Here is a 775,654-nt window from a genome sequence, read left to right as displayed (position 1 = left end):
TTCGTTTGCTTTTCTGGTTTGAAGTTTCTGGTTGGTTTGGCGGTCAATATGTCTCCCTCCGCATCCCGTCGCAGACAGCTTCCCGTTCGGCGCGAACGCGCCGGCGGCGATCACTGGTTTTGAGACGAGAGCGAAAGGGTTAGCGTGGACTTGGATGCGTACTGGGAGGCCGCAACACGCGATGGCGCAGGGCGCACGGGGGATGCCTTTCAGCCGGACCGGCGTGAGTTGCGGAGTCTGCCGTTGCGGAGTGAAGGCCGAGAATGTCGAAACACGTCTCGAAAGGCATAATGCTCCCCCCTCTCGCTACGGGGCCGCAGCGAGCTTTAAGTCGTTCCAGTTTTTAAATCGCGGCTGCCTGGCGCCCAACGCCCTCGCCGTCTTGTGACCCGTCTGCCCGTACCGTTCCTCTACATTCCCCGGCGCCAATGAAGGGGGCTGCGCTGCGTTCCGGCTTTTCTCCCGTGCCCGTGACCCGGACGGGGAAGACGAATTCCGACATAGCAAGCCATTCTCACAAACCGTGTGAGTGTCCTTCTCCATCATCGCTGAGGAAGCGTCGCTAAACCTGCACTTTGATTTGCACGTTCGCCCTTGGCTTTTCGATCAAGGGCGCCTTGTTTCACCAAGGGCCGTTCGATCCGATCAGCCGCGGGGCGCCGCGACGGCTTAAGAAATACACGAGGCTAAACTTCCCGCAATGGAATGATTTTTGGCGCGTGACGAAAAAATTTGCGCCCTCATGGCGCGGTGTTGGCGCGGGCCGCGAAGCGCATCGCCAACTTTTTGAATCTCCGGACAGATTCGTGAGCGCCTGGCATTGTCACAAAACTTCGATACGCCAAAATAAATTCATAAATCATTTACGATTCACCGGAGCGGTGCGGCGCTTTCAAAGTGGTCTGGCGCGCTATGCCGATAAGTGATTATCGAGTCGCGCTAATTTCTGTTCATCGCAACAGGGTAGCTTTGAGTGCGCCGATGCGCGCATGCGACGCGGCTATTGACAGCGCGAAACCGCGCGGACGCGCGATGCAGGGCGCGAGAGCGGCGTGTGAGTGATTGCTTTTTTGCAAACATCGTGTGCGCGATGTGACGTGCCGCCGCACAGGAATGGTCATGCGCGCATTGTGCGGTGCGATCCCAAAAACAAAAGGCCCGGCATTACCGGGCCTTCGATACGTCCTGCGGAGGCAGGGATGATGGATCTGACAGGTTACTTGGCGAGTTTGGCGATCTGCGCGGTGAGGCGCGACACCTTCCGGCTCGCATTGTTCTTGTGAATGATGTTGCGCTGAGCAGCGCGCATCAACTGCGGCTCGGCCTGCTTCATCGCTTCAACGGCAGCCGCGCGGTCGCCCTTCTCGATCGCAGCCTCGACCGAACGAACCGATCCGCGCATCTGGGTGCGGCGAGATTTATTGATCGCAGTGCGGCGGGCAATCTTGCGGGTCGCCTTCTTGGCGGAAGTGGTATTGGCCATGGTCTCTTTGCGTCCTTCGGCGGCGCTCCGTTTAAGAGGCCGGGCTGGTCGTGCTCGGCCACACGGCCGATGCGATAATGATGATGTTCCGCGTCCCGGAAGCCTGCGCCTGTCAGAGAATGAGGGCGCGCCTCAAAGAACAGCGGCGGCCGGATTTCTCCGCCGCCAATTGGGCCTCCTTATAAGGGGGCGGCTTTCCACCGTCAACGACTTCCCCGGCCCGGGAACGGTCCGGATTCGAGGGAAATCGGGCGGATTCGGTTGAATTTTACGGCTTTGCCCGGTATTGCCGCTTCGTTGGCAAGGGGGGCTCATGATCCGCGGTCTGTTTCGCCTCATTGGCCTGCTGCTGCTGGCGGGGGCTTTCATCTTCATGGTTTACGACGGCGCGCGCTCGATCGCCGACCAGACCCTGCGTCTGACCCGCCTCGGCGACTTCTGGAACGACATCCATCAGGCGAGCCAGCGGGTCTTTCAGGCGAAGGTCGAGGAGACCTCGATGTTCCTGTGGGACCATGTCGTGAAGGTCGTGCTGCACCAGCCGGCCTGCGTGGTGCTGGGCGTCCTCGGCATCGCGCTTCTGGTGCTGTGCCGCCCGGCCAAGCCGTTGATCGGCTACGGGCGGGACTGAGCGGGCGTAACCTTTCGCGGCCGCCTGCGTAATACCTATATCCTCGTCACAGCGCAGGAGACCGCCATGTTCTTTGCCCGCAAGCCGCTCACCGTTCCGGCCGCCGCCGAGGCGCTGCCCGGACGGCCCGACCCGATCCCGACCGCGCGGACCCATTTCGTCAGCGGTCATGCGCTGAAAGGGCCGTATCCCGCAGGGCTGCAAACCGCGGTGTTCGGGCTCGGCTGCTTCTGGGGCGCGGAACGCAAGTTCTGGCAGCTCGGCGATGCGGTGTATGTCACCGCGGCCGGCTATGCCGGCGGCACGACGCCCAATCCGACTTATGAGGAAGCCTGTAGCGGCATGACCGGACACACCGAAGCGGTGCTCGTGGTGTTCGATCCGGCGAAAATCTCCTACGAGACGCTGCTGAAGACGTTCTGGGAAAGCCACGACCCGACGCAGGGCATGCGTCAGGGCAATGATATCGGCACCCAGTATCGCTCGGCGATCTACACGACGAGCGAGGCGCAGATGAAAGCCGCGCTGGCCTCGAAAGCGGCCTACGAGAAGGCGCTTTCGGAGCAGGGCTATACCGCGATCTCCACCGAGGTCGCGCCGCTGGAGCATTTCTATTTCGCCGAGGACTACCATCAGCAATACCTCGCCAAGAATCCGGGCGGCTATTGCGGCCTTGGCGGCACCGGCGTGTCCTGCCAGATCGGCACCGGCGTCAACGCCTGAATGAAAAGGCGCTGTCCCGGCAGGGACAGCGCCTGTCCCGTGCCATTGACCCTTTGTTAACCATAAGTGCTGCACACCGGGGCAAACCCCTTTCTTGAGAAAGGGCAAGCCCGGAGCGTTTGGTGCGCCCGTCTCGCGTGTCACTGATTGCCGTCACCCTGATTGCGCTCGCGATGTCGGGCTGCATGCGCGCCTCCGCGCCGCCTGCCGTTGCGCCGCGCGCCGATCTCGATGCGCTGATCTACAAGACCGCACCTTGCACGACGGCGCGCTGTGCGCCCGTGGCCGCGCCTGCGAACGCGGCGATCCCTGCGAATGTCGCCAATGCCTATGCCGCGACGGAAGGCCCTTACCGGCTGGACGCCGGCGACAAGCTGCGCATTGTCGTGTTCGGTCAGGAAGGACTGACCAACACCTACGCGGTCGATGCGGGGGGCTCCATCACGATGCCGCTGATCGGCGGCGTGCGTGCGAAGGGATTATCGCCGGCCGAACTCGCGGGCGTGATCACCGCGCGGCTGAAGCACGGCTATATCCGCGAGCCTTATGTGGCGGTGGAGATCGAGGCCTACCGGCCGTTCTTTATCCTCGGCGAGGTCACGGCGCCGGGCCAGTATCCTTACGTGCCGAACATGACGGCGGAAAGCGCGGTGGCGATCGCGGGTGGCTTCACGCCGCGCGCGCAGCGGCAGGACGTCAAGCTGACGCGCACCTATCCGGCGGGTCCCGTGACCACCACCGTGCCGCTTGCGACCACACTCAAGCCCGGCGACACCGTTCTCGTCGGCGAGCGCTGGTTCTAGAAGAACGGCGATTCACTCAGCCAGCCACGGCTCCAGTCGCCTTTCCATCCGGTGAGGCGGCCATGGCGGAATTGCAGATAAAGCGGGTCCTTGCGGAACAGAAAGCCATTGCCGTTGACCATGCGGACGACGGCGAAGGTCTCGTTGCCCGGCGATCCGCTCACATAAGTCAACGGCGCGCCGAGGGCCGCCCCCACGCTCTCGGCATCCATCCCGGAGGCAAGCGGCGTGGTGTTCGACAGCGTCGAGGTGAACGGGGGCCGTGCGCTGTCCCGCGCCATCGCGGATGAGGACAATGCGGCGCCTGTCGCGAGGGCGATGCAGGACGCGGCCATTACTGACCTCAAGCGGAAAATGACTTTCATCATGCTGCGATTGTTGCATTTCCGCGCCTGAAGGCAAGCGGGAATTGCCGCCGGTCAATCAGGATGCGGCACCTTGCCGGAATTTCAGAACCCGTCCGGCTTTCTTGCGCTGGGCGAGGCCGCGCGCATCCATGATTTCACGGCCAAGCTCGGCCTGGGTGAAAGGCTTCGGCAATTTCGTCACATTGTCGCCGGCGCCGCGCTCGAGTTCGGCGTAGCCGGTGGCGAGGATCACGGGAAGATCGGGCCATTGTGTCTTGATGTCGGTGATGAGTTGCAGCCCGGTCGTGTGTGGCATCGCCTGATCTGTGATGACGAGATCGATGTCGTTGTGGGTTTGCAGGATGGCGAGCGCTTCCTTCGCCGACGAGGCTGCCAGCCCGACATGGCCGAGGTCTTCCAGCATCGCGATGGTGTTGGTCAGCACCAGCATGTCGTCATCGACCGCAAGCACGACCAGCGATTTCTGATCGGGAGCAGGCAGGACAATCTGCAAGGCGGGCGGTGTGGCCGACAATTTCGGTTTGGCGACCGGCAGCCACAGTTCGGCGGTGGTACCCTTGCCGGCGGCGCTCTGGAGCACGAAGCGGCCGCCGCATTGTTCGGTCAGGCCGTGCACCATCGACAGGCCGAGGCCGGTGCCCTTGCCGGGCCCCTTGGTGGTGAAGAACGGCTCGGCCGCGCGGCGCAACGTGTCGGTGTCCATGCCGGTGCCGCCGTCCTCGACGCTGAGGCAGATGTATGGCCCCGGTGCGAGGGCCAGTCTGTTTTGCTCCGACACGCTTTCCTCGCGCGCGGCGATCACGATCTGGCCGCCGTCAGGCATGGCGTCGCGGGCGTTCACGGCGAGATTGAGCAGCGCCATCTCAAGTTGATTGGCGTCTGTCAGGGCCGGAGCGATGACCAGCGGAAATTGCGTCTGGATATCGATGGTCGGGCCGAGCGATCGTTGCAGCAGTTCGGTCATGCCGCGGATCAAAGTGGGAATATCGACCGCGGTCTGCACGAGGTCCTGCCTGCGGGCGAAAGCGAGCATACGCTGCGTCAGCGTCGAGCCGCGGCGGGCGCCCTGCATCGCGTTCTCAAGCAAAGAGTGCAATTTGGGGTCGTCCGGCAGCCGCTTGCGCATCAATTCGAGGCTGCCCATCACCGCCATCAGCAGATTGTTGAAATCGTGTGCGATGCCGCCAGTAAGCTGGCCGATGGCTTCCATTTTCTGCGAATGCAGCAGCGCCTCGCGGTGCTGATCGAGATTGAGCTGCGCGTTGCGCCGCTCGGTGAGATCCCGCGTGATCTTGGCGTAGCCAACGATGCTGCCGTCCGGAGCGCGGATCGGATCGATGATGACGTAGGCCCAGAATTTCGTGCCGTCCTTGCGGACACGCCAGCCTTCGCTCTCGAACTTGCCTTCTTTCCGTGCCGTCTCCAGCGCTCGTTCGGGCATGCCGTCGGCGCGATCGGATTCGGGATAGAAGCGGGAGAAATGGTGACCGATGATTTCGCTCGCCGTGTATCCCTTGAAGCGCTCAGCGCCGGGATTCCAGCTTGTGATGATGCCGTGGGGGTCGAGCATATAGATGGCGTAGTCCGTCACTGCTTCGACCAGCAGGCGGTAACGGCCATCGTCTGTCAGGGATGCGGCGTAACGGTCAGAAAATTCCATGACCCCTCGAAAAAACGGGGCTTTCCGTGAAGCCGCGTCCGCCTCACTAACATCGGCAAGCCTCGTTCGTTCCAGTCTTTTCCGCAGTCCCGGGGCCGGAAAACCGCCCGGATGGTTACTGGCGGGACGCGGGACGGGGCTGCCGAACCCGCCTGCGGGCATGCATCGGGTTATTTTCCCCGGCCGCCCCTCAAATGCCGGGTTGCGGGGGCCGGGCGGTGATGCCGGACGGCACGAAAATTCCGGAAACCGGGGAGCCGGTCCTCTGTTTTGCGGGGTCACGAAAATATTTTTTCGATGGTGCGAGAGGGTAAATGCCGGGTTCCGGCAGAAGGATATTCTCGCTGCGGTCCGGGACGCAGCACGGACATTTTCCTCGCTCATGCCCTTGCAAAAGAGCCTTCTCTCGCAGGCATAACTTGATTTTTCCAGATGTCACGAGCGGCTCGTATCGCGTTTGCATACGCCCATATGACGTAGCACAAAGGCGTTGTCCTTGGCCGAAACGGCGCGCAGGCGATGGCTCTTGCGGTGATGTTTCGAGACGGAGGACGCCTCCGCGGACCGGCGGGTTCGCGCTGCATCGAGAGCAAGGTTGCAATGACAAAACCATTCCCCGGCCCGGCCCTTTCCCAAGACCAGTGGCAGCAGATCAGTTCGCTGGCGACCACCCTGTCGCCGGAGCAGGCGACCTGGATCAGCGGCTACTTTTCCGGGGTCAGCGATTCTTTCCGCCTGAGAGCTGGCTCCGCCACGGCTTTGGCCGAGCGCGTGCCGGTGGCGGTCGAGACGGCCGCGCCCGCCGCCGCCAGCCGGACCCTGACCGTCCTTTATGCCAGCGAAACCGGCAACAGCGCGGCGCTCGCCAAGGCGTTCGCGCAGGACGCCACGGCGCAGGGCATCCACGCGACCGCCGTCAGCATGGCCGACTACAAGGTCCGCGGCCTGAAGGACGAGCAGGATCTCGTCGTCATCACCTCGACCCATGGCGAGGGTGATCCGCCGCAGGCCAGCGTCGGGTTCTTCGAGTTCCTGGAAAGCCGCAAGGCGCCGAAGCTGCCGCAGCTGCGCTTCGCGGTGCTGGCGCTCGGCGATTCGACTTACGAGAAATATTGCGAGGCCGGCAAGCGCATCGACCGCCGCCTTGAGGAACTTGGCGCGCAGCGCATCGCCGCCCGCGTCGATTGCGACGTCGATTATGAGGAGCCTGCTTCGGCTTGGCACGCGAATGTGCTGCGCGCCCTCGCGCCGGTTGGGCAGGCTTCGGCCGCTGCGCCGGTGGCCGCCTCGTCAGCCGTTACTCCCGCGCAAACGGCTGCCTTCGACAAGAAGAACCCGTATGCGGCGAGCGTGATCGACAACATCGTACTGACGGGCCGTGGTTCGAGCAAGGAAACGCGGCATATCGAATTGTCGCTGGCGGATTCCGGGCTGACCTATCAGCCGGGCGATGCGCTCGGCATCGTGCCGCGCAACGATCCGGCGCTGGTCGCGTCTCTGATCGAAAAACTGAAGCTGCAAGCCGACGCTCCCGTGACGGTGAAGCAAGAGACCCTGCCGCTGCATGAAGCGCTCGGCGGCGCTTTTGAGGTCACCGCCGCGACGCCGCGTTTCCTCGATCACTGGGCATCCGTCACCGGTTCTTCGGAACTGGAGCGGCTGCGCAGCCCGGAGGAGGGCGCGGCGCGCACCGCGTTCCTGCACAACCATCATATCCTCGACATCGTGAACCGCTTCCCGGCATCCGGCATCGAGCCTGCGACGCTTCTGGCGGGCCTGCGGCCGTTGCAGCCGCGGCTTTATTCCATCGCATCGAGCCTCGCGGCGACGCCGGAGGAAGTGCATCTCACGGTCAGCACCGTGCGCTACAACCTTCATGACGTGCCGCGCGCGGGCGTCGCCTCCGGCTATCTCGCCTCCCTGACGGGCGAGGACGCCACGCTTCCGGTCTATGTCCAGCCGAGCGCGCACTTCCATCTTCCCGCCAACGATGTGCCGATCATCATGATCGGCGCGGGCACGGGCGTCGCGCCCTATCGCGCCTTCATGCAGCAGCGCGAGGCGGAGGGCGCATCGGGCCGGTCGTGGCTGTTCTTCGGGGAACGAAATTTCCGCAGCGATTTCCTCTATCAGGTCGAGTGGCAGGCGCTGCTCAAGAGCGGCGCGCTGAGCCGGATGGATGTCGCCTTCTCGCGCGACGGCGCGAACAAGGTCTATGTGCAGGACCGCCTGCGTGAGCAGGGTCGCGATATTTATGCGTGGCTTGAAGATGGCGCGCGGATCTATGTCTGCGGCGATGCCACGCATATGGCCCCGGACGTGCACAAGGCGCTCGCCGGCGTAATCGAGGCGCATAGCGGATTGAGCCATGAGGCGGCGAACGAATATCTGAACGAGTTGCAGCGCGACCGCCGCTACCTGCTCGACGTTTACTGAGGGTGCGCGTGATGGATGTGAAAGTTGAAGTTGATCGCAGCCGCGATCGGTCGCAACCGCTCGACAAGCTCGGGCCGGACGAGACGCTGAAGGCCAATAGCGACCAGTTGCGCGGCACCATCGCCAGGAGTCTGGCGGACCCGATCACGCTGTCGGTCGATCCGAGCGACAACAAGCTGATGAAGTTTCACGGCATCTATCAGCAGGATGACCGCGATATTCGCGACGAACGCCGACGTCAGAAGCTGGAGCCAGCCTATGCCTTCATGGCGCGCGTGCGGCTGCCCGGCGGCGTTTGCAGCCCGAGCCAGTGGCTCAAGCTCGACGAACTCGGCCGCGCCTATGGCGGCGACACCGTGCGCCTGACCACGCGGCAGACCTTCCAGTTGCACCATGTGTTCAAGCACAATTTGCGCCCGGCGTTGCAGGGGCTGCGCGAGGTGCTGCTCGACACCAAGGCGGCCTGCGGCGACGACACCCGCGGCGTAATGGCAACCGTCAATCCGCTGGTCTCGAAGGCGCATGCCGAGGTCTATGCGCTCGCCACGCAGGCGAGCGAGCGTGCGTTGCATCGCACCGGTGCCTATCGCGAGATCTGGTACGAGGAGGAGCGCGATCCTTCCACCATCAAGAAGGTGCCGGACGGCAGCGAGGAGCCGTTCTACGGGCGCACCTACATGCCCCGCAAGTTCAAGATCGGCTTTGCGATTCCGCCGAGCAACGACATCGATGTCTATTCGCAGGATCTGGGCCTCATCGCCATCGTCGAGCGCGGCAAGCTGAAAGGCTTCAACGTCGCCATCGGCGGCGGCCTCGGCCGCACCGATCAGGCGCCGAAGACCTATCCGCGCCTCGCCAGCGTGATCGGTTATGTCGAGACAAAAAATCTGTTCACCGTTGTCGATGCGGTGATGTCGGTGCAGCGCGATTACGGCGACCGCACCGATCGCCTGCACGCGCGTTTCAAATACACCATCGACGACAAGGGCCTCGACTGGATCAAGGCCGAGATCGAACGCCGCGCCGGATTCGATCTGGCTCCCGCAAAGCCCTACACCTTCACCTCGAACGGCGATCCGCTCGGCTGGATCAAGGGCGAGGACGGCCGCCTGCATTGCACGTTGTTCATCCAGAACGGCCGCATCATCAATCAGCCCGGCCGCCCGCTGATGGATGGCCTGCGCGAGGTTGCCCGCATCCACAAGGGCCATTTCCGCCTGACGCCGAACCAGAACCTCACCATCTCCGATATCGCGCCGGAGGACCGGCCCGCGATCGAGGCCGTGATGAAGCAGTACGGGCTCGACGAGTTCGAGACCCGCAGCGGTCTGCGGCTGAATTCGATGGCGTGCGTGGCATTGCCGACCTGCGGCCTTGCGATGGCCGAGAGCGAACGCTATCTGCCCGACCTTATTACCAAGATCGAAATTTTGCTGGGCGCGCACGGTCTCAAGGATGAGCCGATCACCATCCGCATGACGGGGTGCCCGAATGGCTGCGCGCGGCCCTATGTTGCCGAGATCGCGCTGACCGGCCGCGCGCCGGGCAAATACAATCTTTATCTCGGCGGCGGCTTTCATGGCCAGCGCCTTAACAAGATGTATCTGGAGAATGTCGGCGAGTCCGCCATTCTGGAAGCGCTCGACAAGGTGCTCGGCCACTTCGCGCGCGAGCGCAAGGAAGGCGAGCATTTCGGGGACTTTGCGATCCGCGCGGGTTATGTCGCGGAGGTGAAGGAAGGCCGCTACTTCAACGATTGAAGTGTGATGCCGTCTTATACAAGGGTTGCCGCGCTCAGGAGGGGCGCGTCATTGTCCTTGCCGGAAATGATCGGGTTTATTTTCAGCGGCCAATCGATGCCGACGGCCGGATCGTTCCAGCGGATCGCGCGTTCGTGCTCGGCGGACCAGTAGTCCGTCGTTTTGTAAATGACTTCGGCCGTCTCGCTCAGAACCTGAAAGCCGTGGGCGAAGCCCTCCGGAATCCAGAGCTGCTTTTTGTTATCCGCGCTGAGAACGATTCCGGTCCATTGTCCGAACCGGGGCGAATTGCGCCGGATGTCGACGACGACATCGAAAATCTCTCCTGCAAGCACCCGCACCAGCTTGCCCTGCGCCTTCGGCGCGATCTGGTAATGCAGGCCGCGCACGACACCTTTTTTCGAGAACGACTGATTGTCCTGAACGAATGGCACATCCGCGACAGATTCGCGAAAACGCTGATGATTGAAACTCTCGAAGAAATATCCGCGGGCGTCGGAAAAAAGGGATGGTTCAACCACCATGACGCCGTCCAGCGCGGTCGCCGTCACTTTCATGAGGGGGTCTCCTCGCGCAGCAGATTTTTCAAGTACTGGCCATAGCCGGTCTTGCCGAGTGCGGTGGCGAGAACATCGAGCTGGGCCGCATCGATCCATTTATGATTGAAAGCGATTTCCTCGGGACAGGCGACCTTCACCCCCTGACGATGCTCCAGCGTGGCGACGAACTGGCTCGCCTCCAAAAGGGATTCGTGCGTGCCGGTATCGAGCCATGCGAACCCGCGGCCGAGAATCTCGACGTTCAAAAGGCCTGCTTCAAGGTAGCGCCGGTTGACGTCGGTGATTTCCAGTTCGCCGCGCGCCGAGGGCTTGATCGCGCGCGCATGAGCAATGGCCTCGTTGTCGTAGAAATACAGGCCGGTGACGGCGTAAGAGGATTTTGGTTTTTGCGGTTTTTCCTCGATCGACAGCGCGCGATGGTTCTTGTCGAACTCGACCACGCCATAACGCTCCGGATCGTGGACGCGATAGGCGAAAACGGTCGCCCCGTTTTTGTGGCTGGAGGCCGAGTCCAGCAAGTCCGGCAGTCCATGCCCGTAAAAAATATTGTCGCCGAGGACGAGCGTGACATCATCCTGACCGACGAAGGGAGCGGCAATCGTCAGCGCTTGGGCCAGCCCTTCCGGCCGTTCCTGAACGGCATATTCGAGCCGCATGCCCCATTTCGAGCCGTCGCCCAGAAGCTGCATGAAGCGTGGTGTGTCTTGCGGCGTGGAGATGATCAGGATTTCACGAATGCCCGCCAGCATCAGCACGGTCAGCGGGTAATAGATCATCGGCTTGTCGAAGACCGGCAGGAGTTGCTTGCTGACGGCGATCGTCGCCGGGTGCAGGCGGGTGCCCGAGCCGCCGGCCAGAACGATACCCTTTCGCGTGCGGTCAAAAGCCATATCAAGCCTGTCTGTTCACGTCATGTAATTGGGCAATGAATTCCCGCAGCGGAGTTTGCCATTGGGGAAGGTCGTAGCCAAGCAGATGGCGCAGCTTTGTCGTGTCGAGAAGCGAATTCCGGGGGCGCGCGGCGGGCGTCGGATAGTCCTCCGTTGAAATGGGGATGATCCTGTCCTCGGAGAGTTTGAGCGGCCAGCCTTGCCGTTCTGCCTCGCGAACGAGTTCGACGGCATAGTGATGCCACGACGTGCGTCCCGAAGGGGCAAGGTTGAAAATCCCGCGAGCGAGCGCGGCATTTCCGCGATGGGGTGAGGCAAGATAGCGCGCGATGATCTCGGCCGTGGTCTCCGCAATCAGCTCAGCCGATGTCGGGGCGCCGAATTGGTCGGCGACGATGCGCAATTCGTCTCGCTCCGAGGCGAGCTTCAGGATGGTCTTTGCGAAATTCCGGCCCGTCACGCCATAGACCCAGCTAACGCGCAGAATGGAATGGTCCGGCAGGGCCGATGCGATGGCGTCATCGCCGGCGAGTTTCGAGCGGCCATAGACGCTGAGCGGAGAGGGGGGATCGTTCTCGGCATAGGCTGCCGTTTTGCTTCCGTCGAAAACGTAATCCGTTGAATAATGGATCAGCCATGCACCCAGAGCCTTGGCTTCCTCGGCGAGAATGCCGGGCGCTTCGGCATTGATCCTGTGGCAAAGGGCTGCGTCCGTCTCGGCCTTGTCGACGGCGGTGTAGGCTACGGCATTGACGATCAGGTCGGGGCGGGTTGCGCGGATGACGTTCCGCAGTTGGTCTGCGTCGCCGAGATCGCACGTTGTGCGGTTGTGCGCGGCAACGTCTCCGAGCTTTGCCAACCGGGGTTGCAAAGATGTGCCGACCTGACCGTCTTTGCCCAGCAGCAGAATACGCAAAGCTGTCACCGTGCCGAATAATTCTTCTGAATCCAGTCGCGGTATGCGCCGGAAATCACGCGGTCGGTCCAGGTTGAATTGGCAAGATACCAGCGGACGGTTTTGAGCAGGCCGGATTCGAAGGTCTCCTTCGGTGTCCAGCCGAGTTCATTTTTGATCCGCGTGGCGTCGATGGCATAGCGGCGATCGTGTCCGGGCCTGTCCTTCACGAATGCAATCTGGGTTGTATAGGACTGACCATCGGAGCGGGGATGCTCGGCGTCCAGAATGCCGCAAAGCGTATGAACCACGTCGATGTTGGCTTTCTCGCTGTTGCCGCCGATGTTGTAAGTCTCGCCGAGCTGGCCTGCGGCGAGAACGCGCCGGATGGCTTCGCAGTGATCCTCGACATGGAGCCAGTCCCGGATCTGAAGTCCGTCGCCATAGACAGGCAGCGGCTTACCGGTGATGGCGTTATGGATCATCAGCGGGATCAGCTTTTCAGGAAACTGATACGGGCCGTAATTGTTCGAGCAGTTCGTGGTGATAACCGGAAGCCCGTAGGTGTGATACCAGGCGCGGACGAGATGATCCGACGCGGCTTTCGATGCCGCGTAAGGGCTGTTCGGCAGATAGGCATTGGTTTCGGAGAAGGCCGGATCGTCCGCGGACAGGGTGCCGTAGACCTCGTCCGTCGAGACATGGAGGAAGCGGAATGCGTCCTGCTCGGCTTTGCCCAGATGCGACCAATATTCTCTCGCGCACTCCAGCAAATGAAACGTGCCGACGACATTGGTTGCGATGAAATCGCCGGGACCGTGGATGGAGCGATCGACATGGGACTCGGCCGCGAAATTGACGATGGCGCGAGGGCGCACACGCGCGAGCAGCTTCTTCAGCAGCGCGACATCTCCGATGTCGCCGTGAACGAACTCGAGTTGCTGACTGGTGAGATCGCTGAAGTTTTCGAGATTGCCCGCGTATGTCAGCTTGTCGAGATTAACGATTGGCGCGGTCTCGCGCCCCAGCCAGACCCGGATGAAGTTCGAGCCGATAAATCCCGCGCCGCCGGTGACGAGGATGGGAGAGGAGGAGAGTGCGGTCATTCGATGTAATTTTCTATTGAAATCAATGAGATGGCGGCGCGACCAATCAGAAGGACCTGTTCCTGAAGGCGAGGTTTATACAGGATATGAAATGGTTAGACACGCCGAAACCATCGGCAACATCTTCCTTTATCCGGGTGCCGTCAGGTTAATCGGGTGCGTTTGGTCTCGATGGGCAAATCGCCTCCTCGGGGCTACCGGCAATCACTTTGATCCGGTGACGCTGATAAATATGCGCTAGTAGGATTGATCGATGCCACAACCTGAAGTGCATACGTGTTTTTGAAATAACTCCCGAGCGTTTTAAGCGTGCGGTACAATTCGTCATTTCTATCTGCCTTCTCGCGAGACGATAATGGGCTTTTTACGAGTCATTCAAAGGATCGGTGGCCGCGTTTCAGGAATCACAAGCACATTCACCTATGACGGGCCTGTCCAGCGATTTGACCTTCAGCCTCCGCGGGGAGGCTGGCGCGGTTGGGTGGAAATTCAGGTCGTCGACAGTGCGCGGAAGCATGGAGAAGGGCAGCGCCGCTATTTTCTCGTGCAGCGATCCGGTGGACATCTGGAGTCGAAAGTCCAGATCATTCCCGGAAAATCTGGAACGATCCGCGAAGTCTTGCGGATGACCGGCCGAATAAATGGCGTCGGCCTGATCGTACGGAGTGAAGGGGATCTATCCCACGGATCGAGTCTCAGGGTAAGGGCTCGTCGATTGTATCGGCTTGAAGCATTATGGCGCGTTGCATTTCGGCATCGCGAGCGGTTTTCGAAAAGCGGGCTATCCGGATTTTTCTCACTCATCTCTCGATTATTGAAGATGAAGGAGGGCTTCGTAGAGCGCTTGATGTATTACGAGTGGATCGATCGTTACGATACGCTGTACGCGGGGGAAGATGCACAAATCTCCCAGTTTGTCTCGGAACTGAAAATCAAACCCAAGTTCTCTATCGTTGTGCCTGTCTATAACACCCCGCGGCATATTCTCGCGGAAATGGTCTCATCGGTTAAAAACCAGATTTATCAGGACTGGGAATTATGCCTTGCGGACGATGCTTCGCCGCAACCGCACGTTCGCGAATGTCTGGAAAACCTGTCGGTGGAAGATGGCAGAATAAAAGTCGCGTTGCGGGAGGAGAACGGCGGCATCAGTGCGGCCACCAATTCGGCGCTCGAGCTTGCCGGTGGCGACTATATTGTTTTTCTCGATCACGATGATGTTCTATCGGCCCACGCGCTTGCGACGATGGCCGGTTACATCAATCGCCATCCCGACTCGGACATCTTCTATTCTGACGAAGACAAGCTCGACCAGAACGGGAGGCGTTATGGCCATTTCTTCAAGCCGGATTGGAATCCCGAGCGGTTGTACGGGCAGAATTACCTGAACCATCTCACGGTCATTCGTGCCTCGATGGTGCGCAGTCTGGGCGGCTTGCGATACGGGGCGGAAGGCAGTCAGGATTATGACCTTGTGCTGCGTGCGGTTTCAGCCACGAAAGAGCCGGTCATACACGTGCCCCATATTCTGTATCATTGGAGAATCTATGGAAACGCTGGGACGTTCTCATCGACGCAACTTGAGAGAGCGACGGCCTCGGCGCGCAAGGTGCTTGCTGAACATTTTGAAGCCGCAGGCCAGGCAGTCACAGTTGCGACGGCTGCCAACAATTATCATCGCGTTATCCGAAACGATCCGGCCCGCTGGCCCAAAGTAAGCGTCATTATTCCGACTCGCGATCGCGCCAATCTCCTGAAGATCTGTATCGACGGGTTTCGCCGGACTGACTATCCAGATGTGGAAATCATTCTGGTGGATAATGGAAGCATTGAAACGGAAACTTTAACATTCCTCGAGGAAGCCAGACGTTCGGGGATCGTCGTGGTCGATTGCCCCGGACCCTTCAATTATTCCCGCATCAATAATCGGGCGGCTGCGAGAGCGGCAGGCGATATCCTGCTGCTTCTCAATAACGATACTGAAATCATCGATCCCGCGTGGTTGAAGGAGATGGTGCGTTGCCTGCTGCAACCCGATGTTGCTGTGGTAGGCGCCAAGCTTCTGTATCCCGATCGTACCATTCAGCATGCGGGTGTTGTTCTGGGGATCGGGGGGGTTGCAGGGCATATCTATGTGTCGGAGCGGGAAAAGGCTGCCGGATATGCCGGAGCGTTGGGCATCGCGCGAGATGTTTCGTGCGTTACCGCTGCCTGCATGGCGATCAGGAAATCCGTATTTGACGAACTCGGGGGATTCAACGAGGCGGACTTGCAAGTGGCATTTAATGATGTCGATCTGTGTATTCGAATTCGTCAGGCAGGGTATCGCATCATCTTTAGTCCATTCGCGGTTCTGACTCATCATGAGTCAAAAAGCCGGGGCCTGGCTCTCTCAGGCGAAGATCTCAAACGCTTCCAAGGCGAGATTGAATATATGCAAAAGCAGTGGGGAGGAATTCTTGAGCGTGATCCGTTTCATCACCCCAGTCTGTCGCTGGAACAGCCAAAGATAGAATTGGCGTTTCCTCCACGTGTTGCTTTCCCATGGCGGCGGACAGAATTCGGACTTTCGTCATCAGGCGTAAATCTTCATTCCTGAGAAAATGAACCTGAGCCTGATCTGTTTCAGCGTCTATAAAATGTTGAGCGGTGCCCGCCGGTGGTCGGCCATATCATGCGGGCATTTGTCATTGCATCAGGTCATGATGTCTATGTGCCAGCCTCTTGGCCAGATATCGATACGGCAGGCATGATCAGACGGACAGTGGTCGATTTGCTGTTGCCAGGATGGTCCAGTGAGAGCTGAACGGAACGATTTTGATTTCGCGATTCTCTCGGTCACATGGACCAGGCACATCGCAACAAGTAAAATTGTAGCCAGTCGCTTCAGGTGAAGATTTGGGGACGTCGTTCCGAGTGCGAGCAAGAGACTGAGCGCGATTTGGCCAAGCAGGAAATACCGGGCTCCGCCCATGCCCGAAACCATGATCCATGAATTTCCAAGGGCTCCGAAAACCTGTACGACGGAAACAACAATGGCAGCGGCTGCGATATAAGCCGCGATCGATCGATGCGGGCTTCTCCATGCGAGATAGAAAGCTGTTGCGCCGATAAGAATTGCGGCGAGAAAGATTGGATACGTCACGACCGCAATGTCGGGGAGTGCCGATTTGATATTATTGGCAAGGCTGTCTGTCGCGGAAATACCCAAAAATGAGACCAGAATCGTCTGGAGTGCGATAGACATAGACAGCCCAACAACATCGAAATCGAAGCTTCTGCCGGTTATCGTGCTGTGGGTGATGATCGTCAGTTGAAGGAGCGCGCCTGCTGTAAGAAGCAGGCCGATCCACAATAGTGTTTTGTTTTTTTCGACCAGAGATCTTCCAACGAAGAGCGGCGCCAATATTGTGGCGGGTACGCCGGATACGGCGCATAGCGCTGTCCAGATAAGATACGTCGGTCGCCCCCGATCGAGTGCCGAGCTTGGCATGCAGAGCACGAGCAACATGGATACGCCGGTTAGCCACTGAAGGTTGGTGGAGGTGAGCCAGACTTCGTAGGTCGCCGGGAGGAAGGCCCATGCGATTATCAGCAAAAAGCCAACACCAAGCCGTATGCCATGCTCCTTTGCGAAAAGGCCGATTTGGAATGCGACAAGTGAATGAAGTGCCAAGGCTAAATAGGTTGTGACCGCGGGCGCGTATTTGAGCGGTAGCAGCGTTGCCAAAAAGACGGATAGGTTTGTCAGGAATTGATAACTGCCGATGTAGATCGTCAGGATGCATTCAATAAAATGCTTTGTCCAAAATGGCTGGAAAAACCTTGATCCTTCCTCTGCCCAAAACCGCGGATCGATAAAAAGCGTAGGGGCTTTTACAAAGGCAAGGATGACGAATAGAAGCGGGAATGCCCAAACGCCTCGATCGGAAATTTGTTCAGAAAAGATTTTCGGTGTCACTTGGGATGCGTTTCGCTAGCGTTTGAAATTGAATCCAGATCAAGCCCTGCAAAAGAAAACGAAACAGTATTTTGATAGGCCCAGCGCCCGATCTTTCCAATGTCGAGTTGGAGAGTCTTTGGGCGCTTCAACTCGTCGAGATGCGAATTTGTACAAAACTTGCGGAAATCCTCCGCCGTCGTAACAGTAGGGACCAGAACGGCGCCTTGCCGCGCCATTTCCGGGATCAGGCGATAGCCTTGAGACCCTCCGTCTTGATAAATAACCTTCAGGCGCACGAGTGGCGGCTTGAACAGGATCGCGAGGATCTTGCCAACCAGGGAATATTCTACATTGATTTTGACGAAGAGGGCAGAAGGAGAAGCGGGTACACTTACGGGCTTCTCTATCGTCGATTGTATTAAAATCGGCTTTTGCAGAATTTCTTTCAGGCTGGCATTTCGTTTTTGAAGTGTGACGATATCCTCCGTGCTGGCGACAAGTTCATAGTTTCGTAAAAAGAGCGGCCACAATGCGCCTTCCGCTGAGGCGGGATGCCGGCCATCAATCGAGCCCGGAGCGAACAGAATAAATTCCGGTGCGCGCGTGGATTCGTAAAATTCGCGGTTCCTCCGGATGAGGCTGGCGGAATAGGTCGAATACTCCTGCACCGTGGGGCGCGGGCGGTAGTCGAGTTTTTTTGCAATAACCTCGCTCTGACGGGAGGGGATTATGTCCACCGGGCCGTTGACGGATGGAAGGGAGGATTCGTGAGCGTTCGTTCGCTCGGCCTGTCGAAAGCTGTTTGTCATTCCATCCACCCAGGCCCGTGGATGCAGAGCTATCCTGAAGACGGCGGCGCTTTGCGATGCTGCATCTTTTACAGGCCGAAATGGATCGAATGTTCGCAGACTAACGCCGCTAATTTTGAAAAGAAAAAAGACGCATAGCATCATCGAAAAAGCTATTCGCCCGCGGTGAAGCGACGTTTCTTGCGCCGCAGAGAGGATCAGCGGAATTGCGAGAAATATTCCAGTCCATGCGATCAGGGTATGGCCGTCGTTGCGGACGAACCCGGCCTTGAGCAGGACGAGTAGATAACCGCACAGGAGAAGGCACTCGAGGATCGCTTGTATCGTCAGTTCGTTTCTGAGTGAAAGATATATGAGGCCCGTTGCGGTAATGAGCCAAAGTAGAAGTTCGACGCCCCTTGTTCCGATACTCATCGCTGGCGAATAGCCGGCCGCGACCTCAAGGGAAGCTTTGACGTAGCCGGGAAAAGAGAAGGGCGATTGGCCGCAAGCGACGAACAGCGCGAACATGCTCAGGAGAAGCAGTCCCGATTTGTAGGGAGGTTCTTTCCTCGGCAGGGAAGCTGCATCAAGAATAAGGCAGGCGGGTAATGCAAAGACGAGGAAAGAGAATTTCGCTGCACAGAATGCCGCCGTGACGCAAATGGCAAGCGTGAGGGATGCAGGTCCAATTTTCTTCCGGAGATAAAGAACACTGGCGCCGTACATTACAAACAGCGTGACTCCGTCAGAAAGCATAACCGGTGCAGCGAGTCCGAGCAGGAGAATATACAGATAGAAAAGCCGCCCGTTTGTGTTTTGAAAGCCGAGAGCTGTTTGATAAAGCAGCCGCGCAAAAACCGCAGCCCACAGGAGGCTGATGACAAGCACCAATGGCGCGGCGTCGAGAGGAAATAATCGCGTGTAGAGTGGCGAAAGCGGCCCGGACGTGAATACGAATTCCGAACCAAAGGATAATTTCTGGCGAGTCGCATAAAGCGCCGCGGCGGTCCAGGATGGATCGAGGCCGAGGCCGGGCATATTAAAGTTCGTCGGTTTGGTCGATGCCAGTGCCGCGATGGGGGCTATGGCGAGCAGAAGAATTTTTGCAAAACGCCCATCATGCCATGGTTTGGATGCGGCGATTTCAGTCATGCGTTCCTGCCGAATGATTTTCGAAACGTAAAATGTTTGTGGCCCAGATAACTTGTCACCACGGGGCTGAGAACTCCGATGGTGTGAGCGACGAATTCAGGGCGCCATGTGAATCCGATGAGCGGAAACACATAATCGGCAAGGCCGATGCTGATGATCCAGATTTGCACAAGCGCGACGAGATTGACGATGCCAAAGCGCGCGATCTGGCCCTCAATCCGGCTATCGGAGCCCTCAAATACGAAATGACGGGACAAGGAGAACGCCATCGTCATGCCGACAAAATAGGCCAGCACGATCGCGTATTTGAAGCTGATGAATTGAGAAAAAAAGACGCGGCTTCCGATATTGGCTGCCGCGGCGATGGCTCCAACAAGTATGAAGCGGGCGAATTGATATCTCACGGTATCACCGGGGTGGCAGCCGAGCTCGTCATTTTTCCGCAACTACAAAGAATTGCTTGCCGAATATTTTCCACGCAAATGGCAGCCGAAGATACAAATGGATAATCCAGTCTGCCGTCGGCGCGGCGTTATTCATTGTGTATGGCAGAAAGCGATCAAGTACGGTCTTCGGCCTGTAGCCTGCCAACATCAGGCCTTCGGCTAACGACAGGTGGGATAGCGGCAAATAATGATCGTAATAATCCCAATACTCGCGATACGCATAGCGAATATTGGGCCCAAGAATCATGAACTGTCCACCGGGTTTTAAAACGCGCCGGACCTCCCGAAGCACGGCGTCACACGCAGCCTTGTCGGGAAGATGTTCGAGGAAGTTCGAGGTAAAGACGCGGTCCAGGCTATCATCCGCGAAGTGAGACAGGTCGTGGGCGGGGGTGAGCCGAAAGCCTATGTCCGGTCCGAGAAATTTCGGCGCATCCGGATTGAGGTCTACGGCATATTTTTTCGAGGCTTCGATGTTATTGATGAACTCGCCGTAGCCGCATGCAAGATCAAGGATTGAAGAAGACCGCGGGACGTAACTCTGGAAGAACTGGCTGCAAAGCACGTTCCATACGCGGGTTCGTTTTTCGAGTCCCGTGTTGGCGAATCGCGCTTTGTAAATGCTGGCCAGGTCGTTCATGGAGCGGTCTATTGGTCTCGATTGTGGCTGATGGCGGCGGCCGTCATGCTGGCCTGCAAGAATGACTTCTTGTGCCGGGGATACGATAGCTTAACACCCATGCGGCATGCCTCAAGGTGCTGCCAGCTGCGCATTTCTGTAGCAGATGATGTGTCTTCATGTCTCGTAGAGAGTCTGCGCTCGCCATCAAACCTTATCGCGGAGCTGCCGATCGGGATTCCACGTCAGGAAGGGAGCACGGATTCGGCCATCCGGCGCCCGAGCCTGATGCTTTCGGCCACGCCTCGATCCTCCGGATAGTAGAAGCAGGTATCCGCGATTTGCAGGCCGCAAACGGGTGTTTGGACCGGCGGAATCTTGTTGAGGAAATAGGGCTCGCAAATCGGCTGCGCGTAGCGCAGGCGCGCGACTTTCGTATCCAGAATATCGTCATCGGTGATCGAGGGATTGATGCGTTTGATGTAACTCTTCACCTGGTCGATGAATTGACGGTCTCCCCATTTCCACTTGGGCTGCGTGGTCGGCATGTAATAGGGCGCATAGATGATCGTTGAACCAACCGGCCGCAGGTTGGAGAACTCGATCAGGCCGGGAATGTCCATGCTCTCATCGACGATGTTGAGCCAGAAGTGCGGCGTGACCGACTTTCTCAGTTTGAATAGAACGCAAATGGCTCCGATGTTGCGGATGGATGCGTATCTGTCCTGCAAATCCCGAGGCAGGTCGGGGATAATGTCGTTGATGAGGGGGATCGGTATCGTGGAGATGACTGCGTCCGCTGGATAATTTGTGCCCGCAGCGAGAACGCCTGTGACGCGGCCGTCTTCGATGTGAACGCGCTCGGCTTGAGCCCGAAGATGGATTCGCCCGCCCTTGCGTTGAATGTCATTGGCGATTTCATCCATCAGCGTTTTCGATCCGCCATCAATGTATCCGAGTTGTTCCTGAAAGATGGATTTTCTGGAATTCCCGATGCGCTTGATGCGAGTGGCTATCCATGATGCGGAAACTTCATCGGCCATCTCATAGAACTTCAGCTCCTGAAGCCGTTTCCAGAGTTTGGCGTAAACCGATTTGCCGGAGCCGTGCTCGATCCATTCTCGCGAGGTCAGATGTTCGATCGCGGCAAAATTCCTGGATTTCGTCGTCAGGAACATCTGCCATCCGGTGCGCAGTTTCTCGATGAGGGTAAGGTGGGGGTATCGCAGCAACGATACGGGATCGCCCCATTTGTGAACCTTGCCATGGGTGTAATAAGCCATGGATGTGTTGACCCAGCGCATCTTGTCGAAGATGCCGAGTTCTTTCATCAGGTCGAACGTCGGTTGATCCGATTTGCAGATGAAATGGTAGAATCGCTCGATTGAAACGCCGGAAAAGTCGAAGTGAGCGGCCATGCCTCCGACTTCGCTGCCGGCTTCCAGCAAATCGACCTGATGCCCGAGCGTGACGGCCCGCTGGGCTGCCGCCAATCCCATCGGGCCCGCGCCCAGCACGACAATATGGCTCATACGTCACCTAGAACGACAGAGTGATGGGCGAATGCTCGGGGTCGAGGAAGGTGTGAGCAAGAGCATCCCGCAACGGCGTCGGAGTTACAGTAAATTGCGCCGGCCAATCGGTCACGGGAAAGGTTTCGGGAATGACCAGCGCTTCCAGTTGTTTCGTGGTGAAGGGCGGATTCCTGTCAAGGCGGGCATAGAGCCACAGCAGGATCCAGAAGAGCCGGTATGGGATGTGAACGATCCGGGCTTTTGGCTTCACGACGTCATGGATTGTCCTGATGAGATCGTCGTAGGAGATTTGCTCGAGGCCCGATATGTCGAAGGTGCCGGTCTTCCGGCTCATGATCGAGGATACGATAATCGAAACAAAGTCGCCGACATAAAGAGGCTGACGAATGAATTGCCCGTTTCCCGGAATCGGAAACAGGGGAACGCGGTCCATGAAGCGGCGCAGCCAGCCGAGATGCTTGCGGTCGAACCAGCCGAACATCAGGGTCGGACGAAGAATGACATGAGGGATCGCGCTTTCGGCGTAGATTGCTTCCTGAAGGGTTTTCGATCGCGTATAAAAATCGGAAGCCTGCGAATTGACGACTGACGACGATATGCCGATGAAATAGCCGACGTCATGCTTGCTGGCTGCGTCGAGAATGTTTCTGGTCGCCAGAATATTGTTCGATTCGAATTCGCCGTATTGAAGGCCGCCGATTTGCGCCTGATTGACGACGACCGTGTCGGCGCCTGCGAAACATTCCTGCCAGGGGCCTGCCTGCGACAGGTCGGCTTCCATCAATTGGACAGAGGGATGGATTTCGCGGAACAGGCGCGAATTTTCGGCATGCTTGTCGATGCCGATAAGTTCGATATCCGCGCGCGATTTCAGGCGCGCGACGAGATTCTGCCCGACAAGGCCAGCCGCGCCAGTCACTATGATCTTGCGCATCAGAAGTTTATCTTGTTGAAGATGGCGGACGGAACGGCGCGGATGATCAGCATGATCAACCGCCAGCGCGCCGGCGCATAAACAACGGGCCCTCCATGGTCGGCAGCCCTTCGCACGATTTTAGCGACAGCATCCGGAGACGCCCAAAGCGGGCCTCCCTTGGTCATGGCCTTCGTCATGGCCGTGTCGGTCGGTCCCGGCTTGACGATGACTGCGCGTGGTCCCTTGCCGGCAAAACGATGGCTGATGCCTTGAAGGAGAATGCCGAGGCCGCCCTTGGCCGCTCCATATATGTAATTCGAGCGGCGGCCGCGATCGCCGGCCACCGAGCCAAGGACGACGAGAGAGCCCTTACCCTGCCGCTCCAGCAGCGAGGCGGCGGCGAGGGACCATGCCGCGGCGGATGTGAAATTGACGTCGATAATGCTGCGGGCTGCTTCAGGAGATTGTTCGGCTCCGGATTGGTCTCCGAGCACACCGTAGGCGAGCAGGATGTGATCCAGTCCGCCCAGCGTCTCTCTGGCGTGTGCCAGTGTCGAGGCTGGATCGGCTGTCAGAAAGTCCGCTTCGAATATCTCGACGCGTCCCGCGCCTCGTGTTTTGAGGTCGTCGGCGATTTGATTGAGCCGCCCGCTATTCCGGCCCGCCAGGCCAATAATTGCTCCTTCCTTCGCATACAGCCGCGCCGTCGCTTCGGCGATACCGGATGCCGCGCCCAGAATGAGAACTTTGATTGAAGGAGACATATCAGAGGCCCACCCGGCGGCTGAACGAGGACGAAAAACCGGGATCCATGTGCGATGTGAATCGCTCCAGATTCGGATATCCCGTCTTATACATGTCCGCGGAAATCCGGCCATCCTTGGCCGGGTAGAGTCTTCCGCCCGCGCTTCGAACGATATCGTCCAATCTGTTGAAGAGGGTGGACGTCGTTGCCCGATTTGGGAAATCCATCGCCAGGGTTGCGCCCTCCATGGGAAAAGACAGCAAGCCGGGGGATGCCACGTTTCCAAATGTCTTGAGGACGGACAGAAAGGATCCTTCGCCGCTTGCCGCAATCGCCTGCAACATCTCGGTCAGGGCCGATTCGGCTTCGGAGGATGGCACCACGCACTGGTACTGAAAGAAGCCCTTGCGCCCATAAAGCAGGTTCCATTGTCCGATCGCATCGAGCGGATAGAAAAACGGTTCATAATGAGTCGTTTTCCGATGCTTCAAGCCGGCCGCAAAGCGGTAGGCGGTGTTGAATGCGAATAGCGAATAGCGGTTGAGACAAAAACCCGGAGCTTCCACGGGTATCGTCAGGCGGCCCGGAGCATGGACTTTCAGCGGCCCGATGTCGCTGTGCCGCGCGCGCGTGAAAATACCTTGCCCGATGCGGCCCCGCATTCCCAGACAATCCACCCAGGCCACGGTGTACGTATAGGCATGCTCGCTTTCGGCGGACAATTTCAGAAACTCTCCGACGCTTCCGAACCGAATGACCTCTGTATCCAGATCGGTGCTGGCGATGGGAATAAGCTCCAGCTCGGCCGAGACGATCAGGCCTGTCAAACCGAGGCCCCCGATGGTTGCGTCGAACAGCCCTGTCGGATCATCCGGGGTCAGGGCATGTAGGGTGCCGTCGCTTCGCAAAAGCTGAAGTTGGCGCACCCAGCGCCCGATGGTCCCCGCGCTGTGATGATTTTTCCCGTGAACGTCGTTGGCGATGGCGCCGCCGAGCGTGACAAATTTTGTGCCGGGCGTGACGGGAAGAAAAAAGCCGGCCGGGACAATCAATTTCAGGATGTCGTCGAAACTTGCACCCGCTTCCGCAACGAGGCGGCCGGTCTGGCGATCGAAATGAATGAACCGGTTCACTCCGGTCATATCGATCATGGACCCATGTTCGTTGAGGCAACTGTCCCCGTAGGATCGGCGCAGGCCGAATGCCATGGTGCGATGGGAATCCTGATTGCCTTCGCGGACAAGGCTGCCGAGCTCGTCCCTGAACGACGGAGATGCCACGCGCGCCTCTATCCGGGGGGTGCGGCCCCACGAAACAATATCGGCGCGGCGCACGAAGCTCATGAAATCGCCAATGCGATTGCGGCGACCACGCACGCGCCGAGAGCGAGGCAGATTCGATCACGCAAGGCGAATGCAACGGGATCGTCCGTCATGCGCCCGCGATGCGATAATATCCATATTCGGCACACAAACAGAAAGATGGCCATCGGCGTGATCCATAACCAGATCGGCTCGGCGTAGATCATCCTGCGTGTGAAGACCTCCTCGACCATATAAATCACGACGAGGACGATGGCGGCCATCGATGAGCTGAGACCCATGACAAGCGTCAGGACGGCGTCGTCGGTTCGATATCCCCTGCCATTGATGTGATCGAGCCCGTGCTCGGCGGCCCGGAGGATTTCCGTATGGCGCTTGGCCAGAGCCATGGAGAAGAAGAAAAACATCGAGAAGACCAACAGCCAAACGGAGGTGATGAGGGACGCGGTTATGGTCCCCATGAGAACCCGGATGGTGAAGAGCAGGGCTATCAGGAAAGTGTCGAACAGCGGAACGCGTTTCCAGCCAAACGAATAACCGAGCGTGATCGCCGTATAACAAATCAGGCACAAGGCGGCCGGCGGGGAGATCAACAAGCCGGTCAGAAGGAGAATGGGCAATCCGAAACTTGCAACGATCAATCCGTCGCGAATTGGAATCGCGCCGCTCGCAAAAGGACGGCGCCGTTTCGACCAGTGTTTGCGATCCGATGTGACATCGGCGATGTCGTTCACGACATAGGTGAGGGAGGCAACCCCGCACAGCAGCAGCATGAAGACGAAGGTCGTGAGCAGGCCCGTTAAGGTGACTTCCGGCGCGCCGAGAATGAGGGGCACGAAGATAAGGAGGTTCTTTGCCCATTGATGAGGCCGGAACGCCCGCCACCATGATGAAAGCAGGGACGGCGCTTCGATGAAGCTCTGCTCGATACGGATTCCCGAGGCCTGAAGATGGTTGGCCAGCTTTCGATTGGGGGCAACGACGATAGCAGCGCGGGCCTCCCGCCAGACCGGGATATCGGAAGTGCTGTCGCCCGCATAGACGAAGCCATCAGGAAAGGCCTCCATCAACTGTCGGGCCTTGGCTGCGCCTTTCAGATTCATGTCGGGGCCGGTACCGTATATGGATTTGAATAATGTTTTCTCGGACGCGACATTGCGGGCGATCGAAATGTGTGCAGCCGTGGCGAGGTGAATGTCGCGGCCCAGCGCAGATTGTTCTTCGAGATAGGAGATCAGTTCGCGATGAACCGGCAGAGATGCCGAGTCCAGCTTGGCGATTTCCACGAGCCTGCATTTGAAGGCGGCTATTCCGCGCGTCAGCTGGAATAAGGATCGAAGCGTCTGGACGGGTTTGGAAAAGAGAGCGGTCGCGAACAATTCATATAATGAATCGACCTTAAGATAGGTGTGATCGAGATCGACAACTATCGGCAGGATCGCTTGCTGATAGGAGGCAGTATGAATAGAGGTTTGGTTCATTCGCGGTCTTGCGTTCAGGAGGCTGGCTGGCCTTCTACCATTTGGCGGCGGGACATATAATAGGTGATGATTTATCCTTAATCTACAAGGTATTAGTGGGGACCCGCGCAGCAGACCGGAAGCCCGCCACTCTTAATTGAGTGGGCGATCATGCCGCTCCGGCCTATCATCATCGGGGATCTGATGGCTCCCCATTTGACGATCTGAGTGTTGCGGGAATCCAGCGGGTGGCATTCGCGGCATATCGCCAGTGGTTGAAATTGATATGACCGGTCTTCACGGGTCGTTGGAGAAAGTGATGACGAGTTCGGGGACCGCGTGGCGCAAGCTGAGCCTTTCGAAGGACCGGTTTTATTATTTGCGGTTGTCGCGCAAGGTGGATTCGCAACCGTTTATCCGGGTTTGGAAGACGGATACCGCCTCGCATCCGTTATTCATTCCCGCTCTTCCCGAAACAGAATACCTCATGAAGTCTTCCGGGCGGGACACGGATTTGTACGTTCTGGATCAGGAAGCCGAACTGACCTCTTTCAGGAGGACTCATCCGGGGGATTTTTTAAAGGCGCTACGGCTTTTCCGGTTTCATCGCTTCAATCGCTATGCGGATGATGGTTTGACGATACTCCCCCTTTTCCATGCATATGGAGTTAAGGGTCTTGAAATGTCGCGCGCTATGAGGACCCTTGCGCATTGGAGGGTTGGAGTCTCTAGCCCCGCTTTACAGCGGACGCTGGGATACGAAGTCGTTGAGCATCCTGTCTTCTCGAAGACGCTGCAACCAGATGGCAACATCGCGACCGGAATTGTCGTCCATTTGCATTATTGCGATGTTTGGCCGGATTTCGAGACGCGGCTTCGGCGTCTGACGATTCCATTTAATTTGGTCGTGACATTGACCGAGCCAAATCCTGTTTTGGTCGAGCGGATTTCCGGGCAGTTCCGCGATGCCAAGGTGCTGGTCTATCCCAATCGCGGCCGCGACGTCGGGCCTTTCATTCAGCTCTTGCGAGAGGGTCATCTCGACGGTTTCGAACTGATCTGCAAGCTGCACGGGAAGAAAACAATGTCACTGGGACCGCAAGCGGTTTTCGGTGATGTTTGGCGCCGGTTGCTTTTGAATGATCTGGTCGGCTCGGAAGAACTGGTCGGGGCCATTCTCCGGAGGTTTGTAAGCCAGCCCGAATTGGGTCTGGTTGGCTCATCCCATTTTCGAGGAAATTTTCCGGAAACATGGCCGCAAAACGAAAAGCTGACGCTCGAGCTTATAAAACGGCTGGGTTGTCCGGAAGATCGTTTCAAGCCTGACTTTTTCGCGGGAACGATGTTCTGGATTCGTCGTGAATTGCTTGATCTGTTGAAGCCGTTGAATCTTTCTCAGGATGACTTCCCCGTGGAGTCCGGGCAAACCGATGGCACCCTTCAGCATGCGCTGGAGCGGATATTCGGAGCGTTGCCGGGGTTGGCCCGCCCTCCCATGACGATCGAAGAAACGGCATGGCCGCCGGCGAAGCCATTATCCGATTGATTCTGATCGCGCGGGAAAGATGCTGTCCAAAGCTCGCGACAGCGGTCCGAACTGCCGCTGCGTCATGACATCGGTTGCATAGAATTTATCATCTATCCGCTCGATCCAGCTCGCGTGGCTGACGATGCAGCTTTCCAGTCTGTCGAGAAGGGCATCCGGGTTTTCAGCGGCGAGTTCCGGAATATAGAGCTCGGACCGGGTGTAGGGCGGTGTGCTGGTGCAGACCGGCACGAGCCCGCTGGCAAGATAGTCGAGCAGCTTGATATCGGACTTCGCATCGAAGAATTGCTGGTTGTGCGGCGAAAGCCCCGACGGCAACGGGGCCAGCCCGATGGCGCCCGCGAAATATGGCAGAATTTCCCGATAAGAGTTGAAGTCGAGTCGCTGGATGTATCGGGACAATTTGAAGAGCTTGCCAAGAGCCGGGTCGAAGCGTCCGATGATGACCATTTCATAGCCATGGCGGTTCGCGATGTCCGCGAGCCGGGCTGTGAATTCCGGATTATCGCGCGTCACGAAGGGGTGGTCACCCGAGGTCCATACAATTCGCTTCTGTGGCGTGATTGGCAGAGGGATTGGCGTTGCGTGACCGGAATATCCGTTCTTGAGGGTGATGACCGATTTTGGCGAAGGGATCTGCTGAAGCAAATGGCCTCGCAGGACATCGGTCGAGGTTGTCACCGTTTGCGCATGTTCAAGGCACCAGCGAATGCGCGCGACGTTGCGCGGTCTCGCTTTGACGAAGTCCGGCGTGGCGGTCATCAGATCGTCGAGGTCGTAGACGACCGGAACATTCTGGTTTTTTCGCAAAAATCGATATTGCGCCGTCGATACGTTGCGGTGGCACCAGATGTGGCTAAAGGAAAAATCCTTGTGCCATCCCAGCGAATGCATTTTGCGGTCGGCCATCTGGAAGCCCGCGATCACACCGCGCGCAAGTAGGGCTGCAAGAAAGGGCCTGATGCGAATCTCGCCAAGTTCGATATCCGATGAAAGCGCCAAAACGAGAGGCTCGGAACTCGGCTGATATTGAAAGCGGGAATGAGAAAAAAGCATCATGCTCTGGCTTTTGGGATCACATCTCTTTGATGGCATCGCCATCATAGGATGCCGCAATAGAAAGGAACAGGTCGGCCTCCCTGAATTAGGATCGCTCCTGCTTTCGGGGAAACCGGCCTTTGAGCTTCAAGGGTTTGGTTTTCGACTTGAAAATGGAGTTCATAGTGGGCAATCAGGCGCGGACTGTTTGCCGCCTGGATAATATATGCCTTCGCCTTCCCGGAAGATCACCGACGATCCCTACGGTTCGTTTCAGCTTATCAAGAGGCTGGTTGCGGAACAGGGCGCACTTTACTGGCGGCGTTATCTGATCGTGTTTTTTCTGATGGCTATCGGGGCCGCCGCCAGCGCCGGGTCTGCATATCTGTTCGGCAAAGTCATCAATCAGGCCTATGTCTATCGCAGCATCAACGGCATCATGATCGTGTCGATGATGATCGTCGGACTCTTTACCGCCAAAGGCGTGGCCACCTATTTTCAGGCTGTCATGTTGTCGCGGATCAGCAATGCCATCCTCGCCAACAACCAGCGCAGGCTCTTTGCGAAAATGATGCAGGAAAGCATCGGTTTTTACGCGCAATCGCATTCGTCCGACTATTTGAATCGTCTGTCCGCAGGCGCGGCCTCGATCACCCAGGTGCTGTCGCTGATTATGACCACCGTCGGCAAGGACTTCCTGACCCTGGTCGGCCTTGTTGCCGTGATGGTATCGCAGGATCCGTTATTGTCTTTGCTCAGTCTGGTCGTCGCGCCGCCGATGTTTCTGTTCGTGCGCAAGATCGTGCGCAGGGTGAAAAGCCTTGCCGCAAGCCAGTTCCTCAGCGCCGCGACGATTATGGAAGCCGTGCAGGAATCCTTGCAGGGGATACGCACGGTCAAGGCATTCACGCTCGAAGGCACGATGCAGGCGCGCGTCGATCGGAGCGTTGCTGAAGTCGAGGCCCATGCCAACAAGATGGCTGTCGTTTCCAATCGCTCCGCCCCCCTGATGGAAATGCTGGGCGGTATCGCCATCGCCGGTGCGTTGATGTATGGCGGCTATCGCGTCATCGGGACCAATGCGGCGCCTGGGCAGTTCGTATCGTTCATCACGGCGTTTCTGCTTGCCTATGAACCTGCGAAGCGTCTGGCGCGGGTCAATATCGATCTAAGCGGCATGCTGATCGGCGCGCGTATGCTGCTTGAAATCGTCGATAGTCCGGCTTCCGAGCCGGATGACAGCAACAAGCCGGCCTTGAAACTCACGCATGCGCAGGTCGAATTTCGCGACGTGACGTTTGCCTATCGTCCCGAGCAGCCCGTACTCAAGTCGATGAATTTCATCGGCCCCCCCGGCAAGGTGACGGCGCTGGTTGGCCCTTCCGGCGGCGGAAAGTCAACGATCCTGTCGCTTCTCCTGCGATTTTACGAGGTCGGGGAAGGAGCGGTGGTGATCGACGGCCAGCAGATCTCGGATTGCTCGCGTGTCTCGCTGCGCCGGCAGACGGCTTATGTCGGGCAGGATGTCTATCTCTTCCGTGGCTCCATCCGTGAGAATATCGCGTTCGGCAAACTTCATGCGACCGAGGAAGAGATCGTTGCGGCGGCCCGTGCCGCCTTTGCGCACGATTTCATCGTTGGTTTTCCTCAAGGCTACGACACCCCGGTTGGGGAACATGGCACTCAATTGTCCGGGGGGCAGCGCCAGCGGGTCGCGATCGCCCGAGCCCTGATCAAGGATGCTCCGATCATTCTGCTCGATGAAGCAACGGCGGCCCTCGATTCGGAATCGGAAAAGTTCGTGCAGGAGGCGATCGCGCGTTTATGCAGGGATCGCACGACAATCGTCATTGCGCACCGCCTTCACACGATCATGCATGCCGATCAGATTTTAGTGGTGGAGGATGGCGAGATCGTCGAATCCGGCGTTCATGGCGACCTTCTTCGTAAGGGCGGGCGCTATGCCGCCTTCTTCCGTCTCCAGCAGGATGAGGCCGCGAGGCCATCTCGTCATATTTGATATAATCTGTATGCGCGGCAGGGCGATCGCGGCCACATTTCGTCCCGGCCCTTGATAGTTTTGCGAGGGGCTTTCCAAAGCTTGGGCTCTCAGCTTATCCTGAGCGCCGCCGCTTATGGCTTTATCGATTTGGGTGGGACACGATGCTGAACGACGGCCACACGTTTGCTGGGGGATGGATCGGCGCCCGAATCGGTAAATTGGTCGGATCTCGGTCCGCCTTGTTGGTGGCGATGCTGGCCGTCTTGTTCGCGGCAATATCGTCGCCCAGCTACGCGGAAACAGGATCGGTTCGCTTCAAGTTCTTCAAGGCCGGGTGGTTCGTTGGCGCGCAGACGGGCAGCGGCATTCTGGAATTTCGCGACCAGATCTATCCGTTCCATGTCGGGGGAATCAGCGCGGGGCTGACGTTCGGCGGCTCCTCGACGGATTTCGTCGGCACCGCCCGCAACATGCGCCAGCCAACCGACATCGAAGGCGTCTACACGGCGCTCGGCGCGGGTGTGGCGGTGGTTCGGGGCGTGCGGGTTATTCAAATGCGCAACGCAAAGGGCGTCGTTCTGACCCTGGAGGGCAAGCAGCTCGGGTTGCAGTTCGACTTCGACCTGAGTGGAATGAACGTCTCCATCCAGAAACAATGACAGCGGCCTGTGGCCTTCAACGAAGAGTAAGCGCGACCGCCTGACGCACTATTCCGCCGCGTTCCCGAGAACTGGCGCCTTAACGGCCTGAGGCGGCTCGGGCACCTCACAACCCGTGGCGCAGCAGCGGCCGGGTTGCCTGGAGACACGGCGGCCTTCGTCGAGAACGCCGCGATCGAGCAGGCTCTCCACCAGTTCGACCTTTTCCATCACCGGATAATTGCGCCAGATTTCGCGCTTCATCGCTTCCGGCGAGCCGCCGCCGTGCAGCGAGATCACCGAGTACCAGCCCGCTTCGTGTGAAACCGTCAGGTCCTCGATGAAGCGCGCGACCTCGGCCCGCTGTTCGGCGGGAATATCGGGCCTGCCGCCCATGACGGCGGCGAGCGAAGCCTTGGTTTCCGGGTTGTGGTCTTCATCGGGCCCCGGCAGCGCGACGATCAGGCCGCCCGAGACATAATGGGCGACCCGGTGCATGTCATAAATCTTGGTGGCGAGCAGCAGTTTGCCGATGTTGGAGAACACCGCATCCGGCATCACCGATCCGGCGGGGTCCTTCGTGCAGTAAACCGACGAAGCGACGCCGCAGGCGTAGAAGCCTTCCGTGATGGTGATGAGTTCGACCATCGCTTCACGGATGTGGGCATGGCGCTCGACATCGAGCCCGTTGGCCTCGATCATCAGCGCTCCGGCGCCGATCAGGAGATCGCCGAACCCCGCGCGGGCGCCGATGCAGGAATGGCGGTGGTGCGTGGCATAGGACGTCGTGAGGAAGCCGCCTTCCTCGGTCTCGCCCGCAAGGAAGACGCGCTCGTGCGGCACGAAGACGTCGTCGAAGATCACGACGCCGACCGACTGGCCGTATTTGCCGGAAAATTTGGCGGAAGCTTCGCCGGGGCGGCCCGCGGGACGCGCGATGATGGTCACGCCGGGCGCATCGCAAGGAACGGCGCAGCACACCGCGCAATCCTTGTCCTCCGGCGCATGCGTGCGGCATGGCATCACGAGAAATTCGTGCATATAGGGCGCGCCGGTGACGATCGCCTTGGTGCCGCGGATGACGATGCCGTCCTTGCGCCGTTCCTTGATGTGCACATAGACGTCCGGGTTGACCTGCTGTCCCGGCCGTTTCGATCGGTCGCCCTTGGCGTCGGTCATCGCGATGCCAAGCGTGAGGTCCTTCTCCTGAGCCTCGTGAAGGTAGGCGAGGAAGCGCTCGCTGTAATCGGTGCCGTGGCGCGCATCCGTCAGAGCCGTGGATTGATACAGGCCGTTGAAGGCATCGTGCGCGAGATAGCGCTGGGCGCAGCCGGATGTCTTGCAGACGAGGCGCACGGCTTCGAGCTTGTACAGCAGGTCCTGCGACGTCTCGTCGATGTGGAGCATCCGGTTGACGATCTTTCCGGAGGTCGCCTGCCGCGCCGTCATGACCGGCGCGTGCTCCTCGCGCAGCGCGAAATCGTAGGTGACGCCCACGCCCGCGATGCCGGGCGCGAGCAGCGGTTCGTCGGCCACGCTTTCCACGGCCTGTCCGTTGATGAAGACCCGCGGCTTGTAGGCGCGAAGCGATTCCCGGTAGCCGTCCGCCGACATCAACATGGCGCCTCTCCCACTTGTCTCAGTTATTGAACAGTGTTAAAAAATCTAACGCTGTTAGAATTACTGTCAAGCTGGATTCGAGGGACCCACGTAGTGCAAAAGCGGCAGAGCCGGCGCGAGGCGGTCAGCGAACACAAGCGCGAACTCATTCTCGATGCGGCGAAGCAGATTTTCGCCGAGGAGGGGCTTGAGGGCGCGAGCCTCAGGGCGATCGCGGTCAGGGCCGGCTACACGCCTGCCGCGCTCTATTTTTACTTCGAATCCAAGGAAGATATCTATGCGGAGGTGCTGAAGGCCTCGCTTGCGTCGCTTGGTGCGGCGGTTCACGCGGCGGTCGCGCAGACGCGAACTGCCGCGCAGAGGCTGAAGGCGGCGGCGATGGGCTTCTTCCGGTTCTATACGGAGAATCCACGGGATCTCGATCTTGGCTTCTACCTGTTCCGGGGCGGCATGAAACCAGCCGGGCTCGGGCGCGCGCGCGACGAGACCCTGAACGCGACGCTCGAAGCCGCGCTGCGTCCCATCGCCGATGCGGCGCTCGAACTCGGCGCCTCGCGGCAGAAGGCCAATCTTCTCATGGTCGATTGCTTCGCGCACGCCACCGGGTTGCTTTTGCTGCTTCACACCGGGCGCATTCGCATGTTCGGCGCATCCGCCGCGGACCGGATGGAAGCGTACGTCAAGGACCGGATCACCCACCTCTCCGAAGGCTAGAACGATGCTCACGATTGATCCCAGGCGTTCACTTTTGCTCGTCGTCGATTTCCAGTCGCGCCTGATGCCCGCGATCGATGCAGGTGCGGTTGCGATCCGGAATGCGAACAGGCTGATCGAAATGGCGGGACTGGCCGGCATCCCCTTCATGTTCACCGAGCAGAACGCCAAGGGCCTCGGTCCGACCGTCAAGGAATTGCCCGTGGAGAAAGGCCCGTTGGTTCACAAGCAGTTCTTCGACGCGTGCCGGGAAAACGGTTTTCTCGACCGCATTCCCGCCGATGCGCATGTCGTCGTTGCCGGGTGCGAGGCGCATGTCTGCGTCCAGCAAACGGTGCTCGGCCTGTTGAACGCTTCCCGGAAGACTTATGTCGTGCGCGATGCGCTGGGCTCACGCAGCCCGGAAGACAAGGAAACCGCGATCCGGCGCATGGAACGTCATGGCGCGGAGATCGTCACGACGGAGATGGTCGTCTTCGAATGGCTTCAGACGGCCGAGCATCGCAATTTTCGGGATGCGATTGCGTTGATCAAGGAGAAATGACGGTCACGCCCGCAAAGCCGGTGACTTGACCTTGTTCTCTGCTGACAGAGAGGCCCTTGCCGGCTTTCGAGGAAGGAATCTGAGGGCAGTATGGCGGAGAGGGAGGGATTGCCCTGAATTCACCAAGAAACCAATAAAATCAGGCATTTATTGAAATCCCGACGCCTCCATGTGTACCAATATTGTGCCCTGAAGTCGATCGCTTTCGCCCGCTTTCCGTGAATTTTAAAGCCTTCGAGCGACGGCTCATTTAGCCGCCTGCATCCTTCAAACCAATTCCCTTAATCAATCCAAAGATCGCCGGAATGACTATGAGGGTCAGAAGGGTGGAAGAGATCATGCCTCCAATCATCGGCACAGCGATCCGCTGCATAATCTCTGATCCTGTACCTGAGCTCCACATGATCGGCAAAAGCCCTGCCATGATGGCGACCACCGTCATGATCTTGGGCCGGACACGCTCAACTGCGCCCTCCATGATCGCATCATGAAGATCGTCCCGTGATAGAGCACGACCTTCCATCTTGCACTTCGCTTGTATCTCGAGGAGCGCTTGATTGAGGTAGATCAGCATAACGACACCGGTTTCGGCGGCGACACCAGCAAGAGCGATGAAGCCGACGACCACTGCAACGGACAGATTAAAGCCGAGCCACCACATCAGCCAGAGCCCGCCTACCAGTGCGAATGGCAGCGACAGCATCACGATCATGGTTTCTGTGATGGAGCGGAAGTTAAGGTACAGAAGCAAGAAGATAATCATCAGCGTCACGGGCACGACGATCTTGAGGCGAGCCGCAGCGCGCTCGAGATATTCGTACTGGCCGCTCCACACCACATAATAGCCCGGTGGAAACTTGATGCTGGCCTGCACCGCCTGCTGGGCATCTGCAACGTAACCGCCGAGATCACGATCGCGAATATCGACATAGATGTATGTAGCCAACTGTCCGTTTTCGGTGCGAATCGAGGTCGGCCCCCTCGCCAGCTCGATCTTCGCAACCTCGCCAAGTGGCACCCCGCCACCGGCCGGCATCGGCACGAGGACATCATTCGCGATGGCTTGCGGATTGTCGCGCATATCCCGCGGATAGCGCATATTCACACTGAAGCGCTCTCTACCTTCCACTGTCGTCGTCACAGTTTGGCCGCCGAGTGCGGTCGCGATCACATCCTGGACGTCCTGCACCATGATGCCATAGCGCGCCAAGGCGGCGCGATCGGGCGTAATGTCGAGATAGTAACCGCCTATCGCGCGTTCCGCATAAGCCGAAGAGGTGCCGGGGACAGCCTTTAACACCTGCTCGATTTTCTTTGCGAGCTTGTCGATTTCGACGAGATCGGGTCCCATCACTTTGACGCCAACTGGCGTTCGGATGCCGGTCGACAGCATGTCGATGCGCGCTTTGATCGGCATGGTCCAGGCGTTCGAGACGCCCGGAAACTGCAGTGCCTTGTCCATCTCCGCAATCAGACTGTCGATCGTCACGCCGGGACGCCACTCCTCCTTTGGCTTCAGGTTGATGATGGTCTCGAACATTTCCGGCGGCGCGGGATCGGTCGCCGTCGAAGCGCGGCCAGCTTTGCCGTAAACGGACGCAACCTCTGGAAACGACCGGATGATCCTGTCTTGCATCTGCAGTAGCTCACCCGCTTTGGTGACGGAAATGCCTGGCAGTGTCGTCGGCATAAAGAGCAGTGTGCCTTCGTTGAGGTTTGGCATAAATTCAGTGCCGAGCTGCCGCGCGGGCCAGATCGTCACTGCCAGAACCGCCAATGACAGCACGATCACCAACCCTTTGGCGCGCATCACCGCTTTGATGACGGGGCGATAGATCCAGATCAGGAAGCGGTTGATCGGATTTTTGTGTTCCGGAACGATTTTGCCGCGCACGAAGATGATCATCAGCGCCGGGACCAGCGTCACCGACAACAAAGCTGCAGCAGCCATTGAAAATGTCTTGGTGAAGGCCAGCGGACTGAACATCCGCCCTTCCTGTGCCTCCAGCGTGAAGATCGGCATGAACGACACAGTGATAATCAGCAAGCTGAAGAACAGCGCGGGGCCGACCTCCGACGCCGCCGCGATCAGTATGTCGATTCTCGACTGCCCAGGTTGGGCCCGTTCCAGATGCTTATGCGCATTCTCGATCATGACAATGGCCGCATCGACCATGGCACCGATCGCAATCGCGATACCGCCGAGACTCATTATGTTTGAGCCGATCCCGAGCAGCTTCATCGCGCTGAACGCCATCAGCACTCCGACCGGCAGCATGAGGATCGCGACCAGTGCGCTGCGGACATGCAGCAGGAAGATGATGCAAACCAGCGCGACGATGGCACTTTCCTCGAGCAACGTATGCTTGAGGGTGGCTATGGCTGCATTGATCAGATTGGAGCGGTCATAAACTGGAACAATCTCGACCGATTTTGGCAGACTGCTGGCAATTTCCTTGAACCGCTTCTTGACGTTATCGATGACGTCGAGCGCGTTGGCACCAAAACGTTGCAACACGATGCCGCTTGTGACTTCTCCCTCACCATTGAGCTCGGTAATGCCGCGGCGCTCGTCGGGTCCGAGTTCGACGCGAGCAACATCGCGCAGCAAAACCGGCGTGCCATTGTTTGTCTTAAGCACAATATTGCCGAGGTCATTGATATTCTTCAGATACCCCTTGCCGCGGATGACGTATTCGAATTCTGAGAGCTCCACCGTCCTGCCACCGACATCGGCATTGCTGGCACGGATAGCGTCGCGCATCTTCTGCATGGTGATGCCAAGGTCACGCATGCGCTGCGGATCAAGAATGACGTTGTATTGCTTGACAAACCCGCCGACGCTGGCCACTTCCGCCACGCCTTGGGCCTTCGCCAGCGCAAATTTCAAATTCCAATCCTGGATGGTGCGCGTGTCCGCAAGATTCAACTCCTTCGACATCACAGCGTATTGATAGACCCAACCAACGCCGGTGGCATCTGGACCGATCGTCGGCGTTATCCCGGTGGGCAGTCGCGCGGCGGCGCTATTGAGAGATTCCAACACGCGCGATCGTGCCCAATAGATGTCGGTGCCGTCCTCGAAAATGACGTAGACGAAAGAGACGCCAAAGAATGAGAACCCACGCACGACTTTCGAGCGTGGCACGGTGAGCATCGCCGTCGTCAGCGGGTAAGTGACCTGATCCTCGATCACCTGAGGCGCTTGGCCGGGATACTCGGTGTAGACGATCACCTGCGTGTCGGAGAGGTCTGGGATCGCATCAAGCGGAAGATGAAGCAGTGCGTAGAAGCCAGCGGCGGCCGCAAATCCTGTACCAAACAAAACCAGCAACAGGTTACGGGCCGACCAACTGATAACACGGGCAATCATGGCTGCCCTCCCGCATCAGAAAAACCCTTGAGGGCGGCCTTCAAATTGCTTTCGGCGTCGATCAGGAAATTGGCAGAGACAACAACCCGCTCGCCCTTGCTGACACCCTCGCGGATTTCGATGTAACCATTGCCACGATGACCGAGCTTGACATCGCGCGGTTCAAATCGGCCTTGTCCTTTGTCGATAAGTACGGCCTGTCGGCTACCGGTATCAAGAACGGCATTTTCGGGAACGGCAAGCACGGGCTGCGGACTGCCGATATCGATATTCGCATCGACATACATATCGGGAAGGAGCGCATAGTCCGGGTTTGCCAATTCAACGCGGACCCGCGCCGTCCGTGTATCGCGATTAACCTGCGGATAGATGACGCTGATCGTTCCTTTGAATTGCCGTCCCGGAAAGCTGCGGGCTCGTACGATGACCGGCTGGCCCACCGCTATTGCGCCCAGATCGCGTTCGGCAACATCAATCATTGCCCACACGACCGAAACATCTGCCACCCGAAATAAAACGTCGCCGGGCTGCGCGCGCATGCCCTCGACAGCGTTACGCTCAAGCACAATGCCGTCGCGCGGAGCGGACCACTCAACGGCGATTGGAACGGTCCGGCTTTTTTCAATGGCGGTAATTGCAGCGTCCGGGACGTCAAGGTTCATTAACCGCTGGCGCGACCCTCGTCCGTAACGCTCATTCCCACTGGTCACTGGAGAATTGATTGTCGAAAGATATTCTGCCGCTGCTGATGCCACCGCTGGGCTGTAAATCTCCATGAGCGGCTCGCCCTTGGTGACTTTCGTACCTGTGGTGACGTTGGCGACCTTCTGAATCCAGCTTTCCGATCGCATCGAGATCACCGAAATCCGGCGCTCATCGAGTTGGATTGTGCCTGGCGCTCGAACGAGAGTTCGAATGACGCGAGGTATCGCGGGCTCTGATTGAACGCCGGTGCGCTGGATCTTCTCGGGCGAGAGCTTCACCGATCCATCGTCGGTATCTTCACCTTCGTACACAGGGATGTAATCCATCCCCATCGAGTCCTTCTTGGGCGTAGGCGATGTGTCAGGCAATCCCATCGGATTGCGGTAGTATTTGATCCGGCGGTCCGCCGCCGTCGTGGATGTGTGCTCGGCTGCTGGAGGTTTGTCGAAATTGACGTCGTCAGCCGAAGGAACGGCCACATAATCACGTCCGTCTGCCGTCTTCTTTGGCACCGACGAGTAGAACGGTTTGCCGTCAGGGTCCCTGTAATAGACCGCTGCGTCGTTGGGTTGGGCGGCGGCAGGGGCAATGATTGCAAGTCTCGTGAGTTTTGCCGGGCTGGAATTGACAATAAGACCGCCACCCACCGCCGCAAAAGCGGCGGCGGCAGCGACAACTACGCTGGCGGTCCTCATTTTTGAGCCGTGATGACGAGCTTGTTTTCAACCGTCCCTGTCTCGCCTTGCACCTTTGCACCAAGCGAGAGCTGCCAGCGACCCGCCATTCCGAAGGTTGCTTTGAACTTGTAGGTGCCAGCCTCGGCTCCGGGCACAGCCACGACTTTTGTAGCCATCTCCTGCATGCCCTCGGGAGCCATGTCGAGCCGGGTTGCGATGATCACAGCGTCGGGCACAGCTTTGCCCGTCGTCTTATTGACCAGCCTTACTGTGATGGTCTGATCCGGACCGGCATGAATGGTCTGTCCAACGAGCTGGAATTCATAGTTTTTGATGTCCGCCCGTGCTGCGGTGATTGAACCGGCCACGGCAAGTGTAACGAACGCCGCCCGAAGGACGCGCGGTGAATAGAGCTTCTTCATTTTAAAATTCCTCGAATGATCAAGATTGCCGCGAACGGCATGCGTCGATCCGCGTGAACAAGTCACGCGGCAGCACGGCGCGGAAAGCGCCGATCAGATCAAGCTTCGAGGAGGTTGGTGAGGAGGTGGATGAGCGAGGCTATCGGGCCAGGATTCATTCCGCAGCAGAGCAACCCGTACGGAAGTAGCTAAAAATGGCTGGAAAAACGAAGCAGATATGCCGCTAAAGCACTTCGCCGCACAGGCAGCCATGAAGACGCACTTGTCACAACCAGCCGGGGAGGGAGCCTTTGATGGACAGCACGGCATATCTTGAGACATGTCCGTTGCGGACATATCAATAGCCGCGTCATCCGTCACTGATGGTGCGGATGCGTGATCAGCCATCGCCGCCATTGAGGCGTCGGGCGGTGCCGCAGCCATAACGGGTCGGGAGAACGGAGCCATAGTAAGCCCCACGATCATAGCGATCGCGAGCAACCGATTTATGGTTCCCTGACGTTTCACGAGGGTAAAATCTCACAGGAGGCGTCCAATGAAAAGCCTCTAGGGCTGACGAAGCCGTGATATAGGGCGGCACCCTAGTAGTCTGGGACATGTGCGGAAGATGAATTAGTCCAGCTGTTTCGATTGGCACTCAAGACGGCAGCGGATTTTTTGAATACTCGCTCCATGCCTGCTGCAGGATTTGAATAGCGGAGGTCAGGAAAATTCCTGCCATGACGGCAGCGACGATCAGATCGGGCCAGGGTGTCGTCGTTCCCCAGACGCCCAACGCGGCGAACACCACAGCCACGTTGCCGATGGCGTCATTACGGGAGCAGAGCCATACCGACCGCACATTTGCATCACCATCTTTGTAAGGCATCAGGAGGCCAACCGATGCAAGGTTGGCGGCAAGAGCCATAAAGCCGATGATGCCCATTACTTCGGCACTCGGCACACCGAGCACGAATGTTCGGTAAATTGTCGAGCCGATCACCCAAGCGCCCATTACGCTCAGAGAAAGCCCCTTGAACAGGGCGGCTGTCGCTCGTGTACGCAACGATGTGCCGATGACGGCGAGGCTTAGCCCATACGTGATGGTATCGCCAAGGAAATCGAGGGCATCTGCCTGCAATGCTTGCGATCCAGCAAGCTGACCAGCAATCATCTCGGCCAAGAACATTGCGCCGTTGAGGCCGATAACGATCCAGAGAATCTGCTTATAGCGTGGATCCATGCCGTCAAAGGTCGGCACTCCCCCAGAACAGCAGCAATCTTGCGCCCCAAGCACGTCAGCTGTTGTCGGTGGCAATAACGGAGGTGGCGTGCAGCAGGTCTTCGTTTCGTGATTGCGGCAATTGTCTGCCATGCAGGGTCTCCCTTTCGCGAAGCACCGTAATCTCTATAGTGACTAGAGGTTCAAGGGGTTTATGGCGATGGATATTTCAATCGGGGAACTGGCGCGGCGCACTGGGGTCAAGGTTCCGACGATTCGTTACTACGAGCAGATCGAATTGATGCCCCTCCCGCCACGCACCGGAGGTCAGCAGCGCCGATACAACACGGAACATGTTACGCGGCTAAAGTTTATCCGGCACGCTCGCGATCTGGGATTCGAGGTTGATGCGATCCGCGAACTTTTGGCATTGAGCGCGAAGCCAAACGAGTCTTGCACGCAGATTGATGAAATAGCGCGGCGTCACATCGCCGAGATAGAGCAACGCATCATGGATCTCGTCACGCTTCGCGCTGAGTTGCAGCGTATGGTTGATGAATGCGGGTGCGGGCACGTGAGTGAATGTCGGGTGATCGAGAGTCTGTCCTTTAGCGCCCACTAGCATAGCGGACATCTTGGCTCCGATAGTATTCAAACGATATCTTGCACGGGGGGAGGACATTCCTTGCTTACATGTTGGTTCGTGTCGTCTTCCACGTGCTGAGACATGCCTGAAAGCATGAGCAAAGCCATCAATGCGGCGATACTCAGCAATGAAGATATAATCAAAACCTTGCCGCCAAAAAGGTCGATGAGAAGTCCAAATCCCAACGGGGCGAGCGCCTGACAAATGCGGGATGGTGCACCTAGGATACCCAGACGATAGCCATAATTTTCGGGGCCGAAAATCGCGAGGGGAAGGGTGCCTCGGGCAATTGTTAGGATTCCGTTCCCGGCACCATGCAACAATGCAAACAGAGCTGCCCCGCTACCACCGAGCAGTCCGATAAGGCAGGCTCCGATGGGATGGCTGATGCAAGCTAATCTGGTCGAGATCAAGGGATGGTACTTTTTGAGCAAGCCAGCTTCTGCAATTCGGGCTGCAACCTGAGCAGGCCCAATCATTGCTCCTGCGAATACGGCCTGGGCGGGTGTCGCGCCGAGAGATTCGACGATCCGAGGTAGATGGGCAGCCATCGCCGCCGTCACGGTCCAGGCTGCAGCAAAAGCGAAGGCCAATAGCACCATCGTTCGATCGATGATGATATGCGGAGTTATCCCGTTTGTGTGTTCATGCTTTGAGCATTCGGTCTTAGGTAGCAGCAGATTGAGCGGCAAGCCGATCACGATATGCGCCGCAGCCCATGCAAAGCAGGTTTGCCGCCAACCAAAATGTTCAAGGCCTAAGGAGCTTAAAGGCCACCCGATCGTGCTTGCAAAACCGGCGAGCAGCGTAATACCCGTGATCGCCCTTCGTGCGTCGTCGCCGTAGGTGCGTCCGAGAGCTGCGAATGCGGCATCGTAGAGGCCAAGTCCCATGCCGACACCGAGCAGCAGCCAAGCCCCCAGCATCATCCAGATCGATGTGGAAACTCCCAGCAGGGCTAATCCTGCTGCCAAGATTACGTTGGATGCGCATAAAACGCGGCGGCCTCCAACGAGATCAATTTGGCGCCCGATGTGAGGTCCGAGCAATCCTGAGATAACAAGCGACGCCGAGAACGCTGCGAAGAACCAATTGCTGGAAATCCCAAGATCGTTGGCAATCGGATCGGCCAGTATTGCCGGTAGATAGTAGCTCGATGCCCAGGCCAACGTCTGCGTCGTCCCAAGCACGAGAATGACCGGAAGCTGGCGATCCTTCGTCACCATGGCCTTAAGCGCAGCCGCATCCGGATTTGCCTGCTTCTTTGGCTATTGCATCGTCGCTGCAACAAGCATCCGCACCAACCGGCGCCGGGCCACCGCAGCACCCGGCAGCCGAACCGCTCTCTACACCGCCCCGTGTGCAAACGCCGGTTTCCGGCAATTCCAATTCAACGCGGGCGGCAGCCTCCTTGTCCCCGGCGATGTCGGCGGCAATCGACCGCACCTGTTCGTAGCCGGTGATCATCAAAAACGTCGGGGCGCGACCGTAGGATTTCATGCCAGCCAGATAGAGCCCTGGCTCGGGCTGGGCCAACTCCCGCGCGCCGTGAGGACGTACCGTGCCACAACTGTGCTCGTTCGGATCTATCAAAGGGGCCAATGCCACCGGCGCGTCGATTGCTGGATCCAAGCCAAGTCGCAGTTCGCTAAGAAATGAGAGATCGGGGCGGAAGCCAGTCGCGACAATCAATTCGTCGGCAACGACATGGCGCCCGCAACAGGCTGATCCCGCGCCAATACGAAGCCGTTCGTTGGCAGCCGTAATGTGGCTCACACTAAAGCCCGGCTCAACGCGGACTTTGCCTGCTGCAACAATCGCCGCAAAGGCAGATCCTAGTTCCCCCCGCGCGGCAAGTTTATCGTTCGCGCCGCCGCCAAAAGCCTTCGATGGATTCGAGCCTCGCAACAGCCAAAGAATCTCAGTGCCGGGCGCATCATCCTGAAGATGGGCCAGTTCCATCAACGTGCCGATGGCAGAATGACCGGCTCCCAGCACGGCTACCGTCTTGCCTGCATAGCGTGACCGGTGAGTGCCGCGAATATCTGGCATTGCATAGGCTATGCGATTAGCCAGGCCGGACTCTCCGATAGCGGGAAGGCCATTTGCACCGGCAGGATTGGGCGTCGACCACGTTCCCGAGGTGTCGATAATGGCATCGGCGCGTAATGTTTCGGGGCCCTTGCCATTCTGATATCGAATTTCAAACGGCGCACTCTCTCGGCCCTTTGTTTTTGCCTTATCGTAACCGAGACGACTGATGGCCACGACGCGGCTCGCCGTGCGGATGATGTCCTTTAAAACGGTACGGGTTGCCAGAGGTTGGAGGTATTGCTCAAGTAGCTCTTGGCCCGTCGGATAGACATGCGGGGCAGGTGAATTCCATCCCGTTGAAGACAACAAGCGTCCTGCGGCCTTATCGACGTTGTATTCCCAGGGCGAGAACAGCTGGACGTGCTTCCATTGTCGAACGGCGTGGCCAACTGCTGGTCCCGCTTCAAGAACCGTAGGATTGAGACCGCGCTCTAAAAGGTGAGAAGCCGCGGCAAGGCCTACAGGACCCGCTCCGATAACGACGACATTCTTGCTCACGAAAATCTCCTATACTTCGAGAAATATCGAATAATTCGCTAAGGCAAAACTACGCTGCCGATTTTGTATCCGCGCAACCTTCCTCGACGCAGCATTCCGCAACAAGGAAGTCCACCAAACCTTGCATGGTGTCATATTCTGCATGGCAGAATAGGGTCTTCCCTGCGCGCCTTTGCGTAACCAATCCCACCATCATGAGCTCTTTGAGGTGATACGACATTGTAGATGCCGCTACCTTAAGCTTCTCACTCAGCTTCCCGGCCGGCATGCCGGCATGGCCCGCACGAATGAGGGCTCGGTAGATCTTCAACCGGGTTGTGTTGCCCAAAGCCTCAAGCCGGGCAGCTGCATCATCGATCTTCATGGGTGGCATCATGACACACGAGAGGGCAGTGTCAACAACAGTTCTATAATAATTGAAATGTCGTGAATTGAGCTTTCAGAGTCAGTTGACAAGGGTACAATATATCCATATATCTGGATTTATGGATAATGAACTCGCCATCCTCGCGATGGCCGCGCTTGCGCAAAATACGCGTCTCGCGGCCTTCAAAATTTTGGTGAAGCAGGAACCAGATGGTCTGCCTGCGGGTGACCTCGCCAGGATTCTGGAAGTGCCTCAGAATACGCTTTCGGCGCATCTTTCTGTTCTTGCGCGGGCTGACCTGGTGACATCCGAGCGCCGCAGCCGAACGATCGTCTATCGCGCCAATCTTCAGACATTTCAGTCCATCGCTCTGTTTCTGCTGCAGGACTGCTGCGGCGGCAGGCCGGATATCTGTGCGCCAGTTCTCAGCAGCCTCAAAGCTTGCGACACCACAAAGTCAAAAAAGGAAAAGTCCCGCGCCTGATCGTCGGGACGCCGTTCAATTTAACCCGGTGCAATGATGAATACTTTCGAACGCTATCTGACACTCTGGGTCGCACTCTGCATTGTCGCGGGCGTGGCTCTAGGCCATGTGATGCCGGGCTTCTTCGCGACCGTTGCATCTGCCGAAATTGCTAACGTCAATCTTCCTGTAGCAGTGCTGATCTGGCTTATGATCGTGCCGATGCTGCTCAAGATCGATTTCGGAGCGCTGGGAAGCGTTCGTGAACATTGGCGCGGCGTCGGTGTGACACTGTTCGTCAATTGGGCAGTGAAGCCCTTCTCGATGGCTCTGCTCGGCAGCTTTTTCATCGGGCACGTCTTTGCTCCGATGCTGCCCTCAGCGCAAATCCCGTCCTACATTGCCGGACTTATTCTGCTGGCGGCAGCACCGTGCACTGCGATGGTCTTTGTATGGTCGAATCTCTGCGAAGGCGAGCCTCACTACACACTCAGTCAGGTCGCGCTCAACGACGTCCTTATGGTGTTCTTGTTTGCGCCGCTCGTTGGCCTGTTGCTCGGTGTTGCTTCCATAACAGTGCCATGGGCCACCTTATTGTTGTCCGTGGTGCTTTACATCGTCGTCCCCGTCGTGGTTGCCCAGCTTTGGCGAGGCTCCATGATCCGGGCGGGCAATGGACTCTTTGAGCGGACTTTGGCGCGGCTTCAGCCGGTCTCGCTCATCGCTCTTCTGGCAACCTTGGTGCTGCTGTTCGGCTTTCAAGGTGAACAAATCCTGCGGCAGCCTATCGTGATCGCGATTCTCGCAGTGCCGATCTTGATCCAGGTCTATCTCAATGCAGGCATCGCGTATTGGCTAAGCCGTCGCTTCGGTGTGGCCTGGTGTGTAGCCGCCCCTGCGGCTCTGATTGGTGCTAGTAATTTCTTCGAGCTCGCAGTTGCTGCCGCCATCAGCCTATTCGGCTTGAATTCCGGCGCGGCACTGGCGACCGTTGTTGGCGTACTGGTTGAGGTGCCTGTGATGCTTTCGGTCGTGCGGATCGTAAAGGCCACGCGAGGATGGTACGAGGCGGGAGTATCCCGCGAGTCCGCTGAAATTCGGTCATGACCGTGACAATCTACCATAACCCTGCCTGTGGGACGTCGCGCAATACGCTTGCGATGATCAAACAGAGTGGCGAAGAACCGGTCGTGATCGAATATTTAAAGACCCCGCCACCACGTGAGCGACTGAAAGAACTGATTGCCGCATTGGGGATGCCCGTCCGAGGTCTGCTGAGAGAAAAAGGTACTCCTTACAAGGAGCTCGGGCTAGATGATCCAAAATGGTCTGATGACGAATTGCTGGACTTCATGTTGGCTCATCCGATTCTTATCAACCGGCCGATTGTTATAACTTCCAAGGGTACGAAGCTTTGCCGTCCTTCGGAAACGGTCCTCGCCTTGCTCGATCATCCTGTTCGCAGGTTCGTGAAAGAGGACGGCGAGATTATCGAATGACCTTCACTGCTTGCTCAGTAGACCCAATTGGTCTTGCTAAATAAGATGCCGCTCAAGCGTCATGATTCACCGGTGATCTAAATTCGGCATTTTCCTGAAAGATAAAACTTGGTATTAAAAGGTGCCCCACGGGTTTGCCGTAAGCAGCCACGTGAAGCGACCGGCACGACGGGAAACGGGTTTTAAGCAAACGCGCTCATAGCGCCAGCTTTCCTGTGCCCAATGCTCAACATTCTTTGTGCTATCCCCTTTTTCATCGGCGAGTCCATGTTGGAAATCCCAGCTGCTAAGCGGTTGGCGAACGCCTTCATTAATCAAGCGCGCGAGGTTCGCGCGTGAGCATTGAAACATCGACAACCAACCAGCCGAATAAAGCTGCAGCGTTTGGATTTGGCGCGCTCATCGGTGCGCTGGGTGGCCTTATAGGCCTTGGCGGCGCTGAATTTCGCCTGCCTATTTTAATTGGCTGGTTCAATTTTGCGCCGCTTGCCGCCATTATTCTCAATAAAGCCATGAGCCTAGTCGTTGTTGCCTCGGCTCTCCCTTCGCGTGCGGCTACGATTCCGTTGTCGGCAATAGCCGACAACTGGCTTGTCGTCGTGAACTTGCTCGCGGGAAGTTTGATTGGAGCGTGGTTTGGGGCGGGATGGGCTATTCAGCTTAAATCCCAGACACTGTATCGCATCATCGCGGGCTTGCTGGTCCTTATCGCTCTGATCCTTCTTCTTGGTCATAACGTAACCGGAGGGGCTGCATTGCTTCACGGTCCACTGCAAGTTGTGGCTGGGATCGTGGCAGGTTTTTTTATTGGCGTCGTTGCGGCCTTGATGGGTGTAGCTGGCGGTGAGCTGCTCATTCCGACGCTCGTCTTATTATTTGGCGCTGACATCAAGCTTGCAGGGAGCCTGTCGCTGGCCGTCAGCCTGCCGACAATGCTCGTCGGATTCGCGCGCTATAGCCAGGATCGTAGTTTCAGCATTCTTGGCGCAAATCTAGGGTTCGTCGCTTTTATGGCATTAGGGTCTATCGCAGGCAGCTTTATCGGTGGCCGTTTACTTGGCTTGATACCTAGTCATGTGTTGCTTCCGCTTCTTGCCGTTATTTTGCTTCTGTCTGCAGTGAAGGTCTGGAAGCATCGCTGAAGCGACGAGTTCCTTCGCTCACTCGGACAAAATCTGGAGCGGTCCCATCGGGATTGTGCGCTGCAACTTTCAAGGGTGAGCTTTATAACGATTTTAAATGCCGCTAGACTTGTCCATATGTCTGGAGAGGTCGAATGGCGTCCAGGGCTGAGTTATCGCGTCGTGCGGTCTTAGGGAGTGGAGTGGCGCTGCTGCTTTCGAAGCACGCTCATGCCTCATCCGAACCGGCATCGGAAAGGGCGATCCATTTCGGCCTTACACCCGTTTTTTTGACGTCGGACCTGGAGCTTCTTGGTCGGCTGCAATCCTATCTTCAACTTACAACCGGCCTTCCGGTAAATCTGGTCGAGCGGCGCACCTATCAAGAAATCACGGCTATGCTGATTTCTGGTCAGTTGGATGCTGCGTGGATTTGCGGTTATCCCTACGTTGCGCATCACCGTGAACTACAGCTCGTTGCTGTGGCGCTCTGGCATCAGAAGCCACTGTATCAATCCTATCTCATCGTCGACAAAGCGCGAGACGCTCAAACGCTGGCAGATCTGCGGGGAGATATTCACGCTTTCTCAGATCCGGATTCGAATTCCGGCTTTCTTGTTACCCGGGCCCAACTCGCGGCGATGGATGTAAGGCCGGAGAACTTCTTCCGCAGATCTATCTTCACCTATGGGCATCGCAATGTCATTCGTGCGGTCGCGTCCGGTCTTGCTCAGTCAGGGTCGGTGGATGGCTACGTCTACGATGTGGTTGCAAACCTCGAACCTGCGCTCGTGTCAGGTACGCGCGTTCTTTCAGCGTCTGAATGGCTGGGCTTTCCCCCTATTGCCGCACGGAAGAACCCACCGGACAGCCAGAAATTTTCGCTACTAAAAGCCGCTCTTCTCGATATCCATAAAACCGAAGAAGGGCGGGCGGTTCTGGCCATGCTCCAGCTCGATGGCTTCGCTAGCGAGCAGCCAAGCCTTTACGAAACCATCGCGGCGAAAGCGGCCTTGGTTGCAGCAGCGGGATAATATCGATGACCCGCCTCGGGAAATGGCCCGTTACAGTTAAAGTCCCGCTTGCCGTTGCGGCCCTGATGATTACGGTCGGTGTGATCGTTTCGGAGCAGGTTCTGCGTCGTCTCGAAGAAACACAGACTCGTTTCCTGTCCGACCTTTCACAAAGTTATCTGGACGGTCTATCGTCCTCAATTACGCCTGCGCTTTTGCGCGAAGATAATTGGGAAGTTTACGACGCTATCGACAGAGCCAAAACGATAAACCGCGGCCTGCGCGCTACCGAGACGATCGTCACCAATGCAGATAGATACGTGATCGCTGCGTCAGATCCTCGCATCCATCCCATCGGCTCACAAATCACCGCAACCTTGCCCGCTAGCAAATTCAGCTTCGAGGCAGGCGCGAACACCGCGAGCGCGATGCGTGTGCTTTCGTATCCAGGTCGAACGGCCGGGATCATTTTTGCAACATTCGACACACGCCATCTTGCCGCTGAACGGCGGGATGTTCTGTGGGCCTTAACGATCAGCAATGGCGTCCTTACGCTCACGCTTGCGTTGGCAGGTTGGTTTTTAGTGATGCGGATGATGTCACCGGTCAGGGTGCTCACGGATCATCTTGGCGCAGCTCAGGACGGCCATGCTGATTTTATACCGTCCTCAGACTTGTCAAAGACGTCCGGCGAATTCCGTCGTCTCTTCAGGTCCTACAACGCGTTGGTCCGGTCGATGCGAGATCGTGAAGAGCTTGCGATACGGTTGGCTGAAGAAAAACGTCTTGGCAGTCTGGGACGTTTGGCTTCGTCGCTGGCTCACGAGATCAACAATCCGCTCGGCGGCCTTTTCAATGCTCTTTCCACACTCAAGAGCCACGGCGCTATTGAACATGTCCGGGAGCGTTCGTTGGCTCTGCTTGAGCGTGGCCTAAATGGCATCAAAGATACCGTGAGGACAACGCTGACGGTCTACCGCTCCGACAATCAATCAAGGCCGCTGGAGCCGAGTGACATCGATGATCTTAAACTTCTCGTCGCGCCGGAAGCGAAGCGCCGGTCCATACGGATCGAGATGATCAACGGTCTTGTCGAGAAGATGCCTGTTCCGGCGACGCCGATCAGACAGGCGATTTTGAATTTACTCCTTAACGCGATAGCTGCCTCACCTGATGGCGCGACCATCACGCTCACGACAAGCAGCGATGAGCAGCTCGAAATAGTCGTAAAGGACTGCGGCCCAGGTTTGCCAGACTGGGCCGCTGAGGTTCTCACAGCAACTAACCTCACTCCGCCCCGGTCCGAAGGGGGACTCGGTCTTTGGACAACGAGTAGGCTTGTCGTTCAACTGGGCGGGCGCATTAGCATCCGGCCGGCGGAGCCAGGCACGGAAATTCTCATTCATATCCCTCTTACAAGACCGGAGTTGGCCAGTGCCGCGTGAACAACGATTAGTTGGACTGGTAGAGGACGATCCAGTCATGGGTGAAAGCCTGATCCAACGGCTGACGCTGGATGGCATCGGTGTCAAATGGTGGCAGGACGGCGAAACCGCGGTCAAAGAAATCGAAAGCAGTCGCTTCGACGCCATAGTCTGCGATATTCGGCTTCCTGACATGAACGGTGAGCAATTTTTCACTGAAGCGACCCGAAGCGGCAATGCGGCTCCCTTCATGTTCATTACGGGGCAGGGAGATATCGACCAAGCCGTCAGGCTGATGCGTGCTGGAGCACGGGATTATGTGACGAAGCCATTCGATATGGACCGGTTTCTGACACGCCTCGCCGAGATTTTTAGACCTCAGCAATCTTCGATTGTCTCCGAGGCGCTTGGATATTCCCAGCCTGCTAAAGATCTTGCTCACTTAATCGAACGGCTAGCTCCTCTACCATCCACTGTCCTGCTCACGGGAGAAACAGGTAGCGGTAAAGAGGTTGCTGCTCGTTTCCTGCATGCAACGTCGCCGCGTAGTGAGCAGCCATTCATTGCGGTCAATTGTGCTGCCATTCCTTCTGAATTGATGGAAAGCGAACTTTTTGGCCATGAAAAAGGAGCTTTCACCGGAGCAGCGCAGCGGCACGTTGGATATGCCGAACGAAGCGGCGCCGGAATCTTATTCTTGGATGAGATCGGCGATATGCGGCTTGAGCTTCAGGCGAAGCTGCTGCGACTACTTGAGGAACGAAAATTCAACCGGGTAGGGGGCGAGGCCGCTCTGCCTTTCAGTGGCCGATTGATTGCGGCTACCAACCAGAACTTGTTCGAGCTTGTTCAAAAGGGGCGCTTTCGTGAGGATCTCTATTACCGAATCAATGTGGTCACGATCGATGTCCCTTCCCTTCGCGCGCGCCGCGATGACATTCCTTGGCTGATGAACAAATTCCTGAATGAGTTCTCGGCAACGGCAAGCCGCGACATCAGACGATTTAGCGCGCTCGCGGAACAATCCGCCTTACATTACCCATGGCCTGGAAACGTTCGTGAACTCAGAAATAGGGTCGAGCGCGCCGTTGCGCTTGGTCTGGATGAATGGATTATGCCCGGCGATTTGTTTCCTGCGACGGAACGAAGCGCCTCACGCGAGAATCTGGAATCCCTGGAAGACGTCAGGCAAGACGCAGAGCGGCGTCACATTCTTCGCGTCCTTCAAACCGCGAACGGTGAAATCGGGACGGCATCGAAGATTCTGGGGATTGGTCGAACCACTCTTTGGGAAAAAATGCGGCGGCTTGGCTTAAGTACCGATGACCCGGGCATGACTCAATGACCGATTGATGTGACCGGAGCCTCCTTAAGGCGCCGTGAGACGTAGACGAATTACGATTGGAGGCTGCTCCAGCAAGCAGCACACTATCGTTCGCATTCCTGAACCAACGGCACTGCAACATGTTCGGAAGCCCGAACATGTGCTGGCTACCTGCGACCGTTGCGCACCCGAAAGTTCAAGTGTTTCAACGCCAAGGTTGATTGGCGCGATCCCTGCAAGGTGCTCCCCGTCCGATGGGACAAAACAAGCAATGATCTGGGGAGATCATCATGAAAAGTTGCGACAAGTTGGTCGATGCTGGCCGCCGTCATTTTCTGAGCAGTGCGGGCGCAATGACCGCGGCCGCCGCCGCCGTTTCAGTTTTATCGACTGAAGCAAAAGCTGACCAAGCACCCTCGACATTAATTCGTTACCCAAAAAGCAGACTCGGCAATGTCGCCGATCTGAAAGTGAATGAGCCGCTTGCCGTCAACTACCCGGATGATGATGCGCCAGGTGTCTTGATCAAGCTCGGGCAACGAGTTGTGGGTGGTGTTGGTGCCGACGGCGATATCGTTGGATTTACGACAGTCTGCCCGCATAAGGGCTTCCCGCTGAATTATGTCGCCTCCGACAAGACGATGAACTGCCCCGGCCATTACTCGCGGTTCGATTGCGAGAAAGGTGGTCAGCAAATTTGGGGGCAGGCGACGCAGAACCTCCCGCAATACACGCTTCGTATCGACGAGAAGGGCGACATCTACGCCGAGGGCGTAGATGAACTGCTCTACGGCCGTCTCTCGAACGTTTTGTGAGGAGAAAGAACATGACGTACAAGCGCCAAATCGGTCATCTTCCGATCATTCCTGCGGACGCAAAAGAGCACAACGTCGTCTGCCACTACTGCATCGTCGGATGCGGCTACAAGGCTTATACTTGGGATGCCCGCTATGAAGGTGGGACTGCGCCAAATCAGAATAAATTTGGAGTCGACCTTTCCAAGCAGCAGGAATCGGACACAGGCAATTGGTATGCGCCTTCGATGTACAACATCGTGAAGCAGAACGGCCACGATGTGCACCTGGTCGTCAAGCCCGACAAAAACTGCGTGGTCAACTCGGGTCTTGGATCGCCAAGGGGCGCCCGGATCGCTGAGATGAGTTACTCGCGCCAGCGCAACACGCAGCTTCAGCGGCTAACAGATCCTCTCGTATGGCGCTATGGGCAAATGCAGCCGACAAGCTGGGATGACGCGCTTGATTTGGTTGCCAGGGTAACCGCGGCCGTGATCGCCAAACAGGGCGAAGATGCACTTTTCGTCTCAGCCTATGACCATGGTGGTGCCGGTGGCGGCTATGAAAACACCTGGGGCACGGGCAAGCTCTATTTCGGTGCGATGAAGATCAAGAATATCCGTATCCATAATCGCCCCGCCTACAATTCCGAGGTTCATGGAACGCGTGATATGGGCATCGGCGAACTTAACAATTGTTACGAAGATGCCGAATTGGCCGACACTATCGTTGCCGTCGGCACGAACGCCCTAGAGACCCAAACCAATTACTTTCTCAATCATTGGATACCGAATTTACGAGGTTCGACATCCGACAAGAAGAAAGCCGAATTCGGTAACGAGCCGGTGGATCGCGCGCGCATCGTTATTGTTGATCCGAGGCGTACGGTCACCGTCAATGCCTGTGAAGTCGAAGCCGGGAAGGACAATGTCCTTCACCTTGCATTGAATTCCGGCACGGATCTCATTCTCTTCAACGCCTGGTTTACATACGCTGCCGACAAGGGCTGGATTGATAAATCGTTCATTCAAGCCAGCACCAAGGACTTCGATAAGGCGGTGGCCGCCAATAAAGTTTCGGTCGCCGATGCGGCCAAGGTCACAGGACTTAGCGAAGCCGATATCGTCAAGGCGATCACTTGGATTGCCGAACCCAAAGCGGGCGGCGCACGCCGGCGTGCGATGTTTGCCTACGAGAAGGGCCTGATCTGGGGGAACGACAACTACAGAACCAACCAGGCGCTCGTGAATGTTGCTCTTGCCACCGGTAATATCGGACGGCCTGGTGGCGGTTGTGTTCGCATGGGTGGACATCAGGAAGGCTATTCGCGGCCGTCTGATGCACACGTCGGTAAGCCTGCCGCTTATGTCGATCAATTGCTCATCGGGGGAAAAGGAGCGGTTCATCACATCTGGGGATGTGACCACTACAAGACCACCCTGAATGCAATGGAGTTCAAGAAGGTCTACAAGAAGAGAACCGACATCGTTAAAGACGCCATGAATGCGGTTCCGTACGGCGATCGCAACGCGATGGTTAAAGCCATCACCGATGCAATCGCAAAAGGCGGCCTATTTGCCGTGAACATCGATATTGTGCCAACCAAGATCGGTGAAGCATGCCACGTCGTTCTTCCTGCGGCGACGTCCGGTGAAATGAATCTGACATCGATGAATGGCGAACGGCGCATGCGCCTGACAGAGCGGTACATGGACCCGCCAGGGCAATCGATGCCTGATTGTCTCATTGCCGCACGCCTCGCCAACAATCTTGAGCGGGTGTTTCGTGAAATCGGCAAAAAGGACGTTGCCGATAAATTCAAAGGCTTCGATTGGAAAACGGAAGAAGACGCATTCATGGATGGCTATGCCAAGCATGAAAAGGGCGGTGAGTTTGTCACGTATGCGCGTCTGCGTGCCATGGGAACCAACGGTTTTCAGGAGCCCGCGACGGGATTGGAAGCGGCAGGAGCTGTCGCAGGCGGCACCTCAACCGGCGCTTCTCCTGCTGCAAGCAGTGATCAGCAGAAAATTGTTGGCACCAAGCGTCTCTATGCGGATGGAAAATTCAACTCCAAGGACGGCAAAGCTTCGTTTGCGGCGTCTGCATGGCGGGGACTTCAGGCTCCAGGCAAACAAGCCGAGAAGGAAAAATTCCGCTTCCTGATCAACAATGGCCGTACCAATCTCGTGTGGCAGAGTGCTTATCTGGACGTTGACAATGAACTTGTCATGGACCGGTGGCCCTATCCGTTTATCGAGATGAACCCGTCTGACATGACCGAGCTTGGCCTGAAAGAGGGTGACCTGGTTGAGATCTATAACGACAATGGCTCAACGCAGGCGATGACACTCCCGACACCGACCGCAAAGCGGAAACAGGCTTTCATGCTGTTCGGCTATCCGACGGGCGTGCAAGGCAATGTGGTCTCCAAAGGGGTGAATGAGCTGATCGTCCCGAACTACAAGCAGACATGGGGCAACATTCGTAAGATCGCTGATGCTCCGGAAGGAGTGAAGCATTTGTCCTTCAAGTCGAGCGAGTATGTAACTTGATTGCGAGCAGGGGATTCCATGAAGAATCCCCTTTTCGATTGAGGGGCGCATGAATGTTCATCAGAGTTTAATTCAGCAGGACATGAATGACTGCACGAAGGGGCAATCGCTATTGCCCCTTCAGCAGGCACAAGAGATTTTCCTGAATGATGTGCAGCCGATCGCTGGCACTGTCTCCATTTGCCTCAACCAGGCGATGTCTCGAATCACAGCTGCCGATATCACGACCGACATATCCCTTCCGCGTTTCGATAACTCCGCCATGGATGGTTTCGGCATTCGTCTTGAAGATCTTTCGATGGCGTTTCCTAGGACCTTTCAACTCACAGGCCGTGCCGCCGCAGGCCATTCTGCGACCAGTAATTGTACGCCCGGTTCTGCAATAAGAATTTTGACAGGCGCTCGAGTGCCGCCGGACGTCGCGGCGATTATCCCCCAAGAACAGGTGACCCTCGCCGGTGACACGATCCTGATCTCCAGCGTGCCGCGTCCGGGTGCAAACATCCGGCGCCAAGGCGAGGACATACTCGCCGGTTCGATCATTTTGCCTGAAGGCACGATGATCGACGCCAGACATATTGCGATGCTCGCGGCAGTTGGCCTCACTCAAATCCAGGTGGTTCGACCGCTCCGTATAGGGCTCATATCCACTGGCGATGAGCTTGCAGATAACGGCTGGGATTTGAATCAGAATGGCATTGTCGATGTGAACAGACCGATGCTCCGCTCGCTGATGGTCTCGCCAATGTTCGACATAATGGACTTTGGGATTTGCCCTGATGATCCTGAATTATTGTCGCAAGCTCTAAAAGACGCGGCTCGGAGCGTTGATCTGGTCATCTCATCTGGCGGCATCTCGGGAAGCGAGACTGACTGTTTGCAAAGGGCCATTCTAAAATCTGGCGGCGAGTATCAGCGTCTCAGCGTCGCGATCAGGCCCGGTAAGCCAATAGCCAAGGGCTGTATCGGAGCGATGACTATCGTCGGTCTGCCAGGCAACCCGATCTCGGCGTTGATCAATTTCCTGCTGTTCGCACGACCCGCACTGTTCGCTAAGCTTGGAATTGAGCTGCCTCATCTCATCAGCACGAAAGCGAGATGTACTGAAGATCTGCCGCGGCGCTTCAACCGTTCTGAATTTATCCCGGTTCAGGTTGGCAAGACCAACGAAGAGGGAGAGCCGCTTATTTATAAGCTGGGGAGTGGAAGCTCTTCGAGCTTGAGTCCCCTGGTTGCTGCGGACGGCTTCGCGCTGGTTCAGTCAGGGACAGGTTTCGTCGAAGCTGGCGAACCCTTGGACTTCTATCCTTTCAAAAACGCTTTTTCGGTCTCATAAGCGCCAGCGCCCAAATAGGTGCCATCGTGACTCGGCTGCGTGATTGAGGCTGCGTTTTTTTACGCTCCAGCGGATGGGCTTGGTGGACACCTAAGTGACAGTCCGCAGCCGCTTTTTGGCAGACGCGACGTAGAAAACCTTTGATGAAAGGCCACAGGCCTTGCGCCGTCATGCCGGTGTCATATAACTTGTCCATAAGTATGGACATATGGACATGACGGATTTTCACCCATGAGCATCATAGAACAGGCCGCAATTGAAGGCTTCGGCTCGCTCGCACAGCCGACGCGCCTTGAAACAATGCGACTTCTCCTCGCTGCACATCCGGCAAGCGTATCCGCAGGCGAGATCGCCAAGAGATGCGATGTTCCGCACAATACGATGTCGAACCATTTGAGCATTTTGGCACGCGCGGGTCTCGTCAACGTCGAAAAAGACGGGCGCTCCATGAATTATCGTGCCGATGCCGGCGCTTTTCGATCGCTCATAGACTTTATGGCCCGAGACTGTTGCGGCGGACGACCGGAGCTTTGCGGTTATTTTCCCGATGCCGTGCCGCCTGATGCAAGAGGCGAAACGAGCATTGTGCTTCCTTCCTTCAACGTCCTGTTTCTCTGCACGCACAACTCCGCTCGGTCGATCATGGCTGAAGCGTTGCTCGATCGATTGGCGGGCGGGAAATTCCGTGCCTACTCTGCTGGATCAGAGCCGGTTAAATCGCCTCTTCCAGAAGTGATCGAGCGGCTCAAAGCGCTTGGCCATGATGTTTCGGGCTTGCGTAGCAAATCGTGGAATGAGTTCACGGGGCCTAACGCGCCGCGGATGGATTTCATCATCGCGCTTTGCGACACGCCTGAAGGTCAAGCCTGTCCTGATTTCGGCGATCGATTTGTCACAGCAGCCTGGCCGCTTCCAGATCCCACAAAATTTGTCGGCTCTAACACCGAGCGCACCACGTTGCTCAACGAACTCTACGCGATGCTCCGGCGGCGAATAGAGATCTTTATCAATCTTCCGTTCGCATCGCTTGATCGCATCGCTCTTAGTAAGCGTCTTGATGAGATTGGCGATACGACACGCGTCGCGCCATAAGAGGGTATAATGAAAGTTGGTATTAACGGCATGGGTCGGATCGGGCGCTTGGCGTTTCGAGCGGCGCTTGGTGGGATTTCGCGCGTAGATAACGATCCTAATCGTGACAACACGTTAGACATCGTTCACGTCAACGAACTCAAAGGCGGCATAGCTGCGACGGCTCATTTGCTTGAGTTTGACAGCATTCATGGCCGCTGGCGTACGTCATTCGGCGTAAATGACGAACAATCCTTTGAGGTAGGATCAAAGCGTATTGGGTTCAGTGACAAAGCGAATCCCGCTGACGTTCCGTGGGGAGATATCGGCTGCGATATCGTGCTCGAATGTACCGGCAAGTTCCTCAGCCCTGATCAGTTGCAGGGTTATTTCGACCGAGGCGTCAAAAAAGTAATTGTCGCAGCTCCGGTCAAGCACGAGGGTGCCCTCAATATCGTCGTTGGCGTCAACGACAAACTGTACGACCCCGCAAGTCACCGCCTTCTCACCGCTGCTTCCTGCACAACCAATTGCCTCGCGCCGGTGGTGAAAGTGATCCACGAAGCAATCGGGATTCGTCATGGACAGATCACAACGATCCATGACCCGACCAACACCAATGTTGTCGTTGATGCGCCTCACAAGGACCTGAGAAGGGCGCGGTCGGCTATGCTGTCGATGCAGCCAACAACGACCGGTAGCGCGACGGCAATTTCGCTCATTTATCCGGAGCTAAAAGGGAAGCTCAACGGTCACGCCGTTCGTGTGCCGGTCCTGAACGCGAGCCTCACCGATTGCGTTTTCGAACTCAATCGAGAAACGACGGTGGCTGAGGTGAACCAGCTCTTCGAAGCCGCAGAAGCAACGGTTCTCGCGGGCATTCTCGGAATCGAAAAGCGGCCTCTCGTTTCGGCGGACTACAATAACGATAGTCGCAGTTCGATCGTGGATGCACAAAGCACGATGGTCACCGATGGGACGCTGCTCAAAGTCTATGCCTGGTACGACAACGAGATCGGCTATTCGTGCCGCATGGTCGACCTTGCCAACATTGTGCGGAGGGCAGGCCTATGACTACCATGGCAAGAAATTATCTGATCGTGACGGCCTCTTATTGGGGGTTCACCTTGGTGGACGGCGCCCTGCGGATGCTGGTTTTGTTTCACTTCTTCAGGTTGGGCTATACGCCTTTCACCCTTGCCTTCTTGTTCTTGCTTTATGAATCGGGCGGCATCGTCGCCAATGTCGCGGGCGGCTATTTTGCATCGAAGTACGGTATCCCACGGATGCTCGCAGCCGGTCAGGCCTTGCAGATCTTCGGTCTAATTATGCTCTCCCTCTTGAGCCCGGCATGGGGAGCCGTTCTATCCGTCGCGTGGGTGGTGGTCTCTCAGGGAATTGCGGGTATCGCCAAGGACGTCACAAAGACCGCATCGAAATCGGCGATCAAGGCCACTTCCGCCGATGGGAGCGGTCAGTTGTTTCGGTGGGTGGCCTGGTTCACCGGCTCCAAGAACGCCATGAAAGGCGTGGGGTTTTTTATCGGGGGTCTGCTGCTTGACGTGATCGGCTTTCGTGCCGCCCTTTGGGCAATGGCCGCACTCATCGCGCTGATCATGATCGCGGGATTTCTTACTCTGCCACGCGAACTCGGTAAGGCCAAATCCTCGAAGTCGATTCGCGAACTTTTTGCAAAGTCGCGCGGCGTGAACTTGTTGGCAGCAGCGCGTATCTTCATGTTTGGCGCTCGCGATGTCTGGTTCGTCGTTGGTCTTCCGGTCTTTCTCTATGCAAGAGGCTGGAATTTCCTAAGTGTCGGCGGATTCCTTGCCGCCTGGACGATTGCCTATGGTTTCATTCAGGCTATCGCACCTTCACTCGTTGCGCGCAGCACTGATGGACTAAGCCGGGAAGTTCCTGGAGCTCGTCTATGGGGCGCGATACTGGCTGCTGTTCCTATCATCCTCATGATCGTCATGCAGTATGATGTTGTAAGCCGCCCAGACTTGGTTCTAGTTGCCGGATTGGCCTTCTTTGGACTGCCCTTCGCCGTCAATTCATCGCTGCACTCTTATCTTATCCTTGCTTATGCGGGTTCGGAGAAAGCCGCAGAGGATGTCGGCTTTTATTACGCGGCCAACGCGGCTGGCCGACTACTCGGCATCGTCCTATCGGGCCTCCTTTATCAGGTTGCAGGTATCAATGGCTGCCTCCTGGGCTCGGCTGTGATGCTTGTTATGTCTTGGGCGATAACTTTTCTTCTGCCTTTGCACGCTTCTCCGTTGCGAGCTCAGTCGGCCGTTTAATCGCAAGGACCTCCGCAAATGTCTGTGCTTCAAAATCGGACGTTGCCGAAGCCCATCATTGTATGTGGAGAATTTATACTGGATCGGGAAGCCCTGCGCGCATGGCGGGGCGCTCGCGAACTTAATCTATCACTGCGCCAGCTTCGTATTCTGGAAATATTTATGGAGCGGCCCCGCCAAACCATCAGCCGCGCGTTCATTCAGTCATCCGTTTGGGGGTCGGCAGCGACGGTCTCGGGTAACAATGTCGATGTCGAAATAGGGCAGATGCGTAAGATCATGCGTGATGCGGACGGCAATCATCCGATCAGAACGATCAGGGGCTCCGGCTTTGCTTTTGAGCCTGGAGAAGTGCAGACGCACGGTTAGAAGTTCGCTTTAAGCGCAAGCAACTCCGCAGGTGTGATCTTGGTGCCGCCGTTACCAGTCCACCTAGGTATTCTGGATCTCAGGAGCTCTTCTCAGGGCGGATTTGTTTGATCATTCCGATGAGAAGCATGGCAATGGCACCAACGACGGCACCTGCTAAGGCCTGCAGAACGAAGTTGTCGACGGCTCCAGGTTGAACGACTGCGCCATCCCCTCTCACCACCGTGCTGACGATTCCTTGCAAAAAGTAGCCGCTGAGTGCACCGGCAATCATACCGGCAAGGCTATGCCCCCAGAAACCGAAATGATGGTCTTTTACGGCTGTAGCGGCGGCGTGAGCCCCCAAAATCCCGGCGATTATTTGGATCATGAGGTTTATTTCGGTCCAAGCCATGGGTCTTGCTCCGCGTCGTAGCCATCAGAAAAATGGAACTTGCCAAAACGTCAATAAGTCGGGACGACTCGACTTATATGAGCTACAATGCACAAATATGACGTTATATGTCGATAAATATCGACGTATTTGTCATGGGACCGTTATTTAACGGCCATAGAAGCTCGGTTGGCCCTCCCAAACGGGGGTGCTCGAAGGCGCCAAATACAGCTGCGCCTCGCTCAAAACAGGAGAGAGCCAGTGAAATTCACCAAATTGCTAGTCGCTGCCGGTCTCGCCGTTGCTTCGGCTGTTCCGGCATTTGCCAACGACATCTCGGGGGCCGGTTCGACCTTCGTGTACCCGATCCTTGCGAAGTGGGCTGATGCCTACAAAAAGGAAAATGGCGTTGGCGTGAACTATCAGTCCATCGGATCTGGTGGTGGCATCAAGCAAATCCAGAGCCGCACGGTGACCTTTGGCGCATCCGACATGCCGCTGAAGCCTGCCGACCTTCAAAAGTCCGGTCTCGTGCAATTCCCTGTCGTCAGCGGCGGCGACGTTCCTGTCGTTAATCTTGAAGGGATCAAGCCTGGCGAACTGAAGCTCGACGGCGCCACGCTTGCCAAAATCTTCCTGGGCGACATCAAGACCTGGGACGATCCGGCAATCGCCAAGCTCAATCCCACCGCGAAACTGCCGAGCCAAGCCATCGTCGTCGTGCACCGTTCGGACGGATCCGGCACGACCTTCATCTGGACCGACTACCTCGCGAAGGTCAGTTCCGATTGGAAGTCGAAGGTCGGTGCTGCCACGGCGGTTGAGTGGCCAGTAGGCATTGGCGCGAAAGGCAACGAAGGCGTCGCAAACAACGTTGCCAATACCAAGGGCTCTATCGGATACGTCGAATACGCTTACGCCAAGCAAAACAAGATGACGTCGGTTAACATGATCAATAAAGACGGAAAGGTCGTGTCGCCGAGTGCGGCAGCTTTCCAGGCCGCCGCCGCGAATGCGGACTGGGCCAATTCAGATCATTATTTCGTCGTGATCACTGATCAGCCCGGTGCTGAAAGCTGGCCAATTGCAGGTTCGACGTTCGTCCTGATCCCTACTCAACCGAATGACGTAGCAGCAACCAAAGAAGCGCTGAAGTTCTTCGGCTGGGCTTTCACGCCGAAGGGCGATGCAATGGCGGAAAACCTTGATTATGTCCCGATGCCCTCGAGCGTGGTGAACGGCATCAAGAAGGTTTGGGCCAACAATATCAAGGACAGCGGTGGCCAGCCGCTTTTCGCAGCCTCGAACTGACAAGCACGAAGGAGCGGCGACAATCGCCGCTCCTTCGCCTTACCGATGGCCGTAGTCATGATGATTCGGCGGGCTAATTAACCTGGAGGCGTCCGTGGTGGATGTGGCTTGGCAGCATGAAGATGAAGCATCGCAAGACGTGGCCGAACGCGCTCGCGTGCTTCAGAAATTAAAAGCGAGCGATACGTTCTTTCGAATTTTGACGCGCTCTGCTGCCATCTTCGTTCTGATGATGCTTGGCGGCGTCATCATATCTCTTATCTCTGGTTCAATACCTGCCTTTCGCGAGTTTGGGTTCAGCTTCGTCTCCACGCAGATCTGGAATCCAGTCACCGAAAAATTCGGAGCCGTTGCGCCGATCTACGGAACTATTGTTACGTCATTTCTCGCAATGTTGATCGCAGTTCCGTTCGGACTGCTCATCGCAATGTTTCTGACCGAGCTATGCCCGTTATGGCTTCGCCGCCCGATTGGCATCGCAATTGAATTATTGGCCGGCATTCCCAGCATTATCTACGGTATTTGGGGTTTGTTTGTTCTGGCCCCATTCTTCGCCGATCATGTTCAGCCGACACTGATCGCCGCGACAAGGAACATCCCAGTCCTGTCGTCTCTGTTCGCCGGCCCTCCTTACGGAATTGGCATTTTCACGGCCAGTATCATTCTGGCCATCATGGTTCTTCCATTTATCACGTCGATCTCGCGTGACGTGTTCGACGCCGTACCGCCGGTGCTCAAAGAGGCGGCCTACGGCCTTGGGTGCAGTACTTGGGAGGTCATGCGCTTTGTCGTGCTTCCCTATACGCGTGTTGGTGTGATCGGCGGCGTGATGCTCGGGCTCGGACGAGCTCTCGGTGAGACGATGGCAGTCACCTTCGTAATCGGCAATGCGCACAAGATTAATGCGTCATTGCTCGCGCCAGGAACAACGATTGCCGCGACGATCGCAAACGAATTTACGGAAGCGGTGGGCGATCTTTACACGTCGTCTCTGATCGCGCTGGGTCTCATCCTGTTCGTCATCACGTTCATCGTTCTGGCGCTCGCGCGCTTTTTGTTGATGAGAATTGAAGGAAAGGTCGGCTAATGGAGCTCGCAAGATATTCTTCTCGCCGGCGCGCGAACGGCATCGCGGTTTTCGCCTCCGTTTCGGCGACCGTTATTGGCATGGCCATTCTCGCTGTCATTTTGGGCGTTTTGCTCTGGAAGGGATTTGGCGGTCTTTCCCTGCGGGTCTTCACTCAAATGACGCCGCCGCCGGGCTCGGACGGGGGTCTGCTCAATGCGATCATGGGAAGCTTGATAATGACCGGTCTGGGCATTCTGATCGGGACGCCGATCGGCATGCTCGCAGGAACCTACATGGCGGAGTATGGGCGCCATGAAAAACTGACGAGCGTGATCCGCTTCATCAATGATATCTTGCTGAGTGCGCCATCCATCGTTGTTGGCCTCTTTATCTATGAGGTCATGGTGCGGCCAATGGGCCACTTTTCAGGTGTCGCAGGCGCAGTTGCACTCGCTGTTCTTGTTGTCCCAGTTGTCGTGCGAACCACCGAGGATATGTTGGTCTTGGTACCAAACACGCTTCGGGAAGCCGCCGCATCGATTGGATTGCCGCGCGCATTGATGATCCGGCAGATAGGCTATCGGGCCGCGAGGGCTGGAATCATAACAGGCATCTTGCTCGCGATCGCGCGCGTAGCGGGCGAGACAGCGCCGTTGCTCTTCACTGCTCTCAACAATCAGTTCTTCACGAGCAATTTGAACGCTCCGATGGCGAGTCTGCCAGCCGTTATCTTCCAATTCGCTCTGAGTCCCTACAACGAATGGCAAAGTTTGGCTTGGACAGGTGCGTTGATCATTACGCTATCGGTGCTGGCGCTTAGCATCTTGGCCCGCTCGCTTGCTGGAACAAGGAAGACGTCATGAGTACCAGTCATCATCTTGCGGTCGTGGCTAAACCTGACGCTGCCAGCGCCCCGTTGCGGGATAAAATCGCGGTCAGAAACTTAAACTTCTTTTACGGCGATCACAGAGCACTCAAGGACATTACGTTACCGCTTTATCAGAATAGGACGACAGCCTTCATTGGGCCGTCTGGTTGCGGAAAGTCGACATTACTGCGCGTGCTGAATCGGATGTACGATATGTATCCGGGGCAACGGGCCGAGGGGCAGGTTCATTTCGACGGTGTGAACATTGTGGGCGATGAGATCGACATCAATCTTCTTCGTGCCCGCATCGGAATGGTATTTCAGAAACCTACGCCATTCCCAATGTCGATTTATGAGAACATTGCCTACGGAATCCGCCTCTATGAAAAGCTGCCGAAGAAAGAGATCGATCAGCGGGTAGAGCGAGCCCTTCGGCGTGCCGCGCTTTGGGAGGAGGTAAAAGACAAGCTTCACGCCAGTGGCTTGAGCTTGTCCGGTGGTCAGCAGCAGCGTCTATGCATTGCACGCACCGTTGCGGTCAGGCCGGAAGTGATCCTGTTTGACGAGCCATGTTCTGCCCTTGACCCGATTTCGACTGCGAAAATCGAGGAGCTTATTGACGAGTTGAAGTCGGACTACACGATTGTCATCGTCACCCACAACATGCAGCAGGCGGCTCGGGTCTCCGACTACACCGCATTCATGTATTTGGGAGAGTTGGTTGAATTTGGGGTAACGACGAAAATCTTCACTGCCCCAGAGGACCACCGGACGCAAGACTACATCACGGGCCGTTTCGGCTAATCGTCTTGGAGAAAATGATGATCCTCGAACATACGGCCAAAGCATTCGATGAGGACCTGCATGAGATCGCCATGCGAGTGTCTGAGATGGGTGGTCTTGTCGAACGTCAACTCGTGGACGCCGTCAATGCATTGATTCATCGGGATGGGGCACTGGCCGCCGCCACGGTCGCGAAAGATGCGGACGTCGACCAGCTCCAGCGTGAAATCGAGGAGCGGTCAGTTCTGACGATTGCCAGGCGTCAGCCGATGGCAATCGACCTCAGGCAGATCATCAGCGCGATGCGTGTTGCGACGGACCTCGAACGAATTGGCGATCTTGCCAAGAATAACGCGAAACGTGTGAACGCTATCGGCGAGGATGACTTCCATTCCCTGAAACTGATGCGCGGTCTCGAACATATGTCCGATCTCGTCCAGGACCAGATCAAATCGGTCTTGGACGCTTATGCGTCCAAGGACGTGGCTGGCGCAATGGTGGTCTGGAAAGGTGACGAAGAGGTCGACGCGATCTGTACGTCGCTGTTTCGCGAGCTTTTGACCTACATGATGGAAGATCCTCGCAACATCACCTTCTGCATCCATCTGATGTTCTGCGCCAAGAATATCGAACGAATGGGCGATCATGCGACCAATATCGCCGAAACGGTTGTGTACCAGGTGGAAGGTCAAACGATCACCGAAAAGCGCCCGAAGGGCGACATGACCAACTTTGCGGGTACGACCTGATCACAAGGCAAGAGGCTTTAAATGAAGGCACGCATCCTTGTCGTTGAAGACGAAGAATCTCTCACCACCTTGCTCAAGTATAATCTCGAAGCCGAGGGATACTATGTGGAGATATCTACCCGAGGCGATGAGGCGGACGCGCGGCTAAAAGAATATCTGCCAGATCTTCTGATTCTCGATTGGATGCTCCCCGGGCTTTCGGGCATTGAGCTTTGCCGGCGGCTTCGCAGTAACCTCGAAACTAAAAGCCTTCCCATCATTATGTTGACGGCTCGCGGCGAAGAGAGCGAACGAGTTCGGGGATTGGCAACTGGTGCGGATGACTACATCGTTAAGCCATTCTCCGTCCCCGAAGTTCTGGCGCGGGTGCGGGGGCTGCTCCGCCGCGTAAGCCCAAGCCGAATGGCTACTATCCTCTCGTATGGCGATATTGAGCTGGATCGGGAGAGGCGCCGAGTGGCACGAGCAGGTTCTCCTGTCGATCTTGGCCCCACGGAATACCGCCTGTTGGAATTTTTTCTGGAACATCCAGGACGAGTATTCAGCCGAGAACAATTGCTTGACGGGGTTTGGGGCAGGGATGTCTACATCGATGAGCGAACGGTGGATGTTCACATCGGCCGCCTTCGAAAGCTACTGAACCTGAATTGCGATCAAGACCCCATCCGAACAGTACGAGGCGCGGGATACGCCCTCGACGACCGTTTTGCGCAAGCCAGTTGATTGTCAATGGCTGAGTAAAGTCTTCCAATCTTATTAAACTAGGATGCAATCTAGATTGTATTCTCGTGCGGGGAGTGCTGAGCGAGCTGCGGGATTGCTAACGCTCAATTGGTTCGGATGGCTTGCAACTTGGCCGCAAGCGATGGCCGTCCTACTTCCCGCAAACCGATGATGACGTTATCGAGCAAGGTGGCCTTCGTCATGATGTGGTAGATGCCCTCCCAGCGCGACGTCGCCTGCTTATGCTTCTCTATCGCCTCTGCCAGCATGGCATCGTAATATTCGCCGAATTCGCGGTCGCGACCGATGTAGAACACGACCTCAATGTCCGATATTTCCTCGCCGGAAAGATTGTCTGTGATGACGCCGATCAGCTCCTGCGTGAGGCGTCGGTTCTCATCCATTTTCTCCCAGTCGCGGTCGAAATAGTCGAACCCAAGATCGTCGGAGCTATCTTCGCGCGGCGGATTGGCTTTGGCCCATTGCTCAAACGCAAACACCGCTTTCTCGTCTGACAAGTAAGTCAGCGGGGTTTCGATACCGACCAGCGTTGCAAGCGCCCTTGAGCTGCGAATCTGGTTAACTGCGTCGGAGAATTTGTGGCTACTGAGCCCGAATTTTGCGCGAACAGCAGCCTTCTTGTCGTTAAAGCTATCGCTGACCCAAGTGTCATGATTGCCCAGCATCGCGGCGATGGTCTTAAGATCCTCGCGCGAGCAGCCTTTAGTGTGGCTGCCGGTGCGGCGCTCATCCACGAGGGCGATGACACGGTACTTTAGACTTGTCAGGATGCCATTCATCGTCTCGAGACTTTTGCGAACGTGAGGCAAGTTGACGATCGCAAGTTTATCGAGGCTCTTTTTACCGTCACGATTGGTTGGATAACGCAACTCCTGACCATCATCGTCGATCTTTGCTAGGCTGACGACGTAAGGCTCGATATCTGTAACCAGTTGCTGAAGCGTGGTGTCGCCAGCATTGGCGTCTCGCAGATGCTTCCAGTGCGATAGTATGTCGTGATCAGGAATGTGCCTGCTCGCAATCATGCCGGTCTCATGCAATCGGTTGATCGCAAACTTCAGTGATAGTTCAAGCGCGTGCCGGCCGTTGTAAAGAATTGGCATGGCCAGCGTATCGCGGCTTGCCACGAGCTTCTTATCGAGGACCGCCGAAGCCAGCTCAAGCGCAGCTTCGATATAGCCATCGACATAATTTTGCTCATTGCCCTGGATGCCCACACAAGCGTTCCATTGGCTATCGTGAATTGTCTCGAAAAATGGGTCGATAGCCGCGGTGGGCTTGGATTCAGTCATATTGTTTGAGTCTCTTCCTGGTCGTGTAGGCTGGAGAAGGTAGCGTCGCTCACAACCCTAGCAAATTACAGCGCATCTGAATGAATGCGCTGCCGTGGCAGGCTAAATTTCTCAACACTGACGATCCTTCGCACCAACAGATTATCCCGTACAGAGTTGGCGCTATATGGCGCGAATATAGCCAGCCCCCAATGGGCTCCGCGCTTCTGGCTAATCAGGCTTTTGAAGAGATCGCGGATGAGGCGAAGGGCATCGCACAAGCTGAGGGCGTAAGTCCAAAGCAGGAGTGGGCAACGTGACTTCGCGACCCACGGTGGAGTTTCTGGATTGACGGATGTGTCCGGAAATTTACTCCGTCAGATGAAGCGGCGAATAAAGGTCGACCGGCTGACCCCGGCCTTCCCGTAGCAGGGTTTCGCTTATCCAACGGCTCACCGGCGGCGCGGCTCCGTTTTCGAGCGCCTCTGTCGAGACAGCTTCGCCTCTCAGGCGAAGCTGTGACCCTTCGGGCCACAGATCAGACTTCCAGCAACGCTCACCATTTTCGATCGAAGCGATGCGGTGGCGATGCAGCTCAATTGCCTTGCATATCCGAGATCGAACATTTTCTCATGCCGGAGACAATCATGACCTGCAGTAACGAATGGCTACATCGGACGATCAACCGTATCGAAAATGTCTTGGCTTCGTCCTTACCCCGTTGGGAAAGCATTTTCCTCCACTCTATTCTCCAAAAGCTCGAGGACTATGGGACGGCTACCTATCTATCCAACCGCCAGCACGAAGCATTGGAGCGAACCCTCCTCATCCGCGAAGGGCAACAATCGCGGCGTCGATCTACGCCCGAGCAGACCGTCCAACGCGCCACCTGCTTTCCGGCTAGGGAGAAACTGAAGCAACGCAATACTGGTATCTCTGCTCATTCTGGCGAGCCAACTCGCCCGCAGGCACCCGACGCGATCGATTTGACCACCGCGATCAACGATCCAGGTACGCTTCCAGCGATTGATCCTGCATCCATTTTGCTGAGGGACTGACCTCGCAAAAATCGCGCTCCCTAGGAGAGGAGACGATAGTATTGCTGAAATGATTCATAGACTTATACAGAGCCATCTGTAGTTTGGAGCAAACCCCAGGTTTTCCCGAAGTCCGTCGCGAACTACAGAACCGGACAAAAAAAGACGCCGCCAAAATATTGAGCGGCGCCTTTCGTCGGCAGATCGGTTTCTCTTAGAACGGCGGCAACTCCAAGTCCTCTTCTACAGCGGTGGGCGCCGCCATCACCGGCACCGCCGTGGAGGTGCTGATACCCGTCACCCGCGCGAACAGATCGTCACCGTAGAGCTTGCGGACGTCACGGCAGCCGTCTTCGTAGCGGGAGCGGAAGGGCTTGCGCGGTGACGCCGGAAAGCGATGCCGTACGCCGGAAATATCAATGACGCCGCCGCGTTCGGCAACATCGACGACACCACCGGGAATTCCGCGCGCGCGCGCCGAACGATCGAGACTGCGAGAACAGCCAACCCGTTGCTTCATGTCAATCACGCCAGGGTCGCGCCAAGCAACAGGTATGAGATCACCAAGATATACGGTGCGGCCGTCGACCGAGCTGCGAGCATCCTGCACCACTTGTTGCCGGTCATAGCCTTTGCAGATGTATCCTACCTTCCACCAGTGAAGCCACATCGTCTCGATGGGCGGCGTGCTCACCATGAGGCCACCGCGGCCGCAGCGGCGGGTGTAGCTGGCCGCCCAGACCTTGAACTCGTTCCGGTAGATATTGGGTACGAATAGGTTCAGGTGCGTATGCAGGCCAACGCGCGCTCCACGTTCGTGGCAGTAGATATAGGCCATGGGTACGGTACGGCGGGTTAGCCAATCACGCAGGCATTTTTCGAAACGCTCGAAGGCCGCCTGCACCTCCTCCGGTGCCTGCACGCCGAAGTCCCGCCACGTGATCGTGACCGACGTGTCGAGGCACAGATCGAACGCGGCGGCGAAGTCCGCGGCGGCGTACACCGCAGCAAACTCCGCCTCCGAAATGAAACGGGACGGCTTCGCAGCCGTCCCGAAGGGGTTGTCGTTGAACAACGTCATGACCGGATCAAGGACGATGGCCGCCGCAAGGGCGGTGGCGCCCGCGGCGAAGACCGGTGCTGAGGAACACGTGTTGCCGGCGCTTTTGCTCCTGCTCGGCTTCGTACATCACCGCTCGCTCATAGTCCTCTTCATCATCGCCCCAGACAGCACGCATCACCTGCGCGCTGTAGCCGTCACCAAGACGAGGAAGGTCATTGAGGTCTTCAAGAGCCGGACCACCTGCCTTGCAGAGAGCTAGGGCGAGATCGTCCTTGTCGGCGTACTCGCCGCGCACGTGCTTAAAAGGTGACTTCATAGATGTCCCCATTCTTCGACAAGATGGTGACATCCCAGAGCGAGATGCCGAACGCTTCCCACAGATTGCAGGGATCCTCGACCTTCGGACGGCGCGCCGGCGGACCCTTGTACCAGTTCGGGTAACGCTTCACGCCACCCACCCAAAGCTGCAAGTTGCCTTGTACAATGGCACCGAACCAACCGGCATCAGCTGTCGACTTAATCAGCGTCTCGACGCGCTCGACGCCGTTCGATCGGACGTTCAGCGCGATCAAGATCAGGGCGAGCTCGTTCTTGTCCTCGATGGCCTCGAGTTCTTCGATGGTCGGCTCGATCTCGATACAGGGACCCTCGAATTTATCGAGCACACGGCGGATGTACCGGCGGCGCGGAGGCAAAAGCTCGTGGCCGCGGCCATCAGCACACATGGCTTCGACCGTGCCCGGAGCAACGACATCGCCAAGAAGCGTCTGGCCGAGTGCTGCCTTCACCTCCTCGACGTTGTAGGGATCTTGAACTACCGGAGTAGGATCAAGTTTGATCCATTCATCGAACGAACGACGCTGTTCGGCCGCTTCATCCATTGACCAAAACACTGGTACAGGGATCATTTTAGGCTTGAATTTGCGGTGTCTATTTACCGTTTTAGGCGCAGAACACATTGAGAAAACTCCAACTAAATAAGAAATGAGCGGGCCGCCCATCTCTAATTCGCTAGTAGCTCTCTTCGTCAGACTTACAATTATTTCGGTTTCACTATTGAATCTTGCAGGCCTAGAGCTATTAACCCATGCAGGGTCTTCATGTGCAAAATCGGCTGACTAATTAGCGTCCCGCCTTCTGCAAACATTTCGGCAGTACGCTTGAATCTTCGATGGTCACAACCATCGGAGACGCCTCCTAATGTCCAAGTCGAAATTTCATCCAACGAAACATCGCAGCGAAAATACTTTTCTTAGGATTCCGTTCGTCAGCGACACCGTCGCCAAGCATTACGACTCACACTGCATGATCGACTCGCGCTTCCGTCGCGCTGCACGACTACTGCAGATTTTGTGGATGCGCGATCAAAGCATTCCCAACGCGGCAGTCGAAGAGCGCGGCGCTCACCTCGGCTCTTACCTGCGCGCCGACGCCGCCGAGGACGGCCTTAACTTCATCTCGCCTCAGGTTCATCTGCTCGCGCTTCGTGAGCTTCTGCTCCGTGAAGAAGACGCAGCGATCGACGAAGACCGTCTGATCACCAACACGTTGAGCTCGATGCCGCTGGTATTCAACGCGTTTGGGCCGCTCGCACTCGACACGAAGCTTGCGACGTCCGTGTTTTGCCAGCTGCTGCCTGACTTCGTTCATTCGGTCGAGCGAATCGCATTTGAACACTCACCTGGCCGGCGCGACGAACGATTCCTTTCGGATCGCAGCGCTTTCGATGCAGCGGTGCACGTTGTAACCCCCGAGGGTGAGACGGGCATTGTTTATGTCGAGGTAAAGTATTCGGAGGACATGGCCGGGCCATGCGCCCGTTGGCGGGATCGCTACGACGAAGCCCTGCAAGAGGTCGGCCTCTACGAAAATCCCGCCAGCGGCATCCTTCGTTCGCCCCCGCTCGAGCAGCTGATGCGTCTGCACATGACCGCGCAATTAGCTGTCAGTCACCGCATTACTCCTCGCGCCATGTTCATCGCCATCGGGCCGCGCCTGAACCGGCGCGCGCAAGCAGCGTTCCGCGTCTACGAAAACGAGTTGCTCCCGCTGAATGATAGCGATCCGACGCGGGTGCGTTTCCAGCACTTCACGTTGGAATCCTTCATCGATGCTATCGACGTTGCCGGCGATCAGGAAACCGCTGACAAGCTCTGGACCCGATACTGCGATTTCCGGCGGGTCTACGATGCCGCGCTGGCAGTCATCGCTCCAAAGATGGATGCTTCTTCGAATTCGACCTCATCCAGCGAGGGCACTCCGGCCGAAACTGGAAAACGAAGATCTTCGCCTCGAGGTGCGCGCTCAACGCGCCGGACTTCCGCGGCCCAGACTTCGGAGCCGTTGGAGGCTACTCATGGCTGAGAGGGATCTCCTGTCTGTCGAAGACCGGGTCAGGCTTCTGGTGAATGCGCTCGCCGACGAAAAGGACCATGAGCCGGTGGTTAAGCTGTTCACGCCGGACGGCAACGCAACCTGGCTCTTGACCGAGGCGGACCCCGACAATCCCGATTCTTTGTTCGGATTGTGTGACCTTGGCCTTGGCACGCCCGAACTCGGTTACGTTTCCCTGGCAGAGCTCGCTGCTCTCAGAGGATTGCTGGGGCTGCCGATCGAACGCGATCTGCACTTCGTCGCCGATAAGCCGCTTTCCGCTTATGCGGAGGAGGCGAGGCTCAAGGGTCGTATTACCGCCTAAAGACGAATGGCGGTGGTGGTCTCATGGCCACCACTGTCTCTCTAACCGGGGCCGCAAATGCCATTGTTTCGCAATTTCTATACTTGCTATCGCTGCGGATACGATTGGCAGGATGTCTGGTCCGCTACCTGCGACGACGATTGCCCGAACTGCGGGGCTAGACATGTGTCCCCGACACAGAGCGAAGACGCGGAAAACCAAGAAGCGCCTTAGCTATCGCCTATTCAGCTTCTTCACGACTTCAGCTGGGTCAAAGCCGATGATGCGGCCTAATTCAATGAGCTCCACGACATCAATACGACGTTGACCGGATTCTAGATGAGTGACCCAAGATTGATAGACCCCGAGCTTCTCGGCCAAGTCGATCTGCCGCAAACCAGCTTCTTTCCTAAGCCTAACCAACATATTGGCCAGCTTCTTTTGAAGCGGTGAAGTGATCGTCTTTGGCATCCAGCCTCCCGGAGGGGGCTAGAGACATAGAACTACTTTTCAGATACCGATAAATTAGGTATTTTAAACTTGAGGCGGTCGATCAGCTGCCCGGTAAATAAGTGTTTTTCCTAATTGAATTCCCGTCGCGGACATCCGCGTCGATCCGTTTGAAATTTGGGGGTTAAAGTGAGCGATACGATGCAGGGGGCCGGGACGGCCGCCGGAGAATGGTTTTTCACGGAGAATGGGCAGCGGAAGGGGCCATTCTCAGCAACCGCCTTGGTCGATTTGCTAGGGGCCGAAAAGGTCAACGGCGATACGCCAGTGTGGAAAAAAGGCATGTCGGAGTGGCAGCCACTCCGGGCCACCGATCTCGCCATTCATCTTCAAGACGCCCCGCCACCGGTGGCATCCTCTGAGATCAACAACGGCTTGGTCTGGACGATCGCGCTGGCACCGATCCCATACACGTTTCTGGCTGCCTATCGGGACCTTCAACTGGTCCAATTCCCTTATGAAAACCACACCTACATCAAACTGGCGACATTCCTTGTCCCGGCGGTCGTCAACGCTGTGCTCTGTTTGCTGGATGAACGACAACTGAAACGAGCCGGGTATGCCAACAATTGGCTGACCGTGTCGGGCATTCTGCTCGCGCCCGCATATTTGTTTCTGCGCGCCAAGCGACTGAAGCAAACCCCATACTATGGCTTTGTCTGGATCGCCCTTTTCGTTATCGGCACCATCCTGATCGGGACCGACCGGTAGCGGCCCTGCAATGTCCTGGTCTGTTGCGGCCTTCACGCACCGCGGCCTTGTTCGATCCTCCAATGAGGATGCAATGGCTATCGCCGGTCGAATCCTGACCGGCGATATGGACCATGTTCATCATCGTCATGTCGACGGAGACAATTGCCTTTTAATGGTCGCGGACGGGATGGGTGGACACACCCACGGGGCGCTGGCCAGCAAGACCGTGCTGGACCATCTGATTACGGGCGCTGAGCACCTCCTTGAACCTCAAAGTGCCGCTGCAGCAGTCGATGCAGCCAACGCGCGGCTGTATGCCGTGATGGCGGAGCACCCTGAGACTGGGGGGATGGGGACCGCGGTGGTGGGCGCGGTGCTCTCTGCCCAATCCGTGCTTGTTTTTAATGTTGGTGACAGTCGCTGCTATCGGTCCACGGAGGACGAACTCTGTCAGCTTAGCCAAGACGATGTTGCAAGCATCGCGAAGGATGCATCAGGCCACCGGCAATCCCATGCCGTCACCCAATGCCTGGGCGGCATTCCGTTCCAGTTGCCGCTGAGCCCGCACATCGCGGTTCATCCGCCGTTAGGCGTTGGTGAGACCCTTCTGCTCTGCAGCGACGGTCTAACCGATATGGTCGATGACGAAGCCATCGCTCATCTTCTCACCTGCGACGCTAGTCGCCTGGCCGATGCCGTTCGCAAGGTAGCCGGGGCTGCAATGAAGGCGGGCGGAGCCGACAATCTTTCGATTATTGCGGCGAGGACGATGCACTCCTCTCCGATTGCACAAAGGGACCTATGAAATGATGCTCCTTATCCGAGGATTGATGCCGATCGCCTTGTTACTTATCGGAGGCTACGAGACCGTCCAAGGTGCGCAAGTAATGGATGTTCGTGCCGCAATTCAGACTAGCAACTATGTCCAGGTCGGCTCGCGTTCTACATTACCGGCCAGACCACCTGTAGCCGGCGGAATGCAAGATGCCAGCGCAGTCAAATCCGTCCTACCGCTTCCGGATTATGAGCAACGCCTTAAATCCGGCGATCTCGACCTCAATGACATCGTCCAGGCCGAGCTTTACGCCTTTAATCCCGAAACACGGAAAGAAGACAAGGTCGGCATCGAGGTCCGGATCCTCGCTGTGCTGTGCGTCTACGGCCGCGGTCAATCCAAATGGTATCACGTCCGCGATCGCGAAGCGGTCCTGCGCTGCAAGATGGCCCCTGACAGGGATGGCCAAGTCGATGTCTTAAGCTACCGGTTCGTCCCGACCCATGCCTTCCCGAATAACTACACCAGGTTTCTGTTGGGCGGGATCAGTGTGAACGGACGACCGGTCGAGGACGTAGGCGCCATCTATCGCACCGCCTTCCGCACCCTCGCCGTGATGCCAGAACTGAAAGAGTTCATGAGCCAGGATGACGATCAATGACCCTGAGATATTTCCTGATCGGATGTGGGGCTGCGGTCGCCGTTGGTTCATCGGCTCTGGCTCAGACGCCTCCCGAATCGTTCCTCAAGAGTCCAATCGTACTGTCCTATCCCTCCGGCTATGGCGGGATGGGCTACGATGTCCAGCATCTAGCTGACGTCTGCAGTCGAGCCAACGGCACGGTGAGTTGGGAAGTCGCCAGTACCGACACCATTCTAACCTGCAATCGGCTGGACCCGCTCACCAACGGCCGCCTTATTATCCGCTGGTTGCTACGCACCGTTCATCAAGGCGAAGAGACCGGCACAGCTGTGATCGAAATCTCAGCCAACCAAGTCGTTCTCGACCGCGCGGCAATGGAGCAACTGATGTCGGGGCTTTAATTGAAGACGGTATTTTTCGGCTCGACAAACCGGCCGAGCCGCGCGCTGTCGGGCGGCATTGTCTTCAGGAATTAGGTGGCAGCCTCAAGTCCGCCAGCCGACCTGCCAATGGCGATAATGGAGAATGGGCCGCCACTCCTTTCATCGGGGTTCGCACTGCGGGGATCAGCCAGATTCGACGTTAGTAATGGGCTTAGGATCAGTCTTTTCCTGTTCAAGGAATTGAGCATCCTCCCCTCCCAAGAAAATAGCCAGCGAATGCCACGGGTGTCCTGGTAGCAAATCGATTTTCCGCGAAACCTTGGCGGGGGTTCCGTGCATACGCGCCAAGGCGGGATTCATGAGATGGGGCAGGACCGGGATCGGTAGAAGGGACGTCAAATGCAGTGCGATACGCAGGCCGCCTTCGTCGATGTCTCCCCAGTGATGGATACGCGTAATTCCTGGCCACCTTGAAATTGCTACCAATGTCGCTGCCACTGCCCTCGACGGGAAGCCACCCGTGTAGATGGCTACGTCATTGGCCTGCAGCGCTTCTCGCACATGCCGATTGAAGCTCGCGAGGTTTTCGATCGTGAGAATCGATCGGATCGTTCCGGCAGGTTTGATCTCCGGTGCTTGTTCAGGAGGAAGTCCCACGTAAGCTAGGTTCGCGAAATCCACGCCCGCGAGACGAACGGGACCAGCTATTAAGACAGGTTGCGAAAATTTCTCCAAGCCTAGGCTCGCCATAACCTCACTGTCGGACAGATCGGCATCAAGTTTTCGGATCTGCTTAAGGAAATTGACGATTCGCGATGCGTACCGTTCCAGGAGTTTTGTATTACCTGTAGTTTGCCCGGAGTAGGTTCGAAGATCACGTCGGTCCATCGGGTCACGCGCTAGAACGGCATCCAGAGCCGTGATAAATTCTACCGCCTGATCCGTCTGCTCAAGGCTAATCGAGAACGGCCGCTCCCCCCGCAGCCATCCGGCGACAATACTGTCTCGCGCCTCTACTGCGTCAGTGTGTTTTGGAACCACAGACGCCTGCAGTTGGTACACCGCTGCTCTCGCACGCTCGACTGCTGGAATCCTTCCAAGGAACTCGTAAAGGCGGACAGCATCTCTCAATCGGATGCGTTCGGTCAGGTGCCGCGCATCACCGCGGCCTTTGACCACGCTGATAGCACCTTGGCGTTCTGCGTCCGCAAGAAGCCGATCGAAGGCCGCACGCTCTGCTGCAGAAGGGAAATGGGCAGGCGCGCGTTCAGCCGGTTGGCGCGTACGGTTTGGGACACGCTCCACGCGGTCGAGAAGAATGTCCAGAATGTCGCGTGCCTTGCCTGCGCTCACGTTATTCGGCCGCCTTTTGCGTCGCTTGCTCGTTCTCCGTCCTGAACCATTCCACGCCACGATGCTCCGGATTGACCGCCTGCATCTCGGCCTGAGCTTTCGGGCCAATCTGTTCGGCATCGACGGCAACACGATCCGTGCCGCTCATGCGCGTCACGGAAATGATGCAGTCCACCGATTCAAGGAACGTCGCGCGGTGAATCTCGGGCGCCGCGATGACCAGTTGGAGCCCGAGATCGCGATAGAGTGTGATGAGATTCTGCGTATTACCGATATCCAACTTGTTAAAGGCTTCGTCAAAGGCAACCAAACCCATACCTTCGGTACTGCCCTCGCGTCCGCCTTTGGGGAAGTAAACGGACACCATGCTGGCGGCAATGGCTACATAATAAGGTGCCTGCCGCTGCCCTCCCGATAAAAGTCCGACCAACTTCGAGAACGCTTGTTGTTCACCGGCTTGATTTTCTAGGAAAAGTTCGAACTCGAAATAGTTCCGGTAGTCTTCTAGGCGACGCGTATCCTGATCGCGCGTAACAATCTCCTCCACTTGCGCCATTGCGCGCTTCATCTCGTCATCGGCCGTGCTCGCCTTATCCGCTAGCGCCGCAAATGATGCGTCCTGGCTTCCGATAATGCGCTTCACGAGATCGTAGAGCGGCTTAAAGTCCGCAGAGATATACCTTTTGAAAGAGTACTTCTGGCCTACGAATGAATATGCGGCGAGCCGCTTGTTCAAAATATCGAGCTGCGTCTTTATCTTCTCAAAGCGGTCGGACATTTTGGCGAGCAGGTCTTCCTTGAGCGCCGCCTCAAATTCATGACGGGCCTGAATGACCTTCTCGCGGTGGGGCCGGAGTTCATGTTCTTCGAGCCGAATCTCCCGCGCGGCGCACCAGAAGCAATGTTCCGCATGGCCGGCATCCTCCGGGAGAGGACTTGGGCCTTGAATATACTTCCGGACGTACTCACTAAATTCGCGCAGGGCACGCGTACCGTTGTCACGCGCGAGCCGCGCATACTCGTCGGCGGCCTGCCTTGCTTGATCGCGGCGCTCCGCGAGAAATCGCACCTCTTCACCGCGCTTCTGAAATACCTGCACACCCAGTGTCGTTCGAGCCTCGTCGATCGTAAAGTCGCCTGCCTCTGCGAAGGCGATCAGTTGCGTCATGCGATCGGTGGCTTGTTCTCGCTCGATTTCTTCAGCAGCGATGGACATCTTCGTGACGGATTCCTGGCGCTCCGTGATTCGCTCGCCGGCTCGAATTGAGCGCGTACTGCTTGTTCGTTCTTTTTCGCGCAACTCTGTTAGTTCTTTCTCGTAAGTGGCAGTCTCCTTTTCGATGCGCTCAATCTCCAGACGAAGGGCTTGGCTCTTGGAATCCTCGACCTGCTCCCGATCCTTCTGAAGCGCTATTCGCCGCGCTTCGGCCCGCTTGACGTTTTCTGCCGCTTCGCGCAATTGCGATACGATGTCTTCCTTGCGCTCGAGTCCCGCGAGGTACGTGACTGCGCTATCGAGCATCTTCAATTCCCGTTCCTTCTCGCTGATCTGGGTTCGAAGGAGCGCACATTTAGCTTGCGTGGAGGCCAACGCCGCAGTTTGCGCTGTCTTTCCAAGAATAGGACTGAGATCGCTAAATACCCGCAGTGAAAGCGCGGCAGTCGTCTTGCCGTTGCGCATAACGGCATGATCGGAACCCTGCAATTCCTGTTCGGTATCGGCGCGGACGTAGCGTCCGACTTGGGTATCGACAAAAACACGCGCGTCGATGTTGTCGGTCCGCAACACGTTTGCAATCGACCGTTGCGGCAGGGAGCGGTTTGAGGTGCGCCGAGTCTTGCGCGTATTGACGATCCGGCAACCGTGCAAGCTAGAACGGTGCCGCCATAGATAGTCAAACGCCCTTTCAAGCTGCAACTCCGGTACGATCAACGCCTCGCGGTTCGGCCCAAGAAGCATCTCCAAGGCGAGAGCCCACGATTCGTCGGCGATCTCCACAACATCTGGAAGAGCGCTGCTTTGAATGTCGTTCAGCGCCAGAGCATGCATGAATTGCCGCACATGGGGCGAAAGCACGCTTGCGCGCCCGTCATTCGTGCCGCGAAGCGATTGCTCTAGATTATTTAATTGCTGACGATCCTCGGCTATTTCCGCGATTCGGATATCGCGTTGCTGCGCAAGCGATGCACGGACCACTAGAATTGCCAACGCGCGGCGCGCCATGTCCGCCAGGGATTCGCTTTCAGCTACAAGCCGCTCCGTGGTCTGTTCACTGGCAGCTCGAACTAGCTCCGCCGCCGCCTGTATGGCACCATGATGCACAATCGGCACGAATTGACGTATCGCCGAAAACTGAGAGATGTGCCGAAATTCATTCATGGCGCTGTCGAATGATGCAATGGAGCGAGCTTTATCGTCGTTTGCAACCCGTTCCTCGACCTCGATAGCTCGAATCTTTGATGCGCCCTCACCGCCCGCGAGCATGGTCCGCTTGCGGATGACTTGGTCGCGGTTCTCCGATACGACGCTGTTGTGGTTGACGATCAGCCGATTAAGCGATGCATTCTCATGGTCGGCGCGCTCCTTTTCCTTCTCCAGCTCCCTGATCTCAAACTCCAGACGCATGCGCTCCGAGGCACTCGCAATATATTCTTCCGTTTGCGACTGCAGCGTCTGCCTCGCCCATGTCGCGAAGCGACTTCGAACGAGGCGCACGTCCTTGATTTCCATTTCAAGTTCTTCAGCGCGTCTTTCCATCGACCGCCATGTCTCAATGGACGAACGGATGCGTTCAACATTGAGAGGGTCAGCTTCAAGCACGAAGCGTCTCACAAAATCCGTTGGATCACGGATTTCCCTAGCCAGGACGGCATTATTAAAGCTACGCAGAAAGAGGCGCGCATCCGGTGATGAACGCGGCCGCATCGCGGCCAGGTACTCAGCGACGAATTGCGTCGATCGGGCGTGCACCGTAAGCGCTTTGCCGTGACTTTTCTTCAGCCGCTCGATGATTTCGTCATGGGACACAACGAACTCGTCGCCGTCTTCATCGCGCTCGATAAAATCCTCAAACGAGAAAGCGTAGCCCCGCGCGATGAATAGCGCCCGCGCCGACTCCGTTCGCTCGTTATGATCTGCGTGTAGGAGCAGGCCTATGGTCAATGGCTCATTCGTCACCGTATCGCGAAACGTAAGAGCAAGAATCGTCTCACACCGCTCACGCTTGGGTGCCCCGCGATCGAAATCACTCACTTGGCCAAGGCAATAGCTCAGGACCGTGCGGTCGCTTTTCTCGCCGGCAGAAGGATTGAGGTCGATGAAATTTCCGTTGTTGCCTGTAATGACCACTTGAACGCCGTCGAGGATGGCGCTCTTACCCGCTCCCGTTGGTCCAATAACAGCGATCATGCCGCGCACATCGAGGTCGAGAACCTCGAAAACGTACCAATTGTGGAACGAAAGGCGCGTGAGCTCATACATCAGGAGATGCCTCATCTGGATCGAGACGTTGCCGTTCCGAGGACGGTCCAGCCTTGTTCGGCACGGCCGATGAGTCGCGTTCACGCGCACTCCAAGTAAGGAACTCGTCAGGCGCTCCCAGTTCTATCCACTTTACAACAGAGGCGGCGAAGACATCATCGACAAGAATGCCTATGCCGGGGAGAACCGTAACCGGGGTAAGCCGCTCGACACGGTCCGCATCACGCAACAGAACAGCTCCTCGTCGCCGCAACGACTTCAGGATTTCTTCCAGTCGAGACTCAGCGGGCGGATCAGCCTTAGCGAGCGTCCGGATTCGGTCGAATATTTCGTCGGTGTTGGTCTCAACCCGACCGATTTCGTCCATAAGACCAGCGCGCAAACCTTCGTCATAGGTGACGCGCAACGCAAGCAGGACAAGCGTCTCGTCTTTCTTGAGACGCGAGAATTGCCAGCCGTACCGATTCTGGCCCCGGATCAGCGCGATCATTCCGGTCGGCGGCTCGATAACAATGCCGACCCCCATCGCACCGAAGTACCGCTCGAAAAATGTGTTATGACGGCGAATGAGGTCGTAGATTTCTCGCCGAAGCAGGCTTGTATCCGGATAAATGATCTGATGGGCAAGGAGCGCCTGAATCGCGGTTTCGATATCGGCCTTCTCGACGGGCGGATTGCCGCGCCGACCGTCAAGAAGATCGCGAAGTTCGTCAAGCTCCAGCATGCGACGCTACCTTTCCCACACGACGAACGACAAAATCGGGACATGAGATCCACTCATTCTTGAATTGTGTGGGCTTGATTTCGATCGCGTAACGCCGCGTCAGGGCACCGTCGCCGATCTGCTGCAAGGTACGGAGCCGCTCGAAAATGAAGAAATCATCTAGCGAGGAAAGAGGCATGTCTGCCGCTTGCAGCTCTTGTCGTTCGCCAAACGCGGTTTCGAGATAGGTCGCCATCTTAGCAGCCGTGATTGCCGTGCGGCCCCGATAGGCATCAAGCGCCGCACGATACGCAAGAAATGCTGGATCTGGTGCTTCGCGCCGGATTTTTAGGGGTTTTACCACTTCCCGCTCACGTTTGTGCTGATAGAGGTCCTCCCTGCCGATCACCACTTGTTCTGGAAGAAGGTTATGCAGGATGGATAACTCAAGCGAGGGGGGACCAACCAGATCGCCGAGCCTGGATAGTGCCTCGATCACACGTTCGGTCTTCGTCTCCGCAATGCGATCCATGAATCGCAAAGTATTGGAAATTCGTCGTTCAAGCCGCTGGTTCGTGGCTTCGATAATTTCGAGATAGTCCCCGATACGATCAAATACCGAGATTACATTGCGCAATTCTTGAGTAATTAGCGCATACGCGTCTTCAACACTCTGGCCGCGCCCCTCCTTGATGTAGGCTTCGGAGAGGACAGCCATCCTTATCTCGTTGGCGAGGATGCCCTCCGCTGTGTCGATGATCTTACGTCGGAACCGAAACGGATTGGTTGTGCTCTTCAGTCGCTTGAAATCTGAGATCAAGAAATGCTCGACGAAATCATCAAAGAACTTCCGGAAGAGAGTCCTCATATCGGTCTGGCCGATCAGCTCTTCTTCAATGTGCCGTATTGCGCTTGAGATCGAGCGCAAGTGATGCATGAAGGACTTGGCTGACCGCTCAGCGTTGCGGACGGCTTCGGACCTATTCTCGGGATCTTTATCGGCTCCTTCGAGCTGCAAAAGAACCTGCAAGACCTCACCGCCATAGGAGCGCGTTCGTCCTGCTTTTATCTCGAGTAGGGTTGTCAGAATGAGGCGTCCGTTAGCATTCATATCGACAACCCGGCGGTAACGGTCCCGAAATTCGGTTAGCCACCCCGTGTCGAGAAGCCGCCGGTACGCGACGATGGCCTTGGCATCTGCGGACTCGGCTGTTGCATACGGAGCTTCATCATCTAGTTGGACACTGCGCCCCTGACGGTCGATAAATTCCCGAATCGCCTGAGTCATCTCTTGTCGAGAGACGACGCCTGGAACGTCTCCGAAAACATCGCGGTCTATGTGCTCCAGAAGGTCGGCGTAGAACCAACGCGCCTCGCCAGAAAAAATGCGAAAGATATCCGGCGGTAAACCGCCAAATATTCGAGAGCGCGCTTCGTAGACTTCTTCCTCGGTCATGGAGCGTCCCTGATTAAGAAAATCGGCAGGCGAACGCGAAAGGATTAGTCGAGCTACCTATGCGGGCGAGTGTGAATAAAAACAACAAATACGGCAAGGCACAACAAACTAACAGCATCGAATGTTCGCCTTGGGTCAAAGGCCGACATGCGCTTCCTATTTCGGAAGATGCAGGATGGGAATTTTCGACAACTCGCGCATCATGGCCTCCGGTGGAAATTCGCCATAGGTGTCCGCTACAGTCTTGCGTCCATGCCCCGTCATGGCGTCCATGATGTCTCCGGCGAGTCCATGCCGTCTTCCCAGGGTTTTGAGTCTATGGCGCCACGAATGGTTTGGTGAAATGCGCTTATCAGTCAATCCGAGCAATCGGATCCATTTGCTCAGGGCTTTGGCGCCTGTACCACCGCGACTGTTGAACCGATCTGGCAGAAGGTCCGAAAACAGCGGGCCGCTTTTTACAGTCTCGACGAACTTTAGAAATCCTTCGCTCTTAAGAGCCGAGTGTATGGGAACGACGCGCTCAGAGTTTACGTTTTTGAGCGATCCCGCCTCGGCAGCGAAAGCGATGCAATAAATTCCATCGATTTTGCGAATGTCTTCGCGCCGGAGCTGACAGACTTCCGCAATGCGTGCACCGGTGTAGGCGCAAACCCAAGGCGCCCATCGTCGGTAAGGTTCTTTTTCTTTTCGGGCGGCGCTCAAAATGATCTTTGCTTCATCGTCATTGTAGCCACGACGCTTTTCAGAAGAGCGGGCTTTTAGGTCGATGTTGACACGGGTGCCGGGATTGACAGGAATTTTTCGGTTATCTGTTGCCCATTGCAGGATAGCCCGAACAGGCGCGAGCTTTCCATCACGTATAGTTTTTGCCTTGAGACCCTTCGCAAGAAGGGCTGCTTTCCAGCTGATGAGGTCTTCACTGCGAATCCGGCGGACATCATCATGCCCGAGATGTTCGGACAGCTCCTTCATCACCCGTCGCCAAACATACTCAGTCTTTTTGATGGGCTTCTTTTCGCTAAGCCAGCCCTTGATAACTTCTTCAAAGGGCAGTGGGGCGGCCGCTGCAACGGGCGAGATGATCCCGAGCGCGGATGGCGGGTTGGGTAGCGATAAACCTCGAAGATAGGCGTGATGCTCTTGGGCAACCCGCTGCAATTCCATTGAGGTAGCTTCAGCAATGCGTTGCCGATCGCCTGCTTCTGCCGAAAGGCCAGCAGCTTTAAGGCGCTCGTCAACGAGGTCGAAGCATAGCGAGCGCTGATCCATCTTCGCTGCCAGCTCTTTAGGAAGAGGCTGCATCACATCAAGGGAAAAAATGGTGGGCTTGGCCCAAAGGCTCGCACCGACCTCGATGTCCCATAGAAGTGTTTGATGCGGATTGGCACTCAAGTGACGTCGAACGTCACTGCCGATCTCATGAGCTTGATGAGCAATTTCTTCAGAGGTGAGAGCGCGTTTGCCGCGGCGTAGATTGGCCCAGCGTTCCTCAATCTCAGCGAGCTTGATCGCGTGAAGACGCTTTGCTTCCTGAGGCTCTCGCGTACCTAGACTGAAGCGCTCTTCGCGTTTGCCAACGATAGCTTTGAGATCGTCGGGGACGCGTTTTCGAAACCAGAAAAAGCCGCTGTCAGGATGCTTCCAGGGACGTGCCATCGAAAGTGCCATGTGTACCACCCGTGTGTACCAGTCGGGTGGCGAAAAGCCTATGACAATCAACGGCCTTTTGATTTTATTGAGTTTCTTACAGTGCTGGCGGAGAGGGAGGGATTCGAACCCCCGATAGGCTTGCACCTATGCCGCATTTCGAGTGCGGTGCATTCGACCACTCTGCCACCTCTCCGGCATTGTCCGGCGCGGGGCCGTCGGTCGGGCCGACTTTTAGGCGAGGTTCGGTCGAGACTCAAGCTGTCATGACACCCCGTTTTTAAGGTTTCCCGCCAGATTCGAGGCTCGATTCGCAGCAAAAGCCGCTTCTGGAGGCCCGGAAGCGGCTTTTGTGTTTTCGAGTGGTGGCCGGGGCCGTTATTTCTGCTTGGCGATGATATGTCCCTTGATCGCGGCATAGGTCTTTTCCGGAATGACCTTCTTGTGCACGAGGTCGTCCTTGCCCTTGTAAGGACGGTTCTTGATGATCGCCGCCGAATAGGCATCGCCGATGCCCTTCAGCGACTTGAGTTCGTCGGCGCTCGCCGAGTTGATGTCGATGAGTTCTTTCTGGGCGGCCGCCTTCGGCGCCATCTTGTCCGACTTTGGCGTGGAGACGGGCGCGGTTTTCGGCGCCATCGTCGTGCCGGGCGCCGGTTGCATGGATTGCGCGAACGAAGGCGTGGTGAGAAGACCGAGCGCGAGCATGGCGGCAGTCAGGGAAACGGACTTGAAGTATCGCATCGAAAGCGTCCTCCGGGACGGGGTTGGTAACGCCTTCGAGTGAGCGGACGATTCATGGCCGCGCTGTGGCCTCGAAATGAACGGCAGATAAATCGCAAAAATAATTTTTTGCTGAGCGCCGCGGATGCCGCAATGCTCGCACCGAGGACTTATGCGCCGGAGTGAAGCGCCTTTTCGATCTCGGGCTTGAGCACTGTTTCGAGATTGTCCGGTGTGATCGGGCCGATCAGCTTGAAGGCGATCGTGCCCTTGCGGTCGATCACGAAAGTCTCCGGCACGCCGTAGACGCCCCAGTCGATCGCGGCGCGGCCGTTGCCGTCGCTGCCGACCGCCATGAATGGATTGCCGTAGCGGCCGAGGAAGCGGCGGGCATTGTCGGGCGCGTCCTTGTAGTTGATGCCGACGAGACGGATGCGCTTGTCCTGTGCGAGATTCATCAGCAGCGGCGCTTCGTCGTGGCACGGCACGCACCACGATGCCCACACATTCACCACCGTCACCTGCTGCTTGAACGCCGCCGGATCGAGGCCGGGAACGGACACGCCGTCGCGGGTCAATTCCGCAACCGGCGGCAGCGGCGTCACGGGCGCGGGATGGCCGATCAGGGCCGAGGGAATGCGGGACGGATCGCCATCGCGAAGGCCAAACCAGAACATCACCGCGAGTCCGCAGAACACCAGAAGCGGCAGGGCAAGAAGCCAGGAGCGGCGCGCGCGAGGTGTGTTCTGTTCGGGTGTCATGTCTGTTCGGAAGCCTTGCCGGATCGCCGCGTCACGCCGCTGGCTTCAAGGCGGCGCAGTTCGGTCTGCTGGCGCCGATAATCCAGAGCGATGGCGGCAATCAGCCCGGCGACGACCAGCACGACCAGCGCGTAGGAGGTCCCGATAAAAACCGCATAGGGGCCAAGTGTGCTCATCCCAGGTGTGCTCATGATGTGCGTCCGTCGGCCTGCATCATTTGCAGGGTCCGTACCCGCCGCCGCAGGATCTCGTTGCGCATCGCGGCGAGATGCAGCGTGATGAACAGCAGGGTAAAGGCGATCGCCATCGTGAACAGCGGGATCAGGAAGGCGCGGTCGAGCGTCGGCCCGCCCATGCGGAACACGGATTCGCCCTGATGCAGCGTATTCCACCACTCCACGGAAAACTTGATGATCGGGATATTGATCGCGCCCACCAGCGTCAGCACGGCGGCGGCGCGTGCCGCGCGGATAGGGTCCTCCACCGCGCGCCACAGCGCGATCAGGCTGAGATACATTAGGAACAGGATCAGCACGGAGGTGAGCCGCGCGTCCCACTGCCAGTAGGTGCCCCACATCGGGCGGCCCCAGAGCGAGCCGGTCGCGAGCGCGAGAAACGTGAAGGATGCGCCGATCGGCGCCGCGGCCTTGGCGGCGACATCGGCCAGCGGATGCTTCCACACCAGCGTGCCGAGCGCCGAGACGCTCATCACCATCCAGACGAACATCGACAGCCACGCATTGGGAACGTGGATGAACATGATCTTCACGGTCGCGCCCTGCTGGTAGTCGTCGGGCGCGGTCCATGACTGGTAGAGCCCGAGGGCCAGCACAAGGACGGTCGCGACCGCGAGCCATGGCAGGACGCGGGCGGTGAAGGCCATAAAACGCGAGGGATTGGCGAGCCGGGCGAGGAACATGGCGGCGTTTTAGCGATGCGGCGGTAGCCGCGCAATGCGGTCCTTCGATAAGGCGGCTGGCTGAATCATATTTAATCCGGCCCCTAGTCCAGCCCCTGCCGCAGGCTGGCCGCGGCCGCGAGCGGGCCGATGATGAAGCCCGCGAGCGTCAGCGCGCAGAGAATGGAGAACGGTGCGCCGAACCGGCCCTGTTCCGCGATGGCGGCGTTGGAGGCCGCGACGCCGAAGATCAGCACCGGGATCGAGAGCGGCAGCACCAGCACCGCGAGCAGCAGACCGCCGCGACGCATGGTCACGGCCAGCGCCGCGCCGATCATGCCGGTGAAGGTGAGCGCGGGCGTGCCGGCGAGCAGCGTCAGCGCCACGAATAATGAGGTTTCAGGTTCGAGATTGAGCAGCACGCCGAGCAGCGGCGTGGCAACGATCAGCGGCAGGCCGGTGGCGAGCCAGTGCGCGAGGCCCTTGGCGAAGCAGCTCATCTCGAGCGGCATCTCGCTCATCAGCAGCAGGTCGAGCGAGCCGTCATCCTGATCGGCGGTGAACAGGCGGTCGAGCGTTAAAAGGCTCGCGAGCATGGCGCCGAGCCACAGCACGGCGGGGCCGATCCGCTTCAGGAGCGGCACGTCGGGGCCGAGCGCGAACGGCATCAGTACGACGACGCTGAGGAAGAACAGCACGCCGAGCAGGCCGCCGCCGCCGAGCCGCCATGAGATCCGCAGGTCGCGCTGGATCAACGCAAGAAAGGCGTTCATGCGCGCGCTCCCAGCCGCAATTCACGAGCGGCGATCCCGAGCGGGACATGGGTTGCGGCCGCGATCAGCCCGCCGCCGTCGAGATGCGATTGCATGATGGCGATAAAGGCCGATTGTCCTGCGGCATCGAGTGCCGTCGCGGGCTCGTCGAGCAGCCAGATCGGCCGCTTGACGGCGATAAGACGTGCAATCGACAGCCGCCGTTTCTGCCCCGCCGACAGGAAGCCCGCGGGCAGATGGCCGATGGCGCCAAGCCCGACCGACATCAGGGCTTGCTCGATATCCATTGCCGCGCCGCCGAGATAGCTCTGCCAGAAAGTCAGATTTTCACGCACGCTCAACGCGGGCTTGAAGGGATCGCGGTGCCCGAGATAGTGCGTCTGCTCGGCGAGCGTCAGTTCGGAAATATTTTCCGCATACTGGATGCATCCGCCGGCGAGCGGCAAAAGCCCCGCGAGGATGCGCAGCAGCGACGATTTGCCCGCGCCGTTCGCGCCGGTGATTGCGAGCGCCTCGCCGGCTGCGACATCGAAGCTCACGCCGGTAAAAACCGTCCGCCCACCCCTGGTACACGATATGTCTCGGCCGAAGAGCCCCATTAAAAACAACCCATTCCACAATCCGGGAAATCAGACACGCCGCTATTACAGAACCGCATGAGTCAAAGACCAATGTCGTGTGGCGCGCAGTCTGGAAAGATTCTATAAACCCGCGTCTGGTGCAGCCCGCAATGCCATACCGTGGAAAGCGGATGCCTCTTTAGAGGCGGCGGAGCGTGTTTGCGTGATGTCATCCTTTTAGATCGGGACCCCGCCTAATGCCCTCCCTCGACAGTTTCAAGAGCCGTAAAACCCTCAAGGTCGGAAGCAAGACCTACGTTTATTATAGCCTCCCGGCAGCTGAGAAGAACGGCCTGAAAGGTATTTCCAGATTACCTTATTCGATGAAGGTGCTCCTGGAAAATATGCTGCGCAACGAAGATGGCCGCAGCGTCAAGAAAGACGATATCGTCGCCTTCTCGAAATGGGCGCGGAAGAAAACCCTCCAGCATGAAATCGCATTCCGCCCCGCGCGCGTGCTGATGCAGGATTTCACCGGCGTTCCCGCCGTGGTCGATCTCGCGGCGATGCGCAACGCGATGAAGGCGCTCGGCGGCGACGCGCAGAAGATCAACCCGCTGGTGCCGGTCGATCTGGTCATCGATCACTCGGTGATCGTCAACTTCTTCGGCGATAACAAGGCTTTCGCCAAGAACGTCCAGGAAGAATACAAGCAGAATCAGGAACGCTACGAATTCCTGAAATGGGGCCAGCAGGCATTTTCAAATTTCTCCGTTGTGCCGCCCGGCACCGGCATCTGCCATCAGGTCAATCTCGAATATCTGGCGCAGACGGTGTGGACGCGGAAGGAAAAACTCACCATCGGCAAGAAGACCGGCACCTTCGAGGTGGCCTATCCCGACACGCTGGTCGGCACCGATTCCCATACCACCATGGTCAACGGCCTCGCCGTGCTCGGCTGGGGCGTCGGCGGCATCGAGGCGGAGGCCGCGATGCTCGGCCAGCCTTTGTCGATGCTGTTGCCCGACGTCGTCGGCTTCAAGCTCAAGGGCAAGCTGAAGGAAGGCGTGACTTCCACCGACTTGGTGCTGACCGTGACGCAGATGCTGCGCAAGCAGGGCGTGGTCGGCAAGTTCGTCGAGTTCTACGGCCCCGGCCTCGACCATCTCTCGGTCGCGGACAAGGCGACCATCGGCAACATGGCGCCGGAATACGGCGCGACCTGCGGCTTCTTCCCGGTCGACAAGGCCGCGCTCGATTATCTCAAGACCTCGGGCCGCAAGGCCGATCGCGTGGCGTTGGTCGAGAAATACGCCAAGGCGCAGGGCCTGTTCCGCACCGCGGCCTCGGCCGATCCGGTGTTCACCGAAAAGCTCGTGCTCGATCTCAAGGACGTCGTGCCGTCTCTCGCCGGCCCGAAGCGGCCGGAGGGGCGCGTCGCGTTGCCTGCGGTGGCGGAAGGTTTCTCCGTCGCGATGGCGAACGAATACAAGAAGCCCGAAGAGAATGCGCGCTTCCCGGTCGATGGACGCAAGTTCGATCTCGGCCATGGCGATGTCGTGATCGCGGCGATCACCTCCTGCACCAACACCTCGAATCCGAGCGTGCTGATGGCGGCGGGTTTGCTCGCGCGCAAGGCGGCGGCCAAGGGCCTGAAGGCGAAGCCGTGGGTGAAGACCTCGCTTGCGCCGGGCAGCCAGGTTGTCGCGGAATATCTCGCCAATTCCGGCTTGCAGAAGGATCTCGACGCGGTCGGCTTCAACCTTGTCGGCTTCGGCTGCACCACCTGCATCGGCAATTCCGGCCCGCTACCGGAGGACATTTCCAAGTCGATCAACGACAACGGCATCATCGCCTCGGCGGTGCTGTCGGGTAACCGCAATTTCGAGGGCCGCGTCTCGCCGGACGTGCAGGCGAATTATCTCGCCTCGCCGCCGCTGGTCGTCGCCCATGCGCTGGCCGGTACGGTGACGAAGAATCTCGCCGTCGATCCGATCGGCACCGGCAAGGATGGCAAGCCGGTGTATCTCAAGGACATCTGGCCGACGACGAAGGAGGTCAACGCCTTCATCAGGAAGTTCGTCACCTCGACGATCTTCAAGAAGAAATACGCCGACGTGTTCAAGGGCGACACCAACTGGCGCAAGATCAAGACCACGGCGAGCGACACCTATCGCTGGAGCATGAGTTCCACCTACGTGCAGAATCCGCCTTACTTCGAAGGCATGAAGATGAAGCCGGAGCCGACCACCGATATCGTCAACGCACGCATCCTGGCGATGTTCGGCGACAAGATCACCACCGACCACATCTCGCCCGCGGGCTCGATCAAGCTGACCTCGCCTGCCGGCAAGTATCTGTCCGAGCATCAGGTGCGCCCGGCCGACTTCAACCAGTACGGCACGCGCCGCGGCAACCATGAAGTGATGATGCGCGGCACCTTCGCCAACATCCGCATCAAGAACATGATGCTGAAGGGCGCTGACGGCAACATTCCGGAAGGCGGCCTGACCAGGCACTGGCCGGACGGCGAGCAGATGTCGATCTTTGAGGCCGCGATGAAGTACCAGCAGGAGAACGTGCCGCTGGTGGTGTTCGCGGGCGCGGAATACGGCAACGGCTCCTCGCGCGACTGGGCCGCCAAGGGCACGCGTCTGTTGGGCGTGCGCGCGGTCATCACCCAGAGCTTCGAGCGCATCCATCGCTCCAACCTCGTCGGCATGGGCGTGCTGCCGCTGACCTTCGAGGATGGCGCATCGTGGGCTTCGATCGGTCTCAAGGGCGACGAGCAGGTATCGATCCGCGGCCTCGCGGGCGATCTCAAGCCGCGTCAGAAGCTCGTGGCGGAGATCGTTTCGAGCAATGGCTCCAAACAGGAGGTTCCGCTGCTTTGCCGCATCGATACGCTCGACGAACTCGAGTATTATCGCAACGGCGGCATTCTTCAGTACGTTCTGCGCAATCTCGCTGCGGCGTGATGCCTTTACGGCACACAACGAACTGTGAAGTGGCTCACCGCGACGTGAGTGGCGAGTGCCCTGCAAGAAAGCCTAAGACGAGGCGAATTTGCAGCGGTATCGCCGCTTCGTTTGAGGATTGCAGGTGACGTCTTTCGAGCCCATCGCCACACTGGCCTTCCGGCGCGCATCATTGTGCGCCGGAGCCGCGGTGATCCTCGGCACGCTGCTGATGGCAAATCCCGCCGCCGCCGGCGATCCGCGTGGGGTGGTGGAATTGTTCACCTCGCAGGGATGCTCGTCCTGCCCGCCCGCCGACAAGCTGCTCGGCGAATTCACGAAGGACCCTTCGCTGATCGCACTCAGCCTGCCGATCGATTACTGGGATTATCTCGGCTGGAAGGACACGCTGGCTGATTCGCGTTTCTCTGCGCGGCAGAAAGCCTATTCCGCGGTGCGCGGCGATCGCGACGTCTATACGCCGCAAGTGGTGGTCAACGGCGTGAGGCATGTGCTCGGCAGCGACCGCAAGGGCATCGAGACGGCGATCGAAAAGAGCCACGGCGAGCATGGCATCATGAGCGTGCCGGTGAAACTCTCCAGGGAAGGCCACTACCTGAACGTCTCGGTGGCGGCATCCGCCGGTCATTACGCCGAAGTGTGGATCTGCGCGGTGTCGAAAGCGGTTCCAATCACGATCGGCCGTGGCGAGAATAGCGGCCACCAGATCGTCTATCACAATGTCGTCCGCAACGTCCTCAAGGTCGGCGACTGGGACGGCACGGCGAATACGTGGTCGGTGCCGCTGGAGAACATCTCGCGTGAAGGCGTCGATGCCGCTGTCGCCTATGTGCAGGATGGCACCCGTGACAGGCCGGGCCCGATGTTAGGGGCGGCCTATACCTCGCTGGCCAATTGATCCCCCATAGCCGCAAGGCCATTGCCGCGCGGGCGTGAAGCCATGCGGGCGAAAGGCTGTGCGATTCGTTCAGGCAAAATAAAAGGGCCGTGAAAGCGGCCCTTGAGTCGTTTCCCGGATCGGAGACCAATCACAGGTGAGGAAGAAACCAAGAAAATAGACCCGATCCTGACGACCCCGGGGGGCTGGGGGCTGAGGAATCCGGTGCCGAAAGGACCGGGTCAACCAACGCACGAAGCCTCTCAAGCCCTGGCGGCGGCCGGGGGGCGGAAATCGGGCGGCATTATGATTTTTTCTAACGATGCCGTGAGAGCGGAGTGAGGCGAATTGGGGCTTGCGAAGCAGCCCGGCGCGGCCGATCATGTCATGCCGATGACACGGAGATGGGAATGGGGCTCGGCTCTGGCGATTTGGACGGTGAAGATCATCGGGCATCGGAGCGCGGCTGGGGTGCGCCGCCCGCAGCGGTCACTTTCAACCGCATTGAGCTCAACCGCATCCTCAATCTTTATGGGCGCATGGTCGCGGATGGCGAGTGGCGGGACTATGCGATCGACTTCCTGAAGGACCGGGCGGTGTTCTCGATCTTTCGCCGCTCCTCGGAAGTGCCGATCTACCGGATCGAAAAGGACCCGCGCCTCGCCCGCAAGCAGGGTGCCTACAGCGTGGTCTCGGCGAGTGGCCAGATTCTGCGGCGTGGCCACGAGCTCGAGCGCGTGCTGCTGGTGATCGACCGCAAGCTGGCGCTGGTGTGAACTTCACGCAGCCGCGAGTTCGTCATAGGCGCGCAGCGCGTTCGCCGCATACATCAGCGCCGGCCCGCCGCCCATGTAGACGCACATCGCCATCGCTTCGGCCACTTCCTCGCGGCTTGCGCCGAGTTCATGCAGCGCCTTCGCGTGGAAGCCGATGCAGCCATCGCAGCGCTGTGTGACGCCGATGGAAAGCGCGATCAGCTCCTTGGTTTTCTTGCCGATCGCGCCGTCGGCGCTGGCGCTTCTGGCGAGGGCATAGAACGCCTTCATGACGTCGGGGCTGAGCTTGGCGAGTTCGCGGGTATACTCGGAAATATCCTGGGTGATCGCTTTGTAATCCTTCGCCATCACACGTTCCCTTATTGACAATTCATGTTTTTATAATATTAGAAAAACATAATATGTAAAGAGGAGATCGATGGGTCTCATCGACGAAATGCCGCCCAAGGCGGATGCGGCTGCGGATTTTCTGAAGGGCCTGTCCAATCCGGATCGGCTTCTGATCCTGTGCGCGCTGTCGCAGGGCGAGCGCAATGTGACCGATCTGATCGAGACCACGGGCATCGCGCAAAGCTCGATGTCGCAACATCTGGCGAAGCTGAAGACGGAGGGCATTGTCGCGTCGCGCCGCGACCATCGCAAACTCTATTACGTCCTTGCCCATCCGGCTGCGCGCGCGGTCATGAAGGTTCTCTACGAACACTTCTGCAAGAAGCGGGGGTGAATGCTGCGGAATTTCAGCGCGCCGGCGTCGTCGCGCCGCCGTCGCCGAGCGCAAGCTGCATCTGCACGGAGTCGAGCCAGCGCCCGAACTTAAATCCGACATTCGGATGTGTGCCGATCATGGCGAAGCCCGCGCTTCGGTGCAGGCCGATCGAGGCGGCGTTGGCCGAGTCGCCGATCACCGCGATCATCTGGCGATAACCGTGCGCGGTGCATTGCGCGATCAGCTCATCGAGCAGTGCGCGGCCGATCCCGCGCCGGTAATAGGCCGGATCGAGATAGACCGAATTCTCCACCGTGTAGCGATAGGCGGGGCGCGGCCGGTAGGGCCCGGCATAGGCGTAGCCCGCGACATGCCCGCCGACATCGGCGACAAGATAGGGAAAGCCGCCGCCGGTAATGGCCGCAAAGCGGCGCATCATCTCGGCTTCGTCGGGCGGCGTCATCTCGAAGCTCGCGGTCTTCTCGCGGACCTCGAAAGCGTAGATCGCAGTGATGGCGGGAATGTCGGCGGCGGTGGCGGGGCGGATGGTGAAGTCGCTCATGGCGCGACCATAAATTTGCGCGGCTCAAAACGAAAGCTGCAAAAAGCGCCAAAACAAAAGCCCCGGCGGGGTGCGCCGGGGCTTGATCGCTGGAAGGCTGCCGCCTTGCTTAATCGCGCTGTCCCAGAAGCTGCAACAGCAGCGTGAACAGGTTGATGAAGTTCAGGTAGAGCGACAGCGCGCCGGTGATGGCGGCGCGTTCGGCGACGTCGCCGCCCATCGCGCCATAACCGTAGATGTAGTCGTTCTTCAGCCGCTGGGTGTCCCAGGCGGTGAGGCCCGCGAACACCAGCACGCCGACGATCGAGACGATGAACTGCAACATCGAGCTCGCCACGAAGATGTTGACGATGCTGGCGATGATGACGCCGAACAGGCCCATGATCAGGAACGAGCCCATGCCGGTCATGTCGCGCTTGGTGGTGTAGCCGTAGAGGCTCAACGCGCCGAATGCCGCCGCCGTGATGAAGAACACGCGCACGATCGAGGTGTGCGTGTAGACAAGGAAGATCGACGACAGCGAGACGCCCATCAGCGCCGAGAACGCCCAGAACAGCATCTGCGCGGTCTGCGGCCGCAGGCGGTTGATGCCGAAGGAGATGGCGAACACCATCACCAGCGGCGCGAAGATGAAGACCCACTTCAGCGGGCTCACGAACATCGCGACGCCGAACGAGGTCAGCATGGTGTTGCCGACCCGGCCAACGGCAGCGGCGCTGTCGGTGGTGACGGCGCCCATGTACACGCCGAGCGCGGCGAGGCCGGTGATGGCGAGGCCGATCGTCATGTAGTTGTAGATCTTGAGCATGTACGCGCGCAGGCCGGCGTCTACGGCAGCCGCGTCCACCCGCCCGGCAACATGGCCGAACGGCGAGGCGTAGTTACGATCCGAGTCCGACATTGTCGAAACCTCTTGGTTGACCGCCACCTACCGGGAGATGACGGCGGGAAAATCTGTCTCCGGCCGTTGAAGCATCATTCGACGCTTTATCGCGAATCCGGACCTGCTCCGTATGTGGGAGAATAACACATCACACGCAAGTCGTTCCGCGCGGCTGAATGTCGCAAAATATCTGTCATTGCAGCTTTTTAATGCATTGCAGATGCTAGAGATTGCGCAGAACCGCGGCCGGTTTCAACCGCAGGGCCATGAACGTCCCGATCAGGCCGAGGCCGATGGTTAATGCCAGGGCGGCGGCGGCCACCAGGGCTGCGTTGGCCGCCTCCCAGGTGAAGCTGAGGTGCATCAGCCGGGTCACGATCTGCCAGGCGGCAACCGACCCCGCCGCGACCCCGAATACCGCTGTGGCAAGCCCAATCAGGGCGTATTCAGCGGCATAAGCCCCGATGAGCTGGCGCCTGACCGCGCCCAGCGTTTTCAGGATCACGGCGTCATAGACCCGGTGGCGGTGGCCTGCCGCCAGCGCCCCGCCCAGAACCAGCAGGGCGGCCATCAGGGTCACGAGGCTTGCGCCCCGGATCGCGAGGGTCAGGTTGGTCACGATGTCGCCGATGCTCTTGAGCGCGTCGCGCACCCGTACGCTGGTGATGGAGGGGAAAGCGTGGGCGACCTCCCGGATAACATTTGCGTCATCGGCCGGGGTGGAGAGGTTCGCGGTCAGGGTGGCAAGGTCGGTGTGGGGCGCGCCGGCGAAGGTATTTGGAGAAAACACCAGCACGAAGTTGATCCCGAGGTTCTGCCAATCGACGCTGCGCAGGTTGCCGACCGTCGCGGTGATGTTGCGCCCAAGCACATTGACGGTGATCTCGTCGCCAAGGTGCAGGCTGAGCCCGTCGGCGATCTTCTGCTCCAGCGAGACCAGCGGCGTGCCGTTGTAGTCCGGGGCCCACCAGTGGCCCGCGACGATCTTGGAGCCCTCCGGCACTTTGTCGGCGTAGCTGATGCCGCGATCGCTTTGCAAAACCCACTCGGCGTCCGATGACGGCTTGAGCTGTTCGGCCGGAACACCCTTCACCGCGGTGATCCGTCCGCGCAGCATCGGCACCACTTCAACTTTGGCGTCGGGCGCGAGGCCGCCGACGAACCGGCTGAACTCCGCCGATTGCGCCGAGGGAATATCGAGAAAGTAGAATGACGGCGCGCGCTCGGGCAGCGCCGCGCTGAACTGGCGGCGCAGGTTGGCGTCGATCTGCGTCACCGTGACGAGGGCGGCGAGGCCGAGGCCGAGCGACAGCACCACCGAGGGCGTGAGGGCACCGGGGCGATGGATGTTCGTGAGCGCGAGCCGCAGCATGGTGTTGCGCGGACGCGGCACGCGCCGAGCGACCGCCATCGTGAGCCATGCGACGACGCGCAGCAGCAGGAATACGGCAAGGCTCACGCCGACGAAGATCGCCGCGATCTTTTTGTCATAGGCGAGCAGGACGGCCGCCGCCGCGAGCAGCGCGATGGCAGCCGCGGGCGCGATGAACTGGCGCAGGCGCGCGCGCGGCATCTCGCCCGAGACCTCGGCGCGGAACAACACGGCGGCGGGAATGTCCCGCACGCGCCCGAGCGGCCACAGCGCGAAGGCGAGCGCTCCGAATACGCCGTAGCCGAGCGCCAGCGCGAGCGTGCCGGGATGCAAGTTCGCCGCGATCGGCAGCGGCAGCAGATGGCCGAACAATGCGACCGCGATGTAAGGCAGCGCCGCGCCCAGCGCCGCGCCGATCAGCGAGCCGAGCAGTGCCAGTAGCAGCACCTGGATGAGATAGATCGCGAACACCATCGCAGCACTCGCGCCGAGCACCTTGTAGGTCGCGATCACGTCGCGCTTGCGCTCCAGATGGCTTCGCACCGCGTTGACGACGCCGATGCCGCCGATCAGGAGCGCGGCCAGCCCGACCAGCGTCAGGAACTGGGTGAAGCGCGAGACGTTGCGTTCAAGTTGCGGTGAGGCGTTGAGCGAGTTGCGGATTTCCCATCCGGCTTGCGGGAACTGCTGCCGCGCGCGGTCGGTCAATTGCGTCACCGCCGCCTCGCCTGGATTGGCGAGCCTGACGCGATAGGTCCAGCGCACCAGCGCGCCGGGTTGCAACAATCCCGTGGCCTGCAACGCATCAAGGCCGATGAGAAAACGCGGTCCGATGCTGATGCCGCCAAGCAGCTTGTCGGGTTCGGCGGTCAGGCTGCTGCAGATCTTGAAATTGGTTTGGCCGACGCTGACGGTATCGCCGACTTTCAGGTTCAATCGTGCCAGCAGCACCGGATCGACCGCCGCGCCATACATGCCGTCACGCTGGGCGAAGATGTCCGCGAGCGGCATCGCGGGATCGAGCGTCAGTTCGCCGAGCAGCGGATGATGGTTGTCCACCGCCTTGATGTCGATCAGCGTGAAATCGTCATGGGCGGTGCGGGCCATGCCGCGCAGCGTGGCGACGCGCGACACCTCGCCCTGTCGATGGAGGAAGGATAATTCCTGCGCGTTCGCCTCGCGCTGGGACAACGCGAAGGTGACATCGCCGCCGAGCAGCACGCGCGCCTGACGGCTCAGTCCGTCGCTCAGGCTTGCGGAGATCGAGCCGACGCCTGCGATGGCGAACACGCCGAGCGCGATGCAGGCGATGAAGACATAAAAGCCGCGCAAGCCGCCGCGCCATTCGCGCAACGCAAAGCGCAGCGCGAGGGATAAACCGCTACCCATCGATGCGGCCCGAGCGCAGCTTCACGGTGCGCCCACAGCGCCGCGCCAGTGAAGCGTCGTGCGTCACCAGCACCAGCGTGGTGTCGTGGGCCGCGTGCATCGCGAACAACAGATCGACGATCTGCTGGCCGGTCGCTTCATCCAGATTGCCGGTCGGCTCGTCCGCGAGCAGGATCGCGGGATCGGGCGCGAGCGCGCGGGCCAATGCAACGCGCTGCTGTTCGCCGCCGGAGAGTTGCGCTGGATAATGATGCAGCCGCTCGCCGAGTCCGACCGCCTGCAATTCGCGCGTGGCGCGTTCGGTCGCATCAGTTTTGCCCGCGAGTTCGAGCGGCACCGCGACGTTCTCCAGCGCGGTCATGGTCGGGATCAGGTGGAAGGACTGAAACACGATGCCGATCTCGCGGCCACGAAACCGTGCGAGGCCGTCCTCATCGAGGCCGTTGAAAGAGGTGCCCTGAATCACCACCTCTCCCGCATCGGGCCGCTCCAGTCCGGCCATGACCATGAGCAGCGTCGATTTGCCGGAACCTGAAGGCCCGATCAGCCCGACGGTCTCGCCGGCGCCGACGCGAAGATCGATCCCCTTGAGGATGTGCACTTTCGCAGCGCCTCGCCCGAGGGAGAGGTCGATGCCGGAGAGTGAAATAACGGATTGGTCCGTGAGGACCGTTTGCGAGGGTGCGGTGCGAGTATCCATGCGTTTGCCATATGGGGGTTCCATCGCCGGGGTCGAGAGGCTCACGCGGATGTTTTTGCTCACGATGGCGTTTGTTCTCGCCGGCTTTGGGGGTGTCGCGATGGCGCAAACGGCGAATCCCGCGCCCTTGAAGCTCGCGGTGCTCGGGGATTCCCTCACCGCTGGTTATGGCCTGCCGGCCTCGGCGGCGTTTCCCGTGCGTCTGCAACAGGCGTTGAAGGAGAAGGGCATCGCGGCGGAGATCGTCAATGCAGGCGTCTCGGGCGACACCGCGTCGGGCGGCCGCGACCGGCTCGACTGGTCGATTCCGCAGGGCACGCAGGCGGTGATCGTCGAACTCGGCGCCAACGACATGCTGCGCGGCATTGAGCCCAGGGTGACGCGCGCGGCGCTCGACCAAATTATTCAACGCCTGAAGGCGCGCGGCATCAAGGTTCTGTTGTGCGGCATGTATGCCGCTCCGAATCTCGGCGAGCCCTACGGCAAGGCGTTCAACAGCATCTATCCCGACCTCGCGACAAAATACGGCGTGGCCCTCTATCCGTTCTTTCTCGATGGCGTGGCTGACAATGCGGCGCTGAAGCAGGCCGACGGCCTGCATCCCACGGCGGCGGGCGTCGACGTGATCGTGCAACGCATTCTGCCTTCCGTAGAGGCATTCGTGAAGACATTGCCGCCGGTGCGGGCGGCGTTGTGAGGTGGATGCCTCGAAACTGTCCACCGGCTCGCTTCGCATCGTCATGTAGCTGCGTTACAAATGCGGCAATTGATTCGGGTGAGTGATTCGCACCCGGCTGCTCTCGCCAGCAATGGCGGCAGACCAGCACGGGGCACAGCGTCGAGGGAGTGCGATGCCTCGCTTATTCACTGGACTTGAGATCCCGCCCGACATTTCCCAATCGTTGTCGATGCTGCGTGGCGGCCTTCCCGGCGGCCGCTGGATCGATCCCGAAAATTATCACGTCACGCTGCGCTTCATCGGCGACATCGACGACTATGTCGCGCGCGAGATCGCGAACACGCTGGAGCGTGTCGACCGCAAACCGTTCGAGATCACGGTGCAGGGGCTCTCCAGCTTCGGCGGCAAGAAGCCGCGCGCGGTGGTCGCCTGCATCGCGCCGAGCCGCCCCCTGATGGAGTTGCAGGCGGAACTCGAACGGCTGATGCGCCGCTTCGGGCTTGATCCCGAGGGCCGGAAATTCATTCCTCATGTCACGCTGGCGCGGCTGCGCGATGCGTCGAGCCGCGATGTGGCCGATTATCTCTCGGTGCGGGGCTATTTCCCGGCGAAGACATTCATCGCCTCGCGCTTCGTGCTGTTTTCCTCGCGCGCCTCCGTCGGCGGCGGGCCGTATGTGATCGAGGATACATACGCGTTTTCGTCTCATGACACGGATCGCGGCCTCCAGAGACGATATTCCGTTTTATAACGCGGCGTTCGACCTCCGTAGCGGTTGCATTTTTTGTTGCGGTGGGGCCGGTTGCGGGCATGGATGTTTCCTCGCCGCCATCGCTGCGCGCCCGTTACGAGCAGCTCATCGCTTCGCGCGCCATCGAGCCCGATGCCGCGCAGGCCGAGGCTGTTTCAAAACTTGAAACGCTCGAGGAGCATCTCGACCGCTACAAGCCGCGCAAGCAGGGTCTGTTCGGACGATTGTTCGCCGAGGGCACGCCGCCGCCGCGCGGGCTGTACATCCACGGCGAAGTCGGCCGCGGCAAGACCATGCTGATGGATCTGTTTTTCCAGAGCAGCACGGTGATCTACAAGCGCCGTTCGCACTTCCATGAATTCATGAGCGATGTGCACGACCGCATCTTCAATTTCCGGCAGAAGATCGCCGGGCGCGAGATCGCCGATGCCGATCCGATCCATCTCACCGCGAACTCGATCTTCGAGGAAGCGTGGCTGTTGTGCTTCGACGAATTCCACGTCACCGACATCGCCGATGCGATGATCCTGGGACGGCTGTTCGCGCGGCTGTTCGAGCTTGGCACCGTGATCGTCGCGACCTCGAACGTGGCGCCGGAAGATCTCTACAAGGGCGGCCTCAACCGTGCGCTGTTCCTGCCCTTCATCGCCGACATCGAGGAACGGATGGAGGTGCTGCGGCTCGATGCGCGCACCGACTACCGGATGGAAAAACTCTCCGGCATTAAAATGTGGCTGGTACCGGATGATAAAACAGCCGCGGCGAAGCTCGATGCCGCCTGGCTCAAGCTCACCGGCAGCAAGGATGCGCCGCCGCGCGACATCGCGCTGAAAGGCCGCGTGCTGCACATCGATCATTCCGCGCATGGCGTCGCGCGATTCACCTTCGAGGATTTGTGCGAGCGCCCGCTCGGGCCTCCGGATTATTTACGCATCGCGCGCGACTACCACACGGTCCTGATCGACCATGTGCCGGTGATGGAATTCGAGGAGCGTAACCCCGCCAAGCGCTTCATTTCGTTGATCGATGCGCTTTACGACAACAAGGTGAAACTGATGGCCTCGGCGGCGGCCGAGCCGTCCGCGATCTATCGTTCCGAGGAAGGCGTCGAGGCGCGCGAATTCGCGCGCACCGTGTCGCGCATCATCGAGATGGGATCGGATTCGTACCTCGCTCTGCCGCACGGTCGCAGCGATTCCGCCGCCAGCGGCGCGTCCACGGGCCTGGTCGAAACTTGATCTGCATCATTTGCGTTTCAAAAGCCGGAAAACCGGGGCATCCTCTGGCCCCAAGGTTGACTTGAACGGTCCTGCCGAAAGGTTTAACGGGGTTGCGACTTTCCCGTCACCTTCTTCACAAGGACATTCTCATGGCACGTAACAAGATTGCGTTGATCGGTTCTGGCCAGATCGGCGGCACCCTTGCCCATCTCGTCGGCCTGAAAGAGCTCGGCGACGTCGTGATGTTCGACATCGCCGAGGGCATCCCGCAGGGCAAATCGCTCGATATCGCGCAGTCCTCGCCGATCAGCGGGTTCGATGCCGAGATGAAAGGCACCAATTCGTATGAGGCGCTTGCGGGCGCGGATGTCTGCATCGTCACCGCCGGCGTGCCGCGCAAGCCCGGCATGAGCCGTGACGATCTTCTGGGCATCAATCTCAAGGTGATGGAACAGGTCGGCGCGGGCATTTCGAAATACGCCCCCGACGCCTTCGTGATCTGCATCACCAACCCGCTCGACGCGATGGTGTGGGCGTTGCAGAAGGCGTCCAAGCTGCCCGCGAAGAAAGTGGTCGGCATGGCCGGCGTGCTGGATTCGGCGCGCTTCCGTTATTTCCTCGCCGACGAGTTCAATGTTTCGGTCGAGGACGTCACCGCGTTCGTGCTCGGCGGTCACGGCGATTCCATGGTGCCGCTGACGCGCTATTCCACCGTCGCGGGCATCCCGCTGCCGGACCTCGTGAAGATGGGCTGGACCTCGCAGGCGCGGATCGACGAGATCGTCACCCGCACCCGCAACGGCGGCGCCGAGATCGTCAACCTGCTCAAGACCGGCTCGGCTTTCTATGCGCCGGCGGCGTCCGCCATCGCGATGGCGGAAAGCTATCTGCGCGACAAGAAGCGGGTGGTGCCGTGCGCGGCCTATCTCAACGGCGAGTACGGCGTGAAGGACACCTATGTCGGCGTGCCGGTGGTGATCGGCGCCAAGGGTGTCGAGCGCGTCGTCGAAATCGAGCTGACGGGCAAGGACCGCGAAGCCTTCGACAAGTCGGTCGAGGCCGTGCAGACCCTCACCGACGCCTGCAAAAAAATCGCACCTGATCTGCTCGGAAAATAAGTCGCAGATCGCGAAAGCGCGGCGTCGCGCCGCACGTTTCCAGAATGTCAAACGGCCGGGTATTGCCCGGCCGTTTTCTTATGAGAATTCGTCATCTGGTATTTAAAACACCAGAATATAAATACCGCATAATACGAATTTCAAATTCATATCTTGTGTCGTTTCTTCGCGAACTTTTGCCTCAAATAGCGTACAGAGTGCGAGGATCACATCGATGCAGCAGAACTGAACGCAAGGTTCAGTTTTCTTGCTGTATCCAGCCCATCAGGACGCGATATGTCCCGCCAGGACGCGAACGCCAATTTCGCTCTTACTTCCTTCCTCGACGGCGCCAATGCCACCTACATCGACGAGATGTACGCCCGCTACGAGACGGACCCTTCCTCGCTCGATCCTGAATGGCAGTCGTTCTTCAAAAGCCTCAATGACGCTCCCGCCGACGTCGAGAAGAATGCGCGCGGCCCGTCGTGGGAAAAGCCGAACTGGCCGCTGTCGCCCAGCGACGATCTGACCAACGCGCTCGACGGCAACTGGGCGCAGGTCGAAAAGGTGATGGGCGACAAGATCGCCAAGCGCGCGGCCACCGCCACGCCGGCCGGCGGCACCGGCACGCAGGACATCTTGCAGGCGACGCGCGATTCGGTTCGCGCCCTGATGCTGATCCGCGCCTATCGCATGCGCGGTCATTTCCATGCCAATCTCGATCCGCTCGGCATTCAGGAGCAGATCGGGCACGAAGAACTCGATCCGAAATCCTACGGCTTCACCGACGCCGATTACGACCGCAAGATCTTCCTCGATCATGTGCTTGGCCTCGAATATGGCTCGCTGCGCGAGATCGTCACGATCTGCGAGCGCACCTACTGCCAGACGCTCGGCGTCGAATTCATGCACATCTCCAACCCGGAGCAGAAGGCATGGATTCAGGAACGCATCGAAGGTCCGGACAAGGAAATCAGCTTCACCCGCGAAGGCCGCCGCGCGATTCTGATGAAGCTCGTCGAAGCCGAAGGCTTCGAGAAGTTCTGCGACCTCAAGTTCACCGGCACCAAGCGGTTCGGTCTCGACGGCGGTGAGGCTCTCATTCCCGCGCTCGAACAGATCATCAAGCGCGGCGGCAATCTCGGCGTGCGCGACATCGTGTTCGGTATGCCGCATCGTGGACGTCTCAACATCCTGACACAGGTGATGGGCAAGCCGCACCGCGCGCTGTTTCATGAATTCAAGGGCGGCTCCGCCAATCCCGACGAAGTCGAAGGCTCGGGCGACGTCAAATATCACCTCGGCGCCTCATCCGATCGCGAGTTCGACAACAACAAGGTCCACCTGTCGCTGACGGCGAACCCGTCGCATCTCGAGATCGTCGATCCGGTGGTGCTCGGCAAGACCCGCGCCAAGCAGGACCAGAACGAGGACCCGGAGCGGCTCTCGGTCTTGCCGCTCCTGATGCATGGCGACGCGGCGTTCGCGGGACAGGGCGTGGTGGCGGAATGCTTCGCGCTGTCGGACCTGAAGGGCTATCGCACCGGCGGTTCGCTGCATTTCATCGTCAACAACCAGATCGGCTTCACCACCTATCCGCGTTACTCGCGTTCCTCGCCGTATCCCTCCGACGTGGCGAAGATGATCGACGCGCCGATCTTCCACGTCAACGGCGACGATCCCGAAGCGGTGGTGTTCGCCGCCAAGGTCGCGGTCGAATTCCGGCAGAAATTCCACAAGCCGGTCGTCATCGACATGTTCTGCTACCGCCGGCATGGCCACAACGAAGGCGACGAGCCTGCGTTCACCCAGCCGGTGATGTACGCCAAGATCGGCAAGCACCCCTCCACGCTCGATATCTATTCCAGGCGGCTGATCGCCGATGGCGTGGTGACCGAGGGCGAGGTCGATAAGGCCAAGGCCGATTGGCGCGCGCGGCTCGATGCCGAGCTTGAGGCCGGCGGGGGCTACAAGCCGAACAAGGCCGACTGGCTCGATGGCAAGTGGACCGGATTCAAATCGTCCGAGGCCGGCGTCGAACCGGGCCGCGTGATCACCGGCGTGCCGCTCGAACAGCTCAAGGACATCGGCAACAAGATCACCGTGGCGCCCGAGGGCTTCCACCTGCATCGCACGGTGCAGCGGTTCCTTGAAAACCGCGCCAAGGCGATCGATAGCGGCGAGGGCATCGACTGGGCGACCGGCGAGGCGCTGGCGTTCGCCTCGCTGATGCGCGACGGCCACAATGTCCGCCTGTCGGGGCAGGATTCGGAGCGCGGCACGTTCTCGCAGCGTCACTCGGTGCTGTTCGACCAGCAGGACGAGAGCCGCTACACGCCGCTCAACCATCTCGGCGGCAAGGTCGGCCAATACGAGGTCATCAACTCCGCGTTGTCCGAGGAGGCGGTGCTTGCGTTCGAATACGGCTACTCGCTGGCCGAGCCGAACACGCTGACGGCGTGGGAAGCGCAGTTCGGCGATTTCGCCAATGGCGCGCAGGTGGTGTTCGACCAGTTCATTTCCTCGGCCGAGCGCAAATGGCTGCGCATGTCCGGCCTCGTCTGTCTGCTGCCGCATGGCTATGAAGGGCAAGGGCCGGAGCATTCATCGGCGCGTCTGGAGCGCTTCCTGCAAATGTGCGCGGAAGACAATATCCAGGTCGCCAACCTCACCACGCCCGCGAATTATTTCCATGTCCTGCGGCGTCAGCTCGCGCGCGAATTCCGCAAGCCGCTGATCCTGATGACGCCGAAGTCGCTGCTGCGGCACAAGCGCGCCGTGTCGAAACTCGAGGAGTTCGGGGCCGACACCTCGTTCCACCGCATCCTGCGCGACGACGCTGAGGCGGGCGGCGAGATCAAGCTGGTGGAGGACGCCAGGATTCGCCGCGTCATCCTCTGCTCGGGCAAGGTCTATTACGATCTTCTCGAGGAGCGCGAGAAGCGCGGCATCGACGATATCTATCTGCTGCGCATCGAACAGCTTTATCCGGTGCCGCTGAAGACGATGGTGCAGGTGCTGGAACGCTTCAAGGGCGCGGAGTTTGTCTGGTGCCAGGAAGAGCCGCGCAACATGGGCGCCTGGCACTTCATCGAGCCGTATCTGGAGTGGGTGCTCAATCAGATCGGTGCGGCGAACAAGCGTCCGCGTTATGCCGGACGTGCCGCCGCCGCCGCGACCGCGACCGGGTTGATGTCGAAGCATCTCGCCCAGTTGAAGGCGTTCCTTGACGAGGCGCTCGGCTGAGACAATTTTGAAGGCGGTGCCTTTGCGCCGCCTTGTCGTTTTTTTGATCGCGTTGGCGGCACCTGCCGCCGAAAACGCAAAAAGGGCAAGACATGGCTGAAATCCGCGTTCCGACACTCGGCGAATCCGTCACCGAGGCCACCATTGGCCGCTGGTTCAAGAAGACCGGCGATGCCGTCGCCGTCGATGAACCGCTCGTTGAACTGGAGACGGACAAGGTGACCATCGAGGTGCCGGCGCCCTCCGCCGGCACGCTGGGCGAGATCGTCGCCAAGGATGGCGAGACGGTCGCGGTCGGCGCGCTGCTCGGCCAGATCACCGAAGGCGCGGGCAAGCCCGCCGCTGCGAAAGCCGCCGAACCGGCCCCCGCGAAGGCCGCCGCTCCGGCGGCTGCCGCACCCGCTCCGGCGCAGAAATCCCCGCCCGCCGATGCGCCGCAGGCTCCCTCGGTCCGCAAGCTCTCGGCCGAGAGCGGCATCGATGCGGGGACTGTGCCCGGCTCCGGCAAGGATGGCCGCGTCACCAAGGGCGACATGATGGCCGCGATCGAGAAGGCGGCCTCGTCGCCGACGCCGATCAACCAGCCCGCCGCCTCGTTGCAGGTCCGCGCGCCTTCGCCGGCCGACGACGCCGCGCGCGAGGAGCGGGTGAAGATGACGCGGTTGCGCCAGACCATCGCGCGCCGCCTCAAGGACGTGCAGAACACCGCCGCGATGCTGACGACCTTCAACGAGGTCGACATGACCAACGTCATGGCGCTGCGCGCGCACTACAAGGACCTGTTCGAGAAGAAGCACCATTCCAAGCTGGGCTTCATGGGCTTCTTCGTGAAGGCCTGCGTGCAGGCGCTGAAGGAGGTGCCCGCCGTCAACGCCGAGATCGACGGCACCGACCTCGTCTACAAGAACTATTATCACGTCGGTGTCGCGGTCGGCACCGACAAGGGCCTTGTGGTGCCGGTGGTGCGCGAGTGCGATCACAAGTCGATCGCGCAGATCGAGACGACGATCGCCGATTTCGGCAGGCGCGCGCGCGACGGCCAGCTCAAGATCGATGAGATGCAGGGCGGCACCTTCACCATCACCAATGGCGGCATCTACGGCTCGCTGATGTCGACGCCGATCCTCAACGCGCCGCAGGCCGGCATTCTCGGCATGCACAAGATCCAGGAACGGCCGGTCGTGGTCGGCGGCAAGATCGAGATCCGCCCGATGATGTATCTAGCGCTGTCCTACGATCACCGCGTCATCGACGGCAAGGAAGCGGTGACCTTCCTTGTGCGGGTCAAGGAAAACCTCGAGGACCCGGCGCGGCTCGTGCTCGATCTGTAATTGCCTTTTCCATCGCGTCCGGTCTCGTGCCGGGCGTTCATGTCTCGATGCGGATGGTTGGGGCAAACCGGCCCCGACGATGAAAAGCTCGTTCGGAGTTGTCTCTCATGTCTTTCGATCTCGTCGTTATCGGCACCGGCCCCGGCGGTTACGTCTGCGCGATCCGCGCGGCACAGCTCGGCATGAAGGTCGCGGTGGTCGAGAAGAACCCGACCTTCGGCGGCACCTGTCTCAACATCGGCTGCATTCCGTCCAAGGCGCTGTTGCACGCGTCCGAGCGCTTCGAGGAAGCGGCCCACATGCTGCCGAAGATGGGCGTCGGCGTCGGTGCGCCGAAGCTCGATATGGCCGCGCTGATGAAGTTCAAGGACGACGGCGTCGACGGCAACGTCAAGGGCGTCGGCTTCCTGTTCAAGAAGAACAAGATCGAGACCTTCACCGGCACCGGCCGCATCGCCGCGCCCGGCAAGGTCGAGGTCAAGGGCGCGGACGGCAAGACGCAGGTGCTGGAGACGAAGAACATCGTCATCGCCACCGGCTCGGATGTCGCGAAGCTGAAGGGCGTCGAGATCGACGAGAAGCGTATCGTCTCAAGCACCGGCGCGCTGAAGCTCGAGAAGGTGCCGGAAAAGATGCTGGTGATCGGCGCGGGCGTGATCGGCCTCGAACTCGGCTCGGTGTGGCGGCGCCTCGGCGCCAAGGTCACCGTGGTCGAATTCCTCGACCGCATCATTCCGGGCATGGATGGCGAGATCGCGAAGTCGTTCCAGCGCATCCTCGAGAAGCAGGGCTTCGAATTCAAGCTCGGCAGCAAAGTGACCGGAGTCGATTCCTCCGGCAAGACGCTGAAGGTGAACATCGAGCCCGCGGCAGGCGGCAAGAGCGAAACACTGGAGGCCGATGTGGTGCTGGTCGCGATCGGCCGCGTGCCCTACACCGATGGTCTCGGCCTGAAGGAAGCAGGTGTTGAGCTGGATCAGCGCGGCCGTATCAAGACCGACGCCCATCTTGCGACCAACGTGAAGGGCATCTACGCCATCGGCGATTGCATCGCCGGGCCGATGCTCGCGCACAAGGCGGAGGACGAAGGCGTCGCGGTGGCGGAAATTCTCGCGGGGCAGGCCGGTCACACCAATTACGACGTGATCCCGAGTGTGATCTACACCTCTCCGGAAGTGGCCTCGGTCGGCAAGACCGAGGAAGACCTCAAGCAGGCGGGCGTCGCCTACAATGTCGGGAAATTTCCGTTCACCGCCAATGGCCGCACCAAGGTGAACCAGACCACCGATGGTTTTGTGAAAATTCTCGCCGACGCCAAGACGGATCGCGTATTAGGTGCGCACATCATCGGCGCGGAAGCGGGCGAGATGATCCACGAATGCGCGGTGCTGATGGAATTCGGCGGCGCGGCGGAAGATCTCGCGCGCACCTGCCACGCGCACCCGACCCGTTCCGAAGCCGTGAAGGAAGCGGCGATGGCGGTCGCCAAGCGCGCCATTCATATGTGAGCGCGCGAACGGCGTTTGAGATTAAAAAGGTCGCGGCAGGATTTCCTTCCGCGGCCTTTTTTACATCAAATGCACCGCATGCGGCGCGAACACACCGATCGCGGTGAAGCCGATGCCGATCAGCGCCAGAAGGCCCGACCCCCAGGCCAGCGCCATCATGCCGGTGATGATGGTGGCCGAGGCCAGCACGATGCCGATCTGGAACGCCGCCGAGGCGAGTTCAAAATGATGATAGCGGGCCGAGGCGAGATCGCGGTCGTGCTCGGCATGCTTGGCGCGCGCGGCCAGTTGCTCGGAACCTTCGCCGGTCTCCGGTTCGGAGCGGTAACGCGCCGCCGTCTTCTGCCAGATTTCGATCTGCTTGGCTGCGGCGGTTTTCAGCGCCTCGTCGGAGGACGAGTCGCTTGTGACCTTCAACTGTTCGACGGCGGTCTGCACCTGGGTGCGGCGGATGCTTTTCGCCTGGAAGAAGGCCCAGAGGTTGGCGGCCTCGACGTTCTTGCTGATGGCCTCGGTCTGCGCGCTCTTGCCGAGCGTTTCGGAAAAGGCGAGGCACAACGCGATGATCGCGATCAGAAGGGCGATCTTCTTGTTGGAGCCGGATGCATGTTCGGCATGCTCGGCGTGTTCCATGCTCTCATGAGCGCTCATCGATGATTCTCCGCTATGATGCGCCACGATTGAACCAAGGCCGTGACCGGCGCAAGACCACCGGGCGATGGACACGGATTTTTTAAAAAGCCCGCACGATACATTGTTCAGGGCGGGTTCATTCAGGGGAATTTTGCGGGGAGGTCAGGCGCGGGGGTGGGCGCTCTGGTAGACGTCCATCAGCCGTTCGGCGTCGATGCCAGTATAGATCTGGGTGGTGGAGAGCGAGGCGTGGCCGAGCAATTCCTGAATGGCGCGCAGGTCGCCGCCGCGCGACAATAAATGTGTCGCAAACGAGTGGCGCAACGCATGCGGCGTGGCGCTGTCGGGCAGGCCGAGCGCGCCGCGCAGCCGCTCCATCGTCAACTGGATGATGCGGGGCGACAATGGTCCGCCGCGCGCGCCGACGAACACCGGTTTTTCCGGCGCGAGCGGATAGGGGCACTGGGCGATATAATCCTGCACGGCCTCCAGCACGCCTTGCAGCACCGGCACCATCCGCGTCTTGTTGCCTTTGCCCGTCACCGTAATGACGTCGCCGCGTCCCGGCTCGGGAATGTCGCGGCGGTTGAGCCCGAGCGCTTCGGAAATGCGCAGGCCGGAGCCATACAGCAGCGCCATCACGGCGGCGTCGCGTGCCCAGATCCATGGCGGACGATCCTCACCCGCGCGGATGTCGGCGTCGGTCAGGTTGCGCGCGGCGGAGACGGCGAGCGGCTTCGGCAGCGTCTTTGAAATCTTCGGCGCGCGGATCGCGGACAGCGCACCGACCTTGCCCTTGCCTTCGCGCTCGAGAAACCGGCCGAACGAGCGCAGGCCCGCGAGCGCGCGCATCAGGGAGCGCCCGCCGATGTCGTCGGCGCGTCGCGACGCCATGAAGGCGCGCACGTCGCTTGCCTCGATGGCGGCGAAGGCTTTCAGCGAGACCGGCTTGCCCCAATGCTCCGCCAGAAACGTCAGGCACTGGCGCAAGTCGCGCTCATAGGCTTCCAGCGTCTTGGGCGACAGCCGCCGCTCGCTTTTCAGATGCGCGAGCCAGCGCGCCGCCTCGGCCGCAATGTCGGCGGTGGCGGGCAGGATCGTGTCTCGGTCGCGTTTTGGCTTCGGCATGCCGCCTGACATATATTAAGTGAAGGCGAGAATCGCTCGCCGGGATATCGTGGCAAGGCTCAACCCCGAAGGATGGCGGCCGCCGCGCGGTTGCGATACTCACACCGGGCCGTTTATCCTTTGTTAAATCGCCACGCCGGAAAGCCCTCATGCCCAGACGAGTTGTCGAAGTCCTCGTCCCGGTGGCGCTGAACCAGACCTATTCCTATGGCGTGCCTGATGGCCTCGATCTCGCGATCGGCGATGTCGTGACCGTGCCGCTCGCGGCGCGCGAAGTGACAGCGGTGGTCTGGGGCGACAATGCCAATCCCGATCCCCGCCTGCACAACCGGCTGAAGGATGTAAGCCACAAGCTCGACGTGCCGCCGCTGCGCGAGGAACTGCGCCGGTTCGTCGATTGGGTGTCGAACTACACGCTGGCCTCGCGCGGCATGGTGGCGCGGATGACGCTGCGGATGGGCGAGCATCTCGGCCCCGAGCGCGTGCGCCTCGGCGTGCGTCGCGTTGGCGATCCGCCGCAGCGGATGACGGCGGCCCGCGCGCGCGTGCTCGATTTGCTCTCGGACAGGTTGCTGCGCGCGAAATCCGAAGCCGCGCAGGAGGCAGGCGTCAGCGCGTCGGTGATCGACGGACTTGTCGATGAAGGCACGCTCGCGGTCGAGCCGATGCCGCGCGAAAAACCGATGCAATCGCCGGACCCTTCATTCGCCGAGCCGGATTTTTCCCCCGAGCAGGGCGAAGCCGCCGCGAAGATGCGCGCGCTTGCCGCACAGGACGATTTCGCGGTCGCGCTGATCGACGGCGTGACGGGCTCTGGCAAGACCGAAGTCTATTTCGAGGCGGTTGCCGAGATCATCCGCAAGAAACGTCAGGCGCTGATCCTGATGCCGGAAATCGCTCTGACGGGGCAATTCCTCGAACGCTTCGCGCAACGCTTCGGCGTGCGGCCCGTTGAATGGCATTCGGAGCTGACCCCGCGCACGCGCGCGCGCAACTGGCTCGCGGTCGCCAACAACGAAGCGCAGGTCGTGGTCGGCGCGCGCTCGGCATTGTTTCTGCCTTACGCGGATCTTGGATTGATCGTGGTCGATGAGGAGCACGATCAGGCCTACAAGCAGAGCGACGGCGCGCATTATCATGCCCGCGACATGGCGGTGGTGCGCGGACACATCGCGAAGATTCCGGTGGTGTTGTCGTCGGCAACGCCATCGGTCGAGACCGAAGTGAACGCGCGCACCGGGCGCTACCGGCGCATCGCGCTGCCGCAACGTTTCGGTGGCCAGCACATGCCGCATATCGAGGCGATCGATCTCAAGCGCGAAGGCCCGCAGCGCGGGCGCTTCATCTCGCCGCCGCTCGCGGAAGCGGTGAAGTTCGCGGTGGAGCGCAAGGAGCAGGCGTTGCTGTTCCTCAACCGCCGGGGCTACGCGCCGCTGACATTATGCCGGGCCTGCGGCCATCGTTTCTCGTGCAACATCTGCGATGCCTGGCTGGTCGATCATCGTTTCCGCCAGCGGCTCGTCTGTCATCATTGCGGGTTCTCGATGCCGCGCCCGCGCTTGTGCCCGCAATGCGGTGCGGAAGAATCGCTCGCCGCTATCGGTCCCGGCGTCGAGCGCTTGCAGGAAGAAGCCGCGAGTCTTTTCCCCGAAGCGCGCACCATGGTCCTCTCCAGCGACCTCATCACCGACATCGAGACGATGCGCTCCGAACTCAACGAGATCGCGGAAGGCCGCGTCGATATCATCATCGGTACGCAACTGGTGGCGAAGGGACATAACTTTCCGCGCCTCAATCTGGTTGGCGTGGTCGATGCCGATCTCGGGCTCGGCAATGGCGATCCGCGTGCCGCCGAACGCACCTTTCAGTTGCTCAATCAGGTGATCGGACGCGCCGGGCGCGAGCAGGGGCGCGGCGTCGGCTATCTGCAAACGCATCAACCCGAGCATCCGGTGATGAAGGCACTGGTCGCCTCTAACCGCGAGGCGTTCTACGACAGCGAGATCGAGGCGCGGGAGCGCGCGGGGTATCCGCCGTTCGGCCGGCTCGCGGCGCTGATCGTTTCGGCTTTGAACCGGCCCGATGCGGAGGGCTTCGCGCGCAAGCTCGCAAGCCTTGCGCCGCGCGACGAGCATGTCGTGGTGCTGGGGCCGGCGGAAGCGCCGCTCGCCGTCATCAAGGGGCGCTATCGTTTTCGCCTGTTGGTGAAATCGTCGCGCGGGTTCGATTTGTCGGGCTATCTGCGGACGTGGCTCGCGGAAGCGCCGAAGACCAAGGGCAGCCTCACGCTCGAAGTCGATATCGATCCGCAGAGCTTTTTGTAAGGGCTAGTCATTCCGGGGCGCGAGCGCTTGCGAGCGAACCCGGAATCTCAATGTCCGGAATGACGCGGGACATAGCGCTTTCCTCAAAATGAAAGAGCCGGCATTCGCGCCGGCTCTTACTCATACTCAACTCAACTTACGCAGACGCAACACTTACTGAACTTCCGCGACCACCCGGCCGACGCCGCGGCCGGTGAGGCCGATGGCGTGCGCGGCACCCTTGGAGAGGTCGAGCACGCGGCCGCGGATGAACGGGCCGCGATCGTTGACCGTCACGACGACGCTGCGGCCGCCATGGGTGACCTTGAGGCGGGTGCCGAAGGGCAGGGTGCGGTGCGCGGCGGTCATGGCGTTCTGATTGAAGCGCTGGCCGGAGGCGGTGCGGCTGCCCGACTCGTTGCCGTAATAGGAGGCCATGCCGGAAAACGTGCGGCCGGAATGACGCGTGGATAACGGGACGTCGAGGGAAGCGTTGGCTTCGCGCCAGGACTTCTTGTGACTGCGGGCTTCGCTTGCCTGGGTGCTGAGACCGAGAACACAAACCACCGAGAAAGCGGCCAGCGAGGTATTCCGAATCGCAGAGGTTGCGCGCGGCGCCTTCCTCGAAGATCTCAACATCAAGTCGTCCTTATGCCTGTTTATCCATCCAGCGAGCAGGCTATAGATGGCCATTGTTCGCCTGTCGGCTGGTTCTTCGATCAATAAGGCATAAGCAGGGCGCTTGATTAAGTTCCGTACTCCTTCACATATTTGGAGAAAACAAGGCGATTAGCCTGAGTAATGTATAGATACTTTATCTATACATTAGATATACGATTAAGTGAGAATATATACTCAATAGCCAAGTTAAAATCCGGTCTCGCGCAGTAAGCGGCAAAGCGGGATTAAGGGCTCCAGCCATAGCTATTTTGCATATCGGCATGAGCTGAACGGGATGCTCTGCATGGCGGCGGGCTTCAGACTCGCGACTTCGGCCATCGCGCCGGATCAGCCTTCGGATCGCGGGCGTCTGCGACTTTCGATTTTCGACTGGTGGTTATGGTCATATTGCGCCTGCCAGCGCCCTATGTTAGCAAGCGCGCGATTTCACGATGCTGAATTTATCGGTTCGATCGGAAATCGAAGTCCAGCTTGAATCTCAAGGACTTACATCGCTTGGCGCGAACTCATGGCGCCTGTCCAGCGGCGATGGTTTTTTCTTGGGACCTTCAACAGCAGAAGAGCATTTCGTGGCTACTGACGATACCTCAGTTTCAGGCGTGGCCGGACGGTACGCCACTGCCCTTTTCGAACTGGCACGGGACCAGAAATCCATTGATTCGGTCCGTGCCGACATCGACAGATTCGCCGGCCTGCTCGCCGAGAACGCCGATCTGACGCGGCTTGTGCGCAGCCCGGTTTTCACCGCGCAGGAGCAGGGCAAGGCGCTCGACGCCGTGCTCGCCAAGGCCGGCATCGGCGGCATCGCCGCCAATTTCCTGAGAGTTTTGACCGCCAATCGCCGCCTGTTCGCGGTGAATGACGTGATCCGCGCGTTCCGCGTACTGGTGGCGAAATTCCGTGGCGAAGCCACGGCGGACGTCACCGTCGCCGAACCGCTCAACGACAAGAATCTCGACGCGCTGAAGGCTTCGCTGAAGTCAGTGACAGGCAAGGACGTCGATCTCAACGTGAATGTCGATCCCTCGATCATCGGCGGGCTTATCGTCAAGCTCGGCAGCCGCATGGTCGATAGTTCGCTTCGCACCAAACTCAATTCGATCAAGAACGCGATGAAAGAGGCAGGCTGATGGACATCCGCGCCGCGGAAATTTCCGCAATCCTCAAGGACCAGATCAAGAATTTCGGCCAGGAAGCCGAAGTTTCCGAGGTCGGTCAGGTTCTCTCCGTCGGCGACGGCATTGCCCGCGTCTACGGTCTCGACAACGTCCAGGCGGGCGAAATGGTCGAGTTCGAGAACGGCACGCGCGGCATGGCGCTGAACCTTGAAAGCGACAACGTCGGTATCGTTATTTTCGGCGCCGACCGCGAGATCAAGGAAGGCCAGACCGTCAAGCGCACCCGCGCCATCGTCGATACGCCGGTCGGCAAGGGACTTCTCGGCCGCGTCGTTGACGCTCTCGGCAATCCGATCGACGGCAAGGGCCCGATCCAGGCGACCGAGCGCAAGCGCGTCGACGTCAAGGCCCCCGGCATCATTCCGCGCAAGTCGGTCAGCGAACCGATGGCGACCGGCCTCAAGGCTGTGGACGCTCTTATTCCCGTCGGCCGCGGCCAGCGCGAGCTGATCATCGGCGACCGTCAGACCGGCAAGACCGCGATCGCGCTCGACACCATCCTCAACCAGAAGCCGCTCAACGTCGCGGGCGCGCCGGAAAGCCAGAAGCTGTATTGCGTTTACGTCGCGATCGGCCAGAAGCGTTCGACCGTCGCGCAGTTCGTGAAGGTTCTCGAGGAGCAGGGCGCGCTGGAATATTCCATCGTCGTCGCCGCGACCGCCTCGGACCCCGCGCCGATGCAGTATCTCGCGCCGTTCACCGGCTGCACCATGGGCGAGTACTTCCGCGACAACGGCATGCATGCCGTCATCATCTATGACGATCTGTCCAAGCAGGCCGTCGCCTACCGTCAGATGTCGCTGTTGCTGCGCCGCCCGCCGGGCCGCGAAGCCTATCCGGGCGACGTGTTCTACCTGCACTCCCGCCTCCTGGAGCGTTCGGCGAAGCTGAACGACAGCCTCGGCTCCGGCTCGCTGACCGCTTTGCCGGTCATCGAGACCCAGGCCAACGACGTGTCGGCCTACATTCCGACCAACGTGATCTCGATCACCGACGGCCAGATCTTCCTCGAAACCGATCTGTTCTTCCAGGGCATCCGCCCGGCGGTGAACGTCGGTCTGTCGGTGTCGCGCGTCGGATCGTCGGCGCAGACCAAGGCGATGAAGAAGGTTGCCGGCAAGATCAAGGGCGAGCTCGCGCAGTACCGCGAAATGGCGGCGTTCGCGCAGTTCGGCTCCGATCTCGACGCTTCGACCCAGCGCCTCCTGAACCGCGGTTCGCGCCTGACCGAACTCCTGAAGCAGCCGCAGTTCTCGCCGCTGAAGATGGAAGAGCAGGTCGCCGTGATCTGGGCCGGCACCAACGGCTATCTCGATGCGCTGCCGCTCAACAAGGTGCGCGCGTTCGAGGACGGCCTGCTGTCGCTTCTGCGCGGCAAGCACATCGATCTTCTCAACGCGATCCGCGACTCGAAGGATCTGTCGGACGACAGCGCCGCCAAGCTCAAGAGCGTGGTCGACGGCTTCGCCAAGTCGTTCGCGTAAGTGTCATGGCCGGACTTGTTCCGGCCATTCTTTGAAGTGGCAGGACGTCTTAACGATCGGATCGATGGTCTGATTGCCGGAGTGAAATAGAGAGAATGGCTTCGCTCAAGGACATGCGTGTCCGCATCGCCTCGACCAAGGCGACGCAGAAGATCACCAAGGCCATGCAGATGGTCGCGGCCTCCAAGCTGCGCCGCGCGCAGACCGCAGCCGAAGCCGCGCGGCCTTATGCCGAGCGCATGGATGCGGTGATCTCCAATATCGCGAGCGCGGCGGCTGGCTCCGACAGCGCGCCGTTGCTGCTGACCGGCACCGGCCGCGATCAGGTTCAGCTTCTGCTGGTCTGCACCGGCGAGCGTGGCCTCTCCGGCGCGTTCAACTCCTCCATCGTGCGCCTCGCCCGCGAGCGCGCGCTTGCCCTGATGAATCAGGGCAAGGAGGTCAAGTTCTTCTGCGTCGGCCGCAAGGGCTACGAGCAGCTTCGCCGCCAGTTCGAAAAGCAGATCGTCGGCCACATGGAGCTGCGCTCCGTGAAGGTGCTCGGCTACAAGAACGCCGAAGAGATCGCCAGGAAGATCGTCACGATGTACGAGGCGGGCGAATTCGATGTCGCCACGCTGTTCTACGCGCAGTTCAAGTCGGTGATCGCGCAGGTGCCGACCGCGCAGCAGGTGATCCCGCTGGTGGTCGAGGCCAAGCAGGAGACCGCAGCGTCGGCGTCCGCCGTCTACGATTACGAACCGGAAGAGAACGAGATTCTCGCCGACCTTCTGCCGCGCAATCTCGCGATCCAGATTTTCCGCGCGCTTCTGGAAAACAACGCCTCGTTCTACGGCGCACAGATGAGCGCGATGGACAACGCCACCCGCAACGCGGGCGACATGATCAAGAAGCAGACCCTGATCTACAACCGCACCCGACAGGCGATGATTACGAAGGAACTGATCGAAATCATCTCCGGCGCCGAGGCAATCTGAGGAGATCGCCATGTCCTATTCGACCAAGGCAACGACTTCCGGCGGCCGCAACGGCCGCGCCGTTCTCGACAATGGCGGCCTCGCGCTGGCGATGGCGCTGCCCAAGGAACTCGGCGGCAACGGCGACGGTCACAATCCCGAGCAGTTGTTCGCGCTCGGCTGGTCGGCCTGTTTCGGTCAGGCGATTCTCGTGCTCGCCAAGAAGCACGGCCTCGACGGTCAGGCCGCGAAAGTGACCTGCGACGTGACCCTCAACGTCAACGACGGCGCGTTCTCGCTCGCCGCTGAACTGAAAGTCGCCCTGCCGGGCGCCGACAAGGCCAAGCTTCAGGCCCTGATCGAGGATGCTCACACGATTTGTCCGTATTCGAAGGCGACCAAGGGCAATGTGCCCGTCAAGCTGACCGCCGTCTAAGTTATCAAGGAGAGAGTTTCCATGGCCCAACCCGCCAACCAGGTCGGACGCATCACGCAGGTCATCGGCGCCGTCGTCGACGTGCAGTTCGACGGCTATCTGCCGGCGATTTTGAACGCGATCGAAACCAAGAACCAGGGCAACCGCCTCGTTCTCGAAGTCGCGCAGCATCTCGGCGAATCCACCGTGCGCGCGATCGCGATGGACACCACCGAGGGTCTGGTGCGCGGCCAGGAAGTCACCGACACCGGCTCACCGATCAAGGTGCCGGTCGGCGAGGGCACGCTCGGCCGCATCATCAACGTCATCGGCGAGCCGGTGGACGAAGGCGGTCCGGTCAAGGCGGAAGGCACCCGCGCGATCCATCAGGAAGCGCCGGCCTACACCGAGCAGTCCACCGACGCTGAAATTCTCGTCACCGGCATCAAGGTCGTCGACCTTCTCGCTCCGTATGCGAAGGGCGGCAAGATCGGCCTGTTCGGCGGCGCGGGCGTCGGCAAGACCGTGCTCATTCAGGAACTGATCAACAACGTCGCCAAGGCTCACGGCGGTTATTCGGTGTTCGCCGGCGTCGGCGAGCGTACCCGCGAAGGCAACGACCTCTATCACGAGTTCATCGAATCCGGCGTGAACAAGAAGGGCGGCGGCGAAGGATCGAAGTGCGCCCTCGTGTACGGCCAGATGAACGAGCCGCCGGGCGCCCGCGCCCGCGTCGCTCTCTCCGGCCTCACCATCGCGGAAGACTTCCGCGACAAGGGTCAGGACGTGCTGTTCTTCGTCGACAACATCTTCCGCTTCACGCAGGCGGGTTCGGAAGTGTCGGCGCTCTTGGGCCGTATTCCTTCGGCGGTGGGCTACCAGCCGACGCTCGCCACCGACATGGGCGCGCTGCAGGAGCGGATCACCACCACCACCAAGGGCTCGATCACCTCGATCCAGGCGATTTACGTTCCGGCCGACGACTTGACCGACCCGGCGCCTGCGACCTCGTTCGCGCACTTGGACGCGACCACGACGCTCAACCGTTCGATCGCTGAAAAGGGAATCTACCCGGCGGTGGACCCGCTCGACTCGACCTCGCGCATGCTGTCGCCGCTGGTTGTCGGCGACGAGCACTACGCGGTCGCTCGTCAGGTGCAGCAGATCCTTCAGCGCTACAAGGCGTTGCAGGACATCATCGCCATTCTCGGCATGGACGAATTGTCGGAAGACGACAAGGTCACGGTCGCGCGCGCCCGCAAGATCGAGCGCTTCCTGTCGCAGCCGTTCCACGTCGCCGAAATCTTCACCGGTTCGCCGGGCAAGTTCGTCGAACTCGCCGACACCATCAAGGGCTTCAAGGGTCTTTGCGAAGGCAAGTACGATCACCTGCCGGAAGCGGCCTTCTATATGGTCGGCACCATCGAGGAAGCCGTCGAGAAGGGCAAGAAGCTCGCAGCGGAAGCGGCGTAATCACGATGGCCAACACCTTCCACTTCGATCTCGTCTCGCCGGAGAAGATCGCCTTTTCCGGTGAAGTCGAGCAGGTCGATGTTCCGGGCGTCGAGGGTGACTTCGGCGTGCTGGCGGGTCATTCGCCGCTGGTGGCGAGCATTCGTCCGGGCATCCTCACGGTGACCGTCGGCGGCAAGAACGAGAAGATCATCGTGCTCGGCGGCCTTGCGGAAGTGTCCGACAAGGGGCTGACGGTGCTGGCCGACACGGCGACGTCGCTGGCCGAACTGGATCGCGTGGCGTTCGCCAAGCAGATCGAGGATATGGAAGAAAACCTGAAGGACAATGAGCCGGGCAGCGCGCTCGATCGCGCGATCTCGCGGCTCGACCACTTCAAGGTCATCCAGCAGCGCATCACCTCGACCGGCATGCACTGAGGCTCGCATTTTGAAAATCAAAAAGCCCCGCTTTGGCGGGGCTTTTTTGTTGGTCAGGCAAAATTATTTCCCCGCGAAGCGGGAAAATTTCTTCACCACCTGCTCATAGACCGGGCGCTTGAAGGGCACCACGAGATCGGGAAGGTTCTCCATCGGCTCCCAGCGCCAGTCGATGAATTCGGGCTTGTGTCCGGCCGGCGAGACGACGTTGATCTCGCTGTCCTCGCCGGTGAAGCGGATCGCGAACCATTTCTGCCGCTGCCCGCGAAAGCGGCCCTTCCAGGCTCGGCCTGCGATGGTGCGCGGAATGTCGTAGGTCAGCCAGTCGGAGGCCTCGGCGAGCTTTTCCACCGAGCGCGCATTGGTCTCCTCGAAAAGCTCGCGACGCGCGGCAGCCCAGTGATCCTCGCCGGGATCGATGCCGCCCTGCGGCATCTGCCAGCCATGCGCCTGGTCGACATGCTCAGGACCGCCGATGCGCCGGCCGATAAAGACCAGTCCCTTCGCGTTCAGAAGCATGATGCCGACGCAACTCCGGTAGGGCAGATCATCGTAACGCGACATCGTACAGGCCTTCAGTTGGTTCCGTGGCCGGTTTGCCGCGCAAACTTGCGACAAATCGGGAGATTAGCTGGATTTTGATTTCATCAGGGTCGTTGTCAACGGCACCAAAAGGATGCCCCGGCTCTCAAGGCGTTGCGCCCATGCTCCGATCCGCTCGATTGAAATCGGCAATGCGGAGGCCATGCCGACCGCGCTGCCGCGCTCGCGCGCCAGCGTTTCGAGCTTCATGAGGCTCTTGTCGATCTCGGCGGTGGTCGGAACCTGATCGACCACGGCATCCGCCGTCGCGGCAGGAACGCCCTGCGCGCCCGCGAGCTGGCCGGCCAGACTGCGCGGCACGCTGCCGTCGTCAAGCCAGGCGAGGCCGCGCTTGGCCGCCTGCTGGATGATCGGCTGCATCGCGGAGTCGGTGACGAGGAAGCGCGACCCCATGAAATTCGTGAGCCCGACATAACCCTGGAAGCGGCTCATCAGCCACATCAGCCGGTCCACGTTCTGCTCGGGGCCCGCGGTGGCGAGCAGGGTCTGCGGGCCGGGATCGTTGTCCGGATAGTCATAGGGCTCCATCGGGAGTTGCAGCAGCACTTCGTGCTTGCGGGCGCGGGCGCGCTCCACGAGCTTGCCGGGGTCGGAGCCATAGGGCGTGAAGGCCAGCGTCACCGCCGCGGGCAGCTTCACGATGGCGTCGTTGGTCTTGGCGGCGCCGACGCCGAGCCCGCCGATCACGATGGAGATCGTCGGCGTGGTGGCGGCACGGGCGCGTTGCAGGTCGGTTCCGGTGGCATAGACCCGCCACGGCTTCAGGCCATCGGCTGCGACCGGCACCATGCCGTAGCGGGTATTCTCCAGAAGCCGCTGGTTGATGCCGCTCATCATCGCCGGCGCATCGGCATCGAGGCTGGCTCCGGCGGGCATTCCGTCGTCGCCGACTTTCATCTCGCGGCGCTCGCCGCTCGATCCGTCGATGATGGTGACGGTCTTCTGCCCGTTCGGGGCGCCTGCCGGCGCGGCCGGGGCTGCGGAGGGGATCGCGGACTGGTTTGCGCCCGGCAGCTTGGCCGGATCGTATTTGGCGACGACAACCGGCTCGCCGCCCATCGGATCGCGGCCGAAAATGACGAAGCCCAGGAACGCCAGCAAGAACAGGCCGCAGACCGTGGCGATCGCCTGCGGCGCGGTAAAGGGCAGGCGGAAGCGGCGCTTGCGCGGCGTGGTCTGCCCCAGCGGCGCGCTCAGGTCATCGGTCACGTCGGGGAACCCTGCGAATCATCCGCCGAATTCTACCATGAGAGGATGGGATAGCCTCGCCTGGCCGCAGGCTTCAGGCCTTGCGGGTGGCCGCCCTTGCGGGATTGCCGACGACTGTGGCGCCAGAGGCAACGTCGCGGGTCACCACGCTGCCCGCGCCGATGATGGCGTTATCGCCGATGGTGACGCCGGGCAGGATGATCGCGCCGCCGCCGATCCAGACATCGTAACCGATGGCGACCGGCCGGGCGAATTCGTAGCCGTCGCGGCGCTGAACCGGATCGCGCGGATGGTCGGCGGCGTAGATCTGGACCGCTGGGCCGATCTGGGTGCGGTCGCCGATGGTGACGTGGGTGACGTCGAGGATGACGCAGTTGAAATTCATGAACACGCCGGTGCCGAGGCGGATGTTGAAGCCGTAATCGCAATGGAACGGCGGGCGCACGACGCATCCGTCGCCTGCCGTAATCCGCTCGCGCAACACCGCGAGCCGTTCGGCGGCGGGCCTGCCCATCATCGCATTGTAGCGCGCGAGCCATTGCTGGTTGGCGGCGGTGTCGGCCTGAATCTCGGGGTCGCCGGGCAGATACAGTTCGCCCGCGATCATCTTCTGCTTTTCGCTGGTCATAATGTCTCCGATGAATGGGCCGGAAATAAAAAAGGCGGCCGTAGCGGCCGCCTTTTTGATCGCGATGCGGAGAACCTTGGTTCGCCGCCTTCTTAGTTCGCAGCCTTGGCCTTGTCGGCCGCCGGCGGGGTCGTCGTATTGGCGGCGTTGTGCTTGATGCCATGCAGAAGATCGATGGCGGTGTGCAGCGCCTTGTCGTTCTTTTCGTCCGGCGGCACGTAGGACTGCGAGCCGGTTTCCTCCTGGCCGTCGGCCTTGAGGTGGCCGCGCAGCGAGGCTTCGCCCTTGGTGTCGGTCTTGGCCTTCAACTCGTCCGGCACGTCCTGCATCACCTCGATATCGGGGGTGATGCCCTTGGCCTGGATCGACTTGCCCGACGGCGTGAAGTAGCGCGCGGTGGTGAGCCGCAGCGCGCCGTTGCCCGAGCCGAGCGGGATGATGGTCTGCACCGAGCCCTTGCCGAACGAGCGCGTGCCGATGGTGGTCGAGCGTTTCTGGTCCTGAAGCGCGCCCGCGACGATTTCGGAAGCGGAGGCGGAGCCGCCGTTGATCAGCACGACGACGGGTTTGCCCTTGGCGAGGTCGCCGGGCTTGGCGGTGCGGCGCTGGGTTTCTTCGGCGTTACGGCCGCGCGTCGAGACGATCTCGCCGCGATCGAGGAAGGCGTCGGATACGGAGACGGCTTCTTCGAGCAAGCCGCCGGGGTTGTTGCGCAGGTCGAGGATGTAGCCCTTCACCTTGTCGGTGCCGATCTGCTGCTGGAGATTGGCCATCTCCTTCTTCAGGCCCTCGGTGGTCTGCTCGTTGAAGGAGGTGATGCGGATGTAGGCGATGTCGCCATCCTCCACCTTCGCGCGCACCGCGCGGACGCGGATGTTATCGCGCGTCAGCGTCACTTCGATCGGCTTGTCCTGACCCTTGCGGATGATCTTCAGCTTGATCTTGGTGTTGACCGGGCCGCGCATCTTGTCGACGGCCTGATTGAGGGTGAGACCCTGCACGGCCTCGTCGTCGAGATTGGTGATGATGTCGTTGGCGAGAATGCCCGCTTTCGAGGCCGGGGTATCGTCGATCGGCGATACCACCTTGATGAGGCCGTCTTCCATCGTGACTTCGATGCCGAGCCCGCCGAACTCGCCGCGGGTCTGCACCTGCATGTCCTTGAAGCTCTTCGCGTCCATGTAGCTGGAGTGCGGGTCGAGGCCGGTCAGCATGCCGCTGATGGCGCTCTCGATCAGCTTCTTGTCGTCCGGCTTCTCAACGTAGTCGCTGCGGACGCGGTCGAACACGTCGCCGAACAGATTGAGCTGGCGGTAGGTGTCGGCGGCGGCGGCGCGCGCCGAGGTACCCATCAGCGAAGCGCGGGGCTGGGTCACCAGAAGGGTCGCGGCAGCGCCGGCTGCGGCGCTGAGAAGAATGAGAGAAGTCTTGCGCATCATCCGCGAACCTTTTCGCCTTCCTTTGCGGCCCACCATGGGCCTGGATCGATCGGAGCCCCGTCTTTCCGGAACTCGATATAGAGAACGGGTTGGCTCGATGGCGCTGCCAGAATGGAGGCGACCTGAGACTGTGATCCCATCGTCGCCACCGGCTCCCCCGTCAGTACAAACTGGCCAATATTGACCGAAATACGGTCCATTCCGGCGATCAGGACATGATACCCGCCGCCCGCATTGAGGATCAAGAGTTGTCCGTAGCTCCGAAACGGCCCCGCATAGACTACCCAGCCGTCACACGGAGTTGTGACCTGTGCGCCGGGGCGGGTTGCGATTGAAATGCCCCTTTCCTGCCCGCCATTGCCATCCGGCCCGCCATAATTGCGAATCTTCGTGCCGTTGACCGGAAGAGGCAACAACCCCTTTGCCGCAGCAAAGGCGATCGCCGGACTCAGGCGCGCGGGGTCCTGCATGCCGCGCAAATTAGGCTTTCCGTTGACGGAAGGCGGAGTTCCCTTCAATTCCGCGGCCGCCGCCGCCCTGGCCGCGCTCTTGATGTCCTGTTCCATTTTGGCAATCAGGTCTTGCAGGCTGCCGGCCTGCCTGGCCAACTCGGCGGCGCGGCTCTTCTCTGCTGCCATGTCGCGCTCGGCATCCGATTGCTTCTTCTGCCGTTCGTCGATCAGGGCTGCGAGCCGGGTGTTGTCGGTCGTGAGCTTGTCGCGTTCGGCTTTGAGGCGATCGCGCTCCTCCGAGATGTTTTTGCGCACCTGAATGAGTTCGCCGAGGTCGCCCGCGAGCTTGAGCGCGCGGGCGCGCATTTCCGGCACGGTCGCGCCGAGCAGCATCGCGGTGTGCAGCGATTGCAGCGAATCCTCCGGCGTCACCAGAAGCGCGGGCGGCGCGCGGCGGCCCGCGCGTTGCAGGGCCGCGAGCACTTCGCCGATCCGGTCGCGCCGCGTTTCCAGCGATAGCCTGATCTCGGCCTCGCGCGCGTCGAGCGGGCGGATGCGGCCCTCGCTGTCGCTGATGTTGGCCTCGATGGCGCGGATGCGCGCGGCGGTGTCGATCAGTTGCTGGTTGAGCTTGGTGCGGTCCTGCCCGATCGCGGCGATCTCGTCCTTCAGCCGCTGCTGCGCGTCCGCCGCTTCCTTCTGCTTGGCGCGCAGCGCCTCCAGTTCCTGATTGCGCTGGTCGAGCGCGGCCTGATCGGGCGCGGGCGATGGTGGGGCCGGTGTCTGCGCGCGCACGCCTGTCGCCCCGAGGCACGCGGCGAGCGCGAGGCCGCAGAGCCGAAAGACACCGGACGATTTGCGCGGGTTGAGAATCAAACTGGCCTCCGTCAGGCCCGGTGATACGGGTGACCGGACAGGATCGTTCCGGCCCGGTAGATCTGCTCCAGGAGTAGGATACGCACGATCTGGTGCGGCCACGTCGCCTTGCCGAAGGCGAGACGGACCTTGGCGCGGCGGCTCAATTCCGTGGACAGCCCGTCGGCGCCGCCGATCAGGAATACCGCGCAGGGCACCGAATCGTCGCGCCAGCGCCCAAGATGGCTGGCAAGTGTCGTGCTGTCGAGATTGTCGCCGCGCTCATCAAGCGCCAGCACCATCGCGCCGTCGGGAATATGCGCGGCGATGGCCTGCGCCTCCTCGGCGATGCGTCCTGCGGCGTCGGCGTGGCGGCTTTCGGGGATTTCGTGGATGTCGAGGCCGCGGAAACCGAGTTTGCGCGAAAGGCTTTCGAAGCGTTCGCGGTAACGCTCGGCAAGCTCGCGTTCAGGACCCTGTTTGAGGCGGCCAATGGCGATGACGAGAAGACGCATGGCATGGTCTTATCACGACCCCGCGCATTCTGGAATCAGCGCGCACCCGCGCGGACGTCGGAAGGTGTCGCGTTGTAGCGCCTGCGAAACGTACGGTTGAAATAGGAAAGATCGCTGAAACCGACCTCATAGGCGATGGCGCTGATCGGACGAGAAGCAAAGCGGGGATCGCGCAGCATGCGGTAGGTGCGACCGAGCCGCTCGGCGAGCACGAAATCGCTGAAGCTCGTCCCGCTCGTGGAAAACAGCTTACGCACGTAAGCCACAGAGATGCCGTGCCGTGCCGCAAGGTCAGAGGCGGACAGGGACTGCGATCCTAGATAGATGGCGATATCGTCCTTGAGAGCGCGAAGCCGTGCGGCGCGCACGCCTGCCTTGCCCGTTTCAGGATGATCCTGCGCGATGGCTGCCGCCATCAGGTCGGCAATGTGGTCCGGCGCATAAGTTGCGATGAGGCCTGGAGAGGCGCTGCTACTCTGCAGCAAGGCATTGGCGTAAGCTTGCGCAAGACCAAGTGCTGCTGAGTAACGGATGATTGGCGTCATAACTTGGGTCTCTATGGCCGGCAGACGCGCGCGTAACCATGAGCGGGGAACCTGAAGTGCAAGCAGGCGGCATTTCCCGTACGGGGTGATGATTGCTGACGGTCGTGATTGCTCGATCAGAACCGACCCGCCTTTGGACAGATCAACCGCCGCGCCGTTTTGCGTGATGCGCATCGGTGCCTCGCCGGCATTGCACAGAAGGACAAGGTTGTCGGTATCCTCCAGTGCAATTTCCCGCGCCGTTCTCCGGACGGCCTCGACGGTCCCCTCAATCGTTCCGACAGCCACCTGTTTCAACGCGGCTATCCGCAGTTCACCGCAGAACGGAGTATCCTTCACCGGATCTGCATTCAAACGCACATATCCCGAGGAGAGCTGTTCGATCCATCGATTTTTGCGCAAGCTTTCGTTGCCGGGCAATTCTGTCGAGTTGAAAACGATATGTTGCATTGCCGACCTGACAGGCTGTGTTCTTAAAAGATCTCAAAAAAATCCCGCTACGATATATGTCGCTTTGATGTAACAGCCGGTTCAAAAAGAGGGAAGATGCGCGTCCAGTCCGGGTCCGGTCGCGCCCAGTCCAAGAGCGCTGCTTCGCCAGCCGCTACCATCTTCTCCGATTTGGAATCGGAGAGAATAGGTCGTGTCGAAAAGAATTCTTGCCGGACTTGCGATTGCATTCACCTGTGGGGCCGCGCATGCGGCGGATCTGCCTGCCCGGGGGCCTTCATATAAGGCTCCCGCCCCCTCGGTTTACGACTGGAGTGGATTTTATGCTGGCGGTTACGTCGGCTACGGTTGGGCTAAAACCCAGGCGACCGATCTGCCGGATTACAGCGGTGTGCCGTGGTACCAAATCGGTGGGCAGTTCTCGACCAGCCCGTCATCCTTCAATGGCGGCGGTCAGGCCGGATACAACTATCAGTTCGGTAGCTGGATGGCTGGTGTCGAAGGCGACATCGGCACATTGAGATTGAAAGGTGCAGGCCTCTACAATGCGGGAGACCTCGATACTTTCATCACCACTAACGGCAGTTACATTGCGACGCTTCGCGGCAGGTTCGGCTTCGCATCGGGCGTCAATCTGCTTTACGTGACAGGCGGCGCCGCGTGGGGTGACTTCAACAGCCAGGTTGTAAGCTTCAGCAATTTCATCAGCCCGCCGACCGGGACGCAGGCTGGATGGACGCTTGGCGGTGGTTGGGAATACGCGTTTGCAAACCAGTGGTCGGTGAAGGCCGAATACCTGCATTACGACATGGGCAGCAAAACGGTCATGCTGGCGAATACCTCGTCGGCTTTTAGCATCAAGAACACCGGCGACCTTGTTCGGCTCGGCGTCAATTATCACTTTGGCCGCTGACAGGCTTCAAAGCTAATAAAGAGGCGGTCGGACGGGCCGTCTCTTTATTGAAAACTATATCGGATGTGCCGTGAGCCGCCCGTTCTCAAGAGCGCGAAGAAGGTATCCCCGCGCGTGACGGGCAAGATCACTCCATACGCGCCGGCGACGCCTCGCCGGTTTTAACGCGCCTTCTTCGCCGATTTCTCCGAGGTCCACATCTTCTCGAGATTGTAGAACTCGCGAACCTCCGGCCGGAAAACGTGCACGATCACGTCGCCAGAATCGATCAGCACCCAATCGCAATTGGCGAGCCCTTCGATGTGCGGCGCTTCGATCCCGCTTTCCTTCAGACCCTTGGCAACATTCTCCGCGATCGCGCCGACGTGACGGTTCACCCGTCCGGTGGTGACGACCATGTAGTCGGTGATGGAGGACTTGCCGCGAAGGTCGATGGTGACCGTATCTTCCGCCTTCATGTCATCGAGACGGGAGAGGATCAGGGTGAGTGTCTCGTCGGCGTCAGGACGCGCCTTCAGGACAGCGATGGACGGAGACTGTGCTGCCGTCCGGGACAATGCAGATGCGGTCAGGGACCACTCCTTTCACTGTATCGCGGGCATCGAATCTTCCGATGCCCGCGTGCCTATTCTAGGCATGTGGGGTTAATGCTTTCAATCGTCCAGCCTTGCGAGATTGCCGCTGTGTCGTTTGCGTCACGCCTTCCAGCTCCCGTCCGGGTTCCGCATCTTGGTTGAGGACAACGGCGATTTCAGTCCGGTCAGAAATGTCCACGCGGGCGGCTCCATGGCGGCGAGTTGCCCGGCGTCGCGTTCGGAAATGCGGTACTGTATCAGGGCTTGTGCTGCCGGTGAGGATAACGCGCCGAAGCTGTCGGGCGGGCGATCGATCACGGCCATCGGAACCAGATCCGCAATGGTGCGCCAGCCTTTCCAGCGATGGAATTGCGCAAGATTGTCGGCCCCCATGATCCAGACGAAGCGCACGGCCGCACAACGCCTGCGCAGGAACTCAATGGTGTCGAGAGTGTATCGTGTGCCGATGACGGATTCGAGACAGCTTACATCGATGCGCGGATGATGCGCGAGATTGCGCGCGGCCTCCATGCGCTCCTCAAGCCGAAGCGGCGTCTGATCTTTCAGCGGATTGCCCGGCGTCACCAGCCACCACACCCGATCGAGCTTAAGCCGTTTCATCGCGAACAGTGTGATGTCGCGATGGGCCTCATGCGGCGGGTTGAACGAGCCGCCGAGCAGGCCGATGCGCATGCCGTCGGTGTAAGGCGGGATCGCCTCGCGCAGCGCCGGTGCATTGGTCACGGGCGCGTCTGCCCCGTGCCATGGACACGATATTTGAACGAGGTGAGTTGCTCGACGCCGACCGGCCCGCGCGCGTGAAACTTGCCGGTGGCGATGCCGATTTCCGCGCCGAAGCCGAACTCGCCGCCGTCGGCGAATTGCGTCGAGGCGTTGTGCAGGACGATGGCGGAATCGACTTCGTTGAGGAAGCGCGCAGCCGCCTGCGCGTCGTCGGTGACGATGGCGTCGGTGTGGTGCGAGGAATATTTTTCGATATGGGCAATCGCTTCGTTCAATCCGCCGACGACCTTGGCGGCGATGATCGGGGCCTCGTATTCGGTGGCCCAGTCCTCCTCGGTGACGGGCTTTACGCGCGCGTCGGCGTGTTGTACCTCGGCGTCGCCGCGCACTTCGCAGCCTGCATCGATCAGCATCGACACCAGCGGCTTGAGTTGCGCGTCCGCCGCCGCCTTGTCGATCAGCAATGTTTCCGCCGCGCCGCAGACGCCGGGACGGCGCATCTTCGCATTCAGCACGATGGTCTTGGCCATGTCGAGCGAGGCGGCCTTGTCGATGAAGACGTGGTTGTTGCCGTCGAGATGCGCGAACACCGGCACGCGCGCTTCGGCCTCGACACGCGCGACGAGGCTCTTGCCGCCGCGCGGCACGATGACGTCGACGCGGCCATCGAGGCCCGACAGCAGCAGGCCGACAGCGGCGCGATCGCGCGTCGGCACCAGCGAGATCGCGGCTTCAGGCAGGCCGGCTTCGCGCAGCCCTTGCGCAAGACAGGCGTGGATCGCCTGACAGGAACGGAAACTGTCGGAGCCGCCGCGCAGGATCACGGCGTTGCCGGATTTCAGGCACAACGCGCCCGCATCCGCCAGCACGTTCGGGCGGCTTTCGAAGATCACGGCGGCGACGCCGAGCGGCACCCGCACGCGCTCGATGGTCATGCCGTTGGGGCGGGTCCATTTCTCGGTGACCTTGCCGACCGGATCGTCGAGGCCGCGCACCACGTCGAGTCCTTCCGCCATGGTCTCGATCCGCGCGGGCGTCAGTGCGAGACGGTCGATGAAGGAAGCAGATGAACCGGAGGCGCGGGCGTCCGCGACATCCTCGGCATTGGCGGCGAGAAGTTTCGCGGAGGAGGCACGCAGGGCGGCCGCCATTGCCGCCAGCGCGGTGTTCTTCTGTTCGGCGGGCGCGAGCGCGAGCACCCGCGCGGCCGCGCGCGCCTGTCCCGCCAGTCCGGTCATCAGCGCGGGCAGGTCGGTTGCGTCGTCAACGGCTTTCAGCGGGGCGTTCATAAGTCTCGGTCCGGGTCGTCAGGTCCATGCCGTAGCATACAATAGGGAAACGGGGAGGCTGCCGCCACTCGGCCAATGGCCGAGCAGCCTTGCATTATGGGCTGTCCGGCGTGTCCGAACCGCTCTCGATCTGCCGGTGCGAGACGACGAGATCGTCGCGGTGGATCATTTCCGGGCGGCCTGTGAGGCCCAGAATTCTGGAGGCTTCCGCCGATGATTTGCCCTTGATGCGCTCGGCATTGTCCGCGCCGTAGGCGACAAGTCCGCGTCCGATTTCGTGGCCCTCGGGACCGCGCACCACCACCGCATCGCCGCGCGCGAAGGTGCCCTCGATGCGTGTGACGCCCGCCGCCAGGAGGCTGCGTCCGGCGTGCAGCGCCTTCACGGCACCGGCGTCGATCACCAGCACGCCTTTCGGCTCCAGCGATCCGGCGATCCAGCGCTTGCGGGCGGTGACCGGATTGGCGGGCGTGAGGAACCACGTGCACTTGCCGCCGTCGGCGATCGCTTGCAACGGATGCGCGATCTTGCCCGACGCGATCAGCATGTGGGTGCCTGCGGAGGTGGCGATCTTCGCCGCCTCGATCTTGGTGCGCATGCCGCCGCGCGACAGTTCGGACTCGGCCGCGCCCGCCATCGCCTCGATGTCGGCGGTGACGGAGTCGACGACCGGAATGAGTTTCGCGTTCGGGTTGGCGCCGGGCGGTGCGGTGTAAAGTCCGTCGATGTCGGACAGCAGCACGAGAAGATCGGCGCTGGTCATGGTGGCGACGCGCGCGGCGAGACGATCATTGTCGCCGTAACGGATTTCGCTGGTGGCGACCGTGTCGTTCTCGTTGATGACCGGTACCGCGCGCCATTCGAGAAGTTTCGAGATGGTGGATCGCGCGTTGAGGTAGCGGCGGCGCTCCTCGGTGTCCTGCAACGTGACGAGAATCTGCCCCGCGCCGATGCCGTGATGATCGAGCACCTTGGCCCAGATGCGCGCGAGCGCGATCTGCCCCACGGCGGCGGCGGCCTGGCTTTCCTCGAGCTTCAATGCGCCGGAGGGCAGCTTCAGCCGCGAGCGGCCGAGCGCGATCGAGCCTGACGAGACCACGAGCACGTCCTTGCCCGCGCGGTGAAGCGTGGCGATGTCGGCGGCGAGGGCTTCGAGCCACGCGCTTTTGACTTCGCCCGCGGAGGAGTCGATCAAGAGCGACGAGCCGACCTTGATGACGATGCGGCGAAAATCATTCAGCCGGGGATGGGTTTGCGAACGCGACATGGGAGAACATTTTTCAAAAGTATAGGAAAATCAGGTTCAATTCGACAGCGGCGACCAGCCGGATGATGGCGGCGGCTCGGCTTCGTCCTCGCTTGGCGGCGCGCCCTTCGCTTTATTGGAGACCGGCGCTTCGCTGATGACATCGGCGAGAGCGCGCAACACTTCCGGTACGCCGTCGCGGGAGACACCCGAGACCAGCATCGGCGTCTGCTTCGCCGCGCGCTTCAGCCGTGCTTTCTGGTCTTTCAATTGCTCGGGCGTCACCGCGTCGATCTTGTTCAGCGCCACGATCTCGATCTTGTCCGTGAGGTCGTGCTCGTAGGCGGCGAGTTCGTTGCGCACGGTCTTGTAAGCCTTGCCGGCGTGTTCGCAGGTGGCATCGACGAGATGCAGCAGCACGCGGCAGCGTTCGACATGACCGAGAAAGCGATCGCCAAGCCCGGTGCCTTCATGCGCGCCCTCGATCAGGCCCGGAATGTCGGCCAACACGAATTCGCGGCCATCGGCATGCACGACGCCGAGCTGCGGATGCAGAGTGGTGAAAGGATAATCCGCGATCTTCGGCTTCGCCGCGCTGACGACGGAGAGGAACGTCGATTTGCCCGCATTCGGCAATCCGACCAGACCTGCGTCCGCGATCAGCTTCATGCGCAGCCAGATCCAGCGTTCCTCGCCGGGCTGGCCGGGATTGGCGTGGCGCGGCGCGCGGTTGGTCGAGCTTTTGAAATGCGCGTTGCCGAAGCCGCCATTGCCGCCCTCTGCGATGACGAATTTCTCGCCGAGTTTGGTGAAGTCGTGCAGCAGCGTCTCGCGGTCCTCGTCGAACACCTGCGTGCCGACCGGCACCTTCAGCACGATGTCCTTGCCGCCCGCGCCGTGGCGGTCCGAGCCCATGCCGTGGCCGCCCTTCTGCGCCTTGAAGTGCTGCTGATAGCGGTAATCGATCAGGGTGTTGAGACCATCGACCGCCTCGATGATGACGTCGCCGCCGCGGCCGCCATTGCCGCCGTTCGGCCCGCCATACTCGATGAACTTCTCGCGGCGGAACGCGACACAGCCGTTTCCTCCGTCGCCGGAGCGGATGTAGACCTTGGCTTCGTCGAGGAATTTCATGGCCTACCCGTAACGCGAACGGACACGCCCGACAACCGCCGGACATGCCCGTTTCATATACTCCTTAATAGCGCCGGGCCGTGCCCCAGCTCCGCAGCGACGACCACACCGCGCGCTCCAGCCGGAAACGGTCCACCGGAGTGGACGAGCCGAGCGCGACGAAGCGATGCAACTCGACGCCGGTCCACTGGAAGCCGCACTTCTCCAGCACGTGGCGCGAGGCCGGGTTCACCACGCGCGCCCCGGAGCGGACCTCGTCGATGGCGAACTCCTCGAACGCGAAGTCGATCAGCGCGCGGGCGGCCTCGGTGCCGAAGCCCTTGCCCCAATGCTCCACGGCGAAACAATAGCCGAGCTCGGGGACGTCCTGCCGCTCCCATGTCAGGCTCGCGAGCCCGATGGCCGCGCCCTTGTGCTCGATCAGAAATGTCATGCCATCGGCTGCAACGACGGACGAAACAAACCGCGTGGCATCTTCCAGCGTATAGGGATGCGGCACGCGACGCAGATTCATGGCCACGCGCTTGTCGGCGACGATGCGCGCAATGGCTTTTACGTCCGCGAGGGTCGGCTGGCGCAGAACCAGTCGTGCCGTCTCGAGGACGACGGTTCTCAATTCCCGCAAGGGCTGGGTCGGGTGTTCCTGTAACATGGCTCGCTCCTTTTGCAGGCCGTCCCCGGCGGCCGGAAAAGTGAAAGGGGAGGCCGGTTTCCCGTCTCCCCTTGAGAGCCTTCAGGCGCTCCGCCGGGTCAACGAGGACCGGCAGAACGTGATTTTCTGCCGTCTATTCAGCCGCTTCTGCCACCGGTACGACGGAGACAAAGGTGCGGCCGTTGGCTTTGGCGCGGAATTCCACGCGGCCTTCAGCCTTGGCGAAGAGGGTGTGGTCGGTGCCCATGCCGACATTCGCGCCCGGATGCCAGGTGGTGCCGCGCTGACGCGCAATAATGTTGCCCGGAATCACGATCTCGCCGCCGAACGCCTTGATGCCAAGGCGCTTGCCAGCCGAGTCACGTCCGTTGCGCGATGAACCGCCTGCTTTTTTGTGAGCCATGGCTCGTCTCCAGAATTCGTCTCAGTGTCTAACCCGATTCCGTAACGGAATCATCTCACTTTTTGTCGCTTTTCGCCTTCGGGGCCGCCTTTTTGGCAGGGGCCTTTTTGGCGGCGGCCTTCGGAGCCGCCTTCTTCGCCGCCGGTTTGGCTGCGGCCTTCTTGGCCGGCGCCTTCTTGGCGGTCTTGGCCGGAGCATCGCCATCTGCAGGCGCAGCCTCGACCTTCTTTTCCTTCTTCGGGCGCGGTCCGATCGACGGCGCCTTGCCATCGGTCAGGATCTCGGTGACGCGGATCACGGTGATCTCGTCACGGTAGCCGCGCTTGCGCTTCGAGTTCTTGCGGCGGCGCTTCTTGAAGGCGATGACCTTCGGGCCGCGCTTGTGGTCGAGCACTTCCGCCGCGACCGACGCGCCCGCCACGAGGGGGCCGCCGAGCACCGGCGTGTCGCCGCCGACCACCAGAACTTCACCAAGCTGCACGATCGAGCCGACATCGCCGGCGATCTTGCCAATCTCAAGCACATCATTCGGGACGACGCGGTACTGCTTGCCGCCCGTTTTGATGACTGCGAACATCGTTTTATTCCTTCGTGTTCGATCCCGGCGCTCGGACAGGTCCGGGCCGGCTTCTTGTTCAGTCGTTATGGGTTTATCTGTTCATGCAGGCGAGGCTTCGAGGCCGCGCTCACGCAAAAACAAACGGCGCGAAATCCTCCGCGCCGGGTGGGTGACTTATAGCGGCGAGAGCCCCCGAGTCAAGGCAAACGGTCCGTAAATTGGGCCAAAATCGAAGGAAAATCAGCCGATTCCGGTGATTTTGGTGTCTCTCCGGAATGCAACCAATGGGTTCCCCCGGTGTTGTCCTGCCGGTTCTGGCTCAAGGGGCGCACCTGAATGTCTGAAGATACCCGCACGGTCGGCATCGGCAATCACGGTGCCTCCCGGCTGCCGTCGGTCGAGGTCGACAGCTACAACATCGAACTGAAGGACGAGGACGGCTTTCTCGGCGACCGCGCCAGCAAGGGTGCGTTTCAGGACATCCTCGAGGCTTGGCGCAAGCCATTAAAGAAGAGCGGCGACGATCCGTTCGGCGGCAAGGCGTCATCCGAACTGAGCAAGAAGAAGCTCGACGAGATCCTTGTCGGCGACGATGTCGAGGCGGCGGCGGTGTTGCATAGCGCGATCGAGGAATTCGCGCAGGAGCTGGCGTTCGTCACGCGCCGCTTCCTCAAGAGCAAGGCGTGGGACAAGACCGAGGCCATCGTGGTCGGCGGCGGCTTCCGTCAGAGCCGCGTCGGCGAACTGGCCATCGCGCGCACCGACATCATCCTCAAGGCCGAAGGCTTGAAGGTACAGATGGTGCCGATCCGCTTTGATCCGGACGAAGCGGGGCTGATCGGCTGCGCGCATCTGGCGCCGTCATGGATCTTCGAAGGTTACGACAGTCTGCTCGCGGTCGATATCGGCGGTAGCAACATCCGCTGCGGCGTGGTCGAGACGATGCAGAAGAAAGCGCCGGACCTCTCCAGGGCGCGCGTGTGGGCGTTCGATCTGTGGCGTCATGCCGATGACGATCCGACGCGCGAGAGCGCAATCAAGAAACTCGTGAAGATGCTCAAGGGTCTGATCGCCAAGGCCGAGGCGGAAGGGTTGAAGCTCGCGCCGTTCATCGGCGTCTCCTGTCCCGGCGCGATCGATGCCGATGGCTCGATCGAGAAGGGCGCGCAAAACCTGCCCGGCAATTGGGAAAGCAGCCGCTTCAATCTGCCCGCGATTCTCGCGGAAGAGATTCCAAAGATCGGCGATCACGACGCCGTGGTGCTGATGCACAATGACGGCGTTGCGCAGGGTCTCAGCGAAATTCCGTTCATGCAGGACTACAAGCGCTGGGGCATTCTCACCATCGGCACCGGCCTCGGCAACGCGCGCTTCACCATGCGCAACGACAGAAAGAGCACGGACAAGAAGAACGGCGACAAGAAGAATGACGAAAAGAAAAATGGAGACAGGAAGGAAGAGAAAAAGAACGGCGACAAGGCAAAGGACAAGGACAAAAAGAAGTCCTGACGGGTTGTGGAAAGGCGCCCTCTTTCGCCCGGCGCAAGACTTTCATCATTCCGCTTTATGAAAATTTCTCGAAGGCGTTTCGAATTCCGAAAATTCATCTCACGCTTTTTGCAAAATCCATCGAGAAATCGCGACCTTTGCGCGCGATCTGATTGACTCGCGGCCGCGCCGATCTAGCGTGTCGTCGCGGCGAATTCGCTCTTCAAAATATCGCATCGAATATCGCCGCGTTTGCATGGGTGAGAGCAACGCTTCGTATGGCGTGATTTCGACCGGCGCGCCATGAACAACAGGGTCGTCGAGAGGAATCGTCCATGACCAGAGTTGATCTTGAATCTTGCGGCAAGAATGAAGGCGAGCATGACGGGCCGGGATTGACGCGACGCGATTTCGCGATCGCGGGGGCCTCAACACTCGCGGCGGCGGCGATACCGAGCCATGCGTTCGCCGCGAAAGCGGGCGGCGCGCTGCCGATGTCGATCAGCGAGGCCGGCAAGCGGATGCGCGACGGATCGCTGTCCTGCGTCGATCTGACGAAAGCCTATTTCCATTACATCGAACTGTATCAGCCGAAGCTGAACATGTTCATTTCGCAATTGAAGGACATGGCGCTGAAGACGGCGGCGGAGCGCGATGCCGAACTCAAGCAGGGCAAGGACCGCGGCCCGCTGCACGGCATTCCGATCCTGGTGAAGGATCTCTATGACATGGCAGGGACCAGGACGACGGTGGGCTCGAAAGCCTTCGTCGATCGCCAGTCCACGGAAGATGCGACGTCCGTCCATCATCTGCGCGAAGCCGGTGTGGTCGTGCTCGGCAAGACCAACATGAACGAATTCGCCGCGGGCGTGTCTGGCACCAACGCCTATTTCGGCGATTGCCATAATCCCTGGGCGCTGGATCGCTCGCCGGGCGGCTCATCGAGCGGCAACGGCGCGGCTCTGGCGGCGGGCATCGGCTTCGGCGGCACGTCGAGCGACACCGGCGGTTCGATCCGCGTTCCGGCAAGCTGGTGCGGCATCGCGGGCATCCGCCCGACCTACGGTCTCGTCAGCCTGCACGGGCTTTTTCCGCGCGCCTACAGTCTCGATTGCGCGGGGCCGCTCGCGCGCAATGTGTTCGATCTCGGCCTGCTGCTCGATGCGATGGCGGGTTTTGATCCGCTGGACAAGCATTCGGCGCTGGCGCAGCGTACGGCGTCCTACACCAAGGGCATCAGGGATGGCGTGAAGGGCATGACCTTCGCGACCGTGAAGAACTACACCTACAAGGATGTCGACAAGCCGGTGGCCGACGCGGTGGCGAAGGCGGCGGAGAAACTCAAGAGCCTCGGCGCCAGGATCGTCGAGGTCGAAATCAAGCCGCTGGAGGGGCAGCTCGATTACAACAAGCTGTTCACCAATATTCTCCTCTACGAATTCAATCAGATCCTCGGCGAGAAATACCGCAACACGCCGAACGCCGCCGATCTGTACGGCCCGATCGTGACGAACAACATCGCGGCGGGTTCGAAGGTGACGAAGGAAGACTATGAGAAGACCATGAATGAACGCCCCGCGATCATCGCGGAAGTGAAGAAGGTGTTTGAGAAGGTCGATGCGCTGCTCACGCCCGCGCTTCCGACCACTGCACCGCTATTGAAAGCGTCGGCGCAGGATTACGGACGCGGACGTCAGTTCACGATCCCGTTCAGCTACACGGCGTTACCGTCGGCGGTGGTGCCGTGCGGGTTCGATCCGCAAGGGTTGCCGATCGGGTTGCAGATCGTCGGCGATCATTTCAGCGAGGCGGCTCTGTTGCGGATGGCCTACGCCTACGAGCAGGCGACGGACTTCCACAAGAAGCATCCGCCGATCTTCGCGCAGGCGATTCCGTCGTGACCGGACGGGAACTTTTCCCGCGCTGATTCCGTTATCGGATTGAACACAGTGCAATCGGAAGGACATCGTCCTTCCGATTATTTTTTGCCTAGGCCGTCTTTGTTCTCGTCATGGCCTGATAGTGAGGATCGAGGCAGGGTGGCGGTGCAGCCTGACAATCCTTCTTCCGCGCTGGCCACTTCCGGCACTGTGGTGGCGACGAACATTCCCGCGCGGCTCGATGCGTTGTTGTGGAGTCCGTTTCACACCCGCGTCGTCGCGGCGCTCGGCATCACCTGGATTCTCGATGGTCTTGAAGTGACGCTGGCGGGCTCGCTCGCGGGCGCGCTGAAGCAATCGCGGACACTTCAATTCAGCAATCTCGATATCGGCTTGGCCGCCAGCGCCTATCTCGCGGGCGCTGTGCTCGGCGCGCTCGGATTCGGCTGGCTGACAGACCGCATCGGACGGCGCAAATTGTTCTTCATCACGCTCGCACTGTATCTGCTCGCCACGGCGGCGACAGCGTTGTCGTGGAATGTCGCAAGTTACGCGACGTTCCGGTTTCTCACAGGCGCCGGCATTGGCGGCGAATACACCGCGATCAATTCGACGATTCAGGAACTGGTGCCCGCGCGCTATCGGGGCTGGACCGATCTCGTCGTCAACGGCAGTTTCTGGATCGGAGCGGCGCTGGGCGCGGTCGCGGCTATCGTGCTGCTCGATCCCGCCGTGATCGATCCCGACATTGGCTGGCGATTCGCGTTTCTGATCGGTGCGATATTGGGCCTCGCGGTGTTCGTGATGCGGCTGTGGATTCCCGAAAGCCCGCGCTGGCTGATGGTGCATGGCCGTCCCGACGAGGCCGAGCGGATCGTGCGGGAGATCGAGCGCGCTGCGCGGCTTGCACCGGAGCATGACGGGGATTTGCCCGCGATCCGGCTGCGGATGCGCGATCACACGCCGCTGCGCGAGGTCGCGCGCACGCTGTTCGTCACCTATCGTCCGCGTGCGCTGGTCGGCCTCGTGCTGATGGCGGCGCAGGCATTTTTCTACAACGCGATCTTCTTCACCTTCGCGCTGGTGCTGACGGATTTCTTTCACATTCCGGCCGATCATGTCGGCTGGTACATTCTGCCGTTCGCGGCGGGAAACTTTCTCGGGCCCCTGCTGCTGGGACGGCTGTTCGACACCATCGGCCGCCGCAGGATGATCGCCTTTACTTATTCGATCTCGGGCATTCTCCTGATTGTCTCCGGCTATCTGTTTTCCATCGGCGCGCTGAGCGCCACGCAACAGACGCTGTGCTGGATGGTGGTGTTCTTCTTCGCGTCGCCTGCGGCGAGTGCCGCGTATCTTACTGTCAGCGAAACCTTTCCGCTGGAGGTGCGCGCGCTGGCGATTGCCTTGTTTTATGCCATCGGAACCGCGATCGGCGGCATCGCCGGTCCATCGCTGCTTGGCGCGCTGGTCGATACCGGCTCGCGCGCCAGCGTCTTTGCGGGGTATCTTTTCGGCTCCATATTGATGATCGTCGCAGCCATCGTCGCGTGGCGGTTCGGTATCGATGCGGAGCGCAAATCGCTCGAAACCATTGCGCGGCCTTTGGCTATTGCGGAATAGCCCGGCCGTCGCGGAGTGAATGATGACCAAGACTGAAGACCATATCGTGTTGCCCTCTTATCCGGCTTCGGACCATCAGGTGTTCTCGCCGCTGCTCGATGATTGCGCCTTCCTGCTCGACATCGACGGCACGCTGCTCGATCTCGCGCCGACGCCGGGCGAAGTGGTGGTGCCGCCGGGCCTCGCGGAAGCGTTGAGCGGGCTGCACATGCGAACCGACGGTGCGCTGGCGCTCGTCAGCGGCCGCTCCCTCGCCGACATCGACAGTATTTTTGCGCCGATGCTGTTGCCCGCTGTGGGGGGGCACGGCGCGGAGATGCGCCTGTCGGTCGACAGTGAAGCGGTCGCGGCGCACGCGCCGCCGATGGACAAGGATTTGAAAAAGCGGTTTGCCGCCATTGGCGGTCTCGATCCGCGCATCATCGTCGAGGACAAGGGCTATTCGATCGCGCTGCATTACCGGCAGGCGCCGAATTTCGAGCGTGCGATCTACGATGCGGTTGCGGCCATTCGCGCGGATCTGCCGGAAGCGCCGATCGATGTGCTGCCGGGAAAATCGGTGTGCGAGATCAAGAACTCCGGCATCAGCAAGGCGACCGGGGTGCGGGAACTGCTCAGGCATGAGCCGTTCGCGGGGCGCCGTCCGATTTTCATCGGCGACGATGTGACCGACGAAAGTGTTTTTGCCATCATGCCGGATTTGAAAGGCGTTTCGTTCTCCGTCAGCCGCCATGCGCATGGCGTCGATGGTTTTTTTGCAAGGCCGGCGGATGTGCGGAACTGGCTTGCTGGCCTGCTTGACGATTCAATGACAGATTAAAATCTCTTCAGAAATTTTCGGCCGAAGTTTTTTCGGCGAGTCAAGATTGAAACGCCTGCGGAAATCTTCACACTCTTATGGCTCTTTCGCGAGTTCCATCGGCGCTTGCCGCAGTCTGGCCGTCAAATCCACAAAGCAGCACGTAGGAACCATATTGATGAACGGACGTTTATCTGTGCATCAAACGGAGTGCTCCCTGTGACATTGGTCGTCGTTTCCAACCGCGTGGCTCGGGCGAAGACGAACGAGCCGATGACGGGCGGCCTTGCGGCAGCGCTGTTGCCGGTGGTGGAGAAATCCGGCGCGATCTGGGTGGGTTCCAGCGGACGCGTCCGCGATGGACAGCAGCAGGGACCCTTCGCGCAAATCGAGTCGCTCGGCCGCGGTGCGCTGGCACTGCTCGATCTGCCGGCCGCGCATTACGGCGGCTATTACGAAGGCTTCGCCAATTCCGCATTGTGGCCCGCGCTGCATTCGCGCTCCGATCTGATCCGCGTCTCGCAGGACGATTATGAGTCCTATCGCGAGGTGAACGCCTTCATGGCGCGCGCGCTGATGCGGTTCCAGAAATTCGACACCATGTTCTGGGTGCAGGATTATCATTTTCTCGCGCTGGGCGCGGAGTTGCGCGATCTCGGCGTCAGGAATCCGATCGGATTCTTCCTGCATACGCCGTGGGCCTCCCATAGCGTGATGTCGGGCGTGCCGCACCATCGCGAATTGATCGAGGCGATGCTGGCCTATGACCTGCTCGGTTTTCAGACCGAGGAGGATTGCGAAAACTTCGCGGGCTATCTCGCGCTGGAGTTTGGCCTTAACGTCAAGAACGGCATGGTGAACTCGCGCTTCGGGTTGACGCGGCTGGCGGCGTTCCCGATCGGGATCGATGTCGAGGGATTCACGGCGCAGGCGATGCGAGCTGTCTCACACCCCGATGTGTCGCGGTTGCGCAAGAGCCTGCATGGCGAACGTCTCGCCATCGGCGTCGACCGGCTGGATTATTCGAAGGGGCTTCTCAATCGGGTGCGCGCGTTCGACCGTCTGTTCGAGATGCAGCCATCGCTGAAACGCACGGTGTCGCTGTTGCAGATCGCCAATCCCTCGCGCGGCGCGATCGAGGCCTATGGCAATCTTCAGTGCGAGCTGGCGCAACTCGTGAGCGACGTCAACGGCCGCCACGGCGAGGTAGACTGGACGCCGATCCGCTATCTCAACAAGGGATTCAGCCAGACCACGCTCGCGGGCTTCTATCGCTCGGCGCATGTCGGCGTGGTGACGCCGCTTTATGACGGAATGAATCTCGTCGCCAAGGAATATGTCGCTGCGCAGAACCCGGCCGATCCGGGCGTGCTGGTGCTGTCGAAATTCGCCGGCGCCGCCAATGAGCTTTCCACCGCGCTGATCGTCAACCCGCACGATATCGACGGCATGGCGCGCACCATCGGCATGGCGCTGGCGATGCCCGCGCCGGAGCGGCGGCTGCGCTGGGAAGCGATGATGACGAAACTGCGGGCGGGCAACATCCAGCACTGGTTCGAATCCTTCATCGCCACGCTGGAAAGCACGCGTGACACCGCGCCCGCGATTGACGAGCCTCGGGCCACGCGGGAATCGCTCGGGCGCAGCGGCGGGCTGCTGCAATGGCAGGCAAGCACCGCCCTGCATTGAAGGGCGATCGGGCTGTTTCCCGCGCCATCGCCCTGAAAAATCTCGCTATTCCTCAAAAATGTGAGCCGGAAGGGGCTTGCCTGCTTGCAAAATCCGGCCGACGCCTTCATGACAGGCGCCACGGAGAGGTGGCCGAGTGGTTGAAGGCGCACGCCTGGAAAGTGTGTATACGGGAAACCGTATCGCGGGTTCGAATCCCGCTCTCTCCGCCAGCCTTGGTAAAAATCCCTTTTAAATCAATGATCGGTAGCTAAGGCCGATCACCGTACCCATACTTCGTCCCATACACGGCCTTTCGCTTGAGCGGCGCATTGAGGCGATGCTCAACATGGGCTGTCTTGCTGAAACGACGGTAAGTGTGTGGTGCAATCCGCCGTCCGAGTAGTATCTACGATAGCTTTGGCGTTTTTCGGGTGCCCAAATCGAACAAAGCCGCGGCCGTTGTACCCTTTGTCGACGATGGTACGCGCCTTTGCTTCTGAACCATCTCCGACCCGATAAATGAGGTCGCAGATCAAAAGGAAGTCACCGTCGAAAATAGCATTGTAGCCACTTAACAGGCCCATGTGCCCCGGCTGCAAGCTCTCCATGCAGCGCGTTTCAGTTGACGTGACGAGTAGGCGACTGTCATTCGCCGTGGCGGTCGGTGACAAATCGTCGAGAACTGCCGTCGCGCCAACGAGGCGAGCGGTGATGTTGGCGATTGTGCCATCCGATCCATTGCAAAGATAGATATCGCTTTCATACCCTTCAGCATGATTGTCGAAGAAGAGTGAAAACCCTTCAGGAGCATTCTTCGCGGTAGGCTTGATATAGCCTGATGCGCGTCGCGGCCATGGCGGCTTGATAAAAGGAACGCTCAAAATACGCGGATAAAATGGCTCGCCATGTCCAATTGCTTCAGTACTAGCGATAAGCAAGCATACATCCTTTTCTCTGCATTCCTGTATCGCCGCTTTCAGAGCTGGCCGCTCTGAACACCCATTTTCATGTTCTGTGTGTTCAGCGATGACCTCATGGTCTTTATGGCTCGCGACCCATAGTGCAACGGCACTCCGTTGTTCTGAGATCAATCGTTTCGACGCGATTGGGTCGCAGGGACGAGTGCGGTAATAAGCAATGGCGCGCATTGAACCCTCGTCTGACCTGACCCTTCCGCCTCGAATGCTTCAGGACGTCGTCAATACGCTCAGCGTTTGAACGATGTGAGTGCCAGCTGCCATTGGCAAAAAAGAGAACATTATTGGGCACGTCACGCGTAAGAACGCGCGCAAGTGGCATCCGAGGCGGTTCAGTCTCCAATATCGGATAGCTGGTTTACCACTGGAACAAGGCGATCCCCGGTGATGACCTTGGTTCCGATCTCAATTTGATTGAGCGTAGCTTGATCATCGGCCGTTCTGGTGAAATGGAAGGTCATGTCGCCCTTCGGGCGTCGTTCATTCCTGCAAGCAAAAACGAACTCTGGATCTTTCTGTGCAGCAACGGAGCAGATGTAACCCTTGATCTGCAGGTGCAGCAGCACGAGTGAGACCTGACTAACGGGATTTAACTCCTTATCTACCTTTACGTTGAGCGCCCATTTTTCGGCCTCCTCGAGCGGTACCTGGAAGCTATTAAACTTGGCTTGGCGCGGCTTCTTTACAAACTCGGCGAGTTCAGCTCCTTCAAGATCCTTTGCATTACCATCGGGCCCTTGAACGGAGGCGCTGTAAATCACCCAATTCTTTACTTGAGGGGCCGTCAGGAGCGTGAAGATGAGCCTTCGCCCTTTATAAAAGACAGGGCAGTCATAGAGGTATGCCTTGAGCATGCGATTGCTGAGTTCAGGCGCGAAGACTAATTCACAAATGAACGGTGGATAGTCGCTCATAAACTTCTCAAGAGATCCGAACGAAATAAGCCGATCCAATTCGGGCACTCGAATCTCCATCGGCCCTGGCCGAGTTCGGAGAGTTGCAGACGCGGGAAGGTCATTAGCGATTGCAGCGCGGTCTGAGAAAACGGAAACGAAGAAGGCCGTGAACGCAATGCACAAAACTCGCGTCAAGTACGTCCAGGAGCTCATGGCAGCACCGTGATGTAATGTTGTCCGCCGTTTAACGTCTGCACTTTGTAATTGACCAGATTGTCCCTGGTGGTTGGTTGGCCCTTCTGTTCGGCAGTCTGTTTCGCCTTGCTCAACTGTTCGTCGCTATAATTTTGGGTTGCCTTGAGGATCTGCATCAGGTCGACGGTTACGATTACTGAACAGTGACTGGCATTTGACTGTTTATCGGTAGATAGAAAGGTGGCTGTCTTCTCCATAACTGTAACCAAGCCAGGTAACTTGAACTGGCCAAGCTCGCGTTCTTCGAAGAGCTTTCTAACCGTATCTAAGACGTCCGGTTTGCTGCATACGGCTGATTCCCCGCAGCCGGCCAGCAGTAGGGCCAGGCAAGTAGCCGCAGCCAGCCGAATAGACACAATAGGTTGTTTTGCGGACGAAACCGCAACAGTTTTGGTCATACCCTTCGCCCCCGCGAGATGTTTAAAACGTCGAATATGGACTATATTCCCTAGAGACTATATGCCCTGCATCGCTCAATCCTGCAATGCGGGATTGGTGCTTGATATTCGGAAAAAACGTACGGAAATTGCGTCAGCAGCGGAAAATGACGCAGGAACGCCTCGCATTCGAGGCGGAGATCGATCTGACTTATGTGGGCGGTATTGAACGAGGTAAACGCAATCCGAGTTTATCTGTTATGGCAAGAATCGCCGATGCTCTATCGGTGCCTCTTCCGAGATTGTTACAGGAATAATCGGCCGAACATCCGCCTTTCACCCGAAGCAGACATTGGAAAAGTTTAAGCCGCAGTCTCAGGGGGTAAGCCCTTTCCATCGCTTAACAGGTGGTTTGCATGCTTATTAATTACAAATTCTCTGCGAGTTCTATTTTGAGGTTGTTGCGGTCGAGACCTAGGCTGGTGGGCGTCTACAAGGGTGCCTAGTTTTTTACATTCATATGGACAAGTGGCCAACCGTGCACGTCCCGTAGGAATAGATCTTTCGTCCTTAAAACCACTTCATTATCAGGATATTAGACAGCAGCCGCCTGTCCAGCCGATTGCCCTACTTTACGATTTCCTCACGGCACATGGGGGCGCAAAATCCAAGTGGTTATTTGCCTTTCCAACGAAAACTTGCAGAATGAAATTATTAGCTTCATTAGTGGTTTGCTCGCATGCTTGATAAGTCGGCCTATTATCACGGCGCTGCTGTCATCCCGATACTTGAGGACGTGCGCTGCCAGTCGATCCGTAAGCTTGGGTCGCTCGGATACGTCTTAAATGACGACAGCTTTCTTCTCATTAAGTACACAACCAAAGAGAGGTCGCCTTGGCGCTTTACGTTCGACCAAGAAGACGTAGAGCGGTCGATCGGTATGGCCGCCAAGTATCGACGGCTGGTTTTCGGTTTGGTGTGTGGTAGCGACGGTGTGTGTGGGATTGATTGGGATCAAGGGTGCGACCTACTTGGGAGCAAGCCGGGTTGGATCGCCGCATCCCGCAAGCATAACCATAGTTACACGGTTTGGGGAGGCGGTGGCGAGTTAAAGCGAAAGGTATCGCTCGGTAAATGGCCAGCGTTGGCCTTTGGTGTCGAAGCGGCGGAGAGCGAGAATGCAGCTTAGAACCGCCGCTCCCATTCGCAATCGGGAGATCATCCGAGATGGGTTGCACACGACGGAAGCTTTGAGTGCACTTGCCAATGAAATCTCCGATCCTGCCTCTCTTCACGTTATTGCGGAACGGGCCGCAAGTATTCTTGAGTACGCGATTGATCCTGTGTCCGGCGATGAGAGGCCCAGCTATGGGCTTCTTTATGGTCTTATCCAAAGCGGGAAGACTAGCGTTATCGCCATTACCACCGCCATGGCCGTCGATAATGGCTTCAAATGCATCATCATTCTGACGTCTGATCTAAACCCTCTTTATACGCAAACCCTTCGCAGAATTCGAAGCCAATTGCGCGGACTGAAGGTATTTGGAAAATCGGAGTGGGATGGCCCTGCTTTCGAGCGGCAATTGCGGACGTCGCCTTTTGTTGTCGTCTGCTCCAAGAACTCGGATCATCTGTCTAGCCTCATCGAGGCGTTTCGAAAGATTGGTGCTGCGAACGGCGCGCGCGGGCTTCCCGCACTGATCATTGATGACGAAGCGGATCAAGCAAGCCTCAATACGCACACCCAAAAGAATGCTGCGAAGAGCACGAACGAGATCAGCACGATCAACAAGTTGATTTCCGATTTCAGAGCCTTTTTCAGAACCAACACTTATTTACAAGTCACGGCAACGCCGCAGGCTCTCTTTTTGCAGACCCCGGATCATCCTTATCGACCTTCGTTTACGGTACTCAGCACTCCGGGGCCGGGTTACGTCGGAGGCGAGGCTTTCTTCGAGGATGATTCAAAACTTCTAGTGCCCGTCGATATCGATGAAGTCGATGAGCTTAAATCGGGACATCAACCCCGTCCGACGCATCGTCTTCCGGCTGGTATCCGCGAAGCATTGCTGACCTTCTTTGTTGCCGCAGGTGCAAAGAATATACAATTCCCACAAGAGAACTTCTCGTTTCTCTGCCACATCAGCCATACAAAGATTGATCATCGCCATATCGTCGAATTGTTCGAACGGTTTCGGGAAGACATGGTCAACACCCTGGCCGAACCGGCAAAGCCTCCGTATACGAAACTTCGTAGCGACCTAACTGCAGCCTACCATAACCTGACCGAGACCGAGCCTGGTCTTCCGCCGTTCGAAGCCGTTATGCAGAAGATTTCCTTTCTTCTGCCAGCAGCGAGTATCAAGGAGATCAATTCTAATTCCCATGAGGAAATTGTCCCCGATCATCCTTACAGCATTTTTGTGGGGGGAAATAAGCTCGGCCGCGGCGTGACGATTCCGAACCTGATTACGAGTTACTACGGCAGGAACCCAAAGCGGCCCAATTCCGATACTGTGCTGCAACACGCGCGCATGTATGGCTATCGACAGAAGCACATTGGGGTTACCCGACTGTTCCTGCCGGATAAACTCGCCGAGCATTTTCGTATCATTCACCAAATGGAGAAGGCTCTTCGCGCGCTTATCGAGCGTCACCCGCAAGGTGAATTTGAGGGCATTTGCCTGTCTTCGCCTCTGCAAGCGACGCGGCGCAATGTGCTGGACCCGAACGCTATCGGTGTTTACGTGGCTGGCGGGTGGGTGAACCCGCGCTATCCACTTCGTACACCTGCGACGATGGAGGCAACACAATGGCTCGATGCCAAGCTCCTCCGCTATGACGGCTCGCGGCTTTATTATGTGACGGACGTGCCATCCGTTATCGAATTGATTCAGAAGTGTGAGGCCGATCCCACACTTGGCACCGAGCTTTGGAGCGCGAGGACAATCGGTGCGGCGTTGGAAAAGATGGAAGTGTTAAAGGGCAACAAAGCATACATTCGTGTCAGCCGCGATCGCGAATTGGAAGCATCGCGTCGCGAGACGCAAGGCTTCTACAGCGGCGGAGAAGATACGGAAGTGCCAACCGATGCCGTAACGCTTTTTATGTATCGGCTAAAGAAGAGTGCTAAAGGCGAAGCGGTCTGGCTGCCCCAGGTGCGCTTCCCCACCGGAAACTATGCCATTGCCTTTAGCTTTGAATAGCGAATACCGACATCTTTGGATCAAACGTCAGTCCGGTCGAGTCGGAAGTAGCGCGTATCGCCCGCACCTTTTGTAAATCTAGCTGCGTCAAATTTCGTCGGCCGCACGTACCAACATTGCGTAATTTTGCAAACCGAAGAGACCGCGGCGGATGCGACTGCCTCCATTTTCGAGCCAGTGAGCCCGATTTCAAAATTAAAGCCTTGGCGGACATACCACTTGTTGAAACCCCTAAGAAGGAATGTAGTCGCTTTTTCAAGATCATCCGAGTTGATGTAAGTTACCTCCGAGCTGGCGCTGTCTGTAGCTGCAATCTCGGCAATCTGCTTGGCAACCCGATTTCGGGAAGTGGTTCCTTCCGGCGCAACCACCTCAAGACGATCGATTACGTGGTTATCAATCAATGAGAGAAGGCGTTCATGTTTTGGAGATGCGAATGCAAACAACACATTGCGTCTTGTTTCGTCGGCATCTGCCTGAAGTAACGGCAGACATTCGTAAGGTCCAATTTCGCCTGTCAGAATGCCAGAGAGGGTATCGAAGAATTTTTGCCGATTATGCTGTTCTTCCGCCTTGAGCAAGGCTTTCATGTCTCGATCAGTCGGATAATAACTCTTCGCTTGCGTATGAGCCACTAGAACGGCTCCCGATTTCTGCAAGCCATCACGGACAGCGTGAAATATGACCGGCTTTGCCAATCCTGTTACATCGATCAAGGTTGGCTGATTTGTGAGCGGCAATCCGTCTGCTATCGCGGTGCGATATGAAATGATGTCGACCTCGGCGCCCCAACTCTTGAGGCTGTCCAGAATCTCCTTCGATCGGCCCGCATCCTCGTATTGAATGGCAAGCACTTTGGTCGGCGGCAGTGCTTTTGTCAGGGCGCGCACAGACGCCAAGGTGCGATCCTCAAAGCCGAGGCCGATGACAATCTGTGACAGCTCCGCTGCGGCGACCCCCGACTCGTTGAGTATCTTGACATCGATGCTGTGCGTTGGAAGACGCCCAGAATCCGGCGGGAGCTCTTCTGGAGTTTTTGGTTGCTCGGGCTGTGCTGGTGGTAAGTTCTCAAAGAGGTCCATTGTGATTTTGGGAGTAGGCGTCGCGGCCGCTGGCTCTATGGCCAGCTCCGTCGCCTCGACGTCGTCCTCTTCCGCAAGAGGTCCTCCAAGATTTCGCATCAGAATTTCTTTTCCAGCTGCCGGATTTGCGAGCCATTCCTCCAGGTTTGCTCCGGACAATTCGAACCGATCTCTTTCGGCGAGGCCGATGAAATTGGTTAGCCCGTAAATGCGCCTAAAAGTCAGCTTGAATTGGAGAATGGGATCGGAGTCCTTTGTCTTGGTTCGCGGGCTCCCGCCAGTGAATACAAACACGCCAGCGTCGATTAGATCGCGAAGCTGGGCCATCTGCTTGCCCGTGTCGCCTGTGGTTACGCGTACATAGATGGACGAATATTGTCGTAGCCGGCGCGCCGTCTTTTTATTCTTCTTGGCTTCCTTGAAAGACTTGAGGAGCAGCTCGTACGACGCTTCCGCGAACGACCGAGCCACATCTTTCAATTCGCCCCTACGTCGGTTGAGATCGTAGAGGCGATGCGAGCAGTGATCTTGAAAGCAATCGCATTGGACTTGCGTCGGCACAGGAATTCGACCGTTTGCCGCCTTGATGATCCGTTCATACAGGCTGATAACATCGCCGATGTCACCAACACAGACATGAGCAAGTGCAGTGATGCCGCGATAAACTTCCTTGCGTTTACTTGAAGTGGAAGCGCTTTCGGCGATTTCCCGCGCGATAGTTTCCATGGATTCGTCGCCGAGCAGTTGCGATGGTGTCGCGCGCGGGTGAGCGGAAAAGTGGTCGGCGCGTTGCTCCAGGATTCGTTCGACGAATTGCTTTCCCTGCGGCCCTTTTATCTTGTCGTATACTTCGGAGCCGAGGTCGAATACGGAATAATCGCGACCCTCCCGGGCAGGAAAATTCTCTCCGGGCGTTTTGAGCTCCAATTCCATTGTTTGCACTTCGGATGTGATCTTGAATGCGCAAACGGGGTGTTGGAACAGCAACGCGGAAAGCAGCTCCCGAATCGGGCCGCCCTTAAGGTAGCGAGTTGAAACATCATCAAGCAAGAATAGTACGCGGCCAGTCATCCAGTGTGGGGAACACACTCGAATGCTCTCAGCCATATGAATAAACGCGTCGCTCGGATTAACTTGTAAGCGAAGACTATTGCCCGGCTGGCTGTGCTGTACGAGTGCTTTTCGCAGGCGGGCATCGAAATCATCGAGATCGATAGCATCTCCCAACTCGTCGGAATTAGTGAGGATATCGGTCAATGCCCTGCCAATTACCTTATGGGCATGCTCATTGACACCAGCAGAGCGGATGTCGCGCAAGTGCATAATCGAGCGAACCGCCTCGACGGCGTATGCCAGTATTAAGCGCGCAAACGGATCGGCGTTTACCGTTTGCCCGGGATCTTGTCGGTCTATAAGTCTTTGAGCTGAGACGAACAGGCCGATATATCCATCACCGCTGATGCGCCCAATGACGGCGTCGGCGGTTTCTCCACGCGCCTGCGAAGCGCGCGCATGAAACTGAAGCGCGCGCAGCAACATGGTTTTGCCACAGCCGCGCATGCCGGTGATGATCTGTGGACCTGGTGTGCTGATTTGCTTCAGCCATGTTCCTTCTGGATCTATCAGAAGAGCTGGCACGTGCCACGGTTCAAGAGTCAGCGCGTTGTATGCCGAACCAAAACTCGTCAAGGCCAGCGGCTGCCGCCACGACCGCCACGAATGACGTGGTATCATCTCATACGCGAGTCGGACTTGGCGGATGAGATCTTGCGCAGATGGAAATCGCGTATTCTCTGCCGGTGCGGCCAAGACCTGAAAAATGTCTTGCAACGTGCTCGCCAACCGAAAATCATGGTCGGACACCTGATCCGGGCTGGCCAAGAGTCGTGCGCTCAACCGCGCAATGTGCTCGGCAATTCGGCTGATATCTCCTTCGCGTTGCCTGGCGGGATCGCTCTTGGTTTGTGTCGCGGCAGAACCAAGATCAATGGCAACTGCTCGTATGGATGGGTCTACAGCGTCGGCGCGAAAGCTGTCCTTCTTGAGCCGCTCGACGATGATGTTGCCGGCATGTAAATCATTATGAAACACCTGCTTGCGCTCAAGCTCTTCGCGCAGGCGCAAGAGATCAATGGCCATCTGTGCTGCAATGGCTGCCGAAACCTCCTGCTCGTCATCGAAGTAGTCCGTGAGGAGAGGACCGTCGACAAAATCGAGTTCCGCAACGCAACATGATAGCGACACGTTGTCAAATTGGACCTCTACATCCGGAAACATGTCCCGGATTTTAACGAGGTGCTCCGTTCCCTCCGCCACATCACGGTGCAACAGGCATTCTTCTTCGAAATCTTTCCCTGGGAAGAACTCATAAAATATTTTTGGCGTAACCTTCAGAACGGATTTGTTGCGCAGTCCCGTTTTGCGCTCGGCCACATATGTCGCGGCATAAAAGCCGCGACCCAAGGGGCGCAGAATCTTAAATGGGCCTATTTCGGCCGGGATACTGCTCAGCGGGAAACCAAATGGCCGGCCACAACTCGGGCACGGATCAGTTAGTCCATTGTCGTTATAAGTCGCTGCGGGACAAAAGAAGCAACAATAACTAGGCACGGACAAATTCCTCCAAACCCAAAGCGTAGTCCATCAGCTCCGTGATGCGAAAGCATTTCGTCAAGGGCTCCGCGCAAGCAGCCCAGACGCCGGTAGTCGCGCGAACCGATGCGAGGATTTCTCCATTTTTCACAAAGCTGCCCGGTCTTTTACGGAGAATCAGGCCGAGGTTGTCCGGGAATGGCTCTTTGTCTGTAGACGCGTTCGCGGTTGCGAACACTGAACGCAATCCAGCAAGGTCGAGCGAGAAAAAGCCACCTTGCTGTGCGGCAATCTCTACCCGTGGTGCTCGCGCAATTGATTCTACCTTGTCAAGGAAGCCGGCCTCTGTGCCGCCTTGTGCGACGATGTTCTCGAAGAACGGCTTCCCGATTTCTTTGACAAGCGGTGCGTGGCCTGGGTGCAAGGCGCCGACGTTTGCCGCGAGTAGCAGGCAGCGATCGGCATGCTCGAGAAGCCATTGGTCTGAACTATCGTCGATCAGCTTGCGGAGGGCCAACAATGACTCTCCTCGCCCGATGTATGGTTGGTAGGGTGTGCGTGCATCGGTCAATCCTGCGACGGCCGCTATTCCCACTGCCTTTGCAGCCACGCAGAATGATTTGGCTGTCTGCCTTGCTGTGGCGAAGTCACCCCCAAAGTTTCCATGAGGTGCTACCCGCACATCAAGCCCTGCGGACTTGATGCCGCATGCAATCTTTTTCGCAAGGATGCTGGCCACGGCCAAAGGAGGTACGTCTTGCGCGCCCGACCTTTGACGATATCGGAAGAGAATGGCATCTAGCGGAGCAAAATCGGGCCCGGCGAGAAAGTGCACGTAGCCGCATCGATCCAAAACAGCCCGCGCTGTAGGCGCATCTGGGTTGGCCTTGTATCCGGGGACTTGGGCAAGAATATCGATACCTCCCGCTGGCCGTCCCGGCACACCGAGCTTCGGGATTTGGAAGCCGAGGTTGCGTAAGTAGAGCGGGCACAGCAATGTCGACAGTGATGATGGCCCCCCGGTCGAAGCGACATCCGCAGTCACAATATCGTCGGGAAAGGCAAGAGTGGTTCCGCTGTGCGCCAGGACCTCCGCAAGTCGGCCGATCTCATCGACCCCCCACGAATCTCCGATTGCCGAAGCGACAACGGACGCCATTGCCTCTTCGGACGGGTTGCGCGCGAAATCCTCGATCAAATTCAACGAGCGCATCTTCCCTGTATTTGCTCCTTCTAGAGCGCGAGCATTGAGTGTATGGGGAGACTAATTGTTGGGCCGGAGAATGCGAGTGATGCGTCGAACGATATGCTCTGGCGCTTGTAGCTCGTGCTGCCACAGTCGTATTAATGCCCACCCTTTCTTCTTTAAAGTTCTATTGACCAACCGATCTCGTTGACGATTCCGTTCTAGCTTTTGCTGCCAAAAATCTCGATTTGTCTTCGGTAGGGTTCCGTGGCGCGGACAGCAATGCCAAAAGCAGCCGTCGACAAATACCGCAACTTTCTCCTTTGGAAATACAAAGTCGGGCTTCCCAAAAACCGGTGATCGCCTCCGCCATCCTGTAATCCCGTTAGCGCGAAAAATAGCAACGAGGCGAAGCTCAGTCGCCTTGTTCCCAGTCCCTCTCACGCGGGACATAATCTCAGAGCGCTTACGGGCAGAGAAAACGTCGGTCATCTGCCTCTACCTTAATCATATCGCCTTATTCGCTGGAATTTTCGATCCCGAAGAGGTCAGCGGGCGGCTCGACGAGATCTCGCCTTTGCATTAGCCAAACTCTTGGCGATTTCACTAGCGTGGCGGCGAATGAAGGTGGGCGGAAGCGCATTGCCGATCATTAGTGCGATAGATTCCTTGCTTCTGTCCGCAGGGAAGCGATACCGGCGCGGAAATGATTGAAGGATGGCTGCCTCCCGCAGCGTGATAGCGCGGTTTGCCTCCGGATGAAGAAACCGTCCCTTGGAAGGATTGAAGCATCCGCCCGTGATCGTGGGTGCTGGCTCGTGCCATGCCATGCGCCCGTATATATCTTTGAAGCCGTCCGTTCGTTGATGACAGGCAAGTTGCCACGATTTCGGTAGATCGGTCCGGCTACCGCCATCTTTCGGAATTGCTCGTATCAAGCTAAGAACTTTCTCGCTCCGGTTTTCCGTCAGATTTTGTAGCTTGTCACGGCTATGACCGGGAGCCTTCAATCCGCCGATTGCTTCCCAAACCGTTTTTATGTTGTTCGTTTCCTTGGCAAGCGGAACATCGAAACGGTGTCCGGCAACCAGGATTAACCGCTTTCGCCGTTGGGGCACGCCATAGTAGCGGGCGTCCTTGATGTCCCATTCGACTCGATAACCGAGATTTCGAAGATCGCGGCAGAGCTTCTTAAACGACCAGTGCTCCGCAAGCCCCGGCACGTTTTCCATCATGACGGTCTTCGGCCGGAATGCGCGCGTAAAGCGCATCATCTCGGTGATGAGGCCGTTTCTTTTGTCGCGCTTTTGTGTCGCGCCGTTTCGCGTGCGCAAGGCAGAGAAGCCCTGACAAGGCGGACAACCCGCTAAGAGATCAAGCTCGCCAACAGCAAGATTCAAACGTTTACGAAGCGACCCCGCTTTCACGGCGACGATATCGTCGTGACACACGACAACATCGGCATGGTTCGCCTTGTAAGTCTGTACCGCAAGGGTATCTTTTTCGATGGCAGCAAGAACTTTGAAGCCAGCGAGCTTCAATCCTAGCGTGAGGCCACCGCATCCGGAAAACAAATCGATCGCTGTGTACTTGGTTTTCATTCACGGAACGCAATTTTGCCGGACCCCGGCGGAATAGCCGTGGCGGTATCTTTGACGAATCAGGAACTCTCCCTCAAGCTCTGTTGAAAGAGTGTCCACAAGTATTTGATTTAAAATGGTATTTTTGTCGCGACCATCCGTCTGCGCTTATGTTCAGACTTCTTGGCTGCTATTTTGAAGGCCGTGATTCTCTTCGCCGAAACGCATGGTGCGTGAACGCGAGAAGCCGTTCTGCCGCAACCCGAATCCTTCCGGTGGTGGCGCAAATCAGATATCGTATTCGGAATAGTCACATCTTCGCTCTCATGAGGCGAAACATGCCGAGCACCGCACTCTGGGCAGTCGTCGTCGCAAGTAGCTGACCATTCATCTTGCCACTCATAGTCGCATCGATAGCAGGTGTAATAATTGCGGAATGTCGCCATCGCTTAAACCTGAATGCGGCCGAGTTGGTGGGCTTCAGCAGCGTAAGCGGAGAGAGGTTTGTCTCCGACGAAGCTTACATCGCGTTCGACAGGAAGCCCAAGTTTGCCCCGAACGCCCTCGATTTCCTTAAGGCTGACCCAGCCAAGTTCAGGAAAGCCGAGGCCGAGATCGCAGAGACCGAAAAGGCGATCCGGATCATCCGGATCGCATTCGCTGATGAGCCAGGTCGTATTGGCGTCTGGTGTGAACAGTTTGAACACCGGAGCATGGTCGCGTTCCGGGCTAAGCGCGTTGACGAGCAGTTGGACGTGGTCACCGAGCGTTAAGAGACCGAGCTGCGCCATGTCAGGCCCTCCGCGAGGAAGCGCGGGAGCCTTTTGCCAGGAATTGGACAAGCTGCTTTCGGACAGTTTTGTCACCTGTTACTGATTTTGAAGGCGCAGAATCAATTTCGGCAGGGACGGCCGAACTCAGACACAAGTGATAGATGCGCTCGTAGTCGAGGTATCGCGCCCGGAGGTTATGGGCCAGCTCGGTTGCGCCAGCTGTGCCGATGGCATCGACGACGCTTTCGAGGGTGAGGCCAATGAAGGGGACGCGATTGTCGTCACGGTCGTCTTCCGGGATGAATTCGTTCTGAAAGACGCGAAACGCAGCCATCACACGTCGATTGAGGTGTGGACCAATGCCGACGAAGACGGCGCGCTGCGTAATGCCGTGATCGACGCAAAGTTGCGCCAGCATGTTTTCGCGCCAGAGCTGTTCGAGTGCGAGCGTACGAAGCTGCGGACTGTCCGGATTGACAAAGAGCCGGGATGAACGGGACACTTCATCATAGCGGTCACGCAACCGCGCTGCTGGTCCCATCATGTCTTCGGAGAGTTTCGTTTCGACGAAGATCGTTCCTGGCTCACCGTCTGGCGTGATAATCTGAACGGCGAGGTCGAAAGCGGTGCCGTCATTCAGAAAGCGCTCCTCACGGCGGCCGGGGGAGTGCTCGAACAAGAAGCCCTCGACCTTCTCGACGAAGGTCGGGAAAAGCGTTTTCAGAACACGCGTGGCGAGGTCAAGATCCATCGCGAGCGGCGCGAACAGATTGAACGTCAGCGGCATCGATGACAGTGCATTTCCGAACAAGCGCTCCTCGTCGATCGCGGCGCCATCTTCGCGCAGGATCAACTGCTGCCTTACGAATGCATGGATGGCTGACGAGAGAAAGTTTTTGCCGGACGCGGCGGCGGTGCTGGAGAGGTTTGACGCCAGCGGCATAACAACCGCGTCTTCGCCTTCACCGCGCACATGAATGCCGGTCTCGATCGAATGATCTTTCAACCACAAGGCTTGCAGCAAGCGTGCAGCGCGGCGAAACCGCGTGTCGATCTCGAAATAGACGTTGTTTTCTTTGGCGATCGCGTCGGAAACGAGCGGGCACCGCGGCAAGGAGGCAATGGCATTGGACGTGGTGGATGTGGTCAAGCTGAATCTCCTCTGAGAGTGGAGGAGATTCAGCTTGATGGGTCAGTTGTTGCGTTGATCTTCCGACTTCGTGAACTCAACTTCTTGATCAATCGTCACTGTTGGTCGCACGTCATCTGCCGTGTGCATGGCTATGCGGGAGAGGAGCGCGACGAGTTTTGCCATGCGAAGAAAGCCGTGCTTCGGCGTGCCAGATGGAAACGGCTCTCGCGCGTCTGCTTACGGCGAGGCAGGCCATATCGTGGGATGCAGTGAGCCTTTGGTCCGTTTGAAAAGCCCTGTTCGACTTGTCTCTTAGCGGCAAATATCTGCCGGAAGACCTGCCATCAGCCTGTTTGGAGGGCTTTACGGCCGACGGAATGGTGTGCTCGTGGGGCTCGCCTCCCTTGAGCAGGTCTTTGCGATCGGCGGCAAACCTCTCCCTGAATACCATTTTTGAGCAAAAATCGTGTTGTTTTGGCAACACTTCAAGTTTTGTCGCGAAAGCCCGCAAAATCTCGGGCCCTCATCTGAATCTATAGGGCAGGGATCGGTACCGTCCGTCTCAAGCCATCACGCAGCGACTGCGGTGACGTCCTCTGCATCATAAACAGAAGGACATCACCTATGACGAAGATCGTATCTACCCAAACTGCAACCACCAGCTGGGCCAACTTCCGCTATTTGACGGGGGTGGCAACCGCACCCGCGACGGCTCGGCCGGTCTCGGTGCCGATGTTGGCAGAGGTCCAGCACGAGCAGGAATTGGCTTCGCGGCTTGGAGGCCCAGAAGCTACTTATGAGCTCGTGGATCATATTCGCAGCATGAAGCCTGTCGCAGGCCGGACATTGTTGATGTCAGGTGGAGGAGGAGCTTTTGCAGCGCAATTCGCAGAAGCCCATCAATACGATATCGCCGTGCTGCATTCCGATCCGCTGATTGTTGAAGCATTGAAAGCCAGGGTGTTGGGCGGGGAAGCTGCAGTGGTCAACCATTTGCGTAATCCGAATGGGCATCCCCGGATTTTGCGCGAGCACGTCATCCGTCCAGGCATTGAGTATCGCTTGGCAGAATTGCCACGAACGCCTTTTCCGGACGAAACATTCTCCTTGGTTGTGATTGAGCAAGGCCACTTTTTCGGACTTGAAGCTGCGATAGCTGAAGCGAAGCGCCTGCTGTGCGAGAATGGCGTTGTCGTGCTGCTCGGCTACATGCCTTTGTATGTTGTGCCTCGTAAGAAGCCAGCAAAGGATGAAACCATCGTCAAGCTTATCAATGAAGTGCTGGACGATGGATTTGAGAGCGCTCTCTTGCATTTTGTGTTGCCGGATGAACAGGCGCTCCTGGATGCATATAGAGGCCTGGACTTTCCCTTCGCGAATTGTGTGGCCGGTTCTGTTTTCGATGACTATCGGTCGCGTCTGTTTATGCGAGCAGCGTGGAATCTCTTCTCTTTATACCAGCACATGAAGACGTGGCCGGTGGTGAAGCGGCTGGAAGAGAGCGGTTCTATCTCGAATGTTGACTGGTGGAATTTCAGTACGGCTCTCATACAGACGTGGGGCTCGCCTGGCTCACGTCGCGTCTTGAACTGGCCCGTCGCTCTGCGTACTGGCGCAAAGAAGGGCGATCCGTACGTGCGCCGAGAACCTGTTGGCGCTGCGGACAAGGTTTAAACCAACTTCCAAAAACGTTTTTGGAAGCGTTTTCGAGCGTTTTGGATATCCGATCTATGAATAAGGAAAATTGTTGAGGTAACTCAAGTGGTTGTGTGCCGCAACGACCCGGATTTCGGACTGGCGATTTTTGAAATCAAGAAAGGGCCTTCAATGGCTAAGAACGAGCTTCTCGACCTTATCAATTCATTCCCTGACGCGGAGAGTCGCGCACGCGCTATTCATGAAAGATGCCTCTGGCTTACAAACGACCCGAAACTGCGGAAGGTGATCAATATCGCGGCGATGGGCGATGGTTACTATAGTCGCCTACTAGCCACCTTATTGCCCCCCGCCGGATAAAAAATCTCGTAACGGAGCACCGCGCCAGCGTCGGCCAAACCATCCTGTTAATCCATCCTGGAAGAAGGATGACAAGTGCTGGCGGGGTTTGAGAACATGAATACGAATCTCAAAATGAGCAGCAATGGCATCGTTGAGATGTCGATGGATGAACTAGAAGCGTACTTTGACGAGATTGCGAAGAATGCACCGTCCCTGAATGAAGGCGGCACATTCGCCAAACCACAAGCAAATCCGTTCAGACAGCCCTCGCCGGTTGCATCTCGAACATCTGGGTTGACGACGAGGGAGTTTAGAAAGCTCTACGAGGCTCTGGCTTTCGCTTTGTGGCGTTATCAGGCTCCGATGAACACGCATCTTGTCATCGCCTGGGAGCTGATGGGAATCGAGCCGCATCGAGGTGCGAGGCTGTTGTGTCAGTACTTGCATCGGGCCCAGAAATGGGCACGGCAGGGGGGTCGTTCGCGCATCTCATGGGAGATGCATTATCTCTATGTCCACGAAAATGCACCGGGCCGCGGTTTCCATTCACATGTCCTGATTAATCTCGAAGGGGTGCACCGCAAAGCCTTTGAAAAGTGGTCAAGAGAAAGTCTTGCTGTTTTGATCAGGCAGCACGTGCGTGTTGATGCGTTTCGTTTGATTTATCGCCATCCAAAGACAATGGATGCAGGCGTCCAGAGGACGTGGGGTTGGTTTCGTTACGTGACGAAACAGCACGACGATACAGATGGCTGCTGCGAACGAGACGAAAGTGACCAATATTCTTGGAAGCCCTTGAGGCAGGTCTTTCGACTATTCAGAGCGAGAACTGCTCTTCCGATCCCGCCCATGAAACTGTGCGGGGCTTCACATAGCATCGGTAAAACCGCGCAAGCTCAAGCGAGGTTTCACTCGAAGTTTTGGAGTGGCAAAACGAAGCAGCCTTACAATGAAGACTTTGGTGGTTGGGAGCTGCAGCAACTAGTCAAAACATTAGAGCAGGGCATGCAGCCCGGGTTTTCTTTGCGCTAGCCGGGCAAAAAATTTGGCCCCTCTTCTCCAGAGGGGCCCGCCCGGTCCCTTCTCCCAGTGCGTTACGGACTATCTGATGACTGACCGTTAGGTGAGTATGAGTCCACGTACGACTTGATGGGGCTTTTTAAAAATAAGCGCCTGTCAAGACAGGCGCAAGTTTCAAAAGGCCCTACAGCTATAGCGTTACGAATCTGGAGCGCTGCTTTTCGAGGAGTTCGAGAAGTGCGTCGATTCCCTTAAGAGGGTAACGGCGGCTCCGATCAATAGTGATCGTTCCTGTGTGCGGATAATAATTTACCGCGCCGATTTTAAGCTGATATTCGCTTGGGCGTTCGACGTAATGGCCTTTGTCGACAATCGCATGTATTTGCACGCGAACATCGTCAGTGTCGGTTGAGAGGTAGAGCCGCTCATACTTCCGATTTGAGTTCGTCATTGAGTTGCTCCTTAGAGAGTGGGCTCATGGGCGAAACCATCTGAAGTATTGAAAACGGTGCTGCATGACCGAAGCCAACGCTCGGCTTCCTCCATCGGAACAATGGTGCGAGCGCAAACCTTGACGGGACGAAGGCGTCCCTCCTTGATCTCCTTCCAGGCGGTAGTGCGGCCGATGGCGGCCCAAATAGCGAACTCATTCACGGACATGGCACCGCGATTGTTCAAATTAGACATGGATAGTTCTCCTGTACGCGAGCCGGCCTTTGCCGGTGGTGGATATAGAAAGGCTGCCTGCTACGCAGACAGGCGGTGATGGCTAGAGAGTGGTGGGTTCGCAGAAATCAGCCCAGGCCTGCGCAAGATTGCGGCGCTTCTCAAATAGATCTCCACGCCGGTAGGCAGCCTCGACCTTGTTGGAGATTGTGTGAGCAAGGGCCATCTCGACGACCTCGTTCGCGAAGTCGGTACGCTCCGCCGCCCAATCCCGGAATGTAGACCTAAAGCCATGTGCGGTTACATCAGGCTGGCCGTGGCGCCCCAGCGCCATTCCGAGCGCGGAATTACTGAGGGGTCGATTCCGGCGCAGACCAGGAAACACGTAATCGCTGAACCGGAGCTTCTCCATTTCAGAAAGAATAATGAGCGCTCTTGCCGATAACGGAACGCGATGTTCACGCGCCGCTTTCATGCGCTCCGCAGGAATGGTCCAAAGCCGGTTCTCGAAATCAAGTTCGTCCCACTTCATTTCCAGGGTTTCACTCGTTCGGCTTGCGGTTAGAATGCAAAACTCGAGTGCGCGCGACGTGACGGAATCTTCCGAGCGTAAGCGAGCCATTAATGGCGGCGTTTCATCAATGGGAAGCGCGGCGTGGTGGACGACTTTCGCCACCTTGTTACGAGGTGAGAGCAGAAAGCTAAGATGCCCCTGCCACCGCGCTGGGTTATCGCCCGTCCGCAGGTTTTTGACGCGAGCTCAATCCAAAATGCGCTCGATACGTCCGCGGACGCGGGAAGCTGTTTCGGTCTTCTTGTTCCAGATCGGCTGGAGCACCTTCATGACCAAGTGGACGTCGATATCCTCGACTGAGGTCTTCTTGAAGACGGGATAGACGTAAGTTTCTAACGTCGACGTCCACTGCGCCGCATGCTTGGCATTTTTCCAGCCGGAAGCATGGGAAACAACGTATTCCTTGGCACACTGCTCAAAAGTGATGATGGTTTTGGGTGGCGCGGGTGCAGCCGCCTCCGCGGCTTGCCGGCGTTCAGCGAGCGGGTCGGTTTTATTTTGGCGTTTAACGCGAAGCTCCTCGGCAAGCCGCCTCGCTTCCACGAGGGGTACCGTGTGAAGCGGCCCTAGCCCCATGTCACGCAACCGCCCACCGGCGCGATATCGATAAATCCAGCTTTTGGCATTGCCCGTGCCGACGCGAAGATAAAGGCCGAGACCATCCGAATAGAGGCCAGGCTCAAGCTGGCTTCTAATCTTTTTGTCCGAGAGCCTTTTGAAGTGAACCACGCCGACAAACTCCGCATTCCGGCGATATAGACGGAAGCGGATTCAGTTCAAATTCTACGAACTTGCGTGGAATCTGATAGATGATGATGACGCTGCGGTGGCTATTGCAGGCAGGATTGGTGCCGCCCTCGGCAATAGGATCTTCGCCAGCAAGGGTGGCGTTCTGCTGATAAATGCGCCTTTAGGCGCGTTGAACTGACGGGTTTTTCTGGCGCCGCGAGCATAACTGACTTTTCAGTGACGCTTTCCGCCAAACCACACCCAGCCCATGCACCTAGGGCTTCAAATACTCGGGCAGCTTCGTTTTCTGTTCGCTCATAAGGATCAGCATCATATCAACCGTCTCGCCGGAGTTCTTGACCAGCTCCAGCATGCCGGCCGGGACAGTGCTGTCCCAACTGAAGTTTTTGGACAAGTATCTCAGAACCTCGCGCTTATAGGCCGTATCGAGGTTGTCGAGCTGATCGCCCTTGGTTTCGAGAACGGTGATCCGTGATGATCTGTCCTTGCGGCTCACTGCGAAGATAAAGTCGGGATAGATTTTCGCTTTGCGCCAGCCCTGCACCGCATATTCCGACCGGGCGACGTTACGATGCCACCAAGTGAGTGCAGCGTCGCCATCGAGATAGACCGCGACGTCACGCTCCTCGCCATTGAGGTCGTCTTCATAGATCGGGGAGAATAGACTTCGCTGGAGCGGCCCGCCATCCTTGCCGACAAGCTGGCGCGCGCCCTCTGGCTGACTTGTTTCGGTTTCGAGTGGCATTTGCCAGTTACGACCATCGAGGCGCAGCCGAAACTGGATACGTCCCTCCGCGACATCCGCCTTGAACAGGGCTTCCGCCCGTGCGGTTTGTTCCTTATCCAATCCCTTCCGGAGCTCCTCGACGATCAGACTAGCGCCAGTGCCGATCTTGGTATCATCAAAACCTCGCTTGCGCAGCGCGTTCAGCAGGCGGCCGACAATCTCGCGGCCGACGAACGGATTTGGCACGAGATCGGAGATCATCCGGGCGGCATGAGCGGGATCGAAGGCCAGCACCTCCGGATTTACGGCGACAGTTTCGCCGACCAACAACTCGTCGCCGTTGTCAGCAAGACGAATCCGCTGAAGCTGGCTTTCCGCCGCCTGCGCATTCTTCGGAATGCGTGCGGCGACGTCCTTCGGATCGAAGTCGCGCCAGTCGATGGCAGACAGCACGTCGGTTTCGTAGTCAAGGTCGCGGGCGTCCTCGCCATCGACCAACAGAACCTTGGGCAGATAGATCTGGTGCGATGAAAAAGCCGGACGTCGTTTGATCTTTTGTGATCCCTTGCCCGACTTTTTCGAATCCTCTTGGGAGACTTGAAGCACGAGGTCGCCAAGGCCGTCCTGTTCGAGGCCGTCCTTGATCGCATCGACGACATCGGCGGTCTTGGCGTGGTGGGTGATGACGTGGCATTCGTCGAGCGCCCCGACGCCTGTTTTCAGCGCGCCAGGTTGGCGGAGGATACGACCGATTAACTGCGTCATCGCATTGAGGTTGGAACTGGCGGCCAGCGCGCACAGGACATAGGCGAACGGGCAGTCCCACCCTTCCTGCAACGCCTGCTTTGTGATGATCGCCCGGATGCGGTTGGTCGGAGACAAGAGGTCCTGATTTTCAGGCTGGTTCAGGTCGTTCTGTTCCGCCGTCTTGATGGCGACTTCGGCAGCATCGAAACCGGCGGTCAGAAGCCAGTCCTTAACATCCTCGGCGTGGATGTGCTTGCTTGAACGTTGGTCGCTCCCCGTGCGCTCCACCTGAATAAGCATGATGGGGCGGATATACCGTCCGGTATTGGCTTTCAGTTTCTTCGCGTCACGGTCGAGGTTTTTCAGCCGATCCAACGCCGCGTTCAACGTTGCCTTCCAGTCGGTCCCCTGTCGGGGATCTAGGTTGAGCGGCATCTTGATCATGCCCTCGCGATCGAGGTCCCGTCCCGTGATTTCGACCAGCACATTGGCATAACGGGCATCACGCGGGTTCCTGCCACCGCGCGGCTGCACATCCAGCGGGGTCGCCGTCAGTTCGAGCACGAAGCAGGGATTGAACCCGTAGAGCGTCCGGAAGGCGAGGTCGGAAATCGCACGGTGGCCCTCGTCGAGCACCACCATAGGCCGGATGATCCGCAAGGCATTGCCGAGCGAATCCTTCACCATCGGGAACATATCAACGTAGGCATCGAGGTTCGGCGTCTGGGTAAGCGTGGCCTGGTGAAGCTGTTGCTCGCCTTCTGGCGGGAAGAAGCCGTGAACGTCGCCCCGATCTCGAAACATCTTTAGGGAATCCTGCGTCTCGCGGTTCGCCGATTGCAGCATCAAGAGCATGACGCAGAGATTGGTTTCGACGTCACGGGCGTCGAGCCGATCCGTCTTTTCCATGATCCGGACACAGCCAGCGGCGGCATGGTCGAGCGCCTGCCGATAGGGATGCTGGCGGTCCTTCAGATGTTTCAACGTCTGAGTGTAGATTGCTTCGTTCGGTACAATCCACAATACGAATCCAGTGTCACGGTTGAGATATTTCCCCATGACACGCGACATCGCAGAAACCGCAAGCCAGGTCTTGCCGCCACCCGTCGGCACCTTGAGGACGACGTTCGGCACTGGCCACGCACGACCATCAGTTCGTGGCGAGAATGGAATGCTGGCGCGAGAGGCTGGCAACTTGCCGCTCGCTTTCAGCGCATCCCAAGTCTCCTTAGCAAAGTCAGGGATAGGCAACTTCAGATGGGGTTTGGTCGCGGCAAGCTCCGCGACTTCGTCAGCTTCCTTTTTCTTGTCCTTCAAAACATCGAGATAGGCGTCGAGCGTCGAGATCACACGGCTCTGATATTCAAGATCCCGGAACATCCCGTCAGCTCCGCTCGATACGGTAAAGGGCGAACGGTAGCGGTACGAATTCCACGGGGATATTCTGCTCGGTCAGCATCTTCTGGCTGACGAACCGTGCTGGCGCAAAGACCAGATGCCGCTTGCCAGGCTTTGCCTCGGCGAACGCCTTGGCGCGAGTCAGCGTCAGTGCGGCGTTCGGAGTTTTCAGCCAATCGAGGTCAGGCTTGTAGATCAGCCAGACATGCTGACCTGCGGTTTCACCGAGATAGAAATCCTTCTGACGGATCGCCTTCGGATCGAGCGCCTGATTGGTCGCCATGTGGAACAGCGCGGCTCCAATGGCGGCATAGGGCGGCAACGATTCTCCGCTCAGGACCTTGTCCAGTTCGACGGGGTCGCCCAACGTGCAATAGGTAAATTCACCGCCAAGGCCTTGGGCGCGTTCGGTAACAGCCTTCTCACCGGTAACGATCAGTTCGCCGTCCTTAATCTGTTTGGTGATGCGGTCGAAGTCTGCGCTTTCCAGGTTCTCGATGCCCTGCACCCGATGAACCAGATCCTGGGAGCGTTCTAGCGTCCGCCAGTTCAGATTTTCGCGTAGTAGCTCGGTCTTTTGCGTTCCCTTGAACTTGTAACCCTTGATAACGCGACGAACTCGTTCCGCCGTCAGCTTGTCGGCGTAGTCCTCCATTTCCACGAGGACAAAACGTCGATTGCCGCCGTCGCGCTTATTGAGTTGAAGAACAGCATGGGCGGTTGTTCCAGAGCCAGCAAAAGAATCCAGAACCAGCGAGCTGGAGTCAGTCGCAAGGTCAAGTAATCGGGATAACAATTTCGTTGGTTTCGGTGTGGCGAAAGCTTGATCAGTGAAAATATCCAATATTTCCGTTCGCGCTGTTCGCGTCTGTCCAACCTCTTTGGCTTGTAATAGCGTGCGCGCGACAAGATCGGCTGGAGCTTCCGACCGAAATCGCTTCAGTTTGGGAAATGAATAGTTTCCTGTCTTTCCCCACCACAACCGATCTTCTCGCACGTGCCGGTCGTTTTCCGATTTGCTATAGGCCCATACTCTTTCGCGCCTAGGCAGAACCTCCTCTCCGGTAATGGGATTTTTGATAGGATAGAAAAGATTGGGGCGCTCATCGGCCGATTTAGCGCATTTGTAATCGCCTTCTCGCCATGGACCGCGAGAATCATTGTCTGGATTAGTGTACGCTGAATCCGAACTCTCTGTGCGCACTACTCGATTGATCATTACCTGATCAATCCGTTTAGCGTAGACAAGAATATGGTCGTGATCTATCGAAAAGAAACGAGCATCGTTTCTTGCACTCGTTGTCTTTTCCCAAACAAGACTCGTGATAAAATTTTCCTCGCCGAATATTTCATCCAGCATCAATTTCGCACGATAAACCTCGTTGTCATCAAGTGTGATCCAAAAGCTGCCGGAATCTGAAAGCATCTCGTACAGTAGCCGCAGTCGCGGCCACATCATTGCGCACCACTTGTCGTGGCGCAGCCCGTCCTCAATGCCGATCGGATTGGCGTTGAGCCATTCCTTGATCATCGGGGCGTTCACGTTGTCATTGTAAGCCCAGCCCTCGTTTCCGGTGTTGTAGGGCGGGTCGATGAAAACGCAGTCCACCTTTCCGGCATACATCGGCAAAAGCGCCTTCAGGGCGTACAAATTATCGCCGTGGACGATCAGGTTGCTGTCGAACGCGACCGGCCCGATGCCTTTCTTTGGATGCGGCACGAGGGGACGAAAGGGCACCGCCAGATGATGGTTGTAAACGAATTCCTTGCCCTTGAAGTTCAGTTCCGTCACGTCGCTTGCCCCCCAACTCTCCCGACCGGCCATCATAGAATCAGCCGTAGCGTTACCATGCAACGCTGATCGGCATGGGTCACGCCAGGTATCTCTTTGGACAGAAGCGTCATGAGTTCGAAAGTTTGATGGGAGACAGCATCTCGATGAACTTGGATTTGCTCAGAAGATCGGCCAGCAAATCGGCCAAAATACAGCAGATATTTGTAATTTTCGGTGTTCTATCAAACGATTAGATCAAAAAGACATCGGCTAAAAACGATCATTTCAATGATCGTGGCGGGAACGAGAAGACCTATCTTTCGGTTTGGAAGGAGGCATATTTAGGCGGCTTATAGGTTCGATGCGTCCGAAATTTGTATATTTATTTCGGACATATTCCTTGACTTATGTCCGAAAAAAGTATACAATTTTCGGACATGGGAACCAACTCGCCTAATCTGAGAACAACTATGCTCGAGCGCATCCGTGCGGACACGCCGCGCAAGGTCTGGACGCCCAGTGATTTCGTCGACCTCGCCTCGCGGGACGCCGTTGATAAGGCATTGCAACGGATGACGACGGCCGAAACTCTCAGGCGAATCGATCGCGGGCTTTATGATCAGCCCGGCTTCAACAAGCTCACCGAGAAACCTAACCCGCCTGATCCGCGCTCGGTCATCGACGCCGTCGGGCGCCGCGACCAAACCCGGATGCTTGTCGACGGCATGACTGCGGCAAATGATCTTGGTCTGACTGATGCAGTCCCGGCAAAGATCGTGGTGCACACCGACGCGCGGCGTCGCGCGATCAAGCTCGGAAACGTGATAATTACCTTTCGTCCAACCGCCGCTAGCAAGCTGTACTGGGCCGGACGACCAGCGATGCGCGTCGTTCAAGCGCTTTACTGGTTGCGCGATCTTCTGGCTCGCGAGGGAGAGAGTGAGCAGGTTAAACGCAAACTTGCCAAGCTTTTCGAGGATCCGGTGACGGGGCCACCACTGACAGCCGACATCAGCGCGGGAATGACGGCGCTTCCGACATGGATGTGGATGTTTCTCAAGCCGCTCATCGACGGGGAGACTCACGCTCATCGTCGACTTCCCGACGATGATGATGTCGCTGCTGCTGCTGAGCACTCCGCTGCAGTTTGTCCCAAACGGAGACTACTCTCCGCCCAAAAGATACGACCCTCCAAACGCGGTGTAACCTGGACGACGAAGGCATGAATCCAGCTTTTGATGAAGTTCTCGCCGCCGGATCGGACGCAATGTTAAGCGCCTTCGACACGACGGCGCAGCGTCTCGGTACGGCATCGCAGAATATCGAGAAGGATTTCTGGGTGTGCTGGACGTTGGACGCCCTGTTTCACGGGTTGAAAGAGGGAGGTCCCCGACTCCTTTTCAAGGGTGGCACCTCTTTATCCAAGGGGTTCGGTCTGATCAACCGCTTCTCCGAAGACATCGACGTTACAGTGTTTCGGGATGATATCGGCGAGGGAGCGACTATTGAGGAGCTAGAAGCACTAAGCGGTAAGAAGCGTCGAGCGCGACTCGATGCGATCAAGGACGCCTGCCAAATCTATATCAATGGCCCGTTGCGCGCTGAGTTGACGCAAATACTGCAAGGTCGGCTTAAAGCCGCCGGCTTTGATGCCAGCGCGGCACGGGTAGAGGCAGACGACACTGATCTCGATGGGCAGACGCTGTTGATCTGGTATCCCACGGCAACGCCGCGCTCGGACTATGTGCGGGCGGCGATCAAGGTCGAGTCGGGCGCGAAATCCGCACTCGATCCGAACAGCGACGTACCGATCAAACCTTATGTCGACGATGATCTGCCCGCGCTCGATCTGACTGTACCGGCTGTTCGCACGGTCGATCCTGAACGTACCTTCTGGGACAAGGTCGTTATCCTGCATGGGCTGCGACGTTGGTTCGATAAGCGTGGCGAGTTGCGAGGCGGTGGCCAGCGCGTGTCGCGTCACTATTATGACCTGCACCAATTGGCTGCGACACAGGTCGGCGCTGCCGCCGTCGCTGATACAATGCTCGGTGTGGATTGCGTCGCGCACGCGCGGATGTTCTTCAATCGACCCGATTTCGATCTTGCGAGCGCAGCGCTCGGCTCATTCGCTCTCGCCCCGCACGATGCGATGATCGAACGACTACGCGTCGATTACCAGGCCATGCAGGGCATGATCTTCGGTAATCCGCCGGAGTTTGCGGCGGTTCTCGACAGCATTGGCGCGCTGGAGGCGCGTCTGAACGCAAACGGCCCGGCAGAATGATCGCGGAGAAATGTGTGAACCTACACGGCGCAGTGGCAAGTGACGTTTGCCAATGAAGATATTTTGGTCCTGGCAGAGCGATCGTGATCCGAAATTGCATCACTACTTTGTACGCGATGCGCTAAAGGACGCCTGCAAGCTCATCGCGATCGACCCTGATTATGAGGAGGCAGAACGTCCAGAGGTCGACCATGACACCAAGAACGTCGCCGGAACTCCGGACATCACGAAAACGATCCTAGAAAAGATCGCTGGCGCGCATGTCTTTGTCGCCGACATGACCCCGGTCGGCACGACCGATCCCTCAGTTCTCCAGCCCGACACACCAGCGGAAAAGCGTTCCGATCCCAAGTATCTTCAAAACCCGAACGTCATGTCCGAACTTGGCTACGCCGAGCATGCGCTTTCACAGGGCCGCATCGTTCTCGTGGCGAACGGTGCGCATTATCCCGGTCCCGTTGCGCTTCCTTTCGACTGGCGTCATCGCAGCGGCGCGAAGGTCTACATCCTCAGGGATGGCGCGACTAAGGAGGAGATTAAGGCTGAGCAGAAGCGTTTCGCGGAGGTACTGAAGAGCTGCATCATGCCCATCCTGGCCGAGCAAGCTCCGGTAAAGGCACTCCCACCACCGATTTCTTGGCAGCCATCGAGCAGCAGCGATCCGGCGATCTGGCCGGCGGCGGAGAAGGCGCTTGAATTTCGCAACAATGCGATGGGAGAGCCGCGCCGAAATATCCAACTGAGACAAGGGACGCGGATATTTGCCCGCATTGCGCCCCACGAATGGTCGATGCCGGCCCGTGTCGAACTTGAACAGCGTATTTCTGATGTCGGGCTGAGCATCCGCTCGCGGGACGGCGATTGGGGGCTCAATGGCGATGGCGCACTTTCAGTATGGGGACTGATCACCCGCGAACGCAACGACATGATTGTCACGAACGCGACTCAATGGTTCCAGTCGAACGGCGAGCTTTGGGCGGTCAACAGCAACTGCTTTGCCGAAAATAGCGGTGGCCCGTGTTTCGCATCTGCGTTGCCGTTCACACCACTAGATGAGTTTCTCCGCAAGGGTGTAGCTGCCATCCGGGCGATGGGCGGAAAAGGCCCGATCGGGGTCAAGCTAGGGGCAGGAAATTTGACCAACACGGTATTGCCTGGTGCCTATCAATGGGAACGGTTCCCAGCCGTCAGCGCAAGCGTAAATGTTGACGACGAATTCGAGACGTGGTCGCCGGACGAACGGCGGTCTCTTCTGTTCCGTTTCTGGAATGCTTTGATGGACGTTTATGGTCAACCTCCTGCGCGCTCCATGGCGGAGTTCGAGCAGGCAGCCGCGGTTGCGCCGCTCCCGAAATAGGCGGCGCAATGCCTCATTCGACGGCGAGGTGAAGGATGATCATTTGTTGCCAGCGTCCGATAAATAAGGGGCCTCCGCCCAACCTTTTGTCCCATACTTCTACCCATACACGCGCCGTGCCTTGAGGCGATTTTCGGCAAAATCGGTCGAACTGGGTCGAACTGTAATCTCTGAAAAATCGGCATTTATCCAAACGAGCGACCTAAGCCGGGCTAGTAAAACCGTCCCATACAGGACGCTCTCTCCGCCAGACCGCCTAAAGCCATCAATATGATGAGAAGTCTATGTTTTCGCCTCAATATCAGAGGCCGATTTCATGATGCGACTTCTTGTGTTTTTTGCCTTGATTGATTTTTTCGAAACCAATCAAGGCAAAACGGTCGGCCGAGGGGCAGCGCGTCAGCCGCCCTGTGTCACCAGCGGTATCGCAACCCCGCCAGGACCGTGCGGCGATTGGCGAACTGGCAGTAGTAACCGGACGAACAGCTCGAATAATATTCCTTGTCGAGCAGATTGTTGACGTTGAGCGTCAGCATCGCGCCCTTGAAGCTGGCCGCGAAATTTCCAAGCTCATATTTGAGCGCGGCATCGAGCACCGTGTAGGCAGGGGTACGAAGCGTGTTGGCGTCGTCGCCGAAGCTCGCGCCGACGTGGCGGATGCCGCCCCCGAGCGTCAGGCCGTTGATCGGGCCGGACTTGAACGTGTAGTTCGCCCAGACCGATCCGAAGAAGTCGGGCACCGCCTGCGGGCGGTTGCCGATGACGAGCGCATCGGTCGACTTCGTGACCCGGGTATCGAGGAAGGTCAATGCGCCGATCAGTTCCAGACTCTCGGTGACATTGCCTCGCGCCTCGAATTCCGTGCCCTTGGAGCGGATCTCGCCCTGTTGCACATTGAAGTTAGGCACCGCTGACGGCGTCAGCACATTCTGCTGCCGGATGTCGAACACCGATGCGGTGAGCAAAATTGGCAGGAATGTCGGCTGATATTTGATGCCGGCTTCGTATTGTTCAGCCGTCGTCGGTATGAACGGCAGTCCGGTCGAGCCAACTCCGACCACGGGCTCGAACGATGTCGAATAGCTGGCGTAAGGCGCGACTCCGTTGTCGAACAGATACAGCAGTCCCGCCCGGTAGGTGGTCTTGTCGGCCGACTGGCTGGACGTCGAATTCGCGAGTCGGCTTTCGGTGGTCTGGTCGGCCCAATCATGGCGCAGACCCAGCGTCGCGCGCCATTTGCCGAGGCTGATCTGATCCTGCGCGTACAGTCCGGTCTGTGACAGGTCCTGACCATTGTTGATGAGGGAAGCGAGCGGTCCGGCAGGCTGATTGTAAACCGGGTTGACGACATCGAGCGGGGTCGCGCCGCCGAGCTGGTAAATCCAGTTGCTGCGCGACTGCTGGAAGTCGACGCCGGTCAGAATCTTATGCTGCAATGCGCCGGTGGCAACATCGAACTGCAAGCGGTTGTCCGCCGACAATCCGTTGACGTTCTCCAGCGAACGGATCGCCCAGCGCGGCAGCATCCCGGTGGATGTGAGCGGCGCATTCATCTGCAACGACTGGAAGTCGATATCGACATGCGAATAACGCAGGCTCGAGCGCAGACTGACGACATCGGTCAGGCGTTTGTCGAACTGATAGCCGATGCCGTATTGCTCGCGCTTGAAGCTGTCGAAGTTCGGGTCGCCGACATTGAGCTTCGAATTCAGATACGGCTGGTATTGCGGCGGCGCGAGCGACTTCGCGTAGAGAGAGTTGAAGTAACCGCCTTTCGGGTCCTTCTGATAGTAGCTCTGGATCGTGAGCCTTGTGTCCGTATCCGGCGCCCAGGTGATGGCCGGCGCGACGGCGTAGCGTTCTTCGTCGACATTATCATAGCGTGTGCCGGACGACCGGCCGATGGCACTCAGGCTGTAGAGCCAATGCCCGTCCTTATCGAGCGCGCCCTGGCTGGTGATGCCCGACTGGATGCGGCCATAGGTGCCGCCCTCAATCCGGACCTCGTTGTAGGGAACGGCGCTCGGCATCCGGCTGACCTGATTGACGAGACCGCCGGGGCTCGTCTGTCCGTAGAGAACAGCGGAGGGTCCCTTCAGGACATCGATGCGATCGAGCAGGAACGGGTCCATGGCGGTGTTGGCGAAAGCCTGACCGCGCGGCAGCTTCAGTCCATCCAGGAAGCTGACGTAGTTTGTCGTGGTCCCGAATGAGCCGAAGCCGCGGATGAAGATGCTGTCGTATCGCGAGTTCGTGTCGGCATCGGAGAGAACGCCGGCGGTATAGCGCAACGCGTTGCTGACGGTCTGGGCGTTCTGGTCGTCGATCTGCCTGCGCGTGATGGTCGAGATCGATTGCGGTGTCTCCAGAACAGGTGTGTCGGTTTTGGTGGCCGCTATGGAGCGCTGGTCGAGATAGCTGCCGGTTGTATTGCTCGCTGCGGTGGTCGCGCGCGGCGCGGCTGCCTGCCTTGGGACGACGGGAGCTGTCACTGGTTTAGCGGCGCGGCGGCGTGAGGCCGCGCGGCGCACTTGCGGCTTGGGCGCCTGCACCGTCACCGGGGGAAGCGTCGCGCCGCTCTGCTCCGGAGCTTGTTGTGCCTGAACTTCCGAAGCGCTCACGGCGGCAACAGTCACAGCCACAGCCGCCCACAACAGTGGTTTGTGATCGAGTCCCATGTATCGTCCCCCATGTCTGTTTCATCGGGGCAATAACGGGACGGCACCGTCCTGTCCATAAATATTGCCAAAAGATGGCAAATCTGAAATTGGAATTGCTCGAAAAACCAGGCGGGGAATTGGAGCCGTGAGCGCACGGGCGAGGGCGTTGCGATGACTCGAAAAGGCGGCCGTCCGTACAAATCCGACAGCCAGACGAAGTCACAGCATATTATCGAAACCGCATCCCGGCTGTTCGCGCGGCAGGGCTACGCGGCGACATCCGTGGAGCAGGTCGTTGCCGCCTGCGGTGTCGGCAAGGATACGGTCTACCGCCGTTTTCCCTCGAAGCTCGCCCTCTTTGAAGGAGTGGTCGAGCACGCGCGCCTGCGGACTCAAGCGCATTTTCAGACCACCATGGCCGCACAGACAGGCGATGTCATGGAGCAACTGCGGGCCGTGGCGCGCTGGCTTCTGACCGTCAACCTCGATCCCACGCTGATCGCCTTCAAGCGAATTGCTTTCAGCGAGGCGCTGGTGATCGGGCAATCCGTCGCCAACAAAACCGACGATCCGATTATGGACCGGTTGCTGGGTCTTCTGCGGGAGGCTCAAAAGACGGGCGAACTCGCGCGTGGGGACATTCTGTTTCTGGCGGCACACCTTTTGAATTGTATCGCTATCGGCCCGACGATCGAGGCCATGCTCGGCCGCACCACTTACGCCTCCACGCGTGCCCAGAATGCTTATTTCGAGAAAGCCTGGACCCTCTTCCTCAATGGGGCCCGCCCTCGATAGGCGCTGTGGTTACGGGTTCTGCCGGATGGCTGCTGGCTGCCAGCAAAAGATTCGGCCAGAATTGTTCTGGATCATTTCCGTACTCGGGGAGGATAACCAAGCTACGGAACGATGAGCCCGGCCGGTTGCCGGGCGAGCAGCCAAGCCATGGAACAACCCTTTTTCACCATCGGACATTCGACCAGGACGATCGAAGAGTTTGTCGAGTTGCTGAAGGAGTCCGGGATCGGAGTGGTGGTGGATGTGCGCACCATTCCGCGCTCGCGCACCAATCCGCAATATAACCGCGACACGCTGCCGGAAAGCCTCGGCTCTTTCCAGATCGGCTACGAGCACATCGCCGAGCTTGGCGGTCTGCGCGCCAAGAAGGGTATCGATCCTCAGATCAATGGTTTCTGGCAGAACAAGAGCTTTCACAATTATGCCGACTACGCGCTGGGCGAGGCCTTTCATCAGGGCTTCGCGCGGCTTTTCGATCTCGGCGCGGAGCGGCGCTGCGCCATCATGTGCGCGGAAGCGGTGTGGTGGCGATGCCATCGCCGCATCATCGCCGATTATCTGCTGGCGCGGGGCAAACAGGTTTTTCACATTCTGGGGCCGGGGCATGTCGAGCCTGCGAAGATGACGCCCGGTGCCGAGATGGGGCCGGATCACACCGTGCTATACCCTCCGGGAGAATCGCCGGAAGGGATGAAGCGCGGATCGCGGAAGGAATGAGCCTGTCATGGATGACCTTGCTCTCGCCCGTGCCCTGCATGTCCTCGCTGTCGTGATCTGGATCGGCGGCGCCTCGATGGCGACGACGGTGTTCCTGCCGGCGTTGCGGCGCGGTGTGTTCGGCAAGGACATGCTCGCGACATTCGAGGCGGTCGAGCATCGCTTCATCTGGCAGGCGCGGACCACGGTGCTCGTGGTCGGCCTCAGCGGGTTCTACATGCTGTGGAAGTTCGATCTGTGGGATCGCTTCCATTCCGCGTCGTTCTGGTGGATGCATGCGATGGTGTGCGTGTGGGCGCTGTTCGCCTTCGTACTGTTCATCGGTGAGCCGTTCATTCTCAAGCCGCGCTTCCATCGCTGGGTGCATGTCAATCCCGATCTCACCTTCCTTTGGGTGCAGCGCGTGCATTGGGCGCTGGTTGGGCTGGCATGGATCACGGTGTTCGGCGCGGTCGCGGGCAGTCACGGCTGGTCGATCTTCTGAAGCGCGCGCTCACACCGGAAGGTTGTGCCATTCCGAGAACGTCGCGGCCTGGCCGTGACCTCTCCCATCCGCATCGATCAGTTGCCAGACGATGGCGTTCTCGATCCGGAAGCGCCGGCCGGATTTCGCGATGCGGATGCCGGAATAGTCCGGGATGAAGCCGTCACGGCTGACGCGATCGAGCAGCCTCTGCCGTTCGGCGCGCTCCGGCGCCTCGGCGGATAGCCGCGAAGGCAGGCCGATCAGTTCGTTGGCCGAATATTCGAAGCAGGTCTGCGCGGTCTCGTTGGCATAGATAAAACGCGGATCGTTGCCGCCGTCATGGGCCAGCACGACGAACGGCGCCTTATGATAAAGCCATTCCGCTCCGGCCGACGGATCGGCGAGTTCGCGGCCCGTCAGGCGGCGGAAGCTGCCGGTGATGAGCTCGAAAAGCCGGAGGTCCGCAGCAATGCGGTGGGCTACGGACATGCGGACTCCATCGGGTATCGTGTCGCGGCCAGCGGAATGCCCGGTCGCTCTCTGTATTTTACGGCATTGCATGCAAGGCATCCATCGCTAGATTGGCGGGCTAGTCCGCGTCCTCCAACTGGATTGGCCCATGACCGTTCGTATCGTCGATATCCGCGAAGTCACCAAGCCGATCGCATCGCCGATCCGCAACGCCTATATCGATTTCTCGAAAATGACGTCGAGCCTCGTCGCGGTCGTTACCAATGTGGTGCGCGATGGCAGGACGGTGGTGGGCTACGGCTTCAATTCCAATGGCCGTTATGGGCAGGGCGGGCTGATCCGCGAGCGGTTCGCGCAGCGCGTGCTGGAGGCCGATCCCAAAACATTGCTCGACGAAAGCGGCGACAATCTCGATCCGCATAAAGTGTGGGCGGCGCTGATGACCAACGAGAAGCCCGGCGGCCATGGCGAGCGCTCGGTCGCGGTCGGCACCATCGATATGGCGGTGTGGGATGCGGTGGCGAAGATCGCGGGCAAGCCGCTGTTTCGCCTGCTCGCCGAGCGGCATCAGCGCGAGGCCGATCCGCGCGTGTTCGTCTATGCAGCGGGCGGTTACTACTATCCCGGCAAGGACAATTCGGCGCTGCGCGCGGAAATGCGCGGCTACCTCGATCGCGGCTACAATGTCGTGAAGATGAAGATCGGCGGCGCGCCGCTCGACGAAGATCGCCAGCGCATCGAGGCGGTGCTGAAGGAGATCGGCTCGCAGGCGCAGCTCGCCGTCGATGCCAACGGCCGTTTCGATCTGGAGACCGGGATCGCCTACGCCAGGATGCTGCGCGACTATCCGCTGTTCTGGTACGAGGAGGCCGGCGATCCGCTCGATTTCCAGTTGCAGGCGGCGCTGGCCGAATTCTATCCGGGGCCGATGGCGACCGGCGAGAACCTGTTCAGTCATCAGGATGCGCGCAACCTGATCCGCTACGGCGGCATGCGGCCGGATCGCGATTATCTCCAGTTCGACTGCGCGTTGTCCTACGGCCTTGTCGAATATCTGCGTACGCTCGATGTGCTGCGTACCCATGGCTGGTCGCCATCGCGCTGCATTCCGCATGGCGGCCACCAGATGTCGCTGAACATCGCGGCCGGTCTCGGTCTCGGCGGCAATGAGAGCTATCCCGATCTGTTCCAGCCCTATGGCGGCTTTCCGGACGGCGTGCGGGTCGAGAACGGCCATATCATCATGCCGGACCTGCCGGGCATCGGCTTCGAGGGCAAGTCCAGCCTCTATAAAGAAATGAAGGCGCTGGCGTCATAACGCCGCGCCGATAGTGGCCAGGAACGCAATCAGGAGCGCAATATCGCCCCAGCAATTTAAAACCGTTCTAATCTTGTGCCCGATCAACCTCCATTGACTTGATCGCGACCGATCCTTGGGCCAGTTGATGTCCCAGGGACAGCGGATATGAATGACGATCACAAATCGAACGGCAACGCCCCGATCTGCCTCGGGAAGACCCCGCGCGGCTTCCGCGGCCTGATCGAAACGATCACCGTGGCCGGCGATCATAACGGCGTGCCGGCGGCGGAGATCGAGCGCCGGCTGCTTGAGCTTGGCTTCGTCGAAGGGGCGCGGGTTGAGGTGCTTCATGAAGGACCGATCGCGGGCGATCCGATCGCCGTGCGTATCGACAACAACACCGTTGCCTTGCGCCGCCGCGAAGCGATGTCGATTTTCGTGGCTTGACCGGCAATGACCAGCATCACCGAGACCCACGCGTGGCGCTTCGCGCTGGTCGGCACTCCCAACAGCGGCAAGACCGCGTTGTTCAACGCGCTGACCGGCAGCCGCCAGAAGGTCGCCAACTATCCCGGCGTCACGGTGGAGCGGAAAACCGGCACCTTTCAGACGCTGTCGGGCCACCGGATCGATCTGGTCGATCTGCCCGGCACTTATTCGTTGCGCGGCCGCAGTCCGGACGAGGAAGTGACGCGCGACATGGTGCTCGGCCGCATCAATAGCGAAGCGCAACCCGATCTGTTGTTGTGCGTGGCGGACGCCACCAACCTGCGCGTGGCGCTGCGTCTCGTCACCGAACTCAAGCGTGCCGGGCGGCCGATGCTGCTGGTCCTCAACATGATCGACATCGCCCGCCGCCGCGGCATCGAGATCGATCTCGCGCGTTTATCCGCTGAACTCGGCATCCCGGTGGTGACATCGACCGCCGTGCGGCGCGGCGGCACCGAGGAATTGTTGCGGCGTCTCGATGAACTCGCGGCCAACGGCGCGGGCGAGGCCGGCGAAAACCAATGGAGCGCGCCGACCGCCGCCGATTTGCGCGCGGCGCAGCGTGAAGCCGATCGCGTCATCAAGGCCGCCGTCAGCGAACCGGCGCGGCCTGACACGCTGACCGGCCGTATCGACGCGGTGCTGCTGCATCCGGTTGCGGGACTCATCATTCTGTTGGCCGTGCTGTTCGTGATGTTCCAGGGCGTGTTCGCCTGGGCGCAGCCGGTCATGGATCTGATCTCCAGCGGGTTCGACGCGCTCGGCACGGTCGTCCATGATCTGTTGCCGGACGGGCTGTTGCAGAGCTTCATCCAGAAAGGCGTGATCGCGGGTGTCGGCAGCGTCATCGTGTTCCTGCCGCAGATCATGATCCTGTTCCTGTTCATTCTGCTGCTGGAAGACCTCGGCTACATGGCGCGCGCGGCCTTCCTGATGGATCGCATCATGGGCGGCGCGGGTCTGCATGGGCGTGCGTTCATCCCGCTGCTGTCGAGTTTTGCCTGCGCCATTCCAGGCATCATGGCGACGCGGGTGATCGACAACCGGCGCGACCGTCTCACCACGATCATGGTCGCGCCGCTGATGACATGCTCGGCGCGCATCCCGGTCTACACGCTCATCATCGGTGCATTCGTGCCGGATCGCACGGTGTGGGGCGTGGTCGGGCTACAGGGCCTCGTGATGTTCGGCCTCTATACCATCGGCATTTTCAGCGCGCTCGCGGTGTCCTTCGTCGCCAATCATTTCTTCTGGCGCGAGAGTGCGACGCCGCCCTTCATGCTCGAATTGCCCGACTACAAGCTGCCTCAACTGCGCAGCGTGGCGATGGCGCTTTACACCCGCGTGATGATGTTCCTCAAGCGCGCGGGCACCACGATCTTCTCGATGATGGTGGTGATCTGGTTCCTGGCGTCGTTCCCGCGTCCGCCTGCGGGTGCGACCGGGCCGGCCATCGACTACAGCCTCGCTTCCATCCTCGGGCGCTGGATCGAGCCGGCGCTGGCGCCGGTCGGGTTCAACTGGCAAATCAGCGTCGCGCTCATTCCCGGCATGGCCGCGCGCGAGGTCTCGGTCGCATCATTGGGCACCATCTACGCCATCGGCGGCGGCGACGAGGCGACGGCGCAGATCGGTCAGGCGCTCGCGAGCAACTGGAGCCTCGCCACCGCGCTCGCGTTCCTTGCCTGGTTCATCTTCGCCCCGCAATGCGCCTCGACGCTCGCCGTGATCCGCCGCGAGACCGGCGGCTGGCGATGGATGTTCATCACCTTCTTCTACATGCTGGCGCTGGCCTATCTTGCGGCCTTCATCACCTTCCACATCGCCGTGGCGCTGGGGTGGGGTTAAAGCGTTTTCGAGTGAAGTGGGTACCGGTTCGCGTGAAGAAAACGCGTCTTATCAAGAATCAATTTCTCGCGCGGCGAGCAAATCATCAAGATCGAGCCTGCGCGTGAACATCGCGAGCGAGCCGTCGGCGTTACGCGGCCACTCCTCCGGCGGACGGTCGCGATAAAGCTCGACGCCGTTCTGGTCCGGATCGCGCAGGTACAGTGCTTCGCTGACGCCGTGATCGCTGGCGCCGTCGAGTGGAATGCGTGCTTCGATCAGCCGGTGCAGCGCATCGGCCAGCGCGGCACGGGTCGGATAGAGGATCGCGGTGTGAAACAGGCCGGTGGTGCCCGGCGCGGGCGGCGAGCCGCCCTTGCTCTCCCAGGTGTTGAGGCCGATGTGGTGATGATAGCCGCCCGCCGAGATGAAGGCGGCCTGATCGCCATAGGTTTGCATCAGTTCGAAGCCGAGCACGCCGCAATAGAAACCGAGCGCGCGCTCAAGATCGGCGACTTTGAGATGAACGTGGCCGATGCGCGTGCCTGCCGCAATCGGCGTCGGATTCGCCATGCGCTGTCCTCAGCGGATCGGCGGCGCGTACTGGATACCGCCCGCGTTCCAGAGCTGGTTGAGGCCGCGCGGAATGCCGAGTTTGGAGCCGAGGCCGACATTGCGTTCGTACATCTCGCCGTAATTGCCGACATGGCGGATGATGCGCGCCGCCCAGTCGTTGGTGAGGCCGAGCCGCTCGCCGTAATTGCCATCGGTGCCGACGAGCCGCATCACGTCCGGCTTCTTCGACTTCAACGCCTCGTCGATGTTCTTCGAGGTGACACCAAGCTCCTCGGCGTTGAGCATCGCGTAGACCGCCCATTTCACGATCAGCATCCACTGGTCGTCGCGCTGGCGCACCACCGGGGCGAGCGGCTCCTTGGAGATGATGTCGGCGAGGATGACGTGATCGTCCGGCTTGGCGAGATTCTGCCGAAGGGCATAAAGCTGCGAGGTATCGGTGGTCAGCACGTCGCATTTTCCGGCTTCATAAGCCTTCATCATGTCGCCGACATTTCCGAATTTCATCTCGTCATAGGTGATGTTGTTGACCTTGAAATAATCCGCGAGGTTGAGTTGCGTCGTGGTGTCGGACTGCACGCAGACGCGGGTGCCGCCAAGCTCCAGCGCGGAATCCACATTGCGCGAGCGCCGCAGCATGAAGCCTTCGCCGTCGTAATAGGAGACCGCCGCGAAGGTCAGATCGTAATCGACCTCGCGCGACATGCTCCATGTCGAGTTGCGGGACAGGATATCGACCGTGCGATTCTGCAATTCCTTGAACCGCTGGTTGGCGTCGAGCGGAATGAAATTGACCTTGGCTGGATCGTCGAACACGGCGGCCGCGACCGCCCGGCAGATATCGACATCGAAGCCGGACCAGTTGCCGTTGGCATCCTTGTTGGCGAAGCCGGGCAGTCCGGCGTTGACGCCGCAATTCACGGCGCCGCGTTTCACCGTACGTTTCAGCGTCTGGGTGTCGTAGCGGTCGAGACCGATGAATGCGGCAGCCGCGACGATCAGCGCGGCGAGGAGCCCGAGCAGGAGCCCTGAGCGGAAGGTGCGTGAAAAGATTGCCATGTCGATGCCCCGTTTCCCCGATCGTTCAGGACTGTAGCGGAATCAGATCTGCGGCTTCTGCCGGACGACGACCTTGGTGCCGACCGGAATCCGGTCGTAAAGATCCATGATGTCGGCATTGACCAGCCGGAAGCAGCCGGACGAGACGGCGGTGCCGATGGTCTGCGGCTGGTTGGTGCCGTGGATGCGATACACAGTGGTGCCGAGATAGAGCGCGCGCGCGCCCATCGGATTGCCCGGTCCGCCCGCCATGAAGCGCGGCAGGTAAGGCTGGCGCTGAATCATCTCCGGCGGCGGCGTCCAGTCCGGCCATTCCTGCTTGCGGGTGATCTTCAGCAGGCCCTGCCACTGGAAGCCCTCGCGCCCGACGCCGATGCCGTAGCGCAATGCGCGGCCGTTGCCCTGCACGACGTAGAGAAATCGCTCGGATGTCGAGACGATGATGGTGCCCGGCGCCTCGGTGGTGCGATAGAACACCGTGGTGCGCTTGAATTCCGGCGGCAGTTCTTCTTCCGCCTCGCTCGGCACGTAGCCGGGCTGGTCGCCATCGACATATTGCGCCGGATAGCGGCCTTGCGCGGCGGCGGCGGGAATTGCCATGGCGGCGAACGCCGCGAGACAGGAGAGCAGGGGGAACAGCCGGGATGCGATCATCTGAAGCTCCGCATGATGGCTGCTATCAAATCCGACCGCTGCCGCGCTGGCAAGTCATCCGGCGGACAGAGATTTCGTTCGTTCAAATTTTACAGGTCGCACGACACTATCGCGGCAGCAGTCACTTACCGGTGCGGGGCGATCCAGAGCCTCAGGATATACGAGATCAGCACGACAGTGCCGACGCCGCCGGCCCACAGCGTCACAAACCAGATCAGCCGCGTCATCAGGGGGCGAGGCGTCTGTTCGGGCCTGGTCAATGGTAGCCGCTTCCGGCCTGGACCTTGCCGCGGAAGACCCAATAGGCCCATGACGTGTAAACCAGAATCAGCGGGACCAGCACGGCGACGCCGACCAGCATGAAGGTCAGGCTCTTCTCCGGCGCGGCTGCCTGCCAGATCGTGATGCTGTTGGGCACGACGTAAGGCCACATGCTGATGCCGAGTCCGGCAAAGGACAGCCCGAACAACAGAAGCGTGAGGAAGAACGGCCGGTAGTCGTGCCGTTTCTTCAGATTTATCATCAACAGCGCGGAGACGATCGCGACGGCGAGCGGCACCGGCGCGGTCAGGACGATGTTCGGCCAGGTGAACCAGCGCTCGGCATATCCGTTTTGCAGGAACGGCGTGGCGAGGCTGACGACGCCGATCGCAGCAAGCGTCGCGAACAACAGCCGCCAGCTTAAGTGATAGGCGCGCTCGCGCAGATCGCCTTCCGTTTTCATCACGAGCCAGGTCGCGCCGAGCAGGCTGTAGCCCGCGACGACGGACAGTCCGGTGAGGATGCTGAATGGTGTCAGCCAGTCCCACCAGCCGCCGCCGTAATGTCGGCCCGCCACGGGCACGCCTTGCAGGATCGCGCCGAGCGCGATGCCTTGCGCCAGTGCCGCGAGCAGCGAGCCGCCGGCGAAAGCCGTGTCCCAGCGGTTGCGCTCGCTCTGCTGCGTGCGCCAGCGGAATTCAAAGGCGACGCCGCGAAAGATCAGGCCGATCAGCATCGCGATCATCGGTGTGTAGAGGGCCGGCATCAGCACGGCATAGGCCAGCGGAAACGCGGCCATCAGCCCGCCGCCGCCCAGCACCAGCCAGGTCTCGTTGCCGTCCCATACCGGCGCCACCGAATTCATGATGACGTCGCGATCCTCCTTCGCGGGAAACAGCGGGAACAGCATGCCGAGCCCGAGGTCGAAGCCGTCCATGACCACATAGGCGAACACCGCGAAGGCGATGATGAACGCCCAGATCATCGGAATATCGATCATCGCACTCATGAATGACGCTCCTGCGCGACCGATAAAGCGGGCGTGATGCCTGCGGCGCGGACGGGCGTGTTCCGGCCCGGCCCTTCCTCGTCCTGATGCGGCGGCTCGGCCATCAGCCGAAGAATGTAGAAGATGCCGACGGTGAACACGGTGAAGTAGACGATGATAAAGGCGATCAGGGACAAGGCGACGGCGGGCGCATCGAGCGGCGAGGCGCTGTCGGCGGTGCGCAGCAATCCCCAGACGAGATAGGGCTGCCGTCCGGCCTCGGTGGTGATCCAGCCCGCCAGCACCGCGATGAATCCGGCGGGTCCCATCGCCAGCGCGTAGCGGTGCAGCCATTTCGCGCCGTACAGGGTGCCGCGCCAGCGCGTCCACAGGCTGAACAGGCCGAGCCCTAGCATCAGGAATCCGATGCCGACCATGGTACGGAACGACCAGAAGATCAGCGGGACGTTCGGCCAATCCGCGCGCGGCACGGTTTCGAGGCCCTTGAGCGGCGCATCGAGCGAGTGCTTGAGGATGAGCGAGGAAGCCTTCGGCACCTCGATGCTGTACTTGACGCGGGCATCCTTCTGGTCGGGCCAGCCGAACAGGATCAGCGGCGCGCCGTCGGGATGGCTCTGGAAGTGGCCTTCCATCGCCATCACCTTGGCGGGCTGATGTTCAAGCGTGTTGAGGCCGTGCGCATCGCCCGCGAGAATCTGGATCGGCGCGACCAGCGCCGCCATCCACATCGCCATCGAGAACATCATGCGCGGTCCCTCGCGCGAGGAGTCGCGCAAGAGATGCCATGCGCCGACGCCGCCGACCACGAAAGCGGTGGTGAGATAGGCGGCGAGCACCATGTGCACCAGCCGGTAGGGGAAAGATGGATTGAAGATCACGGCCCACCAGTCGGCCGGAACGAACTGGCCGGCGGCATTGACGGCGTAGCCGGCCGGCGTCTGCATCCAGGAATTGGCCGACAGAATCCAGAAGGCCGACACCAGCGTGCCGATCGCGACCATCAGTGTCGCGAAGAAATGCAGTTTGTGTCCGACACGCTTCAATCCGAACAGCATCACGCCGAGGAAGCCCGCTTCGAGGAAGAAGGCGGTGAGCACCTCGTAGGCCATCAGCGGCCCGATCACGGGGCCGGTCTTGTCGGAGAACGCCGCCCAGTTGGTGCCGAACTGGTACGACATCACGATTCCGGACACGACGCCCATGCCGAAAGTGACCGCGAAGATCTTCAGCCAGTAATTGAACAGGTTGATGAAGACATCGCGGCCGGTCCACAACCAGAGCGCCTCGAGCACGGCGAGATAGCTGGCGAGGCCGATGGAGAATGCCGGAAACACGATGTGAAACGACATCGTGAAAGCGAATTGCGCGCGTGCGAGATCGATTGCGCTGATACCATCCATATCTGCGATACCTACTGAATTTGTATCGGGATATAGCACGGCGAAGAGGCCGTTCAACGATTTGGCTACATTACATTTTTCAATGGTGCTGAAAAGAAATAGGTATTTGCTTTATCGGACATCAACGCGGCGGAAGCCGTTCCATAATGCCGTCGCGGCGCCTGATGTGAGGACCGATAACGCGCGTCCGTTCTGGAAATTACCGTTGAGCGACAATCGCGGCAGCGCGGTCAAATGATCGGCATGAGCGGGAAACAGCATGCCGGGCCGCGTCGTCACCGCGGTGTCAAAGCCGAGTGCGATGGTGGCGTCGAATTCGCGCCGCCCGGCGGCGGCCTTGTCGCCATAGGGATAGGCGAAGTGCTTCACCGGACGCTCCAGCACGGCGGCGATGCGTTCGCGGCTGGCGGCGATTTCGTGACGCGCCTGACCGGCGGCCTCGTGCGCGAGATTGCAATGGCTGACGGTATGCGCGCCGATCGTCACCAGCGGGTCGGCGGCGAAGGCTTTCAATTCATCCCACGACATGCACAGCTCGCGGCTGATCGCCGCGTCGTCGATGCCACAACGCCGCGCCAGCAGGGCGACGGCATCGTTGATGTCATGGTCCGTCGGCAGGCGGCGGAAGTGATCGTGAAGGCGGGCGAAGGCGTCCTGTTTCTGCGCGGCCGTCGCGGCTTCGATTCGCACCTCGACGCCGTCGAGGGGAAGGGTGATCGCCTCGCTTTGGGCCACGATGCGCTCCAGCGCCACCCACCATAGCCGCCCCGTGCCCGCGGCGAAGTCGCTCGCCACATAGACCGTCATCGGCGCATCGAACCGCCGCATGACCGGCAGCGCGTAATCGCGGTTGTCACGATAGCCGTCGTCGAAGGTGAAGACCGCGAAGCGGCGCTCGAATTGCCGGGCGATGAGGCGCCGGCGCGCCTCGTCGAGGCTGACGATGTCGATGTCGCGGGCGCGAAGGGCCTTGAGCGTGGCTTCAAGAAAATCCGGCGTGACTTCGAGATGCCGGTTCGGCTGGAAAGCCGCGAGCGAGGCCGGCCGGACATGGTGCAGCATCAGGATGAAACCGGCCCCGCCGGTCAGCGGTTGCAGCAGCCGGTATGCACCGGTCGCCGCCATCGTTTCCAGACCAAGCCGGATCACCGTGCCGCGCAGCTTTTTCATGCATCCGTCCAAACCCGGGGTTGAGAGCGGATTTTGTGGCAGAATCGGTTGAAGAATAGGTTATCCAGAGGCCCATCCGCGCAATGCGCACCAGACGGCATCTTCCAAATTGACACTGCCGCAAGGGTTTGATTTTTCTCATATCTCACGCGAAGGATGGGAATGAGCGAGTTTTCCAACTGGGTACGGAAATGGTGGCCCGGGCTGATCCCGCTGGTTGCGCTGTGGGTGGCGGCGATCTGGACCGGAACCGTGCCGATCGAGCAGCACCTGACCGCCCAGGCCGCGGCCGCGCTGAAAGAATCGGTGCTGGACAAGACCCAGATCGAGGTCTCGGGGCGCGACGTCTGGCTTTCGGCCGATGCGTTCTCCGAACAGGGCCGCCGGACCGCCGTCGATCAGGTCGCGAGCGTGCCGGGCGTGCGGCTCGTCACCGACCAGACCCAGCTGATCGCGGAAGTGACGCCCTTCGTCTGGTCGGTCGAACGTGACGTCGTCCATGTGACGTTGCGCGGAAACGCGCCGCTGCCCGCGATCAAGGCGCGGCTGCTCGACGCGGCGCGCAATGCCGCGAACGGTGCCGAGGTCGTCGACCAGATGGCGCTGGCGCGGGGCGCGCCGGTGCGGTTCGACGCGGCGGCACTGTTGCTGATCGACCAGATCTCGAAGCTGAAAGAGGGCAAGATCTCGCTGGCGAACACCAAGGTGACGCTGGAAGGTTCGGCGCGCGAGCTTGGCGGGCGCGAGGCGATCGCGGCGGCGCTGAAGAACCTGCCCGAGGGCTACACGGTGGAAAAGAACGCTCTCTACGCGCCACCCTATCTGTTTCAGGTCAACAAGGATCCGGTGGCCACGACATTGGCGCTGAGCGGTTATGTCCCGGACAACAATGCGCACGCCGCCATCGTCAGCGCGATCGAACGCAAATTCGTCGGTGTGAAGATCGAGGACAAGCTCAAGGCGAGCGCCGGTGCGCCGCAGGGCTTTCTCGCTGCAACGACGACTGCGCTGAGCGCGCTGTCGCGGCTGTCCACCGGCACGCTGACGATCCAGGACCGCAGCGTCACGCTGTCCGGCGACGCTCTTTATCCGGGCGCGAACGCGCGGATCGGCGAGGAACTGGCCGCAAAACTGCCGCAGGGCTGGAAGCAGAAGGCGGAGTTGACGGTGAAGCCGGTGGCGACGCCGGTCAATGCCACGATCTGCCAGCAACTGCTGACGGGATTGCTCGCGAAAGGCACCATCCAGTTCGAGACCGGCAAAGCCGTGATCGATCCGGATTCGGCGGGGCTTCTCGACCGTCTGATCGAGGCGGTGCTGCGCTGTCCGGCATCGCAGATCGAGGTCGAGGGCCATACCGACAGCAATGGCGAGAAGGAAGCCAACCTTGCTCTGTCGATGCGCCGTGCCCAGGCGGTCGCCGACTATTTCACCAAGGCCGGAATCCCGAAAGAGCGCATCACCGCGGTCGGTTTCGGCAGCGAGCGGCCGGTGGCGAGCAACGACACGGAAGAAGGCAAGGCGCAGAACCGCCGCATCGAATTCGTGGTGAGGTGAGGGATGAGCTATCTCGTGGCGTTCAACTGGGGATGGATCGTAGGGGCCGCAGCGCTCGGCTTCGCGACGGGATGGGTTTCGCCGATCTCCCGCGTCCGCAGCCTCTCGACGATGACGATGCGCATCAGCTTCGCGGTGGCCCTGGCGCTGGTTGCGGTGTCGCTGTCGCGGACGCTGCCGGGGCGGCCGGGTTACTGGCTCGACCTCGGCCTGGTCATGTTCGGGGTCTATCTCGCCGGTGGCGCCGTCGGCTCCTGGTTGCGTTATGTCCTCCTGCTGCGGCCGGGCAGGCCGCGCGGCGAAGAGGGTTGAGATTCCGGCCACGACGGGGCTGCGAAATGCCGCAATCCTCACGCTTTATCTCGCGATCCTGCGAACGGTCTGCTAGGACGATCCGGGGGACGGGAGCTTTGAGGATTTGATGCTTGAACCGGTGCGCAGGACGCTGGCGTTTCTGCGAGAAAAGCAAATCCTGCATAAGCTGGGTGTCGCGCTGAGCCTGATGGTCATCGGCTTTGCCCTCCACATCCTCTATCAGATGTTGCGGGATATCCATCTCGATGACGTGCTCAAGGCCTTGCGCGGAACCGAGATCAAGACGGTTGCCCTCGCGGGGTTGTGCGTCGCGGCGGGATATTTCACGCTGACGTTCTACGACTTCTTTGCGCTGCGGGCGATCGGCCGCACCGAAATTCCCTACCGCGTCGCGGCCTTTGCGGGATTCACCAGCTATTCGATCGGCCACAATGTCGGCGCCAGTGTCTTCACCGGCGGCGCCGTCCGCTATCGGGTGTATTCCTCATGGGGCCTGACCGCGATTGATGTCGCCAAGGTCTGTTTCATCGCCGGACTGACCTTCTGGCTCGGCAATGCCGCCGTGCTCGGTCTCGGGGTGGCCTATCATCCGGAGGCGGCATCCTCGATCGACCAGTTGCCGATCTGGCTCAACCGCGTGCTGGCGGTGCTGCTGCTGGCGGCCCTGTTGGGTTACGTCATCTGGGTCTCGTCGCGGCCGCGCAATGTCGGGCGCGGCAACTGGACCGTGACGCTGCCGGGCGGCAGCCTGACGCTGATGCAAATTCTGATCGGCATCGTCGATCTCTCGTTCTGCGCGATTGCGATGTATATCCTGATGCCGGACGAGCCTTATGTCGGCTTCGTCGTGGTCGCGGTGATCTTCGTGTCCGCCACCCTTTTGGGATTTGCCAGCCACTCCCCGGGCGGGCTCGGCGTGTTCGATGCCGCGATGCTGTACGGCATCATGCATTTCGACAGCCAGTTCGATAAGGAGGAATTGCTGGCCGGGATGCTGCTGTTTCGCGTACTGTACTATATCGTGCCTTTCGTGATCTCGGTCATGCTACTGTTGTTTCGGGAAGTCATGCTGGGCGCCAGGGCGCGGCGCGAGTCGGGCTTGCGCAGGCGTGACGATATCTCCAAGTCAGAATCTTAAGATCAGAGTCCTAAACGTCAGGGTCCTCATGACGGCCGATGCATCCGTCCCGCCACCTCCGACCCCGTACTGGCTGAAACAATTGCGGCGTTCCAGCCTTGTCGTGCTGGTCGTGGGCGTTTCGCTCGGCACGCTGGTCGCGATGCACGATCTGAGACTGTCGAGCGCGATCCTGGTGTTTTTCTGTATCGCCGGCGCCGCTCTGGTCCCGCTACGGTCGCACGATAGCGTTCGGGCGCGTGAGGAGAGTGGCGGCGAAAGACTGACGGAGGGCGTCGCGGTCCGCGCCGTGATCGGTGCGATGCCGGAGCCGACCGTGCTGCTCGATCGGGTCGGGCGCGTGCTGCATCTGAACGCACAGGCCGCGCAACTGGCGCCGGCGCTGCGCCGGCACGAACTGGCGCTGTTCGCGCTGCGCTCGCCGGAGATTATCGCGGTGCTGCGCGATGCGATTGCCACGTTGCAGCCCCAGCGCGCCACCTATGTCGAGCGGGTGCCGGTCGAGCGCTGGATGGAGCTTGTGGTGACGCCGGTCGCGGTGCCGACCGAGTTCGGCGGCACGGACAACTGCTTCCTGATGACGTTCCGCGACCAGACGCCATTGCGCCGCGCCGAGGAAATGCGCGCCGACTTCGTCGCCAATGCGAGCCACGAATTGCGCACGCCGCTCGCGGCACTCTCCGGCTTCATTGATACCCTGCAAGGCCCCGCGCGCGACGATCCCAAGGCGCGGGAGCGTTTTCTCGGCATCATGCATGCGCAGGCAACCCGCATGGCGCGGCTGATCGACGATTTGCTGTCGCTGTCGCGGGTGGAATTGAGCGCGCATGTGCGGCCCGAAGCCAAGGTCGATCTACTCACGATCCTGCGGCAGGTGATCGATGGGCTCGAGGTGCTCGCCGGGGAGCGCGGGGTTGTAATCGAGACGCAGTTTCCGGAGGGGCCGGTCTTCATCGCCGGTGATACCGAGGAATTGCTGCGGGTGTTCGAGAACCTGATCGAGAACGGCCTGAAATATGGCGCCTCGGGCGGCAGGGTCACGGTCTCGCTGACGCGGCCCGCGCCGGAGGAGGGATCGGCCGAGATTCGTGTCGCGGTCCGCGATTACGGCCCCGGCATCGCGCCGGAACATCTGCCGCGCCTGACCGAACGCTTCTACCGCACCGATGTCGGCGACAGCCGCGCGCAGGGCGGTACCGGCCTTGGCCTGTCGCTGGTCAAGCATATCGTCAGCCGCCATGGCGGGCGTTTGCTGATCGAAAGCGTCTTTGGGAAAGGCGCGACCTTCACGGTCTGTTTCCCACCGATGAAGACGGCGGTAGAGTCTTAAAAGACCATTGATGACAATGGCTTGTCGGTGTCACATGAATGTCACCTGACCTTTATAAAAGCTGCACCGGGCGCCTCTAAAGCGGGCGTCGCGGGCCGACTGGGCCCCCGCTGATCACAGGGAGATAACCAGTGAATTTTTTCAAAACCATCGTTGCGGCTGGCCTGGTTGCCGCCTCGACTTCCGCCTTCTCGCTTCAGGCGACGGCGGCCGACATCACGGGTGCGGGCGCGACGTTCCCGTTCCCGGTCTATTCGAAGTGGGCTGATGCCTACAAAAAGGAAACCGGCAACGGCCTGAACTATCAGTCGATCGGCTCGGGCGGCGGTATCAAGCAGATCCAGGCCAAGACCGTGACGTTCGGCGCCTCCGACATGCCGCTCAAGGCCGAGCAGCTTGAGAAGGACGGCTTCGTTCAGTGGCCGATGGTGATGGGCGCCATCGTTCCGGTCGTGAACCTCGACGGCGTGAAGCCGGGCGAAATGGTGTTCGACGGTGCGACCCTCGCCGACATCTATCTCGGCAAGATCACCAAGTGGGACGATCCCGCGATCAAGAAGCTGAACCCGAAGGTCAATCTGCCGTCGACCGCGATCGCTGTTGTTCGCCGCTCGGACGGTTCGGGCACCACCTTCAACTTCACCAACTACCTCTCCAAGGTCAGCGCTGACTGGAAGTCGAAGGTCGGCGAGGGTACCGCTGTCGAGTGGCCGGTCGGTGTCGGCGCCAAGGGCAATGAAGGCGTTTCCGCCAACATCAGCCAGACCAAGAACTCGATCGGTTATGTCGAGTACGCTTACGCCAAGCAGAACAAGCTGACCTACACCGGCATGGTCAACAGCGCGGGCAAGTCCGTGCAGCCGACCGTTCCGGCGTTCCAGGCTGCTGCCGCCAACGCCGACTGGTCGAAGGCTCCCGGCTACTACGTGATCCTCACCAACCAGCCGGGCGATGCGTCCTGGCCGATCACCGCGGCGACCTTCATCCTGATGCACAAGGAACCGACGGATAAGGCAGCGTCTGCCGAAGCCATCAAGTTCTTCAAGTGGGCGTTCGAGAAGGGCGCCAAGATGGCCGAGGATCTCGACTACATCCCGATGCCGGCGTCTGTGGTCAAGCAGATCGAGAAGACCTGGTCGGCTGACATCAAGAGCTGATTGCGACCGGCGGGGGAGAGCAGGTCTTTCCCCCGCCCTTCTTCTTCCGGCACCCCTGCGGTGCGAGACTGAATATCCGATTGCGTTGTAGAGATAGGGGATTGGCGTGGCAGAGATGGCCGTTCATGGTGCCTCGATGGAAGCCGCAGGACCGTACGACCGCGCCCGCGCGTTGAGCGCCTTCAAGCTGGGCGACAAGACATTCTACTGGATGACGCGCCTCAGTGCGCTTCTGGTTCTGGTGCTGCTCGGCGGCATCATCATTTCGCTGATTATCGGTGCGTGGCCCGCGATCGTTCAATACGGCACCGCGTTTCTGACGACATCGCGCTGGGCGCCGTCAGCCGATCCGCCGGTTCTCGGCGCGCTGAGCCCGATCTACGGCACGATCCTCACCTCGGCCATCGCCATGCTGATCGCCGTTCCGGTCGGTCTCGGTATCGCGATTTTCCTGACCGAACTGTGTCCGATGTGGGCGCGCCGGCCGATCGGCATGGCGATCGAATTGCTCGCGGGCATTCCCTCGATCATCTACGGCATGTGGGGCTTCTTCGTCCTCGGCCCGTTCCTCGCCAACACGATGCAGCCCGCGCTCATCAATCTGTTCGACGGCATTCCGGTGCTGGGATCGATCTTCGGCGGGCCGCCGTCCTATCTCAGCCTGTTCAACGCCTCGCTGATCCTCGCGATCATGGTGTTGCCGTTCATCACCGCGATCTCGCGCGACGTGTTCGCGACCGTGCCGCCGGTGCTGAAGGAAGCCGCCTACGGCGTCGGCTGCACCACATGGGAAGTCGTCCGCAACGTGGTGATCCCCTATACGCGGGTCGGCGTGATCGGCGGCGTGATGCTGGCGCTCGGCCGCGCGCTCGGCGAGACGATGGCGGTGACGTTCATCATCGGCAACTCGTTCCGCATCTCGCCCTCGATCTTCGCGCCGGGCACGACGATTTCCGCCGCGATCGCCAGTGAGTTCGCGGAGAGCGACGGCTTGCACCAGTCGAGCCTGATGCTGCTCGGCCTGTTGCTGTTCGTGCTGACATTCTTCGTGCTCGCCGCCGCCCGGCTGATGCTGATGCGGTTGCAGAAGAAGGCGGGGAGCTGAACGATGAATCCGATTTACGCATCCCGCCGCCGCAGCGACAAGATCATCCGCGGGCTTTGCTTTGCCGCTGCCGCCTTCGGCGTGTCGTGGCTGGCATTGATCCTGTTCACGCTGTTCTACAACGGCCTCGCGGGCATCAGCTGGCAACTCTTCACCCAGAACACGCCGCCGCCCGGCTCGTCAGAGGGCGGTCTGCTCAACGCGATTGTCGGCTCGATCATCATGACGATTATCGGCGTTGGTGTCGGTACGCCGATCGGCATGTTCGCGGGCACTTATCTCGCCGAATACGGCAAGCACGACAAGCTGACCTCGGTGATCCGGTTCATCAACGACATCCTGCTGTCGGCGCCCTCGATCATCATCGGCCTGTTCATCTACGGCGCGGTGGTGGTGCCGATGGGCGGCTTCTCGGCGCTCGCAGGCTCGCTCGCGCTGGCCGTGATCGTCATCCCGGTGGTGGTGCGCACCACCGAGGACATGCTGCTTCTGGTGCCCAATCCGTTGCGCGAAGCTGCCTCGGCGCTCGGACTGCCGCGCTCGCTCGTCATCAAGCGCATCGCCTATCGCGCGGCGCGCTCCGGCCTCATCACCGGCATCCTTCTCGCGACCGCGCGCGTCGCCGGCGAAACCGCCCCGCTGTTGTTCACCGCGCTCAGCAACCAGTTCTTCAGCCTGGACCTGACCAAGGCGGTGGCCAACCTTCCCGTCACCATCAACAACTTCGTGCAGAGTCCCTACGCCTATTGGAAGGAATTGGCGTGGTCTGGCGCACTGCTGATCACGCTGACCGTGCTGACACTCAATATCGTCGCGCGGCTACTGGGCTCTGAGAGGACTGCAAAATGACCGACGTCTCGACGATCGCCGTTCCCCGCCCCTCCATGCCGCCGCCATCCGTCGTTCCGGATGGTCCGGCAAAGGTGACGGCGCGTAACCTGAATTTCTATTACGGCCAGCACCACGCGCTGAAGAACATCAACCTCGTGCTCGGCGCCAACAAGGTGACGGCCTTCATCGGCCCGTCGGGCTGCGGCAAATCCACGCTGCTGCGTATCTTCAACCGGATGTACGATCTCTATCCGGGCCAGCGCGCGGAAGGCGATCTCAAGCTTGACAACACCGACATTCTCGATCCGAAGCTCGATCTCAATCTCTTGCGCGCACGGATCGGCATGGTGTTCCAGAAGCCGACGCCGTTCCCGATGACGATCTACGAGAACATCGCCTTCGGCATCCGCCTCTACGAGAAGATCTCGAAGTCGGAAATGGACGGCCGCGTCGAACACGCGCTGCGTGGCGGCGCGCTGTGGAACGAGGTCAAGGACAAGCTCAGCGCCAGCGGCCTCAGCCTTTCGGGCGGCCAGCAGCAGCGGCTGTGCATCGCGCGCACCGTGGCGGTGCGGCCGGAGGTGATCCTGTTCGACGAGCCGTGTTCGGCGCTCGATCCGATCTCGACGGCGAAGGTCGAGGAACTAATCGCGGAATTGAAGAAAGAGTACACGATCGCCATCGTCACCCATAACATGCAGCAGGCCGCGCGCTGCTCGGACTACACCGCGTTCATGTATCTCGGCGAACTGATCGAGTTCGACGAGACCAGCAAGATTTTCACCTCGCCGGCCGACCGCCGGACCCAGGATTACATTACCGGACGCTTCGGCTGACGGTTCGGAGAACTGTGATGGGAATGGAACATACCGCGAAGGCGTTCGACGAGGACTTGCAGGAGCTGGCCCGCCTGGTGGCGGAGATGGGCGGCCTCGTGGAGCGGCAGATCGTCGATTCGGTGGATTCGCTGATCCGCCGCGACATCAATCTGAGCGCGCGCGTCGTCACCACCGATGTCGAGCTCGATAAGTTGCAGCACATGATCGAGGAGCGCGGCGTACTCACCATCGCGCGCCGCCAGCCGATGGCGGTCGATCTGCGCGAGATCGTCGGCGCCTTGCGCGTCGCGACCGATCTTGAGCGGATGGGCGATCTGTCGAAGAACATCGCCAAGCGCGTTGGTCAGCTCGACAGCGATTTCCACCCGCTGAAGCTGATCCGCGGCCTGGAGCACATGACCGACCTCGTGCAATCGCAGGTCAAGGCCGTGCTCGACGCCTATGCCGCCCACGACGTTCCCGCCGCCATGGTGGTGTGGAAGGGTGACGAGGAAGTGGACGCAATCTGCACCTCGCTGTTTCGCGAACTGCTGACCTATATGATGGAAGATCCGCGCAATATCGGGTTCTGTATCCATCTGATGTTCTGTGCCAAGAACATCGAACGGATCGGCGATCATGCAACCAATATCGCCGAGACGGTGTTCTACATGATCGAGGGGCAGCCGATCGGCGCGTCGCGGCCGAAGGGCGATATGACGAGGTTCTCCAGCACATCATCTGCGGGTTAAAAGGGTATCCATGAACGCACGAATTCTGGTCGTCGAGGATGAGGAGGCGCTGTCGACATTGCTGCGCTACAATCTCGACGCGGAAGGCTACGACGTCGAGACGGTAGCGCGCGGCGACGATGCGGACACGCGGCTGAAAGAGCGCGTGCCGGATCTCGTGGTGCTCGACTGGATGCTGCCGGGGCTGTCCGGTATCGAACTGTGCCGCAGGCTGCGGGCGCGCCCTGAAACCAAGCAGTTGCCGATCATTATGCTGACCGCACGTGGCGAGGAAAGCGAGCGCGTGCGTGGCCTTGCCACCGGCGCGGACGATTACATCGTCAAGCCGTTCTCGGTGCCGGAACTGCTGGCACGGGTGAAGGGGCTGCTGCGGCGTGCGAGCCCGGAGCGTCTGGCCAACGTGTTGGTCTATGGCGACATCGAACTCGACCGCGAGAAGCGCCGCGTCGCGCGCTCGGGCCGTCCGATTGATCTTGGCCCGACCGAATACCGGCTGCTCGAATTCTTCCTGCAACATCCCGGGCGCGTATTCAGCCGCGAGCAGTTGCTCGATGGCGTCTGGGGCCGCGACATCTATATCGATGAGCGCACCGTGGACGTGCATATCGGGCGGCTGCGCAAGCTGCTCAATCCCGGCGAGGAGCAGGACCCGATCCGCACCGTGCGCGGCGCGGGTTATGCGCTCGACGACCGCTTCGCCAAGGTGGAAGGCTGATCGGCGCAGGTTTGTTTTCCGCGCAGAGTTGAAAATCAAAAAAAGCCCGCCATCAGGCGGGCTTTTTCGTTTGCCGGATTGGAGGGCGTTACTTGTTCGGCCGCCGGTCGCGCCGGCGGTCGCCGGCGGGCTGGTAAGCGACGCGCGAGTGATGCGCGCAATAGGGCAGGCCGCCGAGCGCTTTGCCGCCGCAGAAAAAGAACTCGGTGCTGCCCGGATCGCCGACCGGCCAGTGGCAGGTGTCTTCCGTCAATTCGAGCAGGGTGCGGCGCTGGTTCATCGGCACCACGTTGTCGAATGCGATCGGATCGGGTTCGGCCTCGGTCTCGAAGGCATGGGCGAGCGCGGTGTTGCCGCGCGCCATCGGGCGGCTGATGCGCATCATGTGCTGCGGGGCGCGCACCTTGCGCTGCCGGGGCGTGGCGGAGGACGGACTCTTGGCGCGGCCGGACAGACCGAGCCGGTGAACCTTTCCGATCACGGCATTGCGCGTGATGTTCCCGAGTTCGGCGGCAATCTGGCTCGCCGAGAGGCCGGATTCCCATAATTTCTTGAGCTGTTCGACGCGATCGTCGGTCCAATTCATTACCGTCATCGCTCTCATCCTTCTCTCTCGTGCCTGGAAGGTGAATCCGGCACTCCGATTGATGGTTCCGAAAACTCGTGCCGGCAGAATCCCTTAGCCCTCGCCGGTCGGAAGGACCGGACGTTTTGGCTGTCTTTGGATTCAGAATTCAGGACGCCGCACGAGATGTCGTAGCCAGTGAGAAAAACGCTACAATATGCCGTGACTCACGCGCAAGAGTCCGGCTTCGAAGTCCACATGTTCCGAATCAGTCATGCACACCAATTTGCCGATGCAGGGGCCGCATCGGGTGCCGCAGGCGGGGTCCGGAATGGAGCAAAACGGACTCTCTGGCGTGTTGACAGCCCAGACATGCGGAGAGGATAATCACGTAATGCCGCCCCGTCGGGGCGGCATGTTTCATTTTTACGGACCGTCACGACCGGGGGAATCTCGCGGTTCCCGGCAGGTCCAGCGTTCGTCCTGTCAGGTTGCCATGACCACCACCGCTTCGTCCCATCTCATGCCGGTCTTCGCCCGGGTCGATCTCGCTTTCGAACGCGGCGAGGGGGCGTGGCTGATTGCCACCAACGGCGAGCGCTATCTCGATTTCACCAGCGGCGTCGCGGTGAACGCGCTCGGCCATGCGCATCCGCATCTGGTCGAAGCCGTTCAGGCGCAGGCCGCGAAACTCTGGCACATGTCGAACCTGTTCAAGAGCCCGGACGGCGAGAAGGTCGCCGCACGACTGTGCGAGAACAGTTTCGCCGACGAGGTGTTCTTCGCCAATTCCGGCGCCGAGGCGATGGAATGCGCCATCAAGGTCACGCGCAAATATCATGCGGCGAAGGGACATCCCGAGCGCTTCCGCATCATCACCTTCGAGGGTGCCTTTCATGGCCGCACGCTGGCGACGCTCGCCGCCGGCGGTCAGGAGAAATATCTCGACGGCTTCGGGCCAAGGGTCGAGGGCTTCGATCAGGTGCCGCTCGGCGACATCGAGGCGGTGAAGAAGGCGGTGGGGCCGCAGACCGCGGGCATCCTGATCGAGCCGTTGCAGGGCGAGGGCGGCGTGCGCGAGCCCGAGCACGGCTTCTTCAGGGCGCTGCGCCAGTTGTGCGACGACAAGGGCCTGCTGCTGATTTTCGACGAGGTGCAGACCGGCATGGGCCGCACCGGCGAGTTGTTCGCCTACAAGCGTCTCGGCGTCGAGCCTGACGTGATGGCACTGGCGAAGGCGCTCGGCGGCGGCTTTCCGATCGGTGCGTGTCTTGCGACACGCGAAGCCGCATCGGGAATGACGGCGGGCAGCCACGGTTCGACCTTCGGCGGGAATCCGCTGGCGATCGCGGCCGCGACTGCCGTGCTCGACGTGATGCTGGCGCCGGGCTTCTTCGATCATGTGAAGCGTGCTTCGCTGCTTCTGAAGCAGAAGCTCGCCTCCATCATCGACCGTTATCCAAATGTTTTGACGCAGGTGCGTGGCGAAGGATTGCTGATCGGCCTGCAAGCGGCGGTGCCGTCGCCCGGCCTGATCGTGGCGTTGCGCGAGGAAAAACTGCTGACCGTCGGCGCTGGCGAGAATGTGGTGCGGCTGCTGCCGCCCTTGATCGTGACGGAAGCCGAGATCGAGGAGGCTGTCGGCCGGGTCGAGAGGGCCTGCGCGCGGCTCGCGAAGGATTTGCCCACCGCTCCGGGCAAGAAGGCTGCATCATGAGCAAGATTTTGCGCCACTTTCTCGATCTGTCCGAACTGCCGGTGCATGACCTGCGGGCGATTCTCGATGCGTCGATCGCGATGAAGAAGAACCTGAAAGCGGGCCACCCGGATCGCCCGCTCAAGGACAAGACGCTGGCGATGATCTTCGAGCGGCCCTCGACGCGCACGCGCGTGTCGTTCGAGGTCGGCATGCGCCAGCTTGGCGGCGAAGCGATCATGCTGACCGGGCAGGAGATGCAGCTCGGCCGTGGCGAAACCTTCGCGGACACCGCGCGCGTGCTGTCGCGTTTCGTCGACATCATCATGATCCGGATTCTCAGCCATGACGCGCTCGCCGAAATGGTGGAGTTCGCGACCGTGCCGGTCATCAACGGCCTGACGCGGCGTTCGCACCCCACTCAGGTGATGGCCGACGTCATGACCTTCGAGGAGCATCGCGGGCCGATCAAGGGCCGCACCGTGGCGTGGGTCGGCGACGACAACAACGTCATGGCGTCCTGGGCGCATGCGGCTGAACGTTTCGGCTTCACCTTGCGCGTCGCGACGCCGCCGCAGCTGGCGCCGAACAAAAGGCTGCGCGACTGGATCAAGGCCGCCAATGCGCCGATCGTGCTCGGCACCGACGCGAAGGAAGCCGTGCGCGGCGCCGATTGCGTCGTCACCGACACATGGATGTCGATGGGCGACAAGGATGCCGAGCACCGGCACACTTTGTTGCAGCCTTATCAGGTTGACGAGAAGCTGATGTCGCTGGCGAAGCCGGATGCGATCTTCATGCACTGCCTGCCGGCGCATCGTGGTGAGGAAGTCACCGATGAGGTGATCGACGGGCCGCAATCGGTGGTGTTCGACGAGGCGGAAAATCGTCTCCACGCGCACAAGGGCATTCTCGCCTGGTGCCTCGGGGCCGTGGGTTAAGCACCGCTACGCTTGAACGGCCGCAGGCACTTCTTACATTGCGGTCTTGCTCTCGTATGATGTTTCAAAAAAGGACGCCTCATGGCGGATCAAGGTTCTATTCGCGCGCCCTCGGCCGTGCCGGTCGATGATGCGGTGATCCCGTTCGAAGTCAGCGCGCTCGATGTTCGCGGGCGGCTGACGCGGATGGGGCCCGCGCTCGACGATATTCTGATGCGCCACGATTATCCCGCGCCTGTCGGAAAGGTGCTGGGTGAGGCCATCGTGCTGACGACGCTGCTTGGCTCGTCGCTGAAATTCGAGGGCCGTTTCATCCTTCAGACCCAGACCGATGGTCCGGTATCGCTGATCGTCGTCGATTTTATCGCGCCGGACCGGCTGCGCGCCTATGCGCGTTTCGACAAGGCGCGGCTGAAACCCGGTCTTTCCTCCGGGGAACTGCTCGGGCACGGCCATCTTGCGATGACCATCGATCAGGGGCCGGACATGAGCCGCTATCAGGGCCTCGTCGCCTTGCAGGGCGGATCGCTGGAGGATGCCGCGCACGAATATTTTCTGCGCTCGGAGCAGATTCCGACCCGCGTGCGCCTCGCTGTCGGTGAGGAATTGCGCGGCGGCGGCGACGGGCCGAAGCATCGCTGGCGCGGCGGCGGCGCGCTGATCCAGTTTCTGCCGAAGGCGCCGGAGCGCGCCAAGCAGGCCGATCTTGATCCGGGCGATGCGCCGGAAGGCAGCGTGTCGCATGTGGTGGAGGAAGATGACGCGTGGACCGAAAGCCAGTCGCTGTTCGCCACCATCGAGGATGTCGAACTGATCGATCCCGATCTGTCGGGCGAGCGGCTTTTGTTCCGGCTGTTCCACGAGCGCGGCGTGCGCGTGTTTCCGAGCCTGCCGCTGCTGGCAAGCTGCACCTGCTCGCGCGATGCGGTGGCGGGCATGCTGGCGAGTTTCGATCCGCAGGATCGCGCCGAGATGGTGGAGAACGGCAAGGTCGTGGTGACGTGCGAGTTCTGTAGCTCGACCTACGAATTCACCCCGCAGGAAGCGGGCGTGGAGGAATAGCCGCGGCACGAGGCGTCATTGCCGGGTATAGCCGTTTGAAGAACGGCGTCGCTTCGCTTGCCTATGACCCGGCAATCCATTTTTCTTCTCGAAAAGATGGATGCGTGGATCAAGTCCGCGCATGGCGATTTTGAGTCAGTTCTAATTCAGCGTGCGCCTGGCGTCCGGGCTGTCGAGCGAGAACAGCGGGATCGCGAGGTCGAACGTCTCGCCGCTTTCCGTCAGCATCTGATAACTGCCGGTCATGAAGCCCGACGGCGTGGTCAGCGGCACGCCGCTCGTATACTCATACCGTTCGCCGGGCGCGATGACGGGTTGCTCGCCGACCACGCCTTCGCCGCGCACTTCCTGCTGCTGGCCAAGACCATCGGTGATGATCCAGTGCCGGGTCTTGAGCTGGACGGTTTCGCTGCCTTCGTTCACGATCACGATGCTGTAGGCCCAGAAAAATTGCCGGTTTTCGGGGGATGAGCGTTCGGGAAGGAACTCGGGTTCGACGAGGACTTCGATCTGGCGGGTGACGGCGCGATACATTGCTTCAATCGGATGGTTCGTTCCGATGATAGACCCAAGCGGCGGCAATGGCAAAACGTCGCGCGCGATCTTGCGGAGCCTTGTTGATGCGATTTCGTTCAAGCCGGGTTCATCTTGGGCTGTGCATGGCCTGCCTGTGCCCGGCGGCGTGCAAATCGCGGTGAGGTTCCATGGTAGCGGTTTGCGGCTGCTTGACGAACCTCTATCCTGCGGCGATGCCGTCGCTGCGTTCTCCCTGAACAGTTCGAGCCGATGACAACCCTGACCGCCTCAGCGCCCGAACCCAAGATCATTCCACGGGATGCCGGAAAATCCGCTCTTCCGGTGGCGGCGGGCGAGCGGGAATTGCGGCTCGACCTGTTTCGCGGCCTCGCGCTGTGGCTGATCTTCATCGATCATCTGCCGCCGAATATCCTGACCTGGCTCACCATCCGCAATTACGGCTTTTCCGACGCGACCGAGATTTTCATTTTCATTTCGGGATATACCGCCGCCTTCGTCTACAGCCGGGCGATGGACGAGCGCGGTTTCATCATTTCGAGCGCGCGTATCTTCAAGCGGGTCTGGCAGATCTACGTCGCGCACGTCTTTTTGTTCATGATCTATCTTGCCGAGATTTCCTACATCGCGACGAGCTTCGAGAACCCGCTTTATTCGGAGGAAATGGGGATTCTCGATTTTCTCAAGCATCCGGATGTCACGATCATCCAGGCGCTGCTGCTGAAATTCAAGCCGGTCAATATGGATGTGTTGCCGCTCTATATCGTGCTGATGCTGTTCCTGCCGCTCACGATCTGGCTGATGCGCCGCATCCCGGATCTCACGTTGACGCTGGCGGTTCTCGTCTATGCGCTGACATGGCAGTTCGGCTTCGCGCTGCCGGCCTATCCGAACGGAACGTGGGTGTTCAATCCGTTCGCCTGGCAGTTGCTGTTCGTGTTCGGCGCGTGGTGCGCTCTCGGCGGCGCGCAGCGGATGGCGCCGATCCTCGCCTCGCGCGTCACGCTCGTGCTGGCGGTGGCCTATCTGCTGTTCGCCTTTTACGTGACGCTGACATGGCACGTCCCGCAGTTGCACGGCTATCTGCCGGGCTGGCTGGAAAGCTGGATGTATCCGATCAACAAGACCGATCTCGACGTACTGCGGTTCGCCCATTTCCTCGCGCTCGCGGCGGTGACGGTCCGCTTCCTGAAGAAGGACTGGCCGGGGTTGAAATCGCCCTGGCTGCGCCCGGTAATCCTGTGCGGACAGCACTCGCTGGAGATATTCTGCATCGGCGTGTTTCTCGCCTTCGCCGGCCACTTCGTGCTGGCCGAAACCTCGGGCGGGGCGGGGTTGCATTTCGTCATTAGTATGATCGGTTTGGTCATCATGTCCTGCGCGGCGTGGCTGCTGTCATGGTACAAGGCGGAGGTCAACAAGAGCGGTAAACGGCCTGTTTTGGCCGTCAGCGCCGATATGGTCGGGAGCAATTGATGCGGATCGCGCGGATCGCGGGAATGGCCGCTCTGGTCTGGCTGGCGGTGACGCCGGCCGTGGCCGACGACGCCAATTTCTGTTCCGTACCGGCCTATCTGCTTCATACCGAGGCGGTTCTGTCGAATGTCGCGGAAGCGTTCAAGACGAGATCGCCCATTCGCGTGCTGGTGGTCGGCAGCCGCTCCTCGGTGTTGAGCGGGCCGGATGGTGCGGCCAGCTCCTATCCCGCGCGTTTCGAAGCGGCGCTGCGCAGCAAGCTGCCCGGTATCGAGATCAGCGTCACGACCGACCTTCACCCCAAGGAGACCGCCGCCGATGTCGCCGGGAAGATCGAGAAGATCGTGGCCGAGCGCAAGCCGACGCTAGTGGTGTGGCAGACCGGCACCGTCGATGCGATGCGTTCGATCGACCCGGACGATTTTCGCGCCGCGCTCGATACCGGCCTGGCCGCTGTGCAGAAGGCGGATGCCGACGTCATCCTGATGAATCTGCAATACAGCCCGCGCATGGAAACGGTGCTGGCGGCGACCAACTACAACGATACGCTGCGCGTCGTGGCGCAGGAGCATGGTGCGCCGCTGTTCGATCGTTTTTCGATCATGCGCGCCTGGAGCGAGGCGGGAGACTTCGATCTGTTCGCGCAGGCCCACAGCATCGGCGTTGCCGCGCGGGTGCATGATTGCCTCGGGCGCGCGCTGTCCAAGCTCGTGATCGAGGCCGCGCATATCAACCCGGCCGAGCTCGGGGTGCGCTGACGATGCGGCAGCGCCATTGCAAATTGCTCGTGGCTGTAGGGCTGCTCGGTATCCTTGCGAGCGCGCCGTGTCCTGCCGCGGGCGAGACGCTCGCGCAGTCGGAGACGCCGATGGCGGCAACCGATGGGGCGCCTGCAAGGCGCAGCCTTCCCGGCAAGGCGATCGATGCCGCGAAAAATGCCGCGAGCCGGGCCGGCGATGTTCTGACCCGCATTCCGTGCCTGCCGCCGAAAGGCGCGGGGGCGGTCTCCGCCTCGCTGCCGCGCGTGGCGCGCAAGCTCAATGCGGGAGAGCCGATCACCATCGTGGCGCTGGGATCGTCGTCCACCGCGGGCTACGGTTCGACCGCATCGACCTACACCTATCCGAGCCGTCTGGCCGAACAGCTTCGGCGAAAATATCCGAGGGCGCGCATCAGCGTCATCAATCGCGGCATGGGCGGTCAGGAGGTGCGGCAGATGGTCGAGCGTCTGCAATCGAGCGTGCTCGATTCAAATCCGGATCTCGTGATCTGGCAGCTCGGCACCAATACGGTGGTGCGTGGTGAGGATAGTTCCGGCATCGCGGCGTTGGTCGAGTCTGGCATCACAAGGATACAGGCTAGGGGTGCCGACGTGGTGTTGATCGATCCGCAATACGTTCCCGCCGTGACCGCGAAGAAGGAAGGCGCGAACAAGATGGTGAAGCTGATCCGCGAAGTCGGGCGGCTGCGTCATGTCTCGGTCTTCCCGCGCTTCGAGGTGATGCGGCAATGGCATGAGGACGAGAAACTGCCGTTCGAGAGTTTCTCGATCTCCGACGGGTTGCACATGAACGATTGGGGATACGCTTGCTTCGCCCAGTTGCTCGGCGACACCATCATCAAATCGGTCGGGGAAGCCAAAGCCGAACCCGGCACCGAAAGGCCGGGAAGCGTCATGAGCTTCAGGCCGATGTGAGGGCATGAAAAAAGCCCGCCAGACGGCGGGCTTTTTGAATGGCGGCGCGCTTGCCTCAGACTTTTTCCAGCGCGCCCTGAACGTCCTCGATCAGATCGTCGACGTGTTCAAGGCCGACCGAGAAGCGGATAAAACCGTCGCCGATACCAAGCTCGGCACGTTCCTCCGGCGTCAGACGCTGATGCGTCGTGGTGGCGGGATGGGTGACGATGCTCTTGGAGTCGCCGAGATTGTTGGAAATGCGGGCGACCTGAAAACCGTTCAGGGCGCGGAATGCGCCTTCCTTGCCGCCCTTCACCTCGAAGCCGATCATCGTCGATCCCGCGCGCATCTGCTTCTTGATGACATCGGCCTGCGGATGGTCGGCGCGGCCGGGATAGATCAGCCGCGTCACTTTCGGATGCGTGGCGAGAAAGTCCGCGATCTTCGCGGCACTTTCGGTCTGCGCCTTGACGCGCACGCCGAGCGTCTCGAGTCCCTTCAACAGCACCCAGGCGTTGAACGGCGACATCGAGGGCCCGGTCTGGCGGAAGAAATTATGGATGTGCTCCATGATGAACTCTTGCGACGACAGGATGATGCCGCCGAGACAGCGGCCCTGACCGTCGATGTGCTTGGTCGCGGAATAGACCACCACATCGGCGCCGAGCGCGAGCGGGCTCTGGTAAAGAGGCGTCGCGAACACGTTGTCCACCACGAGACGCGCGCCGCCCTGATGGGCGATCTTCGCCACTTCCGCGATATCGACGACTTCGAGCGTGGGATTGGTCGGGCTCTCCAGAAACAACGTCTTGGTGTTGGGGCGCATCGCCTTGCGCCAGGCGTCGAGGTCGCGGCCATCCACCAGCGTGGAGGTGATGCCGTAGCGCGGCAGCAGCGTTTCGATGACGTAGCGGCACGAACCGAACAGCGCCCTTGCCGCGACGACATGATCTCCGGCCTGAAGCGGCGCGAGCATCGCGGTGGTCATCGCGGCCATGCCGGTCGCGGTGGCGCGCCCGGCTTCGGCGCCTTCAAGGGCTGCCATGCGGCGCTCGAACATCGCAACCGTGGGATTGGAGAATCGCGAATAGAGAAAGCCGGGCTTCTCGCCCTTGAAGCGGGCTTCGCATTCCTCCGCGCTCTCGTAGGTGAAACCCTGCGTCAGGAACAGCGATTCCGACATCTCGCCGAAATCCGAACGGATCGTTCCGGCGTGGACAAGGCGGGTTTCGGGGCGGTAACGGGATGAATTCAGATCGCTTTTTGTGTCGGACATGCGGACCTCCAATGGCGTCTTGCCTGGAAACAAGGCGCAAAAAACCGGCCTGGAAAAAATCCAACGGCCGGGGGCACAAGGTCCGCGGCCTGTTTAGCGACTTATTTTACGTGGCTGCAAGCCGGCCGGCCCAAATCACCACGGGATAAGTCCGAGGCTTAATCCGCACGGCTCTTTCCGTCAAGCAGCCCATCGGATAACGGGGTAAATGCCCATGCATAGCTCACTCCCGAGGGGACCGGATTTGGCCTTCTCTCTCCCCGCCAACGCCAACGGTATTCTGCCCGATCGCATGATCGCGGCCATGGAGGAGAGTGGCCTGATCCTGCCGGCGTTTCCGTTCGTGGAGAGCCAGATTCAGCCCGCGAGCCTCGACCTGCGGCTGGGTGAGGTGGCTTATCGCGTGCGCGCGAGCTTCCTGCCGGGGCCGGATGTCACGGTCGCCGAGCGCATCGACGAATTGAAGCTGCATGAGGTCGATCTTTCCGACGGCGCGGTGCTGGAGACCAACTGCGTCTACATCGTCCCTCTGCTGGAAAGCCTCGCGCTGCCGCAATCGATTCTGGCGTCGGCCAATCCGAAAAGTTCGACCGGGCGGCTCGATGTGTTCACCCGCGTGATCGCGGACGGCACGCGGCGCTTCGACATGATCGGCGCGGGCTATCACGGCCCGCTCTATGCCGAGATCAGCCCGAAGACATTTCCGGTGCTGCTGCGGCAGGGATCGCGGCTGTCGCAGATCCGTTTCCGCACCGGCGCGCCGCTCCTCGACAACGACGAACTCGAAGCGCTGCATCAGCGCGAGCCTCTCGTCGATTGCGATAACGCCGATCTGACCGGCGGCGTCGCGGTCAGTGTCGATCTGTCGGGAGAAGGCTCGGACGGTTTCGTCGGCTACCGCGCCAAGCGTCACACCGGCGTCGTCGATATCGACCGGCGCGGCGGTTACGCCGTCGACGATTTCTGGGAGCCGATCCGCGCCCGGCCGGACGGCAGCCTGATCCTCGATCCCGGCGAGTTCTACATTCTCGCCTCGAAAGAAGCCGTGCAGGTGCCGCCGAACTATGCCGCCGAAATGGTGCCGTTCGACCCGCTGGTCGGCGAATTTCGCGTGCACTATGCGGGCTTCTTCGATCCCGGTTTCGGCCATGCGGGCGCGGGAGGGCAGGGATCGCGCGCGGTGCTCGAGGTGCGCTCGCGCGAGGTGCCCTTCATTCTCGAACACGGCCAGATCGTCGGCCGTCTTGTTTATGAAAAGATGCTGGCGCCGCCGCAGACGCTGTACGGCACCCGCATCGCCTCGAACTATCAGGGCCAGGGGCTGAAGCTCTCCAAGCATTTCCGCGCGCCGGGCTGAAGGCGCGTTTGGTTAACGCGGCTCCGTCCCGCTGCCGTCAGGTTTGCAAAATCCGGACGGTTGGGCGATGGTGGAACGGACTTCGCGGGCGTAGTTCAATGGTAGAACGGCAGCTTCCCAAGCTGCATACGAGGGTTCGATTCCCTTCGCCCGCTCCATCTCCTCTTGCGTTCCATCCGTGACGCTTCGGCCACGCAGTTCCGCCGGAGTGCATCCGCCGTGCAACACCGCATCGAAATCATCCGCGCCTGAGAAGGGCGATCTGGACAAAGCTCCGGACTCGCAACACGCTGTCGATGCCTTGCTGACACAGCCGGGCGGGGGACGCGACGATGAGATTCGTGACCGGATTGTTGGCGGGCGTGTTGCTGCTGGCCGGGTTGACCGCGAGCCATGCGGTGGTCCGCATCGCCGATGATCGCGGCGGGCGCATCGGCACCTATGTCGACAAATATCAGGGTCTCCGCACGTCCGGCGAAACCGTCGTGATCGACGGGTTGTGCGCCTCGGCCTGCACCATCGTGCTCGGTGCCGTCCCGCACGACCGCATCTGCGTCACTTCGCGGGCCAGCCTTGGTTTCCATGCGGCGTGGGACCCGGGCGCGGGCGGCCGTCCGGTCACGAATGTCGAGGCGACCCACATGCTCTACAAGATGTATCCGGCCTCGATTCGGCGCTGGATCGCGCGGCACGGCGGTTTGAAGCCACGGATGATCTTCCTGCGCGGCCACCAGCTGACATCGATGTACAAGCCCTGCTACATGGACGCTCATGCTGCTGCTGCGGCCCGCTGACGCCGCTCTGGCGGCGTCTTGCCTCGCCATGATGTGATCGCCGCATGGCTCGTGCGCGGGCGGCTTGCTTGCCCGTGGATGCTTTCATGGCTATTTGAACGGGACCGCAGCCCATCTGCCGCAATTCCAGGTTTTCAGGTTCCCATGGCAACGAGTTCAACGCGACCGGGCGTCGTCATCGCCGCCTTCGCCATCAGCCTCGCAATCGGGTTGATGGGCGTTCTTTTCCTCGTCGGTGGATTTCGCAGCAACACCCCGGTCTCGTCGATCGGTGGCCCGTTCCAGTTGACGGACCAGACCGGCGCGACCGTCACGGAGAAGAATCTGCAAGGCAAGCCGACGCTGATGTTCTTCGGCTTCACGCATTGTCCGGATATCTGCCCGACCTCGCTGTTTGAAATATCGGAAATCCTTCGGGCGATGGGGCCGGATGCCGGGCGCATCAACGCCTATTTCGTCTCGGTCGATCCGGAGCGCGACACGCAGCCGGTGATGAAGGATTATCTGCAAAGCTTCGATCCGCATCTCAAGGGTCTGACCGGCTCGCCGGAAGCCATCGCCAAGATGATCAAGGCGTATCGTGTTTACGCCAAGAAGGTGCCGCTGAAAGACGGCGACTACACCATGGATCATACCGCGGCGGTCTATCTGCTGGATCGCGAGGGCCGGTTCGTCGTGCCGTTCAATTTGAAGCAGACGCCGCAACAGGCTGCCACCGACCTCAAGCGTTATTTCTGACGGCCGGCGCCTGCGCGAAGGCGGCGTTCTCGCGGCCCTTATTGCTTTTTAATTTTCGTCCTGCCGAATGCGCGGCCAGGCGCGAATGGCGCGCCAATCCGTGTTCGGTCTTTTCCCAGCGGTAGGGATCGCGGAAGAGCTGGATGAGCGCCCGCCATGCCGCGACCGACAGGCAGGCCCAGTAAAGCGGCGTCAGCAGCAGCACCCAGGCATGATGAAGAAGCCTGCGCCGCGTGAGGCCGATCAGGCATACGACGACGGTGGAAAGACAGCCTGCGGCGATGGTCGCGAGATGCAGCCCGGCGAATGGATCGGCGAACATCTCGATCGCCGTGCTGCCGGCGGCGGTGAGGCCGATCTCCAGAAGACAGGCGCCGATCAGCATCGGGTAGGCCAGCGCGGTCAGGACATTGCCGCCGACGAGAAGATTGAGGGTGAAGAATCCGGCGAGCCCGCTTTGCCGGATCAGCCGCAGTGGCGAGCGCATGTGCACGATCCAGGTCTGCATCCAGCCTTTCATCCAGCGCGAGCGTTGCCGCAGCCATGCGCCCGCGCGGGCCGGGGCTTCCTCATAGGTCGTCGAGGAAAACATCACCGCGCGATAGCCGAACCGCGCCAGACGGAATCCGAGATCGGCATCCTCGGTGACGTTATAGGCGTCCCATCCGCCGACCTCGCGCAGGGTCGCGGTCCGGAAATGGTTCGACGATCCGCCGAGCGGCAAAGGCAGGCCGAATTGCGAGAAGCCGCGCAGGAAGGCGTCGAACTGTCCTGCATATTCTGCGGTGAACATGCAGGCGAGCCAGCTGTCGGCGCTGTTGTCGATGCAGAGGCTTGCCTGCGCGCAGGCGACGTCACCGCCGTGACGGCGGAACGTGTCGAGCGCCGCGCGAAGCTGTGATGGATCGGGCCTGTCCTCGGCGTCGAACACGGCGACGAAGTCGCCGCGCGCGAACGGCAGTCCGGCGTTGAGCGCTTTCGGTTTGGTGCGGGGCCCGAATGGCGGCACCAACAGGATTTCGACGTTCGGCGGCAGATCGAGACGCGCAATGGCGGCCTGCGTTTCGCGGTCGTCGGCTTCCAGCAGCAATTTGATGTCGAGCTTTTCGCGCGGATAATCCAGCTCGGCCAGCGCATGCAGGAGATGCGCGACGGAACGGCCTTCGCGATAGAGCGCCACCATCACGGTGTAGATCGGCAGATGCTCGTCGGACAGGCGGTCGAGCGGCTGAGGGCGTTTGTTGCCCGCGAGGGAGCCCGCGAAGCGCAGGCTGTTGAACAACAGAAACCAGATCGCGAGCACCGCTCCGCAGAACTGGATGATGAAGACAGGCGCAAGGACAAAGGCGCCCGTGAGGCCCGGCAGGTGCAGCAGGTAGCGCCGTATCCTGCCGCCGCCATCGCGATGAATCGGCGCGCATGACATCTCGGGCAGTTGCAGGGCGAGGCCCTCGGCCGCGTCATGGGCGAGGGCTTCGTGGCGCATCAGATAGCGGTCGAAGGCGGCGCGCGTGGCCAGCCGGATGCGCGGCCGCGCCTGCCGGGCGCACAACGCGGCGATCCGCCGAGCGGCGAGGCCGAGCGGCGCCTGGACATGATAAAGCCCGTCCGGCCGCTCAAGCGGCAGCATGCGGTGTTGCGCGGCATAACGCAGTTGCGCGTCGGTCAACGGACAGTCGGTGCGGGCAATATCGCGAAAGCCCTCGACCGCGAGTTCGCAGCGCTGCGCCAGCCGCACCACATATTCGGTTTCCGTGATGATGCCGCGGCGGATCAGGACCTGATCGGCGCCGACACCGAGCAGTCCTGCGCAACGCACGGCTTCCGCGAGAATTTCGGACGGCAGGACGCCGTGCAGGCAATCGAGTTCAAACGGGTGGCCGGTCTCGCGCCGGGGCGGCGCGGCGGCAGGCTGGACACGGGGACGTTTGAGGAGGTCGGGGAGAAGCCCGGGATAAGGCCATGCGGGGCGCCGGCGGCGGATTTTACGCACCGGTCCGGCCATGTCATTCGGATGACCGGAGATCGGAGCCATGCGCCCCCCAGACGCTGCCACTCAAACGCCGCTCGCCTCCGCCGCCGGATGGTCTATAAGACCCCCTCGCGGATGCTTTCCAATGCAATCACAGATGGTAATTTCCGGCAATGAAAGATCGGGCGGCTGGCCAAAAGGCTTAAGCCGGACGATGCGCACGATTTTGCTCGGGATTTTCATCGCGGGGTCGTCAGGCCCCGAGGCCATGGCACAACCAGCGGTGAAGTCGGCCGTGGCGGCGGCCCCCCAGGCGGTGCCGGGTTTCTGGGACCCGCGCCGCCGCCCGGACCGGCCGGACCTGTCGCGCATCACCATGATCCGCTTCCTCACCGAAACCGACTATCCGCCGTTCGATTTCACCGGATCGGACGGCAATCCGGCGGGCTTCAATGTCGATTTCGCGCGCGCGCTGTGTGAGGAAATCAAGGTGCCTTGCACGATCCAGATGCGGCGTTTCGAGTCGCTGGTCGATGCCATCAACACCGGGCGTGGCGACGCGGTGATTGCCTCGATCGCAATGACGCCGGATATCCGCACCAAGCTCGATTTCACGGATCCCTATTATCGCGCGCCCGCGCGTTTCGTCTCCCGCGCAGGCGAGGTTCTGGCCGATGTACGGCCGGAGAACCTGACCGGCAAGAAGGTCGGCGTCATTTCCGGCTCGGCGCACGAGGCGTATCTGAAAGCGTTCTTTACCGATGCGCTTGCGGTCGGGTTTCCCTCCGAGGACGCGATGCGTTCGGCGCTGCGCCGTGGCGAGGTCGATCTGATCTTCGGCGATGCGATCTCGCTGGGGTTCTGGATCAACGGCACCGATTCAGCGGAATGCTGTGCGTTCAGCGGCGGACCGTTCGTGGAGAGCCGTTATTTCGGTGAAGGCATCGGCATCGGGGTCAGGAAAGGCAACGATGTGCTGCGTCAGGCGCTGAACTGGGCGATGTTCCGGGTCTGGGAAAAAGGCCGCTACACCGATTTGTGGTTGCGCTATTTTTCCGTTAGCCCGTTTTGAGAGAAAATAAAGGCGCGCGGGAAGGCCCTGCGTGCAGCGGAGTGAAGATGTCGGAGACGATCACGCGATTTGAAGACCTGTCGGCGAGCGATCTGCGTGCGGTTGCGGAGCAATCCAATGCGTGGCCGTTCGAGCAGGCGAAACAGATCGTCGCGCGCCTGAAAAAGAAACCGAAGGACGAGGTGCTGTTCGAGACCGGCTACGGCCCCTCGGGCCTGCCGCATATCGGCACTTTCGGCGAGGTCGCGCGCACCTCGATGGTGCGCCATGCGTTCCGCGTGCTGACCGAGGACAAGATCAGGACGAAGCTGCTCGCCTTCTCCGACGACATGGATGGCCTGCGCAAGGTGCCGGACAACGTGCCGAACAAGGAGATGCTGGAGCAGGATCTCGGCAAGCCGCTGACGAAAGTGCGCGATCCGTTCGGCACCCATGACAGCTTCGGCGCGCATAATAATGCGGAGCTGCGTCGTTTTCTCGATCACTTCGGCTTCGATTACGAATTTGCGTCCTCGACCGCATACTACACCTCGGGCCGGTTCGACGCGACGCTGCTCAAAATGCTTGAGAACATCGACAAGGTGATGGCGATCATGCTGCCGTCGCTGCGCGAGGAGCGCGCCGCGAGCTATTCGCCGTTCCTGCCGATTTGCCCGCGCACAGGCGTGGTGTTGCAGGTGCCGATCGTCGAGCATGACAAGAAGGCCGGCACCGTTTCGTACGATGACCCCGAGACCAAGGAGCGCGTCACCGTTCCGGTTACCGGCGGGCACTGCAAGCTGCAATGGAAGCCGGACTGGGCGATGCGCTGGGTCGCGCTCGGCGTCGATTACGAAATGGCGGGCAAGGACCTGATCGATTCGGTGAAACTGTCGGGACAGATCTGCCGCGCGCTCGGCGGCACGCCGCCGGAAGGTTTCAACTACGAACTGTTCCTCGACGACAAGGGCCAGAAGATTTCCAAGTCGAAGGGCAACGGCCTCACCATCGACGAATGGCTGCGTTATGCCTCGCCGGAATCGCTGTCGCTGTTCATGTATCGCGAGCCGAAGGCGGCGAAGCGGCTTTACTTCGACGTGATCCCGCGCAACGTCGACGAGTATCAGCAATTCCTCGACGGCTTTTCGCGGCAGGACGCCAAGCAACGGCTCGGCAATCCTGTGTGGCACATCCATGCGGGCCAGCCGCAGGCCTCCGAGATGCCGGTGACGTTCCAGTTGCTGCTGACGCTGGTGTCGTCGTCCAACGCGGAAAACGCCGAAACGCTGTGGGGCTTCATCGGCCGCTACCGGCCGGGCGTCACGCCGCAGAGCCATCCCAAGCTCGACGCGCTGGTCGGCTACGCGATCAATTACTATCGCGATTTCGTCGCGCCGACCAAAACCTTCCGTCAACCGACTGACGGCGAGCGCGCGGCATTGCAGGATCTGCGCGATGCGTTGTCGCAACTGCCCGCGGACGCTTCCGCCGAAGACATCCAGAATGTCGTCTACGAGATCGGCCGCCGTGAGCCGTTTCTCGATCCGGTGAAGAAGGGCAAGGACGGACGTCCGGGCGTGTCGCTCGACTGGTTCAACATGCTCTATCAGGTGCTGCTCGGGCAGGAGAAGGGTCCGCGCTTCGGCTCGTTCGTCGCGGTCTATGGTCTCAATAATGCGGTGGCGATGATCGACGCGGCGCTCGCGCGCAACGCCTGACCTCGCGTCATGTCGAAAGTCACGCGCGCGACGAGAGTGCTGGAGCAGGCGGGTGTCGCCTTCTCGGTGCGGACTTATGATTACGACAGCAGCGCCGACCGCATCGGGTTGCAGGCCGCCGAGGCGATTGGTGAGGAGCCCTCGCGCGTATTGAAATCGCTGATGGCGCTGGTGGACGGCAAGCCGGTCTGCGTCATCGTGCCGTCCGACCGCGAGGTTTCGATGAAAAAGCTCGCAGCAGCGTTCGGCGGCAAGTCGGCGCAGATGATGAAGCCGGCCGATGCCGAGCGGCTGTCAGGCTACAAGGTCGGCGGCATCAGCCCGTTCGGGCAGATGAAGCCGCCGCGCGCGGCCATCGAGCAAGAGGCGATGGCGCAGGACCTCGTCTACATCAATGGCGGACAGCGCGGGTTGCAGGTGCGGCTTAATCCGCACGATGCGGCGAAAGTGCTGAACGCCATCGTCGCGCCGCTGGTGGCGTAAGAGTTTTTGCCGCCCGTTATTGCGAACGCAGCACCGCGCGGCGGTTGGATTTCTGCACCGGGCGCGCATTCATCGGATACAGTTTCGCGAAGGCCGCGATATCCGTGGCCGCGACCTCGATCGGGGTCGTCAGCACCAGCCATTCGACGGTTTCCGAACAGGGCGGCGTCGTCAGCGAGCCGGGATAGCGATAATAGCCGAGTTGTCGGGGCAGCAATTTGCGCGGGTTGAACGCCGGATCGGCCTTCACTGCGGGGCCTTCCTTGTCCGGCATGCTGGCGATCACGCGTGCGAACGCGGTGTTGCGCCGGCCCGCGGTCATCAGCACGCCGACGACGGCGAGATTGCCCGCGGCGTTGCGGTGGACGAAGTGCGCTTCCATCGGGAAATTCCTGCCGCCGATCAGGTGTTCGCTCGGCCGGTGAAAATGGACCTGCAACAGGTCGTAGCTCTCCCTGCCGAGAAGGAGCCGTCCGCCCGGCGCGAAATTGAGCTGGATGGTGTGGCCGTTGTTGACGATGGTGTCGGCGTGCGATGGCCATTTGATGTTAAGCCTCGGCAACTGCGCGCGGACAGTCGAACCGATATCGACCGGCGATTGTTGCGAGCCGATCGCGCAGGCCTTGCTGGCGGCGTCGATGTCGCCCCATTTTCCCGGGCCTGTCGCGCCCTCATAGCTCCAGTGGGCGTCGGCGGCGAGAGTGGCGGGCGCACACAAGGGGCACAGCGCGAGCCCGGCCAGCGTTTTCAGAAAATGCCGACGATGCATGTCCGCCCACCCCGATGATGTGATTCGGAACTATAACCGGATTCAGCGGGCGTGGGCGATCCGGATTATCGCCGCTTACTGGCTCGCCCAGAGAATACGCGCGATCCATTCGATCTCGGATGTCGGCAGCGTGCGGTCGGAGTGCGCGGGATTGAGCGATTGCAGCTCGATCACCTTCTGGGTGCGTCGGCGCAGCTCCTTCACCATCACCTCGCCGTCCTTGGTCTTGACCACGACGCGGTCGCCACGGCGGATCGGCGCGCCCGGCGAGACGACGATGACATCGCCGTCGCGATAGGCGGGCTTCATCGAATCGCCGGAAATCTCCAGCGCATAGGCGTGTTCGTCGTTGACGGATGGCAGCCCGACCTCGTCCCAGCCCTTGCCGACCGGGAAGCCGCCATCGTCGAAATAGCCGCCGCTGCCCGCTTCGGCGAAGCCCAGCAGCGGCACCTGCACCGAGCGGGAGGGGCTTTCGATGAAATGCACGAAGGTATCGACGCTGATGCCGGTGGCGGCCAGCGCCTTCGCGACCGATTCCGTGGAGGGCCAGCGTTCGCGCCCGTCGCTGGTCACGCGCTTGGACTTGTTGAAGGTGGTGGGGTCGAGCCCGGCGCGCTTGGCGAGGCCGGAAGGCGACAGCCCGGCGCGGGCCGCCAGCCTGTCGAGCGCCGTCCAGATTTGATCGTGTGTCAGCATCGTCGAACCGTTCGGCGGGGTTTCGATTATAGGAATTATTACCTTTATTGGACGGCTTGTGCAATGAGTCGGAGGCTGCATTTCAGCTTTGCGCCGTGCGCCCAAGGTCAAGTCTTGAAGTCGCGGGTCGCGATGGCTAGGGTGATTGCATCAAAAACAATAATGAACTCAAGCACTCCCGGGAACTGTCGTGCGGACCATCTACAAAATCTGTCCGGCGCCGGCCTGGCGGGAAGCCGAGCGGGCTGGCGTCTATCGCGGCAGCCCGGACGATATGCGGGATGGATTCATCCACTTTTCCACAGCCCCGCAGGTTCCCGGCACGCTGGCGAAGCACTTTGCCGGGCAGGCTGATTTATTCCTGATCGCGGTAAGCGCCGATGCGCTGGGTCCGGCGTTAAGGTGGGAGCCCTCGCGCGGCGGAGATCTGTTTCCGCATCTGTATGGAGATCTCGATCCGGCTGCCGCCGACAGCATCGCCACGCTTGTGCTGGGGTCAGACGGCCTGCACCGGCTTCCGGAGAATTTGACGTGATTCGTGCTTTCGACCACCTGACGCTACCGCTGCTACGCAAACTCGATCCGGAGGGTGCGCACCGGCTGGCGATCAAGGGCCTGCGCAGCTTTCCAATGCCGCGCGCGAAAACGGACAGTCCCAAACTTGCGACCCGTGCCTTTGGGCTCGACTTTCCGAACCCGATCGGCATGGCGGCGGGTTTCGACAAGAACGCCGAAGTGCCGGACGCACTGTTGCGACTCGGCTTCGGTTACGTCGAGGTCGGATCGATCACGCCCTTGCCGCAGCCGGGCAATCCGAAGCCGCGCATGTTCCGTCTGGAAGAAGATGCCGGAATCATCAACCGCATGGGCTTCAACAGCGAGGGCGCCGAAGTGGCGCTGCGCCATCTCAACGCGCGGCGCGGGCGCGGCGGCATCATCGGCGTCAATCTCGGGGCCAACAAGGACTCCGAGGATCGCACCGGGGATTACGTCAAACTGATCGGGCTGTTCGCGCCGGTCGCGAGCTATTTCACCGTCAACGTGTCGTCGCCGAACACGCCGGGCTTGCGCAATTTGCAGCAGGCTTCCGCGCTCGACGATCTCCTGGCGCGGGTGATCGATGCGCGCAACCGCGCGCGGACCGAGACGGGCGCGGTGCCGCTGCTGCTCAAGATCGCGCCGGATCTCACATTGTCTGAACTCGACGATGTCGTGCATGTCGCGCGCGCGCGGGGCGTCGATGGCATGATCGTGTCGAACACCACGCTGGCGCGCCCGGACACGCTGCGCGAGCGCGGCCTCGCGCTGGAACAGGGCGGGCTGTCGGGCCGGCCGCTGCTGCGGCTCTCTACGCGCATGGTGGCGGAAACCTATGTGCGTGCCGAGGGCGCGTTCCCGCTGATCGGGGTCGGCGGCATCGATTCCGGCGGCGCGGCGCTGATGAAGATTCGCGCAGGCGCTTCGCTGATCCAGTTGTATTCGTCGCTGGTGTACAAGGGCCTTGGCCTCGTCGAGGCGATCAAGACGGATCTGTTATCCACGTTGCGGCGAACGGGCCGGGAATCGCTGTCGGAAATCGTCGGCGCGGACGCCGCGATGATTACTGCCGAAGACTGGCCGGTGTAAGCGTTCCTGCGAAGGAAGCTTTCAGAAGAGCGCGGTAGCGCAGCGCCTGAAAGCATCCGCGCGCCAGCAGGAAGATCAGGAGCGCGAGCCACAGCCCGGTATTGCCGAGCGGACGTAACAGCGCCCATGCCGCGAAATAGAGCGCAAGGGATGCGAGCATCAGGTTGCGCATGTCGCGCGCCCACGTCGCACCGATGTAAATCCCGTCGAAGGCATAGGCCATCACGCCGCAGATCGGCGCCAGCGTGGCAAGCCACATGAAGGCGCGGGCGACCTGCCGCACGTCATCACTCGCCGTCATCAGGTCGATCAGCGCAGGGCCGCCCAATGCGAGCGCCAGCGCCACGGCGACGGCGAACACCATGCTCCAGCCGAGCACGAGTCTGGTCGTGCGCAGGAAGCGGGCACGGTCGCGCGCGCCGAGGCTGTAGCCGGACAGTTGCTCGGCGGCGGTGGCGAGGCCGTCGAGGAAGAACGAGCCGATCAGCGCGAAATTGTTCAGCACCGCATTGGCCGCGAGCACCACGTCGCCCTCGCGCGCGCCCTGCGCGGTGAAGAACAGGAACGCGCCGGTCAGGGCCAGTGTGCGGATGAAGATGTCGCGGTTGATCGCCATCATCCGCGTGAGCTTGGCGCGCTCAAGCAGCACCGCGCGCGAAATGCGAAACCCGTCGCGGCCGAGCATCCGCGCGGCCAGCGCGAGACCGAACACGAGGCCGCAGGCCTCCGCGATGATCGCGGCATGGGCCGCGCCCGCGACGCCCTGCTTCAGCCCGATCACCAGAACCACGGTCGCGGCGATGTTGATGAGATTGATGGAAATCTGGATCGCGAGCGCCCAGCCGGTGCGGGCCTGTCCGATCAGCCAGCCGAGCAGCGCGTAGTTGGCGAGCAGGAAGGGCGACGACCACAGCCGCACTTCGAAATAAAGCCGCGCAGCCTCCGTCACCGGGCCGCTCGCGCCCATCAGATCGAAGGTGATGGCGGCCAGCGGCTTCTGCACGAGGAGCAGCACGGCGCTCGCAAGAATCGCGATCAGCAGGCCGCGGGCGAGCGACGCGCGGACCTCAAGCGGATCATGCGCGCCGAGCGCCTGCGCGGTTAGCGCCACCGTGCTCATGCGCAGGAAGCCGAACAGCCAGAACATGCAGTCGAACACCACGGACGCCATGGCGACGCCGCCGAGCAGGTGCGCTTCGCCGAGTTGCCCGATCACGCCGGTCGCGACGATGCCGAGCAGCGGCGTCGTCAGGTTCGCGAGCATCGCCGGGCCCGCGATGGCGAAGACCCGGCCATGCGTGAGCTGGTCGTTCATGGAAGCCATTCAGATGGAAGGCAGCGGCCTCAGCGCGGCCGGGAGCCGAACAGCCGCGACAACAGCCACAGCGGGACGACGATCACCGCGCCGAGGATGAAGTAGCGCCACAGGCTGTTGATGGCATCGAAGCCGAGATTCCAGATCCAGTCCGCGAGGCGGCGCAGGCTCTCGACGATATTCCAGGGATCGAGCCCGATGGCGGCGAGAACGATGCCGACCAGAACCGACATCAGAATGAGCCTCAGCACCACCGCGAGCGGCGAGCCTCCCAGAAAGCGGGAGAACTGATCGTCGCGTGCCGGTAATTCCTTCGCTTCGTTCTGCATTGCCGTCTCCAGAATTCGTGTGCGCTGCTTTTAGCACACTTTGGCGCAGGTGGGGCTGCAAACGCCCGCCGTCAATGGAGGACATTGGGGCAAGCGGCTTCTGTCATAAATTTAATCCCTTGAATCGCCGGGCTGGAGGCCGCTGCCTCGTGTCGCCTGCGATAGAATCTGGCTGCCGGCGATCTGTTGTCCGGTGCGGGGCCGGGTTATAGAGAAAGGCCATTTTCCGAGACCCTTATGCCCGCGCCGCTTTTCCTGTCATCGGGCGACCTGATCGCCGACCGCCGCTACGATTTCGCGCGCGACCTGCAATTGCGCGGCGACATTGCCGGGGCGGCCGACCTGATGGCGCAGGCGGTGGAACGGGCGCCGAATTTCGCGTCGGCGTGGTTCGCGCTCGGCGAATTGAAGCAGCAACTCAATCTGCATGGCGAGGCGATCCGGGCCTATCGCAAGGCGCAGGAAGCCGATCCGGAAGATCGCCACGGCGCCAAATTGCGGCTGATCCGTCTTGGCGTCGAGACAGTGTCGGACATGCCGCCGGCCTATGTGCGTTCGCTGTTCGATCAATACGCGCCGACCTTCGAGGACGCGCTGCTCAACAACCTCGGTTACCGCGGCCCCAGCCTGTTGTTGAAAGCCGTGCTGTCGGCCTGCCGCGCCATGCAGCGCCCGGCCTTCTTCAAATCGGCGATCGATCTCGGTTGCGGCACCGGGCTCGCCGCCCGCGCCTTCGAGAAGAATGTGGATGCGTTCGTCGGCATCGACCTGTCGCCCGGCATGATCGCGAAGGCCGAGGCCACCGGCCTCTACCGGAGGCTGGAAATCGCCGACATGGTCGAGGGCTTGAGGAATGAGGCGGACGCCAGCTTCGATCTCGCGCTGTCGGCGGATGCGATCATTTACCTGCCCGATCTTGCTCCGGCGCTGAAGGAAGTCGCGCGGGTGCTGCGTCCGAACGGGATCGTTGCGTTCACCACGGAGACGCACCCCGGCGATGGCGTGGTAATCGGCGCGGGCCTGCGTTACGCGCACGGCGCGGCGCATGTGCGCGAGGCGATCGCTGGGGCCGGGCTTGTGCTGGGCAGCCTCGAGGAGGCTTCCACGCGCACGGAGAGCGATGTGCCTGTGCCGGGGCTGATCGCGGTGGCGCGCAAGATTTGACGGCTGGAACTTTAAGGACAGGCTGTGCTTGTCAGGCGGGACTGGCATGACGCACACAAAGCATGACATCGACGCAACCGCCGAAGTGAGCGCCCTGCCGGAGAAGCAGGGCGGCGTGCGCGGTTTTCTGCGAACGCTCGGCCCCGGTCTCATCACCGGTGCGGCGGACGACGATCCCTCCGGCATCGGCACCTACAGCCAGGCGGGCGCACAACTCGGTTACGGCATTTCGTGGACGATGCTGCTGACGTTTCCGCTGATGGTGGCGATCCAGGAGATTTCCGCGCGCGTCGGCCGTGTCACCGGCCATGGCATCGCGGGCAATGTCTGCCGGTTCTATCCCGCCGCCGTTCTCAACACCATCGTCGCGCTCCTGTTCGTCGCCAATACGGTCAATATCGCCGCCGATCTCGCGGCGATGGCGGATGCGATCAAGCTGCTGATCGGCGGTCCCGGCTTCGTCTATGTGGTCTTATTCGGCGTCGTGTCCGTCGCGGCGCAGATCTTCTTCGACTACCGGCATTACAGCGCGGTGCTGAAATGGTTGACATTGAGCCTGTTCGCCTATGTCGGCGCGCTGGCGTTCGCGCATGTGGCGTGGGGCGAGGCGTTGCGCGGCCTCGTCATTCCGCAAATCCAGTGGAAGGCGGAGTTCTTCACCACCCTGGTCGCGATCCTCGGCACCACGATCTCGCCCTATCTGTTCTTCTGGCAGGCTTCGCAGGAAGCCGAGGAGCAACGCATCGATGCGCACAAGAAGCCGCTCAGGAAGCAGCGGGCGCAGGCGGCTTCCGAATTCCGGCGCATCCGCGTCGATACCATCGCGGGCATGGCCTTCTCGACCCTGATCGCGCTCGCCATCATCATGACGGCGGCTGCGACGCTGCACGCCAGCGGCAAGACCGGGATCGAGACATCGGCGCAGGCGGCGGAGGCGCTGCGGCCGGTCGCGGGGGCATTCGCCGAAATCATCTTCGCACTGGGCATTATCGGCACGGGTCTGCTGGCGGTGCCGGTGCTGGCGGGCTCGGCGGCCTACGCGATCGGCGAAGGGCGAAGGTGGCCGGTCGGTCTGGCGCGCAAGCCGCGCGAGGCCGTGTCGTTCTACGCGGTGCTGGCGCTGTCGGCGGGTATCGGAATCGTGCTGAATTTCACGCCGATCAGTCCGATCGCGGCGCTGTACTGGAGCGCGGTGGTCAACGGCGTGCTCGCGGTGCCGGTGATGGTGTTGTTGATGGTGATGGTTCGCCGCCGCGACGTCATGGGCCCGTTCCTCGTCGGCGGCGCGCTTTATTGGCTGGGCTGGCTGTCGACCGCCGCGATGGCGGTCTGCGTCGTGGCGATGTTCGCCGGAATGCTGTGAGCCGTGGCGTTTTCAAGCGAAGCGGGGAAACCGGTTCGCGTGAAGAAAACGCGTCAAAACAAAAATTTCGGTCCTGATTTCGATCAGGACCGAAAGGCTCAGATGGTCGAGTGCTTCGCGGCTTTCGGCTTGACGGATTTGCTCGATGTCTTCTGCGCGCGTCTGGCGTCCCAGCCGCCCGGCGGCGTCGCCACCTGAACGGCGTCGGCCGGTTGCTGTTCGACCTTGAAGGTCTGCGCCGCGAGTTTGGCCTTGGCGAGCGAGGCCGGATCGAGCCGCTTGGCGATGTCGTCGCGCTTGTGCGCGGAATCGGTGTCGCCCTGTGCCGCGGCGAGGCTGAACCATTTGTAGGATTCGGCGAGGTTTTGTTCGACGCCGATGCCGCGCGCATAAAGGATGCCGAGATTGAACTGGCTGTCGGCGACGCCGTGCGCGGCGGCCTTCAGGAACCAATAGGCGGCGGCCTTGTAGTTCGGCTTGCCGCCGCCGTCGGCTTCCAGCACCGCGAGATTGTGCATGGCCTTGGCGTTGCCGCGATCGGCGGCCGCGCGGTAGTAGCGGTTGGCGGTGCCGATGTCCTTGCGGACGCCGAGGCCCTTTTCATACAGCGTGCCGAGGCGGAACAGCGCGGGCACGAGGTTGGCCTTCGCCGCGCGGTCATACCATTTCGCGGCTTCTTCGAAATTCGCGGTCACGCCGCGCCCGTCGGCATAGCGCAGGGCGACCTCATAGGCGGCGCTCGCGTCGCCCTTGAGGGCTGCCGCGCGCAGCATCGGGCCGCCGATCGACTCCGGCAGCGGCGCGACGGCGCCACTGACTGACGGGATCGAGCCGGTGATGTCGGCATTCGCGGATTGTTCGGGTGGTGCCGCCGGTGTGATCGATGGGCTGGAGGCCCAGCTCGGCAGCGTCGTGGCCGGTGCGTTCATCGACTGCTTGTCGATCGGCGTCGGCGATGTCATCGACGGAGCCTGCGGCGCCGATTGCTCGGGCGCCGGTGCGCTGTTGTCGTCCGTATCGGGGGCTTGGGCAGGCGGCGCCGGTGTCGGTGCGGGCGGCACGGCATGGGATTCCATCGCCGGCGCGGAGCGGCCCGTCTCGCCGCTGTGCCACAGATTGCTCGCCATCTTGAAGGTGCCGAGCACGATCACGAAGACGCTGGCGCCGACCAGGAGCGCCCGCACCCGCGACGAGCGGGAGGTGTCGGAGGATGTTTCTTTCGTGTTCGCGACGGCTCGCGCCGCATCGTTCAGCGCGGTGACGCGGTTGGCTTTCTTCGGCGCGGGCTTGGTTTCGCCGGCCTGCGCGGCCTGTGCGGCGCGGCGCGCGGCCTGAATGAAATTCGACGAACTGACCGGCCCTTTCGGGGGCGGGATATCGCGCAGCGCATTCTCGGAGCTGGCGATGCGTTCCGCCGCCGAGGGCCGCGCATTGTTGCGGCTGCCCGGCTCCAGCGGATGGTCGGGCGGCAGGTCGGGATCGATCGGCGAGCGTGCAGGGCGCGCCGGAGCCGCATTGACGGCGGGCGCAGGCTCCTTGGGGAGCTGGGACGGGATCGGCGCCGCCTTCGCGGGCATTTGGGCGAGCGGGCGAGCGGCGCTTTGCAGCAGCGCGGGGTTCGGCAATTCGGGCCGCGTCTGCGGCGGAATCGGCGGCACGGCAGGCCGTGACGGCGCAGGCGGCGGAACGGGGACGGGAGCGGGCGCAGGCGCGGGGCGGCCCTGACGCAGATCGCCTTCGATCTGGGCGAGACGGTCGACCACGTGGCCGAGCGTGTTGTGAACGACCTCCAGCGAATCCTGCGTGTGACGGGTCGTGTCCACCTGGCTCTGGCGCATGTCCGACAATTCGCGCCGGATCGCATCGACGAAGGCGGGGTCCATCGCGGGCGCGGCGGATGCCGGGGCTGCGTCGCCTGTGCCGCGCCGTTGCAGCATCTGCATGATCTCGGACAGGCCGCTTTCGACGCGATTCAGATCGGCGGGTCGCGCCTCCGAGGCCTCCAGCCGCTCCAAAAGATGCGCGACACGCTGTTCGACATGACCGAATGTCGATGCGGCATCGCCGCCGACTTGCAGATTGTCGAGACGATCGGAGATGGTGCGGACCGCTTTGTCGAAATGGCCGGTGTCGGCGGACGGGCGCTCGCGCTGCTCAAGCGTTGTGGTCAGCGCGGCGATACGCTGTTCGAGGGCTGCGAACATGTCGCTGTGGCCGCCCTGTGACAACTGGTCGACCCGTTGCGACAGGGTGCGGATATTCTCGGACAACTGTCCCAGTGCTTCGTTCGAGGCGATGTTGGCGACGATGGTCTTCAGCGCCGAGATCGCGTCGTCGAGCTGGCGCAGCGTGGCGGGATCGCCGCTCGAGCGGACGATGGTGTCGATCTTGCCGCCGAGGTTGCGGATCGCGTCGTCGAAACCGGCAAGCTGTTCGGCCGGTGTGAGCGAGCGCAGTTCGCCGCGGATTTCGGAGAGCGCGCGCTCGATCGCACCAAGGGCCGCGCCGTCGCCGCCGGTCTGATGGGTTTCGTCGATCCGCCGGCCAAGCGCGCGAATCTCGTTCTCCAGCGATTCGATCGCGCGGCGCGGCAATGCCTCGGTGATGGCATGGCGGATTTCGGAAAGCTCAGAGCGGAACGCGGCGATGGACTGTTCGATGCCGCCGGGGCCGCGCAACGCGTCGATCTGGCTGGTGAGGCCCGCGATCTGGCGCTCGATGTTGAGGAAACCCGGATGTTCGGGCGCGGGCGCCATTGGCGGCGCCTGAACGAAATTCGGCGCGCTGCGGTTCAGGGCTTCCTGCGCGGGGCTTACGCCGTCGAGCTCGCCTTGGCGGGCGATGATTTCGGCGATCGACAGGTCGATCCCTGCCGGGCGCGCGGGCGGCGTCATTCGCGGCGCGGGGGCGTGAGGAATCTGTTGGGATGGCGCGGACATATGCGACAGCCGGGCGTCAAGCCGCGAGATCGCGTCGTTGAGTTGCCGCGCCACGCCGTTCTCGCCGCGCGCGGCCGGATGCTGGGACAATTGCTCGACCTGCCGGGCGATGGAATCGAGCCGCTGGTGGATTTCGGCGATGTCGCGCGCCTCGTTCGGCGAAAGCGGGCGCTGTGCGGGTGCATTCATCCAGTCGCCCGGCGCACCGGTGCGTTGCGTGGCGCCTGTGCCGCGTTCCCTGACGGAAGGATCGATACCCTCAGTGCCCCATGATTGATGAAATGCCATGCCCTGTCCGGTACCCGACGCCGGTTGTCTGCCGTCTCCAGTCGCTACGCCCATTGAAGAAACAAACGAATTTCCGGCGCAGGCAGACTGCTTCAGGCGAGACTTTTCCGTGTCAGGGTAAATAACGGGTTAAGGAGCGGTGTGCGGATGCGGAAAAGTTTACGCGGCAGCAGGAGATAGCCGGAAATCGATCCCGCTTGGCAATTGCATCGCCGTGGCTTAATGCAGATGCATGAATGCCAGGATGGATGCATTTGCATAAATCTTCACGTCCCAACGATGACCTGACGACGCGCCGCCCGTCCAATGAAGTGACGGAAGCATGGCTGCGCCTGATGCGGGTGCGCAGTTGCGTCCTCGAGGCTGTCGAGCAGGATCTGAAGAAGGCCGGGTTTCCGCCGCTCGCCTGGTATGAGGCGCTGCTCGAATTGTCGCGCGCGCCGGGCGGCGAACTGCGCCCGGTCGAACTCGAAAAACAGATGCTGCTGCCGCAATATTCCACCTCGCGTCTGATTGAGCGTCTGGTCGATGAGGGGCTGGCGGCGCGGCGCGAGTGCAAGAACGACAAGCGCGGCCTGTTCGTGGAAATCTCCGAGGCCGGGCGCGATTTGCAAAAGAGAATGGGAGAGGCTTATTCCATCGCGATCGAGCGCCACGTCGGCTCCAAGCTGTCGGACGCGGAGGCCGTGAAATTATGCGGCCTGCTCGACCGTCTCGGCTGTTGTGCCCAGACGGCGTCGCCCGACACGAAAGAAGCCGCGTCTTCGCAATGAGATTTTATTCACCACTTGTGTCTACGGGTGGGTGCGCCCGTTGCCCCCGGCGGCCTGCGTCGTTCGCGACGCATTTTGAAAAGGTGCCGCATGGCGCGTGACCAGATCGATATGACCCCGCTCGACTCGCGCGATGCGCTGGTCGGGTGGCTTGAAGCAGGCTGCAAGCCGAAATCCGAATTCAAAATCGGCACCGAACACGAGAAGACGCCGTTCACCTTGAACGAGCATCGCCCCGTGCCTTACGAGGGCACTCGCGGCATCAACGCTCTTTTGGAAGGCATGCGCCTTCTGCTCGGCTGGGAGCCGATCAATGAGCATGGCAATATCATCGGCCTGTACGATGTCACCGGCGGCGGCGCGATTTCACTGGAGCCGGGCGGGCAGTTTGAATTGTCGGGCGCGCCGCTCGACAACGTGCATCACACCGCCGTGGAGCTTGCTGCGCATCTGGCGCAGGTGCGCGAGGTCGCCGGACCGCTCGGCATCGGCTTTCTCGGCCTTGGAATGACCCCGTCGTGGTCGCGCGAAGAGATCCCGGCAATGCCGAAGGGTCGCTACGGCATCATGACCCGCTACATGCCGAAGGTCGGCCGCTATGGCCTCGACATGATGTACCGGACCTGCACCGTGCAGGCCAATCTCGATTTCTGTTCGGAAGCCGACATGGTGAAGAAGCTGCGTGTCGCGGTGGCGTTGCAGCCGGTCGCGACCGCATTGTTCGCCAACTCGCCCTTTACCGAAGGCAAGCCCAACGGCTTTCTGTCGTTTCGCTCGGAAATCTGGCGCGATACCGACAATGCCCGTGCCGGCATGATCCCGTGGGCGTTCGAGGATGGCATGGGATTCGAGCGCTGGGTCGATTATGCGCTCGATGTGCCAATGTATTTCGTCAAACGCGGGGACGATTACATCGACGTCTCCGGCTCGTCCTTCCGTGATTTCTTCGAAGGGCGGAACGAAAAATTTCCGGGCGAGAAGCCGACGCTCTCGGACTGGGCCAATCATCTGTCCACGATATTTCCCGAGGTGCGCCTGAAACGCTATCTCGAGATGCGCGGCTCCGATGGCGTGCCGTTGCAGCAATTGCCGGCGCTGCCCGCGTTCTGGGCGGGCCTGCTCTATGACGATGCCAGTCTCGATGCGGCGTGGGACCTGGTGCGGGAATGGGATACCGCAGCGCGCCAGGCGATGCGCGATGCGGTGCCGCGTCTCGGTTTCAAGACTCCGGTCGGCAAGCGCTATATTTTTGAGATTGCCCGCGAATGTCTCGTGCTTGCGCATGCCGGTCTGCGCCGGCGCGGCTGCGTCGATCATCTGGGCCGCGATGAATCGCGATTCCTCGAGCCTCTTGATCGCATTATCGATGCCGGGCGTACGCCGGCAGAGGAAATGTTGACAAAATTTAATGGGGTCTGGAGCGGCTCCGTCGATCCAGTTTATGACGCCTACGCTTTTTAGAGGTATCGAAGATTTGCGATGGTTCGTTGCCGTGGCAGCGTAGCTCCTTCGCTGACATTCATCTGCGATACAGGAAAGCCGCGCTTGGATGACAGGGTGGCAGACTGTTTGCGATGCCGTTCCGGTTTCTGAAAGTCATGTTGGCATGCCTGGTTTTCGTACTTTCAGATATTTCCTGGAATTGCCCGCCCGGCTTGTGGCGATGGCTGTGCTCATTGCCGTGCTGATACCCGCGGCGATGTCGTCGCCTGCACAGGCGCAGGCCAATTTCGATCGTCCCGGCGGCGACTACACGCATTCGGAAATCCTGTCCGGCGATCCGGCAACCTGCGCGCTCGCCTGCGAGCGCGACCGGCGTTGCCGTTCGTGGAGCTTCAATTATCCGACCGCCAAGCGCGACAGCGCGATCTGCTGGTTGAAAAACAGCGTGCCGCGCCGGGTCGCCGATACCTGTTGTGTGTCGGGCGTGCGTGGCGCCGGCGTCGTCGAATTGCGCAACCGCAAGATCGAGATCGCGACCGACCGTTATGGCGGCGACTATCGCAGCATTTCGGTGCCGTCGGATACCGAAGGCGATCACTGCAAGGCGGCCTGCGAGGCCGACAACCGCTGCCGCGCGTGGACCTACGCACGGCCCGGATATGTCGGGCGCGATGCGCGCTGCTATCTGAAGGATCGCATCAAGCCGCCACGGCGCAAGCCGGGATTCATCTCCGGCGTGGTGCGGTAGCTCGTTTACTGCACCGACGAAAACATCCGCGACAGGCGCAGGCCCGATGGCCAATTCCAGATCGGCTGATGTTTGGCCGCGATGTCCCATGAGCCGAGCACGGTATCGACGCGGCCGACGAGATTGTCGACCGGCAACAGCCCGACGCCGCCGTCCGCCACCGGCACGCGGCTGTCGGCGGAATTGTCGCGATTGTCGCCCATCACGAACAGCCTGCCGGCGGGCACGGTGATTTCATCGGTGTTGTCGAGCGCGCCATGGGTGCGCAGCTTGAAGAAGGTGTGGCTGTGCCCGCCAGGCAGCGTCTCGGTGTAGCGCGCGGCGGGCAGCGTGCCGCCATCCTCGTTCTCGGCATCGCCGAAACCGTCGGCGGAGACCGGCACGGGGTTGCCGTTGAGCCAGAGCCGTCCGTCGCGCATCTGCACGCGGTCGCCGGGCAGGGCGATGACGCGCTTGACCCAGGCCTGCGAGGTGTCGCCGGGCCAGCGGAACACCACGACGTCTCCGCGCGCAGGCAGTTTGCCGAACAGACGCGCGCTGGTCGGCACCGAGACGTTCATCGGCAGCGATGCGGTGCCGTAGCCGTAAGGGAATTTCGAGGCGAGCAGCGCATCGCCGATCAAAAGCGTCGGCTCCATCGAGGCGGAAGGGACGTAGAACGGCTCGGCCAGCGCCGCCTTGCCCGCCATCACGATCAGGAACGCCGCCGCGATCTCGCCGATGGCGCGCGTCCAGGTGCGTTGCGGTTTCGCCGGTGTGGTTGTCGTCGTCATGCGCCCGTCCCGCCCACGGTGATGCGATCCATGCGCAGGGTCGGCTGGCCGACGCCGACCGGCACGCCCTGGCCATTCTTGCCGCAGGTGCCGATTCCGGCATCGAGTTCGAGATCGTTGCCGACCATGGAAATACGATGCAGGTCGGTCGGGCCGTTGCCGATCAGCATCGCGCCCTTCAGCGGCGCACCGACCTTGCCGTTCTCGATTCTGTAAGCCTCGGTGCACTGGAAGACATATTTGCCCGAGGTGATATCGACCTGCCCGCCGCCGAAATTCACCGCGTAGATGCCGTTCTTCACCGAGGCGAGAATCTCCGCCGGGTCGCGCTCACCCGCCAGCATGTAGGTGTTGGTCATGCGCGGCATCGGCACATGGGCATAGGATTCGCGCCGTCCGTTGCCGGTCGGCTTCATGTTCATCAGCCGCGCGTTCTGGCGGTCCTGCATGTAGCCGACGAGGATGCCGTCCTCGATCAGCACGGTGCGGTTGGTCGGCGTGCCTTCGTCGTCGATCGACAGCGAGCCGCGCCTTGACGCGATGGTGCCGTCATCGACGACAGTCACGCCCTTGGCCGCGACCTGCTGGCCCATCAGGCCCGCGAAGGCCGAGGTCTGCTTGCGGTTGAAATCGCCCTCAAGTCCGTGACCCACCGCTTCGTGCAGCATCACGCCGGGCCAGCCGGGGCCGAGCACGACATCCATTTCGCCCGCGGGCGCGGGCACCGATTCCAGATTGAGCAACGCCTGACGGATCGCGGCGTCGGCCGCGTTGCGCCACGCCTTGGTTTCGATGAAGCGGGCATAACCCTCGCGTCCGCCATAGCCCTGGCTGCCGGTTTCCTGCCGGTCGCCCGAACCCGCGACCACCGAGACGTTGACGCGCACCAGCGGACGGATGTCGCGATAGCTCTCGCCGTCCGGACGCACGATTTCAACCACCTGCCAGGTCGCGCCGAGGCTGACCGACACCTGCCGCACGCGCGGGTCCTTCTCGCGGACATACGCATCGATCTCGGCGAGCAGCTTCACCTTGGTCTCGAATGCCTCGCCGTCGAGCGGGTTGGCGTCGCCGTAAAGCCGCACATTGGTGTGGGGCGGGGGACTCGCGAACGTGCCGGAATAGCCGCCGCGCACCGCGTGCACCGCATCGGCCGCGCGCGCGATCGCCGACAACGACATGTCGGAGGAATGGGCGTAGCCGACCGCGTCGTCCTTCACGGCGCGCAGGCCGAAGCCTTGCGCGGTATCATAGGTCGCCTGCTTGAGGCGGCCGTTATCGAACGCAAGTCCCTCCGACTGGCGATATTCCATGAACAGTTCGCCGTCGTCGGCGCCGTCGAGACCGCGAATGATTTCCTTGCGGACATCATCACGGTCGAGGCCCGCGCGTTCGATCAGGGAGGTTGAACTTGAATCGGTCATCAGGGCGCTCCGCGCATCGGCGACATCAGGAATTTTCCGCCAGCCGAACCGACGCAACGGGGCGAAAGGACGGCAGGCAAATATCAGGGCAACAGGCAGGATGCCTTGCCCTAGATAGGATGACCGGGCCGCCCGGGGGAGGGGCTTACGGCAGTTTGGCGTAGCCCTCGCCGAGGCCCTTGAGGCTGAGCGGGAAGCCGATGCCTTCCTCGGGCGTCTCGAAAATGATGAATGTCGCGGTTTTCGCGGTCTTGAGCTGGTCGAGCAGCTTGTCGTCCATCACGATCTCGGCAACGCAGCCGTTCGGCAGGCAGCGCACGAAACCGGCGCGGCCGACATCCTTGTCGTCGAGCTTCAGGCCAAGCCCGGAGGGCAGCAACACGCCGAGCGGCGCGACCACGCGCATCAATTTATTTTTCTGATCGGCCGTTTTGAGGATGATGACCGTCAGCCCGGCATTGGCGCGGTCTTCCGCTACCACGCTTTGAATCAGCGCGCATTGCTCGTTCTGGGCGCCTGCCGGGGTGTCGCAACGGATCTGCCAGTCGCCGCTGACCGATTTGACTGCGCCCTGCGCGTGAGCGGGAACGGCGAAACCGAGGGCGCAGGCCGCGAGCATCACAGCTGACAGGGCGCTCCGCAGGCGGGCGGCGCAGGTGCCGGGCTTGTCGACAAATTTCATTCCGGGCGCTTTCTCAGTCGGTTTTCGAGCCATTCGTCCGTTTCGGGCCATTCACGTTTCCGGTCATTGACAGGGCAATGACGGCGCCTTGAGGGCGATAAAAGGCGCCGCAAGGCGAAAAGCGGCCGAATCGGCCCATCGCCGCGCCGCCCGGATTGCCTACAACGGACGATCATGCGCCTGCAATGTACAATCCGCCAGCGGGAAGGGCCCGACCCCCGGAAAGATTGGGTTTTTCTCCGATTCCGGCGATCAATTTCCGCAACGCTGGCTCGCGAATGAGGTACATTGCGGTAGCCATCAAATTATGGTTTGAGAAGCTGGAATTCGACGCGTTCTAATTGCGGTCTGACAGCCTTAAAAGGAATGGCGACGGGGAAGTGAGGCTTGCCGAGCGGCATGCCCACGGGAGCTATGGATATAGGAGCGTGAGCGGCATGAAGTTGTCGAGGGGCCGGATGAGCCGCGTATTGATGGGGATGGGCGTCGCCGCTGCGACCTTTGTCATGAGCGGCGTGGCGATGGCGGCCGAGATCATGGGGCAGCCGCAAGAGTGGGAATACAAACTCCAGAAGGCCGCGACGCCGGTCATGGAGAACATCATCTGGTTCCACAACTTCCTGCTCTGGCTCATCACCGCGATCGTCCTGTTCGTCCTCGTTCTGATCGTGGTCGTCGTCTTCAAGTTCAACGCCAAGGCCAACCCGGTCCCCTCCAAGACCACGCACCACACGCTGATCGAGGTGATCTGGACCATCGTCCCCGTGCTGATCCTCGTCGGCATCTCGGTGCCTTCGTTCCGGCTTCTGTTCAGCGAGCTGGACGTTCCGCAGTCGGACCTCACCATCAAGGCCACCGGCAAGCAGTGGTACTGGACCTACGCCTATCCCGATAACGGCAAGTTCGAATTCGATTCGCTGCTCGCCACCGACAAGCAGCCGCGCCTTCTGGCGGTGGACAATGAGCTGGTGGTGCCGGTGAACAAGGTGGTCCGCGTTCAGGTGATCGGCGCCGACGTCATCCACTCCTTCGCGGTCCCCGCTTTCGGTATCAAGATCGACGCCGTTCCGGGCCGCCTCAACGAAACCTGGTTCAAGGCCGAACAGACCGGCATGTTCTACGGCCAGTGCTCCGAGCTTTGCGGCAAGGATCACGCCTACATGCCGATCGCCGTCCGCGTCGTCACCGAGGACGAATTCAAGAAATGGGTCGTCGATGCGCAGAAGAAGTATGCATCCGCCGGCAACAGTACTTTCGCCTCGATCGAGGCTGTCGCGCACTGACGCGGCGTCACACTTGAGAAGGCAACCGCAAGGCTACGAACTGCAAGGTTCAAAGGATTAGAAAATGGCTTCTTCCGCTGCAACTCCCGCCCACACCGATCACGCCCATGACGATCATGCGCACGATCATCCGACCGGGTGGCGGCGGTATCTCTATTCCACCAACCATAAGGACATCGGAACGATGTACCTTATCTTCGCGATCATCGCCGGCCTTATCGGCGGCGCGATGTCGGTCGCGATCCGCATCGAACTGATGTATCCGGGCGTCCAGCTCTTTGCCCAGAACCACACCTACAACGTGTTCGTGACCTCGCACGGCCTGATCATGATCTTCTTCATGGTGATGCCGGCGATGATCGGCGGATTCGGCAACTGGATGGTGCCGCTGATGATCGGTGCGCCGGACATGGCGTTCCCGCGCATGAACAACATCTCGTTCTGGCTGCTGCCGGCGTCCTTCGCGCTGCTCATCATTTCCACCTTCGTCGAGGGTGAGCCGGGTTCGCTCGGCTCCGGCACCGGCTGGACGATGTATGCGCCGCTCTCCACCTCCGGCCATCCGGGCCCGTCGGTGGACTTCGTGATCTTGTCGATGCATCTCGCCGGTGCGTCGTCGATCCTGGGCTCGATCAATTTCATCACCACGATCTTCAATATGCGCGCGCCGGGCATGACCATGCACAAGATGCCGCTGTTCGTGTGGTCGATCCTGGTGACCGTGTTCCTGCTTCTGCTGTCGCTGCCGGTTCTGGCCGGTGCGATCACCATGCTGCTGACCGACCGTAACTTCGGCACCTCGTTCTTCGCGGCCGATGGCGGCGGCGACCCGATCCTGTACCAGCATCTGTTCTGGTTCTTCGGCCATCCCGAGGTCTACATCATGATCCTGCCGGGCTTCGGCATGGTCTCGCAGATCGTCTCCACCTTCTCGAAGAAGCCCGTGTTCGGCTATCTCGGCATGGCCTACGCCATGGTCGCGATCGGCGGCATCGGCTTCGTCGTGTGGGCGCATCACATGTACACGGTGGGCATGTCGAGCTCGGCGCAGGCCTACTTCGTCGCGGCGACCATGGTCATCGCGGTGCCGACCGGCGTGAAGATCTTCTCGTGGATCGCCACGATGTGGGGCGGCTCGATCGAGTTCAAGGCGCCGATGCTGTGGGCGATCGGCTTCATCTTCCTGTTCACGGTCGGCGGCGTCACCGGCGTCGTGCTGGCGAACGCCGGCGTCGATCGCGTGCTTCAGGATACCTACTACGTCGTCGCGCACTTCCATTACGTGCTGTCGCTCGGCGCCGTGTTCGCGATCTTCGCGGGCTGGTACTACTGGTTCCCGAAGATGTTCGGCTACATGTACAATGAGGCCGTGGCCAAGGTGCACTTCTGGGTGATGTTCATCGGCGTGAACATCCTGTTCTTCCCGATGCACTTCCTCGGCCTGTCGGGCATGCCGCGCCGCTACATCGACTATCCGGATGCTTTCGCCGGCTGGAACCTGGTGTCCTCGATCGGCGCCTACATTTCGGCATTCGGCGTGCTGATCTTCCTCTACGGGGTGGTCGAAGCCTTCGCGAAGAAGCGCGTCGCCGGCAACAATCCGTGGGGTCCGAGTGCCACGACGCTGGAATGGACCCTGACGTCGCCGCCTCCGTTCCACCAGTTCGAGGTGCTGCCTCGGATTCAGTAATCCGCGCGGCCGTGCCGGGAAGGCACGGCGCGCCAGCGTCATCTGTCCGCCATGGCGCAGCCGTATCGGCTCTGCCGTGGCGGATAGGGTCTATCCAAGGAGTCGTTCGGACTTGTCCGTGGTCGAGCAACATTCGGTCGAATATTCTCCCCTCATCATTTCCGAGGCGGGCGTTTCGGATTACATCGCGCTTCTGAAGCCGCGGGTGATGTCGCTTGTCGTATTCACCGCGCTTGTCGGCCTTGTGATCGCGCCCGGCCATCTGCATCCGGTTCTGGCCATCACCTCGATCCTGTGCATCGCGGTCGGCGGCGGCGCTTCCGGCGCGTTGAACATGTGGTACGAGCGCGACGTCGATGCGCTGATGACTCGCACCGCCAACCGTCCGATCCCGCGCGGCCGGATTTCGTCCTCGGAGGCGGCCGCCTTCGGCATCACGCTGGCGATCTTCTCGGTGACGACGCTCGGCATTCTGGTGAACTGGCTCGCCGGCGCGCTGCTGGCCTTCACGATCTTCTTCTATGTGGTCGTCTATACGATGTGGCTGAAGCGCTGGACCGCGCAGAACATCGTGATCGGCGGCGCCGCGGGCGCATTGCCGCCGGTGGTGGCATGGGCGGCGGCGACCGGATCTCTCGCGCCGCAGCCGATCATCCTGTTTCTCATCATCTTCCTGTGGACGCCGCCGCACTTCTGGGCGCTGGCGCTGTTCCGCTCCGACGATTACGCCCGCGCCAACATCCCGATGCTGCCGGTGGTGGCGGGGCCGGACGCGACGCGATTGCAGATCCTGCTCTACACCATCGTGCTGGTGGCGGTTGCGATCTCGCCCTGGCCGCTCGGTTATTTTGGCGTGGCTTACGGCATTACGTCGGTCCTGCTCGGCGCGGGGATGCTGTGGTTTGCGGTCGATGTCTATCGCAAGCGCACCGGCAAACCGGCGACGCAGGCGGCGCGGGCATTGTTCAAGTTTTCGTTGCTGTACCTGTTCCTGCTGTTCGCGGTGCTGCCTCTCGAGGCGGCGGCGAACGCGCTGATGGCGATGGTCTGGTAGGGATGAATGGACAACGAGCGTGGCCAGGAAGAGGGGATCGTGCTGACGGATGCGCAGAAGCGCCGCCGCCGCGAGCGCTCGATTGCGATCGCGCTGGCACTCGGAATTCTGGTTGTGCTGTTTTTCGCCGTCACCCTGGTCAAGGGGCCGGCTGTTCTGATCAGGCCGATGTAGCATGAGCAACGAAACACCCACGCCCTCCCGCAAGCCGCGCGCCTCGCGCGATGTTGTCGTCGCGACGATCTGCGGTTTCGTGGTCGCGCTGATGGTTGGCGCGTCTTATGCGGCGGTCCCGTTCTATAACTGGTTCTGCCGCGCCACCGGCTTTGGCGGCACGACCCAGGTCGCGGAATCGGCGCCGACACACATTACCAACCGTTCCGTCACGGTGCGCTTCGACTCGAACATTCAGGGCGGTCTGCCGTGGAAATTCGTTCCCGAGCAGAACGAGATCAACATCAAGATCGGTGAGGTCGCGACCGTCTATTATTCGGTCACCAATCAGTCCGGGGACACCACCACGGGGCAGGCGAGCTACAATGTGACGCCGCTCACGGTTGGCTCCTACTTCACCAAGATCAACTGCTTCTGCTTCACCGAACAGACCCTGGCGCCGCGTGAGAAGCGCGACATGGCGGTGGTGTTCTATGTCGATCCGTCGATGCTGGAAGATTCCGAGCAGAACGGCACCAATACCATCACGCTGTCCTACACCTTCTATCCGGTGAAGAATCCGGCGCCGAAACCGGTTGCTGCGTCGGAGCCGGACAAGGGCAAGAAGAATTTATAAGCTAGAGTGAATTACGAGCGCCGGGCGACCGGCACCGCAAACGGAGAACGAAATGGCTGGCGGGCACGTCAAACAACACGATTATCACCTTGTCGATCCGAGCCCGTGGCCGTTCGTCGGTTCGGTCTCTGCCTTCATCATGGCGGTCGGCGCGATTTCGTGGATGCACCATCTTTATGCCGCCGCGCCGATCGTGTTCGGCGTCGGCACCATCGGCGTGCTCTACACCATGGCGAGCTGGTGGGGCGACGTGATCCGCGAGGCGCAGTACAAGGGTGACCACACCCGCGTCGTGCAGCTTCATCACCGCTACGGCATGATCCTGTTCATCGCCTCCGAGGTGATGTTCTTCGTCGCCTGGTTCTGGGCCTATTTCAACGCCGCGCTGTTTCCGGCCGATCCGGTGCAGTTCACCCGCGACGCGCTGTTCGGCGGTGTCTGGCCGCCGAAGGGGATCGAGACCTTCGACCCGTGGCACCTGCCGCTGCTGAACACGCTGATCCTGCTGACCTCGGGCACCACCGTCACCTGGGCGCACCACGCGCTGCTGGAAGGCGACCGCAAGGGCCTGAAGTGGGGTCTGATCCTCACCGTCGTGCTCGGCGCCTGCTTCACCCTGTGTCAGGCTTTTGAATACAGCCATGCGGAATTCTCCTTCGCCGGCCACGTCTACGGTTCGACCTTCTTCATGGCCACGGGCTTCCATGGCTTCCATGTTCTGGTCGGCACGATCTTCCTGACGGTCTGTCTGGTGCGCGCCTATATGGGTCACTTCACGCCGAAGCAGCATCTCGGCTTCGAGTTCGCCGCCTGGTACTGGCACTTCGTCGACGTGGTGTGGCTGTTCCTGTTCATCTGCATCTATGTCTGGGGACATGGCGCGGAGAGCATGGCCCACGCGGCCCATTGACCGGCTTCCTTGCCTCGAAAAAGTGGCCCTCCGGGCCGCTTTTTTTTATGTGAGGACCCCGCTGGGGCTGGGCTGCGTTCACGGTCTTTCGCCGAGACTTTGCCGTATCTTTTTGTCATAAAGTCCCCATGAACGACCTGCCGTCCTCACTGCCTGCCACCCCGGCGGTTTCGCCTTTCGTCACCGGATTGCGCTGCCGCTGCCCGCGCTGCGGCAAGGGGAAAATGTTCGCCGGGTTTTTGTCGCTGCGGCCGGAATGCGAGGTCTGCGGTCTCGATTACAATTTCATCGATTCTGGCGACGGGCCCGCGGTGTTCATCATCCTTCTGGCCGGGTTCCTGGTGGTGGGCGCCGCGCTGATCGTGGAGGTGAAGTATCAGCCGCCGTTCTGGGTGCATGCCGCCTTGTGGCTGCCGCTGATCCTGCTGGTGACGCTGGGGCCGCTGCGGCCGATGAAGGCGTTGATGATCGCCCTGCAATATCACCACAGGGCTGCCGAAGGGCAGCTTGCGAAGCGCGATCAGGCATGAGCCAGACGAGATCCCTGGGCAGCACGATCGGCATGACGGTGTTCGCGCTGGTGATGACGGCGATTCTCACCGGATTGGGCTTCTGGCAGCTCGAGCGGCGCGACGAGAAACATGCGCTGATCGCTGCGCTGAATGCGCGGCTGGCGGCGGAGCCGGTGCCGTTGCCGCCGTCCGGCGAATGGTCGAGGCTCACTGCCGCCCATGATGAATTCCGCCGGGTGCGCTTCGCCGCGACGTTCGAGAACAAGCCCGACGCGATGATCTACACATCCAGTTCGGCGGTACGTACCGACGTCAAGTCGCCGGGGGCCTGGGCTTTCCTGCCGGCGCGGCTCGCGAGCGGCGAGCAGGTGGTGATCAATGCCGGTTTCGTGCCGAATGAAATGCAGGGCCGGCCCGAGGAGGATCGCGCGGTCGCGCCTTTGCTGACCGGCAAGCCGGAGACATTGACCGGGTACTTGCGTTTCCCCGAGCATCCCGGATTTCTCACCGCGCATGAGAATGAGCCGAAGCGGCTCTGGTTCATTCGCGATGTCCCGGGCATCGCCGCATCGCTGAACTGGGGCAAGGTCGCGCCGTTCTACATCGATCTCGAAACGCCGGTGCCCGCGGGCGCGGTGCCGAAGCCCGGTGCCCTCGTGCCCAAGTTGCGGGATAACCATCTGCAATACGCGATCACCTGGTTCGGCCTCGCGCTCGCCGTGTTCGGCACGTTCGGCTTCTGGCTGTTCGGCAAGCGGCGGGCGTGAGCCTGCCATTTCGCTTCCTTGTCGGGATGAAGGCCAGCCGGTATGGTGCGGAATTCCACCCGGCGTTGACAAAATTAACAATCTTGTCAAAGGCTTGTGGAACTTTACGCCTTTGGAGGCATCGTTGGCGACTTATCTTTCGACCCGGGGCGAGGCCCCCAAGCTCGGCTTTTGCGACGTCATGCTGACCGGGCTTGCCCGTGACGGCGGCCTCTATGTGCCGGAAGTCTGGCCGGCGCTCTCGCGCGAGGTTATCGCCGGGTTTGCCGGTCGCCCCTATTGGCAGGTCGCGACCGAGGTGATCCGCCCCTTCGTCGCGGGTGAGATTTCCGATGCCGATCTCGGCCGCATGACCAACGAGGCTTATGCCACCTTCCGTCATCCGGCGGTGGTGCCGCTCGACCAGAGCGGGACCAACCAGTTCACGCTCGAACTGTTTCACGGTCCAACGCTCGCCTTCAAGGACGTGGCGATGCAGCTTTTGTCGCGGCTGATGGATCATGTGCTCGCCAAGCGCGGCGCGCGCACCACCATCGTGGTCGCGACCTCCGGCGACACCGGCGGCGCTGCGGTGGAAGCGTTCAAGAATCGCGAGAACGTCGACCTGTTCGTGCTGTTTCCGAACGGCCGCATCTCGGAGGTGCAGCGGCGGATGATGACGACGACGGGTGCTGCCAACGTCCATGCGCTGGCGGTGGAAGGCACGTTCGACGATTGCCAGGCGATCGTGAAGGCGCTGTTCAACCATCATGCGTTCCGCGACCGCGTATCGCTGTCCGGCGTCAATTCGATCAACTGGGCGCGCATCGTGGCGCAGACGGTGTATTACTTCACGGCGGCGGTGGCGCTGGGCGCGCCCGCGCGCGAGATCGACTTCACGGTGCCGACCGGAAATTTCGGGGACATCTTCGCGGGTTACGTCGCCAAGCGCATGGGCCTGCCGATCGGCACGCTGCGTATCGCCACCAACGTCAACGACATTCTCGCGCGAACCTTGCAGAACGGGCTTTACGAGGTGCGCGGCGTTCACGCCACGCAGTCGCCTTCGATGGACATTCAGGTGTCGTCGAATTTCGAGCGGCTGATTTTCGAGGCGAGCGGCCGCGACGCGGCGCTGGTGCGCGGACTGATGGCCTCGCTCGGCCAGTCAGGACGGTTCTCGTTGCCGGATAACGTGCTCAACGCGATCCGCGCCGATTTCGAAGCCGGTCGCGCCGACGAGACGGAGGTCGAGGCGACGATCCGCGCGGCGTTCCGCGAGGCGGGCGATCTTGTCGATCCGCACACGGCTGTGGCGCTGGCGGTGGCCGAGCGCGACGACGCCGATGCCAAAACCCCGAACGTGGTGCTCTCCACCGCGCATCCGGCGAAATTCCCCGATGCGGTCGAGAAAGCCTGCGGCACGCGCCCCGGCCTGCCGGTCTGGCTCGACGGGCTGATGGGCCGCAAGGAGCACATCACCGTCATGAAGAACGATCCCGCGGCTATCGAGGCTTTCGTGCTCTCCGCGGCCCGTATCGCCAAGCAAGAGGTTCATTGATGGCTGTCGAAATCACCAAACTTCCCTCCGGGCTCACCGTCGTCACCGATGCCATGCCGCATCTGGAAACGGCGGCGCTCGGCGTGTGGACCGGGGTCGGCGGCCGCGACGAGAGGCTGGACGAGCACGGCATTTCGCATCTGCTGGAGCACATGGCGTTCAAGGGCACCGCGAGCCGCACCTCGCGCGAGATCGTCGAGCAGATCGAGGCGGTCGGCGGCGATCTCAACGCCGCGACGAGTTCGGAAAGCACGGCTTATTACGCGCGCGTCATGAAGGCGGACGTGCCGCTTGCGATCGACGTGCTGTCCGACATTCTGGCGAATCCGTCCTTCGATACGGACGAACTGGAGCGCGAGAAAAGCGTCATCGTGCAGGAGATCGGCGCGGCGATGGATACGCCCGACGATGCGGTGTTCGAATATCTCGGCGAGTTAGCCTATCCCGACCAGCCGATGGGGCGCTCGCTGCTCGGCACGCCGGAAACGCTCGCGACGTTCACGCGCGACAAGCTGCGCGGTTATCTCACCACGCATTATCGCGGCCCCGACATGGTTGTGGCGGCTTCGGGCGCGATCGACCATCGCCGGATCGTCGCCGATGTCGAGCAACGGTTCGCTGGCTTTGGCGCCGAGGCGGGCCCGAAACCTTCGCCGGCATCGTTCGGCAAGGGTGGCTCGCGCGTCGTGCGCCGCGATCTGGAGCAGGCGCATCTGACGCTCGCGCTCGAAGGCATTCCGCAATCGGATCCCGCCTTGTTCAGCTTGCAGGTGTTCACCAGCATCCTCGGCGGAGGGATGTCGTCGCGGCTGTTCCAGGAAGTGCGCGAGAAGCGCGGGCTTTGCTATTCGATCTACACTTTCCACCAGCCTTATTCCGACACAGGTTTTTTCAGCCTCTACACCGGCACGGACCCGAGCGATGCGCCGGAGATGATGGAAGTCATCATCGACGAGATGAACGAGGCGGTCGAGACGCTGACGGAGGCGGAAATCGCCCGCGCCAAGGCGCAGATGAAGGCCGGCCTGCTGATGGCGCTGGAGAGTTGCAGCGCGCGTGCCGAGCAGTTGGCGCGTCATATTTTGGCTTATGGCCGCCCGCTAGGCACCGAGGAGATCATCGCGCGGATCGACAATGTCAGCGTCGAGTCCGCCCGCGATGCGGCAAGGGCGCTGCTCGCCCGCAGCCGCCCGGCGGTGGTGGCGCTCGGCAGCGGCCGGGGGCTGGACAAGGCGGTGGCGTTTGCGGAAGGATTGTCCGGGCCGAAGGCGAGGGCGCTTCTTCACTGAGAAGGCACTTCGCGCCAGGAGGGCGCTTCCGCACTCAGCGTCCTCCAGCGTCGCGGGTCGATTGAATGTGTTGATCGAGCGGGCTGCCCGTCCGGCTCGATGCAATGAGAGGAGAGTGGCCATGGCGTTATTCCGGTTGCCCCTCACGCTGCCTCCCGTACTCATGCCACGCGAGCGTGGCCTCTGGCTGCGCCCGCCGGCGATGGCCGATTACGAACAATGGTCAGAATTGCGGCGGACGAGCAGGGCTTACCTGACGCCCTGGGAGCCGATCTGGCCGGCCGACGATCTGACCCGGGCGGGATTTCGCCGCCGGCTGCGCCGCTATACCGAAGACATCGCCGAAGACCGTTCCTATCCCTTCATCATCATCCGCGAGAGCGATCAGAAGCTGCTTGGCGCGGTCACGCTCGCCAATGTCCGGCGCGGCATCGTCCAGAGCGGCACCATCGGCTACTGGATCGGCGAGCCTTACGCCAAGCAGGGCTATATGACGGCGGCGCTGCGCGTGCTGCTGCCGACATTGTTCGGCGAGTTGCACCTGCATCGCGTGGAGGCGGCCTGCATTCCGGGCAATCTGGCGTCGGCGCGGGTGCTTGAGAAATGCGGCTTCATCCGCGAAGGGGTGGCGCGGCGGTATCTGTGCATCAACGGCTCCTGGCAGGACCATTACCTGTATGGGTTGCTGGAGGACGATTTCGTCGGCTGACGAAGCGGGCGAAGCGCCAGTTGCGGTGCAACCTGATGTCCATGCGGCATGGTTTGGGCCCGCCTTATGCCTTGGGTTCGCCGTGATCGGCCTGTTATAACGCGACCGGAATTTTGGACTTCGGGGGATATCGAACGGCAATGACGCAGCAGTTTCCTCATGGCCGGCCTGCGGGCGCGCGTGCGCCGTTGCTTGTGGCGGCCCTGTTGAGCGTGACGCTCGCGGGCTGCGGTGGCGGCAGCATGTTCGGCGGCTCGAACGCCAGCGCCGATTCGACGGCCGCCAGCAGCCCCTCGCTCGGCAGCCGGTTCAGCCAGATTTTCGGCTCCAAGTCGCAGGCACTCGGTGAGGCGCCGCCTCCGCCGGAAGACAATAGCGGGCCGACCTGTCCCCCCGTCAATGTCCGCTTCGGCGCATCGACGCTGGCGGTGGGGCTTCCGGGCAAGCCCGCGAGCGGCATGGATCTGCGCTACCAGGCATCGATCCTGCGCACCGCGCGCGATTGCACCTTGAGCGGCGGGCAGATTACCGCCCGCGTCGGCATCCAGGGACGGATCATTACCGGCGCGGCCGGAGCGCCGCCGAGCGTCGAGATTCCGATGCGCGTCGCGGTGATGCAGGAAGGCGTCACGACGAAGGTGATCTTCACCAAGGCGCTCCAGACCTCGGTCGTGCTGAGCGGAAGCGAGGGCTACACCGATTTCAGCGCGGTGATCGAAGACATCGTTTATCCGGTGCCGCCGGGAGATACCGGCGACAATTATGTTTTCTACATCGGCTTCGATCCGGCAGGGCAAAAGCCCGCGCCACGCGCGCGCGGGCGGAAGCACTAGCTTGCCGCCATTGAACAAAGCAAAAAGGCCGGTCTTTCGACCGGCCTTTTTGTTTTTTGCTTTGCGAGAAATTCAGTTCAGCTTCGCGCCGAGGTCCTTGATGCTTTTCTCGATCAGGCCGTTGGCGACGTCGCCCTTGACCGTCAGCGAGAGCACGCTGGCGGCTGCGGTGGCTGCGGCCTCGGCGGCGGCGGCGCGAACGTCGGCGACGGCCTGCGTCTCGGCCTGCGCGATCTTGTTCTCGGCCGATTTGGTGCGGCGGGCTACGAAATCTTCCATCTTGGCCTTGGCTTCGACGGCGATCCGCTCCGCATCCGCCTTGGCGGCGGCGATGATCTCCTGCGCCTCGCGCTCGGCGCTTTGGCGGCGGGCGCGATACTCGGCAACAAGAGCCTGCGCTTCCTCTTTCAGACGGCGGGCGTCGTCGAGCTCCTTGCGGATGCGCGCGCTGCGGTTATCGAGCGCCTTGCCGATGGTGCGATGGACGCCGAAATAGCCGAAGACCGCCAGCATCAGGACGAAGGCAACTGCAACCCAGAATTCTGCTTCATGCAGCATCGCTTCAACCCTTCAGCGAGGCATCGACCGCACGGTCGATGGTCTGATTATCCGGCGCAACGCCCGAAAGACGCTGAACAATCGCCGCCGTTGCATCGGTGGCGATCGTCTTGACGTTGCCCATCGCCTTTTCGCGCATCGCGGCAATGGTCTTTTCGGCCTCGGCCAGCTTGGCGGAAAGGCTGATCTCGAGGGCCTTGCGCTCCGCCTCGGATTGCGCGGCAAGCGTGTCGCGGGTTTCCGAACCGATCGCCTGCGCCCGGGTACGGGCCTGGGCCAACTCGGTCTCGTAAGCCTTCAGCGCCAGATCGGATTCGTCGCGAAGCGCCTGGGCCTCGGTCAGATCCTTCTCGATCGTGTTTTCGCGGGCCTTGATCACCCCGCCGACGCGCGGCAGGGCAAATCGCGAGACGATGACGTAAAGCAACGCAAACGCGACCGCGAACGACACCAGCTGCGAGGCAAAGGTGTCTTTGTTGAACGGCGGAAACTCCGGCTTGCCGTGGTTCGTCGGAACCTCGGTGTGCGCGGTCGTCCCCGTTGCATGGCTCTCGGCCATAGATGTCTCCTCAAGGAATCGACGCGGGCCTCACGATAAAGCCCGCGTAAATGCCGGTGCGAAAGATCAGACGGCGAACAGCAGCAGCAGCGCGACGAGCAGCGAGAAGATGCCCAGCGCTTCGGTCACGGCGAAGCCGAAAATCAGGTTCGCGAACTGGCCCTGCGAGGCCGACGGATTGCGCAGCGCGCCGTTCAGGAACTGGCTGAAGATCATGCCGACGCCGACGCCCGCGCCGCCCATGCCGATGGTGGCGAGACCTGCGCCGATGTACTTTGCTGCGATTGGATCCATGGTGAAACTCCTTTTTGGATGCTGATGTTGGATAGAACTCGATCCGGTCAGTGACCGGGGTGAAGGGCGTCGTTGAGATAGATGCAGGTGAGGATGGCGAACACGTAGGCTTGCAGGAACGCCACCAGAAGTTCGAGGGCGCTGAGCGCGGTCGTCATCGCGAGCGGCAGCGTCGCACCGAGGATGCCGGTGGCGCCAAGTGCGCCGAGGCCGGCGACGAAGCCGGCGAATACCTTCAGGGTGATGTGTCCCGCCAGCATGTTGGCGAACAGACGAACCGAGTGCGACACCGGGCGCGACAGGAACGAGATCACCTCGATCGCCGTGATCAGCGGCAGAATGTAGAACGGCACGCCGCTCGGCACGAACACCTTGAAGAACTTGAAGCCGTTCTTGTACAGGCCGTAGAGCAGCACGGTGAGAAACACGATCAGCGCCAGCGCGACGGTGACGATCAGATGGCTGGTGACGCTGAAGGTGAAGGGGATGACGCCGATCACGTTCGCCATCAGTACGAACATGAAGATGGAGAACACCAGCGGGAAGAATTTCATGCCTTCTTCGCCGAGGCTTTCTTTCATCATCCCGACGACAAATTCGTAACTCAGTTCCGCCATCGACTGGTAGCGGGTCGGCACCAGTCGGGTGCTGCCGCCGAGCATCAAGAGCGCGACCGCGCCGACGCAGATGAACATGAACAGCGATGAATTCGTGAAGGCGATCTCCTGGCCGCCGATATGGCCCAGCGAGAAGATCTTGTGAATCTCGAATTGTTCAACCGGATCGGCCATTCCGAAGCATCTCTCTCAAATGCCGGCGGGGCCGGCTGCATCAATCGATCAGGCGATGCCGCGCATCATTGGCGGTCCGCCGGCCTGTCCGCCACTCCCGCCGTCCGCATCACGTTGATCACGCCGGCCGCGAAGCCGAGCAGGAAGAACACGATCAGTCCCCAGGGGGACGTGGACAGCAGGCGGTCGAAACCCCAGCCGATGGCCGCTCCGACAAGAACGCCTGCAATCAATTCGGATGAGAGGCGGAAGCCGCGCGCCATCGCGGATGCGTTGGCTGAGGCGTTTCCATCCCTGCCGTCCGACTGACCTGTCCGGAGATTTCGGTCTTTCCTGGTTTGGGAAAGCCGGTCTTCCAGCTGGTGAAGCCTTGTGGAGAGCGCGGCTTCATCGGCAGATGGTTTGTCTTTTTCATCCATCGTCTTCGCGTCCGTTGCGACGTGCCTGCCTGCGCCGACACCCTGTCTTTTACGCCGCGAGATCTCGGAAAAAACGCCCCAAACACCCCTGAAACCGCGCGGACCATACTGTCGGCCTTCTGGCAAGTCAAGATTGGCCGACGGTTGCATATGCCGAATAACACATTGAAATATATGTAAAAAATACGACCGTCCAAACGTCGCCCCTGGTGCGGCATGTAACTGTCGTGGATGACCTTGCACGAGCGTGCCTGCTCTGTTGGGATGCCGCTTAACTTCGGGGCGGAGTCCGCATGGCCAGGTCCGTTGAGTACTACTATTCGTTCCAGTCGCCTTGGGCCTATATCGGCCACAAGCCGTTCCTCGATCTTGCCTCCGCCCATGGCCTAGCCATCGACTACAAGCCGGTTTTCCTTGGGGAATTGTTCTCCGAAACCGGCGGTCTGCCGCTCGCCAAGCGGCATCCGCTGCGGCAGCGCTATCGCATGGTCGAGTTGCAGCGCTGGCGCGAGAAACGCGGCCTGAATTTCAATTTGCGGCCGAAATACTGGCCTTTCAGCGCGCGGCTGGCCGATGGCGTGGCGATTGCGATTGCCGCGTCGGGTGGAAATCCCGAACCCTTCATGCGCCATGTGTTCGAAGGTATCTGGCGGCACGAACTCAATCTTGCGGACCCCGATACGATCATGGCGCTGGCGGACCGGTGCGGCCTGCCGGGCACGGCGCTGATCGAACGGTCGAAATCGGTGGAGGTCGAGGATATCTATGAGCAGAACCGCCAGGACGCTATCGCTCACGGGGTATTCGGCTCGCCCGCCTACGTGCTCAACGGCGAAGTCTTCTGGGGACAGGATCGCATCGATCTGCTCGCCGATGCGTTGACATCGGGCCGCGCGCCCTTTCGCGCGGACGAATGAGAAAGCGGCGCGGGGATATGGATATGAGGATGATCGGAAAACTCTCCGCCGGATTTGCGGCCCTCGCGCTGTTCGCGGCCGCGGATGCCGCATACGCACAGACTCCGCCCGCCGACGAAAATGGCCGCTACACTTTATCTGCGATCGACAACGGTTATTTGCGCCTCGACACCCGCACCGGCGCGGTGTCGGTCTGCACCCCTAAGGGGGGCTGGACATGCCGCGTCGTGCCGGACGAGCGCGTGGCGCTGGATCAGGAGATCGGACGCCTGCAAGGACAGGTCGATACGCTCAAGACGCAACTCGCGAACCGCAACGACACGGTCAAGGGCAAGATCGACGAGCCGCTCGCCAAAACCGATTCATTGAAAGGGGACGTTCCGGAAAAATCCGCGGCGAACGGCGAGGCGGGCAGGAAGCCTGCTGGCGCCGCTATCGGCAAGGATGCGGCTACCGGTTCGCAAACCTCCTCGCAGCAGAAACTCACGGCGGCGCTCGACCGGGTCTGGCAGCATCTGATCGAAATCGCCGTTCGGGTACAGAAGAGAATTTCGGAAAACATCTGAGCGCTGGACCGGCGGCCCGCACCCTGCGCCAGGCTACAAAAAAGAAGCGACCGCGGATTGCTCCGCGGTCGCTTTTCGTCGCGCCCTCGTGAGGCGGGTTACTTCGTAATATCGACGTCCTTGGTTTCCGGCAGGAAGAACAAGCCGACAACGACGGTGATCGCCGCGAAGATGATCGGGTACCACAGGCCGGCATAGATATCGCCGGTCGAGGCCACGATGGCGAATGCAGTCGCTGGCAGCAGGCCGCCGAACCAGCCGTTGCCGATGTGATAGGGCAACGACATTGAGGTGTAGCGGATCCGGGTCGGGAACAGTTCCACCAGCATGGCCGCGATCGGGCCGTAGACCATCGTCACCAGCAGCACCAGCAGGAACAACAGGCCGATGATGGCCGCGACCTGCGGACGGAAGATATCAAACGGATTCGACATCTTCACGATGCCCGCATGGGCTGCCTTTGGATAACCCGCAGCCTGCAAGGCGGCCGTCACCGCGGGGTTGGAGTCCTTTGCATTGACGTAAGGAACATCCTTGCCGTTGATCGAAACCGCGACTGGCGAGCCGGCCGGGGCCGGAACGGTCGAGTATTTCACCGAGGACTGCGACAGGAAGGCGCGCGCCGTATCGCAAGGAGCGGTAAAGACGCGTGTGCCGACCGGGTTGAACAGGTCGCCGCAAACCTTCGGGTCGGCCTTGACCTCGACCTTCACGGTTTCGATCGCCGTTTCCAGTGCCGGGTTGGCGTAGGTGGTGATCATGCGGAAGATCGGGAAGTAGACCAGAGCCGCGATCAGGCAGCCTCCCAGAATGATCGGCTTACGGCCGATCTTGTCGGAGAGCACGCCGAACACGATGAAGAAGCCCGTGCCCAGCAGCAGCGACCACGCGATCAGCAGGTTCGCGGTGTAGCCGTCCACCTTGAGGATCGATTGCAGGAAGAACAGCGCGTAGAACTGGCCGGTGTACCAGACGACGCCCTGGCCCATGACGCCGCCAAGCAGCGCGATGAGGACGAACTTGGCGTTGCCCCAGTTGCCGAACGCTTCCGTCAGCGGCGCCTTTGAACTCTTGCCTTCCTCCTTCATGCGCTGGAAGACCGGCGATTCATTCAGCCTCAGCCGGATGATGACGGAGACGCCCAGCAGCACGACCGACATCAGGAAGGGAATGCGCCAGCCCCATGCGGCGAAGTCAGCTTCCCCGACGATGGTGCGGGTGAACAGAATCACCAGAAGGGACAGGAACAGACCGAGCGTCGCCGTGGTCTGGATGAAGGAGGTGTAGTAGCCGCGTTTGCCGGGAGGAGAGTGCTCGGCCACGTACGTGGCTGCGCCGCCGTACTCGCCGCCGAGAGCGAGGCCTTGCAGAAGGCGGAGACCGATGAGGATGATCGGGGCCGCGATGCCGATGGTCGCGGCGTTGGGCAGCAGTCCGACGATGAAGGTCGAAAGGCCCATGATCAGGATGGTGACGAGGAAGGTGTATTTGCGGCCGACGATGTCGCCGATGCGGCCGAACACCAGCGCTCCGAACGGGCGCACGAGGAAGCCGGCGGCGAATGCGAGCAGCGCGAAGATGTCACGCGTGGCAGGCGGATAGGCGCTGAAGAATTGCGCGCCGATGATCGCGGCGAGCGAGCCGTAGAGATAGAAGTCGTACCATTCGAACACGGTGCCGAGGGAGGAAGCAAAGATGACGAAGCGCTCGTCCTTGGTCATTCCTCCGCGCCGCGAAGCGGCTGCGGTCAGTGTGGTCATGTAACCCTCCCGAATACCTTATCTGAATAATTTTGCATGCACGATCCGTTGCTGCCGGATCGCGTCGTAACGCTTCACTGTATTCGCCGGGAAAATATATCGTACGATATACTTTGGTTGAGGCGGCCCGCTTGATGACTGCCGGGAAATATCCCCCGGCATCATCGCACTGTTCTTGCTGGGCGTTTTGCGCATGGTGTCAAATCGACGCAATGGCGGGGCCGCCGGTGACAAGACCGGGGGAAGACTTGGCTGTGGGAGCGGCGGACAGCAGGGAGGCGCGAAAGCGATTCTCCGAGCGGCCGTTCACGGCCGCATGGCCATGGCGGCGGCGATCACCATGGCGGGCTGGAGCGGCCGTTTGCGGCGGCGCGCGTGGCGGCCACTTGGGGGTGCCGGGGACGGATTGGGCGGTCGCCCCCCGTCCCGGCATCCGCCATTAAAGGCTTTGGCACCAATGACTTTGCCTTTATGACAAGGTGACTTTCCCCGCCGGAGAGCAGATTTACTAATCCGACAGATCGAAAAAGGCTCGATTCGCCCTCGCGCTCAGGAGTGGTATAGTTTAATGACTTTGGCGAGTTGAGTTAAAAACTAAAGAGATACAAAGACATGGCTCCGTCTTCCTCCTCCACCCGGTTGGTGATTGCCGACGACCACCCTCTCTTCCGGGGGGCGTTGCGGGAAGCGGTCAGGAGCGTGGTCCCGGCTGCGAATATCGATGAAGCCGGTGCGTTCGGTGAATTGACGGCCCTGCTGGAGAAAGAATCCGACATCGATCTCGTGTTGCTCGATCTTTCGATGCCGGGCGTCAGCGGCTTTTCCGGCCTGATCTATCTGCGGGCGCAATATCCCGCGATTCCGGTGGTGGTGGTGTCCGCGAGCGACGATGGCGACACGATCCGCCGGTCGATGGAATTCGGCGCGTCCGGCTTTATCCCGAAGCGCTACGGGATCGAGACCCTGCGCGAGGCGATCGGCAAGGTGATGAACGGCGACGTCTGGACCCCTTCCGATGTCGATCTTACCGCCGGGGTCGATCCCGACATGGCCAAGCTGCGCGACCGGCTCATCACGCTGACGCCGCAGCAGGTCCGGGTGCTGATGATGCTCTCGGAGGGTCTCCTCAACAAGCAGATCGCCTATGAACTCGGCGTGTCGGAAGCCACCATCAAGGCGCACGTCTCGGCCATCTTGCAGAAACTGGGCGTCGAAAGCCGCACCCAGGCAGTCATCGTGGCCGCGAAGATCTCCGGCAGCCACTGGCGTCAGAACGAACCGTCGGCCTGAACTTCCGTTTCCGTCTGCGAAATTGCGCCGGCCTCCGCCGGAGACAGCGACGTCGCCATCTGCTGGTTGCGCCATTGGCTGAGCAGCGCGCGCAATGTTGCGGGCTTCACCGGCTTGTTCAGCACGACGATGCCATAGGCGCGCGCCGCCTCCCGCACCGGCGGGCTGCGATCCGCCGTAATCAGAATCGCCGGAATATGCGCGCCGAACTTGTGCCGGATGTCGCGAATCGCGGCGATGCCGTTGCCGCGGTCGAGATGATAGTCGACCAGAAGCCCGGTGATCGGTTCGTTCGAATTGGCAATGGCCTTGCATGCCTGCTTCGGATCGACGGAGGCAATCACATTGGCGTCCCAGCCGCGCAATAGCGTCTTCATGCCGTCGAGGATGGCGGGGTCGTTCTCGACGCAGACGATGGTGGTGCCGCTCATCGGCGTCTTCGAGGAAATGACCGAACCGTTCGGCGGCGCCTGAACCTGATTGTAGCCGCTCGCCACCGGCAACGTCACGGCGAAGTGCGAGCCGCCGCTCTTGTTGGACGTGATGGTGATATGGTGTTCGAGCACGCGCGCGATGCGCTCGACGATAGACAGGCCCAGCCCGAGTCCGCGCGCGATCCGCGCGCCCTGATCGAGCCGGTGGAATTCCTTGAAGATCTCGCCGCGCTTGTGCTGCGGAATGCCGAGGCCGGTGTCGTGGATGCTGATTTGCAGCTTCGCGCCGTGCGGGCGGCAGCCGATCAGCACCTTGCCGGTCGGCGTGTACTTGATCGCGTTCGAGATCAGGTTCTGCAACAGACGGCGCAGCAACACGCGATCCGATTTCACAGCCAATGTCGATGGTACGAAGATCAGCTCGAGATTCTTCTCCCGCGCCATCGGCATGAACTCGACCTGCAATGAGCGCATCAGGTCGCTCATGCGGAAGCTCGAGATCGACGGCGTCATCGCGCCCGCGTCGAGACGGGAAATGTCGAGGAGCGCGCCGAGGATTTCCTCGATGGCTTCGAGCGATTCGTCGATGTTGTCGACAAGACGGGCGTTCTCGCCGCCGCTCTGCCGCTCGACGAGGCTGGTGACGTAAAGCCGCGCCGCGTTGAGCGGCTGAAGGATGTCGTGACTCGCGGCGGCAAGGAAGCGCGTCTTGGAGATGTTGGCTTCGTCCGCGATGGTTTTGGAAAGCGCCAGTTCGTTGTTCAGCCGTGTCAGTTCCTCGGTGCGCTCGCGCACGCGGCGTTCCAGCGTGGCGTTGGCGCGCTCCAGTGCCTCTGCCGCCTCGAAGCTCGCGGTGATGTCGGAGAAGGTAACGACAAGGCCGCCGCCGGGCATGGCATTGGTGCGCACCTCGACGACCCGGTTCTGGCCGGGCAGCCGTTCGAGGAAGGGCTCGCCTTCGGTGGTGTAGGCATCGAGCCGCCGCCGCAGATGCTGCTCGCGTGTCTCGGTGCTGTTGCGCGGATTGTCGCCGACGAATTCGAGGATTTCCGCGAGCGGAATGCCGATCTGCGCGACATGGGCGGGCAGGCTGAGCATCTCGCCGAACTGCCGGTTGGAGCAGATCAGTTGCAGTTCACGGTTGAAGACGGCGATGCCCTGACGCACATGGTCGAGCGCGGTTTGCAGGATTTCACGATTGAAATGCAATGCGGCATGGGCGTCGTCGAGCAGCTTCAGCGCGGCTTTCGCCGACACCGCGCGCTTGCGCAGCAACAGCGACATGACGAGGCGCGAGGAGGCCGCACCGACGGACGAGGCGATCAGATGCTCGGCATGGCTGAGCAACTGGAAGTCGGCGGAGGTGTTGCGGTCCAGCGTGATGCGGTTCGCGGAGGCGAAGGCCTCGAATTCGGCATTGGCGCGCTCAGGGCCGAGATATTGCGCGACGGTGGTGAGCAGGTCCTGCACCGTCACGGTGGTGCGCCAGCGGCGGAAATTCGGCGAGATCGGCGCGAGATCGCTCGGCACGAACAGGTCCGCCTGCAATCGCTCGATCGAGGTCTGCGGCTTCGAGAACGACAGCGCGACATAGGCCAGAAGATTGAGCGTCAGGCTCCACAGCAGGCCGTGGATCAGCGGCGACATCTGGCTACCGAACAGATGCTGCGGCCGCAGGACGGCGATGCCGAACAGGCCTTCCTTCAGCCATTGCGTGCCGAGCGGTCCGACCTCGATGAAGCTCGGCAGGAACAGCGTATAGGCCCAGATGACGAACCCGACGACCATGCCGCCGATGGCGCCGGCCGCGGTGCCGCGCCGCCAGATCAGGCCGCCGAAGAACGCCGGCGCGAGTTGTGCCACCGCGGCGAAGGACAGAAGGCCGATGGCGGCGAGCTGTGCGTTGCCGAGCGCGTGATAATAGAAATAGGCCATCGTCATGATGGCGACGATGGCGACGCGGCGCACGATCAGAAGCAGGCGGCCGAGGTCGGCGCGTCCGTTTCGCGGCGTGGTGTCGGCCTGTAGCACCAGCGGCATCACGATGTCGTTGGACAGCATGATGGCGAGCGCCACGCATTCCACGATCACCATCGCGGTGGCGGCGGACAGGCCGCCGACGAAGACGATGATGCTCATCCAGTGCGCGCCGGCCTCGATCGGCAGCGCCAGCAGGAACATGTCGCTGTCGACCGCGCCGAACGGGAAGGTGACGAGACCGGCCAGCGCGATTGGAATAACGAAGATGTTGATCGCGACGAGATAGAGCGGAAACAGCCAGCGGGCGCGCGACACTTCGGCCTCGCTGGAATTTTCGACGACGCTGACGTGGAACTGGCGCGGCAGCAGCAGGATGGCGAAGAACGACAGCAGCGTCATCGCCAGGAAATTGCCGATCGAAGGCGTGTGTTCGATCGCACGGATCGCTTCCGGTGTTTTCATCGCCCGCTGGATCAGCTCGGTCGGGCTCATCATGATGAAGGTGACGAAGATGCCTGCGGCGAGGAATGCGACGAGCTTGACGATGGATTCGGCGGCGACGGCGAGCATCAGGCCGTGCTGGTGTTCGGTCGCATCGCTTTGCCGGGTTCCGAACAGCACGGCGAACAGCGCCAGCGCGATCGTGACGAAAATCGCGATGTCGCCGGCGAAGGGCAGGCTCGCCACATCGTTGGGACCGTTGAGAATGGTTTCGAGCGAGGAGGCGATCGCCTTCAATTGCAGCGCGATGTAGGGTACCGAGCCGATGATGGCGATGATCGCGGCGGTGGCCGCGACCGCCTGGCTCTTGCCGTAACGCGCGGCGATGAAGTCGGCGATCGAGGTGATGTGCTGGGATTTCGCAAGCCGGATCACCCGCAGCGTGATCGGTTTGCCGAAGACCAGCATGATGATCGGGCCGATATAGATCGCCAGGAATTCGATGCTGGTGCGGGTGGCGAGGCCGATCGAGCCGAAGAAGGTCCAGGACGTGCAGTAGATCGCAAGCGACAGCGGATAGATCAGGATGCCCGCGCGGGAGCGCTGCGTCAGACTGAGACGGTCGCCGTAGAACGCGATCGCAAACAGCAGGCCGATATAGCCGAAGGCCGCTGCGATCACCGTGCTGTTTCCAAGCATCCATCCGCTCCGAAGACGGCCTTCCGGCAGGCCATCGAGGCCGCATCAAACCTTTTTTTTGGCATGACGGAAACATGTCGTTGCGCGCTTGGCGCGAGCAAGCCGGCGATGAGGCCGGATTTGTAAACCGCCTCGAATCAGCTTATACACGTATAAATTGTATTTAATGAATATACTCGTCGGGGGAATTATGGGGGAAGTCCATCCGTTTCCTGGAGACGCGTACGTTTTCATAGTGGATGACGACAAATCGGTCAGCGATGCCCTGACCCTGTTGCTTCGGCTGGAAGGCTTTGCAACCCAGGGTTTCAGCGACGGGCTGACCTTTCTGGAGGCGGTCCGCTTGAAACCGCCGGCCTGCGTCATCCTCGACCTGCAATTACCGGGATATTCGGGTCTCGACGTATTGCAGGATCTTGCCGAGATGCGCTTTGTCCCGCCCGTGATCGTGATTTCCGGGCACTCGGATGTGCCGACCGCCGTGACCGCGATGAAACCCGGCGCGCTCGACTTCATGGAGAAGCCTTTCGCCGCGAATGTGATGGCTGATCGGGTGCGCGAGGCGGTGCGGGCCTATCGCCGGTCGGTTGACGGGCCGATCGCGGGGCTTGGCGATTTTTGCGGCCGCCATCTGCTGACGAGCCGGGAGCGCGAGGTGCTGGGGCAGGTCGCGAGCGGGGCGTCGAACAAGGAGGCGGGGCGGCGGCTCGGAATCAGCCCGCGCACCATCGAGGTCCATCGCGCCCGCATCATGACCAAGCTGGGAGCCAAGAACGCCGCCGACCTGATGCGCATCGTTCTGTCGAAAGAAAGACACCCGCCGCGCAGCATGGCGACGTGACGGGCCGATAGCGAGAAACCGATATCGCCCGTTACTCGGCGGCGAGCGACTTCTCGTTCAGCCGCAGGCCCAGCCGTTCCCAGACCGACACCATCGCGGCGGCGAGTTCATCGATCAGAGCGTCCTCGTGATAGGGCGAGGGCGTGATGCGCAGCCGTTCGGTGCCTTTCGGCACGGTCGGATAGTTGATCGGCTGGATGTAGATGCCGTGCTGCTCAAGCAGAAGGTCGCTGGCCTTCTTGCACAGCTCGGGATCGCCCACGAAAACCGGCACAATATGCGTGTCGCTCGACATCACCGGAATCCCGGCGGCGATCAGGATCGCCTTGACGCGGGCGGCGCGGTCCTGCTGGCGGGTGCGTTCCCATTGCGAGGTCTTGAGGTGGCGGATCGCCGCGGTCGCGGCCGAGCAGACCGCCGGCGGCAGCGCCGTGGTGAAAATGAAGCCCGGTGCGTGCGAGCGGATGGCGTCGACGACGTTGGATTTTCCGGCGATGTAGCCGCCGAGACAGCCGAACGCTTTCGCCAGCGTGCCTTCGAGAATGTCGATGCGGTGCATGACGCCGTCGCGCTCGGAGATGCCGGCGCCGCGCGGGCCGTACATGCCGACCGCATGGACCTCATCGACATAGGTCATCGCGCCGTATTTCTCGGCGAGGTCGCAGACCTTGCCGAGCGGGGCAATGTCGCCGTCCATCGAATAGAGGCTTTCGCACACGATCAGCGTCGGCCGGCCGCGATGGGTGCGAAGCAACTCCTCGAGATGGGCCATGTCGTTGTGGCGGAACACGATGCGCTCGCAGCCGGACTGGCGGATGCCTTCGATCATCGAATTGTGGTTGAGCGCGTCCGACAGGATCAGGCAGTTCGGGATGAGCTTGGCCAGCGTCGAGATGCCGGTCTGGTTCGACACATAGCCGGAGGTGAACACCAGCGCGGCTTCCTTGCCGTGAAGGTCGGCGAGTTCGTGCTCGAGCTGGATCAGGGAATGGTTGTTGCCCGCGATGTTGCGGGTGCCGCCCGCGCCGGTCCCGGTGCGGGTCGCGGTCTCGATCATGGCGCCGACCACCTTGGGGTGCTGGCCCATGCCGAGATAATCGTTCGAGCACCACATCACGACGCTGCGCTCGCCCTTGGGGGTATGCCAGGTCGCGAACGGGAAACGCCCGGCGATGCGCTCAAGATCGGCGAATACGCGATAGCGGCGCTCGTCGTGAAGCTGATTCAGGGCGCCGTCGAAGAACTCATTGTAATCCATACCAAAAACCCCACGGGAGCCATGGACGAGACAGCGTCCACGAAAGGGGCGACTATTCTCGAACGCCTTTTTAGAGCTTTTCCAGGTCCAGTGTCGAGGGTCGAATCGGGAAGCTGCACTGTCAGGCGTGCAGACCGTGGAGGATCGGGGGCGGGGGCGCTTTGCGCGAAATCAAATCGCGCGGCTGGATGAGGGAGCCTGATCGGCCGTCCGAACCTCGTCGAACCGCGATGTCATGCCGAGCCGGTTGAGCAACGCGGCGTCCTTGTCGGTCTGCGGGTTCTTGGTGGTCAAAAGCACGTCGCCGATGAAGATCGAGTTGGCGCCTGCGAGGAAACACAAAGCCTGCATCTCGTCGGTCATGTACTGGCGGCCGGCGGAGAGCCGCACCACGCTTTTCGGCATCATGATGCGTGCGACCGCGATCATCCGCACCATCTCGATCGGGTCCGGCGCGTTGGCGGTGCCGTTGACCGGCACGCCCTTCACTTCATTCCACAGGTTGATCGGCACGCTCTCGGGATGCTCGGCGAGGTTGGCGAGCAGCATCAGCATGCCGAGGCGGTCCTCGACCTGCTCACCCATGCCGACGATGCCGCCGCAGCAGACCTTGAGGCCGGATTCGCGGGCATGCGCCAGCGTCTCGATGCGGTCCTGCATCGTGCGCGTGGTGATGATGTGACCGTAGAATTCCGGCGAGGTATCGACATTGTGGTTGTAGAAATCGAGGCCGGCGTCGCGCAGCCGGTCGGCCTGTTCGCGCGTCAGCATGCCCAGCGTCGCGCAGGTCTCGAGGCCGAGCGCCTTCACTTCGCTGACCATATCGCAAACCTTGTCGAGATCCTTGTCCTTCGGGTTGCGCCATGCCGCCGCCATGCAGAAACGGTTCGCGCCCGATTCCTTGGCGCGGCGCGCGGTGGCGATCACGGCGTCATGGTCCATCAGCTTGGTGGCCTTGACGTCGGTTTTGTAATGGGCGCTTTGCGAGCAGTAGCCGCAATCCTCCGGGCAGCCGCCGGTCTTGATGCTGAGCAGGCTTGCGGTCTCGACATGGTTGGGGTCGAAATTGGCGCGGTGGACGCTCTGCGCCTGAAACATCAGGTCGGCGAACGGCAGATCGTACAGCGCCTGCGCCTCGTCGCGCGTCCAGTCATGGCGCGGCAGCACCGATCCTTTGACAACCGAAAAAGACGAGACGTTCATGGCCGATCCTGCGTGTCGCGGGCGCCTTCCGGCCCCTGATCCCGACCAAGGGTGGACCATGCGGCTGGCGGGGTGTCAACACGCCGCAGGCCTGCGGAATGCTTGACGGGTCGCACGCCCGGCAGCACACACATGATATGGAGAGCCTGGATCGTCAGCTTCGTTATTTCGTCAGGATCGCGGAGACGAAATCGCTGTCGCGCGCGGCCGACGGTCTCGATCTGACCCAGTCGGCGATCAGCCGCCAGCTCGCCTCGCTGGAAGCGTATGTGGGGAATGCCCTGTTCGTCCGGACGGGCCGTGGCGTCGAACTGACCGATTGCGGCCGCAGGCTGCTGGCGGCGGCGAGACCCGCTTACGCCGCGATCGACGAGGCGCTGGAGGACATCCGCGACAAGGAAGGTCTGTCGCGCGGCACCATCCGGGTCGCGACGGTGCATACGCTCAGTTACTATTTCACCGCCGATGTGCTGGCGCAGTTCGTTGGCCGGCATGAGCAGGTCAATCTTTCGCTGATGGGCCGCAGTTCGCCGGATGTGGTCGCACTGGTGGAGAGCGGCCGGGCCGATCTCGGCTTTGTCTACGATGTTGCGGTCAATTCCGCCGATCTCGCGGTGACGCCGCTGTTCGACGATGAGATGTGCCTGATCGCTCCGAAATCGTGCCGGCTCTCGGTGCCGGTCGATTTGAACGAAGCGGACATCAAGCTGGTCGGCTTTCCGCCGCACTATGCGCTGCACAAGATGCTGCGCGTGGCGGTGAAGAAACCGCAGATCGTGGCGGAGGCGGAAACCGTCGATGCGATGTTGCAGCTTGTCGCCTCGGGCGTCGGCGCCTGCGTGCTGCCGTCGCGGATTCCGGACCGGGTGCTTGCGGAGCACGATCTGGTGAAAACGGCCATCGCAAGCCCCGTGCTCAGGCGGCGCATCGTGGCCATCACGCGAACGGACCGCCCGCCCTCGCCGCTGGTGCAGGAACTACTGGAGCTTGCGACGGCAGCGGCGCGTTAGCCGCCCCACCTCATTTCAGTTATGAGCGCAGCATCATGGCTGCATGCCGCCCTACCTTCGATACTCCGGCGTCTTGCTGGCGGAAACAAGGGAGGAAGCCATGAACGTGGACGTGAAGAGCTTGCGCGCCAAGGAATATTTCGACGATCGCGCGACAAAGGAAATGGCGGAGTATCTTAAAGGCGCACAGCGCAGCCCGAAGGAAAAGCTCGCTTATGCCTGCCGCATTCTGGCGATGACCGAACAGGAGGCGGGCCTCGCGGGCCAGATCAGCCTGCGCTCGGAGCGGCCGGATGCCTACTGGACGCTTCGCTTCGGCCTCGGCTTCGATGAGGCCACGCCTGATGACTTCATCGAGGTCGACCGCGACCTGAACACGCTGACCGGCCACGGCATGCCCAACCCGGCGACCCGCTTTCACCTCTGGGTGTATGAGGCGCGGCCCGACGTGCAATCCATGATCCATACGCATTCGCCATGGGCCTCGGCGCTGGCGGCGGCGCGTCAGCCGCTGGTGATCTCGCAGATGGACATGACGCCGCTGCATGAGGATTGCGCATTCCTCGGCGACTGGCCGGGTGTGCCGATCGCCGATCAGGAGGGCGTGCTGATTTCCGAGGCGCTCGGCTCCATGCGCGCCATCATCCTCGCCCATCACGGTTACCTCACGGCGGGCTGTTCGATCGAGGAAGCGACCTATCTGTCGGTCTATCTGGAGCGTGCCGCGCGCATGCAGATCCGCGCCCGCGTGTTCGGCCCGCTGACGCCGGTCGATCCTGTGCTCGCCAGGGAAGCGCACGACTATCTGCTGAAGCCGTCAATCGTGAACGCCACGTTCGATTACTGGTGCCGCCAGACGCACCACGCCAATCTGGCGCCGGTGGCGTGATAAGACGCAAGAAGCGCGCGGGCGCTGCTACAGTTCGATCTCGACCTTGCTCATCGGGATGGTCGAGCACATCAGCTGGCAGCTCTCGCGCGTTTTCGCCGAGGTCTCGCGGATTTTCATGACCTCGCCCGCCGTCACCTTGCGCGCGCACATGCCGCACATTCCGGTGCGGCAGTTGAAAGGCGCGTTGATCCCGAGGCTTTCGGCGAATTCCAGCAGCGTGCCTTTCTCGGGAGTCCATGTCGCCGCGATGCCCGAGGTGGTGAACGTCACCGATTGCGGATGGAGCGTCGGCAACTCTTTTTCGTTCGCGATCTCCGCCGGTGGCGCGAGCGTAACACCCATCTCCTGTGTGTAGATCTCGCGGCATGTGGAGTCGCTTGCACGCAGCGCGGCTTCGGTTGCGGCGACGAATTCCCGCGGGCCGCAGATGTAGGCGTCGAATTCCTCGTGCGGAAAGAATTCTTCGCACGCGCCAAGGGTCATGTCGCCGTTGAGGTCGTATTCCTTGCCCGGCCGGTCGATCTGGCGCGGATTGCTGAACCAGACTTTCCAGACGCTGTTCGGCAGATCGGCTTGCAGCGATCCCAGTTTGCCTTTGAGGGCGAATGTCGAGCTGTTGAACGTCGCGTGCAGGAACACGGCGTGATGCCGTGAGGCCCGCACCGCCAGTTCTTCCGCCATCGCGGTGACGGCGGCTTCGCCGATGTCCTTGCTGAGAATGACGATGGGCCGATCGAGCTCGGCGGTGAGGTGAAACGATCCCTGCGGCCCTGTCGCGCGGATGAGGCCGCCTTTTTCCGCATGGTCGGTCCAGTAGGAAGCTGCTCTCGCCGCATCCGCCGCGTCGGTGTGGACGACCGTGATGCGATAGATTTTCGGGTCGGGAGAAAAGGCCGACAACACATAGGGGCGCTCGCCGACGCCCGGAATATCGAAAGCAAGATGCTGCCCGGCCTGAAAGCGATCCAGTGCTCCGTCCGCGATCAGGAATACGGAGATCGTGTTCGGGGTTTCATTGACCTTACGGGCGATTTTGTATTGCCGCTGCATGTGCCGCCTCTGAATTTCACAATGTTTCTTATCAGGAAACTTGAGGAGGATCAAATGCCGGGCGGCTGGCGATTTGCTATAGATGGGATTATCTATCGATAATGGTTACGACCAGCCCGAACTATTGATAATCAAGAGCTTCCGGCACAATCGACGATTCGAAATGACAACGACCGACATCTTGGAAACCGGCTTTAAAAGCGAGCAGGAAATCGACACGCTCGGACGGCGGATCAGGCAACTGCGCAAGATGCAGGAGCGCACGCTGGATTCGCTGGCCCAGGAGGTCGGGCTCACCAAGGGGTATCTTTCCAAGGTCGAGACCGGCCGTCAGACGCCGCCTCTTGGAACTCTCTCGAAGCTCGCCAAGGCGCTGGGTACCGATCTCGCGGGGCTTGTCGAAAACGGAGCCGCCGAGCGCGCCGAGCCGGGCTATGAAGGTGTTTCCGTGGTGCGCGCCGATGAGCGGCGCAACGTCGTGCGCGGCGCCACGTCGTTCGGCTACGATTACCAGTCGCTGGTCCAGAACGCCGCCGGCAAACACATGTCGCCGTTTCTGTTTACCTTCCCCTCGCAGATCCTCAAGGAAGTGTTCTTCGAGCATGGCGGCGAGGAGATGATCTTCGTGCTCAGCGGCGTCGTGGAATTCGAGGTCGGCAACGAAACCTTCGAGTTGATGCCGGGCGATTGCATCTATTTCGATCCCCGCCAGCGGCATCGCGGGCGCGGCAAGTCCGGCGAAGCCAAAGCGCTCGTCGTGTTATACGAGCCCAAAAACCGCAGCTAATCGTCCTCCCGGCAAACCGCGTGGCCATGGGCCGTAAAAAAGGGGCGCTGCAAGCAGCGCCCCGAGATCAAGGCTGGGGGAACGATCAGTCGCCTTGAATCAGCTTGCGAGAGCGCCTTCCTTCTCGACGCCGAAGCCCGCCTTCTCGCCGAACTTGTTCGGCTTGCGGTAGACGGCGAGAATGATGCAGCCTTCGTCGCTCTTGGTCTCGTGATAGGAGCCCGGCTGGCGCCAGACGAAATTGCCCGCGCGGCAGATGCCGTCATGATCATAGAACGAACCTTCGAGCACATAGCTCTGCTCGAGTTCGGGATGCTGGTGGAAGGGCAGCGTGGTGCCCGGCTCCCACTTCAAAAGGCAGGTCAGTTCGCCGGTTTCCGGCTTTTCGTACAGCACCTTGATCTGGATGCCTTCGAACTGGGAAGGCTTCCAGTCCATGTCGGTGACTTTCACATAGACCGAACCGCCCGGGGTGGGTTCCTTGGTGACGAAGCGTGGGTCCATCGGGGTATCCTCCTTTGTTGAATAAGTATCCTATTAGGATACAAACTACAGAATCTGTCAACTCGGTTATGCGGCCGCGGTTTTGAGCGCGCCGGTGGCTTCGGAAAACGCCCCGTCATTGCCGCTCCATGGGTATTCGATGATGCGCGCAACCTCTTTCGCGACGTCCGCGCCGCGCAACCGCGCAATCAGGTGCAATGTCGTATCGACTGCCAGAACGACGCCGCCGCCGGTGACGACCGCGCCGGAATCGACGAACCGCGCTTCGGTGCCTTTCACGCCGGGATAAAGTTTGCTCATCAGCGCGAGCGGCGTCTCGGTGCCGGCGGGCGCGAAACGGCGCGTGGTCGCGTTCTTGCCGTCGAGCAGGCCGGCGCCCGCAAGTATAAGCGCCCCAGTGCAAACTGACGCCACGATGCCCTTGCGCGCGAACGAGCGAATGAAGTCGAGGGTCTGCTCGTCCTTGCTGACCTGGGGCCATGCGGCCCCGCCGAGAATCATCAACACGTCACCGGCGGGACAATTCGCCACGCTGTAGGGGGCGATGATCTCAAGTCCATTGGAGAGCCGGACCGGCCCGGCCTTGTTGGCCACCAGGATCATCCCGATGCCTGGATCGACGCGCTTGGCCATTGAAAGAACGCCGAATGTTGCTCCGATGTCGATCGGTTCAACATCATCATAGGCGTGGATGATGAAGGTGGTGTTTGGCATGCCAGATCTCTCCTGCACTAAGAAACTTTGCTTAAATAAGTATCGCAGAAGGAAACTTAGTTGACAACTTTCTATTCAGCAACGATGCTGAAGTTTCTTAATTCGGGAAACATAACCCGCAAAGTCAACTAGGGAGAAACAAATGTCGACAGCAGAGGTTCTAAACCCCGCTGTGCCCAAGGAGGGGTCCAGCATCAAGCACATCGTCACGGCGAGCGTGCTCGGCACCACGGTCGAGTGGTACGATTTCCTGATCTATGGCACCGCGGCGGCGCTGGTGTTCAACAAGCTGTTCTTTCCGAACTACGATCCGCTCGTCGGCACGCTCGCCGCATTCGGCTCCTACGCGGTGGGTTTCGTGGCGCGTCCGCTGGGCGGCGCGGTGTTCGGCCATTTCGGCGACAAGCTCGGCCGCAAGGCGATGCTGACGCTGACCATGATTATCATGGGTGCGGGCACGTTCCTGATCGGATGTCTGCCGACATACGATCAAGTCGGCATTCTTGCCCCGATCCTGCTGTTGATCCTGCGTATGGCGCAGGGCATCGGCATCGGCGGCGAATGGGGTGGCGCGACCCTGATGGTGATTGAAAGCGGCGACCGGCACCGCCGTGGCTTCCTCGGCAGCCTCGTGCAGGTCGGCTTTCCGCTCGGCATGGTGTGCGCGACGCTGGTCTTCCTTCTGGTCTCCAAGTTGCCTGACGACCAGTTCATGAGCTGGGGCTGGCGGCTTCCGTTCTGGCTCAGCGCGATTCTCGTCGCCGTCGGCCTGTTCGTGCGCATGCGGCTCGTCGAGACGCCGAAGTTCGCCAAAGTCCAGGAGCAGGGCGAGGTGGTCAATGCGCCGCTTCTCGACGTGCTCACCAAGGACTTCAAGAATTTCATCGTCGCCGTGGGCCTCAAGATCTCGGAAGTGGCGTGGGTGTATGTGCTGATCGGCTTCCTGGTCTATTATGCGACATCGCATCTTCACCTCTCGAAGACGGTCATTCTCGACGCGGTGCTTTACGCAGCGATGCTCGAACTGGTGACGCTGCCGCTGTTCGGGTTGTTGTCGGATTATGTGGGCCGCAAGCCGCTTTATATCGCAGGGACCATCCTTTCGATGATCGCGGCGTTCCCGCTGTTCACCTTCGTCGAGACCAAGGACCCGACGACGATCGCGATCGCGATTGCGATCATCATGAGCATCACCCACGGGCTGATGTTCAGTCCGCAGGCTGCTTTCATCCCCGAACTGTTTGGCACCAAGGTGCGTTACAGCGGCGCGTCGCTCGGCGTGCAGGTGTCGGCGGCGATCAGCGGCGGTTTCGCTCCGATGATTGCGACGGGCCTGCTGGCTTACTACGGCTCCACCCATGCGATCTCCTGGTACCTCATCGCTCTCGGCGCCATCACGCTGATCGCGACGCTGGTCTCGCGGGAAACTGCCTTCGAGGACCTGTAACGGATCGGAAGCCGGCCTCAACGAGGCCGGCTTCACCTCTATCGGCTATTCGACACACGTTCGCACCGCCACGGCCGTGCGCGCACGTCAGGCGCAACAAGCGCTCAAACAAAACACCTTGGGACGTACGGAGACAGGTTCTGGCTGCAAGGCCGGGCGCAGCGTCTCTGTTTCAAAAAAAGAGAACAATGATGTCACACTATAAAATCCTCATCCTCGGCGCGTCCTATGGCTCGCTGCTCGCGTCCAAACTTCTGTTCGGCGGCCACTCCGTCACGCTGGTCTGCCTGCCCGCGGAGGCCGATCTCATCAACGGCGAGGGCTTTCGCGTGCGGATGCCGGTCCGTGGCCGCGAGACGCCGCTTCTGATCGATTCACGCAATCTGCCCGGCAAGGTATCCGCGATGGGCGCAATGGATGATGTGAACCCGGCGGACTACGACCTGATCGGCCTTGCGATGCAGGAGCCGCAATACGGCGCGCCGGGCGTGCGCGAATTGCTGGAGCGTATCGCGAGATCGCGCGTGCCGTGCATGTCGATCATGAACATGCCGCCGCTGCCCTATATCGCGCGCCTGCCGGGTGTCGATGCGGATGCCGTGAAAGCCGCCTACACCGATCCGTCGGTCTGGAGCGCGTTCGACCCCGGCACGCTGACGCTGTGCAGCCCCGATCCGCAGGCGATCCGCCCGCCGGAGGAAAAGGTCAACTTCCTTCACGTCACGCTGCCGACCAATTTCAAGGTCGCGCGCTTCGAGAACGAGAACAGCAACGCCATCCTGCGCCAGCTTGAGCGCGACATCGATGCGATCCGCATGGAGACGCCGGAAGGTGCGACCGAGGTGCCGGTGAAGCTGCGGTTCCACGATTCGCTGTTCGTGCCGCTGGCGAAATGGCCGATGCTCCTGGCTGGCAACTATCGTTGCATCACCGCAGATGGCATGCGCACCGCGCAGGAAGCGGTTCATTCCGATCTCGCGCAATCGCGCGCGGTGTACGAGTTCGTGAGTGACGTCTGCATCGCGCTCGGTGCGAAGCGCGAAGATCTGGTGCCTTTCGAGAAATACGCAGCGGCGGCCAAGAGCCTCGCGCGGCCGGCATCGGTGGCGCGGGCCCTGACCAATGGGGCTGCGAATGTCGAGCGCGCCGACAAGCTCGTGCAATTGCTGGCGCGGCAGCGGGGCATGAACCATCCGGCGATCGACCAGATCGTTGCGCTGGTGGATCGCAGGCTCGACGCCAACCGCAAGAAATCGGCGGCCGCCTGAGGCGGCTGCAATCCCGTTCCGTCTGATCATGGAGGTTACTGATGAAAGTGAAAACATTCGGCTCCGCGACATGGAGCGGTGGCATCAAAGACGGGCAGGGCGCCATTTCCACCAAGAGCGGCGCCCTGACCAACTATCCCTACGGCTTGGGCAGCCGCTACGAAGGCAAGCCCGGAAGTAGCCCGGAAGAATTGCTGGGCGCGGCGCACGCGGCATGTTTCACGATGAACCTGTCGCGGCTTTTGACCGAGGCCGGGTTCAGGGCGGAAAGGATGGATACGAGCGCGGATGTCACGCTGGAGATCGCGGGCGACAGTTTCACCATCACCCTGGTGCATCTGACATTCAAGGGTGCCGTTCCCGGTATCGACCAGCAAACCTTCGACGGATTGATCGCAAGGGCCAAATCCGGCTGCCCGGTGTCGAAGCTGTTCAATTGCACGATCACGCTCGACGCAAGTCTGGTGTCCTGATCCGCCGTCGCTACACGGCTTCAGGGACTTTCCGTGTAATGCGGGCGTTGCGGCCAGCCGCGACGATCGCCACCACGAGCGCCGCCACCGCGATGGTGGAAGGGCCGACATGCTCGCCGTTGATAACGGCGGACAGCCCGAGCGTGACAAAGGTCTGCAACAACTGCACCTGGCTGACGCGGGCGACGCCGCCCATCACGAGCCCGGCATTCCACGCGAAGAAGCCGACGAACATGCTGAAGACCGAGACGTAGGCGAATGCGACCCACGCAGCGGTCGGCACCGCGCCGGGATCGGCTGGCCATAGCCATATCGCGAGCGGCAGGGTCAGCGGTAGCGCCAGCACCAGAATCCACGAGATGACTTCCCAGCCGGGCATCTCGTGGCTGAGGTCGGCCGAGAACACGTAGCCGATCGAGGTCGAGATCGCGGCGAGAAACAGATAGATGTCGCCGATTGCGATTTCGCCGCCACTGTCGCGCAGGGCGAACGCCACCACCACCGTGGTACCTAACCCCGCCAGCAACCAGAAACGCAGCGAGGGACGCTCGCCCAGGATCACGCTGGCGGCCGCGGCCGTGGTCAGCGGCAGGATACCGAGCACGACGCCGCCGTGTGAGGCCGGCACCGTCAGCATCGCCAGCGCCATCAGTCCCGGAAAGCCGAATACGATGGTCACGATGCAGATCAGCATCGTGCGGATCTGGCGCATGTTTGGCCAGCGCCGCCGTAACATCAGCAGCAGCGCGGCCGAGAGAAGGCCCGAGGCCGCCGCCCGCCCGGCCGTAATGAAGAACGGATCGAGTCCTTCCACGGCAAGGCGTGTCGCGGGCAGCGTGCCGCCGAAGATGGCTATTCCAATGAAGCCGAGCCCCATGCCGAGCGTCTGCCGGGATAGCCCTGTCCGGGATGGAGAGGTTTCACCGTGGGGCATGACTGATCCCGGCAGCCTTAGACCACAGGATTGCAATACTATACCGATTGGTATAGTCAAAACTCATTGGTTTAAACATCGTCGTTCATGCCACCCGCACATTAAAGGACGCCGCCATGGCCACGCCGCTCGTACCGCCTTTTACCTTTGAAACCGCCACCGCCAAGGTGAGAATGGCGGAGGATGGCTGGAATAGCCGCGATCCGCAAAAGGTCGCATTGGTTTACACCGAAGACAGCCAGTGGCGTAATCGCGCGGAATTTCCCGTCGGACGCAAGCAGATCATCGAGTTTCTCACCCGAAAATGGGCGAAAGAACTGGATTATCGTCTGATCAAGGAAATGTGGGCGTTTTCCGATACCCGCATCGCCGTGCGTTTCGCCTATGAATGCCATGACGACAGTGGCAACTGGTTCCGTTCCTACGGCAACGAAAACTGGGAGTTCAATGCGGCGGGCCTGATGCAGCGCCGCTTCGCTTCGATTAATGATATGCCGATCAAGGAAGCGGAGCGCAAATTCCACTGGCCGCTGGGCCGGCGGCCGGACGATCATCCGGGTCTGTCCGATCTTGGGCTATAGAACCGGAACTCACGGGAGCTGACAGAGAGGACATGGCGCGCACGGTTTTCGAGAAAAGCGACGCGATCACGCGGGTGGCCGAGGTCTTCCGCGAACTCGGCTTCGAGGGCGCGTCACTGTTTGAAATCACCGAGCGCACCGGCCTCTCGAAGGGCAGCCTCTATCACTTCTTTCCCGAGGGGAAGGAAGGCATGGCGGCGGAGATTCTGGCCCATGTCGATGAATGGTTCGTGCGCGAGGTGTTCGAGCCGCTGGAGCGCGACGAGCCGCGCGCCGCGATCGCGCGGATGTGGCGGACGGTCGATAGCTATTTCCGCTCCGGCCGCAGGATTTGCCTGCTTGGGGCGTTCGCGCTCGATGAAACGCGGGATCGATTCCCCAAGCCGATCCGGCTTTATTTCAGGCGCTGGATCGAGGCGCTCGACGGCGCGCTGGTCCGGGCAGGCGTCGATGCGGTCACGGCAAGAGCGCTTGCGGAGGATATCGTCGGAAGCATTCAGGGTGCGCTCACGCTTGCGCGCGCGCTGAAGGAGGACGCCGTCTTCGGCCGCACGCTGGCGCGCCTGCAACAGCGTACCGATGCCGTGCTTCCGCCTCACAGAAAATCCTGAGCGCATCCAGGTCTCTCGGCCGGTGTATCCGCGCGCCGGTTCTGGTAGACAGCAGCCTCCGCGCTGTGCGCCTCCTTTCCTTCCTGTCCGGTCGCCATGACAAATCGAAACCATATGTCGGGACTGCTGCTGTGGATTTGCGGCGCCGGTCTGCGCTTGAGCGTGCTCGCGGTGCCGCCGGTGATTTCGCTGATCCAGTCGGACCTGCATCTGTCCGGCACCGAGATCGGAATCCTGACCGGGATTCCGGTGATTCTATTCGCGATCGCCGCCGCGCCCGGCTCGTTGCTGATCGAGCATGTCGGCGTGCGATGGACGCTGACATGCGGCCTTGCGGTCACGGCGCTTGGTTCCGGCTTGCGTGCGCTGGCGCCGGAATCCGTTTCGCTCTATGCGGCGACCGTTCTAATGAGCGGCGGCATCGCCATCATGCAGCCGGCGATGGGTGCCGCCGTCCGGCAGTGGATGCCGGAGCGCGCGGCGTTCGGTACCGCGCTCTACACCAACGGACTCATCGTCGGCGAGGTCGTCCCCGTCGCGCTGATGCTTCCGGTGCTGCTGCCGTATTTCAACCAGAGCTGGCGGCTCGGCCTTCTGACATGGTCCGCGCCGCTGCTGCTCATCGCGATCATGGTGTTCGTGTTCGGCCAGCGAACGGAGAATCACGCGGTCAGCAAATCCGGGCGCTTGTGGCCCGATCTTGCCAGCAAGCTGAACTGGAAGATCGGCATGATCCTGGCGAGCGTCGCCAGCACCTATTTCTGCACCAACGCATTCCTGCCTGCTTACCTGACGGGCATGGGACGAAGCGCGGATGTCAGCACCGCGCTGACGGCGCTGAACGTCGGGCAGTTTCCGATCTCGCTGTTGATGGTGGCGCTGGCGGACTGGTTTCAGGGCAAGCGCTGGCCGTTCATCTTCTTTGGCATCATGATGCTGGCAAGCGTTTTCGGGGTCGTGTTCTCGACCGGCTGGTGGACGATCATATCGGCGGGCGTGACGGGCATGGCCTGTAGCGCATTGCTGACACTCGGCATGGCGCTGCCGCCGTTGCTCGCGCGCAACCCGGACGATGTCGCGCGCATTCTCGCCGCCGCGCTGGCGATCAGCTACACCTATGCGATGTTCGTTTCGCTTCTGAGCGGGATCGCGTGGGACATCGGCGGCATGGCGGTGTTCGCATTCGTGCCGGTTGCGATTGCGGCGACGCCCAGCCTGTTCACGATCTGGATGATCTCTCTCAAAGCGGCATCGGAGAACGCCCGCTCGTGAGATTTCAAAAAATCGCTGAGTTGTCCTGAACGGGAAGGAAGATGCTGACCACGAGCCCCGGTTGGTCGGGCCTGTTTTGCAATTGTACCTTCCCGTTCAATTGATTTGCGGTCCGCTGGACAATCGACAGGCCAAGCCCGGCCCCATCGGCATCGTTCCACTGGCCGCGAACGAAAGGGCTGAAGACGGTGCCGATTTCGTCTTCAGGTATTCCGGGCCCTGTATCGGTGATGGATATCGCCGCCCATTCGTCGACGCGCGACAGCCTGATGTCGATCCGTCCGCCTCTGGGCGTATAGGTGATCGCATTATCTATGACGTTCCGAAGAAGCATTTCGATCGATATGACTTCCGCCCGGACGATGAGAGGTTCGGATTGTTCGAGGCCAAGGTCGATTTCCTTGCGATTGGCGAATTCGATCAAATTGGAAACGACCTTTTTGGTGGCTTCGCCGATCTCGATCTCCTTGTTGAGCGCGATGCCGCTTTCCTGACGGGCCATGGCCAGAAGCTGCTCGAGAAGATGTTTGGTCCGCTGGGTGCCGGCTTTCACCGCTTCAATCCGCTGCCGCGTGTCCGCAGGCAGATCGGTATCGTCAAGATTCTCGGCCTGAATGCTCAGCGCGGTGATCGGGGTTCTCAGTTCGTGAGCCGCGTCACCTATGAACTTCTTCTGCCGGTCGATCGATGTCTGGGCGCGTTCAAACATCTGGTTCAGGGATGTTAAAAACGGCTGCAATTCAGTCGGGGCGCCGGCAAGAGGAAGCGGATCAAGATTATCGGCGCTACGATTGTCCAGTTCCTGACCGAGCCGGACCAATACCTTGAACGAATAGGAGAGAAGAAATGCGATGATGATGACGATGAGAGGAATCAGGACGAGAATGGGAGCGGCGGTCCGAATTGCCATGCCCGTCCCGATCTCGTCGCGAACTGATATTTGTTGAAGGACCGCAAACCGCGAGTCGGGAGCCATGTCGGAAAGGAAAGCGCGATAAACCGTGCCGTCGATGGTTGTGTCCTGAAGGCCGGGCGGCAGAGACCACAACGCCCGATAAGTCGTCTCGTCGCTATCCTTTCCTTGCCGCACCAGAATTGCGTGATTGTCCGTATCGACGCCATACAGGTGCGAGATAACGATGGAATCCTGCGGCTGAGTTTTCACGATTGACGAGATGTGCATCAGGATCGAGTCCTGCATCTCGATGGCTTCGTCATATGCCCAGTCGTATGCAAGAAGCCCTGCGATGCAGCTCGTTATCGTAACGGTGGTTACGATACCGAAAAACAAATTCCGGCGGAGGGATTTTTTCATCATTGCCTGTCGACCATCCACCCGATTCCTCGGACGTTACGGATAATGGATGTGTCGAACTTGCGGCGTATGGAGTGAATAAAGAATTCGACCGCGTTGCTTCCGACTTCTTCGTTCCAGCCGTAAATCTCTTTTTCGAGTTCGTTTCGCGACACGATGACGCCCGGGCGGACCAGCAGCGCGTGAAGGAGAGCGAATTCCCGGGAGGTGAGGGTGACGTTCTTTCCTCGATACGAAGCCTCGAAGGTTCCGGGGTCCAGCCGCAAGATTCCGTTGCTGAGCTGGGTAGCTGGCGTGCCTTTTTCGCGGCGAAGAATGGCCCGCATGCGTGCGAGAAGCTCTCGCATGTCGAAGGGTTTGGTGATGTAGTCGTCCGCGCCAAGATCAAGCCCGTCGACCTTGCTTTCCACGTCGTCCTGCGCAGTCACGACAATGACAGGGATCGCAAGTTGCTGGTTACGGAGAGCGCGGAGAAATTCACGGCCATCGAGAACGGGAAGCCCAAGATCGAGTAGGGCTATGGCGTATTTTTCCGATTTGGCGGCCAGCATGGCGCTCTCGACGTCGCGAACCCAGTCAACGGCGTAAGCGGCGTCCTTTAAGGCCTGTTGAATGGCCTCGCCGATCATCCGGTCGTCTTCGATCAAAAGGGTCCGCATCCACCAATGCCCCGCTCCTCGCCGTTTGTTGACTACTATCTCCCTTGGAAGCCGCAAGGGTGCTGAGGGCGATGTAATTAGAAGCTCTCCAATCAGTCGGAAATCTAAGTCACACCTAAGTCTGGGGACTTATGGCCCCCACAGCACGCGACTTCGCTATCCCGCGGTCGAAAGTGTTTTTTGGGGGACATAATGGTATCCGCAATCCGCCCGGCCCTGGTCAGGGGCCGGATTCTTAATATAGCTCTGGGGTCAACAGCGTACGCCGCACTCAGCCTTTTGGTATTTCCAGGTTGCGTCCATGCCCAGCAGGCCGCCGGACAAACCAACGCGACGTTGCCGGCGGTGACGATCGATGCGGCGAAGCCGCGGGCGGCGCACAAGCGGCAAAGGTCGGCTTCATCCTCGTCGAGTGCGCGCCGCGCCACGCGCCGTTCGGGTCAGCCGCAGACGCAGCAGCCACCGGCGCCGGTGGCGAACACGGCCACCTTCGATGCGCGCACCGGCACCGTGGGATATTATTCGAACAGCACGTCGGTCGCCACCAAGACCAACACGTCGCTTCTGAACATCGCGCAGTCGGTCAATGTTGTGCCGAAGCAGATGCTCGATGATCAGGCGACCCGCAGCATCACCGATATCACCCGTTATATTCCGGGCGTAACGGTGCATCAGGGCGAGGGCAACCGCGACGAACTCGTGATTCGCGGCGTCGATTCCAGCGCGAACTTCTTCGTCAACGGCTTCCGCGACGACGTTCAGTATTTCCGCGATCTTTACAACACCCAGAGCCTCGAGGTCATCAAGGGGCCGAGCGCGCTGACGTTCGGGCGCGGCGCGGGTGGCGGTCTCGTCAATCGCACGCTGAAGGAAGCCGATGGCCAGCGCATTTATGAAGCCACTGCGCAGACCGGCTCGTGGGGCGATCGCCGTTTCACGATCGATGCGGGTCAGGCGGTCAACGACAAGGTCGCGGTTCGTCTCAATGCCTTCTACGAAGGTTCGGACACGTTCCGAGATTTCGGGCGGCTCGAGCGTTACGGCATCAATCCGACCTTGACCTGGAAGCCGACCGACGACACCAGGATCAAGCTCTCTTACGAGTATTATCACGACAAGGAGCTGGCGGATCGCGGCAACCCGTCTCTCGCGGCAACGGGAACGAGCCGCTTCAACCCGACCGTGCCGTTCGTGCCGAACAACGACTTCTCGAAATTCTTCGGCAGTCCGGCCTACAACGACGCCTATGCCGACGTGCAGACCACGATGGCGGTGATCGATCATGATTTCGGCAACGGCCTGACCGTCAAGAATTCGACGATGTATGCCGACTACAATCGCGGCTACACCAACATCTATCCCGGCAGCGCGGCGACGGTCACCGGCCCCGGCACGGGGACGATGAATCTAAGCGCCTACCGGAATACGACGGACCGCGAGAATCTGTTCAACCAGACTGATTTTACCTACAAGGCGTTTACAGGGCCGATTTTCCACACGATCGCATTCGGCACGGAATTCGGTCGGCAGACCGGTCTTGGCTATCGTGAGAGCGGAACCTTTAATGGTGCGACGTCGGTCGCGCGCAACCCCTTCGACCCGACCTATTTTGGTCCAGTCACGTTCACTCACAACATCAATAATAATCCCGCGCCCGGCCAGTCATCGGGTGATTCGAACAGCGTTTACCGCCTGAATGTTTCGTCGGCTTACGCGCAGGATCAGATCGACGTGACGCGTTGGCTACAGTTGATCGCAGGCGTTCGGTATGATCGCTTCGATATGACCGCGACCGACCGGAACATTCCGGGAGGCCTGACACGCAACCGTGTCGATGACAAGATATCTCCCCGCGTCGGGGTGATCTTCAAGCCGATCGATAATGTGTCGCTCTATGGCGCCTACAGCATCTCGTATTTGCCGGCATCGGGCGACCAGTTCAGTGCTTTGTCCGACTCGACCCTCATTCTTGATCCTCAGAAGTTTGAGAATACCGAAGTTGGTGCGAAGTGGAGCATCAATCCGAAGTTAATGTGGACCGCTGCTTTATATGAACTCCATCGGACCAATCAGCCGATTAATGATCCCAACAGGGTAGGATTCTCGCTGCCGAACGGGGCGACGACGGTGCGTGGCTTTGAGACCACTCTTAACGGTTATGTCACCGCCGATTGGCAGTCGATCCTGGGGTACGCCTACACGGATGCACGAATTGCCAAGGACTTGTCCACGACGATCGTGGCAGGCAATCGCGTGCAACTCGTGCCCTATAACCAATTCTCCTGGTGGAACAAATATCAGTTCAACCCGCGGTGGGCGGCCGCTGTCGGCGTGGTCTATCTCGGTAACTCCTATGCGAGCAACGACGATACCGTGAGGCTGCCCGGGTTCGTTCGAGTGGACGCGGCGCTCTATCTGAAAGTCAACGAGACCTGGAGCGGTCAGCTCAACGTGGAGAATATTTTCGACAAAGGTTATTGGGCTAGTGCCGATAGCAACAACAATCTTTCTCCCGGTCAGGGCCGGACCTTCCGCGTGCTGGCGCGAGCGAAATTCTAGGCAGCCCCGCTGGAATGAGCTTGCCGGAGGAGGGGAGTGGCGATGGCCACTCCCCTTTTTCGTATGGGCAGCGCCGATGAATGACGGGCATTCTGGTTCTTGACCCCAACGGAAAGGTGCAGTCGTATTGTTTGAGGTGCCGTGTGCCCGGGGCAAGGCCCGGCGCGGCAGGGTCAGACGCATGACAAAACCACCGTTCCCGGCTTCGCATCTTCGGTTGAAGCGCGCTTACGTTCCGGCGGAACCGGAGGACGGGGTGCGTATTCTTATTGATCGGCTCTGGCCGCGCGGCGTGAGCAAGGCGAAAGCCGCCCTTGACGATTGGATGAAGGAGATCGCGCCAAGCTCCGGGTTGCGTCAGTGGTTCGGTCACGATCCCGCCCGCTGGGCGGAATTTCAGCGCCGCTACAGGAGTGAGTTGCGGCAACATGCGGAGAAACTCGACCACCTTCGCGCGCTGGCGAAGGCGAAAACTGTCACTCTCGTCTACAGCGCGCATGACGAAGAACATAACGATGCGGTCGTATTGAAGGACGTCCTTTTGCAAAAATGAGGAGTTCGCGACATGGCTGAAGGATTCAAGATCGGCGATCATGTGGGCTGGCACTCCGAGGCGGGATGGGTGTCGGGGACAGTCATCGCCATCCACACGCGGGACTTCGATTACAAGGGCCACATGCATCACGCCTCGCAGGAGTGCCCCCAGTACGAAATCAAAAGCGACAAGACCGACCATGTCGCGGCTCACAAGGGCAGGGCTCTTGAATTGCTGCGAGAGTAAAGGCGGGTTGCCTTTCGGCGATGATGTTAGTGGCCGCTCAGGACCGGCGTCTTGACCGGCAGCAGCCGGGTATCCTCGCGGGTCACCCGTTACCGGAAATCAGAGCATGGCGCTCTTTTCAGAGTCATGCCGGATGCTGACCCGCGCGCTGCGGCAGCGAGGCAACCAATGCCACGATGAGCGCGGCAAGGACGGCTGAGGCTGTGTATCGGCTCAGCGCGAGGCCGCCGTGCGCCAACGGTTTGTCCAGGAAATCGCCGACAGTTGCCCCGAGCGGTCTGGTGAGAATGAAGGCCGCCCAGAACAGAAGTACCCGCGAGACGTTCGTCCAATAATACAGCGCCGCGACGACCACGAGCGCGCTCCCAAAGACCAGCGCGCCGCCATCATAGCCGAGCCCTCCCGTATCGGCGAGCCAGTCGCCGAGGGCGGTGCCAAGAGTCTGCGAGAATGTGATCGCGACCCAGTAAAATATTTCGACCTTGGGAGTCGCGACGGTCTGAACATCGATGCTTCCCATGACAAAATACCAGACCGTCAGGGACGCCAGAACACAAAGGAAGAGGATCGATGAGCCGCCCGTGTATCCGATCCCCAACGAGCGGTCGAAGAAGTCCGCCATGGCCGTTCCCACGGTCGTCGATGCCACGATGGCCAGCCAGTAGATCCAGGGATTGAATTTCTTCGTTGAGATCTGGGCCGCGACCGCGGCGACGAACACCGCAAGGAAAATCCCGGTGCCGATCAGGTATCCGCCGTTGTGCGCATTGGTGTCAGCGTGGAATACGCTCATGGTGAGCGCGTCGCCGCCAGTTTCACCAAGAGTCGTCGCCAGAATCTTGATGATCCAGAAGCCAAGCGTGACGGCGGGGACCTTGGCCAGGGTTCCAGTTAATTCATCTCTCGGTAGGAGCTTCATCGGAAGTAGCTTTCATTCAGGTCATGGATGGTTCGCAGAGGCCATCGGCCGTTCAGGCTTTCCCGCCACTTCGATCCATGGCGGCGATCAGATCATCGAGAGCGTTTTTACAGTTCGTCAGGTCGGGCGCGGATGCTCTGATCGCCGTGAGCGCACGGTCGATTGCCTTGTCGACGCTATGCCACTCTGCGGACGCCCGCGGCTTGAGGCCGGCTTCAGCTTCGTCCCATGCCGTTTCGAGGTCCTTCATGCGCGTCTTCGCTCCGGCGATATCGTTTTTGTCGAGCAGTGCCCGCGCATCGATCGCAATCTTCTGGAAACGGCCGAGATCACCCAGCCTGGCCGGAGATGCAGCCTCCGCAACCTTTGGAGCCATGAACCCGCCGAAAATGGAAGGGAGGGCGCCTATCGAGAGAACCGCGCCGATCAGTATCAACGCGAGCATGGGGCGGAACGAGTTTTGAGCAGGCATGTGCGATCTCCTTGTGGGATTTTTGACTCAGGGAGTTCTAGAATTTTGTCGAGGATGATTGTGCCTGACGTTGGTCGAGGCTCAGGAATGCAACCAGGATGGTGATGAGAGTGAGGAAGACGATACTGGTATAGATCGAACCCAGTCCCATCCCGCCGTATTCGCGCGACTGTGACAGCAGATCGCCGAGAGAAGCCCCCAAAGGCCTTGTCAAGATGTAGGCCAGCCAGAAGCACAGCACCGCGTTTGCGCCGAGGACATATGCCATCGTGACGGAGGCGATCATCGCTCCGAAAATGATCACGCCCATGTTGAATCCGAGTCCGAGCGCCTCCGTCGCCAGATCGCCCGCAGCGGTGCCGAGCGCGAACGTGCAGAGAATGGCGGCCCAGTAGAACGACTCGCGTCTCAAGGTCATGATCGTGTGGATCGAGAGAGTTCGCTCCACTGCGTACCAAACTGCAAATGTTGCCGCCAATGCGGCCCCGAATGCCGATGTGCTGACATAAAGGCTCACCTCCATTCCATCGGTGAGCGCATCGGTGATCTGCGTCCCGACGATGCTGACGAGCACGACGGTGAGCCAGTAAATCCATGGAACATGGCGTGACGTCCGAAGCTGAATTGTCAGTGCCGCAACGAGGAGCGTCAGCGTTATGAAATCAGTGAGGACCGTTCCCAAACCGACGTGGACAGCCAGATAGTCCGCGCCGGTCTCGCCGACGGTTGTGGACAGTATCTTGATCACCCAGAATGCCAGCGTCACTTCCGGCACCTTGTTCAGAGATTCGGTTCGGCTGATTTTTGCGAGGTCCATGTCGTCTTCCTGGTTCGGCCGGCGTTGGTGTATCCTGATGGTCATCGGTGCGAGGTTTGACTTAGCGGCGACTTAGGAGGGGCGAGCATTTCCAGACCCGATCGCGAGCGGGTGTTTCGACGCTAAGATGGTGCTAAGTCTGATGCGGGATGCGCGCGAGATGTGTCCCGTCAGGAAGCGGTGCTCGATGCGTGTCTTGTTGATAGAAGACGATCAAATGGTAGGAGCGGCCGTGGCTCAGGCCCTGAAGGATGCCGCCTATGCGGTTGACTGGGTGATGGATGGCGATACGGCGATCGAAGCGTCTCGCAATGAGACGTACGATCTGGCGTTGCTCGACCTTGGGCTACCGTCCCCTGACGGCATGGACGTGCTACGTGAATTCCGGAAGGGTGACCGTCGATTGCCCGTCATCATTGTGACGGCGCGCGACGCCATCGATGATCGCATCCACGGGCTGGATCTCGGGGCTGACGATTATGTTGTGAAGCCGTTTGAAATCGGGGAACTGCTTGCCCGCATGCGCGCGGTCCTGCGCCGGCAGGAGAGCGGCGGCTCGGCGATCTTGAGCAACGGTGCAATCAGCTTGAATCCCTCGACTCATGAGGCGGTTCAGGATGGAGAGAGAAGCCGCCTGACCGCCCGGGAGTTTGCTCTTCTTCAGGCGCTCATGACGCGTCCCGGTACGATTCTGTCCCGCAGCGACATCGAACGGCATATCTACGGCTGGAACGAGGAAGTGGAAAGCAACGCCGTCGAATTCCTGATCCACGCGATCCGGAGGAAGCTCGGCGCATCGGCCATCCGCAACGTGAGGGGAGTGGGATGGATGGTGGATCGGTGAAGCTGACCACCTCACTGCGCGGCCGCCTCTTCGCGGGCCTTGCCGTCTTTGTCGTCGGGACGGCGCTTGTCGCAGGTTATCTGGCCTACAGGTGGGCATTTGACGAGGCCATCGAACTTCAGGACGCTATCCTGCTTCAGGTCGGATCGCTGGCGGCAAACAATCGCCTCGAGGGCAGGCTTCCTTCTGAAGGCAATATTGATGGAGAGGCAGAACTCCTTATCCAGGATCTGCAACCGCGGGGCGCAACAGGCGATTCAGTAAGTATGCGCCGCGACTTGCCGGGCGATTTGTCCGACGGCCTTCAAACGATCGCGTGGAACGGGGAGCAGTGGCGTATTCTCGTGAGAACCCGTTCCGACGGGAGTCGCGTCGCAGTAGGCCAGCCGACGGCGAACCGCGATGAGGTCGCCCAGGACAGCGCCTTGCGGACGATCGTGCCGCTCGGGGTGCTGATTCCATGCCTGATGGTGGTGATCGCGATTGTGGTGGATCGAAGTCTGCGGCCGCTTTCAAGCCTTGCCAGGGATATTGATGCCAAACAGTCCGACCATTTGGAAAAACTGCCGGTCGAAGGCATCCCGGCCGAGATTCTTCCGTTCGTGGCGTCGATCAATCGCCTCCTTGAACGTATCGGAGCGATGTTCGACAGAGAGCGGCGGTTTGTTGCGGATGCGGCGCATGAGTTACGTACGCCCATCACGGCTCTGATCGTCCAGGCTGACAATCTGGAGCGAGTGGCTCTTTCCGAGGACGGGCGCGATCGCCTTCAATCGCTCAAGACCGGGACCCGGCGGACGGCGCATCTTCTGGAGCAGCTTCTTACGCTGGCCAGATACGATTCTGAGGCGGCCACCGATCCGTCCTCCAGTGAGTTCGATCGCATCGTCAAGGAAGTCGTTGCCGATCTGCTCCCTATTGCTCGCAAGAAGTCGATCGACCTCGGATTTATCCGGGCGGAGGCCGTGTCGGTTCACGCCGAGTCCGTCGCGCTCGGCGTGCTCGCCCGAAACCTGATTGATAACGCGTTACGGCATGCGCCTGCCGGGGGGCGTGTGGATGTGAGTTTATTTGCCGAAAATGATCATGTGGTTTTTCAGGTTGACGACACCGGACCGGGTATTCCGGAAGCCGACCTCGATAGGATTTTCGAGCCTTTTTTCAGAGGCAGCCGCGCCCGTGGCGATGGAACGGGCCTGGGGCTTTCGATCGTGCGCAGGATCGTTGAGCGATGTCGCGGGGCGATCCGACTCGAAAATAAGCCTCTCTCGGAGGGAGCCGGTTTGCGGGTGCGCGTGACAATTCCGTCCTCGAAGCCGCGTTGAAATTGAATAACGTTATGTATCCGGCCGGCACAGGATACGATGCCGCGACCGATTGATTGCGCCCGTGGGGCGATCGCCGCACCCTATAAGGATGTCAGCGGTCAACCGCCTGAAAGCGAGTTCCAAACGCCAAGCCGGCACGCACAGTCTGGCTGGAAGGCGCCCTAGCGTGGCGGCGTCGTGACGATCAGATAGCGCTCTGGCGCGCCAGCTATTCCCAAATAAGTTCGTGAAATCGAGATTTCGAGGCGTTTGCCGACCGGACCTGTGGCAATTCGTGCCGCGATGCCCTTCACGCACGGCAGGTCCGAAGCCGGACAAATCCAGGCTATGCCATCGCGCTCGATCCGAGCCTGGTTACCCCAAGGCGTGACGCCTGGATTAAAAATGTCCAAGGTCGAGGGAGCGTCGGCGGCATAGAAAGCGATGCCGTTGATGATGGGTTCTTCGCCGCCGACGAGGCTCAAGGGCCGAGGCGTTGTCTCGTGCCACACGTGTTCAACTGCATTGGCAAGAAGCCGATAATGCGCCATGTGATTGTCGGGGCCTCGCAGGTGAATGAGGAATGCGGCAACCGGTGCAGCGGCTATAGCCAAAAAGGGAGCCGCGAGGGCAATGGCGAGGACCCGCCTTGTCGCAAGCCTGGACACGTGAGCGAGCGGCGACGACAAGAGGACGGCTGGCAGCAGCGTCAACCCGCCCATGGTCCAGAGCGACGTAACGCCGGAGTGTGCAGCGATGCTGGCAATTGGCGGTGCGACGAGCGGGAGCACCAGAATGGACAGGGCAAGCCGACGATCGGGGTCGTCTGGACGCACTGTGTCCCCGATTGTCTCTATATCCGGTCGTGTCGCGAGCAGGGTGATCAAAATCGGGATCGCCGCGTATGCGATGGCCCCGGGGATATATTCAAGGGACGTCCTGAAAACATTCCTGAGCGGGTCGTAGTGGGACTGCATGGCGTAGGTGAATGTTACGAAACGATGCGTAACGATCCATACGAGATGCGGCGTCAGGGCAAGCAAGCCGACGGCAATGCTAACCCATGGTGCAGCCGAGCGAAAATAGGCCCGACGGCGCGGATCGATCAGGGCCGCCAGTCCAAATCCGAGCAATAGGAAGATGCCCCAGTATTTTCCCAGCATGACGCCGGCGGCAGCGATTCCCGCGAGTGCCGCCCAACCGGTTGTCCGCGTCCGGAACGAATGAACAAAGCTCCACGTCGCGAGGGCCCACAACGGGATCATGACCGTGTTGGCGTTGAATTTGAGAGCATGGAAGTTATAGAACGGGACGAACGTCAGTAGCACGGTCGCCAGCGCCAGCTTGTCACCGGACAGATATTGCATTGACAGGCGCCAGGCGCACCACAACGCGACCCCGGCCAGGGTCATGGCGAGCAGATAGAACGCCCAATCCGCGCAAGGGAAAATATCAAACCACGCACGCGACAGCCACGCTGAAAAGGGAGGATGTTTCGGGGTGCCAAACGTCACGTTGCGCGACCAGACCACGGTCTCGCCCATATCAAAATGGATGTCTTGGCTACCCTTCGCGAGGACGGCGTAAATCGTCCATAAGAGGACATAGACGATCATCAGGAGCGGTACGATGTATTCGCGCCGTACAGGGTCCGTAATTGCCAGAATAAGATTGTCGAGCCAATCGGCTACAACGCCGCGTGCGAGCCAGCCGGTCAAACAGGAAACACGCGGCGTCGCGCTCGCAGTTGAGGGACGGTCTGCGTGGATGACTCGCGATTGGAGAGTATCCTGGTGGCCTCGCAAGCCCCGGGTCCACGCCATAACAGATCTCCAGCCTCATCGGCGATCCGGAATGGACGCGGCGACAGCAACTCATCCTCAGTCGCAAGACTTAGGCGAGACTTAGTGCGAAGCCTGCGCCGTTCATGGTCATAAAGACGGCATCGCCGGACCGGGGTTTCCGTGCCCCTCCATCAGGTCGCGTATGCCGCATTCTTGGCCTGCTGACGCGGATTCGATTGCCCTGAGCCATGCCCGAATCGCCCCGGCGCAAGCCAAATGGGGATCATGACGGTCAAAACCTGCGCCTGCGCGCTTACGGCGATTCAATCGAATCGCGCTGTCGGGCTATACAGATCGCTGGGCTATACAGAACGCGCTGCCAATTGCGAGGGAGAACATGGTGAGTGGCAACGTCGAAGGGCTTCGGCCTTTAAACTCAGAGCACAGGTTTTATCAGGGCCTCGCCGCGACTTGCGTCGCCAATTGTCTTCAAGCCACCAACTTCCTCTCCGACCGTTTCCTGCGGCGTGCCTATTATGGATCGGCGAAGATCGACGAGCTTTACCGCAACTCGATAAACAGCGCCTTTTCCGCGCGGGAAGCGTTTCTTGTCACCGGCGCGCCGCATGCTTCGGCCTATTATCCGCGGGATTTCGCCTGGTTTTATCCCGACGTTCTCGATCCGCAGACCATCATCGATTCGGCGGACGCGACGCGGCGGATTCGTCTGCTGGAAAAAAGCGTGCGCCTGATGCTTGGCGCAGTGCGTTCCGGCATCATCACAACGACGCTCATTCCCGTGAAGCGCAACCGCTATATCGGCGCCAATTATTTCGCGCTGCCATCAGATACACTTCTCGGCGTGCAGGGTGGTCTGGAACAAATCATCCGCGCTGACTTAAGAGCCTCGCCCTATGCGGATATGGCAAAAGCCGCCCGTACCGGCTGCGCATTGCTGGCCGAATATCGTGCGGATCTAAAGCGAGCGGTGCTCGATCTCGCAAGAAGCCTCGAGCCCTACGAGAGTCACCAAACCCGGACCCTGCTTTGCGATGTCCGGGCTCCCCGTTCGGCGGCGACGGATACCCGCGCGGAGCGATTGCGCTTCGTCACCAATGCCAGCGTCTACGCAACATTCCAGCAGAGCATCCGACTCGGGATCGCTGACGAAAGCGAACTGGAGAAAATTCTCGGACGCAGCCTCTCGCAATATAAGACAGAACTGCTTCTGCTGTTCGGCCGCGACGGCTACATCAGACACAGTCTGGATCGCAAGACAGACTCGCCCGTCGCCTCCATCGCGCTCGATTTCGTCAATGTGCAGCGCGGATTCTGGGACCTCAAGAACGAGACCGAGCGCGTGCTGTTCAGCGCGACCACCGATCTGATCCTCGCCGAGCCACGATTCCGGATTCCGGATACGTTCCACTTTTTCGTGTCGGTGGATAATCCGCGCAAGAAATTCATCCACCGGATCGCCACACCGTCCTATCAAGGCCGGTCCGCATGGCCGACATTCAATGTCGAATTCGCCGACCGCATGCTCGAATACGACGAATTCTCCGGGGTCGAGAGATACCGGCCTTACGCCCGCGAAATCCTGCGCCAAATCCGTGACGCCACGGAAACACATGGCGGATACCAGGAGCTGTTGTCCGAAGACGGCCTTCAGTATCGGACATGGGCGTACCGAGGTGCAATCGCGCACTCCTGGTTTCCCCGTTTCCTGACCGTGTGGTGCAGGGCCTTTGGCGCTCCGCTCATCGACTGGATGCAGGACCCCACCGCTGGGCCGGGATTGTCAGGATGAATGCCGACAATGTCGCTGTAAGCGACTCCAGCCAGCCGTGTTGGGGCATTTGTGCCGCGTGAGCGCTTGATCCCACGGCCGCCAACGCGTCCTGCAAATCGCTTGGGACTTGTTTCCTGAAAAGGTCAGTGCCGGTTTGCGGATGCTGTGGGCCACCGAGTCGACGACAACATGCCGTCTATCAATATTTTTGTAATTTCAAAGAGATGGGCTGGTGCTGCCAGACAGGATTGAACTGTCGACCTCTCCATTACCAATGGAGTGCTCTACCACTGAGCTACGGCAGCGAACGCCAGACATGAAGGCCGGTCGAACCGGCCGGGCCGAGGCGGAATCGGCCAAAAGCTTCGAAAGGCGCGCGATCCTTGCCATAACAAGGCTTTCCGCGCAAGCGCGGGAGAGGCCGGAGCACCAGAAACCGCCGGATTTTCCATGTTACGATCAAGAAATCAGAGCATTAGGGCCCATGGCTCCCGGCAGCACGGCTGCCTTGGAACATGGCGCGAACAGGGGCGGCGGGACGCGATGAACGGTGAATCCGGCAGGAGCGATCGGGAGCGGCAGGCGCGGCTGCGCGCGGCACTCCGGGAAAACCTGAAGCGGCGGAAATCACAGGCCAAGGGCCGCTCCGGCCGGGCGATCGTGACGCCGGAGGACGATGCCGCCGTCTCCGCGGCCGGCGAAAGCGAAGGCGATGTCTCGCATCGCGAGGGGTAGAGGGTGAGCCGTCCCTCGTGGAACAGGACAATCCGGTGAAGCCATCGTATCATTCGATGGCAGCAAGGGGGGACTGGCCATGGTTCTGGGGATGAGCCTGCTGGCGTTCACCGCCGTGCATGTGTTGCTCAGTCTGATCGGCATCGTTGCCGGATTGATCGCGATGTGGGGCCTGCTGCGCGCGACCCTGTTGCGCGGCTGGACCTGGCTGTTTCTGCTGATGGCGATTGCCACCAGCGTCACCGGTTTCATGTTTCCCGTCACCGGAATCAAGCCATCGCATGTTTTCGGCGTCATAACGCTGGCGCTGCTCGCGCTCGCTATTCATGCGCTGGTCGTGAAGCGCCTGGAGGGCCGGTGGCGCGTGGCCTATGTCGTCGCGGCGATGCTCACGCTTTATCTGAATGTCGTGGTGCTGATCGTGCAGATGTTCGAGAAGGTTGCGCCGCTCGCGGAACTGGCGCCGACGAAAGGGCTGTGGCCGCTATTGGCTACCCAGGGCGTTGCCCTGACGGCGTTCGTGGCCGCGACCGTGCTCGGGACCATGCGCTTCCGGCCTAGCTCCATGCACCTTGCCTGAGCCGGTTGTTCGTCGTCCGGACAGGGCGATAATTATCATCACGTTGAATCTATTATAATATTTCTGACATTGGAACGAAGGGCGCGGTTTGCGGGAATCCCAAAACGCGCTAAGACTGGCCTCCTTCACAAGACAGGGCCAGCATGGATCGCATTCGCATCATCGGCGGTAACAAGCTCAACGGCACCATTCCGATTTCGGGGGCAAAAAACGCGGCGCTGCCGCTGATGATCGCAGCCCTTCTGACGGATGAAACGCTGATCCTCGAGAACGTGCCGCGCCTTGCGGACGTGGCGCTGTTGCAGCGGATCCTCGGCAATCACGGCGTCGACATCATGTCCGCCGGCAAGCGGCCGGGCGACCGCGAGCATCAGGGGCAGACCCTGCACATTTCGGCCGCCAACATCATCGACACCACCGCGCCCTACGATCTCGTCTCCAGGATGCGGGCGAGTTTCTGGGTGATCGGGCCGCTGCTGGCGCGCATGAAGGAGGCGAAGGTCTCGCTTCCCGGAGGCTGCGCCATCGGCACGCGGCCGGTCGATCTTCTCATCATGGCGCTGGAAAAGCTCGGCGCGGAGATCGTGATCGACGGCGGCTACGCGGTGGCGCGCGCGCCGCAGGGGTTGCATGGCGCGACCATCGATTTTCCGAAGGTCACCGTCAGCGGCACCCATGTCGCGCTGATGGCGGCGACTTTGGCCGCGGGCACCACGATCATCACCAATGCGGCCTGCGAACCCGAGATCGCGGATGTCGCCGATTGCCTCAACAAGATGGGCGCGAAGGTCAGCGGTGCGGGCACCCCGCGCATCGTGATCGAGGGCGTGGCGAAGCTGCATGGCGCGCGCCATGCCGTGCTGCCGGACCGGATCGAGACCGGCACCTATGCGATGGCGGTGGCGATGACCGGCGGCGACGTGCAGTTGCAGGGCGCGCGGCCGGAATTGCTGCAATCGGCGCTCGACGTGCTGACGCAGGCGGGCGCGACGATTACGCAGAACAATGAAGGTATCCGCGTGCAGCGGAACGGCGCGGGCATTCGCCCGGTCGAAGTGTCGACCGCGCCGTATCCGGGCTTCCCGACCGATCTGCAAGCGCAACTGATGGCGCTGATGACCCGCGCGGAGGGCGCCTCGCACATCACCGAGACGATCTTCGAGAACCGTTTCATGCATGTGCAGGAACTGGCGCGGTTCGGCGCCCGGATCACGCTCGACGGCGAGACCGCGACCATCGAGGGCCGCCCGACGCTGCGCGGAGCGCCGGTGATGGCAACCGATCTGCGCGCATCGGTATCGCTGGTGATCGCGGCGTTGGCCGCCGAAGGCGAAACCATGGTCAATCGCATCTATCATCTGGATCGCGGCTTCGAGCGGCTCGAGGAAAAGCTCTCGGCCTGCGGCGCCAGCATCGAGCGGATCAGCGGCTGAGACCGCTTTTGTATCGCGTGTCGTTTTGGAAGAGTGCCCCTTTTGGGAGAGAGACATGGCTTCCCTGCGGAAACTGATCGCGCTCGATGAGGACGACCTCGCGGTGATTTCCGCCCATGTGCAGGATGCCTCGGTGCATGTCGCCGACATTTTGTGGCGGCAGGGTGAAAAGCGCCTCGTCATCGGCATGAAGCGGCTGGACTGGGATCAGGCGGTCTGTTCGGGAAAACTGTCCGAGCGCCGGCTGGTGACGGCGCTGCGGTTCGATCGCGTTCTGGCCTGCAAGGCGCGCGGAATCGACCTCGCCGACCGCGATTCGGTGCTGGAATTGTTCGGTCTCGAATTCCATCCCGGCAAGGCTCCCGGCGGCAGCGTGGTGCTGATGTTCGCCGATGGCGCGGCGCTTCGGCTCGATGTCGAATGCATCGAGTGCGAGTTGGCCGATGTCGGCGAGGATGTGTTCGGCGATGGCGTGCTGGAAACCGGCGGCGGGGAGGGCGGGGCCAGGGATCCCGTCTGAAGCCCTCTGAAATCAGGTTGTTGACGGCGGTGCCCGGGGACGCCATTGAAGGTGGGAAGACCCGTTTGAAAGCCGTCCATGCCGATCCGCCTTGACCACCGCAGCCCCGATTTCGCCAAGCGTTTTGCCGCCTTCCTGTCGATGAAACGCGAGGTATCGCGGGACATCGATGCGGCCGCTCGCGCCATCGTCGAGGATGTCGCGGCGCGCGGCGATGCGGCCCTGATCGAGGCGACCGCGAAATATGACCGCCTGACCCTGACGGCCGGAACGCTGCGGGTGAGCGCCGAGGAGATCGCGGCGGCGACCGCGGCCTGCGATTCGAAAACCGTCGATGCGCTGAAACTCGCCCGCGACCGGATCGAGACCTATCACCGCCGCCAGTTGCCGAAGGACGAGCGTTTCACCGATGCGCTGGGCGTCGAACTCGGCTGGCACTGGAGCGCGGTCGATGCGGCCGGGCTTTACGTGCCCGGCGGCACGGCGGCCTATCCGTCCTCGGTGCTGATGAACGCCGTACCCGCCAAGGTCGCGGGTGTTGAGCGTGTCGTCATGGTGGTGCCCTCGCCGGACGGCAAGCTCAATCCGCTGGTGCTGGCGGCGGCCTCGCTCGCCGGGATCACGGAAGTCTATCGCGTCGGCGGCGCGCAGGCGGTGGCGGCGCTGGCCTACGGCACCGCGACCATCAAGCCGGTGGCGAAGATCGTCGGCCCCGGCAACGCCTATGTGGCGGCGGCCAAGCGCATCGTGTTCGGCAAGGTCGGCATCGACATGATCGCGGGCCCCTCCGAAGTTTTGGTGATGGCGGATCGCACCGGCAACGCCGACTGGATCGCGGCCGACCTGCTGGCGCAGGCCGAGCACGACGTCAACGCGCAGTCGATCCTGCTCACGGATGATGAAGAACTGGCGGCGAATGTCGAACGTGCGGTCGAGGCGCAACTCACCACGCTGCCGCGCGCGGCCATCGCGCGCCCCTCATGGAACGATTTCGGCGCGATCATCCTCGTGCAATCGATGGAGGAAGCGCTGCCGCTGGCGGACGCGATTGCCGCCGAGCACCTTGAAATCATGACGGCGGATTCCGAAGCCCTGGCCGTGCGCGTGCGCAATGCCGGCGCGATCTTCATCGGCCCCCACACCCCCGAGGCCATCGGCGATTATGTCGGCGGCTCCAACCATGTGCTGCCGACGGCGCGCTCGGCGCGGTTCTCGTCGGCTCTCAGTGTGCTTGATTTCATGAAGCGCACCTCGATCCTGAAATGCGGCCCGGATCAATTGCGCGCGCTCGGCCCCGCGGCGATGACGCTTGGCGTCGCGGAGGGGCTGGACGCACATGCGCGCTCGGTCGGCCTGCGGCTGAATTTACGATGAGCAACGGGCCCGATCAGGACCACGATCCCGACAGCCGCATCATCGCGGTGACGCTGGACGAGGAGTCGATCGGGCGCTCCGGTCCCGACATCGAGCACGAACGCGCCATCGCCATCTACGACTTGATCGAGCAGAATTTCTTCGCGCCGCAGGGAACACCGAAAGGGCCGTTCACGCTGCGCCTCGGCATCACCGGCAATCGCCTGATGTTCGATATCCGCAAGGAGAGCGGCGATCCGGTGATCGTGCACCTGATCTCGCTGACGCCGTTCCGCCGCATCGTGAAGGACTACTTCATGATCTGCGACAGCTACCATCAGGCCATCCGCACCGCCACGCCGGACAAGATCGAGGCGATCGATATGGGCCGCCGCGGCGTGCACAATGAAGGCTCGAACACGCTGAAGGAGCGCCTGAACGGCAAGGTCGATATGGATTTCGAGACCGCGCGGCGCCTGTTCACCCTGCTGTGCGTGCTGCACTGGAAGGGCTGAGCATGGCCCGTTTCCATACATCCATGTCTCGCGACCGGGCGGATTTCGCATGAACGAGCCGCCGCGCCGCCGTGCGCCGCAGGCCGTTCTGTTCATGTGCGGGCAGAACAGCGTGCGCTCGCCGATGGCGGCCGCGCTGTTGCGACAGATCGGTCCGCGCGGGCTTTACGTACAGTCGGCGGGCGCGACGCATGGCGAGCCCAATCCGTTCGCGGTGGCGGTGATGGAGGAAATCGGAATCGATATCTCCGGTCACCGGCCATGGACGGTGGACGAGCTGGAGAGCTGGGAAGGGTTCAATTTCGATCTCATCATCACGCTTGCACCGCAGGCGCATCATCGCGCTCTGGAAATGACGGCGACGCTCGCGACCGAGGTCGAATACTGGCCGACGCAGGACCCGGTCGGCACCGAAGGCCGCCGCGAATTGCAGCTCGATGCCTACCGCGCCACCCGCGACGAACTGATGCGGAAAATCCGCGCCCGGTTCGCTCCTCCGTCTGTCGCCAATGAATAGAGCGACGGAGCTGTTCCCGGCGGTTTCTCCGGTTGTCGGCGGCGGACGGTTCCGATAGTTTCCGCGCACCCTCTCCTGATCAGATCGCCCCTCATGACTGGCCGTCCCAAATTCGTTCTCGCGTCCGGTTCGCCGCGCCGCCTCAGCCTGCTCAACCAGGCCGGTATCGAACCCGATGCGCTGCGCCCCGCCGATGTCGACGAAACTCCGAAACGAGGTGAACTGCCGCGCGTCTGCGCGACGCGGCTTGCGCGCGCCAAGGCGGATGCCGCGTTGAAATCGGTGCAGCTCGATGACGATCTGCGCGGCGCCTACATCCTCGCCGCCGATACGGTGGTCGCGGTCGGCCGCCGCATTCTGCCGAAGGCCGAACTGGTGGACGAGGCGGTGCAGTGCCTGCGGCTCCTGTCCGGGCGCAACCATCGCGTCTACACCGCGATCTGTCTTGTCACGCCGAAGGAATCCTTCCGCCAGCGGCTGGTGGAGACGCGGGTGCGCTTCAAGCGTCTGACCGCTGACGATATCCAGGCTTACGTCGATTCCGGCGAGTGGCGGGGCAAGGCCGGCGGCTACGCCGTGCAGGGCATCGCCGGCTCATTCGTGGTGAAGATGGTCGGCTCTTACACCAGCGTGGTCGGGCTCCCATTATATGAGTCCACGGCGCTGCTGGACGGCGAGGGCTTTCCGGTGCGCGCGGGCTGGATCGACGCGAGTTAGGCATGGCGGCGCAAAAGCCCTGTCCGATCTGCGGCAAGCCTCCAACAGCGGCCTCTCGGCCGTTTTGTTCGGAGCGTTGCCGCGATGTCGATCTCAACCGCTGGCTGTCGGGTTCCTACGCGATTCCGGCGGCTGACACGGATGCGGACGACGATGAGGAGCTGCCGCCGCCACCCGCGCCCGGTGGGTCCCGATCCTCTTGATTTTCTTTCGTTATCGCGCCCCTCAAGGAATGCCCGGCGAGGGGTAAAACTGGTCCGCGCGGCTGGACAGGACGCGCCAGCCTCTCTATAAACCGGCCCGCTCCCCTGGATTTCATCCCGGAGCAATGCCCAGGTAGCTCAGTTGGTAGAGCATGCGACTGAAAATCGCAGTGTCGGTGGTTCGATCCCGCCCCTGGGCACCATTTCCCCGTCCATAGCCATCCCGGAAGCCTTTCCTTGACACGATGATCCGTTCCGCCAATGGCGGCGAGCGCCCGTGGGATGTTCGCACGATGCCGCCGCGCTACGCCGATGGTGCGTGGTCGGCACAAGGGTTAAAGCGGGTTGATCCCCAGCCGCATGGCATGCGCTGTCACGTTGTGGCGCAGATCGGTCATCATTGATTCAAACAGCTCAAATGCCTCGAGATGAAACTCGGTGGCGACCTTGTGTGGTGGCAGCCGCCGATCACCGATCTGCCGCTTCAGATGATTAAGGCGCTCGGATTGTTCCGACCAGAACTGATCGATGAGCGCCATCATCAATCGCTGCATGATATCGGCGAGCCTGGTTTCTCCGATGGTTGAAATCTTGCCGTCGATCCAGCGGTCCGCCATGACGCGGATGCGTTGAGCAAGAATTCTCGCGTCGGCTTCACGCGTGGCGGACGGGGAATCGATATCGACCGCAAGGGTCAGCACGGACCGGATCGCGCGATCGAGCCCGTCGATATCCCATGATCCGGCGGACGGGGCGAAGCGCTCGATCAGATCGTCGATCACTTCGTGGCGGAACCGGGCCGCCAAAATTAATGGGTGGACGGCTCCGTCGCGAAGATCGCGGCGCAGCTCATAAAGGGTGTCGTGCTGGCGCTGAATGATCGCATCAAAGCGCAGAAGGCCGAGGCGCCGCTCGAAACTCCGGTTTTCATGGCGTTTTTGAGCGGATCTGATCACGCGCTGCGCCACTGATGGTGGCACCGTGGCGGTGCGATCGAACAATGGCGGGTTGACGGTGCGGCCGGTCAGGACATCGTCGTCCAGCGACGCATGGATGATGGATCGGCCGGGGTCGCCCTGCCGGCCGGAGCGGCCACGCAACTGCTGATCTATCCGCCCGTATTCGTGGTGTGTCGTTCCAATCACCAGCAATCCGCCTGCTGCAATGACGCGCGCGCGGGCCGCCTCGTCAGCGTGTTCGCCGCCAAGCCGAATATCCGTACCGCGGCCAGCCATGGCGGTGGCAATCGTCACCGCGCCTGGGGCGCCCGCCCTGGCGATGATTTCGGCTTCGCGGGCGTGATGCTTGGCATTGAGCACGGCGAATGTCCGTGGCGCGCCGTCGATGTCGTCTCGCTCGCAGCGCTGCCGCCAGCCATTGGCTTCGAGCATCGCCGCCAGCGCTTCCGATTTCTCGATGGATGGCGCGCCAAGCAGGACGGGTTGGCCGCGGCCGGAGGCATCTTCGATCTCGCGCAGAATGGCCTGCAATTTTCCGGCCGCCGTGGTGTGAAGCACGGACTCGTCGATCCGGATCAATGGGCGATGGGTTGGAATCGGCATCACATCGAGGCCGTAGATGTCGCGATACTCTTCCGCGTCCGCCATCGCGGTGCCAGTCATGCCTGTGAGTTTCGCGTAGCGGCGGAAATAGGTCTGGAAGGTGGTCGAGGCCAGCGTGCGGGTCTCCTCCCCGATGGCGCAGCCTTCCTTGGCCTCCAGCGCCTGATGCAACCCTTCATCGTAACGCCGCCCCGGCATGGGCCGCCCGGTATGTTCGTCAACGATGGTAACATCGCCGTTCGTGACGACATAATCGCGATCGCGCGTCAAAAGGACATGAGCCCGTAACGATTGCATGACGTGATGAAGCAGCGAAATTGATGCAACCTCGTGTAGCGTGGCTGAAGATTTCAGGATGTCTTGTTGCCGAAGTTTTCGCTCGATCTCGTTGTATCCCGCCGTGGTCAGCGAGACGTGGCGGCGGTGATCGATTTCGTAATGGAAGGGTTGCAACCCGGCGACGGTCGCATCGATCGCCAGATAGAACTCGGAATGATCGCCGAGCGGCCCGTACAATGCCAAAGGCATGCTTGCGTCGTCGATCAAGGTGGCGTCGGCCTCGTCGATCAAGGCGAAGGCATGGCCGCGCTGAACGGTCTCCGCGGCGTTGAATTTCATGTTGTCGCGCAGATAGTCGAAGCCGAATTCGCTGGCGATGCCATACGTAATATCGCATCGATAGGCATTGCGGCGATTGTCGTCGTCCATCTCTTGCGTGATGACCCCGGTTCGAAGCCCGAGCAAGGCATAGACCGGCCGCATCCAGTCTGCATCGCGCCCGGCGAGATAGTCGTTCGGAGTCGCGATATGGACGCCACGGCCGTTCAGCGCGTTGAGCGCGCAAACCATCGTGGCCGTCAGCGTCTTGCCCTCGCCGGTCTTCATCTCGATGATGTGGCCATCGTGAAGCGCGAGAGCGCCAATGATCTGAACCGGAACGGGGGTCTGATTCAGCGCCCGCCGCGCGGCCTCGCGCACGAGCGCGAAGACTTCAACCTTGACGGCATCGAGCGTCAGGCCTGCCTCGATTTGATGCCGCAACCTGGTGATGCGTTCGCGCAGCGCAGTATCCGATAGATTCCGGGTGTTCTGCTCCCAGGCGAGAACCTGCTCAACATTTGCTTCGTATCGAGTCAGTTTCCCGCGAGTCCCGAAGCTGATCGCTCGTCTTGCCAGCCGCAGGATCATTGCATTTCGAAAATGATCGATGCCGTGAAGGCGAACTGCGCGCTCTTCAGGCCGCGAGGTGACGCCGGAAGCGGCCGGCGATGAGTTGCCGTCATGCCGGAATTATTCAGAGGCAGCTTCATTTTCCAGACTCGAGGTTCGCGCCTCCGTTCTGGACGAATTGCAGAGTGGATAAGAGAGGCGAGATTGCGGTTGCCGATGGTCTAGCGGTACGAACTGCCAAATCAAATACGCAAGCAGTTCGTGTTTTTAGAATCCATTTAAGTTCAGACTAATTGAGACCATCGGCGTTTCCGATTGATTCTGAAGTTCTGTGGCGGCGATATCCGCTTGTGTGTTGATCAAGCGTTGCAAAAGTGAGTGTCGCGCAGATTGATAATGGAGGCTGACGTGACGTTCTCGCGTGCTGGTGTGCGACATTCTGTCATTCAAGTGCTTGACGAACTAGAAGCTCTATAAACTCGGCCTCCGATGTGTTGCCCGCAAAATCTTCAGAAGTTATGAGGATCGAAATCATCGTGAACAATTGGTTGTTCTTGCGATGTGATCATCGGGGGTTGGGGCTATGGGAAGTTCAACGATTGATCGCGTGTCTGGAAACGACAGTGCGATCGCAGACAATATTTCAGCGATCGGGTGGGGCAGAGCGATGATTGGCGTCGCTGCTGTGATGCTGATGCCCGACTCGGCCGACGCGCAGCCCGTCTCAAGCGAGCAAGAACTTCCGCCGGTTCTTGTGACGGCGCCGAAGAAGCAGACGAAGAAGAAAAGAGCGGCGCGTCCCGCGCGAGCGCAATCTGCGCCGGCTACTGCTGCGGGGGCGCAGAGAAACGCCGCGGTGAATCAGGTCGTTGGTGACGGTGCCGGTGTCGCCGGTTATCAGGGATCCGCGCAAAGCGGATTGTCGCGTTTTCCGACCGCTCTTCTGAACACGCCTCAAACGGTCAATGTCGTCTCGCAGCAATTGATGCAGGACCAGCGTGTCACCTCGGTGCAGGAAGCCCTGCGCAACGTTCCCGGCATCACCTTTACGGCGGGCGAGGGTGGCGTTCAGGGCGATAACATCACCATCCGCGGTTACAGCGCACGCAACGATTTTTATCGCGACGGCATTCGCGATCCGGGTTGGTATGCCCGTGATGCCTTCAGCTTCGATCGTGTCGAAGTCTACAAGGGTCCGTCATCGTTTCTGTTCGGCCGCGGCTCAACCGGCGGCGTCATTAACATCGTTTCCAAGACGCCGCAGAATCGCGATTTCGGGGTCATGGAAGCCACGGGAACGTCCGCGACCGGCGGGCGCATGATGGTGGATTTCAACAAGGTATTCGGCGATTTCGCCACCCGCATTTCCGCCGTGGGTTACGATAGTGATGTCGCCGGCCGCGATTTCGTCAACACCAAGCGCGTCGGCGTCGCGCCATCGATTTCGTATCAGATCGCGCCCGGTACCAAGAATACGCTGAGCTACGTCTACCAGAAGGACGATAACATTCCCGATCGCGGTATCGTCATGTTGCCGGGATCGTACTTTGGCACGTCCTACCGGCAGCCTGCTCCGGTGGCGCGTAACATGTGGTATGGCGTGATGACGCCGGGCCAGAACGATGTCGAAAAGACCGAGGCCCATAACCTCATCAACAAATTCGAACATGAGTTCGATTCTGGATTGAAATTCACCAACACGACCGGCGTCAGCTATGTGGAGCGCTTCAACCGGACGCGTCCGGTGCAGCTGTCCGGTCTTGGAACGGCCAACTCGAATCTCTGGGATGCGGCCGTCGGCGGCACCCGGCTCGGGACGCCTGCCAACCCGCTGTTGCCAGGTACGTCGCTGAGTGACGTATGGGTGGCCAACACCAACCACTTCCAGAACCAGACCAATAATCTCCTGGTCAGCAACGTCAGCGATCTGAACGCCAGGTTCAGGACAGGTTCGCTTGAGCACAATGTCCTTCTCGGCGTCGAGGTCAGCCATGAAAAACGTGAGCACTATCGCACGACCTTCAGCGATACCTATCGGGTCAATCTCGCCAATCCCAACCCCTGGGTGACGGGCACGTTGAGCCCCACGACGTCGGCGACAGAAGCCAATGCCGACGGCGTCGGCGTCTATGTCCAGGACCAGTTGAAGATCACCGAATGGCTGGAGCTGCTGGGCGGCGTCCGGTTCGACAACTTCTCGGCGACAAGCAACGGCTACACGATCACCAGAGCGACGGGCGCCCAGAGCGGCTTCACCTCTCTCAAGAACGATAACAACTTCACGACCTACCGTGCCGGTGTCGTGCTTCATCCGACGCCCTGGTCGTCGGTCTACTATATGCGCGGAACGTCGGCGAATCCGACATCGGAGTTCGTTTCGCTATCGAACGGCCAGCAGTCGCTTGCGCCCGTGACATCGACGATCGATGAAGTCGGCGCCAAGGCCGACATCCTCGATAAGAAGCTCAGCTTGAACGCCGCACTGTTCCGCATCAGGAAGGAAAACGATTACGAGAACCGCGGAACGAGCGCGGCTCCCGATTACGTTGCGGTGGGAACCACGCAGGTCGAGGGATTCGAGATCGGGGCGACGGGCAGCATCACGCCGCAATGGAGCGTCTCCGCGGGTTATGCCTATCTCGAATCGAAGGTGCTGAATTCGAACACGGTCGCCAACATCGGGCATCAGCTTGCGATGACTCCGCAGAACTCGTTCTCGCTGTGGTCGACCTATGATCTCGATCCGAAATGGACGATCGGCGGGGGCGCCTTCTATGTCGACTCGCGCTGGAGCAGCGCCGCTAACGACGGTCGTATCCCGGCATATTGGCGATTTGATGCGATGGCGGCCTACAAGGTCAGCCGCAACTTCACGCTTCAGTTCAATATCTACAATATCGCCGACGAGCGTTACTACGATACGGCTGCCGGTGCGGGATTTGCGGTTCCGGGCCCCGGACGTTACGTCTCGCTCTCGGGCCGCGTATCGTTCTAAGCGATGCATCTATGACGGCAACAGAACCGGCGTCATAAGGCGCCGGTTCTTTTTCGAGGATATGCGATGCTGGTACAGATTCCGAATGTTTTAACCCCCGAACAGGTGAAGCACTGTCGTGACGTGATGGCGCGCGCCGACTGGGTCGACGGACGTGTGACGGCCGGACATCAATCGGTGCAGGTCAAGCGCAATCTGCAATTGCCCGAGAGCAGCCCCGCGGCGCGTGAGCTGCGCGACATGGTGCTCGCCGCACTCAATCGCAATCCGCTGTTTATGTCGGCGGTGTTGCCGAAGACCGTCTTTCCGCCGCTGTTCAATCGCTATGATGCCGAAGGCGAGATGAACTTCGGTTCGCATGTCGATAATGCGATCCGTACGGTTTCCGGCACGGGTGTTCGCGTACGGACCGACGTCTCATCGACGCTGTTTCTGTCGTCTCCGGAGGAATATGACGGCGGCGAGCTGGTGATCGAGGATACGTATGGTTCCCATTCGGTGAAATTGCCGGCTGGCGATATGATCGTCTATCCGGGGACCAGCCTGCATCATGTGACGAAGGTAACGCGGGGCTCGCGCATCGCGTCTTTTTTCTGGACCGAGAGCATGATCGGTGACGTCACGCGCCGCGCGATGATGTTCGATCTCGATATGTCGATTATCCGCCTGAATGCGGATCATCCCGAACACCCGTCTGTGGTGTCGTTGACCTCGCTATATCATAATCTGCTGCGGCAGTGGGCGCTGACCTGACACCTGCCCGTTTCGCCCGGTCTGGAATCGCAAGGCTACGACAGCATCTGGTCGAGCATTGGCGTCGTGCGCTCGATGAAGGTGTCGCCGTGCTTGCACAGGATGGCCGCCGCCAGCCGGTGTGTGATGGCGAAATCGATGGCGTCGTCCTGTCCGAGAACCATTAACGCCGTCGCGTAGGCATCGGCTTCCATGCAGGTGGAGTGCAGCACCGTCGCGGTGACCGTGCCGTTGGCGGTTGGCCATCCGGTGCGCGGGTTGAGCGTATGGGAAAAATGCTGCGCGCCGCTTGTGAAGCCGCGTTCACAGCCGGATGTGGCAATCGCGAGGTTATAAAGCGCCACCAGCACCGGCTGCTTCCCGTCAGCAGACCGATCGATCTCGACCCACCACGGGCTGCCATCCGGCTTCACCCCGGATCCTCGCAACTCGCCGCCGATCTCGACCAATGCGTGATAAAGGCCGTGCTGGTGCAGCGTTTCCATGACCAGATCGACCGCGTATCCTTTGGCAATTCCGCAAAGGTCTATCGCTCCTTCGCTTGACCGCCGCATGCGGCGGCGGCCTGCGTCCAGATCGATCTGCTGCCATCCGCAAGCGCGGTGATGCGGGGCGATATCGCTAGCGGCGGGCGGCCCTGTTCTCGGTCCGCTCGGTCCGAATCCCCAAAGATCAATCAGCGCGCCAAGGGTGGGGTCGTAAGCGCCGTCCGATTCCTGCGCGATACGCAGCGCGCCTTCCATGACCTTGAAAAGCTCGGGCGGCAAAGTCTGCCATTCGTTCATCGGCAAGCGATTGAACCGGCTGATATCGGAGTTTGATTCCCAGGGACTCATTTGCGAGACGACGCGCTCGAGCGCGGCAGGGATCATGCGGCCCAGCGTTTGGCGAGCGGCGGCTGAACCGGCGAACTTCACCGACCATGTTGTTCCCATGGTGGTGCCGGACAGCTCCTGAACAGAGGCCCCTGCTGGCGCGGCGCGCGGCATCGCCGACAGGGGCGGGATCGCCACGCGCCGGGGCAGGGATGTCGTCATCGGTCTGGCTACTGTGGCAACACCTCGATCGTGGTGCTGTAATTGCTGCGCCGTTGCGCGTTTTTGATCTTGCTCTTGTCGTCGCTCACCGAAGCGCTCATCCAGTAGAAGCCCGGACCCGGCCATGTGACGCTGAAAGTGCCGGAGGCATCGGTGGTGACCTTGCTGTCGTTCAGCTTGTCGCGATAGCGGATGCCGCCCGGCACGACCGCGACTTCGACGCCGCTGGCGGGCTGGCCGTCCAGCATCAGTCGGAACGTCGCCTTCTCGCCGGCCACCAGATTGTTGGGATGGGTCACCGGAATCATCTCAAGCCCGGTGCCGATGGCCTTCAGCGTGTCGGTGGAGGGCTTGCCGGAAGTGACGAAGGATTCGACCCGGCTGTGGCTCTCCGAAATCTTCACGTCGGTGGCGTTGCCGGGAATGGCCTTTTCAAGGTCAGCCGCTTTACCGCGCCAGCGCTTGGTCTGCCCATCCATCTTGTAGCTGGCGAATACGCCTTGATTCATCACCGTCAGTTTGTAGGTGCCCGGTTGCGCGAGCTTGACATCGAAGGTGCTGCGATAGCGTCCCTTTGCCAGATTTTCCGGCGCGACGGTCTTGCCGTCCGGGCCTTCGATCGACAGGTTATCGAGCTGCATCGGGTGATGTTCGAAGTAAAACAGGTCGTTGGAAATCGCGGCATCGACCGTAATCCAGGCATCCGCGCCGGACAGAACGGTGGCCGATGGCAGCAGCCAGGCGCGATGGGCTTGCGCGGGCAAGGCGAGCAGCGAAACCGAAGCTGCGATCAAGGCAACCTTGAGATGTTTGGTCATGGTGAAATCCTTTCCATGAAGCTGTTGGTGCGCGAAGGCGCAGTATGTCCGTTGCAGATGTTTTATGGGGTCAGTTGCAGGGCGACCGTGCCAAGCTCGCTTTCGCCTTTGGCCTGAGCGACCGCAGGAGCCTTCGGCGGCCATTCGAACGGAATTCGCAGCAACTCGCGGCCGCCAACTTCGCGCGCGGCTTCGATAACAAGCTGGTAGCTGCCCGGCGTCAGTTCGTTGAGCGGTTTGGCGCTGCTGTCGAACTTGATCTGATGATTGCCGGGCGCGCGCGTCGGGCTGGACAGTCCATCGGCCGGCAAGGTCAGGTCACGGCCGGTGCGCCGCCACCATTGCCGCATATCCTTCAGCCATTTGGTGCCTTCATTGTCTTTATGCTTGGTGTCGTACCATACGGCGAGATTCGTGATCTTGCCGCCGTCGGCGGTTTCCACCCACATGGCAACATAGGGCTTGTGATATTCGGCAACGCTCAGTCGCGGAATGTCGATGCTGATAGTGGCTTCGGAAGCCAGTGCCGAGCCTGTGGCGAGGGTGGTCAGTGCGGCGGAAATCAGGAGGCGCATGATAAACCTTCAACGATGGATGAGAAGAACGGCAAGCAGGGTCGGAATGATCAGTCCCAGGCTGACGACGGGCCAGGTGGCCGGCCGGCGCTTGGCGTGAAGCTGGAGAAGCAACAGGCCGGTGAGGCAGAAGATAATGGCGGCTGTCGCGAAAAGATCGATGAACCAGCTCCATGCCTTGCCGGCGTTGCGGCCCTTATGCAGATCATTGAGATAGGCAATCCAGCCCCGGTTGGTGAGTTCGTAGGAGATCGCGCCACTGTCGCGCTCGATGCTGAGCCACGCGTCGCCGCCGGGGCGAGGCAAGGCGATATAAATTTCCCTGGCGGACCATTCGGTCTCGCGATCAGCAGTATTGACGCCGATCTCCTGGTACAGCCATGCGCTGACGTTGGACGGCAGTGCGGCCTTGGCAATATGGGGAGCGGTTTTCAGCTCGGCGAGCAGGGCCTGCGGAAGCTGGCTCTCACGCATTACGACTGACGGCTTGGCCTCGATTTTTCCCGCGTTGTTCAGGGTGATCCCGGTGAAGGCGAAAAGGATCATGCCAACGAGGCATAGTCCTGAACTGATCCAGTGCCATTGGTAGAGCTGGCTGATAAAGAACGCGCGGCGTTTCTTTCGTTGCCAAAGCTCATCGCCGTCAACCATCAAACGATCCGGTATCGTCTATCTTTCAAGAGGCTATGGCGATCTGCATCGGCCATCCGCTCTATTTAACGAAGACGGTTCGGCTTTACTACAGCGCCGGATTAGGTTCGTTCTAAACTCTCCTCGTATGGGATGCGAAGGCTGTAGGAGCCTGCGACATATTCGCTCCACTCGCTTCCGTCTTCGGTTCTTGTCTCGCAAGAGAGTAGTCCGTTGTGCGCACCGCGCAGCCTGCGTGCGCGCACATGGTTTGCGTGGTCCGCCGTGTGCGGTGTCCGCTTCGATGCTTGTCCGAAGTTGGAGTGACCATCCTTCGACGGTCTCGGCCGGCGGATCACCATGCCGGTGATCGGCGGCATGATGTCATCGACACTCCGCACGCTGGCCGTAACCCCCACCATTTCGGGTTGGTCGAGGGTTTCCGATTGCCGCCCGTCAGCTGCGTGTGAAGGAGCGCTGACCGGTCATCCCTGAGAAGGGATGAGCATTCCAAGTTTAAAATCGTTCTAAGATATTGTCGCGAAGCAGCCATTTGCAGGGGTTTTTGAGCGTGCTCATCGTTACTGGGACTGCGTGTCGCAGCCTGACCAGCAGAGCGCCCGTCCGGTTTCGCGCTAGAACAAAATCGAGACTTCCGTGCCGAGCCCGCTGTGGCGAACAATTCCTCAAGTTGAATGATGGAGACGCAGTTATGAAGATCGCAATGCCCCTGGCTTTGATCTCCGGCTTTTCACTGGCTTTGAGTGGAGCTTGTCTTGCCGATGGGTTCAAGGATTGCACCAAGCTCGACAAGGCGAAGTGGAAGCCTGCGAGCGAGGCGGAAGCAAAGGCGAGCGCGGCGGGATACGAGGTGCGCCGCTCCAAGGTTGAAGGCACGTGTTACGAGGTCTACGGCGTGAAGGATGGAAAATTGTTCGAGCTGTTTTACAGCCCCGAAGACCTCACTCTGAAACACACCATCAAAAAATAAGGCTGGTCTGACGGCGGCGGACAAGCTGGCTAGCGATTGTATGTCTACAGAAGACGATCATTCAGCACCCCATATTTACGTTTGGGACCTGCCGCTCAGGATTATGCATTGGTCGTTAGCTGCGTCTATTGTCGTGGCGTGGTTGAGCGCGGTCGTTCTCGACTCATTGCACAGGCAGGCTGGGTATATCGCAATCGCTCTCGTCGCGTTGCGGATCGTCTGGGGTTTCGTGGGGTCCGATTCCTCGCGTCTCAGCCGGCTGAAATTTCTATTGCCCAATGCAATACGGTTTCTGTGCAGACTCATGCGGGGTCGAACTGGCGGCTACGTCGGCCTCAACCCCGCAGGAGCCGTGATGCTCGTGGCATCGCTGAGCCTGACGTTGATTTCAGGCATCAGCGGATGGATGCAGGTCACCGTCCGGTTTTTCGGTGTCGCATGGGTTCAAGTGTTGCACACTTGGTCATCTTACGCCCTGCTTGTGCTGGCAGGCGTGCACATTCTGGGCGTCGTGGTGGTTAGCGTCATGCAGCGCCAAAACCTCGTTGTTGCGATGTTCACCGGAAAGAAACGAAGAAAATTTCCAGGGCGCGCATATCGGCCTGGTAAGGCGCCCCATTCTCCCAAAGGTGCGTGAATGGCGCGCTCGGAATCCGGTCATTGCTTCGCGTGGCTGAAGCTGTCTCCGATAAAAGACGCATCGTCCGCGTTTTGAGATGAGTGAGAAGCGCCCCGGTGTGTCCTCGAAGAAGATCTGCCGGGCCGCTTTCGGAGCGAGTGGCAGCGGGATACCAGTGAGTTTAGCTGCGACGATTACGACCGGACATTATATTCAGCCCTGAGTGGCGAAAAATTTAAGCAAGATCAGAATTCCTAAGGGCGCGTGGCCTCCCAGCGCCGTGAGACAGGGGCGCCACTACCAAAACCTTAAGCCTTGCTAAAGCATATCCAAGCCAATGTTTAGCTTGGTGAAATGTGATGAAACGATGGACGGGACTCACCCTTGCGGCCCTGCTGCTTTTCGGCCTGCCAATGAGTTATATGGCAGCCGCGGGGCTGCATGATCTCGATCCCGTTCGGGCGAAATATCGCCGGCCCGCCACGATTCCTTTTCCCGACGACAATCCCTACACCCGGGCGAAAGCCGATTTGGGGAAAATGCTGTTCTTCGATCCGCTGCTTTCCGGGTCGCGCAAGCACTCCTGTGCCTCGTGCCATGTGCCCGCGAAATCATGGGGTGACGGGCTGCCGCACGCGATCGGCGAGGATCCCGCGGGCATGGAAATCCGCACGCCGACCTTGATCGATATCGCGTTCGTGGACATCCTTGGGTGGGACGGAAAATTCCCCGATCTGGAATCGGTGACCTTCGGGCCGCTGACAAGCCCGCAGAACATGAACATCACCGAGCGCGAATTGGTGCGGCGGCTGCGCGCTCTGTCGCGCTATACCGCGGCCTTCGCCAAGGCGTTTGGCGACAAGCACATCACGCGGCGGCGGATCGAACTGGCGATCGCGACCTACGAGCGCACCATTGTCGCGGGCGAAGCACCGTTCGATCGCTGGACCATGGGAGACGAGGACGCGATCTCGCCGGAAGCCAGGCGCGGCTTTGCCCTGTTCAATGGCAAGGCGCATTGTTCGAGTTGCCACAGCGGGCCTTCGTTCACCGATGGATCGTTTCAGGATATCGGCTCCGCGACCGGCGACGATATCGGGCGAGGCCGGTTGTTTCCGACTTCCGAGAAGCTGCAATACGCCTTCAAGACTCCGACCCTGCGCGATGTCGCGGACCGCGGACCGTATATGCATGACGGTTCGATTGCGACGCTGGAGGGCGTGATCGAGCTTTATAATAAAGGCGGCATCGATCGCCCGAGCCGCTCGCCGTCGATCAAGCCGCTTGGACTGACGGTTGCGGAAAAGGCGGAGCTGATTGCATTTCTCAAGACACTCTCGGCGCCGGCAATAGAGACGCGATCACCGAAGCTGGCCAAGTGAGAGCCTGAGTGCACATAAGGTCGAGTACAAGACAGAGTCTGCGTGAGTGCGGGCAGGCGCGGCAGCGCGCCGCCTGAAGCCCGCCGATCAGGTGGGGCGATCAGGTGTAATGTTGCAGCACCGATCCCAGCAGGCCGAAGCCCGCGAACAGGAGCGTGCCGGCGCAGGTTTCCAGCATTTCGCGATGTGAGATGTGTTTGTCGGCGGCGATCGCCAATGCAGAGCCACCCAGCACGCTCGCCACACTCAGCAACGCAATCATTCCACTCTCCTGAAATAGGGTCGGTCATCAAAATGGACTTGATGAGCTTCAATTCGGTGATTCGAATCCGTAGAATTTGAAATGCCTGAAATATTCGCTTCAAGTTATTGAGCGCGCTAGTTCATTCGTCTTCTTAACAATCGTTAACCACAAAACAATGCCATTCAAGGCTACGCTCGCTCGATTCCGAAAATCCAGTATAGTAAATAAACTCTTTACATAATCGCTAAAAAGTCGGGCTGGTGATGATGACCTATTGTGAGCGGCTTGGCTCCGCGCTCCGTTGCTCATCCTCGATGTTTTTTCGTTTCGTGCTTGTTGTTCTGTTCGGCGCCATCGGCACCGGAACTGCAAGCGCTCACGTCAAATGGTTCTGTGCCTACAACGTCGCCGGACAACCCGAGGGGCTGGAGAACGTGTTGTGCCAGGATTTTGAAATCCTGGTCTTCGTCGCCCTCGTCTGGCTTTTCGCGGGCTGCCTGATCGAGAAGACATCGGTCGGCGACGCCATGCTGCGCTCGATGGATCGGGTCACCGGCGGATTGCAGGCCAATACCGAATTGATTGTCCGCGCGACCGTCTTTTTCTTTTTCGTCTCGTTATGGGCCATCGGCGGGATCATCCTGACGCCGGAATTGAAATCGACGTCGGCCATCATCGGCCCGATTCAACTGGTGATCATTGCCTGCCTGTTGTCACGGCGTACCCTGCCGATCTCCGCGCTCGGCATCGCCACGCTTTTCGGTATCGCCGTCCATGATTACGGCATTTTCCATCTGGCCGATTACCCGATCTTTCTCGGGATCGCCGCCTATCTGGCTCTGATCGGGCTTCAGAAGAAGTTCTTCGGAATCGAGCCGATCGACGTCATGCGCTATGCGACGGCCATCACGCTGATGTGGGCTTCCGTTGAAAAGTGGGCTTATCCCCAGTGGAGCTTCCCGATTTTCGTCACCCATCCGGGGATCACCTTCGGGTTCGATCAGGACTTCTATATGCGTGCGGCGGGCGTCGTTGAATTCACGCTGGCGTTTGCCTTGCTGTGGACTCCGCTGGTCCGGCGTTGCGCGGCAGCCATCCTTGCCGGAATGTTCATCGCCGCCTGTTTCGAGTTCGGCAAGATCGACCTGATCGGGCACTCGGGCATCATCGCGGTGCTGTTTGCCATCATCGCCGACAACCGCTGTGTCGCGGAAAACGACCGTCGCGTTCCGGTGCTTGCCCCGGCGACTTTTTGTGTCGCGCTGGCCACGACGCTTTTCGTCTATTATGTCGGGCACGCGTACTTGTTCAGTACGACGATTTTGTAAAACCGAACCGGTACGGAATTCGGGGCTGCCTATTTGACGGTCACCAGCAGCTTCATCTTGGGATGGATGGCGCAGAGCACGGTGAAATTCCCGGCAACCGGGAAGGTCACATCGAATTTGCTGCCCGGCTTCTGGTCTCCGGAATCAAACTGAAATTCAGGCGACTTGAGATAGGCGTGATGGAGCAGTTCGCCATCATCGTTAATGAAGCGTAATGCCTCGCCGCGATTGATGGTGATCTGGCCCGGCTGGAACTTCCGGTTTTTCTGGGAAATCTGATAGGGCCCCATCGCGATTGCCGCTCCCGTGAGCAGGCCGCCGAGACTTGCGGCAACAATCTGGAATCCGAGATGCCGCGTGATGGCAAGAGGCCGTCTGTACCCAAGCATCTTCTTCTCCTTTGCGGCTCCGTTCACCGCGGAACCCTGAACGATAAGATGCACCAACTGGTTACCATGACTCGCGACGCCTTTTACTCAATACCGCCCGATACTGCCTGTAAACGTTATATGGCTATTTGGATAGTCGATGTCACCTCAGAACAGGCCACATCGAGGGAGAGTGGCGTGAGACAAGAATGTCTTCTTCAGCCAATGAAGAAAGCGAAGTTTCAGTATGAGGGTTTCACCGGGCCGCAGGGCCGATCGCGGATCGTTTCTCGCGATGCCCCGCCGTCTTCTGGCCGCCATGCCAGTCAAGGGAACTATCCGGACGCAAATTCTGATCTGCTGCCTGTTGATGAGTGCCATCACAGCAGCGCTCGGCGTCTACGCGACATCCGGCATTAGGCACGCAGCGGATCTGGTCGCCAAGACCTTCGACGAATCGCTGATGTCGATCAACTATGCGCGCGCGGCCGCCGCCGATTTCTCCAATATGCGCGCGGCTTCCTCCCGCCGGCTGGTGAGTACGGATCCTTCGTCGCGCGCGGCGCTCGACAAGGAAATCGACAATCTCGGGAAGACGCTCCACGAAGACCTCAACATCGCCGCCGAGCGTTCTCAATCCGCTCTTGCCGTGGCCGCGGCGAGGAAGGTGCAGGAAGCCACCGATGCCTGGACCGCGCTGCATCACAAGGTCGTACTGGAGGAAGACGCGACGGACAATCCGGCCGACGGGAAGGGACAGAGCACTCAGGCCGCCAGTCTCGATAATTATGCCAAGGTTGTCGATCAGCAGATCGATTTGTTGATCAACTATACGGCCGGCGATGGCTTTCTGTTCCGCCAGCATGCGTTGTCCGCGATCAACCGCGATATCAATTTCAATCTGATCGCGCTGGCCGCGGCGCTGATCCTGTCCGCATTCCTGTCGTGGCGGTTGAGCCGGCGGATCATCGGGCCGGTCGCGGTGGCCTCAAAAGCCGCACGCAGCATCGCGGAGGGCAAGCTCGATGTCGATATTCCCGCCGGAGGCGTGGACGAGCTTGGCACGCTGATCACCGCCATGGGCGTCATGCGTGACAACATCAGGGATATGATGGAGCGGGAGATCGCCCAGCGGCGCTCCGCGCAAGCGCGCCTCACCGATGCGCTTGAAACCTCCCAGGAAGGCGTCGTGCTGCTTCAGGCCGATGGCCAGGTCGCGTTGGCCAATTCACGGGCAAGCGAGTTTCTGACCGAGGCGCCGGACCTGCTGCGTTGCAGCCCCTTTGAAGATCAGTGGATTGAAAATCCGCTCGTCGATTTTGCGCCTGCGGCGCTACGGGATTCGGCAAGCGAAGCTCGTCTTCCGAACGGGCGATGGCTGCGCGTCAGCCGCAGCATGACGCAGGAACGCGGTGTGATCGTCGTTTTCAGCGACATCACGGCCCTGAAGAAGCAGGAAGAACAACTGCACGAAACCAACCGGAGGCTCGACGCGGCGCTCGAGAATATGTCGCAAGGCCTGTGCCTGTACGACAAGGATGCGCGCCTTCAGGTCGTCAATCGCCGGTTCTGCGAGATATTCAATATTCCGGTGGGCTCTATATACGCCGGCATGAGCTTCGAATCCGTCCTGATGCTGAGTGTCATGGCCGGTAATCATGCAGGCCAGAACGTCGTCGACCTTTTGGCCGAGCGCCAGCGTTTCCTGTCCCGCGAGAAGATCGACAGTTACTATCAGCAACTCAGCGACGATCGCGTGATCTGCGTCAGGCACAGGCCGGCCTCCGATGGCGGATGGCTGACGACATGCGAGGATGTCACCGAGCAGCATCAGGCCGAGTCGAAGATCACCTTCATGGCCCGCCACGATGCGCTGACCCGGCTTCCGAATCGCATTCTGCTGGCGGAACGGATCGAGCAGGCGATCGCTCAAGTCGGACGCGGATCCGGCTTTGCGATCCTTTGCCTCGACCTCGATAACTTCAAGCAGGTCAACGATACGCTCGGCCATGCGGTGGGTGACGAACTGTTGTGCGCCGTCGCTGACAGGCTGGGATCCTGCGTTCGCGAGATAGATACGGTGGCCCGCCTTGGCGGCGACGAGTTTGCGATTATCCAGGCCGACACCCAGCGCCCCGAGGATGCCGCGCGGCTGGCGCGCCGCATTGTCGAATGTCTCGGCGAACCCTATGAATTCGACGGGCAACGCATCGTTATCGGCTGTAGCGTGGGTATTTCCCTCTCGCCGGGCGATGGCACATCGGGCGAAAAACTTCTGAAGAACGCGGATGTCGCCCTGTATCGCGCCAAGGCGGACGGCCGGGGAATCTGGCGATTCTTCGAGACCGAGATGGATGAGAGTTTGCAGAAGCGCCGCGCATTGGAGCTCGATCTGCGGGAGGCGATGGACAAGAAGCAGTTCGAGCTTTTTTACCAGCCGCTGTATGACATCGATCTCGACAAGGTCTGCGGCTTTGAGGCTCTTCTGCGCTGGCGGCATCCGGTTCGTGGCGTGGTGACGCCCGAACAGTTCATCTCCGTCGCCGAAGAAATCGGCCTCATTATTCCGCTGGGCGAATGGGTGATCCAGCAGGCGTGCCGGGAGGCCGCGTTGTGGCCAAACGATCTCAAGGTCGCGGTGAATGTCTCCTCCGTACAGTTTCGCAGTCCGCGATTGCTGGAGGCTTTTTCGTCAGCCCTGGCCAGCTCGAAACTTCCGCCGAAGCGGCTGGAGCTTGAAATCACCGAGTCCGTTCTTCTCACAAATAACGGCGAAACCACGGAAACGCTGCACAAGCTTCGGGCTCTCGGGCTGCGCATCGCCTTGGATGATTTCGGAACCGGATATTCGTCGCTGAGCTATTTGCGCAGCTTCCCCTTCGACAAGCTGAAGATCGATCAGTCGTTCGTGCGCGATCTGACCGACGCCGAAGGCTCCAGGGTGATTATCCGGGCAATCGTCAGCCTGGGTAAGAGTCTCGGCATGCGGACGACGGCGGAGGGCGTGCAGAATATCGCGCAACTCAATTATGTCGCGGCGGAAGGCTGCAACGAGGTGCAGGGCTATTTCTTCAGCAAGCCGGTTCCCGCTGCCGAAGTGCCGTCCGTCATCCGGACCTGCCGGAACAGGCTCAAGAAGAATGCCGAGGGAGTCTATGCGCTGAGCAGTTGACGGCGCCTGCCGGTCAGTAGCCCGAACCGGCGGCGGTCGGCTTCATGCCGCCTCGCATCGTCGCCATCACCTGCTGGGCGCCCGCGGTCATCAGACGCGAATCCGAACCGACGGTCACGAGGCGGAAACCGCGTTCGATGCGCTTGAGCGCCATCTCGGGAGTTCCGTTGTGAATACACGGGATGACGCCGTGTTCGTTGGCCTTGGCCAGCACCATGTCGATGGCTTCCGCGACGGGCTTGTCGACGTCGTCGAATGTCGGTGCGCAGCCGAGCGACAGCGACAGGTCGCCCGGGCCGATGTAAACGGCATCGAGTCCTTTGACCGAGAGGATTTCGTCGAGCTTGTCGAGCGCCTGCCGGGTTTCGATCATGGCCAGCGTGACGATGGTCTCGTTTGCCTTTTGCGGATAATCGGCGCCGGCATAAAGCGTTGCGCGGATGGGACCGAGGCTGCGCCCGCCTTCCGGCGGATAGCGGCAGGCGCGGACGAATTTCTCGGCATCCTCGCGGCAATTCACCATCGGACAGATGATGCCATAGGCGCCCGCGTCCAGCGTCTTCATGATGATGCCGGGATCAAGCCACGGCACGCGCGCGATCGGAATCGTGGGCGTCGTCGAGATCGCGGTGAACATCGCGACCGCCGATGCATAATCGGTGACGCCGTGCTGCAAATCGACCGTCAGCGTATCCCAGCCCTGATGGGCCATGACCTCGGCGGAGAACGAGCTTGGAATGGCGAGCCACCCGTTGACGACAGCGCCGCCGCTTTTCCAGATCGAGCGAATTCTGTTCTCACGCATTGTTTTTGTCCTCGATGAAAACTAGCGCACCATGCAGGGCTGCTTGGGGCTGAACGTCCAGTTCGGAATCAGGAATTGCATGGCGGCGGCATCGTCGCGCGCGCCCAGTCCGTGCTTTTTATAAAGCGCGTGCGCTTTCTCGATCTCGGCCATGTCGGGTTCGACGCCGAGGCCGTGCCGTTCCGGCACCCTGATTGCGCCATTTCTGATTTGCAGCGGCTCTTTGGTCAGGCGCTGGCCGTCCTGCCAGATCCAGTGCGTATCGAGCGCGGTAATCCGTCCCGGCGCGGCGGCGCCGACCTGCGTGAACATCGCGAGCGAAATGTCGAAGTGATTGTTGGAATGCGAGCCCCATGTCAGGCCCCATTCGTGGCAGATCTGCGCGACTCGCACCGAGCCTGCCATCGTCCAGAAATGCGGATCGGCGAGCGGAATGTCGATGGCGTGCAACTGGATCGCATGGCCGAGCTGGCGCCAGTCGGTGGCGACCATATTGGTGGCGGTCGGAAGGCCCGTGGCGCGGCGAAACTCCGCCATGATCTCGCGGCCGGAATATCCCTGTTCCGCGCCGCAAGGATCTTCCGCGTAGGTCATGATGTCGCCGCGCCCCTTGCAAAGCCGGATCGCCTCATCGAGCGGCCACGCGCCGTTGGGATCGAGGTTGATGCGCGCGTCGGGAAAGCGCTTTTTCAGCGCGGCGATGGCGGCGATTTCATCTTCACCCGCGAGCACGCCGCCCTTCAGCTTGAAATCCCTGAAGCCGTAGCGCTGCTCGGTGGCTTCGGCGAGCCGGACGATGGCTTCAGGCGTCAGCGCAACCTCATGGCGCAAGGAGGTCCAGTCATCCTTTGCCGGGGATTCATGATGATAGGGCAGGTTGGTCTTGTTGCGGTCGCCGACATAGAACAGGTAACCAAGCATTTCGACGGCGTCGCGCTGCTGCCCTTCGCCGAGCAGAGCGGCGACGGGCACCTGAAGATGCTGCCCCAGAAGATCGAGCAGCGCCGCTTCCAGCGCGGTGACAGCGTGAATCGTGGTGCGCAGATCGAATGTCTGCTGGCCGCGTCCGCCGGAATCCCGGTCGCCGAATGCGGCCCGGACAGCGTTGAGGATGGCGTGGTGCGCGCCGATTGGCTTGCCGATCACCAACTCGCGGGCATCTTCCAGCGTGTTGCGGATTTTCTCGCCGCCCGGTACTTCGCCGACGCCGGTGTGCCCCGAATTGTCAGTGAGGATCACGATGTTCCGCGTGAAGAACGGACCATGCGCGCCGGAGAGGTTGAGCAGCATGCTATCCCGGCCGGCGACCGGGATAACACGCATGTTCGTCACGATTGGCGTCGAAGTCTGTGTCACGTTTATTCCTTCGTCATTCAATCGTGGAAGGCTGCTAGTGTGGTGGTTCAGAAGTTCGCTTTGTAGTTTCTGCGAGTCCTTCAAGCGAACTTCTGAACCTAAACCACACTAGAATTATAGATTTTCTAGTGTCCTTTCGAATCCGAAGTTCGCTACGGAGCGTATTGCATTCTCAGGCGAACTTCGGATTCAGGACACTAGTTGCCCGGCAGGTTGTATGCGATCGGAAGGTAGTAATCCTTCCACGACTTCGGCTCGGTCTTCAACGTGCCGATCTTGTAGAGATGCTGCGCGAACTTCATGACGCCCTGTGGCTGCGGATTGAACTCCATCATCATGGGTTCTTTCAGATAGGACAGCAGATCGGCGTCGCTGGTCGTGTCGTGCGTGACCTCTTTATACATCTTGACCGCATCCGCGGTGTGTTCGCGAATGAAGGCCTGCGCTTCCAGCGTCGCCGCATAGATGGCTTGAATGGCCTTTGGATTGGCATCGGCGAACTTGGTCGTGCAGAAGAACTGCGACTGCGTGAGCGGGCTGCCGATGATGTCCTGCGACTGCACCACGATGTGCGCGCCGGGGACGTTCTTCAACTCACGGAACTGGAAGGGCGGCGCGGCGAAGTGGTTACGGATTTCGCTCGTCGGATTGCTCATGGCGCCGAATGCGTCCGGGTGTCCGAGCTGGACCGTGTTGGCGTCGAACTTGGCATAGTCCTTGTCGCCGAACATCTTCGCGGCGGCCATTTGCAGCAGGATCGCTTGCGTCGAGACCTTCACGGTCGGCACCGCGATCCTGTCGCTGGGCTTGATGTCGGCCAGCGTCTTGATGTTGGCATCGCGCGAAATCAAGGCGAGTGGCAGGGCCGAGCTTGCGACAATCGCCTTCACGCCACCCTTGGTGCGGTCGTTGAGAAGCAGCAAATTGCCGACGCCGGTGTTCACCGCGTCGATTTTGCCGGAGAGCAGCGCATCGGTCTGCGCGCCGCCGCCGCTGAGGTTGACCCAGTTGACCTTGAAATCCTTCAGGCCGAGCTTGGCGGCCTGCTTCTCGATCAGGTTCATCTTCTCCATCACATGGCTCGGCAGGTACACGATGCCCGGTTGCCGTGTGATGGTGATCTCGGTCTTTTGCTGTGCGAAGGCGGGGCCCGCACCGAGAAGTGCCAGCCACACTATTGCGGTACGATAAATCTTGCTCGGCAGCGTCTTCATTGCCTTGTTCTCCCTGCTTGTTTCGTCCCGATGGTCCGGCTGTCGCGGACTTTGCGTCCCCTCTCGCGAGGGGTTATGTCTTGGGCGAGAAGGCTATCCGGGCGTCGCGGGCGGGTCTAATCCAAAGGGTAGATGGATCGATACAATTCTTGTATTGATGAAAAAGCCTGCTGCGGGGAGCGTCCGTTGTTCGAACTCAATCAGCTCGTCTGTTTCGTGACGCTGGCCGAGGAGCTGCACTTCGGCCGCGCCGCGCGCAGGCTGGCGATGACGCAACCGCCGCTCAGCCGGCAAATCCAGCTTCTCGAACATCATCTCGATACCAAACTGTTCGACCGCACCAGCCGCACCGTGCGTTTGACGCCTGCGGGAGAGCGGTTTCTCGTCGAGGCGCGCCAGATCCTGCGGCTGGCGGAGGGTGCGTCGTCGCTCGCCAGGAAAGTGGCGCTCGGGAAAACCGGCTCGATCCGGATCGGCTTCACCGCCGCATCCGCTTACGATTTCGTGCCCCGTCTGGTGACGGCATGTCAGACCGAATTGCCGGATGTCGATCTGTCGTTGAAGGAGATGGTGTCCGGCGACCAGATGGAAGCGCTCGGCTCGGGTCAGATCGATATCGGCTTCATCCGCCCGCTTCTGGTCCGGCACGGCATCGAATCCATGAAGGTGTTCGCCGAGGGCATGTGCCTTGCGGCGCCTGCGGGACATCCGCTGGCGCGCAAGAGGTCGCCCACCTTGCGCGACCTGCACGAGCAGCCATTCGTGATGTATTCACCGCACGAGTCCCGTTACTTCCACGAACTGGTCGTGGCGCAACTGGCGCAGGCCAACGTGCAGCCGCGCTACGTGCAGTATCTCGGGCAGGTTCATTCCCTGCTGTCGCTGGTGCGGGCGGGACTCGGCCTCGCGCTGGTCCCGGCATCCGCGACCGGACTTCACCTCGATAATGTGGTGATGCGGCCGGTCGCGTTGCGCGCGAAAGCGCCGGTCGAGGTGCATGCGGTCTGGCGGCGCGATGCCGCCTCGCCGCTGATTCCACAGATCGTCGCAATCGCCAAGCGGCTGGCGCACCGGCCGCGCCGCCGCTGACTGTCAGCGGTTCAGTATTGCGCGTCCTTCTCGTCCTCGGACATCGAGCCGATGGCGGCGGTCGGCATTTCCCGCAGGCGCTTGAGGCCGAGCAGCCGCTCGCGAACGATCACGAAAATGCCTGCACCGGCGATGATGGCCGCTCCGCCGAGAACGTAAACCGTCGGCACCTCGTCGAAGATCCAGTAGCCGAGCATGAACGCCCAGATCATCGCGGAATAATCCAGCGGCGCGAGAAACGAGGCGGGTGCGTAACGGTAGCTCTCGGTAAAGCCCATCTGGCCGAGGCCGCCGGTGATTCCGATTCCGATCAGCAGCAACCAGTGCAGCGGTGTTGCCGGCATGGCCCAGCCGAGCGGAATCGTGAACAGCGAGGACGCCAGCACGATCAGCGCCATGAACGTGACGACGGCTGGCGTCGTCTCTGTCGCCGTGATGCGACGGATCTGGATGGTCGCGCCCGCGGTCGTGCATGCGTTCATCAGCGCGAACATGATGCCGACACCGATCGTCGAGGACCAGGCGACGTGGTTCCGAAAATACGGAACGAGCATCAGCAGCACGCCGAAGAATCCGACGGCGACGGCGGACCACCGGTAAGCCCGCACTTCTTCCTTGAGAACGAGCCACGAGAATACGACCGTCAGCAGCGGTGCGATATAGACGATGGCGGTGTAATCGCCGATCGGCATCCGTGCCAGGGCGGCGAAGGTGCAGAATGTCCCGACCACGGCGAAGCTGCCGCGGATGAGGTGAGCGGCCGGATCTTTCGTCCTGAACGCCTGGTCGAGTTCGCCGCGCAGTCCGAAGAAAAGAAAGATCGGAATAAAGGCGAACAGCGAGCGGAAGAAGGCGACCTCTCCGGCGGGATAGGCTCCTTCCAGATAGCGTGCCTGGGCGCCCATCAGCGCGAACATGATCGTGCTGAAAAGCTTGAACGTAATCGCCGGAATAATTTTCATGGAACAGGTCGTATAGCGGGCGGGCAAGATGCGCCGCCACGATGTAGCATTCTTTGCAATGCTGTCGTCAATTATTGCTATGGGTCGGCGATCGGCTGCCGGAAAGACATCCTGCCGGCTGCCTGCGATATGGCTTTACCCTGCGGGCGACAGGCTTTTCCGCAAGGCCGAGAGCGTGTGCTTGAATCCCTGCGGTCCCGCGACCATCCGCTCCATCAACAGCGCGCCCTCCAGCGCCGACAGAATCATGCGCGCGGCTTCCTTGGCCTTGAGCGTCTTGCGAACTTCGCCGTTCGCGAGCCCTTCGGTGTAAACCTTTTCCAGCCAGGTAATGTGTTCCTGAAAGAACTCCGTCGTGCCCGTTCGCAGGCTTTCGGGAAGGGTTTCGAGTTCGGCGGCAAGCGCCGCGCACAGACAGCCAAGGCTTTGCTCGACGCCGGTCAGATAAAGACGCCCGTACGCCTCGACGCGGTCGAGCGCGGAGGAATGCCTGGTGACGATCATGGAGAGCCCTTTGGCATATCGTGCGCGGTAGGCTTTCAGCACCTCGACGACCAGCGTCTCCTTGGTCGAATAATGATGGTGGATGCTTGCCTTGCGAATGCCCACCGTGTCCGACAGGTCTGCGTAGCTGAATCCGGAATAGCCGCGACGGCGGATGAGAATTTCCGCTTTCTGCAAAAGGACGGTTTTGGTCTCGAGTGTGGTTGCCTGGGCCATCGGGCGGCTGTCCTGTCGTATCGTCCTGCAACTTATACGTTAATCGTGCGCAAATACCCACGCTAAATTGTCGGGCCGCCCTGCTGTGCAACGGCTGCCAGCGCGCCGTCATCGGACTTTACGACAAACCTTCTAGTAGGTAGGCTTCCGGAGCGATTGCGCCATGGCCATCCGCAAAAAGCGGCAGGCGGCGTGCGGAACAGGGAGGATTTCACCCGCATCTCGAAGACGCGGTCCCGCTAGGCGTAGCGGATACCGCCAGAAACCCATGACATCTCTTAGGGAGAGAACCATGAAGAGTAACGGAAGGGCCGTTTATGACGAGAAAGCCCGTCATATGGCCGAACAGATGGTGCTGGCCGAGCAGCGCCAGATTGCGCAACGCGCCGAAGACGAGTGCGATTGCAAGGAAGGCATGTTTCCCCAAAGGGGGCTATCGAGCCGGCGCGGTTTTTTGTTTGCGGCAGGTTCTGCCGCAGGCGCACTCGGAGCCATGAGATTTGCGCACGCCGAGGCCGCCAAGGCGCCTCCCGGTGCGGTGTATTTCGATACTCCTGACGATCCGACCAAGGAGCAGGGGCGTCCCGTGGGAGCCGATGGCGGTTATGGCTCGCGGTCGCAGTTCGAAACCGAGGTTCGGGTGCGTTATCCGACCCCGAATGAAAACACCTCGTGGAGCCTGACGCCGCTGGACCGGGGCCTCGGCAACATCACGCCGTCGGGTCTTCATTTCGAGCGCCACCATGGCGGCATTCCGACGATCGATCCGGCCCGGCACACCATGCTGGTCCACGGCATGGTCAACAAGCCGATGACCTTTTCGATGGCCGACATCAAGCGGCTGCCCAGCGTCACCCGCAAGCATTTCATCGAGTGCTCCGGCAACGGGCTGACGGAATGGAATAAGCCGACCATGAAGACCGTGCAGGGCACGCATGGCCTGCTCAGCACGTCGGAGTGGACGGGGGTGCAGTTTTCGACCTTCGCCCGCGAAGTCGGACTGAAGGACGGCGCCGCCTGGGTGCTCGCCGAGGGCAGCGATGCCGCGGTGATGACGCGCTCCATCCCGATCGAGAAGATGCTCAAGGATGCGCTCATCGTTTACGGACAGAACGGCGAAGCCATCCGTCCGGAGCAGGGCTATCCGCTGCGGCTTCTGCTGCCCGGTTACGAGGGCAACACGCACATCAAATGGCTGCGGCGGCTGGACGTGAGCGACAAGCCGTTCATGACGCGCGAGGAGACGTCCAAGTACACCGACCTCCTCGGCAACGGCAAGGCGCGCATCTTCAGTCTGGACATGGATGCGAAGTCGGTCATCACCTTCCCGTCAGGCGATATGAAACTGCCGGGGCCGGGTTTCTACAACATCCAGGGTCTGGCCTGGACCGGCCGCGGGCGCATCCAGTCCGTGGACGTGTCGATGGATGGCGGCAAGACCTGGTATCCGGCCCGGATCGATTCGACGCCGGAGCCGATGTGCACGGTGCGCTTCAGCTTCCCGTGGATGTGGGATGGCAAGGCGGCCGTCCTGCAAAGCCGGTGCATCGATGAGACCGGATACGTGCAGCCGACGTTGAAGCAACTGGTGGACATTCGCGGATCGAATGGTCCGTTCGGGTCGATCTACCATCTCAATGCGATTCAGAGCTGGGCCGTGAGCGAGGCAGGGGAGGTCACCAATGTCCATGCATAAAAAAACCCTGTTGCTGATTGCGGGCGTCGTCCTGATGCTTTCAGGCAGCGCACAGGCTCAATCGATCATCGATCACTATGGCTTCGGCAAGCAGGCCACCGATCAGGATATCGCCAGATATTTCTCGATCCCGCCGTCCGGACGGGGGCTTCCCGCTGGCAGCGGCACCGCGAAAGCCGGCGCGACCGTCTTTGCCGATAATTGCGCGATTTGTCACGGCGACAAGTTGGAGGGAAATCCGGCGAAGGGAATCGGCGGCGACAAGCTGCTCGGTGGTCGTGGCTCGCTGGCGACCAAGACGCCGGTCAAGACCGTCGAAAGCTATTGGCCCTACGCCACGACGCTGTTCGATTACATCAAGCGAGCGATGCCGTTCAGCGCGCCGGGCTCGCTGACCGACGATCAGGTCTACAGCGTGGTCGCTTACATTCTTGCGGAAGGCAAGGTCATCAAACTGACCGAAGTGATGAACGCGCAGACCCTTCCGAAGGTCGCAATGCCCAACAAGGACGGCTTCATTCCCGACAGCCGGCCCGAATTGGAGCTGTATCACTAACGGCGCGTAGTCGCTGCAATTGGCGATGGACTGGAAAGAGCGCTTCGCAAGAGGCGCTCTTTTTCATGGACAGCGCGGTGCGCATTGTGCGCAGCACTCGCACACGTCCCGAAGAATGAGAGAACAGCACGGCATATTCGATGCTCTTGAGAGGATAAGATCGCTGCGATGCGGTGCATGATCGCAAAAATCGTATCGTATGTTGGGAAAATTGACGCTCTCCCGATCCTGGATGAGTATCGAGGTCCGAAGACTCATGGAGATGATGTCTTCGGTTTGTTTGAACCGGCTGGCGGCCTCGGGACGTAATCCCAAAGGCAAGTCCGATCGGAATATCTCGTGCGAAATATGTTTGCAGGGAGGGCAACGTGACATCACGACAGAAGGATTCCGGCCGCGCGTCTGCGGCGACGCGGCGACAGTTTATCGGCGCGGGCTCGGCGATGCTGGGCGGCGCGGCGATTGCGGCGGCGAGTGGAGGCAAGGCGGCCGCGCTCGATCCGGCGGGCGATCCGAACGGGCCGCCGAACATCCCGGAATGGATGAAGGTGCCCGGCGCGGACACCGGTGGCCAGCTTTACGGCACGCCGTCGCCTTTCGAGAAGAAGGTCATCCGCAACGTCCCAAAAAACCTGAAGCAGTACACATCGGCCTCGACCCGCACGCCCTTGCAGGAGCTCGACGGCATCATCACGCCGAACGGCGTGTTCTACGAGCGCCATCATGGCGGCATCCCGGAGATCGATCCGGCGCAGCACCGGCTGATGATTCACGGCCTCGTGGAAAGGCCGACGATCTTCACCATGGATCAGATCCGGCGCTATCCGTCCGTGTCCCGCATCCACTTCCTCGAATGTTCGGGCAATCCGGGGTTCGAGGCGATCTACGGCAAGACGGCGTCGGATCTCGTTGGACTGACGAGTTGTGCCGAATGGACCGGCGTTCCGCTGAAGACGGTTCTGGATGATGTCGGTCTGAAGCCGGACGCAAAATGGATCGTCGCGGAGGGCGCGGATGCGGCGGCGCTGACCCGCAGCATTCCGATCGAGAAATGCCTCGAGGATGCCATGCTGGTCTACAGCCAGAATGGCGAGCGGCTGCGCCCCGCGCAGGGTTATCCGCTGCGCGTTTTCCTGCCGGGTTTTGAAGGCAACATGAGTGTCAAGTGGGTGCGCCGCCTGCATGTCACGAACGAGCCAGCCTATTCCCGCGAGGAGACGTCGAAATATACCGACTCCATGCCGGACGGCACGGCGCGGCAGTTCACTTTCTATATGGAAGCGAAGTCGATCATCACGCGTCCATCAGGCACGCAGAAGATCGAAAAAGGCTTCAACGAGATCACCGGCATCGCATGGACCGGCCACGGCAAGATCGCCAAGGTCGATATCACCACCGATGGCGGCAAGACCTGGCAGTCGGCGACACTCCAGGAGCCGATATTCACCCGCGCTTTGACGCGTTTCCGCTTCCCCTGGGTGTGGGACGGCAAGCCTACAGTCATCATGAGCCGCGCGACCGACGAGACCGGCTATGTGCAGCCGAGCTTCGCGGAGTTGAAAGCGGTGCGCGGCTTGAAGTCGTTCTATCACAACAATGCGATGCAGCCGTGGTCGATCGCGGAGAGCGGGGAGGTCAGCAATGCGAACGTCAAGGCTTAAGCTGGCAGGCGCCGCGATTGTTGTTCTCGCCGCCGCGACGGCCGCCGATGCGCAGCCGAAATACGGTTTCGGGAAAGTCGCGACTCCGGCGGAAATCGCCGCCTGGAATATCGACATCGACCGCGACGGAAAGGCCTTGCCGCCGGGGAAGGGCAGCGTCGCGCAGGGGCACGAGGTGTTTGCGGCCCAGTGCGCGTCATGCCACGGCGAGAAGGGCGAGGGTGGCCTCGGCGACAAACTCGTCGGCGGGCAGGGCACGCTCGCCACGCCGAAGCCGGTGAAGACGGTCGGCAGCTTCTGGCCCTACGCGCCGACGCTGTTCGACTATATCCGCCGGGCGATGCCGCTGAATGCGCCGCAGTCCCTGACCAACGACGAGGTCTATGCGGTGTCGGCCTACGTTCTCAATCTGAACGGTCTGGTGCCGGACAACGCGACGCTCGACGCCAGGTCGCTCGCTGCTGTGAAGATGCCAAACCGCGACGGGTTCGTTCAGGACCCGCGCCCGGATGCGCATAACAAGGCATGCATGAGCAACTGCTAGGTTAATCCCTCGCCGCCGCGCTTCAAAACGCGGCGGCGAGTTCCTTTGCGCCGGGACGGCTGCTCTCTGCGTCCATCCGCGCATTGGTGGCGGCGATCAGTTTCGCCACCGTGTTGTTGCGGCTGGCGACCGGATTGCGCTCATAGCCGCCCCGCTGGAAGAAGTTCGAGGTCGGCACCTGCACGCGCAACGCCTGCGGCATCGACACCATGTCGAAGCCGTTGCCGTCGCCGGTGAGGTTCATCATCTCCAGTTCGGCCGCGCTCAGCGGTTTTGTGTAACCCCTGTGCCGCGCGAAGTGGACCGAGGTCAAAAGCTTGTGCGTTTGCAGCCATGGCCCGATATCCACATCGAGATTGAGCGCGTGGATGGCGAGACCCTTCGGGGTCTTGGCGAGCCGCGCGTGCGCGCTCCACTCGTCGGGCACGGATTTGGCGAAGGCGACCATCCTGCGCAGCACGGCGATCTTGCTGGCCATGGCCTTGCGGTGCGGCTCCGGCGCGCGATGCATGGCGGCGGTGAGGCCGGCGAGGATGCCGTCGCCCTGTTCGGCGAGAACCTCGACCGTGTTGGTCGTCAGTAACTGGTTGTAGCCGAGCGCGGTCGAGATCGCACGGGCGTTGGGGCGGGGAAATTCGAGGCCAGCCTGCACATCGTATTTGCCGTTACCGCCCGCCTCGAAGCAGTAGACCCGCACCGCCTGCTCGCGGCTCACGCCGAGCGAGGCCGCGACCGCGGCATAGGCTTTCTTGAATTCGCCCTCGCTGCGCGGGCGGGACGGCGTGAACTGGAACTGTTCGGCGGCGTGGCGGACGAAATCCGTCACCACGGGCAGGGGCGGCTGTTTCGGCGGCGGCTTGTGCGGAGCAGCCGGATCGACCGGCCTCGGTGGCCCGGTATAAACCGGCGGCTGCGTCAGGACGTAATCTCCCGCGCCGATAGTTTCGCCGTTACGGCGGCGGGCATTGCGCAGGCGCCGCTTCTCCGTGACCGCGGACCAGTAAGCCTCGGCCTTTGCCTCGAAATGCTCCCGCGCTTTTTGGTAGGAGGCAAGTTTTTGGCGGTATTCGTTAATTTGGGAAGGGGCAGCGGGCGTAGTGGCGGTCTGCTGCGCGGGCGCGGCGGCCGCCGCCGGAAGCCCCGTAACCGCAAGATATATCAGCACCGGTACCGCGCAGGCGGCGTTGCGGCGCGCAGGAAATCGGCGACCCGGTCTGATACGAATGTCTAACGTCATGCGAATCCCCGCCGATAGAAGAAGTTGACCGAAGGCGCTCATCCGTTCAACCTCCCGGCAACTACAAAAAAACCCAGGGAGGGATTATGAGGTTCAAGTTCGTATCCACGGTCGCCGCACTGGTCACGGCGATGAGCATGACGGCCCCGGCAGCGCATGCCGAGCAGTTCATCAACATCCTGACCGGCGGCACGTCCGGCGTTTATTATCCGCTCGGCGTCGCGATCGGCAAAATCTACGGCGACAAGATTCCGGGTATCCGCGCACAGGTGCAGGCCACCAAGGCGTCGGTCGAAAATCTCAATCTGATCGAGCAGGGCCGTGGCGAGCTGGCCTTCACGCTCGGCGATTCGCTCAAGGCGGCTGTCGAGGGCGACGAGGAAGCGGGTTTCAAGAAGAAGCTCACCAAGCTGCGCACCATCGCGGCGATCTATCCGAACTACATCCAGATCGTCGCGACCTCCGAGAGCGGGATCAAGACGCTGGCCGATCTGAAGGGCAAGACCCTTTCCGTCGGCGCGCCGAAGTCCGGCACCGAACTGAACTCGCGCGCGATCCTCAAGGCCGCGGGCATGAGCTACAAGGATCTCAAGCAGGTGCAATACCTGCCGTTCGCGGAATCGGTCGATCTGATGAAGAATCGTCAGCTCGACGCGACCTTGCAGTCGGCGGGCCTCGGCGTCGCTTCGTTGAAGGATCTGTCGAGCTCGACCGAGATCAATGTGGTGGCGGTCCCGAAGGCGACGGTCGAGAAGATCGGCCCTCCGTTCGTGTCGGTCATCATTCCGGCCAACACCTATACCGGCCAGAAGTCCGACGTGGAAACCGCCGCGGTGGTCAATTATCTTGTGACCAACTCCGACGTCTCGGATGATGTCGCCTATCAGATGACCAAGCAGATCTTCGAGAACCTGCCGGAGCTGGCCAACGCGCACGCGGCCGGCAAGAGCATCAAGCTGGAGACGGCGGCTTCGGGCAGCCCCGCGCCGCTGCATCCGGGCGCGATCCGTTACTACAAGGAAAAAGGGATTCTCAAATAAGAATTCCGGAAAACGGTATTGAACTGAAAGATGGCCGGGCTTAGTCCCGGCCATCCATATCTCGGGCCCATGAAGAACGCGGATCAAGCGTCACGGGCGCGTCACAAGGCGACGATTTGAGCGTCGCTGCATCGATAAAGGTGGGGAATACCGATGCTGCAAGGACAAGAAGAACACATCAAGGTCGATCTCGATAATTTCGAGCATGGCTTTCCGGAAGGTTTCGGCCCCGGCTGGTGGGGGCATATGGCCTATGTCATCGGCATCGCGTTCGCCGCCTTCCAGATCATGGTAGCCGCCTGGAACTTCATTCCGAGTCAGGCGGTGCGCGGCATCCATGTCGGCTTCCTGATCCTCTTGTCCTACGGCCTTGTCGCCAACTTTACCGCGAAGACCAACTGGCAGCGTCTGCTGGGCTGGGTCACGGGCGGCGTCGGCTTCTATTGCGGCCTTTATCAATGGCTCTATTACGCCGACCTCATTCAGCGCGACGGCGATCCCACTCATCTCGATCTCGTCGTCGGCACCGTGCTCGGCCTTCTGATCTTCGACGCGACGCGCCGGCTGATGGGGTGGGCGCTGCCGCTGATGTGCGGCGCCTGTATCGTTTATTGGGCGTTCGGCCAGTATCTGCCGGCGCCGTTCGATCATCGCGGCTACTATTTCGATCAGATCGTCACGCATCTGTCCTACGGCACCGAAGGCTTCTATGGCGTGCCGATCTACGTGTCGGCGACCTACATCTTCCTGTTCATCCTGTTCGGCTCGTTCCTCGAACGCGCGGGCATGATCCAGCTCTTCACCGATGTGTCGCTCGGCCTGTTCGGCGGCACGCGCGGCGGGCCTGCGAAGGTCGCCGTGGTCGCCTCGGGCATGATGGGCACCATTTCCGGCTCGGGCGTCGCCAACGTGGTGACGGTGGGCCAGTTCACCATTCCGCTGATGATCCGGTTCGGCTATCGCCGCGCCTTCGCGGCCGGTGTCGAAGCCACAGCCTCGATGGGCGGGCAGATCATGCCGCCGGTGATGGGGGCGGTCGCCTTCATCATGGCCGAGACCCTCGGTGTGCAATACACCGTCATCGTGCAGGCCGCGCTCATTCCGGCGATCCTGTATTTCTTTTCCGCGTTCTGGATGGTGCATCTGGAAGCCGGCAAATACGGCCTCGTCGGCATGAAGAAGGAGGAGATTCCGAACGCATGGAAGGCGCTGGTCAACAACTGGTACCTGGTCCTGCCGCTGGCCGCGCTCGTCTATATGCTGTTCGAGGGATTCACCCCGCTCTACGCGGGCAGCATGGGCCTCGCCCTCACGGTGACGCTGATCCTCGGCGCGAGCATCGTCGCCGGATTCCCCGGCCAGGTGACGCGCTACATCTTCTGGATCGGTCTGGCGCTCATCATCGGCTCGCTGTTCCGCAACGGCACCAGCGTCGATATTCGCTACGTCGCGGCGATCGTGCTGGCGCTCGTGCTGCTTTCGGCCATCACGCGCGGCGGCCGCGCCACGCTGGTGGCGTGCCGCGATTCGCTGGCTGAAAGCTCGAAGTCGGCGCTGACGGTCGGCATGGCCTGCGCCATCGTCGGCACCATCATCGGCATGATGACGCAGACCGGCGTCGGCACGATCTTCGGAAGCTGGGTGATCGGGCTCGGCAAGCAGAGCCTGTTCCTGGCGCTGATCATGACGATGCTGCTGTCGATCCTGCTCGGCACCGGCATTCCGACGATCCCGACCTACATCATCGTCGCCGCGCTGGCCGCGCCCGCATTGGCGCATCTCGGCGTGCCGCTGATCGTGAGCCACATGTTCGCGTTCTATTACGGCATCATGGCGGACCTCTCGCCGCCCGTCGCGCTGGCGGCGCTCGCCGCCGCACCGATAGCCAAGGAAAATCCCGACAAGATCGGATGGGAGGCGATGCGCATCGCGCTCGCGGGTTATGTCATTCCCTTCATCGCGGTCTATTCGCCCGCGCTGATGATGCAGACCAACGATCCGATGGTGCCGGTGCTCGGCTTCTACGGGGCGGTTGCCTATGCGACGGTGAAGGCGCTGATCGCGATCGCTTTGTTCGGCATGGTGGCGATCGGCTTCCTGTTCACGCGAATGACGGTTGTGGAGCGGATTCTCACGTTTTTGGCGGCGCTGTTCTTGCTAGGCGAGTTCACCTACAGCGACGAGTTGGGCTATGTTCTGGCGGCAGCCATTCTCTTCTGGCAATGGCGGAAGCGTCCGGCTCCGCTTGCGGTCGCGCCGGAATCGTCCGCGTGAGGGTGAATTGAGGTAATCTCTTGGGCCTTTGTTTTGCCGCCGCGGGCGTCGTCAAGGTCTTGTCGGTCACGGCATTCACCCTGGCGTGGACCCATTCGATCGAAAAGATCGAATGGCAGGAGGACTGGCACGTCACTCCGCAAGGGCTGCAACTGGTCGAGGCGCGGGTGAAAGGTTCGGGCGCGGGCATGGAGCCGCCGCCCGAAGCCCGTCTCGTCAACGACTGGTTTCAATGGTCGCCGAAGATGACGCCGCTGCCGCAGGTGGTGCTGGGCAATTCCGGTCTCGCTGGGGAATGGCGGATTTGCACCGGCGGTCGTTGCCGCACGCTGTCTGACATCCTCGGCCGCCATCTCGGCGCCGAACCGACAGTCATGAAGATCTGCGATGGCGCGCCCGCGCCGAAGGCCGAGAACGGCGCGATGGACAACGCCGCCATCGCGGCCGAGCACGCGGCGGTGCGGCTGGCGGCGGCCCGCGCGGATTATGCGAAGGGCGATTTCGAGGGCGCGCGCGCGATTGCCGGCGAACTCATCCAGGCGAAGCCGGACGATGCGGATGCCTTCGAGATACGCGGCAACGCCTGGGTCGGCCTGAAGAATTATGAGAAGGCCCTCGACGATTACGACGCGGCGATCCGCCTGACCCCGAAGGTGGCGCGGCTTTACGCCAGCCGCGCGGCGGCGTTCGGCCGGTTGCGGAATTTCCGCATGGCGGTGCGCGACTACACCGACGCCGTGCGGCTCGATCACAGCGTGGCGCGGCTGCTCGACCGTGCCATCGCCTTCAGGAAAGTCCGGCGCACCGATCTGGCGCTCGACGATCTCACCGATGCGATCGGCCTCGCGCCGGATTCGGCGATGCTCTATCGGGAGCGCGGCGAGGTCTATGCACGCAACAACGCCTATGATCGTGCCATCGCGGATTACAATACCGCGATCCGCCTCGATCCGGTCGCCGTGTCGTTTCTCGATCGCGGCATGGCGTATTACCTCAAAGGAAACAAAACCGATCTCGACCATGCGCTGGCCGACTACGACCGCGCCATCGCACTCGATGACCGCATGGCTCTCGCCTACAACAACCGGGGTCTGGCGCTGCGCGACAAGGGTGAACTGGGGCGGGCCTACGCCGATTTTTCCATGGCATTACAGATCAATCCCGACCTCACGGTGGCGCGCGAACACCGCGACGCGCTCACCCCGCAGATGGCGCGGCTCGCCGGAAAGGGCCAAAAGTCGCATACGACGCTCGCCTGCGCGGCCGGTATAAAGGACTGTAACCGCCATTGAAAAAGGCGGAAGTCTGGGTCCGGAGACCGTTCGATGAGTGATGTAAAAGCCCGTTATGCCGAAATCCATGAGCGCTCGCTGCGCGACCCGCAGGGATTCTGGGCGGAAGCCGCCAGGGAGATCGACTGGTTCGAGCCCGCGAAGAAAGTGTTTGATCCAGCGATGGGCCTGTACGGCCGCTGGTTTGCGGGCGGTGTCGTCAATACCTGTTTCAATGCGGTCGATCGCCACGTCAAAGGCGGGCGGGCCGAGCAACTGGCGCTCATTCACGATTCGCCGCTGACAGACAGCATCACGACGCTCACCTTTGCGCAGTTGCAGCAGGAGGTCGAGACGCTCGGCGCGGTGATGCAGGATTTCGGCGTCACCAAGGGCGACCGTGTCGTGATCTACATGCCGATGGTGCCGGAGGCCGTGATTGCGATGCTGGCCTGCGCGCGCATCGGCGCGATTCATTCGGTGGTGTTCGGGGGCTTTGCCTCGAAGGAGCTTGCGACCCGCATCGACGACGCCAAGCCGAAGCTGATCTTCTCCGCGAGCTGCGGCATCGAGCCCGGCCGCGTTGTGCAGTACAAGCCGCTCCTCGACGAGGCGATCCGGCTCGCGTCGTTCAAGCCGCAGACCTGCATCATTCTCCAGCGTCCGCAGCAGGGATGCGATCTTGTTTCCGGCCGCGACCACGACTGGGCCAGCCTGCGCCAGAAGGCGCTTGCCGCGGGCAAGCGCGCCGCCTGCGTGCCGGTGCTCGCGACCGATCCGCTCTACATTCTCTACACGTCCGGCACCACCGGCGTGCCGAAGGGCGTGGTGCGCGACAATGGCGGGCACATGGTGGCGCTGAAATGGTCGATGTCGAACCATTACGACGTCAAGCCGGGCGAGGTGTGGTGGAGCGCGTCCGACATCGGCTGGGTGGTCGGCCACAGCTATATCGTGTACGGGCCGCTACTTCACGGCAACACCACGATCCTCTACGAGGGCAAGCCGATCGGCACGCCGGACGCGGGCGCGTTCTGGCGCGTCATCGCCCAGCACAAGGCTGTGGCGTTGTTCACCGCGCCGACGGCCTTCCGCGCCATCAAGAAGGAAGACCCCGACGGCGCGCTGATGAAGAAGTACGACCTGTCGCGCTTCCGCACGCTGTTTCTCGCCGGCGAGCGGGCCGATCCGCCGACGGTGGAATGGGCGCAGGCGCGGTTGCAACGCCCGGTGATCGATCACTGGTGGCAGACCGAAACCGGATGGGCGATCGCGGGCAATCCCGTCGGCATCGGCGCGCTGCCGGTGAAGCCGGGCTCGGCCACCGTTGCGATGCCGGGCTATCAGGTCGATATCGTCGATGAATCGGCCAGGCCCGTGCCCGCGAACACCACGGGCTCGATCGTCGTCAAGCTGCCGTTGCCGCCATCCTGCCTGCCGACGCTGTGGCAGCAGGACGAACGCTGCAAGGAAGCGTATTTCACCGAATTTCCCGGCTACTACAAAACCTCGGATGCCGGCTACAAGGACGAGGACGGCTACGTGTTCGTGATGGGCCGCACCGACGACATCATCAACGTCGCCGGACACAGGCTCTCGACCGGCGGCATGGAGGAAATTCTCGCCTCGCACCCGGATGTCGCCGAATGCGCCGTGCTGGGCATCAAGGATCAGCTCAAGGGCGAGGTGCCTTGCGGTTTCCTGGTGCTGAAATCGGGAGCCACCCGCAGCGCCAGGGACATCGAAAGCGAGGTCGTCGGCATGGTCCGCGACAGGATCGGCCCCGTCGCGGCCTTCAAGCGCGCGGTCACGGTGCCGCGCCTGCCGAAGACGCGCTCCGGCAAGATCCTGCGCGGGACTATGAAGAAGATCGCCGATGGCGACCCCTGGAGCATGCCGGCGACGATCGAGGACCCGAAAGCGCTGGACGATATCAGCGCCGCGCTGAAGGGCTGAGCGCCAGAAAAGGCTTGAGAAGCGAGGCTTTCCGGCCTAGCCAGATAGAGATGCCACCGTAAGTGGCGTCGCTATCTGCAAGCCATGGAGGCCTTTGCGATGAACGAAGACGCATTCAACATCAGCTTGCGCGGCTTTCTCAAGAAAGTCGGAATCACCAGCCAACGTGAGATCGAAGCCGCCATCCGCGGCGCGCTCGCGGATGGACGGCTGAAAGGCAACGAGACAATTCCCGCCAGGATGACGTTGCATCTCGGCGGCATCGATTTCACCCATGTCGTGGAAGCACGCATTGACCTCGAATAGAATAACGTGACCTTGAGACCTGCAATTGCAATGGCGGCGTTCGCCGCGAGCCTTCTGGTGTCGGCCTGCGCGCAGTTCGATCGCACGTCGCTGCCGCAGGCGGCAGCGACCGATGACGACGCGATCTGCCGCCAGCAGGGCGAACCCGGCTCGCAGCCTTATGTCGCTTGCCGCCGCGATCGTGACGTTGCCGCGTCACGGGCATCGCGCTCGGAGGCCGGTGTCGAGCGCGCGCACAAGAATCTCGCCGAGGATATGCTCAACGGCCGGTGAGCCAGATGTAACGCGGCGCGGTTTCCGCCGTAGAACGGATCATGATGACAACAATATCGGGATTTCGCGCCTCGGCGCTTGCCATGGCGGTTTTCGTACTCCTGTCCGGAGTGGTTTCGGATGCGCGCGCCGAGCCGGACAACGTCACCAGCCGCGATCGCATCCTGCGCGATCCGCAGATTCCCGCGCTCGGCAACCCCGACGGCGATGTCACCATCGTCGAGTGGTTCGATTATCAGTGCCCGTATTGCAAGACGCTGTCGCCGGAACTTGAAAAGATCATCAAGGAAGATGGCCATGTGCGGTTCGTGCTGAAGGATTGGCCGATTCTGGGGCCGCCGTCGCCGGAGGCCTCGCGCCTCGTGCTGGCGGCGAAATATCAGGGCAAGTTCGAAGCGGCGCACAAGGCGCTGATGGCGCGCGTCGGGCGGCTCACCACGGGCACCATCGACGAGACGCTGGCGGCTGCCGGCATCGATGTGGCGAAGGCGAAGGCCGATCTCGAAACAAACAAGGCCGAGATCGAGGCGCTGCTCGCGCGCAACAACGAGCAGGCCGAAGGGCTTGGGTTCAATTCCACGCCCTCGTTCATCATCGGCACGTTCCGCATTCCGGGCGTCATGAAGCCCGAGCTGTTCAAGCTCGCGATCGCCGATGCCCGAGCCAAGGCGAAGGCCGAGAGCGGCAAGGCGGCTCCGAAGGCCAAGGCCAAGTCCGGCAAGAGCCAGCCCAAGGCGAAGGAAGCGCCGCCGAAATAGGATGGCCGTTTTTTAAGGGCGCGGCATTTGCCGGCGAAAAATATATCGTGCACCGATGGTGCAATGGCAGGTTGTAGAAGCGGGCGGCATTGCGGATGACCGCCAGCCGGGCTGTTCATAAAAGAACGCATCGCCCGAAAACCTGCTCCTGTTAAATTCAGGCTGTAAAATCGCGGACGAATGCGCTTGCCGGTTATCCGAACGGCAAGAGCGCGGCAGAATGTTTCTCATTTACTGGGACGCTGAATACACAACTCTGTTCATGTTCATGAATCGCCGCTTTTAAATCCGCAACTTGCAGATGCGGTAAGCGCCCGCGCCGAAAAAACGCGGTCTGCATGTTTAATACATTCTTATGCGCATCATGAAACTTTTGTCACATTCAACCTGCCGCCCAGGCGTGGGCGAGCCTTAATTGAGGAATATCCGATGTTTTTGCACCGGAACAAGGCGAATATTCAAAGTGCCATTGCTGATGCCATCGATCGCTCGCAAGCAGTGATCGAGTTCATGGTGGACGGCACCGTCATCACCGCTAACAAGAATTTTCTGACGGCGTTCGGATATGCGCTCGATGAAATCAAAGGCAAGCATCACAGCATGTTTGTCGATCCGTCGATGCATGATAGCCCCGCCTATCAGGCGTTCTGGAGCAAGCTCGGCCAGGGTCATTTCGAGGCCGGCGAGTTCAAGCGCGTTGGCAAGGGCGGCCGCGAAATCTGGATCGTCGGCAGTTACAATCCGATCCTCGGCAAGGATGGCAAGCCGAGCAAGATCGTCAAGCTCGCGACGGACATCACCGATGCGAAAATCCGCGGCATGGAGGATACAAGCAAGCTCGGCGCCATCTCGAACTCGCAAGCCGTGATCGAATTCGATATGAGCGGCATTGTCCTCACGGCGAATGAGGGTTTCCTCAAGACGATGGGTTACGCGCTGGCCGAAATCCGGGGCAAGCACCACAGCATGTTCGTGGAGCCGGCAATGCGCGAGAGCGAAGCCTATCGCGAGTTCTGGGACAGCCTCAATCGGGGCGTCTATCAGAAGGCCGAATACAAGCGCATCGGGAAAGGCGGCAGGGAAGTCTGGCTTCTGGCGACCTATGCGCCGATCATCGACGATGCCGGAAGGGCATTCAAGGTCGTCAAGTTCGCAACGGACGTGACCGAGCACAAGTTGCGCGTCGCCGATTCCGACGGGCAGATCTCCGCGATCGGAAAATCCCAGGCGGTCATCGAATTCGAGATGGACGGCACGGTCCGTGGTGCCAATGCCAACTTCCTGAAGACGCTGGGCTATACTCTCGACGAGATCAAGGGACGCCATCACAGCATGTTCGTGACGTCCCAGGAGCGGGAGAGCGAGACGTATCGTGATTTCTGGGCGGCTCTCAACCGCGGCGAATATCGGTCCGGCGAATTCCAGCGCGTCGGCAAGGGCGGCAAGGATGTCTGGATTCAGGCTTCATACAATCCGATCCTCGATCTCAACGGCCGGCCGTTCAAGGTCGTGAAATACGCAAGCGACACCACCGCGCAGGTGGTCGCGCGCATGAAGAGCGAGCGGGTGCGAAGCATGATGGATAGCGTCGCTTCGGGCGCCGAGGAACTCAACGCCTCGGTTCGCGAGATCGCCGAGGCGATGCGTAAGTCCCGGGACACCGTGCTCGATGTGGTGGCGCGGGTGGAAGTCGCGGATGAGCGCGCGCGCCGGCTCAACGATGCGGCTTCGGCGATGGAGGGGATTGTCGAAATCATCGGCAACATCACCGGCCAGATCAATCTGCTGGCTCTCAACGCGACGATCGAGTCCGCACGCGCGGGAGAAGCCGGGCGCGGCTTCGCCGTGGTGGCGTCCGAGGTCAAATCCCTTGCGACGCAGGCCAAGCATGCGACCGACAAGATCGCGGGCGAGATCGGCGGATTGACCGAGATTTCACGCAATGTCGGAGCCTCGCTCGATGCGATCAAGAGCGAGATCCAGCAGGTCAGCGAATATGTCGCTTCCACGGCGGTGGCGGTGGAGCAGCAAAGCACGGTGACCAGCGACATGTCGGCCAGCATGCAGCGCGCGGCGGCGGAAGCTGCGACCATCGGTCTTGCGGCCTGATCGGCCGAAATAAACGAAGGCGGCGGCAGCCCGTGGGTTGCCGCCGCCTTTGATCTTTCGGGAATGCTGACCGGCGGTTCGCTGCCGCGCGGAACGGCTTATTCCTCGTCGTCGTGTTTCTTGTCGTGGCCGAGCGTCTTGAGCTTGGCGAACACCGCATCGACGTTGATGTCCTCCTGCTCCTTGGCGGACAGCGGGGCCTCGTGCTCGGCTTCGCGGCGCGTGGTTTCGGAGGCGGGCAGCAGCGTCACGCCGCCATATTCCTGCTTCGCCGGCTTTTCCTTCGCCGCGCGCTGCACCTCGAAATCGAGTTCGATCTGGGTGCACAGGCCGAGCGTCACCGGGTCCATCGGGGTGAGGGTCGAGGCGTTCCAGTGGGTGCGGTCGCGCACGCTGGCGATCGTGGTCTTGGTGGTGCCGACGAGGCGCATGATCTGCGCATCCTTCAGTTCGGGATGGTTGCGCACCAGCCAGAGGATGGCGCTCGGGCGCTCGTGGCGGCGCGACACCGGGGTGTAGCGCGGGCCCTTTTTCTTCGCGGCGGTCGGCAGCACCACCTTGGATTCCTGCAACCGCAGGCGATAATCCGGATCTTTCTCGCCTTTTTCGATTTCCTCGCGGGTCAACTGGCCGGTGGAGATCGGGTCCATGCCCTTGATGCCCTGCGCGGCGTCGCCGTCGGCGATGGCGCGGACCTCGAGCGGATGCATCTTGGTGAAGTCGGCGACCTGATCGAACGACAGCGCGGTGTTGTCCACCAGCCATACGGCCGTCGCTTTCGGCATCAGCGGTGCATTGCTCATGGCAAATCTCCTTTGTGCTTCGCCCGCCTTTTTGAGAGGCGAAGCCGTCTGGTCGTTAGAATTGACGGAAATTGGCACCTATATAGTCCGTCATCGCCTCGCCGCGCAACCTGTCAGAAATCCGCCACAGGGCGGGAAGGGCGGGCTTGACAGGGGAGGGGATGCGGCTCCTATTCCCTCGCATTCTCTTTTACATAGGCCCGGTCGGCTTGGCCTCGCGGCGCCAAAGCCCTATATCAGGGACATCGGTCCGTGATCCGCTCTAAACCCCTGTTTCGGCTGAAAAATGACCCTGCAAACTGAGAAACCGCCACTTTCGATCGTGCTCTGTTCCCCCCGCGGCTTCTGCGCCGGGGTGGTACGGGCCATCGATACCGTCGAGCGGGCCCTGAAGCTCTATGGCGCGCCGGTCTATGTGCGTCACGAGATCGTGCATAACCGCTACGTGGTGGAAAGCCTGCGCGACAAGGGCGCGATTTTTGTCGCCGAACTGGACGAGATTCCGCAGACCGACGCCCCGGTGGTGTTCTCGGCCCACGGGGTTCCCAAGGCCATCCCGGCCGAGGCCGGCAAGCGCCATTTCTTCACCCTGGACGCGACCTGCCCGCTGGTGACCAAGGTTCACCGCGAGGCGGCGATCCACTTCAAGCGCGGCCGCGAGATCCTGCTGATCGGTCATGCCGGGCACCCGGAAGTGGTCGGCACGCTCGGCCAGTTGCCGAAGGGCGCGGTGGTGCTGATCGAGACCATGGAAGCCGCGCGGTCGTTCCAGCCGAAGGACGCCTCCAAGCTCGCCTTCGTGACCCAGACCACGCTCTCGATCGACGACACCAAGGAAATCGTCGCGGTGCTCAAGGAGCGTTTTCCGGAGATCGACGGCCCGCACAAGGAAGACATCTGCTACGCCACCACCAATCGCCAGCTCGCGGTCAAGAAGGTCGCGCCGAAGGTCGATGCGATGATCGTGGTCGGCTCGCCGAATTCCTCGAACTCGCAGCGTCTGCGCGAGGTCGCCGAGCGCGAGGGCTGCAAGGTCTCCGTGCTGGTGCAGCGCGCCTCCGAACTCGACTGGTCGAAATTCGAGGGCATCAGCCGCCTCGGCATCACCGCGGGCGCATCCGCGCCGGAAGTGATCGTCGAGGAGATCATGGACGCCTTCGCCGCGCACTATAAGCTGCACGTCGAAACCGTCTCGGCGGCCGAGGAGGATGAATTCTTCCCGCTGCCGCGTCCGCTGCGCAACGAGGCGGCGGCCGCGGAAAAGGCCGCTGGCTGAGGACGCACGGGCAATTCGCCGCTCCGGCGTCTTCAATCCGGCAGTCCGCCGGTGATATGATCGCGCAACGCTCCTGATTCCGGCATTGCATCGGGGGCGATCACGACAGCCAATTTCGGAATCGGAACACCCTGATGGCGGTTTATACCGACGTTGCCGCCGACGAGCTTGCGGGCTTCCTGTCCGGTTACGATCTCGGCGATCTGTTGTCCTACAAGGGCATCGCCGAGGGCGTCGAGAATTCCAATTTCCTGCTGCACACCACGCGCGGTCACTTTTTCCTGACGCTCTATGAAAAGCGCGTCGCCAAAGGCGACCTGCCGTTCTTCCTCAATCTGATGGGCCATCTCGCCGCGCGCGGCATCATCTGTCCGCAGCCGGTGGCGAATAAAGACGGCGAGACGCTCGGCCTGCTCGCGGGACGTCCGGCGGCGATCATCGACTTTCTCGAAGGCGTGTGGCCGCGCAAGCCCGGTGTCGTGCATTGCGCCGCGATCGGCGAGGCGCTGGCGAAGCTGCATCTGGCGGGGGCGGATTTCGCGATGTCGCGCGCCAACGCGCTATCGGTCGCGGGCTGGCGGCCGCTGTTCGAGGCGTCCGGGGCGCGCGCGGACACCGTGCAGCCGGGCCTGCGCGATTTTCTTGCCGCCGAACTCGCTCATCTGGAGCAAAGCTGGCCGGCCGATCTGCCGCGCGGCATCATCCATGCCGACCTGTTTCCCGACAACGCGCTGTTTCTCGGCGACACATTGTCGGGACTGATCGACTTCTATTTCGCCTGCAACGATCTGTTGGCCTACGACGTCGCGATCTGCCTCAACGCCTGGTGCTTCGAGGCCGATCATTCCTTCAACGTCACTAAGGCGCGGGCGTTTCTCAACGCCTACGGCAAGGTGCGTCCTCTGAGCGCGAAAGAGCAGGCGGCGTTTCCGCTGCTGGCACGCGGGGCGGCGTTGCGCTTCCTGCTGACGCGGCTGGTGGACTGGCTCAACGTGCCGCCCGGCGCGCTGGTGAAGCCGAAAGACCCGCTCGAATATGTCCGCAAGCTGCGCTTTCATCAAAGCGTACGGACGATTGCCGATTACGGCCTCGCCACTTCGGAAAACGTGACGTGAGCGAGCCGTCCCGTCCGCATGTGGTGATCTTCACCGATGGCGCCTGCTCGGGAAATCCGGGGCCGGGCGGCTGGGGCGCGATCCTGCGGTTCGGCGAGGTCGAGAAGGAAATGAAGGGCGGCGAGAACCCGACCACCAACAATCGCATGGAATTGATGGCGGCGATCTCCGCGCTGGAGGCGCTGAAGAAACCGGCCAGCGTCGATCTCACCACCGACAGCCAGTATGTCCGTCAGGGCATCACGAGCTGGATTCACAACTGGAAGAAGAATGGCTGGCGCACGGCGGACAAGAAGCCGGTGAAGAATGCCGAACTCTGGCAGCGGCTCGAGGCGGCGCTGAAGCCGCACGAGGTGCGCTGGCACTGGATCAAGGGCCACGCCGGTCACGCCGAGAACGAACGCGCCGATCAGCTCGCGCGCGACGGGCTGGCCGAGCATCGCTCGAAATAAAAATGCCCGGCGCGCGGCCGGGCATTTTTCATCAACGATTGCTGGAATTCTCAAAGCTGCCCGAGCAGCGTGTCGCCGCCGGACACCTCGACCTTGCCGGGGTTCGGCTCGAGGTTGAGTTTCTTCACCACACCGTTGTCCACCAGCATCGAATAGCGGTTCGAGCGGATGCCGAGACCGCGCGCGGACAGGTCGATGTCGAGGCCGATCGCCTTGGCGAAATCGGCGCTGCCGTCGGCGAGATAGATCGCCTCATTGTTGAAATCGGTGTCGCGCTTCCAGGCATTCATGACGAAGACATCGTTGACGGAGACCACCGCGATGGTGTCGATGCCCTTGGCCTTGATCGCGGCGGCGTTCTGAAACACGCTCGGCATGTGCATCTTGTGGCAGGTGCCGGTGTAGGCGCCCGGAACGGCGAACAGCGCCACCTTTTTCCCCTTGAAAATCTCGTCCGTGGTCTTCGGCTTCGGGCCTTCTTCCGTCATCACGGTGAAGGTGGCCTGCGGCAGGCTGTCGCCGACTTTAATGCTCATGCGTATCTCCTTGAAAAAATCTGCTGGGTGGATCGGAAGGCGTGCCGCGTGCCAGCGTCGCGGCCGCCGCTCAATACAGATTGACGTTGAACTCGTAGGCGCGCTCGCCGCCGGTCAGGGTGAATTTGAGCGCGGCGCCTTCCGGGTTGACGCCGGACGGCAGGCCGACGAGATCGAACACGAAACGCTTCACGCCGGGCGGATGATGCGCGGCGAGCTTCGGCACCGGCAACGCCCAGTCCGGCGACGGCCCCTCCACGAACAGCGCGGGCTCCTCTTTCTTCTCCGAGGTGACATCGACCTGCACGGTCTTGGGGCCGACGCGCTTGACGTCGCGGATGGTCAGCGGATTGGGGTCGCCGACATTGGCGGGCTTCGGCACGCGGTCGAGTGCGGCGCTCAGCGTGCTGTCCTCGGTGCTGGCGACGCTGGTGAAGGGCAGCGACAAATCGGCCTGCGCCGGCACGCACAGTTTTTCGCAGACCGCATACTGGATGTTGGCGTTGAGCGTGACCGGCTTGCCCGCATCGCGGACGGCGATGCGAAGCGGGATCACGATTTCGTTGTGATAGCCGAGCGCGATGCCGCCCGCGCCGTCGGGAAAGGCCTGCGGCGCGGGCCATAGCACCGTGACAGCCTCGACGTTCTCGGATTTGGAGAAATCGAATCGCGGCGGCACGCCGGAATCGCCGGGCGTGCGCCAGTAGGTTTTCCAGCCCGGATCGAGCTTGAAATTGATGCCGCCGAGCAGCACGGGGCCGTTGCGAGAGCCCGCGAGCAGCCGAAGCTGCGCGTGGCTGTCGCGGGTCCATGGCGACGTATCCTGCGCGTGCGAGGCGCATGGCAGCGCAACGAGCGTTGCAGCCGCGAGCAGAGCAGCGCGGAGCTTTACGGGAACAATGTCATTCATGCGACGTCTTACAAACACGGTGCGAAGAAAGGGCTGGTTGATTGACAGGAAGGACACCCAATATCAGGATCAGGCAAGAACAAAGAGACGGTTTGATGGACGAGAAACGGACATCTGGAGCACAGCCGGCTGGTTCTGACGAGCGTGCGGGAAAGGCTGTTTCGACGGAAACGACTTATCTCGACGGGCAGCTCCTTATCGCGATGCCGGTAATGGAAGACGAGCGGTTTGCGCGTTCGGTCATCTATGTTTGTGCGCATTCCGCCGATGGCGCAATGGGAATTATCGTGAACCGCCCCGCCGGCAGTATTGATTTCCCGCAATTGCTGCGGCAGCTCGATATCATCGACGACGCGGCACCGATCGAACTGTCCGATGATGGCGAAACGGTGAAGATCCTGCGCGGCGGCCCGGTCGAAACCAGCCGCGGTTTTGTCCTGCATTCGTCCGACTACTCGATCAAGGACGCGACATTGCCGATCGATGGCGGCATCTGCCTCACCGCGACGCTCGATATTCTCAAGGCGATTGCCCAGGGCACGGGGCCGCGGCAGGCCATTCTCGCGCTCGGCTACGCCGGGTGGGCGCCGGGACAACTGGAGAGTGAAATCCAGCACAACGGCTGGCTGCATTGCCCGGCCGACCCGGATCTGATTTTCGGCCGTGACATGGATGACAAGTACCAGCGTGCGCTGAAGAAGATCGGTATCGATCTGGGAATGTTGTCGAACAGCGCGGGTCACGCCTGAGGCGTGACGGGCGGGCCGTTCAGCGGCTTTGCTGGGGCGCAGCCGCAGGGGCGGCCGGTGGCGACGCGGCCGGAGCAGTCGTCGCGGCAGCAGTTGATGTCGGCGTTGGCGAGGAGCGCAGCGACAGGCGGCGCGGCCGCTGCGGCGCCTCGGTCTTGTCGCCGGTCAGCAGGCGCGTGGCGCTGGCCGCGTCCATCGGCTCGCCGAAGGCGAAGCCCTGCGCGTACTCGCAGCCGAGCTGGTAAAGCTCCACCGCGTCCGAATCCGTCTCCGCGCCTTCCGCCACCACTTCCATGCCGAGATCGTGCGCCATCGCGATGATGGATTTCAACAGCGTCGGCCGCGCGCCGTTGCGCGTCGTGCGCACGAACGACTGGTCGATCTTGATGGTGTCGAACGGAAAGCGCTGCAAATAGGACAGCGACGAGTGGCCGGTGCCGAAATCGTCGAGCGACAGTCCGGTGCCGAGCTCCTTGATCCGGTGCAGCATCTGGGCCGCGTGCTCGGGATTTTCCATCACGAGAGATTCGGTCAATTCCAGCTTGAGCGAGCCGCGCGCCACCGCCGAGCGCGACAGCACGCCGCGCACGTCGTGGATCAGGTCGTGGCGCAGCAACTGGCGCGACGAGACGTTGACGCTCGCGAACAGCGGCACGCGGGTGCGTGTCGCGCGCTGCCATGCGCTCAATTGCTTGGCGGTCGTGTCCATCACGAACTGGCCGAGATCGACGATCAGGCCGATCTCCTCGGCGATGGAGATGAATTCGGACGGCGATAAACGTCCAAGTTTGGGATGATCCCAGCGCGCCAGTGCCTCGAAGCCCGCCACCGCGCGATCCTCCAGCCGCATGATCGGCTGGTAGAGGATGGTGATTTCCTGCCGCTCGATGGCGCGGCGCAGTTCGGATTCCAGCGTCAGGCGGTCGGTCTTGCGCGCGCGCATCGGCGGTTTGTAGACGTCGATGCGGTCGCCGCCGATCCGCTTGGAGTGATACATCGCAAGCTCGGCGTCCTTGACGATCTCGTCGGTCAGCGGCGCCTGCGGATCGCTGAGCGCGAGGCCGATCGAGGCGGTGAGGAAAATCTCGCGCTCGTTGAAGGCGATCGGCGCGCGGATGGTCTTGCGGATGGTTTCGGCCAGCGCGGTGATATTGGCGGGCTCGTGCTCGGACGTCAGCAGCAGGCCGAACTGGTCGCCGGCGAGCCGGGCCAGAGTGTCCTGCGGCTTGAGAATGCGCGCCAGCCGCCGCGCCAGCGTCAGCAGGATGGAATCGCCGACCGCGATGCCGACGGAATCGTTGACCTGCTTGAAGCGGTCGAGGTCGATCACCATCACGGTGGGCCGCAGGTTCGGCGCGGTCTTGATGAAGCCCGCCATCGCATTGAGGCGGTCCATGAACAATTGCCGGTTCGGCAGGCCGGTGAGATTGTCGTGCACGGAATCGTGCAGCATACGCTCTTCGGCGTTCTTGATCTCGGTGACGTCCGAGAGCGTGCCGACCACGCGCGCGACCTCGCCGTCGGAGCCGACCACCGGGCGCGCCTTCAGCGCGAACCACATGAAATGCCCGTCCGGCGTGCGCAGGCGGAAATCCTGGACCAGACGGCCGCGGCGCTGGTCGAGCACGCTGTCGAGGGCGGCGCGGAAGCGATCCTGATCGAGCGGGTGCAGAACTTCGAGCCATCGCGCGGCGGGGCCTTCCAGCGTGCCGCGCTTGAGGCCGAGCAGGCCCTCTGTCTCCGGGCTGGTGAACACCTTGTCGGCGGAGACGTCCCAGTCCCAGATCAGGTCGCCCGATCCGGTCAGCGCCAGCGCGCGGCGTTCGACGTCGGAGACGATGCCGGTCGTTGCACCACCCGCGAAGGCGTGCTGCATCACCGTGAAGCCGATCAGCATCACGATCAGCACGAGGCCGCCGAGCAGAGCGGGGCCGACGATGTCGTTGGTCACCGCGCCGGTGACGGTCATGCCCGCCGCGATCACCCAGACGAGAAACAAAAACCATGTCGGGATCAGCAGCACGGCGCGGTCGAAACCTTGCGTGGCGAGATAGACGATCAGCGCGAAGCCCGCGCCCGCGATGAGAAATAGCGAAATGCGCGCGATGCCGGAGGCGACGGCGGGATCGAACAGCGCCAGCGCCACCAGCGCGCCGAGGAAGGCGACCCAGCCGATGGTGATATGCGAGTATCGCACATGCCATCGCGACAGGTTGAGGTAGGCGAACAGGAACACCAGCAGCGTCGCCGCCAGCATCGCCTCGCCCGAGGCGCGCCAGACGCGCTCGGCATCGACCGACATGTCGAACACCTTGCCCCAGAATCCGAAATCGACCCCGATATAGACGAGCACCGCCCAGGCGAGTGCTGCGGCGGCGGGGAACATGATGCTGCCCTTCACCACGAACAGGATCGTCAGCACCAGCGCGAGCAGGCCGGCGATGCCGATGACGATACCCTGGTACAGCGTGAAGGAATTGACCTTGTCCTTGTAGGCTTCCGGCTCCCACAGATAGAGCTGCGGAATGGCGTCGGTGCGCAGTTCGGCGACGTAGGTCACGACCGCGCCGGGATCGAGCGTGATGCGGAAGATGTCGGCGGTCGAGGAGTCCTGCCGGTCGGGCCGGTCGCCGGCGGAGGGCGTGATGGTGGCGATGCGCGACAGGCCAAGGTCGGGCCACAGCAGGCCGGACGAGACGATGCGATAATGCGGCACCACGATCAGGCGGTCGATCTGTTCGTCGGTGGTGTTGGTCAGCGCGAACACCACCCAGTTCTTGCCGCCCTCGCGCGCGCGCACCTCGATGCGGCGGACGATGCCGTCAGGGCCGGGCGCGGTCGAAACCTGGATGCGGTCGGTGTCGCTGTGCTGGAACTCGAGAACGCCGGTGAGGTCGATGGCAGGCGCGTCGGTGCGGACGCTGATGGCGTCGACCGCGTATGCCGGCTGGTGGGCGGCCAACATCAGGAAGCTGAGCGCGAGCAGCGCGTAGCATCTGATCGAACGCAAGGTGTCTGTCTCCGCGGTCGGGCGCGGGACCCCTCAGGGGTCCCGGCGGGAGCGCGATCAATGACACGAAAGCGAGATGAATCAAAGGCTTTACAGCCCCGTCATCCCCTCAAACCGTGAGCACAATCTTGCCAATATGCTGCCCGCTTTCCATCCGGGCATGGGCCTTGGCGGCGTCTTGAAGCGAAAACTCGCTGTCGATCAGGGGCTTTAGCTGTCCCTTGAGGATCCAGGGCAGGACGGTCGCCTCGATGGCCTTAACCATCGCCGCTTTATCCTTGTCCGAACGCGGGCGCAGCGTCGATCCGGTGTGCCAGAGCCGCTTCATCATCAGCTTGGCGAAGTTGGCCGTGGCCTTTGGTCCGCCCAGGAAGGCGATCTGGACGATACGGCCCTCGACAGCAGCGGCATCGTAGTTGCGGTCGATATAGTCGCCGCCGACCATGTCGAGGATGACGTTGACGCCCTTGTCGTTCGTCGCGGCCTTGGCCTCGGCGACGAAATCCTGGGTCTTGTAGTTCACGGCGACATCGGCGCCGAGCTTGAGGCAGGCATCGGCCTTGTCCTGTCCGCCGACGGTGACGATCACCTTCGCGCCATAGGCCTTCGCCATCTGGATCGCGGTGGTGCCGATGCCGGACGAGCCGCCATGCACCAGCAGCGTCTCATGAGGCTTGAGCGCGCCGCGCTCGAACACGTTGTGCCACACCGTCATCACCGTCTCGGGCAACGTCGCGGCCTGCTTCATCGACAGGCCATCGGGAATGGTGATGGCGTGTGCGTCGGGCGCCACGCAGTATTGCGCGTAACCGCCGCCCGCGGTGAGCGACATCACCCGGTCGCCGATCTTGTGCTTGCTCGCGCCTTCGCCGAGCGCGACGACAGTGCCCGCGATCTCGAGGCCGGGCAGGTCGCTCGCGCCCGGAGGCACGGGATATTTGCCCATCCGTTGCAGCACGTCCGGGCGGTTGACGCCGGCCGCTTCCACCTTGACCAGGATTTCGCCGGCCTTCGGCTTCGGCAATTCGCGCTGCTCCGGCACCAGCACCTCCGGGCCGCCCGGTGAGGAAATGGCGATGGCGGTCATGTGGGTGGGGAGCTGATCCATGCGGGCGGTCCTCGGAATATCGAATTGAGACAGGCAGGGTATGCCACCGAACGGCAGGGGAGTCAGCCCCGGCGCTCGACCGCAAGCGCCGCGCTATGGCAGGCTGCGGAACAGGCAGGCACCAGCAGAGGGAGAACGATATGCCGATCGACGACGATGACCGGCCGCGGCCGAAGATCACGCATCAGCTCGGACAGGATCTGTCGCTTCTGTCGTTCGATGATCTGAACGAGCGTGTCGCGATGCTGGAGGCGGAGATCGAACGGCTGAAGGAGGAGGCTACAAGAAAGCGCGCCTCGCGCGATGCGGCGGCGAGCTTCTTCAAGTCGTGAACGGGAACCGCTTTGCAAAGAAAAGGTAAATGGATTCGTTCATTTACGGCACATTAAGCTTTCGGGTTTATGACCGGACTGTCCTTGTTTGGACACCGAGTGGCTCCTGTCCACTCTGTTTGACGCCTCCCTGTTATCAACTTTCAAAAGCCGCCGGTTTCCGGCGGCTCTTTTTTTGCGTCATGCATTTCTCTGCTTCACGCAGATGTCACGGAAACCATATCCCGATTTGATCGGTTGACCGGCTGGACTCTCGCGCCGCCGGGAGGCAATGATTTGTTCATCATAAGAAACCGGCCGCGTAACAGGCGTACAAGTTCAAGGCGTTAACCATGTCGGATCAGGCGCAGGACGGTCTCATCCTGCTCAGCGAACATTTCACCAATTCGGCCGCGTTCCAGGATCTGTTCCGCGACGGCATGAATCTCGTCGAGGAAACGGCTGCGTATCTGGACGGCGAAGGCCGTGTGGAGGCGAAGTCGCTTGAGCGCGCCGTGGGTCTCACTTACGCGACCGAGAGCATGCGTCTCACCACGCGTCTGATGCAGTTGGCGTCGTGGCTGTTGCTGCATCGCGCGGTGCGCGAAGGCGAGATGACGCTGAACCAGGCCAACCGTGAAAAGACCAAGGTGAAGCTGACCGCGGCTGAGCCGGGCGCGACCGATCTGATCGAGAAGCTGCCGTCGCAGTTGCAGGCGCTGATCACGCGCTCGGTGGAATTGCAGGCGAAGGTGCGGCGCCTCGATGCCACCATGCATGCCGGGAAGACGGATGCCGTCGCGCCGGGCAATCCGCTGATGCCGCAACTCGACAGGCTGCGGGCCGCGTTCGAAGGCTGAGAGCTTTCCAGTTACCCAAACGAAAAACGCCCCGGCTTCAGCGCGGGGCGTTTTGATTTGGGCAGGCGTTAAAAGGAGGACTTTAGTCCTTCTTGAGGAAGCCCGAGAACTTCTTCTGGAAGCGGGAGACCCGGCCGCCACGGTCGAGGATCTGCTGGGTGCCGCCGGTCCAGGCCGGATGCGATTTGGAATCGATGTCGAGGTTCAGCGTGTCGCCTTCCTTGCCGTAGGTCGAGCGCGTGAGGTACTCGGTTCCGTCGGTCATCACGACCTTAATCGTATGATAATCCGGATGAATTTCGGCTTTCATGGCAAATCCTTCGGCGCCTCGCGCCTTGCTGATCGGTAATTTGTGGGGCGAATTTGGCGGGTCTATACCCCACGGGGCGGCTTCAGACAAGCAGCTTGACCTATCGCAGGGCTCCGCATTTGCCAGCGCGGTATCTACAGCCTATTGGGAAACCTGAAGAAAGACAGCGGTGTTGGCGCGATGAATGTGGTGGAACGCATCCCGGCGGACGGGCAAGTCGTGCCGGCTTCGGCCGAAGTGAAGGCAGCTGAGTCATCGGCCGCGCCGCCGGAGACCAAAGCCCGCCGCCCCGGCCTGCGCCCCTTGCTCGCGCTCGCGCCCTATGTCGGACGCTATCGTGGCCGCGCCATCGGGGCGCTGGTCGCGCTGATCGTCGCTTCGCTTGCCACGCTCGCGGTGCCGCTCGCGGTTCGCCGCATGATCGATTTCGGGTTCAGTCCCGAAAGCGTCGCGATGATCAACAGCTATTTCAGCGTGATGATCGGCGTCGTCGCCGTGCTCGCGGCCTCCAGCGCGATGCGTTATTATTTCGTCATCACCATCGGCGAACGCATCGTCGCAGATCTGCGCAGCGATGTGTTCAGGCATCTGACGCGGCTGTCGCCATCCTTCTTCGACACCGCCCATAGCGGCGAGCTGGTCTCGCGGCTCACCGCCGATACCACGCAGATCAAGTCGGCGGTCGGCGCGTCCGTATCCATCGCGCTGCGCAATCTCGTGCTGTTCGTCGGCGCCGCGGCGATGATGGTGGTGTCGAGTCCGAAGCTGTCGGGCTTCGTGCTCGCCGCGATCCCGCTGATCGTGTTGCCGCTGGTCGCCTTCGGCCGCCGCGTGCGCAAGCTGTCGCGCGGCGCGCAGGACACGCTTGCGGAAGCATCGTCCTATGCCTCCGAATTGATTGGCGCGATCCGCACGCTGCAAGCCTTCACCAACGAATTATTGGCGCAGGCACGGTTCGGCGGCGAGGTCGAGCGCGCCTACGAGGCCGCACGTGCCTCGACCCGCGCGCGCGCGTGGCTCACCGCCGTCGTGATCTTCCTGATCTTCTCCAGCGTGGTGGCGATCCTGTGGGTCGGCTCGCATGACATCGTCACCGGGCAGATCACCGCGGGCCGGCTTGGGCAGTTCGTGCTGTATGCGGCGTTCGCCGCCGGCGCGCTCGGCGAGTTGAGCCAGGTCTGGGGCGAGATCGCGCAGGCCTCCGGTGCGGCCGAGCGGTTGTTCGAAATCCTCAACGTGAAATCCGATATCACCGCGCCCGCCAATCCGAAGCATCTGCCCGTGCCCGCGCGCGGCGACATCGTGTTCGATCGCGTTCGTTTCGCCTATCCGACACGGCCGGATGCCTTCGTGGTGGATGGCGTGTCGTTTGCGGTGAAGGCGGGCGAGAAGATCGCAGTTGTCGGCCCCTCGGGCGCGGGCAAGAGCACGCTGTTTCATCTGTTGCTGCGGTTCTACGATCCGCGCAACGGCTCGATCACCTTCGACGGCGTGCCGGTCGATGAGGTGACGCCGGAGGACCTTCGCTCGCGCATTGCACTGGTGCCACAGGATTCGGCGATCTTCGCCGCCACCGCGCGCGAGAACATTCGCTTCGGCCGCCCCGATGCATCGGATGCCGAGGTCGAGCGTGCCGCCGAGCAGGCCCACGCCACGGAATTCCTGCGCCGCATGCCGAATGGTTTCGAGACGCAGCTCGGCGAGCGCGGCGTCACGCTGTCGGGCGGCCAGCGCCAGCGCATCGCGATCGCGCGCGCGATCCTGCGCGATGCGCCGTTGTTGCTGCTCGATGAGGCGACCTCCGCGCTCGACGCCGAAAGCGAAACGCTGGTGCAGACCGCGCTGGAGGAATTGATGCAGCAGCGCACCACGCTGGTGATCGCGCATCGCCTCGCCACCGTGCTGTCGTGCGATCGCATTCTGGTGATGGAGCATGGCCGCATTGTCGAGCAGGGCACCCATGCCTCGCTCGTCGCCGCGAACGGGCTCTATGCGCGGCTGGCGCGATTGCAGTTCGAGGGCGGCTAGTTCGCGTTCTTTGGGCGCTCCCATTGCATCCCATACACCGCGCGGCCCGATGCCGGGTTCACGTCGTCATGGGTGTGGCGGAAGCCGTGACGCTCATAGAAGCGGATGGCGCGGGCATTGTCTGCGTTCACCAGGAGGGTGATCGTCCCGGATGATTGCTGCTTGGCTTCATTTACCAGATCGTCGGCCGCGCCTGAACCCCATGCTTCCGGAGCGACGACAAGCTGATCGAGATAGCCGGAGCCATCGAGCGTGACGAAGCCGACCGCGCCTGTGTCGTTCTCCGCGACCGTGATGCGCGCCACAGGCACAAGCTCGTTGCGCCAGCGCTGCCGCCATGCGGCAAGGCGTTCGCCGAAATCAATGGAGGGGTAGGCGTATTGCCAGGTGCGCTGCCACAGCGCGATCAGCGCGTCCTCGTCGGCTGCGCGGTAGGGGCGCAGCCTCATTTCTCGGTGAGCTTGAGTTCGATGCGGCGATTGCGTTTGTAGGCTTCCTCCGTGGTGCCGGTGTCGAGCGGCTGGAATTCGCCGAAGCCCGCTGCGACCAGCCGCTGCGGCGACACCCCGCGCGAGATCAGATATTGCACAACCGAGATCGCGCGGGCGGCCGAGAGATCCCAGTTCGACTTGAACTGCGGGCTGTTGATCGGCCGCACGTCCGTATGGCCATCGACGCGCAGCACCCACGGAATTTCCGCCGGGATTTTCTTCTCCAGCTCGCTCAATGCGGTGGCGAGCTGGTCGAGTTCGTTGCGTCCCTCGGGCAACAGCGCCGCGCTGCCCGAGTCGAAGAACACCTCCGACTGAAACACGAAGCGGTCGCCGACGATGCGGATGTCGGGCCGGTCGCCGAGGATGGTGCGCAGCCGCCCGAAGAATTCGGAGCGATAGCGCGACAATTCCTGCACACGCTGCGCCAGCGCGACGTTGAGGCGCTGGCCGAGGTCGGCGATCTTCTCCTGCGATTCCTTGCCCTTCTGCTCGGAGGCGTTGAGCGCATCTTCCAGCGCGGCCAACTGGCGGCGCAACGCGCTGATCTGCTGGTTCAGCACCTCGACCTGCGCCAGCGCGCGCTCGGAAATCTGTTTCTCGGTGGCGAGTTGCTTGTTGAGATCGCCGCCGCTGCCGCCCGCGCCGCCGCTGAGGCTTTCAATCTGCCCCTTTGCCCGGTCGCGCTCGGCCTCGGTCGTCGCGAGATTCGCGCGCAATTGCGCGATCTGGTCGTTGAGGCCGCCGCTCGTAATTTTTTCCAGCGACAGCAGACTGGTGAGCTGCGCGATCTGTGCGTTCAGCCGCTCCAGCGCCTTGTCCTTGCCGGAAACTTCCTGCGACAGATAGAACTGCACCACCAGAAACACCGACAGCAGAAACACGATGGCAAGCACCAGCGTGGAGAGCGCGTCGACGAATCCCGGCCAGTAATTGAGGCCGGTGCCGCCGTTGTGGCGTGAGCGACCCAGCGCCATGGCGTCAGGATTCCCGCTCAAGCGTGCCGGGCGCGCGTGCGATGCGCTCCAGCAGCTTCCTGATCTCGGCGTTCTGCTCGCCTTGCGAATCCGCCCATTCGCGGATCAGGCCCTGTTCCTCGCGCATATGATTGACCAGCCCCTGGATCGCTTCGGCGAGGTTCGCCATGGCGGTGGTGCCGGCACGGCTGGACCCCATGTTCTCGACCGCCTCGCGCAGCCGCTCGATCGCGGGCGCCATGTCCGCCGCCGTCCCGGTGAGCGCGGCGTCGCCCGCATATTCGCGCACGGTGCCCGCGAGCCAGTCCTCGAGGTCGGTGTAGAAACGATTCTGCGCCTGGCTCGATTGCAGATCGAGGAAGCCGAGGATCAGCGATCCGGCGAGGCCGAACAGCGAGGACGAGAATGAAATGCCCATGCCGGACAGCGGCGCGGCGAGACCTTCCTTCAGCGTGTCGAACATCGCGCCCGCTTCGCCGCCGACTTTCAGCCCGTCGATGACGTGGCCGACGGAGCCGACGGTCTCGATCAGGCCCCAGAAGGTGCCGAGCAGGCCGAGGAAGACCAGAAGGCCGGTCATGTAGCGCGAGATGTCGCGCGATTCATCAAGGCGCGTGGCGATGGAATCCAGCATGTGCCGCATGGTCTGCTGGGTGATGCTCATGCGGCCCGAGCGGTTGGAGAGGATCGCCGCCATCGGCGCGAGCAGCACCGGCCGCCGGTCGAGCGCGAGGCCGGGGTCCGAGACGCGGAAGTGATTGACCCATGCGACTTCGGGATAGAGCCGGATCACTTGCCGGAACGACAGCAGCGTTCCGATCAGCATCACGCCGCCGATCAGCGCGTTGAGGCCGGGGTTGGCGAGGAAGGCCGTCCAGATCTGCTTGTAGAGGATGACGCAGACCAGCGCGCACAGCACCAGAAACACCAGCATCCGGACCAGGAAAATCCGCGGTGACGACAGTTTCGTGACGACGATGTCATCAGCGGTAACAGGAGGGTGCTTCGCCATGCTGGACTATCGCTCCTCGTTGAGACGTCATGCGCGAGCCTACTATGGCACGGCGCGCCGAGGAAACCAGCAGCGAATGATGATGTGTGAGGAACTTATGGCGGCATGCGGCTTGTGCTGCTGCGCCGTCCGGCGATTTCAACCCAGCGGCTTGAGAATCTTCACCAGTTCGCGCTGGATGATCTCGTTGCCGCACACGACGTTGCCGGTCTCAAGCGCGGTGTCGCCACCCTCGATGCCGCTGACGGTGCCGCCCGCTTCGCGCACGATGATGATACCGGCCGCGACATCCCACGGCTGCAAGTTGCGCTCCCAATAGCCGTCGAGGCGGCCGGCGGCGACGAACGCCATGTCGAGCGAGGCCGCGCCGAAGCGGCGCAGGCCCGCGACGCGCGGTTGCAGTTCGGCCATCTCGCGGCGTGCCAGCTCGTGGTCGCCGCGTCCGATATGCGGCAGGCCGCAGGCGATCACGCAATCTTCCAGATTCTTGCGCGCGGCGACGCGCAGGCGCGTGTCGTTGAGAAACGCGCCCTTGCCGCGCTCGGCGATGTAGAGTTCTTCATTGCCCGGATTGTAGATCACGCCCGCGATCATCGTGCCTTCGCGTTGCAGGCCGATCGAGATCGCGAATTGCGGAATGCCGTGCAGGAAATTGGTGGTGCCGTCGAGCGGGTCGACGATCCAGGTGTTGCTCTTGTCGGTGCCCTCGCGCGTGCCGCCTTCCTCGCCGAGGAATCCGTAGCCGGGGCGCGCCTTGGTGAGGTCGTCGTAGAGCATCTGCTCGGCGCGGCGGTCGGCCGCCGACACGAAATTGGCGGGGCCCTTCAGCGAGACCTGAAGATTTTCGATTTCGCCGAGATCGCGCTTGAGGCTGCGGCCCGCGCGGCGCGCGGCCTTGACCATGACGTTGATGAGGGCGGAATGAATCATGGTGCGCGATCTTGGGTGAGGGAAAAGACAAAATGGTCCAGCATTCAGGCGAGGGTATTGGCCTCAAAGACCCATCGGGTCAAGTGCAGTCAACTTGACCGGATGCCGGTCTATTTGATGCCGAACCATGTTTTGGCTGCCGCTTCGGCCTTGGCGCGGTCTTCCGCCGGAAGTTGCGCCATCTGGGCATCGAGATCGGGGTCGCTGGCGCCGGCCGTCTTGGCGATCAGGTGCCATTTGAAGCCTTCGACCTTGTTCTGGGGTGCCGCCTTGCCTTCGATCAGGATATGCGCCAGCCGGTTCTGCGCGATGGCGCTGCCCTGCCGCGCGGCGCGGTTCAGGAGCGCGACGGCGGTGCGCTCGTCGCGGTTGACGCCGGTGCCGTTGAACAGCGCGATGGCATATTCGACTTCGGCATCGAGATTGTCGGCGAGCGCGGCGGCGCCGAGCAGCTTCGCGGCCTCGACGGGATTCTTCTCGACGCCACGGCCTTCCTTGTAAAAGGTCGCGAGCGCGTATTGCGCCTCCGGGTTGCCCGCATCGGCGGCCTGACGGAACAGTTCGGCCGCGCGTTTGATGTCGCGCGGAAACACCTGACCTTCGAGATAGAGCAGGCCGAGATTGTAGGCGGCTTCCGGCTTGCCGAGCTTGGCGGCGGCGGCCAGCAGTTTGGCGCCCTCGTTACGATCGACGCTGCCGGTGCGCCCGGAGATATACATCATGCCGAGCGCGAAGATCGCCTCGCGGTCGCCGCGGTCGGCGGCTTTCTTGTACCAGCTTGCGGCGAGCGGCTCGTCGCGCTTGACGCCGAAACCGTTGGAATAGATCTCGCCGATCAGCGTCATCGACTTCGGATCGCCCTTCTCGGTCGCGCGCCTTGTGGCGAGCGCCAGCGCGGTCTTGTAGCGGCCTTCCTGAAACGCGCCGTAGGCGAGATCGACCTTCGGATCGTCGGATTCCGGCGGCAGGGCGACGGTATCGGCGGCGGCGGGGTTTGCGGACGCTTTTGGCGCGGTCTTCGGTGCCGCCCTGGGTGCGGTTTTCGGCGCGGCCTTTGGTGAAGCCTTGGGCTTGGGCGTGGCCTTCGGCGGCTGTACGGGCGCGGGCTGCGCGGAAGGCAACGCCATTTGCGCGAAGCCGTTGCCGCTCGCAAGGCAGAGCGTCGCGGCCGTCAGCATGGCCATGAGATGAGACGCGCGGTTCATGGGTGCGACGCCTGTGTTGCGCCGACTGCCTGCTTGAAACGCTCGGCGATCACGGTTCGCGCCTCGGCCAGAGCGGCTTTCGGCCCGCGCGCGTCGCTCCAGACGAAATCCGCGACCATGATGAAGTCCGCGCCTGAGCCCGCGAACAGCGTGGCTTCCTCCAGCGTCGCGGCATAGCCGACGCAGGGCGGCTCGAACAGTTCGGCCCACCATTGCAGGCGCTCGAAGATCGCGTCCGGGGAGGGACGCTCGCCATGACTGCCGGGCTCGCCGAACAGCAGATAGTCCGCGCCGTTTTCGCCAGCGAGCATGGCATCGTGACGGGTGTGCAATTGCCCGACGCCGAGAATGCGCTGCGGCTTCAGCGACGAGGCTTCTTCCATCTCCCTCAAGCCATCGACATGGGCCCCGTCGGCGCCCGCGCGCGCGACGAGGTTGGCGTGCTGATCCACCAGCAGCGCCGTACCGGCCGCCTGCACCGGACCTGCGAGGGTCTTGATGCGCGAGGTCAGCGTGCGCTCGTCGGCGTCCGCAAGGCGCAGCAGCAGCGCCGCGATATCGAATTCGGCAAGCAGCGGCGGCAGCGATGCGGCGAACGCCGCCGTGTCGCCGAGCGCGGGCGTGGCCAGATAGAGGCGGGGCGCGGGCCGGGCGGGTGCGGGAGATCTGGAAGAGGCCATGGGAAAATCGGTAACCGACGATCAGGAACGCCACAAGCCTTGAAGCAAAAATGCGCCGCGGATGCGGCGCATTTGACGAAATCCGGAAATTGCGAAAAGCAGCTTACGCCGCCTTTTTGCCTTCAAGATCGGCCTTCCATTCGCCCTTGCTGGCGAGGCCGTTCATGCGGGCGCGGTGCTCGAACGCAGCCTGCGCCGCCGGCACATTCTCGGACTTGCCCGACCATGCCTTCTGAGGTGCTGCTTGCAATGCACGGCCGTAGGAGAAGGTGAGCTTCCACGGCAGGCCGCCGATCCGGTTCATGGCGTCGAGATGCGCGGTCGCTTCCTCGTCGGACTGGCCGCCCGACAGGAACGCGATGCCCGGCACTGCCGACGGCGTGGTGTTCTTCAGCATGCGGACGGTCTTCTCGGCGACTTCCTGCACCGATGCGCGCTTGGCGGCTTTCTTGCCGGAGATCGCCATGTTCGGCTTCAGGATCATGCCTTCCAGCGCGACCTTCTGGTAGTACAGTTCCTGGAAGGTTTCCTTGAGCACGAACTCGGTGACCTCGTAGCAGCGGTCGATGTCGTGGTCGCCGTCCATCAGCACTTCCGGCTCGACGATCGGCACGATCTGCGCCGCCTGGCAAAGGGCTGCATACCGCGCGAGCGCGTGGGCATTGGTACGCACGGCGGTGTAGCTCGGGATGCCCTTGCCGATATCGATCACGCCGCGCCACTTCGCGAAGCGTGCGCCGTGCTCGTAATATTTCTTCAAACGCTCGGCGAGCTTGTCGAGGCCGACGGTGATGAGTTCGCCGGGGCAGCCGGGCAGGGCCTGCGTGCCTTCATCGACCTTGATGCCGGGAATGGAGCCGGCCTGTTCGATCAGCTTGACGAGCGGCGTGCCGTCCTTCGCCTTTTGCCAGAAGGTCTCGTCGTAAAGGATCACGCCGGAGATGTGGTTGGTCATCGCGTTCTTCGAGCGGAACAGCAGTTCGCGATAATCGCGGCGGTTGTCCTCGGTCGATTCCACGCCGATGGGATCGAAGCGCTTCTTGATGGTGCCGGAGGATTCGTCGGCGGCCAGGATGCCGCGCCCGGGCGCGACCATGGTATTGGCCACCTTGTTGAGGTCAGCGAGATTCATCGAGCTCTCCTGCAAGAAACTGAATGAGGGGATGGGATTTGGTTGTTGTAATTCTTGGACGGGTTCGCCGGTTCCACCCCGTACGGGTCAATCTACCCAAACGGGGCGGCATTGTCATTTGGTCCGCAGCACCTCGACGCCCGGCAGCGGCTTGCCTTCCATCCATTCGAGGAAGGCCCCGCCTGCGGTCGAGACATAGGTGAAGTCGGACGCGACACCGGCATGGTTGAGGGCTGCGACAGTATCGCCGCCGCCCGCCACCGAGATCAGCTTGCCGTCGCGGGTGCGTCCCGCCGCATGACGCGCGGCCTGTACGGTGCCGCGGTCGAACGGCGACAGTTCGAACGCGCCGAGCGGACCGTTCCACACAACGGTCCTGGCGTCGTCGAACGCCGCGCGCACGCGGTCCACGGACTTCGGGCCGACATCGAGGATCATCGCATCGGCCGGAATGGCGTCGAGTCCGCAGGCTTCCGAAGGCGCGTGTGCGACGAATTCGCGCGCGATCACGGCATCCACCGGCAGGATCACGGCGCATTTGGCGGCTTCCGCCTTTTCCAGAATCCGCAACGCGGTCGGCGCCAGTTCCTTTTCACACAGCGACTTGCCGACATTGACGCCCTGCGCATGCAGGAAGGTGTTGGCCATGCCGCCGCCGATCACCAGCGCATCGACCTTGGTGACGAGGTTTTCGAGAAGATCGAGCTTGGTCGAGACTTTCGCGCCGCCGATCACGGCCGCGACCGGGTGGGTCGGCGCTTCCAGCGCCTTGGTCAGCGCGTCGAGTTCGGCCTGCATCGAGCGCCCGGCATAAGAGGGCAACACATGGCCGAGACCTTCGGTCGAGGCGTGGGCGCGGTGCGCGCAGGAGAAGGCGTCGTTGATCCAGATATCGCCGAGCTTGGCGAGTTCGGCCACGAAAGCGGGATCGTTCTTTTCCTCACCCTTATGGAAACGGGTGTTCTCGAGGCAGACGATGTCGCCGGGCTTCATCCAGGAGACGGCATCCACCGCCTTCTTGCCGATGCAGTCGTCGACGAACTCGACGTGCCGCCGCAGCATGTAGGCGAGCGTGATTGCGACGGGCTTCAGCGATTCCTTCGGATTGACCACGCCCTTGGGCCGGCCGAAATGCGAGAGCAGGATGACCTTGCCGCCCTTTTCGGCGATCTCGGTGATGGTTTTGGTGACGCGCTCGAGGCGCGTGGCGTCGGAGACGCGGCCATTGTCCATGGGGACGTTGAGATCGACACGCAGCAGCACGCGCTTGTTGTGCACGTCGACGTCGTCGAGGGTGCGAAAGAGGCTAGTCATGGGTCTCCTTGTCCCCGAACCCGATGCATCGCCATCGGCGCGTGAATATGCGTCATCGACGCGCGGACGACGGAAGCCTGAACCGCCATCCTCGTGAAATGTTTCCGGGCGGCGCGCCGTGACATGGATCGCGTCGCCCGGAGAATAAAGGTCAGATCAGCTTGCCCATCGCGACGGCGGTATCTGCCATGCGGTTGGAGAAGCCCCATTCGTTGTCGTACCACGACATCACGCGCACCAGCTTGCCGCCCTGCACCTTGGTCTGGTCGGTGGCGAAGATCGAGGAGTGCTGGTCGCCGTTGAAGTCGATCGACACGTTGGGATGATCGGTGACGCCGAGAATGTTCTTGAGCTGCTGCTGCGAGGCGCGGCGGATCGCGTCGTTGACCTCGTCCTTGGTGGTCTCGCGCTTGGCGACGATCTTGAGATCAATCACCGAGACGTTCGGCGTCGGCACGCGGATCGAGACGCCATCGAGCTTGCCCTTGAGTTCGGGCAGCACGAGGCCGATGGCCTTGGCGGCGCCCGTCGAGGTCGGGATCATCGACAGACCGGCGGCGCGGGCGCGATAGAGATCCTTGTGCACGGTGTCGAGCGTCGGCTGGTCGCCGGTGTAGGCGTGGACCGTGGTCATGAAGCCGGTCTCGATGCCGACAGTGTCGTTCAGCACCTTGGCGACCGGCGCGAGGCAGTTGGTGGTGCAGGAGCCGTTGGAGACGACGACGTGATCCTTGTTCAGGGTGTCGTGGTTGACGCCGAAAACGATGGTGGCGTCGGCGCCGTCGGCGGGGGCGGAGACCAGCACGCGCTTGGCTCCGGCGGTGAGGTGCGCCGCAGCCTTGTCGCGCGCGGTGAAGATGCCGGTGCACTCCATCGCGATGTCGATGCCGAGTTCCTTCCACGGCAGCGTCGCGGGATCGCGCACGGCGGTGACCTTGATCGGGCCGTTGCCGATATCGATGGTGTCGCCCACGACCTTCACTTCGCCGGGGAAGCGGCCATGGACCGAGTCGTAGCGGAGCAGGTGGGCGTTGGTCTCGACCGGGGCCAGATCGTTGATCGCAACCACCTGGATGTCGGTGCGTTTCGACTCGTGAATCGCACGCAGCACGTTACGGCCGATGCGGCCAAATCCATTGATCGCGACGCGGATGGTCATTCCATTCTCCTCAAAGTCTGAATTGACGTTTTTCGGGGCGGTTTTGCCCCGAATGACGCCCTGATGCAATTATCCGTAGCGGCAATATCCATGCAGGGTTACCGCTTGAGCCGGGCTTCGGCGGCGGTGGCGATTGCCTCCGCCGTGATGCCGAAATGGCTGTACAGTTCCTTATATGGGGCGCTGGCGCCGAATCCGCTCATGCCGACGAAGATTCCATCGGATCCGATGATGGCATCCCAGCCCTGCCGTACCGCGGCTTCCACGCCGACCTTCACTGGTGCATTGCCGATCAGCGCTGCACGCGTAGCTTCCGGAGCCTCCAGAAACAGGTCCATGCACGGCACCGACACGACCCGCGTCGCGATGCCGCGCGCGGCGAGCAGCTTCTGCGCATCCACCGCGAGAGAGACTTCCGAGCCCGAGGCGAAGATCGAGACTTTCGCCTCGCCCTTTGCGGGCGAAATCTCGTAGGCACCGGCGGCGCACTTGTTGTCGGCGTCATTGCTGCGGCGAAGCTGCGGCAGGTTCTGGCGCGTCAAGGCCAGCACGCTGGGACGATCCTTGGCTTCAAGCGCAAGCTGCCAGCACTCCAGCGTTTCGACGGTGTCGCAGGGGCGGAATACGTTGAGGTTCGGGATCGCGCGCAGCGCCGCGACATGCTCGACCGGCTGATGGGTGGGACCGTCTTCGCCGAGGCCGATGGAATCGTGGGTCAGCACGTGGATGACGCGCTCGCCCATCAGCGCCGCGAGACGCAGCGACGGGCGCAGATAATCGGAGAACACCAGGAACGTGCCGGAATACGGAATGATGCCGCCATGCAGCGCCATGCCGTTCATCGCCGCCGCCATGCCGTGCTCGCGGATGCCGTAATTGACGTAGCGCCCGCCGTAATTGTTGGCGGAGATCGCGACCATGTCCTTGATGCGGGTGTTGTTGGAGCCGGTGAGGTCGGCCGAGCCGCCGACCATTTCCGGCACCGCCGGGATCAGCGCTTCCAGCGCGCGTTCCGACGCGGTGCGGGTCGCGATGTCCTTCGGGGCCTCGGCCAGCGCCGCCTTCATTTTCGCGACGGCATCCTTGAGCGCCTTCGCGGGCAGATCGCCTTTCATGCGGCGCTCGAATTCGGCGCGCTGCGCGGCATCCCTGGCGGCGAGCTTCTTCGCCCATTCGGCATGCACACTGGCACCGCGCGAACCGGCCGCGCGCCAGGCATCGAGAATGTCGGCGGGAATTTCGAACGGCGGCGCGTCCCAGTTCAGTTGCTTGCGCGCGCCAGCGATTTCCTCCGCGCCGAGCGGCGAGCCGTGCGACTTCGAGGTGCCCGCCTTGGTCGGCGCGCCGTAAGCGATGGTGGTCTTGCAGGCGATCAGTGTCGGGCGATCCGATGTCTGCGCGCGCGCGATGGCATCCGCGATGGCGTCGTGGTTGTGGCCGTCGATGCGGTAGGCGGCCCAGCCCGCGGCCTCGAACCGCTTCACCTGATCGACCGAATCCGACAGCGAGATCGCGCCGTCGATGGAAATGCCGTTGTCGTCGAACAGCACGATCATGCGGTTGAGCTTGAGGTGGCCCGCCAGAGCGATGGCTTCCTGACTGATGCCTTCCATCAGATCGCCGTCGGAGGCGAGCACGTAGGTGTGGTGATCGACGATGTCGCCGCCGAATTCCGCCGCGAGGTGGCGCTCCGCGAGCGCCATGCCGACGGCGGTGGAAATGCCCTGACCGAGCGGGCCAGTGGTCATTTCGATGCCGGGGGTGATGAAGTTCTCCGGGTGCCCCGGCGTCAGCGAGCCGAGCTGGCGGAAATTCTTGATCTCCTCGATCGTCATCGCCTCGTTGCCGGTGAGATAGAGGAGCGCATAGAGCAGCATCGAGCCGTGACCGGCCGACAGCACGAAGCGGTCACGGTCTGCCCATTTCGGATCGCGCGCATCAAACTTCAGGAACTGCGTGAACAGGACGGTGGCGATGTCGGCGGCGCCCATCGGCAGGCCGGGATGGCCCGAATTCGCCTTCTCCACGGCATCCATCGCGAGCGCGCGGATCGCATTGGCCATGCGGGACGGATCGACACGCGGGGTCTTCGCTTGAAACGTCATGGATCGGGACCTGAAAAATTTTTCCAAAAAGGCGGGATATTGCAATCAGATGACTGCGGCCGGTGGATAGCACCGACGCTCCCGTGAGTCCAAGAATCCGTCCGGGAATCAAACGGGAAATCAACGCACGGAGGAGGTGTCCGAAACAGGAATGCCGCGCTTAACGGTGCATAGCGCCAACGCGGCGTTGCAAGAGCGCGAATCGGGCCGTAGATTCGGCAACTAAATGCTTGCTGGATCGGGATTTTCCGATGAGATCGGCCGCTCAACCTTCCATGGTTCAACATCCGAGACCGAATGGCTCGTATATGAACGACCGTATGCCCAATGCCTTCGCTGCCGGTGAGCACGCGGCGCCAGCCGCGCCTTCCGCCGCCAGCGAGATCGAGGCGGCGACCCGAAGACTCGCGGCGGCGCTCGATGCGCTGGAGGGCGCGGTCGAGCGGCGGCGCGAATACGATCGCGGCAGCGACGAACTCGCCGCGCGCATCCAGTCGCTCGGCGTGGATCGCTCTCGCCTCGCCAACGAACTCGACGGCACGCTGGTGCGTTCGCGCGAACTGGAGCGCACCAACCGCGAAATCGCCGAACGGCTCGATGTGGCCATCGAGACGATACGTTCGGTGATCGAGGAGGACGCCTCGTGAGCCACGTCAATGTCACCATCAATGGCCGGCAATATCGCATGGCCTGCGAGGAGGGGCAGGAGACGCGGCTGCTGCGGCTCGCCGAGATGCTTGAGAGCCGCGTCACGGATTTGCGCGGCAAGTTTGGCGAAATCGGCGACCAGCGGCTGACGGTGATGGCGTCGCTGACCATCGCCGATGAACTGCAAGACGCCGAGCGGCGCATTCGCGGCTTCGAGGAAGAGATTGAGGTGCTGCGCGAGGGCCGCGTCGCCGCCTCGGACCGCGCCCGCGCCACCCAGAGCGCGATCGCCAATGCGCTCAACGCCGCCTCCGACCGCATCGAGCGGATGACGCAGGAACTGAACAAGCCGCTCGCCGGCAACGTCGCGCTCGGCTGACAGCCTGCGAAAACCTCATGACCTGAAATTGTTCGGCCCCGCTGGCGGCGCGGGGGGATCGTCGCTACATTGGTTATGCGAGGCTGTGGCGCGCGTCAGGAGCCATATATCCCCGGGGCCTTATCGATCCTTTAGGGAACTGTCCCTGGCCGGGTCCGTGGACCCGGACATATGGTGCCCACCTACTTTCGTAGGGAACTCCGGGATCGAGTGCTTCAACGGCGACCGTGGCTTCGCACTTCTTTCATCGATCGTCATCGTGGTTTCGTCATGCCCGGCCTTGTGCCGGGCATCCACGTCTTGTTTGCTACGGGTTGGAAAGACGTGGATGGCCGGACATAGGCGAGCGGAAGCGACGCCGTTCTTCGAACCGCCATGCCCGGCCATGACAAACGGTGATGAATGGATTCATCCCAAAACCTGAAAAACGAACTCCGTGCCGCTGCCTTCGCTCGCCGTGATGCGCTCGATGCGTCCCAGCGTGCGGCCGCTTGCGAGGCGCTTGCGAAACACGCGGCGCAATTCGAGGTCGGCCCCGGTTGCGTGGTGGCAGGCTTCTCCGCGATCCGCACCGAGATCGATCCGTCCGCGCTGATGTGGGCCTTGCGTGCACGCGGTGCGTCGCTGGCATTGCCCGTTGCGCTCGGTCGTGGCGAGCCGTTGATCTTCCGCGCATGGAGATCTGACACCGTTCTGGTGCGCGGCCTCTACGGCATTCTGGAGCCGTCGTCCGATGCCGAGGAGGTCGAGCCGGACATCGTGCTGGTGCCGCTCGCCGCCTTCGACCGGCGGGGCCATCGTCTCGGTTATGGCGGCGGCTATTACGACCGCACGCTGCAAAGGCTGCGGAAGGCGAAGCGCATCACCGCCGCGGGCCTTGCGTTTTCCGCGCAGCAAATGGATGAGATTCCCGTTGATACGCACGACGAACCGCTCGATCTCGTGCTAACGGAACGAGATGTGATTAATTTCCGGGAGTAGGCGAGTTGCGGATTCTGTTTGTCGGCGATGTGGTGGGGCGCAGCGGGCGTCATGCTGTGACGGAAACGCTGCCCGGCCTGATCCGCGACTGGACGCTCGATCTGGTCGTCGTCAACGGCGAGAACGCCGCGGGCGGTTTCGGCATCACCGAAGCGATCTATGAAGAGCTGGTGGATGCCGGGGCCGATGCGATCACGCTCGGCAATCATTCCTGGGACCAGCGCGAGGCACTGGTGTTCATCGAGCGCGCGCCGCGCCTGATCCGCCCGCTCAACTTTACCCAAGGCACGCCCGGCCGTGGCGCGGCGATGATCGAGACCAAGAAGGGCCAGCGCGCGCTGATCGTCAACGCCATCGGCCGCATCTTCATGGCGCCCTGCGACGATCCCTTCATCGCCATCGACCGCGAATTGACCGCCTGTCCGCTGGGCGAGGCGGTTGACGCCATCGTGGTCGATTTCCACGGCGAGGCGACCAGCGAGAAGCAGGCGTTCGGCTATCATTGCGACGGGCGCGCGAGCCTCGTCGTCGGCACCCACACCCATGCGCCGACCGCCGACCATCGCATCCTGCCGCGCGGCACCGCCTACATGACCGACGCGGGCATGACCGGCGATTACGAGAGCATCATCGGCATGGACCGCGAGGAACCGCTCGGCCGCTTCCTGCGCGGCTATCCGGCGGCGCGGTTCACGGCTGGCGACGGCCCCGGCACGCTGAGCGGGGTGGCGGTGGAAACCCACGATGCGACGGGCCTTGCGACCAAGGTCGCCCCGGTGCGGATCGGCCCGGTGCTGGAGCCCGTGGTGCCCCGTTCTGGCGGCAAGATTAAGGGCCGGAGGCGGCCCGAAAATCGGCGGCGGCATCTTTGATTTTGCCGAGTGCGGCCTTATAACGCGCCACCCAACCCGATTTTCAATGCAAGGCGCGATGCGCGCCCCTGACAGAGACCATTCGCATGGCCGGACATTCCCAATTCAAGAACATCATGCACCGCAAGGGCAAGCAGGATGCCATGCGGTCCAAGATATTCGGCAAGCTCGCCCGCGAAATCACCGTGGCGGCCAAGCTCGGCACGCCCGATCCGGCGATGAATCCGCGCCTGCGTGCCGCCGTGATCGCCGCACGCGCCGAGAACATGCCGAAGGACAATATCGAGCGCGCCATCAAGAAGGCGATCGGCGGCGAGGGCGAGAGCTACGATGAAATCCGCTACGAGGGCTACGGTCCCGGCGGCGTCGCGGTGATCGTCGAGGCGCTGACCGACAACCGCAACCGCGCAGCCTCCGACATCCGTTCCTACTTCACCAAGTCCGGCGGCAATCTCGGCGAAACCGGCTCGGTCTCGTTCATGTTCGACCATGTCGGCGTGATCGAATACGACGCGGCCAAGGCCGATGCCGACACCATGCTGGAAGCGGCCATCGATGCCGGGGCCGACGATGTTGTCTCGTCCGAGGACGGGCACGAAATCTACACCTCGCAGGCGTCGCTGAGCGAGGCGGCCAAGGCGCTGGAAGCGAAATTCGGCGAGCCGCGTAAGGCCGCGCTGATCTGGAAGCCCCAGAACAACATCGCCGTCAGCGACGAGGTCGGCGAGAAGCTGTTCAAGCTGCTGGACCAACTGAACGAGCATGACGACGTGCAGAACGTCTATGCCAATTTCGAAGTCTCGGACGAACTCGCCGCCAGAATGGCGGGCTGAGGCTCTGCCTCGTTCTTTCGTTGCGATGCGCGCGGTTTTTTCTTGACGCCGCGCAAGTGAAAGCCCATGTGGGCGTCAGGCGGCGTGAAATCTTCGCGATCGCGCGCCGCGTCACAGGAAACATCCAGAATTATGCCCAGCGACAGTCAACGTACTTTGCCGGCAACGGTCTGCGCGGTCTGAGCATTTCTTGAGGCTCACCCGCTGCCGGTGTCGGCAGATCCGAAGGTGAGTCATGACGGACATCCACACAATCTCCGAGGATGGTTTCAACGCGGCCGTGGTCGCGGCAAGCCTGACCAACGAACATACCGCCGACAGGGTCGACGTCCTCAACAGGCTCGAGCCTGAACAGGCGGCCGAGGTCTTGCGCCTCCTGCCGCGCGAGACGGCGATCGAGGTTCTCGACAAGCCCGAACTCGATTTCGCGGCCGAGATCGTCGAGGCGATGCCGCACGATGTCGCGATTCCGCTGCTCGCGGGGATGTCCGCCGACATGGCGGCCGATCTCATCCAGCAATTGCAGGACCCGCCGCGCACCGAGTTGATGGAGGGGCTGGACCCCGCCTCGCGCAACGCCATCCGCAGTCTTCTCGCCTATCCGGAAAACACCGCCGGCGCGATGATGACGATCGAATTCGTCAGCGCGGCGAGCAACTGGACGGTAGAGCGCACGCTGCAACACATCCGTCAGGTCGAACGCACCCGCGAGACCGTCTATGCGATCTATGTGCTCGATCCCGTCACCCGCCGTCTGGTCGGTGCGCTGTCGCTGCGCCGCCTGATCGCGGGCGAACCGGGCGAGATGATCGGCGATCTCGCGGTGACGCCGATCACCACGCTGCCGCTGGCGGACCGGGAAGACGTCGCCCGTCTGATCGCGCGTCACGATCTGCTCGCGGTGCCGGTGGTGGACAAGGCCTCGCACCTGCTCGGCATCGTCACCTTCGACGACGTGATCGACGCCATCATCGAGGAAGGCACCGAGGACGCGCAGAAGTTCGGCGGCATGGAGGCGATCGAGGAGCCTTATCTGCAAATCGGACTCGGCAACATGCTCCGCAAGCGCGGGGTCTGGCTCGCCGTTCTGTTCATCAGCGAGATGCTGACCGCGAGCGTGATGCAGCATTTCGAGGGCGAGCTGGAAAAGGCGCTGGTGCTGACGTTGTTCATTCCGCTCATCATGAGTTCGGGCGGCAATTCCGGCTCGCAGGCGACCTCGCTCCTGATCCGGGCGCTGGCGTTGCATGACGTGAAGCTGTCCGACTGGTGGCAGGTGATGCTGCGTGAACTGCCGACCGGGCTGCTGCTCGGGGCTGGTCTCGGCATCATCGGATTGTTCCGCGTGGTGATGTGGCAGAAGCTTGGAATTTACGACTATGGCGAGCACTGGCTTCTGGTCGGCGTGACGGTCGCGGCGGCGCTGGTCGGCGTGGTGACGTTCGGCTCGGTCGCGGGATCGATGCTGCCGTTCCTGCTGCAACGGGTGGGCTTCGACCCGGCCAGTGCTTCCGCGCCGTTTGTCGCCACGCTGGTCGATGTCACCGGGCTGATGATCTATTTCAGCGTCGCGCTCCTGATCCTGCGCGGCACCTTGCTGTAACGACCTTTGCGGCTGTTTCGGCTATCATAGGGCATGACTTCGCGCGCGATTCGTATTCTAGGGATCGATCCGGGCCTGCGCCGCACCGGCTGGGGGGTGATCGACGTCGACGGCAACCGGCTGATCTATGTCGGCTGCGGTTCCGTCGAATCGCGTGACAGCCTGCCGCTGTCGGAGCGCCTGCTGGCGATCCATGAAGGGCTTGTGAAGGTGGTGAGCGAGCATGGTCCGCTGGAGGCGGCGGTCGAGCAGACCTTCGTCAACAAGGACGGCGCGGGCACGCTGAAACTGGGGCAGGCACGCGGCGTCGCCATGCTGGTTCCCGCGATGTCGGGGATTTCTGTTGCCGAATACGCGCCCAATCAGGTGAAAAAGACCGTGGTCGGTGCGGGCCACGCCGACAAGAACCAGATTCGCGTGATGCTGGGCGTGCTGTTGCCGAAGGCCCAGCCTCAAACGCCCGATGCCGCCGACGCGCTCGCCATTGCCATCACCCACGCGCATCATCGGCAGAGCGTGGCGCTGCTGCGGAAGGTGGCCGGCGCATGATCGGCAAGCTCAAGGGCCTGATCGATTCCTACGGCGAGGATTATGTCGTGCTCGACGTGCAGGGCGTCGGCTATCTCGTGCATTGTTCGGCGCGCACGTTGCAGGTGTTGCCGTCTCCGGGTGAAGCGGTGGCGCTGTCGATCGAGACCTATGTGCGTGAGGACCAGATCAGGCTGTTCGGTTTCCGCAGCGATATCGAGCGCGAATGGTTTCGGCTGTTGCAGACCGTGCAGGGCGTCGGCGCCAAGGTCGCGCTGGCGGTGCTCTCGACCCTGCCGCCGTCCGATCTCGCCAACGCGATTGCGCTGCGCGACAAGGCGGCGGTGGCGCGCACGCCCGGCGTCGGACCCAAGGTCGCCGAACGCATCGTCACTGAACTCAAGGACAAGGCTCCCGCATTTGCAAATGTCGATCCGGCGGTGGTGCATCTGGCCGGTGCCGTCGATGACGAGCGCGCGCCCGGCCCGGTGCGTGACGCCATCTCCGCGCTGGTCAATCTCGGCTACGGCCAGCCGCAGGCGGCGGCCGCGATTGCAAGTGCATCGCGCGATGCGGGCGAGGGCGCGGAGACGGCCAAGCTCATTCGCCTCGGGTTGAAGGAATTGGCGAAATGACCGGCCCCCGTCTCGTCACGCCCGAGCGCCGCGCCGACGATATCGGCGACACCTCGTTGCGTCCGCAGAATTTATCCGAGTTCGTCGGGCAGGCACAGGCGCGTGCGAACTTGCAGGTGTTCATCGATGCCGCGCGCAAGCGCAACGAGGCGCTGGACCATGTGCTGTTCGTCGGCCCGCCCGGATTGGGCAAGACCACGCTGGCGCAGATCGTCGCGCGCGAGCTGGGCGTCGGCTTCCGCGCCACCTCCGGCCCGGTGATCGCGAAGGCGGGCGATCTCGCGGCACTCTTGACCAACCTCGAAGAACGCGACGTGCTGTTCATCGACGAAATCCATCGTCTCAATCCGGCGGTGGAGGAAGTGCTCTATCCTGCGATGGAGGATTTCCAGCTCGACCTCATCATCGGCGAGGGGCCTGCGGCGCGCTCTGTGAAGATCGACTTGGCCAAGTTCACGCTGGTCGGCGCGACGACGCGCGCGGGGTTGCTGACCAATCCGCTGAGGGATCGTTTCGGCATTCCGCTGCGGCTGAACTTCTACACCGAGGACGAGCTTGAGAAGATCGTCACCCGCGGCGCGCGGGTGCTCGGCATCGGCATGACCAAGGACGGCGCCAACGAGATCGCGCGCCGCGCGCGGGGCACGCCACGCATCGCGGGGCGGCTGTTGCGGCGCGTGCGCGACTTCGCTTCAGCCGCCGACGCCGACGCCATCGACCGCAAGATTGCCGATCATGCGCTCGGCGCGCTCGAGGTGGACAAGGCGGGGCTCGATGCGATGGACCGCCGCTATCTCTCCACCATCGCTCTGAACTACGGCGGCGGCCCGGTGGGCGTCGAGACCATGGCGGCGGCGCTGTCGGAGCCGCGCGACGCCATCGAGGACATCATCGAGCCGTATCTGATCCAGTGCGGCTATCTGCAACGCACCCCGCGCGGGCGGCTTCTCACCGACCATGCTTTCCGGCATCTCGGGCTGGCCGCGCCCTCGCGCGATGCCGCTCAGTTCGGCATGTTCACTGATGACGAAGACTGATTTCCAAGATTGATGCGATGACCGAAAAATCCGCCCCGCTTTCCCTCGACGGTGAAATCCGGAATGGCCGCCACGTCATGGCGATCCGTGTCTATTACGAGGACACCGATTTTTCCGGCATCGTCTATCACGCCAATTACCTGCGCTACATGGAGCGCGGACGGACCAATTATCTGCGCCTTCTTGGGGCCGAGCAGAGTGCGTTGTTCGCCGAGGCAGGGGCCGAGGCACCTGGAGCGTTTTCAAGCGAAGTGGGTACCGGTTCGCGTCAAGAAAACGCGACAAATCAAAAATCCAGCTTCGCTTTCGTCGTGCGCTCCATGCAGCTCGAATTTCTACGGCCCGCGCGGATGGACGACATTCTCACCATCATCACCACACCGCACGAAGTGAAGGGCGCTTCGATGATGCTGGCGCAGGAGGTGCGGCGCGGCGGCGAGCTTCTGATCGAGGCCAGGGTGAAGGTCGCCTTCATCTCGGAGGGCCGTGCCCGGCCGATCCCGAAGGCGCTGCGGCTGCTGATGAAAGCGGATCAAGAGGCGGGAGCTTGAGCCCGCCGCTCTGGCGCGCGCTCGGGATGCCATGTTAAAGATATTCACATGAGCTGGCATCGCGGCCGCCGGGAAGGCGGCTATCATCACGGCAATCTGAAAGAGGCGCTGATCGAGGCGGCGCTCGACCTCATCGCGCAGAAGGGGCCGGCGGGCTTCACCTTCGCGGAGGCGGCGCGCTCGGCGGGCGTCAGCCCGGCAGCGCCGTATCGCCACTTCCGCGATCGCGACGAATTGCTGGCGAGCATCGCGCAGCAGGGTTTTGAGTTGTTCGAGAAGCAACTCTCCACGGCGTGGGACGATGGGCGTCCCGATACGTTCGTGGCGTTCTCGCGCGTCGGAAAGGCCTATCTCGCCTTCGCGCGCGAACACCCGGCCTATTATTCGGCGATGTTCGAATCCGGCGTGCCGGTGCAGGACAATCCCGCGCTGCTGATGGCGAGCGAACGGGCCTTCGCCATCATCCGCGCCGCCGCCGAGCGGCTGGTGGCGCTCGCGCCGCCGAACGTCCCGCGTCCGCCCGCGATGATGATGGCGCTGCACATCTGGTCGCTGTCGCACGGCATCGCCTCGCTGTTCGGGCGAGGGGATGCGGCGTCGCGCAAGTTGCCGATGTCAGCCGAAGACCTGCTGGAAGCGGGCGTGCTTGTCTATCTCAAGGGCCTCGGCTTTTCGCCGCGCCTGGAACCCGCCCCCTAGATTAAATTTGCGGACGGGCGATTACGCCGCGCTTGACAATCCGGCTGGATGGCTTAGCTATGTAAATGTTATTTACATTCACGGTGAGGAGACGCGCATGACCAATACCGCAGACTTCGACCGCTCTGGCCGGCCGGGCTGGGGCGGACCGCCTCGCGACATGCGCTGGCAGAATGATGAATGGCAGCGGTCCTGCCATCCGGCCTCGATCCTGATCGTCATCGCCGCTTTCATCGTCTGGTGGCCGCTCGGTCTGGCGGCGCTCGCCTACACCTTCTGGAGCAGAAAAATGGGTTGCTGGAATCATCACGGACGTTTCGCCGACAAGATGGAGCGGATGCAGTGGAAGATGGAGCGGATGCGCGACCGCATGGACGGCCGTAGCTTCTGGGGTGGATCGAGCGGCAACCGCGCTTTCGACGAATACCGGATGGAGACGTTGCGCCGTCTCGAGGAGGAGCAGAAGGAATTCCGCGACTTCCTCGGCCGCCTGCGTCAGGCCAAGGACAAGGAGGAGTTCGACGCCTTCATGGCCCAGCACCGCCAGCGTCCGGCGTCGCCCGACTCACCCGCGCCGCAGGGCTAGGAAGGTCTTCCGGCCTTAGCCCCCGGCCGGCACCCTTCTCTGACCGCCCGTCTGGTTCGCCAGGCGGGCGGTTTCGCTTGTGGAAGCCAGATTTGGCCTTGATCCGGCAGACGTTTTGGCGGTTAAAAGCGGTCGTCTTAACCCCCTTTTAACCACGCGGGGCGTCTGGTGAGCGGGCTGAAACGGCGCCGACAGCCCTTGTTTTGACATGTTGGCGGAGGATGGAGGAGCCGGCCTTGGGGAGGCCGCTCCGTGCGAACATGACAACGGTTCCTGTTCCGATCCGACGCTGCGGCCATGCCGGCGCTTTTTTGCGGCATCCCGCAGGGTGCGCCTATTGTGTCGCGCTCCTGCAATCATTTTGGAGAACATTGCGTTGAGAGGATTCCAATCATGAACCCAGCCGACGTGGCACAGTCCGCCTTGCCGGTGGCCTCCTCCGACGTATCGCTGATCGCGCTGTTCTTGCAGGCGCATATCGTCGTCAAATTCGTGATGCTTGGCCTGCTGAGCTGCTCGATCTGGGTCTGGGCGATCGCGATCGACAAGATCTTCCTGTACGCGCGGACGCGCCGCGCAATGGACCGTTTCGAACAGGCGTTCTGGTCGGGGCAGTCGATCGACGATCTCTATCGCGCGCTGTCGGCGAAGCCGACGCATTCGATGGCGGCGTTGTTCGTCGCGGCGATGCGCGAATGGAAGCGCTCGTTCGAGAGCCACTCCCGCTCTTTCGCGGGATTGCAGACCCGCATCGACAAGGTGATGAGCGTGTCGATCTCGCGCGAGATCGAGCGGCTGGATCGCAGGCTTCTGGTGCTCGCGACCGTGGGCTCCGCCGGTCCGTTCGTCGGTCTGTTCGGCACGGTCTGGGGCATCATGTCGAGCTTCCAGTCGATCGCGGCCTCGAAGAACACCTCGCTCGCGGTGGTGGCGCCGGGCATCGCCGAGGCGCTGTTCGCGACCGCGATGGGTCTGATCGCCGCCATTCCGGCGACAATTTTCTACAATAAGTTCATCTCCGAAGTGGGCCGTCAGGCGCAGCGCCTTGAAGGTTTCGCCGACGAATTTTCCGCGATCCTGTCTCGTCAGATCGACGAGCGGGCGTAAGCACCAACACGACGGGCAGACGATATGGGCATGAGCATGGGCGGAGGAGCAGGCGGCGGTGGCGGCCGTCGCCGTCATCAGCGCGCCAGCGTCATGGCCGAGATCAACGTCACGCCGATGGTGGACGTGATGCTCGTGCTGCTCATCATCTTCATGGTGTCCGCGCCGCTGCTCACCGTCGGCGTGCCGCTCGACCTGCCGCAGACGGCGGCCAAGAGCCTCGATCAGGACAAGGAGCCGCTGACGCTGTCGGTGCAGGTGTCCGGCAAGATCTTCCTCAACAACACCGAAATTTCCGCCGACGATCTGGTGGCGAAGCTGAAGGCCGTCACCGATGCGCGCGGAGGCACCGAGGAACGTATCTTCGTGCGCGGCGACACCAAAGCCGACTACGGCACGATCATGAAGGTGATGGGCCGCCTGTCGGCTGCCGGGTTCAAGCGCGTTGCTCTGGTCACCGAGGTCGAGCAGGGGAGCTGACGTGAAAATCGACCGGACACTCGCCGCGTCTGTCGCTTTGCACGCTCTGGTGATTTCCTGGGGGCTGATCTCGTTTTCCACCAAGATGTATGAGACGACTCCCGAGGAGTCGCTGCCTGTCGATATCATTTCCGCCGATCAGTTCGCCAAGGTCACGCAGGGCATCAAGACCGGCAAGAAGGAAGTGACCAAGCCGCTGGTCGAGAAGGTCGCCGATCCGACGCCGCCACAGGACGATCCGGTCGGCAAGATCGAGGACAAGAAGCCTCCGGTCGTGACCGACACCGCGCCCGAGCCGCCGCCGAAACCCGTCGAAAAGCCGGTCGAGAAAAAGCCCGAGCCGCCGAAGCCGGTCGCGCAGGAGAAACCGAAGGAAGAAACCAAGCCGGCGGAAAAGAAGCCCGACCCGGCGAAGGTCGATCCCATCGCCGAAGCGTTGAAGAAGGAGCAGGCGAAAAAGCCTGAGCCGAAGAAGCAGCAGGCGCAGGCGAAACCCACTCCGCCGCCGAAGGAAAAGCACGAGCGCGTGTTCGATCAGACCAAGATCGCCGCCCTGCTCGACAAGCGCGATCCGACGCGGCAGTCGATGACTGGATCGGAATTGAATTCGCAGGCCGCGCTCGGTCTCTCGCACGGCCGTTCCTCCGACAATTCGGCGACATGGGGCGCGATGTTCAAGAGCCAGGTGGAGCGTTGCTGGAAGAAGCCGTATGGCGGCATCGAGGCGCAGCAGATTCAGGCGAGCTTCGATATCCGCCTGAAGCAGGACGGCACGCTCGAATCGATGCCGGTGCCGCTGCCCGGCAGCAACACGCCGTATTTCCGCGTCTATCAGGAGAGCGCGCGCCGCGCGATCATCGAATGCCAGCCTTATAAGCTGCCGCCGTCATTCTTCAACGAATGGAAATTCTTTGAGCCCGTTTTCACCGAACGCACGTCTTAAAAAAGTCGCGTGATGCACGCGCAGGAACATGATCCGATGAGCAAGGACGACAGAACGCCCATGACATTCAAGATGACGCGCCGGCAACTGGTCGGTGCAACGGCGGCGGGCCTTGCGGCCGCGCCGCTCTCCAGGGCGTTCGCGCAGGTCCGTGTTCAGGTCGATCAGGGCAATTTCCAGCCGATCCCGATCGCGATTCCGAATTTCGTCGCGGGCGGTCAGGGCGATGGCGAGGTCAGCGCCGGCATCGCGTCGGTCATCACCAACAACCTCAAGCGCAGCGGCCTGTTCGCTCCGATCGATCAGGCGGCCTATATCGAGCGCATCTCCAACATCGACGTGCCGCCGCAGTTTCCGAGTTGGCGGCAGATCAACGCGCAGGCGCTGGTCACCGGTCGCGCCACGCGGCAGGGCGATGGACGCCTCAAGGCGGAATTCCGGCTGTGGGACGTGCCGGCCGCGCAGCAGCTCACCGGCCAGCAATATTTCACCTCGCCGGAATCCTGGCGGCGCGTGGCCCACATCATCTCCGACCAGATTTACGAGCGTCTCACCGGCGAGAAGGGCTATTTCGACAGCCGCGTGGTGTTCGTCGATGAATCGGGTCCGGCGACGCGGCGCGTCAAGCGCCTCGCCATCATGGATCAGGACGGCGCCAATGTCCGCTATCTCACGCGCGGCGCCGACCTCGTGCTGACGCCGAGGTTCTCGCCATCGACGCAGGAAATCACCTACATGGAATTCGGCGGCGGCGATCCGCGCGTCTATCTGTTCAACGTCGAGACCGGCCAGCGCGAGATCGTCGGCAACTTCCCCGGCATGTCGTTTGCTCCAAGGTTTTCGCCGGACGGCCAGCGCATCATCATGAGCTTGCAGCAGGGCGGCAATTCCAACCTGTACGTGATGGACCTGCGTTCGAAATCGACCACGCGCCTGACCGATACCCCCGCGATCGACACCTCGCCGTCCTACGCGCCGGATGCGTCGCGCATCTGCTTCGAGAGCGATCGCGGCGGCAAGCCGCAGATTTATGTGATGGCGGCGGGCGGCGGCGCGGCGCAGCGCATCTCGTTCGGCGATGGCAGCTACTCCACGCCGGTGTGGTCGCCGCGCGGCGACTACATCGCCTTCACCAAGCAGGGCGGCGGCCAGTTCGCCATCGGCATCATGAAGCCGGACGGTTCGGGCGAACGCATCCTCACTTCGGGCTTCCATAATGAAGGTCCGACCTTCGCGCCGAACGGCCGCGTGGTGATGTTCTTCCGCGATCTCGGCGCGGGCCCCCATCTGTTCACCGTGGACATTTCGGGCCGCAACGAGCTTCAGGTTCCGACGCCGGGCTTCGCGTCCGATCCGGCCTGGTCGCCGCTGCTGTCCTGATCCGGACACGGCGGCGCGTCCTTCAGGTCACGCCTCCGCATATTCGTGGTGGAACTGCGGAGGTCCCGAACTGGCGCCACATTTACACCCTATTAACCATCGCCATTGCTTTAAGCGATTCAGTGGCATTTGAGGGGCTTCGGCAACGGCTCATCAAGGTTGACGGAACGTTCGCTTAACCAAGCGGGCGTAGACCGAAATCTGTTCAAAAAACCCGAGCGTGGAGGCTCCGGAATGTTCTCCCAAATGCGTATCCTCCAAGGATTCAAATTCGCGGCCGTACTGGCCGTGGCCCTGTCGATGGGCGCCTGCGCCAACAAGAACGGCGATCTGAACGGCGGCATGGCCGGCGCGGCGACGCCGGGCAGCCAGCAGGATTTCGTGGTCAATGTCGGCGACCGCGTGTTCTTCGACAGCGACCAGACCGAACTGTCGCAGCAGGCGATCAATACCCTCGAAAAGCAGGCCCAGTGGTTGCAGCAATATCCGCGCTACACCTTCACCATCGAAGGCCATGCGGACGAGCGCGGCACGCGTGAATACAACATCGCGCTCGGCGCGAAGCGCGCCCAGTCGGTGCGCAACTTCCTGGTGTCGCGCGGCATCAGCGCCGGCCGCATGCGCACGATCTCCTACGGCAAGGAGCGCCCGGTGGCGGTGTGTAACGACATCTCCTGCTGGTCGCAGAACCGCCGCGCCGTGACGGTGCTCAACGCCAGTTCGTAAGTTTCCGGGGGCTCACCGGGGATGAAAGCGGCGCCTTCGGGCGCCGTTTTTTGTTGGCGGCGGGCCGGCTGAGCCTGTCGGCAGTCACATTTTTGGCGTAGTAGAATTCTCATTCTGCGCGGCCCGATTTCAGGGCGGGAATGAAAAACCAGATCGCCAAGACGAATGCTCATGTCATCGAAGCCGAAGATTATTGCCGCCGCAGGATTGGCCTGCGCGTTCGTTGTTCTGTCGCCCCTTGCGATGCCGATGCAGGCGCACGCGCAACAATATGATAGCGGCGATCCCGATCCTCAGGCGGAGGTGGACCGGCTGTCCGACCAGTTGCGCAAGCTGACCGGTCAGAACGAGGAATTGCAGCACCGCAATCAGGTTCTTGAAGAGCAGCTTCGCCAGTTGCAGGGCGGGGCAGCGCCCGGCGCGGCTGGCGCTTCTCCCGCGCGGGGGCCTGCGAATGCGGGGCCTGCGCCGTATCAGAATCAGAACCAGCAATATCAAAATCAGCCGTATCAGAACCCGCAGTATCAGCAGTCGCAGCAGCCGGCCTATCAGGGTCAGCAGGGCGCGCCGATCACGACGCCGTATAATGATGGGCAGGCGCCGTCGCCCGGCCGTCGCGGCGATGCATTCGATCCGAGCCAGAACCCGAGCGCCCCCGGCGCGCCACGGGCGCTTGGCAGCATGCGGGGGCAATCCAATTATGCGGAGCCGGGGTCTGCGCAGCCGGGCGCGCCGATGAACATCGAGAACAACAACTACGGCAACAACAGCGGCGTTGCACCGCCGCCGTCCAACCCGGGCGGCGGGCTGACCACGGCGCCGCCGACGAGGTCGCCCAAGGACGAGTTCGATCTCGGTCTCGGCTACATGCAGCACAAGGATTACGGGCTCGCCGAGGAGACCATGCGCAACTTCACGGTGAAGTATCCGGGCGACCGCCTCGTCGGCGATGCGCAGTACTGGCTCGGCGAGAGCCTTTACCAGCGCAAGAAGTATCGCGAGGCGGCGGAAGCGTTTCTGGCGGTGACCTCGAAATACGACAAGTCCGCCAAGGCGCCGGATGCGATGCTGCGATTGGGTGAATCGCTTGCCGCGCTGAAGGAAAAGGATGCCGCCTGTGCAGCGTTCGGTGAAGTCGCGCGGAAATATCCGCGTGCCTCGAGCGGCGTGAAGCAAGGTGTCGCGCGTGGACAAAAACGCTCCGGTTGCTGAGCCTGTTTCGGCGCGGGAGGCCCGGCATCTGTTCGCCGGATGGAAACGGATTCCGGCGCTCGTCCTGGCCGTCTCGGGCGGCCCGGATAGCGTGGCCCTGTTGTGGCTCGCCGCGCGCTGGCGCAAATCGCTCAAGAACGGTCCCGATCTTCTTGCGGTGACGGTCGATCACGGATTGCGGGCGGCCGCCGCGCACGAGGCCCGCAATGTGAAGCGGCTGGCGTCCGCGCTCGGCATCACCCATCGCACCCTGTCCTGGCACGGCCCGAAACCGAAGACCGGCGTGCCGCGTGCCGCGCGTGCCGCACGCTACGAACTGCTCGCCCGCGCGGCGCGGTCAGCGTCGGCAGTGGCGATCGTCACCGCCCACACCCAGGACGATCAGGCGGAAACCGTTCTGATGCGGCTGTCGCGCGGCAGCGGCATCACCGGCCTGGCCGGCATGGCGATGCAGACGGAACGGCACGGCGTCGCGCTGTTGCGTCCGTTCCTCGAGATTCCGAAGGCGCGGCTGGTGGCGACACTCGATCGTGCCAAAGTCGGTTATGCCGACGATCCCACCAACCGCGATCCAGCCTACACGCGTCCGCGACTGCGGGCGCTGATGCCAGTGCTGGCGGCGGAGGGAGCCGATGCCAAAACATTCGCTCGTCTTGCGATGCGATTGTCGCGCGCCGATGCCGCGCTGGAACGCATGACGGACGGTGCGGAGCGTTATCTCCGCCTGCGCGGCGGCGGAGAGGAGGGGTTCGACATTTCGCTTTTCTCCACGCTGGCCGAGGAAATTCAGGTGCGGCTGCTGCGCCGCGCACTGGCGGACGGCATGACTGCCCACCCGCCGGAGCTGGGGCAGATCGAGACGCTGCTGCGGGCCATGGCACAGGCGCGCGGCGAGGGCCGGCGGTTCAAGCAAAGTCTCGCGGGGATGACGGTGAGCGTCGAGAAGGGGCGGCTGGTGGTTCGTCCCGCTCCGCCTCGCCGCGGCGCCCCGGTCCCGGCCCGGAGCAGACGCTCTTAACCATGCGACAGTCCGGCCATGAGCCGAGTGGCCAAAACCTCCGTAAAAGCCGCAAATTGCGCTAAATAGTCTTGCCCAGTTCCCTTGGCATTGTGGACAGCGACACATAGATTGGGACAGCCTGGTCAATACCGGCAATCGGACGACATGGATCCAAGGGGTAGGCCCCTGCGTTGCGGGGGTGTGAAGGATAACGAATGAACGCGAATCTGCGCAATTTTGGCCTCTGGGTCATCATCGTCCTCCTGCTGCTGGCGCTGTTCACGCTGTTCCAGAACCCGGCGCAGCGCACCGCATCGCAGGACATCTCCTTTTCGCAGTTGCTGAACGAGGTCGATCAGAACCGCGTGCGCGACGTGGTGATCCAGGGCCCCGAAATCCGCGGCACCCTGACCAACGGCTCGACCTTCCAGTCTTACGCGCCGGCCGATCCGACGCTGATCAAGCGCCTGTACGACGCCAAGGTCTCGATCACGGCGAAGCCGCCGGGCGACAACGTGCCGTGGTTCGTCTCGCTGCTGGTGTCGTGGCTGCCGTTCATCGCGCTGATCGGCGTGTGGATTTTCCTGTCGCGCCAGATGCAGGGCGGTGCGGGCAAGGCGATGGGATTCGGTAAGTCGCGCGCCAAGATGCTGACCGAGGCCCATGGCCGCGTGACGTTCGAGGACGTCGCGGGTGTCGATGAAGCCAAGCAGGATTTGCAGGAGATCGTCGAGTTCCTGCGTGACCCCGGCAAGTTCCAGCGCCTCGGCGGACGGATTCCGCGCGGCGTGCTGTTGGTCGGCCCGCCCGGCACCGGCAAGACCCTGATCGCGCGTGCGGTCGCGGGCGAAGCCAACGTGCCGTTCTTCACCATTTCGGGTTCGGACTTCGTCGAAATGTTCGTCGGCGTCGGCGCCTCGCGCGTCCGCGACATGTTCGAGCAGGCGAAGAAAAATGCGCCGTGCATCATCTTCATCGACGAAATCGATGCGGTCGGCCGTCATCGCGGCGCCGGTCTTGGCGGCGGCAATGACGAGCGCGAGCAGACGCTGAACCAGTTGCTGGTCGAGATGGACGGCTTCGAGGCGAACGAGGGCGTGATCCTGATCGCCGCGACCAACCGCCCCGACGTGCTCGACCCCGCGCTGCTGCGTCCGGGCCGCTTCGACCGTCAGGTCGTGGTGCCGAACCCCGATGTCGTCGGCCGCGAGCAGATCCTCAAGGTCCACGTCCGCAAGGTACCGCTGGCGCCGGACATCAACCTCAAGACCATCGCGCGCGGCACCCCGGGCTTCTCCGGTGCCGACCTGATGAACCTCGTCAACGAGGCGGCGCTCACCGCCGCGCGCCGCAACAAGCGCATGGTGACGCAGGCCGAGTTCGAGGAAGCCAAGGACAAGGTGATGATGGGCGCCGAGCGCAAATCGCTCGTCATGTCCGAGGAAGAGAAGATGCTGACGGCCTATCACGAGGGCGGCCACGCCATCGTCGGCCTCAACGTGCCCGCGACCGATCCGATCCACAAGGCGACCATCATTCCGCGCGGCCGTGCCCTCGGCATGGTCATGCAGTTGCCCGAGCGCGACAAGATGTCGATGTCGCTGGAACAGATGACCTCGCGTCTCGCTATCATGATGGGAGGCCGCGTCGCCGAGGAGATGATCTTCGGCCGCAACAAGGTGACCTCCGGTGCATCGTCGGACATTGATCAGGCGACGCGCCTCGCCCGCATGATGGTGACGCGCTGGGGCCTGTCGGACGAACTCGGCACCGTGGCCTATGGCGAGAACAATGACGAAGTGTTCCTCGGCATGCAGGTCAATCGCCAGCAGAACGTCTCGGAAGCCACCGCGCAGAAGATCGACTCGGAAGTGAAGCGCCTCGTCGAGGAAGGCTACAACGAGGCGACGCGGATTCTGACCGAGAAGCGCGACGATCTCGAAACGCTGGCCAAGGGCTTGCTGGAATTCGAAACGCTGTCGGGCGACGAGATCACCGATCTTTTGAACGGCAAGAAGCCGAACCGCGAATCGGTGCTCGAACCGGCGACGCCCCGCACCTCGGCGGTGCCGCCGACCGGCAAGCCGCGTCCGCGCCCCGATGCCGGCATGGAGCCGCAGCCGCAGGCGTAAGCGGTCCAACATTCCGATACGAAAATGCCCGCGCAGCCCGCGGGCATTTTTTATGGGTGCGATGGCGCGCCTCCAATGACCGGCTCTGTCGCGATCGCGCCTTCCAATTTTTTTGAACGGGTGCTTGCCATTACTTTTGAATTGGTGTTCACTCCTTAAAGGAGTGAGATTTCATTGGTTTATCGCCGGACACATCAGGTTGTGAAGCGCCTGGAAGCGCGCCGCGCCGCGATTCTCGCGGCGGCCCGCGAAACAGCCTCGGAAGGGGGCATGGCGGCGGTCCAGATCGCTCCCGTCGCCGCGCGCGCCAATGTCGCGGCGGGCACTGTCTATCGCTACTTTCCCTCCAAGGCTGAGCTGATTTCGGAATTGATCGCGGATGTCTCCGAAAGGGAGCTGATCGCGATCCGCCGTGCCGCCGATGCCGCGCCGGGCCCGTCCTCGGCGCTCGCCGCCGCCATTACCACCATCGCGGTTCATGTCGTGTCTCATCGCAAGCTCGCCTGGGGCATTCTGGCGGAGCCGGTGGACGTCGATGTCAGCGCTTCGCGGCTGACCAGCCGCCGCGCCATCGCCGCCGAACTGGAGCAACGCCTCGAAGCCGCGATCAAGGCCGGTCATCTGCCCGCGCAGGACACGGCGCTGACCGCGACCGCGCTGATCGGCGCGCTGCACGAAGCGTTGGTGGGGCCGCTGGCGACGGACGCGATGGGCGACGCCACCAAATTGCGTGAGGCGGTGCAGAATATCTCGCTGTTCGCGTTGCGCGCGGCCGGTGTCCTCGATGCCCGCGCGCGCGGGCTGGTCGTTCAGGCCGTGCTGCCGATCCGGATGTCCGTCGTCGGCTGATATCGCGCGCCGGGCGGCTCATGATTTTCCGCATCATGAAATGACGGCGGATTCCGCCGTTCAGCACGTCAGGCGGCCCGATGGCTTGTTGGCGCGGCGCAATGATCCGCGATGCGTGGTGTGCAATGCATGCCGTCAAGTGATAAGCGAGATCGCCTACCAAAGAGAGCGATAGCGTGCTTTTGTCGGGGCGGACGTGAGCGCAGACATGCGCGGAGAGATTGATGACTATCAAGATGCCTTTGCCCGATCAGGGCATTCTCGCCCGCCGCGACGAGATCATTGCTGCCTTGCGCGCGATCGTGCCCGGCGAGGGCGTGATCGAGACCGAGCGGGAAATGAAGCCCTACGAATCCGACGCCCTGACGGCCTATCGCCAGCCGCCGATGGTCGTGGTGCTGCCCGATACCACCGAGCAGGTCTCGCAGGTTCTGAAATACTGCCACGACAACGGCATCAAGGTGGTGCCGCGCGGCAACGGCACCTCGCTGTCCGGCGGCTCATTTCCGCTCGCCGACGGCGTGCTGCTCGGCCTGTCCAAGTTCAAGCGCGTGCGCGAGATCGATTTCGACAACCGTGTCGCGGTGGTCGAGCCGGGCATGACCAATCTCGCGGTCAGCCAGGCGGTGGCGCATGAGGGATTCTATTACGCGCCCGATCCGTCGTCGCAGATCGCCTGCTCGATCGGCGGCAACATCGCGGAGAATTCCGGCGGCGTTCACAGCCTGAAATACGGCCTCACCACCAACAACGTGCTGGGCTGCGAATTCGTGCTCATCACCGGCGAGATCCTGCGGATCGGCGGCCGCGCCCCGGAGAACGACGGCTACGACCTGATGGGCGTCATCACCGGCTCGGAGGGGCTGCTCGGCGTCGTCACCGAGATCACGGTGCGCATCCTGAAGAAGCCGGAAACAGCGCGCGCGCTGATGGTAGGCTTCTCGGAGGTCGAGGCGGCGGGCGAATGTGTCGCGCGGGTGATCGGCGCGGGCATCATTCCCGGCGGCATGGAGATGATGGACAGGGACGCCATCGCCGCCGCTGAGGCGTTCGTTAATGCAGGCTATCCGCTCGACGTCGAGGCGCTGCTCATCATCGAGTTGGACGGGCCGAGCATCGAGGTCGATGAACTGATCCGCCGCGTCGAGAAGATCGCGCTCGATTGCCGCTCCACGACCTGCCAGATTTCCAACTCCGAACAGGAGCGGTTGCTGTTCTGGGCGGGCCGCAAGGCGGCGTTCCCGGCGGTCGGGCGGCTGTCGCCGGACTATCTGTGCATGGACGGCACCATCCCGCGCGGCAAGCTGCCGGAGGCGCTGGCGGGCATTCGCGAGCTTGGGAAGAAATACGGGCTGCGCTGCGCCAACGTGTTCCATGCGGGCGACGGCAATCTGCATCCGCTGATCCTGTACGATGCCAACATCGCAGACGAGATGCAGCGCGCCGAGGATTTCGGCGCGGACATCCTACGGCTGTGCGTCAAGCTCGGCGGCGTGCTGAGCGGCGAGCACGGCATCGGCGTCGAGAAGCGCGACCTGATGCCGGAAATGCTGAGCGACATCGATCTCGCCCATCACCAGCGCATCAAATGCGCGTTCGATTCAGGCGGTCTGCTCAATCCGGGCAAGATGTTCCCGGTGCTGCACCGCTGCGCGGAGCTTGGCCGGATGCATGTGCATGGCGGCAAGCTGCCGTTTCCCGACATCCCGCGATTCTGAGGAAGGTTTGACGTGGTGGAGACGCTGAAGGTTGGCGACGCCAAGGACGTCGAGACGGCGGTACGCGAGGCGATCGCGACGGAACAGCCGCTGGAGATCGTGGGGCACGGCAGCAAGCGCGATATCGGCCAGCCGGTGGCGGCCGGCGCGGTGCTCGATCTGTCGGCGCTCAATGCCGTCACCGCCTACGAGCCGCACGAGTTGATCGTCACCGTGCAGGCGGGAGCCCCGGTCGCCGATGTGATCGCGATGATGGACGCCAAGAACCAGGAATTCGCGTTCGAGCCGATGGACACCTCGGTGCTGCTCGGCACGGGTACGGGACAGGGCACGATCGGCGGCATGATCGCCTCGGGCCTGTCGGGGCCGCGCCGCATCCGTTCGGGCGGCGTGCGCGACCATCTTCTTGGCGGCCACGCCGTCTCCGGCTTCGGCGACGGCTTCGTCGCGGGCAGCCGCGTGGTCAAGAACGTCACCGGCTACGATATCTCCAAGCTGCTGGCGGGATCGTGGGGCACGCTCGCGGTGCTGACGGAAGCCACGATCAAGCTGGTGCCGAAAGCCGAGGCGCAGACCACGCTGGTGCTGCGAGGGCTCGACGAAGCCACCGCCAACAAGGCGATGACGAAGGCACTTGGTTCTTCTTTCGACGTTTCCGGCGCGGCGCACATTCCGGCGTCGGACCGGCAGGATCCCGGCGATGCGCTGGCAAAGGCGGGCCTGCCGCAAACGGCCCTGACGCTGGTCCGGGTTGAAGGCATCGACGTTTCGGTGGCGGAACGGGGGCGGTCGCTCGCGGCGCTGTTGTCCTCGTTTGGCGCGGTGGAAACGATCACGGACGACGATTCGGCCGCGATCTGGGCACAGGTGCGTGACGTGACGCCGTTCGCGGCATCCTCAAAGCTCGGCGGCCATGTCGTCTGGCGCATCGTCTGCCCGCCGACGGCGGGTGCGGCGCTCGGCACGGCGCTCGGGCGCGAGACCGGCGGCGAAGTCATCTACGACTGGGGCGGGGGATTGGTCTGGGCGGCGTTGCCGCCCGCCGCCGATGCCCATGCGGCCCGGGTGCGGGCGCACGCGGAAGCCGCCGGAGGCCACGCCATGCTGCTGCGCGCACCGAAGGATGTGCGCGCCGCCGTCGATGTGTTCCATCCGCAGGCGCCGGGAGTCGCGGCGCTGGGCCGCCGCCTCAAGCACAGTTTCGATCCCCGTCATATCCTCAATCGCGGCCGCATGCGCCGGGACGACAATCCATGAAGACCGATTTTACCCCCGCCCAGCTTGCCGATCCGGACATCGCGGAAGCCAATACGATCCTGCGCAAATGCGTGCATTGCGGCTTCTGCACCGCGACCTGCCCGACCTACGTCCTGCTCGGCGACGAACTCGATAGCCCGCGCGGGCGCATCTACCTCATCAAGGAGATGCTGGAAAAGGACCAGAAGCCGACGGCCGAGGTGGTCAAGCATGTCGATCGCTGCCTGTCCTGTCTTGCCTGCATGACGACGTGCCCATCGGGCGTGAACTACATGCATCTCATCGATCAGGCCCGCGTCCGGGTGGAGGAGAGCTATTCCCGCCCGCTTGGCGATCGCCTGATCCGGGCGCTGCTCGCCTATGTGTTGCCGCGTCCGGGTGTATTCCGCATGGGCATGATGGCCGCGCGGCTGGCGAAGCCGTTCGCCGGCCTGCTGCCGGGATCGGCGAAGCCGAGCCATCCGCCGACATTGTTCGACCGGCTGCGGGCGATGCTGGCGCTGGCGCCGGGCGCGCTGCCGGCACCGGGACCCGCGGGGGGCACTGTCTTCCCCGCGCAGGGAACGCGCCGAGGCCGGATCGCGTTGTTGCAGGGCTGCGCCCAGCAGGTGCTCGGCCCGAACATCAATCAGGCGGCGATTCGCCTGCTGACCCGGATCGGCGTCGAGGTGGTGATGGTCGCGGACGAGCAATGCTGCGGCTCGCTGACGCATCACATGGGCCGCGACGATGACGCGCTGCACCGGGCGAAGGCCAATATCGATGTCTGGGTCCGCGAGGCCGATGCCAACGGGCTCGATGCGATTCTGGTGACGACCTCGGGATGCGGCACCACGATCAAGGATTACGGTTATCTCCTGCGCGAGGACAAAGCCTATGCCGCCAAGGCGGCGCGGATATCGAAGCTGGCGAAAGACATCACCGAATATGTCTCCACGCTGAATGTGCAATGGCCACGGCCACAAAATGAAATCGTCGTCGCCTATCACTCCGCATGTTCGCTCCAGCACGGACAGAAAATCACGGAGGCTCCGAAAGAATTGCTTTCCAAGAGCGGATTCGTGGTGAAAGATGTGCCTGAAGGTCATCTGTGTTGCGGATCGGCTGGGACGTACAACATTCTCCAGCCCGAGATTGCAAGGAGATTGCGCGAGCGTAAGGTCGCCAATATCGCATCCGTCAGGCCGGACATCGTCTCGGCAGGCAATATTGGATGCATGGTGCAGATCGGCAGCGAACTCAAGAATGCCGAAGGCGCGCCAATCCCGGTGGTTCACACCATCGAATTGCTCGACTGGATCACCGGCGGCCCGTCCCCGCACAATACCTTGCCCGGAGCCTGATGCCCGGATGCCGTGAAGGCAGGAAGGCACCCGCGTCGGGAATGCCTCAAAGCCCGCTGTTCATTCGGCTGGCGACAACAGGAGGACGGATATGGCTAAGGATAAAAAGAAGAAGAACAAGAACAAGAAGCAAAAGAAATTGAACATGGCCAAGGCGGCCAGGAAATCGAAGAAGTCGGCGAAAAAGTCGTCGGCGAAGAAGGCCGCCAAGCGCTCGGTGAAGAAGTCGGCGAAAAAGGCTGCGAAGAAGTCCGCCAAGAAGACGGCCAAGAAAGCGACGAAGCGCCCGGCGAAGAAATCGGCCAAGAAGGCTGTGAAGAAAACCGCCAAAAAGGCAGCTCCGAAGAAGGCGGCAAAGAAGCGTGCCCCGCGCAAGGCGGCTGCTCCGGCCCCCGCCCCGGCAGTGGCCCCCTCCTACGACGAGCCGATGGCGAACGTGTCGGAAGCGTCCCAATTGTCGCACGCGAGCTGGTTCACCAGCGAGGACAAGGACGACCATCAGTCCTGACGGAAAGACCGGTCTTCCGTCCAAAGGCCGTGCCGCGAGGCGCGGCCTTTTCGTCTGGAGGGATGCGGCAAATATATCGTATCGCCGGAAATTGCCGGATCGATGCGTTGTCAAAATGCAACATTGCGACAAACAGCGCGCGCAGATGCCGCAAATGCCTAAGGAGGCAGCAACTGCCCGGCATTGTTGCTTTCCCATTTTCATGCGGCTCCGCACATTTGTCCCCACGAAAGACGTTCGTGAATCAACGCTTGCCATTCCGGTTACCGGCCATGGCGGGCTCTAACGGTGGGGGTAATTATGAAATCGGTTCTTCCAGCCGCGGCGGCGGTTGCAGTCAGTCTTCTCGGGGCGCAGGCGGCGGTCGCGGCCGATCTACCGGTCAAGGCCTACAAGGCTCCGGTCGTCGCGGCGTTCGACCCGTGGGACATCGCTTTCGGCGCTGGCGTCATGAGCGACTATGTGTTCCGCGGCATCACGCAGTCCAACCACAAGCCGTCGGTCACCGCCTATTTCGAGCCGCGCTATAACGTCACCAAGGACCTTCAGTTCTATGTCGGTTCCTCGTTCGAAAGCATTTCGTTTCCGAACCGCGCCGCGGCTGAAGTCGATATCTACGGCGGCGTCCGGCCGACCTTCGGCGCTCTCGCGCTCGACTTCGGTGTCTGGGGCTACCTCTATCCGGGCGGCACCTGCGTCGGCAACGGCACCGCCGGTTCGTTCGGCGTGGCCGGCTCCTGCGGCTTCGATAACCAGATCATTCTGGCCAACGGCAACTACCTGAAGAAGGACGTTTCCTTCTACGAGGTCTACGGCAAGGCGACCTACACCTTCAACGACACCTTCGCGATGGGCGGCAACGTGTTCTACACGCCGAGCTTCCTGAACTCGGGCGCGGACGGCACCTACGCCTCGGTCACCGCCAAGGTCACCGCGCCGAGTTCGTTCCTGCCGAACGGCATCGGTTCCTACGTCTCCGGCGAATTCGGTCGCCAGTGGCTGGGTAAATCCGACTCGTTCTACGGCAACATCGACTACAAGGACTACAACACCTGGAACGTCGGCATCGGCTTCACCTACAAGGTGTTCACGCTCGATCTGCGTTATTCCGACACCAACCTCAGCAAGGGCGATTGCAACGCCTTCACCAGCGACTACACCGCCAGCCAGACCGGCTTCATCACGCCGATCAATGCGGCTCCCGGCTTTGGCTCGAAATGGTGCGGTGCGAGCTTCATCGCCAAGCTCTCGGCGGACCTGACGCTGATGAGCAACATCAAGTAGCTCTCCCAAGAGCGACTACAGGGGGGCGGCGGAGCAATCCGCCGCCTTTTTTTATTCGTGGTGTCAGTCCGCAGGCGGAGTCGGATTGCTCGGCGAGCGCGTGATTCGCCACGATGCCGATCTCGATGGCGGCGGCAGCCGCGGGCATGATGCGCCAGATCGTAGCGGGCGTCGATACGATACGTTGCGGGATCGTCTCCTGAAAGGTGGCCGGGTGACGCCACGAGAGAGTGACGCGGACCGGAGACAGACCTCCGCGCAAAATAAATCACTGAATAAGACTAAAGTTAGGGCCGGGTTGGGTTGCGTTGTCTTGTGTGAAATCCCTTACCGCTTCTAGCATGCGACATAACGGCAGGGCCGGGGAGCATTTCACGAGTCGGCGAGAGATTCCGCTTACTTCTAGCGCCGGCTGCCCAAATTTCTCCCTCAAGATGCCTCGCCTCAGGCTCCGGGCAGTTCGCTTCTCCCGGAGCGACACAACGCGTGGGGGAGATAAAACACATGTGGAATCAAGTTTATAATCCATTCGACAGCCAGGTCCTGTCGACCTTGGCGGCGGCCATCCCCGTCGTCACGCTGCTGGTCCTGATCGCATCCAACAAGGTCAAGGTGCACATCGCGGCGATCACTGCCTTGATCGTCGCCAACCTTGTGGCGATCTTTTTCTTCACCATGCCGGCCGGCATGTCGATCCGGGCCTCGCTGCTTGGCGTCGTCACTGGCTTTTTCCCGATCGGCTGGATCGTGCTGAACGTCATCTTCCTCTACCGTTTGACGGTGGAGAAAGGCGTATTCGAAACGCTACAGAACACCATCGGCGGCGTGACCCGCGACCGGCGCTTGCAGATCCTGCTGATCGCCTTCTCGTTCGGCGCCTTCTTCGAGGGTGCTTCGGGCTTTGGTACCCCGGTCGCGGTGACCGGCGCGATCCTGATCGGGCTCGGCTTCTCGCCGCTCGCCGCCTCGGGCCTGTCGCTGATCGCCAACACCGCTCCGGTTGCCTACGGCGCGCTCGGCACGCCGATCGCCGGTCTGTCCAGCGTCACCGGGCTTGATCCGTTCATGCTCGGCGCGATGGTCGGCCGTCAGTTGCCGGTCTTCTCGCTGATCGTGCCGTTCTGGGTTGTCTGGGCGTTCGCCGGATTCAAGGGCATGAAGGAAGTCTGGCCGGCCATTCTGGTGACCGGCATTTCATTCGCCGTTCCGCAGTTCCTGATCTCCAACTTCATCAACCCCTGGATCGTCGATATCGGCGCCTCGCTGATCTCGATGGGCGCGCTCATCTTGTTCCTGAAGGTCTGGCAGCCGAAGAACATCTGGACGTCGGCCACGCTGGGTGCGCATGACGAATCGTCCGACACCATGGCGCCGGTGAAGCAGAACACGGTGAAGCCGACCCGCGCCGAAGTGTGGCGGTCGCTGATGCCGTGGATCATCGTCTGTATCGTGCTGCTGATCTGGGGCACCGACCACTTCAAGAACGCCGTCAATTCCTGGGCGACGTGGAAGTATGCGGTTCCTGATCTCGACAAGATGATCATGAAGGTCGCGCCGATTGTGGCGAAGCCCACGCCGGAAGGTGCCGTGTTCGCCTTCACGTGGCTGTCCTACACCGGCTCCGGCATGTTGATCGCCGCCGTCATCTCGGGCTTCCTACTTGGGTATTCCCCGCTCGGGCTGATCCGGGTCTATGGCAAGACCATCAAGCTGTGCGCCTATTCGCTGATCACCATCTCGGCGATGCTGGCGATCGGCACGTTGACCCGTCTGTCCGGCATCGATGCCACGCTTGGCCTCGCCTTTGCCGCGACCGGCGTGCTGTATCCGTTCTTCGGCACCTTGCTCGGCTGGTTGGGCGTGGCGTTGACGGGCTCGGACACCGCATCGAACGTGCTGTTCGGCAACTTGCAGAAGATCACCTCCGAACAGCTCGGCCTGTCGCCGATCCTGATGAGTGCGGCGAACTCCTCGGGTGGCGTCATGGGCAAGATGATCGATGCCCAGTCGATCGTGGTGGCCTCCACCGCGACCAACTGGTACGGCCACGAAGGTTCGATCCTGCGCTTCGTGTTCAAGCATTCGATCGCGCTGGCCTGCCTTGTCGGCTTGTTCGTGATGTTGCAGGCTTACGTCCATCCGTTCTCTGCGATGGTCATCAAGTAAGCGCTGCATTCCAAACCAGAAAATCCCCGCGGTTCGCCGCGGGGATTTTTTATGGACGGTATGGTGTGCTGGTGCGGGGTTTCGCCCCCTCGCCATTGTCACAATTCACGGCTAGAACCCTTGCACTAGACCCCCCCGCACATCCTCAATGGAAATTGGAATGCCGGACTACAAACCCATGATGCTGGCCGTGTTTGCGGCATTGATGCTGACGGCGTTGCCCGCGCGGGCGGAGGAGTTTCCGTTCGGCCTCGAGATGACGCTTGATGCGCCGAAGATGGCGAGCGCGCGCCGCCTGCCGACGCTCGAGATCGGCGAGAACGGCGAAGCCAAACTCGATCTGTGGTGCAAGTCCGGCCGCGGCCAGTTCTCGGTGGCCGGCGATACCGTGATTTTCATGCCGGGCACGATTGCCGACAATGGCTGTACGCCGGCGCTGGCGCAGGCCGATGACGTTTTGATCGCCAATCTCGGAACTGCGGCGAACTGGAAGCGTCAGGGAGACGCCATCTCTTTCATCGGTCCGGCGACGCTGCGCTTCCGCGTCAATTCGAACTGACCCGAACTTCGGCAAACCCGCTTACGTGTCCCGCAGGATCATGTCGGCGCATTCGCCCGCGGCCTGGATGACGCCGCTGTAGCCGCCAAATCCGGCATAGGCGGAGGCAAGATAAAGTCCCTGAAGAGGCGTGGCCGGGCTGCGTCTGGGTCCGCTGAACAGCGAGCGGGGCGGTGTCGGCGCGAAACCATACACCGCGCCGCCCGGCGAGCCGAGATATTGCCGCACCGAGTACGCCGTGTTGAAGGACGACGCCACGATGGATTGGGCCAGTCCCGGAAAATGCCGGTCGAGATAGGCGACGATCGCGCTCTGCCAGCGCGCGCGCTTGGCGCGGTAGCTACCCTGATCGAGACCTTCCCAGTTCGACAGCGTGTCCGGTGCGATGATCGACAGCACGTAAGGCGGCGCGGGAATGCCTCCATCGATCGCGGCATAATCGACCATCGCGAGCGGCGGCATCTTCTCGCCGGGCTCGTCCCGCATCAGCGTCGCGGCCTGCGCATAGTCGGCCAGCGTTGTCATCCAGTCCGGCAGCAATTGCGTGGAGTAGGCGGTGAATCCGAATGCGCCGGGCGGCTTTGAAAGGCCGAGCGTCAGCGCGAACAGCGAGATCGAGGAAGGCCGCGATTCATAAGGCGCGAGGAAAGGCCTGGCCTGCTTCGGCGGCAGCAGCGCGGCCACCGAGGCGGGCGCGCCATTGCAGACGACGCGCGTGCTCTCGACAGTTTTCGGGTCGCTGCCGTCCTTGGCGGTGTGATGGACGCGGAACGTGCCGCTGTCCTTTTCGATGGCGGTGACGACGCGGCGCAGGATGGTATCGCCGCCGGCTTTTTTGATCTCGCGGGCCAGCGCACTGGAGAGCCGCTGCGATCCGCCATGGACATAACGCCCGCCGCTGAGCAACAGGCCGCCTTGCGCCATGGCGAAATAGACCCACCACAGCGTCGCGGGGTCGTCGTGATAATAGCAAAGGTTCGCCGCGAGGGCGCATTTCAGCGCCTCGTTATCGCCAAAGGCTTGCTGGAGTTTTTTCGCAAGCGGCAGCTTCCAGTCGCGGATCGCGGGCGCAATCGACATCAGCGCGCTGTAGATATCGTCGGACCGGCGGGTTGCGGCATCGCCCTGCGTCAGCGTTCCGGCGGCGGAGGCGATCTGCTTCATCTCGCAGAGCAGCCGCGCGATGGCTTCGCGCGCTTCGGGAAAGCGGGCGCTCAAGGCCTCGCGCGCGCCGTCGAAATCGTCCGGCACCAGAAGCGGAGACGATAACGGGCCGCCGCGCACCTCATAGAGCGCGCCGCCGGGCGACCATTTCAATGTCTCGAGAATGCCTGCGCGCGCCAGCGGACCATGCTTGGGATCGCGCGGGTCGTGCGGATCGCCGGTTTCGTGCAGCGAGCCCTCGACGAACAGATCGCCGACCTTGTAGCTCGAAGCCGCGCCGCCGACGGAATTGCTTTTCTCGATCACGAGCACCTTGCGGCCAGCGCGAGCGAGCAGCGCGCCGCTGGTCAGGCCGCCGAGACCGGCGCCGACGATGATGATGTCGTATGACATCAGTCCTGAGCCGGGTTGCTGCGGGAAATGACGGGCATCATTTCCACGCCGCTTGCTCGGCATCCCAGCGTTGTCCCTTGAGGTCGGCGGCGATGCCCTGCACAAGGCCGTCGTCGTCAGTGTAGGTGTTCTCGGTTTCGTCGCCAGCCGCGGAATCCGCGAAGTTCAAATGCGGGCCACTGGTTTCATCGCGCGTCGTCGTCGTGGGCACGCCGAGCCAGATCACCAGCCGGTCGGTATTGCCCGGCTTTTCGGGGCCGACCAGCGCCGACACTTCCAGCGTGTCGGTGAGGTTGAGCGAGGGCACGAGGGTGTTGGGACGCTTCATCGTGATCGTCAGTTCGCCCGTGGTGTCACTCCATTTGGTGCTGGCGGCCTGCGCCTTGAGGATTTTCGAGGCGCTGGCCGCGAGCGCGGAAGCCAGGTGATCGCGGTCGATCTTGCCGTCCTTGCGCCAGTCGGCCGCCGGAACGCGAACGGCGCGCTCGGTATCGTAACTGCCGGTGGTCCAGCCCGCGGCGACCACACCCGGCGCGGTTTTCAGGCGCGCGAGGAGAGCGCCCGCGCGCTGCGGATCGACGTCGAAGCGCACGAGCTGCGTGCCGCTGCGCAGCGCGGCGCAGTCGGTGGCGAGGCTGTCGAGCGACAACTCGACATCGTCGTTGCGCAGGCTTTTCAGAAGATCGGCGAAATTCTCGCGCTTCACCCTGAGGGCAAGCGACTGCGGCGACAGTTCGGTGAAGTCCGCCGGGTTCGCGGTGATGCTGTCGTCCGTGTTCTGGGCGGCCTCGAACTCCCGCTGATCGGAATCGGTATTGTCGGTCGAGGTGACCTCGGACGTCTTGTCGCCGATCGTGATCTTGCCCTGGAAGGTGATGGCCCTGTTCTCGGGCTTGCGCGTCAGGCTGACGGTGACAGGCAGTTTTTCCTCGGTGGTCTGGCCGGTGCCGCTCAGCTTCTGGCCATCGGCTTTCAACTCAACGGCAAAGCGATCCTTGTGCTCGGAGCCCATCGAGGCCGAATAGCAGACATCGAGCACGGTTGAGGTAATCTTGCCGCCGTCGTGGATCTCCCGGATGAAGGCATCGACGGGCAAATCGCCGAGAATGTCGCCAAGCCCGGTGAAGTAGCGCACCTCGCCGCCAACAGGTGGGCTTTTCGCGGGTGTCCTGGCGGTCTGCGCCATCGCGAACGGGGTCGCGGCAATGCCGAGGATGAGGGCCGAGCAGGCAAGGATCGGAAATCGCATCAGGGGCATCCTGCGTGAAGCGGGGAACGTCCATCGGGACAAGCGGGGCGACCATAGACGCTTATCTGTATGATTTGAACGCCATCTCATTGCCGGAATAGCGTTTTCCTCGTTTCAGGCGATTGAGGGGCGGGTATTATTTGCCGCGAGCGGCGCCGTGCCCGCAGTGAAAGTATCGGCAACAAAAAAAGCCGCCCGAAGGCGGCTTTTCGTTTTCCGGAAAGATGAAGGTCGAGAGCTTAGAAGCCCATGCCGCCCATTCCTCCCATGCCACCCATTCCGCCGCCGCCCGGCATCGCCGGGGCTGCTTCCTTCGGCAGTTCGGCGACCATGGCTTCGGTGGTCACGAGGAGACCAGCGACGGAGGCTGCGTCCTGCAACGCGGTGCGCACCACCTTGGTGGGGTCGATGATGCCCTTGGCGACCATATCGACATATTCCTCGTTCTGGGCGTCGAAGCCGAAGGTCTCGGTCTTGTTGTCGAGAATCTTGCCGACCACGATCGAGCCCTCGACACCGGCGTTCTCCGCGATCTGACGGATCGGGGCTTCCAGCGCCTTGAGGACGATGTTGATGCCAGCCTGGACATCGGAGTTGTCGTTGTTGATGCGGCCGACAGCCTTCTTGGCGCGCAGGAGCGCGGTGCCGCCGCCCGGCACGATGCCTTCCTGAACGGCCGCGCGGGTTGCGTTGAGCGCGTCCTCGACGCGATCCTTCTTTTCCTTGACCTCGATCTCGGTCGCGCCGCCGACGCGGATCACCGCGACGCCGCCCGCAAGCTTGGCGAGACGCTCTTGCAGCTTCTCGCGGTCGTAGTCCGAGGTGGTTTCCTCGATCTGCGCCTTGATCTGGTTGACGCGCGCTTCGATGTCCGCCTTCTTGCCGGCGCCGCCGACGATGGTGGTGTTCTCCTTGTCGATCACCGCCTTCTTGGCGCGGCCGAGCATCTTCAGCGTGACGTTCTCGAGCTTCATGCCGAGATCTTCGGAGATGAGCTGGCCGCCGGTGAGGATCGCGATGTCCTCAAGCATGGCCTTGCGGCGATCACCGAAGCCCGGTGCCTTGACGGCCGCGACCTTGAGGCCGCCGCGCAGGCGGTTGACGACGAGGGTAGCGAGCGCCTCGCCCTCGATGTCCTCGGCGACGATCAGGAGCGGCTTGCCCGACTGAACCACGGCTTCCAGCACGGGCAGCATGGCCTGCAAGCCGGTGAGCTTCTTCTCGTGCAGCAGGATGTAGGCGTCGTCCAGCTCTGCGGTCATCTTCTCGGCGTTGGTGACGAAGTAGGGCGAGAGATAGCCGCGGTCGAACTTCATGCCTTCGACAATGTCGACCTCGGTGTCGAGCGACTTGGCTTCCTCGACCGTGATGACGCCCTCGTTGCCGACCTTCTGCATCGCCTGGGCGATCATCTTGCCGATGGTGGAATCGCCGTTGGCCGAAATGGTGCCGACCTGGGCGACCTCGGAAGACGACGCGACGGGCTTGGAGCGCTTCTCGATGTCCTTGATGACGGCGGCGACGGCGATGTCGATGCCGCGCTTGAGGTCCATCGGGTTCATGCCGGCGGCAACCGACTTCGCGCCTTCGCGCACGATCGCCTGGGCCAGCACGGTCGCGGTGGTGGTGCCGTCACCGGCGAGGTCGTTGGTCTTGGAAGCGACCTCGCGCACCATCTGCGCGCCCATGTTCTCGAACTTGTCTTCGAGTTCAATCTCCTTGGCGACGGTGACGCCGTCCTTGGTGATGCGCGGCGCGCCGAACGACTTGTCGATCACGACATTGCGGCCCTTCGGGCCGAGGGTGACCTTCACCGCGTTGGCGAGGATATCGACGCCGCGCAGCATGCGTTCGCGCGCGTCGCCCGAGAATTTAACGTCCTTGGCAGCCATGAGAAATTACTCCGAATTGAGATGTCTTGAATGATGTCGGGAGAGGCTGCTTCAGCCCAGCACGCCGAGGATGTCGGATTCCTTCATGATGAGGAGATCCTCGCCGTCGAGCTTGACCTCGGTGCCGGACCACTTGCCGAACAGCACGCGGTTGCCGACCTTGAGGTCCATCGGGATCAGCTTGCCGCTCTCGTCGCGTCCGCCCGGACCGACAGCGACCACCTGACCTTCGGAGGGCTTTTCCTTGGCGTTGTCGGGAATGATGATGCCGCCCTTGGTCTTCTCTTCGGCGTCGATGCGCTTGACGACGACGCGGTCGTGCAGCGGACGGAACGTGGTCTTGGCCATGGTGAGGTCCTTCAGCGTTGGGTTTCAGCGTTTTGGGATCGGGCGAAGCGAGAGCCGCCCTTCGGACGAGATTGGCAGTCCCATTTTGGGAGTGCTAATAGTGTTGCCGAGGGGAAATATGGGTTGGCGCTTTCCCTGTCAAGCAACGCTGCCAGCTTAAGACCTTGGTGAGGTCATTATATGATGCTCGAAGCCATCATCCGCATTCGCGAACAGTGACTTTGAGAGAACGTCGCCGCTTGCCAGGCTGGCCAACGTGGTTCATGAAGTCGTGTAGGAGAATTTATGATCAGTCTGCGCACCGCTTCAAAATTGGTGATGGTTTCGGTTCTTGCCGCCTGGATCGGTGGTTGCAGCAGTTTCAGCCTCAACGGCAACACGCCGGTTTCGCAGGAACCGGCGGCGCCGCCGGAAATCCCTTCGACCATTCGCGCCGATGAACTGGTCGGCCGCTGGGGCCTTGCCGCCTATCACAAGCCGGAAGACCGCGTCCGGACCGAGAATGCCGCGCGCGGGCAATGCAGGCAGCCTTACGTGATCGGCAAGGGGCCGACCGGGGGCGTGATCATGCATCTCGCCGACGAGGCGACCCCGCAGGAATTGCGCCTCAAGGGCAGCCAAAGCGGGAAGAACTATATCGGCCCCGCGGGCCCGGCTGGCGGACCGCAGGATCGCGAGATTGTCTCCTTCGACGGCCGGGTGCTGACCACGCGCTTCATCGATCCGGATGCTGCGACGCGATACGGCACCATGGTCTATGTGCGCTGCGCGCCGCGCGCATAGAAACGCTGCGCGGGCTGCTCTTCTGTAATCCGCGAATCCTGACATCATGCGCGTGTCGCGAATTCGTAGCTCTCCCCGCCATGCAGCACCTTGTGTAGCGAACTTCGGATTCGAAAGGGCACGCGCTAGCCTGCGATTCTAAGCCTGTGATTCGAGTATGATTTGGGTTCAGAAATTCGCTTGTGGGACGCGCCGGGAAAATAATGCGAATTTCGGAACCGACACACTAGCAACATGACCATTTTCGCCGGACCGGCCGCGCTGATCGCAGGGCCTCGTCGCGCGGTGGCGGTGCTGTGCGCGACCCAGATACTGGGGTGGGGCGCGCTGTTCTACCCTCCCGCGCTCACCATGACTTATATCGCGGAGGCCCATGGCTGGTCGCTGCCGCTGGCGCTGTCCGGGTTTTCCATCGCGCTCGGCACCTCGGGCCTGTGCGCGCCCTATGCCTGCGGCCTGATCGACAAGCGCGGCGGCAATCTGGTGATGTCCGTCGGCGCGTTGATCGGGTCCGCCGGACTGCTGCTGTTGCCGCTGGCGCCGAATTACCCGCTCTATTTGCTGGCCTGGCTCCTGATCGGGGTTGCCATCGCCTCCTGCCTCTACGATCCCGCCTTCACCACGCTGACGCGAATCTACGGCATGGCCTCTCGCGGGCCGATCACGGTCGTGACATTTTCCGGCGGGCTTGCCTCCACCGTCGGCTGGCCTCTGATGCACTTCCTGATCGAGCAATTCGGTTGGGAGAGCGTGTTCTTCACATGGGCCGCTGTGCTCGCTTTTCTGATCGCGCCGCTGCACTGGTTTGCGCTGCCGAGGCGCAGGGCGCAGGTGAAGGTGCCGGTTCCAGAGGCCGACGAACCGGTCGCGAAGAAACGCTTCATCCAGCCTCACGGCTGGCCGTTCATCCTGATGGCGGCGGGTTTCGCGGGCCACGCCTTCGCGCTGTCCGGCACCACGACGCACCTTTTGCCGATCTTGCAGCGCGGCGGAATCGATCCCGGGCTTGCCGTCACGATCGGCGCGATGTTCGGCCCCGCCCAGCTCGTGACGCGGTTTGCGGATTTCGCCAGCAGGGGGCGGCTGCATCCGGTCTGGGTGGCACGTATCTCGATGGGCAGCATGGCGGTCGCGTTCGCGATCCTGTCGTTTGCCGGCATCTCGATATTGCATGCCATGATTTTCGCGATCTTGTTCGGTGCCGCCAATGGCGTGATGACGATCGCGCGCGGGGCGCTGCCGCTCGCGACGTTCGGCCCGGCGGGATACGGCCGCGTGGTCGGGCGGATTTCGCGGCCCGGACAGATCATGCAGGCACTGGCGCCGTTCATTCTGGCCTTCGTGATCGACCGCTGGTCGGATCAGGCGGCGCTCGAGATCATGATCGCGACGATTGCGCTGGCGCTGTTGTGCTTTTCATTGCTGCGGCGGGTGTGAGGCAAAACAAAAGCGTCCCCGCCGAGGCGGGGACGCTGAGAAGGGTTGGCGGCTTTTTTTAATTGAACAGTGCGTCGATATCGTTCTGCGAGGCGTGGCCTTCGTCGCCGTCGAGCTTCGGGCCGTTGAGCAACTTGGCGTCGCCCTCGCGGGTGTCGAGAATGGCCGGTGCATGCGCCTTGATGGCATCGACGCCGCCCCAGATATCCATCATGACGTTGATGTGATGTTCGATGAATTTCATCGTGTTCATCACCTTGCTGATGCGCTGGCCGGTGAGGTCCTGGAAGTTGCAGGCCTCGAAGATGCTGATGACGCGCTCGGAGATGTCGGCGACCATGCGTTCCTGCTGATCGGCCGAAGTGCCCTTGGCGAGCGCGCTGGCCGCCTGGTCGATGGCTTCCGCCGCCGCGAGAATCTGGTCGGTGGCTTCCTCGGTGCCGCCGACGATGGCGCCGAGTTCGCCCGTGACCTTGGACATCTCGTCGCCGCTGAAGCTCGTGCCGTGCAGCACGGCGATTTCCTGCTTGGTGCGGTTGATCGCTTCGTGGATCAGGTCGAGTTCGACCTTGAGCTTCTCGCATTGGGCGATCTGTGCGCGGTAGGATTCGAGCGTCGCCTTGGCGTTGGCTTCTTCCTGCGCGAGGGTGGTGTTGCTGTTTTCGGCCTTGGCGCGGGAGCCCAGGGTGATCCGGCCCATCTGTTCGCGGATGACGCGCAACTCGGTCATGATGCGTTCGTGCATCTGATCGGAGCCTGTCTCGTTCAATTCCGGCATGGCGCCGAACTGTAATTCTTCAATGCGGAAACGCTTGCGTTGAGCAGTCATGGAATTCTTCCCCAACCTCAATGCACAACCTCTAGCGGCCGGCTATTTAACGCGTGGTTCATGGGCATTTTTGGGGAACCGAAAACTTTGAACATGCTCAACGGGAATTAACCATGAGCCTGCGTCTTTCATTAAAAATAAACGCTGTTGGGAAGAACGCGTGTGGCCGCGCAATGTGGTGAATCGAAACGCAGCTTTCGTTTACCAAAACTTCCGCGGTCGCATTGTTACATCGGGGTGCGAGGCGTCGTCTCGCCCGCATGATCCGTGACGAACAGTACAGAGTACGTCCATGTCCGCAAAAATCCGCCTCGCGCTCGTTGCCGCCGCATGCCTGACCGGCATGAGCTATCCCGCGTTCGCCCAAAGCGCCGGGCCTCAGGTTTATTATGCCTCGCAGCCCGAAAGTGCCCCACAGCAGGTCGCCTACCGGCAGCCCGCCAATAACAATATGGGTGGCGGCTTCATCCAGTTTCTGTTCGGCGGCGGCGAGCAGGCCGCGCCGGTGTATCAGCAGCAGGAACCGTACGATCCGCGCCAGCGCGGCTATGGCTATCAGCAGGAGCGCGCGGTTGAAGCGGCGCAGCCCGGCTTCGATCCGCGCTATGAAAAGCAGGTGGTCGATTATAACGGCAAGGAAGCGCCGGGCACGCTGGTGATCGATACGCCGAACAAGTTTCTCTATCTGGTGCAGGGCAACGGCCGGGCGCTGCGGTACGGCGTCGGCGTCGGCAAGCCCGGCTTCATGTGGTCCGGCGTGAAGACGATCTCCGCCAAGCGCGAGTGGCCGGACTGGACGCCGCCCGCGGAAATGATCAAGCGCCGTCCCGACCTGCCGCGCCATATGGAAGGCGGCCCGGAAAATCCCCTTGGCGCCCGCGCGATGTATCTCGGCTCGACGCTGTATCGCATCCATGGCTCCAACGAACCGTGGACGATCGGCACCAACGTCTCCTCGGGCTGCATTCGTATGCGCAACGAGGACGTCATCGACCTCTATGGCCGCGTCAAGGTCGGCACCCGCGTCGTCGTGCTCTAAGCAACTCCGGTTCTGAACATGAAAACGGCCGCTGTCGCAGCGGCCGTTTTTATTTGCGGATGCGCGACGCCTAAGGGTTACGCGAAGTCGCTGTCGTCGGAATCGAAGCCGGCATCGTCGAAATCGCCGTCATCGTCGTCCTGGTCCTGATCCTGGTCGTCGTCGCGGTCCTGCTGGGCATCCTGGGCCTGGTCGGCGAAACTCTGGCGGCGATCCTCGATGCCGCCACTGTTATTTTTGCCGATGTCGTTGATGCCGGCATCGCGCGCGAGGGGGTCATTGCCGCCGCCGCCCCACGGATTGGCGGAACCGCCGCCGAAGCTCTGCTGCTGGCCGCCGCCGAGCCCGCCAAGGCCGCGGAAGCTGTTCATCAGGATCGAGCCGCCGATCATGCCGGCCGCGGCTGCCGCCGCCGTGCCGAGGAACGACGAGCCGCCGCCTTGCGCCTGAGGGGCGCCGTAACCCGGCTGGCCATACCCGCCCGGTGCGCCACGCGGATCGGCATAATTGTCCGCCTGACCGAGCACCTGACCGGTGTTCCACACTGGCCGCGCGTTCGGACTGGACGGCGGTACGTTCGGCACCGAGCCGCGCGCGGCGGCCGTGTTCGTGTTCTCGCCGAACAGCGAGCCACGCAATGAATCGAGGAAGCTGCCCTGATTTTGCGGGCGCTCGCCCGCCTCGAGCTGCTCGATCCGAGCGGCGGCGTGCCTGAGTGCCTCATCCTGCAACAGCGCGGTCTGCACCAGCGCGTAGACGGCATTCGGCGCGCGCCGCAAACCGGCCATGATCGCGGATTCCGCCTCGGCATCGCGCGGGGCGGTTTCGAGCTTTTCAAGCCGGCCGAACAGATCGTCGATCAACTGGCGCTCTTGCGGGGTCATCGTCCTCTCCACATCGTTGGGCGAATGATTCTAGGAACGATCTAGGCGGGTTTTGGATCGGGAGTAGCGGGAGCGGAGATTAAATTTCGCCAAGGTGGCATTGCCCTGCGGCAAACTGCCTTCATGCCCTGTCCAGAGAAATGCCAAGTTCATCGAGCAGGCGAGGGAAATCGTCGCTGGCGAGATAGGCATGCTCGCGCTCGCGCTGGTCGGTGAGGGGATCGAGCGCCCGCAAGGTTTCATCGACGAAACCGGGATGGCACATCACGAGGCCGCCATCGGGAAGGTTGTTCAGGAAGCCCCGCATCAGGCTGCCGAAGTCGGGCAGGGTGTGGAAATCATAGGCCCCTGCAAAAGCGGGATTGGTGCGAAGACCGCTCGCGGCGCAACGCTTGCGGAAGGTCGCGCTCAACGCATCGAGCAGCATCGCCTTGGGATTGCCGAGTTGCAAGGATGTGTGTGCCCGCCCGCATTGCCGCGCCCATGCCTCGGGTGCCGCGTCGCGCGCGGCCCGGATGAAGCCGTCGCGATTTCCCGGAAACAACTGGACGTGCTGATGGCCGTCGAGATAGGCGGGCGGCCCGCCGAACAGTTCGCGAAACAATGCGATCTGCGCCATCACCTCGGCATGGACGAATTCGGCATCGAGGCGCCGTAACAGTGCCATCCGCAAGAGTTTGCCCACGGGCCAGAACATGCCGCCGTCGAGCGGACGAAAGTGCATCGTCAGCGGAGAGAACGGCGCGGTCAGCGTGACATGCAGGCCGATGTCGCATCCGTTCGCGGCGGCGCGCGAGAGTGCCTCGGCTTCCTCGCGCGTGGCGGCGGGGCCGACCACCATCACCGATGTGGCGTTGAGACGGCGGCGTTCGATCAGGTCGCGGATGGCACGGTTGACGCCTTCGCTGATGCCGTAATCGTCGGCGCACAGCGTGATGCGACGCAGGCTGCTCACACCGGGTCCGCCGTGCGCGAGGGTGTCTCGGCGGCTTCCACATGGCCGCTTGTGGTGCGCAGCGATTGCTCGGCGACGAAATAGATCGGCCGGGCTTTCAACTCGGACAGGATCTTGCCGATATACTCGCCGAGCACGCCGATCACGATCAACTGCACGCCACCCAGCGTCATCATGCCGACGACGAGAGAGGGATAGCCCGGAACCGATTTTCCGGTCGTCAGCGTCTCCCACATGATCGAGAGGCCGAACAGGAGCGCAAAGAAGGCGATCAGCACGCCGAGCAGGCTCGCCACCCGCAATGGTGCGACCGAGAACGAGGTCAGACCTTCGATCGACAGGCCGAGCAAGCGCCTCGTGTTGAAGGTGGTGGTGCCGAAGGCGCGCGGCTCGGGCTCGTAATCGACCCGCATCTGGCGGAAGCCGATCCAGCTTGTGAGGCCTTTGAAGAAGCGGTTGCGTTCCGGCATCATCCGCAAGGCCTGCGCCGCGCGCGGCGACAGCAGGCGGAAGTCCCCTGCATCCTCGGGAATTTTCTGGCGCGCGCCCCAGTTCACCAGCGAATAGAAATTGTGAACTGCGAAACGGCGCAACACCGACTCGTTCTGGCGATGCGCCTTGGCGGTGTAGACGACATCATAGCCGCCCTCGATCCAGTGACGCACCAGTTGCTCGGCGAGATCCGGCGAGTGCTGGCCGTCGCCATCCATGAACAGTACCGCGCCCAAGCGGGCATGGTCGAGGCCCGCCATCAGCGCCGCCTCCTTGCCGAAATTGCGCGACAGCGACACCGTTTGCACGTCGAGACTGTCGGCGGGCAGGTCGCGCGCCACCGTCAGCGTGGCGTCGGTCGAGCCGTCGTCGACATAGATCGCCTCGCAGGGCAGGCCGTAGCGCTGCTTCAGCTTGAGCGCGAATGTGGAGATGCGATCGTGCAGCGCTGCAAGGCCCGGTGCCTCGTTGAGCAAGGGCACCACGATGGACAGCCCGCGCGTGGTGACGGGAAGTCTCTCGCGAATGGAGGCTGGAACCTCGGAGCCGGGCATGAATATCAATTCCTCGAAAGAGCCAACCCCGATATGGCGACGGCAAGAGAGTTTCGCCAAGGGGCAGTCATGTCGCGTCTCATGTTCCGAGAAAGGCTTCGAGCCGCGAAAACAACGGATTGTCGCGGGCCATCACGTAATCGAGCGAGCCGATGCTGACCGTGTCCGCGCCGCGCGCGCGCAACAGGCTGCCGAGCGGGTAAAGCTGCGCGGGCGGGCAGTGCAGCGTCAGGATGCCGGACGATGCGGGACCGCCGAACGGTGCGACGGCGCCGAAGCGGTCGTGAATCTCGGTCAGCAACGCATCGTCGCAATTGGCGAGCCGGGTGCGGACTTCCTTGTATTTCGCGGCGCGGGCGCGGGCGGCAATATGATCGAGAATGACGCGCGCGGTTTCGCGCGCCTCCGCGGTCCAGTCGGCGGCGCGGGAGGCGACGAGATTGGCCTGACTGCGCAGCATCGTGCCGTCGTCGAGCACCTTCAGGCCGTTGGCGGCCAGCGTCGCGCCGGTCGTGGTGATGTCGACAATCAGTTCGGCTGCACCGCTCGCGGGTGCGCCTTCGGTCGCACCCGCGCTCTCGACGATGCGATAATCGACGATGCCGTGCAGCGCGAAGAAGTGGCGCGTCAGGTTGATGTATTTGGTAGCAACCCGCATGCGGCGGTTGTGCTTGACGCGGAACGAGGTTGCGACGTCGTCGAGGTCGGCCATGGTACGCACATCGATCCACGCCTGCGGCACGGCGACCACCACATTGGCGCTGCCGAAGCCGAGAGACTCGATCAGCATCACGCGCCTGTCGGCGTCGGCGATGCTTTCGCGGATCAGATCCTCGCCAGTGATGCCGAGGTGGATTTGCCCGCGCGCGAGTTGCGCCGCGATCTCGCTGGCGGAGAGATAGGCGATCTCGACGTTGTCGAGGCTCACGATGGTGCCGCGATAGTCGCGCGCGCCGCGCGGCTTGGCGAGCGTAAGACCCGCGCGGGCGAAGAACGCGTCGGCGTTTTCCTGAAGCCTGCCCTTGGAGGGGACTGCGAGAACGAACGGATTGCTCATGCGGCGTCTCCCGCCTTGGCGAGCGCGTCGATCCAGATCGAGAATCCGACGGCGGGAATGGGAGAAGCAGAGCCGAGCCGCGTCAGCAAATCGTCATAACGGCCGCCGCCGACCAGCGGTTCGCCGCCATTGTTGCTGCGCCTGATCTCGAACTCGAAGCCGGTGTAGTAATCGAGGCCGCGCCCGAAGGATGTCGCGAACGCGATTCTGCCGGTGTCGATGCCGCGCGCCGCCATGAAGCCGATGCGGCTCTCGAACTCGTCGAGCGCCGTGTTGATATTGATCCCGGCGTCGGCGGTGAGGTTGCGCAATTGCGCCAGCGCCTCGTCGGGCTCGCCCGCAATGGTCAGGAAGCGCTCGATCAGCGTCAGCGTCTCGCGCGGCAGCGTGCCGCCCTTCAGGGTCGATTGCTCGAGGAAGCGGTCGGCGATCTCGGCGGTGGTGCGGCCGCCGACATTCTCGGTGCCCGCGATCGACATCAGATCGGTGACGAGCGCCAGCGCCGCCTTGCGGTCGGAGCCCGCGAGCGCCGCGAGTACGCCTTCATAGTCGCTCGCCCCCGCGCCCTGCGTCAGGTTCTCGACCTCGGCGGTGATGCTGGTCTTGCGGTTGAAGCATTTCACCAGCCGCCGCCGCCACACCGGCGCGAGCTTGAGTGCATCGATCAGCGCCATGAACAGCGCCGCGTCGCCGCTGCGAATATCGAGATCGCGGACACCGAAAGCGGAGGTCGCCTCGAGCGCCAGCGCCATCATCTCGGCATCGGCTGCCGTGCGGTCGCTGCGTCCGAAGGATTCGACGCCTGCCTGCATGAATTCGCTGGGCTTGCCGCCGCGAAAGCGGAACACCGGGCCGAGATAATAGAAATTTCCCGGCTGGCCCGCGCGGCGCGAGGCCAGGTAGTCGCGGGCGACCGGGATGGTGAGGTCGGGGCGCAGGCACAGGTCCTCGCCGTTCGGATCGGTGGTGAGGTACAGGCTCTTGCGGATGTCCTCGCCGGACAGGTCGAGGAACGGCTCGGCCGGTTGCAGGATCGCGGGCGCGGCCTGCTCGTAGCCGGCGCCTGCGAACGCCGACAGCAGGGCATCCGCCCGGGCGGCGGACCCGGTCACGGGCGAGGTGGGAGCGGTATTCATCGGAAAGTCCGTAAACGATCAATTTTGCAGCCGTTTAACACGGTAAGGCCCGGGTTTCGATGGGGAAACTCAAAGTGCCTTAACGGGAATCCGCCCCTTCGGGCTGTCTCCAGTCGCCCAGCGCGGCCTGAACCAGCGCCAGCGCGGCCACGGCGGCGGTATCGGCCCGCAGGATGCGCGGGCCGAGCGAAAGGCGCACCAGGCGGGGCTGGCGCAGCAGCAACGCGCGCTCCTCCTCCGAAAAGCCGCCCTCCGGCCCGATCAGCACGTCGAGGCCTTTTATCTTGCCTGCCTCCGCCCCCAAGGCTGCAAGCGGATCGGCTTGCGGCGCGGCCTCGTCGCAGAAAATCAGCAGGCGCTGGCCGTCGCGCTCCGAAAGGCGGCGCGCGAGCGGCTGCGGCTCATCGATTCCGGGCAGGTTGAGGATGCCGCATTGCTCGGCGGCCTCGATCGCGTTGGCGCGCATCCGCTCCGTGTTGACGCGGGAGACCTGCGTGAATTGCGTGAGCGTCGGCGCGAGCAGGCTTGCGCCCATCTCCACGGCCTTCTGCACCATGTAGTCGAGCCGGGCGTGCTTGAGCGGCGCGAACAAGAGATGCAGGTCGCAGGGCGTCTCCTGCGGCCGGGTCTGTTCGGTCAAGGCGAGATGTTCGGGGCGCTTGCGGCCTTCGATCTGCGCGCGCCATTCGCCGTCATGGCCGTTGAACACCAGAATGCTGTCACCGGCCCCGAGCCGCAGCACGTTGCCGAGATAATGGCCCTGCTCGCGTTCGAGCGCGATGCGGCCGCCCGCATCGAGCGGCGCATCCACGAACAGGCGGGGGCTTTTGAAATCGCGCTGCATCATCAAACCGCCGGTGTTTTAGAGCATGGAACCGGGCGAGAAAACCCGCCGAATTCACCGAAACGGGGGTCAAATGCGCCCAAGCGCCGCGCTATTGCCTGATTCGGCGGGTTGTTAAGGCTGACCCGGAATCGTAAAAGCAGGCGCAGGCGAAAGCCGCAGCCGGAGGAATGCCGTGATCTCATCTTGCTTGCCGCGTTGGACATTGGCCGTCGTCTCGGCCTGCGCGCTTGCCTCGGTTGGATCAGCGCCTGCGTCCGCGCAGATGGCATTCCCAGCTCCGTTGCCGGGACAGGCGGCCGCGCCCGCGCCGCAGCAGGCGAATACGAGTGCATTCCCGCCGATCAGCGGCAACGCGCCGATGAAGCCGATGAACACGCCGCTCGCATTTCCGTCTCAGGGCGTGGCCCCGATGGGGCAGGGATTCTCCGCGCCGGCCGAATCTCCGTCAGCGGCCGGGCCGGGTGGCGGCAATCAGGCGGATTGCATGAAGGGCTTCACGCCGCTGAAGCAGGAGGCCGAAAAGCGCGCCGAGGTCATCAAGGCGCTCGGCAAGCGCAAGGCGCCCGCGAGCGAGGCCTGCAAGGCGATTGGCGCCTTCGCGCAGTCAGAAGTCAAGATGATCAATTACATCAAGGCCAACTCGCAGCGCTGCGGCATTCCCGCTCAGGTCGCTCAGCAGATGGCTCAGGGCCACAAGGGCACCGAGCAGATGCGCGTGAAGGTCTGTAATGCCGCCGAGCAGCAGGCTCACGCACCGCGCGGAGGAGGGGCGATGAGCCTCAGCGAAGCGCTCGGCGCTACCACTGAATTGCCTGAGGCGAAGCCGACCAAGCGCAACGGCGGCTCCACCTTCGACACCCTGAGCGGCAATGTGCTGGCGCGCTAGGCTCTCATCGGCCTCCCGGGCCGGATGGTTTCATCTCCCATGACCGATTTCAGCGCGCCCGTGGCCGATGCGACGGCGAATTGGGTCGATACCTATGCGCCGTTGTGGGCGCGGCCCTATCTGCGGCTGGCGCGGATGGACCGGCCGATCGGGACGTGGCTGTTGCTGATGCCGTGCCTGTGGTCGGCGGCGCTCGCGGCCGGTGTCGCGGACGATCTCTCGCATCTGCCCTCAACGCTGATCCTGTTCGCCGTCGGCGCGCTGGTGATGCGTGGCGCGGGCTGCACATGGAACGACATCACCGACCGCGATCTGGATGCGAAGGTCGAGCGGACGCGCTCGCGCCCCATTCCCGCGGGACAGGTGACGGCGAAGCAGGCTGCGGTGTTTCTCGCGCTGCAATTGCTGACCGGCCTTGGCGTGCTGTTGCAGTTCAACTGGTTCGCGGTGGCGACGGGTATCGCGTCGTTGATCGTGGTTGCGGTCTATCCTTTCATGAAGCGCATCACCTACTGGCCGCAGGCGGTGCTCGGCCTTGCGTTTTCGTGGGGCGCGCTGATGGGCTTTGCGGTGATCCTGGCGCGGATCGATGCCGCCGCATTATGGCTCTATGCGGGTTCGATCGCCTGGGTGATCGGCTACGACACGATCTATGCCCATCAGGACACCGAGGATGATGCGCTGATCGGCGTGAAATCGACCGCGCTGCTGTTCGGGAAAAATACGCGAAGCTGGCTCGCGTTGTTCTATGCGCTGGCTGTAGCCCTGATCGGTGTCGCGCTGTGGTCGGCGGGTGCGGGCTTGCTCGCCTGGTTGGGATTGGCGGCGTTCGCGGCGCATCTGTCGTCGCAAATCATCCGTCTGCGCATTGCGGATTCGCCGCTGTGCCTGCGCCTGTTTCGCGGCAATCGCGATGCCGGTCTGCTGCTGTTCGCGGGCCTTGTGATCGACGCGCTGGTGCGGACCTGGAGTTAGGTCCGCCTCCCTTTTTCAATTCCGGGCGATGATTTCGCGTTCGCCGCGATGCATGGTCGGCTCCGATGCCGGACGTCCCGCCTTGCGGCGCGTGAGAAAGCGCGGCCTGCGGATGCGGATGACGTTGTGACGGCGGCGGCGCGGCGCGGGTTCGCCCGCGGATTCGCCTTCGTCCTCGACCTGCGGCAATGCCAGCACGTCGCTCCACACCGGCCATTGCCGTTCGATCTCATCGGCATCGGTGGTCAGAAGCAGCGGTACGGACAGAGAGGGATCGCGATGGATCAGCACGAGGGCTTCTGCGTCCTCGGTCTGCCGCCGCGCGATGCCGAGGAATTCCGGTACCCGCAATTGCAGCGTCATGCGCATGCCGCGCACCATGCGGCGCACCACGACGCGCTCTTGGTTGATTTCGATCTGCCGCGATCCGCCGTCGGCGCGGCCGTCGCGCGCCTCGAAACGGGCTGGCAGGGAAAGAGGGTCGAGCCGCAGATCGCGGCTCGACCCGGATGCGGGTTGAGTCCCGCTTAGTCCGTATTGACGCCTCACGTTCTTATCTCCCCGCCGGGATTATGTTCCCGGTCGATGCGGGGAGAATGTCAGGCGCGGCTCCGAATTCGCTTAAGAAGGCTGGTTAATCGGATGTTGCGCGCATCGCTTCGATTCGCATGCTTGATAAGAGGTTGGCCGACATGATTGACGAGACCTTGCGCTTTCGAGAAATATTGTAAGTTCTGCGATGGAATGCTTGCAGTCCGCGCCAAACAGGCACATCTCCATCCCTAACGCGTGTCAACCCAAGCGGCAGGATTTCGTTCGTGAACTCTTCACCAAACGCAGCATCTTTGGCTTCCCCTTCCCCGAACAGCGCCGCTTCATCTTCATCCGTCTCCGATCTGCTCGACCAGAGCGCGCTCACCGATATCGCGCAGCGCCTCGTCGAGGCCGCGAAAAAGGCGGGCGCGGATGCTGCCGATGCGGTGGCGGTGCGTGGCGTGTCGCAGGGCGTCGAAATCCGCGACGGGCGCGTCGAGGAATCGGAGCGTTCCGAGGGTGACGATGTCGGCCTGCGGGTACTGGTCGGCAAGCGGCAGGCTGTGGTCTCCACCAACGACATCAGCGGCGACAATGTTGCCACGCTCGCCGCGCGCGCGGTGGCGATGGCGAAGGTCGCGCCGGAGGATGCATTCGTGGGCCTTGCCGATCCGGCGCTGCTTGCGAAGGATTTTCCGAACCTCGATCTGCTCGACCGCGACGTGCCGTCGCTCGCTGAACTCGAACGCCGGGCCCATGAGGCCGAGGAGGCCGGGCTTGCGGTGAAAGGCGTGACCAAATCCAGCGGCGCATCGGCCTCGTCCGGCATCGGCGGCATGGTTCTTGTGACCAGCACCGGATTTCATGGCGCTTACTTGCGTTCGAGTCAGGGGCTCTCGATGACCGCGATCGCGGGCGAAGGCACCGGAATGGAACGCGATTACGATTTCACCTCCGCCATCCACGGCTCGGATCTCGCCGCGCCACACGAGATCGGGCGCAGCGCCGGCGAGCGCGCCGTCGCCCGCGTCAATCCGCGCAAGGTTGCGACCTGCAAGGCGCCGGTGGTGTTCGACCCGCGCGTGGCGGGATCGCTGATCGGGCATCTGATCGGGGCCGCGAATGGCGCGTCCGTCGCGCGCAAGACCAGCTTCCTCAAGGACAAGCTCGGACAGCAATTGTTCGATGGCGGCATCCGCATCATCGACGATCCGCTGCGGGTGCGCGGCCTGCGCTCGCAGACCTTCGATGCGGAAGGCGTGACGGTAAAGCGGCGCGCCATCGTGGACGAGGGCGTGCTGACCACATGGCTGCTGGATTGCGCGACCGCGCGCGAGCTTGGCATGGCGACGACCGGCCATGCGCACCGTGGCGTCTCGTCATCGCCGTCGCCCGGTGCCTACAATCTGCATCTCGAGCCCGGTGACGTAACGCCTGAAGAATTGATCTCCGACATCAAGGAAGGTTTCTACATCACCGATCTGATCGGCTCGGGCGTCAATGGCGTCACCGGCGATTACAGCCGCGGCGCTTCGGGATTCTGGATCGAGAACGGCAAACTCACTTATGCGGTGAGCGAGGTCACGATTGCGGGGCATCTGTTCGATATCTTCAAGTCGATGCGGCCTGCGAACGATCTCGTCTTCAAGTATGGCGTGAACTCGCCGACCGTGCGGATCGAGGGGCTGACGATTGCCGGGCGCTGACGACCAGCTTGCGGCCGAGGCGGCGCTTCTCGCAGGCTCGCTGCGCGAGGCCGGACGGCTTGCGGCCGCAATGTTCGGCACCGATGTGAAAAGCTGGATCAAGGGCGGTTCGTCGCCGGTCTCCGACGCCGATATCGCGGTCAACCATTTCCTCGAGGAGCGGTTGCGCTCTTTCAACCCCGATTACGGCTGGCTGTCGGAGGAAAGCGCCGACGATCTCGCACGGCTCGACAAGCCCCGCGTCTGGGTGGTCGATCCGATCGACGGCACCCGTGCGTTCCTGAACAAGCGCAAGGACTGGTCGATCAGCGTCGCGCTGGTCGAACATGGAGTTCCCGTGCTCGGGTGTGTCTATGCGCCGATGAGCGATGAATTCTATCTGGCCGAACGCGGCAAGGGAGCGACCCTCAACGCCAGTGCGATCAATGCCGCGCGCGGCACCGACCTCGATCTGACGCGCATTGCCGCGCCGCAGTCGATCCTCGATCGCGTGGCGAAAATCTCGGGCGGCACCGCCGGGTATCCGAGGATCGGTTCGCTCGCGCTGCGGATGTGCCGTGTCGCCAATGGGGCCCTCGACGCCGCCTTTGCGGGCGGCCATAGCCGCGACTGGGATATCGCCGCCGCCGACCTGATTATCAGCGAAGCGGGAGGGGCCATGACCGAGTTGACCGGCGAAAACCTTCGCTACAACGGCCCCGAAGTGGCCCACGGCATCCTGATGGCGGCTGGCCAGTCCCGGCATCGGCACCTTTTGGAAGCCCTTTCCCACAAGCCGGTTTTTAATGCCAATGCGCCTATTTGAGGCTTGAATTACCGCGCCGGTCCGTGTTTCTAGGGGCCATCATGCCGGATCCCGCACCGCCTCAATTGCTTCATCTCGTCATCGGTGGGGAGGTCTCCGCCCTCGATGACACGACCTTCAAGGATTTGTCGAAGGTCGAGACGGTAGGCCTGTTCCCGAACTATGCCACCGCCTATCAGGCGTGGAAGGCGAAGGCGCAGCAAACCGTCGATAACGCACACATGCGCTATTTCATTGTGCATATTCACCGTCTGCTCGATCCCGGACACGATTCGAAAACCGGACATTGAACTTGTCGCTTCGTAAACTGGGCCGAGCCGGCTGGGTGCAGCAGACTGCGGGTTTCCTCGCGGCCGAGTTTTTGCGCCTGGTATGGTGGACCAACAGGTTCGAATACGATCCGCCGGATGTGTACGAGCAGGCCGAGCATCATATGCCGGTGATCGTCGCATTCTGGCACGGACAGCATTTCATGATGCCGTTCTTGAAGAAGAAGAAATATCCCGCCAAGGTTTTGATCTCGCGTCACCGCGACGGCGAGATCAATGCGATCGCCGCCGAACGGCTCGATGTCGGCACCGTGCGCGGCTCCGGCGATCACGGCTCCGAGTTTCACCGCAAGGGTGGCGTGGGGGCGTTCAAGGCGATGCTGCGCACGCTGGACAGCAACATCAACATGGCGCTGACGGCGGACGTGCCGAAGGTTGCGCGCAAGGCCGGGCTCGGCGTCATCATGCTGGCACGTGAATCCGGGCGGCCGATCCTGCCGGTGGCGATCGCGACCAGCCGCTTCAAGCGGCTGAGCAACTGGGACCGCTCGGTGATCAACCTGCCGTTCGGGCGCGGCATCATGGCGGCAGGCGAACTGATCCATGTGCCGGCGGATGCAGACGACGCCGCGATGGAAACTCTGCGCCAGCAGCTTGAAGGTGCGCTCAATGCCGTGAACCGTCTCGCCTATACGCGGGTCGGTCATCCCGATGAGGGTCTCAATGGCTGACGCCCTGCCGGTGACGCTTGGTGTTTACCGGCGAGCCTCGGCTTTGGCGGCGCCCTTGGCGGGCCTTCTGATCGGACGCAGGCTGAGGCAGGGCAAGGAAGACCCCGCGCGAATCGATGAACGCCGGGGCATCGCGAGCGTGGCGCGGCCGCCGGGGCCGCTGGTCTGGATTCATGGCGCCAGCGTCGGCGAGGTGCTTGCGGCGGCGGAATTGATCGACCGGCTGCGCGCGCTCAATCTGCGTGTTCTTCTGACTTCGGGCACGCGCACCTCGGCGGAGATCGTCGCGCGGCGCTTTCCTCCCGACGTCATTCATCAGTTCATTCCCTTCGATGTTCCGGCTTTCGTCGAGCGCTTCCTCGATCACTGGAAGCCGGGGCTCGCGCTGTTCATCGAATCCGATCTCTGGCCGAACCTGCTGCTGTCGGCTGCCGACCGGCGGTTGCCTCTCGTCCTGATCAACGGGCGGATGTCGCCGCGCTCATTCCCGCGCTGGCGCAAGGCGCGCGGCACCATCGCGGCGCTGCTGTCGTGCTTCGATCTGTGTCTGACGCAATCCGACATCGATCACGAACGCTTCGCCGCGCTCGGCAGCCCCAATGTCATGACCTCGGGCAATCTCAAGCTCGACATCAAGGCGCTGCCCGCCGATCCCGAAAGGTTCGACCGGCTGAAAGCGGCGACGGGACGGCGGACGGTTTTCGTCGCGGCCTCGACCCATCCCGGCGAGGAAGAGATCATCATCGATGCGCATCGGCGTCTGGCCAGGGATATTCCCTCGCTTCTGACGGTCATCGTGCCCCGTCATCCCCAGCGCGGGCCGGCCATTGCGCAGTTGGCCGCCGTCTCCCGTTTGCAGGTGCAGTTGCGTTCGCGCGGCGATCTGCCTTCGGCGGATACGGATATTTATGTTGCCGACACGATGGGCGAGCTCGGGTTGTTCTATCGCATCGCGCCGGTGGTGTTCATGGGCGGCTCGCTCGTTCCACACGGCGGACAGAATCCGATCGAACCGGCCAAGCTCGATGCCGCGATTCTGCATGGGCCTCATGTGTTCAACTTCAAGGATATTTATGCCCAGCTCGATCGCGAGGAGGGCGCGCTGCTCGCGCGCGATCCCGAGGAATTCGTAACGCTGCTGCGTCATCTGCTCGGCAATCCGATCGCGCGCAATCGCCTTGCCGCGTCCGCGCAAAACGTGGTCGTGCGGCTCGGCGGCGCTGTCGACAAGACGATGGCGGCGCTGGAACCTTATCTGTTGCAGATGCGGATCGAGCAGGGGGCAGCCGATGCGTGAGCCAGATTTCTGGTACGCATCGCCCTCGCTTACCTCGCTGCTGCTCGCGCCCATTGCCGCGATCTATGGCGCGGTGACGGGCGCGCGCATGGCGCGTCAGGGCGCACGCGCGGCTGTTCCGGTGATTTGCGTCGGCAACTACCATCTCGGCGGTGCGGGCAAGACGCCGACCACGCTGCGGCTGGCCGAGATGCTGCGCGCGCTTGGCGAGACGCCGTTCGTGGTCAGCCGCGGTTATGGCGGCAGTCTTGCCGGGCCGGTGCGTGTTTCGGACCATTCCGCGGCCGAGGTCGGCGACGAGCCGAAGATGATGGCGCGCCATGTTCCGGTGATCGTCGCACGGGACCGCGTCGCGGGCGCGGAGCTGGCGAGGGGCGAAGGCGCGAGCGTGGTCCTGCTCGATGACGGATTTCAGAATCCGGCGCTGGAGAAGGATGCATCGGTGGTCGTGATCGACGCCGCGCGCGGGCTCGGCAATGGCCGCGTGTTTCCGGCGGGGCCGCTGCGCGCACCGCTTGCCGGGCAGATCGCGCGCACCAACGCGCTGATTGTGATCGGCGAGGGCAATGCCGCGAACGATGTCGCGCAGGGCGTGGTGCAGCGTGGCGGCCTCGTGTTGCGGGCTTCGTTCGTGCCGGATGAATCGGTTGTCGTGCGGTTACGGAACAAGCGCGTGCTGGCCTTTGCCGGGATCGGCGATCCGGCTCGGTTTTTTGCGACGCTGCGCGCGCACGGCATCGAGGTGGTCTCACAACGCGCGTTTGCCGATCACCATCCATTCACGGCTGACGACATCGATGCGCTAACGCGCGAGGCGGGGGCGGATGCGCTCACCCTTGTGACGACGGAAAAGGATTTGGCCCGCCTCGAAGGCGATCCCGCGCTTGCAGCTTATGCCGCGCGGATCGTTCCGTTTCCGGTGACGCTGCGGATCGAGGATGAGGGCGCGCTCGAGGATTTCCTGAAAGAGCGCCTGCGCCGGGCGCGGCAGGCGCGCCAATAGACCCTCAGGTTTTTTTCTTCACGGAACCGGGAAAGGTCCGCTCCATCGCGGCCTGCGGGGTTGCATAGGCCTCCTGCCGGTCCACGCTCCACAGCGCGAGTTCCTCCAGCGGAATGTGATCGCCGGTCACGGCGCACACCACATAGGTGCCCGGAGACAGAATGCGGAAGTCGCCGTCGAGATATTCGACCTTGGCTTCGCCACGGCCGGACGGCCCGAATTTATTCAACAAGATGAATTCTCCCGAAAGCCCGCCCCGGCAATCCGATCGGGCACAAGGACTGTACCACAGATAGGCCATGGAAAGGCGAGGTCAACCGGCAATCTGGCTCGGCGTCAGAACAGATCGCCCTGAACCTTCTTTGTGTCCGGCGTGGCGAGTTTGGCGGGCTTTGCCGGTTTCTTCGCAGTAGTTGGCGTGTCGTGAGCGGTGGCCGCGATGCGGCCGTCGGCGAATTCGATGCTGATGTGTTCGCCCGCGCCGACCTGTGCCGCGTGGTGCAACGGCAGGCCGGTTTCATCGCGCACCAGCGCGAAGCCGCGCGACAGCACGCCCTTGTAGGATAGCGCCGCCAGCATCTGCGCACTGTGCTGGATACGGGTGCGTCGCAAGGCGATGAATTGTTGCGAGCATCGCCGCGCGCTTTCGGAGAGGCGGTTGACCTGATCTTTCGCGCGCGCGATCTGGCCGCGCAGCGTGGTGACGGTGAGACGGCCCGCGATCATCGACAGGCGGCGGTCATAGACATGGGTGTTGGCGCGGAGCGCGCGCGGCAGTTGCGCGGCGGCGCGGTCGAACCGCTGGCGAGGGATCGCGAGCAGGTCGGTCAGTCTCGGCAGGCCGCGCGCCGCGCTGCGCAATTCGGAGCGCCGGTTTTCCTGGCCGCGCTGCCAGCAGGCGAAGGAGCGGCGCGCCAGCGAGGAAATCTCGATGGCGAGATCGGCGCGGACCGGCACCGCCATTTCGGCGGCGGCGGTGGGCGTTGGCGCGCGCTTGTCGGCGGCAAAATCGATCAGCGTGATATCGGTCTCGTGGCCCACGGCGGAGATCAGCGGGATCATGCTGGCCGCCGCCGCGCGCACTACAATCTCCTCGTTGAACGACCACAAATCTTCCAGCGAACCGCCGCCGCGCGCCACGATCAGCAAATCGGGGCGCGGAATTTTTCCGTCTTCCTCAAGCGCGTTGAACCCTTCGATGGCGGCGGCGATCTGCTCCGCCGAGCCTTCGCCCTGCACCCGCACCGGCCACACCAGCACGCGACGCGGAAACCTGTCTTCGAGGCGATGCAGGATGTCGCGGATCACCGCGCCGGTGGGCGAGGTGACGACGCCGATCACCTCCGGCAGCCATGGCAGCAACTGCTTGCGCGCCTCGTCGAACAGTCCTTCGGCGGCGAGCTTCTTCTTGCGCTCCTCCATCAGGGCCATCAGCGCGCCGACCCCGGCGGGCTCGATGGCCTCGATCACGATCTGATATTTCGAGGAGCCGGGATAGGTCGTGAGCTTGCCGGTGGCGATGACCTCGAGGCCCTCCTGCGGCTTGAACTTCATCCGGCCGTGGACGCCTTTCCAGATCACCGCCTCGATCTTGGCGCTCTCGTCCTTGAGGGCGAAATAGCAATGGCCGGAGGCATGGGGCCCGCGAAACCCCGAAATCTCGCCGCGCACCCGGACGTGCCCGTAGGTGTCCTCGACGGTGCGTTTTAGCGCCGAAGACAGCTCGGAAACGGTGAATTCCGTGGCATTGGATAATTGTTCGGCGGCTTTGCTCATCGGTAATCGAATCTGGTCTTGTGAGGAAGTCCCATGATAGTCTGTTTTTCCACTCGATAAACCGCGGTTCGACCTTCTCCCATGAATATCCTCTTGATCGGCTCCGGCGGGCGCGAGCATGCGCTGGCCTGGAAAATAGCGGCCTCGGCGGAGCTGGCGAAATTGTGGTGCGCGCCGGGCAACGCCGGGATCGCGCGCGAGGCCAAATGCATCGCGCTGGATGTCGCCGATCATGCGGCGGTGATCGCATTCTGCAAGGCCAACAAGGTCGATCTGGTCGTCGTCGGGCCGGAGGCGCCGCTCGCGGCCGGGATCGTCGACGATCTGGCGGCGGCGGGCATCAAGGCGTTCGGTCCCTCCAGGGCGGCGTCGCAACTCGAGAGTTCCAAGGGTTTCACCAAGGATCTGTGCAAGGCGAACGATATTCCGACCGCCGCCTATGAGCGCTTCAGGGATGCCGCCGCGGCGAAAGCCTATGTCCGCGAGAAGGGAGCGCCCATCGTTGTGAAGGCGGACGGGCTCGCGGCGGGCAAGGGCGTCGTCGTGGCGATGACGCTTGCCGAAGCGGACGCCGCGCTCGATGCGCTGTTCTCGTCGGCGGGCGCGGAAGCCGTCGTCGAGGAATTCATGCAAGGCGAGGAAGCCTCGTTCTTCGTGCTGTGCGACGGCGAACACGCGCTGCCGCTCGCGACCGCGCAGGACCACAAGCGCGCTTATGATGGCGACAAGGGACCGAACACCGGCGGCATGGGTGCCTATTCGCCCGCGCCGGTGATGACGGACGCGATGATCGCGCGCACCATGGACGAGATCATCCGCCCGACATTGCGCGCGATGAAGGACAAGGGCATGCCCTACAAGGGCGTGCTGTTCGCGGGATTGATGATCACGCCCCATGGGCCGAAGCTGATCGAATACAACGTCCGTTTCGGCGATCCGGAAACGCAGGTGCTGATGATGCGGATGATGTCCGATCTGGTGCCGGCGTTGATGGCGGCGGTCGATGGCGAACTTCAGCATTTCGATCTGCGCTGGTATCCGGAATCGGCTCTGACCGTGGTGATGGCGGCGAAGGGCTATCCGGGCGATTATGCGAAGGGTTCGGTCATCGCGGGCCTCGATGAGGCCGCAAGGACCGAGGGCGTGGAGATATTCCACGCCGGAACAAAGGCCGACGGCGCGCGCATCCTTGCCAATGGCGGGCGCGTGCTTAACGTGACGGCCATCGGCGAGAGTGTCGGGCAGGCGCAGCGCCGCGCCTATCAGGCAATCGACAGGATTCAATGGCCGGAAGGATTCTGCCGCCGTGACATCGGCTGGCAGGCAATCAAGCGGGAGCAGGGGTAATGCCGTTACGTAAAGCCAGACGCGATGAGGTCCCGCGGATTCTTCAATTGCTGCTGGACGACGATCTGGCGCACGGCCGGGAGGACATGTCCAAGGGACTGGCACCCTACGAGGCGGCGTTCGATGCGATCGCTGCGGACCACAATAATGTTCTTTATGTCTGGGACGAGAACGGCTTCGCGGTCGGTTGCGTGCAACTCACCTTCCTGCCCGGCCTGTCGTATCAGGGCGCGTGGATCGCACAGGCGGAGGGCGTGCGCGTCGATCGCGCGCTACGCGGCCAGCGCATCGGCGAGAAGATGATGCAGGCGATCATGGGCATCGCGCGCGAGCGCGGCTGCCGCTCCCTGCAACTCAAGAGCGACAAGCGCCGCACCGCCGCGCATCGATTCTACGAGCGCATCGGCCTGCGGATGTCGCACGAGGCGATGACTGTGGATCTGTGAGGAGAGCAGTGCTCAGCGCCGTGCCTTGAAGAAATTCCGCAGCAGCGCCGCCGCCTGTTCTTCTCCGACAGCCGGATAGACATCCGGCACGTGATGGCATGTCTTGGAGCCGAAGAACCGCACGCCGCTGTCGATCGCGCCGCCTTTCGGATCGAGCGCGCCGTAATAGAGCCGCCTGATACGGGCATGCGAGATCGCGCCCGCGCACATCGTGCAGGGCTCCAGCGTCACGTAGAGATCGCAATCGGTCAGCCGTTCGCGGCCGAGCTTTTTCGCGGCCTCTCGCAGCGCGACCATTTCGGCATGCGCGGTCGGATCGCGGTCGGTCAGGGTCCGGTTACCCGCCTGCGCCACCACCGTGCCGTCATGGACCACGACGCAGCCGATCGGCACTTCGCCGCTCAAAGCCGCGATTTCGGCCTGTTTCAGGGCCAAATCCATGAAACTTTGTGCCGTCATCCCTCGTGTCCCGCGCTGAAGTCTGTTATGAGAGCGCCCTCAATCCACCGGTTTTGGCGACGGGCGGCCCTGACGAGGGGAACGCCGCCGTTCGGACCCGGCTTTCCGCGCCCGGCGCGCCCCTCAAGCGAGACCTTACATGCCCCGCGACAACGATAAAAACAACAGAAGCGGCTCCGGCTCGCGCGGCCGTCCCCCGGGACGTGGCCGCGACGGGGAGAGCAAGGGCAGGGGTCGCTTTGGCGACGAGCGGCCCGCGCGCTCATCCGCGCCTCGCGGCGAGCGGAAGTTCAGTGACAAGAAGTTCGGCGACAAAAAACCGGGCGGGCGCAGCTTCGGTGAGAAGCGGCCTTATGCGGCCAAAGGCGAGGGTTTCCGCAAGGACGGCGACCGCCCGCGTCCGCGTTTTGACCGGGATGATCGTCCCGCGCGTGGCGAGAGGAGCGAAGGCCGCTCGTTCAAGCCGCGCGAAGACCGCGGGGATCGTCCGGCCCGTGGTCCGCGCAAGGAGTTTGGTCCGCGCAAGGAATTCGGCGCAGGTAATCGCGGCGAAGGGCGTTCGTTCAAGCCGCGCGAAGACCGTGCGCCGCGTGGCGAGCGCAGCGATGCGCGCCCCAGCCGCTCCGGTGGATACGGCGACAAGAAATTCGGTGACAAGAAGTTCGGTGAGAAGCGGTCGTACACCCCGCGCGGCGAAGGTTTCCGCAATGACGGCCCGCGCGGTGAATCGCGCCCCGCGCGCTTCAGTCGCGATGATCGCCCGCAGCGTGACGAACGCCCGCGTTTCAACCGTGATGAGCGGGGACCGTCTCGCGGCCCGCGCAAGGATTTCGGCGATCGCAACGATCGCAGCAACGAGAAGCCGTGGGAGAAGCGCGCGCCGCGTCGCGACGATCGCGGAGCAAGTGACCGCCCGCGTTTTTCGCGCTCGCGTGAGGATCGCCCGGAAGGCGGCGAGCGGTTCGAGCGTAAGCGCGAGGGGTTTGGCCGCCCGCGCTTCGAGCGTGACGGCGAGGACCGCGCCCCCCGCCGCAACGCCTGGCAGGAGCATCCGCGCAACGAAGGTGGCGAGCGCCCGCGCCGCGACAACGAGGACGATTCGAAAATCTTCGCCAAGCGTCCGGCGTTCGGCGGCCGTGGCGCCTATCGCGAGCGGCCTGCGGAGTCGGACAAGCGCGCGCCGCGCGCCAAGCCGAACAAGGACAAGACCGGCGAGCGCATCGCCAAGGCCGTCGCGCGCGCGGGACTGTGCTCGCGGCGCGATGCGGAGGAATGGATCACGCAGGGGCGCGTCGCCGTCAACGGCCGCGTCATCAATTCGCCCGCGCTCGATGTGACGGTGCGCGATGTCATCACCATCGACGGCAAGCCGTTGCCGGAGCGCGAACGCACGCGGCTGTTCCTCTATCACAAGCCGCGCGGGCTGATGACGACGCATGACGATCCCGAAGGCCGCCCCACTGTGTTCGATCATCTGCCGGAAGGCTTGCCGCGCCTGATCTCGATCGGCCGTCTGGACTTCAACACCGAAGGTCTGCTGTTGCTGACCAATGATGGCGGCCTGTCGCGCGCGCTCGAGCATCCCGACACCGGCTGGCTGCGGCGCTATCGCGTTCGCGCCCATGGCGAGGTGACGCAGGCGCAGCTTGATGAACTGAAGAACGGCGTCGAGGTCGATGGCGTCAAATACGGTTCGATCGATGCGACGCTGGAACGCGATCAGGGCGCCAACGTCTGGGTGACGTTCGCGATCCGCGAGGGCAAGAACCGCGAGGTGCGCAACGTGATGGCGCATCTCGGGCTCGAGGTGAATCGCCTGATCCGCGTGTCCTATGGCCCGTTCCAACTCGGTGAAATTCCGGAAGGGCAGGTCGAGGAGATCAAGAGCCGGGTGCTGCGCGAACAGCTTGGCGACAAGATCGTGGCCCTGTCGGGCGCGCAGTTCGACAAGCCCGCGCGCGAGGATGAAGGCCCGAAGGTGGGCCGCGACGGCACGCCGCTGCGCAGCAAGGCCGACAACAAGAAGATCAAGCGCTCCAAGATCGAGGACCGCAAGGGCCGCACCGTGGTGGTCCAGCGCACCGGCAGCGACGAGAAGCGCGCGCGCAACGAGGCCGAAGCCAACGGTTATGGCCCGCCGCGCAAGGCCAAACGCGGTTATCACGGCAAGCGCGATCTGAAGCCGAAGGACTAAGGATGCGCGTCGTCGGCGGGCGGCTCCGGGGCCGCAACATCGCAGCGCCTGCGTCGAAAGATATCCGGCCCACGCAGGACCGCCTGCGCGAGTCGGTGTTCAACATCCTGATGCACGCTTACGAGAACCCCGCCGTGGATGCGCGGGTGCTGGACCTGTTCGCGGGCACCGGTGCGCTCGGCATCGAGGCGGTGTCGCGTGGTGCGGCGTTCGCGCTGTTCATCGATAACGGCGCGGAGGCGCGCGCGCTGTTGCGCAATAATGTCGAGGCGCTGGGCCTCGGCGGCGTGACCAAGGTCTATCGCCGCGATGCCACGCAACTGGGCCCCGCGCATCCGATGGAGCCGTTTACGCTGGCGTTTCTCGATCCGCCTTACGGCAAGGGTCTTGCGGAAAAGGCGCTGGTTTCATTGCGGGATGGCCAATGGCTCGTGCCGGGCGCGCTGCTCGTGGTCGAGGAAGCCGTGTCGGCCGCGCTCAAGGCGCCGGAAGGTTTCGAGGAACTCGAACGCCGCGCCTATCACGAGACAGAGTTCGTGTTTCTGCGGGCGGTGTAACCTCAGCGCCGTCCGAACAGTTTTTCGATGTCGGCGAGCTTCAATTCCACATAGGTCGGGCGGCCATGATTGCATTGGCCGGAATTCGGCGTCGCTTCCATCTCGCGCAGGAGCGCATTCATCTCCTCCACTTTCAGGATGCGTCCAGACCGCACTGAGCCGTGACAGGCCATGGTGGCGGCGACATGCATCAGTCGTCTTTCAAGAGGAAGCGCCTCGTCCCATTCCGCCATGTGCTCGGCCAAGTCGCGCAGCAGCGAGGTGGCGTTGGCCTTGCCGAGCAGCGACGGCGTTTCGCGCACCGCGACCGCGCCGGGGCCGAAGGATTCGATGGCAAGGCCGTATTTCTCCAGTTCATCCGCGCGCGCGAGAAGTTTCTCCACCATCGCCTCGTCCATCTCGACGATCTCTGGGATCAGCAGCATCTGGCGCTGCACGCCGTTCTTCTCCAGCGACGCCTTGAGCCGCTCGTAGACGATGCGCTCGTGCGCGGCGTGTTGGTCGACCAGCACGAGGCCATCATTGGTCTGCGCCACGATGTAATTCTCGTGCAACTGCGTGCGCGCCGCGCCGAGCGGCTGGCTGACGGCTTCGGTGAGCGGCGCGTCATGCCCGCGCGCGTCCGCGCTTGGGGCATAAGCGTCGAAAGCAGTCTGCGGCGCTTCGGCAAACGTCATCTCAGACGCACGGGAAGCAAACGGCGCGGCAGGCGAAGATCGCCAGTCGTAGCCGCCGCGCGGCAAGTCCTCGCGGCGGAAGGCCGTGGTGATGGCCGCGCCGTTGGTATTGGCGGCGGTGCGGCGGCCTTCGCGCGCGAGGCCGTCTTTCAGCGCGTGCACGATCAGCGCGCGAACAAGACCTGCGTTGCGAAAGCGCACCTCGGTCTTGGCCGGATGGACGTTGGCGTCGACCTCCTGCGGATCGAGCGTGACGAACAGCGCCACGATCGGGTGGCGGTCGCGCGGCAGATAATCGGAATAGGCGGCACGCACCGCGCCGAGAATGAGCTTGTCGCGCACCGGGCGGCCGTTGACGAACAGATATTGTCCGAGCGCGTTGGCGCGGGTCAGCGAAGGCGCGGCAGCGAAGCCCTCGACGGCGACGCCTTCGCGTTCCGCGCGCACCTCAATGGCGTGGGTTCGGAAATCGCTACCAAGAATATCGCCAAGCCGTGTCAGCCGCCCCGGGGCACCAGGCAATGCCGCCGCCCAAGTGACGGGTGCGCGTTCCTCGCCCGCGAGCGTGAAGGCGATATCCGGCCGCGCCATCGCGAGACGCCTCACGACTTCGCGGATCGCTTCGGCTTCGGTGCGGTCTGTTTTCAGAAATTTCAACCGCGCGGGCGTGGCATAGAACAGGTCGTTGACCTCGACGCGGGTGCCGTGGGCGAGCGCGGCGGGCGCGATGCCGGATTTCGTGCCTGCATCGACTTCGAGCGCCCATGCGTGTGGTTCGCTGGCGTGGCGCGTGGTGATCGCGAGCTTTGCGACCGAGCCGATCGAAGGCAGCGCCTCGCCGCGAAAGCCCAGCGTACGGATACGCAACAGGTCCTCGTCGTCGAGCTTGGAGGTGGCGTGGCGTTCCACCGCGAGCATGAGGTCGCCGCGCGTCATGCCGCCGCCGTCGTCGGTGATGGCGATGCGCCGCCGTCCGCCGCCTTCGGTGAAGATGTCGATATGGGTGCCGCCGGCATCGATGGCGTTCTCGACAAGCTCCTTCACCGCGCTCGCGGGCCGCTCCACCACTTCGCCGGCGGCGATGCGGTTGACGATCTGTTCGGGTAATTGACGGACGGGCATGGCGCGGATTTTACGGAGGTTTTGTCCAAATAGGGAGGCCGCCTTTGCGCTTGCGCACAAGGTTGGGTGTCGATTTTCCTAGTCGTCGAATCGCGCGCTGCGTCCGGCCTTGATGTCGGAGCGGCGCTTCTTGCCGTCAAGGCGGCGTTTTTTCGAGCCGAGCGTCGGCCGGGTGGGGCGTCGCGGCTTCGGCCGCACGGCGGCCTCGCGCAGCAGGATGACAAGGCGCTCGATGGCATCGGCGCGGTTGCGCTCCTGAGTGCGGAAACGCTGGGCATGCAGCACCAGCACGCCGTCCTTGGTCATGCGCTGGCCCGCGAGGGTTTGCAGCCGCGCCAGCGTGTCGGCGGCGAGATTGAGGCGACCGACATCGAAGCGCAATTGCGCCGCGGTCGAGAGCTTGTTGACATTCTGTCCGCCCGGACCGGAGGCCCGGACGAACGAAATGTCGATGTAGCTCTCGTCAACAATGATATCGCGCGTGACCCGGATCATGGGTCACAGATAGCACAGCCGAAACGGAAACGGCCTAGTTCTTGATCGGTTTGGGCGTGGAGGCTTCCGCGGGCGGCCGGCCGACGCTTACCGTCAGAAGCTGATGGCTCCAGATTTTCTTGGCAACGCGTTTGGCGTCATCCAGCGTCACCGCATCGATGATGGCCGGGCGGCGGTCGAGATAATCGATGCCGAGCTTGTCGAGCTGGTATTGCAGCAGCGCGCCCGCGAACTTGGTGGAGGAATCCAGCGCCACCAGTTGCGATCCCTTGAGGTAGGATTTGGCCTCGTCCAGCTCCCGCTGGGTCGGGCCTTCGTCGGCGATGCGCTTCAGCTCGGCGGAGATCCGGTCGACCGTCTCGTTGGCCCGGTCAGCGCGGGTGGCCGTGCTGCCGAGGAAGATCGAGGTCTTGTCCATCCACCACAGCGAGGTGGAGACCGAATAGACGAGGCCGCGCTTTTCGCGAACCTCATGATAAAGCCGCGACGACAGCGAGCCGCCGCCGATGATGTGGTTGACGATATAGGCCGCCATGAAGTCGGGATCGTCGCGCTTGATCGATGGCTCGCCGAACAGGATGTTGGTCTGCGGCACGTCGAGAGGCACGAAAATCCTGCCGTCGCCGGTGGCAAGGGTCGCGTCCGGCACGGGGGCCAGATCGCCCTTTGCCGGGAGCGTGCCGAAGGTTGCGTCGAGCAGCTTGCCGAGCGCATCGGCGTCGATATCGCCGACCACGGCGACACTCAGCCCGTCCCGCGCGAATACCTTCTTGCGATAGGCGCGCAGATCGTCGGCGCCGATGGCCGGGATGCTGGCCAGCGTGCCGCGCGGGGCATGCGCGTAAGGATGGTTCGGGAATCCGGCGGCAAAGAACTTGTTGCTCGCGATCGAACCGGGCGTGACCGATTCACGGCGCAGGATCGACATGGTCTGCGCGCGGACGCGCTCCAGCGGCTCGGCGTCGAAACGCGGAGCGGTGAGGGCGAGGCGCAGCAGGTCGAACGCCTCGTCGCGGTTGTCCTTCAGCATCCGCAGCGAACCGCGAATGTAATCGCGCGTCACGGTGAAGTTCATCTGGATCGCGTGGCGCTCCAGCCGTTCGTGATAGGCATTGGAATCGAGATCGCCGGCGCCCTCGTCGAGATTGTCGGCCATCAACTGGGCGACACCGGGTTTGTCGGTGGGGTCCTGCGCGCTGCCGCCGCGAAAGGCGAACTGCATGGCCACCAGCGGCACGGTCGCATCCTGCACCAGCCAGGCTTCGATGCCGCCGGGCGAGACCACGCGCTGGATTTTAGCGGCGGCCATCGCGGGCGCATGGCCGAAGCCAAGGAGTGCCGCGCCGAGTGCGGCCGTCCGGACGATGTGTTTCAAGGCGATTCTCACGAGCGTTTCTCCTCGCGCGAAGGCGTTTCCTTGATGAGATAGCCCGTCGCGGAGCGCTTTTTGTCGAGCCACTTCTTCGCGGCATCGCTGACCTGCGCCGCCGTGACCGCGCGGATGCGATCCGGCCAGCTTTGAATGTCCGCCACGGTGAGGCCGACGGTGATGGCTGCGCCGTACCAGCGCGCCATCGTGCTCTGGCTGTCGCGGGCGTAGACCGATTCCGCGATCAACTGGGTCTTGGCGCTCTCGAGGTCTTCGGCGGGTACCGGGTTTCGCGCGATCTTGTCGATCACCTTGTCGATCGATTGCTCGATCTGGTCGAAGGTGATGCCGGGCTTCGGCGAAGCGGCGATGCCGAACTGAGTGGGGTCGATTGCCGTGCCTTGATACCAGGCGCTGGCGCTCACCGCGATTTTCTGGTCCACCGCGAGAGTGCGGAACAGATAGGCGTTAATGCCGCCACCCATCAGTTGCGCGAGCACTTCCAGCGCCTCGCTCTCACCTGCGGCTGCCGTGACCGCCGACGGTACGAGATAAAGCCTGCGCAGATTAGGTTGCTCGGCGCGCGGATCGGCCAGCGTCACCGTGCGCGGACCCGCCGGCGGCGGCTCCTGCGGGCGGATGCGTTTGGCGGGGATCGACGGTTGTGACGCGACCTTGCCGTAGGTCGCCTCGACCATGGGCCGCAGGTCCTCCGCCGTGATGTCGCCCGCGACCACGAGCGTCGCATTGTTGGGGGCGTAATGGCGGCGGTAGAAGTCGAGCGCTTCCTCGCGGTCGAGCTTTTCGATCTCGGCGTGCCAGCCGATCACCGGGCGGCCGTAGGGGTGATTAAGATAGAGCGCCGCCATCACCTGTTCTGTCAGCCGGGCGTCAGGGCTGTTGGCGACGCGCATATTGTATTCTTCCAGCACGACGTCGCGCTCGGGCAGGACGTTTTCGTCCTTGAGGATCAGCCCGGTCATGCGGTCGGATTCGAAATCCATCATCAGCGCGAGCTTGTCGCGCGGCACGCTCTGGTAGTAGCCGGTGTAATCATACGAGGTGAAGGCGTTCTCGCTGCCGCCGACGCGCACCACGCTCTGCGAGAATTCTCCGGCGGGATGCTTCGCGGTGCCCTTGAACATCAGGTGTTCGAGAAAATGCGCGAGGCCTGATTTGCCCGCCGTCTCGTCGGCCGAGCCGACCTTGTACCAGACCATCTGGGTGACGGTCGGCGTGCGATGGTCGGGAATGACCACGACCTGAAGGCCGTTGGCGATGGTGAACGTCGAGGGCTGGTTCGAGGCAGGCGCGGTATCCGCGAAAGCAGGCCACGGTGAGGTCAGGGCGGTCGCGGTCAGCGCGATGCCGCACAATGCCTCGCGCCGGGAAATGATTTTGAGATCGCGCATGATCCGATATCGACTCCGAAACAATACGAAGAACAACCCTGACTGGGCCGTCCAGATGGCGGGATCATGGCGCGTGGCGCAAGCTTACGATAAATCAATGTGCGGATCTGACCGCAGGCCCGCAGAAGCTACTTTAATTGCGCTTGTCGAAGATCGGATTGTATTCGGTCTTGGTCTTGCTTTCCATCGAACCCGCGCCATAGGCATAATTCGGCGACGGGGTTTGATAGCCGGCCGGCGGCTGGCTCAGTTCGCTGCGCTCGGGCTCCTTGACGAACTTCGCGGTTTCTCCCTTACCGCCGCCAAACAGGTCCGACATCATGCTGTTCTTGAAGCCGAGTTGCGACGGGCTCAACAGATTGTAATTGGAGTTGTCCATTCCCGGACGGTCGTCCGTGAGGGCGGTCGAGCTTTTCTTGGACGATGGCCGCTTGGCGAGTTCGCTCGGCATCAGAGGCCGCTTGGCTTGATCCCAGTCCGGGCCGGGCTGATTGCTGGCTGCGATGGCTTCCTTGCGGGCCTGCACGTCGGGATCCTTGGGCCAGTTCGCGGCCGTCGGTGTCTTCGACGATGCCGGCGGCGGCAGGTCGAGCTTGGAAGGGATCACCAGGGGGGAGCGTTCGCGGTACACGATGCCCTTGTTGTTGTCTTCCATGGACTGGCCACCGAGACCGCGCAGCAGGCCGTCGATCATCTTGTGTTCGAAGCTCATTTCCGGCTGCTGCTCTTCATCGTCCTGGGCGTAAGCGGCGCTGGCGGCAATGGCGAGCGTCAGCGCGCAGGCGATGCCGGTGACCCGGAACAGGCGCGTCAGCGCGGCCTTGGAGAGGGCGGGCTTGGCGGCGAAGGTGTCATCGGAGCGCAAGGAAATCATCGTGATCCGTCCAGCTTTCGACAGGAAATGTGGCGATAGCACAGTCACTTAAGCGTCACCGGCCGCTGCCTGTATCGCCATTTATCGGGGCGTTTTTGCGGCGGCTGGGGCGATGAGCGAGTCATATAGCAGGGCGGCGACACCGGCAACAATGGCCGCATCGGCAAGGTTAAATACATACCAGCTATAGGTTTTTCCCGCGATCGCGATGTGGAACAGGGCGAAGTCCACGACCGCGCCGTAGGCGATGCGGTCGATGGCGTTGCCGATCGCGCCGCCGATGATGAGGCCGAGGCCGATCACCGCGAGACGGGTCTGCGAGCGTGCCATCCAGATCGCCAGCAGCACAATGGCAACCGCCTTGCCGGCCATCAGCAGGGTCTGGCCCGTCGCGCCCATGTCCTGAAGCCAGCCATAGCTGATGCCGGTGTTCCAGGCGAGCACGAGGTCGAAGAACGATGTCACTTGCACCATGCCGCGGCGGCCGATGTCGAATACATGCAGCAGCCACAGCTTGGAGGCCTGATCGGCGATCAGCGTGGCGACGGCAGCGATGATACCGGAGCGCAGCAGGGGCGACATCGGCTAGTGTCCCGAATCCGAAGTTCGCCTCATATTACAGCGCCTTCCGTAGCGAACTTCGGATTCGAAAGGACACTGGCAATCTATAATTCCAGTGTGGTTTCAGAAGTTCGCTTGCAGGACTCGCTGAGGACACGAAGCGAACTTCTGAACCACCACACTAGGCAGTCCCTCCCAGCGCCTTCCATTCGCGCAGCGCCCGCGCATCGCGCGGCGTGACATCGGGGTATTCAGGATCGTCGCCGACGGTCGGGAGAATTTTCCACGAGCGCGCGCATTTCTTGCCCGCGGCCTTCTCGACCACGACCGCGACACCCGGAACATCGTTGAGTGTGAACGCACCGGCGGGCGGGGTCTCGTTGGTCACCATCGCGTTGGAGGTGATGCATACTTCCGCGAGATCGACATCGGCGAGAATGCCCAAGAGCGCCATGTCCGACACATAAACCAGCGGCGAGGCTTCCAGCGAGGAGCCGATGCGCTTGGCCGCGCGCTCGACTTCGAGCGCGCCGGTGACGACGCGGCGCACGTCGCGGATCGCATCCCATTTTTGCGCCAGCATATCATCGCGCCATGCCGCAGGCACGCTCTGGAACGGCTCCAGGTGCACGGACTGCGCATCGGGATAGCGCGACAGCCAGGCTTCTTCCGCCGTGAAGGACAGGATCGGCGCGAGCCATGTGACGATGCTGCGGAACAGGGTGTCGATCACCGTGAGCGAGGCCTTGCGCGCCACCGACGACGGCGGGTCGCAGTACAGCGTGTCCTTGCGGATGTCGAAATAGAACGCCGACAGCTCGGTGTTCATGAAATGCGACAATGCGGCGATCACCGTCTTGTAGTCGAACTCGGTATAGGCCTGGCGCACGATGGCGTCGATCTGGGAGAGCCGATGCAGCATCAGTTGCTCAAGCTCGGGCATGTCGTCAGCCTTGATGCGGTCCGTATCGCGGAAGTGCGCGAGGCTTCCCAGCATCCAGCGGATGGTGTTGCGCAGCTTGCGGTAGGTCTCAATGGTGCCTTTGAGGATTTCAGGCCCGATCCGCAGATCGTCGGAATAATCCGACTGCGCGACCCACAGGCGCAGGATGTCCGCGCCGGATTGCTTGATGACGTCCTGCGGCGCGGTGGTGTTGCCGAGCGACTTCGACATCTTGCGGCCGTGCTCGTCGAGCGTGAAGCCGTGGGTGAGAACGATATCATAGGGGGCGCGGTCGCGCGTGCCGCAGCTTTCCAGCAGCGAGGAGTGAAACCAGCCGCGATGCTGGTCGCTGCCCTCGAGATACATCACGGTGTCGTTGCCGCCATCGTCCTTGCGCCTGATGCCGGCGAGGCCGGGGAAATGCACCGGGTCTTCCAGCACGAACGCATGCGTCGAGCCGGAATCGAACCAGACGTCGAGAATGTCGTCGACCTTCTTCCAGTCTTCGCTGGCATGGTTGCCGAGAAAACGTTCGCGCGCGCCCTCGGCGTACCACGCATCGGCGCCCTCTCTCTCGAAAGCCTCGGCGATGCGGGTGTTGACGGCCTCATCCCGCAGCGGTTCGACCGAGCCGTCGCCCTTCTCGCGCACGAACACGGTGATCGGCACGCCCCAGGCGCGCTGGCGCGACACCACCCAGTCCGGGCGGCCCTCGATCATGCCAGTGATGCGGTTCTCACCTTGTGCGGGAACCCATTGCGTATCCTTGATTGCTTCGAGTGCTCGATGCCTGAGCGTGTCGCCAGTGCCCATCATTTGAGCCATGAAGGCTTTTGCATCGGCTCGGTTGGCCACGTCTGTGATCGGCTTGTCCATCGCGATGAACCATTGCGGCGTGTTGCGATAGATCACCGGCTTCTTCGAGCGCCAGGAATGCGGATACTGATGCTTGAGACGGCCGCGCGCCAAAAGCGCGCCGCGCTCGATCAGCGCCTTGATGACGGCGTCGTTGGCGTCGCCCTTCTCGCCCTTGTCGGTTAGCACGCGCTTGCCGGTGAAGCCCGGGGCCTGCGCGGTCAGCGCGCTGTCGGCATCGACGGTATACGGGATGACCGAGGAGATGCCGCGCGCCTCAAGGTCGCGCGCGTTCGCCATCCAGATGTCGAAGTCCTCGCGGCCATGGCTCGGGGCGGTGTGGACGAAGCCGGTGCCGGTGTCGTCGGTGACATGATCGCCGTCGAGCAGCGGCACGGTGAATTCGTAACCGCCTTCCAGTCCCTTGAACGGATGGCTGCATTCGAGCGCGTCGAGAATGCCGCTGTCGATATCCGAGGTGCGCTCATAAGAGGTGACGCGCGCCTGCTTGAACACGTCCTCCGCGAGCTTGTCGGCGAGGATCAGAAGATCGCCGGTCTTCGCCCAGTTGTCGGCGGGCGCGTCGGTGACCTTGTAGAGGCCATAGGCGACCTTGGAGGAGAACGAGATCGCGCGGTTGCCCGGCAGCGTCCACGGCGTCGTGGTCCAGATCACCACCGAGGCATTGGCGAGACGGCCGAACGCGGCCTTCACCGGAAACTTCACCCACACCGTATCGGAGATGTGGTCCTCGTATTCGACCTCCGCTTCCGCGAGCGCGGTCTTCTCCACCACGCTCCACATCACCGGCTTGGAGCCGCGATAGAGGAGGCCGTTGGCGGCGAATTTCATGATCTCGCGCGCGATCTGCGCTTCGGCGGCGAAGTTCATGGTGGTGTAGGGATGCGCCCAGTCGCCGATCACGCCGAGACGCTTGAATTCCTCGCGCTGGATGTCGACCCATTTCTGCGCGAATGCCCGGCACTCCTTGCGGAATTCGTTGATCGGAACCGCGTCCTTGTTCTTACCCTTGGCGCGGTAGCCTTCCTCGATCTTCCATTCGATCGGCAGGCCATGGCAGTCCCAGCCCGGCACGTAATTGGAATCGAAGCCAAGCATCTGCTGGCTCTTGGTCACGAGGTCCTTGAGGATCTTGTTGAGCGCGTGGCCGATATGGATGTTGCCGTTGGCGTAGGGCGGGCCGTCATGCAGCACGAATTTCAGGCGGCCCTTGGATTGCTCGCGCAGCCGCTCGTACAGGCCGATCTCGTTCCAGCGCGCCAGCAGGTCCGGCTCGCGCTGCGGCAGGCCCGCGCGCATCGGGAAGTCCGTCTGCGGCAGATAGAGGGTTTTGGAATAATCGGGGGCGTCGGATTTGGGCTTCTCGGTCATGCCGGGGTGAATAGCGCGTTTTGGGGAGAAGGGGAAAGCCGTTTACCGCGGCCCGGAGCCATTTTCTGCCCGGAATGACGACACTACTCGTCCACCTCGCCCAGCGTTGGGAACGCCCTCGGGGCGGCCTCCAGAACGGCGCGGGCGCGCAGGCTGTCATCGTCCATCTGCCGGATCAGGGCCGTGATATTGTCGAACTTCATCTCGTCGCGCAGATATTCGATGAAGGCGACGTCGAGGGTCTGGCCGTAGAGGTCGGCGTTGAAGTCGAACAGGAAAACCTCGAGCAGAGGCGGGCCGTTGTCGAAGGTCGGCCGCCGTCCGTAGCTCGCGACGCCGCCGAGGCGCTGCGGGTCGGCGCCGCCGCCGAGACCGACACGCACCGCATAGATGCCGTGCCTGAGATCGACATGCGGATCGAGCCGGATGTTGGCGGTGGGATAGCCAAGCTCGCGGCCGCGCTTCTCGCCATGGATCACGGTGCCGCTGACGAACCACGGCCCGCCGAGCATGGCGGTGGCGTCACGGATACGCCCTTCCTTGAGCGCGGCGCGAATGGCGCTGGAGGAAATCGGCAACCCCGACAGATCAACATGCGATTGAATATGGACCTTGAAGCCGAGGCGCTCGCCCTGTTCGGCCAGGGTCGCAGGCGAACCGCTGCGGCCCTTGCCGAAATGAAAGTCGTCGCCGACGGAGATTCCCGACACGCCGAGCCGCTCGACGAGTTCTTGGTTAATGAAATCCTGTGCGCTGGTGGCGGCGCGGGCGGCGTTGAAATCGAGCACCACCGCGCCGTCGAGCCCGGTGCCTGCCAGCAGGCGCAGCTTGGCCTGTTCGTTGGTGAGGCGGAAATGCGCGGCGGCCGGATTGAAGAAGCTGCGCGGATGCGGCTCGAAACTTAATGCAAAAGCCTTCTGCCCGGCGCTTTTCGCGATTTTCTGAGCCGCCGCGATCACGGTGCGGTGTCCCAGATGAACGCCGTCGAAATTGCCGAGCGCGATGACCGCGCCGCGCGGAATGCCGGCGGGCGGAGTGGTGTCGCGGATGATTTGAAACGGATTTTTTATCATAACGCCAGGTGAGAACGGGATGCTGGAAGTGACCGGGTGGGGAGGATGAAGTCAAGGCGATGGAGCGGATTAACGGGCTGTTTAAGCGGGGATGCTAGCAATTCCTCCCAAGGCTGGAATGGGCCGCAAGGTCCGGATCGCGCCACTATAGAATATAGACGAAGCGCGCCCATGGGCTGGGCGTTCGGGAGAAGCTGAGCGATGGCTATGGACTTATCGATGCCGGTGTTGGTGGTGGATGACTACAACACCATGATCCGCATTATCAGAAATCTTTTGAAACAACTCGGTTTTGAGAACATCGACGACGCCAGCGACGGCTCCGCCGCGCTCGCCAAGATGCGCGGCAAGAAGTACGGGCTCGTGATCTCCGACTGGAACATGGAGCCGATGACGGGTTACGACCTTCTCAAGGAAGTGCGTGGCGATCCGAATCTCGCGACCACGCCCTTCATCATGATTACCGCCGAATCCAAGACCGAGAACGTGATCGCGGCGAAGAAAGCGGGCGTGAACAACTACATCGTCAAGCCGTTCAATGCGGCGACGCTCAAGACCAAGATCGACGCGGTGTTCCCCGACAACAACGCTTAAGCATCGATCGGAAGCATTGATCGAACGTCGAAACTGTTTCTGAAATGCCCGGCCCGCGCCGGGCATTTTGCTTTGGGCCTGTTGGCGATCCGCTTTTACCAGCGCAGATCCCGCATCAGCACGAAAGGCGGCCTGGTGCCGCCGAACAGCCGTTGCGCGGCCGCGGCATCGATCTCGTGGGCTTCCGTGAAGTCCGCCGAATGGATGCCGCGCGTCACAAACACGCATGCGATGCCGGCATTGTTCGCTCCCGCGAGATCGGTGCGCACCGAATCCCCGATCGCCAGCATCCGGTTGAGGGGCGTCGGCGCGCCGCGCCGAGCGGCGGCAAGCTCGAATGCCCGGTGGTAGGCGGGAAGATGCGGCTTGCCGTAGAAGGTCACGTCGCCGCCAATCTCGCGATACAATTCGGCGACCGCGCCCGCGCAATAGATGATCTTGTGGCCGCGCTCGACGATGATATCGGGATTGGCGCAGATCATCGGCAGCCTGCGGCTCAGAGCCTTGAGTAGCATCTCGCGATAGTCTTCCGCCGTTTCGGTTTCGTCGTCGAACAGCCCGGTGCAGACGATATAATCGGCGCGCTCCAGCGGCGCGAAACTGACGTCGAGGCCGTCGAAGGTGGGGCCGTCGCGGTCGGGTCCGATCTGGTAGAGCGGCTCGCCGGGCCGTGCGGCGATGTAGTGGCGCGTGAGATCGCCGGAGGTGACGATGTCGTCGTAGCAATCGTCCGGCACGCGCAATTCGCGCAACTGCTCCTGCACGGCCGGCGTCGGGCGCGGCGAATTCGTCAGCATCACCACGATGCCGCCCTGCTTGCGAAATGTCTGCAAGGCTCCGCAGGCGTCGGGAAACGCCGCCACGCCGTTATGGACCACGCCCCAGATGTCGCTGATCAGAACATCGGTGTCGTGAACGAGGTCGCGCAAATGCGGGGTGAAGCGGAGAGGGCTCATCATTCGTGTCCGGGGAAAGATCGGGCGCAATTATATGTGCATGACCAACCCCTGCCACGATGCGGCGAGGAAGGAAAGGTTCTCTGGGATGGATATCTAGCTTTGCGCGATCCGCCGTGCGAGCGCGGCGGTGCCGGACAGGCGCGTCTCGGCTGCTGCGCGGGCCGCGATCGCGGCAGGTTCGGCGGGCGGCGGAAGCGGGGCCTTGGACTGGCGGCTCGCGGCGACCGGAGTGGGCACCGCGGCTTCGGGACGCAGCGGCCGTGGCGCGGAGAACAGAAAGCCCTGTCCGAATCGCACGTCGTAATCGAGCAGGTCCGCCACGGAACGCTCGCCCTCGATCTTCTCCGCGATCAGGTCGATGCCGAACCGCGTGAGCAGACTCGTCAGATCGGCGGTGTGGATGTCGGACGCTGCCGCCTCCTTCTGGTCGAGCAGCAGCGGAGCGGGCACCTTGATGTAGCGCACGCCGCGGTCGGCCAGTTCGCGGCCGTCGATTTTGAGATCGGCGATGTTGTCGATCGAGAACTGGAAGCCGAGCCGCTTCAGCGCGGCGAGATGTTCGATCTCGACGGGGCCGAGGCTGCGGAACGCGCTCTGCTTGAATTCCAGCACCAGTGAAGGCGCGAGCGCGCGGTTGGCTTCGAGAAAGGCGATGCACTCGCCGAAAATGTCGGGGCTTGCGAGTGTCGCGCCGGAGATGTTGCAGAACATGCCGACGTCCTTGGTCCGCACTTGCAGGCGGCGCAGCACCTGAACGCAGCGGAACAGCACGGTGTAGTCGATCTGGCCGATTATGCCGCTCGCTTCGGCGATGTCGATGAACTGGCCCGCGGTGAAGACATGATCCTTCTCGTCGCGCAGGCGGGAAACGGCTTCGTAGAACCGCACCTTGCGCTGGGGCAGCGACACGATCGGTTGCAGATAGAGATCGATGCGATTGGCGTCAGCCGCGCTCTTGATGGCGGCGAGCATGTCCGGAAGATTCGAGATCGCTTCCGCGGCGGCCTGCAATGCGACGGGCACGGGCGGCTCGGCCGCGTGGACCGGCTCGACAGGCTGGGTCTGCGGGGCATCCGTCATCTGGGGCTGCGAAGGATGGTGCGCGGCCGTCAGGCTTGTGGCCGAGGTCAGCAGTTCGTCATGGGTCGCGACCGATCCGGCGAGATGCTTGATCATGACGCCGAGTTCGCCGATCTCGCCCATCACCGCGCGGGCGCGATCTTGCGCGACATTGTCCGCGCTGGCGAGTCTCGATTCGATCAGCGCCATGCGGCGGCCGTACTCGGCGACCTGCCGGGCGAGATCGGCGGTGCCGCGCGACAGGTCCGCGATCTGGCCGCTGGCACCGGTGCCCCTGCGGATGCGCACCGAGATGGCATTGTAGAGGATGAGGCAGACGAGCGCGGCCAGTGCCACGAGGGCGGATTCGCGCATGCTCAGGCCGGTCATCGCATACAGAATCAGGCCGAGCGAAGCCGCGATCAGCACCATGCAGATGGCGATGAAAATCGTCGATACGCGAACCATGCTCCAGCCATCCCCCCGGCGGGGCCGATTCTAGCATCAAGTTCGATTCGCCGGGAAGTTCTGCGGGGCGCTGTCCGGTGTTTCTCCACCGCCGGATGAGCAGCCGGAACGGCCCGCGTCCTGCCGGTTGGCCGGGCGCGGGCAGGGTCGGCCGCTCAGGCGACCGAGCGGATGACGGCGGCGACCTTGTCCATGATCTCGCCGATCTGGGCCTCGCTCATGATCAAGGGCGGCGTCAGGGCAATCGTATCCCCCGCCACGCGGATCATCAGATCATGCTCGTTGAAGCCGTTGGCGAGCGCGGTGAGGCCGCGCAGGCCGCCCTGTCCGTCCCTGGGCGCGAGGTCGATGCCCGCCGTGAGGCCGACCGTGCGGATGTCGATGACGTTCGGTTCCTTGCGCAGCCCCATCACGGCGTCTGCGAACAGCGGTTCCAGCTTGCGGGCGCGCGCGAACAAATCCTCGTCACGGTAGATGTCGAGGGTGGCCAGACCGGCGGCGCAGGCCAGCGGGTGCGCCGAGTAAGTGTAGCCGTGGAACAGTTCGACGATGTGTTCCGGCCCCTTCATGAAGGCGTCGTGGATATCGTTGCGGATCAGCACGCCGCCCATCGGCACCGCGCCGTTGGTGATGCCCTTGGCGAAGGTGATCATGTCGGGCACTACGCCGTAGCGTTCGGCGGCGAAGGCATAACCGAGACGGCCGAAGCCGGTGATGACCTCGTCGAAGATCAACAGAATGCCGTGCTTGTCGCAGATCGTGCGCAGCCGCTGGAGGTATCCCTTCGGCGTGACCAGCACGCCGGTCGAGCCCGCCATCGGCTCGACGATGACGGCGGCGATGGTGTCCTTGCCGTGGAGCGTGACGATGCGTTCAAGCTCGTCGGCGAGGTGGGCTCCCCATTCCGGTTCGCCTTTCGAGAAAGCCTGATGCTCGCGGTCGTAGGTCGTGGGCAGGTGATCGGTGCCGTTCAGCAGCGCGCCGAACAGGCGGCGGTTGTTGACCATGCCGCCGACCGAAATGCCGCCGAAGCCGACGCCGTGATAGCCGCGCTCGCGCCCGATCAGCCGCGTGCGCGCCGCCTCGCCGCGCGTCGCGTGAAAAGCGAGCGCGATCTTGAGCGCGGTATCGACCGCTTCCGATCCCGAGTTGCAGAAGAACACATGGTCGAGCCCTTCGGGGCCGAGCGCCGCGATGCGGTTGGCAAGCTCGAATGCTTGCGGATGACCGAACTGGAACGGCGGTGAGTAGTCCATGGTCGCCGCCTGCCTGGCGATCGCCTGCGTGATCGGCTCGCGGCAATGGCCCGCGTTCGAGCACCACATGCCCGAGGCCGCGTCGATGATCCGCCGTCCGTCCGTCGTGAAGTAGTGCATGTCCTTCGCGCCCGCGAGCATGCGCGGCGCCTGCTTGAAGGCGCGGTTGGCGGTAAACGGCATCCAGTAGGCGGCAAGATCGTTCGGCGACAAGGCGGAGCGGGACTGCTGAATATTCAAGACGGATTTCCTTCCCTCGGGCAGGCGGATGGCCGGGACCCTATCAGGCGGGGACAGTGAGCGGAACGACGGTGGGCGCATCGCTCGGCTCCGGTGTCCTGCGCATTCGCTACGGCATATCGTTACTACCCAAGATAGTATATATCTTTTGCCACCTGTTAAAAGTTGTGTGCGCATCCTGCCGCCATGACAATGGGCCGCCACCGCTTCCGGGATTTTCGCCGCGCGCATGCGGGCGCGTCCGCCGTCGAATTCGCATTGGTGATGCCGGTGTTCATGCTGCTGGTGTTCGGCATCGTGATGTTCGGCGGCTATCTCGCGATGGTTCACGACGTGCAGCAACTCGCCGCCGAAGCCGCGCGCACCTCGGTCGCGGGCCTCAACGAGACCGAGCGCAAGTCGCTGGCCACGAACTATGTCACGCAGAACGCCGCGAGCTATCCGCTGATCGCGCCCGCGCATCTGTCGGTGAACGCGGCGACCTCCGGCGCCGATCCCAATGTGTTCATCGTTACCGTCAACTACGACGCCTCCAGCACGTTCATCTATTCGCTGCCGTCCTTCGTGCCCGCGCCGCCGCCGGTCATCGTGCGCTCGGCTGCCATTCCGCGCGGAGGCTATTGATGAAGCGCCCTGGAAAATCCGCGCGCCATCTTGGCCGCAGATTCATTTCCGACGAACGCGGCAACATCGCCTTCATCGCCGCCGCCTGCATGCTGCTGGTGACCGGCTGTGCCGCGCTCGGCATCGATATCGGCTCGGTCTTCACCGACAAGCGCCGCGCGCAAGGCGCGGCCGACCTCGCCGCCATCGTGGCGGCGAGCGACATCACCCGTGCCCCTCGCGCTGCTGCGGCCACCGTGGCCAGGAATAACTTTCCGCCGGACTCGCTCGTGGCTGTCGAGACCGGCGTCTACAAGGCGGACACGTCGATCGTGCCGCAGCAGCGCTTCACCGCCGGAGCCGCGCCCGCCAACGCCGTGCGCGTCACCATGCAGACCAGGACGCCGCTGTTCTTCGGCAAGGTGCTGACCGGCGATCCGACCGTGAACCTGCGCGTCACATCGGTTGCCACAACCACGCAGCTTGCGACCTTCGCGATCGGCTCGCGGCTCGCCTCGCTGAACGGCGGGCTGCTCAACCAGTTGCTGGGCCAGATGCTCGGCACCTCGCTGTCGCTCTCGGCGATGGATTATCAGGCGCTGGCGGATGCCAAGGTCAATCTGTTCGATTTCATGTCGGCGCTGGCGACGCGCGCGAACCTGACCGGCGTGAGTTACGACTCGCTCCTGCAATCCAATCTGAAGGTGACGGACATCATCGCAGCGCTGCAATCGAGCGGCGTCACCGGCACCGCGAGCAGCGCGCTGTCGAATGTCGGGTCCTCGCTGTCGGGCATCACCACCAAGGTGACGCTGGGCGACCTGATCGATGCGGGTCCTTACGCCGACATGACGGTGGGCCAGCAGCCGAAAGTGGGTGTCGATCTCGCCGCGCTCGATCTACTCTCGGCGACCGCGCAACTCGCCAACGGTACCCACCAGATCGCGGTCAACCTCAATCTCGGCCTGCCGGGTATCGCCGCCGTCTCGCTTCAGGTCACCGTCGGCGAAAGACCTGTGGGCTCGAGCTGGATCACCATCGGGCAGGCGGGGGCGAGCGTGCACACCGCGCAGACCCGCATCCTTGCCACGGTCCAGTTGCTCGGCGGCGGCTCCGTCGCGGCGGTGAACCTGCCGGTCTATGTCGAGGTCGCGGCGGGCACCGCGACGCTCAACAGCGTGAGCTGCGGCTATCCCGATATTTCATCCTCGACGGCGCAACTCGGCGTCTCGCCCGGCATCGTCGATGCCTGGATTGGCGGCGTGTCGAATGCGGACATGAACAATTTCACCAGCAAGCCGAACCCGCCCGCCGCGACACTCGTCGATCTCGGCGCGATCAAGGTCACGGGCCGCGCCCATGCGACGATGGCGAATACGTCGCCGACCAATGTGAATTTCAGCTATGCCGACATTCAGGCGCAGACCCGCAAGACCGTGAACACCACCTCGTTCACCTCGTCGCTGACGGGGAGCCTGCTGGGCGACCTGACGCTCGCTATTCAGGTGGGGCCTTTGGCGCTGCCGATTCCGGGACTCGGGCCGCAGGTGACGTCGATCATTTCGGGTGCGACCGGCTCGATCGATACGCTTCTCAACACGGTGTTGCAGACGCTGGGCGTGGGGCTGGGGCAGGCCGATGTCTGGGTCGCGGGCATCCGCTGCGACGGCGCGGTGCTGGTGAACTGACCATCTTCGGCGCTTGCGGGGCGTTTTGGCGGCTGGTACCAACCGCCCATGTCCGACAAAAAACCCAAAAAGCCGCAAAAACTCCGCGCCCGCCTGCCGCGCGGGCTCGTTGACCGCACGCCGTCCGAGATCGCCGCGACCCGCGCGATGGTGGAGACAATCCGCGCCGTCTACGAGCGCTACGGCTTCGAGCCGGTCGAGACGCCTGCGATGGAATACACCGACGCGCTCGGCAAATTCCTGCCCGATCAGGACCGGCCGAACGAGGGCGTGTTCTCGTTTCAGGATGACGACGAGCAGTGGATTTCGCTGCGCTACGATCTGACCGCGCCGCTCGCGCGCTACGTGGCGGAGAATTTCGACACGCTGCCGAAGCCCTATCGCAGCTACCGTAACGGCTACGTCTATCGCAACGAGAAGCCGGGTCCGGGCCGCTTCCGCCAGTTCATGCAGTTCGACGCCGACACGGTGGGAAGCGCTTCGCCCGCCGCCGACGCCGAGATGTGCATGATGGCCGCCGACACGATGGAGGCGCTGGGCATTCCGCGCGGCTCCTATGTGGTGAAGGTCAACAACCGCAAGGTGCTCGATGGCGTGATGGAAAGCATCGGCCTCGGCGGTGACGAGAATGCGGGCCGCAGGCTCACGGTGCTGAGGGCGATTGATAAACTGGATAAGTTTCCGGTCGATGAGATTAAGAAGCTACTTGGTTCTGGCCGCTGGGATGGGGGTGAAGAAGGCAAGGGCGATTTCACCAAAGGCGCTGGGCTTGATTCCGAACAGACGGAAAAAATCGTTGTTTTTGCTTTGCTTCAGTCGGGCAATGTGACTGAGCTTCAGGATGTGACGAACCTGTCGTCGGAAAAGCGATCTACTGTTGGAAAAGTTCTCACGTTTTCGAGCGATGATGGCGACAAGTCGTATTTCGTGGAGAGCAATAAAGGTGTCATTGACGGAATGATGACCCACTTTGGTTCTACGCAGACAGCCAAAGACGGGATTGAGGAGTTGCGGCAAATCGCAACTCTTGCAGAGTCTTCCGGATATACACGAGACCGCATCCGCATCGACCCTTCCGTTGTGCGCGGCCTCGAATATTACACCGGCCCTGTCTATGAAGTTGAATTGCTGCTGGAGACGAAAGACGAGAAGGGTCGTCCGGTGCGGTTCGGCTCTGTCGGCGGCGGCGGGCGATACGATGGGTTGGTCTCGCGCTTCCGTGGCGAGCCGGTGCCCGCGACGGGATTTTCCATCGGCGTCTCGCGCTTGCAGGCAGCCCTCGACTACATCCATCGGGATGCGCCAAAGAAAATCGACTTCGGGCCAGTGGTGGTCCTTGTGATGGATCGCAACGAGATCGCGCAATACCAGAAGTTTGTCACGACGCTGCGCAACGCCGGAATCCGCGCCGAGATGTATCTCGGCAATCCGAAAAACAATCTCGGCGTGCAGTTCAAATATGCCGACCGCCGTAATTCGCCATGTGTTGTCATTCAAGGCGAAAGCGAAAGAAACAATCCACGCGGAGAACCCGTAGTTGTAATTAAGGATATGATTCTTGGTGCGGAAATTGCGACCGCGACAAGCGACCGCGATGCACATTTGCAAAAACAAATGGAGGCGCAAGTCGCGGTCAAGGAAAGCGAACTCGTCGAAGGCGTGCGCAAGGTGCTGGCGCGCCACAATGTGAGTTGGCAGTAGGGAGCCGCACGATGCCCGAGATCACCATCAACATGGCCGCAGGCCGCACCGACGAGCAGAAGAAGGGCATGATGATCGACATCACCGCCGCGCTGGTGAAGAATCTCGGCGTCGAGCCCGATGCGGTGATTATCCAGATCAACGAGGCGCCGCTTCAGCACAAGATGAAGGGCGGCAAGACCTATCTGGAACGCCAGAGGAAGGCGTAGCTGATCTCAGTGCGGATGAGGTAAAGGCGCGCGCTGCGGGATCATCGCGCGCAGGGCCTTCATGTCGTTGACGTTCATCTTGATGCCGCCGGGCATGATGATGTCGCCGGCTTTCTGCCCGTCCTTGCAGGGGCCGGCCCATGTGGCGTTCATGGTCATGTCGCCGGCCTGCGCGACGCCGGGCGGGCCATCGCTCCGGCTGGTGGAGACCTTCACGGTGTAGGCGGAATTGAAGTCGCCGCTGATCTCGGTGTGCGAGGTCGAGGCGATGCCGTGGAAGTTGCAGGTGGCGTCGATGCTGTAGCCGGTCGCCGTCTTCTGCATGTCCTGCTGCGAGCACATTTCCTTCGCCATCGGGCTGAAGGTCGTGCGCATGTCGGCGTCGGTGCTGGCGTCCGTGCACTGCTGGATCGTCTGCTGCGGCATCCGCGCGTCGGCGGACACCATCTTGATCTCCCACAGGCCCGGCTTGCGGTTGGGGAGATCGTCAAGCGAGGCTGCGTTGGCCGCCATTATGCAGCCGCATGTGGCGGCCAGAGCGGCGGTTCGGAGGATCAAACGCGGTGTCATGGCCGATCCCCTGATCCGAAAATCAGTACGCCGCGTGCAGCGGCCGCTGGGCGCTGCCGGGCGGCACCCAGACGCAGGCGAAGGAGATGTAGCCACCGTACTGCGCATCGACGCCGGTGAGTTTCACCGTCTTGCCGTAACGCGCGCAATGATCGACAGCCATCGCCTTGATGTCCGCGCCTTGCTGATAGAGCGCGTAGGCAATGATGCCGCCGGTGTCGTTGCCCTTGAACGGCGGAACCCAGTCGGCCTGCGCCGGTGTGCTCACCGCGATACCGCAGGCGATCGCCGCTGCCGCCATCATCCAACGTCCGTTCATGCGCATCGGTAGCTCCTTCGATTTGCGGTGACTCTAGCCTCGCCGCATTGGCTTTGAAAGCGCTCGCGGGCTGTTGATGGGGCGTTGTCCGAAGGTGTTGCCGCGCTGCACTTGACCGGGGTCGGGCTTCGCGGCACCGTCCGGCAACTCATCATGGGCTCTCGTCACATGCGCATTGCTTTTTCGTCGCCGCGGATCGCGGTTCTCGCCATGCTGGTCGCGGCCTTCGGCGCGATCTCCGTGCCCGGCAGCGCCCGCGCGGCCAACCCGCTGGAACTGAATTTCTGGCTCTCCGGCCCGCGCTATGACGGCCAGATGGGCCAATGCTGGCAGGCTCTCCATGCGATCTCGGGCCAGTTCGCGCAAAAGGAATCGACCTACTGGAATTCGGACTTGCGCATCACCGGCTTTGCCGATGTGCGCGAGGTGGCGTTCCGCCCGTGGGAAAGCCCCAACGGTGCCTACAACGCGATTCCCCGCCGCTTCTGCACCGCGAGCGCGATGATCAGCGATGGCCATCCGCGCCTCGTCCGCTACTCCATCATCGAGGATGGCGGCTTTGCGGGGACGGGCCTCAGTTCCGGCGTCGAATGGTGCGTGGTCGGGCTCGACCGCAACTGGGCCTACGGCCGCAATTGCCGCGCGGCGATGCCGTAATGCAGGCCGATGCGGCCTGCTGCAATTTGTTCTTGTAATGTTCCAGAGGTCTCGTTACGCTTTTTGAAGGCGTAAGGGGTGAGGGCGTATTCATGATCAGATTTTGGAGAGGTTTGCGCCGGGGGCTGGCTTCGCTCGCTCTCGTCTCGGGCGCGCTGCTGCTGGCAAGCGCGAACGCATCCGCGCAGGATCATCGTCAGAACGCGCCGGGCGCTTTCGATTTCTACGTGCTGTCGCTGTCGTGGTCGCCGTCGTTCTGCGAGGCCGCGCGCGAGCGCGGCAGCAACGGGCGCGGCACGCAGGCCCAGTGCGGTGGCCGTCCCTACTCGTTCGTGGTGCATGGGCTGTGGCCGCAATACGAGCGCGGCTATCCCGAATATTGCCAGCGGCCCGCGCCGCGCCTCGACCGCAACGTGATGCGCTCGATGCTCGATCTGATGCCCGCGCCGGGGTTGATCTACAACGAGTGGGACAAGCACGGCACCTGCGCGGGGCTTGGCGCGCGCGCCTATTTCGAGACCATCCGCAAGGCTCGCGCCGCGGTGAAGATTCCGGAAGAGTATCTCGATCTCGCCGCGCCCAAGACGGTGTCTCCGAACGAGGTGGAGGAAGCCTTCATCAAGGCCAATCCGGGGCTGAGCGCCTCCGCCATCGCCGTGCGCTGCGACAGCCGCAGGCTCGGCGAAGTGCGGATCTGCATGAACAAGGATTTGCAGTTCCGCGCCTGCGAGCAGGTCGACCGCAGCGCCTGCCGTCGCAACCAGATCGTGATGCCGCCGATGCGCGGCGGCTAAAAGCTGTTTCGCGAAGCCCGCGCTGCGAAGGCTTTGCGCAAACCGCCGCCATGTCGTAAGCCGCGCCGATGAATTATCGCCACGCCTTCCACGCCGGCAATTTCGCGGATGTCATCAAGCACATCGTGCTGACGCGAATCCTGACCTATCTGCACCAGAAGCAGGCGGCGTTTCGCGTCATCGACACTCATGCGGGCGCGGGCCGTTACGACCTCACCGGCGACGAGGCCCAGCGCAGCGGCGAGTGGCGGTTCGGCGTCGCGCGGATTTTGCAGGCGCGGTTTTCGGACGAGGCGCGGGCACTGGTCGCGCCCTATCTCGATATCGTCCGCGCCTTCAATCCGCCGCGTGAGCTTGTCGCCTATCCCGGCTCGCCCCTGATCGCGCGGGCGCTGCTGCGGCCGCAGGACCGGCTGGTGGCGTGCGAGATTCAGGACGCCGCCCGCAAGGAGTTGATCCGCAATCTTTCGCGCGATCCGCAGGCCCGCGTGGTCGATCTCGACGGCTGGACCGCGCTCACCGCCTACGTGCCGCCGAACGAGCGGCGCGGGCTGGTGCTGATCGATCCGCCGTTCGAGGACAAGGACGAGTTCTCCCGCCTCGCGGAGAAATTCGCCGCGGCCCATGCGAAATGGCCGACCGGGATCTACATGCTCTGGTATCCCGCCAAGGACCGGCGCGGCCCGGACCGGCTCGCGCGGGAGATTGCCTCCGTCGCCGCTGCGCGCAAGGGCGACGGCGAGAACTGCCTGCGCGTCGAATTCAGCGTCGCGCCGCAGACGGCCGACAGCGGGCTAGTCTCGACCGGGCTTTTGATCGTCAATCCGCCCTGGACGCTCGCCTCCGAACTCAAGACCATCCTGCCCGAACTGGAGAAGCCGCTCGGCCTCGGCGGGGCCGGCCGCTATCGCATCGAGGCGGTTCGTCCCTGAGGGCTGGAGGGCGTGGCATTTTTGAGCAGGCCCCCACATAAGCAATAGTCAAGTCTGCGCCGCAGTGATTAGCTGATTGCCGGGGGCTGGCGTGGGGACGCCGGTTAAAGCTATGCGGGGGAGGGCATTCCCAATGGCAATGACGGGGACCGTGAAGTTCTTCAATGCGGAGCGGGGCTACGGGTTCATCAAGCCCGATGACGGTGGGCGGGATGTCTTTGTTCACATCACCGCTGTCGAGAAAGCGGGACTGAAAAACCTGACCGAAGGGCAGCGCATCACCTTCGAGGTCGAGCCCGACAAGAAGGGCAAGGGTCCCAAGGCGGTCGACCTTGTGGTCTCGCCCTAAGTCTTTCGCGCCATGAAAAATCCCGGGCGCAAGGCCCGGGATTGAAAAGCGCGAAGCTGTGCCTGCTGCGATCAGAAGTGATAGTTCACGCCGACACGCACGGTCGAGAAATTGTAGCCGTTCGGCAGCCCCGTAATGAGGAAATTGCTGCTGTCGAGATCGACGTACATGTACTCGGCCTTGAGCGACCAGTTGTTGGTGAGCGCGAATTCGGCGCCGCCGCCCACGGTCCAGCCCGCGGTGGTGTGGGTTTCGCTGAGGCCCGGCATGGTGCCCTTCAACTGGCCGAAGGCCAGACCGCCGGTGCCGTAGACCATGAAGTTCGGGTTGACGGCGTAGCCGACGCGGCCGCGAATGGTGCCGTACCAGGGGTTGGAGAATTTCCAGGCCGCGAACCTGTCGTCCGCGCCGGTGGCCTGAAGATCAGCCTCGAGGCCGAACACCCAGGGAGTGCCGAACTGCCAGTTGTAGCCACCCTGGATACCGCCGCTGAAACCGGAAGGGCTGGTCCCGCTGTTGGAGACGTCGCCGAAATTGTAGCCGAGGTTAGCGCCGAGATAGGGGCCGGCCCAGCTATAGCCGTTCAGCGGCTGGTTGACGGTGTAGGGCTGCGCCTGACGGCGATAGCTGAGATCGGCGGCCTGGGCGCTCGCGGTGCTGCTCAGGGCCAGGATCGCTACTCCGAGGGCTTTCTTCAACATCTCAAATACTCCCGACGCATACGCAACTGACTTTTCGACCGTGCCTCCAGGGCGGCGGTCACGGGCCATCGTGGTTACGAAAGCCCGTCCTTTCTGCGTAAAATTTATCGAGAGTTTTACGTTAAACACTTCTTAACGCGGGGTTTTCGAGGTGGATCGTTGTTAAGAGAATCTTACCGGCCGCTGGCCCTCAGGCTTCGCGATCACTAGTTTGGGGCCATGAATAGCGACGATCATGAAAGATCGATGGCCGCGCCAGGGCGGAGCGTTGATGATCCGGTGGCAGGTTCGCCGCAACCCGCCGGCGCGCCGGCGGGTTCCTCCGATGTCCCGCCGCAGGACAGCGATCTTGCCGTGACCAATCCGGAGGAAGACGACTCCGCGCTTCCCGAGCCGGTGGAAGACGAAGCCGAATGGGGCGGCGAGAGCCGCCTCGGGGTCGGCCGCGCCGTGATCGAGCAGGCGGTGAAGCTCGCGCCGATTTCGCCCGGCGTCTACCGCATGCTCAGCGAGGCCGGTGACGTGCTGTATGTCGGCAAGGCCAAGAACGTCAAAAAACGGCTTTCGTCCTATGCCCGCCCCACCGGCCATGTGGTGCGGATCGCGCGCATGATCGCGATGACGGCGAATGTCGAGATCGTCTCGACCGCGACCGAGACCGAGGCGCTGCTGCTGGAGGCGAACCTCATCAAGCAGTTGCGGCCACGCTTCAACGTGCTGCTGCGCGACGACAAGTCGTTTCCCTATATTCTCATCACCGGCGATCACTGGGCGCCGCAACTCGTCAAGCATCGCGGCGCGCAGACCCGGCCCGGCCGATATTTCGGACCGTTCGCCTCCGTGGGCGCGGTCAACCGGACGCTGACGGCGTTGCAGCGTGCGTTCCTGATCCGCTCCTGCACGGATTCGTTCTTCGAGGGCCGCACCCGGCCTTGCCTGTTGTTCCAGATCAAGCGCTGCGCGGGTCCATGCACCGGCGAGATCGACTTCCCCGCCTATACCGGACTTGTGCGCGAGGCGACCGACTTCCTCTCCGGCCGCAGCCGCGCGGTGAAGGGGCAATTGGCGAAGGAGATGGAGGCGGCCTCCGCCGAACTCGAATTCGAACGTGCCGCGCTGTATCGCGACCGTCTCGCCGCGCTGTCGGCTGTGCAGGCGCAGCAGGGCATCAACCCGCGCACGGTGGAGGAGGCTGATGTGTTCGCCATCCATCAGGAGGGCGGCTATAGCTGCGTCGAGGTGTTCTTCTTCCGCACCGGACAGAACTGGGGCAACCGCGCCTATTTCCCGCGCGCCGACAAGTCGCTGACGGCTGAAGAAGTGCTGGGCTCGTTCCTGTCGCAATTCTACGACGGCAAGCCGCCGCCGAAGCTGGTGCTCCTCTCCCACAGGATCGAGGAAGAGGAATTGCTGGCCAGCGCGCTCACCGTCAAGGCCGGATTCAAGGTCGAGGTTTTGACGCCGCAGCGCGGCGAGAAGAAAGAACTGGTCAATCATGCGCTGACCAATGCGCGCGAGGCGCTGGGCCGCAAGCTCGCCGACACCGCGACGCAGACGCGGCTGCTCGACAGCCTCGTGAGCGCGCTGCAACTGCAAAAGCCGCCGCGCAGGATCGAGATCTACGACAACAGTCACATTCAGGGCACCAACGCGGTCGGCGCCATGGTGGTCGCGGGGCCGGAAGGCTTCATGAAAAACCAGTATCGCAAATTCAACATCCACTCCGAGAATCTGACGCCGGGCGACGATTACGGCATGATGCGCGAGGTGTTGCAGCGCCGATTCAAGCGGCTATTGTCGGCGGATGCGGGCGCGCAGGCCAAGGACGACGACGTTCCGCAATGGCCGGACCTCGTCATCATCGACGGCGGCCTCGGCCAGTTGAACGCGGTGCGCCAGATTTTCGATGAACTCGGCGTCGCCGGGGTGTCGCTGATGTCGGTCGCCAAGGGGCCGGACCGCGACGCCGGGCGCGAAACGCTGTTCCTGCCGGACCGTCCGGCCATCAAGCTGGAGCCGCGCGATCCGGTGCTGTATTTCATCCAGCGGCTGCGCGATGAGGCACACCGTTTCGTGATCGGATCGCACCGCAAGCTGCGGAAGAAGGACATCCGCGAGGCGGGCTTGCAGGAAATCCCCGGCATCGGCCCGGCGCGCAAGCGAGCGCTGCTGCATCATTTCGGCACGCTGAAGGAAATCGAGCGCGCCTCGCTGGCCGACCTCGGCAAGGTTCCGGGTGTGAGCGCCGAGAGCGCGCGGCGAATCCACGATTTCTTCCATCCCGCCCGGTCCTGACCGGCGAGTCCGACAGGGGACATAACCGCCATGATCGCCTTCGCTGTTGACCTTGGGAGCCGCACAGTATTGGTATCGTGCCCATGTCCAGTGTGACCACCCGCAAGCCGCTCAAACACTCGTTTGCGCTGCCGAACATCCTGACCTATTCGCGGATCGCGGCCGTGCCGATCGTGGTCGCCTGCATGTATGCCCAGTCGATCGGCAACGGACCCTTGTGGCTGCGCTGGGTCGCGCTCGCGGTCTTCATCATTGCCGCGGTCACCGATTTCTTCGATGGCTATTACGCGCGGATGTGGAATCAGCAATCCGCGTTCGGGCGAATGCTCGATCCGATCGCCGATAAATTGCTGGTGGCGTCGTGCCTTCTGATGCTGGCGGCGGATGAAACCATCAAGGGTTGGTCGCTGTGGGCGGCGATCGTGATCCTGTGCCGCGAAATTCTGGTGTCGGGGTTGCGCGAATATCTCGCCGCGCTCCATGTCCGCGTCCCGGTGACGCAGCTTGCGAAGTGGAAGACCACTGTTCAACTGGTGGCTATCGGGTTTCTGATCGCGGGTGAGGCGGGCGAGGCGATCCTGCCGCCGACCATCCCGATCGGAATCACGCTGTTGTGGATATCGGCTCTCGTCACGCTCTATACCGGCTGGGATTATTTCCGTTCCGGCATCCATCATCTGGTGGAGGATGAGTGATGAAGGTTCTTTATTTCGCATGGGTGCGCGAGCGCATCGGCAAGGCGGAAGAGACGATCGATCCGCCCGCCGCCATCCGGACGGTCGGTGATCTGATCGGCTGGCTGACGCAGCGCGGCGAGGAATACGCTCGCGCTTTCGAGAAGCCCGCGATCATCCGCGCCGCCATCGATCATACCCATGTGAAACCGGACGCCGCGATCGCGGGCGCGCGCGAGATCGCGTTCTTTCCGCCGATGACCGGCGGTTGAGGCGCTCATGATCCGGAAAAGTGGAAACCGGTTTTCCGATAAGATCATGCGCAAATCAGAGAAACGATCATGACGATCCCGATCACAGTCCGTGTGCAGCATGACGATTTCGACGTCGCGCTCGAAACCAGAATGCTGATCGCGAACCGCCCGGACATCGGCGCGGTGGTGAGTTTCATCGGCATCTGCCGCAGCGGCGATGACGATCTGGCGATTTCGGAAATGACGCTGGAGCATTATCCCGGCATGGCGGAAACCGAAATCCGCCGCCACGCCGAAGAAGCGCGCCGCCGCTGGCCGTTGTCGGGCGTCACCGTGATCCATCGCTTCGGCACCGTCACGCCGGGCGATAACATCGTGCTGGTACTGACGGCGTCATCGCATCGCGAGGCGGCATTTCAGGCGGCGGAGTATCTGATGGACTATCTCAAGACCAACGCGCCGTTCTGGAAATCCGAAAAGCGCCTGTCGGGAACCAAAGGCGTCTGGGTCGAGGCGCACAGCGCTGACGACGCGGCGGCCTCGCGCTGGGAGCACAAGTAATGGCGCGCAAGACGAAGAAGATCGCGCGCCCTGCGCCGCGCCGCAAGGCTGCTCCACTCGCGAAGCCCGGCGAGTTGCTGACGCTACTGGATTTCCTGCGCTATGCGGTGAGCCGTTTCAACGAGGCCGAACTTGTGTTCGCGCATGGGACCACCGATCCGGTATCCGAGGCGGCATTCCTCGTCAGCGAAGCGTTGCATCTGGCACCCGACCAGTTCGAGACTTTCGCGCAGGCGCGCGTGAGCAAGGCGGAAGCCGCGAAACTGCTGCATCTGATCGAACAGCGCGTGCGCACGCGCAAGCCTGTCGCCTATCTCGTCAATAAAATCTACATGCGCGGCCTGCCGTTCTATGTCGATGAGCGCGTGATCGTGCCGCGCTCCTTCATCGGCGAGTTGCTGGATTCGCATTTCAGCGGCGAGAGCGAGATGCCGCTGATCGACGATCCCGGCAGCGTCGGGCGCGTGCTCGATCTCTGCACCGGCTCGGGCTGTCTTGCCATTCTCGCGGCGCAGACGTTCTTCAATGCGACGCTGGATGCGGTCGATCTCTCGAAGGATGCGCTCGCGGTGGCGGCGACAAACGTCGCCGATTACGGTCTCGGGGATCGCATCGCGCTGCACAAGGGCGATCTGTTCGCGCCGCTCGGCAACGAGCGCTACGACCTCATCATCTCCAACCCGCCTTATGTCGATGCGGAAGGCATGGCGTCGCTGCCGCCGGAATGCAGGCATGAGCCGAAGCTCGCCTTCGACGGCGGCACGGACGGCATCGCCATCGTGAGGCGGATTGTGAAGGAGGCCGCGCGCCACCTCACACCGAACGGCGGACTTCTGTGCGAAGTCGGCCGCTGCCGCGAGGCGGTGGAGGATGCTTTCCCGAGCCTGCCGCTGCTCTGGCTTGATACGGAGGAATCCGAGGGCGAGGTGTTCTGGGTCGGCGCGCAGGATCTGGTCTGATCTGGTTGACCTGATTCACGGCCGCACAAGCTGGCTAAATTGCCACGATCTTGCGATATGTCGCCCGCCACGACCTCATCTCTGATCGGATTTCATGCTCTTCAACGCACAAGGAAGCGACGAGCCACGTTTGTGGCGCGATGAATTTCGCGCCATGCTCGAACTCGGCTGGCCGCTGGTCCTGACCAATCTGGTGCAGATCGCGCTGACCACGACGGATGTGATCGTGGTGGGTCGTCTCGGGCCGGAGCCGCTCGCCGCAGCCACCCTCGGGGTCAATCTCTATCTCGCCGTGCTGCTGTTCGGCATCGGCCTTCTGACCGCGACGTCCCCGATGATGGCAAGCGCGATCGGCCGCAAACTTCATATGGTGCGCGACGTGCGCCGCACTTTTCGCCAGGGGCTGTGGAGCGCCTTGATCGTCGCGGTGCCGAGCTGGATTGTGTTGTGGCAGGCGGAAGCGATCCTGATCGCGTTCCGGCTCGATTCCGCGCTCGCGGCGGAAGCGGCCGTCTTCATGCATCATCTGCAATGGGGATTGTTGCCGTCGCTCGGCTACATCGTGCTGCGTTCGTTCGTCGCCGCACTGGAGCGGCCGGTGTGGGCGCTGCTCGTCACCGGTCTGGGGTTTGTCTTCAATATCGCCGCGAACTACGCGCTTGTGTTCGGCCATTTCGGTTTTCCGGCGATGGGGTTGAGCGGCGCGGGCACGGCGACGGCGCTGTCGAACCTGTTTCTGTTCGTCGGCATGGTGATCGTGGTGATGCGCGCGGCGCGTTTTCGCCGCTATCGCCTGTTCGGCCATTGGTGGCGGCCGGACTGGCCGCGATTGCGGACGCTGTGGCGGATCGGGCTGCCGATCGGCGCGACCGTGATGTTCGAGATCACGGTGTTCAACGCGGCCGTGTTCCTGATGGGGCAGTTCGGCACCGATGCCATCGCCGCCCATGCCATCGCGATCCAGATCGCATCCACCACGTTCATGGTGCCGATGGGCGTGGGACAGGCGGCGACGGTGCGTGTCGGTTTGGCCTATGGCGCGCGCGATGCGGACGGAATCACCCGCGCGGGCTGGACCGCCTTCGCGCTGGCCATCGCCTTCATGGCGGCGATGAGCGCTCTGATGCTTGCCGAGCCGCGCCTGCTGATCGCGGCCTTTGTCGACCTCAACGATCCGGCTAATGCCGCGGTCATCAGCCTTGCGGCATCGTTCCTGATGTGGGCGGCGATCTTCCAGATCGCCGACGGCGCGCAGGTGGTCGGCGCGGGAATGCTGCGCGGCCTACAGGATACAAGGGTGCCGATGATCTACGCCGCTATCGGCTATTGGGGCATCGGCATGTCGCTCGGCCTGCTGTTCGCGTTCAGATTCGGCTTCGGTGGCACCGGAATCTGGATTGGCCTCGCCTCGGGCCTTGCGGTGGTCGCCTGCGCGATGATCGGCCGCTGGATGCGCCGCGCCCGATTGGGACTGGTGCCGGGAAACGAAAACGCCGCAGCGTAGGCTGCGGCGTTATTCAAATCCGTCAGGGAAGCGGATCAGAAGACTTTCCTGATCCAGTTGTGCGCATCCGCCGTGCGGCCGTACTGAATATCCACCAGTTGCTTGCGCAGGCCCATCGCGACCGGACCGGCCGTGCCGCCATTGATCGCGAAATCGCCGCTCGTCGAATGCACCTTGCCGATCGGCGAGATCACCGCCGCCGTGCCGCAGGCGAAGGCTTCTTTCAGCTTCCCGCTGGCGGCATCGGCGCGCCACTGGTCGATGGTGTAGGGCTCCTCGCGCACGAGCGTCCCGGCTTCCCGTGCGAGCGTGATAATCGAGTCGCGCGTGATGCCCGGCAGGATGGTGCCGAGTGGCGGCGTCAGCAGCGAGCCGTCGTCGAACACGAAGAAGATGTTCATGCCGCCGAGTTCTTCGATATAGCGGCGCTGGACCGCATCGAGGAACACCACCTGATCGCAGCCATGCTCGATGGCTTCGGCTTGCGCGCGCAGGCTGGCGGCATAATTGCCGCCGCACTTGACCGCGCCGGTGCCGCCGACAGCCGCGCGCGTGTAATTCTCCGAGATCCAGATCGAGACGGGGGCAGGCCCGCCCTTGAAGTAGGAGCCGACCGGCGATGCGATCACGGCGAAGATGTATTCAGCGGACGGCTTGACGCCGAGGAAGATCTCGTTGGCGATCATGAAAGGCCGCAGATAGAGGCTGCCTTCGCCGCCCGGAATCCAGTCGCGGTCGGTGCGCACCAGATGCTCGACGGCGTCGATGAACACGTGCTCCGGCAGCGGCGCCATCGCCATGCGTTCCGCCGAATTCCAGAAACGCCGCGCATTGGCGTCGGGGCGGAACAGGTTCACGCCGCCATCGGCGCGCCGGTAGGCCTTGAGGCCCTCGAAAATCTCCTGGGCGTAGTGCAGGACGGCCGTCGCGGGGTCCAGGGCGAAGCTCGCGCGGGATTCGATGCGTGCGCCGTGCCAGCCCTTCGTGTGGTTGTAGCGGACGACAGCCATGTGATCGGTGAAAATGCGGCCAAACCCGGGATCGGCGAGTTTTGCCATGCGGTCGTTTGCGGGCGTGGGATTCGCTGCGAGTTGCTTGTCGAATTCCAGCAAGACCGCGCCATCGATTTTGTCGAAGGACACGCCCATGATTTTGTCTCCCAATGTCGCCGGTCGGATCGTTCCGGATGGCCAGCACGGATGCCGTTACAATTTCGCGAAATCCGTGAAGTCCAGTATGTTTCGCGCCGGGCAGCCGGACAATCAATCGCTAGATTGGCCTGCCGCCGTGTCATTTCCCGAGACTTTCGCGGAACACCCGGATTTTTCCGAAAGTTTCGTGAAAGGCACCAGCTTTGTAATGTAAAACCAAAATATGTCAATATGGCTGACATAAATTTGAAAACCCTCAGAACCGAGCTTTCGGGCAGCCGATCCCTGCCGCCCGAGGTGCGCTGGGACATCGTCGAACTGCTGTTCTTCGCCTATCGCGATTTCGTCGGCGATGCCGACCATGTGCTGGAGGAATTCGGCTTCGGCCGCGCGCATCATCGCGTGATGCATTTCGTCCAGCGCTATCCGGGACTGAAGGTCGCAGACCTGCTGGAGGTTCTGCGCATCACCAAGCAATCGCTCGGGCGGGTGCTGAAGCAGCTTCTCGACGAGGGCTACATCATCCAGCGGGCCGGCGACAGCGATCGTCGGCAGCGTCTTCTTTTCGCCACGGCCAAGGGCGAAGCGCTGGTGGTGAAACTGGCAAGCCTTCAGACCATGCGCATCGACCGTGCGCTGGCGCAGCTCGGCCCGGAGGGCGCTATCAGTGTCCGCAAGTTCCTGCTCGGCCTCATCGACCATGACGATCCCGACAAGGTGCTTGAGGTCATACTCAAGGGCGCCAGCCCGGACATGAGGACGAGATCGTGAGCGAGACGGCGGCCGGTGCAAAAAGGCTGAAGCCGATCAACGACGAGGCGCCGCATCTGCTGCTGGTGGATGACGACCGCCGCATCCGCGATCTCTTGTCGCGCTTCCTCGGCAATGAAGGCTATCGCGTCACCACGGCGAAAAGCGCCGCCGCCGCGCGCGCCAAACTGACCGGGCTGGATTTCGATCTCCTGATCCTCGACGTGATGATGCCGGGCGAGACCGGTTTCGAATTCGCACGGAGCTTGCGCGAAACCTCGCAGGTGCCGATCATCATGCTGACCGCGCGGCATGAAGCGGAAAGCCGGATCGAAGGCTTGCAGATCGGCGCCGACGATTATGTCGCAAAGCCGTTCGAGCCGCGAGAACTGCTGTTGCGCATCGCCAACATCCTCAAGCGGGTGGCGCCGGCCGCGGTGGAGGCGGTGGAGTCGGTTGCGTTCGGGCCTTACGTCTATCATCTGGAGCGCGGCGAACTGCGCAACGGCGAGGAAGTCGTCCATCTCACCGACCGTGAGCGCGAAATGCTGCGCATCCTCGCGACCTCGCCGGGCGAAACCGTGCCGCGCGGCGCGCTGACCGGCAATGGCGCCAACGGCAACGAGCGCGCGGTGGACGTCCAGATCAACCGCCTGCGCCGCAAGATCGAACGCGATCCCGCCAATCCCTTGTTCCTGCAAGCGGTGCGTGGTGTCGGCTACCGTTTGGTGGCTTCGCCATGATCCCAGTCGTCCGCATATGAATATTCTCGAATCCGTAAAGTCAGTGCTGCATCCCCTGCTGCGGGGACTTTCGACGCTGAACGAATGGTTCGCGCGCGGCCTCAAGGAACTGATGCCGAAGGGACTTTATGCGCGCGCGCTGCTCATCATCATCGTGCCGATGGTGATCCTGCAATCCGTCGTTGCGTTCGTGTTCATGGAGCGGCACTGGAACACGGTGACGCGGCGCCTGTCGGCGGCGGTGGTGCAGGATATCTCCGCGCTGATCGATGTCTACAAGACCTATCCGCAGGACAAGGACCGCGTGCAGTTCAAGCGCATCGCGCAGACGCGGCTCGGTCTCGTGGTGGATTTCCTGCCGCCCAACGACATGCCGCCGCCGGGCCCGAAGCCGTTCTTCTCGCTGCTCGATCAGGCGCTGTCGCTGCAACTGAGCAGACAGATCGGCCGTCCGTTCTGGATCGATACGGTGGGACGATCCAGCCTCGTGGAAATTCGCATCAAGCTCGACGATGCGGTGATGCGCGTCTACGCGCAGCGCAGCGCGGCCTATGCCTCGAACTCGCAGATCTTCATCTTCTGGATGCTCGGCACGTCGTCGATTCTTCTGATTGTCGCGGTGCTGTTCCTGCGCAACCAGATCAGGCCGATCCTGCATCTGGCCGACGCCGCCGAGAACTTCGGCAAAGGGCGCGACGCACCGAACTTCCGGCCGCGTGGCGCGCGTGAGGTGCGGCGAGCGGCGCAGGCTTTCATGGAGATGAAGGAGCGCGTCGAGCGCAGCATCGAACAGCGCACCACCATGCTCGCGGGCGTCAGCCACGACCTGCGCACCATCCTGACCCGCTTCAAGCTCGAACTGGCATTGCTCGGCGACGGTACGGAAGCCGATGGCATGCGCAAGGACGTCGACGAGATGAGCGGCATGCTGGAGGATTATCTCGCCTTCGCGCGCGGTGACAGCGGCGAGCAGGCGACGCCGACCGACATGGCGCAGGCGCTGGAGGAATTGCGCGGCGACGCGGAACGGCACGGCCATCCGGCGACCGTGACTTTCGATGGCGATCCGATGGTCACGGTGCGCCCGGCCTCGTTCAAGCGCTGTCTCGCCAACCTCGTCTCGAATGCGGCGCGCCACGCCGATACGATCTCGATCACAGGCTATCGCGACGACCGCTGGCTGACGGTGACGGTGGATGATGACGGCCCCGGCATTCCGCTGCATCTGCGCGAGGAAGTGTTCAAGCCGTTCCTGCGGCTCGACGATGCGCGCAATCAGGACGAGGGCGGCACCGGCCTCGGCCTTGCCATCGCCCGCGATATCGCCCGCGCCCATGGCGGCGACATCACGTTGGGCGACAGCCCGCTCGGCGGCCTGCGCGCAGCGGTGCGCGTGCCGGTGTAAGAGTTACTTCGCCAGTTCCCGCGATCGTTTTGTTGCGGCGGCCACGGCGCGCGTCAGCAGCGGCTGAAAGCCGCCCGGACCCATCAGCACCTCGAGCGCGGCTGCGGTGGTGCCGCCGGGCGAAGTGACGTTCTTGCGCAGCGTCTCGCTGCTCAATTCCGAGCGGTGCAGCAACTCGCCCGAGCCCGCCACCGTCTCGCGTGCAAGCCGCGTGGCCAATTCCGGCGACAGGCCTGCCGCGATGCCGGCGCGGGCAAGCTCTTCGGCGAGCAGGAAGACATAGGCCGGTCCCGAACCCGACACGGCGGTGACGGCGTCCATCAGCGCCTCGTCGTCGATCCATTCGACGCTGCCGGTGGCGCGCAGCAGCGCATCGGCGATATCGCGTTGCTGTTGGCCGACGCCTGCTTCGGCAACCGCGACGGTGATCCCGCGTCCGATCGCGGCCGGGGTGTTCGGCATCGCCCGCACCACCTTGCCGCCGCAGGCCTGCGAGAGCTTGGCGATCGGCATGCCCGCCATGATCGAAATCACCAGCGTGGCCGGCTTCACGAGCGTACGCAGTTGAGGTGCCGCGTCCGCGAACATCTGCGGTTTCACGGCCATCACCAGCACGGCGACGTCACCGGGCTGAGCTGGATTGATGCGCAGGCCCTTCGCGGTCAGCGACGTGATGTCATCCGAAGGCGCGGGATCGATCACCGCGAGCCTGTCGGCGGCCACGCCCTGCGCAAGCCAGCCCGACAACATCGCGCCGCCCATCTTGCCCGCGCCCGCAAGCACGATGGAGCCGTTCAGGTTTGCGGGTGCATTGGAGGATGTGGTCATCAAAGCCGCCTTTCAGGACTTGCTGCGGGCGTGGCCGCAGCAATCATCGCCTGGCAAATTGTCTTGCGATGGATGCCCGGGTCAAGCCCGGGCATGACGGCAAAGCCCCTTACGCCTCGCCCATGGTGTCGAACATCGCCGCCGACATCGCCTCGACTGCGGTCTTGCCGCTCCAGACCACAAACTGGAAGGCGGGGAAGTAACGCTCGCAGGCCATCACGGCGGTTTCGAACATCGTCTCGCATTGTGCGTTCGAGGCGCTCATGTTGCCCGGCAACAGCAGCGACTGCCGGTGCATCACCACGCCCGACTGCGACCAGAGATCGAAATGGCCGACCCACATCTGCTCGTTGGCGGCTGCGATCAGGCGCTGCACCTCGGCGCGGCGTGCGACCGGAATCTTCATGTCGAAGGCGCAGGCGACGTGCAGGGCCTCGATCTCCGGCATCCAGGTGAAGGAGATCTGATAGTCGGTGAAGCGGCCCTTGTAGACGATCGTGACTTCGTCCTCGCCGGAGCGCTCGAAGGCAAGATCGTTGCTGGCCGCGATTTCCTCGACGACCGCGAGCGGGCTGGATGCTGAATCGAGAGAGATGTCCAAGAGGGACATGCCGGCTTCATCCTGTTGATGGGTGCACGCGGAACGAGATGCAAAACGGTTTGACGATCATCGTCGCCACAAATCCGAACCGGCTTGGTCGTTCAGGCCGTCCGAAGGTGCACGAGAATTGATCGGTGATTTGCGACTCGGGCGCAATCGAACGCAGACTCGTTCCACAGGCATTCGGGAAAAAAATGAAGTCATCAACAGGCGAAAAGAGAACAAACCGGAATCAAACCGGCGATTGCGACTCCGGCGCGAAGATTTCGCGTCATGCGAGTCCCGCCGGGGGCCGTCCGGATGAATCGATGCGGCGCACGGCGAAGGCCGCGCAAACCGGATTGGCAGAAAAGGGAGGGGCTGCGAGGGGCGGCCGTTCAGTCGAACAGGCTCGACACCGACTCTTCGGAAGCGGTGCGGTCGATCGCCTCGCCGATCAGTGTGGCGATCGGAAGCGAGCGGATGTTCGGCGCGTTGCGTACGGCTTCTGTCGGCTCGATGGAGTCGGTGATGACCAGTTCCTTGAGCTTCGAGGCGGTGATGCGGGCCACGGCGCCGCCCGAGAGAACGCCGTGGGTGATGTAGGCGTAAACGTCCTTGGCGCCGTTGGCGAGCAGCGCGTCGGCCGCGTTCACCAGCGTGCCGCCGGAGTCCACGATGTCGTCCACCAGCACGCAGGTATAGCCGGAGACGTCGCCGATCACGTTCATCACCTCGGATTCGCCGGCGCGCTCGCGGCGCTTGTCGATGATCGAGAGCGGCGCGTTGATCCGCTTGGCGAGACCGCGCGCGCGGACCACGCCGCCGACGTCAGGCGACACCACCATCACGTTCTCAAGCTGGAAGCGGTCGCGGATGTCCTTCACCATCACCGGCGAGGCGTAGAGATTATCGGTCGGGATATCGAAGAAGCCCTGGATCTGTCCGGCGTGCAGATCGAGCGTCATCACGCGGTCGGCCCCGGCATGGGTAATCAGGTTGGCGACGAGTTTTGCGGAGATCGGCGAGCGCGAGCCGACTTTCCGGTCCTGCCGGGCATAGCCGAAATACGGGATCACTGCGGTGATGCGGCGCGCGGAGGCGCGGCGCAGCGCGTCGATGATGATGAGCAGTTCCATCAGGTGGTCGTTGGCCGGGTAGGACGTGGACTGCACCACGAACACGTCCGAGCCACGGACGTTTTCCTGAATCTCGACAAAGATTTCCATGTCAGCAAAGCGCCGGACCACGGCCTTTGTCATCGGCAGGTCGAGATAGCTGGATATGGCCTGAGCCAGCGCCGGGTTGGAATTGCCGGTGACGAGCTTGATCGAACCGTTTTTCGCCGACGCGGAGGTCTTGTCCCGCGTCTTCGTTCCCACGCTCGTCAGCATATCGGCAGGCCCCTGTTTACCCGGCTCTTTCAGTTGCCGGGGTGATAACAAGCGCATACCGCCGCTGGCAATAAGACGTGTGTTTTTTTCCGCTGAATCCCGGAATCTATTGGCCGCTGAAGGCCAATGCCTGGGCGGGAGCGCCAGTTTCCGGCGTCCCGGCGGCCGGCAGGCCCGCCACGGCGGGACCGGCAGTCTCGGGAACCGGCGGGGCCGATTGGACCGGCGCAGCGCCGCCATTGACCAGATTGGTCAGCCCGCTGAGGCCGGCCTGAGAGATCCTGCGCAGAACCTGATCGCTGGCGGCATCCCAGGCATCGGCTCCGGCGGTGCCTGCGGGCTCGGTGCCGCTGAGGCGGGCGGCGCGGCTCTGGTCGCCGGCATAGACATCCCAGACCCATGCGATGGAGGCGTTATGGGTGCCGCGCTTGACCTGGGCCGCGTAATAGCTGCGCACCCGGTAGGTCGGGTTGGCATCGCGGGACACCACGGAAATATGGCGGGTGGTCCCCTCGGTCTCGAGCACCTTCACGAGGCGCTGGAACACCTGCGGCGGCGGTCCATCGACGGATTCGAAGGCGACGGTCGGGCCGAATCCCTGCGAGGAAGCTGTCGGGCCGGGTCCTTCCGCCGTGCAGCCTGCGGTCAGCAGCGCCAGGGCGCCAAGCGCCAGCCAGCCGAAAGCCTTTTTCTGGCGAGGCATTTTCGCCCGGCCCAGCATGCTCGCTGCCATCGTCAGGATTGAAGGGGTCACAAATCGCTTCCCTGCCGGCGTCTGCCGCGCCGTAGGCCAAACCGATATCGTTAAAATGCATTAACGTCTAGGGCAGAGGGAGGGCCGTCGAAGCGTGGTTAATCCAGCACCAGCGCGTGGATATTTCGCCCGTAATCGGGCTCGGCGCGATGCGTGGTCCGGCGGTAGCTGAAAAAACGCGGATCGGCATAGGTGTCGATGCCGACGTCGTCGAGGGCCTCGATCCCGGCGCGCGCGAGCCGTGTGCGGATGAAACCTGCGAGATCGAACATCGCGTGATCGGGCCGGGACGAGGGGATGAAGTAGCGTGCGTTGTCGGCATCGGTCACGCTGAAGCGTTCGACGAACTCCGCGCCCACTTCGTAGCTTGGCTGGCGAATGAGCGGGCCGATCGCCGCGCGGATGTCTTGCCTGCGTGCGCCGAGCGTTTCCATGGCTTTGAGCGTCGCCTCGACCACGCCACTGAGCGCGCCCTTCCATCCGGCATGCGCGGCGCCGATCACCCGCGCCTTGGGATCGGCGAATAGCACCGGTCCGCAATCCGCGGTGGTGATGCCGATGGCGAGCCCCGGCGTGCGCGTCACCAGCGCGTCGGCATGCGGCCGCTCATCGTTCGGCCATGGCGCGGTGACGATCGCGACATCCGGCGAATGCACCTGATAGACGGTGAGGAAATGCGACGGCTCGACATCGAGCGCCTGCGCCATGCGCCGGCGGTTCTCATGCACGCGGGTCGGATCGTCCTTCGAGCCGAGTCCGCCGTTCAGGCTCCCGTAAATTCCTTTCGACACGCCGCCCTCGCGGGTGAAGAAGGCGTGGCGCAGCCCCGGCAGTTCCGACAGCAAGGACGATGTGACGATCATGAAGGCGTATCGGACAGCGCCGCGAGCGCCGGAATGGAGGGGTGCGACAGGCCGAGCACCTTGAACAGCGAACCCATCGCCTTCGGGCCGCTCTCGACCAGCCGTTTCAGTGCGCTGGCGATATCGCCCGCGCTTTGCGAGGCGGAATGCTTGATGAGCGTTTGTGCGCGCGTCTCGATGCCGAGATGGCCGAGGAACGTGCCCTGCTCGACGGGGCCGTGCGCAAGCACGCCCATCGATTGCGCGGCATCGGCCAGCGCCTGGAAATCGACATGCGCGGTGAGATCGGCGGTGCCGGGTGCGCGCAAGGGATCGGTGTATTTGTGTTTGGCGACAGCCTGGAAGGTGTCGCCCGCATCAGAGCGGATATGACCGTAGTCGATCAGGAGCGCGGCGCCGCCGAATTCGCGGATGCGGCGCGCGAGCGCCATGATCTCGTTGGTCTCGCGCCACTCGAAGATCGTGCCGTTCGGCGCGTTGCGCACATGCGGCGGCACCGAAACCTCGAAACGAGGCGTCGGCTCGGGCGCGGTGGTGAAGATGAAAACATCGTCATCGACGCCCACCATGCGCTCGTGCCAGCCGGTGTCCTTCTTCACCATCTGATGGATCGGCAGCACGTCGAAATATTCGTTGGCGAGAATGATCGCAGGTCCTTCCGGCACGTCGCCGAGCAGATGATGCCACTGAAACGGCTTGATGTCGGCGAGCGTGTCGCGCTGGATCGCGCGCAGCGATGGACTGACCTCGACGAGATGCACGTCGATGGCGTCGAAAAACGCGGGCAGAATCCGGATCGCGCGCAGCGCGTCCGCCATCATGGTGCCGCGCCCGGGACCGAGTTCGATCAACTGGATGCGCTCGGGCATGCCCATCGCGTTCCAGACCGAGGCCGCCCACAGGCCGATCAGTTCGCCGAACATCTGGGAAATTTCCGGTGCGGTGGTGAAGTCGCCGCCACGGCCGAGCGGATCGCGGTTGACGTAATAGCCGTATTCCGGATGCGTCATGCAAAGCTGCATGTAGCGCGAAACCGGCATCGGCCCCGCGGTCGCGATCAACTGGCGCAGATAAAGCTCGAACGGCGTGTATTCGGTATCGATCACGATGCCTCGTTGTTGCGCGCGCCGCGCCGCAGCGCCACGCCGATGAATGCCAGCCCCGCCACGATCATGGGGACCGACAATATCATTCCCATCGTCAAACCGCCCCACAGAAATCCGAGTTGAGGGTCCGGTTCACGGAAAAATTCGCCGGTGATGCGTGCAAGCCCATAACAGGTTGCGAAAATGCCGATGATGAGCCCGGGCCGCTTCAGCGCGCCGCAGCGGATAGCGACCGCGAGCACGATGAACAGCAGCACGCCTTCGAGGCTCGCTTCGTAGAGCTGGCTCGGATGGCGCGGCACCGGGCCGCCGGTCGGAAATACCATTGCCCATGGCAGGGTGGGATCGGCCGGGCGGCCCCACAATTCGCCGTTGATGAAATTCGCCAGCCGCCCGAGCAGCAGCCCGATCGGGCCGACCGCGCAGGTGACGTCGCCTAGCGACAGTACCGGGATCTTGCGGCGGTAGCCGAACGCCAGCACCGCGACGACGCAGCCGAGGAACCCGCCATGGAACGACATGCCGCCATTCCACAATTCAAGAATCTGCGCCGGGTGCGCGATGAAGAAATCGAGATTGTAGAACAGCACGTAGCCGGTGCGTCCGCCGAGAATGATGCCGAGCGTCACCCACAGGATGAAATCGTCGAAATCGAGCGTGGTCATCGGCGCGCGGCCGCCCCACAATTTCTCGGTACGGATGATGCTGCGGGCGTAGAGCCAGCCGATGACGATGCCGCCGATATAGGCCAGCGCGTACCAGCGGATCGCCAGAGGCCCGAGCCTGATCGCGATCGGATCGAATGCCGGAAACTGGAGCAGCAGCGGGATGAGCGTCGCGGCAAGGAGGATGGTGGACGGCATCGGCGTTCAATCCCGGTGGACGGTCATCACGTCATGCGGTCATGGCCGCTGTCGTGGGGCAAAGTCAAGCAGACCACGGCCTGTTCATGGAACGATGACATTAAAGTGCCGCGAGACGGCTTGCGCGGGCGCGCCGCGATCCCCATTGTGTTCTCCAGAACCGGCCGTGGCCGCCATCGGAGATGAAGATGACCCAGACCAACAACCGCTTTTTCGATGAAGTCGCGCGGCTGATGAACGACGCCGCCGGTGCCGCCCAGGGCGTCAAGCGCGAGATCGACACGGTGGTGCGGCATCAGGCCGAGCGCATCCTCAACGATCTCGATCTCGTCAAGCGCGAGGAGTTCGACGCGGTCAAGGACATGGCGCGGCTCGCGCGCGAGGAGAACGAGGCTCTGAAGGCGCGGATCGCCGCGCTCGAAGCCAGGCTCGGCGGCGGCTAGCGGAAAGCAGGAAAGCCGTTACGTCGCCAGCACCACCGGGCGGAACGCCTGGAGCAGGGGCTGGTCGATCTGCGTCTGCATCTGCTCCATCGCCGCGATCGCATCCTGATGCGACATCGGAGGGCTGTCGGCGCGGTCCTCCACCAGCATCGCGAAGATATCGACGATGGTGATCATGCGCACGATATCGGATATCTGATCGCCGCTCAGTTGCTGCGGATAGCCACTGCCGTCGAGCAGTTCGTGGTGATGCAGCACCACGTCGAGCATTTCCGGCGGAAAATCGCCGTGCGCCCTGAGCACGTCGTGGCCGATCTGCGTATGCTTGGCGAGTTCGGCTTCTTCGTCCGGCGTCAGCGCCTCGGGTTTGTCGAGGATCGCGGCCGGAATGTACGCCTTGCCGACATCGTGGATCAGGGCCGCGCGGGCGAGGCGGCGCTGGTCTTCGTTACGCATCCCGAGATGCTGGGCGAAAGCGACGGCATAGCCGGTGACGAACAGCGTGTGACGGTAGCTGCGGACATGATGCTTGTTGATGGCGACGAGCCATTCGCGCAGGCTGGAACGGCGCAGCGCCCGCAGGATCTTGTCCTCGGCATGGACGATATCGCTGTAGGACAGCGGCACGCCGGCCGGCAGTTTTTCAAACATGCGGACCATCACGTCCTGAGCGGCGGAGAGTCCTTCGCTGAGCACGATGCTCGCGCTGGTTTCTTCCTCCGTCTGCGGGAAAGAGAGGGCAACGCGTTGCAGGATGGTCTTGGGGTCGAACGGCCAGCGGATGGTGTCGGTTGCGCCGAGCGACCATGCCTGGGTCGCCTCCCGGTGCAGTGAATCCGACAGTACGAACAGCCGCGGCATGCCCTGATAGGCCTTGCCGGTCAGCTTGCGGCGAACCGTCTGGACGCTTGGAACCGAAGACAGATCGATGTCGATGACAATGCCCGCATAATTATCCGGATTGTCGGGCATCTCGTCGGTCGTCATGCGCTCGACCTCGCCGGCCCTGGTCAGGATGGCGATGAGGTCGTCGCTGCGGTCGTTGCGGTCGGATGCAAGGAGCACGCGCCTTCTGGCGGCGGACCTGTATGCAAGCGTCATCTGGGCCTCTTCTGGAACCGATTTTTGCCGGGCCTGGCGTTCTTCCGGCACCGGGAACCTAGGCCAAAGTTCCGACAAAACCGTTTCGGAACCCTTAGAATTTTACCTGTCAGCCGTTTTTGCCGATGAAACTTCGGGGGGCGCCGGAGCGGATTCGGCCCGGTTTTCGAGCGCCATTCCTTGTCTTTTCAGGCCGTTGGGGCTAAGAACCGGCTCGTTCGCGGCCCCCGCACCCCTGGAGGCTTGCCGCGGCGATCGAACGGGCCGCGTTTGCGGCCCTTAAATTTTGCAAAAACAAGGACTTACAACTATGGCGACCGTCAAGGAATTGAAGGCGACCGCTCGTCCGAAGGCCGGCAAGGGGGCCGCTCGGGCTGAACGTCGCGCTGGCCGCGTGCCGGCTGTGATCTACGGCGACAACAAACCGCCGGTCACGATCTCGCTCGACGACAAGGCATTGCGTCAGAGCATTTTCGCAGGCCACTTCCTCACCACGCTGCTGAACATCGATCTCGATGGCCAGAAGCACCGGGTGATTCCGCGCGACTACGCGCTCGATCCGGTGAAGGACTTTCCGCTGCATGTCGATTTCCTCCGCCTCGGCGAAGGCGCGACCATCCGCGTCAGCGTTCCGCTGCACGTGAAGGGCGCCGAAGTCTCGCCGGGCGTGAAGCGTGGCGGCACGGTCAACATCGTCAACCACACGGTCGAACTCGAGGCGGATGTCGAGCACATTCCGCAGTTCATCGAGGTCGATGTGTCCAAGCTCGAAATCAACAACTCGCTGCACCTCAGCGATGTTCAGTTGCCGAAGGGCGTGAAGCCGGTCTCGCGCGATGACGTGACGCTCGTCACCGTGGTGCCGCCGTCGGGCATGGGCGAAGAAGCCAAGCCTGCCGCGGAAGCCGCAGCGGCTCCTGCGGCCGGTGCCGCTGCTCCTGCGGGTGGCGCGGCCAAGGCGCCTGCGGCCGGTGCTGCGGCTCCCGCCGCTGCCGGTGCCGCCAAGGCCCCTGCGGCCGGTGGCGACAAGAAGAAGTAAGAGACCAGCAAGAGAACCCGAGTCATGCGCCTGTTCGTCGGGCTGGGAAATCCCGGATCGAAGTACGAAGGCAACCGGCACAATATCGGGTTCATGGTTCTCGACGAAATGGCGCGGCGCCCCGGTTTCTCACCGTGGCGCCGTCGCTTTCAGGGCGAGACCTCCGAGGGCGTGCTGGACGGCGAGCGCGTCATTCTCCTGAAGCCTGCGACCTACATGAACGAATCCGGTCGCGCGGTGCAGGAGGCCGCGAATTTCTTCAAGCTCGGCGAGAGCGATGTCGTGGTGTTTCACGACGAGATCGAATTGCCGCCCGCCAAGGTTCGGGTCAAGGTCGGCGGCGGCATCGCCGGACACAACGGCTTGCGTTCGATCTCGTCGCATGTCGGCAACGAATACAAGCGCGTGCGGATGGGGGTGGGCCACCCCGGCGTCAAGGAACTGGTGCATATCCACGTGCTGAACGATTTCGCGAAAGCGGAGCGGCCCTGGGTCGAGGCGCTGTGCAGTATTGTTTCGGACAACGCCGCGCTGCTCGCGCAGGGCAAGGACTCCGCGTTTCAGAACAAGGTTCATCTTGCGATGGACGCCAAGGGCTTCGGCCCGAAGGACGAAACCAGCGACAAATGATCTGGCGCTGACGATCGAGGGGATATCATGGGATTCAAATGCGGCATTGTCGGATTGCCGAACGTCGGCAAGTCCACGCTGTTCAACGCGCTGACGGAAACGGCGGCGGCTCAGGCGGCGAACTATCCGTTCTGCACCATCGAGCCGAATGTCGGCGCGGTCGCGGTGCCTGACCCTCGGCTCGACAAGCTCGCCGCTGCCGCCAAGTCGGCGCAGATCATCCCGACGCAACTGACGTTCGTGGACATCGCGGGCCTCGTGAAGGGCGCGTCCAAGGGCGAAGGACTCGGCAACCAGTTTCTCGCGACCATCCGCGAGGTGGACGCGGTGGCGCATGTGGTGCGCTGCTTCGAGGATTCCGACATCACCCATGTCGAGGGCAAGATCGCGCCGCTCGCCGATATCGAGACCATCGAGACCGAACTGATGCTCGCCGATCTCGAAAGCCTCGAGAAGCGCGTCGATAACCTGAGCAAGAAGGCGAAGGGTGGCGACAAGGACTCCAGGGAGCAACTCGATCTGGTCGAGCGCGCGCTGAAGCTGCTGCGCGACGGCAAGCCCGCGCGCTTTCTCGAACGCAAGCCGGAGGAGGAACGGGCGTTCCGCATGCTTGGCCTGCTGACCTCGAAACCGGTTCTCTATGTCTGCAACGTCGAGGAAGGCGCGGCCGCCAGCGGCAATGATTTCTCGAAGGCGGTGTTCGAGCACGCGAAGAAGGAGGGCGCGGTCGCGGTGGTGATCTCCGCCAAGATCGAATCCGAGATCGCGACACTGTCGCGCGAGGAGCGCGCGGACTTCCTGTCAACGCTTGAACTGGAGGAGGCGGGTCTCGATCGCCTGATCCGCGCCGGTTACGACCTGCTGCACCTCATCACCTATTTCACGGTGGGCCCGAAGGAAGCCCGCGCCTGGACCATCACCAAGGGCACCAAGGCTCCGGGTGCGGCCGGCGTGATCCATACCGATTTCGAGAAGGGCTTCATCCGCGCCGAAACCATCGCTTATGACGATTATGTCACGCTGGGCGGCGAAGCGGGCGCGCGCGATGCGGGCCGGCTGCGGCTGGAAGGCAAGGAATACGTGGTCGCCGATGGCGACGTGATGCACTTCCGGTTCAATACCTGATTGAATGGAATGCCGCGGTTTCAGAACCGCGGCTGCGTGTCGGTGCGCCCCTGCTCGCGGATCGCGCCGAGGTGTTCGTTGATCCGGAATACGATCAGCACGAATTCGGCGACGATGCGCGAGAACACCACGCCCGCGACGACGCCCGCGATCGCCATCAGCACCATGATGAATCCGGCGAACGGGCTGATCGCCATTTGCAAAAGCCCGCCGAAAATCCCCGAGATGCCGCCGAGAATGACGAGCGCGATCACCAGCCAGTAGAAGGTCTTGATGATCGTCGGCGTGATGAAGCGGTCCCACTGGAAAAGATCGTTGATCTGAAACATGCGCAAATCCCCTGTTGCGTTTGATTCAATTCTCGCACGGCGGATGCGCCGGAGAAAGCCGCAACGGCGTTCTTTTTCGAGGGGCTATTTGATGTAGGCAAGCGACAGCACCACGACTGCGATGGCGAGAAACAGCACGAAGCGGATCAGGATGATCGCGATGTTCTGTCTTGAGGACGGAAGCGGAATCGGCTCCGCGGTATCGGGCTTGATGATCTTCACGGTTTGACCCTGTATGACGCGCCGGGATGGCGCATTCATTCAGTCGCGTGAGACGCGCTGCGGGTTCAAACCGGCAACGGGGCCGCACCGGATGGACGGGCGGCCCTGCCGATCATGGGGCGGGTCCTATTGCTCGGACGGCCGCTTCCACTGGGCGATGCTGTCGGAGATCATCCGGGTCGACTTCATCGCGGTCTGGCTCAATTGGGCGAAGCTCGCCAGTTCGCGCTGCACGCGCTGGCCTTCCTCATGCATGAAGCCGCGCAGACTCTCGAGCTCGGCGATCAGGGTATCGATCTCGCTTGCGGAGGCACCGGCGACACGCTGGATCAGCGTGTTGACGTTGTTGACGGTGGCCTCGGCAGCCGCATCCGGCGCATCGCCGGAGTGAAGGATCGAAGGCGTCTTGCGCAGGTAGGCGATATCGTTGCGGACGAAATCGCGGATGCCGGCCTCGACATCGGTCACGGCGGCGAGATTGTCGTCGATTTCGTTGGTCTCGATTTTTTCTGACGGCATGGCGTTCATCGGCTTTCTCCTTTTCGCAAGGCTTGCGAGCGGTTGTCCCCCGCACGACGAAGCTGAGGCCGCATTACTTCAACGGATCGTGACCATAACGAGGCAGGACTGGGGTCATCGTCCGCGCCTTTTGTGGACAAGACGATATGGCTGTCGCGGCCGTGCCGGCGTTAAGTTCGCATTTACATCGTATTGCGAAATGAACGGGTTCCCGCCGGTGTCCGGGAACGCTGCTACCAGTGATATTTGTATCCGGCGGTGAGGCTCTTGTTGTCGAAGCCGTCGGCGGTCTGCGCATAGGTACCCGAAATGCTGACGCCGCCGAACAGCTTCTGTTCCGCGCCGACACGGCCGAGCCACTTATTATCCAGCGAGGATTGGGTCTCGCCCGCGATCAGGCTCGTGCCGGTATCGCGGAATTCGAGCTTGGCCGAGCGATCGACTTCGATGCTGCGGCCCGTGCGCGGCCCAAGGCCCGCGATCGGCGTATCCAGCGGCTGCACCACGGCATAACCGTTCTGCACGGTGAGGGCGTACTGGTTGTTGTCCATCGGGATCGTTTTGCTGATCGCGGTGCCGATCTTGTTCTGGTCGGCGGACGGATCGATCCGCGCGTTGAGCGATGTCTTGTCCCAGATGCCGGCGACACCGGGCGCGCTCATGGTCGCCCAGAGGCTGCCGCCGGATTGCAGCGATGACGTATCGCCCTGCGCCTGACGCGCGAGCAGTTCGCCCGAAGTCACCGGACCATCGGGCGCGACGTTCATGTCGGCGCCGACCTTGGCGTCCGCGAACGGCAGCACCGATTGTTTCACGGTCATGGATGAGCCGCCGTCGTCCTTCACCGTGCGATCCCAGTTCGCGGCGGGTCCGGACAGTGTTGCGGGCGCGCGATATTTATATGTCTTGTCGGCCGTCACCGGAATGGAGGGATCCAGCAGACTCCATTCGAACGCGGTCGGCTCCGGCACGTCCGCAGCCGCCTCGTCCTGGGTCTGCGCCGGCTGGCTGGATTCATCGTCCTGCGCGCGTGCGTGCGCCGTCGCCACTGACAGCATCAGCAGCGCGGCAGGCAAAACGCAGTCCGCCCGGATCTGGCGCGGAACTCTGGCAAACAAAGAGATCATCGGTTTCTCGCAAGACGGGGCCACAGGCCGCCGACCTCAAACGATGGCGGTTAATAACATGTTTCGGAGGTGCGGTTCAGCCCTCGGTGCCTCACGCCATGCACAAATATTTCTCATGCGCGGTGCCGCAATGCTGTCGTAATTCTGAAATTTGCGCCGTGGCCCTTTGCAAGGGAACTGCGCCCTTTCGCAAACGCTCCGCATGGCTTAAGAGCCTGCGCAAATCCTTTCATCTCTCATCATTCAACGGCGTCATGATTCGTTTCGACAATATCGGCAAGCAGAACGGCCATCAGATCATTTTCATCGAGGCGCAGGCGACTCTCCTTAAGGGCGAGAAGGTCGGCCTCGTCGGCCCCAACGGTTCGGGCAAGACCACGCTGTTCCGCCTCGCCACCGCGCAGGAACTGCCCGACGAAGGCCAGGTCGCGGTCGAGCGCGGCGTGTCCATCGGCTATTTCAGCCAGGACGTCGGCGAGATGGCGGGGCACAGCGCCGTCTCCGAGGTGATGAACGGCGTCGGGCCGGTGAGCGAAGTCGCGGCCGAGTTGAAGGAACTCGAAGCTGCGATGGCCGACCCGGATCGCATGGACGAGATGGACGAGATCATCACCCGTTACGGCGAGGTGCAGGCGCGTTTCGAGGAGCTTGATGGCTACGCGCTGGAAAGCCGGGCGCGCGAGGTGCTCGCGGGCCTGAGCTTCACGCAGGAAATGATGGACGGCGATGTCGGCAATCTCTCCGGCGGCTGGAAGATGCGCGTGGCGCTGGCGCGGATTCTGTTGATGCGGCCGGACGTGATGCTGCTCGACGAGCCGTCGAACCATCTCGACATCGAAAGCCTGATCTGGCTCGAAGGCTTTCTCAAGAATTACGACGGCGCGCTGCTGATGACCTCGCACGACCGCGAGTTCATGAACCGCATCGTCAACAAGATCATCGAGATCGACGGCGGCACGCTGACCTCCTATTCCGGCAATTACGAATTCTACGAACAGCAGCGCGCGCTGGCCGACAAGCAGCAGCAGGCGCAGTTCGAGCGCCAGCAGGCGATGCTGGCGAAAGAGATCAAGTTCATCGAGCGCTTCAAGGCGCGTGCCTCGCATGCCGCGCAGGTGCAGAGCCGGGTGAAGAAACTCGACAAGATCGAGCGCGTCGATCCGCCGAAGCGCCGCGAGACCGTGTCGTTCGATTTTCCGGCAGCACCTCGTTCGGGCGAGGATGTGGTGACGCTGAAAAGCGTGCAGAAGGGTTACGGCGAACGGCGCATCTATGACGGGCTGGATTTTCAGGTCCGCCGCCGCGAGCGCTGGTGCGTGATGGGCATCAACGGCGCGGGCAAGTCCACGCTGCTCAAACTCGTCGCGGGCGCGTCGGAGCCGGACGAGGGCGATGTCGCGGTCGGCGCCAGCGTGAAGATGGGCTACTTCGCCCAGCATGCGATGGATCTGCTCGACGGCGAGCGCACCGTGTTTCAGTCGCTGGAGGATTCATTCCCGCAGGCCGGGCAGGGGTCGTTGCGCGCGTTGGCCGGCTGCTTCGGTTTTTCCGGCGACGACGTCGAGAAGAAATGCCGCGTGCTCTCCGGCGGCGAGAAGGCGCGGCTCGTGATGGCGAAGATGCTGTACGATCCGCCGAACTTTCTGGTGCTGGACGAGCCGACCAACCACCTCGACATCGCGACCAAGGAAATGCTGATCACGGCGCTGTCGCAGTATGAGGGCGCGATGCTGTTCGTCTCGCATGACCGTCACTTCCTCGGTGCGCTCTCCAATCGCGTGCTGGAATTGACGCCCGACGGCATCCATCAATATGGCGGCGGCTATACGGAATATGTCGCGCGCACCGGGCATGAGGCACCGGGGGTGGGGTAAGCAGATAGAGTTCAATCCTACGATAGGAATTCAATAGCTTGCTGCTCAGTCGGAAATCGACCGAGTTCGCGATAGGCCGGGTCGTGTTCGGCCGTCTCCGGCGACCAGAACACGACAAATTCGCTGCCGGTCTTCTCAATTAACGTCGTAAGGTCATCGCTTGTCGCGGGAGTCATGTCTCTTGCTCCACAGTGCGGGCATGTGTCGTCGCACATGCAGGACCATTCATCCGACCAACGGCGATGACAGCGTTCGCACTTGTAGTGGTTAAGAAACCAAGCCATGGCTGCGTCCTAGGATCGCAATCGATAATTGCCGCGCCCAACGAAATCAATGTAGCCGCGATTGCGCAAATATTGAAGTTGTTGCCTTATCTTCGGTCGAACATTTTGATTGCCGGGATAAAGTTGGCCCAGATGACGATCGAAGGCGTAGACGTCCTCCAAAGTAAATTCGGGTTTCCTGAGGGATTCTACGCACCTCATGACATCAAGAAGCCATCCGCGGGTTTCTTGCGATTCCTGTCTGAGAAAGAGTGTTTTTTGCCACTCCTCAAGAACGACGTCTTTCGGGCGAACGAGACCATTCTGAACGATATGAATTTTACCGGTGTCGGGGATGCGGCCGAGAAGGATGTTCGAGCCCACCCAACCCGCTCGTCGTGCTGTAGCTGCTAGCGGCTTCCGTTCTTCAATGATTTCGCGCACAAAGAAGTGCTTGGGTACAATGAACAGATTGACGACTGCGAGCGTCTGGAGATCGTAGTTCATCAGGAAGAAGTTTGGATTGTTACTCGCGGCTAGACGTTCGCATTTCGTTTTAAAAGCCCCGTTGACAAGCTTTGAGCCGAAATTCCCTTTCTTGCTCTTAAGTTCAAATTCCTCTTTACAGGATGAGCAAAAGAAATCCGCAACAGGGCGATTGTTGGGAAAAGGACTTAGCTTTTCATTGCCGCAGTTTGGACAATAAGCCCGACTGCGGACCCAGCGTTCGGTCCAGGCACGAGCGTTCTGGGAGCCGCTGGAGTAGGAAGATTGAGGTTCTTCGAATCCAAGTTTCATCGACGCCAGCATACGTTGGCGTTTTGAGATTTATCAAGAAACCAATTTGGCTACCTCTTCTTCCACCCACCTCTGTGTCCCGGTGCCCCGCCGGTTGAGCGCGGTGAGGGGCCCTTGACGACTCCGCCGAATTCCTGGCCGCCGTCGCGCATCGATTTCGGCTTGTAGATTTTGCTTTCCGTGCCCGGTCCCATTTCATCGAGCGTCGGCTTGCGCGGGCGCTTCGCGCCTTTGCGGTCCGGCAGCACCTCGTGCCAGGTGGCGATGCCCATTTCATCCAGCGAGGGCTTGTGGATGCGCGACTTCTGTTTCGGCGGCAAATTGGCGCTGTCGCCGTATTTCTTCGCGCCCGCGTAAGAACCTGCCTTGCCGGTGACAGCCTTTTGCTTCGCGGTGGGGTCGTCCACCACCGCCATCTCGGTCGCGCGCAGACGCTTGACCTCGTCGCGTAGCCGTGCGGCTTCCTCGAAGTTGAGATCGGCGGCCGCATCGCGCATGCGGGTTTCGAGATCGGCCAGCACCGCCTCGAAATTATGGCCGATGCTCATGACATCGTCCGCCATGCCGCCGTCGCCGACTTCGACCAGCACATGGTCGCGCTCATAGACGGAATTGAGAATGTCGCCGATGGATTTCTTCACGCTCTCCGGCGTGATGCCGTTGGCCTCGTTGTAAGCAACCTGCTTCTCGCGGCGGCGGTCGGTCTCCGCGATGGCGCGCTGCATCGAGCCGGTCATCTGGTCGGCATAGAGGATCACCTTGCCATCGACGTTGCGGGCGGCGCGGCCGATGGTCTGGATCAGCGACGTTTCGGAACGCAGGAAGCCTTCCTTGTCGGCATCGAGGATCGCGACCAGCGCGCATTCGGGGATGTCGAGACCCTCGCGTAACAGGTTGATGCCGACCAGCGCGTCGAATGCACCGAGCCGTAGGTCGCGGATGATCTCGATACGCTCGATGGTGTCGATGTCGCTGTGCATGTAGCGCACACGGATGCCCTGCTCATGCAGATACTCAGTGAGGTCTTCCGCCATCCGCTTGGTCAGCACGGTGATGAGCGAGCGATAGCCCTTCGCCGCCGTGGCGCGGACTTCGCCGAGGAGGTCGTCCACCTGCGTGCGCGCGGGACGAATGTTGACCGGCGGGTCGATCAGCCCGGTGGGGCGAATGACCTGTTCGACGAACACGCCGCCGCTCTCGTTCATCTCCCACGCGGCGGGCGTCGCCGACACCGCGACCGATTGCGGGCGCATCATGTCCCATTCCTCGAAGCGCAGCGGACGATTGTCCATGCAGGAGGGCAGGCGGAAACCGTATTCGGCGAGCGTCGCCTTGCGGCGGAAGTCGCCTTTGAACATGCCGCCGATCTGCGGCACGGTGACGTGGCTTTCGTCCGCGAACACCAGCGCGTTGTCCGGCACATATTCGAACAGCGTCGGCGGCGGCTCGCCCGGTTTGCGGCCGGTAAGATAACGCGAATAATTCTCGATGCCGGCGCAGCTTCCGGTCGCTTCCATCATTTCGAGATCGAACGTCGTGCGCTGCTCGAGCCGTTGCGCTTCCAAGAGGCGGCCCTGCGCGTGCAACTGGTCGAGCCGCCATTTCAGTTCGGTCTTAATGCCTTTGATGGCCTGAATGAGCGTCGGGCGCGGCGTGACGTAGTGCGAGTTCGCGTAAATCTTGACGAATTCAAGCTCGTCGCTCTTGTGGCCGGTGAGCGGGTCGAACTCCTCGATGCTCTCGACCTCATCTCCGAACAGGTTCACGCGCCACGCGCGGTCTTCATAGTGCGCCGGGAAGATGTCGATGGTGTCGCCGCGCACGCGGAAGGTGCCGCGCGTGAAGTCAGCCTGCGTGCGCTTGTATTGCAACGCCACGAGATCGGCGATGATCTGACGCTGATCGATGCGCTCGCTCTTTTTCAGCGAGAAGGTCATCGCGGTGTAGGTCTCGACCGAGCCGATACCGTAGATGCACGACACCGAGGCGACGATGATGACATCGTCGCGTTCCAGCAGCGCGCGCGTTGCCGCGTGGCGCATCCGGTCGATCTGCTCGTTGATCGAGGAATCCTTCTCGATATAAGTGTCGGTGCGCGGAACGTAGGCTTCCGGCTGGTAGTAGTCGTAATACGAGACGAAATATTCGACCGCGTTGTCGGGGAAGAAATTCCTGAACTCGCCGTAAAGCTGTGCCGCCAGCGTCTTGTTCGGCGCAAGGATCAGCGCCGGGCGCTGCGTTGCCGCGATCACCTGCGCCATGGTGTAGGTCTTGCCCGAGCCGGTGACGCCGAGCAGCACCTGCGTGCGGTCGTTGCGGTTGATGCCTTCAACGAGTTCGGCGATCGCCTGCGGCTGGTCGCCCTTCGGCTGGTATTCGGATTTCAGCTCGAAGTGGACGCCGCCCTCGGATTTGTCCGGGCGCGGCGGGCGATGCGGCGTCCAGATCTTGTCGCCACGGAATTCAGGGCGGCCCTCTTTAATAAGTGACTCCAGCGCTTCGGCGGTCGCCTTGACGCCGAGCGACTCCATCTTGTTGCGTGCCGGTTTGAAGGCATCGTCGTCATCGACATCGTAACCGAGCTGCCTGGCGAGTTCGGGGTCGAGCGTCGGAATGGGGGCGCTGGTGCCGTAATTGGCTTGCGGAGCTTCGCCGAAGCCGTGTGTCTGCGTTTTGTTGTCCTGATCGAATGTCTTCGGCGTCGATTTGCGCGCCCGATGCGCGGCGGCTTCGCCGCCATTGCGGCGATCCCACGAATTGTCCGGCGGCGGTTGCAGGCCGGTGCCCGAACCCATGCCGCTCTCGCCGCGATTGATCGCCGGATTCAAAAGCTCCGCCAGCGCTGGGCCGATGGGTTTCACATCGGCGCGGTGGGCTTTGGATTTTGGCGTTTTCGCCGGCTTTTTCGGGGAATCGGGGTTTTTCGCCATGCGCGGAATATGGGGCCGCAGGGCGCGCGGGAAAAGGGTTCAGGTGGCGTTCGCGGGCCGCAATCGTTTCAATGTTTCCGGCATCCGCGCATCGATCCAGCTCGCGATGGCCGTCTGGTGGCGGTGGTAATAGAGGCCGAAAGCGATGATCGCGATGCCGATCAGCGACAGCGCGAACGGGAACAGCATTGAATCCTTGAATACCTTCTCGGCGAGATCGCCGAGATATATGGCGATGCCGATGGTGCCGAACACCGCGAACACGCGACGGCCCAGGAACACGGCGAGGAACAGGAAGCCGACATTCATCGCGCAATAAAGAGCGTTTTGTAGCGCGGTGCCGCCCGAGGTCGCGGAAATGCCGCCCCAGAACGTCAGCACGCCGAACAGATAAAGCCAGAAGGCGAAATCGCCGCTGCGCTGATACGTATTCACCACAACAGCAATGCAGAGAATGGCGAGGCCGAACCAGATCGACACCATCCGCGCGGTTTCAAAATCGCGGAGTCTGGAGCCTGTGATCCACGGCACGATATCCATCGACAGGAACCACAAAGCGAACGCGGCGAGAAAGACGATGAAGGGAAAGCGGTAGAACCGCAGCGCCAGCGCCGCCGCAATGATGGTCGCGATCTCCATGAAGATCCAGCTTCCGCGCACCCAGATGTAGAAGTCACGCGTGGCGCCGGGTTTGCCGAATTTGCTCCATAGGCCGAGCGAATCCTGAATGCCGTAAACCGCCAGCGGCGCCATCGACACTGCCACCGCGATCAGCAGTCCGCCAGGCGTGCGCAGGTTCTTCACCGTCCAGAGATAATGACCGGCATATGCAAACAGCGCAGCGTAGGCGAGCGCCGTCGCGGTGAGCGCCTGTCCGCCCATCTGCGAGAACGCCAGCGTGCTGAACAACCCCATGGCGGCCATCACGATCAGCGCGCCCGCGTACCACAACACATGCACCACATCGAACTTCGGAGATGAGGGCGAAGCCGTTCCGCGCGATTGCAGGAACGCCAGCAACGTCTCCAGTTGTCCGGACGAAATGATGCCGGCTTCGGAGGCAGCTTGCAGATCGGTCCTGGAATACGTCATGGCGTCCTCGGCAGATTCTTGATCAAGGCGACTCGTTGTTTGTCTCATCGGGAACGCAGCGGTTCAATGCGGGACTCTGTTCGCAGTCCGGCGATGAACAATCGGTGAGCGTGGGGCGTTCTGGTTGACTTCGAGGGGCAATCGCGCAAAGTTCATGCATTCGCATGAATCTGTCTTTTCTCGTCAGGACGCCCGAAATGATCGACCTTTACTACTGGACCACGCCGAACGGCCACAAGATCACGATGTTCCTGGAGGAGAGCGGGCTTCCCTACAAGATCGTGCCGGTGAACATCAGCAAGGGCGATCAGTTCAAGCCGGAATTCCTCGCGTTTTCGCCGAACAATCGCATGCCCGCGATCATCGATCACGCGCCGAAGGATGGCGGCGAACCGGTGAAAATTTTCGAATCGGGTGCGATCCTGATCTACCTCGCGGAGAAGGCCGGACAGTTCCTGCCGACCGACATGCGCAAGCGCTTCGACGTGCTGCAATGGCTGATGTGGCAGATGGGCGGCCTCGGCCCGATGGCCGGGCAGAACCATCATTTCGTGCAATACGCGCCGGAACGAATTCCCTACGCGATGGATCGCTACGTCAAGGAGACCAATCGTCTTTATGGCGTGCTCAACAAGCGCCTCGCCGATCGCGAATTCATCGCCGGTGAATATTCCATTGCCGACATGGCCTGCTATCCGTGGATCGTGCCGCATGAGCGCCAGTTGCAGAAGCTGGAAGATTTTCCGCATCTGAAGCGCTGGTTCGAGGCGATCTATGCGCGCCCCGCCACCGCGCGCGCCTACAAACTCGCCAAGCAGATCAACCCGGACAAGACGCCGACGGTGAACGAGGACTCGAGGAAGATCCTGTTCGGTCAGGTTGCGGGCAAGAACTGATGGCACGACAGCTTTACGAACTCGCCGGCAGCGATCCCGCGCGTCTCTTCAGCCCGTATTGCTGGCGCACGCGCATGGCGCTGGCCCACAAGGGCCTGGATTTCGCGACGGTGCCGTGGCGATTCGCGCAGAAGGACTCGATCAGGACCCTCGGCTCGGAGAAGGTGCCGGTGCTGATCGACGGCGAGACCCGCGTCAACGATTCATGGGCGATCGCGGAATATCTCGAGGACACTTATCCGGACAAGCCGTCGCTGTTCGGCGGCGAAGGTGGGCGCGGCATGGCGCGCCTCCTCAACAACTGGAGCGATGTCTCGGTCGGTCAGATCGCGCCGTTCATCATCGCCGACATCCACGACCAGCTCGATGCGGGCGACAAGGATTATTTCCGCCGGACCCGCGAGAAGAACATGGGCAGGCCGCTGGAAGAAGTGGTCGCGGGGCGCGAGCAGCGTCTCGATAGTTTGCACAAATGGCTGCATCCCTTGCGCATGACGTTGCGCACGCAGCCTTTCATCGGCGGCGCGAAGCCGAACTATGCCGATTATATTGTGTTCGGCCCGTTCCAGTGGGCGCGGGTCACGAGCCCGTTCGAACTGCTGAAGCCCGACGACCTGATCCATGCATGGCGCGGGCGCATGCTCGATCTGTTCGATGGTATGGCGCGCAAAGCGCCGGTGGTGGCCGCCTAGATTTCTGTGTGGCTCACGGGTTCGATTGATCGGGTCCGTGGGCGCTGGCGCGCAGGCAGGCGGGGCACAGGCAGTCCTCGCCTTCGCGCGGCATTGGCAGGCGCACGGTTTCCCCGGCGCACCAGCAACGCCCCGACAGATCGCATGTGAAGGCCGCGCCGCAGCGGACGCAGGTGATCCGGCGGGATTGATCGAGATTTTGTGACGAAGATTTCATGACGGGACACAGGGTTTAGCCGAACTTTCAGATCATGTTCATATGGAGCGGTGCGTTATGGCCCGCGTCTATACGAACCGATGAACAGGCGATCTGCAAGATGGCACGCGATCCGCAGGCGGCGCTGGTAGCTCTAAATCGTTTTGGATTGGGCGCGCGCGGCGGCGGTGCGGGTGACTTTGCCAGCGCGGCCTCAGACCCGCGGGATTTCGTGAAGGCGGAACTCAGCCGCCGGAATATCGCTTTGCTCGATGTTCCCGGTTTGCAGGCAACGCCGGTGCTGGCGCAGGCCGCTTTCGACTATCAGGCCGAGGTCAAACAGCAGCGCAAGGCGGCCGCGCAAGCGCTTGCCATGGCATCCGACGATAAGTCGGCCGATACGGGCAAGCCGGCTCCGAAGGTTGCCGCCATCATGCGGCCGCTCGCGAACGAGGTCGCCGCGAAGCCGTCTTCGCCTCAGCCTCCGAATGTGATCCAGCGAACCTATCGTGCCGAGGCGCTGGCGCGCGTGCAGCGCGCGACGATGGCCGAAAGCGGTTTTGTGGAGCGGCTTGTCGGATTCTGGTCGAACCATTTCTGCATTTCGGCGAACAAGGGGCAGCTTGCGCGCATATGGGCCGGCTCTTTTGAGCGGGAAGCGATCCGGCCGCATGTGCTCGGCCGGTTCGGCGACATGCTGCGTGCGGTGGAGCAGCATCCGGCGATGCTGTTCTATCTCGACAACCAGCAGTCGATCGGGCCGAATTCGCGCGCGGGACGAAATCGCAAGCGCGGGCTCAATGAAAATCTCGCGCGAGAGCTGATGGAGTTGCACACGCTGGGCGTCGGCAACGGTTATACCCAGCAGGACGTGACCACGCTTGCCGCCATCCTGACGGGATGGACTTTTGCCGGGCGGGCGGGACGGCTCGGCGAGCCCGGCACTTTCATCTTCAATGCCAACGCGCATGAACCCGGCCCGCAAAAATTGTTGGGCAAGGTTTACGACGATACGGGCGTCAGGCAGGGTGAGGCAGCCCTGAGCGACATCGCGCGCCGCCCGGCGACGGCAAAATTCATCGCGCACAAACTGGCCTCGCATTTCGTCGCCGATAACCCGCCGCCTGTACTGGTGGCGAAACTGGAAACAACATTCAGGAACACCGACGGCGATCTCAGGGCGCTCGCGACGGCGCTTGTCGATTCAGACGAAGTCTGGGCGGCGCCGATGACGAAAATCCGCACGCCGGATGAATTTCTCGTGGCCACCGGACGGGTCATGGGCCGCATTCCGGACGATCCCGGCCGCTATCTCGGCGCGCTCAATCTTCTCGGCCAGCCGCTGTGGACGCCGCCCGGACCGAATGGTTTTTCGGATGCAAGCGCGACATGGGCGTCGCCCGAGAACATGAAGTTGCGGCTGGATGTCGCCTCGCAGATTTCCTCACGCATCGCCGACATGTTGAATCCGAACGATGTGCTGGAAGCCTGCGCGGGCGAGGCGGCCTCGGACGATACACGCAAGGCGATCGCGCGCGCGGAAACGCGCCAGCAGGCTCTGGCTCTGCTTTTGATGTCGCCGGAATTCCAGAGGAGATGAACCATGCATGATCGTTTCCTTGAATGCTGCGAAGATGGAACGCCGCGCGGTCTGTCCCGGCGCACGCTGCTTCTTGGTGGCGCGGCCTTCGCCGCATGGGCGTATCTGCCGAAATTCGCGCGTGCCGCCGATGGGCGCGATCCGCATCTGATAACGATCATCCTGCGCGGTGCGCTCGATGGGCTTGCGACCGTCGCGCCGGTTGGCGATCCCGATTATGCGGGGCTGCACGGTTCGATTGCGCTGGCGCTTAATGGGCCTCATCCGGCGATCGCGCTGGATTCCTTTTTCGCGCTGCATCCATCGATGCCGGAATTCGCGCGGATGTATAAAAACGGCAACGCCGCCGTGATTCATGCGACCGCCACCGCCTATCGCGACCGTTCGCATTTCGACGGGCAGGACGTGCTGGAGAGCGGCTTTGCCGGCCCCGGCCGGGTGCAGAGCGGATGGCTCAATCGCGCCCTGGAAAATCTGCCGCGCGGCGAGCGTGCCGGACGCGGCCTCGGCGTCGGCGCGACGACGCCGCTGGTATTGCGCGGCCCGGCGCCGACGGTCGGTTGGGTGCCCGCGCGGCTTCCACAGGCGGCCGACGACACCGCCATGCGCCTGCTCGATCTCTACAATCATCGCGATCCTTCGCTCGCCAGCGCGCTGTCGCAGGGTTTGCAGATCGACAAGCTCGCGACAAACGACGGCGGCATGAAGCCGAACATGAACGGTGTCAACGCGATGCGATTGGCCGCGCAGGGCGCTGCACGGATCATGGCGAAGGATGACGGTCCCCGGGTCGCCGCGCTCGCGTTTGACGGATGGGACACGCACGCCAACGAGGGCGGGCCGGTCGGGCGGCTCGCGCAATTGCTGGCGGGCCTCGACGGCGCGCTTGCAGATTTCGAAACGGGTCTCGGCGCCAAATGGCGCGATACCGCGATCGTGGTCGTGACCGAGTTTGGCCGCACTGCCCGTATCAACGGCACCTCGGGCACCGACCACGGCACCGGCACGATCGCGCTGCTCGCGGGCGGAGCCATCAAGGGCGGGCGCGTGATCTCCGACTGGCCGGGGCTGAAGGTCGCCGACCTGTATCAGGACCGGGATCTCAAACCGACCACTGATCTGCGCGGCGTGTTGAAGGGATTGTTGCGGGACCATCTCGGTCTCGGCGACCGGGTGCTTGCGGACCGCGTCTTTCCGGACAGTGCCGCCGTCAGGCCAATGCAGGGGCTGATCGTCTAAGCTTGTTGCGGGGTGCCCCGAAGCGCTGACGCCGTCATCGTGCGCACGGCGGTTTCCGCGTTACGCGTGATCTGCTTGCGGCTGGCATCGAGATCGCAGGCGATGGCCTCGCCCCAGCTCACCGTGACATCCACCGCGCCCGCCGCCAGCACGCCCAGAAGATGCGGCACGAGATCGGTTTCGCCATACCAGGCGACCTTGTCGCGCAGCGCGCGGCCGACCGGCACGCCGCCGAACTTCATGTAGGCGAGCGACACCGGCTGCACCACGATATTCTTTCTGCCGTCGCCCATGGCGTGATGCACCGCGCCGACCAGCGCCGAACGGAACGGCAGGATGCGGATGCCGTCGCTTGAGGTGCCTTCCGGAAACAGCACGACGCTGTCGCCATTGTGCAGACGGTTTGCCATTTCGGCGGTCGCCTCGCCGGTCTTGTGGCGTCGCTCGCGCTCGATGAACACGGTTCGCTGCAATTTCGCGAGCGTACCGAAGATGGGCCAGCCCGCGACTTCGGATTTCGCCACGAACACCACCGGTGCCAGTGCGCTGAGCACGGAGATGTCGAGCCAGGACGCATGGTTCGACAGGATCAGGGTCTGTCCGGCGGAGGCGCGCTGGCCGATCTCGTGGATGCGCACGCCGAGGATGCGGCAGACGATGCGATGAAACAGCACCGGCACCTTGCGCTGCAAATCGTTCTGCAAGGCGAGGCCGAGAAGATGAAACGGCGCCAGCACCAGAAAGGTCAGGCTCAGCGCGAGAATGGCGGAAGCGGCGCGGATCATCACGAACCGGAACAAGACATTGGGCGAGCCGCTTATATCCTGCTACCGCAGGGCAGGTCGCAAAAAAATGCGACCGCCAGTCATGGTGCAGGGGGAGCTGCATGGGCTGACTGAGGCCGCAAAGGCGAACGATGGGCAAAGGTGCCCGCTTCCAAAAGCTAGCCGGAGTTTGTTACATCCGCGCGACAGATTTTTCTCCGGCACAACGATCCATTCGGGGCCGGGGGCGTTGAACCAGCCTTCCCCTATTTTCATCAAGGAAAACCGATGCCGACCATTTCGCCCACGATTTTGCCGATCCTGATGCTGTTTGCCTCGAACTGTTTCATGACCTTCGCCTGGTACGGGCACCTGCGGTTCAAGGAGAGCCCGCTGGTTCTTGTCATCATGGTCAGTTGGGGGATCGCGCTGTTCGAGTACTGGCTGGCGGTGCCGGCCAATCGCTGGGGCAGCGCGGTCTATTCGCCGGCGCAGCTCAAGACCATTCAGGAAGTGATTACGCTGATCGTGTTCGCGGGATTTTCGGCGTTCTATCTCAAGGAGCCGCTGGGCTGGAATCAGGCGGTCGGCTTTGCCTTCATAGCGGTCGGCGCGTTCTTCATCTTCCAGAAGGGTTGAGAGGGGCGAAGTCCGGGCGCCGTGAGCGCCGTGCTGCCGAGAATTTTCGTGTCGCTACTGTCCGCCCGCGTCAGGATCAGCAGCGAAGCCAGCACGAGAATGGCGGCGGCCAGCGACACCGCGACGAAGATGACGGGTATCTTCATCGGCAACCCCGAGAAAAAGGGCGGGCGGGAATTCAAGCGATGCTGCTCACGAACCAGATCGAAAGTATCGCAAGCGAGACGACGAGGCACACGGACAGGCACGCAGCTGCAATGGCTGCGGCCGTCAGGTCATGGGCGGCGCGGCGCGCGGGGGCGGAAGGATACTGGAAGCCCCGGTCAACGATCTTCGAACGCATCATGGCACGGCATCCTGGACGTGGCGCGAATCACCACGCATCCAGATGTGACAGATTTTACCGTTTGAAATTTGGCGCTAGTGGCCAGAACTATGGCGGAAACGCGGCGGGTTCCAGGGTTGTGCCCGTTATCCCCGGCCGCTCAGTGCTGCAAGCTCACGCCCTTTCCGCACTGAGGGAGGGCTCGCGAATCCCGTCCATCCGCACGAAGCGCGGATGACTTTCGACGCGCTTGAGCCAGTCGCGGATCGCGGGAAATTCTCGCAGGCTGAAATCGCATTGCTCGGCGACGTGGGTGTAGCCGTACATCGCGATGTCCGCGACGGTCAGGTGACCCGATACAAAATAGTCGTGCGCCTTGAGGTGGGCTTCGACCATGCCCAACGCGCCGTAGCCGCGCTCCATCCAGTCTTCCAGCGCGTGCATTTGCAGGTCGCGGCCGCCGCGCACCAGCGCCAGCCAGAAATAGGCCGCGCCGACACTCGGCTCCAGCGCGTGCTGTTCGAAGAACATCCATTGCAGCGCCTCGGCGCGCTCGATGGCGCTTTCCGGCGCGAGCGGCGTGTTGATGGCGAGATACCACAGGATTGCGTTCGACTCGGCGAGGTAGTGCTTTTCGGCGACCTCCAGCAGCGGCACCTGTCCGCGCGGATTCATCGCGAGGAAATCCGGCGTGCGGCTTTCGCCGCGAAGAATGTCGATCTCGACCACTTCGAAGGGAATGCCGAGGAGGGCGAGCGCCAGCCGGACCTTGTAGCTGTTGCCGGAGCGCTGCATCGAATAGAGCTTGTACATCCGTCGTTCGTCTCACTGGGCGGCGGACCGCAAAATCGTTGGCCCAGACAATGAGGTGCGGGCGATGTCCCCGCAAGGCCGGCGGCCTGGAATAGTTGAAAGCTCTCTTTCAAGCCGCCCTTGCAGCAGGATTTTGCCGCGCCGCGACAGGATCACGTTTTGGCGATATCCGGGCGCCTGACGGTTGCGGTCCCGGGCGAGACTCGCGTCGGGGCGAGACCGTCCGTCACGATTGCGCCTGTTCCATTGCTCTCGATGGGCGGCACGATCGAGGGAGAATCCGCGACCGGGGGAAGTCGCGTCATATCGTTTGCCAGATCGTTGCGAACGATCCGGTGCGCTATCAGCCAGCAGGCAAATGCGATGGCAATTCCGGCGATGACATCCACGACATAATGACTGCCCGCGAAAGGTGTTGCCATGATCATCATCATGTTGATGGCGAGCGATATCCATCGCAGTCCGCGCACACGCCAAAGGGCCAGCACGAAAAGCACGCCGAGAGCCGCGTGCAGACTCGGGAAAGTGATGATGCCTTCCGAATTCAACCCCGACATCGCATGGAATGTGCCGTCTCGAAGACCGAGGAAGACGGGCCAGCTTGTCGACGACGCGGGGACAGCACCATGAGCGATAGCGGGTTGCGCATGGTAGAAAAGCCACGGCCCCATGGCGGGGAGGACGGCGGATATGCCGATAGTGAGGAGAGTCGTCAGCATGAATGCCTGAACGAAGACGTTCAGGCGCCGGATGTGCCCGGCGAATCCAAGTATCAGTACTGTCGTGATGACTTGCAGCGTGAAGCTCGCATAGGCCAACGCGAAAATCCGGGAGAGCCATGCATGGCTGGTGATCAAGGAAACGTATCCAGACCAGTCGATGCCGAGATGACGATCCCAACTGGCGAGAAGGGCGTCCTGCAAGGGAAACCCGGCGCTTGCGGCGACGTAGGATAGCGGCGCGCCGACAGCGGTGAACGCAACGATCTGCGCGGTGCTCATCAGCGCACCGCCGATGTTCGGGTCCCGGCGGACCGAAGTGTAGAACCAGTTCGCGGCGCATAACAGAATGCAGGCGCCCGTCGCTGTCGTGAACGACGCCCATTCGATGTGAAACGGCCCGATCAGCGATGCGATGACGATGCTCGCGCCCATCGCCGCGACCACGATCCAGATCGCGCGGTTGAGCCGCTGCAAGGAGGGTTGGAAGACATCCATTCCGGGGCCTGAAACGAGAGAGGTAACCGATGTCCGGCTTATCAGGGCCGGGTTCGCGTCCCGTTAAGATCGAGGGAATGCCTGTCTCCGGGGCGGGCAGGCGAGTGCCGCGTTCAAGCCCGATTCAGGGAGCTTTTTCGTTCACAATCCCGAAATTTCCCAGCTTTGCAGCGAACCTTCTTGCGATGCACCGCCGCCGGTCCTAGTGTGCGGCGCACTTTTAGCCAAAATCCGCGAATCCCGGTGCGTCCCGGCCTTCGCTTGCCCAAATGGAGACAATGATGCCGTTCCTGTCCGCCGCCCTCGACCGCGTGAAGCCGTCCGCGACCATCGCGGTCACGGATAAAGCGCGGCAGTTGAAAGCGGCTGGCCGCAACGTCATCGGCCTCGGCGCGGGCGAACCGGACTTCGATACCCCGGCCAACATCAAGCTGGCGGCGATCAAGGCCATCGAGGCCGGCAAGACCAAATACACCGCGGTTGACGGCATCCCCGAGCTGAAGGAGGCGATCGTCGCCAAGTTCAAGCGCGAGAACGGCCTGACCTATGTACCGAACCAGATCACGGTCGGCACCGGCGGCAAGCAGGTGCTCTACAACGCGCTGATGGCGACCATCAATCCGGGCGACGAGGTCATCATCCCGGCGCCATATTGGGTCAGCTACCCGGAAATGGTGGCGCTGGCGGGTGGCGAGCCCGTGCCGGTGATCTGCACCGCCGCACACGGCTTCAAGCTACAGGCCGCCGATCTGGAAAAGGCGATCACGCCGAAGACCAAGTGGATCATCCTGAACTCGCCGTCGAACCCGACCGGTGCGGCCTATACCGAAGCGGAGATGAAGGCGCTCACCGACGTGCTGGTGAAGCATCCGCATGTCTGGGTGATGACGGACGACATGTACGAGCACCTCGTCTATGATAACTTCAAGTTCGTCACGCCCGCGCAGGTCGAGCCGAAGCTGCTCGACCGCACGCTGACGGTGAACGGCGTGTCGAAGGCTTATTCCATGACCGGCTGGCGCATCGGTTACGCCGGCGGCCCGACCCAGCTCATCAAGGCGATGGCGACGATCCAGTCGCAATCGACCTCGAATCCGTCGTCGATCTCGCAGTGGGCGGCGCTGGAAGCCCTGAGCGGCCCGCAGGATTTCATCGCGACCAATGCGGAGCTGTTCAAGGGACGGCGCGATCTGGTGGTCTCGATGCTGAACCAGGCCAACGGCATTCAGTGCCCGCGCCCGGAAGGCGCGTTCTATGTCTATCCGTCCTGCGCCGGGACCATGGGCAAGACGACCCCCTCCGGCAAGAAGCTGGAAAACGACGAGGATTTCGTCACCGAGCTTCTGGAGAGCGAGGGCGTCGCGGTGGTGCACGGATCGGCCTTCGGCCTGGGCCCGGCATTCCGTATTTCCTACGCCACCAAGAACAGCGATCTCGAAGAAGCATGCAATCGCATCCAGCGGTTCTGTGCGAATTTGCGGTAGATATTTGTAACTATTCTCGGCATTGTGACTTGCAGCGGGAGGGCAGCGTGTTATGCGCTTTCCTCTCTCTATCTTCCTTCCTTTCCCAACGCATCGATATCGATTCGTGTAGCCGGAGACTTCCCATGCGACTTTCTTACCTTGTCGGCGCAGCATCTGCCCTTCTTCTTGCGTCGTTCGCGACTGCGAATGCGCAGCAGGGCGTCCAGGTTGGCGTTCTTCGCTGCCACGGTGGTCCGAATGTCGGCCAGATCCTGACCTCCACGACCAATCTTGACTGCGTGTTCGAGGGCCGTGGCCGTCGTCCCGAAGGTTATGTCGCCACCGTCCGCCGCTTCGGCGTCGACCTCGGCGCGACCAGCCAGACCGATTTCGGCTGGCGCGTTCATGCTCCGACCGTCCAGGTCGGCCCGGGCGATCTCTCCGGCAGCTACGCGGGCGTCGGCGGTAATGCCGCGATCGGCGTCGGCGGCGGCAGCAACTTCCTGGTCGGCGGCTCGGCCAACTCGTTCGCGCTGCAACCCCTCAGCTTGCAGGGCCAGACCGGCCTCAATGTCTCGGGCGGTATCGTCAACCTCGAGCTGCGCCCGGTTGGCTATGTGCACCGTGGCCATGCCAAGAAGCGGCATCACCGCCACCATCGTCATCACCGCTAATTCTGGCGGATGGAATATATCGGACAGGCCCGCGTCAGCGGGCCTGTTTTTTTATGGGCTTTTGGTGGCTCCCGGATGCGATCCGGTTGAAGTCCCCCCACGGCTGGGGATAAAAAGGGAAGGGCCGCTTCCTGAGTCCGTGCGCGGCTCCTGATTGGGGGATTTCATGCGCCGCGCTCTCGCAGTTTCGTCCTTTGCCGCCGCCGCTCTTTTTGCGCTGACCGCCGCTGCCAACGCCCAGCAGGGCCGGGTGCAGGCGGGCGTCATCGAATGCCGTGGCGGGCCCCATGTCGGGCTGGTGGTCGGATCGATGAACAATCTCGGCTGCGTCTTTCGCGCCAACGGCCGACCGGACGATCTTTACATAGCGACCGTCACCAAGGTTGGCCTCGACCTCGGCATCACGGATCAGACCGCCGTCTCGTGGGTCGTGTTCGCGCCAACTGTTCAGCTTGGAGCTGGTGATTTGTCCGGCGACTACGCCGGTGTCGATGCGAGCGCCGCGGTCGGCGTCGGCCTCGGCGCCAATGCGCTGGTCGGGGGCTCGGCCAATTCCTTCGCCCTGCAACCATTGAGCGTGCAGGGACAAACGGGGCTTAGCGTCGCGGCGGGCGTGCAAAGCCTCCAGCTTCGGCCGGGCCGGTGAATAGTCAGGCGGGACATCGGGCTTCCGAAGCATCGCCCGTATCGTCAGGCAAGCCCGTCGGCCCCACGTTTGTCGAACTCTATACACCCAAGATCGTCACGGTGCTGCGCGAGGGTTATGACCTCTCGAGTTTCCGTGCCGACGTGGTGGCGGGACTGACGGTTGCGATCGTCGCGCTGCCATTGTCGATGGCGATCGCCATCGCCTCGGGTGTCACACCGGATCGCGGCCTTTACACCGCCATCGTCGGTGGTCTTTTCGTGTCGCTGCTCGGCGGCAGCCGTTTCCAGGTCGGCGGCCCGGCCGGTGCCTTTATCGTCCTTGTTGCCCAGACGGTGCAAAATCACGGCCTCGACGGCGTGATCCTGGCGACGATGATGGCCGGTGTGTTCCTGATCGCGGCCGGATTCCTGCGGCTCGGGACTTACGTCAAGTTCATTCCCTATCCGGTGACAGTGGGTTTCACGGCGGGCATCGCGGTCATCATCTTCGCCAGCCAGATCAAGGATCTGCTCGGCCTCAATCTGCCGGGCCACGAACCGGCGGCGTTCCTGCCCAAGCTCGCCGCGCTCGGCGGCGTGATCGGGACAATCAATCCATCGGCGGTACTGCTGGCGGTCGTGACCATTGCGGTGATGGTCGTGCTGCGCATCCTGCGCCCGAACTGGCCGGGCATTCTGATCGGCGTGGTGCTTGCCACTGTTGCAGCCGCGATGCTGGGCTTGCCGGTGGAAACCATCGGCTCGCGCTTCGGCGGCATTCCTGAATCGATTCCAGCCCCCGTGCTGCCGGTCTTCTCGCTACAGAAGATTCAGGCGGTGCTGCCCGACGCCATCGCCTTCGCACTTCTGGGGTCGATCGAATCCCTGCTGTCGGCCGTGGTCGCAGACGGCATGACGGGACGGCGGCATCGCTCGAACTGCGAACTGGTGGCGCAGGGCGTCGCCAACATGGCGTCGGCGCTGTTCGGCGGCATCTGCGTCACCGGCCTGATCGCGCGCACCGCCACCAACATTCGCGCCGGCGCGCGCAGCCCGGTATCCGGCATCATGCATTCGGTGTCCGTGCTGCTGTTCATCCTGATCGCTGCGCCGCTTGCGAGTTACGTTCCGCTGTGCACGCTGGCGGCGGTGCTGGTCGTGGTCGCATGGACCATGGCGGAGAAGCACGAGTTCGCGACGTTGGTGCGCTCGTCCTGGGGCGATGCCGCGGTGCTGCTCGCGACGTTCTTGCTCACCGTGTTTCGCGATCTCACCGAAGGCATCGTGGTCGGCTTTGCGCTCGGCGCGATGCTGTTCATCCATCGGATGGCTTCGGCGGCGACCGCGACTGAAATTCCCGGCCCATGGGTGGAAGACGACAAGGCCGACGGTTCCAGCGAGCGCACTCCTTACGATTCGGCGTTGGCCACCGATCCGGATGTCATCGTTTACCGCATTTCCGGCGCCTTCTTTTTCGGCGCGGCGTCCACCATCGGCGCGGTGCTCGACGAAGTTCCGAGCGGTCACAAGGGGTTGGTGATCGATTTCGAGGCCGTGCCGCTGCTCGATTCCTCCGCCGCCAATGTCATCGCGCGCGTCGCTACAAAGGCCCGGCAACGGGGCATCCGCGTCGTTCTGACCGGCACGTCGCATCAGGCGCGGCGCGAATTGCTGGTCCATGGCGCCCGCCCGCCCATGGTGCGCTATCGCCGCGACATTTCGGGTGCGGTGGATGAGATCAAGCGCCAGGCTGCATTGACAGCCTCCGCCGCCGCGTGATCTGACCGCTGATCCGTGCGACGTTGCGCGGCTGGCCGAATCCAACGGAGCGCTGTCGGTGAACGCAAATCCCGTGAACGCAGATCCTGCCGCATGCCTGATCGGCTGGCCGGCCGCGCATTCGCGTTCGCCGATCATTCATAAATACTGGCTGAAGCAATTCGGCATCGCGGGCGACTATCGCATCGAGGCGGTGGAGCCAGCGGCGTTCGCGGATTTCATCGGTTCGCTTGCCGCGCGCGGTTATCGCGGCGCGAACGTCACCATTCCGCACAAGGAGCAGGCGCTCGCGCTCTCGACGCCGGACGCGCGCGCCCGCGCGGTAGGCGCGGCCAACACGCTGTATTTCGCGAACGGCGGCCTGCATTCGACCAATACCGATGTCGAGGGGTTCATCGGCAATCTCGATGCATCCGCACCGGATTGGAATGCGGATGGCGAGGCCGTGGTGCTGGGCGCGGGCGGCTCGGCGCGCGCGGTGGTGTTCGGGCTCATCGAGCGTGGCGTTGCGCGCATCCATCTCGTCAATCGCAGCCGCGATCGCGCGCAGGCACTGGCGCAGCCTTACGGCGAGCGGGTTCGCGTGGCCGCCTGGGACGATGTGGGTGCGATCCTGCCGAAGGCGGGCCTCGTGGTGAACACCACCTCGCTCGGCATGAAAGGGCAGCCGTCCTTGCCGTTCGACGTATCTGCCTTGCGGGCGGATGCGGCGGTCGCCGATCTCGTCTATGTGCCGCTCGAAACCGCGTTGCTGAGGGCTGCGAAGGCGCGTGGTCTGCGGACCGCCGATGGTCTCGGCATGCTGCTGCATCAGGCCGTGCGCGGGTTCGAGCTGTGGTTCGGGAAGCGTCCGCAAGTGACGCCGGAATTGCGCGCGCTGGTCGAGGCCGATCTCACCTCTGCGTGAGCGTCGAAACGCTTGCCAGATTTGCCGCGTAACTTGATGGCGGAATCAGGAGAATGATCATGCCGTTGTTACGCCTTCTCGCCATCTGCCTCGCCGCTTCGCTGCTGACTTTGACATCCGCTTTTGCCGACATGCGGCAACCGCCGGCATCCCGTGTGCGCGGCATGATCGAATCCATCAATGGCGATCTCTTGATCGTGAAGAAAACCGATGGTCACAACGTCACGATCAAGATGACGCCGAATGCCGCCATCACCGGCGTCGAGAAGATAGCGATGCCGGACATCGCGCCCGGCGCTTATATCGGCGTTACCTCGGTCGCCGACGCGCAGGGCAACCAGAAAGCCACCGAGATTCATCTGTTCCCGGATTCGCTGCGCGGCGCGGGCGAAGGAACGCGGCCCTGGGACACCGCGCCCAACAGCAGCATGACCAATGGCGGCCTCGACAAGATGGTGGAAAGCAATGATGGCTCCACGTTGACGGTGAAATACCGTGGCGGCGAAAAACAGGTCGTCGTCACGCCGGAGACGGCGGTGGTGAAACTGGTGCCAGGCAAACGCTCCGATCTTCGGGAAGGCGCCCACATCATCGCCGCGACGGCGCGCACGGCAGATGGCGCGCTGGAGACATCGCGCGTCAGCGTTGGCATCGACGGCCTGACGCCGCCGATGTGATGTCGCCGCGCCCATGCGCGCCGCTGCGAGACACCGATATGCCTCGCACCCGTTTGGGGGTATCGTTGGGTCGTTCGGGACCGGCGGCCGGTGATGTCGCGTGACGGCGGCCGCGCTTCGGTCCGGGACATTTGTCCATGGAGGCGATCATGGCCGATCGGAACCATACTGCGGCAGCCGGCAAGAAGGCCAAGGGCGATCCGAAAGCGCCGGACTATCGGAAGGATCTGGAAGATCAGCTCGAGGAGGGGCTGGAGGATTCCTTCCCCGCGTCCGATCCGGTCAGCGTGACCCAGCCACACCCGGCGCGCCGGAAACGGCCCGGCGGCACTTGACGGATTCAATGAATTCAATGCCTTAAGATGGAAGTCCGGCGTTAAGCAGGATCGGGATTACCGCCTTTGGGCAGCTTGGCGGCCGTAATGATTCATCATATTTTTTGAAGCGGTTTCAACCGCCTGCTCTTTATAAGGGAGCATGCTCGATTGAGGAGCATGCTTGAAAAAGCATTCTGGCGAAGCGCGCCGTTTGGCGGCGTTCGCGGCGGGGTTCAAGTTTTCGGGGACAAAGATGGTTCGCAAGTATTTCGGCACCGACGGTATTCGTGGCCGCGCCAATGGCCTGATTACGCCGGAGCTGGCGTTGAAGGTGGGGCAGGCCGCGGGACTCGTGTTCCAGCGCGGCGAATACCGGCATCGCGTCGTGATCGGCAAGGATACGCGGCTGTCCGGCTACATGATCGAGAACGCGATGGTCGCGGGCTTCACCTCCGTCGGCATGGACGTGCTGCTGCTCGGCCCCATTCCGACGCCCGCGGTGGCGATGCTGACCAAATCGATGCGCGCCGATCTCGGCGTCATGATCTCGGCTTCCCACAACCTGTTCGACGACAACGGCATCAAGCTGTTCGGCCCGTCCGGATTCAAATTGTCCGACGAGGTCGAGTTGCAGATCGAAGAACTGATGGACGAGAACATCGACAAGCGGCTGGCGCAGAGCGCGCATCTCGGCCGTGCCCGGCGCATCGATGGTGTTCATGATCGTTACATCGAGTTCGCCAAGCGCACGCTGCCGCGTGACCTCAATCTTGAGGGTTTGCGCGTGGTGGTCGATTGCGCCAATGGTGCTGCCTACAAGGTGGTGCCGGAAGCGTTGTGGGAACTGGGTGCGGATGTCATCACCATCGGCGCGGAGCCCGACGGCTTCAACATCAACAAGGAATGCGGCTCGACTTCTCCCGAGACGCTGAGCCGCAAGGTGCGCGAGATGCGTGCCGATGTCGGTATCGCGCTCGATGGCGACGCCGACCGCGTGCTGGTGATCGACGAGCATGGCCATCTCGTCGATGGCGATCAGTTGCTCGCCGTGATCGCGCAGAGCTGGAAGGAAGACGGCCGGCTGGCGAAGCCCGGCATCGTCGCCACCGTGATGTCGAATCTCGGCCTTGAACGGTTCCTCGCGGGTGAGGGATTGTCGATGGTGCGCACGCCGGTCGGCGACCGCTACGTGCTCGAGCAGATGCTGGCGCATGGCTACAACCTTGGCGGCGAGCCGTCCGGTCACATCATCATGTCGGACTTCACCACCACGGGCGATGGTTTCGTCGCGGCGTTGCAGGTGCTCGCCGTGGTGCAGAAGCTCGGCCGTCCGGTTTCGGAAGTGTGTCACCGTTTCGAGCCGCTGCCGCAGATCCTGAAGAACGTGCGCTACCGCGCAGGCAAGCCGCTTGAGAATCCGCAGGTGAAATCGGCGATCGCCGATGCCGAGAAGAAGCTGAACGGCAACGGCCGCCTTCTGGTGCGCTCATCCGGCACCGAGCCGGTGATCCGCGTGATGGGCGAAGGCGACGACCGCGACCGTGTCGAGGAAGCGGTCGATATGATCGTATCTGCCTTGAGCCTCGGCGCGGCGGCCTGAAGGCCGCCATCGGCGGGACTCTCGGCCGGGTCTGTTGCATTTCGGATATGACGAAAGCCGCCTAGCGGGCCGGGGAATCTGCCCGTAGGTTGGAACGCGATTTTCAACGGCTCCGGTGCGCATTTGAACAAGCCAGTCATTCTTTCGGAAGATCTCACGTCAGCCCCCATCGTGACCGACGATCCGCCGCCCGCGCAGGCATCGACGGCGGCGTTCGCCGTGCTGGGCGCGGTGAGCCTGTCGCATCTCCTGAATGATCTGCTGCAATCGCTGCTGCCGTCGATCTATCCGATCCTGAAGGAGAATTATTCCCTCGACTTCAGCCAGATCGGCCTCATCACGCTGGCGTTCATGGTGACGTCGTCGCTGCTGCAACCGTTGATCGGCATTTACACCGATCGTCACCCGAAGCCGCAATCGCTGGCGCTCGGCATGGGCTTCACCTTTGTCGGCATGATCCTGCTCAGCGTCGCTCATCACTACTACGTGATCCTGATCGCGGCGGCATTGGTCGGCACCGGCTCGGCCGTCTTCCATCCGGAATCGGCGCGCATCGCCCGCGCGGCGTCGGGCGGCCGTTATGGTCTCGCGCAATCGGTGTTTCAGGTCGGCGGCAATTTCGGGCAGGCGCTCGGCCCGATGGCGGCGGCGCTGATCGTCGTGCCGTTCGGGCAGGGCAGCATCGTCGCTTTCTCCGGCGTGGCGGCGATTGCCATCGTGATCCTGTGGCGGCTGGGAGCCTGGTACAAGCCGCGCATGACGACACGGAAGCAGGCGCATGCGGAACGTCAATCCGTCGGCCTGTCCTCGGGGCGCGTGAAGTTCGCGCTGGTGGTGCTGGTGGTGCTGTGTTTTTCCAAGGCGTTCTATCTCGCCGGCATCAACAGCTACTACACCTTCTTCCTGATCCATAAGTTCGGCGTCTCGACGCAGACCGCACAGATCTATCTGTTCGTGTTTCTCGCTGCGAGTGCCTGCGGCGTGTTCTTCGGCGGCCCGCTCGGCGACCGGTTCGGCCGCAAATACGTCATCTGGTTTTCGATCGTCGGCGCGCTGCCGTTCACGCTGATGCTGCCTTACGCGAGCCTCACCGGCAATCTCGTGCTCAGCATCCTGATCGGCTTCATCATCTCCTCGGCGATGCCCGCGATCATCGTTTATGCGCAGGAACTGATGCCGCATCGCTTCGGCATGATCTCCGGCCTGTTCTTCGGGTTCGTGTTCGGCATCGGCGGCATCGGCGCGGCCGTGCTCGGCTATGTCGCGGATCGCACCAGCATCGACTACGTTTATCAGGTGTGTGCGTTCCTGCCCGCGATCGGGCTGCTCGCGGTGTTCCTGCCGCAACTGAAACGTCAGCGTGCCTGACATTTTCCTGAGGCTCGGCCGCCACGCGCGAGTGCTCTCTCGCGCTCGGTCGGCTGCGCACGCCTTTCATCAACCTCTCGTTAAGGCTTTGGGCGCGCGCGTTAGCGGAGCGTTAATCGCATCTCTTCACCTGCATTAAAAATCGCGGTTAAGAATTAGGGTTAAGTGCGGCTTAAGCATTTGGTGCCATCGTCCGGCTGAGGATTTTTGAGTGAGGCCTTTGCGTCGTCCTGCCTCACTGGACGAAAGGACCATCCGATGCGTTACGTGAAATCCATTGTTGCCGCCGGTGCGGCTTCATTGTTGTCGGGCGCGGCGCTCGCCGCCGACCTGCCGATGCCGCCGCCTTACGCGCCGCCGCCGGTGCAGGAATTCGGTGGCTGGTACCTGCGCGGCGATATCGGTTTGAGCAATCAGAGCATCAAGGACCGGCATTACGCTACATACGACAACCCAGCCCAAATAATCCCGAGCTCGCTACAGCAGAGCACGCATTTCGGCCAGGCAGGTATCTTCGGGGTCGGCGCAGGTTATCAGTTCAATTCGTGGTTTCGCATGGATGTGACCGGTGAGTATCGCGCCAAATCGAATTATACCGGGCGGGATACTTTCACACTTGCCGGAGGCGGTGCGGGTCTTCCCGATAACTATACCGGCCATAAGTCGGAATGGCTTTTCCTGACCAATGCTTATGCCGATCTCGGAACATGGTGGTGCATCACGCCGTTCGTCGGCGCGGGCATCGGCGCGGCGCGTGTGACATTGGCTGGCTTCAACGATTATCATGACGATGGCACCCTCACCGGCATAGCGAGCGATGCTTCGAAATGGAATTTCGCATGGGCCCTGCACGCCGGCCTTGCCTACAAGATCTCGCCGAACTGGACGATGGAACTGGCCTATCGTTACGTTGACATGGGCGATGGCGTGACAGGCATCCTTTACAATACCAGCGGAACGACGATCAATCAGGCGATGCACTTCAACCGCATCACCTCGCATGACGTGAAACTCGGCGTGCGCTGGGCGATCGATCCAGCACCGATGTACGCGCCCCCGCTCATCACCAAGGGCTGATTGTCGCTGCACGATATAATTCGAAAACGGCGCGGATTTCCGCGCCGTTTTCTTTTGCGCGGACAGGGTCTGGACACGATTTGTTAGGGTTAACGGGCGATGATTGGACAGGGTTAAGCGTTGGTATCGAGGAGTGTTGCGATGCGTCGGCTGGTGGTGGCGATGATGGTTGCGGGAGCGGCACAGGCCGCGCAGGCCGCGGACCTTCCGGATTTTTCAGCCTTGCGCGGGCCGGTCGGTATCAGCCGTGGCGTCGTCAACTGGCAGGGCTTCTATGCCGGCGGGCAGGCGGGCTATGGCTCCGCCGATATGAATTTCGCGAACTCAAACAGTTCGATGATTGCAGCCTTGCTTGCAAATACAAATATCGAAAGCGAGATGAATGTTTCCTCGTGGCCGTTGCTTGGTGGCAAGACGAATACCCACCAAAGTCAGGTTGGTGGATTCGTCGGCTACAACAGCCAATGGGACGACATCGTTCTTGGCGTTGAAGCCAACTACATGCATGGGACATTTAGCGGGGCGTCTGTCTCTACGCCGGTCAGTAGGGGTATGACGCTGACCAGCGATAGCCAATATCACATCGTCACGGTGAATTCGTCCAAGTCGATATCCATCAGCGATATGGGAACGATTAGAGCTCGTGCCGGATATGTTTGGGGCAATTTCATGCCCTACGTTTTTGGCGGTGCCGCGTTAGGGCGTGGCAATATCTACAGTGCTGTTTCCGTTTCGGATCAGAAAGGAGCGGATTCGGCTGCGGCGCAAGCCGCTACGCCTGTGACATTGTCGGCGAGCGACGGGATAAGCGGCAAGATGCTCTACGGCTATACGGCTGGCATCGGCACGGAAGCCATGTTGTTCGGCAATGTCTTCGCTCGCGCCGAGTGGGAATACATTCGCTTCGTCAACGCTGGCGCTGATGTGAACATCAACACCGTGCGCGGCGGCCTCGGCTACAAATTCTGACGTCCTGAAAACTCACGCGAGCTTCAGCGCCGCCGCGCCCGCGGCGATCAGCGCGGCGGTGACGAGGCGGCGCAAGCCGCTGCGTTCGCGCAGGATCAGCGTCGAGATCGCAACGCCGAACAGCACCGATGTCTCGCGCAGCGCGGCGATCGCGGCGACCGGCGCCTGCGTCATCGCCCACAGCGCAAGTCCGTAAGCGCCGAGCTTGCAGCCGCCGCCGACCACGGCATTCAGGCTGTTGGTGCGCATCATGCCCCACACCTTCGGCCGGTCGCGCAGCCACACCAGTAGGAACAGCGGAACGCCGCTCAGAAGATTGAGCCACAGAACGTAAGCCACCGAATTGCCGGAGAGCCGCACGCCGTGGCCATCGACGATGGTGTAGAACGCGATCACCATCGCGTTGGCGACGGCGATCATGGTCGCGCGATGGCTGGCGTGGCGATGGATCGCCAGCAGCAGGATGCCGCCGCAGATCAGGCCGATGCCCGCCCAGCTTGCCGCCGTGAGGGTTTCGCCGAGCAGTTCGGCGCTGAGAAGGGCGACGATGAGCGGCGCGGTACCGCGCATCAGCGGATAGGTGTGGCCCATGTCTCCGGCGCGATAGGCCGCCGCCACGAGCATGAAGTAAATCTGGTGAACCGCCGCCGAGGTGATGACCCAGGGCCAGCTTGCCGGAGCGGGCAGGCCGACGAACGGCAGCACGCAGGCCGCCATGACGGCGGCTGCGCCCGCGACCAGCCCGGTTTCCTCGAGTTTGTTCTCGCCGGATTTGACGATGGCGTTCCAGCTCGCATGCATCAGCGCTGAGAACAGGACGAGCAGAAGCACATGGGTGGCCATCGGCGGGTTCCGTTTCGGCGTGACTGACCCGCTATCCCTGTCACATTCACTAAACTGTCACAATCCGCCGCCGCGTATTGCTGCTCCTGCGAAATCGCTTGACCGGGCCGGGCTTCGTCGCGTATCCCCGTCAGTGGGACACCTCCCCCCAACGGGAGGCTTACTATCTGGAAGGATAGACGATGACTGTAGCGAAGCCCGCTTTGCGGCCGAACGTGCCGCATTTTTCCTCCGGCCCCTGCGCCAAGCGCCCCGGATGGACCCCCGAAAATCTCAAGGACGCTGCCCTCGGCCGCTCGCATCGCGCGAAGATCGGCAAGGCCAAGCTCAAGCTCGCGATCGACCTGACGCGCGAGGTGCTTGAAATTCCCGCCGATTACCGCATCGGCATCGTGCCTGCGTCCGATACCGGCGCGGTGGAAATGGCGCTGTGGTCGCTGTTGGGTGCACGCCCCGTCACCATGATCGCCTGGGAGTCGTTCGGCGAAGGCTGGGTCACCGACGTGGTGAAGCAGCTCAAGCTCAAGGACGTGACCAAGCTCACCGCCGGTTACGGAGATATTCCGGACCTCGCCAAGGCCGACAAGAATTCCGACATCGTCTTCACCTGGAACGGCACCACCTCCGGCGTGCGCGTGCCGAACGCCGACTGGATCGCGGCGGACCGTGAAGGTCTCACGATCTGCGACGCCACCTCGGCGGCGTTCGCGCAGAAACTCGACTGGGCCAAGCTCGATGTCACCACCTTCTCCTGGCAGAAGGCGCTGGGCAGCGAGGGCGGCCACGGCATGCTGATCCTGTCGCCGCGCGCGGTGGCAAGGCTCGAGAGCTACACGCCGGCATGGCCGATGCCGAAAATCTTCCGCATGACCAAGGGCGGCAAGCTGATTGAAGGCATCTTCGTCGGCGAAACCATCAACACGCCCTCGATGCTGGCGCTGGAGGATTACCTCGACGCGCTCAACTGGGCGAAGTCGCTCGGCGGCCTCAAGGCGTTGATGGCGCGCGCCGACGCCAACACCAAGGTGCTGACCGACTGGCAGGCAAAAACGCCGTGGGTGGATTTCCTCGCGGCCGACAAGTCGATCCGTTCCAACACCTCGGTCTGCCTCAAGGTCGTCGATCCGGCGATCACGTCGCTGGCCGCTGACGCGCAGGCTGCTTTCGCCAAGGCGCTCGTCGCTTTGGTGGAGAAGGAAGGCGCGGGCTATGACCTTGGTGCCTATCGCGATGCGCCCCCCGGCCTTCGCATCTGGTGCGGCGCGACGGTCGAGACCGCCGATGTCGCGGCCCTGACGAAGTGGCTCGACTGGGCCTTTGCCGAGACCAAGGCTTCGCTCGCCAAGGCGGCGTGACGCATTACGCGATGTCATTCCGGGGCGCGCCAAAGGCGCGAGCCCGGAATCCTCTGATGCTTTTCCCTTTCATGTCGAGATTCCGGGTTCGCTCACGCTGTTCGCGCCCCGGAATGACGAACACAGGATCGCTCCCATGACCAAACCAAAAGTTCTCATTTCAGACGCGTTGTCTCCCGCCGCCGTGCAGATCTTCAAGGATCGCGGCGTCGAGGTGGATTTCCAGCCGGCGCTCGGCAAGGACAAGGACAAGCTCGCCGAAATCATCGGCAACTATGATGGCCTCGCCATCCGCTCCGCCACCAAGGCGACGGCGAAGATTCTCGCCAACGCCAAGAACCTCAAGGTGATCGGCCGCGCGGGCATCGGCGTCGACAACGTCGAAATCCCGGCCGCCACCGCGCGCGGCATCATCGTGATGAACACGCCGTTCGGCAATTCCATCACCACCGCCGAGCATGCCATCACCCTGATGCTGGCGCTGGCACGCGAGATTCCGCAGGCCGATGCCTCGACGCAGGCGGGCAAGTGGGAGAAGAACCGCTTCATGGGCGTCGAGATCACCGGCAAGACGCTCGGCGTGATCGGCTGCGGCAACATCGGCGCGATCGTCGCGGACCGCGCGCTCGGCCTGAAGATGAAGGTGGTCGCGTTCGATCCGTTCCTGTCGCCGGAGCGCGCCAGGGATATCGGCGTGGAGAAGGTCGAACTCGAGGACCTGCTCAAGCGCGCCGACTTCATCACGCTGCACACGCCGCTGACCGACAAGACCCGCAACATTCTCGACGCCACCGCGATCAACAAGACCAAAAAGGGCGTGCGCATCATCAATTGCGCGCGCGGCGGCCTGGTCGATGAGGCGGCATTGCGCGCGGCGCTCGACAGCGGCCACGTCGCGGGCGCGGCATTCGACGTGTTCGTCGAGGAGCCGGCCAAGGCCAACGTGCTGTTCGGCCATCCCAATGTGATCTGCACCCCGCATCTCGGCGCATCCACTTCGGAAGCGCAGGAGAACGTCGCGTTGCAGGTCGCCGAGCAGATGTCGGACTACCTTCTCACCGGTGCGATCAGCAACGCGATCAACTTCCCCTCGATCACGGCGGAAGAAGCGCCGAAGCTGAAGCCGTTCATCGAACTGGCCGAAAAGCTCGGTTCGTTCGCGGGCCAGCTCACCGAGAGCAACATCGCCAAGGTGCAGATCACCTATGAGGGCGCGGTTGCGGAGATGAAGGTGAAGGCGCTGACGGCGGCGGCATTGTCCGGCTTGTTGCGTCCGATGCTGGGCGACGTCAACGTCGTGTCCGCGCCGGTCGTCGCCAAGGAGCGCGGCATGGTGGTGGACGAAGTGCTGCGCGCCGCCGAAAGCGATTACGAAAGCCTCATCACCGTCACCGTGACCACGGACAACATGGAGCGTTCGGTGTCGGGCACGGTGTATGCCGATGGCGCGCCGCGTCTGGTTAATATCAAGGGCATCCGCGTCGATGCCGAGTTCGGCAAGTCGATGATCTACATCACCAACGAGGACAAGCCTGGCTTCATCGGCCAGTTCGCCTCGATGCTCGGCGATGCCAAGGTGAACATCGCGACCTTCCATCTCGGCCGCAATCAGCAGGGCGGCGACGCTATCGCGCTGGTCGAGGTTGATGGACAGGTGCCGCAAGAGGTCCTTGCCAAGGTCGCGAAGCTGCCGCACGTGAAGCAGGCCAAGGCGCTGACGTTCTGAGCGCACCAGCCCGAAAGGGCTTCTTTTGAACTTTGAAAGGCGGCTGCAACCGGATGGGCAGCCGCCTTTCGCGTTTGACAGGAGAGCTGGCAATAATTAATTTAGAACCATTCTAATTTTGTAGCGGACTTAAAGACAGCGACGGGGGCGAGTCAGGTGAATTGTCCGGTCGCGGCAAGATTCCGTTGTGTTATCAGTCATATGCTGGTCGGTGCCGCGGCGGCATTTGGCCTCTCTGCTGCCGCCCATGCTACAGACGAGATTCAGGTCTACGATGCGTCGATTGCGGCGGTGGGCCAATGGACCATTCAGCAGCACCTCAACTATGTCGCGCGTGGTCAGTCCTTGCCGCCGTTTCCGGGAGGTTTTCGCTCCGATGGCAGCCTAAATGGCACGCCGGAATTCGCCTACGGCCTGACGGATTGGTGGGAGCTCGGATTTTATGTGCCGTTCGCCGTGCAGGATCGGCAACTCCTGTCCGACGGCTTCAAGCTGCGAACCCTCTTTGTATCGCCCAATGCCGGCCAGCGTGAGTTCTTCTACGGCGTCAATTTCGAGCTGGGCTACGAGACGCCGAAATTTTCCCAGACCCGGTGGGGACTCGAAATTCGCCCAATCGTCGGCATGCGAAAAGGCGACTACGAGTTCATCGTGAATCCGATCGTGGACATCGGGCTTGGCCGGTTGGGTGAAACGACTTTCGCCCCCGCGTTCCGGGCAGCGAAGAAGGTTGCGCCGGATGTGCAGGTTGGCCTCGAATACTATGCGGATTTCGGCGAGATCGGCCGCTTCGCGGCGGTCCGCGATCAGCAGCACACGCTGTTCGCGGTCACGGACTTCAAGGCCGGTGATTTCGATGTGAACTTCGGCGTGGGATATGGCCTTACGCCCACTTCGGACCGCATCGTGATCAAGACGATCATCGGTTACGCCTTCCCGGTGCCGGGAAGCAAGCCGGACACCGGAGCGACCACACTGAGAAATCCGTTCCGCGAGCAGAATACAGGCTTTAGACCGACCGGATCATCGTTCTGAGCGCATCATGGCCGCGGCGGCCCCGCGGTGTTTTTATTCAGGCTGCTTCGGCTTGCGCGCGGCGATCACCACGCCGGCGAACACCAGCGCGTAGCCGACGATGTGATACAGATGCGGCTCCTCGCCGAGCAGTCCGATCGCCATCGCAGAGCCGAACACCGGGATCAGATGCAGGAACGGTGCGCTCCGGTTGGCGCCGATCAGTTCGATGCCGCGATTGTAGAACAGGTAAGCGAGCGTCGAGGGGAAGATCGCGACGTAGATCAGAATCGGAATGGTGTGGGCGTTCAGCGGCGTGACGCGGCCGGACGCCATTTCCCACACAAACAGCGGCAGGATGAACAGCGAACCGACCCCGCAGTTGAATGCGAGGAAGGAAAGCTGCTTCAGCGCCAGCCGCCGCGAGGCGAGCGCGGAATAAAGCCCAAACACGAACAGCGCCACGGTGTAGCCGATGTCGCCCTTGTTGAAGTGAATTTGCAGCAGCGCCGACAACTGGCCTTGCAGGATGATGGTCAGCACGCCCGTCAGCGAAATCACGATGCCGAACGCCTGCATCCATGTCAGGCGCACGTTGAACAGCACCAGCGCGAACAGCGCCACGTAAAGCGGGCCGGAGGATTGCAGCAGCAGCGCGTTGAGCGCCGTGGTGTATTGCAGGCTCCAGTAGCCCAGCGTGTTGAAGGTCGCGACGCCGGTGAAGGCGAGCAGGATCATCATGCCGAGGTTTCGGCGAATGGTCGGCCAGTCCCCAAGGAGGTCGGACCATGCGAAGGGCAGCAGGGAGAGGAAGGCCAATTGCCAGCGCAGGTATGACAATGCCATCGGCGGAATCTGCCCGGCGGCATAGCGGCCGATGACGATGTTTCCCGCCCAGAACAGCATGGTGAGAGAGAGCAGCAGATAGGGCCTGTCCATCAGGCGGAAAGACGGAAAAAGCGGCTTTGGCGGGGTCATGTCGGCAGCGGTACCAGTGAGACGGCGGAATTCCGGCGATGTTGCGATTTAACTGGGGATTTCAATACTTTGAAGAGAAGTCACGGCGCCGTCAAAGGGCTGTTTTGCTTGCGTCACATCCCATCATCCTTTATCGGGTGGTGGCCTGGCATGCGAGCGTTCCTGCCGGTAGGCGCAGCCATGTCCGGCTGCTTGAGACGAACGTGAGGATGCTTCCGAAAATGGCTTACCCCAATGACTAATGTTGTGGTCGTCGGCGCTCAATGGGGCGACGAAGGGAAGGGCAAGATTGTCGATTGGCTGTCAGAGCAGGCTGACATCGTCGTTCGTTTCCAGGGCGGGCACAATGCCGGCCATACGCTTGTCATCAACGGCAAGACCTACAAGCTCGCGTTGCTGCCGTCCGGCGTGGTGCGATCCTCGAAATTGTCGGTCATCGGCAATGGCGTGGTGTTCGATCCGCAGGCCTTCGTCACGGAAGTGGAACGGCTGAAGGAGCAGGGCGTCGCGGTATCTCCCGACAATCTGCGCGTCGCCGAGAACGTCACATTGATTCTGCCGCTGCATCGCGAGCTCGATGCGGTGCGCGAGAACGCCAGCAAGGCGACCGCGATCGGTACCACCCAGCGCGGCATCGGCCCGGCCTATGAAGACAAGGTCGGCCGCCGCGCGATTCGCCTGATGGATCTCGCCGATCCGCAGACCCTGCCGCACAAGATCGAGCGGCTGCTGTCGCATCACAATGCGCTGCGCCGTGGGCTTTCGCTCAAGGAGATCGATGCGGGCGAGGTGCTGAAAGACCTCGTGCAGGTCGCGCCGCAGGTGCTGCCTTATGCCGACACGGTCTGGAATCTGCTCGATCACAAGCGCCGCGAGGGCAAGCGCATCCTGTTCGAGGGCGCGCAGGGCGCGTTGCTCGATGTCGACCACGGTACTTATCCTTACGTCACATCCTCCAACACGGCGGCGGCGCAGGCGGCGACCGGCTCGGGCATGGGCCCGAGTGCGCTCGGCTACGTGCTCGGCATCTGCAAGGCTTACACCACGCGCGTCGGCATGGGTCCGTTCCCGACGGAACTGACGGATGCGACCGGCGAACTGATCGGCCAGCGTGGCCGCGAGTTCGGGGTCAACACCGGCCGCAAGCGCCGCTGCGGCTGGTTCGATGCGGTGCTGGTTCGCCAGACCGTTCGCACTTGCGGCATCCACGGCCTCGCTCTGACCAAACTCGACATTCTCGACGGCTTCGAGGAGATCAAGGTTTGTGTCGGCTACGAGCTCGATGGTAAAGAGATCGACCATTTGCCGGCAGGCGAGGGGGCTCAGGCGCGGGTCAAGCCGATCTATGAGGCCATCGAGGGCTGGCAGGAACCGACCGCGAACGCGCGTTCGTGGGCCGATTTGCCGGCGCAGGCGATCAAATATGTCAGGCGGGTTGAAGAACTCGTGGGATGTTCGGTCGCCCTGCTTTCCACGAGCCCCGAACGCGAAGATACTATTCTGGTGCAAAACCCATTCGAGGCATGATGTCGTGACAAGCATGCGCCTTCGCAATCGGGCTGTGTAAAGGGTTCGCCGGCTGAACAAGAATGGCTGATTATTATCCCCTCATCGCGCGTGCCGTCGCCGGCCTCGATCCCAACGCTTCAGGGGAAAGCCGGCGTGCCTTGTATGAGCGTGCCCGCACGGCGCTGATCGCGCAGTTGCGCGGCGTGCAGCCGCCCCTCACCGAAGCCGAGATCACCCGCGAGCGCCTGGCGCTGGAAGAAGCCGTCCGCAAGGTCGAGGCGGAAGCCGCTCATCGCACGCGAGGAGACTCGCATCGTGCCGAGCCGCCGCGCGGCAGGCCGGAAGCCCCGCCTCGCGAAGGTCCGCGCCGGGGCGATATCCTGCGCGACAGCGCCCGCGCCGCGGCCGGTGTGCGCGCCGCGCAGCCCGGCGCTCCGATGGCTCGCCCGCCTGTATCGCGTCACGATGCGCCGCCGTCTTTCGAGGATCGTCCTCGCGTGCCCGGCCGTCCGCGCGGGCCGGGGTCGGATTCGCTTTCAGGGCAGCCGCATGCACCGGCAGGTCAGGGGCAGGGCCGTCCGTCCCATCAGGGTGGTGTCGGGACGCGCGGATTCCGCGATGTCGTCGCCGATACCGATGAACTCGGCCGTGCCGCTTCGCAGGCCAATCGCTCCGCGCGCAAGACGTTCGCCAATGTGTCTTCGCCGACGCCGGAGTTCGATCGCTCCGAGCCGGACATGGAACAGCGCGGCGCGTATGCCGGCTATCCCGACGATGAATCTTATGAGGAGTTGACCGGCCACGAGCCTGCGCCCGCGAAAGTGCGGCGCGGCTACGACAGCCGTCCCGAGAAAATGCGCAGCGGTTTTCCGCTCAAGGGCGTGCTGTTCGCGGGCTTGGCGCTCATTCTGATCGGCGGCGGCATTCTGGGGTATCAGAAATACGGCGCGTCGATGAAGTCGATGTTCAAGCCGTCGCCGCGGACCGCGATCCAGAACGGGGCGGGCAGCGACACCAGCGCCCGTCCGAAAATCACCGACCGCGTCGGGCAATCGGATTCCAACCAGCAGGTCGCACAGGTCGCGCAGCGCGCGATCCTCTATGAAGAGGATTCGTCCGATCCGCAGGGCAAGCAGACCGTCGGCACCGTGGTGTGGCGTCTCGATCAGGTCGCGGCATCGCCGAAGCAGAAGCCGGACACCGCGATCAAGGCCGACATCGAATTGCCCGACCGCAAGATGAAGGTGGCGCTGACGATCATGCGCAACACCGATCCGTCGATGCCGGCGACCAGCCATACGATGGAGATCGTGTTCACGGTCGGCCCCGATTTCGGCACCACGATCGCCAACGTGCCGGGTGTCTACGCCAAATCACCGGACCAGCCGCGCGGCACGCCGCTCGCGGCCACGTCGGTCAAGGTGCAGGACGGCTATTTCCTGATCGGCCTGTCCAATGTCGATGTCGACCGCGCCCGTAACATCCAGGTGCTGAAGGAGCGCTCCTCGCTCGACATTCCGATCGTCTATGGCAACGGCAAGCGCGCCATCCTGTCGGTCGAGAAGGGCTCGCCGGGCGAGCGCATTTTCAACGAAGCCTTCTCAGCCTGGGGACAATGACCTTGCGGATTACGCTCGCCGGCTCCCGTCATTTCGGAGTTAAGACGCTTGAGATGCTGCTCGCGCATGGCGTGGAGATCGCGGGCGTGATCGTGGCCGACGGCGAGGATCGTCTGGCCGCGGCCGGCCGCGCCGCGGGGCTACATGTTCACGTGCAGGCCCACCCCAAGGCGATCGAAGCCTCGGAGATTCCGCCGGGTACCGATCTCATCATCACCGCGCACAGCCACGCCAAGGTGACGGAAGATGCGCTCGCGGCCTCGCGTCTGGGCGGCATCGGCTATCATCCCTCGCTGCTGCCGCGCCATCGCGGCATCGCCGCGGTCGAGTGGACGATCAACGAAGGCGATCCGGTAACGGGCGGCACGATCTATCATCTCGCCGAGAAGATGGACGGCGGCGCGATCGCCGCGCAGGAATGGTGTTTCGTCAAGAAGGGCGAAACCGCGCGTGAATTGTGGGAGCGCGCGCTGGCGCCGCTCGGGCTGAAACTGATGGCGCGCGTGATCGATCACGCCAAGGCGTTCGGCTCGCTGCCGTCCAAGCCGCAGGACGAGCAGTTCGCGACGCAGGCTCCGCGCATCAAGGCTCCCGCCGAGGCGTAAGCCAAAATGAAAATGCCCGGCACAGAACCGGGCATTGCATTTCTCTTTCTTCTATCTTTTTGCATCAGGCTGCGGGCGTTTCACCCTCGCGGACCGCTAACGTGACGAGATCGACGGCGTCGGTAACGCCTTCGGCGGCGCGCCGCACGATCGTCTCGGCCATCTTGGCCTTGGTTGCGGGCGTTCTGTTCTGCTCGGCGATCTGGGCGACGGCGATGTTGAGCACTTCGCGCAAGGCAGCCACGGTTTCTGCGCTGAAAGTTTCCGGCGGACGATTGATCATGCGCGTCTCCTTGGTTCAATGACCGGCGCACCATCGAGGTGCATTGAGGCCGTTGTGAGTCATGTGGGAGTGAAAGAAAACAAATCGGCGTGCGCGGATTCAGAATTCCTCAATTCATATTTTCTTCATGCTTTGCTTCATGACGTGATTGTAAGAACGCCTGCCGGCGAAGCGTGATGGCCGCACTACATCTTGTGCATCGCATGCGGTGGTGGCGATTAGTCGCTTTGGAATCGATATGGGTTCAAAAGGCTCGCGCTTGCAGCAGCCCTTTCATTTTCCCTTGATCGGCCGATAGTCCCGGCCCATCCTCGGTTCCGGCTGGAGGATAGTTCATGAATTTCACAAGAGCGCGACGCCTGTCGTTTGGAGTTGGATTGATCTCGCTGCTGTCGGGCAGCCCGCTGCTGGCCGATGAGGAACTCAGCCTTTCCTTTCTGGACAAGAACGATTTTTATCTGTCGTCCGCCGGGTTCAAGGTTCAGCCGGCGAACGGACCGAAGGGAGAGAAGGCGCTGCACGCCTTGCCGCCGCATCGGTTCGTGATGCACACCGTCAACGGTGTGACGCGTTATCTGTTCGCTGACCCCAGGAGATGCGTCTGCATCTTCGTCGGCAGCAAGGACAATTATCTGTCGTATCGCTCGATCCTGTCGCAGCCGCTCGGAGCCGCGCCCAACGATGTCGAGGCCGATTACAAAACGAACGCCCTGACGATGCTGAACGATCCTCTCGGCGGCAATGACATCTACGATCCGGATTCGCTGTCGGAATTCTTGCAGGATTATTATTGATACAAAAAAGCCGGCGTCTCCGCCGGCTTTCGTCTTTTGAAAATGGAGCCGATCTTCAGTAAGCGGCCTCGAGTGCCGCCTGCTCCTGGCGCGCCACGGTGCTCTTCACCGCGGCCTGCACCTTCTCGAAAGCGCGGACCTCGATCTGGCGCACGCGCTCGCGCGAGACGCCGAATTCGGCGGCGAGGTCCTCGAGCGTCATCGGCTCTTCGGCCAGGCGCCGCGCCTCGAAGATGCGGCGTTCGCGCGGATTGAGCACGCCCATCGCGCCGGTCAGCGCGTTGCGGCGGTGATCGTATTCCTCGCTCTCCGCCATGATGGCTTCCTGGTTGGGCGAGGTATCGACCAGCCAATCCTGCCATTCGCCAGGTTCGCCGTCGTCGCGGATCGGCGCATTGAGCGAGGCGTCGCCACCAAGGCGGCGGTTCATGTCGATCACGTCGCGCTCGGTGACGCCGAGACGCTTGGCGATCAGCTTGACCTGATCCTCGCGCATGTCGCCTTCTTCCAGCGCCGAGATCTTGCTCTTGGCCTTGCGCAGGTTGAAGAACAGCTTCTTCTGGTTCGCGGTGGTGCCCATTTTCACGAGCGACCACGAACGCAGGATGTATTCCTGGATCGACGCCTTGATCCACCACATCGCGTAGGTGGCGAGGCGGAATCCCTTTTCGGGCTCGAAGCGCTTCACCGCCTGCATCAGGCCGACATTGCCTTCCGAGACGACCTCGGAGATCGGCAGGCCGTAGCCGCGATAGCCCATGGCGATCTTCGCCACGAGCCGCAGATGGCTGGTTACGAGTCTATGCGCCGCATCCCGATCGTCATGCTCGCGCCAACGCTTGGCGAGCATGTATTCCTCCTGCGGTTCAAGCATGGGGAATTTGCGGATTTCGGCGAGGTAATGGGAAAGACCGGACTCTCCGTTGAGAACCGGCAAAGTGGCTGCACGGGCCATGTGGTAGCGCCCTCCGTTGTTCAGGCCCCCGACATCGGCGGGCCAGGCAGGCTGCTGCTTTGTCAAAGCCAGCGGAGCTGCAATGTTCCGCGACGGGACATCTCCGTCACGCAGGTGCAGCATACCCAAGGGGCGCGAAAAGGGAAGAACAAAACAGGGTCACGAACCCGTGACGCCTGTTAAATATATGTAACCTTGGAGCTTTTCCAATTTATCTGCGTCAAGCCGCCGCGCGCAGGGCGCTCTGCAAGAGAACCAAATCCTCCGGCAGCCCCGATTGCCAGTTCATTATTTCTCCTGTCGCCGGATGTTCGATCTGGAGGAGGTAGGCATGAAGGGCCTGCCTGCCGAGAGCCGCCACCACAGTTCTGGCGGCTCCGCCCAGATGGTTGGCCTTGGTGCGGAAGCCCGAGCCATAGACGTCGTCGCCGATCAGGGGATGTCCGATATGGCCGAGGTGGACGCGGATCTGGTGGGTCCGCCCGGTCTCGAGCTGGCAGGCGAGCAGGGCGGCGAGCGGTTTGCCGTCCGCTCCCTCGAAACTCTCCAGCATCTCCCAATGGGTGATGGCGTGCCGGCCGCCTTGCCGCACCGCCATTTTCTCCCGTGCGAAGGGATGGCGGTCGATCGGCTGGTCGATGGTCCCGTGCGGCCGTGAGGGTGCGCCCCAGACGAACGCCATGTAGCCGCGCCGCAGCGCGCCGGTGCGGCCATGGTCGGCGAACTGCGCCGTGAGCGATTGATGAGCGCGGTCGTTCTTGGCAACCACCATCAGCCCGGTGGTGTCCTTGTCGAGCCGGTGCACGATGCCGGGGCGTTTCACCCCGCCGATGCCGGAAAGGCTTGCGCCGCAATGGGCAATGAGCGCGTTGACCAGCGTGCCGGTCTCGTGCCCCGCCGCCGGATGCACCACGAGCCCCTTCGGCTTGTTGAGCACGAGGAGATCGTCGTCCTCGTAGACGATGTCGAGCGGGATGTTCTCGCCTTCCGGCTCCGGGGGGACGGCGGGCGGAACCTCGATGATGATCGTCTCGTCCGCCTTGACCTGATAGGCGGGATCAAGGATCGGAGCGCCGCCGATGCTGACATGGCCGGCCACGATCAGGGCTTTCAGCCGGGTGCGTGACAGGTCCTCGACCTGTTCGGCGAGCACGCGGTCGAGCCGTTGAGACTGGCCTGGCGACTGGCCTGGCGATTTGCCTGCGGCGGGAGCTGTGATAATGCGGCGCTCGCCGGTGCTTTCCGCACCCCGGTGATTTGAAGAAGACCCTTGCATGACCGAACATGTAGCTGCCGAACTGACGCCTGAACAGGCCGCCATGATGGCGCGGCTCAAGCGCCTGATGTTGATCGCGGGCCTGACCACGGCGCTGGGGATCGGCGCGGTGTTCATCGCCATCGGCTACAAGCTGTTTCGCGGCGAGGGCCGGGCCACGACTGCCGCCGAAGCCACGATCATGGTGCCGAAGGGTGCCCGGATCGTCTCCACGGCGGCGCTGGAGGACCGGATCGCGGTGACGCTGGATATCGGGGGAGCCACCGAAATCCGCACTTATGACGCCAAAACCTTCAAATTGCTGGGCCGGGCGCGGTTCGCGAGCGAGCCTTAAGGTTTATTGCCTGGTTTCGCACCTTGCGATTTGCGCCCGTGGCGGCTATCCCTTGCCCCAACGCTCCCTTCGTCTAGCGGTTAGGACGCGGCCCTCTCAAGGCTGAAACAGGGGTTCGATTCCCCTAGGGAGCGCCAAAAATTTCTAAGCCATTGAAAAGCTGAAAACTCTAAGCAATCATGAGCTTAGAGAGGCCGCCTTGCTACACAACCGTAGCCCACAAAGGTGGTCCACAATGGCGGCTTTGAGTTACATGCAGCGGCGTGCATCGGGCACCTACGAATTTCGAAAAAGGCTGCCGGAGTCATTGGCCGGAAAGCCTGCCCCGTCACATATGCGGGAAGACTTCTCCGATCTGATCAACACCAAGACAGGATACTTCAAGCGCGAACTTGTTCGCTCGCTCGCTACGAAGAATTTGAACGAGGCGAAGCGGCGTGACCATCAGGCGGCCTTGAAGGCGTCTGAGTTGTTCGACGCAGCCGTGAAGGCCCTCGCGCCTCCTGCGGTGACGGTGCAGCCGGTGGCTCTCGATCTGAAGCAACTTGGCGACGATGTCTTTGCGAACCTCCTTGCGAACGATGAGGCCGAGCGGACCGAGGGCGATGACAGGCGGCATCTGCAGACGCCTGAAGATCGTGCTCGATGGTCCCATCTCGTGGATATGCCGCCAAGCACCCAGATAGGAATGACGCCGGATCATTTTTATGCCTATGGCGAGTTGCTGTCGGACTTGGAAGACGACTTTCGCGCTGCCTATGCGCAACGAGACCCGAAGATCGTTTACCCGGAGACCACCAGAGAGCTTCAGAAATGTGGCATTCATCTGAATAAATCCTCGCCGGAGTTTCAGAAGGCAGCCCTCGTCGTCCTTGAGGCTCACGTGCGGGCCTATGACGCAATGGGTAAGCGCCAGCGTGGGGAAATCGTTCCGACGCCGGTAGCAGTCAGGAAATTTACTGAAGAGTCAGGCTCAAAGTTTTCCCAAGAGTTAGGCCCAAAGCTTTCCGAGGCGATGGCTTCTTGGGCTGCTGGTGGTTCGGCGCATAATGCCAAGAAGCCGAATGCCAACACCGTGACAGAGGCGGAGCAGGCCTTCCGATATTTTAAGGAGCTTCACGGTGATCTGCGGCTTGGTGAAATCACCCGCGAGAAGGCCCGCGAGTTTCGCGATGCCATTGCCAAGGTACCTGCATCATTGCCGCGTGATCTACGCAAGCTGCCCTTGCCAGAGTTGCTGAAGCGAGACCTCTCTACGTTCAAGCCTCGTATGGCGACAACGGTAAACAAGATCGTGCAGGTGCTTGGTGGAATCGTCTCGCGGGCTGAACGTGAAGGCTTTCTCGACAAGGTACCGGGCTTCGTGAATCCTTTTGGCAAGGCCATTCGGTATACCGTCGACGCTCATCAAACGCGGCGCAAGCATTTCGAGAAGTCCGATCTCAAGGCAATCTTCACGTCGCCGGTCTATGCGGAAAACGAACGGCCAGTCGGTGGTGGTGGGGAAGCGGCATTCTGGTTTCCGCTGATTGGCCTGCTGTCCGGTATGCGTCTAGATGAAATCGCCCAGCTACGGATATGCGACCTCCGGCAGGACGAAGATACGAAGCGATGGTACTTCGACATTGATCGCACCGGAGGGCGCTCCACAAAGACCACATGACACAGATTCCCGTCTTTGATGCTACTTCCCCATCGGACTTGAACCGAGCACTCGCCGAAATCGAAAAGGCGCTCGACAATGCATCGCCTGTGCTTGACGAACCTGTCGAGACTGAACCGTCCACTAGCGACACGTTGGATGTTGAGACGCCCCCCGACTTCAACATTCCAGCATTTTCCCAGCTAATCGGCATTCGGACTGAAGTTTACGATCAGATTCGCAATGCTCTTAAATCGGGCAAGCGGCATTTGATGTTCTATGGGCCCCCCGGTACGGGGAAAACATCACTGGCAGAGCTTGTTGCTGGGCACTTGTACAATTCGCATAGGATGGTGACCGGGTCTTCCGATTGGTCGTCGCAGGATATCATTGGAGGCTATCAGCCTGCTGGCGATGGTAGCATTAGGTTTTCCAAGGGAATTTTGCTGGAGCACTTTGATAAGCCTCTAATCATCGACGAGTTAAATCGCTGTGATATCGATCGCGTGCTCGGGCCACTATTTACCGTGCTCAGCGGACAGCCAACTACGCTCCCCTATCTGCGAAATCCGGCAGATGAAAATTCGGAGCGTTTCGTAATCCTCCCGGCAGCCAAAGCCAATGCCAAACAGCATGAGTTCGCCCCTACGCAAAACTGGCGGCTGTTGGCTACCCTCAATAGCATTGATAAGGCCTCGCTATATCAGATGTCATATGCGCTCACTCGGCGCTTCGCGTGGATATTGGTCGATGCACCGGAGGACCTAAATCAATTCGTCCGCGACTTCGGTGCATTAAAGGGATATTGGAGCGAAGAACCTCCAGAGAGTGCAAAGTCCCCAATCGCTGATATTTGGTCGATCGTTAATGACATACGTCCCATGGGCGCCGCGCCCTTCATCGATGTCATGGCATATTGCAAAGCGGCGGCTCCAGACTTCAATTTCTTCGTGGGAGCAGAGGGGGAGAGCAAGTCGATTTATCTCAGTGCATTCCAAGTATCGATCTTGCCTATGTTAGATGGCGTCGCTCACGAGCAGGCAAATAGAATCGCCGTCAACATTTCGAATGTACTGGGTCTGACCACTGATTCAAAAGAAGCGAAAGAGCTTACGCGAAAGTTATTATCGTTGGCGCTATGACGTCAGATCTCGATGACTTCGCAACCAGACTCCTGTTACGATACTTTCGCTCGGCGCGGTCAGCGAAGCCTGTTGACCCTCGTTTCAGCAAAACGGAAGACCTTGAAATACTTCGATATCATTGGGCAGTTTCACGTCCAGTTTCTGATCTTTGCAATCATCTAGTCCACAATCGACACGAGGTTCAATCCGCACTAGGTGAGATTGTCCGGACTGACGATGCGATGGTGCGGGGTCGGATAGACGCTCGGAAAACCGTTGTCGCGCGAGCGCTGAGCGGACACCCTACGCGAGTAGTTTTTGCGCAGCCCATGCGGGTCTACACTTCGGGTCCAAACCACGTGCTTGTTTGGGTACTTCAGAGAACCAACATTCTCCTTTCGCGTTTTATGGAGGAGGTAGGAACTACATCTGACTATGCCAACTCAATTATTGATGGGGCGAAGTTGATTGGCACCGTGCGGCGCATTTCAAGCGTCGCTCAGGCCATGCACGAAACAGATGCTTCGCAGCGCCCATCGCCACAATCTCTCGTTCAGGCGGCATCGTCGCGTAAGAAACTTTATCGTCTCGCGTACTCAGCCTTTAGGTCTCTCCAGAGGATCGAAGACGGTGATCCTGAGACCATCGTTGAAATGTTGCGTGAGACCCTTCTCGGTCCGCTTCATGATTGGCAGACATTTGAGCTAGCCCTCGCGCTGGGCATGGCCACGGCGTTTTCAGATAAAACGTCCCAACCACTCCGATTACTTCCAATATATCCAGGCTCTGCAAAGGCGGTGATTCAGATTGGAACGTGCCGGATTTATTGGCAGAATCGAACATCATCGTATTCAGAGCCGGAGGCAGAGCCCTCCGAAGTTATCGTAGATGGAATCCTCACTGCATATGGGATTGCAGCAGGAAGTGATCGTCCGGACATCGTATTAGTCAAAGAGGACGGAGCGATCATCGCGATTGGCGAAGCCAAGTTCTTTACGAATGAGATGGAAAGCTGGCGAAGCGCTTTCCGCGAGGCCACGGCTCAGATTGTTCGATATGGACGCGGCTATGCGAGCGGTTCGGCTCTCCACGAATTGTTGAGCCGGTCACTTATAGCTCTCTGGCATTACCCGAAAGAAGAGCGACCTAATTCACTACTGGCCGATAAGCCGGTAGCTCTGGATTTCGTGGACTTGATCGAAGGAAATTTGCACGAGTGGTCAGACCGTGCAGCGAAGGCCGCTGCCATTTAAACCGCCGCTTGAACTATCTTCGATTGTTTCTTCGACTTTGGAGCCGCCCTGCTGATCTGGTTCACGTTACCGGAAATCCGCTCTTTGCCACCGCCAGCCGGTAGCCGCTCGCTATCATTAATAGGCAGAGAGCAGGGAGGGAAAATCTCGTAAGGTTTCCCGAGCGAGCTTTGTCGCGCAGCAAGCTTAGGATCAAAGCGAGCGAGTGCGCCTGTTAGAAACGCGGCATCGATCTCTGAACAAATCCATTTCCGTCCAAGACGTTCGCTTACTTCGCCCGTTACACATGAGCCGCCAAATGGATCGAGTACAGTATCTCCGCGATCAGTCAGCATACGAATGAAGTATTCTGGGAGACCTGGCGGAAAGCGGGCAGGGTGAGGATCAATGCCGTGTGCTTTGCAGTACGCTTGGTAGATACCGTTAGACTCTGTGTTCGCTATCGCGAGAAGATTAGGCGGCACCGCCCCGCCATTATCTTTTTGAAACTTTGTTGAGATGTCATGGCCGGAGGGTCGCAGTTTCGCCGTGTACCCATTGACGAGAAGGTCTTTCATGGAGTCGCTGTAAGGCGATAAAACGCGCTTATTGCTAGCCTTTGGCCAAGGGCTCGGTGATAGCCACCAAACACAATTGACCGCATCCTTCACTCGAATCCGACGAATATTGACCCATTCGGCTGGCGAGGGAAGCTTGGCTGGATTCCACCAGAAATGTTCTTGGCAAAGATGAAACCCGTGATCGCGTACGAGCGAGATCAAAAGCTCAAAGTGATAGAGACTTCGAGTGGCTAGGCCCTTCTTCCATGCGCCTCCAATATCGATGACAAGGCTACCTTGCTTACTTAAGACGCGCTTGAAGCCTTCAGCAAAGGGCCGGAACCATTTGACATATTCATCCGCGTCTTCATTGCCATAGCTTTTCTTTCGCACTAGGCCAAACGGCGGGGATGTGACGATTAAGTCGACGGAGCCCGGCTTCAGGGTCTTATGCAAAAGTCCGAGGGAGTCGCCATGGTAAATCTGACCATGTCTCGTTGTATGAAAAAGTCGGGGAGCCGGGACGTTTGGCACAATGGGGGGCGGCGCAGGTACAGCTAGCGCGTCCGCGCGTTCCCGATGCAGGAATCGAACGTATTCGCTCATTGATGAATATCCCAGCGCTTTCGCCGTGGCTTCCATCTCTTGATGTTCGGCATCGGTCAGGCGAACATTGGCAACCGCTTTTCGTGGAGTCTTTGCTTTCGGCCTTCCCATCTTGACGATCTCCACGAATCATTTCCGTATGACATTCGGAAACTAGCTCCGGGGTTTTCGTATGACAAGAATTTATTTTGCGCGGTCCCCAATCTGTGAGGGCTAAGAAGCTTTTTATTTTGGCTTTAATTGAAGGTGCATCGAAATGAGCGCGAAGCCCAAACGCACGAGGAAGAAGCAAGAGAAATGGCTGGTCTTTGTCGATACGAATATTTTTCTCGACTTCTATCGACTTGGCAATGAAAGCGCGAAACGTACGCTCGCAACCTTGGAAAAACATGCTGGTGCCCTGATTTTGACAGATCAGGTTTGGATGGAATTTCTAAAAAACCGACAGAAAGTCATAACGCAAACTCTCAAAGACTTGGCTAAACCCACGCAACAGAACATGCCGTCCATCTTGAGTGAAGCTCAAGCGGCCAAGGGCTTCGTGCGTCAGCAAAAAAGCGCGTTAGCTCATCACAAGAAGGTCGTTCAGAAGATTGAAAAAATCTTACAGCATCCGGAACGCAACGACGCAGTGTTTCAATCTCTGAGTCGAATATTCAAGGCACAGTCCAGCTTTATTCTAAAGAGGCCCAGCAAACGGCGTTATGCAATAAGACATCTCGCGCGAAAGCGTTTTGCTCTCGGATACCCTCCCCGCAAGGACGACACTTTGCGTATGGGAGACGCGATCAATTGGGAATGGATTATTGAGTGTGCCTGCGAGGCCCCCAACCGAGAAAATATTGTTATTGTTTCTCGCGACGGGGACTTTGGACTAAATCACGGACAGCAAGCGTTTCTGAATGATTGGCTTCGGTCGGAATTTAAGGAGCGAGTAAGTAGGCAACGAAAGATCGAACTCACGACACGATTATCGACAGCGTTGAAAAAGCTCGATGTAAATGTAGCAAAAAGTGACGTGGTGGAGGAGAACAGAATTTTATCTCTCGATCATGATCCACTTCTCCCATCAAATATATCGCGGCTAATGCTGACGGATATTAATGAGAAATGGATAGCGGTGCTCAAGAGTGTCCTCACCAACGACTTGAAAGATAATAAGGATGAGACGTGAGTTGCGGACGTCTTTTAACCTGAGGCCGTCCTGCACCGGACTTTCGATACTCGACTGATATCCAAATATCTGCTACACAAGGGTGTTCTGGCGGCTTAAAAAACCTCGATGTATCAAAGGCTTGTTAATGCTTTTGGTGTTTCCCCTAGGGAGCGCCAAATTGCCGCCACTCAAAATAGAACTGCGAACTCAGATTGTTGCGATGCCTGCTTCCGGCGCAATGCTGATGCTTCGCAGCGTTGGCTCGTGACTCAAATTGGCTCATGGCCCAAAGCAAACAACGACTTCTTTTCTGGGTAGGTTTAGACCTAGATCGTAGCTTTCGGGCCAGATGCGACCGCTGATGCGCTCTTGGCCGTAAGCTCCACGACCAGTTTCGGCATCAGGTCCTTCGACCCACTGAGAAAGCCTGTCACCGAATCATGCACGATGTCGTCGAGATACGAAGGGGTCGGTGTGCAGTACACGAAGCGCCGGATCGCCATATAAAAAATGCGACCGTGCAGGCCCCAGAACATCTCCAGTTCACGCTCTGACAGCGGCACGTCGTCGGCGCTTGGAAGTCCCAGGTCGTGGCGCAGTTCCCGGCAGGCGGGGTCAATAATCTCTCGGCTGACGATTGCAAGATAGCGATTGGTGATGTCGAACGATTTCAGACCCGACGAGACGAAAATCCGCACCCAGTTGTAGTCGAATACGCGCTCGACATATTCGAGATAGAACTGTGTGAGCCTCGATTCGAGAGATTGCGTGCGATCGCGGATGAGCGGCCCCCAGTTGGGATTCCAGCGGCTCAGATAAATGTGCTCGTAGACGCGCTCGACCAGGGCTTCCTTGCTCGGAAAGTGCCGATAGATCGTCGCATGCGTGATCCCCATGCGCTTGGCGAGTTCGCGGGTTTGTCCCTCGAACCCGCGTTCGGCAAAAAATCGGATGGCTTCATCGAGAATGAATTGCTCGCGGTCCGCCGCGCGCATGTTGCGCCGCCGCGGTTGTCCCGCCGCGATCTTTCTGACTGATTTTGCGATCTTTTTGGCCATGGCGTGAATCGGACTTCCAAATCTGCGTCACGCTACCGCAATCCAAAAAAGTGACCAAATGGTCATTTCTGTTGACGAGCCTGCCTCCGGCGTGGTTGGATTAAGTTACCAGATGGTCACAAATCTGGATGGCTGCCTCGAGGGAGGTTTCGTTGAAGGCCAGAGCGTTCAGCTACGTGCGTCCGACGACGGTCGAGGATGCACTCGGCGCATATGCGGGATCGGGTGACGACGCGAGCTATATCGCGGGCGGCCAGAGTCTCGTTCCGGCATTGGCGATGCGTTTGCAGGCGCCGTCACTGCTTGTCGACATTTCCCACATCGATTCCATGAAGGGGATTTCCCTTGATGGAAACTGGCTGCGCATCGGCGCGCTCACCCGGCATTTTGAAACGCTTAGCAACCCGTTGATCCGCGAGCATGCGCCGCTGCTCAGCGAGGCGGCGCCTTATGTTGCGCACCCGGCAATCCGCAATAAAGGCACGTTGGGCGGCAGCGTTGCGCTGGCCGATCCAGCCTCCGAATTCCCGGCGATGATGCTGGCGCTCGGTGCGGAAATGGAAATCGCTGGCCCCTCGGGCACGCGCCGCGTCGCGGCCGATGACTTCTATCTTGACCTTTATCAGACCGCGATCGATCCCGGTGAGTTGCTAGTTGCGTTGCATGTGCCGGTGGTGAAGCCAAACCAGCGCTATGCGTTTGACGAATTGGCCCGCCGCCGGGGCGATTACGCCATTGTGGGCGCCGGTGTGATCGCGTCGTTCGACGGCGACATGGCGAGCGATGCCCGCATCGTATTCATTGCAGTCGGCGCGACTCCGGTTCGCGCGAAGGCTGCTGAAAGCGCATTGATCGGCAACAGGCTTGATGCCGAGACGATCCAGCGCGCTCAGGCCGCGCTTGAGACGGACCTCGATCCGCCGGACGATAAACACATGACCGCGACAATGCGGATGCATCTGGCGCGGGTTGTGCTCGGACGACTGCTTCATCGCGTGATGGAGGCAGCATGAGCGACAAGATGCCGATCACATTGACGATCAATGGAGAGGTGGTGTCGCGCCATGTGTCGCCGCGGGACACGCTGGCGGATTTTTTGAGGCAGGATCTGCAACTCACCGGCACGCATATGGGCTGTGAGATGGGCGCGTGCGGTGCATGCCTTGTGCTTCTCGACGACAAGCCGATCCATGCCTGCCTGATGTTCGCAGTTCAGGCCGATGGGATGACGATCGAGACGATCGAGGGATTGAACGATCGTGGCGCCATCGCTGACATTCAGGAAGCATTTCATCAGCGCAATGCGTTGCAATGTGGTTTCTGCACCGCAGGTGTTCTCGTCACGGCGTATCACTTGCTCAAAGCGGACCTCACGGGCTCGCGTGAGCACATCCGTGACGGCTTGTCGGGAAATTATTGCCGCTGCACCGGATATGAAGCGATCGTCGATGCGATCGAAACCGTGGCACGGGATCGAAGGACAGGTCTGATCAGCGTGCGGGAGGAGGCTGACGTATGAACGCGCCGCTTCACTCGATTGACAGGCCAAATTCCTATATCGGCCGCTCTGTCTCGCGCCCCAACGCGAAACGGCTGCTTGCAGGCCGCGGACGTTACGTCACCGACCTGATGTTGCCGCGTATGCTCCATGCGGCGTTCGTGCGCAGTCCCTACGCCCACGCGCGGATCATTTCTATTGATTCGACCGATGCCAAAGCCATGCAGGGTGTGCGGCTGATCGCGACAGGCGAAGACCTCTCGCGCACCTGCAAGCCATGGCTCGGCGTGCTCGATCATTTCAAGAGCATGAAATCGTCCGAACAATTGCCGCTGCCGCTGGGCAAGGCGGTCTGGGCGGGGCAGGCGATCGTTGCCGTCGTCGCCGACACGCGCGCGCAGGCCGAGGATGCCGCCGAGGCGGTCGTCATCGAGTTCGAGGAAATCGCGCCCGTGGTGGACATCGATGCGGCGCGCGCTGCCGGAAGCGAGATTATCGCGCCGGAACTCGGCACCAATGTCTGTTTCAACACCAAAATCGATACCGGCGGGATCGACGGCATTTTCGCGAGCGCGAAGCATATGGTGGAAGGGGAGTTCACCTTCGGCCGCCATACGGCGGTGACGATGGAGCCGCGCGCGATCGTGGCCGACTACAATCCGAGCGAGCACCACCTCACGGTACATCACGCCACGCAAACCCCGTATCAGTTTCAGGATCTCTACTCCCGGCATTTCGGCGTGCCGGAGGCCAATGTTCGCGTGATCGCGCCAGACATCGGCGGATCGTTCGGCATGAAGCTGCACGTCTATCATGAGGACATGGCGGTGGTCGGCCTGAGCATGATGCTCGGCCGGCCGGTGAAATATGTCGCCGACCGGCTGGAGGCGTTTCTGTCGGATATTCACGCGCGCGATCATCGCGTCCGCGCCCGGCTGGCGATGGACGAAGCCGGGACGATTCTGGCGATGGATGTCGACGATGTGACCGCTGTCGGAGCGTTTTCCAGCTTCCCGCGCACCAGCGTGGTGGAAGGCAATCAGGTGGTCCGCCTGATCGGCACGCCGTATCGGTTCAAGAACTACCGCGCGGAATTGTCGGTGGTGTTTCAGAACAAGGTGCAGACCAGCCAGTATCGTGCGGTCGGCCATCCCATCGCCTGTGCCGTGACCGAGCGGCTTGTCGATATGGCTGCGCTGCGGGCAGGGCTCGATCCCTTCGAGATGCGGGCGAGGAATTTCATTCCCGACGACGCCTATCCGTGCGCTTCGCCCAGCGGGTTCAAGTTCGAGTCATTGTCACACGAAGTCTGTCTCGCGCGCCTCAAGACGATGATGAATTACGATGGCTTGCGCGCCGAACAGGCGGAGTTGCTGAAAAAAGGCATCCGCCGCGGCATCGGCATCGCCGCGTTTGTCGAGATCACGAATCCGGGGCCGGCATTTTATGGCGTGGGTGGCGCGCGCATTTCCGCGCAGGATGGCGCCATCATCAAGGTGACGCCATCGGGCGAGGTACAGTGCCAGATTTCGGTGACGGAGCTTGGTCAGGGTACTGAAACCATTGTCGGCCAGATCGTAGCCGAGACGTTAGGCATCGATCGCGAGCGCGTGAAGGTGATGACGGGGGACACCGATAACACGCCTCATGGCGGTGCGACCTGGGCTTGCCGGGGCGCGGGCATCGGCGGGGAAACAGCGCTGCAAGGCACGAAGAAGCTGAAAGCCAACATTCTCTCCGTCGCCGCAGCGATCTTGCAGGAAAAACCGGAGCGGCTGGATATCCGGAATGGGTACATTGTCGATGCCGACGGCGGCCAGCAGCGCATCGCGCTCGCTGAAGTCGCGCGCATCGTCTATTTCCGTTCCGACACATTGCCGCCGGACACGAATCCCCAGCTTACTGTCGCGCATCATTATGCGCCGCAGGGTTATCCGTTCGCTTTCACCAACGGCATCCAGGGCAGCCTGATCGAACTCGACGCCGAAACCGGTTTCGTCAAGATCCTCAAGCACTGGGTCGTCGAGGATTGCGGGCGCGTCATCAATCCGATGCTGGTCGATGAGCAGATTCGCGGCGGCGTGGTGCAGGGGCTCGGCGCGGCATTCTTTGAAGAATGCCTTTACGACGATAATGGCCAGCTCACCAATGGATCGCTCGCCGATTATCTCGTGCCGATGGCGGTCGAAATGCCGGACATCGAAGTCGCGCATGTCGAGACCCCGACGCATGACACTGAGCTTGGCGCCAAAGGTTGCGGCGAGGCAGGGACAGCCGCAGCAGCCGCCGCTGCGTTGAATGCGGTGAACGACGCGTTGCTGCCGCTCAACGCCACGATCGGGCAAATCCCGATGACGCCGGCGCGCATTCTCCGCGCGCTCGGCCACGAATAAGAAAAGCACACGATCATGAAACACATTGGAGGAGCGAATGACTAACATGAAGCATGGGACTTTCCTTCCGCTCTCGCGCCGCGCCGCCTTGAAGGGGCTTGGCGCTGGTGCGAGTTTTCTTGCAATGCCGTGGGTTGCGCGTGCGCAAACCAGCGACGTCATCAAGATCGGATTTCCGATGCCGCTGACGGGCCCGTTTGCCGCTGAAGCAAAGGACCAGGTGAAGAGCGCGCAGCTTGCGGTCCAGCAGATCAACGACAAGGGCGGCGTCGTCGGCCGTAAGGTCGAACTGCTGGTCCGCGACGACAAGCTCAACGCTGGCGAAGCGGCGACGCGCGCACTGGAGTTGATCGAGAACGACAAGGTGAATGCGATCGTCGGTGCGTTGTCGAGCGCGATCCAGCTCGCAACCAACGAGGTCACGCGTGCCCGTGGCGTGCTTTATATCTCCATCAGCCAGTCCGACAGCATCAACGAGGTGAAGGATTTCAGCAAGTTCACATTCCACGAGGCGCTGAACCCCACCATGACCACCGCGGCCGTGGCGAAGCACACCTTCAAGAAGGGTGCAAAGGTTGCGTATCTCTGCGCCGACTATGCGTATGGTCACGAGATGCTACGCGGGTTCAAACGCGCGGGAGATGCGATCGGAACGGTGACCGTCGGAGAAATCCTGCATCCGATCGGAGCGCCGGATTATTCGACCTTCATTCCACGCATCAGCGCGATGAAGCCGGATATTCTTTGCATCTGCAATTTCGGGCGCGATCAGGCCAACTCGATCAAGCAGGCGGTCGATTTCGGTTTGAAGGACCAGATGAAGATCGTCGTTCCGGTCATCCTGCATAACCAGCGCCTCGCCGTCGGCCCCGACGTATTCGAAGGCATCATCGGCGGTGCAAACTATTATTGGGGGATGGAGGATACGGTTCCGTCCGCCAAGGCTTTCAATGCCGCTTTCCGCGCGGCCAACGGAGGCGCCACGCCGACCGACTATGGCGCCTATGGCTATACCGGCGTGATGTCGTTGTTGATGGCGATGCAGGCCGCCGGCGGCACGGTCACGGAGAAGATGGTCGCCTCGCTGGAGGGGCTGAAATACGACGTCGCCAAGGGACCGCAGTATTATCGCAAATGCGATCATCAGTCGGTGCAGTCGGTTCTCGTTCTGGAGTCGAAAAAGAAGGCCGACATGAAGAGCGATCTCGATCTCTTCAAGATTCTGGCGACCGAACCGGCGTCCGAAAGCGTGCTGCGCAGTTGCGCGGAACTCGGCTTTCCCACCTGACGGTATCGAACGAATGATGGATTTCAGCCTCATTGCCATGCAGTTGTTTTCGGGGATCGCGCTCGGCGCGATCCTCGTGATGGCTGCGCTCGGCCTGTCGATTATTTTCGGCATGCTGGGAGTCGTGAATTTCTCGCATGGCGCCATGTTCATGGTGGGTGCGTATGCCGGATTGTGGGTCGCGTCGCTCACCGGCAGTTTTTGGTGGGGTTTGCTGGTTGCGCCGATTGCCATCGGTGTGTTCGGCATGGCGGTGGAGTTTCTGCTGATCCGTCCGCTTTATGGCCGGTCCGTCGATGATCCGCTGCTGCTGACTTTCGGTCTCGGTTACGTGCTGGTTGAGGCCGTGCGCATTATTTTCGGCAGCGATGGAATTCCATTCCCGACGCCCACGCATCTGCGCGGGGTGGTGAATCTCGGCATCGGCTATTTTCCGATTTATCGGTTGTTCGTGATCGGCGTGGTCGGCGCAATTTTGCTGACGTTGTGGCTGTTGCTGGAAAAGACGAAATTCGGCCTGATCGTGCGTGCAGGGGCTCGCGATCCGCAGATCATGCGGGTGCTGGGTGTTGATATCGGCAAGGTCTGGCTGCTGGTGTTTGGCCTGGGTGTCGGTCTCACGGCGCTTGGCGGCGTGCTTGCCGCGCCGATGCGCACCGTCAATCCCGAGATGGGATCGCTGGTGCTGGCCGAAGCGTTTGTCGTCACCGTGATCGGCGGCATGGGGTCGCTGGCCGGATCTGTGGTCGCGGGGCTGGTTGTCGGCATCGCGGTGAGCATGACATCGTTGATCGCGCCGGAGATGGCGCAGATCGTGATGTTCGCGCTGATGGCGCTCATCCTCCTGATCCGCCCGCAGGGCCTGTTTGGAAAATCGGGCGCTCACGCATGACCGACATCAATCCTGTCGCATCGCCGCTGGCGTCAGCAGAGCGCGCACCGGCGAATCTCACCGTCACAAGCGGATGGCGAGCACGGCTCATGAAATGGCGGGTGCCGCTGTCGATTCTCGCACTCTGCGTGCTGCCATGGGTGTTGCCGTCGAAGGCTCTCGCGGTGAACGTGTTGATCTATGGCGTGGTGTGCGTCGGCTATAATCTGCTGTTCGGTTACACCGGCCTGCTGTCATTCGGCCATGCCGCGTTTTTCGGGGCTGGCGCCTATATCACCGGCATCGCGATCGTGCATTTCGGGTTGCCGTGGTACGCGGCGGTGGCGCTCGGAGTTCTCGGCGGCGGGCTTCTGGCATTGGTGATTGGCGCGCTATCTATTCGCACCCGCGGCATCTACTTTGCCATGGTGACGCTCGCGCTGGCGCAACTCGTCTACTATGTCGCGTTGCAGGCATCGAACTGGACCGGCGGTGAAAATGGTCTGCGCGGCTTCACCGTCAGCAAGATCGATCTGTTCGGTCTTCAGATCAATTTTCTCGATCCGTTGCAAAAATATTATGTGCTGATGGCGTTTGCGGGGCTGGCGCTGTGGTTTGTCTCGCGGATTCTGAATTCGCCGTTTGGAGCCGTCATCGAGGCGATACGCGAGAACGAAACCCGGGCACGGGCCTGCGGCTATAATGTCGAGCGGGCGAAGCTCATGTCGTTCACGCTGTCTGGCCTGATCTGCGCGTTGGCCGGAACGCTATCGGCGATGCATCTGGCCATCGTGCCGCTCGATTCACTGCACTACCAGACCTCGGGCATGATCGTGATGATGACGCTCCTCGGTGGTGCTGGCTCTTTTTTCGGGCCCTTTGTCGGTGCATTGGCGTTTCTGCTGATGGAAGACGTGTTCTCGATCTGGACGTCGCACTGGCAGATCGTCGTCGGCTCGGTGTTCATCCTGTTCGTGCTCTTCCTCCCGAAGGGGATTTGGGGAGCGGTGCTGGCATGGAGGGCGCCGAAATGAGTGAGCACCTTCTTTCCGTCGAGAATATCGGCCGTACTTTCGGCGGTTTCAAAGCCCTTGAAGGGATCACGGCAAATTTCGAGCAGAACAAGGTTACGGCAGTCATCGGGCCGAATGGCGCGGGGAAGAGCACCTTCTTTAATGTGCTGTCGGGTGTTCTGCCGCCATCGACCGGACGCATCGCCTACAAGGGCAAGGACCTCACCGGCACGCCACAGCATCGGTTCGTGCATCTGGGCATCGCGCGCTCATATCAGATCACGAACATCTTTCCGCTCCTCACGGTTCATGAAAACGTGCGCGTTGCAGCGCAGGCGCTGCATTCGCGTTACAATATCTGGACCAATCGTGAGCGATTAAGGGACCTCGATGAGAAGGCCGATGCAGCCTTGAATGCCGTCGGCCTGCATGGGCGACGTGATGCCGTGGCCAAGTTTCTTGCACACGGCCAGCAACGTGCACTGGAAATTGCCGTTGCGCTGGTTGCCGACCCGCAATTGCTGCTGCTCGACGAGCCAACGGCGGGCATGGGGCCGGAGGAAACCAAGGATATGGTTGCTTTGATTGAGCGGCTTGCGGCCGAGCGAACGATTCTGTTGGTCGAGCACAAGATGAAAATGATCCTTGGGCTCAGCGATCGCATCCTTGTGCTGCACCATGGCAAGCTGATTGCCGATGGATCGCCTCAACAGATTCAGTCGGACCCCGAAGTGCGGCGCGTCTACCTGGGGCAAAGTCATGGCTATGCTTGAAGTCAAGAAACTGAATGCCTGGTATGGCGCAAGTCATGTGCTGCATGGCGTGTCGTTTTCTGTCGAGCCGAGCGAGATTGTCGCGCTGGTCGGCCGTAACGGTGCCGGCAAGACAACGACTATTCGCACTGTTATGGGCCTGATGCAGCGTGCCTCCGGGGATGTCGCGTTCGATGGCCGCGAGATCATGCCGCTCGCGGCGCATGAGCGTTTCCGGATTGGCTTGGCCTATGTGCCGGAGGAGCGCCGTATCGTCCCGGGACTGACGGTGCGCGAGAATCTCAAGCTCGGTCTTTTGGCGAGCGACAGGGATATCAATGAGCGCGCCGCAATCGATGAGATCGCGGAAATCTTCCCGCGGCTGAAAGAGCGTCTCGATCAGCAGGGTTCGACCATGTCGGGCGGGGAGCAGCAGATGCTTGCCATCGCCCGCGCGATGATCGCCAAACCGAAGATGATTCTGCTCGACGAGCCATCGGAAGGTATCATGCCGGTGTTGGTCGAGGAGATGGGTGTTTTATTCCGGCGTCTGCGCGACTCCGGTGTGACGTTGCTTCTCGTGGAGCAGAACGTCGAATGGGCGCTGCGGCTGGCGAGCCGGGCGATCATTATCGATCAGGGTGAAATCGTCTACGAAAGCAGCTCAGCGGCTCTCCTTGCGGACAAGGATATTCAGGATCGCTACTGCGCGGTCTGATGTCGCGAATGATTTAAGGAAAATGACATGGAAATGAACGGTAGCGAGCGGATCGCGGCTTCGAAGGAGGCTGTCTGGGCCGCGCTAAACGATCCCGCGATCTTGCAGCAATGCATTCCCGGATGCCAGAAGCTGGAAAAGACATCCGACAACGAGATGACGGCGACCGTGACGCTCAAGGTGGGGCCGGTCAAAGCCTCGTTCAACGGCAAAGTCATGCTGACGGACATCGATGCGCCGAACAGCTATCGCATCACCGGCGAGGGAGCAGGTGGCGTTGCGGGCTTCGCCAAGGGCGGCGCGAATGTGCGTCTTGAACAGGACGCCGACATAACCGTGCTGCATTATGACGTCGATGCGCAAGTCGGCGGCAAGATTGCCCAGCTTGGAAGTCGCCTGATCGATTCAACGGCAAAGAAGCTCGCAGGCGAGTTTTTCACGAAGTTCGGGAATGTTGTGACCGGAACGGCTGGATGAAGGCCTGAGGCGGCAAATCAATGTCCTCTTCTGGTGCGTTCCCGACGTTCGCGTCACGGAGCACAAACAAGATCGTGCCAGAAAATACCAATTGAGGAAGGTAAGACTTCCTCAATTGCACTATCCAGACCCGACATGGATTGTCGCCTTTAAAAGCGGCGCCTCGGTCAATTCAATCGCTGCTGTGTCGTTTGTTCGTACCAGTCAAACGGCTGGTCGGTCATGTTGACCATCACGCTCTTAACTTCAAAGTGGTCCTCGAAAGACTCAGGCCCAAATTCGCGGCCGACGCCTGAAAGCTTGACGCCGCCCCAAGGCGAGGCCGGGTCGAGCCGATGGTGGTCGTTGATCCAGACGATGCCGCATTGCAATGCACTGGCGACGCGATGAGCGCGCGAGACATCCCTGGTGCGGATCGCGGCGGCAAGCCCGAACGGCGAGTCGTTCGCCAGCGCGATGGCTTCCTCTTCACTCGAGAACGGCGTGATCGAGGTGAAGGGACCGAACACCTCTTCCTGGAAGATGCGCATCTTCGCGCTGACGTCCGCAAAAACGGTCGGCTCCACGTAGTAGCCGCCGCTGTTCGACATATACTTCGGAACGCCGCCGCCCGCGACCAGGCGCGCGCCTTCGTCGAGACCGAACTTCACGTAATTCAGCACGCGCTGGCGCTGCTTTTCCGAGATCACCGGGCCGAGTTGCGTGGTGGTTTCGGTAGGATCGCCGATGCGGATGGATTTTGCCTTTTTCGCCAGTTTATCGACGAACTCGTCATAGACGTCCTTATGGACGATCTGGCGGCTGCCGCAGACGCAGGTCTGGCCCGCGCCGATGAAGGCGCCGAACGCGGCATAGTTGACGGCGCGGTCCACGTCGAAATCCGGGAAAGTCAGCACTGGCGTCTTGCCGCCGAGTTCGAGCGTTTGATGCGCGAAGATGCGGCCCGCATGCGCGCCTGCGATTTGTCCGGCTTCGGTGCCGCCTGTCAGAACCAGCTTGTTGTAATCGGGATGTTCGCAAAGCGCCTTGCCGGTGGTCGGGCCAAGGCCGGTGACGATGTTGAAGACTCCGTCCGGGAGGCCTGCTTCGGAGAAAATGCGCGCCAGCGCCAGCGTGGTCAGCGGCGTATATTCGGAAGGCTTGACCACGGTCGTGCAGCCCGAGGCGAAAACCGGCGCAAGACTTTTCGACAAGATCATCAGCGGATGATTGAAGGGCGTGCAGTTGGCGACAACGCCGACCGGCCGCCGCAGCGTGTAGTTGAGATACTCGCCCTCGACCGGGATCACCGCATCGCGCCGCGCAAGCGCCAGACCGGCATTGTAGCGGAAGAAATCGGGCACGCGGCGGAGCTGTGCGCGGGTCTCGTTGACCGGCCTGCCGTTGTTGATGGTTTCAAGCTGATAGAGTTCGTCGAGATTGGCCTCGAATGCATCGGCGAGCTTGTTCACCAGCCGGGCCCGCGTGCGGACCGGCATGCTCGCCCAGTCTTTTCCTTCAAAGGCGCGGCGTGCGCTTTTCATCGCGCGATCGACGTCGCCCGCGGTGCCGTGCGCGATCCTGGCGATGATGTCGCCGGTGGCCGGGTTGTGGACAGCAAGCGTCTCGGAGGTTTCGCCAGCCACCTCGCGGCCGTCGATGAAAAGTCCGTGTGTTTCGATATTTTTTGCAGATTGCGGGTTCGCTTGGACAGACATGTAACCTCCGATGGTACGCACTATGCTTGCAGCACAGCCCATTCGAGAGCTGCGCTGAAACGCTTCACTGCCGCGGTGACGTGTTTTTTCAGCAGGTTGGCGGCAAGGCGCGAATTGCGCGCCTGCAATGCCGTGATGATGGCGCTGTGTTCCTCGACAAGCTTGTCGGGGTTATGCCCGCGCAAGGAGGCGACGCTCATCCGGGTGAGGCGGTCGGCCTCCTCGATCAGGTCGCAGGTTGTGCGCGTCATCCGGCCGTTGCCGGAACATCGCGCGAGCGCGCAGTGAAAGTCGCGATTGTAGACGATGAATTCGCTTTCGGACTTGCCGTGAAAATGGCGGAACCGGTCCAGGGCCTTCAACTGTTCGTCGCTGGCGTTCTTCGTGGCTTCGACGATACACGCGACTTCGAGCGCGCAGCGGAATGTGAACATGTCGCGTGCGTCTGTCAGCGAGATCGGGGACACGCGATAGCCCTGACGCGGCATGACGGTCACGAGTCCGTCGCGCACGAGATGCTGAAGGGCTTCGCGGACAGGCGATTTGCTGACCTCGAATTGCTGAGCGAGCTCCTGTTCGCGCAGGTCGGTGCCTGGCGGCAGCTCGCAGGTGAGGATGCCGCGCTTCAGCTCGTCGTAGATTCGTGTCCCGTGCATGACGGCCGGAGCCAAGGTTTGATCGCTCATGTTTAGTCTTCTAAGATATTACGACATTGCCGTAAAGGGCATTTGCCTTGATAGGCTGGCGGTGGCTGTTGAGGATAAATTCAGGCGTATCATTTTGATTCATATTATAAAAATGTATGATCTGCAAATAAGTCAAAAGGGATCTGTGCTTTGATCTTGACTCATTTCGAGGCAAAGTGACATCTTACAAAAATCAAAAAAATAGAAATATGATACGTCAGAATTAGTCGGGAGCGAAAACGATGATGCGGTCAAGCGTTCTGGTTTCAGCGGCCGTGGCGGCTCTGCTGGTGTGCACTCTGCCGGTCGAGGCTGCGGACACCGGCCCGCTCAAGGTCGGTTTTCTGACGGTTCGATCGGGCGCGCTGGCCGCCGGCGGCCGGCAGATGGAAGAAGGGCTGAAGCTCTGCATCGACGAGCATCACGGCGAAATGGCCGGCCGCAAGATCGAGGTGATTACCGCCGATACGGCAGGGCAACCCGCAGTGACCAAGACCAAGGCGCAGGAACTGGTCGAGCGCGACGGCGCTCAGGTTCTGATCGGCCCGCTTGCCGCATTCGAGGCTCTCGCCATCGACGAATATATCCGGCAGACCAAGACACCGATCATCTCGCCTTCGGCAGCCGCGGAAGATCTCACCCAGCGTAAACCCAACCCGTGGTTCGTGCGCGCGGTCGGCACATCGGCGCAGCCGTATCATCCGTTCGGGGAGTATGCCGCCAGGGAGCTGCACTACAAGAAGATCGCGATCATCGCCGACGACTTTGCGTTCGGCCATGAAATCGCGGCGGGCTTCCAGCGCACGTTCGAGCAGAACGGCGGCAAGGTGGTTCAGAAGCTGTGGTCTCCGCTCAACACCGCGGAGTATGGCACCTACATCACGCAGATCGACCCGGGCGTCGATGCTGTTTTCGCGGCTTTCGCCGGCGGCAACGGCATCAAGTTCCTCAGCGAGTACAAGAATTACGGAATGCAGAAGCCGGTGCTCGGCTCCATGACCACGGTGGATGAAGGCATCCTCAAGCGCATGGGCGATGAGGCGCTCGGGGTCATTTCCGCGGGCTGGTACAGCGCCGCGACCGATACGCCGACTAACAAGAAATTCGTCGCGGCGATGCGCAAGGCTTACGGCGCCGATCCCGGCTATTATTCCGTTGGCGCCTATATGGCCTGCCAGTTCCTGAACAACGCGCTTGAGGAGGTGAAGGGCGACACGTCGAACAAGGAGGCTTTCATGAAGGCCTTGCGCAACGTCAACATCACCGACAGTCCGTATGGGCCCGTGAAGATCGACGAGTATGGCCAGCCGCTTCTCGACATCACCATCCGCAAGGTCGAGAAGAAGGATGGCCGGTTGCAGAATGTCGTCATCAAGACCTATCCGGCCGTGAGCCAATTCTGGACCTACGGTGCGGAGGAGTTCCTCAAGAGTCCGGTTTATTCACGCGACTGGACGCCGGCGAAGTAATTCGCGCCGCCGGGAGGGATTCGCATGAATTTCTGGATCATCCAGGGTCTGAACGGTTTGGCATTCGGATCCCTTCTGTTCATTCTGGCGTCCGGTTTCTCGCTGATTTTCGGCCTCATGCGGATCGTCAATCTCTCGCATGGCGCTTATTTCATGCTCGGCGCCTATGTCGGCCTGTCCGCAATCGAGGCAGGGGCCAATTTCTGGGTTGCCATTCTGCTTGGCGGCGTGGCGATCTGCACCCTCGGCACGCTGATCGAACGGTTCGTCCTGCGCCGCCTGAACGGGCAGCCGTTGGCGCAGGTGCTGGTCACGCTCGGCATCGCGTTCATCATTGCCGACGCCTGCGTCTGGATCTGGACCGGCGATCCGCGGCGGGTGCCGATGCCCTCGGAACTGACCGGCGCGTTCCGCGTCGCGCATCTCGCGTTTCCGATCTATCGTTTGTTCGTGATCGGGGTGGCGTTCGCGCTTGCAGCTTCGCTCTGGTTTTTGCTCGAGCGCAGCCGTCTTGGCGCAATGATCCGCGCGGGCGTCGATGATCTGGCCATGGCGCGCGCCATGGGAATCCGGACATCGTTGTTGTTTTCGGTGGTGTTCTGCCTCGGCTCCGCGCTGGCGGGCGCGGGCGGTGTGCTGGCGGGGCCGATCCTGTCGGTCTATCCCGGCCTCGATACCGACATGTTGCCGCTCGCGCTGGTGGTGGTGATCCTGGGCGGCGTCGGCAGTCTGCTCGGCGCGTTCGTTGGCAGCCTGATTATCGGCTTCATCTACAGTTACGGACAGGCCCTGTTTCCGGATCTTGCCTATATGATCCTGTTCCTGCCGATGGTTCTGGTACTGACATTGCGGCCGACCGGCCTGTTCGGAAGACAGGCCATTTGATGCGGACGCCGACCTTCCATTGGATGTTGTGGCTGCTCGGGCTGGCCGCGTTGCTGGCGTTGCCATGGCTGGTGACGTCCGAATACTACATCAACATCGCCAGCCAGATCGTGATCGCGGCGATTCTTGCGCTGAGCCTTAATCTCCTGATCGGCTTCGGCGGCATGATCTCGCTGGGGCATGCGGCCTATCTCGGGGTTTCGGCCTATCTTGCGATCTACCTGACGGCACAAGCAGGATTTGGCCAGCTCTCGGGAGCCTTGATCGCCATCGGTGGCACCACCGCGCTGGCGATGCTGTTCGGCTATCTCTCGCTGCGTGCATCGGGGCTCGGTTTCCTCATGATCACGCTCGCGCTCGGTCAGATCCTCTGGGGCATCGCTTATCGCTGGGCGAGTCTCACCGGCGGCGACAATGGCCTTGGTGGAATGAAGCGGCCGCATCCGTTCGGCCTCGACCTCACACATCCGGCGATCTTCTATTACTTCGTATTGTTTTTCCTCGGTCTCGCGCTCTGGTGCATTGCGCGCTTCATTCAGTCGGGGCTCGGCCAAAGCTTGCAAGGCACGCGCGACCAGCCGCGCCGCATGCGCGCGCTAGGCTATAATGTGTGGCTGATCCAGTGGCTGAGTTTCGTCTTTGCAGGATTCTGGGGCGCAGTCGCGGGATTGCTCTATGCCTACTATCACCAGTTCGTCAGCCCGCAGACGCTGCATCTGACGACATCGGCCGAAGCATTGCTGATGGTGATCGCGGGAGGCACCGGTACGCTGTTCGGCCCCGTGGTCGGCGCGGCTCTGGTGGTGATCCTCAAGAACGTCGTCAGCGCCTACATCACGCGCTGGCTGATCCTGCTCGGGGCCATCTTCGTCGCTATCGTCCTGTTCATGCCTGAGGGGCTGCTGCCGGGGCTGGCTGGCTGGATGCGCCGGATCAAGGAGCGGTTGCACGGAGGCAGGAAGGCAACTGGCGCATCCGCCATCACCAAGGATCGCGTGCTATGACGATTCCGGTTCTGGAAGTGAGCGGACTCTCCCGTTTCTTCGGTGGATTGCCGGCGGTGCGTGACATCTCGATGCGCGTGACGGCCGGTGAGCGGCGGCTGTTGCTGGGTCCGAACGGGGCAGGGAAGACCACGTTCTTCAACCTTATCGCCGGCGATTTTCCGCCTTCACAGGGAGAAATCCGAATTTTCGGAGAGAACGTGACGGGTAAGTCCGCCAACCAGCGCACTCATCTCGGCATGGCGCGGACCTACCAGATCATCACGCTGTTTCCGAAAAACACGCTGCTCCACAATGTTGTCATTTCACTCGTGGGATTGCGGAAGCTGCGGTTCAATCCATGGTCCGACCTGAGGCGGCAGGCCGCGCTCTGGGACGAAGCACGGGCAACGCTCGCGCTTGTCGGCCTCGATCATCTGGCCGAGCGGACTGTGATGGAAACCAGTTATGGCGAACGGCGCCGGCTTGAGATTGCCATGGCGCTGGCGCAAAAGCCGAGGCTTCTTTTGCTCGACGAACCGCTGGCCGGTTTGTCCGCGGATGAACGAAAGGATGTCCAGCGCCTTCTGCAATCTATTCCGCGCGACGTGACCATCGTCATGATCGAGCACGACATGGATGTGGCGCTTGCCTTTGCCGATGTGATCACGGTGATGCAGCACGGCCAGGTGGTCGTGGAGGGGAGCCGCGCTGACGTCGTCGCCGATCCCAAGACGCGAGAGGTGTACCTTGGACACTGACGCGCTCACCATCAGCGGCCTGAATGCGTTCTACGGCGAAAGCCATGTCCTGCATGACCTGTCGTTCAGCGTGAAGAAGGGACAGGTGCTGGGATTGCTCGGGCGTAACGGCGCGGGCAAGACGACATGCATCAGCGCCATCATGGGACTGGTCAAGGCGAAGGCGTCGCGCATCGACCTGTTCGGTCAGCCGATCGGGGGGCTGTCGCCGGAATCCATTTCGCTGAAGGGTGTTGGTCTGGTCCCGCAGGGCCGGCGGATTTTTCCGTCGCTGACGGTTTATGAAAATCTCACGGTCGCCGCGCGAAAAGGTTATGCCGAAAATGGCGCGGGATGGGGACTGGAACGAGTCTACGCCACCTTCCCGCGATTGTCGGAACGTCAGCAGCAACTTGCGGGATCGTTGTCCGGCGGCGAGCAGCAGATGCTGGCGATTTGCCGCGCTCTCATGACCAACCCTCGCCTGGTGCTGTTCGACGAGCCCTCGGAAGGGCTGGCGCCACAGATCGTGGCGGAGGTCGCGGAAATCCTGAAACAGCTGAGTGAAAGCGGACTGTCGATCGTTCTGGTCGAGCAGAACATCAAGCTCGCGCTGGAAATCGCTGATGAGGTGATCGTGCTCAACACGGGCTATGTCGCGCATGCTGGTAACGCAGCCTCACTCCGTTCCGACGATCGTCTGGTGGAGCAACTGCTGGGTATTTATTGAGAGGGTGAATGATGAAATCGGTACGCTTGCAGGGAGATGACGGGGTGCTTGACGTTGGCGAGGAGGGCTCCGGAAAGCCCATCGTTCTATTGCACTCGTTGCTCGCAGACCGCGCGGTGTTTGACGCGATCGTTCCTCTGCTTGCAAGGGAGCGGCGCGTCATCGTTCCCGATTTGCCGGGCTTTGGTGGCTCATCGTCGGCCGGCGCGACGATCGAGGGCATCGCCGACAGGGTTGCGAGCCTATTCGACGCGCTCAAGCTCGGCACGGAAGCCGATGTGCTGGGCAACGGCTTTGGTGGCTTCATTGCGAGCATGCTTGCCATTCGTCACGGCGACAAGTTCGATCGGCTCGTTCTGGCCGACACCGGCCTCGCCTTCACGCCGGAAGGCAAGCAATCGTTTTATGCGATGGCCGACCGTGTTCGCCAAAGCGGCATGGAAGCCATCGTCGATGTTGCGATGAAGCGCCTGTTCCCCGACGACTTCATCGCAACTCATCCCGACATCGTTGCCGGGCGTAGAAGCGCACTGGTCAAAACCAATCCCGAATTCTTTGCCGAAGCCTGTCATGCCCTCGCGGGACTGGATCTGACCGCTCAAATCGGCACCATCCATAACCGCACGTTGGTCGTGGTCGGCGAACTCGACACGGCCACGCCGCCGGAGATGTCGCGGGCGCTGGCTGCGGCTCTTCCCGGAGCCAAACTGCTGGAAATTCCCGGGTGCGGTCACGCTCCTATGGTGCAGGAGCCGGAAACTTTCGTGAGGGCGATCTCCGGTTTTCTGGCCTGAAGAGTGCGGCGGATCTCAGAGCCGGCGCATAGACTTTGGGAGTGTTGGTGATGCCGGAAGTGTGGATGTGAGGACCCCTGAAATTATTGGCTCGGTAACTCAAGCCTTTTTCACGAATTCCGATTTCAGATTCATCGCGCCGATGCCATCAACCTTGCAGGCGATGTTGTGTCCGTCTGATGTCTCTATCACGCGGATGTTCCGAACTTTAGTGCCGCCCTTGATGGTCGATGAGGCACCTTTGACCTTGAGGTCTTTAATCACGATGACACTGTCTCCATCCACAAGCACGTTGCCGTGTGCATCGCGTACGGTTGTGTCATGTAAAGTATCTGCGTCCGACCCGAGGCTTTCGGCATTCCACTCATGGCTGCATTCCGGGCAAACCCATAGACCCCGGTCCTGATAGATGTGTTCGGAATTACATTTTGGACAGTTCACCACACCGTTCATTCTCAACCCTGCGCGCCTGGTAATTTTACGGACTCAACTACTCTTTTTATCTGCCGCACGGAAGGGCCATCATGACCGCGTTCAACTAGCCATTTTGACCTGTGTTTCTACACAGAAGGATTTATCGTTCGCACGGCTTGCCAAGGCGCGCCTCGGGTTTCGGGGCCAAGCGGATGCGGACTGGCTATGAAACATCGTATCCGTGAGGGATGACAGGCGGGTACGCGCCATTCAACACTCGTCGTCGTCCCCATCGGCGTCGCCGCGGATAAGCGATAATTTGGTTGGCTCTTCGATCTCGTAGCGCAACAGTTTGGCGCGCAGGCCGACGCGGGATAATCCGAGTTCCTCCGCCGCGCGCGATTTGTTGCCGCGGTTGCGGATCAGCGTCTCGCGGATGATCCGGGCCTCCATCCTTTCGACGCGGCTGCGCAGCAGGCCACCTTCACTGATGAAGCGATCCACCAGCGGCTCCGGGGAAGAAGTGGCGCCATCGGCCCGCAGGATATGGGGCTCGATGAGTTCGGGACCCAGCACTCGGCCTTCCGCGAGGATGACCATCCTTGTGATCTGGTTTTCGAGTTCGCGGACGTTGCCGGGCCATGGGTAGGCACAGAGCCGGTCGAGCGCTTCGTCGGTGAAGCCGGAAATCTTGATGTCGTGTCGTGCCGTCACCCGTTCCAGCATGGCATTGGCGAGTGCTGGAACGTCGCAAATCCTTTCCCGGAGCGGGGGAACGGAAATCGGCGAAATCGCCAGGCGATAGTAGAGGTCTTCGCGGAATTTCCCCGCCGTCGCCTCGCGCGAGAGGTCGCGGTTGGTGGCGGCGATGACGCGGACATTGACCTGTTGAGTGCTGTTGCTGCCCACGGGCCGGATTTCGCCCTCCTGCAAAAACCGCAGCAGCTTGACCTGGAAGGCTTGCGGAATGTCGCCGATCTCGTCGAGGAAGATCGTGCCCTCATGCGCCTGCTCCAGCAGGCCGATGCGGTGCGCGTGGGCCCCGGTGAAAGCTCCCTTGCGATGGCCGAACAATTCGCTCTCGAGCAGTTCGGAAGGGATCGCGCCGCAATTCACCGCATGGAACGGCTTGTCCGAGCGAAGGCTGCAATAATGGATGGCGCGGGCGATCAGTTCCTTGCCGGTGCCGGTCTCTCCGAGGATCAGCGCCGGCACGTCGAAGCCCGCGATGCGCGCCGCCATATCGCATACCGCATTCAGCGGAGAGGTGGGGCTGCGGATGATATTGTCGAAATTGAAACCGTCGCGAAGCTGGCGGCGCTGCTCGTCGAGGCGGTTCTGGACCGAGGGGCCGAGCAGCTTGAGCTCGACCGAAAGGCGGTCATGCTCACGCTGGAGCTTGTAGAGCTGCGTGCCGTTCTTGAGCACCAGCATCAATTCTTCGGGATGCCATGGCTTGGAGATGAAGTGATAGATGCCCGCCTCGTTGACGAGGTTGATGATGTCGTTCGGGTCGGTATATCCCGTGATGATGACGCGCATGACCTCGGGCCAGCGCCGGCGTGCCTCGCTGAGAACCTCAAGGCCGGACATCCCCGGCATGCGTTGATCGCACAGGATGACCTGAATCCACTGGTTTTCGAGGACCGACAGCGCCTCGGGGCCGCTATTGGCGGTGAAGACCTCGAAATCATCCTCCAGCGTGCGCTTGATGGCCTCGACGGATAATTGTTCGTCATCGACGACAAGAATGGCGGGAAGCGGAACGGTGTCGGCCATTGTCAACGCTGCTCCGGTATTGCGGTTGCTTTGGCCCGGCGCCTGCGAAGGGATTCACGGCGGGCGGCGATCCAGTCGAGCCATTTGCCCATGCCATCCCCGGTCCGCGCCGAAATGCGGATGATCTCGATGTCGGGATTGATGCGCCGCGCATTCGCCTCGCACTGCGCCATGTCGAAATCGACATGCGGCGCGAGATCGGTCTTGTTGAGCAGCATGAGCGATGCCGCGGCGAACATATGCGGATATTTCAGCGGCTTGTCTTCGCCTTCGGTCACCGCCAGCACGACCACCTTGCTGTCCTCGCCGAGATCGAATCCGGCGGGGCAAACGAGGTTGCCGACATTCTCGATGAAAACAAGACCGAGATCTTTCAGGCGCAGGCGATCGAGCGCATCGCTGACGACGGCGGCATCGAGATGGCAGCCGGTCCCGGTGTTGACCTGAATCGCGCGAACGCCGGTTTCCCGGATGCGGGCGGCATCGTTGTCGGTCTCCTGATCGCCTTCGATCACGCCGGTGCCATTGTCTTTCATCCGCCGCAGCGTTTCGACCAGCAGGGTGGTCTTGCCGGAGCCGGGGCTGGAGACGAGATTGAGCGCGAGAATACCCTTTTCTTCCAGTTGCCGGCGGTTTCTGCCGGCGATCTCGTTATTCCGCGCAAGAATGTCGGTGCCGATCTTCACCAGCCGCCGCTCGGGGGCAATGGCGCTCCGCACTCCGGAGGCCGTCGTGCTGTCGCAAACAGCGTCCATCAGAGCACCTCCAAATCCTTGATGCGAAGCTCATCGCCGCCGGTGACCCGAAGCCGGCCGCCGCCGCATCGCGGGCATTGTCCAGCCTGATGATCGATCTCCACGCTGGCGTTGCAGTCGAAGCACCAGGCGCGTCCGGGCAGGTCGATAATGTCGAGAGCCGCTCCCTCGGCAACGGTGCCGCGCGCGGTGACGTCGAATCCGAACAGCAGGGCTTGCGGCTCGACTCCGGCAAACCGGCCGATTTCGATGCGGACCCGCGTGACGCGCGAAAACCGGTTGCGGCCGGCTTCGTCCGCGATCAGTCCGACAAGACTCTGGCAAATAGACATCTCATGCATCGCATTTGGTCCGGGCTCTCCAGATCACCGGCAGACAAGGATCGGCGCAGGTCAGTGCGATCCTGATCCGGTCGCCGCGTTCGGCGGGTGATCCCGTCGCTGCCGACTGGAGCAGTCTTTGAAGGAACGCGCCGCTCCCGACCATGCTATCCGTTGGCGTGGCGATGCGGTAGTCCTCGATCAGTCCGTTTCGCAGCCGCACATGGTGAAGCAGCCGTCCGCGCGCGGCTTCGGCCCAGCCCCGGCCGTCGTCGCTGCGGCCATAGCGGGCGCCCGGACTGCCCGAAGCGATTTCCTCGATCAGCAGGGCGGCTTCGATCAGGCGCGCCGCCATTCGGGCAAAAAGAGTGATGCCTTCTCGCTTTATAATGGCGCGCATGGCGGGATGATGCACGATCCGGCTGATGAAGGTCGGATCGGGCTCCGCGTCGATGCGCCCGGCCGATTTTTCCCACTGAGCTGCCCGTGCGAGATATCTCGCGGGGGCGCTTTCACCAGTCTGGAGCCAGATATCGAAATTATCCAGAACCTCGACGGCGCGAGAGGCGAACAGGGCATGTTCGAGGTCGCGGATGCGTGCGCCGGAAAGCATGGCGAGACCCGCGAGATCGGACGTGCGCGGCGTTTCCTGAAGCGCCAGCGGCCAGTCGCGCAGCATCACGAGCGCATGCTCGCGCAACGTCTCGGATGCGATGGCGGTGTGCGTGTCCGCCGCGGGTGACAGATCCATCGCCATTGCCGCCGCAGCGCCCTGAGCCGCCGGACAGAGATTGAAGATAAGCGGCATCAGCCGGATCGCGTCGGCGCAGCGCCGCCCGACAAGCAAATGCGAGGTGGCAAGCGCGCCCTCGATCGAGACGGAGAATCTTGTTTCGCCGCCGGCATGATGTTCGCCTATCGTCAAAACCTGCGTCACGGGGAGGCCGGGTCGGAGGATGAGGCGGCGAGCCCTCCGCTGATAAGGGCCCGGCGGCTTGGGTTCGCAGGCAGGACGATGGTGCGCGCATCGTCCGGCGGGTTCGCGAGGGCGGCCTCGCGCTCCGCGGCGCTGGCGAGTTCGTTTTCCCGCATGGCGCTGATGTCGGCGGCGCGATCGGTGTCCTCGTCGCGGTTGCCTTCGTCGAATAGCCCGGCGATCGCCGCGCGGGCGACGTCGGTGGCCTGAAGCTGGCTGGCGAATTCCGACATCGAGGAGAACAGCGAGCAGGCGAAATAGCTGCCGGCCGGCGGGCGGTTGTTGAAGATGAATTCGTAGATGCCGGACGGAAATGCGAAGTTGCGTTTCGTGCCGATGCGAAGCTGCGACCAGTCTTCGTCGGCGGCGGGCAGCACCACGATGTTCATGCACCAGGGCATCAGCAGGATGCCGACGATGCGGTTCTCCCAGATCCGAAAGCCGACCGCCTCGACATTCAGCGAATTGTTGCTGAACGGCGTGTCACGCATCTTGGTGTTGAAGACCTGCCGGAACGACTCGACCAGTTGTCCGGGTTTCTCCGCGAGATCGCGGGCGAGAGGGGATTCCGGCGCGGACGGGGCGCCGGAATCGATCACCATGAACTGGTCGCGTGCGCCGTCGCATTGCGGGCAGCGCCAGTCCATCGGCAATGCCGAGAACGGCGTGCCGGGCTGGATTTGCCGCATCTCGTCCCCGACCGCCGGGTCGTAGCTGTACCAGCAGATCTTGCATTCCAGAATCGCGGCATCGTCGATCTTGGCGGCATCTCCGAGAAACGAGCCTTCAAAGCGGGCGGAGGTCATGCGATCGCCTCCGCGACCTCGGCGATCCGCGTGGCGGAATCGCGGATGTCCTCCACCGCAGCGCAGGCCACTTCCGGGATATCGGAAATCTCGATGGTGTCGAGGATCAGGGCGTCCTGCGAATTGTAGTACCGCACCCGCCAGACATCCGGATATCCGGTGCCTTCAATGCGGCAATTGCCATAGCCGCGCGACAGGAACCTGATCCGGCCGGCCCCCAGCGCGGCGGCGAGATAGTCGAGGTCCTCTGGCGTATGCGGCATCAGCGTGAGGTTCACCACGTGCGGCGGGTCCCCGCGGCGGCGCTTGGCAATCTGCTCGGTGATCTCGGCGAGCAGGAACGGACCGTTGACCACGCCGGGCGCGGGCATCGGCGGCGAAGGCGGCGTGACGGACGCGCTCACAAGCGCGATGCTGGGAACTGCGCCGATCTCGATATGCTCGCGCATGTCATCGCCGAGGGAGCGGATGCGCCAGATTCCGGCGAAAACCGATTCCTGCGCCTCGATGCGTGGAAGCGTATCGGCCAGCATCGCGACTTCGCCTTCACCGAGCGCATCGGCGAACACCTTGGCGTTTTGCGCATCGAGCGCCGGCAGATCGAATCGAAGATTTCCGCGCTGCTCGCTCCAGCTTGCGGCGGCCGCGGCCAGCGCGTGCAGCGCATCCGTCGCCGGACGTATTTTTTCCGGATCATCGACCAGCGGAAAATGCGGCTCGAACGTCCGCATGCCCGAGGGCATCGCGAGATAGTTGAGATCCTCGCCATCTTCCTCCGAAGGCTGGCTGCCCGGCCCGAATCCCGTGGGCGGCGTGGTGAAGCTGTAAGCCATGGCTGTCCTTCCTATTGCCGGGTGACGGCGGGTTGCGGGCGGTCCAGAATCGATTTGATCTCGCTGAGATAGTCCGGCCAATCGCGAACTTTCGGCACCGCGCCGATCAACGCGCCGTCGCGCAGGAACAACAGCGAAGGCGTCGGCCACACATCGTAACGCTCGCGCAGCGACTGCTCGATCGCACGGTCCACCACCGCAGCCTTGAAACGATACTGAAAGGCCTGCACGAGTTCGGGCAGGATGGCGGCAACGTCGTCGGTCTCGAGATTCTTCGCGGGATCACCGGTGAGGAAAACAACATATTCGCCCTTGGCGGACATGAAGTCGTCGCAGTTCGTCGCGCCGAGCAGCGGGTAGCCGAGATCGCGGGTCAGTCTGTCGATGGCTTTCGACATCTTAATCTCCTACTGTACCGCATTGCCGCGGCGGATGTGTTCGAGATGGGGCGGAAGCACCGGTTCGCGGTCGTCCAGATCGGGAAACAGTCCGGTGATGTCGTCGCCGTCCGCGGCGGCGGACAGGCTGCGCAGGGCGCTACAGATCAATGCGGCTTCATCGTCCTCGAGCAGGCGACGGGCGGTGCCGAGAAACACCAGTAGCCATCGTCCGGGCGCGACCGCGCCGACGAGGCGAATGTCCACGCTCTGCCGCGCATCCGATGTTTCGCTCACGCAGGTTGCGGTGAATTCGCCGGCGGACAGAACTTTCATGGGAATGCCGATGCACATGTCAGGCGTTCCAGTCCGACAGGAAGCGTTCGTCTCCGGTGCGGCAAGCCGTGAGTTCGCTGGGGCGGCCTTCCTCATAAAGGTCCCGCTCGAGCGCGGAGGGGCCGAGTTCGTCGGCGGCGATGACGCGCCGATGTACCGGCACGTTCAGCCGTTGCAGTTCGGCAAGAACGGCGGCGATCGCGTCGTCGATGCGCGAGACGACCAGCGGGCGGAGCGACCCGCCATAATCCTCGATCATCTCCGGTTGCAGGCCGACCAGAAGAATGCGCTGCGGTGTCCAGCCGAGCATCTTCGCGGTGATCAGCACTTCCTGAAAGCCGGCCTGATGCAGCGATACTTTTTTCGCGCCCATGAAGGCCGGGACATTGTCGTCCTCGACGAGCTTCAGCGTGCCGGGCGGCAAGCCGTAATCCACGGCGTCGAGAATGATCAGGACCGAACTGTTCTGGACGTGAGGCAGCAGGAAAATGCCCTGCGTGCCGCCATCCATCACGGTGACGTTGTCGGGGAAGGCATATTGCCGGTGCAGGCGTTCGACCGCGCGCACCCCGAACCCTTCATCGGCCCACAGGACGTTGCCGATTCCGAGAATCAGAACCGAAGATTCTGTACTCAAGCGTTCCTCCCGCCGGCATCGAGGCCGGTTCTTTGAATTGTCAAAATCAAGAACCGTGCCATTTCGGCTTGTTGGGAGAGTCATTTGATTTCAATAACTTAGAATAATCCCAAAAATAGCCTGCCGATCAGATGGAAGCTTGTCTGTCAAGAATCCTTCCATATGGAATCTATTCTTCCAGCTCTGCGAGCGAATAAAAAAAAGGCAGCCACGAGGGCTGCCTAAGGCGGGGTGGGGTTGGGCGGGTTCAGGCTGGGTCGTCATCCTTGAAGGTGCGGTGTCCCGAGATCATCGTCGAGACGATGCTCTGGCGGGACATGATGTCTTCGCGGATGGCGACGTAGATGTGGATGATCACGAAGGTCAGGATCCACCACATGCCGAGACGGTGCAGCGTGTGGACGTCGAAACTCTGACCGACCAGCGGGATCACCCAGCCGAACAGGGTGTCCTGCCAGCTTCCCCGCTGCGAGCCTTCCGCATAGAGCGCAAAGCCCGTGATGATCATGAACAGCGTACCGGTCGTGATGAAGATAAACATCGCGATCTGTGCCAGCGGGTTGTGGCCGACATATTTCTTCGGCCGCTTCTCGATGAAGAGATACCAGCGCAGTTCGAACAGGATCTCCTTCCACCAGTGAGCGCTCGTGAGCGGCAGCCGGAAAAGCTGCCGCGCATGGTGATTGCCGACGAACGACCAGTAGAACCGGAATAAGAAGCCGATCGCGAGGATATATCCGGCCGTGAAGTGGGTGAACCGGATATAGCCCATCAGGAAGTTCGCGCTGGCCTCGCCCGGCATCGTCGGCAGGGGTCTGCCGATGAAGAAGCCGGTGAGGGCGAGCACGAGGATGGCGATGGCGTTGATCCAGTGCCACAACCGGACCGGGGCTTCGTAGACATACACGGATGTCTGTCGTGAGCCCTCGACCAGTTCATGACTTTCCGTCTGGATGACGCCGCCACGTCCGATGTCGGTGATATTGCTCATGGCTGCCTCCTATCGCACGGTGACTTTCGCGAGGTTCTCGCCGTCTTCGCTCATGACGTGAGTGGAGCAGGCGAGGCAGGGGTCGAACGAGTGCAGCGTGCGCAGGATTTCGACGGGCTCCTCCGGACGCTCCATCGGCGTGTTCATCAGCGAGGCTTCGAACGCTCCGATATTGCCGGCCGGATCGCGCGGCGATCCGTTCCAGGTGGTCGGCACGATGCACTGGTAGTTGGCGATCTTGCCGTCCTTGATCCTGATCCAGTGACCGTTGGCGCCGCGAGGCGCGGCGACGAGGCCGAAACCCTTGGCTTCCTTCGGCCAGGTGGATGGGTCCCACTTCTCGACGTTGGCGGTGGAGGAATCGCCAGCCTTGATGTTGCCGATCAGCTCCTTCCAGTCGTCCAGCATCATCGCTGCGCAGTAATGGGCCTCGAGCGCGCGGGCGAGGGTGCGGCCAATGGTGGAGGGCAGCGCCTGCTTCGCCGTGAGGTTGGTGCCAGCCAGCTTGTTGAACGCCGCGAGCGAGGAATTCACCTGCTCGATGACGTACTGGTTGCCCTGCGCGTAGTTGAGGATGTAACGCGACAACGGACCGACCTCGACGGCGTTGCCGCGCCAGCGCGGCGACTTGATCCACGAATATTTCGCGGCTTCGTCGAGCTGCTTGATGTCGGTGCGCGTACCCTTGGCGTTGGGGCCGAGCGCGTAATTATGCTCGGTGACGCCATCCCACGGGTGCAGGCCCTTGGCTTCGTCCGGGTATTTGTACCAGGAGTGCGCGACGAATTCCTGAATCTGCTCGGGATCGGCCGGATCGATCGGAAACACCTCGTTCCAGTTGCCGTTGAGGATGACGCCGCCTTTGAGCTGATCGGTCGACTTGTTGTAGTTGACCTTCGGATAGTCGCCGTAATCCATGACGTTGGTGGCGGACAGGCCGCCGCCATAGAGCCAGCCCTTGTAGAACGTGGCGATGGCGACGACGTCGGGGATGTAGACGTTCTTGGAGAACTCGTACGCCTCCTCGATGCGCGCGCGCACGAAGTTGAGCCGTTCCATGTTCAGTGGCGCGCCCGCCGCGAGATCGCCATCCATGTTGATGGCGCAGGGAACGCCGCCGACCATGAAGTTCGGATGCGGATTCTTGCCACCGAAGATGGTGTGGATCTTGACGATCTCCTTCTGGATGTCGAGTGCCTCCAGATAATGCGCCGTGGCCATCAGGTCGGCTTCCGGAGACAGCTTGTAGGCCGGGTTGTCCCAATAGCCGTTCTTGAAGATGCCGAGCTCGCCGGATTCCACGAAGCGCTTCAGGCGGTTCTGGATGTCGCGGAAATAACCCGGCGACGACATCGGATGGTTGGGGCCGACCAGTTGTTGCAGTTCCGAGGTGGCTTTCGGATCGGCCTTCAGCGCGTTGACCGGATTGACCCAGTCGAGCGCGTGCAGGTGATAGAAGTGCACGACGTGATCGTGCCATTGCAGCACCTTGGCCATGATCTCGCGGATCAAGTGCGCGTTATGCGGGATGCGGATGTCGAGCGCGTTCTCCACCGCGCGCACGGAGGCGAGCGCGTGGCAGCCGGTGCAGACGCCGCAGATGCGTTCGACGAACGCCCATGCGTCGCGCGGATCGCGGCCCTTGAGGATGACCTCGAGGCCGCGCCACATCGTTCCGGTCGAGACCGCGTTGCGGATCACGTTGTTAGAGTCGACGTTCACCTCGCAACGCATATGGCCTTCGATGCGGGTGACGGGATCGACGACGACGCGGCGTCCGCTATTGTCGAGTTTGTAGCCGTTCGGCGTTTGAATCACGGACATCAGACGTGCTCCTTGGAATTGGTCGTAGGCGTGGACTGGCGCTTGGTCTGCGCGCGTTTCAGTGCGCTGACCGCGGCATGAGCGGCAACCGCGCCGCCGACACCGGCCGCAACCGTTCCGCCGATCTGGTCGGCGTTGGCTTCAATGCCGAACTGATGGATGTTCTGGAGCCGTGCGTACCATGAGCCTTTGTCCCAGAATCCCTCCTCGGAGCAGCCGATGCAGCCATGACCTGCCTGAATCGGGAAGCTGGTGCCTTCGTTCCAGCGGATAGTCGAGCAGGCGTTGTAGGTGGTCGGTCCCTTGCAGCCGACCTTGTAGAGGCAATAGCCGCGACGCGCGCCTTCGTCGTCGAACGCCTCGACGAACTGGCCGGCATCGAAATGCGGACGGCGATAGCATTTGTCATGGATGCGCTGCGAGTAGAACATCTTCGGCCGTCCGGTGCGGTCGAGTTCGGGCAGCTTGTCGAAGGTCAGCATGTAGGTGATGACGCCGGTCATGACTTCGGCGATTGGCGGACAGCCCGGCACCTTGATGATGGGCTTGTCGGTGATGACCTGATGCACGGGTGTCGCGCGGGTCGGGTTCGGACGCGCCGCCTGCACGCAGCCATGGCTGGCGCAGGAACCCCACGAGATGATCGCCTTGGCATGCTTGGCGGCATAACGAAGCTGATCGACGAACGGCTTGCCGCCGATGATGCAGAACATGCCGTCTTCGTTGAGCGGCGGGTTACCCTCGACGGCGAGGATGTAGTTGCCCTTGTAGCGTTCGATGGTGTCGGCGAGTGCCGCTTCCGCCTGATGTCCGGCGGCGGCCATCAGCGTGTCGTCGTAGTCGAGCGAAATCATCGACAGAACGACGTCCTTCACCAGGGGATGCGCGGAACGAATAAAGGATTCCGAGCAGCAGGTGCATTCGAGGCCGTGCAGCCACAGCACCGGGGTGCGCGGCTTGGTCTCCATCGCGTTGGCGATCTGCGACGTATAGGCCGGCCCGAGGCCGAGCGCGGTCGCCGTCAGCGAACAGAATTTGAGGAACGAGCGACGGGTGACGCCTTGCCGCCGCATGACCTCATAGAACGTTTCGGTGGGTGTCATTTATGTTTCTCCGCGAAAACCGCGAACTGCCTCCCGCAGTTCGTGGGTCAGGAGAAGCAAGTGTCTTGCCAAGCGATTTATCGCTTTGAGATCAAGGTATTGGTTGAAAACACCGGCGCAGGGCGATGTCGCGCGACTTCCATACAGCGGTCCCGGCTGGAAGCCAGCTTGCCAGTTTCCACAGAGGTGGGAAGCCCGCGTCCTGCGCCGGGATCAATGGACGGTGCAGACCATGCAGGGATCGAAGGAGCGGACGATATGCTGCACCGAGACCGGTGTTTCCTCTCCTTGACGCACCGGTGCACCGCGCAGCGCGAGTTCGACCGGGCCGGGCGTGCCGATGGCGTCGCGCGGCGAGAAATTCCACGTGGTCGGGGCGATGATCTGATAGGAGGCGATGCGCCCTTTCTCCACCACCAGCCAGTGTCCGAGCGAACCACGCGCCGCTTCGGTCAATCCCTCGACCCGCGCCGATTGCGGGAGACGGCCGTGAACCATCGCCGGCTCCCCGGGCACGATCTCGGCAGCCCATTGCTCCATCGCCAGCACGGTCGATGCGATCTCGAACAGCCGCCCGACGACGCGGGCGCGGACATTCGCCGCGCCGTCATGCAGCAGGGTGGCCGCGAGCGGATGGCCTGAAATCAGCATGCGGGCGAAGGCGCCGACTTCCACGGTCTGGCCCGCCATGCGCGGCGCCTTGCACCAGCTGTAACCGCTGGCCATCGCCTCGTCCGGCAGCGTGCGGCCCTCGAACGGATGCGCGGTCTCGCCGTTCATCCACGCACTGGTCAGATCCTCTGTGATCAGTCCGGTATCGACCGGCAAGGCCGTGCCATCCAGCCAGATGCCTGATGGAAGCAGATGCCGGCCTTCGACGGAATAGGCGCCGTAGCTCATGAAACGCTTCGGGCCGGGACCCATCGCGCCGAGTTCAAGTGCGTCGCAGATCGTCAGGAACAGGCGCAGGCTGCCGTGTTGCGGCGCTTCGGCATGATAGGCGCGCAGCGCTTCGAGATTGTCGATCGCGAGAATGCGCTCGACCGGAGCCGCGAAAATGCTTTTCTCGATCCAGTCGCGAAACTGGCGGATGATCGCGAGCAGGCGAACGCGGTCGCGCAGGTCGGGGGCCTTGGTGGCGCCACCGGGCTGCACCGAAAGCGTGTGCGGCCATTTCCCCGCGAGCAGCCCCATGATGTGCAGCAGGCTCGCGCGCGCATTCATCGCGTCCTGCACGGCCGATCCGTTCTTGGCGCGGAACTGGTCGAAGGCCATGCCGTACCAGGGTTCGCCCGCGTAAATCGCGCGGGCAAAATCGGCCATGAAGAAGATATGAAAGTGGGTGAGGTGATCGGCGATATTTTCCGCCGCGTGAATGATCGCGGCGATGCGCTCGCCGTTGGGCGGCGGCGTGATGCCTTCCGCCGCCGCGAGCGCATGCGCGGCCGCCATGGATTGCGAGACCGAGCAGATGCCGCAGATGCGCGGAACGATGGTCAGCGCGTCGCGCGGATTTTTCCCTTCGAGGATGCGCTCGAACCCGCGGAACAGCGGCGAGTTGACATAGGCTTCGCGTACCGCCGCGCCATTGATGTCGAGCCGGATTTCAAGATCGCCTTCGACGCGATTGAAGGGTCCCGCAATGATACGCCGCGTTTCCTCGCTCATTTGAGGTTCGTGTTACGGTCGGCGGGCGGCGCGACGATGTGATCCGCCGTCGCGTTCCGGCGCAGGCGCGGAGGCGTCGCCGCTTTGGACAGCGATGCGAGGGCGATGAACCAGGCTTTCGGCATGTCGGTTGGCAGGCCGATGGGGATGCCGCCGATCTTGGGCGTTTCGGTGAAAACATGGCCCGGCTCCTCGAATTCGGGTGCGGTGCAGTTGATGCAGGGATAGCCGCCGCGCGTGCAGGAGCCTTCGCCGTTCCATGCGCGGGTGTTGCAGTCGCCATGAGCCTGCGTGCCGACGCAGCCGAGATTTTCCATCATGCAGCCGATCTCGGACAGGGACTCGGCGCTGGCCTTGTATTCGTAATATTCGTTGCGCGAGCAGCCGTGATGCACGAGATGGTCGGCATAGAAGCGGGGCCGCCGCAGCGTATCGAGATCGGACAGGGCGAGCGCGTCTTCGGACAGCAGCATCAGCGTCTCGCTGACCCAGTTGGGATGGGTCGGGCATCCGGCGATATTGATGACGGGCAGGCCGCTGCGGCTGCGGAACGCGGCGCCCAGCGCGCCGCCTTCGTTGCGTCCGTCATATTGCAGGCCCGTCGCGTCGGTCGGGTTGCTGCCCGCGGCGGTGATGCCGCCATAGGTCGCGCATGTGCCGACCGCGACGACATAGTTCGCCAGCGGCGCGATCAGATGCAGCCATTCCAGCATCGGCCGGTCCGTGCCGGCCAGAATGTGAAACTTGCCGGTGCCGTTGGGGCCGCGCAGCACCGAGCCTTCGAAGCACAGGATGTCGAGGGTGCGTCTGCCGGCGATGATGTCGTTCAGGATATCGATGACTTCGGTGCCGCTTTCCTCGCTGAGCGAAGGATGCCAGAGGAAATCCAGCCCGAAGTTTTCCAGCGTGGCGAACAGTCCGGGGTTTTCGGCGCACATCATCGACATGGTGCAGCCGCCGCATCCGCCGGACTGGAGCCAAAGCACGGTGCGGCCTGGACGCTTCATGCCTTTGCCTCGCTTACGCCGCGCCATCGCAGCGGCAATCGCATCTCGAACATCGCGCCGCCATCCGGTTTGTTCATCGGCGTCAAGGTGCCGCCGTGCTGCTGGACGATTCTATAACTGATGGACAAACCAAGGCCAATGCCTTTGCCGACCGGCTTTGTCGTGAAGAAGGGATCGAACATCCGCAGCATGGCCTCCGGCGTCATGCCAGATCCCTGGTCGCCGATCCTCAACACCGCATGATCGAGATCTTCGCTGATGTCGATGTCGATCACGCCTTCCTTGCAGCCCTCCATGCTGTCGCAGGCGTTCTGGATCATGTTCATCAGCACCTGCTGAATATGGCCGCTGCGTCCTTCGACAATCACGCGTTCGGGCGTGGAGAGCATGGCGCGCAGGCGGGGCTCATGCCCCTTGATGACCCAGGCAAGGGCGGTGCGCGTGATGCCGACGAGATCGAACGGTTGCGCCTCGCCATGGCCGTCTGCCGAAAAGCGGCGCAGCGATTCGACGATGTCGCGCACGCGCTCCGCGCCTTCGAGCGCGCCCGCGATCGCTTCGCGCAGATTGCCGACCGCCTTGTCGAGCTTCAGCTTTTCGCGCAACTGGATCAGGTCGGTGCGCGGCGTGCCGTTCTGTACCTGTTGAAAGTAGGTTTCGAGTCGCCCGACATAGCGCTCCAGGGCATGTGCGTTGCCGTAAACGAAACTGATCGGGTTGTTGATCTCATGCGCGACGCCGGAGACGAGGCGGCCGAGCGACGCCATCTTCTCCGAGTGGACGAGCTGTTCCTGCGCCTGGATGAGCTTCTCGTGGGCGCTGTTGAGTTCGACATAGGCCCGCCGCAACTCGCCGACGGGGCGCCCGATCAGCACGATGCCGACGACGCGGCCGCGCGGATCGGTTCGCGGTGCGGCGTGGATGTCGAGGATTTCCGGCGTGTCCTGCGTCTGCAATGTGAGTTCGAGGCGTTGCGTGCGCATCTTGGTCGCCGCTGCGCTGAGCATGGCGACGAGTTTGTCATGGTCGTCCTTCGCGAACAGGTCGGTGACGCGAAGGCCCCTGAGAGCCTGCGCGGAGATTCCGGTGCTGCGGACCAGGGCGGCGTTGGTCTGTACGATCTGGTTTTGCAGGTTGCAGGCGATCAGAATGTCGGTCATCGAGCCGAGCACGGACTCGATGAAGGCGCGCATTCCTTCGAGATCGGAATTCTTTTCCTCGAGTTCGACCTGATACTTGAGCAATTCCGAATAGGTCGCGTCCATCTTGCGGATGACGTCGATCCAGGCCGCGTCCGAGAAGGTCGGGTTCAGGGTGTTCAGAATTTCTCCCATCCCGGAAGTATAGGAAGATGACAGGCCCCGCGCAAAGGGCGATCATATGGAGAAGGTGCGGGCTTGCGCGATCAGAGGATCGATCGCCGCTGCGACGGGTGGACGCCTCGCATCATGCGGGGCGAGAGTGCGCCGGGATTTTGCGCATCTTGCGGGTGCTGCACACCGTTCCCCGGCAGGATTGGGCGATGCCGGCGGCAGCCATCATATGCAGCAGCCACTATATAAGATGTGTTGTCGTGACCGCCGCGATGGCGCCGGCCGGGGTCAGGAAAACCGGCCTTTCAACTGGAAATCGACTTGCCAAACAGGCGGCGTTCAATTCGAAAATCAGGGTCAGAACTGGAAGGACATCTTCCAGTTGGAATCCAGATTTTCATTAGATTAAGTCCAATTATCGAATGGCGCAAGTCGGAGAACTTTGTAAGTATTTGCCAACAAATAAGAATTGTCCGGAGCGGTATCCTTGGCACGTGGTTTGCTGGTTAATCTGCAAGGGGCCGTTGAACGATGCCCCATCAAGGTGTTGGGAGGAAGGCGTGACCCGTAATCTGCACCATCGGTGCGGCATGTGGCCGTGTGCGGTTTGATTCCGTGATGCGGCCCGCGCTGATCATCCAGATTCGAGATTCCGGAGTGGTGCGATGTGAGGCTTGCGCTTCCCCGTTGCGGAGCGTGCCATGACACTGGCCCTGCATCCTTCAGAAACGGTCCGAACGGTCGAAGTGCGGGTGCGCGGCCGGGTGCAGGGCGTCGGTTTTCGTCCCATGGTGTGGCGGCTGGCGCAAGACTGCGGCCTTCACGGCGATGTGCGTAACGACAATGAAGGCGTGCTGATCCGTCTGCGGGGCGATGATGCACGGATCGGGCAACTGGTTGCCGAATTGCAGGCCAGCCCGCCACCGCTCGCGCAGATTTCGAGGATCGAGGTCTCGCCGTTCGCGGGCGCGATCGATACCGGCTTCCGTATCGTGCCGAGCGCGCCGGGCGTTGCGCGCACCGAGATTGCGCCGGACGCGGCGGTTTGTCCGGCCTGCGTCGCCGAAATATCCGATCCGCGCGCGCGGCGTTATCGCTACCCGTTCACCAACTGCACCCATTGCGGGCCGCGCCTGAGCATCGTGCATGGCGTGCCCTACGATCGCGCCGTCACGACGATGGCGGCCTTTCCGATGTGCGACGATTGCACCGGCGAATATGCCGACCCGTCGGACCGGCGTTTCCATGCCGAGCCGATTGCCTGCCCGGCGTGCGGTCCGAAGCTGCGCCTTGTTCGCTTCGACGGCGGCGAAGTGCCATCGTTCCCGCAAGCGGTGGACGACATCGCGGCCGCCGCGATGCTGATCGCGCTCGGCGAAATCGTCGCGATCAAGGGGCTCGGCGGTTATCAGTTGGCCTGCGATGCGACGCAGCCCGAGGTGGTGGCGCGGCTGCGCAGGCTCAAGCGCCGCGAGGCGAAGCCGTTCGCACTGATGGCGCGCGATCTCGATATGATCCGGCGCTATTGCGCGGTCGGCGAGCTGGAGGAGGCGGCGTTGCGCGCGCGGGAAGCGCCGATCGTGCTGCTCAAATCGTCCGGCGCGGGAAAACTTCCCGAGGCGGTCGCGCCCGGTCATGCCACGCTCGGATTCATGCTGCCCGCGACGCCGCTGCATGTGGTGCTGTTCGAGGCATTCGACCGTCCGATGGTGATGACGAGCGGCAATGTCTCCGACGCACCGCAGGTCACCGATGATTTGGAGGCCGCGACCCTGCTTGCGGGCATTGCGCCTTACGCGCTGGTACATGACCGCATCATTGCCAATCGCGTTGACGATTCGGTCGTGCGCATGATGGACAACACGATGCGCGTCATTCGCCGCGCGCGCGGCCATGCCCCGGCCGCGCTGGCGCTGCCTTCGGGTTTCGAGGCAGCGTCGGAAATTCTGGCTTTCGGTCCCGAGATGAAGGCGACGTTCTGCCTGTTGACCGAAGGCCGCGCCGTGCTGTCGCAACATCAGGGCGATCTCGAGGATGTCGCGACCTACGACGACTATCGCCGCAACCTGTCGCTATACGGCGACCCATTCGCTCATCGCCCGGAAGTGTTCGCCTGCGATCTGCATCCTGATTACCTGTCGGCGAAACTGGCGCGGCAGCGTGCCGGCGAGGAGAGGTTGCCGCTGGTCGAGGTGCAGCATCATCATGCGCATCTCGCGAGCTGCCTTGCCGAGAATGGCCGCGCGCGCAAGGCGCCGCCCGTGCTGGGCATCGTTCTCGACGGTCTCGGCTACGGCAGCGACGGCGCGGTGTGGGGCGGTGAATTCCTGTTCGGGGATTACAGCGCCGTCACGCGCCTCGGTTGCCTGCCGTCCGTCGCGATGCCGGGCGGCGCGCAGGCGTCGCGCGAGCCGTGGCGCAATCTCTACGCGCATCTTGTGGCCGCTATAGGCAAGCGTGAATTCGTCGATGATTTCTCCGGCGTTTCTTTTGCTCCGCTGCTTGCGGCGAAGCCGTGCGCGACGCTCGATGCGATGATGGCGAGCGGCACGAATGCGCCGCTGGCGTCGTCTTGCGGGCGTCTGTTCGATGCCGTCGCCGCGGCGCTCGATCTGTCCTTCGCGCGCCAGGCTTATGAAGGCGAGGCGGCATCCCGGCTTGAAGCGTGCGTCTGCGACAAGACGTTGCGTAACGAGCATCCGGCGCTGGCTTACCGGTTCGGGCTGGTTACGCATCCGCGCAAGCCCGCGGTCTTCGATCTCGCGCCGATGTGGCGCGCGCTGCTGACCGATCTCGCCGGTGGTGTCGGGGTTCCGGTCATTGCGGCGCGATTCCACAAGGGACTGGCGGCCGGGCTTGCGGATATGGCGGAGATGCTGTCTGGGCGCGATTGCGGCGGCGCGCGCTTCGACACTGTGGCGCTGTCCGGTGGCTGCTTTCAGAACCGGATCTTGTTCGAGGAGACCTCGCGGAATCTCGCGGCGCGCGGCTTTGTTGTTTTGTCTCACAGCGCCGTTCCCGCCAATGACGGCGGCATCGCGCTGGGCCAGGCTGTGGTTGCCGCCGCGCAAATGATCGAGACCGGCGCAGACCGGCGGAAAGGACACTAAACCATGTGCCACGGGATTCCTGGCCAGATCATCAGGATCGACGATGCCGAGAGCAGGCTTGCAACCGTCGATGTCAGCGGCGTCAAGCGCCAGGTCAACATCGCCTGCATCGTCAGCGACGATCATCCGGTGCAATCCTGTGTCGGCGACTGGGTGCTAATCCATGTCGGCTTCGCCATGAGCCGGATCGACGAGCAGCAGGCTGCGGAGACGCTGAAAATTCTGATCGAGCTTGGCGAGGCGCAGGCCGAACTCGAAGCGATCACGACATTGTCCGTGCATTAGGAGGACGCCATGTCGAAACAGAGCGAACTCAAGGGTCTATATCCGTTCCTGCATGGTAGTGCGCAGGACCCGGTGAAGATGCAGGCGGCGTTGCTTCATTCGGTGCAGGAGAAATCCTCGGACTCGCGTGACACCAGCGCGCGCTTTTTCGGCGGGCAGGCCGAGTTGCTGGTCGGCGCGGCGAAGGCATTGGCGGGCGTGTACAGCCAGAATGGCCGTTTGTTCACCATGGGTAATGGCGGGTCGAGCTGCGATGCGAGCCATGTCGCGGTCGAGTTCGTGCATCCCGTGACGGCGGGGCGTCCCGCGCTGCCCGCGACCAATCTCGTCGCCGACCTCGCGATGATTTCGGCGGTGGGAAACGATCTCGGATTCGATCACGTCTTTGTCCGGCAACTGATCGGGCAGGGGCGCAAGGGCGACGGGCTGATCGGAATTTCGACCAGCGGCAATTCGCAAAATCTGGTCGCGGCTTTCGTCAAGGCGAAGGAGATGGGCATTGTCACCATCGGCCTCACCGGCGGCGACGGCGGCAGGATGAAGACCTGCGGCGCGGTGGATTACTGCCTCGTGGTGCCGTCGAGTTCGATCCATCGCATCCAGGAGTGCCACGTCGCGGCCTATCACATTCTCTGGGATCTGGTTCACACGCTTCTTGCCGATGAGCGCGGCTCGGCGGCAGGAAAGGGAGCTGCACAATGAAATTCGCCCATGAGTTCCGCGACGCCGAGAAGGCGAGGATTCTGATCCGCGAGATCGAGAAACTCGCCGACGAGATCGAGATCACGCGGACGCGACCGCTGAACATCATGGAAGTGTGCGGCGGCCATACCCATTCGATCTTCCGCTACGGCATCGAAACCATGCTGCCGAAGACCATCGAACTGGTGCATGGGCCGGGCTGTCCGGTCTGCGTGCTGCCGATGGGCCGCGTGGACGATTGCGTGGCCATCGCGGAAAATCCCGGCGTGATCTTCACCACTTTCGGCGATGCGATGCGCGTGCCCGGCTCGAAGAAAAGCCTGTTGCAGGCGAAGGCCGAGGGCGCTGACGTGCGCATGGTCTACTCGCCGATGGACGCGCTGCAATTGGCCCGGAAGAACCCGGACAACGAAGTGGTGTTCTTCGCGCTCGGATTCGAGACCACGATGCCATCGACCGCGCTGACGCTGTTGCAGGCCGAGGCGGAGAACATCAAGAATTTCTCGGTTTTCTGCAACCACATCACCATCGTGCCGACGATCAAGGCCGTGCTCGATAGCCCCGATCTGCATCTCGACGGCTTTCTCGGGCCGGGCCATGTCTCGATGGTGGTCGGCACCGCGCCCTATGAATTCGTGGCGGACTACTACAAGCGCCCCGTCGTGGTCGCCGGTTTCGAGCCGCTCGATCTGCTGCAATCGATCTGGATGCTGCTCAAGCAGATTCAGGACGGCCGCGCCGAGGTTGAAAACCAGTACACCCGCATCGTGCCGGAAGACGGCAACGACCCGGCGCTGGCTGCGATCGGCAAGGTCTACGAGTTGCGTGAATTCTTCGAGTGGCGCGGCCTCGGCTCGATCGATCACTCCGGCGTCAAGATCCGCGACGTCTATGCGCGCTTCGATGCGGAGCAGAAATTCGATATCCCGAACGTCAAGATCGCCGATCCGAAATCCTGCCAGTGCGGCGAAGTGCTCAAGGGCGTGCTCAAGCCGTGGCAATGCAAGGTGTTCGGCACCACCTGCACCCCGGCCACGCCGCTCGGTGCGCTGATGGTGTCGCCCGAGGGTGCGTGCGCGGCCTATTATCAGTATGGCGGCATCACGCGGCAGAAAACGGGTGTGGCATGAACATCGTTAACCTTCCGCCCCGCCGTCCGCTTGGCAAGATCCATGTGCCGACGGTGACGCTTGCCCATGGCGGCGGCGGCAAGGCGATGAAGGATCTGATCGACGATGTCTTTATATCCGCCTTCGCCGGAGCCTCCGCGCCCGCGCTGGAGGATCAGGCGCGGTTCGATCTCGCCGCGCTGGCGCAACTGGGTGACCGGCTGGCCTTCACCACGGATTCGTTCGTGATCGATCCGCTGGAATTTCCCGGCGGCGACATCGGCAAGCTCGCGGTGTGCGGCACCATCAACGACCTCGCGGTCGGCGGCGCGAGACCGCTTTACCTGTCGTGCGCCGTCATCGTCGAGGAAGGCATGACGTTCGATATGATGCGCCGCATCGCGCAATCGATGGCGAAAACGGCGGCGGACGCAGGCGTCAGCATCGTCACCGGCGACACCAAGGTGGTGCAGCGCGGGGCCGCCGACAAACTCTTCATCACCACCACCGGCGTGGGCGTCATCCCGAAGGGGCGCGACATCAGCGTCGCGAAGGTGCGCCCCGGTGACGGAATTCTCGTCAACGGCTGGCTGGGCGATCATGGTGCGGCCATTCTTGCCGCGCGCGGCGATCTTGCGCTCGATACATCCCTGCTAAGCGATTGCGCCGCGCTGCACGGCCTGATCGAGGCATTGCTGACCGCGGCGCCGGGAACGCGATTCATTCGCGATGCGACGCGCGGCGGCCTCGCCACGGTTCTCAACGAGCTGGCGGAGGCTTCGAATGTATCGATCGCCATCGAGGAAGAACTGACTCCGCTGCGGCCGGAAGTGTGCGGTGTCTGCGAAATACTGGGACTCGATCCGCTCTATCTCGCCAATGAAGGCAAGATCGTCATCGCGGTTCCGCCGGATGAGATTGAGGCGGCGCTGGCGGCGATGCGGGCGCACCCGCTCGGCGAGAAGGCGGCGCTGATCGGCCATGCGGGCGACGGCGAACCGGGGCGGGTGATCATGAAAACGGTATTCGGCGGCAGCCGCATCGTCGACATGCTGGTCGGCGAGCAATTGCCGAGAATTTGCTGAATGGACATGGCGGAATTGATGGGAAAGATGCTCACGCGGGAGAAGGTCTGATGTGCGGACATTGCGGATGCGGCGGCGATTCGAAAGCAACCGTGATTGATTTGCAGACCGGCAAAGAGACGATTGTCGCGCAGGATGGGCACAGCCACGCGCATGAGCATGTCCATGCCGACGGCACGCGTCACAGCCACGATCATGGCCATGATCACCACCATCATCACGATCATGACGGGCACCATCATGCGCACGACCATGTTCACGCCGATGGCACGCGCCATAGCCACGGTCACGATCATCATCACGATCATCATCACGATCACCACCATGATCACCACCACCATCACGATCATGACGGGCATCATCATGCGCATGAGCATGTCCATGCCGATGGTACGCGCCACAGCCACGATCACGATCATCCTCATACCCACGATCATGATCATGTGGCCCATGCGCAGCCCGCGGACATCCATGAACTCGAGGAGCGGGTTCTAGCCAAGAACGATGCGCTGGCGGCCCGGAATCGGGCATGGCTCGCGGGCAGGGAAATCCTCGCCATCAATCTCGTCAGTTCGCCCGGCGCGGGTAAAACCACGCTGCTGGAGCGCACCGTTGCCGATCTGAAAAACGAGATCGGCCTTTATGTGGTCGAGGGCGATCAAGCGACCGCCAATGACGGGAAGCGCATTCGCGCGGCGGGCGCGGCTGCCGTGCAGGTGAACACCGGCATGGGCTGCCATCTCGAAGCGGACATGGTGGCGCAGGGCCTTGCCGCGCTGAAGCCTCCGGTCGGCGCGATGGTCGTGATCGAGAATGTCGGCAATCTGGTCTGCCCGGCTTTGTTCGATCTCGGCGAGCGGGCCAAGGTCGTGGTGCTGTCGGTCGCGGAGGGCGAGGACAAGCCGCTGAAATATCCGCACATGTTTCGTGCGGCGCGGGTGATGCTGCTGAGCAAGTCCGATCTTCTGCCTCATCTTGATTTCGATGCGGCGAAGGCCATCGCCAATGCCCGCAAGGTCAATCCCGATATCATGGTGCTACAGGTCTCGGCGCGCAGCGGCGAGGGCATGGCCGAATGGTACGGCTGGCTGCGGGCGGAGGCTGCGGCGGCCCGCGCCGACGCGGCAATTATCTGAAGCTGTAGTTCTGCGGACGTTGGGGGACGCATGTTCGGAATTCTGGGTCTGGGATTTCTCCTCGGGATGCATCATGCGCTCGAGGCCGATCATATCGCCGCGGTGTCGAGCATCGCGGCGCGGCGCGCCAATGTGCGCGAGATCGTCAAGCATGGCCTGACCTGGGGGCTGGGCCATACGGTGACGCTGTTTTTATTCGCCGGCGCGGCGCTGCTGCTTGGACAGGTGATCCCTGAGCATCTGGCCTCGCGACTGGAGTTCGCCGTTGGCGTCATGCTGGTCATCCTCGGCAGCTATGTGCTCTGGCAACTCTGGCGCGACAGGGTGCACTTTCATCGTCATGCCCATGGCGGAACGGCGCATTTCCACGCGCACAGCCATCGCGACGATACGGTGCCGCACGAGCGCAGCGCGCATGAACATGGCCACGGCTTCCGCTGGCGGACGCTGGTGGTCGGCCTCGTGCACGGCATGGCGGGGTCGGCGGCGCTGCTGGTGATCGCCGTGTCGCAGGTTGCGAACCCGCTCTATGGCTTGCTCTATCTGGTGCTGTTCGGCGTCGGCTCGATGATCGGCATGGGATTGCTGTCGGCGGTGATCGCCGTGCCGATCGCGGTGTCGGCGCGCTCGCTGACCTGGGCGAATCGCGCCTTGCAGATGGTCGTGGGCATCGTCACGGTCGGGATCGGCGCGGCCACGATTTACGAGAGGGTGCTGGCCCATGTTTGATGCGCGGCGCAAACATCGCGGTGGAAGACGGGACGCGGCGTCAGTCGTGCGAGTGGGAATGCCCGTGTCCGTGCGAGCCATGCCCTTTGGCTGCGGGCTTCGCCGGAATCATCACGACGCGGCCGTAGCGCACGCCGCGTTCGGCGATAACGTGTTCGGCAAGATGTTGCACGTCCGCGGTCGGGCCTCTCAACGCCGTCACCTCCATGCACATGTCGTCGTCCAGATGGACGTGCAGCGTCGCAAGCGACAGATCGTGATGGCCGTGAAAGCTTTCCACCAGCCGCTTCGACAGTTCGCGCGCGGCGTGGTCGTAGACGTAAACCAGCGCGGCGACGCAGTTCTCGCTGCGTCCGGCATCGCGCCGCGATTGCTGAATCCCCGCGCGCACGAAATCGCGGATGGCTTCGGAGCGGTTCTGATAACCATGAGTCGTAATCATGCGATCCACCTCATCAAGAAGGTCGTCGTCAAGAGTGATCGTGATGCGCTCCATTTTTTTCTCCGAGGGTATGATGATTTTAGATTTTTTTCATATCGCAAAGACCGAACCGAAGGCGCTGTGCGCAACGCCACGCGGATTATACGCGCCGGTATGACCGGCGTCTCTCTGTATGAGGAAACCAAAAAAGGGGGAGGGCTGAATGTCTGCAACATCAAGTAAAGTAGCGGATGAATGTCCCGGCGTGAGAAGGACCGTTCGGGCACGCCCGGTCACGTCGCGCGTTGTGCCGCTGGCGGCGACCGCCTTCCTGCTGGCGGATATGTGTCCAGCCACGGCTCATCCTGATGCGCCGGGAGTGTCATCGACATTGCCGCAGATCGAGATCATGCCCGCGCCGCATACCCATCGGAAGAAGAAGCGCGCCCAGCATTCGGAACGTACCACCGCGCGCCGCGCCGTGCCCGTGCGAAACCCGGATCACAAGCCGGTTCCGGCAAATACCGCGCTGACCGGGGCGCCGAATGTCGCCGGTGGCCCGGCCTCCGCGCCTGCGATGGCGAGCGAGACAACGGTGTCCGGGAAGGAGATCAACGATCGTCCGGTCACGCGGCCCGGCGAGGTGCTGGAAGCGGCGCCCGGCCTGATCGTCACCCAGCACAGCGGAGAAGGAAAGGCCAACCAGTACTTCCTGCGCGGCTACAATCTCGACCACGGCACCGATATGGCGATCACGGTCGACGACATGCCGGTCAACATGCGCACCCACGGACACGGGCAGGGCTACGCCGATCTCAACTTCCTGATGCCGGAAACGGTGAACGGCATGCGCGTCCGCAAGGGGCCATACTATGCCGATGAGGGAGATTTCAGTTCGGCGGGCGCCCTCAATCTCGATCTGATCGACCGCGTCAATCGCGGCCTCGCGGAAATGACGTTCGGCAGCTTCGGTTATAAGCGGGGGTTTGTCATGAACTCGGTCAAGGCCGGCGCGGGCGATTTGCTGTTCGCGGGCGAGGCCAATCTCTACAACGGACCCTGGAGCAACCCCGATGATGTGCGCAAGCTCAATGGCCTGATCCGCTATTCCCAGGGGACCGCGACCGACGGCTTTTCCGCAACGGCGATGGCTTACGGCAACCGCTGGAATTCGACGGACCAAATTCCGCTACGCGCCATCACCAGCGGATTGCTGGGCCGTTTCGATGCCGAGGATCCCAGCGACGGCGGCCGCGCAAACCGTTTCTCGCTCTCGACGCGCGTGGCCCAGACCGACGATCTCGGATCGTGGAAAGCCAATGCCTATGTGATCAAGAGCAAGCTCGATCTCTACAATAACTTCACCTACTACCTCAGCGATCCGACGCTGGGCGATCAGTTCCACCAGCATGACGATCGCGTCGTGGCCGGTGGTGCAATATCGCGCACCTTTGTCGGCAGCCTTGCCGGATTGCCGTCGGAAACCACCATCGGATTGCAGACGCGCTATGACGACATCAACGTCGCGCTGACCACGACCTATCAGCGCAATTTCCTCGCCAATACCCGCACCGACAAAGTGAAGGAAGGAAGCGTCGCGGCCTACATCCAGAACACCGTGCGCTGGACGGACTGGTTCCGCACCACGCTCGGCTGGCGCGGCGATTACTACAACGCGACGGTGAATTCGCTGTTCGATGCCAACAATTCCGGCAAGTCCAGCGCCGCGCTCGGCAGTCCGAAATTCAGCATGACGTTCGGGCCGTTCTACAAGACCGAACTGTTCTTCGGCGCGGGCATGGGCATGCACAGCAACGACGCGCGCGGCAGCACCATTCGCGAGGTGCCGGTGGATCGCGTGCAGGATCCGAACGCGGCATCCGATCCGCTCAGCGCCTCGCCGCTGCTGGTGCGCACCAAGGGCGCGGAGGTGGGCATCCGCACCCGCCTCATTCCGGGTCTCGATTCGACCTTCAGCCTGTTCATGCTGGATCAGGCCTCGGAGATCGTCTTCTCGGGCGATGGCGGCGATACGGAAGCGAGCCGCGCCAGCCGCCGTTACGGCATCGAGTGGACCAACAAGTACAAGCCGATCAGCTGGCTGACACTCGACACCGACGTGGCGTGGTCGCATGCCCGTTTTGTCGGCTTCGATCAGGACCAGGCGGATACGTATGCCTCGCTCGCAGGATATCCGGAGGCCCAGATCGGCAACGCGCCGGGTAATTACGTTCCCGGCGCTCCGACGCTGATCGCATCCGCCGGCATCACGCTCGGCGAGGCGACAGGATGGTTTACCGGATTGCGCTGGCGTTATCTCGGCGAACGGCCGCTGACCGAAGACAATGCCTTCCGCTCGCCCGCGACCAGCGTTTTCAACGGGCGGATCGGCTATCGCTTCGAGAACGGCTGGCGCATCCAGCTCGATGCCATCAACCTGTTCGACGCCAAGGCGGACCAGATCACCTATGCTTACGGCTCGTTGCTGAAGACCGACAATCTGTTCGCGATGTGCGGTTCCGGTTCATCCCTGCCGGCGGCGGTCTGCTCCACGGGCGTCATGGATCGTGTGTTGCATCCGATCGAGCCGCTGGCGATCCGCCTGACGCTTGCAGGGAGGTTCTAATGCCGTCCGGTGGTCTCGGCAGAGTCGGACGATCCGGGCGGGAGTGTCTTCAAGGCTTGGAATATTTCGGCAAGGCCGGGAGAAATTTCGCGCCTTCGGAGCCTAGAAAGTCCAGCAACGCCCGGGCCGGTGGCAGCAACACCTTGTCCCGCCGCCGCACCACGAACCATTGGCGAACCAAGGGCAGGCCCCCGACGTCAAGAATCACCATGCGGCCCTGCTCAAGTTCGGCGGCGACGGTGTGGGCGGAGATGAACGCAATGCCCAATCCGGCGATAACCGCCTGCTTGATCGTTTCGTTGCTGCTCATTTCCATACCGATGCGCGGCTGCAACTCCGCGGCGGCGAAGAATGCCTCCATCAGGGTTCTGGTCCCGGAGCCGGGCTCGCGCGTCAGGAAAGTCTCGTGCGAGAGATCGACGGCGGCGAGGCCCGCATCCTTCGCCAGCCAGTGGTTTTTTGAAGCGACAATGACGTGAGGATGATCCCCGATGAAATGCGATTCCACATCGACGTCTTCAGGAGCCCTGCCCATGATTGCGAAATCAAGATTGTAGCCGCGAATTTCATCGCGAATTTCTTCACGGTTTCCGATCGTCAATTTGATGCCGATGTTGGGATGATGCTCCGAAAATGCAGCGATGGCGTAAGGCACGATATATTTCGCGGTACTCACGGCGCCGATCGAGACGGACCCTCTCGATGCTCCGGCCATCATATCGAGCGAATCCTGACAGGCCTTGATGGCGGACTCGATGCGCCTGCTCAGTTCGAGCATTTCGCGTCCTGCGTCGGTCAGCAGCATTCCGTCTCCGGTCCGCTGAAGCAGCGTCAGAGTCGTCTGGCTCTGGAGGAGGCGAAGCTGCTGGGTGACGGCAGGCTGTGTGAGACCAAGCTTGTGGGAAGCGGCCGTGACGCCGCCGCTTTCCGCCAGCGCCGCCAGCGCCCGTAATTGCCGGATCGTTATGTTTCGTAGCCCTGCCGGCATAACAAAAATCTTTCAGATATATAATATTTTAAAATTTCTCTTATTTTGCAGTTGCGGTCAATATCGAAGGAACAAAAAGAATAAAGAAAAGAACCGGGCGGGAACCGGGCACCAATGAGGGGAGACGATATGGGCGAACGCCAATCTTTGCATGAGTATCTCGAGCGATACTCGGAGACGGGGGCTTCCGCGTTGCATGTGGCCGCCGCGATCGACGCGATCGCGAGCGCTTGTATCCAGATCAGTTATCTCACCGCCAATGGAGATCAGGCCGCCTCGGCCGCGGCGGTGCGCGGCACGAACGCGGGCGGCGATGTCCAGAAAGAGCTCGATGTTCGCGCGGACACGCTGATCCGCAGCGCGCTGACGGCGGCGCAGGTTGCGGTGCTCGCATCCGAGGAAGCCGACGGGGTCGAGATCATCAATCCATCTTCCACGATAGGCGTCGCATTCGACCCGCTCGATGGTTCCTCCAATATCGAAGTCAACATGATCGTCGGCACGATCTTTTCGATCATGCCGGTGGCGAAGGATGTGAGCGCCACATTCAAGCAGAGCGGTTCCGCCCAGATCGCGGCAGGTTTCGTGGTGTACGGCCCGCAGACCTCGCTGGTTCTGACCCTGGGCGACGGAGTCGACATCTTCGCGCTCGACCGGGCCGACGGAGAATTCAAGCTCGCCCGTCGCCGCGTGCGGATCCTTCCCGATACATCCGAGTTTGCGATCAACGCGTCGAACCACCGTCACTGGGATCCCGTGGTCGGAGCGTTCATCGACCAGTGCCTGGCCGGCGAGGATGGCGTGTTCGGCAAGAACTTCAACATGCGCTGGATGGGTTGCCTGGTGGCGGAAGCCTACCGGATTTTGGTGAAGGGCGGCGTCTTCCTGTATCCGGGGGACGCGCGGCCCGGATATGCCGAGGGGCGTCTCAGGCTGATTTACGAAGCGCACCCGGTTGCCTTCATCATGGAGCAAGCCGGCGGATCGGCATCGACCGGCCGCGCGCGCATTCTCGATCTTGCGGCTGAGGCGGTGCATCAGCGGGTTCCCCTGATCATGGGAGCGCCGGACGACGTGCGGTTTATCGAAAATCTTTATGCGGCCCCTGAACCGATCGGCCTGGCGAACGCGCCGCTGTTTGCGCGTCGCGGCTTTTTCCGCGTCTGAGCGAGAGGCGAAAAGTCATGTCCAGAAAGCATCCCATTATTTCGATCACCGGCTCATCGGGCGCGGGAACGACGTCGGTCAAGCGCACGTTCGAACAGATTTTTCACCGGGAGAAGGTGAACGCCGTCTACATCGAGGGCGATGCGTTCCATCGCTATAACCGGGCCGAAATGCGCCACAAGATCAGCAGGCAGGCTGAGATCGGCAACAAGCATTTCAGCCATTTCAGCCCCGAGACCAATCTCTTCGAAGAACTCGAGGCGGCGTTCCGCGATTATGGAGAGACCGGCACCGCCACGACGCGGCATTACATTCACGATGACGAGGAGGCCGCACGTCACGGCGGATCGCCGGGCACGTTCACCTCATGGGCGCAACTGCCGCCGGATTCCGATCTTCTGATGTATGAAGGACTTCACGGCGCGGTGGTGACCGACAAGGTCAACGTCGCGAAACACGCCGATCTCAAGATCGGTGTCGTGCCGGTCATCAACCTCGAATGGATCCAGAAGCTCCATCGCGACCGCAGCACCCGCGGTTATTCCACCGAGGCGGTGACCGACACCATCCTGCGCCGCATGCCGGACTATGTGCATTACATCTGCCCGCAGTTCGCCGAGACGGACATCAACTTCCAGCGCGTGCCGATCGTCGATACGTCGAATCCGTTCATCGCCCGCTGGATTCCGACGCCTGACGAATCGATGATCGTCATCCGCTTCAAGAACCCGCGCGGAATCGATTTCCCCTATCTGCTCTCGATGCTGCCGAACAGTTTCATGTCGCGCGCCAACTCGATCGTGGCCCACGGCTCGAAGCTCGATCTCGCGATGCAACTGATTTTGACGCCGCTGATCATGCAACTGATCGAGCGCAAGAAAGGCGCCAAATGAGCAGCCGCATCTTCCCTGGGAATTCGGGAGACAGCCGATGAGCGTCCAGCTTCAATCGAAGGCCACGCAGGCCGCCAGCCAGGCCGATCTCGCGAATGCGATCCGCTTTCTTGCGATCGACGCCGTCGAGAAAGCCGCATCGGGTCACCCCGGAATGCCGATGGGCATGGCGGATGTCGCGGCCGTGCTGTTCTCGCGGTTTCTCAAGTTCGATGCATCCGATCCGAATTGGCCGGATCGCGACCGCTTCATTCTTTCCGCGGGCCACGGCTCGATGCTGCTGTATGCGATCCTGCATCTCACGGGCTATGCGGACGTGACGCTGGATGAGATCAAGGCTTTCCGGCAATGGGGATCGAAGACGCCGGGCCACCCGGAATACGGCCACACTTCCGGCGTCGAGATGACGACGGGACCGCTGGGGCAGGGTCTGGCGACGGCGGTCGGGTTCTCGCTTGCCGAGCGGCTTGCGAATGCCCGGCATGGCGATGCTCTTGTCGATCACTATACTTATGTCATCGCGGGTGATGGCTGTCTGATGGAAGGCATCAGCCAGGAAGCGATCTCGCTTGCCGGGCATCTGAAACTCAGCAAGCTCATTGTCCTGTTCGACGACAATCAGATTTCGATCGACGGCGCGACGAGTCTGTCCACCTCGGATGACCAGCTTGCGCGCTTCAGGGCTTCGGGATGGTCGGTTCGCCGCATCGATGGCCACAACCCCGACGAGATCGCGACCGCGATTGAGGAGGAGCGCCAGACGGGCCGTCCGTCGCTGATCGCATGCCGCACGATCATCGGTTACGGCGCGCCCGAACGGCAAGGCACGGAGAAGGCGCATGGCGCGCCGCTTGGCGCGGCACAGATCGCCGCCGCGCGTGAGGTTCTGAAATGGCCGCACGCTCCGTTTGAAATTCCGAATGCCGTTCTTTCCGCATGGCGTGCGATCGGCGCGCGCGGGCACGCAGAGCGCATGGCATGGGCGGATCGCTGCCGCCAGCAGGGAGCGAATGTTCCCAAAGCGCTTGAAGGCGAGACGGAAATACCCGCGACCTATCGGAAAGCCGTCGATGCGCTGCGGAGCCGCTTTGCCGCCGAGCGTCCGAACATTGCAAGCCGGCAGGCATCGCAACAGGTGCTGGACGCCATCGCGCCCGCGCTTCCGGCCCTGATCGGCGGGTCGGCCGACCTCACGCACTCCAATCTCACCCACGCCAAGAGCCAGAAGTCCGTCGCCGCGGGCGCGTTTGACGGCAGCTACATTCACTACGGCATCCGCGAACACGGCATGGCAGCCGCGATGAACGGCATCGCGCTGCACGGCGGCTTCATTCCCTATGGCGGGACGTTCCTCAGCTTCGCCGACTATTCGCGCCCCGCGATCCGGCTGGCCGCGTTGATGGGAATTCGCGTCATTCATGTGATGACGCACGATTCGATCGGGCTTGGCGAGGATGGTCCGACCCATCAGCCGGTCGAGCATTTCGCCGCACTTCGCGCGATCCCCAATCTTCTGGTGTTCCGTCCGGCCGATGCGATCGAGACTCTCGAGTCCTGGCAATGCGCGGTGGATGCGCAGACCCGTCCGTCGGTGCTGTGCCTCTCGCGTCAGGCGCTGCCTGCATTCCGCGACGACGCCGACGGACAAAACAAGGTGGCCCTCGGCGCCTATGTCGTCACCGAGCCGCAGGGCGGACGCGACGTCACGCTGATTGCGACCGGATCGGAAGTCACGATCGCGCTGGAGGCGAGCCGCCTTCTGGCCGCGGAAAATATTCGGGCCGCGGTGGTTTCGGCGCCATGCTTCGAGCTGTTTCTGGAGCAGCCTGAAAAATATCGCGCGTCTGTTCTCGGCACCGCGCCCCGCATCGGAATCGAGGCGGCCATTCAGGGCGACTGGTCCCGCTGGGTCGGGGATACGGGCGAATTCATCGGCATGACCGGCTTTGGAGCCTCGGCTCCCGCGAGCGTGCTGTATCGCGAATTCAACATCACGCCGTCGGCGGTCGCGGATGCGGCGCGTCGCGCGATTGCGGGCAAGGGGAGAGGACACTGATGCCGGTTCGGGTAGCGATCAACGGATTTGGCCGGATTGGCCGCAACGTACTGCGTTCCATCGTCGAATCCGGACGGTCGGATATTGTTGTGGTCGCGGTCAACGATCTCGGTCCGGTCGAGACGAATGCGCATTTGCTTCGCTATGACTCCGTGCATGGCCGTTTTCCGGCCGAGGTGAAGGTCGATGGCGATTGCATCGTCGTCAATGGCCAGAAGATCAGGGCGACGGCGATCAAGGACCCCGCACAGCTTCCGCACAAGGAGCTCGGTGTCGATGTCGCGATGGAGTGCACCGGAATTTTCACGTCGAAGGAGAAGGCTTCCGCGCATCTGACCGCCGGTGCGAAGCGCGTTCTCGTCTCGGCGCCCGCTGACGGCAGCGACATCACGATCGTTTACGGTGTCAATGACCGGCTTCTCGACAGGAAGCATATGGTCGTTTCCAACGCCTCCTGCACGACGAACTGCCTCGCCCCGGTCGCCAAGGTGCTCAACGACGCCTTCGGCATCGAGAAGGGCTTCATGACGACGATCCATTCCTATACGGGCGACCAGCCGACGCTCGACACCATGCACAAGGATCAATATCGCGCTCGCGGCGCGGCTCTGTCGCAGATTCCGACTTCGACCGGCGCGGCCAAGGCGGTCGGCCTCGTGTTGCCTGAGTTGAAGGGGAAGCTCGATGGCGTCGCGATCCGGGTGCCGACCCCGAACGTCTCGGTGGTCGATTTCAAATTCGTCGCCAAGCGCAAGACCACGATCGACGAGGTCAACGCGGCGATCCAGGCCGCGGCCGCTGGTCCGCTCAAGGGCATCCTGACCTGCACGGATGAGAAACTCGTCTCGTCCGACCTCAACCACGATCCGCATTCCTCGACCGTGGCGCTCGACCAGACCAAGGTGATCGAGGGCGACCTCGTGCGCGTGATGTCCTGGTACGACAACGAATGGGGTTTCTCGAACCGCATGAGCGACACCGCTGCCGCGCTGGGAGCTCTGGTGTAATGGCCGATCTTCGCACCCTCGATGGTCTCGACCTCGCCGGCAAGCGGGTTGTCGTGCGGGCCGATCTCAACGTTCCGATGAACCGCGGGATGGTCTCGGACGATACGCGGATCAGGTGTCTGGTCCCGACGCTGAATGAGTTGGCGGAGAAGGGTGCCTCCGTGGTCGTGCTGTCCCATTTCGGACGGCCGGATGGAAAGCCCGTCGCGGAATTTTCGCTGGAACCCCTGCGCGGGCCGCTGGAAGCGCTCGCGGGACGTCCGGTGCGGTTCGTGTCAACGGATTGGACGGATTCCGTCCCTGTTTCGCGGTTTGGCCGGATTGGCGAGATCGTCCTCATGGAGAACACCCGTTTTCATCCGGGCGAGGAAGCCAATGATCCCGCTTTCGCGCGCAGGCTGGCCAATCTTGGGGATATTTTCGTCAACGATGCGTTCTCGGTGTCCCACCGCGCGCACGCCTCGACCGAGGGAATTGCGCGGCTGCTTCCGTCCTATGCCGGACGTTGCATGGAGGCGGAGCTTGCCGCTCTCGACAAGGCTCTTGGAAATCCGATCCGTCCGATCGGCGCGGTGATCGGCGGCGCCAAGATCTCGACCAAGCTCGCGATCCTGGAAAACCTCGTCAAGCGCACGGATATCCTCGTCGTTGGCGGCGGCATGGCGAACACGTTGCTGTACGCCGGGGGCAAGGAGATCGGCCGTTCGATCTGCGAGCCTCAGCTTTGCCCGGTCGCGGAACGGATATTGCAGCAGGCGAGCGAGCATGGCTGCACCATCGTGCTGCCGACGGATGTTGTCATTGCCGACAAGTTCGCGCCGGGCGCGGCCCATGCGACGGTGAACGTCGATGACGTTCCCGCGGATTCCATGATCCTCGATATCGGTCCCGACACGGTGGCGGCCGTCGCCGAGAAATTTTCGCGGCTCAAGACGCTCTTGTGGAATGGCCCGCTGGGCGCGTTCGAGGTCGAGCCTTTCGGTAAGGGCACGTTCGCCCTGGCGAACGCGGCTGCGCGGCTCACCCAGACCAAGGAGCTTCTGACCGTGGCGGGTGGCGGTGACACGCTCGCGGCGCTCAGCGCATCGGGTGCGATAGATGATTTCAGCTATGTGTCGGCGGCAGGCGGCGCGTTCCTCGAATGGCTGGAAGGGCGCGAGCTTCCCGGCGTCGAGGTCCTGAGAACGAATTCTGGAACGGAGGTTTAAATGGCGCGCATTACCCTGAGGCAATTGCTGGATCACGCCGCCGAGCATGGATACGGCGTGCCGGCTTTCAACATCAATAACATGGAGCAGGGCCTGGCGATCATGGAGGCGGCGGCCGCCGTCGATGCGCCGGTCATCATGCAAGCGTCGCGCGGCGCGCGCAGCTATGCCAACGATATCATGCTGTCGAAGATGATCGATGCGCTGGAGGAGATGTATCCGCAGATCCCGCTCTGCATGCATCAGGACCACGGCAACGAGGAAGCGACCTGCGCGACCGCGATCAAGTACGGCTTCACGTCGGTGATGATGGACGGTTCGCTCAAGGCTGACGGCAAGACGGCGGCGGACTACGATTATAATGTCGGCATCACCCGCCGCGTCGTCGATATCGCGCACTGGATCGGCGCTTCGGTCGAAGGCGAACTCGGCGTGCTCGGTTCGCTGGAGCACGGCGGCGGCGAACAGGAAGACGGCCACGGCGTCGAGGGCGAGATCAGCCACGACCAGCTGCTGACCGATCCGGATCAGGCGGTGGACTTCGTCCGCGCCACCAAGGTCGATGCGCTGGCGATCGCGATGGGCACGTCCCATGGAGCCTATAAGTTCACGCGCAAGCCGGACGGCGACATCCTCGCGATGAACGTGGTGGAGGAAATCCACCGCCGTCTGCCGAACACGCATCTGGTCATGCACGGCTCGTCGTCGGTGCCGCAGCCATTGCAGGATCTATTCAACCAGTTCGGCGGCGAGATGCCGCAGACGTGGGGCGTTCCGGTCGAGGAGATCGTTCGCGGCATCAAGCACGGCGTGCGGAAGGTCAATATCGACACCGATTGCCGGCTCGCGATGGCTGCTGTTTTCCGCAAGGTCGCGACGCAGACACGAAGTGAATTTGATCCGAGGAAATTCCTCAAGCCGGCCATGGACGCGATGCGCGACCTGTGCCGCGAGCGTTTCGAACAATTCGGAACGGCGGGTCATGCATCGAAGATCAAGGTCATTCCGTTGGCGGAAATGGCCCGGCGGTATCGCGCAGGCGTGCTCGACCCGCAAATTGGAAGCGTAAACGCGGCTGCTTGATCAATTCGCCAGATATCAGGAGGACTGAAAATGAATGACCAATCAATGACCGTTCGCGGTAAGGACCGCTACAAATCCGGGGTCATGGAATACAAGCGTATGGGCTATTGGGAGCCCGACTATGTGCCCAAGGACACCGACGTGATCGCGCTGTTCCGCGTCACGCCGCAGGACGGTGTCGATCCGACGGAAGCCTGCGCGGCGGTGGCGGGCGAATCCTCCACGGCGACGTGGACCGTGGTGTGGACCGACCGCCTGACGGCGGCGGAGAAGTATCGCGCCAAATGCTATCGCGTCGATCCGGTGCCGAACTCGCCGGGCAGCTACTTCGCTTATATCGCCTACGACCTCGATCTGTTCGAGCCCGGTTCGATCTCGAACCTCACCGCATCGATCATCGGCAACGTGTTCGGCTTCAAGCCGCTGAAGGCGCTGCGTCTGGAAGACATGCGGCTTCCTGTGGCCTACGTGAAGACCTTCCAGGGTCCCGCGACCGGCATCGTCGTCGAGCGCGAGCGTCTCGACAAGTTCGGCCGTCCGCTGCTCGGCGCCACGGTCAAGCCGAAGCTCGGCCTGTCCGGCCGCAACTACGGCCGCGTCGTCTATGAGGCGCTGAAGGGCGGACTCGATTTCACCAAGGACGACGAGAACATCAACTCGCAGCCCTTCATGCATTGGCGTGAGCGCTTCCTCTACTGCATGGAAGCTGTCAACCGCGCGCAGGCCGCCACCGGCGAGATCAAGGGGACGTATTTGAACGTCACCGCGGCGACGATGGAAGACATGTACGAGCGTGCCGATTTTGCGCGCGAGCTCGGCTCGAACATCGTCATGATCGACCTCGTGATCGGTTACACCGCGATCCAGTCGATGGCGAAATGGGCGCGCCGCAACGACATGATCCTGCATCTGCATCGTGCCGGACACTCGACCTATACGCGCCAGCGCCTGCACGGCGTCTCGTTCCGCGTCATCGCGAAATGGATGCGGCTGGCGGGCGTGGATCACATCCATGCCGGTACGGTCGTCGGCAAGCTCGAAGGCGATCCGAACACCACGCGCGGCTATTACGATATCTGCCGCGAGGATTACAATCCGCTGTGCCTGGAGCATGGCGTGTTCTTCGATCAGAACTGGGCCAGCCTCAACAAGATGATGCCGGTGGCGTCGGGCGGCATTCATGCCGGTCAGATGCATCAGTTGCTGGATCTGCTCGGCGAGGACGTCGTGCTGCAATTCGGTGGCGGCACCATCGGCCATCCGCGCGGCATCCAGGCCGGTGCAACCGCGAACCGCGTCGCGCTCGAGGCCATGATCCTCGCCCGCAACGAGGGACGGGACTACGTGCACGAGGGTCCGGAAATTCTGGCGAAGGCGGCGCAGACCTGCACCCCGCTGCGCGAAGCGCTGGAGGTCTGGAAGGACGTGACCTTCAACTATCAATCAACCGACGCGCCGGATTTCGTGACGACCCCGAGCGTCGCGGTTTAACAGGAGGGACATATGCGTATCACTCAAGGTTGTTTTTCGTTTCTTCCTGATCTGACCGACGACCAGATCAAGAGCCAGGTTCAGTATTGCCTCGAGAAGGGCTGGGCGGTGAACATCGAGTTCACCGACGACCCGCACCCCCGCAACACCTATTGGGAAATGTGGGGACTGCCGATGTTCGACCTGCGCGATGCCGCCGGCATCATGAAGGAGCTCGCCGATTGCCGCCGCGTCTATGGCGATCGCTACATCCGCGTCTGCGGATTCGATTCCAGCCACGGCTGGGAGTCGGTGCGGATTTCCTTCATCGTCAACCGCCCGGCGGAGGAGCCCGGTTTCGGCTTGCAGCGGCAGGAGGCACAGGGGCGCAACATGCGTTACTCGACCTACTCCTACGCGGCGAACCGTCCGGAAGGCGCGCGTTACTCGTGATGACACGTTTCCGACATACCGGATGACATCAGGGTAGTGTCGGATGACTTGCTCCGTCGTCGCGAGGAGGGCGACGGAGCATTTTTTTGAACGAATGACAATGACAGGTGCGAGCCGTGCGGCGGCACCGTAATGGATGGTGAACCACGTGAACTCCAGCGCCCCATCAGCATCGAGCACCGATCATGCCGTGCAGGAGCCGCCGGTTTCGTCGGTCGATCTGCGTCAGGAATTTGAAGCGGTCGATATCGAATCCATCCTGTCTCAGCTCGATCGCGAACTGATCGGGCTTGTGCCGGTGAAAACCCGGATTCGCGAAATCGCATCGCTGCTTCTGGTGGAGCGTATCCGTCGCAAGATGGCGCTGGCGACGACTTTCCCGACCCTGCACATGTCCTTCACCGGTAATCCGGGAACGGGCAAGACGACGGTGGCGCTGCGGATGGCGGGCATTCTGCACCGGCTCGGCTTCGTGCGGCGCGGCCACGTCATCAACGTCACGCGCGACGATCTCGTCGGGCAGTACATCGGCCATACCGCGCCGAAGACCAAGGAAATCCTGAAGAAAGCGATGGGCGGCGTGCTGTTCATCGACGAGGCTTATTATCTCTATCGCCCCGAGAACGAACGCGACTATGGCCAGGAGGCCATCGAAATCCTGTTGCAGATCATGGAATCGCAGCGGGAGGATCTGGTCGTGATCCTTGCGGGCTATGGCGACCGGATGGAAAAATTTTTCGAGAGCAATCCCGGCTTCCGATCTCGTATCGCCCATCATATTGATTTCCCGGATTATACCGATCCGGAATTGCTCGCGATCGCGGAGTTGATGCTGGCGGAGCAGAGCTATCGCTTCTCGCCCCCGGCGCGCGATGCGTTCGTGCGCTACATTGCGGCGCGCAAGACGCAGCCATTGTTCTCCAACGCGCGCTCGATCCGGAATGCGCTGGACCGGGTCCGGTTGCGTCAGGCCAACCGGCTGGTGGCCGATCTCGACCGCGTCCTGACCAGCGAGGATGTGATGACGATCGACGCCGGAGACGTGACCGCGAGCCGGGTTTTTTCCAATGCCGCGGAATAGCCGCGGCCGGGAAAGGGAGAATCCATAGTCATGTCGAATCCGGTTCTGATCGCACCCTCCATTCTGTCGGCGGATTTTGCGCGCCTCGGCGAAGAGATCGAGGCGATCGACGCCGCGGGCGCGGACTGGATCCATTGCGACGTGATGGACGGGCATTTCGTGCCGAACATCAGCTTCGGCCCCGATGTCATCAAGGCCGTCCGCTCGCGGTCGAAGAAGATTTTCGACGTTCATTTGATGATCGCGCCGGTGGACGCCTATCTCGAGGCTTTCGCCAAGGCGGGGGCCGACATCATCACGATCCACGCGGAGGCGGGGCCGCATCTGGACAGGTCGTTGCAGTTGATCCGCTCGCTTGGCAAGCGCGCCGGCGTGACCATCTGTCCGGCGACCCCGGAAAATATCATCGAGCAGGTCCTCGATCGTGTCGATCTCATTCTGGTCATGACCGTGAATCCGGGATTCGGCGGCCAGTCGTTTATCCGTTCGCAGCTTGAGAAGATTCGGCGGATACGCGCCATGATCGGCGACAGGCCGATCCGGCTGGAAGTGGATGGCGGAGTCAATCCCGAGACGGCCGCTCTTGCCGCATCCGCCGGAGCGGATGTTCTGGTCGCGGGATCGGCGGTATTCGGCGGCAGAACGATTGAATCTTATCGCGCAAATATATCCGCCATCAGGGCGGCGGCAACCGGCGCAATCGGAGGAACCCATGCCTAGAGCCAAACGGACGTCAAACTGGCCGTCCGCGGTTGTGTTCGATCTTGATGGCACACTCGTCGATAGCGCAGGAGATATCGCCAGTGCGATCAACGAGCTTCTTGCGTCCGAAGGGCACGCTCCTTTTTCCCTGGAGGATGTCATCCGTTTCATCGGTGATGGCATCACGGCGCTGGTTCAGCGGGCTTTTATGGCAAGAGACGTGGTGCTGGGGGCTGACGAACTGCCGGTCCGTGTCGCACAGTTCAAGAAGCTATATGAATCGCGCGCGACCGATCTCACGCGTCCTTATTCCGGAGTTCCGGAGCTGATTTCCAATCTGCGCAAGCGCGGGATCGCGGTTGGAATATGCACCAACAAGGAAGAAGGTCTGGCGCAGAAAATCGTCGATGCGTTGGGGCTCAGCAGCCAGTTGGATGTGGTCGTCGGAGCGCGGCCGAACCGGCCAGCCAAGCCATCTCCGGTCTCATTGCTGGAAACGGTTGCCAGCCTTGGCGCGTCCCGTGAGGAAGCAATCATGGTGGGCGATAGTGCGATCGATATGCGCTGCGCCCAATATGCCGGCATCCCGTTTATCGGCGTCACCTTCGGCTACAGCAACCCGCCGATGTCCGAACTCAGCGCGGATGTGGCTATCGAGAGCTATCAGGATTTCGATGCGGCTTGTGATTTCCTGCGCGACCAGCAGGCGTGAAGGACTCCAGCGCGCCTTGATTTGCTCGCCTGTGCACCAAATGGCGGGGCGGCGATTTGATGGGCGCGGGGGATAGAATAAGCCGCGCTTCTGCGCGGCTTTCGCCAGTGCATGCCAGCCGGTCACTCCAAACGCTGGGTGTGAAGTATGAAATCATGCCGCGCCGCGTTGGTTTGAAGTCGGGCTCGATGTGGCTTCAGGCGGCCCACGGATTCCATCTCTGTGCGGGGCCGATCCCGGAACTGCCCATAGGTGCTGAAATCCGGGCCGGCAATTGGCTTCTCAAATAGCCGTTTAAGTCATCAGCCCCGATTTGCCCGGCTGCCGGAGAGATGGTGACATTTGAAATGTCGAATCACGGGGTGTACGTCCGGCTTGGCGCATGATGCCCGAGAATTCCGCCCCGATGCAACAAAGACTCAGGCATTATCCGGCATCAAGCCGCCTCACCGGAAAATTCCAGTAAGCCTCTTGTTGCCGCGCAGTCGAAATGCAGCAATTCCGGGTTGAAAGCCCCGCCGAGGGGTGTTTAGAGAGATTGATAGCCCTATTTACTGCCGTCCGGGAGATCCGCATTTGCTTCATCGACTGTCACATAATCTCACGGCGTACAGGTTGCCGAATACGTTTGAGTTCAGGGTTGATGATCCCGGTGAGGACCAGGCGGAGATCGTCGATCGATTGATCGGCTACTATTCCTACATGAAGCAGGAGAGTCGACGCAGAGGGATTCCCAATATTCAGGGGATGTGGGCGCACTACATAAATATCTTTAAGGAATTTGATGCTGCATTGAGTGCCCGGAATGCGGCTGAAGTTTCTGAAACGCTTTCCAGAATATGCACAACCAAACTGGTTACCGGCTTTGCATCGTACCATAGTTATACATCGATCGCGCACGATCGACGTGCCACTATGTTTGAATCGTATCTCACAGTCGATCGGGTATTGAGTCTTGCCGAATCTCTGGGCGTGGCTAATCCCCAATGCCCCTTTCAGGGCCCCTCGGGATATTTCGAACTCGATTTGGAACGACTCTTTGAGGGTATCAGGCAGCGAGCATCTTTCGATATTTCTGCCCCGAAGGCGGGCGGCGGCGCCTTCGGTTTGCGTACGTCTGCGGGGATTATGTCGATATCCGAAATTCTGGCAATTTATGCAGCCGGGCGAGTGAGCTCGCTTTTACTCGATACCGATCAAAAAACGGTCTGTGAAATCGGCGGGGGGCTCGGCACGCTTGCGTTTTATATGGCCAAGGCCGGCGCCTCCTTCGTCACGGTGGCGGACTTGCCGATCGTGAGTATCATTCAAGGCTATTATTTGATGAAAAGCCTTGGGCCAGGCTTCGTACATCTGGCGGGCGAGGCTGGCTCCGGCACGGTAAGAATTATTCCCTATTGGGAGCTTGACGACCTTGCCGACAAATCAGTCTCGATATTCATTAATATAGACTCGATGCCTGAAATCGATGCCGATATTGCCCGGCACTACATTGAATTGATAAACACAAAAGGCCGCGACTTCTTTTTTAGCATCAATCACGAAACGAGGGTGAACAATCAGAATGTTGTTCAGGACCTGATCGAGGATGCAGGAGGGTTTCGGCGCATTCGCAGATCGCCACACTGGATGATCCGTGGCCACGTGGAAGAGGTGTACAAGATACGGGGCGGATCGCCCGACGAGTAGGGGCGCGTTCGTGTGATGCGATAGTGTCGCGCCTGTCTTTTGAATTTGCATAAAATGCAATGGGGCGGTGTCTCCAGGAAGGCCGCGCCCAGACGCGAAGGTGGGCAAGAGAGTCGTTCATGCCAAATAAAAAGCAGACGAAAACTGAACTTGTCGGGTTCGATGATTTCAAGCGAATGGCTGTCGATCCGAAGCTGTCTCGCTATGAAAAAATTGGCTTTCCTGATTCCTACCGGGCCGGAAAAGAAGATCGCATATTCGCTGACATTCTATCCAAGCTGGGCAATCTCAGCCTCTCTCAGAAGAGGGTGCTTGATATTGGTCCTGGCTGTAGCGGCCTGCCTAAGCTCATCATCGATCTCTGCGGCGAGCACAATCATGAGCTTTTGCTCGTCGATAGTTCCGAGATGCTGTCGTTGCTGCCAGATGCTGATTTTATTAAAAAGATCGCAGCCCGATATCCTGACTGCCCTTCTTTGTTTGAGGCATTTTCCGGGAAGATCGACGTACTGATCTGTTACAGCGTCCTGCATTATATTTTTGTGGAAATTGGATTTTATGGATTCCTGGATCTCTCGCTGTCGCTGCTTGCCCCGGGAGGGCAAATGCTGATCGGAGACATTCCCAATATTTCGAAACGGCACCGTTTTTTCTCCAGCGAAACGGGAATTCGTTTCCACCAGGCCTTTATGAAAACCGACGATCTTCCGCAGGTGACGTTTAACGAAATCAATTTCGACCAGATCGATGACGCGGTCATCATGTCGATCGTTCAGCGATCCCGCTCTCAAGGTTTTGACGCATACGTAGTTCCGCAGCCGGATGATTTGCCGATGGCCAATAGGCGAGAAGACATCGTCATAGTGCGGCCTTGAAATATTGCAGGTGTGAGCGCGTGGGGTCTTTAGATTGAATCCAATGTCGATCCCCGCGGCCTGCACACTGTTCCATAGTCTGCTGAGTCGTTTGTTGCTAGCTGGAGACGATCGGAGTTGCGCAGCTTCGAGTTTTATCTTATCGGGGTACCATGGACTTTCTTTACGAAACGGCGACTGTCGTTCGAAAGGTCGATCTCGCTAGCGAACGCCAGTCGCGGATATCAGTCGCCTCGACTTTGATCGTCAGGAACCGCTCCTTCGCCAAGGCGACAGAGCTGTGAGGATTCCGTTTCTCAACATTCACGCTGCTTACGTCGAGCTTCAACCGCAAATTAATGCGGCCTTCGAAAGAGTGGCGCAGTCCGGGTCATACGTACTTGGATCAGAAGTCGAGGCGTTTGAGGCCGAGTTTGCAGACTATTGCGGGGCTTCCCATGCTGTTGGCGTGGCGAGCGGGCTCGATGCCCTGCATCTTTCCATGCGAGCATTAGGTATCGGCCCCGGCGACGAGGTGATCGTGCCTTCGAACGCTTACATCGCGACCTGGCTCAGCATTACTCGCGCGGGAGCTCGGCCTGTACCTGTTGAGCCGAACGCCGCCACTTATAATATCGACGTGGACCTCATCGAGGCTGCGATCACCTCAAGAACAAAGGCTATCGTCGCCTTGCATCTTTACGGCCAGCCGGCCGACCTCGACCCCATTCTCGGCATTGCAAAGAGACACGGCCTCTATGTCGTGGAAGATGCCGCTCAAGCGCACGGAGCAACTTATCGGGAGAGACGTATCGGGGCTCACGGGCATGTTGTTGCCTGGAGTTTCTATCCAAGCAAGAATCTCGGAGCGATGGGTGATGCGGGCGCAGTTACAACCGATGATCCAACGCTCGCTGAGAAAATCCGCATTCTTCGAAACTACGGCTCCAAAGTCCGGTATTTGAATGAAGTGTGTGGCTTTAACAGTCGTCTGGACCCAATGCAGGCGGCGATCTTGCGGGCAAAATTACATAAGCTGAACGAGTGGAATGCCAGGCGTGCGGCTCACGCCAGCACCTATCTTCGCTTGCTACAGGGCGAAAACCAGTTCGTTTTACCGCGCGTACTCGAATGCTGCGCACCGGCGTGGCATATCTTCGCTGTTCGTCATCACAAGAGAGACGAGCTTCGTTCGGCTTTGTTGGAGCACGGTATCGAAACTCTCATACACTATCCGGTGCCGCCTCACAGGCAAGACGCTTATCGCGGAGAATGGGAGGCTGGCAGTTTCCCGATTGCCTCGATGCTTGCAGACGAAGTCCTTAGTTTGCCAATCGGTCCCCACATGACCAATGATGCGGTCGAGACTGTCTGTAGCGTTCTCAAATCAGTGACGAAATCTCTGCACTCGCCTGTTTTGGAAAAGTAGATGAAGAAAACACGCAAGCTTGTGATCGTCGGAGACAGCGCATTTGCCGAAATCGCGCTCGAGTACTTCGAGGTGGACAGCACTTACTCCCCCGTCGCGTTCGCGGTTGAATCGGAATATTTGAAGCGGGATTCGCTTAATGGCGTTCCAGTTGTGCCGTTCGAAACCTTAAGCAGCACTCATCCTCCATCGGAATACGATGTTTATGTCGCGATCGTTTATTCTCAGTTGAACCGGCTGCGAACCAGATTGGCCTTATCTGCCAAGGCCTCGGGATATCGGCTTGCGAGTTACGTAAGCTCGCGGTCTTTTGTTTGGCGGAATGTCCAGTTGGGCGAGCACGTTTTTATATTCGAGGATAATACGGTCCAGCCATTCTCTGCGATTGGCGACAATGTTGTGCTGTGGAGCGGAAATCATATAGGTCATCATTCAAAGGTTTTGAACAATGCTTTTATTTCGTCGCATGTGGTCGTTTCAGGCTTTTGCACGATCGGGGAAAATTGCTTCCTGGGCGTGAACAGTGCGATAGGAAATAATGTTGAAGTCGGGGAGGATTGCTGGATCGGTCCCGGCGTTTCGATCACCAGGAATGTTCCAAAGGATTCTATAGTCCGGGCCCCGGAGCACGAGATCGCAAAAATTGGTGCTCGTAGATTCTTCAAGGTCAAGTAGGCATTCAAGGTGACGCGATGAAGTGGAGGAGTCTTGGGTTAGTTTGGGGGCCGGACCCTAAATATCATTGGCAGAAAACCCATGCGACGCTCGCAACGCCTTTGATCCTGAATCGGGATGTAATTCGAGTCTATTTTTACTGTCGAGATGCCAGCAATGTCGGACGGATAGGTTTCGTGGATGTCTCCGCGTCCAATCCTCTCAAGGTCCTCTATTCCAGCCCTGATCCTGTTCTCGACATCGGAAAGCCCGGCACGTTTGACGATAACGGAGTTGTGCCTGTCTCCGTTGTTCGTCTGTCGGATCAATCGCTGCTCCTATATTATAATGGCTTTGAGCTTTGTCGCGGCATCCCGTACCGGATACTTACCGGGCTTGCGAGGAGCGACGATGGCGGAAAGACCTTCTCGAAAATCTCCAGATCTCCAATAATGGATCGAAGCGACAAGGAGCTGTATTTCCGTTGCGGCAATCATGTTCTCGTTGAGAACGGGATATTCAAAAGTTGGTATATTGCGGGCAGCGATTGGTGCGATCTGGATGGAAAGCGAGCGCCCGTTTATAATATGCATTATTCCGAGTCCGTGGATGGCATCGAATGGGCTGAGGCAGGGACGCCGAGCCTGACAATAGATCCAGCCAGGGAACATGGGTTCAGCCGGCCGTCTGTCATGAGAACCCAGTCTGGCGACTTCGAGATGTTCTATTCAATTCGGAGCTTATCTCGCGGATATATCTTCGGATACGCGACCTCTGATGACGGAATAGTTTGGAATCGCAGGGACGGCGAACTGCAATTTATCCGTTCGGCGTCGGAGAAGGATACTGACACCCAATGTTATCCGGCCATCGTTTCTGTCGGTGGACAGCGGTACATGTTCTATAACGGGGACAACTACGGAGAGCGTGGGCTTTCTATCGCGATCGAGGAAGCCTAATGGATTTAAGTGTCGATTTTTTCGATCCCCGGAACGAGGAGGAATGGGACGAGCTAGCCCTGCGATCGACGTCCGGAACGTTTTTGCATACCCGGCGTTTTTTGAACTACCATGGAGCACGATTCGTTGATGCGTCGATCTGCATCAGAAATGGTTCAAAACTGTTGGGTGTGTTTCCCGCTGCACAAGAGAAAACGATCTCTGGCACGGTAGTTAGCCATCCCGGAATCACCTATGGGGGGATTGTCCACGATGGTTCTCTTCGCGGAGAGTGGATGATCCGTGCGCTACAGCAATCGCTTTTGCTTTTCAGCCGGCGCGGCTTTGACAAGCTTCATTACAAAGTGGTTCCCCGAATATATCATCGCAGCCCAGCTGAAGATGATCTCTATGCGCTGTTTCGCCTCAAGGCCCGGTTGTTTCGCTGCGACTTATCTGTTGCGTTGAATTTGGCCAACCGGCAACCGATGGCCAGCCGCCGTAAGCGGAGTCTGAAAAAGGCGCAGTCTTTCGGAATTGAAATACATGACGCGCCATCTTGCGCGAAAGAGCTTTGGCCGGTTCTTGAGGAAAATCTAGAGCAAAAACACGGGGCGACTCCCGTTCATACGCTGAGCGAGATATCCCTGCTTCATGACTTGTTTCCCGAGTCCGTGCGTTTCCTTACCGCTCATTACGAGGGCCGAGTGGTTGCAGGACTCGTTCTCTTCATCACCCGGAATGCCACCCATTCCCAATATATCGCCTCAAGCGCTTTGGGCCAGCAATTGAACGCACTGGATCTGCTTTTCGATCGGGCTATCGAGGAAGCAATGGAACGGCAGCATAGCTACTTCAATTTCGGCATTTCTACTGAACGCGCAGGGCAAGTCCTAAACGAAGGCCTCTTTCAATTTAAAGCGGAGTTTGGCGGGGGCGGAGTAGTCCATGAGTTTTACGAGGTCGATACAATCAGCTCCGAGATGACGGGGGAGAGGCATGACTAACAACGGATCACAGTCTTACGGTGTAAGGCGGCAGCACCGGGCTTCTACGGAGATCGAGATCTATCTCGAAGAGCTTCGTCGAGAGGGATACGTTGTGCTTTCCGATGTGTTTTCTCCGGACATCATGAAAGAGGCTTCGGAGCTGATTGATGCGACCTACGCCTTGCAAGTGCAGGAAACTGGCGAAGACATTCTTGAAAAAGCGAATGACACCGACATAGTGAGGTGTCCGCTGGCATATGATCGGCGGTTCCTGGATCTGTCGATCAATGAAACCATCCAGTCGATTATTAAGGGTGTGCTGGGTGAAAATTATGTTCTTCTTCAGCAGAATGGCATCATAAACAGATCGAAGAAGACGAATTTCCAAACAAAATGGCATAGAGACCTTTCCTATCAGCACTGGATTTGCTCGCAGCCGCTTCTGCTGAATTTCCTGATTTGCATCGACAAATTTTTCGTCGAGGGAGGAGCGACATGGATTTTGCCAGGTTCTCATCTGCACGAAGAATTTCCATCGGATTCCTATTTAGCCAGGCATGCGAAGCCGCTTGAGGCGAGTGCGGGATCAGTTATAGTTCTTGATGGAATGACTTATCACCGAGGGGGCGTGAACACATCTCCGGGGTATATCAGAAGGGCGCTTAACAATGTTGTGGCGCTGCCTTTCATGGGTCAGCAGATTGACATGCCCCGCCTGCTCAACTCGCGCGGTCTCAAATACTCTGCGGAGCCATTCCTATATAATTATCTAGGCTACCGTTGGAATCCGGCGTCGGATGCTGCTAGCTGGCGTGAACACCATGCCGTTGGCCACGCTCCAAAATAATCTTCTTGGACGGAGGTGAATTTGGAACAAGAGCCAACGGTCTCGGGCTTTTGCCAGCGTGTTTTGTCCGTCGCGGAAGCGGGGGACCCTGCGTCAGCGCTGCAATCCATCGCGGCTTTTGTAATCCAGGTGATTTCTCAAGAGCGCTCCATCGCACGAGTATTCTCGTCCGCGAAGCTGGATCGATTATGCCTTGATATCGGCAACCTGTTCGCGCCGGTAAATGTTACGACGCCCCGGGCTGGCAAATGTGTGTTCCTGGCCACCGGGGTCTCTAAACGGGGCGGCCATTCACGAGTGATCAGCTCTTTGATGCAAGCCGATCCTGCGAGCGAACGGCACGTTCTGATCACCAACATCGAGCACGATATAACTGACGCCGACGTGCCTGACTTCCTTCAGGATGCAAGCGTTTCGATATGCCGGGAAGCCGACTTCGCGCAGAAGGTCGTTTGGTTGCGCAACCAGATCCGAATAATAGCTCCCGAGAGGATTTATGTTTTAATCCATCACTTTGATAGCGTGGCTATCGCGGCTCTTCAGCCAGGAATGGCCGATCAGATAATTTATATTCACAACTGCGATCATTCGCTTTCTCTGGGATCGCATGTTCCGCATTATCGCCATGTCGATCTCCACGCGAAAGGATATTACTATTGCCGGGAGAATTGTGGGGTCAAAAATAATCAGCATTGGCCCATGGTCACCGCACCGTCTTCGCTTCCTCTCCGAAAGGAGTTTCTCAATGCTGATGGGCTCGTTACTGCCACATCAGGAGGATTCGAGAAATTTGAATCGCCTCATTTGAATCGCAAGATTCCGTATTCCATTTCTTACGCGGAGGCTGTTCCGCGAATTATCGCGGCTACGGGAGGGCGTCATATTCACATCGGTGGCCTATCCCGCGGAATGTTGAGTGACATTCATCGCGGTCTGGAAGACGGTGGAATAGCGAAGGATCGCTTTATCAACGTATCCTACGTTCCGCGTATTCCTGAGGCCCTGATCGAGCGGAATGTGGATCTTTATTTAACATCATTCCCGCTGGGTGGCGGATTGGTTGCCATCGAAGTGATGAGCGCGGGAATTCCGATTCTTGCTCATTCGAATTATCGAAGCGCGTTCTTTTCATCTGCCGATCTTGTTTATCCGGGCGCCGGTGTCTGGCGCGACCTCGATGAATTAAGTGCGAGTCTGAAAAATTACACGCCCGATGATTTGAAGCGGCAATCTGTCGAGGCATTTGAATTTTACAAGGAAAACCATTTGCCCGAACTCTTGAAGGCGTGTGTGTTGGGTGTTATCGAAAATCGGGATAGTGATCCGCCGCGCCGGCCCGTCTATTACGCTGACCAGCTTCAGGCATTTCTAGACGAGGGAGAGGTGATCGTTGATGAAACCGAGGTCGGTGCGGAATACGCGGAGGCATTTACCAGGCTCCATTGGAGGATAGAGCGAACTTTCGGCAAGTGTTTATGTAGATTGGGATTGAATAAGGATGGAGAGTTTTTAAAAGCTCGCTCGAACGAACGACGAAGGATTTTGCGGCAGCGTAAAGCTACGGGGCAGTGAAATCGTGGAAGCCAGTATCGGCGAGTTTCGAAAAAAGATAGAAAAGGAAATCTCCGGGCACGAGCTGAACCTCGCTCTGTCGGAAATCTCGGCGTTTGTTTCTGATGTTATCAGCCATCAGACGAGTGTAGGGAGTGTATTATCAAGTCCGGACCTGGATGCGCTTTGCTCCGAGATAGGCAGGTTGGCCATCAGGGAAATTCCATTTAAGGAATTCTCAGGCCGTTCGGGATCGTCAGGTGCGGTTTATTTGGTCACGGAGCTTTCCAAAACCGGAGGGCTGACCCGCCTTTTGCTTGATATGATCGAGTGCGGAGAGGCTGGAAATCATACTATTCTCATATCGAATTTGAATGAGAATACGCTTGTTTCCGATATTGAGCCGCTGATCCAGTCTCAACATGTTTCGATTTGCGTCTGCCCGCCTTCAGATTATCTCGGGCGACTTCGCTGGCTTCAGACGCAGCTTATAAACTGCAATCCACGCAGAACCTACGTTCTCCCGCACCACTTCGATGCTCCGTTAATTGCAGCGTGCCAACCAGAAATAACGGGAGAGCTGTTCTATATTCATAATTGCAACCATGCTCTTGCACTCGGCGTTCATCTGGAAAACGCGCGGCATGTCGATCTTCACTCAAAAGGATTTTATTATTGTAGGGAATCTGAAGGAATTATTCGGAATGAATTGTGGCCATTACCGGCTAAGGACTTTGGGCATAGACCGCTAGATGGCTTTTTGAAGCATGGGGAAATACTGAGCTGTACGTCCGGCGGTTTTGAAAAGTTCGAGTCTTCGCATTATCTGGAGCAGATTCCATACGCATACAGATACGAAGACGTTCTTCCCAACATTCTTGCCAGTACGCGCGGTCGCCATCTTCACATCGGGCCGCTATCCGATTCCTTTTTGCAAAAGCTCTATACGCAATTTCGCCGATCGCAGATCGATCGCGAGAGATTTATTCATGTTCCTTTTGTCGCGAGCCTGTCCCGGGCGCTTCTCGAACGGGAGGTCGATCTTTACATCGGATCCTTCCCTCTGGGAGGCGGCAAGGCGACAGTAGAAGCGATGGCGGCTGGCATACCGGTCGCTGTGCATTCGAACTATCGATCAAATCTTCTCAGCGTTGAATCGGAAGTGCATCCGAAAGCATGCGTTTGGCGAAAGCCAGAAGAGTTGTATGAATTTTTGCGTGTGCAAGACAAGGCGACGCTCCAGGATTTGTCAAAACACTCCCGGGCGTATTATGCAGCCAATCACACGATCGAGCGGCTTCGTACGGCGATGCGAACTCCGGCGGAGGGGCTTCCCCCTCGTCCATTATTTCGTCCCGATGTATTGCAAAGTTATCTCGATGACAGGCAGGCTTTCTGGGAAGGCGGGCAGAAGGTTATCGTTTCAGATCAGGCTTCAAAACAGTTTCAACAGGAAAGGCAGTTCCTATTCGCAGACATCGATAGACTTAAGAGAGAGTCTCAGGAACATCTGGATCAGTATCAGGATGCGCTCCGAAGTAGTAAGATAGAGGAAGAGCGATGGCTTGGGGAACGACAGCAATTCCTCGACCGCTTAAGGGAATTAGACAGCCAGTGTGCCGCTCTTGAAGCGCAAGTCGATTTCCAGCGGGCGGCCGCACGACGGGCCCTGAGGCGAATCAGGGCTATTATCGTCGATGCAAGAAACTGCCGAAGCGGAGTGTTTTTGCGTAAATTCCGCAGCGCTTGGGCGTCGATCAATCGGCGCTGAAGCGTTTCTATAAGAATGGAGAACATGCAATGGCAAACTGGCACTTGATTGACCTGCCCCGAATTGTAGATCCGAGAGGAAATCTAACCTTTATCGAGGGAGGACATCATGTGCCGTTTCCAATCGCGCGGACCTACTATCTTTACGATGTGCCGGGAGGTGCTTCGCGGGGCGGGCATGCGCATAGGGTAACCGATGAACTGCTGATTGCTGTATCCGGCAGTTTCGATGTCAGTGTCAGCGATGGCACCACCAAGGATGTTATTTCCTTGCGCCGCTCATATTACGGCCTTCTTGTTCCTGCCCGCTCGTGGCGAGAGCTTGAGAATTTTTCGAGTGGGTCTGTTTGTTTGGTGCTCGCTTCGGAGAAGTTCGATGAGAAAGAGTACATTCGCGATTACAACGAATTTCTTGAAATTGTTGGAGGCTCAAACACCTCGGCCCCAGAGAAATAGTTCTCCGGATCAGGTCGGCCAACTTCGCGCTCGGGAAAAATCCTGAAGAAGGATGATGGTGCGGGTGCGGTGTAGTTGCGGCTGAGCGTTACTCTTCTTCGGTGCGATGTGCGCGGGCAGCCGGCAGGTGGGTGCATGGCCTGCATCGTTATCTCAATATTATAGAGGCTGGCAGCCGCGCGCCATTTTCCGCGAAAATCATGATTTGCCGCGCCTAGAGCGGCACGTCCTTGTCGTCGAGCAGGATGCGTTCCGCCGCGCCGTTGAGATCGTCATATTGTCCGTTGCCGAGCGCCCACATGAAGGCGCCGAGTCCGGCTAAGCCGAGCAGGAGCGCGACGGGAACGAGAAACAGAAAGTCGTCCATCACGCATGCTCCACGATATTCAGGGGAAGGGGCTTTGTCGTGGTTTCGGATGTATCCCGGCGGGGTCGGCCGCCAAGCCGCAGCGCGTTGGCGATGACGATGATCGAGGATGACGACATCGCAATCGCCGCGACCAACGGTGTCACGTATCCCATGATCGCGATTGGCACCGCGATCAGATTATAGCCGACGGCAAGCATCAGATTTTGCCGGACGAGCTTCGCGGCCTCGCGCGCGATGCCGATGGCCTGTGGCACGGCGTCCAGACTTTCGTGCAGGAACACAAGGTCGGCGGCGTTGCGTCCGATGTCGGCCGCGGTCGCGGGCGCCATCGAGGCATGAGCGGCGGCGAGTGCTGGCGCGTCGTTCAATCCGTCGCCGACCATCAGCACCTTGCGGCCTTCTGTCTCGATGTCACGGATGCGGGCGACCTTGCCGGCAGGCAGCATCCCGGCGGAATATCGAAGATCGAGTTCGCGCGCGATCCGGCCCACGGCGGCGTCATGGTCGCCGGACAGGATCTCGATCTCGAAGTTTTTCCTGAGGGCGGCGAGCGCATCGTGCGTGTTGCTCCGCAGGCGGTCCTGAAACTGGAAGCGCGCGAGCGGGGCGCCGTCTTTCGTGAGCACAAGCCCGGCGTCGCCCGTGGCGGAATTGGACAACGCCCAGTTGGCCCGGCCGAGGCGATAGAGATGCGGGCCGATCCGCGCTTCCAGCCCGCAGCCCGGATGCTCGGTGATGGCATCCGGCTCGATGGTTTGCGCGGGGGCGGCGCAGGCGGCTTCAATCGCGCGCGAATAAGGGTGACGGGAGTGGCCCGCGATGGCGGCGGCGATTTGCAATGCCCCGGCATCGATGGCGGTGGGATCGATGAGGCGCGGCATATCGGAGGTCAGCGTTCCGGTCTTGTCGAACACGATGGTGTCGATCTCCGCGAGCCGCTCCAGCGCGCCGCCGTCCTTGAGCAGGATTCCGTTCTCGAACAGGCGGCGGGCGGCCATCACCTGCACCATCGGCACCGCGAGGCCGAGCGCGCAGGGGCAGGTGATGATCAGCACCGCGATCGCAATGGTGACGGCGCGGTGAAGGTCGCCGGAGGCGATCATCCAGCCGACGAAGGTGAGGAACGCGGTCGCGTGCACGACCGGCGCGTAGAGTTGCGAGGCGCGGTCGGCGATCCGGCGATAGTGCGAGCGGCCCGTCTCAGCCGCCTCCATCAGCCGCACCATGTCGGCGAGCGTCGAATCCTTCGCGGCAGCCGTAGCGGTGAGCGTCAGCGGCCCGGTGAGGTTCAGCACGCCTGCCTGCAAGCGTGTCCCCGGAGCGGCGGCAAGCGGCGCGCTCTCGCCGCTCAGCAGCGCGCTGTCGATATCGGAATGGCCGGCGAGAACCTTCGCGTCGACGGGGACGCGTTCACCGGCCGCAAGCAGGATCGTCATGCCAACGGCAATCTCGTTGACCGGCATGTAGACGCGGCTGCCGTCATCTTGCTGCACCAGCGCGCCGCGCGAGGCAAGGTTGGCGAGACCCTTGACTGCCGTGCGGGCTTTTTCCCGCATCAGATGGTCGAGGGTGCGGCCGATCAGCAGGAAGAACAGGAGCGTGACCGACGCATCGAAGTAGGCATGCGAGCCATGGGTCGCGGTCTCATACACGCTCATGCCGAAGGCCAGCAGCACGCCGATCGAGATCGGCACGTCCATGTTGGTGCGGCCGTGACGCAGCGCGCGCCATGCCGAACGGAAAAACACGCGTCCGGAATAGGCGAGCGTGGGCAGCGCGATGGCGGCCGAGATCGCATGGAACAGGTCGCGCGTCGCACTGTCCGCGCCGGACCAGACCGACACAGATAAGAGCATGATGTTGCTCGCGGCGAAGCCCGCGACGGCGAGCGCGCGAATGAGTTCGCCGAAGGCGGTGTCCTTCACCTCCGCGCCCGCGTCGTAAACATGCGCGTCATAGCCTGCGCGGCGCAGCGTATCGATGAAGGGCGGCGGCGCGCCGTCGTGCCAGCGGATGGTCGCGCGCCTGGTCGAGAGATTGACGCGCGCGGTCTCGACGCCGGGCAGGGCGGCAAGCGCGGTTTCGATGTTGCGGATACAGGCGCCGCAGTGAATGGAAGGGACGGACAGATCTGTCTGGCGGATGCCGTCGCCGACAAGCCGGCTCGCCAGCAGGACTTCGCCGTCCTTGTTGATGTCGTTCGCGACGGTCAGCGCGATGCCTCCGGCGGAGGTGCAACACGTCATCGGCTTCTCCAACTCCCCTTCGCGTCGGATTTGCGGCGCGCGAAGGGCTTTGACGATCCGGCGGCAGCGCCGCCGGGCAATCGGGTCAGGCCGCCTCCGCGACGGCCGGGGCAGCTTTCATCGCCTCATAGGCATGCCAGGTGCCGTGCCCGAGCACCGGAAACACAATGATCAAACCGAGCAGGCCGCTGGCGAGGGACAAAAGGAACAGCCCCAGCACGATCGCGCCCCAGGCCAGCATCACCGGCAGGTTCTTGCCGACCAATGCGAAGCTCGTGCCCATCGCTGTCAGTGCATCGACGCGCTCCTCAAGCTGCATCGGAATCGAGAACGCGCTGATGGCGAAGGAGAAGGACGCAAACAATGCGCCCACCACGCTGCCGACGATCAGCATCGCCCATCCGACCGGCGTCGAGAACAGCATCGCGGCGACATGGTCGAGGCCCGGGAAGGGCAACAGCCCGAAGAACAGCGCATAGACGATGACGGCGGCGCGCATCCAGATCAGCATCAAGAGGCACAGCAGCACGCCGGTGAACAGAAGCTGGGCTCCCGCCGCCGGACGGACGAAGATCATCCGCATCAGGCTGACGGGTTCGCCGCGCGCGATCTGCCGGCTCTTGGCGTAAGTCCCGATCGCGAGCAGCGGACCGGTCACCATGAATCCCGCGAGCGCGGGAAACAGGATATAGTCCCTGCCGAACAGGAACAGGCCGTCGATGATCGCGAACGACAACAGGAAGATCAGGATGCCGTAGGCGATGCTCGGGCCCGGCACGGTGCGAAAATCCTTCCAGCCCTGCGCGAGCCACTTCAGCGCGGTCGCGGGCGGCAGATTGCGAGCCCAGCGGTTTTCGTGTGGCAGCGGCGGAACGACTACCGGAATGACGACCATATCAGCCCCCGTTATTTCGGCGTGCAGGACGATTGCGCGGCGCTGAAGCTACCTTGCGCGGCGTTATCGTTGCCAAGTCTCAGATGGGACACGCAATCCGGTTGCGATGTCACGGCGACATAAATGAAATGCCAGTTCGCGGCGGTGAAGACGAGAATGATCGCGGTTGCGATCGCCCACATCGTCAGGCGGCCGCGGCGGCCAAGAGAGCGTCCGGGTGATCGTCCGGGAGATTGCTCAAGGGATATGCCGGTGCTCATGGCTTCGAACTCCGCAGGTCGGTGATGTAAAGCGCGAGAATCTTGCGATCGACATCCGAGAGCCGGCCTTCCCATGTCGGCATGTGGCCCTGCCGTCCGCCCCAGACGGTATCGGTGATTGTTTGCGCGTCGCCGCCGTAAATCCAGAACGGATCGGTCAGGTCGGGCGCACCGGCCTCATGGCTGCCCTTGGCGTTCTCGCCGTGGCAGGCGACGCAATTCGCGGCGAAAACTTCCTTGCCGGCAGCGATCTTGTCGGCGGGAATGCTCTTGTCGCCGGGATGGGACAGGCTGCGGACGAACGCAACCACATTGTCGATGTCGGCGCGCTTCAGGATGCCGTCACGCCCGAAAGCGGGCATCTGCGAACTGCGGCTGTCCGGATGAGCGGAATTGATGCCGACTCGGATGGTCTGGGCGATCTCCTCGGGGCTTCCGCCCCACAGCCAGGATTGCGTGGTGAGGTTGGGATAGCCCTTGTTGCCCTGGGCCTCGCGGCCGTGACAGGCGGCGCAATTGTCGCCGAACAGCGCCCGGCCGGATTCGCGCACCACCTCCATCAGCCGCGGGTCCTTCTGGATCTCGGCAAAGCTCTCGCTCTCGATCTTCCTGGTCCAATGCGAGCGATCGAGCGCGGCCTGCTTCACCGACTGGACGACATCGGCGCGGACATCGTCGCCGAGCAGTCCCTTGGTGTAGGTGGTGCCGATCGGCCATGTCGGCATCAGCACCCAGTAGCCGAGAGCGAACAGCGCGGTCGCGATCAGAAAGAAATAGATCACGCGCGGCACCGGCGTATTCAGCTCGGTGATGCCGTTCCATTCATGGCCGGTGGAGAGATGCCCGGTATGAGGGTCGCGGATGAAATGGTCGCCCATGATCGTTTAACCCTTCTCCGAAGTCTTGGCGGGGCGGTCGTCGTCATCCTCGAGGATGGCGCGGCCGGCTTGCTCGAACGTCTTCTTGTTCGATGGCCAGTAAGCGTAGACGAGGACGGCCGCCGACAGCGCCAGCAGATAGAACAGTCCGTAGGATTTCGAGAACCAGACGAGGGAGCTGTGATCGAGGTTCATGGCTTGGCTCCGAGCTTGGCTCCCGCATCCGCGACGGGCTTCGCGTCCACGTCGGTCAGGCGGCCGAGAATTTGCAAATAGGCGACCAGCGCATCCATCTCGGTCAGCTGATTGGGTTTGCCGTCGAAAGCCCGGACGTTGGTGTCCTTGCCGTAGCGCTTGGTCACGCCCTCGGCGTCGTTCGAATCCGGCGAGGCCTGTCCATAGGCGTCGGCCGCGGCATTGGCGATCATGTCGTCGGTATAGGGAACGCCGACCGTGCGCTGAGCCTTCAAATGGGCGCTGAGATCGTCGGTCCGCAGTTCCGTGCGCGACAGCCAGGTATAGGCCGGCATCACGGATTCAGGCACCACGTCGCGCGGATTGTTGAGATGGGCGACCTGCCATTCGTCGGAATACTTGCCGCCGAGACGGGCCAAATCCGGGCCGGTGCGCTTCGATCCCCACAAATGCGGATGGTCATATTTGGATTCGACCGCCAGCGAATAGTGGCCGTAGCGCTCGACCTCATCGCGCAAGGTGCGGATCATCTGCGAATGGCAGGCGTAACAGCCTTCGCGGATGTAGATGTTGCGGCCCGCGAGTTCGAGCGGGGTATAAACGCGCATGTTCGGCGCGTCCTCCACTGTCTGGTGGATGGTGAACAACGGCGCGATCTCGACAAGGCCGCCGATCGAGGCGACACCGACGATCATCAGGACCAGGCCGACCGACTTGCGTTCGAGGCGATAGTGAAATCCAAAGATCGACATCGGCTTACTCCCCCGCCTGCAACGCAGGCGCGCCTGCGAGTTCGGGACGGTCAGTGGCTGGCTCGGCCGCGATATGCGGCACGGCCCGAATGGTCATCCAGATGTTGTAGCAGCCGATGATGGTGCCGAGCAGGAACAGCAGGCCGCCGATCGCACGGGCGATGTAGTAGGGATGCATCGCGACGAGCGAGTCGATGAAGGAATAGGCGAGCGTGCCGTTCTCGTTATAGGTCCGCCACATCAGGCCCTGGATGATGCCGGAATTCCACATCGCGAACACGTAGACGACGGTGCCGGCCAGCGCGAGCCAGAAGTGTGCTTCGACGAGACGCGCCGAATACATCGCCGGGCGTTTCCACAACCACGGCACGGACGCGTAAATCGCGCCGAAGGTGATCATCGCAACCCAGCCGAGCGCGCCCGCATGGACGTGGCCGATGGTCCAGTCGGTGTAATGCGACAGCGCGTTCACCGGGCGGATCGCCATGAACGAGCCTTCAAACGTGGTCAATCCGTAGAACACGGCGGCGACCATCATGAAGCGCAGCGTCGCGTCGTCACGCACCTTGTGCCATGCGCCGTTAAGCGTCATCAGCGCATTGCCCGCGGACACCCATGACGGGATCAGCAGCATCACCGAGAAGGTCATGCCGAGCGACTGCACCCACTGCGGCAGCGCGGTGTAGTGCAGATGATGCGAGCCCGCCCACATGTAGAAGAAGGTGATGCCCCAGAAGCTGATGATCGACATCCGGTAGGAGTAGATCGGGCGCTCCGCGCGCTTGGGCATGTAATAATACAGCATGCCGAGGAAGCCGGAGGTGAGGAAGAAGGCGACGGCGTTGTGACCGTACCACCACTGCGTCATGGCGTCCTGCACGCCTGAGAACAGCGAGTAGCTCTTGGTGCTCGCCCACGACACCGGTACCGCCAGGTTGTTGACGATGTGCAGCATCGCCACCACCAGGATGAAGGCGAGATAATACCAGTTGGCGACGTAGATGTGCGGTTCCTTGCGGCGCGCGAGCACGCGCATGTAGAGGAAGAAGTAGGCGACCCAAACCACGACGAGCCAGATGTCGGCGTACCATTCCGGCTCGGCGTATTCCCTCGATTGGGTGATGCCCATCAAATAGCCGGTGGCAGCGATGACGCAGAACAGGTTGTAGCCGAGCAGCACGAACCAGGGGCTGAGCTGGCCGGGAAGGCGCGTGCGGCAGGTGCGCTGCATCACGTAGAACGATGTGGCGATCAGCGCGTTGCCGCCGAAGCCGAAGATCACGCCGCTGGTATGCACGGGACGCAGGCGGCCGAAGCTCGCCCATCCGGCATCGAAGGTGAGATTGGGATTGACCAGAAGCCACGCCACCCAGTCGCCGACGAACATCGCGATCACGGCCCAGCCCATCGCCAGAATGATGCCGACCTTGCTCGGGTCGTCATAATAATGGTTCAGGCGATCCGGAGACGGTTCGGGCGAGTAGTATCCGGAGCCGACCCAGAAGATGCCGGCGAGAGCCGCGACCATCACCAGCGCGCCATGGACGCTGAACAGGTCGGCCCGGCCCGCCACGGTCATCACCGCGCCGACGACGAACATGATGAGCAGAATGACGAGGCCCGACTCGCGCTCGTCCTTGGTGAGTTGTTCGATCATTCGCATCTTATCTGCCCCGCATCGGCGAATGCCTGCTTGCAGCAGGCACAAAATTCAAAGGCCGCGACGTTTCCGGGAGGAATCGCGCGCGACGTGCGCAACATATTCTAGAGCGTTTCAGCATGCCGTCATTCGGAATGATGAAGGAATCTGACGACAATCTATCTGGCGTTGCGGAAAGCACTTTGCGGTAACGCAAAATATCGGGAAATCCCGTCATATTTCATTTGCATAGAGCTGTCCGTGCCCGCTGCGTTATTTGTTTTGCATCCGGTTTCGGACAACGAAACATCTTTCAAATGATATTTGATTTTTCTCAATGCGGCGCTGCGGAAAGGCGGCAACTTGCCGGCATCCGGAGTGGCGAATCATGTCGATCTATCTCGTGCTTCTGATTCTGGCTTTGCTGGTGGCCGTTCGCGCGGTGGATGATCTGCGGGAGGCGCGAAGACTGGGGGCCGCGGTTCAGAAGCCGCGGCGGAGAAGTTTTTGACTTTTGCAGAATCGCGGCTTACCGCGGGACCGGACTGCATCCCTGCGAGATGGCATGGTCCAGCCGGGAGCAAGCTATGAAAATCGAGATGTCATTGCTGCGTAACGCGCAGGGGTTTGCGTTTCTGTCATACGGCTTCAGGCCGTTCTTTTTCGGCGGAGCGATTTATGCAGGGTTGGCGGTCGCGATCTGGATACCGGCTTATTTCGGCGAACTGACGCTGCACACGACTTTCGCGCCGCTTGACTGGCACATCCACGAAATGCTGTTCGGCTTCCTGCCTGCGGTGATCGCGGGATTCCTGCTGACCGCGATACCGAACTGGACCGGCCGTCCGCCGGTGCGTGGCAACCTGCTTTTGCTCATGGTTGTCGTATGGGTGCTCGGGCGCGTCGCGGTGGCATGTTCCGGAGAGGTCGGCTGGCGGGCGGCGATGCTGGCCGATGCGTCATTCCTTCTTCTTGCCGGAGCGGTCGCGGCCCGCGAGGTGCTGGCCGCCCGGAATTTCCGCAACATGCGGGTCGTGGCGCTGGTTCTGCTGCTGTTCGCCTGCAATATCGCCTTTCATGTCGAGGCGCATGTTCATGGCGCCGCCGACTACAGCATGCGTGCCGGTGTCGCGGTTATCATCATCCTGGTTTCGGTGATCGCCGGCCGCATTGTCCCCGCGTTCACGCGGATATGGCTGATGCGGCAGCCACAGGGCGCGATGCCGGTGCCGTTTTCGCGATTTGACGGCATCGCCGTGCTGCTGGGCGCACTTGCTCTGGCCGCCTGGGTGGTTCGTCCCGAGGGGATGCTGACCGGTGGTCTCTGCCTGATCGCGGGACTTTTTCATGTCGCGCGGCTTGTGCGCTGGGCGGGTTATCGCACCTTCGCCAACAGGATTCTGGTCATCCTGCATATCGGCTACGCCTTCGTGCCGCTCGGCTTTCTATTGGCCGCCGCCTCGGCGCTGGAGTTTGTCAGCGTGAGTGCCGCCATCCATGCGTGGATGGTGGGGGGCGCGGGCATCATGACGCTCGCGGTGATGTCGCGGGCGAGCCTCGGTCATAGCGGCCGCCCGCTGGTGGCATCCGCGGCGACGCAGGCCGTCTATGCCCTCGTGATCGCGGCCGCGTTCGCGCGGGTCGCGGCGGTCCTTGTCCCGGCATGGGGCAACGGCCTGATTTATGTGGCCGCCGCCTGCTGGATTCTGTCGTTTCTCGGGTTTGCCCTGAGCTACGCGCCTGCGTTTCTCGCCATCCGTCTCGATGAACGGGGGCCGCCGCCTCAGGCGTCCATGCCGATCAGGCACTGACGATCGCGCAACGCCACCCGCCGCGCGCCGGACAGGCCGAGCACGCCCTGGCTTTGCAATTGCGAGAAGGTGCGCGACACGGTTTCCAGCGTCAGCCCCAGATAGTCGGCGATGTCGCGGCGCGACATCGGCAGCGCCATCAGGCCGGTGACCGCAAGGCGGCGGTCCATTTCCAGCAGGAAGGTCGCCACGCGCTCGGTCGCGGTCTTGCGGCCAAGCAGCAGCATGTGGTCCTCGGCATGACGCAGTTGATCCGCGGTCAGCATCCACAGGCCATGCGCGACGCCGACCTCGGTTTCGGCCGCGACTTCGAGCTGGTGGCGGTTGACCGCGCGCACCTGGCTGTCGACGATGGCCTCGGCCGTCAGGCGGTATTCATCCTTGGAGACGAGGCCGAACACGTCGCCCGCCAGATGGAAGGCGTCGATCTGGCGGCGGCCGTCGGGCAGCAGCTTGTAGGTGCGGACAGCGCCGGAAATCACCCGGTAGATATGGTCGGCAGGCTCGCCCTCGCCATAGATTTCCTCGTCCTTGCGGTAGGACAGGCAGGCGCCCGCGATGCCGGCGCTGGCCAGAATTGTGTCGAAGCGGTCGAGGCGCGGCGCCACGGTGGTGGCGGAAAGCCGTCCGAAGGAACAGGCGGCGGGTGCGACGGTCATCTCGGCAAGCATGGGCATCTCCTATCAGGCGATGACTTTCTGTCCGAAACGGGCGCGCGGCGGTATTTCGCTCGGTCCCTTAAGGCGGGCACCTTAAGGGATTTACCGGAGGTGACAGAGCGTTTTTTGTCAGGAAGGGCGGGCCGGAGAGGGGCTGTCCTGCATCGCCTGCCGGATATGGGCGATCAGGCTTTCCTCCAGATGGGGCTTGCGCAGCACATAATGGACCCCTGCCGCCAGCGCCTTCGCGGAGATCCCCTCGTCGGGGTCGCCGGTAATAAGAATCATCGGCACCTGCACGTTCTGGCTATGGAGGCGGGTGACGAGGTCGAGGCCGTTCATGCCGGGCATCTTGTAGTCGATGATGAAGCAGTCGGCATGGCGCGGCACGTCTGTCTCCAGCGCCGCGGACGCCGTGCGGAACGTCAGGGTTTCAAATCCTTCGGCTTCCAGCAGAAAACGCAGCGAACCCAGAACGTCCGGGTCGTCGTCGATGACATAGACGGTGCTTTTGCGCAGGGAGGACATGCTTCAACCGATGGGCGCAGGGGCGCGTCTTTCAACACTGGCCGCTATGAGTCCTCACCGCATTGATTTGTCTCAATCCTTCAACAGGCCGCCGCGAATGGCGAAGCGCACCAGCTCGGAAATGCTGGACGCCTGCATCTTGGTCATGACGTTGGCGCGATAGACCTCGATGGTGCGGGGGCTGATGTCATAGTCCCGGGCGATCAGCTTGTTCGACAGTCCCGCGACGAGACCGTCCAGCACCTGCCGCTCGCGCGGGCTCAGGCTTGCGATCCGGGATGCGATATCGGCGGCCACGGCATCGCCCTTATGCCGCTGCGCGGCGCCGCCGAGAGCAACCCGGATGGTTCCGATCAGCCTTTCGTCCTCGAACGGTTTCTCGATGAAATCGATCGCGCCGAGCTTCATCGCCTCGACCGCGAGCGGGATATCGCCGTGGCCGGTCATGATGATGATGGGCAGCGACTTGCCGGTTTCCCGCAGCCGCTTCAACAGTTCGAGGCCGTCGAGGTTCGGCATGCGCACATCGGAGACGATGCAGCCGGGTCCCAGTTCGGGCAGGGCTTCGAGGAAGCTCACGGCCGACTCGAACAGGCGCGCTTTCAACCCGGCGGATTCGAGAAGGAAGTCGAGCGAATCCCGCATCGCCTGATCGTCATCGATGACATAAACAAGTCCCTCAGCCGGCATCGGTCAATCCTTCGCTTGGCGCGGCCGGCAGGGTGAAGCGGAAAGTTGCGCCGCCTGCCGGATTGTCTTCGGTCCACATCCGTCCGCCATGAGCCTCGATGATCGTCCGGCTGATGGAAAGGCCGACCCCCATGCCGGTTATCTTGGTGGTGAAGAAGGTCTGGAACATTCTCGCCTGGTGTTCCTTCGCGATGCCATGGCCGGTGTCGGACACCGCGATCTCGATCATGTCGTTGGCCGCGCGGGAACAGGTGACGATCATCGTGCGTTGCGCGGAGTCGGTCATGGCGTCGAGCGCGTTGCGGAACAGGTTGACGAGAACCTGCTGGATCTGGACGCGATCCACCAGAACGAGGTCGTGATCCGGATCGAGATTGAAATGCAGCGACACACCCTGTTCGCGCGCACCCGTGAGACCGAGCGCGCCGGCTTCCTCGATCAGTTTCGATGCCTTTTCTACGCGTTTTTCGGATTCTCCGCGCGAGACGAAATCGCGCAGGCGGCGAATGATCTGGCCTGCGCGAATGGCCTGTTCGGCGGCGCGATCCAGCGCGGATTCGATCTTTTGCCGGTTGTCCTCGGTGTCGGAGGCCAGCAGGCGCCGCGAGCCTTTCATGTAATTGCTGATGGCGGCGAGCGGCTGGTTCAGTTCGTGCGCCAGCGCCGAGGCCATTTCGCCCATGGCGGTGAGGCGCGAGACATGCACGAGTTCGGATTGCAGCTCCTGCATCCGGGCCTGCGTCTGCTGATATTCGGTGAGGTCGCGCACGAATCCGGTGAAATAGGGTTCGCCCTCGGTCTGCATCTCGCCGATCGACAGATGCATCGGGAAGATGGTGCCGTCCTTGCGCTTGCCGGAGACGATGCGGCCGATGCCGATGATGTGGCGCTCGCCGGTGGCGCGGTAGCGGTCGAGATAGTCGTCGTGCCGGGCGCTGTCCGGGTTCGGCATCAGCATGCTGACGTTCTGCCCGATCGCCTCGTGTTCGCTGTAGCCGAACTGCCGCACGGCGGCCTTGCTGAAGAACTGCATGATGCCACGGCCGTTGATGACGATCATCGCATCGGGGATGGTTTCCAGGATCGAACGCAGATGGCCTTCGCGCACGCGCAGCGCGGCTTCGAGCTGCTTCTGCTCCTCGATGTCGATGACGATGCCGGACAGATGCACCGCGCCGCTCGGGCCTTTGACCACCGCGCTGCGGGTGCGCAGCCAGTGCGTCGCCCCGTGCGGCGTGGCGACGCGGTACTGGATGTCGAAATTGGTGCCGTCGGCGATCGAGCGTTCGATGGCGCGCTCGGTGCGCTCGCGGTCCTCCGGTACGAGCAACGCGAGAAACCGCGCGTAATCGAGGCTTTCGTCACTGGAAAGGCCGAACAGCTTGCGGGTGGTTGGCGACAGTCCCAGTTCGCGGGTCGCCAGATTGAGGTCCCATGTGCCGATGCCGGAATCCTCCAGCCCATGCTGGAGCAGGGTGGTGCCGGAAGAATTGGTGGGTGGGGTATGGCTTGGCACGGGCGATGTTGACTCTAAAGCGGCATTTCACCTCGATTTGGCCCTGGCGACAAGCGGTCCATATGACCACTGGACAGCGGGGCTGTCAGGCTTCCTCGCCGGGTTTCTCGCTGAAATAGGGCTCGAACTTGTCCTTCACGCCGTTCCATTTGTCGGCGTCTTCCGGAGGGGTCTTCTTGAACGGAATGTTCGGCCAGAGCGAGGCGTATTTCTTGTTCTGCTCCAGCCATTTCGGTTCGGCGGCGGGGTCCGAATCCGGGAAGATCGCCTCGGCCGGGCATTCGGGCACGCAGACGCCGCAATCGATGCATTCGTCGGGGTGGATGACGAGCATGTTCTCGCCCTCATAGAAGCAATCGACCGGACAGACCTCCACGCAGTCCATGTATTTGCATTTGATGCAGTTGTCGGTGACGACGTGAGTCATCGGGTATCCTTCTCGCCGGGCACGTGCGTGGTTTCAAAACGGATGTGCGCGTGAGTGTGCGTATAAGATTCATTTTATATGTATATTATAGGCAAACTCACAAGCCTTGTTAACAGGAAATCTCCGCAGGAACTGCAAGAAGCGGCGCTCGGCAGGCTGTTTTTTGCGAGTATCGTTTTTCAGGGAAAGGGGCCGCTGCAATTTTGCCATCGGGAGGGAACGGTGGTGGTTCTGCGCCCCGTGAGCATGATGGGTGCGGGCGGGCGTTAGGACCGCGAGGATTTCTCGAGCGCATCCGCGATCACTGACAGCCATTGTCCGCGCTGGCTTTGCAGCCGCTCTGCTTCAATCCTGGCGGCTGCCGTCATGGCGGGAAGGCGCTCCAGCATAGCCGTGACCGCGGCCGCAAGATCTCGCGGATCGAATGGCTCGCTCAGCACGATACCGGCGCCGGATCGCGCGATCTCGCCGGCATAGCCGCAAATTCCGGAGACGATGGCGGGTCGCCCCGCGAGCATCGATTCCGCGATCACCTGTCCCGCCGCCTCCGCGCGCGCGGGATGCAGCAGAAAATCGGAAGCTGCCATCAGGTCCATCACGTTCGCGCCATAGGGCAGAATGCGGACGCGATCCTCGATCTTGAGAGTCCTGGCTTGTTCGGCAATCCATGAATCGGTGCTGCCCGCGCTGACGAGATGCAGGTTCGGAAATCGTGCAAGCGCTTCAAGCGAACGATCGAGCCCTTTTTGTTTGGGTTTCACCGCGGCGGCGAGCGCCACGATGGCATCGCTCGGCAGGCCGAGCTGGCCGCGTGTTGCACTTCGCGCTGCCGTTGCGCGCGTCGCGTCGAAGCGTTCTTCATGCAGAACGATAGGCAGCACGGTGCCTTGAGCGGGATCGAAATCGTAAAGCGCGGCATATTGGTCGCGTTGGGCTTGCGTCAGAAAGAAAAAACGAGTGCGGGAAGTCTCGAACACGCCGCGCTCAAGCCGAAGATAGGTGCGTTGCCGCGGTAGAAGGCTTGCTGCCCCCGTCATCCGTAATGCCACGGCGGCATCCGCCGCGTAATGAAAGTCAGCGCCGGGCACGCGCTCGAACGAAAGCGTCATGTCGGGCTTGTGGCGGCTGCGGTAGGCCATCACGGCTTTCGCGAAATGCCGCGCGCGGCCGTGGTTGGAGAAGCCCTTGCGGGGAACAATCGCCAGCGGCAATTGCCCGGGCGCGGCGCGCGTGGTGACGAGAGTCACGTCATGGCCGCGCCGCTGCAAATTGGCGGCGATGGCGAGGCAGTCGCGTTCCTTGCCGCCGAGTGTTTCAAGTTGAAAAATGGCCAGTGCGATCTTCATCGTGTCCGTTCGGGCGGCCCTGTCGCGGCATCCTCGATTACCCGATCGCCGGATAAGGCGCAAATCAGGGAAGGCGGCGGAATGCCTTGTGGGAGGCTCCGTTCGCAGCTAATGAGTGCGCATTGCCGCCGGACGCGGTAGGGGAGCAAGGGATAGCGTGGCAGGCAAGGCGATGCGGATCGGCACGCGCAAGAGCGTGATGGCGCTGGCGCAGACCAGCGAGATCGCGCGCCAGTTGACGGCGGCCGACCCGAGCCTCGCGGTGGAGATCGTCAAGTTCGAGACCATGGGCGATCAGGACCAGACCGGCAAGCTGCTCGATCTCGGCGGCAAGGGCGGGGCGTTCGTCGCGCAGATCCGCGACGCCGTTCGCGAAGGTCGACTTGAGGCGGCGATGCATTCGCTCAAGGATATGCCGGGCAACGAAGATACGCCCGGCCTCGTGATCGGCGCGATGCTGTTGCGCGATCCGCCGACCGATGCGCTGGTGGTGCGGGACGGCGTGACGCTCGATCAACTGCGGCGCTCGCGCGGCAAGGGATTCAAGATCGGTACCAACGCGGTGCGCCGCGCCGCCTATGTGCGCCGCCTGTTTCCGGAAGCCGAGGTCATCCATTTTCGCGGCGCCGCCGACACGCGCATCCGCAAGCTCGACGGGCGCGAGATGCAGCGCTTGCCGGACGGCGGCGAGGCCGGGCCCGCCGACGCGCTGGTGATGGCGCGCGCGGGGCTCGAGCGTGTCGGTTTCGCGGATCGCATCGTGCACCAGTTCTCCCCGGACGAGATGCTGCCAGCGGTGGGCCAAGGCATCGTCGCGGTGGAATGCGCCGCGTCCGACTGGGATACGCTGGGTCGTCTTGCGACAATCGACAACGCGGCCTCGCGCCGTTGCGGCGAAGCCGAGCGCGAGGTGCTGTGGGTTCTCAACGGCCACTGCAACTCGCCGATCGCGGGCTATGCCGTCATCGACGGACAGGAGATTTCGCTGAAGGCCGCCGTGCTGGACGAAGCCAACGACCGTTTCATCGAGGTCACGCGGCGCGGACCTGTGGGCTGCCCTCGCGAACTTGGGCGCGCGGTGGCGTTCGATCTCCTCGCCAGGGGCGCGGCCGATGTGATCGCCCGCACCCGGCCGCTGTCGCATTAGCCCTTGTAGGCTCGCACCCGCGCGATCATGCGTTCGACGTGGGAAATCGGCGTGTTCGGCTGAATGCCGTGGCCGAGATTGAAGATCAGCCGCCCGCTTGCGTAATTCGCAAGCACGTCATCGATTGACCTGTCGAGCGCGTCGCCGCCCGCGATCAGCGCCAGCGGATCGAGATTGCCCTGCAACGCGACGCGGCTCTGTATCTGTTCGCGCATGAACGATGGCTCGCTCGCCCAGTCGATGCTGACGGCATCGACGCCGGTTCGCGCGACATAGTCAGGCAGCATCGCGCCCGCGCCGCGTGGAAAGCCGATGATCTTCGCGTTTGGCACTTGCGCGCGGACGCCTTCGACGATGCGGCGGGTCGGCTCGATCGACCAGCGGGCGAATTCGGCGGGCGGCAGTACGCCGGCCCATGTATCGAAAATCTGCAACGCTTCCGCGCCCGCCTGAAGCTGGCCGAGCAGGTAGCGGATCGAGGTCTCGACGATGGCGTCAATGATTTTTGCGAACGACACGGGATCGCGATAGGCGAGCAGGCGCGCGGGCGCCTGATCGGGCGTGCCCTGGCCCGCGACCATGTAAGTTGCGACCGTCCACGGCGCGCCGCAAAAGCCGGTCAGCGCGACACGCGAAGGCAGTTCGCTGCGGACGCGGCGCAGCGCCTCGTATACCGGCTCGAAGGTCGTGAAATTCGCCGCGAATTTTTCCGCCGCGATCTTGTCGGGCGTGTCGAGCGGATCGAGACGCGGGCCTTCGCCAACCTCGAAGCGGACATCGCGGCCCAGCGCATGCGGCACCACGAGAATGTCGGAGAAGATGATCGCCGCATCGAAGCCGAAGCGGCGGATCGGCTGCAACGTCACTTCGGCGGCAAGCTCGGGGTTGTAGACGAGATCGAGAAATCCGCCCGCCTTTTCCCGCACGGCGCGGTACTCCGGCAGATAGCGGCCGGCCTGACGCATCATCCAGATCGGAGGAACGGTTTGGCGCTGGCCCGAAAGAACGTCGATGAACGGCTTGGCGGTGGAATCCGGGGGCAAGATCGATCCTCGACTGGTGGCTGGGCGCGCTCCTGATACACCGCGCGCGCGGCCAAGGCTATGGCGGGGCTGCGCGCGTGAGAGCCAACGGTTGTGCGGCAAGCGGCCGAAAATCCGCGAGGTTTGATCCCGATGCGGTGTCCGGATGCCGGTTCCCTATGGTGGAACATGTACAAACATACACGTTATGGTTGTTTAAAGAAATCGAAGGCAGGCTGTCCGAAACCAGAAGGGTGGGGATGATGGCACTGTTCAGCTTCAATCATGAATTGAGCGCCAAGATCGACGCGGTGGGCCGGTCGCAGGCGGTCATCGAATTCAATCTGGACGGCACGATCATCACGGCCAACGAGAACTTCCTCGGCGCACTCGGCTACAAACTCGACGAAGTGCAGGGCAAGCATCACGGGATGTTCGTGTCCGAGGCCGAGCGCGGCAGCGTCGCGTACCGCGAATTCTGGAACAGGCTGCGCGCCGGCGAATTCCAGTCGGGCGAATTCATGCGCAACGCCAAGGACGGGCGGTCTGTCTGGATTCGGGCATCCTACAATCCGCTGTTCGACCGCGGCGGCAAGCCCTGCAAGGTCATCAAATTCGCCTTCGATATCACGCAGCAGAAAATGCGCAGCGCCGATTACGAAGGGCAGATCAAGGCGATTCACAAATCGCAGGCTGTCATCGAATTCGATCTCGATGGCAGGGTTCTCACCGCCAACGACAATTTTCTGGCGGCTCTCGGCTATACGCTGGAGGAAATCCGCGGCCAGCATCACGGCATGTTCGTCGATGCGGCCTATCGCGGTGGCCCCGACTATCGCGAGTTCTGGAACGCGCTGCGGCGCGGAGAGTATCAGGCGGGCGAGTTCAAGCGCGTCGGCAAGGACGGCCGCGTGGTCTGGATTCAGGCGTCGTACAATCCGATCTACGGCGCCGGCGGCGAATTGATGAAGGTGGTGAAATTCGCGACCGACGTGACGGCGCAGGTCGAGGACCGGATTCGCCGTGGCGAAATCCAGACCTCCATCGACGGCGATCTCGATCTGATCACCGGCGCGGTGGGCGAGACCACCGGGCGGATCACCTCCGTGGTCGGCGCCTCCACGCAAACCTCGTCGAACATGCAGGCGGTGGCGTCCGGCGCGGAAGAGCTTGCGGCGTCGGTCGGCGAGATCAGCCGTCAGGCGGCGAATGCGCTCGACATCTCGATGCGCGCGGTCAAGCAGGCCAACGAAACCGGTGAGATTGTCTCCGGTCTCGCGGCCGCCGCGCAGAAGATCGGCGATGTGGTCAAGCTCATCAACAATATCGCGGATCAGACCAACCTGCTGGCGCTGAATGCGACGATCGAGGCCGCCCGCGCGGGTGAAGCGGGCAGGGGATTTGCGGTGGTGGCGTCGGAAGTGAAAAGCCTTGCCGCGCAGACCGCGAAGGCGACCGACGAGATCAGCGGCCAGATCGCCGAGGTGCAGAGCACCACAGCGAACGCGGTGACGGTGATCGAAAGCATCACCGAGACGATCTCGCAGGTGAACGAAATCTCCTCGGCGATCGCGGCATCCGTCGAGGAGCAGGCATCGGTGACGCAGAGCATTTCGTCGAACATGCAGATCGCCGCCAAGGGCGTGTCGGAGATCGACAGCAGCATGAAGGAAATCGCCGAAGCGACCCGTTCCGTCGATGACGCCACGCGCAAGGTGAAGGAAGCCTCGCGCAAGCTGGCTTAAGACGCGCGCCTCAGTGGCGCTCCCGCGAAGGCGCTGCGACCCTTGCGCGGATATCCTTGAGGATGGCGGGCAATAGCGGACGGACCTGATCGATGCTCATGCCGGCCTTGACGCGCGGATCATAGAGAATGTTCAGGAGATAGCGGTCGTAGGTGTCGAAGAAGCCCATCGATACCGCATCGTTGAACATGGTCCACGGCACTGATTCGGTGTCGTTGATCGGCCCCAGCGATTGCAGCATTTCCTCATAGGCGCAATCGAGGAAGACAAAATCGCCGCTGTCGACCGTCAGGATGACTTCGGCGTGCTCGATCTCGTATTTGTCGTTCTTGCGGAATCCCGAGAGGCATTGCGGGTCGAGCGATTTGCGGATCTTGCGGGCCGTCGTCGTGCCGTAGGACTTGCGGATCGAGCGGTCGAGGTCGCGGTCGCGCACCAGTTGCACGATGAGATTGGCTTCCTCGCGATTGGGCGTCACGGCGATGTCGAGATGATTGATGTGTTCGCCGATATCGGCGGTCACGGCCTCGATCTGCTGATTGCGGTCCGGCCTGTTCACGCCGGTGATGAACACGCGCACCGGCTTGTGGAATTTGCGGATGCGGTCGACCTTGCCCGCGAGCTGGTATTCCGCGCCGAAGGTCGTCTTCAGAAATCCGTCGACGATCTCGGCGTCGGTGAAATTCGTTTTCTCGTTATGCTGGTTTGCCGCGATGGAAGGGATGTCCGCGTCGGCCGCCAGGGCCCGGCTTGCAACGAAGGCCGTTGCGAGCACTGCGAGGCTGACGCGCACGCCCTGTTTCATGCTCAGTTCTTGACGTAGACCGTGGCGCCGACCGAGACGCGGTTATAGAGGTCGATGACGTCGTCGTTGACCATGCGGAAGCATCCCGACGACACCGCCTGTCCGATGGTTTCCGGCTCGTTCGAGCCGTGAATGCGATACAGCGTCGAGCCGAGATACATCGCGCGCGCGCCGAGCGGATTTTCCGGTCCGCCCTTCATGTGGCGCGGCAGGTCGGGGCGGCGGCGCAGCATCTGCGATGGCGGCGTCCAGCTCGGCCATTCCTTCTTGGCGGTGATGCGATGCACGCCGCCCCAGCGGAAGCCGTCGCGGCCGACGCCGATGCCGTAACGCATCGCCTCGCCCGGCGCGGTGATGAGATAGAGCCGCCGCTCGCGCGTATCGACGACGATGCTGCCCGGCGCGTAATTGCTCTGATAGTTGACCCGCTGGCGCGGAATCGGGCTGGAGCGTCCGATCCCCGAGGAGAAGAAGTTCGGGAACATGACCTCGCTGCTGTTCGCTTCCTGAGCGTTTGCGAGCGACGCGCTGCTCAGGATCATGCAGGCGGACAACATTGAGACGACACGCTTCATCGGCGGACCTTTCAGGGTGAATTGCGGCATCGGATAGCCCAGAAAGGCCATATTCTGCCGGGAGCCGCAACCCACAGCAACGTGAAAGCGGCATATCGTCTCTATGACGGCCGGTATCGCGGGAATGTACCGATGAACGAAAAGAAAACCGATGGTGGGCGCACAAGGGATCGAACCTTGGACCTCTCCCGTGTGAAGGGAACGCTCTCCCGCTGAGCTATGCGCCCGGGACGGCCTTTGAGGGGCCGCGAAGGCCGCGATTTACGAAGCTCATGGCCGGGGTGTCAAGCTCCGATCGGACGAATTCAGGCCGCGGGGACGTGTCATGCCTTGCCGATGCGCGCGGCCTGTACGTCCTGAAGCGCGCGGATGCGCTGGGCAAGGCTGCCTTGTGCTCCTGCCGCGCCTTTGACCGTGTCGCCGTTGACGATGGCGCTGATCGCGGATGTGGACCCGCTCTCCGCAGCAAGGATTTTCTGGATCGGGGAATCCGGCCCCTCGAGCTTGCCCGCCAATCCCGCGACTTCGGCGGCGATGGCGTTGATGCGCTCGCGCAGCAGTCCGTTTTCCTGCCGCTCTTCGGCGGATGTCTTGTCCGCCTGCTGTCTGGCGGCGGCCAGTTCGCGCACGAGTTGGGCGCGCTCGTTATTGGCCGCTTCGACCTGCTTGCGCAGTTCGCTGTTGTCATGCTCGCGCTGGACGAGAGCCTTGTCCTGCGTCACGAGGCGGGCTTCCAGTTCTGCGATACGCTTGGTTAGCGTTTCGGCCTTTTGCGATTGCGCCACCAACTGCCCGTCAAGCTCGCCGAGGCGGTCGGTCAGGGTTTCGGCGTGGGACCGGGCATTACTCAGCTCGCGGCTTGCCGTTTCCGATTTGCCGCGCTGGTCGTCCAGGCGGGTGCGGGTCTCGGTGTGCTCCTGCTCGGCGTGGGCGACACGGGTCTGTAGCGCCTCGATCTCGGCGCGCACCGTGGCGAGTTCGGCCTGGCGGGCTTCCGCCGTCTGCGAACGGTCGGACAATTCGCCGGACAGCTTTGTCAATTCGATCTGTTTTTCGCGCAGCGCCTGTTCGGCGTCGCGCAGGCTGTCGGTCTTGAGCGAGAATTCCTTCTCCGTGGCGTGAAGCTGTTCGTGCAACGCCTTCTCGCGCGTCTCCAGCGTGAAGATCGCGGCGCTTTTCTCGCCAAGCTCCATCTTCAGGCGGTTGATGGCGTCGGATTTCTTTCCAAGTTCGGCCTGCTGGCTGGTGGTCCTGGCCTTGAGCTGCTCGACGCTCATTTCCAGCTTGCGCGCGGACATCGCGAATTCGGCGCGCAACTGGTCCTTGTCGGCCTGAATCTCGGCCATCGACAGCGGCGCCGCCGCCTCGAGCCGCCGCGTCGTCAGCCGCACCGCGCGGTTGTGCACCAGCGGCATGATCATCAGACCGCACAGCATCGAGATCAGAAAACCGATCGCCAGATACATGATCGGCTCAACCATAGGCAACTCCCGCAAGGGCGGCCGAACCCGGCCGCCAGCCTCAACACGCGCAGAAACTAGCAGATCGGCCAGCCGGCGTGAAACATGCCGCGCTGTCCGAAAATAGTACCAGAATCCCTCAGAAGGGGTTCCAGGTCGCGCGGGGGGTGAACTTCAGATAGCCGACGCTCGCCCCGAGCCGCAGGCCGACGCCCGCCCGGATCGGCACCAGCACGATGTGGTTGGCGGTCAATGCCGTCATGCCGAAGCCGCCGATTACATAGGCGGAGCCGTCGATGCCGCCGAAACGCTGATAGATCGCGGAGGTGGCGGGCAGGTTGTAGACCAGCATCATGGTCCGCGCGCCGTCGCCGCCCCAGTCGAAGCCGACCGAGGGACCCTGCCAGTACACCTTCAGGTCACCGGCGTTCTTGGTATAAAGCGTGCCCTCGCCATAGCGCAGTCCGGCGACGAATGCGCCCGCGCCTTCCTCGCCGAGGACGTAGCCGTTCGGCAGACCCCAGCGGCTGATGGCGCGCTCGATGATCGAGGCGAGGCCGCGCGAGACGTTGCCGAAGAAACGATGGCCCGCGACCACCAGTTCGTCGGAGCGGTAGGAATCCGAACGCGGCCCCTGTTGCGCCGAGGCGGGCGTGGAGAACGAGATCGCCGCCGCGAAAAGCAGGGCTGCACAACGCAGAGCGAAATTCATGAAATAACCCCCGGGAGGACCGCTGGTGAAGGCGCTTGGTAAAGCGAGCAGGATCTGCTCCCAGCTTAACGGCTTGCTGACAGGCAGATCCTAAACTCAGGCGACTCGAACTTTATCGGCAGCAACTATGACGGTATGGCGGCAGGAAAACAAAGGGTGGGGCCGAAAAGGCCCGGTCGCAGCGGGTATTTTGGCCGTATTTGCGTTTTTGGCACCCGTAATCGTGTGGGCGGCTTCGACCGAGCGGGTGGTCACGAACCATCACACCGGACTTGCGATCGACGGCTACGATCCGGTGGGCTATTTTATCCAGTCCCGGCCCGTTGCCGGGAAGCCCGGAATCGAGACCTGGCAGGGTGGCGCGATCTGGCGCTTCTTCGATGAACGGGACAGGGACATCTTTCTCTCGGCCCCCGATATTTACGGCCCGCAATTCGGCGGTTACGACCCCATCGACCTTGCTGATGGCCGGATCGTCGCCGGGCAGCCGCTGATCTGGCTGGTTCACGGCCAGCGTCTTTACCTGTTCAGCCGGATCGAAAACCGCGACGCCTTCACGGCCGACCCCTCCCGCCTTGCCGAGGCGTCCGGGAAGTGGCCGGCGCTCAGCGAGACCCTCGCCGGCTATTGATCCGGCGCCCTTGCGCCGTCACGGCGGGCGGCCTGCGGGTCGCCCCATGCGATAAAGTCGGAAACGAGGAAGCCGTCGTGATCCTCGCCGAACCTTAAAGGCTGGCGGCGTCCGCCGGTGACAAGGCCGCCGGCGGCGGTGACGATGGCATGGCCCGCGGCCACGTCCCATTCGCTGGTGGGCGAGAGGCGGGGATAGATGTCGGCGCCGCCCTCGGCGACGCGGCAGAACTTGATCGAGGAGCCGAGAACCTGCCGGATCGCGCCGGGGCGCTCCGCGATGAAGGCCTCGGTGCGCGGGTCGCCATGCGAGCGGCTGACCGCGACGATCCACGGTGCGGCGGGGCCGGGATGAGGGCGTGTCCGGATTGGCTGGGGGGCGCTGTAAACCGTGGCGTCCTTGGTCGCCAGCAGGCGTTCGGCACCAAAGCCGACAAGTCCGCGCCAGACGATGCCGAGCGCGGGCGCGACGACGATGCCGAGAACGGGCTCCCCGCGCGTGACGAGGGCGATGTTGACGGTGAATTCGTCGGTACCGGTGACGAACTCGCGCGTGCCGTCGAGGGGATCGATCAGGAAGAAGCTGGCGCGATAGGGCCGCGCCGCCAGATGGGTGCGTTCTTCCGACAGCACCGGGATGGCGGGTGCAAGTTTCGCAAGCCCTTCGGCGATGATCGCATCGGCCAGCGTATCGGCGTCGCTCACCACCGAGCCGTCGATCTTCTTGCCGAGCCCCATGGTGCTGCGATTGACCGCGAGGATCGCCGCGCCCGCCTGTACGGCGAGCTTTGTCAGCGGCTCCATTAACGTGAGGGCGTCTTCGCCGGCAAGGGTAACCCCTTCAGCCACAATTTCTTTCCTGGTCCGCTGTGGTTCCTCGGTGGCCTGTGTGGCCGCGGCAGGTTTCGCGGTGTATCAAATCACGGTCCGGCGTGATTCGACTGCGGAAATCGCAGCGGCGAATCCTTATCACACACCAAACCACAGCAGGAAAATTTTCATGTCAGGTACCTCCGGTGCTCCCGATGCTCTCGACCTTGCTGCGTTGCTGTCTTCAAGGGTTTGCCACGATCTCATCAATCCGGTCGGCGCCATCGTCAACGGCCTTGAGGTGATGGACTCGAGCAACAAGGCCGAGGACAAGGAGTTCGCCCTCGACCTGATCCGCAAGAGCGCGGTCAGCACCTCGGCGCGGCTGCAATTTTGCCGCATCGCCTATGGCGCGGCGGGCTCGGCGGGGACGCAGATCGACCTTGGCGACGCGCAGAAGGTGGCGCGCGGCCATCTGGAGGACGGCAAGACCAGACTGACGTGGAATTTGCCGCACATGCTGCTGGCGAAGAACCGCGTCAAACTGCTCCTCAACATGCTGGTCATCGCCCAGCAGGCGATCCCGCGCGGCGGCGAACTGGTGATCGACCCGATCGGCGAGGGCGATACGATGGGATTCCGCATCCGCGCGGTGGGCGCGAACGCGCGCGAGCCGCACAGCATCGCCGACCAGCTCAATCTGGAGAATGCAGCCTCCATCACCGCGCACGCGGTGCAGCCTTATTATACGGCGCTGCTGGCGCAGGCTTGCGGCTTCAAGGTCGGGCTGACCAAGGAAGAGGACGCCGTCGTGGTGGCGACCTCGTGAGGCCGCTCAAACCTTAACGAACTCTTTCCGCCTGCGGGCCGAGGCCGCGGGTGCGCAAAATCGACCGAAACAAAAATACCTTTTGCTCACCATTATTAAACGCTTTCCGTTGAAACTGCGCAGACTTGGCAGGCGCATCTCGCCGCCTCCGCTCGAAGGCTGGGCTGTTTCATGGATGATTTGTTGCGTGAGTTCCTGACGGAAACGAACGAGAGCCTCGATACCGTCGACAATCAATTGGTTCGTTTTGAGCAGGATCCGAATAACGCCAAGATCCTGGATAATATTTTCCGGCTCGTTCACACCATCAAGGGGACGTGCGGCTTTCTCGGCCTGCCACGCCTCGAAGCGCTGGCCCACGCGGCCGAAACCCTGATGGGCAAATTTCGCGACGGCATGCCGGTGACCGGCGAAGCCGTCTCGCTGATCCTCAACACCATCGACCGCATCAAGGACATCCTGAGCGAACTCGAATCCAGCGAGGCGGAGCCGGAAGGCTCCGACCCCGATCTGATCGGCGCATTGGAAAAGATGGTGGAGGTCGGCATGGCTTCGATGGAAGGCGGCGCGCCTGCCGCTGCGCCTGCTGCCCCGGCATCCGCCGGCAGTACGGAAGGCACCCTCATCGTCCAGACTCTGGAGCGCGAGTTGCGCCCGGGCGAAGTCTCGCTCGACGAGCTTGAGCGCGCGTTCCGCGAAACCGCGGTCGAGACGGCGGCTCCCGCAGCAACCGCTGCGCCGGCTCCCGCCGCGCCAGCGCCCGCTGCGAAACCTGCGGCGAAACCTGCCGCGCGGAAGACGGGCGACGGTGAAGGCTCCGACGCCGACAAGATTTCCTCGCAGTCGATCCGCGTCAATGTCGATGCGCTCGAACACCTGATGACGATGGTGTCCGAGCTTGTGCTGACCCGCAACCAGTTGCTGGAAATCAGCCGGCGTCACGAAGAGAACGAATTCAAGGTGCCGCTGCAACGTCTGTCCAACGTCACCGCCGAGTTGCAGGAAGGCGTCATGAAGACGCGCATGCAGCCGATCGGCAACGCCTGGCAGAAGCTGCCGCGCATCGTGCGCGACCTTTCGAGCGAACTCGGCAAGCAGATCGAACTCGAGATGCACGGCGCCGACACCGAGCTCGACCGTCAGGTGCTCGATCTCATCAAGGACCCGCTGACGCACATGGTGCGCAACTCGGCCGACCATGGCCTTGAGAGCACGGCGGCGCGGCTTGCCGCGGGCAAGCCCGAAGTAGGTACCATCCGCGTCTCCGCCTATCATGAAGGCGGCCACATCATTATCTGCATCGCCGACAACGGGCAGGGCCTGAACACCGAGCGCATCAAGCAGAAGGCGGTTCAGAACGGCCTCGTCACCGAAGCCGATCTTGAGAAGATGAGCGAAGCTCAGATTCACAAGTTCATCTTCGCGGCGGGCTTCTCGACCGCTGCCGCCGTGACCAGCGTGTCGGGCCGCGGCGTCGGTATGGACGTGGTCCGCAACAACATCGACCAGATCGGCGGCACCATCGACGTCAAGTCGGTGCCGGGCGAAGGATCGTCCTTCACCATCAAGATTCCGCTGACGCTTGCGATCGTGTCCGCGCTGATCGTGGAATCGGCGGGCGAGCGCTTCGCGATCCCGCAGATCGCGGTCGTCGAACTGGTGCGCGCGCGCGCCAATTCGGATCATCGCATCGAGCGCATCAAGGACACCCCGGTGCTCCGCCTGCGCAACAAGCTGCTGCCGCTGCTGCACCTGCGCAAGCTCCTCAACATCACCGACGGTCAGGAGATCGATCCCGAGAACGGCTTCATCGTGGTGATGCAGGTCGGCAGCCAGACCTTCGGCATCGTGGTCGATGGCGTCTTCCACACCGAGGAAATCGTCGTCAAGCCGATGTCGACCAAGCTGCGTCACATCAACATGTTCTCCGGCAACACCATCCTCGGCGATGGCGCCGTCATCATGATTATCGATCCGAACGGCATTTCGCAGTCGGTCGGCAACTCGATGTCGGCGCAATCGGAGATGATGGACGACAACGCCGCATCCCGCGTCGCCGGTTCCGAGCAGCTCACCTCGCTGCTCGTCTTCCACGCCGGCAACACCCAGCCGAAGGCGGTGCCGCTTGCGCTCGTGACCCGACTGGAGGAAATCGCGGCGGAGAAGATCGAGTTGTCCAACGGCCGCCACATGGTGCAATACCGCGACCATCTGATGCCGCTCGTGAGCATGGCAGGCGTCACGGTCCGCACCGAGGGCGTGCAGCCGATTCTGGTGTTCGTCGATGACGGCCGCTCCATGGGTCTCGTGGTCGACGAGATCGTCGATATCGTTGAGGAAAGCCTCAACATCGAGGTTGCCAGCGCGCAGGAAGGTCTGCTCGGCTCGGCCGTGATCAAGGGGCAGGCGACGGAAGTGATCGACGTTGGTCACTTCCTGCCGATGGCCTTTGCCGACTGGTTCACCCGCAAGGACATGCAGCGCTCGAGCCTGACGCAGGAGGTTCTTCTGGTCGATGACTCGGCCTTCTTCCGCAACATGCTGGCGCCGGTCCTGAAGGCGGCGGGCTACAGCGTCCAGACCGCGACCAACGCGAGCGAGGGGCTGAACATCCTGCGCGCGGGAAAGCAGTTCAACGTCATCCTCACCGACATCGAGATGCCGGACATGAACGGCTTCGAATTCGCCGAGGCCATTCGCGCCGATCAGCGCAACAACGAGACGCCGATCATCGCGCTGTCCTCGCTGGTGTCTCCGGCGGCGATCGAACGCGGACGTCAGGTCGGTTTCCACGATTATGTCGCGAAGTTCGACCGGCCCGGCCTGATCGCGGCGTTGAAGGAACAGGCCGCCCGCGATCACCGCGCGGCATAAGGATCACGACATGGACCAGCAAGCTCAGAAGACCGACGGCCAGATCACCGAATACGTCACCGCCATGATCGGCGGGCAGTTGTTCGGCCTGCCGATTTCCCGCGTGCAGGACGTGTTCATGCCCGAGCGGCTGACCCGCGTGCCGCTCGCCTCCGAGGACATCGCAGGCGTTCTCAACCTGCGCGGCCGGATCGTCACCGCGATCGACATGCGCGCGCGGCTCGGCCTGCCGAAGATCGAGGACGGCCGCCCGCCGATGGCGATCGGCGTGGATCATCGCGGCGAATCCTATGGCTTGCTGATCGATTCGATCGGGGAAGTGATGAAGCTGTCCGACGACAGCCGGGAAATGAATCCGGTCAACCTCGATCGCGGCATGGAGAAAGTGGCGGGCGGCATCCACCGGCTCGAAGGCCAGTTGATGGTGGTGCTCGATATCGACCGGGTTCTGGAGATTGCGCCTGACATGATGGCGGCGTGAGCGCCCATCGGGTCAGCATTTGGAAATAGAGGTCAACATGAAAACGTGTCTTGTCGTCGATGATTCCAGCGTGATCCGCAAAGTCGCGCGCCGGATCCTGGAAGGCCTGAATTTCGAGATCATCGAAGCCGAGGACGGCGAGAAAGCCATGGAAGTCTGCAAGCGCGGGCTTCCCGACGCCGTGCTGCTCGACTGGAACATGCCGGTGATGGACGGTCACGAATTCCTGCGCAACCTGCGCATGATGCCGAACGGCGAGAAGCCGAAGGTCGTGTTCTGCACCACCGAGAACGATGTCGCCCATATCGCGCGCGCGCTTCATGCCGGCGCCAACGAGTACATCATGAAGCCGTTCGACAAGGAAATCGTCACCGCGAAATTCCAGGAAGTCGGTTTGATCTGAGCAGGCGAGGATCATCGCCGAATCGATATTGTGTCCTCCTGCCTCTGGCAGAAAGAAGTTTGGTATTTGAATGAGTATCGATTTGGCAGCCGCCTCTCATCCGGTTTCGACGAGCGGTGAGCGCATTCGAATCATGGTGGTCGACGACTCGGCCATCATCCGCGGCATCATCTCGCGCTGGATCGAGGCGGAAACCGACATGGTGGTGGCGGCGTCCTGCCGCACCGGTCTCGATGCCGTCAACCAGATCGAGCGGATCAATCCCGACGCCGTGATCCTCGACATCGAGATGCCGGACATGGACGGCATCACCGCGCTGCCGCTGCTGCTCGCCAAGAAGCGCGATCTCGTCGTCATCATGGCCTCGACGCTGACGCTGCGGAACGCCGAGATCAGCCTCAAGGCGCTGTCGCTCGGCGCGGCCGACTACATTCCGAAGCCCGAAAGCAATCATCTGGGCGGCGCGGATACCTTCCGGCACGAACTGGTGCAGAAGATCCGCCATCTCACCGCCCGACTCGTACGCCGCCGCGTGCCGAGTCCGCCGCTGGCGCCGTCCGCCGCGCCGTCTGCGCTTGCTGCCCATGCCGCTGCGCCATTCGCTCCGGCCAAATTTTCGCTCCGGCCGTTCCACAAGACGAGGCCGCAGGCGCTGCTGATCGGTTCCTCGACGGGCGGCCCGCAGGCGCTGACCGCGCTTGCCGCCGGGCTTGCTCCGGTGGTCGACCGGGTGCCGGTGCTGATTACCCAGCATATGCCCCCTGCCTTCACCACCATCCTTGCCCAGCATATCGGCCGCGCCAGCTCCCGGCCGGCGCAGGAGGGCGTGGAAGGGCAGATCGTCAAGCCCGGCAACATCTATATCGCGCCGGGCGGCCTGCACATGCGCGTGGGGCGTCAGGGCGGCAACGTCGCGATCGCGCTCGATGACGGGCCCCAGATCAATTTCTGCCGTCCCGCGGTGGATCCTCTGTTCATGTCGGCGATCGATGTCTGGAGAGGCGATCTGCTGGCGGTGATTCTGACGGGCATGGGCTCCGACGGCATGCGCGGCGGCAAGGATATCGTCGCTGCCGGCGGCAACGTGATCGCTCAGGACGAAGCGACGTCCGTGGTGTGGGGAATGCCGGGTGCGGCCGCTCAGGCCGGCATCTGTTCCGCCGTCTTGCCGCTCAACCAGATCGGCCAAAAAATACAAAAGATCCTTTCAGGAGACTTCTCGTGATTCAGGCTGAGTATGATTTTCTGCGCAAGCTCCTGAAGGAAAGATCCGGTCTCGTCCTCGCGGACGACAAGCAGTATCTGATCGAAAGCCGTCTCATGCCGCTCGCGCGCAAGGCGAAGCTCGGCGGGCTGAGCGAACTGGTCGCCGAACTCAGGCGCGGGGTGGAGAGCAGGATCTGCGACGTGGTCGAGGCGATGACCACCAACGAGACGTTCTTTTTCCGCGACAAGATTCCGTTCGATCATTTCAAGGACAGCGTTCTCCCCGAGATCATCAAGGCGCGCGCCAACCGCAAGAGCCTGCGCATCTGGTGCGCGGCCGCATCGACCGGTCAGGAGCCCTATTCGCTGGCGATGATCGTGAAGGATTTCGCCCAGGCGCTGTCGGGCTGGCGGGTGGAGATCGTCGCGACCGACCTGTCGCAGGAAGTTCTCGAAAAGTGCAAGGGCGGCATCTACAGCCAGTTCGAGGTGCAGCGCGGCCTGCCGATTCAGAAGCTCGTCACTCATTTCAAGCAGATCGGCGAGACCTGGCAGATCAATCCCGATATCCGCGCCATGGTGCAGTTCAAGCCGCTCAACCTGCTCAACGACTTCTCGAGCCTCGGCAAGTTCGACGTGATCTTTTGCCGCAACGTGCTGATCTATTTCGAGCAGGCGACCAAGGCCGACGTTCTCGGCCGGATGATGAAGGTGAACGAGCCGGACGGCTATCTGTTCCTCGGCGCCGCCGAAACGGTGGTCGGCCTCACCGATGCCTATCGTCCCTGCACGCAGCGTCGCGGCGTGTATTTGCCCAAGACCGCATCGCCCTCGATCATGCCCGGCATGAGCGCGAGCGGAATGCGGGCGACGATGGCCGCGCGTTAAAGCCCGCCATTTGCCGCAACCTCGGCAGCAATAAAAAACCCCGCCATTGGCGGGGTTTTTTGCATTTCGTGAAGATGAAGGCTCAAGCCGGGATGCGGGCTTCGTCGTCGCTCGGCTCGCGCAGCACATAGCCGCGGCCCCAGACGGTCTCGATGAAGTTGCGGCCTTCCGACGCGTTGGCGAGCTTCTTGCGCAGCTTGCAGATGAACACGTCGATGATCTTGAGTTCGGGCTCGTCCATCCCGCCGTAGAGATGGTTGAGGAACATTTCCTTGGTGAGCGTGGTGCCCTTGCGCAGCGAGAGCAGCTCCAGCATCTGATATTCCTTGCCGGTCAGGTGCACGCGCTGGCCGCCGACTTCGACCGTCTTGGTGTCGAGGTTGACGATCAGGTCGCCGGTCTGGATCACCGACTGGGCGTGGCCCTTCGAGCGGCGCACGATGGCGTGGATGCGGGCGACCAGTTCGTCCTTATGGAACGGCTTTGTCATGTAGTCGTCGGCGCCGACGCCGAGACCCTTGACCTTGTCCTCGATGCCGGCGAGGCCGGACAGGATCAGGATCGGGGTCTTGATCTTGGAAACACGAAGCTGCTTGAGCACTTCGTAACCCGACATGTCGGGCAGATTGAGGTCAAGCAGGATGATGTCGTAATCATACAGCTTGCCGAGATCGACGCCTTCTTCTCCGAGGTCCGTCGTGTAGACGTTGAAACTCTCGGATTTGAGCATCAGCTCGATCGACTGCGCAGTGGCGCTGTCATCTTCTATCAGCAATACGCGCATGCCAGTCCCCTAATAGTCGCCACTCCGGGCGTCAGGTCGGCCGCATAACTCGCGGCACTGGAACGCCTTTGAACAACTGATTCGAATCCTGACGAGACATGGTTAACAAAAGCTGATTCGTGCCTGCAAGCTCTATTCGTGCAAATTATGCCGAATCGACTTAAGATGTTGCACAGAAGCGGCTTTTCGTACCCACGCAAGTTCAAGTTCCGTATTAGGAGTCGGGCCTGACCGCCTCCTGCGATTCGCACCTCCGTTCTGAAGGTCGAATTGCTTTCAGTTACCAAAGACAGTGACGCAATCATTAACGATGCGGGTAAACACAGGGTTAAGGAAGCGCCACCAGGCTCCGGAAACTTAAGGTTTTCGAAATGAAAGCGGCGGCGCAGTGACGATAGGTCTGCAGTGAAGGCACTGGCTGAACAGATCGGCGATATCGACGGCATCAATATTTATGGCCGTGTTGTGGGCGTGCGCGGCCTGATGGTCGAAGTCGCCGGTCCCATTCATGCGATGTCGGTCGGCGCGCGGGTCGTGATCGAGACCGGCGGCGATCGCGACATTCCCTGCGAGGTGATCGGCTTCACAGGCAACAATGCGGTGCTGATGCCGTTCGGGGGACTGGATGGCGTCCGGCGCGGTTGCCGGGCGGTGATCGCCAATGCGGCGAGTCAGGTCAGGCCATCGCCGGCGTGGCTCGGCCGCGTCGTCAACGCGATGGGGGAACCGATCGACGGCAAGGGGCCGATCGAGCAGGGCGCTTCTCCGATGCCGTTCCGGAACCTGCCGCCGCCCGCCCACTCGCGAAGACGGGTGGGGCAGCCTCTCGATCTCGGCGTGCGCGCGCTCAATACATTTCTCACATGCTGTAGCGGGCAGCGCATGGGTATCTTCGCCGGCTCCGGCGTCGGCAAGTCGGTGCTGCTGTCGATGCTGGCCCGCAACGTCGATGCCGATATTTCGGTGATCGGCCTTGTCGGCGAACGCGGCCGCGAGGTGCAGGAGTTCCTGCAAGACGATCTGGGCGAGGAGGGCCTCGCGCGCTCGGTCGTCGTGGTGGCGACCTCGGACGAGCCCGCCTTGATGCGGCGGCAGGCCGCTTACCTGACGCTCGCGATCTCCGAATACTTCCGCGACGAAGGCCAGAGCGTGCTGTGTCTGATGGACTCGGTCACGCGCTTTGCGATGGCGCAGCGCGAGATCGGCCTCTCCGCGGGCGAGCCGCCGACCGCCAAGGGCTACACGCCGACCGTCTTCACCGAACTGCCGAAGCTCCTTGAGCGCGCCGGTCCGGGACTGGGCGAGGGGACAATCACGGGCGTCTTCACGGTGCTGGTGGACGGCGACGACCACAACGAGCCGGTGGCGGACGCGGTGCGCGGTATTCTCGACGGACATATCGTAATGGAGCGCTCCATCGCCGAGCGCGGCCGCTACCCGGCCATCAACATCCTCAAATCCGTCTCCCGCACCATGCCGAAATCGGCCGATCCGGAATTCCTGCCGGTCATCATGCGCGGCCGCCAGGTGATGGCGACCTATGCGGACATGGAGGAACTGATCCGGTTAGGGGCCTATCGGGCAGGCTCCAGCGCCGAGGTGGACGAGGCGATCCGCCTCCACGAGCCGCTCGAGGACTTCCTGCGCCAGGCCAAGAACGAGGCGACCGGGCTGGGGGCGGGCTACCGGCAATTGCAGCAAATCCTCGCCTCTGTGGAAACGGAAAGCTAACTTTGTCAGGCCATGATCCGCACCGTCTGTTGATTGCCGGCGGGGCCCAGTCGGGGAGCCGGTTCTGTCCCGTTTTGGTACTGGGACTTCTGGGGAGTACGAGTCGATGAAGTCACGTGAAACGCTTATCCGTCTGAAGAAATTTCAGGTCGACGAGAAGCGTCGCCGGGTTGCTCAGATCGAGACCATGATCGCGGAATTCCAGCGGATGTCGGTCGACCTCGAGCGCGAAATCCAGACCGAGCAGGATCGCGCGGGCATTCAGGATCCATCCCACTTCGCCTATCCGACCTACGCCAAGGCCGCGATCCAGCGCCGCGAGAACCTGACCCGTTCGGCGGACGAACTGCGCGGGCAGCTCGACGAGGCGAAGGCGCATCTGGCGGATGCCTTCGAGGAATTGAAGAAGGTCGAGCTTCTGGACGAGCGCGATCAGGCGCGCGAACGCGCCGAGGAGAATGCGCGCGAGCAGGCCGACCTCGACAGCATCGGCCTGATGCGCTCGCGGATCGGCGCGGTAGCCTGATCCCGCCTGTTTTGAACGGCTTGAAAGCCCGGTCCGGAAGGTCCGGGCTTTTTGCTGTTCGTGCGATGAACTTGGGATGGCGTGAGGTCCCGTTTTACAGCTTTCGTCCGGGCTGGCATAAAGGCGCGAGGGGTGCTGCCCGAGGGCAGCGGTTTGTTGGGGACGTTGAATGCTGACGCCGGAGCAGTTGGTTTGGCTGCTGGCCTCGGTGGCCCGGCGTGACCGGGCTGCTTTCGAGGGCCTGTATGAAGCGACCTGCGCCAAGCTGTTTGGCGTGGTGCTGCGCATCGTCCGCGAGCAGGCGCTGGCGGAAGAAGTGCTTCAGGAAGTCTACCTCAAGATATGGAATAGCGCCGGGCAGTACAGCCCCGGCGAAGCCCTGCCGCTGGCATGGATGGTGGCGATCGCGCGCAACCGCGCCATCGATGTCGTACGCAAGCGCGGCGGCGCTCCGCTTGAGGACGCCGCGAATTTCGAGGATGCCTCCGACACGCCCGCGCCTCTGTCGCGCCGGGAGATGACGGACGAATTGAAGGCGCTGCTGGAATGTGTCGGGCAGCTTGAGCCCGACCGGCAGAAGCTCGTGCTGCTGGCCTATTACAATGGCTGGAGTCGCGAGCAGCTTGCGGCCAAGTTCGACACGCAACTCGGCAACGTCAAAACCTGGTTGCGCAGCAGCCTGCTCGATATCCGAACCTGCCTCGGGCTTGCGTGATGGCATACAGCGAAGATCATATCGCGCTCGCCGCCGAATATGCGCTCGGTACCCTCGACGCGGACGAACGCGCGCTGGTCGAGACCATGCTGATCGTCGATCCCGGTTTTCTCGCGCTCGTCCATGCGTGGGAGCACAAGCTGGCGCCGCTGCATCAGATGGTCTCGTCGGTCGAGCCGCCCGCCGGTGTCTGGAACAGGATCGCGGCCGGGATGGCGCAGATGGAAAAAGAGACGCCGCCCGTACCGGCGAACGATACAGGCAAGGATGCGGTTCATGCGATCGATCCGGTGACGCTGGAAATGACCTCCGCGCTGGAAGGCCGAACGCCCGCTGCGCCGGCTGCAATGCCTGAGCTTGCATCCGAACCTGCGGTCGCTGACACGATCTCAGCGAGCGCGCCGCCGGATTTGAAGTCTACAGAACAGTCCGCTTTCGCCGGAGCGCCGGCCGTGTCTCCGCCCGCGAAGGGCAAAAGCGGCTCCGGGTTCGGCGTCGTCATGGGCGCGATCGCCGCATTGCTCGCGGCCATCGCCGGCTTGCAGATTTTTCATCCATCGACTCTGCCCGCCGCGCTACGACCGAAGCCGGAGGTGCGTACGGTGGAGGTCAAAATCCCGCCGCCGCCGGTTGCCGCGCAATGGGTCGCAGCTTTGCAATCCGACGCGCGCGATCCGGGCTTCATTCTGACGGTCGATGCCGCCTCGCGCCGTTATACGGTGCGCCGCGTCGGTCCGCCGCCTGCGGCGGGCAAGAGTTATGAACTCTGGATCGTGCCGGGCAAATATGGAGAGCCGCGCTCCATCGGGGTGATCGACGGCGAATTCACCGCGAGTGGCGCTTTGGCCGGTGTCGATGCAGCGGCCGTGAACAACTCGATCTATGCGGTGACGGTCGAGGCCAAGGGCGGCTCGCCGAGCGGCAAGCCGACCGCGCAGCCGCTCTGGGCTGGCAAGCTCTACGAGAGCGTCCCGGCGAAGTGAGTCGGCCGGGTTTCCTGATCTGCTTTTTCCAGCCCCAGACAGCAAAAAACGCCCGTGGGGGAAACGGGCGTTTTTTGTCCGGGTTCACTGGGGATGAGCTGTCCCGGAAGATATTCACAAGGCGACTTCGGGGGGCGGGGAAGAGAGCCTTATGAATTCCTGAAATTCATGTCAGCGGATCACCTGCTGCTCGGAGTCGGACACCATCATGGTGTGACTGGCTTTCAGAACCGGCGTCGTCGCGCGCGCGGTCTGCATCCCGCCGTCACCCGCGGAGAGGCGCGCAGAAATTCCAACACCGGCGATGCCTATCGCGGCAACCAACGCCACCACAACGATCTTGAGGTGGGTCATGCGGTCAGCGCTGTACAATGAATGGTTCATTTCGCCTCCCTCACGTTTTGGCCACGTTCTGGCCCGGTTGCCTTATTGGTCACGCTCAGTGAGCGGCCGGTTCGAATTCCATGTCTCGTAAACGTGGTGGAGGGGGTTTTTGTTTCCCAGTCCCCATCACAAGCGAGTGATTTTTCTTGATCGCTCGCGAGGGACCCTACAGGGCGAAATAAAAATATCGCTAAATCAAATAGATAGAATTTTAGTTCCACGGCTATGGTTTCGTAAGCCGAGCGGGCCTGCTCAGAAAAGGCTTGGCTGTGGCGAATTTGTCGTGCCGGTCAAGCCCGGAAAGCTGGATTCCTAAACGCTTCCAACGGTCTTGAGTTTCGCCCGGGGATGGATTTCCGCCTGTGACAAAACCGTTGTCTGCGCGCGGAAGCGCTCCACCAGCGAGCGGACGAAGGGACGAATTGCCGCAGAGGTGACAAGCACCGGGTTCTCGCCTTCACGCGCGGCCTGCTCGAAACGGTCGCGGGTCGCGGTCATGAATTCCGACAGCTTCGAGGGTTGCATCGCCAGCGTGCGGTCCTCGCCGGTGCCGACGATCGATTCCGCGAATGCCTGCTCCCATTTGGCGGAGAGAGCGATCAGCGGCAGGTAGCCGTTGATCGATGTGTTCTGCGCGCAAATCTGGCGCGCGAGGCGGGCGCGGACATGCTCTGCGATTGTCGCGGGGTTGCGCGAGAACGCCAGCGCGTCGGCGATACCCTCGAGAATGGTGGAGAGATCGCGGATCGAGATGCGCTCGGCGAGCAGCAACTGAAGCACGCGCTGAATGCCGGACACGGTGATCTGGCTCGGCACGATATCCTTCACCAGTTCGCCCTGCTCCTTCGGCAGATCCTTCAGGAGCTTCTGCACCTCGCCGTAGGACAACAGGTCCGACATGTTGTTCTTCAACAGCTCGGTGAGATGCGTGGACAGAACGGTCGCGGCATCGACCACGGTGTAGCCCTTGAGCGAGGCTTCTTCCTTGAGCGTGGCATCCACCCATGTCGCGGGCAGACCGAAGGTCGGCTCGATGGTGTGCGTGCCCGGCACCGTGACCTGATTGCCGGCGGGGTCCATGACCATGAACTGGTTGGCCCAGACGCGGCCCGAGCCGGCATCGACCTCCTTGATCTTGATAACGTAGGTGTTGGCCTCGAGCTGCACGTTGTCGAGGATGCGCACGGCCGGCATCACGAAGCCCATCTCGATGGCCAGCGAACGGCGCAGCGCCTTGATCTGGTCGGTGAGTCGGTCGTTGCCGTCCGGTCCGTTGACAAGCGGCAAGAGCGCGTAGCCGAGTTCGATCTTGAGATCGTCGATCTTGAGCGCGGTCGAGATCGGTTCTTCCTCGGCGGCCGCAGCAGCGGCCGCCTCGGCAGGTGCAGCGGCGGCGCGGGCTTCCTCGGCCTTGACGTGAGTGTTGCGGTGGCGCGCCTTCAATGCCAGCGCGCCTGCGCCGGCGCTCAGCATCAGGAACGGAATCATCGGAATGCCGGGCAGCAGCGCCAGCACCAGCATCACGCCGGACGACATGCCGAGCGCCTGCGGATAGCCGGAGAACTGCTTCATCATCGCCTTGTCGGCTGCGCCCGAGACGCCGGCCTTCGACACCAGAAGGCCCGCGGCGGTCGAGACGATCAGCGCGGGTACCTGCGTGACGAGACCGTCGCCGACCGTGAGCAGCGTATAGCTGCGCGCGGCGTCGCCGAAGCTCAGGCCCTGCTGCGCGACACCGATGATGATGCCGCCGATGATGTTGATGAACACGATCAGGAGGCCCGCGACCGCGTCGCCGCGGACGAACTTCGAGGCGCCGTCCATGGCGCCGAAGAAACCGCTCTCGTCCTCGAGATCCTTGCGGCGCTTCTTCGCGGTCTGCTCGTCGATCAACCCGGCGGAGAGATCGGCGTCGATTGCCATCTGCTTGCCCGGCATCGAGTCGAGGTGGAAGCGTGCGGCGACTTCGGCGATGCGGCCCGAACCCTTGGTGATGACGACGAAGTTGACGATGACCAGAATCGTAAAGACGATGATGCCGATCACGAAATTGCCGCTCATCACGAAGCTGCCGAATGCCTCGATGACATGACCGGCGGCGGCGCTGCCTTCGTGCCCGTGCGCCAGGATCAGGCGGGTCGAAGCCATGTTGAGCGACAGCCGCAGCATGGTCGAGATCAGGAGCACGGTCGGGAAGGCGGAGAATTCCAGCGGCGCCTGGATGAACAGCGCGGTCATCAGGATCAGAACCGAGAGCGTGATCGAGATCGCCAGAAACAGATCGAGCACCATCGCGGGCAGGGGCAGGATCAGGACGACGAGAATCGTCAGCACACCGAAGGCGAGCGTCAGGTCGCCGCGCTTCAGGATGGATTTGATATCATCGAAAGTCGGAATTTGCAGACGCGATGCGCCGTTCTGCCCCGCCGTCACATCGACCATGGTCGCCGCTTCCTCGCGCGAATGTCGCCTTTGCCCGCCAAACACCTTCGCGGCGGCCGGAAGGCCGCCGGGCGGTAAGTGATTCACGGCGCTTGCTTCCACGGGGCCCCCGTTTTTGCAGAACGACACGCACTTTCACTGGGCAAAATTTGCCCGGTGTATGGTTAGTAAAGAGTTAACGCCCTGGCTTTCCGGCGGCCGGAAGAGGGGCGCTTGAGTGGGCCGGGCAGGCGGCAACTGCCGGGAAATCCTCGTGAAAATACTTGAAGCGAGGAATTTCACGCGCCGGCGCAATTGCCGCACTGTGCCCGTCATTGTAAGGAGGGGAGCCCGCCGCCTTGCAGCGCGACAGGGCCTGTAGCTCAATGGTTAGAGCCGACCGCTCATAACGGTCTGGTTGCAGGTTCGAGTCCTGCCGGGCCCACCAAACATTCGCGAGATTGATCTGACACATTAAGAGCGAGTCGATTGCCGTCTAAGAATGAGTCGGTTGGTGTGAGAATAGTGTTTCAACCTCTACGTGCTCGCAGCTAGTATATGGCTACCGGCGGAACCATTCAATATAGTTAATTTTCCCTTTCGGGTCCGCAAAGGGCATTCCTGTAAACCCGGAAGACAGAACGATTGCGAGCCATCCGGTTCTTGGATGTTCATTTTCTGATGATATATTGATTTTTGAACAGGATATGCACATATTGGAATCTCATGAGGAGACGGACAATGCCTCGTGCATCAACGGTCAAAGCAATGGATCGCAAAGATTTAACCGGTCCCGCCCTGCGAACGTTTTTCCGGATCGCCGAGGCCTGGAATCTCCAGGAGCAAGAGCAGATGCGTCTGCTTGGGCTCGAGAGCCGGTCTACGTTCCAATCCTGGAAGCGCGGCGCCGTCGCCGCAATCTCCAAGGATGCTCTGGAACGTATTTCCTACGTTCTCGGTATCTACAAGGGATTGCATATTCTTCTTCCGAAAACGGCCGACCAGTGGGTTCGGAAGTCCAACACCGCCGGGATTTTCGGCGGTCGGTCGGCGCTTGATCGCATGGCATCCGGCAATGTCGCGGACCTCTATGTCGTTCGTCAGTATGTGGATGCGCAGCGCGGCTGATGGCGGACATCCCGATCACAAAGATCGAATGGCGCCCCTGTTTCCGGATCGTGCCGAGTCGATTTCCACCTATCAATCTCTTTGAAGCTGTCGCCGACCCTGCCGATCTTGATGCAGTCTTCCAGATCGAGGCGATGACCAATGACAGGCTACGCGACGAGGCGGGGGACATTCGCCTCGTCGCACCCGAGGACAGAGTATCCGGACCGGGTAGCACGCCGATCATGGCTGCGTTCACCCACCTCAATCCCGACGGGGATCGCTTTACGAACGGAACGTATGGCGTTTTCTATGCCGGGCGTACGATCGAGACGGCTATTGCCGAAACACGCTACCATCGCGTTCGCTTCATGTTGGCAACCAGTGAACCCGCCCAGGAACTCGACATGCGGGTCTATGCCGTCGATCTCGATGCCGAGCTGCATGACATCCGAGCAATGCGCGAAAGCCATGCAGCTTACTATCACCCCAGCAGCTATGCGGTGTCACAGGAACTCGCTCTGAAGCTCCGAGAAAACGGCTCCAATGGAATCGTCTACACAAGCGTTCGCGATGATGGAGGTGAATGCGCCGCCGTGTTTCGTCCCCGGCTTCTGTCGAATTGTCGGCAGGAACGACACCTCTGCTATGTATGGGACGGAAAGGCCATTTCCACGATCTACGAAAAAAGAGACTTCGGATAAGATATCAGGTCACCATCGCCATCTTTCCAGTTAGACAATTTGGTGGCGCTTGCGACCTAATGGTGCAAATTAACGCGTGCCACATCTATTCTCGATAAGGACTCGCGCAGTTGATTGAATGGTTGGGAATCGAAATTGATGTGTAACGACAAGAATGAAGATGATGAGAGTGGCGGCGGTCAGGGAGATCAAGGAGGCCATGGAACACCTCCGACGTACACGCCAACCAATAGGCCGCAACGGATTCAGACAGATACTCCACGTTCTGACGAGCCTCCAGAAGAGCAAGAAGTGAGCCCGTATCAGTTTGAGGAAGATTCCGAGCCTTCTCTGAACGATTTTGATTCGTTCGAGGAATTAAGCAACGAATACAAGTTGGCACACTCCGAGGGGAAATGGTTCCTGTTTGACCATAAAGGTCGGTTCGTCGGAAAATTTGACACTCGAGAAGCTGCTAAAGAAGAAGCCTTCAGACGTAGGCCGCCTCTATCATCACCTCACTTTGGGATGTAGTAGATTCAAGCAGCGCTTCGGGAGTGAAGCCACTCCTCGCGAAGCGCCAGAAGCTCCCGGAAACGGTCTTTCTGTTTCACGGTACCGACTTCCATAGCTCGTATGCTGTTGCCCGCAATCATGTTGATTAATGCCACGGATCCATGCTTGTCTTTGAACTGAAGTAAATAGTCGATAGTTCTGATGTCGAGGGCGACCTGTTTTTCGTCAGTCCAATCCTTCTTGCGAGTCACACGCTCTTTCCCATCAACGATCTCGATATCGTAAGGAAATAGCTCATCTCCCGGTTTGATTGGCTCAATCATGTTGCTCTCCCATCCGCTTTAACAAGGGTGGCAGAATTCGCGACCGGCGCAATCTTGCAACGCGATTTCACCTCGGCAATGACAAGATGAAACTGCTATTTGGCCGCGACCAACACGGGTACTGAACCTCCAAGCAGATCCACCAGCTTCTTCCTGAGTCGATCTCGCCGAGCGGCATAGAAGGCTTCGAACCCCTCAAGATCGGCAGGCAAGTCGCCCAGTTCATGCTTGGTGCGATAATGGACCTGAGATGTTGAATCAGGAAAATGCGTCGATAGCCAAGCCGTCGGTAACGACGCCTTTTTCTCGTTGTTAATGGCACCTTCAAGCAATTGAAGGTTCGGCAACGTGTTTGCGTGCTGGGCCATGACTTCGGCGTCAGCACCGCTGAATCCCTGCTTCTGAAGACGCGCCGGAGTGAACCTCGAAATCGGGTAGACATGATCGACGTGAAACTGGTTGCGGAGGTCAACAAACGGGAAAAGGAGAGACAGCAGCGGAAATGTTCTCTTGTCGCCGTACTCGAGATGCAAAAGATCTTCGATCTCGGCAGGTTCGAACGTCAGAGATTTGCCGCGTTGACTCATGGCTTGCCGCAACTGTTCGACAGGAAATGCTTCTCCCGGGGCCGCTTGCAATACCTCGCGAAGCGCCGTTAAGAGCGTGTCGAGACCACTTCCCCAAATGCCAGAAGCCTTGACGATGGACTTGACCAACCAATCCTTGATCGCCTCGCGATCATTCGCGAATTGGCTGTGAGTAACGTAGTTGGCGGGCGCGTTGCGCTTGTAGAGATAATAAGCAATCGGCAATAGCGCGCTGTCCGCTTTCAAGGTCTGCCCGTTTAAACCGAAGCTGGAGGCGAGTTCGACGGTTCGGACCAGAGCCGACCGAATCGAAGGCCAGTTCGATTCCAAAGCCAGCATGTTGGCGGTTGTGAAATTCTCGACCTTGAATCCGACGGACGCAATATCCGCCAGCATGAGGCCAGCCTTCAAAACGAAATCCTGACTGAGTGCGAACCCTGTTCCGATGCGGTTCAGATCATCGACCAGTTTATGGATTTCAGCACGCGCATCGACATGCGTCCACTGTGCGACGGCGACACTCAGAAGCAGGTCCGAATAGGACAGGATCGTTCCACCCGAATTTAACCGAATGAAAATATTGAGTACTCGCTCGAGATCCTGTGCTTCTTCCTCATAGTAATTGATGAGGTTGTGGGAGTGTACCACGCGATGAAGACGGTCGAGTATCGCGTAAGCTCCCTGCAGAGCGTCACCCTGAAGCCCTCGCTCCATCAGTGTCGCCAGCATCGCGGGACCGTCTTTCATGCCAAGGATATTAGGCACCTTGAACCAGTGGGCTTTTTCGTCTCGCTCGACCTGTCCATCGTCCAAAAACTTGAAACGATACCTCACCCCGTCTTCGTCGGGCGTGGGCGAAGCCAGCAAATCCAGATGTAGCGTCCGGATGGGAAAGGCGTCGGGGTTCGTCCACCATTTATTTGGCTGCTTGATCGCCATCGAGCCTCTGAGACCGATGTTCAAAGCAGTCAGGCGCTGCTGCCCGTCCAAGACGGCAGTTACGCTCTGGTGATGAAGTATCCCGATTTCCGGACAGTGGGCGGCATCACGTTGATGGTAGTTCAGGACAAAATCATAGAATTTGAATTTTCCACCAGTCGGGGCCTCGACCTTCCAGAATAGGAAGGTCCCGAACGGATAGCCCTGCATGAGGCTGTCAAACAGTCGTTCGATCTGTTCTGGCTTCCAGACAAACTCCCGTTGGATCGCTGGGAGTACGTAGCTCTTTGTTTGTATACGCCCCAGCGCCTCGGCGATGGTGCCGCCCGGTTTATACATTGGCCCCCGCAGAATCTCTTTGATGAAAGCTCTATTTTAACGAGCCTCGTTCCGCTGACCAGCCCGAAAAGATGGCTTCCTGCGGACGTCAACGCGCCCGCAAAACGGATCGAATTGGCAATGTAACGTCGTGGATACGTTCTCCGCGCGCTGAATCGTCCCACCCGGCTTTGGGGAGGTCCCTGGGGATCAGGGTATGTATCGGTGGAATTTCATGGTGAGAACGTGAACATTCTCGCGCTTGTCACCCCTTTGTGTCGAAAGGGAATCGGACGATTCTCCAATGGAATCCTGAACAGCAGAGCGACCGTGACCCAGCACGTACCTCCCAGATACTCGTCCAAGGATGCCAATCTCGTCTACGGCGTCGATTCCCTTGGCGTGATGCGACATATCTCCGAGGTCGAACGGGGAGATGCGTGTGGATGCAAATGCCCGGCTTGCGACGCGCCTCTCACCGCCAGAAAAGGCCAAGATAACGTCCATCACTTTGGACATCAGGCCTCCACTTCCTGTTCGAACGCTCCGGAAACAGCGTTGCATCGACTTGGAAAGGAGATCGTTGCGACAAAGCTGTGCCTCGTCCTTCCCGAGGTCAGAGCCGAATTCAACGGCGAGGCCAATGTCCTTCATAAGGCAGGACCCATCTCATTTGACAAAGCAATCCAGGAAGCGCGGCATCTCCAGAACGTGGTGCCGGATCTTTATGTCGAACGTGACGGACACCGATTGCTTGTCGAAATCTATGTCACGCACGCCTGCGACGAGTTGAAACGTGCTGAGCTAAAGAGTCGGGGCATTGCCACGCTCGAGATCGACCTGTCGCGCTTTCCCAGAAATGCATCTCGCGCCCAGGTTGAAGAAGCCGTCCTTGAAAAAGCCGGACGTTATTGGGTTTACCATCCGAAGATAGATGCTGAGGTCGAAGCGATGCGCACGATGTATCTGGCCAAGCTCGATGCGCAACGCCTCCGGTTCGAGAAAGAAGTTGCGGACTGTCTGCGTCGATACGATCTCGGTTTGAAGGAATTGGCGAACCGCACGGTCGAACCATTCAATGTGGATGGAGAGTTCTTCCGAATTGGGTTGGGTGCTCACGTCGGATGTTCTGTAGGTGGCGCCGGCGGATTTCTCGTAACCGAACAGGAGTGGCAATTTGCGATCCTTCGCACCTTCCTGCCGGAAGACGTACAACCCTTGTCTTATCGGACGAAAGCCTTTTTCGAATGGCTCAAGAAGCAGCAGTGGATTCGAGCGGGATTCCAATACATCCGTCCCGAACTGGAAGATGCCGCGCGAGGACATAATGACCAGTTCCGGAGTCCGTATCGTACGGTCGAAACCTATCTCGACGAACTTGTTGAGAGAGGGGTTCTCCAGAAGCATCGATCGTATTCACTTTCCACCAATCTGGTCGATGACCTCCTTGATCTTCGCACCCTCGATCAACGCAAGGCGTCACGCAGGAAAAGTCTGTCCGAACGCATTGAGAAGATACTGGCATCCCTTCCGGAACATGAGCGCGGCGATCTTACTGTCAAATCCTGGATGACGTTGCCGCAGGATGGGGGAAAATCATTCGACGCCGTGATCGAAGACGACGATGAGATTTTCGATGACATGATCGGCCCCCTGCGAAAGATCGAGGCGATGATGTTCCGGAAGGGTCCATCGGTCCTTCAGGCACTTGGTTTGCCGATAGAGCATGAACAAGAACGCCAGATGGAGGCACGAAGGCTGGAAGCCGAGGCCAAGGAATTGGAAAAGGCCGAAGCATTGCGTGTGGCTGCGGAGAAGCGTGGGGAAAAGCTTCAATCCACAGCATCCGCACATGGAGACGAGTGGGCATCGTGGATCGAAACTGCACACCCGTCTCTTGATGGAAAAACACCGTTGGCGGCTGCCGTTGAAGGTGAGGACGGCTTAAACCAAGCACTGGCCCTTTTGCTGCATGCGCTCGATAAACGCGCTCGCGAACGATCAAAGGCCGAAGAAATACATCGATGGCAGACGGCGTTGGGGCGTGAGGTTCTCACCATATTGGGCAGTGCAGCACAGCCATTCCTGAATTCGCCTTATCCTTTGGGGGCCAGCGGCAGGAAATTCAGACCTCGAGACTATTGCATGTCGGAAGCGACTTTCAGGGAATGCGTCGAGCTTGCAAAGGACGTGCTGAAGAAGCGGCGATGAACTTTCGAAAACCCCTCAGGCCAATCTAGATAAGATCCTACGACTTTAGACGATTGAATCGGAATGCTTTGTAGTTCGATAACTGGTCTATGAGAGCATGATATGTGGATTTACGAGCTTGGATGAAGTGAAATTAGATTTTACTCTCGGCCACGTATACTCGGTTTGACGTTGAACGCTCAAAACGGATTTTCTGAATAATTATGGCATTAGATGAGAGTTTCAGTCGTCGTCTGTTGTCAGCCACCCCAGGCGACTTAGAAATATTCGTCCACCATCTCGTTTCGCTCGAGACAACGAAGTACCTCGATCATGATCGGTATGGTGGCTCAGGGGACATGGGTCGGGATGTGGTCGGCTTTCTAACGAGAAGCCGCCACGAAGGTGAGTGGCATAATTTTCAATGCAAACAGTATCGCAGGCCGCTCGGCCCGGCCTACATTCTTGAGGAGCTTGGGAAGCTTTTCTACTACGCGTCGCGTGGCCACTTCATTCTACCATCGAAGTACGTGTTCGTGGTGCCCAACAATTTTTCCCAGCCTGCTCGTGATCTGCTCGATCGGAAAACCGAACTCAAGCACCGCTTCCTAGATGAGTGGGATATCCATTGTATAGCGAAGATTACCAAGGGTGTCCGCATTCCACTGGACGATGCCATCCGTGAAAAAATCGAATCCTTTGATTTCAATGGCGTAGAATCTTGGGAGCACGGCAAGCTTCTGACCTTGCCGAACGCTACATACGCGGCAGCCAAAACATTTGGGGACGATCCGGGAGAGGCGCCCCGTGGAGTGGTACCTGATATGGTTGACTTGTTGTCCGAACATTATGGGGAACAGTTGAGGAATGTCTATTCCGAGCACGATGGGCACGATTATCAGGACGCCGCCGCAGTTTTAGCCCATCCGGAGCACGGTGAAGACTTCCAAATGCATCGACGCCGCTATTTTGACGCCGTCGAATTCGAGCGGCATTTCAGCATCAAAGTCGACCAGAAGAACGTGGATGAATACCGCGAAAATTTGCTGGCGACGGTGAGGGATACTTATGCATCCACTTCGGGTCTTGTTCGGGTCCGATCTGTGATGAATGCCGCCGGTGCTGCTAGAGTAGGCGGGCTATTCGATAGGCACTCGCGCGTAACGGCAATGGTTCGCCAAGGCACTTGCCATGTATTCGCCAATGAAGGGACAATGCCTTGGTGGAAGAAAGAATGAGCACGGCGCCCCAGGCTGATTTATTCAATGGTGTCCTCGAAACGGGGATGCGGGCGCTCGTCCTTCTGAATGCTTTCCGGTCCCTTGATCTAGACAGGGACGAACTCGGCCTTCTCGACTACTTCGTGGTTCACACGTCCCAAGCTGATGGCCCTCCTGACATCCATCCGACAGGACCATCGAGTTTCAGCGAATATCATGTGCGTCGCCGCCGGATTGATGAGGGTATCCAGTTGCTTCGGCGGCTTCGGCTTATTGATGTCCTTGCCGATCCGGATCGTGGAATTGTCTTTCGAGCAGGAGACGATGCGCCCGCATTTGTTGATCTTTTGAGCGCGCCGTACAATCGCGAGCTTGTAGAACGTTCTGAGTGGCTGCGACGCATGTGCGAAGACGACGCAAGCTTCCTTGGCGGGCTTCGCGACCGCATCGAACGCTGGTCGATTGAGTTTCAGGAGCGCGAGACGCCGAGGGGGAGGGAGTGAACAAAAGTCCATCGATTCGCCTTCTGCGTCTTAGCTTTACGGGGACAGGGAAACCAGTCGCCGCACTCGACTTCGGCTCGTCCTTGAACGTGCTTTACGGCGGCTCGAATGCTGGAAAATCGTTCGTCCTAAAAGCGACCGATTTCGTGTTAGGCAGCGGCGATCCGTTCCCAGGGGTCAAGGAATCACAGGACTACGAAAGCGTCTTCCTGTCTTTCGTTCTCGAACCAGCAGGTAGTCCGGTCACGATCAGACGCAGCGTGCGAGGAGGTGGGATCGACTGGTACGAGGGGGCCGCAGACGAGGCCAGCATCGGGGTGATAGATGCTGAAACACTGCATCAAACCCATGGAAAGGGAAGAAAAGGCGTAGGTTCGTTGTCTGAGCGGTTGCTCTCGCACCTTGGAATTGCGGGGGCAAAGATTGCGTCAGATGCTTCGGGTACACCTGAAAGTTTTTCATTCAGACACTTCATGCCTTACGTTCTTGTGAACGAGGGACGAATGCTCGGAGATGACAGTCCCTTAAGACAAGGCGGCCCGAAGCGAGGGGTGGATAAAAACGTTCTGCGGTTCATCCTCACGGGTCGAGACGATGCCTCGGTGGCGCGAGTACGTACACCAAAGGAGGCAAGGGCGGCGAAAGCAGGTAAAATCGAATTGCTCGAAGCCATGCTTGCGGATGCGGAATCGAAACTTGAGAAAATGGGATCTAACCCGGAATTCTCGGCGGAAGATGAAGAAGCGCTCGAATCCTTGGGGCACGCTATCGGAGAAAATCAAGTCAAGCTGGACGAGTTGCGGCGCGAGCGACGGACCAATCTGAATAGTGTCGAGGCGGTGCGTGCCGAATCAAGCGAACTCGAAACGTCGCTCGTCAGGTACAAAGATCTCGAAAAAATATTTCAGTCCGACATCCGCCGTTTGCAAGCCATCGAGGAGGGAGGCTTTCTTCTGCGGCGGTTCGACGATCAGCCGTGTCCATTGTGTGGCGCGGCGCCCGGTGATCAGCATGCCCCGCACGAGCCGGAAGACCTCGTCCGTCAGCATCAGGCTGCGGTTGTCGAGATTAAAAAGATTGAGAGGGACAGCAAGGACCTGCGCGACCTAATCGTCTCGCTGTCGGCGAGGCTGGAGGGACTTCGCGCTCGCGAAGAAAAATTTTCGGATGATATCCGGGAAACAGAGAACAGCATCACCGAAATCACTCCCCGAGAGGCGTCGCTTCGGCAGGAATACCTTGCGCTTCAGTCTCGTTTTGATGGATGGCGGATTCGAGCAAATGCCGTTGCACAGAGGGATGCGCTCGTACGTCAATTGGACGAAGTCCGGAAGTTGAAGACGACTACTAAGCGTAATGACGATGTTCAAATGGGGATCGCCTCCAACATAGGACATGACTTGAGCATGATCGTCACCGATGTTCTGGAGAAATGGGAATATCCCAACGTCGAAGCAGTCCGTTGGGATCCAGCCACGGACGATATCGAAGTGAATGGCTGGCCTAGAAACCGCAATGGCAAGGGCGTTAAAGCGATTTTTCACTCGGCCTTGAAGGTGGCTATCCTCATCTACTGCCGACAAAAGAAGTTGCCCCATCCAGGGTTCGTTTTTCTGGATTCTCCGCTTGTGACCTACCGAAAGCCGATTATGAACGAGCGACACGGTGAGCTGTCTGATGACGAGCGCGTCGTGAGAGAAACCTCACTCGACAGGCGATTTTACGAACACTTGGCGTCACTATCCGACCTTGGTCAGTTCATCGTTATCGAGAACTCCGATCCTCCGTCAGGTATCGAAAAGCTTGGTCGGGTCGAAGTATTCTCGGGTGAAAAAGGCGTGCGGAGGCAGGGGCTATTTCCACCGATTAACGCCTGATGGAACGGACTTGGATTGTGAAGATAAGCCCCTATAACGACGAAACCCTGGGAGGGGCACCATAATTAGGTGCCTGTCCCAGGGTTCTATCAAATTCACGGCCGTTCGATTGCTCGACGCAGCACCGTGATTACAAATCGACGCTAGGACGCAGATGGCTGAAAGTCAAGAACATTTTCCATATCACGAAACCGGCTTTCAGTCGCTTTCGACTACTTTATCGGAGCCACGGCTTTCGACGTATTTGACGGCTGCGGCCCATAATCCTGAGCGGGCCTTCAAGATGTATCTGTGGAACGCGCGTCTGTCCAAGGCGCTCAGGTTTCCGTTGGAAGTAACCGAAATCACCGTTCGAAACCGAATACATTATGCCCTCTGCGACAGGTGGGGAAACAACTGGCCGAACAACCCTGATTTTGCCCGAGTCGCTGCTGAAAAAACAAAGGAAAGGTTGGACGTTGCCCGGAGAGACCTCGGGGTTAGGCGTCAGCAGACTGACCGTATAGTTGCCGCGCTCTCCTTTGGTTTCTGGACCGCGCTCTTGAAAGGGCGTTTTGTCGAATCGATGTGGCGGGGCCGGGTAGAGCGCTTCTTTCCACATCTGCCAAATGATTTGGATTTTCACGCCAAGGTAGCCACCCTTGCAGATGGCGTCGAGACGTCCCGGAATCTCCGGAACCGGATTGGGCATCTGGAGCCGATTTTTGCAACGGATTTGTCGCTCGCACATTCCCAATTAGTCAAACTGGTTGGCTACGGATGCAGGTCAACATCCAAGTGGATGAAGCATCACAGCACGCTTGATCGAGTCCTACGCGAAGGGAGCGATCCCGCAATCAAGGACGAGGTGGTCTATGCGAAATCGAAGAGGAACTTCGTTTCGCTTCCCGAAGAAACACCGCTCGCAGCCGCTCTAACGCAACTTTCGGCCACGACGGACGGATTTATCGTATCTTTGGGGCAAAACCATCGTGTGGTGGTTACCCTAGCGTCCGTTGGAAACTGGATCTGCTCCCAAGCTGATGACGGCATTTTCGACATAGGAGATTGGCGCCTTGGCGACGTCTCAAGGATGTCGGCGAACACCCCTGTGGTGAGCCGAAGATCCGTAACCTCTGAGTTCTTGGCGTCGCTGTGGAAGACATCACCTCATCAACGCTATGCGATTATCACAGAGCGAGGCCGTGACGCCGAGGCGACTCTGGGAGTCGCAGACCTACATAGCTTGCTCCAGTGATGCTGACGATCAAAACAACGGAACGCGTCGAACTTATGTGAGGTCGGAGCTTAGCCTCAGTATGGTGTCATTCTGCCAACGAGTTTTCCTCGATAATGCTATCCACGGCGTTTCGATCAAAGGCCAGGTACTTGTTAGGCTCAAGTTCAAGTGTGACCTCGATGCCCCTTTCAGACAGCCACTGACGAACATCGCGCGATCGCCTGATCTTGGCTCTCTCGACGATTTCCGGAATGAAAATGTACCGACGGAAGAAGCCATCAATCTGCTCGCGGTCATACAGCGTGTGGGCGTGCGGGCCGGACCGATCTAGAAAGCCTCTGCTTGCCAGCGCGCTGATCGTGGCTTCATTGACGCGGAGCATTTCGGCGGCAGTTCGATTGCCGACCCATCTATCTGCGACGGACGTGTCTTCCGGAATAACCTCGGATTGCACTGTTGCAATGAATTGACGCAGATCGCACGTTCCGGAACCGGTCCTCCACGTCTTGTTATCGCCCGCTACGCGGTGAATTTCCGTCTTTCTGGATACGACGGCCGAAATGATTGCTCCCCACGGAATGGGCGACATCCCCAGACGCTTTACGGCTTTGGACAGCCGTAGAGGCTGCACCCCGGCGGGGCGTGGTTGGATGGCAGCGTCGATCTTCGCCGCCAATTCCTTGATCTCTCCATTCCGGAAATAGGTGTCCGTGCTTTCGAACAACCCGGTCGCCGGGCCTCCTATCCGATGGATCAGCTCGCGGGATTCCAGACTAGGAAGGACTGAGACGTCGATACCGAGACAACCTGCCGCGAATTTCTGATGGATGCGATCGTTATAGATATCGATTAACGGTGCGACCTCATCGTAGTTCATCAACTTCGGCGCTCGTTTCGCACCGGTTGCCGTGATGACCTTCACCAAGCCACTATCTGCCAATCGAGCCAACACCCGCGGCGGGACTCCGGTTTTCGCCGACAATGGTTTCAACCCCATGTACCCGTCATCCCGCGCATAATCATTGCGGCGGGTGAGGGTGCTGGATTCGGCTCCGCTCATGTCATCATGAATGGCACTGCGGATGATTTTTCGCGTTGCTTCGCTGAGGTGCTGGTCGAGGCTCATACAAAACAGTGGCAACAATTCCTTTTTTACCCCGTAGAATCCGACGCGATCCTTCGCATCTCGTCGAATTCTGTCCGCAAGCACTGCAAACCCTCGCTTGCCATCCAGTATGACACGTGCAGCTGACGCCAGGATTTCGGGCGTGAATCTTTGATAGGATTCGTGACTTTTGGGTCGTTCAAGGGTGGTTGAACGTGTGCCATCGCTCTTCATGAGGAGGGCGCACGCAAAAGCGACGATTGTCTCAAATATTTCAGAACAGGATTGTAGAGACCACATCTCCTGGTCGGCTTTTCGGAGCGTCTCTCGTCGAACATCAGGATCCGGCGAGATCAATCCGACAAGGAAATCCAGTGCCTCGACGTCATCGACCCCGACCAATGGCTGCGGATAGTCCCGGAGATCGACCCGGGCGAATCCATCTTCGTCTTGGCACCATTCGCACATATGCGTTCCATATGCGCGATTCCAGGACAGTGGTTTTTTACATTCCGGACATTTGTCGAGAAGCGCTTCCTTGGTTTCCGGATCGAAGGAGAAGATGCGCAGATCCCAGACGGCCCGATGATGTGGTGATTTCTTCAACGCTCGCGGCGATACGCGCCGGACATTCGGAATTCGATATGCCGACCTGATCATCGTGCCGAAGAAATCGATCGCGGCACTTTTCCCATTGCTCAACGTTCCGGAACGATAAAGGCGCTTTTCAATCTCTTTCTCGGTCGTCTGCAGAAGTGTAGACAGTCCCCAGATTTCCATAGAATTGACGAGGGTGGTTGGAATGCTTTCCGGCGAAAGCTTTCCAATACCCGCCAACGTGAGGGCCTGTACGGTTTGCCTAGCAGGCGTGCGGCTGAAGCATCGCGTGACAAACCCGAGAAGACTTTCGTCAATCTCCGGGGAGGGGAGATTGACCGCAAAGGGACGCACTTCGCTGGGCGACAGAACAGACAAGCGTCCCGCTGCGATTGGCTTCGGAGTCATTGTCATGATCCGTCGCTTGCCTCTTCGGCGAGAATTCTAAGCGTGTCTCGTTTCGGTCCCTTGAGGAAGGGATCAAAATAGGTGATGCCATCACTCGCCTCCGAAGCATGGTTCCGGGCACGGATCGATCTGGAGATGTCATCCCATTCGATCGAACCACGACCATCGCTAAACGTTCGGTCCAAGGCCGTTTTCATGATCCTGCTGACGCTGCCGATCACGCCGCCGGCGAAATCGTAGACGCATGCACGGCTTTCAACGGTGTCCAGGAGGCCGATCTCCTTGTCGATGACGCCCCGCTCGCACATCTCGGTTTCTAGAAGCCCGACGAAATTGAAGAAGTAATCTCGTTCCTCACGCTCTTTGATGCTGAACGCGCCGAAATCGACCGTATCGACCAGGCGTCCGGCCAATTCCTTGTCGGCCGCGAACAACTGAGCCAATTCGTTGGTGCCGACACAAACGATTGAGAAAATTCCATCGTTCACCAAGCTCTCGTCCTGAATCAGATCGCAGCACTGCAGGCTTTGACGTCCGCTGCCAATAAGGCTGATGTCGCGCGTACGGCGATCGTTGCGTGGTACTACGGTGTCTACAGTGCCGCGTCTGCTATGACCGCAGCAATGGACGGCGCATTCCAGGACAATCATGCGGAGACCGCAAAAAATTGGCAAAATCGTTTTCCGGCCAAGAACCTGTCGGTACACCCGTTTGCAGATTGTTTGTCCAGCGTTCTTCCGAGCACCGCCGACGCAGAACTTGCGTCGGTTTGGTCAAGGGGCAAGCATTCGTTGGTCAATAAACCCTCCGCTGTGGAAGAAGCATGGGGTTGTTGTGCGGAATATCTTTCCGGGACCGCTGGATGGGAACGATGGAATATCGATGAGCGAGTGAGAGGTGCTGCGGCATTTCGGGAGTTGGAGGTCTCTGATTTTCGGACGAAAGCGGCGCGTCAATTGCGCGACGAAGCATACGCTCGGCGCGGTATTGGCTTTCTCCATCAGGCCTCTCGATATCGCGGAAAGGCGAACTATCGCGATGCCATTTTCCTTGCTTACGGCACCTCCGTGCCGAGCCAGTTATTGGAGTTTGTCGATGATCTTTTGCTTGTGTTGAGGGCTTTCGCGGCGATGGCTGGCGCTTACTGCTCGCTGCGGGTGGGGAAGGCAGCTTGGACCGAATTCGTTGACGACCTAGACCGCAAGAAGGCCATTTCGATTTCGCCAAAAGATATCTGGTAAGCGGGGCCGACAAATTGTGGAGAATAAACGGTGCAAATTAATGCATCGGCGGGGTGCTTCGCTCATCTGGTCGCCGGAGTGCTCTCTGCAACGGGCACGGCACTCGATCAAGATCGAATTCACACTCCCCGGTCCCAGGCGAATCACTTTACCGGCTACCTATGAGAAAACGACGCATCAGGCATCCCGGGGACGGTGGCGGGGGCAAATGGTGTTTCAAACGTGCTTCAAGGCTGGTTGAAGGCAGCTTCAACGAAAAATCCGGACGCCCGGTAATTGTTGGTTGACGAGCGGGCAGAAGATCGGGACAAAAAGAAATCCCCCGAGCAGCAGTTTTCAAATTTTATGGAGAACTGCGCGATGTCCAAACGATCCAAGCTGGGAATTCGATTCTGGGGGATTAAAATTGATGCCGAAGGCGTTTTCGGGATTTGGGTCGCATTATTGATTGTTCTCGCGGTACTGGCGGCTTCGCGCTTCTGACCGGTGAGACATCGGTTCGACCGCTAGAATTTACGCTGTCTGGCGGTGTGTACAGATGCGTTGCTGTTCATTCAGTTTTCCCTCTCGCCCAAATTTCGACGTGCGTTATTTCATTGATCTTACGCGATCCCGGATAGCAGCGGCATGACGGTGATAGATTCCGCAATCTAGAGAGAGCTTATAGAACTCTTCGGCGGTCGCTTCGGTATCTACTAACAACCCGAATTTCCGTGAGAGGTCCCGCGCCAAGCCACCCAATTCCAAGGCGTCGCTAGGTCCAACGTGGCTATAGGATTTGGCCTTCTGGGAGAACGTATCGGCTACGTTGCTTGGAAGATCCGCACCTGAGAGAAAATATCGGAGATGTATGAGGAAGTTCGGATGGCGATAAATATCATCGCCAATCGTCTTGTTCCGTTCAAAGAGCGCTCGATGCGAGCCTTTAATGCGCCCGGTACGAAATGCTGGATCCTCAAAGTATCTCAACCGCATCTCGGGAATTGCATTTCGTTTGAGTAGTGACCCCATGATCTCCAAGACTAGCTCACCATTGCGATGAGCCAGATGATGCGCGCCAAGGAGTTCCTCTTGACGGAGCTTGATATCTCTTAGGATATGCGATTCCTCTAGTGTCAGTACGATGGCTCCAATTACTAATTCGGTCAAACTGTTATCCCTTTGGGTTGAAAGGCTATTGCCCGGCGACATCGCTCTACGGCGCTGGTTTGGAACTCCGTTCTGCGACAAAATTGGGTCAGCTAAGTTTCAACGGTGCCGAGAGAGATCGACGAGGGGCGCACAGCATTTCTTGAATTTCTTTCCGCTGCCGCAAAAGCAGGGAGCGTTGACCTTCGTGCTGGAGGCAAGATCTACGATTATTTGCGCCTGGGCATTTCGGGTATCCTCCCAGAGCGCTTTAAGCCGACTGCGATTCATTCGGATTTCATTTCCGACCGAGTTGGCCTCCATCGTCCGTTGAAGAGTGTCACTGGTATCGATCCATCGATTTACACTCGCAAATGTACCCAAACTTCGCTTCACATTGATAATGCGCTTCTTGTCTTCAAAATCGTACGTACGGCCGGGATCTGGTAAAAACAGAATGCGGCGCTCACCAGAAGCGTGAGGTGTAATGTCAAGGAGTTCACCATTATTCTCCCAAACGGCGTGATGCTCGGCCTCGATAAATACGCGTGGCCATTCCCAGATGGTCCATCCAAAAAGTAATGAACCACCGCCGCGTGCGACTTTGCTTGCGACGTTGCCGAAACATTCGCTGACGATCGCATCTGGGTCTGGCCTGGTGGCCACCCAAATGGGCTTATTGTTCGGGTTGAGTTCACGACAAAGCCCATAGATCGGAGGAGAAATCTCAATTGGGGTGGTGGTGAAAGTCTTCTTAAAAATCTCCGTGTTGATTATCGGCATAGGAGTGAGGTTCCGTCGGAGAATTCTTGACTGAAACTGTCAGAAGGCGATCTTGCCTTTATTTATTCAGGGTTCGTTCGACCTGCCAAGTCTCCCTTTGAGGCGATCATGCTCGCAGATTGGTAAGAACGGCGTGCTCCAGGCTGTTCTACGATCTTTGAAAAAAAATAATGGTCGATTCCAGCATGCGCTTGAAATCAGCGATATCAAACAGTTGTAGAAACCGACTCGGTCTTAGGTAGAAACAGTACGAATCGACTCACTCTTAAAGAGAAGACCGACTCGTTCTTAAATCGTACTCATTGAAATATTAGAGACTTAGGAGCCCCAATCGACTCCTTCTTAATGTGTCGGCACACGAGAGAGATTTCTTGAACTTGTCAGAAATACCCGCATTTGGCGGGCTTCATTGTTCGCGTTTAAATCTCCAGGGAGAGCCGTCGAGGGCCAAGGTGCTTGATTTGGGCAGCCGGTCTCCGGCCCGAAATCCTCGTTTCCCGGAAAACAGTCGTGCGTGCCGTGCTTAATCCGCAGCAGCTCATCGTCATGCCAGGAAGTCGCTGCGGTTCACGCGGCTGAGTGACGTTTCCAGCCGCAAGCTGTCGCGCCGAATCTCCTCTACCGTTTCAAAAGTAAAGCGGATGTGTTGCGCTGCGGCGGTTTCGGCATCCTTGGCTTTGCCTGCGATCACGGCTCGCGCGATGGCGAGATGTTGCTCGAGCAACTGATTGCGTACGCCCTCCCGCAGGTAGAGCTGTGCGCGATTGTAGAAAATGTCGTTGCGCAGAAGATCGGAGAGAGCACGCATAATGTGTAGCAGTACGACGTTATGGCTTGCCTCATAGATCAAGAGATGAAGGTCGACATCCGCATCGCCTTCCTGCGTCGGGTCGTCTAGCTGGTGAGCCTTCTGCATTTGCTCCATGCATTGCTGGATTCCCTGACGATCGACGTCGGTGGCACGCATGGCCGCAAATCGAGCCGCGTGCGCTTCCTGAATGCTCCGGAATTCGAAGTAATCGGCGGTGACCCGTGGCTTGTCTTGCAGCAGCGCCGCGAGGGGCTGGAAGAGCGGCGTGAGGAATTGCGCAACGAAGGTTCCTGATCGGCTGCTGACCAGCAAACCGCGCCCTTCGAGAATCTCAAACGCCTCGCGAAGCGTTGGGCGCGAGACATCGAGTTTTTCGGAAAGCTCACGTTCTGGCGCAAGTTTTTCGCCCGGCCGCAGCACACCTTCCAGAATGAGCTTTTCGATGTGCGCGGCCATCGCTTCCGAGACTTTTGGTCCTCGCACAAGGTTTCTCAAGACACTCCCCATCTCATTGGCGGATCGAATGAATTCGACCGACTATGACCGAATAAGCCCCCCGGTCAAGTGCGATCCAATTCTACTGCCAATGGTCTATATAAATTCCCTATTGACACTTATGGTAAGTTAATTTTACCAAACCGAAAATTATTTAAAGATCGTGACCAAAGCGGCAGCCCTTTTGCAAGGAAACATCAAGGAGGCCTTTGTGACGTGGACCCAAGTTTACGACCCCTTTAACAACCCTTGGCTTTCGACGGCGGTGGCAGCATTGCCGGTCATCGTGCTGTTGGGCGCGATTGCCGTTTTTGAGATCAAGGCGCATTGGGCCGCGATATTAGGGCTGGGGGCTGCGCTGGCTGTCGCAGTTTTCGGTTTCGGCATGCCGGTGAAGCTGGCGGGCCTTTCAGCCGCCTATGGGGCCGCGTTTGGCGTGCTTCCGATCGGCTGGCTGGTGCTCAACATCATCTTCCTCTACCAGCTCACCAACGAAAAAGGCGAGTTCGAGGTTCTACAGCGCTCGATCAGCAGCCTGAGCGACGACCGGCGGCTACAACTGCTCTTCATCGCATTTTCGCTTGGCGCGTTTTTCGAAGGCGCGGCTGGGTTTGGCACGCCGGTTGCCGTGACTGCGGCGATGCTCATCGGCCTTGGCTTCTCGCCGCTTGCTGCTTCGGGTTTGTCGCTTATTGCCAATACAGCGCCTGTTGCTTACGGCGCATTGGGAACGCCGGTCATCGCGCTTGCTGCGGTCACGGGTCTCGATCTGCACGCGCTGTCCGGCATGATCGGTCGGCAGCTTCCGTTCTTCTCTTTGATCGTTCCGTTCTGGCTGATCTGGGCGTTCGTCGGCTTCCGCAAGATGATTGAGGTCTGGCCCGCCATTCTCGTTGCTGGCGTTTCATTCGCGGTTCCTCAATATCTGGTGTCGAACTTCCACGGGCCCTGGCTGGTCGACGTTATCGCAGCCATCTCGTCGATGATCTGCCTGTGGGCGTTCCTGCAAGTCTGGCAGCCCAAGCGCGTTCTGAAAGAGATGCCTGAGAGATTCAGAAAAACTCAAAAGGAAGAAGAACACGAACATCAGGCTGACAAGACCTCGGCGGGCGCAGTTGCTCGGGCCTGGATGCCTTGGATCGTCCTCTCCCTGTTTGTGTTCGCGTGGGGCACGCCCCAGGTGAAAGCATGGCTTGACGGCATCTGGATCGGTCGCTTCCCGGTCGAAGGGCTTCACAATCTGATCCTGAAAGCGCCGCCGGTCGTGGCGAAGCTAACTCCGGAGGGAGCGGTCTACGCATTCAACATTCTGTCGGCCGCCGGTACGGGCATCTTCCTCTCGGCACTCGTGTCCGGTTTTCTGCTTGGCTACACGCCGCTCGGCCTCATCAGGGTGTTCGGCAAGACTTTGGCTCTCGTCCGCTATTCGTTGCTGACGATTGCCTGCATGCTGGCGCTGGGTTTCGTGACCAAGTACTCGGGCACCGACGCAACGCTCGGCCTCGCCATGGCCAAGACCGGCGTTTTCTACCCGTTCTTCGGCGCGATCATCGGCTGGCTTGGCGTTGCTCTCACAGGCTCCGATACGTCCTCGAATGTGCTGTTCGGCGGCTTGCAAAAAATCAGCGCCCAGCAACTGGGCCTGAACCCGGTGCTGATGGCGGCCGCCAACAGTTCTGGAGGTGTGATGGGCAAGATGATCGACGCCCAGAGCATCGTCGTCGCATCAACTGCAACCAAATGGTACGGACACGAAGGCACCATCCTGCGCTTCGTGTTCTTCCACAGCCTCGCGCTGGCCGTTCTTGTCGGCTTCCTGGTGCTCGGTCAGGCCTATCTCTGGCCGCTTAGTCTCCTGGTGCACTGATGAGAGAGGCGGGGGATCGCATCCTCCGCCTCTTTTCATTCGAGACCCCCTTTATTGCCCAACGATGGTCTGGAGATCATGCGCCTGAACCAATGTCACAACTTCCATGACTTCCGGCGGCTTGCGCGTCAGCGCCTCCCCGGGCCGATTTTCAACTACATCGACGGCGGCGCGGACGACGAAAGCAGCCAGCGCCGCAACACCACGAGCTTTGAGGATTGCGATCTCGTTCCGAACGTGTTGCGGGGCGCGCGGGAGGTCGATCTCTCAGTCACTGTGATGGGTCAGAGGCTCGCGACACCGTTCTACTGTTCGCCGACGGCGCTACAGCGATTGTTTCACTATCGGGGCGAACGCGCGGTCGCAGCTGCTTCCGCGGGGCTTGGGACGATGTTTGGAGTCTCTTCCCTTGGCACGGTGAGCCTCGAGGAGTTGCGCGAAACGCACGACACGCCGCAAATCTATCAGTTCTACTTCCACCGGGACCGTGGTCTCAATCATGCCATGATGCAACGGGCCAAGGAGGCGGGCGTCGACGTCATGATGCTGACGGTGGACAGCATCACCGGCGGCAACCGCGAGCGCGATTTGCGCACGGGGTTCAGCATCCCCTTCCGCCTGACGCTTGCCGGCATGCTGCAATTTGCGATCAAGCCGATGTGGGGCCTCCAGTATGTCACCCATGAGCGCTTCAGGCTGCCGCAACTGGAAGATCACGTCGACATGAGCGGCGGCGCGATGTCGATCGGCCGCTATTTTACGGACATGCTGGATCCCTCGATGAACTGGGACGATGTGGCCGAGATGGTGCGCAACTGGAACGGGCCGTTCTGCCTCAAGGGCATCATGTCGGTCGAAGATGCGAAACGTGCGGCGGATATCGGCTGCGCGGGGATCATCCTTTCAAATCATGGTGGCCGCCAGCTCGATGGTTCGCGCGCGCCGTTCGATCATCTCGCTGAAGTCGTCGATGCGGTCGGAGACCGGATCGACGTCATGATGGACGGGGGCATCCAGCGCGGAACGCATATCCTGAAGGCATTGTCGCTTGGTGCGAAAGCGGTCGGCCTTGGGCGCTACTATCTTTATCCGCTTGCCGCCGCCGGCCAATCCGGTGTGGAGCGTGCGCTTGGCCTGCTGCGGGTTGAACTCGAGCGCGACATGAAGCTGATGGGATGCACCTCGATCAGCCAGCTATCACGAGAAAATCTGCGCTTCAGATAACGCCCTGCATTGAGACAAGGAGATGTTCCTTGATTGCACCGCTGGACTGTCACGACGAGCTATCCGAAACCATTGATCTTTCTCATACCCAACAGATCTGCGATCTGGTTGCGGAGAAGATGGGGTTTGACTGCTCCTTCATGGGGCAAAGAGGCGTCATTCTGGCCTCCAATCTGCGTGAACGGATTGGAACCGTACATGCGGCGGCCGCGCGGGTGATGGGCGGGGAGGTGGATCAGTTCGAAGTCACCGCCGATATGGCTGCTGCCAGCAACGGCAGTATGCGGGAAGGCATCAACATGCCCGTCAATATCGACGGGAAACGTATCGGCTCCTATGGCCTTGCCGGTCCGCTCGATGCGGTTCGGCCCTTCGCCTATATCATTACCAGCCTTGTGGGATCCGTGATCGCTCTGCGCATACAAGACGTGAGCCGAACCAATCACATCTCGCGCCAGGTGACGAAAGCAACGGGTGTCGCGGCGGTAGCAGCCAAAGCAGCAGAGGAGGCCGCCAAAGCCATGCTGTTTCTGAGCGAGACGACGTCGCGGATCGGAGACGTTGCCACCACCATCGGCAAGGTTGCAAAGCAAACGAATTTATTGGCGCTGAATGCGACAATCGAGGCCGGGCGAGCCGGAGATATGGGCGTCGGATTCGCTGTCGTCGCTCAGGAAGTGAAGCTGCTGTCGGGTCAGACCGCCAAGGCAACGACCGATATCGGCAGTCAGGTTGGCAAGGTGCAAGGCGCGGCCAACGAGATGCGGCGTGCCATGGATGCGATGAACAACAGTATCAACGATGTCAGTGCGATCGTCACGGATATCGCGAGTGCAATACAAGAGCCAGGTTGAAGCATTGACCACGGCCTTGATCTCGCGACGGCGTTATTGCCGCGTTTGTTTGCTGGTAGAGGAAATAACTCGTCATGACCGAAATTAAGACCGGGGATGTCCCGTCGCGCGCCGTTCTGCTGGATCGTCTGCGTGCTATCGTCGGTGCAACTCATGTGTTGACCGTGGGCCGAAAGACGCGGCGCTATACGCGCGGCTTTCGCTGCGGCGGTGGTCCGGTGGCGGCGGTGGTGCGTCCTGGCTCTCTGGTCGAGATGTGGCGGGTGCTGAATGCGGCCGTCGAGGCTGGACGCGTGGTGATCTTCCAGGCGGCGAATACCGGATTGACGGGTGGTTCGACTCCCTGGGGGGAGGACTATGATCGCGAGATCGTGCTGATCAGTGTGATGCGTCTGAAGGGCATTCACCTGATCGAAGATGGGCGGCAGGTGCTCTGTTTGCCCGGCGCGACGCTGGATTCGCTGGAGAAGCAACTAAGTCCGCTGGGGCGAGAGCCGCATTCGGTGATCGGCTCATCCTGCATCGGGGCCTCGGTGCTGGGCGGTATCTGCAACAATTCGGGCGGCGCGCTGATCCAGCGCGGACCTGCCTACACCGAGATGAGCCTTTATGCCGAGGTATGTGCCGACGGTTCGGTCGGGCTCGTCAATCATCTCGGGCTGGATTTGGGGAACGATCCCGAACAAATCCTGTCGCGCGTCGAGCGCGGCGATCTGCCTGCTTCGGCCCCGACAAGCGCCTGGGCCTCGGACCGTGAATACGTCACGCATGTTCGCGACATCGAGGCGGAGACGCCCGCGCGGTTCAATGCCGATCCGCGCCGGCTTCGCGAGTCGGTAGGGTGTGCGGGCAAGCTCGCCGTTTTCGCCGTGCGGCTTGATACGTTCGAGGCTGAAAAGGATACGGCCGTCTTCTATATAGGCACGAACGATGCGGCTGAGCTGACGGAAATTCGCAGGCACATCCTTGCCGACTTCCAGAACCTGCCGATCAGCGGTGAATATATCCATCGTGAAGCCTATGACGTGGCCGCAAAATACGGCAAGGACACCTTTCTGTTCATTCAGAAGGTGGGCACCAACCGGATGCCCGCGTTCTTCGCCACCAAGGCCCGCATCGATGCGCTGACCGAGCGCCTGGGGCTTGGCACGACGATCTCGGACCGCCTCGCGCAAGGTCTGGCCCGGCTGATGCCGCAGCATTTGCCGCCAAGAATGAACGATTTCCGCGATCGCTACGAACATCACTTGCTTCTGCGTATGGGCGGCGCAGGTATCGCCGAAGCGCGCAATTATTTGAGCGACATCTTTCCTTCTGCTCACGGCGACATGTTCGAGTGCACACCGAAGGAAGGCACCGCCGCGCTTCTGCACCGCTTTGCGGTGGCGGGAGCGGCGGTGCGTTATCGCGCGATCCATGCCCGCGAGGTCGAAGACATCGTCGCCCTCGACATCGCGCTACGCCGCAACGATCGCGACTGGGTCGAGCACCTGCCGGCGGAGATGGACGCGAAGATCGAGAAGAAGCTCTATTATGGTCACTTTTTCTGTCACGTTTTCCATCAGGACTACGTGGTGAAAAAAGGCCATGATTGTCTCGCGCTGGAGCACGAGATGTGGAGTCTGCTCGACGAGCGAGGGGCGGAGTACCCAGCCGAGCACAATGTCGGTCACCTGTATCACGCCAAGCCTGAATTGGCGGGATTCTATCGAAAGCTCGATCCGACCAATAGTTTCAACCCCGGCATTGGCCAGACCTCAAAATGCGCCCATTGGCATTGAGCCGGAAGGCTCGTCTTTGACAGATCTGTTTGCGAAGTGCGTGGGGACGGCCGCCCTGTAGGGAGCAAGAAAATTCCTCCATCTAGAACTTCGCCTTGATGCCCGCGTAAAAGCCGCGCCCGTCGCCCGGCAAGAATGCCGCCTGGTCCGGACGTGCCTGATCGACGACCAGCGTCGATGATGCGTAGACTTTGTTGAACAGGTTGGTGACCTCACCGAAGATGCGGAAGCTCTTGTTGATCTTGTATTCCGTCCGGAGGTCGACAACCGCAAACGGATCGGCATAAAGCGTGTTCATGTTGTCGACCGGCATCTTTGCCGGGCTCCAGCGTACGGCACCCTGTAGCATCCACGCATCGGTTGCCTGAAATTGCAGTTGTGCGTGGACAAGATGCGACGGCGCACCCGCGAGATGGTTATTGCCGCGCAGTGGATCGTTGACGAAACGGAAATCCTGATAGGTGTAGGCCAAACGGGCCGACCATTGCTCGGTGAGTTTCACGCCGGCGCCGAGTTCGACGCCGAAATGCGTGGTGTGACCGGCATTGATGGCTCCGATCGACGCGCCGGTGGCATCGCGCAGGCTGAGCAATTCGTTGTCTAGCCATGAGTAATACACCACGGCATCCCAGGAGGTGCGATCCGCGCGGCCGCGCCAGCCGCCTTCCACGGTGGTCGCGGTCTGTGCTTTCAAATCGGGGGTCGTGAACACTGCGGCCGCCACGGTTGGATCGGCCGGGTTCGGCCGCCCCGCGCTTGTATTGGGTGTGCCGTTGATGGTTGCCAGCAGATCGTCCTGCGTCGGCGGCTCGAAGCTGCGGCTGCCTGCGATGAAGAATGTTTGCAGCTTGTCAGGGCGGTAGGAGAAAGCGATGCTTGGGCTCCAGCCGTTATAAGTGCGCGCATAGCTTGTGTCCTTTGTCGGGAGCGCGCCATTCGGCAAAAGCACCGTGGGATTGGCGGGGTTGTAAGCGATCGTCGGCCGCGTCGCGAGACGGTAGAGATCGTTGTTGTCGCGCGTTGCATAGGCATAGGAAATGGCCGGCGACAGCGTGAATTGGTGCCACACCGGCACGTTGAACCCGGCGAACAGCGCCAGTGTCTGGGCACTCAGATCGTTTTGGCCAAACATCGCGCCGGTCTGGCCTCCCTGATTGAGGTAATAGCCGCGGTCGGCCGAGCCGATGGTGTATTGCGCCGTGGTTTCGAACAACGGCAGCAGGGCAGCGGCGGGATTGTAGGCATAACGCACGAGCCCGGTGAAATCGCCGCCGCGCGTCGTCTGCACGCCCGATGAAATCGGATAGCGGAACGTGTCGTCGGTGTAGGTGTAGCCGGCTGCGAAATCGAACAAATGCGCGCCGAAGGTTGCGGTGGTGCGCGAGCCGACAAGGAACTGGCTTGCATCGCGATATGGCCGGTCGCGCACCACGTTTGGACCGGGATTGATGGCGCCGCCCGGCACCGCGGTTGGGCCCGTGAAGACCTGGCGCGGATCGGCATACATCGCACTCTTGGTCAGCGGGCCGGCGACGTCGAAGTCGAGCTTCGTATAGCCCATGAAGATACGCGTCTTCACGTTCTCGGAAATCGCTATGCCGACATTGCCGCCGACGTTGACGCGGTCCGATGAATTATAGTCGCGGAAGCCATCACGGTGGCTGGTGTCGAACTGGAACAGACTGTCGACATTGCCCTGCCGGTAGCCGGCCTGCCCGCTGGTGTTGATCTGTCCGAAGCTGCCGCCGCTCGTCGAGAATTGCACGCCGGGCGCGTTCGATCCGGTCGGCGACACGAAATTGAGCGCGCCGCCGTTCACCGTCGCGCCGAGGCGATTGGCCATGTAGCCGCGATAGACTTCGATCGCCTGAGCCTGTTGCGGATTGGCGAAACCGACGATGTAGGAGCCGTCGGCGCGGTTGAGGGGCAATCCGTTCTGCAACACCAGGATGCCGCGTTGTACCGGATTTTGCTGAAGACCCGACCCGCGTATCTGGATGCGCGGCTGATCGTTGCCGCCGAAGAAATCCTGGACCACGACGCCTGGAACATCGTTGAGTGCCTTGGAAATCGTGAGGTTGCCGGTGTCGGGCAATTCCCCCCGGGGGATAAGTGCGACGCCGCCCGGCAAAACATCGAAACGCACCCGCACGATCTCCTGTGTTTGCTCGGATGTGGTTTTGGGTGGGGAAGGTGTCACGGCAGGAGTAGTCCGTGCCGATCTTGCAGTCCGCTTCGACGCGGATGAAGGCTTCGGTTTCGATTGTTTCGGAGCCTGAACGACGATCGGGTCGAGTGCGATAGCCGTCCCCGGCGTTGCCGATTGCCCATGGACAGTGCCGGCAGTCCCCAGATATGCGGCAGTCATGCAGCACATCACGCTCAATCCGCCGATGTGCCTTGTCGTGTGATGATGTTTCGTCATGCAGCTCCCCCGTCGCTCCACGATGTATTGTTGAGCTTTCGGAGTGCGGCAAGTATCTGCGAGCGCATTTCGATTTATTCTAAAAGAAACACGACAAATATATCTTTTAGAATGAATCTGAATCTGCCGAGGAAAACTGATTCCGCGATCCTGTCATTGATGCGGATCAATTCTCGATCGCTAATGTTGAGGGGCGTCGGTTTGAGTGAGCATCCGGTTGAGCGAGCCTCCGGATGCCAGTCGCGAACGCGTGCACGGAGATTGTCGATTCAAAATCGTGCCGCTCAAAATCATATGCGCAATCCGGTGCGTGCGCGGGCGTTCGATAAATTATATCGTATCCATGGATATGGCAGGTATCCGGTATCGGGCTATTTTAGTTCGTTGAATTTGCTGTTCCACAAAGAAGGGGTGGGTCTTTTGGAGGATTGTCCGTCACGAAATTAAAGAAAGACCGTGATGGAGGTTGTCATGCTTACCCGCCGTAATATGCTCGTGTGTGCCGCTGCTTCGGCGCTTCTCGTCACAGCGCCGGCATTGGCGCAGGATTTGTCGTCCCTGCCGCACGTCAAGGTCAATCTGGTCGCGCCGCCCTTCATTCATCCGCACGAGCAGGCAACCAAAGCTCCTCCCAGCGTCATCCAGTTCAGGATGGAGGTTCAGGAGAAGGAGCTGGTGATCGACAATGACGGTACCAAAATTCACGCCATGACCTTCAATGGCTCAGTGCCGGGCCCGATGATGGTGGTGCATCAGGGCGACTATGTCGAGCTGACGCTGGTCAATCCCAGCACCAACACCCTGGCGCACAACATCGACTTCCACGCGTCCACTGGCGCGCTCGGCGGCGGCGCGTTGACGTTGATCAATCCCGGCGAACAGGTGGTGTTGCGATGGAAGGCAACTCGTGCCGGCGTGTTCGTCTATCACTGCGCGCCGGGCGGCTCGATGATTCCCTGGCATGTCGTCTCCGGCATGAACGGCGCCATCATGGTGCTGCCGCGCGATGGACTGAAGGACGAGGCCGGGAAGCCGTTGCACTACGACAAGGCGTACTACATCGGCGAGCAGGACTTCTACGTGCCGCGCGACGACAAGGGCAAGTACAAGACCTATGCATCGGCGGGGGATTCCTATCCTGACACGGTCGAAGTGATGCGGAAGCTCATTCCCACCCATGAAGTGTTCAACGGCCGGGTCGATTCACTCACCGGCAAGAATGCCCTTCAGGCCAAGGTCGGGGAGAGGGTGTTGATGATCCATTCCCAGGCAAACCGGGATACGCGGCCTCATCTGATCGGCGGGCACGGCGACTATGTGTGGGAGACGGGCAAGTTCGCCAATCCGCCCGAGAAGGATCTCGAGACGTGGTTCATTCGTGGAGGCTCGGCGGGTGCAGCACTCTATACGTTCCGTCAGCCGGGCATCTACGCATATGTGAATCACAACCTGATCGAGGCTGTGGAGCTTGGCGCGACCGCGCAATTCAAGGTCGAGGGCAAGTGGGATGACGACCTGATGAAGCAGGTTCAGCCGCCGTCTCCGATCAAGCCGACCGACAAACTTGGTGCCTTGCAAAGGCATCAGGGGAACATCTGATAGCGCGATGAAGGCAGGCAGTTTCTCGCTTTCGCGGGAAACTGCCGATGGAGGCTCGGCATCATGATGACTCTGTTTTCGACGAAAGCCATGCTCAAGATTACACTGGCCTCGTTTTTGCCGTTGGCTGCGGCCGGGGCACCTCTGGTTTTTCATCGGGCTGCCGACCAGCCGGTGACTGCGATCGACACCGTCACGCTTGCGCCTGCGGAATTCTCTTATCGCGTCGCAGGCGATTTCAGCCGCGGCCGGATGCCGGTGAACGCGCCGCTGGTTCGCTCGCGGCTTTCGAGCCCTCTGGTCATCATGAAGACAGAGGTCAGCGAAGCGGACTTCGGCCGTTGCGTGCGGGAGGGAGCTTGCCGGACGATCGAGCAGGCCGGTTCGTTGCGATCCGACGTTCCGGTGACCGGCGTAAGCTGGGAGGATGCCATCGCCTATGCGCAATGGCTGTCCGGGAAGACCGGCGAAGTGTGGCGCTTGCCGACGGACGAGGAATGGGTTTTTGCCGCCGGAACGCGCGCCAAGGACGATGCGATCGAAACCGATACGACGGATTTCAGCCAGCGCTGGCTTGCCAAATACGAGCAGGAATCCGCGCGCGAGCGCAATGGCGACCGCAGGCCGCGCGCGAACGGCAGTTTTGGCATCAACGAGAACGGCTTGCTGGATGTTGCCGGGAATGTCTGGGAATGGACCGACACTTGCTTCATCCGGCACGATCTGGATTCCAAGAATCGTCCTGTCGGCGAGGCTACGACAAATTGCGGCGTGCGCGTGGTCCAGGGTGCGCATCGCAGCTATGTCAGCTCGTTCATTCGCGATGCGCGGGGCGGCGGTTGCAGCACGGGCACGCCGCCCGACAATCTGGGATTCCGCCTCGTTCGCGATGATCGCTCGTGGTTGAAGCGCATGGTGGTGCGCGCATTCGAGCAATTGAAGCCTGCCGCCTGACGCGGGATCGCTACCGGCTTGTCACATACAAAACGGAACGCCGCGCGCGTGTCGCGCGGCCGTGGGTCATGTCGTGATCTGGCGATAGATCGCCGGCAGGGCTGCGGGAAGCCGCGCGATGTCCCGGACGATCGAATAGGCGCCGCGTCCGAAGATGTGCGGGAAGTAATCGCGGGCGTTCTCGTCGATGGTGACGCCGAACACCCGCAGGCCGGCCTTTCGCGCTTCGCGAATCGCCATGCGGGTATCCTCGATCCCATAGCGTCCTTCATAGTGATCGATGTCATTAGGCTTTCCATCGGTCAGCAGCAGCAGCAGCTTGTGCCGTTGGGGCCGCTGCGCCAGTTCTGCGCCGACATGGCGAACGGCGGCGCCGATGCGGGTATATTGCCCCGGTGTCAATGCTTCGATCCTGCGGATGGTCCGCCGGTCCAGAGGCTCGTCGAACTCCTTGATCGTTGAGACTGTCACGCTCGTGCGCCGCCGCGAGGTAAACGTATAGATGGCGTGTTCGTCGCCGCAGGCCGTGAGGCCGTGCGTCAGCGCCAGGAGCGCACCTTTCTCGACATCGAGAACCCGGCGATCCTGCATCCATGCGTCTGTTGAAAGAGAAACGTCCATCAGGACGGCGAGCGAGAAATCGCGCGCCGCCGGCCGTGCATCGATGAATACGCGGTCAGTCCCGGCTTCGCCGGCGCGGCGGTCCGCGATCGTCCTGACAAGCATGGACAGATCGAGATCGTCGCCGTCGGGCTGGGCGTGGATGGTTTGGCGGCGCGGCCGCAGGGCTTCGAACTGACGGCGCACGTAACGGATATTCCGCTGCGTGAGCGGATCCGCCGACCAGTCCTCGCCTTCTTCCGACGCAGGCCCGGCGATCACCCGGCAATAATCGGGGCGGTAGGCTTGCCGCTTCCAGTCCCACTCCGGATAAACCCGTTCCGCAATCAGGGGCGTCGTTTCGGCCTCGCGCGGCGTCAGATCGAGATCGATTTTCAGGCGCGTTGCGGGGTTCTTCTTGTTGGAGCCGATCGTCATCTCCGGCGTGTCTTCGGCGGCCTGTCGGGCGGAGTCCTCGTCGTCGTCCTCGACTTCGCGGTTGACGTTGATCATTTCGGCAAGGCTGAAAATGGTCTCGAAGCGATGCAGCATCAACGGGTCGCCCCTGTCGCTGCGGTCGGTCGATTTCCTGATGCCGGTGCGCCGTTTGGCATCGGGCGTGATGGCATCGCCGCCGGAATCGTCGGCCTCGGTATCGGGCGTGCCGGCGCCATCAGCGGCGATCTCACCCCACATCGGCACCGGCAGCCATGTCCGGTAACCGAGCGGCGCGACGAATCCATCGAATTCGGTATTCGCGGCGATGGCCTGTAGGATTCCACCATGCTCCGGTGAGGTTGCGTTCAGCAGGCCGACGATCGCTGCCTCGATCTCGGCTTCCGCCTCGGGCAACCTGCGCCTGGGCCTCACCTGAAGCGTTGCCGCTCGCAATTGCGCATAGATTGGTGCGAGGCCGGGCCATGCTGCGAGCGCCGCATGTGTTGTCCGTAGCGCCGCTTGCAGACGATAAAGATCGCTCCGCAACGGATCGCTGTCATGGTGCGGCTCCGTGGCATGGGCGAACCATGCGGCCAGCCACTCGTAGAGCGCCTCGTTGTCGCGCCTGTCGGGAAACAGATCGATCCGTGCAGGCAGGCGTAGCGTACTGGTATCAAGTGTCGGGCGCTCCAGCGCCTCGGTCCCGAGACCCACGGCCTGCTTGAGGCTCAGCCTGTGCTGTGAATGAGTTGCGGCGCCTGCCACAATGCGAATGGCGCCGTCGCCGCCGAAGGCTCGGAACAATAGCCCGATGCGGGTGCGCATGCTTTCGAGCGTCACAGCCGCGTCGGGATAGCCGCGATAGCTGCGGGACGAGCCGATCAGGCGATGCCAGTATCGCCCGATCGTCTCTTCCGGCTCGAAGAGGGACATTGGAAGACTATCCCAGTGCGATCTGCGCGACGCGCTTCAATCCATCCACAATTTCCGGATCGTCGGACAGCGGCTCGATCAAGGCGACGCGTAGTGCGGTGTCGTAATCCACGCGGTCGCGGATCAGCACGGCGCAGTAAACCACCAGCCGCGTCGAAGCACCTTCCTCGATGTCCTGTCCCTTCAGGCCGCGCAGCGCTTGGGCGACCTTGACCAGAGGAATGCACCGATCCTGCGGCAGTCCGCTTTCATGAGAGACGATCGCGGCTTCGGCTTCCAGCGTGGGAAAGCCGAACTCCATGGACAGGAAACGTTGCCGCGTGCTTGGCTTCAATGTTTTCAGCACATTCTGGTAGCCGGGATTATAGGACGCCACGAGCATGAACTCAGGCGGCGCCTGCAGCAGTTCGCCGGTGCGCTCGAGCGGCAATGTGCGCCGGTCGTCCGTGACCGGATGCAGAACGACCGTGACGTCCTTGCGCGCTTCGACAACCTCATCGAGATAGCAGATCGCGCCTTCGCGCAGGGCGCGGGTGAGGGGGCCGTCCGCCCAGACGGTATCGCCGCCTTTCAGGAGATAGCGGCCGGTCAGGTCGGCGGCGGTCAGGTCGTCATGGCACGACACAGTATAAAGAGGGCGACCGAGCCGCGCCGCCATATGGGCGACGAAGCGGGTTTTCCCGCAGCCTGTCGGTCCCTTGAGCAGGACCGGCAGACGATTGCGGTAAGCGTGTTCGAAAATCTCGCATTCCGAGCCGGTCGGTGCATAGAACGGCAAGTCAGTCGCTTTTTCCGCGGTGTTGACGCTCTTCAACATGGACACATTCCCCGTGGCGTTGAAGCCGTTACTTGGCTGGCTGCAGCGGCATGCTGATGTGGGCCGGTTGCTCCTCCTTCACCGGCCCGAAGATCGAGTAGAGAAACAGCAGGCACGAGATCAGGACGAACACTCCGGAGCCGAGGCGCATCCAGTAGAACAGCACAAGCTGGTCCTGCACCTCCATGTAGCTCATGCCCAGCACGCGCTGTAGGTGCACCTGCACGACACCGGCGAAGGTGAGGGTGAAGGTCATGAACGCCATGGCGGACGTCATGATCCAGAAGCTCCACATATTGAGCACCTGATTGTAGGGCTTCCGGTTGCGCAAATAAGGCATCGCGTAGGAGATCATTGCCAGATTGAGCATCACATAGGCGCCGAAGAAGGCGAGGTGGCCGTGGGCCGCGGTGACCTGGGTGCCGTGGCTGTAATAGTTGATGAAGGACAGCGTGTGCATGAAGCCCCACACGCCGGCTCCGAAGAATGCGCCGACGGTGCAACCGAGCGACCACAGCATCGCCGCCTTGTTGGGATGGTCGCGGCGGCCCTTCCAGACCATGTTGAAAGCGAAGACCACCATGGCGAAGAACGGCGCGACCTCGAAGGTCGAGAAGATGCTGCCGATCCACTGCCAGTAGCCCGGAGCGCCGATCCAGTAATAATGATGCCCGGTGCCGAGCAGGCCGGAAAACAGCGCCAGGCCGACGATGGCATAGAGCCACTTCTCGATCACCTCGCGATCGACGCCGGTCATCTTGATCATCAGGAAGGCGAGGATGGAGGCCATCACGAGCTCCCATACGCCCTCGACCCAGAGGTGGACGACGTACCACCAGTAGACCTTATCGAGCGCGATGTTGCCCGGATTGTAGAAGGCGAACAGCCAGAATACCGCGATGCCCCACATGCCGAGTAGCAACACGTTGCCGATTGCGGTCTTGCGGCCTTTCAGGATCGTCATTGAGACGTTGTAGAGATAGATCAGCGCCACCACGACGATCGCGGCCTTAATCCAGAGCGGCTGTTCAAGGAATTCGCGCCCTTCATGGACACCGAAGAGATAGCCTGCGACCGCGGCCAGCGCGCCGAACATCAACAGGCCGAGCTGCACATAGGCGAGGAACGGGCTTTCGATGTCGCGTTCGGCCTCCTCGGGAATGAGGTAGTAACCGCAACCGAAAAATCCCATCAGCAACCACACGATCAGCGCATTGGTGTGGATCATGCGCAGGACGTTGAAGGGGATGATGTTGGCGAGGAAGTTCGGAAACACATAGACGGTACCCGCCAATGTGCCGAAGATGATCTGCACGCCGAACAGAAGCATGGCGCAGGTGAAGTAGGCCAGAGCGACCCGTTGAGTTGGATATTTCATTGTCTTTGACTCCTCAGCCCGAGGTCTTCGGCGGCCAGCCTTGCGTTTTGACGCGGCTGGTGAATTCCAGGAAATCGATCAGGTCGTTCACTTCCTGGTCGCTCAGGTGGAAATCCGGCATTTGCCGGCGTCCTTCGATGCCGCTCGGCTGCGAGTGCATCCAGGCCGTCAGCGCTTCCCGTGCGCCGGTGGCGTCTTCGCGTCCGCCATAACGCACCCAGACGTTCCCGAGTTCGGGGGCGAAATAGGCACCTTCGCCAAGCAGGGTATGGCAGTTGATGCACGCATTTTTCTCCCACACATGCTTGCCGCGCCGAACGCTGTCCGTCAGCGCCGTCTCGTCTGTGCTGGATGTGCGGATGTAGTAGTGCGTCTGTGCCGTCAGGCCGACGAAGACGATAAAAAAGAAGATCGAGCCCCCATAGAAAATATTTCTGGCGGCCGCTTTGGTAAATCTCTCACTCATTGAACAGCCGTTCCTTTGTGAAGACAGAGACCCGCATATTATTTTGCAGCATCAGTGTTCATTTGCCGGAGCGGTCGCCCGGCGCGGCCGGAATATAGGCAAAATTTGCTTTGCTCTTTGCGCCAGGACAAGGAAGGAGAAGGAAGTCGGGCCTCATGTCAGTTGTGCGCAACCCGCTCGGGGTTTCGCGGCGCGACTGTTTTGGCATGGTGGAGACAGGCTTGATCCAGCATTTGAATGACAACGTGGAGGCAGCGCCCGCCGACTGGGGGCCGCTGTCTGCTCTGCCTGGAAATCCAATGATGTGGATTCTGATCCTCGGAGAAATCGCCGTATTTGGTGTGTTTCTTCTCGGCTTTTCCGTCGCGCGTGTGCTGGATCCGCAATTGTTCGACAGTTCGCGATCCCACCTCAGTACGCTGCTTGCCGGGATCAATACGCTTGTGCTGGTCACCAGCGGTTTTCTTGTCGCCGCCGCTGTTTTTCAACGGCGGCACAATGGGCATGGCAGGCTGCTTCTTGTTGCGGGAATGGTGCTTGGAACGGTCTTCCTCGCGATCAAAGGTGTGGAGTACACGCAGCTTTTCAACGAGGGAATCGGCATCGAAACCAATACATTCTTTAGACTGTATTTCATGATTACCGGCTTCCACGCATTGCATATCGTGCTCGGACTTCTGATCCTTGGAATCGTATTCTTCGCCAACAGCGTGGAGAATATGGAAACAGGCGCTGCCTTCTGGCACATGCTCGATATGATCTGGGTGCTGATTTACCCGATCGTCTACCTGTTGCATTGACCGTGGCGGTGCTGGCAAAAACCTGGATCGTGCTGGTCGCGTTGACGATCGCGACGATGAGCGTGGCTGCATCGCAAAGTCGTCTGCTGCCCTTCATTGTTCAGGCGGGATTGATCCTCGCGGTCGCGGGCTTCAAGGCTTCGGCGATCCTGAATTATTTTCTGGATCTGCGTTCCACGTCGCGCGGATGGCGTCTGTTGTTCTCGATTTATCTGGTCATACTTGGCGGATCGGTTCTCGCCATTCATGTCATTGGCTGCACCCTTGCGCATGGCGAATGCGCACTTCTGGCCTATGGAGGCATGCGATGAACGAAGCACAACTCGGGCTGGTCATTTCCACTCCTGCAATTCTTGCCTTTATCGTCTTCATGTATCGTAAGGGCGCGATGAATTTTCCGGGAGCGGTCGCCGCTGCTTTCATGTCGGTGGCTATCGCGACAATGCTTTTCCTTTCACAATAGAAATGGAATGAGAGGCGGTGCGCTGGCTAGCCCGACTCGTCGGAAATGGTTTCCAGCATATTCGGCTTGCACACGACCACCTGACGCCGCCCGCAATCGACGATGCCAAGATCCTCCCATCTACTGAGGATTCTGCTCACTGTATGAAGTGTCGTGCCGGCCATCTCGGCGAGATCCTGGCGAGACAGGGGGAACGCGATTTCAATCCCGCGTGCGGTGCGGCGGCCCGCCTGGTTTGCCAGCCTCAGGACGGTATGGCCGATGCGGCGTTCGACCTTCTCTGTCGAAAGCTCAAGCAGCCGAAGCTGGATTTCATGGTAACGCGCCGACAGCACGGCAAGCGCGTTCATGGTGACAGCCGGATGCTGTTCCATGATTTTCCAGATCGTATCGCTGGTCCAGCCGATCAAATGAGAATCGTCAACAGCTGTGACTGTGCTGGGATGGGCAACGCCACGAACGAGCGTGGCGTGACCGGCCGTTTCCCCCGGAGCGAGATAGCGGATGATGATCTGTTGCCCGTCCGGAGTCGTTTGAGTGGCGCGAAGGCGACCTGCAATGACGATGAACAGGGATGATGCACTGTCGCCTTGCTGGAATAGCACCTCTCCGCCAGCGAGCCTGGTGCGAAATCCCGCAGATTGAATCTCGATCAATGTCGCCGAAGGCACATCACGGAACAACTCGGTCCGACCGAGAATATTGAGGTCGGAATGATGATCCATGTGACGGGCTTTGTCGATTTCAGGTCTGACGATGAATGATCACCATCGCAATGTACTTCACTCCGATGCTTGATTGATTGCGCTAACGCAATAATACGGCGCGGTAAACAAGGATGCGCCCGGCTTGGGCCGATGTTTACGTGCAGTTCTTTGCGCGAGAACAAAGACCATCTGTTTGCAACAGGTCAGGTTTCAGAATGCGGGAAATCGAGGTCCGCCATGGCCGTGTCCGCACGGAAGATCGCTTTCACCGTCTTCAGGGCTGCGGCAGCGGGTACGAGATATGCTCAATATCGATAAGACAAATCTGCTTCGCCACCATACCCCCGAGGCAATGCCCGATCGGATTGCATTTGGAATGGCGCGGCTGGTCGCCTGGATGGCGGGGAATACTTTCTTCAACAGCCGCTACGGCGATCAGGTCATCGTTCTGGAGACGGTGACAGCCGTGCCGCCGATGGTTGTGGCAACCCTGCTTCACCTGAAATGTTTGCGGCGGATGCTCGACGATAACGGATGGGTTCGGACATTCATGGACGAGGCGGAGAGCCAGCGTACCCATTTGATGGCGTTTGTTGCGTTGGCGCGGCCGAATGCGTGGGAGCGATTTCTGATCGTTCTTGCACAGGGTATTTTCTACAACCTCTATTTTTTCCTCTACCTGATCTCGGCCCGGGTCGCGCACCGTTTGGCGGCTTATTTCGCCGAACAGGCGGTTCATGGATATTCAGAGTATTTGTTGCAAATCGAATCCGGTGATCGTGCGATGCAACCGGCCCCGGAATCTGCAATTGCCTATTGGGGATTGGCGCCGGAAGCGCAAGTTCGCGATATGGTCATAGCCATGCTCGAAGACGAGGCAATCCACCGTGACCTTCATCACGCCTTTGCCGATGCGCTGATGCAAGGTCGAACATTCCCGGACCGTCTCAGGGGAGATGTCTGATTCGTCACGCAACTTGCTCTAGAGCAAAAAGGCTCATCGGAAATTGCGCTAACAGCGGCACCGAAGCCACGGTTGTGGCCATAACGGAGTCGGATCATGAAAAAGTATTGTGCGTTGGCGCTCGGCATTGCGGGTGTCGCTTTGCTCTCGGTTCCTGCCCAGGCAGCGGATTTTGAGGTCAAGATGTTGAACAAGGGATCGGACGGGCAGGTCATGATGTTTGAGCCTGCCTTTCTCCGCGTTCAGCCCGGAGATACGGTTCGCTTCATCCCCACGGACAAGGGACACGACGCGGAAACGATTCCCGGCATGCTTCCGGATGGAGCGCAACCTTTTAAGGGCAAACTTTCAGAGGAATTGAAAGTCACCTTCCAGACACCGGGCCTCTATGGCTATCGTTGCCTTCCGCATTTCGGGATGGGAATGGTGGGTCTGATCGCGGTCGGAAACACTGCGCCGAATCTCTATGCGGTGCGCCAGGTGAAGATTCCGCCAGCCCCGGCCAAACGGATGGCTGTGCTTCTGGACCAGTCTCAGCGGGCAGAAGGCTCATCATCGACAAAGAGCGCGGCGCTTCACTGAACGTATCTACGCAAGGTCGATCATCGGCGGTTGCCGGAATCGTTGATAATCAGGAGCGGAATGGGCGGGCGTCAGGCGCTCGCCCATTATATTATGGGCCGACATTAATCTGATTCCACGTCAGCCGCCGGCTCGGATGAATCCGTGCGCGGGGTATCACAACACTTTGGTATCCGATGAGAATATCCCAGGCATTCAGGTTCGAGGCCGCGCACCGGCTCCCCAATGTTTCGCCGGCCCATCGCTGCCATCGGATGCACGGTCATTCCTACCGGATAGAAGTGCTGCTGAACGGGTCCATCGATCCGCATACGGGATTCGTGGTCGATTTTTTCGATGTGGAAGAAGCGTTTGAGCCGCTTCTCCAGATACTCGACCACAATTGTCTGAATGAGGTTCCCGGATTGGAAAATCCTACGGCCGAAAACATCGCCATCTGGATATGGGAGAGGGCGAGGCCGCGATTGCCGCAACTTTCCAGCGTGAGAGTCTACGAGACGCCCGATTGCTGGGCGGAATACGATGGGCCCGATCCAATCGTGTGAGGTGTTGGCGGAGGTCAGCGGTAGCTCTGGTGCTGCTATTTAGAGAAACAAAAGCCAGGTGCCCCGGGTGCAACTCATTGTTCGACTCAGCAAAATTCCCTGTTTGGTGAGAGCAGGAATTCCGCAGCATCTGTTTGATTTTGAAGCATTTCGATTCAAGATTTTGCTCTTTGAGGTGAGGGAATAGATATTCACTTTTTTCCCGCGACAATTTACTCATCGCAGCCTCGGCTAACCGATACATTGAGCGGCTGTTCCTCGCGCATCGGCTGATGATACTCATTTGACGGAATAGAATTTCAACGAGCCTGAAGATAAGGTTCAAAATTATTACATTGTTGGCTCGCTGACAGCATGATCTAGCTTGTTCAAATGAACTGGTTACTTCGTCTCGGCAGGCCTCATGCTTAAATTCTACTATGCGCCGGATACCGTTTCGCTTGCCTCGCACGTCGCTCTTGAGGAAGCGGGAGGCGAATACAATGCACAACTCGTCGATTTCAAGATTAACGAACAGCGTTCGCCAGAATTTTTAAAGGTCAATCCCAAAGGGCGAGTGCCTGCTCTTGTCACGGACGAGGGTATTCTGACCGAGACGCCTCCAATCCTGTATTACATTTGCCGAAAGTTTCCGAATGCGGGACTGATGGGGGAGTGCGAGCGGAGTAGCTTTACGTTGGCCGAAATGCAGTCCTTCCATTCATTTCTGGCCACGTCGGTTCACGTTGCTTTCGCTCACATCTTTCGCCCTGCGAGATACGGGGAAGGTGATGCAGCCGCTGCGGCCATGCGCGAAAAATCCGGCCCGAGCATCCATGCTTTCTTCGACATGATTGAAGAAAAACTGGCAGATGGCAGGCCATTCGTACACGGCGAGCGTTTCACGATCACCGATCCCTATCTTCTGGTGTTCTCGCGTTGGATAGACCGTGCGAAGCTGGGGCCCATCGACAGGTTTCCATTCATCGCGGCTCACAGGAGGCGGATCGAAGCCCGACCGTCAACTCAGAAGATTTTGGCCCTCGGATAGCGGCGACGTAGCCGCCTTTTGAAGGAGGCTATCGGCTGATAGCGCCGCGTGAAAAGCATCTGCCAATGTTTTATGCAGATGTAGTGAGCCTGCGGATCTGCGTGTGATCAAAGCTAGATTGCGTTGTAATTCGCTGCCCAATTCGTTCGTCCAGACCACGCGGCCGCGTCCATAACGTGCTGCTTCCGGCTCGGGTATGATCGTTACACCCATGTCGAGGGCGACTAATTCCACGATCGCCTCCAGCGAATCGAGCACCGTTACTTTGCGGCAGAAATTCCCTTGCCGGGTCAAAAATGCGTCCACGGCTTTCCCTATCCCGGTTCGGGGATCGAACAGGATGAAGGGATGCGTGTGAATAAGATTAATCGCAAGCTGGCTTCTTTTGGATTTCGCCGCGACGAGAACCATCGGCTCGGTGAGAATGGTCGTGGCGAGTAAATCATCGCTCAAAATCTGAGGGGTGAGAAGTGCCGCGTCGAGCGCTCCTTGTGATACACGTTCTATCAACTTTATAGAGATCGCACTTTCGATATTGATGTCGAGATCAGGAAAACGCTCCTTCATGATTTTCGTAAGCTGCGGTAGCAACCGGATGCTCGCCGTTGCTATGCCAAGATTTATTCTGCCCGAAAGTGGAGCTTCCGATCGCAACAGAAGAGAAAGATCTTCATACCCGCTAATAACGCTCCGGCTTGCTTCGGCCAACTTCACTCCAAGACTCGTTAATGATGGCGGGCGAGTGGAGCGGTCGAACAGGGCCGTTGCATAAACTTCTTCGAGTTGTTTCATCTGCATGCTGGCGGCAGACAGCGTCATGTTGAGTCGCTTGGCCGCGGCTTGAAATGAGCCTTCGTCGTGTATTGCCAGAAGTGTTTTCAAGGCTCGAACCGACATTGCTAGAGCCCGAGCTCGGTGACGATTTCCTTCGCCGCTTTCTTTAAAAGAGGCGCATAACTCAGCGCTGTCTCCACGGACATTCTGAAGCTGGGCGCATGGATCGAAAGAGTGGCGATCACTGTGTTATCCGAGCGACGTAACGGCACCGAAACGCCTATAAGCCCGCGGTGATATTCTTCCCGGTTCATCGACAGGTCGTATTTCCGGATGGTACGGCATTCCTCCTCCATCTCATCCAGATCGACGATGGTTGTTTCGGTGAATTTCTCGCGGTGAATACTGTTGAGAAGCGCCCGCCGGTTTTTCTCCGACATCTGGGCGATCAGCAGCTTGCCCGAGGCCGTGGCATGGATGGGGACGCGAGAACCGGATTGCAACTGCATGCGCAGCGGCCAATCGCATTCCACACGCTCAAGGTAGAGGACTTCGTGATTTTGTAAAACCGAGAGGTTGCAGGACTCCTTCACCTGATCGACGAGCTTTTGCATAATGCCGCGCACGATCGGCTGGCGCGCCTGTGACGCGAGAGCGTCGACCGAGAGGCGCAGCCACGATGCGCCTACCGTGAAGCCCTTGCCGCTGAGATCGCGCTGGACAAATCCGACATCCTCAAGCTGTAGCAACAGGCGATGAACCGATGGCTTTGGCATCTCCGTCTGGTCTGAAAGTTCGGCGAGCGACATCGGTTCTTCGGCAGATGCAATGGCCTGAAGCAGACGCGCGGCTTTTTGAACCGCGGTCATCTTGCTGTCGGTCTCATCGCTCTCTTTTGTCGCCATAAATCGTCTTAGCCGTTAGCTGGTACGCTAGTCCAATTCCTTCCATGCACCGACGCGATCGGTGGCATGTTTTTTCACAGCATCTAAGTTAATCTTCGGCATGCTTCCATCGAGAATGACGGATGCTCCATCGCATTTCAGAACCGGCTCAAGGAGTTGAACGGGGGTTTTGAGAAAGCCGTTCATTTCACCGGCTGTCTTCACGTTGCCAAGTGCCACGCAAAGCTCCATCCAGCAGCCGAGGTCTGTCGCAACGCCGTTTCCGAGAACGGCTGTCATGCCGCGATCCGAAATCTGCTGAAGACCGCTTTTCAATGTATTCAGCCGGCCCAGTTTCATGAGTTTGAGCTTAATGTAATCGGCGCATTTCAGATCGGCTGCCCGGTCTATGTCGCTCAAGGTGTATATCGATTCGTCGAGCATGAGTGGCACTTTGCTGATCTTCGAGATGGCTGCCGCTGCGTCCCAGTCTTCGGCTGCGCAAGGCTGTTCGACAAGCTCGATGTCGTGCGGTTCGAGCCGACTCAGAAAATGGATCGCCTGATCTCGACCATAGCCCTGATTTCCGTCGATACGCAATTTTGCCCGCCCGCTCACGATTTGGCGGATCACCTCAACCTGCTTCAGGTCCGCTTCCGGCTCCCAGCCGATTTTGACCTTGAGCGTTTTGTAGCCACGGCCGAGCAGCGTTTCGATTTCCTGTTCGAGTTTGTCGCGATCGTTGGCCTTGCCGTTGACGGTGCCGAGCAATTCGAAGCGGCCGCTACGTTGCAGAATAGGGTTGTCAGCCAGCCAATCGAGCGCGGTCAGGAATGCCGTCGCGGTGAACGGGGCGCTGTCCAGCATTTCATCGCACACCGAGACAAGTTCGTCGGTCGTCTTGCAGCGATCGGTCAGGTCTTTCGCCAGCGACCAGCCTTCCTCGATCGTTTCGTCAGTGTAGCCGGGGAGGATCGTCGCTTCACCCCAGCCGATACCGCTGTCGCTGAGAACAGCGACTAGCAGCACGTCGAAATGGGTCTGTTCCCCGAACGCAAGTCGGTACGGGACCGTGAGCGGAAGCCGCAATTTAGCGGTGGCTAGGGCGATTTTGGAATTTGGAAGGCTTCCAGACATCATTTCATCGTTCCATTTTCTTAAAAAAATCGTACCATTTTTTTGTAGACTTCCCAGGGATTTACTGTCAAGTTTTGATCGAGATCAAAAACGGCAAAATGCCTTTCAAAAAAACCTAAACAAATCAGGGAGTACGCAAATGCGAGGTCTTTCTCTGGCTTTCGCTCTGGGTTTGGCTGCGGCCACGCTCGGTTCGCCGACGGCATCCGTGGCTGCCGATTATCCGTCCCGCCCGATCACGTTCATTGTGCCTTGGGGGGCTGGCGGTGGCGCCGACCAGGTCGCACGCATCGTGAGCCGATTGCTCGAACCTGAGCTGAAGACATCTGTGCCGGTGGTGAATATGCCGGGCGCGACCGGGCAAACCGGCCTGACCAAAATCGTGACCTCGCCGGCGGACGGCTACACCATCGAGGTGATGACCGGAGACACCTTCGCTCTTTTCGCCGCGAAGAACTCCCGCTTCAAGCTCGAGCAGATCACCCCGCTTGCAGTGATGATCCAACAGTCGTCGGGTTTTTTTTTCGAGCGCGACCGGCCCGTTGCAGACCTGGGATGACGTGAAGAAGGCCGTTACGGACAAGGAATTGCGCATGGCAGTCACGGGCTATGGCAGCCCTGACGACATGTCGGTCAACTTCTTCAAGAACATGGGTATGAAATTTCAGAGCGTCGGGTTTGCCGAGCCGGGTATGCGTTATGCGTCGGTTGTCGGCGGACAAAGCGATCTGCTCTACGAGCAAGCTGGCGACATCCGCAGCTTCCTTGACGGCAATCAGCTCAAGCCTGTGCTGTTCTTCAGCAAGAAACCGGTCACGGGATTTGAGGACGTCGCCTACACAGGCAAGCTTGGCTACAAGGTTTTTCTTCCGCAATTCCGGGTCATCGTCGTCCGTTCCGGCACCGATCCTGCTGTCGTGAAGACCTTGTCCGCTGCGCTGGCCAAGGTCGCGCAAGCCAAGGAGTATCGCGACTATCTTAAGTTGCAGTACGCCGAAGCCGACAGCTTCATCGGCTCTGAAGACAGCGTGAAGTTCATGAAGGATTGGCTGAGCGAAGCGAGTGCGCTGTCGCAATCCAACTCCGCCACTGCTGCTGCCAAGTAATAGTGTCCGCAGCCATGTCTGATGACGCAATGTCTAACAAGCCGCATGGGGGCGCCGCATCCGGCGCTCCTGTGTCTCCGCTGAAATGGCTCCGTGAACTCGGGCCTTACGTTCTCATCGTCGGCGCCGCGATCTTTTTCTATCACGTCGCCTCCGAAATTTCTTACACCGAAATTTCCGGTCAAATGGGACCGGAGCGATGGCCCAAGATCATTATCGGGTTGCTGATTGCTGTCTGCGTATTCGAGATCTTGCGAAGAATTGTCGTGTCTGTCAGGCCTCGCTCCGTTGTTGCTGGTGAGGATGATCTGGCTGACGAAGGATTCTCGCAGCGGATGGAAGCTCATCCGCTGCTGGTTGTAGCTGCAACGGCGGCAACGGTCGGTTATCTGCTGTTATTCGACCTCGTCGGTTTCTTCGTTGCAACCATCATGTATCTCGCTGCGGTGATGCGGATCGGCGGAGTTCGCAAACCGGCTCTTCTTGCGTCGCTGTCCCTGATCATCAGCTTCGCATTCTCATTCTTCTTCATGAAGCTGGTCTATGTCGCCCTGCCACTCGGGAAGGGGCCATTCGCCAAAATATCCCTGATCGTCATGACGCTCGTCGGCGCTAACTGAGGACAGTCGAATGGATACCTTTCACCTTCTGATTGCGGGCTTCGCCGAAGTCTTCAAATGGCAGGACATGGTTGCGCTGGTGATCGGCCTGTGCGTGGGCATGGCTGTATCCGTGCTGCCCGGTCTCGGTCTTGTCATGGGCGTCGTGCTCGCGCTGCCATTCACTTATTCGATGAACCTTGAAACCTCGATCATTCTGCTCACCGCCATCTATATGTCCGGCACTTATGCGGGCTGTTACACGGCGATTCTTTACAAAATTCCTGGTGAGCCGATGGACGTCCCGCTGCTGTGGGACGGCTGGAGCATGACGATGCGGGGTGATGCTGCGAAGGCGCTCGGCTGGGCGCTGGTCGCGGCGCTCACTGGCGGATTGGTGTCATCGGCGGTGATGGTCAGTCTTGCCGGTCCACTCAGCAAGGTTGCTTTGAGTTTTGGTGCGCCGGAATATTTTGCAGCCGTCTTCTTTGGTTTGACGACCGTGGTCGCGTTGGCGGGAAAGTCTCTCCCGAATGCCCTGATCAGCATGTGTATCGGCCTGCTGGTTTCAACAATTGGTGTCGACGCCACCTACGGCGCAGAGCGATTCACTTTCGGTTCGGATGTGCTCATCAACGGCGTGCCGTTCGTAATGGTACTGGTCGGCATGTATGGTTTTGGCGAGATACTCGACAAAATCGGGCAAGGCTCGAAGTCCGTATCGCTTCCGGGAGCAAGCAGCACAGCAACCAGTTTGCCGTCATGGTCCGAATTGTGGGGGCTGCGCGCAACTCTCGCGCGTAGCACCACGATCGGCACGTTGCTCGGCCTCATTCCAGGCGCGGGTGCGACGATCTCTTCCTTCGTGTCCTATGGTGTTGAACGCCAATACGGAAAACGGGGTCGGCAGATCGGCACCGGCATTCCGGAAGGCATTGTCGCGCCGCAGATCGCATCGACGGCATCGGTGGCGGGCCACATGGTGCCGCTGTTGACGCTAGGCCTGCCGGGCAGCGGTGCAACAGCGGTGATCCTTGCGGCGTTCCTGCTGCACGGCGTGCAGCCCGGACCTTTCATGCTGAAGAATCCGGAATCTGCCCTGACCGTCTACACCATCCTGGCATCCATGTTTGTCTCGGTGGTCGGCATGTGCCTGTTGGGGTTCGTCTGGATCCGGCTGATCATCAAGGTGCTCAAGGTGCCGCCGGGAATCCTGATCGCGATTATCGCGATGTTCGCGCTGATCGGCGCCTTCGCTGACCGCAACAGCATGTCCGATCTCTGGGTCGTCGTGATTTTTGGCGTGCTCGCCTGGATCATGGAGCGGGTCAAACTACCGGTGGCTCCAATGGTACTCGGCTCCATTCTCGGCCCGATCGCCGAGGATTCATTCACGCGCAGCATGATCACGTACCACGACGACTGGACGATGTTTTTCCGGTCGCCAATCAGCGCAACGCTGATGTTCCTTGCGTTGCTGTCTCTGGTGTTTCCGGCGGTGAAGATGATGATTCTCCGCTCTTCAAACGGCAAACGTTCCGAGATGAAGATGACGGAAGCAGCAGTGGCCAATTCAAATTGAATAAATCCGGTTCGATAAACTAACGAGGACGACTATGCCGATCATTGATACCGACGTTCATGAGAGCTTTTCCAGCTTGAAGGATCTGGTGCCGTATCTTCCAGAACCGTACAAGAGCTGGATCGCGAATGGCGCATGGCGTGGGTTTAGTCAGCCTTTTGCCTATACGTCGCCAGGCAACGGAAACCGCGCCGACGTCAAGAGCGCCGACGGTTCTGCTTCCGTCTCGGATTACAGGCTTATGCGTGATCAACTCCTTGATCCGTACAAGCTGACCCATGCAGTGTTGACCGGGTACTTCTATCCCACCGGACTGAAGTTGCAGTATGGCCTCGCCACCGCGCTGGCGAGTGCTTACAACGACTATGTTCTGGAGCACTGGATCTCCAAGGACAAGCGCTTCCTCGGCAGCGTGCAGATCAATGCTCGTGATCCCGAAGCCGCGGCGCGCGAGATCGACAGAATGGCTGCGCATCCTCAGATCCGGCAGGTCATGCTGCCGGTCGTGGACGACATTGCCTATGGGCATCCAATGTATCGCCCGATCTTTGCTGCGGCGGAACGCAACAAGATGATGGTTGCCTTCCATCACACGACGTTTGCGCAGGGTCCTTACGGTATGGGACTTCACTACATGGAGCGGCATTGCCTGATTCCGATTTCGCTGATGCCGCAGGTTATCAGCCTGATCGCCAACGGCGTGTTCGATGCTTATCCGAACCTCCGCTTCATGATTCTGGAAGGCGGGTTCAGCTGGCTGCCGCATGTGATGTGGCGCATGGATCGCGAATATCGTCAGGGTCGCGTTGAAATACCGTGGGTCAAGAAGCTGCCGAGTCAGCATTGCCGTGAGCGGCTCCGGCTCTCTACTCAGCCGACGGAAGACATCTCCGGCGAAGACTGGATGAAGCTGATTGATTTGATGGGCACCGACGACCTGCTCGTGTTCTCGACCGACTATCCGCATTTCGATTTCGACGATCCGAATGCGGCGATCCCGCGTTCGCTGCCGGCAGGTACACGCGACAAGATTCTGTGGAAGAACGCCGCACAGTTTTATGGCCTCGATATTCGCGAGCCGGCAATCCCAAGTCAGGCGGCAGAGTGAGTCATGGCCAAGCATGTTATCTGTGACGTTTCAGAGCTCGAAATTGGCAAGATCGTTCCAGCCAAGATTGGCCGTTCTCCCATTATCCTCTCCAAATTGCCGTCTGGAGAAATCCGGGCGGTGTCAGGACGTTGTCCGCATCAGGGCGCCGAGCTTGAGCATGGCTGCATCTCCGGCACGACCGAGAGCGACGCCGTCAATGAAATGACATTCTGCAATTACGGCGAGACGCTGCGTTGTCCGTGGCACGGGTTTGAGTTTTCGCTGGTCGACGGACTGCCAACGGTGAAGGATGAAACCGGGCTGCCAATGAAGCTGCATTTCTACGATGTCCACGTCGAAGACAATCAGGTCGTGGTCACCACATGATGCTGGTAGAGGTCGTTGATCGAAAGGGCGAGCGAGTAGCCTTCACAGTCGAACCGGACCAACGGCTTCTCCATGCGGGCCTGATGAAGGGGATCGGTCTGCCGCATGAATGCGGCACAGGGACCTGCGGCAACTGCAAGGCGTCGATCATGACGGGGACGGTCGACAATCTCTGGCCGCAGGCGCCCGGCGCGAAAGTGTGCCGGCGTTCGGGAGAGGTTCTGCTGTGTCAGACAGCGGCAACAAGCCCGCTTCAGGTCAAACTGAGTTCTGCGTTTCTCGCTCCCTGCCAACCGCCCTGCGCAATCAGAAGCGGGCGGCTGACGCTTAATCGTATGTTGACGTCCGACGTCGGGCTGTTCGATGTGTTTCTCAAAGAGCCCATGAGTTATCAACCCGGGCAGTTCGTTTTGCTGTCTATTCCCGGAATTGAAGGGCCGCGCGCCTACTCGATGATCAGTCATGAGCCGGCAGAGTCGCGCCTGTGCCTTCTTATCCGACGCAATCAGCAAGGGATGTTCACGCCGTACATATTCGAGGGCGAATGTGATGAGGAGGTTGAGGTGTTCGGCCCCCTTGGCCGTGCCACGTTCACAGCGTCCGAGCAGCGTCCCTTTATCGCCGTGGCCGGAGGTTCGGGTATCGCAGGGATGCTTGCGATCATTCGCCATGCCCTCGCCGCCGGCCATTTTGAGCGGCACCCCTCGCATCTTTTCTTCGGTTTGCGCCATCCCGATGCGAGTTATCTGCTCGACGATCTGTCGAAATTTGTCGAGCAGTCGGACGGAAAATTTCAGGCGAGCGTGGCATTTTCAGATGTTTCGAATGCCGAATCCGTCGCGGCACAATATCCGCTGCTGCAATTCGCGTTTGGTCCCGTCCATGAGGTTGCGCGCGCTCATGTTCGAAACGTCGGGACGGCTGGCACGCAAAAACCTTTGTTCTTCGTTGGCGGCCCGCCGCCGATGGTGGACGCGACCATGCGTGCCCTGATCACCGAGTGCAAAGTTAGCCCGACAGAGATTCGTTATGACCGTTTCGGCTGATACCTGGCTGCCCCTGGGGCCTCTCGATGACCTGGAGGACGGCGAGCGGCGGGAAGTGACACTGCCGACCGGCAAGATCGTCTTGCTGATCCATGCAGAAGGAAAAATCCACGCCGTCTGTGCCGATTGCCCCCATCAAGATACCCCCCTTGCGGAAGGCTCGGTGGAAGGGACGATCCTGACGTGTCCATTGCATTTCTGGCAGTGGGACATCCGTACTGGCGAGGAAGTCGGCATCGCAGAACTTCCGCTGGAAATATTCGAGCTGCGTCACACCGATGGCGAATGGTTCATTCGTGCATAAACAAAATGGCTCTCAGCCAAAAAGTTTGAAAACAAGGAAACGACCATGAAGCTGCTGGGACGGGCGGACTCGCTGAATGTGCGCAAAGTGCTGTGGGCTGTATTCGAGCTCGGTACGAGCGTCGGGCGGGAAGATTTCGGTGGCCCGTTCGGAAAGACCGATACGCCGGAATACCGGAAAATGAATCCTAACGGACTTGTTCCCACGCTCGTCGACGGTGAAACCGTGATCTGGGAATCGAACACGATCATCCGTTATCTGGCTGCCGTTACGCCGAATGAAGGTTTTTGTGGCCGGGACGCCGCGACTGCCGCGCGAATTTCCCAGTGGATGGACTGGCAACTGGCATCTCTAAATCCTCATATGCAGGCTCTGTTCAATCAGATCGCGAAGCTTGGCGACAAGCGAAACGAAAAAATTGTCGAAGATAATACAGCGGCCGCGAACAAACTGTTGAATGGGGTTCTCGCAAGCAGCCTACCGGATCATGGCCTCCTTGGCGGGTCCGAAATAACGGCCGGCGACATCTGTGTCGGTGTCATGTTGCATCGGTACGTTTCGCTGCTCGGAGCGTCCGCACTTGCAGACCGTGTTGCGGCTTATCATGCGGCATTGGCGGATCGGCCTGGGTTCAGGACCTTTGTTGCAATCGGAAAACCTTAAGGCGAGTGCGTCGTGGACTGGTTCGCCTTGTCAGGAGCGGTGCTGGCTGTCGCAGTGGCATCATTCGTGCGCGGATTGACAGGATTTGGCTTCGCCATTGTCGCAACGCCGCTGCTTGCTTTGGTCTACCCGCCGGCAGTCGCAGTCCCCGTTGCCACTCTTCTTCAAATCCCGTCGGGGCTGCCAACAGTAGTGCGTGACTGGGACGATACGAATTTTAGAGCAGCAACGATTGCATGGCTCGGTGGAATGCCTGCCTTGATTCCCGGAGTTTTTCTCCTTGGCGCTTTGCCAGCCGATGTCATGCGGCTGATTGTCGGGGGAGCCGTCGTTTTTTCGACGGTGGCGCTGGCGCTGGGACCGAAGCTCGACCGTGATCCGAAATCGTATGAATTGGTGGGAGCGGGAGCTTTGAGCGGATTGATGCAAGGCGCCGTGGCAATGGCAGGGCCGCCGATCATTCTGCTTATCCTGTCCTCATCGTGGAACGCTGCGCGCTGTCGCGCGACCTTGTCTTTCATTTTTCTTCTGCTTGGAACGACGAGCCTGGTGTTCGGAGCAATCCACGGCATCGTAAACAAGGAAAGTGTGATGATCGCGGCCCTGACCGTACCGGGTCTCTTGCTGGGCCAAGCGATCGGCACGCATCTCTTCGTGCGTATCGATGGGAAACGATACCGAAGCGTATCAACAATCTGTGTCGCTACAGCCGGTTTGCTGGTTGTCGTCCGCGGCCTGATGTCGCTTTTTTGAGAAGGCCAGGAATAATGAAAGCAATCAGTATCAATCAGTTCGGCGGCCCCGAAGTTTGCGAAATTCAGGAGACGGCAATTCCGGCGCCGGCTGCGGGGGAAGTGCTAGTTCGCGTGGCTTATTCGGGCATCAACTTTATTGATGTTTATATGCGCAACGGCACGTATGCCCGATCACACACATATAAAACCCCGCTGCCGATGGTGATCGGCATGGAGGCGTCCGGTACGGTTGAAGCAATCGGTGACGGTGTAAGCGATATAAAGGTTGACCAGCGCGTCGCCTTTTGCCTATCGCGCGGCTCATACGCTGAATATGTCGCGGTGCCCGCCTGGAAGCTGGTTCCGCTGCCGGGAGATATCTCGTTAGAAATCGGCGCGGCCGCCATGTTGCAGGGATGTACAGCCCATTATCTTAGCCACTCTGCCTTTCCTTTACAGCGCGGGCAGAGCTGTCTCGTTCATGCCGGGGCAGGCGGCGTCGGACAGCTGCTGATTCAATTCGCCAAACATCTGGGCGCAACGGTGTTCACGACGGTCAGCACGCCGGAAAAAGCCGATATTGCAAGCAGCCGGGGCGCTGATCATTGCATTCTTTATCGCGATACGAATTTTCGTGAGGAAATTATGAAGCTCACATCCGGCAAGGGAGTCGACGTGGTCTATGACTCAGTCGGCAAGACGACGATTGCGGACAGTATCCGGTGCGTGCGCCGGAGGGGGCTTTGCGTGTTGTTCGGTGCAAGCTCGGGTGTCGTGGATGCGATCGAGCCGCTTGCGCTCGCGGAAGCAGGATCGGTGTTTTTCACAAGACCTCATCTGGCGGATTACATGGTGACCGCCGACGAAATTCGTGGGCGGGCTGGAGACCTGTTCAGACTCGTGAAGGAGAAGCGTCTGTCCATGACGATCGATACCGTCTTTCCGCTGGCCGATGCGGCATCGGCTCATCGTCACATTGAGGGCGGCAAGACGCGCGGAAAACTTTTACTCCAGGTTCAATAAAAGCGCATGCAGGAGAAACGAATATGCGTCTGAAGGATAAAGTGGCAATCGTGACGGGCGGCGCCAGCGGTATCGGCAAGGCCATGTGCAAGGCATTTGCCGCAGAAGGTGCGGCTGTCGTTGTGGTCGATCTTGATGGGCAAAAAGGCAAGGATGCGGCAAAGGAAATCGGCGGAAAGAGCATCAGCCTGCAAGCCGACGTGACAAGCTCTGCGTCCATGAACAAGATGGCGGAAGAGGTCGATCGGGAATTCGGCCGTATCGACATTCTCGTCAATAATGTTGGCGTGCGAATTACCAAGCCGTTTCTGGAGCACACGGACGCGGACTGGAACACGATGATCCAGACCAACCTCACCGGTCCGTTTCTGTGTTCTCGTGCGGTGGTGCCGTTTATGAAGCGTGCGGGCAGGGGACGGATCATCAACACCGCTTCGATTGCCAGTTTTGTAGGCCGACCAAATCGTGTCGCGTACGTTTCGGCAAAATCCGGTCTTCTCGGCATGACACGGGCCATGGCGATCGATCTCGGTCCTCTTGGCATTACCTGTAACGCGATTGCTCCTGGCTCTATCAATTCGCCAATGAATGCCGCTCAAGCGGCGGACGCGGAGCATGATTGGGGTAAGGAGACGCCGATGGGACGCTGGGGAACAGCGGAAGACATCGCAAACGCAGCAGTGTTTTTGGCGCTTGATGAATCGGGCTATATCACCGGTGCTGAATTAAAAGTTGACGGCGGGTGGGTTTCCACCAAAGCGAGGGCGGGCGAACTGGCGAATTGAAAATCGATCTGCCCTAAGAGGCCCGGATATCAAGTTGGGGAGCTTCCGAAGCGGAGGCTCCCCAACTCGTTGGATAAGTCTATTTGAATTCACCGAGCGCGAGTATTTATAAAGTCTCGGCTTGCTGATCGTCATTTTGGTTTTTCAGCGATCTGCGCAGTCATCGTGTGTTGTGCGGCGTAAATGTGATCGATTGGTGGGCATTGTTCAATCGGCATCAGTAGGGGTATGATTGGAGCTCTAACTATCCAATTGTCATCACTGCCAACGTTTCGCCTATGATATAGCGATATCAGAGGTCATTAGATGTCATCGCGTGTGAAGCAACTCGTTGACTTTGAGATCGACTGGTTGGCCGATGCGCTCATAGCGGTCTGGTTGCAGGTTTCATTCCTGCCGGGCCACCAACAATTTCAATGGTCATGGTCTCTGTTTATGAGCAAACCCAGGCAGCGCTTCGCGTCATAAAGGCGCGGGAGCCTGAAGTCCGTGCGTGGATCCACCTGGATGAAGAATCGGCTCTGGAAGCGGCAAGGGCGATTGACCGGCGCGCGGCTGGCGGGGAGCTATACGGAGTCATCCTTGCGGCCAAGGATATTTTTGAGACGGCGGACATGCCGACGGCATTTGGCTCGCCGATCTACAAAGATTACAGGCCGGTCAAAGACGCGGCGGTGGTCGCAAAGCTGCGCGAAAAGGGCGCCCTGATATTAGGGAAGACGTATTCGACCGAGTTTGCCGCGGCATTTCCGACACCAACAAGAAATCCGCATAACCTCGATCACACGCCGGGCGGATCATCAAGCGGCTCCGCGGCTGCCGTAGCCTCGGGGATGGTGCGTGTGGCGCTGGGAACGCAGACGCTGGGGTCGATCATTCGGCCGGCTTCTTACTGCGGGATCGTCGGCTTTAAGCCTACATATGGAAGAGTCAGCAGATCCGGCGTGCTGAATCTGTCGGAGACGCTCGATACCATCGGCTTTCTGGGGGCGACCTTGGACGATGTCGCGCAGGTGTTTTATTCACTTGTGGACGAGACTGCGCCTGCCGGAATCCCTCATGAAAGGAAGCCTCGTTTTGCCTTTTGTAAGGGACCAGGCTGGGATGATGCGAATGCCGATGTCCAATCTCGTATAGGCAGATACGTGGACAGCCTCCGGGAGGAAGGCGCTTGCATTGAAACCCTGGATTTGCGCTCGACATTATCGGAAGTCTTGCGAGCGGTTCAAAGCGTTCACGATGCCGAAGCGTATCGAAATTTCACCTGGGAGCGCACCCAACATTTCGATCTTTTGAGTGCTGCATTCCAGAAGATTTTGAGCAGGGGAGAGGCTGTTACCCGGGAGGCATATGAGCGTGCGCTGATCGTTGGTGAAGTCGGGCGAGTGCACATGCAAAAAGTCTTCGAGAACTTTGATGGGTTGATTACCTTGTCCGCCACTCAAGAGGCGCCGAGAGGTCTGGCATCGACCGGCTCGCCGAGCATGAATGCGGCCTGGACGTTTTTGCGGGGGCCGTGTGTGTCCTTGCCGAAGCTGAAATCGGCAAATGGTCTTTCGGTCGGCATCCAGCTTATAGGTAAACCCTTTGATGATAGCCATTTGCTGGGCTGTGCCCGCTGGCTCGATGCGCGATGTCCAGAGACATGACCCCGCACCGCTTGGGATAGGGGAGAGACGGTCCTAAAGTTGCAGGCTGTCTTTGAAAATATTGTCTCGATTGATTTCCTGAACGGAGTTGACGCCCATCAGTGTCATTGCGACGCGCATCTCCTTGGCGAGCATGTCGAGAAGATTTTCGACGCCCGATTGTCCTGCCGTAGCCAGGGCGTAAATGGTCGCGCGCCCCAACAAAACCGATTTGGCTCCGAGCGCCAGCATCCTGACAATATCCAGCCCGGAGCGAATGCCGGAATCGGCCAGTATCGTGAGGTCGTTTCCAACGGCATCGGCGATCGCGGGAAGAGCGCGCGCTGACGATGCCGCGCCATCAAGCTGCCTTCCGCCGTGATTGGAAACCACGATGCCGTTCGCGCCGAAGGACACGGCATCGCGTGCATCCTGAGGATCCAGTATTCCCTTGATGATAATGGTCCCCTTCCAGAATTCTCTTATCCATTCGAGGTCGGACCAGCCGATGGTGGGATCGAAATTGTTTGCCAGCCAGCCGATGTAATCCTCCAGCCCCACAACTTTGCCTGTGTAGGTGGAAATGTTTCCCAGATCATGAGGGCGGCCCATGAGCCCGACATCCAGGGCCCAGGCCGGCTTGAACATGGCTTGGAGGATACGCTTGGGATATCGGTACGGGCCTGACATGCCCGAATGCGGATCCCTGTAGCGAGAACCTGGTGTCGGCATATCGACGGTAAACACAAGTGTACGAATTCCGGCGGCCCATGCGCGCTCGAGCGCATTCTTCATGAATTTCCGGTCTTTGAGGACATAGAGTTGAAACCAGATCGGCTGGCGGCTCTGCGACTGGACTTCCTCGATCGAACACACCGAAACCGTGGACATCGTGAAGGGAATTCCCTTCGCTTCGGCCGCTTTGGCAACCTGGACTTCGCCGCGGCGCGCGCACATGCCCATCAAGCCGATGGGAGCGATCGCAACGGGCATTGCCAGTTGTTGGCCGAATAAATCCGTCTTCAGACTGAGATCGCCGACGTTCCTGAGAATGCGCTGTTTGATATTCACCCGTTGAAGATCGTCGATGTTGGATCGAAGGGTCTGCTCGTAGCCTGCGCCACCCTCGACATAGTCCAGCAGGAAGCGGGGAAGGCGGCGTTGCGCGGCGGATCGGTAGTCCAGAGGGGATGCGATGATCATGGAGAGTGCCGTCGAAGGGAGGAAGTCAAGCAAGAGCAATCTAACAGTTCTTCTGATGGATTTGTATTTTCCGACGCGTGAATCGCGAAGCTGCAATTCTCGATAATAAAGACATGCCTCACTTTCACGCCTGGGACTAAACCCGAAGGCGAGCAGGCTTCTCATTGCCGCAGTGGTCGATGGATTTGCTGGGCTTTTAGCCTCTCAGTGGCCAGCTATTTTTGCATTCAAAACTTATGTGACATATATATTTTGAATTCAAAATTAAAATTGAATATTTGGTGCTGGTGATGGCTGCTTGTGGTCGTGAAGTGCACAACAGTCTCCCCGCAGAGATAATTTGTCTTTTCTTTCAATGCTCTTCAGCCGGTGAGACCAAATCGGCATTTTTGGTGCCGCACTTTGTCTCTGGCGGGCTGCGATGTAATATTTTGTATGCAAAAATAATTTGATGTATAAAATATCATATGCAATATTCTGAGAGCAGAACACACATTAAAGACAAAAGGCTTGATCTATGACCCACGCTCAAGGACGCCATTTTCTTCAAATCCCGGGACCCAGCCCTGTTCCGGAGCGGGTGCTGCGGGCGATCGACATGCCGGTCATCGACCACCGCAGCGCCGCATTCGCCGAACTCGGCAAGGCGGTGTTGAGCGGCTCCCAGAAGATTTTTCAGACCTCGGGCCCGGTGGTGATCTTTCCCTCGTCGGGCACCGGCGCGTGGGAGGCGGCGATCGTCAACACGCTGTCGCCGGGCGATAAGGTGCTGATGGTGGAGACCGGCCATTTCGCCACGCTGTGGCAGAAGATGGCCGTCCGCTTTGGTCTCGATGTCGAGTTCATGGCGGGCGACTGGCGTCACGGTGCCGATCCGGCGGCGATCGGCGAGCGGCTGTCGCAGGACAAGTCCCACGCCATCAAGGCGGTGATGGTGGTCCATAACGAGACCTCGACCGGCGTCACCAGCCGGATCGCCGAGATACGCAAGGCCATCGACGCCGCGAAGCATCCGGCGCTGTTTCTCGTCGACACCATCTCCTCGCTTGGTTCGGCCGACTACAAGCACGAGGCATGGGGCGTCGATGTCACGGTGAGCTGCTCGCAGAAGGGCTTCATGCTGCCGCCGGGCCTCGGCTTCAACGCGATTTCGGAAAAGGCCCGCGCTGCTGCGAAGACGGGCGGCATGCCGCGCTCGTACTGGGACTGGGAGGAAATGCTCAAGTCCAATGCGGGCGGCTTCTTCCCCTATACGCCCGCGACCAATCTTCTTTACGGCCTGCGCGAAGCCATCGCGATGATGCTTGAAGAAGGGCTCGACAATGTGTTCGCCCGCCACAAGCGTCTGGCCGCGGCGACCCGCGCCGCGGTGGAGCACTGGGGTCTCGAAGTGCTTTGTCAGAATCCGGCGGAATATTCTCCGGTGCTGACGGCGGTTGTGATGCCGCCGGGGCACGATGCCGATCAGTTCCGCAAGGTGGTGCTCGATAACTTCAACATGTCGCTCGGCGCGGGGCTGACCAAGCTCGCGGGCAAGGTATTCCGCATCGGCCATCTTGGCGAATGCAACGAACTGACGCTGCTGGGCGCGCTATCGGGCGTCGAGTTGGGACTGTCGGTTGCGGGCGTTCCGCATCGTGCGGGCGGTGTCGCTGCCGCCATGAAGTTCCTCGAAGACCGTACCAGCGCCAATCTCGCAAGCCATTTGAAGGTGATCAAGAACTGACGACTACCAAGACCTGAACTCAACGAATCCGCCCGTCAGATGGCGGAGTTGAACCCTGGGATTAGAGCCATGCCTCACTATAACATCCTCATCCTCGGAGCCTCCTATGGCTCGCTGCTGGCTTCCAAGCTGATGTTTGGCGGCCATGATGTCACGCTGGTCTGCCTGCCTGCGGAAGCCGATCTCATCAACAAGGAAGGCTTCCGCGTGCGGATGCCGATCCGCGGCCGCAAGGAGCAGATCGAGATCGATTCCCGCAAGCTGCCGGGCAAGGTCAGGGCCGCCGGTCCGGCCGACGTGAACCCGAAAGATTACGATCTGATCGGACTTGCGATGCAGGAGCCGCAATACGGCTCGCCCGGCGTGCGCGAACTGCTCGATGCAGTGGCGAAGTCCGGCGTGCCGTGCATGTCGATCATGAACATGCCGCCGCTGCCCTACATGCAGCGCATTCCCGGTCTCAAGGCGGATCCGCTGAAGCCGGCCTTCACCGCGCCCGAGGTCTGGGCCAGCTTCGATCCGGGTAAGCTGACGCTGTGCAGCCCCGATCCGCAGGCGGTGCGTCCGCCGGAGGAGAAGGTCAACGTGTTGCAAGTGACGCTGCCGACCAACTTCAAGGTCGCGCGCTTCGACAATGAAGCGAGCAACGAGATGCTGCGCAATCTGGAGCGTGACATCCAGAACGTGCGGTTCGATACGCCGGAGGGCAAGATCGAACTGCCGGTGAAGCTGCGCTTCCACGATTCGCTGTTCGTGCCGCTCGCCAAATGGGCGATGCTGATGGCGGGCAACTATCGCTGCATCACGGCGGATGGCATGCGCACCGCGCAGGAAGCGGTTCATTCCAATCTGGAGGAATCGCGCTCGATCTACAATTTCGTGGTCGATGTCTGCGTCAAGCTCGGCGCCTCGCGCGACGACATGGTGCCGTTCGAGAAATACGCGGCGGCTGCGGAAAGTCTGACCCGCCCGGCCTCGGCGGCGCGTGCACTCAACAACGGCGCACCGAACATCGAGCGGGCGGACAAGCTGGTGCAACTGACCGCGCGGGAAATCGGCATGAGCCATCCGTTGCTCGATGCCATTGTGACCCTCGTCGACAAGCGGCTTGCGGATAATCGCAAGAAGGCTGCGGCTTGAGCGTTAATCTCGCCTGCGCGCTTCGTCACTGAAGCGCGCAGGTGCCGGACAATGTATCGGGCACTGGCATGAAACATCTCAGTCTTGCGAAGAATCCTGAGCCGGAGATGGCGAAGGATTTGCGCGCTGCTTCATCTGCAAGTGACGAGAATTTGCGGCTGCGATTGCTTGAAGCTTTTATTGCCGTCAGCGATCGGGATCGTGCCGCGATCGTGGATTTCGCCGAAAGGCTGGTTGACCCTATTTGGGATTATTGAGGCACTCGCCGGCTTCTTTTCGAAGAAGCAGAAAGGCGCTGCTGTCCGTAGAGCATTTCCTGGCTGTCGCATCATGCCAAGAGTTTATGCGATGAGCGGCAACTTCTCGAACTGATGGAATGGCGGCGCAGACGACAGACTCCATTCCACGGTCGTCGCCCCGGCGAGCATGACTTCGATCTGTAAATTTGAACTTCATGTCCGGAATTCCGCATTGGTGCGGCGCAATAGCGTAACAACTTTACTGCGGCGGAATGTCGTCCGGCTCATTCCATCCGTTGTTGTTCTTGACCACGTAAAGCGTGTCACCTAAGGTTCCGCCAGCGATACGTATCGAACCGCAATGCTCCGTGTGAGCTGCATACCGTCGGCATCCGGCGGTGCGTTCTTCGATAGATCATCGCTGTTTCCCCAAATGTCACTGGTGTGAGTTGTCGCCTCTGCGCGCGACGCCGCATCGTGGCTTGTCGCGATTTGGTATCGGCTCGCCGCGCATTGGCGTGAGAGCCGGGCGGGAGGGTTTTGCCTGTTGGCTTGTGATCGGTTGTTCATATGTCGAGCGGATGGCGTCGTGCGCCGCAGCCGGCGACAGCCTTGCCGTTTGGCCTGCTCGCTATGAACGAGCCTCTTCTGGCGGACGTCGAATGGGACGCGGGCGATCTCGGATGCGGCCCGCTGCTGCTCGAGTTGCGCAATCGTCTGCGCACCATGCCGGGGCAGGTGTTCAAGCTGATCTCCGTCGATCCGGGCTCGCCGGAAGACTTGCCGGTCTGGTGCCGGCTCAGCCGCAACGAACTGCTGCATCACGATCCCGAAACCAAAAGCTACTGGATTCGCTCGCGTCTCGACTGGGAGTGACGTGCGCTCGACAGAAATCTGATTCCCTATCCGAAAATTCACACGCCGATCCAAAAGGAGATTCAAATGGCCGGAAATTTCGTCGTCAGCCTGACCCACGCCAAGAACGATACCGACAAGGCGACCGTCGCCTTCGTCATCGCCAATGCGGCGATCGCCTCCGAGAAGAAGGTGGTGGTGTTTCTTTCGATCGAGGGCACGCGGCTGTCGCAGAAGGGTTATGCCGACGACATTCACGAAGAGGGATTCGCGCCCTTGAAGGATTTGATGAAGAGCTTTGCCGAAGCTGGCGGCCAGATGTTCGTCTGCTCGCCCTGTTTCAAGAAGCGTACCCTCGACGAGAACAATCTGGTGCCGGGCGCGGTGATCGTCGGCGGTGCCAAGCTTGTCGAATTCCTCGGCGATGGCTGCCCCAGCGTCAGCTACTGACGAATATTTTGCGGGCGTTCGCGTGGTGCGAACGCCCGCGCTTCATTGATTGAACGGATGACGCTGATGTTTCGCTATCGATGGTTGATCGCATTGTTTGCAGCCGTGACGTTGGGTTACGTGGCATTGAGCTTCGCCATGTTCCAGATGCCGGACACGATGGCGGATGCCGAGAATTGCGGCTTCCTGCCCGGTGAATTCGTGGCCGCCGGACAGCTCACCTACGAGCGTTCGCAGGCGTGGTGGATCAGCTTCCAGCGCAAGGACGAGATCTGGATCGCATTGTCGGTCGGAATGGCGGCGGCCTTCATCGGCTTTGCGTTGTCGATCGGACGGCGCGCGGGCGGTGGCGTCGCTACCGGTGCAGCGATGGGCGGCGGTGTGCTGGCGCTATCGGCGATATGCGTAAGTTGTCTCGCGCCGGTGTTGTCGGTGGTCGGTCTCGGGCTTGCCGGTTCTCTGCTCGCGGGCCTGCCGAAATGGCTGATCGCGCTCAACACCCTGATGCTGACGGGGTGGGGCGCGCTTTATCTGTCGCGGCGGGGCAACTCATGCCCGATGCCGCGTTCGGAGCCGCCGATCCAGCCGCATTCGAAAACGACAGAAGCGGAGATCGGCATGCTTCCCAAAACTTTCATGTTTGGTGTTGCTATCTTGGCGACCGCATTATTGATGCCGCAAGGCGTAATGGCGACCGACTACGCGACCGTGCTGCAACCCGCCAAGCCGGGACTGCCGCTCGCGCATCCCATCGCCAGGACCGACATCGCGCCGCCGCCGTTCTCGGAGATCGCCGACCGGCCGGTGAAGCCTGCTTATGTGCCGGGCCTGCCGGGATTGCCGCAAGGCGTGATGGTGAAGGACGATTTCGGCGTGCCGCGCCCGCCGAAATATGATGGCGTGGTGATCCGCAAGAGCCGCGTCGAGAACGGCGAGGTGGTGATTCCGCCGGGCGGCCTGTTCTATCTGGAAGACACCTGGGGCGGCGAGGTGGCGTTGCGCGGCGAGCCGATGCCGGTGCTCGGCCGCATGCCGACCTATGTCGATTACGACATGAGCATCGTCGTCAAGGAGAACGTTACGATCCCGGCGGGCAAGAGCGTCGTGGTCGGCGGCACGGTCTACCAGTATTACGCGACCGTCGGTCACGAGAAGCTCGCCAATCATGCGCTGCATGTGAAGACCATTGCGGGCACCGATTGGGAATGGGCGTTCGGCTCTCCAGTGTTGTCGCAGACGGAGCCGTCCTGGTGGGGCACGCGCTTCACCCAGCTCTACAATCAGGGGCAGGCCCGCGAAGTCACGCCACAGAAAATGGTGTTCGACTGGATCTCCGGCATCCGCATGGACCGCCTGCTGCTGGCCGATGAGAAAGTGTTCTCGGGTCTCGCGAGTGCGGGCGACGAATGGAAGTCAGGCAATCGCACGGTTCGGGTTGCGGCAATCGATCCGAGCGCCGGTACCGTGCGCATCGAGGTCATCGAGGACGGCAAGGTCGTTCTCGACCGTACGCTCGGCCCGGTAAAGAACGAGTTGCTGATCGAGGATCACGATGCCCGCAAGGCGCTGGTGTTCGAGCATGGCGATGTCGCCGGATTCCTGTCGCCATGGCCGGAGCCGTTCAAGGACGGCAAGGCCAATTTGAAAATCTACGGCAAGACCTTCAGTCTCAATTACGGGCAAGACTACGCGGCTGATCCGCGTTTCTCGGTGTATCCGGTCGGCTGCCCGACCGGGCACAATTTCGGATTCATGCTGGTCAACAAGGATGAGATCCGTCTGAAGCCAGGTGCCGCGTTCAATGGGCCGGAAGGCTACTTCAAGGTCGCGGTTGATCGCATCGATGGCGACAAGGTCACCGCGTGGCATGTCGAAGACAAGAAGGGCAACCGTTCTGTCAATCTCGGTGGCGCGGGTGTTACCAACGTCGATCTCGTGCTTGGGCAGGGCCGCGTAACCGGGCAGGCCATTCTAAAGGATGTCGGCCGCGCCATGCTGACGCGGACCTACCAGTCGATTGTCGAGGCGAGTGGGCAGACGGTGGCCGTGAACACCGGCACCAAGCCTGCGACGCATGAAGCCGCACGATCCAGCATGGTGGCCGGGCTTTCGCCGGGGATGATCGCTGGTTTCGGAATCCTGCTGCTGGGCTGCCTCGGCGTCGGCTACGAGGTCGGCCGCCGCCGCGCATGATTTCAGAAATTCGACGTCAAGCACTCAACAGGGGAAACGACATTATGGATATGAATAAGGGGCGCAGGAATTTCATCGTCACGACGGCGGGCCTTGCGGCGACGACGCTGTTCACTCCCGCGATCGCGCAGGGCAAGAAGAAGCTGCATTTCGGTGTCGGCCCGCTGTTGCCGAATGCGGACGACACGAAAAAGGCCTATACGCCGGTGTTCGCGCATCTGGCGAAAGAACTCGGCGTCGATTTCGATCTCGTCGCGACCACCGACTGGGCCGGCATGGCGGTGGCGATGGGTTCCAACCAGCTCGATGTCGCGTGGATGGGGCCGTGGGGCTACATCATCGCCAATGCCCAGACGGGCTGTCAGGCGGTTGCGACCGTGAAGTACGACGACAAGCCGGTCTATTATGCGATCATCATCGCGCGTCCGGACTTGCAGATTTCGAAATTTCCCGATGATACCAAAGGCAAGTCGATTTCCTTTGCTGACGTCGGCTCGACCTCGGGCTGGCTGATCCCGAGCTACTACGCCAAGGAGGTCTGGAAGATCGATCCCAAGACCTACTGGAAGTACACTGACGGCGCGACGCATGCCGCCAACGAGATCGCGGTGAGTTCGGGGCAGGTCGATATGGCGACCGACTTCGACCGCAACCGCAATGCGATGATCGCGAGCGGCAAGGTGAAGGAAGGCGCCAACAAGATCATCTGGACTTCGGACCCGTTGCCGAACGACGCCATCGTGTTGCCCGCGAGCGCCCCGAAGGAGCTTGGGGCCCAGGTGCAGAAGATTCTGGCCGCGATCACGGTCGAGCAGGCCAAGACGCTGCTGCCGCCGCGCTACACCGGCTTCGTCACAGCTACCCACGCCTCCTACGAGATGATCGAGAAGGCAGGCATCGCGGTCGGCAAGATCAAGCCGAAGACCTGACAGGTCATGAATATGTCTGAGATGCGGGTCGCGGCTTTGCCGCGGCCCGCCGTGATTTAGAGTCGGGACCATGACGATCAGCAGGGCAGAACGCGCGCTCGACGATCTCGATGCCGCCCGTCGCGGCTCGACGGGAACGCGCGTCAAGTTCTGGGCGATGGTTGGTATCGTCGCGGGCTTCTACGCGGTGTCGTGGAATCTCGCCGGAATCGATCTCGCGAAACTCTCGACGGGACTGCCACGGCTTGCCCACTGGATCATGACGGCTTGGCCGCCGAAACTCGACGAGCTGCCGCTGTTCGCGCTACGCACGGCAGAAACCGTCGCGATGGCCGCCATCGGCACCACGGTGGCGACCATTCTGGCAATCCCGATGTCGGTTCTTGCCAGCCGCAACATCACGCCATGGCCGCGCCTGTATTATCCGGCACGATGGTTCCTGAACGCGTTGCGCGGCATCGACTCCTTCGTGTTTGCCTTGTTGTTTGTCGCCGCCGTCGGGCTTGGTCCGTTCGCGGGCGTACTCGGCATCGCGCTGCATACCTGGGGTAGCGCGGCCAAATTCTTCGCGGACCATATCGAGAATGTGAATCTTGGGCCGCTGGAAGCCGTGCGCACCACGGGCGCGGGGCGTTTCACGTCCATCGCCTATGCGCTGGTGCCGGATGTGCTGCCGGTGATGCTGTCGACGACATTGTTCTGGTGGGAGTTCAACGTCCGCGCCTCCACCGTGCTCGGGGTGGTCGGTGCAGGCGGCATCGGGCAGGAATTGAAGAACAGCATGGACCTGCTCGATTTCCCGCGCCTGTTCACCATCATCGCCGTCATCCTTGTTGTCGTTACCGCGCTGGATCAATTGTCCGGCTGGTTGCGCAAGCGGCTGGTGTGACCATGGCGGAGACGATGCAGGTCATGGATATGCCGGTTGGCTCTGGTGCAATGGAAAGCCAGCCGGGTCGTTGCCGGATGAAAATCGCAGGTCTGACGAAAGCGTTCGATGGCCACGCCGCCATCGCGCAGGTCAGCTTCGACGTGCATGACGGCGAGTTCGTCGCGGTGCTCGGGCCGAGCGGGGCGGGCAAGACCACGCTGTTCCGTTGCATGACCGGTCTGCTTGCACCCGATGACGGCAGCGTGCGGATCGACAACAACGACATCGCCGCGATGCGTGCTCACTCGCGCCGAAGGCTTGCCGTGGTGTTTCAGCAGTTCAATCTGGTGAACCGGTTGACCGCGCTCGAGAACGTGCTGGCCGGGCGGCTCGGTTACGTTCCGGCCTGGCGCGGCTGGCTGCGGCGCTTCACCCGTGCTGACCGGCTGCTGGCGCTGGAATGTCTCGATCGCGTCGGTCTGCTCGCGCAAGCCGGGCAGCGCGCCGATACGCTGTCCGGCGGCCAGCAGCAGCGTGTCGCGATCGCGCGGGCGCTGGCGCAGCAGCCGAGCCTGATCGTTGCCGATGAACCGGTCGCGAGCCTCGATCCGAACGCCAGCGCAGGCGTGCTGGAACTGCTGCGCGGCATTGCACGTACGGATGGCGTTGGCGTGATATGCAGCCTGCATCAGGTGCATTTCGCGCGCGCCTACGCCGACCGCATCATCGGCTTGTCGTATGGCCGCATCGTCATCGACGTGCCGAGCGCGAAATTCGATCAGGCGGCGTACGAAACCCTGTATGGTTCCCAGAATCCGGCCTCTGCCGATCCGACATCCGTGTGAGATAATCATCATGACCGACGCTGCGACTCCGCAAGTCCATCCTTTCCCTTCCGACGTCAGCTTCGACGGCGGCGATCTGGATTGCGGCAACGGGCTTTTGCTGCTGATCCGCAAGCACATCGATCCAATGGCGAAGGGCCAGCTTCTCGAGATTCTCTCGACCGAGATTTCGGTCGACGAGGATCTGCCCGCGTGGTGCCGCCTCACCTCGAACGATCTGGTGTCGTTCACCAAGACCGGCAAGCAGCGCAGCTTTCTGATCTGCAAGGGCAAGTTCGACGAGCACGGCAAGACTGACGAAAAGACGGTCGCGAAAGTTTCCGCGCCAATGGCGCAACCCGCAGCGGCGCCTGTGCGCAAACCCGCGCCCGCGATTCCGCCGCTCGCCGTGACGGGCATCGGAAGCTGGCCGCGCCCGCGCTGGATGGTCGATGCGATGCATGCCTACGTCGAGGGCCGTCTCGATGAAGCGGCGTTTCATCAGACCGCCGATGACGCCGTGCGCCTTGCAGCGTCCGCGCAGGAGCGGGCAGGCGTCGATATCGTCACCGACGGCGAGCAGCGCCGCGACAGTTACGCGAGCTTCGTTGCCACCCGGCTCGACAATTGCCAGTTGATTCCGCTGACCGATCTGTTGCCGCTGGTGGATGATCCCGAGGAATTCGAGCGCGAACTGCGCGCGCTCGACGTGCCCGCGGCGGACGTTCGCCATCCGGCGATCTTCGGGCGCATCAGCCGCAGCCGCCCGCTTGCGCTGCATGAGTTCGATTTCCTTTCCACCATCACCGACAAGCCGATCAAGATCGCGCTGCCGGGGCCGTATCTTCTGACGCGCACGATGTGGATGGAATGCTTGCAGGAGCGGGCTTATCAGTCCCGCGAGGAACTGGCGGAAGATATCGTCACGGCGTTGCGCGCCGAACTGGCCGATCTCATCGATGCGGGCGTCGCGCTGGTGCAGTTCGACGAGCCGGTGTTGTCTGAAGTGGTGTTCAGCGGCCCGAAAAGCAGGCCGAGCTTCATGTGCGGCGCGCTGTCGGAGTCCCGTGGCCCGGAGCATGAGCTGGGCTTCGCGCGCGACCTGATGAACGCGGTGGTCGAAGGGATGCCGCGCGAGCGGACGGCGGTGCATATGTGTCGCGGCAACTGGACGCCGGATGAATCGGTTGCGCTGGCGGGCAGCTATGAGCCGCTTCTGCAAACGCTCGGCGCGATGAAGGTCGGCGCGTATCTTCTGGAGATGTGCACGCCGCGCGCGGGCGAGATGGAATTGTTGCGTGCTTTGCCGACTGAGGCCCGCATCGGCGTCGGCGTCGTCAACCAGAAATGCGCCGACGTGGAATGCTGCGATGATGTCGAGGTGCGGATCAGGCAGGCGGTGAATCTGTTCGGCGCGGATCGCGTGCTGCTGCATCCCGATTGCGGTTTCGCGACCTTTGCCGACAATCCGATCTGCGCAGCAGTCCCCGCCGAGACCAAGCTCGCGCGGATCGCGGAGGCCGCAAGGCGCGTGCGCGGCGGTTGATGGCGCGAAAATCCATGTCCGGCAGAGCCAGCGGATGGGCGGATTTTTCTGTGCTGGACGCGCAAAAAGGCTTATGTCAAAGCAGCCGGCGGCGACCTGCGAATTCTTCCCGATAGCCTCGATATGCTCGATTCTGGGCCTTTTTCGGAGGGGTTCCCCGCTATATAGCACATCAACAGCTTGATGGCTGGTCATGGGTAAGCCCCGTTGCATGGGGCTATGACGGGCTGCCCGCGATCTTCAGGAGACGTTCAATGCAAGTGACTTTGATGAAAGGCAAGATTCACCGCGCGCGGGTCACCGAAGCGGACTTGCATTATGAAGGATCGATTTCGATTGATCGTAATCTTATCGAGGCCGCCGGTTTTCTTATCAACGAGAAGGTCGATATTTTCAACATCGATACTGGCGCCAGATTTTCGACCTACGTCATCGAGGCTCCGGCCGGCTCGGGCACTATCGGTCTTAACGGAGCAGCCGCGCGTCTGGCGATGACCGGAGACAAGGTCATCATCGTTGCCTATGCCGGTTTCGATAGCGAAGAGGCCCGTGGATTTAAGCCATCGGTCGTTCTCGTCGATGAACAGAACCGGCGGATTTAACCGTACACGGTGGTCTGTTCCGATCTCGACACCGGGCGAAGCGCAGGATTCCTGCGCCCATGGCGATGACGCACACGACGATCATCAGGGCCGCGATCACGGCAAGAAGACGAAGATGGTCATTCCGAGGTCGCCCGGCTGCCCAACTATGTTGCTGCTGATTTAAATAAGAACGGTCGCGACCGGAATATCTTCGTCTATTTCAGGAGTCGTGCGAGCAGCGTGCCCGCATGAATCGCGGAAGCGATAACGACGATGGTTGATGCCGCCAGAAGATATTTTCGGCTTGTGCTGGTGACGATTTGTTCGCTGGCCGTACAGCGCGATCGTTGGCGGCCGCGATGCAGGCTCGCGCAACCCAACGCGGCCAGAAGTAATGCCGCGAGCAGATGAAATGCCGCGGTGGCAGATAGCCCGATGCGGATCGAGAGGGATGCGACGATGAGAGCCAGCAGGCCCGTGCGGGACCAGGCGAGGCCGGTTCTTTCCGGCTGAAGACCGGGATCCCTGCCGAGCATCGTATTCCTCTAACTCAATCGAAAGCGATGATGAGCCAGGCCAGTCCCACAGACAGGAGCGCCGTGAACAGGGCCAGAAAAGGAAGCAGGAAGCTGAGCGGCAGGTCGGTCTCATGGCGCATCGCGCGTTCCGCGCGCGCCCATCGCGTATAGGCGACGCCTCCCAATAATCCACCCACCAGAAGCAGGATGATTGAGAGAATGAGCCTCAATTGTGCGGAGCCGAGATGGGAAGCGAACTGATCGATTCCGACCGCTCCGGCAACAATGGCGAGCGAGGTCCTGATCCAGGCGAGAAAGGTGCGCTCATTGGCGAGCGAAAAACGGTAGTCCGGGCGCGTGCCGGTTTCCCACCATTTCAGCCCTTTCTTCTTCTGCGACTCGGTTGGAGCCTCGAAGGCGCGAGAATGTAAATTCATTTCAGTACCTTACGGGCTGCAATGGACTGTTGCAGCAGTTTGCTTGTCGCAGTCTTCCGTAATTGTTCCATAAAATGGAATGAAACAAGCCAAAGAACGGATCCACGGAGACGTGCATATCACTAAGGCCACATCGTGGGGAGAAATATTCTCTCAAATATATCTACGGCGTCTTACCCGGCCTCTCCCGGGGCGCATTCCAGGAAGGCTTTGATCGGCTTGCCTGACCCGCCGATCATGGAGCAAGGGCCATCGACCTGCCGGCCTCACAGGCGGTGGCAGAGTTCGGCGAGGGCGTTGCGCAGCCAGCGGTGGCCGAGATCGTCATCGACCGACTGGTGCCACATGAAATAGATCGGAATGTTGGGAAACTCCAAAGGCGTCTTCATCACCTTGGTGCGAAAGAAGTCTGCATAAACCAGTGCCATCCGTTTCGGCAGCGTGCAGATGAAGTCGGTTTTCTGCACGATCAGCGGCATCGAGAGAAAGTGTGGCACCTGCAACGCGACATCGCGCGCCAACCCGTGCTTCTTGAGAACGACGTCGACGATCGGCTTATCCTGTTTCAGCATGACATGGGGGATCGACAGGTAATCCTCGATGCTCAGATGGTCGCTGATTGTCGGATGATCCTGCCGGACCATTGAGACGAGATGCTCGTCCATGACATGGATGTTGTGGAATTCGTCACCTTCAATCCGGAAGTAGTCCATCGCGAGGTCGATCGAACCGTCGCGAAGCTCTTCCTTGATCTGGCGCCCAAGCTCCGGCCTGATCTGCACTTGGATGTGAGGGGCGACGGTGGCGAGCCAATCGACGAAGCGCGGCATGATGACGGCTTCGCCATAGTCGCTGATGGCGATGACGAATTTCCGTGTCGCGGTCTCAAACTCGAATGCTTCCTGTTTCCGCAATCCGTTCTGGATGAGGTCGAGTGCCTGACGGATCGGGGCCGCGAGTTGCTTGGCGCGCGCCGTCGGCATCATCCCCTGCGCGGTGCGAACGAATAATTGATCGTCGAGAGTGGTGCGAAGCCGCGCCAATGCATTGCTCAGCGCGGGCTGGGTCATGTTCAGCTTGGCTGAGGCGCGAGTGAGGCTGCGTTCACTCAAGATGGCATCGAACACCGTCAGCAGATTGAGATCGATGTTCCGCAGATTCATCAATATGTCCCGGATGCGTCGCGTTCTGAATAATGGGCCGGCCCAGTATCACATCTGGCATTCCAACTTATCATCACCGTGAATGAAGGGCATATCAAATATAAATTGGATATGCGTTCGGCCGCTTCCTAGTCTCCTTTTTGAAAACAGCAGTCCGGTTAAACGGACGGCCTAGAAAACCGCACGTAAGCGGAACAGGGAGATGCGGGTGGAAAGCGTTCTGCCAAAAGAGAATCTGGTGATTGGCGTGATCGGCGCCGGTGCCATGGGACGAGGCATCGCCCAGGTTGCGGCAACGGGCGGAATGACCGTGCTGCTGACGGACACGCGTCCGGAAGCTGTTGCAGATGCCGTCAAATCCATCGAAAAAGCGCTCGCCCGCCTGACTGAGAAAGGCACGATAGATCAGGCTGCGATGGATCGGGCGCTCGGCCGCATCAAGCCGGCCCAGAGTGTGGAGCAATTCGCCGAGTGCCGCCTCGTGATCGAGGCGATCATCGAACGGCTTGATGTCAAGCAAGCACTACTGGCCCAGCTTGAAAGTATCGTCTCGGACGATTGCATTATCGCGAGCAACACCTCCTCGCTGTCGATCACGACGATTGCGTCGAAATGCCGCCATCCCGGGCGGGTGGCAGGATTCCACTTTTTCAATCCTGTGCCGGCGATGAAGCTCGTCGAGGTGATCGACGGCTTGCAGACGCGGCCTGATGTCGGCGATGCGCTGATGGATGTCGGCCGCCGCATGGGACGCGAGCCGGTCAGGATCAAGGATGCGCCGGGCTTTCTGGTCAATCAGGTCGGTCGCGCCTACACGCTGGAAGCCGCGCATCTGGTGTCCGAAGGTATCGCGACCTTCGCGGATGTCGATGCTGTCATGCGCGAAACGGTCGGTTTCCGCATGGGGCCGTTCGAGTTGCTCGATCTGGTCGGGCTCGATGTGAACCATCCGGCGACGGATGCGATCTATCGCCAATTCTATCATGAGCCGCGCTATCGGCCCTCGGTGCTGATGCAGAGTCGTCTTGATGCAGGGATGCTCGGCCGCAAGACCAAGCGCGGCTTCTATGACTACAGCGAACAGAAGGACGCGCCTCTTGCTGCCGAGGCGGCGAATACTTCGCCGTCATCCTGCCCGGTCTGGGTCAGCAGGTTTGAGCCGGAACAGGCGGACAAGCTGCTCGCGCTGTTGAAGACGCTGAACGTCAAGATAGAGGATGGCGCGAAGCCGTCGTCTGCTGCGCTCTGTCTGGTGACGCCTCTCGGTGACGATGCAACCCACAGCGCGGTGGAGCAGGGGCTGGATGCCAGGCGCGTTGTCGCGGTGGATACGCTGTTCGATCTCGGCAAGCGCCGCACCATCATGTCGACGCCGGTGACTGAATCTTCCTACATCAATGCGGCGCGGAGCTTGCTTGGCAGCGATGGCGTTGCCGTCACCGCGACGCGCGACAGCCCCGGCTTCATCGCCCAGCGCATCGTTGCGATGATCGCCAACATCGGCGCATCGATAGCGCAGAACCGCACTGCATCGGCGAGCGACATCGACAAGGCGGTCAAGCTCGGCCTCGGTTATCCGCACGGTCCGCTGGGCTTTGGCGATGCACTGGGCGCCGGAACGCTGCTCAAGATCCTGAACAACATGCAGCGGCGATATGACGACCCGCGCTACCGCTCGAACCTCTGGCTCACGCGCCGCGCGGAGCTTGGCGTTTCGTTGACGCTGCAAGATTGAGGCGCATGGCGCCAAAGGAGAGACGGATGTTGGACGCTTATATCTATGACGGAGTGCGCTCGCCTTTCGGCCGGCAGGCGGGAGGACTGGCGCGGATTCGTCCTGACGATCTGCTGGCGCAGGTGATGCAGGCCCTGATGGCGCGGAGCAAGTTCAAGGCCGGGCAGTTCGAGGATGTCATTGTCGGCTGCGCCAATCAGGCGGGCGAGGACAGCCGGTGCGTCGCGCGCCATGCATCGCTGATGGCGGGTTTTCCTGTCGATCTCGGCGGTACCGTGATTCAGCGCAATTGCGGCAGTGGCCTCGGGGCGGTTGTCAGCGCGGCGCATGCGGTCACCGCGGGCGAAGGCGATCTGTTCCTCGCTGGTGGCGTCGAGAGCATGAGCCGCGCGCCGTTCGTGATGGGCAAGGCTGAAGCAGCGTTTTCCCGCGACATGAAGATTTTCGATTCCGCTGTCGGCTCTCGCTTTCCGAATCGCGAGATCGAAAAGAAGTTCGGCGCCGACACCATGCCGCAGACCGCGGACAATCTCGCGCGCGAGCATCAGTTGAGCCGTGACGAAGTCGATCAGTTCGCGTTGCGTTCACAGCAGCGTTATGCGGCCGCGAAGACGGCGGGCTTCTTCGATGGGGAGATCGCTTCGATCCAGGTCGCGGGCCCGAAAAAGGGGACGCAGACCACGGTGGCCGCCGATGAATTTCCGCGCGCGGATTCGTCCCTTGAATCGCTGTCGGGGCTGCGGGCTATTCATGAAGGCGGCGTGACCACCGCCGGCAATTCGTCGGGTATCAATGATGGCGCGGTCGCCCTGACGGTCGGCTCGCGCGAGGCAGGCGAACGCGCCGGCAGCGCGCCGCTCGTCCGCATCCTGTCGGCGGCGAGCGTCGGCGTCGAGCCGCGCGTGATGGGCATTGGCCCTGTGCCCGCGATCCACAAAGCGCTGAAGCGCGCCAATATGTCGCTTAATGAGATGGACGTGATCGAGATCAATGAGGCGTTCTCCGCGCAGGTGCTGGCTTGCCTCAGGCAGCTTGGCGTCGATGCGAAGGATGACCGCGTCAACCCCAACGGCGGCGCGATCGCGGTCGGACACCCGCTCGGCGCATCCGGCCCGCGTCTCGTGCTGACGGCAGCGCGCGAACTGCAACGACGCAACGCCAAACGCGCCGTCGTCAGCATGTGCGTCGGCGTCGGGCAGGGAATTGCAATGGTTCTGGAGAGATCTTGATGATTTGACCGACAGGCCGCGACCCAGTGCAGACAAGCACACCAAAACGGGCGCGGCCACCACACACAGGGAGGATACCATGAACGTACGGCGAATTGCGTTGGCGTGCCTATCGTTGACGGCGGTTGCGTTTTCCTTGCAACCGGCGGCGGCGGAAGTATCCGAAATCAGGCTGGCCCGGCAACCGGGTTTGTCCTATCTGCCGCTGGCTGTGATGGAGCACGAGAAGCTTATCGAAAAACACGCGGCTGCGGCGGGTCTTAAAAATATCAAGGTGGAGTGGGCGAAGTTCGCCGCCGGCAACGTCATGAACGACGCATTGCTGTCGGGCAGTCTCGATATTGCTTCGGGTGGCGTCGCGCCGCTGATTACGCTCTGGGCCAAGAGCCACGGTCAGGTTCGCGGCGTCGCCGCCCAGACGACCTCGCAGATCTACATCAATACTCGAAATCCGAACGTCAAGACGATCAAGGATTTCACCGACAAGGACCGCATCGCGTTGCCTGCGGTGAAGGTATCGGTCAATGCGATCGTGTTGCAGATGGCCGCCGAGAAGGCGTTCGGCCCCGGCAATGCCTACAAGCTCGAACCGCTGACCACTTCGCGCTCTTATGCCGAAGGCAGCGCCGCGCTTCTGTCGGGAGCAGGCGAAATCAACAGCGCCGCCTCCGCGCCGCCTTACTATTATAAAGAGATCGCGACGCCCGGCATCCACACCGTGCTGAAGTCCTATGAAGTTCTTGGCGGCCCCAGCACCAACAACGTGATCTGGACCACGAAGAAATTTCACGATGAGAATCCGAAGCTGTATGCGGCCTTCTTCGCCGCCTACAAGGACGCGATCAATCTGATCAACAAGGACCCCAAAAAAGGGGCGCAGATCTTTCAGGATGCGGATCGCAACAAGGCTTATTCGATCGACGAACTGGTGATGATGCTCACCGACAAGTCGTCGATGGAATTCACCATCGTGCCGCACAACATCACGAAATACTCGGACTTCATGTACCGGATGGGGTCCATCAAGGAGAAGCCGAAGAGCTGGAAGGACTTGTTCTTTCCGGAAATTCACTCGCTGCCGGGTAGCTGAACCGCGCGCAATAAACGCACATTTATCGGGAGAGTAGGATGAAAACGTCTCTTTGGTTGAAAGGTTTCGCTGCCAAGGCCGCTTTGCTTGCTTCCGTTGCTCTCGTCGGCGTCACGATCAATCAGACGCCGGCGCGCGCCGAGGTAAGCCAGGTTACCATCGCGAAGCAGTATGGGTTGCTGTTTCTGCCTTTGATTATCATGGAGCAGAACAAGCTGATGGAGAAGCATGCCGCCAAGGCCGGCATTCCTGACCTTGCCGTCAAATGGCAGCGCATGACGGGCGGCAACGTCATGAACGAGGCCCTGATTTCGGGCAATCTCGATTTCGCCTCGGGCGGTGTGCCTCCGTTCCTGATCCTGTGGAGCAAGACGCAGGGCAATCTGGACGTCAAAGGCGTCGCGGCGATGGACTCGTTGCCGATCTACCTGAATACGCGCGACCCTTCGGTGAAGACGATCAAGGATATCACCGACAAGAATCGCATCGCGATGCCCGCTGCGGGCATTTCGATCCAGGCGATCATGTTGCAGATGGCCGCCTCGAAGGAGTGGGGCCCGGATCAGGCCCGCCGCCTCGACAAGAACGGCGTGACGTTGGCGCATCCCGAAGCGATGTCGCAGATGCTGTCCAACATGGGCGCCATCGATAGTCATTTTGCTTCGCCGCCCTACAATTTTCAGGAACTGACAAAACCGGGCATCCACAAGGTGCTTGATTCGTACGATGTGCTCGGCCCCGCGACCTGCGAAGTGGTCTGGACCACCAGCAAGTTCCACAAAGAGAATCCGAAGGTCTACAAGGCGTTTCTCGATGCATTCCAGGAGTCGATCGACTTCATCAATAAGAACAAGCAGCAAGCCGCCGAGATTTACGTCAAGAGCACCGACAACAAGGAATCCCTGAAGGACACGCTGGAGATCATCAATCACCCGCACACCGAATACACCACGACGCCGAAGAACATCATGAAGTATGCGGCGTTCATGAAGCAGGTCGGCCTTGTCAACAAGACGCCCGCGAGCTGGAAGGATCTGTTCTTTCCTGAGGTCCACGCGTTGCCGGGAAGCTGAGCGGCGACGGCCTGATGTGAGCGCCGTATTGTAAAGAGGGTGATCCCATGGATTCAGTGATTGCAAGCAAGCCGGTCGATGCCAGCACCGTGACGTTGACGGGCGGGGCGTTCCACTGGGATGATCCGCTGCTGCTTGAGGATCTGCTGAACGAGGATGAAAAACTGATCCGCGACACGGCGCGCGACTATGCGCAGTCGCATCTGATGCCGCGGATCCTCGAAGCCAACCGGGATGAATCGTTCGACAGAACGGTGATGAAGGAAATGGCCGATCTCGGTTTTCTCGGGGCAACCATCGACGGCTACGGCTGCGCGGGCATCAGCTATGTGTCGTACGGGCTGATCATGCGCGAGTTCGAACGCGTGGATACGAGCTTCCGTTCCGCGCTTGGCGTACAGACCACGCTGTCGATGGTGCCGATCTATGCTTATGGCTCGGAAGCGCAACGGGAGAAATATCTGCCCGCGATGGCGAAGGGCGAGATTCTCGGCTGCTTCGGGTTGACGGAGCCAGATCACGGCTCCGATCCCGGCGGCATGAAGACGCGCGCGAAGAAGGTGCCCGGCGGCTATCGGCTCACCGGCGGCAAGACCTGGATCACGCATGCGCCGATCGCCGACATCATGGTGGTGTGGGCGAAGGACGATCAGGACATCATCCGCGGCTTCATTCTGGAGCGCGGCATGGCGGGTCTGTCGACCGCCAAGATCGAGAACAAGTTCTCGGTGCGGGCATCGCCCACTGGACAGATTTTCATGGAGGATGTTTTCGTTCCGGAGGAAAATCTGCTGCCGGGCGTGCAGGGGTTGAAGGGGCCGTTCGGTTGCCTCAACAATGCGCGCTTCGGCATCATCTGGGGCGCGATGGGCGCGGCCGAATTCTGCTGGCACGCCGCACGGCAGTATTCCATGGATCGCAAGCAGTTCGGCCGGCCGCTGGCGGCCAATCAATTGATCCAGAAAAAGCTCGCGGACATGCAGACGGAAATCTCGATCGGCCTTCTCGCCTGCCTGCATGTCAGCCGCCTCCGTGACGCGGGCAAGGCGACGCCGGAAATGCTGTCGCTGCTGAAACGCAATTGCGCCGGCAAGGCACTCGATATCGCGCGCGCGGCCCGGGATATCCACGGCGGCAACGGCATTTCGGATGAGTACCACATCATCCGCCACCTGATGAATCTCGAGACAGTCAATACGCTGGAAGGCACGCATGATATCCATGCGCTGGTGCTCGGCCGGGCGCAGACCGGCATCTCGGCGTTCAATTAACAAGAAACAGTAAGCGAATCGCAGGGAGACTGATGTGACGGCAATGACGCAGGCGAAGCCGCTAAAAGGTGAAGCGAAAGATGCGCTGAAGGCGCTGTTGGCGCCACGCTCCATCGCGATCCTTGGCGCGTCGTCGGATTTTCGCAAGGTCAGCGGCCGTCCGGTCAAGCACCTGCTCGATAAGGGCTACAAGGGCCGCATCTATCCGGTGAATCCGCGTGCGGAGACGATCGGGCCGCTGAAGGCGTATCCGAATGTCGCGGCGATCGATGATGAGATTGATCTGGCGATCATCGTGCTGCCGGCGAGCGAGGTCCTGAATTGCGTGCGTGAACTCGGCGCCAAAGGTGTTCCGGTCGCGGTGATCTTCAGCTCCGGCTTTTCCGAGCTTGGCGATGCCGGCCGCAAATATGAGCAGGATGTCGTCGCCGCGGCGCGAGAGGGCGGCGTGCGGTTGTGCGGCCCGAATTGCCTGGGTCTCATCAACTCGTTTGACAATGTGCTCGCGACGTTCAGCCAATATGCCGACAGCGACACGCCGTCGGGCCCGATCGGCTTCGTCACGCAATCGGGGGCATTCGGCACGGCCATTGCCGCGCTCGCGCGCCGCCGCGGGCTTGGGCTCGGCTATTTCGTCAACACCGGCAATGAAGCCGACCTGACCTTCTCGGAAATCATGGGTGAGGTCCTGCGTGACCCGCGCATCAAGATGGGTGCGGGCTACATCGAGGGCCTGAAGGGCGGCGAGGATTTCGTGACGCTCGCGGAGCAGGCGATGGTTGCGGGCAAGCCGCTGGTGATGACGAAGGTCGGGCGGCTGGGCGCTGGTGCGCGCGCCGCCGCCTCGCACACCGGATCGCTCGCGGGCGACGATGTGGTGTTCGACGGCGTGGTACGCCAGCACGGCATCATCCGCGCGCGGAACGAGGAGCACATGCTCGACATCGCCGAGGTGATGTCGTGCTGCAAGCTTCCCGAAGGCAATGGCATTGGCCTGTTGACTCAATCTGGCGGCGCCGGTGTTCTGATGGCCGACCGCGCGCAGGAGGTCGGTCTTTCCGTGCCGGTGCTCCAGCCCGAAACGCAGGCGGCGTTGCAGAAGGTCATTCCCGGTTTCGGCGCGGTTGGAAATCCGGTCGATGTCACCGGGCAATTCGTGGCGGACCCGAATTTGCTGCTCGAAAGCGTCAAGCTGATGCTGGCCGATCCGAATGTGGATGTCGGCATCGTCTGGTTCCAGTTGATGGAAGCGCATGTCGATAAACTCGTGAAGGTTCTCGTCGAAATTCGCGATCAGGTGACGAAACCGTTCGTCGTCTGCTGGGTCGCCGCACCGGAAGCGGGCGTTCTCGCGCTGCGTAAGGAAGGGATCGCGGTGCTGCGTGGCGCCGAGCCCGCGGTGGATGCGGTTGCGGCACTTGTGCAGTATGCGGAGATGCGGCGTAAATGGCTGGCCCGCAGCGAGGACAGGAAAGCGACCAAGCTGCCGAAACTCGATTTGCCTTCCAGGGGCGTCGTCTCGACGATGGACGGCGTGAAGCTGCTCGATCAATGCGGTATCGCGCATATCCCGACGGTGCTGGCGACATCCGCCGACGAAGCGGCAAAGGCCGCGAACAAGCTCGGTTACCCCGTCGTGCTGAAAATCGAGTCGCCGGACATCCTGCACAAGACAGAGGCTGGCGGCGTGATGCTGCGCCTCACCGATGAAGCAAAGGTCAGGCAGGCTTTTGACGCGATCATCGCGAATGCTAAAAAATACAAGCCGAATGCCAGGCTGCATGGCGTGGTCGTGCAGGCCATGGCGCGCGGGGATACTGAATTCGTCATCGGCCTGCAAAACGACCTGGTGTTCGGCCCGGTCATCATGGCGGGTCTGGGCGGAGTTCTGATCGAGGTGTTGCGCGACGTTGTGTTCCGCAAGGTGCCGCTGTGCGAAGGCGAGGCGGCGGACATGCTGGATGCGCTGCATGGCAAGGCGGTGCTTGCTGGCGTCAGGGGCCGCCCCCCTGTCGACCGGAAGCAGCTTACTGCGATGATCTGCGCGGTGTCGCGCCTCGGTGCGGCGCTTGGACCCAGGCTTTCGACCCTGGACCTCAATCCCATCATGCTGGGCGAGGCATCTGCGACCGCCGTCGACTGGCTGATGATGCTGGATGAAGCATAAAGTATGCGCGCGGCCACGGCGCAGCGTGTAAGGTAAGTCTAAGGGAGACCGGAATGTCTTTGACCCTGCTGGAGCGGCCGCACGAGCATGTGGCGTTGCTGAAGCTCAATCGTCCCGATGCGCGCAATGCGCTCAACGATCCCTTGCGCGCGGAGCTGGCAAATCAGTTCGAGAAGCTGGCGGCGGATCGCAACACGCGCTGCATCGTCATCACCGGCAATGACCGCGTGTTCGCCGCCGGAGCGGATTTGAAAGAGGCGGTCGATTCCAGCCCGATCGACATGATGGCGCGGCGCGTTCTTTATTTCTGGAAAGTGGTCGCCGGTTGCCGCAAGCCGCTGATCGCGGCGGTGAACGGCTTCGCGCTGGGCGGCGGCTGCGAACTGGCTTTGCAGGCGGACATCATCGTAGCGGGAGAGGGCGCGAAATTCGGCCAATCCGAGGTGAGCGTCGGCATCATGCCCGGCGGCGGTGCCACGCAGCGGCTGACGCGCGCCATCGGGAAGTACCGCGCCATGAAGATGCTGCTGACGGGCGAGCATGTGACGGCGGAGGAGGCCCGCAGGCTCGGCTTCGTCAATGACGTGGTGCCGGACGACAAGGTGGTCGAGACTGCGATCGGCATTGCAAAGACCATCGCCTCGATGCCGCCGCTTGCCGTGGAACAGATCAAGGAAGTGGTTCTGGCGGGAATGGACAGTTCGCTCGATGCCGGCCTGATGCTGGAACGCAAGGCTTTCGAGATACTGTTTGCGTCCCGCGACCAGGAAGAAGGAATGCGGGCGTTTATCGAGAAACGCAAGCCCAGTTTCGAGGGCCGTTGAGTATCGATCCAAAACGGGCATCGATTCAACCAGTCTTTATATTAGACCGTCGCAAGGCGGTTCAGTAGAGTTCAGACTGCTAAAAACAGATCTGCAATCAGCGGACACGAGGACGGGAGGAGGGACCGATGACGACAGCACCACTGCTGGAGGTCAAGGGCGTCACGTTGCAGTACAGGACGCCGAGCTATCTCATCACCGCGACCTATCGGGTTGATTTCAATGTCTTTCAGGGCGACCGGTTCATTTTGCTCGGTCCCTCGGGTTGCGGCAAATCGACCCTTTTGAAAGCCGTCGGCGGCTACATGACGCCGACCGAAGGTGAGATGACTCTTAAGGGCAAGACCATCACGCGCCCCGGCCCCGACCGGATGATGGTGTTTCAGGAGTTCGACCAGCTCCTGCCGTGGAAGACGGTCAAGGAGAACGTGATGTTCCCCTTGCAGTGCACCAACAAGCTCGGCGCCCGCGAAGCCGAGGACAAGGCCATGCACTATATCCGCAAGGTCAATCTGGAGAAGTTCGCTGACAGCCACCCGCATATGCTCTCGGGCGGCATGAAGCAGCGCGTCGCGATCGCACGCGGCATGGCGATGGAGCCGGATATTCTCCTGATGGATGAGCCGTTCGCCGCACTCGACGCGTTGACGCGCCGCAAGATGCAGGACGAGTTGCTGACGCTGTGGGACGAGACGCGTTTCACGGTGCTGTTCGTCACGCATTCGATTCCCGAAGCGATCAAGATCGGCAATCGCATCCTGTTGCTGTCGCCGCATCCGGGTCAGGTCAAGGCCGAACTGAACGGCGGCGTGATGGGCGAGGAAGCTGTGGAGCTGGAATCGCGCATCCAGACCATGCTGTTCGCTGACACCATCGAGGAGGCGGAAAATGTCTGATGTATCGCTGACGATGAGAACGCTCACAGCCCCGGTCCGCCCGGAATTCGTGCGTGACGCCGCTGCGGCCGAACGTGCGCCTGTGGTGCTGGAAAAGCCGTTGTCCCTGTTTGTGCGGCTCTACAACCAGACCTGGCTGCGCAAGATCGTCATTCTGATTTTCCTTGCGCTGGCGTGGGAAATCTATGGCCGCTACCTGAACAACAACCTGTTGTTCCCGACGTTCAGTGAGACCATGAGCGCGTTTTTCACCAATATCGGCAACGGCATTCTGCCGGCGCGCGCCTGGTCGTCTATCAAGGTGCTGCTGATGGGCTATGCCTGCGGCATTACGCTTGCGGCTGTCCTGACGGGATTGGCGATCACGACGCGGATCGGCACCGACTTCCTCGAAACCCTGACGTCGATGTTCAACCCGCTGCCCGCCATCGCGCTGTTGCCGCTGGCGCTCATCTGGTTCGGTCTCGGCAATGGTTCGCTGGTGTTCGTGCTGGTGCATTCGGTGACATGGGCGATCGCGCTGAACACGCACTCCGGATTCTTGTCCGTTAGCCGCACCTTGAAAATGGTCGGTCGCAATTACGGACTCGGCGGGCTCAGCTACATCCGTAAAATTCTCATTCCGGCGGCGTTCCCGAGCATCCTCACCGGTCTGAAGATCGGCTGGGCGTTCGCATGGCGCACGCTGATCGCGGCCGAACTGGTGTTTGGCGTGTCATCCGGCTCCGGTGGGCTTGGCTGGTTCATCTTCGAAAACAAGAACAGTCTCGACATCCCGACGGTGTTCGCCGGTCTGTTGACCGTCATCATCATTGGTCTTGTGGTCGAGAACGTGATCTTCCGGGCGATCGAGGCCAATACGGTCGATCGTTGGGGCATGCAGTCCTGAACTAAACGACAGCATACGAATGACAACGCCGGCACGGCATCGGGGACTAACCCGGATGCCGTGTTGGGCAGTTGCAGGCTTCGTTCTGCGAAATCTTTGATGCGATGAGCCATCGCCGCATGCGGCTTTGGCACCTCTCCGGCGATGCTTCTGAGATACGGGCGCGATCGTTCATGCGGCGAGGCCGCATTGGGCAGGGATCGTGAGGCACTTCCGGCGTTTTCGATGCCGCGCGGCCTGTCGCAGGAAGGGCTCCTCCTTCGGCCTGGAGTTGAATCTTGTCGCGGTAGACGGGGTTGCGGTTGACTCTCCCGCGCATCCAACTCAAAATTTAGTACGCCGTACCAACATATGGAACAGTTATGGATACGACATTTTTGAAAGGCCTGAGGATGCTTCAGGCATTGTCGTTGTCGGACAGGCCGCGTGGCGTGACCGATCTCGCGCGTGAACTCGGCCTGACCAAAAGCAATTCGCATCGGCTTCTGAAAACGCTGGTGCACGCCGGTTACGCGCAGAACAATTCCGAGACGGCGAAATACAGCGCCACGCTGAAGGTGTGGGAGCTTGGCTCTCACGTCCTCTCGAAAGTCGATGTCAAAAGTGCTGCGAGTGCTTATTTGCAGCCGCTGGCGGACAAGACCGGAGAGTCGGTTCATCTTTCGCTGCTGGTCGAAAATTCCGTCGTTTATATCGACAAGATCGACAGCGCCCAGCCTGTGCGTGCCTACAGCCAGATTGGAAAGGGTGCGCCTGCTTACTGTGTCGCGACCGGAAAGGCGCTGCTCGCATTTCAAGGCGAGGACGCGATCGCGCGTGTCAGTGAAAAGCTGGAGGTCCACACGCCGCGAACGATTACCGATTCCGATGAATTCAAGCGCGAAATGGCGCGGGTGCGTCAGCTCGGTTATGCGATCAATCGCGGCGAATGGCGTGAAGGCGTCTGCGGTGTCGGCGCGCCGATCCGCGATTCGTCGCGGCAGGTAATTGCGGCCGTCGGCATCTCGGGGCCTGAAAGCCGGATGAAACCCACGTTCATGCGCGAACAGGCGCTAATCGTCATTCAGACCGCAGACTTGATCTCAAAGGCGCTCGGTTATCCCGGCGATGCGGTCGCCTATCGCAAGACCGCTTAATCGATCATTTTCAAATAGACGGATGAGATCATGAAAGGCCCTCTGAGCGGCATCAAGGTTCTGGAGTTTGCGCAGATCGCGGCAGGTCCCTTTGCGGGAAGTTTGTTTGCCGATCTCGGCGCGGATGTCGTCAAGGTAGAACGGCCTGACGGCGGCGATGGGATGCGCACCTGGCCGCCGGCCATTCAGGGTGCGGATGGTCCGGTGGAGAGCGGCAATTTCGCCTCGGTCAATCGCAACAAGCGCAGTATCACCGTCGATGTAAAGAATCCCGAAGAGATGAAGCGGTTTTTCGCGCTCGTCGCCGAAGCCGATCTGTTCATCGAGAATTATCGTCCGGGCGTGCCGAAGCGGCTCGGTCTCGGCTACGAGGATTTGCGCAAGCACAATCCGCGTCTGGTTTATTGCTCGATCTCCGGTTACGGCCAGACAGGCCCTTACTCCGAGAAGGGGGCGTTCGATGTCACCGTGCAGGCGATCAGCGGTGTGATGAGCGTCACGGGTGAGGAGTCGGGGCCTCCGGTGAAGTGCGGCGTCCCGGTCGGCGATTTCGGCGCCGGCCTTTACGGCGCGTTTACATCGCTCGCGGCGATCATGAATGCGCGCAAGACCGGGCAGGGCGCTTACATCGATTGTTCGATGCTTGGCAGTCTGCTTGGAATGGCCGCGCTGCAAACCAGCGAGTTTTTCGGCACCAACAAACCACCCAAGCGTCTTGGCTCGGAGCATCCGCGCAACGCGCCCTATCAGGGGTTCGATGCCAAGGATCGCCCTTTCACAGTGGCCGCGGGCAACGACAAGCTGTGGCGTGATTTCTGCGCTGTCGTCGGCCTGCCGGACCTGCCGGACGATCCGCGCTTCACGACGCAGTTCGATCGCGCGCGCAACCAGAAGGAGTTGGCCGAGATCGTGAAGCCGATTTTCCTGACCAAAAATGCCGCGGAGTGGATCTCTGCGCTCGATGCCAAGGGAATTCCCTGCGCCATCGTGCTCGATTATCGCGAGATACTGTCCAACGAACAGATCATGCATATGGGGCTCGTGCGCGACATGAAGTTGTCGAATGGCGCGACCACGAAGACGGTCGGTTTTCCGATCAACGTATCCGGCTTTACGTTCGATATCGAACGGCCGCCGCCGCAACTCGGCGCGCATAACGATGAGGTATTTGCAGAATGGACCAGCGCAAAGAATTCGTAAGTTTCTCGCCGCTCGCCGACGGCGTTCGGGTTCTGACGCTGGATCGTTCCGCCAAGGCGAACGCCTTGAACGCCGAAATCGTCGATGAGCTTCTCGCCTGCGTTACGCAAGCCGAGGAGGAGGGTTGCCGTACGCTGATCATATCCGCAAACGGCAAGGCGTTTTGTGGCGGCTTTGATTTCGGTGGCTACGAGGACATGACGCCGGGCGATTTGCTGATGCGCTTTGTCCGCATCGAGGAATTGTTGCAGCGCCTGCGGCGTTCGTCCTTCGTCAGCATTGCGCTGGTGCATGGTGCGGCGATGGGGGCGGGTGCGGATATCGTGGCGTCGTGCACCTACCGGATCGGAACGGAAGCCTCCAAATTCCGCTTTCCGGGATTTCGTTTCGGCGTGGCGCTCGGCACGCGGCATCTGGCGCAACTGGTCGGCATGCAGCGCGCGCGCGATATTTTGCTGACCAACGCAACGCTCGATGCGGCGGCGGCCTTCGACATCGGCCTGTTGACGCACCTCACGACGCTTGAGGGCCTGCGTCAGAAGGCTGATGAACTGACCGGACAGATCGGATCGCTGGGGATCAGGGCGCGCAACCGGATTTCGCATCTGACATTGCCGCAGAGCGATGATGGCGATATGGCCGAACTGGTGCGGTCGGTTAGTTCTCCCGGGCTTCATGAGAGGATCGCGCAATATCGCGCCGGACATTGAGACACGAAAGTGTTCTGCCATCCGCGCGATCCTGCGGATGGCGATATTGAAAGCGGATCTGCGCTTCCGTCGCGTGTGACCGATGCCCGTGATGCCGGATTGCGCGCGTGCCTCGGTGCGGGCGTTGCATCGCCTCATCACATTCGTTTCTCAATTTAATCTGTCGCAGCAAGTGAGACATCATTTTCGATGTTTCTGGCGTCTTTCATTTGACTCGGAAAATGATGCGGCCTAGCGTCTGTTCACATAACGAAAATGGTATTCACCGCTCGTGAATAATAATATCGAACCTCTTGAGCCCCGGCGCCACCTGCATTCGCTCAACATGTCGCTCGACGTGGTTGAGTTGCTGGCGTCGTCGCATGTGCCGCTATCGCTCGGCGATATCGCCGCGAAGCTCGAATTGAGCAAGGCTGCGGTGCATGGCGTGCTGTCGAACCTCGAGGCGCGGCGCTATGTGGAACGGATGCCGGATCGTCAGGGCTATCGGCTCGGGCACCGGTTATGGGAACTGGGTCTGGTGGCATCCGAGTCGATCGAATTGCCGAAGGTCGCCCATCGCTATCTCGAACGCCTGGTCGAGTTGAGTTCCGAAAGCTCGCAGCTTTCCGAATATTGCGCGCCGGGCGAAGTGGTTTATCTCGACCGCGTCGACAGTCCGAATCCGGTTCGCGCCAACATCCATGTCGGCCGCCGTGCGCCGGCTTATTGTGTGGCGACAGGCCGCGCGCTTCTCGCGTTTCAGCCCAAGAGCGAAATCGACAGGGTGTGCGACGGGCCTCTGCAAAGTTTCACCAAGAAGACCATCGTCAAGCCCGCGAAACTCCGCCGCGAACTCGATCTCGTGCGCCGGCGTGGCTATTCCATCAATCATGGCGAGTATCGCGGTGAAATCGTCGGCATCGCCGCGCCCATTCGCGATCATCAGGGCAATGTGATCGCGGCTCTCAGTATCTCTGGACCAGAATATCGTTTCACCGTGAAACATGCGATCGCGCTTGCACCTGCGGTCATCAAGGCTGCCGAGGCTGTGTCGCGTGAGTTTGGTCAGCATTTTCTCCAAAAACGCCGTGCAGGATAATCGCGCATGCTGATCCATCAACTTCTGCAAGACGCCAGGGATTCAAAGCCAGCGATCATTTTCGAGGGCAAGACGCTTTCCTATGCGGAACTGGACGATCTCGCGAACCAGTTCGCTCATCTGTTCGGTGAGTTGCGGCTCGAAGTGGGCGATCGTGTCAGCCTGCTGATCGGCAACGAACCGTTGGTGGTCGCGGCCTATTTCGGCCTGTTCAAGACGGGCCTGATTGCAAACCCGATCAATAATCGGTTGACCGCGCATGAAGTGACATTCGTTCTGGATCACTCGCAGGCGAGTGCGCTGATCACCACGCCGGAATATCTAGCGTTGGCGCAGGAAGCCATCGCAGGGCTAACGCATAAGCCCCGTCTCATTCTGCTCGGGGCGGATGCGAGCGTTCCTCTGGCGGTGAATGTCTTTTCCGAGCTTGATCTGTACCGGCAAAAGCGCGTGCCGCGTTTTGTCGATGGAATCACGGAGCAGCTTCCGATCCTGCTGATCTATACGTCGGGAACCACAGGACGGCCGAAAGGCGTTCTGCTGAGCCATGCGAATGTCTGGGCCGACGGCCTTGCCCTATCGCAAGGTTTTCGCATGGGGCCGGATCATGTCGCCTTGTGCTTCATGCCACTGTTCCATTGCAATGCGCTGATCGTGAGTCATATCAGCGCATTCATCGGTCACGGCACCATCGTGCTGTGCCGGAAGTTCAGCGCTCGCGAGCACTGGCGTCTTGTGGCCGATCATAATGTCTCGAGTTTCAGCGCGCCGCCCACTGTGCTCGCCATTCTTCTGGAGCGTGAGGCGGAAGCGCGGGATGCCCGCATCAAGCTCGACTTCGTCAAAACCGGCTCTGCGCCGCTGACGGTCGAACTTGCGACGCGATTCGAGAACAGGTTCGGCAAGGATATCTTGATCGAAGGCTGGGGCCTGACGGAATGCACGGCGACGAGCACGCTCAATCCGCTTGTTGCCGGCGGCCGACGCAAGATCGGCTCGGTCGGGCAGGCTTTGGCGGGGCAGGAGATCGCAGTCGTTGACGCGCAGGGCAATTTCCTGCCGCCGGAGAGCGCGGGCGAACTGGTGATCCGTTCACCGACGATGATGATCGGCTATTTCCGCGACGAGGAAGCGACGCGGAAGACCATTGTCGATGGCTGGCTACATACCGGCGATCTCGGCCGGATGGATCGGGAAGGCTATGTTTTCCTGGTTGGCCGCAAGAAGGAAATCATCATCCGTGGCGGTGAAAACGTCTCGCCGCTCGAGATCGAGGAAGTGCTCTGCCGCCATCCGTCGGTGCGCGACGTCGCGGTCGGGGGGCTCCCCGACAGGATCTGGGGCGAAGTCGTCGTCGCCTGCGTGGTTCCGAACGGATCGGCATCCGAGCAGGAACTGGTCGCCTATTGCCGCGAAAATCTCGCGGACTTCAAGGTCCCGGTCAGGATCGCGATCGTCGATGAATTGCCGCGCAACGCCACCGGAAAAATTCTCCGGCGTAATCTTGCGCAGTTCTTTCAGCCTGAAGCGAAGGAGATGGCATCATGAAACAAACCACGCTTGAGCAGGCAGCGAAGCTCGTTCGTAACGATCAGATCGTCACCATTGGTGGCACGCTGTCGCAACGGATCCCTGCCGCCATGGTCCGCGAACTCGCACGGCAGGGCGTCAAGGGACTGCATCTCGTCAAGGCGTCGCCGGGCTATGACGCCGACGTTCTTGCGGCGGGCGGATGTCTCGCCAGCGTTCGTGCGGGCATGGTGACGCTGGAACAGCCGTTCGGCATGGCGCCGAATTTTCGCAAGGCGGCCGAGCGCGGCGAACTGGACGTGATCGAGAACGCCTGCCCGGCGGTGATGGCGAGCTTGCAGGCTGCTGCGTATGGCTTGCCGTTTCAGGCCGTCGCGGGCTTTGCGGGAAGCGACGTGCCGAGCATCGCACCGTTCGCGACCGTGAAGGACCCCTTCACGGGGAACGATACGCTGGTGGTGCCTGCAATCCGGCCTGACTGGGCCATTCTGCATGTCCATGAGGCGGATGTGCGCGGCAATGCGCGAATCTATGGCACGCCGGTCTGGGACCGCCTGATGAGCCGCGCAGCCAAGCGCGTGATCCTCACCGCCGAGAAGATCGTCGATACCTCGCACTTCGTGGCGCAGCCGGAGATGACGGTCGTTCCCGAGATCTTCGTCGAAGCCGTTGTGCATGCGCCGAGCGGCGCATGGCCGACCGCCGTGTTCGATTGTTACGACATCGACGAGCCGGCGATGCGCCACTATCTGGAGCTCAGCCGGACGCCGGATGGCTTCCGCAAATATCTTGAAGAAACGGCCTCGCAGGATCGCCGCGCTCTGGGAGTGGCGGCATGAGCGTAACTTACAGCCCGGCCGACATGATGGCCGTGTCGATGGCGCGGCTTATCCATGATGGCGAAGTTGTTTTCGTCGGCGTCAACTCGCCGCTGCCGCTCACGGCCGCGACATTAGCGCGCCGTCACAACGCGCCGAATTGCACGTTCGTCAGCGTCGGTGGCGGGATCAATCCGACGGTCGACAAGATCATGGCGGCAACGAGTACGGCCGATCTCGGCCGCGGCTCGGCCTCGATTTTCGACAATCAGGAAATCTACGGGATGAATGGTCGTGGCGGATTCGACCTGACCTTTCTCGGCATGGCGCAGGTCGATGCAAGAGGCCGGGTGAATTCCAGCTTCATCGGTGATCGCGACAAGCCCAAGGTACGTTTCCCCGGCGGCGGCGGCGGCCCGGCGATCCTGCCGATGTCCAAGCGCGCGGTGTTGTGGCGCGCGGGGCATTCGCCGAAGATCTTTGTCGAGGAAGTTCAGTTCACCACCTCCGACGGAAATATCGACCGGATCGTGACGCCGCTGTGCATCTTCCGGAAAGAAGACGGGCGTCTTGTGCTGGACAGCATTCACCCCGGTGTGACGCGCGCGGAGCTTGCGGAGAAGACAGGGTTCAAGATTCCAAATCTCGACGATGCGCCGGTAACGCCGGAGCCGACAGCCGAGGAGCTTGCGATTATTCGGGAGATCGATCCGGATAACGTCAGAAGAGTGGAATTCGGTTTGCAGTAAATCAATCAGCGAAGTCCGCGCAAGACGGGCCGCGTCAATCAGGGAGGATGACTATGGGAATCGTCGCAACATTACGTCACGTTCGGAAGACCTGTGGACTCGTTCTTGCCGCCGGTGGGTTCCTCGCCGTGCTGTCCGGGATCGGAAGCTCCGCGCAAGCTGCGGATGAGAAAGAACTGGTCTTCGCCGGCTTCGGCGGCTCGCTTCAGAAATCGCTTCAGGCCACGGTAATTCCGGCCTTCGAGAAGAAGTACGGCGTTAAGGTGGTCTATGTCACCGGCACGTCGAACCAGATCCTTGCCAAGGTAAAGGCGCAGAAGAACAGCCCGCAGATCGATGTGATCTGGGCCAACGACACCACGCACTATCAAGGCAAGATGGAGAAGCTCTACGCCAAGCTCGATCCGGCGAAGGTGCCGAATCTGTCGCAGGTTTACGACTTCGCGAAGGATCGCGACGGCATCGGTATCGTGATGGGCATTCAGGCGCTCGGCATCGAGTACAACACCCAGGTCTTCAAGGAGAAGGGCTGGGCGCCGCCGACCTCGTGGATGGATTTCTGGGACCCGAAATATAAGGGCCACGTCGTTTTCTATAATATGCCGATCGGCTACGCGAACCTGCTGTTCGCCAAGATCGCCGACATGAACGGCGGCTCGGTCACCAATCTCGAGCCGGCCTGGAACAAGATGAAGGAGCTGAAGCCGAACGTGCTGGCCTTCATCGATCCGCCCGCGCAGGTCGATGCGTTGTTCGGAACGGGCAGCGCATGGATCGGCTACAACGGCAGCGCGCGCGTGCATGATTTCGCCGGAACCGGCGCGCCGGTGGCGATGGTGCTGCCGAAGGAAGGCGGCATCCTGTATCCGCAGCAGTTTGATATCGTCGCGGGAGCGCCGCATCCGGATCTTGCGCAGAAGTTCATCGACTTCACCATCAGCGCCGAAGCGCAAAAGATGATCGCGGAGAACCTTCTGCTTGGTCCGGTGAACAAGACCGTCAAGCTCGACGACAAGGCGGCCGCCAAGGTGCCTTACGGCGAGAAGGAAGTGAACTCGCTGCTCAACCTCGATATCGGTCCGGTCAACCAGAACCTGCAAGCCCTGACGGCGCGCTGGACCGCGATGGTGGGAGGCCACTAATGCACGCGCACCTCGACGTCCGCCATTTGCGAAAGTCCTACGGGACTTTCACGGCGCTCGATGGCGTGTCGTTTACGGCGGCACCCGGAGAGATCGTGGCTCTGCTCGGTCCATCCGGTTGCGGCAAGACGACGCTCCTTAACCTCATCGCGGGGTTTCTGACCCCCGATGCAGGCTCCGTCATCGTTGGTGGACGTGACATCGTCAACGTGGCCCCGCACAAGCGGGACATGGCGATGGTGTTCCAGAATTATGCGTTGTTTCCGCACATGAGCGTCGAACGCAACGTCGCGTTTGGCCTCAAGATGCGGAGCGTCGCATCCGGCGAGGTGGCCAAGCGCGTGCAGGAAGCGCTCGATCTCGTGCAACTCGGCGATCTCGGCAAGCGTTATCCGAAGGAGCTGTCGGGCGGGCAACAGCAACGCGTTGCACTCGCGCGCGCGCTGGTGGTCCGTCCGTCCGTTCTTCTGCTGGACGAGCCATTGTCGAATCTCGACGCGCTGCTGCGCAAGCGGATGCGTGAGGAAATGCGGCAGATCCTCAAGGCGGCGAATATCACGACCGTCGTTGTGACGCACGATCAGGAAGAGGCGCTGGTGTCTGCCGACAGCATCGTTCTGCTGGCGTCGGGGCGGGTCGAACAGCGATCGACGCCGAATGAATTGTATGAGCGGCCCAGCACCATCTTCAGCGCCCGTTTCATGGACGTGACCAATTTCCTCGACGGCACCGTGATCGGCCATGAACAGGGCCATGCGGTGATCGATACCGCCTTTGGCAAGCTGCGGGCTGAGGTCGATAGCTGCACAATTGGCGCAAAGGTGACGGTGGCTGTGCGGCCCGAGAACATCGCCAAGGGCGAGGAGGCGGGCGAAAACTGTGTCACCGGAGAGGTGATTTCCAGCAGCTATCACGGGCCGGTGCGGCGGGTGGAGATCGAGGCCAATGGCGCCCGGTTGATTGCCGATATTCCGGTGAAGCGCTGCCTGAGCAAGGTCGGAGACACGATGTCCGTGTCATGGCCTGCCGATGATACACGGTTGCTGCCGGGGCAAGGGCATGCTGTGCCCGACGGCAAGAATCTCGAGGATCTGCTGCAATGAGCACGCTCGTCGAGAAAGGTGGGCTGCCGTCGGCGACGCGCGCATCGATGAGGCTGCATGCCGGCCTTCTGCTGGTGCCTGCGATTTTGTTCTACGCGGTATTGTTTGTCTGGCCCCTCATCATCTCGACATGGGGAAGTTTCACGCCCACGGGCAAGCTCTCTTTTCAGACCTATACGCAGTTCTTTTCGGATGGATTCTATCGCTCGGTGCTGTGGCGCTCGCTCCGCATCAGCGCGATCACGACCCTGATGACGCTGATCATCGGCTATCCGATCGCGGTGTATCTGTCGCAAGGCTGGCGCAAGGGCCGTTCGCTGGTGGTATTTCTCGTCATCGCGCCGATGTTCGTGAGCGCGGTGGTGCGTTCCTATGGCTGGATTATCATCCTGGGGCCGAACGGACTCCTGAGTTCCTTTACAAAGGCCATTGGCCTGCCGATAGGGCATCTTCTGTATAGCGAAGCTGGCGTCATCATTGCGCTGACGCATGTATTCCTGCCTTTCATGGTAATCGCTCTTGTCGGCTCGTTGCAGCAAATCGACCCCTCGCTGTCGCGCGCCGCGCAGATTCTCGGCGCCAACGGATTTAGCGTGTTCGTGCGGGTGATCCTTCCGTTGACATTGCCGGGCATCTCCGCGGGTTCGGTCATTGTGTTTTGTCTCGCGGCGAGTGGTTTCGTGACGCCCGCGCTTGTCGGTGGTGCCGCGGTGCCTGTGATGCCGTATCTCGTCTACAAGGAAGGCTTGCTGGTGCTGAACTGGCCGTTCGCATCGGCGGTCGCGCTGATCCTGCTGGCGGCGACGGCGCTTGCCACGGCGATCTACACCTTCGCGATTCGTGACGCAGCCAGCAAAAGGAGCGTCGTGCGATGATGAATCGCATTCTCACGGCCTATGTGGCGTTCATATCGGCCCTGATGATTTTGCCGATCACGATCGTGATCGCGGCGTCGATCAACTCGGCGGCTTACCTCTCGTTTCCGCCTGCCGGTTTCAGCACCATCTGGTACAAGGAGGTGCTGACCGATCCGACCTGGAGCGGATCGCTGTGGCTGACGTTGAAGATCGGCATTGCCGTCTCGCTGCTATCGACCGCGCTCGGTGTCGCGGCGGCGCTTGGCCTGCGCGCGGTGAACAGTACGTGGTCCGGCGCGTTGCAGACCTTCTTCCTGTCGCCGTTGATGCTGCCGACCGTGCTGATCGGCTTGTCGCTGATGCAGCTTTACCAGTCGCTTGGCATCCGGGCCTCGGTCCTGACCGTCACCCTCGGTCAGCTTCTGATTGCATGCCCCTATGTGATCCGCCTTGTTCTCGCGAGCTTCAGCGGTATCGATCCGCGGCTGGAGCGGGCCGCGTCGATCCTGGGTGCCAATCCCATCCGTGTGTTCTGGCACGTGACGTTTCCGTTGATCCGGCACGGAGTGCTGGCAGGCCTGTTGTTCAGCTTCATCGTCTCGCTGGATGACGTAAATATCGCGCTGTTCCTCTCCGATGTTCATACCACGCCGCTGCCGGTGCAATTGTTCAGCTATATCGAGCAGAACGCGGACTCGCTGGGGGCTGCTGCGGCATCCCTGCTGGTTCTGCTGGCGTGCGGGGCGGTCTTCATCTGCGACCGGCTGGTCGGCATCGAGTGGCTGTTCGGCGCGAAGCAGCGCTCGGCCTAGGCCACTTTTACAATCGAGTTGCCCATTGCAATGCGGCTGCGCTGGTGATGGATCAGATTATCCAGCCGCTGCGCGGCCGCATGCAGAACAAGCATGCTGGAATCGGATTCCTTGCCAGAATGCGCATGCGTCAAATGCGCGTGGAGCAGGGAATCGATTTCGTCTTCGATTTGTTGCAGTTCTGTTTCAGAGGTCGCGCCGCGAATCCTCCTGGGCAAATGATAGTTCGCGGCCATCAGGGTTTCCTGAAAGCGATCGTTCTCGAATTCGAGAAATTTCCACGTTGCGGCAAATGTCGTGGCGCCGATACCGAAAACAATCGGCAGCAGGAAAATCCAGTTCGCGTATTTGTCGAGCCAATCCCTTTGGGTGTTGTTGTAATATTCCGCGGCGCCGGGATGGACGGGAATATAGGCGGCTGAATCGAGTTCGGGCGCGACGATCTGGGCAAGAGCGGGTTGTTCGATGCCAAGGTCGCGCTTCGCGATCATGATTTCGCGGGTAAGGTTGGCGACGAGATCCGGATCGAGATTGGCCCGCGCGACGAGGTAGACGTTCGTGGCGAGTGTAATCCGGTTATCGGGTGGAATTTGCGGCGAACCCTGAAGCGAGCCTTGCGGCACGACGAAGACGTTGTAGGCGCGTTCGGTGTTCGCGATCGCCTCGGCTCCATCGATCGAGAGAATGTTGGGCGCGAGGCCTGAGTCGTTCTGGAAAATCTTGTCGATGTAAGCGATGTAGCGCCGCGCGATCGGGAGCACCATCAGAAGCGCGGCGACCTCATGCGAAGTGACGGCCAGCCGGGCTTCGTTGATCGAAACATTCTTGAACGCGATTTTCAAACGGGCGGCGTCGTATTCACTGGATAATGCCGTCACCAGGCCGCTATTGATCTCGGCGCCCACCACACCGATGGTTTTGCCGGCGAGCTCCCTGAACTTTGTATAATTCGATCCTGCCGGCGCTACGATCACGGCGGCGGCGCGGGCGACCCGCGCGACGGTTCTGGCATTCGGGAGGTTTTCGGTGTCGGCCCGGACAACCGCAAGGTCGGCTTTGCCTTCGCGAAACTCATTCGCCGCTGCGAGAATGTCCGGTTCGTTGACGATCTTGAGATGAACCGAGGCTGTATTGCTGGCCGCGATATGCCCCGCGAGGAGCGAGGCGATCTTGTTCGTTTCTCCGTCCAGAGAGCCGACGGCGACGGTCAGGACGGTTGGGCGCATATAGATTCGATATGCAGCCAGTACGCCGCCGATCACGACGCAGACGACGCTGATGACGATGGTGAGCCGCAACCAGAACGGGATGAAATAGGCCTTCATTTTATGAAGCCAAAGGTTCTGCCCGGCTCATTGCGCCGGCGCTGCTGAAAGGCTCGCTACGTGCCATGATACTGGCGGGGTATGAGGCTTTCCACAAGCCGTTATTTTAACGATTTGAATGAGTTGCTTTAGATACGGTCGCATTAGTCACAGATCGCCTGTCTTGTTAGTCAATTTGTAAATTGACTGACTTTGACACCCGACACCGCATTCGTGGCGCACTGCATACCAAATCTGTAAATGCCGGTCATGGAGGCGCAAGTCGCGCCGTCCGCAACAGCAAGGCATTTCCATGAAGGTTTGTATCTACGGCGCGGGAGCGATCGGTGGCTATGTTGGCGTCTTGATGAAGCTCGCCGGTGCGGATGTATCGCTGGTTGCGCGCGGCGCTCATTTGAAAGCGATCAGGGACAACGGTCTCAAGCTTCACATCGGCGGCGAGGAAAAGCACGCCAAGATGACGGCGACCGCCGACCCCGCCGAGCTTGGCCATCAGGATTATGTCATCGTCGCCCTGAAAGCGCATCAGGCCTGGGAAGTGGCCGACCAGATGAAGCCGTTGCTGGGTCCGAACACGGCGGTCGTGACCGCGCAGAACGGCCTGCCATGGTGGTACTTCCACGGCTTCGAGGGTCAGTATGCCGACCGGCGCATCGAGAGCGTCGATCCGGGATCGCGGCAATGGAATGCGATCGGGCCGGAGCGCGTCATCGGCTGCACGGTGTATCCTGCGGCGGAAGTCGAGGCGCCGGGCGTGATCCATCACATTTCGGGCGACAAGTTCGGACTCGGCGAGCCGAAGCGGAACGTGACCGAGCGCGCGCAGAAACTGTCGCAACTATTCGAGCGCGCGGGGCTGAAGGCGCCGATCCTGCCCGAGATCCGGAATGACATCTGGCTGAAGCTGTGGGGCAACCTCTGCTTCAATCCGATTTCGGCGCTGACTCATGCCACGCTCGATGTGGTCGCCACCGATCCCGGCACGCGCGAACTCTCCCGCAACATGATGGAAGAGGCCGAGCGCATCGCGCGCCGCATCGGCGTGCATTTCCGGGTGGATATCGAACGGCGCATCAATGGGGCGGCGCGTGTCGGCGCTCACCGCACCTCGATGTTGCAGGATGTCGACAAGAACCGGCCGATCGAACTCGACGCGCTGCTGACCTCGGTGCAGGAGCTGGGCCGTCTCACCGAAGTGCCGACTCCGCACATCAATGCCGTGCTGGCGCTCGCCAAGCAGATGGGGCGGGTGAAGGGCATCTACCCGACCTTCCCGGAGGAAAAGGTGGTCGAGGTCGATGACTGATGAGTGCCGATAGCGCTCCTGTTGAAGAAGGGCGGCTGCGAAAGCCGCCCTTCTTATTTATTGCAAAGGTCGCCCGCCCGCCATCCGCAACGAATTTATCGTCGTCCCCTAGAGCTTTGACTGAAAACGACAATTAGCTGTCTGGAGCGGAACCGGTCGGGGTTGTTTCCCGGTGCGGTGTCGTGGACATTTGCTCACATAAGGGTGGATTTGCCACCCGGCTTTTCGCAATATCCGGCCACCATGCTGACAGCGTGCGGGGAGGCTCGATGTTTGCGCAACGCCGGATTGCTATTGTCGCGACCGCGTCCCTGCTGATTGCGGGCGTCTCCTTTTTCTCTGTTTCACCGGTGCGGGCTCAAACAGCCGGCGCGTGCACCGAGGGCACCGATCTTGCGGTGCTGGCGGCGCCTGCCATGCCGTGGAAGGGCATGCCGTTGCGGGTGATGTTCGCCGCCGAGAAAGAGACCAGGGGCGAATTGTCGCTGATCGCGCCGGACGGAAGCGTGGCGGCTAAATCCGGGCAGCAGCAGGGCGGCCCGCCTTATTTCTGGATTGCGGAAGTTGCGACGCCGGTCGCAGGAACGTGGCACGCGAAGCTGGTCCGCGATCACGCATCGCCCGGCTGCGAGACTGTCACGCGCGAAATCACGGTCCGGTCCGGGCGGCCACCCCGGACGAGCGCGGCTGCGGGAAGCATCTGGCCGATCCATGACACATGGGATCGCGGCACGGAAAACCTGTACTCGGCCTGGATCGAAAAACTGTTCGATGCGCCGCTGGATTCGCCGCCGTCATGGAAGGCGCTGCATGAAGTGCTGCGCGATCGTTCGCGCAACGTGCTGTTCAACTATCTCGACCTCGGCGAGGATGAGATGGGGATGGTGTTCCATCCCGATTGCGCCGACATGCCATACTTCCTGCGCGCCTATTTCGCGTTCAAGCTGGGATTGCCGTTCGGCTACTCACGCTGCTCGCGCGGCACCGCGACCAAGGCGCCGACCTGTACGCAATGGTTCAACATCCAGCATCTGGACGCGGGTAAGCAGCCGAACGTCGGTCAGGAAACTGCAACCAGTGAGCCAGCGGCTGGTGTGCCTGCGGCCGAGCCGCCGAAGCGGCTTGGTCTTGCGGCGTCATTCGGCAAGTACATCGCCGTGATCGGCGATGCCGTGCATTCGGGATCGAGCCGGACTGCGGCGGCCGACAACAACACCGACTACTATCCCGTGCCGCTGACGCAGGATGCATTGCGTCCGGGCACGATCTACGCCGATCCGTTCGGACATATTCTGATGCTGACCAAGCGGGTCGCGCAGACGAACGATACGGCGGGCGTCCTGCTCGCGGCCGATGCCCAGCCCGACGGGACCGTTGCGATCAAGCGGTTCTGGCGCGGCAATTTCCTCTATGTGCAGGATCATACCACGGGACCGGGCTTCAAGCGGTTTCGTCCCATCGTGCGCGAGCGCAACGGCGCCCTGCATCGCCTGACGAACAGCGAGATCGCGAGCAACCCGCAATACGGCAATTACTCCTCCGAGCCGTCGAAGCTGTCGGTCGATGCGTTCTACGATCGCATGGATGACGTGATGTCGCCCGCGCCGCTCGATCCCCTGCGCGCGATGAAGGAAGTCGTCACGGCTCTTGATGAGCAGGCGCAGGCGCGCGTGACCTCGGTGGAGAACGGCCGCAAGTTCCTGGACAGCGGCAAGGGCGTCGGTGCGATGCCGGATGGCGCGTCGATCTTCGAGACGTCCGGCGCTTGGGAGGACTTCGCCACGCCGTCGCGCGATCTGCGGATGCTGATCGCCATCGACGTAGCGCGCGGATTCCCGGATCATGTCGCACGGCGGCCCGAGCGATACGCCATGCCGAAGGACAAAACCGTCGATCAGGTGAAGATCGAGTTGCAGAGCGCGCTGGCGAGTGAACTCGCATCGCGCAAGTTCACATACACGCGCAGCGACGGCTCGCCATGGACTCTCACGGTGAAAGAGGTTGTGGATCGCGCGCCCGCACTCGAGATGGCCTACAATCTGAACGATTGCGTCGAACTGCGATGGGGCGCGCCCGCGAACAGCGAGGAAGCATCGACCTGCAAGCGCCATGCACCGGAAGCGCAACGCGCCAAGATGATGAAATATCGCCCCTGGTTTCACGAGCGCCGCAGGCCCGCGCGCGGTGCGCGAGGCGTATAGTTGACGAATCTATAGTTGATATGGCGTGAGCGGCCCGCTTTGGCACACTCCCGTTCAGATTTTCACCGCCGGATTCAGGTTCCGTTAGGTGTTCCGGGCGGTGGTATACTGGATTAAGTGTTCTCTTAATGCGGGACGAGTCATGACTGCATCCGGGATTTTCCGGACGTGGGACGGCCGTGCTCGATTACAATTCACTTCTGATCGCGCTGAGCTTTTGCAGCGCGGGTCTGGCCTTCACGTTTTTCGTGAGCTGGTTCGTGTCGCGCTCGGACAGCGTGCTGATGACATGGGGCGCAGGCGTCGCGTGCCTGTTCGTGAGTCTGCTGTTCTACCGCGATTTTGTCGTGGAATTCTCACCGGCAGGCGGAGTGCTGGCGTTTTCGGGATTGCTGATCGGTCTGACGCTGTTTTTGGGCGCGGGTCGGCAATTCCGCAACGGCACGCTTCCGGTCCGGGCGATGGTGCTGACCGCCGCTATATCCATCGCAGCGATGGCAGCGCCGATGCTGCTTGGTTATGACGGCATTTCATACATCGTTCTGAATATCGCCGCCGCGGGGATCATGCTGGCCACGGGTCTCGATTATTGGCGCTGGCGAGAGGAATCGCCGACACTCATTCTTCTCCTGTCGATGATGTACATTCTCACGGCTTTCTCTTTCGTGCTTTGCGCGGTCGTGCTGGTTTATAACGGCCACTGGATCATGCATCGCGCGCCCGATGGATGGGCGGAGAACATCAATCTGGCGATGTGCCTCACAAGCATCGGCGGCATGGGCGCGCTGTCGCTCGGTCTCAATCAGGTGCGGCAGACGCGGCATCATCAGCGTCAGGCCGAGACGGATTCCCTGACCGGTCTGTTCAACCGCCGCGCGCTGTTCGATCGCAGCCAGCGCTTCTCGTCTCCCGTTTCGATCGTGATTTTCGATCTCGATTATTTCAAGCGCATCAACGATGTTCACGGCCATCAGGTCGGTGACACTGTGTTGCAGACGTTCGGTAGCCTGCTGGCGGCCAATGTGAGGGAAAACGATCTCGCGGCCCGGCTAGGCGGCGAGGAATTCGCGATTATATTGTCCGGCACCGAGGCGGAGGCGGCGGCGCGGATCGCCGAGCGTATCCGCGATGGGTTCGCCGCGCAGCAGTTCATTTCGGCTTCCGGAAATTTCACCTGTACGCTCAGCGCCGGAATTTCCACCTGCGACCATGACGATCCTGATATCGTGACGCTGTTGCGGCAGGCGGATATGGCGCTCTACGACGCCAAGCGTTCGGGGCGCAACCGCGTGCTGCTGTATTCCGAGGAAACGAGTCTTGCGCCCTCGGATGCGGACTGGACGGCGCGCGCGCCCGTGAAATCCGAGAGCGTCATCAAGCTGCGTCAGTGATGCTGAAGGCGACGATCGGAGTGTTTTCAACTTTGATGGCAATAGACTGATCCGTCATGGCCGGCATAAGCCGGGCATGACGAGTGCATGATTTTGCGTCAGTTGAAACCGCCTTAGCCGGGATGCGTCCGCGCCAGATGAATCCCTGCGGCGAGCGCGCCCGCGATCAGCAGCCCGGTAAATGCCGCGACCGCGAGCCAGCCCTCGACGGCCCAGAACCATCCGCCCACCCAACCGGCGATGCTCGATCCCGTGTAGTACGCCAGAAGATACAGCGACGCAGCGTGCCCCTTGGTGTTGGCGGCCATGCGTCCGACCCAGCCGCTTGCGACGGAATGGGAGACGAAAAACCCGATGGTGACGAGCGCGATGCCTGTAATCACCCAGAACAGGGGATGCAGGAGCGTGGCGGCGATTCCCGCCAGCATGATGGCGATGCCGGTGATGAGGACAGGGCCGCGCCCCACGCGATCCACCATCGCACCGGCTGTCGAGGAGGCGACGATGCCGAACAGGTACACCGCGAAGATCGCGCCGAGTTGCGTCTGGTTGAGTTCATAGGGCGGACCGACCAGCCGGAAGGCCGCGTAATTGTAGATCGTGACGAAAGCGCCCATCGCGAGGCCGCCGATGGCGAACAGGTAGGGCAGGCCGGAGTGCTTCAGATGGCCTGCCCATGCTTGCAGATGATAGCCGGCGTCGAATTTCAACTGGCGCTCGAAATTGCGCGACGGCGGCAGCAGCATGATGAAGGCGAATGTCATCACGAGGTCGATGGCGCCGATGACGCCGAGCGACCAGCGCCACGATGTGTATTCCGCGATGATGCCGCTGAGCACGCGCCCCGCCATGCCGCCGAACGCCGTGCCGCCGACATAAAGGCCCATCGTCAGCCCAAGCCCCTTGGGATGGATCTCCTCGGCGAGGTAGGCCATCGCCACCGCGGGCACGCCGCCGAGCACGATTCCCTCCAGCGCGCGCAGGATAAGAAGGGCGTGCCAGCCCGGCACGATCGCCTGGGCGATGTTCAGGAACGAGGCGACGCACATCGAGGCGAACATCAGGCCGCGCCGCCCGAACATCTCGGAACCCGCGCCCGCGCACAGGATGGCGATGGCGAGCGCGGCGGTCGTCACCGACAGGGCGAGCGAGCTTGTGGCGGCGCTGACCTGAAAATCGGCGGCGAATTCCGGCAGCAGCGGCTGCACGTCATAGACCAGCGTGAAGGTGACGAAGCCTGCCAGGAACAGCGCGATCGAGGTTCGGCGATACGTGCTGGTGCCGCGCTCGGTCCATGTCATCGCAGATGTCATGGCCGGGCCGGTATCGGTTTCAGAACTGGGCGTCGATTTGTCCATCAGGACGTTAGCTCAAGCATATCGTGCGGCTTTCAACAACGCGGACGAAGGTTTCCCATGCAGGGATGGAAGGTGCCAGCGGTCGATCTGCATAGCTGCGTGGAGAATGACCCGGATGCCGGGCCAGGTTCACGAAAGTCTTATGGGGAATGCTGGCGGCCGTGTTGAAAGGCGTGGGAAATATGGTCTTATCGCCCGCCGCAGATTGGGTGCGGTGCTGTTGACCGGTCGAGCATGCTGTCCGCACTTGTCGTTGTTTTTCCTGTCTTTGCGCTGATCTTCACGGGGTGGCTGGTGCGCCGCCTTGGCGTGCTGGGTCCGCAATCGACATCTGAGCTTAACCGCTTCGTGGTCTATCTCGCGCTGCCCGCGCTGCTGTTCGATGTGATCGCGCATGCGGGCTGGAGCGATATCTGGAAGCCCGGTTTCATCGGCGTGTTCGGATTGAGCAGCCTGATCGTGTTCGCGCTGGCGGTCGCGCTGCGTTATCGCAAGCCACGCCATCTGGCCGATGCCGCCATCGACGGGCTCAATGCGGGCTATGCCAATACGGGTTTCATGGGATTTCCGCTGGCGCTTCTGGTGCTCGGGCAGGAGGCGATGGCGCCGACCACGATCTCCTGCATCATCACCGTCTGCGTGGTGTTCGCCGTCGCCATCGTGCTGATCGAGATCGGGTTGCAGCCGCAAGGCAAGCCGCATCTGGTGGCGCTGAAGGTCGCTCGCTCGCTGATCCGCAATCCGCTGCTGGTGGCGCCGGTGCTCGGGGCGCTGGTTCCGATCACCGGCGTGACGATCGCGGAGCCGCTCGATCATTTCGTCAAGCTGCTGGCCGCGACGGCAGCGCCCTGCGCGCTGGTGACGCTCGGTTTGTTCCTCGCGGAAAAGCGTGAAGGCGCGGGAGCCGATAAGCGCGCGGCGACATTGTTCGTTGTGCTCAAATTGCTGGTTCACCCGGCGATCGCCTGGGTGCTGGCGACGCAGGTGTTCAAACTGTCGCCGTTCCTCACCCATGCGGCGGTGCTGCTGGCGGCGCTGCCGACCGGGACCGGCCCCTTCATGCTCGCGGAGTTGTACCGGCGCGAGGCCGGCATCACGTCCACCACCATTCTGGTCTCGACGATTTTGTCGATCGTGACGGTGTCGGTTTATATCGCGATCGCGGTGTAGGATCGTCATTGCGAGCGAAGCGAAGCAATCCAGAAGCGGCAAGAAAGACTGGATTGCTTCGTCGCTGACGCTCCTCGCAATGACGGCTCAAGCCAAAAAGAATCTCTCCAACTCCGCGAACGTTTCGTCCGGCAGTTCCTCCTGCAAGGTGTGGCCGCAATCGAGCGCGCCCCCCTCGACATGGGTGGCCTTGTCGCGCCATGTCGCAAGCACATCATAGAGAGCGCCGACGGTGCCGCGTCGGCCCCAGATGGCGAGCAATGGCGCGGTCACGCGCTTGTCGGCATCCGCCGCGTCGTGTTGCAGATCGATGGTCGCGGCGGCGCGATAGTCCTCGCAGATGGCATGGCGCGACTCCGGATCGCTGTAACAGCGCAGATATTCGGCGAAGGCTTCGGGCTCGGTCGCCCCGGCCAATTTCGTTTGGCCGTCGAGATGGGTGCGCAGGAAATATTCGGGATCGGCGGCGATCAGCCGCTCCGGCAGCGGCTCGGGCTGGATCAGGAAGAACCACCAGAAATATCGCCGGGCGAATTCCATGTCGGTCAGCGCGTACATCGTGGCGGTCGGCGCGATGTCCATCAGGGCGATGCGCGTCACCGCGCCGGGATGGTCGAGCGCCATGCGGTGCGCGACGCGGCCGCCGCGGTCATGGCCCGCGACGGAGAAGCGCGAATGTCCCAGCGCGCGCATCAGGTCGATCTGGTCCTGCGCCATCGCCCGTTTTGAATATTCGATGTGGCTGGCGCTACTCGCGGGCTTGCTGCTGTCGCCGTAGCCGCGCAGGTCGGCGGCGACCACGCTGAAGCGGCGGGCTAGCCGGGGCGCGATCTTGCGCCAGGTGATGTGCGTGTGCGGATGGCCGTGCAGCAGCAGGAGAGGCGGGCCGTGCCCTGCGATGGCCGCGTGAATCGTGATGCCGTTGCCGAGGTCGGCGTCGATGTCGCGGAAGCCATCGAGAAAGCGGGAGGGGCCGAGTTCCTTGATGATGGCGTTCATGGCTGGGGCATTCCGTATTCGGGCCGAAGGCCGATTGTGCGGGAAATCCATCGGATGCGGCAGCGGCCGGAGCGCATGGCGCGGATGCACCGGAGCCTATTGTTGCCGATTCCTCCAAATCCCGAGCGGGTTTTGTGAGTTAGGTTCGAGAATTCATATTGAGGGTATGCCATCGCAAATCGCATAATTTGAAACGATGATCGGACAGCGATGCCGGCCGCTCGTTACAAATTCATAAAATAGATCTGCCGGTTATGTGGCTGATGGCAGAGCAGGGCGCCCGACCGGATGATCGACAAGCTCGAATTCCTGATTGCGCTTGCCGGTGAGCGGCATTTCGGCCGCGCCGCCGAGATCAGCCATGTCAGCCAGCCGACCCTTTCAGCGGCGATCAAGCAGCTCGAGGATTCCTTCGGCACGCTGCTCGTGAATCGCGGCTCGCGTTTTCAGGGCTTCACTCCGGAAGGCGAGCGGGTGCTGGCATGGGCGCGCCGGATCGTCGGCGACGCGCGCGCGATGCGCGAGGACATCGAGACCGTCAAGTACGGCCTGAGCGGCCATGTGCGGCTGGCGGCGATCCCGACCGCGCTGGCGATGACAGCGGCGCTGACCACGCCGTTCCGCGCCCGCCATCCGGGCGTGAGATTCACCATCCTGTCGCGCACCTCGATCGAGATCCTGCGGATGCTGGAAAATCTGGAGATCGATGCCGGGCTGACCTATCTCGACAACGAACCGCTCGGGAAGCTCGACCGCGAGCCTTTATATCTGGAGCAGTACCGGCTGCTGACCTCGCCGGACAGCGAACTCGGCGACCGGAAGACGGTCACCTGGGCGGAGGTCGGCAAGATTCCGCTGTGCCTGCTGACGCCCGACATGCAGAACCGCCGGATCATCGACCAGATGCTGTTCAAGGCCGGGGTGACGGTGTCCACCACGCTCGAATCCAACTCGATGATCGTTCTCTATGCCCATGTCCGTTCCGGGCGCTGGGCGAGCATCATGCCGGCGCTTCTGGCCGAGACACTTGGTCTCACCGATCGGGTTCGCGCGATTCCGATCGTGGAGCCGGAGAATGTCCATTCGATCGGTTTGGTCACGGTCCACCGTGACCCGATGAGTCCTCTCACCGCGGCCTTGCTCGACATGGCCCGGCATCTGCACGGCACATTGCCGGCACCGGTATGAATCGACCGCCGATCTGCAAGAATCAAGGGCCTGAGGGGCGAGCGTCCGGACCTTCGAGGGTGTGGATGTCCCGTAGTCTGAAATTGCCGTGCTGTAGTCTGAAACACCGGGCAACATGCGAGGAAGATAAGAGAAATTCTTTCCTAACAGCTTCGCATGGGTGCGCTGAAAAAGCCGGGGGGCTGGCGCGTTTTGTGGGCAAAACCGGCCATTTGGCGCGCGAGGCGCGACGTCTGGTGCCGGCCTAGACTTTCTTCGCCGTTTTCAAATGGCGGCAGGTGTGGCTAGTGTCCCCGCACGATGAGCAACCGGGGTTCCAGCCACCATCCGCAAGCGCAAACCGACGCGTCCGCCTCGGGCGAGACCCGTCTGTTGGAAGTGGTTTTTCCCGAGCATTCCAATCATTACGGCACCCTGTTCGCGGGCAACGCGCTGAGCCTGATGGCGAAGGCGGCGTATATCGCTGGCGCGCGCCGCGCCGGGCGCAACGTGGTGATGGCGACGGCGGAGAAGGTGGATTTTCTCGAGCCGGTCAAGGTCGGGGAATTGATCGAGATCGTCGCGCGCGTCGCGCGCGCTGGTACAAGCTCGATGACGGTCGCCGTCGAAATCATTCGCGAGGATCTCGCAAGCAAGCAGCATCGGACAGCGATGCGCGGGCAGTTCGAGATGGTCGCGGTCAACGAGCAGGGACGCCCTGTCAGGATCGATCCCGAATAATCCCGATAACGCAGCCAAGGATAGCGACACGTGAAGAACCACTCCGTCCGTACCTACAAGTCCGCCGAACATCTCGAGCGCGCCGACCAGTTGGCCTGGAAGATCGCCGAAGTCGCCGCCGATCCGGTCGCGGTCGAGCCCGCCGTGACGGAGATGATCGGCAACCGCATCATCGACAACGCGTCGGTCGCTGCGGCATCGCTGGCGCGGCGTCCGGTGGCGAGCGCGCGGGCGCAGGCTCAGGCGCATCCGTTTGCGCCCGGCGCCACGATCTTCGGTCTTGCGAGCGACAAGCGCGTGTCGCCGGAATGGGCGGCGTGGGCGAACGGCGTCGCGGTGCGCGAACTCGATTTCCACGACACGTTCCTCGCCGCCGACTACTCGCATCCCGGCGACAACATTCCGCCGATCCTCGCGGTTGCGCAGCACACCGGCCTCACCGGCGCGGACCTCGTGCGCGGCCTTGCCACCGGCTATGAAATTCAGGTCAACCTTGTGAAGGGCATCTGCCTGCATGAGCACAAGATCGACCACATCGCCCATCTCGGTCCTTCTGTTGCGGCGGGCATCGGCACGCTGTTGAAGCTGCCGGCCGAGACGATCTATCAGGCCGTGCAGCAGGCGCTGCATGTCACCACCACCACGCGGCAGTCGCGCAAGGGCGAGATTTCGAGCTGGAAGGCCTATGCGCCTGCGTTCGCGGGCAAGATGGCAATCGAGGCCGTGGACCGCGTGATGCGCGGCGAGGGCGCGCCGTCGCCCGCATGGGAAGGCGAGGACGGTTTCATCGCCTGGCTGCTGTCCGGCCCGAAGGCGGAATATGTCGTGCCGCTGCCGGAAAAGGGCGAGCCCAAGCGCGCCATTCTCGAGACCTACACCAAGGAGCATTCCGCCGAGTATCAGAGCCAGGCGCTGATCGATCTCGCCCGCCGGATGGGTCCGAAGATCGGCGATCTGTCGAAGGTCAAGAGCATCGTCATCCACACCAGCCATCACACCCATTATGTGATCGGCACCGGCGCCAACGATCCGCAGAAGATGGACCCGAAGGCGAGCCGCGAAACGCTCGACCATTCCATCATGTACATCTTCGCCGTCGCACTCGAGGACGGCGGCTGGCATCACGAGAAGTCCTATGCGCCCGAGCGCGCGCAGCGCAAGGATACCGTGGCGCTGTGGCACAAGATCTCGACCGTCGAGGACAAGGAGTGGACGCGCCGCTACCACAGCCAGGACCCGAAGGAGAAGGCGTTCGGCGGCAAGGTCGTCGTCACGCTCAATGACGGCAAGGTGATCGAGGACGAACTCGCGATCGCCGACGCCAACCCGCTCGGCGCGCGTCCGTTCACGCGGCCGGACTACATCAAGAAATTCCGCACGCTGGCGGAAGGCATCGTGCCGGCGGCGGAGCAGGATCGCTTCATCGCGGCGGTCGAGCAGTTGCCGTCGCTGAAGGATTTGTCGCAACTGTCGTTCACCGTCGAGGCGGCGCGGCTTGGTGCGCCGTCGCATCACGGCATTTTCGACTGGCGCGCGAAGTAACGCGCGTCCGCCTGCGCGCGAAGGCGCATTCAATATAACGGCGCGACAGGCCGCCTGGCGGCCTGTCGAAGACCAGCAACACGACGAAGGGACATGCGATGGAAACGAACTCCGCACCGAAGCCGAAGAAATCCGTGGCGCTGTCCGGCGTGCAGGCCGGCAACACCGCGTTGTGCACCGTCGGCCGCACCGGCAACGACCTGCATTATCGCGGCTACGATATTCTCGACGTGGCGGAGACCTGCGAGTTCGAGGAAATCGCTTATCTTCTGGTGCACGGCGTGCTGCCGACCGTCGCGGAGTTGGCCTCCTACAAGGCGAAGCTCAAGGCGATGCGCGGATTGCCTGCGGCGGTGAAGGCCACGCTGGAACAGATTCCGGCGGCGGCGCATCCGATGGACGTGATGCGTTCCGGCGTCTCGGCGCTTGGTTGCGTGCTGCCGGAAGCGCACGACCATAACCAGCCCGGCGCGAAGGACATCGCAGACCGGCTGATGGCCTCTCTGGGTTCGATGCTGCTGTACTGGTATCACTTCTCGCACAACGGCAAGCGGATCGACGTCGAGACCGACGACGATTCTATCGGCGCGCATTTCCTGCATCTGCTGCACGGCAGGAAGCCCTCGGCATCGCACGAGCGCGCGATGCACACCTCGCTCATCCTTTATGCCGAGCACGAGTTCAACGCTTCCACCTTCACCGCGCGCGTCATCGCGGGCACGGGTTCGGACATGTATTCGGCGATCACCGGCGGCATCGGCGCGCTGCGCGGTCCCAAGCATGGCGGCGCCAACGAGGTCGCCTTCGAGATCCAGCAGCGTTATCGCGATGCGGACGAGGCGGAAGCCGACATCCGCCGCCGGGTCGAGGCCAAGGAAGTGGTGATCGGGTTCGGTCACCCGGTCTATACGGTCGCCGATCCGCGCAACAAGGTCATCAAGGAAGTCGCCCGCAAGCTCAGCGAGGAGCGCGGCGACATGCGGATGTTCGAGATCGCCGACCGCATCGAGGCGGTGATGGACGAGACCAAGAAGATGTTCGCCAACCTCGACTGGTTCAGCGCGGCGTCCTATTACGCGATGGGCGTGCCGACCGCGATGTTCACGCCGCTGTTCGTGATCGCGCGCACTTCCGGCTGGGCCGCGCACGTCATCGAGCAGCGCATCGACAACAAGATCATCCGCCCGTCGGCGAACTATGTCGGCCCGGAGAATCTGAAGTTCGTGCCGATCGGCCAGCGCGGCAAGAAGGCCGCCAAGAAATCGACTGGTACCAAGGCGGCGTAAGGAGAGACCATGACCTATCTTGTCGGCGCTGAACTGTCCGATCGTCCCGCGGGCGAGCGTTTTCGCGCATTGGTGAACCGTCCGCAAATTCTGGGAATTCCGGGCGCGCATAACGGGCAGGCGGCGTTGCAGGCGAAGGACGCGGGTTTCGAGGCGCTGTATCTCTCGGGTGCTGCGATGACAGCCTCGATGGGCTTGCCCGATCTCGGCATGATTACCGTCGATGAGGTCTCGTTCTTCGTGAAGCAGGTGGCGCGGGCCTCCGGCCTGCCGGTGCTGGTCGATGGCGACACCGGTTACGGCGAGGCGCTCAACGTCATGCACATGGTGCGGACGTTCGAGGATGCGGGCGCTGGCGCGGTCCATATCGAGGACCAGTTGTTGCCGAAGAAGTGTGGCCACCTCAACGACAAGAAACTCGCGGACGCGCGCGACATGGCGGCCAAGGTTGCCTCCGCCGCCAAGGCGCGCAAGCATCTCTACCTGATCGCGCGCACCGATGCGGCAGCGAGCGAGGGCATGGATGGTGCGGTGGCGCGCGCCAGGCTCTACATGGAAGCGGGCGCGGACGCGATCTTCCCCGAGGCTTTGAATTCGCGCGAGATGTTCACGGAATTCGCCAAGCGGATGCCGGGCGTACCGCTTCTCGCCAACATGACCGAGTTCGGCCGCACGCCGTTCTTCACCGCCTCGGAGTTCGAGGCGATGGGCTACAAGATGGTGATCTGGCCGGTGTCGTCGCTGCGTGTCGCCAACAAGGCGCAGGAGCGGCTGTTCGCGGCGCTCAAGCGCGACGGCATGACCAAGGCGATGGTGCCGGACATGCAGACCCGCGCCGAGCTTTACGCCACCATTCGCCTGCACGACTACGAGGCGCTGGATGCCTCCATCGTCGCGAGCGTGGTGCCGAAGGCGGTCGAATAGAATCTCGAATTCATCTCACGCGTCTGACGGCGGCAAGCGCCGCCGCGGGCCATTCGGAGAGCGCGCATGTTCGTGGACGAGCGAATCTATACCCTGCACGCGGGTCAGGTGCCGACCTTCCTGAAACTCTACGAGGAGGAGGGGATGGCCTGTCAGGTGCGGATTCTGGGGAAGATGGTCGGTTACTATTACACCGACTTCGGCCCGTTGAATCAGATCGTGCACATGTGGGGCTATGAAAGTCTGGACGACCGTTTCGAGCGGCGCAAGCAATTGCAGGCGTCGCCGGACTGGCAGTCCTATGCCAGGAAGATGCGTCCGCTGGTGGTGAAGGTGGAGAACAAGCTGCTCGTGCCCGCGCCGTTTTTCAAGGTGCCGGACTGATAGCCGCCGTCGAGGAATCGGGCAGTCACGGATCGCGCCCGGATGCAACAGGCTTGAAGCCGCCGCGAATAACACAGGATATGGTTTTCTGAAATATATCGGCCTGCCCGCGCGTTTACATCGCGTGGGGGGCTGGCTATCGTCCGCAGATTGCGGGGACGATAATGGACAACCGGACATTCTGGCTTGGGCTGCTTGGCGGCATGATGGCGGGCGCGCTCGTCATTGCGGCCGGCTATTTTGCCATCAAGGCTTATCTCCCGCCCCCGAACGACGACCCGCTTTACAAAGCCAGGCAGTCCTTCCTGCCGTTCGGCACCAGCCTGTCACGCGCGGAAGCCGAGGCGGAACTCCGATTTCTGAATCGCGAGCGCGAGCGGGCCGCAGCCTTGCTCACGAGTTGAGACCAAGGCTGCTAGTTCGTCAGGATCTTTGAGGCGCAGAGCAGCACGATCAGGGTCAGGAACAGCAGGTCCATATAGGATTTGAGTTCGCCCTCGTGGCGCAGGCGCGCGACTTCCCGCGCGGATTGCCTGCGCGTCGAGCCTTCCGCGCTGCCGGCCTTCGCGTCGTTTTCGAGGCGCTCGATTTTTTGAAAGAACATGAATTGCCGGATCGTGGAGACGATCCTCATCGAGGAATAGACCAGCACGAGAAAGGCGATGATGGATCGCTCGCTGTATTTGCTCAAAAAATTCAGGGTAAGATAAACCAGCGCCAGGAACGCGAAGTTCGAGGCGAAGCGATAGATGTAGCCCAGGATAACCAAGACCGAATCCCTAGAAAGCGCGCCCCCACCTGCATCCCGTCGGGATGCTGCGCAACAGAGAAATACAGGCCCGTCTCAGTGGCCTGCCGCACCGAACCTGAGACCGTACCCCTTGATAGCCTTGAGAGAATCGGAGGTTCTTTAGTACCTCAACCTGCCGCTTTTCCGCCTGTGCCGCAAGGCGATTATCAAATCTGCGCTGAATCCGCACACCCGGGATACGTCAGGATACCGGCAGGATATCGGGCGTCTGGAAAAAAGGACGACGCATGGCCCGTCTGCCATTTCGGGAGTGGTTTTTTGTTGCGGAAGCGGCCTTAGGTTATGCGCCTGCATCCTTCCCGTGCTACGGCACCTCCGTTTTCCTTCCGCATAAGGACTTTGCCGATGACCTCATACTCTGACACCCAGCTTTTCATCGACGGGCGCTGGCGCGACGGGAGCAAGCCGCGCCTGCCGGTTCTCAATCCGGCGACCGAGGAGACGATCGGCACGCTCGCCCATGCCGGGAAAGCGGATCTCGACGAGGCGCTGGCCGCGGCGCAGCGCGGGTTCGAGGTGTGGCGCAAGGTCGGTGCGCTCGAGCGCTCGAAACTGATTCGCCGGGCCGCCGAGCTGCTGCGCGAACGGGCCGAGACCGTCGCCACGCTGATGACCCTCGAGCAGGGCAAGCCGCTGGTGGAATCCCGTGGCGAGACGGCGGGCGCCGCCGACACAATCGAATGGTTCGCGGAAGAAGCGCGCCGCACCTATGGGCGCATCGTTCCGGCGCGGGCTGTGAGCGTGACCCAGATGGTGGTGAAGGAGCCGGTCGGTGTCGCGGCCGCGTTCACGCCGTGGAATTTCCCGCTCAATCAGGCCGTCCGCAAGGTCTCGGCGGCGCTGGCGGCGGGGTGTTCGGTCATTCTGAAGGGGCCGGAAGAAACCCCGGCGAGCTGCGCCGCGCTGATCGGCGCGTTCGCCGATGCGGGGATTCCGGCGGGTGTCGTCAATCTCGTGTTCGGCATTCCGGCCGAGATTTCCTCCTATCTGATCCCGCATCCGGTCATCAAGAAAATCTCGTTCACCGGATCGACCGTGGTCGGCAAGCAACTGGCGGCGATGGCCGGCAGCCACATGAAGCGCGTGACGATGGAATTGGGCGGCCACGCGCCCGCGCTGGTGTTCGACGACGCCGACGTGGCGCAGGCGGTGAAAATTCTCGCCGCCAACAAGTTCCGCAATGCCGGTCAGGTCTGCGTCGCGCCGACGCGCTTTCTGGTGCAGGAGAAGGTCTATCAGCAATTCCTCGACGGCTTCGTGCAGGCCGCGGAAGACCTCCAGGTCGGCAACGGCATGGACAAGGGCGTGCGGATGGGCCCGCTCGCCAACAACCGGCGCATCGATGCCATGGAGTCGATGGTCGCCGACGCCAAATCGCACGGCGCCAAGGTTGCGACCGGCGGCGAGCGGATCGGCAATCGCGGTTATTTCTTCAAGCCGACGGTGCTGACCGACGTGCCGCTGTCCGCGCGCATGATGACCGAGGAACCGTTCGGTCCTGTCGCCATGATCAACCGCTTCTCCGATTACGATGAGGTGGTCACCGAGGCCAACCGGTTGCCGTACGGACTCGCCGCCTATGCCTATACGACCTCGGCGAAGACCATGGCGGGTCTCGGCCGCGACATCGAAAGCGGCATGGTCAGCATCAACCATCATGGCATCGCGTTGCCGGAACTGCCGTTCGGCGGCATCAAGGATTCCGGATACGGTTCCGAAGGCGGCATCGAGGCCGTCGAGGCGTACCTCAACACCAAGCTGGTGACGCAGACGATATAAATTCCTGCAAAATCTATCGGGGTTCTTGTACGACAAATGTCGTAACACGAGAATTCCGGTTTGCGGAATTAATGTCTGGAACACTTTGGAATCTCGTGGCTCAATTCTCCCAAGGGAATATGTCCCTTGGGAGGAAGACAATGATCGACCGACGCTCTGTGCTCCAGGGCGGCGTCGCATTGCTGGCAGGCGGCAGCCTGCTGGGGAAATCGACGCTGACCAGTTTTGCGGAAGAAATCGTCAATCTTCCGATCGGCAATGGCCAACGGCCATTGGTCAAATACCCGCAAAAACGGCCGATGATCGGCCTCACCGAACGCCCGCCGCAACTCGAGATGCCGTTCTCGGTGTTCAACGAGGGCGTCATCACGCCGAACGATGCCTTCTTTGTCCGCTACCACCTCGCGGGCATTCCGCTCGAGATCGACCCGGCGACATACACGGTCGAAATCAAGGGCAAGGTCGACAAGCCCATGAAGCTGTCGCTGGCGGACATCAGGAAAATGCCCGCCCGGGAAATCGTCGCGGTCAATCAGTGTTCGGGCAACAGCCGCGGCTTCTTCGATCCGCGTGTCGCGGGCGGGCAACTCGCCAATGGCGCGCTCGGCAACGCGAAATGGAAAGGCGTGCCGCTGAAGACCGTGCTGGAGAAGGCCGGTGTGCAGGCTAGCGCCAAACAGGTGGTGTTCGATGCGATCGACGGTCCGGTGATGGACACGACGCCGGACTTCGCCAAGGCGCTCGATCTTGACGTCGCCAGCAACGGCGACGTGATGCTGGCTTACCAGATGAACGGCACGGACCTGCCGATGCTCAACGGCTTTCCGTTGCGCCTCGTGGTGCCGGGCTATTACGGTACCTATTGGGTGAAACACCTCAACCAGATCACCGTCATCGACAAGGTGTACGATAATTTCTGGATGAAGACGGCGTACCGCATCCCCGACAACGAATGCGCCTGCGTCGAGCCGGGCACCGCGCCGAAGGCGACGGTGCCGATCAACCGCTTCACTGTCCGCTCCTTCATCACCAACGTGACGAACGGCCAGAAGCTGAAGTCCGGCAACACGACGCTCAAGGGCTTCGCTTTCGATGGCGGCACCGGCATCAAGAAGGTCGACGTGTCGACCGATGGCGGCAAGACCTGGAAGGCGGCGAAGCTCGGCAAGGATCTCGGAAAGTATTCGTTCCGGGAATGGACCTTGCCGGTGAAGCTGTCCGCGGGGCCGCACGACCTGAAAGTGCGCGCCACCAGCAATGGCGGCAAGGTGCAGCCCGAGACGGCATCGTGGAATCCGGCGGGCTACATGCGTAACGTCATCGAAACCACATCCGTGACAGTGGCTTGAGGGAGGGCATCATGAGCATGTTCAGGATCGCTACCCCTCTCGCCGCGATCGGCGTGGCCGTGGGACTTGCGATGGCTATCGGCAGCCTTCAGGCGAAGCCGGTGACCTACAAGCTGCCGCCGGAGACGGCGCAATTCAAGCCGGGACCGAATCTCGACGTGGTCCAGGCCAATTGCAGCGGCTGTCATTCGGCCGATTATGTCCAGACCCAGCCGCGCGGCCCGAAGTTCGGCAAGGACTTCTGGACCGCCGAGGTCAACAAGATGATCAAGGTCTACGGCGCGCCGATCGAGGCGAACGATATTCCGAAGATCGTGGAGTATCTGGCGGCGGCCTATCAGTAACGAGGATCACGAAAACGGAAAGCCGGCTGCATGCGTGCGGCCGGCTTTCTCGCGTTATTTCTTCTCCAGCATCAGGCGGCCCTTGTCGCCGATCACCGCCTGCGCGCGCTCGGCGAGTTTCGCCAGCAGCCATGGCAGCATCACTTCCAGTTGCACATGATCGTCGGCGACATCGATGGTGCCGCTGACGGCCTGCGCGAGCGCGGTGACGCGGAAAGCGAGTTTGTTGTCGGTCCACGTCTCCTCGTTCACAGTGAGCAGATGGCCGTACTGCGTGCGCGCGCCGGCCAGGCCGTTTTTCATGCGGCGGATGGCTTCCTCGCGGCCGAGGTTGTGGGGAATTGAAACGACAAGCGGCTTCGACACGATTTGCGGTCTCCTGATCTCACCCTCAGATATTTCCAATATCCGAAACCGCAAGCGGATGTTGCATTGCGAGGGGCGGAAAGCTGTGAAGAGGCCGCGACATTGGCCCTTGGAGTGATTGAATTTCCCGAGCGTCTGCAAATAATCGCGATCCGCGGGGGAAGGGAACCAGACCTTTGAGTCGGCACAACGTCCGCTAGGCCGCCCGGCCAGGACCCCGGGCGGCCTTTTTATATGCGCGTCTCACCGCAGCTTCGCGCGTGGCGACCGGAAGCTCCGCGAACAGTTCGGCGAAAGGCAACTCGGTGCGCGATGGTGCGCCGGCATGGAGTCCTTCGATCCTGACCGCACCCTCAATCGCTCCGTTGAGCCATGTGCGCCCCCCATCCGTGAAGGGTGAAAACCAGCGCATCGCGGCAACGATCACGGCTTCCCTGCGATGGACGCGCGCGAACGCGATGACATGATCGCGATGCGGGCCGGTGACTTCCAGCGGCAGATAGTTGCCGTTCGCGAACAGATCGGGGTGCGTCTTGCGCAGCGTCAGCAGATGATGCGTCCATGCGAGCTTGATGCGGCCATCGGAGGCACGGGTGATCAGATCGTCCCAGCGCGGCTGTTTCGAGATGTCCGCAAGCTCCGCTTCGCGCGCCTTGAAATCGACAGGCCGCCTGTTGTCGGGATCGACGAGCGAATAATCCCAGAATTCCGTCCCCTGATAGAAATCCGGCACGCCGGGCATCATGGCCTTGAGCGTCAGTTGCGACAGCGAATTGAGAATGCCGATTGTCGATATGCGCCGGGTGAAGGTCTCGATCGACGACAGGAATTCCGGCGACTTTTTTTCGTCGAGAGTCCGTTCAAGGAAAGTTTCAACGCCGCGCTCATAAGACGGTTGCGGATTGAGCCAACTCGTCTCCACCTTCGCCTCGCGCGCGGCCTTGATCGCGTAGGCTTTCATGCGGGCGAGAAAATCCGCGTCGATCGTCTCCGGCCATGCGCCGATCAGCGCCTGATAGAGCATGTATTCGAACGCGAGCGAGGGCGAGCGCATATTGCCTTCGGTGACGATGTGTGGCGCGTTGAACGATTTCCAGCGCCCGACAAGGCTCGCCCATTCGCCCGCAAGCTCCGGCAAAGCGAGGAGGCGGGCGCGGGCATCCTCGCCGCGCTTGGTGTCGTGCGTGGCGGTGGCCGTCATGCCATGGGGAAAATCGCGCGCGCGCGCCTGCATGGCGTCGTGAAAGTCTTTGACCGGAAGCGACGTGGCGGCCGCGTCGCCGCCGACCTCGTTGAGCGCGAGCAGGCGGTGATAGCGATAGAACGCGGTGTCCTCCAGAGACTTCGCCATCATCGGCCCGGTGAACTGCTGCACCTTCAGCGCGAAGCGGCGGACCCGTTCACGGCCATGGGTGGCGCGGTCTTTCGTGGCCAGTTCAAGGGTGAGGGCATCCTGCAAGAAGTCGAACACGCCTTCGTCGGCGCCGAACCAGTCGGCTTTCGCCTTGCCGATGGTTTCAGCGATCAACGCGCGGTCGTTCGATGAAGGACCGGCCGCAGTAATGTAGGTGCGGTAGACGGGGAAGTGCAGCACGTACAATTCCAGCGCCTGCCGCAAACTGTCGGCGGAAAAATCGCGCGTGGTGTAATGCCCGCCCGCGATGCGCGCCAGAAGCCGCCCCAGCACGGTGAATTCGCTGGCGAGCAGCGTTTCCATCACGCGCTGCTTGGCGGCCCGCAGCACGGGTGCGAAATCGGGTGCGACGTTGCTGGCCTGCCGCCACGTTTCATCCAGCGTCTCGAGCCCCTTGCCGTCGAGCAGCACGCGGGAGATCAGGTTGAGCGATTCATAGCCGGTGGTGCCGTGCATGCCGGGAAATTCCGGCAGGCGTTCGCCTTCGCCGACGATTTTTTCCATCACCAGATAGAATGGCGCGCGAGTCTCCTGCGCGTCGCGGATCAGCCGCAGCAGGCGGCGGCAATATTGCGCGGGATCGTGCAGGCCGTCGATATGATCGAGGCGGATGCCTTGCAGTTGTCCTGCGGCGACCAGACGCCGGATCAGCGCGTGCGCGGCCTTGAATGCGCGCACATTCTCGACCCGCAACCCGGCGAGCGTGTTGATATCGAAGAAGCGGCGGTAGTTGATCTCGCTGGTCGCGAGCCGCCAGTGCCCGAGCCGGTAATGCTGCCGCTCCAGAAGCGAATGCAGCGCCTTGGTCTGGGCCTCGCGTCCCGCACCCGCGCGATAGGCTTCGAGGCCGCGCGTGATGATCGCCTCCGCGCCGTCGATCTCGCGCAACGCCGCCTTGAAGGCGGGCGCCTCGCCGCGATCGGGATGGCGCAGCCCGGTGTAGCGCGCTGCAAGTTCGAGAATGGCGCGTCCGGCGGGCTCGTTTCCGGCACCTGCTGCACTGGCAATAATGCGCAGGATTTCGCTGTAGCGTTCCGGCGCGATCGGCAGACGGTGCTCGTAATACCAGGCCGCGAAGCTGCCGCTCCCGGCATCGTAACGCAGTTCGATCTCGCCCTTGTCAAGCGCCTCGCCGTAAGAGTTGCCGAGGATCGGCAGCAGCACACCGCCCTTGGCACGATAGGGCAGCAGATCCCAATCGATGTCGAAGAAATCCGCGTAGGGTGACGCCGGTCCCCATTCCAGCACGTCGAGCCACCACGGATTGTCCGCGAAATGCACGCCCATGTGGTTCGGCACGAAATCCAGAATGAGGCCGAGATCGTTCCGTTTCAGCGCGGCGCTGAATCGCTCGAACGCCGCGTCGCCGCCCAATTCGGGATTGAGACTGTTGTGATCGACGATGTCGTAGCCGTGCTGGCTGTGTGCGCGCGCCTTGAGAAAAGGCGAAGCATAGACATGGCTGATGCCGAGCGCCTTCAGATAAGGCGCGACGGCGGCGGCATCGTCGAACGTGAAGTTCTCGTTGAGTTGCAGCCGGTAGGTGGCGCGCGGAATCGCGGACGGCATCACATCGCCTCCATCACAGAGGCTCCATCGTCCAGCACACGCCCCATGGCGCGAACACGCCGGGCTCGCCCCAGATCATATGTTCGCCGCGCGGCGTTTCCTTCGCGCTCGGTTCGGATGACAGGTTGGCGGTCAGCGTCAGGAGATGGCCGTCGAGAGTCCACGATGCGAACAGCGTGCCATCCGCTTCATAGGAGGCTTCTCCGAATGCCGCGCTCCGCAGATGCGGGACGATGTGCTGGCGGCGCAGGGCCAGCAGCTTGCGCACGAGGCCATATCGTTGCTGTCCATCGGCGCTTTGCAATTCCTGCCAGTCGAGCTTTGCGGAGGTGAAAGTCGCCCGGTCGATCGGGTCGGGCACGTCGCCGCCGTAAGCCTCATAGGCCTTGGCGTATTCACGGCGGCGGCCCTTGCGCACGGCTTCCGCGAGGTCGCCCTGAAAATCGCAGAAGAATGGAAAGGGCGTCGCCGCGCCCCATTCCTCGCCCATGAACAGCATCGGCACCATCGGCGCGAGCAAGGTGATCGCGAGTGCTGCGTCGATCGCCGCAGCGGGCGCCGCAAGCCGGTCGCCGAGCGCGCGGTTGCCGATCTGGTCGTGGTTCTGGATGAAATTGACGAACGCGGCGGGCGGCAGATGCCCGCTCGGCTCGCCGCGCAGGGCGTTGTCGCGATGCGCCGATGGCTCGCCCTGATAGGCGAAGCCGGATTCGAGCGCGCGAACGAGATGCGGCAGCGGCGGCTGATAATCCTGATAATAGCCGAATTTTTCGCCCGTCAGCAGCACATGCCAGGCGTGATGATAGTCGTCGTTCCACTGCGCGCGATATTTTCCCGCTGGCGGATCAATGAGCGGATCGAGCAGGCTGGCGCGGTTGTCGTCGTTCTCCAGCACGAGATGGATGTGTCGCCCGCTGCTGCGCGCGAGCGCGCCCGCCGTGATGCTGATGTCGCGCAAGAGCAAATCTTCCGCCGTCTCGATGGCGTGCACGGCATCGAGACGCAGCCCGTCGAAGCGATAGGTTCGCAGCCAGTGCAGCGCGTTGTCGGCTGCGAACTTGCGCACTTCCGGCACGCGATAGTCGATGGCGTTGCCCCATGGCGTCTGCGCGGGCGAGAAAAACGGCGGCGCATAGAGGTTAAGATAATTCCCCTCCGGCCCGAAATGATTGTAGACGACATCGAGAAACACCATCAGCCCGCGCAGATGCGCTTCGTCGATCAGCGCCTTGAGGTCGTCGGGATGGCCGTAACTCGAATCCGGCGCGTACCACAGCGCGCCGTCATAGCCCCAGTTCCAGCGGCCGGGAAAATCCGCGACCGGCATCAATTCCAGCGCGGTGATGCCGGTCGCGACCAGATGATCGAGCTTGCCGATCATCGCGCGACAGGTGCCCTCCGGCGTGAAGGTACCGACATGCGTCTCAAAAAAGATTGCATCTTCCCAAGGGCGGCCGCGCCAATCCGTCGCGCGCCAAACGTAGCTCTTGTGATCAATGACTTCACTTTGACCGGAAATATCGTCGGGCTGGAAGGAAGAGGCGGGGTCGGGCACTTCCGTGGCGCCGTCGATCAGGAAGCGATAGCGCGCGCTCGCGCCGATCCCGGCTATCTCGCGCGTGAACCATCCGTCCGCGTCGCGCTGCATTTCATGCACCACGCCATCGAGCAGGACATCGACGCGTTTCGCGGCGGGCGCCCAGAGCCGGAACGCAACGCCATCGGAAGTCAGCCGTGGGCCGAAGGAGGAGCCATTCATGCCGCCCCCGCGAAGGCGAGGACGGAACGCGGCGGCGCATTGGCCGTGGTGCCGGATGCAACGCTGCCGTTCGCTCCCGGCGTGGTGGTGTCGAGCACGCAGGACCATTTGGTGTATTCGGGCAATTTCGGCAAGGTGAACTCGATCGGTTCGGGTGCGGCGTTCAGCACGATAAACAACGGCGGCGCGCCATGTTCCTTCGGGCCGAGTACGTAGGAGAGGAATCGGCCCTCCGGAAAATTCCAGTCGGCTTCCACCATTTCGTTGGCTTGCGGCGTCAGCCACAGCACGCCGTAGCTGCCATCTCCCTTCAGGCCATCGACCCACTGGCGCGCGCGCAACTGCGAGAAGCGTCCGCGTAGCGCGGTGAGTTGACCCACGAAATCCGTGAGATCGTCGCCGTCTTGTCCGACGCCGTTCCAGTTCACCCAGCCGATCTCGTTGTCCTGACAATAGGCGTTGTTGTTGCCCTGCTGGCCGTTGCCGGCTTCGTCGCCCGCGAGCAGCAGCGGCACGCCCTGCGCGAGCAACAGGCAGGCGAGCTGGTTCTTGCGCAACTGGCGGCGCAGCGCGACGATGGCCGGATCGTCGGTCGGCCCTTCATGGCCGCAATTGTTGCTGTGATTGTCGCTGGAGCCGTCGCGGTTGTCCTCGCCGTTGGCCTCGTTGTGCTTCTCGTTGTAGCTGAACAGGTCCATCAGCGTGAATCCGTCATGCACCGTGACGTGATTGATGCTCGCCTGCGGCGTGCGGCCGTCATGATTGAACAAATCCGAGGAGCCGGTCATGCGGCGGCCGAGATCGCCGAGCAGGCTGCCTTCGCCCGCCCAGTAGCGGCGCAGCGTCGAACGATAGCGGTCGTTCCATTCCGACCATTGCGAGGGAAACGCACCGACCTGATAGCCGCCGAGGCCGACATCCCACGGCTCGGCCACGAGCTTCACGGAGGCCAGCACCGGGTCTTGCCGCACGGCGGTGAGAAACGCACCGCCGCGATCGAATCCGTTCGGTCCGCGCGCGAGCGTGCTTGCGAGATCGAAGCGGAAGCCGTCGACATGACAGACCTCGACCCAGTAGCGCAGCGAGTCCATCACCATCTGCAACACGCGCGGATGGGTGAGGTTCAGTGAATTGCCGGTGCCGGTGAAGTCGTCATAGAAGCGCGGATTGTCCGGCATCAGCCAGTAATAGGACAGATTGTCGATGCCGCGGAACGACAGCGTCGGCCCGAGGTGATTGCCCTCGGCGGTGTGGTTGTACACCACATCCAGCATCACCTCGATCCCGGCGTCGTGCAGCCGCGCCACGGCGGTACGGAAGGAATCCAGCGCGCCGTTGTTGGCGTAGCGCTGCTCCGGCGCGAAGAAGGCGATGGAATTGTAGCCCCAATAGTTGGAGAGTTTCTTCTCGACCAGATGACGGTCGTCGACGAAGCCGTGGATCGGCAACAGTTCGATGGTGGTGACGCCGAGGCGCTTGAGGTGATCGACCATCGCGGGGCACGACAGCGCGCCGAAGGTGCCGCGCAGATGCGGCGGCACGTCCTCACGGGTCTGGGTCAGGCCCTTGACGTGCGCCTCGTAGATGATGGTATCGGCCCATGCCACGTTGGGACGGCTTTCCCTGCGGCCCCAGTTGAAAGCCTCGTCGATGACGACCGCCTTCGGCATGCCGCGCGCATTGTCGCGGCGGTCGAACGACAGATCCTCGCGCGCGCTGCCGGTGCGATAGGCGAAGTGCGCATCACTCCAGACCAGACGCCCGGCGAGACGTTTCGCATAAGGGTCGATCAGGAGTTTGTTGCAATTGAAGCGGTGGCCCTGCTCAGGCGCGTAGGGCCCGTGGACGCGATAGCCGTAAAGCTGGCCCGGCGAGACGTCGTTGAGGTAGCCGTGCCAGACATCCTCGGTGCGTTCGGGGAGCGTGACGCGCTCGATCTCGCGGCGTCCCTGACTGTCGAACAGGCACAACTCGACCTTCTCGGCGTTGGCGGAGAACAGGGCGAAATTGGTGCCACGGCCGTCCCAGGTCGAACCAAGACGGGTGTGCATTCCGGCGGTCAGGCGCATTATTCTGTATCCGGCACGAGATAGATGGCGGCAAGCGGCGGAATGGTGAGGGAGAGATGCGGCACCAGACCCTCCAGTGTCTCGCACCCTCCCACATTGCCCTTGTTGCCGCCGCCGTAATGCGCGGAGTCGGAGTTGAACACCTCGCGCCATTTGCCGGGGAACGGCACGCGGACGCGATAGTCCTCATAGACATTCGGCGAGAAGTTCACCACCACGAGGCAGCGCTGGCGCGGCGCGTTGCCCTTGCGCATCCAGGCGAACACATTGTGGTCGGCGTCGCTGGTCACCAGCCACTCGAAGCCTGCCGGATCGCAATCGAGTTCGTGCAGCGCGGGCAGGTCGCGATAGAGATGGTTGAGATCGCGCACCAGTGCCTGAATGCCGCGATGCCGATCCTGATCGAGCAGGTGCCAGTCGAGCGAATGATCGTGATTCCACTCGCGCTCCTGTCCGAATTCGCAGCCCATGAACATCAGCTTCTTGCCGGGATGCGCGAACATGAAGGCGTAATAGGCGCGCAGATTGGCGAAGCGCTGCCAGTCGTCGCCGGGCATGCGGCCGAGAATCGAGCGTTTGCCGTGAACAACCTCGTCGTGCGACAGCGGCAGGATGAAGTTTTCCGAGAAAGCGTAGTGCAGCCCGAACAGAATCTGGTCGTGATGGAATTTGCGATGGATCGGGTCCTTGCTGATGTAGTTCAGCGTGTCGTGCATCCAGCCCATGTTCCATTTGTAGCCAAATCCTAATCCGCCGAACTCGACCGGGCGCGACACCTGCGGCCATGCGGTGGATTCCTCGGCGACGGTCGTGGCGTGCGGGAATTTCGCGAACACTTCGGTGTTGAAACGTCGCAGGAATTCGATGGCCTCGATGTTCTCGCGCCCGCCATACTTGTTCGGAATCCAGCCGCCGGGCGGGCGGCTGTAGTCGAGATAAAGCATCGAGGCGACGGCATCGACGCGCAGGCCGTCGATGCCGTAGCGCTCCAGCCAGAACAGCGCGTTGGAGACGAGGAAGTTGACGACTTCCGTGCGCCCGTAATTGTAGATCAGCGTGCCCCAGTCGAGATGGCGGCCCTGCAACGGGTTGGCGTGCTCGTAAAGCGCGGTGCCGTCGAAATAGCCGAGACCGTGGCGGTCATCGGGGAAGTGTCCCGGCACCCAGTCCAGCAGCAGCGCCAGACCCTCGGCGTGGCAGGCATCGACAAGCGCGGCGAAATCATCCGGCGATCCGAAGCGGCTCGTCGGCGCGAACAGGCCGGTCGGCTGATAGCCCCATGAGCCGTCGAACGGATGTTCGCTGACTGGCAGCAGTTCGATATGGGTGAATCCCATCTCGCGCGCGTATGTCGGTAGCGTCTCGGCGAGTTCGCGATAGGTCAGCCACTCGTTGCCGTGCTTGCGCCGCCACGAGCCGAGGTGAACCTCGTAGATCGACATCGGCGAGGCGAGGGCGTTGGCTTTCGCGGGCGGCGCGATCCGGGGCGCGAGCTTGCTCTCGTCGAAAATGATGGAGGCGGTGTTGGGACGAAGCTCCGCCTGAAACGCGAGCGGATCGGCCTTCAGCGGCAATTGCTCGCCATGAGGCCCGGCGACATCGAACTTGTAGCGGTTGCCGACAGCGATGCCGGGAATGAAGATTTCCCAGTAGCCGTTGCCGCGCACGCGCATGGCGTGAGGGCGGTTGTCCCAATAATTGAAGTCGCCGACCACGCTGACGCGCTTGGCGTTCGGCGCGAACACCACGAAAGCGACGCCGCGCACGCCTTCCAGCGTGATCGGGTGCGCGCCGAGCTTGTCGTAAAGTTCCTGATGGCGGCCTTCGCCGAGCAGATAGAGATCGAAGTCGCTCAGCACCGGCGGAAAACGGTAGGGGTCGTGCAATTCAACGACGTTGTCGCCGTAATTGGCGCGCAGGCGATAGGCGCCGACGCCCTTCGGCAGCTCGCCCTCGAACAGACCGGCATCGTGAACGCGCGACAACTCGGCGCGGTGGCCCTGCTCGTCGATGGCTTCCACCTGCGAGGCGTGAGGCAGGAACGCGCGCACGACATTATGTCCGTCCTCCGGATGCAGGCCGAGATAGCGGAACGGGTCTGAATGACGGCCTTCGAGGATGGCGTAGGCTTCGGCGGAAAGGGTCATGCAGCTACCTCTGTTTCGCTGGCGAGAATGCGCAGCGCGCCGTCGAGTGGAACGCTCAGCCAATCGGGACGATGCGCGAGCTCGTACCCGATCTCGTAGAACACTTTTTCCAGCAGGAAGAATTTCAGCAGGTGGTCCGCCGCCAGATCATGCCGCGGCCACAGCCGGGCATCGGTGACGTTCTCTCGATAGGCGAACAGGAACGTGTCCGCGGCGATGTCGCGCCATGTCCTGAGATCGGCGAGAAGCGTGCCGCTCTCATCGGGCGCGGCGGCGCGGGCCCGCATCATCGCTGCACCGGCGGCATAATCGATCGAGCGCAGCAATCCGGCGACATCGCGCGCGGCGGGAGCCTTGCGTCGACGCTCTTCAATTGACCGGCGCGGCTCGCCCTCGAAATCGATGATCAGGATGTCGTCCTTGGCGATCAGCAATTGCCCGAGATGCAGGTCGCCGTGATGCCGCGCCTTCAGGATCTGCCCCGGTTCGGTCAGGAACGAGGCCGCGAGCGCGGGAAGGTCGTCGCGATAATGCAGCAGGGCGTCGATCAGCTTGCGGTCGCTCTCTTTGGCGGAGGGGCGGTGCTGCGCAAGGCCCTCGAAAACGCGCGCGACGCTGACGTTGAAGTTGTCGCGCCACAGCTTCAGATCGTCCCCGGTCGCGGGCTCGGGCGCGAAATCCGGGATGTCGGAGCGGCTTGCCAGCGCCATCTGCATTTCCGCGACGCGCCTGCCGATCTGCGTCATGTAGCGTAGCGAATTGGTTTGCTCGGAGCTTTCCGATTTCTTTTCCTCGGCGCTGAGCAGGCGGCGTTCTTCGACGAAGCGGTCGAGATAGCTCGCCGCCACCGACCATGCATCGCCCTGATTGGGGATCAGGCGGTGGATGATGGCGACGGCCGAACGCCGCTCGCCCTCGACAAGCTCCACGCTTCCCAGAAGGTCCGGCGTGTTGGCGAAGCCCACCACATCGGTGAGGAAGCGGCCCATCTCGATCTCGGGGTTGATGCCCGCCTCGATCCGCCGGTACAGCTTCACGACGAAGGATTCATCGACGAGGCTCGTGCTGTTGGATTGCTCGGTCTCGACCGCATGGACGTGTTCGATCGCGACTTCCGGCTCCTGAAGCAGCCTGGCGGTCGGCTGGAAGATCAATTGATCGACGCCGTTGGTGGTGGTCCGGCTGTGCCGGACATTATCCAGCAGCAATTCGATGAACTGCTTGTCGGTCGCGACATCAAATAGCGTGCCTTCGCGCGCGGCCTGACGGACGGCGGCGAGCGCCATCGGGTTGTAGCGTTCGCGGTCGAACCGCACCCAGTCGACCCGGATCGGCAATGTGTAGCGCTGCATCTTGCCGTGCTGCATGGATTCGAAGATCGCAAGCCATGAGCGCGATGCGCCTTCTTCCGTGATCGGGATCGCGGAAGTGACCTTGGTGCTGATCGCGTAGGCGGAGCGCTGCGGAAACCAGCGGGTGCGCGCCAGATGTGCGGGCAGCACGTCGCGCTCGAAAATGCGTCGGGTGCGCTCCAGCGTCACCCATGTCGAACCGGCGGGCACCACCAGCGTCTCGAATTCGGGGAACGGCTCGTGCTGGGTCGACTCCGGCGGCTTCTCTTCCAGCTTGAACCAGTAGAAGCCGTAAGGCGCGAGCGTGATGAGATAAGGCAGTTCGCCGATGGCGGGGAAAGTGGTGCGGCCGAGCATTTCCAGCGGCACGCGATCCTTCCACGGCGCGAGGTTGAGTTCGGTCGCCTGCGCGGAGCGCGACAGGTTGGCGACGCACAGGATGGTCTCGCCTTCATACTGACGGATGTAGGCGACGGTGGCGCGGTTGGTCGGGCGGATGAAGGTGATGCTGCCGCGACCGAATGCCTTGCTGGTCTTGCGCACCGAGATCAGCCGCTTGGTCCAGCTCAGCAGCGACGACAGGCTGCGCGACTGCGCTTCCACGTTGACGGATTCGTAGCCGTAGACCGGGTCCATGATCGGCGGCGCGTAGAGTCGTGCCGGATCGGAGCGCGAGAAGCCGCCATTGCGGTCCGGCGTCCACTGCATCGGCGTGCGCACGCCGTTGCGGTCGCCGAGATAGATGTTGTCGCCCATGCCGATCTCGTCGCCGTAATAGATGATCGGCGTGCCGGGAAACGACATCAGAAGCGAGTTCATCAGCTCGATCTTGCGGCGGTCGTTGTCCATCAACGGCGCGAGGCGGCGTCGGATGCCGACATTGATGCGCGCGCGCGGATCGTTCGCGTAGGTGGACCACAGATAGTCGCGCTCGACGTCGGTCACCATTTCGAGCGTCAGCTCGTCATGGTTGCGCAGGAACAGCGCCCACTGGCAATTGTCGTGGATGTCCGGCGTCTGCCGCAGGATGTCGGTGACGGGGAAGCGGTCTTCCTGCGCGATCGCCATATAGAAGCGCGGCATCAGCGGGAAGTGATAGGCCATGTGACATTCGTCGCCATCGCCGAAATATTGCTGCACGTCCTCGGGCCATTGATTGGCTTCGGCGAGCAGGACTTTTCCTTTCGCGTAGGCGTCGAGTTCGGCGCGCAAGCGTTTGATGACGGCATGCGTCTCGGGAAGATTCTCGTTGTTGGTGCCTTCGCGCTCACACAGATAGGGAATGGCGTCGAGCCGGAAGCCATCGACACCGGCATCGAGCCAGCGTTTCATCACCTGCACGACGGCGCTGACCACGCGCGGATTGTCGAAATTCAAATCCGGCTGATGTGAGAAGAAGCGGTGCCAGTAATAGGCACCGGCTTCGGCGTCCCACGCCCAGTTCGATTTCTCGGTGTCGGTGAAGATGATCCGCGTGTCGAGATATTTCTGGTCGGTGTCGCTCCACACATACCAGTTGCGGGCGCTCGATCCCGGCGGCGAGCGACGCGCGCGCTTGAACCAGACATGCTGGTCGGAGGTGTGGTTGATGACGAGTTCGGTGATGACGCGCAGGCCGCGCCGCTTTGCTTCGGTGATGAAGCGGCGGAATTCCTTCATCGTGCCGAAATCGGGATTGATCGCGCCGTAGTCGGCGATGTCGTAGCCGTCGTCGCGTCCGGGCGAGGGATAGAACGGCAGGAGCCACAGGCAGGTGACGCCCAGCTCCTGCAAATAGTCGAGCTTCTCCGTCAGGCCGGGAAAGTCGCCGATGCCGTCATTGTTGCTGTCGGCGAACGCCTTGACGTGCAACTGGTAGATGACGGCGTCCTTGTACCAAAGCTCGTCGGCTTCGGTCTGCGGCATCTCGGTGATGGAAGGCATGATGTTCATGGCGCGGCCTCACGCCAGACAACGGAAGAGGGCGGCGGGATCGCGCGCGGGATCGATGCGCAGGTGAATGCCGCCCCATTCGACGCCATGCCGTTCGCCGGTAATGATGTTTTCCAGCGCCGCGACGGGGCGAAGCTGGTTGTCGTGGCGCAAATTGACGCCTCCCAGCGGCAGCCAGACAGTGCGTGGGTCGCGTGACATCGCGATGGCCCCGACCACGACATTGCTCTCGTCGGATGTCGATTTCGAGAAGCCGAGAACGGCATCGTCGTCGATGGTGAGGAAATTCAACCGTGCGGTCTGGCGCAGCGCCGCGTTGGCGCGGCGCGCACGGTTGAGGCTCGTGATGTAATCCTTGATGTTGCCGGGCGCGTTCCAGTCCCGCACCTTGATCTCGTACTTCTCCGAGTTGAGATATTCTTCCTTGCCCGGAATGGGGTCGTACTCCAGCAGCTCGAAGCCGTTGTAGATGCCGTATGACGCCGACAGCATCGCTGCGAGCGCCACGCGCGACTTGAACATCCACGGCTCGCCGCCCTGCAAGTGAAACGGCAGGATGTCAGGCGTGTTGACGAAGAAGTTCGGCCGGTAATATTCGCGCTCGGGATAGCCGGTCAGTTCGCTCAAATACTCCTGCATCTCCCATTTCGACGTGCGCCAGGTGAAATAGGTGTAGGACTGCGAGAAGCCGAGCTTGGCGAGGCCCTTCATCAGCTTCGGGCGCGTGAAGGCTTCCGCGAGGAAAATGACGTTCGGATGCTGAAGCTGGATGTCCCTGATGAGCCATTCCCAGAACGGGAACGGCTTGGTGTGCGGATTGTCGATGCGGAAGATCGCGACGCCATGATCGATCCAGAACCGGATCACGTCGCGCAGCGCGTGCCACAGCGCCTGCGCGTCGTCGGACTCGAAATCCGGGTTGTGGATGTCCTCGTATTTCTTCGGCGGATTTTCCGCATAGCGCATCGAGCCGTCGGGACGGCGCTTGAACCAGTTCGGGTGCTGCTTCAGCCACGGGTGATCGGGCGAGCATTGCACGGCGAAGTCGAGCGCGATCTCAAGTCCGCGCGCCTTCGCTTCGCGCACGAGATCGCGAAAATCGTCGAGCGTGCCGAGTTCGGGGTGGATAGCATCGTGGCCGCCGCTTTTGTCACCGATGGCGTAGGGCGAACCGGGATCACCCGGCGCGGCCTTCAGCGCGTTGTTGCGGCCCTTGCGGTTGGTGTGGCCGATGGGATGAATCGGCGTGAAATACAGCACGTCGAATCCCATCGCTTCGATATCGGGCAGGCGGGCGATGCAGTCGCGGAAGGTGCCGTGCTCGCCCGGCACGCTGCCCTGGCTGCGCGGAATCATCTCGTACCACGCGCCGTCCACCGCCCGCGAACGATCCGCCATCAACGGGAAGGCTTTCGATTGCGTGAGGTCGGTGCGCGGCTGGCTTGTGGCCATTGCTTCTTCGACCTCGTCGCTTAAAAGAGAAGCGATGTCGCCGTCTTGCAGGAAGGCTTCGCAAGCCGCCGTGATCGTCAGCGCGCTTGCCTTGTCGTGCGGATCGGCGCGCGTCATCATCGCCGCGCCCTCCAGCGCGTCAAGCGATACGTCCTGACCGGCATCCATCTTCGCCATCACGCCATGCCGCCATGTCGCGAAGGCGTCGGTCCATGCCTCGATGACATAGAGATGACGGCCGACATTTTGCGGTGTGAACGTGCCGGTCCAGCGGTCGTTGCCGTGCAGCCGCATCGGCGCGCGGCTCCATTCTTTTTCGGTTTCCAGCCGCCACAATACGGCTGCCGCCGCGATGTCATGTCCGCCACGAAAAATATCGGCCCACACCTCGATTGGTTCTCCGGCAATGCGCTTGACCGGAAAGCGGCCGTCATCGACGCAGGGAAAAACATCCTCGATATGGAAAACGCCGTTGCCGGGGGATGCTGCCGCGGAAATACCCGGTTGTTGCTGCACGTTTTTCAAGGGCGGAAGCACGGACATCCGTAATGCCTTGTCACGGTTGGGGAGAGTGTCGCTTACCAATGACGCAGTGCGCGAATGGTTCCGCTGGAACGGATTTAAGTGCGGCGGGTTAGGCGTAAACCCGAGCTATGTGTCAGCCTGCCTTTATCCCGGTGAGACAGAATGGATTTGTCCGAAAAAGTGTCCCGATACGGGATCGAGGCGAGCTACATCGACGGCACCGGGCGAGTCCACACAATCGACGAACAGACTTTTCATCGCGTTCTGGACGCGTTGGGACAAGCGCCCGCGCTGGCCGCGCCGATCGTCATCCGTTGCGCGGATGGCGTGGAGATGGACGATCTCGTCACGCGGCTGTCGCATTTGCGCGAATGGCAAATTCTCGATGCCGATGACCGGGTGATGTTGTCGTCCGCCGATGCGCGTCAGCATGACGCGCGGTTGGCCTTCGGCACATATCGTTTGCGGGGGCACGGCGGCGAAGCCGTGGAAGCCTCTCTCATCGTCGCGCCGGAGCGCGCCTATGAAGGCGCGTTCGATCGTCGCTGGCTGCTGGCGGTGCAGCTCTACGGCGTCCGTTCGCGCGGGAATTGGGGGATTGGCGATTTTTCCGATCTGCAAGATGTGATGCGGTGGGCGGCGGGTCTCGGCGCGGCGGGCGTCGGCCTCAATCCGTTGCATGCCCTGTTCGATGACGAAGCGGAAGATTGCAGTCCGTATTCGCCGAACAGCCGGCTGTTCCTGAACTCGATCTATATCGACGTGGCGGCGCTGCCGGAATTGCCGGAGCGATTCGCTGATGAAAACCGCGCGGAGATCGAGCGGTTGCAGAATTCCGAGCTGGTGGATTATGCAGGCGTCGCGGCGCTGAAGCAGCGCGGCCTGAAGCTCGCTTTCACGCAGTTCAAGACCCGCACCACGCTCAGGCGCAAAGCGTCGTTCGATGCGTTTCGCCGCGAGCGCGGCAGGACATTGTCACGCTTCGCCTGCTTCGAGGCGTTGCGGAAGACATACCGGGCTGCGTGGTGGGAATGGCCAGAGCCGTGGCGTCAGCCGGATGACAATGCGCTCGCGGAATTTCGCCGGGGCGAGGTTGCGGACGACATCGCCTTTACAGAATTCGTCCAGTGGTGCGCGCACGAGCAGTTGCAGGCCTGCGCGGCGCTGGGTGATGACCTTAATCTTCCCGTGGGGCTTTATCTCGACATCGCTGTCGGCGTGAAATCCGGCGGCTTCGATGCGTGGAACGAGCAGGCCGCGATCTCGCGGCGGCTCTCGGTCGGCGCGCCGCCGGACCAACTCAACACCGCCGGACAGGATTGGGGATTGGCGGGCTTCAACACGGCGGGGCTGGAAGCGCGGAGCTTCATGCCGTTTCGCGACGTGCTGGCGGCCTCGATGCGCTATGCGGGCGCGGTGCGGCTCGATCATGTGCTGGGGCTGAACCGCATCTACGTGGTGCCGTCAGGCTTTCCGCCAGACAGCGGCGCCTACATCCGCATGCCGTTCGAGGCGATGCTGGCGAGCGTGGCGATCGAAAGCGTCGCGCATCGTTGCATCATGATCGGTGAAGACCTCGGCACCGTGCCGGACGGCTTTCGCGAAAAGCTCGCCGACTGGGCGGTCTGGTCCTATCGCGTGATGATCTTCGAGCGCGGCGAAGGCGGCGCGTTCAATGCAGCGGAAAATTATCCGGCGCACGCGCTGGTGACGTTCAGCACGCACGATCTGCCGACCTTCGCGGGCTGGCGGTCCGGCCACGACATCGCGCTCAAGCAGGCGCTGCACATCGATCCGGGCGAAAGCCTTGCCGGGCGCGAACATGCCGTGCGGGAGCTCGATCGGCTGCTCGATGGGGCGGGCGGATTCGACGCGGTGCTGGCCTGTCTCGCGCAAACCCCGTCGCGGCTTCTCGGTGTCGCGACCGAGGATCTGCTCGGGGTGATGGATCAGGCCAACGTGCCGGGTACGATAAATCAGCATCCCAACTGGCGGCGCAAGCTGCCGGTGCCGCTGCATGACTGGGACAGGGACATCGATATCGGCGGGCTTGCGGAAGCGTTGCGGTCGCGGATTGTATCGCACTGAGGGCGTCCGGCCTTGCAGTTGAAATCCGCGGGTTGCATTTCGGGAACGAAATTTCGGATCGCCTGTTGGGGTGACATCACGGGATTGAGGAGATCCACATGTCACTCGGCACGATTATTCTGATTATTCTGATCATTGCGTTGCTTGGCGGTTTCAGCGGCATCGGCGGCGGCCCGTTCTACGGCACCGGTTATTACGGCGGCGGTGGCCTTGGCCTCGTCATCATCATTCTGGTGATTTTGCTGTTGATGGGACGCATTTGACGCCCATCGGATTTGAAAAGCCCGCCCGTCCAGGCGGGCTTTTTTTGATGAGTGCGCGCCATGTCGCAGCCTTGTCCCCGTTGCTCTCCGTCAGTTGATTTGGCCGGGAAGGGGCCGGGTGATTGATTTGCGGCACCGGCAAAGGCCGCATATCGTCGGCGACACGTCGCAAAGGGAGTGCAAGATGACATCGAATTCGGCATTGGCTTCGGATGAAATCGGCCTGACCAGGGTCGCGCCGCTGTCGCGGCGAGGCTTCATGGCGGCTTCGGCGGCCACCGCCGCGGGCTATACGCTGGCTGCAGGGCCGGTGCGGGCGGATGTCGTCAAGACCGACACCACCGGGCTCGAAGCCGGCGATGCCGCCATTCCGGTGCAGGGCGGCACGATGCCGGGCTATTTCGCGCGGCCCGCCGGGGTCAAGAATCCGCCCATCGTTCTGGTGGCGATGGAAATCTTCGGACTGCACGAATACATCAAGGACGTGACGCGCCGTCTCGCCAGGCTCGGCGCGTTCGCGGTCGCGCCCGATTATTATTATCGCGCGGGCACCGATCTCACCAGGATCACCGAAATCCCCAAGCTGATGCCGATCGTCAACGCCAAGCCGGACAGCGAACTGCTGTCCGACCTCGATGCCACGGCGGCGTGGGCGAAGTCGCAAGGCGGCGATTCGGAGCGGCTCGGCATCATCGGCTTTTGCCGGGGCGGGCGCAGCGTCTGGGAATATGCCGCCCATAGCACTCAGTTGAAGGCGGGTGTCGCTTTCTACGGTTCGCTGATCGATCCGCCGAACCCGCTCTGGCCGAAAAGCCCGATGCAACTGGCAGGCGAGATGAAAGCGCCGGTGCTCGGCCTCTACGGCGCGGAGGATCAGGGCATTCCGCCCGCGCAGGTCGAGCAGATGAAGGCGGCGCTGGCCGCCGCTGGAAAGACGGCGGAATTCCACATCTTCCCCGGCGCGCCGCACGGCTTCCATGCCGATTACCGGCCGAGCTACCGCAAGGAGCAGGCCGAACAGGCATGGAGCGAGATGCAGGCCTGGTTCAAGAAATACAATGTGCTGACCTGATCCCCGGCTTGCCGTGCCGCCCGGACATGGCCGACAATGAGGGCGGGCGGATGGCCCGCTGTCGGGGGCGGCAATGGAAGAGGCGGCAAAGAGGGCGAAGTCCCGCGGCATCGTCGCGGGACTGGTCATCGCGGGTCTGCTGGCGGCATTGCCGCTCGCGGTCTGGATGGATCTCACCAACCTGACGGAAGCGTCGCTGCGCAGACAGGCGAGCGACCTGAATTCCGTCATCACCGGCGTGCGCGGCTATTACGCCCGCAACATCGTGGCGCGGGTGCTTGCTTCTCCCGGCGCGACGCAGGTGGTGCACAATTACGAGGAGATACCGGGCGCGATCCCGATTCCCGCCACGTTGTCGCTCGAACTCGGCGCGGTCATCAGCGATCAGCAGAAGAACATCCATTACCGCTTCGTCTCGGACTACCCCTTCGCCAACCGCGTGCCGCACAATCTCGATGCATTCGAGAAGGCTTCGCTCGCGAGCCTGAGGGAAAATCCCAAGCAGGCGCTGGTGGATTCTGAATGGAGTCCGTTTCACGACCGCGTCCGTTACATCGTTCCGGTGACGATGGGCCCGGCCTGCGTCAGTTGCCACAACACCCACCCGGAAAGCCCGAAGCGCGACTGGAAGGTGGGCGACGTGCGCGCAATTCAGGAGATCGACATCAGCCAGCCGATCGCGGCCAACATCTTCTCGTTCAAATGGCTGTTGGGCTATTTCGTGCTGGCGGCGATCAGCGGCATTTCGTTCCTGACGCTGCAACTCAAGCAGAGCCGGACCATCCGCACCATGAACACGGAACTGGAATCGGCGAACGATTTCCTCGCGACATTGTCGATGAAGATTTCCCGCTATATCTCGCCGCAGATCTACACCAGCATTTTCAGCGGCCGGAAGGACGTCACCATCCATACCGAGCGCAAGAAGCTGACGATCTTCTTCTCCGACATCCAGAACTTCACGGCGACCACCGAGCGGTTGCAGCCCGAACTCATCACGGAACTGTTGAACGAGTATTTCACCGAGATGTCCGCCATCGCGATGGCCTATGGTGGCACCATCGACAAGTTCATCGGCGATGCGATGCTGATTTTCTTCGGCGATCCCGAAACCAGGGGCGATGTCGCGGATGCGCAGGCCTGCCTGAAGATGGCGTGGGAGATGCAGCGCCGCCTCACGGAGCTGAACGCGAAATGGCGTCACGCCGGAATCGAGGAACCGTTTCAGGTTCGCATGGGCATCAATTCGGGCTTCTGCAATGTCGGCAATTTCGGCAGCAATGACCGGATGGACTACACCATCATCGGCGCGGAGGCGAACCTCGCGGCACGGCTGCAATCAATCGCCCAGCCGGGCCAGATCGTGGTCAGCTACGAGACCTATGCGCTGGTGCGCGGCGATGTCGCCGCGCATGAACTTGCGCCGATCACGATGAAGGGAATTTCGCGTCAGGTCGTGCCTTATGCGGTGGATCGCGTGCTGGACGAGGGTGGTGGCAAGCGCGACATCGTGGTGGAACGGATGGCCGGGCTCGATCTCTATTTCAATCCCGGCGCGGTTGCGCCTGCGGATGCCGAGCGGGTGAAATCGATTCTGGCCGATGCGATGGCCTCTCTGGAGGCCGGGCAGCCGAAACCGGCCTGAGCAGATTTATCCTTTAGCCGCCTATTCGTCGGTGACCTCGGTCGAAGGCCGGTCGCTGCCGCTCGCGGTCTCCTCATGCCATTTTCCGTCGGAATCCTCGTACTGGATGACCTCGGTGCGTCCGGGTACCCGCTGTTCCAGCGCGGCCGCGGTCGCCGCGTCATAGGCCGCCTTGCGGCTGGGGTAGGTTTCGGAAAACACGCCGTTGAACTTGTAGGCCCAGCCTCCGTCATGCTCGACGATCTGATAGACGACCTTGGTCATGTCCTCGCCTCGTGTCTTGTTGTTCTCAACGCACGAATCCGGCCCCGGTTCGCGGGGCGCCGGCCTTGCAGAACAGATGGGAGGCCGCCGGCGGGTCTCAACGGGGCGCGTTAAGACTTTCACCGCAATTCGAGCGAAAAAGAACGAAACGCCAAGGCCGGAATAGACGTGGATGGAACGCGCGACACCACATCTTGTCGCGAACGAAACCGGGCGTGCTATGAATCGCTGATTCGGGCGCGTTTCGTTCCGCGCGTGTTCCAAAGGTTAAGGCGCGTTGAGATGTCCGTCGCAAAATGGGGCATCGCGCGCCGAAACGTCGAGCCGGGAGAGTCGGATGTGGAAATGGGCCGCTGTGTTCGCGATGACGCTCACGCTGATCGGGCGGGCTGGAATCGGGCAAGCCGTCGCGCAGGACGTGCCCGGCATCGAGATCTGCACCGCCGAGAAAACCATGGAGCGGCGCACGAGCTGCCTGCAAAGCAACGTCAATTTCCTGATGCGCTCCATCGCCAAGCTGACGCAGGACAATCAGCAGAAGATTGACGCCGCCAACCGGCAGATCGATGCGCTGAAGGCGTCCGTCGTCAGCCTTCAGGCCAAGGTGAACGAATTGCAGGCCGCGAAGGCCGCGCCCGCGCCTGCGAAGCCGAAAGAACCGGCCGCGAAATAATGAGCGGCGCGCAGGGCGAGGCCAGTTTCGTCTATGTACTCGGCTGCGTGCACAAGGGCCGCACTATCACCTATGTCGGCTGGACCAACGATGTCGAACGGCGGCTGGCGCAACATAATTCCGGCACCGGCGCGCGCTCGACGCGTGGGCGCACATGGGCGCTTTTGCATGTGGAGACGTTCGCGACCCGCAACGAGGCGATGAGCCGCGAATGGCATCTCAAGCGCGACCGTGCGTTCCGCAAGCGGCTGACGCAGAAGATCGCGGCCGGTTGAGCCGGATTACTTCTCCCGCCGGTTCAGGAACGCGACGCGCTCGAACAAATGCACGTCCTGTTCGTTCTTCAACAGCGCGCCGTGCAGCGGCGGGATCATCTTGCGCGGATCGCTTTCGCGCAGCACCTCGGGCGTCACATCCTCGTTGAGCAGGAGCTTCAGCCAGTCCAGCAGTTCGGAGGTCGAGGGCTTCTTCTTCAGGCCCGGCATGTCGCGCAGGTCGAAAAACAACCGCAGCGCCTCGTCCACCAGCCGCTGCTTGATGCCGGAGAAGTGCACCTCGACGATGGCCTTCATCGTCTCGACATCCGGAAACTTGATGTAGTGGAAGAAGCAGCGGCGCAGGAACGCGTCGGGCAGTTCCTTCTCGTTGTTGGAGGTGATGATGATGATCGGGCGTTGCGCGGCCTTGATGGTCTCGCCGGTCTCGTAGACATGGAATTCCATGCGGTCGAGTTCGAGCAGCAGATCGTTGGGAAATTCGATGTCGGCCTTGTCGATCTCGTCGATCAGCAGCACCGGGCGCGTGTCATGGGTGAACGCCTCCCACAATTTGCCGCGCTTGATGTAGTTGGCGATGTCCGACACGCGCGGGTCGCCGAGCTGGCTGTCGCGCAGGCGCGACACGGCGTCGTATTCATAGAGACCTTGCTGCGCCTTGGTGGTGGACTTAACGTGCCAAGTCAGCAGCGGGGCCTTGAGTCCTTGCGCGATTTCCTCGGCCAGCACGGTCTTGCCGGTGCCGGGCTCGCCCTTCACCAGCAGCGGGCGTTGCAGGTAGATCGCCGCGTTGACCGCGATCTTGAGGTCGTCGGTTGCGACGTAATTCTCGGTGCCGGTGAATTTCATGATGCCGTTCTTGGATCGAGAGGAGGCGCGGGCCTTCCCGGTTGCATATGAAGATATATTCCGGAAAAGCCGCGCAAGGTATTCTCAATGTAGGCAAAAAGCCGCTCCGGTAAAGCGCAAAGCTGCATGGCGGCGTGCTTGACGGGCAGGCACCCTTGCGCGAACGTCATGCGATGTTTCTGCAATTCTTCACATCGTTGCGGCAGGCCAATGTGCCGGTCACGTTACGCGAGTACCTCACCTTGATGGAGGCGCTCGACGCGGGCTTGCCCGAGCATAATGTGGAGAATTTCTACTATCTGGCACGCGCGGCGCTGGTGAAGGACGAACGCAACCTCGACAAGTTCGATCGCGTGTTCGGCGAGACCTTCAAGGGGCTGGAATCCCTGTCGGAAGCGGTCGGTGAAACCGCTGTTCCGGCGGAGTGGCTGAAGAAGCTCACCGAAAAATATCTCAGCGAGGAGGAGAAGAAGAAGCTCGAGGCGCTCGACTGGAACAAGCTGATGGACACGCTGCGCAAGCGGATGGAAGAGCAGAAGAAGCGCCATCAGGGCGGCAACAAGTGGATCGGCACGGGCGGCACCTCTCCGTTCGGCGCTTATGGCTACAACCCCGCGGGCATCCGCATCGGGCAGGACGGAAACCGGAATTTTCGTGCCGTGAAGGTCTGGGACCGCCGCGAGTTCAAGGACCTCGACGGCAATGTCGAACTCGGCGTGCGCAACATCAAGGTCGCGCTGCGGCGCCTGCGGAAGTTCGCCCGCACCGGGGCCGCCGACGAACTCGATCTCGACACCACCATCAGGCAGTCGGCCAATCGCGGCTATCTCGACGTGCATCTACGCCCCGAGCGGCACAACGCCGTCAAGGTTTTGATCTTTTTCGACATCGGCGGATCGATGGACGCGCATATTGCGCAGGTCGAGGAATTGTTCTCGGCGGCGCGCACCGAATTCAAGCACATGGAATATTTCTACTTCCACAACTGCCTCTATGAGAGTGTGTGGAAGAACAACCACCGCCGTTACAACGAGCGGACCGCGACATGGGACGTGCTGCATAAATATCCGTCCGACTACAAAGTGATCTTTGTCGGCGATGCGGCGATGAGCCCCTACGAGATCGCGGTGCCGGGCGGCTCGGTCGAGCATGTTAATCCCGAGCCGGGCGCGGTATGGTTGCAAAGGGTGCTTCAGACCTATCCGAATGTCGTCTGGCTCAATCCCGAGCAGCGGCGCTATTGGGATTATTCGGAATCCACCGCGATGATCCGCAAACTGTTCGAGAACCGGATGTATCCGCTGACGCTCGAGGGGATCGAGGAAGCCATTCGCGAGCTTGCGCGAAAAACGAAATAAACAGGGAGGGCTTATGGCTCAGACAATTCACCGCGGCATCAAGACGCTGCTCGATGAAGCCAACCGCGAGATCGAGGCGATCAAGGCGCCCGACCTGATCGCCTCAATGAAGGATGAAAATATCCTCATCGTCGATCTGCGCGATCCGCGCGAGATCGAGCGCGAGGGCCGCATCCCCGGCGCGTTTCATTGTCCGCGCGGCATGCTTGAATTCTGGCTCGATCCGGCAAGCCCCTATGCCAAGCCCGCCTTCCAGCAGGACAAGAAGTTCATCTTCCACTGTGCCTCGGGCTGGCGCTCGGCGCTGGCGGCCAAGACCGCGCAGGACATGGGACTGAAGCCGGTCGCGCATCTCGACGGCGGCTTCACGGCATGGCGCGAGGCGGGCGGCCCCATCGAGCGCGTCGAGCCGCACAAACCCAAAACGTGAGGATTGGCCATGAGCGATCCGCTGGTTTCGACGTCATGGCTGCGCGAGCATCTCATCGACCCCGATGTCCGGATCGTCGATGCGGCCTACCGGATGCCGGCGATGCGGCCGCCGGCGGCGGCGGAGGAATATGCCGCGCGGCATGTTCCCGGCGCGGTGTTCTTCGATGTCGATGTGATCGCGGATCGTTCAAGCTCGTTGCCGCACATGCTGCCGTCGCCTGAGCAGTTCGCGCGCGATGTCGGCGGCCTTGGCATCGGCAACGACGATCTTGTGGTGATCTACGATCGCGGCGACTACATGGGCGCGCCGCGCGCGTGGTGGATGTTCGGCGTGTTCGGCCATCAGCGCGTCAAGGTGCTGGACGGCGGATTGAAGAAATGGATGTCCGAGAGCGGCGCGGTCGAGAGCGCCTCGGTGACGCCCGCGCCGAAAACCTTTCAGGCGCGGCTCGATGACAAGCGCGTCCGCGGCCTTGAAGATATCCGGAAGAATGTCGAGATTTGCGCCGAGCAGGTGATCGATGCGCGCTCGCGCGAGCGCTATGAAGGCACCGCGCCCGAGCCTTGGCCCGGCCGCCGCCCGGGCCGCATTCCCGGCAGCCTCAACGTGCCGTTCACCGATCTGATCGATCCGGCGACCGGCGAGATGCGCCGCGTGAGCGAATTGCAAAAGATATTTATCTCGGCGCATGCCGATCTCGCTCGTCCCATCGTCACGTCATGCGGTTCGGGCGTGACGGCCGGTGTGCTGTCGCTGGCGCTGGCGCGTCTCGGTGTGGACAGCGCGCTCTATGACGGCTCATGGGCGGAGTGGGGATTGCCCGACGGCCCGCCGGTCGCAACCGGCAAGCCTTGAGAGCAGGACAATGATCCGCTGAGCGGTTGCCTGGCGCGGCGATGATGCTACCGGCGCGGCGGCAGGGTGCCGGCGACGGTTGGCGCGGGCGCTGCCGCGGTCGTCGATGCCGGCTCGAACAGCGGGAAGAAACTGGGCTCCACGGGTGGCGGGGCGGGGCGAACGACGCGGCGGCGGTAATGATGATGCGCGCGGGCGCGGGCGCGCGCCTTGGCGCGGATCGCTGCGCGCTTGCGCGCGACGGCTCTGGTCTTGATGGCCGATGCCGGTGCGGCCGCAGGCTTGGCTACAGGTTGCGGCTGGGCCTCGATGCTGGCCGTGGTGATGGCGTCGGTCAGGGGAATCGGTGGCGGGTCCGGAATGACGATACGCGGGATGGCCGCTTCGTCTTCCGGCGTCGCCGGTTCGGTTTCCGTCAAGGGCGTGGGCGCAGGGGCCGGAGCAGGGTCTACCGGCTGCGAAGCCGGCGGCTCGGCGGCGGGGGGCTCGACCTGCAACATCGCGAGCGTCGGCGTCTCGGCGATGAAGCTGGAGGCGGGGGCTTGCAGATTCCGCAGCGGAGCGGCGGCGAATTCCTCATGGGTCGCGCGCAGAAGTGCCGCCGCGCCCAGGCCGAAAACCAGTACGGATGCCGCAAGGGCCACCGTGATCGCCAAAAGCCGGAACCCGGGAAGCATGGTGCGATCGTATCCTGCCAGCGGAGCGCGAAATCGAGAGCCAAAGTCCTTGCCTGAGTGATGGTGTGATGGGCCATGCGGCGTATGGCCCAAAAACTACCGTCGAATCAGGATGATCCAAGGATAGCCCCGGATCGGCGGGCGCGCCGCCGAAAACCCGCTGGCGGCCCGAATTCACGGTGGATAGCGATTTTGTGTTCCGGAGTGTCGCAAAAAAGTCAGCACGGCAGGGCTTTTTTGGTTCATGTCTTGAATGTGCCGCTATCGTGAGCGATTGCATTAACGATACGGTGTCCGCTTCGCACTATCATAGGGGCATGATGTCCAACCGCCTTTCGATGAGCCTTCTGGTGCTGGCCGCAGGCGTGGCCGGAGTTCCAGCCGCGCAGGCCCAGACCTATCAGCAGCCCGGTTATTATGGGCAGCAGCAGCCCGATCCCTACCAGCAGGACCGTGCGCCGGATTTCGACCGCGTCGGCGATCGCGGCGACGGCTCACTGTCGCCGCCCGGCTTCCAGCAGCCCGGCCCGCCGCAGCCCGGTTACCAGTCATCCTCCGCGCAGCAGCCGGCCTATCCGCAGGGGCCGATCCTGTCGCCGGACGATCCGCGCTATGGCCGTCCGCCGGGCGCGCCTCCGCTGAATTATTCCAACAACGGGCAGCAGGGTGCGCCGCAGCCGCAGAACGCTTCGGGTTACGACAGTCCGCGTCCGCCCGGCAGCGTCGATGCGTCCGGCGCGCCGCGTCCGGCCGTCGATTCGCAAGGACGGCCGATGACGGTTGCCGTCCTGCCGGTCGAGGACCAGCCGGAAACCGGCCCGCGTCAGGAATTGTCGCCGCGCCTGCGCCGTCAGGAAGTCAACTATCAGACCAAGGAGCCCGCGGGCACGATCATCGTCGATACCGCGAACACGCAGCTCTATTACATCCTCGGCCATGGCCGGGCGATCCGTTATGGCGTGCGTGTGGGACGTGACGGCTTCACCTGGACCGGCGTGCAGAAGATCACCCGCAAGGCCGAATGGCCCGACTGGCATCCGCCGCCAGAGATGATCGAGCGCCAGCCCTATCTGCCGCGCTTCATGGCGGGCGGCGACGGCAACCCGCTCGGCGCGCGCGCCATGTATCTCGGCAACACGGTGTATCGCATTCACGGCACCAACCAGCCGTCGACGATCGGCAAGTTCGTCTCCTCGGGCTGCATCGGCATGCTGAACGAGGACGTCGAGGATCTGTTCGATCGCGTCAAGGTAGGCACCCGCGTCGTGGTGTTGCCGGGCGGTCCGCCGCCGGCGGTTGCCACGGCTCAGCCCGCCGCCGATACGGCCGGTTATGGCCCGTCCGCGAACGCCGCGCCGCAAGGCTCGGTCGGCAACGGCGTGGCCAATGGTCAGGCGAATGCCAGTTACGGTGTCCCCAATCAGGGACCGGCGGCGGTGCCGCCGCTGCCAAGCCCGGTGACGGTGCGCTGAGAAGATCGTCGATCCGATTTCAAATGCCCGCGCCCGTCGCGGGCATTTTTGTTTATGACCTGTTTGTTTATGACTTGGCGGCGCGCGCGGCGTTGGGTGGTTTGCCGTAACGCGCGCGGAACGCGCGGTAGAACGTCGAGAGATCGGAAAATCCGCATTTGAACGCGATGTCCGCGATCGGCCCGGTCGCGCCGTTTCTCAACATGCCGAATGCAGCCTCCAACCGCATGGCCATCAATTCCTCGCTGAAGGTCGAGCCGTGCTTGCTCAAGGCATGCTGGACCGATCGCGCGGACATCCCCAGCCGTCCGCCGACATCTTCGGCCGTGAGATCGAGAATGCGATAGTGACGTGCGATCTGCTTGCGGATATCGGCGACGCGCGTATCGGGCTTTTTGGCTTGCGGTTTTGCAGGCTGCGATCCGCGCGCTTGCAGGATGGCCGCTGCGAGATGGGCGATATAATCGCCCGAAGCCACGTCCAGCGGTTCGCCGAGATCGTCCTTCGCATGCAACAGCTCCTGAATGGTTTGAGCCAGCAGCCGCTGCGCCGCGGGATTGGTTTTCAGGCGCGTCGCTGCCAGTAGTTCAAGCATCCGTCCGGGTTGATCAAGAACTTCGCGCGGCAACAGGATCACGTTCGAGTGGCCGCTGTGCGGCGTCGCACATTCGCTGGGAAGATCCATCGCCAGCACGGTCATCTCGCCGCGTTTCAGATCGACCTTGCGGTTGAACTGGCGAACGCTCATCGGCGTCTCGCCGTGGTTGATGACGATCATGATGCGGTCGTCGCCATCCTGACGCAGCTTTGCTTCGGAACGCAGCACGGTCACCGCGCCGTCCGCGATGGTATTGGCCGCGCCGACCTGAATGCGGCCGAGTTGCAGGACGGACACCTCGCCGTGAAACTTCCGGCTGGTGACGATCCCCATTTCGAACGACGAGCCGATCGCATCCATGGAGTCCGCCCATAGTCTGGCGCGGATGCGGGCCGGAAGGGCGGAGGGAAGCTGATCCGATGTAAAATGAAATCTTGGCATGGGAACAGTTCGCCTCGGATTCGGTGGTTTGGCTATTGCATTCGGCGCAAAGCCTTTGCGCGATACGCAAGGACGGCGCGGGCGCATTCCACAATGATCGACGGCGGCATGGCAAGGGGCATGTGGTTGCGCGCCATCTCGGTCATGCGAGGGCGGCTCATCGCCCTTTCGGTTTCTCAAAGGGGCGGGACATTCGATGCAGAAGTTTTTGATCGCGGCTGTCGCGGTGCTGGCGGCGACGGCCGCGCATGGCGCCGACATTGCAGGGCGGCCGTATACGAAAGCCGCCGCGCTTTCTGCCGCGTATAACTGGAGCGGATTTTATATCGGGTTGAATGCGGGATATGGCTGGGAAGACCCTTCGGTGGCCTACGCGCCGAACCAGACCGTCATTTCCGGAGCCGGGGCGACGTACCCGACAGGCTCGTGGAATAATTCCGGCGCTCTCGGTGGTTTGCAGGCCGGCTACAACTGGCAGTTCGACCGGCGGTGGGTGGCGGGCCTTGAGGCCGATATCGATGCCTCCGCAATCAAGGGTTCGGATGCGTCCGCCGGCCGGGTCGGATATGGCGCGGCGGCATTTACCACCAGCCAGAAAGTCGACTGGTTCGGCACGGTCCGGGGCCGCATCGGTTTCCTGCCGACAGACCGTCTCCTCGTCTACGGCACGGGCGGCCTCGCTTATGGTGAAGTGAAAGAAGCTACGTCCATGTTCCATGCGGGTTTGAACGTCACCGGCGGCGGGTTCGGCGTGAGTTGCCCGACAAACCAGACTTGCTTTGTCGGATCGGCGTCGGGGGTACGTACCGGCTGGACGGCGGGCGCGGGGTTTGAATATGCGTTCGCTCAGAACCTGACCGTGAAGGCTGAATATTTGTACGTCGATCTCGGCGGCAGCAGCGTTGTCGGCACGGCGCTCAACGGTAACGGCCAAACGCCCGCATCCTACACAGCGAGCATTTCGCGCCTTGGGTTCAATATCGTCCGTGGCGGTCTGAACTACCGGTTCTGACGGGTTGCAACGCATACATGAAAAAGCCCGGCATCTCTGCCGGGCTTTTGTTCGCGCATTCAGGCTAACTCACACGATGCCGAGGGCGCGCATCGCTTCCGCGACTCGGATGAAGCCCGCGACATTGGCGCCGAGCACGTAATTGCCGGGCGCGCCATAAGTGTCGGCCATCTCGGCGCAACGGTCGTGGATGTTGTGCATGATGGTTTCGAGGCGCTTCTCGGTGGCCTCGAAGGTCCATGAATCGCGCGAGGCGTTCTGCTGCATTTCCAGCGCACTGGTCGCGACGCCGCCGGCGTTCGCGGCCTTGCCCGGCGCGAACAGAATTCCGGCGTCGAGGAACGCACGCACCGCTTCCGGCGTGGACGGCATGTTGGCGCCTTCGCCCACCGCGATCAGTCCGTTCTTCAGGAGCGTGTGTGCATCCTGGCCGTTGAGTTCGTTCTGCGTCGCCGACGGCATCGCGACCTCGGCGGGAACGTCCCAGATTCGTCCTTCGGGCACGAACTTCGCGCCACGGCCGCGCGCCTTGGCATAGTCCGCGATGCGGCCGCGCTTGACCTCCTTGATCTCCTTGAGGAGGGCGAGATCAATCCCGGCCTCATCGACGACATAGCCGCCGGAATCCGAGCAGGCGATGACCCGGCCGCCGAGTTCGGTGACCTTTTCGATGGTGTAGACGGCGACATTGCCGGAGCCGGACACGATCACCTTCTTGCCGTCGAAGCCCTGGTTGCGCGTTTGCAGCATGCGCTCGACGAAATAGGTCGCGCCGTAGCCGGTCGCCTCGGTGCGCACCTGTGAGCCGCCCCAGGCGAGGCCCTTGCCGGTGAGAACGCCGGATTCGTAGCGGTTAGTGATGCGCTTGTAATGGCCGAACATGTAGCCGATCTCGCGCCCGCCGACGCCGATGTCGCCCGCCGGCACGTCGGTATATTCGCCGAGATGGCGATACAATTCGGTCATGAACGATTGGCAGAAGCGCATGATCTCGCGGTCGGAGCGCCCCTTCGGATCGAAATCGGAGCCGCCCTTGCCGCCGCCGATCGGCATGCCGGTGAGGGCGTTCTTGAACGTCTGCTCGAAGCCGAGGAATTTGATCGTGCCCAGATAGACCGTCGGATGGAAACGAATGCCGCCCTTGTAGGGACCGAGCGCCGAATTGAACTGAACGCGGAAGCCGCGATTGATGTGGATGTCGCCTTTGTCATCCGTCCACGGCACGCGGAAGATGATCTGCCGTTCCGGCTCGCAGATGCGCTCGATCAGCGCGTCTTCGGCGTAATGCGGATGCTTGGCGATGACGGCGCCCAGACTGTCGAGCACCTCGCGGACCGCTTGATGGAATTCTTCTTCGCCGGGATTGCGGCGCAGGACATCGGTAAAAATGGGCTGGAGTTTTTCGTCGAGCATTTAATCCTTCACCTGTGATTTTCAGACACGACAGGATGCAACCGCTCACAAGGATCGGCTCGCGATGATTGGATGCTGTCGTTTGCGCCCGGCGCGCGTTACCGGTGGTAAGTGTCATGCGCAGCAGCGTCAATTGCTGAAAATTCGCGTGCGACATTCTGTGCAGTTGACGGTTGCTTGTTATGCGCAACAGCGGCGGCTGGAAGCGGCTCGTCCTGTCTGGTCCGCGCGCGAACGGCAAGCGATGCCGAGACGCGGCTCGCGAGGGCCATTTGTCATGGGAAAGTACTGAAAAAGCTCGCATCCGGCGGTTTTTGAGGGAGAACGGTGGGCGCGGATGGTTGCCCTTTCCGGCGCGTCCCATTACATCCGTAACAAGCAAATTCCCGCACAGACAGCCTCATCGAGGGGCTTTGAAGGATCACGATGGCGCGCCAGTTCGTCTATTTCATGCAGGGCCTGACCAAGGCTTATCCCACCCGCAAGGTGCTCGATAACGTCCATCTGTCGTTCTATCCGGATGCCAAAATCGGCGTGCTCGGCGTCAACGGCGCGGGCAAATCGACGCTGCTCAAGATCATGGCGGGCATCGACAAGGATTATAACGGCGAGGCCTGGGTCGCCGAGGGTGCGCGCGTCGGCTATCTCGAACAGGAGCCGCAGCTCGATCCGAACAAGTCCGTCCGAGAGAACGTGATGGAGGGTGTCGCCAAGCAGAAGGCGATTCTCGATCGCTACAACGACCTCGCGGTGAACTATTCGGACGAGACCGCCGACGAGATGACGAAATTGCAGGACGAGATCGAAGCCCAAGGGTTATGGGATCTCGACAGCAAGGTCGATCAGGCAATGGACGCGCTGCGCTGCCCGCCGGACGACGCGGACGTCACCAAGCTCTCGGGCGGCGAGCGCCGCCGCGTCGCGCTGTGCAAGCTGCTGCTCGATGCGCCGGACCTGTTGCTGCTCGACGAGCCGACCAACCATCTCGACGCCGAAAGCGTCTCATGGCTGGAAGGCCATCTGCGCAACTATCCCGGCGCGATCCTGATCGTGACCCACGACCGCTACTTCCTCGACAACGTCACGAGCTGGATTCTCGAACTCGATCGCGGCAAGGGCATTCCCTACGAGGGCAACTACTCGTCGTGGCTTGTTCAAAAACAGAAGCGTCTCGAGCAGGAAGGCCGCGAGGACGCCGCCCACCAGAAGACATTGGCGCGCGAGCAGGAATGGATCGCGTCCTCGCCGAAAGCCCGTCAAGCCAAGTCCAAAGCGCGCTATCAGCGCTACGAGGACCTGCTCAAGCAGGCGAACGAGAAGCAGACGCAGACCGCGCAGATCATCATTCCTGTCGCTGAACGTCTCGGCAACAACGTCATCGACTTCGAGGGTCTCACCAAAGGTTTCGGCGACCGTCTGTTGATCGACAATCTCACCTTCAAGCTGCCGCCGGGCGGCATCGTCGGCGTGATCGGCGCCAATGGTGCTGGCAAGTCCACGCTGTTCAAGATGATCACCGGGCAGGAGAAGCCGGATGCCGGTACCATCACCACGGGCGAATCGGTGCATCTCGGTTATGTCGATCAGTCGCGCGACGCGCTCGACGGCAAGAAAACCGTGTGGGAGGAAATCTCCGGCGGCAACGACCAGATTCTGCTCGGCAAGAAGGAAGTGAACTCGCGCGGCTATTGCTCGGCCTTCAACTTCAAGGGTGCGGACCAGCAGAAGAAGGTCGGCGCGCTGTCGGGCGGTGAGCGCAACCGCGTGCATCTGGCCAAGATGCTGAAGTCGGGCGCCAACGTATTGCTGCTCGACGAGCCGACCAACGATCTCGACGTCGATACGCTGCGTGCGCTGGAGGAGGCGCTAGAGGATTTCGCCGGCTGCGCCGTCATCATCAGCCATGACCGCTGGTTCCTCGACCGCATCGCCACCCACATGCTGGCGTTCGAGGGCGACAGCCATGTCGAATGGTTCGAGGGCAACTTCCAGGATTACGAGAAGGACAAGCTGCGCCGTCTCGGCCAGGATGCTGCGATCCCGCACCGGGTGAAGTACAAGAAACTGACAAGATAGGTTTTGCATGGCTGACTGGGACGCTCGCCAATATCTCAAATTCGAGGACGAGCGCACGCGCCCCTCGCGCGATCTGCTGGCGCAGATTCCTTTGACCGCGCCGCGCCATGTGGTCGATATCGGCTGCGGGCCGGGCAATTCCACCGAGCTTTTGGTGCAGCGCTGGCCGGATGCGAAGGTCACCGGCATCGACACCTCCGCCGACATGCTGCGGCAGGCGCGCGAGCGTTTGCCCGGTGTCGAGTTCATCGAGGCGAATGTGGCGCATTGGAAGCCGCCGGCGGATGCCGACGTGCTGTTCGCCAACGCGATCTTCCAGTGGGTGCCGGATCATCTGTCGCAACTCAAGAGGCTGCTGACGGGGTTGCCGCAAGGCGGGGTGCTCGCGGTGCAGATGCCGGACAATCTCGCCGAGCCGTCGCATGTGCTGATGCGCGAGGTGGCGCTGGACGGGGACTGGCGCGACGTTCTTTCCAGCGTCACCCGGCTGCGCGACATACTTCCGTCACCGCGCGTCTATTACGATGCCTTGCAGCCGCTTTGCTCGCGGTTCGAGCTATGGCACACGGGTTACAATCACGTCCTCAACGATGCGACCGAGATCGTCGAATGGGTCAAGGGCACGGGGCTTCGGCCGTTCCTCGATCCGCTGGAGGTCCCCCAGCGCAAGGAGTTCCTCGCGCAATACACCGCGCGCGTGGCGGCGAGCTATTTGCCGCAGCAGGACGGCAAGGTGCTGCTGCATTTCCCGCGCCTGTTCCTGGTCGCGGTGCGCTGAGCCTTCATCGCGGCGGAAAACGCCATCGCGGGGAAGGACCTGTAAAGCGCGGGGGATGCGAATCTGGCATGATTCCCGCCTGGAATTTTTACCCAACCTGACGGAGTCGTTCCCATCATGTCGCTGACCCCGGAGACGCCGCTGCCGCCCAAGGGAACGGGCCTGCGCCCGATTCCGATGCTGATTTTTTCCTCGCGCTGGCTGCAATTGCCGCTCTATGTCGGCCTGATCGTCGCGCAATGCGTCTATGCCGTTCTGTTTCTGAAAGAGCTCTGGCATCTCATCAACCACGCGCTCGATTTCACCGAGCAGCAGATCATGCTGGTGGTGCTCGGGCTGATCGACGTGGTGATGATCTCGAATCTTCTGGTGATGGTGATCGTCGGCGGCTACGAGACGTTCGTCTCGCGCCTCAATCTTCAAGGGCACCCGGACGAGCCGGAATGGCTCAGCCACGTCAACGCCAGCGTGCTCAAGATCAAGCTGGCGATGGCGATCATCGGCATCTCCTCGATCCACCTGCTGCGCACCTTCATCGAGGCGGGCAACCTCGGCGGCGTCGGGCGCACCACCAACTACACCACCGAAGGCGTGATGTGGCAGACCATCATTCATGTCGTGTTCGTGCTCTCGGCGCTTGGCATCGCGTGGGTGGATCGCATCTCGGCGGGACTCGAACATGAGGCCGGGCACGCGCATTGACGCAGAGATACGACGGCACACGGCTGCCATGGATCTCCGGACGAAAGGGATAACGTCATTGCGAGCGAAGCGAAGCAATCCAGTCCGGGTGACCGTCAGCCGAGTGCTTGATTGTTTCGTCGTTTTGCTCCTCGCAATGACGGTGAGCGTGCCTCCCGCCCGTGCCGCCGAGGACGGCTTCACGCGCTTCATCGCCTCGCTCTGGCCGGACGCCGAGAAGGCAGGCGTGACGCGAGCGACGTTCGACGCGCAGACACGCGATCTCAAGCCCGACTACAAATTGCCGGACCTGATGCTGCCGGGGCGCCCCAAGACCGGCGCGCCGTCGCAGGCCGAGTTCGTTCAGGTGCCCGCCGATTATGTGAAGGAGGCGCGGATCGCGCGGCTCGCCGTGGACGGCCAGCAACTGGCGGCGAAATATCACGACACGCTCAATGCCATCGAGCGGCGCTTCGGCGTGCCGGGCACCGTCATCCTCGCGATCTGGGGCCGCGAGACCGATTACGGCCGCTACAGTTTGCCTTATGACGGGCTGACGGTGCTGGCGACGCAAGCCTATGTCGGCCGCCGCAAGGATCAATACCGCAATGAGTTCATCGAGGCACTGAAGCTGATCCAGCATGGCGACGTCACGCGCAAGGGCTTGCGGACGTCATGGGGCGGCGCGACCGGGCTGACGCAATTCCTGCCATCGGAGCTTGCCAAACACGGCGTCGATTTCGACAAGGATGGGCACATCAACATCTGGACCTCGGTGCCGGATGCGCTGGCCTCCGCCGCGCAGCAGCTCGTCAACAAGGGCTGGCAGCGCGGCATCCGCTGGGCCTACGAGGTGAAGGCGCCGCCGCGCGCCGATTGCACGCAGGGCGTGCCGGAGGTGACGAAACCGCTCGGCGAATGGCTGCGCGAGGGCTTTGTGCCGGTGCGCGGCCAGCAATTGAGCGCGGCGGAGAAAGCGACGCCAGCCTCGCTGTTGCAGGTCGAGGGAATTTACGGACCATCGTTTCTCGTGACGAAGAACTACTTCGTCATCAAGGAATACAATTTCTCCGACCTCTACGTGCTGTTCGTCGGCCATCTCAGCGACCGGATGAACGACGGCCAGCCGTTCGCAACCCCATGGTCGGCGTCGTCGCAATTGCGCACCGTTGACGTCGAGGCGATGCAGAAGAAACTCACCGAGATCGGGCTTTACGCCGACAAGATCGACGGCAAGGCGGGGATGCTGACGCGCGCGGCGCTGGGCGCGTATCAGAAGCGCGCGGGATTGAAGGTCGATTGCTGGCCGAGCGAAAGCGTGCTGCGGGCGATGCGGACGGGACGCTGACTTTGCCGCTTCAGCGGCAGACCTGAATGCTGCGGATGTGCCAGCCGTAACCATCCCACCAGCGCTCGGTGCCGAGGCGGCATCCGGGCACGGCATAAACCCGCGGCGGCGGCACATAGACCGGCGCGGGCGCGCGGTTATCGGGAAGGTCGGCGGCGAGAACCGGCATCGCGTCGGCCAGCAGTCCGGAGAGGCTCGCAAGGACGAACAAGGCGCACAGGGTCTTCATGGCATCGATTCCTCGGACTTGCCGCGATGCCGTTATCCAAAGCCGAAATGCTTAAGAAGCCCGGAATCAAAACACCCCCGCCGTTTCACCGGCAGGGGTGTTGGTATTCAAAGCCTTAAACGGCCGAACGGTTAGTCGCAGACCTGAACGCGGCGGAGGCGCCAGCCGTAGCCATCCCAGAAGCGCTCGCGGCGCCAGTAGCAGGGCGGGCCTGCAACATAGGCCGGGCCGGGGCCGTAATAGGCCGGCGGAGGGGCGGAGGCGGCAGCGCCGCCGATGATGGCGCCTGCGGCGAGACCACCGAGGACGCCCGCAGCAATGGCTCCTCCGTCGCGCGCACTTGCCGGCGCGGGCGCGAGGCTTGCTGCTGCAAGGGCGGCGGCCGCTGCGGCTGCCAGGATCATCTTCTTCATGGCTTCACCTTTCGAATTATGAACGGCCCGGAGAACGGTCACCGCGCCTGAAAGTTGCACCGGACGCTTTGAATGGGGGCTGAACGGGCGCGCCTGCTTTCTGCCATGAACTTTTAACTCGCGCAGCAAAAATCAGGGTTTTGATACCTGAATTCAAATAAAGGCGCTGCGAAGGCACCGGATTTAAGAAGAATTCCAAGCGATTAGAATATCGCATCGCGAGCCGCCATCCGTCCCGGCCGCCGGAATTTCGCAAGGGATGAGACGGGCCCGGATGCGGCGGAAAGAGAATCGATAGCCTAATTTTCTTTCGTGGCGGCAGGGGCCGGGTGAAGCCGCTCCGCCTCGGTGGCGAAGCCTTTGGCCAGAGCGTGATACACGCCTTCCGCGCAGATCAGGCGCGAGGTTGCATGGGCGATCAGCGCCGCCGCCATCAATGGCACGACCATGGCGTGATTGTCGGTCATCTCGGTGACGATCACGAAGGCGGTGATGGGCGCCTGCACGACGCCCGCGAAATACGACACCATGCCGAGCAACATCAGGGCGCTCAGGGCGGTGTCGTGAAACAGCGCCGCGATGTTGGCGCCGAGCCCGGCGCCGACCGCGAGCGAGGGCGAGAAGATGCCGCCCGGAATGCCGCCGATCGCGGCGAATGTCGTCGCCAGAAATTTCAGGATGCCGAAGCTCTCGGGCAGCGGATGGCCGCCCTCGAGCGCGGCCTTCACCTGCGCGTAGCCGGTGCCGTAGATCGTATCGCCGGACACGATTCCGCAGATCGCGACGGCGAAGCCGCAGGCGAGCGCGAACAGCAGCGGATGGGTCTTGATCGCGCGGCCGAAGGCATTGGGAATGCCGCGCGCCATCATGATGAGGGTTCGGCTGAACAGGCCGCCCGCGAGACCGCCGACGACGCCGCACACCGGCACGGCGAGCCAGTCCATGCCCATGCGGAGGGTCGCGGGCGTGCTGCCGAAATAGGAGTAGTTGCCCATCACCGAAAGCGACGTCAGGCCCGCTGCGATCACCGCCGCGATGATGAGGCTGCTGGTGCGGGTCTCGAAGGCGCGGCTCATTTCCTCGATGCCGAACACGATGCCCGCGAGGGGCGTGTTGAACGCCGCCGCCACACCGGCGGCGGAGCCCGCGAGAATTAGCCCCGGCTGGCGGCGCGGGGAAAACCGGCCGAGCGCGAACATGATCGATGCGCCGACCTGCACCGTCGGGCCTTCGCGTCCCACCGATGCGCCGCAGACAAGTCCGAGCAGCGTCAGCAGCACCTTGCCGATGGCGATACGGATCGAGACCAGCGTGTTGCGCGCATTCGGGTCGGTGAGATGGCGCGCGGCGATCGCCTGCGGGATGCCGCTTCCCTGCGCGTTCTGAAAATATTTGTTGGTCAGATACACCGACAGCATGAAGCCGAGCGGCGTAACGATCAGGGATGCGTAGCGCTCTTGCGCGATCAGCCACGCGAATGCCACTTGTGCCCGGTCGGCCAGCAGCGCCAGACCCACCGCCGCGCCGCCGACCGCGATGCCGCCCAGCAGGAAAATGGCGCGCCGCTGCCAGCGCGCGGAGACCACGCGTGCGAGCCGTGCGTACCTGTTTCTTCGATAGGGGGTCATGTCACGTCGTCAGTGGCGATGGACTGAAATTCCGCTCGTGTCATGCATCGCGCTTACCGAAAACGCCATGCCGTTCTTCGCGGCGATGACGATATTTTCATCAAAAGGGCTACGATGTCTCGTATCCCGAAATAAATTCGGCTCCGAAGCTGTGCCGATTGCAATGCACAGCGCCGGAGCCGGATCGGACATCGCGCAAGGCGATGCGGAAAATATCAGAACAGCGAAGCGTACTGGGTGAGGCCGGCGCGCTGGGCGAAGTTCATGGCGACCTCGCGCTGCCGGTCATCCAGCGTTGCCAGCAGCGGCGTGACGGCCGGGGCGGCGCGGCGAACGGCGTCCTCGGTGACTGGTCCGCGCGACAGGGAGCGCAGGGCGGCGACGACCGCCGGCCAGTACTTCTCCTGCTCGGCCTTGAGCTTGAGGGCTGCGTGGCAGCGCATGATCGCCACCTCGCTCATCGCGATGCGAAGGACGGAGACCTTGGCGGGTTTGACCGATGCTTCCTGTGCGAGGACGGGTGCACTCATCGACATCAGGGCAACAGCGATAGCAATCGGAAGTATCCGCATGATCCTCACTTCGGTATTTCGGGGTTTGTGCAGGCGCGAAGTACGTGCCCTATGTGACCAAAATGCGATCAAGCGGTTAAGAAAACGCCAATGCGTTAACGCTGGGGATAATTTAAATGATTGGAATTGTTTAGTTTTCGGAAAGGCATGCAGTTTTGCCGTAACACTCGTCCATGATTGTTGATCGGGGCCGCCAATTTTCCGGGAACGGAGCCAAGGGAAGCGGGGCGAGCAGGCGGGCGAGGGTCTGATCAACGGTCAGTTTGGAATAGCTTGAAACTGGCCGTTTTGCTTTTGCATCCGGTCAGGGAGGATGACATATCGGAGAGGACCTTTCTTAACGCCAATGTTGGTGCTGATGATCGTCTGTTCCTGCAATGTGTTGAGCGACCACGATGTTCGCGGTGTCGTGACCGACACACAGCAGCCTCCCCGGACGGCAGGACAGGTCTATGGCTGCCTCGGTTGCAGCGCCCAGTGCGGCCGTTGCGCCCGCACCATCCGCAAGATCATGGACGAAGCCCTCGGTGCCTGCGCGAAATCCTGCTGCGCAGGCTGCCCGCATACCGCGGTTGCGGCAGATAACACCGATTCCGCTGAAAAAGCCCCGCTGGACGAAGCCGCCTGATTCTTCCGGCTTTCGTGTCCTGTCCCTGCAAATTCATGTGCGGATGTGTCGGCTTGCCCCGCCTCCAAATCTCATTTAGAAACATTCTAAACTAGGTTTCAGCCCGTTTAGAAATGAGGAGTGGCTATGAAGGGTGATCCGAAGGTTGTCGACTATCTGAACAAGGGTCTGCGGAGCGAACTCACGGCCATCAGCCAGTACTGGCTTCATTTCCGCCTGCTGGACAATTGGGGCCTGAAGGAAATGGCCAAGCAGTGGCGCAAGGAATCGATCGAGGAGATGAACCACGCCGACCGGTTCACCGATCGGATCCTTTTCCTCGAGGGGTTCCCGAACATGCAGGTTCTGGACCCGTTGCGCATCGGCCAGAACGTCAAGGAAATCCTGGAGTGCGACCTCGCTGCCGAGCATGGAGCGCGCAACCTCTATCAGGAGGCCGCCACCTACTGCCACAGCGTCAAGGATTACGTGTCGCGCGACCTGTTCGAGTCGCTGATGAAGGACGAGGAAGGCCATATCGACTTCCTCGAAACCCAGCTCGATCTGGTCGGCCGGATCGGCTTGCAGCTCTACGAACAGAAGCATATGGGCCATATCGGCGACGAGAATCCCCCGGGCGAAGGCTGATCGCTTCACGCACGCGCGCGGCGATTTCGCCGCGCTACGATTTCGCTCTGTTGTCCCGCACCGGCCCGGCCGCTGCGGGACAATTTGCGAGAACCGCATCGATCGCGGCCTTGCCGCCATCCGTCTGGAAGTCCGCCACCGTGCGGCCCGCATTCAAGGACCTGATCCTCACCACCAGCGATTTCGACGACGCCAGTTCTTGCGTGAATTGCGCGACCGCCGCGCCATCCTCGATCACGATGACTTTGTAGCCGAGCAGCACGCGGGAGGGCACGTTGTCATGCCCGGGCCTGTCGTCGAACCGATAGCCCAGCACCGAATTGAGATCGCTGCCGATCCGGAATTCGAACGAGAAGCGGACGATCGGCCTGCCCTCAAAGCAGGTGAGCTGGATCATTGCGGGCTTTGAATTCTGCACCGCGCTGTTGGACGACTGTGTCGTCGCAAGCTGCGCGCTCGGCAGCGGCACGCCGGTAATGCGGTCGGGCGTGCGCTCGATCCGCCAATTGCCTGCGGCGGCGGTGTTGGTGTCGTTCTGGAAGACGGATGGATCGCGCGTGCCGCACGCCGCCGTCATGGCTGCCAGTGCCGCGATCACGATGCCGGATAATACGGTCCTGTCCACACTCGCGCCCCCACGAGAGGCGGCAGTCTGCAATCGGAAATGGCGGGACGCAAGGATTTCCCGTGATTCTGTTCTAGCGCGACGATTGCAGGTCGGTGGTGCAGATGGCGACGAACACGGCCAGCAGCAGGCACCAGAACCCGACATAGGAAAACAGCAGCGCCGAAATCGCGCAGCCGCAGGCGAAGGCGAAGATGGTGCAGCACAGCCGGTTGAATCGCGCGCGGGTCGCGGCTTTCTGCTCGGGATGGGCGCGGGTCAGGAGATCGACGGCGTCCAGCGTCGCCTGCACGGTGGAGCCGGTCATCATGGTTGAGGGCGGCATGTCCGCGAGGTGGACGCGCTGCACGGCCGTCTGCATCGCCATCGCGGCGACGCCGGCGGCGCCCGTCCACAGCGCGATCGGCGCGTCGCCATCGGAGAATGGTCCGTGCCAGATTGCCATGATGGCGAAGACGATCAGGAACAGGATCTTGATGACGAACAGGATCGGCATCGCGGGCCAGTTCCGCCGCCGCATCGCGGTGCCTGCGAGGCGGGCGAGCGCCACGATGACGACGAATTCCGGCAGCGCCAGCAGTTTGCCGATGAACCCATGACCGCCGCCGATGATCGCGGCCCCCATGGTGACGAAGTTGCCGGTGACGTGGGCGACGAACAGCCCGTGCAGGCCGAGAAAGCCTGCGGTATCGACGACGCCGCCATTGAACGCCAGCAGGATCGCTATGGTAAGCGGGTGGGTCAGATATTTCATGCGTCACCTGCCGGGGAATCCTGATCCCGACTATGCCGAGAAGAATGATTCCGGCAAGGTGCCGGACACAAAGGGCGGCCTTGTTTCGCCTCCGGCCAGCAAAAAGCCCCGGCCAAAACCGGGGCTTTGAGAAAGACTTTGAAAAGTTTGCGGTACCGGAATCGATACCGCCTTACTTCGCCGTCGCGGCAATGAAGTCGGCCAACTGCTGGCTGTAGAATTTCGCATTCGCCGTGGTGGAGTGGCCGCGCGTCTCGGTGCTCGCCAGAATGAGATAGATCTTTCCGTTCTTCACGCGCTTCATCGCGGCTTCCGTCACGCCGGTCTCGGGCGGGTTACGTTCGTCGTCGGCCGCGTTGATGAGCAGCACGGGAGCCACGATCTTGTCGAGCGCCGCGGATGGATTGAAGTCGTGCGAGGCATCCCACTGGTAGACGAAGTCGTTGGCGTCGGCATGGAACGGCCCGTTGATGCGCGCGTCGTACATTTTGTCGGCCTTCTCGCCGGTCGGTGCGAGCGTCTGGTAGCCGAGCGTGCCGCCCGCCGAGGCGAGGCCGAACGCCGCCACCGCGTATTTGATCATCGGCGGCTGGGTGGTGTAGTTGCCGTTCATGTAGCCCGGATCGTTGCGGATCGTCTCCAGCATCGCGCGGCGCAAAAGCCAGTTGCGTGCCGCCATCTCGGTCGGCTGCGAGGCCATCGGCACCAGCGCATCCGCGAAGGCTGGATATTTCTCGCCCCACAGCCAGGTGTGCATGCCGCCCATCGAATTACCGATGATGAGGCGCAGGTGCTTCACGCCAAGCCCCTGCGTGACGAGCTGGTATTGCGCCTCGACCATGTCGTCGTAGTCGTACTTCGGAAACGCGGTCTTCATGCCGTCGGAGGGCTTGGCGGATTTGCCGTGGCCGATGCCGTCCGGGATGATGATGTAGTATTTGGTGGCGTCGAGCGGCTGGCCGGGGCCGAACAATTCTCCAGCGAAGGCCGGCGTCAGCATGGTCGCGGCGCTGCCGCCGGAGCCGTGCAACACCAGCACCGGCTGGCCGGTCGGCTCGCCCACGGTCGCATAATGCAGCTTCAACTCCGGCATGATCTCGCCGGTGTGGAATTTGAAATTCCTGGCGATGAAGTCGCCTTGCTTCGGCGCGGGATAATCGGTGGCCCCGGCGGCGCCGAGTGAAAAGGAAGCTAACGTCATCGCGACACAGGCATGGAGTAATTTCATGTTGTCTCTCCCAGGGCGGCCGCTTGACGGGCCGCTCGGCGAGAAAGCTAACATGACACCAAAATCGCGCGCGGTGAGATTTTTGTGAGGGTGAGCGAGGGAATAAATCGGCAGGATGCTGCCGCTGCCAGGATGATCCGCGAGGGATGTCTCCTGTTGAGCGGTTGCGAAAGGGGCCATTGCCGAACAGAATGGGGCGAGGGATCAAAAGCCGGGGAGGGATTTGATGAGACGCGTTTTCGCTTTCGCATTTGTGATGCTGGCCGCTCCTCTTGCCGCCGCGCGCGCGGACACCTCCGACCGTTTTTCCAAGGGCGGCTGGTACGAGAATTTCGCGCCCGCCATCGCCCGCGCCAACGCGAGCGGCGAACTGTTCCGGATTCGCGGCCACTGTCAGTCGAACTGCACGCTGTTTCTCGGTGTGCGCAATGTCTGCGTCGAGCGCGGCGCGCGACTGTTGTTTCACGCTGGCCATGGCCGCGGGGTGAACCGCAACACCATCAACCAGGGTTCGACCCAGCGAATGCTGGACGCCTACAATCCGAAGCTCCGGCAGTATGTCCTCGCCAAGGGCTATATGGACAAACTTGAATTCAGCGCGATCTCCGGTGCAAGGATCATCGACGAGTTCGGGTACAAGGAATGTCCCAAGAGGTGACGTGTCAGGCGCATTCTGGATAAATCAGCCTGCGCCCGGCACCTCGATCCCGTCCGACGAATATTGCCTGATCTTGTTGCGCAGCGTCCGCACCGAAACGCCGAGGACACGCGCCGCGCGGGTCCGGTTGCCATCGCAGCGTGCCAGCGTCTGTAGGACAAGCTCCCGCTCGATCTCTCCGACCGTCGATCCGATCAGCCATGGAACGACTTCGTTAGGTGCCGCTGCCGGGTCTAGCCGTGGCAATTCCGGCGCATGGAAGGATGAGTCTTGGGTCATCTACACCTCCCGATCGATACCTGTTCTCCCGGGCAGAGAGAACATTTGAACGGATTAGCCCCAGCAATATGAAGGGTCGATGCGGGTGGTTAACAAATTCCTAATTCGCGGCTAATTCCCTTATGGAACTCATGAATTTGGCCTCGGTGGAACAGGGTCCGTTGCCGTCATCGTTTTGATAGCTCTGGCTTTTCACGTTGATGCGGAAACGTCGCCGGCCCATTCACGAGTTGTTTCACCGCGTCGCCGGGATTGCGCGTACGATATAATTTTCGACCATCACGCTGTTTGGCTGCGAGCACGATTCGGCGCAGGCGTCGCGCCGTGGTTGTGCGCTCCATCGTGCCGTGAGCGGCGTTGCTATTTCTTCTGCAAAAGCTGCTCGCGCAGTTTCATCAGCCGGTCGAGTTCGTCGTTCTGCTCGGCGATGCGGTCGGCATTGCGGGCTTCGTCGGCTGCGCCGGAATCCGCCGCCGCCTGTTCGGTGATCTCGCGGATGTTGTCGCGTGCGATGGCGATGCGCTGGTCGATCTCCTGAAGTGACAGCGGATTGTTGCTCATGGCGCTATCCTCGCTTCACGGTTTGCGGGCCGTCAGTCCGATCACGGCCGACATGCCGGAATGGCCCGGGCCTTCCTGCAATTCTCGCTCTTCCTCGACGATGCTGACGTCATTGTAATCGCCGAAGGTTCGCTCCAGCAGGTCGCGGGTGTAGAGCTGCTCGATGTTCTTCGGCCCGCCGGTGGCGTAGGCGAGTTGTTTCGGCGTGTAGCCCCGCACGATCAAAAGGCCGCCGCGCTTGAGCGCGCGGCGCATCCCGGCCCATTTCTTCGGGCGCTTCCCTAGCGTGCTGAACTGGGTGAAGATTTCCGCGACGACATCGAAGGCTTCCTCGGGGTAGGGCCATTCGTGTGCATCGGCCTCGACGAAGTTGACGGTGACATTGTTCTCGGCCGCGAGCTTGCGGCCCTTGGCCTGCGCGGACGGCGAAAAATCCGTGGAGGTGACGTCGAGTCCCTGCATCGCCAGCCAGACGCCGTTGCGCCCTTCGCCGTCGGCGACCGCGAGAGCCTTTCCCGTGCGCGGCAGCAGCGGCTTGCAGCGTACGAGGAATTCGTTCGGCTCCTTGCCGAAGCGATAGTCCGGCGAGGCGAAGCGGGCTTCCCAGTGGTCGAGATCGGGATTCTGCGTCATGGCTGAATTACAGCATGATTTTTGCCGCTCGTCACCCGGAGCGTCGAACGAGCCGCTGTTCAGAAAATGGGGTCCAGTACGATGCTCGCTATCGCGATTCCGACTAGCTGGTCGCCCTTGCCTTTGTAGAGCGAGGAAAGAGGGACCGTCGGTTTGTCCAGAGTCAACACTGTGTAATCGTCAGCCTTCAGAGGAATCTCCGCCCTGATGCGCGATTTGCCGAACAAGCCTTTCCTGATGCGGGATTCGACGCGGCGATCTTCGACATACATCGTCAGTCCGGCCAAATTCTTTGTGAGCGCCTGAAGTGTAATGCGTGCCCGCTGGCCGGTGTAGGGAATCAGAATCTTCGGTCTTGGATTTGGACCGGACCAGCGAAATTCAGGCTGTTTATGCGCGAAGTGCTGCCAGTCGAGGGCGCGAGCTTCGCCCGTTTGTTCGATGACGGTGCGCTTATTCAATGGCGACAAAGGTGGCCGTGAGAGGCCCTTGTTCTGCCGGTTTGTCTCGAACACGACCCCGGGCTTGTATGTTTTTTCGTAGTCCGTGGGGTCGGTCAGCATGAAGGTACCAGCCTTCATTGCCGTTTCCGCGATTTCCGCAGGGTCCGGCGCGGTCCCGTTGACGAGCGCGGCCAGCATGTCGCGCTGCTCGTCGCTGTTCACCCGCAGGTAAGACAGATAACGGTGACCGGCGGCGAATTTATGGACGGTGATCATGCCGGTGGAGACGAATTTCATCCCGGCCTTGAGGGCCCGCGACGTGAAATCATGATCGACAGGCTTGGCGATCGAATGCGGATCCTGCCATGCGCCGATCCGCTCCGTCACGTCGCGCCGATGGGCGATAGAGCTGGGCGGGAAAAAATATCCGGCTATGTTATCGGACTCTTTGAACAGGCCATGGACGTAATAGATGCCGGTGCCGGGCGGCGTATGATACACGCAGCCGGAGACGGCAAAGTCGGCGTCCTTGTCGTGAAGACTGGCTGCGCGAATTCTGGACAGATGATCGCGCGTCCAGATGTCGTCGTGGCCGAGATAGGCGATCCATTCGCCATGGGCGATGCGAATGCCTTCGTTATTTGGAAAGCTCTGGCTCCCCATGTTCTGCGGCAGATTGTGCCAGGAAATCCGCCTGTCGGAAAACGACCGTACCACAGCTTCAGTTTCGTCCTTGCAGCCGTCGCCGACCACAAGGAGTTCGAAGTCATCAAAGTCCTGGCGCAGCACGGCCTCGATCGTTGGAGCGATATGCGGGCCACGGCCATAGGTTGCCAGAACGATCGAGAAAGTCGGCTTGTCAGTCATTGAAACTGAACGGAATGCGCGGGTCGTTTGCAGCTATCCGTGATTTGTCCGGATTCTGCGGATTGTAGATATTTGTCGGCATGTTGACGAAGGTTGAATCCTCGCCGCCGATGTTCTTCACGCCGTGAACGACATAAGGCGGAATTCGCAATAAGACGGGGCGCTCCTTGCCGATGATGACGCTTGAAAGCTTTCTGAAGGTCGGGCTTTCCTCGCGAATATCGTACAAGACGACCTGAAAGCGGCCTTGTGTATAGGCAAGCCGGTCATATTGGCGGCGATGATAGACCCACGCGCGCACCGATCCGGCTTTTGCCTCCACCAGATAAACATGCACGATAGGTTCGATAGCGCCGTCTCGCGTTGTCATGAGCTCGATAAGCGCTCCCCGGCCATCGGCGCGCGGTATGAGCGGCGTGAGCGTCACCCCATCGATCATGTCGAGATCGGCTATGGGATGCGCGGGTGTGAGCTGGAGGGGAGCATCTGGCTTGAAATCACCAAGCCCGAGAGAGGTGTCAGTAACCGGGATGGTTTTGAAATCGCTCATGTTCAATGGCCCCAATGCGGGAAAACGACACTATATCAGCCGGATTTCAGCAAAGGAACGATCGCCGGCGCGGCATTATGGGTAGTCGCAAGGAGTGCAAAAAAGGTTCAGTCGCATACTTATAAGATGGCCTCGCATCTAAGGCATAAAAAACGACGCCGGAAATTCCCGGCGCCGTCATTGTTTGCAATGCTTGTAGCGTGGCCGCTTACAGCGCCTTGTTGCTGTCCTTCACGGCGTCCGCCTCGACATAGACGTTGGCGCCCATCTTGACGAACTTCTCGCTCATCTGCGCCATGCCGTCCTCGATGGTGCCCTTGATCGTCATGCCGGCCTGAAGGCCGAGCGCGGCCTTCTCGTTGTCGCCGAGCGACGCGGCATAGTCGCGCACGTCCTGCGTGATCTTCATCGAGCAGAACTTCGGTCCGCACATCGAACAGAAATGCGCGACCTTGTGCGCTTCCTTCGGCAGCGTCTCGTCGTGATAGGCGACCGCTGTTTCCGGATCGAGGCCGAGGTTGAACTGGTCCTCCCAGCGGAAGTCGAAGCGCGCGCGCGACAGGGCGTCGTCGCGCAGTTGCGCCGCCGGGTGGCCCTTGGCGAGGTCGGAGGCATGCGCCGAGATCTTGTAGGTGATGACGCCGACCTTGACGTCGTCGCGGTTCGGCAGGCCGAGATGCTCCTTCGGCGTAACGTAGCAGAGCATCGCGCAGCCGAACCAGCCGATCATCGCCGCACCGATGCCGGAGGTGATGTGGTCGTAGCCCGGCGCAATGTCGGTCGTCAGCGGTCCAAGCGTGTAGAACGGAGCTTCGCCGCACTCCTTGAGCTGCTTGTCCATGTTGATCTTGATCTTGTGCAGCGGCACGTGGCCGGGGCCCTCGATCATGACCTGACAGCCCTTCTTCCACGCGATCTGCGTAAGTTCGCCGAGCGTCTCGAGTTCGGCGAACTGCGCGCGGTCGTTAGCGTCAGCGATCGAGCCCGGACGGAGACCATCGCCGAGCGAGAACGACACGTCGTACTTGCGCATCAGGTCGCAGATTTCCTCGAAGTGGGTGTAGAGGAAGCTCTCCTTGTGGTGCGCGAGGCACCACTTCGCCATGATCGAGCCGCCGCGCGAGACGATGCCGGTGACGCGGTTGGCGGTGAGGTGGATGTAGGGCAGGCGCACGCCCGCGTGGATGGTGAAGTAATCGACGCCCTGTTCGCACTGTTCGACAAGCGTGTCGCGATAAAGCTCCCAGGTCAGCTTGACCGGATCGCCGTCGCACTTCTCCAGCGCCTGATAGATCGGCACGGTGCCGATCGGAATCGGCGCGTTGCGCAGGATCCACTCGCGTGTGGTGTGGATGTTGCGGCCGGTGGAGAGGTCCATCACGGTGTCCGCGCCCCAGCGGATCGCCCACACCATCTTGTCCACTTCTTCTTCCACCGACGAGGTGACGGCGGAGTTGCCGATATTGGCGTTGATCTTGGTGAGGAAGTTGCGGCCGATAATCATCGGCTCAAGTTCGGCGTGGTTGATGTTGCACGGGATGATGGCGCGGCCGCGCGCGATCTCGCTGCGGACGAATTCCGGCGTGATGAACAGCGGCACTTCGGCGCCGAACGACTCACCATCGGCGCGTGCGGCTTCCGCGCGCTCCAGTTGCTGCTTGCGGCCGAGGTTCTCGCGTTCGGCGACGTAGATCATCTCCTTGGTGATGATACCGGCGCGGGCGAATTCGAGCTGGGTGATCGGTGCGTCACCGACGCCACGGATCGGCTTGTGGTGCGCCTTGAAGGCGGCGGCGGCGTGCTTGGCGCCGACATTGCCGTTGTCTTCCGGCTTGATCTCGCGGCCTTCATATTCCTCGATGCCGCCGCGTTCCTTCACCCACGCCATGCGGGTGCGGGGCAGACCGGCGTTGACGTCGATCAGCACGTTCGGATCGGTGTAGGGGCCGGAGGTGTCGTAGACCGGCAGATTCGGCTCGCCCGCATTTTTCGAGAGAATGATCTCGCGCAGCGGCACGCGCAGATCGGGCGCGGTCTCCGGCGTCGAGAAAATCTTGCGCGATGACGGCAGCGGACCGGTGGTGACGGCGGCCTTGATGTCTGTGATGGGCTTGTTCATGGCATCCTCCTTGAGGGTTTTGTCAGTGTCCGTAAGCTGTTGCACGTTATCCTGAGGTGCGAGCGCGTTTGCGCGAGCCTCGAAGGATGACGGATGAACGCCGCCGCTCTTCGAGGCTCGCCAAAGATGGCTCGCTCCTCAGAGTGACGGCGAAGAGATTTGGTTGTTCGCGCATTTCACGCCGCCTCCATCGCGGTATCGAGCCAGGCGCGCACGCGCGCATCCGGATCGGCGTTCTGGGTGATGTCGCTGACGACGGCGATGGAATCCGCGCCGGCCGCGAAGATGTCGGCGGCGTGTTCGAGCTTGATGCCGCCGATAGCGACCAGCGGCAGGCCGCCGATCATCTGTTTCCAGCGCGTGATGCGCTCGATGCCCTGCGGCGCGAACCGCATCGACTTCAGCGTGGTGAAGAAGATCGGGCCGAGCGCGATATAATCCGGGTCGGCGGCCAGCGCGTTGGCGAGTTCTTCCTCGTCATGGGTGGACACGCCGAGCGTGAGTCCAGCCTTGCGGATCGCGGCAAGGTCCGCATCCACGAGGTCTTCCTGCCCGAGGTGCAGATGCTGCGCGCCGTTGTCGATGGCGGCGCGCCAGTAATCGTTGACCACGAGCTTGGTCGACGTGCCGCGCACGGCGTCGAGCGCATCGCGCACCAGCACGTGAGCTTTCGCATCATCAAGGTCTTTCGCGCGCAACTGCACGGTGCCGACGCCGAGTTTTGCCAGCCGCGCGACCCACGCGACCGTATCGACGACAGGATAGAAGCGATCAGGATACGGCATGCCAGAACGGTGTCCCAACGACAGGAGTGGAAGGAGAAGCGAGGTCGCGGGCTTCCATCAGCCCGGCTTCATAACCGGCGCGGCCCGCCTCAATGGCGAGACGGAAAGCGTTCGCCATCTCGACCGGGCGCTCGGCTTTGGCGACGGCGGTGTTGAGCAGCACGGCGTCGAAGCCGAGTTCGAGCGCCTGCGCGGCGTGGCTCGGCGCGCCGATGCCTGCATCGACAACGAGCGTAATGTCGGGCAGGCGGGCACGCAGCAGCTTGAGGGAATCGCGATTGGTGATGCCGCGCGCGCTGCCGATCGGCGCGGCCCATGGCATCACCACGCGGCAACCGGCATCGACGAGGCGCTGTGCGACCGAGAGGTCTTCGGTGCAATAGGGGAACACCTGGAAGCCGTCCTTGACGAGAATCTCCGCCGCCTCGACAAGACCGACCACGTCGGGTTGCAGCGTCTCGTTGTCGGCAATTACCTCGAGCTTGATCCACGAGGTGTTGAACAGTTCGCGGGCGAGCTTCGCAGTGGTGACGGCCTCGCGCACGCTCTTGCAGCCCGCGGTGTTCGGCAGCACGGTGACGCCGAGTTCGCGGATCAGCGACCAGAACGCGTCGCCGGTCTTGCCGCCCGCCATCTCGCGGCGGATCGAGACGGTGACGATCTGGCTTTTCGAGGCGCGGATCGCATCCTGCATGATCTTCGGCGACGGATACAGCGCCGTGCCGATCAGAAGACGCGAGGAGAATTCCTTGTCGTAGAATTTGACAGTGTTTGTCACCATTACCCTCCCTGCCGGGGCGTGAGGATTTCGATCAGATCGTTGTCGTTGAGCGGCGTTTCGCTCCAGCGCGCGCGGGGCACCACGTCGTAGTTCAGCGCGACCGCGACATGCGTGCCTTCATACTCAAGCTCGCTCAAAAGCTCCGCGACGCGGGTCGCCTTGATCTCGCGGCGCTCGCCGTTCACGGTCACGAACATTGCATCACCTCGTTGTCGATCAGGCCACGCGCGACGTAGTTCACCGTCAGCTCCGCGAGCGCGGGGGCCAGCAGGAAGCCGTGGCGATAAAGACCGTTGACGGCGATGCGGTTGCCGTTGACGGCGATGCGCGGCAGATTGTCGGGCAAAGCAGGGCGCAGGCCCGCGCCGATCTCCAGAATGCGTGCTTCGCCGAAAGCGGGATGCAGCGCGTAAGCGGCCGACAACAGTTCGAGCGCGGAACGCACGCTGACGCGGTTGTCCTCGCTCTCGATCGAGGTCGCGCCGATCATGAAGCGGTGCTCCTCGCGCGGAATGACGTAAAGCGGCCAGCGCGGATGCATCACGCGCACGGGGCGCGACAGCGACACCTCGTCGGTCTCGACGATAATCATCTCGCCCTTGACGCCGCGCACATCCTTCACGGCGTCGCGCGCGAAGATGCCCCGGCAGTCGATCACGATGCCGCCGTCGCCTGCGAGTTGCTCGGGTTCGCATGCGCTGTTGAAGCGGATTTCGCCGCCCGCTTTCGTGATCTTCTCATGCAGTTGCGGCAGCACGCGGCGCGGCTCGACATGGCCCTCATGCGGGAAGAACAGCGCCTCGCGGAAGCGGCCTTCGAGCGAAGGCTCGAGTCTGTCGATGGCATCGGCATCCAGCCGCTCGTAATCGCTGGTGATGCGGGCGAAATGATCGAAATCGGCGCGGTCGCGCGGATGCGCCACCACCAGCGAGCCGTTGAACGGCGTGTCGGGCAATTCATTCCGCCACAGATCGAGCGAGCGGGTGCCGAGGCGGGTGATGACGGGCTCGGAGGTTTCCTGCTCGCACCATGGCGCCAGCATGCCGCCGGCGAAATGACTGGTGGCATGCGTCATCGCCGCGTCATCGCGTTCGACTAGTTTGACGCTGTAGCCCGCCTTTGCGAACGACAATGCCTGCCATGCGCCGGCAACGCCCGCGCCGACAATGGTGATGTGGCGGTTGGCGTCGGAATTCGACGCATTGTTGATATGATGGGTGGCGTCCGAAGACGCGGATTTCTGAAACATCCCTGTCCCTTCGCCGGCATGACCCGGATCAGGTTCAAAGGGTCACCGCACCATCGCGGTATCTCAGCTCCTGTGACGGAGCCCCCCTCGGAACGGTATTAACGATAGGCCCGGTACCTCAGTGGGTCAATACTTTAGATGTAATCTATCCGCCGAATTTACCAGCGCCCTTCGCGTCCGCGGGTATGGAACCGCCGTTCGCGCGTGCTGGTGTGCGTCAGCGTTCCGAAATCCGGTGTCCCGCGAATTTCATCATTCGCAATTTTGAATCGCAATCCGGTCTGCATTCGGTGCGTTGGCGAATTGCGCGGTGGCGATCCGCCGTCGCTGCGGACATGCTCGCGCTGAAGCAAGCTGCTCTGCCTTCAACACGATGAACGATGTCGAGGCGACTGACATCCCATACGCCAAAGTTGAGAAAAATCATCTTGCGGTTGAAAACGAATCCATTCGGCGATCGCGCTGCGTCGTATGTGCGCATCGCAGCAGCAACGAAAACCGAATCCCGCCTTGAAGTTATTCCATTTCTAAAAATATGGTTCCGCGATTTCTGTCGCGACGCAGCGTTTATTCTCAAGCGCGGCTGCAACGCAGCATATGCAGTGCTAATTTCGAGGGTGCGTCACTTGGTAGTTCGCGATGTCGTGAAATCGTTATATGCTCATGGCACGAAGCAACCGAAAGGCAGCCTCTCATCATGCTGATCCTGACAACGATGACTTCGAATGCCAAACATCTCTCCGCGAATGATTGCTCGTCTCCGGGCGCTGTGTCGCCGCGCCAGGTCCGTGATGCGGCCTGTGCGGTGACGGCTGCGTGTCAACGCACATTTCTCTGAAACCTTTTCAGTCATCTTGCGTTAGTGCGCCATCAGGGGGCCGGAGCGATCCGGGCAAGGACGAAATGTCAGATACCTATATTATCGAAGTCAGTTCCGAACCGGCGGGGATCGTGGTGAGGGACAAGGCCGGATTCCGTTTCTTCGCCGCCAATCATCGCTTCAATCCGCTGGAAGGCCGGCTGTTCCGCAGCGCGCGCGAAGCCGAGCGCGTGGCGCGGGAATTGTTGAGCGGCAAGACCAAGCCCGAAACCGTCGTGGCTTGAAATCCGAATCTTCGCGGCAATGAAAAAGACCGGCGTCTTACGCCGGTCTTTTGATTCGCATTCGCGGCAGGCGCACTTAGTTCGCGCCGAGAAAATCCAGCTTGCCGATCTGTACGCCGTTGTGGCGCAGGATGTTGTAGGCGGTCGTGCAATGAAACAGGAAATTCGGCAGCGCGACGTGATTGAGGAATTGCTGCCCCGGCAGCGTCTTGGTGGTGTCCTTGCCGGTGGCGAAGGTGACGTCGCGTTTGTCGCCACCCTCATACTTCGCGGCGGGAATGGCCTTGATCCCTTCGATGGTCCTGGCGATGCGCTGCTGCAATTGCTCAAAGGTGGTTTCGGTGTCCGGCGTGGAGGGCACGTCCGTGCCGGCGAGGCGGGCGCACGCCTTGCCGGAAAAATCGCAGGCGAGCTGAATCTGCCGCGTCAGCGGAAACATGTTCGGATAGAGCCGGTCATTGAGCAGCACCTCGGGCGCGATGCCTTGCTCCTTCGCATAGGCTTCGCCCTTGGCGAGCACTTTCGAGAGTGCGATCAGCGAATGGGTGAACAGCGGGGCGGTACCATCGTAAAACGACATGGGAAGCCTTTCGGAAAACCTTGCAGAAAAATCCTGCGGTGAAATCAGTGAGCCGGATGTAGTGCGTTCACGGACGCGCACAAGGCACGCTCCCGTGATCGGGAGACGCAATTTCCGGCCACAGGCCCGCAACAGGTCGTCCGGCCTACATATCCCTTGCGCTGGAGAACGCGAACGACGACACGCGCCGCGTGGTCTCGTCGAGAATCAGCGTGCGCGTCAGCGGCGGCTCGGCGCGCTGGCTGCAATTTTCCCGCTCGCAGAGCCGGCAGTTGACGCCGATCGGCGTGCCTTCGGCGCGGTCGAGATCGAGACCCGCCGTATAGACGAGTTTCGAGGCATGGCGGATCTCGCAGCCCAGCCCGATGGCGAAACGCGGCTGTACATGCGGCCACGGCACGGCGGGGCGGCGCAGCGTCTGCGCGATCGAGAAATAGCGGCTGCCGTCCGGCAATTCGATGATCTGCTGCAACAGCCGGTCCGGCGTGTCGAAGGTGGAATGCACGTTCCACAAGGGGCAGGTGCCGCCGAATTTCGAGAACGGGAACGTGCCCGAGGAGAAGCGTTTCGAGACGTTGCCCGCGTTGTCCACCCGCAGCAGGAAGAACGGCACGCCGCGCGCGTTCGGCCGCTGCAATGTGGTGAGGCGATGGCAGACCTGCTCGAAGCCGGCGTTGAAGCGCCGCGTCAGAACGTGCAGGTCGTAGCCGAGCGTTTCCGCCGCGCTGAGAAACGCCTGATAGGGCATCATCACCGCCGCCGCGTAATAATTCGCGAGCGTGATGCGGTAGAGCTTGCGCGTGGTGTCGTCGAGCGGGCCCGCGCGGTTGATGATGGAATCGAACTGCGCGCTCGCCTCGGAGAGGCCAAGCTGCATCGCGAGCTGGAAGGTGCGCCCGGCGCTGTCGACAAGTTCGGAGATCAGAACCTGGCGGCGGTGGCGGTCCCAGCGCCGCAGCGTCTCGCGCATCACGTCCACCGGCATGATCCGCACCGTGGTCGAGTGCTTTTCGCGCAAGCGGTTGATGAGCGCGGTGCGCAGGCCCTGCGGGTCGGTGTCGATCTCGTCGCGCAGGGTTTCGGCGGCGGTTTCCAGTTCGGGGAAATAGTTGCGGTTGGCCTCGATCAGGTCGCGCACGCGCTCGATCGGGTTGGCCTCGTAGTCGTGGCCGCCGCCCTTGTCGCGGTCGGCGAACTGCGCCGCGACCAGCGTCTCGCCGCGCCGCGCTTCGGTGTAGGCGGCATAGACCCGCTGCAAGGCATGGGTGACGCCGGGGCAAAGCTCGGCGAGATCGCGCAATTCCTGCTTCGGCAGGTCGATCTGGCGGAACAGCGGATCGGAAAAGATCTCGTTCAGTTCGGCGAAGAAGCGATCTTCGTCGGAGGTCGCGAGGTCGCGCAGGTCGAGATCGTAGGTCTCGGCGAGGCGCAGCAGCATCTGCGCCGTCACCGGGCGCTGGTTGCGTTCGATCAGGTTGATGTAGCTCGGGGAGAGGCCAAGCCCTTCGGCGATCTGGGTTTGCGACAGGTTGAGCTGTTTGCGCAGGCGGCGGAAGCGCGGCCCGACGAAGAGTTTCCGGCCTGTTTCGGTGGGGGTTCGCATGCCTCTGCTCCTCCGCGGTCGCCTATTTATTACAAGATTTACAAATTAACCGGTATGAATTTGTAAAATAATTACAAGCCATCACGATCAAAACCCAGTGTGTCTAGACGATATCCGATCTATCGCGTTGGATGCAAGAACAGCTTTTGGCAATGCGATGTAACAAATGTAGGTCATAAAATGAACTATCAGACGCGCAATATCCCCGACCATGCGATCCTCGGCCCTTCCTCCTATCAAAGCGAGGTCAAGGCGGCCGAGGCCCTGCTGAAGGACAAGTCCACCTGGAGCGGCGTCACCGCCGAGGCCGTGGCTCGCATGCGCCTGCAAAACCGTTTCAGGACGGGTCTTGATGTCGCGCGCTACACGGCTGCCGTGATGCGCGCCGATATGGCCGCGTATGACGCGGATTCCACCAAATACACCCGCTCGCTCGGCTGCTGGCACGGCTTTGTCGCGCAGCAGAAGCTGATCTCGGTCAAGAAGCATTTGGGCGGTAAGACCGACCGCTGCTACCTGTATCTGTCGGGCTGGATGGTCGCGGCGCTGCGCTCGGAATTCGGGCCGCTGCCGGACCAGTCGATGCACGAAAAGACCACCGTGCCCGCGCTGATCGAGGAACTCTATACCTTCCTGCGTCAGGCCGATTCGCGTGAACTCAACGACATCTTCCGCGAACTCGATGCCGCGCGTAAGGCTGGCGACAAGGCGCGGGAAACGGCGGCGATCGATAGGATCGACAACTTCCAGACCCATGTCGTGCCGGTCATCGCCGACATCGACGCCGGTTTCGGCAACGCGGAGGCGACCTATCTTCTCGCCAAGAAGATGATCGAGGCGGGCGCGTGCGCATTGCAGATCGAGAATCAGGTCTCGGACGAGAAGCAGTGCGGCCATCAGGACGGCAAGGTCACCGTGCCGCATCAAGTGTTCCTGGCGAAGATCCGCGCCTGCCGCCACGCCTTCCTCGAACTCGGCGTCGAGGACGGCATCATCGTCACCCGCACCGACTCGCTCGGCGCCGGCCTCACCCAGCAGATCGCGGTCAGCAACAGGCCGGGCGATCTCGGCGACCAGTACAACAGCTTCCTCGATTGTGAGGAAGTCGATGCCACCAAGATCGGCAACGGCGACGTCATCATCAGCCGCAACGGCAAGCTGATGCGCCCGAAGCGGCTGGCGAGCAACCTGTACCAGTTCCGTCCCGGCACGGGCGTGGACCGCTGCGTGCTGGACTGCATCACCTCGCTGCAGAACGGCGCCGATCTGTTGTGGATCGAAACCGAGCGGCCGAACATCGCGCAGGTCGCGGAGATGGTGGACCGTATCCGCGAAGTGGTTCCGAACGCGAAGCTCACCTACAACAACTCGCCGTCGTTCAACTGGACGCTGAACTTCCGCTGGCAGGTGTTCGACGAGTGGAAGGCGGCGGGCAAGGACGTAGCTAAGTACAACCGCGCCGAGCTGATGAAGGCGGAATACGACGACACGCCGCTGGCGCTCGAAGCCGACCAGTTGATCCGCACGTTCCAGGCGGACTCGGCGAAGCGCGCGGGTGTCTTCCACCACCTCATCACGCTGCCGACCTATCACACGGAGGCTCTGACGATGGATAACCTCTCGAAGGATTATTTCGGCGATCAGGGCATGCTCGGCTACGTGAAAAACGTGCAGCGCGCGGAAATCCGGCAGGGCGTCGCCTGCGTCAAGCATCAGAACATGGCCGGCTCCGACATCGGCGACGACCACAAGGGATATTTCGCCGGTGAAGCGGCCCTCAAGGCGGGCGGCGTTCACAACACCATGAACCAGTTCTCATGATCGAAACGGCTTCAGGCTAACCAATGGAGGCTCAGATGAGTGGCAGCAATTTTTGGGTGATCGGCGGCGAGTTCGGTTCGATGAACTTCCACAAGCTCGTCCACGGTTCGGCTCAGGTGCAGGGCCCGTTCAGGACCCGCAAGGAGGCCGAAGATGCCTGGCGCGTGGTCTCGGAGGAAAACCGGCATCGCGGCAGCGTGCGGTTCTCCATCGTCGAGGAGCCGCTGCGCGAGAGCGCCTAACCTTCTTTCCCAGGGTGAGACGCAATTCCGCGTCGAACTCGCGACTGGCCCCGCCCCTCAAAAGGCGGGGTTTTTTTCGTGGGGATGGGTGGGCCGGAAGCCCGGAGAGCCTTTCATCCGGGGGCGGCTTTCCAAGGCTGTAGCGGGCGGTTTTGGTTACTGCTAGGTTAACCCTCGGATGGAGAAGGGTGACCGCATGGCGGATCAGGGTCTCGACGGAGCGGCAAGGAACCCCGGGGTCGGGAGCCTGCGCGCGGCGCTGCACAAGGCGCGAATCGAGGCGGCGGACCGCACCGGGGTCGTGGTCGATCTGCGCGATGCCGAGGCCGCACGGCTGGAAATCCTCAACGAGGCGCTGGACCAGCTTTTCACGGAAATCCCGCCCGGCGTCGATCTGTTCGACCGCGGCATCAGTCAGGGCGACACGCCCCGGCTGTGGATCGATTCCATCGCCCATGTCGCGATGGGACGCGACAAGCGGATTTACCGTTTCGTGCAGGACACAAGGTTCGGCCGCACCGTGCTTGCCGAATCGCATGACGTGCCGGTGATGGTCGATGCCATCACCGATTACATCGCCCGCCGGATCATCGAGCGCGACCGCGCGCTGGTATCGGCGCTGCCCGCCGAGGTCGTCGCACCGGGCCGGACGGCGGTTGTTGTCGAGAAGCCTGCCAGCCGGTTCTGGCCGTTCGTGATCGGCGTCGTCATCGGCATGGCTGGGCTGTTCGGTATCGCGCTGATCGCGGCGCTGCGGAGCAGCTAACCAAGCCGCTCGCTTTTCAATTCGATGATGCCTTCGGCGTTACCGCTCAATCCCCGCACGCGGTGGCTGATGCTCCATGCGCCATCGTCTTTACGTGCGAACGAAATCAACTGATACGCGGCAGGCTGATGATGTCCCCCGCTTGACGCCGATGCGGAGGGCACCCCGATCGAGGCGAAGCGTCCGCGCTGGCTCTCGAACCACACGGTGGCATGGCGGTGGTCGTGGCCGTGCAACACGAGGTCCACGCCATGGCGGGTGAGTATGTCAATCAATGCTGGCGCGTCGGTGAGGCGCGCGCTCCATCGTCCGCGCGCCGAGCGCAGCGGATGATGAATCAGCACGACGCGGCACAGCGGTTCAGCCTTCAGCGTCGCCAGCAGTGAATCGAGTGCTGCGAGTTGGGCCGCGCCGATCCGTCCCGTCGCCATGAACGGCGCGCTCGGCACCGCCGTGGTCAGGCCGATCAGCGCGAGCGGCCCACGGCGGCGCAGATAGGGAAAGCCAACTTCGTCCTCACCGTCGCCGCGCATGTAATCGGCCCACGACAGCGCGAATTGGCCGCGCGTCGCCCGCGCATAGGCATCGTGATTGCCCGGCACCAGCGAGACATCGTGCGCGGAGCCGACATCTTCCAGCCACGCGCGCGCCTGCGTGAATTCGGCCGGTAGCGCGACATTGACGAGATCGCCCGTCACCGCGATGTGGTCGGGATGCTGCGCGTGAAGATCGGCCACCAGCCGCGCCAGCACGTCGCGCCGGTGGATCATGTGGCGGCGGCGCTTCCAGTTCGCGTAACCGATGGCGCGCTTGCCGAACAGTTCGGCGAACCGCGCCGGTGGCATTGGCCCGAGATGCGGATCGGAGAGATGGGCGAGGGTGAAGGGGCTCACGTCAGGCGCTTCCGATCAGGATGCCGGCGAGGAACACAAGCGTGCCGCCGACCGCGATCTGGAATGTAGCCTGTAGCCATGGCGTGTCCATGAAGCGATGCCGGATCCACGAAATCAGCGCCAGTTCGATCACCACGACGATTACCGCGAGCGTGGTCGCGATGGTGAAGTCGGGAATGAGATAAGGCAGCGTGTGGCCGAGGCCGCCGAGCGTGGTCATCAGGCCGCAGACCGTGCCGCGAATCCATGGCGAGCCGCGTCCGGTCAATGCGCCGTCGTCCGACAGCGCCTCGGCGAAGCCCATCGAGATGCCGGCGCCGACCGAGGCCGCGAGGCCGACCAGAAACGTCGCGAACGGCTGGTGGGTGGCGAAGGCGGCGGCGAACAGGGGCGCCAGCGTCGAGACCGAACCGTCCATCAGCCCGACGAGGCCCGGCTGGATGTATTGCAGCAGGAAGGCGCGGCGCTGGGTTTCCGCTTCGGTGGCGACCGCCTCGCGGGTGAGATACTGCTCGGCCAATTCCTCGGCGCGCACCTCGTGACGGTCTTCTTCCTGAGCGAGACTGAGCAGCAGCGCGCGGATGGATTCGTCGCGCGCGACGGTGGCTGCCTTGCGGTAGAATTGCGCGGCTTCGATTTCCATCCGGGCGGCGTACGCACGCACCACGCCGAGGCCGAGAGGGCGCATCAGCCACAACGGCTTGCGCTTGATGAAGCCGGAAATATCCTCCCGCCGAACCAGCGGCAGATGTTCTCCGAACTTTTCCCGGTAGAGTTGAAACAGGCGCTCCCGGTGGCCGGTTTCCTCCCTGGCCATGTCGGAAAAGATCGCGGCGGAGGCCGGAAACTGTTCGGCGAGGCCATCGGCGAATCCGTGGTAAATACGGCTGTCGTCCTCCTCATTGGAGATGGCGAGCGCCAGTATCTCGCGCTCCGTCAGATCCGCAAACTTTTTCATCGCAAGGGCATCCCTGAGCCGGACAATGGGAGCCGTTGTCGCAAGCAGGCTGCCGTAGCGCAAGCCGCAAGACGTAAAGGTTGGCAGATGATCTTTAGTCCCGGGGTCGCCCGATGAATTTCCAGTCGCTGCGGCTGGCATGGGAGCCGGTGATCCGCCGCGTGTTTCATGTCTATGCGCGGTTCGCGCGCGGCATGACGCTCGGCACCCGCGCGGTGGTGCTCGACGGCAAGGGGCATGTCTTTCTGGTCAAGCACAGCTATGTCGCCGGATGGCACCTGCCGGGCGGCGGAGTCGAGACCGGGGAGACGATTTCCGACTCGTTGCGGCGCGAACTTCACGAGGAGGGCGGCATCGAGTTGACCGGCGAGCCGTGCCTGCATGGTATTTTTTTCAATCGTCACGTCTCGCGCCGCGATCATGTCGCGGTTTATGTCGTACGCGATTTCCGGCAGGAGCGGATGCCCGCGCCGAACCACGAGATCATCGCCTGCGGTTTCTTCGATCCGGCCGATCTGCCGCCCGACACCACCCGGGGCACACGCTTGCGGATTGCGGAAGTGCTCGAAAACAGGGCGATACCGGCGGACTGGAGTTAACCGCAGGGGCCAAGCCAGATAATTGGCCGATGGACCGGCAGCGCGGCAAATGCTATGCGCGCGGACGATGACCGATCTCTCCCTCACCATCCTGTCCGAGACGCCGAACGACGCCCAGGCGATCGAGCGGCTGCACCAGCGCACCTTCGGCCCCGGCCGTTTCGTTCTCAGCGCCTACCGGCTGCGCGAGCATGTCGATCATCTGCTCGATTTGTCGTTCACCGCGCGCATCGGCACGCTGTTGGTCGGCTCGGTGCGGCAACTGCCGATCTGCGTCGGCGAGACGCCCGCGCTGCTGCTCGGGCCTCTCACCGTCGAGCCTCCGTTCCGGTCGCGCGGTGTGGGACGCGCGCTGATGGAGCGCGCCTTGAGCGAGGCGAAGGCGAAGGGCCATCGTCTCGTCGTGCTGGTCGGGGATGAGCCCTATTACAGCCGGATGGGCTTCAAGCGGATTCCGAACGGCGTCACGGCGATGCCGGGTCCGGTGGACCCGGCGCGGCTTCTGGTGCGCGAACTGGAAGAGGGCGCGTTCGAAGGCGTCACCGGGGCGATCCGGCCCGACTGGCGCGCGGTGTCGTAACCTTCACTCCGCCGCGATCTCGTCCGCACGCCGCCAGCGCGGAAACGGGTCCGGCAATCGCGACCATTGATCGATGTGCATGCCCGGCTTGCCATCGACAAGGCAGGCATCGAGTCTGGCGCGAATGGAATCTTCGTCCATGCCGGTGCCGATGAAGACGATCTCCTGCCGCCGGTCGCCGTAAATATCGTTCCAGTTCTTTTTCAGGCTCTGCCGCCAGAACGGATCGTTGGGCCAGCGTTCCACCGGCACGTTCGCCCACCAGAATCCGAGACCCTCGGTTTTCACGATTGCACCGGCCTGACTGAGTTCGCCGAGCCATTGCGGCCGGGTCGCCAGCCAGAAATGCCCCTTGGCGCGGATCACGCCGCGCCAGCTTTCGCGCAGGAACTGCTGGAATTTGGCGGGCTCGAACGGTCGCCGCGCGCGATAGACGAAGCTCGTGACGCCGTATTCTTCTGTCTCCGGCACATGATCGGCGAAGCCGTAAAGCTCCTTCGCCCAGAGCGGATGCTGTTGCGCGCGCTCGAAATCGAACCGGCCGGTGTTGAGAACCCGCTCGTAAGGCACCCGCGCGTGATCGGCCTCGACGATGTCGGCATCGGGATTGAGCGCGCGCACGATCTTGCGCGCCGCGTCGCGCTGTGCGGTTGTCGCGGCGTCGATCTTGTTGAGGATGACGACATCGGCGAACTCGATCTGCTCGACCAGCAAATCAACCAGCGTGCGCTTGTCGTCGTCGCCGAGGGATTCGCCGCGATCCTTGAGAAATTCGACGGACGAATAGTCCTTCAGCAGATTCGCGGTATCGACCACGGTGACCATGGTGTCGAGCACGGCGACATCGGACAGGCTGTCGCCGTCCTCGTCGCGGAAGTCGAACGTCGCGGCCACGGGTAGGGGTTCGGAAATGCCGGTGGATTCGATCAGCAGATAATCGAAGCGGCCGCTTTCGGCGAGCAGGCGGACTTCCTTGAGAAGATCGTCGCGCAGGGTGCAGCAGATGCAGCCGTTCGTCATCTCGACGAGCTTCTCGTCCGTGCGCGACAGATTGGCGCCGCCGTCACGAATGAGATCCGCATCGATATTGACTTCGCTCATGTCGTTGACAATCACCGCCACCTTCAGGCCGCGGCGGTTGTTCAGCACATGGTTCATCAGCGTGGTCTTCCCAGCACCGAGGAAGCCGGACAAGACGGTGACGGGGAGTTTTTGCATCGAGATCAAAGAGCCTGTGAATGGCGTTGAGCCGGGAAGAATAGGACATCGGTCCTCATTTGTTATGTTATAACATAACATATTCTATGGCTGAGATGTCAAGGGAAAGCCAGGCGGCAGAATGCCGGCTGGAAAAGAATGTTCGACCGAAAATAGAAACGGCCGCCCGGAGGCGGCCGCTTTGCTCGGACTTGTTTGCTGAGGCTAGAGGAAGCCTCAATATTTGATGTTGGCGAACAGCCTCACGCCCATGCCGGGCAAGAGCACCTCATCCTTGGTGTAGGACACCGCGTTGCGGATGTCCTCGTTGAGCAGATTGTCGCCGACGATGCCGACGCGCAGTTCCTGCGCGCCCCACCAGTCCGTCTTGGCGAGCTTGGTGGTGTAGCTCAGCTCCGCCTTCAGGCGATTGTAACCCGGCGTCGATGTCTCGATGCCGCCGATGTCGTTCTGCGCGAAGGCATGGAGCAGGTTGACGCGCGCGAGCCAGTTGGCGTCGCGATAGTAGATGCCGCCGCCCAGCCGTTGCGGCGGAATGCGCGGCACGTTGCTGCCGTCGTCGAACGTCGCGCGGACAATATCGTACTGCCCCTCGACGCCGAACGTGCCGAACCACAGCGGCATCACGTCGTACTGGAACTGGAATTCCGCGCCACGGAAATGGGCGTTGCGCTGCGAATAGATCGCCTGATTGAGTTCGAGGCTGTCGTTCGCCACGCACGCGGTGCCGTCGCAGGTGTTGCCGGTGAGGTTACGGTAGATGAAGCCGTTGAAGTGCGTGTCGTAACCGGTCAGCTCGAACCGGAACGGACCGGTGTTCTTGCGCAGGCCGATCTCGACCGATTTCGCGGTCTCGATCTTCAGGTTCGGATTGCCGATGTCGAACGTGACGGTCGCATCGTGGCCGCCGCGCGAGAACAGTTCGGCGGGTTTCGGCGCGCGCTCGGTGTATTGCCCGGTGACGCTGGCGACGAGGCCGTAGGGCAGGTTCTGAATCAACCCGACGCTGCCGCTCGCGGGATTGAAGTTGAGATTTCGCGAAACCGCAGGACCGATGGCGGAGGTATCGTTGAACAGCTCAGGCACGAAGGAGGGCGTCGAGCCGGACAGGTTGACGTGCTCGATGCGGCCCGCGATCTGCGCCTTGGTGGTGTTGCTGAAGGCGAATTCGTTGAACGAGTAGCCGGCGACGCGGGTGTTGCTGTTCGGGTCCCACAGTCCGTTGAATGGACTGCCGATGTCGTCCGGGCTTGGCGCGTTCAGTTCCTGATGCGAGGCCTGCACGCCGAGCGCCGACGTCATCGTCGCGAAGTTGACATTCACCGGCGCGAGCTGCACCTCGAGGCGGCCTTCCTGCTCCTTGTTGGTGAAGGTCTGGCGCACGCCGTCGCTACCGTCGTCGCCGAGGCCGATTTCATTGTGCTTGTAATCGGTCGCGCCGACCCAGAAGCGGATCGCATCAATCGCAGCGGCATCGGGACGGTACTCGCCCTTCGCGGTGAACTTGGTCTGTTTGGCGTCGATGCGCGTGTTGTGCTCTTCGCCGTCGATGCCGGGAATATGATAGAGCGAATTGTTCTGCTGGATCGCCGCGCCGATATAGCCGCCGGTGAAGAAGTAGGTGCCCCCGACCGATCCGCCGTAGGAATGCGTGCCGGAATTCGCCTGCGTGCCGTTGAAGGGCCGCGCCGGATCGAACCGGTAAGGCGAACTCGGAATGCCGTAGCTGTCGGTCTTGCGGTCGAAGCCATCGGCGTGGATCGCGAAGTTGCTGCTGGCTGCGTCCAGCAAGACCGCGCCCTCGCGGCCGTTGTCGATGCTGGAATAGCCGGTGCGGGTTTCGAAATTGCTGCAATAGCCGGAGCTGGAAGGCGCTTTCACGTCGTAGCCCCAGGTCTGCGATGGCGACACCGGATTGCACGGCAGCGCATCGGGAATGCGGTTGTTGGTGGCGCTGACGACGCCGCCGATCGCGGTCGAGCCGTAACGCAGCGTCGCCGGGCCGCGGATCACCTCGATCTGGTTGGTGGTGAGCGGGTCGATCGGGACGAAATGATCCTCGCCGAGATCGGATGCGCCGTTGCTGCCGATGCCGTTCTCGACGATGCCGACGCGGTTCATGTCGAGGCCGCGAATGATCGGGCGGCTCGATGCGCCGGGCGCGAACGACGAGCCGGTGATGCCGGGCTTGTCGTTCAACAGGTCGCCGAAGGTCTGCGCGCCGCTGCGGCGGATTTCCTCGTTCGGCACCACGGTGACGGTCGCGAACTGGTCGGTGACGATCGGCAGCGTGCCCTGCGACGGCGCGGGAGCGGACGCGGCCTGTGCGATAGCGGGCGTGTCCGGTTTGTCTTTCGGCTTGCCCGAGTTGCGCGCGACGCCGCTGCCGTGCCTTGCGGCGACGACCGGGCGGTGGCGGTGATGATCGATGGGGCTTGGTGCATGCACCATGATTTCCGGCAATACCGTGCCGCTTGAGGCGGCAGGCGCGGGGGCCGGTGTGGCCGCGGGCGGCGTGGCCTGCTGCGCATGGACGGACGGGGTGAACACGGCAAGCGCAATCGCCGAGGCGCTGGCGAGCGAAGCGCGAAGGGA

At 61.2% G+C, this 775,654-nt stretch carries 742 protein-coding genes, 8 tRNA genes, 1 other RNA gene and 2 riboswitches (1 of these 753 running past the window's edge); of the genes, 438 read left to right on the top strand and 313 right to left on the bottom strand.

The features are described from left to right. Nucleotides 1–1,216 precede the first annotated feature (1,216 nt). The gene (rpsT, locus tag AFIC_RS15800) at nt 1,217–1,483 is read right to left on the bottom strand and encodes a 30S ribosomal protein S20 (protein WP_275247158.1); all 267 of its coding nucleotides are present in this window, start codon (nt 1,481–1,483) and stop codon (nt 1,217–1,219) included. A gap of 313 nt (nt 1,484–1,796) precedes the next feature. Between rpsT and AFIC_RS15795 the strand changes: the two genes are divergently transcribed. From AFIC_RS15795 to AFIC_RS15785, 3 genes are all read left to right on the top strand, one after another. Further along, on the top strand, nt 1,797–2,114 hold the full coding sequence (locus tag AFIC_RS15795) for a hypothetical protein (RefSeq protein WP_275247157.1): 318 nt from the start codon (nt 1,797–1,799) through the stop codon (nt 2,112–2,114). 66 nt (nt 2,115–2,180) lie between these two features. Then, complete coding sequence (msrA, locus tag AFIC_RS15790; RefSeq protein ID WP_275247156.1) at nt 2,181–2,837, top strand: peptide-methionine (S)-S-oxide reductase MsrA; 657 nt, start codon at nt 2,181–2,183, stop codon at nt 2,835–2,837. 122 nt (nt 2,838–2,959) lie between these two features. Next, nucleotides 2,960–3,640: a polysaccharide biosynthesis/export family protein gene (locus tag AFIC_RS15785; protein WP_275247155.1), complete on the top strand. Its 681-nt coding sequence runs from the start codon at nt 2,960–2,962 to the stop codon at nt 3,638–3,640. On the opposite strand, the gene AFIC_RS15780 is transcribed toward AFIC_RS15785, so the two are convergent. Together AFIC_RS15780 and AFIC_RS15775 are read right to left on the bottom strand one after the other, a co-directional pair. Continuing rightward, nucleotides 3,637–3,975: a hypothetical protein gene (locus tag AFIC_RS15780; protein WP_275247154.1), complete on the bottom strand. Its 339-nt coding sequence runs from the start codon at nt 3,973–3,975 to the stop codon at nt 3,637–3,639. The genes AFIC_RS15785 and AFIC_RS15780 overlap by 4 nt on opposite strands. 88 nt (nt 3,976–4,063) lie before the next feature. Beyond that, nucleotides 4,064–5,668, bottom strand: coding sequence for a PAS domain-containing sensor histidine kinase (locus AFIC_RS15775; protein ID WP_275247153.1), 1,605 nt, complete (start codon nt 5,666–5,668; stop codon nt 4,064–4,066). Between the two features lie 600 nt (nt 5,669–6,268). On the opposite strand from AFIC_RS15775, the gene AFIC_RS15770 reads away from it, so the two are divergent. Next, complete coding sequence (locus AFIC_RS15770; RefSeq protein WP_275247152.1) at nt 6,269–8,104, top strand: assimilatory sulfite reductase (NADPH) flavoprotein subunit; 1,836 nt, start codon at nt 6,269–6,271, stop codon at nt 8,102–8,104. Nucleotides 8,105–8,115: 11 nt separating this feature from the next. After that, nucleotides 8,116–9,864: an NADPH-dependent assimilatory sulfite reductase hemoprotein subunit gene (locus tag AFIC_RS15765; RefSeq protein ID WP_275247151.1), complete on the top strand. Its 1,749-nt coding sequence runs from the start codon at nt 8,116–8,118 to the stop codon at nt 9,862–9,864. 14 nt (nt 9,865–9,878) lie between these two features. On the opposite strand, the gene rfbC is transcribed toward AFIC_RS15765, so the two are convergent. From rfbC to rfbB, 4 genes are all read right to left on the bottom strand, one after another. After that, entirely contained in the window at nt 9,879–10,421 is a 543-nt protein-coding gene (rfbC, locus tag AFIC_RS15760; RefSeq protein ID WP_275247150.1) for a dTDP-4-dehydrorhamnose 3,5-epimerase, read from the bottom strand. Further along, the gene (gene rfbA / locus AFIC_RS15755; RefSeq protein WP_275247149.1) at nt 10,418–11,314 is read right to left on the bottom strand and encodes a glucose-1-phosphate thymidylyltransferase RfbA; all 897 of its coding nucleotides are present in this window, start codon (nt 11,312–11,314) and stop codon (nt 10,418–10,420) included. The genes rfbC and rfbA overlap by 4 nt, the downstream gene beginning before the upstream one ends. A 1-nt stretch (nt 11,315) precedes the next feature. Beyond that, entirely contained in the window at nt 11,316–12,173 is an 858-nt protein-coding gene (gene rfbD, locus AFIC_RS15750; protein ID WP_420833350.1) for a dTDP-4-dehydrorhamnose reductase, read from the bottom strand. Between the two features lie 62 nt (nt 12,174–12,235). Beyond that, a complete protein-coding gene (rfbB, locus tag AFIC_RS15745; protein WP_275247147.1) occupies nt 12,236–13,315 on the bottom strand; it encodes a dTDP-glucose 4,6-dehydratase in 1,080 nt (359 codons plus the stop codon). Between the two features lie 481 nt (nt 13,316–13,796). Between rfbB and AFIC_RS15740 the strand changes: the two genes are divergently transcribed. Continuing rightward, complete coding sequence (locus tag AFIC_RS15740; RefSeq protein ID WP_275247146.1) at nt 13,797–15,914, top strand: glycosyltransferase family 2 protein; 2,118 nt, start codon at nt 13,797–13,799, stop codon at nt 15,912–15,914. A gap of 96 nt (nt 15,915–16,010) precedes the next feature. Here the strand turns inward: AFIC_RS15740 and AFIC_RS15735 are convergent, their stop codons facing one another. The 9 genes from AFIC_RS15735 to AFIC_RS15695 all read right to left on the bottom strand — a co-directional run bounded on the left by AFIC_RS15735 (nt 16,011) and on the right by AFIC_RS15695 (nt 26,265). Further along, a complete protein-coding gene (locus AFIC_RS15735) occupies nt 16,011–17,276 on the bottom strand; it encodes a hypothetical protein (RefSeq protein ID WP_275247145.1) in 1,266 nt (421 codons plus the stop codon). After that, a complete protein-coding gene (locus AFIC_RS15730; protein WP_275247144.1) occupies nt 17,273–19,201 on the bottom strand; it encodes a hypothetical protein in 1,929 nt (642 codons plus the stop codon). The genes AFIC_RS15735 and AFIC_RS15730 overlap by 4 nt, the downstream gene beginning before the upstream one ends. Further along, the gene (locus AFIC_RS15725) at nt 19,198–19,647 is read right to left on the bottom strand and encodes a GtrA family protein (protein ID WP_275247143.1); all 450 of its coding nucleotides are present in this window, start codon (nt 19,645–19,647) and stop codon (nt 19,198–19,200) included. The genes AFIC_RS15730 and AFIC_RS15725 overlap by 4 nt, the downstream gene beginning before the upstream one ends. Beyond that, complete coding sequence (locus tag AFIC_RS15720) at nt 19,634–20,287, bottom strand: class I SAM-dependent methyltransferase (protein WP_275247142.1); 654 nt, start codon at nt 20,285–20,287, stop codon at nt 19,634–19,636. The genes AFIC_RS15725 and AFIC_RS15720 overlap by 14 nt, the downstream gene beginning before the upstream one ends. 224 nt (nt 20,288–20,511) lie before the next feature. Next, nucleotides 20,512–21,798, bottom strand: coding sequence for an NAD(P)/FAD-dependent oxidoreductase (locus AFIC_RS15715; protein ID WP_275247141.1), 1,287 nt, complete (start codon nt 21,796–21,798; stop codon nt 20,512–20,514). A gap of 7 nt (nt 21,799–21,805) precedes the next feature. Then, complete coding sequence (locus tag AFIC_RS15710; RefSeq protein ID WP_275247140.1) at nt 21,806–22,735, bottom strand: NAD-dependent epimerase/dehydratase family protein; 930 nt, start codon at nt 22,733–22,735, stop codon at nt 21,806–21,808. Beyond that, the gene (locus AFIC_RS15705; RefSeq protein ID WP_275247139.1) at nt 22,735–23,481 is read right to left on the bottom strand and encodes an SDR family NAD(P)-dependent oxidoreductase; all 747 of its coding nucleotides are present in this window, start codon (nt 23,479–23,481) and stop codon (nt 22,735–22,737) included. The genes AFIC_RS15710 and AFIC_RS15705 overlap by 1 nt, the downstream gene beginning before the upstream one ends. 1 nt (nt 23,482) lies before the next feature. Continuing rightward, the gene (locus tag AFIC_RS15700) at nt 23,483–24,805 is read right to left on the bottom strand and encodes an FAD-binding oxidoreductase (protein WP_275247138.1); all 1,323 of its coding nucleotides are present in this window, start codon (nt 24,803–24,805) and stop codon (nt 23,483–23,485) included. Beyond that, nucleotides 24,802–26,265: a UbiA family prenyltransferase gene (locus AFIC_RS15695; RefSeq protein ID WP_275247137.1), complete on the bottom strand. Its 1,464-nt coding sequence runs from the start codon at nt 26,263–26,265 to the stop codon at nt 24,802–24,804. The genes AFIC_RS15700 and AFIC_RS15695 overlap by 4 nt, the downstream gene beginning before the upstream one ends. 265 nt (nt 26,266–26,530) lie before the next feature. Here AFIC_RS15695 and AFIC_RS15690 point away from each other — a divergent pair, with 265 nt between their 5' ends. After that, nucleotides 26,531–27,790 carry a rhamnan synthesis F family protein gene (locus AFIC_RS15690; protein WP_275247136.1) on the top strand — a complete coding sequence of 420 codons (1,260 nt, stop codon included), beginning with the start codon at nt 26,531–26,533 and terminating at the stop codon, nt 27,788–27,790. Here the strand turns inward: AFIC_RS15690 and AFIC_RS15685 are convergent. After that, nucleotides 27,779–28,849, bottom strand: coding sequence for a glycosyltransferase family protein (locus tag AFIC_RS15685; protein WP_275247135.1), 1,071 nt, complete (start codon nt 28,847–28,849; stop codon nt 27,779–27,781). The genes AFIC_RS15690 and AFIC_RS15685 overlap by 12 nt on opposite strands. A 205-nt stretch (nt 28,850–29,054) precedes the next feature. On the opposite strand from AFIC_RS15685, the gene AFIC_RS15680 reads away from it, so the two are divergent. Both AFIC_RS15680 and AFIC_RS15675 read left to right on the top strand, forming a co-directional pair. Next, a complete protein-coding gene (locus AFIC_RS15680; RefSeq protein WP_275247134.1) occupies nt 29,055–30,848 on the top strand; it encodes an ABC transporter ATP-binding protein in 1,794 nt (597 codons plus the stop codon). Nucleotides 30,849–30,991: 143 nt separating this feature from the next. Next, nucleotides 30,992–31,489: a lipid-binding SYLF domain-containing protein gene (locus tag AFIC_RS15675; RefSeq protein WP_275247133.1), complete on the top strand. Its 498-nt coding sequence runs from the start codon at nt 30,992–30,994 to the stop codon at nt 31,487–31,489. A gap of 48 nt (nt 31,490–31,537) precedes the next feature. Here AFIC_RS15675 and AFIC_RS15670 read toward each other — a convergent pair whose 3' ends face one another. After that, nucleotides 31,538–33,088 (bottom strand): 4-hydroxyphenylacetate 3-hydroxylase family protein, encoded by a 1,551-nt coding sequence (locus tag AFIC_RS15670; RefSeq protein WP_275247132.1) that lies wholly within the window; start codon nt 33,086–33,088, stop codon nt 31,538–31,540. Nucleotides 33,089–33,181: 93 nt separating this feature from the next. Between AFIC_RS15670 and AFIC_RS15665 the strand changes: the two genes are divergently transcribed. Together AFIC_RS15665 and AFIC_RS15660 are read left to right on the top strand one after the other, a co-directional pair. After that, nucleotides 33,182–33,802, top strand: coding sequence for a TetR/AcrR family transcriptional regulator (locus AFIC_RS15665; protein ID WP_275247131.1), 621 nt, complete (start codon nt 33,182–33,184; stop codon nt 33,800–33,802). Nucleotides 33,803–33,806: 4 nt separating this feature from the next. After that, nucleotides 33,807–34,346: an isochorismatase family protein gene (locus tag AFIC_RS15660; RefSeq protein WP_275247130.1), complete on the top strand. Its 540-nt coding sequence runs from the start codon at nt 33,807–33,809 to the stop codon at nt 34,344–34,346. 250 nt (nt 34,347–34,596) lie between these two features. Here the strand turns inward: AFIC_RS15660 and AFIC_RS15655 are convergent, their stop codons facing one another. From AFIC_RS15655 to AFIC_RS15640, 4 genes are all read right to left on the bottom strand, one after another. After that, nucleotides 34,597–37,719, bottom strand: coding sequence for an efflux RND transporter permease subunit (locus AFIC_RS15655; protein WP_275247129.1), 3,123 nt, complete (start codon nt 37,717–37,719; stop codon nt 34,597–34,599). Beyond that, nucleotides 37,716–39,119, bottom strand: coding sequence for an efflux RND transporter periplasmic adaptor subunit (locus AFIC_RS15650; protein ID WP_275247128.1), 1,404 nt, complete (start codon nt 39,117–39,119; stop codon nt 37,716–37,718). Before AFIC_RS15650 ends, AFIC_RS15655 begins: the two co-directional genes overlap by 4 nt. Continuing rightward, nucleotides 39,116–39,523, bottom strand: a complete 408-nt coding sequence (locus AFIC_RS15645) for a FixH family protein (protein ID WP_275247127.1) — start codon at nt 39,521–39,523, stop codon at nt 39,116–39,118. The genes AFIC_RS15650 and AFIC_RS15645 overlap by 4 nt, the downstream gene beginning before the upstream one ends. Before the next feature lie 637 nt (nt 39,524–40,160). Next, complete coding sequence (locus tag AFIC_RS15640; protein WP_275247126.1) at nt 40,161–40,877, bottom strand: cation efflux transmembrane domain-containing protein; 717 nt, start codon at nt 40,875–40,877, stop codon at nt 40,161–40,163. 61 nt (nt 40,878–40,938) lie between these two features. On the opposite strand from AFIC_RS15640, the gene AFIC_RS15635 reads away from it, so the two are divergent. Continuing rightward, nucleotides 40,939–41,346 carry a MerR family transcriptional regulator gene (locus tag AFIC_RS15635; RefSeq protein WP_425583827.1) on the top strand — a complete coding sequence of 136 codons (408 nt, stop codon included), beginning with the start codon at nt 40,939–40,941 and terminating at the stop codon, nt 41,344–41,346. Nucleotides 41,347–41,375: 29 nt separating this feature from the next. Here the strand turns inward: AFIC_RS15635 and AFIC_RS15630 are convergent, their stop codons facing one another. From AFIC_RS15630 to AFIC_RS15620, 3 genes are read right to left on the bottom strand one after another with little or no spacing between them, the layout of a single operon-like run. Continuing rightward, the gene (locus AFIC_RS15630; RefSeq protein WP_275247124.1) at nt 41,376–42,596 is read right to left on the bottom strand and encodes an MFS transporter; all 1,221 of its coding nucleotides are present in this window, start codon (nt 42,594–42,596) and stop codon (nt 41,376–41,378) included. A 4-nt stretch (nt 42,597–42,600) separates the two neighbouring features. Continuing rightward, nucleotides 42,601–43,962 carry an FAD-dependent oxidoreductase gene (locus AFIC_RS15625; RefSeq protein WP_420833349.1) on the bottom strand — a complete coding sequence of 454 codons (1,362 nt, stop codon included), beginning with the start codon at nt 43,960–43,962 and terminating at the stop codon, nt 42,601–42,603. A gap of 49 nt (nt 43,963–44,011) precedes the next feature. Beyond that, complete coding sequence (locus AFIC_RS15620) at nt 44,012–44,326, bottom strand: ArsR/SmtB family transcription factor (protein ID WP_275247123.1); 315 nt, start codon at nt 44,324–44,326, stop codon at nt 44,012–44,014. Between the two features lie 121 nt (nt 44,327–44,447). On the opposite strand from AFIC_RS15620, the gene AFIC_RS15615 reads away from it, so the two are divergent. The 14 genes from AFIC_RS15615 (at nt 44,448) to AFIC_RS15550 (ending at nt 59,604) form a co-directional block, all read left to right on the top strand. Continuing rightward, complete coding sequence (locus tag AFIC_RS15615; RefSeq protein WP_275247122.1) at nt 44,448–44,813, top strand: ArsR/SmtB family transcription factor; 366 nt, start codon at nt 44,448–44,450, stop codon at nt 44,811–44,813. A 36-nt stretch (nt 44,814–44,849) separates the two neighbouring features. Further along, entirely contained in the window at nt 44,850–45,899 is a 1,050-nt protein-coding gene (gene arsB, locus AFIC_RS15610; RefSeq protein WP_275248760.1) for an ACR3 family arsenite efflux transporter, read from the top strand. Beyond that, nucleotides 45,896–46,291 (top strand): arsenate reductase (glutaredoxin), encoded by a 396-nt coding sequence (arsC, locus tag AFIC_RS15605; RefSeq protein ID WP_275247121.1) that lies wholly within the window; start codon nt 45,896–45,898, stop codon nt 46,289–46,291. The genes arsB and arsC overlap by 4 nt, the downstream gene beginning before the upstream one ends. A 341-nt stretch (nt 46,292–46,632) precedes the next feature. Then, a complete protein-coding gene (locus AFIC_RS15600; protein ID WP_420833404.1) occupies nt 46,633–47,433 on the top strand; it encodes a sulfite exporter TauE/SafE family protein in 801 nt (266 codons plus the stop codon). A 182-nt stretch (nt 47,434–47,615) separates the two neighbouring features. Beyond that, nucleotides 47,616–48,446 (top strand): substrate-binding domain-containing protein, encoded by an 831-nt coding sequence (locus tag AFIC_RS15595; RefSeq protein WP_338063142.1) that lies wholly within the window; start codon nt 47,616–47,618, stop codon nt 48,444–48,446. A gap of 5 nt (nt 48,447–48,451) precedes the next feature. Beyond that, nucleotides 48,452–49,870, top strand: coding sequence for a sensor histidine kinase (locus AFIC_RS15590; protein ID WP_275247118.1), 1,419 nt, complete (start codon nt 48,452–48,454; stop codon nt 49,868–49,870). 37 nt (nt 49,871–49,907) lie between these two features. After that, nucleotides 49,908–51,194, top strand: a complete 1,287-nt coding sequence (locus tag AFIC_RS15585; RefSeq protein ID WP_420833348.1) for a sigma-54-dependent transcriptional regulator — start codon at nt 49,908–49,910, stop codon at nt 51,192–51,194. A 269-nt stretch (nt 51,195–51,463) separates the two neighbouring features. Continuing rightward, entirely contained in the window at nt 51,464–51,988 is a 525-nt protein-coding gene (locus AFIC_RS15580) for an arsenate reductase (azurin) small subunit (RefSeq protein WP_275247116.1), read from the top strand. 11 nt (nt 51,989–51,999) lie between these two features. Further along, nucleotides 52,000–54,522, top strand: coding sequence for an arsenate reductase (azurin) large subunit (locus AFIC_RS15575; protein ID WP_275247115.1), 2,523 nt, complete (start codon nt 52,000–52,002; stop codon nt 54,520–54,522). Between the two features lie 49 nt (nt 54,523–54,571). After that, complete coding sequence (locus tag AFIC_RS15570) at nt 54,572–55,858, top strand: molybdopterin molybdotransferase MoeA (protein WP_275247114.1); 1,287 nt, start codon at nt 54,572–54,574, stop codon at nt 55,856–55,858. 231 nt (nt 55,859–56,089) lie between these two features. Continuing rightward, the gene (locus AFIC_RS15565) at nt 56,090–56,950 is read left to right on the top strand and encodes a metalloregulator ArsR/SmtB family transcription factor (protein WP_275247113.1); all 861 of its coding nucleotides are present in this window, start codon (nt 56,090–56,092) and stop codon (nt 56,948–56,950) included. Between the two features lie 9 nt (nt 56,951–56,959). Continuing rightward, the gene (locus AFIC_RS15560; RefSeq protein ID WP_275247112.1) at nt 56,960–58,003 is read left to right on the top strand and encodes an ArsJ-associated glyceraldehyde-3-phosphate dehydrogenase; all 1,044 of its coding nucleotides are present in this window, start codon (nt 56,960–56,962) and stop codon (nt 58,001–58,003) included. Continuing rightward, nucleotides 58,000–59,235: an organoarsenical effux MFS transporter ArsJ gene (gene arsJ, locus AFIC_RS15555; RefSeq protein WP_275247111.1), complete on the top strand. Its 1,236-nt coding sequence runs from the start codon at nt 58,000–58,002 to the stop codon at nt 59,233–59,235. The genes AFIC_RS15560 and arsJ overlap by 4 nt, the downstream gene beginning before the upstream one ends. An 18-nt stretch (nt 59,236–59,253) precedes the next feature. Beyond that, nucleotides 59,254–59,604, top strand: a complete 351-nt coding sequence (locus AFIC_RS15550; protein ID WP_275247110.1) for a winged helix-turn-helix domain-containing protein — start codon at nt 59,254–59,256, stop codon at nt 59,602–59,604. Between the two features lie 79 nt (nt 59,605–59,683). Here the strand turns inward: AFIC_RS15550 and AFIC_RS15545 are convergent, their stop codons facing one another. Next, complete coding sequence (locus AFIC_RS15545) at nt 59,684–59,998, bottom strand: hypothetical protein (protein ID WP_275247109.1); 315 nt, start codon at nt 59,996–59,998, stop codon at nt 59,684–59,686. A 240-nt stretch (nt 59,999–60,238) separates the two neighbouring features. Here AFIC_RS15545 and pstS (AFIC_RS15540) point away from each other — a divergent pair, with 240 nt between their 5' ends. The 6 genes from pstS (AFIC_RS15540) to phoB (AFIC_RS15515) all read left to right on the top strand — a co-directional run bounded on the left by pstS (AFIC_RS15540) (nt 60,239) and on the right by phoB (AFIC_RS15515) (nt 65,480). Continuing rightward, the gene (pstS, locus tag AFIC_RS15540; RefSeq protein ID WP_275247108.1) at nt 60,239–61,288 is read left to right on the top strand and encodes a phosphate ABC transporter substrate-binding protein PstS; all 1,050 of its coding nucleotides are present in this window, start codon (nt 60,239–60,241) and stop codon (nt 61,286–61,288) included. 229 nt (nt 61,289–61,517) lie between these two features. Beyond that, nucleotides 61,518–62,375 (top strand): phosphate ABC transporter permease subunit PstC, encoded by an 858-nt coding sequence (pstC, locus tag AFIC_RS15535; RefSeq protein ID WP_420833403.1) that lies wholly within the window; start codon nt 61,518–61,520, stop codon nt 62,373–62,375. Next, complete coding sequence (pstA, locus tag AFIC_RS15530; RefSeq protein ID WP_275247107.1) at nt 62,375–63,220, top strand: phosphate ABC transporter permease PstA; 846 nt, start codon at nt 62,375–62,377, stop codon at nt 63,218–63,220. Before pstC (AFIC_RS15535) ends, pstA (AFIC_RS15530) begins: the two co-directional genes overlap by 1 nt. Continuing rightward, the gene (pstB, locus tag AFIC_RS15525; RefSeq protein WP_275247106.1) at nt 63,217–64,029 is read left to right on the top strand and encodes a phosphate ABC transporter ATP-binding protein PstB; all 813 of its coding nucleotides are present in this window, start codon (nt 63,217–63,219) and stop codon (nt 64,027–64,029) included. Before pstA (AFIC_RS15530) ends, pstB (AFIC_RS15525) begins: the two co-directional genes overlap by 4 nt. A gap of 17 nt (nt 64,030–64,046) precedes the next feature. Next, nucleotides 64,047–64,757, top strand: coding sequence for a phosphate signaling complex protein PhoU (phoU, locus tag AFIC_RS15520; protein ID WP_275248758.1), 711 nt, complete (start codon nt 64,047–64,049; stop codon nt 64,755–64,757). A gap of 21 nt (nt 64,758–64,778) precedes the next feature. Further along, nucleotides 64,779–65,480, top strand: coding sequence for a phosphate regulon transcriptional regulator PhoB (gene phoB / locus AFIC_RS15515; RefSeq protein WP_275247105.1), 702 nt, complete (start codon nt 64,779–64,781; stop codon nt 65,478–65,480). 104 nt (nt 65,481–65,584) lie between these two features. On the opposite strand, the gene AFIC_RS15510 is transcribed toward phoB (AFIC_RS15515), so the two are convergent. After that, a complete protein-coding gene (locus AFIC_RS15510) occupies nt 65,585–66,793 on the bottom strand; it encodes a DUF3775 domain-containing protein (protein WP_275247104.1) in 1,209 nt (402 codons plus the stop codon). Between the two features lie 626 nt (nt 66,794–67,419). Here AFIC_RS15510 and AFIC_RS15505 point away from each other — a divergent pair. Next, on the top strand, nt 67,420–67,830 hold the full coding sequence (locus AFIC_RS15505) for a hypothetical protein (protein ID WP_275247103.1): 411 nt from the start codon (nt 67,420–67,422) through the stop codon (nt 67,828–67,830). A 193-nt stretch (nt 67,831–68,023) separates the two neighbouring features. Here AFIC_RS15505 and AFIC_RS15500 read toward each other — a convergent pair whose 3' ends face one another. From AFIC_RS15500 to AFIC_RS15490, 3 genes are read right to left on the bottom strand one after another with little or no spacing between them, the layout of a single operon-like run. After that, nucleotides 68,024–68,890: a rolling circle replication-associated protein gene (locus AFIC_RS15500; RefSeq protein ID WP_275247102.1), complete on the bottom strand. Its 867-nt coding sequence runs from the start codon at nt 68,888–68,890 to the stop codon at nt 68,024–68,026. A 7-nt stretch (nt 68,891–68,897) separates the two neighbouring features. Next, on the bottom strand, nt 68,898–69,188 hold the full coding sequence (locus tag AFIC_RS15495) for a hypothetical protein (protein WP_275247101.1): 291 nt from the start codon (nt 69,186–69,188) through the stop codon (nt 68,898–68,900). Next, nucleotides 69,172–69,753: a hypothetical protein gene (locus tag AFIC_RS15490; protein ID WP_275247100.1), complete on the bottom strand. Its 582-nt coding sequence runs from the start codon at nt 69,751–69,753 to the stop codon at nt 69,172–69,174. The genes AFIC_RS15495 and AFIC_RS15490 overlap by 17 nt, the downstream gene beginning before the upstream one ends. 319 nt (nt 69,754–70,072) lie before the next feature. Here AFIC_RS15490 and AFIC_RS15485 point away from each other — a divergent pair, with 319 nt between their 5' ends. Continuing rightward, the gene (locus AFIC_RS15485; RefSeq protein WP_275247099.1) at nt 70,073–71,236 is read left to right on the top strand and encodes a PGN_0703 family putative restriction endonuclease; all 1,164 of its coding nucleotides are present in this window, start codon (nt 70,073–70,075) and stop codon (nt 71,234–71,236) included. Further along, entirely contained in the window at nt 71,229–71,570 is a 342-nt protein-coding gene (locus AFIC_RS15480) for a DUF2958 domain-containing protein (protein ID WP_275247098.1), read from the top strand. The genes AFIC_RS15485 and AFIC_RS15480 overlap by 8 nt, the downstream gene beginning before the upstream one ends. Nucleotides 71,571–71,783: 213 nt before the next feature. Here AFIC_RS15480 and AFIC_RS15475 read toward each other — a convergent pair whose 3' ends face one another. After that, complete coding sequence (locus tag AFIC_RS15475; RefSeq protein WP_275247097.1) at nt 71,784–72,020, bottom strand: helix-turn-helix domain-containing protein; 237 nt, start codon at nt 72,018–72,020, stop codon at nt 71,784–71,786. 168 nt (nt 72,021–72,188) lie between these two features. On the opposite strand from AFIC_RS15475, the gene AFIC_RS15470 reads away from it, so the two are divergent. The 4 genes from AFIC_RS15470 (at nt 72,189) to AFIC_RS15455 (ending at nt 74,571) form a co-directional block, all read left to right on the top strand. Then, a complete protein-coding gene (locus AFIC_RS15470; protein ID WP_275247096.1) occupies nt 72,189–72,770 on the top strand; it encodes a DUF4339 domain-containing protein in 582 nt (193 codons plus the stop codon). A gap of 73 nt (nt 72,771–72,843) precedes the next feature. Then, complete coding sequence (locus tag AFIC_RS15465; RefSeq protein ID WP_275247095.1) at nt 72,844–73,557, top strand: PP2C family protein-serine/threonine phosphatase; 714 nt, start codon at nt 72,844–72,846, stop codon at nt 73,555–73,557. Between the two features lies 1 nt (nt 73,558). Further along, nucleotides 73,559–74,188 (top strand): hypothetical protein, encoded by a 630-nt coding sequence (locus AFIC_RS15460; RefSeq protein WP_275247094.1) that lies wholly within the window; start codon nt 73,559–73,561, stop codon nt 74,186–74,188. Further along, entirely contained in the window at nt 74,185–74,571 is a 387-nt protein-coding gene (locus AFIC_RS15455; RefSeq protein ID WP_275247093.1) for a hypothetical protein, read from the top strand. The genes AFIC_RS15460 and AFIC_RS15455 overlap by 4 nt, the downstream gene beginning before the upstream one ends. Before the next feature lie 165 nt (nt 74,572–74,736). Here the strand turns inward: AFIC_RS15455 and AFIC_RS15450 are convergent, their stop codons facing one another. The 12 genes from AFIC_RS15450 to ccmA form a co-directional block, all read right to left on the bottom strand. Continuing rightward, entirely contained in the window at nt 74,737–75,906 is a 1,170-nt protein-coding gene (locus AFIC_RS15450; protein WP_275247092.1) for a Wadjet anti-phage system protein JetD domain-containing protein, read from the bottom strand. Between the two features lies 1 nt (nt 75,907). Continuing rightward, nucleotides 75,908–79,387, bottom strand: coding sequence for an SbcC/MukB-like Walker B domain-containing protein (locus AFIC_RS15445; protein ID WP_275247091.1), 3,480 nt, complete (start codon nt 79,385–79,387; stop codon nt 75,908–75,910). After that, nucleotides 79,380–80,111, bottom strand: coding sequence for a DUF4194 domain-containing protein (locus AFIC_RS15440; RefSeq protein ID WP_275247090.1), 732 nt, complete (start codon nt 80,109–80,111; stop codon nt 79,380–79,382). Before AFIC_RS15440 ends, AFIC_RS15445 begins: the two co-directional genes overlap by 8 nt. Next, nucleotides 80,098–81,546 (bottom strand): Wadjet anti-phage system protein JetA family protein, encoded by a 1,449-nt coding sequence (locus AFIC_RS15435; protein WP_275247089.1) that lies wholly within the window; start codon nt 81,544–81,546, stop codon nt 80,098–80,100. Before AFIC_RS15435 ends, AFIC_RS15440 begins: the two co-directional genes overlap by 14 nt. Before the next feature lie 156 nt (nt 81,547–81,702). After that, a complete protein-coding gene (locus AFIC_RS15430) occupies nt 81,703–83,217 on the bottom strand; it encodes a site-specific integrase (RefSeq protein WP_275247088.1) in 1,515 nt (504 codons plus the stop codon). An 85-nt stretch (nt 83,218–83,302) separates the two neighbouring features. Continuing rightward, nucleotides 83,303–83,392 (bottom strand) — tRNA-Ser (locus tag AFIC_RS15425). A 182-nt stretch (nt 83,393–83,574) separates the two neighbouring features. Beyond that, nucleotides 83,575–83,940 carry a ComEA family DNA-binding protein gene (locus tag AFIC_RS15420; protein WP_275247087.1) on the bottom strand — a complete coding sequence of 122 codons (366 nt, stop codon included), beginning with the start codon at nt 83,938–83,940 and terminating at the stop codon, nt 83,575–83,577. A gap of 149 nt (nt 83,941–84,089) precedes the next feature. Beyond that, nucleotides 84,090–84,680: a DsbE family thiol:disulfide interchange protein gene (locus AFIC_RS15415; protein ID WP_275247086.1), complete on the bottom strand. Its 591-nt coding sequence runs from the start codon at nt 84,678–84,680 to the stop codon at nt 84,090–84,092. Next, nucleotides 84,677–84,856 carry a heme exporter protein CcmD gene (gene ccmD / locus AFIC_RS15410; RefSeq protein ID WP_275248757.1) on the bottom strand — a complete coding sequence of 60 codons (180 nt, stop codon included), beginning with the start codon at nt 84,854–84,856 and terminating at the stop codon, nt 84,677–84,679. The genes AFIC_RS15415 and ccmD overlap by 4 nt, the downstream gene beginning before the upstream one ends. A gap of 11 nt (nt 84,857–84,867) precedes the next feature. Continuing rightward, nucleotides 84,868–85,599, bottom strand: coding sequence for a heme ABC transporter permease (locus AFIC_RS15405; protein ID WP_275247085.1), 732 nt, complete (start codon nt 85,597–85,599; stop codon nt 84,868–84,870). Between the two features lie 83 nt (nt 85,600–85,682). Next, nucleotides 85,683–86,351 (bottom strand): heme exporter protein CcmB, encoded by a 669-nt coding sequence (gene ccmB, locus AFIC_RS15400; RefSeq protein WP_275247084.1) that lies wholly within the window; start codon nt 86,349–86,351, stop codon nt 85,683–85,685. Further along, nucleotides 86,348–86,950: a heme ABC exporter ATP-binding protein CcmA gene (gene ccmA / locus AFIC_RS15395; RefSeq protein ID WP_275247083.1), complete on the bottom strand. Its 603-nt coding sequence runs from the start codon at nt 86,948–86,950 to the stop codon at nt 86,348–86,350. The genes ccmB and ccmA overlap by 4 nt, the downstream gene beginning before the upstream one ends. A gap of 218 nt (nt 86,951–87,168) precedes the next feature. Here ccmA and acnA point away from each other — a divergent pair, with 218 nt between their 5' ends. The 3 genes from acnA (at nt 87,169) to AFIC_RS15380 (ending at nt 91,542) form a co-directional block, all read left to right on the top strand. Then, nucleotides 87,169–89,889 carry an aconitate hydratase AcnA gene (gene acnA, locus AFIC_RS15390; protein ID WP_275247082.1) on the top strand — a complete coding sequence of 907 codons (2,721 nt, stop codon included), beginning with the start codon at nt 87,169–87,171 and terminating at the stop codon, nt 89,887–89,889. Nucleotides 89,890–90,013: 124 nt separating this feature from the next. Then, on the top strand, nt 90,014–90,787 hold the full coding sequence (locus AFIC_RS15385) for a DUF1223 domain-containing protein (RefSeq protein ID WP_420833347.1): 774 nt from the start codon (nt 90,014–90,016) through the stop codon (nt 90,785–90,787). A 389-nt stretch (nt 90,788–91,176) separates the two neighbouring features. Beyond that, nucleotides 91,177–91,542 (top strand): DUF2794 domain-containing protein, encoded by a 366-nt coding sequence (locus tag AFIC_RS15380; protein ID WP_275247081.1) that lies wholly within the window; start codon nt 91,177–91,179, stop codon nt 91,540–91,542. A 3-nt stretch (nt 91,543–91,545) separates the two neighbouring features. On the opposite strand, the gene AFIC_RS15375 is transcribed toward AFIC_RS15380, so the two are convergent. Further along, complete coding sequence (locus tag AFIC_RS15375; RefSeq protein ID WP_275247080.1) at nt 91,546–91,890, bottom strand: carboxymuconolactone decarboxylase family protein; 345 nt, start codon at nt 91,888–91,890, stop codon at nt 91,546–91,548. A 70-nt stretch (nt 91,891–91,960) separates the two neighbouring features. Between AFIC_RS15375 and AFIC_RS15370 the strand changes: the two genes are divergently transcribed. Next, a complete protein-coding gene (locus AFIC_RS15370) occupies nt 91,961–92,266 on the top strand; it encodes an ArsR/SmtB family transcription factor (RefSeq protein ID WP_275247079.1) in 306 nt (101 codons plus the stop codon). Between the two features lie 13 nt (nt 92,267–92,279). Here AFIC_RS15370 and AFIC_RS15365 read toward each other — a convergent pair whose 3' ends face one another. From AFIC_RS15365 to AFIC_RS15350, 4 genes are all read right to left on the bottom strand, one after another. Continuing rightward, entirely contained in the window at nt 92,280–92,810 is a 531-nt protein-coding gene (locus AFIC_RS15365; RefSeq protein ID WP_275247078.1) for a GNAT family N-acetyltransferase, read from the bottom strand. Nucleotides 92,811–92,919: 109 nt separating this feature from the next. Continuing rightward, a complete protein-coding gene (locus AFIC_RS15360) occupies nt 92,920–93,711 on the bottom strand; it encodes a Bax inhibitor-1/YccA family protein (RefSeq protein ID WP_275247077.1) in 792 nt (263 codons plus the stop codon). A gap of 205 nt (nt 93,712–93,916) precedes the next feature. Beyond that, entirely contained in the window at nt 93,917–96,454 is a 2,538-nt protein-coding gene (locus AFIC_RS15355; RefSeq protein ID WP_275247076.1) for an ABC transporter permease, read from the bottom strand. Next, a complete protein-coding gene (locus tag AFIC_RS15350) occupies nt 96,447–97,154 on the bottom strand; it encodes an ABC transporter ATP-binding protein (RefSeq protein ID WP_275247075.1) in 708 nt (235 codons plus the stop codon). The genes AFIC_RS15355 and AFIC_RS15350 overlap by 8 nt, the downstream gene beginning before the upstream one ends. A gap of 49 nt (nt 97,155–97,203) precedes the next feature. On the opposite strand from AFIC_RS15350, the gene AFIC_RS15345 reads away from it, so the two are divergent. The 7 genes from AFIC_RS15345 to lpdA all read left to right on the top strand — a co-directional run bounded on the left by AFIC_RS15345 (nt 97,204) and on the right by lpdA (nt 106,989). Then, on the top strand, nt 97,204–97,851 hold the full coding sequence (locus tag AFIC_RS15345; RefSeq protein WP_420833346.1) for an arylesterase: 648 nt from the start codon (nt 97,204–97,206) through the stop codon (nt 97,849–97,851). Between the two features lie 154 nt (nt 97,852–98,005). Continuing rightward, nucleotides 98,006–98,584, top strand: a complete 579-nt coding sequence (gene thpR, locus AFIC_RS15340; protein ID WP_275247073.1) for an RNA 2',3'-cyclic phosphodiesterase — start codon at nt 98,006–98,008, stop codon at nt 98,582–98,584. A 59-nt stretch (nt 98,585–98,643) separates the two neighbouring features. After that, on the top strand, nt 98,644–99,822 hold the full coding sequence (gene zapE / locus AFIC_RS15335; protein WP_275247072.1) for a cell division protein ZapE: 1,179 nt from the start codon (nt 98,644–98,646) through the stop codon (nt 99,820–99,822). 131 nt (nt 99,823–99,953) lie between these two features. Further along, entirely contained in the window at nt 99,954–100,922 is a 969-nt protein-coding gene (gene mdh / locus AFIC_RS15330; RefSeq protein WP_275247071.1) for a malate dehydrogenase, read from the top strand. Nucleotides 100,923–101,198: 276 nt separating this feature from the next. Further along, nucleotides 101,199–104,150, top strand: a complete 2,952-nt coding sequence (locus tag AFIC_RS15325) for a 2-oxoglutarate dehydrogenase E1 component (RefSeq protein WP_275247070.1) — start codon at nt 101,199–101,201, stop codon at nt 104,148–104,150. A gap of 92 nt (nt 104,151–104,242) precedes the next feature. After that, complete coding sequence (odhB, locus tag AFIC_RS15320; protein WP_275247069.1) at nt 104,243–105,481, top strand: 2-oxoglutarate dehydrogenase complex dihydrolipoyllysine-residue succinyltransferase; 1,239 nt, start codon at nt 104,243–104,245, stop codon at nt 105,479–105,481. A 107-nt stretch (nt 105,482–105,588) separates the two neighbouring features. Next, nucleotides 105,589–106,989, top strand: coding sequence for a dihydrolipoyl dehydrogenase (lpdA, locus tag AFIC_RS15315; protein ID WP_275247068.1), 1,401 nt, complete (start codon nt 105,589–105,591; stop codon nt 106,987–106,989). Nucleotides 106,990–107,049: 60 nt separating this feature from the next. Here the strand turns inward: lpdA and AFIC_RS15310 are convergent, their stop codons facing one another. Continuing rightward, complete coding sequence (locus AFIC_RS15310) at nt 107,050–107,640, bottom strand: DUF4337 domain-containing protein (RefSeq protein WP_275247067.1); 591 nt, start codon at nt 107,638–107,640, stop codon at nt 107,050–107,052. Between the two features lie 144 nt (nt 107,641–107,784). After that, nucleotides 107,785–108,750, bottom strand: coding sequence for a tyrosine recombinase XerC (locus AFIC_RS15305; protein ID WP_275247066.1), 966 nt, complete (start codon nt 108,748–108,750; stop codon nt 107,785–107,787). A gap of 149 nt (nt 108,751–108,899) precedes the next feature. On the opposite strand from AFIC_RS15305, the gene AFIC_RS15300 reads away from it, so the two are divergent. Then, nucleotides 108,900–111,074, top strand: coding sequence for a primosomal protein N' (locus AFIC_RS15300; RefSeq protein ID WP_275247065.1), 2,175 nt, complete (start codon nt 108,900–108,902; stop codon nt 111,072–111,074). A 153-nt stretch (nt 111,075–111,227) separates the two neighbouring features. Here AFIC_RS15300 and AFIC_RS15295 read toward each other — a convergent pair whose 3' ends face one another. Further along, on the bottom strand, nt 111,228–111,692 hold the full coding sequence (locus AFIC_RS15295; protein ID WP_275247064.1) for a septal ring lytic transglycosylase RlpA family protein: 465 nt from the start codon (nt 111,690–111,692) through the stop codon (nt 111,228–111,230). 611 nt (nt 111,693–112,303) lie between these two features. Here AFIC_RS15295 and AFIC_RS15290 point away from each other — a divergent pair. The 6 genes from AFIC_RS15290 (at nt 112,304) to AFIC_RS15265 (ending at nt 117,659) form a co-directional block, all read left to right on the top strand. Further along, nucleotides 112,304–112,864, top strand: a complete 561-nt coding sequence (locus AFIC_RS15290; protein ID WP_275247063.1) for a F0F1 ATP synthase subunit delta — start codon at nt 112,304–112,306, stop codon at nt 112,862–112,864. Beyond that, the gene (gene atpA / locus AFIC_RS15285) at nt 112,864–114,396 is read left to right on the top strand and encodes a F0F1 ATP synthase subunit alpha (RefSeq protein WP_275247062.1); all 1,533 of its coding nucleotides are present in this window, start codon (nt 112,864–112,866) and stop codon (nt 114,394–114,396) included. Before AFIC_RS15290 ends, atpA begins: the two co-directional genes overlap by 1 nt. Before the next feature lie 95 nt (nt 114,397–114,491). Continuing rightward, the gene (locus AFIC_RS15280) at nt 114,492–115,373 is read left to right on the top strand and encodes a F0F1 ATP synthase subunit gamma (protein ID WP_275247061.1); all 882 of its coding nucleotides are present in this window, start codon (nt 114,492–114,494) and stop codon (nt 115,371–115,373) included. Nucleotides 115,374–115,383: 10 nt separating this feature from the next. Further along, nucleotides 115,384–115,788: an organic hydroperoxide resistance protein gene (locus AFIC_RS15275; protein WP_002717544.1), complete on the top strand. Its 405-nt coding sequence runs from the start codon at nt 115,384–115,386 to the stop codon at nt 115,786–115,788. 21 nt (nt 115,789–115,809) lie between these two features. Next, the gene (gene atpD, locus AFIC_RS15270; RefSeq protein ID WP_275247060.1) at nt 115,810–117,240 is read left to right on the top strand and encodes a F0F1 ATP synthase subunit beta; all 1,431 of its coding nucleotides are present in this window, start codon (nt 115,810–115,812) and stop codon (nt 117,238–117,240) included. A gap of 5 nt (nt 117,241–117,245) precedes the next feature. Then, nucleotides 117,246–117,659, top strand: coding sequence for a F0F1 ATP synthase subunit epsilon (locus tag AFIC_RS15265; RefSeq protein ID WP_275247059.1), 414 nt, complete (start codon nt 117,246–117,248; stop codon nt 117,657–117,659). Between the two features lie 63 nt (nt 117,660–117,722). Here the strand turns inward: AFIC_RS15265 and AFIC_RS15260 are convergent, their stop codons facing one another. From AFIC_RS15260 to AFIC_RS15230, 7 genes are all read right to left on the bottom strand, one after another. Next, a complete protein-coding gene (locus tag AFIC_RS15260; RefSeq protein WP_275247058.1) occupies nt 117,723–118,223 on the bottom strand; it encodes an RNA pyrophosphohydrolase in 501 nt (166 codons plus the stop codon). Between the two features lie 63 nt (nt 118,224–118,286). After that, the gene (locus AFIC_RS15255; protein WP_275247057.1) at nt 118,287–119,471 is read right to left on the bottom strand and encodes a divergent polysaccharide deacetylase family protein; all 1,185 of its coding nucleotides are present in this window, start codon (nt 119,469–119,471) and stop codon (nt 118,287–118,289) included. 73 nt (nt 119,472–119,544) lie between these two features. Next, a complete protein-coding gene (locus tag AFIC_RS15250) occupies nt 119,545–120,099 on the bottom strand; it encodes a sugar O-acetyltransferase (RefSeq protein WP_275247056.1) in 555 nt (184 codons plus the stop codon). Nucleotides 120,100–120,191: 92 nt separating this feature from the next. Further along, nucleotides 120,192–121,538 (bottom strand): S41 family peptidase, encoded by a 1,347-nt coding sequence (locus tag AFIC_RS15245; RefSeq protein ID WP_275247055.1) that lies wholly within the window; start codon nt 121,536–121,538, stop codon nt 120,192–120,194. Beyond that, the gene (locus tag AFIC_RS15240; RefSeq protein WP_420833345.1) at nt 121,535–122,866 is read right to left on the bottom strand and encodes a murein hydrolase activator EnvC family protein; all 1,332 of its coding nucleotides are present in this window, start codon (nt 122,864–122,866) and stop codon (nt 121,535–121,537) included. The genes AFIC_RS15245 and AFIC_RS15240 overlap by 4 nt, the downstream gene beginning before the upstream one ends. 11 nt (nt 122,867–122,877) lie before the next feature. After that, nucleotides 122,878–123,360 (bottom strand): 23S rRNA (pseudouridine(1915)-N(3))-methyltransferase RlmH, encoded by a 483-nt coding sequence (gene rlmH / locus AFIC_RS15235; protein ID WP_275247054.1) that lies wholly within the window; start codon nt 123,358–123,360, stop codon nt 122,878–122,880. Between the two features lie 35 nt (nt 123,361–123,395). Further along, nucleotides 123,396–124,355: a helix-turn-helix domain-containing protein gene (locus AFIC_RS15230; RefSeq protein ID WP_275247053.1), complete on the bottom strand. Its 960-nt coding sequence runs from the start codon at nt 124,353–124,355 to the stop codon at nt 123,396–123,398. A 193-nt stretch (nt 124,356–124,548) separates the two neighbouring features. Here AFIC_RS15230 and AFIC_RS15225 point away from each other — a divergent pair, with 193 nt between their 5' ends. Next, nucleotides 124,549–125,268, top strand: coding sequence for an outer membrane protein (locus AFIC_RS15225; RefSeq protein WP_275247052.1), 720 nt, complete (start codon nt 124,549–124,551; stop codon nt 125,266–125,268). Nucleotides 125,269–125,429: 161 nt separating this feature from the next. Here the strand turns inward: AFIC_RS15225 and rsfS are convergent, their stop codons facing one another. The 8 genes from rsfS to rplU all read right to left on the bottom strand — a co-directional run bounded on the left by rsfS (nt 125,430) and on the right by rplU (nt 131,888). Then, on the bottom strand, nt 125,430–125,786 hold the full coding sequence (rsfS, locus tag AFIC_RS15220; protein ID WP_275248754.1) for a ribosome silencing factor: 357 nt from the start codon (nt 125,784–125,786) through the stop codon (nt 125,430–125,432). A gap of 177 nt (nt 125,787–125,963) precedes the next feature. Continuing rightward, nucleotides 125,964–126,536 (bottom strand): nicotinate-nucleotide adenylyltransferase, encoded by a 573-nt coding sequence (locus AFIC_RS15215; RefSeq protein WP_420833402.1) that lies wholly within the window; start codon nt 126,534–126,536, stop codon nt 125,964–125,966. A 47-nt stretch (nt 126,537–126,583) separates the two neighbouring features. Continuing rightward, nucleotides 126,584–127,876 carry a glutamate-5-semialdehyde dehydrogenase gene (locus AFIC_RS15210; protein WP_275247050.1) on the bottom strand — a complete coding sequence of 431 codons (1,293 nt, stop codon included), beginning with the start codon at nt 127,874–127,876 and terminating at the stop codon, nt 126,584–126,586. 94 nt (nt 127,877–127,970) lie between these two features. Further along, nucleotides 127,971–129,143, bottom strand: coding sequence for a glutamate 5-kinase (gene proB / locus AFIC_RS15205; RefSeq protein ID WP_275247049.1), 1,173 nt, complete (start codon nt 129,141–129,143; stop codon nt 127,971–127,973). Between the two features lie 36 nt (nt 129,144–129,179). Further along, nucleotides 129,180–130,256, bottom strand: a complete 1,077-nt coding sequence (gene obgE / locus AFIC_RS15200; protein WP_275247048.1) for a GTPase ObgE — start codon at nt 130,254–130,256, stop codon at nt 129,180–129,182. Between the two features lie 64 nt (nt 130,257–130,320). Next, nucleotides 130,321–130,908, bottom strand: a complete 588-nt coding sequence (locus AFIC_RS15195; protein ID WP_275247047.1) for a GNAT family N-acetyltransferase — start codon at nt 130,906–130,908, stop codon at nt 130,321–130,323. 133 nt (nt 130,909–131,041) lie between these two features. Continuing rightward, a complete protein-coding gene (gene rpmA / locus AFIC_RS15190) occupies nt 131,042–131,311 on the bottom strand; it encodes a 50S ribosomal protein L27 (RefSeq protein ID WP_002717526.1) in 270 nt (89 codons plus the stop codon). 55 nt (nt 131,312–131,366) lie between these two features. Next, on the bottom strand, nt 131,367–131,888 hold the full coding sequence (gene rplU / locus AFIC_RS15185) for a 50S ribosomal protein L21 (RefSeq protein ID WP_275247046.1): 522 nt from the start codon (nt 131,886–131,888) through the stop codon (nt 131,367–131,369). Between the two features lie 318 nt (nt 131,889–132,206). Here rplU and AFIC_RS15180 point away from each other — a divergent pair, with 318 nt between their 5' ends. The 6 genes from AFIC_RS15180 to AFIC_RS15155 all read left to right on the top strand — a co-directional run bounded on the left by AFIC_RS15180 (nt 132,207) and on the right by AFIC_RS15155 (nt 139,561). Beyond that, nucleotides 132,207–133,379: an ROK family protein gene (locus AFIC_RS15180; RefSeq protein WP_275247045.1), complete on the top strand. Its 1,173-nt coding sequence runs from the start codon at nt 132,207–132,209 to the stop codon at nt 133,377–133,379. Between the two features lie 314 nt (nt 133,380–133,693). Next, nucleotides 133,694–135,259, top strand: a complete 1,566-nt coding sequence (locus AFIC_RS15175) for an amidase (protein WP_275247044.1) — start codon at nt 133,694–133,696, stop codon at nt 135,257–135,259. Between the two features lie 138 nt (nt 135,260–135,397). Then, nucleotides 135,398–136,861: an MFS transporter gene (locus AFIC_RS15170; RefSeq protein WP_420833344.1), complete on the top strand. Its 1,464-nt coding sequence runs from the start codon at nt 135,398–135,400 to the stop codon at nt 136,859–136,861. 22 nt (nt 136,862–136,883) lie between these two features. Continuing rightward, nucleotides 136,884–137,681 (top strand): trehalose-phosphatase, encoded by a 798-nt coding sequence (gene otsB / locus AFIC_RS15165; protein WP_275248752.1) that lies wholly within the window; start codon nt 136,884–136,886, stop codon nt 137,679–137,681. 198 nt (nt 137,682–137,879) lie between these two features. Further along, nucleotides 137,880–139,349: a trehalose-6-phosphate synthase gene (locus AFIC_RS15160; RefSeq protein WP_275247043.1), complete on the top strand. Its 1,470-nt coding sequence runs from the start codon at nt 137,880–137,882 to the stop codon at nt 139,347–139,349. 122 nt (nt 139,350–139,471) lie between these two features. Then, a tRNA-Ser gene (locus AFIC_RS15155) sits at nt 139,472–139,561 on the top strand. Nucleotides 139,562–139,672: 111 nt separating this feature from the next. Here AFIC_RS15155 and AFIC_RS15150 read toward each other — a convergent pair. The 3 genes from AFIC_RS15150 to AFIC_RS15140 form a co-directional block, all read right to left on the bottom strand. Beyond that, nucleotides 139,673–140,479 carry a hypothetical protein gene (locus tag AFIC_RS15150; RefSeq protein ID WP_275247042.1) on the bottom strand — a complete coding sequence of 269 codons (807 nt, stop codon included), beginning with the start codon at nt 140,477–140,479 and terminating at the stop codon, nt 139,673–139,675. A gap of 161 nt (nt 140,480–140,640) precedes the next feature. After that, nucleotides 140,641–141,222, bottom strand: coding sequence for a hypothetical protein (locus AFIC_RS15145; protein WP_275247041.1), 582 nt, complete (start codon nt 141,220–141,222; stop codon nt 140,641–140,643). Nucleotides 141,223–141,413: 191 nt separating this feature from the next. Further along, nucleotides 141,414–141,857, bottom strand: coding sequence for a hypothetical protein (locus AFIC_RS15140; RefSeq protein WP_275247040.1), 444 nt, complete (start codon nt 141,855–141,857; stop codon nt 141,414–141,416). A 146-nt stretch (nt 141,858–142,003) separates the two neighbouring features. On the opposite strand from AFIC_RS15140, the gene AFIC_RS15135 reads away from it, so the two are divergent. The 3 genes from AFIC_RS15135 (at nt 142,004) to AFIC_RS15125 (ending at nt 145,042) form a co-directional block, all read left to right on the top strand. Then, entirely contained in the window at nt 142,004–142,153 is a 150-nt protein-coding gene (locus AFIC_RS15135; protein ID WP_420833343.1) for a helix-turn-helix domain-containing protein, read from the top strand. Between the two features lie 422 nt (nt 142,154–142,575). Beyond that, the gene (locus AFIC_RS15130) at nt 142,576–143,025 is read left to right on the top strand and encodes a hypothetical protein (protein WP_275247038.1); all 450 of its coding nucleotides are present in this window, start codon (nt 142,576–142,578) and stop codon (nt 143,023–143,025) included. Then, the gene (locus tag AFIC_RS15125; protein WP_275247037.1) at nt 143,015–145,042 is read left to right on the top strand and encodes a Z1 domain-containing protein; all 2,028 of its coding nucleotides are present in this window, start codon (nt 143,015–143,017) and stop codon (nt 145,040–145,042) included. The genes AFIC_RS15130 and AFIC_RS15125 overlap by 11 nt, the downstream gene beginning before the upstream one ends. 20 nt (nt 145,043–145,062) lie before the next feature. Here AFIC_RS15125 and AFIC_RS15120 read toward each other — a convergent pair whose 3' ends face one another. The 6 genes from AFIC_RS15120 to AFIC_RS15100 form a co-directional block, all read right to left on the bottom strand. After that, on the bottom strand, nt 145,063–148,557 hold the full coding sequence (locus AFIC_RS15120; protein WP_275247036.1) for an ORC-CDC6 family AAA ATPase: 3,495 nt from the start codon (nt 148,555–148,557) through the stop codon (nt 145,063–145,065). A gap of 169 nt (nt 148,558–148,726) precedes the next feature. After that, nucleotides 148,727–149,920, bottom strand: a complete 1,194-nt coding sequence (locus AFIC_RS15115) for a hypothetical protein (protein ID WP_275247035.1) — start codon at nt 149,918–149,920, stop codon at nt 148,727–148,729. A 60-nt stretch (nt 149,921–149,980) separates the two neighbouring features. Beyond that, nucleotides 149,981–150,355, bottom strand: coding sequence for a very short patch repair endonuclease (locus AFIC_RS15845; RefSeq protein ID WP_420833401.1), 375 nt, complete (start codon nt 150,353–150,355; stop codon nt 149,981–149,983). A 95-nt stretch (nt 150,356–150,450) separates the two neighbouring features. Next, the gene (locus AFIC_RS15110; RefSeq protein WP_275247034.1) at nt 150,451–151,503 is read right to left on the bottom strand and encodes a DNA cytosine methyltransferase; all 1,053 of its coding nucleotides are present in this window, start codon (nt 151,501–151,503) and stop codon (nt 150,451–150,453) included. A 428-nt stretch (nt 151,504–151,931) separates the two neighbouring features. Further along, nucleotides 151,932–152,273, bottom strand: coding sequence for a DUF2958 domain-containing protein (locus AFIC_RS15105; RefSeq protein ID WP_275247033.1), 342 nt, complete (start codon nt 152,271–152,273; stop codon nt 151,932–151,934). A 1-nt stretch (nt 152,274) separates the two neighbouring features. Further along, nucleotides 152,275–153,405 (bottom strand): PGN_0703 family putative restriction endonuclease, encoded by a 1,131-nt coding sequence (locus tag AFIC_RS15100; protein WP_275247032.1) that lies wholly within the window; start codon nt 153,403–153,405, stop codon nt 152,275–152,277. 606 nt (nt 153,406–154,011) lie between these two features. Between AFIC_RS15100 and AFIC_RS15095 the strand changes: the two genes are divergently transcribed. Together AFIC_RS15095 and AFIC_RS15090 are read left to right on the top strand one after the other, a co-directional pair. Beyond that, nucleotides 154,012–155,061, top strand: coding sequence for a methyltransferase domain-containing protein (locus tag AFIC_RS15095; protein ID WP_275247031.1), 1,050 nt, complete (start codon nt 154,012–154,014; stop codon nt 155,059–155,061). Between the two features lie 438 nt (nt 155,062–155,499). After that, nucleotides 155,500–156,417 carry a hypothetical protein gene (locus AFIC_RS15090; protein ID WP_275247030.1) on the top strand — a complete coding sequence of 306 codons (918 nt, stop codon included), beginning with the start codon at nt 155,500–155,502 and terminating at the stop codon, nt 156,415–156,417. 178 nt (nt 156,418–156,595) lie between these two features. On the opposite strand, the gene AFIC_RS15085 is transcribed toward AFIC_RS15090, so the two are convergent. The 6 genes from AFIC_RS15085 to AFIC_RS15065 all read right to left on the bottom strand — a co-directional run bounded on the left by AFIC_RS15085 (nt 156,596) and on the right by AFIC_RS15065 (nt 163,059). Continuing rightward, entirely contained in the window at nt 156,596–156,856 is a 261-nt protein-coding gene (locus tag AFIC_RS15085; RefSeq protein WP_275247029.1) for a hypothetical protein, read from the bottom strand. An 11-nt stretch (nt 156,857–156,867) separates the two neighbouring features. Beyond that, the gene (locus tag AFIC_RS15080; RefSeq protein ID WP_275247028.1) at nt 156,868–157,092 is read right to left on the bottom strand and encodes a helix-turn-helix domain-containing protein; all 225 of its coding nucleotides are present in this window, start codon (nt 157,090–157,092) and stop codon (nt 156,868–156,870) included. An 82-nt stretch (nt 157,093–157,174) separates the two neighbouring features. After that, nucleotides 157,175–157,747: a tyrosine-type recombinase/integrase gene (locus AFIC_RS15825; RefSeq protein WP_338063141.1), complete on the bottom strand. Its 573-nt coding sequence runs from the start codon at nt 157,745–157,747 to the stop codon at nt 157,175–157,177. Between the two features lie 84 nt (nt 157,748–157,831). Beyond that, nucleotides 157,832–158,374 (bottom strand): tyrosine-type recombinase/integrase, encoded by a 543-nt coding sequence (locus AFIC_RS15820; RefSeq protein ID WP_338063140.1) that lies wholly within the window; start codon nt 158,372–158,374, stop codon nt 157,832–157,834. A 274-nt stretch (nt 158,375–158,648) separates the two neighbouring features. Then, nucleotides 158,649–161,249: a DEAD/DEAH box helicase gene (locus AFIC_RS15070; protein ID WP_275247027.1), complete on the bottom strand. Its 2,601-nt coding sequence runs from the start codon at nt 161,247–161,249 to the stop codon at nt 158,649–158,651. A 4-nt stretch (nt 161,250–161,253) separates the two neighbouring features. Then, nucleotides 161,254–163,059, bottom strand: coding sequence for a site-specific DNA-methyltransferase (locus AFIC_RS15065; protein ID WP_275247026.1), 1,806 nt, complete (start codon nt 163,057–163,059; stop codon nt 161,254–161,256). Nucleotides 163,060–163,511: 452 nt separating this feature from the next. Here AFIC_RS15065 and AFIC_RS15060 point away from each other — a divergent pair, with 452 nt between their 5' ends. From AFIC_RS15060 to AFIC_RS15050, 3 genes are read left to right on the top strand one after another with little or no spacing between them, the layout of a single operon-like run. After that, nucleotides 163,512–164,267, top strand: a complete 756-nt coding sequence (locus tag AFIC_RS15060; protein WP_275247025.1) for a DUF6088 family protein — start codon at nt 163,512–163,514, stop codon at nt 164,265–164,267. Continuing rightward, nucleotides 164,264–165,328, top strand: coding sequence for a nucleotidyl transferase AbiEii/AbiGii toxin family protein (locus AFIC_RS15055; protein ID WP_275247024.1), 1,065 nt, complete (start codon nt 164,264–164,266; stop codon nt 165,326–165,328). Before AFIC_RS15060 ends, AFIC_RS15055 begins: the two co-directional genes overlap by 4 nt. A 52-nt stretch (nt 165,329–165,380) precedes the next feature. Next, nucleotides 165,381–166,685, top strand: coding sequence for a hypothetical protein (locus tag AFIC_RS15050; RefSeq protein WP_275247023.1), 1,305 nt, complete (start codon nt 165,381–165,383; stop codon nt 166,683–166,685). Nucleotides 166,686–167,098: 413 nt separating this feature from the next. On the opposite strand, the gene AFIC_RS15045 is transcribed toward AFIC_RS15050, so the two are convergent. After that, a complete protein-coding gene (locus AFIC_RS15045) occupies nt 167,099–169,363 on the bottom strand; it encodes a TonB-dependent siderophore receptor (protein WP_275247022.1) in 2,265 nt (754 codons plus the stop codon). Nucleotides 169,364–169,627: 264 nt separating this feature from the next. Between AFIC_RS15045 and AFIC_RS15040 the strand changes: the two genes are divergently transcribed. From AFIC_RS15040 to AFIC_RS15030, 3 genes are all read left to right on the top strand, one after another. Beyond that, complete coding sequence (locus AFIC_RS15040; RefSeq protein WP_420833341.1) at nt 169,628–170,140, top strand: TetR/AcrR family transcriptional regulator; 513 nt, start codon at nt 169,628–169,630, stop codon at nt 170,138–170,140. A 147-nt stretch (nt 170,141–170,287) separates the two neighbouring features. Beyond that, the gene (locus AFIC_RS15035; RefSeq protein WP_275247020.1) at nt 170,288–170,857 is read left to right on the top strand and encodes a DUF488 domain-containing protein; all 570 of its coding nucleotides are present in this window, start codon (nt 170,288–170,290) and stop codon (nt 170,855–170,857) included. 7 nt (nt 170,858–170,864) lie between these two features. Then, a complete protein-coding gene (locus tag AFIC_RS15030; RefSeq protein ID WP_275247019.1) occupies nt 170,865–171,341 on the top strand; it encodes a hypothetical protein in 477 nt (158 codons plus the stop codon). Nucleotides 171,342–171,350: 9 nt separating this feature from the next. Here the strand turns inward: AFIC_RS15030 and AFIC_RS15025 are convergent, their stop codons facing one another. After that, nucleotides 171,351–171,812 carry an MEKHLA domain-containing protein gene (locus AFIC_RS15025; RefSeq protein ID WP_275247018.1) on the bottom strand — a complete coding sequence of 154 codons (462 nt, stop codon included), beginning with the start codon at nt 171,810–171,812 and terminating at the stop codon, nt 171,351–171,353. 130 nt (nt 171,813–171,942) lie between these two features. Between AFIC_RS15025 and AFIC_RS15020 the strand changes: the two genes are divergently transcribed. The 3 genes from AFIC_RS15020 to feoB all read left to right on the top strand — a co-directional run bounded on the left by AFIC_RS15020 (nt 171,943) and on the right by feoB (nt 175,431). Then, nucleotides 171,943–173,112 (top strand): mandelate racemase/muconate lactonizing enzyme family protein, encoded by a 1,170-nt coding sequence (locus AFIC_RS15020; protein WP_275247017.1) that lies wholly within the window; start codon nt 171,943–171,945, stop codon nt 173,110–173,112. 147 nt (nt 173,113–173,259) lie between these two features. Continuing rightward, nucleotides 173,260–173,541, top strand: a complete 282-nt coding sequence (locus AFIC_RS15015; RefSeq protein ID WP_275247016.1) for a FeoA family protein — start codon at nt 173,260–173,262, stop codon at nt 173,539–173,541. 6 nt (nt 173,542–173,547) lie between these two features. Continuing rightward, on the top strand, nt 173,548–175,431 hold the full coding sequence (feoB, locus tag AFIC_RS15010) for a ferrous iron transporter B (RefSeq protein WP_275247015.1): 1,884 nt from the start codon (nt 173,548–173,550) through the stop codon (nt 175,429–175,431). A 51-nt stretch (nt 175,432–175,482) separates the two neighbouring features. On the opposite strand, the gene AFIC_RS15005 is transcribed toward feoB, so the two are convergent. The 7 genes from AFIC_RS15005 to AFIC_RS14975 all read right to left on the bottom strand — a co-directional run bounded on the left by AFIC_RS15005 (nt 175,483) and on the right by AFIC_RS14975 (nt 181,539). After that, the gene (locus AFIC_RS15005) at nt 175,483–175,983 is read right to left on the bottom strand and encodes a VOC family protein (RefSeq protein ID WP_275247014.1); all 501 of its coding nucleotides are present in this window, start codon (nt 175,981–175,983) and stop codon (nt 175,483–175,485) included. Nucleotides 175,984–175,992: 9 nt separating this feature from the next. Beyond that, nucleotides 175,993–177,045 carry an amino acid ABC transporter substrate-binding protein gene (locus AFIC_RS15000; RefSeq protein WP_275247013.1) on the bottom strand — a complete coding sequence of 351 codons (1,053 nt, stop codon included), beginning with the start codon at nt 177,043–177,045 and terminating at the stop codon, nt 175,993–175,995. A gap of 42 nt (nt 177,046–177,087) precedes the next feature. Further along, nucleotides 177,088–177,699, bottom strand: a complete 612-nt coding sequence (locus AFIC_RS14995; protein ID WP_275247012.1) for a L,D-transpeptidase — start codon at nt 177,697–177,699, stop codon at nt 177,088–177,090. 125 nt (nt 177,700–177,824) lie between these two features. Beyond that, the gene (locus tag AFIC_RS14990) at nt 177,825–177,959 is read right to left on the bottom strand and encodes a DUF2474 domain-containing protein (protein WP_275248773.1); all 135 of its coding nucleotides are present in this window, start codon (nt 177,957–177,959) and stop codon (nt 177,825–177,827) included. Next, nucleotides 177,956–178,969 carry a cytochrome d ubiquinol oxidase subunit II gene (gene cydB, locus AFIC_RS14985; RefSeq protein WP_275247011.1) on the bottom strand — a complete coding sequence of 338 codons (1,014 nt, stop codon included), beginning with the start codon at nt 178,967–178,969 and terminating at the stop codon, nt 177,956–177,958. The genes AFIC_RS14990 and cydB overlap by 4 nt, the downstream gene beginning before the upstream one ends. After that, the gene (locus tag AFIC_RS14980; RefSeq protein WP_275247010.1) at nt 178,966–180,369 is read right to left on the bottom strand and encodes a cytochrome ubiquinol oxidase subunit I; all 1,404 of its coding nucleotides are present in this window, start codon (nt 180,367–180,369) and stop codon (nt 178,966–178,968) included. The genes cydB and AFIC_RS14980 overlap by 4 nt, the downstream gene beginning before the upstream one ends. 111 nt (nt 180,370–180,480) lie before the next feature. After that, nucleotides 180,481–181,539: a polysaccharide deacetylase family protein gene (locus tag AFIC_RS14975; RefSeq protein WP_275247009.1), complete on the bottom strand. Its 1,059-nt coding sequence runs from the start codon at nt 181,537–181,539 to the stop codon at nt 180,481–180,483. A gap of 162 nt (nt 181,540–181,701) precedes the next feature. Here AFIC_RS14975 and AFIC_RS14970 point away from each other — a divergent pair, with 162 nt between their 5' ends. The 10 genes from AFIC_RS14970 to phoB (AFIC_RS14925) all read left to right on the top strand — a co-directional run bounded on the left by AFIC_RS14970 (nt 181,702) and on the right by phoB (AFIC_RS14925) (nt 191,257). Then, complete coding sequence (locus tag AFIC_RS14970; RefSeq protein ID WP_275247008.1) at nt 181,702–183,096, top strand: OmpA family protein; 1,395 nt, start codon at nt 181,702–181,704, stop codon at nt 183,094–183,096. 3 nt (nt 183,097–183,099) lie between these two features. Beyond that, on the top strand, nt 183,100–183,408 hold the full coding sequence (locus AFIC_RS14965; protein WP_275247007.1) for a hypothetical protein: 309 nt from the start codon (nt 183,100–183,102) through the stop codon (nt 183,406–183,408). Between the two features lie 109 nt (nt 183,409–183,517). Further along, entirely contained in the window at nt 183,518–184,549 is a 1,032-nt protein-coding gene (locus AFIC_RS14960; RefSeq protein WP_275247006.1) for a putative bifunctional lysylphosphatidylglycerol flippase/synthetase, read from the top strand. 28 nt (nt 184,550–184,577) lie between these two features. Further along, nucleotides 184,578–185,879, top strand: a complete 1,302-nt coding sequence (locus tag AFIC_RS14955; RefSeq protein WP_275247005.1) for an ATP-binding protein — start codon at nt 184,578–184,580, stop codon at nt 185,877–185,879. Between the two features lie 131 nt (nt 185,880–186,010). Then, nucleotides 186,011–187,036 carry a phosphate ABC transporter substrate-binding protein PstS gene (pstS, locus tag AFIC_RS14950; RefSeq protein ID WP_275247004.1) on the top strand — a complete coding sequence of 342 codons (1,026 nt, stop codon included), beginning with the start codon at nt 186,011–186,013 and terminating at the stop codon, nt 187,034–187,036. 115 nt (nt 187,037–187,151) lie between these two features. Further along, complete coding sequence (pstC, locus tag AFIC_RS14945) at nt 187,152–188,141, top strand: phosphate ABC transporter permease subunit PstC (protein ID WP_275248751.1); 990 nt, start codon at nt 187,152–187,154, stop codon at nt 188,139–188,141. 3 nt (nt 188,142–188,144) lie between these two features. Next, the gene (gene pstA / locus AFIC_RS14940; RefSeq protein WP_275247003.1) at nt 188,145–188,990 is read left to right on the top strand and encodes a phosphate ABC transporter permease PstA; all 846 of its coding nucleotides are present in this window, start codon (nt 188,145–188,147) and stop codon (nt 188,988–188,990) included. Further along, nucleotides 188,987–189,808: a phosphate ABC transporter ATP-binding protein PstB gene (gene pstB / locus AFIC_RS14935; protein ID WP_275247002.1), complete on the top strand. Its 822-nt coding sequence runs from the start codon at nt 188,987–188,989 to the stop codon at nt 189,806–189,808. The genes pstA (AFIC_RS14940) and pstB (AFIC_RS14935) overlap by 4 nt, the downstream gene beginning before the upstream one ends. A gap of 17 nt (nt 189,809–189,825) precedes the next feature. After that, complete coding sequence (phoU, locus tag AFIC_RS14930; protein WP_275247001.1) at nt 189,826–190,542, top strand: phosphate signaling complex protein PhoU; 717 nt, start codon at nt 189,826–189,828, stop codon at nt 190,540–190,542. Nucleotides 190,543–190,552: 10 nt separating this feature from the next. Further along, nucleotides 190,553–191,257, top strand: coding sequence for a phosphate regulon transcriptional regulator PhoB (gene phoB / locus AFIC_RS14925; RefSeq protein WP_009339616.1), 705 nt, complete (start codon nt 190,553–190,555; stop codon nt 191,255–191,257). An 88-nt stretch (nt 191,258–191,345) separates the two neighbouring features. On the opposite strand, the gene AFIC_RS14920 is transcribed toward phoB (AFIC_RS14925), so the two are convergent. Then, on the bottom strand, nt 191,346–191,852 hold the full coding sequence (locus tag AFIC_RS14920) for a GcrA family cell cycle regulator (RefSeq protein WP_275247000.1): 507 nt from the start codon (nt 191,850–191,852) through the stop codon (nt 191,346–191,348). A gap of 466 nt (nt 191,853–192,318) precedes the next feature. Here AFIC_RS14920 and AFIC_RS14915 point away from each other — a divergent pair, with 466 nt between their 5' ends. The 3 genes from AFIC_RS14915 (at nt 192,319) to AFIC_RS14905 (ending at nt 195,521) form a co-directional block, all read left to right on the top strand. Next, nucleotides 192,319–193,539, top strand: a complete 1,221-nt coding sequence (locus AFIC_RS14915) for an aspartate aminotransferase family protein (protein WP_275246999.1) — start codon at nt 192,319–192,321, stop codon at nt 193,537–193,539. Next, nucleotides 193,536–194,459: an ornithine carbamoyltransferase gene (argF, locus tag AFIC_RS14910; protein WP_275246998.1), complete on the top strand. Its 924-nt coding sequence runs from the start codon at nt 193,536–193,538 to the stop codon at nt 194,457–194,459. Before AFIC_RS14915 ends, argF begins: the two co-directional genes overlap by 4 nt. Before the next feature lie 81 nt (nt 194,460–194,540). Further along, a complete protein-coding gene (locus tag AFIC_RS14905) occupies nt 194,541–195,521 on the top strand; it encodes an Hsp33 family molecular chaperone (protein WP_275246997.1) in 981 nt (326 codons plus the stop codon). Nucleotides 195,522–195,662: 141 nt separating this feature from the next. Here AFIC_RS14905 and apaG read toward each other — a convergent pair whose 3' ends face one another. Further along, the gene (gene apaG / locus AFIC_RS14900; protein ID WP_275248750.1) at nt 195,663–196,055 is read right to left on the bottom strand and encodes a Co2+/Mg2+ efflux protein ApaG; all 393 of its coding nucleotides are present in this window, start codon (nt 196,053–196,055) and stop codon (nt 195,663–195,665) included. A gap of 252 nt (nt 196,056–196,307) precedes the next feature. Here apaG and AFIC_RS14895 point away from each other — a divergent pair, with 252 nt between their 5' ends. From AFIC_RS14895 to AFIC_RS14885, 3 genes are read left to right on the top strand one after another with little or no spacing between them, the layout of a single operon-like run. Next, entirely contained in the window at nt 196,308–197,531 is a 1,224-nt protein-coding gene (locus AFIC_RS14895; RefSeq protein WP_275246996.1) for an OpgC domain-containing protein, read from the top strand. Beyond that, complete coding sequence (locus AFIC_RS14890) at nt 197,531–198,289, top strand: SGNH/GDSL hydrolase family protein (protein WP_275246995.1); 759 nt, start codon at nt 197,531–197,533, stop codon at nt 198,287–198,289. The genes AFIC_RS14895 and AFIC_RS14890 overlap by 1 nt, the downstream gene beginning before the upstream one ends. A gap of 2 nt (nt 198,290–198,291) precedes the next feature. Then, nucleotides 198,292–199,227: an SGNH/GDSL hydrolase family protein gene (locus AFIC_RS14885; protein ID WP_275246994.1), complete on the top strand. Its 936-nt coding sequence runs from the start codon at nt 198,292–198,294 to the stop codon at nt 199,225–199,227. Nucleotides 199,228–199,282: 55 nt separating this feature from the next. Here the strand turns inward: AFIC_RS14885 and AFIC_RS14880 are convergent, their stop codons facing one another. Next, nucleotides 199,283–200,485 carry an O-succinylhomoserine sulfhydrylase gene (locus tag AFIC_RS14880; RefSeq protein ID WP_275246993.1) on the bottom strand — a complete coding sequence of 401 codons (1,203 nt, stop codon included), beginning with the start codon at nt 200,483–200,485 and terminating at the stop codon, nt 199,283–199,285. Nucleotides 200,486–200,557: 72 nt separating this feature from the next. Beyond that, a riboswitch (SAM riboswitch) is annotated at nt 200,558–200,637 on the bottom strand. A 62-nt stretch (nt 200,638–200,699) separates the two neighbouring features. On the opposite strand from AFIC_RS14880, the gene AFIC_RS14875 reads away from it, so the two are divergent. The 4 genes from AFIC_RS14875 to AFIC_RS14860 all read left to right on the top strand — a co-directional run bounded on the left by AFIC_RS14875 (nt 200,700) and on the right by AFIC_RS14860 (nt 203,374). Next, nucleotides 200,700–201,842, top strand: a complete 1,143-nt coding sequence (locus AFIC_RS14875) for a 2'-deoxycytidine 5'-triphosphate deaminase (protein WP_275246992.1) — start codon at nt 200,700–200,702, stop codon at nt 201,840–201,842. An 84-nt stretch (nt 201,843–201,926) separates the two neighbouring features. Then, nucleotides 201,927–202,000, top strand: a tRNA-Gly gene (locus AFIC_RS14870). Between the two features lie 174 nt (nt 202,001–202,174). Then, nucleotides 202,175–202,636: a hypothetical protein gene (locus tag AFIC_RS14865; protein WP_275246991.1), complete on the top strand. Its 462-nt coding sequence runs from the start codon at nt 202,175–202,177 to the stop codon at nt 202,634–202,636. A 144-nt stretch (nt 202,637–202,780) separates the two neighbouring features. Then, on the top strand, nt 202,781–203,374 hold the full coding sequence (locus tag AFIC_RS14860) for an SCO family protein (protein ID WP_275246990.1): 594 nt from the start codon (nt 202,781–202,783) through the stop codon (nt 203,372–203,374). Here the strand turns inward: AFIC_RS14860 and AFIC_RS14855 are convergent. Further along, nucleotides 203,358–205,409 carry a glycosyltransferase gene (locus AFIC_RS14855; protein WP_275246989.1) on the bottom strand — a complete coding sequence of 684 codons (2,052 nt, stop codon included), beginning with the start codon at nt 205,407–205,409 and terminating at the stop codon, nt 203,358–203,360. The two genes, AFIC_RS14860 and AFIC_RS14855, sit on opposite strands and share 17 nt — an antisense overlap. A 151-nt stretch (nt 205,410–205,560) precedes the next feature. Between AFIC_RS14855 and AFIC_RS14850 the strand changes: the two genes are divergently transcribed. The 3 genes from AFIC_RS14850 to ybaK are packed head-to-tail and all read left to right on the top strand — an operon-like array spanning nt 205,561 to nt 208,598. After that, nucleotides 205,561–206,418 (top strand): transporter substrate-binding domain-containing protein, encoded by an 858-nt coding sequence (locus AFIC_RS14850; protein ID WP_420833340.1) that lies wholly within the window; start codon nt 205,561–205,563, stop codon nt 206,416–206,418. Nucleotides 206,419–206,465: 47 nt separating this feature from the next. Further along, complete coding sequence (locus tag AFIC_RS14845) at nt 206,466–208,115, top strand: lysine--tRNA ligase (RefSeq protein ID WP_275246987.1); 1,650 nt, start codon at nt 206,466–206,468, stop codon at nt 208,113–208,115. 9 nt (nt 208,116–208,124) lie between these two features. Beyond that, on the top strand, nt 208,125–208,598 hold the full coding sequence (gene ybaK / locus AFIC_RS14840) for a Cys-tRNA(Pro) deacylase (protein WP_275246986.1): 474 nt from the start codon (nt 208,125–208,127) through the stop codon (nt 208,596–208,598). Between the two features lie 16 nt (nt 208,599–208,614). On the opposite strand, the gene AFIC_RS14835 is transcribed toward ybaK, so the two are convergent. Together AFIC_RS14835 and AFIC_RS14830 are read right to left on the bottom strand one after the other, a co-directional pair. Next, nucleotides 208,615–209,367: a carbonic anhydrase gene (locus AFIC_RS14835; protein ID WP_275246985.1), complete on the bottom strand. Its 753-nt coding sequence runs from the start codon at nt 209,365–209,367 to the stop codon at nt 208,615–208,617. 75 nt (nt 209,368–209,442) lie between these two features. Beyond that, a complete protein-coding gene (locus AFIC_RS14830) occupies nt 209,443–210,066 on the bottom strand; it encodes a S24 family peptidase (protein ID WP_275246984.1) in 624 nt (207 codons plus the stop codon). Nucleotides 210,067–210,256: 190 nt separating this feature from the next. Between AFIC_RS14830 and AFIC_RS14825 the strand changes: the two genes are divergently transcribed. After that, nucleotides 210,257–210,601, top strand: coding sequence for a DUF952 domain-containing protein (locus AFIC_RS14825; protein ID WP_275246983.1), 345 nt, complete (start codon nt 210,257–210,259; stop codon nt 210,599–210,601). Then, nucleotides 210,598–211,692 (top strand): quinone-dependent dihydroorotate dehydrogenase, encoded by a 1,095-nt coding sequence (locus AFIC_RS14820; protein ID WP_275246982.1) that lies wholly within the window; start codon nt 210,598–210,600, stop codon nt 211,690–211,692. The genes AFIC_RS14825 and AFIC_RS14820 overlap by 4 nt, the downstream gene beginning before the upstream one ends. On the opposite strand, the gene AFIC_RS14815 is transcribed toward AFIC_RS14820, so the two are convergent. Then, nucleotides 211,667–213,007, bottom strand: coding sequence for an MATE family efflux transporter (locus tag AFIC_RS14815; RefSeq protein WP_275246981.1), 1,341 nt, complete (start codon nt 213,005–213,007; stop codon nt 211,667–211,669). The genes AFIC_RS14820 and AFIC_RS14815 overlap by 26 nt on opposite strands. 29 nt (nt 213,008–213,036) lie before the next feature. Continuing rightward, a complete protein-coding gene (locus AFIC_RS14810) occupies nt 213,037–213,336 on the bottom strand; it encodes a DUF6460 domain-containing protein (RefSeq protein ID WP_009339640.1) in 300 nt (99 codons plus the stop codon). A 237-nt stretch (nt 213,337–213,573) separates the two neighbouring features. Between AFIC_RS14810 and AFIC_RS14805 the strand changes: the two genes are divergently transcribed. Further along, on the top strand, nt 213,574–214,500 hold the full coding sequence (locus tag AFIC_RS14805) for a class I SAM-dependent DNA methyltransferase (RefSeq protein WP_275246980.1): 927 nt from the start codon (nt 213,574–213,576) through the stop codon (nt 214,498–214,500). Nucleotides 214,501–214,546: 46 nt separating this feature from the next. Continuing rightward, a complete protein-coding gene (locus AFIC_RS14800) occupies nt 214,547–215,863 on the top strand; it encodes an Nramp family divalent metal transporter (protein ID WP_275246979.1) in 1,317 nt (438 codons plus the stop codon). Between the two features lie 98 nt (nt 215,864–215,961). Here AFIC_RS14800 and AFIC_RS14795 read toward each other — a convergent pair whose 3' ends face one another. Beyond that, nucleotides 215,962–219,090 carry a hypothetical protein gene (locus AFIC_RS14795; RefSeq protein ID WP_275246978.1) on the bottom strand — a complete coding sequence of 1,043 codons (3,129 nt, stop codon included), beginning with the start codon at nt 219,088–219,090 and terminating at the stop codon, nt 215,962–215,964. A 248-nt stretch (nt 219,091–219,338) separates the two neighbouring features. On the opposite strand from AFIC_RS14795, the gene AFIC_RS14790 reads away from it, so the two are divergent. The 3 genes from AFIC_RS14790 to AFIC_RS14780 all read left to right on the top strand — a co-directional run bounded on the left by AFIC_RS14790 (nt 219,339) and on the right by AFIC_RS14780 (nt 222,054). Then, on the top strand, nt 219,339–219,863 hold the full coding sequence (locus tag AFIC_RS14790; RefSeq protein WP_275246977.1) for a MarR family winged helix-turn-helix transcriptional regulator: 525 nt from the start codon (nt 219,339–219,341) through the stop codon (nt 219,861–219,863). A gap of 90 nt (nt 219,864–219,953) precedes the next feature. Beyond that, nucleotides 219,954–221,324 carry a glutamate--cysteine ligase gene (locus AFIC_RS14785; RefSeq protein ID WP_275246976.1) on the top strand — a complete coding sequence of 457 codons (1,371 nt, stop codon included), beginning with the start codon at nt 219,954–219,956 and terminating at the stop codon, nt 221,322–221,324. Nucleotides 221,325–221,469: 145 nt separating this feature from the next. Next, nucleotides 221,470–222,054, top strand: coding sequence for a PAN domain-containing protein (locus AFIC_RS14780; protein ID WP_275246975.1), 585 nt, complete (start codon nt 221,470–221,472; stop codon nt 222,052–222,054). A gap of 5 nt (nt 222,055–222,059) precedes the next feature. Here the strand turns inward: AFIC_RS14780 and lepB are convergent, their stop codons facing one another. From lepB to AFIC_RS14765, 3 genes are all read right to left on the bottom strand, one after another. Continuing rightward, nucleotides 222,060–222,827, bottom strand: coding sequence for a signal peptidase I (gene lepB / locus AFIC_RS14775; protein WP_275246974.1), 768 nt, complete (start codon nt 222,825–222,827; stop codon nt 222,060–222,062). Next, the gene (gene tldD, locus AFIC_RS14770; protein ID WP_275246973.1) at nt 222,824–224,251 is read right to left on the bottom strand and encodes a metalloprotease TldD; all 1,428 of its coding nucleotides are present in this window, start codon (nt 224,249–224,251) and stop codon (nt 222,824–222,826) included. Before tldD ends, lepB begins: the two co-directional genes overlap by 4 nt. A 145-nt stretch (nt 224,252–224,396) precedes the next feature. Continuing rightward, on the bottom strand, nt 224,397–224,933 hold the full coding sequence (locus AFIC_RS14765) for an invasion associated locus B family protein (protein WP_420833339.1): 537 nt from the start codon (nt 224,931–224,933) through the stop codon (nt 224,397–224,399). Between the two features lie 437 nt (nt 224,934–225,370). Here AFIC_RS14765 and coxB point away from each other — a divergent pair, with 437 nt between their 5' ends. From coxB to AFIC_RS14705, 12 genes are all read left to right on the top strand, one after another. Further along, nucleotides 225,371–226,216, top strand: a complete 846-nt coding sequence (gene coxB / locus AFIC_RS14760; RefSeq protein WP_275246972.1) for a cytochrome c oxidase subunit II — start codon at nt 225,371–225,373, stop codon at nt 226,214–226,216. A gap of 64 nt (nt 226,217–226,280) precedes the next feature. Next, on the top strand, nt 226,281–227,906 hold the full coding sequence (ctaD, locus tag AFIC_RS14755; RefSeq protein WP_275246971.1) for a cytochrome c oxidase subunit I: 1,626 nt from the start codon (nt 226,281–226,283) through the stop codon (nt 227,904–227,906). A 112-nt stretch (nt 227,907–228,018) separates the two neighbouring features. Further along, nucleotides 228,019–228,960: a heme o synthase gene (locus AFIC_RS14750; protein WP_275246970.1), complete on the top strand. Its 942-nt coding sequence runs from the start codon at nt 228,019–228,021 to the stop codon at nt 228,958–228,960. Nucleotides 228,961–228,966: 6 nt separating this feature from the next. Further along, complete coding sequence (locus AFIC_RS14745) at nt 228,967–229,134, top strand: CoxF protein (protein WP_275246969.1); 168 nt, start codon at nt 228,967–228,969, stop codon at nt 229,132–229,134. 1 nt (nt 229,135) lies between these two features. Further along, complete coding sequence (locus AFIC_RS14740; RefSeq protein ID WP_275246968.1) at nt 229,136–229,750, top strand: cytochrome c oxidase assembly protein; 615 nt, start codon at nt 229,136–229,138, stop codon at nt 229,748–229,750. Nucleotides 229,751–229,802: 52 nt separating this feature from the next. Beyond that, nucleotides 229,803–230,660, top strand: a complete 858-nt coding sequence (locus tag AFIC_RS14735) for a cytochrome c oxidase subunit 3 (protein ID WP_275246967.1) — start codon at nt 229,803–229,805, stop codon at nt 230,658–230,660. Between the two features lie 128 nt (nt 230,661–230,788). Continuing rightward, entirely contained in the window at nt 230,789–231,190 is a 402-nt protein-coding gene (locus tag AFIC_RS14730) for a DUF983 domain-containing protein (protein WP_275246966.1), read from the top strand. Beyond that, nucleotides 231,187–231,939: an SURF1 family protein gene (locus AFIC_RS14725; RefSeq protein ID WP_275246965.1), complete on the top strand. Its 753-nt coding sequence runs from the start codon at nt 231,187–231,189 to the stop codon at nt 231,937–231,939. Before AFIC_RS14730 ends, AFIC_RS14725 begins: the two co-directional genes overlap by 4 nt. 124 nt (nt 231,940–232,063) lie before the next feature. Further along, a complete protein-coding gene (gene thrC / locus AFIC_RS14720; RefSeq protein WP_275246964.1) occupies nt 232,064–233,479 on the top strand; it encodes a threonine synthase in 1,416 nt (471 codons plus the stop codon). Next, nucleotides 233,479–234,768: a M16 family metallopeptidase gene (locus tag AFIC_RS14715; RefSeq protein WP_275246963.1), complete on the top strand. Its 1,290-nt coding sequence runs from the start codon at nt 233,479–233,481 to the stop codon at nt 234,766–234,768. The genes thrC and AFIC_RS14715 overlap by 1 nt, the downstream gene beginning before the upstream one ends. Nucleotides 234,769–234,889: 121 nt before the next feature. Then, on the top strand, nt 234,890–235,477 hold the full coding sequence (locus AFIC_RS14710) for a GNAT family N-acetyltransferase (RefSeq protein WP_275246962.1): 588 nt from the start codon (nt 234,890–234,892) through the stop codon (nt 235,475–235,477). 140 nt (nt 235,478–235,617) lie between these two features. Continuing rightward, nucleotides 235,618–236,310 carry a hypothetical protein gene (locus tag AFIC_RS14705; protein ID WP_275246961.1) on the top strand — a complete coding sequence of 231 codons (693 nt, stop codon included), beginning with the start codon at nt 235,618–235,620 and terminating at the stop codon, nt 236,308–236,310. 72 nt (nt 236,311–236,382) lie between these two features. On the opposite strand, the gene AFIC_RS14700 is transcribed toward AFIC_RS14705, so the two are convergent. From AFIC_RS14700 to AFIC_RS14680, 5 genes are all read right to left on the bottom strand, one after another. Continuing rightward, nucleotides 236,383–236,868, bottom strand: a complete 486-nt coding sequence (locus tag AFIC_RS14700) for a F0F1 ATP synthase subunit B family protein (protein ID WP_275246960.1) — start codon at nt 236,866–236,868, stop codon at nt 236,383–236,385. Between the two features lie 4 nt (nt 236,869–236,872). Then, on the bottom strand, nt 236,873–237,427 hold the full coding sequence (locus AFIC_RS14695; protein WP_275246959.1) for a F0F1 ATP synthase subunit B family protein: 555 nt from the start codon (nt 237,425–237,427) through the stop codon (nt 236,873–236,875). 66 nt (nt 237,428–237,493) lie between these two features. Further along, the gene (locus tag AFIC_RS14690; protein ID WP_002717376.1) at nt 237,494–237,721 is read right to left on the bottom strand and encodes a F0F1 ATP synthase subunit C; all 228 of its coding nucleotides are present in this window, start codon (nt 237,719–237,721) and stop codon (nt 237,494–237,496) included. Between the two features lie 47 nt (nt 237,722–237,768). Next, nucleotides 237,769–238,512 (bottom strand): F0F1 ATP synthase subunit A, encoded by a 744-nt coding sequence (locus AFIC_RS14685; RefSeq protein WP_275246958.1) that lies wholly within the window; start codon nt 238,510–238,512, stop codon nt 237,769–237,771. A gap of 65 nt (nt 238,513–238,577) precedes the next feature. Continuing rightward, nucleotides 238,578–238,931 (bottom strand): AtpZ/AtpI family protein, encoded by a 354-nt coding sequence (locus AFIC_RS14680; protein ID WP_275246957.1) that lies wholly within the window; start codon nt 238,929–238,931, stop codon nt 238,578–238,580. A 293-nt stretch (nt 238,932–239,224) separates the two neighbouring features. Between AFIC_RS14680 and AFIC_RS14675 the strand changes: the two genes are divergently transcribed. Continuing rightward, nucleotides 239,225–239,848 (top strand): 2-hydroxychromene-2-carboxylate isomerase, encoded by a 624-nt coding sequence (locus tag AFIC_RS14675; protein WP_275246956.1) that lies wholly within the window; start codon nt 239,225–239,227, stop codon nt 239,846–239,848. Between the two features lie 23 nt (nt 239,849–239,871). Continuing rightward, a complete protein-coding gene (locus tag AFIC_RS14670; protein ID WP_275246955.1) occupies nt 239,872–240,414 on the top strand; it encodes a hypothetical protein in 543 nt (180 codons plus the stop codon). A gap of 98 nt (nt 240,415–240,512) precedes the next feature. Here AFIC_RS14670 and AFIC_RS14665 read toward each other — a convergent pair whose 3' ends face one another. Continuing rightward, nucleotides 240,513–242,174 (bottom strand): MFS transporter, encoded by a 1,662-nt coding sequence (locus AFIC_RS14665; protein ID WP_275246954.1) that lies wholly within the window; start codon nt 242,172–242,174, stop codon nt 240,513–240,515. A gap of 612 nt (nt 242,175–242,786) precedes the next feature. Between AFIC_RS14665 and AFIC_RS14660 the strand changes: the two genes are divergently transcribed. Then, the gene (locus AFIC_RS14660) at nt 242,787–243,464 is read left to right on the top strand and encodes a response regulator (protein ID WP_275246953.1); all 678 of its coding nucleotides are present in this window, start codon (nt 242,787–242,789) and stop codon (nt 243,462–243,464) included. Here the strand turns inward: AFIC_RS14660 and AFIC_RS14655 are convergent. After that, complete coding sequence (locus tag AFIC_RS14655) at nt 243,443–247,018, bottom strand: PAS domain-containing hybrid sensor histidine kinase/response regulator (protein ID WP_275246952.1); 3,576 nt, start codon at nt 247,016–247,018, stop codon at nt 243,443–243,445. The two genes, AFIC_RS14660 and AFIC_RS14655, sit on opposite strands and share 22 nt — an antisense overlap. Nucleotides 247,019–247,208: 190 nt before the next feature. On the opposite strand from AFIC_RS14655, the gene AFIC_RS14650 reads away from it, so the two are divergent. Then, nucleotides 247,209–247,859 carry a response regulator transcription factor gene (locus AFIC_RS14650; protein WP_275246951.1) on the top strand — a complete coding sequence of 217 codons (651 nt, stop codon included), beginning with the start codon at nt 247,209–247,211 and terminating at the stop codon, nt 247,857–247,859. Between the two features lie 31 nt (nt 247,860–247,890). Here the strand turns inward: AFIC_RS14650 and hemA are convergent, their stop codons facing one another. Beyond that, nucleotides 247,891–249,117 (bottom strand): 5-aminolevulinate synthase, encoded by a 1,227-nt coding sequence (hemA, locus tag AFIC_RS14645; RefSeq protein WP_275246950.1) that lies wholly within the window; start codon nt 249,115–249,117, stop codon nt 247,891–247,893. Nucleotides 249,118–249,288: 171 nt separating this feature from the next. Further along, on the bottom strand, nt 249,289–250,320 hold the full coding sequence (bioB, locus tag AFIC_RS14640) for a biotin synthase BioB (protein ID WP_275246949.1): 1,032 nt from the start codon (nt 250,318–250,320) through the stop codon (nt 249,289–249,291). Nucleotides 250,321–250,457: 137 nt separating this feature from the next. On the opposite strand from bioB, the gene AFIC_RS14635 reads away from it, so the two are divergent. After that, nucleotides 250,458–251,330, top strand: a complete 873-nt coding sequence (locus tag AFIC_RS14635) for a LysR family transcriptional regulator (protein ID WP_275246948.1) — start codon at nt 250,458–250,460, stop codon at nt 251,328–251,330. Between the two features lie 100 nt (nt 251,331–251,430). Further along, a complete protein-coding gene (locus tag AFIC_RS14630) occupies nt 251,431–252,219 on the top strand; it encodes an aldolase (protein ID WP_275246947.1) in 789 nt (262 codons plus the stop codon). Between the two features lie 27 nt (nt 252,220–252,246). Here AFIC_RS14630 and AFIC_RS14625 read toward each other — a convergent pair whose 3' ends face one another. Beyond that, nucleotides 252,247–253,272, bottom strand: coding sequence for a flavin reductase family protein (locus tag AFIC_RS14625; RefSeq protein ID WP_275246946.1), 1,026 nt, complete (start codon nt 253,270–253,272; stop codon nt 252,247–252,249). Between the two features lie 163 nt (nt 253,273–253,435). Here AFIC_RS14625 and AFIC_RS14620 point away from each other — a divergent pair, with 163 nt between their 5' ends. Next, nucleotides 253,436–254,059 (top strand): helix-turn-helix domain-containing protein, encoded by a 624-nt coding sequence (locus AFIC_RS14620; protein WP_275246945.1) that lies wholly within the window; start codon nt 253,436–253,438, stop codon nt 254,057–254,059. Nucleotides 254,060–254,158: 99 nt separating this feature from the next. Here the strand turns inward: AFIC_RS14620 and AFIC_RS14615 are convergent, their stop codons facing one another. Both AFIC_RS14615 and AFIC_RS14610 read right to left on the bottom strand, forming a co-directional pair. Continuing rightward, nucleotides 254,159–254,563 carry a cupin domain-containing protein gene (locus tag AFIC_RS14615; protein WP_275246944.1) on the bottom strand — a complete coding sequence of 135 codons (405 nt, stop codon included), beginning with the start codon at nt 254,561–254,563 and terminating at the stop codon, nt 254,159–254,161. A gap of 66 nt (nt 254,564–254,629) precedes the next feature. Further along, nucleotides 254,630–255,277 carry a DJ-1/PfpI family protein gene (locus AFIC_RS14610; protein WP_275246943.1) on the bottom strand — a complete coding sequence of 216 codons (648 nt, stop codon included), beginning with the start codon at nt 255,275–255,277 and terminating at the stop codon, nt 254,630–254,632. A 142-nt stretch (nt 255,278–255,419) separates the two neighbouring features. On the opposite strand from AFIC_RS14610, the gene AFIC_RS14605 reads away from it, so the two are divergent. The 3 genes from AFIC_RS14605 to AFIC_RS14595 all read left to right on the top strand — a co-directional run bounded on the left by AFIC_RS14605 (nt 255,420) and on the right by AFIC_RS14595 (nt 258,465). Next, on the top strand, nt 255,420–256,724 hold the full coding sequence (locus AFIC_RS14605) for an MFS transporter (protein ID WP_275246942.1): 1,305 nt from the start codon (nt 255,420–255,422) through the stop codon (nt 256,722–256,724). Between the two features lie 191 nt (nt 256,725–256,915). Beyond that, the gene (locus AFIC_RS14600; protein ID WP_275248748.1) at nt 256,916–257,992 is read left to right on the top strand and encodes a ketopantoate reductase family protein; all 1,077 of its coding nucleotides are present in this window, start codon (nt 256,916–256,918) and stop codon (nt 257,990–257,992) included. Nucleotides 257,993–258,033: 41 nt separating this feature from the next. Continuing rightward, complete coding sequence (locus AFIC_RS14595) at nt 258,034–258,465, top strand: OsmC family protein (protein WP_275246941.1); 432 nt, start codon at nt 258,034–258,036, stop codon at nt 258,463–258,465. A gap of 10 nt (nt 258,466–258,475) precedes the next feature. Here the strand turns inward: AFIC_RS14595 and AFIC_RS14590 are convergent, their stop codons facing one another. Next, nucleotides 258,476–259,399: a DMT family transporter gene (locus AFIC_RS14590; RefSeq protein ID WP_275246940.1), complete on the bottom strand. Its 924-nt coding sequence runs from the start codon at nt 259,397–259,399 to the stop codon at nt 258,476–258,478. A gap of 116 nt (nt 259,400–259,515) precedes the next feature. Between AFIC_RS14590 and AFIC_RS14585 the strand changes: the two genes are divergently transcribed. The 3 genes from AFIC_RS14585 (at nt 259,516) to AFIC_RS14575 (ending at nt 261,863) form a co-directional block, all read left to right on the top strand. Beyond that, nucleotides 259,516–259,980 (top strand): nuclear transport factor 2 family protein, encoded by a 465-nt coding sequence (locus AFIC_RS14585; RefSeq protein WP_275246939.1) that lies wholly within the window; start codon nt 259,516–259,518, stop codon nt 259,978–259,980. A gap of 32 nt (nt 259,981–260,012) precedes the next feature. Further along, nucleotides 260,013–260,591: a TetR/AcrR family transcriptional regulator gene (locus tag AFIC_RS14580; protein WP_275246938.1), complete on the top strand. Its 579-nt coding sequence runs from the start codon at nt 260,013–260,015 to the stop codon at nt 260,589–260,591. Nucleotides 260,592–260,705: 114 nt separating this feature from the next. Further along, entirely contained in the window at nt 260,706–261,863 is a 1,158-nt protein-coding gene (locus tag AFIC_RS14575) for an MFS transporter (RefSeq protein WP_275246937.1), read from the top strand. Nucleotides 261,864–261,867: 4 nt separating this feature from the next. Here AFIC_RS14575 and AFIC_RS14570 read toward each other — a convergent pair whose 3' ends face one another. Then, nucleotides 261,868–263,181: a sensor histidine kinase gene (locus tag AFIC_RS14570; protein WP_275246936.1), complete on the bottom strand. Its 1,314-nt coding sequence runs from the start codon at nt 263,179–263,181 to the stop codon at nt 261,868–261,870. Continuing rightward, entirely contained in the window at nt 263,178–263,825 is a 648-nt protein-coding gene (locus tag AFIC_RS14565; protein ID WP_425583823.1) for a response regulator transcription factor, read from the bottom strand. The genes AFIC_RS14570 and AFIC_RS14565 overlap by 4 nt, the downstream gene beginning before the upstream one ends. A 291-nt stretch (nt 263,826–264,116) precedes the next feature. Between AFIC_RS14565 and AFIC_RS14560 the strand changes: the two genes are divergently transcribed. From AFIC_RS14560 to AFIC_RS14550, 3 genes are all read left to right on the top strand, one after another. After that, entirely contained in the window at nt 264,117–266,396 is a 2,280-nt protein-coding gene (locus tag AFIC_RS14560) for a TonB-dependent receptor (RefSeq protein ID WP_275246934.1), read from the top strand. Nucleotides 266,397–266,652: 256 nt separating this feature from the next. Then, a complete protein-coding gene (locus AFIC_RS14555) occupies nt 266,653–266,949 on the top strand; it encodes a DUF488 domain-containing protein (RefSeq protein ID WP_420833338.1) in 297 nt (98 codons plus the stop codon). A gap of 12 nt (nt 266,950–266,961) precedes the next feature. Next, the gene (locus AFIC_RS14550; RefSeq protein ID WP_275246933.1) at nt 266,962–267,177 is read left to right on the top strand and encodes a hypervirulence associated TUDOR domain-containing protein; all 216 of its coding nucleotides are present in this window, start codon (nt 266,962–266,964) and stop codon (nt 267,175–267,177) included. A gap of 124 nt (nt 267,178–267,301) precedes the next feature. Here the strand turns inward: AFIC_RS14550 and AFIC_RS14545 are convergent, their stop codons facing one another. The 3 genes from AFIC_RS14545 to AFIC_RS14535 are packed head-to-tail and all read right to left on the bottom strand — an operon-like array spanning nt 267,302 to nt 269,385. Beyond that, nucleotides 267,302–268,096 (bottom strand): COG4705 family protein, encoded by a 795-nt coding sequence (locus AFIC_RS14545; RefSeq protein ID WP_275246932.1) that lies wholly within the window; start codon nt 268,094–268,096, stop codon nt 267,302–267,304. Between the two features lie 52 nt (nt 268,097–268,148). Continuing rightward, nucleotides 268,149–268,568, bottom strand: coding sequence for a histidine kinase (locus tag AFIC_RS14540; RefSeq protein ID WP_275246931.1), 420 nt, complete (start codon nt 268,566–268,568; stop codon nt 268,149–268,151). A gap of 37 nt (nt 268,569–268,605) precedes the next feature. Beyond that, nucleotides 268,606–269,385 carry a COG4705 family protein gene (locus AFIC_RS14535; protein ID WP_275246930.1) on the bottom strand — a complete coding sequence of 260 codons (780 nt, stop codon included), beginning with the start codon at nt 269,383–269,385 and terminating at the stop codon, nt 268,606–268,608. Nucleotides 269,386–269,572: 187 nt separating this feature from the next. On the opposite strand from AFIC_RS14535, the gene AFIC_RS14530 reads away from it, so the two are divergent. Then, on the top strand, nt 269,573–270,229 hold the full coding sequence (locus AFIC_RS14530; protein WP_275246929.1) for a response regulator transcription factor: 657 nt from the start codon (nt 269,573–269,575) through the stop codon (nt 270,227–270,229). Further along, the gene (locus AFIC_RS14525) at nt 270,226–271,554 is read left to right on the top strand and encodes an ATP-binding protein (protein ID WP_275246928.1); all 1,329 of its coding nucleotides are present in this window, start codon (nt 270,226–270,228) and stop codon (nt 271,552–271,554) included. The genes AFIC_RS14530 and AFIC_RS14525 overlap by 4 nt, the downstream gene beginning before the upstream one ends. 164 nt (nt 271,555–271,718) lie before the next feature. On the opposite strand, the gene AFIC_RS14520 is transcribed toward AFIC_RS14525, so the two are convergent. Then, on the bottom strand, nt 271,719–273,254 hold the full coding sequence (locus tag AFIC_RS14520) for a glycosyltransferase family 39 protein (protein WP_275246927.1): 1,536 nt from the start codon (nt 273,252–273,254) through the stop codon (nt 271,719–271,721). A gap of 463 nt (nt 273,255–273,717) precedes the next feature. Here AFIC_RS14520 and AFIC_RS14515 point away from each other — a divergent pair, with 463 nt between their 5' ends. Then, nucleotides 273,718–275,130: a hypothetical protein gene (locus tag AFIC_RS14515; RefSeq protein ID WP_275246926.1), complete on the top strand. Its 1,413-nt coding sequence runs from the start codon at nt 273,718–273,720 to the stop codon at nt 275,128–275,130. 212 nt (nt 275,131–275,342) lie between these two features. Here AFIC_RS14515 and AFIC_RS14510 read toward each other — a convergent pair. After that, nucleotides 275,343–275,417, bottom strand: a tRNA-Thr gene (locus AFIC_RS14510). 238 nt (nt 275,418–275,655) lie between these two features. Between AFIC_RS14510 and AFIC_RS14505 the strand changes: the two genes are divergently transcribed. The 10 genes from AFIC_RS14505 to AFIC_RS14460 all read left to right on the top strand — a co-directional run bounded on the left by AFIC_RS14505 (nt 275,656) and on the right by AFIC_RS14460 (nt 281,888). Next, nucleotides 275,656–275,847 carry a hypothetical protein gene (locus tag AFIC_RS14505; protein WP_275246925.1) on the top strand — a complete coding sequence of 64 codons (192 nt, stop codon included), beginning with the start codon at nt 275,656–275,658 and terminating at the stop codon, nt 275,845–275,847. A 79-nt stretch (nt 275,848–275,926) separates the two neighbouring features. Continuing rightward, on the top strand, nt 275,927–276,427 hold the full coding sequence (locus AFIC_RS14500) for a hypothetical protein (protein WP_275246924.1): 501 nt from the start codon (nt 275,927–275,929) through the stop codon (nt 276,425–276,427). 143 nt (nt 276,428–276,570) lie between these two features. Beyond that, nucleotides 276,571–277,860, top strand: a complete 1,290-nt coding sequence (murA, locus tag AFIC_RS14495) for a UDP-N-acetylglucosamine 1-carboxyvinyltransferase (RefSeq protein ID WP_275246923.1) — start codon at nt 276,571–276,573, stop codon at nt 277,858–277,860. 55 nt (nt 277,861–277,915) lie between these two features. Next, on the top strand, nt 277,916–278,380 hold the full coding sequence (locus tag AFIC_RS14490) for a DUF2948 family protein (RefSeq protein ID WP_275246922.1): 465 nt from the start codon (nt 277,916–277,918) through the stop codon (nt 278,378–278,380). A 78-nt stretch (nt 278,381–278,458) separates the two neighbouring features. Further along, nucleotides 278,459–279,754: a histidinol dehydrogenase gene (hisD, locus tag AFIC_RS14485; RefSeq protein ID WP_275246921.1), complete on the top strand. Its 1,296-nt coding sequence runs from the start codon at nt 278,459–278,461 to the stop codon at nt 279,752–279,754. Next, nucleotides 279,751–280,248: a UPF0262 family protein gene (locus tag AFIC_RS14480; protein ID WP_275246920.1), complete on the top strand. Its 498-nt coding sequence runs from the start codon at nt 279,751–279,753 to the stop codon at nt 280,246–280,248. The genes hisD and AFIC_RS14480 overlap by 4 nt, the downstream gene beginning before the upstream one ends. A 49-nt stretch (nt 280,249–280,297) precedes the next feature. Beyond that, complete coding sequence (locus tag AFIC_RS14475; RefSeq protein ID WP_275246919.1) at nt 280,298–280,765, top strand: arsenate reductase ArsC; 468 nt, start codon at nt 280,298–280,300, stop codon at nt 280,763–280,765. Nucleotides 280,766–280,858: 93 nt separating this feature from the next. Next, the gene (locus tag AFIC_RS14470) at nt 280,859–281,482 is read left to right on the top strand and encodes a Maf-like protein (protein WP_275246918.1); all 624 of its coding nucleotides are present in this window, start codon (nt 280,859–280,861) and stop codon (nt 281,480–281,482) included. 2 nt (nt 281,483–281,484) lie between these two features. After that, nucleotides 281,485–281,685 carry a DNA gyrase inhibitor YacG gene (gene yacG, locus AFIC_RS14465; RefSeq protein ID WP_275246917.1) on the top strand — a complete coding sequence of 67 codons (201 nt, stop codon included), beginning with the start codon at nt 281,485–281,487 and terminating at the stop codon, nt 281,683–281,685. A gap of 127 nt (nt 281,686–281,812) precedes the next feature. Continuing rightward, nucleotides 281,813–281,888: transfer RNA gene (locus tag AFIC_RS14460), tRNA-Phe, on the top strand. A gap of 132 nt (nt 281,889–282,020) precedes the next feature. Here the strand turns inward: AFIC_RS14460 and AFIC_RS14455 are convergent. Next, the gene (locus AFIC_RS14455; protein ID WP_275246916.1) at nt 282,021–284,435 is read right to left on the bottom strand and encodes a preprotein translocase subunit SecA; all 2,415 of its coding nucleotides are present in this window, start codon (nt 284,433–284,435) and stop codon (nt 282,021–282,023) included. Between the two features lie 838 nt (nt 284,436–285,273). On the opposite strand from AFIC_RS14455, the gene AFIC_RS14450 reads away from it, so the two are divergent. Further along, entirely contained in the window at nt 285,274–287,412 is a 2,139-nt protein-coding gene (locus tag AFIC_RS14450; protein WP_275246915.1) for a TonB-dependent receptor, read from the top strand. 66 nt (nt 287,413–287,478) lie between these two features. Next, nucleotides 287,479–288,165, top strand: coding sequence for a Fe2+-dependent dioxygenase (locus AFIC_RS14445; protein ID WP_275246914.1), 687 nt, complete (start codon nt 287,479–287,481; stop codon nt 288,163–288,165). 35 nt (nt 288,166–288,200) lie between these two features. On the opposite strand, the gene AFIC_RS14440 is transcribed toward AFIC_RS14445, so the two are convergent. The 4 genes from AFIC_RS14440 to AFIC_RS14425 form a co-directional block, all read right to left on the bottom strand. Next, nucleotides 288,201–289,202: an FAD:protein FMN transferase gene (locus tag AFIC_RS14440; RefSeq protein WP_275246913.1), complete on the bottom strand. Its 1,002-nt coding sequence runs from the start codon at nt 289,200–289,202 to the stop codon at nt 288,201–288,203. An 8-nt stretch (nt 289,203–289,210) separates the two neighbouring features. After that, a complete protein-coding gene (locus AFIC_RS14435; protein WP_275246912.1) occupies nt 289,211–290,020 on the bottom strand; it encodes a DUF4198 domain-containing protein in 810 nt (269 codons plus the stop codon). Nucleotides 290,021–290,082: 62 nt separating this feature from the next. Continuing rightward, nucleotides 290,083–290,595 carry a DUF2271 domain-containing protein gene (locus tag AFIC_RS14430; RefSeq protein ID WP_275246911.1) on the bottom strand — a complete coding sequence of 171 codons (513 nt, stop codon included), beginning with the start codon at nt 290,593–290,595 and terminating at the stop codon, nt 290,083–290,085. 9 nt (nt 290,596–290,604) lie between these two features. Next, nucleotides 290,605–291,246, bottom strand: a complete 642-nt coding sequence (locus tag AFIC_RS14425) for a PepSY-associated TM helix domain-containing protein (RefSeq protein WP_275246910.1) — start codon at nt 291,244–291,246, stop codon at nt 290,605–290,607. 703 nt (nt 291,247–291,949) lie between these two features. On the opposite strand from AFIC_RS14425, the gene AFIC_RS14420 reads away from it, so the two are divergent. The 3 genes from AFIC_RS14420 (at nt 291,950) to AFIC_RS14410 (ending at nt 294,217) form a co-directional block, all read left to right on the top strand. Beyond that, the gene (locus AFIC_RS14420) at nt 291,950–292,216 is read left to right on the top strand and encodes a PepSY domain-containing protein (protein WP_275246909.1); all 267 of its coding nucleotides are present in this window, start codon (nt 291,950–291,952) and stop codon (nt 292,214–292,216) included. Between the two features lie 40 nt (nt 292,217–292,256). Beyond that, nucleotides 292,257–292,853, top strand: coding sequence for a cytochrome b/b6 domain-containing protein (locus AFIC_RS14415; RefSeq protein ID WP_275246908.1), 597 nt, complete (start codon nt 292,257–292,259; stop codon nt 292,851–292,853). A 395-nt stretch (nt 292,854–293,248) separates the two neighbouring features. Further along, nucleotides 293,249–294,217 carry a cytochrome-c peroxidase gene (locus AFIC_RS14410; RefSeq protein WP_275246907.1) on the top strand — a complete coding sequence of 323 codons (969 nt, stop codon included), beginning with the start codon at nt 293,249–293,251 and terminating at the stop codon, nt 294,215–294,217. Nucleotides 294,218–294,317: 100 nt separating this feature from the next. On the opposite strand, the gene AFIC_RS14405 is transcribed toward AFIC_RS14410, so the two are convergent. Beyond that, the gene (locus tag AFIC_RS14405) at nt 294,318–294,479 is read right to left on the bottom strand and encodes a hypothetical protein (RefSeq protein ID WP_275246906.1); all 162 of its coding nucleotides are present in this window, start codon (nt 294,477–294,479) and stop codon (nt 294,318–294,320) included. 296 nt (nt 294,480–294,775) lie between these two features. Between AFIC_RS14405 and AFIC_RS14400 the strand changes: the two genes are divergently transcribed. Then, the gene (locus AFIC_RS14400; RefSeq protein ID WP_275246905.1) at nt 294,776–295,789 is read left to right on the top strand and encodes a hypothetical protein; all 1,014 of its coding nucleotides are present in this window, start codon (nt 294,776–294,778) and stop codon (nt 295,787–295,789) included. Nucleotides 295,790–295,818: 29 nt separating this feature from the next. Here the strand turns inward: AFIC_RS14400 and AFIC_RS14395 are convergent, their stop codons facing one another. After that, a complete protein-coding gene (locus AFIC_RS14395; protein WP_275246904.1) occupies nt 295,819–296,178 on the bottom strand; it encodes a cupredoxin domain-containing protein in 360 nt (119 codons plus the stop codon). A 274-nt stretch (nt 296,179–296,452) separates the two neighbouring features. Here AFIC_RS14395 and AFIC_RS14390 point away from each other — a divergent pair, with 274 nt between their 5' ends. Then, nucleotides 296,453–299,329 carry an EAL domain-containing protein gene (locus tag AFIC_RS14390; RefSeq protein ID WP_420833337.1) on the top strand — a complete coding sequence of 959 codons (2,877 nt, stop codon included), beginning with the start codon at nt 296,453–296,455 and terminating at the stop codon, nt 299,327–299,329. A 13-nt stretch (nt 299,330–299,342) separates the two neighbouring features. On the opposite strand, the gene AFIC_RS14385 is transcribed toward AFIC_RS14390, so the two are convergent. From AFIC_RS14385 to AFIC_RS14375, 3 genes are all read right to left on the bottom strand, one after another. After that, nucleotides 299,343–300,134: an HpcH/HpaI aldolase family protein gene (locus tag AFIC_RS14385; RefSeq protein ID WP_275246902.1), complete on the bottom strand. Its 792-nt coding sequence runs from the start codon at nt 300,132–300,134 to the stop codon at nt 299,343–299,345. 21 nt (nt 300,135–300,155) lie between these two features. After that, complete coding sequence (gudD, locus tag AFIC_RS14380) at nt 300,156–301,457, bottom strand: glucarate dehydratase (RefSeq protein WP_420833400.1); 1,302 nt, start codon at nt 301,455–301,457, stop codon at nt 300,156–300,158. A 230-nt stretch (nt 301,458–301,687) separates the two neighbouring features. Next, the gene (locus tag AFIC_RS14375; RefSeq protein WP_275246901.1) at nt 301,688–302,704 is read right to left on the bottom strand and encodes an ABC transporter substrate-binding protein; all 1,017 of its coding nucleotides are present in this window, start codon (nt 302,702–302,704) and stop codon (nt 301,688–301,690) included. A 186-nt stretch (nt 302,705–302,890) separates the two neighbouring features. Here AFIC_RS14375 and AFIC_RS14370 point away from each other — a divergent pair, with 186 nt between their 5' ends. After that, on the top strand, nt 302,891–303,793 hold the full coding sequence (locus AFIC_RS14370) for a LysR family transcriptional regulator (RefSeq protein WP_275246900.1): 903 nt from the start codon (nt 302,891–302,893) through the stop codon (nt 303,791–303,793). A gap of 11 nt (nt 303,794–303,804) precedes the next feature. Here AFIC_RS14370 and AFIC_RS14365 read toward each other — a convergent pair whose 3' ends face one another. Together AFIC_RS14365 and AFIC_RS14360 are read right to left on the bottom strand one after the other, a co-directional pair. Further along, nucleotides 303,805–304,755, bottom strand: a complete 951-nt coding sequence (locus tag AFIC_RS14365) for a DMT family transporter (protein WP_275246899.1) — start codon at nt 304,753–304,755, stop codon at nt 303,805–303,807. A gap of 135 nt (nt 304,756–304,890) precedes the next feature. Beyond that, nucleotides 304,891–305,475 carry a TetR/AcrR family transcriptional regulator gene (locus AFIC_RS14360; RefSeq protein ID WP_275246898.1) on the bottom strand — a complete coding sequence of 195 codons (585 nt, stop codon included), beginning with the start codon at nt 305,473–305,475 and terminating at the stop codon, nt 304,891–304,893. 415 nt (nt 305,476–305,890) lie between these two features. Between AFIC_RS14360 and soxC (AFIC_RS14355) the strand changes: the two genes are divergently transcribed. The 4 genes from soxC (AFIC_RS14355) (at nt 305,891) to AFIC_RS14340 (ending at nt 309,932) form a co-directional block, all read left to right on the top strand. Further along, nucleotides 305,891–307,171 (top strand): sulfite dehydrogenase, encoded by a 1,281-nt coding sequence (gene soxC, locus AFIC_RS14355; RefSeq protein ID WP_275248745.1) that lies wholly within the window; start codon nt 305,891–305,893, stop codon nt 307,169–307,171. After that, nucleotides 307,158–307,727, top strand: coding sequence for a c-type cytochrome (locus AFIC_RS14350; RefSeq protein WP_275246897.1), 570 nt, complete (start codon nt 307,158–307,160; stop codon nt 307,725–307,727). The genes soxC (AFIC_RS14355) and AFIC_RS14350 overlap by 14 nt, the downstream gene beginning before the upstream one ends. Before the next feature lie 368 nt (nt 307,728–308,095). After that, nucleotides 308,096–309,388, top strand: coding sequence for a sulfite dehydrogenase (soxC, locus tag AFIC_RS14345; RefSeq protein ID WP_275246896.1), 1,293 nt, complete (start codon nt 308,096–308,098; stop codon nt 309,386–309,388). Continuing rightward, complete coding sequence (locus AFIC_RS14340; protein ID WP_275246895.1) at nt 309,369–309,932, top strand: c-type cytochrome; 564 nt, start codon at nt 309,369–309,371, stop codon at nt 309,930–309,932. Before soxC (AFIC_RS14345) ends, AFIC_RS14340 begins: the two co-directional genes overlap by 20 nt. Before the next feature lie 22 nt (nt 309,933–309,954). On the opposite strand, the gene AFIC_RS14335 is transcribed toward AFIC_RS14340, so the two are convergent. Further along, entirely contained in the window at nt 309,955–311,169 is a 1,215-nt protein-coding gene (locus tag AFIC_RS14335; RefSeq protein ID WP_275246894.1) for a hypothetical protein, read from the bottom strand. 86 nt (nt 311,170–311,255) lie between these two features. Here AFIC_RS14335 and AFIC_RS14330 point away from each other — a divergent pair, with 86 nt between their 5' ends. From AFIC_RS14330 to AFIC_RS14295, 8 genes are all read left to right on the top strand, one after another. Continuing rightward, the gene (locus AFIC_RS14330) at nt 311,256–312,209 is read left to right on the top strand and encodes a TAXI family TRAP transporter solute-binding subunit (RefSeq protein ID WP_275246893.1); all 954 of its coding nucleotides are present in this window, start codon (nt 311,256–311,258) and stop codon (nt 312,207–312,209) included. A gap of 153 nt (nt 312,210–312,362) precedes the next feature. After that, a complete protein-coding gene (locus tag AFIC_RS14325; RefSeq protein ID WP_275246892.1) occupies nt 312,363–314,483 on the top strand; it encodes a TRAP transporter permease in 2,121 nt (706 codons plus the stop codon). Nucleotides 314,484–314,503: 20 nt separating this feature from the next. Beyond that, a complete protein-coding gene (locus AFIC_RS14320) occupies nt 314,504–315,775 on the top strand; it encodes a DUF1850 domain-containing protein (RefSeq protein WP_275246891.1) in 1,272 nt (423 codons plus the stop codon). Between the two features lie 33 nt (nt 315,776–315,808). Continuing rightward, on the top strand, nt 315,809–317,710 hold the full coding sequence (locus tag AFIC_RS14315; RefSeq protein ID WP_275246890.1) for a propionyl-CoA synthetase: 1,902 nt from the start codon (nt 315,809–315,811) through the stop codon (nt 317,708–317,710). 99 nt (nt 317,711–317,809) lie between these two features. After that, the gene (locus AFIC_RS14310) at nt 317,810–318,016 is read left to right on the top strand and encodes a DUF6494 family protein (protein WP_275246889.1); all 207 of its coding nucleotides are present in this window, start codon (nt 317,810–317,812) and stop codon (nt 318,014–318,016) included. Nucleotides 318,017–318,046: 30 nt separating this feature from the next. Beyond that, on the top strand, nt 318,047–318,289 hold the full coding sequence (locus AFIC_RS14305) for a hypothetical protein (protein WP_420833399.1): 243 nt from the start codon (nt 318,047–318,049) through the stop codon (nt 318,287–318,289). Between the two features lie 83 nt (nt 318,290–318,372). Further along, nucleotides 318,373–319,047, top strand: coding sequence for a DsbA family protein (locus tag AFIC_RS14300; protein ID WP_275246888.1), 675 nt, complete (start codon nt 318,373–318,375; stop codon nt 319,045–319,047). 429 nt (nt 319,048–319,476) lie between these two features. Further along, nucleotides 319,477–321,156 carry a methyl-accepting chemotaxis protein gene (locus tag AFIC_RS14295; protein WP_275246887.1) on the top strand — a complete coding sequence of 560 codons (1,680 nt, stop codon included), beginning with the start codon at nt 319,477–319,479 and terminating at the stop codon, nt 321,154–321,156. 98 nt (nt 321,157–321,254) lie between these two features. Here the strand turns inward: AFIC_RS14295 and AFIC_RS14290 are convergent, their stop codons facing one another. Further along, nucleotides 321,255–321,959 carry a DUF1013 domain-containing protein gene (locus tag AFIC_RS14290; protein ID WP_275246886.1) on the bottom strand — a complete coding sequence of 235 codons (705 nt, stop codon included), beginning with the start codon at nt 321,957–321,959 and terminating at the stop codon, nt 321,255–321,257. Between the two features lie 286 nt (nt 321,960–322,245). Between AFIC_RS14290 and ispH the strand changes: the two genes are divergently transcribed. From ispH to rnhA, 3 genes are all read left to right on the top strand, one after another. Continuing rightward, on the top strand, nt 322,246–323,235 hold the full coding sequence (gene ispH / locus AFIC_RS14285; protein ID WP_275246885.1) for a 4-hydroxy-3-methylbut-2-enyl diphosphate reductase: 990 nt from the start codon (nt 322,246–322,248) through the stop codon (nt 323,233–323,235). Nucleotides 323,236–323,369: 134 nt separating this feature from the next. Further along, on the top strand, nt 323,370–324,350 hold the full coding sequence (locus AFIC_RS14280; protein ID WP_275246884.1) for a homoserine kinase: 981 nt from the start codon (nt 323,370–323,372) through the stop codon (nt 324,348–324,350). Continuing rightward, nucleotides 324,347–324,802, top strand: coding sequence for a ribonuclease HI (gene rnhA / locus AFIC_RS14275; protein WP_275246883.1), 456 nt, complete (start codon nt 324,347–324,349; stop codon nt 324,800–324,802). Before AFIC_RS14280 ends, rnhA begins: the two co-directional genes overlap by 4 nt. Nucleotides 324,803–324,852: 50 nt before the next feature. Here the strand turns inward: rnhA and AFIC_RS14270 are convergent, their stop codons facing one another. Together AFIC_RS14270 and AFIC_RS14265 are read right to left on the bottom strand one after the other, a co-directional pair. Beyond that, nucleotides 324,853–325,338, bottom strand: coding sequence for a peroxiredoxin (locus AFIC_RS14270; RefSeq protein WP_275246882.1), 486 nt, complete (start codon nt 325,336–325,338; stop codon nt 324,853–324,855). A 70-nt stretch (nt 325,339–325,408) separates the two neighbouring features. Next, entirely contained in the window at nt 325,409–326,248 is an 840-nt protein-coding gene (locus AFIC_RS14265; protein ID WP_275246881.1) for a protein-disulfide reductase DsbD domain-containing protein, read from the bottom strand. Between the two features lie 95 nt (nt 326,249–326,343). On the opposite strand from AFIC_RS14265, the gene AFIC_RS14260 reads away from it, so the two are divergent. Then, nucleotides 326,344–326,997: a YqgE/AlgH family protein gene (locus AFIC_RS14260; RefSeq protein WP_275246880.1), complete on the top strand. Its 654-nt coding sequence runs from the start codon at nt 326,344–326,346 to the stop codon at nt 326,995–326,997. A gap of 19 nt (nt 326,998–327,016) precedes the next feature. On the opposite strand, the gene AFIC_RS14255 is transcribed toward AFIC_RS14260, so the two are convergent. Beyond that, a complete protein-coding gene (locus AFIC_RS14255) occupies nt 327,017–330,007 on the bottom strand; it encodes an EAL domain-containing protein (RefSeq protein ID WP_275246879.1) in 2,991 nt (996 codons plus the stop codon). A gap of 109 nt (nt 330,008–330,116) precedes the next feature. Then, a complete protein-coding gene (locus tag AFIC_RS14250) occupies nt 330,117–331,115 on the bottom strand; it encodes an NAD(P)H-quinone oxidoreductase (protein ID WP_275246878.1) in 999 nt (332 codons plus the stop codon). 140 nt (nt 331,116–331,255) lie between these two features. Between AFIC_RS14250 and AFIC_RS14245 the strand changes: the two genes are divergently transcribed. Both AFIC_RS14245 and rcdA read left to right on the top strand, forming a co-directional pair. Then, the gene (locus tag AFIC_RS14245; protein ID WP_275246877.1) at nt 331,256–331,447 is read left to right on the top strand and encodes a DUF1192 domain-containing protein; all 192 of its coding nucleotides are present in this window, start codon (nt 331,256–331,258) and stop codon (nt 331,445–331,447) included. A gap of 332 nt (nt 331,448–331,779) precedes the next feature. Beyond that, nucleotides 331,780–332,286 carry a protease adaptor protein RcdA gene (gene rcdA, locus AFIC_RS14240; RefSeq protein WP_275246876.1) on the top strand — a complete coding sequence of 169 codons (507 nt, stop codon included), beginning with the start codon at nt 331,780–331,782 and terminating at the stop codon, nt 332,284–332,286. A gap of 82 nt (nt 332,287–332,368) precedes the next feature. On the opposite strand, the gene rpmE is transcribed toward rcdA, so the two are convergent. After that, the gene (gene rpmE, locus AFIC_RS14235; RefSeq protein ID WP_002717151.1) at nt 332,369–332,596 is read right to left on the bottom strand and encodes a 50S ribosomal protein L31; all 228 of its coding nucleotides are present in this window, start codon (nt 332,594–332,596) and stop codon (nt 332,369–332,371) included. A 180-nt stretch (nt 332,597–332,776) separates the two neighbouring features. On the opposite strand from rpmE, the gene AFIC_RS14230 reads away from it, so the two are divergent. Continuing rightward, entirely contained in the window at nt 332,777–334,624 is a 1,848-nt protein-coding gene (locus tag AFIC_RS14230; RefSeq protein WP_275246875.1) for an ABC transporter transmembrane domain-containing protein, read from the top strand. On the opposite strand, the gene AFIC_RS14225 is transcribed toward AFIC_RS14230, so the two are convergent. The 10 genes from AFIC_RS14225 to tkt (AFIC_RS14180) form a co-directional block, all read right to left on the bottom strand. Continuing rightward, entirely contained in the window at nt 334,621–335,073 is a 453-nt protein-coding gene (locus AFIC_RS14225) for a GNAT family N-acetyltransferase (RefSeq protein ID WP_275246874.1), read from the bottom strand. The two genes, AFIC_RS14230 and AFIC_RS14225, sit on opposite strands and share 4 nt — an antisense overlap. Further along, nucleotides 335,070–336,092, bottom strand: coding sequence for a peptidoglycan -binding protein (locus AFIC_RS14220; RefSeq protein WP_275246873.1), 1,023 nt, complete (start codon nt 336,090–336,092; stop codon nt 335,070–335,072). Before AFIC_RS14220 ends, AFIC_RS14225 begins: the two co-directional genes overlap by 4 nt. A 4-nt stretch (nt 336,093–336,096) precedes the next feature. Continuing rightward, a complete protein-coding gene (locus AFIC_RS14215; protein WP_275246872.1) occupies nt 336,097–337,104 on the bottom strand; it encodes a MotA/TolQ/ExbB proton channel family protein in 1,008 nt (335 codons plus the stop codon). Between the two features lie 138 nt (nt 337,105–337,242). Then, nucleotides 337,243–338,034: an inositol monophosphatase family protein gene (locus AFIC_RS14210; RefSeq protein ID WP_275246871.1), complete on the bottom strand. Its 792-nt coding sequence runs from the start codon at nt 338,032–338,034 to the stop codon at nt 337,243–337,245. Nucleotides 338,035–338,144: 110 nt separating this feature from the next. Then, on the bottom strand, nt 338,145–339,239 hold the full coding sequence (locus tag AFIC_RS14205; protein WP_275246870.1) for a tetratricopeptide repeat protein: 1,095 nt from the start codon (nt 339,237–339,239) through the stop codon (nt 338,145–338,147). After that, nucleotides 339,236–339,919, bottom strand: coding sequence for a thiamine phosphate synthase (locus AFIC_RS14200; RefSeq protein ID WP_275246869.1), 684 nt, complete (start codon nt 339,917–339,919; stop codon nt 339,236–339,238). The genes AFIC_RS14205 and AFIC_RS14200 overlap by 4 nt, the downstream gene beginning before the upstream one ends. Nucleotides 339,920–340,022: 103 nt before the next feature. Beyond that, nucleotides 340,023–341,051 carry a class I fructose-bisphosphate aldolase gene (locus AFIC_RS14195; protein ID WP_275246868.1) on the bottom strand — a complete coding sequence of 343 codons (1,029 nt, stop codon included), beginning with the start codon at nt 341,049–341,051 and terminating at the stop codon, nt 340,023–340,025. Between the two features lie 114 nt (nt 341,052–341,165). After that, nucleotides 341,166–342,365, bottom strand: coding sequence for a phosphoglycerate kinase (locus AFIC_RS14190; protein WP_275246867.1), 1,200 nt, complete (start codon nt 342,363–342,365; stop codon nt 341,166–341,168). A gap of 151 nt (nt 342,366–342,516) precedes the next feature. After that, complete coding sequence (gene gap, locus AFIC_RS14185; RefSeq protein ID WP_275246866.1) at nt 342,517–343,524, bottom strand: type I glyceraldehyde-3-phosphate dehydrogenase; 1,008 nt, start codon at nt 343,522–343,524, stop codon at nt 342,517–342,519. Nucleotides 343,525–343,622: 98 nt separating this feature from the next. After that, nucleotides 343,623–345,629, bottom strand: coding sequence for a transketolase (tkt, locus tag AFIC_RS14180; protein ID WP_275246865.1), 2,007 nt, complete (start codon nt 345,627–345,629; stop codon nt 343,623–343,625). A gap of 308 nt (nt 345,630–345,937) precedes the next feature. Here tkt (AFIC_RS14180) and AFIC_RS14175 point away from each other — a divergent pair, with 308 nt between their 5' ends. The 29 genes from AFIC_RS14175 to AFIC_RS14035 all read left to right on the top strand — a co-directional run bounded on the left by AFIC_RS14175 (nt 345,938) and on the right by AFIC_RS14035 (nt 373,645). Further along, nucleotides 345,938–346,276, top strand: coding sequence for a DUF4164 domain-containing protein (locus tag AFIC_RS14175; protein ID WP_275246864.1), 339 nt, complete (start codon nt 345,938–345,940; stop codon nt 346,274–346,276). After that, entirely contained in the window at nt 346,273–346,656 is a 384-nt protein-coding gene (locus tag AFIC_RS14170; protein ID WP_009339823.1) for a cell division protein ZapA, read from the top strand. The genes AFIC_RS14175 and AFIC_RS14170 overlap by 4 nt, the downstream gene beginning before the upstream one ends. Before the next feature lie 77 nt (nt 346,657–346,733). After that, nucleotides 346,734–346,894: non-coding RNA, 6S RNA (ssrS, locus tag AFIC_RS14165), on the top strand. Between the two features lie 164 nt (nt 346,895–347,058). Continuing rightward, nucleotides 347,059–347,637: a 5-formyltetrahydrofolate cyclo-ligase gene (locus AFIC_RS14160; RefSeq protein ID WP_275246863.1), complete on the top strand. Its 579-nt coding sequence runs from the start codon at nt 347,059–347,061 to the stop codon at nt 347,635–347,637. Between the two features lie 5 nt (nt 347,638–347,642). Continuing rightward, nucleotides 347,643–348,509 (top strand): TIGR00282 family metallophosphoesterase, encoded by an 867-nt coding sequence (locus tag AFIC_RS14155; RefSeq protein ID WP_275246862.1) that lies wholly within the window; start codon nt 347,643–347,645, stop codon nt 348,507–348,509. Nucleotides 348,510–348,595: 86 nt separating this feature from the next. Beyond that, nucleotides 348,596–349,342 carry a YebC/PmpR family DNA-binding transcriptional regulator gene (locus AFIC_RS14150; RefSeq protein ID WP_275246861.1) on the top strand — a complete coding sequence of 249 codons (747 nt, stop codon included), beginning with the start codon at nt 348,596–348,598 and terminating at the stop codon, nt 349,340–349,342. Nucleotides 349,343–349,577: 235 nt separating this feature from the next. Next, on the top strand, nt 349,578–350,945 hold the full coding sequence (gene mgtE / locus AFIC_RS14145; protein WP_275246860.1) for a magnesium transporter: 1,368 nt from the start codon (nt 349,578–349,580) through the stop codon (nt 350,943–350,945). A 33-nt stretch (nt 350,946–350,978) separates the two neighbouring features. Further along, on the top strand, nt 350,979–351,494 hold the full coding sequence (gene ruvC / locus AFIC_RS14140; protein ID WP_275246859.1) for a crossover junction endodeoxyribonuclease RuvC: 516 nt from the start codon (nt 350,979–350,981) through the stop codon (nt 351,492–351,494). Beyond that, nucleotides 351,491–352,108 carry a Holliday junction branch migration protein RuvA gene (gene ruvA / locus AFIC_RS14135; protein ID WP_275246858.1) on the top strand — a complete coding sequence of 206 codons (618 nt, stop codon included), beginning with the start codon at nt 351,491–351,493 and terminating at the stop codon, nt 352,106–352,108. Before ruvC ends, ruvA begins: the two co-directional genes overlap by 4 nt. Next, nucleotides 352,105–353,145 (top strand): Holliday junction branch migration DNA helicase RuvB, encoded by a 1,041-nt coding sequence (ruvB, locus tag AFIC_RS14130; protein ID WP_275246857.1) that lies wholly within the window; start codon nt 352,105–352,107, stop codon nt 353,143–353,145. Before ruvA ends, ruvB begins: the two co-directional genes overlap by 4 nt. A 17-nt stretch (nt 353,146–353,162) precedes the next feature. Next, the gene (locus AFIC_RS14125) at nt 353,163–353,696 is read left to right on the top strand and encodes a tol-pal system-associated acyl-CoA thioesterase (RefSeq protein ID WP_275246856.1); all 534 of its coding nucleotides are present in this window, start codon (nt 353,163–353,165) and stop codon (nt 353,694–353,696) included. A gap of 48 nt (nt 353,697–353,744) precedes the next feature. Further along, nucleotides 353,745–354,395 carry a TetR/AcrR family transcriptional regulator gene (locus tag AFIC_RS14120; protein ID WP_275246855.1) on the top strand — a complete coding sequence of 217 codons (651 nt, stop codon included), beginning with the start codon at nt 353,745–353,747 and terminating at the stop codon, nt 354,393–354,395. A gap of 97 nt (nt 354,396–354,492) precedes the next feature. Then, the gene (locus AFIC_RS14115; protein WP_275246854.1) at nt 354,493–354,981 is read left to right on the top strand and encodes a DUF2852 domain-containing protein; all 489 of its coding nucleotides are present in this window, start codon (nt 354,493–354,495) and stop codon (nt 354,979–354,981) included. A gap of 393 nt (nt 354,982–355,374) precedes the next feature. Beyond that, on the top strand, nt 355,375–356,088 hold the full coding sequence (gene tolQ, locus AFIC_RS14110; protein WP_275246853.1) for a protein TolQ: 714 nt from the start codon (nt 355,375–355,377) through the stop codon (nt 356,086–356,088). A gap of 24 nt (nt 356,089–356,112) precedes the next feature. Beyond that, nucleotides 356,113–356,568, top strand: a complete 456-nt coding sequence (tolR, locus tag AFIC_RS14105) for a protein TolR (protein ID WP_275246852.1) — start codon at nt 356,113–356,115, stop codon at nt 356,566–356,568. A gap of 1 nt (nt 356,569) precedes the next feature. Next, entirely contained in the window at nt 356,570–357,511 is a 942-nt protein-coding gene (locus tag AFIC_RS14100; protein WP_275246851.1) for a cell envelope integrity TolA family protein, read from the top strand. Nucleotides 357,512–357,571: 60 nt separating this feature from the next. Then, entirely contained in the window at nt 357,572–358,891 is a 1,320-nt protein-coding gene (gene tolB / locus AFIC_RS14095; RefSeq protein WP_275248743.1) for a Tol-Pal system beta propeller repeat protein TolB, read from the top strand. A gap of 234 nt (nt 358,892–359,125) precedes the next feature. Beyond that, entirely contained in the window at nt 359,126–359,617 is a 492-nt protein-coding gene (gene pal, locus AFIC_RS14090) for a peptidoglycan-associated lipoprotein Pal (RefSeq protein WP_275246850.1), read from the top strand. A 171-nt stretch (nt 359,618–359,788) separates the two neighbouring features. Further along, nucleotides 359,789–360,829, top strand: coding sequence for a tol-pal system protein YbgF (gene ybgF, locus AFIC_RS14085; RefSeq protein ID WP_275246849.1), 1,041 nt, complete (start codon nt 359,789–359,791; stop codon nt 360,827–360,829). Beyond that, a complete protein-coding gene (tilS, locus tag AFIC_RS14080; RefSeq protein ID WP_275246848.1) occupies nt 360,804–361,847 on the top strand; it encodes a tRNA lysidine(34) synthetase TilS in 1,044 nt (347 codons plus the stop codon). Before ybgF ends, tilS begins: the two co-directional genes overlap by 26 nt. Before the next feature lie 197 nt (nt 361,848–362,044). After that, nucleotides 362,045–363,961, top strand: coding sequence for an ATP-dependent zinc metalloprotease FtsH (gene ftsH, locus AFIC_RS14075; RefSeq protein WP_275246847.1), 1,917 nt, complete (start codon nt 362,045–362,047; stop codon nt 363,959–363,961). 174 nt (nt 363,962–364,135) lie between these two features. After that, nucleotides 364,136–364,810, top strand: a complete 675-nt coding sequence (locus AFIC_RS14070) for a TetR/AcrR family transcriptional regulator (RefSeq protein ID WP_275246846.1) — start codon at nt 364,136–364,138, stop codon at nt 364,808–364,810. A 224-nt stretch (nt 364,811–365,034) separates the two neighbouring features. Then, a complete protein-coding gene (locus AFIC_RS14065) occupies nt 365,035–366,528 on the top strand; it encodes an FAD-linked oxidase C-terminal domain-containing protein (protein ID WP_275246845.1) in 1,494 nt (497 codons plus the stop codon). 12 nt (nt 366,529–366,540) lie between these two features. Continuing rightward, nucleotides 366,541–367,785: an FAD-binding protein gene (locus AFIC_RS14060; RefSeq protein ID WP_420833336.1), complete on the top strand. Its 1,245-nt coding sequence runs from the start codon at nt 366,541–366,543 to the stop codon at nt 367,783–367,785. After that, nucleotides 367,782–369,128 carry a glycolate oxidase subunit GlcF gene (glcF, locus tag AFIC_RS14055; protein WP_275246844.1) on the top strand — a complete coding sequence of 449 codons (1,347 nt, stop codon included), beginning with the start codon at nt 367,782–367,784 and terminating at the stop codon, nt 369,126–369,128. The genes AFIC_RS14060 and glcF overlap by 4 nt, the downstream gene beginning before the upstream one ends. A 91-nt stretch (nt 369,129–369,219) precedes the next feature. After that, nucleotides 369,220–369,636 (top strand): hypothetical protein, encoded by a 417-nt coding sequence (locus AFIC_RS14050; RefSeq protein ID WP_275246843.1) that lies wholly within the window; start codon nt 369,220–369,222, stop codon nt 369,634–369,636. A gap of 300 nt (nt 369,637–369,936) precedes the next feature. After that, complete coding sequence (locus AFIC_RS14045) at nt 369,937–370,920, top strand: TorF family putative porin (RefSeq protein ID WP_275246842.1); 984 nt, start codon at nt 369,937–369,939, stop codon at nt 370,918–370,920. 504 nt (nt 370,921–371,424) lie between these two features. After that, the gene (locus tag AFIC_RS14040; protein ID WP_275246841.1) at nt 371,425–373,086 is read left to right on the top strand and encodes an L-lactate permease; all 1,662 of its coding nucleotides are present in this window, start codon (nt 371,425–371,427) and stop codon (nt 373,084–373,086) included. Between the two features lie 160 nt (nt 373,087–373,246). Continuing rightward, complete coding sequence (locus AFIC_RS14035) at nt 373,247–373,645, top strand: META domain-containing protein (protein ID WP_275246840.1); 399 nt, start codon at nt 373,247–373,249, stop codon at nt 373,643–373,645. 21 nt (nt 373,646–373,666) lie between these two features. Here the strand turns inward: AFIC_RS14035 and AFIC_RS14030 are convergent, their stop codons facing one another. From AFIC_RS14030 to groES, 4 genes are all read right to left on the bottom strand, one after another. Continuing rightward, on the bottom strand, nt 373,667–375,202 hold the full coding sequence (locus tag AFIC_RS14030; protein WP_275246839.1) for a phytoene desaturase family protein: 1,536 nt from the start codon (nt 375,200–375,202) through the stop codon (nt 373,667–373,669). 37 nt (nt 375,203–375,239) lie between these two features. Next, complete coding sequence (locus AFIC_RS14025; protein ID WP_275246838.1) at nt 375,240–376,451, bottom strand: hypothetical protein; 1,212 nt, start codon at nt 376,449–376,451, stop codon at nt 375,240–375,242. 239 nt (nt 376,452–376,690) lie between these two features. Beyond that, nucleotides 376,691–378,343, bottom strand: coding sequence for a chaperonin GroEL (gene groL / locus AFIC_RS14020; protein ID WP_275246837.1), 1,653 nt, complete (start codon nt 378,341–378,343; stop codon nt 376,691–376,693). Between the two features lie 51 nt (nt 378,344–378,394). Further along, nucleotides 378,395–378,691: a co-chaperone GroES gene (gene groES, locus AFIC_RS14015; protein WP_275246836.1), complete on the bottom strand. Its 297-nt coding sequence runs from the start codon at nt 378,689–378,691 to the stop codon at nt 378,395–378,397. 285 nt (nt 378,692–378,976) lie between these two features. On the opposite strand from groES, the gene AFIC_RS14010 reads away from it, so the two are divergent. Beyond that, the gene (locus AFIC_RS14010) at nt 378,977–379,474 is read left to right on the top strand and encodes a hypothetical protein (RefSeq protein ID WP_275246835.1); all 498 of its coding nucleotides are present in this window, start codon (nt 378,977–378,979) and stop codon (nt 379,472–379,474) included. A 234-nt stretch (nt 379,475–379,708) separates the two neighbouring features. Continuing rightward, nucleotides 379,709–380,911 (top strand): MFS transporter, encoded by a 1,203-nt coding sequence (locus tag AFIC_RS14005; RefSeq protein ID WP_275246834.1) that lies wholly within the window; start codon nt 379,709–379,711, stop codon nt 380,909–380,911. A 58-nt stretch (nt 380,912–380,969) separates the two neighbouring features. Here AFIC_RS14005 and AFIC_RS14000 read toward each other — a convergent pair whose 3' ends face one another. After that, nucleotides 380,970–381,740, bottom strand: coding sequence for a protein phosphatase CheZ (locus tag AFIC_RS14000; protein WP_275246833.1), 771 nt, complete (start codon nt 381,738–381,740; stop codon nt 380,970–380,972). Between the two features lie 292 nt (nt 381,741–382,032). Between AFIC_RS14000 and AFIC_RS13995 the strand changes: the two genes are divergently transcribed. Continuing rightward, nucleotides 382,033–382,779, top strand: a complete 747-nt coding sequence (locus tag AFIC_RS13995) for a L,D-transpeptidase (RefSeq protein WP_275246832.1) — start codon at nt 382,033–382,035, stop codon at nt 382,777–382,779. A gap of 77 nt (nt 382,780–382,856) precedes the next feature. On the opposite strand, the gene AFIC_RS13990 is transcribed toward AFIC_RS13995, so the two are convergent. The 6 genes from AFIC_RS13990 to AFIC_RS13965 form a co-directional block, all read right to left on the bottom strand. After that, entirely contained in the window at nt 382,857–383,663 is an 807-nt protein-coding gene (locus AFIC_RS13990) for a DUF2076 domain-containing protein (RefSeq protein ID WP_275246831.1), read from the bottom strand. A gap of 121 nt (nt 383,664–383,784) precedes the next feature. Continuing rightward, nucleotides 383,785–384,618: a ChbG/HpnK family deacetylase gene (locus AFIC_RS13985; RefSeq protein ID WP_275246830.1), complete on the bottom strand. Its 834-nt coding sequence runs from the start codon at nt 384,616–384,618 to the stop codon at nt 383,785–383,787. Next, complete coding sequence (locus AFIC_RS13980) at nt 384,615–385,664, bottom strand: glycosyltransferase family 2 protein (protein ID WP_275246829.1); 1,050 nt, start codon at nt 385,662–385,664, stop codon at nt 384,615–384,617. The genes AFIC_RS13985 and AFIC_RS13980 overlap by 4 nt, the downstream gene beginning before the upstream one ends. Before the next feature lie 79 nt (nt 385,665–385,743). After that, complete coding sequence (gene hisG / locus AFIC_RS13975; RefSeq protein ID WP_275246828.1) at nt 385,744–386,721, bottom strand: ATP phosphoribosyltransferase; 978 nt, start codon at nt 386,719–386,721, stop codon at nt 385,744–385,746. Then, nucleotides 386,718–387,857 (bottom strand): ATP phosphoribosyltransferase regulatory subunit, encoded by a 1,140-nt coding sequence (locus AFIC_RS13970; RefSeq protein WP_275246827.1) that lies wholly within the window; start codon nt 387,855–387,857, stop codon nt 386,718–386,720. The genes hisG and AFIC_RS13970 overlap by 4 nt, the downstream gene beginning before the upstream one ends. A 79-nt stretch (nt 387,858–387,936) precedes the next feature. Then, the gene (locus AFIC_RS13965; RefSeq protein ID WP_275246826.1) at nt 387,937–388,704 is read right to left on the bottom strand and encodes a 16S rRNA (uracil(1498)-N(3))-methyltransferase; all 768 of its coding nucleotides are present in this window, start codon (nt 388,702–388,704) and stop codon (nt 387,937–387,939) included. Between the two features lie 172 nt (nt 388,705–388,876). Between AFIC_RS13965 and AFIC_RS13960 the strand changes: the two genes are divergently transcribed. Beyond that, nucleotides 388,877–389,590, top strand: coding sequence for a hypothetical protein (locus AFIC_RS13960; RefSeq protein WP_275246825.1), 714 nt, complete (start codon nt 388,877–388,879; stop codon nt 389,588–389,590). Nucleotides 389,591–389,629: 39 nt separating this feature from the next. Further along, on the top strand, nt 389,630–390,565 hold the full coding sequence (gene ubiA / locus AFIC_RS13955) for a 4-hydroxybenzoate octaprenyltransferase (protein ID WP_275246824.1): 936 nt from the start codon (nt 389,630–389,632) through the stop codon (nt 390,563–390,565). A 15-nt stretch (nt 390,566–390,580) separates the two neighbouring features. Here the strand turns inward: ubiA and AFIC_RS13950 are convergent, their stop codons facing one another. Then, nucleotides 390,581–391,114 (bottom strand): DUF6101 family protein, encoded by a 534-nt coding sequence (locus tag AFIC_RS13950; RefSeq protein WP_275246823.1) that lies wholly within the window; start codon nt 391,112–391,114, stop codon nt 390,581–390,583. A gap of 296 nt (nt 391,115–391,410) precedes the next feature. Between AFIC_RS13950 and AFIC_RS13945 the strand changes: the two genes are divergently transcribed. Genes AFIC_RS13945 through lpxK form a run of 6 tightly spaced genes read left to right on the top strand, consistent with a single transcriptional unit; the run spans nt 391,411 to nt 396,910 of the window. Then, nucleotides 391,411–392,805 (top strand): TldD/PmbA family protein, encoded by a 1,395-nt coding sequence (locus AFIC_RS13945; protein ID WP_420833398.1) that lies wholly within the window; start codon nt 391,411–391,413, stop codon nt 392,803–392,805. Beyond that, on the top strand, nt 392,792–393,610 hold the full coding sequence (locus AFIC_RS13940) for a 3'(2'),5'-bisphosphate nucleotidase CysQ (RefSeq protein WP_275246821.1): 819 nt from the start codon (nt 392,792–392,794) through the stop codon (nt 393,608–393,610). Before AFIC_RS13945 ends, AFIC_RS13940 begins: the two co-directional genes overlap by 14 nt. Nucleotides 393,611–393,651: 41 nt before the next feature. Continuing rightward, on the top strand, nt 393,652–393,900 hold the full coding sequence (locus AFIC_RS13935; RefSeq protein WP_275246820.1) for a DUF4170 domain-containing protein: 249 nt from the start codon (nt 393,652–393,654) through the stop codon (nt 393,898–393,900). Further along, nucleotides 393,897–394,610, top strand: coding sequence for a lysophospholipid acyltransferase family protein (locus tag AFIC_RS13930; protein ID WP_275246819.1), 714 nt, complete (start codon nt 393,897–393,899; stop codon nt 394,608–394,610). Before AFIC_RS13935 ends, AFIC_RS13930 begins: the two co-directional genes overlap by 4 nt. Beyond that, nucleotides 394,603–395,907: a 3-deoxy-D-manno-octulosonic acid transferase gene (locus AFIC_RS13925; protein ID WP_275246818.1), complete on the top strand. Its 1,305-nt coding sequence runs from the start codon at nt 394,603–394,605 to the stop codon at nt 395,905–395,907. Before AFIC_RS13930 ends, AFIC_RS13925 begins: the two co-directional genes overlap by 8 nt. Further along, nucleotides 395,900–396,910, top strand: coding sequence for a tetraacyldisaccharide 4'-kinase (gene lpxK, locus AFIC_RS13920; protein WP_275246817.1), 1,011 nt, complete (start codon nt 395,900–395,902; stop codon nt 396,908–396,910). Before AFIC_RS13925 ends, lpxK begins: the two co-directional genes overlap by 8 nt. A 4-nt stretch (nt 396,911–396,914) precedes the next feature. Here the strand turns inward: lpxK and AFIC_RS13915 are convergent, their stop codons facing one another. Together AFIC_RS13915 and xseA are read right to left on the bottom strand one after the other, a co-directional pair. Next, nucleotides 396,915–397,142, bottom strand: a complete 228-nt coding sequence (locus AFIC_RS13915; RefSeq protein ID WP_275246816.1) for a DUF2093 domain-containing protein — start codon at nt 397,140–397,142, stop codon at nt 396,915–396,917. Nucleotides 397,143–397,246: 104 nt separating this feature from the next. Then, nucleotides 397,247–398,686 (bottom strand): exodeoxyribonuclease VII large subunit, encoded by a 1,440-nt coding sequence (gene xseA, locus AFIC_RS13910; protein WP_275246815.1) that lies wholly within the window; start codon nt 398,684–398,686, stop codon nt 397,247–397,249. Between the two features lie 81 nt (nt 398,687–398,767). Here xseA and purD point away from each other — a divergent pair, with 81 nt between their 5' ends. Beyond that, nucleotides 398,768–400,033, top strand: coding sequence for a phosphoribosylamine--glycine ligase (gene purD, locus AFIC_RS13905; protein ID WP_275246814.1), 1,266 nt, complete (start codon nt 398,768–398,770; stop codon nt 400,031–400,033). Beyond that, nucleotides 400,033–400,479, top strand: coding sequence for a GNAT family N-acetyltransferase (locus tag AFIC_RS13900; RefSeq protein ID WP_275246813.1), 447 nt, complete (start codon nt 400,033–400,035; stop codon nt 400,477–400,479). The genes purD and AFIC_RS13900 overlap by 1 nt, the downstream gene beginning before the upstream one ends. Nucleotides 400,480–400,491: 12 nt before the next feature. Here the strand turns inward: AFIC_RS13900 and AFIC_RS13895 are convergent, their stop codons facing one another. Then, nucleotides 400,492–400,938: a nucleoside deaminase gene (locus tag AFIC_RS13895; protein ID WP_275246812.1), complete on the bottom strand. Its 447-nt coding sequence runs from the start codon at nt 400,936–400,938 to the stop codon at nt 400,492–400,494. Between the two features lie 139 nt (nt 400,939–401,077). On the opposite strand from AFIC_RS13895, the gene AFIC_RS13890 reads away from it, so the two are divergent. Together AFIC_RS13890 and rsmD are read left to right on the top strand one after the other, a co-directional pair. Next, the gene (locus AFIC_RS13890; protein WP_275246811.1) at nt 401,078–403,132 is read left to right on the top strand and encodes a pseudouridine synthase; all 2,055 of its coding nucleotides are present in this window, start codon (nt 401,078–401,080) and stop codon (nt 403,130–403,132) included. A gap of 2 nt (nt 403,133–403,134) precedes the next feature. Then, nucleotides 403,135–403,689, top strand: a complete 555-nt coding sequence (gene rsmD, locus AFIC_RS13885; protein ID WP_275246810.1) for a 16S rRNA (guanine(966)-N(2))-methyltransferase RsmD — start codon at nt 403,135–403,137, stop codon at nt 403,687–403,689. 2 nt (nt 403,690–403,691) lie between these two features. Here rsmD and mutL read toward each other — a convergent pair whose 3' ends face one another. From mutL to AFIC_RS13845, 8 genes are all read right to left on the bottom strand, one after another. Continuing rightward, nucleotides 403,692–405,488 carry a DNA mismatch repair endonuclease MutL gene (gene mutL, locus AFIC_RS13880; RefSeq protein ID WP_275246809.1) on the bottom strand — a complete coding sequence of 599 codons (1,797 nt, stop codon included), beginning with the start codon at nt 405,486–405,488 and terminating at the stop codon, nt 403,692–403,694. Nucleotides 405,489–405,566: 78 nt separating this feature from the next. Continuing rightward, nucleotides 405,567–405,983 (bottom strand): alternative ribosome rescue aminoacyl-tRNA hydrolase ArfB, encoded by a 417-nt coding sequence (gene arfB, locus AFIC_RS13875; protein ID WP_275246808.1) that lies wholly within the window; start codon nt 405,981–405,983, stop codon nt 405,567–405,569. Nucleotides 405,984–406,017: 34 nt separating this feature from the next. Further along, nucleotides 406,018–407,370: a M16 family metallopeptidase gene (locus tag AFIC_RS13870; protein WP_275246807.1), complete on the bottom strand. Its 1,353-nt coding sequence runs from the start codon at nt 407,368–407,370 to the stop codon at nt 406,018–406,020. Further along, nucleotides 407,367–408,764 carry a M16 family metallopeptidase gene (locus AFIC_RS13865; RefSeq protein ID WP_275246806.1) on the bottom strand — a complete coding sequence of 466 codons (1,398 nt, stop codon included), beginning with the start codon at nt 408,762–408,764 and terminating at the stop codon, nt 407,367–407,369. Before AFIC_RS13865 ends, AFIC_RS13870 begins: the two co-directional genes overlap by 4 nt. Nucleotides 408,765–408,897: 133 nt before the next feature. After that, nucleotides 408,898–409,638 (bottom strand): hypothetical protein, encoded by a 741-nt coding sequence (locus AFIC_RS13860; RefSeq protein ID WP_275246805.1) that lies wholly within the window; start codon nt 409,636–409,638, stop codon nt 408,898–408,900. 81 nt (nt 409,639–409,719) lie between these two features. Continuing rightward, nucleotides 409,720–410,220, bottom strand: coding sequence for a signal peptidase II (lspA, locus tag AFIC_RS13855; RefSeq protein WP_275246804.1), 501 nt, complete (start codon nt 410,218–410,220; stop codon nt 409,720–409,722). 160 nt (nt 410,221–410,380) lie between these two features. Then, a complete protein-coding gene (gene ileS / locus AFIC_RS13850; RefSeq protein ID WP_275246803.1) occupies nt 410,381–413,389 on the bottom strand; it encodes an isoleucine--tRNA ligase in 3,009 nt (1,002 codons plus the stop codon). A gap of 83 nt (nt 413,390–413,472) precedes the next feature. Then, nucleotides 413,473–414,462, bottom strand: a complete 990-nt coding sequence (locus AFIC_RS13845) for a bifunctional riboflavin kinase/FAD synthetase (RefSeq protein WP_275246802.1) — start codon at nt 414,460–414,462, stop codon at nt 413,473–413,475. A gap of 201 nt (nt 414,463–414,663) precedes the next feature. Here AFIC_RS13845 and AFIC_RS13840 point away from each other — a divergent pair, with 201 nt between their 5' ends. Continuing rightward, nucleotides 414,664–415,056: a response regulator gene (locus tag AFIC_RS13840; RefSeq protein ID WP_009339892.1), complete on the top strand. Its 393-nt coding sequence runs from the start codon at nt 414,664–414,666 to the stop codon at nt 415,054–415,056. A 95-nt stretch (nt 415,057–415,151) separates the two neighbouring features. Here AFIC_RS13840 and AFIC_RS13835 read toward each other — a convergent pair whose 3' ends face one another. The 3 genes from AFIC_RS13835 to aptA all read right to left on the bottom strand — a co-directional run bounded on the left by AFIC_RS13835 (nt 415,152) and on the right by aptA (nt 418,981). Further along, nucleotides 415,152–416,012, bottom strand: a complete 861-nt coding sequence (locus AFIC_RS13835; RefSeq protein ID WP_275248741.1) for a TIGR01459 family HAD-type hydrolase — start codon at nt 416,010–416,012, stop codon at nt 415,152–415,154. A gap of 96 nt (nt 416,013–416,108) precedes the next feature. Beyond that, a complete protein-coding gene (locus AFIC_RS13830) occupies nt 416,109–417,542 on the bottom strand; it encodes an EAL domain-containing protein (protein ID WP_275246801.1) in 1,434 nt (477 codons plus the stop codon). Nucleotides 417,543–417,697: 155 nt separating this feature from the next. Next, nucleotides 417,698–418,981 carry an omega-aminotransferase AptA gene (gene aptA / locus AFIC_RS13825; protein WP_275248740.1) on the bottom strand — a complete coding sequence of 428 codons (1,284 nt, stop codon included), beginning with the start codon at nt 418,979–418,981 and terminating at the stop codon, nt 417,698–417,700. Between the two features lie 243 nt (nt 418,982–419,224). Between aptA and AFIC_RS13820 the strand changes: the two genes are divergently transcribed. Genes AFIC_RS13820 through AFIC_RS13805 form a run of 4 tightly spaced genes read left to right on the top strand, consistent with a single transcriptional unit; the run spans nt 419,225 to nt 423,239 of the window. Next, on the top strand, nt 419,225–419,662 hold the full coding sequence (locus AFIC_RS13820; RefSeq protein ID WP_275246800.1) for a TadE/TadG family type IV pilus assembly protein: 438 nt from the start codon (nt 419,225–419,227) through the stop codon (nt 419,660–419,662). Continuing rightward, nucleotides 419,662–421,329 (top strand): TadG family pilus assembly protein, encoded by a 1,668-nt coding sequence (locus tag AFIC_RS13815; RefSeq protein WP_275246799.1) that lies wholly within the window; start codon nt 419,662–419,664, stop codon nt 421,327–421,329. Before AFIC_RS13820 ends, AFIC_RS13815 begins: the two co-directional genes overlap by 1 nt. 48 nt (nt 421,330–421,377) lie before the next feature. After that, nucleotides 421,378–423,030 carry a histidine--tRNA ligase gene (gene hisS, locus AFIC_RS13810; protein WP_275246798.1) on the top strand — a complete coding sequence of 551 codons (1,653 nt, stop codon included), beginning with the start codon at nt 421,378–421,380 and terminating at the stop codon, nt 423,028–423,030. Nucleotides 423,031–423,041: 11 nt separating this feature from the next. After that, nucleotides 423,042–423,239, top strand: a complete 198-nt coding sequence (locus AFIC_RS13805) for a tautomerase family protein (RefSeq protein ID WP_275246797.1) — start codon at nt 423,042–423,044, stop codon at nt 423,237–423,239. Nucleotides 423,240–423,245: 6 nt separating this feature from the next. Here the strand turns inward: AFIC_RS13805 and AFIC_RS13800 are convergent, their stop codons facing one another. Continuing rightward, entirely contained in the window at nt 423,246–423,809 is a 564-nt protein-coding gene (locus tag AFIC_RS13800; protein ID WP_420833335.1) for a DUF3617 domain-containing protein, read from the bottom strand. A 22-nt stretch (nt 423,810–423,831) separates the two neighbouring features. Further along, the gene (locus AFIC_RS13795; RefSeq protein ID WP_275246795.1) at nt 423,832–424,134 is read right to left on the bottom strand and encodes a hypothetical protein; all 303 of its coding nucleotides are present in this window, start codon (nt 424,132–424,134) and stop codon (nt 423,832–423,834) included. Nucleotides 424,135–424,296: 162 nt separating this feature from the next. Here AFIC_RS13795 and AFIC_RS13790 point away from each other — a divergent pair, with 162 nt between their 5' ends. The 4 genes from AFIC_RS13790 (at nt 424,297) to AFIC_RS13775 (ending at nt 426,860) form a co-directional block, all read left to right on the top strand. Next, the gene (locus AFIC_RS13790) at nt 424,297–424,785 is read left to right on the top strand and encodes a hypothetical protein (RefSeq protein ID WP_275248739.1); all 489 of its coding nucleotides are present in this window, start codon (nt 424,297–424,299) and stop codon (nt 424,783–424,785) included. 92 nt (nt 424,786–424,877) lie between these two features. Further along, complete coding sequence (locus AFIC_RS13785; RefSeq protein ID WP_275246794.1) at nt 424,878–425,579, top strand: ribonuclease T2 family protein; 702 nt, start codon at nt 424,878–424,880, stop codon at nt 425,577–425,579. Between the two features lie 68 nt (nt 425,580–425,647). Next, nucleotides 425,648–426,511: a 23S rRNA (adenine(2030)-N(6))-methyltransferase RlmJ gene (locus AFIC_RS13780; protein ID WP_275246793.1), complete on the top strand. Its 864-nt coding sequence runs from the start codon at nt 425,648–425,650 to the stop codon at nt 426,509–426,511. 133 nt (nt 426,512–426,644) lie between these two features. Beyond that, on the top strand, nt 426,645–426,860 hold the full coding sequence (locus AFIC_RS13775; protein WP_275246792.1) for a cold-shock protein: 216 nt from the start codon (nt 426,645–426,647) through the stop codon (nt 426,858–426,860). A gap of 71 nt (nt 426,861–426,931) precedes the next feature. On the opposite strand, the gene AFIC_RS13770 is transcribed toward AFIC_RS13775, so the two are convergent. Further along, nucleotides 426,932–427,561, bottom strand: a complete 630-nt coding sequence (locus AFIC_RS13770) for an outer membrane protein (protein WP_275246791.1) — start codon at nt 427,559–427,561, stop codon at nt 426,932–426,934. A 219-nt stretch (nt 427,562–427,780) separates the two neighbouring features. On the opposite strand from AFIC_RS13770, the gene uvrC reads away from it, so the two are divergent. From uvrC to AFIC_RS13740, 6 genes are all read left to right on the top strand, one after another. Continuing rightward, a complete protein-coding gene (gene uvrC / locus AFIC_RS13765) occupies nt 427,781–429,856 on the top strand; it encodes an excinuclease ABC subunit UvrC (RefSeq protein ID WP_275246790.1) in 2,076 nt (691 codons plus the stop codon). Nucleotides 429,857–429,939: 83 nt separating this feature from the next. After that, nucleotides 429,940–430,551 (top strand): CDP-diacylglycerol--glycerol-3-phosphate 3-phosphatidyltransferase, encoded by a 612-nt coding sequence (pgsA, locus tag AFIC_RS13760; protein WP_275246789.1) that lies wholly within the window; start codon nt 429,940–429,942, stop codon nt 430,549–430,551. Next, a complete protein-coding gene (moaD, locus tag AFIC_RS13755) occupies nt 430,551–430,802 on the top strand; it encodes a molybdopterin converting factor subunit 1 (RefSeq protein WP_009339908.1) in 252 nt (83 codons plus the stop codon). The genes pgsA and moaD overlap by 1 nt, the downstream gene beginning before the upstream one ends. Before the next feature lie 69 nt (nt 430,803–430,871). Then, a complete protein-coding gene (locus AFIC_RS13750; protein ID WP_275246788.1) occupies nt 430,872–431,345 on the top strand; it encodes a molybdenum cofactor biosynthesis protein MoaE in 474 nt (157 codons plus the stop codon). Beyond that, nucleotides 431,345–432,304, top strand: coding sequence for a 50S ribosomal protein L3 N(5)-glutamine methyltransferase (gene prmB / locus AFIC_RS13745; protein WP_275246787.1), 960 nt, complete (start codon nt 431,345–431,347; stop codon nt 432,302–432,304). Before AFIC_RS13750 ends, prmB begins: the two co-directional genes overlap by 1 nt. Nucleotides 432,305–432,398: 94 nt before the next feature. Continuing rightward, a complete protein-coding gene (locus AFIC_RS13740; protein WP_275246786.1) occupies nt 432,399–433,808 on the top strand; it encodes an MATE family efflux transporter in 1,410 nt (469 codons plus the stop codon). Between the two features lie 35 nt (nt 433,809–433,843). On the opposite strand, the gene AFIC_RS13735 is transcribed toward AFIC_RS13740, so the two are convergent. Continuing rightward, on the bottom strand, nt 433,844–434,956 hold the full coding sequence (locus AFIC_RS13735; protein WP_275246785.1) for a branched-chain amino acid aminotransferase: 1,113 nt from the start codon (nt 434,954–434,956) through the stop codon (nt 433,844–433,846). Between AFIC_RS13735 and AFIC_RS13730 the strand changes: the two genes are divergently transcribed. From AFIC_RS13730 to AFIC_RS13715, 4 genes are read left to right on the top strand one after another with little or no spacing between them, the layout of a single operon-like run. Continuing rightward, nucleotides 434,955–435,173, top strand: a complete 219-nt coding sequence (locus AFIC_RS13730) for a hypothetical protein (protein ID WP_275246784.1) — start codon at nt 434,955–434,957, stop codon at nt 435,171–435,173. The genes AFIC_RS13735 and AFIC_RS13730 overlap by 2 nt on opposite strands. A gap of 17 nt (nt 435,174–435,190) precedes the next feature. After that, nucleotides 435,191–435,730, top strand: coding sequence for a MarR family winged helix-turn-helix transcriptional regulator (locus AFIC_RS13725; protein ID WP_275246783.1), 540 nt, complete (start codon nt 435,191–435,193; stop codon nt 435,728–435,730). After that, nucleotides 435,727–436,452 (top strand): response regulator, encoded by a 726-nt coding sequence (locus AFIC_RS13720; RefSeq protein WP_275246782.1) that lies wholly within the window; start codon nt 435,727–435,729, stop codon nt 436,450–436,452. Before AFIC_RS13725 ends, AFIC_RS13720 begins: the two co-directional genes overlap by 4 nt. Before the next feature lie 16 nt (nt 436,453–436,468). Then, complete coding sequence (locus AFIC_RS13715) at nt 436,469–437,857, top strand: ATP-binding protein (RefSeq protein WP_275246781.1); 1,389 nt, start codon at nt 436,469–436,471, stop codon at nt 437,855–437,857. A gap of 3 nt (nt 437,858–437,860) precedes the next feature. Here AFIC_RS13715 and proC read toward each other — a convergent pair whose 3' ends face one another. From proC to lgt, 7 genes are all read right to left on the bottom strand, one after another. Further along, nucleotides 437,861–438,685, bottom strand: coding sequence for a pyrroline-5-carboxylate reductase (gene proC, locus AFIC_RS13710; RefSeq protein WP_275246780.1), 825 nt, complete (start codon nt 438,683–438,685; stop codon nt 437,861–437,863). 109 nt (nt 438,686–438,794) lie between these two features. Next, nucleotides 438,795–439,295, bottom strand: a complete 501-nt coding sequence (locus tag AFIC_RS13705) for a type III secretion system chaperone family protein (RefSeq protein ID WP_275246779.1) — start codon at nt 439,293–439,295, stop codon at nt 438,795–438,797. Between the two features lie 368 nt (nt 439,296–439,663). Then, a complete protein-coding gene (locus AFIC_RS13700) occupies nt 439,664–440,659 on the bottom strand; it encodes a ribose-phosphate pyrophosphokinase (RefSeq protein WP_275246778.1) in 996 nt (331 codons plus the stop codon). A gap of 106 nt (nt 440,660–440,765) precedes the next feature. After that, nucleotides 440,766–441,392: a hypothetical protein gene (locus AFIC_RS13695; protein ID WP_420833397.1), complete on the bottom strand. Its 627-nt coding sequence runs from the start codon at nt 441,390–441,392 to the stop codon at nt 440,766–440,768. A 119-nt stretch (nt 441,393–441,511) separates the two neighbouring features. After that, nucleotides 441,512–442,276, bottom strand: coding sequence for a peptidoglycan editing factor PgeF (gene pgeF / locus AFIC_RS13690; RefSeq protein ID WP_275246777.1), 765 nt, complete (start codon nt 442,274–442,276; stop codon nt 441,512–441,514). Then, nucleotides 442,273–443,316, bottom strand: coding sequence for a class I SAM-dependent methyltransferase (locus AFIC_RS13685; protein WP_420833396.1), 1,044 nt, complete (start codon nt 443,314–443,316; stop codon nt 442,273–442,275). The genes pgeF and AFIC_RS13685 overlap by 4 nt, the downstream gene beginning before the upstream one ends. A gap of 62 nt (nt 443,317–443,378) precedes the next feature. Then, nucleotides 443,379–444,212 (bottom strand): prolipoprotein diacylglyceryl transferase, encoded by an 834-nt coding sequence (gene lgt / locus AFIC_RS13680; protein ID WP_420833395.1) that lies wholly within the window; start codon nt 444,210–444,212, stop codon nt 443,379–443,381. Nucleotides 444,213–444,433: 221 nt separating this feature from the next. On the opposite strand from lgt, the gene AFIC_RS13675 reads away from it, so the two are divergent. Continuing rightward, nucleotides 444,434–444,688 (top strand): accessory factor UbiK family protein, encoded by a 255-nt coding sequence (locus tag AFIC_RS13675; protein ID WP_275246774.1) that lies wholly within the window; start codon nt 444,434–444,436, stop codon nt 444,686–444,688. A gap of 18 nt (nt 444,689–444,706) precedes the next feature. Here AFIC_RS13675 and AFIC_RS13670 read toward each other — a convergent pair whose 3' ends face one another. Then, nucleotides 444,707–445,789, bottom strand: coding sequence for an HD-GYP domain-containing protein (locus tag AFIC_RS13670; RefSeq protein ID WP_275246773.1), 1,083 nt, complete (start codon nt 445,787–445,789; stop codon nt 444,707–444,709). Between the two features lie 310 nt (nt 445,790–446,099). On the opposite strand from AFIC_RS13670, the gene AFIC_RS13665 reads away from it, so the two are divergent. The 3 genes from AFIC_RS13665 to ychF are packed head-to-tail and all read left to right on the top strand — an operon-like array spanning nt 446,100 to nt 448,583. Then, nucleotides 446,100–446,828 carry a 50S ribosomal protein L25/general stress protein Ctc gene (locus AFIC_RS13665; protein WP_275246772.1) on the top strand — a complete coding sequence of 243 codons (729 nt, stop codon included), beginning with the start codon at nt 446,100–446,102 and terminating at the stop codon, nt 446,826–446,828. Between the two features lie 24 nt (nt 446,829–446,852). Beyond that, nucleotides 446,853–447,458 carry an aminoacyl-tRNA hydrolase gene (pth, locus tag AFIC_RS13660; protein WP_275246771.1) on the top strand — a complete coding sequence of 202 codons (606 nt, stop codon included), beginning with the start codon at nt 446,853–446,855 and terminating at the stop codon, nt 447,456–447,458. A gap of 27 nt (nt 447,459–447,485) precedes the next feature. Beyond that, nucleotides 447,486–448,583 (top strand): redox-regulated ATPase YchF, encoded by a 1,098-nt coding sequence (gene ychF / locus AFIC_RS13655; RefSeq protein ID WP_275246770.1) that lies wholly within the window; start codon nt 447,486–447,488, stop codon nt 448,581–448,583. 20 nt (nt 448,584–448,603) lie between these two features. Here ychF and AFIC_RS13650 read toward each other — a convergent pair whose 3' ends face one another. From AFIC_RS13650 to AFIC_RS13635, 4 genes are all read right to left on the bottom strand, one after another. Continuing rightward, the gene (locus tag AFIC_RS13650; protein WP_275246769.1) at nt 448,604–448,912 is read right to left on the bottom strand and encodes a DUF4282 domain-containing protein; all 309 of its coding nucleotides are present in this window, start codon (nt 448,910–448,912) and stop codon (nt 448,604–448,606) included. An 84-nt stretch (nt 448,913–448,996) separates the two neighbouring features. Next, a complete protein-coding gene (locus AFIC_RS13645; RefSeq protein WP_275246768.1) occupies nt 448,997–449,134 on the bottom strand; it encodes a hypothetical protein in 138 nt (45 codons plus the stop codon). A gap of 126 nt (nt 449,135–449,260) precedes the next feature. Beyond that, entirely contained in the window at nt 449,261–449,662 is a 402-nt protein-coding gene (locus AFIC_RS13640; protein ID WP_275246767.1) for a hypothetical protein, read from the bottom strand. 224 nt (nt 449,663–449,886) lie between these two features. Then, nucleotides 449,887–450,780, bottom strand: a complete 894-nt coding sequence (locus tag AFIC_RS13635) for a hypothetical protein (protein WP_275246766.1) — start codon at nt 450,778–450,780, stop codon at nt 449,887–449,889. Nucleotides 450,781–451,034: 254 nt separating this feature from the next. Between AFIC_RS13635 and AFIC_RS13630 the strand changes: the two genes are divergently transcribed. Next, nucleotides 451,035–452,654 carry an ABC-F family ATP-binding cassette domain-containing protein gene (locus AFIC_RS13630; RefSeq protein ID WP_275246765.1) on the top strand — a complete coding sequence of 540 codons (1,620 nt, stop codon included), beginning with the start codon at nt 451,035–451,037 and terminating at the stop codon, nt 452,652–452,654. 17 nt (nt 452,655–452,671) lie between these two features. Here the strand turns inward: AFIC_RS13630 and AFIC_RS13625 are convergent, their stop codons facing one another. The 4 genes from AFIC_RS13625 to AFIC_RS13610 all read right to left on the bottom strand — a co-directional run bounded on the left by AFIC_RS13625 (nt 452,672) and on the right by AFIC_RS13610 (nt 457,737). After that, nucleotides 452,672–452,830, bottom strand: coding sequence for a hypothetical protein (locus AFIC_RS13625; protein ID WP_275246764.1), 159 nt, complete (start codon nt 452,828–452,830; stop codon nt 452,672–452,674). A 117-nt stretch (nt 452,831–452,947) separates the two neighbouring features. Further along, nucleotides 452,948–453,727, bottom strand: coding sequence for a DpnI domain-containing protein (locus tag AFIC_RS13620; protein ID WP_275246763.1), 780 nt, complete (start codon nt 453,725–453,727; stop codon nt 452,948–452,950). A 38-nt stretch (nt 453,728–453,765) separates the two neighbouring features. Then, nucleotides 453,766–456,645 carry an excinuclease ABC subunit UvrB gene (gene uvrB, locus AFIC_RS13615; RefSeq protein ID WP_275246762.1) on the bottom strand — a complete coding sequence of 960 codons (2,880 nt, stop codon included), beginning with the start codon at nt 456,643–456,645 and terminating at the stop codon, nt 453,766–453,768. Nucleotides 456,646–456,684: 39 nt separating this feature from the next. Next, on the bottom strand, nt 456,685–457,737 hold the full coding sequence (locus AFIC_RS13610; RefSeq protein ID WP_275246761.1) for a hypothetical protein: 1,053 nt from the start codon (nt 457,735–457,737) through the stop codon (nt 456,685–456,687). 197 nt (nt 457,738–457,934) lie between these two features. Between AFIC_RS13610 and AFIC_RS13605 the strand changes: the two genes are divergently transcribed. Together AFIC_RS13605 and AFIC_RS13600 are read left to right on the top strand one after the other, a co-directional pair. Further along, nucleotides 457,935–458,633, top strand: coding sequence for a glutathione S-transferase N-terminal domain-containing protein (locus AFIC_RS13605; protein ID WP_275246760.1), 699 nt, complete (start codon nt 457,935–457,937; stop codon nt 458,631–458,633). After that, complete coding sequence (locus tag AFIC_RS13600; RefSeq protein ID WP_275246759.1) at nt 458,633–459,325, top strand: glutathione S-transferase family protein; 693 nt, start codon at nt 458,633–458,635, stop codon at nt 459,323–459,325. The genes AFIC_RS13605 and AFIC_RS13600 overlap by 1 nt, the downstream gene beginning before the upstream one ends. Before the next feature lie 13 nt (nt 459,326–459,338). On the opposite strand, the gene AFIC_RS13595 is transcribed toward AFIC_RS13600, so the two are convergent. Beyond that, complete coding sequence (locus tag AFIC_RS13595) at nt 459,339–459,542, bottom strand: cysteine-rich CWC family protein (RefSeq protein WP_275246758.1); 204 nt, start codon at nt 459,540–459,542, stop codon at nt 459,339–459,341. Between the two features lie 100 nt (nt 459,543–459,642). Here AFIC_RS13595 and AFIC_RS13590 point away from each other — a divergent pair, with 100 nt between their 5' ends. Both AFIC_RS13590 and AFIC_RS13585 read left to right on the top strand, forming a co-directional pair. Continuing rightward, complete coding sequence (locus tag AFIC_RS13590; RefSeq protein WP_275246757.1) at nt 459,643–461,121, top strand: DUF1800 domain-containing protein; 1,479 nt, start codon at nt 459,643–459,645, stop codon at nt 461,119–461,121. Nucleotides 461,122–461,124: 3 nt separating this feature from the next. Continuing rightward, a complete protein-coding gene (locus tag AFIC_RS13585; protein WP_275246756.1) occupies nt 461,125–462,360 on the top strand; it encodes a DUF1501 domain-containing protein in 1,236 nt (411 codons plus the stop codon). Here AFIC_RS13585 and olsA read toward each other — a convergent pair. Further along, complete coding sequence (gene olsA, locus AFIC_RS13580; protein WP_275248737.1) at nt 462,357–463,145, bottom strand: lyso-ornithine lipid O-acyltransferase; 789 nt, start codon at nt 463,143–463,145, stop codon at nt 462,357–462,359. The two genes, AFIC_RS13585 and olsA, sit on opposite strands and share 4 nt — an antisense overlap. A 267-nt stretch (nt 463,146–463,412) precedes the next feature. Here olsA and AFIC_RS13575 point away from each other — a divergent pair, with 267 nt between their 5' ends. Beyond that, the gene (locus AFIC_RS13575) at nt 463,413–463,763 is read left to right on the top strand and encodes a DMT family protein (RefSeq protein ID WP_275246755.1); all 351 of its coding nucleotides are present in this window, start codon (nt 463,413–463,415) and stop codon (nt 463,761–463,763) included. On the opposite strand, the gene AFIC_RS13570 is transcribed toward AFIC_RS13575, so the two are convergent. The 4 genes from AFIC_RS13570 to AFIC_RS13555 all read right to left on the bottom strand — a co-directional run bounded on the left by AFIC_RS13570 (nt 463,703) and on the right by AFIC_RS13555 (nt 466,118). Then, entirely contained in the window at nt 463,703–463,909 is a 207-nt protein-coding gene (locus tag AFIC_RS13570) for a hypothetical protein (RefSeq protein ID WP_275246754.1), read from the bottom strand. The two genes, AFIC_RS13575 and AFIC_RS13570, sit on opposite strands and share 61 nt — an antisense overlap. Nucleotides 463,910–463,941: 32 nt before the next feature. After that, nucleotides 463,942–464,109 carry a hypothetical protein gene (locus AFIC_RS13565; protein WP_275246753.1) on the bottom strand — a complete coding sequence of 56 codons (168 nt, stop codon included), beginning with the start codon at nt 464,107–464,109 and terminating at the stop codon, nt 463,942–463,944. Nucleotides 464,110–464,262: 153 nt separating this feature from the next. Further along, nucleotides 464,263–464,901: a glutathione S-transferase family protein gene (locus tag AFIC_RS13560; RefSeq protein ID WP_275246752.1), complete on the bottom strand. Its 639-nt coding sequence runs from the start codon at nt 464,899–464,901 to the stop codon at nt 464,263–464,265. Nucleotides 464,902–465,053: 152 nt separating this feature from the next. Beyond that, complete coding sequence (locus tag AFIC_RS13555; RefSeq protein WP_275246751.1) at nt 465,054–466,118, bottom strand: phosphatase PAP2 family protein; 1,065 nt, start codon at nt 466,116–466,118, stop codon at nt 465,054–465,056. A gap of 281 nt (nt 466,119–466,399) precedes the next feature. On the opposite strand from AFIC_RS13555, the gene AFIC_RS13550 reads away from it, so the two are divergent. The 11 genes from AFIC_RS13550 (at nt 466,400) to AFIC_RS13500 (ending at nt 477,579) form a co-directional block, all read left to right on the top strand. Beyond that, nucleotides 466,400–467,602, top strand: a complete 1,203-nt coding sequence (locus AFIC_RS13550; RefSeq protein ID WP_275248736.1) for a pyridoxal phosphate-dependent aminotransferase — start codon at nt 466,400–466,402, stop codon at nt 467,600–467,602. 125 nt (nt 467,603–467,727) lie between these two features. Next, the gene (locus AFIC_RS13545) at nt 467,728–468,258 is read left to right on the top strand and encodes a DUF992 domain-containing protein (protein ID WP_275246750.1); all 531 of its coding nucleotides are present in this window, start codon (nt 467,728–467,730) and stop codon (nt 468,256–468,258) included. Nucleotides 468,259–468,424: 166 nt separating this feature from the next. Further along, nucleotides 468,425–468,904: a DUF992 domain-containing protein gene (locus AFIC_RS13540; protein ID WP_275246749.1), complete on the top strand. Its 480-nt coding sequence runs from the start codon at nt 468,425–468,427 to the stop codon at nt 468,902–468,904. Beyond that, a complete protein-coding gene (locus AFIC_RS13535; RefSeq protein WP_275246748.1) occupies nt 468,901–470,664 on the top strand; it encodes a SulP family inorganic anion transporter in 1,764 nt (587 codons plus the stop codon). Before AFIC_RS13540 ends, AFIC_RS13535 begins: the two co-directional genes overlap by 4 nt. Before the next feature lie 73 nt (nt 470,665–470,737). Beyond that, nucleotides 470,738–471,571, top strand: a complete 834-nt coding sequence (locus AFIC_RS13530) for a shikimate dehydrogenase (protein WP_275246747.1) — start codon at nt 470,738–470,740, stop codon at nt 471,569–471,571. Between the two features lie 59 nt (nt 471,572–471,630). Then, nucleotides 471,631–472,248: a DUF5666 domain-containing protein gene (locus tag AFIC_RS13525; RefSeq protein WP_275246746.1), complete on the top strand. Its 618-nt coding sequence runs from the start codon at nt 471,631–471,633 to the stop codon at nt 472,246–472,248. A gap of 149 nt (nt 472,249–472,397) precedes the next feature. Next, a complete protein-coding gene (locus tag AFIC_RS13520) occupies nt 472,398–472,583 on the top strand; it encodes a hypothetical protein (RefSeq protein ID WP_275246745.1) in 186 nt (61 codons plus the stop codon). 235 nt (nt 472,584–472,818) lie between these two features. Further along, a complete protein-coding gene (gene glmM / locus AFIC_RS13515) occupies nt 472,819–474,165 on the top strand; it encodes a phosphoglucosamine mutase (protein ID WP_275248735.1) in 1,347 nt (448 codons plus the stop codon). 123 nt (nt 474,166–474,288) lie between these two features. Next, entirely contained in the window at nt 474,289–475,533 is a 1,245-nt protein-coding gene (locus AFIC_RS13510) for an MFS transporter (protein WP_275246744.1), read from the top strand. 258 nt (nt 475,534–475,791) lie between these two features. Then, a complete protein-coding gene (locus AFIC_RS13505) occupies nt 475,792–476,610 on the top strand; it encodes an outer membrane protein (RefSeq protein WP_275246743.1) in 819 nt (272 codons plus the stop codon). 141 nt (nt 476,611–476,751) lie between these two features. Further along, on the top strand, nt 476,752–477,579 hold the full coding sequence (locus AFIC_RS13500; RefSeq protein ID WP_275246742.1) for an outer membrane protein: 828 nt from the start codon (nt 476,752–476,754) through the stop codon (nt 477,577–477,579). Between the two features lie 12 nt (nt 477,580–477,591). Here the strand turns inward: AFIC_RS13500 and AFIC_RS13495 are convergent, their stop codons facing one another. Beyond that, complete coding sequence (locus tag AFIC_RS13495; protein WP_275246741.1) at nt 477,592–478,422, bottom strand: EamA family transporter; 831 nt, start codon at nt 478,420–478,422, stop codon at nt 477,592–477,594. Between the two features lie 182 nt (nt 478,423–478,604). Here AFIC_RS13495 and AFIC_RS13490 point away from each other — a divergent pair, with 182 nt between their 5' ends. From AFIC_RS13490 to AFIC_RS13480, 3 genes are all read left to right on the top strand, one after another. Further along, entirely contained in the window at nt 478,605–479,777 is a 1,173-nt protein-coding gene (locus AFIC_RS13490) for a phosphoserine transaminase (RefSeq protein WP_275246740.1), read from the top strand. Nucleotides 479,778–479,913: 136 nt separating this feature from the next. Further along, entirely contained in the window at nt 479,914–481,503 is a 1,590-nt protein-coding gene (serA, locus tag AFIC_RS13485) for a phosphoglycerate dehydrogenase (RefSeq protein ID WP_275246739.1), read from the top strand. Nucleotides 481,504–481,704: 201 nt separating this feature from the next. Beyond that, nucleotides 481,705–482,538, top strand: coding sequence for a hypothetical protein (locus AFIC_RS13480; protein WP_275246738.1), 834 nt, complete (start codon nt 481,705–481,707; stop codon nt 482,536–482,538). Between the two features lie 33 nt (nt 482,539–482,571). On the opposite strand, the gene AFIC_RS13475 is transcribed toward AFIC_RS13480, so the two are convergent. Then, entirely contained in the window at nt 482,572–483,495 is a 924-nt protein-coding gene (locus AFIC_RS13475; RefSeq protein WP_275246737.1) for a DMT family transporter, read from the bottom strand. 234 nt (nt 483,496–483,729) lie between these two features. Between AFIC_RS13475 and AFIC_RS13470 the strand changes: the two genes are divergently transcribed. The 3 genes from AFIC_RS13470 to AFIC_RS13460 all read left to right on the top strand — a co-directional run bounded on the left by AFIC_RS13470 (nt 483,730) and on the right by AFIC_RS13460 (nt 487,228). Beyond that, nucleotides 483,730–485,022 (top strand): adenylosuccinate synthase, encoded by a 1,293-nt coding sequence (locus AFIC_RS13470; protein WP_275246736.1) that lies wholly within the window; start codon nt 483,730–483,732, stop codon nt 485,020–485,022. Between the two features lie 62 nt (nt 485,023–485,084). Then, nucleotides 485,085–486,623, top strand: coding sequence for a hypothetical protein (locus AFIC_RS13465; protein WP_275246735.1), 1,539 nt, complete (start codon nt 485,085–485,087; stop codon nt 486,621–486,623). 2 nt (nt 486,624–486,625) lie between these two features. Next, a complete protein-coding gene (locus tag AFIC_RS13460; RefSeq protein ID WP_275248734.1) occupies nt 486,626–487,228 on the top strand; it encodes a formyltransferase family protein in 603 nt (200 codons plus the stop codon). 64 nt (nt 487,229–487,292) lie between these two features. On the opposite strand, the gene AFIC_RS13455 is transcribed toward AFIC_RS13460, so the two are convergent. Further along, a complete protein-coding gene (locus AFIC_RS13455) occupies nt 487,293–487,511 on the bottom strand; it encodes a hypothetical protein (protein ID WP_275246734.1) in 219 nt (72 codons plus the stop codon). A 335-nt stretch (nt 487,512–487,846) separates the two neighbouring features. On the opposite strand from AFIC_RS13455, the gene AFIC_RS13450 reads away from it, so the two are divergent. After that, entirely contained in the window at nt 487,847–488,305 is a 459-nt protein-coding gene (locus AFIC_RS13450) for a hypothetical protein (RefSeq protein ID WP_275246733.1), read from the top strand. A 55-nt stretch (nt 488,306–488,360) separates the two neighbouring features. On the opposite strand, the gene rpoH is transcribed toward AFIC_RS13450, so the two are convergent. Then, nucleotides 488,361–489,260: an RNA polymerase sigma factor RpoH gene (rpoH, locus tag AFIC_RS13445; protein WP_275246732.1), complete on the bottom strand. Its 900-nt coding sequence runs from the start codon at nt 489,258–489,260 to the stop codon at nt 488,361–488,363. A gap of 220 nt (nt 489,261–489,480) precedes the next feature. Then, nucleotides 489,481–490,536, bottom strand: a complete 1,056-nt coding sequence (locus AFIC_RS13440) for an RluA family pseudouridine synthase (protein ID WP_275246731.1) — start codon at nt 490,534–490,536, stop codon at nt 489,481–489,483. Between AFIC_RS13440 and AFIC_RS13435 the strand changes: the two genes are divergently transcribed. From AFIC_RS13435 to AFIC_RS13415, 5 genes are all read left to right on the top strand, one after another. Beyond that, on the top strand, nt 490,535–490,870 hold the full coding sequence (locus AFIC_RS13435) for a hypothetical protein (protein ID WP_275246730.1): 336 nt from the start codon (nt 490,535–490,537) through the stop codon (nt 490,868–490,870). The genes AFIC_RS13440 and AFIC_RS13435 overlap by 2 nt on opposite strands. A gap of 62 nt (nt 490,871–490,932) precedes the next feature. Continuing rightward, nucleotides 490,933–491,007 (top strand) — tRNA-Glu (locus AFIC_RS13430). A gap of 98 nt (nt 491,008–491,105) precedes the next feature. Continuing rightward, complete coding sequence (locus tag AFIC_RS13425) at nt 491,106–492,533, top strand: site-specific integrase (RefSeq protein ID WP_275246729.1); 1,428 nt, start codon at nt 491,106–491,108, stop codon at nt 492,531–492,533. Beyond that, nucleotides 492,530–493,654, top strand: coding sequence for an AAA family ATPase (locus tag AFIC_RS13420; RefSeq protein WP_275246728.1), 1,125 nt, complete (start codon nt 492,530–492,532; stop codon nt 493,652–493,654). The genes AFIC_RS13425 and AFIC_RS13420 overlap by 4 nt, the downstream gene beginning before the upstream one ends. A gap of 311 nt (nt 493,655–493,965) precedes the next feature. Continuing rightward, nucleotides 493,966–494,889, top strand: coding sequence for a hypothetical protein (locus tag AFIC_RS13415; protein WP_275246727.1), 924 nt, complete (start codon nt 493,966–493,968; stop codon nt 494,887–494,889). Here AFIC_RS13415 and AFIC_RS13410 read toward each other — a convergent pair. Then, nucleotides 494,886–496,160, bottom strand: a complete 1,275-nt coding sequence (locus AFIC_RS13410) for a DNA-methyltransferase (RefSeq protein WP_275246726.1) — start codon at nt 496,158–496,160, stop codon at nt 494,886–494,888. The genes AFIC_RS13415 and AFIC_RS13410 overlap by 4 nt on opposite strands. Nucleotides 496,161–496,290: 130 nt before the next feature. Between AFIC_RS13410 and AFIC_RS13405 the strand changes: the two genes are divergently transcribed. Then, the gene (locus tag AFIC_RS13405) at nt 496,291–497,208 is read left to right on the top strand and encodes a PIN domain-containing protein (RefSeq protein WP_275246725.1); all 918 of its coding nucleotides are present in this window, start codon (nt 496,291–496,293) and stop codon (nt 497,206–497,208) included. A gap of 308 nt (nt 497,209–497,516) precedes the next feature. On the opposite strand, the gene AFIC_RS13400 is transcribed toward AFIC_RS13405, so the two are convergent. After that, nucleotides 497,517–498,248 carry a TetR/AcrR family transcriptional regulator gene (locus AFIC_RS13400; RefSeq protein WP_275246724.1) on the bottom strand — a complete coding sequence of 244 codons (732 nt, stop codon included), beginning with the start codon at nt 498,246–498,248 and terminating at the stop codon, nt 497,517–497,519. A 152-nt stretch (nt 498,249–498,400) separates the two neighbouring features. Here AFIC_RS13400 and AFIC_RS13395 point away from each other — a divergent pair, with 152 nt between their 5' ends. The 9 genes from AFIC_RS13395 (at nt 498,401) to AFIC_RS13355 (ending at nt 507,258) form a co-directional block, all read left to right on the top strand. Beyond that, nucleotides 498,401–499,261: an FAD binding domain-containing protein gene (locus AFIC_RS13395; RefSeq protein WP_275246723.1), complete on the top strand. Its 861-nt coding sequence runs from the start codon at nt 498,401–498,403 to the stop codon at nt 499,259–499,261. Further along, entirely contained in the window at nt 499,258–499,767 is a 510-nt protein-coding gene (locus tag AFIC_RS13390) for a (2Fe-2S)-binding protein (protein WP_275246722.1), read from the top strand. Before AFIC_RS13395 ends, AFIC_RS13390 begins: the two co-directional genes overlap by 4 nt. Further along, nucleotides 499,764–502,139 (top strand): xanthine dehydrogenase family protein molybdopterin-binding subunit, encoded by a 2,376-nt coding sequence (locus AFIC_RS13385; RefSeq protein ID WP_275246721.1) that lies wholly within the window; start codon nt 499,764–499,766, stop codon nt 502,137–502,139. The genes AFIC_RS13390 and AFIC_RS13385 overlap by 4 nt, the downstream gene beginning before the upstream one ends. 37 nt (nt 502,140–502,176) lie before the next feature. Next, nucleotides 502,177–503,427 (top strand): ABC transporter substrate-binding protein, encoded by a 1,251-nt coding sequence (locus tag AFIC_RS13380; protein ID WP_275246720.1) that lies wholly within the window; start codon nt 502,177–502,179, stop codon nt 503,425–503,427. 16 nt (nt 503,428–503,443) lie between these two features. Beyond that, nucleotides 503,444–504,319, top strand: coding sequence for a branched-chain amino acid ABC transporter permease (locus tag AFIC_RS13375; RefSeq protein ID WP_275248733.1), 876 nt, complete (start codon nt 503,444–503,446; stop codon nt 504,317–504,319). Nucleotides 504,320–504,408: 89 nt separating this feature from the next. Further along, a complete protein-coding gene (locus AFIC_RS13370; protein WP_275248732.1) occupies nt 504,409–505,332 on the top strand; it encodes a branched-chain amino acid ABC transporter permease in 924 nt (307 codons plus the stop codon). Then, on the top strand, nt 505,329–506,084 hold the full coding sequence (locus tag AFIC_RS13365) for an ABC transporter ATP-binding protein (RefSeq protein ID WP_275246719.1): 756 nt from the start codon (nt 505,329–505,331) through the stop codon (nt 506,082–506,084). Before AFIC_RS13370 ends, AFIC_RS13365 begins: the two co-directional genes overlap by 4 nt. Continuing rightward, nucleotides 506,077–506,781, top strand: a complete 705-nt coding sequence (locus tag AFIC_RS13360) for an ABC transporter ATP-binding protein (RefSeq protein WP_275248731.1) — start codon at nt 506,077–506,079, stop codon at nt 506,779–506,781. Before AFIC_RS13365 ends, AFIC_RS13360 begins: the two co-directional genes overlap by 8 nt. 27 nt (nt 506,782–506,808) lie before the next feature. Next, complete coding sequence (locus AFIC_RS13355) at nt 506,809–507,258, top strand: SRPBCC family protein (RefSeq protein WP_275246718.1); 450 nt, start codon at nt 506,809–506,811, stop codon at nt 507,256–507,258. 167 nt (nt 507,259–507,425) lie between these two features. On the opposite strand, the gene AFIC_RS13350 is transcribed toward AFIC_RS13355, so the two are convergent. Continuing rightward, nucleotides 507,426–508,955: an aldehyde dehydrogenase gene (locus tag AFIC_RS13350; RefSeq protein ID WP_275246717.1), complete on the bottom strand. Its 1,530-nt coding sequence runs from the start codon at nt 508,953–508,955 to the stop codon at nt 507,426–507,428. A gap of 20 nt (nt 508,956–508,975) precedes the next feature. Continuing rightward, nucleotides 508,976–509,641, bottom strand: a complete 666-nt coding sequence (locus tag AFIC_RS13345) for a GntR family transcriptional regulator (RefSeq protein WP_275246716.1) — start codon at nt 509,639–509,641, stop codon at nt 508,976–508,978. A gap of 242 nt (nt 509,642–509,883) precedes the next feature. Here AFIC_RS13345 and AFIC_RS13340 point away from each other — a divergent pair, with 242 nt between their 5' ends. Genes AFIC_RS13340 through AFIC_RS13315 form a run of 6 tightly spaced genes read left to right on the top strand, consistent with a single transcriptional unit; the run spans nt 509,884 to nt 515,242 of the window. Continuing rightward, nucleotides 509,884–511,110: an ABC transporter substrate-binding protein gene (locus AFIC_RS13340; protein WP_275246715.1), complete on the top strand. Its 1,227-nt coding sequence runs from the start codon at nt 509,884–509,886 to the stop codon at nt 511,108–511,110. 24 nt (nt 511,111–511,134) lie between these two features. Next, nucleotides 511,135–511,995 (top strand): branched-chain amino acid ABC transporter permease, encoded by an 861-nt coding sequence (locus tag AFIC_RS13335; protein WP_275246714.1) that lies wholly within the window; start codon nt 511,135–511,137, stop codon nt 511,993–511,995. Further along, on the top strand, nt 511,995–512,999 hold the full coding sequence (locus AFIC_RS13330) for a branched-chain amino acid ABC transporter permease (RefSeq protein WP_275246713.1): 1,005 nt from the start codon (nt 511,995–511,997) through the stop codon (nt 512,997–512,999). Before AFIC_RS13335 ends, AFIC_RS13330 begins: the two co-directional genes overlap by 1 nt. Next, nucleotides 512,996–513,739, top strand: coding sequence for an ABC transporter ATP-binding protein (locus AFIC_RS13325; protein WP_275246712.1), 744 nt, complete (start codon nt 512,996–512,998; stop codon nt 513,737–513,739). The genes AFIC_RS13330 and AFIC_RS13325 overlap by 4 nt, the downstream gene beginning before the upstream one ends. Then, the gene (locus AFIC_RS13320; RefSeq protein WP_275246711.1) at nt 513,729–514,448 is read left to right on the top strand and encodes an ABC transporter ATP-binding protein; all 720 of its coding nucleotides are present in this window, start codon (nt 513,729–513,731) and stop codon (nt 514,446–514,448) included. Before AFIC_RS13325 ends, AFIC_RS13320 begins: the two co-directional genes overlap by 11 nt. Nucleotides 514,449–514,456: 8 nt before the next feature. After that, nucleotides 514,457–515,242 carry an alpha/beta fold hydrolase gene (locus AFIC_RS13315; protein WP_275246710.1) on the top strand — a complete coding sequence of 262 codons (786 nt, stop codon included), beginning with the start codon at nt 514,457–514,459 and terminating at the stop codon, nt 515,240–515,242. Nucleotides 515,243–515,341: 99 nt separating this feature from the next. Here AFIC_RS13315 and AFIC_RS13310 read toward each other — a convergent pair whose 3' ends face one another. The 16 genes from AFIC_RS13310 to AFIC_RS13235 form a co-directional block, all read right to left on the bottom strand. Next, a complete protein-coding gene (locus tag AFIC_RS13310) occupies nt 515,342–515,695 on the bottom strand; it encodes a zinc ribbon domain-containing protein YjdM (protein ID WP_275246709.1) in 354 nt (117 codons plus the stop codon). A gap of 231 nt (nt 515,696–515,926) precedes the next feature. Continuing rightward, entirely contained in the window at nt 515,927–517,435 is a 1,509-nt protein-coding gene (locus AFIC_RS13305) for a sigma-54-dependent transcriptional regulator (RefSeq protein WP_275246708.1), read from the bottom strand. A gap of 2 nt (nt 517,436–517,437) precedes the next feature. Further along, on the bottom strand, nt 517,438–518,190 hold the full coding sequence (gene hypB / locus AFIC_RS13300) for a hydrogenase nickel incorporation protein HypB (RefSeq protein WP_275246707.1): 753 nt from the start codon (nt 518,188–518,190) through the stop codon (nt 517,438–517,440). Continuing rightward, nucleotides 518,190–518,531 carry a hydrogenase maturation nickel metallochaperone HypA gene (gene hypA / locus AFIC_RS13295; RefSeq protein ID WP_275246706.1) on the bottom strand — a complete coding sequence of 114 codons (342 nt, stop codon included), beginning with the start codon at nt 518,529–518,531 and terminating at the stop codon, nt 518,190–518,192. Before hypA ends, hypB (AFIC_RS13300) begins: the two co-directional genes overlap by 1 nt. Next, on the bottom strand, nt 518,524–519,447 hold the full coding sequence (locus AFIC_RS13290) for an uptake hydrogenase HoxC (protein ID WP_275246705.1): 924 nt from the start codon (nt 519,445–519,447) through the stop codon (nt 518,524–518,526). Before AFIC_RS13290 ends, hypA begins: the two co-directional genes overlap by 8 nt. Next, complete coding sequence (locus AFIC_RS13285; RefSeq protein WP_275246704.1) at nt 519,444–520,292, bottom strand: [NiFe]-hydrogenase assembly chaperone HybE; 849 nt, start codon at nt 520,290–520,292, stop codon at nt 519,444–519,446. The genes AFIC_RS13290 and AFIC_RS13285 overlap by 4 nt, the downstream gene beginning before the upstream one ends. Next, nucleotides 520,289–521,125 carry a hydrogenase expression/formation protein gene (locus tag AFIC_RS13280; protein ID WP_275246703.1) on the bottom strand — a complete coding sequence of 279 codons (837 nt, stop codon included), beginning with the start codon at nt 521,123–521,125 and terminating at the stop codon, nt 520,289–520,291. The genes AFIC_RS13285 and AFIC_RS13280 overlap by 4 nt, the downstream gene beginning before the upstream one ends. Nucleotides 521,126–521,136: 11 nt before the next feature. Further along, nucleotides 521,137–521,523, bottom strand: coding sequence for a thioredoxin domain-containing protein (locus AFIC_RS13275; RefSeq protein ID WP_275246702.1), 387 nt, complete (start codon nt 521,521–521,523; stop codon nt 521,137–521,139). A gap of 9 nt (nt 521,524–521,532) precedes the next feature. Then, nucleotides 521,533–521,856 (bottom strand): HypC/HybG/HupF family hydrogenase formation chaperone, encoded by a 324-nt coding sequence (locus AFIC_RS13270; RefSeq protein WP_275246701.1) that lies wholly within the window; start codon nt 521,854–521,856, stop codon nt 521,533–521,535. A 1-nt stretch (nt 521,857) separates the two neighbouring features. Next, nucleotides 521,858–522,475, bottom strand: a complete 618-nt coding sequence (locus AFIC_RS13265; protein WP_275246700.1) for a HyaD/HybD family hydrogenase maturation endopeptidase — start codon at nt 522,473–522,475, stop codon at nt 521,858–521,860. A gap of 247 nt (nt 522,476–522,722) precedes the next feature. Continuing rightward, on the bottom strand, nt 522,723–523,466 hold the full coding sequence (cybH, locus tag AFIC_RS13260; RefSeq protein ID WP_275246699.1) for a Ni/Fe-hydrogenase, b-type cytochrome subunit: 744 nt from the start codon (nt 523,464–523,466) through the stop codon (nt 522,723–522,725). A 9-nt stretch (nt 523,467–523,475) separates the two neighbouring features. Continuing rightward, the gene (locus AFIC_RS13255) at nt 523,476–525,290 is read right to left on the bottom strand and encodes a nickel-dependent hydrogenase large subunit (protein ID WP_275246698.1); all 1,815 of its coding nucleotides are present in this window, start codon (nt 525,288–525,290) and stop codon (nt 523,476–523,478) included. Next, nucleotides 525,290–526,393, bottom strand: a complete 1,104-nt coding sequence (locus AFIC_RS13250; protein WP_275246697.1) for a hydrogenase small subunit — start codon at nt 526,391–526,393, stop codon at nt 525,290–525,292. The genes AFIC_RS13255 and AFIC_RS13250 overlap by 1 nt, the downstream gene beginning before the upstream one ends. Before the next feature lie 213 nt (nt 526,394–526,606). After that, nucleotides 526,607–528,061, bottom strand: coding sequence for a nickel-dependent hydrogenase large subunit (locus AFIC_RS13245; RefSeq protein ID WP_275246696.1), 1,455 nt, complete (start codon nt 528,059–528,061; stop codon nt 526,607–526,609). Further along, entirely contained in the window at nt 528,058–529,068 is a 1,011-nt protein-coding gene (locus AFIC_RS13240; protein ID WP_275246695.1) for an NADH-quinone oxidoreductase subunit B family protein, read from the bottom strand. The genes AFIC_RS13245 and AFIC_RS13240 overlap by 4 nt, the downstream gene beginning before the upstream one ends. Then, nucleotides 529,065–530,402: a sensor histidine kinase gene (locus AFIC_RS13235; protein ID WP_275246694.1), complete on the bottom strand. Its 1,338-nt coding sequence runs from the start codon at nt 530,400–530,402 to the stop codon at nt 529,065–529,067. Before AFIC_RS13235 ends, AFIC_RS13240 begins: the two co-directional genes overlap by 4 nt. Nucleotides 530,403–531,082: 680 nt before the next feature. Between AFIC_RS13235 and hypF the strand changes: the two genes are divergently transcribed. Genes hypF through AFIC_RS13200 form a run of 7 tightly spaced genes read left to right on the top strand, consistent with a single transcriptional unit; the run spans nt 531,083 to nt 538,537 of the window. After that, nucleotides 531,083–533,491 carry a carbamoyltransferase HypF gene (hypF, locus tag AFIC_RS13230; protein WP_275246693.1) on the top strand — a complete coding sequence of 803 codons (2,409 nt, stop codon included), beginning with the start codon at nt 531,083–531,085 and terminating at the stop codon, nt 533,489–533,491. A gap of 3 nt (nt 533,492–533,494) precedes the next feature. Beyond that, nucleotides 533,495–533,776 carry a HypC/HybG/HupF family hydrogenase formation chaperone gene (locus AFIC_RS13225; protein WP_275246692.1) on the top strand — a complete coding sequence of 94 codons (282 nt, stop codon included), beginning with the start codon at nt 533,495–533,497 and terminating at the stop codon, nt 533,774–533,776. A gap of 9 nt (nt 533,777–533,785) precedes the next feature. Continuing rightward, nucleotides 533,786–534,478, top strand: a complete 693-nt coding sequence (locus tag AFIC_RS13220; RefSeq protein WP_275246691.1) for a D-sedoheptulose-7-phosphate isomerase — start codon at nt 533,786–533,788, stop codon at nt 534,476–534,478. Beyond that, nucleotides 534,475–535,608 (top strand): hydrogenase formation protein HypD, encoded by a 1,134-nt coding sequence (gene hypD / locus AFIC_RS13215; RefSeq protein ID WP_275246690.1) that lies wholly within the window; start codon nt 534,475–534,477, stop codon nt 535,606–535,608. Before AFIC_RS13220 ends, hypD begins: the two co-directional genes overlap by 4 nt. Then, nucleotides 535,605–536,672 carry a hydrogenase expression/formation protein HypE gene (gene hypE / locus AFIC_RS13210; RefSeq protein WP_275246689.1) on the top strand — a complete coding sequence of 356 codons (1,068 nt, stop codon included), beginning with the start codon at nt 535,605–535,607 and terminating at the stop codon, nt 536,670–536,672. The genes hypD and hypE overlap by 4 nt, the downstream gene beginning before the upstream one ends. A gap of 50 nt (nt 536,673–536,722) precedes the next feature. Next, nucleotides 536,723–537,808 (top strand): hydrogenase nickel incorporation protein HypB, encoded by a 1,086-nt coding sequence (gene hypB / locus AFIC_RS13205; RefSeq protein ID WP_275246688.1) that lies wholly within the window; start codon nt 536,723–536,725, stop codon nt 537,806–537,808. A 30-nt stretch (nt 537,809–537,838) separates the two neighbouring features. Further along, entirely contained in the window at nt 537,839–538,537 is a 699-nt protein-coding gene (locus tag AFIC_RS13200) for a HoxN/HupN/NixA family nickel/cobalt transporter (protein WP_275246687.1), read from the top strand. 40 nt (nt 538,538–538,577) lie between these two features. Here the strand turns inward: AFIC_RS13200 and nikR are convergent, their stop codons facing one another. Beyond that, a complete protein-coding gene (nikR, locus tag AFIC_RS13195; RefSeq protein ID WP_275246686.1) occupies nt 538,578–539,033 on the bottom strand; it encodes a nickel-responsive transcriptional regulator NikR in 456 nt (151 codons plus the stop codon). Nucleotides 539,034–539,301: 268 nt separating this feature from the next. On the opposite strand from nikR, the gene AFIC_RS13190 reads away from it, so the two are divergent. Then, nucleotides 539,302–541,584 (top strand): TonB-dependent receptor, encoded by a 2,283-nt coding sequence (locus tag AFIC_RS13190; RefSeq protein WP_275248730.1) that lies wholly within the window; start codon nt 539,302–539,304, stop codon nt 541,582–541,584. A gap of 49 nt (nt 541,585–541,633) precedes the next feature. Here AFIC_RS13190 and AFIC_RS13185 read toward each other — a convergent pair whose 3' ends face one another. Continuing rightward, complete coding sequence (locus AFIC_RS13185; protein ID WP_275246685.1) at nt 541,634–542,572, bottom strand: LysR family transcriptional regulator; 939 nt, start codon at nt 542,570–542,572, stop codon at nt 541,634–541,636. A gap of 129 nt (nt 542,573–542,701) precedes the next feature. Here AFIC_RS13185 and AFIC_RS13180 point away from each other — a divergent pair, with 129 nt between their 5' ends. The 21 genes from AFIC_RS13180 to AFIC_RS13080 all read left to right on the top strand — a co-directional run bounded on the left by AFIC_RS13180 (nt 542,702) and on the right by AFIC_RS13080 (nt 565,581). Continuing rightward, nucleotides 542,702–543,739 carry a class 1 fructose-bisphosphatase gene (locus AFIC_RS13180; protein ID WP_275246684.1) on the top strand — a complete coding sequence of 346 codons (1,038 nt, stop codon included), beginning with the start codon at nt 542,702–542,704 and terminating at the stop codon, nt 543,737–543,739. Nucleotides 543,740–543,756: 17 nt separating this feature from the next. Next, nucleotides 543,757–544,632 (top strand): phosphoribulokinase, encoded by an 876-nt coding sequence (locus AFIC_RS13175; RefSeq protein WP_275246683.1) that lies wholly within the window; start codon nt 543,757–543,759, stop codon nt 544,630–544,632. A 37-nt stretch (nt 544,633–544,669) separates the two neighbouring features. Continuing rightward, a complete protein-coding gene (gene tkt / locus AFIC_RS13170) occupies nt 544,670–546,688 on the top strand; it encodes a transketolase (RefSeq protein ID WP_275246682.1) in 2,019 nt (672 codons plus the stop codon). Further along, on the top strand, nt 546,688–547,695 hold the full coding sequence (gene gap, locus AFIC_RS13165) for a type I glyceraldehyde-3-phosphate dehydrogenase (RefSeq protein ID WP_275246681.1): 1,008 nt from the start codon (nt 546,688–546,690) through the stop codon (nt 547,693–547,695). The genes tkt (AFIC_RS13170) and gap (AFIC_RS13165) overlap by 1 nt, the downstream gene beginning before the upstream one ends. Then, nucleotides 547,695–548,903 carry a phosphoglycerate kinase gene (locus AFIC_RS13160; RefSeq protein WP_275246680.1) on the top strand — a complete coding sequence of 403 codons (1,209 nt, stop codon included), beginning with the start codon at nt 547,695–547,697 and terminating at the stop codon, nt 548,901–548,903. Before gap (AFIC_RS13165) ends, AFIC_RS13160 begins: the two co-directional genes overlap by 1 nt. Beyond that, nucleotides 548,904–549,986 (top strand): class II fructose-bisphosphate aldolase, encoded by a 1,083-nt coding sequence (gene fba / locus AFIC_RS13155; RefSeq protein WP_275246679.1) that lies wholly within the window; start codon nt 548,904–548,906, stop codon nt 549,984–549,986. 30 nt (nt 549,987–550,016) lie between these two features. Continuing rightward, the gene (locus AFIC_RS13150; RefSeq protein WP_275246678.1) at nt 550,017–551,477 is read left to right on the top strand and encodes a form I ribulose bisphosphate carboxylase large subunit; all 1,461 of its coding nucleotides are present in this window, start codon (nt 550,017–550,019) and stop codon (nt 551,475–551,477) included. Between the two features lie 12 nt (nt 551,478–551,489). Beyond that, nucleotides 551,490–551,909, top strand: coding sequence for a ribulose bisphosphate carboxylase small subunit (locus tag AFIC_RS13145; RefSeq protein ID WP_275246677.1), 420 nt, complete (start codon nt 551,490–551,492; stop codon nt 551,907–551,909). A 148-nt stretch (nt 551,910–552,057) separates the two neighbouring features. Then, nucleotides 552,058–552,990, top strand: a complete 933-nt coding sequence (gene cbbX, locus AFIC_RS13140) for a CbbX protein (protein WP_275246676.1) — start codon at nt 552,058–552,060, stop codon at nt 552,988–552,990. A 30-nt stretch (nt 552,991–553,020) separates the two neighbouring features. Beyond that, a complete protein-coding gene (gene rpe / locus AFIC_RS13135) occupies nt 553,021–553,710 on the top strand; it encodes a ribulose-phosphate 3-epimerase (RefSeq protein ID WP_275246675.1) in 690 nt (229 codons plus the stop codon). Nucleotides 553,711–553,744: 34 nt separating this feature from the next. Next, on the top strand, nt 553,745–554,404 hold the full coding sequence (locus tag AFIC_RS13130) for an HAD-IA family hydrolase (RefSeq protein WP_275246674.1): 660 nt from the start codon (nt 553,745–553,747) through the stop codon (nt 554,402–554,404). A 615-nt stretch (nt 554,405–555,019) separates the two neighbouring features. Beyond that, complete coding sequence (locus tag AFIC_RS13125) at nt 555,020–556,093, top strand: putative sugar O-methyltransferase (protein ID WP_275246673.1); 1,074 nt, start codon at nt 555,020–555,022, stop codon at nt 556,091–556,093. A gap of 119 nt (nt 556,094–556,212) precedes the next feature. Further along, a complete protein-coding gene (locus tag AFIC_RS13120) occupies nt 556,213–556,968 on the top strand; it encodes a class I SAM-dependent methyltransferase (protein ID WP_275246672.1) in 756 nt (251 codons plus the stop codon). Between the two features lie 280 nt (nt 556,969–557,248). Further along, nucleotides 557,249–558,376 (top strand): DegT/DnrJ/EryC1/StrS family aminotransferase, encoded by a 1,128-nt coding sequence (locus tag AFIC_RS13115; protein ID WP_275246671.1) that lies wholly within the window; start codon nt 557,249–557,251, stop codon nt 558,374–558,376. Next, nucleotides 558,377–559,051 carry an acetyltransferase gene (locus AFIC_RS13110; protein ID WP_275246670.1) on the top strand — a complete coding sequence of 225 codons (675 nt, stop codon included), beginning with the start codon at nt 558,377–558,379 and terminating at the stop codon, nt 559,049–559,051. It begins immediately after the preceding gene. A 176-nt stretch (nt 559,052–559,227) separates the two neighbouring features. Next, the gene (locus tag AFIC_RS13105) at nt 559,228–559,989 is read left to right on the top strand and encodes a sialidase family protein (RefSeq protein ID WP_275246669.1); all 762 of its coding nucleotides are present in this window, start codon (nt 559,228–559,230) and stop codon (nt 559,987–559,989) included. Next, entirely contained in the window at nt 559,989–560,975 is a 987-nt protein-coding gene (locus AFIC_RS13100; protein ID WP_275246668.1) for a GNAT family N-acetyltransferase, read from the top strand. Before AFIC_RS13105 ends, AFIC_RS13100 begins: the two co-directional genes overlap by 1 nt. Beyond that, entirely contained in the window at nt 560,968–561,804 is an 837-nt protein-coding gene (locus tag AFIC_RS13095) for a phytanoyl-CoA dioxygenase family protein (RefSeq protein WP_275246667.1), read from the top strand. Before AFIC_RS13100 ends, AFIC_RS13095 begins: the two co-directional genes overlap by 8 nt. 15 nt (nt 561,805–561,819) lie before the next feature. Further along, nucleotides 561,820–563,376 carry a glycosyltransferase family protein gene (locus AFIC_RS13090; RefSeq protein WP_275246666.1) on the top strand — a complete coding sequence of 519 codons (1,557 nt, stop codon included), beginning with the start codon at nt 561,820–561,822 and terminating at the stop codon, nt 563,374–563,376. 4 nt (nt 563,377–563,380) lie between these two features. Then, on the top strand, nt 563,381–565,126 hold the full coding sequence (locus AFIC_RS13085) for a glycosyltransferase (protein ID WP_275246665.1): 1,746 nt from the start codon (nt 563,381–563,383) through the stop codon (nt 565,124–565,126). A gap of 29 nt (nt 565,127–565,155) precedes the next feature. Further along, a complete protein-coding gene (locus AFIC_RS13080; RefSeq protein ID WP_275246664.1) occupies nt 565,156–565,581 on the top strand; it encodes a sugar 3,4-ketoisomerase in 426 nt (141 codons plus the stop codon). A 214-nt stretch (nt 565,582–565,795) separates the two neighbouring features. Here the strand turns inward: AFIC_RS13080 and ccoS are convergent, their stop codons facing one another. The 8 genes from ccoS to ccoN all read right to left on the bottom strand — a co-directional run bounded on the left by ccoS (nt 565,796) and on the right by ccoN (nt 572,834). Further along, on the bottom strand, nt 565,796–565,948 hold the full coding sequence (ccoS, locus tag AFIC_RS13075) for a cbb3-type cytochrome oxidase assembly protein CcoS (protein ID WP_009340005.1): 153 nt from the start codon (nt 565,946–565,948) through the stop codon (nt 565,796–565,798). Then, the gene (locus AFIC_RS13070) at nt 565,948–568,197 is read right to left on the bottom strand and encodes a heavy metal translocating P-type ATPase (protein WP_275246663.1); all 2,250 of its coding nucleotides are present in this window, start codon (nt 568,195–568,197) and stop codon (nt 565,948–565,950) included. Before AFIC_RS13070 ends, ccoS begins: the two co-directional genes overlap by 1 nt. A gap of 85 nt (nt 568,198–568,282) precedes the next feature. Beyond that, nucleotides 568,283–569,092 (bottom strand): DUF2189 domain-containing protein, encoded by an 810-nt coding sequence (locus tag AFIC_RS13065; RefSeq protein WP_275246662.1) that lies wholly within the window; start codon nt 569,090–569,092, stop codon nt 568,283–568,285. Between the two features lie 11 nt (nt 569,093–569,103). Beyond that, nucleotides 569,104–569,352, bottom strand: a complete 249-nt coding sequence (locus tag AFIC_RS13060) for a hypothetical protein (protein ID WP_275246661.1) — start codon at nt 569,350–569,352, stop codon at nt 569,104–569,106. After that, nucleotides 569,349–570,230 (bottom strand): cytochrome-c oxidase, cbb3-type subunit III, encoded by an 882-nt coding sequence (gene ccoP / locus AFIC_RS13055; protein WP_275246660.1) that lies wholly within the window; start codon nt 570,228–570,230, stop codon nt 569,349–569,351. Before ccoP ends, AFIC_RS13060 begins: the two co-directional genes overlap by 4 nt. 6 nt (nt 570,231–570,236) lie before the next feature. Next, nucleotides 570,237–570,425: a cbb3-type cytochrome c oxidase subunit 3 gene (locus tag AFIC_RS13050; protein WP_275246659.1), complete on the bottom strand. Its 189-nt coding sequence runs from the start codon at nt 570,423–570,425 to the stop codon at nt 570,237–570,239. Then, the gene (gene ccoO / locus AFIC_RS13045) at nt 570,422–571,177 is read right to left on the bottom strand and encodes a cytochrome-c oxidase, cbb3-type subunit II (protein ID WP_275246658.1); all 756 of its coding nucleotides are present in this window, start codon (nt 571,175–571,177) and stop codon (nt 570,422–570,424) included. The genes AFIC_RS13050 and ccoO overlap by 4 nt, the downstream gene beginning before the upstream one ends. Nucleotides 571,178–571,181: 4 nt before the next feature. Beyond that, the gene (gene ccoN, locus AFIC_RS13040; RefSeq protein ID WP_275246657.1) at nt 571,182–572,834 is read right to left on the bottom strand and encodes a cytochrome-c oxidase, cbb3-type subunit I; all 1,653 of its coding nucleotides are present in this window, start codon (nt 572,832–572,834) and stop codon (nt 571,182–571,184) included. A gap of 370 nt (nt 572,835–573,204) precedes the next feature. Between ccoN and AFIC_RS13035 the strand changes: the two genes are divergently transcribed. Further along, nucleotides 573,205–573,327 carry a hypothetical protein gene (locus tag AFIC_RS13035; protein ID WP_275246656.1) on the top strand — a complete coding sequence of 41 codons (123 nt, stop codon included), beginning with the start codon at nt 573,205–573,207 and terminating at the stop codon, nt 573,325–573,327. 76 nt (nt 573,328–573,403) lie between these two features. After that, nucleotides 573,404–574,627: an NnrS family protein gene (locus tag AFIC_RS13030; protein WP_275246655.1), complete on the top strand. Its 1,224-nt coding sequence runs from the start codon at nt 573,404–573,406 to the stop codon at nt 574,625–574,627. Here the strand turns inward: AFIC_RS13030 and AFIC_RS13025 are convergent. From AFIC_RS13025 to AFIC_RS13000, 6 genes are all read right to left on the bottom strand, one after another. Then, the gene (locus AFIC_RS13025) at nt 574,600–575,298 is read right to left on the bottom strand and encodes a helix-turn-helix domain-containing protein (protein WP_275246654.1); all 699 of its coding nucleotides are present in this window, start codon (nt 575,296–575,298) and stop codon (nt 574,600–574,602) included. The two genes, AFIC_RS13030 and AFIC_RS13025, sit on opposite strands and share 28 nt — an antisense overlap. A 117-nt stretch (nt 575,299–575,415) precedes the next feature. Continuing rightward, complete coding sequence (locus AFIC_RS13020) at nt 575,416–575,814, bottom strand: response regulator transcription factor (RefSeq protein ID WP_275246653.1); 399 nt, start codon at nt 575,812–575,814, stop codon at nt 575,416–575,418. 72 nt (nt 575,815–575,886) lie between these two features. Continuing rightward, the gene (gene fixJ / locus AFIC_RS13015; RefSeq protein ID WP_275246652.1) at nt 575,887–576,504 is read right to left on the bottom strand and encodes a response regulator FixJ; all 618 of its coding nucleotides are present in this window, start codon (nt 576,502–576,504) and stop codon (nt 575,887–575,889) included. After that, nucleotides 576,494–578,020, bottom strand: coding sequence for a sensor protein FixL (gene fixL / locus AFIC_RS13010; protein ID WP_275246651.1), 1,527 nt, complete (start codon nt 578,018–578,020; stop codon nt 576,494–576,496). The genes fixJ and fixL overlap by 11 nt, the downstream gene beginning before the upstream one ends. An 85-nt stretch (nt 578,021–578,105) precedes the next feature. Next, complete coding sequence (gene fdxA, locus AFIC_RS13005) at nt 578,106–578,447, bottom strand: ferredoxin FdxA (protein WP_275246650.1); 342 nt, start codon at nt 578,445–578,447, stop codon at nt 578,106–578,108. Between the two features lie 266 nt (nt 578,448–578,713). Beyond that, complete coding sequence (locus AFIC_RS13000) at nt 578,714–579,793, bottom strand: glycosyltransferase family 4 protein (protein WP_275246649.1); 1,080 nt, start codon at nt 579,791–579,793, stop codon at nt 578,714–578,716. A 172-nt stretch (nt 579,794–579,965) separates the two neighbouring features. Here AFIC_RS13000 and hemC point away from each other — a divergent pair, with 172 nt between their 5' ends. Further along, the gene (hemC, locus tag AFIC_RS12995; RefSeq protein WP_275248729.1) at nt 579,966–580,940 is read left to right on the top strand and encodes a hydroxymethylbilane synthase; all 975 of its coding nucleotides are present in this window, start codon (nt 579,966–579,968) and stop codon (nt 580,938–580,940) included. Here the strand turns inward: hemC and hemE are convergent. After that, nucleotides 580,937–581,983 (bottom strand): uroporphyrinogen decarboxylase, encoded by a 1,047-nt coding sequence (hemE, locus tag AFIC_RS12990; RefSeq protein ID WP_275246648.1) that lies wholly within the window; start codon nt 581,981–581,983, stop codon nt 580,937–580,939. The two genes, hemC and hemE, sit on opposite strands and share 4 nt — an antisense overlap. 242 nt (nt 581,984–582,225) lie before the next feature. Here hemE and AFIC_RS12985 point away from each other — a divergent pair, with 242 nt between their 5' ends. Continuing rightward, on the top strand, nt 582,226–583,707 hold the full coding sequence (locus tag AFIC_RS12985; RefSeq protein ID WP_275248728.1) for a methyl-accepting chemotaxis protein: 1,482 nt from the start codon (nt 582,226–582,228) through the stop codon (nt 583,705–583,707). A 10-nt stretch (nt 583,708–583,717) separates the two neighbouring features. Here the strand turns inward: AFIC_RS12985 and AFIC_RS12980 are convergent, their stop codons facing one another. The 5 genes from AFIC_RS12980 to AFIC_RS12960 all read right to left on the bottom strand — a co-directional run bounded on the left by AFIC_RS12980 (nt 583,718) and on the right by AFIC_RS12960 (nt 587,259). Further along, complete coding sequence (locus tag AFIC_RS12980; protein ID WP_275246647.1) at nt 583,718–584,512, bottom strand: DUF2927 domain-containing protein; 795 nt, start codon at nt 584,510–584,512, stop codon at nt 583,718–583,720. A gap of 2 nt (nt 584,513–584,514) precedes the next feature. Beyond that, a complete protein-coding gene (locus tag AFIC_RS12975; protein WP_275248727.1) occupies nt 584,515–585,087 on the bottom strand; it encodes a L,D-transpeptidase in 573 nt (190 codons plus the stop codon). A gap of 152 nt (nt 585,088–585,239) precedes the next feature. Further along, nucleotides 585,240–585,314, bottom strand: a tRNA-Val gene (locus AFIC_RS12970). 96 nt (nt 585,315–585,410) lie between these two features. Further along, complete coding sequence (locus tag AFIC_RS12965; protein WP_275246646.1) at nt 585,411–586,568, bottom strand: coiled-coil domain-containing protein; 1,158 nt, start codon at nt 586,566–586,568, stop codon at nt 585,411–585,413. A gap of 118 nt (nt 586,569–586,686) precedes the next feature. Then, on the bottom strand, nt 586,687–587,259 hold the full coding sequence (locus AFIC_RS12960; RefSeq protein WP_275246645.1) for a DUF1134 domain-containing protein: 573 nt from the start codon (nt 587,257–587,259) through the stop codon (nt 586,687–586,689). A 127-nt stretch (nt 587,260–587,386) separates the two neighbouring features. Here AFIC_RS12960 and AFIC_RS12955 point away from each other — a divergent pair, with 127 nt between their 5' ends. Further along, entirely contained in the window at nt 587,387–587,890 is a 504-nt protein-coding gene (locus AFIC_RS12955) for a YHS domain-containing (seleno)protein (protein WP_275246644.1), read from the top strand. Here AFIC_RS12955 and AFIC_RS12950 read toward each other — a convergent pair. Continuing rightward, a complete protein-coding gene (locus tag AFIC_RS12950; RefSeq protein ID WP_420833394.1) occupies nt 587,884–588,693 on the bottom strand; it encodes a 3'(2'),5'-bisphosphate nucleotidase CysQ family protein in 810 nt (269 codons plus the stop codon). The two genes, AFIC_RS12955 and AFIC_RS12950, sit on opposite strands and share 7 nt — an antisense overlap. 196 nt (nt 588,694–588,889) lie before the next feature. Here AFIC_RS12950 and chpT point away from each other — a divergent pair, with 196 nt between their 5' ends. From chpT to AFIC_RS12920, 6 genes are all read left to right on the top strand, one after another. After that, on the top strand, nt 588,890–589,528 hold the full coding sequence (gene chpT, locus AFIC_RS12945) for a histidine phosphotransferase ChpT (protein WP_275246642.1): 639 nt from the start codon (nt 588,890–588,892) through the stop codon (nt 589,526–589,528). Nucleotides 589,529–589,699: 171 nt separating this feature from the next. Then, nucleotides 589,700–592,402 (top strand): hybrid sensor histidine kinase/response regulator, encoded by a 2,703-nt coding sequence (locus AFIC_RS12940; RefSeq protein ID WP_275246641.1) that lies wholly within the window; start codon nt 589,700–589,702, stop codon nt 592,400–592,402. A gap of 10 nt (nt 592,403–592,412) precedes the next feature. Then, on the top strand, nt 592,413–592,883 hold the full coding sequence (locus AFIC_RS12935) for a chemotaxis protein CheW (RefSeq protein ID WP_275246640.1): 471 nt from the start codon (nt 592,413–592,415) through the stop codon (nt 592,881–592,883). 37 nt (nt 592,884–592,920) lie between these two features. Beyond that, entirely contained in the window at nt 592,921–593,286 is a 366-nt protein-coding gene (locus AFIC_RS12930; RefSeq protein ID WP_002716841.1) for a response regulator, read from the top strand. A gap of 70 nt (nt 593,287–593,356) precedes the next feature. Further along, the gene (locus AFIC_RS12925; protein WP_275246639.1) at nt 593,357–594,511 is read left to right on the top strand and encodes a protein-glutamate methylesterase/protein-glutamine glutaminase; all 1,155 of its coding nucleotides are present in this window, start codon (nt 593,357–593,359) and stop codon (nt 594,509–594,511) included. Continuing rightward, nucleotides 594,508–595,380 carry a CheR family methyltransferase gene (locus AFIC_RS12920; protein WP_275246638.1) on the top strand — a complete coding sequence of 291 codons (873 nt, stop codon included), beginning with the start codon at nt 594,508–594,510 and terminating at the stop codon, nt 595,378–595,380. The genes AFIC_RS12925 and AFIC_RS12920 overlap by 4 nt, the downstream gene beginning before the upstream one ends. Before the next feature lie 82 nt (nt 595,381–595,462). Here the strand turns inward: AFIC_RS12920 and ctrA are convergent, their stop codons facing one another. Further along, on the bottom strand, nt 595,463–596,164 hold the full coding sequence (ctrA, locus tag AFIC_RS12915) for a response regulator transcription factor CtrA (RefSeq protein ID WP_009340035.1): 702 nt from the start codon (nt 596,162–596,164) through the stop codon (nt 595,463–595,465). A gap of 405 nt (nt 596,165–596,569) precedes the next feature. On the opposite strand from ctrA, the gene fliI reads away from it, so the two are divergent. The 4 genes from fliI to AFIC_RS12895 all read left to right on the top strand — a co-directional run bounded on the left by fliI (nt 596,570) and on the right by AFIC_RS12895 (nt 600,119). Further along, nucleotides 596,570–597,895: a flagellar protein export ATPase FliI gene (gene fliI, locus AFIC_RS12910; RefSeq protein WP_275246637.1), complete on the top strand. Its 1,326-nt coding sequence runs from the start codon at nt 596,570–596,572 to the stop codon at nt 597,893–597,895. Nucleotides 597,896–598,001: 106 nt separating this feature from the next. Continuing rightward, complete coding sequence (gene fliJ, locus AFIC_RS12905) at nt 598,002–598,421, top strand: flagellar export protein FliJ (RefSeq protein WP_275246636.1); 420 nt, start codon at nt 598,002–598,004, stop codon at nt 598,419–598,421. A gap of 169 nt (nt 598,422–598,590) precedes the next feature. After that, the gene (locus AFIC_RS12900) at nt 598,591–599,136 is read left to right on the top strand and encodes a sigma-70 family RNA polymerase sigma factor (RefSeq protein WP_275246635.1); all 546 of its coding nucleotides are present in this window, start codon (nt 598,591–598,593) and stop codon (nt 599,134–599,136) included. Then, nucleotides 599,136–600,119 carry an anti-sigma factor gene (locus AFIC_RS12895; protein WP_275246634.1) on the top strand — a complete coding sequence of 328 codons (984 nt, stop codon included), beginning with the start codon at nt 599,136–599,138 and terminating at the stop codon, nt 600,117–600,119. Before AFIC_RS12900 ends, AFIC_RS12895 begins: the two co-directional genes overlap by 1 nt. A gap of 171 nt (nt 600,120–600,290) precedes the next feature. On the opposite strand, the gene AFIC_RS12890 is transcribed toward AFIC_RS12895, so the two are convergent. Both AFIC_RS12890 and flhA read right to left on the bottom strand, forming a co-directional pair. Continuing rightward, nucleotides 600,291–600,503, bottom strand: coding sequence for a hypothetical protein (locus tag AFIC_RS12890; protein WP_275246633.1), 213 nt, complete (start codon nt 600,501–600,503; stop codon nt 600,291–600,293). A gap of 312 nt (nt 600,504–600,815) precedes the next feature. Then, on the bottom strand, nt 600,816–602,945 hold the full coding sequence (gene flhA, locus AFIC_RS12885; protein ID WP_275248726.1) for a flagellar biosynthesis protein FlhA: 2,130 nt from the start codon (nt 602,943–602,945) through the stop codon (nt 600,816–600,818). Nucleotides 602,946–603,296: 351 nt separating this feature from the next. Here flhA and AFIC_RS12880 point away from each other — a divergent pair. The 4 genes from AFIC_RS12880 (at nt 603,297) to AFIC_RS12865 (ending at nt 605,248) form a co-directional block, all read left to right on the top strand. Further along, nucleotides 603,297–603,372: transfer RNA gene (locus AFIC_RS12880), tRNA-Ile, on the top strand. A gap of 293 nt (nt 603,373–603,665) precedes the next feature. Beyond that, nucleotides 603,666–604,052, top strand: a complete 387-nt coding sequence (locus tag AFIC_RS12875) for an antitoxin Xre-like helix-turn-helix domain-containing protein (RefSeq protein WP_275246632.1) — start codon at nt 603,666–603,668, stop codon at nt 604,050–604,052. Beyond that, nucleotides 604,052–604,735: an RES family NAD+ phosphorylase gene (locus tag AFIC_RS12870; RefSeq protein ID WP_275246631.1), complete on the top strand. Its 684-nt coding sequence runs from the start codon at nt 604,052–604,054 to the stop codon at nt 604,733–604,735. The genes AFIC_RS12875 and AFIC_RS12870 overlap by 1 nt, the downstream gene beginning before the upstream one ends. A 138-nt stretch (nt 604,736–604,873) precedes the next feature. Further along, nucleotides 604,874–605,248 carry a hypothetical protein gene (locus AFIC_RS12865; protein WP_275246630.1) on the top strand — a complete coding sequence of 125 codons (375 nt, stop codon included), beginning with the start codon at nt 604,874–604,876 and terminating at the stop codon, nt 605,246–605,248. Nucleotides 605,249–605,253: 5 nt separating this feature from the next. Here AFIC_RS12865 and AFIC_RS12860 read toward each other — a convergent pair whose 3' ends face one another. Beyond that, a complete protein-coding gene (locus tag AFIC_RS12860; RefSeq protein ID WP_275246629.1) occupies nt 605,254–605,553 on the bottom strand; it encodes a hypothetical protein in 300 nt (99 codons plus the stop codon). A gap of 95 nt (nt 605,554–605,648) precedes the next feature. Next, nucleotides 605,649–607,418: a DUF262 domain-containing protein gene (locus AFIC_RS12855; protein ID WP_275246628.1), complete on the bottom strand. Its 1,770-nt coding sequence runs from the start codon at nt 607,416–607,418 to the stop codon at nt 605,649–605,651. Between the two features lie 204 nt (nt 607,419–607,622). On the opposite strand from AFIC_RS12855, the gene AFIC_RS12850 reads away from it, so the two are divergent. The 5 genes from AFIC_RS12850 to AFIC_RS12830 all read left to right on the top strand — a co-directional run bounded on the left by AFIC_RS12850 (nt 607,623) and on the right by AFIC_RS12830 (nt 614,424). Continuing rightward, nucleotides 607,623–609,608, top strand: a complete 1,986-nt coding sequence (locus tag AFIC_RS12850; protein WP_275246627.1) for a competence protein CoiA family protein — start codon at nt 607,623–607,625, stop codon at nt 609,606–609,608. Between the two features lie 203 nt (nt 609,609–609,811). Continuing rightward, nucleotides 609,812–610,825 carry an ABC-three component system protein gene (locus AFIC_RS12845; protein ID WP_275246626.1) on the top strand — a complete coding sequence of 338 codons (1,014 nt, stop codon included), beginning with the start codon at nt 609,812–609,814 and terminating at the stop codon, nt 610,823–610,825. Beyond that, a complete protein-coding gene (locus AFIC_RS12840; RefSeq protein ID WP_275246625.1) occupies nt 610,822–611,310 on the top strand; it encodes an ABC-three component system middle component 2 in 489 nt (162 codons plus the stop codon). The genes AFIC_RS12845 and AFIC_RS12840 overlap by 4 nt, the downstream gene beginning before the upstream one ends. Before the next feature lie 83 nt (nt 611,311–611,393). Continuing rightward, on the top strand, nt 611,394–613,187 hold the full coding sequence (locus AFIC_RS12835) for a hypothetical protein (protein WP_275246624.1): 1,794 nt from the start codon (nt 611,394–611,396) through the stop codon (nt 613,185–613,187). Between the two features lie 154 nt (nt 613,188–613,341). Then, nucleotides 613,342–614,424: a hypothetical protein gene (locus tag AFIC_RS12830; protein ID WP_275246623.1), complete on the top strand. Its 1,083-nt coding sequence runs from the start codon at nt 613,342–613,344 to the stop codon at nt 614,422–614,424. Nucleotides 614,425–614,491: 67 nt separating this feature from the next. Here the strand turns inward: AFIC_RS12830 and AFIC_RS12825 are convergent, their stop codons facing one another. Then, complete coding sequence (locus AFIC_RS12825; protein WP_275246622.1) at nt 614,492–616,522, bottom strand: hypothetical protein; 2,031 nt, start codon at nt 616,520–616,522, stop codon at nt 614,492–614,494. Further along, nucleotides 616,519–617,004 (bottom strand): hypothetical protein, encoded by a 486-nt coding sequence (locus tag AFIC_RS12820; protein WP_275246621.1) that lies wholly within the window; start codon nt 617,002–617,004, stop codon nt 616,519–616,521. The genes AFIC_RS12825 and AFIC_RS12820 overlap by 4 nt, the downstream gene beginning before the upstream one ends. A 123-nt stretch (nt 617,005–617,127) precedes the next feature. Here AFIC_RS12820 and AFIC_RS12815 point away from each other — a divergent pair, with 123 nt between their 5' ends. Together AFIC_RS12815 and AFIC_RS12810 are read left to right on the top strand one after the other, a co-directional pair. After that, the gene (locus AFIC_RS12815; RefSeq protein WP_275246620.1) at nt 617,128–617,757 is read left to right on the top strand and encodes a hypothetical protein; all 630 of its coding nucleotides are present in this window, start codon (nt 617,128–617,130) and stop codon (nt 617,755–617,757) included. A 276-nt stretch (nt 617,758–618,033) separates the two neighbouring features. Beyond that, nucleotides 618,034–618,240, top strand: a complete 207-nt coding sequence (locus AFIC_RS12810) for a hypothetical protein (RefSeq protein ID WP_275246619.1) — start codon at nt 618,034–618,036, stop codon at nt 618,238–618,240. 105 nt (nt 618,241–618,345) lie between these two features. Here AFIC_RS12810 and AFIC_RS12805 read toward each other — a convergent pair whose 3' ends face one another. The 3 genes from AFIC_RS12805 to AFIC_RS12795 form a co-directional block, all read right to left on the bottom strand. Continuing rightward, nucleotides 618,346–618,906 (bottom strand): hypothetical protein, encoded by a 561-nt coding sequence (locus tag AFIC_RS12805; protein WP_275246618.1) that lies wholly within the window; start codon nt 618,904–618,906, stop codon nt 618,346–618,348. A 99-nt stretch (nt 618,907–619,005) separates the two neighbouring features. Further along, nucleotides 619,006–619,668: an SEC-C domain-containing protein gene (locus AFIC_RS12800; RefSeq protein WP_275246617.1), complete on the bottom strand. Its 663-nt coding sequence runs from the start codon at nt 619,666–619,668 to the stop codon at nt 619,006–619,008. A gap of 544 nt (nt 619,669–620,212) precedes the next feature. Then, the gene (locus AFIC_RS12795) at nt 620,213–620,935 is read right to left on the bottom strand and encodes an FCD domain-containing protein (protein ID WP_275246616.1); all 723 of its coding nucleotides are present in this window, start codon (nt 620,933–620,935) and stop codon (nt 620,213–620,215) included. A 250-nt stretch (nt 620,936–621,185) separates the two neighbouring features. On the opposite strand from AFIC_RS12795, the gene AFIC_RS12790 reads away from it, so the two are divergent. The 4 genes from AFIC_RS12790 (at nt 621,186) to dld (ending at nt 626,700) form a co-directional block, all read left to right on the top strand. Then, nucleotides 621,186–622,841 (top strand): L-lactate permease, encoded by a 1,656-nt coding sequence (locus AFIC_RS12790; protein WP_275248725.1) that lies wholly within the window; start codon nt 621,186–621,188, stop codon nt 622,839–622,841. A gap of 78 nt (nt 622,842–622,919) precedes the next feature. Beyond that, nucleotides 622,920–624,065, top strand: a complete 1,146-nt coding sequence (locus AFIC_RS12785; RefSeq protein WP_275246615.1) for an alpha-hydroxy acid oxidase — start codon at nt 622,920–622,922, stop codon at nt 624,063–624,065. Between the two features lie 29 nt (nt 624,066–624,094). Next, nucleotides 624,095–624,919: a methyl-accepting chemotaxis protein gene (locus AFIC_RS12780; protein WP_275246614.1), complete on the top strand. Its 825-nt coding sequence runs from the start codon at nt 624,095–624,097 to the stop codon at nt 624,917–624,919. Between the two features lie 74 nt (nt 624,920–624,993). Continuing rightward, nucleotides 624,994–626,700 (top strand): D-lactate dehydrogenase, encoded by a 1,707-nt coding sequence (dld, locus tag AFIC_RS12775; RefSeq protein WP_275246613.1) that lies wholly within the window; start codon nt 624,994–624,996, stop codon nt 626,698–626,700. Between the two features lie 82 nt (nt 626,701–626,782). Here the strand turns inward: dld and AFIC_RS12770 are convergent, their stop codons facing one another. After that, entirely contained in the window at nt 626,783–629,077 is a 2,295-nt protein-coding gene (locus AFIC_RS12770) for a TonB-dependent receptor family protein (protein WP_275248724.1), read from the bottom strand. Between the two features lie 519 nt (nt 629,078–629,596). Here AFIC_RS12770 and nirK point away from each other — a divergent pair. Both nirK and AFIC_RS12760 read left to right on the top strand, forming a co-directional pair. Further along, nucleotides 629,597–630,724, top strand: a complete 1,128-nt coding sequence (gene nirK, locus AFIC_RS12765; RefSeq protein WP_275246612.1) for a copper-containing nitrite reductase — start codon at nt 629,597–629,599, stop codon at nt 630,722–630,724. A 63-nt stretch (nt 630,725–630,787) separates the two neighbouring features. Continuing rightward, the gene (locus AFIC_RS12760; RefSeq protein WP_275246611.1) at nt 630,788–631,678 is read left to right on the top strand and encodes an SUMF1/EgtB/PvdO family nonheme iron enzyme; all 891 of its coding nucleotides are present in this window, start codon (nt 630,788–630,790) and stop codon (nt 631,676–631,678) included. Between the two features lie 66 nt (nt 631,679–631,744). Here the strand turns inward: AFIC_RS12760 and AFIC_RS12755 are convergent, their stop codons facing one another. From AFIC_RS12755 to AFIC_RS12740, 4 genes are read right to left on the bottom strand one after another with little or no spacing between them, the layout of a single operon-like run. After that, nucleotides 631,745–633,649 (bottom strand): nitric oxide reductase activation protein NorD, encoded by a 1,905-nt coding sequence (locus AFIC_RS12755; protein ID WP_275246610.1) that lies wholly within the window; start codon nt 633,647–633,649, stop codon nt 631,745–631,747. Between the two features lie 7 nt (nt 633,650–633,656). Continuing rightward, the gene (locus AFIC_RS12750) at nt 633,657–634,466 is read right to left on the bottom strand and encodes a CbbQ/NirQ/NorQ/GpvN family protein (protein ID WP_275246609.1); all 810 of its coding nucleotides are present in this window, start codon (nt 634,464–634,466) and stop codon (nt 633,657–633,659) included. Between the two features lie 28 nt (nt 634,467–634,494). After that, complete coding sequence (locus tag AFIC_RS12745; protein WP_275246608.1) at nt 634,495–635,844, bottom strand: cbb3-type cytochrome c oxidase subunit I; 1,350 nt, start codon at nt 635,842–635,844, stop codon at nt 634,495–634,497. A 13-nt stretch (nt 635,845–635,857) separates the two neighbouring features. Next, a complete protein-coding gene (locus AFIC_RS12740) occupies nt 635,858–636,310 on the bottom strand; it encodes a c-type cytochrome (protein WP_275246607.1) in 453 nt (150 codons plus the stop codon). A 155-nt stretch (nt 636,311–636,465) separates the two neighbouring features. Here AFIC_RS12740 and AFIC_RS12735 point away from each other — a divergent pair, with 155 nt between their 5' ends. Genes AFIC_RS12735 through AFIC_RS12725 form a run of 3 tightly spaced genes read left to right on the top strand, consistent with a single transcriptional unit; the run spans nt 636,466 to nt 637,573 of the window. Further along, nucleotides 636,466–637,110 (top strand): cytochrome c oxidase subunit 3, encoded by a 645-nt coding sequence (locus tag AFIC_RS12735; protein WP_275246606.1) that lies wholly within the window; start codon nt 636,466–636,468, stop codon nt 637,108–637,110. Nucleotides 637,111–637,112: 2 nt separating this feature from the next. After that, complete coding sequence (locus AFIC_RS12730; protein WP_275246605.1) at nt 637,113–637,421, top strand: cytochrome C oxidase subunit IV family protein; 309 nt, start codon at nt 637,113–637,115, stop codon at nt 637,419–637,421. After that, complete coding sequence (locus AFIC_RS12725; RefSeq protein ID WP_275246604.1) at nt 637,418–637,573, top strand: hypothetical protein; 156 nt, start codon at nt 637,418–637,420, stop codon at nt 637,571–637,573. Before AFIC_RS12730 ends, AFIC_RS12725 begins: the two co-directional genes overlap by 4 nt. Before the next feature lie 26 nt (nt 637,574–637,599). Here the strand turns inward: AFIC_RS12725 and AFIC_RS12720 are convergent, their stop codons facing one another. Further along, a complete protein-coding gene (locus tag AFIC_RS12720) occupies nt 637,600–638,298 on the bottom strand; it encodes a Crp/Fnr family transcriptional regulator (protein WP_275246603.1) in 699 nt (232 codons plus the stop codon). A gap of 283 nt (nt 638,299–638,581) precedes the next feature. Between AFIC_RS12720 and AFIC_RS12715 the strand changes: the two genes are divergently transcribed. From AFIC_RS12715 to AFIC_RS12700, 4 genes are all read left to right on the top strand, one after another. Beyond that, nucleotides 638,582–639,244 (top strand): alternative oxidase, encoded by a 663-nt coding sequence (locus tag AFIC_RS12715; protein WP_275246602.1) that lies wholly within the window; start codon nt 638,582–638,584, stop codon nt 639,242–639,244. A gap of 96 nt (nt 639,245–639,340) precedes the next feature. Further along, nucleotides 639,341–639,826, top strand: coding sequence for a pseudoazurin (locus AFIC_RS12710; protein ID WP_275246601.1), 486 nt, complete (start codon nt 639,341–639,343; stop codon nt 639,824–639,826). Between the two features lie 176 nt (nt 639,827–640,002). Continuing rightward, nucleotides 640,003–640,371, top strand: coding sequence for a 6-carboxytetrahydropterin synthase QueD (gene queD / locus AFIC_RS12705; RefSeq protein ID WP_275246600.1), 369 nt, complete (start codon nt 640,003–640,005; stop codon nt 640,369–640,371). A 403-nt stretch (nt 640,372–640,774) separates the two neighbouring features. Continuing rightward, nucleotides 640,775–641,401, top strand: coding sequence for a glutathione S-transferase family protein (locus AFIC_RS12700; RefSeq protein ID WP_275246599.1), 627 nt, complete (start codon nt 640,775–640,777; stop codon nt 641,399–641,401). Here AFIC_RS12700 and AFIC_RS12695 read toward each other — a convergent pair. From AFIC_RS12695 to AFIC_RS12685, 3 genes are read right to left on the bottom strand one after another with little or no spacing between them, the layout of a single operon-like run. Continuing rightward, nucleotides 641,372–642,283: a LysR family transcriptional regulator gene (locus AFIC_RS12695; RefSeq protein WP_275246598.1), complete on the bottom strand. Its 912-nt coding sequence runs from the start codon at nt 642,281–642,283 to the stop codon at nt 641,372–641,374. The two genes, AFIC_RS12700 and AFIC_RS12695, sit on opposite strands and share 30 nt — an antisense overlap. Before the next feature lie 17 nt (nt 642,284–642,300). Then, nucleotides 642,301–643,080: an IclR family transcriptional regulator gene (locus AFIC_RS12690; RefSeq protein ID WP_275246597.1), complete on the bottom strand. Its 780-nt coding sequence runs from the start codon at nt 643,078–643,080 to the stop codon at nt 642,301–642,303. A 27-nt stretch (nt 643,081–643,107) separates the two neighbouring features. Beyond that, on the bottom strand, nt 643,108–644,199 hold the full coding sequence (locus tag AFIC_RS12685) for a mandelate racemase/muconate lactonizing enzyme family protein (protein ID WP_275246596.1): 1,092 nt from the start codon (nt 644,197–644,199) through the stop codon (nt 643,108–643,110). Between the two features lie 136 nt (nt 644,200–644,335). Between AFIC_RS12685 and AFIC_RS12680 the strand changes: the two genes are divergently transcribed. The 13 genes from AFIC_RS12680 (at nt 644,336) to AFIC_RS12620 (ending at nt 655,164) form a co-directional block, all read left to right on the top strand. Next, nucleotides 644,336–644,755 (top strand): Bug family tripartite tricarboxylate transporter substrate binding protein, encoded by a 420-nt coding sequence (locus tag AFIC_RS12680; RefSeq protein ID WP_275246595.1) that lies wholly within the window; start codon nt 644,336–644,338, stop codon nt 644,753–644,755. A gap of 1 nt (nt 644,756) precedes the next feature. After that, complete coding sequence (locus AFIC_RS12675) at nt 644,757–645,302, top strand: type 2 periplasmic-binding domain-containing protein (RefSeq protein WP_275246594.1); 546 nt, start codon at nt 644,757–644,759, stop codon at nt 645,300–645,302. A gap of 29 nt (nt 645,303–645,331) precedes the next feature. Further along, nucleotides 645,332–645,922: a tripartite tricarboxylate transporter TctB family protein gene (locus AFIC_RS12670; RefSeq protein ID WP_275246593.1), complete on the top strand. Its 591-nt coding sequence runs from the start codon at nt 645,332–645,334 to the stop codon at nt 645,920–645,922. A 10-nt stretch (nt 645,923–645,932) separates the two neighbouring features. Then, nucleotides 645,933–647,483, top strand: coding sequence for a tripartite tricarboxylate transporter permease (locus AFIC_RS12665; RefSeq protein WP_275246592.1), 1,551 nt, complete (start codon nt 645,933–645,935; stop codon nt 647,481–647,483). 34 nt (nt 647,484–647,517) lie between these two features. Continuing rightward, nucleotides 647,518–648,591 carry an amidohydrolase family protein gene (locus AFIC_RS12660; RefSeq protein ID WP_275246591.1) on the top strand — a complete coding sequence of 358 codons (1,074 nt, stop codon included), beginning with the start codon at nt 647,518–647,520 and terminating at the stop codon, nt 648,589–648,591. A gap of 3 nt (nt 648,592–648,594) precedes the next feature. Next, nucleotides 648,595–648,960: a Rieske (2Fe-2S) protein gene (locus AFIC_RS12655; protein WP_275246590.1), complete on the top strand. Its 366-nt coding sequence runs from the start codon at nt 648,595–648,597 to the stop codon at nt 648,958–648,960. Next, nucleotides 648,957–650,006, top strand: a complete 1,050-nt coding sequence (locus AFIC_RS12650) for a 2Fe-2S iron-sulfur cluster binding domain-containing protein (RefSeq protein ID WP_275246589.1) — start codon at nt 648,957–648,959, stop codon at nt 650,004–650,006. The genes AFIC_RS12655 and AFIC_RS12650 overlap by 4 nt, the downstream gene beginning before the upstream one ends. Then, on the top strand, nt 649,990–650,310 hold the full coding sequence (locus tag AFIC_RS12645) for a Rieske (2Fe-2S) protein (protein WP_275246588.1): 321 nt from the start codon (nt 649,990–649,992) through the stop codon (nt 650,308–650,310). The genes AFIC_RS12650 and AFIC_RS12645 overlap by 17 nt, the downstream gene beginning before the upstream one ends. Nucleotides 650,311–650,355: 45 nt before the next feature. Then, nucleotides 650,356–650,973 (top strand): glutathione S-transferase family protein, encoded by a 618-nt coding sequence (locus tag AFIC_RS12640; protein ID WP_275246587.1) that lies wholly within the window; start codon nt 650,356–650,358, stop codon nt 650,971–650,973. A gap of 12 nt (nt 650,974–650,985) precedes the next feature. Then, nucleotides 650,986–651,726, top strand: a complete 741-nt coding sequence (locus AFIC_RS12635) for a sulfite exporter TauE/SafE family protein (protein WP_275246586.1) — start codon at nt 650,986–650,988, stop codon at nt 651,724–651,726. Nucleotides 651,727–651,740: 14 nt separating this feature from the next. Then, nucleotides 651,741–652,730 (top strand): quinone oxidoreductase family protein, encoded by a 990-nt coding sequence (locus tag AFIC_RS12630; protein WP_275246585.1) that lies wholly within the window; start codon nt 651,741–651,743, stop codon nt 652,728–652,730. A gap of 23 nt (nt 652,731–652,753) precedes the next feature. Beyond that, nucleotides 652,754–653,515, top strand: a complete 762-nt coding sequence (locus tag AFIC_RS12625; protein ID WP_275246584.1) for an SDR family NAD(P)-dependent oxidoreductase — start codon at nt 652,754–652,756, stop codon at nt 653,513–653,515. Between the two features lie 422 nt (nt 653,516–653,937). After that, the gene (locus AFIC_RS12620; RefSeq protein WP_275246583.1) at nt 653,938–655,164 is read left to right on the top strand and encodes an amidase; all 1,227 of its coding nucleotides are present in this window, start codon (nt 653,938–653,940) and stop codon (nt 655,162–655,164) included. Between the two features lie 33 nt (nt 655,165–655,197). Here the strand turns inward: AFIC_RS12620 and lldD are convergent, their stop codons facing one another. After that, entirely contained in the window at nt 655,198–656,346 is a 1,149-nt protein-coding gene (gene lldD / locus AFIC_RS12615; RefSeq protein WP_275246582.1) for an FMN-dependent L-lactate dehydrogenase LldD, read from the bottom strand. 517 nt (nt 656,347–656,863) lie between these two features. Here lldD and AFIC_RS12610 point away from each other — a divergent pair. The 11 genes from AFIC_RS12610 (at nt 656,864) to panD (ending at nt 667,721) form a co-directional block, all read left to right on the top strand. Next, nucleotides 656,864–658,072: a pyridoxal-phosphate-dependent aminotransferase family protein gene (locus tag AFIC_RS12610; RefSeq protein WP_275246581.1), complete on the top strand. Its 1,209-nt coding sequence runs from the start codon at nt 656,864–656,866 to the stop codon at nt 658,070–658,072. A 69-nt stretch (nt 658,073–658,141) separates the two neighbouring features. Further along, on the top strand, nt 658,142–659,212 hold the full coding sequence (locus AFIC_RS12605; protein WP_275246580.1) for a ketopantoate reductase family protein: 1,071 nt from the start codon (nt 658,142–658,144) through the stop codon (nt 659,210–659,212). Between the two features lie 68 nt (nt 659,213–659,280). Next, nucleotides 659,281–659,469 (top strand): hypothetical protein, encoded by a 189-nt coding sequence (locus AFIC_RS12600; RefSeq protein ID WP_275246579.1) that lies wholly within the window; start codon nt 659,281–659,283, stop codon nt 659,467–659,469. 615 nt (nt 659,470–660,084) lie between these two features. Next, nucleotides 660,085–660,327, top strand: a complete 243-nt coding sequence (locus tag AFIC_RS12595) for a sulfurtransferase TusA family protein (RefSeq protein WP_275246578.1) — start codon at nt 660,085–660,087, stop codon at nt 660,325–660,327. 66 nt (nt 660,328–660,393) lie between these two features. Further along, nucleotides 660,394–660,756, top strand: coding sequence for a DsrE family protein (locus AFIC_RS12590; RefSeq protein WP_275246577.1), 363 nt, complete (start codon nt 660,394–660,396; stop codon nt 660,754–660,756). Nucleotides 660,757–660,822: 66 nt separating this feature from the next. Then, nucleotides 660,823–662,949 carry a hypothetical protein gene (locus tag AFIC_RS12585; RefSeq protein ID WP_275246576.1) on the top strand — a complete coding sequence of 709 codons (2,127 nt, stop codon included), beginning with the start codon at nt 660,823–660,825 and terminating at the stop codon, nt 662,947–662,949. 50 nt (nt 662,950–662,999) lie between these two features. Next, nucleotides 663,000–663,878 (top strand): phosphate/phosphite/phosphonate ABC transporter substrate-binding protein, encoded by an 879-nt coding sequence (locus tag AFIC_RS12580; protein WP_420833393.1) that lies wholly within the window; start codon nt 663,000–663,002, stop codon nt 663,876–663,878. A 70-nt stretch (nt 663,879–663,948) separates the two neighbouring features. Then, complete coding sequence (gene phnE, locus AFIC_RS12575) at nt 663,949–664,767, top strand: phosphonate ABC transporter, permease protein PhnE (RefSeq protein ID WP_275246574.1); 819 nt, start codon at nt 663,949–663,951, stop codon at nt 664,765–664,767. 77 nt (nt 664,768–664,844) lie between these two features. Further along, nucleotides 664,845–665,594, top strand: a complete 750-nt coding sequence (gene phnC / locus AFIC_RS12570) for a phosphonate ABC transporter ATP-binding protein (RefSeq protein WP_275246573.1) — start codon at nt 664,845–664,847, stop codon at nt 665,592–665,594. A 10-nt stretch (nt 665,595–665,604) separates the two neighbouring features. Next, nucleotides 665,605–667,119, top strand: a complete 1,515-nt coding sequence (locus tag AFIC_RS12565; protein WP_275246572.1) for a sulfurtransferase TusA family protein — start codon at nt 665,605–665,607, stop codon at nt 667,117–667,119. Nucleotides 667,120–667,373: 254 nt separating this feature from the next. Next, nucleotides 667,374–667,721, top strand: coding sequence for an aspartate 1-decarboxylase (panD, locus tag AFIC_RS12560; RefSeq protein ID WP_275246571.1), 348 nt, complete (start codon nt 667,374–667,376; stop codon nt 667,719–667,721). A gap of 197 nt (nt 667,722–667,918) precedes the next feature. On the opposite strand, the gene AFIC_RS12555 is transcribed toward panD, so the two are convergent. The 3 genes from AFIC_RS12555 to AFIC_RS12545 all read right to left on the bottom strand — a co-directional run bounded on the left by AFIC_RS12555 (nt 667,919) and on the right by AFIC_RS12545 (nt 669,821). Continuing rightward, nucleotides 667,919–668,239, bottom strand: coding sequence for a DUF202 domain-containing protein (locus tag AFIC_RS12555; protein WP_275246570.1), 321 nt, complete (start codon nt 668,237–668,239; stop codon nt 667,919–667,921). A 14-nt stretch (nt 668,240–668,253) separates the two neighbouring features. Continuing rightward, nucleotides 668,254–668,658, bottom strand: coding sequence for a YidH family protein (locus tag AFIC_RS12550; RefSeq protein WP_275246569.1), 405 nt, complete (start codon nt 668,656–668,658; stop codon nt 668,254–668,256). A 266-nt stretch (nt 668,659–668,924) separates the two neighbouring features. Continuing rightward, nucleotides 668,925–669,821, bottom strand: a complete 897-nt coding sequence (locus AFIC_RS12545; RefSeq protein ID WP_275246568.1) for a LysR substrate-binding domain-containing protein — start codon at nt 669,819–669,821, stop codon at nt 668,925–668,927. A gap of 208 nt (nt 669,822–670,029) precedes the next feature. Between AFIC_RS12545 and AFIC_RS12540 the strand changes: the two genes are divergently transcribed. The 20 genes from AFIC_RS12540 to AFIC_RS12445 all read left to right on the top strand — a co-directional run bounded on the left by AFIC_RS12540 (nt 670,030) and on the right by AFIC_RS12445 (nt 692,133). After that, complete coding sequence (locus AFIC_RS12540) at nt 670,030–671,556, top strand: 3-hydroxyacyl-CoA dehydrogenase (protein ID WP_275246567.1); 1,527 nt, start codon at nt 670,030–670,032, stop codon at nt 671,554–671,556. A gap of 26 nt (nt 671,557–671,582) precedes the next feature. Then, nucleotides 671,583–672,785, top strand: coding sequence for a 3-oxoadipyl-CoA thiolase (locus tag AFIC_RS12535; RefSeq protein WP_275246566.1), 1,203 nt, complete (start codon nt 671,583–671,585; stop codon nt 672,783–672,785). Nucleotides 672,786–672,864: 79 nt separating this feature from the next. Further along, nucleotides 672,865–673,875: an ABC transporter substrate-binding protein gene (locus AFIC_RS12530; RefSeq protein ID WP_275246565.1), complete on the top strand. Its 1,011-nt coding sequence runs from the start codon at nt 672,865–672,867 to the stop codon at nt 673,873–673,875. Between the two features lie 38 nt (nt 673,876–673,913). Next, nucleotides 673,914–674,948, top strand: a complete 1,035-nt coding sequence (locus AFIC_RS12525; RefSeq protein ID WP_275246564.1) for an ABC transporter substrate-binding protein — start codon at nt 673,914–673,916, stop codon at nt 674,946–674,948. 47 nt (nt 674,949–674,995) lie between these two features. After that, nucleotides 674,996–676,219 carry an acyl-CoA dehydrogenase gene (locus tag AFIC_RS12520; protein WP_275246563.1) on the top strand — a complete coding sequence of 408 codons (1,224 nt, stop codon included), beginning with the start codon at nt 674,996–674,998 and terminating at the stop codon, nt 676,217–676,219. Between the two features lie 43 nt (nt 676,220–676,262). Further along, a complete protein-coding gene (locus tag AFIC_RS12515; RefSeq protein ID WP_275248723.1) occupies nt 676,263–678,386 on the top strand; it encodes an acetate--CoA ligase family protein in 2,124 nt (707 codons plus the stop codon). A gap of 53 nt (nt 678,387–678,439) precedes the next feature. Continuing rightward, nucleotides 678,440–679,210 (top strand): enoyl-CoA hydratase-related protein, encoded by a 771-nt coding sequence (locus tag AFIC_RS12510; RefSeq protein WP_275246562.1) that lies wholly within the window; start codon nt 678,440–678,442, stop codon nt 679,208–679,210. Between the two features lie 128 nt (nt 679,211–679,338). Beyond that, nucleotides 679,339–680,106, top strand: coding sequence for an ABC transporter ATP-binding protein (locus tag AFIC_RS12505; protein ID WP_275246561.1), 768 nt, complete (start codon nt 679,339–679,341; stop codon nt 680,104–680,106). Then, the gene (locus AFIC_RS12500; RefSeq protein WP_275246560.1) at nt 680,099–680,995 is read left to right on the top strand and encodes an ABC transporter permease; all 897 of its coding nucleotides are present in this window, start codon (nt 680,099–680,101) and stop codon (nt 680,993–680,995) included. The genes AFIC_RS12505 and AFIC_RS12500 overlap by 8 nt, the downstream gene beginning before the upstream one ends. A 362-nt stretch (nt 680,996–681,357) precedes the next feature. After that, nucleotides 681,358–682,131, top strand: a complete 774-nt coding sequence (locus AFIC_RS12495; protein WP_275246559.1) for an IclR family transcriptional regulator — start codon at nt 681,358–681,360, stop codon at nt 682,129–682,131. 30 nt (nt 682,132–682,161) lie between these two features. Continuing rightward, a complete protein-coding gene (locus tag AFIC_RS12490; protein ID WP_275246558.1) occupies nt 682,162–683,331 on the top strand; it encodes a CaiB/BaiF CoA transferase family protein in 1,170 nt (389 codons plus the stop codon). Further along, the gene (locus tag AFIC_RS12485) at nt 683,307–684,041 is read left to right on the top strand and encodes an enoyl-CoA hydratase/isomerase family protein (RefSeq protein ID WP_275246557.1); all 735 of its coding nucleotides are present in this window, start codon (nt 683,307–683,309) and stop codon (nt 684,039–684,041) included. Before AFIC_RS12490 ends, AFIC_RS12485 begins: the two co-directional genes overlap by 25 nt. A 325-nt stretch (nt 684,042–684,366) precedes the next feature. After that, on the top strand, nt 684,367–685,122 hold the full coding sequence (locus tag AFIC_RS12480) for an IclR family transcriptional regulator (RefSeq protein ID WP_275246556.1): 756 nt from the start codon (nt 684,367–684,369) through the stop codon (nt 685,120–685,122). 6 nt (nt 685,123–685,128) lie between these two features. Further along, the gene (locus AFIC_RS12475) at nt 685,129–686,670 is read left to right on the top strand and encodes a class I adenylate-forming enzyme family protein (RefSeq protein ID WP_275246555.1); all 1,542 of its coding nucleotides are present in this window, start codon (nt 685,129–685,131) and stop codon (nt 686,668–686,670) included. Further along, nucleotides 686,667–687,491 carry a CoA transferase subunit A gene (locus AFIC_RS12470; RefSeq protein WP_275246554.1) on the top strand — a complete coding sequence of 275 codons (825 nt, stop codon included), beginning with the start codon at nt 686,667–686,669 and terminating at the stop codon, nt 687,489–687,491. Before AFIC_RS12475 ends, AFIC_RS12470 begins: the two co-directional genes overlap by 4 nt. Then, entirely contained in the window at nt 687,488–688,219 is a 732-nt protein-coding gene (locus tag AFIC_RS12465; RefSeq protein ID WP_275246553.1) for a CoA-transferase subunit beta, read from the top strand. Before AFIC_RS12470 ends, AFIC_RS12465 begins: the two co-directional genes overlap by 4 nt. Before the next feature lie 53 nt (nt 688,220–688,272). Continuing rightward, nucleotides 688,273–689,361, top strand: coding sequence for an ABC transporter substrate-binding protein (locus tag AFIC_RS12460; RefSeq protein WP_275246552.1), 1,089 nt, complete (start codon nt 688,273–688,275; stop codon nt 689,359–689,361). Then, nucleotides 689,361–690,464 (top strand): ABC transporter ATP-binding protein, encoded by a 1,104-nt coding sequence (locus AFIC_RS12455; RefSeq protein WP_275246551.1) that lies wholly within the window; start codon nt 689,361–689,363, stop codon nt 690,462–690,464. Before AFIC_RS12460 ends, AFIC_RS12455 begins: the two co-directional genes overlap by 1 nt. Beyond that, nucleotides 690,461–691,339, top strand: coding sequence for an ABC transporter permease (locus AFIC_RS12450; RefSeq protein ID WP_275246550.1), 879 nt, complete (start codon nt 690,461–690,463; stop codon nt 691,337–691,339). Before AFIC_RS12455 ends, AFIC_RS12450 begins: the two co-directional genes overlap by 4 nt. After that, complete coding sequence (locus tag AFIC_RS12445) at nt 691,336–692,133, top strand: ABC transporter permease (protein WP_275246549.1); 798 nt, start codon at nt 691,336–691,338, stop codon at nt 692,131–692,133. Before AFIC_RS12450 ends, AFIC_RS12445 begins: the two co-directional genes overlap by 4 nt. Here the strand turns inward: AFIC_RS12445 and AFIC_RS12440 are convergent. Continuing rightward, the gene (locus AFIC_RS12440; RefSeq protein ID WP_275246548.1) at nt 692,130–693,458 is read right to left on the bottom strand and encodes a TAXI family TRAP transporter solute-binding subunit; all 1,329 of its coding nucleotides are present in this window, start codon (nt 693,456–693,458) and stop codon (nt 692,130–692,132) included. The two genes, AFIC_RS12445 and AFIC_RS12440, sit on opposite strands and share 4 nt — an antisense overlap. Before the next feature lie 292 nt (nt 693,459–693,750). Between AFIC_RS12440 and AFIC_RS12435 the strand changes: the two genes are divergently transcribed. From AFIC_RS12435 to AFIC_RS12425, 3 genes are all read left to right on the top strand, one after another. After that, nucleotides 693,751–694,764, top strand: coding sequence for a 2-dehydropantoate 2-reductase (locus tag AFIC_RS12435; RefSeq protein ID WP_275246547.1), 1,014 nt, complete (start codon nt 693,751–693,753; stop codon nt 694,762–694,764). A gap of 269 nt (nt 694,765–695,033) precedes the next feature. After that, nucleotides 695,034–696,965, top strand: coding sequence for a hypothetical protein (locus AFIC_RS12430; RefSeq protein ID WP_275246546.1), 1,932 nt, complete (start codon nt 695,034–695,036; stop codon nt 696,963–696,965). Between the two features lie 179 nt (nt 696,966–697,144). Further along, nucleotides 697,145–698,356 (top strand): GGDEF domain-containing protein, encoded by a 1,212-nt coding sequence (locus tag AFIC_RS12425; protein WP_275246545.1) that lies wholly within the window; start codon nt 697,145–697,147, stop codon nt 698,354–698,356. A 113-nt stretch (nt 698,357–698,469) separates the two neighbouring features. On the opposite strand, the gene AFIC_RS12420 is transcribed toward AFIC_RS12425, so the two are convergent. Next, on the bottom strand, nt 698,470–699,714 hold the full coding sequence (locus AFIC_RS12420) for an MFS transporter (RefSeq protein WP_420833334.1): 1,245 nt from the start codon (nt 699,712–699,714) through the stop codon (nt 698,470–698,472). Between the two features lie 234 nt (nt 699,715–699,948). Between AFIC_RS12420 and AFIC_RS12415 the strand changes: the two genes are divergently transcribed. After that, nucleotides 699,949–700,884: an AEC family transporter gene (locus AFIC_RS12415; protein WP_275246544.1), complete on the top strand. Its 936-nt coding sequence runs from the start codon at nt 699,949–699,951 to the stop codon at nt 700,882–700,884. An 87-nt stretch (nt 700,885–700,971) separates the two neighbouring features. On the opposite strand, the gene AFIC_RS12410 is transcribed toward AFIC_RS12415, so the two are convergent. Next, nucleotides 700,972–701,883, bottom strand: coding sequence for an alpha/beta fold hydrolase (locus AFIC_RS12410; RefSeq protein WP_275246543.1), 912 nt, complete (start codon nt 701,881–701,883; stop codon nt 700,972–700,974). A gap of 288 nt (nt 701,884–702,171) precedes the next feature. Here AFIC_RS12410 and AFIC_RS12405 point away from each other — a divergent pair, with 288 nt between their 5' ends. The 7 genes from AFIC_RS12405 to AFIC_RS12375 all read left to right on the top strand — a co-directional run bounded on the left by AFIC_RS12405 (nt 702,172) and on the right by AFIC_RS12375 (nt 708,331). Next, a complete protein-coding gene (locus AFIC_RS12405) occupies nt 702,172–703,071 on the top strand; it encodes a LysR family transcriptional regulator (protein WP_275246542.1) in 900 nt (299 codons plus the stop codon). Nucleotides 703,072–703,371: 300 nt separating this feature from the next. After that, nucleotides 703,372–703,791, top strand: coding sequence for an acyl-CoA thioesterase (locus AFIC_RS12400; protein ID WP_275246541.1), 420 nt, complete (start codon nt 703,372–703,374; stop codon nt 703,789–703,791). A gap of 30 nt (nt 703,792–703,821) precedes the next feature. After that, nucleotides 703,822–705,333, top strand: a complete 1,512-nt coding sequence (locus AFIC_RS12395; protein ID WP_275246540.1) for an MmgE/PrpD family protein — start codon at nt 703,822–703,824, stop codon at nt 705,331–705,333. 98 nt (nt 705,334–705,431) lie between these two features. Then, on the top strand, nt 705,432–706,619 hold the full coding sequence (prpC, locus tag AFIC_RS12390; RefSeq protein WP_275246539.1) for a bifunctional 2-methylcitrate synthase/citrate synthase: 1,188 nt from the start codon (nt 705,432–705,434) through the stop codon (nt 706,617–706,619). Nucleotides 706,620–706,628: 9 nt separating this feature from the next. After that, nucleotides 706,629–707,543: a methylisocitrate lyase gene (gene prpB, locus AFIC_RS12385; RefSeq protein WP_275246538.1), complete on the top strand. Its 915-nt coding sequence runs from the start codon at nt 706,629–706,631 to the stop codon at nt 707,541–707,543. 66 nt (nt 707,544–707,609) lie between these two features. Next, nucleotides 707,610–707,927, top strand: a complete 318-nt coding sequence (locus AFIC_RS12380) for an NIPSNAP family protein (RefSeq protein ID WP_275246537.1) — start codon at nt 707,610–707,612, stop codon at nt 707,925–707,927. Between the two features lie 164 nt (nt 707,928–708,091). Then, nucleotides 708,092–708,331, top strand: coding sequence for a hypothetical protein (locus AFIC_RS12375; protein WP_275246536.1), 240 nt, complete (start codon nt 708,092–708,094; stop codon nt 708,329–708,331). An 11-nt stretch (nt 708,332–708,342) separates the two neighbouring features. Here AFIC_RS12375 and AFIC_RS12370 read toward each other — a convergent pair whose 3' ends face one another. Beyond that, entirely contained in the window at nt 708,343–708,696 is a 354-nt protein-coding gene (locus tag AFIC_RS12370; RefSeq protein WP_275246535.1) for a hypothetical protein, read from the bottom strand. Nucleotides 708,697–709,083: 387 nt separating this feature from the next. On the opposite strand from AFIC_RS12370, the gene AFIC_RS12365 reads away from it, so the two are divergent. The 3 genes from AFIC_RS12365 (at nt 709,084) to sorB (ending at nt 712,210) form a co-directional block, all read left to right on the top strand. After that, complete coding sequence (locus AFIC_RS12365) at nt 709,084–710,517, top strand: NAD-dependent succinate-semialdehyde dehydrogenase (RefSeq protein WP_275246534.1); 1,434 nt, start codon at nt 709,084–709,086, stop codon at nt 710,515–710,517. Nucleotides 710,518–710,657: 140 nt separating this feature from the next. Next, nucleotides 710,658–711,866, top strand: coding sequence for a SorA family sulfite dehydrogenase catalytic subunit (gene sorA / locus AFIC_RS12360; protein WP_275246533.1), 1,209 nt, complete (start codon nt 710,658–710,660; stop codon nt 711,864–711,866). An 11-nt stretch (nt 711,867–711,877) separates the two neighbouring features. Beyond that, nucleotides 711,878–712,210 (top strand): SorB family sulfite dehydrogenase c-type cytochrome subunit, encoded by a 333-nt coding sequence (sorB, locus tag AFIC_RS12355; RefSeq protein WP_275246532.1) that lies wholly within the window; start codon nt 711,878–711,880, stop codon nt 712,208–712,210. Nucleotides 712,211–712,264: 54 nt separating this feature from the next. Here sorB and AFIC_RS12350 read toward each other — a convergent pair whose 3' ends face one another. The 7 genes from AFIC_RS12350 to AFIC_RS12320 all read right to left on the bottom strand — a co-directional run bounded on the left by AFIC_RS12350 (nt 712,265) and on the right by AFIC_RS12320 (nt 726,813). Beyond that, the gene (locus tag AFIC_RS12350) at nt 712,265–712,576 is read right to left on the bottom strand and encodes a polyhydroxyalkanoic acid system family protein (protein WP_275246531.1); all 312 of its coding nucleotides are present in this window, start codon (nt 712,574–712,576) and stop codon (nt 712,265–712,267) included. A 196-nt stretch (nt 712,577–712,772) separates the two neighbouring features. Next, the gene (gene treY, locus AFIC_RS12345; protein WP_275246530.1) at nt 712,773–715,559 is read right to left on the bottom strand and encodes a malto-oligosyltrehalose synthase; all 2,787 of its coding nucleotides are present in this window, start codon (nt 715,557–715,559) and stop codon (nt 712,773–712,775) included. A 13-nt stretch (nt 715,560–715,572) separates the two neighbouring features. Continuing rightward, the gene (gene treZ, locus AFIC_RS12340) at nt 715,573–717,318 is read right to left on the bottom strand and encodes a malto-oligosyltrehalose trehalohydrolase (RefSeq protein WP_275246529.1); all 1,746 of its coding nucleotides are present in this window, start codon (nt 717,316–717,318) and stop codon (nt 715,573–715,575) included. Next, nucleotides 717,315–719,387, bottom strand: a complete 2,073-nt coding sequence (glgX, locus tag AFIC_RS12335; protein ID WP_275246528.1) for a glycogen debranching protein GlgX — start codon at nt 719,385–719,387, stop codon at nt 717,315–717,317. The genes treZ and glgX overlap by 4 nt, the downstream gene beginning before the upstream one ends. After that, complete coding sequence (gene glgB, locus AFIC_RS12330) at nt 719,387–721,534, bottom strand: 1,4-alpha-glucan branching protein GlgB (RefSeq protein ID WP_275246527.1); 2,148 nt, start codon at nt 721,532–721,534, stop codon at nt 719,387–719,389. The genes glgX and glgB overlap by 1 nt, the downstream gene beginning before the upstream one ends. Then, the gene (gene treS, locus AFIC_RS12325) at nt 721,531–724,818 is read right to left on the bottom strand and encodes a maltose alpha-D-glucosyltransferase (protein WP_275246526.1); all 3,288 of its coding nucleotides are present in this window, start codon (nt 724,816–724,818) and stop codon (nt 721,531–721,533) included. Before treS ends, glgB begins: the two co-directional genes overlap by 4 nt. Nucleotides 724,819–724,827: 9 nt before the next feature. Beyond that, on the bottom strand, nt 724,828–726,813 hold the full coding sequence (locus tag AFIC_RS12320; RefSeq protein ID WP_275246525.1) for an alpha-1,4-glucan--maltose-1-phosphate maltosyltransferase: 1,986 nt from the start codon (nt 726,811–726,813) through the stop codon (nt 724,828–724,830). A gap of 144 nt (nt 726,814–726,957) precedes the next feature. On the opposite strand from AFIC_RS12320, the gene malQ reads away from it, so the two are divergent. From malQ to AFIC_RS12300, 4 genes are all read left to right on the top strand, one after another. Continuing rightward, nucleotides 726,958–728,883, top strand: a complete 1,926-nt coding sequence (gene malQ / locus AFIC_RS12315; RefSeq protein WP_275246524.1) for a 4-alpha-glucanotransferase — start codon at nt 726,958–726,960, stop codon at nt 728,881–728,883. A 98-nt stretch (nt 728,884–728,981) separates the two neighbouring features. Beyond that, entirely contained in the window at nt 728,982–729,146 is a 165-nt protein-coding gene (locus AFIC_RS12310; protein ID WP_275246523.1) for a DUF3309 family protein, read from the top strand. A gap of 184 nt (nt 729,147–729,330) precedes the next feature. Beyond that, nucleotides 729,331–730,218 (top strand): dienelactone hydrolase family protein, encoded by an 888-nt coding sequence (locus AFIC_RS12305; protein WP_275246522.1) that lies wholly within the window; start codon nt 729,331–729,333, stop codon nt 730,216–730,218. Between the two features lie 73 nt (nt 730,219–730,291). Continuing rightward, complete coding sequence (locus AFIC_RS12300) at nt 730,292–731,863, top strand: adenylate/guanylate cyclase domain-containing protein (protein WP_275246521.1); 1,572 nt, start codon at nt 730,292–730,294, stop codon at nt 731,861–731,863. Between the two features lie 21 nt (nt 731,864–731,884). Here AFIC_RS12300 and AFIC_RS12295 read toward each other — a convergent pair whose 3' ends face one another. Beyond that, nucleotides 731,885–732,127, bottom strand: a complete 243-nt coding sequence (locus tag AFIC_RS12295; protein WP_275246520.1) for a DUF2188 domain-containing protein — start codon at nt 732,125–732,127, stop codon at nt 731,885–731,887. 337 nt (nt 732,128–732,464) lie between these two features. On the opposite strand from AFIC_RS12295, the gene AFIC_RS12290 reads away from it, so the two are divergent. Both AFIC_RS12290 and AFIC_RS12285 read left to right on the top strand, forming a co-directional pair. Then, nucleotides 732,465–732,800, top strand: a complete 336-nt coding sequence (locus AFIC_RS12290) for a hypothetical protein (protein ID WP_275246519.1) — start codon at nt 732,465–732,467, stop codon at nt 732,798–732,800. Next, nucleotides 732,800–733,075, top strand: a complete 276-nt coding sequence (locus tag AFIC_RS12285) for a GIY-YIG nuclease family protein (protein WP_275246518.1) — start codon at nt 732,800–732,802, stop codon at nt 733,073–733,075. The genes AFIC_RS12290 and AFIC_RS12285 overlap by 1 nt, the downstream gene beginning before the upstream one ends. A 6-nt stretch (nt 733,076–733,081) precedes the next feature. Here the strand turns inward: AFIC_RS12285 and AFIC_RS12280 are convergent, their stop codons facing one another. Next, entirely contained in the window at nt 733,082–733,924 is an 843-nt protein-coding gene (locus tag AFIC_RS12280; RefSeq protein ID WP_275246517.1) for an AAA family ATPase, read from the bottom strand. A 173-nt stretch (nt 733,925–734,097) separates the two neighbouring features. Between AFIC_RS12280 and AFIC_RS12275 the strand changes: the two genes are divergently transcribed. Genes AFIC_RS12275 through sseA form a run of 3 tightly spaced genes read left to right on the top strand, consistent with a single transcriptional unit; the run spans nt 734,098 to nt 736,570 of the window. After that, the gene (locus AFIC_RS12275) at nt 734,098–735,282 is read left to right on the top strand and encodes a vWA domain-containing protein (RefSeq protein ID WP_275248721.1); all 1,185 of its coding nucleotides are present in this window, start codon (nt 734,098–734,100) and stop codon (nt 735,280–735,282) included. A gap of 13 nt (nt 735,283–735,295) precedes the next feature. Next, complete coding sequence (locus AFIC_RS12270) at nt 735,296–735,712, top strand: rhodanese-like domain-containing protein (protein ID WP_275246516.1); 417 nt, start codon at nt 735,296–735,298, stop codon at nt 735,710–735,712. Nucleotides 735,713–735,721: 9 nt separating this feature from the next. Continuing rightward, nucleotides 735,722–736,570, top strand: a complete 849-nt coding sequence (gene sseA / locus AFIC_RS12265) for a 3-mercaptopyruvate sulfurtransferase (protein WP_275246515.1) — start codon at nt 735,722–735,724, stop codon at nt 736,568–736,570. Nucleotides 736,571–736,617: 47 nt separating this feature from the next. Here the strand turns inward: sseA and AFIC_RS12260 are convergent, their stop codons facing one another. Next, nucleotides 736,618–737,247, bottom strand: coding sequence for a hypothetical protein (locus AFIC_RS12260; RefSeq protein ID WP_275246514.1), 630 nt, complete (start codon nt 737,245–737,247; stop codon nt 736,618–736,620). A 320-nt stretch (nt 737,248–737,567) separates the two neighbouring features. Between AFIC_RS12260 and AFIC_RS12255 the strand changes: the two genes are divergently transcribed. Further along, nucleotides 737,568–738,719 (top strand): L,D-transpeptidase family protein, encoded by a 1,152-nt coding sequence (locus AFIC_RS12255; protein ID WP_275248720.1) that lies wholly within the window; start codon nt 737,568–737,570, stop codon nt 738,717–738,719. A gap of 67 nt (nt 738,720–738,786) precedes the next feature. Here AFIC_RS12255 and AFIC_RS12250 read toward each other — a convergent pair whose 3' ends face one another. Beyond that, on the bottom strand, nt 738,787–739,758 hold the full coding sequence (locus AFIC_RS12250; RefSeq protein WP_275246513.1) for an AraC family transcriptional regulator: 972 nt from the start codon (nt 739,756–739,758) through the stop codon (nt 738,787–738,789). A gap of 196 nt (nt 739,759–739,954) precedes the next feature. On the opposite strand from AFIC_RS12250, the gene AFIC_RS12245 reads away from it, so the two are divergent. Beyond that, nucleotides 739,955–740,770: an outer membrane protein gene (locus AFIC_RS12245; RefSeq protein WP_275246512.1), complete on the top strand. Its 816-nt coding sequence runs from the start codon at nt 739,955–739,957 to the stop codon at nt 740,768–740,770. 69 nt (nt 740,771–740,839) lie between these two features. On the opposite strand, the gene gdhA is transcribed toward AFIC_RS12245, so the two are convergent. Further along, entirely contained in the window at nt 740,840–742,183 is a 1,344-nt protein-coding gene (gene gdhA / locus AFIC_RS12240; RefSeq protein WP_275246511.1) for an NADP-specific glutamate dehydrogenase, read from the bottom strand. Between the two features lie 426 nt (nt 742,184–742,609). Here gdhA and ettA point away from each other — a divergent pair, with 426 nt between their 5' ends. The 4 genes from ettA to AFIC_RS12220 all read left to right on the top strand — a co-directional run bounded on the left by ettA (nt 742,610) and on the right by AFIC_RS12220 (nt 747,066). Beyond that, nucleotides 742,610–744,259, top strand: a complete 1,650-nt coding sequence (gene ettA / locus AFIC_RS12235; protein ID WP_275246510.1) for an energy-dependent translational throttle protein EttA — start codon at nt 742,610–742,612, stop codon at nt 744,257–744,259. A 7-nt stretch (nt 744,260–744,266) separates the two neighbouring features. Then, on the top strand, nt 744,267–745,037 hold the full coding sequence (tam, locus tag AFIC_RS12230; RefSeq protein ID WP_275246509.1) for a trans-aconitate 2-methyltransferase: 771 nt from the start codon (nt 744,267–744,269) through the stop codon (nt 745,035–745,037). A 117-nt stretch (nt 745,038–745,154) separates the two neighbouring features. Beyond that, complete coding sequence (locus AFIC_RS12225) at nt 745,155–745,739, top strand: TIGR00645 family protein (RefSeq protein WP_275246508.1); 585 nt, start codon at nt 745,155–745,157, stop codon at nt 745,737–745,739. A gap of 136 nt (nt 745,740–745,875) precedes the next feature. Continuing rightward, entirely contained in the window at nt 745,876–747,066 is a 1,191-nt protein-coding gene (locus AFIC_RS12220; RefSeq protein ID WP_275246507.1) for a lytic murein transglycosylase, read from the top strand. Between the two features lie 10 nt (nt 747,067–747,076). On the opposite strand, the gene AFIC_RS12215 is transcribed toward AFIC_RS12220, so the two are convergent. The 4 genes from AFIC_RS12215 to AFIC_RS12200 all read right to left on the bottom strand — a co-directional run bounded on the left by AFIC_RS12215 (nt 747,077) and on the right by AFIC_RS12200 (nt 749,866). Continuing rightward, nucleotides 747,077–747,295 carry a hypothetical protein gene (locus tag AFIC_RS12215; RefSeq protein WP_275246506.1) on the bottom strand — a complete coding sequence of 73 codons (219 nt, stop codon included), beginning with the start codon at nt 747,293–747,295 and terminating at the stop codon, nt 747,077–747,079. 131 nt (nt 747,296–747,426) lie between these two features. Beyond that, nucleotides 747,427–747,708 (bottom strand): hypothetical protein, encoded by a 282-nt coding sequence (locus AFIC_RS12210; RefSeq protein ID WP_275248719.1) that lies wholly within the window; start codon nt 747,706–747,708, stop codon nt 747,427–747,429. A 299-nt stretch (nt 747,709–748,007) separates the two neighbouring features. After that, nucleotides 748,008–749,336 carry a chloride channel protein gene (locus AFIC_RS12205; RefSeq protein ID WP_275246505.1) on the bottom strand — a complete coding sequence of 443 codons (1,329 nt, stop codon included), beginning with the start codon at nt 749,334–749,336 and terminating at the stop codon, nt 748,008–748,010. A 215-nt stretch (nt 749,337–749,551) separates the two neighbouring features. Then, entirely contained in the window at nt 749,552–749,866 is a 315-nt protein-coding gene (locus AFIC_RS12200) for a hypothetical protein (protein WP_275246504.1), read from the bottom strand. Nucleotides 749,867–750,266: 400 nt separating this feature from the next. On the opposite strand from AFIC_RS12200, the gene AFIC_RS12195 reads away from it, so the two are divergent. Then, nucleotides 750,267–750,536 carry a (2Fe-2S)-binding protein gene (locus tag AFIC_RS12195; protein ID WP_275248718.1) on the top strand — a complete coding sequence of 90 codons (270 nt, stop codon included), beginning with the start codon at nt 750,267–750,269 and terminating at the stop codon, nt 750,534–750,536. A gap of 126 nt (nt 750,537–750,662) precedes the next feature. Continuing rightward, nucleotides 750,663–751,163: a bacterioferritin gene (bfr, locus tag AFIC_RS12190; protein ID WP_275246503.1), complete on the top strand. Its 501-nt coding sequence runs from the start codon at nt 750,663–750,665 to the stop codon at nt 751,161–751,163. A 34-nt stretch (nt 751,164–751,197) separates the two neighbouring features. Here bfr and AFIC_RS12185 read toward each other — a convergent pair whose 3' ends face one another. The 3 genes from AFIC_RS12185 to AFIC_RS12175 form a co-directional block, all read right to left on the bottom strand. Then, nucleotides 751,198–751,788, bottom strand: a complete 591-nt coding sequence (locus tag AFIC_RS12185; RefSeq protein ID WP_275246502.1) for a hypothetical protein — start codon at nt 751,786–751,788, stop codon at nt 751,198–751,200. A gap of 73 nt (nt 751,789–751,861) precedes the next feature. Further along, nucleotides 751,862–752,542 carry a YoaK family protein gene (locus AFIC_RS12180; RefSeq protein WP_275246501.1) on the bottom strand — a complete coding sequence of 227 codons (681 nt, stop codon included), beginning with the start codon at nt 752,540–752,542 and terminating at the stop codon, nt 751,862–751,864. Between the two features lie 172 nt (nt 752,543–752,714). After that, nucleotides 752,715–753,770: an alpha/beta fold hydrolase gene (locus AFIC_RS12175; RefSeq protein WP_275246500.1), complete on the bottom strand. Its 1,056-nt coding sequence runs from the start codon at nt 753,768–753,770 to the stop codon at nt 752,715–752,717. A 226-nt stretch (nt 753,771–753,996) separates the two neighbouring features. Between AFIC_RS12175 and AFIC_RS12170 the strand changes: the two genes are divergently transcribed. Next, a complete protein-coding gene (locus AFIC_RS12170) occupies nt 753,997–754,428 on the top strand; it encodes a hypothetical protein (RefSeq protein ID WP_275246499.1) in 432 nt (143 codons plus the stop codon). A 24-nt stretch (nt 754,429–754,452) separates the two neighbouring features. Here the strand turns inward: AFIC_RS12170 and AFIC_RS12165 are convergent, their stop codons facing one another. The 10 genes from AFIC_RS12165 to thiO all read right to left on the bottom strand — a co-directional run bounded on the left by AFIC_RS12165 (nt 754,453) and on the right by thiO (nt 762,695). Then, a complete protein-coding gene (locus tag AFIC_RS12165) occupies nt 754,453–754,707 on the bottom strand; it encodes a helix-turn-helix domain-containing protein (protein WP_275246498.1) in 255 nt (84 codons plus the stop codon). A 360-nt stretch (nt 754,708–755,067) separates the two neighbouring features. After that, complete coding sequence (locus tag AFIC_RS12160) at nt 755,068–755,268, bottom strand: hypothetical protein (protein WP_275246497.1); 201 nt, start codon at nt 755,266–755,268, stop codon at nt 755,068–755,070. 15 nt (nt 755,269–755,283) lie between these two features. Then, complete coding sequence (locus AFIC_RS12155; protein ID WP_275246496.1) at nt 755,284–755,901, bottom strand: class I SAM-dependent methyltransferase; 618 nt, start codon at nt 755,899–755,901, stop codon at nt 755,284–755,286. Nucleotides 755,902–755,960: 59 nt separating this feature from the next. After that, entirely contained in the window at nt 755,961–757,211 is a 1,251-nt protein-coding gene (locus AFIC_RS12150; protein ID WP_275246495.1) for a glycosyltransferase family 2 protein, read from the bottom strand. Further along, entirely contained in the window at nt 757,204–757,761 is a 558-nt protein-coding gene (locus tag AFIC_RS12145) for a dTDP-4-dehydrorhamnose 3,5-epimerase family protein (RefSeq protein ID WP_275246494.1), read from the bottom strand. The genes AFIC_RS12150 and AFIC_RS12145 overlap by 8 nt, the downstream gene beginning before the upstream one ends. A gap of 208 nt (nt 757,762–757,969) precedes the next feature. Continuing rightward, nucleotides 757,970–759,880: a phosphomethylpyrimidine synthase ThiC gene (thiC, locus tag AFIC_RS12140; RefSeq protein ID WP_275246493.1), complete on the bottom strand. Its 1,911-nt coding sequence runs from the start codon at nt 759,878–759,880 to the stop codon at nt 757,970–757,972. Between the two features lie 176 nt (nt 759,881–760,056). After that, nucleotides 760,057–760,665, bottom strand: a complete 609-nt coding sequence (locus tag AFIC_RS12135; RefSeq protein WP_275246492.1) for a thiamine phosphate synthase — start codon at nt 760,663–760,665, stop codon at nt 760,057–760,059. Then, nucleotides 760,652–761,446 (bottom strand): thiazole synthase, encoded by a 795-nt coding sequence (locus AFIC_RS12130; RefSeq protein ID WP_275246491.1) that lies wholly within the window; start codon nt 761,444–761,446, stop codon nt 760,652–760,654. The genes AFIC_RS12135 and AFIC_RS12130 overlap by 14 nt, the downstream gene beginning before the upstream one ends. Next, complete coding sequence (gene thiS, locus AFIC_RS12125) at nt 761,446–761,643, bottom strand: sulfur carrier protein ThiS (protein ID WP_275246490.1); 198 nt, start codon at nt 761,641–761,643, stop codon at nt 761,446–761,448. Before thiS ends, AFIC_RS12130 begins: the two co-directional genes overlap by 1 nt. Continuing rightward, entirely contained in the window at nt 761,634–762,695 is a 1,062-nt protein-coding gene (thiO, locus tag AFIC_RS12120) for a glycine oxidase ThiO (RefSeq protein WP_275246489.1), read from the bottom strand. The genes thiS and thiO overlap by 10 nt, the downstream gene beginning before the upstream one ends. After that, nucleotides 762,683–762,793, bottom strand: a riboswitch (TPP riboswitch). It overlaps the preceding gene by 13 nt. Before the next feature lie 805 nt (nt 762,794–763,598). Between thiO and AFIC_RS12115 the strand changes: the two genes are divergently transcribed. After that, nucleotides 763,599–763,799 (top strand): hypothetical protein, encoded by a 201-nt coding sequence (locus tag AFIC_RS12115; protein ID WP_275246488.1) that lies wholly within the window; start codon nt 763,599–763,601, stop codon nt 763,797–763,799. A gap of 76 nt (nt 763,800–763,875) precedes the next feature. On the opposite strand, the gene AFIC_RS12110 is transcribed toward AFIC_RS12115, so the two are convergent. Together AFIC_RS12110 and AFIC_RS12105 are read right to left on the bottom strand one after the other, a co-directional pair. Then, entirely contained in the window at nt 763,876–764,379 is a 504-nt protein-coding gene (locus tag AFIC_RS12110) for a DUF1993 domain-containing protein (protein ID WP_275246487.1), read from the bottom strand. 145 nt (nt 764,380–764,524) lie between these two features. Continuing rightward, nucleotides 764,525–765,982 carry a helix-turn-helix domain-containing protein gene (locus AFIC_RS12105; RefSeq protein WP_275246486.1) on the bottom strand — a complete coding sequence of 486 codons (1,458 nt, stop codon included), beginning with the start codon at nt 765,980–765,982 and terminating at the stop codon, nt 764,525–764,527. Between the two features lie 180 nt (nt 765,983–766,162). Between AFIC_RS12105 and AFIC_RS12100 the strand changes: the two genes are divergently transcribed. The 3 genes from AFIC_RS12100 to AFIC_RS12090 all read left to right on the top strand — a co-directional run bounded on the left by AFIC_RS12100 (nt 766,163) and on the right by AFIC_RS12090 (nt 768,811). Further along, the gene (locus tag AFIC_RS12100; RefSeq protein WP_275246485.1) at nt 766,163–767,803 is read left to right on the top strand and encodes an isocitrate lyase; all 1,641 of its coding nucleotides are present in this window, start codon (nt 766,163–766,165) and stop codon (nt 767,801–767,803) included. A gap of 35 nt (nt 767,804–767,838) precedes the next feature. After that, a complete protein-coding gene (locus AFIC_RS12095) occupies nt 767,839–768,045 on the top strand; it encodes a DUF4170 domain-containing protein (RefSeq protein ID WP_275246484.1) in 207 nt (68 codons plus the stop codon). Between the two features lie 196 nt (nt 768,046–768,241). Beyond that, nucleotides 768,242–768,811, top strand: a complete 570-nt coding sequence (locus AFIC_RS12090) for a hypothetical protein (protein ID WP_275248717.1) — start codon at nt 768,242–768,244, stop codon at nt 768,809–768,811. Here the strand turns inward: AFIC_RS12090 and AFIC_RS12085 are convergent. Next, the gene (locus AFIC_RS12085; RefSeq protein WP_275246483.1) at nt 768,808–769,704 is read right to left on the bottom strand and encodes a metallophosphoesterase family protein; all 897 of its coding nucleotides are present in this window, start codon (nt 769,702–769,704) and stop codon (nt 768,808–768,810) included. The genes AFIC_RS12090 and AFIC_RS12085 overlap by 4 nt on opposite strands. A gap of 1 nt (nt 769,705) precedes the next feature. Further along, nucleotides 769,706–770,662, bottom strand: coding sequence for an iron exporter MbfA (mbfA, locus tag AFIC_RS12080; RefSeq protein ID WP_275246482.1), 957 nt, complete (start codon nt 770,660–770,662; stop codon nt 769,706–769,708). Between the two features lie 113 nt (nt 770,663–770,775). Here mbfA and AFIC_RS12075 point away from each other — a divergent pair, with 113 nt between their 5' ends. Both AFIC_RS12075 and AFIC_RS12070 read left to right on the top strand, forming a co-directional pair. Beyond that, nucleotides 770,776–771,261: an NUDIX domain-containing protein gene (locus tag AFIC_RS12075; RefSeq protein WP_275246481.1), complete on the top strand. Its 486-nt coding sequence runs from the start codon at nt 770,776–770,778 to the stop codon at nt 771,259–771,261. Nucleotides 771,262–771,328: 67 nt separating this feature from the next. Then, on the top strand, nt 771,329–771,841 hold the full coding sequence (locus AFIC_RS12070; protein ID WP_275246480.1) for a GNAT family N-acetyltransferase: 513 nt from the start codon (nt 771,329–771,331) through the stop codon (nt 771,839–771,841). A gap of 3 nt (nt 771,842–771,844) precedes the next feature. Here the strand turns inward: AFIC_RS12070 and zigA are convergent, their stop codons facing one another. Next, nucleotides 771,845–773,059, bottom strand: a complete 1,215-nt coding sequence (gene zigA, locus AFIC_RS12065) for a zinc metallochaperone GTPase ZigA (RefSeq protein WP_275246479.1) — start codon at nt 773,057–773,059, stop codon at nt 771,845–771,847. Between the two features lie 216 nt (nt 773,060–773,275). Then, nucleotides 773,276–775,654 carry the 3' portion of a TonB-dependent receptor gene (locus tag AFIC_RS12060; protein ID WP_275246478.1) on the bottom strand. It continues 12 nt past the right edge of the window, so only the last 2,379 of its 2,391 coding nucleotides appear in the window; its start codon lies off the right edge, out of view; its stop codon occupies nt 773,276–773,278.

This window comes from [Pseudomonas] carboxydohydrogena (assembly GCF_029030725.1).
Classification (GTDB): Bacteria; Pseudomonadota; Alphaproteobacteria; order Rhizobiales; family Xanthobacteraceae; genus Afipia; species Afipia carboxydohydrogena.
Note: the sequence above shows the minus strand (reverse complement) of the source record. Positions and strands in the feature narration are given on the sequence as shown.

Excerpts from the sequence above, each read along its gene's own strand:
- AFIC_RS14405 (WP_275246906.1), bottom strand. The coding sequence starts at position 294,479 with ATGATTGCGTTGCTGAGTGTGGCGAGCGTGCTGGGTGGCTCTGCATTG.
- AFIC_RS15465 (WP_275247095.1), top strand. The coding sequence starts at position 72,844 with ATGGCTATCGCCGGTCGAATCCTGACCGGCGATATGGACCATGTTCAT.
- AFIC_RS14875 (WP_275246992.1), top strand. The coding sequence starts at position 200,700 with ATGCATAGCTCACTCCCGAGGGGACCGGATTTGGCCTTCTCTCTCCCC.
- glmM (WP_275248735.1), top strand. The coding sequence starts at position 472,819 with ATGGTTCGCAAGTATTTCGGCACCGACGGTATTCGTGGCCGCGCCAAT.
- AFIC_RS15000 (WP_275247013.1), bottom strand. The coding sequence starts at position 177,045 with ATGGCAATCTTTTCACGCACCTTCCGCTCAGGGCTCCTGCTCGGGCTC.
- AFIC_RS15685 (WP_275247135.1), bottom strand. The coding sequence starts at position 28,849 with ATGATGCTTTTTTCTCATTCCCGCTTTCAATATCAGCCGAGTTCCGAG.
- hypE (WP_275246689.1), top strand. The coding sequence starts at position 535,605 with ATGAACATCGTTAACCTTCCGCCCCGCCGTCCGCTTGGCAAGATCCAT.
- proB (WP_275247049.1), bottom strand. The coding sequence starts at position 129,143 with ATGTCGCGTTCGCAAACCCATCCCCGGCTGAATGATTTTCGCCGCATC.
- AFIC_RS15295 (WP_275247064.1), bottom strand. The coding sequence starts at position 111,692 with ATGTTGAGATCTTCGAGGAAGGCGCCGCGCGCAACCTCTGCGATTCGG.
- AFIC_RS12630 (WP_275246585.1), top strand. The coding sequence starts at position 651,741 with ATGAAAGCAATCAGTATCAATCAGTTCGGCGGCCCCGAAGTTTGCGAA.
- AFIC_RS15210 (WP_275247050.1), bottom strand. The coding sequence starts at position 127,876 with ATGAACGCCCCGCTGAAAGCCGTTGACGACGCAACCGACCTGCCCGCG.
- AFIC_RS12275 (WP_275248721.1), top strand. The coding sequence starts at position 734,098 with ATGTTTCTGCAATTCTTCACATCGTTGCGGCAGGCCAATGTGCCGGTC.
- AFIC_RS12095 (WP_275246484.1), top strand. The coding sequence starts at position 767,839 with ATGAGTGGCAGCAATTTTTGGGTGATCGGCGGCGAGTTCGGTTCGATG.
- AFIC_RS15150 (WP_275247042.1), bottom strand. The coding sequence starts at position 140,479 with ATGCGCGCCATTGCTTATTACCGCACTCGTCCCTGCGACCCAATCGCG.
- AFIC_RS12585 (WP_275246576.1), top strand. The coding sequence starts at position 660,823 with ATGTTTCGCTATCGATGGTTGATCGCATTGTTTGCAGCCGTGACGTTG.
- bfr (WP_275246503.1), top strand. The coding sequence starts at position 750,663 with ATGAAGGGTGATCCGAAGGTTGTCGACTATCTGAACAAGGGTCTGCGG.
- AFIC_RS13340 (WP_275246715.1), top strand. The coding sequence starts at position 509,884 with ATGATGCGGTCAAGCGTTCTGGTTTCAGCGGCCGTGGCGGCTCTGCTG.
- AFIC_RS15435 (WP_275247089.1), bottom strand. The coding sequence starts at position 81,546 with ATGACCGAGGAAGAAGTCTACGAAGCGCGCTCTCGAATATTTGGCGGT.
- AFIC_RS14265 (WP_275246881.1), bottom strand. The coding sequence starts at position 326,248 with ATGAATGACATTGTTCCCGTAAAGCTCCGCGCTGCTCTGCTCGCGGCT.
- AFIC_RS14065 (WP_275246845.1), top strand. The coding sequence starts at position 365,035 with ATGACTATCAAGATGCCTTTGCCCGATCAGGGCATTCTCGCCCGCCGC.
- AFIC_RS15230 (WP_275247053.1), bottom strand. The coding sequence starts at position 124,355 with ATGCAACATATCGTTTTCAACTCGACAGAATTGCCCGGCAACGAAAGC.
- AFIC_RS14885 (WP_275246994.1), top strand. The coding sequence starts at position 198,292 with ATGCGGCAGCGCCATTGCAAATTGCTCGTGGCTGTAGGGCTGCTCGGT.
- AFIC_RS15775 (WP_275247153.1), bottom strand. The coding sequence starts at position 5,668 with ATGGAATTTTCTGACCGTTACGCCGCATCCCTGACAGACGATGGCCGT.
- AFIC_RS14150 (WP_275246861.1), top strand. The coding sequence starts at position 348,596 with ATGGCCGGACATTCCCAATTCAAGAACATCATGCACCGCAAGGGCAAG.
- ccmB (WP_275247084.1), bottom strand. The coding sequence starts at position 86,351 with ATGAACGCCTTTCTTGCGTTGATCCAGCGCGACCTGCGGATCTCATGG.
- AFIC_RS15585 (WP_420833348.1), top strand. The coding sequence starts at position 49,908 with ATGGGTGAAAGCCTGATCCAACGGCTGACGCTGGATGGCATCGGTGTC.
- obgE (WP_275247048.1), bottom strand. The coding sequence starts at position 130,256 with ATGAAATTCCTCGACGAAGCCAAGGTCTACATCCGCTCCGGCGACGGA.
- AFIC_RS13830 (WP_275246801.1), bottom strand. The coding sequence starts at position 417,542 with ATGGTTCGCGTATCGACGATTTTCATCGCCATCTGCATGGTGCTGATC.
- AFIC_RS15275 (WP_002717544.1), top strand. The coding sequence starts at position 115,384 with ATGTCCTATTCGACCAAGGCAACGACTTCCGGCGGCCGCAACGGCCGC.
- ubiA (WP_275246824.1), top strand. The coding sequence starts at position 389,630 with ATGACCGATTTCAGCGCGCCCGTGGCCGATGCGACGGCGAATTGGGTC.
- AFIC_RS12895 (WP_275246634.1), top strand. The coding sequence starts at position 599,136 with ATGGCATACAGCGAAGATCATATCGCGCTCGCCGCCGAATATGCGCTC.
- AFIC_RS12950 (WP_420833394.1), bottom strand. The coding sequence starts at position 588,693 with ATGGAGCCGCTGACAAAGCTCGCCGTACAGGCGGGCGCGGCGATCCTC.
- sorA (WP_275246533.1), top strand. The coding sequence starts at position 710,658 with ATGATCGACCGACGCTCTGTGCTCCAGGGCGGCGTCGCATTGCTGGCA.
- pgsA (WP_275246789.1), top strand. The coding sequence starts at position 429,940 with ATGTCCAGTGTGACCACCCGCAAGCCGCTCAAACACTCGTTTGCGCTG.
- rsmD (WP_275246810.1), top strand. The coding sequence starts at position 403,135 with ATGCGCGTCGTCGGCGGGCGGCTCCGGGGCCGCAACATCGCAGCGCCT.
- AFIC_RS13050 (WP_275246659.1), bottom strand. The coding sequence starts at position 570,425 with ATGAACCTCGATCACAGCTCCCTCGTCTGGTTCTCGAAATCCTACGGA.
- AFIC_RS13865 (WP_275246806.1), bottom strand. The coding sequence starts at position 408,764 with ATGCGCGATCTCAAAATCATTTCCCGGCGCGAGGCATTGTGCGGCATC.
- AFIC_RS14330 (WP_275246893.1), top strand. The coding sequence starts at position 311,256 with ATGAGGTTCAAGTTCGTATCCACGGTCGCCGCACTGGTCACGGCGATG.
- AFIC_RS12825 (WP_275246622.1), bottom strand. The coding sequence starts at position 616,522 with ATGACAATGACTCCGAAGCCAATCGCAGCGGGACGCTTGTCTGTTCTG.
- AFIC_RS13150 (WP_275246678.1), top strand. The coding sequence starts at position 550,017 with ATGAATGACCAATCAATGACCGTTCGCGGTAAGGACCGCTACAAATCC.
- AFIC_RS14785 (WP_275246976.1), top strand. The coding sequence starts at position 219,954 with ATGGCGCGTGACCAGATCGATATGACCCCGCTCGACTCGCGCGATGCG.
- chpT (WP_275246642.1), top strand. The coding sequence starts at position 588,890 with ATGTCAGGTACCTCCGGTGCTCCCGATGCTCTCGACCTTGCTGCGTTG.
- AFIC_RS14855 (WP_275246989.1), bottom strand. The coding sequence starts at position 205,409 with ATGGCTCCGATCTCCGGTCATCCGAATGACATGGCCGGACCGGTGCGT.
- atpD (WP_275247060.1), top strand. The coding sequence starts at position 115,810 with ATGGCCCAACCCGCCAACCAGGTCGGACGCATCACGCAGGTCATCGGC.
- AFIC_RS14125 (WP_275246856.1), top strand. The coding sequence starts at position 353,163 with ATGACCGAAAAATCCGCCCCGCTTTCCCTCGACGGTGAAATCCGGAAT.
- AFIC_RS13240 (WP_275246695.1), bottom strand. The coding sequence starts at position 529,068 with ATGAAGCGTCCAGGCCGCACCGTGCTTTGGCTCCAGTCCGGCGGATGC.
- pstC (WP_275248751.1), top strand. The coding sequence starts at position 187,152 with ATGGCCGTTCATGGTGCCTCGATGGAAGCCGCAGGACCGTACGACCGC.
- AFIC_RS12955 (WP_275246644.1), top strand. The coding sequence starts at position 587,387 with ATGACGGTATGGCGGCAGGAAAACAAAGGGTGGGGCCGAAAAGGCCCG.
- AFIC_RS15580 (WP_275247116.1), top strand. The coding sequence starts at position 51,464 with ATGAAAAGTTGCGACAAGTTGGTCGATGCTGGCCGCCGTCATTTTCTG.
- rfbA (WP_275247149.1), bottom strand. The coding sequence starts at position 11,314 with ATGGCTTTTGACCGCACGCGAAAGGGTATCGTTCTGGCCGGCGGCTCG.
- AFIC_RS14435 (WP_275246912.1), bottom strand. The coding sequence starts at position 290,020 with ATGACCAAACATCTCAAGGTTGCCTTGATCGCAGCTTCGGTTTCGCTG.
- AFIC_RS15650 (WP_275247128.1), bottom strand. The coding sequence starts at position 39,119 with ATGAGGACCGCCAGCGTAGTTGTCGCTGCCGCCGCCGCTTTTGCGGCG.
- AFIC_RS13035 (WP_275246656.1), top strand. The coding sequence starts at position 573,205 with ATGTCGATCTATCTCGTGCTTCTGATTCTGGCTTTGCTGGTGGCCGTT.
- AFIC_RS12155 (WP_275246496.1), bottom strand. The coding sequence starts at position 755,901 with ATGACGCAGAATCCCGATCTCGACCACTGGGAAGCCCGCTTCGCCTCG.
- rpsT (WP_275247158.1), bottom strand. The coding sequence starts at position 1,483 with ATGGCCAATACCACTTCCGCCAAGAAGGCGACCCGCAAGATTGCCCGC.
- AFIC_RS12830 (WP_275246623.1), top strand. The coding sequence starts at position 613,342 with ATGGCTGAAAGTCAAGAACATTTTCCATATCACGAAACCGGCTTTCAG.
- AFIC_RS14905 (WP_275246997.1), top strand. The coding sequence starts at position 194,541 with ATGGCGGATCAAGGTTCTATTCGCGCGCCCTCGGCCGTGCCGGTCGAT.
- AFIC_RS12135 (WP_275246492.1), bottom strand. The coding sequence starts at position 760,665 with ATGCCGTATCCTGATCGCTTCTATCCTGTCGTCGATACGGTCGCGTGG.
- AFIC_RS15765 (WP_275247151.1), top strand. The coding sequence starts at position 8,116 with ATGGATGTGAAAGTTGAAGTTGATCGCAGCCGCGATCGGTCGCAACCG.
- AFIC_RS12960 (WP_275246645.1), bottom strand. The coding sequence starts at position 587,259 with ATGAATTTCGCTCTGCGTTGTGCAGCCCTGCTTTTCGCGGCGGCGATC.
- AFIC_RS12505 (WP_275246561.1), top strand. The coding sequence starts at position 679,339 with ATGACGACAGCACCACTGCTGGAGGTCAAGGGCGTCACGTTGCAGTAC.
- AFIC_RS12965 (WP_275246646.1), bottom strand. The coding sequence starts at position 586,568 with ATGGTTGAGCCGATCATGTATCTGGCGATCGGTTTTCTGATCTCGATG.
- AFIC_RS14835 (WP_275246985.1), bottom strand. The coding sequence starts at position 209,367 with ATGCATCGTCGGCATTTTCTGAAAACGCTGGCCGGGCTCGCGCTGTGC.
- AFIC_RS15175 (WP_275247044.1), top strand. The coding sequence starts at position 133,694 with ATGACCAGAGTTGATCTTGAATCTTGCGGCAAGAATGAAGGCGAGCAT.
- ccoO (WP_275246658.1), bottom strand. The coding sequence starts at position 571,177 with ATGTCGATCTTTGGATTTCACTATCGCCTCGAACGCAAGTCGGTCGGC.
- AFIC_RS12715 (WP_275246602.1), top strand. The coding sequence starts at position 638,582 with ATGCTCAATATCGATAAGACAAATCTGCTTCGCCACCATACCCCCGAG.
- AFIC_RS14300 (WP_275246888.1), top strand. The coding sequence starts at position 318,373 with ATGGCGGTTTTCGTACTCCTGTCCGGAGTGGTTTCGGATGCGCGCGCC.
- AFIC_RS12165 (WP_275246498.1), bottom strand. The coding sequence starts at position 754,707 with ATGACCCAAGACTCATCCTTCCATGCGCCGGAATTGCCACGGCTAGAC.
- AFIC_RS13785 (WP_275246794.1), top strand. The coding sequence starts at position 424,878 with ATGATCAGATTTTGGAGAGGTTTGCGCCGGGGGCTGGCTTCGCTCGCT.
- AFIC_RS12255 (WP_275248720.1), top strand. The coding sequence starts at position 737,568 with ATGTCCAACCGCCTTTCGATGAGCCTTCTGGTGCTGGCCGCAGGCGTG.
- AFIC_RS15455 (WP_275247093.1), top strand. The coding sequence starts at position 74,185 with ATGACCCTGAGATATTTCCTGATCGGATGTGGGGCTGCGGTCGCCGTT.
- AFIC_RS15490 (WP_275247100.1), bottom strand. The coding sequence starts at position 69,753 with ATGGATGAAGCGGCCGAACAGCGTCGTTCGTTCGATGAATGGATCAAA.
- AFIC_RS13570 (WP_275246754.1), bottom strand. The coding sequence starts at position 463,909 with ATGAAGATACCCGTCATCTTCGTCGCGGTGTCGCTGGCCGCCGCCATT.
- AFIC_RS14595 (WP_275246941.1), top strand. The coding sequence starts at position 258,034 with ATGAAAGTGAAAACATTCGGCTCCGCGACATGGAGCGGTGGCATCAAA.
- AFIC_RS13175 (WP_275246683.1), top strand. The coding sequence starts at position 543,757 with ATGTCCAGAAAGCATCCCATTATTTCGATCACCGGCTCATCGGGCGCG.
- AFIC_RS13145 (WP_275246677.1), top strand. The coding sequence starts at position 551,490 with ATGCGTATCACTCAAGGTTGTTTTTCGTTTCTTCCTGATCTGACCGAC.
- ftsH (WP_275246847.1), top strand. The coding sequence starts at position 362,045 with ATGAACGCGAATCTGCGCAATTTTGGCCTCTGGGTCATCATCGTCCTC.
- AFIC_RS12660 (WP_275246591.1), top strand. The coding sequence starts at position 647,518 with ATGCCGATCATTGATACCGACGTTCATGAGAGCTTTTCCAGCTTGAAG.
- AFIC_RS14280 (WP_275246884.1), top strand. The coding sequence starts at position 323,370 with ATGGCGGTTTATACCGACGTTGCCGCCGACGAGCTTGCGGGCTTCCTG.
- AFIC_RS12690 (WP_275246597.1), bottom strand. The coding sequence starts at position 643,080 with ATGGCGACAAAAGAGAGCGATGAGACCGACAGCAAGATGACCGCGGTT.
- AFIC_RS15055 (WP_275247024.1), top strand. The coding sequence starts at position 164,264 with ATGAATCCAGCTTTTGATGAAGTTCTCGCCGCCGGATCGGACGCAATG.
- AFIC_RS14725 (WP_275246965.1), top strand. The coding sequence starts at position 231,187 with ATGAGCCAGACGAGATCCCTGGGCAGCACGATCGGCATGACGGTGTTC.
- glgX (WP_275246528.1), bottom strand. The coding sequence starts at position 719,387 with ATGCGCCTGACCGCCGGAATGCACACCCGTCTTGGTTCGACCTGGGAC.
- AFIC_RS14325 (WP_275246892.1), top strand. The coding sequence starts at position 312,363 with ATGCTGCAAGGACAAGAAGAACACATCAAGGTCGATCTCGATAATTTC.
- rlmH (WP_275247054.1), bottom strand. The coding sequence starts at position 123,360 with ATGCGTCTTCTCGTCATCGCCATTGGCCGCCTCAAACAGGGTCCTGAA.
- AFIC_RS14475 (WP_275246919.1), top strand. The coding sequence starts at position 280,298 with ATGAACGAGCCGCCGCGCCGCCGTGCGCCGCAGGCCGTTCTGTTCATG.
- AFIC_RS12450 (WP_275246550.1), top strand. The coding sequence starts at position 690,461 with ATGAGCACGCTCGTCGAGAAAGGTGGGCTGCCGTCGGCGACGCGCGCA.
- AFIC_RS15590 (WP_275247118.1), top strand. The coding sequence starts at position 48,452 with ATGACCCGCCTCGGGAAATGGCCCGTTACAGTTAAAGTCCCGCTTGCC.
- uvrC (WP_275246790.1), top strand. The coding sequence starts at position 427,781 with ATGAATAGCGACGATCATGAAAGATCGATGGCCGCGCCAGGGCGGAGC.
- hypB (WP_275246707.1), bottom strand. The coding sequence starts at position 518,190 with ATGGACGCTGTTTGCGACAGCACGACGGCCTCCGGAGTGCGGAGCGCC.
- AFIC_RS13625 (WP_275246764.1), bottom strand. The coding sequence starts at position 452,830 with ATGACTCCCGCGACAAGCGATGACCTTACGACGTTAATTGAGAAGACC.
- AFIC_RS13425 (WP_275246729.1), top strand. The coding sequence starts at position 491,106 with ATGGCGGCTTTGAGTTACATGCAGCGGCGTGCATCGGGCACCTACGAA.
- AFIC_RS15505 (WP_275247103.1), top strand. The coding sequence starts at position 67,420 with ATGACCTGCAGTAACGAATGGCTACATCGGACGATCAACCGTATCGAA.
- coxB (WP_275246972.1), top strand. The coding sequence starts at position 225,371 with ATGAAGTTGTCGAGGGGCCGGATGAGCCGCGTATTGATGGGGATGGGC.
- AFIC_RS13555 (WP_275246751.1), bottom strand. The coding sequence starts at position 466,118 with ATGGATGTCTTCCAACCCTCCTTGCAGCGGCTCAACCGCGCGATCTGG.
- treY (WP_275246530.1), bottom strand. The coding sequence starts at position 715,559 with ATGCCGTCCGCGATTCCGCGCGCCACCTACCGGCTGCAACTCAACGAG.
- tolR (WP_275246852.1), top strand. The coding sequence starts at position 356,113 with ATGGGCATGAGCATGGGCGGAGGAGCAGGCGGCGGTGGCGGCCGTCGC.
- AFIC_RS13740 (WP_275246786.1), top strand. The coding sequence starts at position 432,399 with ATGCTCTTCAACGCACAAGGAAGCGACGAGCCACGTTTGTGGCGCGAT.
- AFIC_RS12680 (WP_275246595.1), top strand. The coding sequence starts at position 644,336 with ATGCGAGGTCTTTCTCTGGCTTTCGCTCTGGGTTTGGCTGCGGCCACG.
- AFIC_RS13925 (WP_275246818.1), top strand. The coding sequence starts at position 394,603 with ATGGCTGACGCCCTGCCGGTGACGCTTGGTGTTTACCGGCGAGCCTCG.
- AFIC_RS13965 (WP_275246826.1), bottom strand. The coding sequence starts at position 388,704 with ATGATGCAGCGCGATTTCAAAAGCCCCCGCCTGTTCGTGGATGCGCCG.
- AFIC_RS13630 (WP_275246765.1), top strand. The coding sequence starts at position 451,035 with ATGATTCGTTTCGACAATATCGGCAAGCAGAACGGCCATCAGATCATT.
- AFIC_RS15260 (WP_275247058.1), bottom strand. The coding sequence starts at position 118,223 with ATGTCGCGTTACGATGATCTGCCCTACCGGAGTTGCGTCGGCATCATG.
- rplU (WP_275247046.1), bottom strand. The coding sequence starts at position 131,888 with ATGTTCGCAGTCATCAAAACGGGCGGCAAGCAGTACCGCGTCGTCCCG.
- AFIC_RS14735 (WP_275246967.1), top strand. The coding sequence starts at position 229,803 with ATGGCTGGCGGGCACGTCAAACAACACGATTATCACCTTGTCGATCCG.
- AFIC_RS12410 (WP_275246543.1), bottom strand. The coding sequence starts at position 701,883 with ATGAACGCCATCATCAAGGAACTCGGCCCCTCCCGCTTTCTCGATGGC.
- AFIC_RS13980 (WP_275246829.1), bottom strand. The coding sequence starts at position 385,664 with ATGCCCGGCTCCGAGGTTCCAGCCTCCATTCGCGAGAGACTTCCCGTC.
- AFIC_RS12195 (WP_275248718.1), top strand. The coding sequence starts at position 750,267 with ATGATCGTCTGTTCCTGCAATGTGTTGAGCGACCACGATGTTCGCGGT.
- soxC (WP_275248745.1), top strand. The coding sequence starts at position 305,891 with ATGTTTCCCCAAAGGGGGCTATCGAGCCGGCGCGGTTTTTTGTTTGCG.
- gdhA (WP_275246511.1), bottom strand. The coding sequence starts at position 742,183 with ATGCTCGACGAAAAACTCCAGCCCATTTTTACCGATGTCCTGCGCCGC.
- AFIC_RS12480 (WP_275246556.1), top strand. The coding sequence starts at position 684,367 with ATGTCGCTCGACGTGGTTGAGTTGCTGGCGTCGTCGCATGTGCCGCTA.
- treZ (WP_275246529.1), bottom strand. The coding sequence starts at position 717,318 with ATGAATGGCTCCTCCTTCGGCCCACGGCTGACTTCCGATGGCGTTGCG.
- AFIC_RS13255 (WP_275246698.1), bottom strand. The coding sequence starts at position 525,290 with ATGTCCGTGATTCAAACGCCGAACGGCTACAAACTCGACAATAGCGGA.
- tam (WP_275246509.1), top strand. The coding sequence starts at position 744,267 with ATGGCTGACTGGGACGCTCGCCAATATCTCAAATTCGAGGACGAGCGC.
- AFIC_RS14890 (WP_275246995.1), top strand. The coding sequence starts at position 197,531 with ATGCGGATCGCGCGGATCGCGGGAATGGCCGCTCTGGTCTGGCTGGCG.
- AFIC_RS13270 (WP_275246701.1), bottom strand. The coding sequence starts at position 521,856 with ATGTGCATCGGCATTCCCATGAAAGTTCTGTCCGCCGGCGAATTCACC.
- AFIC_RS13805 (WP_275246797.1), top strand. The coding sequence starts at position 423,042 with ATGCCCGAGATCACCATCAACATGGCCGCAGGCCGCACCGACGAGCAG.
- AFIC_RS13970 (WP_275246827.1), bottom strand. The coding sequence starts at position 387,857 with ATGAATACCGCTCCCACCTCGCCCGTGACCGGGTCCGCCGCCCGGGCG.
- AFIC_RS13835 (WP_275248741.1), bottom strand. The coding sequence starts at position 416,012 with ATGAGCCCTCTCCGCTTCACCCCGCATTTGCGCGACCTCGTTCACGAC.
- AFIC_RS15125 (WP_275247037.1), top strand. The coding sequence starts at position 143,015 with ATGCAGCTTAGAACCGCCGCTCCCATTCGCAATCGGGAGATCATCCGA.
- AFIC_RS15675 (WP_275247133.1), top strand. The coding sequence starts at position 30,992 with ATGCTGAACGACGGCCACACGTTTGCTGGGGGATGGATCGGCGCCCGA.
- purD (WP_275246814.1), top strand. The coding sequence starts at position 398,768 with ATGAATATCCTCTTGATCGGCTCCGGCGGGCGCGAGCATGCGCTGGCC.
- AFIC_RS12710 (WP_275246601.1), top strand. The coding sequence starts at position 639,341 with ATGAAAAAGTATTGTGCGTTGGCGCTCGGCATTGCGGGTGTCGCTTTG.
- AFIC_RS12510 (WP_275246562.1), top strand. The coding sequence starts at position 678,440 with ATGTCTTTGACCCTGCTGGAGCGGCCGCACGAGCATGTGGCGTTGCTG.
- AFIC_RS15640 (WP_275247126.1), bottom strand. The coding sequence starts at position 40,877 with ATGGCAGACAATTGCCGCAATCACGAAACGAAGACCTGCTGCACGCCA.
- AFIC_RS12075 (WP_275246481.1), top strand. The coding sequence starts at position 770,776 with ATGAATTTCCAGTCGCTGCGGCTGGCATGGGAGCCGGTGATCCGCCGC.
- rpoH (WP_275246732.1), bottom strand. The coding sequence starts at position 489,260 with ATGGCCCGTGCAGCCACTTTGCCGGTTCTCAACGGAGAGTCCGGTCTT.
- ruvB (WP_275246857.1), top strand. The coding sequence starts at position 352,105 with ATGACCGGCCCCCGTCTCGTCACGCCCGAGCGCCGCGCCGACGATATC.
- AFIC_RS15715 (WP_275247141.1), bottom strand. The coding sequence starts at position 21,798 with ATGAGCCATATTGTCGTGCTGGGCGCGGGCCCGATGGGATTGGCGGCA.
- AFIC_RS12665 (WP_275246592.1), top strand. The coding sequence starts at position 645,933 with ATGGATACCTTTCACCTTCTGATTGCGGGCTTCGCCGAAGTCTTCAAA.
- AFIC_RS13900 (WP_275246813.1), top strand. The coding sequence starts at position 400,033 with ATGCCGTTACGTAAAGCCAGACGCGATGAGGTCCCGCGGATTCTTCAA.
- AFIC_RS15430 (WP_275247088.1), bottom strand. The coding sequence starts at position 83,217 with ATGGCACTTTCGATGGCACGTCCCTGGAAGCATCCTGACAGCGGCTTT.
- serA (WP_275246739.1), top strand. The coding sequence starts at position 479,914 with ATGACCAAACCAAAAGTTCTCATTTCAGACGCGTTGTCTCCCGCCGCC.
- phnE (WP_275246574.1), top strand. The coding sequence starts at position 663,949 with ATGACGATCAGCAGGGCAGAACGCGCGCTCGACGATCTCGATGCCGCC.
- AFIC_RS14040 (WP_275246841.1), top strand. The coding sequence starts at position 371,425 with ATGTGGAATCAAGTTTATAATCCATTCGACAGCCAGGTCCTGTCGACC.
- AFIC_RS14215 (WP_275246872.1), bottom strand. The coding sequence starts at position 337,104 with ATGGCGAAGCACCCTCCTGTTACCGCTGATGACATCGTCGTCACGAAA.
- AFIC_RS14175 (WP_275246864.1), top strand. The coding sequence starts at position 345,938 with ATGAACGACCGTATGCCCAATGCCTTCGCTGCCGGTGAGCACGCGGCG.
- pstA (WP_275247003.1), top strand. The coding sequence starts at position 188,145 with ATGAATCCGATTTACGCATCCCGCCGCCGCAGCGACAAGATCATCCGC.
- AFIC_RS12295 (WP_275246520.1), bottom strand. The coding sequence starts at position 732,127 with ATGACCAAGGTCGTCTATCAGATCGTCGAGCATGACGGAGGCTGGGCC.
- AFIC_RS13780 (WP_275246793.1), top strand. The coding sequence starts at position 425,648 with ATGAATTATCGCCACGCCTTCCACGCCGGCAATTTCGCGGATGTCATC.
- AFIC_RS14715 (WP_275246963.1), top strand. The coding sequence starts at position 233,479 with ATGGCTGTCGAAATCACCAAACTTCCCTCCGGGCTCACCGTCGTCACC.
- AFIC_RS14225 (WP_275246874.1), bottom strand. The coding sequence starts at position 335,073 with ATGAGGCTGCGCCCCTACCGCGCAGCCGACGAGGACGCGCTGATCGCG.
- AFIC_RS13305 (WP_275246708.1), bottom strand. The coding sequence starts at position 517,435 with ATGGCCGACACCGTTCCGCTTCCCGCCATTCTTGTCGTCGATGACGAA.
- mgtE (WP_275246860.1), top strand. The coding sequence starts at position 349,578 with ATGACGGACATCCACACAATCTCCGAGGATGGTTTCAACGCGGCCGTG.
- AFIC_RS12700 (WP_275246599.1), top strand. The coding sequence starts at position 640,775 with ATGCTTAAATTCTACTATGCGCCGGATACCGTTTCGCTTGCCTCGCAC.
- gap (WP_275246866.1), bottom strand. The coding sequence starts at position 343,524 with ATGACCATCCGCGTCGCGATCAATGGATTTGGCCGCATCGGCCGTAAC.
- tolQ (WP_275246853.1), top strand. The coding sequence starts at position 355,375 with ATGAACCCAGCCGACGTGGCACAGTCCGCCTTGCCGGTGGCCTCCTCC.
- aptA (WP_275248740.1), bottom strand. The coding sequence starts at position 418,981 with ATGCCGTTTACCGCCAACCGCGCCTTCAAGCAGGCGCCGCGCATGCTC.
- AFIC_RS13750 (WP_275246788.1), top strand. The coding sequence starts at position 430,872 with ATGACGATCCCGATCACAGTCCGTGTGCAGCATGACGATTTCGACGTC.
- AFIC_RS14005 (WP_275246834.1), top strand. The coding sequence starts at position 379,709 with ATGACCATTTTCGCCGGACCGGCCGCGCTGATCGCAGGGCCTCGTCGC.
- AFIC_RS12210 (WP_275248719.1), bottom strand. The coding sequence starts at position 747,708 with ATGAAGAAGATGATCCTGGCAGCCGCAGCGGCCGCCGCCCTTGCAGCA.
- AFIC_RS13840 (WP_009339892.1), top strand. The coding sequence starts at position 414,664 with ATGGCTATGGACTTATCGATGCCGGTGTTGGTGGTGGATGACTACAAC.
- AFIC_RS12555 (WP_275246570.1), bottom strand. The coding sequence starts at position 668,239 with ATGCTCGGCAGGGATCCCGGTCTTCAGCCGGAAAGAACCGGCCTCGCC.
- feoB (WP_275247015.1), top strand. The coding sequence starts at position 173,548 with ATGACCAGCATCACCGAGACCCACGCGTGGCGCTTCGCGCTGGTCGGC.
- AFIC_RS14445 (WP_275246914.1), top strand. The coding sequence starts at position 287,479 with ATGCTGGTACAGATTCCGAATGTTTTAACCCCCGAACAGGTGAAGCAC.
- AFIC_RS13380 (WP_275246720.1), top strand. The coding sequence starts at position 502,177 with ATGACTAACATGAAGCATGGGACTTTCCTTCCGCTCTCGCGCCGCGCC.
- AFIC_RS15420 (WP_275247087.1), bottom strand. The coding sequence starts at position 83,940 with ATGCGATACTTCAAGTCCGTTTCCCTGACTGCCGCCATGCTCGCGCTC.
- AFIC_RS13190 (WP_275248730.1), top strand. The coding sequence starts at position 539,302 with ATGTGTCCAGCCACGGCTCATCCTGATGCGCCGGGAGTGTCATCGACA.
- AFIC_RS13245 (WP_275246696.1), bottom strand. The coding sequence starts at position 528,061 with ATGAGCGAGGAAACGCGGCGTATCATTGCGGGACCCTTCAATCGCGTC.
- AFIC_RS12320 (WP_275246525.1), bottom strand. The coding sequence starts at position 726,813 with ATGTCCGTGCTTCCGCCCTTGAAAAACGTGCAGCAACAACCGGGTATT.
- AFIC_RS14425 (WP_275246910.1), bottom strand. The coding sequence starts at position 291,246 with ATGGTTGACGGCGATGAGCTTTGGCAACGAAAGAAACGCCGCGCGTTC.
- AFIC_RS14710 (WP_275246962.1), top strand. The coding sequence starts at position 234,890 with ATGGCGTTATTCCGGTTGCCCCTCACGCTGCCTCCCGTACTCATGCCA.
- AFIC_RS13520 (WP_275246745.1), top strand. The coding sequence starts at position 472,398 with ATGGCCGATCGGAACCATACTGCGGCAGCCGGCAAGAAGGCCAAGGGC.
- hisG (WP_275246828.1), bottom strand. The coding sequence starts at position 386,721 with ATGAGCAATCCGTTCGTTCTCGCAGTCCCCTCCAAGGGCAGGCTTCAG.
- AFIC_RS12565 (WP_275246572.1), top strand. The coding sequence starts at position 665,605 with ATGACCGACGCTGCGACTCCGCAAGTCCATCCTTTCCCTTCCGACGTC.
- AFIC_RS14120 (WP_275246855.1), top strand. The coding sequence starts at position 353,745 with ATGAGCTGGCATCGCGGCCGCCGGGAAGGCGGCTATCATCACGGCAAT.
- AFIC_RS14505 (WP_275246925.1), top strand. The coding sequence starts at position 275,656 with ATGAACGGTGAATCCGGCAGGAGCGATCGGGAGCGGCAGGCGCGGCTG.
- AFIC_RS14115 (WP_275246854.1), top strand. The coding sequence starts at position 354,493 with ATGACCAATACCGCAGACTTCGACCGCTCTGGCCGGCCGGGCTGGGGC.
- AFIC_RS13505 (WP_275246743.1), top strand. The coding sequence starts at position 475,792 with ATGCGTTACGTGAAATCCATTGTTGCCGCCGGTGCGGCTTCATTGTTG.
- glcF (WP_275246844.1), top strand. The coding sequence starts at position 367,782 with ATGAAGACCGATTTTACCCCCGCCCAGCTTGCCGATCCGGACATCGCG.
- AFIC_RS13200 (WP_275246687.1), top strand. The coding sequence starts at position 537,839 with ATGTTCGGAATTCTGGGTCTGGGATTTCTCCTCGGGATGCATCATGCG.
- AFIC_RS13590 (WP_275246757.1), top strand. The coding sequence starts at position 459,643 with ATGGCACGCGATCCGCAGGCGGCGCTGGTAGCTCTAAATCGTTTTGGA.
- AFIC_RS12300 (WP_275246521.1), top strand. The coding sequence starts at position 730,292 with ATGGAAGAGGCGGCAAAGAGGGCGAAGTCCCGCGGCATCGTCGCGGGA.
- AFIC_RS12260 (WP_275246514.1), bottom strand. The coding sequence starts at position 737,247 with ATGCTTCCCGGGTTCCGGCTTTTGGCGATCACGGTGGCCCTTGCGGCA.
- AFIC_RS13525 (WP_275246746.1), top strand. The coding sequence starts at position 471,631 with ATGCCGTTGTTACGCCTTCTCGCCATCTGCCTCGCCGCTTCGCTGCTG.
- AFIC_RS13575 (WP_275246755.1), top strand. The coding sequence starts at position 463,413 with ATGCCGACCATTTCGCCCACGATTTTGCCGATCCTGATGCTGTTTGCC.
- AFIC_RS15025 (WP_275247018.1), bottom strand. The coding sequence starts at position 171,812 with ATGTCCGTAGCCCACCGCATTGCTGCGGACCTCCGGCTTTTCGAGCTC.
- AFIC_RS14440 (WP_275246913.1), bottom strand. The coding sequence starts at position 289,202 with ATGACGACATCCCTGCCCCGGCGCGTGGCGATCCCGCCCCTGTCGGCG.
- sseA (WP_275246515.1), top strand. The coding sequence starts at position 735,722 with ATGAGCGATCCGCTGGTTTCGACGTCATGGCTGCGCGAGCATCTCATC.
- AFIC_RS12365 (WP_275246534.1), top strand. The coding sequence starts at position 709,084 with ATGACCTCATACTCTGACACCCAGCTTTTCATCGACGGGCGCTGGCGC.
- AFIC_RS12875 (WP_275246632.1), top strand. The coding sequence starts at position 603,666 with ATGCCTCGTGCATCAACGGTCAAAGCAATGGATCGCAAAGATTTAACC.
- AFIC_RS13020 (WP_275246653.1), bottom strand. The coding sequence starts at position 575,814 with ATGTCCTCCCTGCGCAAAAGCACCGTCTATGTCATCGACGACGACCCG.
- AFIC_RS15130 (WP_275247038.1), top strand. The coding sequence starts at position 142,576 with ATGCTTGATAAGTCGGCCTATTATCACGGCGCTGCTGTCATCCCGATA.
- AFIC_RS12840 (WP_275246625.1), top strand. The coding sequence starts at position 610,822 with ATGAGCACGGCGCCCCAGGCTGATTTATTCAATGGTGTCCTCGAAACG.
- mutL (WP_275246809.1), bottom strand. The coding sequence starts at position 405,488 with ATGCCCGTCCGTCAATTACCCGAACAGATCGTCAACCGCATCGCCGCC.
- arsC (WP_275247121.1), top strand. The coding sequence starts at position 45,896 with ATGACCGTGACAATCTACCATAACCCTGCCTGTGGGACGTCGCGCAAT.
- AFIC_RS12105 (WP_275246486.1), bottom strand. The coding sequence starts at position 765,982 with ATGCGAACCCCCACCGAAACAGGCCGGAAACTCTTCGTCGGGCCGCGC.
- AFIC_RS14590 (WP_275246940.1), bottom strand. The coding sequence starts at position 259,399 with ATGCCCCACGGTGAAACCTCTCCATCCCGGACAGGGCTATCCCGGCAG.
- AFIC_RS15355 (WP_275247076.1), bottom strand. The coding sequence starts at position 96,454 with ATGGGTAGCGGTTTATCCCTCGCGCTGCGCTTTGCGTTGCGCGAATGG.
- ccoN (WP_275246657.1), bottom strand. The coding sequence starts at position 572,834 with ATGATCGAACAACTCACCAAGGACGAGCGCGAGTCGGGCCTCGTCATT.
- AFIC_RS14260 (WP_275246880.1), top strand. The coding sequence starts at position 326,344 with ATGGACGAGAAACGGACATCTGGAGCACAGCCGGCTGGTTCTGACGAG.
- arsJ (WP_275247111.1), top strand. The coding sequence starts at position 58,000 with ATGACTACCATGGCAAGAAATTATCTGATCGTGACGGCCTCTTATTGG.
- AFIC_RS13350 (WP_275246717.1), bottom strand. The coding sequence starts at position 508,955 with ATGTCTGTCCAAGCGAACCCGCAATCTGCAAAAAATATCGAAACACAC.
- AFIC_RS12625 (WP_275246584.1), top strand. The coding sequence starts at position 652,754 with ATGCGTCTGAAGGATAAAGTGGCAATCGTGACGGGCGGCGCCAGCGGT.
- AFIC_RS14845 (WP_275246987.1), top strand. The coding sequence starts at position 206,466 with ATGTCGGAGACGATCACGCGATTTGAAGACCTGTCGGCGAGCGATCTG.
- AFIC_RS15670 (WP_275247132.1), bottom strand. The coding sequence starts at position 33,088 with ATGTTGATGTCGGCGGACGGCTACCGGGAATCGCTTCGCGCCTACAAG.
- AFIC_RS14480 (WP_275246920.1), top strand. The coding sequence starts at position 279,751 with ATGAGCAACGGGCCCGATCAGGACCACGATCCCGACAGCCGCATCATC.
- nirK (WP_275246612.1), top strand. The coding sequence starts at position 629,597 with ATGCTTACCCGCCGTAATATGCTCGTGTGTGCCGCTGCTTCGGCGCTT.
- AFIC_RS14350 (WP_275246897.1), top strand. The coding sequence starts at position 307,158 with ATGTCCATGCATAAAAAAACCCTGTTGCTGATTGCGGGCGTCGTCCTG.
- AFIC_RS15460 (WP_275247094.1), top strand. The coding sequence starts at position 73,559 with ATGATGCTCCTTATCCGAGGATTGATGCCGATCGCCTTGTTACTTATC.
- ccoP (WP_275246660.1), bottom strand. The coding sequence starts at position 570,230 with ATGGGCGACCATTTCATCCGCGACCCTCATACCGGGCATCTCTCCACC.
- AFIC_RS15380 (WP_275247081.1), top strand. The coding sequence starts at position 91,177 with ATGGGGCTCGGCTCTGGCGATTTGGACGGTGAAGATCATCGGGCATCG.
- AFIC_RS14745 (WP_275246969.1), top strand. The coding sequence starts at position 228,967 with ATGGACAACGAGCGTGGCCAGGAAGAGGGGATCGTGCTGACGGATGCG.
- prmB (WP_275246787.1), top strand. The coding sequence starts at position 431,345 with ATGGCGCGCAAGACGAAGAAGATCGCGCGCCCTGCGCCGCGCCGCAAG.
- AFIC_RS12215 (WP_275246506.1), bottom strand. The coding sequence starts at position 747,295 with ATGAAGACCCTGTGCGCCTTGTTCGTCCTTGCGAGCCTCTCCGGACTG.
- AFIC_RS14335 (WP_275246894.1), bottom strand. The coding sequence starts at position 311,169 with ATGACGTTAGACATTCGTATCAGACCGGGTCGCCGATTTCCTGCGCGC.
- AFIC_RS13000 (WP_275246649.1), bottom strand. The coding sequence starts at position 579,793 with ATGAAGATCGCACTGGCCATTTTTCAACTTGAAACACTCGGCGGCAAG.
- groL (WP_275246837.1), bottom strand. The coding sequence starts at position 378,343 with ATGGCTGCCAAGGACGTTAAATTCTCGGGCGACGCGCGCGAACGCATG.
- AFIC_RS14430 (WP_275246911.1), bottom strand. The coding sequence starts at position 290,595 with ATGCGCCTCCTGATTTCCGCCGCACTGACCACCCTCGCCACAGGCTCG.
- AFIC_RS13225 (WP_275246692.1), top strand. The coding sequence starts at position 533,495 with ATGTGCCACGGGATTCCTGGCCAGATCATCAGGATCGACGATGCCGAG.
- AFIC_RS15195 (WP_275247047.1), bottom strand. The coding sequence starts at position 130,908 with ATGTTACAGGAACACCCGACCCAGCCCTTGCGGGAATTGAGAACCGTC.
- hisD (WP_275246921.1), top strand. The coding sequence starts at position 278,459 with ATGCCGATCCGCCTTGACCACCGCAGCCCCGATTTCGCCAAGCGTTTT.
- AFIC_RS12935 (WP_275246640.1), top strand. The coding sequence starts at position 592,413 with ATGGACCAGCAAGCTCAGAAGACCGACGGCCAGATCACCGAATACGTC.
- AFIC_RS15690 (WP_275247136.1), top strand. The coding sequence starts at position 26,531 with ATGACCGGTCTTCACGGGTCGTTGGAGAAAGTGATGACGAGTTCGGGG.
- AFIC_RS15140 (WP_275247040.1), bottom strand. The coding sequence starts at position 141,857 with ATGACCAAAACTGTTGCGGTTTCGTCCGCAAAACAACCTATTGTGTCT.
- rfbC (WP_275247150.1), bottom strand. The coding sequence starts at position 10,421 with ATGAAAGTGACGGCGACCGCGCTGGACGGCGTCATGGTGGTTGAACCA.
- AFIC_RS13435 (WP_275246730.1), top strand. The coding sequence starts at position 490,535 with ATGACCGAACATGTAGCTGCCGAACTGACGCCTGAACAGGCCGCCATG.
- AFIC_RS15645 (WP_275247127.1), bottom strand. The coding sequence starts at position 39,523 with ATGAAGAAGCTCTATTCACCGCGCGTCCTTCGGGCGGCGTTCGTTACA.
- AFIC_RS12285 (WP_275246518.1), top strand. The coding sequence starts at position 732,800 with ATGAGCGGCGCGCAGGGCGAGGCCAGTTTCGTCTATGTACTCGGCTGC.
- AFIC_RS12405 (WP_275246542.1), top strand. The coding sequence starts at position 702,172 with ATGATCGACAAGCTCGAATTCCTGATTGCGCTTGCCGGTGAGCGGCAT.
- AFIC_RS14585 (WP_275246939.1), top strand. The coding sequence starts at position 259,516 with ATGGCCACGCCGCTCGTACCGCCTTTTACCTTTGAAACCGCCACCGCC.
- AFIC_RS15655 (WP_275247129.1), bottom strand. The coding sequence starts at position 37,719 with ATGATTGCCCGTGTTATCAGTTGGTCGGCCCGTAACCTGTTGCTGGTT.
- AFIC_RS12860 (WP_275246629.1), bottom strand. The coding sequence starts at position 605,553 with ATGATTGAGCCAATCAAACCGGGAGATGAGCTATTTCCTTACGATATC.
- AFIC_RS12415 (WP_275246544.1), top strand. The coding sequence starts at position 699,949 with ATGCTGTCCGCACTTGTCGTTGTTTTTCCTGTCTTTGCGCTGATCTTC.
- ruvA (WP_275246858.1), top strand. The coding sequence starts at position 351,491 with ATGATCGGCAAGCTCAAGGGCCTGATCGATTCCTACGGCGAGGATTAT.
- AFIC_RS13180 (WP_275246684.1), top strand. The coding sequence starts at position 542,702 with ATGGGCGAACGCCAATCTTTGCATGAGTATCTCGAGCGATACTCGGAG.
- AFIC_RS14615 (WP_275246944.1), bottom strand. The coding sequence starts at position 254,563 with ATGGACCCACGCTTCGTCACCAAGGAACCCACCCCGGGCGGTTCGGTC.
- AFIC_RS15135 (WP_420833343.1), top strand. The coding sequence starts at position 142,004 with ATGACGCAGGAACGCCTCGCATTCGAGGCGGAGATCGATCTGACTTAT.
- AFIC_RS13800 (WP_420833335.1), bottom strand. The coding sequence starts at position 423,809 with ATGACACCGCGTTTGATCCTCCGAACCGCCGCTCTGGCCGCCACATGC.
- AFIC_RS13815 (WP_275246799.1), top strand. The coding sequence starts at position 419,662 with ATGAAGCGCCCTGGAAAATCCGCGCGCCATCTTGGCCGCAGATTCATT.
- phoU (WP_275247001.1), top strand. The coding sequence starts at position 189,826 with ATGGGAATGGAACATACCGCGAAGGCGTTCGACGAGGACTTGCAGGAG.
- AFIC_RS13285 (WP_275246704.1), bottom strand. The coding sequence starts at position 520,292 with ATGACCTCCGCCCGCTTTGAAGGCTCGTTTCTCGGAGATGCCGCCAAG.
- AFIC_RS12725 (WP_275246604.1), top strand. The coding sequence starts at position 637,418 with ATGAACGAAGCACAACTCGGGCTGGTCATTTCCACTCCTGCAATTCTT.
- AFIC_RS15770 (WP_275247152.1), top strand. The coding sequence starts at position 6,269 with ATGACAAAACCATTCCCCGGCCCGGCCCTTTCCCAAGACCAGTGGCAG.
- AFIC_RS13275 (WP_275246702.1), bottom strand. The coding sequence starts at position 521,523 with ATGTCGAAAGCCATCGACAGACTGACCCGCGATCTCGGCTACCCGCTG.
- AFIC_RS15615 (WP_275247122.1), top strand. The coding sequence starts at position 44,448 with ATGGATAATGAACTCGCCATCCTCGCGATGGCCGCGCTTGCGCAAAAT.
- tkt (WP_275246682.1), top strand. The coding sequence starts at position 544,670 with ATGAGCGTCCAGCTTCAATCGAAGGCCACGCAGGCCGCCAGCCAGGCC.
- AFIC_RS13500 (WP_275246742.1), top strand. The coding sequence starts at position 476,752 with ATGCGTCGGCTGGTGGTGGCGATGATGGTTGCGGGAGCGGCACAGGCC.
- AFIC_RS13540 (WP_275246749.1), top strand. The coding sequence starts at position 468,425 with ATGCGCCGCGCTCTCGCAGTTTCGTCCTTTGCCGCCGCCGCTCTTTTT.
- AFIC_RS15570 (WP_275247114.1), top strand. The coding sequence starts at position 54,572 with ATGAATGTTCATCAGAGTTTAATTCAGCAGGACATGAATGACTGCACG.
- mbfA (WP_275246482.1), bottom strand. The coding sequence starts at position 770,662 with ATGAAAAAGTTTGCGGATCTGACGGAGCGCGAGATACTGGCGCTCGCC.
- AFIC_RS15705 (WP_275247139.1), bottom strand. The coding sequence starts at position 23,481 with ATGTCTCCTTCAATCAAAGTTCTCATTCTGGGCGCGGCATCCGGTATC.
- AFIC_RS14530 (WP_275246929.1), top strand. The coding sequence starts at position 269,573 with ATGCGTGTCTTGTTGATAGAAGACGATCAAATGGTAGGAGCGGCCGTG.
- AFIC_RS15110 (WP_275247034.1), bottom strand. The coding sequence starts at position 151,503 with ATGAAAACCAAGTACACAGCGATCGATTTGTTTTCCGGATGCGGTGGC.
- AFIC_RS15365 (WP_275247078.1), bottom strand. The coding sequence starts at position 92,810 with ATGAGCGACTTCACCATCCGCCCCGCCACCGCCGCCGACATTCCCGCC.
- AFIC_RS12670 (WP_275246593.1), top strand. The coding sequence starts at position 645,332 with ATGTCTAACAAGCCGCATGGGGGCGCCGCATCCGGCGCTCCTGTGTCT.
- AFIC_RS14160 (WP_275246863.1), top strand. The coding sequence starts at position 347,059 with ATGGATTCATCCCAAAACCTGAAAAACGAACTCCGTGCCGCTGCCTTC.
- AFIC_RS15480 (WP_275247098.1), top strand. The coding sequence starts at position 71,229 with ATGGCTGAGAGGGATCTCCTGTCTGTCGAAGACCGGGTCAGGCTTCTG.
- ybgF (WP_275246849.1), top strand. The coding sequence starts at position 359,789 with ATGTCATCGAAGCCGAAGATTATTGCCGCCGCAGGATTGGCCTGCGCG.
- rpmA (WP_002717526.1), bottom strand. The coding sequence starts at position 131,311 with ATGGCTCACAAAAAAGCAGGCGGTTCATCGCGCAACGGACGTGACTCG.
- AFIC_RS14805 (WP_275246980.1), top strand. The coding sequence starts at position 213,574 with ATGCCCGCGCCGCTTTTCCTGTCATCGGGCGACCTGATCGCCGACCGC.
- nikR (WP_275246686.1), bottom strand. The coding sequence starts at position 539,033 with ATGGAGCGCATCACGATCACTCTTGACGACGACCTTCTTGATGAGGTG.
- hypD (WP_275246690.1), top strand. The coding sequence starts at position 534,475 with ATGAAATTCGCCCATGAGTTCCGCGACGCCGAGAAGGCGAGGATTCTG.
- AFIC_RS15215 (WP_420833402.1), bottom strand. The coding sequence starts at position 126,536 with ATGCGCATCGGCCTGCTCGGCGGCTCGTTCAACCCGCCGCATGAGGCC.
- AFIC_RS14195 (WP_275246868.1), bottom strand. The coding sequence starts at position 341,051 with ATGAATCTCGCTGACCTCAACAAGGTGGCCAATACCATGGTCGCGCCC.
- AFIC_RS15560 (WP_275247112.1), top strand. The coding sequence starts at position 56,960 with ATGAAAGTTGGTATTAACGGCATGGGTCGGATCGGGCGCTTGGCGTTT.
- AFIC_RS13890 (WP_275246811.1), top strand. The coding sequence starts at position 401,078 with ATGCCCCGCGACAACGATAAAAACAACAGAAGCGGCTCCGGCTCGCGC.
- AFIC_RS14995 (WP_275247012.1), bottom strand. The coding sequence starts at position 177,699 with ATGATCGCATCCCGGCTGTTCCCCCTGCTCTCCTGTCTCGCGGCGTTC.
- AFIC_RS12785 (WP_275246615.1), top strand. The coding sequence starts at position 622,920 with ATGCGCCTGAACCAATGTCACAACTTCCATGACTTCCGGCGGCTTGCG.
- AFIC_RS12475 (WP_275246555.1), top strand. The coding sequence starts at position 685,129 with ATGCTGATCCATCAACTTCTGCAAGACGCCAGGGATTCAAAGCCAGCG.
- AFIC_RS13415 (WP_275246727.1), top strand. The coding sequence starts at position 493,966 with ATGCGGGTCTACACTTCGGGTCCAAACCACGTGCTTGTTTGGGTACTT.
- AFIC_RS14190 (WP_275246867.1), bottom strand. The coding sequence starts at position 342,365 with ATGACTAGCCTCTTTCGCACCCTCGACGACGTCGACGTGCACAACAAG.
- AFIC_RS14250 (WP_275246878.1), bottom strand. The coding sequence starts at position 331,115 with ATGGATCAGCTCCCCACCCACATGACCGCCATCGCCATTTCCTCACCG.
- AFIC_RS14220 (WP_275246873.1), bottom strand. The coding sequence starts at position 336,092 with ATGGCGCTGGGTCGCTCACGCCACAACGGCGGCACCGGCCTCAATTAC.
- AFIC_RS13080 (WP_275246664.1), top strand. The coding sequence starts at position 565,156 with ATGGCAAACTGGCACTTGATTGACCTGCCCCGAATTGTAGATCCGAGA.
- phoU (WP_275248758.1), top strand. The coding sequence starts at position 64,047 with ATGATCCTCGAACATACGGCCAAAGCATTCGATGAGGACCTGCATGAG.
- AFIC_RS14895 (WP_275246996.1), top strand. The coding sequence starts at position 196,308 with ATGACAACCCTGACCGCCTCAGCGCCCGAACCCAAGATCATTCCACGG.
- AFIC_RS14515 (WP_275246926.1), top strand. The coding sequence starts at position 273,718 with ATGGTGAGTGGCAACGTCGAAGGGCTTCGGCCTTTAAACTCAGAGCAC.
- AFIC_RS14685 (WP_275246958.1), bottom strand. The coding sequence starts at position 238,512 with ATGGCCGATCCGGTTGAACAATTCGAGATTCACAAGATCTTCTCGCTG.
- AFIC_RS14800 (WP_275246979.1), top strand. The coding sequence starts at position 214,547 with ATGACGCACACAAAGCATGACATCGACGCAACCGCCGAAGTGAGCGCC.
- AFIC_RS14600 (WP_275248748.1), top strand. The coding sequence starts at position 256,916 with ATGTCACACTATAAAATCCTCATCCTCGGCGCGTCCTATGGCTCGCTG.
- lpdA (WP_275247068.1), top strand. The coding sequence starts at position 105,589 with ATGTCTTTCGATCTCGTCGTTATCGGCACCGGCCCCGGCGGTTACGTC.
- treS (WP_275246526.1), bottom strand. The coding sequence starts at position 724,818 with ATGAACATCATGCCTTCCATCACCGAGATGCCGCAGACCGAAGCCGAC.
- ctaD (WP_275246971.1), top strand. The coding sequence starts at position 226,281 with ATGGCTTCTTCCGCTGCAACTCCCGCCCACACCGATCACGCCCATGAC.
- phnC (WP_275246573.1), top strand. The coding sequence starts at position 664,845 with ATGAAAATCGCAGGTCTGACGAAAGCGTTCGATGGCCACGCCGCCATC.
- AFIC_RS13060 (WP_275246661.1), bottom strand. The coding sequence starts at position 569,352 with ATGAGCACCGGCATATCCCTTGAGCAATCTCCCGGACGATCACCCGGA.
- gap (WP_275246681.1), top strand. The coding sequence starts at position 546,688 with ATGCCGGTTCGGGTAGCGATCAACGGATTTGGCCGGATTGGCCGCAAC.
- AFIC_RS15310 (WP_275247067.1), bottom strand. The coding sequence starts at position 107,640 with ATGAGCGCTCATGAGAGCATGGAACACGCCGAGCATGCCGAACATGCA.
- AFIC_RS15280 (WP_275247061.1), top strand. The coding sequence starts at position 114,492 with ATGGCTTCGCTCAAGGACATGCGTGTCCGCATCGCCTCGACCAAGGCG.
- queD (WP_275246600.1), top strand. The coding sequence starts at position 640,003 with ATGAGAATATCCCAGGCATTCAGGTTCGAGGCCGCGCACCGGCTCCCC.
- pstA (WP_275247107.1), top strand. The coding sequence starts at position 62,375 with ATGGAGCTCGCAAGATATTCTTCTCGCCGGCGCGCGAACGGCATCGCG.
- AFIC_RS15250 (WP_275247056.1), bottom strand. The coding sequence starts at position 120,099 with ATGACCAGCGAAAAGCAGAAGATGATCGCGGGCGAACTGTATCTGCCC.
- AFIC_RS15045 (WP_275247022.1), bottom strand. The coding sequence starts at position 169,363 with ATGGGACTCGATCACAAACCACTGTTGTGGGCGGCTGTGGCTGTGACT.
- fba (WP_275246679.1), top strand. The coding sequence starts at position 548,904 with ATGGCGCGCATTACCCTGAGGCAATTGCTGGATCACGCCGCCGAGCAT.
- AFIC_RS13110 (WP_275246670.1), top strand. The coding sequence starts at position 558,377 with ATGAAGAAAACACGCAAGCTTGTGATCGTCGGAGACAGCGCATTTGCC.
- AFIC_RS13685 (WP_420833396.1), bottom strand. The coding sequence starts at position 443,316 with ATGCCGGTTTCGCGCTACATGCAGCTTTGCATGACGCATCCGGAATAC.
- AFIC_RS13495 (WP_275246741.1), bottom strand. The coding sequence starts at position 478,422 with ATGGCCACCCATGTGCTTCTGCTCGTCCTGTTCTCAGCGCTGATGCAT.
- AFIC_RS15485 (WP_275247099.1), top strand. The coding sequence starts at position 70,073 with ATGTCCAAGTCGAAATTTCATCCAACGAAACATCGCAGCGAAAATACT.
- AFIC_RS14635 (WP_275246948.1), top strand. The coding sequence starts at position 250,458 with ATGGAGAGCCTGGATCGTCAGCTTCGTTATTTCGTCAGGATCGCGGAG.
- AFIC_RS14010 (WP_275246835.1), top strand. The coding sequence starts at position 378,977 with ATGATCAGTCTGCGCACCGCTTCAAAATTGGTGATGGTTTCGGTTCTT.
- ispH (WP_275246885.1), top strand. The coding sequence starts at position 322,246 with ATGACCCTGCAAACTGAGAAACCGCCACTTTCGATCGTGCTCTGTTCC.
- AFIC_RS14795 (WP_275246978.1), bottom strand. The coding sequence starts at position 219,090 with ATGGCATTTCATCAATCATGGGGCACTGAGGGTATCGATCCTTCCGTC.
- AFIC_RS13345 (WP_275246716.1), bottom strand. The coding sequence starts at position 509,641 with ATGAGCGATCAAACCTTGGCTCCGGCCGTCATGCACGGGACACGAATC.
- thiS (WP_275246490.1), bottom strand. The coding sequence starts at position 761,643 with ATGTTCGTGACCGTGAACGGCGAGCGCCGCGAGATCAAGGCGACCCGC.
- AFIC_RS13450 (WP_275246733.1), top strand. The coding sequence starts at position 487,847 with ATGAATTTCACAAGAGCGCGACGCCTGTCGTTTGGAGTTGGATTGATC.
- AFIC_RS13390 (WP_275246722.1), top strand. The coding sequence starts at position 499,258 with ATGAGCGACAAGATGCCGATCACATTGACGATCAATGGAGAGGTGGTG.
- AFIC_RS14025 (WP_275246838.1), bottom strand. The coding sequence starts at position 376,451 with ATGCGATTTCCGATCCTTGCCTGCTCGGCCCTCATCCTCGGCATTGCC.
- rpe (WP_275246675.1), top strand. The coding sequence starts at position 553,021 with ATGTCGAATCCGGTTCTGATCGCACCCTCCATTCTGTCGGCGGATTTT.
- AFIC_RS15680 (WP_275247134.1), top strand. The coding sequence starts at position 29,055 with ATGCCTTCGCCTTCCCGGAAGATCACCGACGATCCCTACGGTTCGTTT.
- AFIC_RS14000 (WP_275246833.1), bottom strand. The coding sequence starts at position 381,740 with ATGACTGCTCAACGCAAGCGTTTCCGCATTGAAGAATTACAGTTCGGC.
- AFIC_RS14575 (WP_275246937.1), top strand. The coding sequence starts at position 260,706 with ATGTCGGGACTGCTGCTGTGGATTTGCGGCGCCGGTCTGCGCTTGAGC.
- AFIC_RS12770 (WP_275248724.1), bottom strand. The coding sequence starts at position 629,077 with ATGTGCTGCATGACTGCCGCATATCTGGGGACTGCCGGCACTGTCCAT.
- AFIC_RS14385 (WP_275246902.1), bottom strand. The coding sequence starts at position 300,134 with ATGCGTGAGAACAGAATTCGCTCGATCTGGAAAAGCGGCGGCGCTGTC.
- odhB (WP_275247069.1), top strand. The coding sequence starts at position 104,243 with ATGGCTGAAATCCGCGTTCCGACACTCGGCGAATCCGTCACCGAGGCC.
- AFIC_RS13475 (WP_275246737.1), bottom strand. The coding sequence starts at position 483,495 with ATGACCCCGCCAAAGCCGCTTTTTCCGTCTTTCCGCCTGATGGACAGG.
- AFIC_RS15145 (WP_275247041.1), bottom strand. The coding sequence starts at position 141,222 with ATGAGCGACTATCCACCGTTCATTTGTGAATTAGTCTTCGCGCCTGAA.
- dld (WP_275246613.1), top strand. The coding sequence starts at position 624,994 with ATGACCGAAATTAAGACCGGGGATGTCCCGTCGCGCGCCGTTCTGCTG.
- AFIC_RS12985 (WP_275248728.1), top strand. The coding sequence starts at position 582,226 with ATGGCACTGTTCAGCTTCAATCATGAATTGAGCGCCAAGATCGACGCG.
- AFIC_RS13990 (WP_275246831.1), bottom strand. The coding sequence starts at position 383,663 with ATGACCCCGCAAGAGCGCCAGTTGATCGACGATCTGTTCGGCCGGCTT.
- AFIC_RS14500 (WP_275246924.1), top strand. The coding sequence starts at position 275,927 with ATGGTTCTGGGGATGAGCCTGCTGGCGTTCACCGCCGTGCATGTGTTG.
- AFIC_RS13185 (WP_275246685.1), bottom strand. The coding sequence starts at position 542,572 with ATGCCGGCAGGGCTACGAAACATAACGATCCGGCAATTACGGGCGCTG.
- AFIC_RS14740 (WP_275246968.1), top strand. The coding sequence starts at position 229,136 with ATGAGCAACGAAACACCCACGCCCTCCCGCAAGCCGCGCGCCTCGCGC.
- AFIC_RS13470 (WP_275246736.1), top strand. The coding sequence starts at position 483,730 with ATGACTAATGTTGTGGTCGTCGGCGCTCAATGGGGCGACGAAGGGAAG.
- AFIC_RS14655 (WP_275246952.1), bottom strand. The coding sequence starts at position 247,018 with ATGCTTGGAAACAGCACGGTGATCGCAGCGGCCTTCGGCTATATCGGC.
- AFIC_RS12500 (WP_275246560.1), top strand. The coding sequence starts at position 680,099 with ATGTCTGATGTATCGCTGACGATGAGAACGCTCACAGCCCCGGTCCGC.
- AFIC_RS14470 (WP_275246918.1), top strand. The coding sequence starts at position 280,859 with ATGACTGGCCGTCCCAAATTCGTTCTCGCGTCCGGTTCGCCGCGCCGC.
- AFIC_RS12530 (WP_275246565.1), top strand. The coding sequence starts at position 672,865 with ATGAACGTACGGCGAATTGCGTTGGCGTGCCTATCGTTGACGGCGGTT.
- AFIC_RS13330 (WP_275246713.1), top strand. The coding sequence starts at position 511,995 with ATGCGGACGCCGACCTTCCATTGGATGTTGTGGCTGCTCGGGCTGGCC.
- glgB (WP_275246527.1), bottom strand. The coding sequence starts at position 721,534 with ATGACCCTTTCCGCCGAAGCCTACGCCATCCTCGAAGGCCGTCATTCA.
- AFIC_RS14705 (WP_275246961.1), top strand. The coding sequence starts at position 235,618 with ATGACGCAGCAGTTTCCTCATGGCCGGCCTGCGGGCGCGCGTGCGCCG.
- AFIC_RS13160 (WP_275246680.1), top strand. The coding sequence starts at position 547,695 with ATGGCCGATCTTCGCACCCTCGATGGTCTCGACCTCGCCGGCAAGCGG.
- AFIC_RS14315 (WP_275246890.1), top strand. The coding sequence starts at position 315,809 with ATGAGTGATGTAAAAGCCCGTTATGCCGAAATCCATGAGCGCTCGCTG.
- hypA (WP_275246706.1), bottom strand. The coding sequence starts at position 518,531 with ATGCATGAGATGTCTATTTGCCAGAGTCTTGTCGGACTGATCGCGGAC.
- AFIC_RS12485 (WP_275246557.1), top strand. The coding sequence starts at position 683,307 with ATGGACCAGCGCAAAGAATTCGTAAGTTTCTCGCCGCTCGCCGACGGC.
- AFIC_RS12640 (WP_275246587.1), top strand. The coding sequence starts at position 650,356 with ATGAAGCTGCTGGGACGGGCGGACTCGCTGAATGTGCGCAAAGTGCTG.
- AFIC_RS14675 (WP_275246956.1), top strand. The coding sequence starts at position 239,225 with ATGGCCAGGTCCGTTGAGTACTACTATTCGTTCCAGTCGCCTTGGGCC.
- hemA (WP_275246950.1), bottom strand. The coding sequence starts at position 249,117 with ATGGATTACAATGAGTTCTTCGACGGCGCCCTGAATCAGCTTCACGAC.
- ruvC (WP_275246859.1), top strand. The coding sequence starts at position 350,979 with ATGACTTCGCGCGCGATTCGTATTCTAGGGATCGATCCGGGCCTGCGC.
- hypB (WP_275246688.1), top strand. The coding sequence starts at position 536,723 with ATGTGCGGACATTGCGGATGCGGCGGCGATTCGAAAGCAACCGTGATT.
- AFIC_RS12760 (WP_275246611.1), top strand. The coding sequence starts at position 630,788 with ATGATGACTCTGTTTTCGACGAAAGCCATGCTCAAGATTACACTGGCC.
- AFIC_RS15445 (WP_275247091.1), bottom strand. The coding sequence starts at position 79,387 with ATGTATGAGCTCACGCGCCTTTCGTTCCACAATTGGTACGTTTTCGAG.
- pal (WP_275246850.1), top strand. The coding sequence starts at position 359,126 with ATGTTCTCCCAAATGCGTATCCTCCAAGGATTCAAATTCGCGGCCGTA.
- AFIC_RS12445 (WP_275246549.1), top strand. The coding sequence starts at position 691,336 with ATGATGAATCGCATTCTCACGGCCTATGTGGCGTTCATATCGGCCCTG.
- AFIC_RS15405 (WP_275247085.1), bottom strand. The coding sequence starts at position 85,599 with ATGTTCCTCGCCCGGCTCGCCAATCCCTCGCGTTTTATGGCCTTCACC.
- AFIC_RS14050 (WP_275246843.1), top strand. The coding sequence starts at position 369,220 with ATGGCTAAGGATAAAAAGAAGAAGAACAAGAACAAGAAGCAAAAGAAA.
- tldD (WP_275246973.1), bottom strand. The coding sequence starts at position 224,251 with ATGACCGATTCAAGTTCAACCTCCCTGATCGAACGCGCGGGCCTCGAC.
- AFIC_RS12645 (WP_275246588.1), top strand. The coding sequence starts at position 649,990 with ATGACCGTTTCGGCTGATACCTGGCTGCCCCTGGGGCCTCTCGATGAC.
- AFIC_RS12440 (WP_275246548.1), bottom strand. The coding sequence starts at position 693,458 with ATGAAGGCCTATTTCATCCCGTTCTGGTTGCGGCTCACCATCGTCATC.
- AFIC_RS12175 (WP_275246500.1), bottom strand. The coding sequence starts at position 753,770 with ATGAAATTACTCCATGCCTGTGTCGCGATGACGTTAGCTTCCTTTTCA.
- AFIC_RS12610 (WP_275246581.1), top strand. The coding sequence starts at position 656,864 with ATGACCCACGCTCAAGGACGCCATTTTCTTCAAATCCCGGGACCCAGC.
- AFIC_RS13845 (WP_275246802.1), bottom strand. The coding sequence starts at position 414,462 with ATGATAAAAAATCCGTTTCAAATCATCCGCGACACCACTCCGCCCGCC.
- AFIC_RS15730 (WP_275247144.1), bottom strand. The coding sequence starts at position 19,201 with ATGACTGAAATCGCCGCATCCAAACCATGGCATGATGGGCGTTTTGCA.
- proC (WP_275246780.1), bottom strand. The coding sequence starts at position 438,685 with ATGACCACATCCTCCAATGCACCCGCAAACCTGAACGGCTCCATCGTG.
- rfbB (WP_275247147.1), bottom strand. The coding sequence starts at position 13,315 with ATGACCGCACTCTCCTCCTCTCCCATCCTCGTCACCGGCGGCGCGGGA.
- AFIC_RS15575 (WP_275247115.1), top strand. The coding sequence starts at position 52,000 with ATGACGTACAAGCGCCAAATCGGTCATCTTCCGATCATTCCTGCGGAC.
- AFIC_RS14865 (WP_275246991.1), top strand. The coding sequence starts at position 202,175 with ATGAGATTCGTGACCGGATTGTTGGCGGGCGTGTTGCTGCTGGCCGGG.
- AFIC_RS12525 (WP_275246564.1), top strand. The coding sequence starts at position 673,914 with ATGAAAACGTCTCTTTGGTTGAAAGGTTTCGCTGCCAAGGCCGCTTTG.
- msrA (WP_275247156.1), top strand. The coding sequence starts at position 2,181 with ATGTTCTTTGCCCGCAAGCCGCTCACCGTTCCGGCCGCCGCCGAGGCG.
- AFIC_RS15005 (WP_275247014.1), bottom strand. The coding sequence starts at position 175,983 with ATGGCGAATCCGACGCCGATTGCGGCAGGCACGCGCATCGGCCACGTT.
- AFIC_RS14670 (WP_275246955.1), top strand. The coding sequence starts at position 239,872 with ATGAGGATGATCGGAAAACTCTCCGCCGGATTTGCGGCCCTCGCGCTG.
- AFIC_RS15060 (WP_275247025.1), top strand. The coding sequence starts at position 163,512 with ATGCTCGAGCGCATCCGTGCGGACACGCCGCGCAAGGTCTGGACGCCC.
- AFIC_RS15710 (WP_275247140.1), bottom strand. The coding sequence starts at position 22,735 with ATGCGCAAGATCATAGTGACTGGCGCGGCTGGCCTTGTCGGGCAGAAT.
- AFIC_RS12170 (WP_275246499.1), top strand. The coding sequence starts at position 753,997 with ATGAGACGCGTTTTCGCTTTCGCATTTGTGATGCTGGCCGCTCCTCTT.
- AFIC_RS13235 (WP_275246694.1), bottom strand. The coding sequence starts at position 530,402 with ATGGGAGAAATTCTGAACACCCTGAACCCGACCTTCTCGGACGCGGCC.
- AFIC_RS15660 (WP_275247130.1), top strand. The coding sequence starts at position 33,807 with ATGCTCACGATTGATCCCAGGCGTTCACTTTTGCTCGTCGTCGATTTC.
- ccmD (WP_275248757.1), bottom strand. The coding sequence starts at position 84,856 with ATGAGCACACTTGGCCCCTATGCGGTTTTTATCGGGACCTCCTACGCG.
- argF (WP_275246998.1), top strand. The coding sequence starts at position 193,536 with ATGAGCAAGATTTTGCGCCACTTTCTCGATCTGTCCGAACTGCCGGTG.
- groES (WP_275246836.1), bottom strand. The coding sequence starts at position 378,691 with ATGGCCAAGACCACGTTCCGTCCGCTGCACGACCGCGTCGTCGTCAAG.
- AFIC_RS15030 (WP_275247019.1), top strand. The coding sequence starts at position 170,865 with ATGGATGACCTTGCTCTCGCCCGTGCCCTGCATGTCCTCGCTGTCGTG.
- AFIC_RS13670 (WP_275246773.1), bottom strand. The coding sequence starts at position 445,789 with ATGACGCTTGCATACAGGTCCGCCGCCAGAAGGCGCGTGCTCCTTGCA.
- AFIC_RS13735 (WP_275246785.1), bottom strand. The coding sequence starts at position 434,956 with ATGGGCGTGTCCTTCGACAAAATCGATGGCGCGGTCTTGCTGGAATTC.
- AFIC_RS13650 (WP_275246769.1), bottom strand. The coding sequence starts at position 448,912 with ATGTTTCAGATCAACGATCTTTTCCAGTGGGACCGCTTCATCACGCCG.
- AFIC_RS14205 (WP_275246870.1), bottom strand. The coding sequence starts at position 339,239 with ATGAACCGCGCGTCTCATCTCATGGCCATGCTGACGGCCGCGACGCTC.
- pstB (WP_275247106.1), top strand. The coding sequence starts at position 63,217 with ATGAGTACCAGTCATCATCTTGCGGTCGTGGCTAAACCTGACGCTGCC.
- AFIC_RS13560 (WP_275246752.1), bottom strand. The coding sequence starts at position 464,901 with ATGTACAAGCTCTATTCGATGCAGCGCTCCGGCAACAGCTACAAGGTC.
- AFIC_RS13545 (WP_275246750.1), top strand. The coding sequence starts at position 467,728 with ATGCGACTTTCTTACCTTGTCGGCGCAGCATCTGCCCTTCTTCTTGCG.
- AFIC_RS14295 (WP_275246887.1), top strand. The coding sequence starts at position 319,477 with ATGTTTTTGCACCGGAACAAGGCGAATATTCAAAGTGCCATTGCTGAT.
- panD (WP_275246571.1), top strand. The coding sequence starts at position 667,374 with ATGCAAGTGACTTTGATGAAAGGCAAGATTCACCGCGCGCGGGTCACC.
- AFIC_RS14365 (WP_275246899.1), bottom strand. The coding sequence starts at position 304,755 with ATGAAAATTATTCCGGCGATTACGTTCAAGCTTTTCAGCACGATCATG.
- AFIC_RS12580 (WP_420833393.1), top strand. The coding sequence starts at position 663,000 with ATGAATAAGGGGCGCAGGAATTTCATCGTCACGACGGCGGGCCTTGCG.
- sorB (WP_275246532.1), top strand. The coding sequence starts at position 711,878 with ATGAGCATGTTCAGGATCGCTACCCCTCTCGCCGCGATCGGCGTGGCC.
- AFIC_RS12205 (WP_275246505.1), bottom strand. The coding sequence starts at position 749,336 with ATGACCCCCTATCGAAGAAACAGGTACGCACGGCTCGCACGCGTGGTC.
- yacG (WP_275246917.1), top strand. The coding sequence starts at position 281,485 with ATGGCGGCGCAAAAGCCCTGTCCGATCTGCGGCAAGCCTCCAACAGCG.
- AFIC_RS14605 (WP_275246942.1), top strand. The coding sequence starts at position 255,420 with ATGTCGACAGCAGAGGTTCTAAACCCCGCTGTGCCCAAGGAGGGGTCC.
- AFIC_RS12855 (WP_275246628.1), bottom strand. The coding sequence starts at position 607,418 with ATGTATAAACCGGGCGGCACCATCGCCGAGGCGCTGGGGCGTATACAA.
- AFIC_RS14550 (WP_275246933.1), top strand. The coding sequence starts at position 266,962 with ATGGCTGAAGGATTCAAGATCGGCGATCATGTGGGCTGGCACTCCGAG.
- mdh (WP_275247071.1), top strand. The coding sequence starts at position 99,954 with ATGGCACGTAACAAGATTGCGTTGATCGGTTCTGGCCAGATCGGCGGC.
- AFIC_RS14780 (WP_275246975.1), top strand. The coding sequence starts at position 221,470 with ATGCCTGGTTTTCGTACTTTCAGATATTTCCTGGAATTGCCCGCCCGG.
- pstC (WP_420833403.1), top strand. The coding sequence starts at position 61,518 with ATGATGCTTGGCGGCGTCATCATATCTCTTATCTCTGGTTCAATACCT.
- AFIC_RS15050 (WP_275247023.1), top strand. The coding sequence starts at position 165,381 with ATGAAGATATTTTGGTCCTGGCAGAGCGATCGTGATCCGAAATTGCAT.
- AFIC_RS13675 (WP_275246774.1), top strand. The coding sequence starts at position 444,434 with ATGACCCAGACCAACAACCGCTTTTTCGATGAAGTCGCGCGGCTGATG.
- uvrB (WP_275246762.1), bottom strand. The coding sequence starts at position 456,645 with ATGGCGAAAAACCCCGATTCCCCGAAAAAGCCGGCGAAAACGCCAAAA.
- hisS (WP_275246798.1), top strand. The coding sequence starts at position 421,378 with ATGTCCGACAAAAAACCCAAAAAGCCGCAAAAACTCCGCGCCCGCCTG.
- AFIC_RS12150 (WP_275246495.1), bottom strand. The coding sequence starts at position 757,211 with ATGACTGACAAGCCGACTTTCTCGATCGTTCTGGCAACCTATGGCCGT.
- AFIC_RS13935 (WP_275246820.1), top strand. The coding sequence starts at position 393,652 with ATGCCGGATCCCGCACCGCCTCAATTGCTTCATCTCGTCATCGGTGGG.
- AFIC_RS14960 (WP_275247006.1), top strand. The coding sequence starts at position 183,518 with ATGCTTGAACCGGTGCGCAGGACGCTGGCGTTTCTGCGAGAAAAGCAA.
- AFIC_RS12550 (WP_275246569.1), bottom strand. The coding sequence starts at position 668,658 with ATGAATTTACATTCTCGCGCCTTCGAGGCTCCAACCGAGTCGCAGAAG.
- AFIC_RS14920 (WP_275247000.1), bottom strand. The coding sequence starts at position 191,852 with ATGACGGTAATGAATTGGACCGACGATCGCGTCGAACAGCTCAAGAAA.
- AFIC_RS12495 (WP_275246559.1), top strand. The coding sequence starts at position 681,358 with ATGGATACGACATTTTTGAAAGGCCTGAGGATGCTTCAGGCATTGTCG.
- fixJ (WP_275246652.1), bottom strand. The coding sequence starts at position 576,504 with ATGCCGGCTGAGGGACTTGTTTATGTCATCGATGACGATCAGGCGATG.
- AFIC_RS14245 (WP_275246877.1), top strand. The coding sequence starts at position 331,256 with ATGCCGATCGACGACGATGACCGGCCGCGGCCGAAGATCACGCATCAG.
- AFIC_RS12270 (WP_275246516.1), top strand. The coding sequence starts at position 735,296 with ATGGCTCAGACAATTCACCGCGGCATCAAGACGCTGCTCGATGAAGCC.
- AFIC_RS14290 (WP_275246886.1), bottom strand. The coding sequence starts at position 321,959 with ATGAGCAATGCACCGCTGATGCCGAAAGCGACGGCCGTATGGCTGGTG.
- AFIC_RS12200 (WP_275246504.1), bottom strand. The coding sequence starts at position 749,866 with ATGAGTGCACCCGTCCTCGCACAGGAAGCATCGGTCAAACCCGCCAAG.
- AFIC_RS14955 (WP_275247005.1), top strand. The coding sequence starts at position 184,578 with ATGACGGCCGATGCATCCGTCCCGCCACCTCCGACCCCGTACTGGCTG.
- tolB (WP_275248743.1), top strand. The coding sequence starts at position 357,572 with ATGACATTCAAGATGACGCGCCGGCAACTGGTCGGTGCAACGGCGGCG.
- AFIC_RS12460 (WP_275246552.1), top strand. The coding sequence starts at position 688,273 with ATGGGAATCGTCGCAACATTACGTCACGTTCGGAAGACCTGTGGACTC.
- AFIC_RS13370 (WP_275248732.1), top strand. The coding sequence starts at position 504,409 with ATGAAATGGCGGGTGCCGCTGTCGATTCTCGCACTCTGCGTGCTGCCA.
- pth (WP_275246771.1), top strand. The coding sequence starts at position 446,853 with ATGCGCCTGTTCGTCGGGCTGGGAAATCCCGGATCGAAGTACGAAGGC.
- AFIC_RS12800 (WP_275246617.1), bottom strand. The coding sequence starts at position 619,668 with ATGCCGATAATCAACACGGAGATTTTTAAGAAGACTTTCACCACCACC.
- AFIC_RS12470 (WP_275246554.1), top strand. The coding sequence starts at position 686,667 with ATGAAACAAACCACGCTTGAGCAGGCAGCGAAGCTCGTTCGTAACGAT.
- AFIC_RS12590 (WP_275246577.1), top strand. The coding sequence starts at position 660,394 with ATGGCCGGAAATTTCGTCGTCAGCCTGACCCACGCCAAGAACGATACC.
- AFIC_RS12070 (WP_275246480.1), top strand. The coding sequence starts at position 771,329 with ATGACCGATCTCTCCCTCACCATCCTGTCCGAGACGCCGAACGACGCC.
- prpB (WP_275246538.1), top strand. The coding sequence starts at position 706,629 with ATGACCTATCTTGTCGGCGCTGAACTGTCCGATCGTCCCGCGGGCGAG.
- AFIC_RS14915 (WP_275246999.1), top strand. The coding sequence starts at position 192,319 with ATGACCACCACCGCTTCGTCCCATCTCATGCCGGTCTTCGCCCGGGTC.
- fdxA (WP_275246650.1), bottom strand. The coding sequence starts at position 578,447 with ATGACTCACGTCGTCACCGACAACTGCATCAAATGCAAATACATGGAC.
- ctrA (WP_009340035.1), bottom strand. The coding sequence starts at position 596,164 with ATGCGCGTATTGCTGATAGAAGATGACAGCGCCACTGCGCAGTCGATC.
- AFIC_RS13550 (WP_275248736.1), top strand. The coding sequence starts at position 466,400 with ATGCCGTTCCTGTCCGCCGCCCTCGACCGCGTGAAGCCGTCCGCGACC.
- AFIC_RS12090 (WP_275248717.1), top strand. The coding sequence starts at position 768,242 with ATGGCGGATCAGGGTCTCGACGGAGCGGCAAGGAACCCCGGGGTCGGG.
- AFIC_RS12890 (WP_275246633.1), bottom strand. The coding sequence starts at position 600,503 with ATGAACCATTCATTGTACAGCGCTGACCGCATGACCCACCTCAAGATC.
- AFIC_RS13375 (WP_275248733.1), top strand. The coding sequence starts at position 503,444 with ATGGATTTCAGCCTCATTGCCATGCAGTTGTTTTCGGGGATCGCGCTC.
- AFIC_RS13860 (WP_275246805.1), bottom strand. The coding sequence starts at position 409,638 with ATGATTTCCTTGCGCTCCGATGACACCTTCGCCGCCAAGCCCGCCCTC.
- AFIC_RS14305 (WP_420833399.1), top strand. The coding sequence starts at position 318,047 with ATGGCGGCGTTCGCCGCGAGCCTTCTGGTGTCGGCCTGCGCGCAGTTC.
- AFIC_RS13315 (WP_275246710.1), top strand. The coding sequence starts at position 514,457 with ATGATGAAATCGGTACGCTTGCAGGGAGATGACGGGGTGCTTGACGTT.
- AFIC_RS13700 (WP_275246778.1), bottom strand. The coding sequence starts at position 440,659 with ATGCTGACGAGCGTGGGAACGAAGACGCGGGACAAGACCTCCGCGTCG.
- AFIC_RS13365 (WP_275246719.1), top strand. The coding sequence starts at position 505,329 with ATGAGTGAGCACCTTCTTTCCGTCGAGAATATCGGCCGTACTTTCGGC.
- AFIC_RS12245 (WP_275246512.1), top strand. The coding sequence starts at position 739,955 with ATGCAGAAGTTTTTGATCGCGGCTGTCGCGGTGCTGGCGGCGACGGCC.
- AFIC_RS15265 (WP_275247059.1), top strand. The coding sequence starts at position 117,246 with ATGGCCAACACCTTCCACTTCGATCTCGTCTCGCCGGAGAAGATCGCC.
- AFIC_RS14210 (WP_275246871.1), bottom strand. The coding sequence starts at position 338,034 with ATGATTCATTCCGCCCTCATCAACGTCATGGTCAAGGCCGCGCGCCGC.
- AFIC_RS13820 (WP_275246800.1), top strand. The coding sequence starts at position 419,225 with ATGACAATGGGCCGCCACCGCTTCCGGGATTTTCGCCGCGCGCATGCG.
- AFIC_RS15475 (WP_275247097.1), bottom strand. The coding sequence starts at position 72,020 with ATGCCAAAGACGATCACTTCACCGCTTCAAAAGAAGCTGGCCAATATG.
- AFIC_RS14415 (WP_275246908.1), top strand. The coding sequence starts at position 292,257 with ATGTCTACAGAAGACGATCATTCAGCACCCCATATTTACGTTTGGGAC.
- AFIC_RS14970 (WP_275247008.1), top strand. The coding sequence starts at position 181,702 with ATGAGCGAGTTTTCCAACTGGGTACGGAAATGGTGGCCCGGGCTGATC.
- zigA (WP_275246479.1), bottom strand. The coding sequence starts at position 773,059 with ATGCAAAAACTCCCCGTCACCGTCTTGTCCGGCTTCCTCGGTGCTGGG.
- rcdA (WP_275246876.1), top strand. The coding sequence starts at position 331,780 with ATGTCGGATCAGGCGCAGGACGGTCTCATCCTGCTCAGCGAACATTTC.
- AFIC_RS14375 (WP_275246901.1), bottom strand. The coding sequence starts at position 302,704 with ATGAAGACGCTGCCGAGCAAGATTTATCGTACCGCAATAGTGTGGCTG.
- AFIC_RS14860 (WP_275246990.1), top strand. The coding sequence starts at position 202,781 with ATGGCAACGAGTTCAACGCGACCGGGCGTCGTCATCGCCGCCTTCGCC.
- AFIC_RS14850 (WP_420833340.1), top strand. The coding sequence starts at position 205,561 with ATGCGCACGATTTTGCTCGGGATTTTCATCGCGGGGTCGTCAGGCCCC.
- AFIC_RS14690 (WP_002717376.1), bottom strand. The coding sequence starts at position 237,721 with ATGGATCCAATCGCAGCAAAGTACATCGGCGCAGGTCTCGCCACCATC.
- AFIC_RS15795 (WP_275247157.1), top strand. The coding sequence starts at position 1,797 with ATGATCCGCGGTCTGTTTCGCCTCATTGGCCTGCTGCTGCTGGCGGGG.
- AFIC_RS14975 (WP_275247009.1), bottom strand. The coding sequence starts at position 181,539 with ATGAAAAAGCTGCGCGGCACGGTGATCCGGCTTGGTCTGGAAACGATG.
- AFIC_RS15370 (WP_275247079.1), top strand. The coding sequence starts at position 91,961 with ATGGGTCTCATCGACGAAATGCCGCCCAAGGCGGATGCGGCTGCGGAT.
- AFIC_RS13640 (WP_275246767.1), bottom strand. The coding sequence starts at position 449,662 with ATGAACGCCATGCCGTCAGAAAAAATCGAGACCAACGAAATCGACGAC.
- rpmE (WP_002717151.1), bottom strand. The coding sequence starts at position 332,596 with ATGAAAGCCGAAATTCATCCGGATTATCATACGATTAAGGTCGTGATG.
- AFIC_RS13790 (WP_275248739.1), top strand. The coding sequence starts at position 424,297 with ATGCGCATTGCTTTTTCGTCGCCGCGGATCGCGGTTCTCGCCATGCTG.
- AFIC_RS15495 (WP_275247101.1), bottom strand. The coding sequence starts at position 69,188 with ATGAAGTCACCTTTTAAGCACGTGCGCGGCGAGTACGCCGACAAGGAC.
- AFIC_RS12795 (WP_275246616.1), bottom strand. The coding sequence starts at position 620,935 with ATGGCCGCGCACATCGAAAAGCTCATTCTGGAAGGTGTGCTGCGGCCG.
- lpxK (WP_275246817.1), top strand. The coding sequence starts at position 395,900 with ATGCGTGAGCCAGATTTCTGGTACGCATCGCCCTCGCTTACCTCGCTG.
- AFIC_RS15375 (WP_275247080.1), bottom strand. The coding sequence starts at position 91,890 with ATGGCGAAGGATTACAAAGCGATCACCCAGGATATTTCCGAGTATACC.
- AFIC_RS13440 (WP_275246731.1), bottom strand. The coding sequence starts at position 490,536 with ATGCAAGGGTCTTCTTCAAATCACCGGGGTGCGGAAAGCACCGGCGAG.
- AFIC_RS13595 (WP_275246758.1), bottom strand. The coding sequence starts at position 459,542 with ATGAAATCTTCGTCACAAAATCTCGATCAATCCCGCCGGATCACCTGC.
- AFIC_RS12655 (WP_275246590.1), top strand. The coding sequence starts at position 648,595 with ATGGCCAAGCATGTTATCTGTGACGTTTCAGAGCTCGAAATTGGCAAG.
- AFIC_RS13715 (WP_275246781.1), top strand. The coding sequence starts at position 436,469 with ATGAATATTCTCGAATCCGTAAAGTCAGTGCTGCATCCCCTGCTGCGG.
- AFIC_RS14535 (WP_275246930.1), bottom strand. The coding sequence starts at position 269,385 with ATGGACCTCGCAAAAATCAGCCGAACCGAATCTCTGAACAAGGTGCCG.
- AFIC_RS15550 (WP_275247110.1), top strand. The coding sequence starts at position 59,254 with ATGTCTGTGCTTCAAAATCGGACGTTGCCGAAGCCCATCATTGTATGT.
- AFIC_RS13220 (WP_275246691.1), top strand. The coding sequence starts at position 533,786 with ATGTCGAAACAGAGCGAACTCAAGGGTCTATATCCGTTCCTGCATGGT.
- AFIC_RS15090 (WP_275247030.1), top strand. The coding sequence starts at position 155,500 with ATGAATACGAATCTCAAAATGAGCAGCAATGGCATCGTTGAGATGTCG.
- AFIC_RS13400 (WP_275246724.1), bottom strand. The coding sequence starts at position 498,248 with ATGGCCAAAAAGATCGCAAAATCAGTCAGAAAGATCGCGGCGGGACAA.
- AFIC_RS12815 (WP_275246620.1), top strand. The coding sequence starts at position 617,128 with ATGACCGCAGCAATGGACGGCGCATTCCAGGACAATCATGCGGAGACC.
- AFIC_RS15565 (WP_275247113.1), top strand. The coding sequence starts at position 56,090 with ATGAGCATCATAGAACAGGCCGCAATTGAAGGCTTCGGCTCGCTCGCA.
- arfB (WP_275246808.1), bottom strand. The coding sequence starts at position 405,983 with ATGATCCGGGTCACGCGCGATATCATTGTTGACGAGAGCTACATCGAC.
- AFIC_RS13335 (WP_275246714.1), top strand. The coding sequence starts at position 511,135 with ATGAATTTCTGGATCATCCAGGGTCTGAACGGTTTGGCATTCGGATCC.
- AFIC_RS14390 (WP_420833337.1), top strand. The coding sequence starts at position 296,453 with ATGCCCCGCCGTCTTCTGGCCGCCATGCCAGTCAAGGGAACTATCCGG.
- AFIC_RS13725 (WP_275246783.1), top strand. The coding sequence starts at position 435,191 with ATGGCTGACATAAATTTGAAAACCCTCAGAACCGAGCTTTCGGGCAGC.
- cydB (WP_275247011.1), bottom strand. The coding sequence starts at position 178,969 with ATGAGTGCGATGATCGATATTCCGATGATCTGGGCGTTCATCATCGCC.
- AFIC_RS14625 (WP_275246946.1), bottom strand. The coding sequence starts at position 253,272 with ATGCAGCGGCAATACAAAATCGCCCGTAAGGTCAATGAAACCCCGAAC.
- ccmA (WP_275247083.1), bottom strand. The coding sequence starts at position 86,950 with ATGGGGCTCTTCGGCCGAGACATATCGTGTACCAGGGGTGGGCGGACG.
- AFIC_RS12130 (WP_275246491.1), bottom strand. The coding sequence starts at position 761,446 with ATGGTGACAAACACTGTCAAATTCTACGACAAGGAATTCTCCTCGCGT.
- AFIC_RS13600 (WP_275246759.1), top strand. The coding sequence starts at position 458,633 with ATGGCACGACAGCTTTACGAACTCGCCGGCAGCGATCCCGCGCGTCTC.
- AFIC_RS12110 (WP_275246487.1), bottom strand. The coding sequence starts at position 764,379 with ATGTCGTTTTACGATGGTACCGCCCCGCTGTTCACCCATTCGCTGATC.
- AFIC_RS14680 (WP_275246957.1), bottom strand. The coding sequence starts at position 238,931 with ATGGATGAAAAAGACAAACCATCTGCCGATGAAGCCGCGCTCTCCACA.
- AFIC_RS14540 (WP_275246931.1), bottom strand. The coding sequence starts at position 268,568 with ATGCCTGCTCAAAACTCGTTCCGCCCCATGCTCGCGTTGATACTGATC.
- acnA (WP_275247082.1), top strand. The coding sequence starts at position 87,169 with ATGCCCTCCCTCGACAGTTTCAAGAGCCGTAAAACCCTCAAGGTCGGA.
- AFIC_RS12250 (WP_275246513.1), bottom strand. The coding sequence starts at position 739,758 with ATGCCAAGATTTCATTTTACATCGGATCAGCTTCCCTCCGCCCTTCCG.
- ileS (WP_275246803.1), bottom strand. The coding sequence starts at position 413,389 with ATGACCGAGAAGCCCAAATCCGACGCCCCCGATTATTCCAAAACCCTC.
- AFIC_RS12400 (WP_275246541.1), top strand. The coding sequence starts at position 703,372 with ATGAGCAACCGGGGTTCCAGCCACCATCCGCAAGCGCAAACCGACGCG.
- AFIC_RS13565 (WP_275246753.1), bottom strand. The coding sequence starts at position 464,109 with ATGATGCGTTCGAAGATCGTTGACCGGGGCTTCCAGTATCCTTCCGCC.
- AFIC_RS12310 (WP_275246523.1), top strand. The coding sequence starts at position 728,982 with ATGTCACTCGGCACGATTATTCTGATTATTCTGATCATTGCGTTGCTT.
- AFIC_RS13030 (WP_275246655.1), top strand. The coding sequence starts at position 573,404 with ATGAAAATCGAGATGTCATTGCTGCGTAACGCGCAGGGGTTTGCGTTT.
- AFIC_RS12180 (WP_275246501.1), bottom strand. The coding sequence starts at position 752,542 with ATGAAATATCTGACCCACCCGCTTACCATAGCGATCCTGCTGGCGTTC.
- AFIC_RS13995 (WP_275246832.1), top strand. The coding sequence starts at position 382,033 with ATGTCCGCAAAAATCCGCCTCGCGCTCGTTGCCGCCGCATGCCTGACC.
- AFIC_RS14695 (WP_275246959.1), bottom strand. The coding sequence starts at position 237,427 with ATGGCCGAGAGCCATGCAACGGGGACGACCGCGCACACCGAGGTTCCG.
- AFIC_RS15015 (WP_275247016.1), top strand. The coding sequence starts at position 173,260 with ATGAATGACGATCACAAATCGAACGGCAACGCCCCGATCTGCCTCGGG.
- AFIC_RS13620 (WP_275246763.1), bottom strand. The coding sequence starts at position 453,727 with ATGCTGGCGTCGATGAAACTTGGATTCGAAGAACCTCAATCTTCCTAC.
- AFIC_RS13025 (WP_275246654.1), bottom strand. The coding sequence starts at position 575,298 with ATGCTTGCCGAGATGACCGTCGCACCCGCCGCCTGTTCCTTCGGACGG.
- AFIC_RS14790 (WP_275246977.1), top strand. The coding sequence starts at position 219,339 with ATGCATTTGCATAAATCTTCACGTCCCAACGATGACCTGACGACGCGC.
- AFIC_RS12845 (WP_275246626.1), top strand. The coding sequence starts at position 609,812 with ATGGCATTAGATGAGAGTTTCAGTCGTCGTCTGTTGTCAGCCACCCCA.
- AFIC_RS12750 (WP_275246609.1), bottom strand. The coding sequence starts at position 634,466 with ATGTTGAAGAGCGTCAACACCGCGGAAAAAGCGACTGACTTGCCGTTC.
- AFIC_RS12980 (WP_275246647.1), bottom strand. The coding sequence starts at position 584,512 with ATGAAACAGGGCGTGCGCGTCAGCCTCGCAGTGCTCGCAACGGCCTTC.
- AFIC_RS13065 (WP_275246662.1), bottom strand. The coding sequence starts at position 569,092 with ATGGTCGTCATTCCGGTAGTCGTTCCGCCGCTGCCACACGAAAACCGC.
- AFIC_RS14455 (WP_275246916.1), bottom strand. The coding sequence starts at position 284,435 with ATGATCCTGCGGCTGGCAAGACGAGCGATCAGCTTCGGGACTCGCGGG.
- tkt (WP_275246865.1), bottom strand. The coding sequence starts at position 345,629 with ATGACGTTTCAAGCGAAGACCCCGCGTGTCGATCCGTCCCGCATGGCC.
- AFIC_RS13385 (WP_275246721.1), top strand. The coding sequence starts at position 499,764 with ATGAACGCGCCGCTTCACTCGATTGACAGGCCAAATTCCTATATCGGC.
- AFIC_RS13465 (WP_275246735.1), top strand. The coding sequence starts at position 485,085 with ATGGCTGATTATTATCCCCTCATCGCGCGTGCCGTCGCCGGCCTCGAT.
- AFIC_RS15345 (WP_420833346.1), top strand. The coding sequence starts at position 97,204 with ATGTTTTTGCTCACGATGGCGTTTGTTCTCGCCGGCTTTGGGGGTGTC.
- AFIC_RS13405 (WP_275246725.1), top strand. The coding sequence starts at position 496,291 with ATGAGCGCGAAGCCCAAACGCACGAGGAAGAAGCAAGAGAAATGGCTG.
- AFIC_RS13605 (WP_275246760.1), top strand. The coding sequence starts at position 457,935 with ATGATCGACCTTTACTACTGGACCACGCCGAACGGCCACAAGATCACG.
- AFIC_RS12740 (WP_275246607.1), bottom strand. The coding sequence starts at position 636,310 with ATGAGTGAGAGATTTACCAAAGCGGCCGCCAGAAATATTTTCTATGGG.
- AFIC_RS12595 (WP_275246578.1), top strand. The coding sequence starts at position 660,085 with ATGAACGAGCCTCTTCTGGCGGACGTCGAATGGGACGCGGGCGATCTC.
- AFIC_RS15440 (WP_275247090.1), bottom strand. The coding sequence starts at position 80,111 with ATGCTGGAGCTTGACGAACTTCGCGATCTTCTTGACGGTCGGCGCGGC.
- AFIC_RS13695 (WP_420833397.1), bottom strand. The coding sequence starts at position 441,392 with ATGGCAGCGAGCATGCTGGGCCGGGCGAAAATGCCTCGCCAGAAAAAG.
- AFIC_RS12900 (WP_275246635.1), top strand. The coding sequence starts at position 598,591 with ATGCTGACGCCGGAGCAGTTGGTTTGGCTGCTGGCCTCGGTGGCCCGG.
- AFIC_RS14420 (WP_275246909.1), top strand. The coding sequence starts at position 291,950 with ATGCCCCTGGCTTTGATCTCCGGCTTTTCACTGGCTTTGAGTGGAGCT.
- AFIC_RS12420 (WP_420833334.1), bottom strand. The coding sequence starts at position 699,714 with ATGGACAAATCGACGCCCAGTTCTGAAACCGATACCGGCCCGGCCATG.
- AFIC_RS12515 (WP_275248723.1), top strand. The coding sequence starts at position 676,263 with ATGACGCAGGCGAAGCCGCTAAAAGGTGAAGCGAAAGATGCGCTGAAG.
- fliJ (WP_275246636.1), top strand. The coding sequence starts at position 598,002 with ATGAAGTCACGTGAAACGCTTATCCGTCTGAAGAAATTTCAGGTCGAC.
- AFIC_RS15085 (WP_275247029.1), bottom strand. The coding sequence starts at position 156,856 with ATGACGAACTCAAATCGGAAGTATGAGCGGCTCTACCTCTCAACCGAC.
- phoB (WP_009339616.1), top strand. The coding sequence starts at position 190,553 with ATGAACGCACGAATTCTGGTCGTCGAGGATGAGGAGGCGCTGTCGACA.
- AFIC_RS12380 (WP_275246537.1), top strand. The coding sequence starts at position 707,610 with ATGTTCGTGGACGAGCGAATCTATACCCTGCACGCGGGTCAGGTGCCG.
- AFIC_RS12975 (WP_275248727.1), bottom strand. The coding sequence starts at position 585,087 with ATGAAGCGTGTCGTCTCAATGTTGTCCGCCTGCATGATCCTGAGCAGC.
- AFIC_RS13730 (WP_275246784.1), top strand. The coding sequence starts at position 434,955 with ATGATTTTGTCTCCCAATGTCGCCGGTCGGATCGTTCCGGATGGCCAG.
- AFIC_RS13355 (WP_275246718.1), top strand. The coding sequence starts at position 506,809 with ATGGAAATGAACGGTAGCGAGCGGATCGCGGCTTCGAAGGAGGCTGTC.
- hemC (WP_275248729.1), top strand. The coding sequence starts at position 579,966 with ATGCGGATCGGCACGCGCAAGAGCGTGATGGCGCTGGCGCAGACCAGC.
- AFIC_RS14620 (WP_275246945.1), top strand. The coding sequence starts at position 253,436 with ATGACAACGACCGACATCTTGGAAACCGGCTTTAAAAGCGAGCAGGAA.
- AFIC_RS15180 (WP_275247045.1), top strand. The coding sequence starts at position 132,207 with ATGTCTGAAGATACCCGCACGGTCGGCATCGGCAATCACGGTGCCTCC.
- AFIC_RS14570 (WP_275246936.1), bottom strand. The coding sequence starts at position 263,181 with ATGATGAAAAAATCCCTCCGCCGGAATTTGTTTTTCGGTATCGTAACC.
- pgeF (WP_275246777.1), bottom strand. The coding sequence starts at position 442,276 with ATGATCGTCACATCGTCCTTGCTGTCGGAACTGCCGGGGCTGCGCCAC.
- prpC (WP_275246539.1), top strand. The coding sequence starts at position 705,432 with ATGGAAACGAACTCCGCACCGAAGCCGAAGAAATCCGTGGCGCTGTCC.
- hypF (WP_275246693.1), top strand. The coding sequence starts at position 531,083 with ATGACACTGGCCCTGCATCCTTCAGAAACGGTCCGAACGGTCGAAGTG.
- AFIC_RS12435 (WP_275246547.1), top strand. The coding sequence starts at position 693,751 with ATGAAGGTTTGTATCTACGGCGCGGGAGCGATCGGTGGCTATGTTGGC.
- AFIC_RS12600 (WP_275246579.1), top strand. The coding sequence starts at position 659,281 with ATGAAACATCTCAGTCTTGCGAAGAATCCTGAGCCGGAGATGGCGAAG.
- AFIC_RS12620 (WP_275246583.1), top strand. The coding sequence starts at position 653,938 with ATGGTCTCTGTTTATGAGCAAACCCAGGCAGCGCTTCGCGTCATAAAG.
- AFIC_RS14660 (WP_275246953.1), top strand. The coding sequence starts at position 242,787 with ATGGCTCCGTCTTCCTCCTCCACCCGGTTGGTGATTGCCGACGACCAC.
- AFIC_RS12865 (WP_275246630.1), top strand. The coding sequence starts at position 604,874 with ATGTGTAACGACAAGAATGAAGATGATGAGAGTGGCGGCGGTCAGGGA.
- AFIC_RS15720 (WP_275247142.1), bottom strand. The coding sequence starts at position 20,287 with ATGAACGACCTGGCCAGCATTTACAAAGCGCGATTCGCCAACACGGGA.
- ccoS (WP_009340005.1), bottom strand. The coding sequence starts at position 565,948 with ATGGACGACTTTCTGTTTCTCGTTCCCGTCGCGCTCCTGCTCGGCTTA.
- AFIC_RS14815 (WP_275246981.1), bottom strand. The coding sequence starts at position 213,007 with ATGAACGACCAGCTCACGCATGGCCGGGTCTTCGCCATCGCGGGCCCG.
- AFIC_RS14360 (WP_275246898.1), bottom strand. The coding sequence starts at position 305,475 with ATGGCCCAGGCAACCACACTCGAGACCAAAACCGTCCTTTTGCAGAAA.
- AFIC_RS14650 (WP_275246951.1), top strand. The coding sequence starts at position 247,209 with ATGGGGGAAGTCCATCCGTTTCCTGGAGACGCGTACGTTTTCATAGTG.
- bioB (WP_275246949.1), bottom strand. The coding sequence starts at position 250,320 with ATGAACGTCTCGTCTTTTTCGGTTGTCAAAGGATCGGTGCTGCCGCGC.
- ychF (WP_275246770.1), top strand. The coding sequence starts at position 447,486 with ATGGGATTCAAATGCGGCATTGTCGGATTGCCGAACGTCGGCAAGTCC.
- AFIC_RS13455 (WP_275246734.1), bottom strand. The coding sequence starts at position 487,511 with ATGATCAATCGTCCGCCGGAAACTTTCAGCGCAGAAACCGTGGCTGCC.
- AFIC_RS12940 (WP_275246641.1), top strand. The coding sequence starts at position 589,700 with ATGGATGATTTGTTGCGTGAGTTCCTGACGGAAACGAACGAGAGCCTC.
- thiO (WP_275246489.1), bottom strand. The coding sequence starts at position 762,695 with ATGTTTCAGAAATCCGCGTCTTCGGACGCCACCCATCATATCAACAAT.
- AFIC_RS13250 (WP_275246697.1), bottom strand. The coding sequence starts at position 526,393 with ATGACACCCACCGAAACGTTCTATGAGGTCATGCGGCGGCAAGGCGTC.
- AFIC_RS15635 (WP_425583827.1), top strand. The coding sequence starts at position 40,939 with ATGGCGATGGATATTTCAATCGGGGAACTGGCGCGGCGCACTGGGGTC.
- AFIC_RS15620 (WP_275247123.1), bottom strand. The coding sequence starts at position 44,326 with ATGAAGATCGATGATGCAGCTGCCCGGCTTGAGGCTTTGGGCAACACA.
- AFIC_RS14395 (WP_275246904.1), bottom strand. The coding sequence starts at position 296,178 with ATGCTTGGGTACAGACGGCCTCTTGCCATCACGCGGCATCTCGGATTC.
- AFIC_RS12535 (WP_275246566.1), top strand. The coding sequence starts at position 671,583 with ATGTTGGACGCTTATATCTATGACGGAGTGCGCTCGCCTTTCGGCCGG.
- AFIC_RS12455 (WP_275246551.1), top strand. The coding sequence starts at position 689,361 with ATGCACGCGCACCTCGACGTCCGCCATTTGCGAAAGTCCTACGGGACT.
- AFIC_RS12305 (WP_275246522.1), top strand. The coding sequence starts at position 729,331 with ATGACATCGAATTCGGCATTGGCTTCGGATGAAATCGGCCTGACCAGG.
- AFIC_RS15035 (WP_275247020.1), top strand. The coding sequence starts at position 170,288 with ATGGAACAACCCTTTTTCACCATCGGACATTCGACCAGGACGATCGAA.
- AFIC_RS14410 (WP_275246907.1), top strand. The coding sequence starts at position 293,249 with ATGAGTTATATGGCAGCCGCGGGGCTGCATGATCTCGATCCCGTTCGG.
- ettA (WP_275246510.1), top strand. The coding sequence starts at position 742,610 with ATGGCGCGCCAGTTCGTCTATTTCATGCAGGGCCTGACCAAGGCTTAT.
- lldD (WP_275246582.1), bottom strand. The coding sequence starts at position 656,346 with ATGATCATCGCATCCCCTCTGGACTACCGATCCGCCGCGCAACGCCGC.
- lepB (WP_275246974.1), bottom strand. The coding sequence starts at position 222,827 with ATGACGACGACAACCACACCGGCGAAACCGCAACGCACCTGGACGCGC.
- AFIC_RS15325 (WP_275247070.1), top strand. The coding sequence starts at position 101,199 with ATGTCCCGCCAGGACGCGAACGCCAATTTCGCTCTTACTTCCTTCCTC.
- AFIC_RS14980 (WP_275247010.1), bottom strand. The coding sequence starts at position 180,369 with ATGGATGGTATCAGCGCAATCGATCTCGCACGCGCGCAATTCGCTTTC.
- AFIC_RS15080 (WP_275247028.1), bottom strand. The coding sequence starts at position 157,092 with ATGTCTAATTTGAACAATCGCGGTGCCATGTCCGTGAATGAGTTCGCT.
- xseA (WP_275246815.1), bottom strand. The coding sequence starts at position 398,686 with ATGAGCAAAGCCGCCGAACAATTATCCAATGCCACGGAATTCACCGTT.
- AFIC_RS14830 (WP_275246984.1), bottom strand. The coding sequence starts at position 210,066 with ATGCTGACACACGATCAAATCTGGACGGCGCTCGACAGGCTGGCGGCC.
- AFIC_RS13310 (WP_275246709.1), bottom strand. The coding sequence starts at position 515,695 with ATGAACGGTGTGGTGAACTGTCCAAAATGTAATTCCGAACACATCTAT.
- AFIC_RS12375 (WP_275246536.1), top strand. The coding sequence starts at position 708,092 with ATGGACAACCGGACATTCTGGCTTGGGCTGCTTGGCGGCATGATGGCG.
- AFIC_RS14580 (WP_275246938.1), top strand. The coding sequence starts at position 260,013 with ATGGCGCGCACGGTTTTCGAGAAAAGCGACGCGATCACGCGGGTGGCC.
- AFIC_RS14400 (WP_275246905.1), top strand. The coding sequence starts at position 294,776 with ATGTTTTTTCGTTTCGTGCTTGTTGTTCTGTTCGGCGCCATCGGCACC.
- AFIC_RS15105 (WP_275247033.1), bottom strand. The coding sequence starts at position 152,273 with ATGGCGCAGCTCGGTCTCTTAACGCTCGGTGACCACGTCCAACTGCTC.
- AFIC_RS12545 (WP_275246568.1), bottom strand. The coding sequence starts at position 669,821 with ATGAATCTGCGGAACATCGATCTCAATCTGCTGACGGTGTTCGATGCC.
- AFIC_RS14730 (WP_275246966.1), top strand. The coding sequence starts at position 230,789 with ATGAACGACCTGCCGTCCTCACTGCCTGCCACCCCGGCGGTTTCGCCT.
- AFIC_RS14045 (WP_275246842.1), top strand. The coding sequence starts at position 369,937 with ATGAAATCGGTTCTTCCAGCCGCGGCGGCGGTTGCAGTCAGTCTTCTC.
- AFIC_RS14810 (WP_009339640.1), bottom strand. The coding sequence starts at position 213,336 with ATGCAGAACGAAGCGAAGGAATTACCGGCACGCGACGATCAGTTCTCC.
- AFIC_RS12465 (WP_275246553.1), top strand. The coding sequence starts at position 687,488 with ATGAGCGTAACTTACAGCCCGGCCGACATGATGGCCGTGTCGATGGCG.
- AFIC_RS14340 (WP_275246895.1), top strand. The coding sequence starts at position 309,369 with ATGCGAACGTCAAGGCTTAAGCTGGCAGGCGCCGCGATTGTTGTTCTC.
- ybaK (WP_275246986.1), top strand. The coding sequence starts at position 208,125 with ATGTCGAAAGTCACGCGCGCGACGAGAGTGCTGGAGCAGGCGGGTGTC.
- AFIC_RS13665 (WP_275246772.1), top strand. The coding sequence starts at position 446,100 with ATGGCGACCGTCAAGGAATTGAAGGCGACCGCTCGTCCGAAGGCCGGC.
- flhA (WP_275248726.1), bottom strand. The coding sequence starts at position 602,945 with ATGGTCGATGTGACGGCGGGGCAGAACGGCGCATCGCGTCTGCAAATT.
- AFIC_RS12220 (WP_275246507.1), top strand. The coding sequence starts at position 745,876 with ATGACGGTGAGCGTGCCTCCCGCCCGTGCCGCCGAGGACGGCTTCACG.
- AFIC_RS13325 (WP_275246712.1), top strand. The coding sequence starts at position 512,996 with ATGACGATTCCGGTTCTGGAAGTGAGCGGACTCTCCCGTTTCTTCGGT.
- AFIC_RS12735 (WP_275246606.1), top strand. The coding sequence starts at position 636,466 with ATGTCAGTTGTGCGCAACCCGCTCGGGGTTTCGCGGCGCGACTGTTTT.
- otsB (WP_275248752.1), top strand. The coding sequence starts at position 136,884 with ATGACCAAGACTGAAGACCATATCGTGTTGCCCTCTTATCCGGCTTCG.
- AFIC_RS12430 (WP_275246546.1), top strand. The coding sequence starts at position 695,034 with ATGTTTGCGCAACGCCGGATTGCTATTGTCGCGACCGCGTCCCTGCTG.
- cybH (WP_275246699.1), bottom strand. The coding sequence starts at position 523,466 with ATGAGCAATATCACCGACATCGGACGTGGCGGCGTCATCCAGACGGAA.
- AFIC_RS12290 (WP_275246519.1), top strand. The coding sequence starts at position 732,465 with ATGTGGAAATGGGCCGCTGTGTTCGCGATGACGCTCACGCTGATCGGG.
- AFIC_RS13490 (WP_275246740.1), top strand. The coding sequence starts at position 478,605 with ATGACTGTAGCGAAGCCCGCTTTGCGGCCGAACGTGCCGCATTTTTCC.
- AFIC_RS12280 (WP_275246517.1), bottom strand. The coding sequence starts at position 733,924 with ATGAAATTCACCGGCACCGAGAATTACGTCGCAACCGACGACCTCAAG.
- AFIC_RS13100 (WP_275246668.1), top strand. The coding sequence starts at position 559,989 with ATGGATTTAAGTGTCGATTTTTTCGATCCCCGGAACGAGGAGGAATGG.
- AFIC_RS13895 (WP_275246812.1), bottom strand. The coding sequence starts at position 400,938 with ATGACGGCACAAAGTTTCATGGATTTGGCCCTGAAACAGGCCGAAATC.
- AFIC_RS12925 (WP_275246639.1), top strand. The coding sequence starts at position 593,357 with ATGAGTATCGATTTGGCAGCCGCCTCTCATCCGGTTTCGACGAGCGGT.
- AFIC_RS14545 (WP_275246932.1), bottom strand. The coding sequence starts at position 268,096 with ATGAAGCTCCTACCGAGAGATGAATTAACTGGAACCCTGGCCAAGGTC.
- AFIC_RS15350 (WP_275247075.1), bottom strand. The coding sequence starts at position 97,154 with ATGGATACTCGCACCGCACCCTCGCAAACGGTCCTCACGGACCAATCC.
- AFIC_RS14965 (WP_275247007.1), top strand. The coding sequence starts at position 183,100 with ATGAGCTATCTCGTGGCGTTCAACTGGGGATGGATCGTAGGGGCCGCA.
- AFIC_RS12160 (WP_275246497.1), bottom strand. The coding sequence starts at position 755,268 with ATGAGCAACAATCCGCTGTCACTTCAGGAGATCGACCAGCGCATCGCC.
- AFIC_RS15510 (WP_275247104.1), bottom strand. The coding sequence starts at position 66,793 with ATGACTGAATCCAAGCCCACCGCGGCTATCGACCCATTTTTCGAGACA.
- AFIC_RS12930 (WP_002716841.1), top strand. The coding sequence starts at position 592,921 with ATGAAAACGTGTCTTGTCGTCGATGATTCCAGCGTGATCCGCAAAGTC.
- AFIC_RS12720 (WP_275246603.1), bottom strand. The coding sequence starts at position 638,298 with ATGGATCATCATTCCGACCTCAATATTCTCGGTCGGACCGAGTTGTTC.
- pstB (WP_275247002.1), top strand. The coding sequence starts at position 188,987 with ATGACCGACGTCTCGACGATCGCCGTTCCCCGCCCCTCCATGCCGCCG.
- atpA (WP_275247062.1), top strand. The coding sequence starts at position 112,864 with ATGGACATCCGCGCCGCGGAAATTTCCGCAATCCTCAAGGACCAGATC.
- thiC (WP_275246493.1), bottom strand. The coding sequence starts at position 759,880 with ATGAACAAGCCCATCACAGACATCAAGGCCGCCGTCACCACCGGTCCG.
- AFIC_RS12685 (WP_275246596.1), bottom strand. The coding sequence starts at position 644,199 with ATGATGTCTGGAAGCCTTCCAAATTCCAAAATCGCCCTAGCCACCGCT.
- AFIC_RS13480 (WP_275246738.1), top strand. The coding sequence starts at position 481,705 with ATGCTGGTCGGTGCCGCGGCGGCATTTGGCCTCTCTGCTGCCGCCCAT.
- AFIC_RS14700 (WP_275246960.1), bottom strand. The coding sequence starts at position 236,868 with ATGCTGCATGAAGCAGAATTCTGGGTTGCAGTTGCCTTCGTCCTGATG.
- AFIC_RS14880 (WP_275246993.1), bottom strand. The coding sequence starts at position 200,485 with ATGTCCGACACAAAAAGCGATCTGAATTCATCCCGTTACCGCCCCGAA.
- zapE (WP_275247072.1), top strand. The coding sequence starts at position 98,644 with ATGGATGTTTCCTCGCCGCCATCGCTGCGCGCCCGTTACGAGCAGCTC.
- AFIC_RS13420 (WP_275246728.1), top strand. The coding sequence starts at position 492,530 with ATGACACAGATTCCCGTCTTTGATGCTACTTCCCCATCGGACTTGAAC.
- AFIC_RS12100 (WP_275246485.1), top strand. The coding sequence starts at position 766,163 with ATGAACTATCAGACGCGCAATATCCCCGACCATGCGATCCTCGGCCCT.
- AFIC_RS12605 (WP_275246580.1), top strand. The coding sequence starts at position 658,142 with ATGCCTCACTATAACATCCTCATCCTCGGAGCCTCCTATGGCTCGCTG.
- AFIC_RS13610 (WP_275246761.1), bottom strand. The coding sequence starts at position 457,737 with ATGACGTATTCCAGGACCGATCTGCAAGCTGCCTCCGAAGCCGGCATC.
- AFIC_RS15415 (WP_275247086.1), bottom strand. The coding sequence starts at position 84,680 with ATGACACCCGAACAGAACACACCTCGCGCGCGCCGCTCCTGGCTTCTT.
- AFIC_RS14310 (WP_275246889.1), top strand. The coding sequence starts at position 317,810 with ATGAACGAAGACGCATTCAACATCAGCTTGCGCGGCTTTCTCAAGAAA.
- moaD (WP_009339908.1), top strand. The coding sequence starts at position 430,551 with ATGAAGGTTCTTTATTTCGCATGGGTGCGCGAGCGCATCGGCAAGGCG.
- AFIC_RS15845 (WP_420833401.1), bottom strand. The coding sequence starts at position 150,355 with ATGTCCCGCGTGAGAGGGACTGGGAACAAGGCGACTGAGCTTCGCCTC.
- AFIC_RS15700 (WP_275247138.1), bottom strand. The coding sequence starts at position 24,805 with ATGAGCTTCGTGCGCCGCGCCGATATTGTTTCGTGGGGCCGCACCCCC.
- AFIC_RS14630 (WP_275246947.1), top strand. The coding sequence starts at position 251,431 with ATGAACGTGGACGTGAAGAGCTTGCGCGCCAAGGAATATTTCGACGAT.
- gudD (WP_420833400.1), bottom strand. The coding sequence starts at position 301,457 with ATGCGTGTTATCCCGGTCGCCGGCCGGGATAGCATGCTGCTCAACCTC.
- AFIC_RS13120 (WP_275246672.1), top strand. The coding sequence starts at position 556,213 with ATGCCAAATAAAAAGCAGACGAAAACTGAACTTGTCGGGTTCGATGAT.
- AFIC_RS14490 (WP_275246922.1), top strand. The coding sequence starts at position 277,916 with ATGGCTTCCCTGCGGAAACTGATCGCGCTCGATGAGGACGACCTCGCG.
- murA (WP_275246923.1), top strand. The coding sequence starts at position 276,571 with ATGGATCGCATTCGCATCATCGGCGGTAACAAGCTCAACGGCACCATT.
- AFIC_RS13770 (WP_275246791.1), bottom strand. The coding sequence starts at position 427,561 with ATGTTGAAGAAAGCCCTCGGAGTAGCGATCCTGGCCCTGAGCAGCACC.
- AFIC_RS12225 (WP_275246508.1), top strand. The coding sequence starts at position 745,155 with ATGTCGCTGACCCCGGAGACGCCGCTGCCGCCCAAGGGAACGGGCCTG.
- AFIC_RS13070 (WP_275246663.1), bottom strand. The coding sequence starts at position 568,197 with ATGACGTGTTGCACCTCCGCCGGAGGCATCGCGCTGACCGTCGCGAAC.
- AFIC_RS13585 (WP_275246756.1), top strand. The coding sequence starts at position 461,125 with ATGCATGATCGTTTCCTTGAATGCTGCGAAGATGGAACGCCGCGCGGT.
- AFIC_RS15500 (WP_275247102.1), bottom strand. The coding sequence starts at position 68,890 with ATGACGTTGTTCAACGACAACCCCTTCGGGACGGCTGCGAAGCCGTCC.
- AFIC_RS12115 (WP_275246488.1), top strand. The coding sequence starts at position 763,599 with ATGTCAGATACCTATATTATCGAAGTCAGTTCCGAACCGGCGGGGATC.
- AFIC_RS13705 (WP_275246779.1), bottom strand. The coding sequence starts at position 439,295 with ATGTCCCTCTTGGACATCTCTCTCGATTCAGCATCCAGCCCGCTCGCG.
- AFIC_RS14200 (WP_275246869.1), bottom strand. The coding sequence starts at position 339,919 with ATGGCCTCTTCCAGATCTCCCGCACCCGCCCGGCCCGCGCCCCGCCTC.
- AFIC_RS14270 (WP_275246882.1), bottom strand. The coding sequence starts at position 325,338 with ATGAGCATTAAAGTCGGCGACAGCCTGCCGCAGGCCACCTTCACCGTG.
- AFIC_RS12755 (WP_275246610.1), bottom strand. The coding sequence starts at position 633,649 with ATGTCCCTCTTCGAGCCGGAAGAGACGATCGGGCGATACTGGCATCGC.
- AFIC_RS14610 (WP_275246943.1), bottom strand. The coding sequence starts at position 255,277 with ATGCCAAACACCACCTTCATCATCCACGCCTATGATGATGTTGAACCG.
- thpR (WP_275247073.1), top strand. The coding sequence starts at position 98,006 with ATGCCTCGCTTATTCACTGGACTTGAGATCCCGCCCGACATTTCCCAA.
- AFIC_RS12520 (WP_275246563.1), top strand. The coding sequence starts at position 674,996 with ATGGATTCAGTGATTGCAAGCAAGCCGGTCGATGCCAGCACCGTGACG.
- AFIC_RS13775 (WP_275246792.1), top strand. The coding sequence starts at position 426,645 with ATGGCAATGACGGGGACCGTGAAGTTCTTCAATGCGGAGCGGGGCTAC.
- apaG (WP_275248750.1), bottom strand. The coding sequence starts at position 196,055 with ATGTATCGCGCCGTCACCCGCCAGATCGAAGTCCTCGTCGAACCCGAG.
- AFIC_RS15305 (WP_275247066.1), bottom strand. The coding sequence starts at position 108,750 with ATGCCGAAGCCAAAACGCGACCGAGACACGATCCTGCCCGCCACCGCC.
- AFIC_RS14030 (WP_275246839.1), bottom strand. The coding sequence starts at position 375,202 with ATGTCATACGACATCATCATCGTCGGCGCCGGTCTCGGCGGCCTGACC.
- AFIC_RS15545 (WP_275247109.1), bottom strand. The coding sequence starts at position 59,998 with ATGGCTTGGACCGAAATAAACCTCATGATCCAAATAATCGCCGGGATT.
- malQ (WP_275246524.1), top strand. The coding sequence starts at position 726,958 with ATGGATTTGTCCGAAAAAGTGTCCCGATACGGGATCGAGGCGAGCTAC.
- AFIC_RS15630 (WP_275247124.1), bottom strand. The coding sequence starts at position 42,596 with ATGGTGACGAAGGATCGCCAGCTTCCGGTCATTCTCGTGCTTGGGACG.
- AFIC_RS14765 (WP_420833339.1), bottom strand. The coding sequence starts at position 224,933 with ATGAAATTTGTCGACAAGCCCGGCACCTGCGCCGCCCGCCTGCGGAGC.
- AFIC_RS14035 (WP_275246840.1), top strand. The coding sequence starts at position 373,247 with ATGCCGGACTACAAACCCATGATGCTGGCCGTGTTTGCGGCATTGATG.
- AFIC_RS13795 (WP_275246795.1), bottom strand. The coding sequence starts at position 424,134 with ATGCGCATGAACGGACGTTGGATGATGGCGGCAGCGGCGATCGCCTGC.
- AFIC_RS15070 (WP_275247027.1), bottom strand. The coding sequence starts at position 161,249 with ATGTTCCGGGATCTTGAATATCAGAGCCGTGTGATCTCGACGCTCGAC.
- AFIC_RS13280 (WP_275246703.1), bottom strand. The coding sequence starts at position 521,125 with ATGGCTTACAGCTTCACCACGCCGCCCACGGGATTCGGGCCGGGCAGC.
- AFIC_RS15300 (WP_275247065.1), top strand. The coding sequence starts at position 108,900 with ATGCCCAGACGAGTTGTCGAAGTCCTCGTCCCGGTGGCGCTGAACCAG.
- AFIC_RS13095 (WP_275246667.1), top strand. The coding sequence starts at position 560,968 with ATGACTAACAACGGATCACAGTCTTACGGTGTAAGGCGGCAGCACCGG.
- AFIC_RS15245 (WP_275247055.1), bottom strand. The coding sequence starts at position 121,538 with ATGATGCGCAAGACTTCTCTCATTCTTCTCAGCGCCGCAGCCGGCGCT.
- AFIC_RS15695 (WP_275247137.1), bottom strand. The coding sequence starts at position 26,265 with ATGAACCAAACCTCTATTCATACTGCCTCCTATCAGCAAGCGATCCTG.
- AFIC_RS13360 (WP_275248731.1), top strand. The coding sequence starts at position 506,077 with ATGCTTGAAGTCAAGAAACTGAATGCCTGGTATGGCGCAAGTCATGTG.
- phoB (WP_275247105.1), top strand. The coding sequence starts at position 64,779 with ATGAAGGCACGCATCCTTGTCGTTGAAGACGAAGAATCTCTCACCACC.
- AFIC_RS15780 (WP_275247154.1), bottom strand. The coding sequence starts at position 3,975 with ATGGCCGCGTCCTGCATCGCCCTCGCGACAGGCGCCGCATTGTCCTCA.
- AFIC_RS15020 (WP_275247017.1), top strand. The coding sequence starts at position 171,943 with ATGACCGTTCGTATCGTCGATATCCGCGAAGTCACCAAGCCGATCGCA.
- AFIC_RS12650 (WP_275246589.1), top strand. The coding sequence starts at position 648,957 with ATGATGCTGGTAGAGGTCGTTGATCGAAAGGGCGAGCGAGTAGCCTTC.
- AFIC_RS15095 (WP_275247031.1), top strand. The coding sequence starts at position 154,012 with ATGACGAAGATCGTATCTACCCAAACTGCAACCACCAGCTGGGCCAAC.
- olsA (WP_275248737.1), bottom strand. The coding sequence starts at position 463,145 with ATGATCCGCGCCGCTTCCGCCATTCTCGCGCTGAGCCTGACCTTTCTG.
- AFIC_RS12745 (WP_275246608.1), bottom strand. The coding sequence starts at position 635,844 with ATGAAATATCCAACTCAACGGGTCGCTCTGGCCTACTTCACCTGCGCC.
- AFIC_RS14665 (WP_275246954.1), bottom strand. The coding sequence starts at position 242,174 with ATGACCACACTGACCGCAGCCGCTTCGCGGCGCGGAGGAATGACCAAG.
- lspA (WP_275246804.1), bottom strand. The coding sequence starts at position 410,220 with ATGTCGCCCCTGCTGCGCTCCGGTATCATCGCTGCCGTCGCCACGCTG.
- AFIC_RS12870 (WP_275246631.1), top strand. The coding sequence starts at position 604,052 with ATGGCGGACATCCCGATCACAAAGATCGAATGGCGCCCCTGTTTCCGG.
- arsB (WP_275248760.1), top strand. The coding sequence starts at position 44,850 with ATGAATACTTTCGAACGCTATCTGACACTCTGGGTCGCACTCTGCATT.
- AFIC_RS12490 (WP_275246558.1), top strand. The coding sequence starts at position 682,162 with ATGAAAGGCCCTCTGAGCGGCATCAAGGTTCTGGAGTTTGCGCAGATC.
- AFIC_RS13635 (WP_275246766.1), bottom strand. The coding sequence starts at position 450,780 with ATGATCTCTTTGTTTGCCAGAGTTCCGCGCCAGATCCGGGCGGACTGC.
- AFIC_RS15360 (WP_275247077.1), bottom strand. The coding sequence starts at position 93,711 with ATGTCGGACTCGGATCGTAACTACGCCTCGCCGTTCGGCCATGTTGCC.
- AFIC_RS14230 (WP_275246875.1), top strand. The coding sequence starts at position 332,777 with ATGAATGTGGTGGAACGCATCCCGGCGGACGGGCAAGTCGTGCCGGCT.
- AFIC_RS12145 (WP_275246494.1), bottom strand. The coding sequence starts at position 757,761 with ATGAGCGATTTCAAAACCATCCCGGTTACTGACACCTCTCTCGGGCTT.